Source organism: Streptomyces inhibens, from assembly GCF_022221585.1.
GTDB lineage: Bacteria > Actinomycetota > Actinomycetes > Streptomycetales > Streptomycetaceae > Streptomyces > Streptomyces inhibens.
This window is the reverse complement of the sequence record NZ_CP084681.1, coordinates 2,006,985-2,929,730: the sequence shown is the minus strand read 5'-3', so window position 1 is coordinate 2,929,730 and position 922,746 is coordinate 2,006,985. Positions and strand designations below refer to the sequence as shown.

The 922,746-nt window shown below is 71.2% G+C and carries 829 protein-coding genes, 10 tRNA genes, 3 rRNA genes, 4 pseudogenes and 3 riboswitches (2 of these 849 running past the window's edge); of the genes and pseudogenes, 525 read left to right on the top strand and 321 right to left on the bottom strand.

Annotation, left to right across the window (positions count from 1 at the left end):
• Positions 1-588: the 5' end (the start) of a type I glutamate--ammonia ligase gene (gene glnA / locus KI385_RS13540; RefSeq protein WP_238572442.1), read on the bottom strand. It extends 822 nt beyond the left edge of the window; 588 of the gene's 1,410 nt are visible here — the first part of the coding sequence; it begins with the start codon at positions 586-588; its stop codon lies beyond the left edge, outside the window.
• A gap of 293 nt (positions 589-881) precedes the next feature.
• Between glnA and KI385_RS13535 the strand changes: the two genes are divergently transcribed.
• Positions 882-1,349 carry an RDD family protein gene (locus KI385_RS13535; RefSeq protein ID WP_238572440.1) on the top strand — a complete coding sequence of 156 codons (468 nt, stop codon included), beginning with the start codon at positions 882-884 and terminating at the stop codon, positions 1,347-1,349.
• 95 nt (positions 1,350-1,444) lie between these two features.
• Here the strand turns inward: KI385_RS13535 and KI385_RS13530 are convergent, their stop codons facing one another.
• The 4 genes from KI385_RS13530 to lipB form a co-directional block, all read right to left on the bottom strand.
• Positions 1,445-2,164: a DUF4191 domain-containing protein gene (locus KI385_RS13530; protein WP_238572439.1), complete on the bottom strand. Its 720-nt coding sequence runs from the start codon at positions 2,162-2,164 to the stop codon at positions 1,445-1,447.
• A gap of 10 nt (positions 2,165-2,174) precedes the next feature.
• Complete coding sequence (locus KI385_RS13525) at positions 2,175-2,393, bottom strand: SCO2195 family GlnR-regulated protein (protein WP_128508958.1); 219 nt, start codon at positions 2,391-2,393, stop codon at positions 2,175-2,177.
• A 211-nt stretch (positions 2,394-2,604) separates the two neighbouring features.
• Positions 2,605-3,555 (bottom strand): lipoyl synthase, encoded by a 951-nt coding sequence (lipA, locus tag KI385_RS13520; protein ID WP_238572438.1) that lies wholly within the window; start codon positions 3,553-3,555, stop codon positions 2,605-2,607.
• 140 nt (positions 3,556-3,695) lie between these two features.
• Positions 3,696-4,511, bottom strand: a complete 816-nt coding sequence (gene lipB, locus KI385_RS13515; RefSeq protein WP_238572437.1) for a lipoyl(octanoyl) transferase LipB — start codon at positions 4,509-4,511, stop codon at positions 3,696-3,698.
• A gap of 278 nt (positions 4,512-4,789) precedes the next feature.
• Here lipB and KI385_RS13510 point away from each other — a divergent pair, with 278 nt between their 5' ends.
• Entirely contained in the window at positions 4,790-6,247 is a 1,458-nt protein-coding gene (locus KI385_RS13510) for an NsdA family TPR-like regulatory protein (RefSeq protein ID WP_238572435.1), read from the top strand.
• Between the two features lie 36 nt (positions 6,248-6,283).
• Here the strand turns inward: KI385_RS13510 and KI385_RS13505 are convergent, their stop codons facing one another.
• From KI385_RS13505 to KI385_RS13495, 3 genes are all read right to left on the bottom strand, one after another.
• Positions 6,284-7,573: an FAD-dependent oxidoreductase gene (locus tag KI385_RS13505; RefSeq protein ID WP_238572434.1), complete on the bottom strand. Its 1,290-nt coding sequence runs from the start codon at positions 7,571-7,573 to the stop codon at positions 6,284-6,286.
• A gap of 211 nt (positions 7,574-7,784) precedes the next feature.
• Positions 7,785-8,678: a TIGR01777 family oxidoreductase gene (locus KI385_RS13500; RefSeq protein WP_238572433.1), complete on the bottom strand. Its 894-nt coding sequence runs from the start codon at positions 8,676-8,678 to the stop codon at positions 7,785-7,787.
• A 55-nt stretch (positions 8,679-8,733) separates the two neighbouring features.
• Positions 8,734-9,252 carry a DUF4240 domain-containing protein gene (locus KI385_RS13495; RefSeq protein WP_128508962.1) on the bottom strand — a complete coding sequence of 173 codons (519 nt, stop codon included), beginning with the start codon at positions 9,250-9,252 and terminating at the stop codon, positions 8,734-8,736.
• Between the two features lie 223 nt (positions 9,253-9,475).
• Here KI385_RS13495 and KI385_RS13490 point away from each other — a divergent pair, with 223 nt between their 5' ends.
• Positions 9,476-11,392, top strand: a complete 1,917-nt coding sequence (locus KI385_RS13490; protein WP_238572432.1) for a hypothetical protein — start codon at positions 9,476-9,478, stop codon at positions 11,390-11,392.
• 120 nt (positions 11,393-11,512) lie between these two features.
• Positions 11,513-12,433 (top strand): SDR family oxidoreductase, encoded by a 921-nt coding sequence (locus KI385_RS13485; RefSeq protein WP_238572431.1) that lies wholly within the window; start codon positions 11,513-11,515, stop codon positions 12,431-12,433.
• A 32-nt stretch (positions 12,434-12,465) separates the two neighbouring features.
• Here KI385_RS13485 and KI385_RS13480 read toward each other — a convergent pair whose 3' ends face one another.
• From KI385_RS13480 to KI385_RS13450, 7 genes are all read right to left on the bottom strand, one after another.
• A complete protein-coding gene (locus KI385_RS13480; RefSeq protein WP_238572430.1) occupies positions 12,466-13,518 on the bottom strand; it encodes a helix-turn-helix transcriptional regulator in 1,053 nt (350 codons plus the stop codon).
• Between the two features lie 491 nt (positions 13,519-14,009).
• Positions 14,010-16,682 carry a pyruvate dehydrogenase (acetyl-transferring), homodimeric type gene (gene aceE, locus KI385_RS13475; protein ID WP_238572428.1) on the bottom strand — a complete coding sequence of 891 codons (2,673 nt, stop codon included), beginning with the start codon at positions 16,680-16,682 and terminating at the stop codon, positions 14,010-14,012.
• Between the two features lie 298 nt (positions 16,683-16,980).
• On the bottom strand, positions 16,981-17,604 hold the full coding sequence (locus KI385_RS13470) for a GntR family transcriptional regulator (protein ID WP_238572426.1): 624 nt from the start codon (positions 17,602-17,604) through the stop codon (positions 16,981-16,983).
• Positions 17,605-17,743: 139 nt separating this feature from the next.
• A complete protein-coding gene (gene sucB, locus KI385_RS13465) occupies positions 17,744-19,486 on the bottom strand; it encodes a 2-oxoglutarate dehydrogenase, E2 component, dihydrolipoamide succinyltransferase (protein ID WP_238572424.1) in 1,743 nt (580 codons plus the stop codon).
• 53 nt (positions 19,487-19,539) lie between these two features.
• Positions 19,540-20,928, bottom strand: a complete 1,389-nt coding sequence (lpdA, locus tag KI385_RS13460) for a dihydrolipoyl dehydrogenase (protein WP_238572423.1) — start codon at positions 20,926-20,928, stop codon at positions 19,540-19,542.
• Between the two features lie 386 nt (positions 20,929-21,314).
• A complete protein-coding gene (locus KI385_RS13455) occupies positions 21,315-22,859 on the bottom strand; it encodes a leucyl aminopeptidase (RefSeq protein WP_238572422.1) in 1,545 nt (514 codons plus the stop codon).
• Between the two features lie 214 nt (positions 22,860-23,073).
• Positions 23,074-23,868: an adenosylcobinamide-GDP ribazoletransferase gene (locus KI385_RS13450; protein WP_238572420.1), complete on the bottom strand. Its 795-nt coding sequence runs from the start codon at positions 23,866-23,868 to the stop codon at positions 23,074-23,076.
• A gap of 108 nt (positions 23,869-23,976) precedes the next feature.
• Here KI385_RS13450 and KI385_RS13445 point away from each other — a divergent pair, with 108 nt between their 5' ends.
• Complete coding sequence (locus KI385_RS13445) at positions 23,977-24,714, top strand: hypothetical protein (RefSeq protein ID WP_128511073.1); 738 nt, start codon at positions 23,977-23,979, stop codon at positions 24,712-24,714.
• Here the strand turns inward: KI385_RS13445 and KI385_RS13440 are convergent.
• From KI385_RS13440 to KI385_RS13420, 5 genes are all read right to left on the bottom strand, one after another.
• On the bottom strand, positions 24,689-25,387 hold the full coding sequence (locus KI385_RS13440) for a hypothetical protein (protein WP_238572419.1): 699 nt from the start codon (positions 25,385-25,387) through the stop codon (positions 24,689-24,691). The two genes, KI385_RS13445 and KI385_RS13440, sit on opposite strands and share 26 nt — an antisense overlap.
• A gap of 74 nt (positions 25,388-25,461) precedes the next feature.
• Positions 25,462-27,222 (bottom strand): phosphatidylglycerol lysyltransferase domain-containing protein, encoded by a 1,761-nt coding sequence (locus KI385_RS13435; RefSeq protein WP_238572417.1) that lies wholly within the window; start codon positions 27,220-27,222, stop codon positions 25,462-25,464.
• 141 nt (positions 27,223-27,363) lie between these two features.
• Positions 27,364-28,410: a nicotinate-nucleotide--dimethylbenzimidazole phosphoribosyltransferase gene (cobT, locus tag KI385_RS13430; protein ID WP_238572416.1), complete on the bottom strand. Its 1,047-nt coding sequence runs from the start codon at positions 28,408-28,410 to the stop codon at positions 27,364-27,366.
• Positions 28,411-28,431: 21 nt separating this feature from the next.
• Positions 28,432-29,145: a class I SAM-dependent methyltransferase gene (locus KI385_RS13425; RefSeq protein WP_238572415.1), complete on the bottom strand. Its 714-nt coding sequence runs from the start codon at positions 29,143-29,145 to the stop codon at positions 28,432-28,434.
• Between the two features lie 62 nt (positions 29,146-29,207).
• Positions 29,208-30,488 carry a bifunctional adenosylcobinamide kinase/adenosylcobinamide-phosphate guanylyltransferase gene (locus KI385_RS13420; protein WP_238572413.1) on the bottom strand — a complete coding sequence of 427 codons (1,281 nt, stop codon included), beginning with the start codon at positions 30,486-30,488 and terminating at the stop codon, positions 29,208-29,210.
• Between the two features lie 161 nt (positions 30,489-30,649).
• Between KI385_RS13420 and KI385_RS13415 the strand changes: the two genes are divergently transcribed.
• On the top strand, positions 30,650-30,874 hold the full coding sequence (locus KI385_RS13415; protein WP_238572412.1) for a hypothetical protein: 225 nt from the start codon (positions 30,650-30,652) through the stop codon (positions 30,872-30,874).
• A gap of 73 nt (positions 30,875-30,947) precedes the next feature.
• Here KI385_RS13415 and KI385_RS13410 read toward each other — a convergent pair whose 3' ends face one another.
• Positions 30,948-31,544, bottom strand: a complete 597-nt coding sequence (locus tag KI385_RS13410; RefSeq protein WP_238572411.1) for a DUF3043 domain-containing protein — start codon at positions 31,542-31,544, stop codon at positions 30,948-30,950.
• A 276-nt stretch (positions 31,545-31,820) separates the two neighbouring features.
• Between KI385_RS13410 and KI385_RS13405 the strand changes: the two genes are divergently transcribed.
• The 6 genes from KI385_RS13405 to KI385_RS13380 all read left to right on the top strand — a co-directional run bounded on the left by KI385_RS13405 (position 31,821) and on the right by KI385_RS13380 (position 38,994).
• Positions 31,821-32,606: a PspA/IM30 family protein gene (locus tag KI385_RS13405; RefSeq protein ID WP_128511768.1), complete on the top strand. Its 786-nt coding sequence runs from the start codon at positions 31,821-31,823 to the stop codon at positions 32,604-32,606.
• Between the two features lie 56 nt (positions 32,607-32,662).
• Positions 32,663-32,941, top strand: a complete 279-nt coding sequence (pspAA, locus tag KI385_RS13400; RefSeq protein ID WP_238572410.1) for a PspA-associated protein PspAA — start codon at positions 32,663-32,665, stop codon at positions 32,939-32,941.
• 74 nt (positions 32,942-33,015) lie between these two features.
• The gene (locus KI385_RS13395; protein ID WP_238572409.1) at positions 33,016-34,314 is read left to right on the top strand and encodes a sensor histidine kinase; all 1,299 of its coding nucleotides are present in this window, start codon (positions 33,016-33,018) and stop codon (positions 34,312-34,314) included.
• Positions 34,311-34,997, top strand: a complete 687-nt coding sequence (locus KI385_RS13390; RefSeq protein WP_238572408.1) for a response regulator — start codon at positions 34,311-34,313, stop codon at positions 34,995-34,997. Before KI385_RS13395 ends, KI385_RS13390 begins: the two co-directional genes overlap by 4 nt.
• A 185-nt stretch (positions 34,998-35,182) precedes the next feature.
• Positions 35,183-38,371 (top strand): efflux RND transporter permease subunit, encoded by a 3,189-nt coding sequence (locus tag KI385_RS13385; protein ID WP_238572407.1) that lies wholly within the window; start codon positions 35,183-35,185, stop codon positions 38,369-38,371.
• A gap of 170 nt (positions 38,372-38,541) precedes the next feature.
• Positions 38,542-38,994 carry a DUF4430 domain-containing protein gene (locus tag KI385_RS13380; RefSeq protein WP_238572406.1) on the top strand — a complete coding sequence of 151 codons (453 nt, stop codon included), beginning with the start codon at positions 38,542-38,544 and terminating at the stop codon, positions 38,992-38,994.
• A 69-nt stretch (positions 38,995-39,063) separates the two neighbouring features.
• Here the strand turns inward: KI385_RS13380 and nadA are convergent, their stop codons facing one another.
• A complete protein-coding gene (gene nadA / locus KI385_RS13375) occupies positions 39,064-40,251 on the bottom strand; it encodes a quinolinate synthase NadA (protein ID WP_238572405.1) in 1,188 nt (395 codons plus the stop codon).
• Positions 40,252-40,556: 305 nt separating this feature from the next.
• On the opposite strand from nadA, the gene erpA reads away from it, so the two are divergent.
• A complete protein-coding gene (gene erpA, locus KI385_RS13370) occupies positions 40,557-40,910 on the top strand; it encodes an iron-sulfur cluster insertion protein ErpA (RefSeq protein ID WP_006606077.1) in 354 nt (117 codons plus the stop codon).
• 96 nt (positions 40,911-41,006) lie between these two features.
• Here erpA and KI385_RS13365 read toward each other — a convergent pair whose 3' ends face one another.
• Together KI385_RS13365 and KI385_RS13360 are read right to left on the bottom strand one after the other, a co-directional pair.
• Positions 41,007-42,533: a flagellar basal body-associated FliL family protein gene (locus KI385_RS13365; RefSeq protein WP_238572404.1), complete on the bottom strand. Its 1,527-nt coding sequence runs from the start codon at positions 42,531-42,533 to the stop codon at positions 41,007-41,009.
• A 123-nt stretch (positions 42,534-42,656) separates the two neighbouring features.
• Entirely contained in the window at positions 42,657-42,884 is a 228-nt protein-coding gene (locus tag KI385_RS13360) for a hypothetical protein (RefSeq protein WP_238572402.1), read from the bottom strand.
• 170 nt (positions 42,885-43,054) lie between these two features.
• On the opposite strand from KI385_RS13360, the gene KI385_RS13355 reads away from it, so the two are divergent.
• Entirely contained in the window at positions 43,055-44,029 is a 975-nt protein-coding gene (locus KI385_RS13355) for a carbohydrate kinase family protein (protein ID WP_238572401.1), read from the top strand.
• Positions 44,030-44,047: 18 nt separating this feature from the next.
• On the opposite strand, the gene KI385_RS13350 is transcribed toward KI385_RS13355, so the two are convergent.
• Positions 44,048-45,487 (bottom strand): cysteine desulfurase/sulfurtransferase TusA family protein, encoded by a 1,440-nt coding sequence (locus KI385_RS13350; RefSeq protein WP_238572399.1) that lies wholly within the window; start codon positions 45,485-45,487, stop codon positions 44,048-44,050.
• A 372-nt stretch (positions 45,488-45,859) separates the two neighbouring features.
• On the opposite strand from KI385_RS13350, the gene ctaC reads away from it, so the two are divergent.
• The 4 genes from ctaC (at position 45,860) to KI385_RS13330 (ending at position 50,360) form a co-directional block, all read left to right on the top strand.
• Complete coding sequence (gene ctaC / locus KI385_RS13345; protein WP_181923630.1) at positions 45,860-46,822, top strand: aa3-type cytochrome oxidase subunit II; 963 nt, start codon at positions 45,860-45,862, stop codon at positions 46,820-46,822.
• Entirely contained in the window at positions 46,819-48,555 is a 1,737-nt protein-coding gene (ctaD, locus tag KI385_RS13340) for an aa3-type cytochrome oxidase subunit I (protein WP_238572398.1), read from the top strand. Before ctaC ends, ctaD (KI385_RS13340) begins: the two co-directional genes overlap by 4 nt.
• Positions 48,552-48,950: a cytochrome c oxidase subunit 4 gene (locus tag KI385_RS13335; RefSeq protein WP_238572397.1), complete on the top strand. Its 399-nt coding sequence runs from the start codon at positions 48,552-48,554 to the stop codon at positions 48,948-48,950. The genes ctaD (KI385_RS13340) and KI385_RS13335 overlap by 4 nt, the downstream gene beginning before the upstream one ends.
• A gap of 135 nt (positions 48,951-49,085) precedes the next feature.
• Positions 49,086-50,360, top strand: coding sequence for a L,D-transpeptidase (locus KI385_RS13330; RefSeq protein ID WP_238572396.1), 1,275 nt, complete (start codon positions 49,086-49,088; stop codon positions 50,358-50,360).
• A 19-nt stretch (positions 50,361-50,379) separates the two neighbouring features.
• Here the strand turns inward: KI385_RS13330 and KI385_RS13325 are convergent, their stop codons facing one another.
• Positions 50,380-50,781 carry a DNA-binding transcriptional response regulator gene (locus KI385_RS13325; protein ID WP_238572395.1) on the bottom strand — a complete coding sequence of 134 codons (402 nt, stop codon included), beginning with the start codon at positions 50,779-50,781 and terminating at the stop codon, positions 50,380-50,382.
• 263 nt (positions 50,782-51,044) lie between these two features.
• Here KI385_RS13325 and ctaE point away from each other — a divergent pair, with 263 nt between their 5' ends.
• From ctaE to KI385_RS13295, 6 genes are all read left to right on the top strand, one after another.
• On the top strand, positions 51,045-51,665 hold the full coding sequence (ctaE, locus tag KI385_RS13320; RefSeq protein WP_238572394.1) for an aa3-type cytochrome oxidase subunit III: 621 nt from the start codon (positions 51,045-51,047) through the stop codon (positions 51,663-51,665).
• Positions 51,666-51,742: 77 nt separating this feature from the next.
• Positions 51,743-52,552, top strand: a complete 810-nt coding sequence (gene qcrC / locus KI385_RS13315) for a cytochrome bc1 complex diheme cytochrome c subunit (protein WP_128509368.1) — start codon at positions 51,743-51,745, stop codon at positions 52,550-52,552.
• The gene (gene qcrA / locus KI385_RS13310) at positions 52,549-53,613 is read left to right on the top strand and encodes a cytochrome bc1 complex Rieske iron-sulfur subunit (RefSeq protein WP_425356910.1); all 1,065 of its coding nucleotides are present in this window, start codon (positions 52,549-52,551) and stop codon (positions 53,611-53,613) included. Before qcrC ends, qcrA begins: the two co-directional genes overlap by 4 nt.
• A complete protein-coding gene (gene qcrB / locus KI385_RS13305) occupies positions 53,610-55,247 on the top strand; it encodes a cytochrome bc1 complex cytochrome b subunit (protein ID WP_238572392.1) in 1,638 nt (545 codons plus the stop codon). Before qcrA ends, qcrB begins: the two co-directional genes overlap by 4 nt.
• A 139-nt stretch (positions 55,248-55,386) precedes the next feature.
• Positions 55,387-56,451: an anthranilate phosphoribosyltransferase gene (trpD, locus tag KI385_RS13300; RefSeq protein ID WP_238572391.1), complete on the top strand. Its 1,065-nt coding sequence runs from the start codon at positions 55,387-55,389 to the stop codon at positions 56,449-56,451.
• 91 nt (positions 56,452-56,542) lie between these two features.
• A riboswitch (SAM riboswitch) is annotated at positions 56,543-56,660 on the top strand.
• A 181-nt stretch (positions 56,661-56,841) separates the two neighbouring features.
• Positions 56,842-58,224 carry an aminotransferase class V-fold PLP-dependent enzyme gene (locus KI385_RS13295; RefSeq protein ID WP_238572390.1) on the top strand — a complete coding sequence of 461 codons (1,383 nt, stop codon included), beginning with the start codon at positions 56,842-56,844 and terminating at the stop codon, positions 58,222-58,224.
• A 63-nt stretch (positions 58,225-58,287) separates the two neighbouring features.
• Here KI385_RS13295 and KI385_RS13290 read toward each other — a convergent pair whose 3' ends face one another.
• Positions 58,288-58,569, bottom strand: a complete 282-nt coding sequence (locus tag KI385_RS13290; protein ID WP_006606094.1) for an Lrp/AsnC family transcriptional regulator — start codon at positions 58,567-58,569, stop codon at positions 58,288-58,290.
• The gene (locus KI385_RS13285) at positions 58,566-59,246 is read right to left on the bottom strand and encodes a rhomboid family intramembrane serine protease (RefSeq protein WP_238572389.1); all 681 of its coding nucleotides are present in this window, start codon (positions 59,244-59,246) and stop codon (positions 58,566-58,568) included. Before KI385_RS13285 ends, KI385_RS13290 begins: the two co-directional genes overlap by 4 nt.
• Positions 59,247-59,529: 283 nt before the next feature.
• Between KI385_RS13285 and KI385_RS13280 the strand changes: the two genes are divergently transcribed.
• The 5 genes from KI385_RS13280 (at position 59,530) to KI385_RS13260 (ending at position 65,249) form a co-directional block, all read left to right on the top strand.
• On the top strand, positions 59,530-59,769 hold the full coding sequence (locus tag KI385_RS13280) for a hypothetical protein (protein WP_128509371.1): 240 nt from the start codon (positions 59,530-59,532) through the stop codon (positions 59,767-59,769).
• A gap of 18 nt (positions 59,770-59,787) precedes the next feature.
• Positions 59,788-61,161 (top strand): NYN domain-containing protein, encoded by a 1,374-nt coding sequence (locus KI385_RS13275; protein ID WP_238572388.1) that lies wholly within the window; start codon positions 59,788-59,790, stop codon positions 61,159-61,161.
• 303 nt (positions 61,162-61,464) lie between these two features.
• The gene (locus KI385_RS13270; protein WP_238572387.1) at positions 61,465-62,493 is read left to right on the top strand and encodes a C40 family peptidase; all 1,029 of its coding nucleotides are present in this window, start codon (positions 61,465-61,467) and stop codon (positions 62,491-62,493) included.
• Positions 62,494-62,765: 272 nt separating this feature from the next.
• On the top strand, positions 62,766-63,809 hold the full coding sequence (locus tag KI385_RS13265) for a C40 family peptidase (RefSeq protein WP_238572386.1): 1,044 nt from the start codon (positions 62,766-62,768) through the stop codon (positions 63,807-63,809).
• 51 nt (positions 63,810-63,860) lie between these two features.
• Positions 63,861-65,249, top strand: a complete 1,389-nt coding sequence (locus tag KI385_RS13260; RefSeq protein WP_238572385.1) for a hypothetical protein — start codon at positions 63,861-63,863, stop codon at positions 65,247-65,249.
• A 91-nt stretch (positions 65,250-65,340) separates the two neighbouring features.
• On the opposite strand, the pseudogene KI385_RS13255 reads toward KI385_RS13260, so the two are convergent.
• A pseudogene (locus KI385_RS13255) lies at positions 65,341-66,504 on the bottom strand (glycosyltransferase 87 family protein); the annotation flags it as partial.
• Between the two features lie 176 nt (positions 66,505-66,680).
• Between KI385_RS13255 and KI385_RS13250 the strand changes: the two are divergent.
• Positions 66,681-67,823: a glycosyltransferase family 4 protein gene (locus tag KI385_RS13250; protein WP_238572384.1), complete on the top strand. Its 1,143-nt coding sequence runs from the start codon at positions 66,681-66,683 to the stop codon at positions 67,821-67,823.
• A gap of 129 nt (positions 67,824-67,952) precedes the next feature.
• On the opposite strand, the gene KI385_RS13245 is transcribed toward KI385_RS13250, so the two are convergent.
• Entirely contained in the window at positions 67,953-69,749 is a 1,797-nt protein-coding gene (locus tag KI385_RS13245) for an AMP-dependent synthetase/ligase (RefSeq protein ID WP_238572383.1), read from the bottom strand.
• 276 nt (positions 69,750-70,025) lie between these two features.
• On the opposite strand from KI385_RS13245, the gene KI385_RS13240 reads away from it, so the two are divergent.
• The 6 genes from KI385_RS13240 (at position 70,026) to KI385_RS13215 (ending at position 75,148) form a co-directional block, all read left to right on the top strand.
• Positions 70,026-70,802, top strand: a complete 777-nt coding sequence (locus KI385_RS13240) for a metallophosphoesterase family protein (protein ID WP_238572381.1) — start codon at positions 70,026-70,028, stop codon at positions 70,800-70,802.
• Between the two features lie 258 nt (positions 70,803-71,060).
• Complete coding sequence (locus tag KI385_RS13235) at positions 71,061-71,555, top strand: SRPBCC family protein (protein WP_238572380.1); 495 nt, start codon at positions 71,061-71,063, stop codon at positions 71,553-71,555.
• Between the two features lie 2 nt (positions 71,556-71,557).
• Positions 71,558-72,769, top strand: a complete 1,212-nt coding sequence (locus KI385_RS13230) for an ArsA family ATPase (protein WP_238572379.1) — start codon at positions 71,558-71,560, stop codon at positions 72,767-72,769.
• Between the two features lie 105 nt (positions 72,770-72,874).
• A complete protein-coding gene (locus KI385_RS13225; RefSeq protein ID WP_238572378.1) occupies positions 72,875-73,351 on the top strand; it encodes a DUF5304 domain-containing protein in 477 nt (158 codons plus the stop codon).
• 87 nt (positions 73,352-73,438) lie between these two features.
• Positions 73,439-74,380 carry an ROK family glucokinase gene (locus tag KI385_RS13220; RefSeq protein ID WP_238572377.1) on the top strand — a complete coding sequence of 314 codons (942 nt, stop codon included), beginning with the start codon at positions 73,439-73,441 and terminating at the stop codon, positions 74,378-74,380.
• Between the two features lie 6 nt (positions 74,381-74,386).
• On the top strand, positions 74,387-75,148 hold the full coding sequence (locus tag KI385_RS13215; RefSeq protein WP_238572376.1) for an endonuclease/exonuclease/phosphatase family protein: 762 nt from the start codon (positions 74,387-74,389) through the stop codon (positions 75,146-75,148).
• 43 nt (positions 75,149-75,191) lie between these two features.
• Here KI385_RS13215 and KI385_RS13210 read toward each other — a convergent pair whose 3' ends face one another.
• On the bottom strand, positions 75,192-75,851 hold the full coding sequence (locus tag KI385_RS13210; protein WP_238572375.1) for a hypothetical protein: 660 nt from the start codon (positions 75,849-75,851) through the stop codon (positions 75,192-75,194).
• Positions 75,838-76,644: an alpha/beta hydrolase gene (locus tag KI385_RS13205; protein WP_238572374.1), complete on the bottom strand. Its 807-nt coding sequence runs from the start codon at positions 76,642-76,644 to the stop codon at positions 75,838-75,840. Before KI385_RS13205 ends, KI385_RS13210 begins: the two co-directional genes overlap by 14 nt.
• 163 nt (positions 76,645-76,807) lie before the next feature.
• On the opposite strand from KI385_RS13205, the gene KI385_RS13200 reads away from it, so the two are divergent.
• From KI385_RS13200 to KI385_RS13180, 5 genes are all read left to right on the top strand, one after another.
• On the top strand, positions 76,808-77,542 hold the full coding sequence (locus KI385_RS13200; RefSeq protein WP_238572373.1) for a lysophospholipid acyltransferase family protein: 735 nt from the start codon (positions 76,808-76,810) through the stop codon (positions 77,540-77,542).
• Positions 77,543-77,597: 55 nt separating this feature from the next.
• Positions 77,598-78,926: a MacS family sensor histidine kinase gene (macS, locus tag KI385_RS13195; RefSeq protein ID WP_425356909.1), complete on the top strand. Its 1,329-nt coding sequence runs from the start codon at positions 77,598-77,600 to the stop codon at positions 78,924-78,926.
• A gap of 23 nt (positions 78,927-78,949) precedes the next feature.
• Positions 78,950-79,594, top strand: a complete 645-nt coding sequence (locus KI385_RS13190; RefSeq protein ID WP_425357071.1) for a response regulator — start codon at positions 78,950-78,952, stop codon at positions 79,592-79,594.
• Between the two features lie 190 nt (positions 79,595-79,784).
• Positions 79,785-80,813 (top strand): 6-phosphofructokinase, encoded by a 1,029-nt coding sequence (locus tag KI385_RS13185; protein WP_238572371.1) that lies wholly within the window; start codon positions 79,785-79,787, stop codon positions 80,811-80,813.
• Positions 80,814-80,984: 171 nt separating this feature from the next.
• On the top strand, positions 80,985-82,001 hold the full coding sequence (locus KI385_RS13180) for a 2-hydroxyacid dehydrogenase (RefSeq protein WP_238572370.1): 1,017 nt from the start codon (positions 80,985-80,987) through the stop codon (positions 81,999-82,001).
• Here KI385_RS13180 and KI385_RS13175 read toward each other — a convergent pair.
• Positions 81,967-83,985 carry an anthranilate synthase family protein gene (locus KI385_RS13175; RefSeq protein ID WP_238572369.1) on the bottom strand — a complete coding sequence of 673 codons (2,019 nt, stop codon included), beginning with the start codon at positions 83,983-83,985 and terminating at the stop codon, positions 81,967-81,969. The two genes, KI385_RS13180 and KI385_RS13175, sit on opposite strands and share 35 nt — an antisense overlap.
• Positions 83,986-84,242: 257 nt before the next feature.
• Between KI385_RS13175 and KI385_RS13170 the strand changes: the two genes are divergently transcribed.
• Positions 84,243-85,592, top strand: coding sequence for a class II 3-deoxy-7-phosphoheptulonate synthase (locus KI385_RS13170; protein WP_238572368.1), 1,350 nt, complete (start codon positions 84,243-84,245; stop codon positions 85,590-85,592).
• Between the two features lie 193 nt (positions 85,593-85,785).
• Complete coding sequence (locus KI385_RS13165; RefSeq protein ID WP_238572367.1) at positions 85,786-86,085, top strand: (2Fe-2S)-binding protein; 300 nt, start codon at positions 85,786-85,788, stop codon at positions 86,083-86,085.
• Positions 86,086-86,128: 43 nt separating this feature from the next.
• Here the strand turns inward: KI385_RS13165 and bfr are convergent, their stop codons facing one another.
• Positions 86,129-86,605 (bottom strand): bacterioferritin, encoded by a 477-nt coding sequence (bfr, locus tag KI385_RS13160; RefSeq protein ID WP_238572366.1) that lies wholly within the window; start codon positions 86,603-86,605, stop codon positions 86,129-86,131.
• A gap of 147 nt (positions 86,606-86,752) precedes the next feature.
• On the opposite strand from bfr, the gene KI385_RS13155 reads away from it, so the two are divergent.
• On the top strand, positions 86,753-87,385 hold the full coding sequence (locus KI385_RS13155) for a sulfite oxidase-like oxidoreductase (protein ID WP_238572365.1): 633 nt from the start codon (positions 86,753-86,755) through the stop codon (positions 87,383-87,385).
• 55 nt (positions 87,386-87,440) lie between these two features.
• Here KI385_RS13155 and KI385_RS13150 read toward each other — a convergent pair whose 3' ends face one another.
• The 6 genes from KI385_RS13150 to thiO all read right to left on the bottom strand — a co-directional run bounded on the left by KI385_RS13150 (position 87,441) and on the right by thiO (position 93,546).
• On the bottom strand, positions 87,441-87,998 hold the full coding sequence (locus tag KI385_RS13150) for a DUF4396 domain-containing protein (protein ID WP_425356908.1): 558 nt from the start codon (positions 87,996-87,998) through the stop codon (positions 87,441-87,443).
• 96 nt (positions 87,999-88,094) lie between these two features.
• Positions 88,095-88,994: a deoxyribonuclease IV gene (locus KI385_RS13145; RefSeq protein WP_238572364.1), complete on the bottom strand. Its 900-nt coding sequence runs from the start codon at positions 88,992-88,994 to the stop codon at positions 88,095-88,097.
• A gap of 71 nt (positions 88,995-89,065) precedes the next feature.
• Complete coding sequence (gene pknB, locus KI385_RS13140) at positions 89,066-91,045, bottom strand: Stk1 family PASTA domain-containing Ser/Thr kinase (RefSeq protein ID WP_238572362.1); 1,980 nt, start codon at positions 91,043-91,045, stop codon at positions 89,066-89,068.
• A 121-nt stretch (positions 91,046-91,166) separates the two neighbouring features.
• The gene (locus KI385_RS13135) at positions 91,167-92,021 is read right to left on the bottom strand and encodes a thiazole synthase (RefSeq protein WP_281066849.1); all 855 of its coding nucleotides are present in this window, start codon (positions 92,019-92,021) and stop codon (positions 91,167-91,169) included.
• Positions 92,022-92,030: 9 nt separating this feature from the next.
• A complete protein-coding gene (gene thiS / locus KI385_RS13130; RefSeq protein ID WP_238572361.1) occupies positions 92,031-92,246 on the bottom strand; it encodes a sulfur carrier protein ThiS in 216 nt (71 codons plus the stop codon).
• A 76-nt stretch (positions 92,247-92,322) separates the two neighbouring features.
• Positions 92,323-93,546 carry a glycine oxidase ThiO gene (thiO, locus tag KI385_RS13125; RefSeq protein WP_238572360.1) on the bottom strand — a complete coding sequence of 408 codons (1,224 nt, stop codon included), beginning with the start codon at positions 93,544-93,546 and terminating at the stop codon, positions 92,323-92,325.
• A riboswitch (TPP riboswitch) is annotated at positions 93,544-93,656 on the bottom strand. Its footprint overlaps the gene before it by 3 nt.
• Positions 93,657-93,811: 155 nt before the next feature.
• Here thiO and KI385_RS13120 point away from each other — a divergent pair.
• The 3 genes from KI385_RS13120 to thiE all read left to right on the top strand — a co-directional run bounded on the left by KI385_RS13120 (position 93,812) and on the right by thiE (position 96,333).
• Positions 93,812-95,053, top strand: coding sequence for an NAD(P)/FAD-dependent oxidoreductase (locus KI385_RS13120; RefSeq protein ID WP_238572359.1), 1,242 nt, complete (start codon positions 93,812-93,814; stop codon positions 95,051-95,053).
• Between the two features lie 141 nt (positions 95,054-95,194).
• Positions 95,195-95,560 carry an Rv2175c family DNA-binding protein gene (locus KI385_RS13115; protein ID WP_238572358.1) on the top strand — a complete coding sequence of 122 codons (366 nt, stop codon included), beginning with the start codon at positions 95,195-95,197 and terminating at the stop codon, positions 95,558-95,560.
• 116 nt (positions 95,561-95,676) lie between these two features.
• Entirely contained in the window at positions 95,677-96,333 is a 657-nt protein-coding gene (gene thiE, locus KI385_RS13110; RefSeq protein WP_238572357.1) for a thiamine phosphate synthase, read from the top strand.
• Between the two features lie 10 nt (positions 96,334-96,343).
• Here thiE and KI385_RS13105 read toward each other — a convergent pair whose 3' ends face one another.
• Positions 96,344-97,321, bottom strand: coding sequence for an IS481 family transposase (locus KI385_RS13105; RefSeq protein ID WP_238572356.1), 978 nt, complete (start codon positions 97,319-97,321; stop codon positions 96,344-96,346).
• Between the two features lie 273 nt (positions 97,322-97,594).
• Between KI385_RS13105 and metF the strand changes: the two genes are divergently transcribed.
• Entirely contained in the window at positions 97,595-98,512 is a 918-nt protein-coding gene (gene metF / locus KI385_RS13100) for a methylenetetrahydrofolate reductase [NAD(P)H] (protein WP_238572355.1), read from the top strand.
• A gap of 36 nt (positions 98,513-98,548) precedes the next feature.
• A complete protein-coding gene (locus KI385_RS13095; protein WP_238572354.1) occupies positions 98,549-99,694 on the top strand; it encodes a hypothetical protein in 1,146 nt (381 codons plus the stop codon).
• 260 nt (positions 99,695-99,954) lie between these two features.
• Here KI385_RS13095 and KI385_RS13090 read toward each other — a convergent pair whose 3' ends face one another.
• From KI385_RS13090 to KI385_RS13070, 5 genes are all read right to left on the bottom strand, one after another.
• Complete coding sequence (locus KI385_RS13090; RefSeq protein WP_238572353.1) at positions 99,955-101,472, bottom strand: phytoene desaturase family protein; 1,518 nt, start codon at positions 101,470-101,472, stop codon at positions 99,955-99,957.
• Between the two features lie 70 nt (positions 101,473-101,542).
• The gene (locus KI385_RS13085; RefSeq protein ID WP_238572352.1) at positions 101,543-102,163 is read right to left on the bottom strand and encodes a DUF4126 domain-containing protein; all 621 of its coding nucleotides are present in this window, start codon (positions 102,161-102,163) and stop codon (positions 101,543-101,545) included.
• 399 nt (positions 102,164-102,562) lie between these two features.
• Positions 102,563-103,177: a TetR/AcrR family transcriptional regulator gene (locus tag KI385_RS13080; protein ID WP_238572351.1), complete on the bottom strand. Its 615-nt coding sequence runs from the start codon at positions 103,175-103,177 to the stop codon at positions 102,563-102,565.
• A 35-nt stretch (positions 103,178-103,212) separates the two neighbouring features.
• Positions 103,213-105,420 carry a YhgE/Pip domain-containing protein gene (locus KI385_RS13075; protein WP_238572349.1) on the bottom strand — a complete coding sequence of 736 codons (2,208 nt, stop codon included), beginning with the start codon at positions 105,418-105,420 and terminating at the stop codon, positions 103,213-103,215.
• The gene (locus KI385_RS13070; RefSeq protein ID WP_238572348.1) at positions 105,392-106,252 is read right to left on the bottom strand and encodes an ATP-binding cassette domain-containing protein; all 861 of its coding nucleotides are present in this window, start codon (positions 106,250-106,252) and stop codon (positions 105,392-105,394) included. The genes KI385_RS13075 and KI385_RS13070 overlap by 29 nt, the downstream gene beginning before the upstream one ends.
• A gap of 218 nt (positions 106,253-106,470) precedes the next feature.
• On the opposite strand from KI385_RS13070, the gene KI385_RS13065 reads away from it, so the two are divergent.
• The 3 genes from KI385_RS13065 (at position 106,471) to KI385_RS13055 (ending at position 108,680) form a co-directional block, all read left to right on the top strand.
• Positions 106,471-106,956, top strand: coding sequence for an SAV_6107 family HEPN domain-containing protein (locus tag KI385_RS13065; protein WP_238572347.1), 486 nt, complete (start codon positions 106,471-106,473; stop codon positions 106,954-106,956).
• Positions 106,957-107,251: 295 nt separating this feature from the next.
• Complete coding sequence (locus KI385_RS13060; RefSeq protein ID WP_238572346.1) at positions 107,252-108,007, top strand: methyltransferase; 756 nt, start codon at positions 107,252-107,254, stop codon at positions 108,005-108,007.
• 259 nt (positions 108,008-108,266) lie between these two features.
• Positions 108,267-108,680: a DUF3040 domain-containing protein gene (locus KI385_RS13055; protein ID WP_238572345.1), complete on the top strand. Its 414-nt coding sequence runs from the start codon at positions 108,267-108,269 to the stop codon at positions 108,678-108,680.
• A gap of 330 nt (positions 108,681-109,010) precedes the next feature.
• Here the strand turns inward: KI385_RS13055 and KI385_RS13050 are convergent, their stop codons facing one another.
• From KI385_RS13050 to KI385_RS13035, 4 genes are all read right to left on the bottom strand, one after another.
• Positions 109,011-111,452, bottom strand: coding sequence for a transglutaminase TgpA family protein (locus KI385_RS13050; protein WP_238572343.1), 2,442 nt, complete (start codon positions 111,450-111,452; stop codon positions 109,011-109,013).
• Between the two features lie 145 nt (positions 111,453-111,597).
• Positions 111,598-112,980 (bottom strand): DUF58 domain-containing protein, encoded by a 1,383-nt coding sequence (locus KI385_RS13045; protein WP_238572342.1) that lies wholly within the window; start codon positions 112,978-112,980, stop codon positions 111,598-111,600.
• On the bottom strand, positions 112,980-113,993 hold the full coding sequence (locus KI385_RS13040; RefSeq protein WP_238572341.1) for an AAA family ATPase: 1,014 nt from the start codon (positions 113,991-113,993) through the stop codon (positions 112,980-112,982). The genes KI385_RS13045 and KI385_RS13040 overlap by 1 nt, the downstream gene beginning before the upstream one ends.
• Positions 113,994-114,301: 308 nt before the next feature.
• Entirely contained in the window at positions 114,302-114,862 is a 561-nt protein-coding gene (locus KI385_RS13035; protein WP_238572339.1) for a beta-class carbonic anhydrase, read from the bottom strand.
• Between the two features lie 440 nt (positions 114,863-115,302).
• Between KI385_RS13035 and rsmH the strand changes: the two genes are divergently transcribed.
• From rsmH to KI385_RS12955, 16 genes are all read left to right on the top strand, one after another.
• Positions 115,303-116,271, top strand: coding sequence for a 16S rRNA (cytosine(1402)-N(4))-methyltransferase RsmH (rsmH, locus tag KI385_RS13030; protein WP_238572338.1), 969 nt, complete (start codon positions 115,303-115,305; stop codon positions 116,269-116,271).
• Positions 116,268-116,957: a cell division protein FtsL gene (gene ftsL, locus KI385_RS13025; protein WP_238572337.1), complete on the top strand. Its 690-nt coding sequence runs from the start codon at positions 116,268-116,270 to the stop codon at positions 116,955-116,957. Before rsmH ends, ftsL begins: the two co-directional genes overlap by 4 nt.
• Before the next feature lie 7 nt (positions 116,958-116,964).
• Positions 116,965-118,989, top strand: coding sequence for a peptidoglycan D,D-transpeptidase FtsI family protein (locus KI385_RS13020; protein ID WP_238572336.1), 2,025 nt, complete (start codon positions 116,965-116,967; stop codon positions 118,987-118,989).
• A gap of 18 nt (positions 118,990-119,007) precedes the next feature.
• Positions 119,008-120,747 (top strand): UDP-N-acetylmuramoyl-L-alanyl-D-glutamate--2,6-diaminopimelate ligase, encoded by a 1,740-nt coding sequence (locus tag KI385_RS13015; RefSeq protein ID WP_238572335.1) that lies wholly within the window; start codon positions 119,008-119,010, stop codon positions 120,745-120,747.
• A gap of 62 nt (positions 120,748-120,809) precedes the next feature.
• Positions 120,810-122,252 carry a UDP-N-acetylmuramoyl-tripeptide--D-alanyl-D-alanine ligase gene (locus KI385_RS13010; RefSeq protein WP_238572334.1) on the top strand — a complete coding sequence of 481 codons (1,443 nt, stop codon included), beginning with the start codon at positions 120,810-120,812 and terminating at the stop codon, positions 122,250-122,252.
• Between the two features lie 5 nt (positions 122,253-122,257).
• Positions 122,258-123,322, top strand: a complete 1,065-nt coding sequence (mraY, locus tag KI385_RS13005) for a phospho-N-acetylmuramoyl-pentapeptide-transferase (RefSeq protein ID WP_128512364.1) — start codon at positions 122,258-122,260, stop codon at positions 123,320-123,322.
• Positions 123,319-124,785 carry a UDP-N-acetylmuramoyl-L-alanine--D-glutamate ligase gene (gene murD, locus KI385_RS13000; protein WP_238572333.1) on the top strand — a complete coding sequence of 489 codons (1,467 nt, stop codon included), beginning with the start codon at positions 123,319-123,321 and terminating at the stop codon, positions 124,783-124,785. The genes mraY and murD overlap by 4 nt, the downstream gene beginning before the upstream one ends.
• A gap of 60 nt (positions 124,786-124,845) precedes the next feature.
• Complete coding sequence (ftsW, locus tag KI385_RS12995) at positions 124,846-126,195, top strand: putative lipid II flippase FtsW (RefSeq protein ID WP_238572332.1); 1,350 nt, start codon at positions 124,846-124,848, stop codon at positions 126,193-126,195.
• A gap of 6 nt (positions 126,196-126,201) precedes the next feature.
• Complete coding sequence (murG, locus tag KI385_RS12990) at positions 126,202-127,293, top strand: undecaprenyldiphospho-muramoylpentapeptide beta-N-acetylglucosaminyltransferase (RefSeq protein WP_128512357.1); 1,092 nt, start codon at positions 126,202-126,204, stop codon at positions 127,291-127,293.
• Positions 127,294-127,315: 22 nt separating this feature from the next.
• Complete coding sequence (locus KI385_RS12985) at positions 127,316-128,131, top strand: cell division protein FtsQ/DivIB (RefSeq protein ID WP_238572331.1); 816 nt, start codon at positions 127,316-127,318, stop codon at positions 128,129-128,131.
• Between the two features lie 283 nt (positions 128,132-128,414).
• Entirely contained in the window at positions 128,415-129,641 is a 1,227-nt protein-coding gene (ftsZ, locus tag KI385_RS12980; RefSeq protein WP_238572330.1) for a cell division protein FtsZ, read from the top strand.
• A gap of 13 nt (positions 129,642-129,654) precedes the next feature.
• Positions 129,655-130,413, top strand: coding sequence for a peptidoglycan editing factor PgeF (gene pgeF, locus KI385_RS12975; RefSeq protein WP_238572329.1), 759 nt, complete (start codon positions 129,655-129,657; stop codon positions 130,411-130,413).
• Positions 130,413-131,159 (top strand): YggS family pyridoxal phosphate-dependent enzyme, encoded by a 747-nt coding sequence (locus tag KI385_RS12970; protein ID WP_238572328.1) that lies wholly within the window; start codon positions 130,413-130,415, stop codon positions 131,157-131,159. Before pgeF ends, KI385_RS12970 begins: the two co-directional genes overlap by 1 nt.
• A 123-nt stretch (positions 131,160-131,282) precedes the next feature.
• Entirely contained in the window at positions 131,283-131,903 is a 621-nt protein-coding gene (locus KI385_RS12965; RefSeq protein ID WP_128512362.1) for a cell division protein SepF, read from the top strand.
• 71 nt (positions 131,904-131,974) lie between these two features.
• Positions 131,975-132,268, top strand: a complete 294-nt coding sequence (locus tag KI385_RS12960) for a YggT family protein (RefSeq protein WP_006606159.1) — start codon at positions 131,975-131,977, stop codon at positions 132,266-132,268.
• A 49-nt stretch (positions 132,269-132,317) separates the two neighbouring features.
• Positions 132,318-133,424, top strand: coding sequence for a DivIVA domain-containing protein (locus KI385_RS12955; protein WP_238572327.1), 1,107 nt, complete (start codon positions 132,318-132,320; stop codon positions 133,422-133,424).
• A 187-nt stretch (positions 133,425-133,611) separates the two neighbouring features.
• Here the strand turns inward: KI385_RS12955 and ileS are convergent, their stop codons facing one another.
• Positions 133,612-136,749 (bottom strand): isoleucine--tRNA ligase, encoded by a 3,138-nt coding sequence (gene ileS, locus KI385_RS12950; RefSeq protein ID WP_238572326.1) that lies wholly within the window; start codon positions 136,747-136,749, stop codon positions 133,612-133,614.
• A 655-nt stretch (positions 136,750-137,404) separates the two neighbouring features.
• On the opposite strand from ileS, the gene KI385_RS12945 reads away from it, so the two are divergent.
• The 4 genes from KI385_RS12945 to KI385_RS12930 all read left to right on the top strand — a co-directional run bounded on the left by KI385_RS12945 (position 137,405) and on the right by KI385_RS12930 (position 141,728).
• Entirely contained in the window at positions 137,405-138,202 is a 798-nt protein-coding gene (locus KI385_RS12945) for a TraR/DksA family transcriptional regulator (protein ID WP_238572325.1), read from the top strand.
• A gap of 133 nt (positions 138,203-138,335) precedes the next feature.
• Positions 138,336-138,938, top strand: coding sequence for a signal peptidase II (gene lspA / locus KI385_RS12940; RefSeq protein ID WP_238572324.1), 603 nt, complete (start codon positions 138,336-138,338; stop codon positions 138,936-138,938).
• A 68-nt stretch (positions 138,939-139,006) separates the two neighbouring features.
• On the top strand, positions 139,007-139,948 hold the full coding sequence (locus tag KI385_RS12935) for an RluA family pseudouridine synthase (RefSeq protein WP_238572323.1): 942 nt from the start codon (positions 139,007-139,009) through the stop codon (positions 139,946-139,948).
• Positions 139,949-140,135: 187 nt separating this feature from the next.
• Positions 140,136-141,728, top strand: coding sequence for a Na+/H+ antiporter (locus KI385_RS12930; protein ID WP_238572322.1), 1,593 nt, complete (start codon positions 140,136-140,138; stop codon positions 141,726-141,728).
• A 22-nt stretch (positions 141,729-141,750) separates the two neighbouring features.
• On the opposite strand, the gene KI385_RS12925 is transcribed toward KI385_RS12930, so the two are convergent.
• Positions 141,751-142,836 (bottom strand): mechanosensitive ion channel family protein, encoded by a 1,086-nt coding sequence (locus KI385_RS12925; protein WP_281066978.1) that lies wholly within the window; start codon positions 142,834-142,836, stop codon positions 141,751-141,753.
• Positions 142,837-142,941: 105 nt separating this feature from the next.
• On the opposite strand from KI385_RS12925, the gene KI385_RS12920 reads away from it, so the two are divergent.
• Positions 142,942-143,553 carry a dienelactone hydrolase family protein gene (locus KI385_RS12920; protein WP_238572320.1) on the top strand — a complete coding sequence of 204 codons (612 nt, stop codon included), beginning with the start codon at positions 142,942-142,944 and terminating at the stop codon, positions 143,551-143,553.
• 55 nt (positions 143,554-143,608) lie between these two features.
• Here KI385_RS12920 and KI385_RS12915 read toward each other — a convergent pair whose 3' ends face one another.
• The 6 genes from KI385_RS12915 to KI385_RS12890 all read right to left on the bottom strand — a co-directional run bounded on the left by KI385_RS12915 (position 143,609) and on the right by KI385_RS12890 (position 150,275).
• Entirely contained in the window at positions 143,609-145,252 is a 1,644-nt protein-coding gene (locus KI385_RS12915) for an alkaline phosphatase D family protein (protein WP_238572319.1), read from the bottom strand.
• A 90-nt stretch (positions 145,253-145,342) separates the two neighbouring features.
• A complete protein-coding gene (locus KI385_RS12910) occupies positions 145,343-146,293 on the bottom strand; it encodes a thioredoxin domain-containing protein (protein ID WP_238572318.1) in 951 nt (316 codons plus the stop codon).
• Between the two features lie 42 nt (positions 146,294-146,335).
• The gene (locus KI385_RS12905; protein ID WP_238572317.1) at positions 146,336-147,049 is read right to left on the bottom strand and encodes a hypothetical protein; all 714 of its coding nucleotides are present in this window, start codon (positions 147,047-147,049) and stop codon (positions 146,336-146,338) included.
• Between the two features lie 116 nt (positions 147,050-147,165).
• A complete protein-coding gene (locus KI385_RS12900; RefSeq protein WP_238572316.1) occupies positions 147,166-148,023 on the bottom strand; it encodes a thioredoxin domain-containing protein in 858 nt (285 codons plus the stop codon).
• A 99-nt stretch (positions 148,024-148,122) separates the two neighbouring features.
• Complete coding sequence (locus KI385_RS12895) at positions 148,123-148,788, bottom strand: hypothetical protein (RefSeq protein ID WP_238572315.1); 666 nt, start codon at positions 148,786-148,788, stop codon at positions 148,123-148,125.
• Positions 148,789-148,910: 122 nt separating this feature from the next.
• Positions 148,911-150,275, bottom strand: coding sequence for a DUF2252 domain-containing protein (locus tag KI385_RS12890; RefSeq protein WP_238572314.1), 1,365 nt, complete (start codon positions 150,273-150,275; stop codon positions 148,911-148,913).
• 227 nt (positions 150,276-150,502) lie between these two features.
• Between KI385_RS12890 and dnaE the strand changes: the two genes are divergently transcribed.
• Positions 150,503-154,045 carry a DNA polymerase III subunit alpha gene (gene dnaE / locus KI385_RS12885; protein WP_238572313.1) on the top strand — a complete coding sequence of 1,181 codons (3,543 nt, stop codon included), beginning with the start codon at positions 150,503-150,505 and terminating at the stop codon, positions 154,043-154,045.
• Positions 154,046-154,127: 82 nt separating this feature from the next.
• Here the strand turns inward: dnaE and KI385_RS12880 are convergent, their stop codons facing one another.
• Positions 154,128-154,301 carry a hypothetical protein gene (locus KI385_RS12880; protein ID WP_238572312.1) on the bottom strand — a complete coding sequence of 58 codons (174 nt, stop codon included), beginning with the start codon at positions 154,299-154,301 and terminating at the stop codon, positions 154,128-154,130.
• 272 nt (positions 154,302-154,573) lie between these two features.
• Here KI385_RS12880 and KI385_RS12875 point away from each other — a divergent pair, with 272 nt between their 5' ends.
• From KI385_RS12875 to KI385_RS12860, 4 genes are all read left to right on the top strand, one after another.
• Positions 154,574-155,875, top strand: a complete 1,302-nt coding sequence (locus KI385_RS12875; RefSeq protein WP_238572311.1) for an NYN domain-containing protein — start codon at positions 154,574-154,576, stop codon at positions 155,873-155,875.
• Between the two features lie 84 nt (positions 155,876-155,959).
• Positions 155,960-156,970, top strand: a complete 1,011-nt coding sequence (locus KI385_RS12870) for an ABC transporter ATP-binding protein (RefSeq protein WP_238572310.1) — start codon at positions 155,960-155,962, stop codon at positions 156,968-156,970.
• A gap of 64 nt (positions 156,971-157,034) precedes the next feature.
• Positions 157,035-157,862 (top strand): ABC transporter permease, encoded by an 828-nt coding sequence (locus tag KI385_RS12865; protein ID WP_425356907.1) that lies wholly within the window; start codon positions 157,035-157,037, stop codon positions 157,860-157,862.
• A gap of 68 nt (positions 157,863-157,930) precedes the next feature.
• Positions 157,931-158,626, top strand: a complete 696-nt coding sequence (locus tag KI385_RS12860) for an ABC transporter permease (RefSeq protein ID WP_238572309.1) — start codon at positions 157,931-157,933, stop codon at positions 158,624-158,626.
• 52 nt (positions 158,627-158,678) lie between these two features.
• Here KI385_RS12860 and ybaK read toward each other — a convergent pair whose 3' ends face one another.
• The 3 genes from ybaK to KI385_RS12845 are packed head-to-tail and all read right to left on the bottom strand — an operon-like array spanning position 158,679 to position 161,590.
• Positions 158,679-159,173 carry a Cys-tRNA(Pro) deacylase gene (ybaK, locus tag KI385_RS12855; protein ID WP_238572308.1) on the bottom strand — a complete coding sequence of 165 codons (495 nt, stop codon included), beginning with the start codon at positions 159,171-159,173 and terminating at the stop codon, positions 158,679-158,681.
• A gap of 17 nt (positions 159,174-159,190) precedes the next feature.
• A complete protein-coding gene (locus tag KI385_RS12850; protein ID WP_238572307.1) occupies positions 159,191-159,937 on the bottom strand; it encodes an LON peptidase substrate-binding domain-containing protein in 747 nt (248 codons plus the stop codon).
• A 51-nt stretch (positions 159,938-159,988) separates the two neighbouring features.
• Positions 159,989-161,590: an oxidoreductase gene (locus KI385_RS12845; RefSeq protein ID WP_238572306.1), complete on the bottom strand. Its 1,602-nt coding sequence runs from the start codon at positions 161,588-161,590 to the stop codon at positions 159,989-159,991.
• Positions 161,591-161,865: 275 nt separating this feature from the next.
• On the opposite strand from KI385_RS12845, the gene hisD reads away from it, so the two are divergent.
• Genes hisD through KI385_RS12795 form a run of 11 tightly spaced genes read left to right on the top strand, consistent with a single transcriptional unit; the run spans position 161,866 to position 168,776 of the window.
• Positions 161,866-163,188: a histidinol dehydrogenase gene (gene hisD, locus KI385_RS12840; protein ID WP_238572305.1), complete on the top strand. Its 1,323-nt coding sequence runs from the start codon at positions 161,866-161,868 to the stop codon at positions 163,186-163,188.
• A gap of 8 nt (positions 163,189-163,196) precedes the next feature.
• A complete protein-coding gene (locus tag KI385_RS12835) occupies positions 163,197-164,315 on the top strand; it encodes a histidinol-phosphate transaminase (protein ID WP_238572304.1) in 1,119 nt (372 codons plus the stop codon).
• A complete protein-coding gene (gene hisB / locus KI385_RS12830; RefSeq protein WP_093644834.1) occupies positions 164,312-164,905 on the top strand; it encodes an imidazoleglycerol-phosphate dehydratase HisB in 594 nt (197 codons plus the stop codon). Before KI385_RS12835 ends, hisB begins: the two co-directional genes overlap by 4 nt.
• Positions 164,902-165,066: a hypothetical protein gene (locus tag KI385_RS12825; protein ID WP_238572303.1), complete on the top strand. Its 165-nt coding sequence runs from the start codon at positions 164,902-164,904 to the stop codon at positions 165,064-165,066. The genes hisB and KI385_RS12825 overlap by 4 nt, the downstream gene beginning before the upstream one ends.
• The gene (gene hisH, locus KI385_RS12820) at positions 165,057-165,704 is read left to right on the top strand and encodes an imidazole glycerol phosphate synthase subunit HisH (RefSeq protein ID WP_238572302.1); all 648 of its coding nucleotides are present in this window, start codon (positions 165,057-165,059) and stop codon (positions 165,702-165,704) included. The genes KI385_RS12825 and hisH overlap by 10 nt, the downstream gene beginning before the upstream one ends.
• Positions 165,704-166,435, top strand: coding sequence for a bifunctional 1-(5-phosphoribosyl)-5-((5-phosphoribosylamino)methylideneamino)imidazole-4-carboxamide isomerase/phosphoribosylanthranilate isomerase PriA (gene priA / locus KI385_RS12815; RefSeq protein ID WP_128509113.1), 732 nt, complete (start codon positions 165,704-165,706; stop codon positions 166,433-166,435). The genes hisH and priA overlap by 1 nt, the downstream gene beginning before the upstream one ends.
• A gap of 21 nt (positions 166,436-166,456) precedes the next feature.
• On the top strand, positions 166,457-166,864 hold the full coding sequence (locus KI385_RS12810; protein WP_238577683.1) for a Rid family hydrolase: 408 nt from the start codon (positions 166,457-166,459) through the stop codon (positions 166,862-166,864).
• The gene (gene hisF / locus KI385_RS12805; RefSeq protein ID WP_238572301.1) at positions 166,861-167,625 is read left to right on the top strand and encodes an imidazole glycerol phosphate synthase subunit HisF; all 765 of its coding nucleotides are present in this window, start codon (positions 166,861-166,863) and stop codon (positions 167,623-167,625) included. Before KI385_RS12810 ends, hisF begins: the two co-directional genes overlap by 4 nt.
• A 17-nt stretch (positions 167,626-167,642) precedes the next feature.
• The gene (locus KI385_RS43915) at positions 167,643-167,912 is read left to right on the top strand and encodes an SH3-like domain-containing protein (protein WP_281066848.1); all 270 of its coding nucleotides are present in this window, start codon (positions 167,643-167,645) and stop codon (positions 167,910-167,912) included.
• Positions 167,905-168,189, top strand: a complete 285-nt coding sequence (locus tag KI385_RS43910) for an SH3-like domain-containing protein (protein WP_281066846.1) — start codon at positions 167,905-167,907, stop codon at positions 168,187-168,189. Before KI385_RS43915 ends, KI385_RS43910 begins: the two co-directional genes overlap by 8 nt.
• On the top strand, positions 168,186-168,776 hold the full coding sequence (locus tag KI385_RS12795) for a nitrile hydratase subunit alpha (protein ID WP_238572300.1): 591 nt from the start codon (positions 168,186-168,188) through the stop codon (positions 168,774-168,776). The genes KI385_RS43910 and KI385_RS12795 overlap by 4 nt, the downstream gene beginning before the upstream one ends.
• A 16-nt stretch (positions 168,777-168,792) precedes the next feature.
• Here KI385_RS12795 and KI385_RS12790 read toward each other — a convergent pair whose 3' ends face one another.
• The 3 genes from KI385_RS12790 to KI385_RS12780 are packed head-to-tail and all read right to left on the bottom strand — an operon-like array spanning position 168,793 to position 172,215.
• Entirely contained in the window at positions 168,793-169,536 is a 744-nt protein-coding gene (locus KI385_RS12790) for a succinate dehydrogenase/fumarate reductase iron-sulfur subunit (RefSeq protein WP_238572299.1), read from the bottom strand.
• Complete coding sequence (locus KI385_RS12785) at positions 169,533-171,509, bottom strand: fumarate reductase/succinate dehydrogenase flavoprotein subunit (protein ID WP_238572298.1); 1,977 nt, start codon at positions 171,507-171,509, stop codon at positions 169,533-169,535. The genes KI385_RS12790 and KI385_RS12785 overlap by 4 nt, the downstream gene beginning before the upstream one ends.
• Before the next feature lies 1 nt (position 171,510).
• Complete coding sequence (locus KI385_RS12780) at positions 171,511-172,215, bottom strand: succinate dehydrogenase (protein ID WP_238572297.1); 705 nt, start codon at positions 172,213-172,215, stop codon at positions 171,511-171,513.
• A 95-nt stretch (positions 172,216-172,310) separates the two neighbouring features.
• Here KI385_RS12780 and KI385_RS12775 point away from each other — a divergent pair, with 95 nt between their 5' ends.
• The 16 genes from KI385_RS12775 (at position 172,311) to lgt (ending at position 186,394) form a co-directional block, all read left to right on the top strand.
• Positions 172,311-173,207 (top strand): LysR family transcriptional regulator, encoded by an 897-nt coding sequence (locus KI385_RS12775; RefSeq protein WP_238572296.1) that lies wholly within the window; start codon positions 172,311-172,313, stop codon positions 173,205-173,207.
• An 85-nt stretch (positions 173,208-173,292) separates the two neighbouring features.
• Entirely contained in the window at positions 173,293-173,925 is a 633-nt protein-coding gene (locus KI385_RS12770; RefSeq protein WP_238572295.1) for a TIGR03085 family metal-binding protein, read from the top strand.
• Entirely contained in the window at positions 173,922-174,077 is a 156-nt protein-coding gene (locus KI385_RS12765; RefSeq protein ID WP_238572294.1) for a hypothetical protein, read from the top strand. Before KI385_RS12770 ends, KI385_RS12765 begins: the two co-directional genes overlap by 4 nt.
• Before the next feature lie 40 nt (positions 174,078-174,117).
• Entirely contained in the window at positions 174,118-174,528 is a 411-nt protein-coding gene (hisI, locus tag KI385_RS12760) for a phosphoribosyl-AMP cyclohydrolase (protein ID WP_238572293.1), read from the top strand.
• An 11-nt stretch (positions 174,529-174,539) separates the two neighbouring features.
• Positions 174,540-176,084, top strand: a complete 1,545-nt coding sequence (locus KI385_RS12755) for an anthranilate synthase component I (RefSeq protein ID WP_238572292.1) — start codon at positions 174,540-174,542, stop codon at positions 176,082-176,084.
• A 67-nt stretch (positions 176,085-176,151) separates the two neighbouring features.
• Positions 176,152-176,811: a TIGR02234 family membrane protein gene (locus KI385_RS12750; RefSeq protein ID WP_128509101.1), complete on the top strand. Its 660-nt coding sequence runs from the start codon at positions 176,152-176,154 to the stop codon at positions 176,809-176,811.
• A gap of 84 nt (positions 176,812-176,895) precedes the next feature.
• Positions 176,896-177,141 carry an HGxxPAAW family protein gene (locus tag KI385_RS12745; protein ID WP_238572291.1) on the top strand — a complete coding sequence of 82 codons (246 nt, stop codon included), beginning with the start codon at positions 176,896-176,898 and terminating at the stop codon, positions 177,139-177,141.
• 143 nt (positions 177,142-177,284) lie between these two features.
• Entirely contained in the window at positions 177,285-177,731 is a 447-nt protein-coding gene (locus tag KI385_RS12740; protein WP_238572290.1) for a DUF2752 domain-containing protein, read from the top strand.
• 184 nt (positions 177,732-177,915) lie between these two features.
• Positions 177,916-178,725, top strand: coding sequence for an indole-3-glycerol phosphate synthase TrpC (trpC, locus tag KI385_RS12735; protein WP_128509099.1), 810 nt, complete (start codon positions 177,916-177,918; stop codon positions 178,723-178,725).
• A 29-nt stretch (positions 178,726-178,754) separates the two neighbouring features.
• Positions 178,755-178,994, top strand: coding sequence for a tryptophan biosynthesis modulator TrpM (gene trpM / locus KI385_RS12730; RefSeq protein ID WP_238572289.1), 240 nt, complete (start codon positions 178,755-178,757; stop codon positions 178,992-178,994).
• Between the two features lie 194 nt (positions 178,995-179,188).
• On the top strand, positions 179,189-180,445 hold the full coding sequence (trpB, locus tag KI385_RS12725) for a tryptophan synthase subunit beta (protein WP_238572288.1): 1,257 nt from the start codon (positions 179,189-179,191) through the stop codon (positions 180,443-180,445).
• Positions 180,445-181,263, top strand: coding sequence for a tryptophan synthase subunit alpha (gene trpA / locus KI385_RS12720; protein ID WP_128509096.1), 819 nt, complete (start codon positions 180,445-180,447; stop codon positions 181,261-181,263). The genes trpB and trpA overlap by 1 nt, the downstream gene beginning before the upstream one ends.
• Before the next feature lie 102 nt (positions 181,264-181,365).
• Positions 181,366-182,343 (top strand): IS481 family transposase, encoded by a 978-nt coding sequence (locus tag KI385_RS12715; protein WP_238572287.1) that lies wholly within the window; start codon positions 181,366-181,368, stop codon positions 182,341-182,343.
• A gap of 69 nt (positions 182,344-182,412) precedes the next feature.
• On the top strand, positions 182,413-183,621 hold the full coding sequence (locus KI385_RS12710; RefSeq protein WP_238570845.1) for an IS701 family transposase: 1,209 nt from the start codon (positions 182,413-182,415) through the stop codon (positions 183,619-183,621).
• A gap of 530 nt (positions 183,622-184,151) precedes the next feature.
• Complete coding sequence (locus tag KI385_RS12705) at positions 184,152-185,090, top strand: DsbA family protein (RefSeq protein ID WP_238572286.1); 939 nt, start codon at positions 184,152-184,154, stop codon at positions 185,088-185,090.
• Between the two features lie 134 nt (positions 185,091-185,224).
• A complete protein-coding gene (gene lgt / locus KI385_RS12700) occupies positions 185,225-186,394 on the top strand; it encodes a prolipoprotein diacylglyceryl transferase (RefSeq protein ID WP_238572285.1) in 1,170 nt (389 codons plus the stop codon).
• 74 nt (positions 186,395-186,468) lie between these two features.
• Here lgt and KI385_RS12690 read toward each other — a convergent pair whose 3' ends face one another.
• The 6 genes from KI385_RS12690 to KI385_RS12665 are packed head-to-tail and all read right to left on the bottom strand — an operon-like array spanning position 186,469 to position 194,075.
• The gene (locus KI385_RS12690) at positions 186,469-187,512 is read right to left on the bottom strand and encodes an HpcH/HpaI aldolase/citrate lyase family protein (protein ID WP_238572284.1); all 1,044 of its coding nucleotides are present in this window, start codon (positions 187,510-187,512) and stop codon (positions 186,469-186,471) included.
• Between the two features lie 23 nt (positions 187,513-187,535).
• Positions 187,536-188,795 (bottom strand): CaiB/BaiF CoA transferase family protein, encoded by a 1,260-nt coding sequence (locus KI385_RS12685; RefSeq protein ID WP_425356906.1) that lies wholly within the window; start codon positions 188,793-188,795, stop codon positions 187,536-187,538.
• A 48-nt stretch (positions 188,796-188,843) separates the two neighbouring features.
• On the bottom strand, positions 188,844-190,274 hold the full coding sequence (locus tag KI385_RS12680; RefSeq protein ID WP_238572283.1) for an ADP-ribosylglycohydrolase family protein: 1,431 nt from the start codon (positions 190,272-190,274) through the stop codon (positions 188,844-188,846).
• The gene (locus KI385_RS12675; RefSeq protein WP_238572282.1) at positions 190,271-191,569 is read right to left on the bottom strand and encodes an ADP-ribosylglycohydrolase family protein; all 1,299 of its coding nucleotides are present in this window, start codon (positions 191,567-191,569) and stop codon (positions 190,271-190,273) included. The genes KI385_RS12680 and KI385_RS12675 overlap by 4 nt, the downstream gene beginning before the upstream one ends.
• Positions 191,566-192,879 carry an ADP-ribosylglycohydrolase family protein gene (locus KI385_RS12670; protein WP_238572281.1) on the bottom strand — a complete coding sequence of 438 codons (1,314 nt, stop codon included), beginning with the start codon at positions 192,877-192,879 and terminating at the stop codon, positions 191,566-191,568. The genes KI385_RS12675 and KI385_RS12670 overlap by 4 nt, the downstream gene beginning before the upstream one ends.
• Positions 192,876-194,075 carry an ADP-ribosylglycohydrolase family protein gene (locus KI385_RS12665; protein ID WP_425357070.1) on the bottom strand — a complete coding sequence of 400 codons (1,200 nt, stop codon included), beginning with the start codon at positions 194,073-194,075 and terminating at the stop codon, positions 192,876-192,878. The genes KI385_RS12670 and KI385_RS12665 overlap by 4 nt, the downstream gene beginning before the upstream one ends.
• 446 nt (positions 194,076-194,521) lie before the next feature.
• Between KI385_RS12665 and KI385_RS12660 the strand changes: the two genes are divergently transcribed.
• The 3 genes from KI385_RS12660 (at position 194,522) to KI385_RS12650 (ending at position 201,609) form a co-directional block, all read left to right on the top strand.
• Positions 194,522-195,253: a VIT1/CCC1 transporter family protein gene (locus tag KI385_RS12660; protein WP_238577681.1), complete on the top strand. Its 732-nt coding sequence runs from the start codon at positions 194,522-194,524 to the stop codon at positions 195,251-195,253.
• Positions 195,254-195,605: 352 nt separating this feature from the next.
• A complete protein-coding gene (gene gltB / locus KI385_RS12655; protein ID WP_238572279.1) occupies positions 195,606-200,156 on the top strand; it encodes a glutamate synthase large subunit in 4,551 nt (1,516 codons plus the stop codon).
• On the top strand, positions 200,149-201,609 hold the full coding sequence (locus KI385_RS12650) for a glutamate synthase subunit beta (RefSeq protein ID WP_238572278.1): 1,461 nt from the start codon (positions 200,149-200,151) through the stop codon (positions 201,607-201,609). Before gltB ends, KI385_RS12650 begins: the two co-directional genes overlap by 8 nt.
• Before the next feature lie 111 nt (positions 201,610-201,720).
• Here KI385_RS12650 and KI385_RS12645 read toward each other — a convergent pair whose 3' ends face one another.
• Positions 201,721-202,314, bottom strand: a complete 594-nt coding sequence (locus KI385_RS12645) for a hypothetical protein (protein WP_238572277.1) — start codon at positions 202,312-202,314, stop codon at positions 201,721-201,723.
• 67 nt (positions 202,315-202,381) lie between these two features.
• Between KI385_RS12645 and KI385_RS12640 the strand changes: the two genes are divergently transcribed.
• The gene (locus tag KI385_RS12640) at positions 202,382-203,158 is read left to right on the top strand and encodes an ArsR/SmtB family transcription factor (protein WP_238572276.1); all 777 of its coding nucleotides are present in this window, start codon (positions 202,382-202,384) and stop codon (positions 203,156-203,158) included.
• A gap of 16 nt (positions 203,159-203,174) precedes the next feature.
• On the opposite strand, the gene KI385_RS12635 is transcribed toward KI385_RS12640, so the two are convergent.
• Positions 203,175-203,714: a MarR family winged helix-turn-helix transcriptional regulator gene (locus tag KI385_RS12635; RefSeq protein WP_238577680.1), complete on the bottom strand. Its 540-nt coding sequence runs from the start codon at positions 203,712-203,714 to the stop codon at positions 203,175-203,177.
• Between the two features lie 110 nt (positions 203,715-203,824).
• Here KI385_RS12635 and KI385_RS12630 point away from each other — a divergent pair, with 110 nt between their 5' ends.
• On the top strand, positions 203,825-204,547 hold the full coding sequence (locus KI385_RS12630) for an SDR family NAD(P)-dependent oxidoreductase (protein ID WP_238572275.1): 723 nt from the start codon (positions 203,825-203,827) through the stop codon (positions 204,545-204,547).
• Positions 204,548-204,580: 33 nt separating this feature from the next.
• Here KI385_RS12630 and KI385_RS12625 read toward each other — a convergent pair whose 3' ends face one another.
• Entirely contained in the window at positions 204,581-205,057 is a 477-nt protein-coding gene (locus KI385_RS12625; protein ID WP_238572274.1) for a PPOX class F420-dependent oxidoreductase, read from the bottom strand.
• Between the two features lie 91 nt (positions 205,058-205,148).
• Entirely contained in the window at positions 205,149-205,637 is a 489-nt protein-coding gene (locus KI385_RS12620) for a hypothetical protein (RefSeq protein WP_238572273.1), read from the bottom strand.
• A 132-nt stretch (positions 205,638-205,769) separates the two neighbouring features.
• On the opposite strand from KI385_RS12620, the gene KI385_RS12615 reads away from it, so the two are divergent.
• Entirely contained in the window at positions 205,770-206,504 is a 735-nt protein-coding gene (locus tag KI385_RS12615; protein ID WP_238572272.1) for an MBL fold metallo-hydrolase, read from the top strand.
• A 58-nt stretch (positions 206,505-206,562) separates the two neighbouring features.
• Here KI385_RS12615 and KI385_RS12610 read toward each other — a convergent pair whose 3' ends face one another.
• A complete protein-coding gene (locus KI385_RS12610) occupies positions 206,563-207,609 on the bottom strand; it encodes a LacI family DNA-binding transcriptional regulator (RefSeq protein ID WP_238572271.1) in 1,047 nt (348 codons plus the stop codon).
• A gap of 166 nt (positions 207,610-207,775) precedes the next feature.
• Here KI385_RS12610 and KI385_RS12605 point away from each other — a divergent pair, with 166 nt between their 5' ends.
• Entirely contained in the window at positions 207,776-208,471 is a 696-nt protein-coding gene (locus tag KI385_RS12605) for an alpha/beta fold hydrolase (RefSeq protein WP_238572270.1), read from the top strand.
• An 80-nt stretch (positions 208,472-208,551) separates the two neighbouring features.
• Here KI385_RS12605 and KI385_RS12600 read toward each other — a convergent pair whose 3' ends face one another.
• Positions 208,552-209,451 carry a hypothetical protein gene (locus tag KI385_RS12600; protein WP_238572269.1) on the bottom strand — a complete coding sequence of 300 codons (900 nt, stop codon included), beginning with the start codon at positions 209,449-209,451 and terminating at the stop codon, positions 208,552-208,554.
• A gap of 266 nt (positions 209,452-209,717) precedes the next feature.
• Here KI385_RS12600 and KI385_RS12595 point away from each other — a divergent pair, with 266 nt between their 5' ends.
• The 3 genes from KI385_RS12595 (at position 209,718) to KI385_RS12585 (ending at position 214,384) form a co-directional block, all read left to right on the top strand.
• Positions 209,718-210,527 (top strand): S1 family peptidase, encoded by an 810-nt coding sequence (locus tag KI385_RS12595; protein ID WP_238572268.1) that lies wholly within the window; start codon positions 209,718-209,720, stop codon positions 210,525-210,527.
• Positions 210,528-210,974: 447 nt separating this feature from the next.
• A complete protein-coding gene (locus KI385_RS12590; protein ID WP_238572267.1) occupies positions 210,975-211,157 on the top strand; it encodes a hypothetical protein in 183 nt (60 codons plus the stop codon).
• A 146-nt stretch (positions 211,158-211,303) separates the two neighbouring features.
• Positions 211,304-214,384, top strand: coding sequence for an endo-alpha-N-acetylgalactosaminidase family protein (locus KI385_RS12585; RefSeq protein WP_238572266.1), 3,081 nt, complete (start codon positions 211,304-211,306; stop codon positions 214,382-214,384).
• Between the two features lie 39 nt (positions 214,385-214,423).
• On the opposite strand, the gene KI385_RS12580 is transcribed toward KI385_RS12585, so the two are convergent.
• Positions 214,424-216,235, bottom strand: coding sequence for a beta-galactosidase (locus KI385_RS12580; protein ID WP_238572265.1), 1,812 nt, complete (start codon positions 216,233-216,235; stop codon positions 214,424-214,426).
• 154 nt (positions 216,236-216,389) lie between these two features.
• Here KI385_RS12580 and KI385_RS12575 point away from each other — a divergent pair, with 154 nt between their 5' ends.
• From KI385_RS12575 to KI385_RS12560, 4 genes are all read left to right on the top strand, one after another.
• On the top strand, positions 216,390-217,277 hold the full coding sequence (locus KI385_RS12575) for a helix-turn-helix domain-containing protein (RefSeq protein ID WP_238572264.1): 888 nt from the start codon (positions 216,390-216,392) through the stop codon (positions 217,275-217,277).
• A gap of 145 nt (positions 217,278-217,422) precedes the next feature.
• Positions 217,423-220,008, top strand: coding sequence for an aminopeptidase N (pepN, locus tag KI385_RS12570; protein ID WP_238572263.1), 2,586 nt, complete (start codon positions 217,423-217,425; stop codon positions 220,006-220,008).
• A 196-nt stretch (positions 220,009-220,204) separates the two neighbouring features.
• Positions 220,205-221,635: a pyridoxal phosphate-dependent decarboxylase family protein gene (locus KI385_RS12565; protein ID WP_238572262.1), complete on the top strand. Its 1,431-nt coding sequence runs from the start codon at positions 220,205-220,207 to the stop codon at positions 221,633-221,635.
• Positions 221,632-223,068: a lysine N(6)-hydroxylase/L-ornithine N(5)-oxygenase family protein gene (locus KI385_RS12560; protein WP_238572261.1), complete on the top strand. Its 1,437-nt coding sequence runs from the start codon at positions 221,632-221,634 to the stop codon at positions 223,066-223,068. Before KI385_RS12565 ends, KI385_RS12560 begins: the two co-directional genes overlap by 4 nt.
• Positions 223,069-223,117: 49 nt before the next feature.
• Here KI385_RS12560 and KI385_RS12555 read toward each other — a convergent pair whose 3' ends face one another.
• Complete coding sequence (locus KI385_RS12555; protein WP_238572260.1) at positions 223,118-224,938, bottom strand: bifunctional metallophosphatase/5'-nucleotidase; 1,821 nt, start codon at positions 224,936-224,938, stop codon at positions 223,118-223,120.
• Positions 224,939-225,136: 198 nt separating this feature from the next.
• On the opposite strand from KI385_RS12555, the gene KI385_RS12550 reads away from it, so the two are divergent.
• Together KI385_RS12550 and pyk are read left to right on the top strand one after the other, a co-directional pair.
• Positions 225,137-225,880, top strand: a complete 744-nt coding sequence (locus tag KI385_RS12550) for an SIMPL domain-containing protein (protein ID WP_238572259.1) — start codon at positions 225,137-225,139, stop codon at positions 225,878-225,880.
• Positions 225,881-226,025: 145 nt separating this feature from the next.
• Positions 226,026-227,462, top strand: a complete 1,437-nt coding sequence (gene pyk, locus KI385_RS12545) for a pyruvate kinase (RefSeq protein ID WP_238572258.1) — start codon at positions 226,026-226,028, stop codon at positions 227,460-227,462.
• A gap of 51 nt (positions 227,463-227,513) precedes the next feature.
• On the opposite strand, the gene KI385_RS12540 is transcribed toward pyk, so the two are convergent.
• Together KI385_RS12540 and KI385_RS12535 are read right to left on the bottom strand one after the other, a co-directional pair.
• On the bottom strand, positions 227,514-228,296 hold the full coding sequence (locus tag KI385_RS12540; protein ID WP_238572257.1) for a transcriptional regulator: 783 nt from the start codon (positions 228,294-228,296) through the stop codon (positions 227,514-227,516).
• 83 nt (positions 228,297-228,379) lie between these two features.
• Positions 228,380-228,463: transfer RNA gene (locus KI385_RS12535), tRNA-Leu, on the bottom strand.
• Between the two features lie 88 nt (positions 228,464-228,551).
• Between KI385_RS12535 and KI385_RS12530 the strand changes: the two genes are divergently transcribed.
• Positions 228,552-229,205 (top strand): ANTAR domain-containing response regulator, encoded by a 654-nt coding sequence (locus KI385_RS12530; protein WP_128510363.1) that lies wholly within the window; start codon positions 228,552-228,554, stop codon positions 229,203-229,205.
• Between the two features lie 84 nt (positions 229,206-229,289).
• Here KI385_RS12530 and KI385_RS12525 read toward each other — a convergent pair whose 3' ends face one another.
• From KI385_RS12525 to KI385_RS12495, 7 genes are all read right to left on the bottom strand, one after another.
• Entirely contained in the window at positions 229,290-230,006 is a 717-nt protein-coding gene (locus tag KI385_RS12525) for an ABC transporter ATP-binding protein (RefSeq protein ID WP_238572256.1), read from the bottom strand.
• Positions 230,003-230,917, bottom strand: a complete 915-nt coding sequence (locus KI385_RS12520) for an ABC transporter ATP-binding protein (RefSeq protein ID WP_238572255.1) — start codon at positions 230,915-230,917, stop codon at positions 230,003-230,005. The genes KI385_RS12525 and KI385_RS12520 overlap by 4 nt, the downstream gene beginning before the upstream one ends.
• Positions 230,918-230,924: 7 nt before the next feature.
• On the bottom strand, positions 230,925-232,721 hold the full coding sequence (locus KI385_RS12515; RefSeq protein WP_238572254.1) for a branched-chain amino acid ABC transporter permease: 1,797 nt from the start codon (positions 232,719-232,721) through the stop codon (positions 230,925-230,927).
• A 5-nt stretch (positions 232,722-232,726) separates the two neighbouring features.
• Entirely contained in the window at positions 232,727-233,656 is a 930-nt protein-coding gene (locus tag KI385_RS12510; protein ID WP_128510359.1) for a branched-chain amino acid ABC transporter permease, read from the bottom strand.
• 124 nt (positions 233,657-233,780) lie between these two features.
• Positions 233,781-235,001: a branched-chain amino acid ABC transporter substrate-binding protein gene (locus KI385_RS12505; RefSeq protein WP_238577679.1), complete on the bottom strand. Its 1,221-nt coding sequence runs from the start codon at positions 234,999-235,001 to the stop codon at positions 233,781-233,783.
• 488 nt (positions 235,002-235,489) lie between these two features.
• Complete coding sequence (locus KI385_RS12500; protein ID WP_238572253.1) at positions 235,490-235,963, bottom strand: PaaI family thioesterase; 474 nt, start codon at positions 235,961-235,963, stop codon at positions 235,490-235,492.
• 116 nt (positions 235,964-236,079) lie between these two features.
• Positions 236,080-238,380, bottom strand: coding sequence for an FdhF/YdeP family oxidoreductase (locus KI385_RS12495; RefSeq protein ID WP_238572252.1), 2,301 nt, complete (start codon positions 238,378-238,380; stop codon positions 236,080-236,082).
• 352 nt (positions 238,381-238,732) lie between these two features.
• On the opposite strand from KI385_RS12495, the gene polA reads away from it, so the two are divergent.
• Both polA and KI385_RS12485 read left to right on the top strand, forming a co-directional pair.
• Complete coding sequence (gene polA, locus KI385_RS12490; RefSeq protein ID WP_238577678.1) at positions 238,733-241,393, top strand: DNA polymerase I; 2,661 nt, start codon at positions 238,733-238,735, stop codon at positions 241,391-241,393.
• 195 nt (positions 241,394-241,588) lie between these two features.
• The gene (locus KI385_RS12485; protein ID WP_238577677.1) at positions 241,589-242,287 is read left to right on the top strand and encodes a rhomboid-like protein; all 699 of its coding nucleotides are present in this window, start codon (positions 241,589-241,591) and stop codon (positions 242,285-242,287) included.
• A gap of 50 nt (positions 242,288-242,337) precedes the next feature.
• On the opposite strand, the gene KI385_RS12480 is transcribed toward KI385_RS12485, so the two are convergent.
• Entirely contained in the window at positions 242,338-243,300 is a 963-nt protein-coding gene (locus KI385_RS12480) for a DUF4184 family protein (protein ID WP_238572251.1), read from the bottom strand.
• A 151-nt stretch (positions 243,301-243,451) separates the two neighbouring features.
• On the opposite strand from KI385_RS12480, the gene KI385_RS12475 reads away from it, so the two are divergent.
• The 4 genes from KI385_RS12475 (at position 243,452) to KI385_RS12460 (ending at position 247,501) form a co-directional block, all read left to right on the top strand.
• Entirely contained in the window at positions 243,452-245,260 is a 1,809-nt protein-coding gene (locus KI385_RS12475) for a lytic transglycosylase domain-containing protein (protein WP_238572250.1), read from the top strand.
• Positions 245,261-245,485: 225 nt separating this feature from the next.
• Complete coding sequence (locus KI385_RS12470; protein ID WP_238572249.1) at positions 245,486-245,620, top strand: SPW_0924 family protein; 135 nt, start codon at positions 245,486-245,488, stop codon at positions 245,618-245,620.
• A gap of 111 nt (positions 245,621-245,731) precedes the next feature.
• Positions 245,732-246,748 carry a cell envelope lipid trafficking protein PgfA gene (pgfA, locus tag KI385_RS12465; protein ID WP_238577676.1) on the top strand — a complete coding sequence of 339 codons (1,017 nt, stop codon included), beginning with the start codon at positions 245,732-245,734 and terminating at the stop codon, positions 246,746-246,748.
• Between the two features lie 9 nt (positions 246,749-246,757).
• Positions 246,758-247,501, top strand: a complete 744-nt coding sequence (locus KI385_RS12460) for a hypothetical protein (RefSeq protein ID WP_238572248.1) — start codon at positions 246,758-246,760, stop codon at positions 247,499-247,501.
• Between the two features lie 22 nt (positions 247,502-247,523).
• Here KI385_RS12460 and KI385_RS12455 read toward each other — a convergent pair whose 3' ends face one another.
• Both KI385_RS12455 and KI385_RS12450 read right to left on the bottom strand, forming a co-directional pair.
• On the bottom strand, positions 247,524-250,319 hold the full coding sequence (locus KI385_RS12455; RefSeq protein ID WP_238572247.1) for an ATP-dependent RNA helicase: 2,796 nt from the start codon (positions 250,317-250,319) through the stop codon (positions 247,524-247,526).
• A gap of 104 nt (positions 250,320-250,423) precedes the next feature.
• Positions 250,424-251,245, bottom strand: coding sequence for a class I SAM-dependent methyltransferase (locus tag KI385_RS12450; RefSeq protein ID WP_238572246.1), 822 nt, complete (start codon positions 251,243-251,245; stop codon positions 250,424-250,426).
• 378 nt (positions 251,246-251,623) lie between these two features.
• On the opposite strand from KI385_RS12450, the gene rpsA reads away from it, so the two are divergent.
• Positions 251,624-253,141: a 30S ribosomal protein S1 gene (gene rpsA, locus KI385_RS12445; protein ID WP_238572245.1), complete on the top strand. Its 1,518-nt coding sequence runs from the start codon at positions 251,624-251,626 to the stop codon at positions 253,139-253,141.
• Positions 253,142-253,370: 229 nt separating this feature from the next.
• Here rpsA and KI385_RS12440 read toward each other — a convergent pair whose 3' ends face one another.
• Positions 253,371-254,357 carry a right-handed parallel beta-helix repeat-containing protein gene (locus KI385_RS12440; protein ID WP_238572244.1) on the bottom strand — a complete coding sequence of 329 codons (987 nt, stop codon included), beginning with the start codon at positions 254,355-254,357 and terminating at the stop codon, positions 253,371-253,373.
• Between the two features lie 499 nt (positions 254,358-254,856).
• On the opposite strand from KI385_RS12440, the gene KI385_RS12435 reads away from it, so the two are divergent.
• From KI385_RS12435 to KI385_RS12420, 4 genes are all read left to right on the top strand, one after another.
• Positions 254,857-255,810, top strand: a complete 954-nt coding sequence (locus KI385_RS12435; RefSeq protein ID WP_238572243.1) for a PAC2 family protein — start codon at positions 254,857-254,859, stop codon at positions 255,808-255,810.
• 68 nt (positions 255,811-255,878) lie between these two features.
• Positions 255,879-256,469 (top strand): dephospho-CoA kinase, encoded by a 591-nt coding sequence (coaE, locus tag KI385_RS12430; protein ID WP_238572242.1) that lies wholly within the window; start codon positions 255,879-255,881, stop codon positions 256,467-256,469.
• A 182-nt stretch (positions 256,470-256,651) separates the two neighbouring features.
• Positions 256,652-256,972 carry a cupin domain-containing protein gene (locus KI385_RS12425; protein ID WP_425357069.1) on the top strand — a complete coding sequence of 107 codons (321 nt, stop codon included), beginning with the start codon at positions 256,652-256,654 and terminating at the stop codon, positions 256,970-256,972.
• Between the two features lie 380 nt (positions 256,973-257,352).
• Positions 257,353-257,766 (top strand): tetratricopeptide repeat protein, encoded by a 414-nt coding sequence (locus KI385_RS12420; RefSeq protein WP_238577674.1) that lies wholly within the window; start codon positions 257,353-257,355, stop codon positions 257,764-257,766.
• A gap of 465 nt (positions 257,767-258,231) precedes the next feature.
• Here the strand turns inward: KI385_RS12420 and KI385_RS12410 are convergent, their stop codons facing one another.
• Positions 258,232-258,546, bottom strand: a complete 315-nt coding sequence (locus KI385_RS12410; protein ID WP_238572241.1) for a DUF6343 family protein — start codon at positions 258,544-258,546, stop codon at positions 258,232-258,234.
• A 68-nt stretch (positions 258,547-258,614) separates the two neighbouring features.
• On the bottom strand, positions 258,615-260,147 hold the full coding sequence (locus KI385_RS12405; protein WP_238577673.1) for a UvrD-helicase domain-containing protein: 1,533 nt from the start codon (positions 260,145-260,147) through the stop codon (positions 258,615-258,617).
• 505 nt (positions 260,148-260,652) lie between these two features.
• Between KI385_RS12405 and KI385_RS12400 the strand changes: the two genes are divergently transcribed.
• The 3 genes from KI385_RS12400 to KI385_RS12390 are packed head-to-tail and all read left to right on the top strand — an operon-like array spanning position 260,653 to position 266,875.
• Positions 260,653-263,487: a DEAD/DEAH box helicase gene (locus KI385_RS12400; RefSeq protein ID WP_238577672.1), complete on the top strand. Its 2,835-nt coding sequence runs from the start codon at positions 260,653-260,655 to the stop codon at positions 263,485-263,487.
• Complete coding sequence (locus KI385_RS12395; protein WP_238572240.1) at positions 263,484-264,941, top strand: SWIM zinc finger family protein; 1,458 nt, start codon at positions 263,484-263,486, stop codon at positions 264,939-264,941. Before KI385_RS12400 ends, KI385_RS12395 begins: the two co-directional genes overlap by 4 nt.
• Positions 264,942-264,955: 14 nt before the next feature.
• Positions 264,956-266,875, top strand: a complete 1,920-nt coding sequence (locus KI385_RS12390; protein ID WP_238572239.1) for a helicase-associated domain-containing protein — start codon at positions 264,956-264,958, stop codon at positions 266,873-266,875.
• A 38-nt stretch (positions 266,876-266,913) separates the two neighbouring features.
• On the opposite strand, the gene KI385_RS12385 is transcribed toward KI385_RS12390, so the two are convergent.
• Positions 266,914-267,990 carry an RNA ligase (ATP) gene (locus KI385_RS12385; protein ID WP_238572238.1) on the bottom strand — a complete coding sequence of 359 codons (1,077 nt, stop codon included), beginning with the start codon at positions 267,988-267,990 and terminating at the stop codon, positions 266,914-266,916.
• 264 nt (positions 267,991-268,254) lie between these two features.
• Here KI385_RS12385 and KI385_RS12380 point away from each other — a divergent pair, with 264 nt between their 5' ends.
• Positions 268,255-270,381: a tetratricopeptide repeat protein gene (locus KI385_RS12380; RefSeq protein WP_238572237.1), complete on the top strand. Its 2,127-nt coding sequence runs from the start codon at positions 268,255-268,257 to the stop codon at positions 270,379-270,381.
• Between the two features lie 48 nt (positions 270,382-270,429).
• On the opposite strand, the gene KI385_RS12375 is transcribed toward KI385_RS12380, so the two are convergent.
• Positions 270,430-272,160 (bottom strand): CDP-glycerol glycerophosphotransferase family protein, encoded by a 1,731-nt coding sequence (locus tag KI385_RS12375; RefSeq protein WP_342593448.1) that lies wholly within the window; start codon positions 272,158-272,160, stop codon positions 270,430-270,432.
• Positions 272,161-272,468: 308 nt separating this feature from the next.
• Positions 272,469-274,106, bottom strand: coding sequence for an FAD-dependent oxidoreductase (locus KI385_RS43905; protein WP_281066845.1), 1,638 nt, complete (start codon positions 274,104-274,106; stop codon positions 272,469-272,471).
• A gap of 723 nt (positions 274,107-274,829) precedes the next feature.
• Between KI385_RS43905 and KI385_RS12365 the strand changes: the two genes are divergently transcribed.
• From KI385_RS12365 to KI385_RS12350, 4 genes are all read left to right on the top strand, one after another.
• Positions 274,830-275,774: a quinone oxidoreductase family protein gene (locus KI385_RS12365; RefSeq protein ID WP_238572236.1), complete on the top strand. Its 945-nt coding sequence runs from the start codon at positions 274,830-274,832 to the stop codon at positions 275,772-275,774.
• A 165-nt stretch (positions 275,775-275,939) separates the two neighbouring features.
• Positions 275,940-276,878, top strand: coding sequence for an IclR family transcriptional regulator domain-containing protein (locus KI385_RS12360; RefSeq protein WP_238572235.1), 939 nt, complete (start codon positions 275,940-275,942; stop codon positions 276,876-276,878).
• Positions 276,879-276,980: 102 nt separating this feature from the next.
• On the top strand, positions 276,981-277,433 hold the full coding sequence (locus tag KI385_RS12355) for a hypothetical protein (RefSeq protein WP_238572234.1): 453 nt from the start codon (positions 276,981-276,983) through the stop codon (positions 277,431-277,433).
• A 41-nt stretch (positions 277,434-277,474) separates the two neighbouring features.
• Complete coding sequence (locus KI385_RS12350; RefSeq protein ID WP_238572233.1) at positions 277,475-278,113, top strand: nucleoside/nucleotide kinase family protein; 639 nt, start codon at positions 277,475-277,477, stop codon at positions 278,111-278,113.
• Between the two features lie 10 nt (positions 278,114-278,123).
• Here the strand turns inward: KI385_RS12350 and KI385_RS12345 are convergent, their stop codons facing one another.
• On the bottom strand, positions 278,124-279,554 hold the full coding sequence (locus KI385_RS12345) for a WGR domain-containing protein (RefSeq protein ID WP_238572232.1): 1,431 nt from the start codon (positions 279,552-279,554) through the stop codon (positions 278,124-278,126).
• 138 nt (positions 279,555-279,692) lie between these two features.
• Here KI385_RS12345 and KI385_RS12340 point away from each other — a divergent pair, with 138 nt between their 5' ends.
• Positions 279,693-280,154 (top strand): type II toxin-antitoxin system PemK/MazF family toxin, encoded by a 462-nt coding sequence (locus KI385_RS12340; RefSeq protein WP_238572231.1) that lies wholly within the window; start codon positions 279,693-279,695, stop codon positions 280,152-280,154.
• A 21-nt stretch (positions 280,155-280,175) separates the two neighbouring features.
• Here KI385_RS12340 and KI385_RS12335 read toward each other — a convergent pair whose 3' ends face one another.
• The 3 genes from KI385_RS12335 to KI385_RS12325 all read right to left on the bottom strand — a co-directional run bounded on the left by KI385_RS12335 (position 280,176) and on the right by KI385_RS12325 (position 282,343).
• Positions 280,176-280,718 carry a DUF1697 domain-containing protein gene (locus KI385_RS12335; protein WP_238572230.1) on the bottom strand — a complete coding sequence of 181 codons (543 nt, stop codon included), beginning with the start codon at positions 280,716-280,718 and terminating at the stop codon, positions 280,176-280,178.
• A gap of 51 nt (positions 280,719-280,769) precedes the next feature.
• Complete coding sequence (locus KI385_RS12330) at positions 280,770-281,369, bottom strand: methylated-DNA--[protein]-cysteine S-methyltransferase (RefSeq protein ID WP_238572229.1); 600 nt, start codon at positions 281,367-281,369, stop codon at positions 280,770-280,772.
• Between the two features lie 89 nt (positions 281,370-281,458).
• Positions 281,459-282,343, bottom strand: coding sequence for a glycerophosphodiester phosphodiesterase (locus tag KI385_RS12325; RefSeq protein WP_238572228.1), 885 nt, complete (start codon positions 282,341-282,343; stop codon positions 281,459-281,461).
• A 535-nt stretch (positions 282,344-282,878) separates the two neighbouring features.
• Between KI385_RS12325 and uvrB the strand changes: the two genes are divergently transcribed.
• From uvrB to KI385_RS12305, 4 genes are all read left to right on the top strand, one after another.
• Positions 282,879-285,011, top strand: a complete 2,133-nt coding sequence (uvrB, locus tag KI385_RS12320) for an excinuclease ABC subunit UvrB (RefSeq protein WP_238572227.1) — start codon at positions 282,879-282,881, stop codon at positions 285,009-285,011.
• Between the two features lie 240 nt (positions 285,012-285,251).
• Entirely contained in the window at positions 285,252-285,830 is a 579-nt protein-coding gene (locus tag KI385_RS12315; RefSeq protein ID WP_128512035.1) for a TerD family protein, read from the top strand.
• Positions 285,831-286,020: 190 nt separating this feature from the next.
• Positions 286,021-288,258 carry a TerD family protein gene (locus KI385_RS12310; RefSeq protein WP_238572226.1) on the top strand — a complete coding sequence of 746 codons (2,238 nt, stop codon included), beginning with the start codon at positions 286,021-286,023 and terminating at the stop codon, positions 288,256-288,258.
• A gap of 262 nt (positions 288,259-288,520) precedes the next feature.
• Positions 288,521-289,504 carry a TerC family protein gene (locus KI385_RS12305; RefSeq protein WP_238572225.1) on the top strand — a complete coding sequence of 328 codons (984 nt, stop codon included), beginning with the start codon at positions 288,521-288,523 and terminating at the stop codon, positions 289,502-289,504.
• Positions 289,505-289,623: 119 nt separating this feature from the next.
• Here KI385_RS12305 and KI385_RS12300 read toward each other — a convergent pair whose 3' ends face one another.
• From KI385_RS12300 to KI385_RS12285, 4 genes are all read right to left on the bottom strand, one after another.
• Positions 289,624-290,691 carry a S66 family peptidase gene (locus KI385_RS12300; protein ID WP_238572224.1) on the bottom strand — a complete coding sequence of 356 codons (1,068 nt, stop codon included), beginning with the start codon at positions 290,689-290,691 and terminating at the stop codon, positions 289,624-289,626.
• 89 nt (positions 290,692-290,780) lie between these two features.
• Positions 290,781-291,437, bottom strand: a complete 657-nt coding sequence (locus KI385_RS12295; RefSeq protein ID WP_238572223.1) for an MBL fold metallo-hydrolase — start codon at positions 291,435-291,437, stop codon at positions 290,781-290,783.
• A gap of 28 nt (positions 291,438-291,465) precedes the next feature.
• Positions 291,466-292,209: a maleylpyruvate isomerase family mycothiol-dependent enzyme gene (locus KI385_RS12290; RefSeq protein WP_238572222.1), complete on the bottom strand. Its 744-nt coding sequence runs from the start codon at positions 292,207-292,209 to the stop codon at positions 291,466-291,468.
• Between the two features lie 131 nt (positions 292,210-292,340).
• Positions 292,341-293,948 (bottom strand): FAD-dependent monooxygenase, encoded by a 1,608-nt coding sequence (locus KI385_RS12285; RefSeq protein WP_238572221.1) that lies wholly within the window; start codon positions 293,946-293,948, stop codon positions 292,341-292,343.
• Positions 293,949-294,008: 60 nt separating this feature from the next.
• Between KI385_RS12285 and KI385_RS12280 the strand changes: the two genes are divergently transcribed.
• The 3 genes from KI385_RS12280 (at position 294,009) to KI385_RS12270 (ending at position 298,711) form a co-directional block, all read left to right on the top strand.
• The gene (locus KI385_RS12280) at positions 294,009-294,779 is read left to right on the top strand and encodes a TetR/AcrR family transcriptional regulator (RefSeq protein ID WP_238572220.1); all 771 of its coding nucleotides are present in this window, start codon (positions 294,009-294,011) and stop codon (positions 294,777-294,779) included.
• A 274-nt stretch (positions 294,780-295,053) separates the two neighbouring features.
• The gene (gene uvrA / locus KI385_RS12275; RefSeq protein WP_238572219.1) at positions 295,054-298,008 is read left to right on the top strand and encodes an excinuclease ABC subunit UvrA; all 2,955 of its coding nucleotides are present in this window, start codon (positions 295,054-295,056) and stop codon (positions 298,006-298,008) included.
• Between the two features lie 325 nt (positions 298,009-298,333).
• The gene (locus KI385_RS12270; protein WP_238572218.1) at positions 298,334-298,711 is read left to right on the top strand and encodes an HflX-like GTP-binding protein; all 378 of its coding nucleotides are present in this window, start codon (positions 298,334-298,336) and stop codon (positions 298,709-298,711) included.
• A gap of 70 nt (positions 298,712-298,781) precedes the next feature.
• On the opposite strand, the gene KI385_RS12265 is transcribed toward KI385_RS12270, so the two are convergent.
• From KI385_RS12265 to KI385_RS12255, 3 genes are all read right to left on the bottom strand, one after another.
• Entirely contained in the window at positions 298,782-299,747 is a 966-nt protein-coding gene (locus tag KI385_RS12265; RefSeq protein WP_238572217.1) for a carbohydrate kinase family protein, read from the bottom strand.
• Positions 299,744-300,802: a LacI family DNA-binding transcriptional regulator gene (locus KI385_RS12260; RefSeq protein WP_238572216.1), complete on the bottom strand. Its 1,059-nt coding sequence runs from the start codon at positions 300,800-300,802 to the stop codon at positions 299,744-299,746. Before KI385_RS12260 ends, KI385_RS12265 begins: the two co-directional genes overlap by 4 nt.
• A 188-nt stretch (positions 300,803-300,990) precedes the next feature.
• Positions 300,991-301,173 (bottom strand): hypothetical protein, encoded by a 183-nt coding sequence (locus tag KI385_RS12255; protein WP_238572215.1) that lies wholly within the window; start codon positions 301,171-301,173, stop codon positions 300,991-300,993.
• 24 nt (positions 301,174-301,197) lie between these two features.
• Between KI385_RS12255 and KI385_RS12250 the strand changes: the two genes are divergently transcribed.
• Positions 301,198-301,611, top strand: a complete 414-nt coding sequence (locus KI385_RS12250; RefSeq protein WP_238572214.1) for a Rieske (2Fe-2S) protein — start codon at positions 301,198-301,200, stop codon at positions 301,609-301,611.
• A gap of 48 nt (positions 301,612-301,659) precedes the next feature.
• Here KI385_RS12250 and KI385_RS12245 read toward each other — a convergent pair whose 3' ends face one another.
• Positions 301,660-302,598, bottom strand: a complete 939-nt coding sequence (locus KI385_RS12245; RefSeq protein WP_128512046.1) for a hypothetical protein — start codon at positions 302,596-302,598, stop codon at positions 301,660-301,662.
• 241 nt (positions 302,599-302,839) lie between these two features.
• On the opposite strand from KI385_RS12245, the gene KI385_RS12240 reads away from it, so the two are divergent.
• Both KI385_RS12240 and KI385_RS12235 read left to right on the top strand, forming a co-directional pair.
• Entirely contained in the window at positions 302,840-303,487 is a 648-nt protein-coding gene (locus KI385_RS12240) for a papain-like cysteine protease family protein (protein WP_238572213.1), read from the top strand.
• Between the two features lie 4 nt (positions 303,488-303,491).
• A complete protein-coding gene (locus tag KI385_RS12235; RefSeq protein ID WP_238572212.1) occupies positions 303,492-304,367 on the top strand; it encodes a hypothetical protein in 876 nt (291 codons plus the stop codon).
• A gap of 113 nt (positions 304,368-304,480) precedes the next feature.
• Here KI385_RS12235 and KI385_RS12230 read toward each other — a convergent pair whose 3' ends face one another.
• Genes KI385_RS12230 through KI385_RS44190 form a run of 3 tightly spaced genes read right to left on the bottom strand, consistent with a single transcriptional unit; the run spans position 304,481 to position 308,054 of the window.
• Entirely contained in the window at positions 304,481-305,245 is a 765-nt protein-coding gene (locus KI385_RS12230; RefSeq protein WP_238572211.1) for an SDR family NAD(P)-dependent oxidoreductase, read from the bottom strand.
• The gene (locus KI385_RS12225) at positions 305,242-306,525 is read right to left on the bottom strand and encodes a kynureninase (RefSeq protein ID WP_238572210.1); all 1,284 of its coding nucleotides are present in this window, start codon (positions 306,523-306,525) and stop codon (positions 305,242-305,244) included. Before KI385_RS12225 ends, KI385_RS12230 begins: the two co-directional genes overlap by 4 nt.
• A gap of 26 nt (positions 306,526-306,551) precedes the next feature.
• Positions 306,552-308,054 (bottom strand): tryptophan 2,3-dioxygenase, encoded by a 1,503-nt coding sequence (locus KI385_RS44190; RefSeq protein WP_342593447.1) that lies wholly within the window; start codon positions 308,052-308,054, stop codon positions 306,552-306,554.
• Positions 308,055-308,359: 305 nt separating this feature from the next.
• On the opposite strand from KI385_RS44190, the gene yczE reads away from it, so the two are divergent.
• The 11 genes from yczE to pgi all read left to right on the top strand — a co-directional run bounded on the left by yczE (position 308,360) and on the right by pgi (position 320,290).
• Positions 308,360-308,980: a membrane protein YczE gene (yczE, locus tag KI385_RS12215; protein ID WP_238572209.1), complete on the top strand. Its 621-nt coding sequence runs from the start codon at positions 308,360-308,362 to the stop codon at positions 308,978-308,980.
• A gap of 82 nt (positions 308,981-309,062) precedes the next feature.
• On the top strand, positions 309,063-311,153 hold the full coding sequence (gene uvrC, locus KI385_RS12210; RefSeq protein ID WP_238572208.1) for an excinuclease ABC subunit UvrC: 2,091 nt from the start codon (positions 309,063-309,065) through the stop codon (positions 311,151-311,153).
• Positions 311,150-312,094, top strand: a complete 945-nt coding sequence (gene rapZ / locus KI385_RS12205) for an RNase adapter RapZ (protein WP_238572207.1) — start codon at positions 311,150-311,152, stop codon at positions 312,092-312,094. The genes uvrC and rapZ overlap by 4 nt, the downstream gene beginning before the upstream one ends.
• Positions 312,091-313,152 carry a gluconeogenesis factor YvcK family protein gene (locus KI385_RS12200; protein WP_238572206.1) on the top strand — a complete coding sequence of 354 codons (1,062 nt, stop codon included), beginning with the start codon at positions 312,091-312,093 and terminating at the stop codon, positions 313,150-313,152. Before rapZ ends, KI385_RS12200 begins: the two co-directional genes overlap by 4 nt.
• Positions 313,143-314,132, top strand: a complete 990-nt coding sequence (gene whiA, locus KI385_RS12195) for a DNA-binding protein WhiA (RefSeq protein WP_018091880.1) — start codon at positions 313,143-313,145, stop codon at positions 314,130-314,132. Before KI385_RS12200 ends, whiA begins: the two co-directional genes overlap by 10 nt.
• Before the next feature lie 254 nt (positions 314,133-314,386).
• A complete protein-coding gene (gene gap / locus KI385_RS12190) occupies positions 314,387-315,391 on the top strand; it encodes a type I glyceraldehyde-3-phosphate dehydrogenase (RefSeq protein ID WP_238572205.1) in 1,005 nt (334 codons plus the stop codon).
• 116 nt (positions 315,392-315,507) lie between these two features.
• Positions 315,508-316,719 carry a phosphoglycerate kinase gene (locus KI385_RS12185; RefSeq protein WP_238572204.1) on the top strand — a complete coding sequence of 404 codons (1,212 nt, stop codon included), beginning with the start codon at positions 315,508-315,510 and terminating at the stop codon, positions 316,717-316,719.
• A 39-nt stretch (positions 316,720-316,758) separates the two neighbouring features.
• Positions 316,759-317,514, top strand: coding sequence for a triose-phosphate isomerase (tpiA, locus tag KI385_RS12180; RefSeq protein WP_238577669.1), 756 nt, complete (start codon positions 316,759-316,761; stop codon positions 317,512-317,514).
• 141 nt (positions 317,515-317,655) lie between these two features.
• The gene (secG, locus tag KI385_RS12175; RefSeq protein WP_128508572.1) at positions 317,656-317,892 is read left to right on the top strand and encodes a preprotein translocase subunit SecG; all 237 of its coding nucleotides are present in this window, start codon (positions 317,656-317,658) and stop codon (positions 317,890-317,892) included.
• 154 nt (positions 317,893-318,046) lie between these two features.
• Positions 318,047-318,382 (top strand): RNA polymerase-binding protein RbpA, encoded by a 336-nt coding sequence (locus KI385_RS12170; RefSeq protein WP_281066844.1) that lies wholly within the window; start codon positions 318,047-318,049, stop codon positions 318,380-318,382.
• Between the two features lie 219 nt (positions 318,383-318,601).
• Positions 318,602-320,290 (top strand): glucose-6-phosphate isomerase, encoded by a 1,689-nt coding sequence (gene pgi, locus KI385_RS12165; RefSeq protein ID WP_238577667.1) that lies wholly within the window; start codon positions 318,602-318,604, stop codon positions 320,288-320,290.
• Between the two features lie 75 nt (positions 320,291-320,365).
• On the opposite strand, the gene pgl is transcribed toward pgi, so the two are convergent.
• From pgl to tkt, 5 genes are read right to left on the bottom strand one after another with little or no spacing between them, the layout of a single operon-like run.
• Complete coding sequence (gene pgl / locus KI385_RS12160; RefSeq protein ID WP_238572203.1) at positions 320,366-321,148, bottom strand: 6-phosphogluconolactonase; 783 nt, start codon at positions 321,146-321,148, stop codon at positions 320,366-320,368.
• The gene (gene opcA, locus KI385_RS12155; protein ID WP_238572202.1) at positions 321,145-322,182 is read right to left on the bottom strand and encodes a glucose-6-phosphate dehydrogenase assembly protein OpcA; all 1,038 of its coding nucleotides are present in this window, start codon (positions 322,180-322,182) and stop codon (positions 321,145-321,147) included. Before opcA ends, pgl begins: the two co-directional genes overlap by 4 nt.
• Positions 322,179-323,711, bottom strand: a complete 1,533-nt coding sequence (gene zwf, locus KI385_RS12150) for a glucose-6-phosphate dehydrogenase (RefSeq protein ID WP_238572201.1) — start codon at positions 323,709-323,711, stop codon at positions 322,179-322,181. The genes opcA and zwf overlap by 4 nt, the downstream gene beginning before the upstream one ends.
• Before the next feature lie 6 nt (positions 323,712-323,717).
• Positions 323,718-324,836 (bottom strand): transaldolase, encoded by a 1,119-nt coding sequence (tal, locus tag KI385_RS12145; RefSeq protein ID WP_238572200.1) that lies wholly within the window; start codon positions 324,834-324,836, stop codon positions 323,718-323,720.
• A 34-nt stretch (positions 324,837-324,870) separates the two neighbouring features.
• Complete coding sequence (gene tkt / locus KI385_RS12140; RefSeq protein WP_238572199.1) at positions 324,871-326,973, bottom strand: transketolase; 2,103 nt, start codon at positions 326,971-326,973, stop codon at positions 324,871-324,873.
• A gap of 461 nt (positions 326,974-327,434) precedes the next feature.
• On the opposite strand from tkt, the gene KI385_RS12135 reads away from it, so the two are divergent.
• From KI385_RS12135 to KI385_RS12125, 3 genes are all read left to right on the top strand, one after another.
• Positions 327,435-328,418 carry a heme o synthase gene (locus tag KI385_RS12135; RefSeq protein WP_425356905.1) on the top strand — a complete coding sequence of 328 codons (984 nt, stop codon included), beginning with the start codon at positions 327,435-327,437 and terminating at the stop codon, positions 328,416-328,418.
• A 55-nt stretch (positions 328,419-328,473) separates the two neighbouring features.
• Positions 328,474-328,845, top strand: a complete 372-nt coding sequence (locus tag KI385_RS12130) for a type 1 periplasmic-binding domain-containing protein (protein WP_425356904.1) — start codon at positions 328,474-328,476, stop codon at positions 328,843-328,845.
• Between the two features lie 140 nt (positions 328,846-328,985).
• Complete coding sequence (locus KI385_RS12125) at positions 328,986-330,032, top strand: amidohydrolase (protein WP_238572196.1); 1,047 nt, start codon at positions 328,986-328,988, stop codon at positions 330,030-330,032.
• Here the strand turns inward: KI385_RS12125 and KI385_RS12120 are convergent.
• The 3 genes from KI385_RS12120 to KI385_RS12110 form a co-directional block, all read right to left on the bottom strand.
• Positions 330,005-331,012: a COX15/CtaA family protein gene (locus KI385_RS12120; RefSeq protein ID WP_238572195.1), complete on the bottom strand. Its 1,008-nt coding sequence runs from the start codon at positions 331,010-331,012 to the stop codon at positions 330,005-330,007. The genes KI385_RS12125 and KI385_RS12120 overlap by 28 nt on opposite strands.
• A gap of 109 nt (positions 331,013-331,121) precedes the next feature.
• Positions 331,122-331,934 (bottom strand): ABC transporter permease, encoded by an 813-nt coding sequence (locus KI385_RS12115; RefSeq protein ID WP_238572194.1) that lies wholly within the window; start codon positions 331,932-331,934, stop codon positions 331,122-331,124.
• Positions 331,931-332,893: an ABC transporter ATP-binding protein gene (locus KI385_RS12110; protein WP_238572193.1), complete on the bottom strand. Its 963-nt coding sequence runs from the start codon at positions 332,891-332,893 to the stop codon at positions 331,931-331,933. Before KI385_RS12110 ends, KI385_RS12115 begins: the two co-directional genes overlap by 4 nt.
• Before the next feature lie 280 nt (positions 332,894-333,173).
• On the opposite strand from KI385_RS12110, the gene KI385_RS12105 reads away from it, so the two are divergent.
• Genes KI385_RS12105 through KI385_RS12070 form a run of 8 tightly spaced genes read left to right on the top strand, consistent with a single transcriptional unit; the run spans position 333,174 to position 339,863 of the window.
• Positions 333,174-334,034, top strand: coding sequence for a helix-turn-helix transcriptional regulator (locus KI385_RS12105; RefSeq protein WP_238572192.1), 861 nt, complete (start codon positions 333,174-333,176; stop codon positions 334,032-334,034).
• Positions 334,031-335,452, top strand: coding sequence for a Fe-S cluster assembly protein SufB (gene sufB, locus KI385_RS12100; RefSeq protein ID WP_046928624.1), 1,422 nt, complete (start codon positions 334,031-334,033; stop codon positions 335,450-335,452). The genes KI385_RS12105 and sufB overlap by 4 nt, the downstream gene beginning before the upstream one ends.
• A gap of 59 nt (positions 335,453-335,511) precedes the next feature.
• On the top strand, positions 335,512-336,696 hold the full coding sequence (gene sufD / locus KI385_RS12095; RefSeq protein ID WP_238572191.1) for a Fe-S cluster assembly protein SufD: 1,185 nt from the start codon (positions 335,512-335,514) through the stop codon (positions 336,694-336,696).
• Entirely contained in the window at positions 336,693-337,010 is a 318-nt protein-coding gene (locus tag KI385_RS12090) for a non-heme iron oxygenase ferredoxin subunit (protein ID WP_128512018.1), read from the top strand. The genes sufD and KI385_RS12090 overlap by 4 nt, the downstream gene beginning before the upstream one ends.
• A 7-nt stretch (positions 337,011-337,017) precedes the next feature.
• Entirely contained in the window at positions 337,018-337,782 is a 765-nt protein-coding gene (gene sufC / locus KI385_RS12085) for a Fe-S cluster assembly ATPase SufC (protein WP_238572190.1), read from the top strand.
• Complete coding sequence (locus tag KI385_RS12080; protein WP_238572189.1) at positions 337,779-339,035, top strand: cysteine desulfurase; 1,257 nt, start codon at positions 337,779-337,781, stop codon at positions 339,033-339,035. The genes sufC and KI385_RS12080 overlap by 4 nt, the downstream gene beginning before the upstream one ends.
• Positions 339,036-339,072: 37 nt before the next feature.
• The gene (sufU, locus tag KI385_RS12075) at positions 339,073-339,531 is read left to right on the top strand and encodes a Fe-S cluster assembly sulfur transfer protein SufU (protein WP_238572188.1); all 459 of its coding nucleotides are present in this window, start codon (positions 339,073-339,075) and stop codon (positions 339,529-339,531) included.
• Entirely contained in the window at positions 339,528-339,863 is a 336-nt protein-coding gene (locus KI385_RS12070; protein ID WP_238572187.1) for a metal-sulfur cluster assembly factor, read from the top strand. Before sufU ends, KI385_RS12070 begins: the two co-directional genes overlap by 4 nt.
• 84 nt (positions 339,864-339,947) lie before the next feature.
• On the opposite strand, the gene KI385_RS12065 is transcribed toward KI385_RS12070, so the two are convergent.
• Positions 339,948-340,436, bottom strand: coding sequence for a MarR family winged helix-turn-helix transcriptional regulator (locus tag KI385_RS12065; protein ID WP_238572186.1), 489 nt, complete (start codon positions 340,434-340,436; stop codon positions 339,948-339,950).
• A gap of 152 nt (positions 340,437-340,588) precedes the next feature.
• Here KI385_RS12065 and KI385_RS12060 point away from each other — a divergent pair, with 152 nt between their 5' ends.
• From KI385_RS12060 to KI385_RS12040, 5 genes are all read left to right on the top strand, one after another.
• The gene (locus tag KI385_RS12060) at positions 340,589-341,050 is read left to right on the top strand and encodes an SgcJ/EcaC family oxidoreductase (RefSeq protein ID WP_238572185.1); all 462 of its coding nucleotides are present in this window, start codon (positions 340,589-340,591) and stop codon (positions 341,048-341,050) included.
• Between the two features lie 52 nt (positions 341,051-341,102).
• On the top strand, positions 341,103-341,423 hold the full coding sequence (locus KI385_RS12055; protein WP_238572184.1) for a DMT family transporter: 321 nt from the start codon (positions 341,103-341,105) through the stop codon (positions 341,421-341,423).
• Positions 341,423-341,962 (top strand): TetR/AcrR family transcriptional regulator, encoded by a 540-nt coding sequence (locus tag KI385_RS12050; protein ID WP_238572183.1) that lies wholly within the window; start codon positions 341,423-341,425, stop codon positions 341,960-341,962. Before KI385_RS12055 ends, KI385_RS12050 begins: the two co-directional genes overlap by 1 nt.
• A 129-nt stretch (positions 341,963-342,091) precedes the next feature.
• A complete protein-coding gene (dapD, locus tag KI385_RS12045; RefSeq protein WP_238572182.1) occupies positions 342,092-343,099 on the top strand; it encodes a 2,3,4,5-tetrahydropyridine-2,6-dicarboxylate N-succinyltransferase in 1,008 nt (335 codons plus the stop codon).
• 162 nt (positions 343,100-343,261) lie between these two features.
• Positions 343,262-344,245, top strand: a complete 984-nt coding sequence (locus KI385_RS12040) for an EI24 domain-containing protein (protein ID WP_238572181.1) — start codon at positions 343,262-343,264, stop codon at positions 344,243-344,245.
• Here the strand turns inward: KI385_RS12040 and dapA are convergent.
• The 3 genes from dapA to KI385_RS12025 all read right to left on the bottom strand — a co-directional run bounded on the left by dapA (position 344,154) and on the right by KI385_RS12025 (position 347,396).
• A complete protein-coding gene (gene dapA, locus KI385_RS12035) occupies positions 344,154-345,122 on the bottom strand; it encodes a 4-hydroxy-tetrahydrodipicolinate synthase (protein ID WP_238572180.1) in 969 nt (322 codons plus the stop codon). The genes KI385_RS12040 and dapA overlap by 92 nt on opposite strands.
• A gap of 155 nt (positions 345,123-345,277) precedes the next feature.
• Positions 345,278-345,427 (bottom strand): hypothetical protein, encoded by a 150-nt coding sequence (locus tag KI385_RS12030; protein WP_181923638.1) that lies wholly within the window; start codon positions 345,425-345,427, stop codon positions 345,278-345,280.
• A gap of 127 nt (positions 345,428-345,554) precedes the next feature.
• A complete protein-coding gene (locus tag KI385_RS12025) occupies positions 345,555-347,396 on the bottom strand; it encodes an endonuclease/exonuclease/phosphatase family protein (protein WP_238572179.1) in 1,842 nt (613 codons plus the stop codon).
• 228 nt (positions 347,397-347,624) lie between these two features.
• On the opposite strand from KI385_RS12025, the gene KI385_RS12020 reads away from it, so the two are divergent.
• Entirely contained in the window at positions 347,625-349,124 is a 1,500-nt protein-coding gene (locus KI385_RS12020; RefSeq protein WP_238572178.1) for a hypothetical protein, read from the top strand.
• 134 nt (positions 349,125-349,258) lie between these two features.
• Positions 349,259-350,716: an alkaline phosphatase PhoX gene (locus KI385_RS12015; RefSeq protein WP_238572177.1), complete on the top strand. Its 1,458-nt coding sequence runs from the start codon at positions 349,259-349,261 to the stop codon at positions 350,714-350,716.
• A 48-nt stretch (positions 350,717-350,764) separates the two neighbouring features.
• Here KI385_RS12015 and KI385_RS12010 read toward each other — a convergent pair whose 3' ends face one another.
• Entirely contained in the window at positions 350,765-351,646 is an 882-nt protein-coding gene (locus KI385_RS12010; protein ID WP_238572176.1) for a class I SAM-dependent methyltransferase, read from the bottom strand.
• A gap of 64 nt (positions 351,647-351,710) precedes the next feature.
• Here KI385_RS12010 and KI385_RS12005 point away from each other — a divergent pair, with 64 nt between their 5' ends.
• Positions 351,711-352,733 carry an MsnO8 family LLM class oxidoreductase gene (locus tag KI385_RS12005; RefSeq protein ID WP_238572175.1) on the top strand — a complete coding sequence of 341 codons (1,023 nt, stop codon included), beginning with the start codon at positions 351,711-351,713 and terminating at the stop codon, positions 352,731-352,733.
• 68 nt (positions 352,734-352,801) lie between these two features.
• Here the strand turns inward: KI385_RS12005 and KI385_RS12000 are convergent, their stop codons facing one another.
• The 3 genes from KI385_RS12000 to KI385_RS11990 all read right to left on the bottom strand — a co-directional run bounded on the left by KI385_RS12000 (position 352,802) and on the right by KI385_RS11990 (position 355,290).
• Positions 352,802-354,031: a TerD family protein gene (locus KI385_RS12000; protein ID WP_238577666.1), complete on the bottom strand. Its 1,230-nt coding sequence runs from the start codon at positions 354,029-354,031 to the stop codon at positions 352,802-352,804.
• 76 nt (positions 354,032-354,107) lie between these two features.
• Positions 354,108-354,380 carry a GlsB/YeaQ/YmgE family stress response membrane protein gene (locus KI385_RS11995; RefSeq protein ID WP_128502450.1) on the bottom strand — a complete coding sequence of 91 codons (273 nt, stop codon included), beginning with the start codon at positions 354,378-354,380 and terminating at the stop codon, positions 354,108-354,110.
• 91 nt (positions 354,381-354,471) lie between these two features.
• Complete coding sequence (locus KI385_RS11990; protein ID WP_238572174.1) at positions 354,472-355,290, bottom strand: NAD-dependent epimerase/dehydratase family protein; 819 nt, start codon at positions 355,288-355,290, stop codon at positions 354,472-354,474.
• A gap of 236 nt (positions 355,291-355,526) precedes the next feature.
• Between KI385_RS11990 and KI385_RS11985 the strand changes: the two genes are divergently transcribed.
• Positions 355,527-356,534 (top strand): 5-dehydro-4-deoxyglucarate dehydratase, encoded by a 1,008-nt coding sequence (locus KI385_RS11985; protein ID WP_425356903.1) that lies wholly within the window; start codon positions 355,527-355,529, stop codon positions 356,532-356,534.
• A complete protein-coding gene (locus tag KI385_RS11980; protein WP_238572173.1) occupies positions 356,534-357,889 on the top strand; it encodes a hypothetical protein in 1,356 nt (451 codons plus the stop codon). Before KI385_RS11985 ends, KI385_RS11980 begins: the two co-directional genes overlap by 1 nt.
• A gap of 153 nt (positions 357,890-358,042) precedes the next feature.
• Here the strand turns inward: KI385_RS11980 and KI385_RS11975 are convergent, their stop codons facing one another.
• The 4 genes from KI385_RS11975 to KI385_RS11960 form a co-directional block, all read right to left on the bottom strand.
• Positions 358,043-358,774 (bottom strand): response regulator transcription factor, encoded by a 732-nt coding sequence (locus tag KI385_RS11975; protein ID WP_425356902.1) that lies wholly within the window; start codon positions 358,772-358,774, stop codon positions 358,043-358,045.
• Positions 358,771-359,985, bottom strand: coding sequence for a sensor histidine kinase (locus KI385_RS11970; RefSeq protein ID WP_238577663.1), 1,215 nt, complete (start codon positions 359,983-359,985; stop codon positions 358,771-358,773). Before KI385_RS11970 ends, KI385_RS11975 begins: the two co-directional genes overlap by 4 nt.
• A gap of 68 nt (positions 359,986-360,053) precedes the next feature.
• Positions 360,054-361,088, bottom strand: a complete 1,035-nt coding sequence (locus KI385_RS11965) for a hypothetical protein (RefSeq protein WP_238572172.1) — start codon at positions 361,086-361,088, stop codon at positions 360,054-360,056.
• Positions 361,089-361,195: 107 nt separating this feature from the next.
• Complete coding sequence (locus tag KI385_RS11960) at positions 361,196-361,966, bottom strand: IclR family transcriptional regulator (protein ID WP_128511254.1); 771 nt, start codon at positions 361,964-361,966, stop codon at positions 361,196-361,198.
• A gap of 151 nt (positions 361,967-362,117) precedes the next feature.
• Between KI385_RS11960 and KI385_RS11955 the strand changes: the two genes are divergently transcribed.
• Positions 362,118-363,662, top strand: a complete 1,545-nt coding sequence (locus KI385_RS11955; RefSeq protein ID WP_281066843.1) for an aldehyde dehydrogenase (NADP(+)) — start codon at positions 362,118-362,120, stop codon at positions 363,660-363,662.
• Positions 363,663-363,665: 3 nt separating this feature from the next.
• Positions 363,666-364,259 carry a GNAT family N-acetyltransferase gene (locus tag KI385_RS11950; protein WP_238572170.1) on the top strand — a complete coding sequence of 198 codons (594 nt, stop codon included), beginning with the start codon at positions 363,666-363,668 and terminating at the stop codon, positions 364,257-364,259.
• On the opposite strand, the gene KI385_RS11945 is transcribed toward KI385_RS11950, so the two are convergent.
• On the bottom strand, positions 364,192-364,890 hold the full coding sequence (locus KI385_RS11945) for a class I SAM-dependent methyltransferase (RefSeq protein ID WP_238572169.1): 699 nt from the start codon (positions 364,888-364,890) through the stop codon (positions 364,192-364,194). The genes KI385_RS11950 and KI385_RS11945 overlap by 68 nt on opposite strands.
• Before the next feature lie 79 nt (positions 364,891-364,969).
• On the opposite strand from KI385_RS11945, the gene KI385_RS11940 reads away from it, so the two are divergent.
• The 3 genes from KI385_RS11940 (at position 364,970) to KI385_RS11930 (ending at position 368,037) form a co-directional block, all read left to right on the top strand.
• Positions 364,970-365,674, top strand: coding sequence for a DsbA family oxidoreductase (locus KI385_RS11940; RefSeq protein WP_238572168.1), 705 nt, complete (start codon positions 364,970-364,972; stop codon positions 365,672-365,674).
• Positions 365,675-365,787: 113 nt separating this feature from the next.
• Positions 365,788-366,858, top strand: coding sequence for an aminotransferase class V-fold PLP-dependent enzyme (locus tag KI385_RS11935; RefSeq protein WP_238572167.1), 1,071 nt, complete (start codon positions 365,788-365,790; stop codon positions 366,856-366,858).
• A 111-nt stretch (positions 366,859-366,969) separates the two neighbouring features.
• Positions 366,970-368,037, top strand: a complete 1,068-nt coding sequence (locus tag KI385_RS11930) for an alkene reductase (protein ID WP_238572166.1) — start codon at positions 366,970-366,972, stop codon at positions 368,035-368,037.
• 94 nt (positions 368,038-368,131) lie between these two features.
• Here KI385_RS11930 and thpD read toward each other — a convergent pair whose 3' ends face one another.
• The 4 genes from thpD to ectA form a co-directional block, all read right to left on the bottom strand.
• Positions 368,132-369,031 carry an ectoine hydroxylase gene (gene thpD / locus KI385_RS11925; protein ID WP_238572165.1) on the bottom strand — a complete coding sequence of 300 codons (900 nt, stop codon included), beginning with the start codon at positions 369,029-369,031 and terminating at the stop codon, positions 368,132-368,134.
• Positions 369,032-369,129: 98 nt separating this feature from the next.
• Positions 369,130-369,546, bottom strand: a complete 417-nt coding sequence (locus KI385_RS11920; protein WP_128511240.1) for an ectoine synthase — start codon at positions 369,544-369,546, stop codon at positions 369,130-369,132.
• 46 nt (positions 369,547-369,592) lie between these two features.
• The gene (gene ectB, locus KI385_RS11915) at positions 369,593-370,861 is read right to left on the bottom strand and encodes a diaminobutyrate--2-oxoglutarate transaminase (protein ID WP_238572164.1); all 1,269 of its coding nucleotides are present in this window, start codon (positions 370,859-370,861) and stop codon (positions 369,593-369,595) included.
• A gap of 128 nt (positions 370,862-370,989) precedes the next feature.
• On the bottom strand, positions 370,990-371,556 hold the full coding sequence (ectA, locus tag KI385_RS11910; protein ID WP_238572163.1) for a diaminobutyrate acetyltransferase: 567 nt from the start codon (positions 371,554-371,556) through the stop codon (positions 370,990-370,992).
• A 611-nt stretch (positions 371,557-372,167) separates the two neighbouring features.
• On the opposite strand from ectA, the gene KI385_RS11905 reads away from it, so the two are divergent.
• Positions 372,168-373,259 (top strand): amidohydrolase family protein, encoded by a 1,092-nt coding sequence (locus KI385_RS11905; protein WP_238577662.1) that lies wholly within the window; start codon positions 372,168-372,170, stop codon positions 373,257-373,259.
• A gap of 337 nt (positions 373,260-373,596) precedes the next feature.
• Positions 373,597-374,607 carry an SCO1860 family LAETG-anchored protein gene (locus tag KI385_RS11900; RefSeq protein ID WP_425357068.1) on the top strand — a complete coding sequence of 337 codons (1,011 nt, stop codon included), beginning with the start codon at positions 373,597-373,599 and terminating at the stop codon, positions 374,605-374,607.
• Positions 374,608-374,809: 202 nt separating this feature from the next.
• On the opposite strand, the gene cobC is transcribed toward KI385_RS11900, so the two are convergent.
• Genes cobC through KI385_RS11855 form a run of 9 tightly spaced genes read right to left on the bottom strand, consistent with a single transcriptional unit; the run spans position 374,810 to position 384,927 of the window.
• The gene (cobC, locus tag KI385_RS11895; protein ID WP_238572161.1) at positions 374,810-375,901 is read right to left on the bottom strand and encodes an Rv2231c family histidinol phosphate aminotransferase CobC; all 1,092 of its coding nucleotides are present in this window, start codon (positions 375,899-375,901) and stop codon (positions 374,810-374,812) included.
• Positions 375,902-375,903: 2 nt separating this feature from the next.
• Complete coding sequence (locus tag KI385_RS11890; RefSeq protein ID WP_238572160.1) at positions 375,904-376,809, bottom strand: sirohydrochlorin chelatase; 906 nt, start codon at positions 376,807-376,809, stop codon at positions 375,904-375,906.
• Positions 376,806-377,459 carry a cobalamin biosynthesis protein gene (locus tag KI385_RS44575; RefSeq protein WP_425356901.1) on the bottom strand — a complete coding sequence of 218 codons (654 nt, stop codon included), beginning with the start codon at positions 377,457-377,459 and terminating at the stop codon, positions 376,806-376,808. The genes KI385_RS11890 and KI385_RS44575 overlap by 4 nt, the downstream gene beginning before the upstream one ends.
• The gene (locus tag KI385_RS11880; RefSeq protein WP_238572159.1) at positions 377,456-378,151 is read right to left on the bottom strand and encodes a VOC family protein; all 696 of its coding nucleotides are present in this window, start codon (positions 378,149-378,151) and stop codon (positions 377,456-377,458) included. The genes KI385_RS44575 and KI385_RS11880 overlap by 4 nt, the downstream gene beginning before the upstream one ends.
• On the bottom strand, positions 378,148-379,557 hold the full coding sequence (locus KI385_RS11875; RefSeq protein ID WP_238572158.1) for a cobyrinic acid a,c-diamide synthase CobB: 1,410 nt from the start codon (positions 379,555-379,557) through the stop codon (positions 378,148-378,150). The genes KI385_RS11880 and KI385_RS11875 overlap by 4 nt, the downstream gene beginning before the upstream one ends.
• Positions 379,558-379,582: 25 nt before the next feature.
• Entirely contained in the window at positions 379,583-380,179 is a 597-nt protein-coding gene (gene cobO, locus KI385_RS11870) for a cob(I)yrinic acid a,c-diamide adenosyltransferase (RefSeq protein WP_238572157.1), read from the bottom strand.
• Complete coding sequence (locus KI385_RS11865) at positions 380,179-382,281, bottom strand: putative cobaltochelatase (protein ID WP_238572156.1); 2,103 nt, start codon at positions 382,279-382,281, stop codon at positions 380,179-380,181. The genes cobO and KI385_RS11865 overlap by 1 nt, the downstream gene beginning before the upstream one ends.
• A gap of 55 nt (positions 382,282-382,336) precedes the next feature.
• Entirely contained in the window at positions 382,337-383,941 is a 1,605-nt protein-coding gene (locus KI385_RS11860) for a cobyric acid synthase (protein WP_238572155.1), read from the bottom strand.
• Positions 383,938-384,927 carry a cobalamin biosynthesis protein gene (locus KI385_RS11855; protein ID WP_238572154.1) on the bottom strand — a complete coding sequence of 330 codons (990 nt, stop codon included), beginning with the start codon at positions 384,925-384,927 and terminating at the stop codon, positions 383,938-383,940. Before KI385_RS11855 ends, KI385_RS11860 begins: the two co-directional genes overlap by 4 nt.
• A 129-nt stretch (positions 384,928-385,056) precedes the next feature.
• Positions 385,057-385,188: riboswitch (cobalamin riboswitch) on the bottom strand.
• Between the two features lie 204 nt (positions 385,189-385,392).
• On the opposite strand from KI385_RS11855, the gene KI385_RS11850 reads away from it, so the two are divergent.
• The 3 genes from KI385_RS11850 to KI385_RS11840 are packed head-to-tail and all read left to right on the top strand — an operon-like array spanning position 385,393 to position 389,941.
• Positions 385,393-385,833: a hypothetical protein gene (locus tag KI385_RS11850; RefSeq protein ID WP_238572153.1), complete on the top strand. Its 441-nt coding sequence runs from the start codon at positions 385,393-385,395 to the stop codon at positions 385,831-385,833.
• A 5-nt stretch (positions 385,834-385,838) separates the two neighbouring features.
• Positions 385,839-388,499, top strand: a complete 2,661-nt coding sequence (locus KI385_RS11845; RefSeq protein ID WP_238572152.1) for a caspase family protein — start codon at positions 385,839-385,841, stop codon at positions 388,497-388,499.
• Between the two features lie 32 nt (positions 388,500-388,531).
• Entirely contained in the window at positions 388,532-389,941 is a 1,410-nt protein-coding gene (locus KI385_RS11840; protein ID WP_238572151.1) for an extracellular solute-binding protein, read from the top strand.
• 62 nt (positions 389,942-390,003) lie between these two features.
• Here KI385_RS11840 and KI385_RS11835 read toward each other — a convergent pair whose 3' ends face one another.
• Positions 390,004-390,240, bottom strand: coding sequence for a hypothetical protein (locus KI385_RS11835; RefSeq protein WP_128507098.1), 237 nt, complete (start codon positions 390,238-390,240; stop codon positions 390,004-390,006).
• 22 nt (positions 390,241-390,262) lie between these two features.
• Positions 390,263-391,537, bottom strand: a complete 1,275-nt coding sequence (locus KI385_RS11830; RefSeq protein ID WP_238572150.1) for an inorganic phosphate transporter — start codon at positions 391,535-391,537, stop codon at positions 390,263-390,265.
• 457 nt (positions 391,538-391,994) lie between these two features.
• Between KI385_RS11830 and KI385_RS11825 the strand changes: the two genes are divergently transcribed.
• The 3 genes from KI385_RS11825 (at position 391,995) to KI385_RS11815 (ending at position 395,552) form a co-directional block, all read left to right on the top strand.
• The gene (locus tag KI385_RS11825; protein ID WP_238572149.1) at positions 391,995-392,660 is read left to right on the top strand and encodes a class II aldolase/adducin family protein; all 666 of its coding nucleotides are present in this window, start codon (positions 391,995-391,997) and stop codon (positions 392,658-392,660) included.
• Positions 392,661-392,765: 105 nt separating this feature from the next.
• Positions 392,766-393,893 carry an alpha/beta hydrolase gene (locus tag KI385_RS11820; RefSeq protein ID WP_238572148.1) on the top strand — a complete coding sequence of 376 codons (1,128 nt, stop codon included), beginning with the start codon at positions 392,766-392,768 and terminating at the stop codon, positions 393,891-393,893.
• A gap of 174 nt (positions 393,894-394,067) precedes the next feature.
• Complete coding sequence (locus KI385_RS11815; RefSeq protein ID WP_238572147.1) at positions 394,068-395,552, top strand: hypothetical protein; 1,485 nt, start codon at positions 394,068-394,070, stop codon at positions 395,550-395,552.
• A 31-nt stretch (positions 395,553-395,583) separates the two neighbouring features.
• Here KI385_RS11815 and KI385_RS11810 read toward each other — a convergent pair whose 3' ends face one another.
• A complete protein-coding gene (locus KI385_RS11810) occupies positions 395,584-395,985 on the bottom strand; it encodes a VOC family protein (RefSeq protein WP_238572146.1) in 402 nt (133 codons plus the stop codon).
• Positions 395,986-396,256: 271 nt separating this feature from the next.
• Between KI385_RS11810 and KI385_RS11805 the strand changes: the two genes are divergently transcribed.
• The 4 genes from KI385_RS11805 to KI385_RS11790 all read left to right on the top strand — a co-directional run bounded on the left by KI385_RS11805 (position 396,257) and on the right by KI385_RS11790 (position 399,655).
• Positions 396,257-396,475, top strand: a complete 219-nt coding sequence (locus KI385_RS11805; RefSeq protein ID WP_238572145.1) for a hypothetical protein — start codon at positions 396,257-396,259, stop codon at positions 396,473-396,475.
• 101 nt (positions 396,476-396,576) lie between these two features.
• Positions 396,577-398,175 carry an ABC-F family ATP-binding cassette domain-containing protein gene (locus KI385_RS11800; protein ID WP_238572144.1) on the top strand — a complete coding sequence of 533 codons (1,599 nt, stop codon included), beginning with the start codon at positions 396,577-396,579 and terminating at the stop codon, positions 398,173-398,175.
• Between the two features lie 364 nt (positions 398,176-398,539).
• Positions 398,540-398,761, top strand: a complete 222-nt coding sequence (locus KI385_RS11795) for a helix-turn-helix domain-containing protein (protein WP_006606369.1) — start codon at positions 398,540-398,542, stop codon at positions 398,759-398,761.
• A gap of 114 nt (positions 398,762-398,875) precedes the next feature.
• Positions 398,876-399,655 (top strand): enoyl-CoA hydratase/isomerase family protein, encoded by a 780-nt coding sequence (locus KI385_RS11790; RefSeq protein ID WP_128505994.1) that lies wholly within the window; start codon positions 398,876-398,878, stop codon positions 399,653-399,655.
• Positions 399,656-399,725: 70 nt separating this feature from the next.
• On the opposite strand, the gene KI385_RS11785 is transcribed toward KI385_RS11790, so the two are convergent.
• Positions 399,726-400,463, bottom strand: coding sequence for a hypothetical protein (locus tag KI385_RS11785; RefSeq protein WP_238572143.1), 738 nt, complete (start codon positions 400,461-400,463; stop codon positions 399,726-399,728).
• A 234-nt stretch (positions 400,464-400,697) separates the two neighbouring features.
• On the opposite strand from KI385_RS11785, the gene KI385_RS11780 reads away from it, so the two are divergent.
• Genes KI385_RS11780 through amaP form a run of 5 tightly spaced genes read left to right on the top strand, consistent with a single transcriptional unit; the run spans position 400,698 to position 403,070 of the window.
• A complete protein-coding gene (locus KI385_RS11780) occupies positions 400,698-401,159 on the top strand; it encodes an Asp23/Gls24 family envelope stress response protein (RefSeq protein ID WP_238572142.1) in 462 nt (153 codons plus the stop codon).
• A 36-nt stretch (positions 401,160-401,195) separates the two neighbouring features.
• The gene (locus KI385_RS11775; RefSeq protein ID WP_238572141.1) at positions 401,196-401,393 is read left to right on the top strand and encodes a hypothetical protein; all 198 of its coding nucleotides are present in this window, start codon (positions 401,196-401,198) and stop codon (positions 401,391-401,393) included.
• Positions 401,394-401,399: 6 nt separating this feature from the next.
• Complete coding sequence (locus tag KI385_RS11770; RefSeq protein WP_238572140.1) at positions 401,400-401,792, top strand: Asp23/Gls24 family envelope stress response protein; 393 nt, start codon at positions 401,400-401,402, stop codon at positions 401,790-401,792.
• Positions 401,789-402,457 carry a DUF6286 domain-containing protein gene (locus KI385_RS11765; RefSeq protein ID WP_238572139.1) on the top strand — a complete coding sequence of 223 codons (669 nt, stop codon included), beginning with the start codon at positions 401,789-401,791 and terminating at the stop codon, positions 402,455-402,457. The genes KI385_RS11770 and KI385_RS11765 overlap by 4 nt, the downstream gene beginning before the upstream one ends.
• A 7-nt stretch (positions 402,458-402,464) precedes the next feature.
• Positions 402,465-403,070, top strand: a complete 606-nt coding sequence (amaP, locus tag KI385_RS11760; protein WP_238572138.1) for an alkaline shock response membrane anchor protein AmaP — start codon at positions 402,465-402,467, stop codon at positions 403,068-403,070.
• A gap of 43 nt (positions 403,071-403,113) precedes the next feature.
• Here amaP and KI385_RS11755 read toward each other — a convergent pair whose 3' ends face one another.
• The 6 genes from KI385_RS11755 to KI385_RS11730 form a co-directional block, all read right to left on the bottom strand.
• On the bottom strand, positions 403,114-403,869 hold the full coding sequence (locus KI385_RS11755) for an SDR family oxidoreductase (protein ID WP_238572137.1): 756 nt from the start codon (positions 403,867-403,869) through the stop codon (positions 403,114-403,116).
• 4 nt (positions 403,870-403,873) lie between these two features.
• Positions 403,874-405,658 (bottom strand): glycoside hydrolase family 15 protein, encoded by a 1,785-nt coding sequence (locus tag KI385_RS11750; protein ID WP_238572136.1) that lies wholly within the window; start codon positions 405,656-405,658, stop codon positions 403,874-403,876.
• A gap of 55 nt (positions 405,659-405,713) precedes the next feature.
• Complete coding sequence (locus KI385_RS11745) at positions 405,714-406,589, bottom strand: SURF1 family cytochrome oxidase biogenesis protein (protein WP_238572135.1); 876 nt, start codon at positions 406,587-406,589, stop codon at positions 405,714-405,716.
• Between the two features lie 106 nt (positions 406,590-406,695).
• Positions 406,696-406,929 carry a hypothetical protein gene (locus tag KI385_RS11740; RefSeq protein WP_128508154.1) on the bottom strand — a complete coding sequence of 78 codons (234 nt, stop codon included), beginning with the start codon at positions 406,927-406,929 and terminating at the stop codon, positions 406,696-406,698.
• Positions 406,930-406,992: 63 nt separating this feature from the next.
• Positions 406,993-408,030, bottom strand: coding sequence for a DEDDh family exonuclease (locus KI385_RS11735; protein ID WP_238572134.1), 1,038 nt, complete (start codon positions 408,028-408,030; stop codon positions 406,993-406,995).
• A 152-nt stretch (positions 408,031-408,182) separates the two neighbouring features.
• Positions 408,183-408,827 (bottom strand): TetR/AcrR family transcriptional regulator, encoded by a 645-nt coding sequence (locus tag KI385_RS11730; RefSeq protein WP_238572133.1) that lies wholly within the window; start codon positions 408,825-408,827, stop codon positions 408,183-408,185.
• Between the two features lie 126 nt (positions 408,828-408,953).
• On the opposite strand from KI385_RS11730, the gene KI385_RS11725 reads away from it, so the two are divergent.
• From KI385_RS11725 to KI385_RS11710, 4 genes are all read left to right on the top strand, one after another.
• Complete coding sequence (locus tag KI385_RS11725; protein WP_238572132.1) at positions 408,954-409,751, top strand: acetoacetate decarboxylase family protein; 798 nt, start codon at positions 408,954-408,956, stop codon at positions 409,749-409,751.
• Positions 409,752-409,833: 82 nt separating this feature from the next.
• Entirely contained in the window at positions 409,834-410,727 is an 894-nt protein-coding gene (locus KI385_RS11720; protein ID WP_238572131.1) for an SDR family NAD(P)-dependent oxidoreductase, read from the top strand.
• Between the two features lie 13 nt (positions 410,728-410,740).
• A complete protein-coding gene (locus tag KI385_RS11715; RefSeq protein WP_238572130.1) occupies positions 410,741-412,090 on the top strand; it encodes an amidohydrolase family protein in 1,350 nt (449 codons plus the stop codon).
• Positions 412,087-413,340 (top strand): amidohydrolase family protein, encoded by a 1,254-nt coding sequence (locus KI385_RS11710; RefSeq protein WP_238572129.1) that lies wholly within the window; start codon positions 412,087-412,089, stop codon positions 413,338-413,340. Before KI385_RS11715 ends, KI385_RS11710 begins: the two co-directional genes overlap by 4 nt.
• Positions 413,341-413,564: 224 nt before the next feature.
• Here the strand turns inward: KI385_RS11710 and KI385_RS11705 are convergent, their stop codons facing one another.
• Positions 413,565-414,329, bottom strand: a complete 765-nt coding sequence (locus KI385_RS11705; protein WP_238572128.1) for a Type 1 glutamine amidotransferase-like domain-containing protein — start codon at positions 414,327-414,329, stop codon at positions 413,565-413,567.
• 132 nt (positions 414,330-414,461) lie between these two features.
• On the opposite strand from KI385_RS11705, the gene KI385_RS11700 reads away from it, so the two are divergent.
• From KI385_RS11700 to KI385_RS11685, 4 genes are all read left to right on the top strand, one after another.
• Positions 414,462-415,370 (top strand): sterol desaturase family protein, encoded by a 909-nt coding sequence (locus KI385_RS11700; protein WP_238572127.1) that lies wholly within the window; start codon positions 414,462-414,464, stop codon positions 415,368-415,370.
• A complete protein-coding gene (locus KI385_RS11695) occupies positions 415,367-416,068 on the top strand; it encodes a lysoplasmalogenase (protein WP_238572126.1) in 702 nt (233 codons plus the stop codon). The genes KI385_RS11700 and KI385_RS11695 overlap by 4 nt, the downstream gene beginning before the upstream one ends.
• 64 nt (positions 416,069-416,132) lie before the next feature.
• Entirely contained in the window at positions 416,133-416,588 is a 456-nt protein-coding gene (locus KI385_RS11690; RefSeq protein WP_238572125.1) for a helix-turn-helix domain-containing protein, read from the top strand.
• Positions 416,516-417,859, top strand: a complete 1,344-nt coding sequence (locus KI385_RS11685) for a TIGR03086 family metal-binding protein (RefSeq protein ID WP_238572124.1) — start codon at positions 416,516-416,518, stop codon at positions 417,857-417,859. Before KI385_RS11690 ends, KI385_RS11685 begins: the two co-directional genes overlap by 73 nt.
• Before the next feature lie 60 nt (positions 417,860-417,919).
• On the opposite strand, the gene KI385_RS11680 is transcribed toward KI385_RS11685, so the two are convergent.
• Both KI385_RS11680 and KI385_RS11675 read right to left on the bottom strand, forming a co-directional pair.
• A complete protein-coding gene (locus tag KI385_RS11680) occupies positions 417,920-419,434 on the bottom strand; it encodes a S8 family serine peptidase (protein WP_238572123.1) in 1,515 nt (504 codons plus the stop codon).
• A 188-nt stretch (positions 419,435-419,622) separates the two neighbouring features.
• Entirely contained in the window at positions 419,623-419,820 is a 198-nt protein-coding gene (locus KI385_RS11675; RefSeq protein WP_238572122.1) for a hypothetical protein, read from the bottom strand.
• Positions 419,821-420,040: 220 nt separating this feature from the next.
• Between KI385_RS11675 and KI385_RS11670 the strand changes: the two genes are divergently transcribed.
• The 3 genes from KI385_RS11670 (at position 420,041) to moaA (ending at position 423,171) form a co-directional block, all read left to right on the top strand.
• The gene (locus tag KI385_RS11670; RefSeq protein WP_238572121.1) at positions 420,041-420,385 is read left to right on the top strand and encodes a DUF485 domain-containing protein; all 345 of its coding nucleotides are present in this window, start codon (positions 420,041-420,043) and stop codon (positions 420,383-420,385) included.
• Positions 420,382-422,019, top strand: a complete 1,638-nt coding sequence (locus KI385_RS11665; RefSeq protein ID WP_238572120.1) for a solute symporter family protein — start codon at positions 420,382-420,384, stop codon at positions 422,017-422,019. Before KI385_RS11670 ends, KI385_RS11665 begins: the two co-directional genes overlap by 4 nt.
• Positions 422,020-422,181: 162 nt before the next feature.
• Entirely contained in the window at positions 422,182-423,171 is a 990-nt protein-coding gene (gene moaA / locus KI385_RS11660; protein WP_238572119.1) for a GTP 3',8-cyclase MoaA, read from the top strand.
• A 10-nt stretch (positions 423,172-423,181) separates the two neighbouring features.
• On the opposite strand, the gene KI385_RS11655 is transcribed toward moaA, so the two are convergent.
• Together KI385_RS11655 and KI385_RS11650 are read right to left on the bottom strand one after the other, a co-directional pair.
• Complete coding sequence (locus KI385_RS11655; protein ID WP_238572118.1) at positions 423,182-423,436, bottom strand: hypothetical protein; 255 nt, start codon at positions 423,434-423,436, stop codon at positions 423,182-423,184.
• A 209-nt stretch (positions 423,437-423,645) separates the two neighbouring features.
• Entirely contained in the window at positions 423,646-424,020 is a 375-nt protein-coding gene (locus tag KI385_RS11650) for a DUF3099 domain-containing protein (RefSeq protein ID WP_238572117.1), read from the bottom strand.
• 235 nt (positions 424,021-424,255) lie between these two features.
• Between KI385_RS11650 and KI385_RS11645 the strand changes: the two genes are divergently transcribed.
• Complete coding sequence (locus tag KI385_RS11645; RefSeq protein WP_238572116.1) at positions 424,256-424,537, top strand: GlsB/YeaQ/YmgE family stress response membrane protein; 282 nt, start codon at positions 424,256-424,258, stop codon at positions 424,535-424,537.
• A gap of 67 nt (positions 424,538-424,604) precedes the next feature.
• Here KI385_RS11645 and tyrS read toward each other — a convergent pair whose 3' ends face one another.
• The 3 genes from tyrS to KI385_RS11630 form a co-directional block, all read right to left on the bottom strand.
• Positions 424,605-426,008 carry a tyrosine--tRNA ligase gene (gene tyrS, locus KI385_RS11640; protein ID WP_238572115.1) on the bottom strand — a complete coding sequence of 468 codons (1,404 nt, stop codon included), beginning with the start codon at positions 426,006-426,008 and terminating at the stop codon, positions 424,605-424,607.
• A gap of 142 nt (positions 426,009-426,150) precedes the next feature.
• Positions 426,151-427,602, bottom strand: coding sequence for a metallopeptidase TldD-related protein (locus KI385_RS11635; protein ID WP_238572114.1), 1,452 nt, complete (start codon positions 427,600-427,602; stop codon positions 426,151-426,153).
• Positions 427,599-429,131: a TldD/PmbA family protein gene (locus KI385_RS11630; protein WP_238572113.1), complete on the bottom strand. Its 1,533-nt coding sequence runs from the start codon at positions 429,129-429,131 to the stop codon at positions 427,599-427,601. The genes KI385_RS11635 and KI385_RS11630 overlap by 4 nt, the downstream gene beginning before the upstream one ends.
• 282 nt (positions 429,132-429,413) lie before the next feature.
• On the opposite strand from KI385_RS11630, the gene fabG reads away from it, so the two are divergent.
• Both fabG and fabI read left to right on the top strand, forming a co-directional pair.
• Entirely contained in the window at positions 429,414-430,118 is a 705-nt protein-coding gene (gene fabG, locus KI385_RS11625; protein WP_128511136.1) for a 3-oxoacyl-[acyl-carrier-protein] reductase, read from the top strand.
• A gap of 5 nt (positions 430,119-430,123) precedes the next feature.
• Positions 430,124-430,894: an enoyl-ACP reductase FabI gene (gene fabI / locus KI385_RS11620; RefSeq protein ID WP_128511135.1), complete on the top strand. Its 771-nt coding sequence runs from the start codon at positions 430,124-430,126 to the stop codon at positions 430,892-430,894.
• Between the two features lie 79 nt (positions 430,895-430,973).
• Here the strand turns inward: fabI and KI385_RS11615 are convergent, their stop codons facing one another.
• Positions 430,974-431,657, bottom strand: coding sequence for a FadR/GntR family transcriptional regulator (locus KI385_RS11615; RefSeq protein ID WP_238572112.1), 684 nt, complete (start codon positions 431,655-431,657; stop codon positions 430,974-430,976).
• Positions 431,658-431,802: 145 nt separating this feature from the next.
• Here KI385_RS11615 and KI385_RS11610 point away from each other — a divergent pair, with 145 nt between their 5' ends.
• The 4 genes from KI385_RS11610 to KI385_RS11600 all read left to right on the top strand — a co-directional run bounded on the left by KI385_RS11610 (position 431,803) and on the right by KI385_RS11600 (position 434,290).
• On the top strand, positions 431,803-433,125 hold the full coding sequence (locus KI385_RS11610; protein WP_238572111.1) for a CynX/NimT family MFS transporter: 1,323 nt from the start codon (positions 431,803-431,805) through the stop codon (positions 433,123-433,125).
• A 16-nt stretch (positions 433,126-433,141) separates the two neighbouring features.
• A complete protein-coding gene (locus KI385_RS43900) occupies positions 433,142-433,258 on the top strand; it encodes an SGM_5486 family transporter-associated protein (RefSeq protein WP_280524943.1) in 117 nt (38 codons plus the stop codon).
• Between the two features lie 204 nt (positions 433,259-433,462).
• A complete protein-coding gene (locus tag KI385_RS11605) occupies positions 433,463-433,681 on the top strand; it encodes a hypothetical protein (RefSeq protein WP_238572110.1) in 219 nt (72 codons plus the stop codon).
• 90 nt (positions 433,682-433,771) lie between these two features.
• Positions 433,772-434,290: a SixA phosphatase family protein gene (locus KI385_RS11600; RefSeq protein WP_238572109.1), complete on the top strand. Its 519-nt coding sequence runs from the start codon at positions 433,772-433,774 to the stop codon at positions 434,288-434,290.
• Between the two features lie 161 nt (positions 434,291-434,451).
• Here the strand turns inward: KI385_RS11600 and serB are convergent, their stop codons facing one another.
• The gene (gene serB, locus KI385_RS11595; RefSeq protein ID WP_238572108.1) at positions 434,452-435,699 is read right to left on the bottom strand and encodes a phosphoserine phosphatase SerB; all 1,248 of its coding nucleotides are present in this window, start codon (positions 435,697-435,699) and stop codon (positions 434,452-434,454) included.
• 548 nt (positions 435,700-436,247) lie between these two features.
• On the opposite strand from serB, the gene KI385_RS11590 reads away from it, so the two are divergent.
• Positions 436,248-438,839, top strand: coding sequence for an ABC transporter ATP-binding protein/permease (locus KI385_RS11590; RefSeq protein ID WP_238572107.1), 2,592 nt, complete (start codon positions 436,248-436,250; stop codon positions 438,837-438,839).
• A 117-nt stretch (positions 438,840-438,956) separates the two neighbouring features.
• Here the strand turns inward: KI385_RS11590 and KI385_RS11585 are convergent, their stop codons facing one another.
• The 4 genes from KI385_RS11585 to KI385_RS11570 all read right to left on the bottom strand — a co-directional run bounded on the left by KI385_RS11585 (position 438,957) and on the right by KI385_RS11570 (position 442,778).
• On the bottom strand, positions 438,957-439,730 hold the full coding sequence (locus tag KI385_RS11585; protein WP_238572106.1) for a transglycosylase SLT domain-containing protein: 774 nt from the start codon (positions 439,728-439,730) through the stop codon (positions 438,957-438,959).
• A 315-nt stretch (positions 439,731-440,045) separates the two neighbouring features.
• Complete coding sequence (locus tag KI385_RS11580) at positions 440,046-440,747, bottom strand: nitroreductase family protein (RefSeq protein ID WP_238572105.1); 702 nt, start codon at positions 440,745-440,747, stop codon at positions 440,046-440,048.
• Between the two features lie 16 nt (positions 440,748-440,763).
• Positions 440,764-441,912 (bottom strand): S-adenosylmethionine:tRNA ribosyltransferase-isomerase, encoded by a 1,149-nt coding sequence (locus tag KI385_RS11575; RefSeq protein ID WP_238572104.1) that lies wholly within the window; start codon positions 441,910-441,912, stop codon positions 440,764-440,766.
• The gene (locus KI385_RS11570; protein ID WP_238572103.1) at positions 441,909-442,778 is read right to left on the bottom strand and encodes an SDR family NAD(P)-dependent oxidoreductase; all 870 of its coding nucleotides are present in this window, start codon (positions 442,776-442,778) and stop codon (positions 441,909-441,911) included. The genes KI385_RS11575 and KI385_RS11570 overlap by 4 nt, the downstream gene beginning before the upstream one ends.
• A gap of 189 nt (positions 442,779-442,967) precedes the next feature.
• Between KI385_RS11570 and KI385_RS11565 the strand changes: the two genes are divergently transcribed.
• The 5 genes from KI385_RS11565 (at position 442,968) to KI385_RS11545 (ending at position 446,042) form a co-directional block, all read left to right on the top strand.
• Complete coding sequence (locus tag KI385_RS11565) at positions 442,968-444,113, top strand: GAF domain-containing sensor histidine kinase (protein WP_238572102.1); 1,146 nt, start codon at positions 442,968-442,970, stop codon at positions 444,111-444,113.
• Position 444,114: 1 nt separating this feature from the next.
• Complete coding sequence (locus KI385_RS11560) at positions 444,115-444,804, top strand: response regulator (RefSeq protein ID WP_238577661.1); 690 nt, start codon at positions 444,115-444,117, stop codon at positions 444,802-444,804.
• A gap of 190 nt (positions 444,805-444,994) precedes the next feature.
• Positions 444,995-445,237 carry a chaplin gene (locus tag KI385_RS11555; RefSeq protein ID WP_238572101.1) on the top strand — a complete coding sequence of 81 codons (243 nt, stop codon included), beginning with the start codon at positions 444,995-444,997 and terminating at the stop codon, positions 445,235-445,237.
• Positions 445,238-445,394: 157 nt separating this feature from the next.
• Entirely contained in the window at positions 445,395-445,640 is a 246-nt protein-coding gene (locus KI385_RS11550; RefSeq protein WP_238572100.1) for a chaplin, read from the top strand.
• Between the two features lie 156 nt (positions 445,641-445,796).
• Positions 445,797-446,042 (top strand): chaplin, encoded by a 246-nt coding sequence (locus KI385_RS11545; protein ID WP_238572099.1) that lies wholly within the window; start codon positions 445,797-445,799, stop codon positions 446,040-446,042.
• Between the two features lie 105 nt (positions 446,043-446,147).
• Here the strand turns inward: KI385_RS11545 and KI385_RS11540 are convergent, their stop codons facing one another.
• Positions 446,148-446,954 (bottom strand): hypothetical protein, encoded by an 807-nt coding sequence (locus KI385_RS11540; protein ID WP_238572098.1) that lies wholly within the window; start codon positions 446,952-446,954, stop codon positions 446,148-446,150.
• 90 nt (positions 446,955-447,044) lie between these two features.
• Between KI385_RS11540 and KI385_RS11535 the strand changes: the two genes are divergently transcribed.
• From KI385_RS11535 to KI385_RS11520, 4 genes are all read left to right on the top strand, one after another.
• On the top strand, positions 447,045-447,857 hold the full coding sequence (locus KI385_RS11535) for an ABC transporter ATP-binding protein (RefSeq protein ID WP_238572097.1): 813 nt from the start codon (positions 447,045-447,047) through the stop codon (positions 447,855-447,857).
• A 59-nt stretch (positions 447,858-447,916) separates the two neighbouring features.
• Positions 447,917-448,330 carry an NfeD family protein gene (locus KI385_RS11530; protein WP_238577660.1) on the top strand — a complete coding sequence of 138 codons (414 nt, stop codon included), beginning with the start codon at positions 447,917-447,919 and terminating at the stop codon, positions 448,328-448,330.
• A 101-nt stretch (positions 448,331-448,431) separates the two neighbouring features.
• Positions 448,432-449,370, top strand: a complete 939-nt coding sequence (locus KI385_RS11525; RefSeq protein ID WP_238572096.1) for an SPFH domain-containing protein — start codon at positions 448,432-448,434, stop codon at positions 449,368-449,370.
• 62 nt (positions 449,371-449,432) lie between these two features.
• The gene (locus tag KI385_RS11520; protein ID WP_238572095.1) at positions 449,433-450,200 is read left to right on the top strand and encodes a sulfite exporter TauE/SafE family protein; all 768 of its coding nucleotides are present in this window, start codon (positions 449,433-449,435) and stop codon (positions 450,198-450,200) included.
• Positions 450,201-450,233: 33 nt separating this feature from the next.
• On the opposite strand, the gene KI385_RS11515 is transcribed toward KI385_RS11520, so the two are convergent.
• The 3 genes from KI385_RS11515 to KI385_RS11505 form a co-directional block, all read right to left on the bottom strand.
• The gene (locus KI385_RS11515) at positions 450,234-450,737 is read right to left on the bottom strand and encodes an HNH endonuclease (RefSeq protein ID WP_238572094.1); all 504 of its coding nucleotides are present in this window, start codon (positions 450,735-450,737) and stop codon (positions 450,234-450,236) included.
• Between the two features lie 423 nt (positions 450,738-451,160).
• Complete coding sequence (locus KI385_RS11510; protein ID WP_238572093.1) at positions 451,161-451,700, bottom strand: YbhB/YbcL family Raf kinase inhibitor-like protein; 540 nt, start codon at positions 451,698-451,700, stop codon at positions 451,161-451,163.
• Between the two features lie 43 nt (positions 451,701-451,743).
• Positions 451,744-452,526 carry a sporulation protein gene (locus KI385_RS11505; protein ID WP_128505959.1) on the bottom strand — a complete coding sequence of 261 codons (783 nt, stop codon included), beginning with the start codon at positions 452,524-452,526 and terminating at the stop codon, positions 451,744-451,746.
• A gap of 172 nt (positions 452,527-452,698) precedes the next feature.
• Here KI385_RS11505 and KI385_RS11500 point away from each other — a divergent pair, with 172 nt between their 5' ends.
• The 6 genes from KI385_RS11500 to KI385_RS11475 all read left to right on the top strand — a co-directional run bounded on the left by KI385_RS11500 (position 452,699) and on the right by KI385_RS11475 (position 461,428).
• Positions 452,699-453,349, top strand: a complete 651-nt coding sequence (locus KI385_RS11500) for a DNA-3-methyladenine glycosylase (protein WP_238572092.1) — start codon at positions 452,699-452,701, stop codon at positions 453,347-453,349.
• Between the two features lie 669 nt (positions 453,350-454,018).
• Positions 454,019-455,545: ribosomal RNA gene (locus tag KI385_RS11495) — 16S ribosomal RNA — on the top strand.
• 303 nt (positions 455,546-455,848) lie between these two features.
• Positions 455,849-458,970 (top strand): 23S ribosomal RNA (locus tag KI385_RS11490).
• Positions 458,971-459,083: 113 nt separating this feature from the next.
• A 5S ribosomal RNA gene (gene rrf / locus KI385_RS11485) occupies positions 459,084-459,200 on the top strand.
• Together the 16S, 23S and 5S rRNA genes form the textbook arrangement of a ribosomal RNA operon.
• A 234-nt stretch (positions 459,201-459,434) precedes the next feature.
• Complete coding sequence (locus KI385_RS11480; protein ID WP_238578092.1) at positions 459,435-460,736, top strand: hypothetical protein; 1,302 nt, start codon at positions 459,435-459,437, stop codon at positions 460,734-460,736.
• A complete protein-coding gene (locus KI385_RS11475) occupies positions 460,673-461,428 on the top strand; it encodes a tetratricopeptide repeat protein (RefSeq protein WP_238577659.1) in 756 nt (251 codons plus the stop codon). The genes KI385_RS11480 and KI385_RS11475 overlap by 64 nt, the downstream gene beginning before the upstream one ends.
• 93 nt (positions 461,429-461,521) lie before the next feature.
• Here the strand turns inward: KI385_RS11475 and KI385_RS11470 are convergent, their stop codons facing one another.
• The 5 genes from KI385_RS11470 to KI385_RS11450 form a co-directional block, all read right to left on the bottom strand.
• Positions 461,522-463,327, bottom strand: coding sequence for an IucA/IucC family protein (locus tag KI385_RS11470; protein WP_238572091.1), 1,806 nt, complete (start codon positions 463,325-463,327; stop codon positions 461,522-461,524).
• On the bottom strand, positions 463,324-463,890 hold the full coding sequence (locus KI385_RS11465; protein WP_238572090.1) for a GNAT family N-acetyltransferase: 567 nt from the start codon (positions 463,888-463,890) through the stop codon (positions 463,324-463,326). The genes KI385_RS11470 and KI385_RS11465 overlap by 4 nt, the downstream gene beginning before the upstream one ends.
• Positions 463,887-465,206 (bottom strand): lysine N(6)-hydroxylase/L-ornithine N(5)-oxygenase family protein, encoded by a 1,320-nt coding sequence (locus tag KI385_RS11460; RefSeq protein WP_238572089.1) that lies wholly within the window; start codon positions 465,204-465,206, stop codon positions 463,887-463,889. Before KI385_RS11460 ends, KI385_RS11465 begins: the two co-directional genes overlap by 4 nt.
• Before the next feature lie 34 nt (positions 465,207-465,240).
• Positions 465,241-466,773 (bottom strand): pyridoxal phosphate-dependent decarboxylase family protein, encoded by a 1,533-nt coding sequence (locus KI385_RS11455; protein ID WP_238572088.1) that lies wholly within the window; start codon positions 466,771-466,773, stop codon positions 465,241-465,243.
• Between the two features lie 155 nt (positions 466,774-466,928).
• Positions 466,929-468,194, bottom strand: a complete 1,266-nt coding sequence (locus KI385_RS11450) for a DUF1015 family protein (RefSeq protein WP_238572087.1) — start codon at positions 468,192-468,194, stop codon at positions 466,929-466,931.
• 174 nt (positions 468,195-468,368) lie between these two features.
• Between KI385_RS11450 and KI385_RS11445 the strand changes: the two genes are divergently transcribed.
• The gene (locus KI385_RS11445) at positions 468,369-469,394 is read left to right on the top strand and encodes an HAD-IIA family hydrolase (RefSeq protein ID WP_238572086.1); all 1,026 of its coding nucleotides are present in this window, start codon (positions 468,369-468,371) and stop codon (positions 469,392-469,394) included.
• Positions 469,395-469,445: 51 nt separating this feature from the next.
• Here KI385_RS11445 and KI385_RS11440 read toward each other — a convergent pair whose 3' ends face one another.
• Both KI385_RS11440 and KI385_RS11435 read right to left on the bottom strand, forming a co-directional pair.
• Positions 469,446-470,333 carry a siderophore-interacting protein gene (locus tag KI385_RS11440; RefSeq protein WP_238572085.1) on the bottom strand — a complete coding sequence of 296 codons (888 nt, stop codon included), beginning with the start codon at positions 470,331-470,333 and terminating at the stop codon, positions 469,446-469,448.
• 88 nt (positions 470,334-470,421) lie between these two features.
• Positions 470,422-471,450 carry an ABC transporter substrate-binding protein gene (locus KI385_RS11435; protein WP_238572084.1) on the bottom strand — a complete coding sequence of 343 codons (1,029 nt, stop codon included), beginning with the start codon at positions 471,448-471,450 and terminating at the stop codon, positions 470,422-470,424.
• 134 nt (positions 471,451-471,584) lie between these two features.
• Here KI385_RS11435 and KI385_RS11430 point away from each other — a divergent pair, with 134 nt between their 5' ends.
• The 3 genes from KI385_RS11430 to KI385_RS11420 all read left to right on the top strand — a co-directional run bounded on the left by KI385_RS11430 (position 471,585) and on the right by KI385_RS11420 (position 474,872).
• Positions 471,585-472,565, top strand: a complete 981-nt coding sequence (locus KI385_RS11430; RefSeq protein WP_238572083.1) for a FecCD family ABC transporter permease — start codon at positions 471,585-471,587, stop codon at positions 472,563-472,565.
• A gap of 101 nt (positions 472,566-472,666) precedes the next feature.
• Positions 472,667-473,725, top strand: a complete 1,059-nt coding sequence (locus KI385_RS11425) for a FecCD family ABC transporter permease (protein WP_238577658.1) — start codon at positions 472,667-472,669, stop codon at positions 473,723-473,725.
• Between the two features lie 283 nt (positions 473,726-474,008).
• Positions 474,009-474,872 (top strand): ABC transporter ATP-binding protein, encoded by an 864-nt coding sequence (locus tag KI385_RS11420; RefSeq protein WP_238572082.1) that lies wholly within the window; start codon positions 474,009-474,011, stop codon positions 474,870-474,872.
• A 166-nt stretch (positions 474,873-475,038) separates the two neighbouring features.
• Here the strand turns inward: KI385_RS11420 and KI385_RS11415 are convergent, their stop codons facing one another.
• Positions 475,039-475,386 (bottom strand): SCP2 sterol-binding domain-containing protein, encoded by a 348-nt coding sequence (locus KI385_RS11415; RefSeq protein ID WP_238572081.1) that lies wholly within the window; start codon positions 475,384-475,386, stop codon positions 475,039-475,041.
• Between the two features lie 74 nt (positions 475,387-475,460).
• Here KI385_RS11415 and KI385_RS11410 point away from each other — a divergent pair, with 74 nt between their 5' ends.
• From KI385_RS11410 to KI385_RS11400, 3 genes are read left to right on the top strand one after another with little or no spacing between them, the layout of a single operon-like run.
• On the top strand, positions 475,461-475,835 hold the full coding sequence (locus KI385_RS11410) for a hypothetical protein (RefSeq protein WP_238572080.1): 375 nt from the start codon (positions 475,461-475,463) through the stop codon (positions 475,833-475,835).
• Between the two features lie 7 nt (positions 475,836-475,842).
• Positions 475,843-476,658: a TlyA family RNA methyltransferase gene (locus tag KI385_RS11405; RefSeq protein WP_238572079.1), complete on the top strand. Its 816-nt coding sequence runs from the start codon at positions 475,843-475,845 to the stop codon at positions 476,656-476,658.
• Positions 476,655-477,596 (top strand): NAD kinase, encoded by a 942-nt coding sequence (locus KI385_RS11400; protein ID WP_238572078.1) that lies wholly within the window; start codon positions 476,655-476,657, stop codon positions 477,594-477,596. Before KI385_RS11405 ends, KI385_RS11400 begins: the two co-directional genes overlap by 4 nt.
• Positions 477,597-477,616: 20 nt before the next feature.
• Here the strand turns inward: KI385_RS11400 and KI385_RS11395 are convergent, their stop codons facing one another.
• Both KI385_RS11395 and KI385_RS11390 read right to left on the bottom strand, forming a co-directional pair.
• Positions 477,617-479,152: a S41 family peptidase gene (locus KI385_RS11395; protein WP_238572077.1), complete on the bottom strand. Its 1,536-nt coding sequence runs from the start codon at positions 479,150-479,152 to the stop codon at positions 477,617-477,619.
• Between the two features lie 19 nt (positions 479,153-479,171).
• Complete coding sequence (locus tag KI385_RS11390; protein WP_238572076.1) at positions 479,172-480,521, bottom strand: ABC transporter permease; 1,350 nt, start codon at positions 480,519-480,521, stop codon at positions 479,172-479,174.
• A 197-nt stretch (positions 480,522-480,718) separates the two neighbouring features.
• Here KI385_RS11390 and recN point away from each other — a divergent pair, with 197 nt between their 5' ends.
• The 5 genes from recN (at position 480,719) to KI385_RS11365 (ending at position 486,343) form a co-directional block, all read left to right on the top strand.
• On the top strand, positions 480,719-482,446 hold the full coding sequence (gene recN / locus KI385_RS11385; RefSeq protein WP_238577657.1) for a DNA repair protein RecN: 1,728 nt from the start codon (positions 480,719-480,721) through the stop codon (positions 482,444-482,446).
• 626 nt (positions 482,447-483,072) lie between these two features.
• On the top strand, positions 483,073-483,864 hold the full coding sequence (locus KI385_RS11380; protein ID WP_238572075.1) for a hypothetical protein: 792 nt from the start codon (positions 483,073-483,075) through the stop codon (positions 483,862-483,864).
• Positions 483,865-484,513: 649 nt separating this feature from the next.
• Positions 484,514-485,680 (top strand): glycosyltransferase family 4 protein, encoded by a 1,167-nt coding sequence (locus tag KI385_RS11375; RefSeq protein WP_238572074.1) that lies wholly within the window; start codon positions 484,514-484,516, stop codon positions 485,678-485,680.
• Positions 485,681-486,038: 358 nt separating this feature from the next.
• Positions 486,039-486,188: a LysE family translocator gene (locus tag KI385_RS11370; RefSeq protein ID WP_238572073.1), complete on the top strand. Its 150-nt coding sequence runs from the start codon at positions 486,039-486,041 to the stop codon at positions 486,186-486,188.
• Positions 486,185-486,343 (top strand): hypothetical protein, encoded by a 159-nt coding sequence (locus KI385_RS11365; protein WP_238572072.1) that lies wholly within the window; start codon positions 486,185-486,187, stop codon positions 486,341-486,343. Before KI385_RS11370 ends, KI385_RS11365 begins: the two co-directional genes overlap by 4 nt.
• Positions 486,344-486,371: 28 nt before the next feature.
• Here KI385_RS11365 and KI385_RS11360 read toward each other — a convergent pair whose 3' ends face one another.
• Together KI385_RS11360 and KI385_RS11355 are read right to left on the bottom strand one after the other, a co-directional pair.
• Positions 486,372-488,003 (bottom strand): PucR family transcriptional regulator, encoded by a 1,632-nt coding sequence (locus KI385_RS11360; RefSeq protein ID WP_238572071.1) that lies wholly within the window; start codon positions 488,001-488,003, stop codon positions 486,372-486,374.
• Positions 488,004-488,252: 249 nt separating this feature from the next.
• On the bottom strand, positions 488,253-489,428 hold the full coding sequence (locus KI385_RS11355) for a LacI family DNA-binding transcriptional regulator (protein ID WP_238572070.1): 1,176 nt from the start codon (positions 489,426-489,428) through the stop codon (positions 488,253-488,255).
• Between the two features lie 141 nt (positions 489,429-489,569).
• On the opposite strand from KI385_RS11355, the gene KI385_RS11350 reads away from it, so the two are divergent.
• Positions 489,570-490,661 carry a glycoside hydrolase family 16 protein gene (locus tag KI385_RS11350; RefSeq protein WP_238572069.1) on the top strand — a complete coding sequence of 364 codons (1,092 nt, stop codon included), beginning with the start codon at positions 489,570-489,572 and terminating at the stop codon, positions 490,659-490,661.
• A complete protein-coding gene (locus tag KI385_RS11345) occupies positions 490,658-491,881 on the top strand; it encodes a beta-1,3-glucanase family protein (RefSeq protein WP_238572068.1) in 1,224 nt (407 codons plus the stop codon). The genes KI385_RS11350 and KI385_RS11345 overlap by 4 nt, the downstream gene beginning before the upstream one ends.
• Before the next feature lie 54 nt (positions 491,882-491,935).
• On the opposite strand, the gene KI385_RS11340 is transcribed toward KI385_RS11345, so the two are convergent.
• On the bottom strand, positions 491,936-493,744 hold the full coding sequence (locus tag KI385_RS11340) for a glycoside hydrolase family 15 protein (protein WP_238577656.1): 1,809 nt from the start codon (positions 493,742-493,744) through the stop codon (positions 491,936-491,938).
• 406 nt (positions 493,745-494,150) lie between these two features.
• Between KI385_RS11340 and KI385_RS11335 the strand changes: the two genes are divergently transcribed.
• From KI385_RS11335 to KI385_RS11285, 11 genes are all read left to right on the top strand, one after another.
• A complete protein-coding gene (locus tag KI385_RS11335; RefSeq protein ID WP_238572067.1) occupies positions 494,151-495,806 on the top strand; it encodes a CTP synthase in 1,656 nt (551 codons plus the stop codon).
• A gap of 95 nt (positions 495,807-495,901) precedes the next feature.
• Complete coding sequence (locus KI385_RS11330; RefSeq protein ID WP_238572066.1) at positions 495,902-496,528, top strand: NUDIX domain-containing protein; 627 nt, start codon at positions 495,902-495,904, stop codon at positions 496,526-496,528.
• A gap of 171 nt (positions 496,529-496,699) precedes the next feature.
• Positions 496,700-498,841, top strand: coding sequence for a tetratricopeptide repeat protein (locus tag KI385_RS11325; protein ID WP_238572065.1), 2,142 nt, complete (start codon positions 496,700-496,702; stop codon positions 498,839-498,841).
• A 168-nt stretch (positions 498,842-499,009) separates the two neighbouring features.
• Positions 499,010-500,125, top strand: a complete 1,116-nt coding sequence (gene ald / locus KI385_RS11320) for an alanine dehydrogenase (RefSeq protein WP_128507086.1) — start codon at positions 499,010-499,012, stop codon at positions 500,123-500,125.
• Between the two features lie 489 nt (positions 500,126-500,614).
• The gene (locus KI385_RS11315; RefSeq protein WP_018087947.1) at positions 500,615-501,631 is read left to right on the top strand and encodes a ParA family protein; all 1,017 of its coding nucleotides are present in this window, start codon (positions 500,615-500,617) and stop codon (positions 501,629-501,631) included.
• A complete protein-coding gene (locus KI385_RS11310; RefSeq protein ID WP_238577655.1) occupies positions 501,628-502,278 on the top strand; it encodes a hypothetical protein in 651 nt (216 codons plus the stop codon). Before KI385_RS11315 ends, KI385_RS11310 begins: the two co-directional genes overlap by 4 nt.
• A gap of 217 nt (positions 502,279-502,495) precedes the next feature.
• Positions 502,496-503,644 (top strand): segregation and condensation protein A, encoded by a 1,149-nt coding sequence (locus KI385_RS11305; RefSeq protein ID WP_238572063.1) that lies wholly within the window; start codon positions 502,496-502,498, stop codon positions 503,642-503,644.
• Positions 503,641-504,369, top strand: coding sequence for an SMC-Scp complex subunit ScpB (gene scpB, locus KI385_RS11300; protein ID WP_238572062.1), 729 nt, complete (start codon positions 503,641-503,643; stop codon positions 504,367-504,369). The genes KI385_RS11305 and scpB overlap by 4 nt, the downstream gene beginning before the upstream one ends.
• Positions 504,369-505,526, top strand: coding sequence for a pseudouridine synthase (locus KI385_RS11295; protein ID WP_238572061.1), 1,158 nt, complete (start codon positions 504,369-504,371; stop codon positions 505,524-505,526). The genes scpB and KI385_RS11295 overlap by 1 nt, the downstream gene beginning before the upstream one ends.
• 93 nt (positions 505,527-505,619) lie before the next feature.
• Positions 505,620-506,633 (top strand): ADP-ribosylglycohydrolase family protein, encoded by a 1,014-nt coding sequence (locus KI385_RS11290; protein WP_238572060.1) that lies wholly within the window; start codon positions 505,620-505,622, stop codon positions 506,631-506,633.
• Positions 506,626-507,450, top strand: a complete 825-nt coding sequence (locus KI385_RS11285; protein WP_238572059.1) for a nucleotidyltransferase domain-containing protein — start codon at positions 506,626-506,628, stop codon at positions 507,448-507,450. The genes KI385_RS11290 and KI385_RS11285 overlap by 8 nt, the downstream gene beginning before the upstream one ends.
• Here KI385_RS11285 and KI385_RS11280 read toward each other — a convergent pair.
• Complete coding sequence (locus KI385_RS11280; RefSeq protein ID WP_238572058.1) at positions 507,436-508,131, bottom strand: nucleotidyltransferase domain-containing protein; 696 nt, start codon at positions 508,129-508,131, stop codon at positions 507,436-507,438. The two genes, KI385_RS11285 and KI385_RS11280, sit on opposite strands and share 15 nt — an antisense overlap.
• 173 nt (positions 508,132-508,304) lie before the next feature.
• Between KI385_RS11280 and aroH the strand changes: the two genes are divergently transcribed.
• From aroH to der, 5 genes are all read left to right on the top strand, one after another.
• Complete coding sequence (gene aroH, locus KI385_RS11275) at positions 508,305-508,667, top strand: chorismate mutase (RefSeq protein WP_238572057.1); 363 nt, start codon at positions 508,305-508,307, stop codon at positions 508,665-508,667.
• Complete coding sequence (locus tag KI385_RS11270) at positions 508,664-509,749, top strand: prephenate dehydrogenase (protein ID WP_238572056.1); 1,086 nt, start codon at positions 508,664-508,666, stop codon at positions 509,747-509,749. The genes aroH and KI385_RS11270 overlap by 4 nt, the downstream gene beginning before the upstream one ends.
• Before the next feature lie 98 nt (positions 509,750-509,847).
• On the top strand, positions 509,848-510,570 hold the full coding sequence (gene cmk / locus KI385_RS11265) for a (d)CMP kinase (protein WP_425356900.1): 723 nt from the start codon (positions 509,848-509,850) through the stop codon (positions 510,568-510,570).
• The gene (locus tag KI385_RS11260; protein ID WP_425356899.1) at positions 510,567-511,265 is read left to right on the top strand and encodes a lysophospholipid acyltransferase family protein; all 699 of its coding nucleotides are present in this window, start codon (positions 510,567-510,569) and stop codon (positions 511,263-511,265) included. The genes cmk and KI385_RS11260 overlap by 4 nt, the downstream gene beginning before the upstream one ends.
• A 91-nt stretch (positions 511,266-511,356) precedes the next feature.
• The gene (gene der, locus KI385_RS11255) at positions 511,357-512,817 is read left to right on the top strand and encodes a ribosome biogenesis GTPase Der (protein ID WP_238572054.1); all 1,461 of its coding nucleotides are present in this window, start codon (positions 511,357-511,359) and stop codon (positions 512,815-512,817) included.
• Positions 512,818-512,854: 37 nt separating this feature from the next.
• Here der and KI385_RS11250 read toward each other — a convergent pair whose 3' ends face one another.
• Both KI385_RS11250 and KI385_RS11245 read right to left on the bottom strand, forming a co-directional pair.
• Positions 512,855-513,199 carry a hypothetical protein gene (locus KI385_RS11250; RefSeq protein WP_238572053.1) on the bottom strand — a complete coding sequence of 115 codons (345 nt, stop codon included), beginning with the start codon at positions 513,197-513,199 and terminating at the stop codon, positions 512,855-512,857.
• Positions 513,200-513,318: 119 nt separating this feature from the next.
• Positions 513,319-514,128 (bottom strand): hypothetical protein, encoded by an 810-nt coding sequence (locus KI385_RS11245; RefSeq protein WP_238572052.1) that lies wholly within the window; start codon positions 514,126-514,128, stop codon positions 513,319-513,321.
• Positions 514,129-514,412: 284 nt separating this feature from the next.
• Here KI385_RS11245 and KI385_RS11240 point away from each other — a divergent pair, with 284 nt between their 5' ends.
• From KI385_RS11240 to KI385_RS11225, 4 genes are all read left to right on the top strand, one after another.
• Positions 514,413-515,000: a LysM peptidoglycan-binding domain-containing protein gene (locus KI385_RS11240; RefSeq protein ID WP_238572051.1), complete on the top strand. Its 588-nt coding sequence runs from the start codon at positions 514,413-514,415 to the stop codon at positions 514,998-515,000.
• Positions 515,001-515,222: 222 nt separating this feature from the next.
• Entirely contained in the window at positions 515,223-516,482 is a 1,260-nt protein-coding gene (locus KI385_RS11235; RefSeq protein ID WP_238572050.1) for a glycosyltransferase family 4 protein, read from the top strand.
• Entirely contained in the window at positions 516,479-517,444 is a 966-nt protein-coding gene (locus KI385_RS11230; RefSeq protein ID WP_238572049.1) for a hypothetical protein, read from the top strand. Before KI385_RS11235 ends, KI385_RS11230 begins: the two co-directional genes overlap by 4 nt.
• A gap of 71 nt (positions 517,445-517,515) precedes the next feature.
• Positions 517,516-518,547, top strand: a complete 1,032-nt coding sequence (locus KI385_RS11225; protein ID WP_238572048.1) for a helix-turn-helix transcriptional regulator — start codon at positions 517,516-517,518, stop codon at positions 518,545-518,547.
• On the opposite strand, the gene ctaD (KI385_RS11220) is transcribed toward KI385_RS11225, so the two are convergent.
• The gene (ctaD, locus tag KI385_RS11220) at positions 518,441-520,117 is read right to left on the bottom strand and encodes an aa3-type cytochrome oxidase subunit I (RefSeq protein ID WP_238572047.1); all 1,677 of its coding nucleotides are present in this window, start codon (positions 520,115-520,117) and stop codon (positions 518,441-518,443) included. The two genes, KI385_RS11225 and ctaD (KI385_RS11220), sit on opposite strands and share 107 nt — an antisense overlap.
• A gap of 523 nt (positions 520,118-520,640) precedes the next feature.
• Here ctaD (KI385_RS11220) and KI385_RS11215 point away from each other — a divergent pair.
• Positions 520,641-520,856, top strand: coding sequence for an I78 family peptidase inhibitor (locus KI385_RS11215; protein WP_238572046.1), 216 nt, complete (start codon positions 520,641-520,643; stop codon positions 520,854-520,856).
• Between the two features lie 103 nt (positions 520,857-520,959).
• Here KI385_RS11215 and KI385_RS11210 read toward each other — a convergent pair whose 3' ends face one another.
• Entirely contained in the window at positions 520,960-521,994 is a 1,035-nt protein-coding gene (locus KI385_RS11210) for a phosphatase PAP2 family protein (RefSeq protein WP_238572045.1), read from the bottom strand.
• Between the two features lie 306 nt (positions 521,995-522,300).
• Positions 522,301-523,494, bottom strand: a complete 1,194-nt coding sequence (locus KI385_RS11205) for a hypothetical protein (RefSeq protein ID WP_238572044.1) — start codon at positions 523,492-523,494, stop codon at positions 522,301-522,303.
• Between the two features lie 211 nt (positions 523,495-523,705).
• On the opposite strand from KI385_RS11205, the gene KI385_RS11200 reads away from it, so the two are divergent.
• On the top strand, positions 523,706-525,352 hold the full coding sequence (locus KI385_RS11200; RefSeq protein ID WP_238572043.1) for an MFS transporter: 1,647 nt from the start codon (positions 523,706-523,708) through the stop codon (positions 525,350-525,352).
• 170 nt (positions 525,353-525,522) lie between these two features.
• Positions 525,523-526,719: an acyl-CoA dehydrogenase family protein gene (locus KI385_RS11195; RefSeq protein ID WP_238572042.1), complete on the top strand. Its 1,197-nt coding sequence runs from the start codon at positions 525,523-525,525 to the stop codon at positions 526,717-526,719.
• A gap of 161 nt (positions 526,720-526,880) precedes the next feature.
• Here KI385_RS11195 and KI385_RS11190 read toward each other — a convergent pair whose 3' ends face one another.
• The 4 genes from KI385_RS11190 to KI385_RS11175 form a co-directional block, all read right to left on the bottom strand.
• Positions 526,881-527,330 (bottom strand): cell division protein SepF, encoded by a 450-nt coding sequence (locus KI385_RS11190; protein ID WP_238572041.1) that lies wholly within the window; start codon positions 527,328-527,330, stop codon positions 526,881-526,883.
• Positions 527,331-527,750: 420 nt separating this feature from the next.
• Positions 527,751-528,704, bottom strand: coding sequence for an ABC transporter substrate-binding protein (locus KI385_RS11185; protein ID WP_238572040.1), 954 nt, complete (start codon positions 528,702-528,704; stop codon positions 527,751-527,753).
• A complete protein-coding gene (locus tag KI385_RS11180; protein ID WP_238572039.1) occupies positions 528,701-528,838 on the bottom strand; it encodes a hypothetical protein in 138 nt (45 codons plus the stop codon). Before KI385_RS11180 ends, KI385_RS11185 begins: the two co-directional genes overlap by 4 nt.
• Positions 528,835-529,263 (bottom strand): LLM class flavin-dependent oxidoreductase, encoded by a 429-nt coding sequence (locus tag KI385_RS11175; protein WP_238572038.1) that lies wholly within the window; start codon positions 529,261-529,263, stop codon positions 528,835-528,837. The genes KI385_RS11180 and KI385_RS11175 overlap by 4 nt, the downstream gene beginning before the upstream one ends.
• Before the next feature lie 480 nt (positions 529,264-529,743).
• Here KI385_RS11175 and KI385_RS11170 point away from each other — a divergent pair, with 480 nt between their 5' ends.
• The 9 genes and pseudogenes from KI385_RS11170 to KI385_RS11130 all read left to right on the top strand — a co-directional run bounded on the left by KI385_RS11170 (position 529,744) and on the right by KI385_RS11130 (position 538,373).
• Positions 529,744-530,625, top strand: a complete 882-nt coding sequence (locus tag KI385_RS11170) for an amino acid ABC transporter permease (RefSeq protein ID WP_238572037.1) — start codon at positions 529,744-529,746, stop codon at positions 530,623-530,625.
• Positions 530,622-532,544, top strand: coding sequence for an FAD/NAD(P)-binding protein (locus tag KI385_RS11165; RefSeq protein ID WP_238572036.1), 1,923 nt, complete (start codon positions 530,622-530,624; stop codon positions 532,542-532,544). The genes KI385_RS11170 and KI385_RS11165 overlap by 4 nt, the downstream gene beginning before the upstream one ends.
• The gene (locus KI385_RS11160; RefSeq protein WP_238572035.1) at positions 532,528-532,791 is read left to right on the top strand and encodes a hypothetical protein; all 264 of its coding nucleotides are present in this window, start codon (positions 532,528-532,530) and stop codon (positions 532,789-532,791) included. The genes KI385_RS11165 and KI385_RS11160 overlap by 17 nt, the downstream gene beginning before the upstream one ends.
• A gap of 14 nt (positions 532,792-532,805) precedes the next feature.
• Positions 532,806-533,558, top strand: a complete 753-nt coding sequence (locus tag KI385_RS11155; RefSeq protein ID WP_238577653.1) for an amino acid ABC transporter ATP-binding protein — start codon at positions 532,806-532,808, stop codon at positions 533,556-533,558.
• Between the two features lie 33 nt (positions 533,559-533,591).
• A pseudogene (locus KI385_RS11150) lies at positions 533,592-533,741 on the top strand (F420-dependent methylene-tetrahydromethanopterin reductase); the annotation flags it as partial.
• Positions 533,738-534,523 carry a DUF1684 domain-containing protein gene (locus tag KI385_RS11145; RefSeq protein WP_238572034.1) on the top strand — a complete coding sequence of 262 codons (786 nt, stop codon included), beginning with the start codon at positions 533,738-533,740 and terminating at the stop codon, positions 534,521-534,523. The pseudogene KI385_RS11150 and the gene KI385_RS11145, both read left to right, overlap by 4 nt.
• A 275-nt stretch (positions 534,524-534,798) precedes the next feature.
• Positions 534,799-535,698 (top strand): S1 family peptidase, encoded by a 900-nt coding sequence (locus KI385_RS11140; RefSeq protein ID WP_238572033.1) that lies wholly within the window; start codon positions 534,799-534,801, stop codon positions 535,696-535,698.
• 190 nt (positions 535,699-535,888) lie between these two features.
• The gene (locus KI385_RS11135) at positions 535,889-536,854 is read left to right on the top strand and encodes a slipin family protein (RefSeq protein WP_238572032.1); all 966 of its coding nucleotides are present in this window, start codon (positions 535,889-535,891) and stop codon (positions 536,852-536,854) included.
• Positions 536,855-537,296: 442 nt separating this feature from the next.
• Positions 537,297-538,373, top strand: a complete 1,077-nt coding sequence (locus KI385_RS11130) for a S1 family peptidase (protein ID WP_238572031.1) — start codon at positions 537,297-537,299, stop codon at positions 538,371-538,373.
• A gap of 106 nt (positions 538,374-538,479) precedes the next feature.
• Here the strand turns inward: KI385_RS11130 and KI385_RS11125 are convergent, their stop codons facing one another.
• From KI385_RS11125 to KI385_RS11115, 3 genes are all read right to left on the bottom strand, one after another.
• Positions 538,480-539,316 carry a metallophosphoesterase family protein gene (locus tag KI385_RS11125; protein ID WP_238572030.1) on the bottom strand — a complete coding sequence of 279 codons (837 nt, stop codon included), beginning with the start codon at positions 539,314-539,316 and terminating at the stop codon, positions 538,480-538,482.
• A gap of 106 nt (positions 539,317-539,422) precedes the next feature.
• On the bottom strand, positions 539,423-539,863 hold the full coding sequence (locus KI385_RS11120; RefSeq protein ID WP_238572029.1) for a subtilase-type protease inhibitor: 441 nt from the start codon (positions 539,861-539,863) through the stop codon (positions 539,423-539,425).
• 432 nt (positions 539,864-540,295) lie between these two features.
• On the bottom strand, positions 540,296-541,000 hold the full coding sequence (locus tag KI385_RS11115; protein ID WP_238572028.1) for a TetR/AcrR family transcriptional regulator: 705 nt from the start codon (positions 540,998-541,000) through the stop codon (positions 540,296-540,298).
• A 116-nt stretch (positions 541,001-541,116) separates the two neighbouring features.
• On the opposite strand from KI385_RS11115, the gene KI385_RS11110 reads away from it, so the two are divergent.
• A complete protein-coding gene (locus KI385_RS11110) occupies positions 541,117-541,887 on the top strand; it encodes an SDR family NAD(P)-dependent oxidoreductase (protein ID WP_238577652.1) in 771 nt (256 codons plus the stop codon).
• Positions 541,888-541,958: 71 nt separating this feature from the next.
• Here the strand turns inward: KI385_RS11110 and KI385_RS11105 are convergent, their stop codons facing one another.
• Together KI385_RS11105 and KI385_RS11100 are read right to left on the bottom strand one after the other, a co-directional pair.
• Positions 541,959-542,282 carry a nuclear transport factor 2 family protein gene (locus KI385_RS11105; protein WP_238572027.1) on the bottom strand — a complete coding sequence of 108 codons (324 nt, stop codon included), beginning with the start codon at positions 542,280-542,282 and terminating at the stop codon, positions 541,959-541,961.
• 116 nt (positions 542,283-542,398) lie between these two features.
• Positions 542,399-543,472, bottom strand: coding sequence for a DUF3533 domain-containing protein (locus tag KI385_RS11100; protein WP_238572026.1), 1,074 nt, complete (start codon positions 543,470-543,472; stop codon positions 542,399-542,401).
• Positions 543,473-543,694: 222 nt separating this feature from the next.
• Here KI385_RS11100 and KI385_RS11095 point away from each other — a divergent pair, with 222 nt between their 5' ends.
• Positions 543,695-547,294 carry a DNA polymerase III subunit alpha gene (locus tag KI385_RS11095; RefSeq protein ID WP_238572025.1) on the top strand — a complete coding sequence of 1,200 codons (3,600 nt, stop codon included), beginning with the start codon at positions 543,695-543,697 and terminating at the stop codon, positions 547,292-547,294.
• On the top strand, positions 547,291-548,376 hold the full coding sequence (locus KI385_RS11090; protein ID WP_238572024.1) for a DNA polymerase Y family protein: 1,086 nt from the start codon (positions 547,291-547,293) through the stop codon (positions 548,374-548,376). Before KI385_RS11095 ends, KI385_RS11090 begins: the two co-directional genes overlap by 4 nt.
• A 93-nt stretch (positions 548,377-548,469) precedes the next feature.
• Here the strand turns inward: KI385_RS11090 and KI385_RS11085 are convergent, their stop codons facing one another.
• Positions 548,470-549,126 (bottom strand): pyridoxamine 5'-phosphate oxidase family protein, encoded by a 657-nt coding sequence (locus KI385_RS11085; protein WP_128510636.1) that lies wholly within the window; start codon positions 549,124-549,126, stop codon positions 548,470-548,472.
• Positions 549,127-549,295: 169 nt separating this feature from the next.
• On the bottom strand, positions 549,296-549,886 hold the full coding sequence (locus tag KI385_RS11080; RefSeq protein ID WP_238572023.1) for a DUF1707 SHOCT-like domain-containing protein: 591 nt from the start codon (positions 549,884-549,886) through the stop codon (positions 549,296-549,298).
• A gap of 314 nt (positions 549,887-550,200) precedes the next feature.
• Between KI385_RS11080 and KI385_RS11075 the strand changes: the two genes are divergently transcribed.
• The gene (locus KI385_RS11075; RefSeq protein WP_238572022.1) at positions 550,201-551,064 is read left to right on the top strand and encodes an esterase/lipase family protein; all 864 of its coding nucleotides are present in this window, start codon (positions 550,201-550,203) and stop codon (positions 551,062-551,064) included.
• 73 nt (positions 551,065-551,137) lie between these two features.
• On the opposite strand, the gene KI385_RS11070 is transcribed toward KI385_RS11075, so the two are convergent.
• A complete protein-coding gene (locus KI385_RS11070; RefSeq protein WP_238572021.1) occupies positions 551,138-551,725 on the bottom strand; it encodes a TetR/AcrR family transcriptional regulator in 588 nt (195 codons plus the stop codon).
• 78 nt (positions 551,726-551,803) lie between these two features.
• Here KI385_RS11070 and KI385_RS11065 point away from each other — a divergent pair, with 78 nt between their 5' ends.
• Complete coding sequence (locus KI385_RS11065; RefSeq protein ID WP_238572020.1) at positions 551,804-552,286, top strand: SRPBCC family protein; 483 nt, start codon at positions 551,804-551,806, stop codon at positions 552,284-552,286.
• Positions 552,287-552,292: 6 nt separating this feature from the next.
• Here KI385_RS11065 and KI385_RS11060 read toward each other — a convergent pair whose 3' ends face one another.
• Positions 552,293-553,591, bottom strand: a complete 1,299-nt coding sequence (locus KI385_RS11060; RefSeq protein WP_238572019.1) for an APC family permease — start codon at positions 553,589-553,591, stop codon at positions 552,293-552,295.
• Between the two features lie 80 nt (positions 553,592-553,671).
• On the opposite strand from KI385_RS11060, the gene KI385_RS11055 reads away from it, so the two are divergent.
• Entirely contained in the window at positions 553,672-554,139 is a 468-nt protein-coding gene (locus tag KI385_RS11055) for an Lrp/AsnC family transcriptional regulator (protein WP_238572018.1), read from the top strand.
• 92 nt (positions 554,140-554,231) lie between these two features.
• On the opposite strand, the gene KI385_RS11050 is transcribed toward KI385_RS11055, so the two are convergent.
• Together KI385_RS11050 and KI385_RS11045 are read right to left on the bottom strand one after the other, a co-directional pair.
• Positions 554,232-555,239 carry a lytic polysaccharide monooxygenase auxiliary activity family 9 protein gene (locus tag KI385_RS11050; protein WP_238572017.1) on the bottom strand — a complete coding sequence of 336 codons (1,008 nt, stop codon included), beginning with the start codon at positions 555,237-555,239 and terminating at the stop codon, positions 554,232-554,234.
• Between the two features lie 309 nt (positions 555,240-555,548).
• Positions 555,549-558,065 (bottom strand): SpoIIE family protein phosphatase, encoded by a 2,517-nt coding sequence (locus KI385_RS11045; RefSeq protein WP_238572016.1) that lies wholly within the window; start codon positions 558,063-558,065, stop codon positions 555,549-555,551.
• Positions 558,066-558,257: 192 nt separating this feature from the next.
• Here KI385_RS11045 and KI385_RS11040 point away from each other — a divergent pair, with 192 nt between their 5' ends.
• On the top strand, positions 558,258-558,953 hold the full coding sequence (locus tag KI385_RS11040) for a class I SAM-dependent methyltransferase (RefSeq protein ID WP_238572015.1): 696 nt from the start codon (positions 558,258-558,260) through the stop codon (positions 558,951-558,953).
• An 87-nt stretch (positions 558,954-559,040) separates the two neighbouring features.
• Here the strand turns inward: KI385_RS11040 and KI385_RS11035 are convergent, their stop codons facing one another.
• Positions 559,041-559,970, bottom strand: a complete 930-nt coding sequence (locus KI385_RS11035) for a GNAT family N-acetyltransferase (protein ID WP_238572014.1) — start codon at positions 559,968-559,970, stop codon at positions 559,041-559,043.
• Positions 559,971-560,193: 223 nt separating this feature from the next.
• On the opposite strand from KI385_RS11035, the gene asnB reads away from it, so the two are divergent.
• From asnB to KI385_RS10990, 9 genes are all read left to right on the top strand, one after another.
• Positions 560,194-562,044 carry an asparagine synthase (glutamine-hydrolyzing) gene (gene asnB / locus KI385_RS11030; protein ID WP_238572013.1) on the top strand — a complete coding sequence of 617 codons (1,851 nt, stop codon included), beginning with the start codon at positions 560,194-560,196 and terminating at the stop codon, positions 562,042-562,044.
• Between the two features lie 180 nt (positions 562,045-562,224).
• A complete protein-coding gene (locus KI385_RS11025) occupies positions 562,225-562,626 on the top strand; it encodes a GntR family transcriptional regulator (protein ID WP_128509327.1) in 402 nt (133 codons plus the stop codon).
• A gap of 79 nt (positions 562,627-562,705) precedes the next feature.
• Positions 562,706-563,482 carry a dimethylargininase gene (gene ddaH / locus KI385_RS11020; protein WP_128509326.1) on the top strand — a complete coding sequence of 259 codons (777 nt, stop codon included), beginning with the start codon at positions 562,706-562,708 and terminating at the stop codon, positions 563,480-563,482.
• Positions 563,483-563,552: 70 nt separating this feature from the next.
• Positions 563,553-564,515 (top strand): pirin family protein, encoded by a 963-nt coding sequence (locus tag KI385_RS11015; RefSeq protein WP_238572012.1) that lies wholly within the window; start codon positions 563,553-563,555, stop codon positions 564,513-564,515.
• A 297-nt stretch (positions 564,516-564,812) separates the two neighbouring features.
• Positions 564,813-565,505, top strand: coding sequence for a PEP/pyruvate-binding domain-containing protein (locus tag KI385_RS11010; RefSeq protein ID WP_238572011.1), 693 nt, complete (start codon positions 564,813-564,815; stop codon positions 565,503-565,505).
• A 75-nt stretch (positions 565,506-565,580) separates the two neighbouring features.
• Positions 565,581-566,534, top strand: a complete 954-nt coding sequence (locus KI385_RS11005) for a radical SAM protein (RefSeq protein WP_238572010.1) — start codon at positions 565,581-565,583, stop codon at positions 566,532-566,534.
• Between the two features lies 1 nt (position 566,535).
• Positions 566,536-567,642: a PEP-utilizing enzyme gene (locus KI385_RS11000; RefSeq protein WP_238572009.1), complete on the top strand. Its 1,107-nt coding sequence runs from the start codon at positions 566,536-566,538 to the stop codon at positions 567,640-567,642.
• A 16-nt stretch (positions 567,643-567,658) separates the two neighbouring features.
• Positions 567,659-568,198 (top strand): dCTP deaminase domain-containing protein, encoded by a 540-nt coding sequence (locus KI385_RS10995; protein ID WP_238572008.1) that lies wholly within the window; start codon positions 567,659-567,661, stop codon positions 568,196-568,198.
• A 56-nt stretch (positions 568,199-568,254) separates the two neighbouring features.
• Positions 568,255-569,283 carry a pentapeptide repeat-containing protein gene (locus tag KI385_RS10990; RefSeq protein WP_238572007.1) on the top strand — a complete coding sequence of 343 codons (1,029 nt, stop codon included), beginning with the start codon at positions 568,255-568,257 and terminating at the stop codon, positions 569,281-569,283.
• A gap of 68 nt (positions 569,284-569,351) precedes the next feature.
• Here the strand turns inward: KI385_RS10990 and KI385_RS10985 are convergent, their stop codons facing one another.
• The 6 genes from KI385_RS10985 to KI385_RS10960 form a co-directional block, all read right to left on the bottom strand.
• The gene (locus KI385_RS10985; RefSeq protein ID WP_238572006.1) at positions 569,352-570,467 is read right to left on the bottom strand and encodes a pyridoxal phosphate-dependent aminotransferase; all 1,116 of its coding nucleotides are present in this window, start codon (positions 570,465-570,467) and stop codon (positions 569,352-569,354) included.
• A gap of 51 nt (positions 570,468-570,518) precedes the next feature.
• Positions 570,519-572,018: an FAD-binding oxidoreductase gene (locus KI385_RS10980; protein ID WP_238572005.1), complete on the bottom strand. Its 1,500-nt coding sequence runs from the start codon at positions 572,016-572,018 to the stop codon at positions 570,519-570,521.
• A gap of 136 nt (positions 572,019-572,154) precedes the next feature.
• The gene (locus KI385_RS10975; RefSeq protein ID WP_238572004.1) at positions 572,155-573,939 is read right to left on the bottom strand and encodes a thiamine pyrophosphate-binding protein; all 1,785 of its coding nucleotides are present in this window, start codon (positions 573,937-573,939) and stop codon (positions 572,155-572,157) included.
• Between the two features lie 60 nt (positions 573,940-573,999).
• Positions 574,000-574,668 carry a hypothetical protein gene (locus KI385_RS10970; RefSeq protein WP_238572003.1) on the bottom strand — a complete coding sequence of 223 codons (669 nt, stop codon included), beginning with the start codon at positions 574,666-574,668 and terminating at the stop codon, positions 574,000-574,002.
• A gap of 49 nt (positions 574,669-574,717) precedes the next feature.
• A complete protein-coding gene (locus tag KI385_RS10965; protein WP_238572002.1) occupies positions 574,718-575,725 on the bottom strand; it encodes a 3-oxoacyl-ACP synthase III family protein in 1,008 nt (335 codons plus the stop codon).
• A 63-nt stretch (positions 575,726-575,788) separates the two neighbouring features.
• On the bottom strand, positions 575,789-576,625 hold the full coding sequence (locus KI385_RS10960) for an NmrA family NAD(P)-binding protein (protein WP_238572001.1): 837 nt from the start codon (positions 576,623-576,625) through the stop codon (positions 575,789-575,791).
• Between the two features lie 73 nt (positions 576,626-576,698).
• Here KI385_RS10960 and KI385_RS10955 point away from each other — a divergent pair, with 73 nt between their 5' ends.
• Entirely contained in the window at positions 576,699-577,658 is a 960-nt protein-coding gene (locus KI385_RS10955; RefSeq protein ID WP_342593446.1) for an AraC family transcriptional regulator, read from the top strand.
• Positions 577,659-577,665: 7 nt separating this feature from the next.
• Here KI385_RS10955 and KI385_RS10950 read toward each other — a convergent pair whose 3' ends face one another.
• Together KI385_RS10950 and KI385_RS10945 are read right to left on the bottom strand one after the other, a co-directional pair.
• Positions 577,666-578,955: a cytochrome P450 gene (locus KI385_RS10950; RefSeq protein WP_238572000.1), complete on the bottom strand. Its 1,290-nt coding sequence runs from the start codon at positions 578,953-578,955 to the stop codon at positions 577,666-577,668.
• Positions 578,952-579,782, bottom strand: a complete 831-nt coding sequence (locus tag KI385_RS10945; protein ID WP_238571999.1) for an alpha/beta fold hydrolase — start codon at positions 579,780-579,782, stop codon at positions 578,952-578,954. Before KI385_RS10945 ends, KI385_RS10950 begins: the two co-directional genes overlap by 4 nt.
• A gap of 166 nt (positions 579,783-579,948) precedes the next feature.
• Between KI385_RS10945 and KI385_RS10940 the strand changes: the two genes are divergently transcribed.
• Together KI385_RS10940 and KI385_RS10935 are read left to right on the top strand one after the other, a co-directional pair.
• Complete coding sequence (locus KI385_RS10940; protein WP_238571998.1) at positions 579,949-580,722, top strand: DUF72 domain-containing protein; 774 nt, start codon at positions 579,949-579,951, stop codon at positions 580,720-580,722.
• A 62-nt stretch (positions 580,723-580,784) separates the two neighbouring features.
• Positions 580,785-581,069, top strand: a complete 285-nt coding sequence (locus tag KI385_RS10935; protein WP_238571997.1) for an acylphosphatase — start codon at positions 580,785-580,787, stop codon at positions 581,067-581,069.
• A 42-nt stretch (positions 581,070-581,111) separates the two neighbouring features.
• Here the strand turns inward: KI385_RS10935 and KI385_RS10930 are convergent, their stop codons facing one another.
• On the bottom strand, positions 581,112-582,224 hold the full coding sequence (locus tag KI385_RS10930; protein ID WP_238571996.1) for a DUF5925 domain-containing protein: 1,113 nt from the start codon (positions 582,222-582,224) through the stop codon (positions 581,112-581,114).
• 165 nt (positions 582,225-582,389) lie between these two features.
• Between KI385_RS10930 and KI385_RS10925 the strand changes: the two genes are divergently transcribed.
• Positions 582,390-583,703: a glycoside hydrolase family protein gene (locus KI385_RS10925; RefSeq protein ID WP_238571995.1), complete on the top strand. Its 1,314-nt coding sequence runs from the start codon at positions 582,390-582,392 to the stop codon at positions 583,701-583,703.
• Positions 583,704-583,773: 70 nt separating this feature from the next.
• Here the strand turns inward: KI385_RS10925 and KI385_RS10920 are convergent, their stop codons facing one another.
• The 6 genes from KI385_RS10920 to KI385_RS10895 form a co-directional block, all read right to left on the bottom strand.
• Positions 583,774-587,145, bottom strand: coding sequence for a lipopolysaccharide biosynthesis protein (locus KI385_RS10920; RefSeq protein ID WP_238571994.1), 3,372 nt, complete (start codon positions 587,143-587,145; stop codon positions 583,774-583,776).
• A gap of 45 nt (positions 587,146-587,190) precedes the next feature.
• Complete coding sequence (locus KI385_RS10915) at positions 587,191-587,994, bottom strand: polysaccharide deacetylase family protein (RefSeq protein ID WP_238571993.1); 804 nt, start codon at positions 587,992-587,994, stop codon at positions 587,191-587,193.
• Complete coding sequence (locus KI385_RS10910) at positions 587,991-589,076, bottom strand: glycosyltransferase family 2 protein (protein WP_238571992.1); 1,086 nt, start codon at positions 589,074-589,076, stop codon at positions 587,991-587,993. Before KI385_RS10910 ends, KI385_RS10915 begins: the two co-directional genes overlap by 4 nt.
• Positions 589,073-589,888: a glycosyltransferase family 2 protein gene (locus KI385_RS10905; RefSeq protein ID WP_238571991.1), complete on the bottom strand. Its 816-nt coding sequence runs from the start codon at positions 589,886-589,888 to the stop codon at positions 589,073-589,075. Before KI385_RS10905 ends, KI385_RS10910 begins: the two co-directional genes overlap by 4 nt.
• Before the next feature lie 475 nt (positions 589,889-590,363).
• Positions 590,364-591,458, bottom strand: coding sequence for a GNAT family N-acetyltransferase (locus KI385_RS10900; RefSeq protein WP_238571990.1), 1,095 nt, complete (start codon positions 591,456-591,458; stop codon positions 590,364-590,366).
• A 1-nt stretch (position 591,459) separates the two neighbouring features.
• Positions 591,460-591,885 (bottom strand): hypothetical protein, encoded by a 426-nt coding sequence (locus KI385_RS10895; RefSeq protein ID WP_238571989.1) that lies wholly within the window; start codon positions 591,883-591,885, stop codon positions 591,460-591,462.
• Between the two features lie 225 nt (positions 591,886-592,110).
• Here KI385_RS10895 and KI385_RS10890 point away from each other — a divergent pair, with 225 nt between their 5' ends.
• The 5 genes from KI385_RS10890 to KI385_RS10870 all read left to right on the top strand — a co-directional run bounded on the left by KI385_RS10890 (position 592,111) and on the right by KI385_RS10870 (position 597,324).
• Positions 592,111-592,821 carry a YoaK family protein gene (locus KI385_RS10890; protein ID WP_238571988.1) on the top strand — a complete coding sequence of 237 codons (711 nt, stop codon included), beginning with the start codon at positions 592,111-592,113 and terminating at the stop codon, positions 592,819-592,821.
• 227 nt (positions 592,822-593,048) lie between these two features.
• Positions 593,049-593,855, top strand: a complete 807-nt coding sequence (locus tag KI385_RS10885; RefSeq protein ID WP_238571987.1) for an SGNH/GDSL hydrolase family protein — start codon at positions 593,049-593,051, stop codon at positions 593,853-593,855.
• A gap of 274 nt (positions 593,856-594,129) precedes the next feature.
• Entirely contained in the window at positions 594,130-594,393 is a 264-nt protein-coding gene (locus KI385_RS10880; protein ID WP_238571986.1) for a hypothetical protein, read from the top strand.
• Positions 594,394-594,735: 342 nt separating this feature from the next.
• Entirely contained in the window at positions 594,736-596,514 is a 1,779-nt protein-coding gene (locus tag KI385_RS10875) for an amidohydrolase (protein WP_238571985.1), read from the top strand.
• Between the two features lie 72 nt (positions 596,515-596,586).
• Positions 596,587-597,324: a TetR/AcrR family transcriptional regulator gene (locus tag KI385_RS10870; protein ID WP_238571984.1), complete on the top strand. Its 738-nt coding sequence runs from the start codon at positions 596,587-596,589 to the stop codon at positions 597,322-597,324.
• 10 nt (positions 597,325-597,334) lie between these two features.
• On the opposite strand, the gene KI385_RS10865 is transcribed toward KI385_RS10870, so the two are convergent.
• Entirely contained in the window at positions 597,335-598,612 is a 1,278-nt protein-coding gene (locus tag KI385_RS10865) for a type ISP restriction/modification enzyme (protein WP_238571983.1), read from the bottom strand.
• A 247-nt stretch (positions 598,613-598,859) separates the two neighbouring features.
• Here KI385_RS10865 and KI385_RS10860 point away from each other — a divergent pair, with 247 nt between their 5' ends.
• Entirely contained in the window at positions 598,860-600,251 is a 1,392-nt protein-coding gene (locus tag KI385_RS10860) for an MFS transporter (protein ID WP_238571982.1), read from the top strand.
• A gap of 50 nt (positions 600,252-600,301) precedes the next feature.
• Here KI385_RS10860 and KI385_RS10855 read toward each other — a convergent pair whose 3' ends face one another.
• On the bottom strand, positions 600,302-600,613 hold the full coding sequence (locus KI385_RS10855; RefSeq protein ID WP_238571981.1) for a putative quinol monooxygenase: 312 nt from the start codon (positions 600,611-600,613) through the stop codon (positions 600,302-600,304).
• Between the two features lie 166 nt (positions 600,614-600,779).
• On the opposite strand from KI385_RS10855, the gene KI385_RS10850 reads away from it, so the two are divergent.
• Positions 600,780-601,712 carry a LysR family transcriptional regulator gene (locus KI385_RS10850; protein WP_238571980.1) on the top strand — a complete coding sequence of 311 codons (933 nt, stop codon included), beginning with the start codon at positions 600,780-600,782 and terminating at the stop codon, positions 601,710-601,712.
• Here KI385_RS10850 and KI385_RS10845 read toward each other — a convergent pair.
• Both KI385_RS10845 and hmgA read right to left on the bottom strand, forming a co-directional pair.
• Positions 601,693-602,442 carry a GntR family transcriptional regulator gene (locus tag KI385_RS10845; RefSeq protein ID WP_238571979.1) on the bottom strand — a complete coding sequence of 250 codons (750 nt, stop codon included), beginning with the start codon at positions 602,440-602,442 and terminating at the stop codon, positions 601,693-601,695. The two genes, KI385_RS10850 and KI385_RS10845, sit on opposite strands and share 20 nt — an antisense overlap.
• A gap of 16 nt (positions 602,443-602,458) precedes the next feature.
• Entirely contained in the window at positions 602,459-603,793 is a 1,335-nt protein-coding gene (hmgA, locus tag KI385_RS10840; RefSeq protein ID WP_238571978.1) for a homogentisate 1,2-dioxygenase, read from the bottom strand.
• A gap of 148 nt (positions 603,794-603,941) precedes the next feature.
• Here hmgA and KI385_RS10835 point away from each other — a divergent pair, with 148 nt between their 5' ends.
• The 7 genes from KI385_RS10835 (at position 603,942) to KI385_RS43895 (ending at position 611,525) form a co-directional block, all read left to right on the top strand.
• Complete coding sequence (locus KI385_RS10835) at positions 603,942-604,577, top strand: TetR/AcrR family transcriptional regulator (RefSeq protein ID WP_238571977.1); 636 nt, start codon at positions 603,942-603,944, stop codon at positions 604,575-604,577.
• A gap of 195 nt (positions 604,578-604,772) precedes the next feature.
• On the top strand, positions 604,773-606,224 hold the full coding sequence (locus tag KI385_RS10830) for a CitMHS family transporter (RefSeq protein ID WP_238571976.1): 1,452 nt from the start codon (positions 604,773-604,775) through the stop codon (positions 606,222-606,224).
• An 87-nt stretch (positions 606,225-606,311) separates the two neighbouring features.
• Positions 606,312-607,493 (top strand): MFS transporter, encoded by a 1,182-nt coding sequence (locus KI385_RS10825; protein ID WP_238571975.1) that lies wholly within the window; start codon positions 606,312-606,314, stop codon positions 607,491-607,493.
• A gap of 90 nt (positions 607,494-607,583) precedes the next feature.
• Positions 607,584-608,519: an NAD(P)-dependent oxidoreductase gene (locus KI385_RS10820; RefSeq protein ID WP_483439813.1), complete on the top strand. Its 936-nt coding sequence runs from the start codon at positions 607,584-607,586 to the stop codon at positions 608,517-608,519.
• An 80-nt stretch (positions 608,520-608,599) separates the two neighbouring features.
• Positions 608,600-610,018 carry an aldehyde dehydrogenase family protein gene (locus KI385_RS10815; RefSeq protein WP_238571974.1) on the top strand — a complete coding sequence of 473 codons (1,419 nt, stop codon included), beginning with the start codon at positions 608,600-608,602 and terminating at the stop codon, positions 610,016-610,018.
• Positions 610,019-610,109: 91 nt separating this feature from the next.
• Positions 610,110-611,192: a Zn-dependent alcohol dehydrogenase gene (locus KI385_RS10810; RefSeq protein ID WP_238571973.1), complete on the top strand. Its 1,083-nt coding sequence runs from the start codon at positions 610,110-610,112 to the stop codon at positions 611,190-611,192.
• A gap of 204 nt (positions 611,193-611,396) precedes the next feature.
• Positions 611,397-611,525: a hypothetical protein gene (locus KI385_RS43895; protein WP_281066837.1), complete on the top strand. Its 129-nt coding sequence runs from the start codon at positions 611,397-611,399 to the stop codon at positions 611,523-611,525.
• Between the two features lie 41 nt (positions 611,526-611,566).
• Here the strand turns inward: KI385_RS43895 and KI385_RS10805 are convergent, their stop codons facing one another.
• The gene (locus KI385_RS10805; RefSeq protein ID WP_238571972.1) at positions 611,567-612,214 is read right to left on the bottom strand and encodes a TetR/AcrR family transcriptional regulator; all 648 of its coding nucleotides are present in this window, start codon (positions 612,212-612,214) and stop codon (positions 611,567-611,569) included.
• A gap of 86 nt (positions 612,215-612,300) precedes the next feature.
• Between KI385_RS10805 and KI385_RS10800 the strand changes: the two genes are divergently transcribed.
• Positions 612,301-613,452, top strand: a complete 1,152-nt coding sequence (locus KI385_RS10800; RefSeq protein WP_238571971.1) for an acyl-CoA dehydrogenase family protein — start codon at positions 612,301-612,303, stop codon at positions 613,450-613,452.
• Between the two features lie 120 nt (positions 613,453-613,572).
• A complete protein-coding gene (locus KI385_RS10795) occupies positions 613,573-614,235 on the top strand; it encodes a TetR/AcrR family transcriptional regulator (RefSeq protein WP_238571970.1) in 663 nt (220 codons plus the stop codon).
• Here the strand turns inward: KI385_RS10795 and KI385_RS10790 are convergent.
• On the bottom strand, positions 614,216-614,677 hold the full coding sequence (locus tag KI385_RS10790) for a MaoC family dehydratase (RefSeq protein ID WP_128511129.1): 462 nt from the start codon (positions 614,675-614,677) through the stop codon (positions 614,216-614,218). The genes KI385_RS10795 and KI385_RS10790 overlap by 20 nt on opposite strands.
• Before the next feature lie 169 nt (positions 614,678-614,846).
• Between KI385_RS10790 and soxR the strand changes: the two genes are divergently transcribed.
• A complete protein-coding gene (gene soxR, locus KI385_RS10785) occupies positions 614,847-615,425 on the top strand; it encodes a redox-sensitive transcriptional activator SoxR (RefSeq protein ID WP_238571969.1) in 579 nt (192 codons plus the stop codon).
• A gap of 46 nt (positions 615,426-615,471) precedes the next feature.
• Here soxR and KI385_RS10780 read toward each other — a convergent pair whose 3' ends face one another.
• Together KI385_RS10780 and KI385_RS10775 are read right to left on the bottom strand one after the other, a co-directional pair.
• A complete protein-coding gene (locus KI385_RS10780; RefSeq protein ID WP_238571968.1) occupies positions 615,472-616,914 on the bottom strand; it encodes an amidase in 1,443 nt (480 codons plus the stop codon).
• 160 nt (positions 616,915-617,074) lie between these two features.
• Positions 617,075-617,689 (bottom strand): hypothetical protein, encoded by a 615-nt coding sequence (locus tag KI385_RS10775; RefSeq protein WP_238571967.1) that lies wholly within the window; start codon positions 617,687-617,689, stop codon positions 617,075-617,077.
• A 256-nt stretch (positions 617,690-617,945) separates the two neighbouring features.
• On the opposite strand from KI385_RS10775, the gene KI385_RS10770 reads away from it, so the two are divergent.
• The 3 genes from KI385_RS10770 (at position 617,946) to KI385_RS10760 (ending at position 622,685) form a co-directional block, all read left to right on the top strand.
• On the top strand, positions 617,946-620,768 hold the full coding sequence (locus KI385_RS10770; protein ID WP_238571966.1) for a penicillin acylase family protein: 2,823 nt from the start codon (positions 617,946-617,948) through the stop codon (positions 620,766-620,768).
• Between the two features lie 142 nt (positions 620,769-620,910).
• Complete coding sequence (locus KI385_RS10765; protein ID WP_238571965.1) at positions 620,911-621,933, top strand: LysR family transcriptional regulator; 1,023 nt, start codon at positions 620,911-620,913, stop codon at positions 621,931-621,933.
• Positions 621,934-622,148: 215 nt separating this feature from the next.
• On the top strand, positions 622,149-622,685 hold the full coding sequence (locus tag KI385_RS10760) for a YcxB family protein (protein ID WP_238571964.1): 537 nt from the start codon (positions 622,149-622,151) through the stop codon (positions 622,683-622,685).
• On the opposite strand, the pseudogene KI385_RS10755 reads toward KI385_RS10760, so the two are convergent.
• From KI385_RS10755 to KI385_RS10740, 4 genes and pseudogenes are all read right to left on the bottom strand, one after another.
• Positions 622,682-623,773, bottom strand: a pseudogene (locus tag KI385_RS10755) (IS630 family transposase). The gene KI385_RS10760 and the pseudogene KI385_RS10755 overlap by 4 nt on opposite strands.
• A gap of 33 nt (positions 623,774-623,806) precedes the next feature.
• Positions 623,807-625,153: an MFS transporter gene (locus KI385_RS10750; protein ID WP_238571963.1), complete on the bottom strand. Its 1,347-nt coding sequence runs from the start codon at positions 625,151-625,153 to the stop codon at positions 623,807-623,809.
• Positions 625,154-625,437: 284 nt separating this feature from the next.
• On the bottom strand, positions 625,438-625,911 hold the full coding sequence (locus KI385_RS10745; protein WP_238571962.1) for an SAM-dependent methyltransferase: 474 nt from the start codon (positions 625,909-625,911) through the stop codon (positions 625,438-625,440).
• 31 nt (positions 625,912-625,942) lie between these two features.
• Positions 625,943-627,322: an NsdA family TPR-like regulatory protein gene (locus KI385_RS10740; RefSeq protein ID WP_238571961.1), complete on the bottom strand. Its 1,380-nt coding sequence runs from the start codon at positions 627,320-627,322 to the stop codon at positions 625,943-625,945.
• Positions 627,323-627,654: 332 nt separating this feature from the next.
• Here KI385_RS10740 and KI385_RS10735 point away from each other — a divergent pair, with 332 nt between their 5' ends.
• The 9 genes from KI385_RS10735 to KI385_RS10700 all read left to right on the top strand — a co-directional run bounded on the left by KI385_RS10735 (position 627,655) and on the right by KI385_RS10700 (position 633,611).
• Positions 627,655-628,170, top strand: coding sequence for an ATP-binding protein (locus KI385_RS10735; RefSeq protein WP_238571960.1), 516 nt, complete (start codon positions 627,655-627,657; stop codon positions 628,168-628,170).
• An 88-nt stretch (positions 628,171-628,258) separates the two neighbouring features.
• Positions 628,259-629,185 (top strand): endonuclease/exonuclease/phosphatase family protein, encoded by a 927-nt coding sequence (locus KI385_RS10730; protein ID WP_238571959.1) that lies wholly within the window; start codon positions 628,259-628,261, stop codon positions 629,183-629,185.
• Positions 629,186-629,201: 16 nt separating this feature from the next.
• Entirely contained in the window at positions 629,202-629,621 is a 420-nt protein-coding gene (locus KI385_RS10725) for a hypothetical protein (protein WP_238571958.1), read from the top strand.
• 265 nt (positions 629,622-629,886) lie between these two features.
• Entirely contained in the window at positions 629,887-630,012 is a 126-nt protein-coding gene (locus KI385_RS43890) for a hypothetical protein (protein WP_281066836.1), read from the top strand.
• A 198-nt stretch (positions 630,013-630,210) separates the two neighbouring features.
• The gene (locus KI385_RS10720) at positions 630,211-631,236 is read left to right on the top strand and encodes a radical SAM protein (RefSeq protein WP_238571957.1); all 1,026 of its coding nucleotides are present in this window, start codon (positions 630,211-630,213) and stop codon (positions 631,234-631,236) included.
• A complete protein-coding gene (locus tag KI385_RS10715; protein ID WP_238571956.1) occupies positions 631,233-631,874 on the top strand; it encodes a dTMP kinase in 642 nt (213 codons plus the stop codon). Before KI385_RS10720 ends, KI385_RS10715 begins: the two co-directional genes overlap by 4 nt.
• Positions 631,867-632,373 carry a hypothetical protein gene (locus tag KI385_RS10710; protein ID WP_238571955.1) on the top strand — a complete coding sequence of 169 codons (507 nt, stop codon included), beginning with the start codon at positions 631,867-631,869 and terminating at the stop codon, positions 632,371-632,373. Before KI385_RS10715 ends, KI385_RS10710 begins: the two co-directional genes overlap by 8 nt.
• Entirely contained in the window at positions 632,370-633,167 is a 798-nt protein-coding gene (locus tag KI385_RS10705; RefSeq protein WP_238571954.1) for an STM4013/SEN3800 family hydrolase, read from the top strand. Before KI385_RS10710 ends, KI385_RS10705 begins: the two co-directional genes overlap by 4 nt.
• Before the next feature lie 18 nt (positions 633,168-633,185).
• Positions 633,186-633,611 carry an NUDIX hydrolase gene (locus KI385_RS10700; RefSeq protein ID WP_238571953.1) on the top strand — a complete coding sequence of 142 codons (426 nt, stop codon included), beginning with the start codon at positions 633,186-633,188 and terminating at the stop codon, positions 633,609-633,611.
• Positions 633,612-633,804: 193 nt separating this feature from the next.
• Here KI385_RS10700 and KI385_RS10695 read toward each other — a convergent pair whose 3' ends face one another.
• Positions 633,805-634,047, bottom strand: coding sequence for a hypothetical protein (locus tag KI385_RS10695; protein WP_238571952.1), 243 nt, complete (start codon positions 634,045-634,047; stop codon positions 633,805-633,807).
• A gap of 73 nt (positions 634,048-634,120) precedes the next feature.
• Positions 634,121-635,398, bottom strand: coding sequence for an exo-beta-N-acetylmuramidase NamZ family protein (locus tag KI385_RS10690; protein WP_238571951.1), 1,278 nt, complete (start codon positions 635,396-635,398; stop codon positions 634,121-634,123).
• Between the two features lie 173 nt (positions 635,399-635,571).
• Here KI385_RS10690 and KI385_RS10685 point away from each other — a divergent pair, with 173 nt between their 5' ends.
• From KI385_RS10685 to KI385_RS10670, 4 genes are all read left to right on the top strand, one after another.
• Complete coding sequence (locus KI385_RS10685; protein ID WP_238571950.1) at positions 635,572-636,342, top strand: SDR family oxidoreductase; 771 nt, start codon at positions 635,572-635,574, stop codon at positions 636,340-636,342.
• 104 nt (positions 636,343-636,446) lie between these two features.
• Complete coding sequence (locus tag KI385_RS10680) at positions 636,447-638,141, top strand: AMP-binding protein (RefSeq protein ID WP_238571949.1); 1,695 nt, start codon at positions 636,447-636,449, stop codon at positions 638,139-638,141.
• A gap of 27 nt (positions 638,142-638,168) precedes the next feature.
• Entirely contained in the window at positions 638,169-638,774 is a 606-nt protein-coding gene (locus tag KI385_RS10675) for a TetR/AcrR family transcriptional regulator (protein ID WP_238571948.1), read from the top strand.
• Positions 638,775-639,054: 280 nt separating this feature from the next.
• Positions 639,055-639,633: a class I SAM-dependent methyltransferase gene (locus tag KI385_RS10670; RefSeq protein ID WP_238571947.1), complete on the top strand. Its 579-nt coding sequence runs from the start codon at positions 639,055-639,057 to the stop codon at positions 639,631-639,633.
• A gap of 162 nt (positions 639,634-639,795) precedes the next feature.
• Here the strand turns inward: KI385_RS10670 and KI385_RS10665 are convergent, their stop codons facing one another.
• The 9 genes from KI385_RS10665 to KI385_RS10625 all read right to left on the bottom strand — a co-directional run bounded on the left by KI385_RS10665 (position 639,796) and on the right by KI385_RS10625 (position 647,309).
• Positions 639,796-641,010: an acyl-CoA dehydrogenase family protein gene (locus KI385_RS10665; protein WP_238571946.1), complete on the bottom strand. Its 1,215-nt coding sequence runs from the start codon at positions 641,008-641,010 to the stop codon at positions 639,796-639,798.
• 7 nt (positions 641,011-641,017) lie between these two features.
• Positions 641,018-642,070 carry a phosphotransferase family protein gene (locus tag KI385_RS10660; RefSeq protein ID WP_238571945.1) on the bottom strand — a complete coding sequence of 351 codons (1,053 nt, stop codon included), beginning with the start codon at positions 642,068-642,070 and terminating at the stop codon, positions 641,018-641,020.
• Between the two features lie 156 nt (positions 642,071-642,226).
• Complete coding sequence (locus tag KI385_RS10655) at positions 642,227-643,207, bottom strand: MBL fold metallo-hydrolase (RefSeq protein ID WP_238571944.1); 981 nt, start codon at positions 643,205-643,207, stop codon at positions 642,227-642,229.
• Positions 643,208-643,322: 115 nt separating this feature from the next.
• The gene (locus KI385_RS10650) at positions 643,323-643,685 is read right to left on the bottom strand and encodes a DUF202 domain-containing protein (RefSeq protein ID WP_238571943.1); all 363 of its coding nucleotides are present in this window, start codon (positions 643,683-643,685) and stop codon (positions 643,323-643,325) included.
• Between the two features lie 3 nt (positions 643,686-643,688).
• A complete protein-coding gene (locus KI385_RS10645) occupies positions 643,689-644,099 on the bottom strand; it encodes a YidH family protein (RefSeq protein WP_238571942.1) in 411 nt (136 codons plus the stop codon).
• Between the two features lie 43 nt (positions 644,100-644,142).
• Positions 644,143-644,676 (bottom strand): NUDIX domain-containing protein, encoded by a 534-nt coding sequence (locus tag KI385_RS10640; protein ID WP_238571941.1) that lies wholly within the window; start codon positions 644,674-644,676, stop codon positions 644,143-644,145.
• A gap of 58 nt (positions 644,677-644,734) precedes the next feature.
• On the bottom strand, positions 644,735-645,541 hold the full coding sequence (locus KI385_RS10635) for a glucose 1-dehydrogenase (protein WP_238571940.1): 807 nt from the start codon (positions 645,539-645,541) through the stop codon (positions 644,735-644,737).
• Entirely contained in the window at positions 645,541-646,230 is a 690-nt protein-coding gene (locus KI385_RS10630; protein ID WP_238571939.1) for a TetR/AcrR family transcriptional regulator, read from the bottom strand. Before KI385_RS10630 ends, KI385_RS10635 begins: the two co-directional genes overlap by 1 nt.
• A 185-nt stretch (positions 646,231-646,415) precedes the next feature.
• Positions 646,416-647,309 carry a DMT family transporter gene (locus KI385_RS10625; RefSeq protein WP_238571938.1) on the bottom strand — a complete coding sequence of 298 codons (894 nt, stop codon included), beginning with the start codon at positions 647,307-647,309 and terminating at the stop codon, positions 646,416-646,418.
• A gap of 212 nt (positions 647,310-647,521) precedes the next feature.
• Between KI385_RS10625 and KI385_RS10620 the strand changes: the two genes are divergently transcribed.
• From KI385_RS10620 to KI385_RS10595, 6 genes are all read left to right on the top strand, one after another.
• Positions 647,522-649,177: an FAD-binding dehydrogenase gene (locus tag KI385_RS10620; RefSeq protein WP_238571937.1), complete on the top strand. Its 1,656-nt coding sequence runs from the start codon at positions 647,522-647,524 to the stop codon at positions 649,175-649,177.
• Between the two features lie 275 nt (positions 649,178-649,452).
• Positions 649,453-650,424 carry a hypothetical protein gene (locus tag KI385_RS10615; RefSeq protein WP_238577649.1) on the top strand — a complete coding sequence of 324 codons (972 nt, stop codon included), beginning with the start codon at positions 649,453-649,455 and terminating at the stop codon, positions 650,422-650,424.
• Between the two features lie 119 nt (positions 650,425-650,543).
• Positions 650,544-651,299 (top strand): molybdopterin-dependent oxidoreductase, encoded by a 756-nt coding sequence (locus KI385_RS10610; RefSeq protein WP_238571936.1) that lies wholly within the window; start codon positions 650,544-650,546, stop codon positions 651,297-651,299.
• Positions 651,283-651,915: a cytochrome b/b6 domain-containing protein gene (locus tag KI385_RS10605; RefSeq protein ID WP_238571935.1), complete on the top strand. Its 633-nt coding sequence runs from the start codon at positions 651,283-651,285 to the stop codon at positions 651,913-651,915. Before KI385_RS10610 ends, KI385_RS10605 begins: the two co-directional genes overlap by 17 nt.
• Positions 651,916-652,061: 146 nt before the next feature.
• Complete coding sequence (locus KI385_RS10600; protein WP_238577648.1) at positions 652,062-652,625, top strand: winged helix-turn-helix domain-containing protein; 564 nt, start codon at positions 652,062-652,064, stop codon at positions 652,623-652,625.
• Positions 652,622-653,905, top strand: a complete 1,284-nt coding sequence (locus KI385_RS10595) for an MFS transporter (protein ID WP_238571934.1) — start codon at positions 652,622-652,624, stop codon at positions 653,903-653,905. The genes KI385_RS10600 and KI385_RS10595 overlap by 4 nt, the downstream gene beginning before the upstream one ends.
• Here KI385_RS10595 and KI385_RS10590 read toward each other — a convergent pair.
• The 3 genes from KI385_RS10590 to KI385_RS10580 form a co-directional block, all read right to left on the bottom strand.
• Complete coding sequence (locus KI385_RS10590) at positions 653,881-655,041, bottom strand: sensor histidine kinase (protein ID WP_238571933.1); 1,161 nt, start codon at positions 655,039-655,041, stop codon at positions 653,881-653,883. The two genes, KI385_RS10595 and KI385_RS10590, sit on opposite strands and share 25 nt — an antisense overlap.
• A complete protein-coding gene (locus KI385_RS10585) occupies positions 655,038-655,805 on the bottom strand; it encodes a response regulator transcription factor (RefSeq protein WP_238571932.1) in 768 nt (255 codons plus the stop codon). The genes KI385_RS10590 and KI385_RS10585 overlap by 4 nt, the downstream gene beginning before the upstream one ends.
• Positions 655,806-655,968: 163 nt before the next feature.
• Positions 655,969-656,376 carry a (2Fe-2S) ferredoxin domain-containing protein gene (locus tag KI385_RS10580; protein ID WP_181923625.1) on the bottom strand — a complete coding sequence of 136 codons (408 nt, stop codon included), beginning with the start codon at positions 656,374-656,376 and terminating at the stop codon, positions 655,969-655,971.
• Positions 656,377-656,462: 86 nt separating this feature from the next.
• On the opposite strand from KI385_RS10580, the gene KI385_RS10575 reads away from it, so the two are divergent.
• The 4 genes from KI385_RS10575 (at position 656,463) to KI385_RS10560 (ending at position 663,243) form a co-directional block, all read left to right on the top strand.
• Entirely contained in the window at positions 656,463-657,887 is a 1,425-nt protein-coding gene (locus KI385_RS10575; protein WP_238571931.1) for a cytochrome P450, read from the top strand.
• A gap of 303 nt (positions 657,888-658,190) precedes the next feature.
• Positions 658,191-659,807, top strand: coding sequence for an ABC-F family ATP-binding cassette domain-containing protein (locus KI385_RS10570; RefSeq protein ID WP_238571930.1), 1,617 nt, complete (start codon positions 658,191-658,193; stop codon positions 659,805-659,807).
• A 125-nt stretch (positions 659,808-659,932) separates the two neighbouring features.
• Positions 659,933-661,801, top strand: coding sequence for a hypothetical protein (locus KI385_RS10565; RefSeq protein WP_238571929.1), 1,869 nt, complete (start codon positions 659,933-659,935; stop codon positions 661,799-661,801).
• A 59-nt stretch (positions 661,802-661,860) separates the two neighbouring features.
• Positions 661,861-663,243 (top strand): tetratricopeptide repeat protein, encoded by a 1,383-nt coding sequence (locus KI385_RS10560; RefSeq protein WP_238571928.1) that lies wholly within the window; start codon positions 661,861-661,863, stop codon positions 663,241-663,243.
• A 30-nt stretch (positions 663,244-663,273) separates the two neighbouring features.
• On the opposite strand, the gene KI385_RS10555 is transcribed toward KI385_RS10560, so the two are convergent.
• The 9 genes from KI385_RS10555 to KI385_RS10510 all read right to left on the bottom strand — a co-directional run bounded on the left by KI385_RS10555 (position 663,274) and on the right by KI385_RS10510 (position 672,519).
• On the bottom strand, positions 663,274-663,702 hold the full coding sequence (locus KI385_RS10555; protein WP_238571927.1) for an NUDIX domain-containing protein: 429 nt from the start codon (positions 663,700-663,702) through the stop codon (positions 663,274-663,276).
• Positions 663,703-663,723: 21 nt separating this feature from the next.
• Positions 663,724-664,398: an HAD family hydrolase gene (locus KI385_RS10550; RefSeq protein WP_238571926.1), complete on the bottom strand. Its 675-nt coding sequence runs from the start codon at positions 664,396-664,398 to the stop codon at positions 663,724-663,726.
• A gap of 114 nt (positions 664,399-664,512) precedes the next feature.
• Positions 664,513-665,274: a Bax inhibitor-1/YccA family protein gene (locus tag KI385_RS10545; protein WP_238571925.1), complete on the bottom strand. Its 762-nt coding sequence runs from the start codon at positions 665,272-665,274 to the stop codon at positions 664,513-664,515.
• Positions 665,275-665,407: 133 nt separating this feature from the next.
• Complete coding sequence (locus KI385_RS10540; RefSeq protein ID WP_238571924.1) at positions 665,408-666,772, bottom strand: hypothetical protein; 1,365 nt, start codon at positions 666,770-666,772, stop codon at positions 665,408-665,410.
• Positions 666,773-666,775: 3 nt separating this feature from the next.
• On the bottom strand, positions 666,776-669,319 hold the full coding sequence (locus KI385_RS10535) for a hypothetical protein (protein ID WP_238571923.1): 2,544 nt from the start codon (positions 669,317-669,319) through the stop codon (positions 666,776-666,778).
• A 16-nt stretch (positions 669,320-669,335) separates the two neighbouring features.
• Positions 669,336-670,859, bottom strand: coding sequence for a caspase, EACC1-associated type (locus KI385_RS43885; protein ID WP_281066832.1), 1,524 nt, complete (start codon positions 670,857-670,859; stop codon positions 669,336-669,338).
• Between the two features lie 7 nt (positions 670,860-670,866).
• Complete coding sequence (locus KI385_RS10520; protein WP_238571922.1) at positions 670,867-671,283, bottom strand: effector-associated constant component EACC1; 417 nt, start codon at positions 671,281-671,283, stop codon at positions 670,867-670,869.
• A gap of 75 nt (positions 671,284-671,358) precedes the next feature.
• Positions 671,359-672,300: a pseudouridine synthase gene (locus tag KI385_RS10515; RefSeq protein WP_238571921.1), complete on the bottom strand. Its 942-nt coding sequence runs from the start codon at positions 672,298-672,300 to the stop codon at positions 671,359-671,361.
• 134 nt (positions 672,301-672,434) lie between these two features.
• Positions 672,435-672,519 (bottom strand) — tRNA-Leu (locus tag KI385_RS10510).
• A gap of 384 nt (positions 672,520-672,903) precedes the next feature.
• On the opposite strand from KI385_RS10510, the gene KI385_RS10505 reads away from it, so the two are divergent.
• From KI385_RS10505 to KI385_RS10495, 3 genes are all read left to right on the top strand, one after another.
• A complete protein-coding gene (locus KI385_RS10505; RefSeq protein WP_128506312.1) occupies positions 672,904-674,229 on the top strand; it encodes a M20/M25/M40 family metallo-hydrolase in 1,326 nt (441 codons plus the stop codon).
• Between the two features lie 170 nt (positions 674,230-674,399).
• A complete protein-coding gene (locus KI385_RS10500) occupies positions 674,400-674,633 on the top strand; it encodes a chaplin (RefSeq protein ID WP_238571920.1) in 234 nt (77 codons plus the stop codon).
• Positions 674,634-674,805: 172 nt separating this feature from the next.
• Positions 674,806-675,612 (top strand): chaplin, encoded by an 807-nt coding sequence (locus tag KI385_RS10495; protein ID WP_238571919.1) that lies wholly within the window; start codon positions 674,806-674,808, stop codon positions 675,610-675,612.
• Between the two features lie 85 nt (positions 675,613-675,697).
• Here the strand turns inward: KI385_RS10495 and KI385_RS10490 are convergent, their stop codons facing one another.
• Positions 675,698-675,886, bottom strand: a complete 189-nt coding sequence (locus KI385_RS10490) for a DUF5703 family protein (RefSeq protein WP_030416245.1) — start codon at positions 675,884-675,886, stop codon at positions 675,698-675,700.
• Positions 675,887-675,933: 47 nt separating this feature from the next.
• Here KI385_RS10490 and KI385_RS10485 point away from each other — a divergent pair, with 47 nt between their 5' ends.
• The gene (locus KI385_RS10485) at positions 675,934-676,608 is read left to right on the top strand and encodes a hypothetical protein (protein ID WP_238571918.1); all 675 of its coding nucleotides are present in this window, start codon (positions 675,934-675,936) and stop codon (positions 676,606-676,608) included.
• A 136-nt stretch (positions 676,609-676,744) separates the two neighbouring features.
• Here the strand turns inward: KI385_RS10485 and KI385_RS10480 are convergent, their stop codons facing one another.
• Complete coding sequence (locus KI385_RS10480; RefSeq protein ID WP_238571917.1) at positions 676,745-679,408, bottom strand: helix-hairpin-helix domain-containing protein; 2,664 nt, start codon at positions 679,406-679,408, stop codon at positions 676,745-676,747.
• A complete protein-coding gene (locus KI385_RS10475) occupies positions 679,405-680,388 on the bottom strand; it encodes an aldo/keto reductase (protein ID WP_238571916.1) in 984 nt (327 codons plus the stop codon). The genes KI385_RS10480 and KI385_RS10475 overlap by 4 nt, the downstream gene beginning before the upstream one ends.
• A gap of 127 nt (positions 680,389-680,515) precedes the next feature.
• Here KI385_RS10475 and KI385_RS10470 point away from each other — a divergent pair, with 127 nt between their 5' ends.
• On the top strand, positions 680,516-681,571 hold the full coding sequence (locus KI385_RS10470; RefSeq protein ID WP_238571915.1) for an LLM class F420-dependent oxidoreductase: 1,056 nt from the start codon (positions 680,516-680,518) through the stop codon (positions 681,569-681,571).
• A gap of 249 nt (positions 681,572-681,820) precedes the next feature.
• On the top strand, positions 681,821-682,609 hold the full coding sequence (locus tag KI385_RS10465) for a ferritin-like domain-containing protein (protein ID WP_238571914.1): 789 nt from the start codon (positions 681,821-681,823) through the stop codon (positions 682,607-682,609).
• Between the two features lie 35 nt (positions 682,610-682,644).
• Here the strand turns inward: KI385_RS10465 and corA are convergent, their stop codons facing one another.
• Complete coding sequence (gene corA / locus KI385_RS10460) at positions 682,645-683,640, bottom strand: magnesium/cobalt transporter CorA (protein ID WP_238571913.1); 996 nt, start codon at positions 683,638-683,640, stop codon at positions 682,645-682,647.
• A 59-nt stretch (positions 683,641-683,699) separates the two neighbouring features.
• On the opposite strand from corA, the gene KI385_RS10455 reads away from it, so the two are divergent.
• From KI385_RS10455 to KI385_RS10435, 5 genes are all read left to right on the top strand, one after another.
• Positions 683,700-684,395 carry a histidine phosphatase family protein gene (locus KI385_RS10455; protein WP_238571912.1) on the top strand — a complete coding sequence of 232 codons (696 nt, stop codon included), beginning with the start codon at positions 683,700-683,702 and terminating at the stop codon, positions 684,393-684,395.
• A gap of 118 nt (positions 684,396-684,513) precedes the next feature.
• Positions 684,514-685,104, top strand: coding sequence for a DUF3090 domain-containing protein (locus KI385_RS10450; protein ID WP_128511380.1), 591 nt, complete (start codon positions 684,514-684,516; stop codon positions 685,102-685,104).
• Positions 685,068-685,994, top strand: a complete 927-nt coding sequence (locus KI385_RS10445; protein WP_238571911.1) for an SCO1664 family protein — start codon at positions 685,068-685,070, stop codon at positions 685,992-685,994. Before KI385_RS10450 ends, KI385_RS10445 begins: the two co-directional genes overlap by 37 nt.
• A 141-nt stretch (positions 685,995-686,135) precedes the next feature.
• A complete protein-coding gene (mshC, locus tag KI385_RS10440; RefSeq protein ID WP_238571910.1) occupies positions 686,136-687,365 on the top strand; it encodes a cysteine--1-D-myo-inosityl 2-amino-2-deoxy-alpha-D-glucopyranoside ligase in 1,230 nt (409 codons plus the stop codon).
• Positions 687,366-687,510: 145 nt separating this feature from the next.
• Positions 687,511-690,567 carry an NPCBM/NEW2 domain-containing protein gene (locus KI385_RS10435; protein WP_238571909.1) on the top strand — a complete coding sequence of 1,019 codons (3,057 nt, stop codon included), beginning with the start codon at positions 687,511-687,513 and terminating at the stop codon, positions 690,565-690,567.
• 95 nt (positions 690,568-690,662) lie between these two features.
• On the opposite strand, the gene KI385_RS10430 is transcribed toward KI385_RS10435, so the two are convergent.
• On the bottom strand, positions 690,663-691,721 hold the full coding sequence (locus KI385_RS10430; RefSeq protein ID WP_238571908.1) for a PAC2 family protein: 1,059 nt from the start codon (positions 691,719-691,721) through the stop codon (positions 690,663-690,665).
• A gap of 273 nt (positions 691,722-691,994) precedes the next feature.
• On the opposite strand from KI385_RS10430, the gene KI385_RS10425 reads away from it, so the two are divergent.
• From KI385_RS10425 to KI385_RS10390, 8 genes are all read left to right on the top strand, one after another.
• Positions 691,995-693,341, top strand: coding sequence for an enolase C-terminal domain-like protein (locus tag KI385_RS10425; protein WP_238571907.1), 1,347 nt, complete (start codon positions 691,995-691,997; stop codon positions 693,339-693,341).
• A complete protein-coding gene (locus KI385_RS10420) occupies positions 693,338-694,138 on the top strand; it encodes an SDR family NAD(P)-dependent oxidoreductase (protein WP_238571906.1) in 801 nt (266 codons plus the stop codon). The genes KI385_RS10425 and KI385_RS10420 overlap by 4 nt, the downstream gene beginning before the upstream one ends.
• Before the next feature lie 66 nt (positions 694,139-694,204).
• Positions 694,205-695,236 (top strand): sugar ABC transporter substrate-binding protein, encoded by a 1,032-nt coding sequence (locus tag KI385_RS10415; RefSeq protein WP_238571905.1) that lies wholly within the window; start codon positions 694,205-694,207, stop codon positions 695,234-695,236.
• 5 nt (positions 695,237-695,241) lie between these two features.
• Positions 695,242-696,789 (top strand): sugar ABC transporter ATP-binding protein, encoded by a 1,548-nt coding sequence (locus KI385_RS10410; RefSeq protein WP_238571904.1) that lies wholly within the window; start codon positions 695,242-695,244, stop codon positions 696,787-696,789.
• Positions 696,786-697,820 (top strand): ABC transporter permease, encoded by a 1,035-nt coding sequence (locus KI385_RS10405; protein ID WP_238571903.1) that lies wholly within the window; start codon positions 696,786-696,788, stop codon positions 697,818-697,820. The genes KI385_RS10410 and KI385_RS10405 overlap by 4 nt, the downstream gene beginning before the upstream one ends.
• A gap of 10 nt (positions 697,821-697,830) precedes the next feature.
• Positions 697,831-698,832 (top strand): aldo/keto reductase, encoded by a 1,002-nt coding sequence (locus KI385_RS10400; RefSeq protein ID WP_238571902.1) that lies wholly within the window; start codon positions 697,831-697,833, stop codon positions 698,830-698,832.
• 23 nt (positions 698,833-698,855) lie between these two features.
• A complete protein-coding gene (locus KI385_RS10395; protein WP_238571901.1) occupies positions 698,856-699,686 on the top strand; it encodes an amidohydrolase family protein in 831 nt (276 codons plus the stop codon).
• Between the two features lie 126 nt (positions 699,687-699,812).
• A complete protein-coding gene (locus KI385_RS10390) occupies positions 699,813-700,601 on the top strand; it encodes a 3-oxoacyl-ACP reductase family protein (RefSeq protein ID WP_238571900.1) in 789 nt (262 codons plus the stop codon).
• 64 nt (positions 700,602-700,665) lie between these two features.
• On the opposite strand, the gene KI385_RS10385 is transcribed toward KI385_RS10390, so the two are convergent.
• The 6 genes from KI385_RS10385 to KI385_RS10360 all read right to left on the bottom strand — a co-directional run bounded on the left by KI385_RS10385 (position 700,666) and on the right by KI385_RS10360 (position 707,638).
• Positions 700,666-701,337, bottom strand: coding sequence for a FadR/GntR family transcriptional regulator (locus KI385_RS10385; RefSeq protein WP_238571899.1), 672 nt, complete (start codon positions 701,335-701,337; stop codon positions 700,666-700,668).
• Positions 701,338-701,422: 85 nt separating this feature from the next.
• Positions 701,423-702,469, bottom strand: coding sequence for a glycoside hydrolase family 18 protein (locus KI385_RS10380; RefSeq protein WP_425356898.1), 1,047 nt, complete (start codon positions 702,467-702,469; stop codon positions 701,423-701,425).
• Between the two features lie 166 nt (positions 702,470-702,635).
• Positions 702,636-704,240 (bottom strand): glycerol-3-phosphate dehydrogenase/oxidase, encoded by a 1,605-nt coding sequence (locus KI385_RS10375; protein WP_238571897.1) that lies wholly within the window; start codon positions 704,238-704,240, stop codon positions 702,636-702,638.
• A gap of 2 nt (positions 704,241-704,242) precedes the next feature.
• Positions 704,243-705,808 (bottom strand): glycerol kinase GlpK, encoded by a 1,566-nt coding sequence (gene glpK / locus KI385_RS10370; RefSeq protein WP_238571896.1) that lies wholly within the window; start codon positions 705,806-705,808, stop codon positions 704,243-704,245.
• Between the two features lie 49 nt (positions 705,809-705,857).
• Positions 705,858-706,646, bottom strand: coding sequence for an MIP/aquaporin family protein (locus tag KI385_RS10365; protein ID WP_238571895.1), 789 nt, complete (start codon positions 706,644-706,646; stop codon positions 705,858-705,860).
• 227 nt (positions 706,647-706,873) lie between these two features.
• The gene (locus KI385_RS10360) at positions 706,874-707,638 is read right to left on the bottom strand and encodes an IclR family transcriptional regulator (protein ID WP_238571894.1); all 765 of its coding nucleotides are present in this window, start codon (positions 707,636-707,638) and stop codon (positions 706,874-706,876) included.
• Between the two features lie 261 nt (positions 707,639-707,899).
• Here KI385_RS10360 and metH point away from each other — a divergent pair, with 261 nt between their 5' ends.
• The 4 genes from metH (at position 707,900) to KI385_RS10340 (ending at position 715,964) form a co-directional block, all read left to right on the top strand.
• Positions 707,900-711,409, top strand: coding sequence for a methionine synthase (metH, locus tag KI385_RS10355; protein WP_238571893.1), 3,510 nt, complete (start codon positions 707,900-707,902; stop codon positions 711,407-711,409).
• 182 nt (positions 711,410-711,591) lie between these two features.
• Positions 711,592-712,305 carry an HAD family hydrolase gene (locus KI385_RS10350; protein WP_238571892.1) on the top strand — a complete coding sequence of 238 codons (714 nt, stop codon included), beginning with the start codon at positions 711,592-711,594 and terminating at the stop codon, positions 712,303-712,305.
• A 363-nt stretch (positions 712,306-712,668) separates the two neighbouring features.
• Positions 712,669-714,276: an ABC transporter substrate-binding protein gene (locus tag KI385_RS10345; RefSeq protein ID WP_238571891.1), complete on the top strand. Its 1,608-nt coding sequence runs from the start codon at positions 712,669-712,671 to the stop codon at positions 714,274-714,276.
• Positions 714,277-714,365: 89 nt separating this feature from the next.
• Positions 714,366-715,964 (top strand): ABC transporter substrate-binding protein, encoded by a 1,599-nt coding sequence (locus tag KI385_RS10340; RefSeq protein WP_238571890.1) that lies wholly within the window; start codon positions 714,366-714,368, stop codon positions 715,962-715,964.
• 107 nt (positions 715,965-716,071) lie between these two features.
• On the opposite strand, the gene KI385_RS10335 is transcribed toward KI385_RS10340, so the two are convergent.
• Both KI385_RS10335 and KI385_RS10330 read right to left on the bottom strand, forming a co-directional pair.
• The gene (locus tag KI385_RS10335) at positions 716,072-716,743 is read right to left on the bottom strand and encodes a response regulator (RefSeq protein ID WP_128506725.1); all 672 of its coding nucleotides are present in this window, start codon (positions 716,741-716,743) and stop codon (positions 716,072-716,074) included.
• Between the two features lie 13 nt (positions 716,744-716,756).
• Positions 716,757-717,692, bottom strand: coding sequence for a RecB family exonuclease (locus tag KI385_RS10330; protein ID WP_238571889.1), 936 nt, complete (start codon positions 717,690-717,692; stop codon positions 716,757-716,759).
• 176 nt (positions 717,693-717,868) lie between these two features.
• Here KI385_RS10330 and KI385_RS10325 point away from each other — a divergent pair, with 176 nt between their 5' ends.
• The 3 genes from KI385_RS10325 (at position 717,869) to KI385_RS10315 (ending at position 720,954) form a co-directional block, all read left to right on the top strand.
• Positions 717,869-719,128 carry a site-2 protease family protein gene (locus tag KI385_RS10325; RefSeq protein ID WP_238571888.1) on the top strand — a complete coding sequence of 420 codons (1,260 nt, stop codon included), beginning with the start codon at positions 717,869-717,871 and terminating at the stop codon, positions 719,126-719,128.
• A gap of 87 nt (positions 719,129-719,215) precedes the next feature.
• On the top strand, positions 719,216-720,142 hold the full coding sequence (locus KI385_RS10320) for a tRNA (adenine-N1)-methyltransferase (protein ID WP_238571887.1): 927 nt from the start codon (positions 719,216-719,218) through the stop codon (positions 720,140-720,142).
• A gap of 236 nt (positions 720,143-720,378) precedes the next feature.
• Positions 720,379-720,954 carry a hypothetical protein gene (locus KI385_RS10315; protein WP_238577646.1) on the top strand — a complete coding sequence of 192 codons (576 nt, stop codon included), beginning with the start codon at positions 720,379-720,381 and terminating at the stop codon, positions 720,952-720,954.
• A gap of 47 nt (positions 720,955-721,001) precedes the next feature.
• On the opposite strand, the gene KI385_RS10310 is transcribed toward KI385_RS10315, so the two are convergent.
• Positions 721,002-721,295: a ferredoxin gene (locus KI385_RS10310; RefSeq protein ID WP_128506715.1), complete on the bottom strand. Its 294-nt coding sequence runs from the start codon at positions 721,293-721,295 to the stop codon at positions 721,002-721,004.
• A gap of 249 nt (positions 721,296-721,544) precedes the next feature.
• Here KI385_RS10310 and arc point away from each other — a divergent pair, with 249 nt between their 5' ends.
• The 6 genes and pseudogenes from arc to prcA all read left to right on the top strand — a co-directional run bounded on the left by arc (position 721,545) and on the right by prcA (position 727,589).
• Positions 721,545-723,311, top strand: a complete 1,767-nt coding sequence (gene arc / locus KI385_RS10305) for a proteasome ATPase (RefSeq protein ID WP_128506713.1) — start codon at positions 721,545-721,547, stop codon at positions 723,309-723,311.
• Between the two features lie 276 nt (positions 723,312-723,587).
• Positions 723,588-725,099, top strand: a complete 1,512-nt coding sequence (gene dop / locus KI385_RS10300; RefSeq protein WP_342593445.1) for a depupylase/deamidase Dop — start codon at positions 723,588-723,590, stop codon at positions 725,097-725,099.
• A 189-nt stretch (positions 725,100-725,288) separates the two neighbouring features.
• Entirely contained in the window at positions 725,289-725,507 is a 219-nt protein-coding gene (locus KI385_RS10295; protein ID WP_006607619.1) for a ubiquitin-like protein Pup, read from the top strand.
• A gap of 137 nt (positions 725,508-725,644) precedes the next feature.
• Positions 725,645-725,827 (top strand): annotated as a pseudogene (locus tag KI385_RS10290) (endonuclease domain-containing protein); the annotation flags it as partial.
• Entirely contained in the window at positions 725,779-726,624 is an 846-nt protein-coding gene (gene prcB, locus KI385_RS10285; protein ID WP_238571886.1) for a proteasome subunit beta, read from the top strand. The pseudogene KI385_RS10290 and the gene prcB, both read left to right, overlap by 49 nt.
• 92 nt (positions 726,625-726,716) lie before the next feature.
• Positions 726,717-727,589: a proteasome subunit alpha gene (gene prcA / locus KI385_RS10280; RefSeq protein ID WP_238571885.1), complete on the top strand. Its 873-nt coding sequence runs from the start codon at positions 726,717-726,719 to the stop codon at positions 727,587-727,589.
• 58 nt (positions 727,590-727,647) lie between these two features.
• Here prcA and KI385_RS10275 read toward each other — a convergent pair whose 3' ends face one another.
• Positions 727,648-728,769: a LacI family DNA-binding transcriptional regulator gene (locus KI385_RS10275; RefSeq protein WP_238571884.1), complete on the bottom strand. Its 1,122-nt coding sequence runs from the start codon at positions 728,767-728,769 to the stop codon at positions 727,648-727,650.
• A gap of 121 nt (positions 728,770-728,890) precedes the next feature.
• Between KI385_RS10275 and KI385_RS10270 the strand changes: the two genes are divergently transcribed.
• The 11 genes from KI385_RS10270 (at position 728,891) to KI385_RS10220 (ending at position 740,329) form a co-directional block, all read left to right on the top strand.
• On the top strand, positions 728,891-730,150 hold the full coding sequence (locus tag KI385_RS10270; protein WP_238571883.1) for an MFS transporter: 1,260 nt from the start codon (positions 728,891-728,893) through the stop codon (positions 730,148-730,150).
• A gap of 9 nt (positions 730,151-730,159) precedes the next feature.
• Positions 730,160-731,521 (top strand): Pup--protein ligase, encoded by a 1,362-nt coding sequence (gene pafA / locus KI385_RS10265; protein WP_128506703.1) that lies wholly within the window; start codon positions 730,160-730,162, stop codon positions 731,519-731,521.
• A gap of 134 nt (positions 731,522-731,655) precedes the next feature.
• Positions 731,656-732,645 carry an FKBP-type peptidyl-prolyl cis-trans isomerase gene (locus tag KI385_RS10260; protein WP_238571882.1) on the top strand — a complete coding sequence of 330 codons (990 nt, stop codon included), beginning with the start codon at positions 731,656-731,658 and terminating at the stop codon, positions 732,643-732,645.
• A 69-nt stretch (positions 732,646-732,714) separates the two neighbouring features.
• Complete coding sequence (locus tag KI385_RS10255) at positions 732,715-733,089, top strand: FKBP-type peptidyl-prolyl cis-trans isomerase (protein ID WP_128506698.1); 375 nt, start codon at positions 732,715-732,717, stop codon at positions 733,087-733,089.
• A 135-nt stretch (positions 733,090-733,224) separates the two neighbouring features.
• Positions 733,225-734,193, top strand: coding sequence for a helix-turn-helix transcriptional regulator (locus tag KI385_RS10250; RefSeq protein WP_238571881.1), 969 nt, complete (start codon positions 733,225-733,227; stop codon positions 734,191-734,193).
• A gap of 16 nt (positions 734,194-734,209) precedes the next feature.
• Positions 734,210-735,160, top strand: a complete 951-nt coding sequence (locus tag KI385_RS10245; protein ID WP_238571880.1) for a helix-turn-helix transcriptional regulator — start codon at positions 734,210-734,212, stop codon at positions 735,158-735,160.
• Between the two features lie 106 nt (positions 735,161-735,266).
• A complete protein-coding gene (locus KI385_RS10240; RefSeq protein WP_238571879.1) occupies positions 735,267-735,527 on the top strand; it encodes a hypothetical protein in 261 nt (86 codons plus the stop codon).
• A gap of 34 nt (positions 735,528-735,561) precedes the next feature.
• Complete coding sequence (locus tag KI385_RS10235; RefSeq protein ID WP_128506690.1) at positions 735,562-735,765, top strand: hypothetical protein; 204 nt, start codon at positions 735,562-735,564, stop codon at positions 735,763-735,765.
• A gap of 221 nt (positions 735,766-735,986) precedes the next feature.
• Entirely contained in the window at positions 735,987-736,286 is a 300-nt protein-coding gene (gene tatA / locus KI385_RS10230; protein WP_128506688.1) for a Sec-independent protein translocase subunit TatA, read from the top strand.
• An 83-nt stretch (positions 736,287-736,369) separates the two neighbouring features.
• On the top strand, positions 736,370-737,335 hold the full coding sequence (gene tatC, locus KI385_RS10225; RefSeq protein WP_238571878.1) for a twin-arginine translocase subunit TatC: 966 nt from the start codon (positions 736,370-736,372) through the stop codon (positions 737,333-737,335).
• A gap of 177 nt (positions 737,336-737,512) precedes the next feature.
• On the top strand, positions 737,513-740,329 hold the full coding sequence (locus tag KI385_RS10220) for a DEAD/DEAH box helicase (RefSeq protein WP_238571877.1): 2,817 nt from the start codon (positions 737,513-737,515) through the stop codon (positions 740,327-740,329).
• Between the two features lie 96 nt (positions 740,330-740,425).
• Here KI385_RS10220 and KI385_RS10215 read toward each other — a convergent pair whose 3' ends face one another.
• Positions 740,426-741,544 carry an LLM class flavin-dependent oxidoreductase gene (locus KI385_RS10215; protein ID WP_238571876.1) on the bottom strand — a complete coding sequence of 373 codons (1,119 nt, stop codon included), beginning with the start codon at positions 741,542-741,544 and terminating at the stop codon, positions 740,426-740,428.
• A 288-nt stretch (positions 741,545-741,832) separates the two neighbouring features.
• Between KI385_RS10215 and KI385_RS10210 the strand changes: the two genes are divergently transcribed.
• Entirely contained in the window at positions 741,833-742,189 is a 357-nt protein-coding gene (locus tag KI385_RS10210) for an L-rhamnose mutarotase (RefSeq protein WP_238571875.1), read from the top strand.
• Here the strand turns inward: KI385_RS10210 and KI385_RS10205 are convergent.
• The 3 genes from KI385_RS10205 to KI385_RS10195 form a co-directional block, all read right to left on the bottom strand.
• Complete coding sequence (locus KI385_RS10205) at positions 742,186-742,464, bottom strand: hypothetical protein (protein WP_238571874.1); 279 nt, start codon at positions 742,462-742,464, stop codon at positions 742,186-742,188. The two genes, KI385_RS10210 and KI385_RS10205, sit on opposite strands and share 4 nt — an antisense overlap.
• A gap of 223 nt (positions 742,465-742,687) precedes the next feature.
• Complete coding sequence (locus tag KI385_RS10200; protein ID WP_238571873.1) at positions 742,688-743,182, bottom strand: ABA4-like family protein; 495 nt, start codon at positions 743,180-743,182, stop codon at positions 742,688-742,690.
• On the bottom strand, positions 743,179-744,108 hold the full coding sequence (locus KI385_RS10195; RefSeq protein ID WP_238577644.1) for a hypothetical protein: 930 nt from the start codon (positions 744,106-744,108) through the stop codon (positions 743,179-743,181). Before KI385_RS10195 ends, KI385_RS10200 begins: the two co-directional genes overlap by 4 nt.
• 194 nt (positions 744,109-744,302) lie before the next feature.
• Between KI385_RS10195 and KI385_RS10190 the strand changes: the two genes are divergently transcribed.
• Complete coding sequence (locus KI385_RS10190) at positions 744,303-744,998, top strand: MerR family transcriptional regulator (RefSeq protein ID WP_238571872.1); 696 nt, start codon at positions 744,303-744,305, stop codon at positions 744,996-744,998.
• An 89-nt stretch (positions 744,999-745,087) separates the two neighbouring features.
• Here the strand turns inward: KI385_RS10190 and KI385_RS10185 are convergent, their stop codons facing one another.
• Together KI385_RS10185 and KI385_RS10180 are read right to left on the bottom strand one after the other, a co-directional pair.
• Positions 745,088-745,945 carry a siderophore-interacting protein gene (locus KI385_RS10185; RefSeq protein ID WP_238571871.1) on the bottom strand — a complete coding sequence of 286 codons (858 nt, stop codon included), beginning with the start codon at positions 745,943-745,945 and terminating at the stop codon, positions 745,088-745,090.
• A gap of 49 nt (positions 745,946-745,994) precedes the next feature.
• Positions 745,995-746,909 carry a 5'-3' exonuclease gene (locus KI385_RS10180; RefSeq protein ID WP_238577643.1) on the bottom strand — a complete coding sequence of 305 codons (915 nt, stop codon included), beginning with the start codon at positions 746,907-746,909 and terminating at the stop codon, positions 745,995-745,997.
• Positions 746,910-747,136: 227 nt separating this feature from the next.
• Between KI385_RS10180 and KI385_RS10175 the strand changes: the two genes are divergently transcribed.
• The 4 genes from KI385_RS10175 (at position 747,137) to KI385_RS10160 (ending at position 752,350) form a co-directional block, all read left to right on the top strand.
• Positions 747,137-748,336, top strand: a complete 1,200-nt coding sequence (locus KI385_RS10175; RefSeq protein WP_238571870.1) for a quaternary amine ABC transporter ATP-binding protein — start codon at positions 747,137-747,139, stop codon at positions 748,334-748,336.
• Positions 748,329-750,929, top strand: a complete 2,601-nt coding sequence (locus tag KI385_RS10170; protein WP_238571869.1) for an ABC transporter permease/substrate binding protein — start codon at positions 748,329-748,331, stop codon at positions 750,927-750,929. The genes KI385_RS10175 and KI385_RS10170 overlap by 8 nt, the downstream gene beginning before the upstream one ends.
• A gap of 237 nt (positions 750,930-751,166) precedes the next feature.
• Complete coding sequence (locus KI385_RS10165) at positions 751,167-751,607, top strand: hypothetical protein (RefSeq protein ID WP_238571868.1); 441 nt, start codon at positions 751,167-751,169, stop codon at positions 751,605-751,607.
• Positions 751,608-751,633: 26 nt separating this feature from the next.
• The gene (locus KI385_RS10160; RefSeq protein WP_238571867.1) at positions 751,634-752,350 is read left to right on the top strand and encodes a helical backbone metal receptor; all 717 of its coding nucleotides are present in this window, start codon (positions 751,634-751,636) and stop codon (positions 752,348-752,350) included.
• A 15-nt stretch (positions 752,351-752,365) separates the two neighbouring features.
• Here KI385_RS10160 and KI385_RS10155 read toward each other — a convergent pair whose 3' ends face one another.
• Positions 752,366-753,514 (bottom strand): TDT family transporter, encoded by a 1,149-nt coding sequence (locus KI385_RS10155; RefSeq protein WP_238571866.1) that lies wholly within the window; start codon positions 753,512-753,514, stop codon positions 752,366-752,368.
• A gap of 110 nt (positions 753,515-753,624) precedes the next feature.
• Between KI385_RS10155 and KI385_RS10150 the strand changes: the two genes are divergently transcribed.
• Entirely contained in the window at positions 753,625-754,551 is a 927-nt protein-coding gene (locus tag KI385_RS10150; RefSeq protein ID WP_238571865.1) for a LysR family transcriptional regulator, read from the top strand.
• 30 nt (positions 754,552-754,581) lie between these two features.
• Here the strand turns inward: KI385_RS10150 and KI385_RS10145 are convergent, their stop codons facing one another.
• The 3 genes from KI385_RS10145 to KI385_RS10135 form a co-directional block, all read right to left on the bottom strand.
• Positions 754,582-755,286 carry a gamma-glutamyl-gamma-aminobutyrate hydrolase family protein gene (locus KI385_RS10145; RefSeq protein WP_128509735.1) on the bottom strand — a complete coding sequence of 235 codons (705 nt, stop codon included), beginning with the start codon at positions 755,284-755,286 and terminating at the stop codon, positions 754,582-754,584.
• Positions 755,287-755,381: 95 nt separating this feature from the next.
• On the bottom strand, positions 755,382-756,869 hold the full coding sequence (eat, locus tag KI385_RS10140; RefSeq protein WP_238571864.1) for an ethanolamine permease: 1,488 nt from the start codon (positions 756,867-756,869) through the stop codon (positions 755,382-755,384).
• A gap of 134 nt (positions 756,870-757,003) precedes the next feature.
• Positions 757,004-757,735, bottom strand: a complete 732-nt coding sequence (locus KI385_RS10135) for a FadR/GntR family transcriptional regulator (RefSeq protein ID WP_238571863.1) — start codon at positions 757,733-757,735, stop codon at positions 757,004-757,006.
• 73 nt (positions 757,736-757,808) lie between these two features.
• Here KI385_RS10135 and KI385_RS10130 point away from each other — a divergent pair, with 73 nt between their 5' ends.
• From KI385_RS10130 to KI385_RS10115, 4 genes are all read left to right on the top strand, one after another.
• Positions 757,809-759,176 carry a glutamine synthetase family protein gene (locus tag KI385_RS10130; protein ID WP_238571862.1) on the top strand — a complete coding sequence of 456 codons (1,368 nt, stop codon included), beginning with the start codon at positions 757,809-757,811 and terminating at the stop codon, positions 759,174-759,176.
• 8 nt (positions 759,177-759,184) lie between these two features.
• Entirely contained in the window at positions 759,185-760,579 is a 1,395-nt protein-coding gene (locus tag KI385_RS10125) for an aldehyde dehydrogenase family protein (protein ID WP_238571861.1), read from the top strand.
• Entirely contained in the window at positions 760,576-761,361 is a 786-nt protein-coding gene (locus KI385_RS10120; RefSeq protein WP_238571860.1) for a 3-oxoacyl-ACP reductase, read from the top strand. The genes KI385_RS10125 and KI385_RS10120 overlap by 4 nt, the downstream gene beginning before the upstream one ends.
• A 112-nt stretch (positions 761,362-761,473) precedes the next feature.
• Positions 761,474-762,742, top strand: a complete 1,269-nt coding sequence (locus KI385_RS10115; RefSeq protein WP_238571859.1) for a haloacid dehalogenase-like hydrolase — start codon at positions 761,474-761,476, stop codon at positions 762,740-762,742.
• A 24-nt stretch (positions 762,743-762,766) separates the two neighbouring features.
• On the opposite strand, the gene KI385_RS10110 is transcribed toward KI385_RS10115, so the two are convergent.
• Entirely contained in the window at positions 762,767-763,987 is a 1,221-nt protein-coding gene (locus KI385_RS10110; protein WP_238571858.1) for an amino acid deaminase/aldolase, read from the bottom strand.
• 245 nt (positions 763,988-764,232) lie between these two features.
• On the opposite strand from KI385_RS10110, the gene KI385_RS10105 reads away from it, so the two are divergent.
• The 4 genes from KI385_RS10105 (at position 764,233) to KI385_RS10090 (ending at position 768,453) form a co-directional block, all read left to right on the top strand.
• The gene (locus tag KI385_RS10105; protein WP_238571857.1) at positions 764,233-765,621 is read left to right on the top strand and encodes a hypothetical protein; all 1,389 of its coding nucleotides are present in this window, start codon (positions 764,233-764,235) and stop codon (positions 765,619-765,621) included.
• Positions 765,618-766,781, top strand: coding sequence for a type VII secretion-associated serine protease mycosin (gene mycP / locus KI385_RS10100; protein WP_238571856.1), 1,164 nt, complete (start codon positions 765,618-765,620; stop codon positions 766,779-766,781). The genes KI385_RS10105 and mycP overlap by 4 nt, the downstream gene beginning before the upstream one ends.
• A gap of 59 nt (positions 766,782-766,840) precedes the next feature.
• Positions 766,841-767,572 carry an SseB family protein gene (locus KI385_RS10095; protein ID WP_238571855.1) on the top strand — a complete coding sequence of 244 codons (732 nt, stop codon included), beginning with the start codon at positions 766,841-766,843 and terminating at the stop codon, positions 767,570-767,572.
• Between the two features lie 116 nt (positions 767,573-767,688).
• On the top strand, positions 767,689-768,453 hold the full coding sequence (locus tag KI385_RS10090; protein ID WP_238571854.1) for an MIP family channel protein: 765 nt from the start codon (positions 767,689-767,691) through the stop codon (positions 768,451-768,453).
• 100 nt (positions 768,454-768,553) lie between these two features.
• Here KI385_RS10090 and KI385_RS10085 read toward each other — a convergent pair whose 3' ends face one another.
• Entirely contained in the window at positions 768,554-768,943 is a 390-nt protein-coding gene (locus KI385_RS10085) for a DUF1844 domain-containing protein (protein WP_238571853.1), read from the bottom strand.
• Positions 768,944-769,266: 323 nt separating this feature from the next.
• Here KI385_RS10085 and infC point away from each other — a divergent pair, with 323 nt between their 5' ends.
• From infC to KI385_RS10045, 8 genes are all read left to right on the top strand, one after another.
• Positions 769,267-769,992, top strand: a complete 726-nt coding sequence (gene infC, locus KI385_RS10080) for a translation initiation factor IF-3 (protein ID WP_238571852.1) — start codon at positions 769,267-769,269, stop codon at positions 769,990-769,992.
• Positions 769,993-770,117: 125 nt separating this feature from the next.
• Positions 770,118-770,312 (top strand): 50S ribosomal protein L35, encoded by a 195-nt coding sequence (gene rpmI / locus KI385_RS10075; protein ID WP_006607578.1) that lies wholly within the window; start codon positions 770,118-770,120, stop codon positions 770,310-770,312.
• A 104-nt stretch (positions 770,313-770,416) separates the two neighbouring features.
• The gene (gene rplT / locus KI385_RS10070) at positions 770,417-770,800 is read left to right on the top strand and encodes a 50S ribosomal protein L20 (protein ID WP_018087732.1); all 384 of its coding nucleotides are present in this window, start codon (positions 770,417-770,419) and stop codon (positions 770,798-770,800) included.
• Between the two features lie 117 nt (positions 770,801-770,917).
• Positions 770,918-771,772, top strand: a complete 855-nt coding sequence (locus KI385_RS10065; protein ID WP_238571851.1) for a TrmH family RNA methyltransferase — start codon at positions 770,918-770,920, stop codon at positions 771,770-771,772.
• Between the two features lie 83 nt (positions 771,773-771,855).
• A complete protein-coding gene (locus KI385_RS10060) occupies positions 771,856-773,013 on the top strand; it encodes a sensor histidine kinase (protein WP_128510007.1) in 1,158 nt (385 codons plus the stop codon).
• A gap of 192 nt (positions 773,014-773,205) precedes the next feature.
• Positions 773,206-774,357 (top strand): phenylalanine--tRNA ligase subunit alpha, encoded by a 1,152-nt coding sequence (pheS, locus tag KI385_RS10055; protein ID WP_238571850.1) that lies wholly within the window; start codon positions 773,206-773,208, stop codon positions 774,355-774,357.
• The gene (gene pheT, locus KI385_RS10050; RefSeq protein ID WP_238571849.1) at positions 774,357-776,882 is read left to right on the top strand and encodes a phenylalanine--tRNA ligase subunit beta; all 2,526 of its coding nucleotides are present in this window, start codon (positions 774,357-774,359) and stop codon (positions 776,880-776,882) included. The genes pheS and pheT overlap by 1 nt, the downstream gene beginning before the upstream one ends.
• A 316-nt stretch (positions 776,883-777,198) precedes the next feature.
• On the top strand, positions 777,199-778,422 hold the full coding sequence (locus KI385_RS10045) for a PP2C family protein-serine/threonine phosphatase (RefSeq protein ID WP_238571848.1): 1,224 nt from the start codon (positions 777,199-777,201) through the stop codon (positions 778,420-778,422).
• On the opposite strand, the gene KI385_RS10040 is transcribed toward KI385_RS10045, so the two are convergent.
• The gene (locus tag KI385_RS10040) at positions 778,400-779,335 is read right to left on the bottom strand and encodes an oxidoreductase (RefSeq protein WP_238571847.1); all 936 of its coding nucleotides are present in this window, start codon (positions 779,333-779,335) and stop codon (positions 778,400-778,402) included. The genes KI385_RS10045 and KI385_RS10040 overlap by 23 nt on opposite strands.
• Positions 779,336-779,416: 81 nt before the next feature.
• Here KI385_RS10040 and KI385_RS10035 point away from each other — a divergent pair, with 81 nt between their 5' ends.
• From KI385_RS10035 to KI385_RS10025, 3 genes are all read left to right on the top strand, one after another.
• A complete protein-coding gene (locus KI385_RS10035; RefSeq protein ID WP_238571846.1) occupies positions 779,417-780,007 on the top strand; it encodes a TetR/AcrR family transcriptional regulator in 591 nt (196 codons plus the stop codon).
• 161 nt (positions 780,008-780,168) lie between these two features.
• Positions 780,169-781,506: an NsdA family TPR-like regulatory protein gene (locus tag KI385_RS10030; protein WP_238571845.1), complete on the top strand. Its 1,338-nt coding sequence runs from the start codon at positions 780,169-780,171 to the stop codon at positions 781,504-781,506.
• A gap of 48 nt (positions 781,507-781,554) precedes the next feature.
• Positions 781,555-782,085, top strand: coding sequence for an NUDIX domain-containing protein (locus KI385_RS10025; RefSeq protein WP_238571844.1), 531 nt, complete (start codon positions 781,555-781,557; stop codon positions 782,083-782,085).
• A 30-nt stretch (positions 782,086-782,115) separates the two neighbouring features.
• Here the strand turns inward: KI385_RS10025 and KI385_RS10020 are convergent, their stop codons facing one another.
• Together KI385_RS10020 and KI385_RS10015 are read right to left on the bottom strand one after the other, a co-directional pair.
• Positions 782,116-782,373, bottom strand: a complete 258-nt coding sequence (locus KI385_RS10020) for a hypothetical protein (protein ID WP_238571843.1) — start codon at positions 782,371-782,373, stop codon at positions 782,116-782,118.
• A gap of 331 nt (positions 782,374-782,704) precedes the next feature.
• A complete protein-coding gene (locus KI385_RS10015) occupies positions 782,705-783,574 on the bottom strand; it encodes a 3-hydroxybutyryl-CoA dehydrogenase (RefSeq protein ID WP_281066829.1) in 870 nt (289 codons plus the stop codon).
• Between the two features lie 157 nt (positions 783,575-783,731).
• Here KI385_RS10015 and KI385_RS10010 point away from each other — a divergent pair, with 157 nt between their 5' ends.
• Positions 783,732-784,961 (top strand): glycoside hydrolase family 10-like protein, encoded by a 1,230-nt coding sequence (locus KI385_RS10010; RefSeq protein WP_238571842.1) that lies wholly within the window; start codon positions 783,732-783,734, stop codon positions 784,959-784,961.
• Positions 784,962-785,027: 66 nt separating this feature from the next.
• On the opposite strand, the gene KI385_RS10005 is transcribed toward KI385_RS10010, so the two are convergent.
• Positions 785,028-785,243 carry a DUF1918 domain-containing protein gene (locus KI385_RS10005; RefSeq protein ID WP_238571841.1) on the bottom strand — a complete coding sequence of 72 codons (216 nt, stop codon included), beginning with the start codon at positions 785,241-785,243 and terminating at the stop codon, positions 785,028-785,030.
• A gap of 247 nt (positions 785,244-785,490) precedes the next feature.
• A complete protein-coding gene (locus KI385_RS10000) occupies positions 785,491-786,450 on the bottom strand; it encodes a DMT family transporter (RefSeq protein WP_238571840.1) in 960 nt (319 codons plus the stop codon).
• Between KI385_RS10000 and KI385_RS09995 the strand changes: the two genes are divergently transcribed.
• From KI385_RS09995 to KI385_RS09975, 5 genes are all read left to right on the top strand, one after another.
• Positions 786,449-787,957: an aminotransferase-like domain-containing protein gene (locus tag KI385_RS09995; protein WP_238571839.1), complete on the top strand. Its 1,509-nt coding sequence runs from the start codon at positions 786,449-786,451 to the stop codon at positions 787,955-787,957. The two genes, KI385_RS10000 and KI385_RS09995, sit on opposite strands and share 2 nt — an antisense overlap.
• Before the next feature lie 73 nt (positions 787,958-788,030).
• Positions 788,031-788,483 (top strand): GNAT family N-acetyltransferase, encoded by a 453-nt coding sequence (locus KI385_RS09990; RefSeq protein WP_238571838.1) that lies wholly within the window; start codon positions 788,031-788,033, stop codon positions 788,481-788,483.
• Between the two features lie 43 nt (positions 788,484-788,526).
• Positions 788,527-789,096, top strand: a complete 570-nt coding sequence (locus KI385_RS09985; protein ID WP_238571837.1) for a histidine phosphatase family protein — start codon at positions 788,527-788,529, stop codon at positions 789,094-789,096.
• Positions 789,097-789,263: 167 nt separating this feature from the next.
• Positions 789,264-789,971: a hypothetical protein gene (locus tag KI385_RS09980; RefSeq protein ID WP_238571836.1), complete on the top strand. Its 708-nt coding sequence runs from the start codon at positions 789,264-789,266 to the stop codon at positions 789,969-789,971.
• Between the two features lie 5 nt (positions 789,972-789,976).
• The gene (locus KI385_RS09975) at positions 789,977-790,330 is read left to right on the top strand and encodes a DUF4333 domain-containing protein (protein WP_238571835.1); all 354 of its coding nucleotides are present in this window, start codon (positions 789,977-789,979) and stop codon (positions 790,328-790,330) included.
• Positions 790,331-790,340: 10 nt separating this feature from the next.
• On the opposite strand, the gene KI385_RS09970 is transcribed toward KI385_RS09975, so the two are convergent.
• A complete protein-coding gene (locus tag KI385_RS09970) occupies positions 790,341-790,793 on the bottom strand; it encodes a YybH family protein (protein WP_238571834.1) in 453 nt (150 codons plus the stop codon).
• A 108-nt stretch (positions 790,794-790,901) separates the two neighbouring features.
• Positions 790,902-791,876 carry an alpha/beta hydrolase gene (locus KI385_RS09965; RefSeq protein WP_238571833.1) on the bottom strand — a complete coding sequence of 325 codons (975 nt, stop codon included), beginning with the start codon at positions 791,874-791,876 and terminating at the stop codon, positions 790,902-790,904.
• 192 nt (positions 791,877-792,068) lie between these two features.
• Between KI385_RS09965 and KI385_RS09960 the strand changes: the two genes are divergently transcribed.
• Positions 792,069-792,614: a PadR family transcriptional regulator gene (locus KI385_RS09960; RefSeq protein WP_238571832.1), complete on the top strand. Its 546-nt coding sequence runs from the start codon at positions 792,069-792,071 to the stop codon at positions 792,612-792,614.
• A 20-nt stretch (positions 792,615-792,634) separates the two neighbouring features.
• Here the strand turns inward: KI385_RS09960 and KI385_RS09955 are convergent, their stop codons facing one another.
• Positions 792,635-793,384 carry a helix-turn-helix transcriptional regulator gene (locus tag KI385_RS09955; RefSeq protein WP_238571831.1) on the bottom strand — a complete coding sequence of 250 codons (750 nt, stop codon included), beginning with the start codon at positions 793,382-793,384 and terminating at the stop codon, positions 792,635-792,637.
• Between the two features lie 88 nt (positions 793,385-793,472).
• The gene (locus tag KI385_RS09950; protein WP_238571830.1) at positions 793,473-794,561 is read right to left on the bottom strand and encodes a class I SAM-dependent methyltransferase; all 1,089 of its coding nucleotides are present in this window, start codon (positions 794,559-794,561) and stop codon (positions 793,473-793,475) included.
• Between the two features lie 118 nt (positions 794,562-794,679).
• Between KI385_RS09950 and KI385_RS09945 the strand changes: the two genes are divergently transcribed.
• The 7 genes from KI385_RS09945 (at position 794,680) to pstS (ending at position 801,160) form a co-directional block, all read left to right on the top strand.
• Positions 794,680-794,871 (top strand): DUF1059 domain-containing protein, encoded by a 192-nt coding sequence (locus KI385_RS09945; protein ID WP_238571829.1) that lies wholly within the window; start codon positions 794,680-794,682, stop codon positions 794,869-794,871.
• Between the two features lie 107 nt (positions 794,872-794,978).
• On the top strand, positions 794,979-796,007 hold the full coding sequence (gene argC / locus KI385_RS09940) for an N-acetyl-gamma-glutamyl-phosphate reductase (protein WP_238571828.1): 1,029 nt from the start codon (positions 794,979-794,981) through the stop codon (positions 796,005-796,007).
• Complete coding sequence (gene argJ / locus KI385_RS09935) at positions 796,004-797,176, top strand: bifunctional glutamate N-acetyltransferase/amino-acid acetyltransferase ArgJ (RefSeq protein WP_238571827.1); 1,173 nt, start codon at positions 796,004-796,006, stop codon at positions 797,174-797,176. The genes argC and argJ overlap by 4 nt, the downstream gene beginning before the upstream one ends.
• A complete protein-coding gene (argB, locus tag KI385_RS09930) occupies positions 797,173-798,102 on the top strand; it encodes an acetylglutamate kinase (RefSeq protein WP_238571826.1) in 930 nt (309 codons plus the stop codon). Before argJ ends, argB begins: the two co-directional genes overlap by 4 nt.
• Entirely contained in the window at positions 798,099-799,334 is a 1,236-nt protein-coding gene (locus KI385_RS09925; RefSeq protein WP_238571825.1) for an acetylornithine transaminase, read from the top strand. Before argB ends, KI385_RS09925 begins: the two co-directional genes overlap by 4 nt.
• Before the next feature lie 8 nt (positions 799,335-799,342).
• On the top strand, positions 799,343-799,885 hold the full coding sequence (locus tag KI385_RS09920) for an arginine repressor (protein WP_238577641.1): 543 nt from the start codon (positions 799,343-799,345) through the stop codon (positions 799,883-799,885).
• A gap of 120 nt (positions 799,886-800,005) precedes the next feature.
• Positions 800,006-801,160, top strand: a complete 1,155-nt coding sequence (pstS, locus tag KI385_RS09915) for a phosphate ABC transporter substrate-binding protein PstS (RefSeq protein ID WP_238571824.1) — start codon at positions 800,006-800,008, stop codon at positions 801,158-801,160.
• A gap of 145 nt (positions 801,161-801,305) precedes the next feature.
• Here pstS and KI385_RS09910 read toward each other — a convergent pair.
• Positions 801,306-801,379, bottom strand: a tRNA-Pro gene (locus tag KI385_RS09910).
• Between the two features lie 174 nt (positions 801,380-801,553).
• Between KI385_RS09910 and KI385_RS09905 the strand changes: the two genes are divergently transcribed.
• The 6 genes from KI385_RS09905 to KI385_RS09880 all read left to right on the top strand — a co-directional run bounded on the left by KI385_RS09905 (position 801,554) and on the right by KI385_RS09880 (position 809,515).
• A complete protein-coding gene (locus tag KI385_RS09905; RefSeq protein ID WP_238571823.1) occupies positions 801,554-801,922 on the top strand; it encodes a DUF488 domain-containing protein in 369 nt (122 codons plus the stop codon).
• 117 nt (positions 801,923-802,039) lie between these two features.
• On the top strand, positions 802,040-803,233 hold the full coding sequence (locus tag KI385_RS09900) for an argininosuccinate synthase (protein WP_238571822.1): 1,194 nt from the start codon (positions 802,040-802,042) through the stop codon (positions 803,231-803,233).
• A gap of 88 nt (positions 803,234-803,321) precedes the next feature.
• Positions 803,322-804,758, top strand: coding sequence for an argininosuccinate lyase (argH, locus tag KI385_RS09895; RefSeq protein WP_238571821.1), 1,437 nt, complete (start codon positions 803,322-803,324; stop codon positions 804,756-804,758).
• Positions 804,759-804,873: 115 nt separating this feature from the next.
• Positions 804,874-805,425: a TetR/AcrR family transcriptional regulator gene (locus KI385_RS09890; protein WP_238571820.1), complete on the top strand. Its 552-nt coding sequence runs from the start codon at positions 804,874-804,876 to the stop codon at positions 805,423-805,425.
• Entirely contained in the window at positions 805,422-807,065 is a 1,644-nt protein-coding gene (locus tag KI385_RS09885) for an MFS transporter (protein ID WP_238571819.1), read from the top strand. Before KI385_RS09890 ends, KI385_RS09885 begins: the two co-directional genes overlap by 4 nt.
• 479 nt (positions 807,066-807,544) lie before the next feature.
• Positions 807,545-809,515, top strand: a complete 1,971-nt coding sequence (locus KI385_RS09880; RefSeq protein WP_238571818.1) for a bifunctional metallophosphatase/5'-nucleotidase — start codon at positions 807,545-807,547, stop codon at positions 809,513-809,515.
• A gap of 75 nt (positions 809,516-809,590) precedes the next feature.
• On the opposite strand, the gene KI385_RS09875 is transcribed toward KI385_RS09880, so the two are convergent.
• Positions 809,591-810,259 (bottom strand): lysophospholipid acyltransferase family protein, encoded by a 669-nt coding sequence (locus tag KI385_RS09875; RefSeq protein ID WP_238571817.1) that lies wholly within the window; start codon positions 810,257-810,259, stop codon positions 809,591-809,593.
• Between the two features lie 296 nt (positions 810,260-810,555).
• Here KI385_RS09875 and KI385_RS09870 point away from each other — a divergent pair, with 296 nt between their 5' ends.
• A complete protein-coding gene (locus KI385_RS09870; RefSeq protein ID WP_238571816.1) occupies positions 810,556-811,698 on the top strand; it encodes a glycerophosphodiester phosphodiesterase in 1,143 nt (380 codons plus the stop codon).
• 217 nt (positions 811,699-811,915) lie between these two features.
• Positions 811,916-812,431: a GNAT family N-acetyltransferase gene (locus tag KI385_RS09865; RefSeq protein WP_128506634.1), complete on the top strand. Its 516-nt coding sequence runs from the start codon at positions 811,916-811,918 to the stop codon at positions 812,429-812,431.
• A gap of 58 nt (positions 812,432-812,489) precedes the next feature.
• Here the strand turns inward: KI385_RS09865 and KI385_RS09860 are convergent, their stop codons facing one another.
• Positions 812,490-812,936, bottom strand: a complete 447-nt coding sequence (locus tag KI385_RS09860) for a hypothetical protein (protein WP_397885427.1) — start codon at positions 812,934-812,936, stop codon at positions 812,490-812,492.
• Positions 812,937-812,940: 4 nt separating this feature from the next.
• The gene (locus KI385_RS09855) at positions 812,941-813,309 is read right to left on the bottom strand and encodes a hypothetical protein (protein ID WP_128506636.1); all 369 of its coding nucleotides are present in this window, start codon (positions 813,307-813,309) and stop codon (positions 812,941-812,943) included.
• Positions 813,310-813,425: 116 nt separating this feature from the next.
• Here KI385_RS09855 and KI385_RS09850 point away from each other — a divergent pair, with 116 nt between their 5' ends.
• The 9 genes from KI385_RS09850 (at position 813,426) to KI385_RS09810 (ending at position 825,647) form a co-directional block, all read left to right on the top strand.
• On the top strand, positions 813,426-813,695 hold the full coding sequence (locus tag KI385_RS09850) for a hypothetical protein (protein WP_238571814.1): 270 nt from the start codon (positions 813,426-813,428) through the stop codon (positions 813,693-813,695).
• A gap of 237 nt (positions 813,696-813,932) precedes the next feature.
• Positions 813,933-815,012: a methionine ABC transporter ATP-binding protein gene (locus KI385_RS09845; RefSeq protein WP_238571813.1), complete on the top strand. Its 1,080-nt coding sequence runs from the start codon at positions 813,933-813,935 to the stop codon at positions 815,010-815,012.
• The gene (locus KI385_RS09840) at positions 815,009-815,749 is read left to right on the top strand and encodes a methionine ABC transporter permease (RefSeq protein ID WP_238571812.1); all 741 of its coding nucleotides are present in this window, start codon (positions 815,009-815,011) and stop codon (positions 815,747-815,749) included. Before KI385_RS09845 ends, KI385_RS09840 begins: the two co-directional genes overlap by 4 nt.
• A gap of 96 nt (positions 815,750-815,845) precedes the next feature.
• Positions 815,846-816,703 carry a MetQ/NlpA family ABC transporter substrate-binding protein gene (locus KI385_RS09835; RefSeq protein WP_238577640.1) on the top strand — a complete coding sequence of 286 codons (858 nt, stop codon included), beginning with the start codon at positions 815,846-815,848 and terminating at the stop codon, positions 816,701-816,703.
• A 279-nt stretch (positions 816,704-816,982) separates the two neighbouring features.
• The gene (locus KI385_RS09830; protein WP_238571811.1) at positions 816,983-817,618 is read left to right on the top strand and encodes a GNAT family N-acetyltransferase; all 636 of its coding nucleotides are present in this window, start codon (positions 816,983-816,985) and stop codon (positions 817,616-817,618) included.
• A 165-nt stretch (positions 817,619-817,783) separates the two neighbouring features.
• Positions 817,784-819,004, top strand: a complete 1,221-nt coding sequence (gene cbiE, locus KI385_RS09825) for a precorrin-6y C5,15-methyltransferase (decarboxylating) subunit CbiE (RefSeq protein ID WP_238571810.1) — start codon at positions 817,784-817,786, stop codon at positions 819,002-819,004.
• 236 nt (positions 819,005-819,240) lie between these two features.
• Positions 819,241-823,368, top strand: a complete 4,128-nt coding sequence (gene cobT, locus KI385_RS09820) for a nicotinate-nucleotide--dimethylbenzimidazole phosphoribosyltransferase (protein WP_238571809.1) — start codon at positions 819,241-819,243, stop codon at positions 823,366-823,368.
• Between the two features lie 174 nt (positions 823,369-823,542).
• A complete protein-coding gene (cobA, locus tag KI385_RS09815) occupies positions 823,543-824,778 on the top strand; it encodes a uroporphyrinogen-III C-methyltransferase (protein ID WP_238571808.1) in 1,236 nt (411 codons plus the stop codon).
• Positions 824,779-824,831: 53 nt separating this feature from the next.
• A complete protein-coding gene (locus KI385_RS09810; protein ID WP_238571807.1) occupies positions 824,832-825,647 on the top strand; it encodes a TrmH family RNA methyltransferase in 816 nt (271 codons plus the stop codon).
• Between the two features lie 78 nt (positions 825,648-825,725).
• On the opposite strand, the gene KI385_RS09805 is transcribed toward KI385_RS09810, so the two are convergent.
• Positions 825,726-827,075: a serine/threonine protein kinase gene (locus KI385_RS09805; RefSeq protein WP_238571806.1), complete on the bottom strand. Its 1,350-nt coding sequence runs from the start codon at positions 827,073-827,075 to the stop codon at positions 825,726-825,728.
• A gap of 609 nt (positions 827,076-827,684) precedes the next feature.
• Here KI385_RS09805 and KI385_RS09800 point away from each other — a divergent pair.
• The 3 genes from KI385_RS09800 (at position 827,685) to KI385_RS09790 (ending at position 829,459) form a co-directional block, all read left to right on the top strand.
• Positions 827,685-827,894, top strand: a complete 210-nt coding sequence (locus KI385_RS09800) for a hypothetical protein (RefSeq protein ID WP_238571805.1) — start codon at positions 827,685-827,687, stop codon at positions 827,892-827,894.
• Between the two features lie 242 nt (positions 827,895-828,136).
• Entirely contained in the window at positions 828,137-829,108 is a 972-nt protein-coding gene (locus KI385_RS09795) for a phosphotransferase family protein (RefSeq protein WP_425356897.1), read from the top strand.
• Between the two features lie 72 nt (positions 829,109-829,180).
• Positions 829,181-829,459 carry a TFIIB-type zinc ribbon-containing protein gene (locus KI385_RS09790; protein ID WP_238571804.1) on the top strand — a complete coding sequence of 93 codons (279 nt, stop codon included), beginning with the start codon at positions 829,181-829,183 and terminating at the stop codon, positions 829,457-829,459.
• Positions 829,460-829,507: 48 nt separating this feature from the next.
• Here KI385_RS09790 and KI385_RS09785 read toward each other — a convergent pair.
• The 5 genes from KI385_RS09785 to KI385_RS09765 all read right to left on the bottom strand — a co-directional run bounded on the left by KI385_RS09785 (position 829,508) and on the right by KI385_RS09765 (position 829,980).
• A tRNA-Val gene (locus tag KI385_RS09785) sits at positions 829,508-829,579 on the bottom strand.
• A gap of 36 nt (positions 829,580-829,615) precedes the next feature.
• Positions 829,616-829,687 (bottom strand) — tRNA-Val (locus KI385_RS09780).
• 38 nt (positions 829,688-829,725) lie between these two features.
• Positions 829,726-829,797, bottom strand: a tRNA-Val gene (locus tag KI385_RS09775).
• Between the two features lies 1 nt (position 829,798).
• Positions 829,799-829,872, bottom strand: a tRNA-Cys gene (locus KI385_RS09770).
• 35 nt (positions 829,873-829,907) lie between these two features.
• Positions 829,908-829,980, bottom strand: a tRNA-Gly gene (locus KI385_RS09765).
• Between the two features lie 177 nt (positions 829,981-830,157).
• Between KI385_RS09765 and KI385_RS09760 the strand changes: the two genes are divergently transcribed.
• Genes KI385_RS09760 through KI385_RS09750 form a run of 3 tightly spaced genes read left to right on the top strand, consistent with a single transcriptional unit; the run spans position 830,158 to position 832,912 of the window.
• A complete protein-coding gene (locus KI385_RS09760) occupies positions 830,158-831,225 on the top strand; it encodes a chorismate-binding protein (protein ID WP_238571803.1) in 1,068 nt (355 codons plus the stop codon).
• Positions 831,222-832,046, top strand: a complete 825-nt coding sequence (locus tag KI385_RS09755; RefSeq protein ID WP_238571802.1) for an aminotransferase class IV — start codon at positions 831,222-831,224, stop codon at positions 832,044-832,046. The genes KI385_RS09760 and KI385_RS09755 overlap by 4 nt, the downstream gene beginning before the upstream one ends.
• A 35-nt stretch (positions 832,047-832,081) precedes the next feature.
• A complete protein-coding gene (locus KI385_RS09750) occupies positions 832,082-832,912 on the top strand; it encodes a GNAT family N-acetyltransferase (protein WP_238571801.1) in 831 nt (276 codons plus the stop codon).
• 43 nt (positions 832,913-832,955) lie between these two features.
• Here the strand turns inward: KI385_RS09750 and KI385_RS09745 are convergent, their stop codons facing one another.
• Positions 832,956-833,483 (bottom strand): DsbA family protein, encoded by a 528-nt coding sequence (locus KI385_RS09745; RefSeq protein WP_238571800.1) that lies wholly within the window; start codon positions 833,481-833,483, stop codon positions 832,956-832,958.
• Between the two features lie 169 nt (positions 833,484-833,652).
• Here KI385_RS09745 and KI385_RS09740 point away from each other — a divergent pair, with 169 nt between their 5' ends.
• Positions 833,653-834,114 (top strand): hypothetical protein, encoded by a 462-nt coding sequence (locus KI385_RS09740; protein ID WP_238571799.1) that lies wholly within the window; start codon positions 833,653-833,655, stop codon positions 834,112-834,114.
• Positions 834,115-834,182: 68 nt separating this feature from the next.
• Entirely contained in the window at positions 834,183-834,338 is a 156-nt protein-coding gene (locus KI385_RS09735) for a hypothetical protein (protein WP_238571798.1), read from the top strand.
• 136 nt (positions 834,339-834,474) lie between these two features.
• Here KI385_RS09735 and KI385_RS09730 read toward each other — a convergent pair whose 3' ends face one another.
• Positions 834,475-835,041 (bottom strand): CGNR zinc finger domain-containing protein, encoded by a 567-nt coding sequence (locus KI385_RS09730; RefSeq protein ID WP_238571797.1) that lies wholly within the window; start codon positions 835,039-835,041, stop codon positions 834,475-834,477.
• A 227-nt stretch (positions 835,042-835,268) separates the two neighbouring features.
• Positions 835,269-835,682: an SsgA family sporulation/cell division regulator gene (locus tag KI385_RS09725; protein WP_003959770.1), complete on the bottom strand. Its 414-nt coding sequence runs from the start codon at positions 835,680-835,682 to the stop codon at positions 835,269-835,271.
• A 189-nt stretch (positions 835,683-835,871) separates the two neighbouring features.
• Here KI385_RS09725 and KI385_RS09720 point away from each other — a divergent pair, with 189 nt between their 5' ends.
• The 4 genes from KI385_RS09720 (at position 835,872) to KI385_RS09705 (ending at position 837,165) form a co-directional block, all read left to right on the top strand.
• Positions 835,872-836,303, top strand: coding sequence for a TIGR02611 family protein (locus KI385_RS09720; RefSeq protein ID WP_238571796.1), 432 nt, complete (start codon positions 835,872-835,874; stop codon positions 836,301-836,303).
• A 54-nt stretch (positions 836,304-836,357) separates the two neighbouring features.
• Positions 836,358-836,429, top strand: a tRNA-Val gene (locus tag KI385_RS09715).
• Positions 836,430-836,514: 85 nt separating this feature from the next.
• The gene (locus KI385_RS09710) at positions 836,515-836,976 is read left to right on the top strand and encodes an SRPBCC family protein (protein ID WP_238571795.1); all 462 of its coding nucleotides are present in this window, start codon (positions 836,515-836,517) and stop codon (positions 836,974-836,976) included.
• Positions 836,977-837,093: 117 nt separating this feature from the next.
• A tRNA-Val gene (locus KI385_RS09705) sits at positions 837,094-837,165 on the top strand.
• A 258-nt stretch (positions 837,166-837,423) separates the two neighbouring features.
• Here KI385_RS09705 and KI385_RS09700 read toward each other — a convergent pair.
• Entirely contained in the window at positions 837,424-838,149 is a 726-nt protein-coding gene (locus KI385_RS09700; RefSeq protein ID WP_238571794.1) for an exonuclease domain-containing protein, read from the bottom strand.
• A gap of 198 nt (positions 838,150-838,347) precedes the next feature.
• On the opposite strand from KI385_RS09700, the gene KI385_RS09695 reads away from it, so the two are divergent.
• The 3 genes from KI385_RS09695 (at position 838,348) to thrS (ending at position 842,185) form a co-directional block, all read left to right on the top strand.
• Positions 838,348-838,914 (top strand): DUF4365 domain-containing protein, encoded by a 567-nt coding sequence (locus KI385_RS09695; protein WP_238571793.1) that lies wholly within the window; start codon positions 838,348-838,350, stop codon positions 838,912-838,914.
• Entirely contained in the window at positions 838,914-840,092 is a 1,179-nt protein-coding gene (locus KI385_RS09690) for a hypothetical protein (protein WP_238571792.1), read from the top strand. Before KI385_RS09695 ends, KI385_RS09690 begins: the two co-directional genes overlap by 1 nt.
• Before the next feature lie 113 nt (positions 840,093-840,205).
• Positions 840,206-842,185: a threonine--tRNA ligase gene (thrS, locus tag KI385_RS09685; RefSeq protein ID WP_238571791.1), complete on the top strand. Its 1,980-nt coding sequence runs from the start codon at positions 840,206-840,208 to the stop codon at positions 842,183-842,185.
• 54 nt (positions 842,186-842,239) lie between these two features.
• Here thrS and KI385_RS09680 read toward each other — a convergent pair whose 3' ends face one another.
• On the bottom strand, positions 842,240-842,881 hold the full coding sequence (locus KI385_RS09680; protein ID WP_238571790.1) for a potassium channel family protein: 642 nt from the start codon (positions 842,879-842,881) through the stop codon (positions 842,240-842,242).
• A 67-nt stretch (positions 842,882-842,948) separates the two neighbouring features.
• Here KI385_RS09680 and KI385_RS09675 point away from each other — a divergent pair, with 67 nt between their 5' ends.
• From KI385_RS09675 to KI385_RS09665, 3 genes are all read left to right on the top strand, one after another.
• Entirely contained in the window at positions 842,949-843,506 is a 558-nt protein-coding gene (locus KI385_RS09675; protein WP_238571789.1) for an HIT family protein, read from the top strand.
• 125 nt (positions 843,507-843,631) lie between these two features.
• On the top strand, positions 843,632-844,402 hold the full coding sequence (locus tag KI385_RS09670; protein ID WP_425357067.1) for a polysaccharide deacetylase family protein: 771 nt from the start codon (positions 843,632-843,634) through the stop codon (positions 844,400-844,402).
• Entirely contained in the window at positions 844,402-845,613 is a 1,212-nt protein-coding gene (locus KI385_RS09665; RefSeq protein ID WP_238571787.1) for a YncE family protein, read from the top strand. Before KI385_RS09670 ends, KI385_RS09665 begins: the two co-directional genes overlap by 1 nt.
• Before the next feature lie 30 nt (positions 845,614-845,643).
• Here KI385_RS09665 and KI385_RS09660 read toward each other — a convergent pair whose 3' ends face one another.
• A complete protein-coding gene (locus tag KI385_RS09660; RefSeq protein WP_238571786.1) occupies positions 845,644-847,296 on the bottom strand; it encodes a hypothetical protein in 1,653 nt (550 codons plus the stop codon).
• 211 nt (positions 847,297-847,507) lie between these two features.
• Complete coding sequence (locus KI385_RS09655; RefSeq protein WP_238571785.1) at positions 847,508-849,706, bottom strand: elongation factor G-like protein EF-G2; 2,199 nt, start codon at positions 849,704-849,706, stop codon at positions 847,508-847,510.
• Between the two features lie 277 nt (positions 849,707-849,983).
• Here KI385_RS09655 and pgsA point away from each other — a divergent pair, with 277 nt between their 5' ends.
• The 15 genes from pgsA to KI385_RS09580 all read left to right on the top strand — a co-directional run bounded on the left by pgsA (position 849,984) and on the right by KI385_RS09580 (position 865,656).
• The gene (gene pgsA / locus KI385_RS09650; RefSeq protein ID WP_238571784.1) at positions 849,984-850,640 is read left to right on the top strand and encodes a phosphatidylinositol phosphate synthase; all 657 of its coding nucleotides are present in this window, start codon (positions 849,984-849,986) and stop codon (positions 850,638-850,640) included.
• Positions 850,637-851,611, top strand: a complete 975-nt coding sequence (locus KI385_RS09645) for a phosphatidylinositol mannoside acyltransferase (protein ID WP_238571783.1) — start codon at positions 850,637-850,639, stop codon at positions 851,609-851,611. Before pgsA ends, KI385_RS09645 begins: the two co-directional genes overlap by 4 nt.
• Positions 851,608-852,768, top strand: a complete 1,161-nt coding sequence (locus KI385_RS09640) for a glycosyltransferase family 4 protein (RefSeq protein ID WP_238571782.1) — start codon at positions 851,608-851,610, stop codon at positions 852,766-852,768. Before KI385_RS09645 ends, KI385_RS09640 begins: the two co-directional genes overlap by 4 nt.
• 65 nt (positions 852,769-852,833) lie before the next feature.
• Positions 852,834-853,379, top strand: coding sequence for a LemA family protein (locus KI385_RS09635; RefSeq protein ID WP_238571781.1), 546 nt, complete (start codon positions 852,834-852,836; stop codon positions 853,377-853,379).
• A gap of 263 nt (positions 853,380-853,642) precedes the next feature.
• Complete coding sequence (gene pdxS / locus KI385_RS09630; protein WP_238571780.1) at positions 853,643-854,554, top strand: pyridoxal 5'-phosphate synthase lyase subunit PdxS; 912 nt, start codon at positions 853,643-853,645, stop codon at positions 854,552-854,554.
• A gap of 8 nt (positions 854,555-854,562) precedes the next feature.
• Positions 854,563-855,153 carry a pyridoxal 5'-phosphate synthase glutaminase subunit PdxT gene (gene pdxT / locus KI385_RS09625; RefSeq protein ID WP_238571779.1) on the top strand — a complete coding sequence of 197 codons (591 nt, stop codon included), beginning with the start codon at positions 854,563-854,565 and terminating at the stop codon, positions 855,151-855,153.
• A gap of 63 nt (positions 855,154-855,216) precedes the next feature.
• On the top strand, positions 855,217-855,969 hold the full coding sequence (locus KI385_RS09620; protein ID WP_238571778.1) for a YebC/PmpR family DNA-binding transcriptional regulator: 753 nt from the start codon (positions 855,217-855,219) through the stop codon (positions 855,967-855,969).
• Positions 855,970-856,172: 203 nt separating this feature from the next.
• A complete protein-coding gene (ruvC, locus tag KI385_RS09615; RefSeq protein WP_238571777.1) occupies positions 856,173-856,742 on the top strand; it encodes a crossover junction endodeoxyribonuclease RuvC in 570 nt (189 codons plus the stop codon).
• The gene (gene ruvA, locus KI385_RS09610; protein WP_238571776.1) at positions 856,739-857,359 is read left to right on the top strand and encodes a Holliday junction branch migration protein RuvA; all 621 of its coding nucleotides are present in this window, start codon (positions 856,739-856,741) and stop codon (positions 857,357-857,359) included. The genes ruvC and ruvA overlap by 4 nt, the downstream gene beginning before the upstream one ends.
• A gap of 82 nt (positions 857,360-857,441) precedes the next feature.
• Positions 857,442-858,530 (top strand): Holliday junction branch migration DNA helicase RuvB, encoded by a 1,089-nt coding sequence (gene ruvB, locus KI385_RS09605; RefSeq protein ID WP_425356896.1) that lies wholly within the window; start codon positions 857,442-857,444, stop codon positions 858,528-858,530.
• A 162-nt stretch (positions 858,531-858,692) separates the two neighbouring features.
• Complete coding sequence (gene yajC, locus KI385_RS09600; RefSeq protein WP_238571775.1) at positions 858,693-859,235, top strand: preprotein translocase subunit YajC; 543 nt, start codon at positions 858,693-858,695, stop codon at positions 859,233-859,235.
• Between the two features lie 152 nt (positions 859,236-859,387).
• Complete coding sequence (gene secD, locus KI385_RS09595) at positions 859,388-861,178, top strand: protein translocase subunit SecD (protein WP_238571774.1); 1,791 nt, start codon at positions 859,388-859,390, stop codon at positions 861,176-861,178.
• 1 nt (position 861,179) lies between these two features.
• A complete protein-coding gene (secF, locus tag KI385_RS09590; protein ID WP_238571773.1) occupies positions 861,180-862,301 on the top strand; it encodes a protein translocase subunit SecF in 1,122 nt (373 codons plus the stop codon).
• Positions 862,298-862,846: an adenine phosphoribosyltransferase gene (locus KI385_RS09585; RefSeq protein ID WP_238571772.1), complete on the top strand. Its 549-nt coding sequence runs from the start codon at positions 862,298-862,300 to the stop codon at positions 862,844-862,846. Before secF ends, KI385_RS09585 begins: the two co-directional genes overlap by 4 nt.
• Before the next feature lie 173 nt (positions 862,847-863,019).
• On the top strand, positions 863,020-865,656 hold the full coding sequence (locus KI385_RS09580; protein ID WP_425356895.1) for a RelA/SpoT family protein: 2,637 nt from the start codon (positions 863,020-863,022) through the stop codon (positions 865,654-865,656).
• 62 nt (positions 865,657-865,718) lie between these two features.
• On the opposite strand, the gene KI385_RS09575 is transcribed toward KI385_RS09580, so the two are convergent.
• Positions 865,719-866,948, bottom strand: a complete 1,230-nt coding sequence (locus KI385_RS09575; protein ID WP_238571771.1) for a DUF349 domain-containing protein — start codon at positions 866,946-866,948, stop codon at positions 865,719-865,721.
• 253 nt (positions 866,949-867,201) lie between these two features.
• A complete protein-coding gene (locus KI385_RS09570) occupies positions 867,202-868,032 on the bottom strand; it encodes a peptidylprolyl isomerase (protein WP_238571770.1) in 831 nt (276 codons plus the stop codon).
• 160 nt (positions 868,033-868,192) lie between these two features.
• Between KI385_RS09570 and KI385_RS09565 the strand changes: the two genes are divergently transcribed.
• From KI385_RS09565 to KI385_RS09550, 4 genes are all read left to right on the top strand, one after another.
• The gene (locus KI385_RS09565; protein ID WP_238571769.1) at positions 868,193-868,924 is read left to right on the top strand and encodes an MBL fold metallo-hydrolase; all 732 of its coding nucleotides are present in this window, start codon (positions 868,193-868,195) and stop codon (positions 868,922-868,924) included.
• Between the two features lie 11 nt (positions 868,925-868,935).
• A complete protein-coding gene (hisS, locus tag KI385_RS09560) occupies positions 868,936-870,198 on the top strand; it encodes a histidine--tRNA ligase (RefSeq protein ID WP_238571768.1) in 1,263 nt (420 codons plus the stop codon).
• 234 nt (positions 870,199-870,432) lie between these two features.
• Entirely contained in the window at positions 870,433-871,074 is a 642-nt protein-coding gene (locus KI385_RS09555; protein WP_238571767.1) for a vitamin K epoxide reductase family protein, read from the top strand.
• 95 nt (positions 871,075-871,169) lie between these two features.
• On the top strand, positions 871,170-872,540 hold the full coding sequence (locus KI385_RS09550) for a replication-associated recombination protein A (protein WP_425356894.1): 1,371 nt from the start codon (positions 871,170-871,172) through the stop codon (positions 872,538-872,540).
• A gap of 69 nt (positions 872,541-872,609) precedes the next feature.
• Here the strand turns inward: KI385_RS09550 and KI385_RS09545 are convergent, their stop codons facing one another.
• Entirely contained in the window at positions 872,610-873,365 is a 756-nt protein-coding gene (locus KI385_RS09545; protein ID WP_238577636.1) for a DUF2470 domain-containing protein, read from the bottom strand.
• Positions 873,366-873,547: 182 nt separating this feature from the next.
• On the opposite strand from KI385_RS09545, the gene rpsD reads away from it, so the two are divergent.
• Positions 873,548-874,159 (top strand): 30S ribosomal protein S4, encoded by a 612-nt coding sequence (gene rpsD / locus KI385_RS09540; RefSeq protein WP_238571765.1) that lies wholly within the window; start codon positions 873,548-873,550, stop codon positions 874,157-874,159.
• A gap of 26 nt (positions 874,160-874,185) precedes the next feature.
• On the opposite strand, the gene KI385_RS09535 is transcribed toward rpsD, so the two are convergent.
• Entirely contained in the window at positions 874,186-876,384 is a 2,199-nt protein-coding gene (locus KI385_RS09535) for an ATP-binding protein (protein WP_425356893.1), read from the bottom strand.
• A 167-nt stretch (positions 876,385-876,551) separates the two neighbouring features.
• On the opposite strand from KI385_RS09535, the gene KI385_RS09530 reads away from it, so the two are divergent.
• From KI385_RS09530 to nusB, 14 genes are all read left to right on the top strand, one after another.
• On the top strand, positions 876,552-876,986 hold the full coding sequence (locus tag KI385_RS09530; protein ID WP_238571764.1) for a DUF948 domain-containing protein: 435 nt from the start codon (positions 876,552-876,554) through the stop codon (positions 876,984-876,986).
• 8 nt (positions 876,987-876,994) lie between these two features.
• Positions 876,995-877,339: a DUF6167 family protein gene (locus tag KI385_RS09525; protein ID WP_128509490.1), complete on the top strand. Its 345-nt coding sequence runs from the start codon at positions 876,995-876,997 to the stop codon at positions 877,337-877,339.
• The gene (gene alaS / locus KI385_RS09520) at positions 877,339-880,008 is read left to right on the top strand and encodes an alanine--tRNA ligase (RefSeq protein WP_238571763.1); all 2,670 of its coding nucleotides are present in this window, start codon (positions 877,339-877,341) and stop codon (positions 880,006-880,008) included. The genes KI385_RS09525 and alaS overlap by 1 nt, the downstream gene beginning before the upstream one ends.
• A gap of 14 nt (positions 880,009-880,022) precedes the next feature.
• Positions 880,023-880,487 carry a Holliday junction resolvase RuvX gene (gene ruvX, locus KI385_RS09515; RefSeq protein ID WP_128509498.1) on the top strand — a complete coding sequence of 155 codons (465 nt, stop codon included), beginning with the start codon at positions 880,023-880,025 and terminating at the stop codon, positions 880,485-880,487.
• Between the two features lie 128 nt (positions 880,488-880,615).
• The gene (gene mltG, locus KI385_RS09510; protein WP_238571762.1) at positions 880,616-882,274 is read left to right on the top strand and encodes an endolytic transglycosylase MltG; all 1,659 of its coding nucleotides are present in this window, start codon (positions 880,616-880,618) and stop codon (positions 882,272-882,274) included.
• The gene (locus tag KI385_RS09505) at positions 882,271-883,098 is read left to right on the top strand and encodes a shikimate dehydrogenase (protein WP_238571761.1); all 828 of its coding nucleotides are present in this window, start codon (positions 882,271-882,273) and stop codon (positions 883,096-883,098) included. Before mltG ends, KI385_RS09505 begins: the two co-directional genes overlap by 4 nt.
• A gap of 125 nt (positions 883,099-883,223) precedes the next feature.
• Positions 883,224-884,408 carry a chorismate synthase gene (gene aroC, locus KI385_RS09500; RefSeq protein ID WP_128509486.1) on the top strand — a complete coding sequence of 395 codons (1,185 nt, stop codon included), beginning with the start codon at positions 883,224-883,226 and terminating at the stop codon, positions 884,406-884,408.
• Positions 884,405-884,962: a shikimate kinase gene (locus tag KI385_RS09495; RefSeq protein ID WP_238571760.1), complete on the top strand. Its 558-nt coding sequence runs from the start codon at positions 884,405-884,407 to the stop codon at positions 884,960-884,962. The genes aroC and KI385_RS09495 overlap by 4 nt, the downstream gene beginning before the upstream one ends.
• Positions 884,959-886,050, top strand: a complete 1,092-nt coding sequence (gene aroB / locus KI385_RS09490) for a 3-dehydroquinate synthase (RefSeq protein ID WP_238571759.1) — start codon at positions 884,959-884,961, stop codon at positions 886,048-886,050. The genes KI385_RS09495 and aroB overlap by 4 nt, the downstream gene beginning before the upstream one ends.
• A 73-nt stretch (positions 886,051-886,123) precedes the next feature.
• On the top strand, positions 886,124-886,573 hold the full coding sequence (gene aroQ / locus KI385_RS09485) for a type II 3-dehydroquinate dehydratase (RefSeq protein WP_238571758.1): 450 nt from the start codon (positions 886,124-886,126) through the stop codon (positions 886,571-886,573).
• Between the two features lie 234 nt (positions 886,574-886,807).
• Entirely contained in the window at positions 886,808-887,692 is an 885-nt protein-coding gene (locus KI385_RS09480; protein ID WP_238571757.1) for a Pro-rich N-terminal domain-containing protein, read from the top strand.
• Positions 887,693-887,767: 75 nt separating this feature from the next.
• The gene (locus tag KI385_RS09475; protein ID WP_128509137.1) at positions 887,768-888,874 is read left to right on the top strand and encodes an aminopeptidase P family protein; all 1,107 of its coding nucleotides are present in this window, start codon (positions 887,768-887,770) and stop codon (positions 888,872-888,874) included.
• 66 nt (positions 888,875-888,940) lie between these two features.
• The gene (efp, locus tag KI385_RS09470; protein ID WP_030412004.1) at positions 888,941-889,507 is read left to right on the top strand and encodes an elongation factor P; all 567 of its coding nucleotides are present in this window, start codon (positions 888,941-888,943) and stop codon (positions 889,505-889,507) included.
• Between the two features lie 2 nt (positions 889,508-889,509).
• Positions 889,510-889,941: a transcription antitermination factor NusB gene (gene nusB / locus KI385_RS09465; RefSeq protein ID WP_238571756.1), complete on the top strand. Its 432-nt coding sequence runs from the start codon at positions 889,510-889,512 to the stop codon at positions 889,939-889,941.
• A gap of 224 nt (positions 889,942-890,165) precedes the next feature.
• Here nusB and bldD read toward each other — a convergent pair whose 3' ends face one another.
• Positions 890,166-890,666: a transcriptional regulator BldD gene (bldD, locus tag KI385_RS09460; protein ID WP_093482219.1), complete on the bottom strand. Its 501-nt coding sequence runs from the start codon at positions 890,664-890,666 to the stop codon at positions 890,166-890,168.
• Positions 890,667-890,886: 220 nt separating this feature from the next.
• Here bldD and pyrR point away from each other — a divergent pair, with 220 nt between their 5' ends.
• From pyrR to KI385_RS09390, 14 genes are all read left to right on the top strand, one after another.
• Complete coding sequence (pyrR, locus tag KI385_RS09455; protein WP_238571755.1) at positions 890,887-891,477, top strand: bifunctional pyr operon transcriptional regulator/uracil phosphoribosyltransferase PyrR; 591 nt, start codon at positions 890,887-890,889, stop codon at positions 891,475-891,477.
• Between the two features lie 93 nt (positions 891,478-891,570).
• Entirely contained in the window at positions 891,571-892,566 is a 996-nt protein-coding gene (locus KI385_RS09450) for an aspartate carbamoyltransferase catalytic subunit (protein ID WP_238571754.1), read from the top strand.
• A gap of 2 nt (positions 892,567-892,568) precedes the next feature.
• Positions 892,569-893,864, top strand: coding sequence for a dihydroorotase (locus tag KI385_RS09445; RefSeq protein ID WP_238571753.1), 1,296 nt, complete (start codon positions 892,569-892,571; stop codon positions 893,862-893,864).
• Positions 893,861-894,520, top strand: a complete 660-nt coding sequence (locus KI385_RS09440; RefSeq protein ID WP_238571752.1) for a PH-like domain-containing protein — start codon at positions 893,861-893,863, stop codon at positions 894,518-894,520. The genes KI385_RS09445 and KI385_RS09440 overlap by 4 nt, the downstream gene beginning before the upstream one ends.
• Entirely contained in the window at positions 894,517-895,659 is a 1,143-nt protein-coding gene (gene carA / locus KI385_RS09435; RefSeq protein ID WP_238571751.1) for a glutamine-hydrolyzing carbamoyl-phosphate synthase small subunit, read from the top strand. The genes KI385_RS09440 and carA overlap by 4 nt, the downstream gene beginning before the upstream one ends.
• Positions 895,652-898,963 carry a carbamoyl-phosphate synthase large subunit gene (gene carB / locus KI385_RS09430; RefSeq protein ID WP_238571750.1) on the top strand — a complete coding sequence of 1,104 codons (3,312 nt, stop codon included), beginning with the start codon at positions 895,652-895,654 and terminating at the stop codon, positions 898,961-898,963. The genes carA and carB overlap by 8 nt, the downstream gene beginning before the upstream one ends.
• Positions 898,964-899,043: 80 nt before the next feature.
• Complete coding sequence (locus KI385_RS09425) at positions 899,044-900,153, top strand: quinone-dependent dihydroorotate dehydrogenase (RefSeq protein ID WP_238571749.1); 1,110 nt, start codon at positions 899,044-899,046, stop codon at positions 900,151-900,153.
• Positions 900,150-900,986 carry an orotidine-5'-phosphate decarboxylase gene (gene pyrF, locus KI385_RS09420; protein WP_181923819.1) on the top strand — a complete coding sequence of 279 codons (837 nt, stop codon included), beginning with the start codon at positions 900,150-900,152 and terminating at the stop codon, positions 900,984-900,986. The genes KI385_RS09425 and pyrF overlap by 4 nt, the downstream gene beginning before the upstream one ends.
• A 215-nt stretch (positions 900,987-901,201) precedes the next feature.
• Positions 901,202-901,525, top strand: a complete 324-nt coding sequence (locus KI385_RS09415) for an integration host factor (protein WP_128509128.1) — start codon at positions 901,202-901,204, stop codon at positions 901,523-901,525.
• 38 nt (positions 901,526-901,563) lie between these two features.
• Positions 901,564-902,184, top strand: coding sequence for a guanylate kinase (gene gmk, locus KI385_RS09410; protein WP_238571748.1), 621 nt, complete (start codon positions 901,564-901,566; stop codon positions 902,182-902,184).
• 72 nt (positions 902,185-902,256) lie between these two features.
• Complete coding sequence (rpoZ, locus tag KI385_RS09405) at positions 902,257-902,529, top strand: DNA-directed RNA polymerase subunit omega (protein ID WP_005319902.1); 273 nt, start codon at positions 902,257-902,259, stop codon at positions 902,527-902,529.
• A gap of 106 nt (positions 902,530-902,635) precedes the next feature.
• On the top strand, positions 902,636-903,874 hold the full coding sequence (gene coaBC, locus KI385_RS09400) for a bifunctional phosphopantothenoylcysteine decarboxylase/phosphopantothenate--cysteine ligase CoaBC (RefSeq protein ID WP_238571747.1): 1,239 nt from the start codon (positions 902,636-902,638) through the stop codon (positions 903,872-903,874).
• Positions 903,875-904,138: 264 nt separating this feature from the next.
• On the top strand, positions 904,139-905,347 hold the full coding sequence (gene metK / locus KI385_RS09395) for a methionine adenosyltransferase (protein ID WP_238571746.1): 1,209 nt from the start codon (positions 904,139-904,141) through the stop codon (positions 905,345-905,347).
• Positions 905,348-905,462: 115 nt separating this feature from the next.
• Positions 905,463-907,601, top strand: coding sequence for a primosomal protein N' (locus KI385_RS09390; RefSeq protein ID WP_238571745.1), 2,139 nt, complete (start codon positions 905,463-905,465; stop codon positions 907,599-907,601).
• A 143-nt stretch (positions 907,602-907,744) separates the two neighbouring features.
• Here the strand turns inward: KI385_RS09390 and KI385_RS09385 are convergent, their stop codons facing one another.
• On the bottom strand, positions 907,745-908,296 hold the full coding sequence (locus KI385_RS09385) for a hypothetical protein (RefSeq protein ID WP_128510968.1): 552 nt from the start codon (positions 908,294-908,296) through the stop codon (positions 907,745-907,747).
• Between the two features lie 250 nt (positions 908,297-908,546).
• Between KI385_RS09385 and fmt the strand changes: the two genes are divergently transcribed.
• A complete protein-coding gene (fmt, locus tag KI385_RS09380; protein ID WP_238571744.1) occupies positions 908,547-909,485 on the top strand; it encodes a methionyl-tRNA formyltransferase in 939 nt (312 codons plus the stop codon).
• Positions 909,486-909,586: 101 nt separating this feature from the next.
• Complete coding sequence (locus tag KI385_RS09375; RefSeq protein WP_238571743.1) at positions 909,587-911,020, top strand: RsmB/NOP family class I SAM-dependent RNA methyltransferase; 1,434 nt, start codon at positions 909,587-909,589, stop codon at positions 911,018-911,020.
• 34 nt (positions 911,021-911,054) lie between these two features.
• On the opposite strand, the gene KI385_RS09370 is transcribed toward KI385_RS09375, so the two are convergent.
• Positions 911,055-912,692, bottom strand: coding sequence for an eCIS core domain-containing protein (locus tag KI385_RS09370; protein WP_238571742.1), 1,638 nt, complete (start codon positions 912,690-912,692; stop codon positions 911,055-911,057).
• A gap of 377 nt (positions 912,693-913,069) precedes the next feature.
• Between KI385_RS09370 and rpe the strand changes: the two genes are divergently transcribed.
• The 7 genes from rpe to KI385_RS09335 all read left to right on the top strand — a co-directional run bounded on the left by rpe (position 913,070) and on the right by KI385_RS09335 (position 919,985).
• Positions 913,070-913,753: a ribulose-phosphate 3-epimerase gene (rpe, locus tag KI385_RS09365; protein WP_238571741.1), complete on the top strand. Its 684-nt coding sequence runs from the start codon at positions 913,070-913,072 to the stop codon at positions 913,751-913,753.
• A gap of 243 nt (positions 913,754-913,996) precedes the next feature.
• Complete coding sequence (locus KI385_RS09360; RefSeq protein ID WP_238577634.1) at positions 913,997-915,013, top strand: sugar-binding transcriptional regulator; 1,017 nt, start codon at positions 913,997-913,999, stop codon at positions 915,011-915,013.
• Positions 915,014-915,073: 60 nt separating this feature from the next.
• Positions 915,074-915,565 (top strand): guanyl-specific ribonuclease, encoded by a 492-nt coding sequence (locus KI385_RS09355; protein WP_238571740.1) that lies wholly within the window; start codon positions 915,074-915,076, stop codon positions 915,563-915,565.
• Entirely contained in the window at positions 915,562-916,005 is a 444-nt protein-coding gene (locus tag KI385_RS09350) for a barstar family protein (protein WP_238571739.1), read from the top strand. The genes KI385_RS09355 and KI385_RS09350 overlap by 4 nt, the downstream gene beginning before the upstream one ends.
• A 186-nt stretch (positions 916,006-916,191) precedes the next feature.
• Positions 916,192-917,655 (top strand): GuaB1 family IMP dehydrogenase-related protein, encoded by a 1,464-nt coding sequence (locus KI385_RS09345; RefSeq protein ID WP_238571738.1) that lies wholly within the window; start codon positions 916,192-916,194, stop codon positions 917,653-917,655.
• A 394-nt stretch (positions 917,656-918,049) separates the two neighbouring features.
• Complete coding sequence (locus KI385_RS09340; protein WP_238571737.1) at positions 918,050-919,519, top strand: amino acid permease; 1,470 nt, start codon at positions 918,050-918,052, stop codon at positions 919,517-919,519.
• 10 nt (positions 919,520-919,529) lie between these two features.
• Positions 919,530-919,985, top strand: coding sequence for an Lrp/AsnC family transcriptional regulator (locus tag KI385_RS09335; protein ID WP_128511086.1), 456 nt, complete (start codon positions 919,530-919,532; stop codon positions 919,983-919,985).
• Between the two features lie 6 nt (positions 919,986-919,991).
• On the opposite strand, the gene KI385_RS09330 is transcribed toward KI385_RS09335, so the two are convergent.
• The gene (locus tag KI385_RS09330; protein WP_238571736.1) at positions 919,992-920,480 is read right to left on the bottom strand and encodes a nuclear transport factor 2 family protein; all 489 of its coding nucleotides are present in this window, start codon (positions 920,478-920,480) and stop codon (positions 919,992-919,994) included.
• 18 nt (positions 920,481-920,498) lie between these two features.
• Positions 920,499-921,968 (bottom strand): MFS transporter, encoded by a 1,470-nt coding sequence (locus tag KI385_RS09325; protein ID WP_238571735.1) that lies wholly within the window; start codon positions 921,966-921,968, stop codon positions 920,499-920,501.
• A 54-nt stretch (positions 921,969-922,022) separates the two neighbouring features.
• Between KI385_RS09325 and KI385_RS09320 the strand changes: the two genes are divergently transcribed.
• Positions 922,023-922,746: the 5' portion of a LysR family transcriptional regulator gene (locus tag KI385_RS09320; RefSeq protein WP_238571734.1), read on the top strand. The gene runs 230 nt beyond the window's last position; 724 of the gene's 954 nt are visible here — the first part of the coding sequence; its start codon is at positions 922,023-922,025; its stop codon lies beyond the right edge, outside the window.

Genomic DNA, 922,746 nt, shown 5'->3' with positions numbered 1-922,746 from the left:
CTCCAGGGAGATCTCGGCGCGCAGGTCGGCGAAGTGGTCGACCGGCGGGGCCGGGAAGTAGCCACCCTTGTAGCGGACCTTGTAGCCGCGGTTGTTCTCCTCCGACCCGGTGTTCCAGGCGCCGGCCTCGGAGTCGATGTGGTAGAACGACTGGTTCGCCGACGTCTCGAAGCGGACGTTGTCGAAGACGTAGAACTCCGCCTCCGGACCGAAGTACGCGGTGTCCGCGATGCCGGTGGAGGCGAGGTAGGCCTCGGCCTTCTTGGCGATGTTGCGCGGGTCGCGGCTGTACTGCTCGCCCGTGATCGGGTCGTGGATGAAGAAGTTGATGTTGACGGTCTTGTCGCGGCGGAACGGGTCCACACGAGCCGTCGACAGGTCCGCGCGCAGGGCCATGTCGGACTCGTGAATGGCCTGGAAGCCGCGGATCGAGGAGCCGTCGAACGCGAGCTCTTCGGCCGGGTCGAACGCCTTCGCCGGGATGGTGAAGTGCTGCATCACACCGGGCAGGTCGCAGAATCGGACGTCGACGAACTTGACGTCCTCGTCCGCGATGAACTTCTTGGCCTCGTCGGCGTTCTGGAACATCCAACTCCTCCTAGCCCGGTCACCGGTCGGCGGACGCGGGGTTGCTACTCGGAGCGCGTCCATGTGCGGTGGCGCGCTTGCCCGACCATAGGCAGGCGGGATTTCCCAAGCATGACCCATTTGTTTCGCCGAGGTTAACCGGCGCGCGGCCGCCCTTATCACCCAGTGTGCTCCAAAGTGGGGCATTTGGTCCCCGCCGTGATTCCCCTTTCTTCGGTCGCCCGTACGGGCCCTCGCCCGCCCGTACCTGCCCTCCGCGAATCGAACGTATGCGGTCGCAGTACCGTGGACGGGTGGACAACAGGCAAGCAATCGGATCGTGGATCTCCGGGCCCCGCGCGGCAGCCGAGGACATGGGTGTCGAGTTCGGATACCGCGGGCAGCGGCTCGGGCTGCCGGAGGAGGGCCCCGGCTCGCTCGCGCGCCCCGGGCGCCGCTTCGCCGCGCTCTTCATCGACTGGGCGCTGTGCATGCTCATCGCGTACGGCCTCCTCAGCGGCGGCAAGGCGCAGTCGGCGAGCAACTGGGCGCTGGTGGTCTTCGCGGTGCTCAGTGTGCTGACGGTCGGCACGGTCGGCTTTACACCGGGCAAGCGGCTGCTGGGCCTGCGGGTGATCGCGGAAGGCGGTGGCCGGATCACGCTGCCGCGGGTGTTGCTGCGCACGGTGCTGCTTGTCGTGGTCATTCCGGCCGTGGTGTGGGATCGGGACGGCCGGGGTCTCCACGATCGCCTCGCGCGCGCCGTCCAGGTCCGTATGTGACGCGTTCGACCGCTCGCTCATACGGCGAACGCCCCGGAGCCTGAGCTCCGGGGCGTTCGCCGTATCCGTCGGATGTTCGGGTCAGCGCGGCCTGGTCAGCGCGTCTTGCCGCCGCCCTTGGGCATCCGCATGCCCTTGGGCATCGGCCCCTTCGGGACCGGCATGTTGCTCATCAGGTCGCCCAGCGCACGCAGCCGGTCGTTGACCGCCGTGACCTGAGCGCCGGGGAGCACGCGCGGCAGCTTGAGCAGGGTCGTACGGAGCTTCTTCAGCGGCACCTGGTCCTCGCCGTCGCCCACCACGATGTCGTGGACGGGGGCGTCGGCGACGGTACGCGCCATCCGCTTCTTCTCGGCGGCCAGCAGGCCACGGAGACGGTTCGGGTTGCCCTCGCCGACCAGCACGATGCCGGCCTTGCCGACGGCGCGGTGCACCACGTCCTGGTTGCGGTTCATGGCCACCGCGGGGGTGACCGTCCAGCCGCGGCCGACGTTCTCCAGCACGGCGGCCGCCGCACCGGGCTGGCCCTCCATCTGCCCGAAGGCAGCTCGCTCGGCGCGCCGTCCGAAGACGATCGCCATCGCGAGGAAGGCCAGGACGAAGCCCAGGATTCCCGCGTAGATGGGGTGGCCGATCGCGAAGCCGATGGCAAGGAGAACGCCGAATACGACGATGCCTACACCAGCGACGACAAGACCGACCTTGGAGTCGACCCGACGGGTCATCTTGTAGGTCAGGGCGATCTGCTTCAGCCGCCCGGGGTTCTCAGCGCCGGCAGCGCCGACAGCGCCCTCAGCGTTTACCTTCCTCGCCATACAGCGCAGTCTACGTGGCGTGCGGGCGCTGGGTCGCCGCGGCCTCCAGTACGTACTCGGCCTCGTACCGGTCCTTGGCACGGCGGCGGTCCTCCAGGACCGACGTCCAGGCGTTACGGCGGGCGGTGCGCTGCCCGCCGCGCATCAGTACGGCCTCGACGGCGCGCAGTGCGCCGGTGACGGAGGGGATGGGGAGGGCGGGGGTGGCGCGGAGCGGCGCGGCCTGCATGGTGGGTGACTCCCTCTGGCTATCGGTGAAGCAGGGGTGGTGCGGGAGCGGTGCGTGCATCCATCGTCACGGAAAGGTGTTACCAACGGATGACCTGCCGGTCAAACACCAATGAAACGTTGACGCGGCCCGCCACGCCCCCCGTCGGGGGAGTGCGGGCCGCGTGTTCTCCAGCATGTGCCACGTTTCACAAGATGGCGCGCCGGGGAGCTCAAACCGCCTGACTGGACGCCTCGACCTCGCGCCGCTCGATGGCCTGCTGGTAAAGGCGGCCGGCGCGGTAGGAGGAGCGGACCAGCGGGCCGGACATGACGCCGGCGTAGCCGATCTCCTCGGCCTCCTCCTTGAGCTCCACGAACTCGGCCGGCTTGACCCAGCGCTCGATCGGGTGGTGGCGCACGGAGGGGCGCAGGTACTGGGTGATCGTGATCAGCTCACAGCCCGCGTCGTGGAGGTCCTGCAGCGCCTGGCTGATCTCCTCGCGCTCCTCGCCCATGCCCAGGATGAGGTTCGACTTGGTGACCAGACCGGCCTCGCGGGACTTGGAGATCACCTCTAGGGAGCGCTCGTACCGGAAGCCGGGGCGGATCCGCTTGAAGATCCGCGGGACCGTCTCGACGTTGTGCGCGAGGACCTCGGGGCGGGAGGAGAAGACCTCCGCCAGCTGCTCGGGGACCGCGTTGAAGTCCGGGATGAGCAGCTCGACGCCGGTGCCGGGCATCGACGCGTGGATCTGCCGGACCGTCTCGGCGTAGAGCCAGGCGCCGCCGTCCTCCAGGTCGTCGCGCGCGACGCCGGTGATCGTGGCGTACTTCAGGCCCATGGTCTGCACGGACTCGGCGACCCGGCGCGGCTCGTCGCGGTCCAGCTCCTGCGGCTTGCCGGTGTCGATCTGGCAGAAGTCACAGCGGCGGGTGCACTGGTCGCCACCGATGAGGAAGGTCGCCTCGCGGTCCTCCCAGCATTCAAAGATGTTGGGACAGCCCGCCTCCTGGCAGACCGTGTGCAGGCCCTCGCTCTTCACCAGGCCCTGGAGGTGGTTGTACTCGGGACCCATTTTCGCCCGGGTCTTGATCCACTCGGGCTTGCGCTCGATGGGGGTCTGGCTGTTCCGGACCTCCAGGCGCAACATCTTGCGTCCGTCGGGTGCGACTGCGGACACGTCCGGCTCCCTACGACTTCGTTTCTTCGGCGTACACCAGGGTACGCCCGTTGATTCGCACGTCTTTACGTGCGTGGCAACCCTCTACGGCGGGGTTGCATTCCCGGCGGTGTCCGGGGTTCATGGTGGCGGCCCTCGGGTCAGACCGCTCGGGGGAGGAGCTCGGCGCCCTCCAGGACGTCCCGCAGGTGCTTCTCGACGACGGGCAGCACCTCGGCGATGGTGATCTCCCGGCCCAGCTCGTTGGCCAGCGAGGCGACGCCCGCGTCCCGGATGCCGCACGGCACGATCTTGTCGAACGAGGTGTTGTCCGGGTTCACGTTCAGCGCGAAGCCGTGCATCGTGACGCCCTTGGCGACGCGGATGCCGATCGCGGCGAGCTTGCGGTCCTCGCGGCGCTGGCCGGCGTTGGACGGTGCGTACTCGGGGCCGTTCAGCCGCGGGTCGAACAGCTCGTCCGTCACCCGCGGGTCGAAGTCGAGGTTCAGCCCGCCCAGGGCCGCCCGCTGCTCCACCGGGTCGCCCAGGATCCACACACCGCTGCGGCCCTCGACCCGGGTGCCCTGCACGCCGAATTCGGCGCAGACCCGGATCAGCGCCTCTTCGAGGCGGCGGACATGGGCGACGACGTCAACCGGGCGCGGCAGCTTCTGGATGGGGTAGCCCACCAGCTGGCCCGGCCCGTGCCAGGTGATCTTCCCGCCGCGGTCCACGTCGACGACCGGGGTCCCGTCCAGCGGGCGCTCGTCCTCGGACGTACGCCGTCCCGCGGTGTACACGGGCAGATGCTCCAGCAGCAGACAGGTGTCCGGTACCTCGTCGACGAACCGGGCGGCGTGCACCCGGCGCTGCTCCTGCCAGGCCGATTCGTAGTCCACGGCGTCGGCGCCGAAGCCCAGATGCACAAAGCGCAGCCCCTCGGGTGCGGGGGTCTCCCCCCGAGAGATCGCAGTCACGGCAGCTCCTCTTCGAACCTCTGTTGCACTTTGCTGCAACGTTGATGCCACTTCGCGCCCATGCCACTGTACGGCCGCCGCTCCCGGTGCCCGCAGGCGGCCGGTGTCCGACCTGCCCCCGCCCCTGCTCACACGATCGGATGAACGCGTGGCGCAGGCCGCGAGAAAGGTTCCGAAGGCCGTTACATTCACGCCGTTCCACAAGGGCGATGAGCATGCCGGACAGGGGCCGCCGATACCGGCTGCCCGGCCCGGAAGGCAGGAGACCGGTAAAGCTGATGACGGAACGACCCCCGCACCACACGCCCAACCGCCAGCTCGCCGCGCTCATCGCCGAGGCGGGATTTTCCAATGCCGGGCTGGCAAGACGGGTTGATCAGCTCGGCATCGAGCACGGCCTCGACCTCCGTTACGACAAGACGTCGGTGACCCGCTGGCTGCGCGGCCAGCAGCCCAGGGGCACCACCCCCGCGCTCATCGCCGAGGTGTTCACCCGCCGGCTCGGGCGCCGGCTGTCCGCCCAGGACCTGGGGCTGGACGCCTGTGCGCCGGTGTACGCCGGGCTGGAATTCGCCGCCACCCCCAGTGAGGCGGTGGACATCGTCAGCGGTCTGTGGCGCAAGGACTCCGGCAGCCATGCCGAGCTCCGCAAGATCGCCTTCACCCCGGCCGGGCTCGTGGTGCCCAGCCGGGACTGGCTGATCGGCCGCGCCGACGAACGCGTGGCTCGCGGCGAGACCGCCGCCGACGGCTCGGTCCGGGTGCCCGCCCAGGGCGGCCGGGTCTCGGTGCCGCGGCAGCGCCGTACGGACCGCGTCGACCGCACCCAGGGCTCCCGGGTCACCTCCGGCGACATCGCGGCGCTGCGCTCGGTCGGCGAGCTGTTCCGGGCGCTGGACCACGCCTACGGCGGCGGCCACGCCCGGCAGGCCCTGGTGCGCTATCTGGAGCACGAGGCCGAGCCGATGCTGCGCGGCACCTACGGGGAGGCCACCGGCCGTCGGCTGTTCGCGGCCGCCGCCGATCTGACCCGGCTGGCGGGCTGGACCTCGTACGACATTGCCGCACACGGCCTGGCGCAGCGGTACTTCGTCCAGGCCCTGCGGCTGGCCCAGGCCGCCGGCGACCGTGCGTACGGTTCCTACGTCCTGGTGACGATGAGCCGGCAGGCCGTTTATCTGGGGCATGGCAGAGAGGCCGTCCAGCTGGCGCGGGTCGCACAGCAGGGCATCGGCAGCAGCGCGCCGCCCGTCGTCCAGGCACTGCTGCACTCCGCTGAGGCGCGCGGCCACGGCGTCCTGGGCGAGGTCCGGGCGTGCACGGCGGCGCTGGCCCGCGCGGAGCGGGCGCTGGAGACCGCCCGCCCCGGCGACGACACCCCGTACTGGGCGCGCTTCTTCGACGAGGCGCAGCTGGCCGACGAGTTGGCGCACTGCCACCGCGACCTCCAGCAGTACCGCGCGGCCTCCCAGCACGCCGAACGCTCCCTGCAGCTGCGCGCCGCCGGCTTCGCCCGCAGCCGGCTCTTCTGCCGGGTGGTGCTGGCGACCGCGCGGCTGGGCCTGGGCGAGCTGGAGCAGGCCTGCACGCTGGGTGCCGAGGCGGCCCTACAGGCCTCCGAGATGCGGTCCGTACGGGCCCATGAGTACGTCAGGGAGTTCGAACGCCGCCTGGAGCCGTACCGGGACGCGGCGGCGGTGCGGGGCTACCGGGAACGGGTGGCGGCGCTGGGGTGAGGCGCGTCGGCGGGCGGCAGGGCCCGGCCGTCGTGGTCAGGCTGCCGTGCGCACGGTGTCCGGCTCCGTCGTGAGACCGGGCAGGCCGAAGTCCTGGAGGACGGCGCGGGCGGCCCGGCGGCCCGAGTTCAGCGCGCCCTGGAGCGTGCTGGTGTCCCGGTGATCGCCGCATACGTAGAGACCGGACAGCACCCGCACGGTGCGTGGATCGTGCGGGGCCGGCATCGCGGGGACCGCGTAGGGATCGTGATGGCCGGTCAGCAGCTGCCAGTCGTCGCTCCGGGCGCCGTAGATCCGGTCGAGCTGGGGCCGGACCGTCTTGTCGAGGACGGACAGCGGCAGCGCCGCCGCGGCGCCGAGCACGGTCGTGGTGATCAGGGACCGCCCTGGCGGCGTACGGGACGGGTCGATCGCGCCGGCCAGGTAGGTGTACCCGACCGGGCCGTCCGTCGGCAGGACGAGCGCGGTGTCGCGGGAGGGCGCGCCGCGGCCGCCGAAGGCCGCTCCGGCGGTGTGGTGCAGGACGGTCACCGGGTGGAAGGCGGGCACCCGCAGCCCCGGCAGCAGCTCGGCCGCGTCCCGCGCACCGGTCGCCACCAGCACCGCGCGGCAGGGGACGGGGCCGTGCTCGGCGGTGCTGACGCCGGTGGTGGAGACGGCGGTGACCTGCACGGACGTACGGACCGTGCCGGGCGGCAGTGCGGCGGCGAGCAGCTCGGGGACGGCCGAGGCGCCGCCGGCCGGCAGCCAGAGCCGGCCCTCCACGTAGTCGCGCAGCGCCGCCGCGCCGCCACGGCTGGAGCCGCGCAGTTGCGGATCGCACAGCAGCGCGCCGAGCAGGGGCCGCAGGAACGTGTCATGGGCGCGCGGCGGGAAGGTGGGGCGGCTCGCCAGGGCATCGCGGATGGCGCGGTCGGCGGGTGGTGCCGAGGCGGCGCCGGCAGGGGGAGCGGCGGATCCGGTGGTGCGGTCGGCGCGCGAGAGGGCGCGCGCCGCGGCGAGTGCGCCCCTCGTGCTCCGGGGCGCACTGATGCGATGCGCCCGTTGGCCGTTGTGGACGCACAGGCCGGGCGCGAACGGACGCCGCGTCAGACCGCCGAGGCCAGGGGTGCGGCGCAGCTCGGCGGCGGAGACGGCCAGCGGCCGGGCGCAGCGGTCCAGCCGGAAGCCGTCGAGGGGGTCGGTGACGGACCGGCCGCCGATCCGGTCCGCGGCTTCCAGGACGGTGACCGACACTCCCGCGCCGGTCAGATGGCGGGCGGCGGCGAGACCGGCCGGGCCGGCTCCCACGATGACGACGTCCACGGTCGATGCGGCGCGCAGCACATGCCCTCCCGAGATCGGTCCCAGCGGCGGTGCACCGAAGTCATGCCCGGTGCCGCCGCACGGGATGCCGAGTGGTGTGTGCGAGGACGGTAGGGAGCCGGCGGCGCCGGCGACAGGGGGCGCCCGGGGGCGCGCCGGAGCACCCTTGGCCAAAGCTCGGTCTTGCGGGCCGGACGCCTACGCGGAGTGGACGGCCGCGCGGGCCGCACGGCTATGCGGCCCGCACCGCTTCGATGATCCGGGGATGGGCGAAGGTGAACCCGGAGTCCAGCAGCCGGCGCGGAATCACCCGCTGGCTGCCCAGCACATCGCCGGCGAACTCACCGAGCGCGAGACGCAAGGCCGACGCCGGGACGGTGAAGAGCGTGGGGCGGTTCAGGACGCGGCCCATGACGGCGGTGGCCTCGCGGTTGGTGACCGGTTCCGGCGCGGTGAGATTGACCGGGCCGGCCAGGCCCTCGGTGTCGATGAGATGGCGCAGCGCCGCGATGTGGTCGTGCAGGGAGATGAAGCTCCAGTACTGGCTGCCGTCGCCGATCCGGCCGCCCAGGCCGGCCCGGAAGATCGGGAAGAGCCGGCCCCAGGCGCCGCCCGAGCGCGCCACGACCAGACCGGTGCGGGCAAAGACGGTGCGGATGCCCGCGTCCTGGGCCGGCTTCGCGGCGTCCTCCCAGGCCACACAGACCTCCGGCAGGAACCCCGTACCGGCCGGCGCGCTCTCGTCCGTACGCCGGTCACCGGTGTCGCCGTAGTAGCCGATCGCGCTGCCGCACACAAAGACCCGCGGCGGGGTGTCCATCGAGGCGAGGGCCGAGGCGATGGCCCGGGTACCCAGCACCCGGCTGTCGCGGATCTCCTGTTTGTAGGCCGCCGTCCAGCGATGGTCGGCGACCCCGGCGCCGGCGAGATGGACGACCGCCTCGCATCCGGTCAGCCCGGCCGTGTCGACCTCCTGCCCCTTGGGGTCCCAGCGCACCTCGTCGGCGGCGGTGGGCTCACGCCGTACGAGCCGGACGACCTCGTGTCCGTCCGCGCGCAGGGACTGTACGAGCGCCGTGCCGATGAGACCGGTCGAGCCAGTGATCGCGATCCGCATGCGGCCCATACTGCCCGCACCGACGGGCCGATGGCGGCATCTGCGGCCCGGCCCGCCGCGCCCGCTATGGCTTGAACCGGTCCCACAGGAGGGGGAAGCGCTCCGCCAGGGCCTGGTCGTCGTCGAAGTCGAGGTAGGTGCCGAACGGTTCGCGGGGCGCCGGGGGCAGTCCCAGGTCCGGCATCACGCCGCCGGTCATCTGCTCGTACGCCTCGTCGGCCGCGTATCCCAGCTCCTCGGCATCGCCGTCCACCGCCTCGTCGAAGTCGTCCAGCAGCTCGGCGAGCTGGTCCGGGTCGTGCAGCGCGCCCTCGAAGATCTCCCGGCCCTGGCCGATCAGCCAGCAGCGGAAGTAGTCGAAGGCATCGTCGCTCGCCCCGCCCAGCATCACGGAGGCCGCCGCCCACACATCCCAGGCGTACGCCCGGTTGTAACGGGATTCGAAGTGGCGGGCGAAGTCCACGACGGCGTCCGGGTCGAGCCCGAGCAGCCGCTCGACCAGCGCGTCGGCCTGCTCTTGGGGGTCGCCCTCGGCGGCCTCGCGCGAACTGTCGATCAGCTCCCAGAACTCCGTCTCGTCCATCACCGCTCCAGCATCTGCCCTGCCGCCGCGCGCCGCATGCCGAGTACCCCAGATGCGACGGGGTCGTTATCCGGACCGGTGACGGGGCGTCCGGAGCGGTGATCGCTCCTCCGGATCGGCGCTCCGTCGTGTGACCGTCCCAAGAATCACTCGTTGGAAGGCTTGCAACGACCGAACGACGGCATATCTGCCATTTCGTGAAGGGCTGTTTCAGGCGATGCCCATGGACGAACGCACCCGGGCCGAAGTCGAGCGGGCCGAGGCGGCCATCGTCGAGCACTACCCACGGCTCGTCCGCCTCGCCTACCTCGTACTGCCCCCTTTGATGGGCCGCCACCGCCGGGTCCTGACCGCGCACGGCCTGGTCCAGCGGGCGCTGCCGTGGCGGGCCCGCCGACGCCGTCCGGACGGCGGGCTGCCCGCCCAGCGCGGCCCGGCGGCCGAATCCGGCTACGACCTGGTGCGGCTGCGGACCCTGCGGCTGGCGCTGGCGTACGAGGGACGGCAGGGCCTGGGGCTGCCGGCCGTGCCCGTGGTGTGGGGGCTGCGGCTCTTCCCCCGGGCCGGCGGCGCCGATGAACTCGCCCTGGACCAGGCGCTGTCCGCCGTCCCCGCGGCGGTGCGGGCCGCCATCGGACTGTGGCATCTGGAGGGCCTGGACGAGGACGCGGCCCGCGCCGTGCTGGCGCGGGCCGGCATCGAGGACCCGGACGCGGCGCAGCGGGCGGCCGGGCAGCTGGACCGGGAGACCGGGGCCGGCGCCGTGACGCTGCTGAACTCGGGCGAGTTCGATCCGTGCACGGTACAGACCCGGCCGACGGATCTGCTGCGCCGCCGGCAGCGGGTGCGGACATCGGTCGCCCTCGCCGCCGTAGTGGCGATCGGCGCGGTGGTGGCCGGGGTGCCGGGCGGCGACGGGGACCGGGCCGGGCACGCCGAGACCGCCGCACAGCAGGCGCTGGACCCGGCCCGGCTGCTGCGCACCCCCAACGAGCAGTGGGCGGACACCTCCCGGGTGGACTTCACCGCCTGGCCCGCCCGCGGCCGGCAGGCCGGCGACAAAAAGCTGCTGGCGCGGGCGCTACGGGTCTGGGCGGCGCCACCCGCCGACGCCCGGATCACCGCGGCCGCCGACACCTCCACCCGGCCGCCCGACCATCCGCCGCAGCTGCTGTACGCGGGCCTGATCGACAACGTCATGGTGGTGGTCCTCCACGACGGGGAGCGCCTGGTCCGCTACGCCGAACCCGAAGACGCCACCCCCAGCCTGCACTTCGCCCGCGTCGACGGCGCGGATCTGACGAGCGGTGCCGCGCTGGTGATCGGCCGCGGCAACGGCTGGATGCGCTATCTGCTCGCGCCGTGGATCTCCGACATCGCCGTCCGCGACCTGCTGGCGGCCGGCGCGCCGGCGCACGGCCTTCATGTGGCCCCGGACGGGGTCACCGACCGGATCCCGACACCGCCCGCGGCGGACGCCGGCTGCGGACGCTGGCCGGTGGCGCAATTCCGGTCCTCGACGCGGATCGTGGACGCCGTCGCGAACCCCGCTTTCCTGCTCACCGACCTCGACGATCTCGTCCCCGTCCATCTGACGTACCTGCCGCCGCCACCGTCCGACGACCGGCCGGGCAGCGGCCCGCGCGAGGCGACCGACCCCGCGGCGCTGGCCGGGCTGGCCCATACCGCCTGTCAACTACGGTCGCTGCGCGGCGCCGGCGTACGGTCCGTCAACACCTGGGCGTTCGCCTCGCAGCAGCTCCCGGAGAACGGCGGCAGCGCGACCTGGGTGTGCACCCGTGCCGACACCTGGCGCGGGCCCGGCAGCGTGACCGTACAGTTCCTGCCGCCCGCCACCCGCCCGGCCGACCCCGGGCGGATCGCCGGACGGGCCGCCAACACCGCCGCCTGCAGCCGCTTCGGACCGCATGTGGTCGGTGACGTCCACTGGCAGGCCAAGTCCGGGAAGTGGTACCTGCTCGCGGCCGGCAGCCGGGAGGTCGGCGGTATCGACGCGACGGGCGGGGTACGCGCCACCGGCACATCGGCCACGCTCGCCGCACCGGCCGGGCAGAACGCCGCCGCCGAGGTCGTCGGACGACTGCGGGGCGGGGGGAGCGTGCGGGCCCTTCGGCCGTAGGCGGGAACGGTGGCGGGTCGCGGGTAAAACGGCCACGGAATCCGGACAGAAGGTGTCGGGTATCGCTGTCAGGGTCGCGGTGTACGGATGCGAGGCACCTGACAGCGAGGAGTGGCGTACGTGACGGAACGGAAAGAACTGGCGGGACGGGTGGCGCTGGTAGCCGGGGCGACCCGGGGCGCGGGCCGTGCGATGGCGGTGGAGCTGGGCCGGGCCGGTGCCCTGGTGTACGTGACCGGGCGGACGACCCGGGAGCGGGTCAGCGAGGTCGGCCGGCCCACCGAGACCATCGAGCAGACCGCGGAGCTGGTGACCGCGGCGGGCGGCACCGGGATCGCCGTACCGACCGACCACTTGGAGCCGGCGCAGGTCAAGGCGCTGATCGAGCGCATCGACCGGGAGCAGGGGCGACTGGATGTGCTGGTCAACAGCGTCTGGGGCGGCGACCGGCTGATCGAGTTCAACACCAGGCTGTGGGACCTCGATCTGGACAACGGGCTGCGGATGTTCCGCCTCGGCATCGACACCCACATCATCACCGGCCACTACGCGCTGCCGCTGCTGATCAGGCGGCCCGGCGGGCTGGTCGTCGAGGTCACCGACGGCACCGCCGCCTTCAACCGCACCTACCGTGACAACCTCTGCTTCGACCTCACCAAGAACGCCCCGCATCGCATGGCCTTCGGCCTCGCCGCCGAGCTGACGGAGTACGACGGCACGGCGGTCTCGCTCACCCCCGGCTTTCTGCGGTCCGAGGAGATGCTCGACCACTTCGGGGTGACGGAGGAGACCTGGCGCGACGCGGTGGCCGAGGAGCCGCACTTCGCCATCGCCGAGTCGCCGGCTCTGATCGGCCGCTCGGTCCGCGCGCTGGCCGCCGATCCGGACAGGCGGCGCTGGAGCGGACAGTCGCTCTCCAGCGGCCAGTTGGCGAAGGAGTACGACTTCACGGACACGGACGGCTCCCGGCCCGACTGCTTCGGCTACTTCGAGGACGTGGTCTTCGGGGGGAAGGACGCGAGCGCGGCGGGCTACCGGTAGCGGGGCCCTCGCCTCGGGTTACGTAGCGCGGGCTACGTATACAGAGCGGCCGTCCGTCGGGCGGCCGCCGCGAAGCGCTCACGCAGCCCGGAGGGCGCGAGTATCTCGCCCTCCGGGCCGAGCGCCAGCAGCTGGGCGTAGGCGACCTCGGCGGACTCCACGGCCAGGGTGACGGTCAGCCGGCCGTGCGCGTCGGGGCCGCCCGCGGCCTGCGCCGCCTCGATCGCCTCGCGGGCCGCCATGCGCTCGGTGACGTACGGCAGTTGCAGCGCGCCACGCTTCGAGAGCCGGAGCACCACCTCCTCGCGCAGGAGGGAGCGGGTGAACTGCGTGGCCCGCTCCGCCCAGAACGCCGGGAGGTCGAAGGACTCGTCGCGGACGAAGCGGCCTCCGCCCCCGCCAGGCATGCCGGCCTGGCCGTTGTCGTCCGTCCCGCTGCCCTCGTCCGCGCCACTACGCTCGTCCGCCCCGCCGAACTCGACCGCGGCGAACCGGTCGACCCGATACACCCGGTAGTCACCCCGCGTACGCGCCGCCAGATACCAGACCCCCGCCTTCAGCACGAGGCCGTACGGCTCCAACTCCCGCTCCACCTCGGTGTCCTTACGGAGGTAGCGGGCGGTGATCCGGCGGTCGTCCCAGACCGCATCGGCGATCGCGGGCAGCAGGGCGGGGGGCTCGGGCTCCTGATACCAGTTGGGCGCGTCGAGATGAAAGCGCTGGGCGGCGCCGGTCGCGGCGTCCCGCAACTCGGGCAGCAGAGCGGCGGAGACCTTCAGACGGGCGGCGGAGGCGGCGTCCGCGAGCCCCATCTCGCGCAGGGCGGAGGGGACTCCGGACAGGAAGAGCGCCTCCGCCTCGCTGCGGCCGAGGCCGGTGAGACGGGTGCGATAGCCGCCGATGAGGCGGTAGCCGCCGGCCCGGCCGCGGTCCGCGTAAACGGGCACCCCGGCCTCGGAGAGGGCGAGGACGTCCCGGGCGACCGTGCGCTCGGAGACCTCCAACTCCCGCGCCAGCTCGGCGGCCGTCATCGACGGCCGCGACTGGAGCAGCAACACCATCTTGATCAGCCGGGCAGCACGCATACCCCCATCATGCCGAGGCCCACTGACAATGCCGGGGGGCGGGACGGTATGGGCGGGCAGGGGATGCGGGGCGGGCGGGCCAGGTGCGCCGGACGGGACGGGTGGGCCAGGTGCGTCAGGCGGGGCAGGTGCGTCAGGCAGGGCGGGCGGGGCGGGCGGGAGAGCCCAAGCCGCGGAACCGCACCACCACACCCGCCCACCCCCCGAAGGGGGGTGGGCGGCGGGGAAAAAGATAAGAAGGCCCGGCCGTTGTCAGGGCATGACCGGCCGGGCCGGAGGGTTCCCGTGCGGAGGCCCCGGGCGCGGGATGGTGGCCTCCGCACGGGAGTTCGGGGGTGCCCCTGAAGGGGCGGGCGGCACCCCGCACGGGGGTGCCCCTCAAAGACGGACGCACCCGGCACGGGAGCGCCCCTCAAAGGCGGGCGGCACCCGGTGTCGGCCGGGGCCGCCCACGTCGGCGGCACCCGGTGTCGGCCAGGGCCGCCCACATCTCACAGGCCGTACCGCTCCTTGGCCTCCTTGACGGTCTCCAACTTGACCTCGCCGCGGCGGGCGAGGGACGCCAGCGCCTGGACGACCACCGACTGCGGGTCGACGCCGAAGTGGCGGCGGGCCGCCTCGCGGGTGTCGGAGAGACCGAAACCGTCGGTGCCGATGGAGGTCCAGTCCTGCTCGACCCAGGGGGCGATCTGGTCCGGGACGGCACGCATCCAGTCACTGACCGCGACGACCGGGCCGGGGGCGCCGGCCAGTGCACGGGTGACGTACGGGATCCGGTCCTCGCCCTCCAGACGGGCGGCGTCGCACTCCAGGGCGTCGCGGCGCAGCTCCGTCCAGGACGGCACCGACCAGACGTCCGCCGCTACGCCCCAGTCGTCGGCCAGCAACTGCTGCGCCTCCAGGGCCCAGTGGATGGCCGTACCCGAGCCGAGGAGCTGGAGGCGGGGGGCCTCGGAAGCCGCGGACCCGTCGAGAGCGGCCTCCTTGAAGCGGTACAGGCCGCGCAGGATGCCCTCTTCGACGCCCTCGGGCATGGCCGGCTGGACCTTGGGCTCGTTGTAGACGGTGAGGTAGTAGAAGACGTTCTCGGGGTTCTCGCCGTACATCCGGCGCAGACCGTCCTTGACGATCACCGCGATCTCGTACGCGAAGGCCGGGTCGTAGTTGAGGGACGCCGGGTTCGTGGACGCGATCAGGTGCGAGTGGCCGTCGGCGTGCTGAAGACCCTCACCGGTCAGGGTGGTACGGCCGGCGGTGGCGCCGACGATGAAGCCCTTGCCGAGCTGGTCGGCGAGCTGCCACATCTGGTCGGCGGTGCGCTGCCAGCCGAACATCGAGTAGAAGATGTAGAAGGGGATCATCGGCTCGCCGTGCGTCGCGTACGACGAGGCGGCGGCGATGAAGTCGGCCATGGCGCCGGCCTCGGTGATGCCCTCGTTGAGAATCTGGCCGTCGGTGGCTTCCTTGTAGTACATCAGCTGGTCGCGGTCGACCGGCTCGTACGTCTGGCCCTTGGGCGAGTAGATGCCGACCGAGGGGAACAGCGACTCCATACCGAAGGTACGGGCCTCGTCGGGAACGATCGGCACCCAGCGCTTGCCGGTCTGCTTGTCCCGTATCAGGTCCTTGACGAGGCGGACGAAGGCCATGGTGGTGGCCATCTCCTGCTTGCCGGAGCCCTTGTACAGCGCCTTGAAGGCGCGCTCCTCGGGCGCGGGCAGCGCCGGGACCGGGTGGACCCGGCGGGCCGGGGCCGGACCGCCGAGGGACGCGCGGCGCTCCTGAAGGTAGCGGACCTCGGGGGAGTCGGCGCCCGGGTGGCCGTACGGAACGAGCTCCTCGTCCAGCTTGGAGTCCGGGATGGGAAGGTCGAGCAGGTCGCGCATGGCGCGGAACTCCTTGCCCGAGAGCTTCTTCATCTGGTGGTTGGCGTTCTTGGACTCGAAGCCGGCGCCCAGGGTGTAGCCCTTGACGGTCTGCGCGAGGATCACGGTCGGCGCGCCCTGGTACTCCACGGCCGCCTTGTAAGCCGCGTACACCTTGCGGGCCTCGTGGCCGCCGCGGGAGGTGTGGAAGCACTCGGCGATCTTCGCGTCGGTCAGCACCTTGGCCATCTCGACCAGGGCCGGCTCTGCGCCGAAGAAGTGCTCGCGGATGTAGGCGACGTCGCGGGTGGCGTACGTCTGGAACTGCGCGTCCGGCACCTGGCGCAGACGGCGGACGAGCGCACCGGTGGTGTCGAGCTGGAACAGCTCGTCCCAGGCGGAGCCCCACAGCGACTTGACGACGTTCCAGCCGGCGCCGCGGAACTGGGCCTCCAGCTCCTGAACGATCTTGAAGTTGGCGCGGACCGGGCCGTCGAGGCGCTGGAGGTTGCAGTTGATGACGAAGGTCAGGTTGTCCAGACCCTCGCGGGCCGCCAGGGCGAGTGCGGCGGTCGACTCGGGCTCGTCCATCTCGCCGTCGCCCAGGAACGCCCAGACGTGTGAGTTGGCGGTGTCCTTGATGCCGCGGTTGGCCAGGTAGCGGTTGAAGCGCGCCTGGTAGATCGCGGAGAGCGGGCCGAGGCCCATGGAGACGGTCGGGAACTCCCACAGCCAGGGCAGGCGCCGCGGGTGCGGGTAGGAGGGCAGACCGTTGCCGCCGGCCTCCTGGCGGAAGTTGTCGAGCTGCTGCTCGGAAAGGCGGCCGTCGAGGAAGGCGCGGGCGTAGATGCCGGGCGAGGCATGGCCCTGGATGTAGAGCTGGTCGCCGCTGCCGTCGCCCTCCTTGCCGCGGAAGAAGTGGTTGAAGCCGGTCTCGTACAGCCAGGCGGCGGACGCGAAGGTCGCGATGTGGCCGCCGACGCCGAACCGCGAGCCGCGCGTCACCATGGCGGCGGCGTTCCAGCGGTTCCAGGCGGTGATCCTGGCCTCCATCGCCTCGTCGCCCGGGAGGCCGGGCTCGGCGGAGGTCGGGATGGTGTTGACGTAGTCCGTCTCCAGGGGCGCGAGCCCGGGGGCACCGGTGTGCTCCAGCGCGCGGCGCATGAGATACGCGGCACGGTGCGGGCCCGCGGCCTTGGTGACGGCGTCAAGCGATTCGCGCCACTCGGCGGTCTCCTCGGGGTCCCGGTCCGGGATCTGGTCGAGCTGGCTGTACGTGGTACGTACGGGATCGGGCATGGGTGGCCCCTTTCCGGACGGTCGGTCGGGAGTGCGAGTGGATGCTTGGCAGGCAGGGGTGTCGCGCCCCGACAGGCGACGATACGCCTCTGATCGATGATCGATCAACGCTCGCGAAGGGAATAACCGCAGGTCGGCACGGGGTGCCGCAATTTCGGGCACCCCGTGCCAGGGTGGAAAGGGTTCCTGGTTGCCGAAAACGGGACCGAAAAGGGGACCGAAAGCGGACCGAAAACGGGACCGAAAGCGGGGGCGGAAGCGGGCCCCGCGCTGTCGCGGAACCCCCTCTCTCCGCCCTTCAGACCCTCGGTGCGCAGCTCAGCACATGCGCCTTGAGCAGGGTGCCGATCTTCGGGTCGCGGCGCCGGAACGCGTCCACGATCTCCTGGTGGTCCTGGGCGTGCGAGCGCGGCTCCGGACTGAACCAGCGGATCGACAGCGTCGTCCAGACCTCGATGCCCAGCGACTCCCAGGTGTGCAGCAGTACGGCGTTACCGGCCGCCCGCACGATCTCCCGGTGGAAGGCCACCGTGTGCCGCACCTGGGCCTCCCCGTCACCCGCCAGATCCGCCTCGCGCAGCGCCGCCACCTCGCGCTCCAGCGTCGCGGTGTCCTCGGCCAGCCGCCCGGCGGCCAGCTCCGCGGCCACCTGCTCAAGGCCGGCGCGCACCGGATAGCTCTCCTTGAGGTCGTCCGCGGTCAGATTCCGTACCCGTACGCCCTTGTTCGGCGCCGACTCGATCAGCTGCAGCGATTCCAGCTCCCGCAGCGCCTCCCGTACGGGCGTCTGGCTGACCTCCAGCTCGACCGCGATCCGCCGCTCCACGATCCGCTCGCCCGGCTGCCAGCGGCCGCTGACGATCCCCTCAAGGATGTGCTCGCGGATCTGCTCGCGCAGCGAATGGACGACGGGCGGGGTCATGACGTGCTCCTTCAGAGCGGGGGTGGCAAGGGGGCCATTATCCGGGACGCGGACGCGCAAAGGGGTCGGCCCCGGCTCGTACGAGATGCCGTACGAGCCGGGGCCGACCCCTTGCACACCTACCGGTTGACTACCGGGCTCAGAGACCGATCTCGGTCTCGAACTCGGCGGCCTCCAGGATCTGCTTGACCGTGGTCAGGTAGCGGGCGGCGTCGGCGCCGTCCACCAGACGGTGGTCGTAGGAGAGCGCGAGGTAGGTCATGTCGCGCACCGCGATGGTCTCGCCGAGCTCCGGGTGGTTGATGACCACCGGGCGCTTGACGGTGGCACCGATGCCCAGGATGCCGACCTGGTTCGGGGGCACGATGACGGTGTCGAACAGGGCGCCGCGCGAACCGGTGTTGCTGATGGTGAAGGTCGCACCGGACAGCTCGTCCGGCGTGATCTTGTTGGCGCGGACCTTGCCCGCCAGGTCCGCCGTCTTGCGGGCGATACCGGCGATGTTGAGGTCACCGGCGTCCTTGATGACCGGGGTCATCAGGCCCTTCTCCGCGTCCACCGCGATACCGACGTTCTCGGTGTCGAAGTAGGTGATGGTGCCCTCGGCCTCGTTGATCCGGGCGTTGACGACCGGGTGGGCCTTCAGCGCCTGGACAGCGGCCTTGACGAAGAACGGCATCGGCGAGAGCTTGACGCCCTCACGCTGCGCGAACGCGTCCTTGGCCTTGTTGCGCATCCGCATGATCTTGGTGATGTCCACCTCGACCACGGAGGTCAGCTGCGCCTGGCCGTGCAGGGCCTTCATCATGTTGTCGCCGATGACCTTGCGCATCCGCGGCATCTTGACGGTCTGACCGCGCAGCGGGGAGACCTCGATGGCCGGGGCCTTCGACGCGGCGGCCGGGGCGGCAGCGGCCGGAGCGGCGGCCTTGGCGGCCTCCGCGGCGGCGATGACGTCCTGCTTGCGGATCCGGCCACCGACACCGGTGCCCTTGACCGTGGAGAGGTCCACGCCGTTCTCCGCGGCGAGCTTGCGCACCAGCGGGGTGACGTAGGCGCCTTCGCCCTCACCGGCAGCCGGAGCCGGGGTGACGGGGGCCGGCGCGGCCGGGGCCTGAGCGGCCGGAGCCGGCGCGGGGGCCGGTGCCGGGGCGGGGGCGGGAGCCGGGGCGGCGGGCGCGGGCGCCGGAGCGGCGGCCGGGACCGGAGCCGGAGCGGGCGCGGGTGCCGGAGCGGCGGCCGGGGCCGGGGCAGCCGGAGCGGGCGCGGCGGCCGGGGCGGCACCGGCCGCACCGATCACGGCGAGCTTGGCGCCGACCTCGGCGGTCTCGTCCTCACCGACGACGATCTCCAGCAGGGTGCCGGAGGCCGGCGCCGGGATCTCGGTGTCGACCTTGTCGGTGGAGACCTCCAGCAGCGGCTCGTCGGCCTGGACCTCCTCGCCGACCTCCTTCAGCCAGCGGGTGACGGTGCCCTCGGTGACGCTCTCGCCGAGCGCGGGGAGGACGACGTCGGTGCCCTCGGCAGCGCCGGCGGGGGCGGCAGCGGGGGCGGGGGCCGCGGGGGCCGGGGCGGGCTCGGGCTGCGGCTGGGCAGCGGGGGCCTCGGCAGCGGCCGGGGCCGGGGCGGCGGCCGGCGCACCGGTGCCGTCGTCGATGACGGCCAGCTCGGCGCCGACCTCGACGGTCTCGTCCTCGGCCACCTTGATGGAGGTCAGAACGCCGGCGGCCGGGGCCGGGATCTCGGTGTCGACCTTGTCGGTCGACACCTCGAGCAGCGGCTCGTCGGCCTCGACGCGCTCACCCTCGGCCTTCAGCCAGCGAGTGACGGTGCCCTCGGTGACGCTCTCGCCGAGCGCCGGCAGGGTTACGGAAACCGCCATGGTTTCGGTTGCTCCTTACGAATTGCGGGATGTGGTCGCGCCCGGGACTGGGGTCAGTCGTGGGAGTGGAGAGGCTTGCCGGCCAGGGCCAGGTGGGCCTCGCCGAGAGCCTCGTTCTGCGTCGGGTGCGCGTGCACGAGCTGCGCAACCTCGGCCGGCAGGGCCTCCCAGTTGTAGACCAGCTGGGCCTCACCGACCTGCTCGCCCATACGGTCACCGACCATGTGGACGCCGACCACGGCACCGTCCTTGACCTGGACGAGCTTGATCTCGCCCGTGGTCTTGAGGATCTTGCTCTTGCCGTTGCCCGCGAGGTTGTACTTCAGAGCGACGACCTTGTCGGCGCCGTACAGCTCCTTGGCCTTGGCCTCGGTGATACCCACCGAAGCGACCTCGGGGTGGCAGTACGTCACGCGCGGCACGCCGTCGTAGTCGATCGGCACGGTCTTCAGACCGGCCAGCCGCTCCGCCACCAGCATGCCCTCGGCGAAGCCGACGTGCGCGAGCTGGAGGGTGGGAACGAGGTCACCGACGGCCGAGATGGTCGGCACGTTGGTCTGCATGTACTCGTCGACCAGGACGTAGCCGCGGTCCATCGCGACGCCCTGCTCCTCGTAGCCCAGGCCCGCCGAGACCGGCCCGCGGCCGATCGCGACCAGCAGCACCTCGGCCTCGAAGGTCTTGCCGTCGGCGAGGGTGACCTTCACGCCGTCGGCGGTGTACTCGGCCTTGTCGAAGAAGGTGCCGAGGTTGAACTTGATGCCACGCTTGCGGAAGGCCCGCTCCAGGAGCTTGGAGCTGTTCTCGTCCTCGACCGGGACGAGGTGCTTGAGGCCCTCGACGATGGTGACGTCGGTGCCGAAGGACTTCCACGCCGAGGCGAACTCGACGCCGATGACGCCGCCGCCCAGGACGATCGCAGACTTCGGCACGCGGTCGAGCTTGAGCGCGTGGTCCGAGGAGATGATGCGGTTGCCGTCGATCTCCAGGCCCGGCAGCGACTTCGGCACGGAGCCGGTCGCCAGCAGGACGTGGCGGCCCTGGACGCGCTGGCCGCCCACGTCGACGGAGGTCGGGGAGGACAGCCGGCCCTCGCCCTCGATGTACGTCACCTTGCGGGAGGCGATCAGGCCCTGCAGGCCCTTGTACAGGCCCGAGATGACCTCGTCCTTGTACTTGTGGACCGCCTCGATGTCGATGCCCTCGAAAGTGGCCTTGACACCGAACTGCTCGCTCTCACGAGCCTGGTCGGCGATCTCACCGGCGTGCAGCAGAGCCTTCGTGGGGATGCAGCCGTTGTGCAGGCAGGTGCCGCCGACCTTGCCCTTCTCGATCAGGGCGACGTCCAGGCCCAGCTGCGCCCCGCGCAGGGCAGCGGCGTAACCACCGCTTCCGCCACCGAGGATCACTAGGTCGAAAACGGTGCTGGCGTCGTTCGCCACGTCACGTCCTCCATGCATGGGTGCGCCGGAGCCGGTCGTCGATGACCGGTCCGCGGCTGTTGTTCGGCCGCTTTTACTTCGGCCCTGGGTAAGGGGGGCCCTGTCCTGCCGAGAACCCATCTTCGCACTTGTTCAACGAAGCCGGGACGGCGGGCCGGGCTCTGGACGGCGGATGGGCCGCCTCGAAGGGGTTACTGGTTGGTACAAAAAGTGCGGAGGCGCGAAGCGCCGCCGGGGAAGGGTGGTGGTGGGAGACGGGTGGGCGGATTTCGTTGAGGGCGAACGCGGGGCGGCCGCAGGGCGGTCGCACACCTACGGCCCCGGGCGGTATGCGCGGGGCCGTAGGAACAAGACGGGCAAGCGGGAAGAAATTCCCGCGCCGGCCGTCAGCCCAGGTCGCCCGCGGCGGTGCGCTCGGCCAGCCGCACCAGGGTGCGCACCGCGGAACCCGTACCGCCCTTGGGCGTGTAGCCCCAGGGCGCGCCCTCGTGGAAGGCCGGGCCCGCGATGTCCAGGTGTGCCCAGGTGATGCCCTCGCCGATGAACTCCTTCAGGAAGAGTCCGGCGACCAGGCCGCCGCCCATCCGCTCACCCATGTTGGCGATGTCGGCGACCGGCGAGTCCATGCCCTTGCGGAGGTGGTCGGGCATCGGCATCGGCCAGGACTGCTCGCCGACCTCCTCCGCGATCTCGTGGATCGAGGTGCGGAAGGCGTCGTCGTTCGCCATGATCCCGAAGTGGCGGTGGCCCAGCGCCAGCACCATCGCGCCGGTCAGTGTGGCGACGTCCACGATCGCGTCCGGCGACTCCTCCGAGGCGCGGGTCAGCGCATCGGCCAGCACCAGGCGGCCCTCGGCGTCGGTGTTGAGCACCTCGACGGTCTTGCCGCTGTACATGGTCAGCACGTCACCGGGGCGGGTGGCGGAGCCGGACGGCATGTTCTCGGCGAGCGCCAGCCAGCCGGTGACATTCACCTCCAGGTCCAGCTTGGCGGCGGCCACGACCGCGGCGAACACCGCGGCGGCGCCGCTCATGTCGCACTTCATGGTCTCGTTGTGGCCGGCCGGCTTGAGCGAGATGCCGCCCGAGTCGTACGTGATGCCCTTGCCGACCAGGGCGAGGGTCTTGGTCGCCTCGGCGTGGGTGTGGGCGATCCGCACCAGCCGCGGCGGGGCCTCCGAGCCCTGGCCGACGCCCATCAGGCCGCCGAAGCCGCCCTTCTTGAGGGCCTTCTCGTCCAGCACCTCGACCTCGAGGCCGAACTCCTTGGCCGCGGCCTGCGCCTCGGCCGCGAAGGACTTCGGGTTGAGGTCGTTGGAGGGGGTGTTGATCAGGTCGCGGGCGCGGTTGATCTCCGCGGCCAGCGCCTGGGACCGCTCGGCGGCGGCCTTGAACTCCTTGTCGCGCGGCTTGCCGCCGAGGATCGCGACCTCCGCCAGCGGCGCCGACTTCGCGTCGTTCTTCTTGCCGCCCTTGGCGTTCTGGCCGTTGCCGTTGGAGCGGTACGCGGTGAAGGTGTACGCGCCGAGCAGCGCGCCCTCGCTCACCGCGGCGGCCGCCTCGGCGTCCTCGACCGGCAGCGCGAAGCCGGCCTTCTTGCTGCCGGCCAGCGCGCGGGCGGCGCTGCCCGCGGCGCGCCGCAGCGCCTCGTTGTCGTAGTCGTCGCCCTTGGCGGGCGCCTCGCCGAGGCCGACCGCCAGCACGACCGGCGCCTTGAGGCCGTCCGCGGCGGGCAGCTTGGTCACCTCGCCCTCGGCACCACTCGCACCGAGGGTCTCCAGCACGGCGGCGAGCTTGCCGCCGAAGGCCTTGTCCACGGCCTCGGCGCCGGGAGCGACAACGACGCCCTTGGCGCCCTTGGCCACGCCGACGACGACGGCATCCGCGCGCACCGTTGCGGCGGAAGAAGTACTGAGGGTCAGTGCAGTCACGGTGTTAAGGGTCCTGTTCCGTCCGGGGATTCCGTCTGCGCGCAGCGCGCTGCTGCGGCCGAGCCTACGCTCGGCTGCGCAGCCAGGCCCGTCCGATACCACACCGGCACCCGGCGGGGCGGCTGCGCCCGGCGTCGTACGAGGTTAACTGGCGTTCACCCCGGAGTAGTTGGAGTCCACCCGTGGTTTCGGGGTGAGTTGCCGCCCGAGCCTGCTACCCGAGCGTCAGCACGATCAGCGCCGTCACCCCCGCGCTCTCCGCGAGCGCGCCGAAGACATCGCCGGTCACCCCGCCGAACCGCCGCCGGCAGTGCCCGAGCAGCAGTTCGCCGAGCCCGAGACCGAGCAGCGCCGCGAGCCCGGTGTGCAGCGCGCCGTACGGCCCGAAGACGGCACCCGCGGCCGCGCATCCGGCGGCCACCAGCGTGGCGCACAGCAGCGCCGCCCGCACCGGGACGGTCTCCGCGACCGCTGCGCCGAGCCCCTCCGGCCGGGCGGCCGGCACCCCTGCGCGGGAGGCGAGGGTCAGTGCACAGCGGGCGACGGCCGCCGCGACGGCCGCCGCGAGCGCGCCGTGCGCCCAGCCCTCGGCGTACAGCTCGTGGAGCGCGGCCACTTGGGCCAGCAGGGTGAACAGCAGCGTGATGACCCCGAACGGGCCGATGTCGGACTGCTTCATGATGCGCAGCGCATCCTCGGCGGGCTTGCCGCTGCCCAGGCCGTCGGCGGTGTCCGCGAGCCCGTCCAGATGCAGTCCGCGGGTGAGCACTGCCGGCACCGCGGCGCTGCCCACCGCGGCGAGCAGCGGGCCACCGCCGAGCAGCAGCAGCGCCCCGCCGACCGCGGCCGCGCACAGCCCGACGACCAGCCCGGCCAGCGGCGCACAGAGCATTCCGCCGCGTGCCGTGGCGCGGTCCCAGCGGGTGACGCGTACCGGCAGCACGGTCAGCGTTCCGAACGCGAAGCGCAGGGCGTCGGAGGGGGCCGGGGGAGCGGGCGTCTCGGTCACCGCGGCAGGCTATACGGGCGCCCGCGGCGTTTGATTGCCGACCCTGATCGAGGGAACGGTGCCTAATTGTCCCTACGTGTCCTTACGTGACGAAGGGGAGCGTGTGGGATGGGCCACTGGTGGTACCGCAACATCGTCGAGCCGGGGCGGCTGCCGCTGCTGCTGGCCCTCGCCTCGTTCGTGCTGACCTTCCTCGTGACCCGGGTCATCACCCGTCTCATCCGCGCGGGCAAGGGGCCGTTCCGCAACATCACCCCCGGCGGCATCCATGTCCACCATGTCGTCCCCGGTGTGGTCCTGATGGTCGTCGGCGGCTTCATCGCCCTCGCCGGGGACGGGCGCGGTTTCGGCGCAGGTGTGGCGGCGGTGCTCTTCGGCATGGGGGTGGGGCTCGTCCTCGACGAGTTCGCGCTGATCCTGCACCTCGACGATGTGTACTGGACCGAGCAGGGCACCAAGAGCGTCGAGATCGTCATCCTCACCGCCGCGCTGGTCGCCCTGGTCCTCGCCGGCTTCCTGCCGTTCGGCGTCAATGAACTGAGCCCGGACGAGACGGCCGACCGCTTCACGGTCGTACGGACCGTGGCCGTCAACTTCCTCTTCGCGGTCGTCGCGCTCTTCAAGGGGAAGGGCCGGATCGCCGTCATCGGGGTCTTCGTGCCCTTCGTCGCGCTCTTCGGCGCGATCCGGCTGGCCCGGCCCAACTCGCCCTGGGCCAGGCGCTTCTACCGCAAACGGCCGAAGGCGCGGGCCCGTTCCCAGGTCCGCGCCTACCGTCACGACCGGCGCTGGTCGGCGCTGCGCCGCAAGGTCGAGCATGTCATCGGGGGTGCTCCAAACCGGTGACGCGCTGGGCGTCGCGCGGCTTGCGCGGCCGCCACACCTCCCACACCCCGCACAGCGCCAGCACCGCCAGCACCGCCGCGACATGCTCCTTGCCCGCCAGGTTGTTCTTGATGAACACCACCTCGACGAGCATCGCGAGCACCACCACCGCGCAGGTGACCCACGCGCGATAGCGCCAGCACACGAACACCGCCAGCCCCACCACTGCCGCCGACGGCCCGGTGTCGATGACGTACTTGTCCGAGTCGGGCAGCCCGATCGGGCTCTCCGGTCCGATCCAGATGCCGATCCGGGCGTACATCGTCCCGGCGAGCGTGGCGAGATACGCCACCGCCATCGTCTGCCGCCAGCCCACACAGATCTCCGCGATCCCGAAGACCACCAGGATCTGCGCCAGCGCGCCCCACACCGGAAGGTCCAGCGCGGGGACGAACAGCGACAGCGGGGTACGCAGCAGCGCCACCCACAGATGCTCCCAGGCCTGTACGGAGCCGATGTCCTGGACCGGCTGATAGCCCCAGGGTTGGTTCTGCACGAACTGGAGGACGAGGGTCAGGCACACCGCGGCGAGCGTCACCGGAATCGCCCGCAGCTTCCTCGCGGCCAGCGCGGACCGCACCGTCCGCAGGAGTGGGCCCCACTCGGCACGCGCGGCGCGGTGCAGGGGGGACATCCCCCGCGGCCCCGGCACGGGTCCTTCCCGCCGCCCCGGCGCGGTTCCTTCGCGCCGCCCCGCCCCAGCCGGGCTCATCTCACATTCTCCAGGTGCTTGCGGTTCAGCCACTTGGGCAGACCGGGTGCTTCAAGAAAGCCTTCCGCACGGCCGGCGGCGATTCCGATCCGCAGCAAATCGGTGCTCTTTTCGAAGAGCATGTACCGCGGCTCCCAGATCGGTCGGTATTTCGCATTGGCGCGATAGAGCGATTCGATCTGCCACCACCTGGAGAAGAAGCTGAGCAGCGAGCGCCACAGGCGCAGCACCGGGCCCGCGCCGAGCCGCGATCCACGTTCGAAGACGGAGCGGAACATCGCGAAGTTCAGTGAGAGCTGAGTGATCTCCACCTCTTTCGCGCGCTGGATCAGCTCCAGGACCATGAACTCCATCAGCCCGTTCTCGGAGTTGCGGTCCCGCCGCATGAGGTCCAGCGAAAGGCCCTTCGTGCCCCACGGCACAAAGCTGAGCAGCGCCCGCAGCTCGCCCTGTTCGTCGGTGCATTCGAGCATCACGCAGCGCCCGTCCGCGGGGTCGCCGAGCCGGCCCAGCGCCATCGAGAAGCCGCGCTCGGTCTCCCCGTCGCGCCAGTCGTCGGCCAGCCGCAGCAGCCGGTCCATCTCCTCCGCGGGGATGTCCTCGTGACGCCGGATACGGACGGTGTAGCCGGCCCGCTCGATGCGGTTGTACGCCTGCCGTACGGTGCGCATCGCCCGGCCGCCGAGCGTGAACTCCGCGGTGTCCACGATCGCTTCGTCGCCGAGCTCCAGCGCGTCCAGACCGTGCCGGGCGTAGATCGTGCCGCCCTCCTCGCCCGCGCCCATCACGGCCGGCGCCCAGCCGTGCTCCCGGGCCTCGGCCAGCCACGCCTCGATCGCCCCGGGCCATGCCTCGGGATCGCCCAGCGGATCGGCGGAGGCCAGCGACACCCCGCCCACCACGCGGTAGGTGACCGCCGCCTTGCCGCTGGGGGAGAACATCACGCTCTTGTCGCGGCGCAGCGCGAAGTAGCCCAGCGAATCGCGGTCGCCGTGGCGCGCGAGCAGGGCGCGCAGCCGCTCCTCGTCGTCCTCGGTGATCGCCTCGGTGCTGCGTACGGACCGGAACGCCGCCCACAGGACGGCCACCAGCAGCAGCGTGCTCAGCACATTGATCGCGACATTGACCCAGTTCGGGGTGGCGATCCCGGGGAACGCGCGGTCGTCGGCGGCCAGGGACACCAGCCGCATCAGGCCGTAACGCCAGCGCTGCGCAAAGGTCGAGGAACCGTCCTGCGCGGTGTTGGTGACGGTCACCAACAGCGCCGCGAGCAGCGAGGCGACCAGCAGCCCGCCGGCCGCGGTGACCGCGGCGAGCTTCGGGTTCGCCCGGTCGCCCTTCGCATAGAACTCCCGGCGGCCGACCACCAGCGCCGCCGCGAACAGCAGCGTCAGCGCCAGCGACACCCAGTTCTGCGCATGTTCGCGGAACTCGGGGGCGGCTATCAGCGCGAACCCGAACAGCAGCAGAAGCAGCCCGGACAGCACCAGATTCAAGATCCAGGCCGCCCGCTTGCGCCGCCGCAGAGTGACCGACAGGAAGAGCGAGAAGGCACCGGACGCGAATCCGGCCGTCAGCAGATACGGAGTGAAGTACTCCTCGATGTTGTGCCGGCGGATGTCATCGGCGAACGACACCCACACCGCGCTCAGGAAATTGATGAAGGTGACCGTGCGCAGATACCAGATGCCGAATGTGGCACCGCGCTGCGACCAGCGACCGCGGGGGCGGTCTGCGCGGTCTTCGTCCCGACTCAAGCGATGTCTCCCATAAAACGTGTAAAGCGTGATCTTATGGGGCGCCGCCGGTGGTCCGGTACGGGCGTGAAGTGGTGAAAGCCCCGGTCCGGAGCGTTCGTCCGAGCGCGGACGGCCGGCTGGTTGCCGGCCGGCGCCGCGTCAGTCGCGTACGGGCAGTTCTGCCGCCAGGGCCGCGGCCGCCTGCACCAATGGCAGGGCCAGCAGCGCCCCCGTCCCCTCACCAGCAGTGACGCCGTGATCGAGCAGAGGGTTGAGCGCGATCCGGTCCAGCGCCTTCGCCTGCGCCGGCTCCCCGCTCGCCTGACCGGCCACCCACCAGTCCGGCGCCCGGAACGCCACCCGCTGGGCCACCAGCGCACAGGCCGCCGAGACCACCCCGTCCAGGATCACCGGCGTCCGGCGCACCGCGCTCTGCAGCAGAAAACCGGTGATCGCCGTCAGATCCGCGCCACCGGAAGCGGCCAGCAGCTCCAGCTGATCGCCGAGCACCGGACGGGCCCGCCGCAGCGCGTCCCGGATCGCCGCGCACTTGCGCATCCACGCCAGATCGTCGATCCGGGCACCGCCCCGCCCGGTGACCACCGAGGCGTCCGTCCCGCACAGCGCGGCGATCAGGGTGCTCGCGGCCGTCGTGCCGCCGACGCTCAGATCGCCCAGCACCACCAGGTCGGTACCGGCGTCCGCCTCCTCGTCGGCGATCGCCATCCCGGCCCGGAACGCCGCCTCGGCCTCCTCGGCGGTCAGCGCGTCCTCGACATCGATCCGCCCCGAACCGCGCCGCACCCGGTACCGGGTGACCTCCTCGGGCAGCTCCTCCGGATCGCAGTCCACCGCCATGTCCACCACGCGCAGCTGCGCCCCGGCGCCACGGGCCAGCACCGCGGCCGGACTCGCGCCGTCCAGCACGGCCCGTACAAGATCCTTGGTGCCGCCCGCCGGACGCGCCGACACACCCAGCTCCGCCACGCCGTGATCGCCCGCGAACAGCAGCACCCGCGCCCGCTCGATGGGCCGCACCGGCACCTGCTGCTGCGCGGCGGCCAGCCATTCGCCCAGCTCGTCGAGGCGGCCGAGCGCGCCCGGCGGCACGGCCAGCCGCGCCCGCCGCTCCTCGGCGTCACGGCGCACACCGCCGTCGGGGCGCTCGATCAGGTGGGCGAAGTCATCGAGGTTCAGGGCGCTCATTGGGCGCAGATTACCGTCAACTCACGGCTGACGAGACGCTCCGGGGCAACGGGCGCCGGCGAAGCGCACCTCGCACACCAGCGGCGTCAGCGCACGCAGCACCGGGATGCGGTGCCGGTAGCGGGCGGGAAAGTCCGGCCGGTGGATTTCGCGTACGGCGACGATGCCCGGGTGCGCGGCGGCCAGCCGCGGCAGCTCGGCGCGGTCCAGGCCCCAGCGCACCGGAGCAGGCCGGCGGCCGCCGGCCGGCCCGGCGGCCCGTCGGGCGAGCGCGGACGCCCACCGTGGCAGCGCGTCAAAGACCAGCGCACCGCCGGGAAACCGCTCCGCGCACGCAGCCAGCAGCGCGCGCACCGCGGGCGGCGACAGCCGCATCAGCACCCCGGGCGCCGTGACGATGACCCCGCGCTGCGGTTCGCGTACCGCGTCCAGCCAGTCGTGATCGGTCACCGCGCGGGCGACCGTACGCCGCCGGGCGCCGTCCGGCAGCAGCATCCGGCGCACCGCGGCGGTCTCCGGCGGCTGCACCGTCAGCCAGTTCAGCCGCCCGTTGTCCAGCCGCCAGAACGCGGTACCGAGCCCCTCGCCGAGCGCGACCACCGTCGCCTCCGGATGCCGTACCAGATAGGCGCGTACGGCCGCGTCGAAACACCGCCCGCGCGCCCCCGGCTCCCGCGCGGGACGGGCGCTTCGCCGGCCCTGCGCTCCGGTCTCGGTCAGCTCGGTTTCGGTCACGGGTCAAGAGCACCCGCCGCCGCGCCCGCGGGCAAGCGGACACGGGCCCCGCCGGGCATCCGTCATCCACGCAGCGCAAGCGCCTGGCCCGCGACGACCAGCAGCACCTGCTCGCACTCCGCGCCGAACGCCGCGTTCAGCCGCCCCAGTTCGTCCCGGAACCTCCGGCCCGCCGAGGTCGCCGGAACGACCCCCGAGCCGACCTCGTTGCTGACCGCCACCACCGGCCGGTGGGTCTCCCTCAGTGCCGCCACCAGCGCATCGGTCCGCTCCCGCAGCGCCCGCCGGCCGCCGGCCTCCCAGGTCTCGTCGTCCCACGCCCCGACCTCGTCCATGACATGCGTCAGCCACAGCGCCAGACAGTCGATGAGCAGCGGTGCGGCATCGGCCGGCCGCCCGGTGCCGGGGTCGGTACCGGGCCCGGCGGCCGCCAGCAGCGGCACCAGATCGCAGGTCTCGACGGTGCGCCAGCTGTTGGGGCGGCGCTCGCGGTGCAGCGAGATCCGCTCCGCCCACTCCTCGTCGCCGTCCCGGGTGCCGCCGGTGGCCACGTACACCACGTCCGGGAAGGCCGCGAGCCGTCGCTCCGCCTCCACCGACTTGCCGCTGCGCGCCCCGCCCAGCACCAGCGTGCGCCGCGGCAGATCCGGCACCGCGTGGAACTCGCCGACCACCAGCGAGCTGCCGTCCGGCACCGCGCGGGCGCCCACCGCCGCCAGCCTGCGGTGCAGTTCGGGCCCCGGCGGCACACTGTGGTCGATATGCACCGCGACCACATCCGTCGCGGCGTCGACCGCCCCGCTCGCCCGCAGCCGGGCCAGCGCGTCCGGCCGCTCCAGTACGTCGACCAGCACCATGTCGTACGGGCCGGTGCCGCCCATGCCCTCGTAACCGCCGCCCGCCGCGGGATGGTTGCCGTCGCCCAGCCCGGCCGGCGCCGCACCCGGCGGCAGATACAGCAGCCGCTCGCCCTCGGAGCCGGAGATCTCGTAGCCGGTACCCGGGATGTCCACCGCGATGGCCCGCACCCGGTGCCCGTCGAGCAGCGCCAGCTCCCGCCCGTCGGCGACCCGGCCCGGTGTCGGCAGCCCGGCCGGCACCTCCATCGCCGGCCCGGCGTGCGGATGCGAGAGCAGCACCTGCCGTACGCCCGCCAGCGACTGCCCGGCGCGGGCCGCCGCGAAGGCCGGGCCCGGAGTCAGGTCGATGAGCAGCGCACCGTCGACGAGCAGCGCGGTCGCCGCCCGCGCCTCGTCGCCGACGGCGGTCGCGCAGGCGGCACACGGGCAGCCGGGGCGCGGCAGCCCCTGCGGGGCCCCGGTGCCTAGGAGAGTCACATCCACACCGCCGAGTTTCTCGCGTCCGCGCCCGGTGAGCGCGGCGGGGGCGGGCTCGACACGGCCGTTAGGCTGCCGATCAGCACGCAAGCACCACATGGCGGAGTGCGTCGGCACGCGGTCCGCGGTGGCACAAGCACGTACTCGGCGGGATTCAGGAGGCGGACATGGCGTGGACGTGGCGGTTCGAGAAGGCGGACGGTACGGAGACGGCACCCGCCGTGGAACCGGAGGAGTTCACGACCCAGGGCGACGCGGAATCCTGGATCGGCGAGGAGTGGAAGGCCCTGCTCGACGGCGGCGTCGACCAGGTCCGCCTCTTCGAGGACGGCCAGGAGATCTACTCCGCCCCGATGAGCCTGCACGCGGCCGCCGAGGGCGCCGAGGGCTGAGCCCCCCCACGACGCAGGGCCGGGTCCGTACGGACGGACCCGGCCCTGCGTCATCACATCCAGCGTGCCACCCTCAGGGGCGCTGACCCCGCTTGACCTGCGGCTTCGGCAGCCGCAGCCGCCGCATCTGCAGCGTCCGCATGACCGCGTACGCCTTCACGCCCTTGAGGTTCTCGTTCGGGAAACGCTCCTGCAGCCGCTTGCCCAGGCGGAACCAGATCAGGACCGAGTCGAGCACGATCAGCACGATGATCACGAGCCACAACAGCAGCGCGATGGTCTGGATCGACGGCACCCGGACCATGGTGAGCACCAGGATCACCACCGCCATCGGCAGGAAGAACTCGGCGACGCACCAGCGTGAGTCGACGAAGTCCCGCGCGAACCGGCGCACCGGTCCCTTGTCGCGCACCGGCAGATACCGCTCGTCGCCGCTGGCCATCGCCTCACGCTGGCGGGCCATATCGGCACGGCGGGCCTCCCGCTGTGCCTTGGCCGCGTCCTTGCGGTTGGTCGGCGTATGCGCACGGGAGCGGCGCTGCGACTGGGCATCGCTGCGCTTGGGTGTCGGGCGGCCTTTGGGGGCCTGCGGGTCGCGGGGCTGCTGGGGCTGGTCCGCGGTCACCTTGGCGGTCGCGGCCTGCTCATCCTTCGAACGGCTTCGGAACACAAAACCCAAGGGTACGTGCTCCCCGCCCGGGGGCCAGGGTCCGACGGCCACGATCCGGCAACGGCGTACGCCGATATCGCCGCATCAGGCCTCTCCCTACTCCTTGCGCGGGAGAAGATGCGCTCCGCGATCGTCCTGGAGGAGGAGCGCATCCGGGCGCGAACAGTGCGGTAATGGAACCAGGGCCCGTACTGTGGGGTCTGTAGATGTGCTGGAGCCTAAGCCCGAAGTGATTCGGTCAGAAGGGGGCGCGCGAGGCCCATGAGCGATGGTGTCATGAAGCGGATGGGGATGATCTTCCGCGCGAAGGCCAACAAGGCCCTGGACCGGGCCGAAGACCCGCGCGAAACCCTCGACTACTCGTACCAGAAGCAGCTGGAACTGCTGCAGAAGGTACGCCGCGGTGTCGCCGACGTGGCGACCTCCCGCAAGCGCCTGGAGCTGCAGCTCAACCAGCTCCAGGGCCAGTCCGCCAAGCTGGAGGACCAGGGCCGCAAGGCGCTGGCGCTCGGCCGCGAGGACCTGGCCCGCGAGGCGCTGACCCGGCGCAGCGCGCTGCAGCAGCAGGTCACCGACCTGGAGACGCAGCACCAGACGCTGCAGGGTGAGGAGGAGAAGCTCACGCTCGCCTCACAGCGGCTGCAGGCCAAGGTCGACGCCTTCCGTACGAAGAAGGAGACGATCAAGGCCACCTACACGGCTGCCCAGGCGCAGACCCGGATCGGCGAGGCCTTCTCCGGCATCTCCGAGGAGATGGGCGACGTCGGCCTCGCGATCCAGCGGGCCGAGGACAAGACCGCCCAGCTCCAGGCGCGGGCCGGTGCGATCGACGAACTGATGGCCTCCGGTGCGCTGGACGACCCGAGCGGTATGGCCAAGGACGACATCACCGCCGAGCTGGACCGCCTGTCCGGCGGCAGCGATGTCGAACTGGAGCTGCAGCGGATGAAGGCCGAGCTCGCGGGCGGCCCGTCGGCCGGCAAGCAGGCGATCGAGAGCGGCCAGGGCGGCGAGGCCCAGCCCTCCCCGCAGCAGGACCAGCCGCGTTTCGACAAGCAGTGACGGTCGGCGGCGGTTAGCCTCACAGAGATCGTCGGACCGGACCAAGGGAGACCGTCGTGATCGTACGGATCATGGGGGAGGGCCAGGTGAAGGTGGCGGACAGCCACTTCATCGAGCTCAACAAGCTGGACGACGAGCTGCTCTCCGAGATGGAGAGCGGCGACACGGACGGCTTCAAGCGCACGCTGAGTGCTCTCCTGGATGCGGTGCGCCGCCTCGGCGAACCGCTGCCCGACGACTCCCTGGAGCCGTCGGAGCTGATCCTCCCCAACGAGGAAGCGGCCCTCGAAGAGGTCCGGGAGATGCTCAGCGACGACGGCCTCATCCCGGGCTGACCGCCGCCGCCCACCTCCACTCCAGCGCACAGCGCCCCGGTCCTTCCCGGACCGGGGCGCTACCGTTTGCTCTTGTGAGCCTCCCCGAACCTCGTCCGGACGCGCCCCGCGCCGGCCGCTTCCACTGGCACCGGACGCACCCGCTGGCGTTCGACGCCGTCCTGGCGGTGGCCGCCTTCGGGTGCATCCTGTTCGGCGCGGTGGCCGATCCGCACGGCCGGCACGGCCCGCGGTTCGGCGGCCATGAGCTGACCGCGACGACCGTGGTGCTGGCCGCCCTGGCCTGCACCGCCCTGGTCCTGCGCCGACGGCTGCCCCGTACGGTCCTGGCGGCCACCTGCGCGCTGACCATCATCGAACTGGTCGCCCGCTCCACCGATCCGCGCGCCCCGGTGGCCGCCTCCGCCGTGATCGCGCTCTACAGCCTGGCCTCCCGCACCGACCGGCCCACCACCTGGCGGATCGGCGCACTGACCGTCGTCGTGCTGACCGCCGCCGCGATGCTCTACGGGCCCCGCCCCTGGTACGCGCAGGAGAACCTCGGGATCTTCGCCTGGACGGGCATGGCCGCCGCCGCGGGCGATGCCGTCCGCAGCCGCCGTGCCTTTGTGAACGCCATCCGCGAGCGCGCCGAGCGCGCCGAACGCACCCGCGAGGAAGAGGCCAGGCGCCGGGTCGCCGAGGAGCGCATGCGCATCGCCCGCGAGCTGCACGACGTCGTCGCCCACCACATCGCCCTGGTCAACGTCCAGGCCGGGGTCGCCTCGCACGTCATGGACAACCGCCCCGACCAGGCCAAGCAGGCGCTGGCGCACGTCCGTGAGGCGTCCCGGTCGGCGCTGGAGGAACTCCGCGCCACCGTCGGCCTGTTGCGGCACTCCGACGACCCCACGGCGCCGACCGAGCCCGCGCCCGGCCTCGGCGTCCTCGACCAGCTCGTCGAGGGGTTCGTCCGCGCCGGGATCCCCGTCGATCTCGACCTGCCGCCCGCCCCCCGGCCGCTGCCCGCCTCCGTCGATCTGACCGCCTACCGTGTGGTCCAGGAGGCGCTGACCAATGTGCACAAGCACGCCGGTGAGGGGGCCCGCGCCACGGTGCGGATCATCCACTCCGAGACCACGCTGACCGTGACCGTCCTGGACGACGGAGCGGGCCGGGCCGGGGTGCCGCGGCAGAAGGGCGGCGACCGTCCGGCCGTGGGGGGCGGGCCCGGCGAGCCGGAGGACAGCGGCGGCGGCCACGGTCTGATCGGGATGCGTGAGCGGGTCTTCGCGCTGCGCGGCACGGTCGTGACCGGCCCCCGCGCGGCCGGCGGCTTCCAGGTGCGGGTCACCCTTCCACTGCAGTCCGTCCGTACGGGGGAGACAACATGACGATCAAGGTGCTGCTCGCCGATGACCAGACGCTGCTGCGCAGCGCGTTCCGGGTGCTGGTCGACTCCGAGCCGGACATGCGGGTCGTCGGGGAGGCCTCCGACGGCGCCCAGGCGTACGAGCTGACCCGGGCGGAGCACCCCGATGTCGTCCTCATGGACATCCGGATGCCCGGCGTGGACGGTCTGGCCGCCACCCGCATGATCACCGAGGACCCGGAGCTGACCGACGTCCGGGTGGTGATCCTGACGACCTTCGAGGTCGACGACTATGTGGTGCAGTCGCTGCGGAACGGCGCCAGCGGTTTCCTGGGCAAGGGCGCCGAGCCCGACGAGATGCTCAACGCGATCCGGATCGCGGCGGCCGGTGAGGCGCTGCTGTCGCCCGTCGCGACCAAGGGGCTGATCGCCAAGTTCCTCGCCCAGGGCGGCAGTTCGGCCGACAGTGGGCCCGGAGGGCGGGGCGCGGAGCGGCTGGCGACGCTGACCGGCCGCGAGCGCGAGGTGCTGGTCCTGGTGGCCGGCGGGCTGCCCAACGACGAGATCGCCGAACAGCTGGCGGTCAGCCCGCTCACCGTCAAGACGCATGTCAACCGCGCGATGGCCAAGCTGGGCGCCCGCGACCGCTCCCAGCTGGTGGTCATCGCCTACGAGTCAGGGCTCGTACGCCCACGGGTGCAGTAAGGGTGGAGTAAGCCGTACTCCGAACGCGGTACGGCCGCGAGCCGGAAACCGACCTGCGAGCGAGGAAAACCGGCCAGGACATGGCCGAAGGTGTAAGTGGGCCCGCAAAGGCCCCCCGCCGCCGGGCCCGGGCAGGCCCCGCCGACCCTTGCCGTCCTTTTCAGAACAGAAGAGAGACCCCACCCATGTCCTGGCTGTCCCGACTCAGCCTCGTACAACGGGGCCTGGTAGCGCTGATGTCGATCGTGGCGATCGCCTTCGGCGCCATCGCGATCCCGCAGCTCAAGCAGCAGCTCCTGCCGTCCATCGAACTCCCGATGGTCTCCGTTCTGGCGCCGTATCAGGGCGCCTCGCCCGATGTCGTCGAGAAGCAGGTGATCGAGCCGCTCGAGGACGGTATCCAGGCGGTCGACGGCATCAAGAGCGTCACCTCGACGTCGAGCGAGGGCTCGGGCGTCATCATGGCGCAGTTCGACTACGGCAATGACTCCAAGCGCCTGGTCGCCGATGTCCAGCAGGCGGTGAACCGCGCCCGCGCGAAGCTGCCCAAGGACGTCGACCCGCAGGTGGTGGCCGGCTCGACGGACGACATCCCCACCGTCGTCCTCGCCGTCTCCTCCTCCGCCAAGGACCAGCAGACGCTCGCCGACCAGCTCGACCGCAGCGTCGTACCGGACCTGAAGAACATCGACGGCGTCAGCCAGGTCACGGTGGACGGCGTCCAGGACCGGATCGTCGCGGTCACCCCCGACGACAAGAAGCTCGCCGCCGCCGGGCTCAACTCCCAGGCGCTCGGCCAGGCACTGGAGGCCGGCGGTGCGTCGGTGCCGGCCGGTTCGTTCGCCGAGGGCGGGCAGAGCAGGACCGTTCAGGTCGGCGCGGGGTTCACCTCCGTACGGCAGATCAAGGACCTGACCCTCGCCCCGGCCCCGGCGGCCGGCGGCGCCGGTGCCGGTGCCGGCCAGTCGGCCGAGCCGGTCCGCCTCGGCGATGTCGCCACCGTCAAGGAGGAGTCGGCCACCCCGACCTCCCTCACCCGCACCAACGGCAAGCCCAGCCTCGCCGTGATGGTGACGATGGACCAGGACGGCAGCGCGGTCGCGATCTCCGACGCGGTCAAGGACAAGCTCACCAAGATCCGTCAGGACCTGGGCAAGGGCACCGAGGTCACGGTCGCCTCCGACCAGGGCCCGGCGGTCTCCAAGTCGATCGACTCGCTGACCACCGAGGGCCTGCTCGGCCTCGTCATGGCGGTCATCGTCATCCTGGTCTTCCTGCTCAGCCTGCGCTCCACGCTGGTGACCGCGGTCTCCATACCCCTCTCGGTCGTCATCACCCTGATCGTGCTGTGGACCGGGGACCTCTCCCTCAACATGCTCACCCTCGGCGCGCTGACCATCGCGATCGGCCGCGTCGTCGACGACTCCATCGTCGTCCTGGAGAACATCAAGCGGCACCTCGGCTACGGCGAGGAGCGCCGCGAGGCCATCCTCTCCGCCGTCCGTGAGGTCTCCGGAGCGATCACCTCCTCCACCCTCACCACGGTCGCGGTCTTCCTGCCGATCGGTGTGGTCGGCGGCATGGTCGGCGCCCTCTTCGGCTCCTTCTCGCTGACCGTGACCGTCGCCCTGCTCTCCTCCCTGATCGTCTCGCTGACGGTCGTCCCGGTGCTGTCGTACTGGTTCCTGCGCGCCCCGGAGATCCCCGAGGGCACCACCGTGGACGAGCTGCGCCGCACGGCGGAGGAGAACGAGACCAAGAGCCCGCTGCAGCGCCTCTACGTCCCGGTGCTGCGCTTCGCGACCCGCCGCCGGGTCACCAGCCTGGTCATCGCCGTCGTCATCCTCATCGGCACCTTCGGCATGGGCCCGCTGCTGAAGACCAACTTCTTCGACCAGGGCGACCAGGACACCCTCACCCTCAAGCAGGAGCTCAAGCCCGGCACCAGCCTGGGCGCGGCCGACGCGCAGGCCAAGAAGGTCGAGAAGCTGCTGGCGGCCAACGACGACATCGCCGACTACCAGGTGACCGTCGGCTCCTCCGGCTTCATGGCGGCCTTCGGCGGCGGCACCGGCGCCAACCAGGCCTCCTACCAGCTCAAGCTGAAGGACGCCGCCGACTCCGGCAAGGTCACCGACGATCTGCGGGCCGCTCTCGACAAGCTCGGGAAGTCCATCGGCGACACCACCGTCACCGCGGGCGGCGGCTTCGGCAGCCAGGACCTGAGCGTGGTCGTCAAGGCCGGCGACGTCGACGTCCTGAAGAAGGCCGGTGAGCAGGTCCGTAAGGCCGTCGCGGGGCTCGACGACGTCACCGACGTCCAGAGCGACCTGGCCCAGAGCGTGCCGCGGATCTCCGTCAAGCCCAACGCCAAGGCGGCGGCGGCCGGTTACAACCAGGCCACGCTCGGCGCCGCGGTCGCCCAGGCGGTCCGCGGGACCACCAGCGGCAAGGCCGTCCTGGCCGACACCGAGCGCGACATCGTGATCAAGTCGGCCCACCCGGCCACCACCGAGGCCGAGTTGAAGAACCTGGCCGTCCCGACCCCGGCGGGCCCGGTCAAGCTCGGCACCATCGCCACCGTGCGGACCGTCCCCGGTCCGGTCCAGATGACCCGGATCGACGGCGCCCGCTCGGCGACCATCACCGCCAAGCCGACCGGTGACAACACCGGCGCGGTCAGCACCGAGCTGCAGAGCAAGATCAACGCCCTGAAGCTGCCGGACGGCGCCACCGCGAAGATCGGCGGCGTCTCCCAGGACCAGACCGACGCGTTCTCCTCGCTCGGCCTGGCGATGCTGGCGGCCATCGCCATCGTCTTCATGCTGCTGGTGGCCACCTTCAAGTCGCTCATCCAGCCGCTGATCCTGCTCGTCTCGATCCCGTTCGCGGCGACCGGTGCGATCGGTCTGCTGGTCGCCACCGGCACCCCGTTGGGCGTCCCGGCGATGATCGGCATGCTGATGCTGATCGGCATCGTGGTCACCAACGCCATCGTGCTGATCGACCTGATCAACCAGTACCGGTCGCAGGGTTACGGCGTGGTCGAGGCGGTCATCGAGGGCGGCCGCCACCGTCTGCGCCCGATCCTGATGACGGCGCTGGCCACGATCATGGCGCTGCTGCCGATGGCCCTGTCCATCACCGGTGACGGCGGCTTCATCTCGCAGCCGCTCGCCGTGGTCGTGATCGGCGGTCTGATCACCTCCACCCTGCTCACCCTCCTCCTCGTCCCGACGCTCTACGCGATGATCGAGCTGCGCAAGGAGCGCCGGGCGAAGAAGAAGGCCGCCAAGCGCGCGAAGAAGGCCGGCCTGCCGGTCGCGTCCGCCGAGGGCGACGACGAGCGCGCGCCGGAGCCCGCGAGCGTCTGACCGCGGGGCCGCCGACAGGAGCCCCCGCAGCCGTGTCCTACGGCTGCGGGGGCTCCTTCGTGTGTTTCCGCGTCTTCGGAGTTGCGGTCGGCCGGGGTGACCGGCTCGCCGATCGCACTGGGTGATGGGATCGTAGCTTTTGGTGCTGATCCGACGAAAGGTGAGCGACCGTGCCGTCCGCCCTGGCCCGCAAGGCCGCCCCTGTCACCGCTGCCGGGATCGCCTTCGCCCTGGCTCTCGCGGCCGCTCCACCGGCCGCCGCCACCGGAACCACGGCCTCCGTCCGCGTGAAGGTCACGGGCGGGGCCTACACCGCCAGCGTGGGCACCGGGACGGTGGCGCGCTTCGTCTTCGGCGGCTTCTACTGCGCCGCCGGCGACGGAAGCCCCACGCCCCTCACCGCCCTGGTCGACGCCGACGAAGAGTTCGGCTTCGGCGTACAGGCGCGCTGGGACGACGCCACGCAGGACTTTGTCGTCACGAGCATCCATGGCGATGTTGCCGACGACAGCAAAAAGTGGACCGCGTATGTGAACGAGAAAAAGATCACGACCGGGCCCTGCGGCACCGCGATCAAGGACAACGACAAGGTGCGCTGGACTCTGGAGGCCCCGAAGAAATGACCGGCGGCCCCGCCTCTCCCGAGGCGGGGCCGCCGGTCTTGCGTGGCGACAAAGGGGCGCCCACGGCGCCTACGGCAGCGCCAGCATCCGCTCCAGCGCCAGCTTCGCGAAGCTCTCGGTCTCCTTGTCGACCTCGATGCGGTTGACGACCTTGCCGGACGCCAGCGACTCCAGGGTCCACACCAGGTGGGGGAGGTCGATGCGGTTCATGGTCGAGCAGAAGCAGACCGTCTTGTCGAGGAAGACGATCTCCTTGTCCTCGGCGGCGAAGCGGTTGGCCAGCCGGCGGACCAGGTTCAGCTCGGTGCCGATGGCCCACTTCGAGCCGCGCGGGGCGGCCTCCAGGGCCTTGATGATGTACTCCGTCGAGCCGACCTGGTCCGCGGCCGCCACGACCTCATGCTTGCACTCGGGGTGGACGAGGACGTTGACGTCCGGAATGCGGGCCCGCACGTCGTTCACCGAGTCCAGGGAGAACCGGCCGTGGACCGAGCAGTGGCCGCGCCACAGGATCATCTTCGCGTCCCGCAGCTGCTCGACGGTCAGGCCGCCGTTCGGCTTGTGCGGGTTGTAGACCACGCAGTCGTCCAGGGACATGCCCATGTCGCGGACGGCGGTGTTGCGGCCCAGGTGCTGGTCGGGCAGGAAGAGAACCTTGTCCCCCTGCTCGAAGGCCCAGTCCAGCGCCCGCTTGGCGTTGGAGGAGGTGCAGATCGTGCCGCCGTGCTTGCCGGTGAAGGCCTTGATGTCGGCGGAGGAGTTCATGTACGAGACGGGCACGACCTGCTCGGCCACGCCGGCCTCGGTGAGCACGTCCCAGCACTCGGCGACCTGCTCGGCGGTGGCCATGTCGGCCATCGAGCAGCCCGCGGCCAGGTCGGGGAGGATGACCTGCTGGCCGTCGCCGGTGAGGATGTCGGCGGACTCGGCCATGAAGTGCACACCGCAGAAGACGATGTACTCCGCGTCCGGCCGGGCGGCGGCGTCCCGCGCGAGCTTGAAGGAGTCGCCGGTCACGTCGGCGAACTCGATGACCTCGTCGCGCTGGTAGTGGTGCCCGAGGATGAAGACCTTGTCCCCGAGCTTCGCCTTGGCCGCGCGGGCGCGCTCGACGAGGTCGGGGTCCGACGGCGCCGGCAGGTCGCCGGGGCACTCCACGCCGCGCTCGCTCTTCGGGTCGGCCTCGCGGCCGAGGAGGAGCAGGGCCAGCGGGGTCGGCTGGACGTCCAGGGGCTGGGCGGTGGTCACGACACGCACCCTCTCATTTCTGCAGACTGCCTTTTCGTCTATTTGACGCTATCTATCATAGCTGCTTCACGTCACTTTGACGATGGCCATCGTGTCGATGTGACGCATCACCACCCCGCCGTGTGTGGTCGGCCACCTGTTCCCGGCCGCCGGTGTGCGAGCATGAGAGAAGAAGGATGAGAGAGGCTGCCCCCGGCAGTGTCCGGAAGGCTTCTCCACAAGTTTGCGCCCAGCCGGAATTAATCCGGGACGTCTCCGGTTGCAGCTGGTTGCATCCGATGACAAGCGGTCCGTACAACCCGGGAGAGATGTAGATGAGCGTTCAGGACGAGACCACCGTCAGCGACGGCATCATCCTGTCCGACGCGGCCGCGTCGAAGGTCAAGAGCCTGCTGGAGCAGGAAGGCCGGGACGACCTCGCGCTGCGGGTGGCCGTTCAGCCCGGCGGCTGCTCCGGGCTGCGCTACCAGCTCTTCTTCGACGAGCGCTCGCTCGACGGCGATGTCGTCAAGGACTTCGACGGCGTCAAGGTCGTCACCGACCGGATGAGCGCCCCCTACCTGGGCGGTGCCTCCATCGACTTCGTCGACACCATCGAGAAGCAGGGCTTCACGATCGACAACCCGAACGCCACCGGCTCCTGCGCCTGCGGCGACTCCTTCAGCTAAGGGCCACGGGTAGTACGCACGAAAGGCGGCGCCCCCGAGTGGGGAGCGCCGCCTTTCGTCGTATCCGCTCACGGGCCGGCCGGTCGCCGGGCCCGTTCACCGCTTCGGCACGGACTCACCGGTCGACACATCGATCACCTTCCGGCCGTCCAGCGGCCGCTCCAGCGTCACGGTCTCGGTGAACTCCTTGGCGATCTTCACGCAGATCTGGCCCGGGTGCTTGTCCTTGCCGACGACCTTGGTCCGCACGGTCGTGGCCGACTCCTCGGCGCTCACCGAGTAGACGCTGCACACACCGCCCCAGAAGTGCACGGTGAGCTTCTTGCCGCCGTCGCTCACGTCGTACGACTCCAGCGCCATCGCGCCCGGCTTCCCGGACGGCCCCTTCGGCGGCTGCCCCGGGCTCTTCGAGGTGCCGTCGCCCGGGTGGGCCAGGTACTTCGGGTTCACCGCGGGGTGCGCGACCGTCGATGTCGCGTCCGGGCCGCTGCCGGCACCCGGCTGGCGCACCGTGTACAGCCACGACGGCACCAGCGCCTGCCCGCCCTTTACGTACTGCACCGCGAGCCCGAAGACCGCACCGGTCACCTCGGCCGGCTTCTGCGCCTTCGTCGGCGCCGGCTCGCACGGCGCGATCCCGTCGTCCTTGCCGCCCTTCCCTGCGGGCGTCGAGGGGCAGCCGGCCGGCTTGCGTCCATCGCCCGAATTCAGCCGGTCGAGCGTCTTGTCGGCGCTCAGCACCGGATACACCGCGCCCTTGACCGGGTTCGCCAACTGGCCGCTGCCGCCGACCACTTGACCGTCCGAACCGACCTGTAGATCGCTCTGCCAGCCGTACGTCGGCAGCCCGCCGAGCACCGGATCCGCGGTCACGATCCGCACCGCGCCGGACAGCCCGCTCGCATCGAGCTTGGCGCTCTGCTGGCCGATCGCCTTGAGCACCGGCCGCACCGCCTGCTTGGCCTTCTCCGGCGACACCGCGCCCTTGCCGCTGCTGTCGTCCTCGGTCGTGATGTCCCCGCCGCCGCGGTACGAGGGACAGCCGGGCCGGCTCGACGAGGCACCGCCGGCGGGCCGGTCCTCGCCCGTCCCGTCCTTGGGGGAGGCGGGCAGCGCGCAGTTCGTCCCGCCCGGGGTGCCGTACTGCGAGTACGTCCAGGAACCCGAGCCGGTCTTGTTCACCTGGAGGACGGGGCTACGGGCATCCCGTGTCAGCCCGCCGACCTTCCAGGTGGTGCCCTCCGAGCGGACCTTTCCGGCCACATCCAGCGCCTTCGCCAGCCGTTCCACCGACTCCCGGCTGATCTCCCCCTTGGGGCGGTACACCGGCGCGGACCCCGGCCCGTCGGGCAGCTTCGTCACGGCCCGGTACTTCGCGCCCTGCGGATTGGGCTCACCGGCCGCGATCGAGCCGCCGTCGTAGCCGTCGAGCGCGAGCGGCGGCGGGTCGCCCTTGGCCGGGGCGCCCGCGCCGGAGCCGTCGCCGTTGGACGCGGACGAGGCCCAGTACGCCGCGCCACCCCCGGCCAGCAGCACCGCGGCAGCCATCGAGGCGACCACCATCGGGGTGCGCCGCCTGCGCTCCTTGGGGTTCGGGGTGTCGTTGGTGTCCTCGGTGTTCACCGCATCGCTCCTTCAGCTCCGCTGAACATCTGACGTGCCATCCTCCGTGGGGTGGACGTCGATGGGACGGAGTGGGGGCGCGCGCGGTTCCCGTTGACCGCCGTTCGGGCGCCGAGCGATCGTTCAGTCGCCGTACTCGGACATTCCGTCCACCAGCGCGGCGGAGGTGGCAGGAACCTTGATCCCGTGCAGATCGGAGGCGCGCCCCGGTGCCGGCGCGGTCCGCCGCCCGGCCTTCCAGTGCCCCGCCATCCGGGCGCAGTCGCCGCGTAGCTCGTCGAGCGATTCCGGGTCCGATACGGCGGGTGAGCAGGCGGCGCGCGATGTGACGGCTTTCACAGGCTTGGTCATAGAGGCACCGTACGCAGCCATGTGCCGGCGAGAAAGGCCTACTATTGGGTAGTTATTTGCTGGTTTCAGCAGATCCAAGTGTCCGGGATGACCGGGTGGCCCCGCACCGTGCCCGGTAGCGTTGCTCTCCGTCCGCCCGCCCCTACGCCCTCCGCAGGAGCAGACCCGTCGTGCGTATCGCAGTCACCGGCTCCATCGCCACCGACCACCTGATGACCTTCCCCGGCCGCTTCGCCGACCAGCTCGTGGCCGACCAGCTGCATACGGTCTCCCTTTCGTTCCTGGTCGATCAGCTCGATGTCCGCCGCGGCGGTGTCGCCGCCAACATCTGCTTCGGCATGGGCCAGCTCGGCACCGCGCCGATCCTGGTCGGCGCCGCGGGCAACGATTTCGAGGAGTACCGCGCCTGGCTCGACCGCCACGGCGTCGACACCCGTTCCGTACGCATCTCCGAGGTGCTGCACACCGCGCGCTTCGTGTGCACCACCGACGCCGACCACAACCAGATCGGCTCCTTCTACACCGGCGCGATGAGCGAGGCCCGGCTGATCGAGCTCCAGCACGTGGCCGACCGGGTCGGCGGTCTGGACCTCGTCCTCATCGGCGCGGACGACCCCGAGGCGATGATCCGGCACACCGAGGAGTGCCGCGGCCGTGGGATCCCCTTCGCCGCCGACTTCTCCCAGCAGATCGCCCGTATGGACGGCGACGCCATCCGCACCCTCCTGGAGGACGCGGCCTACCTCTTCTCCAACGAGTACGAGAAGGGCCTGATCGAGACCAAGACCGGCTGGACCGACGAGGAGATCCTCGCCAAGGTCGGCACCCGCGTCACCACCCTGGGTTCCAACGGCGTCCGCATCGAGCGGGTCGGCGAGCCGGCCATCGAGGTCGGCGTCCCCGAGGAGAACGCCAAGGCCGACCCGACCGGCGTCGGCGACGCCTTCCGGGCCGGCTTCCTGTCCGGTCTGGCCTGGGGCGTCGGCCTGGAGCGCGCCGCCCAGGTCGGCTGCATGCTGGCGACGCTGGTCATCGAGACCGTCGGCACCCAGGAGTACGAGCTGCACCGCAGCCACTTCATGGACCGCTTCACCAAGGCGTACGGTCACGAGGCCGCGACCGAGGTCCAGCAGTACCTGGCCTGAACCGGCCGGACCCTTCCGTCAGACGCGGCGCCGCACCACATACGCGGCGCCGCGTTCGGCGGACCGCTCGCCCACGTACTCCTGGTCGCGCATCGCGCACCAGGCAGGGATGTCCTGCCGGGCCGCCTCGTCGTCGGAGAGCACCGTCACCGTCCCACCGACCGGCACCTGGCCGATCACCTTCGCCAGCTCGATGACCGGGATGGGGCAACGCCTGCCGAGCGAGTCGACGACCAGGCCGGCGGGCTCGTCGGGCTCCTCGTGGGGCGCCGGGGCCGCCGCGGCCCCGCCGGCCGTCGCCGCTACGGTCTCCGGCCCCGCCGCCGGTACCCCCAGCCGCTCCCGCACCGACCGCACCACCTGCGGCAGCACATCCAGGAAGCGGTCCACATCCGCCTCGGCGGTGCCGTACGGCAGCGAGACCCGCACATTCCCCTCGGACAGCACACCCATCGCGCGCAGCACATGGCTCGGCGTCAGGGTGCTGGACGTACAGGACGATCCGGACGAAACCGAGAACCCGGCACGGTCCAGCTCGTGCAGCAACGTCTCTCCGTCGACATAGAGACAGGAGAAGGTGACGAGATGGGGGAGGCGGCGCACCGGATCGCCGACCACCTCCACATCCGGCACCAGCTCCGGCACCCGTGTGCGGATCCGCTCCACCAGCCGCCGCAGCCGCGCCGCCTCGTCCATGGTCTCCGGGGCCGTCCGCAGCGCACGCAGTGAAGCCGCGGCGGCCACGATCCCCGGGATGTTCTCGAACCCCGGGCTACGGCCGGACTCCCGCTCGTCATACGGCCCCTGGGGCGCGAACCGGGTCCCCTTGCGGACCGCGAGCAGCCCCACCCCGGGCGGACCGCCCCACTTGTGGGCGCTCGCCGCCAGCAGCGACCAGGCACCGGGCACCGGGCCCCAGGGCAGCGACTGCGCGGCGTCCACCAGAAGGGGCACCCCCGCCTCCTGGCAGAGCGCGGCCACCTCTTCGACCGGCTGTTCGGTTCCCACCTCGTGGTTGGCGGACTGGAGACAGACCAGCGCGGTGTCCGGGGTGAGCGCGGCGGCGGCCTCGTCGGCCGCCACCCGGCCCGTACGGTCCACGGCCAGCTCCGCGCGGGTCCCGCCGGCCGCCTCGTGGACCTCGGCGGCGTGCAGTACGGAGGAGTGCTCGACGGCGGAGTGCAGCAGCCGGCGGCCGACACGCCGCCGGGCCGCCAGCGCCCCGGCGACGCCCCGATGCACCGCCTGCGTCCCCGAAGGGGTGAAAACCAGCTCGTCCGGGCGGCAGCCCACGGCCTCGGCCGCGGCCTCACGCGCGGCGTCCAGCAGCAGTCGGCCGCGCCGCCCCTCGCGGTAGAGGCGGGCCGGGTCGGCCCAGCCTTCGTCGAGCGAGGCGAGCAGGGCCTCACGGGCGACGGGATGCAGCGGTGCGGCGGACGCCGCGTCGAAGTAGGGCACGTACGAGACGTTAGTCCCCCCGCCGACGCCTGGGGGAGCCCCACCGGGGTGCGGAGCGCGGCCCCGGGTCACGGCGGGCGGGGCGGCCGTCCGCGGGGCCCGGCGGGCAGCGCGGGCACGGTGCCGGGCATGCCGTCAGATGCCTGGTGGGAGCGGGTAATCGGGGGTCCGGCGGATGCTCCCCGGGGGAGCCGGCCACCCCTTAGGGGTGCGTCGCGGCGCGTTGGGCACCCTCCCCGCGCGACCCCAAATAGCGTCCAGTAGGGTTTGGTCCGCATAAACATCCAAACCCCTGCCCGACGCAGGGCGGCGACCGACCAGCGAGTAAGGCCGCAGCCGACCGCGCGGGCGAGACTCTCGGGAAGGCGCTACGTGAGTCCCAACGGCTCCGACCGCTCGTCGCGGCGCCCGATGCGGCGGAAGCTGCCGCAGGTGCTTGCTGCGGGCCTGGTCCTGGCGACCGCTACTGGTTGCACATATAAGGACTTTCCCCGCCTCGGCATGCCAACGCCCGTCACCGACGAGGCGCCGCGGATCCTCTCTCTTTGGCAGGGCTCCTGGGCCGCCGCCCTCGCAACGGGCGTGCTGGTGTGGGGCCTGATCATTTGGAGCGTGATCTTCCACCGCCGCAGCAGGACCAAGGTGGAGGTCCCCGCGCAGACCCGGTACAACATGCCGATCGAGGCCTTGTACACGATTGTTCCGTTCATCATCATCGCGGTGCTTTTCTACTTCACCGCGCGCGATGAGAGCGCACTCCTCAAGACTTCCAAGAAGCCGGACCACGTCGTCAATGTGGTGGGCTTCCAGTGGAGCTGGGGGTTCAACTACCTGGAGGACGTGGACGGCAACAAGTCGACCACGAACATCAACTCCAGCGCGCTCTCCGCGATCCCGGACAAGTGGAAGAAGACCGCGCCGGCCGGTGCCGACGGTGTCTACGACGTCGGTATCCCGGGCACGCGGAACCCGCAGACCGGTAACCCTGGCCCGACCCTGTGGCTGCCGAAGGGCGAGACGGTCCAGTTCGTGCTGACGTCGCGCGATGTCATCCACTCCTTCTGGGTGGTGCCGTTCCTGATGAAGCAGGACGTCATCCCGGGCCACACCAACGTCTTCGAGGTGACCCCCAACAAGGAGGGCACCTTCATGGGCAAGTGCGCCGAGCTCTGCGGCGTCGACCACTCTCGGATGCTCTTCAACGTCAAGGTCGTCTCCCCCGAGCGGTACCGGGAGCACCTGAAGGACCTGGCGAAGAAGGGCCAGACCGGATACCTGCCGTCGGGCATCAAGCAGACGGATCACGCCAGGAATGCGGAGACCAAGAACCAGTGAGCATCCTCAACGAACCTCAGGGTGCCGCCGCCGATACGGCTCCGGCAGCACCGCCTGTACGCAAGAAGCAACCCGGTATCGCTGCCGTGAAGTGGCTGACGACCACTGACCACAAGACCATCGGCACGATGTACCTGGTCACGTCGTTCGCGTTCTTCTGCATCGGCGGCCTCATGGCGCTGCTCATGCGCGCCGAGCTGGCCCGTCCCGGCACGCAGATCATGTCGAACGAGCAGTTCAACCAGGCGTTCACGATGCACGGCACGATCATGCTGCTGATGTTCGCGACGCCGCTGTTCGCGGGCTTCGCGAACTGGATCATGCCGCTGCAGATCGGCGCGCCCGACGTGGCGTTCCCGCGGCTGAACATGTTCGCCTACTGGCTCTACCTGTTCGGCTCGCTGATCGCGGTGGCCGGCTTCCTCACCCCGCAGGGTGCGGCGGACTTCGGCTGGTTCGCGTACTCGCCGCTCTCGGACGCGGTGCGTTCGCCGGGCGTCGGTGCCGACATGTGGATCATGGGTCTGGCCTTCTCCGGCTTCGGCACGATCCTCGGTTCGGTCAACTTCATCACCACGATCATCTGCATGCGCGCGCCTGGCATGACGATGTTCCGGATGCCGATCTTCACCTGGAACGTGCTGCTGACCGGTGTGCTGGTCCTGCTGGCCTTCCCGGTGCTGGCGGCGGCGCTGTTCGCGCTGGAGGCGGACCGTAAATTCGGTGCGCATGTATTTGACGCGGCCAATGGCGGCGCATTGCTCTGGCAGCACCTCTTCTGGTTCTTCGGTCATCCCGAGGTGTACATCATCGCCCTGCCGTTCTTCGGCATCGTTTCCGAGATCATTCCGGTCTTCTCCCGGAAGCCGATGTTCGGTTACATCGGTCTGATTGCGGCGACGATTTCGATTGCCGGTCTCTCGGTCACGGTGTGGGCGCACCACATGTATGTGACGGGCGGCGTGCTGTTGCCGTTCTTCTCCTTCATGACGTTCCTGATCGCGGTGCCGACCGGTGTGAAGTTCTTCAACTGGATCGGCACGATGTGGAAGGGCTCACTGTCCTTCGAGACGCCGATGCTCTGGGTGATCGGCTTCCTGATCACCTTCACCTTCGGTGGTCTGACCGGTGTCATCCTGGCCTCGCCGCCGATGGACTTCCACGTCTCCGACTCGTACTTCGTGGTGGCGCACTTCCACTACGTCGTCTTCGGCACGGTCGTCTTCGCGATGTTCGCCGGCTTCCACTTCTGGTGGCCGAAGTTCACCGGCAAGATGCTGGACGAGCGCCTCGGCAAGATCACCTTCTGGACGCTGTTCATCGGCTTCCACGGCACCTTCCTCGTCCAGCACTGGCTGGGCGCCGAGGGCATGCCGCGGCGTTACGCGGACTACCTCTCGGCCGACGGCTTCACGACGCTGAACACCATCTCGACGATCAGCTCGTTCCTGCTGGGCCTGTCGATCCTGCCGTTCATGTACAACGTGTGGAAGACGGCGAAGTACGGCGAGAAGATCGAGGTCGACGACCCCTGGGGCTACGGCCGTTCGCTGGAGTGGGCGACGTCCTGCCCGCCCCCGCGGCACAACTTCCTCACCCTGCCGCGTATTCGCTCCGAATCCCCGGCGTTCGACCTGCACCACCCGGAGATCGCGGCCCTTGACGCGCTGCACAACGGTCACGGCACTGAGGACGACAAGTCCCTCGCCGGCGGCAAGGAGGCGGGCAAGTGAAGATCCAGGGCAAGATGTTCATCTGGCTCTCCGTCTTCGTCCTGGCCATGGCGATCGTCTATGGCCTGTGGTCGAAGGAGCCCGCGGGTACCACCGCGCTGTTCCTGGCCTTCGGTCTGTGCATCATGGTCGGCTACTACCTGGCCTTCACGGCCCGGCGGGTCGACGCGGGTGCGCAGGACAACGAGAACGCCGAGGTCTCGGACGACGCCGGTGAGCTGGGCTTCTTCAGCCCGCACAGCTGGCAGCCGCTGTCCCTGGCCGTCGGCGGTGCGCTCGCCTTCATGGGCGTGGTCTTCGGCTGGTGGCTGCTGTACTTCTCCCTCCCGGTGATCCTCGTCGGCCTCTTCGGCTGGGTCTTCGAGTACTACCACGGCGAGAACCGCACGCAGTGAGCACGGCGCAACTGCGCCACGGCGGGCCCGGACACCTCAACAGGTGTCCGGGCCCGCCCCGTTTGGGGGGCCGGGGCAGACCCGTTTGCAGTCCTCCAGCGCGCTGAGACAGGTGATTCTTCATATTTTTGGGTCATGAGTCACAGACCTCGAACCCGGACGGTGCTGAGCTGCGGCCTCCTGCTCGTGCCCCTCGCGGTGAGCGCTGCCGCGTGCGGGGGCTCGGCGTCGGATCAGCTCTCCGCCAACCCCTACGACGCGGGCGACCAGATCACGGCCAACACCCCCGACGGAAAGCAGAAAGCGGACCCCGACAAGCCGCTTGAGGTCTCCGTCAAGGGCGATGAGGCGCGGATCACGGACGTGACCGCCACCGATTCCACCGGCCGCTTCGTCCGCGGCGAACTGAGCGCCGACGGCAGGCACTGGCGTACCACCGTGCCACTGGCCGCCGGCACCCGCTACACGGTGCGGGTGAGCACCGAGGAGGAGGACGGTTCTCCCGGCCGCAAGACGCTCGTGGTCCACACCACGGATGCCGACGGCCAGTTGACCGCCGTCTTCGGCCCGGAGAGCGGCGAGTACGGCGTCGGCCAGCCGGTCACCGCCGAGCTGAGCCAGCCGATCAAGGACGTCAAGGCGCGGGCCATCGTGGAGAGCGCCCTGAAGGTCGACTCCATGCCGCGCGTCGAGGGCGCCTGGCACTGGGTGGACGACAAGAAGCTGCACTTCCGCCCCAAGACGTACTGGCCCGCCCACGCCACCATCTCGGTGCACAGCAACCTGGCCGGCCTGAAGATCGCCAAGGGGCTCTACGGCGGCACGTCCAAGCCCGTGAAGCTCACCACCGGCGACCGTGTGGAGGCCGTCACCGATGCCTCGGCGCACCAGATGACGGTGAAGCGCAACGGCGAGACGATCAACACCATCCCCGTCACCACCGGCAAACCCGGCTTCTCCACCCGTAACGGCGTCAAGGTCGTGCTCGGCAAGGAGAGCTTCGTACGGATGCGCAGTTCGACCGTCGGCATCGCCGCCGGGAGTTCGGAGGCCTACGACCTGCCGGTCCACTGGGCCACCCGGGTGACCTGGAGCGGTGAATATGTGCACGCCGCACCCTGGTCCGTCGGATCACAGGGCGCGGCGAACGTCAGCCACGGCTGTACGGGCATGTCCACGAACAACGCCCAGTGGTTCTTCAACACCGTGCGGGTCGGCGACATCGTCAAGGTCGTCAACAGCGGCGGCGACACCATGACGCCGTTCGACAACGGCTTCGGCGACTGGAACATGCCCTGGCAGGAATGGCGCGCCGGCAGCGCACTGAAGAGCAAGGCCTCCAGCACCACAGGAGCGGCCGAGCGCGAGCAGAATCCCGCCGACGACGCCCGGCTGCGCCCGGGGCTCTGAGGGGCTCTCAGCAGGCCGCTCAGGCCTGTACGAGGTGCTTTCGGCGCAGCAGGCCGGCCAGGGCGTCGGCGAAGGCCACCGGATCCAGCGGATGGGTCACCGCGGCGTCCGCCCGGCTCCAGGTGGCCAGCCAGGCGTCCTGCGGGCGGCCGATCAGCAGCAGCACCGGCGGGCACCGGAAGATCTCGTCCTTGATCTGCCGGCAGACACCCATCCCGCCCGCGGGCGCGGTCTCGCCGTCCAGCACACAGACGTCGATGCCGCCCTGCTCCAGGGCCTCCAGGACCGCCGGTGCGGTGGCGCACTCCAGGATCTCGATCTGCGGGACATCGGCGGCGGGGCGCCGTCCGGCCGCCAGCCGGACCTGCTCGCGGGTGTTGGCGTTGTCGCTGTAGACCAGCACCGTGGCAGTCGCCTGCATCGTTCCTCCACGCTTCGTAGCGGCACAGCATCGGGTGGGGCGGATGCTACTCCCGCGGCGGGTGCCCGCAGGAGGGGTTGAGCGGATCCAAGATCTGCCCGACGGGCCGTCAGGACCGGTCCCGGCGGCGCCGGAGGAGGCCGGTCCACGCCGGGCGTCCTCCCTTCGGGCGACGGCGGAATTGGGCCGTACGAGCAGGGCATACGTCCTTGACACACCGAACGGCACCCCCCGGAGTGAGGGCGGGATAAGCGACCGACATAATGTCGGTCGTGGCGACAGCAACGACAGTAGAAACCGGGCACGCGCACCCGTCGGTCAATCGGCCGAACCTCACCAGCGTCGGAACCATCATCTGGCTGAGTTCCGAGCTGATGTTCTTCGCGGCCCTCTTCGCGATGTACTTCACCCTTCGATCGGTGACCGGAGCCGAGTATTGGAAGGAATCCGCCGATGCGCTGAATCTTCCGTTCTCCGCGACCAACACCACGATCCTGGTGCTCAGCTCTCTGACCTGCCAGCTCGGCGTTTTCGCGGCCGAGCGTGGCGATGTCAAGAAGCTCCGGGCCTGGTTCGCGGTCACCTTCGTCATGGGTGCGATCTTCATCGGCGGTCAGGTCTTCGAGTACACGGAGCTGGTCAAGCACGAGGGCCTGTCGCTCTCGTCCGGCCCGTACGGCTCGGTGTTCTACCTGACCACCGGCTTCCACGGACTGCATGTGACGGGCGGTCTGATCGCCTTCCTGCTGGTCCTGGGCAGGACGTACGCGGCCAAGAGGTTCACCCACACGCAGGCCACCGCGGCCATCGTCGTGTCCTACTACTGGCACTTCGTCGATGTCGTCTGGATCGGCCTCTTCGCCACGATCTACCTGATCCGGTAACCGGTCCCGACCGACCCGCATATCAGACAGACATAGCCAAAGCATCGACGCAGAAGATCCTGACACCGGGGTAATCCGTGAAAAAGCTCTCCGCACGACGGCGCCATCCGCTGGCGGCGCTCGTCGTCCTACTCTTCGCGCTGGCGGTCACTGGGGGGCTGTACGCCGCGTTCGCGCCGGCGGACAAGGCTCAGGCCGATGACACCGCCCAGTCTCTTGCCATCAAGGAGGGCAAGAAGCTCTTCGCCGTGGGCTGCGCCAGCTGCCACGGCACCGGCGGTCAGGGCACCACCGACGGCCCCAGCCTGGTCGGCGTCGGCGCCGCGGCCGTGGACTTCCAGGTGGGCACCGGCCGTATGCCGGCCCAGCAGCCCGGCGCCCAGGTGCCGCGGAAGAAGAACATCTACACCAACGCCCAGATCGACCAGCTCGCGGCCTACGTCGCGTCGCTGGGCGCCGGTCCCACCGTGCCCGAGAAGTCGCAGTACAGCTCGGACGGTGCCGACATCGGCAAGGGCGGCGAACTGTTCCGCACCAACTGCGCGCAGTGCCATAACTTCACCGGTAAGGGCGGTGCCCTCACCAACGGCAAGTACGCGCCGACGCTCGAGGGCGTGGACCCGAAGCACATCTACGAGGCCATGGAAACCGGCCCGCAGAACATGCCCTCCTTCGGTGACGGCTCGCTGAGCAAGCAGAACAAGAAGGACATCATCGCGTACCTCGGCGCCGTCAACGGCGATGAATCCGAGAGCCCCGGCGGCCTCGACCTCGGCGGTCTCGGTCCGGTCAGTGAGGGTCTCTTCGGCTACATCTTCGGCCTGGGCGCGCTGGTCGCGGTCGCCATCTGGGTCGCAGCCCGGACTACGAAGGCCAAGAAGTCATGAGCGAGACTGGACGACACGAAGACGTGCCAGAAGAAATTCTGCCCAGTGAGCGGGAGACGGCTCACGAAGGCGTGGTGACCACGGCGGACAACCCGTTCGCCGACCCGGGCCTGCCGGCCCACGAGCACCGCGCCCAGGACATCGACGAGCGGGCCGCCAAGCGCTCCGAGCGCACCGTCGCCCTCCTCTTCCTGGTGTCCATGATCGCCACGGTCGGCTTCATCGCCGCGTACGTGGCCATCCCGATCGACAAGATCGTCTACATCTGGCCGCTCGGCTACATCAGCGGTCTGAACTTCGCGCTCGGTCTGACGCTCGGCGCGGCGCTCTTCTGCATCGGCGCCGGCGCGGTCCACTGGGCCCGCACGCTGATGTCGGACGAGGAGGTCGCCGACGAGCGGCACCCGATCCAGGCTCCGCCCGAGGTCAAGGCCAAGGTTCTGGCGGACTTCGCACAGGGTGCGAAGGAGTCGCAGTTCGGCCGCCGCAAGCTGATCCGCAACACGATGTTCGGTGCGCTGGCCCTGGTGCCGCTCTCCGGCGTGGTGCTGCTGCGCGACCTCGGTCCGCTGCCCGGTACGAAGCTGCGCACGACGAACTGGAAGAAGGGCGTCCGGCTCGTCAACCAGTCCACCAACCTCCCGCTGCGTCCCGAGGACATCGCGGTCGGCTCCCTGACGTTCGCCAAGCCCGAGGGGCTGGAGGACGACGACGAGGAGTTCGCGGAGAAGATCGCCAAGGACGCCCTGATGCTCGTGCGGATTCAGCCGCAGAACATCAAGGACAAGCACGAACTGTCCTGGTCGCACGAGGGCATCGTGGCGTACTCGAAGATCTGCACCCACGTGGGTTGCCCGATCAGCCTGTACGAGCAGCAGACGCACCACGTGCTCTGCCCCTGCCACCAGTCGACGTTCGACCTCTCTGACGGTGGTCGGGTGATCTTCGGTCCGGCCGGACACGCCCTGCCGCAGCTGCACATCACGGAGAAGGACGGCTTCCTGGAGGCCGCAAGCGGCTTCGAGGAGCCCGTCGGCCCGAGCTTCTGGGAGCGCGGATGAGTAACGAGACGAGCGCGACCACCACGCGCCGTGGCCAGGCGCCACGGGGCGAGCGGATCGCCGACTGGGCGGACGGCCGGCTGGGCATCTACAGCCTCGCCAAGTCCAATATGCGCAAGATCTTCCCGGACCACTGGTCCTTCATGCTGGGTGAGGTCGCGCTCTACAGCTTCATCATCATCATCCTGACCGGTGTCTATCTGACGCTGTTCTTCCACCCGAGCATGGCCGAGGTGACCTATCACGGTTCCTATGTGCCCATGCAGGGGATCCGGATGACGCAGGCCTTCGAGTCGACGCTGAACATCAGCTTCGACGTCCGGGGCGGTCTCCTTATAAGGCAGATCCACCACTGGGCCGCGCTGGTCTTCCTGGCCGCGATGATGGTCCACATGATGCGGGTGTTCTTCACCGGCGCCTTCCGCAAGCCGCGCGAGGTCAACTGGCTGTTCGGCTTCCTGCTGTTCGTGCTGGGCATGTTCACCGGCTTCACCGGCTACTCGCTCCCCGACGACCTGCTCTCCGGTACCGGTGTGCGGTTCATCGAGGGCGTCATCCTGGCGATGCCGCTGGTCGGCTCGTACCTGCAGATGTTCATCTTCGGCGGGGAGTTCCCGGGGCACGACATCATCCCGAGGTTCTTCACGGTGCACGTGCTGCTGCTGCCGGGCATCATGCTCGGCCTGCTGGTGGCGCACCTGATCCTGGTCTTCTACCACAAGCACACCCAGTTCCCGGGTGCCGGCAAGACCAACAACAATGTCGTGGGCATGCCGCTACTGCCGGTCTACATGGCCAAGGCCGGAGGCTTCTTCTTCCTGGTCTTCGGTGTGATCTCGGTGATCGCCGCGATCGCCAGCATCAACCCCGTGTGGGCCATAGGGCCGTACCGGCCGGACCAGGTCTCCACTGGTGCGCAGCCGGACTGGTACATGGGCTTCGCCGAGGGCCTCGTCCGTGTCATGCCGGGCTGGGAGTGGAACTTCTGGGGTCACACCGTCAACTTCGGTGTGCTGATCCCGATTCTGATCTTCCCGCTGGTCCTGGTCGCCATCGCGGTCTACCCGTTCGTCGAGTCCTGGGTCAAGGGTGACAAGCGCGAGCACCACATCCTGGACCGCCCGCGCAACGTCCCGACCCGTACCGGCTTCGGTGTGGCCTGGCTGGTCGCGTACTTCGTGATGCTGATCGGTGGCGGTAACGACCTGTGGGCCACGCACTTCCACCTGTCGCTCAACTCGCTCACCTGGTTCGTCCGGATCGGATTCTTCGTCCTTCCGGTGCTGGCCTTCATCGCCACCAAGCGGATCTGCATGGGTCTGCAGCGGCGCGACAAGGACAAGGTGCTGCACGGCCGCGAGTCGGGCATCATCAAGCGCCTGCCGCACGGTGAGTTCATCGAGGTCCACGAGCCGCTCAGCCAGGAGCAGCTGCACGTCCTCACGCAGCACGAGCAGCCCGAGCCGCTCGAGCTGGGCCCGGAGGTCGACGAGAACGGCGTCGAGCGCAAGCTGTCGCGCTCGCAGAAGCTGCGCGCCAAGCTCTCGAAGTCCTTCTACGGCGAGGACAACGTCATCGCCAAGCCCACGGTCGAGGAGTACCAGGAGATCACCAGCGGCCACGGCCACCACTGATCACCTCGGCGCCTCGTAGCGCACCGTAGGTAGTACGCCACCCAGAGGGCCCCGTCCGGCGATCGGACGGGGCCCTCCGGCATATCGCCGGCTCGGTAGGGTGACGGCATAAGCAGGAGACGAACCAGGAGCGTGGACCATGAACGTTGTGACCCCGGTTGGCGGCGACAGCGTGGCGGCCCGCACCTGGCCGGGCATCCTGAACGCCCTGCTCGACGGCCGTGACCTCGCCGCGGACGACACCGCCTGGGCGATGGACAAGATCATGCGGGGCGAGGCCAGCGACGCCCAGATCGCCGGGTTCGCGGTGGCGCTGCGGGCCAAGGGCGAGACCGTCGCGGAGATCTCCGGACTCGTCCGGACGATGTACGCGCACGCCCGGCTGATCGAGGTGCCGGGGCCGAGCGTCGATATCGTCGGCACCGGCGGCGACGGCGCCAAGACCGTCAATATCTCCACGATGTCCTCGATCGTGGTGGCCGGCACCGGCGCGAAGGTCGTCAAGCACGGCAACCGCGCGGCGTCCTCGGCCAGCGGCGCCTCCGACGTCCTGGAGAAGCTCGGCGTCAATCTCGATCTCACCCCGCGGCGGGTCGCCGAGGTCGCGGAGGAGGCGGGCATCACCTTCTGCTTCGCGGTGAAGTTCCACCCCGCGCTGCGCCATGTCGCCAATGCCCGCGGCCAGCTCGGCATCCGTACCACCTTCAATGTGCTGGGCCCGCTGACCAACCCCGCGAAGGTCCGCGCCCAGGCGACCGGCGTCGCGGACGCCCGGATGGCGCCGATCCTGGCCGGGGTGCTCGCCGAGCGCGGCTCCTCGGCGCTGGTGTTCCGCGGCGACGACGGTCTGGACGAGCTGACCACGACCGCGACCTCCCGGGTGTGGATCGTGCGGGACGGTGCGGTGCGCGAGGAGGCCTTCGACCCGCGGGACGTCGGGATTCCGCTGGTGCCGGTGGAGGCGCTGGGCGGTGCGGACGCCTCGTACAACGCGGATGTGGCCCGCCGGCTGCTGGACGGGGAGACCGGGCCGGTGCGTGAGGCGGTGCTGCTGAACTCCGCGGCGGCGCTGGTCGCGCTGGAGCCGGCCGACGCCCCGCTGGCGGAGCAGATCCGGGCCGGTATCGACAAGGCCGCCGCCTCGATCGACTCCGGGGCGGCCAAGCGGGTGCTGGAGCGCTGGGTGGCCGCCAGCAACGCATGAGCGGCCGGTGACGCAGAGTGTGACGCAAGCCCCAGTCCGTCATACGGACCGGGGCTTGTGCGTTGTTGATCGTGTGGCATGATGCTGCGCAGGTCACGAGTGACAGCGACATAGGCCCCGGCCCGCTGTCCGGCAACCCTCCTTCCGTGGCGGGGTGCCCCGGGTGATGACCAGGCCGCAGGCAGCGAGGTCTGCGGCAAGCGCGGATCCCTCGCCAGGGATCCTGGTCCTCGAGGGAGAACTTCCGTGAATCAGCGAATGCGATAGGGCCGACGGCCCCTTTTTCCGCACCCCTTTTCTTTTTACGCTGCGGCGCTCCGCCGTGCGCTGTGACGCACCCTGACGCGCCCGCCCCGCAGCGAATTCGCTTATCTCTCACGGGAGTTCGCCATGTCTGTTTCCGCCGTTGCCGCCGACCGCTCCGTTTGTGCCCCGCTGCCGGTTCTCGGCCGGGATGTCCTGGTCCCGCTCGTGACCGGCGGCGAGGTCGACTACGCCGCGCTGGACTACGCCGCCAGCGCGCCGGCGCTGCAGCGGGTCTGGGACGACGTGGCCGCCTACGCCCCGTACTACGGCAGCGTGCACCGCGGCGCCGGCTACCTCTCGCAGCTGTCCACCGACCTCTTCGAGAACAGCCGCGCCACCATCGCGAAGTTCCTCGGCTGTGGGCGACGGGAGGGCGACCAGGTCGTGTTCACCCGCTCCACCACCGACTCGCTCAACCTGCTCGCCGCCGTACTCCCGCAGAACACCCGGGTGTTCGTCTTCGAGACCGAGCACCACGCCTCGCTGCTGCCGTGGGAGCAGCGCCCGGACACCGCGGTGACGTATCTGAACGCGCCGCGCACCCCGCAGCAGGCGGTGGACACGCTGGAGAAGGCACTGGCCGAGCGCGAGCCGTACGGGCCGGCGCTGGTGTGTGTGACCGGTGCGTCGAATGTGACCGGTGAACTGTGGCCGGTGCGGGAGCTGGCGGCCGCCGCGCATGCGCACGGCGCGCGGATCGTGCTGGACGCGGCGCAGCTCGCCCCGCACCACCCCGTCGACATCGCGGAGCTCGACGTCGACTGGGTCGCCTTCTCCGGACACAAGCTGTACGCGCCGTTCGGCGCCGGTGTGCTGGCCGGCCGCGCCGACTGGCTGCAGGCCGCCGAGCCGTACCTCGCGGGTGGCGGCGCCAGCCGTAAGGTCTCCCGCCGTACGGACGGCGGTGTGGACGTCGAGTGGCACACCACCGCGGCCCGGCACGAGGCCGGTTCGCCGAACGTCATCGGCGCCTACGCCATCGCCTCCGCCTGCCAGGCGCTGACCGAGGCCGGTTTCGACGGTCTGGTCGCCCGCGAGCAGGAGCTGATCGCCCGTGTCCGCGAGGGCCTGGCCGAGGTGCCCGAGGTCAATGTGCTCTCGCTCTTCGGCGACGACGCCCCGCGGGTGGGCGTGCTCTCTTTCGTCGTCGAGGGCTGGAACAGCTCGCACTTCGCGGCCGCGCTGTCCGCCGAGTACGGCATCGGGGTGCGCGACGGGCTGTTCTGCGCGCACCCGCTCGTACGGACCCTGCTGGGCAGCGAGCCGCAGGAGCCGGGGGAGTGCGGTGCCCCGGAGACGGCGCCTGGCGAGCGTTCCTTGAACGCCATCCGGGTCAGTTTCGGCGCCGGCACCCCCGACGAGCATGTCGAGCGGTTCGTGCGGGCGGTCAAGGAGCTGGTGGCGGACGGCGCGCGCTGGAACTACCGCACCGAGGACGGGCGTTGCGTGCCCGACACCTCGGCCTGACGACGAGGACCGAGCGGTCTTCGCCGTCGGGCGCGGCGTCCAGGGCACGCCCTAGGACACGCCCTACGCGTCCAGGCCGATGGCGAAGGCCGCTTCGAGGTCGTGCTGGGAGTACGTACGGAAGGCGATATGCGTCTCCGTGGAGGCGACGCCCGGCACCTTGCTGATCCGGCCGGGGATGACATCCGCGAGGTCGTCGTGGGCGGCGACCCGCACCATGGCGATCAGGTCGTGCGCACCGGTGACCGAGTAGACCTCGCTGACGCCGTCCAGTGCGGCGATCTTCTCGGCGATCTCCGGGATCTGGTCCACGCTGGTCTTGATGAGCACGATCGACGTGATCACGGCTGGCTCTCTCCCTCGGTCGCCCGGACATTCCCCCTGGTGGCCCCCACACTATCCCTCCCGTAGCGGACCCATGCGTAGAGGAAACCGAGCGCGAAGCCGACCACATGCGCGAGGTAGGCGACACCGGGGCCGTGGGGGTCGTCCTGGGCGGCCTGCCACTGCAGGAAGAACCAGAACAACAGCACGATCCAGGCGGGAAAGCGCAGCGGCAGGAAGAACAGGAACGGGAAGACGCTGGTGACCCGGGCCTTGGGGAAGAGGTAGAGGAAGGCGCCCAGTACGCCGGAGATCGAGCCGGAGGCGCCCACCAGCGTCTGGCCCGAGCCGGCGTGTGCGGCCGCGTAGCCGAGCAGTGCCAGGTAGCCGATGATGAGGTAAAAGGCGGCGAACGGCAGCCGGCCCATCCGTGCCTCGGCCATCGCGCCGAAGACGTACAGAAACAGCATGTTGCCGAGCAGATGCAGCCAGCTGCCGTGGACGAACAGCGCGGTGAGCGGGGTGATCAGCGCCCGCGCCGAGCCGCTCCACAGATCCAGCGGGATCACGCCCCACCGCTCGAAATACGCGGTCTGGGCCTTCAACAGGGCGTCGCCGCTCCCGTATATCCGGTTCAGGCCGGAGGCGGGCCCGATCACGAAGACCGCGCAGCACAGGCAGATCAGGACATTCGTCATCCGTGAAAAGAGCGCTTTGAGGGAGCGGACGGGGTGCGCGGGACGGGTGAGACCGGGCAGACGAGGAGGAGAAGACGGCGCCGTCATGAAGCGATCATGGCTCAATGGGGGGCAATCGGGACAGAGTGCCTCGCCGCGTCCCGGCTCCTGGGCGGGGCCCGCACCGGCCCCCCATCAGGCCGTAGGGTTGCAGGCATAACCTTGCGAACTCCCGCAGTCCGACGGCGCACCGCGTGAACCGCACGACAGCACGAGATCGATGAGCACGAAAGAGGACGACACGATGGCTGTTCCCCTGCCGACGGCCGAAACCCGGTGGCGTTGCACGCTGTGCGGCAACCTCACGCGTTTCGATGTGACCCGTCAGTCCAAGGTCGTGGAGTACGTCCACCTGGACCTGGCCGGGGACCCGAAGGTGGAGGAGCGCGAGGTTCTCAGTGAGAGCATCGAGTCCGTGCGCTGCCGCTGGTGCAACGCGGTCGACCAGATCGAGCTGGTCGACCGTCCGGGCGCGAGCGCCTGAGATCGGAGCGATGCAGCCGTGGTGGACCGTCCAGAAGGGGAGCCGGGGGCCCAGCGTGACGACGCACCCGAGGGTGCGGCGGACGAAGTGCTCGACCGACCGCTGCCCGAGGGCGTACGGCGCCGGGTCGTGGCGCTCACCGCGGAGTCGTTCGGCGCGCTGACGGTCGCCGAACTCCCATCGCCGCTGCGGCAGTACGCCCGGTTCACCCCGACTCGTCGGGCCAAGTTCGCCGGAAACGCGATGGCCGCGGCGCTGGAGAGCGATGCGGTCTTCCGGCAGCGGATCGCGGCCAAGCTGCGCGAGGCCCAGCCGGAGCTGGCCGAGGCCCTGGACCACGGCAACCCGCCCGCCGCGGCCGATCCGCTCGATGTGGCCGCGGCCGCCTATGTGCTGCGCCCGGACGGCTGGGTCAAGCTTGTCGCGGCGGCGGGTGAGGAGGCCCAGCGGGCGCGGGCCGAGCGGGCCGGCGAGGAGGCCGAGCGGGAGCTGGCCGGACTGCGCGAGGAGCTGGCGCAGGCACGCGGTGAGGCCCGTGCGGACACCGAACGCATCAGGACGGATCTGGACGCCGTCCGCAAGGAGAACGAATCGCTGCGGCGCAAGCTGCGCAGCGCGCTGAGTGACGTCAAGCGCGGTGAGGCGGCGGTGCGCAAGGCCGAGGCCGCGCTGACCGAGGCGCGGGACCGGGCGGCCACCGAGAAGACCGCGGCGGACAGCGAGCTGCGCCGGCTCAAAGCCCGGATCGCCGAGGCCGAGGCGCTGCTGGAGACCGGCCGGCGGGCCGCCCGCGAGGGGCGCAGCGTCGAGGACATGCGGCTGCGGCTGCTGTTGGACACGGTCCTGGACGCGGCCCAGGGGCTGCGCCGCGAGCTGGCCCTACCGCCCGCCAACGTCCACCCGGCGGACACCGTCGAGGCGGTCGCTCCGGGCCGGATGACGCCCAAGGACATTGCCACGCGGGCGCTGTCGGAGACGGACCCGGCGCTGCTCGACCAGCTTCTGGCGCTGCCTCAGGCGCATTTGGTGGTGGATGGCTACAACGTCACCAAAACCGGCTATCCGACCATGCCGCTCGACAAGCAGCGGCTGCGGCTGCTGGGCGGTCTCGCGGTGCTGGCGGCGCAGACCGGCGCGGAGATGACGTGTGTCTTCGACGGTGCGGAGCTGGCGGCGCCGGTGCTGCTCGCGCCGCCGCGTGGAGTCCGGGTCCTTTTCAGCAAACCGGGCGTAACGGCCGATGAGTTGATTCGTCAGCTGGTAAGGGCCGAACCGCCCGGCCGTCCGGTCGTCGTGGTCTCCACGGACCGGGAAGTGGCCGACGGTGTCGCCAAGGCCGGGGCGCGGCCGGTCGCATCGGCCTTGCTCCTCAAACGACTTGCCCGCACCTGACGCAACGCGCCCCGAGGGCCGCCGGAGCCCGGGAAGTCGCTTGCCATCCGTATCTGAGCGTCAATTGATGCTTACTGCCTGTGTGATGTTGGTAAAGGATGGGGTTTGTGGCGCAGATTTTTCCCGTGAGGATTTGAAGCGATCACAGCTCGGTTACTAAGGTCAGTCCGAACCTTCATACAGGTGATCATCCAACCGGGATGAACAGTGAAGGTACCGCCGAGTCCGCGGCGTTCACGCGGAGCCGGGGTCTTACCCCCCCACTTCCCGGTAGGCGGCTGGAGGAAGAAGGAGCTCGCCCCCGTGGCGTCCCACCGTCGACCCAAGCAGCCGAGCCGTACCCGCGTGACCGTGCTCACCGCCACCGCCGCGGCGGCCGTCGCCCTCTCGTCCCAGGCCGCCCAGGCCGACCCCCACCAGCAGTCGAAGAAGGACGTCAAGTCCGAGGTCGACAAGCTCTACGAGCAGGCCGAGCAGGCCACCGAGAAGTACAACGGGGCCAAGGAGCAGCAGGACAAGCTCCAGAAGGAGGTCGACGACCTCCAGGACAAGGTCGCCCGCGGTCAGGGCGAGCTCAACCAGCTCCGCAAGGGCCTGGGGGCGGTCGCCTCCGGCCAGTACCGCAGCGGCAGCATCGACCCCTCGGTCCAGCTGTTCCTCTCCGGCGACCCGGACACCTACCTCGAAAAGGCCGCCACGCTCGACCAGTTGAGCGGCAAGCAGGCCGAGCAGCTGAAGACCATCGCGGACAAGCAGCGCCGGCTCGCCCAGGAGCGCGAGGAGGCCGCGAGCAAGATCAAGGACCTCTCCGAGACCCGTAAGGCGCTCGGTGACAAGAAGGACGAGATCAAGGGCAAGCTCGCCAAGGCGCAGGAGCTGCTCAACACCCTGACCGCCAAGGAGCGGGCGGCCATGCAGGCCAAGGAGGACCGCGCCAACCGCAGCAACGAGCGGGTCAACCTCGGCGATGACGTGCCCGCTTCGCAGCGCGGTGCGGCCGCCCTGCAGGCCGCCCAGTCCAAGATAGGTTCGCCCTACGTCTGGGGCGCCACCGGCCCGTCGTCCTTCGACTGCTCGGGTCTGACCTCCTGGGCCTACCAGCAGGCCGGCCAGTCGCTGCCGCGTACCTCGCAGGCACAGGCCAACGCCGGTACCCGGATCGGTTCGCAGGACGCCCTCAAGCCCGGCGATCTGGTGCTCTTCTACAGCGACCTGCACCACATCGGCCTCTACGCGGGCAACGGCCAGGTGCTGCACGCGCCGAAGCCCGGCGCCTCCGTGCGCTACGAGGCGATCGGCAACATGCCGTTCGCGTTCGGCGTCCGGGTCTGAAAAGCCTCACAACACTCTCAACCTGACGCCCGTTCGGGCGAACTGCGGCCCTCGCCGCTGACCTACCGCCCCGCCGGTGACCTGCACAGTCACCGGCGGGGCGGCTTTTTGCGTACGAAAAGTGGTCTTTGTTCGGTGTGGACCGGCGCCGTTACTGTCTGCCCTCGCAGCATCCGGTCACCGACGCCCTCCAGGGCGGCAGGGTCTTCCCCCAAGCTCTCGGCTGCGCTCGAACAGGGGGGGGGACCCCCATCGAAAGGAGTGCGGCTCTCGTGGTGTCCCACCGCCGTACCTCGCAGCAGGGCCAGACCACCCTCGCCGGGGTCACCGTTCTGTCGGCCGCCCTGGCGACCGCCGCCGCGCTGTCGGCACAGCCGGCCTCCGCCGACCCCGCGAAACACCCGGTCGCCGGCCGCGAAGCGGCGACCGCACAGGTCGACAAGCTCTACGAGCAGGCGGAGCGGGCCACCGAGAAGTACGACGGCGCCGACGCCCGGGCCAAGCAGCTGCGCGACGAGGTGGCGACCCTGCAGGACCGCACCGCCCGCGCCCAGGAGCGGGTCAACCGGATGCGCGGCCGGCTCGGCGCGCTGGCCGCCGCCCAGTACCGCGACGGCGGGCTGGACCCCACCCTCAAGCTGATGCTCTCCGAGCGGCCCGACAGCTACCTGGAGAAGGCCTCCACACTCGACCGGCTCAGCAACGCGCAGGCCGGCCGGCTGCACGAACTGCGGGCGGCGCAGCGGTCCCTGGAACAGCAGCGCCGGGAGACCGTACGCAAGCTGGCGGAGTTGGAGGCCGGCCGCAAGGACGTCGCCCGCCACAAGAAGGACGTCCAGCGCAAGCTGGCCGCCGCGCGGCGGCTGCTGAACGCGCTCCCCAGGGACGCCAGGGAGGCCTACGCCCGGGCCTCCAGGAGTGATGGACGCGGCGAGGTGGTCCCCGACCTGGGCGGCGCCGTACCGGCCTCCGGGCGGGCCGCCGCGGCCGTCGCCGCGGTGCGCGCCGCCGTCGGCTCCCCGTACGCCTGGGGAAGCAGCGGCCCCTCCGCCTTCGACTGCTCCGGACTCACCCAATGGGCCTACGGCCGGGCCGGCGTCTGGCTGCCCCGTACGTCGCAGGCCCAGCGCGGCGCCGGCCGGCAGGTCCCGCTCAGCCAGGCACAACCCGGTGACCTGGTCATCTACCGCTCGGACGCCAGTCACGTCGGGATGTACGTCGGCAACGGCCATGTGGTCCACGCGCCCTATCCCGGCGCGCGGGTGCGCTACGACCCGGTCGCGATGATGCCGATCTCGGCCGTCACCAGGCCCTGAGGCGGATCCCAGCGTTTTTGCCCCGGCCGGCCCGGATCTACGATCGTCCGCATGTCAGACCAGTGGGCGAGACGGGCGCCGTCGCGTGCCCGGGCGGCGGGCTGCGCCGCGCTGCTCCTCGCGCTGCTCGCCCCCGTGGCCGGCTGCGGGCCCGCGCCCTCGCCGTCGGCCCGTTTCCCGGACGTCCAGCGCATGCTCGACGCCCGTGCCCAGGCCGTCCGGCAGCGGGACGAGACGGGCTTTTTGGCCGCCGTCGACCCCCGCGCCACCGGCTACCGCAACAGTCAGCGCGCCATGTTCGCCCACCTGGCCGGTGTCCCGCTCGCCGACTGGAACTACGACCTCGACTCGACCGACGCCTTCCCGCTCCCCGACGGCGGTGAACAGCTGGCCGCGAAGGTACGGCTGCGCTACCGCCTCAAGGGCTATGACACCGCGCCGGTCAACGCCGTCCAGTACCTCACGCTCACCGAGCGCGACGGCCGCTGGCTGATCTCCTCGGACACCGACGGCACGGCGGTCGGCAGGATCGGCACCCGCCAGCTGTGGGACCAGGGTCCGGTACGGCTGGTCCGCGGGCGCTACAGCCTGGTCCTGGGCGGCGCCGGGCATCCGGCGCGGCTGCGGGACCTGGCGCGCCGGGTGGACCAGGCGGTGCCCGTGGTCTCCGACGCCTGGAAGGGGAAGTGGGCGCACAAGGTGGTGGTGGAGGCGCCCGACTCGGTCGAGGGGATGGCGCAGCTGATGGGCAGCGACGACCCGTCCGGCTATGCCGGGATCGCGGCGGTGACCACCGGCGAGGCGGGGGTGTCGACGAGCGCGCCCGCGGACCGCGTGATCGTCAACCCCGATGCGTACGAGGAGCTCAACGACCTCGGCCGCAAGGTGGTCCTCACCCACGAGACCACGCATGTCGCCACCCGTACGGTCACCACCGCGGCCACCCCCCTGTGGCTCTCCGAGGGCTTCGCCGACTGGGTCGCCTACCGCGGTACCCGTCGCAAGCCCGCCACCGCCGCCCCCGAACTCACTCGCGCGCTCGCCGGGGGCAAGCTCCCCGCCCGCCTCCCGACCGACGCCGACTTCGGCTTCAAGGCCGGCGCCGACCGGCTGGCGAAGGCGTACGAGGGCAGCTGGCTGGCCTGCCGGATGATCGCCGACAAGTGGGGCGAGGCCAAGCTGATCACGTTCTACCGGGCGGCGGGCAAGAGCGGGATACCCGCCTCGGCCGGGAACACGGGCGCGCCCATGGAGGCCGTGCAGGGGACGGCGGCGCCCCACGGCACCGCCCGGGCGGGATCCCCCGGCCGGCACCACCCGGACCGCCCGCCGTCCCGCGCCGACCGCACGGACCGCGCGATGCGGACCCAACTGGGCGTCGGCCTGGAGGAGTTCACCCGTCGGTGGCGGGCTTATGTGAAGCGGCTGTTGGAGCGGTGAGGGGGGCAGCGGTATCGCCCGCCGCCGTCCGCGCGGCGATCAGCTCGACGGACCCGGGGAGCCCGCGTCCGGGCCCGCGCGTCGAGGTTCACAGCCGGCGGCAGGCGAGCAGCGATGCGGCGACCAGCAGCCCGTTGCGCAGCGCCAGCAGCGCGATGCCCCGCAGATCGCTCGCCACCACATGCGCGAACCCGACCGGGAACTCCAGCAGTGTGACCCCGGTGGCGAGCAGGACCAGCACCGCAGCCGGCGCCTGCCGGCTGCCGCGTACGGTCATGCACACCGCGGCCAGCCCCACCAGCCAGAGCATGTACTGCGGGCTGATCACCCGGCTGGTGGTGGTGAACAGCAGGGTCGCGGTGAACGCGGCGTCGCACAGCGTCGCGGGCGTGCGCTCCCGGGCGTGCATCCGCCACAGGACCAGCCAGCCCAGCGCGGCGACGCTCAGCGCGAGCGCGAGGGTGCTGACGAGCGGGACCCCCGGTCCGAGGAACTCCACCGAGCCGTAGTTCAGCAGCACCTGGCCGCTCCACCCGTAGTGGCGGGCGACATGGAAGACCAGGGCGCCGAGCGACTCGATCTCCGTACCGCGATCGCGCTGGAAGGTGAGGAAGGCCAGCGCGCCCGGTGCGGCGGCCACGAAGAACAGGGTCAGCCCGGCCGCGCTGCCGGCGGCGCTGCGCCACAGGGCGCCCGCCCGGCGGCCGCGGAGCGCCGCCCCGGTGAGCAGCAGCGCGGGCCAGACCTTCAGCAGCGCACCGAACGCGACCAGCGCGCCCGCCACCCGCGGCCGGCGGACGGCGGCGAACAGCGCGGCGGCGGCGACCGCGGTGACCAGCAGGTCGTAGCGGGCGTACGCGGTCGGGCCCAGCAGCGTGACGCCCACGATCCACACCCACGCCCCGGCCGGGCGATGGCCGGGGCGCCGGCCGGCACGCAGGAAGAGCGCGAGCGCCGCCGCGTCCGCGGCCAGGACCAGGGCGTAGAACGCCGGCGCGTAGTCGAGGGGCAGCAGACCCGGGGCGAGCACGGCGAGCGCGGCGGCCGGCGGGTACTGCCAGGTCACATCGTCCAGCGGGAAGGTGCCGGTCTTCAGGACCTCGAACCAGCCCTGGTAGATCACCGAGACATCGGTGGTGACATCCGGTCCCGGCAGCACCAGCACTCTCAGGACGCACAGCAGGACCACGGCCCGGGTCACGGCCCACACCGCGACCGGGAGTCCCGCCCCGCGCGCTCTGCTGATGCTGGTCATCGTCACCTCGTCGCTCGTCGGCCGCGCCTGCCGACATGATGCCGGTAGGGGCTGGTCACGACCGTAGAGGAGAGACGGGCGTGGCGGGGCGGGCCGCCGCCGGCCGTTCCGCGACCGGTACTGTCGGGCCCGAACCGCCGAGACCGACCGCTCGGACCGACCGTCGAGAGACCATCGTGCACAAGACCCTGATCGTCACGAACGACTTCCCGCCCCGGCCCGGCGGTATCCAGGCCTTTCTGCACAGCATGGCGCTGCGTCTGGACCCCTCCCAGGTCGTCGTCTACGCCTCGACCTGGAAGCGCGGCAAGGAAGGTCTCGCGGCCACCGCGGCGTTCGACGCCGAGCAGCCCTTCCCGGTCGTCCGGGACCGTACGACGATGCTGCTGCCCACCCCGAGGGTGACCCGGCGGGCCGCCGGGCTGCTGCGCGAACACGGCTGCTCCTCCGTATGGTTCGGCGCCGCCGCGCCGCTCGGGCTGATGGCTCCCGCGCTCCGCTCGGCCGGCGCCCGCCGCATCGTGGCGACCACACACGGCCATGAGGCGGGCTGGGCGCAGCTGCCGGCCGCCCGCCAACTGTTGCGCCGTATCGGCGAGGGCACGGACACCCTCACCTACCTCGGCGAGTACACCCGCTCGCGGATCGCGGACGCACTCACTCCCGAAGCCGCCGCACGGATGGTCCAACTCCCGCCCGGCGTCGACGAGAAGACCTTCCACCCGGGCTCGGGCGGCGACGCCGTACGGGCCAGACTCGGGCTCGCCGGGCGGCCGGTCGTGGTGTGTGTCTCACGGCTCGTACCGCGCAAGGGGCAGGACACCCTCATCGAGGCGATGCCCGCCATCGTGTCCGCGGTGCCCGACGCGGTGCTGCTGATCGTCGGCGGCGGCCCGTACGAGAAGGAGCTGCACGCGCTGGCCCTGGAGAAGGGCGTCGGGGACGCGGTGCGCTTCACGGGGGCGGTCCCCTGGGAGGAACTGCCCGCCCACTTCGGCGCCGGCGATGTCTTCGCGATGCCGTGCCGCACCCGCCGCGGCGGGCTCGATGTCGAGGGCCTCGGCATCGTCTACCTGGAGGCCTCGGCGACCGGGCTCCCCGTCGTGGCGGGCGACTCGGGCGGCGCCCCCGACGCGGTCCTGAACGGCGAAACCGGCTGGGTCGTCCCCGGCGGCTCCCCGACCCCCACCGCCGAACACATCATCACCCTCCTCAAGGACCCCGCCCTCCGCCGCACCATGGGCGAACGCGGCCGCGCCTGGGTCGAGGAGAAATGGCGCTGGGACCTGCTGGCGGAGCACCTCAAGGAGCTGCTGTAGGCGGCAGGCCGGCCCTCGACGGCGGCCCGCCACAAGAAGATCCGCCGCCGCGGCGCTCGGCCACGACGGCGGATCTCGACGGTGTCCGGCCGACCGGACATCCACGTCCGGTCACCCGTCGGGCCCGTCCTAGGCCCGGTAAAGCGCCTCGATCTCCTCGGCGAAGTCCTTCGCCACGACATTCCGCTTCAGCTTCAGCGACGGCGTGACATGGCCCGACTCCTCGGTGAACTGGGCCGGCAGGATGCGGAACTTGCGGACCGACTCGGCCTTCGAGACGGCCGCGTTGCCGTCGTCGACGGCGCGTTGGACGGCGGCCAGCAGCTCGGGGTCGTCGGCGATCTCGGCCGGCTTCACGTCGGCGGGGTGGCCGTGCTCCTCGGCCCAACGGGGGAGGAACTCCTCGTCGAGGGTGACCAGCGCGCCGATGAAGGGCCGGCCGTCGCCGACGACCATGCATTCGGCGATCAGGGCGTGCGCCCGGATGCGGTCCTCGATCACGGCGGGGGCGACGTTCTTGCCGCCCGCGGTGACCAGTATTTCCTTCTTGCGGCCGGTGATGGCGAGGTAGCCGTCCTCGTCGAGGGTGCCGAGGTCGCCGGTGTGGAACCAGCCGTCGGACAGGGCCTCTTTGGTGGCCGTGGGGTTGTTCCAGTACTCGGTGAAGAGGTGCTCGCCGTGCAGCAGCACCTCGCCGTCGTCGGCGATACGCACCACGGAGCCCGGCAGCGGCTGGCCGACGGTGCCGATCTTCTGGCGGTCCCAGGGGTTGAAGGCGGTGGCCGCGCAGGATTCCGACAGGCCGTAGCCCTCCAGGGCGGTGAAGCCGATGCCGCGGTAGAAGTGGCCGAGGCGTTCACCGAGCGGGGCGCCGCCGGAGATGGCGTGGGTGGCGCGGCCGCCGAGGACGGCCCGCAGCTTGCCGTAGACCAGCCGGTCGAAGACCTTGTACTTCAGCTTCAGGCCGAGCGCCGGGCCGTCCGCGGTGTCCAGCGCGCGGCTGTACGCGATCGCGGTCTCCGCGGCCTTGTCGAAGATCTTGCCCTTGCCGTCGGCCTGGGCCTTGGCCCGCGCCGAGTTGTAGACCTTCTCGAAGACCCGGGGCACGCCCAGGATCAGCGTCGGCCGGAAGGAGGCGAGGTCGTCGGTGAGGTTCTTGATGTCGGGGGCGTGGCCCAGCTTGATGGGGGCCATCACGGAGGCGACCTGCACCAGGCGGCCGAAGACATGGGCGATGGGGAGGAAGAGCAGGACCGAGGAGTCACCGGTGCGGAACAGCGGGCGCAGCCGCTCGACGATATTGCCGCACTCGGCGAAGAAGCTGCGGTGGCTGAGCACACAGCCCTTGGGGCGGCCGGTGGTGCCGGAGGTGTAGACGATGGTGGCCGGCGAGTCCGCGTCGGCGAGCGCGCTGCGCGCGTCCACCTCGTCGTCGGTGAGGCCGGCGCCGGCGGCCCGCAGCCGGGCGATGGCGTCCCGCTCGATCTGCCAGATGTTCGCCAGGTCGGGCAGCCGGTCGCGGACCGATTCGACGGTCGCCTCGTGGCCGGGGGTCTCCACCAGGCAGGCCACCGCGCCGGAGTCGCCGAGTATCCACTGGATCTGCTCGGCGGAACTGGTCTCGTACACGGGGACGGTGATCGCGCCGGCGCTCCAGATGGCGAAGTCCAGCAGTGTCCACTCGTAGCGGGTGCGCGACATCAGGCCGACCCGGTCACCGGGCTGGATTCCGGAAGCGATCAGGCCCTTGGCGGCGGCGCGGACCTCGGCGAGGAAGGTGGTGGCGGTGACGTCCTGCCACTCACCGTTCACCTTGCGTCCCATGACGGCAACATCCGGGTGCTGCGCGGCATTTCGGCGGATAAGATCCGTCAGATTGCCGTCCGCGGGGACCTCGTACAGGGCCGGAAGGCTGAACTCGCGCAAGACTGCTGCTCCTCAAAAGCGCCGGCGCCACGACGCTGTGTGTACACCGGCGGCGGTCCATGATCATGCAGGGGGGATTGGACTGCCCGGACGTTACCCATGGGTATTGCGGTTGGGATAGGGGGTGACGCCCAGATGTTCGATGCGTCACACGCTGGGAGATACGCCATGGGGACTGTCCCGCGCAGACTAGACCAGCGGGTCGGTGACCCGAAAGTAACCCCAGCTCGTCCGGGGGCCCTCCCCGCGCGCGCTCGCGCGATCTAGGGTGACGCCATGCGCGTGCATGTGGTCAGTGATGTACACGGCAACAGCCGGGACCTCGCGGCGGCCGGGACCGGCGCCGACGCCCTGGTCTGCCTCGGTGACCTGGTCCTCTTCCTCGATTACGCCGACCACTCGCGCGGCATCTTCCCCGACCTCTTCGGCGCAGCGAACGCCGGCGCACTGGTCGAACTCCGCACCGCCCGGCGCTTCGAGGAGGCCCGCGAGCTCGGCCGCAGGCTGTGGGGAGAGCTGGACGGCACGGGCGTGAGCCGCGAGTCGGTCATCGAGGGCGCGGTCCGCAGGCAGTACGCCGAACTCTTCGCGGCCTTCCCGACACCCACGTACGCCACCTACGGCAACGTCGACATACCGCGCCTGTGGCCCGAGTACGCCGGGCCCGGTACCACCGTCCTGGACGGACAGCGGATCGAGATCGGCGGCCGGGTCTTCGGCTTCGTCGGCGGCGGACTGGCCACGCCGATGCGCACCCCGTACGAGATCAGCGACGAGGAGTACGCCGCCAAGATCGAGGCGGTCGGCGAGGTCGACGTGCTGTGCACCCACATCCCGCCGGACGTGCCCGAGCTCTGCTACGACACCGTCGCCCGCCGCTTCGAGCGCGGCAGCGCGGCGCTGCTGCACGCCATCCGCACCACCAGGCCGCGCTACTCCCTCTTCGGTCATGTACATCAGCCGCTCGCCCGCCGGGTCCGGATCGGGGGCACGGAATGCGTCAATGTCGGCCACTTCAACGCCACGGGGACGCCATACGTTCTGGAGTGGTGAGCGGGAACGGGCGGGGGCGGAGCGCCCGGTGGCCGGCGGCCCGAGGGCCGTGTGCCCGGTCGTGGCGGGCCCGCTGGTGTCCGCCTCCGTTCGCCCGCGCGGTAGCCTCAGAGCCTGTCGTCGAATCCCGGCCGGGCTCGACGACGGGCTCTTGGCAGCAGAGACACCGCGCGGTGGGGTCTCCCCTGCTCGAACGGAGCTGAGAGCTTGGGGAAGAGTCGGCGGACCGGCATGAATCGGCATGGAGGAGTCACGGCGATGGCCGAACACACCAGCTCGAGCATCACGATCGAGGCGGCACCCGCCGAAGTGATGGGAGTGATCGCCGACTTTGACCGCTATCCGGAGTGGACCGGCGAGGTCAAAGAGGCAGAGGTGCTCGACAAGGACGACGAAGGCCGCGCGGCGCAGGTGCGCCTGCTGCTGGACGCCGGCGCGATCAAGGACGACCACACCCTCGCCTACACCTGGACCGGTGCGAACGAGGTCAGCTGGTCCCTGGTCAAGTCCCAGATGCTGCGCGCCCTCGACGGCTCCTACCGTCTCGCCGCGCTGAACAACGGCGCCAGCACCGAGGTGACGTACCAGCTCACCGTCGACGTCAAGATCCCGATGCTCGGGATGATCAAGCGCAAGGCCGAGAAGGTCATCATCGACCGTGCGCTGGCCGGGCTGAAGAAGCGCGTCGAGAGCGGCCACGACGACGGGCCCGTCGACGAGGCCCGGTCCGCCGACGAGGCCAAGAAGCTCTGAGCGTGCGCATCGTCCTTGTCACGGGGCCCGGCGGCGCGGGCCGCACCACGCTCGCCGCCGCGACCGCCCTGGCCGGCGCCCGGCAGGGCGCGCGGGCACTCCTGCTCACCACCGAGAGCAGCGCGCCGGAAACGGTGCTGGGCACCCCCCTCGGCGCCGACGCGCCCACCCCGATAGCGCCCGGTCTGCACGCCCGGCGGATCGACCCCGGCGACCGCTTCCGCCAGGAATTCCTCGCCTTCCAGGAGCGCGCCGGCGCCGCCCTCGACCTGCTCGGCGCGGCCCCCCTCGACGAGGACGAGCTCACCGAACTCCCGGGCTCCGAGGACTTCGCGCTGCTGCACGCGCTGCGCGCCGAACACGCCTCGGACGACTGGGACATGGTCGTCGTCGACATGCCGTCGGCCTCCGAAACGATCCGGCTGCTCGCCCTGCCCGCCCAGGTACGCCGCTATCTGCGCCGCCTGCTGCCGCCCGAGCGCCAGGCGGCCCGCGCGCTGCGCCCGGTGCTCGCCCAGCTCGCCGGCGTCCCGATGCCGGCCCAGAAGCTGTACGAAGCCGCCGAGCGCTGGGAGACCGAACTCGCCGCCGTCCAGCGGGCGATCGACGACCCCGGCACCTCCGTACGCCTGGTCACCGAGGCCGGCCCGGTCGCCGCCGCCAACCTGCGCACCATCCGCGCCGGACTCGCGCTGCACGGCCGCCGCACCGACGGCGTGGTCGTCAACCGGCTGCTGCCCACCGGCTCCGCCGACCCGTTCCTCGCCGCGCTCTCCGGCAGCCAGCAGACCGCTCTCAAGGCGCTGCGCGAGGAATTCCCCGACGTGCCCGTCCACGAGGTGCGGCACCTGGGCCGTGACCCCCAGGGCGTCGACGAGCTCGACGAGCTGATCGACGGGCCGACCGGCGAGATCGGCGAAACCGGCGGGACCGGGCCCGTCGACGGACCCCGCCCCGACCCGTGGACCGTCGAGGACCGTCTGGCCACCGACGGCATCCTGGTCTGGCAGGTGCCGCTGCCCGGCGCCGAACGCAGGGGCCTCGGCCTGGTGCGCCGCGGCGACGAGATCGTGGTGACCGTCGGCCGCTTCCGCCGGATCCGTACGCTCCCCTCCGCGCTGCGCCGTTGCACCGTCTCCGGCGCGGGACTGCGCGACGGTGTCCTGGAGATCCGCTTCACCCCCGACCCGGGCCTGTGGCCCAAGAGCGACTGAACGCGGTACCACCGTTCGGGTAACGTCGAGGGTGAGCCGTCCCGACGTGCCCGTCCCGCACCCCTTCGCCGTACCGCCTCGCCGCAGGAGTCCACGGAGTTCATCATGAGCGATGCCACCGAGCGCCCCGCCGACCACAGTGCCGAGCCCGATGCCGACGCCTGGGAGACGGCCTGCGCCGAGGACCTCGCGGCCGAGAAGGCCCGCCGCCGCTCCACGTACGGCCCGCAGCCGGGCAGCGCCGCCGAGGAGCTGCGCAAGCTCGCCGACGCGGTGACGGACAAGCTCGCCGGCATCCAGCTGCCCGGCGCGCTCGGCGGAATCGCCGCACAGGGAGCCGTCAACCAGCTGTTCAAGCAGGCCAAGGCCGCCGTCGAGCCGGTCATCGAGCGCAATCCCGATATCTTCGACCACCTCGCCGCGGCCGGCTCCGAGCTGCTCGCGGCCTACCGCTCCGCCGTTGAGGGCAGTGAGCGCCGCTGGACCCGTGACGATGTCGACGACCGGCCCGGCGGCCGCCGCGACGACGATCCGCGCGACGACGACGGCCCTGCGGGCACCGAGCGGATCGATCTCGACTGATCCCCCAAAGGCTCAACGACCAGGGAGGTCCCTCCATCTCCGGTACGGTGGATCCTGGCGGGGTTCGAGCGAAAAACTGAGGGACACATGGGACTCACCATCGGCGTCGACATCGGCGGCACGAAGATCGCGGCCGGCGTGGTCGACGAAGAGGGCTCGATCCTTGAGACGTGCAAGGTTCCGACGCCGCAGTCCACCGATGCGCTGACCGAAGCCATCGCGGAGGCGATCCGCACTGTCGGGGCCGGCCATCATGTCGAGGCCGTCGGCATCGGCGCCGCCGGCTATGTCGACGAGAAGCGGGCCACGGTCCTGTTCGCACCGAACATCGACTGGCGCCACGAACCACTCAAGGACAAGGTCGAACAGCGCGTCGGCCTTCCCGTCGTCGTCGAGAACGACGCCAACGCCGCGGCCTGGGGCGAGTACAAGTTCGGCGCCGGCCAGGGCCACAGCGACGTCATCTGCATCACCCTCGGCACGGGCCTGGGCGGCGGCATCATCATCGGCAACAAGCTGCGCCGCGGCCGCTTCGGTGTCGCCGCCGAATTCGGCCACATCCGGGTCGTGCCCGACGGCCTGCTGTGCGGCTGCGGCAGCCAGGGCTGCTGGGAGCAGTACGCTTCCGGCCGCGCCCTGCTGCGCTACGCCCGCCAGCGCGCCTTCGCCACCCCCGAGAACGCCCAGATCCTGCTGTCGCTTGGCGACGGCACCTCCGAGGGCATCGAGGGCCGGCACATCAGCGAGGCCGCCCGCCAGGGCGACCCGGTCGCCATCGATTCCTTCCGGGAGCTGGCCCGCTGGGCCGGCGCGGGCCTCGCCGACCTGGCCTCGCTCTTCGACCCCTCCGCCTTCATCGTCGGCGGTGGCGTCTCGGACGAGGGCGAGCTGGTGCTCGAACCGATCCGCAAGTCCTTCCGCCGCTGGCTGGTCGGCAACCAGTACCGGCCACACGCCCAGGTGCTCGCCGCCCAGCTCGGCGGCAAGGCGGGGCTGGTGGGCGCCGCCGACCTGGCGCGCCAGGGCTGACCGCCGATGGTGGCTGAGTGCCCCGGGCTCCCCGCGTCCGGCACCGAGGAAGACGGATCCGCGATCGTCCGTGTGCTCAGCTACAACATCCGCTCGATGCGCGACGACCGGGCGGCGCTGGCCAGGGTCATCCAGGCCTGCGCCCCCGATCTCGTGCTGATCCAGGAGGCGCCGCGGTTCTTCCGCTGGCGCAAGGCCGCCGAGCGGCTGGCCCGCGCGGCCGGCCTGGTGTATGTCACCGGCGGCGGCACGACCGCGGGCCCGATGATCCTCTCCACGCTCCGCGCCCATGTGGAGCGTACGGAGGACGTTCTGCTGCCCCGCACCCCCGGGCTGCACCAGCGCGGTTTCGCCACCGCGGTGGTCCGGCTCGGCCGGGCCCGGCTGGGCGTGCTCAGCTGCCATCTCAGCCTCGCCGACCGGGAGCGGTACGAGCAGGCCGGGCTGCTGCTGGAGCGGCTCGCCGCCTTGGAGGCGCCGCACGCCGTCGCCGGGGGCGACCTCAACGACCGGCCGGAGGGCCGTAGCTTCCGGCGGGTGGCGGGGGCGCTCAGGGACGGGTGGGCGGCCGAACCGTGGGGCGGGGAGTTCACCTCCACGCCCCTTGAGCCACGGCAGCGGATCGACGCGGTCTTCACCACCGACGGCGTCGAGGTGCTGGGATGTGGGGTCCCGCATGGGCTTCCGGGCGTGCGGGGGGATGACCTTCAGGCCGCGTCGGATCACTTGCCGGTGCTGGCGGCCTTGCGGGTGCCGGCCGGCGGTTAGACCTTCGGCCGCGTGTCCTCAATCGCCGGACGGGCCGAATACCTCACACGACCGCGCCGCTGCCCGGCAGGTCGTCATCGTCGCCGTCGTCGTCGTTCTTCATCCTCGCCACCAGAGTGGCGAAGCCGCCCAGGAAGCCGCCGATGCCGAGGACGGTGATCCACCACGTCACCGGCTGCTGGAAGATCACCATGGCCACCAGCAGCAGCGGGCCGCCGAGCGCCGCGATCCAGGCGAACTTGGCGGTGACATCGGCCTTCGGCAGCGGGGGCGGCTCGGGCGGGGTGAAGTGGCCCTCGTCGGTCGCGTCGAAGTCGTCGTCGGACGGCTCGGAGGCGGCCCAGTCGCGCGGTCCGACGCCCGGTGCGAAGACGACGAAGCTGCCCGGACGCGCGGTGTCGCCGGGGCGCGCGGTGTCGCCCGGGCCGCTTTCGTCGCCGGTGCCCTTCCCGTCGTCAGGATCGCTCTTCCGGCCGTCCGGATCGCCCTTCCCGTCGTCCGGTTCGCCCTTCCCGTCGTCCGGATCGGCCTTTCTGTCCCGCACGGCCTTCACGTCCGTCGCGTCGTGGGTGTTCTTCGCGTCCTTGGTGGCGTCGCCCGCCGCGGGGAACGACGGCTGCTCGCCGTAGCCCGCCACGATCTCGGCCCAGGCGGCCTCTTCGTCCAGCGGGTCCCGGGGGTCGCGGGGGCTACGCTCCGCCACGGGTCGCCGTTCCCTCCTGGGCAGCGTCCGCCGCGTCCGTCCGCGCCTCCGGGGCGAGCCGGGAGATGAAGGCGAAGGTGTCCCGGAAGATCTGCTCCGCGTCGTGGTCGAGCGTGGCGACGTGGTAGCTGCGCTCCAGCAGCGTCTGCCGGACGTCCGTCGACGAGACCCGGGCGAGGATCCGCTCGGAGTCCACCGGCGGTACGACATGGTCCTGCGGGCTGGTCATCACCAGCAACGGCTGGGTGACGCCCGGGAGTTCGGAGTCGACCTGCTGGAAGAGCCGGCGCAGCGAGTGCGCCGCGTGCAGCGGCACCCGGTCGTAGCCGACCTCCTCGGAGCCGGGCTTGGCGATGTCGCTCGCGATCCCCTTGGTCGTCCGTACGAGGTGGCGCAGCACCGGCAGCAGCGGCGCGGCCGCGTCATGCACCTTGTTGCCGGGGTTGACCACGGCCACCCCGCTGATCGCATCGCCGTGCTTGGCGGCCAGCCGCAGCGCCAGCGCGGCGCCCATCGACAGGCCGCAGACGAAGACCTTGGTGCAGTGCTCGGTGAGCGCGCGCAGTTCGCGGTCGACCTCGGCGTACCAGTCCTGCCAGGTCGTGATCTGCAGGTCCTGCCAGCGGGTGCCGTGACCGGGCAGCAGCGGCAGGGCGACGGTCAGCCCCTGGTCGGCCAGATATTCGGCCCAGGGGCGCACAGACTGGGGGGAGCCGGTGAAGCCGTGGCACACAAGGACGCCGACCTCTCCGCCGTCACGGCGGAACGGCTCGGCTCCGGGAAGGAGCGGCACCGGGGGACTCCGTTCGATAAGGGGACCTGGCGAGTTACCTAAGAGTACGCAAAGTGACGGCAGGCGGGTAGGTCCGAGGACCGGCGCGGGGCGAGCGGCGCCCCCGGGGCAGGTTAAGGTCTTTGCGTCACACACAGGAGGCAGTCGGTTGATCTACGGCGCAATGAAGTTTTCCATCGGCGGGTCGCTGAAGCTTGCCTTCAGGCCCTGGGTGGAAGGCATCGAGAACATCCCCGCCGAGGGTCCGGCGATCCTCGCGAGCAACCACCTGTCCTTCTCGGACTCCTTCTTCCTGCCCGCGGTGCTCGACCGCAAGGTCACCTTCATCGCCAAGGCCGAGTACTTCACCTCCCCGGGCGTGAAGGGCAGGCTGACCGCCGCGTTCTTCAAGGGCGTGGGCCAGCTGCCGGTCGACCGCTCGGGTGCCAGGGGTGCCGGCGAGGCGGCGATCAAGAGCGGCATCGAGGTGCTGGAGCGCGGTGAGCTGTTCGGCATCTACCCGGAGGGCACCCGCTCCCCGGACGGCCGGCTCTACCGCGGCAAGCCGGGCGGCCTGGCCCGGGTGGCGCTGGCCACCGGCGCACCGGTCATCCCCGTGGCGATGATCGACACCGAGAAGGTGCAGCCTCCGGGCAAGATCGTGCCGAAGATGATCCGGCCGGGCATCCGTATCGGCAAGCCGCTGGACTTCACCCGCTATCAGGGGATGGAGGGCGACCGCTTCATCCTGCGGTCGGTCACCGACGAGGTCATGTACGAGATCATGAAGCTCTCCGGCCAGGAGTACGTCGACATCTACGCGACCGCGGCCAAGCGGCAGATCGCCGATGCGGCCAAGGCCGTGGAGGCGAAGAAGAAGGCCGAGGCGGAGCAGGCCAAGAAGGCCGCCGCCGAATAGACGGGCAGTGCCGAGGCCGGGCGTGGGCGCGCCCGGCGAGGGGTGGGGGCCGGCAATGACGGATGCGGACATACGGACGGTGACCGGCGGCATGGCTGCCGCCAGGCGCCACGGCAAGCACCCGAAGGTGCTGCGGATGTCCGTCGAGCTCCCGCTGTGGCGCGCGCTCACCGGCTACCGGATCCTCACCCTCGTCTACACCCTGTGCCTGGTCGCGCTCTCCTACCGGAGGTACGAGCATCCGCTGGGCGCCGCCGCGTACATGGGCGCGCTGACCGTCTGGATGGCGCTGACCTGGCGCCGTACAACCTCCCCGGAGCGCTGCACCCGGCGGTTCCTGATCGCCGACCTCGGCTTCGCGGTCGGCGGCATCCTCATCACACCGCTGGTCGACAGCCACGCCCGCATCATGGACGGCGCGCCGACGCTGCCTTCCATCTGGACCGCGGGCGCCGTCCTGGGCTTCGCCATCAAGGGCGGCTGGCGCTGGGCCGCGGTGGCCTCCAGCGCCGTGGCGGTCACCAATCTCGTCGAACGCCAGGAGCTGGCCCGCGACACCATCCACAACGTGGTGCTGGTGTGGGTGGCCAGCGTCGCCATCGGCTATGTCGTCGAGGTGGCCCGCGCCAGTGAGCGCACCCTCGCCCGTGCGCTGCAGATCGACGCCGCCACCCGCGAACGGGAGCGGCTGGCCCGCGACATCCACGACAGCGTGCTCCAGGTGCTGGCGATGGTGCAGCGGCGCGGCGCCGCGATCGGCGGTGAGGCGGCCGAACTGGGCCGGATGGCGGGCGAACAGGAGGTCGCGTTGCGCACCCTGGTCGCCGGCGGACTGATTCCGTCGGCGCACGGGGCGCGGCCGGGCGACGCGGCAACGGCCGTGCCGTACGCGGCCGGTGAGGGCAGGGCGGGGGAGGCGGCGCCCATGGTGGCCGCACCGCCACCGGTCACCGACGGGTCGTGCGACGTCCGGGCGCTGCTCGCTCCGTTCGCGAGCGCCGGCGTCACCTTCTCCGAGCCCGGCGCACCGGTCGAGCTGCCGGCCGCCGCGGCGGCGGAGCTCGCGGCCGCTGTCAGTGCCGCGTTGGACAATGTGCGGGTGCATGCGGGGGGCGACGCCCACGCGTGGATCCTGGTGGAGGACGAGCCGCATGCGGTGATCGTGACGGTCCGCGACGACGGCCCCGGTATCCCCGAGGGCCGGCTCGCGGACGCCGAGCGCGAGGGCCGCCTGGGGGTGGCCCTGTCGATCCGCGGCCGGCTGCGGGACCTGGGCGGCAGCGCGGAGTGGGTCTCGGTCCCCGGCCAGGGCACGGAAGTGGAGTTGACGGTCCCCAAGGGCACTGCGCCCGAGGGCGGAAGGCGGGGGAAGGCAAGAGCGTGACGGAGCAGACGGCCCTGAAGGTCATGGTGGTCGACGACCACCCGATGTGGCGCGACGCGGTCGCGCGGGATCTGGCGGAGGCCGGGTTCGAGGTGGTGGCGACGGCCGGCGACGGCCCGCAGGCGGTGCGCAGGGCGCAGGCCGCGGCGCCCGATGTGCTGGTCCTGGACCTCAATCTGCCGGGGCTTCCCGGCGTCCAGGTGTGCAAGGAGCTGGTCGGCGCCAATCCGGCGCTGCGCGTGCTGGTGCTGTCCGCGAGCGGTGAGCACGCCGATGTCCTGGAGGCGGTCAAGTCCGGTGCGACGGGCTATCTGCTGAAGTCGGCGAGCACGGAGGAGCTGCTGGACGCGGTGCGGCGTACGGCCGCCGGCGACGCGGTGTTCACACCGGGCCTGGCCGGTCTGGTGCTGGGCGAGTACCGCAGGCTGGCGACCGAGCCGGCCCCGGCGACACCGGACGAGCCGGGCGCACCGCAGTTGACGGACCGTGAGACCGAGGTGCTGCGCCTGGTCGCCAAGGGACTCTCGTACAAGCAGATCGCCGAGCGGCTGGTCATCTCGCACCGCACGGTGCAGAACCACGTCCAGAACACCCTCGGCAAGCTCCAGTTGCACAACCGCGTGGAGCTGGTGCGCTATGCGATCGAGCGTGGCCTCGACGAGGCGTGACCGGCAAGATCACCGGCCGCGGCCGGTGAGATCCGCCCGTACGGGTGAACACCTCGCGTCAACTCCCTGGTAAATCACCGAAATCACCGCTTGTCCCATCCCGAAGTGACCCAGATCACCATTAGCGTGACCGGCGTCGGCTCAAATCACGGCCGTGCGCGGCCACTGACGGGATGTAGGTGAAGCAGCGATGCGGGTCGGAGTACTGACCGGCGGCGGCGACTGCCCGGGACTGAACGCAGTGATCAGGGGCATCGTCCGCAAGGGCACCCAGGAGTACGGATATGACTTCGTCGGCTTCCGGGACGGCTGGCGCGGGCCCCTGGAGGGCGACACCGTGCCGCTGGACATCCCGGCGGTGCGCGGCATCCTGCCCCGTGGCGGCACGATCCTCGGCTCCTCGCGGACCAACCCGTTCAAGGAGAACGACGGCGTCCGCCGGATCAAGGAGACGCTCGCCAAGGAGGAGATCGAGGCGCTGATCGCGATCGGCGGTGAGGACACCCTCGGCGTCGCCGCCCGGCTCTCGGACGAACACGCGATCCCCTGTGTCGGTGTCCCCAAGACCATCGACAACGATCTGTCGGCGACCGACTACACCTTCGGCTTCGACACCGCCGTCGGCGTCGCCACCGAAGCCATCGACCGGCTGCACACCACCGCCGAATCCCATATGCGGGTCCTGGTCGTCGAGGTGATGGGCCGGCACGCCGGCTGGATCGCACTGCACTCGGGTCTCGCCGGCGGGGCGAATGTCATCCTCATCCCCGAGCAGCGCTTCGACATCGAGCAGGTCTGCGCGTGGATCGAGTCCCGTTTCAAGGTCCGCTACGCCCCGATCGTGGTCGTCGCCGAGGGTGCGATGCCCAAGGACGGCCAGATGGTGCTCAAGGACGACTCCACCGACTCCTTCGGGCATGTCCGGCTGTCCGGTGTGGGGGAGTGGCTGGCCAAGGAGATCGAGGCACGTACGGGCAAGGAGGCCCGGACGACCGTCCTCGGGCACACCCAGCGCGGCGGTACGCCGAGCGCCTTCGACCGCTGGCTGGCCACCCGCTTCGGGCTGCACGCCATCGACGCGGTGCGCGACGGTGACTTCGGGAAGATGGTCGCGCTGCGCGGCACGGACATCGTCCGGGTGCCGATCGCGGAGGCGACCGCCAAGCTGAAGACCGTCGATCCGGCGCGCTACGCCGAGGTCGGCGTCTTCTTCGGCTGAGCCGGGCCGCTGCCGCTTCGCTCCTGCCGACCTGCCCCGTCCCGTACGCCGGGCGGCACTGCCGGGCGATGGGCCGTATATTCGCCGTACGCGACATATCCGGCCTGTCGCCCATAGGTCGGAAGGAAAGGGACCAGCGAAGAGAACCGGCGGGAGAATCCGGGAGAGCTCGTGGACATCGTCGCATTCGGTGTGCAGGCGGATGAGCGGCCGTTCCTGGAGAAGGCCTTCGCCGGCCGTCACCAGGTCCGCGGCGTGGATGTCTTCCTCAACCGCGACACCGCCCCCATCGCGCGCGGCTACGAGATCGTCAGCTCCAGCGTCAATGCCGATCTGAGCGCGGACGTCCTGCAGACCCTCGCGGCCGGCGGGACGAAGATGGTCGCCCAGCGCTCCACGGGCTTCAACAACATCGATCTGCAGGCCGCCGCCGACCTCGGCATGACCATCGGCCGGGTCTCCCACTACTCGCCGTACGCGGTCGCGGAATTCGCCTGGGCCCTGGCGCTGGCCGTCAACCGGGGGATCGTACGGGCCACCAACCGCACCCGTAACTTCGACTTCCGGCTGGACGGCCTGATGGGCCGCGATCTGCGCGGTCGTACGGCGGGCGTGCTCGGCACCGGCAAGATCGGCGAGGCGTTCACCCGGATCGCCCATGGCTTCGGGATGAACCTGCTGGGCTGGGATCTCGTCGAGAACCAGCGCTGCACCGAGCTGGGCATGAAGTACGTCGCCCAGGAGCGGCTGTTCGCCGAGGCCGATCTGATCACCCTGCACGTCCCGCTGGTGGAGGCCACCCGGCACCTCGTCGACGCCGCCGCGCTGACCGCGATGAAGGACGATGCGATCCTGATCAACACCGGCCGCGGCGGGCTCGTCGACGCCGCCGCCCTCGTCGATGCGCTCAAGGCCGGCCGGCTCACCGGCGTCGGCCTGGACGTCTACGAGGAGGAGGCCGGGCTCTTCTACTTCGACAGGTCCCTGGAGATCATCAACGACGACACCCTGGCCCGCCTGATGACCTTCGGGAACGTGCTGGTCACCTCGCACCAGGCGTACTTCACCGAGGATGCGGTCGGTCAGATCGTCGAGGCCACCGTGGCCAATGTCGAGGACTATCTGACCGGCCGCACCAACGAGAACATGCTGGTCACACGAGGACAGCTGCCAGCAGCTGCGCAGTGACCGAGGCGCCGTCCAGGGTCAGCACCGACTCCGGATGGAACTGCACCCCCGCGAAGCCCGGACCGCGCAGCGCATGCACCTCGCCACTTTCCACGTCCCGGCTCAACTCCACGCGGTGCATGGCGAGTTCGGCCGCCGTGGAGTCGTCGCAGCGGGCCGTGAAGGTGTTGTAGAAGCCCACCGTCTCCTGGCGTCCGAAGAAGTCGATCCGCTCCTGCGCGCCCTGGAAGGGCACCTCCTTGCGGACGATCTCCAGCCCCAGCTCCGCGGCGAGCAGCTCGTGTCCGAGGCAGACGCCGAGAATCGCGCGGCCCGAAGGGCCTCGATGAGGGGTGGTGGCCGGGAGACGGGCGGGCCCGTGCCGGTGGCCGGCGACCAGCTCGGCGGTCAGCGACCGCAGAAAGCGCATCTTGGGGTCGGCGGCGTCGGACGGGTCGCCCGGCCCCGGGCCCAGCACGACCGGGCCCTGGTGCGCCCGGGCGGCCTCGCGCAGCCCCGGCTCGTCGAAGCGGCGCACGGTGACCTCCAGCCCGGAGGTCCGCAGCAGATGCGCCAGCATCGCGGTGAAGGTGTCCTCGGCATCGATGACCAGGGCATGTCCGCTCAGCGCGGCGGTCGGCGCGGTGGTCTGCATCCGCAGCCAGAAGGGGGCCAGGTCGGCCCGGCGGGCGTCCAGCGCGGCCCGCACCCGCGGGTCGTCGGCCAGCCGCGGCGGCCGCCCCTCGGCCGCCGGACGCGCCGGCGCGGGCCGTACCCCCAGCGCGGTGAGCACCCCCGCCGCCTTGGCGTGCGTCTCGGCGACCTCGCTGTACGGGTCGGAGGCGCGCACCAGCGTGGCGCCGACCGGCACCCGGAGACGGCCGTCCGCGGCGATATCGGCGGTACGGATCAGAATCGGCGAGTCCAGCGTCTGCGCGCCCACGCCCTCGTCCCGCCCCTCGCCCGGTGCCCGCCCGATCAGCGCCAGCGCGCCCGCGTAGTAGCCGCGCCCCCGCCCGTCGGTGCCGACCGGCTCATGCCGTTCGATGACCCGGCAGGCGTTCTGCACCGGCGACCCGGTGACCGTCGCCGCGAACATCGTCTCCTTGAGCACCTCGCGCACATCGAGGGTGGAGCGGCCGCGCAGCTCGTACTCGGTGTGCGCGAGATGCGCCATCTCCTTGAGCCGGGGCCCGATCACCACACCGCCCCTGTCGCCGACGGTGCACATCATCTTCAGCTCCTCGTCCACCACCATGGACAGCTCCTCGACCTCCTTGCGGTCGCCGAGGAACGCCAGCAGGCTCTCGGCGGTGGGGCCGCCGGCCGGGTAGCGGTAGGTCCCGCTGATCGGATTCATCACGACCGTGCCCCCGGTCATCCGGACATGCACCTCGGGGCTGGCGCCGACCAGCGTGCGCACCCCGGGGCGGTGCACCGCATACGTCCAGTACGCCCCGCGCTCACCGGCCAGCAGCCGCCGGAACAGTGCCAGCGCGTCGGCCGCCGAGAAGTCCGCGATCTCGCCCTCGAACGTCCTGCGGATGACGAAGTTCGCGCCCTCGCCGGTGCCGATCTCGTCCCGCACCACCCGCCCGACGATCTCGGCGTAGGCGTCGTCGTCCACATCGAACGCCCCGTCCGTCACCCGTACGTCATGCGCCGGGAGCGCCGCCAGCACGTCGTCCAGCGGCAGTTCGACACTCTCGCTCGGGCGCAGCACGGCCAGCGGTGTGCCGTCGTCGTGGGCCCGGAAACCGCGCTCGCGGATCTGCCGGAACGGGATCAGCGCGAGCGCGTCGATCACCGGCGCATCCGGCACCGTCTCAGCAAGTGGGATGTCGGCCAGTCGCTCGACCTCGGTCACCTCGCCGATCAGCACCTCTACGGTGTCGCCCGTCTCCCGCCCGGGGGAGCGGCGGCGCAGCAGGGCGAACGGCGGGCAGGCGGGGTCGAGCAGCCGCTGGACGAGCGCGGCGGCGTCGGTGTGGGGCTCGCGGTGCATGGCGGGTTCCTTCCGGGTGAGCCAGAGAAGGGGTACGGCCGCCGGAAACACCGAAGGCCGCCCCTCGGGCGGCCTTCGCGAAGTGTGTGGTGTGCGCGCGAATCAGTGGGCCGCCGGATGAGCGGTCCACCACCAGTTCATGTTCATGGCCGGTCGCGTGTACATGGAGGGCACCCTACCGGACCGTCCGAGTGCGGTGCGTCTCAAAGTCCGGATGCCGGACGGACACCCCCACGGGACCCCGTAATGTGGGGCTTGTGACCGTGAACGCTGAATCCCACGCCGGTGGCAACACCTGGCGAGACCTGCCCGCGGCGCAGCAGCCTGACTGGCCGGACCAAGAGGCTCTGCGCGATGTGATCGCGGAGCTCGAGTCCTATCCGCCGCTCGTCTTCGCGGGCGAGTGCGACCAGCTGCGTGAGCGCCTGGGAGCGGTCGCCCGTGGTGAGGCGTTCCTGCTTCAGGGCGGCGACTGCGCGGAGGCCTTCGACGCCGTATCCGCCGAGCACATCCGTAACAAGCTCAAGACGCTTCTCCAGATGGGTGCCGTCCTGACCTACGCCGGGTCCGTCCCGGTGGTCAAGGTCGGCCGGATCGCCGGCCAGTACAGCAAGCCGCGCTCCAAGCCCACCGAGACCCGCGACGGGGTGACGCTGCCGACCTACCGCGGCGACTCCGTCAACGGCTTCGAGTTCACCGAGGCGGCCCGTATCCCGGACCCCCAGCGCCTGAAGCGGATGTACCACGCGTCCGCCGCGACGCTGAACCTGGTGCGCGCCTTCACCACCGGTGGCTACGCCGACCTGCGTCAGGTGCACGCCTGGAACCAGGACTTCGTGAAGTCCTCGCCCTCCGGGCAGCGCTACGAGGCGCTGGCCCGCGAGATCGACCGTGCGATGAACTTCATGAACGCCTGCGGGGTGGACCCGGAGGAGTTCCGTACCGTCGAGTTCTACTCCTCCCACGAGGCGCTGGTGCTCGACTACGAGTCGGCGCTGACCCGGGTCGACTCGCGTACCGGCAACCTCTACGACGTCTCCGGACACATGGTCTGGATCGGCGAGCGCACCCGTCAGCTGGACGGCGCGCACATCGAGTTCGCCGCACGCATCCGCAACCCGATCGGCGTCAAGCTCGGCCCGACGACCACGCCCGAGGACGCGCTCACGCTCATCGAGCGCCTCGACCCCGAGCGTGAGCCGGGCCGGCTGACCTTCATCACCCGTATGGGCGCGGACAAGGTCCGCGACAAGCTCCCCGAGCTGGTCGAGAAGGTCACCGCCTCCGGCGCGCGGGTCGCCTGGATCTGCGACCCGATGCACGGCAACACCTTCGAGGCGGCCTCCGGTCACAAGACCCGGCGCTTCGACGATGTGCTCGACGAGGTCAAGGGCTTCTTCGAGGTCCACAAGAGCCTCGGCACGCACCCGGGCGGTATCCACGTCGAGCTGACCGGCGACGATGTCACCGAGTGTGTGGGCGGCGGCGACGAGATCTTCGTCGACGATCTGCACCAGCGCTACGAGACCGCCTGCGACCCGCGGCTCAACCGCAGCCAGTCGCTGGACCTGGCGTTCCTGGTGGCGGAGATGTACCGCGACCAGTGAGGCGGTCCGCCGCTGACCTGCGCTGACGGTCAGGGGCACGAAGGCGCAAGACGAGAGTGGGGCGCGGATCCTGTGATCCGCGCCCCACTGCGTTGTGAAGCCCCCGCCGGGCCAGGTAAGGTAAGGGTTACCTCACTCAAGATCAGCTGATCGATGAGTCATCGCCGAGCCGCCCCCATGGAGGTGAAACCGCGTGTACGTCTGCTCATGCTTCGGGATCACCGAGAAGCAGGTCCGCGAACACGCGGCTACGGGCGCCTGCACGCCCCGCCAGATCGCCTCCGCCTGCAAGGCCGGCACCGACTGCGGAGGCTGTGTACGCCGCATCCAGGCGCTGCTCGGCCGGGGTGACTGCCCTCGCCGGGAGCTCATCGACAACGGCGCGTCCACGGCGCTGTCGCCCGACCCGTTCGCGTCCGAGCCGCTTGCGCCCGATCCCCTGGGCGCGGAGGCGGGCGCAGGGGCGCCCGCGGCGCTCTCGGGGGTCGCGTAGTTCTGAGGGCCGTCCGGCAGGCTCCCGCCATCGCGCCGCTCGCTCAGCTCGGCTGCTCGATCACCTGGGCGATGTAGAGCGCCTCTCCCAGCTTCTCGATCAGCTCCAGCTGGGTGTCGAGATAGTCGATGTGGTGCTCCTCGTCGGCGAGGATGTCCTCGAAGATATTCGCCGAGGTGATGTCGCCCTTGTTGCGCATGAGTTCGATACCGCGCTTGAGTCGGTCGATGGCCTCGACCTCGATCTGCCGGTCCGCCTGGAACATCTCGGTGACGGACTGGCCGACCCGTACATGGAACAGCCGCTGGTAATTCGGCAGACCGTCGAGGAAGAGAATCCGGTCCGTCAGGAGCTCTGCGTGCTTCATCTCGTCGAAGGACTCGGAGCGCGTGTACGTCGCGAGCTTCGTCCAGCCGAAGTTCTCCTGCATCTTGGCGTGCAGGAAGTACTGGTTGATCGCGGTCAGCTCGGCGGTCAGCTGCTCGTTGAGGAATTCGATGACCTCGGGGTCGCCCTGCATGGCTGCGGGCTCCTTCCACGCGAGATATGGGCAGGTGCCGCGCATCCTCGCACCGCCCGGAGTGGAACGTCCAGTAAGTTCACGCTTAGTACGAGTTGTCCGAATCCCTCCCTCCCTGGTCATCGGCACCCCTTCCGGTCTGACAACATGGAGGGCATGGGTCAGCCGGAAAGCCGCGAAGAGGAGCCTCCTCTGCTGCCTCCGGGGCAGCGGCTGCAGCGGGGCTGGCCGGTGACGCATTACGGGCCGGTCCCCAAGTTCCGTGCCGAACGCTGGGAGTTCCGGGCTTTCGGTGCCACCGTCGACGGCGCGAAGCACTGCTGGTCGCACGAGGAATTCACGGCGCTGCCTTACACCACGGTCGTCGCCGATATGCACTGCGTGACGAAATTCAGCATGCTGGGAGCCGAATGGGGCGGGGTGCGCACCCGGACGATTCTGGATCTTGCGCCGCCCGCGCCCGATGTCACCCATGTGATGGTGTGGGCCGAGTACGGCTTCAGTTCGAATTTGCGGCTGGAGGATTTCGCCGCGGAGAAGTGCATCTTCGCCACACACCGCTCGGGTGAACTGCTCACCGCCGAGCACGGCTTCCCGGTCCGCCTGATCGTTCCGCATCTGTACGCCTGGAAAGGCCCCAAGTGGGTCCGCGGTATCGAATACATGCGGGCCGACCGCCGCGGCTTCTGGGAGGAGCGCGGCTATCACAATGTGGGCGACCCCTGGCGGGAGCAGCGCTACTCGTACCAGGAAGAGCCCGGGGACGGCCCCGAGCTCTGATCCCGTATACCCCCGGTGGGTGTGCGGCCGGTGGTTCCGTGGCGGGCTGCGGCGGTCAGTGGTGGTAGCGGTGCACCACCGCATGGCCCTTGCCGCGGCCGATCATCCACTTGTTGACGGGTGTGGTCACCACGAAGGCGAGCGCCAGTGAGGCGGCCAGGGCGCCCCAGAACAGTGCGTCCGCCAGTTGCGCGTCCATCGCGCTGGGCCAGACCGCGATCACGCCGTTGTCGATCAGCTCCATCACGGCGATGGAGAGCGTGTCGGCGGCCAGCGCGACCCGGAACGCCGTCCTGAAGTCGACGCCCGCCGCCAGGACGCCGCGCAGGGTGAGCGAGTAGCCGAAGGCGAAGGCCAGCACGATCGCCAGGATCATCGTCGGGACGTTGTGCCAGCCCAGTGCGGTGCCGATCACCATGCCGAGGATCTCGCCGATGGCGCAGCCGGTCAGGCAGTGCAGGGTCGCCCTGGCGGCCATCGCCCAGCTGACCGGGCCGTGGGCGGCATGGACGGCATGGCCGGAGTGATCCGTGTGACCGGCGTGGTCCGGATGGCCGCCGTGCTCGCCGGGTGCCTGTGTGATCGCGTGGTGCTCGTGGTGTGTGTGCTCCATGGGATGCCCCCAACGCGCGATGACGGTTCCTGTCCGACAGGAGGAACCGTATACCCCTGGGGGGTATTCCTCAAGGGAGATCGCAGGCCGGCGGGCTCAGCTCGCGCGCAGCTCCTTGAGGCGGGCCACGTCCGCCGCGTGCCCCTCCTTGCCGCCCGGCGTCTCGACGACCAGCGGTACGCCGACCGTCGACGGATGGCGGAACAGCTCACCGAACGCCTCGGCGCCGATATGGCCCGCGCCGATGTTCTCGTGCCTGTCCTTGTGGGCGCCGACGACATCCTTGGAGTCATTGGCGTGGATCAGCTTCAGCCGGCCCTCGCCGGCGACCTCCACCAGCTCGTCCAGCAGCGCCTTCGTCCCGCCCGGCGCCGCCATGTCGTGCCCGGCCGCGAACGCATGGCAGGTGTCGAGGCAGATCCCCAGCTTGGGGTGCCGGTCCAGCGCGTCGAAGTACGGCCCGAGATCCTCCGCCAGCGCACACAGCGAAGCGCCCTGCCCGGCCGTCGGCTCCAGCAGCAGCCAGGGATCGTCGGGGTGCGTCAGCTCGTCGAGCAACGGCCGCAGCCGCTCCCTGACCTGCGCCATCGCCGTCGCACGGGGCCGTCCGCCGGTCGCCGAGCCGGTGTGCACGACGACCCCGAGCGCACCGATCTCCCGGCCGCGGCGCAGCGAGTGGCGCAGCGATGTCACGGACCTGTCGACCGTCGCCTCGGTGTGCGACCCGAAGTTGATCAGATACGGCGCATGGACATACGCCGGGATCCCCTGGAGCGCACAGGCCGCCCGGAACGCCTCGTCCTGTTCGGGGTTGCCGGGCGTCGTCGCCCAGCCGCGCGGATTGGCCACAAAGACCTGCACGACCTCGTCGCCCATCTCATGGGCGTACGGAATGCCGACCTTCGCCAGGCCACCGGCGACCGGTACATGACCGCCGACCGGATTACGTGCACGGGCGCGCTGCTCGGCGCCTTTGGGGGAGGGGGATCTGCTCACCCTCCCAGGGTGCCAGGTGCCGCACGGCCGCCGTCCCGGGGGACGGCGGCCGGACCGCGGAGCGGGTGGCCCTACAGCGCTCCCTTGAGCTTGATGGTGATCGTGCTGCCCTTCGGCGCCTTCTCACCGGAGTCGACGGACTGGGTGTCGACGGTGTCCTGCGGGAAGAGGAACGGCTTCTTGACCTCGACCGCGAAGCCGAGATCCGTCAGCTCCCTCTTCGCGTCCTCGACGTTCTCGCCGGTGACATCCGGGACGGTGATCATCTCCGGGCCCTTGGAGAGCGTGAGGGTGATCGTGTCGCCCTCGCCGCGGGTGTCGCCCTCGCCCGGGGACTGCCGGGCGATGGTGCCCTTGTCCTGCGTGGAGAAGGCCGGCTGGTCCGCGAAGCGCACCTCGAAGCCCGCATCGCGCAGCTCGGACACCGCGTCCGCCCGCTCGTCGCCGACCACACCCGGCACCACGACCTTCGCGCCCCGGCTGATGGTCAGCGCCACCGCCGTGTCGGGCCGCCGCTTGCTGCCCGCCGCCGGATCCGTACTGATCACCGAGCCCTTGGCGACCTCGGTGCTGAAATCCCGGGTCTCGATGCCCGGGACCAGCCCGCGGTCGCGCAGCTTGCGCTTGGCGTCCGCGAGCGGGGTGCCCGACAGATCCGGGATGGTGACGATGTCCGGGCCGCGGGAGACGGTGAGGGTGACCGTGCCCGTGCCGCGGATCCGCTTGCCGTTCGCCGGATCCGTCTTCATGACATGGCCGCGCTCCACATTGGAGCTGAAGCCGCGCACCACCTTCACACCCAGCCCCGCGTCGCGCAGCGTCTTCTCGGCCTTGGCCTGCGGCATGTCCAGCACCGCGGGGACGGTGGTGAACTGGCCGGAGTTGATGTACCAGACGCCCGTGCCGACACCGAGGAGCAGCAGCACGGCCGCGATGACCGTGGCCAGCCGCCGGCGCTGGAGCAGGCCCCCACGGGGCGGCGCGGCGGGCACCGGACGCAGCCGCGTCGTCTGCTCCGCCGGCGGCACCTCCAGCCGGCTGGTGCGGTTCAGCTCCGCCTCGTCCGCCCCCGGCAGCGGCAGCTGTATGCCGCCCGGCCGGGGTATCACATCCGTACGCTCCGAGCCGTCATCGGCGCCGGCGCCGACGAGGCCGCCCGCGGGCACCTCCTTGGCCTGCGGAGGGACGACATCCAGCTGCTCGTCGGACAGCTCCGACCGCGCCGCCCGCACCCGGGACAGCATCGCCACCGCGTCCTGCGGGCGCTGCTGGGGATCGCGGGCGGCGGCCAGTGCGACCAGCTCGTCCAGCTGCGGCGCCAGGCCGGGCACCAGCCCGGAGGGCGGCCGCACATCCTCGTGCAGATGCTGGTAGAGGATCTGCGCCGCGGAGCCGCCCGTGTGCGGCTTGCCGCCGGTCAGCATCTCGTAGAACACCACACCACAGGCGTAGACATCGACCCGGGCGTCCGCGGTGCCGTGCTCCATCTGCTCGGGGGCGAGATAGGAGACGGTCCCCAGGACGGAGCCCGTCGAGGCGGTGGTGTTGGTGTCCACCGCGCGCACCAGGCCGAAGTCGGCGACCTTGACCCGGCCGTCGTCGCCGATCAGGACGTTCTCCGGCTTCATGTCGCGGTGCACCAGACCGGCGCGGTGCGCGGCCCCCAGGGCGGCCAGGATCGGCTCCAGGATGTCCAGCGCGGCCCGCGGCTGCAGGGCGCCCCGCTCGCGGAGTACGTCGCGCAGCGTGCAGCCGGCGACATACTCCATCGCCAGATAGACGTAGGTACCGTCCGTGCCCTGGTCGAAGACGCCCACCACATTCGGGTGCGACAGCCGTGCGACCGACTTCGCCTCACGGATGAAGCGGTCCACGAACGCCCCGTCCGTGGCGAGACTCGGGTGCATCACCTTCAGTGCGAGCACACGGTCGAGCCGGGTGTCCATGGCCCGGTAGACCGTGGCCATACCACCTGCGGCGATGCGCGCCAGAACGCGATAGCGGCCGTCGAGCAGCTGACCCACGAGCGGGTCCTGAAGGGTCGTATCCACGGCAGATGAGTCTACGAGCAAGGACCGACAGCTCGAACTCCGCGGCCGCGGTACGGGCCGTACTGCAGCGGAACGGTGACAGGAGAGGCGGGGGAGCGGCGTGGACGGGCCGCCCCGCCGCCTAGAACGCCGGCCGCTCCGGATCCAGCTCCGCGACACCCTCCGTGGGCGAGGACGCCAGCGCGAAGTGCCGGCGCGGAATCCGGCCCGCGCGATACGCCAGCCGGCCGGCCTCGACCGCGTGCCGCATCGCCGCGGCCATCAGCTCCGGCTCCTGCGCACGGGTCACCGCGGACGCCAGCATCACCGCCGCGCAGCCCAGCTCCATGGCCAGCGAGACGTCCGAGGCCGTTCCCGCGCCCGCGTCGAGCACGACCGGGACGCCGGCCCGCTCGGTGATCAGCTGGAAGTTGTGCGGATTGCGGATGCCCAGGCCGGAGCCGATCGGCGAGCCCAGCGGCATGATCGCGGCGCAGCCCACATCCTCCAGCTTGCGTGCCACCACCGGATCGTCGTTCGTGTAGGGCAGCACGGTGAAACCGTCGTCCACCAGGGTCTCGGCGGCTTCCAGCAGCTCGATCGGGTCGGGCAGCAGGGTGCGCTCGTCGGCGACGACCTCCAGCTTGACCCAGTCCGTGCCGAGCGCCTCCCGGGCGAGCCGGGCGGTGAGCACCGCCTCGCCCGCGGTGAAGCAGCCCGCCGTGTTCGGCAGCACCCGGATCTTGTGCCGTTCCAGTACGGACAGCACCGAGCCCTGCACGGCGGGGTCCAGCCGCCGCATGGCGACCGTCGTCAGCTCCGTACCGGAGGCGAGCAGCGCACGCTCCAGGACGTCGAGACTGGGCGCGCCACCGGTCCCCATGATCAGACGGGACGCGAAGGTGGTGCCGGCGATGGTGAGGGTGTCGGAGCCCGCGGGGGAGCCGCTGTCGGACGCGGCGGGGGTCGTCCCTCGGACGATTGCGGTATCGGTCATGTCTGTGGATCAGCCTCCCTGGACCGCGGTGAGCACCTCGACGCGGTCGCCGTTGCCGAGCGGGGTGGTGGGCCACTGGGTGCGCGGCACCACGGTTTCGTTGACCGCGGCGGCCACCCCGGCGGAAGCCTTCGACAAGGTGGCGACGAGCTGGTCGAGGGTGAGGCCGCCGGGGATCTCGCGGGCCTCGCCGTTGACGGACACGGACACGGTGGAGGCGCTCATGCGCTGGCCTCGCTTCGCTCGGCGGGCGTGCCTTCGCGACGCGCGCACCTGCTCATTGTTCGCTCGCTGCGCTCGCTCATACGGGCTGCTCCTGTGGGGCGCGGACGCGCTCGGGCCCGGGGGTGGTGGCCGAGAAACGCGTGGGGGAGAAGGGGCGGGCCTCTTCCGGGAGGCTTCCGGTGGCCAGCACCTCGGCCATCGCGTCACCGGTGACCGGCGTCAGCAGCACACCGTTGCGGAAGTGGCCGGTGGCCAGGTGGAGGCCGGCCAGCTCGGTCGGCCCGAGCAGCGGCGCGTTGTCGGGGGAGCCGGGGCGCAGACCGGCGCAGGTCTCCACGAGCGGCAGCTCGGTGATGCCGGGGACCAGCTCGTGCGCGTCCCGCAGCAGCTCGTAGACCCCGCCCGCGGTGACGGTGGTGTCCCAGCCCATCTCCTCGCTGGTGGCGCCGACGACCAGTTCGCCGCTTTCCCGCGGCACCAGGTAGAGGGGGCCGCCACGGACGACGGCCCGTACGGTGCGCGACAGGAAGGCCGCGGAGCCGGCCGGCATCTGGGGGAGGCGCAGCCGCAGCACCTGGCCCTTGACCGGGCGCACCGGTGGCAGCACCTCGTCGGGCACCCCGGCCAGACGGCCGCTGTGGCTGCCCGCGGCCAGGACGACCTGACCGGCCGACAGCCGTGTGCCGTCGGCGAGTTCGGCCCCGGACGCACGGCCGCCGTCGACCGTCAGCCGCTCGGCCCGGCTCCGGTGGAAGACCACCCCGGCGCGTTCACAGGCCACCAGCAAGGCGCCCGCCAGCCGGCGCGGATCGACCTGGTGGTCGCCGTCGACCCGCAGACCGCCGCGCACCCCGGGGGCCAGCATCGGCTCCAGACGGCGGCACTCGCGTCCCGTGAGCCACTGCGAGTCCAGTCCCGACCGGATCTGCAGGGCGTGCAGCTCGCGCAGGTGGGCACGGTCGTCGGCGTCCAGCGCGACGGCCAGGGTGCCGCACCGCCGGTAGCCGATCCGCTGCCCGGCGGCCTCCTCCAGCTCGTCCGTGAACCGCGGATAGCGGCGCGCCGAGGCCAGGTTGAGGCCCAGCAGGGTCTGCTCGCCGTAGTGGAGTTCGGTGACCGCGGCCAGCATGCCGGCCGCGACGTGGGCCGCGCCGCCACCGGGCGCGGGGTCGGCCACCGCGACGGTCAGACCGCGGCCGGCCGCCCGCCAGGCGGTGACCAGGCCGATGATGCCGCCCCCGATGACGAGCACATCGGGGTGCCCGGTGGCTGGTTTCGACGGTGTGGCAGGTGGATGCATGGGCGTCCAGCCCCTCCCTTCGCCGGCATGACCCGGATCAGGTTCGTACGGTCGGAGGCCGGCCAGCCTCCCTCTCAGCCCGGTGCGTCCAGGCTCCCGCGAGTGCGTGTATCCGTCACCCTAATACGGGGCCGCGACGCGTCGTAAGGGAGCGAGGCCGTGCGCCCATGGGGCCGCGCCCCCGGGCGACCGACTGTGACGCTGTGTCAGAGATCTCCTTGCGCGCTGCTGCGAACGGCGTCTTCCGCCGTCCTAGAGTGATCGGGTGAGCGAGCAGAGCAAGTCTTCCCAGGCCCCTGACCGCACGCCGCGCGTCGTGATCGTCGGCGCGGGAATCGCCGGTGTGCAGACCGCGGTCGCCCTCCGCGAACAGGGCTGGCGCGGCGCGATCACGCTCCTCGGCGACGAGCCCCACCAGCCCTACGACCGCCCCCCGCTGTCCAAGGCGGTGCTGCTGGGCAAGGCGGACGGCTCCACCTTCGACGTCGACTTCGCCGCGCTCGACATCGAACTCCACCTCAGCCGCCGGGTCACCGCCCTGGTACCGGACGCCCATCTGGTCGAGACCGCCGAGGGCCCGGTGCCGTACGACTACGCGGTCATCGCCACCGGCGCCGACCCGATCCTGCTGCCCGGCAGCGAGGGGCTGCCCGGCGTCCATCTGCTGCGCACCCTCGACGACGCCGAACGGCTGCGGCCGGTGCTCGCCGCGCAGCACGAGATCGTGGTCGTCGGGGCCGGCTGGATCGGCGCCGAGTTCGCGACCGCCGCGCGCGAGGCGGGCTGCGCGGTCACCGTCGTCGAGGCCGCCGACCGCCCGCTGGCCGGTGCGCTGCCCGCCGAGGTCGCCGCCCACATGACCGGCTGGTACGCGGACGCCGGCGCCGAGCTGCGCACCGGCGCCCGGGTCGCGTCCGTCACCTCGGGCATGGTCACGCTCGCGGACGGCACGAGGCTGCCCGCCGACGCCGTGGTCGTCGGCATCGGCGCCCGGCCCGCCACCGCCTGGCTGGCCGGCTCGGGCGTCGCGGTGTCGCCCGAGGACGGTTCCGTGCTGGCCGACGAGCGGCTGCGCACCTCCGTGCCCGATGTGTACGCGGTCGGCGACTGCGCGTCCTTCCCGTCGACCCGCTACGGCAGCCGGCTGCTGATCCACCACTGGGACAACGCCCTCCAGGGCCCCCGTACGGTCGCCGAGAACATCGCCCGGGGTGAGGCGGAAGGGGTGGTCTACGACCCCGTCCCGTACTTCTGGTCCGAGCAGTTCGGCCGGTTCGTCCAGTACGCGGGCCACCATGTGGACGCCGATGAGCTGGTCTGGCGCGGCGATCCGGCCGGGGCCGCCTGGTCGGTGATCTGGCTGCGCGACGGGCGGCTGGTCGCGCTGCTGGCGGTGGGCCGGCCGCGGGACCTCGCCCAGGGGCGCAAGCTCATCGAGCGGGGCGTGGCCCTCGACCGGGAGCGGGCCGCGAACGCGGCCGTACCGTTGAAGGCCGCGGCGCTGTAGCCGGGGCGCCGCCGGCCGGGGGCGCCGCGGGCGCGCAGCCGGTGGCCGCGCCGGAGCGCGTCGTCACCCTCCGGTGTGCACGAAGCCCCTGACGGCGATGCCCGGCTACCGGCTGTCAGTGCGAGGTGGCACGCTTGTCCTGTGACCGAGATTGACGCAAACATCGATGGACTCGTCCCCGCCTGGCTCACCCTCCCCGACATCGCCGAAAAGCTCGGCGTCGAGGTGACGCGCGTGCGGCAGCTGGTCAAGGAGGGCCAGCTGATCGCGGTGCGCCGCGGCGAGAACAGGGCGCTGCACGTGCCCGCCGATTTCATCAAGGACGACAAGGTGGTCAAGGGCCTCGTCGGCACGCTCACCCTGCTCAAGGACGACGGCTTCACCGACGAGGAGATGCTGGAATGGCTGTTCACCGCGGATGAGACCCTGCCCGGTACGCCGGCGCAGGCGCTGCGCGAGAATCGCGGCACGGAGGTGAAGCGCCGGGCCCAGGCCCTCGCCGTCTGACGCGCCCCGCGCGGCGCTCTCATCAGTAACCGCACCAGCATCCGTATCCACATCTGAGGGGCGTACGGGCCGGAAGGCCCGGCCCGTACGCCCCCGACCTGGGGGGTAGCCGCCCGATGACCACCGCACGACAGGCCCTGTCCGACGCCCGGCTCTACCTCTGCACGGACGCCCGCAAGCAGCAGGGCGACCTCGCACAGTTCCTGGACGCGGTGCTCGCCTCGGGCGTGGACATCGTCCAGCTGCGCGACAAGGGCATGGAGGCCGGCGAGGAGCTCAGACACCTGGAGGTCTTCGCGGACGCCTGCCGGCGGCACGGCAAGCTGCTCGCGGTCAACGACCGCGCGGATGTCGCCCATGCGATCGGCAGCGATGTGCTCCATCTCGGGCAGGGCGATCTGCCGGTTCCGGCCGCCCGCGCCCTTCTCGGACCGGACGTCCTCATAGGCCGCTCCACCCACGCCGAGACCGAGGTGGACGCCGCGATCGCCGAGGCGGGGGTGGACTACTTCTGCACCGGCCCGTGCTGGCCGACGCCCACCAAGCCGGGCCGCCATGCCCCCGGCCTCGACCTGGTCCGCTACACCGCGTCGCGGGCGCCCGAGCGCCCCTGGTTCGCGATCGGCGGGATCGACGCCGGCAATCTGGACGAGGTGCTGGAGGCGGGCGCCCGCCGGGTCGTGGTGGTCCGCGCCCTCACCCAGGCGGACGATCCGGGCGCGGCGGCCGCGGCACTGGCCAAGCGCATCCGGACCTGGGAAGACAGGACCTAGGTGTACTCGGTCATGACTTTGGTGACAGTCGGCTGATCGGGGGCTGGCCTTCGAGCGCGGTGTGTCGGCGTCGAGTGTTGTAGAAGCTCAGCCACGGCGCCAGGGCCTGGGCGCGTTCGGTGTTGCTGGTGAACACCTGGTGGTAGGCCCATTCGGTTTGCAGGGTGCGGTTGAAGCGTTCGACCTTGCCGTTGGTCCAGGGGCAGTGGGGACGGATGAACCGCTGCTGGGCACCGAGGTCGGCCACGGCCCGGCGGAAGGCGGTGCTCTTGCGGTAGGCCCAGGCGTTGTCGGTGATGACGCGCTCGATGCGGCCGATGCCACGGGCTGCGAAGAAGCCGGCAGCGCGGGTGAGGAAGCCGGCGCAGGTGTCGGCCTTCTCATCAGCATGGATCTCGGCGTAGGCCAGCCGGGAGTGGTCGTCGACGGCGGCGTGGACGTAGTCGTAGCCGATCCTGGCCTGCTTTTGCGCGTAGGTCTTGCCGGCTTGGCGGCCGTGGGCCCGCCATCCTCCGCCGTCCGGGATCCGTCCGATCTTCTTGACGTCAAGGTGGACGAGTTCCCCGGGCCGGGCACGTTCGTAGCGGGCGTGGCTGCGGCGTTCGGCGCGGATGGGCTGTCCGGTCAGCGGGTCGCAGGATGCCAGGCGAGGCATGTGATGGCGGCTCAGGATGCGGGTCACAGTCCGTGCGGGGACACCGGTTTCGGCGGCGAGGAAGTCCGGCCCCCGCCGGTGGACGTGCCGTGCGCTGAGCACTGCGGCCTCGATGTGTGCGGGAGTACGCCTCGGGCAGGTGTGGGGGCGGCTGGAGCGGTCGTGCAGGCCGTTCCAGCCTTCGGCCCGGAAGCGTGCCACCCATCGGTGCGCGCACTGCCGGGAGACTCCCAGTTCCTTGGCCACATGCGCCACCGGACGTCGGTCGTGGACGACACGGCGCACCAGAAGGCATCTGCCGTGAAAGGTCAGCCGGGCATTAGCGTGGGCCATCAAGACCTCCGGTTGTGGTGAAGACAGGCATCTCCACTACGCCCGGAGGTCTCTTCTTGATCAACTACCGACGCGGGTCACCAACCTCTTGGCCGAGTACACCTAGGGAGCCTAGGGACTGCTGGCGGCGTTTTCGGGCGTCGGGCGGTTCTGTGACGCCTTCCGGTCATCCGGGAGGCCGGAAAATGTCCAACCAGTGGACATGAACCGGACCAACCAGGCATAACGCCGATGACGGTTGGTGTGTGCCCGGCCGGTGGTTAACCTGCCGGTATGGCCCTAGGTACAGCTTCCACCAGGACTGATCGCGCACGCACCGTGCGCGAACTGCTCGCTTCCGGCAAGCAGTCCTACTCGTTCGAGTTCGCCGCCCCGAGGACCGAGAAGGGTGAGCGGACCCTGTGGAACGCCATTCGTCGGATCGAGGCCGTCGCCCCGACCTTTGTCTCGGTGACGTACGGCGCCGGCGGCACCTCCCGTGACGGCACGGTGCGCGCGACCGAGCGGATCGCCACCGACACCACCCTCACCCCGGTAGCCCATCTGACCGCGGTCAATCACTCCACGGCGGATCTGCGCAACATCATCGGCCAGTACGCCGACGCCGGGATCCGCAATATGCTCGCGCTGCGCGGCGACCCGCCCGGCGACCCGATGGGCGAGTGGGTCAAGCACCCCGACGGCGTCGCCTACGCCGCCGACCTGGTCCGGCTCATCAAGGAGTCCGGCGACTTCTGCGTCGGTGTCGCCGCCTTCCCCGAGATGCACCCGCGCTCGACGGACTGGGACACGGACGTCACCCACTTCGTCGACAAGTGCCGGGCCGGCGCGGACTTCGCCATCACCCAGATGTTCTTCTACCCCGAGGACTATTTCCGGCTGCGGGAACGGGTTGCGGCGGCGGGCTGTTCAACGCCGATCATTCCGGAGATCATGCCGGTGACGAACGTGCGCCAGATCGAGCGGTTCGCACAGCTCAGCAATGCGGCCTTCCCGCCCGAGCTGGCCGAGCGCATCCTCGCGGTCAAGGACGATCCGGCGGCGGTACGCTCCATTGGCATCGAGTACGCAACGGACCTGTGTGCGCGCTTGATGGCCGAGGACGTTCCCGGGTTGCACTTCATTACCCTGAACCACTCCACGGCGACCCTGGAAATCTACGAGAATCTGGGCCTGCACCAGCAGTCCTGATCACGGTTGCCGGCGAGCGGCGGAAGAGGGGCGTATATGGGCTGGACGGTCCTCTACATCGCGTTCGGCCTGGTCGCCCTGTGGCTGCTGGGTGAGGTCCTGCTCCAGTACAAGGCCCGGCTGCGCTGGCGGTTGCTCGCCTTCACCGGCTTCCTCGGCGTGGTCGTCGGCGTCATCATCCCCTCGGTGATCGTGATCGGGGTGGGCGCGATCGCCTTCGCCATCGGCCAGACCAATGTGACGCTCTCCTTCAAGCGCGGCTTCAACACCGGCTGGGCGCTGGGCGGCAAGCCCGGCGAGAGCCGGCGCCGCCGGGCCCGGCCGACGGGCAAGCCGACCGCCGAGCCGACCCTCCAGGTGTCCGATCTGGAGGCCGTGGCGCCCGCCGACGGCCCGGGCCAGGGCGCCGACGGGGGCCAGGACACCTTCGAGTCCACCGGCGGCTTCCAGAGCCAGGACACCTACGCCGGGCAGAGCTCGTACGACTACCGTGCGGGCGACTACGAGGCCACCGCGTACGCGCCCGGCGACTACGCGCCCAACGCCTACGAGGCCAACGGCGGCTACCGCGGCCAGGATCCGTACCAGGACCAGGGCGCCCCCCAGGACCAGGGCGTCTATGCCACGCAGCCCTTCGCCGTCCAGGACGACTACGCACAGGCCGACGCCGGCGCCGTCTACGCCCCGCAGCCGATGCCCGACGAGACCGGCCAGTACGGCATATACAGCCCCGACGCCCGCGCCCCGCAGCCCGGCTACGGCGGCTACGACGCCTACGGCAGCGCCGCCGACAACGGGAACAGCGACGGCAACGGCTATGCGTACGGCGGCAGTTACGGCCGGCCCGCCGCGGGCCAGGACGGCTACGCCGACCCCTACGCGGCCTACGGCGACGGCCAGGGCCAGCAGGCGCCCTATGCCGACCCGTACACCGGCGCCCAGCAGTACGCCGCCACCTACGACCCGTACGAGCAGCCGGACCCCTACGCCCAGCCGCCCTACGGCGCGCAGCAGTACGACAGCCAGGGGCAGCCGCTCGGCCAGAACCCGGAGCAGGGCTACGGCGAGACACCGCCCGGCGGGGTCTGGGTCCCCCAGCAGCGCGACGGCGAACTCCCGCCCGAGCAGCCTTACCCGCCCTACCAGCAGCAGACTTACGACGGGCAGCCCTACCGCTACTGAGTCCGGGCGGGACACGCAGGGCGTGTCTTACGGATCAGGCCGGGCTCGCGGGGCGCCTGGCGCGCACATCTGCGGCGTCGTCCTCACTCTCCCCCGCTCTCGGCTTCGCTCGAGCGGGAGGGACCCCCATCGCTCCGCGTCGACTCCCTCCTCCGCCTTGCAGCTGCACGCACCAGGCCCCGCTCCCTGATCCGGCCTGATCCGTAAGACACGCCCTAGGGCCGCGGCGACCACCGCCGGCCGCGGCCGCGGCTACGCCCTCATGTCGAGCCGTGCCAGTCGTCACCGTTGACGATCAGGCCCGCGACGATCGCGCCGGACATCCCGGCATGCGCCGGCCCGCCGCCCGGGTGTGACCAGCCACCGACCGCGTAGAGCCCCGGTATCCGGGTGCGGTTGCCGGGCCGCAGAAAGCGGCCTTCCTGCCCCGCCAGCGCCGGTCCCGGCACCAACATGTCGTCCGTGGGCGGCAGAATCTCCCGCCACAGCATCCGCTCCCGCAGCCCGGGAACCGCGGCCTCGGCGATCTCGGTCAGCCGGTCGGCGTCCGCCGCGGCGGCCTCGCGGTCCCGCCAGTCGACCGGGCCGTGCGGGGCCACGGTCGCGGTCAGCGTCACGGCCTCATGGCCGTCATCGGGCCGGGAGGCGGGATCGTCCGGGCGCAGCACCGTCACCGTCGGCCGCTCGCAGGGCATCCGCAGATCGAGGCCGTCCCCGAACACGCCCGCCAGCTCCGTGGCCCGGTCCGGCGCATGGACGACGGTCCGATGCGCCGCTCCCGCCTCCCGCGCGCCGCGCAGCGCCACACAGACCGTCAGCCGTCCCGGCGCACGGTCGCCCGGACCGGTCCGCGGACGCACCTCGTCCTCCCCGTACGGATCCCGCCCCCCGAGGAGCGCGGGAAGCCCGGCCGGATCGATGCCCGCCACCACGAACTCCGCGTCCGCCACCCGGCCGTCGGCCAGCTCGACGCCGGCCGCCCGCCCGTCGTTCTCGACGATCCCGGTCACCTCCGCCCCGAAGGTGAACTCCACCTTGCGCGCCAGGCAGCGCTCGTACAGCGCGTCGGCCAGCGCCCGCATACCGCCGCGCGGGTACCAACTCCCGAAGGTCTGCTCCATGTACGGCAGCACGACGGCGCTCGCCGGGGCGCTGCGCGGGTCGAAGCCGTACGCCAGCGCATGGCTCTCCAGCAGCGCGACCAGTCGGGGGTCGGCCAGCTCGCGGCGGGCGACCTCGGCGAGGGTGGCCGTCGTGGGGCCCTTGCCCCGGCCGAACAGCCCGCGCCTGCGCACCGCCGGATACGGATCGCGCCCCAGCACCCGCCACTCCCGCCACAGCGGCTCCTCCAGGAGCGGGCGGCGGGTGGCGTCCCAGGCCTCGCGGGCGCGGCCCACCAGCGCGCTCCAGCGCTCACCGGAGCCGGCGCCCAGCGCCTCGTCCAGAGCCGCGAGGACACCGGCCCGAGAGGCGTTCGGCAGCGATACGGCCGTGCCGTCGGCGAAGACATGGCGGCTCGCGGGGTCGACCTGGGAGAGCTCGACGCAGCTCTCCAACGGCTCACGGCCGGTCTTGAGGAACAGATCGCGGTAGACCGCGGGCAGATGCAGCAGGCCCGGCCCCGTATCGAAGGCGAAGCCGTCCCGCTCGAACCGTCGCACCGCGCCGCCATGCGTCGCGGCACGCTCGAACACCGCCACCTGGTGGCCCGCGACGGCCAGCCGGGCGGCGGCTGCCATCGCGCCCATCCCGGCGCCGATCACCGCAATCCGTGCCATGCCTGCGACTTTATCCGGCCCCACCGACAACGCCCGCACGGCCGCCGCCGGGCCCTGTGCCGACGCCGCTTCAGGCCGCCGGTGGCACCGCGCCGCCCGCGGTGGCCAGCCGCTTCTCCTCGCGCCGCTGACGCCTGCGCCGCAGGAAGCGGCGGATCCGCGACCAGAGGAGGACCACCAGCGCGATACCCGCGGTCAGCAGCGCGGCCGCGATGACCGCCGCTGCCACCGGATGGAAGACCGCGAAGGCGATGATCCCGGCGACGCCCAGATCCTCCAGCAGGCTCAGCACGATGTTGCTGGCCGGCTCCGGCGAGGTGTTGACCGCGATCCGTGTGCCCGCCTTGACCAGATGGCTCAGCAGCGCGGTGGAGCCGCCCACCACGCCCGCCGCCAGCTCGGGCAGCGAACCGTTGTGCCCGGCCAGCAGCGCCGCCACCACGGCGCCGGCGACCGGCCGGATCACCGTGTGCACGGCGTCCCAGACCGAGTCCACGTACGGGATCTTGTCGGCGACGGCCTCACACAGGAAGAGCACCCCGGCCACGATGAGCACATCGGGGCGCTGCAACGACGCGGGCACCTCATCGGTGACGCCGGTCGCGCCGAGCAGGCCGAACAGCAGGACGACGGCATAGGCGTTGATCCCGCTCGCCCAGCCACTGGTGAACACCAAGGGAAGTACGGACACCCGGCCGATCGTAGGCGGTGGTTGGGGGCCGGTGCTCAGGTTTGAGTATCCGTACTCAGACGCCGAGATGAGTAGGTACGCGGATGGGCCGGCGGCCTCCCGGACGAAAGAGTGGGGACCACGGAAGGGAAGCGGCGCCGCACCGCCGACACGGGGCGGCGGAGCGGCGCGGCTCCCGGACGTGACGGGGGAAGCACGGGGGAAAACGGGGGAGGTACGGGGGAAATACGGGGGAGCCACGGGGGCTCCACGGGGGAGCACGGGGGAATCGCTGCCCTGGTCGGATCGGTGGGGGAACGATCCGTGCCAGGGCAGCGCACTCTTTTGTGCGGGCCCACGGGGGAGAAAAGGGGTGCGCGCCGTACCTGACCAATACGGCGCGCACTCGTATACCGAGGACTACGCGGGGCGGCCGCTGACCCGCCCCTGGAGCAGCCGCGACAGCGCGGCGTGCACCTCGTCGATCGACCGGTCCGGCTGGTAGGACTGCCAGTCCAGGGCGGCCACCAGGACCATCCCGAACAGCGCCGACGCGGTCAGCGGGATGTCGATGTCGTCGCTCAGCTCCTCATCGGCCACCGCCTCGCGCAGCACGTCCTCCACCACCGTGATGGCCCGCTCGCGCACCACCATCAGCGTCGACTGCCAGGCCCGGTTGGTGCGCCACAGCTCGGCGACGTAGAGCTGGGTGAGCGCCGGGTAACGGGAGATGAAGTCCAGACCGGCCCGGATCATCGCGTCCAGCGCGTCGATACGGCTGCCGCCCCGGTCCGCGACCTCCTCGGCGGCCGCCTGCAAGGAGGTCGCCAGCAGCTCGATGCCGTGCCGCAGCAGCTCCTCGAAGAGAACGTTCTTGCTCGCGAAGTTGTAGTAGACGGTGCCCTTCGCGACGCCCGCCCGTTCGGCGATCTCGTCCACCGTGGTGGACGAGAAGCCCTGTTCGGCGATGAGCGTGACCGCGGCCTCGAAGAGCTTGCGCCGGGTGGCGTCGCGGCGTGTATTGGAGCTGTCCATGGGGGCGATTGTGCCGGTCCCCACCGGGTGCGTGGTCACAGGCTCAGCTCCGGATGCAGGTCCTTCATCCGCACCACCTGCCGGCCGCGCGCCGTCAGCGAGGTCAGCGCGAGCGCCCCGGCGGTGAACGCCAGCAGCACCGCACTGCCCTGCCATACGGGCGCGAGCCCACCGCCCGTGATGAGCCGTCGCAGCCCCTCCACGATGTAACTCATCGGCAGATAGGGGTGGATGGCGCCGAAGAAGCCGGGGCTGGTCTGCACCGGGTAGGTGCCGCCCGCCGAGGTCAGCTGGAGCATCAGCAGCGCCAGCACCAGGATCCGGCCGGCCGGCCCGAACTGCGCGTTCAGCCATTGCACGATCGCCGAGAAACAGGCCGTGACCAGCACCAGGAAGCCGATCGTGCCGGCCGCCCGGACCATCTCCAGACCGAGCGCGAAGTGCAGCACGGACATCAGCGCCGCGGTCTGCAGCACCCCCACCCCGAACACCGGCAGCCATCCGGACACCGCCACCCGCCAGGAGGACGCGCCCATCGCCAGCGCCCGCCGGTTGAGCGGCTGGATCAGCATGTACGCCACCATCGAGCCGACCCACAGGGACAGCGGGATGAAGTACGGGGCGAACCCGGTGCCGTAGTTGGGCGCCTTGTGGGCGGAGTCCGAGGCCAGCTGCACCGGATCGGACATCACCAGGGTGCGCGTGTCGCGGTCCTTCTTGCCGTAGTCGGGGATCCGCTTCGCCCCGTCGTGCAGCCCGCCGGCCAGCTTCTGCGAGCCGTCGGAGAGCTTGAACATGCCGCCGTCCAGTGTCTGCGCGCCGTCCTTGAGCCTGCCCACACCGGAGTCGAGGTCGCCCATTCCGGCCGCGGCGCGGCCGGTGCCGTCGTGCAGCTGGTGCGCACCGTCGTTGAGCTTGTCCGCGCCGGCGGCCAGCTGGGCGTTGCCCGCGGCCAGCTTGCGGGCGCCCGCGGAGACCTTGTGCGCACCGTCGTTGAGGTCGTTGATCTTCTTGACCGCGGCGTCCATATCGGCGCCCAGGGTGGGCCCGCGCTCGGCCAGCTCACTGGCCAACGAGTGCAAGGTGTCCAGGTCCCGCCCCAGTTGTTCCAGGTTCTTCTGGTCGTGGACGTATCCGCTGACCTCCTCGGCCTTGTCCGCCGCGGTGTCCGCCTGCTCCGTGAGCTTCTTCAGCTCGGCGCAGGAGGTGTCGAGCTGCACCCCGCTCTCGCAGCGCAGCCGGTAATAGGTGGCCAGATGGTCGGAGATCCCTCGTGAGAGCTTCGCCCCGTCGGCGGCCGCGGCGGGCAGCTTGTCCAGATGGTCCCGGACCGCCTGCGAGCCGTCCGCGACGAGCTGTGCCGCCTCGCCGATCTCCTTGCCGTGCGCCCGGATGAACGGCCCCACCTTGCCGACGACGCCGTTGACGGTGTCGGCCAGCTGCTGGGTGCCCTGCGCCACCTGCCCGGAACCGTCGGCCAGTTGGCGCGAGCCGCGGGCGGCCGTACCGGCTCCCCGGGCGAGGTCGGAGCTGCCCTGGGTGAGCCGCCCGGCGCCCGCGTCGAGGTCGCCCAGGCCCGTGACCAGTTTGCCGCTGCCGTTCTTCGCGGTGCCCAGACCGTCGGCCAGTTTGCCCGTGCCGTCCTTGGCCTGCCCGATGCCGTCCTTGAGCCGGTCGGCACCGTCCGCGGCCTGCTCGGTCCTGCCGTGCAGCGTCGAGAACGACACAAAGATCTTGTCGAGGAACGTACGTGACGACTTCGCGGAGGCCGCGGAGCGCACCTCGGAGAACACCGTCCGGGAGATTTGCCCGACGATGTAGTTGTTCGCGTCGTTCGTCCGCACCTTGAGGGCGCCGGTCTCCGGGTGGTCCCCGGAGCTGGAAGCGATCCGCCGGCTGAAGTCCTTCGGGATGGACAGCGAGAGGTAGTACGAGCCGTCCTCGACGCCCCTGGCGGCCTCCTCGGCGCCCACGGGGTGCCAGTCGAAGGTGTGGCTGTCACGCAGCCCGGAGACGATGCTGTCGCCCGCCGAGATCCGCTTCCCGTCGACCTCGGCGCCCTTGTCCTCGTTGACCAGCGCCACCGGAATCCTGTCCAGCCGCCCGTACGGGTCCCAGAAGGACCACAAATACAGCGCGCCGTACAGGAGCGGCAGCAGCAGAAGGGCCGCCAGCGCCGCGCGCGGCAGCTTCCCCCTACCGAACCGCTTCAGCTCAAGCGCGGCCAGCTTCGGCGAGCGCATCGGCCGCCCCCTCCTCGTCGTCGTGCCCGTTCTCGCTCTTCCCGCCGTCGTCGCTCTCCGGGGCGGCGTCCGGTGTGGCGCTGGGGCCGTCGCCGGGCGCGGCCTGCGGGGGGTCCTGTTCCGGACGGTCGCCCGTACGCACCAGCAGCACGCCCTCGTCGCCCTCGGGTGGCTCGCTGCACACCGCGAGCACCGTCGTGCCGGCCGTCGCAAGGCTCCGCAGCATCGCCCAGGCCGCCGCGCGCTCCCCGTCGGACAGCTTCAGATCGGTGTCGTCGACGGCCAGCAGCCGCGGCCCGCCGATCAGCGCGAGCGCCACGGACAGCCGCAGCGCCTCCAGCCGCTCCAGATCGCGCACCGACGTACGGATCCCCTTGGGCAGCGACTCCGGGTCGAGACCGGCCGCCGCGAGCGCGTCGTCCACCAGGGCGCGGGCCTCGGCCCTGCGCTCCCGGCGCGGCCGCAGCAGTCCCCGCAGCGAACCGCCGAACCGACCCTGCAACAGGGCGCGTTCGCGCAAGTGCTCGCCCACGGTCAGCGCGGGATCGAGCTCGGTGACACCCGGCACATGCGCGAGCGCGGTGACGGACCGGACCGCGGACATCTTCTTGGGCAGCGGCAGTCCGCCGATCTCGGCGGTGCCCGCGGCGGACTTCATCCGGCCGGTGAGCGCGAGCAGCAGACACGTACGGCCCGAGCCCGAGGGGCCCTGCACGGCGATCAGTGAGCCGGGCGCGGCCGTGATGTCGATGTTCCGGAACGCCCATCCGCGGGGGCCCTTGACCCCGAATCCCGCGGCCGTGACCGCCGCCCCGTGCGGGGTGCTGTCCACGATCCCCTCCTTTGAACTGACTGGTCAGTTCAAAAAGTATGCAGCACCCCACCCCCCGTTCCGCAAGGGGGTCTTGGGAATCCGCCGGGGTTCCCTTCCCCTTTCACGACGAAAGAGCAGGTCAGGGCCGATTGTCAGTGGTGTACCTCACGATGGGGTCATACGGTCCCGAATCGGCATTCGGTCCCGAACCGGCATGCGACGACAGGAGGTTCGTCATGGCAGCTCGTCCCAGCGCGGGCAGCTCCGCTGCGTACGGTCCCCCGAGCGATGTCCACCCCGTCCTGCGACGGGCGGCCGCACCACCGGCCGCCCTCGACCTGCTCGCCAAGGCCCAGCACGGCCTCGACGAAGCACAGACCCTGGAAACCCCCAACGAGCAGTTCGCCACGGCCCACCTGGCCGCACTGCGCACCGCCGCCGCCGTCCTCGCCGTCCGCGGCAGGCCGGAGACCACCGTGCGCCGGAGGCAGCGTATCCGTAGCGCCTGGGAGGTGCTGCCCGAGGTCGCTCCCGAACTCACCGAGTGGAGCGCCCTGTTCGCCGCCGGCGCCGCCCGCCGCGCCAAGGCGGAGGCCGGCATAGCCGGCGCGGCCAGCCGCCGCGACGCCGACGATCTTCTGCGTGACGCCGCCATGTTCCTGCGCCTGGTGGAGCGCATGCTGCTCCTCCAGCCGTCGCTGCCGCCCCAGCGGGCGGGGTAGGGGCGACCGAGTCGGCGACGGGGGCGTCCCGCCTGGGGGAGGCGCGCGCGTCTGACGGGGCGGCTGTGACCGGGGGCACTGCGTCCCGGGGGCGGGGAGCGGAGTGGGGTGGGGCGGGGGGGGAGGGGAGGGAGGAGAGGCCCCGCCGCCACCATGCAGCCCGTCCACCTCCGTCCACCCCCGTCCCCACCCCGCCACACCCCCTTCGTGAGGCTCCGCAGGCGGCGGATGGCGCGGGACGGAATAGGGTGGTGGACGCCTAGATGTTCATGCCCCCGCCGAGGAGCCACCCGCCGTGTCTGACCCGCTGCGCCCGCGCGCATCCCTTCGTACCGCCGTGGTCTGGGAGGTCCTCAAGGACGCCCTGGAGCGCCGGGTCAAGGCCGCCGGGCGCGACGCCCTGGACGTCCTCGACACCGGCGGCGGCACCGGCAACTTCGCCGTGCCGGTGGCCCGCCTCGGCCACCGCGTCACCGTCGTCGACCCCAGCCCCAACGCCCTCTTCGCCCTGGAGCGCCGCGCAGCGGAGGCCGGCGTCGCCGACCGGGTACGCGCGGTCCAGGGTGACGCCCACGGCCTGTTCGACGTCGTCGAGCGCGGCGGCTACGACGCCGTGCTCTGCCACGGCGTGCTGGAGTACGTCGACGACCCGGCCGAGGGCATCCGCAACGCCGTCGACGCGCTGCGCCCGGCCGGCACCCTCAGCCTGCTCGCGGCCGGCCTGGGCGGCGCCGTCCTCGCCCGTGCCCTCGCGGGCCACTTCAGGGAGGCTCACCAGGCCCTCACCGACCCGGCCGGGCACTGGGGCGAGGGCGACCCGATGCCGCGCCGGTTCACCGCCGACCAGCTCACCGACCTGGTCTCCGCCACCGGCCTGGAGGTCGGCGCGGTCCACGGCGTACGGGTCTTCGCCGACCTGGTCCCCGGCGTGCTGGTCGACACCGAGCCGGGCGCCATGGACGCGCTGCTGAAGCTCGAGGCGGCCGCCGCCGAGCAGCCCGCCTTCCACTCCGTGGCCACTCAGCTGCACGTCCTCGCGGAGCGCGACTGACCCACGCGGCACACCCGGCTACCGCGTGCAGTCGGCCACAGGCCACCCGATCAGCCCCTTCGCCCCGTATGATCGGGGTACGACGTTCCGGCATGACGGATAGGCGGGTGGGGAATGCAGGCAACATCACCACCGGCCGCCACGGCGGCCCGGACAGTGAATTGGCGTCGAGGGGCGGGTTTCACGGGGGCGATTCCCTGCCTATCCTGAAAGGGTCGCACCCCGGTCGCCCCCCGCGACCGACGAGTAGGAGGACTCCGTGCCGCTCTCGGAGCACGAGCAGCGCATGCTCGAGCAAATGGAGCGAGCGCTGTACGCCGAAGATCCCAAGTTCGCGACAGCGCTTGAGGGAAGCGGGCTGCGTACGTACACCCGGCGACGGGTCTACCAAGCGGTCGCGGGCTTCCTGGTGGGTATCGCCCTGCTCATGGCCGGCATGGTCGCGCAGCAGATCTGGATCAGCGTGGTGGGTTTCCTCGTCATGCTCGGCTGTGCGGTGCTGGCGGTCACAGGATGGCGCAAGGCTCCGAAGCCGGGTGAGCAGCACGCCGGTGCGGGTTCCGGAGGCGGCGCAGCCGGTCCGGCACGCCGTCAGGCCAGGCAGCGCCGCTCGATGATGAACCGCATCGAGGACCGCTGGCAGCGACGCAGGGACGAACAGCAGGGCCACTGAGCCGAGGGACCGGACGGGCTCGCAGGGTTCCGCCAGGCGGTCCACCGGGCCCACCGGACACCGGGCCTGGCCCCGGCTCAGACGAGTTCATGGCCCCGGCAGTTCACCGCGCCCCCGCAACGGTCTCTTCCACCGGTTCGTCCAACGGCTCTCCACCATTTCTTCCGGACGTTACCTCCCGCTCTTTTCACGCCAGGATTTCGCAGCTCACCGCTGCCGGCCGCAGCTCTCCGGCTGCTGGATTCCCGGTTCTTCGTGTTGCGGCCACCCGACAGGATCGGGTGGCCGCAACACGTTTTTCGTGCCGCAACACGTTTTTCGTGCAAGGGGTCAGGCCCGCTGCCGTCCCGGCCGGAGGACGGTCGCCGCGCGCCGTGCCGTGGCCACCGGCCGACTGGTGCGGAGGCGGAGCAGCAGGGACGTCCAGCGGGCGGAGCAAGCCCACCGCAGACGGGCAGCGGAGCGTGGCGCGAGCTGGGCACGCAGTCGCATGCCACGGGTCGCCCCGGCCTGCAACCCGGCCCGTATCTGCTGTACATCCAGGGCGAGGCCGGCCACCGGCCGCGGATGCGGGGCGTACAGAGCCTGTTCGACCGCCGCCGCAACTCGGTTCGCGGCCGCGGCCGGCTCCGGTTGCAGTTCCCCGATGTGAATGATCCGTGCGGCCGCCTTGCGCGGGGTCAGCGATTCGTCCGGCACGATGCCGAAGTCCCAGGCTGTGTCCAGCAGCTCCCGCCAGGCGGCGAGAGCGTCCGCCGCGATGTCCCCGCCCGGTCCGCCGGCCGCCAGCCGCCGGGAACGCGTCCGCAGTCGCCACAGCAGCGGGACCGTGGGCAGCAGCAGGACGAGTACGGCGCCGAGCGCGATGACGGCGATCACCCAGGGGGACAGGCCGCCTTCCGGCGGGCGGGCGCCGGACTGCGCGGGCAGCGTCACGCATGCCGAGCCGGAATCTGACCGCTGCTCACGGGGGCCGCAGGACGGGGCCGTGGTCGGGCCGTCCGAGGGGGCCTCGGAGTGGGAGGGCCGGGGTGTCGGGCTGCCGGGGTCGGCCGTGCCCGAGGTGTCGGGATAGGCGTAGTCCGGGATACTGCCGCGGGTCGGGGTCGGTTCGAAGCGGGTCCAGCCGATGCCCTGGAAGTACAGCTCGGGCCAGGCGTGCGCGTCCTTGAGGCTGACCGAAGTCGTGCCGTCGGGCTGCTTGGTGCCCGGGGTGAAGCCGACCGCCACCCGGGCGGGGATGCCCAGCGTCCGGGCCATGGCCGCCATCGAGAACGAGAAGTGGACGCAGAAGCCCTCCTTCTGCCGCAGGAACCGCGCGATGGCCCCGGATCCGCTGCCGGCCCGGACGTCCGTGTTGTAGCTGAAGCCGCCGTAGAGCGCGAACCAGTCCTGAAGCTTGACGGCCTTGGCGTAGGCGGTCGGTGCGCCGTGGGTGACCTGCCGGGCGGTGGTCCGTACGACGGGCGGCAGCGAGTCGGGGATCTTGGTGTACTCGCGCAGCAGGTCGGTGGGCGGCGCGGGGGCGGTGGCCAGCTGCCGGGACGTGGGCCGTACCTGCAGGCTTTCGACCTGGTACTGCAGGCCGCGGGTGTTCTGCCCGCGGTCCCCGACGAGCGTGCGGCCCTCGGGCTCGAAGCGCCAGCGGCCGGAGATGTCCACCTTGGACGCGGGGTAGGGGAGCGGCAGCCAGTTCTGGGCGTACCACTCGGCGGTCGAGATCGAGGTGTTGATGCGGTTGCGGCCGACCGTGGAGTTGAGGCCGGGCGGCTGCGGAAGCTGTTCGGGGACGTCCGTGACCGTACGCTCGGACGGCTTCCAGGTCGTGCCGTCGAACTGGTCGAGGGCGACGATCCGCAGATACAGGCCGCGGGTGTCGGCGGCGGTCGTGCGGTAGTTGAGAACTTCCTTGTCCTCGGGCTGGTTGAGGCTGTCCTGCAGCGACACCAGCGGATTCACCGCGGAGATCGTGCCGCCACCGCTGCCGGAGCCCGCGCCGCCGCCGGCCCGGCCGATCAGCCCGCTGCCGAGGGAGGGCAGCACGGCGGGCACCGCCAGCGCGATCCCGAGCGCCAGTGCGCCGATCCTGCGGCCCGTACGGACCGGGGCCAGCGCCGGTCCACCGTCGCCGGCGGCGAACGCCGGTCCGCCGCCCGGTCGGTCCGCTCCGCTGCCCGTCCCGCCGAACACCCGGCCCCACTGGGAGAGCCGGTCGCGGCCCTCGGCCATCAGGAGCAGCAGATAGCCGGCCGCCGCGATCAGGAACCACAGCCAGCCCGCGCCGCCCTGGGACAGCCCCGCTGCGACCGAGTAGAGCGCGAGCAGCGGCAGCCCGGCGGGCGCTGCGCTGCGGTACGTGACCGCCAGCGCGTCCACGACCAGGCCGATCACCAGCACACCGGCGACCAGCAGCAGCCGGATACCGGGGGTGACGGGAGCGGGGATGGCGTACCGGCCCACGTCCTGTACGCCGCCCTGGAGCAGCTCGCCGAACTCCGCGATGGCCTCCGGGCCCGGCAGCAGGCCGACGATCGCCTCACCAGGGGTGAAGAGCAGGGTCAGCAGCGGCACGGCGACCAGGGCCTGTGCGCCGATGACCAGCGGTCCGGCGAGGGGGACCCGGCGGGCCAGCGCGCCCACGCCGGTCATGATCGCCAGCAGAATCGCCGCCTGGATCATCCAGCCGATCGGTTCCACCAGCGGCAGCAGTGCGCAGGCGGCACACAGCGTGGCCACCATCGCACACAGCGCCAGTCGTGCCCGGCCGCTCATGCCCGTGCCTCACTTCGCTCAGGACCACCCGGGCAAAGCCCGCACCGGTCGCAGGCGTGGGGCACCACCGGCCGACCGTCCATCAGCAGCCGCCCGTCCGTGACCCGCTCACCGTGCCCGTCCCCTCCCCGGCCCGAGTACCCGTTCATGACCAGCCCCCTGCCACCGTCTCCGAGGCGTCCGCCTCCGCCGTCCCGTGCGGCGCCGCCGCCGCGCGGTCCGCGGCCGCCCGCCACAGGTCGGCGAGCGCGTCACCGGGGGCCACCGGCAGCGCGGTCCAGCCCGCCCTCCGCAGCAGACGCAGCCGTTCGGCGACCGGGACCTGGCCGCCGGCGAATCTGATGCCGCCGGGGCCCCGCGTCCAGGCGTCGCCGTCCAGGACGAAGGCGATCGCCGCGCCGCTGCGCCGGCGCATCCGCCCGGCGACCGCCGCCTGCTCCTCGTCGAGATCGCCGAAGAAGGCGACCAGCAGTCCTTCGTTGCCGCCACGCAGCATGTCGTACGCCGCGGACAGCCCGTCCTCCTCGGAGTGCTCCACGACGGCGAGGGTGTCCAGCAGCAGGCCCGCGGCGTCGGCGGACTCGGTGCCGCCCGCGAAGCTGCCGGCGCCGTCGGGGCCCGGCACCGAGCTGCCGGTATCGGTCAGCAGCCGCACCGAGAAGCCGCGCTCCAGCAGATGCACCGCAATCGAGGCGGCGCCCGCCACCGCCCACTCGAAGGCCGAATCGGGGCCCGTACCGGGGTGGGCGATGTCGCGGGTGTCGAGCAGGACCGTGCAGCGCGCCTTCTGCGGCTGCTCCTCCCTGCGGACCATCAGCTCGCCGTAGCGCGCGGTGGAGCGCCAGTGGATCCGGCGCAGATCGTCGCCGTGCCGATAGCCGCGCGGGATGACATCGTCCTCGCCGGCCAGCGCCAGCGAGCGCTGCCGTCCGTCGCCGTAGCCCGCGGCCTCGCCCGCCAGCCGCACCGCCGGCAGCGGTTCGACCCGCGGCACCACCGTCAGGGTGTCGACGGCGCTGAAGGAACGGGTCAGCTCACACATCCCGAACGGGTCGGACAACCGCAGCTGGAGCGGCCCCAGCGGATAGCGTCCGCGCAGGTCGGAGCGGACGCGGTAGGAGACCTCGCGGCGGCCGCCGGCCTCGACCCGGTCCAGGATGAAGCGTGGCCGGGGCCCGAGGACGTACGGCACCCGGTCCTGGAGCATCAGCACGCCTGTGGGCAGCCGGGAGATGTTCTCCATCCGCAGCAGGACCCGGGATTCGGCGGCCGCGGGCACCCGGGCGGGGGAGAGCGTACGACTGCCCGCGACCCGGTAGCGGGTGCGGTGCAGGACCAGGACACACATCAGCGGAAGGGCGGCGAGCAGCAGCCCGACCCGCAGCAGATCCGCCTGCCCGAGGAGGTACGAGCACGCCGCGGCGGCCACCCCGGCCGCCAGGAACGACCTTCCGCGCGTCGTCAGCCCCCCGAGGGCCGCCCGCAGCCCGCCCCGCTCCGGCGTCCCCTCGCTCCCCCCGTCGGACATCACAACCCCCGTACGCCGGGCGGCCGTTGGCCGGGTGTCCGCCATGGCTGCGCGGACCGGTCGGGGACGGGGACGCGCTGCAGGATCTCCAGCACGATCTGCTCGGCATTACGGCGGTTCAACTGGGCCTGGGCGGTGGGCAGCAGCCGGTGGGCGAGCACCGCCACCGCCAGCGACTGCACATCGTCCGGGAGGGCGTACTCACGGCCCAGGAGCGCGGCCGAGGCCTTGGCGGCGCGCAGCAGATGCAGCGTGGCCCGCGGTGAGGCGCCCAGCCGCAGCTCGGGGTGGCTGCGGGTGGCCACCACCAGGTCCACGGCATATCTGCGCACCGCTTCGGCGACATGGACCGTACGCACCGCGTCGACCAGCTTCACGATCTCGTGGGCGTGCGCGACCGGCTGGAGGTCGTCGAGCGGGGAGGCGCTGCCGTGCACATCCAGCATCTGCAGCTCGGCCGCCGGGCTGGGATAGCCGATCGACACCCGCGCCATGAAGCGGTCCCGCTGCGCCTCGGGGAGGGGGTAGGTGCCCTCCATCTCCACCGGGTTCTGGGTGGCGACGACCATGAACGGGCTGGGCAGCTCGTAGGTCTGCCCGTCCATCGTGACCTGACGCTCCTCCATGGACTCCAGGAGCGCGGACTGGGTCTTGGGGGAGGCGCGGTTGATCTCGTCGCCGATCACGATCTGGGAGAAGATCGCGCCGGGCTTGAACTCGAAGTCCCGCCGCTGCTGATCGAAGATGCTGACCCCGGTGATGTCGGAGGGCAGCAGGTCGGGGGTGAACTGGATGCGCCGCACCGAGCAGTCGATGGAGCGGGCCAGCGCCTTGGCGAGCATGGTCTTGCCGACACCGGGCACATCCTCGATGAGCAGATGTCCCTCTGCCAGCAGCACGGTCAGCGCGAGCCGTACGACCTCCGGCTTGCCCTCGATCACGCTCTCCACCGACCGGTGAATCCGCTCCGCGGTGGTGCTCAGATCTCCCCATGCGCTCGGCTCTTCCCCCACTCTCGGCTCCGCTCGAGCGGGGGGACCCCCACGCGCCGGGGGACCCCCAAGGCTCGCTCGTTCGCCATACGTCGTCACTCGGCCCTCCTCGGCCCCGTACTACGGACCGACGCCCCCTCTGCGGACCCGGCCCACCCCGAAATGCGCGTCGCGCCCGGCCATTGCCCGGACGACGTCACGTACGCATTCTTGCCGCCCGCGCGGCTTCGCGTCATGACCTGTGGATAACTCGCACGGATATGTCCCGGCCATCCCGGCGAACCCGACCTTTTGGGCCGGTCCGCACGTCAGCGGACCGGCCCCGCGCCTCAGGCGAGCGGATCGATCTCCCGCAGCAGCCCCGTCGTCACGTCGAAGACAAAGCCGCGGACATCGTCGGTGTGCGGCAGGAACGGCGAGGTGCGCACCCGCTGCATGGACTGCCGTACGTCCTCGTCGAGGTCCTTGAACGCCTCTACGGCCCAGGTGGGACGCTGTCCGACCTCGGCTGCCAGCTCATGGCGGAAGTCCTCGGTCAGGCTGAGCAGACCGCAGCCCGTGTGGTGGATGAGAACGATCGAGCGGGTGCCGAGTGCACGCTGGCTGATCGTCAGGGAGCGGATGATGTCGTCGGTGACCACACCGCCGGCATTGCGGATGGTGTGGCAGTCGCCGAGCTCGAGGCCGAGCGCGGCGTGCAGGTCGAGCCGGGCGTCCATACAAGCCACGACGGCGACCTTGAGGACGGGCCGGGCGTCCATTCCCGGATCGGTGAAGGCGGCGGCATAACGCTGGTTCGCCTCGATGAGGCGGTCGGTGACCGTGCCACCGGTACGGACGGCGGCGCTGTCGGCGGACGGGGGCAACGGCTGCGACGCAGGTATGGGCATGGACTCAAGGTAATCGTCGCCGGCTCTTTCGGCTGCATGAGAGGCCGGGCATAGGGGTCATCATCACTCCTTGTGAGGTAATCCACAGGCCGGCGTGCGCCCCCGCCGTCCGGGTGAGAAGGCCGCTGGAAGTCTGTGGGAAAGTCCGCGGCAAAGCCGTCGCAGGACGCGCGGAACCGGTTGATTGACCGGGAGAGCCGGTGGACTAAAGTGGCGCGAAGTGGGAGGCGTGACGCTCTCCTTGGATACCGAATTCCTCGCGTGCGCGAAGGCGTACGTATGGCTCGGCCTCCTCCCGCTCCCATGGTCTTCCGACGTCACTTCCCCGTCGCCGGAGTACCACTTCCCCTTCAGAGCGGGCGGGGACCAAGCGGTACGTGCGGCATCCCCCAGCCAACGGCCGGGGGACCCACCTGCCGCCCACCCCATTCGGAAGGCGCATGAGTAGCAACACTCGCCACGTACCCGTCATGCTCCAGCGGTGTCTGGACATGCTCGCCCCCGCGCTCGCCGAGCCCGGTGCGGTCGTCGTCGACTGCACCCTCGGCCTCGGAGGGCACAGCGAGGCGCTGCTCTCCGCCTTCCCGGCGGCCCGGCTCATCGCCCTCGACCGCGACCCGGCCGCCCTGAAGCTCGCGGGCGAGCGGCTGGCCCCGTTCGGCGACCGCGCCACCCTGGTGCACGCCGTCTACGACGAGCTCCCGGAGGTCCTCGACCGGCTGGGCACCCCGCGTGTCCAGGGCGTCCTGTTCGACCTCGGCGTCTCCTCCATGCAGCTCGACGAGGCCGACCGCGGCTTCGCGTACGCGCAGGACGCCCCGCTGGACATGCGGATGGACCAGACGACCGGCATCAGCGCCGCCGACGTCCTCAATACCTACGCGCCCGGTGAGCTGGTGCGGATCCTGCGCTCCTACGGAGAGGAGAAGCAGGCCAAGCGGATCGTCGAGGCCGTCGTCCGTGAGCGCGCCAAGGAACCGTTCACGAACAGCGCGCGGCTGGTCGAGCTGATCCGCGACGCACTGCCGCAGGCCGCCAAGCGCACCGGCGGCAACCCCGCCAAGCGCACCTTCCAGGCGCTGCGCATCGAGGTCAACGGCGAGCTGGCGAGTGTGGAGCGTGCCATTCCGGCCGCCGTGAAGGCGCTCGCCGTGGGCGGCCGGATCGCCGTGCTCTCCTACCACTCGCTGGAGGACCGCCTGGTCAAGCAGGTCTTCGCGGCCGGTGCCGCCACCACCGCACCGGCCGGGCTGCCGGTCGTCCCCGAGCGCTACCAGCCCCGGCTGAAACTGCTGACCCGCGGCGCCGAACTCCCCACGGAAGAGGAGGTCGCCGAGAACCGCCGCGCCGCCCCCGCCCGGCTGCGCGGCGCGGAGCGCATCCGCGAGAACGTCGAGGACACCGCGTGAAAAGCCAGGGGCGGCCGCGGGCAGGGCAGAGACGCCTTGCCGCGCTGTTCCCCTCCGGCGGCACCGCCCGCGGCACCGCGGCGCGCACCCCCTTCGTCCTGCTCATCGTCGTCCTCCTGGGCTCCGGGCTGATCACCCTGCTGCTGCTCAACTCCGCCCTGAACCAGGGGTCGTTCGAGCTCAGCAAGCTGGAGAAGAAGACCGACGAGCTGACGGACGAGCAGCAGGCGCTGCAGCAGGAGGTGGACGCCTACTCCGCTCCGGGTGCGCTGGAGCGGCGCGCCCGGGGGCTGGGGATGGTGCCCGGCGGCAGCCCCGCTTTCCTGCTCCCGGACGGCACGGTCCGCGGCAAGCCGAGGGCGGCCACGTCCGAGGGGGCGCCCCTGAGCACCTCCGCCGAGCCGTCGGTCCTGGGCGCGGCGGGCCTGACCGCCGCATCGGCTCCACCCGCCCCGCCGGTCCCGCCCGTGCCACCGGTCCAGCCACCGTCCGTCGAGCCGCCGGTCCCGCCCGGCGCACTGGGCCCGGACAGCACACCGGGCGCGGCGGTCACCCACGGCAACCCGGCCCCGCCGGCCTCCGCGTACCCCCCGGCCTCCCCGGTCGCCGCCGGCTCGCGCGCCTCGTCCGCCCCCACCGCACCCGGCTCCGCGCCCGCCCCTTCCCCGACGACCTTCGGCAGGTGAACGCGGTATGACCGAGCCCAGGGACCCGCGCCGGGTACCGCGCCCCGCCCAGCGCGGCGGCCAGGCCGGGAACCGTGCCGGCCGCCCGCCCGCCGCCCGCCGCCCCGCGCCCAAGGCGGGCACCCCCAAGCCCGGCGCGCCCCGGCCCGCCGCCCGTCGCCCCGGCCCCCGCCCCGTACGCCCCCGCCCCGGGTCCCCGGCGCTCCGCCTGGGCAGCCCGCGCCCCCGGCTGCGGCTGGTCTCCCTCGGGCTGACGCTGATCATGCTGGCCTTCGTCGTACGGCTCTTCCAGGTGCAGGCCATCGACGCCGGGGCGTTCGCCGCCAAGGCCAACGAGAACCGCTACGTACCGGTCAAGCTGGCCGCCGAGCGCGGTGCGATCACCGACCGCAACGGCGTGGACCTGGCCACCACCGTGGACGCGTACGACATCACCGCCGACCCGAGCCTGCTGGCGCCCGGCAAGACCAAGATCGACGACGCCCCGCAGCGGGCCGCCGCGCTGCTCGCGCCGATCCTCGGCGAGGACAGGGCCGCCCTCACCGAGAAGCTCGCCCAGCCCAAGACGCGCTATGTCCTGCTCGCCCGGCAGCAGACCCCGCAGGTCTGGAAGCGGATCAAGGACCTCCGCAAGACCCTCGACGCCAAGGCGGCCGCCGCCCCCAAGCGCGCGCCCCGCCCCGACGTCCTGGTCGGGATCTTCGCCGACAAACACAGCAAGCGCCTCTACCCGAACAAGGACCTCGCCTCCGGCGTCCTCGGCTTCGTCAACAGCGCGGGCAAGGGCGGCGGCGGCCTGGAGGCCCGCCTGGACAAGCAGCTGGCGGGCAAGGACGGCAAGCTCGTCTACGCCCAGTCCGGCGGCCGCCGGGTGCCCACCGCCGACACCCAGGAGCACCCCGCCGTCCCCGGCTCCGACGTCGAGCTGACCCTCGACCGCGACATCCAGTGGGCGGCCCAGCAGGCCATCACCCAGCAGGTCGCCAAGTCCAAGGCCGACCGCGGCTACGTCGTCGTCCAGGACACCCGCACCGGCGAGATCCTGGCGCTCGCCAATTCGCCCGCCTTCGACCCCAACGACATCTCCAAGGCCGATCCGGAAGCGCTGGGCAATGCCGCGCTGTCCGACGCGTTCGAGCCGGGGTCCACCAGCAAGCTGATGTCGATGGCCGCCGTACTGGAGGAGGGCGTCGCCACCTCATCCACCCAGGTCACCGTGCCCAACCGGCTGCACCGCGGCGACCGGCTGTTCGCCGACGACGTCGATCACGCCACCTGGCATCTGACGCTCAACGGCGTGCTCGCCAAGTCCAGCAACATCGGCACGATCCTCGCGGCCGGCCAGCTGGGCAGGACACAGCCCCAGGCCAACCAGGTCCTCTACTCCTACCTGCGCAAGTTCGGGATCGGGAAGCCGACCGGGCTCGGTTTCCCCGGGGAGACCGCCGGCATCCTGGCCAAGCCGCAGAACTGGAACACCTCGCAGCAGTACACGATCCCCTTCGGCCAGGGGCTTTCCCTCAACGCCGTACAGGCCGCCTCCGTCTACTCCACGATCGCCAACGGCGGCGAGCGCATCACCCCCACACTGGTCCGCGGCAGCACCGGACCCGACGGCCACTACGTACCGGCGCCCAAGCCCGCCAAGAACCGCGTGGTCAGCCAGAAGACCGCGAGTACGCTCGCCACCATGCTCGAATCGGTCGTCGACGACGAGGAAGGCACCGGCGCGAAGGCGAAGATCGACGGATACCGCGTCGGCGGCAAGACCGGCACGTCCAACCGGGTGGACCCCAAGACCGGCCGGTACCACGGCTACACCGCCTCCTTCGCGGGCTTCGCGCCCGCCGACAAGCCCCGTATCACGGTCTACTGCGCCGTCCAGAACCCCACCACGGGCAGCTACTTCGGCGGCCAGGTCTGCGGCCCGATCTACCAGCAGGTCATGGCCTTCGCGCTGAAAACCCTCCAGGTCCCGCCGACCGGCGCCAAGCCCCCGCGGCTGCCGGTCACGTTCACGCCAGGCCAATGAAATCGAGGCAATCCCGCCGTGACGACCATCACTCCCGACGGCACCCCCGAACCCCGAAACCGCCCCTCCCCACGGCCCTCACTTCGCCCCGGGCCGGTTGTGCCCGGTACGCTCACCGCCGTGTCACAAGCTGATCAGTCCCCCAAACCCCAGCACGCCGCGAAGGGTGGCTCCGGTACCTATCCGGGAGCGCCGCGCCCTGAACAGGTCCGCCCCACCCCCTTGGCGGACCTCGTCGAGCAGCTGGGCGCCCCGGCCCCGTCCTCCGCTGCCGACGTCTCGGTCACCGGCATCACCCACGACTCCCGGGCGGTCCGCCCCGGCGACGTCTATGCCGCGCTGCCCGGCGCCCGTCTGCACGGCGCCGACTTCGTCGCCCAGGCCGCCGACCTCGGCGCCGCCGCGATCCTGACCGACCCGTCGGGTGCCGAGCGTGCCGCCGCGACCGGCCTGCCGGTCCTCGTCGTCGAGAACCCCCGTGCGCGGATGGGCGCGCTGGCCGTCTCGATCTACGGCGCGCCGGGCGAGGACCTGCTCCAGATCGGCATCACCGGCACCTCCGGCAAGACCACCACCGCGTACCTCATCGAGGGCGGGCTACGGGCGGCGGCCGCGAAGCGGCCGGACGGCGGGCTGACCGGCCTGATCGGCACGGTGGAGACCCGTATCGGCGGCGAGCGGATCAAGTCCGAGCGCACCACCCCCGAGGCCACCGACCTGCAGGCGCTGTTCGCGGTGATGCGCGAGCGCGGCGTCCGGGCGGTCGCCATGGAGGTCTCCAGCCACGCACTGGTCCTCGGCCGGGTCGACGGCTGTGTCTTCGACGTCGCGATCTTCAACAACCTCAGCCCGGAGCACATGGAGTTCCACTCCGGCATGGAGGACTACTTCCAGGCCAAGGCCCAGTTGTTCACCAAGGCCCGCAGCCGCGCCGGCGTCGTCAACCTCGACGACGAATACGGCAAGCGGCTGGCCGAGGGCGAGTCCGAGGTCCCGGTCACCACCTTCTCCGCCGAGGGCCACCCGGACGCGGACTGGCGAGCCTTTGACGTCGAGGTCGGCGCGCTCGGCTCGACCTTCACCGTGCACGGCCCGGACGGCCAGACCCTGCGCGCCGCGTCCCCGATCGCCGGCCCGTTCAACGTCGCCAACGCGCTCGCCGCGATCACCGCCCTGGTCGTCGCCGGTGTCGACCCGCAGACCGCCGCCGACGGCGTCGCCGCGGTCCCCGGCGTGCCCGGCCGCCTGGAGCGTATCGACGCCGGCCAGCCGTACCTCGCGGTCGTCGACTACGCCCACAAGACCGACGCCGTCGAATCGGTTCTGCGCGCGCTGCGCAAGGTCACCGACGGCAAGCTGCACGCCGTGCTCGGCTGCGGCGGCGACCGCGACCCGCACAAGCGCGCCCCCATGGGCGCCGCGGTGGCCCGCCTCGCCGACACGGCCATCCTGACCTCCGACAACCCCCGCAACGAGGACCCGCTCGCGATCCTCGCCACCATGCTCGCGGGCGCCGCCGAGGTCCCGATCCACGAACGTGGCACGGTGCTGGTCGAAGAAGAGCGGGCCGCCGCCATCGCCGCCGCCGTCGCCCGCGCCGAGCCCGGTGACACCGTGATCGTCGCGGGCAAGGGCCACGAGCAGGGCCAGGACATCGCCGGAGTGGTGCGCCCCTTCGACGACCGTCAGGTGCTGCGCGATGCCATCGAGGAATCGCAGAAGTCGCAGCAGTCACCGCAGCCGAACCACCAGGGATGACACACCGCCATGCGCGCACAATCCTTCCACCGTCACCGCTTGCCCCTCGCCGGGGGTGACCTGTGATCTCCCTGTCCCTCGCCGAGATCGCGAACATCGTCGGCGGGCAGCAGCACGACATACCGGACGACACCCGCACGGTCACCGGGCCGGTTGTCACCGACTCCCGCGCGGTGCGTCCCGGCGGTCTGTTCGTGGCCTTCGCCGGTGAGCGCGTCGACGGCCACGACTTCGCGCCGGGTGCCGTCGAGGCGGGCGCGGTGGCCGTACTGGCCGCCCGCCCCGTCGGCGTCCCCGCGATTGTCGTCGACGACGTTGTCGCCGCCCTCGGTGCGCTCGCCCGTACCGTGGTCGAGCGACTGGGCACCACCGTCGTGGGCCTCACCGGCTCGGCCGGCAAGACCAGCACCAAGGACCTGATCGCCCAGCTGCTGCAGCGGCACGGCCCGACCGTCTGGCCGGAGGGCAATCTCAACAACGAGATCGGGCTGCCGCTGACCGCGCTGCGTGCCGACGACACCACCCGCCATCTCGTCCTGGAGATGGGTGCCCGCGGCGTCGGCCACATCCGCTACCTCGCGGAGCTGACCCCGCCGAGGATCGGTCTGGTGCTCAACGTCGGCAGCGCGCACATCGGCGAGTTCGGCGGCCGCGAGCAGATCGCCGAGGCAAAGGGCGAACTCGTCGAGGCGCTGCCCTCGGCCGAGGACGGCGGAATCGCCGTGCTCAATGCCGACGATCCGTACGTACGCGCCATGGCGTCCCGTACGAAGGCCCGCACGATCCTGTTCGGTGAGGCCGCGGACGCCGCGGTACGTGCCGAGAATGTCCGGCTCACGGAGCTCGGACAGCCCGCCTTCACGCTTCACACACCCTCCGGGTGCAGTGATGTGACCATGCGGCTGTACGGTGAGCACCACGTGTCGAACGCGCTCGCCGCGGCCGCCGTCGCCCATGAGTTGGGCATGCCCGTAGACGAGATCGCCATCGCGCTCTCCGAAGCCGGCACGCTCTCCCGCTGGCGTATGGAGGTCACCGAGCGCGTGGACGGCGTGACGGTCGTCAACGACGCCTACAACGCGAACCCGGAGTCCATGCGAGCGGCGCTGCGAGCGCTGGTCGCGATGGGCGCAGCCGCCAAGGCGACGGGCGGTCGTACGTGGGCGGTGCTCGGTGAGATGGCCGAGCTCGGCGAGGAGTCGCTCGCCGAACACGACGCGGTCGGGCGGCTGGTCGTCCGGCTCAACGTCAGCAAGCTCGTGGCAGTCGGCGGCAGGGAAGCGGCCTGGCTCGACATGGGCGCCAAGAACGAGGGTTCGTGGGGTGAGGAGTCGGTGCACGTGTCCGACGCGCGGGCGGCGGTCGACCTGTTGCGCAGCGAGCTGCGACCGGGAGACGTCGTGCTGGTGAAGGCGTCCAGGTCGGTGGGGCTGGAGCGGGTCGCCGCAGCATTGCTGGACGACGAGGGCGTACTGGGCGCTGAGGGTGGAGCCGCGTCCCGATGAACTCGATGAAGCAGATCCTCTTCTCCGGAATGATCGGGCTCTTCCTGACCCTGATCGGTACCCCGGTGCTGATCAAGCTGCTGGCGAAAAAGGGGTACGGGCAGTTCATCCGCGATGACGGCCCGCGCGACCACCACAGCAAGCGCGGTACGCCCACGATGGGTGGTATCGCCTTCATCCTGGCCACGATCATCGCCTACGCGCTGACCAAGGTCATCACGAGCAGCGACCCCACCTTCTCCGGTGTGCTGGTGCTGTTCCTGATGGCGGGCATGGGCCTGGTCGGCTTCCTCGACGACTACATCAAGATCGTCAAGCAGCGTTCGCTGGGCCTGCGCGCCAAGGCGAAGATGGCCGGCCAGCTGATCGTCGGTATCGCCTTCGCGGTGCTGTCGCTGCAGTTCGCCGACCTGCGCGGGCAGACCCCGGCTTCCGACCGGCTGTCCTTCACCCAGGACTTCGGCTGGCAGATCGGCCCGGTGATCTTCGTGATCTGGGCGCTGTTCATGATCCTGGCGATGTCCAACGGCGTGAACCTCACCGACGGCCTCGACGGCCTGGCCACCGGCGCCTCGGTGATGGTCTTCGGCGCGTACACCTTCATCGGTATCTGGCAGCACCAGGAATCCTGCGCCAACCAGATCACCGCCGGACCGGGCTGTTACGAGGTCCGCGACCCGCTCGACCTCGCGGTCGTGGCCTCCGCGCTGATGGGTGCCTGCTTCGGCTTCCTGTGGTGGAACACCTCACCCGCCAAGATCTTCATGGGTGACACCGGCTCGCTGGCCCTGGGCGGCGCGCTGGCCGGCCTGGCGATCTGCTCCCGTACGGAGCTGCTGCTCGCCCTCCTCGGCGGTCTCTTCGTCCTGATCACCATGTCCGTGGTCATCCAGGTCGGCTCCTTCAAGCTGACCGGCAAGCGGGTCTTCCGGATGGCGCCACTCCAGCACCACTTCGAACTCAAGGGGTGGTCCGAAGTCCTTGTGGTGGTCAGATTCTGGATCATCCAGGGCATGTGCGTCATCGTGGGACTCGGCATCTTCTACGGCGGCTGGCAGGCAGCGAAGTGACCACGCACGGCCCGACCGACATCCCCGCGGGGTTCGCCGGTCAGCACATCACCGTCGCCGGCCTGGGTGTGAGCGGCATCAGTGCCGCCCGCGCCCTGGCCGGCCTCGGCGCCCATGTCACCGTCGTGGACGGCGGTGACGGCGACAAGCAGCAGGCGGCAGCCCGTGAGCTGGCGGCGGAGGGGGTCACGGTCCGTCTCGGCGACGGCGCGACCCTCCCCGAGGGCACCGAGCTGGTCGTCACCTCGCCCGGCTGGAAGCCGGACAGCCCGCTGTTCGCGGCGGCCGCCGCGGCCGGTGTGGACGTGGTCGGTGATGTGGAGATCGCCTGGCGGCTGCGGGGGCCGGACGCCGCGGCCTGGCTCGGGGTGACCGGCACCAACGGCAAGACCACCACCGTGCGGATGCTGGCCTCGATCCTGGCCGCCGAGGGCCTGCACACCATGGCCGTCGGCAACATCGGCACCCCGATCGTCGATGTCGTCCTCGGCCAGGGCAAGGACGGCGCACGCCCCTACGACGTGCTCGCCGTCGAGCTCTCCAGCTACCAGCTGCACTGGGCGCCGTCACTGCGCGCGCACTCCGCCGCGGTCCTCAACATCGCCCCCGACCACCTCGACTGGCACGGCTCCATGGCCGAGTACGCCGCCGACAAGGGCCGGATCTACGAGGGCAACACCGTCGCCTGCGTCTACAACGTGGCCGACAAGGCGACCGAGGACCTGGTGCGCGAGGCCGACGTCGAGGAGGGCTGCCGCGCCATCGGCTTCACCCTCGGCACCCCCGGCCCCTCCCAACTCGGCGTCGTCGAGGGCATCCTCGTCGACCGCGCCTTCGTGGAGAACCGGCAGAAGCAGGCCCAGGAGCTCGCCGAGATCTCCGACATCGCGCCCGGCTCCGGCCCGCCCGCCCCGCACAACATCGCCAACGCCCTCGCGGCGGCGGCGCTGGCCCGTGCCTTCGGCGTCCGGCCCGCTGCCGTACGCGACGGACTGCGTGCCTTCCACCCGGACGCGCACCGCATCCAGCACATCGCGGACATCGACGGCGTCACCTACATCGACGACTCCAAGGCCACCAACACCCACGCCGCCGAGGCGTCGTTGGCGGCGTACGAGCACATCGTGTGGATCGCCGGCGGCCTCGCCAAGGGCGCGACCTTCGACGAGCTGGTGCAGAAGTCGGCGGCCCGGCTGCGCGGCGTGGTGCTGATCGGCGCCGATCGGGCGCTGATTCGCGAAGCCCTGGCGCGACACGCCCCCGATGTCCCGGTGGTCGACCTCGACCGGACCGACACTGGGGCGATGCCTGAGGCGGTCCGGGAAGCGACCCGCCTGGCCCAGCCCGGCGACACCGTCCTGCTGGCCCCGGCCTGTGCCTCGATGGACATGTTCGTCAATTACAACAAGCGGGGCGACGCCTTCGCCGACGCGGTCGGTGAGCTGACCGCACGGGATCACTAGACCGCATCTCCCCGCTGTCGTCGAAACCCGGCGGCGAGCACACCTGTGGAGGGGACGAGGATGACGGCCAGATCGGCGAAGGCTGCCCCGTCGCGTCCGCCCCGCCGGACCTCCGCGGTGCGCCCGCCGCGCGGCAGGCGCACCGCGGGCGGCCCCCGGGGGCTCCACACCCGGCTGAAACGGGCCTGGGACCGCCCCCTGACCGCGTACTACCTGATCCTCGGCGGCAGCCTGCTGATCACCGTCCTGGGCCTGGTGATGGTCTACTCGGCGTCCCAGATCAAGGCGCTGCAGTCCGGGCTCTCCCCGACGTTCTTCTTCCGCAAGCAGCTGCTCGCGGCCGCCCTCGGCGGCGGGCTGCTGGTGATCGCGTCCCGGTTGTCGGTGCGTCTGCACCGCGGGCTGGCCTACCCGCTGCTCACCGTCTCGGTGTTCCTGATGTGCCTGGTGCAGATTCCGGGCATAGGGGTCGCGGTCAACGGCAACCAGAACTGGATCAACCTCGGCGGCCCTTTCCAGATGCAACCGAGCGAGTTCGCCAAGCTCGCGCTGGTCCTGTGGGGCGCCGATCTGCTGGCCCGCAAGCAGGACAAGAAGCTGCTGGTGCAGTGGAAGCATCTGCTGGTGCCGCTGATCCCGGTGGCGTTCCTGCTGCTCGGGCTGATCATGCTCGGCGGCGACATGGGCACCGCGATCATTCTCACGGCGATCCTCTTCGGACTGTTGTGGCTGGCCGGAGCGCCCACCCGGCTGTTCGTGGGGGTGCTGGGCACCGCCACGGTGATCGGGGCGCTGCTGATCAAGACCAGTGCCAACCGGATGTCCCGGCTGGCCTGCATCGGCGCGACCGATCCGGGCCCCGGTGACCAGTGCTGGCAGGCCGTGCACGGAATCTATGCCCTGGCATCCGGCGGATTCTTCGGTTCCGGGCTGGGTGCGAGTATGGAAAAATGGGGTGAACTCCCTGAACCGCACACCGACTTCATCTTCGCCATCACCGGGGAGGAACTGGGTCTGGCGGGGACGCTGTCGGTGCTCGCCCTCTTCGCGGCTCTAGGCTATGCGGGTATCCGCGTGGCCGGACGCACGGAGGACCCCTTCGTACGGTACGCCGCGGGAGGCGTGACCACCTGGATCACGGCCCAGGCCGTGATCAACATCGGTGCGGTGCTCGGCCTGTTGCCGATCGCCGGTGTCCCGCTCCCGCTGTTCTCCTACGGAGGCTCCGCCCTGCTGCCCACGATGTTCGCCATCGGGCTGCTGATCGCCTTCGCGCGTGACGAGCCCGCTGCGCGGGCGGCGTTGGCTGCGTTGGCTACGCGGAAGCCGGTTTTCGGAAGGAAACCGGCTGGGGTGAGATGGAAGACGATGAGACGGCGCGTCAAGAAGCGGCCGTCCGGAGAGCGGTGAATTTCGGTGCATGTCGTACTCGCCGGTGGGGGGACCGCCGGCCACATCGAGCCCGCGCTCGCCCTCGCGGACGCACTGCGGAGGCAGGACCCCACCGTGGGGATCACGGCACTCGGCACGGAGAAGGGGCTGGAGACCCGGCTCGTCCCGGAGCGCGGCTATGAGCTGGGTCTCATCCCGGCCGTACCGCTGCCGCGCAAGCCCACGCCCGAACTGATCACCGTCCCCGGGCGGCTGCGCGGCACGATCAAGGCCGCCGAGCAGATCCTGGAGCGCACGAAGGCGGACTGTGTCGTCGGCTTCGGCGGCTATGTGGCGCTGCCCGGCTATCTGGCCGCCAAGCGGCTCGGTGTGCCGATCATCGTCCACGAGGCCAACGCGCGCCCCGGTCTGGCGAACAAGATCGGCTCGCGGTACGCCAAGTTCGTCGCCGTCAGCACGCCCGACAGCAAGCTGCGCGGTGCCCGCTATGTCGGTATTCCGCTGCGCCGCACCATCGCCACCCTGGACCGCGCCGCGGTCCGCCCCGAGGCGCGAGCCGCCTTCGGTCTCGACCCCAACCTCCCGACACTCCTGGTGTCCGGTGGCTCCCAGGGCGCGCGCCGGCTGAACGAGGTCATTCAGGCCGCCGTTCCGGCCCTCCAGCGCGCCGGTATTCAGGTCCTGCACGCGGTCGGCCCGAAGAACGAACTGCCGCATGTGGACAACATGCCCGGGATGCCCCCCTATGTCCCGGTACCGTACGTGGACCGGATGGATCTCGCGTACGCCGCGGCCGACATGATGCTCTGCCGCGCGGGCGCGATGACCGTCGCCGAGTTGTCCGCCGTCGGGCTCCCGGCCGCTTTCGTCCCGCTGCCCATCGGCAACGGCGAGCAGCGGCTCAACGCCCAGCCGCTGGTCAACGCCGGCGGGGGCCTGCTGGTCGATGACGCCCAGCTGACCCCGGACTGGGTGCAGAGCAGCGTGCTCCCGGTTCTCGCGGATCCGCACCGGTTGTACGAGATGTCCCGCGCGGCCTCCGAGTTCGGCCGCCGGGACGCCGACGAGCTGCTGGTCGGCATGGTGTACGAGGCGATCGCGCAGCGCAACAAGTAGCGCACGAGAGAAGGCAGGGAGCGTGGCCGGACCGACAACCGCCCGGCGCGGCGAGAAGAAGTCACCGTCCGGCCCGCCCTCCGTCCCGGAGGTACGCGGGCGAAGATTCCGGTGGATGCGCATTCCCCTTCGCGCGCCGGGCCGCCGTGGTCTGATCATCATCATGGTCCTCGCGGCGCTGCTCGGCGCGTTCGGCGTCTGGGCGCTCTACGCCTCGAACTGGCTCCGGGTCGAACAGGTCAGGGCCAGTGGCACGAAGGTTCTGACACCGCGTGAAGTCGTCGACGCGGCCGATGCCCCGATGAACGCGCCGTTGGTTTCGGTGGATACGGACGCACTTGCCCGCCGGCTGCGCGCACGGCTGCCGCGCATCAAGGCAGTTGACGTCGAGCGGTCCTGGCCGCACACGATCGGTCTGAAGGTGACCGAAAGAACGCCGGAACTGCTGATGCGAGCGGGCGGAAAGTTTGTCGAAGTGGACGCCGAGGGCGTCCGGTTCGCCACCGTCGGCGCCGCTCCCAAGGGCGTTCCGCTTCTGGAAATGTCCGTATCGGACTCCCCGAGTCTGCGCCGGTTCGGAATCGACCGGTTGCGGCGCGCCGCGGTCGAGGTCGCCCAGGATCTGCCGTCGGCCGTGCACAAGGACGTACGTAAGGTTCGCGTACGGTCTTATGACTCCATCACCCTCGAACTGGCCGGCGGGCGCACGGTCGCCTGGGGCAGCAGTGAACAGGGCGCCGAAAAGGCGAAGGTGCTCACCGCGCTGCTGAAAGCGGCACGTGACGGGCGCCACTTCGACATCTCGGTTCCCAGTGCCCCTGCGGTATCGGGGAGTTGACGTTCGTAGCCGCAGGCCAGCACCCTGGATGGCTACGACTATGGGTGATCACATAGGGTGAAAAGAAAAACGGGAGGTTCGGCGTGTTCGTTGAACGCGCGCGCCTTGTCGACTTAGTGTCTCGTTCCAAAGGGACTATGGAACCAAGGAACACAGGCACAGGTAACCCTAAACTTCAACGTTAGGGTTCGGGTCGGCTATACGGACCGTCCCATCGGCATCAGTCGGCGTCCACACGTCAAGTGCGGCGACGACACGTAACTCGAGGCGAGAGGCCTTCGACGTGGCAGCACCGCAGAACTACCTCGCAGTCATCAAGGTCGTCGGCATCGGCGGCGGTGGCGTGAACGCCATCAACCGGATGATCGAGGTCGGGCTCAAGGGCGTCGAGTTCATCGCGATCAACACCGATGCACAGGCGCTGCTGATGAGCGACGCCGACGTCAAGCTCGACGTCGGCCGCGAAATGACCCGCGGACTCGGCGCCGGCGCGAACCCGGATGTGGGTCGCAAGGCGGCCGAGGACCACCGTGAGGAGATCGAGGAGGTCCTCAAGGGGGCCGACATGGTCTTCGTGACCGCGGGTGAGGGCGGCGGCACCGGCACCGGCGGCGCGCCCGTCGTCGCCAACATCGCCCGCTCGCTGGGCGCCCTGACGATCGGTGTGGTCACCCGGCCGTTCACCTTCGAGGGCCGCCGTCGCGCCAACCAGGCCGAGGACGGCATCGCCCAGCTGCGCGAAGAGGTCGACACCCTCATCGTGATTCCCAACGACCGACTGCTGTCCATCTCGGACCGCCAGGTGAGCGTGCTCGACGCGTTCAAGTCTGCGGACCAGGTGCTGCTGTCGGGTGTCCAGGGCATCACCGACCTGATCACCACACCGGGCCTGATCAACCTCGACTTCGCCGACGTCAAGTCCGTGATGTCCGAGGCCGGCTCCGCCCTCATGGGCATCGGCTCGGCGCGCGGCGACGACCGCGCGGTGGCCGCCGCGGAGATGGCGATCTCCTCGCCGCTCCTGGAGGCGTCGATCGACGGTGCCCGCGGTGTGCTGCTGTCCATCTCGGGCGGCTCCGACCTCGGTCTCTTCGAGATCAACGAGGCCGCACAGCTGGTCAGCGAGGCCGCGCACCCGGAAGCCAACATCATCTTCGGTGCGGTCATCGACGACGCACTGGGCGACGAGGTCCGGGTGACCGTCATCGCCGCGGGCTTCGACGGCGGTCAGCCGCCGGCCCGTCGCGATGCGCAGTCCGCGCTGTCGTCCCCCAAGCGCGAGGAGCCCACCCCGGCCACCAGCCGTCCGGCCGCCCCGCCGGAGCCGCGTACGTCGTCCTTCGGCGGACTGGGCTCGGTGCCCGTGCGCGACGAGGAGCCGGCCTCGGCCGAATCCTCCTCGCTGGGCGAGGTCCCGTCGTCCCCGGCGAGCGCTCCGCAGGTTCCCCCGGCCCGTCCGTACTCGGACTCCGCGGCCGAGGAACTGGACGTTCCCGACTTCCTGAAGTGACCGAAGCACCGAAGTGATAGGGCACCAGCACCACGAGAGCGGCGCGCATTTCGCCTTCACCGACAGGTGGGGCGGGGTGAGCGCCGCTCCGTATGAGCAGCTCAATCTGGGCGGCGCGGTCGGCGACGACCCGCAGGCCGTACGCACCAACCGGGCACGCGCGGCCGGGGAACTCGGCCTCGACCCGGCCGCGGTGGTCTGGATGAACCAGGTCCACGGCCGGGACGTGGCGGTGGTCGACGGGCCGTGGCGCGACAAGGACATCCCCTGCGTGGACGCGGTGGTGACGGGCCGCCGGGGCCTCGCGCTCGCGGTGCTGACCGCGGACTGCACCCCGGTCCTGCTCGCCGACCCGGCCGCCGGGATCACGGGCGCCGCCCACGCAGGCCGGCCCGGTCTGGTCGCCGGGGTCGTGCCGGCGGTCGTCGAGGCGATGGTGAAGCTGGGCGCGGAGCCGGCGCGGATCATCGCGTACACCGGACCCGCGATCTGCGGGCGCTGTTACGAGGTGCCCGAGGCGATGCGCGCCGAGGTTGCCACGGTGGTGCCCGAGGCGTTTGCGACGACCGGTTGGGGCACCCCGGCGGTGGATGTCACCGCAGGTGTACGGGCCCAACTCGCCGCCGCGGGGGTGCCGGTGCGTGAGGATTCGCACATCTGCACGCGCGAATCGGCGGACCATTTCTCTTATCGACGCGACCGCACGACCGGGCGGCTCGCGAGCTACGTATGGCTTGGGGGTACCCCTGCCGGAGGTGGGGAGGCCGAGTGATGACGGACGACCGCAGAACTCAACTGGCGCAGAACCTGGCGCGGGTGGAGGATCGTATCTCCACCGCATGCGCCAAGGCCGGCCGGCCGCGCGAGGAGGTGACCCTGATCGTGGTCACCAAGACCTACCCCGCGAGCGATGTCCGGTTGCTCGCGGAGCTGGGGGTGAGGCAGGTCGCGGAGAACCGCGACCAGGAGGCGGCACCCAAGGCTGCCGAATGCGCTGATTTGCCCCTTACTTGGCACTTCGTTGGTCAATTGCAGACGAACAAGGTGCGTTCCGTGGCCGGTTATGCCGGAATTGTTCAATCGATCGACCGGACCAGATTGGTCACCGCGCTCTCCAAGGAAGCCGTCCGCGCCGAGCGTGAGTTGGGTTGCCTGATCCAGGTGGCACTTGACGCGGAGTCGGGGGACGCCGGGCGGGTGGGCGGGAAGAGTGCCGCGGACCGGGGCGGGGTGGCGCCGGACGGGGTCGAGGCGCTCGCCGACGCGATCGCCGGCGCCCAAGGGCTGCGTCTGGACGGTGTGATGACCGTGGCGCCGCTGGCCGGGCCGTATGCCGGCCGCCAACTCGCCGCATTCGAACGACTCATGGAAATCTCAACCGACCTGCGCGCCACCCATCCTGCTGCCAACATGGTGTCAGCAGGCATGAGCTCGGACCTTGAGGACGCCGTGGCAGCCGGAGCGACACATGTGCGCGTCGGCACTGCGGTACTCGGAGTCCGACCACGGCTCGGGTAACGTCGCGAAGCAAGTCGGACCACAGCACAAAATATGGTCATTCCCGCAGAAAGCGGGAGGCCCGCGTGGATCCAAGGCCTCTGGCGACGGAGCCGATCCACCACAGAGCGGAGGACGCAGAGAATGGCCGGCGCGATGCGCAAGATGGCGGTCTACCTCGGCCTCGTGGAGGACGATGGGTACGACGGCCGGGGGTTCGACCCCGACGACGAGTTCGAGCCCGAGCTTGACCCGGAACCCGATCGAGGGCGGCGGCAGCAGCATCAAGTGCAGGCCGAAACACGCCCGGAACGGGAGGAACCCGTCCGTGTCGTGACGCCTCCGGCGCAACGCGAACCGGCCCCGCTCGCCGCGGAAAGCGGACGACCCGCGCGAATCGCCCCCGTGGCATCCATCACACCCGACCGTCCGAATCTGGAGAAGAACGCACCGGTGATCATGCCCAAGGTTGTGTCCGAGCGGGAGCCCTACCGCATCACCACACTGCACCCCCGGACCTACAACGAAGCCCGTACCATCGGGGAACACTTCCGTGAGGGCACTCCGGTGATCATGAATCTCACGGAGATGGACGACATTGACGCGAAGCGACTTGTCGACTTTGCTGCCGGTCTGGTCTTCGGTCTGCACGGCAGCATCGAGCGGGTGACGCAGAAGGTGTTCCTGTTGTCGCCTGCTAACGTCGATGTCACGGCGGAGGACAAGGCCCGCATCGCAGAGGGCGGGTTCTTCAACCAGAGCTGAGACGCAACACCGGGCACACCGAGGCCGTAAGGCCAACACAGGAGCAAGGCAAGGGGAGAGGGACGCGCGAGATGAGTGTCTTTGGTCAGGTGATCTACATCGCGCTGTACTGCTTCCTGATCGTGTTGATCTTCCGGCTGGTGATGGACTATGTGTTCCAGTTCGCCCGTTCATGGCAACCCGGCAAGGCGATGGTGGTCGTTCTTGAGGCCGCTTACACTGTCACTGATCCGCCACTCAAGCTTCTGCGGCGGGTAATCCCGCCGCTGCGTCTCGGGGGCGTGGCGCTCGACCTGTCCTTCTTCGTATTGATGATCATCGTCTACATCCTGATCACCGTCGTGAGGTCGGTGTTGTTGGTGTGAACGATACGGTCTTGCCGATTGCCGACGACTACGTTGAGGTGAAGTAGAGATGCCGTTGACCCCCGAGGACGTGCGGAACAAGCAGTTCACGACCGTCCGCCTCCGAGAAGGCTATGACGAGGACGAGGTCGATGCCTTCCTCGATGAGGTCGAAGCCGAACTGACCCGGCTCCTGCGGGAGAACGAGGACCTTCGCGCCAAGCTGGCCGCTGCCACCCGCGCCGCCGCGCAGAACCAGCAGCAGCAGGGCCTGCGCAAGGGACCCGACCAGCAGCAGGACCAGCAGCAGAGGCCCGGGGCTCCTGTGCCCGCCGCCATATCAGGTCCGCAGCCGGTCCCGCCGCAGCAGCAGGGGATGGGTGGCCCGCCCCAACTGCCCGGTGGTGCACCGCAGCTGCCCCCAGGTCCTGGCGGTCACGGCCCGCAGGGACCGCACGGTCCCGGTCCGATGGGCCCCGGCGGTCCGATGGGTGGCCCGATGGGCGGCCCCGGCGGACCCCAGCAGCTGCCGCAGGCTCCCCAGCAGGGTGGCCCCGGCGGTGACAGCGCCGCACGCGTGCTGTCGCTGGCACAGCAGACCGCCGACCAGGCGATCGCGGAGGCCCGTTCCGAGGCCAACAAGATCGTCGGCGAGGCGCGCAGCCGTGCCGAGGGCCTGGAGCGGGACGCCCGCGCCAAGGCCGATGCGCTGGAGCGGGACGCGCAGGAGAAGCACCGCGTGGCGATGGGCTCGCTGGAGTCGGCCCGCGCGACGCTGGAGCGCAAGGTCGAGGACCTGCGCGGCTTCGAGCGCGAGTACCGCACGCGGCTGAAGTCCTACCTGGAGAGCCAGCTGCGTCAGCTGGAGAACCAGGCGGACGACTCGCTGGCCCCGCCGCGGACCCCGGCTGCACCTTCGCTGCCGCCGTCCCCGTCGATGGCGTCGGCGGGTGCGGGCACCATGGGCGGCAACCACACCATGGGTGGCGGCCCGTCGATGAGTGGCAACCACTCCATGGCCGGTCAGTCCAGCGGCGGTCCGTCCTATGGCGGTCAGCAGCAGATGTCGCCGGCGATGACCCAGCCGATGGCTCCGGTGCGGCCGCAGAGCCCGCAGCCGATGCAGCAGACGCCGTCGCCGATGCGCGGCTTCCTGATCGACGAGGACGACAACTGACGCCCGCGTAGCGCGCACAGTCGGCAATCAGGGCCGGGCCCCGAGGGAACATTCCTTCGGGGCCCGGCCCTTTTGCGTGAAGTTGTCGGCCTCCGGGTGAGAACGTCCCGGTATGACAAAGCCCCCCGACGCGGGTCGCGTCGGGGGGCTCGGAGCGTCGTACGGACGTACCGGCAGCGCCGGGCGGTTACGCCTTGCGGAGCTGGAAGGTGAGGCCCAGGCCCTCGTCCGTGAACGCGGGGCCGTAGGAACCGTCCGCCTCGCCCGGGGTGAAGTCGGTGGCGAGCACCTCGTCGGCGATCAGGCCGGCGTGGTCGGTCAGCGCCGTACGGAGCTCCTCGTCGGTGGACCGCCAGCGCAGCGCGATCCGGTCGGCGACATCCAGACCGCTGTTCTTACGGGCCTCCTGGATCAGCCGGATGGCGTCGCGGGCCAGGCCCGCCCGGCGCAGCTCCGGGGTGATCTCCAGGTCGAGGGCGACCGTCGCACCCGCGTCGGAGGCCACCGACCAGCCCTCGCGCGGGGTCTCGGTGATGATCACCTCGTCGGGCGCGAGCGAGACGGTCTCGCCGTCGACCTCGACGCTCGCCGTGCCCTCGCGCAGCGCGAGGGAGAGGGCCGCGGCGTCCGCCGCGGCGACGGCCTTGGCGACCGCCTGGACGCCCTTGCCGAACCGCTTGCCCAGTGCACGGAAGTTGGCCTTCGCCGTCGTGTCGACGAGTGAGCCGCCCACCTCCGACAGCGACGCCAGCGAGCTGACGTTGAGCTCCTCGGCGATCTGCGCGCGCAGGTCCTCGGGCAGATCCGCGAAGCCGTGCGCCGCGACCAGCGCACGGGACAGCGGCTGGCGGGTCTTCACACCGGACTCGGCGCGGGTCGCGCGGCCCAGCTCGACCAGCCGGCGCACCAGCTGCATCCGGCCCGACAGCGCCGGGTCGATCAGCGCCTGGTCGGCGACCGGCCACGTGGACAGGTGGACGGACTCCGGGGCGTCCGGCGTGACCGGGACGATCAGGTCCTGCCAGACCCGCTCGGTGATGAACGGGGTGAGCGGGGCCATCAGCCGGGTGACCGTCTCGATGACCTCGTGCAGGGTGCGCAGCGCGGACGCGTCGCCCTGCCAGAAACGGCGGCGGGAGCGGCGGACGTACCAGTTGGAGAGGTCGTCGACGAAGGACGACAGCAGCTTGCCGGCCCGCTGGGTGTCGAACGTCTCCAGGCACTGGGTGACCTGCTCGGTGAGCGTGTTCAGCTCGCCGAGCAGCCAGCGGTCCAGCAGCGGGCGGTCGGCGGGGGCCGGGTCGGACGCGGACGGCGCCCAGTTCGACGTACGGGCGTACAGCGCCTGGAAGGCGACGGTGTTCCAGTACGTCAGCAGCGTCTTGCGGACGACTTCCTGGATGGTGCTGTGGCCCACCCGGCGGGCGGCCCACGGCGAGCCGCCGGCGGCCATGAACCAGCGGACCGCGTCGGCGCCGTGCTGATCCATGAGCGGGATCGGCTGGAGGATGTTGCCCAGGTGCTTGGACATCTTCCGGCCGTCCTCGGCGAGGATGTGGCCCAGGCAGACCACGTTCTCGTACGACGACTTGTCGAAGACCAGGGTGCCGACGGCCATCAGCGTGTAGAACCAGCCGCGGGTCTGGTCGATGGCCTCCGAGATGAACTGCGCCGGGTAGCGCTTCTCGAACAGCTCCTTGTTGCGGTACGGGTAGCCCCACTGCGCGAACGGCATCGAGCCCGAGTCGTACCAGGCGTCGATGACCTCGGGCACGCGGGTCGCGGTGCCCTGGCAGGTCGGGCAGGCGAAGGTGATCTCGTCGATGAACGGACGGTGCGGGTCCAGGCCCGACTGGTCGGTGCCGGTCAGCTCGGTCAGCTCGGTGAGCGAGCCGACGCAGGTGAGGTGGTTCTCCTCGCAGCGCCAGATGGGCAGCGGGGTGCCCCAGTAGCGGTTGCGGGACAGCGCCCAGTCGATGTTGTTGTTGAGCCAGTCGCCGTAGCGGCCGTGCTTGACCGACTCGGGGAACCAGTTGGTGTTCTCGTTCTCCCGGAGCAGGGCGTCCTTGACCGCGGTGGTGCGGATGTACCACGACGGCTGGGCGTAGTAGAGCAGCGCGGTGTGGCAGCGCCAGCAGTGCGGGTAGCTGTGCTCGTAGGCGACGTGCTTGAAGAGCAGACCGCGGGCGTCGAGGTCGGTGACCAGCGCCTCGTCGGCCTTCTTGAAGAACTGGCCGCCGATCAGCGCCAGTTGCTCCTCGAAGGTGCCGTCCGGGCGGACCGGGTTGATCACCGGCAGGTCGTACGCCTTGCAGGTCTTGAGGTCGTCCTCACCGAAGGCCGGGGCCTGGTGGACGAGGCCGGTGCCGTCGTCGGTGGTGACGTACTCGGCGTTGACGACGAAGTTGGCGCCCTCCAGCTCGACGAGGGAGAACGGGCGCTCATAGGCCCAGCGCTCCATCTCGCGGCCGGTGAAGGAGCGGCCGGTGGCCGTCCAGCCCTCCCCGAGGGCCTTCTCCAGCAGCGGCTCGGCGACGACGAGCCGCTCCGTACCGTCGGTGGCGACGACGTAGGTGACGTCGGGGTGCGCGGCGACGGCCGTGTTGGAGACCAGGGTCCAGGGGGTGGTCGTCCAGATCAGCAGTGCGGCCTCGCCGGCCAGCGGGCCCGAGGTCAGCGGGAGGCGGACGAAGACCGAGGGGTCGACGACCGTCTCGTAGCCCTGCGCCAGCTCGTGGTCCGACAGACCGGTGCCACAGCGCGGGCACCAGGGGGCGACGCGGTGGTCCTGGACCAGCAGGCCCTTGTTGAAGATCTCCTTCAGCGACCACCACACCGACTCGATGTAGTCGGGGTCCATCGTGCGGTACGGGGCATCGAGGTCGGTCCAGTAGCCCATACGGGTCGTGAGCTCGGCGAAGGCGTCGGTGTGGCGGGTCACCGACTCGCGGCACTTGGCGTTGAACTCGGCGATGCCGTACGCCTCGATGTCCTTCTTGCCGTTGAAGCCCAGTTCCTTCTCCACGGCCAGCTCGACCGGGAGGCCGTGGCAGTCCCAGCCGGCCTTGCGGTCGACGTGGTAGCCCTGCATCGTGCGGAAGCGGGGGAAGACGTCCTTGAAGACGCGCGCCTCGATGTGGTGGGCGCCGGGCATGCCGTTGGCCGTCGGGGGGCCTTCGTAGAAGACCCACTCGGGCCGTCCCTCGGACTGCTGGAGGGTACGGGCGAAGACCTTCTGCTCCTGCCAGAACTCGAGCACGGCGTGCTCAAGGGCGGGGAGGTCTACCTGGGCGGGTACCTGGCGGTACTGGGGCTGCGGACTCATCGGGGTTTCCTCCGGCGGACACCTGCTGCGTTCTCCGTCCGGAGGGACGAGAGCCTCGGCTCCCGCGGTACCACCCTCCTTGGCGGTGCCACTGCACCGCCCCCTCATTGGGGTCGCGCTGCCGGTTCTACTCGCCTTGGGTGGCTTGAGGCCCGTGGGCGGAGCCCACTGTCCAAGCCCGTGGGCGGAGCCCACTGTCCAAAGCTTTCTTCCGGCGGCTCCGGGGTGATCTTCACGTCGTGCACGCCCCCGGGCTTCCACCATCCCCGGGTCGCTGCAGGCTGCGTCCGACGCTACTCGTCCCATCAATGCCTCTCGCTGGGCCCAGTGTACGGGGCCGCGCAGACAGTGGCCGACCGATTTCCGCCGACCGGATTTCCGGCGGCCGGCGGCCGGGGCCGGGCGCCGGCCCCGTACGGCGAGCCTCCCGCCCCACGTCCGGCCGCTCGCGGTGACCCGAATGGCGAGAAGCCGGGTGGTGGATCGCCGGGCGGATTACGGGGCGGGGAGCGGGGCACAACCGAGGCAGACCGGACGTCCCGGCCGCGCGGCAGGACCGTACGGGCGGTGCGTCCCGTTGCCGCGTGCCGTGCAGCGATTTATCGTTCCCGTCACGATTCGCGAACAAAGTCACATATGTGAAGGGGTCGCGGCCATGGTGGCGAAAAAGACCGCCGCGGAGAAGAGCACGACGCCTGCCGACGAGGCCGTCGCGAAGCAGCCTGCCCCGAAGAAGACCGCTCCGAAGAAGACCGCCAAGAAGGCGGCGGCCAAGGAGACGGCCGCCAAGAAGACGGCGGCCCACACGACCTCGCACGGGAAGGCCACGGCCACGAAGGCGGTGCCGAAGAAGACGACGGCGAAGAACGCCACCGCGACGAAGACAGCGGTGAAGAAGACAGCGGTGAAGAAGACCGCGAAAAAGGCTCCGGCCAAGAAGGCCGCGGTGCCCGCTAAGAAGACGGGAGCCAACACGGTGGTGGCGAAGAAGACGGCCGCAACGGCCAAGGCGCACGGCAACGACTCCGCGGTGCCCCTGGCCCGGCTGGCCGCGGCGCCGGACGAGCTGGCCGTACGGCCCGGTGAGGACCCCTGGACGCCCGCCGAGGTCACCGCGGCGCGGACCGAGCTGATGAACGAGGCGGTGCGGCTGCGGACGGAGATCACCTCGGCCGAGGACGCCATCGCCGGGCTGATGCGGGACTCCGGCGACGGCGCGGGCGACGACGAGGCCGACACCGGCACCAAGAACATCACCCGTGAACACGAGCTGGCGCTCGCCTCCAACGCGCGCGAGATGCTCCACCAGACCGAGCGCGCCCTCGGCCGGCTGGACGCGGGCACCTACGGGCTGTGCGAGAACTGCGGCAACCCGATCGGCAAGGCCCGGATGCAGGCCTTCCCCCGGGCGACGCTGTGCGTGGAGTGCAAGCAGAAGCAGGAGCGCCGCTGAGGCGGGCGGGTCCGCGAAGTCCCGTTGTCGCGCGCGGCACCCGTACCGCCCGGGTGCGTACGCGTGTGCCGTACTCTCGTGACTCAGCCAGGCGCAGCCTGGCCGCGGACACGACGGGCTGAGGGACTCACACGTGGCAGAGGCGGAACGCATCACCGGTACCCCGGAACCCGAGCCGGGCTCCGGAGCGGATCCCACAGCGGGAGCCGAAGCGGGAGGACCGGCGGAGCCGGAGCAGAGCGCCGGCCGCGGCAAGCGGCGGATCGGCGCGCTGCTGGTGGTCGCGCTCCTGGTCTACCTGCTCGACCTGGGCAGCAAGCTTCTCGTGGTCGCCAAACTGGAACACCATGCGCCCGTCGAGGTCATCGGGACGCTGCTGCAGTTCGAGGTGATCCGTAACCGCGGTGCGGCATTCAGCATCGGCGAGGCGCTGACGATCTTCCTCACGATCATCGCGGCGACCGTGATCGTGGTGATCGCCCGGATCGCCCGCAAGCTCTACAGCCTGCCCTGGGCCCTCGCGCTCGGGCTGCTGCTCGGCGGCGCCTTCGGCAACCTCACCGACCGGATCTTCCGCTCGCCGGGCGTCTTCGAGGGTGCGGTGGTCGACTTCATCGCCCCCGCGCACTTCGCGGTCTTCAACCTCGCCGACTCCGCGATCGTCTGCGGCGGCATCCTGATCGTGATCCTTTCCTTCCGGGGGCTCGACCCCGACGGCACGCTCCACAAGGACTGACGGGCCGTCGGGCTCCCCGGCCCCGGCCGCCGGGCGGGACACCATGGCGTAACTGCCATACTCGTGGGGTGAGCACCATTCCCGAGATCCGCACCCTGCCCGTACCGGACGGCCTGGAGGGCGAGCGCGTCGACGCCGCGCTGGCCCGGATGTTCGGCTTCTCCCGTACGAAGGCGGCCGAGCTGGCCGCCGCCGGAAAGGTCCGGGTCGACGGATCCGAGGTGATGAAGTCCGAGCGGGTGCGCGGCGGCGCCTGGCTGGAAGTCGAGATGCCGCAGGCCGCGCCGCCCGTGGAGATCGTCGCCGAGCCCGTCGAGGGCATGGAGATCGTGCATGACGACGACGACATCGTCGTGATCGTCAAGCCGGTCGGTGTCGCCGCGCACCCGAGCCCCGGCTGGAGCGGAACCACCGTCATCGGTGGTCTGGCCGCGGCCGGCTACCGCATCTCCACCTCCGGTGCCGCCGAGCGCCAGGGCATCGTGCACCGCCTCGACGTCGGCACCTCGGGCCTGATGGCGGTCGCCAAGTCCGAGCGCGCCTACACCCTGCTCAAGCAGCAGTTCCGCGAGCGTACGGTCGACAAGCGCTACCACGCCCTGGTCCAGGGCCACCCGGACCCGATGAGCGGCACCATCGACGCTCCCATCGGCCGGCACCCGCAGCACGACTACAAGTGGGCGGTCACCGCAGAGGGCAAGCCGTCCGTCACGCACTACGACCTCATCGAGGCGTTCCGCGCGGCCAGCCTGCTCGACATCAAGCTGGAGACCGGCCGCACCCACCAGATCCGGGTGCACATGGCCGCGCACCGCCACCCCTGCGTCGGTGACCTGACATACGGCGCGGACCCCACGCTCGCCAAGCGGCTCGGCGTCGGCCGGCAGTGGCTGCACGCGGTCCGGCTGGGCTTCGAGCACCCGTCCGACGGGCGCTGGGTCGAGTTCGAGAGCGCCTACCCGGACGATCTGCGGCACGCCCTGGACACCGTCCGGGACGAGAGCGGCTGATCCGGCGGGCGGCCGCCGGCCTCCTGACGTACCGCGGCCGCCGTCCTCCTGACGTACCGCGGCCGCCGGCCCGGCCGGCGGCCGCGGACGTGCGGAAACGCTACGGACGCCGACACGGCGGCCAACCGCAGTCGCCATGGCACGCTTGGGGCAAAGTGCTCGAATCCCACCCCGGAGCGTAGCCACCGTGGATCAGCTGGCTCTGATGTTCGTCCTTCTGCTCGGAGCCGTGATCATGGTTCCGGTCGGCGACCGGCTGGGGTTGCCGTCACCGGTGCTGATGACCCTCGCCGGTGCCGTCCTGGCGCTGGTGCCGTTCGTGCCCAATGTCGAGATCCCGCCCGAGTACATCCTGCCGGTGGTGCTGCCGCCGCTGCTCTACGCGGCCGTGCAGCGCACCTCCTGGCGGCAGTTCGCGGCCAACATCCGGCCGATCTTCCTTCTCGCCGTCGCGCTGGTCTTCGCCACCACGGCCGTCGTCGCCGCCGTCGCGCAGGCGGTGGTGCCCGGTATGCCGCTGGCCGCGGCGGTGGTGCTCGGTGCGCTGGTCGCGCCGCCCGACCCGGTCGCCGCGACCGCCGTCGCCGGCAAGCTCGGGCTGCCCCGCCGGCTGGTCTCGATCCTGGAGGGCGAGGGGCTGTTCAACGATGTCACCGCGATCGTGCTCTACCACGTCGCGCTCGCCGCGATGGTCAGCGGGACCTTCTCGGTGCCCGTCGCGCTCGGCTCGCTGGTGCTGTCCGCCGCGGTCGCCACGGTGGTCGGCCTGCTGCTCGGCTGGGTCGCCAACAAGGTGATGGGGCTGCTCGGCGACCCGACGCTGCAGATCGGTCTGACGCTGATGGTGCCGTTCATCGCGTACGTCCTGGCCGAGGAGTTCCACGGCTCCGGGGTGCTCGCGGTGCTCACCACCGGGCTGTTCCTCGCCGAGTACGCGGTCGATGCGGACGATGTGCTGGGCCGGCTCGCCGGATACACCTTCTGGGAAGTCATCGACACCCTCGTCACCGGCGTCGCCTTCGGGCTGATCGGCCTGGAGCTGCACAGCATCCTCGGGGCCGCGTCCGGCCGCTGGGGCGAGCTGCTCGGCGCCGGCGCCGCGGTCACCGGGGTCGTCGTCGCCGTCCGCCTGGCCTGGCTGCTGCCCGCCGCCTGGCTGGCCAAGCGGATGCACAAGCGCCGCGACTACGACGAGGACATCCCGATGAGCTGGCGCGAGACGCTCATCATGTGGTGGTCGGGGATGCGCGGGGTGGCCTCGGTGGCGCTGGCGCTGGCCATCCCGTACGGCATCGACGGCAGCGCCTTCCCGGCCCGTGACGAGATCCTCTTCATCGCCTTCGCTGTGGTGCTCGCCACCCTCCTCGTCCAGGGCCTCACCCTGCCCTGGCTCGTACGCAAGCTCCGGGTGCGGGCCGACACCGATGCCGTGGACGCGCTGGAGCGGGAGCTGGCGATCCGGGTGATCAAGGCGTCCAAGCGGCGGCTGAAGGAGATCATGGAGGTCGAGGAGCTGCCCGAGGAGGTCAGGGATCAGCTGGCGCGCCGGGCGTACGACGTCGGCGCCCGTATCGCGCCGGACATCGTCGACGAAGAGCGGCGCGAGCTGTTCGAGAAGCGCATCAGCCGGCTGAAGAAGGTGCAGCGCATCCAGAACGAGATGCTCTCGGCCGCCCGGCACGAGGTGCTGGCCGCGCGCAGCGAGCCGGGTGCGGACCCGGAGGTCGTGGACCGGGTGCTGCGGCACCTGGACATGCGGAGCCTGCGCCCCGTGCCGTGACGGGGCCCGCTCTGACGGGGGCTCAGCGCCGCGGACGCTCCTCGCCCCGGCCGACGGCGTCGTGGTCCAGCTCCAGGTGTGCCGGCGCGGTGTTGATCCGCGGCAGCGCGTAGGCATGCTCGGTCCGCAGCCACTCGATCATCCGCTCGCGGACCTCGCAGCGCACCGTCCATATGGTGTCCGCGTCGCGGGCGGTGACCAGGGCACGCACCACGATCGTGGACGCGGTGGTGTCGGTGACCACCAGGCTCCAGGACCTTCCGTCCCAGTCCGGGCACTCCTGGAGGATCTCGTGCAGGCGCTGGCGCATCTTCTCCACCGGCGCGCTGTGGTCGAGGTGGAAGAGGACGCTGCCGGTCATCTGTGAGCCGCCGCGCGACCAGTTCTCGAACGGCTTGCCTGTGAAGTACGACACCGGCATGGTGATCCGGCGCTCGTCCCAGGTCCGTACGGTCAGAAACGTCAGGGTGATCTCCTCGACGGTGCCCCACTCGCCGTCCACGACGACCGTGTCCCCGATCCGCACCATGTCGCCGAAGGCGATCTGCAGCCCCGCGAAGAGATTGCCGAGGGTGGACTGGGCGGCGATACCGGCGACGATGCCCAGCAGTCCGGCCGACGCCAGCATGGACGTGCCGACCGCCCGCATCGCGGGGAACGTCAGCAGCATCGAGGCGGCCGCGACGACGATCACCACGGCCGTCACCACCCGCTGGATCAGCGTCACCTGGGTCCGCACCCGCCGCACCCGCGCCGCATCCCGGGCGCTCGCCGCATAGCGCGAGTACGACGACTCGACGATCGCCGCCGCGGCCCGTACGACCAGCCAGGCGGTGGCCGCTATCAGGACCAGGCTCAGCGCCCGGCCGATCCCGTCCGCGTGCTCCTCGACGATCTTCAGCCCGGTCTCGTCGTACGAGCCGCGCAACAGGGCCGCGCAGAGCGCCACTTGCAGGGGTATCCGGCAGCGGCGCAGCAGCCCCCACAGCGGGGTTTCGGGGTGTCCGGCGTCGATCCGGCACAGCGCCCGGTCGGTGCCCCAGACCAGGATGAGCGTGACGACGATCGAGCCGCCGACGACGGCGATCGGACGCAGCATGTCCTCCAGGGACATGGGGTCCCTCCTTCGCGTGGTGCGGCGCGGTGTGCTCCTGCCGGTCCTACCGACCGTAGCTGGCACGATGGGGGGAGTGCGATCCAACCCAGGGAAGTGATGTCAGTGCCGGCCTCCACCGAGTCTTCGACCAGCGGGTCCTCGACGATTGTCCTGTTTCATTCGGTGTGCGGACTGCGTCCCGCGGTGCACGCGGCGGCGGACCGGCTGCGGGCCGCGGGACATGAGGTGATCGTCCCCGATCTGTTCGACGGCCGGACCGCCGAATCGGTGCCGGACGGCATCGTGATCAAGGACGAGATCGGCAAGGAGGAGCTGCTCAAGCGCGCCATCACGGCCGCCGCGCCGTACTCCGACCGCGGTTTGGTCTACGCCGGTTTCTCCTTCGGCGGCTCGGTCGCCCAGAATCTCGCGCTGGGCGACGAGAAGACCCGCGGGCTGCTTCTGCTGCACGGCACCTCCGACATCGCGGAGGGCACCGTGGCCGACGAGCTGCCGGTGCAGCTGCATGTCGCCGACCCGGACCCGTACGAGCCGCACGACTGGCTGAACGCCTGGTATCTGCAGATGCGCAGGGCCGGCGCGGACGTAGAGGTCTTCCGCTACGCCGGCGCCGGCCATCTGTTCACCGACCCCGATCTGCCGGACTACGACGAACAGGCGGCGGAGAGCGCCTGGAAGGTGGCGCTGGGGTTCCTCGCCGAGCTGTAGCACCGCGGGCAGGCGGGGCTGTCGGTGCCGGTGAGGCCGGTGATGCCGGTGGGTTTCAGCCCACCGGCTGGTCCGCCCGCTCCATCTGCTGGCTGCCGGACCGGGTGCGGTACGAGCGCAGCAGCTTGCTGGTGGCGTTCGGGTCCGTCTTGTCCGAGATACCGAAGTAGTCCATCTGCGTACGCTCGGCGTTGACGTCCAGGACGCTGTAGCCGTGCGAGTCCATGTCCAGCCATTTCACATGCCGGTTGGCGGCCCTGATGGCGGCGACACCGGCCAGTGAGATGGTGTGCGGGGCGACATGCAGGAAGTCGTCCACATTGTCGGAGGTGACGGAGGTGACCACGAACTCCGTCGCCACCGGCCGGGTGGTGGGGTAGGTCGCCGCCTGGAGCGGTACATCGTTGGCCCAGGCCATATGGATGTCGCCGGTCAGGAACACGGTGTTGTCGATACCGCGGTCGCTGAGGTGGCTGAGCAGCTCGCGCCGGTCGTCGGTGTAGCCGTCCCACTGGTCGGTGTTGACCGCCAGGCCCTCCTTGGGGATGCCGAGGATCTCGGCGAGCGGGCCGAGCAGATGCGCGGGTATGGAGCCGAACGCGACCTGCGAGACCATCACCGAGGTGCCGACCAGCCGCCAGGCGGTGTCCGAGCGGGTAAGGCCGGCCTTGAGCCAGTCCAGTTGGGCCCGCCCGGTGATCGTCCGGCTCGGGTCGTCGACCGCGCCGCTGCCCGGCTTGGCCTGCTCGTCGCGGAACGAGCGCAGATCCAGCAGATGCAGATCGGCGAGGGTGCCGAAGCGCAGCCTGCGGTAGGTGGTGCCGGCGATGGACGGCCGCACCGGCATCCACTCGAAGTACGCCTGCTTCGCGGCGGCCATCCGCGCGGACCAGGAGCCCTCGGCGCCCGGTGTGTGGTTCACCGCGCCGCCCTTCCAGGCGTTGTCGGCGAACTCGTGGTCGTCCCAGATGGCGATGACCGGGTGGGCGGCGTGCATGGCCAGCGCGTCCGGGTCGGTCTTGTGGACGCCGTGCCGGATGCGGTAGTCGGCGAGCGTGAGCAGCTCATGGGCGGGGGAGTGCGGGCGGACGACGTACTTGAAGTCGGGGAACTCGCCCGACTTGTACTCGTAGAGGTAGTCGCCGAGATGCAGCACCGCGTCCAGGTCCGTACGGGCCGCCAGGTGCCGGTACGACGAGAAGTAGCCGGCCTCCCAGTTGGCGCAGGAGACCACGCCGAAGCGGACGTTGCCGGCCGCGGCGTCGTGCGCGGGTGCGGTGCGGGTGCGGCCGACGGGGGAACGCTGCCCGTCGACGGTGAAGCGGTAGTAGTAGGGGGTGGCCGGGCGCAGGCCGCGGACGTCCGCCTTGACGGTGTGGTCGGCGGCCGCCGAGGTGGTCACGTCGCCCCGTGCGACGACGGTGGCGAAGCCCTGGTCGCTCGCCACCTCCCAGCTCACCTTGGTGGCCGGTCCGCGGCCGGAGCCCGGGGTGGCCGACGGGGTCGGCGTGACCCGGGTCCACAGCAGGACGCCGTCCGGGAGCGGGTCACCGGAGGCGACGCCGTGCTGGAAGAACCGGCCCTGGCCCGGGGCCTGTTGGGCGTGCGCGGTGGCGGCGCCGGCGAACGGCAGAAGTGCGGCGGTGGCGGCTACGGCCGTAACGGCAGTGCGGCGCGAGATCTGGTCATGATCGGTCACGGCCGATCACCCTACTGGTCGGTAAGTGGCTTCGGGAGGGCGGTTCCCCGGGAATTCCGAGAATTCGCCCACCCGTTGCCCATACGGCACTCAGTGCGCGCCCGAGGGGTCCTTTTCGCCCTCGCGGATGCCCTTCGCTCCGCCTTCGCCCGTGCTGTCGCTCTTGCCCGAGTCCTTGCCCGAGCCCTGTCCCGCGGTCCCCTTCGCCGGGCCGAACTCCTTGTCGATCATCTTCTTGAAGTTGGCCTGGGCGAGCTGGTTGTACTGCGCCTGCGTCATCCGCCGCTGCGGGATCTCGTCCATCACCAGCTTCTTGTCGCCGTGCATGAAGGTGGGCGTGCCCTTGACGCCCTTACGGCCGAACAGCGCGGTCATGTCCATCGTCCAGCGGTCGTAGGTGCCCTTCTTGACCGCCGTGGCGAACGCCTTGTTGTTCTTGAGCTCGGGCACCTCGCCGGCGACCTTGAGCAGTTCGGAGTCCTTGGCGTAGAGGTCCTCGCGCTCGTCGGGGTGGTACTTGGTGGAGTACAGCGCCGCCTTGAACTTCAAGAACGCCTCCGGGCTGACGTTCAGCGCCGCCCCGAGTGCGCTCAGCGCGTTCTTCGAGCCCTCGCCGCCCGACAGGCCGTCGATGAAGCTGTACATCGTGAAGCGGACCTTGTACCGGCCGTCCTCGATGTCCTTGAGCAGGGCCTTGCCGCTGCTCTGCTCGAAGGCCGCACACGCCGGGCAGCGGACGTCCTCGAAGACCTCCAGGGTCTCCTTGGCGTTCTTGTCACCTATCAGGATCTCGGTGCCGTTCTTGCCCTGGGTGTGTGCCGGGGCGACGAGCTCGGCCTCCTTGGCGGCCTCCCAGCCCGTCGGCTCGTTGGCCTTCATCACGGCGAAGCCGACGCCGCCGGCCAACGCCAGTGCGCCGATCACCGCGCCCGCCACGACGAGTTGGCGGCGCAGCTTCTCCTTCTTCTTCTGACGTTCGCGCTCGGCGCGGATACGTTCACGGGCTGCCGTCTTGCTGGTCTGGCTGTTGCGGTTGCTCATGGGTGATCCCCCTCGGGGTCCGTGGTGGCTCGTACGGGCTGGTCAGGCGGCGGACGGGCAGGGCGGGCCGCGGCGCCGTACGCAGTGCACGAGGAGGGGGAGCGGGCGGGCCGGCGGGATCGGGTGCAGGGGGCGGATCTGCCGGCGGGGCGGGGTGAGCGCGGCCGTGACGATCGTGACCGCGGTCAGCAGCGGATGGAACGTGGCCGCCGCGGCCGCCCGCAACAGGGCGTCCAGGGCGGCGTCCCCGCGGTGCAGCCAGCCGGCGGCGAGCAGGCCGACCGCGAGATGGGCGGCGAGCAGCAGCCAGGGGGCGGCCGCCGGGACGGCCGGCGGCAGCGGTGCGGAGGGATGGGCGGCCATGCGCGCCAGCGGGGTGCCCAACTCGCCGCCCCGGCACAGCAGATCGACGCCGACGGAGTGCAGCGGGCCGGTGACCGGGCCGCCGGCGCGGCCGTAACAGGCGTGCTGTCCGGTGGTGAAGACGGTGTCGGCGGCCAGCTCCAGCGGCACCAGGAGCGCGGCGACGGCGCCGTAGCCACGAGCCCGGCCGGTCAGCGCATAGGCCGCGGCGAAGATGCCGGCGCAGACCGCGGCGACCGTCACCGGCGGCAGCGGGGCGCGCGAGAGCAGCACATGGGAGGTCGCCGACAGGGTGGTGCACAGCGCGGTGAACAACGCCGCGCGCACCGTCCTGAGTTCGGCCCCCGGCGCGGCCGTCGGCCGGGCGCCCGGGCGCACTCCCGTCGCCTGCATGGGCGGGAGTCTGCCATGTGCACGGCACAAGGCGGAGTCAAGATTTGGCATCGGCCGGCGTGCGGTCCGCACGCCGGCCGGGGCGGGCCATCGCCCGCGTCAGTGCCCTGTGTTGCTCAGTGCTTCAGTTCCTTGTCGACCATGGAGGTGAACTCGGCCAGGGAGGACGGCGCGACCTTGCCCTGCGGGCTGTCCGTGCCGATCACGGTGTCGTTGACCTTGACGGTCGGGGTGCTGGTGACTTCCTTGTGCGAGTTGAACTCGGTGGACATCTCCAGCGCCCAGCGGTCGTACGTGCCGGACTTGACGGCCTTCTGGAAGGCGGCGTTGCCCTTGAGCGCCGGGATGGTGTCGGCGACCTTGATCAGGTAGCTGTCGTCGGCGAACTTGTCCGGGCCGGTCTCCTCGGGGTGGAACTCCTTCGAGTACAGCGCGTACTTGTACTTCAGGAAGGCGTCCGAGCTGACGTTGAGGGCGGCGCCCAGCGCGCTGAGCGCGTTCTTGGAGCCGGTGCCCTTGAGGTTGGCGTCGAGGAACGTGCCGAGGTGGTAGGACGCCTTGTACTTGCCGTCCTTGATGTCCTTCTCGACGGTCTCCCCGACGTTCTGCTCGAAGCCCGCGCAGCCGGGGCAGCGCGGGTCCTCGAAGAGGCTCAGGGTGTTCTTGGCGTTCGGCTTGCCGATGACGACGGTGGTGCCCTTGGCGCCGGTGGTGTTGGCGGGCTTGACGAGGTTGGCCTTCGCGGCCTTCGCCCAGACGTCGCTGCCCGCGGCCGCGGTGGCGGCGGAGTCGCTGCCGCCGCCCGTGTTGGCGACCGCCACGGCGATGCCGCCGGCTATCGCCAGCACGCCGACGATCGCACCGCCGACGGTCAGCTGCCGGCGGACCCGCTCCTTCTTCGCCTGCCGCTCACGCTCGGCGCGCAGCCGCTCGCGGGCTGCCTGCTTGTTGGCCTGGTTGTTGCGGTTGCTCATGGCTGTTCCTGCTCCGTGGGAATCCGTGGGAAGGGAGGTGCGTCCTGGCGGGCGCGTACGCGCGCACCGCGGGCGTAGGCCTGCTGCGGGGCCGGAGGCCTACGCAGCGAGCGTGCAGGGCGGCCCACGGCGGACGACACAGTGCACGAGCAGGGGGACGGTGCGGGCGGTGTGCCCGGTCCGTACGGGGGCGGGCGCCGGGCGGCGCGGGGCGGCGGTGGCGCCGATGACCGCGACGGCGATCAGCAGCGGACGGAAGGCGAAGCCGGCCACCGCGCCCAGCAGCTGGGTCAGCGCGGCCTCACCGCGGCGCAGCCAGCCGGCCGCCAGCAGCCCGATGGCCAGATGCGCCGCGAGCAGCAGCAGCCAGGCCGAGGCGGGTGCGGGTGCGGTGTCGTCCCCGGACAGCCGCATCAACGGGGTGCCGATGGTGCCGCCGCCGCAGAGGAGATCCACGCCCAGCGAGCGCAGCGGGCCGGTGACCGGGCCGCCGGCCTCCCCGTAACAGGTGTGCTGGCCGATGCTGAAGACCGTGTCGGCGGCCAGCTCCAGGGGGACCAGCAGCGCCGCGATCCGGCCGTAGCTTCGCTCCCGGCCGGCCAGCGCGTAGGCGATGACGAAGACGGTGGCCGAGAGCGCGGCGACGGTGGTCAGCGGCAGCGGCATATGGGACAGCAGCACATGGGACGCCGAGGACAGCGTGACGCACAGCGCCGTGAAGAGCGCTGCGCGCAGTGCCCGCAGGTGTGCCGCCGAGATGTCCATTGCAGCCGAGTGTGCCATGGGCCGGGATAAGGGGCGGCTAAGGGGGCCCGAAGCCCTGCGTACCGGAAAAATCGGTGCGTACGGGAATCATCGGGCGCCCCCGCCTCCAGAGCCCTTCGGCCCTACAGGCCCGGGATCCGGCCGTTGCGGAAGAGGTCCACGAAGACCTGGTGGTCGGCACGGGCGCGGGCGCCGTAGGAGTGCGCGAAGTCCACCAGCAGCGGCGCGAAGCCGTCCTCGTCGGCCGCGATGGCCGCGTCGATGGCCCGCTCCGTCGAGAACGGCACCAGGGAGTGGCCGCTCTCGTCGTCCGCGGCGGCGTGCATGGTCGCGGTGGCCCGGCCCAGGTCGGCCACGACCGCGGCGATCTCCTCCGGGTCGTCGATGTCGGACCAGTCCAGATCGACCGCGTACGGCGAGATCTCGGCGACCAGCTGGCCCGCGCCGTCCAGCTCGGTCCAGCCCAGCCACGGGTCGGCGTGGTCCTGGAGGGCGCGCTGCGAGATGACCGTGCGGTGGCCCTCGTGCTGGAAGTAGCCGCGGACCTGCGGATCGGTGATGTGCCGGGAGACCGCCGGGGTCTGCGCCTGCTTCATGTAGATCACCACATCGTTCTCCAGGGCATCGCTGTTGCCCTCGAGAAGGATGTTGTACGACGGCAGACCGGCCGAGCCGATGCCGATACCGCGCCGGCCCACCACATCCTTGACCCGGTAGGAGTCCGGGCGGTCCAGGCTCGACTCCGGCAGCGTCTCCAGATAGCCGTCGAAGGCGGCGAGCACCTTGTAGCGGGTGGCCGCGTCCAGCTCGACGCTGCCGCCGCCCGCCGCGAAGCGCCGCTCGAAGTCGCGGATCTCCGTCATCGAGTCCAGCAGCCCGAAGCGGGTCAGCGAGCGGGCGTCGCGCAGCGCGTCCAGCAGCGGGCCCTCGGCGGTGTCCAGCGTGAAGGGCGGCACTGCGTCCTTGTCGGCCCTCTTCGCCCCGGAGGCCAGTGCGTGGATGCGCTCCCGGTAGGCGGCGGCGTAGGTGCGCACCAGGTCGGTGATCTGCTCGTCGCTGAGCGCCTTGGCGTAGCCGATCAGCGCGACCGAGGCGGCGAACCGCTTGAGGTCCCAGGTGAACGGGCCGACGTACGCCTCGTCGAAGTCGTTGACGTTGAAGATCAGCCGGCCCATGGAGTCCATGTACGTGCCGAAGTTCTCGGCGTGCAGATCGCCGTGGATCCACACCCGGCCGGTCCGCTCGTCCAGATACGGGCCGCGGTCCTTGGTCCCGCCGTCCGCCGCGGCCAGCGCCTCCAGGTCCCGGTAGAACAGGCACGCCGTGCCCCGGTAGAAGGCGAAGGCGGAGGCGGCCATCTTCCGGAATTTCACGCGGAAGGCGGCGGGGTCGGCGGCCAGCAGCTCTCCGAAGGCGGTGTCGAAAACGGCGAGGATCTCCTCGCCGCGCTGCGCGGCGTCCTGTGCCGGGGCGTGCTGGGACGGCATCGCTGGGTGCCTCCTGAGGTGCGGAAGATGGTACGGAGATACGTGGCAGATCATCGGTCGCCGATCTGCCACTGACAACGGGCGAGGCTACTCGTGAGTGCCCCGCGAGCGTCACCTGCGTACCCGCGATTGTCGGTCGGGAGTCGTAGACTTCAAGACCGTCTCACCCCCCGGCCACCGCTGGGAGGTGCCCCCAGCCGCCGACTGTTTTCCGGAGGTCTTCCGCCGTGGCCAAGCCGCCGTTCACGCACCTGCACGTCCATACCCAGTACTCACTGCTGGACGGTGCGGCGCGGCTGAAGGACATGTTCGCGGCGTGCAACGAGATGGGCATGACGCATATCGCCATGTCCGACCACGGCAACCTCCACGGCGCGTACGACTTCTTCCATTCGGCGAAGAAGGCCGGGGTGACGCCGATCATCGGGATCGAGGCGTATGTGGCGCCGGAGTCGCGGCGCAACAAGCGCAAGGTCCAGTGGGGCCAGCCGCACCAGAAGCGCGATGACGTCTCGGGTTCGGGTGGTTATACGCACAAGACGATCTGGGCGGCGAACAAGACCGGTCTGCACAACCTCTTCCGGCTGTCCTCGGACGCGTACGCGGAGGGCTGGCTGCAGAAGTGGCCGCGGATGGACAAGGAGACCATCGCCCAGTGGTCCGAGGGCCTGATCGCCTCCACCGGCTGCCCCTCCGGCGAACTGCAGACCCGGCTGCGGCTGGGGCAGTACGACGAGGCGCGCAAGGCCGCGGGTGAGTATCAGGACATCTTCGGCAAGGACCGGTACTTCCTTGAGCTGATGGACCACGGCATCGAGATCGAGCGCCGGGTCCGCGACGATCTGCTGAAGATCGGCAAGGAACTCGGCATCCCGCCGCTAGTGACGAACGACTCGCACTACACCTACGCCCACGAGTCCACGGCGCACGACGCCCTGCTGTGCATCCAGACCGGTAAGAACCTCTCCGACCCGGACCGCTTCCGTTTCGACGGCACGGGCTACTACCTCAAGTCCACGGAGGAGATGTACGCCATCGACTCCTCGGACGCCTGGCAGCAGGGCTGCGCCAACACCCAGCTGATCGCCGACCAGATCGACGTCAGCGGGATGTTCGAAAAGCGCGACCTGATGCCGAAGTTCGACATCCCGGAGGGCTTCACGGAGGTCACCTGGTTCCAGGAGGAGGTCCGGGTCGGCATGAAGCGCCGCTTCCCGGGCGGCGTCCCCGAGGACCGCCAGAAGCAGGCCGAGTACGAGATGGACGTCATCATCCAGATGGGGTTCCCCGGCTACTTCCTCGTGGTCGCCGACTTCATCATGTGGGCCAAGAACAACGGCATCGCGGTCGGCCCCGGCCGAGGCTCCGCGGCCGGTTCGATCGTGGCGTACGCGATGGGCATCACCGACCTCGACCCGATCGAGCACGGGCTGATCTTCGAGCGGTTCCTCAACCCCGAGCGCGTCTCCATGCCCGATGTCGACATCGACTTCGACGAGCGCAGGCGCGTCGAAGTGATCCGGTATGTCACGGAGAAGTACGGCGCCGACAAGGTCGCCATGATCGGCACCTACGGCAAGATCAAGGCCAAGAACGCCATCAAGGACTCCGCGCGTGTCCTCGGCTACCCGTACGCGATGGGCGACCGCCTCACCAAGGCCATGCCCGCCGACGTCCTCGGCAAGGGCATCGACCTCGACGGCATCACCAACCCGAGCCACCCGCGCTACAGCGAGGCGGGCGAGATCCGGGGGATGTACGAGAACGAACCGGACGTGAAGAAGGTCATCGACACCGCCAAGGGCGTCGAGGGCCTGGTCCGGCAGATGGGTGTGCACGCGGCCGGCGTGATCATGTCCAGCGAGCCCATCGTCGACCACGCCCCGATCTGGGTGCGGCACACGGACGGCGTGACCATCACGCAGTGGGACTACCCCCAGTGCGAGTCGCTCGGCCTGCTGAAGATGGACTTCCTGGGCCTGCGCAACCTGACCATCATGGACGACGCCGTCAAGATGGTGAAGGCCAACAAGGGCGTCGAGCTGGAGCTGCTCTCCGTCCCGCTGGACGACCCCAAGACCTACGAGATGCTCTGCCGCGGTGACACGCTCGGCGTCTTCCAGTTCGACGGCGGCCCGATGCGCTCGCTGCTGCGGCTGATGAAGCCCGACAACTTCGAGGACATTTCCGCCGTCTCGGCCCTGTACCGCCCGGGCCCGATGGGCATGGACTCGCACACCAACTACGCGCTGCGCAAGAACGGCCTCCAGGAGATCACCCCGATCCACCCGGAGCTGGAGGAGCCTCTCAAGGAGGTCCTCGGCCTCACCTACGGCCTGATCGTCTACCAGGAGCAGGTCCAGAAGGCCGCCCAGATCATCGCCGGGTACTCCCTCGGCGAGGCCGACATTCTCCGCCGCGTCATGGGCAAGAAGAAGCCCGAGGAGCTGGCGAAGAACTTCGTGCTCTTCCAGGAGGGCGCGAAGAAGAAGGGCTTCTCCGACCAGGCGATCCAGGCCCTGTGGGACGTCCTGGTCCCGTTCGCCGGCTACGCCTTCAACAAGGCGCACTCCTCCGCGTACGGCCTGGTCACCTACTGGACCGCCTACCTCAAGGCCAACTACCCGGCCGAGTACATGTCCGCGCTGCTGACCTCCGTGCGCGACGACAAGGACAAGTCGGCGGTCTATCTGAACGAGTGCCGTCGTATGGGCATCAAGGTGCTGCCGCCCAACGTCAACGAGTCCGAGGCGAACTTCGCCGCCCAGGGCGACGACGTGATCCTCTTCGGCCTCACCGCGGTCCGTAACGTCGGTCAGAACGTGGTCGACTCGATCATCCGCTGCCGCAAGGCGAAGGGGAAGTACCTCTCCTTCCCCGACTACCTCGACAAGGTCGACGCGGTCGTCTGCAACAAGCGCACCACCGAGTCACTGATCAAGGCCGGCGCCTTCGACGAGATGGGCCACACCCGCAAGGGCCTGACGGCGCACTACGAACCGATGATCGACAACGTCGTCCAGGTAAAGCGCAAGGAGGCCGAGGGGCAGTTCGACCTCTTCGGCGGCATGGGCGACGACAGCGCCGACGAGGGCCCCGGCTTCGGCCTGGACGTCGAGTTCTCGGACATCGAGTGGGACAAGACCTATCTGCTCGCCCAGGAGCGCGAGATGCTCGGTCTCTACGTCTCCGACCACCCGCTCTTCGGCCTGGAACACGTACTGTCCGACAAGGCGGACGCCGCCATCGCCCAGCTGACCGGGGGCGACTACTCGGACGGCTCGATCGTCACGATCGGCGGCATCATCTCCGGTCTGCAGCGAAAGATGACCAAGCAGGGCAACGCCTGGGCCATCGCCACCGTCGAGGACCTGGCCGGCTCCATCGACTGCATGTTCTTCCCGGCGACCTACCAGCTGGTGTCCACCCAACTCGTCGAGGACACCGTGGTCTTCGTCAAGGGCCGGCTGGACAAGCGCGAGGACATCCCGCGCTTGGTCGCCATGGAGATGATGGTCCCCGATCTCTCCGAGGCGGGTACCAACGCGCCGGTGACGATCACCATTCCGACGGTCAAGGTCACCCCGCCGATGGTCGAGAAGCTGGGCGAGGTGCTCAGCAGCCACCGCGGCTCCACGGAGGTGCGGATCAAGCTGCAGGGGGCGCGCAAGACGACCGTGCTCCGACTCGACCGCCACCGGGTCACGCCCGACCCGTCGCTGTTCGGCGATCTGAAGGTGCTGCTCGGCCCGTCCTGCCTGGCGGGCTGACCCCGCGGTGAACCGCTGAGCCGAGTTACCCCGAGGGGCGCGCCCGTAGTGGACGCGCCCCTCAACTCATCTGCGGGACAAGTCAGTTGTGGCCGAACCGGCGCTCGCGGTTCTTGCGGGCGAGATCCGAGGGGGAGCCTGTGGCGGCGGACTTGGCCTGCGCCTCCATGGACGACTTCTGGGCCTCCTGCTGGCCGCGCTCGGCCGCGGAGGCCTTCTGCTGCTGACTGCGGTTCTGCTTCTTGTCCTTGGCCATGACCGTTGCCTCCTGAGGGGGAATCTGGGATCTGGGCCGGGACCAGACTTACACGCCGGACAGAAGCCTGCATTTCGGACAATTACCGTGCGTAAAACGGCCGATCACGCGCTGTACTCGGGATCCCCGCCGAATCCGCCACGCCGATGATCGAGTTCGGGCAGATAACGCCCGTACGGTCGGGCAGACTCGAAGGAAGCCGAAGAGAACTCGTGCCACGGGCCGAGCCGGGGGGCGACCGGACTTCAGCACCTCAGGGAAGAGGGTGGATCGTGGATCGCTGTGTCGTCCTCGTGGACGCCGGGTATTTGCTCGGGGCCGCTGCGAGCCTGCTCGCCGGAGAGCCCGCACGTTCCCGGATCACCGTCGATCACGCCGCGCTCATCCAGGGCCTGCGCCAGCGCGCCGAGGCGGACACCGAACGCCCGCTGCTGCGGATCTACTGGTTCGACGGCGCCCCCGACCGCGTCCCACAGCCCGAGCACCGCCGGCTGCGCGTGATGTCCCGGGTCACCGTCCGGCTGGGCGCCCTGACCCGCAGCGACGGCCGCTGGGCGCAAAAGGGCGTGGACGCCGCCATGCACGCCGAGCTGACCGAACTCGCCCGTAACCGCGCCTGCTCCGACATCGTGCTGGTCACCGGCGACGGCGATCTGCTGCCCGGCCTGATGTCGGCGAAGGAGCACGGCGTCGCCGTCCACCTGTGGGCCGTACAGGCCGCGGACGGCGACTACAACCAGTCCGAGGACCTGGTCGCCGAGGCCGATGAGCGGCGGGTGCTGGACCGGGCCTGGATCACCCGCGCGGTACGCGCCAAGGAGCTCGGCGGGCCCTGCGCGCCGCCGCCCGTACCGCGCCCCGAGATCGCCGCGATCCTCTCGGCGCCGCTGCCGGAGTCCGCGGCCGCGGCGGCCGCCGCCTCCGCGTCCGGCCCGGAAGCCGCCGAGCGCACCCATGAACGCAACGGCACCAACGGGGCGGCGCGGCTCGCGGTCGGCGACGAGGCCGACCCGGTGGCCGGGGCCGAGCCGGGCGCCGTCGGCGCGAAGGGCGTCCCCACCCCCAAGGACCTGGCCGGGCTCGGCCGCGACCGCGCGGCGGGCCAGACAGCCGCAGGTACGGGCGGCCCCGTCCAGCCGGCACCCGCGGCCGGCGCCACCCTGCGCTGGTCGTCCGACAAGGGCTGGGTCGAGCGCGGCGGGCCGGTCGGCGAACCGTCCGAGACCGCGGGCCTGCCCACCCTCGCCCAGCTCACCAGCGCCGAGCAGCGCTGGGCCGACCGTGAGGAGGACATCACCGCGGTCAGCGGCGACCCCTTCGAGGTCGGTCAGGTCTTCGCCCGGCGCTGGACCGAGCGGCTCTCCGACTCCGCGCATCTCCAGCAGCTGTCGACGGAGTACCCCCGCATCCCGCACCGCATCGACGGTGAACTGCTGCGCTACGCCGCCCGGTTCGGGCTGCTCGCCCACAAGGACGACCAGATCGATGAACACGACCGCTATGCGATCCGGGCCGGATTCTGGCGCGAGGTCGATCTGCGTACGGCTGCCGAGCACGCTCCGGCCGGGGACTGACGGCCGGCGTCCGCTCCGTCCCCGGGCGCGCCGTCGGTGCCCCGCGGGCCGGAGGCGGTCCGGGGCCGCGTACCCTCGTAGCTCGTGAGGACGGGCGCAAAACAGGCGGAGCGCGGCGGGCCGGTGTGCGCCGTGCGGGACCTGGTGAAGACGTACCCCGCGATGCGCGGGCGCCGCGGCGCGGCACAGGCGCCTGCCGTACGTGCCAACGACGGCATCACCCTGGACGTACGACGCGGCGAGATCTTCGGGCTGCTCGGCCCCAACGGAGCCGGCAAGTCCACCCTGGTACGCCAGCTGACCGGACTGCTGCGCCCGGACTCCGGCACCATCTCCGTACTCGGCCATGATCTGGTGCGCTACCCGGAGCGGGCGGCCCGGCTGCTCGGCTATCTGGGGCAGGAGTCCACGGCCCTGGACGAGCTGACGGTCGCGCTGGCCGTGGAGACCACCGGCCGACTGCGCGGCCTCGGCGCCCGTGAGGCGCGTGCCGAGCGGGACGCGGTGATCGGCGAGCTGGGCCTCGGCGACATCGCGGGACGGACGCTGAAGAAGCTGTCCGGCGGGCAGCGGCGGCTGGCCTGCTTCGCCACCGTGCTGATCGGCGCGCGGCCGCTGCTGGTGCTGGACGAGCCGACCACCGGCATGGACCCGGTCGCGCGGCGCGCCGTATGGGCCGCCGTGGACCGGCGCCGGGCCGAGCACGGCGCCACGGTCGTGCTGGTGACCCATAACGTCCTGGAGGCCGAGAGCGTGCTCGACCGGGTCGCGGTGATCGACCGGGGCCGGGTCATCGCCTGCGACACGCCCGGCGGACTGAAGGACATGGTGAGCGAGGAGGTACGGCTGGAGCTGGTCTGGCGCGACCGCCCGCCGCTGGAGGTCCCCGAGATCGCCGCCCTCGAATCCGCCGCCCGCACCTCCGGCCGCCGCTGGACCCTGCGCCTCCCCGCCGACCAGGCCCGCTCCGCCGTGGCCGCGGTCACCGCGGGCCCCGCCTTCGCCGCCCTCGACGACTTCACGCTGGCCACGCCGAGCCTGGAGGACGTGTATTTGGCGCTCGGCGGGCGCGCGGAGGGACTGGTGAAGGCGTGAACGGCGGCGGGTGCGGCGGACGTATGGCATACCGGGGGCGTGGCAAGGAAGGCTTGGTGACAGGGTGAGTGTGGTTCCCGCGCAGGCGGTGGCGGGGGTGTCCCCGGGCGCCGGGGCGTGGTCCGAGGACGGTGAGGCCGCCCCGCTGGCGCCGCGCGCCGGCCTGGTGCCCGCGCTCGGCGCCGTCTACCGCGCCCAGCTCTCCCGGGCCCGGGTCGCCCGGATCCCGCTGCTGTTCGTCGCCACCTTCCAGTCCGTAGGGATCATGGTCCTGCTGCGCGGAGTGGTCGACGGCGGCGCCCCGGCGCGGTCCGTGGTGTCCGGCTCCGCCGTGCTGGTCGTCGCGTTCGTGGCACTCAACCTCCTCGCCCAGTACTTCGGCCAGCTACGGGCCGGCGGCGGACTCGACCACTACGCGACGCTGCCGGTGCCGCCGGCCGCGGTGGTGCTCGGCGCGGCCGCCGCCTACGCCTCGTTCACCGTGCCCGGCACGGTGGTCACCGCGGTCACCGGCTGTGTGCTCTTCCAGCTGCCGATGGCCAACCTCTGGGTACTGGCCGCCGTGCTCCCGCTCGCCGGAGCCGCGCTGTCCGGCCTCGGCGCGGCCCTCGGGCTGCTCGCCCCGCGCCAGGAACTCGCCACGCTCTGCGGCCAGTTGGGCATGTCGGCGGCGCTGCTGCTGGGCGTACTGCCGCCCGACGGGATGCCCGCGTTGATCGGCTGGGCCCGCGATCTGCTGCCCTCCACCTACGGCGTGGAAGCGCTGGCGCGCAGCTTCGACCCGCACCCCGACTGGGTCGCGGTCGGCGCCGACCTGGGCGTCTGCGCGGCCGTCGGGGTGCTCTCGCTGGCCGTCGCCACCTGGGCGTACCGCCGGGCGGCGACCCGATGACCGGTGCCCCCGCCCCGAACGGGCGTCCTGATGCCGGTGCCACCGGCCCCACCTGGCACGATGACGGGGTGACCGCACCGCTGACGCCACCCGACAACCAACCGCCCGAAGAGCCGCAGCACCCCGAGGCCGCGCCCGCCGGGGGCCATGGCTCCACCGCCGACCACAGCGACCACACCGGCCTCGGCGGCCCCGAGCTCGCTCGCGAGCTGCGCGAGGGCGCGTTGATCGCACTCCTGGTCGCGGTGAGCGGTGTGCTGCTCGGCGTGGTGTGGAACTGGCTCGCGCCGCACATCCCGCTGATCGCGGACACCCGCAACGTCTACCTGAAGAACACCGAGGGCGAGGAGGCGATCGGCGCGGACGGCACCTTCGTCCTGCTGTCCCTGGCCTTCGGTGTGCTCAGCACGGCGGCGGTCTTCCTCTTCCGCCGGCGCGGCGGAATTCCGCTGGTGGTGGCGCTGGTCCTGGGCGGTCTGCTGGGCGCGGCGCTGGGCTGGCTGACCGGCATGTGGCTGGGCCCCACCCCGGACGTGGCCGCGCACGCCAAGCAGGTCGGCCCCGGCGTCACCTTCTACGGCCCGCTGCGGCTGCAGGCCAAGGGCGCGCTGCTGGTCTGGCCGATCGCCGCGATGCTGACGCAGCTGGCGCTGACCGGGCTGTTCGGGCCGCGCGACCCGGAGCCGCCGGCGCCGGACTGGTCCGGCCACCAAGGACAGGACTGGTCCGGCCACCACACGCAGCAACCGCCGGCCGAGGGCTGAGCCCCGTACGCCTAGGGGGCGGCCCGTCATCGCGGCCGCCCCGCCGACTCCGTCAGTCGCGCGCGATCGGCGCGACCCGGGCATCGGTGAGCGCCACCAGATCCTCCGGTGCCAGCTCGACCTCCAGCCCGCGTCGGCCCGCCGAGACACAGACCGTCGGCCGGCCCTCGGCCGAGGCGTCCACGACCGTACGCAGCCGCTTGCGCTGACCCAGCGGCGAGATCCCGCCGAGGACGTATCCCGTACTGCGCTCGGCCGCCGCCGGATCGGCCATCACGGCCCGTTTGCCGCCGACCGCGGCCGCCAGCGCCTTGAGATCGAGGGACCCGGACACCGGGACCACGGCGACCGTGAGCGTGCCGTCGACCTCCGCGAGCAGCGTCTTGAACACCTGGTCGGGCGCGACACCGAGGGCCTCGGCGGCCTCCTCGCCGTACGAGGGTGCGGCCGGGTCGTGCTCGTAGGAGTGCGTCGTGAAAGCGACGCCTGCCTCGGTGAGGGCGACCGTCGCGGGCGTGCCGACGGACTTCTTGGACTTCTTCGCCAACGTCTTCGTGCCTCGCGTCAGTTGGGGCTGGTCGGCTGCCTGGTCAGATCCACGGCCGGCAGCGACGGGAGCTTACCGAGCAGCGCCGACTCGTGGCGAAGCAGTTTCAGCTCGTGCGCCAGCCGGGCCGTGGTGTCCGGCGCCTCCAGCAGCCGCTGCTTGGCGGGGACGTCCAGCACGGCCGCGGCGGCGACGAGGTACGACAGCACCGACGGGTCGCCCGGCAGGTCCTGCCCGCTCGACAGGGTCCGCTCGTTCGCCCAGGCCAGCCGCTTCTGATACGTACGGAAGGCCCGTACGACGCCCGAGGCGAGCGCGCCCGCGCCCTCCCCCTGGCCCTCTTCCAGCTCCTCCAGCTCACCGGTCAGATACGGCCCGGAGGCGTCCACCGACAGCAGCCGGAAGCGGGTGGTGCCGGTGGCCAGGACCTCGTAGCCGGTGTCGTCGGCGGACGACTTCTCCCGGATGGTCGCCGCGTCCGCGATACAGCCCACCGAATGGAACGCCTGGATCGGGTCGTCGCCGAAGCCCGCCGCGGGACCGTCGGCGGACGGCACCGTGGCGTCCGGCATGCCCTGCGCGGTGGGCGCGACCTCCCGGCCGTCCCGGATCGCGATCACCGCGAAGCGCCGGTCGTCCTCCGGCAGCGCGCTCAGATCGCGCATCATCGCTCGGTACCGCGCCTCGAAGACGTTCAGCGGGAGCACGAGTCCCGGGAACAGCACCGAGTTCAGCGGGAAGAGCGGTAGGCGCACGGAGGTCACAGCCGGTAAGCCTAGAGCCTGTGGCGACCGGGGCCACCACCCGGACCAGGGTTATTGCCGGCGGAGCAGCCGTGACGCACCGGCCGCGACCGTTGTCGCGAGTACCCAGCCCGCCAGGATCAGCACCGCCGCCGCCCACTGCGCACCGCCCCCCGGCTTCCAGGCCGCGCCCTGATTGAGGTCGATCACCGGCAGCAGCAGGTCGAGGGAGTAGAGATACGGGTTCCAGGGCGGCGTCTCGCCCGCCTTGAGGGGCGGCGGCGGGGACATCGAGAAGTAGATCGTGCCGATCGCCCACAGGATCGCCATCCACACCGCGGCCCGCCCGGGGCGGTAGCCGTACGCCACCGTCCAGTCCTGGAGGAACCCCCAGGCCTTCGCCGCCAGCGGCAGCGTCTCGCGGCGCCGCCGCTGCTTGGCCAGCAGCACCTCGCGGGCGTCGGAGTCCTCACCGCTGGCGCGCAGCGAGGTGGCGAGCATCTCGTACGGTTCGGGCGCGTACTCGGGGGTCGCGGCGGCCACCCACTGCAGCCGCTGCGCGAGCGGGAAGTGGCCGCGCGGGATCAGCGTCTCGTACGCGAAGCCGGCCATCCACAGTCCGCCGAGCCCCGGCCAGCTCGCCGACTTGTCGACAAGATTGACGACCCGGGCGCCGGAGAGGATCACCCGGCCGCGCTGCGGGCGCTCGCCGAGGAAGCGCAGCTCCGGCGTCTGTATGCGGCGCAGCGACAGCTCCTGGTCGGACTCCATGATGAACCGGGCGTGCTCGAAGTCGACCGCGTCACCGAACCGCCCGTCGTCCAGGCGCATCCCGCCCTCGCACTCGAAGCGCTGCATACGTGTGCCGCGCGAGGGGGTGTGCGCGATGCCGTACGGGGGTGTGGCGCTGCTGGAGAACGGGGAGTTCGCGAGGCCGGCGGCGGTCAGATAGAGGGTGCGCTCGACGGTCAGCTGCGGGGCGTTCAGCGCCCGGCGGCCGAAGGGGTTGCTCAGCCGGCTGCCGCGCAGGCTCAGCGACACGCCGATGGTGGCGCCGCGCAGCGACAGCTCGCCGTAGGACTCCAGCATCTCGGCCTGCAGATCCTGGGCGACGGTCAGCCCGTCCGCCATGATCGACCGGCCCTGTCGGTCCTTGTGCACCACCGCCTGATTGAGCATCAGGTCCGTGCCGATCTGCGCGTCGGTGAGCCGGATGCCGGAGTGCACCACACAGCGCGGCAGATGCAGATCGCCCTCGGTGTGCAGCCGGGCCGCCTCCACCCGGGGTATCGCGCAGTTCACCAGCCGCAGCGTGGTGAAACGGCTCTCCGGCAGCACCACCTCGGCCTCGAAGCGGCAGTCCCGCAGCTCGACGAATGGCTTGATCGTGCCCCCGGCGACGTCGAGAGTGTCCGTGATGTACGCGCCGGTGACCTTCAGGGCGGAGACCCGCCCCGGCTGCGCCGGCGGCCCGTCGAGCAGCAGCAGCGCCACGACACGGGCCCGCACCCGGCGCTCGGGGCCCCACAGATGCTGCCCGTGCGGATCGTCGCGCACCGGGTCCCCGATGTGCAGATCGCAGGTGCTGCCGTTGCGGAAGGCCTGCCACATGCTCCATTCCGCCGATGTCAGCTGCAGGTCGGCGGGCGCGTCGCCGTCCCCGGGCTCGGTCACTGTGGATCCCCCTTGCTCTCCCGTGGTGTGTCGCAACCTGTTCGGACGCATGTGGTGCGCTGGTCGTGTGCTGTGGTCGTGGTGCGTCCCGCAGGTCTCCCCGTACGCCTTAGGTGGCCCTTGCCCGCCACGTGACTGCTTGAACACGCGTGGTCAGGGCCAACTCCGGTCAACTTCCGCACACGGCTTGACCGTGCGTCCGGACGGTGTGTCGCTGTGTATCACTGAGTGATACGGCCGCTCGGGCCCAAGAGTGGGTCTGAGACACTGGGAGGGTGATCTCCCGAATCGATCTGCGCGGTGACGCCCTTCCCGAGGGCGGCGCCCTGCGCGACCTGCTGCCCCGTGCCGAGTTCGACGTGGAAGCCGCCCTGGAGAAGGTGCGGCCCATCTGCGAGGACGTACGCCATCGCGGCACCGCGGCGCTGATCGATTATGCGCGGCGGTTCGACGGCGTCGAGATCGAGCGCGTACGGGTGCCCGCCGAGGCACTGCGCAGCGCCCTCGCCGAGCTGGACCCGGCCGTGCGGGCCGCCCTGGAGGAGTCCATCCGGCGCGCCCGGATCGTGCACCGCGAACAGCGCCGCACGGACGTGACGACCAAGGTCGTCCCCGGCGGCACGGTCACCGAACGCTGGGTGCCGGTCGAGCGGGTGGGCCTCTACGTCCCCGGCGGCCTGGCCGTCTACCCGTCCTCCGTCGTCATGAACGTCGTCCCGGCCCAGGAAGCCGGCGTCGAGGGCATCGCCGTCTCCTCCCCGCCGCAGAAGGAGTTCGGCGGCCTGCCGCACCCGACGATCCTCGCCGCCTGTGCGCTGCTCGGCGTCGACGAGGTCTACGCCGCCGGCGGCGCCCAGGCCATCGCGATGTTCGCGTACGGCACCGAGGAGTGCCTGCCGGTCAACCTCGTCACGGGCCCCGGCAACATCTTCGTCGCCTCCGCCAAGCGCCTCCTCAAGGGCCGTATCGGCATCGACGCCGAGGCCGGCCCCACCGAGATCGCGGTCCTCGCGGACGCCACCGCCGACCCCGAGCACGTCGCCGCCGACCTGATCAGCCAGGCCGAGCACGACACCCTCGCCGCGGCCGTCCTGGTCACCGACTCCACCGAGCTCGCCGACGCCGTCGGCGAGGCGCTGAAGCGGCAGGTGGCGGCCACCAAGCACATCGAGCGGATCACCGAGGCGCTGGCCGGACGGCAGTCCGCCGTCGTCCTCGTCGACGGCATCGACGAGGGCCTGCGGGTCGTGGACGCCTACGGCGCCGAACACCTCGAGATCCAGACCGCCGACGCCTCCGCCGTCGCCGCCCGGGTCCGCAACGCCGGCGCGATCTTCGTCGGCCCGTACGCCCCGGTCTCGCTGGGCGACTACTGCGCCGGCTCCAACCACGTGCTGCCCACCGGCGGCTGCGCCTGCCACTCCTCCGGACTGTCCGTGCAGTCCTTCCTGCGCGGCATCCATGTCGTGGACTACTCGCGTGATGCGCTGGCCGAGGTCGCCCACCATGTGGTGACCCTCGCCGAGGCCGAGGATCTCCCGGCCCACGGTGCCGCGCTGAAGGCCAGGTTCGAATGGAAGGTCCCGCAGAGCAAGTGAGCAGGCACGTGACCAAGATCGACGACCTCCCCATCCGGGACGAGCTCCGCGGCAAGTCCCCGTACGGTGCCCCGCAGTTGGACGTGCCCGTACGCCTGAACACCAACGAGAACCCCTACCCGCTGCCCGAGCAGCTGGTCCTGCGGATCGCCGAGCGGGTGACCGAGGCCGCCCGGCAGCTCAACCGCTACCCCGACCGGGACGCGGTCGAGCTGCGCACCGAGCTGGCCCGCTACCTCACCCGCACCGGCGGCCACGAGGTCACCAAGGACCAGGTCTGGGCCGCCAACGGCTCCAACGAGGTCATCCAGCAGCTGCTGCAGACCTTCGCCGGCCCCGGCCGCACCGCCATCGGCTTCGAGCCGTCGTACTCGATGCACGCGCTCATCTCCCGCGGCACCGGCACCGGCTGGATCTCCGGCCCGCGCAACGACGACTTCACCATCGACGTCGAGGCGGCGGTCGCGGCCATCGCCGAGCAGCGGCCCGACGTGGTCTTCATCTGCTCGCCGAACAACCCGACCGGCACCGCCGTCGAGGCCGCGACCGTGCTCGCGCTGTACGAGGCCGCGCAGGCGGCCCGGGCGGACGACCGGGGCGCGCTGGTGGTGATCGACGAGGCCTACAGCGAGTTCAGCCACCGCCCCTCGCTGCTGCCGCTGATCGAGGGCCGGCCGAATCTGGTCGTCTCGCGGACCATGTCCAAGGCGTTCGGCGCCGCCGGGCTGCGGCTGGGCTATCTGGCCGCCGACGCCGCCGTGGTCGACGCCGTGCAGCTCGTCCGGCTCCCGTACCACCTCTCGTCCGTCACCCAGGCCACCGCGCTCGCCGCGCTGGAGCACACCGATACGCTCCTGAAGTACGTCGAGCAGCTCAAGACCGAGCGGGACCGCCTGGTCGACGAGCTGCGCGCGATGGGCTGCGAGGTCGTCGCCTCCGACGCCAACTTCGTACAGTTCGGCCTCTTCGACGACGCGCAGGCCACCTGGCAGGCGATCCTCGACCACGGCGTGCTGGTCCGTGACAACGGTGTACCGGGCTGGCTGCGGGTCACCGCCGGCACCCCGGCCGAGAACGACGCGTTCCTCGACGCGGTTCGTGCAGTACTGAAGGAGAGCAAGCGATGACCCGCGTAGGACGCGTGGAGCGCACCACCAAGGAAACGTCCGTGCTCGTCGAGATCGACCTCGACGGCAGGGGGGACGTGGAAGTGTCGACCGGTGTCGGCTTCTACGACCACATGCTCGACCAGCTCGGCCGGCACGGTCTGTTCGACCTCAAGGTCAAGACCGATGGCGATCTGCACATCGACACCCACCACACCATCGAGGACACCGCCCTCGCGCTGGGTGCCGCCTTCAAGCAGGCCCTCGGCGACAAGTCCGGCATCTACCGCTTCGGCAACTGCACGGTGCCCCTGGACGAGTCGCTCGCCCAGGTGACCGTCGACCTCTCCGGCCGCCCGTATCTGGTGCACACCGAGCCGGAGAACATGGCGCCGATGATCGGCTCGTACGACACGACGATGACCCGGCACATCTTCGAGTCCTTCGTCGCCCAGGCCCAGATCGCGCTGCACATCCACGTCCCGTACGGCCGCAACGCCCACCACATCGTGGAGTGCCAGTTCAAGGCGCTGGCCCGGGCCCTGCGCTACGCCAGCGAACGCGACCCGCGGGCGGCCGGAATCATTCCTTCCACCAAGGGAGCGCTGTGAACGGCCTTTCCACCGTCTTCATCCTGCTCGGACTCTTCCTCCTCGGTGGCATCTACTCCTTCTGGAAGCAGCAGCTGCCCAAGAGCCTGATCGTGCTGCTGTCCATCGGGTCGGCGATGTGCCTGGCCGCCGGCGTGCTGCGGCTGGAGGTATGGAATTGACCGCCGCCAAAAAGGTCGTCGTCCTCGACTACGGCTTCGGCAATGTCCGCTCCGCCGAGCGGGCACTGGCGCACGTCGGCGCCGAGGTGGAGATCACCCGGGACTACGACCGGGCGATGAACGCCGACGGGCTGCTGGTCCCCGGCGTCGGCGCGTTCGCCGCCTGTATGCGGGGGCTGAAGGAAGCCCGCGGTGACTGGATCGTCGGCCGCCGGCTGTCCGGTGGCCGCCCCGTCATGGGTATCTGCGTCGGCATGCAGATCCTCTTCGGCCGCGGCATCGAGCACGGTGTGGAGACCGAGGGCCTGGACGAGTGGCCCGGCACGGTCGGCCCGCTCAAGGCCGAGATCGTCCCGCACATGGGCTGGAACACCGTCGACGCCCCCGAGGGCTCACGGCTCTTCGCCGGCCTGCCCGCCGACTCCCGCTACTACTTCGTGCACTCCTACGCGGTGCACGACTGGGAGCTGGAGGTCGGCAACCCGCACATCGCCGCGCCGAAGGTCACCTGGGCCACGCACGGCGAGCCGTTCGTGGCCGCGGTCGAGAACGGTCCGCTGTGGGCCACCCAGTTCCACCCCGAGAAGTCCGGCGATGCCGGTGCCCAGCTCCTGACCAATTGGATCGAGACCCTGTAATGCCGAACGCGCCGAAGCTCGAACTCCTCCCCGCCGTCGACGTCCGCGACGGCCAGGCCGTCCGCCTCGTCCACGGCGAGTCCGGCTCCGAGACCTCCTACGGCGACCCGCTGGAGGCGGCCCTCGCCTGGCAGCGGGCCGGCGCCGAGTGGCTGCACCTCGTCGACCTCGACGCGGCGTTCGGCACCGGCGACAACCGCGCGCAGATCGCCGAGGTCGCCCGCTCGATGGACATCAAGGTCGAGCTGTCCGGCGGCATCCGCGACGACGACTCGCTGGCCGCCGCCCTGGCCACCGGCTGCACCCGCGTCAACATCGGCACCGCGGCCCTGGAGAACCCCGAGTGGGTCGCCAAGATCATCGCCGAGCACGGTGACCAGATCGCGGTCGGTCTGGACGTCCGCGGTACGACGCTGCGCGGCCGCGGCTGGACCCGCGACGGCGGCGACCTCTACGAGACGCTGGCCCGCCTGGACTCCGAGGGCTGCGCCCGCTACGTCGTCACCGACATCAACAAGGACGGCACCCTCCAGGGCCCCAACCTGGAGCTGCTGCGCAACGTCTGCGCGGTCACCGACCGCCCCGTCGTCGCCTCCGGCGGCGTTTCCTCCCTCGACGACCTGCGGGCACTTGCCACGCTGGTACCGGAAGGTGTCGAGGGCGCGATCGTCGGCAAGGCGCTCTACGCGAAGGCGTTCACCCTCGAAGAGGCGCTGGCAGCAGTGTCGTAACGGCGAACGGAAGGCCGCATGATGACCATCGAGCGCGTACGGACCGACAGTCCCTTGGAAGCGGCCATCGGCTTCGCACGCGCCGTGGCGGCCGGCGACCGGGTTCTGGTCGCCGGCACGATGCCACTGGTCGACGACATCGTGCAAGGTCTGGGCGATCCCTACGAACAGACCAAGGCCGCCTTCACCAACGCGCTGGCGGCGCTGAAGCCCTTCGGCCTCGGCGCCGACGCGGTCCTGCGCACCCGTATGTACCTCACCCACGTCCGCGATGTGGACGAGGCCGGCCGCGCGCACAAGGAGCTCTTCGACGGCGCACCGCCCGTCACGACCGTGCTCGTGGTCTCCGGCTTCGCCGACCCCCGCGTGCTGGTCGAAGTAGAACTAGAAGCTTTCCGAGAGCTTTCAGAGAGGCCTGAACAGACATGACCCTGGCGGTCCGAGTCATCCCTTGCCTGGACGTCGACAACGGCCGGGTCGTCAAGGGCGTCAACTTCCAGAACCTGCGGGACGCGGGCGACCCCGTCGAGATGGCGAAGATCTACGGTGACGAGGGCGCCGACGAGCTGACCTTCCTCGACATCACCGCCTCCTCGGGCAACCGCGAGACCACCTACGACGTGGTCCGCCGCACCGCCGAGCAGGTCTTCATCCCGCTCACCGTCGGCGGCGGCGTGCGCACCCCCGAGGACGTCGACAAGCTGCTGCGGGCCGGCGCCGACAAGGTCGGCGTCAACACCGCCGCGATCGCCCGCCCCGACGTGATCCGGGAAATCGCCGAACGCTTCGGCAGCCAGGTCCTGGTCCTCTCCGTCGACGCCCGCCGCACCGACGCCGGGACGCCGTCCGGATACGAGGTCACCACCCACGGCGGCCGCCGCGGCACCGGTATCGACGCCGTGGAATGGGCCCACCGCGCCGCCGAACTGGGCGCCGGCGAGATCCTCCTCAACTCCATGGACGCCGACGGCACCAAGGACGGCTACGACGTCGCGATGATCGAGGCGGTCCGCAAGCACGTCACCGTCCCGGTGATCGCCTCCGGCGGCGCCGGCAAGCTGGACGACTTCGCTCCGGCCGTGGCCGCCGGCGCCGACGCCGTCCTCGCCGCCTCCGTCTTCCACTTCGGCGATCTGCGCATCGGCCAGGTCAAGGACGCCCTGCGCGAGGCGGGTCACCCGGTGCGCTGACCCCGTAGGCTCCGCCCATGAGTCGTGTCAACGATGTGGGCGGCCAGACCGGGTTCGGGGCGCTGGAGATCGAGGCGGACGAGCCGCCGTTCCACGCCGACTGGGAGGCGCGGGTGTTCGCGTTGAACTCCGTGCTGGTACGGAACGGGGTCTACCGGCTCGACGAGTTCCGCGACGCGGTGGAGCGGATGGATCCCCAGGAGTACCTGGCCACCTCGTACTACGAGCGCTGGCTGAAGGCGATCGAGACCCTGCTCGCGGAGCGCGAGGTGCTCTCCGATGGGTGAACTCCGGGCGGGGGAGCGGGTCCGGGTACGCGCCGGCGATCCGGCGGGGCACACCCGTGTGCCGCGGTACGTCCGCGGCCAGCTCGGGCGGATCGTCGAGTCTCAGGGCAGTTGGGCGCTTGCCGACGAGGTGGCGGCCGGTGTCGCCGAGCCACGGGTCGAGCCCGTCTACACCGTGGCCTTCGCGGCGGCGGACCTGTGGGGCGAGGGGGATCACGAGGTCACCGTCGACCTCTGGGAGTCGTACATCGAGCCGGTGCGGAAGGACGAGGCATGAGCGGGGAGCACGCGAGTGCGCCGGTGGCGGCGCGGGTGAGGCGGCTGGAAGAGCGGCTGATCGAGGCCGGCGTGGTCGGCGAGGAACAGCTGGACGCGGCGCTCGCCGCGATGCTCAAGGGCGCCTCGCCGGTCAACGGGGCGCGGATCGTGGCGCGCGCCTGGGTCGACGAGGGCTTCCGGGCGCGGCTGCTGGACGATGCCAATGCCGCGCTGCCGGAGGTGGGGCTGTCGATGGCGGGCGGGATCCAGGAGCAGCGGCTCAAGGTCGTCGAGAACACCGGGACCGCGCACCACGTCATCGTGTGCACCTTGTGCTCCTGCTATCCGATCGGGCTGCTGGGGCCGTCGCCGTCCTGGTACAAGAGCGAGGCCTACCGCTCGCGGGTGGTGCGCGAACCGCGTGCCGTGCTGGCCGAGTTCGGGCTGGAGCTGCCGGCGGACACCGCGATCACGGTGTGGGATTCCAGTGCGGAGAGCCGCTATCTGGTCCTGCCGCGGCGGCCCGACGGCACCGCGGGGATGAGCGAGCCTGAGCTGGCCGCGCTCGTCACCCGGGAAGGGCTCATCGGGACCGCCGCGGTGTGACGCGCCGCGGTGTGACTCAGCGCCCCTTCCGTGCCGCCCGTACGAACTCGCGGTTCATCGTGGTGATGCTGAACAGCGGAATGCCCTTGGGGCAGGCGGTGGCGCATGCGCCGGTGTTGGTGCAGCCGCCGAAGCCCTCGGCGTCCATCTGGCCGACCATGTCCAGGACGCGCGAGGCGCGCTCCGGGGCTCCCTGGGGCAGGGAGTTGAGGTGGACGACCTTGGCGGAGGTGAAGAGCATCGCCGAGCCATTGGGGCAGGCCGCCACGCAGGCGCCGCAGCCGATGCACTCGGCGTGTTCGAAGGCGGTGTCGGCGGCCGGCTTGGGAACGGCGGTGGCGTGCGCCTCGGGGGCGGCGCCGGTGGGGGCGGTGATGTAGCCGCCCGACTGGATGATGCGGTCGAAGGCGGAGCGGTCGACGACCAGGTCCTTGACGACGGGGAAGGCCGAGGCGCGCCAGGGCTCGATGTCGATGGTGTCGCCGTCGGAGAAGGACCGCATGTGCAGCTGGCAGGTGGTGGTCCGCTCCGGTCCGTGGGCGTCGCCGTTGATGACGAGCGAGCAGGCGCCGCAGATGCCCTCGCGGCAGTCGTGGTCGAAGGCGACCGGGTCGTCACCGCCCAGGATCAGCTCCTCGTTGAGGGTGTCGAGCATCTCCAGGAACGACATGTCCGGGGAGATGCCGTCCACCTCGTACGTGGACATCGCGCCGGGGGCGTCGGCGTTCTTCTGGCGCCAGACGCGCAGGGTGAGCCTCATGCGTAGCTCCGCTGGGTGGGGTGGACGTACTCGAAGACGAGGTCTTCCTTGTGGAGGACGGGAGCGTCACCGGTCGCGATGAACTCCCAGGCGGCGGCGTAGGAGAACTCCTCGTCGCGCCGGGCCGCCTCGCCGTCCGGGGTCTGCGACTCCTCGCGGAAGTGCCCGCCGCAGGACTCGGCGCGGTGCAGCGCGTCGAGGCACATCAGCTCGGCGAGCTCCAGGTAGTCGACGATGCGGTTGGCCTTCTCCAGGGACTGGTTGAACTCCTTTCCGGTCCCGGGCACCTTGATGCGGCGCCAGAACTCCTCACGGATCTGCGGGATGCGCTCCAGAGCCTTGCGCAGCCCCGTTTCCGTACGGGCCATACCGCAGAACTCCCACATCAGCTCGCCGAGTTCGCGGTGGAAGGAGTCGGGCGTGCGGTCGCCGTCGACGGCGAGCAGCTTCGCGAGCCGGTCCTCGGTCTCGGCCACCACTTCCCGTACGACAGGGTGCTCGCCGGAGACCTCGTCGTGGTGCGGATGGCGCGCCAGGTAGTCGTTGATGGTGGAGGGCAGCACGAAGTAGCCGTCCGCGAGCCCCTGCATCAGGGCCGAGGCACCGAGCCGGTTCGCGCCGTGGTCCGAGAAGTTGGCCTCACCGACCGCGAACAGGCCGGGGATCGTGGTCTGCAGGTCGTAGTCGACCCAGAGTCCGCCCATCGTGTAGTGCACGGCCGGGTAGATCCGCATCGGGACCCGGTACGGGTCCTCGTCGGTGATCCGGGCGTACATGTCGAAGAGGTTGCCGTACTTCGCCTCGACGGCCTTGCGGCCCATGCGCGCGATGGCGTCCGCGAAGTCGAGGTAGACGCCCTGGCCGCCGGGGCCGACGCCGCGCCCTTCGTCGCAGACGTTCTTCGCGGCCCTGGACGCGATGTCGCGGGGCACGAGGTTGCCGAAGGACGGGTAGATGCGCTCCAGGTAGTAGTCGCGCTCGTCCTCGGGGATCTTGTTCGGCGGGCGGTCGTCGCCCCGGGTCTTCGGCACCCAGATACGGCCGTCGTTGCGCAGCGACTCACTCATCAGCGTCAGCTTCGACTGGTGGTCGCCGTTGCGCGGAATGCAGGTGGGGTGGATCTGTGTGAAGCAGGGGTTGGCGAAGTACGCCCCGCGGCGGTGGGCCCGCCACACCGCCGTGGCGTTGGAGTTCATGGCGTTCGTCGACAGGTAGAAGACGTTGCCGTAGCCGCCGGTGGCGAGCACCACCGCGTCCGCGAAGTAGGTGTCGATCTTCCCGGTGATCAGGTCACGGGCGACGATTCCCCGGGCCCGCCCGCCCACCACGATCACATCGAGCATCTCGGTACGTGGATGCATGGCGACGTTCCCGGCGGCGATCTGCCGGGACAGCGCCTGGTAGGCGCCGAGCAGCAGCTGCTGGCCCGTCTGGCCGCGGGCGTAGAACGTCCGCGACACCTGTACGCCGCCGAAGGACCGGGTGTCGAGCAGGCCCCCGTACTCGCGGGCGAACGGCACGCCCTGCGCCACGCACTGGTCGATGATCTCGACGGAGATCTGCGCGAGGCGGTGGACGTTCGACTCACGGGCGCGGAAGTCGCCGCCCTTGACGGTGTCGTAGAAGAGGCGGTGGACGGAGTCGCCGTCGTTGCGGTAGTTCTTCGCGGCGTTGATCCCGCCCTGGGCGGCGATGGAGTGCGCCCGGCGCGGCGAGTCCTGGTAGCAGAACTGCTCGACGTGGTAGCCCTGTTCGGCGAGCGTCGCGCCGGCCGCGCCGCCCGCGAGCCCGGTGCCGACGACGATGATCGTGTGCTTGCGGCGGTTGGCCGGGTTGACCAGCTTCGCCTCGAAGCGGCGGCGGTCCCAGCGCTCGGCGATCGGCCCGTCGGGGGCCGCGGTGTCGGCGACGGGCGCGCCGGTCACGTAGTCGGCGTAGTTGCCGTGCGTCGTCAGGTCGGCGGTCGAAGTCATGTCAGCTCACTACTCCGGTCATCACGGAGACGGGGACGGCGATGAAGCCCAGGGTCAAGGCGGCGGCGAGCCCGTTCGCGAGGCCCTTGAGCAGCCGGTCGCGACCGGGCCGGTTGGTGCCCAGGGTCTGCGCGGCGCTCCAGAAGCCGTGCCGGATGTGCAGGCCCAGGGCGAGCATCGCCACGATGTAGACGGTGTTGCCGTACCAGGTGGAGAAGGTCGCCACGACGTTCTCGTACGGATGGCCGGCCTCGGCGCGCGGATTCACCGTCAGCGTCGTCAGATCCAGGATGTGCCAGACGATGAACAGGCCGAGGATGACACCGCCCCAGCGCATCGTCCGGGTGGCATAGGTCGCGCGGCGGCGCCGGTGCGCGTAGGGGGTCGGCCGGGCGGCGATGTCCCGCCGGCTGAGCTGGTACGCGGCCACCGCATGGACCACGACCGCGGCCACCAGCACCACCCGCGCGATCCACAGGAACCACTCGTGGTGCAGGAACGGCTCGCCGATGGTGCGCAGCCAGGCGGCGTACGCGTCGAAGTCCACGGCCCCGAAGAAGATCTTGAGGTTGCCCAGCATATGGACGACCAGATACAGCAGCATCACGATGCCGCTGACGGCCATCGCCGTCTTCTTGCCGACGGTCGAGCCCCACAGAAGGCCCGCGAAGGACGGCCGTCGATCCGTCCGCGTGTCCAGTGCCATGGGTCCCGACGGTAAGGACCGTCCGGCCCATCAGTCCAAGACATGGTCCGGCTCATCTCGATAGGCCAGGCCTATCGATGCTTTACATTCCCCTTATGCAGCTGCAGCAGCTCCGCTACTTCACCGCCGTGGCCGACACCCGCCACTTCACCCGCGCCGCCGAACGCGAACATGTCGCCCAGCCCTCCCTCTCCCAGCAAATCCGGGCCCTGGAACGGGAGTTGGGCGCCGAACTCTTCCACCGCGCCCGCGGCCACATCACCCTCACCGACGCCGGCGAAACCCTGCTCCCGCTCGCCCGCCGCATCCTCGCCGACACCGAGACCGCCCGCCGCGAGGTCCAGGAGGTCGCCCAGCTGCGCCGCGGCCGGCTCCGCCTCGGCGCCCCGCCCAGCCTCTGCGCCAGCCTCGTCCCGGACGTCCTCAGCGCCTTCCACGCCACCTACCCGGGCGTCGACCTGATCGTGACCGAGGACGGCTCGCAGGACCTGGTCCGGGCACTGGCCGACGGCGAACTCGACCTGGCCCTGATCATCACCCCGCTCCCGGTCCAGGCCCCCGCCCTGGCCACCTCCGACCTGCTGCGCGAGGAACTCGTCGTGGTCTCCGCCCCCGACCGCCCCGCCCCCGTCGGCCGGCGCACCCGCATCCGCGTGGAGGATCTGCGCGGCCGGCCGCTCGCCATGTTCCGCCGCGGCTACGACCTGCGGGAATTCACCACCGCGGCCTGCCGGGCGGCCGGCTTCGAACCCACCTTCACCGTCGAGGGCGGCGAGATGGACGCCGTCCTCGGCTTCGTCCGGGCCGGGCTGGGCGTCGCCGTCGTCCCCAGCATGGTCGCCGAACGCTCCGGTCTGCGCGTCACCCGCTTCGCGACCCCCGGTATGCACCGGGTGATCTCCGTCGCCCACCGGGGCGACGTCTCCCCGCCGCGCGCCGCCCGGGAGCTGGAGCGCATCCTGCTGGACCACCTGGACCCGGGTATGTCCTGAGCCCCGGCGACCGGCCCCGGCCACCCCCGCGAGGGGCGGGTGCGGTGCCGTGGCAGGAGACCGGGGCGGGTCGTAGGCTGGCCGCATGTCGACCCATGCGAAGCGTGAACGGCTCCTTCTCGCCGACCTGTTGGAGAGCGCAGGCCCCGAGGCGCCGACGCTGTGTGCGAACTGGACCGCGCGGGAGCTGGCCGCGCATGTGGTGGTGCGCGAGCGGCGTGCCGACGCGGCCGGCGGGATCCTCGTCAAGCCGCTGGCCGCACGGCTGGAGCGGGTGCAGGCGGAGTTCGCCGGCAAGCCGTACGAGGAGCTGATCCAGCTGATCAGGACCGGGCCGCCGCGGATGTCGCCGTTCGCCCTGAAGCAGATCGACGAGGCGTCCAACACCGTCGAGTTCTATGTGCACGCCGAGGACGTACGGCGCGCGCAGCCGGACTGGGCCGCGCGGGAGCTGGACCCGGTGTTCGCCGACGCGCTCTGGTCGAGGATCGAGCGGATGGCCCGGGTGCTGGGGCGCAAGTCCCCGGTCGGGATGGTGCTGCGGCGGCCGGACGGGCGGACCGCGGTGGCGCATCGCGGCACCCCGGTGGTCACGGTCGTCGGGGAGCCGGGTGAGCTGACCATGTTCGCCTTCGGCCGGCAGGAGGTCGCCGATGTGGAGCTGGACGGCGACAAGGACGCGATCGCGCAGCTGATGGCGGCGAAGCTGGGGGTGTGAGCCCCGTACCGGGCTACCTCCGCAACACCACCACCGCGACCACCACAGCCACCACCACCGCCGCCGCGAACACCGCCCCCAGCACCCGTGCCGCCACCCGCGCGGCGCGGTCCGGATCCGGCGGCGGTGGCGGCACGGGCGGGGGCTGCTGATGATGCATATCTGCAGGATGCCGCACGGCACAATGGAGCCATGACCAGCAGCCGCACCCCCGCCCCGGACGCCGCCCCCGCCTCCCCGGCCGAGTCCGCCCTGGATCCCGCCATCGCCGCCCGCCTCAAGCGCGGCGCCGACGGCCTGGTCCCCGCCATCGCCCAGCAGTACGACACCGGCGAGGTGCTGATGCTCGGCTGGATGGACGACGAGGCGCTGCACCGTACGCTCACCACCGGCCGCTGCACGTACTGGTCCCGCAGCCGCCAGGAGTACTGGGTCAAGGGCGACACTTCCGGCCACATCCAGCTCGTCAAGTCGGTCGCGCTGGACTGCGACGCGGACACCGTCCTGATCCAGGTCGACCAGGTCGGCGCCGCCTGCCACACCGGCGACCGCACCTGCTTCGATGCCGATGTACTGGCCACCGAGCAGGGCCGGGACCAGTAGGCTCCGCTGCCATGACCACGGGAACCACCGGCACCGCCACTCCGGACCTCGACACCTTCCGCACCCTCGCCAAGGACCGGCGGGTCATCCCCGTCACCCGGCGCCTGCTCGCGGACGGCGACACACCGGTCGGGCTCTACCGCAAACTCGCCGCCGAACGCCCCGGCACCTTCCTGCTGGAATCCGCCGAGAACGGCCGTACGTGGTCGCGCTACTCCTTCATCGGCGTGCGCAGCGCCGCCACCCTCACCACCCGTGACGGCCAGGCGCACTGGCTGGGCGCCCCGCCCGTCGGCGTGCCCACCGACGGCGACCCGCTCGCCGCGCTGCGCGCCACCGTCGAGGCGCTGCACACCCCCCGGGACCTCATCGAGGGCGAGGGGCTGCCGCCGTTCACCGGCGGCATGGTCGGCTACCTCGGCTACGACATCGTGCGCCGGCTGGAGAAGATCGGCGAGCAGACCGCAGACGACCTCCATCTGCCCGAGCTGACCATGCTGCTCACCTCCGACCTCGCCGTCCTCGACCACTGGAGCGGTACGGTCCTGCTGATCGCCAACGCGATCAACCACAACGACCTCGACACCGGCATCGACGAGGCCTACGCGGACGCGGTGGCCCGCCTGGACACCATGGCCGACGACCTCGCCCGGCCCGCGCACGCCGGCGCCGCCGCGATGCCGCCGTCCGAGGTCCCGCCGTACACCGCCGAGTGGGGCGGCGCCGCCTACCAGGAAGCCGTCGAGGACATCAAGGAGCGCATCCGGGCCGGCGAGGCCTTCCAGGTCGTGCCCTCCCAGCGCTTCGAAACCCCGTGCACGGCCAGCGCGTTGGACGTCTACCGGGTGCTGCGCGCCACCAACCCCAGCCCGTACATGTACCTCTTCCGCTTCGACGGCGGCGAGGGCGGTGAGCGAGCCGCCTTCGACGTGGTCGGCTCCAGCCCCGAGGCGCTGGTCAAGGTCGAGGCCGGCCGGGCGATGGTGCACCCCATCGCCGGCACCCGCCCGCGCGGCGCGTCCGTCCAGGAGGACCAGGCCCTCGCGGACGAGCTGATGGCCGACCCCAAGGAGCGCGCCGAGCATCTGATGCTGGTCGACCTGGGCCGCAACGACCTGGGCCGGGTCTGCGAACCGGGCAGCGTCGAGGTCGTCGACTTCATGTCCATCGAGCGCTACAGCCACGTCATGCACATCGTCTCGACGGTCACCGGAAAGGTGGCCGAGGGCCGTACCGCCTTCGACGTGCTCACCGCCTGTTTCCCCGCCGGCACCCTCTCCGGTGCGCCCAAGCCGCGCGCCATGCAGATCATCGAGGAGCTGGAGCCGACCCGGCGCGGCCTGTACGGCGGCTGCGTGGGCTATCTCGACTTCGCCGGCGACTCCGACACCGCCATCGCGATCCGTACGGCGCTGCTGCGGGACGGCACCGCCTACGTCCAGGCGGGCGCCGGCGTGGTCGCCGACTCCGACCCGGTGGCCGAGGACACCGAGTGCCGCAACAAGGCGGCCGCGGTGCTGCGTGCCGTGCACACGGCCAACCACCTGGGCAAGTAGCCGGACGCACGCCCGCTACCCACCCCGCGCGCCGGTCCCCGCCGGCCGGTGCGCGATAGTGGTACGCGTGAGTGCCGCATCCCATACCCCCACAGACGCCGCGCCCGCCTCCGCGCCGGCGCCGGCCGCCGCGCCCCACAGCGCCAGGCGGAGCCTGGCCCTCGCGCTGCTGGCCGGCGCGGCCGGTGCGAGCCTGGCGCTGCTGGCCTCCGGCCGCACCTGGGCCACGGGCTCCGCGGTGCTCGCCCAGGGCGAACTGCCGCGCACCGTGACCGGCGCCGATGTGACCGGCGTGCCCGGTGCGCTCGCCGTCGTCGGCCTGGCCGCGCTGGTCGCCGTCTTCGCGGTGCGCCGGGCCGGCCGGATCGCGGTCGCCGCGCTGCTCGCGCTCAGCGGCATCGGCATCGTCGTCGCCGCGGTGCTGGGCAACACCGACACCTCCGCGCTGCGTGAGAAGGCCGCGACGGCGGTCGGGCTGAGCGGCGCCGATGTGCATCACGTCACGCACACCGGCTGGCCGTGGGTGGCCGCGGCCGGCGGGCTGCTGCTGCTGATCGCCGGACTGCTGGCGCTGGCGCAGGGCCGCCACTGGCCTGCAATGTCGGGCCGTTACGAGCGCACGCCCGGCGGCGCCCGCGGTCCGCGGCGTGCCCCGGCCGCCCCGGATCTGGACCGTCCGGAGGAGATCTGGAAGTCCCTGGACCGCGGTGAGGACCCCACCCGGTAAAAGTGTCCGGCCCGTCATCGGTGACAATGGGCGACGAGGATCACCGCGCCCGGAACCGGCGCGATAGAGCAACGAGGAGCATTCATGTCGAGCAGTGGCCACGGACACACCCCCGCCGCCTGGACCGGCGTCATCATCTCGTTCATCGGCTTCTGTGTCGCCGGAGCCTTCATCGTGCTGGCGAATGTGCCCGGCTTCTGGGCCGGCATGGTGCTGATCGGTCTCGGCGCCGTGGTGGGTGGCCTGATGCGCGCGGCCGGCATGGGCCAGGAGCCCAAGCGCTCCGCCAAGCCGCGTCCCCAGGCGCAGGCCCAGCCGCAGGAGAGCTGAGCCCCGCTCTCCTCGTCACGCCCCTCGAAGGCGCCGCTTCCCGGCCCGTACGCACCCGTGGGTGCCGTACCCGCCGTCCGTGCACACCCCGTACGGCGGCCGAGAAGCTGCGCCTTCACGCGTGAGGCAGGACAATCGGCAGCGTGAGCGATCCCGTGGCCGAGCTCCGACCGAAAGCCCCGCTGGAGGGCGGTCTGCCACGCCGCCTCGCGGCGCCCCTGGGCGCCCTCGCGGCCACCGCCGCCGCCTTCGCCTACGTCGGCGCCGTCGATCCGAACGAGCCCGGCCACTACCCCGTCTGCCCGCTGCTGCACCTCACCGGCCTCTACTGCCCGGCCTGCGGCGGACTGCGCAGCGCACATGACCTCGCACATGGCGACCCGGCCGCGGCGCTGGGTGCCAACGCCCTCGCGGTGGCCGCGTACGCCGCCTGTGCGGTCTTCTGGCTGCTCTGGCTGGGCCGGGCGGCGCGCGGACACCGTACGGCGGGCCCCCGGCCGAGAGCCGCCCACTGGTGGGCGCTGGGCGGGCTGCTGCTGGCCTTCACCGTCGTCCGCAACCTCCCCTTCGGCGGCGGACTGATCCCATGACCGGCCGACCGCCCGGGCCGGGCGTGCAGATCCCCGCGGAACCCGGAGATGTCCAGGTTGTGGGACCACGGTCAACCGGATGCGGGACCTGCATCGTATGGCGGATACCATCGGAGAGCCGGATGGGACAGTTCGTCCCACGGGCCACTGTCCACCTCCACCGCTCAAGAAGGAGGCCGCTCGCGTGAGTGTGCTCGACGAGATCATCGACGGGGTCCGCGCCGACCTCGCGGAGCGGCAGGCCCGCGTCACTCTCGACGAGCTCAAGGAGCGGGCCCAGAAGGCACGCCCCGCGAAGGACGGTGTCGCGGCCCTCAAGGGCGAGAGCGTCACGGTGATCTGCGAGGTCAAGCGCTCCAGCCCCTCCAAGGGCGCGCTTGCCGCGATCGCCGACCCGGCCGGCCTGGCCGCCGACTACGAAGCGGGCGGCGCCGCGGTCATCTCCGTCCTCACCGAGCAGCGCAAGTTCGGCGGTTCGCTGGCCGACCTGGAGGCGGTACGCGCCAAGGTCGACATCCCCGTCCTGCGCAAGGACTTCATCGTCACCGCCTACCAGCTGTGGGAGGCCCGTGCCTACGGCGCCGACCTCGCGCTGCTGATCGTCTCCGCCCTGGAGCAGGAGGCCCTGGTCTCGCTGATCGAGCGGGCCGAGTCGATCGGGCTGACGCCGCTGGTCGAGGTGCACGACGAGGAAGAGGTCGCCCGTGCGGTGGACGCCGGCGCCCGGATCATCGGCGTCAACGCCCGCAACCTGAAGACGCTTGAGGTCGACCGCGGCAACTTCGCGCGGGTCGCCCCCGAGATCCCCGACCACATCGTCAAGATCGCCGAGTCCGGCGTCCGCGGCCCGCACGACCTGATCGCCTACGCCAACGACGGCGCGGACGCGGTGCTGGTCGGCGAGTCGCTGGTCACCGGCAAGGACCCCAAGACCGCGGTCGCCGACCTGGTCGCGGCGGGCTCCCACCCGGCGATCCGCCACGGCCGGTCCTGAGCGGACAGCAAGGACACCGGCCCACCGACATGACCGCCATCGCCGCAGGCATCCGCCGCCCCGCCCGGGTACCGCACCCGGGCCGGGCCGGCCTGCCCGCCGCGGCGGGGGCCTCCCGCATTCCCCACCCCGCCCTCGGCCGCGGCTGCCGGCCGCGGGGCTGCCGGGCACCCGCACGGCGGGTCCACGGACGCAGGGTCAGGTACCACATCGGATCCGAGCCGGGACAGATCAACGGCATGCGATGGCGACCGGGGTCCGCGCGCTGACGCGTCGGCCCCTCGCCGGCGCCGGGCTGCTCTGAAGCACGCCCCTGCCCGCCCCTCCGCGGCACCGGCCCCGCCGGCTCCGCGACGGCGGCGACCCTCCGCAGCGCGCGCCGCATACCGTAATGCCCGCATCTCGAAAATTCCGACATAAACCGGACCTCCGGGGCAGCCGCCCCGGCCTAGGAGTGCGTCAGATGTCCTCCGAGTTCTTCCTTCCCGACCCCGAGGGGCGCGTGCCCACCCCCGAAGGCTATTTCGGTGCCTTCGGCGGCAAGTTCATCCCCGAGGCGCTGGTCGCCGCGGTCGACGAGGTCGCCGCCGAGTACGAGAAGGCCAAGGCGGACCCCGCCTTCGCGGCCGAGCTCAACGACCTGATGGTCAACTACACCGGGCGCCCCAGCGCGCTCACCGAGGTGCCGCGGTTCGCCGAACAGGCCGGCGGGGCCCGGGTGTTCCTTAAGCGCGAGGACCTCAACCACACCGGCTCGCACAAGATCAACAACGTGCTGGGCCAGGCGCTGCTCACCAAGCGGATGGGCAAGACCCGCGTCATCGCCGAGACCGGCGCCGGCCAGCACGGCGTCGCCACCGCCACCGCCTGCGCCCTCTTCGGTCTCGACTGCACCATCTACATGGGCGAGGTCGACACCAAGCGGCAGGCCCTCAACGTCGCCCGGATGCGGATGCTCGGCGCCGAGGTCATCTCCGTGACGTCCGGCAGCCGCACCCTCAAGGACGCCATCAACGAGGCCTTCCGCGACTGGGTCGCCAACGTCGACCGCACCCACTACCTCTTCGGCACGGTCGCCGGACCGCACCCCTTCCCGGCCCTGGTGCGCGACTTCCACCGCGTCATCGGCGTCGAGGCCCGTCGCCAGATCATCGAGCGCGCAGGCCGGCTGCCGGACGCCGCGCTGGCCTGCGTCGGCGGCGGCTCCAACGCCATCGGCCTCTTCCACGCCTTCCTCCCCGACAAGGACGTCCGCCTGATCGGCTGCGAGCCGGGCGGCCACGGCGTGGAGACCGGCGAGCACGCGGCCACCCTCACCGAGGGCACCCCCGGCATCCTGCACGGCTCCCGCAGCTACGTTCTCCAGGACGAGGACGGCCAGATCACCGAGCCGTACTCGATCTCGGCCGGTCTGGACTACCCCGGCATCGGCCCCGAGCACGCCTACCTCAAGGACGCCGGCCGCGCCGAATACCGTGCGGTCACCGACGACGCGGCGATGCAGGCGCTGCGGCTGCTGTCGCAGACCGAGGGCATCATCCCGGCGATCGAGAGCGCCCACGCGCTGGCCGGCGCCCTGGAGGTCGGCCGCGAGCTGGGCCCCGAGGGCCTGCTGCTGGTCAACCTCTCCGGGCGGGGCGACAAGGACATGGACACCGCAGCCCGCTACTTCGGGCTGTACGACGGCGACAACAACGGCGAGCGCCAGGGGGCGAAGTGATGGCGGGCAACGTGGAGCTGCTGAACGCGGTGCTGGCCCAGGCCCGCACCGAGAACCGTGCCGCGCTCGTCGGCTACCTCCCGGCCGGCTTCCCGACCGTGGACGGCGGCGTACGGGCGATGACCGAGATGCTGGACGGCGGCTGCGACATCGTCGAGGTCGGCCTGCCGCACAGCGACCCCGTCCTGGACGGCCCGGTCATCCAGACCGCCGACGACATCGCGCTGCGCGGCGGCGTGAAGATCGTCGATGTGATCCGCACGGTCCGCGAGGTGCACGCCGCCACCGGCGCCCCGGTGCTGTGCATGACGTACTGGAACCCCGTCGACCGCTACGGCGTCGAGCGGTTCGCCGCCGACCTGGCCGAGGCGGGCGGCGCCGGCTGCATCCTGCCGGACCTGCCCGTCGAGGAGTCCGAGGTGTGGCGCAAGGCCGCCGAGCAGCACGGCCTGGCCACCGTCTTCGTGGTCGCGCCGAGCAGCCGGGACGAGCGGCTCGCCAAGATCACCGCGGCCGGCAGCGGCTTCGTCTACGCCGCCTCGCTGATGGGCGTCACCGGAACCCGCGAGTCCGTCGGCCGCGAGGCTCAGGAGCTGGTGGCCCGCACCCGCGCCACCACCGACCTGCCGGTCTGCGTCGGCCTGGGTGTCTCCAACCCCGAACAGGCCGCCGAGGTGGCCCAGTTCGCCGACGGAGTGATCGTCGGCTCGGCGTTCGTCAAGCGGCTGCTGGCGGCGGACGGCGACCTGGACGCCGGCCTCGCCGGGGTCCGGACCCTGGCCGGCGAGCTGGCCGAGGGCGTACGCAAGCGGGCCTAGGTGTACTCGGCCAAGAGGTTGGTGACCCGCGTCGGTAGTTGATCAAGAAGAGACCTCCGGGCGTAGTGGAGATGCCTGTCTTCACCACAACCGGAGGTCTTGATGGCCCACGCTAATGCCCGGCTGACCTTTCACGGCAGATGCCTTCTGGTGCGCCGTGTCGTCCCCGGCCGACGTCCGGTGGCGCATGTGGCCAAGGAACTGGGAGTCTCCCGGCAGTGCGCGCACCGATGGGTGGCACGCTTCCGGGCCGAAGGCTGGAGCGGCCTGCACGACCGCTCCAGCCGCCCCCACACCTGCCCGAGGCGTACTCCCGCACACATCGAGGCCGCAGTGCTCAGCGCACGGCACGTCCACCGGCGGGGGCCGGACTTCCTCGCCGCCGAAACCGGTGTCCCCGCACGGACTGTGACCCGCATCCTGAGCCGCCATCACATGCCTCGCCTGGCATCCTGCGACCCGCTGACCGGACAGCCCATCCGCGCCGAACGCCGCAGCCACGCCCGCTACGAACGTGCCCGGCCCGGGGAACTCGTCCACCTTGACGTCAAGAAGATCGGACGGATCCCGGACGGCGGAGGATGGCGGGCCCACGGCCGCCAAGCCGGCAAGACCTACGCGCAAAAGCAGGCCAGGATCGGCTACGACTACGTCCACGCCGCCGTCGACGACCACTCCCGGCTGGCCTACGCCGAGATCCATGCTGATGAGAAGGCCGACACCTGCGCCGGCTTCCTCACCCGCGCTGCCGGCTTCTTCGCAGCCCGTGGCATCGGCCGCATCGAGCGCGTCATCACCGACAACGCCTGGGCCTACCGCAAGAGCACCGCCTTCCGCCGGGCCGTGGCCGACCTCGGTGCCCAGCAGCGGTTCATCCGTCCCCACTGCCCCTGGACCAACGGCAAGGTCGAACGCTTCAACCGCACCCTGCAAACCGAATGGGCCTACCACCAGGTGTTCACCAGCAACACCGAACGCGCCCAGGCCCTGGCGCCGTGGCTGAGCTTCTACAACACTCGACGCCGACACACCGCGCTCGAAGGCCAGCCCCCGATCAGCCGACTGTCACCAAAGTCATGACCGAGTACACCTAGTAGGGCTTTGTTACGTGGCCTTGTCACGGTCGGTGTCTGGTAGTTCGCTGGTTGTATGAGGTCTGGTGAACTTGCTGCGTGTCGGGGCCGGTTGGAGGAGTTTGCTGGGGAGGTGTTCGCGCCGCTGGTGCGGCGGGATCAGCGTGAGAAGGGTGCCTTGTATCTGAGGGGGCTGTTGCTGGACGGCCGACGCAAGTCGATGCAGCCGATGGCCGAGCGCCTCGGGGTGGACCACCAGCAACTCCAGCAGTTCGTTACGTCCTCCACCTGGCCCTTCGATGCGGTGCGAGCCCGGCTGGCGTGGCGGGCCGTGCGGGTGGTCCGTCCGCAGGTGTGGGTGGTGGACGACACCGGTTTTCCCAAGGACGGCATCTCCTCGCCCGGTGTGGCCCGACAGTACTCCGGCACGCTGGGCAAGGTCGGCAACTGCCAGATCGGCGTCAGTGTCCATGCCGCTTCCGACACCGCCTCGTGTCCCCTGTCCTGGCGGCTTTTCCTGCCCGAAAGCTGGGACACGCCCGAGGCGGACGGCCGCAGGGGACGTTGTCGCATTCCCGACGACGAACACCACCGTCCCAAGTGGCAGCTCGCCCTGGCGATGCTCGATGAACTTGCCGGCGTCGGCCTGAGGCCCGCCGCGCTGGTCGCGGACACCGGATACGGCGCCAACGCCGACTTCCGCCGCGGCCTGGAAGACCGCGGCCTGGCCTACGTCCTGCAGGCCAAGGCCGAGATGACCGCCCATGGTGAGGCTGCCGAACCCCACCAGCCTGCCTACAGCGGCCTCGGGCCCAGGCCCCTGCCGCGTTACCGCACCCGGCCGGTGTCCTTGCGTGAACACGTGCTGGCTGCAGGGCGAGGCCAGGGGCGGACCCTGACCTGGCGCAAGGGCTCCAAGGCCGCGATGAGCTCGCACTTTGTGCTGGTGCGGGTTCGTCTTGCAGGGCGTCGGCCCAAACCCGCCGCTGACGGCACGATCCCGCTGAGCTGGCTGATCGCACAGTGGCCCGAGGGCGCGGACGAACCGGTCAAGTACTGGGTCTCCAACCTGCCCGCCGACATCCCCGCCCGCGACCTCGTCCGCATCGCGAAGTTACGGTGGCGCATCGAGCACGACTACCGCGAGCTGAAGACCGCCCTCGGGCTCGACCATTTCGAAGGACGCTCGTTCACCGGCTGGCACCGGCACGTCACCCTCGTCACCGCCGCCCACCTGTTCCTGACCGAAGCGCGGAGGAGCCCAAAAGCCCCTGCCAGGGCCTGACCCTCTACCAGGCCCTGGACCTCCTCCAACACCTCCTGGCCACCTGGACAGGCACCTGCCCCACCTGCCACCAACCCACCCCATGGCAGCCCTACGACACCACCTAACAAAGCCCTACTAGGGCCTGTCGTCAAACTCCCGTCGTTCGCCCGAAGGGCGGGCTCCGCGGCGTCTGGTGCACTACATTCGCTCCGCTCATTCCGTCTCGGCTCTTTCGATCCTTCTTCGGAAGCCGAGCGCGATCGCAAGGCGGAGGGTCGCCCCGATACTGGGTGTATCGGGGTGAGCCCGACAACGCGGCATGGGGGTCCCCCCGCGCCCTTAAGGCGTGGGGGAGTGCGTGCCTGGGGGCACCTCCCAGCGTTAGCTGGGGGAGCGTCGCGGGGCAGGCGGGAGTTCGACGACAGGGCCCAGCAGGGGTGAGCGCGGCCGGGCCGATGTCCACGGCGGCGCGCGGCACTGTCCCTCGATAGGGCGAACATCGGTGCGGAGGGGTGCAGCGGCACCCCTCCGCTTCGTTGTCCAGGGGCGTGAGCCAGAAGAACCATGAGGGTAAGAGAAGCGCCCGCGAGCGACTGCAGGAACAGCGGGAGAAGGAGAAGGCGCGCGCCCGGCGCGGCCGACAGGCGATCGTCGCCGGGGCGGTGGTGGTGGTGCTGGCGGTCGGGAGCGGCATCGCCGTCTGGATGTCCTCGTCCAGCGGCGGCGGGAGCAGCTCCGACAACGAAACGGCCCGCCCGAAGCAGGCCAGCGGCGGCGACAAACCCGCCATCCCGGTGGGCGCGGCCGACGCCCCGTCCACGCTGACGGTGTGGGAGGACTTCCGCTGCCCCGCCTGCCAGCAGTTCGAGACCGGCTTCCGTCCGGTGATCCATGAACTGGAGGATTCCGGCCAGCTCAAGAACGAGTACCACCTCGTGACGATCATCGACGGCAACTCCGGCGGCAAGGGATCCCTCAACGCCGCCAACGCCGCCCTGTGCGCGCAGGACGCCGGGCGGTTCCGCGACTACCACGACGTGCTCTACGCCAACCAGCCGCCCGAGCCGCAGGACAAGTTCGCCGACAAGCAGTACCTCCTCCAGCTGGCCGGCAAGGTCAAGGGACTGGTGACCCCCGCCTTCACCAAGTGCGTCAACGACGGCAAGTACGACGCCTTTGTGCGCAAGTCCAACGACGCCTTCGCCAACTCCGGATACCGCGGCACCCCCACCGTCCTGCTCAACGGCAAGGACCTCGCCAAGGAGAAGGGCGGCCGGTCCACCCCCGCGGACCTGAAGAAGATGGTGCTGGACGCCAACAAGGGCAAGCAGCCCGGCAGCAAGAGCGCCTCGCCCGCCGGGAGCGCCTCCCCCGGGAAGAGCGCCTCACCGGGCAAGAGCGGCGCGCCGGGCAGCGGCGCGGCGCCGGACAAGAGCGCGTCGCCGCAGGGGATGCGGACCGGAGGGAGCGCTTCGCCCTCGTCCTGACGGGGCGCCGCCCTCGTCGCCGCCGCGGCCGAGCCCGGACACGCAGCGTCATGGCGTGAGGGCACCGTCGTTACGGAGCCGTTGCCGGGTGGGTTGTCCCCGACCCCACCCGGCGCGGTAGCGTCGTCCCTGCCATGGACCTCGCATTCATTCCCAGCCCGTCGGTCGGCGTCGTACATCTCGGCCCGATCCCGCTGCGCGGCTACGCGTTCTGCATCATCATCGGCGTCTTCGTCGGTGTCTGGCTCGGCAACAAGCGCTGGATCCAGCGCGGTGGCCGCTCCGGAACCGTCGCGGACATCGCCGTATGGGCCGTGCCCTTCGGGCTGGTCGGCGGCCGCCTCTACCACGTCATCACGACGTATGAGCCGTACTTCGGCGAGAACGGCCATCCACTCGACGCCTTCAAGGTGTGGGAAGGCGGCCTCGGTATCTGGGGCGCGGTGGCGCTCGGCGCCGTGGGCGCCTGGATCGGCTGCCGCCGGCGCGGCATCCCGATGCCGGCCTACGCCGACGCGCTGGCGCCCGGCCTGGCCCTCGGGCAGGCGATCGGCCGCTGGGGCAACTGGTTCAACCAGGAGCTGTACGGCAAGCCGACCGATGTGCCGTGGGCGCTGAAGATCAGCTCCGACCCGGCCATCGGCCGTATCGGCGGCACCTACCACCCGACCTTCCTCTACGAGTGCCTGTGGTGCATCGGCGTCGCGGCGCTGGTGATCTGGGCCGACAAGCGCTTCCGGCTCGGCCACGGACGGGCCTTCGCGCTCTACGTCGCCGCCTACTGCGCGGGCCGTGCCTGGATCGAGTACATGCGGGTCGACGAGGCGCACCACATCCTGGGCCTGCGGCTGAACGTCTGGACCGCGCTGATCGTCGGCCTGCTGGCCGTCGCCTACCTGGTGATCTCCGCCAAGAAGGCACCGGGCCGCGAAGAGGTCGTCGAGCCGGGGGCGCAGCTCGCGGAGGGCGCGGACGCGGATGCCGCCGGGAGTGGCAAGGACAGCGAGAGCGCCGAGGGTGACAGCACCGACGGCGGCAAGGTCTCGGTCGACAAGCCTTCGGCGAAGCCGAAGGCCGACGCCGAGACGAAGGCCGACGCCGCCGCCGACGACGACGCGAAGCAGGCGGCCGACGAGGCCGAGACGTCCGCGAAGGACCGGCCCGCCGACGCCGCCGGTGACGACAAGGCCGACGAGAAGGCTGCGGACAAGCCCGACGACAAGCCCGACGACAAGCCCGAGGAAGCGTCCGCGGCCGCGGATGCCGCCAAGCCCGCCGGGAGCGGCAGCACCAAGAAGTCCTGAGGCGGCCACCGGCTGCCTTCAGCGCCGGGCGGATTCGATATACGAATCCGCCCGGCGCTTTGCGTCGTACGGCCTCAGCGCCGGCGCTCGGCCAGGGCCAGCACCCGCCGTGCCCCCGCGACCACCGCCGCATCGACGAACCGGCCGTCCGCGAGCGCCTGCGCCCCGCCGTCCGCCGCGGCCGCCCGGACGATCTCCTGTGCCGCCTCGACCTCCTCCGCCGACGGGAGATGGGCCGCCTCGATGACCGGGAGCTGGCGGGGATGGATCGCCGCCCGGCCCAGGAACCCCAGTGCCCGGCCCTGTGCGCAGGACCGGGCCAGGCCCTCCAGATCGTGGACATCCGGGTAGACCGACTGCGGCGGCGGGGCCAGACCGGCCGCGCGGGCGGCGACCACGGTCCGGCTGCGCGGCCAGGCCAGCCCCGCCTCGTCCCGTACGCACAGTTCGGCGCACAGATCGGCCTCGCCGAGCGCGATCCCGCGCAGCGCCGGGTGGGCGGTGGCGATGGGGAAGGCGTGCTCGATGCCGAGCGCGGACTCCAGCAGGGCGTACAGCGCCGGGGTGGCGGGGAGAGTGCCCGTGGTGGGGGTGGCCGAGGGGGCGAGGGTGGCGGTGGTGGTCGACCGGACCGTGCGCGCCGCGCGGGCCATATGGGGCGTACGGGCCGTACGAGCGGTGGCGAGGCGTCCCGAGAGCGTGCGCCCCGTGGGGCGCACGGCCGCTTCCATGGCGTACGGGAGATGCTCGGGAACCGGCCCCGCCGCCGTCGTGGCCCAGCCGGCGGCCCGGTGGACATCGGCCGGGCCCTGCACCTTGGGCAGCCGCAGACCGGCCAGCCCCGGCAGTACGGCCAGAGTGCGGATCTCGGTCTCGGCGAGCGGGCCGTCCAGCGCATTGACCCGGACATGCACCGGTGCCGGGCCCGGTGCCGGGTCGCTCAGCAGCTCGGCGGTGGCGCGCAGCGCATAGTCCTTGCGGCCCCGGGCGACCGCGTCCTCCAGATCGACCAGAATCACATCGGCCCCGCAGCCGAGCGCCTTGGCGACCACATCCGGCCGGTCCCCGGGCACATACAGCCAGGTCAGCGGCGGGGGAGCGGTGGCCGTACGGGGCATCGGCGGCTCCGGCGGCACCGGGGTCACAGCGCCCCCGCCGCGCGCAGTCCGGCGATCTCCGGGCCGGTCAGCCCCAGGCCGGCCAGCACCTCGTCCGTATCCGCGCCGTGCGGACGGCCCGCCCACCGGATGGCGCCCGGCGTCTCGGAGAGCCGGAAGAGAACGTTCTGCATCCGGACCGTGCCGAGCTCCTCGTCCGGGATCTCGGTGATCGATCCCAGTGCCCGGTACTGCGGATCCGCCATCACATCGCGGATGTCGTAGATGGGCGCAACGGCCGCCTCGGCCTCCTCGAAGGCGGCCAGTACCTCGGCCCGGTCGTGCCGCGCGATCCAGTCACCGACCGCCGCGTCCAGCTCGTCGGCGTGCTGTGCGCGCCCGGAACCGGTCCCGAACCAGGGCTCCTCGATCACCTCGGGCCGGCCGACCAGCCGCATCACCCGCTCGGCGACGGACTCGGCGGAGGTGGAGACCGCCACCCAGGAGCCGTCGGCGGTGCGGTAGGTGTTGCGCGGCGCGACATTGGCGGAGCGGTTGCCGGTCCGCGGCTGGATGTGGCCGAGCTGGTCGTACCAGAGCGGCTGCGGACCCAGGGCGGTCAGCATCGGTTCGATGAGCGCCAGATCGACGACCTGGCCCCGGCCGGTGGCCTCCCGCCCGCGCAGCGCGGCCATCACGGCGTACGACGTGGTCAGCGCGGCGATCGCATCGGCGAGGCCGAACGGGGGCAGGGTCGGCGGCCCGTCCGGCTCGCCGGTGATCGCGGCGAATCCGCTCATCGCCTCGGCGAGCGTGCCGAATCCGGGGCGCCGGGCGTACGGGCCGAACTGCCCGAAGCCGGTGACCCTGGCCAGCACCAGGCGCGGGTTGACGGCGGACAGCTCGGCCCAGCCCAGGCCCCATTTCTCCAGGGTCCCGGGCCGGAAGTTCTCGACGACGACATCCGCGCCGGCGGCGAGCCGCAGCAGTACGTCCCGGCCGCCCGGCAGGGACAGATCGAGCGTCATGGTCTTCTTGTTGCGGCCCAGCAGCTTCCACCACAGTCCGATGCCGTCCTTGGCGGGCCCGTGGCCACGCGACGGATCGGGCCGCCGCGGATGCTCGACCTTGATCACCTCGGCGCCGAAGTCACCGAGCAGGGTGGCGGCGAGCGGACCGGCGAACAGCGTGGCGAGATCGAGCACCCGCAGCCCGGCGAGCGGGCCGGGGGAGGGGACGGGTTCCGGGGCGGGACGGCCGCCGGCGGCGGGCCGGGACATCCCGGACAGGGACGGGTCGGTCATGGTGCGGAGGCCTCCGGTAGGTCGGGTGGGTGATCCGAAAGACACGCCCTACGCGGCAAGCGCGGCGGTGCGTTCCGCGAGGGCGTCGAAGCCGATGCCGTCCAGCCCGCCGACGGAGGTGGCGAGCCGGCCCCGCAGCGGCACCGTCCAGTGGGCGGGCAGTGCGTCGGGCGATCCGGCGAGCAGCCCGGTGAGCGAGCCGGCCGTCGCGCCGTTGGAGTCGGTGTCCCAACCGCCGGACACCGCACGGCAGATGGAGCCGGTGAAGTCGCCGTCGGCGTGGGTGAGCGCGGCGGCCAGTAGCGCGGCGTTCGGCACGGCGTGCACCCAGTGGTGGTGCCCGTACGCGGTGTGCAGCCGGTCGACGACGGTGGCGAAACCCTCCGGCGTACCGGTGGGCTCGTCGTGCGCCGCCGCGATCCCGAAGCGGACGGCCCGCGCGAGCCGGGAGCGCGCGGGGATCACCGCGAGTCCGGCCCGCAGCGCGCCGTGCACATCCGTGGCACCCCCCGCCGCCTCGGCGAGCGCGGCGGCCGCGAACATCGCGCCGTACACCCCGTTCGCGGTATGGCTGAGCGTGGCGTCCCGCCAGGCCTGTGCCGCGGCGGCCGCCGGGTCGCCGGGGTGGGTCCAGCCGAAGATGTCCGCGCGGATCTGCGCGCCGATCCACTCACGGAACGGGTTGCGGTGCCGCGCGGTGTGCGGTGGCTCGATGCCGTCCAGGAGATTGCGGTACGCGAGGCGCTCGGCGGTGAAGGTACGGCCGGCCGGCAGTTCGTCCAGCCACAGCCGCCCGACGTCGGCGGTGGTGAAGCCATGGCCGTGGCGTTCGAGGAGCAGCAGGCCGAGCAGCGGGTAGTTGAGGTCGTCGTCCTCGGGCATGCCGTCGATGTTCTCGGCGAGCGAGGTGGCGCGGCTGCGGCGGTTCCAGGGGTGCCGTGCGGCCACCGCGGGGTCGAGTCCGATCTCGGTGAAGTACGCGGCCAGCGGCCAGTTGCCGGTCGAGCGGGCGAGCGCCCGTACCCCGCTGAGCGGCAGTTTCTCGACCGGCTTGCCGAGCAGACAGCCGGCCGCCCGCCCGAGCCAGGCGGCTTCGAGCCGGGCGGCGGACGCGCCGCCGCCCGGTCCCGCCCTGCCACTCGACGGCTCCCGCAGCCACCCCGCCTGAATTACCGTCAGATCGGTGGGCTCATCGTTCGCCGACGGGCAGGGCAGCAGAGCCAGTTCGTCGAGCAGCGTCACGGCGAGCGCGCGCAGGGCCGGGTCCACGGGCCCGGGGGAGGCGCCCGCCCGGCCCGGCGCCGGCGCGCCGCCCGCCGCCCGCCACCGCCGCGCGATCCCGGCCGCGTCCCGGCCGTCCTCCGCCGCCTGCCGCAGCTCATGCCCGATCAGGTCCTCGGGCTGCACCCAGGTCACCCGGAGCGGCGCCCCGTCCGCGGGGGGTGCCGTCCGGGCGGCGGCCACCGCGGTGCCGGTCACCGTCCACTCGCCTCCGTCATCGCCGGGATGGCCGAGATCGCGGTGAAGGCCTGCTCATGGGTGCGGGCGCGGGCCCGGTCGCGGGTGAAGATCTCGCGGGCGACGGTGGCCAGCGCGGCCCCCGGCGCCTGCAGATCCAGGCGGCTGGCGCGGGAGACCTCCGCCGCCCACTCGGCCGGTACCGCCGAGGCGCCGCGCAGCGCGCCGACGAGCGCACCGCTCATCGTGGCGATCGAGTCGCAGTCGCGGCCGTAGTTGACCGAGCCGAGCACCGTGGCCCGGAAGTCGCCTCCGCCGACCAGCAACATGCCCAGCGCGATGGGGAGTTCCTCGATGGCGTGCAGACGGGAGGGGCGGCGGGCGCCGAGCGAGGGGTTGCGGTAGTCCGGGCCCACGGTGTCGAAGGGGGCGATCGCCGCGCGCAGCGCGCCCAGCGCGGACTCGTAGTCGCTGAGCGAGGCCGCGGCTTCGCAGACCGCCTCGATCGCGGCGCGGGTGCCGTCCTTGGCGAGCCGGAGCGCCTGGACGATCACCGACGACGGGGTGGCCTCGGGGGCGAACGCGGCGGCCACGGCGGCGGCGAACACCCCCGCCGCCTCCCGGCCGTACGAGGACTGATGGGCGCCGGAGATGTCCAGCGCCTCGGCGTAGGCCCGGTCCGGATTGCCGGCGTTGACGATGCCCACCGGCGCCATGTACATCGCCGCACCACAGTTGACGATGTTTCCGACGCCCGCCTCACGCGGATCGGCATGCCCGTAGTGCAGCCGCGCCACGATCCACTTCTCGGCGAGGAAGATCCGCTGCAGCGGCAGCGCCTCGGCCTCCAGCTCCGGGATCCAGCGCGGGGTGCCGATCAGATCCGGTACGAGATGGTCGGCGATGTCGTAGGCGTCGAGGTGATCGCGCACCGTCTCGTAGACCCGCACCAGCGCATGCGTCATCAAGGTGTCGTCGGTGACATGGCCATCGCCCTTGTGGTACGGCGCGATCGGGCGGGCGGTGCGCCAGTCGTCGTGGAACGGGCCGACGATGCCCTCGACCCGGCCGCCGTGCCGCTTGACGATCTGCTCCGGTGTGCAGCCTTCGACGGGCCCGCCGAGCGCGTCGCCGACGGCGGCGCCGACCAGAGCGCCGCTCGCCCGGTCCTCCAGGGTCGGCGGGACGGGGGGTGCCGGAGGCGGCGTGGGGTGACTGACGGGAGTGGCCGTCGTGGGCCGTGTGAGGGGGGTGACCGGCAGGACCTGGGTGTCGGGGGTGGGTGTCGTCGGGGTCTGTTCGCTTGCGTGGGTCATGTGCGGGTGAGTCCTTCCACGGTGGAGGGTGAGGAAGTCAGGAGGGCGTCGGAGAGCGCCTCCGGGAGGGCCGCGGCGGTGGCCGTGGTGGAGGCTTCGGGGGCGGTCAGCTCCGTACGGGCGAGCAGCCCGGCCAGCTCGACCAGGTCAGTGCCGGCCAGCCGTGGCAGCGCACAGCCGGAGAGCACCCGGCAGGCGTCGCGCCAGGTGCGGGGCAGTCCGCGAGCGCCGCCGAGCGCGCCGGTCAGCGCCCCGGCGAGGGCCGGCGCGGAGTCGGCGACCCGGGAGAGGCAGGCGGCGGCCGGTACCGCCTCGGCGACCAGTCCGTCCGCGGCCAGCGCGAGTGCCAGCGCCACCGGGACGGTCTCGGCGGCCGCGATGCCGTAGCTGTAGACGTGGTCGACGATCTCGTGTTCCAGCACGGGCACCAGGGCGAAGGCGGTGCCGGGACGGCCTGAGTGGCGAGGACCGTCGGTGGCGAAGGCCCGCGCGAGCCGGATCGCGTGCAGCGCGTTACGGCGGATCTCGGTGCCCTCGGGGAGCTGGTCGAGCGCCGCGTCCACACAGCCGCCGGCCGCCGCCCCGCCGAGCGCGGCCGCGATCGCGGCGGCCATCGCACGGGCGCCGTGCACCCCGTCGCCGTCCTGGGTGTAGCGCGCGTCGTACTCGGCCAGATCGGCCGCCGCGGCGGGTTCGCCCGGGTGCACCACGGCCAGTACGGCGGCCCGGACGCACGCCGCATCGTCGAAGAAGTGCGGATTGTCGTGGCCGGTGGCGGGCGGCCGCAGCCCGGCGGCGAGGTTGCCGAGCCCGGCCCGTACGGAGATCCGGGCGCGCAGCGGCAGTACGGCGGACTCCACCTCGGGCGCCCGGTCGGCGGCCGCGGCGACCTCGTTGGCCAGCGCGTTCCATGCGAGGTCGAGCGCGGCGCGCATCCGTCGGTCCCGGCCCAGGTCACTGAGGAGCGCACCGGCCGCGGTGAGCACCGACTCGGCGGTGAAGGCCGCCCACTCGGCGTCGTCGGAGGGCCCGAGCCGCAGCGGCTCGGGCGGCTGGTTGAGGGCGATCGGCACGGGCAGCGTCGTGGTGGCGTTCTGCTCGGCGAAGGTGTCCAGCTCACGCGTCAGCCGCCGGGTCCACTCCGGCATCCGGGCCGCCCGGTGCCGCGCCGCGGGCCATCCGGCGGCATCGCCCGAGGCGAGCCCGAGCAGCAGCCCTTCGATACGGCTACGGGCACCGTCCGCGGGGTCCGCGTCGGCGTCCGCCGTGGCGGGGGCGTCGGCGCCCCACACCGCGCGCCCGGCGCTCATCCGACGCCCACTCCGGCTCCGACGCCGGACCCGGCCGCGGGCTTCGCCCCGACGCCGGACCCGGCGACGGCCCCCGCCCCGCCCGGCGCCAGCAGCTCCGCGATGTCCAGGACGTGATAGCCGGCCATCGACGGCAGACAGCTGCCGCGCGCCGGGCCGATGGCGCCGGCCCAGGCCTCGGGGATCGCGGCGGCGCCGCACAGGGCGCCGGCCAGCGCACCGGCGACGGCCGCCGTGGTGTCGGCGTCGCGGCCCATGTTGACCGCGGTCAGCACCGAGGCGGAGAAGTCACCGCGGGCCGCCGCGAAGGCGCCGAAGGCCAGCCCGACGGCCTCGGGCGCCAGATCCGTCCAGGGGTAGCCGCCGACCACGACGGCGGAGCGCACCGCGCGCTCGGTGCCGAGCTGGGTGATGCCCGGGTCGTACCGGGAGCGCTGGGCGGCGCCGACCGCCCGGCGCAGCGAGCGGGCCGTCCAGGAGTCCTCCGGTACGACGGACAGCGCGGCGGCGATCACCGCGTCGGTGTTGGGGGTCCCCCCTGGACCGATGGGGGTCCCCCCGGTCATGGGGGTCCCCCCGGGCATGGGGGTCCCCCCGGGCATGGGGGTCCCCCCGGTCGAACGGAGTTGAGACTGGGGGAGGAGTTGAGACTGGGGGAGGAGCTGAGACCGGGGGATTGTCGAAGGTCCTTGAGGGAGGACGACCATGGCGGTGGCGACCCCGGCGGCCACCGCCCGGCCGCCGTAGATCCCCTCGCCGTCGTGGCTGACCGTGCCGTCGATGGCGACCAGCCGCGCGGCCTCGGCCGGCCGCCCGGCGGCGAACACCCCGAACGGGGCGGCGCGCATCGCCAGTCCGTCGCTCCAGGCGTGCCGGTGCTGGGCGGAGATCGGGGCGGCGAGGCCGCGGCGCAGGTTCTCCAGCGTCCCGCGCTCGCTGAAGCCCGCGCCGCGGAACGGCCCCTCGTCGCGGTCGGCGATCCACTGGTGCCAGGCGGCCTCGACGTGGGCGACGGTCAGCGCCGAACCGTGCGCGGCGAGCAGCAGCCCCGAGAAGATGGCGTACTCGGTGTCGTCGGTGCCGGCCGGGTCGTCCTCGACGAAGCCCTCGATCCGGCCCCAGCGGCGGCGGATCTGAGAGGGCTTCATGTTCTCCGCGGGGGCGCCGAGCGCATCACCGACGGCGAGCCCGAGCATCGCGCCGCGGGCCCGGTCGCGTACACGATCGGCCGCGCTGCCGGGCACCGCCGGATCCGAGGGCGTGGGGTGCGCTGCGCTCATGGTGCGTGCCGTTCTGTCGTACGGGCCGGAACGCCGCCCGGGACTGCGGGGCGCCGTCCGGCAGCGGACCGCTGCGCTGTATCCGTGCCACGCGGCGGCCCGGGTCTCCTGTCCCGGGCGGCAGGGTCACCCGGTCGACTCCCTCGATCGGCACCGGACCGCACCCCGAAGCGGGCCCCGAAAGGCGCTGTGACCCGGATCTCATGACCCACCTCGCGGAAAAACCGCAGGTCAGCGCGGTAAGTTCGGCCTTCCTTGCTAGCGGTGGAGGGCAATACGCGCATAGCTTCGAGGGGTTGGAGGGGGAAGTGCCGCCATCGGCCCACACCTCGCTGAAGGGAGTAGGTCCCGATATGTCCGTCATGGAGATCATGGACGCCGCGGCGCCGACGCATGTGGCCCACCGCGACAATCACACCCACCGCGATGTGAACGGCGGCTGGCTGCGCCCCGCCGTCTTCGGCGCGATGGACGGTCTGGTCTCGAACCTCGCCCTGATGACGGGTGTCGCCGGCGGCGCGCTGTCGCAGCAGACGATCATCATCACCGGCCTCGCGGGTCTGGCCGCCGGTGCCTTCTCGATGGCCGCGGGGGAGTACACCTCGGTCGCCTCGCAGCGGGAGCTGGTGCAGGCCGAGCTGGACGTCGAGCGGGCCGAGCTGCGTAAGCACCCGAAGGACGAGCTGGAGGAGCTGGCGGCCCTCTACGCATCGCGCGGCGTCGAGCCGGCGCTCGCCCGGCAGGTCGCCGAACAGCTTTCCCGGGACCCCGAGCAGGCGCTGGAGATCCATGCCCGCGAGGAATTGGGCATCGACCCGTCCGACCTTCCTTCGCCCGCCGTTGCCGCGATTTCCTCCTTTGGATCGTTTGCGCTGGGCGCGCTTCTGCCTGTCCTTCCGTATCTGTTGGGGGCATCGGCGATATGGCCGGCGGTGCTGCTCGCACTGGTCGGTCTGTTTGCGTGCGGGGCTGTGGTGGCGCGGGTGACGGCCCGCTCCTGGTGGTTCAGCGGGCTGCGTCAACTGGCCCTCGGTGGCGCGGCCGCGGGTGTGACGTACGCCCTGGGGGCACTGTTCGGAACCGTCGTAGGGTGACGTTGCATACGGGTGACTGCATAATTAACGCGTTACCCGGCGGTTTCGATTCGTTGACGGCCGGGCATAAGGCCCAGGCGTCGCGGGCAATGTCGCTCGCCGAACGCCGCCTGTGGGACGGCTCCGTTTCCGTCCGCGTCCTTGACCCACCGCACATGCGGTGTCCGCATGTTGGAAGCCCCTTTTCGCTTTTCGAGAAGGCAGCCATCCTGTAACCTGCACGAAATTTCGCGGAGGGCCAACGTCGTCCCTCGGCAATGCCTATGCCACGACGACGTTGGGAGAGCCGATGCGTTCCGCGTCCACGCACTCCGCGACCACCAGCAGCGCCAGCGCCGCCGCATGGTCGCCCATGGACGGGCGCCCCGCCCAGCAGGGGATGTACGACCCGCGCAATGAGCACGACGCCTGTGGCGTCGGCTTTGTGGCCACCCTCACCGGCGAGGCCAGCCACGCACTGGTCGAGCAGGCGCTCACCGTCCTGACGAATCTGGAGCACCGCGGTGCCACCGGCTCGGAGCCCGACTCGGGCGACGGCGCCGGCATCCTGCTCCAGGTGCCGGACGCGTTCCTGCGTGAGAACGTCACGTTCGAGCTCCCCGAGGCCGGCGCCTACGCCGTCGGCATCGCCTTCCTCCCGTCCGATGCCCAGGATGCGGCCGAAGCCGTCTCACGCATCGAGACGATCGCCGATGAGGAAGGCCTGGACGTCATCGGCTGGCGGGTCGTCCCCGTCGCCCCGCAGCTGCTCGGCAACGGCGCCCGCGCCACCATGCCGGCCTTCTCCCAGCTCTTCGTGGGCGACAGCGAGAACACCGGCCTGGCCCTGGACCGCAAGGCCTTCGCGCTGCGCAAGCGCGCCGAGCGCGAGGCGGGGGTCTACTTCCCCTCGCTGTCCGCGCGCACGATCGTCTACAAGGGCATGCTGACCACCGGCCAGCTGGAGCCCTTCTTCCCGGACCTCTCGGACCGCCGCTTCGCCACCGCCATCGCGCTGGTCCACTCGCGGTTCTCCACCAACACCTTCCCGAGCTGGCCGCTCGCCCACCCGTACCGCTTCGTCGCGCACAACGGCGAGATCAACACGGTCAAGGGCAACCGCAACTGGATGCAGGCCCGCGAGTCCCAGCTCGCCTCGAAGCTCTTCGGCAACGGGTCCGAGGAAGACCTCGCGCGGATCTTCCCGGTCTGCACCCCGGACGCCTCCGACTCCGCCTCCTTCGACGAGGTCCTGGAGCTGCTCCACCTCGGCGGCCGCTCGCTGCCGCACTCGGTGCTGATGATGGTCCCCGAGGCGTGGGAGAACTCCACCGCCATGGACCCGGCCCAGCGCGCCTTCTACCAGTACCACTCCACGATGATGGAGCCCTGGGACGGCCCGGCCTGTGTCACCTTCACCGACGGCACCCAGGTCGGCGCGGTCCTCGACCGCAACGGTCTGCGCCCGGGCCGCTACTGGGTCACCGACGACGGCCTGGTCGTGCTCTCCTCCGAGGTCGGCGTCCTGGACATCGACCCGGCCAAGGTCGTCCGCAAGGGCCGCCTCCAGCCCGGCAAGATGTTCCTCGTCGACACCGCCGAGCACCGCATCATCGAGGACGACGAGATCAAGGCCGAGCTCGCGGCCGAGCACCCCTACCAGGAGTGGCTGGACTCCGGTCTGATCGAGCTCGCGGACCTGCCCGAGCGTGAGCACATCGTGCACACCCACGCCTCGGTCACCCGCCGCCAGCAGACCTTCGGCTACACCGAGGAAGAGCTGCGCGTCATCCTCGCGCCGATGGCCAAGGCCGGCGCCGAGCCCATCGGCTCGATGGGCACCGACTCGCCGATCGCCGCGCTCTCCGAGCGTCCCCGGCTGCTCTTCGACTACTTCACCCAGCTCTTCGCGCAGGTCACCAACCCGCCGCTGGACGCCATCCGCGAGGAAATGGTCACCTCGCTGATCTCCTCCCTCGGCCCCCAGGGCAACCTCCTGGAGCCCACCGCGGCCTCCTGCCGCAGCGTGACCCTGCCCTTCCCGGTCATCGACAACGACGAGCTGGCCAAGCTCATCCACATCAACGCCGACGGCGACATGCCCGGCATGAAGGCCGTGACCCTCTCCGGCCTCTACCGGGTCTCCGGCGGCGGCGAGTCGCTGGCCGCCCGGATCGAGGAGATCTGCGCCGAGGCCGACGCCGCCATCGACGACGGCGCCCGGCTGATCGTGCTCTCCGACCGGCACTCCGACGCCGAGCACGCCCCGATCCCGTCGCTGCTGCTGACCTCCGCGGTCCACCACCACCTCATCGCCACCAAGGAGCGCACCCAGGTCGGTCTGCTCGTCGAGGCCGGCGATGTGCGTGAGGTGCACCATGTCGCGCTGCTCATCGGCTACGGCGCCGCCGCGGTCAACCCGTACCTGGCCATGGAGTCCGTCGAGGACCTGGTCCGCGCCGGCACCTTCCTGCCCGGCGTCGAGACCGAGACGGCCATCAAGAACCTGATCAAGGCGCTCGGCAAGGGCGTCCTGAAGGTCATGTCCAAGATGGGCATCTCGACCGTCGCCTCCTACCGGGGCGCGCAGGTCTTCGAGGCCGTGGGTCTCGACGAGGGGTTCGTCGCGAAGTACTTCCACGGCACCGCCACCAAGATCGGCGGCGCTGGCCTGGACGTCATCGCCAAGGAGGTCGCGGCGCGGCACGCCAAGGCCTACCCGGCCTCCGGCATCGCCGCCACGCACCGCGCGCTGGAGATCGGCGGCGAGTACCAGTGGCGCCGCGAGGGCGAGCCGCACCTCTTTGACCCGGACACCGTCTTCCGGCTCCAGCACTCCACCCGCACGCGCCGCTATGACATCTTCAAGAAGTACACCGAACGGGTGAATGAGCAGTCCCAGCGGCTGATGACGCTGCGCGGCCTGTTCGGCTTCAAGAGCGACCGCGAGCCGATCTCGATCGACGAGGTCGAGCCGGCGTCCGAGATCGTCAAGCGCTTCTCCACCGGCGCGATGTCCTACGGATCGATCTCCCGCGAGGCGCACGAGACCCTCGCCATCGCCATGAACCAGCTGGGCGGCAAGTCCAACACCGGTGAGGGCGGCGAGGACCCCGACCGTCTCTACGACCCGGCGCGCCGCTCCTCCATCAAGCAGGTCGCCTCCGGCCGCTTCGGTGTGACCAGCGAGTACCTCGTCAACTCCGACGACATCCAGATCAAGATGGCGCAGGGCGCCAAGCCCGGCGAGGGCGGCCAGCTGCCCGGCCACAAGGTCTACCCCTGGGTCGCCAAGACCCGGCACTCCACCCCGGGCGTGGGCCTGATCTCCCCGCCGCCGCACCACGACATCTACTCCATCGAGGACCTGGCTCAGCTGATCCACGACCTCAAGAACGCCAACCCGGCGGCCCGCATCCACGTGAAGCTGGTCTCCGAGGTGGGCGTCGGCACCGTCGCCGCGGGCGTCTCCAAGGCGCACGCGGACGTGGTCCTGATCTCCGGCCACGACGGCGGTACGGGTGCCTCCCCGCTGACCTCCCTCAAGCACGCGGGCGGTCCCTGGGAGCTGGGCCTGGCCGAGACCCAGCAGACGCTGCTGCTCAACGGCCTGCGCGACCGGATCGTGGTGCAGACCGACGGCCAGCTCAAGACCGGCCGCGATGTCATCATCGCCGCCCTGCTGGGCGCCGAGGAGTACGGCTTCGCGACCGCCCCGCTGGTCGTCTCCGGCTGCGTCATGATGCGCGTCTGCCACCTGGACACCTGCCCGGTCGGCATCGCCACCCAGAACCCGACGCTGCGCGAGCGGTTCAACGGTAAGGCCGAGTACGTCGTCAACTTCTTCCAGTTCATCGCCGAAGAGGTCCGTGAGCTCCTCGCCGAGCTGGGCTTCCGCAGCCTCGAAGAGGCCGTCGGCCACGCCGAGCTGCTGGACACCACCAAGGCCGTGAACCACTGGAAGGCGCAGGGCCTGGACCTGGCCCCGCTGCTGCACGTCCCCGAGCTGCCCGAGGGCGCGGTCCGCCACCAGATCACCGTCCAGGACCACGGTCTGGAGAAGGCGCTCGACAACGAGCTGATCAAGCTCGCCGCCGACGCGCTGTCCGCGGACACCCCCGAGGCCGCGCAGCCCGTCCGCGCCCAGGTCGCCGTACGGAACATCAACCGCACGGTCGGCACCATGCTCGGCCACGAGGTGACGAAGAAGTTCGGTGGCGCGGGCCTGCCCGACGACACCATCGACATCACCTTCACCGGCTCGGCCGGCCAGTCCTTCGGCGCGTTCCTGCCGCGCGGCATCACGCTGCGCCTGGAGGGCGACGCCAACGACTACGTCGGCAAGGGCCTCTCCGGCGGCCGGATCGTGGTCCGCCCGGACCGCGGCGCCGACCACCTCGCCGAGTACTCCACCATCGCCGGCAACACCCTCGCCTACGGCGCCACCGGCGGCGAGCTGTTCCTGCGCGGCCGGGTCGGCGAACGCTTCTGCGTCCGTAACTCCGGTGCGACGGTGGTCTCCGAGGGCGTCGGCGACCACGGCTGCGAGTACATGACCGGCGGCCACGCCGTCATCCTGGGTGAGACCGGCCGCAACTTCGCGGCGGGCATGTCCGGCGGTATCGCCTACGTCATCGACCTCGACCCGGACATGGTCAACCGTGAGCTGGCCGACGCGGTCACCACTTTGGACGACACCGACAAGCGGTGGCTGCACGACGTCGTGCGCCGCCACCAGGAGGAGACCGGCTCCACCGTCGCCGCCAAGCTCCTCGCCGACTGGGACGCGGCCGCCGCGCGCTTCAGCAAGGTCGTCCCGGCCACCTACCAGGCAGTGCTCGCCGCCAAGGACGCCGCCGAGCGAGCCGGACTCTCCGAGTCCGAGACCCACGAGAAGATGATGGAGGCGGCGACCAATGGCTGACCCCAAGGGCTTCCTGACCCACGAGCGCGAGATCGCCAAGACCCGCCCCGTCGAGGAGCGCGTCAAGGACTGGAACGAGGTCTACCAGCCCGGCTCCCTGCTGCCGATCATCAGCAAGCAGGCGTCGCGCTGCATGGACTGCGGCATCCCGTTCTGTCACAACGGCTGCCCGCTCGGAAACCTCATCCCCGAGTGGAACGACTACGCCTACCGCGAGGACTGGACCGGGGCCAGCGAGCGGCTGCACGCGACCAACAACTTCCCGGAGTTCACCGGTCGCCTGTGCCCCGCCCCCTGTGAGGCCGCCTGTGTGCTGGGCATCAACCAGCCACCGGTGACCATCAAGAACGTCGAGGTCTCCATCATCGACAAGGCGTGGGACAACGGCGATGTCACCCCGCAGCCGCCCGAGCGCCTCTCCGGCAAGACCGTCGCCGTCATCGGCTCCGGCCCGGCCGGGCTCGCCGCCGCCCAGCAGCTGACCCGGGCCGGCCACACCGTCGCCGTCTACGAGCGCGCGGACCGTATCGGTGGTCTCCTCCGCTACGGCATCCCCGAGTTCAAGATGGAAAAGCGCCACATCAACCGCCGTATCGAGCAGATGCGCGCGGAAGGCACCAAGTTCCGTACGGAGGTGGAGATCGGCCGCGACATCGACGCCAAGAAGCTGCGCAAGCGCTACGACGCCGTTGTCATCGCCGCCGGCGCCACCACCTCCCGCGATCTGCCGGTGCCCGGCCGTGAGCTGAACGGCATCCACTTCGCGATGGAGTTCCTGCCGCTCGCCAACAAGGTGCAGGAGGGCGACCTGACCGTCGCCCCGATCAGCGCCGAGGGCAAGCATGTCGTCGTCATCGGCGGCGGCGACACCGGCGCGGACTGCGTGGGCACCGCCCACCGTCAGGGCGCGGCCTCCGTCACCCAGCTGGAGATCATGCCCAGGCCGGGCGAGGAGCGGAACGCGGGCCAGCCCTGGCCGACCTTCCCGATGCTCTACAAGGTCACCTCCGCGCACGAGGAGGGCGGCGAGCGGGTCTACTCCGTCTCCACCACCCACTTCGAGGGCGACGAGGACGGCAACGTCCAGTTCCTGCACCTGATCGAGGTGGAGTTCAAGGACGGCAAGCTGGAGCAGAAGCCCGGCACCGAGCGGAAGATCCCGGCCCAGCTGGTCACCCTCGCGATGGGCTTCACCGGCACCGACCAGGAGAACGGCCTGGTCGAGCAGTTCGGCCTGGAGCTCGATGAGCGCGGCAATGTCGCCCGCGACGCGGACTTCGCCACCAACGTCCCCGGCGTGTACGTCGCCGGTGACGCCGGCCGCGGCCAGTCGCTGATCGTGTGGGCCATCGCCGAGGGCCGCTCCGCCGCCCGTGGCGTGGACCGCTTCCTGACCGGAGCCAGCGCCCTGCCGGCTCCCATCAAGCCGACGGATCGCGCACTGACCGTGTGAGTCCCCGTCCCTGAATGTCCCGTACAACGTCGTACGGAACAACCGCGGCGCCTGTCCCCTCCCCCCGACCGGAGGGCAGGCGCCGCGGGCTTTTGCCGCGGGGCCGGGCTCCTAGGAGCCGCTGCGTTCCGCGGGGAAGCGCCGTCCCAACTGCCGGGCCATTTCCCGCGCGGGTGCCGGCACGGCCTGCTGCGGTGGTGCGGCCGACGGACGGAAGTCGTGCACCGGCGGATGCCACGCCCCCAGATCGATACGGCGGTCCCCCAGATCGATCCGGCGGTCGCTCAGCGGCAGCACCCACCGCGGGTCGGCATGCACCCGCAGCACCTGTGCCTCGATCTGCGTCCACGCCCCGTCGGTCACCGTGCGCTCACCGACCCGCCGCGCCTCCAACTGCACCGGACAGTGCACCAGTCGGGGCGGCCGCACCAACTCGGACGGCTCCGTCCACGGTGCGTCCTTCGCGGACGGCATGGCGCCCGCGCCTTCATCGGTCCCCGTACCGTCCGGCGGCAGATTGAACACCACGTCCGGGCGTACCGCGAGATTCTGCGCGGTACGGCCACGGGCCGGCAGCCAGACGCTCACCACCGGGCCGAGCTCCCACCGGATCCGCAGCTCGACCAGCACGAATGTCCCGTCGTCGTTCTCCGTGGACAGCAGCGCCGGGGTGACCGAACTGCTTTTCTCCACTGCGCCTTTCATGCCTCAGAGGATAGAAGCCGGATGATTCGGTGCTCACCGAAATGTTATCTGCAGTTACTCTCTGCGCATGAACCGATGGGACGCCGATAATGAAAGCGTCGCGGAAACCCCCGATCTGGCCGCCCTCGCGGCGCTGCTCGCGGACCGCACCCGCGCCGCCATCTGCATGGCCCTGCTCGACGGCGGCGCCTGGACCGCCGGCGAACTCGCCGAATACGCCGCGGTGGCGCCCTCCACCACCACCGAGCACCTCAACCTCCTGGTCTCCGGCGGCCTGCTAGCCGAGGAACGCCAGGGGCGGCGGCGCTATGTACGGCTGGCCGGGCCGGACACCGCGGAAACCCTGGAGAACCTCGCCGGCCTGGCCCCCTACCGCCAGGTCCCGATCCGCTCGCTGGCCGAGGCCAACCAGCGCAGAGCCCTGCACCACGCCAGAACCTGCTACGACCACATCGCCGGCGCACTCGGCGTGGCCATCGTGGAGGCGATGACCGAACGCGGCCTGCTGGCACGGGACTACGGTCTGGTGCTGACCGGTGCCGGCGCCCAGTGGCTGACCGCCCTCGGTATCCCCGACGCCGGTCCGTCGGCCGCCCACCGGGCCCATGTCCGCACCTGCCTCGACTGGACGGTGCGCCGTCAGCACCTCTCCGGCGCGGTCGGCGCCGCCCTCTACCGGCACGCCCTGGACCGCGGCTGGATCGTCAAGGCCCATGCCACCCGGATCCTCACCCTCACCGAGACCGGCCGGGCGGCCTTCCGTGCCCAGCTCGCGCTGCCCGACGCGGCGCTCTTCCCGTCCCTGACGTTCTCACCGCCCCGCGGATGGCCACCCCGCGGCTGACCGTGGCGCGGCCCGGTCAGCCCTCTCCGACATGGCCGATCCGGTCGTCGCCGAGCTTGCGCTGGGTGTCCTGGAGCAGGATCCGCAGCAGACCGGCCAGCTGTTCCTGCTGCTCGGGGGAGAGTCCGTCGATCAACTCGGCCTCGCGGCACAGCACTTGGTCGACGGTGGCCTCGACCAGCGCATGGCCCGCCGGTGTCAGCTCGACCAGCACCGTACGCGGACGGCCCTCGCCGGGCCGCCGGGTCACCAGCCCCTCGCGCTCGGCGCGCGCCACCCGCTGGGAGACCGCCCCCGCGGTGACCAGGGAGCGATGGCTGAGCTCACGGGTCGTCAGGGTGTACGGCTCGCCGCTGCGGCGCAGCACACTGAGCAGATCGAGGGTGGCCGGGTCCACCCCGGCGCGGGCCAGCACCCGGCGCCGGTCGTCGCCCAGGAGCTTGGCCAGCCGCCAGATCGGCGTCACGATCCCGATCGAGGAGACCGGAGTGCCCGGGCGTTCGCGCTCCCAGGCGGCGGCGATCTCCTCGACGGGGTACGAGGTGGCACGGTCCATCGGGTAGCCGTAGCCGTCCTTCGCCTCGTTCTCTCTTGCCACGGGCTCTCCCGGTGATGTTATGTTCAGCTCTAAATTTAGAGCTGAACGTGATGGACGGAGCTCAGCATATGTCACGCACCATCCTGGTCACCGGCGGCGGATCCGGCATCGGACGCGCCGTGGCCCACCACTTCGCCGCCCAAGGCGACGACGTCGTCGTCACCGGCCGGCGCACCGGCCCCCTCAACGAGACGGCAGCCGGCCACGCCACCCTCCGCCCGCTGGTCTGCGACCACACCGATCCGGCCGCGCTCACCGCGCTGCTCGCCGAACTCCCCGGGCGGATCGACCTCCTGGTCAACAACGCCGGCGGCAACACCGACTTCGACGCGGACGGCACCACCGACCTGGCGGCCTACGCCCGGGACTTCCGCGCCAACCTCGACGCCAACCTGCTCAGCGCCGCGCTGACCACCAAGGCGCTGGAGGACCGGCTGGCGGCCGGCGGCGCGGTCGTCCACATCGGGTCGATCGCCGCCGACCAGGGAGCCGGCTCCTACGGCGCGGCCAAGGCCGGCCTCGCCTCCTGGAACGTCGATCTCTCGCGGGCGCTCGGCCCCCGCGACATCACCGCCAACGTCGTCTCACCCGGCTATATCGCCGGCACCGAGTTCTTCCGCGACCGGCTCACCGACGAGCGCCGCGACCACCTGGTGGCCGCCTCGGCGGTGCGCCGCGCGGGCTCCCTGGACGACATCGCGGGAACGGTCGCCTTCCTGGCCTCACCGGCGGCCCGGCACATCACCGGCCAGGTACTGAACGTCAACGGCGGCACCCGCACCACCCGTTGATGCCCGCCCGGTCGCGGCACACCAGGACACGCCCTACGCGTCGTCGCCCTCCGCGAGGCGGGCCGGGAAACCGCCGGTCGCGAGCGGGCCCCAGCGCATCGGTGTCACCCGGATCAGCGACTTTCCCTGCTGACGCATCGCCTCCCGGTACTCGTCCCAGTCCGGGTGCTCACCGGCGATATTGCGGTAGTACTCGACCAGCGGCTCGACCGAATCCGGGGCGTCGATGACCTCGGCCTCGCCGTCGATCTGCACCCACGGGCCGTTCCACTCGTCGGACAGCACGATGACGCTGACCGACGAGACCCGACGGGCGTTACGGACCTTGGCGCGCTCCGGATACGTCGACATCACCAGCCGCCCGGAGTCGTCCACCCCACAGGTCAGCGGCGAGCCCTGCGGAGTGCCGTCGGAACGGCGGGTGAGCAGGATCGCACGGTGACGGGGGCGGACGAACTCCAGCAGCTCGGGCAGCTCGACACGGGTGTTGGTGGCGATGGAAGGGCTCATACGGCCGAGCCTAGATCTTGGAGCGGACTCCAGCGCCCACCGCGGATCGAACACGCCCGCAGGTCTCGGCCGCCGGCCGTCCGCCCACCGCTCACCCCTTGAGAAGCTGCTTGCCGGTCGCCGCGTCCACGACCTTGCGGTCGGCCAGCGCACTCTTGAGCCGCACCGTCACCCTGTCGGTGGCCAGGTTCTCGGTGCACATCCCCTTGGCGCTCTTCTTCTTGCCCCAGCCGGTGATCACCACCAGGTCCTTCGACTCATGGCTGCGCGCGCCGAAGCGGATATCGCAGGCGCTGTGCCCCACGGTCACCGTGATCTCCCGTACGTCCGTGTTCTTGGGGCGCTCCACACCGACCAACGGCAACAGCGCCTGCTGCCGCCCCGCGATCGGGGAGACCTTCGGCCAGCTGCGCACGATCTGGTCCGCCCGCCGCTCGAATGCGTCCTGCTTCTTCGGCGGCGGCGCGGTGCCCACGGTCTGCTGCTTCTGCCCGCAGCCGGACAGTGCGACGGCGCCGGATGCCGCCAGCGCGAGCGCGGCGGCGAGCGTACGGGTGCGGGAGAGGTGGGATCCTCGCATGACATGCCTCCTTGGTTCAGCGCTGTGACGTACCGAAGGCAAGACAGGTTCCGGCCTCTTTCGCCATACGCTCAATCCGCCCACGGCGCAAAGCCGGTGGCAGCGCCCCGCCTGCCAGTTAGCGTCCGTCCCATGGACACACTCACCGAAATCGCCTCCGCCGTCTGGCAACTCCCCTTCCCCGTAGGGCACGTGTACGTCGTGGCCCTTCCCGACGACGGGTACGCCGTGGTCGACACCGGCATCCCCGGCTCGGCCCCTGCCATCCTCGACGCACTCGCCCGGCTCGGTGGCCGGCCGGACCAGCTGCGGCAGATCGTGCTCACCCACTCCCACATCGACCACATGGGCTCCGCCGCCGACCTGGTCGCCGCCACCGGCGCCCGCGTACTGGCCGGCGCACCGGACGTCCCGTACATCCGCGGCACCGCCCCCGAACCCGCGGCGGCGCTGACCGCGGCCGAACAGACGCTGCACGACGGGATCATGGCGAACTTCGCGACCGCCGAGGTTCCGCCGCTGCGCCATGTCGAGGTCGATGTCGCCCTCCAGGAGGGAGACACCCTCGACGACTGGCCGGAGCCGGTACGGGTCCTGCACGTTCCCGGCCACACACCGGGCGGAATCGCGCTGCACCTCCCCGAGAGCCGCTTGCTGTTCCCCGGCGACATCATCGGCACCGGCCCCGGCGGCACCCATGTGGTCCTCGGGCCGTTCAACGTCGACCGCGAGACGGCCATCGCCTCCTTCCGGCGGCTCGCCGCCCTCGACGACGTCGACACCGTCTGCGTATCCCACGGCGACCCGATCCGCGGCGGCGCCCGCGCCGTTCTGGCCGCGGCCACACCGGAGAAGGACTGGCGCTGACGACGGAAACGGCCGGCGAGGTGTGCCGCGGCCCGCGCGAGCGGGACGGGGCGCCGGGTCAGCCGGAATCGCGCGCCTCGACATGGAAGGTGCCCAGCCGGTGGGTGAGGGGCGCGGCGGCGGGGTCGCGGATCAGGGCGGCGACCCATTCGGCGACCCGCTCCGGCGGGGTGATCTCGGCGCGGACGCTGGTCAGGCGGGGGCGCAGCAGCCGGGCCAGCAGCAGATCGTCCGCGCCGACCACCGCGATACGGCTGGGGGCGCCGGTGCCGATGGTGTGGCCGGCGTCCTGCAGGGCGCGCATCAGCAGCATCGCGTACTCGTCGTTGTAGGCGAACACCGCGTCCAGGCCCCGTTCCTGCCAGGCGGCGGCGAGCCGTGCCGCGGACTCCTCGGTGAGGGCGAGGTCGAGCGGGTGCACCTCGGCGTCGGGGTGGGCGGCGGCCGCGGCCCGTACGCCCGCAAGCCGGGACTCGGCGAAGGCGGTCAGGCCCGGTTCGGCGGGCCGGACCACGCCGATCCGGCGGCGGCCGCGGGCCAGCAGATGTTCACCGGCCCGCAGTCCGGCCTCGCGCTGGTCGAGGAAGAGGCTGTGGGCGCCGGGGGGCGCCGACGGGCCGTGGGTGAGGACCGCGGCGGTGCCGGCGCGGCGCAGCAGCTCGACCGCGGGCGCGTCCAGCGGCGGGCCGTGCAGGGTGAGTACGGCGGCGGGCCGTAGTTCGGCCCAGGCGCGGGCGGCCGCCGTCGGGGAGGCGGCGGGCGCGCCGTGCAGCACGCCGGTGTAGCCGAGGTGGTGCAGCGCGGTCTGGAATCCGGCCAAAAAACGGGTGAAGAGGGGGCCGAAGGCCAAGGCCGTGTCGGCGGGGGCGGCCAGCAGAACGATGCTGCCCCGGCCGGCGCGCAGGCTGCGGGCGGCGGCGTGCGGTACGTATCCCAGCTCCTCGGCGGCGGCCCGGACCCTGGCCTGGGTGCGCTCGCCGACGCGCCCGGCGGCCTGCCCGTTCAGGACGTAGGAGACCGTCGCGCGCGAGACCCCGGCGCGACGGGCAACGGCCGCGCTGGTCGGGGGTGTTGGGGTGGCCCGGGGGACCGCTGGGTCAGTCATGCTGCTGGGCATCCTCGCACAGGGTTTTTGCCCGGCGTGGTCGGGGCGGGGCACCTCCGCGGAGTCTACTTACACGTGTAATCTCGGCCGGGTGCGGTCCCGGCCCGGGAGCCGGGTCCGGGGACAGCGTGAGCCGGAGAGCGGACGGACCGAGGAGAGAACGGGCATGCAGCTGCACACCCATGAATGGGGCGCCGGCGGGCGGACCGCGGTGCTGGTCCACGGAATGATGTCCGACCACCGCACCTGGCACCGGGTCGGCCCCGCGCTCGCCGAGCGGGGCTATCGCGTCATCGCCGTCGATCTGCGCGGCCACGGCCGCAGTCCGCGCGGCGACTACGGCGCCGAACTGTTCGCCGAGGACCTCGTGGAGACCCTGCCCGCCGCCCCCGAGGTCGCCATCGGGCATTCACTGGGCGGCCTGGCGCTGTCCCTGGCGGTGGAGCGGCTGCAGCCGCGGCGGGCGGTCTACAGCGATCCCGCATGGTCGCTCGGCCGGGTCGAGCAGCCCGTCGACCCGGCCGTTTTCCTCGCGTTCAAGAATGCCGACCGGACGATGGTGCGGAGCTTCAATCCGCGCTGGGACGCCGCCGATGTGGACATCGAACTGGCCACGCTCGCCGACTGGGACACCGGCACCGCCCTCGCACTGTCCGCCGAGCGCCTGCAGGACCGTACGCCCGAGAAGCCGGTCGTCCCCTCGCTGGTGCAGATCGCGGGGGAGGGGTTCCTCTTCTCCGGCCACGAGGCGGCCGAGCTGACGACCCGTGGCTTCGAGGTCCGTACGGTGCAGGGCGCCGGGCACACCATCCACCGCGACGACTTCGACGGTTTCCTGGCGGGCCTGGAGGGCTGGGTCTAGCCCAGCCCCCCGCAGCGGAAAACGCCGTTCCCGGCCGGGCGCGACCGGGCGGCAGGCCCTTCGCCGCAGTCGGCTCCCCGTCAGGTATCGCAGTCCAGCAGCGTCTTGCACAGCCCGCAGCGCGCCTGGAGCCGGCCGCGCACCGGCACCCGGATCCGCTGATGGCAGGCGGGGCAGGGGAACGACACCCGCAGCGGCGACGGGCCCTCGAAGACATAGCCGTCACCGGGGCCGGCCGGCCGTTCGGCGCGCCGGGGATCCTGCGCCGCCCGGCGGTCCTTGGCGTAACGGAGCCGGGCGGCCCAGCCTGCGGCGGCGAGCGGCGGCCGGCGCGCGTCCTGGCGGGCCCGCGCCACCCCCGCCGTATACGCGTCGTACGCCTGCGGGCTGGTGAACCACGGCCCCGGGTCCTCACCGAAGAACTCCGCCCGCTTGGCGAGGACATAGCCGAACTCCTCCGGCGTCAGATAACCGAGTTTCTGCGAGAGCGGGCCGTGCTCGCGATAGGCGTCCAGCAGCAGCCAGCCCGCGCCGAGATAGGTGGTGGCGGTGTCGGTGAGGATCTCGTTGTCGTGGGTGCCGGGGAACGACAGATCCAGTCGGTGCAGATAGACATGCATCACCTCATGGGCCAGCGCGGCGCCGATGTCCTTGCGGTGCTTCCTGAAGCGGTCGTTGAGCTCGATGAAGTACTCGGGACCCGCGGTGAGTTCGATGTTCGCCGCATGTTCCATCTCGCGGAAGGTGACCACCATCCGTGCGTCCGGCAGATGCAGCTGCCGGACGAGGGCGCGGGCGATCCGCTGGGCGCCCAGATGCAGGTCCTCGGTGTCGTCGAAGGCCACATCGACCGGCAGCACGCTGGTGGCGAAGGTGCTCACCGTGTCGTACGACAGGCGTTTGAACAGGGCCGTGACGGCCGAACGCACCGTGTCGATATGGGGATATCCGTGCTCGATCTCGCTGCCACCCGTGGTCACCCGGCCACTCTACGGGTGTCCGGGAACGTCCGGTATGGGCCGTACGGGGCCTGGGTGGTAAGGGAGTTGGCCGGATGCGCACCCTTGTCACTCTGATCGCCCACTCCACATAATCACAGGGCGCTTTACGGACTCATCCCCCACTGGGTCCGGACGCCTTACGGCGTGCTGTCGTCCTCCACGCTCATATTCGCGACGGCCACGTCCGGCTCCGGTGTTGGCATGGGCTCGTCATCGACGTGCAACCCCCCACGAAAGGAAGCCCGTTGCGCAGCTACCGGAAGCACCTCAAAAGAAGCACTGCCGTAGGCGCGATCGCGCTGGCCGCCTTCAGCCTCCAGCCCGGCTCGGCCTCCGCCGCCCCCGCACCGGACCCGTCCGGCTCCGTCCACACCAAGGTCGTCGGCGGCACCAAGGCCGACCAGGGTGAATTCCCCTTCATGGTCCGGCTGTCGATGGGCTGTGGTGGCGCCCTCTACGCCAAGGACATCGTGCTCACCGCGGCGCACTGCGTCGAGGGCAGCGGCGACAACACCTCCATCACCGCGACCGCGGGCGTGGTCGACCTGGAGGACTCCGCCGCCGTCAAGGTCAACTCCACCAAGGTCCTGCAGGCCCCCGGCTACGACGGCAAGGGCAAGGACTGGGCGCTGATCAAGCTCGCCAAGCCGATAGACCAGCCCACCCTGAAGATCGCCGAGGACGACAAGCTCAACAACGGCGACTTCACCATCGCCGGCTGGGGCGCCGACAAGGAAGGCGGCGACCAGCAGCGCTACCTCCTCAAGGCGAGTGTGCCGTTCGTCGATGACGCCGCCTGCCAGAAGGCCTACGGCGACCAGCTGACGCCCGGCGACGAGATCTGCGCCGGCAAGCTGGACACCGGCGGTATCGACACCTGCCAGGGCGACTCCGGCGGCCCGATGTTCCGCAAGGACGACGCCGGCCAGTGGCTCCAGGTCGGCATCGTCTCCTGGGGCGAGGGCTGCGCACGGCCCGGCAAGCCCGGTGTCTACAGCGAGGTGAGCGCCTTCGCCGCGAACATCAAGAAGGCCGCGGGCGAACTCGGCGGCTGATCGCACCACGCGCGTACACGAAGGGCCCGGGGAGCCGTTGCTCCCCGGGCCTTTTCGGTCCTCGGCCGCCGGCCTCCGCCGGGTCCTCGGCCGCTGGCCTCCGCCGGGTCCTCGGCCGCTGGCCTCCGCCGGGTCCTCGGCCGCTGGCCTCCGCCGGGTCCTCGGCCGCTGGCCTCCGCCGGGTCCTCGGCCGCTGGCCTCCGCCGGGTCCTCGGCCGCTGGCCTCCGCCGGGTCCTCGGCCGCTGGCCTCCGCCCGGTCCTCGCCCCCGGTCCTCGCCCCCGGACCTTGGTCCGGGTCTTTGGTCCCGGTCCTTGGTCCCCCGCCTCCCGGACGTTGGTCCGTCCCCGCCGGGGACCAATCTCACCCTTTCGACCGGGTCTTGTGCCGTCAGCGATGACCGTACGGCCCATGGGCGGCCCCGTGGCAGCTCCCTAACGTGAACGACATGTCCTTCGAGCCCCGCCCCCGGCCCCCGGCGCGCGACCGCGACCACCGTGTGACGGTCGTCGCCGCCCTGCTCCTCGCCGCCTCCGCCGCGGCCCTCGCCTACGTCCTGCTGGGCGGCCATCACGGCCCCGTCGAGTGCGAGTCGGACGCGGACGCCCCCTCGCGCGCGGTCCCGGCCTGACGCCGGCCGCCCGGACCGGAACCCGTACCGCTCCTGGCCCCACATCTGTCCAACACCTGCCCCTCCTTTGTCCATAGGCGCACGCCCCGCACCGGCAGCACGCTGTCGTCCGACAGGCAGTGCAGGTACGAAGGAGGACAGCGCGCGTGAACGAACAGACAGGCGCCCCGCGCGGGCCCAGCCGCAGAAAGGTCGTCACCGCCACCGCGCTCGCCGGGGTCGCCGGCGCCCTCCCGCTCGGCGCACACCCCGCCGCGGCCGCACCGCGCGCCGGCGAGGCGGTACTGCGGTCCGACGCGCTGGAGATCCGCGTCGACACCGCCTTCCCGCGCATCGTCTCCTACACCGACCGCGGCACCGGCGCCGTCCTGCACGGCCAGGAGACCCCGGTCGCCCAGGTCCTCATCGACGGCACCGCCCGCACCCCGCAGGTCACCCACCGCACCCGCGCCGACCGTGCCACCTACACCCTCCGCTTCGACGGCGGCACCGAGCTCACCGTCGAGATCGCCGTCCGGGACTGGCAGGTCACCTGGCGGGTCACCGGGATCACCGACACCCCGGCGCTGCGCATCGGCACCCTGGACATCCCCGGCCTCGCCCTGCTGAGCGTCCGCAGCGACCAGCCCGGCGCCGCGCTGCTCGCCGCCCGGATCGAACTCGACAAGGCCAAGAGCGGCGACACCCTGGTGCAGGTCACCGCCGACACCCCCGCCGAGGCCGCACCCACCGGATGCGCCTACGCCGTCGTCGCCACCGACCGGCTGGCCGCGGCCGTCGAGACCAACACCGTCCACGACAAGCCCTCCGGCGCCACCACCTGGGAGAACGGCCGGCTGTGGCGGCAGACCGTCAAGGGCGACGGCTTCGTCAAGGCACAGCTGGTCTGCGGGCAGTGGACGCACCGGGCCGCCGGACAGCCGGTGGACGCCACCGACCCGCTGCCGTACGCGACCGTCATCGTCACCCGCGACCGCAACGGCGACGGCACCGTCGACTGGCAGGACGCCGCGATCGCGCTGCGCGACATCATGGTGGTGCCGCTGGGCGCCGACGAACAGCATCTGCGGGTCGTCCCGCACATCCCGTTCAACTTCGCCAGCCAGGCCACCAACCCGTTCCTCGCCACCCTCGACAACGTCAAGCGGATCGCGCTGGCCACCGACGGGCTGCGGCAGTTCACCCTCCTCAAGGGCTACCAGTCCGAGGGTCATGACTCCGCGCACCCCGACTACGGCGGCAACTACAACCGGCGGGCCGGCGGACTCGCCGACCTCAACGCCCTCGTACGTGCCGGCAAGAAGTGGAACAGCGACTTCGCGGTGCATGTCAACGCCACCGAGTCCTACCCCGTCGCCCACGCCTTCTCCGAGCGGCTCGTCGACAAGGACGACAAGCAATGGGACTGGCTCGACCAGTCCTACCGCATCGACCCCCGCCGCGACCTGGTCTCCGGCGACATCGCCCGGCGCTTCGCCCAACTGCGCAAGGAGACCGACCCGGCCCTGACCACCCTCTACATCGACGTCTTCCGCGAGTCCGGCTGGAACTCCGACCGGCTGCAGCGCCATCTGCGCGACCAGGGCTGGCAGGTCACCACCGAATGGGGCCACGGGCTGGAGCGCTCCGCCCTCTGGTCGCACTGGGCCAATGAGACCGACTACGGCCCCGACACCTCCCGCGGCATCAACTCCCGGCTGATCCGCTTCGTCCGCAACCACCACAAGGACGTCTTCGCCGACAAGTGGCCCACGCTGCTGGGCAGCGGCCGGATGGGCAACTTCGAGGGCTGGGTCGGCAAGACCGACTGGCACGCCTTCCACACGATCATCTGGACCGACGCCCTGCCCGCCAAATACCTCCAGGCGTACCCGATCAAGACCTGGGGCGCGCACGAGATCACCTTCGAGGGCCCCACCAAGACCTCCGTCAGCGACGCAGAGGGCACCCGCAAGATCACCACCGACGGCCGCCTCGTCTACGACGGCGGCACCTATCTGCTCCCCTGGGAGCCCCGCCGGGCCACCGACCCCGACAAGCTCTACCACTACAACCCCCGTGGCGGCACCTCCAGTTGGACACTGCCCCGCGGCTGGTCGGACGCCACCACGGTCTACGCCTACCGGCTCACCGACCAGGGCCGTACCCAGGAAACCCGGGTCCCGGTCAACGGCGGCAAGATCACCCTCACCGCCCGGGCCGGCGTGGCCTACGTCGTCCACCGGAGCAAGGCCCCCGCCCAGGGCGGACCCGGCTGGGGCGAGGGCACGCCCCTGACCGACCCCGGCTTCCACTCCGGCACCCTGGACGGCTGGCAGGTCACCGGCCCGGCCGCCGTCAAGCTCTCCGAACTCGGCGACCACGAGCTGGTCATCGGCGCGGGCGGCGCCGCCACCGTCGCCCAGAAACTCACCCGGCTCGCCCCCGGCACCTACGCCGCCTCCGTGCAGATCGAGGTCGGCGCCGAGGCCGGCGAGCGGCGGCGGGCCGCCCTGGAGATCCGTACCGCCGACGGCGTCACCGCCGCCAACTGGACCGACGCCTCCACCGCCGGCAACTACGTCGCCGCCGACCGCAAGTCCCGCACCCGCTTCCAGCGGCTGTTCACCCACTTCACCGTCCCCGACGGCGGCGGCCCGGTCACCCTCGCCCTGACCGCGGCGGCGGGCCGGGCCCGCGTCCGGTTCGACAACGTACGCGTCGTGCCCGCCGAGCCCACCGCCAAGAAGGGCGCACTGGCCTACGAGGACTTCGAGAACGTGCCCCAGGGCTGGGGCGTCTTCGTCAAGGGCGACGCGGGCGATGTCACCGACCCCCGCACCCATATCGCCCAGCGGCACGCCCCGTTCACCCAGCGCGGCTGGAACGGCAAGGCGATCGACGATGTCATCGACGGCGGCCAGTCGCTCAAATCGCGTGGCGAGAACACCGGTCTCGTCTACCGGACGGTCCCGCACACCGTCCGCTTCACCCCCGGCCACCGCTACCGGATCACCTTCCGCTACGAGAACGAGAAGGCCGGCCAGTACGCCTGGATCACCGCGGTCGACGACCCCACCGCCCGCGAACTGACCCGCAGCCCCCTGCCGGTCGCCACCCGACCCACCACCTGGGCCTACGAGTTCACCGCACCGGACCGCGGCGAGGCATGGGTCGGACTGCGCAAGGTGGGCGACGACGGGACGGCGGAGTTCGTCCTCGACACCTTCGAGGTACGCGAGGTGTGACGCGCCGTGGGGGCGGGCCGGCCCGCCCCCACGGATCCCTCAGCGCACCGCCGCGCAGGGATACAGACCGGGCGCCCCCGCCCCTTCCCCCACCAGGGCCGGGGCGCCCTCCAACTCCCACACCAGCAGCTCGTTGTCCCCCTCACGCAGCACCGGACCCGGCACATACAGGGTGCGCTGCGGCCCCACGGCCCAATAGCGCCCCAGACAGAACCCGTTGATCCAGACAAAACCACGCGTCCAGCCCGGCAACGCGAGATCGGCGTCACCGGGCCGCCCGGCCAGGGTCAGCGTCCCCCGGTACAGCCCCGCGGCCCCCTCCGCCCCCGCCGCCGCCCGGAACGCCACCTTCGCCACCGCCTCGGCATCCTCCATCGCGTCCAGCCGCAGCCCCCGCGACCGTACGCCGTGCAGAAACTGCCGCTCATGCAGCAGCCCGCCCACGATCCCCTTCGACTCGGCGAGCCGCGGTCCGTAGTTGACCCGCCCCAGTGACTCCACCCACAACTCCACCGACGCCGGCCCCGCCACCTCCCCGATCACCGCGTCCTCGGTGTCCACCACGGCCGTACGCACCCCGTCCACCCACACCACCGCCCGGTCCCGCAGCCCGCGCACCCGCAGCGGATACCGTCCCCGCGGCCCCGGCACCTCCACCCGGTAGCGGACCACGCCCCGGTCCACACCCAGCTCCTCGAACGTCGCCGGACCGCCCCCCTCGACCTCCGCACCGCCCAGCGCCGCCATCACCTCCCCGGCCGGCGCCCACTCCCCGACCACCGCACGCACGGGCGCCGACAGCACCAGCGGCGGCTCCGGCACTTCCGGCAGCGGCCCCTCCGCCCACTCGGCGAGCACCTCCCTGAACCGCCAGAACTTCTCCGTCGGACGCCCGCGTTCATCGACCGGCGCCCCGTAGTCGTACGAGGTGACCGTCGCCCGCAGCGCCTCGTCCTGCAGCTCACCCGCGCGATTGGCCCCCGCCCGGCCACCGAAGCTGGTGCCGCCGTGCGCCATATAGATGTTCACCGACGCACCGCACTCCAGAATCTCCCGCAGCGCCGCCGCCGCGTCCTCCGGAGCCCGCGGCGCCTGTGCCTGCCCCCAGTGCGCGAACCACCCGCACCAGAACTCCATACACATCAGCGGACCGTCCGCCTGATGACGGCGCAACGTCGCAAACGCCTCCCGGGCCCCCGACCCGAAGTTGGCGGTGGCCAGCACCCCCGGAATCGAGCCACTGCTCAGCATGTGGTCCTCGGGCCCGTCCGAGGTGCACAGCGGCACCCGGATCCCCCGCTCACGCAGTCGCTCCACGATCCACGCCAGATACCGCGCATCGCTGCCGTACGAGCCGTATTCGTTCTCCGCCTGCACCATGATCACCGGCCCGCCGCCCGGTCCGCCGGGCCCCGATACCGCTGTGCACTGCCGCGCCACGACCTGCGGCAGCAGCCGCTCGAACCACGCGTCCACGGCCCGCAGATACACCGCGTCCCACGTCCGCACCCGCCGGCCCAGCGGCCCCGTCAGCCACTCCGGCAGCCCGCCGTTCTCCCACTCCGCGCAGATGTACGGCCCCGGGCGGACGATCGCCCACAGCCCCGCCGCCTGCACCGCGTCCAAAAAGCGCCCCAGCTGCTCCGGATCCTTGAACTCGCCGGGCCGCGGTTCGTGCAGATTCCACGGCACATACGTCTCCACACAGTTCAGGCCCATCGCGCGGAGCATCGCCAGCCGGTGGTCCCACTGCGCCTCGTGCACCCGGAAGTAGTGCAACGCCCCGGACAGCAGCCGCAACGGCCGCCCGTCCAGCGCGAAGTCCCGCTCGCCCACCACGAACTGCGCCACGATTCCCGCCCTCGCTCGTCGTCTGTGCGCCACCGGCCGGGCGCTCACGGTCATCGATCACCCTCGCCCTCTGGCGGTGTGACGGTCCATGGACAAAGATCGGCGTTGTTTGGACGGAGCGGACGGAGCGGACGGAGCGACGGGAGGCCCGGGCGTGTACCACACCTGGATGCGGTACTTCACTCCGAGCCCGGCCCACCACCGGCTCGGCCTGGTGTGCCTGGGCGTCGGACTGCAGCACGGCGCACTGCCCACGGTCGGCCCGCGCACCCTCGACCACCATGTCGCCATCGTCATCAGCGCCGGCCGCGGCTGGTTCACCGCCCCCGACGGGCGGCGCCGGACGGTGACCGCGCCCGCCCTGCTGTGGATCGTGCCGGGCGTGCCGCACCACTACGGGGCCGATCCGGAGACCGGCTGGGACGAGAGCTTCGTCGACTTCACGGGGCCGGCCGCCGCCACGTACACCGAACTGGGCTACATCGAGCCGGACCGCCCGCTCGTACCGCTCGCCGACACCGGGCCGGCGCGGGCGGCCGTGGGGCGGATCGCGCGGGCCGCCCGGCGCGGCAACCCCCTCCTGGAGGTGGAGACCTCCGCCGCGGTCCATGAACTCCTCGTCGCGCTGCGCCGCGCCCGTGCCGACACCGACGCCGACGGCGACCCCGTCCTCCAGGCCCTGGCCCGGGACGCGTTCCTGCCGCTGTCGGTCGCCGAGCATGCGGCCCGGCACGGTATGACGCCCGCGGAACTGCGCACCGCGGTACGGCGTGGGGCGGGCTGCAGCCCCAAGGACTATCTGCTGGGGATCCGGTTGGGCCGGGCCAAGGAGCTCCTGGTGGGCACCGAACTCCCGGTCGCGGCGGTGGCCCGCCGGGTCGGCTACGACGATCCGGCCTACTTCAGCCGCCTCTTCACCCGACGCGTCGGCACCGCCCCGGTCCGCTTCCGCGACCGCCAGGTCCGCAGCGTTCCGGGTGGCTGGTCGACCCAGATCCCGGACCCGGATGATCCGCCGTTGGTCAGCGGGTGGGGTGGCTGAGGGGTGGTTGTGGCTGGGGGAGGGTGCCGGTGCGGCCCCCGCGGCACACACGCAACCCCGCGAGGCGCCCGCCCCCACGTCCGGCGGTTCCTCGGAGGTCAAACCCCCGTGCACAGGCCACCGGCCGTACGGCAGCATGACACCCATGCCCGAACTGCAGCGCGACGAGGCGCAGACCCGAGCCCGACTCATCGACGTCCACCGCTACGACATCGAACTCGACCTCACCCAGGGTGAGGACAGCTTCGCCTCTCGTACGGTCATCCACTTCACCGCACGAGCCGACGGCGACACCTTCGTCGAGCTCAAGCCCGTCGAGCTGCACTCCGCCACCCTCGACGGCCGCCCCCTGGACCCCGCGGCCCTCGACGGCAACCGCCTCCCGCTCACCGGCCTCACCCCCGGCGACCACGAACTGCGCCTCCAGGCCACCATGCGCTACTCCCGCACCGGCGAAGGCATGCACCGCTTCACCGACCCCGCCGACGGCGAGAGTTACGTCTACACCCAGCTGTTCATGGAGGACGTCCAGCGCGTCTTCGCCGCCTTCGACCAGCCCGACCTCAAGGCCGTCTTCGCGCTCACCGTCACCGCCCCCACCACCTGGACCGTCCTCGGCAACGGCATCGCCACCCAAGGCGACCCCGGCCACTGGACCCTCGCCCCCACCCCCCTGATCTCCACCTACCTCGTCGCCGTCGCCGCCGGCCCCTGGCACTCCGTACGCACCGAACACGCCGGACTGCCCTTCGGCATCCACTGCCGCCGCTCCCTGGCCCCGCACCTCGACACCGACGCCGAGGAAATCCTCGACATCACCCGCCGCTGCTTCGACCGCTACCACCAGCTCTTCGAGGAGCCCTACCCCTTCGACTCCTACGACCAGGCATTCGTCCCCGAATTCAACGCCGGCGCCATGGAAAACCCCGGCCTGGTCACCTTCCGCGACGAATTCATCTACCGCTCCGCCGTCACGGACACCGAACGCCAGACCCGCGGCATGGTCATCTCCCACGAAATGGCCCATATGTGGTTCGGCGACCTGGTCACCCTGAAGTGGTGGGACGACATCTGGCTGAACGAGTCCTTCGCCGAATACATGGGCTACCAGGTCCTCGCCGAAGCCACCCGCTTCACCGACACCTGGACCGACTTCGCCATCGCCCGCAAGGGCTGGGGCTACGACGCCGACCAGCGCCCCTCCACCCACCCCGTCGCCCCCACCCCCGAAGACGTCCCCGACACCGCCTCCGCCCTCCTCAACTTCGACGGCATCTCCTACGCCAAGGGCGCCTCCGCACTGCGCCAACTCGTCGCCTGGATGGGCGAGAAGGACTTCCTCGCCGGCATCAACGACCACTTCGCCCGGCACCGCTTCGGCAACGCCACCCTCGCCGACTTCATCGACTCCCTCGCCGGTGCCACCGACCGCGACGTCCACGCCTGGGCCGAGCGCTGGCTGCGGACGACCGGGGTCGACACCCTCACGCCCGAAGTCACCCACGACGGCGCCCACTGGCACGTGAACATCCACCACCAGGGCAGCCCCCCGCTCTTCGCGGAGAAGAGCGACCACTCCGCAGCGCCGGACCGGGCCGATGGCAGCCGCCCGCACCGCATCGCCGTCGGCCTCTACGACCACGCCCCGGACGACCCGAAACGCCTGGTGCTGCGAGACCGCCTCACCACCGACATCCCGGCCACCGGCGACTGCGCCCTCAGCTCCTCCGGCCCCCGCCCCGCCCTGCTCCTCCTCAACGACCAGGACCTCACCTACGCCAAGGTCCGCCTCGACACGGCCTCCTGGGACACCGCCCTCGCCGCGCTGTCCGGCCTCCCCGACCCGCTCACCCGCGCCGTCGTATGGAACGCCGCCCGCGACATGGTCCGCGACGGCGAGCTCGCACCCACCGCCTACCTCGACGCCGCCCGCGCCCACCTCCCGTACGAAACCGACCTCGCCATCGTCCAGGGCGTCCTCGCCTTCGCCCGCACCCAGATCGCCGACCGCTACCTCCCCGCCGCCGAGCGCCACACCGCGCTGGCCACCCTCACCGCCCTCAGCCGCGACATCCTGCGCCGCACCGAAGGCCCCGAACACGGCACCGCGGCAGGACTCCGGCTCACCGCCGTACGCGCCTACATCGACAGCGCCACCACCCCCGAAGGCATCCAGGACTGGCTCGACGACGGCAGCGTCCCCGGCGGCCCCCACCTCGACCCCGAACTGCGCTGGCGCATCCTCGGCCGGCTCGCCACCCTCGGCGCCGCCACCCCCGAAGCCATTGACGCCGAACTCGCCCGCGACCCCAGCGCCACCGGCCGCGAAGGCGCCGCCCGTTGCCACGCGGCCCTCCCCGACCCGGCCGCCAAACAGGCCGCCTGGGACGCCCTGTTCACCACTGACGACACCGCGGCGCTGTCCAACTACCTCTTCACCGCCACCGCCACCGGCTTCTGGTCACCCGAACAGCACGACCTGCTCCGCCCCTACGTCAGCCGCTACTTCACCGACGCCCCGGCCCTCGCCGCCGCCCGCGGCCCCGCCCTCGCCGAAGCCGCCGGCCGCTACGCCTTCCCCGCCACCTTCATCGAGGACGACACCCTCCGCCTCGGCGAAACCTGCCTCACCGACGGCGACCCCACCCCCGCCCTGCGCCGCAAGCTCATCGACCAGCTCGACGATCTGCGGCGGGCGGTCGCGATACGCGCGGCGGCCGACGGCGCGTAGCGCCGGACCCGGCACAACGGGTGCCGCCGGACCGGCAGCCGGCGGCACCCGAACACCTGCGGTACCCCCGTACCACTTACGGGTGGTATGGCCACGACCAGTGGATACGCACCGTACAGGGAAAGTAACTTAGGGCCGCCTAAGATTCGTCCGTCATGGACAAAGGCCCCAACTCCCCTGACAGAAGAGCACATTGATGTCTGTGCCCCCTGCCGGCACCGCCCTCGCAGGCGGCACCAACGGCCCCCGCGCACTCCGCCCCCTCCTCGACACCGTCCTCGACGCCCTCACCACCGGCGCCGAGGACCGCGCCGGCCCCCTGCCACCAGGCGGACCCGACACCGTCGCGCGCGCCGTACGCGACGCCTGCCACCCCCTGCTGCCCGAGCACGGCACCGGCCCGCACGCCGCCCTGCGCACCCTCGTGCACACCCTCGCAGCCGGCGCCGCCGACCCCGCCGACCCCCACTGCGCGGCCCACCTGCACTGCCCGCCACTGGCCCTCGCCACCGCCGCGGACCTCGCCGCGAGCGCCCTCAACCCCTCGATGGACTCCTGGGACCAGGCCCCCGCCGCCTCCGCACTGGAGGCCCTGGCCGGCCATGCACTCGCCGCCCTCGTCTACCCCCGGGCCTCCCGGCCCGACGCCCTGATCACCACCGGCGGCACCGAATCCAACCAGCTCGCCCTCCTCCTCGCCCGCGAAGCCGCCCCCCACGGCTCCGCGACCGACCCGCACCGGCCCACCCGCCCCCTCCAGATCATCTGCGGCGCCAACGCCCACCACTCCATCCACCGCTCCGCCTGGCTCCTCGGCCTCCCCGCACCCCTCACCCTCCCCACCCCCGACGGCATCCTCACGCCCGACACCGTCCACACCTGCCTCGCCAACCTCGCCGGACGCACCGGCCCCCTCCTCCTCACCGCCACCGCCGGCACCACCGACTCCGGCGCCATCGACCCCCTCCCCGCCCTCGCCGACATCGCCGACCGGCACGGCGCCCGCTTCCACGTCGACGCCGCCTACGGCGGACCCCTGCTCTTCAGCGACACCCACCGCACCGCACTGCACGGCCTCGACCGCGCCCACACCGTCGCCCTCGACCTGCACAAACTCGGCTGGCAACCCGTCGCGGCCGGCCTCCTCGCCGTCCCCGACCCCACCACCCTCGCCCCGCTCGCCCACCAGGCCGACTACCTCAACGCCGACGACGACACCGAAGCAGGCCTCCCCGACCTGCTCAGCCGCTCACTGCGCACCACCCGACGCCCCGACATCCTCAAAATCGCCGTCACCCTCAAAGCCCTCGGCCGCCACGGCCTCGGCGAACTCGTCGACCGCGCCCTCGCCGCCGCCCGGACCCTCGCCGACCTCATCGAGGCCCACCCCCGCTACGAACTCCACTCCCGCCCCACCCTCAGCACCGTCCTCTTCCGCCCCACCGGCGCCGACCACACCACCCTCGCCACCATCCGCCGCACCCTCCTCAACGACGGACAAGCCGTCCTCGGCCGCGCCACCACCCCCACCGGGCTCTGGCTCAAGGCCACCCTCCTCAACCCCCACACCCAACCCGGAGACCTCACCACCCTCCTCAAACTCGTGGAAGGCCACATCCCCCGATGACCAGCACCCCACCCCCCGAAGGCGCCCTCACCACCGACACCACCGGCCCCGACGAACCCCTCGACCTCGCCGGCATCGGCATCGGCCCCTTCAACCTCTCCCTCGCCGCCCTCGCCCACCCCCTCACCCACCTGCGCACCGCCTTCTACGACCAGCGACCCGCCTTCCACTGGCACCCCGGCCTCCTCATCGACGGCGCCACCCTCCAAGTCCCCTTCCTCGCCGACCTCGTCACCCTCATCGACCCCGCCAGCCCCTGGACCTTCCTCAACTACCTCAAAACCCGCGAACGCCTCTTCCCCTTCTACTTCGCCGAGCGCTTCCACCTCCACCGCGCCGAATACGACGCCTACTGCCGCTGGGTCAGCGAAAACCTCCCCGACCTCCACTTCGGCCACCAGATCGACGCCGTCCGCTGGAACCCCGAACGCGAAGCCTTCGAAGTCGACTTCACCCAACTCGGCACCGAAGGCGAAGCCGAAGCCCTCGGCCGCACCTACGCCCGCAACCTCGTCCTCGGCATCGGCACCACCCCCCACATCCCCGTCCCGCTACGCCTCCTCGCCGACGCCCCCGCCGTCCCCGTCATCCACTCGGCCGACTACCTCGACCACCGCGAACGCCTGCTCGCCGCCGACCACATCACCGTCATCGGCGCCGGCCAGTCAGGCGCCGAAATCTTCCTCGACCAGCTCCGCGCCCGCCCCGCCGGCCGCGAAGGCCTCCACTGGCTCGCCCGCACCCCCGCCTTCGCCCCCATGGAATACAGCAAACTCGGCCTCGAACACTTCACCCCCGACTACACCCGCTACTTCCACGCCCTCCCCGAACGCGTCCGCGACGACCTCGTCCCCGGCCAATGGCAGCTCCACAAGGGCATCGACCACACCACCCTCGCCGCCATCCACGACGAGCTCTACCGCCGCACCCTCGACGGCGGCTGGCCCGACACCACCCTCACCCCCGGCGTCTGCGTCCGCACCGCAGGCCGCGTCGGCACCACCAAGGTCGAACTCCACCTCGACCACACCCAGCAAGGCACCCGCTCCCGCCTCACCACCGACGCCGTCATCCTCGCCACCGGCTACCGCGAACGCCGCATGGACACCCTGCTCGCCGCCCTCGACCCCTACGTACGCCGCGACTCCGGCGAACGCCCCCGCATCGACGAACACCACCGCATCGCCCTCGACCCCTCCGTCACCGGCTCGATCTACGTCCAGAACGCCGAAACCCACACCCACGGCGTCGGCACCCCCGACCTCGGCCTCGCCGCCTGGCGCAGCGCCACCATCCTCAACTCCCTCACCGACAAAACCCCCTACCCCCTCCCCACCCGCACCGCCTTCACCACCTTCGGCCTCCCCCAACCCTCAACCCCCCGAACCGGCACCGTCCCCCGCCAAGGCTCCACCCTCGTGCCACGCCACTGACCCACGGCGGCGATGCCCCGGGCACCGCCGCCGCCCACCCGTGCCGTCCTCAGAAAACCGGCACCCCGTCCCGCGTCAACTTCCAGGCCACCGAAGCAAACTTCACCGGATCGATCTCCCCGTTCTCCTGCACCCAACCGATAATCAAATTCCGGATCTCGTCCGACGTCGACCAAACCTGTTCCGCGGCGGCCACATGCGGAAAATTGCCGCCACCGCTCGCCCGGTAATTGTTCACCGCCAGCACGAACCGCGCCGCATCATCCACCGGCTTCCCGTCGAACATCAGCTTCCCGATCCGCTGACCCGCCGGCTTCGCGATATCGATCTCGTACGACACCCCGCTCACCGCGTCATAGTTGTAATCCGGCGTACCGTCCGCATTCGTGATCTTCGACGGATCCACCGGACCATCACCGGCCGCCGTCCGCACGTAATACCGCGCCGAAAACTCCAGATACGCCCGCACCTGCGCACCCGTCAGCACCCGCGCCTCCAGCGTATTGTCGAACGGATACAACGCCGCCATCGACCGGATCGTCACATCACCTTCCGGAACCGTCGCCGTCCGCGAAAAACACGACGCCTGCGACAACACCGGCAACGACGCATACGCCGACCCCGCCAGCGCCTTACGCACCACCTCCGCCTGCACAAAGGCAATGAAGTCCAATATCGGCGTGTCCCGCACCGGAGCCTGAGCCGCCGTCATCTCCGCCTTCGACCGCCCGATCACCCGGTTCACATACGCCACGACCTTCCGGTGCTCCGCACGCAACAGACCCGTGATTCGCCGGTCCTCCGCCACCGCATTCGAATTCAAGACCCGCGAACCAACCGACCCCACCCCCCAACGCCCCCGACGCCAATCCACCACCACATCGAAAAGCGTCAGCCGCTGCCCCCACTTCAACGGCTCCGACAACACCACCTCCCGGCCCGACTGCTCATTCAGCACCCGCCGCTCGGAAACTTCCACATGCGCATGCCCCACCAAAATCGCATCGATCCCCGGCACCTGCTCCGCCACCAGCACCGCCGCATTCTCCACATACGGCAACTGATCCCCGTACGACGACGTACCACTCGTCCCCGAATGCGCCGACACGATCACCACATCCGCGCCCATCGACCGCAGCTTCGGCACCCACTTCGCCGCCTGCTCCACCAACCCCGGAAACGCCAGCTTCCCCTGCACATGAGCCTTGTCCCAGATCGCTATCCCCGGATTCGTCAGACCCAGCACCGCCACCTTCACCTCCCGCCCGTGCGGCGTCCGCAACCGCTTCATCACATACGGCCGGAACGCCGGCCGCAGTGACTTCGCATCCACCGCATTCGCCCCCAGCAGCGGAAAATCACAGCTCTCCTCGAACTTCCGCAGAACCGGAATCCCGTAATTGAACTCGTGATTCCCCAGTGCCGCCGCGTCATAGCCGATCGCATTCATCGCCCGCGCCATCGGATGCACCGGACCGCCCGGATCCGTGATCGGATCCACCTTGGCGTAGTAATACGCCAGTTGGGTTCCCTGAATGGTGTCACCGGCATCGATCAGCAGCGTGTTGTGCCGGCCCTTCTCCCGCCGCACATCCGCCACCAGCGTCGAAATCTTCGCCAGCCCGACATCATTGTGAGCCGCGTCGTCGAACTCCGCGTCCGTCGCATAGTCCCAGTTGAAGACATTGCCGTGCAGATCCGTCGTGCCCATGACCGTGAACGCATACCGCTCCCGACGGCGACCGTGGCCGCGCCCGCCGCTGCCCTGAACCCCCACCGCCGCCGCCGGCGCGCCCGTGGCCCCCGCAAGCGCCACCCCGGCTCCCGTCACCACGGAACCACCCACGAACTTCCTACGGTCGAGCGACATGCCAACTCCCTTGGACGAAAGGCCTTACGGACAGGGACAACGCGCGTAGATTCTGGCGCAGCGGCCCCCACCGCAACACCCCTCACCGCCCGGCAGCGGATGACCCACCCCACCCCGCCCCGATATGCGACCCTGCACCCCACGCCCACCCCGACACCCCGCCCACCGACCACCCCCCCACCGAACCCGGGAGGCACCATGACCGACCCCACCCCCGACACACCCACCGAACACACCCCCACCACCGGCACCAGCCCCACCGCCCTCCCATACGGCACCCCCGACACCCCCCGCCTCGCCGTACGCGGCGAAGCCCGCCTCGAGGTCGACCCCGAAATCGCCCGCATCGTCGTCACCGTCAGCGCCCGCGGCACCGACCGCAAAGCCGCCCTCGCCGACCTCACCCGCCGCAACGAACAAGCCCTCACCCTCATCAAGAGCTACGGCGACGCCATCGAAAAACTGGAAACCGGCACCTTCAGCCTCACCCCCCAACTCACCGAGAAGGGCCGCCACGAACGCATCCGCGCCTACCACGGACGCGTCACCCACACCGCCACCCTCAACGACTTCACCACCCTCGGCGAACTCACCACCCGCCTCGCCGACCTCGACCTCACCCGCGTCGACGGCCCCTGGTGGGCCCTGCGCCCCGACTCGCCCGCCCATCGCAACGCCCGCACCCAGGCCGTCCGCGAAGCCGTCCAGCGCGCCCGCGAATACGCCGAAGCCCTCGGCGCCCGGCTCGACGCCATCGTCGAAATCGCCGATCTCGGCGCCGAGAACACCGCCCCCATGGCAGCCCCCGCCATGCGCTCCTTCGCCGGCTACGGCGGCGCCGCCGTCCAGGAATCCGCCCCCGCCCTCGACCTCGAACCCGAGCGCCAAACCGTCTACGCGAACGTCAACGCGCGCTTTACGATGACCCGTCCCGCACTGTGAGACCGAGCCGCGCGAGGGCGATATTCTGCTCATCGGAGCGCCTTCGCGCGCATTCCATTACTTGTCAACAGCCTTTCACCAAGCGCTCGTTGAGCGGTCACTTCTTTACAGTTCCCTACCGCCCGGTAAGTCATAGAGTCGAAACATGCGCCGAGCAAAGATCGTCTGCACACTGGGACCCGCCACCGACTCGTACGAGCAGATCAAAGGCCTCGTCGACGCCGGAATGGACATCGCCCGCTTCAACCTGAGCCACGGCACCTACGCCGACCACGAGGCGCGATTCGACCGGGTCCGCAAAGCATCCGAAGAAACCCGCCGCAGCGTCGGCATCCTCGCCGACCTTCAAGGTCCGAAGATCCGCCTCGGCCGATTCCGCGAAGGGCCCGTACTTCTCGAACGCGACGACGAGTTCACCATCACCGTCGAACCGTCCACCGAAGGCGACCGCCACATCTGCGGCACCACCTACGACGGCCTCGCCGCCGACGTCACCACCGGCGAACACATCCTCGTCGACGACGGCAAGGTCACCCTCGAAGTCATCGAGGTCGACGGCCCCCGCGTCCGCACCAAGGTCATCGAAGGCGGCATGGTCTCCGACCACAAAGGCCTCAACCTTCCCGGCGTCGCCGTATCCGTCCCCGCCCTCTCCGAAAAGGACCAGGACGACCTCCTCTGGGCCCTGCGCTACGGCGCCGACATCATCGCCCTCTCCTTCGTCCGCAGCGGCCGCGACATCGAAGACGTCCACCGCATCATGCGCGAAGAAAACCGCTTCCTCCCCGTCATCGCCAAGGTCGAAAAGCCCCAGGCCGTCGACAACATCAACGACATCGTCGCCGCCTTCGACGGCATCATGGTCGCCCGCGGCGACCTCGGCGTCGAAATGCCGCTGGAAACCGTCCCGATCGTCCAAAAGCGCGCCATCAAACTCGCCAAGCGCAACGCCAAACCCGTCATCGTCGCCACCCAGATGCTCGACTCGATGATCGACAACTCCCGCCCCACCCGCGCCGAAGCCTCCGACGTCGCCAACGCCGTCATCGACGGCACCGACGCCGTCATGCTCTCCGGCGAAACCAGCGTCGGGAAGTACCCCACCGAAACGGTCAAGACGATGAGCCGCATCGTCGAAGCCGCCGAGGAAGACCTCCTCGCCAAGGGCCTCCCGCCGCTCACCGAAGCCAACAAGCCCCGCACCCAGGGCGGAGCCGTCGCCCGCGCCGCCGCCGACATGGGCGACTTCCTCGGCGCCAAGTTCCTCGTCGCCTTCACCCAGTCCGGCGACACCGTCCGCCGCCTCTCCCGCTACCGCTCACCCATCCCGCTCCTGGCCTTCACCCCCGACCCGGCCACCCGCTCCCAGCTCAACGTCAGCTGGGGCGTGGAGACCTTCCTCGGCCCGACCGTCAACTCCACCGACGAGATGGTCGCCCAGGTCGACGAACAGCTCCTCAAGATCGGCCGCTGCCAGAAGGGCGACGTCGTCATCATCACCGCCGGCTCCCCACCCGGCGTCCCCGGCTCCACCAACCTCGTTCGCGTCCACCACATCGGCGAGGACGACATCCCGAAGTAGCCCCACCCGCACCGCGATCCCGCTGGGCCGAGGTCCTGACTGCCGTCCCTGTCAGTACTTCGGCCCGATGTGTTGGTCCATGAGGGCCACGGAGGCGCGCTTGGCTACGGAGATGTTCTCCGCTTTGCGGGATCGCCGGGCGAGTTTCCACTCGACGCCGACCTTGTCCAGGGTGTCCGTATAGAGCCGCAGGATGTCGGCGGACATGTTGGTGAAGAAGTACCGCGGGTATTCGTAGCGCTTACGCTCCCCGGCGACCATACGCGTCGCCCAGTTGGTGATCCGACAGCCGTCGGAATGGACGAGCCCCCGGATGAACTCCCAGGGAAACTCGTCCACGATCTGCTGCTGCCAGGCTTCGAGGACGATCGGCCGCTCGTGCTTCTTGCCGGGGCCGTGCTGGGGGAAGAGGCACGGCCAGTGCTGGCTGTAACTGACCACCGACACGCAGCCTTGGGCTCGTGTGCGGTAGGCGCTCCGAGTGGGGTTGACCGCGCGCATGGCGGCCTCACAGGCGTCCACCAGGCCCGGCCATGCATCCGCGCAAGCGATGCGTAGGTAGTACCCGGTACGCGGATGAGCGCTGACGCAGCCGTCGCCGAGGTACAGGCCAAGGAGGTAGGAGTATTCCCTCGCGTTCTCGGGCGGTTCCGGGGTGCACTGGCAGCGCGTGCACGGCTCTGCCTGGACTCGCATGCGTGGCAGCGGCTCGATGCGCAGCTGCCAGGAGCGGAGAGAGGCCCGAGATATCCCCGTCTCCTTGCTGACCGAGTTCAAGCTGCGCCCCTGGCTCACCAGCGCGAGGGCTCGCTTACGTGTGCTGATGTCGTACATGCAGCCACTGTGCGTGGCTGATCGTTGCCACGGGTAGCAAAAAGCGGAGGTTCACGCGAGCGTGAGCCTCCGCTTTCTCAAGGTGCCGGGTACGGGATTCGAACCCGTATGTCCTTTCGGACAGATGTGTTTGAGACATCCGCGTAAGCCTGTTCCGCCAACCCGGCCAGGTACTCCGCGAGTGTACCGGTTCACCGTTGGTCCCTGCCGCTAGGTAGGCTGCAATGGCACCACCTGCCTGGAACGAGGAGTCCCGTGAGCGCCGCCGAGCCCGAGCAGCCCGTCGCTGATGATGATCAGTCGCACGTCCCGCCCCTGACCACGCGCGTCGTGATCGCCGAGGACGAGGCGCTCATCCGTCTTGATCTCAAAGAGATGCTGGAGGAAGAGGGCTACACCGTCGTCGGCGAGGCCGGGGACGGGCAGACCGCCGTGGAGCTGGCCCGGGAGCACCGTCCCGATCTGGTGATCCTGGACGTGAAGATGCCGGTTCTGGACGGCATCTCGGCGGCCGAGAAGATCGCCGAGGAGAGCATCGCCCCGGTGCTGATGCTGACCGCGTTCTCGCAGCGTGAGCTGGTGGAGCGGGCGCGGGACGCGGGTGCGATGGCGTATCTGGTGAAGCCCTTCTCGAAGAGTGACGTCGTTCCGGCGATCGAGATGGCGGTCAGCCGGTTCACCGAGTTGAAGACGCTGGAGAAGGAGGTCGAGGACCTCACGCAGCGGCTGGAGACGCGGAAGCTGGTGGACCGTGCGAAGAGCATTCTGCAGACGCAGTACGGGCTGACGGAGCCGGCCGCGTTCCGGTGGATCCAGAAGACGTCGATGGATCGTCGGTTGTCGATGCAGCAGGTTGCCGAGGCGGTCATCGAGGACGCCGAGGAGAAGAAGCAGCAGAAGGACCAGTAGCGTCCGGCAAGATCGCGAGCGGCCCCGTACCGGTGATCGGTACGGGGCCGCTTTCGTGTTGCCGGGTGCGGGTGGTGTGCGGGTTCAGTCCTCGCCGAGGTAGGCCTTGCGGACGGACTCGTCGTGGAGGAGGGAGGGGCCGCTGCCGGAGAGGGAGATCCGGCCGATCTCCATGACGTGGGCCTGGTCGGCGAGGGAGAGGGCGGCCTGCGCGTTCTGTTCCACGAGCAGGATGGTGGTGCCCTGGGAGCGGAGTTCGCGGATGGTTGCCATGATTTTCTGCATCATGATCGGCGAGAGCCCCATGGAGGGTTCGTCGAGCATGAGGAGCTTCGGGCGGGACATCAGCGCCCGGCCCATGGCGAGCATTTGCTGTTCGCCGCCGGAGAGGGTGCCGGAGGCTTGTTTGCGGCGTTCGCCGAGGATGGGGAAGAGGTCGTAGACGTGCTGGATGTCGGCCTCGATGCCGGCGGTGTCCTTCCGGAGGAAGGCGCCGAGCTGGAGGTTCTCGGCGATGGTGAGGCGGGGGAAGATGTGCCGGCCTTCGGGGGAGTGGGCGAGGCCGAGGGAGACGATCTTGTGGGCGGGGACGCCGGTGAGCGGCCTGCCGTCGAAGACGATCTTTCCGGAGGTGGGCTTGAGCAGGCCCGAGAGGGTGCGGAGGGTGGTCGTCTTGCCGGCGCCGTTGGTGCCGATCAGGGTGACGGCCTGGCCCTCTTCGACGGAGAACGAGATGCCTTTGACGGCTTCGATCTTGCCGTAGGCGACCCGGAGGTCCTCGACCTCGAGCAGTGCGGTCACTGGGGTCCTCCCTGGGTGCTGGCGGAGTCCTCCGCGTCGGCAGGTGCCGGTTCGGCGACGGCTTCCGCGGCGTGGGCTTCCGCGGCCTCGACCTCGGAGACTTCGGCTTCGCCGGGGTCGCCTTCGAAGGGTTCGCCGAGGTAGGCGGCGATGACCCGCTCGTCGGCCTGGACGACTTCGGAGGTGCCTTCGACGAGCTTTTCGCCCTGGACGAGGACGGCCACGCGGTCGCACAGGTTGAAGACGAAGCGCATGTCGTGCTCGATGAGGAGGACGGCGATGCCCTTGTCCCGGATGGCGAAGACCAGCTCTTCGGTGGCCCGGGTCTCCTGGGGGTTCATACCGGCCGTCGGTTCGTCGAGCAGCAGCAGGCCCGGTTCGGAGGCGAGTGCCCGCGCGATCTCCAGCTTGCGTTGTTCGCCGTAGGGGAGGTTGCGGGCGAGGTGGTCGCGTTTGTGGGCGAGGCCGGTGAATTCGAGGAGTTCCATGGCGCGCTCCTCGGAGGTGCGTTCGGCCTTCTTGAAGCCGGGGCCGCGTAGCAGGGCTGACCAGAGCCCTTCCTTCGTGCGCGTATGACGGCCCACGAGGACGTTTTCGAGGACGGTCATGTTGGCGAAGAGTCGGATGTTTTGGAAGGTGCGGGCGACACCGGCCTGGGTGACGAGGTGGGGTTTGCGGGAGAGGCGGGTGCCTTGGTAGCTGACGGTGCCTTCGGTGGGGACGTAGAGGCCGGTGAGGCAGTTGAAGAAGGTGGTTTTGCCGGCGCCGTTGGGGCCGATGAGGCCGACGATTTCGCCGGTGCCGACGGTGAGGTCGACGCCCCGTACGGCGGTGAGTCCGCCGAAGCGCATGGTGACGCCGGAGGCTTCGAGGACCGTATGGGTGGTGGTCGCGAGGGTGGGTGTGGTCATGGTGTCGTCACGCCTTTGCCTTGGTGACGCCGATGGTCGCGTCTCCGTCGGGGAGGCGCTGATCGGGCACGTCGAGCTGGCCGGTCTCGTGGAATTCGAGCTGCTTCCTGCGGTCGGGGATGAGGCCTTCGGGCCGGAAGCGCATCAGCAGCACGAGGGCGATGCCGAAGAGCAGCAGCTGGTAGTCCTGGAGGAAGTCGAGTTTGGCCGGGATGAGGAAGAGCAGTGCGGCGCCGACGAGGGGTCCGCTGAGGGTTCCCATGCCGCCGAGGATGACGGCGGCGAGGAGGAAGGCGGAGTTGGGGGGCTGGGGGCCGGCGAACTGGAACTGTTCGGGGGTGGCGGTGGTGACGACGTGGGCGTGGACGGTCCCGGCGAGTCCGGCGAGGGCGGCGCCGAGGGCGAAGGCCAGGAGCCGGAGGCGGAAGCTGTTGATGCCCATGGCGATGGCGGCGGTTTCGTCTTCGCGGATGGCGATCCAGGCGCGGCCGATGCGGGAGGCGGCGGCGCGTCGGAAGACGAGCACGACGAAGGCGGTCACGAGGATCATCAGCAGGTAGTAGTTGCCGTAGGTGGCGATGGGGATGCCGAGGATGTCGTGGGGTTCGCCGAAGTTGAAGCCGAAGATCTCCAGGTTGGGGATGTTCGGGATGCCCATGGCGCCGTTGGTGACGTCGGGGCCGGTGGTGCCATTGAGGTTGAGCATGGCGATGCGGAAGATCTCACCGAAGCCGAGGGTGACGATGGCGAGGTAGTCGCCGCGTAGCCGCAGGGTGGGGGCGCCGATGAGGACGCCGAAGACGAGGGAGGCGGCGGCTCCGGTGAGGAGGGCTGCCCAGAAGGGGAACTGGATGCCGAGGGCGGATTCGGCGGAGCCGGAGACGAGGGCCGCGGCGTAGGCGCCGACGCCGAGGAAGGCGACGTATCCGAGGTCGAGCAGGCCGGCGAGGCCGACGACGACGTTGAGGCCCAGGGCGACGGTGGCGAAGATCAGGATGTTGGCCCCGATGATCGTGTACTGGTCGGTGTCCTGGGTGAAGGGGAAGCTGGCGGCGGCGATGAAGGCGGCGGCGAGGGCCGGGCCGCGGTGTTTGTGGGTGAGTGCGGTGAGTCGCGCGATGAGTCCTGCCCGGTTGAGGGCGGGGATGGCGAGCACCATGAAGAGCAGGTAGCCCACGAAGGGAGCGCCGTCGTCGGTGTCGATGCCGTAGGTGAAGGCGAAGAGTCCGGCGGCGAAGGCGCCCGCGATGATGAGGATTTCGGCCCAGGCGGGGAGTTCGCGGGTGCGGCGCTTCACGGGTGTGGCGGCGAGGGCTCCGGTGAAGCGTTGCCAGGCGCCGGTGGGTGGCTGGTCACTGGTGTGGTCGGCGGGCAGTCCGAGGGCGCCGAGGAGGGTGACCAGTGAGGTGAGGCCGGCGAGGAAGCCGCCGGGTTCGAGGTTGACGAGGCCGCCGAGTTGGATCGCGATGGCGATCAGGGTGAACCAGGTGGCGGCGAAGGTGGCGAGGGCGGCGAGGAGTACGGAGGCGTTGCGGCCGCCGGGGGTGAGCCATTGCAGGCCGCGCAGGCCGAGTCCGGCGGTGGCGAGGAGGAGGGTGAGGATGCCGCCGACGAGGGTGACGATCTGCAGGCCGGCGGGGGATCCGTAGTAGGTGAGTTCGCCGGGGAAGTCGTTGCTCCAGGTCCAGGCGAGGCCGGTGGTGACGGCGGTGGCGAGGGCGCCTGCGGCGGTGGTGATGCGGGCGGTGCGTTCGGGGAGGGGGAGCACGCCCGGAGCGGTGTTCTTGGTGGTGTCTGTGGTCATCGCTATCACGCCCGATCCGCGACGCGTTCGCCCAGTAGGCCTTGTGGTCTCAGGAGGAGTACGAGGATGAGGAGGACGAAGGCCCAGACGTCCTTCCAGGCTCCGCCGCCGAATTGCTGCATGCCGGGGATCTCTTCGATGTAGGCGGTGGCGAGGGCTTCGGCGACGCCGAGGACGACGCCGCCGAGCATCGCGCCGTAGATGTTGCCGATACCGCCGAGCACGGCCGCGGTGAACGCCTTGAGGCCCATGATGAAGCCCATGCGGAACTGGACCTCGCCGGTGCGCAGTCCGTAGGCGACGGCGGCGACGCCGGCGAAGGCGGCGCCGATGGCGAAGGCCAGGACGATGATGCGGTCGGTGTTGATGCCCATGAGCTTGGCCGTGTCGGGGTCCTGGGCGGTGGCCTGCATGGCGCGGCCGCTGCGGGTTTTGGCGACGAAGAAGCCGAGGGCGATCATGCAGGCGGGGGCGGCGATGAGGACGAAGATGTCGCCGCGTTGGATGGTGGCGCCCAGGATCTCGAAGGAGTGGCCCTTGAACTGGGGGAAGACGCGGGCCTGTTTGCCGTCGGGGTACCACTTCCAGATGGCTTGCTGGAGACCGATGGACAGGCCGATGGCGGTGATGAGGGGGGCGAGGCGTGGGGCGCCGCGCAGCGGGCGGTAGGCGAAACGTTCCGCTGCGATGCCGACGAGGACGGATACCGCGATGCCGCCGAGGAGCATGATCGGCAGGGCGAGGGCGAGTGAGGTGCCGGCCGGGAGGGCGAGGTAGACGCTGAGCGCTCCGAAGCCGCCGACCATGAAGATCTCGCCGTGGGCGAAGTTGATGAGCTGGACAATTCCGTAGACCATCGTGTAGCCGATCGCGATGAGTCCGTACATCGCGCCGAGGATGAGTCCGTTGGCCAGCTGTTGCGGCAGTTCGTTCACCGCAGGGCCTCCGTTGTGTGGGAGTTACGAGATTCCGGGGTGCCGGTGTGCCACGGGCCGCGCCAAGGTCGTTTGTGGCGTCCTGGCGCGGCCCGCGGTTGTCGGTGGGTGTCTCGTCGGTCGGTCAGCTCTTGTCGAACTTCTTGAATTCCGCGCTGAAGCGGGAGGCCCAGGCGCCCTTGTCGACCTGGTAAGCAGTGATCATGGTGTTGGTGGTGTCGCCGAATTTGTCGAAGGCGACGGGGCCGGTGACGCCGTCGAAGCTGACCTTGTTCATGGCGTCGGAGACCTTCTTGCGGGCGTCGTCGGGCAGCTTGCCGCCGTTGTCGCCGACGACGGCCTTGACGGCCTGGATGAGGGCCCAGGTGGCGTCGTAGGTGGAGCCGCCGTAGGCCTCGTAGGCCTCCTTGAAGCCGGCTGCCTTGTAGTCGGCGATGAACTTCTTGGCGGAGGGGAGTTCTTCGACGGGCTTGCCGACGGAGGAGGCGTAGTCGCCCTGTGCCTTCTTGTTCAGCTTGATGTAGTCGCCGCTGTACATGCCGTCCCCGCCCATGAGGGGAACGGTGACGCCGCCGTCCTTGAGCTGCTGGCTGAGGGGGCCGGAGGCGGGGTATTCGCCGCCGTAGAAGACCAGGTCGGGCTTGGCGGACTTGACCTTGGAGACGACGGCCTTGAAGTCGCGGTCGTCGGGGCTGACGTGTTCGGTGCCGGCGATCTTGCCGCCGAGCTTGGTGAACTGGTCCTTGAAGGAGGAGGCCAGGCCGACGCCGTAGGTCTTCTGGTCGTCGATGACGTAGGCCTTCTTGACCTTCAGCTTTTCGTAGGCGTACTGGCCGTCGAAGGCGCCCTGCACCTCGTCGGTGGTGGCGGTGCGGAAGTACGTGGGGAACTGGCGGACGCGCTTGTTCTTGCGCCAGTCGGGGCCCTGGGTGAGGTCGGGCGTGGTGTTCGCCGGGGATATCAGGGTGAGGTTGTTCTGCTTGGAGACCTGCTGCATGGACTGGGCGACGCCGGAGTTGAGCGGGCCGACGATGCCGAGGACGTCCTTGTCGCCGGCGAGCTTGGTGGTGTTCTGCTGGCCGACGTTGGGCAGGGCCTTGTCGTCGAGGGCTTCGAGTTTGAAGGTGACGCCCTTGACCTCGCCGGCCTTGTTGGCGTTGTCGATGGCGAGCTGGGCGGAGTTGCGGATACCCAGACCCAGGGCGGAGAGCTCCCCTGTGGTGGGGGCGTCGAGGCCGATGACGACGGTGGTCTTTCCGTCGCCGCTCTTGTTGTCGGCACCGCGTGAGCCGCACGCGGAGAGCGTGAGGGCACCGGTGGCGACTGCGGTGGTGAGGATGAGCAAGGAACGGTGACGCACGAGCAGTCCTTTCCCTGGCGCGGCCACAGCTGTCGCATGGCCGATTCGCGCGCCGGGCTGTACGGGGGGCAGACGTGTCCGTTCTCACAGCACGCCCGGCGGCGCGGTGACTGGCGGTGACTCTAGAGCGGTGTTCGTCGCGTCGGCAGAGGCGCTGACCAGGATGTGACGCTCTTGTTATGACCGTCGATGAGTGTTTTGCCGTCATGGTCCTTACCGCTGAGGAGCGAACGCGGTGCGGAGGGCGAACTTGCACTTCCACGGGCGGTTGGGGCGGACGGGGGCAGAGAGACGTCCGGTTATCGGACGGTGCGGGCGCGGGGGAGCCGGGGCCCGTGCGGGGCCTGGGGCGTGGGGTGGGTGCGGGATTGCACGGACGTTACGCAGCGTTACGGACATGCGAACGGCCCCGCTCCCGGGGGCCGGGTACGGGGCCGTAATGGCGGGGCGGCGAGGCGCCGTCCCGGGTGAAATCAGCCGCGGTAGGCGTCGGCGTCGATGTCGCGCAGCATGCAGGTCAGCCGGGCGGTGCAGACGCGCTTGTCGTGTTCGTCGGTGATGACGATTTCGTAGGTGGCGGTGGAGCGGCCGCGGTGTACGGGGGTGGCGACGCCGGTGACCAGGCCGGAGCGGGCGCTGCGGTGATGGGTGCAGTTGAGGTCGACGCCGACGGCGAGCTTGGTGGGGCCGCCGTGCAGCATGGAGCCGACGGAGCCGAGGGTTTCGGCCAGGACGGCGGAGGCGCCGCCGTGCAGGAGTCCGTAGGGCTGGGTGTTGCCCTCGACGGGCATGGTGCCGACGACGCGGTCGGGCGCGGCCTCGGTGACCTGGACGCTCATCCGCTCGCCGAGGTGTCCGGCGGAGAAGAGGGCGGGCAGGTCGAGGCCGAGGCCGGTCCACTGGTCGAGGATCTCCTGCGGAAACTTTGTGGTGCTGTGTTCACCCATGCCTACGGCTCCGTTCGCTCGCCCGTGATCGTCGTCGATCCGTGCCTGTTCCTATCAGGCCCCTGAGCGAGCGCTCGGCGCGGGGTTGTTGTTCCCGCCGGCCGGCCTGGTGGCCGTCAGTCCTGGTGCGGGCTTTCCAGGCGGATCACCACGGACTTGGCCGCGGGGGTGTTGCTGGTGTCGGCGGTGTGGTCGAGCGGGATGAGGACATTGGTCTCGGGGTAGTAGGCGGCCGCGCAGCCGCGGGCCGTCGGGTAGTGCACGACACGGAAGCCGGGCGCCCGCCGCTCGCTGCCGTCCGTCCATTCGCTGACCAGGTCGGTGTACGCGCCGTCGGCCAGGCCCCGTTCGCGGGCGTCGTCGGGGTGGACGAGCACCACGCGGCGGCCGTTCTTGATGCCGCGGTAGCGGTCGTTGAGGCCGTAGATGGTGGTGTTGTACTGGTCGTGGGAGCGCAGCGTCTGCAGCAGCAGCCGTCCTTCGGGGACGGTGGGGTATTCGACGGGCGCGGCCGTGAAGTTGGCCTTCCCGGTGGCGGTGGGGAAACTGCGGTTGTCCCGGGGGGCGTGCGGGAGGGCGAAGCCTCCGGGGTGGGCGACCTTGGCGTTGAAGTCCTCGAAGCCGGGGATGACATGGGCGATGCGGTCGCGGATCGTCGCGTAGTCCTTCTCGAACTCCCCCCAGGGAGTACGGCTGTTGTCGCCCAGGACGCGGCGGGCCAGACGGGCCACGATGGCGGTCTCGGACAGCAACTGGGGGCTCGCGGGTGCCAGGCGGCCGCGGGAGGCGTGCACCATGCCCATGGAGTCCTCGACGGTCACGAACTGCTCGGTGCTTTTCCCGTTCGGGCCGACCTGCACATCGCGCTCCGTACGGCCCAGCGTCGGCAGGATCAGCGCGCGGGCGCCGGTGATCGCGTGCGAGCGGTTGAGCTTGGTGGAGACGTGGACGGTCAGCCGGGCGCGGCGCATGGCGGCCTCGGTGACGTCGGTGTCGGGGGTGGCGGCGACGAAGTTGCCGCCCATGGCGAAGAACACCTTGGCCTGTCCGTCGCGCAGGGCGCGGATGGCGCGGACGACGTCGAGGCCGTGTTCGCGGGGCGGCGCGAAGCCGAACTCCTTTTCCAGGGCGTCGAGGAAGGCGGGCGCGGGCCGTTCGAAGATGCCCATGGTGCGGTCGCCCTGGACGTTGCTGTGGCCGCGTACGGGGCAGACGCCGGCTCCGGGGCGGCCGATGTTGCCGCGCAGAAGAAGGAAGTTGACGACTTCCTGGATGGTGGGGACGGAGTGCTTGTGCTGGGTCAGGCCCATCGCCCAGCACACGATCGTGCGGCGGGAGGCGAGGACCATGGCCAGCGCGCGGTCGATCTCCTCGCGGGTCAGGCCGGTGGCGCGCAGCGTCTCGTCCCAGTCGTCGTCGTCGCGCGCGGTTGCCGCGAACTCTTCGAAGCCGTGGGTGTGTTCGCGGATGAATTCCTCGTCGACGGCTCCGTCGGTGGCCAGGATCTGGCGGTTGAGGGCGCGGAAGAGGGCCTGGTCGCCGCCGAGGCGTACCTGGAGGAAGAGGTCGGTCAGGGGCGTGCCGCCGCCGGCCAGACCGCGCGGGGTCTGCGGGTTCTTGAAGCGTTCCAGGCCGGCCTCGGGGAGCGGATTGATCGAGATGATCTTTGTGCCGCCGGCCTTGGCCTTCTCCAGGGCGGTGAGCATCCGGGGGTGGTTCGTGCCCGGGTTCTGGCCGGCGACGATGATCAGGTCGGCCTTGTAGAGGTCCTCCAGCAGGACGCTGCCCTTGCCGATGCCGATGGTCTCCGTCAGGGCGGAGCCGGACGACTCGTGGCACATGTTGGAGCAGTCGGGGAGGTTGTTGGTGCCGAATTCGCGGGCGAAGAGCTGGTAGAGGAAGGCGGCCTCGTTGCTGGTGCGGCCGGAGGTGTAGAAGACGGCCTCGTCGGGGGAGTCGAGGGCGGTCAGCTCCTCGCCGATGATGTCGAAAGCCTGCTCCCAGGGGACGGGAACGTAGTGGTCGGCGCCCTCGGCCAGGTACATGGGGTGGGTGAGGCGGCCCTGCTGGCCGAGCCAGTAGCCACTGCGGGTGGCGAGGTCGGCGACGGGGTGGTCGGCGAAGAAGTCCGGGGTGACGCGGCGCAGGGTGGCCTCTTCGGCGACGGCCTTGGCGCCGTTCTCGCAGAATTCGGCGGTGTGCGGCTTGTCGGGCTCGGGCCAGGCGCAGCCGGGGCAGTCGAAGCCGTCCGGCTGGTTGACGCGCAGGAGGGTCAGGGCGGTACGGCGCACGCCCATCTGCTGCTGCGCGATGCGCAGGGCGTGGGTGATGGCCGGCAGACCGACGGCGGAGTGCTGGGGTTCGCTGACCTCGGGCGCGTCCTGGATGGGGTCCGACGCGGGCGGCTTGCCTGCCATGGCGCTCTCCCTTGAGCCTTGAGCTGGTGCTCGCTCCGCCGGGGCGTGGCGGATCGTTGCCGTACACATCCGATCCTGTCACGGACGGGGCGGAGCGGTGTAGGGGTGATCGCGGGGATCGGTGGTCCGGGGCGCCGGCCGGGGTGTACGGCGCGGGCGGCGGGCGGCGGGCGGCGGGGGACCGGGGGTGGGCGGCAGGGGCCGGGGCGGCGTACGGCAGGGGCGGGAGCCGTCGCGGCGGGGATTGTCAGTGGGGCGTGGCAGGATCGGGGGCGTGGCAGCAAAGGCAGCGAAGAAGAGCGAAGCGACCGGCACCGAGGCGGCGGCGGGCGGCCGTCCCCGCCTGCTCCTGATGGACGGGCATTCCATGGCATACCGGGCGTTCTTCGCCCTGCCCGTGGAGAATTTCACGACCGTCACGGGACAACCGACCAATGCGATCTACGGCTTCGCGTCGATGCTCGCGAACACCCTGCGCGACGAGGCGCCCACGCATTTCGCGGTGGCCTTCGACGTCTCGCGCAAGACCTGGCGCTCCGAGGAGTTCCCGGACTACAAGGCGAACCGCTCCAAGACCCCCGACGAGTTCAAGGGCCAGGTCGAGCTGATCGGCGAGATGCTCGACGCGATGCGGGTCAAGCGGTTCGCGGTGGAGGGCTTCGAGGCCGACGACGTCATCGCCACGCTCACGGAGCAGGCCACCGCGCAGGGCTTCGAGGTCTCGATCGTCACCGGCGACCGCGACTCCTTCCAGCTGGTCTCCGACAACGTCACGGTGCTCTACCCCACCAAGGGCGTCTCGGAGCTGACGCGCTTCACCCCGGAGAAGGTCGTCGAGAAGTACGGCCTGACCCCCTCCCAGTACCCCGACTTCGCGGCGCTGCGCGGCGACCCGTCCGACAACCTCCCCGGCATCCCGGGCGTCGGTGAGAAGACCGCCACGAAGTGGATCAACCAGTTCGGTTCGTTCGCCGAGTTGGTGGAGCGCGCCGAGGAGGTCAAGGGCAAGGCGGGCGCCAATCTGCGTGAGCACCTGGAGGCGGTGAAGCTCAACCGCCGACTGACGGAGATGGTGCGCGATGTCGAGCTGTCGTGCGGCCCGGAGGCGCTGACCCGCGAGCCCTACGACCGTGAGGCGCTCACGGTCTTCCTCAATGCGCTGGAGATCCGCAACCAGGGCCTGCGGGACCGGCTGCACTCCGTCGACCCGGGCGCCGAGGAGGCCGCCGAGGAGGCCACCCCGGCCGCCGGCGTCGAGGTGGACGGCACGGTCGTCGGTCCGGGCGAACTCGCTCCGTGGCTGGCCGAACACGGCACCGGACCGCTGGGCGTGTCCACCGTCGATGCTTGGAGCCTGGGCAGCGGCAGCGTCGCCGAGGTGGCGCTGGCCGCCCCCGACGGCCCGGCCGCCTGGTTCGACCCGTCCCAGCTCGACGAGGCCGATGAGCAGGCCTTCGCCGCCTGGAGCGCGGACGCCGCCCGACCCAAGGTGATGCACAACGCCAAGGGCCTGATGCGGGTCTTCGGCGAGCACGGCTGGCGGATCGACGGCGTCACCATGGACACGGCGCTGGCCGCCTATCTGGTCAAGCCCGGCCGCCGCTCCTTCGCCCTGGACGCCCTGTCCATCGAATACCTCGGGCGCGATCTCGCCCCGGCCGCGGCCGGCGACGGGCAGCTGGCGTTCGGTGCGGACGAGGAGGCCGAGGCGGACGCCCTGATGGCGCAGGCGCGCACGGTCCTCGACCTGGGGACGGCCTTCGAGGCCAAGCTCGCGGAGGTCGGCGCGGCCGAGCTGCTGCGCGATGTGGAGCTGCCGACCAGCGAGCTGCTGGCCCGGATGGAGCGCGCCGGTATCGCCGCGGACCGGGGCTGGCTGGAGCGGATGGAGCAGCAGTTCGCGGGCGCGGTGCAGCAGGCCGTGCAGGAGGCGCATGCCGCCGTGGGCCATGAGTTCAACCTGGGCTCGCCCAAGCAGCTGCAAGAGGTTCTCTTCGGTGAGCTGGGCCTGCCCAAGACCAAGAAGACCAAGACCGGCTACACCACCGACGCCGACGCACTGGCCTGGCTGGCCGCGCAGACCGAGAACGAACTCCCGGTGATCATGCTCAGGCACCGTGAGCAGGCCAAGCTGCGCACCACGGTCGAGGGCCTGATCAAGACCATCGCCGCGGACGGCCGGATCCACACCACCTTCAACCAGACCGTGGCCGCCACCGGCCGGCTGTCCTCCACGGACCCCAACCTGCAGAACATCCCGGTGCGTACGGACGAGGGCCGGGCGATCCGCCGCAGCTTCGTCGTCGGCGAGGGCTTCGAATCGCTGCTGACCGCCGACTACAGCCAGATCGAGCTGCGGGTGATGGCCCATCTCTCCGAGGACGAGGGCCTGATCGAGGCGTTCACCTCCGGTGAGGACCTGCACACCACCGTCGCCTCCCATGTCTTCTCGGTCGGCAAGGACCAGGTCGACCCGGAGATGCGCCGCAAGATCAAGGCGATGTCCTACGGCCTGGCGTACGGCCTGTCGGCCTTCGGCCTCTCCCAGCAGCTGGGCATCCAGCCCGACGAGGCCCGCAAGCTGATGGACAACTACTTCGAGCGGTTCGGCGGGGTGCGCGACTACCTCCGGCGCGTGGTGGAGGAGGCCCGCGCCACCGGCTATACGGAGACGGTGCTCGGCCGCCGCCGCTACCTCCCCGACCTCAACAGCGACAACCGCCAGCGCCGCGAAATGGCCGAGCGGATGGCGCTGAACGCACCGATCCAGGGCACCGCCGCCGACATCGTCAAGATCGCGATGCTGCGGGTCGACGCGGCACTGCGCGCGGCGAAGCTGAAGTCGCGGATGCTGCTCCAGGTCCACGACGAAATCGTCGTCGAGGTGGCCCCGGGCGAACGCGAGAAGGTCGAGGAACTGGTCCGCAGGGAGATGGCCGCGGCGGTCGAACTGAGGGCCCCGCTGGATGTCTCGGTCGGCTCCGGCAAGGACTGGGAGTCGGCGGCGCACTGAGGCGGAGGCGGGCCGGGAAGGGAGCAGGGAAGGCAGGGCCCCGCTCCGCCCCGGCTCTGCCGGCCGCAACCCGGCCCGCACGGCGTCGAGTTCCGGCCCGGTCCGGCCCGCCCGGCGGTGGCCGGATCACGGTCGTTGCCTGACGCGTCGTGGATCTTGTCGACGGCGCAAGCGCTCTGCTTTGATCACCCCGTGATGCGCCGTGTCGCCCGAGTCCTGGGCACCTACGTCTCCCGCAATCCGGTCACCACTGCATATGTCGGACTGCTGTTGTTGACCCATCTGTGGTGCACTTCGGTGCTGTCCACCGCGGAGGCGCAGCGAGTGGTGCTCGGCGTCAGTACCAATCTGGACAATCTTCACGACCGTCCGGTCCGTGTACTGGCGGGCAGCATGCTGTTCTTTGACGGCACTCTGACCGAATTCACCTCACTTGCCTTCGTCGGCACGCTGATCACGCTCGGCATCGGCGTCAGCGTGTGCCTGGCATGGCTGGAACGGCGATACGGAGCGGGGCGTGCCTTCGGCATCTTCGTCCTGGGACACCTCACTGCCACGCTGCTCACCGTGCCGTTGATCCACGTGGCCATCGCCCACGGCTGGTACCCGGACAGCGTTCGGCACGCCACCGACTTCGGGATCAGTTACGGGGCCGAGGCGGTGCTTGCGACGGGGGCACTCCTGCTGAAGCGGGCGCGGTGGCTCGCGGCGGCCGGGGTCGTCGCCTGGCCGGTGACCGGCGGCGACTGGAGCGGTGTGCTGCCCGACTTCACCACCGTCGGTCATCTGCTGGCGGCAGCCATCGGCTTCGCCTGCGGTGCGTGCCTGCTGCGAGCCGCCCGGCGCGCTGCCCCGACCCCGGCGCAGCAGCCCGACGCGACTCTCGTCGAGTAGCCCGACGTCGTGCAGCGGGCGCGGGTGCACAGCAGGCTCCCCGGGTGCCATCACTCGGAGGAGGACGCCCTCGTTCCTGAGGCGGACGCGGCACCCGGCGCGGACCCCGTCCGGGATGCGGACCGGTCCGCCGGCCTCGGCAGCCGCACCGAGGCCCCGTGGCCGGCTGCCCGGGTGCGGCGCGGGTGGCGGTGCAGCAGCCGTACGGCCACCGCGTAGAGCGGCAGCCCGAGGGCGAGGCCGGCGCCGGCGCCGAAGAGTACGGACGGGATGTAGTCGAACCAGGTCGCCGCGTCGCCGTAGGTGGCGTGTGCCCGCAGGGTGCGGTGCAGGGCGCCGAGGAGTACGCACACGGCGAGCGGAGCGGCCACCAGCAGCCGCTGCCGGACGGTCAGGGCGGGGATGGCGGCGGGCGCCGCCGGCCCCGCACCAGCACCCCTGCCCGCGCCCTCACCCCGCAGCGCCGACCACACGAACCACCCCATCCCCGCCAGCGCGAGCGCCGACGTGCCGTACTGCAGATATGTGGCGACCGGGAACCCGGCCACGGTCCGGTCCAGGCCGGGTATCAGCCGGGTGCCCCAGCGGCCCGGGTGGGTGAAGGCGTCCCAGACCACATGAGTGGTGGCGCCGAGCACCGCCGAGAGGAGGAACCAGCCGGTCAGCGCGGCCAGTTCACCGGGTCCGCGCGGCTTCCAGGGGCGCCCATGGGCGAACGCCCGGACCCGTCCGCGCCACGCCCGGGGCAGCAGTTCCAGCAACGGTTCGCGCAACAACAGCCAGCCCCCGACCAACGCCGCGGTGAACAGGACGTCCACCGTCAGCACGCCGAACAGCGAGTGGGTGACCTCGCCGAACTCCATGGCACCCGGCACCAGAGTGTCCGCGTAGTACGTCATGTCCGGCGCGAACGACCCCGCGACGAGCGCCGAGGCGACCAACGGACCGCGTGCTGCGCCGGTCCGCCGGATGGCCGGGAGCACAGCGGCGGCATGGCTGAGCGTGAACGGCATGGTGCTTCCCCTTGATCGATTCGGATCATTATGTGTCCGATGAGGGTGGTAGATGCCGGGCCCGAGTTGTCGTAGTGTCGCCTGAGTTGGAGCGCTGGGGAGCGCGACACCGCGTCAGCAACGCGGTGGGGCAACGCGGAGGGGACCACATATGGCAGCCACATTCCGGCGGCGGCTCCGAAGGGGAGCGGCCACGACGGCCGTGGTGGCCTTGGTGCTCGCCGCCCTGACCGCCTCTCAGGCGCCGGCCGCCACCGGGAGCGCGGCCGGCGAGGAACAGGAACCGACCCCGCCCCCTGCCGACACCCCCATCGACGGCGGCTCGACATACTTCACCGATCGGCCGCCCTTCAAGAGCCCGGCGCCGCCCAACGGTTCGCACAAAACCGGCCATGGCCCCGCCCTCGGCACCGGCCCCGCCGAGGCCGGCATCCCCGCCACCGTCCTCGCCGCCTACAAGAAGGCCGAATCCCGGATCGGCGCGTCCGACCCGGGCTGCCGGCTGCCCTGGCAGCTGCTCGCCGGAATCGGCAAGGTCGAATCCGGCCAGGCGCGCGGCGGAGCGGTCGACGCCGAGGGCACGACCCTCCAGCCGATCCTCGGCCCGCAGCTCAACGGCCATGGCTTCGCCCGGATCACCGACACCGACCACGGCCGCTACGACGGCGACCTCACCCACGACCGCGCCGTGGGCCCGATGCAGTTCATCCCCTCCACCTGGTCCGAGGGCGGCCCTGACAGCAGCGGTTGGGGCGCCGACGGCAACGGCGACGGCAAGAAGGACCCCAACAACGTCTACGACGCGGCGCTCGCCGCCGGCCGCTACCTCTGCGCCAACGGCCGCGACCTCTCGGCCCAGCGCGACCTGAACCGGGCGATCCTCGGCTACAACAACTCCGAGGAATATCTGCGGACCGTGCTGTCCTGGTTCGAGTTCTACCGCCACGGCACCCACGAGGTGCCGGACGGCAAGGGCGTGCTCCCGGTGCACCGGCGCGGCTCCGGCGCGACCGGCGGCGACAACCACGCCCCGGCCGGCGGCGGTAAGGGCCATGGCCGGGGCTCCGGCAAGGCGCCCGGCAAGGGCCCGAAGCCCGGCGGATCCGGCACACCCGGCAAGGGAAAGCCGAACGAGCCCGGCACGCCGGGAGGTTCGGACGGCACCGGACCCACACCGGGCGGCGGCACGGGGAAGCCCACCGACAAGCCCACCCCCAAGCCGCCCACCAAGCCCGCCCCGCTCACCGCCCTCCAACGGGTCGGCGCCAAGGACCTCAGCGCCACCGCCGGCACCGAGTTCGCCACGTCACCGCAGGTGCGCGCCGAGGACTCCGCGGGCAAGCCGGTCGCCGGCGCCCCCGTCCGCTTCACCCTCCCCGCCTCCACCGACGCCCGCTTCCCCGACGACGCGACCACCGTCACCGTCACCACGGACAAGAACGGCCTGGCCACCGCGCCCACACTGCGCGCGGGCGACAAGGCCGGCGCCTTCGCCATCCGTGCGACGGCCCTCGGCCGTACCGTGCCCGCCGTAGACTTCGGCGCCACCGTCAAGGCAAAGCCGGCGCCGAAGGCCGACAAGCTCGCCCGTACCTCGGACAAGGAGCTCACGGCGACCGCCGGCCAGGCCTTCGCGGAGGACGCGGTCGAGGTCAAGGCGACGTACCAGGACAAGATCGCGGCGGGTGTGCCGGTCACCGCGACCATGGTCACCGACGACCCGAAGAACCCCGTGGAGAACGACAAGGGCCCCTACTTCAAGGACCCCGAGGCAACCGGCGACGACAAGGACAAGCCGGTCCGCACACTCACCGGGCTCACCACGGACGCCGACGGCCTGCTCAAGCTCCCGAAGATCTACACGGACGCGCACGCCGGGACCTTCCTGCTGCGGCTGACCACCGCCGACGGCACCGTCCTCACCATCAAGCTGAAGGTCGCCGCCCCGGCCGGGTCGTAACGAGCCGCCCGGCCCTCGCCACCACGGAGGCAGCTCCTCCGGCCGGCCTCCGCGCCCGGCCCGGCACCGCAGTCCCACCGCCGTCCCGCCCGCCGTCCAGGGCGGGACGGCGGTGCAACGTGTTCTCATCTCAGCCGCCCGTTGCTACGGTGCCCCCGCCCTGACGCCATCGGGGGCCCGGGGACGTCCCCCGGACAGGCACAGCAGCTCTCCGGGAGGCCGCCCATGCGCGCCCTGACAGCAGCCGCGGCCGGACTGGCCGCGGCGCTCGCCCTCATCTTCACGATCACCGCGATCGGCGCGCCCAGCGGCACGGCCTCGCCCAAACCGCTGCTGACCACCGTCCCCAAGCACCCCTGAGGGAGGGACGCCACCGCCATGCGCCGCACTGTGCCCACTACGGGGACAACCCCCACACCCCCGGCCGGTTCCCACACCGCCGATCCCGCCCGCCGTACAGCAGCGAGGGGGATGCGCCGCAGGGCGAGCCTGGTGCTGCTCGCCCTCGCCGTCTTCTTCACCGCCCTGTCCCCGCTGATGCGTTGGTACGCCTTCCCGCGGCTCGCCAAGATCCCGCCCAGCCAGTACCAGGACACGGTCCTGGAGGCCAGGCCCGCCACCCTCATCGACTACGGGACGATGAAGGCCAAGCAGGTCCCCAAGGTCACCATCGTGCAGACCCTCAAGGGCGATGTCGCCGCATCCGACCGGATCGAGCAGACCGCGGGCCGCGACGTCGTCGTCTGGGACGCCCTGTCCTACGTCGCCGGCCCCGACGGCAAGATGGTCTCCGAAATCCCCGAGCGCTACATCTTCGACGCGCACTCCCAGGAACCCGTGCACGCCACCGGCGAGATGGTCGACGGCGACCCGGTACGCCGCGAAGGCATCGAGTACAAGTGGCCGTTCCTCACCGAGAAGCGCGACTACACCTACTTCGACGCCCAGACCCGGACCTCGGCCCCCATCCACTACAAGGGGACGCGCACCTTCCGCGGCCTGGAGGTCTACTACTTCGAGCAGACCATCCCCTGGACCAAGGTCCCGCTCCCCAAGAAGATGCCGGTCAAGGGCATCACCCCGGAGTCCGTCAAGAAGATGGGCACCACCCGCTGGTACACCACCAAGCGGATGTTCTGGGTGGACCCGGTCACCGGCGCACCGGTCAACGGCCAGGAGAACCACAAGGAGGAGCTGCGCGGCGGCGATCTGCTGCCCGGTGGCGGCAAGGTCACCGCGTTCGCCGGCCATGTGAAGATGCGCGACGACTACGTCGACTCCATCGTGGCCCTGGTGACCTCCCAGCGCACCCTGGTCCTGCTGCTCACCAGCTACCTCCCCTGGGGGTTCCTGGTCCTCGGGGCGGCGCTGCTCGCACTGAGCCTGCACCTCGAAGCCCGCAGCCGCCGCCCCGGTGCGTCGGCCCGGCGGCCCTCGTCCGCACTGTCGCCGGCGCCCGACGACGGCGTTGTCAGTGGCGGCCCGTAACGTGAACACATGACGTTGGCGAACTGCCCGGTCACCGACGAAGTCATCGCACAGCTCGTGGAGTTGACCCACCTGGCCTGCGACGACACCCCGTCGGATGCCCGGGACCACGCTCACCACGAGCACCGCGCCCACACACCCGCCGCCGGCCTCTCTGACGGACCCATCGAGTCCGTCGACTCCTTGGACGGCATTGAGGCCTTCGACGCCTTCCTGACCACCCACGGATGGCGCTACTCCGAATTCGACGACTCCTACGAAACCGCCGCCGGACAGGTCATCTGGTCGGGCCACTACGACGGGGACCCGGGCCCGTCCGGCCAGACCACCTGGGCGACCTTCAGCGTCTACGACCCCGAGTACGACGGTGTGTCCGACGCCGACCACCTCGCCGCGGTCTGGGGCCGGGCCCGCGGCTGGACCCTCCACCCCGACCAGGGCCGCAGCCGGCTGGACGCCGACTGGCAGGCCGCCGCCGCGCTCCTCACCGCGCGCTTCGGCCCCCCCAGCGCCATGACCAGCCGCCCCGACCCGGCCGACGGCACCCCCGACGCCGACCTGCACTTCGCCCTCTGGCGCGGCGGCGACCGGCTCCTGTGCCTCGCCCAGGACGCCGACCCTGTCTGCTATTCCTGCTTCCTCCGCAATGTGCTGGTGGTCGTACCGGCCGACAGGGACACGGCGCTGCCGGGGCCGGAGACGCTGAGCGAGTGGTATGCGGCCAAGCTGCGGGGAGAGGGGGTCGCAGCCTGACTCCGTGCACGCGGCCCTCGGGTCAGCCCCGCTTGAGCCGCGCCGTGGTGTGCCGGGTCGGCTCGGCCGTCGAAGGGTCCTCCGGCCAGGGGTGCTTGGGATAGCGGCCGCGCAACTCCGCCCGCACGGACCGGTATCCGTCCCTCCAGAACGAGGCGAGATCGGCCGTCACGGCGGCCGGACGCCCCGCGGGGGAGAGCAGATGCACCAGCACCGGCACCCGGCCGTCGGCCACCCGCGGTGACTCCTGCCGGCCGAACAACTCCTGCAGCTTGACGGCCAGCACCGGCTGCTCGCCGCCGTAATCCACCCGTACCCGCGAACCACTCGGCACCTCGATACGCTCCGGCGCCAGCTCCTCGAAACGGGCCGCGTCACCGGTCGCCCACGGCAGCAGCCGGGCCAGCGCCTGCCCCGCGTCGATCCGCTCCAGATCGGCCCGCCGCCGCGCCCGCCCGAGTTCCACACCCAGCCACTCCTCGATGCGTTCCAGCAGCGCCGCGTCCGACACATCGGGCCATGGCGCGCCCAACTCCCGGTGCAGGAACGCCATCCGCTGCCGCAACGACATCGCGCCGGCCGACCACCGCAGCAGCCCGAGCCCCTCCCGCCGCAGCCCCGACACCACCGCGTCCCGCAGCAGCCCGGGATCGGGTGCGGTCAGCGGCCGCACCGCAAGCTCGATCGCCCCCAGCCGGGCCACCGTCCTGGCCACCACGTCCCCGTCCGACCAGCGCACCTCCTCACCGGAGGAGTACAGCGCCCGCGCCGCCGCACACGCCGTCGCCTCATCGATCACCGCCGCCAGCCGCACCCGCGCCGACACCGCCCCCACCGGCCGGTCCGCCACCGCAACCGCCAACCACCCCGCCTCCCGCAGCCGCGAGGTGTCCCCGGCCCGAGTCCCCGGCCGCGGCCCGGCCCCCGCCAGCTCGGCCCCGGTCCCGGATGCCATGAGATAACTCCCGACCCCGCGCACCCGCGCCACCCGCTCCGGAAACGCCAACGCGGCGATGAGCCCGGCGACGGCGTCGTCGGTGGGGGATGAGCCTGCGGGGCCGCGGGAGCCGTTCGTGCCGCCGCCGGAACCGGCGCCGGTGCTCCTGGCCGCGGCCGCGCCTTCGCCGGCGCCGGGACGCCTGCCCGAGCCCTCGCCCGCACGACCGCCCGCTCCCGGGCCCCGGCCCGACCCTGACACCTCACCCGCACCCGAAACCTCGCCCCACCCTGAAGCCGACCCTGAAGCCGACCCTGAACCTGACCCCGGCCGCGCCCCCGGCTCTCCAGCCGCCGACGCCAGCCGCCGGGCCTCCTGCCGCCACCTGGCGGCGTAGGCATCGCCACCCCGTCGCGCGGTGCGCCACGCGGCCGCCAGATCGTCCCCGTACGCCCGCGGCGGCTCCTCGCTCAGCAGGGCGACCACCTCCGCGGCCCGCCGTACGCCGACCTCGGGCGCGCCGTCCACCAGGGCGCGCGCCAGTCGGGGATGCAACCCGAGCCGCGCCATCCGGGTGCCCCGCTCCGTCGCCCGACCGTCCTCGTCCACCGCGCCGATCGCCGTCAGCACCTCCCGCGCCGCGGCCAGCGCACCGGCCGGCGGCGCATCGAGCAGTGCAAGACCGCTCGCCGTCGGATCGCCCCAGCAGGCGGCCTGCAAGGCGAACGCCGTCAGATCCGCCACCTTGATCTCCGGATCGGGGAAGGCCGGCAGCCGCCCGTCCTCGCCCTCCGACCAGCACCGATACACCACACCCGGCGCCTCGCGCCCGGCCCGCCCGGCGCGCTGGCGGGCCGCCGCCCGGGAGGCCCGTACGGTCGTGAGCGCGCTGAGCCCCCGCGCATGATCCGTCCGCGGCACCCGCGCCAGGCCACTGTCGACCACCACTCGCACGCCCGGCACGGTCAGGCTGGACTCCGCCACCGACGTCGCCAGCACCACCCGCCGGGCGCCGTCCCCGCCCGCCAGCACCGCGTCCTGCACCTCGGCCGGCGCCCGCCCGTGCACCTGCAGCACCTCGGCGTCCACACCGCTCAGCTCCCCGGCGACGCGCCCGATCTCCCCGACACCGGGCAGAAAGCACAGCACATCGCCCGACTGCTCCCGCAGCGCCCGCCGCACCACGCCCGCCACATGCGTCAGCAGCGCCGGATCGACCCGCATCCCGTGTGCCGGCCGCACCGGCCGCTCCGGAGGCGCCCACACCACCCCTACGGGATGCGACACGCCCGCCGCCTCGACGACCGGCGCCGCCCCGTCGGGGCCGCCCAGCAGACGTGCCCACCCCTGGGCGTCCGTGGTCGCCGACGCGGCCACCAGCCGCAGCTCGGGCCGCAGCGTCTCGCGTACGTCCAGAAGGAAGGCCGCGGAGGTATCGGCGTCCAGATGCCGCTCATGGCACTCGTCGAGCACCACCACATCGAACCCGGCCAGCTCGGGGTCGCGCTGCAGCCGCTGCAGCAGCACCCCGGTGGTCACCACTTCCACGACGGTGCGGGGACCGGCCCGGCGCTCACCGCGCACCGTGAACCCGATGTCCTCGCCGACTTTCCCGCCCAGCAGCCAGGCCATCCGCCGCGCCGCGGCCCGGGCCGCGATCCGGCGTGGCTCGGCGACCAGCACCCGCCGCACCGGCCCCTCACCGGTCAGGCCGGCGAGAACCAGCGGCACCAGGGTCGTCTTGCCGGTGCCCGGCGGGGCGCAGAGCACCGCCGTACCGGGCCCGTCGAGGGCGGCACGGAGCGCGGGCAGCGCGGTGCGTACGGGCAGCTGGGCAAGGGCGTGGGCGGCGCCCCCGGCCGAAGGTTGGGGGAGGATCACGCCCCCAGTCTGACGCCCCGGCCACGCACGTCGGCAGGCCGCTGCCCGGAGACGGCGGCGGGAGGCCCCTTAAGTCCCCTGAGCCCCCGCAGCCCCCCGAGCCCCTAAGCCCCCGCCACGCACACGAAGATCGCCGTCCCCGGAATCAGATGCCCGCGCAGCGGGGACCAGCCGCCCCACTCCTGGGTGTTCCACTCCGGCCATTCCGGTTCGACGAGATCCTCCAGCCGGAAACCGGCGGCCACCACGTCCCGGACCCGGTCGCCCAGCGTCCGGTGGTGCTCGACGTACACCGCGTGGCCGCTCTCGTCCTGTTCGACGTACGGCGTGCGATCGAAGTAGGAAGCCGCCACCGACAGCCCCTCGGGCCCCGGCTCGTCCGGGAAGGCCCAGCGGATGGGGTGGGTGACGGAAAAGACGAACCGGCCGCCCGGCCGCAGCACCCGGCGCACCTCGCGCAGCACCCGCACCGGATCGGCGACGAACGGCAGCGCGCCGTACGCGGAACAGGCGAGGTCGAAGCTGCCGTCGCGGAACGGCAGCGCCCCGGCGTCCGCCTCCACCAGCTCGGTGGCGTCGTCGGCCAGCCCGTCGGCGATCCGCAGCGCGTGCTGCAGTTGCCGGTGGGAGAGATCCAGCGCCACCGGGAGCGCGCCCTGCGCCGCCAGCCAGCGGGAGCACTGCGCCGCGCCGGCACCGATCTCCAGGATCCGCCGCCCCTTCAGCTCGGCGGCCGGCCCGAGCAGCGCGGCGTCCGCCTCGTCGAGCCCCTCGGGACCCCAGATGAAGCGGTCGTCCCCGAGAAACGCGCCGTGGTCGCTCTGGTACTCGTCGGCGTTACGGTCCCACCAGCCCCGATTGGCCCGGCTGCTTTCGGTGTCCGAGGCGTCACGGCGGGTCGCCTCCGGCTCGTGGTCTTGGTTCATTGCGCCCGTCGTCGTAGTCTTCGCACTGCTTGTAGCTGCAGGGACTGTGAGGCCGTTCGACCTCGCGGAACACCGCGTGTGCCGGTTATGGGGCGTTCTGCCCCGGGTGTGCGCGTTCGCGCATTGACCGCGTCCGGCTGCCCCCGTATGCTACAAGTTGCGCTGCGGGCTTGCGCGCCTCAGACGGAGCAGGCCGCGCTCGCATCTGTATGTATGTCCCCTCGGTTTTGAGGCGTTTCGGATTGTGACGGATGCTCCGGCATCTCTGAACTTCCGGAAGATGCGTCTTTGACACTGTCCGGCTTATGCAGAGGCGATACGGGCTCTCGGCGTAGCAGTACCTACGACTTCAATGTCCGCACCGGAGCCCTTTCCCACATGACGAGCAGCACCGAGACCACCGCCACCACCCCGCAGGTTGCGGTCAACGACATCGGTAACGAGGAAGCCTTCCTCGCCGCGATCGACGAGACGATCAAGTACTTCAACGACGGCGACATCGTCGACGGCGTCATCGTGAAGGTCGACCGGGACGAGGTCCTGCTCGACATCGGTTACAAGACCGAAGGCGTCATCCCGAGCCGCGAGCTCTCGATCAAGCACGACGTCGACCCCAACGAGGTCGTCGCCGTCGGTGACGAGATCGAAGCCCTTGTTCTCCAGAAGGAGGACAAGGAAGGCCGCCTGATCCTCTCGAAGAAGCGCGCCCAGTACGAGCGTGCCTGGGGCACCATCGAGAAGATCAAGGAAGAGGACGGGATCGTCACCGGTACCGTCATCGAGGTCGTCAAGGGTGGTCTCATCCTCGACATCGGCCTCCGTGGCTTCCTCCCGGCCTCCCTGGTCGAGATGCGCCGCGTCCGCGACCTTCAGCCCTACGTGGGCAAGGAGCTCGAGGCCAAGATCATCGAGCTGGACAAGAACCGCAACAACGTGGTCCTGTCCCGCCGTGCCTGGCTGGAGCAGACCCAGAGCGAGGTCCGCCAGACCTTCCTCACCACCCTTCAGAAGGGTCAGGTGCGCTCCGGCGTCGTCTCCTCCATCGTCAACTTCGGTGCCTTCGTGGACCTGGGTGGCGTCGACGGTCTCGTCCACGTCTCCGAGCTCTCCTGGAAGCACATCGACCACCCGTCCGAGGTTGTCGAGGTCGGCCAGGAAGTCACCGTCGAGGTTCTCGACGTCGACATGGACCGCGAGCGCGTCTCCCTGTCGCTCAAGGCCACCCAGGAAGACCCGTGGCAGCAGTTCGCCCGGACCCACCAGATCGGTCAGGTCGTCCCGGGTAAGGTCACCAAGCTCGTTCCCTTCGGTGCGTTCGTGCGCGTCGACGAGGGCATCGAGGGCCTGGTCCACATCTCCGAGCTGGCCGAGCGCCACGTGGAGATCCCGGAGCAGGTTGTCCAGGTCAACGACGAGATCTTCGTCAAGGTCATCGACATCGACCTCGAGCGCCGTCGCATCAGCCTCTCGCTGAAGCAGGCCAACGAGTCCTTCGGTGCCGACCCGTCGGCGGTCGAGTTCGACCCGACCCTGTACGGCATGGCCGCGTCCTACGACGACCAGGGCAACTACATCTACCCCGAGGGCTTCGACCCGGAGACCAACGACTGGCTCGAGGGCTACGAGGCCCAGCGCGAGGCGTGGGAGAACCAGTACGCCGAGGCGCAGCAGCGCTTCGAGCAGCACCAGGCTCAGGTCATCAAGTCCCGCGAGGCCGACGAGCAGGCTGCGGCCGAGGGCGCTGCGGCGCCGGCGGCTCAGGGTGGCGGCCAGGCCGGTGGCGGCAGCACCGGTGGCGGCTCGTACTCCTCGGAGTCGGCGGACAACTCCGGCGCCCTGGCGTCGGACGAGGCGCTCGCCGCGCTGCGCGAGAAGCTGGCCGGCGGCCAGAGCTGAGCTCGCGTCGACAGGCGCCCAGCGGTTCGCCGCTAGGCACTAGCCGATAGACGAAGGCCCGTTCCCCTCAGGGGGAGCGGGCCTTCGTCGTACCCGGGGACGGCCATGTCCAGGGCGCCGCTTCCAGGGTGGGGCATGTCCGGGGCGTCTCCCCGGGGCGCGAGCCGGCGGCCCCAAGGGGGTCTGAGGGGTGGCCTCGGGGCCGGGGGGGGGCATCGCTGCCCAACGGTCAGCCCACGGGGATGCCCGGATTGGCGACACCGCGGCCGCCGGTGACGGTGTTGTCGCCCGCGATGGTGACCGGGCAGTCGGACGCGTCGTAATGGGTGATGTTGAATCCATAACGGCCGGATCCGGTGGCGCCGCTCAGATCGGACGTGTTGCCACGGAAGACCGTGCCGCAGCCCCAGCCCGACTGCTGGGTGTGGGTCTCGTAGCCGTTGTTGGTGGTGTGCTTGCCCCTGTTGTTCTCGACGAGGACCTTGTTGCCCTTGATGTCGACCCATGAGTCGTCGTAGTGGGCGCCGGTCAGCCCACTACCGTCGAACGTATTACCGATGATCTTCGCGCCGGTGGTGCCTTCCTTGATGTCGATGTTCTCGCCGCCGACACCGGGCCCGATGGTGTTGCCGAGGATCTGCGCGTTGTCGCTCTTGTCGTCGGTGCCGCCCGCGCTGCCGACGTACACCCCCTCACCCATGCCGCTGCCGTTCTTGCCGGTGTCGCGGATGGTGGAGTTCTTGATGACGCCGTCCTTGCTGGACTTGCGGAAGTGCACGCCCTCCATGTCCAGGTCATGCACGGTGACGGAGTCGATGACGACGCCGTTCGAGGCGTCCATCATGATCCCCTTCTGGCCGCCGGTGACGGTGATTCCCTTGACGGTCCAGTACGAGGCGCCGTTCAGGTACAGCCCGTAGCCGCCGCCCGCGGTGAGGACGGCCTTCGACGAACCGGTGAGCGTGATGCGGGACCCGGAGGTGCCGGCGGCGGTGGTCTTGAAGTTGCCGTTGTACGTGCCGTCGGCGAGCTGGATCGAGTCACCCGGTTTCGCGGCGGCTAGCGCGTCCTTGAGCTGCGCGGCTGTCGACACCTCGATGGCTCGGGTGGGGGAAGCGGCAGGAGTGCTGTCAGTGGCGGCTGTGGCTGAGGTGGCTGAGGTGGCCAGGGGGAGTAACGCGGCGCCCAGGAGGGCGGCGGCGCCGGGGGCGGTCAAGAGGGGGCGAATGCGAGGGGAGCGGCGAGGACGGGGGGAGCGGTGAGAACGGGGGGAACAGCGGGAACGGAGGGAACGGGCGGAACGGGGTGTACGCATTCAACTTCCTTCCCATATATGAACCTTGGATTTCAGTATGAATCTGCCGTGCGGAGGTGAAGCTAGAGGCGGAGGTGGTGTGCGTCAAGCCTTGGGGTGGGGCGGGTGTGGGGTGAACTCGTCTCTGCAGTAAGGGAGTTGAGTTCATGTCCTTGAATTTGAGGTGGTGGGGGAGGGCGGGGGAGAGTGAGGGAGGGAGCTGGGGCAGGGGTGAGAGGGGCCTGGGCCGGGGAGGGGGCGGTGGGGCTACGTGACTGGGGGCGGCGTGGGTGGGGTGGGCCGGGTGGGGCGGGTGTGGGGCACGGGGCGTGGCCGAAGTACGACGGGTGGCGTCCGGCGCCGGGAATGCCTACGGACGATCGCGCGTTGGCGTTCATGAGAACGAGGAGGGGCGGTCACTGTGTTGGATCCCCAGAGTTTGTACGCATGGGAGCCGAGCGGGCTCGCGGAGGTCGAGGCAATCGCCTCCAGGGACTCCGCCGGACTGGTGCTGCTGTACCACTTCGACGGGTACATCGACGCCGGCGAGACCGGCGACCAGATCGTGCAGAGGCTGCTGGACGGCCTGCCGAACGAGGTCGTCGCCCGCTTCGACCACGACCGCCTCGTCGACTACCGCGCCCGCCGCCCGCTGCTCACCTTCGAGCGCGACCGCTGGACCGCCTACGAGACCCCCAGCATCGAGCTGCGGCTCGTGCGCGACACCACCGACGCACCGTTCCTGCTGCTGTCCGGACCCGAACCGGACGTCGAGTGGGAGCGCTTCGCGGGCGCCGTGAAGCAAATCGTGGAGCGGCTGGGTGTGCGCCTCTCGGTGAACTTCCACGGCATCCCCATGGGCGTCCCGCACACCCGCCCCGTAGGCATCACCCCGCACGGCAACCGCACCGATCTGATGCCGGGGCACGGCGGCTTCTTCGACGAGGCGCAGGTGCCCGGCAGCGCGGAGGCGCTGATCGAGTTCCGGCTGGCCGAAGCGGGCCACGATGTCCTGGGCGTGGCGGCGCATGTACCGCACTACATCGCCCGGTCCGCGTATCCGGACGCCGCGCTGACGGCGCTGGAGGCGGTGACGGCCGCGACCGGTCTGGTGCTGCCGGGGGCGGCGCATTCGCTGCGTACGGAGGCGCTGCGGACGCAGGAGGAGATCGAGCGGCAGATCTCGGAGGGCGATGAGGAGCTGGTCGCGCTGGTCAGCGGTCTTGAGCACCAGTACGACGCGGTGGCCGGGGCGGAGAGCCGGGGGAATCTGGTGGCCGAGCCGGTGGAACTCCCGTCTGCCGACGAGATCGGCAGGGAATTCGAACGCTTCCTGGCGGAGCGGGAGGGAGACAGCGGCGGCAGCGGGGCCTGATCCCGCCATCCCCCCACCCGGCGCCTCCTGGGCACCTGCCGTCTCCGCGCACCGTATAGCGTGGGCCCATGGTGAAGGTGGGGCTGACCGGCGGAATCGGTGCGGGCAAGAGCGAGGTGTCGCGACTGCTGGCGTCGTACGGCGCGGTGATCGTGGACGCCGACAAGATCGCACGCGAAGTTGTCGAGCCGGGGACGCCCGGACTGGCGGCAGTGGTCGAGAAGTTCGGGGACGACGTCCTCGGGCCGGACGGCACATTGGACCGACCGAAGCTGGGCGGGATCGTGTTCGCCGACCCCGAGAAGCTGAAGGCGCTGAACGAGATCGTGCACCCGCTGGTGGGCGCGCGGTCGGCCGAACTCGAAGCATCGGCGGGGCCGGACGCGATGGTGGTCCACGATGTGCCGCTGCTGACGGAGAACGGCCTGGCGCCGCTGTACGACCTGGTGGTCGTGGTCGATGCCGCACCGCAGACCCAGCTGGACCGGTTGGTACGGCTGCGCGGTATGGCGGAGGACGAGGCGAAGGCCCGGATGGCGGCTCAGGCAACCCGTGAACAGCGGCTGGCCGTCGCGGACCTCGTCATCGACAACGACGGACCGCTGGAAGCTCTGGAACCCCAGGTCCGCGTAGTGTGGGAGCGGCTGCGGGGCGCATGAGGCCGGGCGATACTCTCGCCGCCATGACTGCTGCTTCCGATCTCGACGCCAACACGCCCGACGTCCGGCCCGCCTCCACCCCGGAGCCCGGCCCTGGCTCCTCCTCCGGCCCCGCTTCCGAGTCCGAATCCGGCTCCGCCGACGGCTCGGCACCCGCATCGTTCGTGGTCAACATCCCCGGTATCGCGGACGCCGATCTGGAGCCGGAACCGCTGGATCCCTCCCAGATCGTCTCCGGCGAGCCGGTGGTGACGGGCAAGGTGCTGTGGGAGTCCCCCGACGGCCTGCAGATCCGCGGGATCTGGCAGATCACGCCCGGTGTGGTGACGGACACCGAGGCCAATGAGCTGTTCGTGGTCGTCAGCGGGCGCGCCACCATTGAGGTCGAAGGCGGCTCGGTCCTTGAAGTGGGACCGGGCGACGCCTGCGTCCTGCGCGAGGGCGACCGCACGCAGTGGACCGTGCACGAGACGTTGCGCAAGGCGTACCACATCAGCCTGTAAGGGGCGGGGCGAAGTGGGCCTGAGGTAAGGGGCGGGGCGAAGTGGGCCTGAGGTAAGGGCGGGAGGGGGTGGGCCGGGCGCCGGCGGGAGGGCGTGTGGCGGCCCAAGCGCCTTGGCGGGGGAGGTACGGCGGCGTGCCTCCGTGCTTTGGGCGGCCGCCTTGCCGTCGCCCCTCCGTCTTCCCCCTGCCCCCGCCCCTCCCCCCTCCCCCTCTCTCTCCCTCCGCCTCGGCTTGTTGCGGTCGTCTTGCGGCGTGGCCAGGGCCGGTTGAGGCTGGGCCGGCCGGGGAATGCCGCGACCGTTGGGTTTGTTGTGCCCCAGGTAACGTCGTACGGTCCGTGGCTGACGCATGCCCCGACGGCGACGGAGAGGAGCAGGCCGTGCCCGAGAGCAGTCCCGAGACGCATGTCATCGACTTCCGCGCCGCGGAGCAGCTGTTGGCGGCCCGCGACCCGCGCGGTGCGATCCGGCTGCTGGACTCGGTCATCGCCGCGCACCCCGAGAACACCGCGGCCCGGCTGTTGCGTGCCCGCTCCTTCTTTCTCGCCGCTCAACTACGGCCGGCGGAACTCGAGTTCCAGATCGTGCTGGAGCGCGAGCCGGACAACGCCTTTGCGCACTTCGCGCTGGGCCGCACCTTGGAGCGCGCCAACCGCCCCGAGGAGGCGCTGCGCCACTTCCGCCTGGCGGCGGCCCTCGAACCGCGCCCGGAGTTCATCGAAGCGGCCCGTTTCGCACGCGACACGGGCAACGGCGATCACGCGCCCGACCGCCCAGCCGGCGATCCGGAATAGCGGGCGTCCACGCAGTAGCGGCCTGTCCCGGCGTACGGGGCTGTCCGCGCATGGTGGGCCGTTCCCGCGAACGCCCGGCGCCTCACCGCATGTTGCGTAACCCACCGGCGTCCCCCGCATGTCCTGGTACGCCGTCCGCCCGTCCGCCCGTCCGCCCGTCCGCCCGTCCGCCCGTCCGCCCGTCGGCCCGTCGGCCCGCCCGTCGGCCCGTCGGCCCGTCTGCCCGCCCGGCCGTCCGGCCACCCGTCCGTCCGCCCGCCCGGCCACCCGGCCACCCGTCCGGCCACCCGTCCGTCCGCCCGTCCGTCCGTCCGCCCGTCCGTCCGCCCGCCCGTCCGTCCGGCCACCCGGCCGCCCGGCCGTCCGCCCGCCCGCCCGGCCGTCCGCCCGCCCGGCCGTCCGCCCGCCCGGCCGTCCGCCCGCCCGGCCACCCGGCCGTCCGCCCACCCGGCCGTCCGGCCGCCGCTACGGTCTGGTGTCGTGCCTGCCGCCGGTGTTCTTGCGTATTCCGAATGCCTCGTTCCGGCCTCGATCAGGCTCGTAGGGCGGTATGTCCTTGCCCGGCTGGTAGTGCGGTCCCTGGCGGATGTGGCGGATCACCATGGCCAGGTCCGTCGCTGCCACCATGGCCAGGGCGGCACACGCGGCAGCCCATTCCGGTCGGCCGGCACTGGCGAAGACCACGGCCCCGGCGATCGCCCACAGCAACCCCCACAGCGCCAGCCCACGGCGAATCTTCAGCGGGCTGCGCGCCTGAAGGGGCTCATTTCCCGTACGCATCGGCACCCATCTCCCACCTCCAGGATCCTCCCGATCGACGAGCTAGTCACCTGTCTCCGTCACCCCTTTCAACGGTTTGTGCTCCGGGGTTTCCGCTGCCCTTCGGGCTGCTCTTCGCCGCCGGGCGGATCGCCGGCGGGGTGGCTGTTGATCCACGACAGCCCGCCGATGTCGAGCAGCGACCGGGCGCGGGTCACGGCGACGTACGCCAAGCGCGCCTCGTCGACATCGACCGGCCCGGGAAGCGGCGCTCCGTCCTCGCCGCGCTCGTCCAGGTCATCGGGGCCCGTGAAATCGTCCGCGATGCGTACGCTTGCCCACTCCCGTCCCTTGGCCCGGTGGGCCGTGGACACTGTCACCTCGGCGGAATCCTCGGGCGAGAGCCGGTCCAACGCGCGCAGTACGGCTTCCGTGCCGTGCTCGTCGACGAGCTCCACCAGTGGCAGCAGATCCCGTCCGGCCGGATCGAACTCGGCGTACTCGCGCAGTTCCGCCCAGGTCTCGAAGAGCATCAGCTCGGGATGGGCGGTGCGTCGCCCGGCCTCAAGGTCGTGCGCGGCGCGTGCGAGGGCGCTCAGTGCCTCGCCGCCGCCCGCGAGTGCGACCCGACTCTCGGCCTCCAGCTGCCGTATCACCTCCACCATCGCCCCCACATTCGTCCGGCACAGGATCGCCTCCGGCGCGCGGACCGTACACAACTCTGTCTCCAGGGACGGTGACCCCGTGAGCCGGATCGGCGCGCCGACGATCCTGAGCCAGCGGTTGGCCTCGGCCGCCAGAGCCGGTCCGAAGCGGAAGGAGCGGGAGAGGCTGAGCTGTCTGCCGTCGAAGCCGGTCATGACGTCGCGCGCACCGCGCCAGCCGTAGATGGCTTGAGCGGAGTCCCCGACCAGCACCAGCTGTGCATGGTCGCGCTGGGCCGTGAAAACCTGCTCGACCACGGGATTGGTGTCCTGTGCCTCGTCCAGGAGCAGGAAATCCGCCGGGATGACGGGCTCACTCAGCGCCCACATCTTGAGGTAGTGGTCGTGCTCGAAGCGGACCACGCCGTGGTCCGGGTGTTGCAGGTCGGCCCAAGCCTTGCGTGCGTAGGGCAGGACGAGGTCGGCGAGTTGTGCGTGCAGCGGCGGGGATTCGGCTCCGCGCAGAGGCGGGACATGGTGGGGTGCGATCTCGCTGTCCGCTGACTGGCAGAAGCGGGTGACCGTGCGCAGGGCCGTGTGGGAAAGCGCCTTGTTGTTGACCTTGCGTGCTCCGATGCGTAAGGACAGGCCGTCGTCGATACCCAGGGCCGCGCCCGTGCGCCAGCCCGCTTGCCGTGGGGCGTTCATGCGCGCTTGGTAGCTTCTGCCCACGGCGGTGTACGCGAGGGCGTGGGCGGTGCCGCAGGCCACCTCGGTGGGGAACGCCCGGGCGGCGTGGCGTGCGACAGCTCTGTTGAAGGCGATATAGCGGCCGGTCCGGCCGTGTTTCCGTGCGGTGTGCGCGAGCATCGCGAGGGTCGTGGTTTTGCCTGTCCCGGCACCGGCCTGGATCACCAGATGTGAGCCGGTCGGAAAGGCCTGTGCCGCGGCGTCCTGCTCGGGCGTGGGCGTGTGCATGGGGGTGTACATGGGGGTATGCATGGGAGCTCCTCACCGGCATCACTTGATCACTGAGAGTGATTACGTCACTGACTGTAACCGATTTCGGGGGTGCGGGCGAGAGGCGTTCCAAGGCCTGTGGATAACTCCGGTTCGTGGGCGGGAAACGCCGGCCGGGACGCATTGTCAGTGCCGTCTGCTTCCATCGAACTCGTGCAGGGCTGCCGCGGCGGGACCGACGCCGGCGGGCAGCGGGACATGGGGGGGCGCAGTGCGTACGACCGTAGACTCGCAGGTCGGGGGCGGAGGAGGAGGCCGGGTGCGGCAGGCCCGGTGCGTGCCGGAACCCTCGCGGCAGGACCAAGCAGTGCAGTACCAAGCAGTGCAGTACCAAACAGCGCAGGACCGAGCAGTAAGGCATGGCATGACGAGGCGGTGGGAGGCGGTGGCGGGGGAGCCCCGTTCGCCGGACGCTCCGCCCACAGCCGTGCCCGGGGGCGCGGGGGACGGGGTCGGCGCCGCCATGGCCCGCTGCGCCGCGGTCTTTCTGCCCGCCCGGCCGCCGCGCGCGGGGAAGATCGCGTTCTGGCGTCCCGATGACGGTCCGCTCCCGGACGTCGGCACCGGGAGCGGCGATGAAGGGGCAGCGGGCAAGGACGGGGGCGCGGAGCCGACGCAGCTGACCGTTGCCCGGCGGCATGGGAACGGCGCCCGCAGCCGCACCGTCCCGGCCGTGCTGCTTCCGCTGGCCGAGGCCGTCCCGCTGCTGATCCGGGCCCGGTACGACCCGGGTGCCGATCCGGCCGCCGCCGGCTGGGGCGCGGCCACCTTGCATGCGCTGCACCTCGCCGCGCGCGGCAGACTGCTGCCGGGGCTGACCATCGAGGACACCGACGCCTGGCGCGCCGGCCCGCTCGACCCCGAAGACATCGCACACCTCCGGGCCATCGCCGCCGCCATGCCCGCCGAGGCCTACGCCGTGCCGCTCCCCGGCAGCCGCCCGCTCCAGCTGCACGATCCCGCGGCCCTGGTACGGCTCTATGTGGACGCGGTCGTCGACGCGCTGCCGCGTACCCCCGCCGCCGGGCTGGTGGCCGGTGCCCCGTTCGCCGCGACCGCGCCGCAGTACCTTCCCGGCGCCCGGGAATGGGCCGCCGAGGTGGCGGCCGGCGTGGACGCGGGGGTACGGCTCTCCCTGCGCCTCGACCTCGCGTCGCACAAGCTCTTCGACATGGGGGACCAGGACAGCGCGGGCGACGCCGAGGAGCGCAGTGCGGCGGGCGCCGTCCTCCAGGTGCACAGCCTCACCGACCCGACCCTGGTCGCCGACGCCCGCGGCCTGTGGGAGGGCGAAGGCCCCGACCACTTCGGGCCGCGCTCCCGCGTCGACACCCTCTTGGCGCTGCGCCGCGCCGCCCGGGTCTGGGCCCCGCTCACCCGCCTCCTGGAGCGGCCGGTCCCCGACGTACTGCCGCTCAGCGAGGACGAGTTGTACGACCTGCTGGGCGAGGCCGCGCCACGGCTGGGCGCCGCGGGGGTGGCCGTCCACTGGCCCAAGGAACTGGCCCGCGGCCTGACGGCGGCGGCCGTGCTGCGCCCGGCACCGGGCTCGGCCGCGGACGGCTTCGGCTTCTTCGACACACGTGAACTGCTGCAATTCCGCTGGCAGGTGGCGATGGACGGGGTGCCGCTGACCGAGGCGGAAATGGACGCCCTCGCCGAGGCGCACCGCCCCGTCGTCCGGCTGCGTGACCAGTGGGTCCTGGTCGACCCGGGGCTCGTACGCAAGGCGCGCAAGCGGGAACTGGGCTATCTGGAGCCGGTCGACGCCCTCGCCGCGACGCTCAACGGCACCACGGAGGTGGACGGCGAAGAGGTTGAGGTGGTGCCCCTGGGCGCCCTCGCCGCGCTGCGCGGCCGTCTCACCACGGAGGCGCGGCCCCTGCCCCAGCCGCCCGGACTGCGCGCGACCCTGCGCGACTACCAACTACGGGGCATGGCCTGGCTCGACACCATGACCTCCATCGGGCTCGGCGGCTGTCTCGCCGACGACATGGGCCTGGGCAAGACCATCACCGTCATCGCGCTCCATCTCCACCAACGGCCCGGCGCGCCGGTGCTCGTCGTCTGCCCCGCCTCCCTCCTCGGCAACTGGCAGCGCGAGATCGAGCGCTTCGCCCCCGGTACGCCCGTCCGCCGCTTCCACGGCGCCGGCCGCAGCCTCGACGACCTGGAGGGCGGCTTCGTCCTGACGACGTACGGGACGATGCGCAGCAGCGCCACCCAACTGGCCGGCCGGCGTTGGGCCTGGGTCGTCGCCGACGAGGCCCAGCATGTGAAGAACCCGCGCTCCTCGACGGCCAAGGCGCTGCGCAGCATCAAGGCTCCCGCCCGGATCGCCCTCACCGGCACCCCCGTCGAGAACAACCTCTCCGAGTTGTGGGCACTCCTCGACTGGACGACCCCCGGACTCCTCGGCCCCCTCAAGACGTTCCGTGCGCTGCACGCCCGTGAGGTCGAGGGCGGCGAGGACCCGGAGGCGGCCGAGCGGCTGGCCAGACTGGTGCGTCCGTTCATCCTGCGCCGCAAGAAGTCCGACCCCGGGATCGCGCCCGAACTCCCGCCGAAGACCGAGACGGACCACCCGGTGGCGCTGGGGCGCGAACAGGCCGCGCTGTATCAAGCCGTCGTCCGCGAGACCCTCTCCCGGGTCGAGGCCGCCGAGGGCATCGCGCGCCGTGGCCTGGTGATGAAGCTGCTCACCGCCCTCAAGCAGATCTGCAACCACCCCGCGCAGTACCTCAAGGAGACCGCCCCTGGCCTGTCCGCGCGCTCCGGGAAGCTCGAACTCCTCGATGAGCTCCTGGACACCATCCTCGCCGAGGGCGGCGCCACGTTGATCTTCACGCAGTACGTGGGCATGGCGCGGCTGCTCGAACGGCACCTCGCCACCCGCGGCATCCCGACGCAGTTCCTGCACGGCGGCACGCCCGTCGCCGAACGGGAGAAGATGGTCGACCGCTTCCAGTCGGGACAGGCCCCGGTCTTCCTGCTGTCCCTGAAGGCGGCGGGCACGGGGCTGAATCTCACCCGCGCCGGACACGTGATCCACTACGACCGGTGGTGGAATCCGGCGGTGGAGGAGCAGGCCACCGACCGTGCCTACCGCATCGGCCAGACCCAGCCCGTCCAGGTGCACCGGCTGATCGCCGAGGGCACGGTCGAGGACAACATCGCCCAACTTCTCAGCGCCAAACGGGCACTCGCCGACGCGGTGCTCTCCGGTGGTGAGACCGCGCTCACCGAGCTGTCCGATGCCGAGCTGGCCGACCTCGTCTCCCTGAGGAGGCCCGGATGAACCCTCGCCCCACCTCAGGACGCGCCGCCGCGGCGGACCGGCTGGCCCGCGCGGACCGCTCCCGTACCTTCCCGCCCTTGCCGGCCCGGACCGGCGCCCGGGGGCTGTTCGCCGAATCCTGGTGGGGAAGCGCCTGGCTGGACGCGCTGGAGACCACCGCCCTCGACAGCGCCCGGCTCGCCCGGGGCCGGACGTACGCCCGCGACGGCCATGTCGACACCATCAATGTCACCCCGGGCCGCATCGTCGCCACCGTACGGGGGAGCAGGCCCCGCCCGTACAGCGCCGAAATCCGCCTCAGGACCCTTGGCGACCAGGACTGGGACGGCCTCCTGGACGCCATCGCCGCGGAGCCCGGCCAGCTCACCGCGCTGCTGGCCAAGAAGCTGCCCCGTGCGCTGGCCGAGGGCGAGGTGCGTCTCCTCCCCGGGCCGGGTGATCTCGTACCCCGATGCTCGTGCCCCGACAACGGCAGGCCCTGCAAGCACGCGGCCGCGCTCTGCTTCCAGGTGGCCCGCCTGCTGGACGCCGACCCGTTCGTCCTGCTGCTGATGCGCGGCCGCGGCGAACGCGAACTCCTCGACGAACTCTCCCGCCGCAACACCGCGCTCACCGCCCGCGAAGCCCGCGCCCACACGTGTGTCGCCACCACGCCGCCCCACAGCAGCCGAGCGTCAGGGAGTGAAAGAGCCACACGAGCCGCCGGCGGCGAACGGACTGCCGCGGTGGCTCCCGGCGTCGCCCCCGGGGAGCCCCTCGCGCAGGGGACGCCCGCATCTCCCGGTGTCCTTGCCCGCGAGGCCCTCGCCGACCGCCCCCGGCCGCCGCTCCCGCCGCCCCTGCCGGCGCCACCACAGCCCGGTCACCCGCCGGCCCTGCCCGACGGCGACGGCCTCCCGTTCGACCCGGCCACCCTCGAATTCCTGGCCGCCGACGCCGCGGCCCGCGCTCACGCCTGCGTATCCGCCGCCGGATCCGCGAGCCCCGGAAGCGGCCGCCCGGCCGTCCACAGCCCGTTCCCGGCGCTGCCGCCGTGGGAGGACGCCATCCGCCTGGCGGCCACCGCCCACCCCACCGCCGGCCTGACCTCCACCACCCGCGCCCTCTACCGCGACCTCGCGATGGCGACCGGACGTACGCCCACGGACGTGGCCCGCTCCGTCGCCGCCTGGCGGCAGGGCGGCCCCGAAGGCCTCGCCCTCCTCGACACCACCTGGAATCCACCGGCCGGCGACTTCGACCGGGCCCGCAGCGCCCTCCTGGCCGCGGACCTTCCGGCCCTGCGCCCGCGCCACAACCACCTCACCGACCCGGGCGGCCGTATCCAGCTCCGTTTCGGCCGCGACAACCGCTGGTATCCGTACGAATCCGAGCCCGGCGCCGAGGACTGGTGGCCCACCGGCCCCGCGGACCCCGACCCCGTAGGCGCGCTCACCACCCTGCTCGCGCGATGACTAACCTCAGGGCCGTGGAAGGTCTCGACGCACTCACCCGATCCCTCGCCCGGCGCACCCCCGAGCAGCTCGCCGCACTCCTGGCCCGCCATGCCGAGCCGCTCGCCCGTCGGCCCGCCCCCACCGAACTACGTGGTCTGGCAAGCGCGTTGTGGTCGTACGAAACCCTCCACCACCTGGTGCTGCACCTCGACCACCCCCGGCTGCAGGTGCTCGCGACCACCGCCCGCATCAGTCAGGAGCGCGCGGGGCGTGCCGCTCCCGGCCCCGCCGCCCCCGCACCGGGCGCCGACTACCAGTCCCTGATGGCGCACCAGCTCTCCTTCGCGCACCTGGCCACCGAACCCGTCCCGCCCGAAGATGTCTTCGCCGCCCTCGGCGCCACCACAGGCCCCGCGCGCACCGCTGCCGAGGCGGCCCTGCGTGCCCTCCACGACGACGGACTCGCCGCCCCCACCGAGGACGGCACGGTCGTCGTCCCGCCGCGCGCCCCGCAACTCCTCACCGCCCACGACCTCGGCCCGTTCCTCGCGGACGCCCCACTGCCCGCCCCGGGCGGCGCCGCTCTGCCCGCCGCATCGGTCCCCGCGACCTCGCCGCACGACGAATCCCGGGCCGCTGCCGCCACCCTGGCCGCCACCGTCGACCGCCTGCTGGCCTCTCTGGCGACGCAGCCCGCCGCGCTGCGCAAGTCGGGCGGGCTGGCCGTACGGGAGATCAAACGGCTGGCCAAGGCGGCCGGCGCCACCGAACCGCACACCCGCCTCCTCCTCGACCTCACCCTGGCCGCCGACCTGATCGCGCTGACCCGCACCCCGGCCGGTATCACCGCGCTCCCCACCAGCGCCTACGACGACTGGCTCGGCCGCCCGCCCGGCGAACGCCTCGCCCCGCTCCTCGCCGCCTGGTCCGCCCTGTGGGCCATCCCCACCCACACCCCGTTCGGTGAGACCCCGACCGCACTGATCCGCGGACACGACCGGCACGCACCCGCTCTCCGCCACGCCCTCCTCGCCGCTTCGGCCACCGTCCCGCCCGGCTCCGGAGCACCCCTCCCCGCACTGCCGCTCGCCGGATCACCCGCCCAACAGGAGGGCACCCGCACCCCGTTGGAGCAGCTCCTGCGGACGGCGGACTGGTACCGCCCCCTCGCCGTCACCCGCCAGCCGATGGCCGAGGACCGTGCCGCCCACACCCTCCACGAGGCGGCCTACCTGGGCCTGGTCGCCCACGGCACCCTCACGCCCCTCGGCCGCGCGCTGCTCGCTGACCCGCACTCCCTCGACGAGCCGCTCGGCGAACTGCTCCCGCCGCTCCTCGAACAGGCCCACTTCCAGGCCGATCTGACCGCCGTCGTCCCCGGCCGCCCCGCCGCCGCGCTCGCCGGACTCCTCACCTCCGCGGCCGATCGCGAGTCCGAGGGCCACGCCGTGACCTGGCGCTTCACCCCCGCCTCCGTACGCCGTGCGCTGGACACCGGCCACACCGCCGACACCCTCCTCGACGACCTCACCCGCGCCTCGGCGACCGGCACCCTGCCGCAGCCACTCGGCTACCTCGTCCGGGACGCCGCCCGCACCCATGGCCGGATGCGTGTCCTGCCCGCCGCCTGCTGCATCCGCTCCGACGACGAAGCCCTCGTCAAGGAACTCGCCGCCCACCGGGCGCTGCGCGACCTCGCGCTGCGCGCCATCGCCCCGACCGTCCTGGTCAGCGGCCGCCCGCCGGCCGCCACCCTGGACGCCCTGCGCGCCGCCGGCTACGCACCCACCCTGGAATCCGACACCGGCACCACCACCGTCGAACGCCTCCCCGCGCACCGGACCAAGGCCCCCGCCCCCACCCGCAATCCACATGCCCCCCTCACCCTCGCCCGCCGCCTCCTGGGGCTCGCACCGGAACCCCAGGAGGCCCACCGGACCGCCGACGTGTGACCCGTTGCCGGACCGGGCGCGGCGCGTGGGCGGGTCGGCTACTCGTACTCCGTGCCGCCCTTGCGTGTCAGATACGCGCCGCTGACCACCTTGGCGATGGCCCGCCCGCCCAGCACCGCGCTGTAGCGGTCCCGGAGCGGACGGACGACCACACCCTCCCGGATGTGCACCGCACGCCCCGACAGCGTCTCGCGCCCCTCGGCCAGCTCCATCACCTGCCGCGCGTCGTACGGGCCGCTGAACAGCGTCGGCACCACCGGAAGCCGACCGTCCAGCACCTTCGCGAGCTCCTCCGGATCCAGCCAGCGCGGCTGCCCGCCGACGTCCACCGCGATGTCGAAGACCGCGTACGCCGGATCCCCGCGCCGGCTGTCCGCGCCATAGCCCAGATCCTGGACGCCGTCGCCGTACACCTCGCCGTAGACGCCGACCCGCACAGCCCCCAGCTCCCCGGCGATCTCCGCAGCGACCCGTGGGACGTCATGTCCGCGCACCGCACGCCAATACAGGTTCTTCGGGTCCTCGGCCAGCGCGAGCCGCTGCGCACCGAGCCCCTTGGAGGTCACCTGGACGCGCCCGTCCCGGGCGCTGTACGTCAGGCAGCAGGCGGTACCGTGCACCTTCTCCGTGACCGCCACCGGCTCGCCGTCGGTGAACGCCGCCGGATACCGCTTCAGGTTCTCGATATCGATCCACGGCAGCAGATCGGGCGCCGACTCCACATCGCCGCTCATCGAAATCGGCACCGGCGGTACCCACTTCACGATCCCCAGCTCCGCCGCGAAGTCGGTGCCGTCCTCCCGCGCCCGCGCCAGGTCCACCCCGCCCAGCGCCTTCGGGCGGCACACGATGCCCTGCGACAGCTCGCCACGCAGCCGTATCGCCTTGACGCGATTGGCCGCCGAGCCCGCCAGCTTGCCCGTCAGCCCCAGCTCGGCCACCAGCTCCTCAGGAAGCACGGCCTGCTCCGGCACATACACGGCCAGGTCGCCGGTCCGATAGACACCCTTGGCGACGACCGCGCGATACAGACCCACCTGCGCGAGCTCCAGCGCATCGGCGTTCGGATGCTCATGAATCGTCAGTTCCTCGACCGTGACGCGCAGCGTCGACATCCCCGTCCCCGTTCCTGCAACAGCATCAGGCGCCGCCCAGTGCGCCGCCCCCCTCACTGTGATCGACGCCGAACCACCCAGCGACCGATTTTCGTCCTTGCCGACCGAATGTGATCGAGTGGCGGTCCGGTGCGCTGGACCCCGCCTTCACCGCCGCCGCATTGTCAGTACCGTCAAGTAGCGTTCTGGCGTACGGAGTCGATCCGACAGATCGAACCGATCGAACCGATCGACCGGTCGCGGGGCGGAAGGACGGGGGTCGACGTGGGGGAGCACGGGGTGGGCGACGAAGGCGTACGGAACGAGTTCGGCGGGACGGCGCACGGGCCGGTGGTGCAGGCCGGGGTGATCCATGGCGATGTGCGCTTCGAGGTGAAGCGCCCGGATGTTCCGGTGCCCCGGCAGGTGCCGGCCGGGGTGGCCCAATTCGTCGACCGTGAGCCGGTGATCGAGGCCATCAGCGGCTGGGTGGGTGAGCACGGCGGGGTGGCGGTGCTCAGCGGACTGCCCGGGGTGGGCAAGACCGCGACCGCGCGCAGATGGGCGCAGGGGGAGCGCGGCCGCTTTCCCGGCGGCGAGTTCTATGTGGACTTCGCCGAGCTGCGGGCCCAGGTGGGCGGGGACGTCTCGGCCGGCGTCAGCCGCTGTCTGCGGGCGCTGGGGGCCGAGGACCGGTATCTGCCGGACACGCTGGGCGAGTTGACCGGAATGTTCCGCAGCTGGACGGCGGACAAGCGGGTGCTGATGGTCCTGGACGATGTGACCGAGCCGGCGCAGGTACGGGCGCTGATTCCGGGCGCGCCCGGGAGCGTGGTGCTGGCGACGAGCCAGGGCATGCTCGGCGAGCTGCTGGACGTGGGAGCGCGGCTGATGCCACTGGAGCCCCTGAAGGCCGAGCACGGGCTGCAGTTGCTCAAGCGCCTGTGCGGGGAGGAGCGGATCGCGGGGGACGGCGAGGCTGCCGCCGAGCGCATTGTGGAGAGTTGCGGCGGCCTCCCGGTGGCGCTGCATGTCGCCGCCGCCCGGTTGGTGATGCACCCGCGGTTGCCGGTCGAGGCATTTGCCGATGAACTGGCCGATGACCAACGCCGGTTGAATGCCCTGCGCAGGGGAGGGGAGCGAGCCGTGACGGCTGTCTTCGGGGTGGCGTATGCGGCGCTGTCGCAGGAGGCCGCGCGGCTGTATCGGGTGCTCGGGCTGTATCCAGGACGTCGGTGGGACGCGGGGACGGCCGCGGCGGCCGCCGGGACGACGGAACTGCAGGCAGCCGAGCAGCTCGACGTCCTGGAGACCGCGAGCCTGGTCACGGTGGCGGCGGACGGGCGGTACGACTTCCACGACCTGGTGCGACTGCACGCCCGGGAGGCGGCCCAGGAGGAGAGCGAGACCGAGCGCACCGCCGTCGTACGGCGGATAGTTGACCATCTGCTCACCCGCGCTGCGCACGCCGACCTGGCCGTCATGGGAAACCGGATGCGCATCGGCCGGTACGTCGAACGTCTCGGGGAGGCGGACCAGGGGGCCGGTTTCCGGGACCGGCAGCAGGCGCTGGAGTGGCTGGACGTCTGGCGCGACGAGCTGCTGTCCGCCCAGCGGGCCGCGGCGGACCACCGGTGGCACCGCTCGGCCTGGGAGCTGGCCGAGGCGCTGACCGCGCTCTACCTCAACCGCAGATACCTCAACGACTGGGTCAAGTCCGGTGACCTCGGCGCCAGGGAGGCCGCGGCGGACGGCAATCCCGCCGCCGAGGCCCGGCTGCGCACGCTGCTCTCGCGCCCGTTGATGGACCGCGACGAACTGGCCCGGGCACGCAAGGAGCTGGAGACGGCCATCGCACGGGCCGACACCTCCGGCCATGCGCTGCTGCGGGCATCCGTCCGCGAGTTCTACGGGCGGTACTGGGACCGCTGTGATCCGGACTGCGCCATCACCACCTACGAGGAGGCGATGACGCTCTACCGGGCCGCGGGCGACGAGCGCGGTATCGCCATCGGCCTGTACTTCATGGGCTGCGCACAGCATGCCGTCGGCCGCACCGAGGATGCGCTGGCCACGCTGCGGGACGCCTATGACCGGTTCATGGCGATCGAGGACCGACGGATGGGAGCGCGGGCACTGGCCGCGCTGGGGCGTGTGCAGGGGACGCTGGGGTGCATCGATGAGGCGGTCACGGCCCTGGAGGAGGCCGCGGGGATGCTGCGTGAGCGCGGGGCCGTCCATTACGAGGCGGAGGTGTGCGAGGCGCTCGCCGAGATGGCCGAGGAGGCCGGCGACCGCGAGCGGTGGCGGCTGCACCTCACCCGGGCGCTGGAGATATACGAGGCGGGCGGCGGGCCGCGCGCCGTCGAGCTGCGCCGCATGCTGGTGGAGGCCGAAGAGGCGGCCGAGTAGCCGGGCGACCGGAACGGGCCTGCTCGGCGTGGTCGAGCGGCCGGCTGCTCAGCAGGTGCCGGGTGACCGTCGGGTGTCCGGGGCGAGGCGCAGTGCGGCGTCCTCCGTGCGGCTGCCGAGCGTGAGGGCGACGATGCCGTCCAACGGGCGGTGTGCGCGCAGCGAGGCGTAGACGACGGCGGCCAGTACGGCGGGGTCGTCCAGGAGGCCGGTGGCGGAGACTTCGACCGTACGGCCGTCGCCGAGCCCGACCCGGCAGCCGCGGTCGGCGACCGAGACGGCGGCGAGAAGACAGCCGGGGTAGCGGGCGAGGGTGTCATCGATCCACCGGTCGGCGGCGACGGCGGTACGGACCGGAGCGCGGCGGACCAGGACGGACGCGCTCTCCGCCAGCTGCCGGTCCTCTTCATCATCGGCGCACGAGAGATGGCGGAAGGGGCCGTCCGGAGCGTCGGCCCGCTCCAGGAGGGAGAAGGAGTCGACGGCGGCCGGGGTGCGCTCGACCGACACCCGCAGGCCGTCGGGCCCCGTACCGGGCACCGTGGTCACGTAGGCCGCGGTGACATCTGCCGGACGGTCCTGCGGTACGGGAGGGGCCGGCGCCAGGCGTGGGGGTGGCGGGCCGGTCGGTTCGGGCAGGCCCAGGAGGTCGTAGACGGCGGTGCGCAGCAGGTCCAGGGCGCGGCCCGGGGCGGCGAAGGCGCTCTCGCCGAGCTTGCGGAGCCGGCCGATGGTGTCGTCGCCGGTCGGCGGCAGGGCGTTGAGCACCTGCTCGATCTGCGGCCGGAGCGGGGCGTCGGGAGTGAGCCGCGGCGCGATCCGGCCCAGCTCCGCCATGGGAGTGCCCGCCACCGCCTCGTCCTCGCCGAACGCGCCGAGCAGCAGGGGCGTACCGAGCGCGGCCCCGTAGAAGGTGACCGACCCGTGGTCGCCCATGAGGAGGTCGGCGGCGAGCAGTGTGGCCTGCCAGCCCGCCGTCGGAGGGAGGGACAACAGCCCGGCGGCATGGGCGGAGTCGAGGAGCGAACGGACGGCGTAGCGGCCGTGGGCGGAGGCGATATTGGGGTGGGTGACCAGGGCGACGGCGTAGTCGTCCATGGGCAGTTCGGCGAGCAGCCGGGCCGGGAGCGCGGGATCCCGGCCGAGGAGGGAATGCTCGCGCCAGGTCGAGCTCAGCATGATCAGCCGTCGGTCGTCCGGCACTCCGAGGGCCTGGCGGTAGCGGGCGCGCAGATCCCGTCCGTCGCGCAGTGCGTCATAGCAGGGGTCGCCGACCAGGAGGGTGCTGCCGGCGGTGGCGGGGTGGGCGGCGGCCAGCTGGGCGGCCTGGTCCGGGTGCGAGATGGCGAGCCGGGCGCGGCCGCTGCGCAGCAGGGCGTCCGGTACGACCCCGGCGAGCCGGTCCCGGTCGCTGCGGGAGTCCGGGACGACCTTGTGGAAGCCGACGCCGTGCGGGAGGACCAGAACCGGGGCGGTGTGGTGCGACTCCGTGAGGTCGGCGTTTTCGGAGGCCGTGATGATCAGGTCGGGGGTGATACGGGCGAATTGGTGCCAGGGCAGGACACGGGCGCCGACCGAGCGGAGCAGATCGTGGACGCCGTCGTTGAAGGCGGAGGTGGGGTCGTAGGCGAAGACGAGGGAGATGCGCGGGTCGTCGCGCAGGACCGGGCGCAGGACATCGAGGACCCGGACGGTCGAGGTGACGGTACGCGCCACGGCCACGACGGTGCGCTCGCCCGCGAACGTCAGCCAGCGCTCGGGGTCCTCGCCCACGGGCACGCGCAGCGGCGGTATGAGCCCATGGCTGGTGTCACGGTCACCGGCACCGGGACATGCGCACGCGCCCTCACAGGCACACGCACAGCGGCTCGCGGCTCGCGGCTCGCGGCTCGCGGCTCGCGGCTCGCGGCTCGCGGCTCGCGGCTCGCGGCTCGCGGCCATGCTGCTGTTAGCGCCCCTCACCGTTGTCCGCAACCCCCTGGCTGTGATCTGAACTCTCTCCGGCGCCCCTACGGTAAATCAGCGCCGACGCGGAGAGGCGAGCAGGTGACGGGCGGGGGAAGGCGTGCGGGCCCGGAGCGATGACCTCAGCCGTCGGCCGGTTTCCGGCGGGTTGCCTCGCTGATACGGCGCAGGGCCGACGGTCCGAAGCTGAGGCGGCGGGGGAGGCGCCGGGGCAGGGGTTCGGGGCCGGGGTGATGGGGCGGGGGTGACTCAGGGGGCGGGGCGGCCGAGAGGGCGGTGGCCGAGGTGGCGGGCAGTGCGGAGAGGGCGGAGGAGGCACCGGTCGCGGCGGGTGGTCGCGGGGCGGTGGACGGTGCTTCGGCCGCTGACGGGGGACGGGACGGGAGCGGCGAGCTCGGGGAGGCATCCCAGGCCGGTGATCCGCTTGCCGTCGGGCGCCGTCGTGCGGTGCCGCGGAGCAGGCCGAGTGCCGCGGAGGGGAGCAGGAAGGGGGCGGTGGGGGAGGACGGAGTGACAACGTCGACGTAGGCGCGGCAGACGGCGGTCCGGTGGGTGGGGGAGTGGAGATCCTCCCCGGTGGCCAGGGACCACGGTTCCTCGACGAGGCGCCCGATGGTGCGCTGCATCTTCCGGGCGAGTGCCGGATCGTCCATCCCGTGCCGTCGCAGGGCCTCGCGCAGCGCGGCGGCACTGTGGGCGGCGAGGGACAGGCCCTGACCGTAGTCGGGGCTGAGCGAGACCACGGTGCCGCCGAGCGCGATGAATCCGGTGGGCCAGGACGGCAGTTGTTCGTAGCGCCGCCGCCGGTTGGCCGTGTCGCGGGACAGCCGCACCTCGCTCAGCGGCTCGGCGTCGGCGATGAGATCGCCGACGGCGGAGTTACCCGTGCGGTGGGCGAACGGCACGAATCGGTTGGCGTGTTCGGACGGCCGGTCGTCCCCGGCGCCGGTGAGCGTGACCAGCCAGCGCCCGCCCTCGATCGGGACCAGTGTCGCCGTCCTCCCGGGAAGCGAGCGCGGGGGCCCGGAAGGGCCCGGAACCTCGCTGGTGAGAGCCGAACGGCAGGTGATCACCGGGGTGTTCTCCGTGCCGTCGGGGGCGCGGAAGATCCGGGTCGCCGAGACGATCCCGGAGTCCGAGACGTCTTCGCGTGCGGTGGGCAGTCCCAGCGCCGCCAGACGGTTCTGTGTGAGGGAGTGCCGGCCGGTGGCGTCGACGACGAGGTCGGCATCCAGCCGATACGTTGCGCCGTTGGTCGTGTCCCGGACGCGCACTCCGGTGATGTGCTCCGCCGTGCCGGTCAACTCCTCCGCCTCGGTTCCGTCGAGGACGGTCATCCCGGGGAGGGTCGGGACCTGTTGGCGGACGACCCGGTCGAGCAGATCGCGGGAGCAGGCGATCAGATGCGGCGAGCGCGGCCGTCGGCCTAACCAGCCCTGCGGCGAGCGGCCGGTGAGCTCCGCCGGCATCGGCACCCGGCGGGCGCCCTCGGCCAGCCAGCGCTCGACGCTGCCGGGCAGCAAGGCATCGACCATCCGGGCACCGTCCGCCGACAGCAGATGGGCGTGCCGGGCCTGCGGAAGGTCCGTGGGCAGTGCGGGAGTTCGCGGCAGCCTCTCCCGCTCGACGACGACGACATCGGCGTGTTCGGACAGCGCCGCGGCGGCGAGCATGCCCGTGAAGCCGCCGCCGAGCACCACGGCGAGGTACGGGTGGGTGAACTGGAGCCCGTTGCTGCTCGTACTGCTCGACGCATTCATGGACAGTCCCTTTCTCGGCGGCGGGGCGCGGTTCCCCGGCGGGGGCGGGACACGTCCGGAAAGGGCGGTGCCACGTACGGGCGGGAGTGTCGGCGCGCGGCGGCGATGACGGCGTCGGTGGCGGCCGTGAATGAGGCCGTCAACGACGATGGCAGGGACGCGGACGCGGTCCGCAGGATGCGCAGAGGTGCCGGTGGAAGTGGCTGTGCTCGCTGTGGGTCCCGGCAGGCCGGCGCGAACGCCGGCCTGCCGCCCCCCGATTTCCCCATCATGATTCCCCCTCAGGCCGTGCCCGCCTTGCCCCGTGCACGGCCACGCCCTCCGCCACCCGCCCGTACCACCGGGTGGGGCGGGTGAGCACAACTGCCTCGCGGAGCAGGCTCTACCCCTGGGGGCGCGGCCGTCACATCTGGTCAACGGCGGACACATTTCCGGATCGTAGGCGGCGGCGATCACATCCGATAGCCAGGTTTGAGCGAGAGACGCGTGAGAGCCACCCCGGGGATACCGATGGGTAGATCTGGAGCAAAACGGAGCAACCGGTGGAAGTCGCTTCCCTACTTTCTCGCGTCGCGAGAAAGCGGGCGGGAAATTCTCGTGAGGAGAAGAGCGAGGGCGCAGGAAGCCCCGGATGGTTGGCGCGAAATGATCGGACGCCCGCGGTGCGGTGGGCGCCGTGCCTACCCTGTGCGGGCACCGCACCGGAAAACCTGAGGGAGAGTCGTGCGCGCGATTGTGATGCGAGAATTCGGTGGCCCGGACGTGCTGCGGCTCGAAGACGTCCCCGAGCCGGCGCCCCGCGGCGGCCACTCGCTGGTCGATGTCACCTTGGCCGGCATCAACTACGCGGATGTGCACGTACGGGGGGACTCCTATCTCGCGCCCGTCGAGCTGCCGTACACGCCCGGCAACGAGGTCGTCGGGACGGTGGACGGCACACGACGCGTCGTCGGGCTGTGCCGCGGCGGCGGATACGCCGAGAAGGCGCTGCTGCACCGCCGCGTCACCTGGGACGTCCCCGACGCCATCAGCGACGAACAGGCGGTCGCACTGGCGCTGCAGGGCAACAGCGCCTGGCATCTGCTGTTCACCTCGCTGCGCCTCACCGAGGGCGAGACCGCCGTCGTGCCGGCCGCTGCCGGGGGCGTCGGCTCGCTGGCCGTCCAGCTCGCCGCGCGCGCCGGGGCCAAGGTCATCGGCCTCGCGGGCTCGCCGGAGAAGCGCAAGCTGGCCGAGGAACTGGGTGCCCATGCGGTCGTCGACTCGACCGCCGAGGACCTGACGGAACGCATCCTGGACGCGGCGGGCGGCCCGGTCGAGGCGGCGCTGGAGATGACCGGTGGTGTCACCTTCGCGCGCACCCTTGCCGCCGTCGCGCCGCGCGGCCGGCTCGCCGTGTACGGGTTCGCCGGCGGGGACCTGGCGAGCGTGCCGACCCGGGACCTGATGGAGCGGTCCATCACCGTCTCGGGCTTCTGGCTGCCACAGCTCTACGCGGACCGTACGGCGCTGCCGACGTCCATGCGGGCGCTGTTCGACGCGGTCGCCGACGGCTCCCTCAAGCCGCTGACCGGCGCCGGATACCCGCTCGGTGAGGCGGCGCGGGCGCACCACGATCTGGCCGCCCGCACCCCGACCGGGAAACTGGCCCTCGACGCCGCCCGATAATTCCGGGAGCCCGGAACGCCGGTCGGGCACCACGGCTCCGGGGGCGCACCCCGGGGCCCTCCGCCGAGGACCGCAGCACCAGCCGCGGGCGATGAGGGTGTCGGCTCGCACCGGAGATGCCGTGCGCCTTCGGGCGCGGATCACTGCCAGGGGAGAGAGCACACGATGGGCAACAGCACCACAGCGTCGGGAGCGTCGGCCGCGGCCGACGCGCCCGCCTCCGCTTCGGGCACCACCGCCATGGCGCCGGGTACCCCGGGCCGCGCCAGGAATACGCGCCAGACGTCCAAGGGCGCTTCGTCGGCGGGATCCCGGACGTCGGGATCCGGCCATGCCGAGCGGGTCTTCCTCGTCCAGACGGCCTTCGCCGAGCTCGGCGGATCCGCCCACGGTCCCGGTGAGATTGCCGAATTCACCGGACTGGACGACTCCGTCGTCTACCGCATCCTGCAGTCCGGTATCTACCAGCGGATCTTCGAACGGGTGGACCGCGGCCTCTACCGGCTGCGGACCTCGGCCGCCCAGCTCGCCTTCACCGCGCTCGACCACCGGCTCGACGGCGCGCAGACCGTGCTCCGCGAACTGCGGATGGCCACCGACGGCGGGCTGGCGTTCCTCTACATGGTGGCGCCCTTCTCCGGCGCGCAGCGGCAGTGCATCGACATGGCCGTCGGCGACTCCGACCTCGCGGAGCTGGGCATGACGCCGCGTGATGTGCTGTCCGTGACGCGATCCCTGCGCACCGGCGCCTCCGGGCGGACGATCCTCGCCTACCTGCCGGAGGTGACCCAGCAGCGGGTGCTGGCCGAGCCCGTACCGGACCAGGCCGGACCCGGCGTCTACCGGGACAACGGCGCGCTGTTGGAGTCCCTCGCGGAGGTGCGTGACCTCGGCTACGCGCTCGGGTACGAGGAGTGCATGGCCGGATGGAACTCCTGCGCGGCACCGATCATGTGGGACGGTTCGATCATGGGAGCGGTCCTGCTCCTCAAGCTCAAGTCCGTGATGCCGGTGGCCCCCGACAGCGTCATCGAGGCGACGAAGGAGGCGGCGGCCGAACTCAGCCGCTACGGAGCCGCCCGGCCGACCGCGGACCACGTCTGAACCGCGGCAACCGGTCACCGGCCCGTTCATGAACCGGCCCGCTCTCCGACGGAGGCGCCGGCCGCCGCACAAGGAAGCACGAACGACGCACAAGGGGGTCTGATGGAAGCGGAGTTGGTGGCGCTCGCTACGGCGGGGGCGACGACGCTGGTGCAGCAGATGGCGACGGACGGCTGGGCGGCGGTCCGCGGCAGAATGGCGGCCTTCCTCGCCCGGCGCCGGGGCACGGCCGACGAGGAAGCGCTCGAAGGCGAGCTGGAGGTCTCGCGCGCCGATCTGGTCGCGGCCCAGGAGGAGGGTGACCAGGAAGGGGTGGCGGGCGTGACCGCGGCCTGGGGGCTGCGGCTGCGGCGGCTGCTGCGCGAGGACCCCGCCGCGGCGGCCGAACTCCGGGCCCTGCTCGACGAGGTGGCGCCCGAGAGGGACCGCCAGACGGTGCGGGAGGTGCACAACACCATCAGCGGTGGTGTGCAGCACGGCCCGGTGATCCAGGCCGGCGTCGTCTCGGGCAGCGTCACCTTCCCCACCCCGCCGAACGGGCCGCTCCCCGGCTGACGCGGCGCGCCCCGCGCCGCGCGGCCGGGCAGAATGGCGGGGTGCGGCTCGAAGCGATCACCTGGGAACGGCTCACCGACGCGCTCGCCGAGCGGATCGTCGCGACGACGGCGAAGGACGGGAGCCCCTGGCTGAGAGTGGCCGTGGACGGGGCTCCCGCCGCCTCGCCCGGCGAGCTGGCCGGCCGGCTCGCCGAGGCGCTGCGCGTCCGGGGGCGGGCGGTGCACAAGGCCGGCACCTTCGGCTTTCTGCGCCCCGCCTCCCTGCGGCTGGAGTACGGCCGCGAGGACCCCGACGCCTACCACGACGAGTGGTTCGACCGGCAGGCGCTGTGGCGCGAGGTGTTCCAGCCGCTGGACCCGGGCGGCACCGGGCGGGTGCTCCCGGATCTGTGGGATCCGGTGGCGGACCGGGCGACGCGCAGTGCGTACGTGGAACTGCCGCCCGGCGGCGTCCTGCTGCTGCACGGCCCGCTGCTGCTCGGCCATTGGTTTCCCTTCGATCTCACCGTGCATCTGAAGCTGTCGCCGGCCGCGCTCGCCCGCCGCACCCCGGAGCACGAGCGCTGGACGCTGCCCGCATTCGCCCGCTACGAGGCGGAGACACGGCCCGAGGAGGCGGCGGATGTCGTCGTACGGGCCGACGATCCCCGCCGGCCGGCATGGAACGGGCCGGTCTGAGCGCGCGGCCTCAGACGAGCTGCCGGATCTCGCCCCGGACGCGGTAGAAACCGCCCGAGGCCGCCGACAGATCATCGACGACATACCGCGCCCCGGCCCGGCGTATATGACGCGGGAACTGGACGTTCCAGGACGGTTCATAACCGTCGGAGACGACATGCACCCGCAGCCGGCCGCCGTCCTGTACGCACTCCACCACGATCCCCGTGGCTGCGGTGGTAGCCACCGTCTGCACCGTGGCCGACGGGGTGTACGTGGGCAGCGCGGCCGCGGACTTCACATCCCGGGCGACCGGAACCGTGCCCGAGCGGGCGGCGGCGATCGCCGCGTCGGAGGCGTCCACACACACCAGGGATCCGTCGGTGGTGACCATGTAGAGCTTCTCGTCCAGATACTGCATCGACAGCGCCGATCCGCCGCCGGTGCCCAGCTTCCACAGACGGGTCCCGTCGGCGGTGAAGCAGTACACCGAGGAGGCCGAGTCGCCCGCGAAGACATAGCGGCCGCCAGGGGCCGTGGCGCAGGAGTAGACGACCGCGTCGCACCGGTACGTGGCCTCCAGCGCCCCGTCGTCCTTCGCCAGCCGCTGGACGACGCGCCGGTCGGTGCCGGCGTACACCGAGTGGTCCTCCTGCCAGCCGAACAGCACCGCGCCCTGGGTCGGGGTGTGCCACAACTCGCCGCTGCCGTCTGCGGAGTAGGCCGTCACTCCGCTGTGATGGCCGTGGTAGACGGTGTGTTCGTCCCGCCGCACCATCCAGGCGTGCTCGCCCGGGCTGCGCCGTGACCACTGGTGCTCGTCCTCGTGGTCGATCACCGTCAGCCCGCCGCTGCGGTCGGCGACATGGAGGATTCCCTCGCGGATGTCCAGCCAGAAGATGTCGACGTCGTGAGCGATGTCGTAGGCGGCGAAGGGGAGCTTGGAGGAGAGGTCGTAGACCGTGCCGTCGTCGCAGCCGGCGTAGATCCAGAAGTCGTCCGCCACCAGGCACTTGACGCCGTCCGGGAGCCGGTAGTGCGCCAGCACCTCGCCGTCGTGGCCGAGGGTGTGGACATCGCCGTTCTGATTTCCGACCCAGCAGCGGTCCTCGGCGATATGGATGCCGAACGCCGACGCGCCCGTACGGAACCGCCACAGCACCGGTGCGACCGCGCGGGCCGTCGACGGGGCGGAGGTGACCTGGCGCCGCGTCACCGCCCGGGCGGCGCGCTGCCCCCGGACGGCCGGGGCATAGCCCTTGCGGACCTTCTCGCCGATCTTCCTGGCGGCCGCGGCCTGCGCCTTCTCCCACGTCGGGAACGTCGAGGTCTGCTGCTGGCCGGCCGCGCCGATGCGGCCGTAGCGCACCGAAACGACCGTGTTCGCGACCGTCACCTCGTAGAACTTGTGGGCGCTGCCGTCCTCCTGGGACAGCTCCAGATACGTCGTGGCCTCGGACATGGTGATCCCTCCCCCGGGCGGCCCCAACGGCCTTCCCCCGCTGCTGAAAACCGTACGGCCGACCACTGACAATCGGTCGTCGAGCGCCGGGCGCGGACCGCTGACCGCCCTGTTCACGGCGGCGGTTAGCGTGAGGCCGTGACCACTTCATTCAATGCATCCGACGAGTGCGCCCCGCTGCCCGGCAGCCAGGGGCCCACCGCGACCGTGGAAGCCCGGCCGCGCTCCGTCGGCACCGTCAAGATGTCCTATGCACCCGACCACGACGGCGACCCGGACCCCGGCGAGATCGTCTGGACCTGGGTGCCCTACGAGGAGAACGACGGGCGGGGCAAGGACCGGCCGGTGCTCGTCGTCGCCCGCGAGACGGGCGGGACGCTGCTGGCCGTGCAGCTTTCCAGCAAGCGGCACAACGACGACCGCGAATGGGTCCCCATAGGGGCCGGCCCGTGGGACCGCGCGGGGCGCGACTCATGGGTGGCGGTGGACCGGGTGCTGAGGGTGCACCCGGCCGGAATGCGGCGCGAGGCCTGCGCGCTGGACCGGGGCCGCTTCAACCTCGTCGTCAACCGGCTGCGCGAGCGCTACGGCTGGCGCTGATGGCCGGGGCGCCGGGCGAGGTCAGGCGTCCGCCAGGGCCAGGAGCTTGGTGACGGTGTTCCAGTTACGGGCGGTGGCCGTCACCCCGAGCGGGGCGCGGCTCACCGCATCGGCGAGCTTGGAGCGGCCGATGCCGTTCGGGCACCACAGATACAGTTCGCGCCCGATCAGACGGAACTGATCGGGCGCGAACGCGGCCGGGTCGAGCGCGTCCAGCCGCGAGGTGTCGGCGGGCACCGCCGACAGGAACGTGACATGCAGGCTCTTGGGCTCCGGCACGGCCTGTGGGAACGGATTCGCGGCGATCGCGGCGGCCAGCTCGTCCCGGGTCCGGACGACGACCGGCACCGTCAGACCGAGCTCGGAGGCGATCCGGTCGTGGATCACCCGGGCCGTCTCCTCCGGCGGCGTACCGGGGTCGGTGAAGACGATGTTGCCGGTCTGCAGCAGGACGGAGACGTCCTTGAACCCCAGGGACTCGGCCAGCGCCAGCTGCTTCGCCTTGGGGAAGGAGTTGTGGCCCCCGACGTTGATGCCGCGGAGCAGAGCGATCTGACGGGACACGGTGCTGCCCTTCGTAGGAGCCGCCCCGGGGAGGACGGACGACGGTCGGAATCAGAAGAGCGGAGCGGGCAGCACACCTTCGAGGGCCAGCAGCAGGCGCTTGGTCTCCAGACCGCCGCCGAACCCGCCGATCCCGCCGTCGCTGGCCACGACACGGTGGCAGGGGACGACGACCGGCAGCGGATTGGAACCCATCGCCGCGCCCACCGCACGGGCGGCGCCCGGCTCCCCGACCCGGTCGGCGAGGTCTTGATAGCCGACGACGCTGCCGTAGGGGACACCGGCGGCCAGGGCGTGCAGGACCCGGGCGTTGAAGCCGGCGGACAGCGACCAGTCCAGGGGCACGGTGAAGGACCGCAGTTCCCCGGAGAAGTAGGCGGTGAGCTCGGCGGCGGCCGTCGCCAGATGAGGTATCCCGGGGAGCGGCGGCCCGCCGAAGAACTGCTCCAGACGGGTCAGCGCACGCCGGGTCGTCCGCTCGTCGGCATGGAAGGCGACCTGGGCCAGGCCTTCCCGGGTCGCGGCCAGCAGCAGCGGACCGATCGGGGTCTCCAGACGGGTCCAGGCCCAGTCGCGCCGGGCCGCGGGCGCTGCCTCCGGCGCCGCGTCCGGTGCTGCCGCCGGCCCGGAAACCTGCTCTGCGTTCGTCACCTGATCAGGGTAGGACGCACCACTGACAATGCGACGGGGAACGGACCGGCGGCCGTCGCAGGCGGCCGCTCCCCGCCGCCCTCCGGCGATCAGTCGTCGTCGCCCTCCAGCGCCTCGCGCACCACGTCCGGCTTGTTGGTGATGATGCCGTCGACGCCCAGCTTGGCGACCTTGACCGCGGTGGCCGGGTCATCGACGGTCCAGGTGTACAGGTCCAGCGGTCTGCGGTGCGGGCCCCTCAGCCCGTGCACGGCGGCGACGTACTCCGGGGTGACCGCCGTGTGGACCGGGTTGATCTGGTCGCAGTACTTGGCGAACTTGGGAAGGTCGGCGACGGAGGGGTTGCCGAGGAAGCCCGTCTTGATGTCCGGCCGCAGGGTGTGCACGGTCTTGACGGAGTCGGCGTTGAAGCTCTGGATGATCAGGCGGTGTCTGACGTGCCCCTCGCCCAGCCAGCCCGCGCGGCGCAGCTCCCTGAGGGTCTGCCGCTCGATGCCGGGGTAGAGCTCCGGCGACTTGAGCTCCATCAGCAGGCTCTGGTCGTTGTGCTCGACCTCGTCCATGTAGTCCTCAAGGGTCGGCACCCGCTCGCCTTCGAACTTCGGTCCGAACCAGCTGCCCGCGTCCAGCTTCTCGATCTCCCTGAGGGTGAAGTCCGAGACGTTCCAGGGGGAGCGGCCGGGGAAGACCTGCTCGACGTTGGTCGTCCGGGCGAGCGAGTTGTCGTGGAGGATGACCAGCTCGCCGTCCTTGGTGCGCTGGACGTCGTTCTCGACCCATTCGAAGCCGAGCCGGGCGGCGGCGTCGATCGAGGCGAGGGTGTTCTCGGGCGCGTACGACGAGGCGCCGCGGTGGGCGACCGTCAGCGGAGTGTCCCGCTGCGGTGCGGCCTGCGCGGCGGCTGTGGAGAGGGCGAGCGTGGACAGACCCAGGAGCGCACCGGCGACGACGGTGGCGACGGGGCGAATACGCATACGGACTCCTCGTGACGTCGTGGACGTGAGCTGACGTGAAGTGACGTGAACCGGGTCGGACGGGCAGAGGCTCGCAGCCGGGCCGTAGCAGGAGGCGGTCGTGCGGTGGCCGGGTGCTGAACGAGAAGTGGCCGGTGTTCCGTTTTGGAGCGCCGCGCAGTTGCAGGATGCCCGGATTAGCCGTGCAACAGACGTACGCTCCGACGCCGTCCAACTTGCCGGAGCCGCGGCATCCGCGCATCTCGGCCGATGATGTGTCACCCGTCGTGCTTCTGACCGGTTTTGGCCGGGGCCGCCGGAAGCCGGGCCGCCGGACCGGCCCCGGGTCGGCCCGGGAGCCGGGGATCTCCCGGACACCCGAACCCGATACGCGACGGCCGCGGCCCGGGCGGCGTCCCGCCGTCCCCGCCGCCCGGCGTCCGACCGTCACCGCCGCCCGGCGTCCCGGGCCCGCCGGCCGTCGGTACCCCGACAACGTCGCAGGTCGGAGCATTCTTTACGCCGGTTGTCAGTGCCGGGTCGTACGGTGGATCCCATGCGGCCCGTATCAAAGATCGAACGCACGGTGGCGCCCTTCGAGGTCGTCAGCCCCTACCAGCCCAATGGCGACCAGCCGGCGGCCATCGCCGAGCTGGAGCGGCGCATCCGCGGGGGTGAAAAGGATGTCGTCCTGCTGGGCGCCACCGGCACCGGTAAGTCGGCGACCACCGCGTGGATGATCGAGAAGCTGCAGCGCCCGACGCTCGTCATGGCGCCCAACAAGACCCTCGCGGCCCAGCTCGCCAACGAATTCCGTGAGCTGCTGCCGAACAACGCCGTCGAGTACTTCGTCTCCTACTACGACTATTACCAGCCCGAGGCGTACGTCCCCCAGTCCGATACGTACATCGAGAAGGACTCCTCCATCAACGAGGAGGTCGAACGTCTGCGCCACTCCGCGACGAATTCGCTGCTCACCCGGCGTGATGTCGTCGTGGTCGCCTCGGTGTCCTGCATCTACGGCCTCGGTACCCCGCAGGAGTACGTCGACCGGATGGTGCCGCTGAAGGTCGGCGACGAATTCGACCGTGACCAGCTGCTGCGCCGCTTCGTCGACATCCAGTACACGCGCAACGATGTGGCCTTCACCCGCGGCACCTTCCGGGTCCGCGGCGACACCATCGAGATCTTCCCGGTCTACGAAGAGCTGGCCGTGCGGATCGAGATGTTCGGCGACGAGATCGAGGCACTGTCCACGCTCCACCCGCTCACCGGCGAGGTCATCAGCGAGGACCAGGAGCTGTACATCTTCCCGGCCAGCCACTACATCGCCGGCCCCGAGCGCATGGAGCGGGCCATCGCCGGGATCGAGGCCGAGCTGGCGGACAGCCTCGCCACGATGGAGAAGCAGGGCAAGCATCTGGAGGCCCAGCGGCTGCGGATGCGCACCACGTACGACATCGAGATGATGCGGCAGATCGGCTCCTGCTCGGGCATCGAGAACTACTCGATGCACATGGACGGCCGTGAGCCCGGCTCCGCGCCCAACACCCTCATCGACTACTTCCCGGACGACTTCCTCCTGGTCATCGACGAGTCGCATGTCACCGTCCCGCAGATCGGCGCCATGTACGAGGGCGACGCCTCACGGAAGCGCACCCTTGTCGAGCACGGCTTCCGGCTCCCGTCCGCCATGGACAACCGGCCGCTGAAGTGGGAAGAGTTCCTGGAGCGCATCGGCCAGACCGTCTATCTGTCCGCGACCCCCGGGAAGTACGAGCTCGCACGCGGCGACGGCTTCGTCGAGCAGATCATCCGTCCGACCGGGCTGGTCGACCCGGAGGTGGTGGTCAAGCCCACCGACGGGCAGATCGACGATCTGGTGCACGAGATCCGGCAGCGGACGGAGAAGAACGAACGCATCCTGGTCACCACCCTCACCAAGAAGATGGCTGAGGACCTCACGGACTACTTCCTCGAGCTCGGCATCCAGGTCCGCTATCTGCACAGCGACGTGGACACCCTGCGGCGCGTGGAGCTGCTGCGCGAGCTGCGATCGGGTGAGTACGACGTCCTGGTGGGCATCAACCTGCTGCGTGAGGGCCTCGACCTGCCCGAGGTCTCCCTGGTGGCCATTCTGGACGCCGACAAGGAGGGCTTCCTGCGCTCCGGTTCGGCGCTCATCCAGACCATCGGACGTGCCGCGCGCAATGTCTCCGGACAGGTGCACATGTACGCCGACAAGGTCACCCCGGCGATGGAGAAGGCCATCGACGAGACCAACCGCCGCCGGGAGAAGCAGCTGGCGTACAACAAGGAGAACGGCATCGACCCGCAGCCGCTCCGCAAGAAGATCGGCGACATCGTCGCCACCATCGCCCGGGAAGAGATCGACACCCAGGAGCTGCTGGGCACCGGGTTCCGCAAGGGGGCCGATGCCAAGGAGGCCAAGGGCAAGGCGCCGGTCCCGGCACTCGGCGCGAAGGCCGCCAAGGGCAAGGGCGGCAAGGCAGGAGCGGTCCTGACGGACCGTCCCGCCGCCGAACTCGCCGAGCTCATCGAGGAGATGACGGAGCGGATGCGGGCCGCCGCGGCCGAGCTGCAGTTCGAGGTCGCCGCCCGGCTGCGCGACGAGGTGGGCGAACTGAAGAAGGAGCTGCGGCAAATGAGGGAGGCCGGGGTGAAGTAAGGGGGGCCCGGGTGGGCCGAGGGGGAGCATCGCGGTGGGCGCGCGGCCGGCCCGTGGGGCGGGCCGCGTCCTCCCGGCGCGGGCATCGCCGCATGGGGACGGGGTGTGCCCAGGGGGCGCCCGGTGTGTTGCAGAAACGCCACAAAGCGCGGGTCCGGCGCGGTCTCGGCCCGCCGTCGTGCGTAGGGTCGAAGGGGCCGCCGGAAAGCTGGGCGGGACAGTACAGAGAGGGGACGGCGCGTGTCGGTCAATTTGTCCAAGGGGCAGGGCATCAGCCTGCAGAAGTCCGACGGAGGCACCCTGACCGCGGTGCGGATGGGGCTGGGGTGGCGCTCGGCGCCGCGCCGCGGTCTCTTCGGAAGGCGGACCAACGAGATCGACCTCGACGCCTCGGCGGTGCTGTTCGCCGACAAGAAGCCGATAGATGTCGTCTTCTTCCAGCACCTGATCAGCGACGACGGCGCGGTCCGGCACACCGGCGACAACCTGGTCGGCGGCGCGGGCCAGGGCGGCGACGACGAGGCGATCCTGGTCGACCTGGCACGGATGCCGGTGCACATCGACCAGATCGTGTTCACCGTCAACTCCTTCACCGGCCAGACCTTCGCCGAGGTGCAGGACGCGTTCTGCCGACTGGTCGATGAGACCACCGGTGAGGAGCTGGCCCGCTACACCCTCACGGGCGGCGGCAACTACACCGCACAGGTCATGTCCAAGGTGCACCGCGTGGGCAACGGCTGGCAGATGACCGCCATTGGTGAGCCCTCTGTCGGCCGGACGTTCCAGGATCTCGTGCCGGCGATCGTGCCGCACCTGTAACCGCCCACACCGGCACACCGGCACACCGGCACACCGCCACACCGTCGCGGCACCGCGCACCGCGCACCGCGCACCGCGCACCGCGCACCGCGCACCGGGCCGCGCCGCCGCCGCGCTCCGGGCCTGCGCCCGGGCCGGCCCGGGACGTACGGTAACCAGCCAGGACGTACGACAACCAGGGGGAGCAACGATGACGGCCGAGCTGGTCCGGGGGCAGAACCATCCGCTGGACCGGACACGGGTGGAGATCCGGGTGGCGGCGGGCGGTCCCGTCGTGGCCGGGGTCGCCCTCGGCGACGAGCAGGGCAGGCTCTCGGGCGTCGAGGCCGTCGCCCACCCGGGGGCACCCCGCCGTACCGGCATCGAGGTTCCCCGTCAGGCCGCCGCCGAGCACCGCATCGCGGTGGATCTCGACGCGCTGCCCGACGCCGTCCACCGGGTGAGCGTGCTGCTGGCGCTGCCCACCGGGATCGGCCCGCTGACCACCTTCGGCGCGGCCGCCGCGCCCTCGGTCACGGTCACCGGCCTGGACGGCACCGGCATCGCCGGCTACACCATCACCGGCCTGGGCGCCGAGTCCGCCGTTGTCGCCGTGGAGCTGTACCGCAGGCAGGACGCCTGGAAGGTGCGCGCCGTGGGCCAGGGCTACGCCGGTGGCCTCACCGCGATGCTGTGCGATCAGGGGCTGCCGCAGGCGGCGGAGCTGGCCGCGGAGATCGAGGAAGCGGTCGGCCGGGGGCATGCCCGCGCGGTCCCCGCGCCCGCCCCCGTCGCGGCGAGCCGTTCCGATCGGCCCGGAGCGGGCCCCTCCGGCCCGTCCGCCGCGGACCGGACCGACCCCGCGAACGCCACGGCACCTGACGGCCCGACAACAACAGGCGCCGGGATCGGAACGGGAGCCACGACAGGGACCGGGCCCCGCGCCGGGGCCGGAGCCACGACCGGGCCCGGTACCGCAACCGGAGCCACGACCGGGCCCGGTACCGCAGCCGGGGCCACGTCCGGGGCCGGGTCCAAAGCAGGAGCCACGTCCGGGACCGGGGCCGGGAGCGGGGCCAAATCCGTGGCGTCGCCCGCCCCGGCAGGCGGTGGCCCCGTCGACTACCGCCACCCCAAGCGCCGCAGCACCCCCACCCCCACCCCCGCCGGCCCGCCGGCCGCCCCCGTCCCGTCCGCCGCGGCCTCGGCGGGTGCGACCGCATCAGCGGGGACCCCGGCATCGCCCGACGGCCCCCCGGCGCCGGTGGCCGGTGACGCCGCCGGATGGAGCATGGAGGAGCGGCTCTACAACCAGGTCTGGGGCATGTTCGAGGATCTGGCCCGCTCGGTCGCGGCCTACCGCAGCGCATCCGACTTCGCCGAGTCCCGCCTGGAGCAGGAGCTCGACAAGGCCCTGGCCGACCCGCGCAACCGCCTCGGTACCGCCGTCGATGTCGCCCGAGCTGCCGCCCGCGACAAGCACGCCACGCTCGTCACCCAGGCCCGCGCCGCCCTCGACCGCGATCTCGCCCAGCTCGCCGCCGAGTCGGAGGTCGTGGAGCCCGCGCTGCCGCCCGGCTTCGCCCGCTGGGACAACCCCGTATGGCAGGGCTACCACGTCCCGCTGGAGCGCCCGATGGCGCTGCGCCTGGGCGACCTGCACCTCCCGGAGGTGCTGGACCTGCGCATCCCCATGCTCGTACGCCTCCCCCTGGAGCGCGGACTGTGGATCGACAGCGGGCCCGATGCCTACGCCCGGGGCGGCAGCCCCGATCCCGAGCGCGCATACGGCCGCCGGGAGCTGGGCAGCGCACTCACGGACGGGGCGCCGGAGGAGGCCGAACTGCGCCGGCTCGCCATGGAGACCGCGGTCGCGATCGCCGCCCGGCTGCTCGCCGTCCACCCCGTCGGCGATTTCGCGGTCCAGGTCATCGACCCGGGCGGTACGGCGGCGCCGGCGCTCGCGCCGCTGGTGGAGAGCGGTGCGCTGCCCGCCGCCCCGCTGCCCGGTGCCAAGGGCGTGGCCTCGGTTCTGGAGGGGCTGACCCGCCGGGTGGACCTCGTCCAGATGGCCGTGCGCAATCGCGCCGGTGACGCACTGCCGCCGGATCTCGACACCGCCGAGCAGCTGCTGATCGTGCATGACTTCCCGCACGGCTTCGACGACCGCGCCCTCACCCAGCTCCGCTATCTGGCCGATGAGGGCCCGGCGGTCGGGGTGCATCTGATGATGGTCGCCGACCGCGCCCAGAGCCGGGAGTACGGCCCGGTCCTGGACCCGCTGTGGCGCTCCCTGCTGCGGATCACACCGGTGCCCGACGCCCACCTCGCCGATCCCTGGGTCGGCCATGCCTGGACGTACGAGCCGCCGCTCGCCCCGAAGGGCAGTCAGGTGGTGCGCCAGGTGCTGGGCCGGCTCGCGGAGGCCCGCCGGGCCGGGCGGCACTGAAGCGCACGAACCGAGCCGTCGCCGACGGCCCCGAACCACCAGCAACCCGTCTGACCAGCGACTTTATCCTTTTCTTTACTATTCCTTGGTCTTCCTTTACTCTTCTTTGTGCGGAGGGGAGTATTCCCACGACGACGTACCCGTCATCACGGATCGTGAGTGTGACGATCCCGGGGCGTCGGCCTCGTTCCCATGAGCGGGGCGGAAGAGACCTCCGGCAGCGACGACGCTGTGAGTGCCGTACGACTCTGCCGGAGGAGCAGTGGACGTTTCCCTGACCCTGTGGGTGCTGACCATCCTTGGTCTGTGTGCCCTCATCGCCGCCGATTTCTTCATCGGCGGCCGTAAACCGCACGAGGTCTCCATCAAGGAGGCCGGAATCTGGACCGGTGTCTGGATCGCGCTCGCCGCGCTCTTCGGCCTCGGGCTGCTGCTGTTCGGCGGCACCGCGCCGGCCGGTGAGTTCTTCGCCGGCTTCATCACCGAGAAGTCCCTGAGCGTCGACAACCTCTTCGTCTTCGTGCTGATCATGGCGAAGTTCGCGGTCCCCACGATCTACCAGCAGCGGGTGCTGCTGGTCGGCGTGCTGATCGCGCTGGTGCTGCGGGCCGGCTTCATCGGCGCCGGCGCCGCGATCATCGCCAACTTCTCCTGGGTGTTCTATATCTTCGGCGCGTTCCTCATCTGGACGGCCTGGAAGCTCATCAAGGAGGCGCGTGCCGAGGAGGAGGACGAGGAGTTCGAGGAGAACCGCTTCCTGAAGTTGGTCGAGAAGCGCTTCCCGTCGACCGACAAGTACCACGGCACCAAGCTGTTCATCGTCGAGAACGGCAAGCGGCTGATGACGCCGATGCTGATCGTCATGCTGGCGATCGGCACCACCGACGTCCTCTTCGCGCTGGACTCGATCCCGGCGATCTTCGGCCTCACCCAGGACCCGTACATCGTCTTCACCGCCAACGCCTTTGCCCTGATGGGTCTGCGGCAGCTGTACTTCCTGATCGGCGGGCTGCTCAAGAAGCTGGTCCACCTCTCGTACGGCCTGTCGATCATCCTGGGATTCATCGGTGTGAAGCTGGTGCTGCACGCGCTGCACGAGTCCGGTGTGGCCGTTCCGGAGATCAGCATCCCGGTCTCGCTGGGCGTCATCTGCGCCGTGCTCGTCGTCACGACGATCACCAGCCTGCGCGCCTCGAAGAAGCAGGCGGCGGCAGAGGCGGAGGCCAAGGAGTCCGTCGACGCCTGACGTCGGTGACCTGCCCCGGCCCGGGGCTCGGCTCGGACGGCGCCCGGTTCCCGCTCCCCCCCCGGAGCGGAGCCGGGCGCCGTTGCTTTCCGGAGGCGCCCCGCCGCTGCCGCCCGCCGTCAGTACGTGACCGTGATCCGCCGCGCCACACCGTCGACCCGGACCGTGCCCCCGTACGGGATCACCAGCTGCGGGTCGGTGTGCCCGAGGTCCACATCGAAGACCGCGACGGTGTCCGGGGCGTACGCGGCCAGCGCACGCAGTACCGCCGCGCGCTGTTCCCGTACGTAGGCCGCCTTCGCCTCCCGGGAGTTGGGGCGCGACAGCGACCATGCCTTGGGGCGGCCCATCAGCAGCGCCGGAAACCGCCCGAGCAGGCCGCGCTCGCCCATGCTGCGCAGCACGAAGTACACATCGTCGGCCCTCGGGAGCTCCTCGGAGGTCTCCAGGAACAGCACACAGCCGTCGTACACCGCCAGATCGTCCTGGATCTCGCGGTTCGCCAGCAGCATCCAGGACAGCACCTCGATGTTGCCGCCCCAACTGGGGCCCTCGACCACCCGTTGGGGCCCGTGCCAGCGCCAGCCGTCGCCCGGCCACATGGCGGGCTCGGCGGCGAAGGTGGCGGGGTCGGCCCAGTCGCGGCCCTCGTCACGGTAGCGCTCGGCCGGCCGCAGTGGGTACGGGCCCGAGCTGAACAGCGCGGCGCGCAGCGAATCCGCGGTGAGCGGGTGCATCGCCCCGGGGCGGCCCAGTTCGCACATCACCGTGGCACCGTGAAAGCCGACGATTCCGGTGTTCCAGAGGTACGCCAGCAGATTGGTGTTGTCGCTGTACCCGAAGAACGGCTTGGGGTGGGCGCGGAACACCTCGCGGTCCAGGTGGGGCAGCACGGTGAGCTGATCGTCGCCGCCGATGCTGGCGAAGACCGCGGTGATCTCCGGGTCCGCGAACGCCGCATGCAGATCGGCGGCCCTCTCCTGCGGAGAGGCGCCCATCTTCCGCGTGGCCGGGTACTCGACCGGCACCAGCCCGAACTCCTTCTCCAGCCGGGCGAGACCGAGTTCGTACGGAATCGGCAACCGCTCCGGAAGGCCCGAGGAGGGGGAGAGCACGGCGACGCGGTCACCGGGGCGCGGTTTGGGCGGACAGCGCAGGGCGTGGGTGGGGCGTGCGGATGTCGGCATGGCGTGAGGCTAGAGGGACGGGCGGCCGGACGGCACCGTATTTCCGCTGCCGGCCCGCCCGTACGGAGCCGCCCGTCCGCCGCCGTGCGCTACCAGCCGCGCTCGCGCCACTCCGCGAGGTGCGGCCGCTCCGCGCCGAGCGTGGTGTCGTTGCCGTGGCCCGGGTAGATCCAGGTCTCGTCGGGGAGTTGGCCGAAGAGCTTGCTCTGTACGTCGTCGATCAGGCTGCGGAAGTTCTCGGCGTTGCCGAAGGTGTTGCCGACACCGCCGGGGAACAGACAGTCCCCGGTGAACAGATGCGGGGCGCCGTGCGGGTCGTCGTAGACCAGCGCGATGCTGCCGGGGGTGTGGCCGACCAGGTGGCGCGCGGTCAGCTCGACGCGGCCGACGGTGATGGTGTCGCCGTCCTCGACCAGTACGTCCGTCGGAACGGGGATGCCCTCGGCGTCGTAGCGCCCCGCGTACGTCCGCGCACCCGTCGCATCGACCACCTCGCGCAGCGCGCCCCAGTGGTCACCGTGCCGGTGCGTGGTGACGACGGACGCGATGCCGCTGTCGCCGATCAGCGCCAGAAGGGTGTGCGGCTCGGCGGCCGCGTCGATCAGCAGCTGCTCATCGGTCGCCCGGCACCGCAGCACATAGGCGTTGTTGTCCATCGGACCGACCGCGACCTTCGAGATCATCAGGTCGGTCAGCTCGTGCACGTCGGCCGCTCCGCCGACCTTCACTGCTCCGCTGTAGCCCATGGGACCACTCTAGGACGTGCCTTTCACACTAGAGGGGCGGAATGGCGGGTAGCGCGGCACCCTGGCTGTCGAGTTCGCGGCCGTCGCCGCGGCCGGTGAGCCAGCCGACCAGCGCCGCCGCTGAGCCCGTCACCACCACGGGCGTGGTCCCGGTGCCCGGCCCGGTGGCCGGGCGGCCGGTGAGCCAGCGGCGGCCGTCGTCGGCCCGCAGCTCCAGGGCGGGTAGATCCGGGTGTCCGGCGAACTTGATCTCGGACAGAAACGCCAGCTCGCTGTCGAGGAATGCGGGCGACAGCTGCTCGACGGTGTAGCCGACGCCGAGGTCGACATGGTGCAGCTCGATCTCGGCCAGCCGGCGCAGCGGCAGCCGGTCGGCCCGCTCGACGACACCGTTGCGCATCTCGACCTCGAACGCCCGGCGCGCAGGCGGCAGCGCATCCGCCGCCGCGTCGAACCGCGCGGCGCTCTCCTTCATGTCCGCCAGATGCGCGGCCAAGGAGCGGTCGGCGTCCCGTTCGATGGCGCTGTCGCGGGCCTCGGCGCCGGCGTACATCGGCGTCCGCACGTCCGTACGCGCCCAGGTGAGGAGGTTGACCAGCGCGTCCGCGTTGCGTGCCACATGGGCGAGGACATGGCCGCGGGTCCATCCGGGGAGCAGCGACGGTTCGCCGATCGCCGCGTCGTCGAGCTTGCTCACCGAGACGAGGAGCCGTTCGGTGGCTTCGCGGACGGCTGCCACATCGTGCGGGAAGTCGGGCAGGGTGAGGGTCATGGTCCGACGCTAGCGCCACGAGGGCGAGTTAGGGAGTCGGCGGGCGACGATCGGGGCGTACGCGGGCGGGGCCGGGCGGCGCGCGGCGGCCGGAGGCGCTGACGGGCGCCGCCCGCGGTATCTCCCGGCGGTCAGGCCGCCGCCGTGTCGTCGGGCGTCCCGAACCACCGGCGGAGCGCGGCGTCCAGCTCGTCCAGGGAGCCCTGCGAGCCGGGAGTGCCGGGAGTGTCGGGGGAGCCGGGAGTGCCGGAGGGGCCGGGGGAGTCCGCCGCCCAGGCGGTGCAGCCGTCCGGCCGTACCAGGAGGCCGGCCAGGCCGGGCCGCTTCGGGCAGCCGGCGGTGCGTACCCGTACCCGGTCGCCGTATCCCGCGGCGCGCTTGCGCAGATCGGCGTCATCGGCGAGATCGAGCAACAGCGCCTGCCCGCCGCGCAGATGGTCCGCGAGCCGGCTGCCGTCGGAGAGTTCCAGATCCGGTGCGCTGCGGCCGGTCAGCGGATGGTCGCCCGGCAGGTCGTAGCGCTGCCAGACACCGGAGATCTTCTTGGCGAAGAAGGTGGTGGCGTCGACCGTTCCGGTCAGTTCGGTGATCACCCCGCGCAGCGCCCGGGTATGGGACTCCGGCCGCATCAGCGCCACTTGGGCCCGGGTCCACTCCAGGACCCACGCGCCGATGGGGTGCCGCTCGGCCGTGTAGGTGTCGAGCAGCCCCTCCGGCGCCCGGCCGCGCACCGTCGCGGCCAGCTTCCAGCCGAGGTTCATCGCATCGCCGATGCCGAGGTTGAGCCCCTGGCCGCCGAACGGTGAGTGCACATGCGCGGCGTCACCGGCCAGCAGCACCCGCCCCGCGCGGTAGTCGGGCACCTGGCGGGCGTTGTCCGTGAACCGGGTCGCCGAGTGCACCTTGTGGATCTTGACGTCGGCCACACCGGAGACATGCCGCAGCGACGCCTCCAACTCCTCGGCGGTGACGGGGGCTTCGCGGTCCGCGGGCGGTCCCTCGAACTCCACGGTGAGGAGCCGGCCGGGCACCGGGCCGTGGACGTATGACCCGGTCCCGGTGTGGTTCCAGCCGAGCCCCAGCGCCTCCGAGCCGGTCATCTCCACGAGGGCCTGATGGCCGGTGATCTCGGGGTCGGTACCGGGGAACGGGAACCCCGCGAGCCGGCGGACCGTACTGCGGCCGCCGTCGCACCCCACCAGCCAGCCGGTGCGCAGCGACCCGTCCGAGGTGTGGACGTGTACGCCGTCCTCGCCGGCGTCGAAGCCGGTCAGCGTCACCCCGCGGCGCAGGACTACGCCCAGTTCGGCGGCGCGGGCGGCGAGCAGCCGTTCCAGGGCTTCCTGAGGTACGAGGCCGACTTCGGCGGCGGGCCCGGGGCCGTCGAAGTCCGGGTCGGACTCGTCCAGCAGGTCGCCGCGCAGCATGATGCCCGCGAAGTGCCCGGCGAACTTCGGCGGCGGCTTCACCCCGGAGGCGCCCGCGGCCTGGCGCTGCCGCAGGAACGAGCTGAACATCTCGATGGCGCCGCGCTGTACCTCCGCCAGGTCCGGCAGCATCCCGCGCCGGTAGAAGGCCTCCGAGCTGGGGGAGGTGATCGCCCCTGCCTTGATCGTCGTATCCACTTCGGTCAGTCGCTCCAAGACGACGACCGAGACATCTGCCAGTGCGAGTTCGCAGGCGAGCATCAGCCCCACCGGGCCGCCCCCCGCCACCACTACGTCTGCGTCATGGTTCATGGGAGACGAGTGTAGTCACTAAAAGTTTGTTGTCAATAAAAAAGACTTAGAATGTCGGTCATGGCGGATGAGCAGCGGCGCGGCGACGAGCCGGCAACCGGCGGCGAGCGGATCAGTGGTGAGCGGATCGGCGACGAGCGGATCGGCGACGAGCGGATCGGCGGCCGACAGGAAGAGGCCGGCTTCGACGAGGAGGACGGGCGGCTCACGCTGCGCGAACGCAAGAAGCTGAAGACCCGGCAGCGGATCTCCGGCGAGGCCACGCTGCTCTTCATCCGGCGGGGCTTCGACAACGTCACCGTCGCCGAGGTGGCCCGCGCCGCCGAGGTGTCCACGATGACGGTCTTCAATTACTTCCCGCGGAAGGAAGACCTCTTCCTGGACCGGATTCCCGAGGCGCTGGAGCTGATCACCCGCGCGATCCGGGAGCGCGGCGCGGACGAGTCGCCGCTCGCCGCGCTGCGCCGGCTCACCCTCGGTCTGCTGGCCGAGCGACACCCGCTGGCCGCGGTGGGGGAGGGATTCGAACACTTCTGGCGCACGGTGCTGGAGTCGCCGGCGCTGCGGGCGCGCGGCCGTGAGGCGGTCGAGGAGATGGAGAACACACTCGGCGCACTGCTCGCCGAGGCCGCCGGCGGTGACGCCGCACGGCCCGGCCATGACGCCCGGCTGGCCGCTGCGCTGATCATCGCGGCGATCCGGGTGGCGTACGCCGATGCCGTGGCCCGTCAGCTCGGGGGTGACCCGGCGGACGAGGTGGCCGTTGGGCAGGAGGTGGTGCTGTGGCGCACGTTCGATGCACTGGAGCGGGCGCTGCCCGGCCTCGGTTGAGGCGGTGTCTTCGGTGGGTCCCCGCTGGGTATGGCGGTGCGGCCTTGGCGGGAAGGTTGCGGGGCCGCCACACGTTTGGGTGAAGAGGGCTTGAGAGCCCCGTAAATCGAATGCGCGTGCTATAGGCTCGTGTGTGGCATCCCAATGACAGTGCCGCGGCGGGCCCCATACCCTGGGGCGGGGGCTCCGCTCGCTCCGCCGCCTCTGCTCACCCACCGAGCGGCGGACGCAGAGCCGCGGCTCCCGCCCCTCTCCAAGAAAGGTGCCGACCGGCGTGGCCGACCGTCTCATCGTCCGTGGCGCTCGCGAGCACAACCTCAAGAACGTCTCGCTCGACCTCCCCCGCGACTCCCTCATCGTCTTCACGGGGCTCTCCGGGTCGGGCAAGTCCTCGCTCGCCTTCGACACGATCTTCGCCGAGGGGCAGCGGCGCTATGTCGAGTCGCTCTCCTCCTACGCCCGGCAGTTCCTCGGGCAGATGGACAAGCCCGATGTGGACTTCATCGAGGGCCTGTCCCCTGCGGTATCGATCGACCAGAAGTCGACCTCGCGCAACCCGCGCTCGACGGTCGGCACGATCACCGAGGTCTATGACTACCTCCGTCTGCTGTTCGCCCGTATCGGCAAGCCGCACTGTCCCGAGTGCGGGCGGCCGATCGCCCGGCAGTCGCCGCAGGCCATCGTCGACAAGGTCCTGGAGCTGCCCGAGGGCAGCCGCTTCCAGGTGCTCTCCCCGCTGGTGCGCGAGCGCAAGGGCGAGTTCGTCGATCTCTTCTCCGACCTCCAGACCAAGGGCTACAGCCGGGCGCGGGTCGACGGGGAGACGATCCATCTCGCCGAGCCGCCGAAGTTGAAGAAGCAGGAGAAGCACACCATCGAGGTGGTCATCGACCGCCTCACGGTCAAGGAGACCGCCAAGCGGCGGCTGACCGACTCCGTGGAGACCGCCCTCGGCCTCTCCGGCGGCATGGTCATCCTCGACTTCGTCGACCTCGACGCGGACGACCCGCAGCGCGAGCGGATGTATTCGGAGCATCTGTACTGCGCCTACGACGATCTGTCCTTCGAGGAGCTGGAGCCGCGCTCCTTCTCCTTCAACTCGCCCTTCGGCGCCTGCCCGGACTGCACCGGCATCGGTACGCGCATGGAGGTCGACCCCGAGCTGATCGTCCCCGACGAGGACCGCAGTCTCGACGAGGGCGCCATCCACCCCTGGTCGCACGGCCACACCAAGGAGTACTTCGGCCGCCTGGTCGGCGCGCTCGCGGACGCCCTCGGATTCCGTACGGACCTCCCCTGGGCCGGGCTGCCGGCGCGCGCCAAGAAGGCCCTGCTGCACGGCCACAAGACCCAGATCGAGGTGCGCTACCGCAATCGGTACGGCCGCGAGCGGGCCTACACCACCCCGTTCGAGGGCGCCGTGCCGTTCGTCAAGCGGCGGCACTCCGAAGCGGAGAGCGACAGCAGCCGCGAGCGCTTCGAGGGCTATATGCGCGAGGTGCCCTGCCCGACCTGTGACGGCACCCGCCTCAAGCCGATCGTGCTCGCCGTCACGGTCCAGGAGAAGTCGATCGCCGAGGTCGCGGCCATGTCGATCAGCGACTGCGCCGACTTCCTTCGGGACATGAAGCTCAACGCCCGCGAGAAGAAGATCGCCGAGCGGGTCCTCAAGGAGGTCAACGAGCGGCTGAAGTTCCTGGTCGACGTCGGCCTGGACTACCTCTCGCTGAACCGCGCGGCCGGCACCCTCTCCGGTGGTGAGGCCCAGCGCATCCGTCTCGCCACCCAGATCGGCTCCGGCCTGGTGGGCGTGCTCTACGTCCTCGACGAGCCGTCGATCGGTCTGCACCAGCGCGACAACCACCGGCTGATCGAAACCCTGGTGCGGCTGCGCGACATGGGCAACACCCTGATCGTCGTGGAGCACGACGAGGACACCATCAAGATCGCCGACTGGGTCGTGGACATCGGCCCGGGCGCGGGTGAGCACGGTGGCAAGGTCGTGCACAGCGGCCCGATGAAGCAGCTGCTGACCAACAAGGAGTCGATCACCGGGCACTATCTGTCCGGCAAGAAGGCCATCGCGACGCCGGACATCCGCCGGCCGGCCGACCCGGCGCGGCGGCTGACGGTGCACGGCGCGAAGGAGAACAACCTCCGCGACATCGACGTCTCCTTCCCGCTCGGTGTGTTCTCCGCCGTCACCGGCGTCTCCGGCTCCGGCAAGTCGACGCTGGTCAACGACATCCTCTACACCCACCTCGCGCGCGAGCTGAACGGCGCCAAGTCGGTGCCGGGACGCCACACCCGGGTCGCGGGTGACGATCTGGTGGACAAGGTCGTCCATGTCGACCAGTCGCCGATCGGCCGCACCCCGCGCTCCAACCCGGCCACCTACACCGGCGTCTTCGATCATGTCCGCAAGCTCTTCGCGGAGACGATGGAGGCGAAGGTCCGCGGCTATCTGCCCGGGCGCTTCTCCTTCAACGTCAAGGGCGGTCGCTGCGAGAACTGCTCCGGCGACGGCACGATCAAGATCGAGATGAACTTCCTGCCGGATGTGTATGTGCCGTGCGAGGTCTGCCACGGTGCGCGCTACAACCGCGAGACGCTGGAGGTCCACTACAAGGGCAAGTCCATCGCCGAGGTGCTGGACATGCCCATCGAGGAGGCGCTGAGCTTCTTCGAGGCGGTGCCGACCATCTCCCGGCATCTCAAGACGCTCACCGAGGTCGGCCTCGGCTACGTCCGGCTCGGGCAGTCCGCGCCGACGCTCTCGGGCGGTGAGGCGCAGCGCGTCAAGCTGGCCAGCGAGCTGCAGAAGCGCTCGACGGGCAGCACGGTCTATGTCCTCGACGAGCCGACCACCGGTCTGCACTTCGACGACATCAGCAAGCTGATCAATGTGCTGTCCGGGCTGGTCGACAAGGGCAACACGGTGATCGTCATCGAGCACAACCTCGATGTGATCAAGACGGCGGACTGGGTCATCGACATGGGCCCCGAGGGCGGCAACGGCGGCGGACTGGTCGTCGCCGAAGGCACGCCGGAGGAGATCGCGTCGGTCCCAGCCAGCCACACCGGCAAGTTCCTGCGGGAGATCCTCGGCGACCGCGTCAGCGATGCCACGACGGTGGCGGCGCCGGCAAAGAAGCCGGTGGCCAAGAAGGTCGCGGCGAAGAAGACCGCGGCCAAGAAGACAACGGCGCGGGCCCGCGGGGCCTCCTGACACCCGCGAGCCGTACCCGGCCGGGCCGTCACCGCTCTCCTGTACGAGGGCGGTGGCGGCCCGTCGTCGGTACGGGGCGGGCGGGCGCCGCGGGCAGGGGACGCGGACGGAGGGCGCGGACGGGGTCGATGCAGAGAGGTGCGCCGGGCTGCACGGAACCGGAACCGGGAACGGGATCGGGATCGGGGACCGGGGGAGAGGGAGGAGGAGCTCGGTGCGAAGCGGTGACCGAGGCCGGGAGCAAGGGGGACGGTCGCGTCGGCGGGCCGGGCGCAGGGCGTCGCGCGGGGGTGCGGGCAACCGGCGTAGCGGACCGCCCGCCCCGTTGTCCGTCCCGGCGCTGGCCGGTCGGACGGTCCTGGTCGCGGGCCTGTTCCCGGCGAAGGTGCGGGACCACGCCGCGGTGATGGCGGCCCTGACCGCCGAGCTGGAGGAGCGCGGCGCCGTGGTCGCCGGGAGCTTTGTACAGCGACGGGGGGTCTCCACCGGCGGCGTACGGGCCATGGGCCTGCCCTACTCGGCCACCACGGTTCTGGGGTCCGGCAAGCTGCGTGAGCTTGCCGCGGCCCGCGCCGCGACGGCCGCGAGCGCGGTGATCTTCGCCGGTGAACTGACGTACCGTCAGCGCAGTCGTCTCACCGATGCCCTCGGCTGCCCGGTCCTGGGCCGCGCCGACCTGCCGGCCACAGCGACGCCCGAGTAGCGAACCGCCCCGCGTCCATGCCCCCGGGTCCATGCCCCCCGCGTCCCTGCCCCCCGTACCCCCCGCCCCGCTACGCCGCCAACTCCGTGGCGAACGGCGGCTCCGCGCCCGCACGTGAGCAGGTGACGGCGGCCGCGCGGGCGGCGAAGCGGAGGATGTCATACCAGTCGTCGGCGCCGAGGGAGGCGACGGCGGCGTACGAGAGGGCGTCGTGGGCGTCCAGACGATGCAGCAGCGCCGCGTTGACCGTATCGCCGGCGCCGATGGTGTCGACGACGGTGACCTTTTCGCCGGGGACCGTCACCTCGCCGCCGCCCGGCGTCAGGACCGTCAGACCGTCGCCGCCCCGGGTGATGACGATCGCCGCGGGCCCCGCGCCCAGCCATTCCCCGGCCGCCGCGGTGACCGCGCCCCAGCCGTCGCCCACGGCGACGTCCGGCCCCGCCAGCCACAGTGCGTCCTCCTCCGACAGCTTCAGCAGCGCGAGATCGGGAAGCCAGGACCGGAAGCGGGCCCGGTAGGCGTCCGGGTCGGGGATCAGGCCGGGGCGGATATTGGGGTCGAGCGCCGTGAAGACACCGCGCCGGGCCTCGCGGCGCAGCAAGGACTCGTACGCACTCGCGCCCGGTTCCAGCACGAGCGAGCAGGTGCCCAGCGACAGCGCGCGGACCGCGTCGGGCAGCGCCGGCGGCAGGGTGAAGAGCCGGTCGGCGGTGCCGTCGACGTAGAAGCCGTAGCCTGCCGAGCCGTCCGGGCTGATGTCCGCCACGGCGAGCGTGGTCGGTTCGGTGCCGCGCTGCACCAGCGAGGTGTCCACGCCGGCGCTGCGCAGCCCGTGCAGCAGCGTCTCGCCGAAGGTGTCGGTCGAGATCCGGGAGCAGAACACGGCGGGTGAGCCCAGCCGCCCCAGCGCGACCGCGGTGTTGTACGGGCCGCCGCCGCGCCGTGGCAGCAGCGCGGGCAACTGACCGTCCGGAGAAGGACCCTGCGGACTGGGGACGAGGTCGATCAGCGCCTCGCCGGCGACGACGATCACGGGGTGCGGTTCCTTTCCTGGGCGACCAGGGGTGCGGCCGGGGGAGTGGCCGGGGCGGATGCGGCGCAACCGCACGACGTACGGTGCACAAAGGTGCAGGGGAGGCGGATGGTGCGCGGGGGCCGGTCGGGCTCCTCCAGGCGCTCCAGCAGCAGCCGGACCGCCGCGGCCCCGATGTCCTTGCTGGGCTGGGCGATCGCGGTCAGCCGGGGCGTGAACAGATCGGCCCAGGAGAAGTCGTCGAAGCAGGCCAGCGCGATATCGCCGGGCACCTGAAGGCCCATGGCGCGCAGCGCCCGGAGCGCGCCGATGGTCATGGCGTTGTTGGCGGTGATGATCGCGGTGGGCGGCTCGGGTGCGGCGAGCAGATGGCGGGTGGCGTCCTGGGCGCCCTCCGCCTCGGAGCTGCCGCCGGCGAGCAGTTCGGGCGCGAACGGCAGACCGCGGGCGCGCAGCCCCTCGCGGTAGCCCTGGACCCGCTCGGTGGTCGTGCTCAGCCCGGGGAGGCCGGCCACCAGGCCGATCCGGGTATGCCCCAAGTCGGCCAGATGCTCGACGAGTTGACGGACCGGGCCGGTGCTCTCGGCGCACACCTGGTCGTGCTCGTCGCCGACCAGCCGGTCCAGGAAGACGGTGGGCACCTCGCGCCGGAGAAGATACTCGACCAGCTCCGCGGGTTCGGCGGACGGCGCGACGATCATGCCGTCCACCCGCCGCTCGTGCAGCAGCTGGGCCACCTTGCGCTCGTGCCGCGGGTCGTCGTGCGGATCGGCGATCAGCAGGCTGTAGCCGGCCTCCAGTGCGCCGGCCTCGACGCCCTGGAGGATCTCGGTGAAGTACGGGTTGCTGATCGCGGAGACGGCGAGGCCGATCGAGCGGGTGCGGGAGGTGACCAGGGAGCGGGCCAGGGTGTTGTGGGTGTAGCCGAGCTCGTCGATGGCGCCGAGCACCGCGGCCCGGGTGTCCGGGCGCACCGGCCGGGTCTCGTTCAGCACATGCGAGACCGTGGCGACGGAGACCCCTGCCCGCCGCGCCACATCCGCCATCGTCGTCATCCGGTTCTTCCTCCCGAGCGTGCGGCCCCACGGTGGTGCCGCTGCCCCGCGACGTCCACCACATTACGAGTATCAGGCGGCAAACGTAAACGCTTGCGCAAGCGTTTACGTCCACGTCGTTCTTCTGTAGGGTCCCGGCATTGAACCCGCACGACGTCGTGAGGAGGCGCCGATACGCGCTCTCGTGGTCACCGCACCTCCTCGGCGGCGAACCTCCCGCCGCGGTCCACCCGCTGATCCCCGGGCACGAGCTGGCCGGCGAGATCGTCGAGGTGGGCGAGGCGGTGGTCGGCCGGGCGCCCGGCCCGGCCGGAAGCCGAACGATCTGTGCCGGTATCGTCGGGAGCCGCCGGCCACTGAGGGTGGCCCACGACCCCGTGATCCCAGGAGCAGCCATGAGCCAGTCCCCCGCCCGCCGGACCGTGCTGCGGGGGGCCGCGCTCGCCGGTGCCGCCGGCTTCGGGCTGGCGGCCTGCTCGCCGGGGGACTCGGGCGCGAACGCGTCGGCGGTACCGACCGAGCCGGTCGATCTGGGGGCCGCCGCCGACGTTCCGGTCGGCGGCGCCAAGCTCTACCGCGAGGACCGGCTCGTCGTGTCGCAGCCCGCCAAGGGCGAGTACAAGTGCTTCAGCGCCAAGTGCACGCACGCCGGCTGCATCCTGTCCGACGTCGAGAAGAAGGAGGGCAGCTGCCCCTGCCACGGCAGCCGCTTCGACGTCACCACCGGCAAGGTCATCCAGGGCCCGGCGTCCGAGCCGCTGCCCGAGGTACCGGTCAAGGCCAGGGGCGGCAAGCTGATCGCCGGCTGAGCGCAGCCGCCGTCCTCCTCGGGAACCCGGCCGTCCGCACCGGGGAACTCACCCCCAGTCCCAGCTGATCCCCAGTATCCCGGGCCGTACCCCCTGCTCCACGAGGTGCACCGCGTGGTGCCGGCCGCTGAGTGTCAGCTCCTGCTGGGCGCTGCGCGGGGCGCCCGCCGAGGCCTGGGCGAAGCGGCGGCAGCGCACCGGCAGCGCCGCCTCGTCGAAGCGCACCTGAAGGACGTACTGGCTGCCGGCGAAGCTGAAGCCGCGCAGATACTCGGCGCTCGGTCCGCCGCTGCCGTCCTCGAAGACGTAACCGAAGACATGGGTGTCACCGGCCCGCAGCCGGATGTCGAAGAGCAGCTCGGCGACCACCACCCCGGCCTCGGCGTGCCCGCGCACCCGCCCCAGCCGGCAGTTCTCCGCGGCCCGCACCCGCACCCGGGCCGGATCGCAGCCCGACTCGCCCCGGTGGATGGCCACATACCGGTCCACGCCGTCCCGGTGCGCGCGGACCACCTGTAGCGATTCCCGCTCGACGAGCTGGCGCTCGGGCCCGATCAGTACCCGCTCGTGATGGCCCACGGTGTGCAGCCCGCCGTCCGCGGGGGTCTCCAGCTCGGCGAACAGCTGCTGCAGCGCGTCGGCGGGCGCCATCAGTGAGCGGTACGAGCGAGCGGGCGGCCGCTCGGCCTCCGGACGGGCGCCGCCCTCCGGCACCAGCAGCCGGTGCAGCGAGCGCGCGGGCAGTTCGAGGACCTCCTCCAGGGCGCGCACCGCCCGCAGCGACTCGGGGCGCTGCGGCCGCCGGGCGCCCTGCTGCCAGTAGCTCAGGCTGGTCACCCCGATGGTGATGCCGCGCTGTGCGAGCTTGTGCTGGACGCGGGTGAGCGCGAGACCCCGTGCGGTGAGCGCGCTGCGCAGCGCGAGATGGAACGGGCCGGTCCGCAGCAGCTGTTCCAGCTCGGCCGGCTGGGGAGCGTTCTGTGCCATTGTCTCAATCCTCCAGCGCGCGGGTGAACGTTCACAACCGGGTCGCACGCTGCGCGCTCTGCCTGCCTGTTCACCGCGGTACGCCGGGCACCGGACGTTCACATCCGGGCCCGTTCGTCCACACCCCCATGTCATCCCGCATTGAAGCGTGTTGACCTGCCTGCGACAACACCTGATGCTCCTCAGCAGCATCCGGATGCGCTCCTCTCACCCCCTCACCCCCCTTTTCGGGAGGAACGCCATGACCCGTGCACCCCACGCACGCCGTTCCCGCCGCAGATGGCTGTCGGCCGCGGCACTGACCGCCGCCGCACTGACCACGCTCACCGGGACGACCACCGCGTCCGCCACCCCCCTCGCGCCGCCGTCACACGCCGTCACCGCCTCGGACACCGCCGCCGCACCGTTCGCCGCCAACCGTCTCGACATCTCCATGCAGGCCCAGGAGAAGACCAACTGGTGCTGGGCGGCCTCCGGCAACACCATCGCGACCTGGTACGGCAGGAACTACAGCCAGAACGAGTTCTGCAACGCCGCGTTCAACCGGCAGCAGGGCACCACCTGCCCCAACAACCAGGCCAACCTCGGCAACGTGCAGAACGCCTTCGACTGGATGGGCATCAACTCGGGCTCATATGTGTCGGGTTGGCTCCGCTACAGCACCGTCCAGAGTGAGATCGACGCCGACCGTCCCATCGAGACCCGCATCCAGTGGTCCTCCGGCGGCGGCCATATGCATGTGATCTACGGCTACGACACGGACCGCAACTGGGTCTACTGGGGCGATCCCTGGGGCAGCAACTACCGCTACAACTGGGGCGATTTCGACTACTACGTCAACGGCAGCTCCTTCTCCTGGACCCACTCCCTCTACCGGATAGGAGCCTGAGGCCATGACGAAGCGCACCGCCGTCCGCACCGTGGTCCGCGCCGCCGCCACCGGGACGCTCGCCACCGCCTTCATCGGCCTCGCCCCGCACCTCGCACTCGCGGCACCCGTCCCCGCACCCCAGGTTCCGGCCCGCGCGAGCGTCGCCGCCGCCCACGAAGCGGCCACCGCACCCGCGACCCTGGACACCCTCACCCGCTTCTTCGCCGCCGACCGCAAGCGCAGCGGCGCCCGCGCCGTGGCACCCGGCACGCCACAGGCCGCCGCGCACATCGAGGGCGGCACCGTTCCCGTCTACGGCCTGTCACCGGACTTCGTCCGCGGCAAGGCCAAGGCCCCGGTCGCCCGCCTGGAGTTCCTCGCCAGCAAGGCCGTCGCCGCCGACGGCCGCACGGCGTCCGTGTGGACCGCGCGGCAGGGCGCCGCCTGGAAGGTCGTCAACATCGCCGCCGGTGACGACGAGACCCGCTACGCCGCGGCCGGGACCGCGCGGGACGCCGACGGCACGGTCTTCCACGAGCCGCAGATCGACGCCTGGTATCTGCAGCGCGGCGACCGTATCGAGCCGCTGGACGCCGACGCGCGCAAGGCCGTCGGCGCACACGGCACCACCGTCGCCGCCTACCAGAAGCGGGTGGCGAAGGCGTACGGCGACAAGCTGCCGGGCTCCGCGTACGACAAGCGCGGCATGGCCGGCGGTTACGGGCCGGGGACCGCCCCCGGCGCCAAGGAGGACCGTGGTCCGCAGCCCGTCGCGGCCAGTGCGCTGGAGGGCGACTCCCTGCCGGTGACCGCCGCCACGACGGTGGCGGGCGCCGCCGCCCTGGTCGCCCTGGGACTGTCCGGCACGGCGGTGCTGCGCAGGCGACGCAGCCGCTGATCCGAGCCGCCTGTCCGCCGCACGCCGTCCGCGCGGCGGGCAGGCCTTCCCCCGCCTCCTCCCCCTTCAGGGGAGGAGGCGGGGAGTGGATTCGGGGGTGGGGGGTGCGCAGCTCAGTGCAGATACGACCCCCCGTTGAGATCGAGCACCGCCCCCGTCGCCCACTCCGCCTCCTCGGAGGTCAGCCAGGCCACGGCGGCCGCGATCTCCGCCGGATCGGCGACCCGGCCCAGTGGGTGCGCGGCCAGGATGTCCTTGCCCTCGGGGCCGTGCAGCAGCTCCGCGGTCAGCCCGGTGACGGTGAAACCGGGCGCCACCGCCGCCACCGCGATCCGGTGCGGCCCCAGCGCCACCGCGAGCGACTGGGCCAGCGCATGCATCCCCGCCTTGCTCGCCCCGTAGGCGGGGAAGTCCGGCTCGCCCCGGTAGCCGCCGCGCGAGCCGACCATCACGATCCGCCCGCCCGTGGAGCCCCCGGGCCGGTCCAGCAGATGCCGTACGAAGCACCAGGACAGGTTCGCGGCGGCGATCAGATTGACGTCCAGCGTGTGCCGCCACACCTCCTGCCAGTCGTCGTACGACTGGGTAGCGATCGGCTGCTCCCGGTGGACCGCGGAGTTGTTGACGAGGATGTCCACCCCGCCGAGCGCGGCCTCCGCCGCCTCGAACACCTCCCTGGTCCGCCGCGGATCCGCGAGATCACCGGTGACGGTGGTGTGCCCGGTGCCGGGCAGCGCGGCCGCCACCGCCTCGCCGGCCGCCGTGTCCGCGCGGGCATGCACCGCGACGCGGTCCCCGCGCGCCGCGTGTGCCGCGGCGATCGCCGCTCCGATGCCGTCCGCGCGGGATGCTCCGGTCACCAGCACACGACGGCTCACAGGGCCCTCCCGTAGGGGTCGACGGCCGCTTCGGGCACCCCCACGCCCTTGCGGTACGGGGGAGGGTCGAAGGCGGTCAGCACCTCCCGGAACCGCCGCACCGCCTCGACGACATTCCCGAAGCGGGTCGACAGCGGCGCGGGGGACAGGCGCACCCGGTCCGGGTGGGTGTAGTCCACGAACAGCTCCGCCTCGGCGAGCGCCGGCACCAGCTTCCCGGCCTGCGGATGCCGGTAGGTGACATGGGCGCCGCGCCGCTCAGGGTCGGCGGGCCCGGCCGGGCGCAGCCCGCGCGGTACCAGTACCGCCCCGGCCAGCTCCGTCAGAAACCCGGTCAGCGCCCGGCTCTTGGCGCGTACCGCCGCCATCCCCGCCTCCGCCAGCAGATCCAGCGCGGGCTCCGCGGCGACCACCGACAGGGCGGGCGGGGTGCCGGTCAGGAAGCGCCGTATGGTCGGATCCGGGTCGTACTCGGGCCGCATGGCGAGCTGTTCACGGTGCCCGTACCAGCCGTGCACCGGCTGTACGGCCTGCGACTGCAGATCGCGGTGTACGTACAGCAGCGCCGGGCAGCCGGGCCCCGCCATCAGATGCTTGTACGTGGCGCCGACCGCCAGATCGGCGCCGGTGGCGGCCAGTTGGAGGTCCACCGCGCCCACCGCATGGCTGAGGTCCCACAGCACCAGGGCTCCCTGGGCGTGCGCGATCTCGTGCACCTCCGCCATGTCGAGCAGCGCCCCGGAGCGGTGCGAGACCAGCGACAGCACGACCACCGCGGTGTCCTCGTCCACCGCCGCCCGCAGCGTCTCCAGGTCGAGCCCGGCGTCCGGATCGGTGTGCACGGTGCGCAGCGCCCGCCCGTGGTCGGCGGCGACACCGGCCACGACATAGCGGTCGGTGGGGAAGTTGTCGTCGTCCACCACCACGGTGCGCCGGCCGGGGCGCGCGTCCAGCGCGGCGACCGTCAGCTTGTAGAGGTTGACGCTGGTGCAGTCGCTGACCACCACCTCGCCGGGCCGGGCGCCGAGCGCGACCTCGGCCATCCGGTCGCCGACCCGCTGCGGCAGGTCCAGCCACTGCGTACGGGCCCGGGCGAGCCGGTCGCCCCAGTCGCCGCGCACCACCCGGTCCAGCAGCACCGGGGTGGCGGCGGGCAGCCGGCCGAGCGAGCCGCCGTTGAGGAACACCTGGCCGTCGGGCACCGGCGCGAAGCGGTCGACGAACGGCGCCAGCGGGTCCTGCGCGTCCAGCCGCCGGGCCCGCCGCGCGGCCTTCTCCAAGGCGGCCGTCCCACCGCCCAGGGCCCTCACAGCAGCCCCCGGCAGGTCCACAGCTCCGGGAAGAAGCGATGCTCGTTGACCCGGCGCAGCCAGGCCGTCCCCAGGGTGCCGCCGGTGCCCGGCTTGGTGCCGATGATCCGCTCGACGGTCAGCAGATGCACCGACCGCCAGCGGCCGACCGCCTCCGCGACCCCGATCAGGGCCTCCGCGAGCAGAAACGTCTCATCGGCCGGGCCGCCCGTGCGGTACACCTCCGCCCAGGCCCGCTCGACCGCGTCCGACGGCTCGTACGCGGCGGAGAAGTCCCGCTCCAGCACCCCGGCCGGAATCGCCGCACCGCGCCGCGCCAGCAGCGCCAGCGCCGCGTCGTACACGCTCGGCGCGTGCAGCGCCTCCTGGACCTGACGGTGCACATGCGGCACGCCCCGGTGCGGCCTGGCGAGCTCCGCCGCCTTGTTGCCGAGCGCGAACTCCACCATCCGGTACATGTACGACTGGAAGCCCGACGCCTGCCCCAGGTGGTCGCGGAACGCATTGAACTCCGTCGGCGCCAGTGTGCCGAGCACGTCCCACGACGCGACCAGCAGCTCCACCACCCGCCGCAGCCGGTGCAGGCCCCACACCGCGTCCGGCACCCGGTCGCCGTCCAGCAGCGACCGCACCCGGACCAGCTCCTCGTAGACCAGCTTGAACAGCAGCTCCTTGACCTGCCCCAGGATGTAGAAGGGCAGCTCGGACGGCGCGGGGGAGCGCGGATGCTGGAGCGAGAGCAGCACATCGATGCTCTGGTAGTCGATGTACGGCGTGCTCTGCCCGGCGAAGTCGAGGACCGGCTCACCGCCGGTGGCGCCGGCCCGCGCGGCCCGCTCGGTGTCGCTGCTCACCCCGAGGTCGGGTGGTGTGGCACTCACGTGATTTTTCCCTTCCCATCTCTCCTGAGCTCGGTGGAACAGCTCCGCGAACAGCGGATCGGGCGCCGTTCCGCTCCGGTATCTGGTGCCGAAACGGTCCCGGTAGGCCGCGAACCATTCCGGGTCGGAATCGAGAAACAGCACATCGTGAAAGGCCATTCGCCGCAGCGCGAACATCGCGACCGGCGCCCGCGACACCGGGAACTCCCCGTTGCGGGCGGCGCGTTCGTCACAGTGGGGATGGAACTGCCCCAGCATCAGACCGCGCCGGACCAAAGAGGTCTTCGCCCGCCGCTGCGCCTGGTCGAGCAGCGCCCCGTGCGCCGCCCCGAGCTGCGGCAGGACCACGACGAGGGCGTGCAGGGCGGGGTTTCGGCCCACCCGGTCGAGCTTCGCGAACGTCGCGGTCATCCGCTCGACGACACCGGCCAGCGCCTCGGCGGTGATCCCGGCCGGCAGCCGCCACTCCTCCACCCGCAGGGAATGCGCCTTCAGCGACGGCTCGACGAACGGGCAGACCGCACCGTCCCGGCCAAGGAATGCATGGGGGCGGCACAGATAGTCCGCGAACCAGGCGTGCGCCGTGTCGACCGGCGTACGGACGCGTTCTGCAGTCACGCGGACAGAGTCGCCGAGTCGCGCCGTACGTGGCACTCACTTCCGCGTCAATCCGGTGATCGTCCACGAGATCGACTATCGGAATTGACGGCATTTGTGCCCGGGCCGTGCGCCGAACGGCGGCGGATTCGTGCGTCCTGTACGGCCGTTGACGGGCCGTCATGTCCCTGACGTCCCCTCCTGGCGTGTGCTGGCCGGAACTTCCCCTTCTGCGGGATTGTGTTGATCTGCTACATCACGCACCGATGCGCCACCGTTCGCAAGATGGGGCGCACACGCACTCCTCGCCCCGGAGGCCGGCCACGATGATCCTCACCCGACGCCTGGCGCATCTCTACGCCGGCCTGGTGCTCTTCGGCACCAGTACCGCCCTCCAGGTGCGCGCCGGACTCGGCCTCAACTCCTGGGACGTCTTCCACCAGGGCGTCTCCGCCCACACCGGCCTGTCCATGGGCACCGTCGTCGTCCTCGCCTCGGCCGCCGTACTGCTGCTGTGGATCCCGCTGCGCGAGCGCCCCGGCCTGGGCACCGTCTCCAACGTCCTGATCGTCGGCACGGTCATGGACCTCACGCTCCGGCTGGTCCCGCCGCCCGCCGCCCTGACGGTCCGCATCCCGCTGCTGGCCGGCTCCGTCGTCCTCAACGGCATCGCCACCGCCCTGTACATCTCCGCCCGCTTCGGGCCGGGCCCCCGCGACGGCCTGATGACCGGACTGTGCCGGTGCACCGGCCGCTCCACCCGCCTGGTGCGCACCGCCATCGAGGTCACCGTGCTCGCCGCCGGGTTCCTCCTCGGCGGCTCGATCGGCGTGGGGACGGTGCTGTACGCGCTGGCCGTCGGCCCGCTGATCCAGTTCTTCCACCGGCACTTCGCCCTCCCGGAGCCGCCCGCGCCGCAGGCCGGGGCCCCGGCGGTGGCGGACTGACGGCCGCGGCCGCCGCAGCCCGGCCGCGAACGGGAGCGGCCGGGAACCGTGATTGTCGGTGGCGGTCAGTAGGGTGGTGTTCATGGCAGACCCCAGCAGCTATCGACCCAAGCCGGGACAGATCCCCGACTCGCCGGGGGTCTATAAGTTCCGCGACGAGCACGGCCGGGTCATCTACGTCGGCAAGGCCAAGAGCCTGCGCCAGCGGCTGGCCAACTACTTCCAGGACCTGGCCGGCCTCCATCCGCGTACCCGCACGATGGTCACCACCGCCGCCTCCGTGGAGTGGACCGTCGTCTCCACCGAGGTCGAGGCCCTCCAGCTCGAATACAGCTGGATCAAGGAGTTCGACCCCCGCTTCAACGTCAAGTACCGCGACGACAAGAGCTATCCCTACCTCGCGGTGACCCTCAACGAGGAGTTCCCGCGCGTCCAGGTCATGCGCGGCGCCAAGAAGAAGGGCGTGCGCTATTTCGGTCCGTACGGCCATGCCTGGGCCATCCGCGAGACCGTCGACCTGATGCTGCGCGTCTTCCCCGTGCGGACGTGCTCCGCCGGTGTCTTCAAGCGCTCCGCCCAGATCGGCCGCCCCTGTCTGCTCGGCTACATCGGCAAGTGCTCGGCCCCCTGCGTCGGCCGGATCTCCGCCGAGGAGCACCAAGAACTCGCCGAGGAATTCTGCGACTTCATGGTCGGCCGCACCGGCGCCCACATCCGCCGCCTGGAGCGTCGGATGCAGGACGCCGCCGAGGAGATGGAGTACGAACGCGCCGCCCGGCTGCGCGACGACATAGGGGCGCTCAAGCGGGCCATGGAGAAGAGCGCCGTGGTGCTCGCCGACGCCACCGACGCCGATCTGATCGCCGTCGCCGAGGACGAGCTGGAAGCCGCCGTCCAGATCTTCCACGTCCGCGGCGGCCGGGTGCGCGGCCAGCGCGGCTGGGTCACCGACAAGGTGCAGGCCGTCACCACCGGCGACCTCGTCGAACACGCCCTTCAGCAGCTCTACGGCGAGGAGCAGGGCGACGCCGTGCCCAAGGAAGTCCTGGTCCCGGCGCTCCCCGACCCCGTCGAGCCGGTCGCGCAGTGGCTCTCCCAGCGCCGCGGCTCCCAGGTCTCGCTGCGCATCCCGCAGCGCGGCGACAAGAAGGACCTGATGGCCACGGTCGCGCGCAACGCCCAGCAATCGCTGGCCCTGCACAAGACCAAGCGCGCCTCCGACCTGACCACCCGCTCCCGTGCCCTGGAGGAGATCGCCGAGGCCCTCGGCCTGGATTCGGTGCCGCTGCGCATCGAGTGCTTCGACATCTCCCACCTCCAGGGCGATGACGTCGTCGCCTCGATGGTGGTGTTCGAGGACGGCCTCGCCCGGAAGAGCGAATACCGCCGCTTCCAGATCAAGACCTTCCAGGGCCAGGACGATGTCCGCTCCATGCACGAGGTCATCGGCCGTCGCTTCAAGCGCTACCTCCAGGAGAAGCAGAAGTCCGGCGAGTGGACGGAGGAGCCGGCCGCCGACGCCCGCGTGGACGACAACGGCGTCACGAACGGCACCGTCACGGCGCGCGTGGACGACCCGGAACCGGACCCCACGGCCAACCGCCCCACCGATGAGGACGGACGCCCCAAACGGTTCGCCTACCCGCCCCAGCTCGTGGTCGTCGACGGCGGCGCCCCGCAGGTCGCGGCCGCCCGCCGGGCCCTGGACGAGCTCGGCATCGACGACGTCGCCGTCTGCGGTCTGGCCAAGCGCCTGGAGGAGGTCTGGCTGCCCGAGGACGACGACCCGGTCGTGCTGCCGCGCAGCAGCGAGGGCCTCTACCTCCTCCAGCGCGTCCGCGACGAGGCGCACCGCTTCGCCATCAGCTACCAGCGCAGCAAGCGCACCAAGCGGCTGAAGGCCTCACCGCTCGACGCCGTCGCCGGGCTGGGCGACACCCGCCGCCAGGCACTGCTCAAGCACTTCGGTTCGTTGAAGAAGCTGCGGGCCGCCACGATCGACGAGATCTGCGAGGTACCGGGCGTCGGCCGCAAGACCGCGGAGACGGTCGCCGCCGCGCTGGCGGGAGCGGCACCGTCCGCCCCCGCGGTGAACACCGCCACAGGAGAGATCATTGAGGATGACGGGGCCCCGCCGGCCGCGTTGTCATCAGAACGGGGGCAGGACCGATGAGCACTCCACACGAAGAGCAGGAAACCGAGAGAGACGGTGCACAGGTGAGTACGGGCACGACCGACCAGGGCGAGAGCGCCGCCATCCCCGAGCTGGTGATCATCTCCGGGATGTCCGGCGCCGGCCGCAGCACGGCCGCGAAGTGCCTGGAGGACCTCGGCTGGTTCGTCGTCGACAACATCCCGCCCGAGCTGATCCCGCCGATGGTCGACCTGGGCGCCCGCTCGCAGGGCAATGTCGCCAAGATCGCGGTCGTCGTCGACGTCCGCGGCCGCCGCTTCTTCGCCAATCTCAAGGAGTCGCTGGCCACCCTCGACGCGCAGAACGTCAAGCGCCGCATCGTCTTCCTGGAGTCCTCCGACGAGGCCCTGGTGCGCCGCTTCGAGTCGGTACGCCGTCCGCACCCCCTCCAGGGCGACGGCCGGATCGTCGACGGCATCGCCGCCGAGCGTGATCTGCTGCGCGAGCTGCGCGGCGACGCCGACCTGGTCATCGACACCTCCAGCCTCAACGTCCACGAGCTGCGCGCCAAGCTGGACGCCCAGTTCGCCGGCGAAGAGGTCCCCGAGCTGCGCGCCACGGTCATGTCCTTCGGCTTCAAGTACGGCCTGCCCGTCGACGCCGACATGGTCATCGACTGCCGCTTCATCCCCAACCCGCACTGGGTCCCCGAGCTGCGGCCGTTCACCGGCCTCAACGACGAGGTCTCCAACTACGTCTTCAGCCAGCCCGGCTCCAAGGAGTTCCTGGACGGCTACGCCGAGCTGCTGCGGATCGTCGCGGAGGGCTACCGCCGCGAGGGCAAGCGCTATGTGACCGTCGCGGTGGGCTGCACGGGCGGCAAGCACCGCAGCGTCGCGATGTCCGAGAAGCTCGCCCGCCGTCTGGTCTCCGAAGGGGTGGAAACGGTCGTCGTCCACCGGGACATGGGGCGCGAGTGAGCGGGCGCACGCCACGGCTGCGCCGGGTCCGCAGATTCGTCCCCAGCGGCCGTATGACGAAGGGCGCCACCCCCAAGGTGGTGGCGCTCGGCGGCGGCATGGGCCTGTCCGCCTCGCTGGCCGCGCTGCGCCGCATCACCGGCGATCTGACCGCCGTGGTCACGGTCGCCGACGACGGCGGCTCCAGCGGCCGGCTCCGCGACGAGCTGGGCGTGCTGCCGCCCGGCGATCTGCGCAAGGCGCTGGCCGCGCTGTGCGGTGACGACGACTGGGGCCAGACCTGGGCCCGGGTCATCCAGCACCGCTTCCAGAGCGAGGGCGAGCTGCACGACCACGCCGTCGGCAATCTGCTGATCGTCGCCCTGTGGGAGCAGCTCGGCGACCATGTCCAGGCGCTCGACCTGGTCGGCAAGCTGCTCGGCGCGCACGGCCGGGTGCTGCCCATGTCGGCGGTGCCGCTCGAACTCCAGGCCGAGGTCAGGGGCCATGACGCGGAGCGTCCGGACGAGATCACCACGGTCCGCGGCCAGGCCACCGTCGCGCTCACACGCGGCGAGGTGCAGTCCGTCCATGTGGTCCCCGAGGCCCCGCCGGCCGTCCCCGAGGCGGTGGCCGCGGTGCGTGACGCCGACTGGGTGGTGCTCGGCCCCGGCTCCTGGTTCTCGTCCGTGATCCCGCATCTGCTGGTGCCGGAACTGCGCGAGGCGCTGGAGGAGACCAAGGCCCGAAAAGTCCTTTCGCTCAACCTTGCGCCCCAACCGGGCGAAACCGATGGCTTCTCACCGCAGCGTCATTTGGAGGTTTTGGCCCGACACGCCCCTAAACTCGCCTTCGACGTGGTGCTGGCCGACAAGGCCGCCGTGCCCGACATCGAAGGTCTGACGGTTGCCGCCAAGCAGCTTGTCGGCAGCGAGGTCGAGCTGGCGGCGGTCGCCGCACAAGGAGACGACGCCTGGTCGAGCGCCGGGGGAGCCCCCGACCGGCACGACCCGGAGCTGCTGGCAGCCGCGTACGACCGTATTTTTCGGATGCATGGAAGGATCGGCCCATGGCGATGACGGCTGCGGTGAAGGATGAGATTTCCCGGCTCCCCGTCACCCGGACCTGCTGCCGGAAGTCGGAGGTCTCGTCGATCCTGCGGTTCGCGGGTGGTCTGCACCTGGTCAGCGGACGCATTGTGATCGAGGCGGAGCTGGACACGGGCATCGCTGCCCGGCGGCTGCGCAAGGACATCCTGGAGATCTTCGGGCACAGCTCCGACCTGGTGGTGATGGCTCCCGGCGGCCTGCGGCGCGGCAGCCGCTATGTCGTACGGGTGGTGGCCGGCGGCGATCAGCTGGCGCGGCAGACCGGCCTGGTCGACGGCCGCGGCCGCCCCATCCGGGGGCTGCCCCCGCAGGTGGTCTCCGGCGCGACCTGCGACGCCGAGGCGGCCTGGCGCGGGGCCTTCCTCGCCCACGGCTCGCTCACCGAGCCCGGCCGCTCCTCCTCCCTGGAGGTCACCTGCCCCGGGCCCGAGGCGGCCCTCGCACTGGTCGGCGCCGCCCGCCGGCTGGGCATCGGCGCCAAGGCCCGTGAGGTGCGCGGCGTGGACCGCGTCGTCGTCCGTGACGGTGACGCGATCGGCGCGCTGCTGACGCGGCTCGGCGCCCATGAGTCGGTGCTGGCCTGGGAGGAGCGGCGGATGCGCCGCGAGGTCCGGGCCACCGCCAACCGCCTCGCCAACTTCGACGACGCCAACCTCCGCCGCTCGGCGCGCGCCGCGGTCGCCGCGGGCGCCCGGGTCCAGCGCGCCCTGGAGATCCTCGGCGAGGAGGTCCCCGAGCACTTGGCGGCGGCCGGCCGGCTGCGTATGGAGCACAAGCAGGCCTCGCTGGAGGAGCTCGGCGCCCTCGCCGACCCGCCGCTGACGAAGGACGCCGTCGCCGGCCGGATCCGGCGCCTCCTGGCGATGGCCGACAAGCGTGCCCAGGACCTCGGCATCCCCGGCACCGAATCCAACCTCACCGAGGAGCTGGCCGAAGGCATGGTCGGCTGAGCCGGAGCCGGTCCTTCTCCCCACGCGCCCCCGGCGCCCGTAAAAGGGTGCCGGGGGCGCGTGCGTGCAGACGGTCAGAAAGGGGTGCGTACGGACGTAAGTCAGAGGAGCTCGGGGCCGCTCGCTTGAGCACCTTTGGTCGTCGATGTCAATGTCACGTACGTCTCGTCCAAGGGGTAGGGTCGGGGGCGGTCGGGGACATCCCATACAGCTCGCCGGTAACTGCGCCGGCGCACCAACGAGGAGATCGGTTCGTGACGATCCGCGTAGGCATCAACGGATTCGGCCGCATTGGTCGTAACTACTTCCGCGCGCTCCTGGAGCAGGGTGCGGACATCGAGATCGTCGGTGTCAACGACCTGACCGACAACGCCACCCTGGTCCACCTGCTCAAGTACGACACCATCCTGGGCCGTCTCAAGCAGGACGTCAGCCACACCGACGACACCATCACGGTCGGCAACCAGACCTTCAAGACGATGGCCGAGCGCGACCCGGCGAACCTCCCCTGGGGCGAGCTCGGCGCCGACATCGTCATCGAGTCGACCGGCATCTTCACGAAGAAGGCCGACGCCGAGAAGCACATCAAGGCCGGCGCCAAGAAGGTCCTGATCTCCGCGCCCGCCAAGGACGAGGACATCACGATCGTGATGGGCGTCAACAACGACAAGTACGACGCCGCCAAGCACCACGTCATCTCCAACGCCTCCTGCACCACCAACTGTGTGGCGCCGATGGCGAAGGTGCTCGACGAGAACTTCGGCATCGTCAAGGGCCTGATGACCACGGTCCACGCCTACACCAACGACCAGCGCATCCTGGACTTCCCGCACAGCGACCTGCGCCGCGCCCGCGCCGCCGCGGAGAACATCATCCCGACCTCGACCGGTGCCGCCAAGGCCACCGCCCTGGTCCTCCCGCAGCTCAAGGGCAAGCTGGACGGCATCGCCATGCGCGTGCCCGTCCCCACCGGCTCGGTCACCGACCTGGTCCTGGAGCTCGACCGCGAGGTCACCAAGGACGAGATCAACACCGCCTTCCAGAAGGCCGCCGAGGGCCAGCTCAAGGGCATTCTCGAGTACACCGAGGACCCGATCGTCTCCTCGGACATCGTGAACTTCCCGGCCTCCTGCACCTTCGACTCGAAGCTGACGATGGCTCAGGGCAAGCAGATCAAGGTCGTCGGCTGGTACGACAACGAGTGGGGCTACTCCAACCGCCTGGTGGACCTGACCGTCTTCGTCGGCGGCCAGCTCTGACCGGTTTCTGACCGCTAAGTCACCACAGATGTAAGGGCGGGGCTCGCACGACGCGATGAAGCGTCGTGCGGGCCCCGTGCTATGACTGACTTTCCGAACAGAGTCACGGAGTCACCATGAAGACGATCGACGACCTCGCCACCGAAGGCGTCGCCGGCAAGCGAGTCTTTGTCCGCGCCGACCTGAATGTGCCGCTGGACGGCACCACCATCACCGACGACGGCCGGATCCGCGCCGTCGCCCCGACGATCGCCAGGCTCGCCGAGCTCGGCGCCAAGGTGATCGTCGCCTCGCACCTGGGCCGCCCCAAGGGCGCCCCGGACCCGGCCTTCTCGCTGGCCCCCGCCGCCGAGCGGCTGGGCGAGATCCTCGGTCAGGACGTGGCCTTCGCGACCGACACGGTCGGCGGGTCCGCCCAGGCCGTGACCGCGGGCCTGGCCGACGGCCAGGTGGCCGTCCTGGAGAACCTCCGCTTCAACGCGGGCGAGACCAGCAAGGACGACGCCGAGCGCGGCGCCTTCGCCGACCAGCTCGCCGCCCTGGCGGACCTGTACGTGGGCGACGGCTTCGGCGCCGTGCACCGCAAGCACGCCTCCGTCTACGACCTGCCGCAGCGTCTTACGCACGCCGCCGGCGACCTGATCGCCACCGAGGTCGGCGTCCTGAAGAAGCTCACCGAGGACGTCAAGCGCCCGTACGTGGTCGCGCTCGGCGGCGCCAAGGTCTCCGACAAGCTCGCCGTCATCGACCAGCTGCTGGAGAAGGCCGACCGCATCCTGGTCGGCGGCGGTATGGCGTACACCTTCCTCAAGGCCAAGGGCCACGAGGTCGGTATCTCGCTGCTCCAGGAGGACCAGGTCCCGGCGTGCCTTGAGTACCTGGCGCGGGCCGAGAAGCGCGGCGTGGAGTTCGTCCTCCCTGTCGATGTGCTGGTTTCGGCCGAATTCCCGGACCTGAAGACCAAGGCCCCGGCCAACCCCAAGGTCGTCGCCGCGGATGCCATCCCGGCCGACGAGGAGGGCCTGGACATCGGACCGAAGACCCGCGAGCTCTACGCCGCGAAGCTCACCGACGCGGGCACGGTCTTCTGGAACGGCCCGATGGGCGTGTTCGAGCACCCCGACTACGCCGGCGGCACCAAGGCCGTCGCGCAGGGTCTGCTGGACTCGAACGCCTTCACCGTCGTCGGCGGCGGTGACAGTGCCGCCGCGGTCCGGCTGCTGGGCTTCGACGAGAATGCTTTCGGCCACATCTCGACCGGTGGCGGCGCCAGCCTCGAATACCTCGAAGGCAAGACGCTCCCCGGCCTCGCCGCTCTGGAGGACTGAAACACCGTGACCGCTCTCAACAACGGCCGCACCCCGCTGATGGCGGGCAACTGGAAGATGAACCTCAACCACCTCGAGGCCATCGCACACGTCCAGAAGCTCGCCTTCGCCCTCACCGACAAGGACTTCGACGCCGTCGAGGTCGCGGTCCTGCCGCCCTTCACCGATCTCCGCTCGGTGCAGACGCTGGTCGACGGCGACAAGCTCAAGATCAAGTACGGCGCGCAGGATCTCTCCGCGCATGACTCCGGTGCCTACACCGGTGAGATCTCCGGCGCGATGCTCGCCAAGCTCAAGTGCACGTTCGTGGCCGTCGGCCACAGCGAGCGCCGCCAGTACCACGGCGAGAACGAAGAGATCTGCAACGCCAAGGTCAAGGCCGCGTTCAAGCACGGCCTCACCCCGATCCTGTGCGTCGGTGAGGGCCTGGACGTCCGCAAGGCCGGCAACCAGGTCGCGCACACCCTCGCCCAGGTCGACGGCGGTCTGAAGGACATCCCGGCCGAGCAGGCCGAGACGATCGTGATCGCCTACGAGCCGGTGTGGGCCATCGGCACCGGCGAGGTCGCCACCCCCGAGGACGCGCAGGAGGTCTGCGGTGCGATCCGTGGCCGCCTCGCCGAGCTCTACAGCCAGGAGCTGGCCGACAAGGTCCGCATCCAGTACGGCGGCTCGGTCAAGTCCGGCAATGTCGCGGCGATCATGGCGCAGCCGGACGTCGACGGCGCGCTGATCGGCGGCGCGGCGCTCGACGCGGACGAGTTTGTGAAGATCGTCCGCTTCCGCGACCAGTAGCAGCTATGACGAGGGGGAGCCCTCGTCGTACCCTGTCGGGGCCGGGACCGGTGCAGCAGCGCCGACCCCGGCCCCGCACCATTTGTTTCGTGCATGTTGTTCCATACGTCCGTCCGTCAGTCCTAGAGAGTTGGTCCAGCCGTGGTCATCGGGTTCTCGATCGCCCTCATCGTCTTCAGTCTGCTGCTGATGATGCTGGTGCTCATGCACAAGGGAAAGGGTGGCGGCCTGTCCGACATGTTCGGTGGCGGTATGCAGTCCTCGGTCGGTGGCTCCTCGGTCGCCGAGCGGAACCTGGACCGCATCACCATCGTGATCGGTCTGCTGTGGTTCGCCTGCATTGTCGTCCTTGGCGTACTGATGAAGCTCGGTAACTGACATACCGTCGGAGGCGCGGCCTATCATGAGGGCGGCGTCCTAGGAGGGGTAACTCCGCTCACTGGACGCGCGTTGGGCCTTACGTAGACTGGGGCGTTCCGCAGCGCAGCTGCTGTGAAAGCGTGGCAGCACCATTACGCAGGGAGTTACGACCGTGGCAAGTGGCAACGCGATCCGAGGAAGTCGGGTCGGGGCGGGGCCGATGGGGGAGGCCGAGCGCGGCGAGTCCGCGCCGCGCACCCGCATCTCCTTCTGGTGCTCCAACGGGCACGAGACGCAGCCCAGCTTCGCCGGCGATGCGCAGGTTCCGGAGACCTGGGACTGCCCGCGCTGTGGTTTCCCGGCAGGCAAGGACCGGGACAGCCCGCCGGACCCGCCGCGTACCGAGCCCTACAAGACCCACCTCGCCTACGTCCGGGAGCGCCGCAGCGACGCCGACGGTGAGGCGATCCTCGCGGAGGCGCTCGCCAAGCTCCGCGGCGAGATCTGACGGATCCGCACACACACCGGACGGCCCGGCCGGAGGGGATACACCCCTCCGGCCGGGCCGTCCGCGTAGCTGCGGCCGGGCGCCGTCGCGCTGATACCTGTTCTTCAGGCCCCCGACAGCGCCTCGTCCGGCAGCGGACAGATACCTCCTACCGCGTGCTGATCAATTAGGTTGGGAGATGGCGGGGCCGGTACGAGATGAAGAAGGCTGATGTCCGAGATGAACGCAGAAGGCCGCAGCAGGCTCGACCAGATGCCTGAGTGGACCGCGCTGAGCAAGCACCGGGAGCAGCTGGGGGAGGTGGGGCTGCGTGAGCTGTTCGAGCGGGACCCGGCGCGCGCCGAGCGCTACACCCTCCAGGTCGGCGATCTGCACCTGGACTACTCCAAGCACCTGGTCACCGACGAGACGCTGCGGCTGCTGGGCGACCTGGCCTCGGCGACCGGCGTGAGCGAGCTGCGGGGCGCGATGTTCCGCGGCGACAAGATCAATATCACCGAGCGGCGCTCCGTGCTGCACACCGCGCTGCGCGCGCCCGGCTCGGCGGTCGTCAAGAGCGACGGGGAGAACGTCGTCCCCGGCGTGCAGTCCGTCCTGACGAAGATGGGCACCTTCTCCGACCGGGTCCGCTCCGGCGACTGGAAGGGCCACACCGGCAGGCGCATCAAGACCGTCGTCAACATCGGCATCGGCGGCTCGGACCTGGGCCCGGCGATGGCGTACGAGGCGCTGCGCGCCTATTCCCACCGGGACATGCAGTTCCGCTTCGTCTCCAACGTGGACGGCGCCGATCTGCACGAGGCGCTGCGCGACCTGGACCCGGCCGAGACGCTGTTCATCATCGCCTCGAAGACCTTCACCACCATCGAGACGATCACCAACGCCATCTCCGCCCGCGACTGGCTGCTGACCGGTCTGCGCGCCGGAGGTGGGGGCACCTCCCGCTCGAGCGAAGCCGAGAGCGGGGGAGCCGTCGCCAAGCACTTCGTGGCCCTGTCGACCAACGCCGAGAAGGTGGCGGAGTTCGGCATCAACACGGACAACATGTTCGAGTTCTGGGACTGGGTCGGCGGCCGCTACTCCTACGACTCCGCGATCGGCCTGTCGCTGATGATCGCGATCGGCAAGGAGCGGTTCCGCGAGATGCTGGCCGGCTTCCACCTCGTCGACGAGCACTTCCGGACCGCCCCGCCGCAGGAGAACGCCCCGCTGCTGCTGGGCCTGCTCGGCATCTGGTACGGCAACTTCTTCGACGCCCAGTCGCATGCCGTGCTGCCCTACAGCCACTACCTCTCCAAGTTCACCGCCTATCTGCAGCAGCTGGACATGGAGTCCAACGGCAAGTCCGTTGACCGCGACGGCAATCGGGTCGGCTGGCAGACCGGCCCGGTCGTCTGGGGCACGCCCGGTACGAACGGCCAGCACGCCTACTACCAACTGCTCCATCAGGGCACGAAGATGATTCCGGCCGACTTCATCGGCTTTGCCCAGCCGGTCCCCGATCTGCTGCCGGGCCTGGTCGCCCAGCACGATCTGCTGATGGCCAACTTCTTCGCGCAGAGCCAGGCGCTCGCCTTCGGCAAGACGCCGGACGAGGTGCGGGCCGAAGGTGTGGCCGAGGAACTGGTGCCGCACAAGACGTTCCAGGGCAACCACCCCACCACCACGATCCTGGCCAAGGAGCTCAGCCCGTCCGTACTCGGCCAGCTGATCGCGCTCTACGAGCACAAGGTGTTCGTCCAGGGCGCGGTCTGGAACATCGACTCCTTCGACCAGTGGGGCGTGGAGCTGGGCAAGGTCCTGGCCAAGCGTGTCGAACCGGCCCTGACGGAAGGCGCCGAGGTGCCGGGCCTGGACGCCTCGACGGCCGGCCTGGTCGCCAAGTACCGGGAGATGCGCGGGCGTTGATCCTCGGGATCGTCCCGTGACGCCGAAGGCCCCGCACCCTCAAGGGTGCGGGGCCTTCGGCGTCACCAGAAGCGCTCAGGCCGAGGCCGGCGGGTAGAGGCCGCGCGGCAGTTGGGCCGCCGCCGCCTCGTCCAGCAGCCACAGGGTCCGGCTGCGGCCCCGTGCGCCGGCCGCCGGCGCCTGGACCTCACCGGCGCCGGAGATCGCGATGGCCGCGGCATTGGCCTTGTCCTCGCCGGCCGCCAGCAGCCAGACCTCCCGCGCCGCGCGGATCGCGGGCAGGGTCATCGAGACGCGGGTGGGCGGCGGCTTGGGCGCGCCGTGCACCCCGACCACCGTCCGCTCCTGCTCGTAGACGCCGGGCAGTTCGGGGAAGAGCGAGGCCACATGGGTGTCCGGGCCGACGCCCAGCAGCAGGACGTCGAAGGACGGCACCGGGCCGTGGTCCTCGGGGCCCGCGGCGGCGGCGAGTTCGGCCGCGTAGGCCTCGGCGGCGGCGTCGGCGTCATTGCCGTACGGGCCGTCCGAAGGCGCCATGGCGTGCACCCGGGCCGGGTCCAGCGGGACGCTGTCCAGCAGCACCTCGCGGGCCTGGGTGTAGTTGCGCTCCGGATCACCGTCCGGCAAGAAGCGCTCGTCGCCCCACCACAGGTCGAGCCGGGACCAGTCGACCGCGTCCCGGGCCGGCGCCTCGGCGAGGGCCGCGAGCAGCCCGTTGCCGTTGCGCCCGCCGGTGAGGACCACGGAGGCGAAGCCACGGGCGGCCTGGGCGTCCACGATCTTCGTGATCAGCCGGGCCGCCGCGGCCTTGGCCATCAGCTCCTTGTCGCGGTGGACGACAACCTGCGGAGCACTCACTTGGCGGCCGCCTTCTTGGCGGGCGCCTTCTTCGCCGCAGGCTTGGCCGAGGCGTTGTCGGCGGCCGCCGGCTCCTCGGACGTCTTCTCGGCCGGCTTCCCCTCCGCCTGGTGACCGAGCCGGTCCACGCCGTACTCCAGCGCGGCGGCGTAGATGTCGTCCGGGTCGAGCCGGCGCAGCTCCTCGGCCAGCAGCTCCGAGGTCACCCGGCGCTTGAGGGCCACCGCACGGTCCGGTTGGTTGCGCATGGAGAGCGTGGCCAGCGAGCCGTCCGGGCGGTCCAGCACGATCGTGCCGCTGCTGGACTCCATCCGTACGGCGGTCAGACCGGGGCCGGCCGACACCTTGCGGGTGACCGGGACGTTCAGCCTGCTGGCCAGCCACATGGCGAGCAGCTCGCAGCTGGGGTTGAACTCCTCGCCCTCCACCTCGGCAGAGGTGACCGAGCACGGGGCCTGGTCGAGCGCCGCCGCGAGCATCGAACGCCACGGGGTGATCCGCGTCCAGGACAGGTCCGTGTCGCCGGGCGTGTACGTCTCGGCGCGCGCGGAGAGCTCCTGGATCGGCTGCTCGGAGGCGTAGGCGTCGGTGACCCGGCGCTGGGCCAGCGCGCCGAGCGGGTCCTTTGCGGGGTTCAGCGGGGCGTTCACCGCCCACCAGACCACGACCGGGGCGTCCGGCAGCAGCAGCGGCAGCACCACGGACTGGGCGTGGTCGATCGCCTCGCCGTAGAGCCGCAGGACGACCGTCTCGCCGGTGCCGGCGTCCGTGCCGACCCGCACCTCGGCGTCCAGGCGGGCCTTGGCGCGGTCGCGCGGCGACCGGCTGACCCGCTTGATGACGACCAGGGTGCGCGAGGGGTGCTCGCGGGATGCCTCGTTCGCCGCCTTGAGCGCGTCGTAGGCGTTCTCCTCGTCGGTGACGATGACGAGGGTGAGCACCATGCCGATGGCGGGGGTGCCGACGGCGCGACGGCCCTCCACCAGCGCCTTGTTGATCTTGCTGGCTGTGGTTTCCGTCAGATCGATCTTCATGGCCGACGCCAGCTCCGTCCGTCTCGTGCGAGCATTTCGTCCGCCTCGATGGGGCCCCAGGTGCCCGCCGGATACTGCGCGGGCTTGCCGTGCTTCTCCCAGTACTCCTCGATCGGGTCGAGAATCCGCCAGGACTGCTCGACCTCCTCCAGGCGCGGGAACAGGTTGGCGTCACCCAGCAGGACGTCCAGGATCAGGCGCTCGTACGCCTCGGGGCTGGACTCGGTGAAGGATTCGCCGTACGCAAAGTCCATCGAGACGTCCCGTACCTCCATCGAGGTACCGGGCACCTTCGAACCGAACCGCACGGTCACGCCCTCGTCCGGCTGCACCCGGATGACCAGGGCGTTCTGCCCCAGCTCCTCGGTGGCGGTGTGGTCGAAGGGGGAGTGCGGAGCGCGCTGGAAGACCACCGCGATCTCGGTGACCCGGCGGCCCAGACGCTTGCCGGTGCGCAGATAGAAGGGGACACCCGCCCAGCGGCGGTTGTCGATCGACAGCTTGATCGCGGCGTAGGTGTCGGTCTTCGACTTGGGGTCGATGCCCTCTTCCTGGAGATAGCCGACGGCCTGCTCGCCGCCCTGCCAGCCCTCCGCGTACTGCGCGCGGACGGTCTCCTTGCCGAGGTCCTTGGGGAGCCTGACCGCACCCAGCACCTTGGTCTTCTCCGCGACCAGCGCATCCGCCTCGAAGGAGGCGGGCTCCTCCATCGCGGTCAGCGCGAGCAGCTGGAGCAGGTGGTTCTGGATGACGTCACGGGCGGCGCCGATGCCGTCGTAGTAGCCGGCCCGGCCGCCGATGCCGATGTCCTCGGCCATCGTGATCTGGACGTGGTCGACATAGCTGCGGTTCCACAGCGGTTCGAACATCGTGTTGGCGAAGCGCAGCGCCAGGATGTTCTGGACCGTCTCCTTGCCCAGGTAGTGGTCGATCCGGAAGACCTCGTTGGGCGGGAAGACCTCGTGGACGATCCGGTTGAGCTCCTGTGCGCTCTCCAGGTCGTGGCCGAAGGGCTTCTCGATGACCGCGCGGCGCCAGGAGTCCTCCTTCTGGTCGGCCAGCCCGTGCTTCTTGAGCTGCTGGACGACCTTGGGGAAGAACTTCGGCGGCACGGACAGGTAGAAGGCGAAGTTGCCGCCGGTGCCCTGCGCCTTGTCGAGCTCCTGGATGGTCTCCTTGAGCGTCTCGAAGGCCTCGTCGTCGTCGAAGTTGCCCTGGACGAAGCGGCAGCCCTGGACCAGCTGCTGCCAGACCTCTTCGCGGAACGGCGTACGCGCGTGCTGCTTGACCGCTTCGTACACCTCCTGCGCGAAGTCCTCGTGCTCCCACTCACGACGGGCGAACCCGACGAGGGAGAAACCCGGCGGGAGCAGTCCGCGGTTGGCCAGGTCGTAGACGGCAGGCATCAGCTTTTTGCGGGACAAATCGCCCGTGACGCCGAAGATGACCAGGCCCGACGGCCCCGCGATACGCGGGAGCCGTCGGTCCGCGGCGTCACGAAGCGGATTGGCTCCGTGTGAACCAGTCAAGGGAGATCAGCCCTCCGAGGGAGCGAGGCGCTTGAGCTCCGCCTCCGTGGACTTGAGCAGGTCGTTCCAGGACGCCTCGAACTTCTCCACGCCCTCGTCCTCCAGGAGCTGCACGACCTCGTCGTACGAGATCCCGAGCGCCGCGAGCGCGTCGAGGTCGGCCTTGGCCGCCGCGTACGTGCCGCGCACGGTGTCACCCTTGATCTCACCGCGGGCCGCGGTGGCCTCCAGGGTGGCCTCCGGCATGGTGTTGACCGTGCCCGGGGCGACCAGCTCGTCGACGTACAGCGTGTCCTTGTAGTCCGGGTCCTTGACGCCGGTCGAGGCCCACAGCGGACGCTGCTTGTTGGCGCCCGCCTTGTCCAGGGCGGCCCAGCGCTCGGAGGAGAAGACCTCCTCGTACGCCTCGTAGGCCAGCCGGGCGTTGGCCAGCGCGGCCTTGCCCTTGAGGGCCTTGGCCTCGTCCGTGCCCAGCTTGTCCAGGCGCTTGTCGATCTCGGAGTCCACACGGGACACGAAGAACGACGCCACCGAACGGATCAGGGACAGGTCCAGGCCCGCGGCCTTGGCCTTCTCCAGGCCCGCCAGGTAGGCGTCCATGACCTCGCGGTAGCGCTCCAGCGAGAAGATCAGCGTGACGTTGACGCTGATGCCCAGGCCGATGACCTCGGTGATCGCCGGGAGGCCCGCCTTGGTGGCCGGGATCTTGATCAGCGTGTTCGGGCGGTCCACCAGCCACGCCAGCTGCTTGGCCTCGGCGATGGTCGGGACGGTCTTGTGCGCCAGGCGCGGGTCGACCTCGATGGAGACCCGGCCGTCCTGGCCGCCGGTGGCGTCGAAGACCGGCCGCAGGACGTCGGCGGCGTCGCGGACGTCCGCCGTCGTGATCATGCGGATGGCTTCGTCGACGGTGACCTTGCGGGCGGCGAGGTCGGTGACCTGCTGCTGGTAACCGTCGCCCGAGGAGATCGCCTTCTGGAAGATCGACGGGTTCGTCGTGACACCGACGACGTGCTGCTGGTCGATCAGTTCGGCGAGGTTGCCGGACGTGATGCGCTTGCGCGACAGGTCGTCCAGCCAGATCGCGACGCCTTCGTCGGAGAGGCGCTTGAGTGCGTCTGTCATGGGTTCTGCATCTCCTACTTGTTGTGTACGGGCGTCAGCGCGCGGCGGCTTCGAGTGATTCCCGGGCGGCGGCGGCGACCGCGTCGGCGGTGAAGCCGAACTCGCGGTAGAGCACCTTGCCGTCGGCCGAGGCACCGAAGTGCTCCAGCGACACGATGCGTCCGGCGTCACCGACGAAGCGGTGCCAGGTCAGACCGATGCCGGCTTCGACGGCGACACGGGCCTTGACGGACGGGGGCAGCACGCTCTCGCGGTAGGCCTGGTCCTGCTGGTCGAACCACTCGACCGACGGCATCGACACCACGCGGGTGGGGACGCCCTCGGCCTGCAGCCGCTCGCGCGCCTCGACGGCGAGCTGCACCTCGGAACCGGTACCGATCAGCACGACCTGCGGCGCGGCGCTCTGTCCGTCGGCGCCTTCGGCGTCGAACAGCACGTAACCGCCCTTGGCGGCAGCCTCGTTGGCCGGGTACGTCGGCACGCCCTGACGGGTCAGCGCGAGGCCGTGCGGGGCCCCCACGCCGTACTCCTTCGTGAAGCGCTTGAGGATCTCGCGCCAGGCGATCGCGGTCTCGTTGGCGTCGGCCGGGCGGACGATGTTCAGACCCGGGATGGCGCGCAGCGAGGCGAGGTGCTCGACCGGCTGGTGGGTCGGGCCGTCCTCACCCAGACCGATGGAGTCGTGCGTCCACACGTATGTCACCGGCAGGTGCATCAGCGCGGACAGCCGGACGGCGTTGCGCATGTAGTCGGAGAACACCAAGAAGGTGCCGCCGTAGATGCGGGTGTTGCCGTGCAGCGCGATGCCGTTCATCTCCGCGGCCATGGAGTGCTCACGGATACCGAAGTGGATCGTGCGGCCGTAGGGGTCGGCCTCCGGCAGCGGGTTGTCCGCCGGGAGGAACGAGGAGGTCTTGTCGATCGTGGTGTTGTTCGAGCCGGCCAGGTCGGCCGAGCCGCCCCACAGCTCCGGGATCACCGCGCCGAGGGCGTGCAGCACCTTGCCGGACGCGGCGCGGGTGGCGACGGACTTGCCGGTCTCGAACGCCGGGAGGTGGTCCTCCCAGCCCTCGGGCAGCTCGCCCGCGGCGATCCGGTCGAACTCCGCGGCGCGCTCCGGGTTGGCGGTGCGCCAGGCGGCGAAGGACTTCTCCCACTCCTTCTTGGCGTCGCGGCCGCGGTCGAGGGCGGCGCGGGTGTGCGCGAGCACCTCGTCGGCGACGTCGAAGGACTTCTCCGGGTCGAAGCCCAGGACGCGCTTGGTGGCCGCGACCTCTTCCTCGCCCAGGGCCGAGCCGTGCGCGGCCTCGGTGTTCTGGGCGTGGGGGGCCGGCCAGGCGATGATCGAGCGGGCCGCGATGAACGAGGGGCGCCCGGTCTCGGCCTTGGCGGCCAGCAGGGCCTTGGCCAGACCGGCCGGGTCCAGGTCGCCGTTGGGCAGCTGCTCGACGCGCTGGACGTGCCAGCCGTAGGCCTCGTAGCGCTTGAGGGTGTCCTCGGAGACCGCGGTCTCGGTGTCCCCCTCGATGGAGATGTGGTTGTCGTCCCACAGCAGGACGAGGTTGCCGAGCTTCTGGTGGCCCGCCAGGGAGGAGGCCTCGGCGGAGATGCCCTCCTGGAGGCAGCCGTCACCGGCGATGCACCAGATGGTGTGGTCGAAGGGCGAGGTGCCCGCCGCGGCCTCGGGGTCGAACAGACCGCGCTCGTAGCGGGCCGCCATCGCCATACCCACGGCGTTGGCGACACCCTGGCCCAGCGGGCCGGTGGTGGTCTCGACGCCGGTGGTGTGGCCGTACTCGGGGTGACCGGGGGTCTTCGAGCCCCAGGTGCGGAACGCCTTCAGGTCGTCCAGCTCCAGGCCGTAGCCGGCGAGGTAGAGCTGGATGTAGAGGGTCAGGCTGGAGTGGCCTGCGGAGAGGACGAACCGGTCGCGTCCGGTCCAGTTCGCGTCCGCCGGGTCGTGCCGCATCAGCTTCTGGAAGAGAAGGTAGGCGGCCGGAGCCAGGCTCATGGCCGTACCCGGATGGCCGTTACCGACCTTCTGCACGGAATCCATGGCCAGGACGCGGACGGTGTCCACTGCCCGCTGGTCCAGTTCGGTCCACTCGAGATCTGTGGTGGTCGGCTTGGTGCTCACCCTGAGTCAGGGCTCCTCTCCACATGTCGAATGCCGGGGACGGTATGTCCGCAGGCGGTGTCGAGCCTACCCCCGCAAGTGCGTGCGTCTTTTCGACGCTCAGTCGATGTTTTGGGCGCTCAGTCGGTGGGTGGTGTCATGGCAGCCGGGCGCTTTGGGCAGCCAAATCGGGACTTCGGTCGTTCCCGACCCGGCTGTCACGCGACAGCCATACGACCAGACTGCCGGGCGGTGCTCGCGCTCGCCTCCTGAACGTCAAGCGAACGCCCGGGTAAAAGGTGCCCGCCCCGCCCCGCGCCAGGGCGCCCAACACGAGCCCACCCCCGCGAAGATCGCTGTATGGCCAACGTCTAAAGTGGCGTGGTACGCGCAAGCCTTTACCGCGCCTTCCCGGCCGGACGAGCTTGCAAGCCTTATTTCTTCCGCGGCGGACGCCGCAGATGTTACTTCCAGGGGTGTGCGTGACGGCCGTCGAATCCCGTCCTGCGGGTGGGGGCACCGCCCACGCCGTCAAGGCTGTGGGGGAGCTCTCTCAGGTCCCCGGGAGTCCCGGAAAGCAGCCGTTCGGGCCCCGCGTCAAGGCATTCGTGGCGCTGACCAAGCCACGTGTCATCGAACTGCTGCTGATGACCACCGTGCCGGTGATGTTCCTGGCGGCCAAGGGCGTCCCCGACCTGTGGCTCGTGTTGGCGACCTGCGTCGGCGGGTATCTCTCCGCCGGCGGTGCGGCCGCCTACAACATGTACATCGACCGCGACATCGACGCGCTGATGGACCGCACCTCGCAGCGGCCGCTGGTCACCGGCATGGTCTCGCCGCGCGAATGCCTGGTCTTCGCGACCGCGCTCGCGGTCGGCTCCACCGCCTGGTTCTGGTACTTCGTCAACCCGCTGTCGGCCGTGCTGTCGCTCGCGGCGCTGCTTTTCTATGTCGTCGTTTACACAATGATCCTCAAGCGGCGAACCGCACAGAACATTGTCTGGGGCGGAATCGCGGGCTGTATGCCGGTCTTCATCGGCTGGTCCGCGGTGACGAATTCGGTCTCCTGGGCCGCGCTGGTCCTCTTCCTTGTCATCTTCTTCTGGACGCCGCCGCATTACTGGCCGCTGTCGATGAAGGCCAAGGACGACTACGAGCGGGTCGGTGTGCCGATGCTGCCGGTCATCGCCGGCAACAAGGCCGTGGCCCGGCAGATCGTCGCCTACAGCTGGGTGATGGTCGGCGTCTCGCTGCTGCTGCAGCCGCTGGGCTACACCGGCTGGTTCTACACCGCGGTCGCGCTCGCCTGCGGCGCCTTCTGGCTCAAGGAGGCGCACGCCCTGCAGTCCCGCGCCAAGGCCGGGATCACGGGCCCCAAGCTCAAGGAGATGCGGCTCTTCCACTGGTCCATCACCTATGTGTCGCTGTTGTTCGTCGCCGTCGCGGTGGATCCCTTCCTTCGTTGAGAGGTGTGGGGGATCACCCTCACAAACGGCCGTACTCGCGGGTAGCATGCTGTCCATGGCAGACACCCAGCAGGCGGACGAGCAGGTGGAGTCGGCGGCCGACGCGAAGGCCGGCAAGCGGGCCGGCAGGCGCACGGCCAAGCTCGCCAAGCAGATCAGCGCCTTCGCCGAGTCGCACGGCGGCAGCGCCGAGGGCCAGCTCGCGCACATCGGCCGCGGCCGTACCCGGATCGCCCTTGTCGGGGCCAACGGCGAGTGGGGAAACCTCGTCGCCGACAGCTTCGACTCCGCCAAGGACGCCGCCGAGCGGGCCGGCATCGCGCTCCAGGACGACTTCGACGGCGAGCTGGCCGCCAAGGTCCGTACCGGCCCCTACGAGTGGTCCCGGATGGCGGGCATCCAGATCGGCGGCCCGGCCAACGCCTGAGGCTCTCGCGAGGCGACGGCGCCGTGCGCCGGAGCGCACGCCGGAAGCGGAGCCCGATACCTCACCACCACCTCGTCCGTTAAGCCCACCAGGCGCGGCGCTTCGGCCGCCCCCGGTGGGCTCTCGGCGAGGAGGAGCGGATGGACGGACTTCCACCGCTCATCGATCAGTACAGCCACGGCGCGGTGCACGGCGAGCTCGGCCTCGGCTCCTTCGAGACCCACCTCGCCGCCGCGGCCGGCGCACACGGCCCCGCCCCCGCCGGCACCAGCTACTTCGACAGCTGGACCGGGCTCGCGATACGCCGCTGGTGCCCCCCGCTGCTCGGCCTGGAACCGCACTGTCCGCCGGCCCGCTATCTGGCCCGCAGGCGTGAGGTGGGCGCCTACAAGGCCGGCCGGATGCTGCTGCGCGGCTCCGGCATCGGCACGTTCCTGCTGGAGGCCGGCACCCCCAGCGATCTGACCTCGGCCACCGAACTCGCCACCGCCGCCGAGGCCCGCGCCCACGAGGTCGTACGGCTCGAACCGCTCGCCGAGCAGGTCGCCGACACCTCCGGCAGCGTCGACTCCTTCATCGGCTACACCGCCGAGGCCCTCTACGCGGCGGCCCAGCACGCCACCGCCTTCGCCTCCGGCGCCACCTACTGCGACGGGCGCGCCCCCGAGGCCGGCGAGGTACGGCGCGCCGCGGACCGCTGGCTGCGCGGCCGCCGCCCCGGGGAGCGGCTCGGGGAGCCCGCGCTCGTACGGCATCTGCTGTGGAGCGCGGTGGCGACCGGGCTGCCGGTGCAGCTGCACAGCCCCGATCCGCAGCCGCTGGCGGCCTTTCTGCGCGCCACGACCGGCATCGGTGCGGATCTCGTGCTGCTGCCCGGGGCGCCGCACCACCGGCGGGCGGCGCAGCTCGCCGCGGTGCACGCCCATGTCTACGCGGACGCCGGGCCGTGCCCCGAGGAGACGCTCGGTCAGGCGCCGTTCGGCAAGCTGCTGTTCTCCTCGGGCGCCCGCGGGCTGCCCGAGCTGTATGTGACCGGCGCCCGGTTCTTCCTGCGCGCCATGCGGCGCCTCGTACGGGAGTGGACCGACGAGGGGCTGTGCGTGGCCGAGGACGGGCGGCGGATCACCGAGATGGTCGGATCGGGGACCGCGTGCCGGGTCTACCGGCTGGACGCGGAGGCCACCTGAGGTTCGGGTGCCTCCTGCTCGCCGGAGGGAGCGGACTCGTCGGGGTCCTGCTCCTGGAGCGGACCGCGGTCGCGCAGCGACAGACAGACCCGCAGCACACAGATCCACACCAGGGCCGAGCCCAGCATGTGGAACCCGATGACGAGCTCGGGCAGGCCCATGAAGTACTGGACATAGCCGATGACGCCCTGCAAGGCGATGCAGGCGAACAGCTCCAGGACCATCCGGCGCGGGGCGGCCGGTGCCTTGACGGCGCGCAGCGTGAACCACAGGGCGACGGTCAGGCCGACGACGATGTAGACGAAGTCGACGTGGAGCTGGGTGATCTCCTGCCAGTTCAGCGGGATGCGGTGGTCGATCTTGGTGGCGTCGCCCGCGTGCGGTCCCGTGCCGGTGACGATCGAGCCGATGACGGTCAGCGCGCCGGTCGCCGCCACCAGCAGCCAGCCGAGCTGGCGGACCGGGCGGGCGACCAGGTCGCGCGGCTCCTCGTCGCCCTCGCCCGCCCGCTTCCAGCTGAGCACGGCGACCGTGAGCAGCGCCGTGGCCGCCAGGAAGTGCGAGCTGACGATGTAGGGGTTCAGGCCGGTCAGGACCGTGATGCCGCCGACGACGGCGTTGATCATGACGATCCAGAACTGCGCCCAGCCGAGGCGGGTGAGCGAGCGGCGCCGGGGGTGCCGGGCACGGGCCGCGATGATGAACACTCCGACGACCACGCACAGCACGCCGGTCAGGGTGCGGTTGCCGAACTCGACGAGGCCGTTGATGCCCATCGCGGAGGTCGGCGTGAGGCTCTCCGGCGTGCATGTGGGCCAGGTCGAGCAGCCCAGTCCGGACTGGGTGAGCCGGACCGCGCCGCCTGTGACGACGATGATCACGGCCATGACGACGGTGGCCAGTGCGGTCCGTCGCACGAAGGCCGCGGAGGGCTGCCAGCGGCGGGCGATCAGCTCAAGGGGGTTCAGCGAATTCGGCACGGGAGCCATCGTAGGCGGCTGCTTGTGCGAGTTTTCACGAGGGTCCGGTTTGTGTTCCCGCCGGAGGGTTCGGGGGGTATCCGTACGGGCCCGACGGCGCCCTCGGCCACTACTCCCAGCGGAAGAACCGCGCCGCAGCCCCCAGGCCGAGCACCGCCCACACCGCGAGGATGCCGAGGTTCTGCCAGGGGATGCCGGCGCCGTGCTGGAGGACGTCGCGCAGTCCGTCGGACAGCGCCGCGATCGGCAGCAGCCCGAGCATGCTCTGGGCGGCCTCCGGGAACTTCGTCAGCGGGACGATGACGCCGCCGCCGACCAGCAGCAGCAGGAACACCAGATTGGCGGCCGCCAGGGTGGCCTCCGCCTTGAGCGTGCCGGCCATCAGCAGGCCCAGGCCGGAGAAGGCGGCGGTGCCCAGGAGGAGCAGCAGCACCACGGAGAACGGGTTGCCGTGCGGGGACCAGCCCAGCGCGAGGGCGACCGCCGTCAGCAGCGCGATCTGCAGGACTTCGGTGACCAGCACCGCACAGGTCTTCGCGGTCATCAGCCCCCAGCGCGGCAGCGGCGAGACGGCGAGCCGCTTGAGCACGCCGTAGCGCCGCTCGAAGCCGGTCGCGATGGCCTGGCCGGTGAAGGCGGTGGACATCACGGCGAGCGCCAGGATGCCGGGCGCCAGGAAGTCGACGGAGCTGCCGGCGCCGCCGGCCGTGTCGGTGGGCACCTCGATGACGTCGACCGCGGAGAACAGCACCAGCAGCAGCGTCGGAATGACGACGGTCAGCAGCAGCTGCTCACCGTTGCGCAGCAGCATCCTGGTCTCCAGGGCCGCCTGCGCACGGATCATCCGGGGCAGCGGTGCCGCACCGGGCCGCGGGGCGAACGTGCCGGTCGCGGCAGCGGAACCGGTCTCGGTGGCGGTCATGCGCGCAGCTCCTTGCCCGTGAGCTCAAGAAATACGTCCTCCAGGGTGTGCCGCTCCACGGCTATGGCGTCCGGCATCACCCCGTTCTGTGCGCACCACGAGGCGACGGTGGCCAGCAGCTGTGGGTCGATCTTGCCGTGGACGCGGTAGGTGCCGGCGGCCGGCTCCGTGGCGGCGCTGTCCGCGGGCAGCGCCTTGAGGAGCGAGGCGAGGTCGAGGCCGGGCCGGCCGGTGAAGCGCAGGCTGTTCTCCGCGCCGCCGCGGCACAGCTGCTCGGGGCTGCCCTGGGCGATCACCCGGCCGCCGTCGATGATCGCGACATCGTCGGCGAGCTGCTCGGCCTCGTCCATGAAGTGCGTGGTCAGTACGGTGCTGACGCCATCGGCGCGCAGCTCCCGTACGAGGTCCCAGGTGGCGTGCCGGGCCTGTGGGTCGAGGCCGGCGGTCGGCTCGTCGAGGAAGACCAGCTCGGGGCGGCCGACCACGGCCATCGCCAGGGCGAGCCGCTGCTGCTGGCCGCCGGAGAGCCGCCGGTAGGGCGTCCGGCCGCAGCTGCCCAGGCCGAGCCGCTCGATCAGCAGCCCGACGTCGAGGGGGTGGGCGTGCAGGGTGGCGGTGTGCCGCAGCATCTCCTCGGCCCTGGCGCTCGCGTAGACGCCGCCGGACTGCAGCATCACGCCGATCCGCGGCCGCAGCGCCGCGGCGTCGGCGATCGGGTCCAGGCCCAGGACGCGGACCTGGCCGGCGTCCGGGCGGCGGTAGCCCTCGCAGGTCTCGATGGTGGTGGTCTTGCCGGCGCCGTTGGGGCCGAGCACGGCGGTCACCGCGCCGCGTGCGACGGTCAGGTCGAGGCCGTCCACGGCGGTCTTGGTCCCGTATCGCTTGACCAGGCCGACGACCTCGACGGCAGACTCTCGGCCGGGGGTCCGGGGATCGCTCCCCGGGGAGGTGCTGCGCATGCCGGGCAGTCTACGGAGAGTCGCCGGTCAGCCCTCAACGGGGGCTTGGGTGCTGACCGGCGCCCGGGGGTGGTCAATATGGCGGTGCGCGGCCGTACGATTTTCGGCGCCCGCGGGCCGTGCCGGGCGGCCGCCGGGCCGGGGCGCTCCATCGCAGGTCGGCGGTGCTTCGACGGGTCCCGGTGGGGCTTGAATTAGGTAAGCCTAAGTGATAGAGGCCACCTGTCCGTGATCCGGACGAGGCTTGAATCGCTTTGACGAATTACGCAACAATGACGTTGTGAAATACGCGAGCGAGGATCAGGAAGGGCCCGCGGTCGAGCAGACCGCCGGGCCGGCCGCCTCCACGCCCGAGCAGACCGAGCGGCGTGCGCCCGCCGCGCACGCCCCGGCGCCGCACGACGAACAGCAGGGCACCCGCAACAGGGTCGCCCGCTCCATCCTCGACCACGGTCCGTCCACCGCGGCCGAGCTCGCACTCCGTCTGGAACTGACCCAGGCCGCGGTCCGCCGCCATCTGGACGCGCTCGCCGCGGAGGGCGTCGTCGAGCCCCGCGAGAAGCGGGTCTACGGCACCCGTGGCCGCGGCCGCCCGGCCAAGGCCTTCGCCCTCACCGACTGCGGGCGGGACGCCTTCGACCAGGCCTACGACCAGCTCGCCACCGAGGCGCTGCGCTGGATCGCGCAGAGCGCGGGCGGCGGCGAGAAGGGCGAGGCGGCGGTCGCCGCATTCGCCCGCGCGCGGCTCGCGGCCCAGGCCGAGGGCTACCGTGAGGCGGTCGAGGCCGTCGAGCCGGAGCGTCGCACCGAGGCCCTTGCGAAGGCGTTGACCGCGGACGGGTACGCTGCTACGGCGCGCAGCGCGCCCAATCCCCAGCTCGGTGAACAGCTCTGCCAGCACCACTGCCCGGTCGCCCATGTCGCCGAGCGGTACCCGCAGCTGTGCGAGGCGGAGACCGAGGTCTTCTCCCGATTGCTCGGGACCCACGTACAGCGGCTTGCCACCATCGCCCACGGTGACGGGGTGTGCACGACCTTCGTACCGAAGGCCGGTGCCGGCAAGGCCGCGAACAGCACGCAACGCACCACCACCAAGACCACCACAGCATCTGCAAGCACGGCCGGGAGGAACCCCGCATGACGCTCCCCACGGAGACTGCTCACCCCGAGCTCGAGGGCCTGGGCAAGTACGAATACGGCTGGGCCGACTCCGACGTGGCCGGCGCTTCGGCGAAGCGCGGTCTCTCCGAGGACGTCGTCCGCGACATCTCGGCGAAGAAGAACGAGCCGGAGTGGATGCTCAAGCTCCGCCTCAAGGGCCTGAAGCTGTTCGACAAGAAGCCCATGCCGAACTGGGGCTCGGACCTGTCGGGCATCGACTTCGACAACATCAAGTACTTCGTCCGCTCCACCGAGCAGCAGGCCGCCTCCTGGGAGGAGCTGCCCGAGGACATCAAGAACACCTACGACAAGCTGGGCATCCCCGAGGCGGAGAAGCAGCGTCTGGTCGCCGGTGTCGCCGCGCAGTACGAGTCCGAGGTCGTCTACCACCAGATCCGTGAGGACCTGGAGGAGCAGGGCGTCATCTTCCTGGACACCGACACCGCGCTCAAGGAGCACCCGGAGCTCTTCCAGGAGTACTTCGGCACGGTCATCCCGGTCGGTGACAACAAGTTCGCGTCGCTGAACACCGCCGTGTGGTCCGGCGGCTCGTTCATCTACGTCCCCAAGGGTGTCCACGTCGACATCCCGCTGCAGGCCTACTTCCGGATCAACACCGAGAACATGGGCCAGTTCGAGCGGACGCTGATCATCGTCGACGAGGACGCCTACGTCCACTACGTCGAGGGCTGCACGGCGCCGATCTACAAGTCGGACTCGCTGCACTCCGCGGTGGTCGAGATCATCGTGAAGAAGGGCGGCCGCTGCCGCTACACGACCATCCAGAACTGGTCGAACAACGTCTACAACCTGGTCACCAAGCGCGCCGTCGCCTACGAGGGCGCGACGATGGAGTGGGTCGACGGCAACCTCGGCTCCAAGGTGACCATGAAGTACCCGGCGGTCTACCTCATGGGTGAGCACGCCAAGGGCGAGACGCTGTCCATCGCCTTCGCGGGCGAGGGCCAGCACCAGGACGCCGGCTCCAAGATGGTCCACATGGCGCCGAACACCTCCTCCAACATCGTCTCCAAGTCGGTGGCGCGAGGCGGCGGCCGGACCTCCTACCGCGGTCTGGTCGAGATCGGCGAGGGCGCCGCGGGCTCCAAGTCCAACGTGCTGTGTGACGCCCTGCTGGTGGACACCATCTCCCGGTCGGACACCTACCCCTACGTCGACGTCCGCGAGGACGACGTCTCCATGGGCCACGAGGCGACCGTCTCCAAGGTCAGTGAGGACCAGCTCTTCTACCTGATGGCCCGCGGCCTGACGGAGTTCGAGGCCATGGCGATGATCGTGCGCGGCTTTGTCGAGCCGATCGCCCGTGAGCTGCCGATGGAGTACGCGCTGGAGCTGAACCGGCTGATCGAGCTGCAGATGGAAGGCGCGGTCGGCTGACGCCCGCCCCCACGCAGCGACTGACTCCCTGATTGCAGAAAGCGAGCACGACGACAGCCATGGCTGAGGCTCAGAACATCCCGGCGGGTTCCACGACCACCGGCTCCATCGCGGTGGCCGCGGAGTCCACCGTCGCCACCCGGATGAGCGCCCCGCCGTCCTACGACGTGGCGGACTTCCCGGTGCCGCACGGCCGCGAGGAGGAGTGGCGCTTCACGCCCCTCGCGCGCCTGAGGGGCCTGCACGACGGCAGCGCCGTCGCGGGCGGTGCCGACCTCAAGGTCGACATCACCGCGCCCGAGGGCGTCACCCACGAGCTGGTCGGCCGTGAGGACCCGCGGGTCGGCAAGGCCGGCAAGCCCGTGGACCGGGTCGCCGCGCAGGCGTACAGCTCCTTCGAGAAGGCCTCGGTGGTCTCGGTCCCCAAGGAGACCGTGCTCACCGAGCCGATCCGGATCACCGTGCACGGCGAGGGCGGCACCGCCTTCGGCCACCAGGTCATCGAGCTCGGCGCGTTCGCCGAGGCGGTCGTCGTCATCGACCACATCGGTGACGCGGTGCTCGCCGCCAACGTCGACTACCTCCTCGGTGACGGCGCCAAGCTGACCGTCGTCTCCGTCCAGGACTGGGACGACAAGGCCGTCCACGTCGGGCAGCACAACGCCCTCGTCGGCCGGGACGGCACCTTCAAGTCCGTGGTCGTCACCTTCGGCGGCGACCTCGTCCGGCTGCACCCGCGTATCACCTACGCCGGCCCCGGCGGCGAGGCCGAGCTCTACGGCCTGTACTTCACCGAAGAGGGCCAGCACCACGAGCACCGCCTCTTCGTCGACCACGAGGCGTCCAACTGCCGCTCCAACGTGACCTACAAGGGCGCGCTGCAGGGCCAGGACGCGCACGCCGTCTGGATCGGCGATGTTCTCATCCGGGCGTCCGCGACCGGCACGGACACCTACGAGCTCAACCGCAACCTCGTGCTGACCGACGGCGCGCGGGTCGACTCGGTGCCCAACCTGGAGATCGAGACCGGCGAGATCGTCGGCGCCGGACACGCCTCGGCGACCGGCCGGTTCGACGACGAGCAGCTGTTCTACCTGATGGCCCGCGGCATCCCGGCCGACGAGGCCCGCCGGCTGGTCGTCCGCGGCTTCTTCGCCGAGCTGGTCCAGCAGATCGGTCTCCCGGACGTCGAAGAGCGTCTGATGAGCAAGATCGAGGCCGAGCTGGAAGCGTCCTCGGTATGACGTACGTACGCGCAGCGGCGCTCAGCGAGCTGGAGGAGGACACCCCCAAGAGGGTGGAACTCGACGGCACGCCGATCTCTCTGGTCCGCACCGAGGGCGAGGTGTTCGCGATCAACGACATCTGCTCGCATGCGAATGTCTCCCTCTCGGAGGGCGAGGTCGAGGACTGCTCGATCGAGTGCTGGCTTCATGGTTCGAGCTTCGACCTGCGTACCGGCAAGCCGAACGGCCTTCCCGCGACGCGCCCCGTCCCCGTATACCCCGTAAAGATCGAAGGGGACGACGTGCTCGTCTCCGTCACCCAGGAGTCCTGAGTTCCCCATGGCAACGCTTGAGATCCACGACCTGCACGTCTCCGTCGAGGCCGAGAACGGTCCGCGCGAGATCCTGAAGGGCGTCGACCTGACCGTGAAGCAGGGCGAGACGCACGCCATCATGGGCCCCAACGGCTCCGGCAAGTCGACCCTCGCCTACTCGCTTGCGGGTCACCCCAAGTACACGATCACCGGCGGCACCGTCACCCTCGACGGCGAGGACGTCCTGGAGATGTCCGTCGACGAGCGCGCCCGGGCCGGCGTCTTCCTCGCCATGCAGTACCCGGTCGAGGTCCCCGGCGTCTCCGTCTCCAACTTCCTGCGCACCTCCGCCACCGCCATCCGCGGTGAGGCCCCCAAGCTGCGGCTGTGGGTCAAGGAGGTCAAGGAGGCCATGGAGCGTCTCCAGATGGACCCCGCGTTCGCCGAGCGGAACGTCAACGAGGGCTTCTCCGGCGGTGAGAAGAAGCGCCACGAGATCCTCCAGCTGGAGCTGCTCAAGCCGGCCATCGCGATCCTCGACGAGACCGACTCCGGTCTGGACGTCGACGCGCTGCGCACCGTCTCCGAGGGCGTCAACCGCGTCCGCGAGACCGGCCAGGTCGGCACGCTGCTGATCACCCACTACACGCGCATCCTGCGCTACATCAAGCCCGACCAGGTGCATGTGTTCGCGAACGGCCGGATCGCCGAGTCCGGCGGTGCCGAGCTCGCGGACAAGCTGGAGGCCGAGGGCTACGAGGCATACACGAAGGGTGGCGCAACCGCGTGACACAGCTGCCGGGCCTCCTCGACACAGAGGCGATCCGTAAGGACTTCCCCCTCCTGGACCGTCAGGTCCACGACGGGAAGAAGATCGTGTACTTGGACAACGCGGCGACGTCTCAGAAGCCGCGCCAGGTCCTCGATGCGCTCAACGCCTACTACGAACAGCACAACGCCAACGTCCACCGTGGCGTGCATGTGCTCGCCGAGGAGGCCACGGCGCTGTACGAAGGCGCCCGCGACAAGGTCGCCGCCTTCATCAACGCGCCGAGCCGCGACGAGGTGATCTTCACCAAGAACGCCTCCGAGTCGCTCAACCTCGTGGCGAACATGCTGGGCTGGGCCGATGAGCCCTACCGCGTGGACCACGAGACCGAGATCGTCATCACGGAGATGGAGCACCACTCCAACATCGTCCCGTGGCAGCTGCTCTCGCAGCGCACCGGCGCGAAGCTGAAGTGGTTCGGCATCACCGACGACGGCCGGCTCGACCTGTCCAACATCGACGAGGTCATCACCGAGAAGACGAAGATCGTCTCCTTCACGCTGGTCTCCAACATCATGGGCACGATCAACCCGGTCGACACGATCATCCGGCGCGCCCAGGAAGTCGGCGCGCTGGTCTGCATCGACGCCTCGCAGGCCGCCCCGCACATGGTGCTGGACGTCCAGGCGCTGCAGGCCGACTTCGTGGCCTTCACCGGCCACAAGATGTGCGGCCCGACCGGTATCGGCGTCCTGTGGGGCCGCCAAGAGCTGCTGGAGGACCTCCCGCCGTTCCTCGGCGGCGGCGAGATGATCGAGACCGTCTCGATGCACTCCTCGACGTATGCGCCCGCGCCGCACAAGTTCGAGGCCGGTACGCCCCCGATCGCCCAGGCCGTCGGCCTCGGCGCGGCCGTGGACTACCTCGCCTCGATCGGCATGGACAAGATCGCCGCGCATGAGCACGCGATCACCGAGTACGCCGTCAAGCGGCTGCTGGAGGTCCCCGACCTGCGCATCATCGGCCCGAGCACGGCCGAGGAGCGCGGCGCGACGATCTCCTTCACACTCGGCGACATCCATCCGCACGACGTCGGCCAGGTGCTGGACGAGCAGGGCATCGCGGTCCGGGTGGGTCACCACTGCGCACGGCCCGTCTGCCTGCGCTACGGAATTCCCGCGACCACGCGAGCGTCGTTCTATCTGTACTCCACGCCTGCCGAGGTCGACGCCTTGGTCGAGGGCCTGGAGCACGTCCGCAACTTCTTCGGTTAATCAGGCACAGCGGATGAGGACGAGGACTGACTGAGTCGTGAAGCTGGATTCCATGTACCAGGACGTCATCCTGGACCACTACAAGCACCCGCATGGGCGCGGTCTTCGGGACGGCGACGCCGAGGTGCACCATGTCAACCCCACGTGCGGTGACGAGATCACGCTGCGCGTGCGGCTCGATGGCGCGACGATTGAGGATGTGTCCTACGAGGGCCAGGGCTGCTCCATCAGCCAGGCCAGCGCGTCGGTGCTCAACGAGCTCCTGGTCGGCAAGCAGCTCGGTGAGGCACAGAAGATCCAGGAGACGTTCCTGGAGCTGATGCAGTCCAAGGGCCAGGTCGAGCCGGATGACGCGATGGAGGAGGTGCTGGAGGACGCGGTCGCGTTCGCCGGCGTCTCCAAGTACCCGGCGCGCGTGAAGTGCGCGCTGCTCAGCTGGATGGCCTGGAAGGACGCCACGGCCAAGGCCCTCTCCGAGGAGGCGAAGACCGCATGACCGAGACCCCGACCACCACCAAGCCGGCATCCGAGGAAGAGGTCCGCGAGGCGCTGTACGACGTCGTCGACCCCGAGCTGGGCATCGATGTCGTCAACCTCGGACTGATCTACGGCATCCACATCGACGACGCCAATATCGCCACCATCGATATGACGCTGACGTCCGCGGCCTGCCCGCTGACCGATGTCATCGAGGACCAGGCGAAGTCCGCCACGGACGGCATCGTCAACGAGCTGAAGATCAACTGGGTCTGGATGCCCCCGTGGGGCCCGGACAAGATCACCGACGATGGCCGCGAGCAGCTCCGCGCGCTGGGCTTCAACGTCTGACGAGATCTTCCGCAGCGATACGGCCGTGCCCGCCAGTCACCACTGGCGGGCACGGCCGTTTCGCTGTTCGGGAGCGCCGCGGTGTCAGCTTCCGGGCCCGCCGGCCACCGGCAGCCCCTTGGTCTCGGCGGTGGCATCGCGCAGCGCGGGCGCCGCGGCGGCGAAGTAGCGGAAGAGGACGCGCAGTTCGTCCGCGGTGAAGCTTCGGAAGACCTCGGCCATCCGGCGGCGCGCGGGGCCGAAGGCGGCCTCGTCCTCGTCGTGCGGGATCGGCAGCGGCTCGACCAGGACCCGCCGGCGGTCGTCGGGGTCGGGGGCCCGGCGGGCCCGGCCGGCCCGCACCAGACGGTCGACGAGGCGGGTGGTGGCGCTCTGCGAGAGCCCGATGCGTTCGGCCAGGGCGCCGGTGGTGAGCGGGCCGGCGAGGTCGAGGGCGTGCAGTGCGTACAGGTCGGTGGGGTGCTGGCCGAGCGCCTCCGCGGCGGCCTGGCCGTGCAGCACGGTGGCCGTGACGTAGGCGCGATAGCTGTCGGCGTGCTGGCGCAGCAGGGCGTTGTGCCGCTGTTCGGACATGTCGCTCACCTTCCCGGGGCGGACCCGTCGGCTGTTTCCGGGGCGGACCCCTTGCCACATACTTGCACGGCCGCATATATTGCATGCGTGCATGCATATAAAACAGCGGCCGATTCCCGTCAGGAGGAGCCATGAGCACATCAGGGGGAGCCATGAGTACGGCGGAACTTCGCGAGGCGGCGGACGTGCGGGAGCGCTTCGAGGCGCACCGGCGGGCATGGGGTGACGCCGACGCCTACGGGCGCTCGTTCACCGAGGACGCCGACTACGTCACCTTCTTCGGCGGCAGGCTGACCGGCCGCGAAGGCGTCGTCGAGGGACACCGGGGCCTCTTCGACGGCGTACTCAAGGGCTCCCGGCTGTGGGCCGAGATCACCGATCTGGAGTTCCTCGCGCCGGACGTCGCCCTGCTCCACGCCCGGGGCGCCGTCCTGAAGGGGAAGCGGACCCGGCCCTCACGCCGGGCGATGTCCGTCCAGACCTATGTCATGACCCGGCAGCCCGCCGAAGGCGCCGACGGCTGGCTGATCCGGGCCTTCCAGAACACCCGCCACCGCCCCCGCACCGAGGCGCTGAGCGCCGCCCTGGCCCGGCTGGCGCCGAAGGGGAACTGACCGCCGATCTGCTTGTGTACGACCGTACGCATCGTTGTGTACGCTCGTACGCATGGTCTATGTGACGCTCGCCGGCGCGATCCTCTCCGAGATCCTCGCGACCACCTCGATGAAGTACAGCGACGGCTTCAGCAGACTGTGGCCGTCGCTGGGGACCGCGCTGGGCTATCTGCTCGCCTTCGCGCTGCTCGCCCAGACGCTCAAGTCGATGAGCGTCGGCACCGCGTACGCCATCTGGTCCGGCGCCGGGACGGCGGTGATCGCCGCGATCGGGATCGCGTTCCTGGGCGAGAGCGCCAGTGCGCTGAAGGTCTTCGGGGTGCTGCTGGTGATCGCCGGGGTCGTGGTGCTGAATCTGGACGGTGCGCACTGATGGCCCGGCGCTATGACCCCGACCGGCGGCAGCGGATCATCGACGCGGCGATCGCCGTGGTCGGCGAGCGCGGGATCGCCGGGCTCAGCCATCGCGCGGTGGCCGCCGCGGCGGATGTCCCGCTCGGCTCGACCACGTACCACTTCGCGACCCTGGACGAGCTGCTGAGCGCCGCGCTGCGGCAGGTCAACGGCGAGTGGATGGCCGATTTCGCGCGCTGGGTGGACGGCATCGACCCGGCGGCGCCGCTCGCCGACGAGGTCGCCGCGCTCGTCGAGGGGACCCTGGCCGGTGACCGCTCGCGGGTGGAGCTGGAGTACGAGCTGTATCTGGCGGCGCTGCGGCACGAGGCGGTACGGCCGATCGCCGCGGAGTGCCTGGACGAGATGGTGCGGCTGCTCGGACGGCGGATCGGCGACGAGCGGACCGCGCGCGCCGTGGTGGCGTTCACCGACGGGCTGGTGCTACAGCATCTGCTGACCGGGCAGCCCTTCGAACCCGCCGTGGTGCGGGACGGATTGGCCGGGGTGCTGGGCTGAAGCCGGCCGCCCGGAGCGGCGGCCGGCCGGCTCGTGCGGCCGTACGAGTGGCCTTGTGCGACCGTACGACCCGGCCCGATCGCTGAGACCGGTTCGCCTCGACGGGCGCCCTCCGGTTAGGTTTCGAACATGACCGATGCTGCTACTTCTGCTTCCCGTACGACCGGCGCCGTCGCCGCCGGGCTCGCCACCGTCACCTCCGACGGCACCGTTCTCGACACCTGGTTCCCGGCGCCCGAGCTGGTCGCTGCGACTGCCGAGGGCCCCGGCCCGGCCGGCACCGAGCAGCTGGACGACGAGCGCGCCACCGAACTGCTGGGCGCCGCCGTGCTCAAGGCGATCGGTCCCGACCCGGTCCGCGATGTCGAGGTCGTCGCCGTCCGGACGGTCATCTCCTCCCTCGACGACAAGCCGCTGGACGCGCACGACGTCTATCTGCGCCTCCACCTGCTCAGCCACCGGCTGGTCAAGCCGCACGGGCAGAACCTGGACGGCATGTTCGGTCTGCTGTCCAACGTCGCCTGGACCTCGCTGGGCCCGGTGGCCGTCGACCAGCTGGAGACGGTACGGCTCAACGCCCGCGCCGAGGGGCTGCATCTCCAGGTCACCAGCGTCGACAAGTTCCCGAGGATGACCGACTATGTCGCGCCCGCCGGTGTGCGGATCGCGGACGCCGACCGGGTGCGCCTGGGTGCGCACCTCGCGGCCGGCACCACCGTCATGCACGAGGGCTTCGTCAACTTCAACGCCGGGACGCTGGGCACCTCCATGATCGAGGGCCGGATCAGCGCGGGCGTGCTCATCGGCGACGGCTCCGACATCGGCGGCGGCGCCTCCACCATGGGCACCCTCTCCGGCGGCGGCAAGCAGATCATCTCGATCGGCGAGCGCTGCCTGCTCGGCGCCGAGTCGGGCATCGGTATCGCGCTGGGCGACGAGTGCGTGGTCGAGGCCGGCCTGTATGTGACCGCGGGCACCCGTGTCACGCTGCCCGACGGCCAGATCGTCAAGGCCCTGGAGCTCTCCGGCGCGGACAACATCCTCTTCCGCCGTAACTCCACCACCGGCACCGTCGAGGCCCGGCCGAACAAGGCGGCCTGGGGCGGCCTCAACGAGATCCTGCACAGCCACAACTGACAGCCACGACTGACAGTCGCAGCAGGCAGCCACAACGGACAGCCACAACTGCGCGTGCACGGTTGACCGTTCACGGTGGTGCCACGGCCCGGCGGAGCTCCGCCGGGCCGTTGGTGTGCTGCCGCCGTCCCCGGTCCGGCCGGGCGCCGATAGGCTTGGGGCATGCGTGATCTTGTAGCGGGGATGCGGTATCTGGGCAAGGGGCAACGCTGGGTCGCCCGGAACGGCCGGTGGTGGGGGTTCGGGCTGATCCCGGCCCTGATCGCCCTGGTGTTGTATGCCGCGGTGCTCACCGTGCTCGCCCTGTGGTCCGGCGATATCGCCGCCTGGGCGACGCCGTTCGCCGACGGCTGGGGCTCGCCCTGGCAGGGGCTGCTGCGCGGGCTGTTCGTGGCGCTGCTGTTCGCCGGCGGGCTGACGCTGTCCGTGCTGACCTTCACCGCCGTCACGCTGCTGATCGGCGACCCCTTCTACGAGTCGCTGTCGCAGAAGGTCGAGGAGAGCGAGGGGCACTGCCCGCCGGGGTCGGACCGGCCGTTGTGGCAGGAGATCTGGATCGCGCTGCGGGACAGCGTCCATGTGCTGCTGCGGGCCGCCGTTTTCGGGATCCTGCTGTTCGTCCTCGGGTTCGTGCCGTTCCTCGGGCAGACCGTGATCCCCGCCATCGGCTTCTGTGTCTCCGGCTTCTTCCTCGCCGTGGAGCTGACCTCGGTGGCGATGCAGCGCCGGGACATCCCGGTGCGCGAGCGGCTGCGGCTGCTGCGCGGCCGCAAGGCGCTCGCGGTCGGCTTCGGCACCCCGATCGTGCTGCTCTTCCTGATCCCGTTCATCGCGGTGGTGCTGATGCCGGGTGCGGTGGCCGGGGCGACGCTGCTGGTGCGGGAGCTGGTGCCGGACGAGGAGCAGCCGCCGGCGCCGGACCGGGGCGAGGGCGACGCCGGGCAGGACCGGGCCGACGCGCCGTACGGGCAGCCGGGCGGGCAGCCGTACGGGCAGCCGGGCGGGCAGCCAGGTGTGCCGGGCGGCTTCGGTCCGGCGCCCGCGCAGTTCCCCGCTACCCCGGGACAGCAGCCGGGCGCACCGCGGTCCCCGTATCCGCAGTCCGGTCCAGGGCCGTCCGCAGGGCGGCCACCAGCCGGTTGGTGAGCTGCGCGTCCGCCGCCAGCAGTGGCCCTCGGACCGGCCCCGCGGGCAGGCCGAGGTGGTTCAGCAGCGCCTTCGCGGCGACCGTGCCGGGGGTGTCGCCGCCGGTCACCGCTTCGATGAGCGGGACCAGGGCGAGCTGGCGGCGGGCGGCCTCGGCCGTGTCGCCGGTGTCATAGGCGTCCATGACGGCGCGCACGGCCCGCGGTGCGGCATTGGCGGCGGTGCTGATGCAGCCGGTGCCGCCGAGGGCCCGTAGCGGCAGGATCTGTTCATCGCAGCCCGCGTAATAGGCCAGCTCCGTCGACGCCAGTACCTTCGCCGACTTCAGCAGGTCGTTGCCGCAGTCCTTGACGGCCGTGATCCGCGGATGGGCGGCCAGTCGCAGCAGCGTCGCGGCGCTCAGCGCGGTGGCGGTGCGGCCCGGGATGTCGTAGAGCATCACCGGCAGCCCGGTGGCGTCCGCGACCGTCCGCAGATGGTGGGTGACGGCCTCCTGGGTGGGCCGTGAGTAGTACGGCGTGACCACCAACAGGCCGTGCGCACCGGCCCGTTCGGCGTCGCGGGCCAGGGTGACGGTGTGCCGGGTGTCGCTGGTGCCGACCCCGGCGGTGATCCGTGCCCGGTCGCCGACCGCCTCGACGACGGCCCGCAGCAGGGTCTCCTTCTCGGTGTCCGAGGTGGTCGGGGACTCGCCCGTGGTGCCGCTCAGTACGAGTGCATCGCATCCGCCCTCGTCGACGAGGTGGGTGGCGAGCCGCTGTGCGCCGTCCGTGTCGAGCTCCCCGTCCGCGGTGAACGGGGTGATCATGGCGGCCGCGGTACGGCCGAAGGAGGCCGCGGCCGGGGGCGGTGCGAGGGGTGGGGTGACAGTGTCCATGGCGGAAGTGTGAGGGCGTCTCATATTTCACGTCCACTTAGTTGTGCTGGGTGATTCCTTAAGTATCGCTACGATGAGTGGGGACCGTCGGTCGGCGCACGCGAAGCGGCCGCCGCACCGTTCGGTGCGACGGCCGCCCGGGCATCACAGGCCCATCACGCGTCAGTCAGGCCATTCCGCGAACGCTTCAGGTCCTGGGTCCGCTCGGCTGCGGACTCCTCCGACGACTTCGGCTTCCGCTGGTCGGTGCGCCGCTCGGCGGCACGGTCCTTGTTGCCCGACTTACGGTTCTGGGACTTCGGCATGATGACTCCCTATGTCTCGCCGAATGTTGCTTACGAACTCCAGTACCGCACCCTCAGCGGCAGTTGGCCCCCCGACGTGAGCCAGGCGAGTGACGGGAGTGTCACACGGGGTGACATGCCGCAGGTGTTACGGCCGGATCCGCAGCACCTGCGGATCGTGGTCGCTGGCCTGGTCGGCGTACTCGGCGTTGATGTGCACGATGTCGTAGTCGGCCCGGGGCAGATGGCGGCTGGTGAGCATGTGGTCCAGCACCTGCGAGTTGCCGTTGTAGACATAGCCGTAACGCTCCGAGCGCGGCAGCCGGCCCACCAGGTCGGTGAGCACACCCCCGCCGGTCAGGGTCTTGAGGGCCGGCGAGAACTGGTAGTCGTTGAGGTCGCCGGCCACCACCACATCGGCCTTCGGGTCCTTGGCCAGCAGTTCCTTGACGAACGCGTTGACCAGCCCGGCCTGCGCGGTGCGCTGGGTCTCCGACGTCCTGGCCGGGGACTGGAAACGGCTGTCCAGGCCCTGGTCGCCGCCCTTGGAGTTGAAGTGGTTGGCGATCACGAACACCCGGCTGTCCGGGCGGCTCTTGAGCGAGAACTGGCCGACCAGGGGCTTGCGGCTGGTCTTCCACGCCGGGTCGGTGGGCGCGATCCGGCCCGGGGACGCGGACAGCGTGGCCCTGCCGTGGTCGGCGACCACCTTCACCGGGGTGGTGGCGTCACCGCCCTTGATGTCCGTGAAGGACACCCGGTCGGGGTTGAACAGGAACGCCACACGGATGTTGCCGCCGGGCTGACCGCCGTCCTGGTCGTTGACCGGGTCGATCTGCCGCCACTCGTACGCCGGGCCGCCCGCCGCCTTGATGGCGTCGGTGAGCTTCTTGAGGGTGACGCCGGCGGTGACCACGCCGTTGTCGGTGGCGCCGTTGTCGTCCTGGACCTCCTCCAGGGCGACGACATCGGGGGCGGACAGATTGTGCACCAGCGCCTTCGCGAGCCGGTCGAACTTGGCCTGCGGGGTGGTGGGGGAGAGGTTCTCGACGTTGTAGGTGGCCACCGCCAGCTCGTCGGACTTCTGCTTGCGGGTGGTCTCCTGCGCCGGGCCGTGATCGGTGACCTTGCCCAGCTCGGTGGCCTGGAGCGTGTAGCCGCCGAAGCTGTCGTAGTCCAGCGGCCCGGCGGTGGTGCCGGTCAGCTCGTCACCGACATCGGCCACCGGGAACGGCCGCTGCGAGAAGGGGATCAGGGACGCCACCTTGACCCGGCCGCCGTTGGGGTCCGCGTACGAGCGGTAGAGCGTGCCGCCGCGGGCCGTACGGTTGTGGCCCGGCTCGGCGGTCACCCACAGCTCGTTGTGGGTGCTGGTCGGGCCGACGACCGGGGCGCCGGAGACCGAGACCCGCATGCCCTCCAGCGACTCATAGCGGTCCAGCGCGTACGAGGAGGGGCGCAGCGTCAGCGACTCGATGCTCTTGCCGCCCGCGTCGGGGGCGTAACGGTTCGGCACCGAGGCCGGGTTGAGCTTGAAGGCGGCCGGCAGCGGGGCGTCGGCGGAGACGGTCTGCCAGGTCGCGTCGGTGATTTCGGTGACGGACTGCAGGCCCGCGTCCTTGCCGCCCGGGTAGTACTCGCTGACCGTGCCGGAGAAGGTGATCGCGTCGCCGACCGTGACCTTCGGCGTCTCCTTGCCGGTGAAGACGAAGACCGCCTCGCTGGTGGCCGGGTCGTTGTCCGGATGCGGGTCCTGCACCCAGAAACCGCGCGCCGAGCCGAACGACCGGACCGCGGTGACCGTGCCGGGCACCTCGCTGACCTGCTTTCCGGCCAGCGAGGATATTCGCGTGTTGCCCTGGATGTCGTGGATCCGGACGCCGGCCGCGGAGGCGGAGGACTGCGTAACGGTCAGCAGTCCACCGGCGAGGGCGGCGCAGGCCACCGCGCTGAGGGCGGCCGGTCTGCGGAGCGAACGACGGGACGGCATGCATGCCTCCGAGGGGATATATAGGGTTATGGGGGGTAGTGGCACCGTGCGCGCGGCGCTGGACCGGCGCACGCTACGCGCGTCAATCTCTTGTGCGCACAAGGGAGTTGTCAAGGTTCTCCCGGTGACCGGCAAGGGGCGCGGGGGTGAACCGTCCGAGATACGGAGAATTCCGTCTACGCTTGGTCGGCGCACGAGCCGAAGTCCGTACGAGGAGCTGAGCCCCAGATGTCCGCAGACCGCCCCACCCTGCCGCCGGTGCGGCTGCACTCCGAAGCGGAACTGGCCCGGGACGCGCTGAGCGCCCCCCTGATGGCCCGGGCCGCCAAGCTCGCCCGCTGGGCCGAGCGCGGCGTCCCGGTCGGCGTCGGCGGCGAGATCCTCCATGAAGCGCTGGGCGCCGCCACCGAGCACCTCGGTCTGGCCGGCGACGAGGACGGCCCCGCCTACACCGCCGAGGCCTGGCAGCTCGCGGTGGACACCGGGCTGGTCGAGATCGAGGAGAGCTCCGAGGACTCGGCGGACGAGGACGGCGCCGGACTTCCCGACGATGCCGCGGTCGGCACCGCCACCCCCGGCGAGGAGCTGAACCTGCTCACCTCCGGCAGCCCCCAGGACATCCTCGACATCTGGCTCGGCGGCATGGAGACCGTGCTCGCCGACGCGGCCGCCCCCGACCTCGCCGACCTCGCCGACCAGCTCACCGAGAGCGGCGAACTCGATCTGGACGCGATCGACTGGAACCCGGAGGAGGAGGCCGAGGTGCTGGACGGCATCCTCGGCAACCTCTATCTGCTCACCGCCCTGAGCGAGGACCCCGACCAGGACGTGCCGCTGCCCGCGCTGGCCGCCTCCATGATCATCCCGGACGACATGGACGAGCCCACCGACGACATCCTCGAAGAGGTCTCCGAGGCGATGATGCGTCTGGACGACCAGTTCCGGGTGCTGGAGCCGATCGGTCTGATCGCCTACAGGCCGGTCGACGAGGCGCTCATCGAGGAAGTGGACGAGGACGGGGAGACAGTCCGCGCTGCCGAGCCGCTCACCGACGAGGACGTCTCCCGCTACGGCCTGGTCCGCCTTACTCCGCTCGGCGTCTACGCGGTACGCGCCCGGCTGCTGGACGCGGGCGCACACGCCCCGGCCGTCGGCGACCTCACCGACAAGGGCGCCGACGTCCTCCTGGACGCGCTGCCCGACTACCCCGAGACGCTCGCCCAGGCCGAGTCCGAGCGGTGGCTCGCCGCCCGTACGCCGCTGGACGCCGCCCGTGACCTGCTGGCGGCCGCCCGCGGCGACGACGAGCGCGCCCCGCGCCGCCGGCTCGCCGCCCAGCAGACCCTTTCGCTGGTCTCGCCGGACGCCGAGACCGCGCTGCGCGAGGTCCTCGACGACCGCCAGCTCGGCGGTCTGGCCCGGGTCTGGCTCGCCGAGCGCGCGCTGCCCGGTATCCCCGAGCCGTCCGAGGGCATGATCTTCTGGCTGACCGTGGACACCATCGCGGCGCAGCTGGACAGCGCCGACGAGAACGCCGTGCCCGAGCTGCGCGAACTCGTCCAGGGCCTGACCGACCAGCACAGCGGGTTCTTCGACACCGCCTGGCGGGTGGACCACCCGGCCACCGCCGACGTCCTGGAGGCCATGGGCCGGCTGCACCCGGACAAGAAGGCCGCCAAGGAGGCCCGCAAGGCCGCGTTCAAGGCGCGCTCGCGGCAGTCGGGCTGAGGCAGTGCCCGGGAGGGCCGGGGTGGCGTAACTGCTTCCTGGATGTCGCGCCGCGTTCAACTGGAGTTCGAAGGCGCGCGGGAACGTGTGCGGCGCAGGCACAGGGGAAGAAACCGGCCATCCAGGAGATGACAATGCCGCTCACCCGGAGAGATTTCGCCAAGCGTTCCGCCCTCACCGGCGCGGGGGTCGCGCTGGCCGGCAGCGTCGGCGTGCTGGCCACCGCGCCGGGAGCCATCGGCGAGGAAGCGCCGGCCGCCGGCCCGGACGGTGCGGCGGACGGCCAGGGGCACACGATCGGCTACGGCCCGCTGATCGAGGACCCGGACGGCATCCTCGCGCTGCCCGCCGGGTTCTCGTACAAGATCATCACCCGGACCGGGGTGACCAAGCTCGACACCGGTGAGTCCACGCCCTCCAACCACGACGGCACCGGCACCTTCGAGGGGCACCGCGGCACCACCCTCCTCGTCAACAACCACGAGCTGAAGGGCCCGCGCGCCGACTGGCCGCACCCGGTGCCGCTGGCCGAAGGGCTGGTCTACGACCCGGCGGCGTCCGGCGGCTGCACGGTCGTCGAGGTCGCCAAGGACGGCACCCCGGTCGGCGAGTGGGTCGGCATCGCCGGTACGTCCACCAACTGCGCGGGCGGCACCACCCCTTGGGGCACCTGGCTCACCGGCGAGGAGACCGAGGACAAGGCCGGCGAGCACGGCATGACCAAGGACCACGGCTATGTCTTCGAGGTCGACCCGCACGACAGGCGGGCCGGCCGCGACCCCAAGCCGATCAAGGCGCTGGGCCGTTACGCCCACGAAGCGGTGGTCGTCGACCCCAAGCGCGGCCACCTCTTCCTGACCGAGGACGCCGCCACCCCCAACGGCCTCTTCTACCGCTGGACCCCGCCGCACGGTTTCCGGCACGGCCGCGGACAACTGCGCACGCTGGCCGATGACGCGGGCGTGCTGGAGGCCTTCAAGTGCTTCGACTCCGGTGGCCGGTTCGTCGACGACCTCTCGCGCGCCACCCAGACCGGCACCGTCTACGGCGTCGACTGGGTCGAGGTCCCCGACCGCGATGCCCGTACGGTCTCGGTGCGCAAGCAGTTCACGGACGGTGAGATCACCCGCGCCCGCAAGCTGGAGGGCCTGTGGTGGGCGGACGGCGGCGCGTACATCGTGTCCTCCTTCGCCCGCGCGGAGAGCCCGGTCCAGCACGACGGACAGGTCTGGTTCTACGACCCGCGGCGGCGGACCCTGACCCTGAAGGTGCTGCTGGGGGTCAATCAGGACCCTTCGAAGGACGGCGCGTTCGACGGCCCCGACAACATCACCGTCTCGCCCTACGGCGGGCTGATCATCGCCGAGGACGGCGAGGGCGTACAGCACCTCTTCGGGGCCACCGACGACGGCCGCACCTACCCGATCGCGCGCAACGACCTCAACAACGGCACCGCGGACAAGCCGGAGTTCAGTGAGTTCACCGGCCCGGTCTTCTCCCCGGACGGGCGGACGCTGTTCGCCAACATCCAGGAGCCCGGCATCATGCTGGCCATCACCGGCCCGTGGAAGCGGCAGCGCCGGCAGCGCTAGCGGCACCGCCTGCTGAGCCTCCCCCCTGCCTCAAGGGCATGGGGAGGATCAGCCGGCCACGGCCGTGATGACGTAGTAGTCCAGCAGACCGTCCCGATAAGCCGTCAGATAGCGGCGCGGCCACTCGTCACGCAGCTCGGGACGCTGAGCCATATAGCGGTCGTACGCCTCCCAGACCCCGTCGCCGATCGGTCGGACGCGGACCTCCCGCAGACCCGCCGCGGCCAGCGTCGCGGCGACATCGTCGACCACATGCGGGACGTCCAGGCCGTCGGCGTACGGGGGCAGCAGACCGGGCAGCGCGCGGGCGGCCTCATGGGTGCGGGCGAAGAACGTCGTCAGCGCCAGCCGGCCGGTCGCGCGCAGCACCCGCGCCGCCTCCCGGGCGAAACCGGCCGGATCGCGGAAGTGCTGCGCGGCCTCGACGGAGTACAGACAGTCGACGGCGTCGTCGGGCAGCGGGATGTCCTCGGCGGCGCCCAGGAGGAAGTCCAGCCGGGCCGGGGTCCCGGCGGAGGCGCCGAGCAGCGCCGCGTTCGCCTCCTGGGCGCGGGCGATCTGGTCGGGGTGGGCATCCAGGCCGATGACCTGGCCCAGGCCGAATTCCCGCAGCGCCAGCGCGCAGCCCAGGCCGCGCCCGCAGCCGACCTCCAGGGCGCTGCGGCCCTGCGGCCGGTCGAAGGTGTCCAGCACCAGCCGGTAGAGATCCTGCTCGCTGCGCACCCGGTCGGCCTCGCTCAGCGGCCGGTCCGCATGGCCCGGCACCCCGGCCCAGTAACCGAAGTTGATGAAGCCGCCGGCGAAGGCGGACACGGTGCTCAGGTCGAACTCGCCGTAGATCTTCGCGACCCGCTCGGGAAGGTCGGGCGGCGCTGGGCCGTCCGGGTGATCCGTGGGCTCGGTCGGGCCGGCCGGCGGCTGCTGCGTCATCGAACGCTCCTCGCGTGTGCCGTGGGGGGAATCTTGGGGGCGTGCGGACGTTGAAGGAGAGGTGGTGAGCTCGACGATACGGACGACACAATTCTCGATCCTGGACCGTTCCCGCACCAGGGAGGGACATCCCGAGGCGGCGGCGCTGCGGGACACGGTGGACCTGGCGCGGCGCGCCGAGAGGCTGGGCTACCACCGCTTCTGGGTCTCCGAGCACCACAGCGTGCCCGGGGTCGCCGGATCGGCACCGACGGTGCTGGCCGCCGCGGTGGCCTCGGCGACCTCCGCGATCCGGGTCGGGACGGGCGGGGTGATGCTGCCCAACCACCGGCCACTGGTCGTCGCCGAACAGTTCGGGGTGCTGGAATCGCTCTTCCCCGGCCGGATCGACATGGGGCTGGGCCGGTCGGTGGGCTTCACCGGCGGCATCCGCCGGGCGCTGGGCACGGAGAAGGACGCCACCGAGGACTTCGGGGACCGACTCGCCGAGCTGCTGGGGTACTTCGCGGGCACCCAGACGGCCCATCCGCAGGTGCACGCCCGGCCCGCCGAGGGGCTCACGGTCCCGGCGTTCGTGCTGGCCACCGGCGCCGGTGCGCAGGTCGCCGCGGCGGCCGGGCTGGCCCTGGTCATCGGTGACCTCCGCGGCAGGCAGAAGATGCTGGACGCCATCGACGCCTACCGGGACGCCTTCCGCCCCTCGGGGCTGTGGGAGCGGCCGTATGTCGTGATCTCCGGGACGGTGGCGGTGGCCGGTACGACGGAGCAGGCGCGGCGGCTGCTGCTGCCGGAGGCGCGGTCGTTGGCGTACTCCCGTACCCATGGGGTGTTTCCGCCGCTGCGGCCCGCCGACGACGGGCCGGCCGACGGTGCCGCGATGTCGGAACGGGAGCGGGGCTTCTACGAGGACGCCCAGCGCGGCCATGTGTACGGCACCGAGGAGCAGGTCGCCGAGGAGCTCGGCACGCTGATCGGGCGCAGCGGCGCGGACGAGGTGCTGGTCACCACCAGCTCCTACGACCGCCCGGCGCTGGTGGAGTCGTTCGAGAGGCTGGCGCGGGTGGTGGGCCTGACGGCGCGTGAGTGAGCTGCCGGGGACGGCGCGGCACCGTCCCCGCCGCGGCCGAGGCGGTCAGGGACGGTGCCGCGGTCAGGTCACAGGGCCTGGCCGCCCGGCTTGACCATGCCGCGTACCGTGCGGGCGTCGACGAACTCGCCCAGTGCGGTCATCTCCCACTCGCCGGAGAACTGCCGGATGAGCTTGGCCATCATCACGCCTGTGCGCGGTTCGGCGTGGGTGAGGTCGAAGCGGACCAGCTCCTCGCCGCTCTGGGCGTCCATCAGGCGGCAGTAGGCCTTGGCGACGTCGGAGAACTTCTGGCCGGAGAAGGAGTTCACGACGAAGACCAGACCGGTCACCTCCGGGGGGATCCCGCCGAGGTGGACGGTGATCGCCTCGTCGTCGCCCGCGCCCTCGCCGGTGAGGTTGTCGCCGGAGTGCTGGATGGCGCCGCCCAGGATCATCAGCTTGCCGAAGAAGCAGTTGTCGACCTTCTTGCGGTCGGGGCCGTAGGCGATGACGGAGGCGTCCAGGTCGATGCTCTTGCCGCGGAAGGCGGGCTCCCAGCCGAGGCCCATGGTGACCGAGCTGAGCAGCGGGCGGCCGCCCTTGACCAGCGAGACCGTCTGGTTCTTCTGGAGGCTGACGCGGCCCTTGTCGAGGTTGATCTTGCCGGAGCCGGGGGCCGGGGCGGCGGGCTGCGCGGCGGGCGGGGCCGGGGGAGCGGCGGCCGGCGGCGGGGCGGCCGGGGCCGGGGCGCCGGTGGGCGGTGCCCACTGGCCGGCGGGGGCTGCGGCTGCCGGGGGTGCCTGCGGCGCCGCGGCGGGCGCGGCCGGTTCCTCCACGCTGACGCCGAAGTCGGTGGCGATCCCGGCCAGGCCGTTGGCATAGCCCTGGCCGACCGCGCGGACCTTCCAGGCGCCGGCCCGGCGGTAGATCTCGACGACCACCAGCGCGGTCTCGGTGCCGAGCTGCGGCGGGGTGAAGGTGGCGATGACGCTGCCGTCGTCGGCGTTACGGACCGTGCCGGTCGGCTCCGTGCCGGCGAAGGTCGCGCCGGCGGCGTCCAGGCTCGCGGTGACCACGACCTTCTCGATGCCGTCGGGCACCGCGGCGGTGTCCACCGTGATGGTGTCACCGCCGCCGGCCGCCGCGGAGTGCGTCACGCCCGGTCCGGCGGGCTGGTTGTAGAACACGAAGTCGTCGTCGGAGCGCACCTTGCCGTCGGCGGCGAGCAGCAGGCCCGACACATCCAGCCGCACGGGCGCGGTGACATCCACCGCCACCCGAACGGCGGTGAGCGGGAGGTTCGAGCCAGGAGTCATAGCGGTCATGCCGGGACCAACGATCGGTTCGCCTTTGCGGTTCCATTACCTACGGCCGGACGGCCGACCGGCCCGCTCATCGGCGTTCGCGGGAGTTGCCGAACAGCAGCCGGTAGGCGATCAGCAGGACCAGGGCGCCGGCGATCGAGGCGATCCACATGGACGGCTCGCCGAAGTCCTTCGGTATCGGGCGGTGCAGGATCTTGGTGGAGAGCCAGCCGCCGATGAACGATCCCACGATGCCGATCAGGGTCGTGCCGACCAGTCCGCCCGGGTCCCGCCCCGGCAGCAGGACCTTGGCGATGACGCCCGCGATCAGCCCCAGTACGAGCCAGCTGACGATGCCCATGATGCGTTCCTCGTTCCTGCGCGGAGGGTTGGTACACCCACCAGGACGCCGCCCGGGCGGCGCGGGTTCCGTGGCGTGGTGCGACCCGTGTTCAGTACGGCCACCTGGGCGGGTCGGTGCAGAAGGCGCCGCCGAGGTGGGTGTGTTCGGGGTTTGTGGGATCCAGTGCGCCGTGCGCGGCGATGAGCTCCGCGGCGTACGGCTCGGAGTCGTCCTGCGGTGCGTAGCCCAGGGCGCGGGCACCGGACAGGTCCCACCACAGGCGGGTGTTGGCGGAGGAGCCGTAGACGACGGTGTGGCCCACGTCCGGCGCGGTCAGGGCCGCGTGCAGCAGCCGCGCGCAGTCGGCCGGGCTCAGCCAGATCGACAGCATCCGCACCGACGTCGGCCTGGGGAAGCAGGAGCCGATGCGGATCGAGACGGTCTCGATGCCGTGCAGGTCCCAGTAGAGCGAGGCGAGGTCCTCGCCGAACCCCTTGGAGAGGCCGTAGTAGGTGTCGGGGCGGCGCGGTGTGGTGACGGGGATGGCGGCGGAGCCGTCCGCGGGGCGCGGGGTGAAGCCGACCGCGTGGTTGGAGGAGGCGAAGACGATACGGCGCACGCCCGCCTCGCGCGCCGCCTCGTAGAGGTGATAGGTGCCCTCGATGTTGGCGTGCAGGATCTTCTCGAACGGGGCTTCCAGGGAGATGCCGGCGAGATGGACGATCGCGTCGACCCCGCGTACGGCCTCGCGCAGCGCGTCCGTGTCGGCCAACTCGGCGGTGATCGCCTCCGGTTCGCCCTCCGTGTTCTCGATGGTTCGCCGGTCGAACAGGCGCAGCCGGTATCCGTGGGGCGGCAGGAGCTCGCGCATCAGGGTGCCGAGCCCGCCGGCGGCGCCGGTGAGAAGGACGGTGCGGGGTGCGGTCATGGGCGGGTACTCCTCCGGCTGAGCTGCAAGGCTGTATGTACGGACGGCATTCAGATGTGTGGACAAGGTAGGGAGCTCGATCTCGGCCGGTCAAGACGCTTGACGGACCCGGCAAATCCGCTTGCCGCCCGCCAGTTGTGGGCCCTTGACCGGTGCGGTAAGGCTGCTCTAGCGTGGCTGCGTTCAGAAACATGGACGCTGATCAGAAACATGCACAAGCATGCCAGGGAGAGCCCGTGACCGCACACCCTCCTCCAGCTGCCTCCCCCACACTTCGTCCGGGCGGGGGTCCCTCCAGGAGGTACCCCCAGCTCGCCGACCGCCTCGACGGACTGCTGTTCTTCCCCGTGACCGCGTACACGCCGGACGGCGCCCTGGACCTGGCGGCCTTCCGTGCCCATGTCCGCGGCGGCATCGACGCGGGCGCGGCCGCCGTCTTCGCCTGCTGCGGCACCGGCGAATTCCATGCGCTGGCACCCGAGGAGTTCGCCGACTGCATCGCGGCCGCGGTCGAGGAGACCGCGGGCCGGGTCCCGGTCATCGCCGGTGCGGGCTACGGCACCGCGCTCGCCGTCCACTTCGCCCGCCTCGCCCAGGAAGCCGGCGCCGACGGACTGCTGGCCATGCCGCCCTACCTCGTCGTCGCGGGCCAAGAGGGACTGCTGCGGCACTACACCGCACTCGCCGCCGCCACCCCGCTTCCCGTCATCGTCTACCAGCGCGACAACGCCGTCTTCGAACCGGCCACCGTCGCCGCCCTGGCCAGGACCCCGGGCATCATCGGCCTCAAGGACGGTGTGGGCGACCTCGATCTGCTCCAGCGCATCATCAGCGCCGTCCGCACCGAGGCCCCCGACGAGGACTTCCTCTACTTCAACGGCCTGCCCACCGCCGAACTCACCGGCCCCGCCTACCTGGGCCTGGGCGTACACCTCTACTCCTCCGCCGTCTTCGCCTTCGCCCCCGAGATCGCCCTCGCCTTCCATCGGGCGCTTACCACCGGCGACGACGACACCGTGGCCCGGCTGCTGGACGGCTTCTACCGGCCGCTGGTCGAACTGCGCAACCAGGGCCGCGGCTACGCCGTATCGCTGGTCAAGGCGGGTGTACGGATGCGCGGCCTGGACGTCGGCGAGGTCCGCCCGCCGCTCAGCGAACCGGCCCCGGCGCACCTCAAGGAGCTGGCCGCGCTGATCGAGCACGGTCTGGCCCTGGTCGCGGACGCGCCCGGAGCCGGTGCCTGATGCGCACCGCCGCCTTCCTCTACCCCTGGGACGTGGTCGGCGACCCGGACGCCGCCGGACGCCTCGTCCGCCTCGGTATCCAGCAGGTCACCCTGGCCTCCGCCTACCACTCCACCCGCGCCCTCACCCCGCGCCACCCCCGCCACCGCATCGTCACCGCCCGGCACGCCGCCGTCCTCTACCCACCGGACCCCGCCCGCTGGGCCGGCCGGGAGCTGCGGCCGTACACCCAGGACTGGGTGAGCGATCCGGACCCCTTCGGCGCGGCCGCGCGGGCGCTGGCCGACGCCGGTCTGGAGGTGCACACCTGGGTCGTCCTCGCGCACAACTCCCGCCTGGGCGCCGAGCATCCGGCCACCGTCGTGCGCAACGCCTACGGCGACCCCTATCCCTGGGCGCCCTGCATCGCCCGCCCCGAGGTGCGCGACTACCTCGTCGACCTCGCCGCCGAGGCGGCCGTACGGCCCGGCGCCCGGGGCACCGAGCTGGAGTCCTGCGGCTGGTACGGACTGGCCCATCTGCACGCCCACGACAAGATCGCCGGAGTGCCGCTCTCCGGCGCCGCCCAGTACCTGATGTCGGTGTGCTTCTGCACGGTGTGCGCCGAGGGGTACGCCGAACTGGGCGTGCCCGCACGGCAGTTGCGGACGGCCGTGGTGCGGGCCCTGGAGCCGCTGTGGGCGTCCGGCGAGGCCGGACCGGCGATGGAGGTCCCCCCTGGACCGGAGCTTGTCGAAGGTCCTTGGGAGAGGGAGGGCGAGTGGGCCGCGGTGGAGGCGCTGCTCGGCACGGAGCTCGCGGGGGTGCTGCGCACCTGGCGGGACCGAGCCGCCCGGACGCTGCAGCGCGCGGCGGTACGCGCCGTACGGGATGCCGCGGTGGACGGGTTCCGGGTGCTGCTGCACGCCGACCCCGCCGCACACCGCTGCGGCGCCAACGCCGGTGTGGACCCGGCCGATGTGCTCGCGCACGCCGATGGGGTGGTGCTGCCGTGCACCGGCGGGGCCGCCGCCCGCGCGCAGGTGCTCGCCCCGTTCACCGGCCGTACGGCCGAACCGGCCTGCGCCGCCGAGACGGCCACTGTCGCCGAGACCGCCTCCGCCGCCGAGACCGCCTCCGCCGCCAGGACCGCCTCAGCCGTCGAAGCGACCGTGCTGGCCGCCAATTTCACCGTGGTCTCCGGCATGGGCGGCAGCCCCGGCACCCTCGCCGCCGACGCCATGCACGCCGCCTCGCTGGGCGCCGGCGAACTGCGGCTCTACCACGCGGGCCTGGCGAGCGAGAGCGACCTGGCGGCCGTACGGGACGCGCTGCGCAAGATCGGGGACAACTCCGGGAAGCGGCCCCCATACTGACCCCGCCCCCGGGCAGGTCGAATGCAAGGGGCCCAGCCGCCCCCTACGGACCTCCCCGTACGGGCCCACCGCCCTCCCGGCAACGCCGCGAGGTCCCGTGCCAGACGCCTCGGGCCCGGCCATGACCCATCGGAGGGGCCCTGGCCCCGGCGCTCACCCCGGCCGGACGAATCCGCACTCGTACGCGGCGATCACCGCCTGGGTCCGGTCCCGCACCCCGAGCTTGGCCAGTACCCCCGCCACATGCGTCTTCACCGTGGCCGGGCCCACCCCCAGCCGGTCCGCGATCTCGGCGTTCGTCAGCCCGCCGGTCATCAGCCGCAGCACCGCACGCTCCCGCTCGGACAGCCGGGCCCGCAGCGCCCGCACCGCATCGTCCGCGGCCCGCTCGCCGGCGTGCCGGGCGGCCAGCGCGCGCACCGCCGCCGGGAACAGCAGCGAGTCGCTGCGTGCCACCAGCCGTACGGCCTGGACCAGATCCTCCGCGCCGGACCGCTTGAGCAGGAACCCGCTGGCGCCGGCCCGCAGCGCGTCATACACATAGGCGTCGTTCTCGAAGGTCGTCACCACGATGATGCGCGGCGGCTCGGACATCCCGGCGAGCAACTGCTCGGTCGCGCGGATCCCGTCGATCTCCGGCATCCGGACGTCCATCAGCACGATGTCCGGGCGCAGTTCACGGACCAGCGGTACCGCCTCGGCGCCGCTCGCCGCCTCGCCGACGACCTCCATATCGCCCTCGGCGCCCAGGATCGCGCGCAGCGCCGTACGCACCATCCGCTCGTCGTCGGCCAGGACGATGCGCAGGGGCCGGGGGCTTCCGGGGGGCTCGCCGGCCCCGCTGCCTGGAATCTCACCGATGCCGTCGTGCTGAACCGTGCTCATGCCCCGTCCATCCCCCTCGTGTGCTCGCTCTTCCCCGGCAGCGGCAGCGGCAGCCGGGCCGCCAGCCGCCATTCGCCGTCCTGCGCCGCGGCCGTCGCCTCGCCGCCCAGCAGCCGGGCGCGCTCGGTGATCCCGCGCAGCCCCCGGCCGCCGCCCGTACGCGCTGCCGTCGCGGCGGGGTCCGGCCCGGTGTCGTCCCCCGCCAGCGGATTCTCCATCCGCAGCGTCAACTGCCCATCTCCCACCCGTAGTTGCAGCCGGACCGGTACCGGCCCGGCGTGCCGCAGCGCATTGCTGAGGCCCTCCTGCACGATCCGGTACGCCTCCCGCGAGACCACCGGGGGCAGCCCGGCACACCGCCCCTCGACCGTCGCCTCGACCGCCACGCCTGCCGCGCGGGTCCGGCCGAGCAGCGCCTCCAGGCCGTCCAGGGTCGGCGCCGGCGCCGCCGGATCGGTGCAGTCCTCCTCACGCAACAGCCCCAGTACGGTGTCCAGTTCGGCGACCGCCTCGCGGGTGGTCTCCTCGATGGCGGTGAGCGCCTGCCGGGCGAACTCCGGGTCCGCGTCCAGCACCCGGCGGGCCGCGCTCGCCTGTAGGGTGACGGCGCTGAGCGCATGCCCCACGGAGTCGTGCAGTTCGCGGGCCAGCCGGTTGCGGGACGCGAGATCGGCGGCCCGGCGCTCGGCTGCGGCCAGCCGGTCGGCGGGCGTGGGCCCCAGCAGCAACGGCGCCCAGCGGGCCAGCAGTTCCCCGGCCGTCCAGGCGGTGCCGACGATCAGGGCCAGCAGCGCCAGCCCGGCGAGCGGGCCGTACACACCGTGGAAGACCTCCGGCCACATCAGCGCGGTGTGCTGGAGCGGCTTTGAGAACGGCATGACGAGGAGCACGATCACGGCCGGCGGCGCGGACAGCGTCATCCCGCTGACGATGCCGCCGGCCGCGAGATGCGCCACGAACCAGAGCGCGGTGCGCCGACGGGCCGCCCAGGACATGGCCGGTCCGTCGGCCAGCCGCTCCGCGCGGACGCCGCACAGCGTCCGTACGGCGGACACCTCCAGCGGCCGCATCGGCGGGAGGAGCAGCGCGACCAGGGCGGCGAGCGGCAGCGCGCAGCCGAACGCGATGAACTGCGAGGCCATGTCCCGCAGTGGGTCGGCGCCGTCCATGAGCAGCGCCAGGACGACCGAGGCCACCAGGAAGAACGGCATCAACAGCGCGCCGCCCAGAATCAGATGGATCCAGCGGGCGCCCAGCACCCGGATCCGGTGCCGGCCCGCTATGCGCACCGCGCGGCCTCGCGTTCGGCGAAGAAGTGCGCCCCGGCCACGGCCACCAGCATCCCGACGATCATCTGCACAGCGTAAGTGAGGCTCATCAGCGGTGTGGGCAGCTTCGGGTCGGCCGCCGTGACGGTCAGCGTGGTCAGCGTCATCCAGCCGCCCCAGCAGGCCAGCGCGCCCGCCCCGATCCAGGTGGCGGCCAGCGGCAGCAGCAGCGGGACCCGGCGGCCGCGGCCGTGAGCGAGCGTCAGCGCGCCGGCCGCGGTGAGCACGGCGAACAGTACGTACCCGGCGTCGTTGAGCCGGGCGTCGAGATCCACCGCCGCGGCCCGCGCGGGGTTCAGCCCGGCCGTGCTGCCGGTCGCCCACAGCAGATGCACCGCGGCGGGCAGCAGGCTGAGCACGGCCACCGCGGCCGCGGTCAGCCGCCGTGCGGAGCGGGTCGGGCTGGGCGGGAGGGTGCCGAGACAGCCGCGCCACAGATGGCCCCAGCGCTCCCTGGCGTAGAGCACGAAGAGGGTGCCCAGGGCCAGGCCCTGCACGATGAAGCCGCTGTAGACGATGTTCCACACCCAGGGGGCGAGCAGTTCGTCGGGGCTGCCGCCGGAGCCGCCGCTGCCGCCCGCGCCGTCGCGCAGCGCCGCGGCCAGACTCTGCACGGGGAAGACCGCGAGGATCGGCGCGATCAGTCCGGTCGCGCACCACATCGGTAGCGCGAGCAGCCAGGCCGGCACCCGCTGTCCCCAGGGCCGGGTCAGCAGGAACGCCAGCACGATCACCGCCGCGTCCATCAGCACGGTGAGCAGGTTCAGCGCCATCAGGGAGTTGCCGTCCTGGCGCAGCGCACTGCCCTCGGGGATGCCGAGCCGGCTGCCCGCGACCCAGGCGATCTTGAGCGAGAGATAGGGGACGCAGGCGGCCAGGGTGGTCACGCGCAAAACGGTGCGGGCGGTACCGGCGGCCCCGCGCGGGGCGGGGAGCTCGCCGGGGAGGTGCGGGGCCGGGGCCTGTTGGCCGCTCTGGATGCTCATGACGTCCAGACTTCCGGCGGCCCGCCCCTGCCACCTCGGCCCCGGCGACGATCTGCCTCCGCCGTACGGGGGAGTGGCCGCTCAGCCGGGCTGCCGGCCGGTCCGCCTCACAGCCGCCGGGTGGCCAGCGTCAGCCGGTCGCGGGCGTCGAACAGGGTGTCCTTGATCATCTGCTCATGGGCCGGGGTCAGCCGGGCCACCGGCACCGAGCAGCTGATCGCGTCCCGGGCCGGGGTGCGGTAGGGGATCGCGACGCCGAAGCAGCGCAGGCCCAGCGTGTTCTCCTCGCGGTCGACCGCATAGCCCTGCTCGCGCACCGCGTGCAGTTCCTCGATCAGCTGCTCGCGGTCGGTGATGGTGTGCTCGGTCAGCTGCGCGAGGGTCGGCGGCAGCATCGCCCGGACCTGGTCGTCGGTGTACGTGGCGAGCAGCGCCTTGCCCAGTGACGTGGAGTGCGCGGGCAGCCGCCGGCCGACGCGGGTGAAGGGGCGCAGATAGTGCTGCGACTGACGGGTGGCGAGATAGACGACGTTGGTGCCGTCCAGGCGGGCGAGGTGGATGGTCTCGGTGGTGTCGTCGGAGAGCCGGTCCAGCGTCGGCCGGGCCGCGGCCACCACCTCGTCGCCGTCGATGTACGACGTGCCGACCAGCAGCGCGCGCACGCCGATGCCGTAGCGGGTGCCGGTGGCGTCGGTCTCGACCCAGCCCAGGTCGACCAGGGTGCGCAGCAGCATGTAGAGGCTGGACTTCGGATAGCCGACGGCTTCCTGGACGGAAGCCAGGCTGTGCATACCGGGGCGGCCCGCGAAGTACTCGAGCAGCTCCACCGTCCGCACCGCGGACTTGACCTGCGATCCACCGGTATCGGCAGCTGACATCGCCCTTGACCCCTCTGTTCGGACCGCCATAGAGTCCCAGTTGTTCATGATCCGGGACGTCGTTCAGCATATCGAACGCGGTCCGGTGTGCTGCAAGGTTCGGAACGTCCCTGAAGGGACTCGGCACGGCATCGCCCGGGAGGAATGCACGGTGGCAGCAGCAGCACCAGTCTGGAGTGTCGACCCCCGAACCGGGAAGCAGCGGGAACAGGTTGCGGTGGAGGCCACAGCGGACGAGGTGGACGCGGTGGTCCGCGCCGCACACGCCGCCCGTGGCGCACTCGCCGACCGCACCGTACGCGCCGCCCTGCTGCGCCGCGCCGCCGCCCTGCTCGACGAGGCGGGCGAGGCGGTCATCGAGGCCGCCGACGCCGAGACCGCGCTCGGCCCCGGCCGGCTCACCGGCGAACTGACCCGCACCACCTACCAGTTGCGGGCCTTCGCGGACATCGTCGACGACGGCGCCTTCCTCGACGTACTGATCGACCACGCCGACCCCGGCCTCACCCCGCCCCGGCCCGATCTGCGCCGCTACAAGATCCCGCTGGGCGCCGTCGCGGTCTACTCCGCCAGCAACTTCCCGCTCGCCTTCTCCGTGCCCGGCGGCGACACCGCCAGCGCCCTCGCGGCCGGCTGCCCCGTCGTCGTCAAGGCGCACCCGGACCACCCCGCCACCTCCGAGCTGTGCACCGCGCTGCTGCGCCGCGCCGCCACCGAGGTCGGCCTGCCGGAGGGCGTGGTGAACCTGGTGCACGGCTTTCAGGCCGGTATCGACCTGGTCCGCCATCCGCTGATCACCGCGGCCGGCTTCACCGGCTCGGTACGCGGCGGCCGCGCCCTGTACGACGCGGCCGCGGCCCGCCCGCACCCCATCCCCTTCCATGGCGAGCTGGGCAGCCTCAACCCCGTCGTGATCACCGAGGACGCGGCCGGCGAACGCGCCGAGCAGATCGGCGCCGGGCTGGCCGGTGCGATGACGCTCGGCGTCGGCCAGTTCTGCGTCAAGCCGGGCCTGGTCCTGGCGCCCGAGGGCGAGACCGGCGACCGGCTGCTGAAGTCGCTGACCGCCGCCGTCAGCGACACCGAGGCGGGCGTGCTGCTCGACCACCGGATGCGGGAGGCGTTCCTGGACGGGGTGCGCACCCGCGCCGAGCTCCCCGACGTCGAGGCGCCGGTGACCCCCGGCGCGGGCGGGGAGCACACCGTCAGCGCCGGGTTCCTCGCCGTGCCCGCCGCCCGCCTGGCCACCGAAGGCCCGCACGACCTCCTCCTGGAGGAGTGCTTCGGCCCGGTGACCGTCGTCGCCCGCTACGCCGACGAGGCCGAGATCGGCGCCGTACTCGCCCGGCTCCCCGGCAACCTCTCCGCGACGCTGCAACTCAGCGACGCGGAGAGCGCCGGCACCGACGACGCGGGGCGCGGCGCCCGGCTTCTGGCCGAGGTCACCCCGCTCGCCGGCCGGGTGGTCGTCAACGGCTGGCCGACCGGCGTCGCGGTCGCCCCCGCCCAGCACCACGGCGGCCCCTACCCGGCCACCACCTCCACCTCCACCTCCGTCGGCGGCACCGCCGTCGAACGCTGGCTGCGCCCGGTCGCCTACCAGGACACCCCGGCCGCGCTGCTGCCGCCCGAGCTGCGCGAGGACAACCCGTTCGGCCTGCCGCGCCGGGTCGACGGCCGCGCCGAGGGCGCGTAGGGCGTGTCTTCCGGATCGGCCCGGGCCCTCGGCACCGTGCGTCCCCCCACCGAAGCGGCCGCCCTCCAGGTCCGCGCCGCGACCCACGCGGACCTGGCGGCGATCGCCGCCCTGCACGCCCGCGCCCGCGCCGCGTACCACCGCGCCCGCTTCCCGGACGCGCCCTTCGACGCCGTGGCCGAGCACGCCCGATGGCACGACGCCTGGGCACGCGTACTGGACCGCGACGACACCCCCGCGCTCTGCGCCGTACGGCACCACACGGTCCTCGGCGCCGCCTCCTACCGCCCTCGCACCGACCGCCACGGGCCGACCGTCACGCTCCACCAGCTCCATGTCGACCCCGCCCACTGGGGCACCGGCGTCGGCCGCGCCCTGCACACCGCCTGCCTCGACGCCTGGCGCGCGGCCGGCTTCTCCCGGGCCGTCCTCGACGTGCTCTGGCACAACCACCGGGCCCGCGCCTTCTACACCGGCCTCGGCTGGCGCCCCGACCCGGACCGCCGCCCCGCCCCCGACGCCACCCACCTCACCCTGGCGCTGGACCTGGCGCCCCAAGAGCATCCGACGCCGCTGCCGCCTCCCGCCGGGCGATGATCTGCAGCCGCCCGGCCGTCCGCCCGTCCAGCGTGGCGACCGACCCCACCCGCTCCGTCACCACCGAGAAGCCCGCCGCCCGCACCAGGCCCCGCAGCCGCTGTGGCGGATGGTGCCGGAACACCCCGCCGTCGGGCGTCTCGAACACCCCGTACGTGCCGTACCGCTGCGCGAACCGCGCATAGCGCTCCTGGTTGTACGGATCGTCCTGCAACGGCACATCGCTCAGATACAGCACCCCGCCAGGGCGCACCAGCCGCCCCAGCTCGCCGACGATCGCCGACTGATCCCCGTCCCCCGGCACACATGTGAGCACCGCGAACAGCAGCGCCGCATCGAACGACCCCTCCTCGAACGGCAGCGGAAACCCGGCCCACCGCATCAGATCCAGCCCCGGATGCTCGCGCCGCCCCCGCGCGATCAGCGCCGCCGAGACATCCACCCCGCGCACCTCGCGATACCCGAGCCCGGCCAGCTCGGCGGTCAGCCGCCCGTAGCCGCAGCCGTAGTCCAGCACCCGCGCGGCCCTTGGCACATAGGCGTCCAGCAGCGCCGGATCCAGGGGATGGGTGAAGGTCTTGGCGGACCCGGTCGTCTCCCAGAAGCCGAGAAATCCCTGTGGCGAGGTCATGCCCGGACCGTACCCGCGGAATAGCCCGCCGCCCCACGAGGTTGCACCAGGACACATCCACCACGAGGAAAGTCAGCTCATGCGCGTCGAAATCTGGTCCGACATCGCCTGCCCCTGGTGCTACATCGGCAAGGCCCGTTTCGAGGCCGGGCTCGCCGCCTTCGCGCACCGCGACGGTGTCGAGGTGGTGCACCGCTCCTTCGAGCTGGACCCGAAGGCACCGGCCGCCACCGACATACCGGTGCTCGACATGCTCGCCACGAAGTACGGCGTCAGCCGCGCGCAGGCCGAGGAGATGGAGGCCCGGGTCGCCGCCGCGGCCGCCGACGAGGGTCTCGGCTACCGCTCCGACCGGATCCACGGCAACACCTTCGATCTGCACCGGCTGCTGCACCTCGGCCAGGAGCACGGCGTCCAGGACGCGCTGCTCGACGCCTTCTACCGCGCCAACTTCGCCGAGGCCAGGACCCTCGGCGACCCCGCGGTGCTCAGCGAGATCGCCGTCGCCGCCGGCCTGCCCGCCGACGAGGTCGCCCGGGTGCTGGCCGACCCCGACGCGTACGCCCAGGAGGTACGCGCCGATGAGCGCGAGGCCGCCGAGCTCGGCGCCACCGGCGTGCCCTTCTTCGTCATCGACCGCCGGTACGGCATCTCCGGCGGCCAGCCCGCCGAGGTCTTCCGGCAGGCCCTGGAGCGCGCCCACGCCGACGGTGCCGTGCAAGTCCTGTCGGCCCGCGACGCCGAGGTCTGCGGGGACGACGGCTGCGCCGTTCCCGGGAAGTGACCGCTCCCCGGCCCGCCCGCATGCCCTGCGACCTGCACGGATGAGCCATGCTTGCGGGCCGGCCCGGCGGATACGCCGTGGACGGGGCGCGGATCGCCCCGCACAGTGGAGTCATGCAGCGACATGAGCCACTGGGCGGGGCCGAATTCGCGCCCGAGACGACCTATCTGAACTCCGCCTCCAGCGGACTCCTCCCCCGGCGCAGCGCCGCCGCCCTGCGCGCGGCCATCGAGGAATCCGCCTCCTACGGCACCATGGGCCGCGACTACTTCGGACCCCCCACCGCCTCCCGGGCCGCCTTCGCCCGGCTGCTGGACATCCCCGCGGAACGGGTCGCCATCGGCAGCTCGGTCGCGGTGCAGTCCGCGTTCGTCGCCGCCTCGCTCCCGCCGGGCGCCGAAGTGCTGGCCCCCGAGGGCGACTTCAGCTCCCTGGTCAATCCGTTCGCCACCCACCCGGGCGTCAAGCTGCGCACCGTACCGCTGGAGGCGCTCGCCGACGAGGTGCGCCCCGGCACCGCCCTCGTCGCCCTCGGCGCCGTGCAGTCGCTCGACGGCCGGATCGCCGATCTGCCGGCGGTACGGGAGGCCGCGCGGACCCATGGGGCGCGTACGTATCTCGACATCACCCAGGGCGCCGGCTGGCTGCCGCTGCGCGCCACCGACTTCGACTTCGTCGTCTGCGGCGCCTTCAAATGGCTGCTGTGCCCGCGCGGTACGACCTTCATGGCCTTCGGCGGGGAGCACGGCGACGGCGGCGACGGGGCATGGCCGGCCGCGTTGCATGCGGGCTGGGTCGCCGGAGAGGACATCGGCGAGTCCAACTACGGCGTGATCCGGCCGGCCGCCACCGCCCGGCGCTTCGACGAACCGCATGCCCACTTCTCCTACGTCGCCGCCGAGCACTCCCTCGCCCTCATCGAGGAGCTGGGCGTGGCCACGATTCACGCCCACAACACCGCGCTCGCCGACCACTACCGCGCGGGGCTGGCCGAGCGCGGCCTCGCGCCCCGTCCCGCGCCCGGCTCGGCGATCGTCTCCACCCCCGGGCTCGCGGACGCGGAGCGCCGGCTGACCGAGGCGGGAGTACGGATCTCGGTGCGCGGCGGGCTGCTCCGCGCGGCCTTCCATCTCTACAACTCGACGGATGACGTGGACCGGCTGCTGGCCCTGCTCGACGGTTAGGGTCCCGGCGCGGCGGGAATGCCGGGGTCGCGGTGGTTGCTGATGTAATGGCCAACGATTCAGCTCCGTACCTGAGTTGATGACCCGTTGACCACAGTTGAGAGGCCGTCAGTGACCACCGCGTTCGACCCCACCGACCTCGCCGGCATCCCCCTCGCCAACCGCATCGTCATGGCGCCCATGACCCGCAACCGCGCCACCGCCGAGGGCGTCCCCACCCCGTCCATGGTCCGCTACTACACCCAGCGGGCCTCGGCCGGTCTCCTCATCACCGAGGCCACCCAGACCGAACTCATCGGTCGCGGCTACCCACTGACCCCCGGCCTGCACACCCGCGAGCAGATCGCCGGCTGGCGCGAGGTCACCGACTCCGTGCACGCCGCGGGCGGCAAGATCTTCGCCCAGCTGTGGCACGGCGGCCGCATCGGCCACCCGGTGCTGCTGCCCGACGGCCTGGTGCCGGTCGCGCCCTCCGCGGTCGCCGCGGCCGGCCAGGGCTTCACCCACGAGGGCCTCAAGGACTTCGTCACCCCGCGCGAGCTGACCGGCGAGGAGGTACGCGAGACCATCGCCGGGTTCGCGGCCGCGGCCCGTAACGCGATCGAGGCCGGGTTCGACGGCGTGGAGATCCACGGCGCCAACGGCTATCTGGTCCACCAGTTCCTGGCGCCCAACTCCAACCTGCGTACCGACGAGTGGGGCGGCTCCGACGAGGGCCGCGCCCGCTTCGCCATCGAGGTCGTCAGGGCCGTCGCCGACGCGGTCGGCGCGCACCGCACCGGTCTGCGCATCTCGCCCGGCAACACCTTCAACGACATGACCGAACCCGCACCCGAAGCCACCTACACCGCGCTGATCGAGGCCATCGCCCCGCTGGGCCTGGCCTACCTGCACACCTGCGATGTGCGCGACCTGGAGCTGCTGGCCAGGCTGCGCAAGCGCTTCGGCGGCACCTTCGTGCTCAACCCGGCCACCGACGGCCGGCCCACCGGCCTCCAGGAGCTCCCGCTCGTCGAGGAGGGTGCGGCCGATCTGCTCGCGTACGGCGCGCTGTTCCTCGCCAACCCCGATCTGCCCGCGCGGCTGGCGGCCGGCGGCCCGTTCAACACCCCGGACCGCGCAAGCTTCTACGGCGGCGACGACACCGGCTACCTCGACTACCCGGCGCTGACGGACTGAGCCGTACTCCCGAAACGCCTCCTCGCACGAGACGGCGCGGTCGCCGCACAGACCCTGCTGTGCGGCGACCGCGCCACCGGTGTCTCCGCCGTGTCTACCTCACCGGCGTGAAGTCCCGCGCCCCGATGTACTCCGGGCGCCGGACCGGAGCCGCGAACGGCTCCACCGCCGCGTTGTCCACGCTGTTGAAGACGATGAAGACATTGCTGCGCGGGTAGGGCGTGATGTTGTCGCCGGAGCCGTGCATCGCGTTGCAGTCGAACCAGGTCGCCGAGCCGGCCTTGCCGGTGAACAGGCGGATGCCGTGCCGGTCCGCCATCTTCGTCAGGACCTCGTCCGACGGGATGCCCGCGTCCTGCATCTGCAGGGACCGCTTGTAGTTGTCCTTCGGCGTCGCACCCTCGCAGCCCACGAAGTGCTGATGCGAGCCCGGCATGATCATCAAGCCGCCGTTGGTGTCGTAGTTCTCCGTCAGCGCGATCGAGACCGACACGGTGCGCATGTTCGGCAGACCGTCCTCGGCGTGCCAGGTCTCGAAGTCCGAGTGCCAGTAGAAGCCGGAGGCACCGAAGCCGGGCTTCACATTGATCCGTGACTGGTGGACATAGACGTCCGAGCCGAGGATCTGCCGGGCGCGGCCGACCACCCGCGGGTCCGAGACCAGCCGGGCGAACACCTCGCTGATCTTGTGCACCTCGAAGACGGACCGTACGCTCTGCGACTTCGACTCGACGATGGAGCGCGGGTCGGCGCGCATCGCCGGGTCGAGCACCAGCCGGTCCAGTTCGGCGCGGTACACCGCGACTTCCTCCGCCGTGAGCAGTTCCCCGATGGCGAAAAAGCCGTCGCGTTCGAAGTCGCTCAGCTCGGACGGCGCGAACGGGCCGGCCGCTCCGGGCTGCGACCACACCACCGGGTCCTTCCGCGGGGTGATGACCTCGGCGGTCCCACGGGTCGGGTACAGGTCGGCGATGCGCTCGGGTGCGGTGGTCATGGTGTTGCCTTCCTCTCCTCTCGTACGGGCTCTGGCTTCCGTGCGTGTGTGCGTGCCTTCCTCAGCTGCCGGACGGGGCAGGCGGGTGAGGTGACGCCTCAGACCGCCTCGGGCTCCGCTTCGGGCTCGGTGAGCAACGGGTAGACCCCGTTCTCGTCGTGGTCCTCGCGGCCGGTGACCGGCGGGTTGAAGACACACACGCAGCGGAAGTCCTCCTTGATCCGCATGGTGTGCTTCTCGTGCCCGTCGAGCAGGTACATCGTGCCGGGCGTGATGGTGTACTTCTCGCCGGTCTCGTCGTTGGTGAGCTCGGCCTCGCCCTCCACACACAGCACGGCCTCGATGTGGTTCGCGTACCACATCGACGTCTCGGTACCCGCGTACAGGATGGTCTCGTGCAGCGAGAAGCCGACGCGCTCCTTGGCGAGCACGATGCGCTTGCTCTCCCACGTACCGGACTTGGCCTTGACGTGGCGGTCGGTGCCTTCGATGTCCTTGAAGGATCGGACGATCACGGTGAGTCGGTGCCTTTCTGTGGAACGGTAAGGAACCCCGCGGGGGTCAGGCGCAGTCGCGGACCGCGCGGGCGAGGGTACGAAGGCCCTCGTCCAGCTCCTCGGGGGTGGTCGTCAGCGCGGGCAGCAGCTTGACGACCTCGCTCTCCGGGCCGGAGGTCTCGATCAGCAGACCCAGCTCGAAGGCGCGCGTGGCGATCTTGCCCGCGAGGCTCTTGTCGATGCACTCCAGGCCCCAGACCAGACCGCGGCCGCGGTACTCGGCGATGGCGTCCGGGTGCTCCTCGACGATGGCCTTCAGGTGCGCTTCGACGATCTCACCGCGGGCGAGAGTCTGCTTCTCCATCTGGCCGTCGGCCCAGTAGGTGTCGAGCGCGGCGGCGGCGGTGACGAAGGCCGGGTTGTTGCCGCGGAAGGTGCCGTTGTGCTCGCCCGGCTCCCAGATGTCCAGCTCGGGCTTGAACAGCGTCAGCGCGAGCGGCAGGCCGTAGCCGCTGATGGACTTCGAGACGGTGACGATGTCCGGCACGATGCCCGCCTCCTCGAAGGAGAAGAAGGCACCTGTACGGCCGCAGCCCATCTGGATGTCGTCCACGATCAGCAGCATGTCGCGGCGCTCGCACAGGTCGGCGAGGGCGCGCAGCCACTCGGGGCGGGCGACATTGATGCCGCCCTCGCCCTGGACCGTCTCGACGATCACGGCGGCGGGGGTGTTCAGACCGGAGCCCTGGTCCCCGAGCAGCCGCTCGAACCACAGGAAGTCCGGGTACGCCCCGTCGAGGTAGTTGTCGAACGGCATGGGAGTGCCGTGCACCAGCGGGATGCCGGCGCCGGCCCGCTTCATGGAGTTGCCGGTGACGGCGAGCGCGCCCAGCGACATGCCGTGGAAGGCGTTGGTGAAGGACACGATCGACTCGCGGCCCTTGACCTTACGGGCCAGTTTCAGCGCCGCCTCGACGGAGTTGGCGCCCGTCGGGCCCGGGAACATGACCTTGTAGGGCAGGTCGCGCGGCCGCAGAACGATGTTCTGGAACGACTCCAGGAACGCCCGCTTGGCCGTGGTGGACATGTCCAGGCCGTGGGTGATGCCGTCCCGCTCGATGTAGTCGATCAGGGCGCGTTTGAGTACCGGGTTGTTGTGGCCGTAGTTGAGCGATCCGGCGCCGGAGAAGAAGTCGAGGTAGGTGTGCCCGTCCTCGTCGGTGATCCGGCTGCCCTGTGCGCGGTCGAAGATGGTGGGCCAGCCACGGCAGTAGCTGCGCACCTCCGACTCCACGGTCTCGAAGACGCTCAGATCGGGCTGGGTGATGGTCACAGCATGCTCCTGGGAGATGAGTGGCGAAAGGATGAGGAAGTCTGTGGGGGCTGGGCGGCGACGGCGGTCCCACGGGGTGCCGGTTCCGCTCGGCCGCTGCGGCTCTGTGGCCGTGCGGCCCTCGGGGGTTACCGCCCTGGAGGGGCCGGTGGTGTGAACGGGCCTATGAGGTGCAGCACCTCCGGCTCGTGGCCCTGCTCGGGGAACAGCCCCGCATCGAAGAGCACCTCGCGCCTCACGGGCACCGAGTGCCGTTCCGCGAACGACGCGAACATCCGGTTGGACGCGGTGTTGTCGGGGGTGACGGTGGTCTCGACGAAGCGAATGCCCAGCTCGTCCATGGCCCGGGTGGTCAGCCCGTCCAGGAGTGCGGCCGCCAGTCCCCGGCCGCGGTGCGCCTCGCCGACGGCAACCTGCCAGACGACGAGGGTCTCCGGGCGCTCGGGGCGGATGTACCCGGTGACGAAGGCGGCCGGCTCGCCCTCCGTGTCGCGTGCGACGACAGAGGTGGCGGCGAAGTCGCGACACCACAGGAGGTAGCTGTAGGACGAGTTGAGGTCCAGCGCCTTCGAGTCGCGGGCGATGCGCCAGATCGCGGCTCCGTCCTCCACGCGTGGGGTGTCGAGCTTGAAGCCCTCCGGAAATTCTCCGATATCGCTACGGGCACGTGCATGGTCTGCTTGTGCGGCGGTCATGGGAATTAAATTTACCCAGGGAAAAGGGAAATTGCATCGCGGGCAGGGGTTACGGAAGCGATCGATATATGTTACCGCGCGGGGGCGCCCGGGCGCGCGACGAGGCTGCAAGATGTGCCGATTTGACCGGGAAGTTCGGGGCGAAACGGACACGCTGTGTAGTCGGTCACAGCTCTGTAACGCCGTCGAGATGCGTCCGAATTACGGCACTTGCCACTAGCGAAATCTTGGCGTTTGAGCTGCGGAAAAGCGGGCAGAAGAATACGGGAAGCTGCACATCTGAAGAATTGGTAATTCGCCGGCAGAAGGTCTGGCGGAAGGGCCATGGAAACGCGTGCGGCAAACCCATGACAAGACCCGCAAGAACATGCGCGAGGGATTGTCCGGAAACGTACGGAGAACCGTGCGGAGAACGCGCGGAGAACACACAGCGAAGGCGCCGGGAAGGCGCAGCGGAAACGCGTGGAGAACAGAAGCGAACGCGCGGTGGGGAAGCCGTGGCCGACGCTCGTCGGCTTCCGGCCGACGGCCGGGGGGAAGGCGAATGCACAGCGGCCCGACGCCACTGCCGCGGCCCCCGCGGCGCCGCCTAAAGTGCCGGTATGACGTCCATGAGTGAAGGTGCGGTGCTGCACCTCAAGGGGAGGGTCCTCGTCGGGCCGGACGATGTGCGCGACGAGCTGTGGATCGTCGGCGGCCGGGTGACGTACGACCGGCCGGCCATGGCACGCGATGCCACCACCGTGGAGGGCTGGGCACTGCCGGGCCTGGTCGACGCCCACTGCCATGTCGGCCTGGACGCACACGGCCCGGTGGACGCTCCCACCAGCGAAAAACAGGCGCTCACCGACCGTGACGCCGGCACCCTGCTGATCCGCGACGCCGGATCCCCCTCCGACACACGCTGGATCGACGACCGCGAGGACCTGCCGCGGATCATCCGCGCCGGCCGCCACATCGCCCGTACCAAGCGCTATATCCGCAACTACGCGTACGAGATCGAGCCGGACGACCTGGTCGCCTATGTCGCCCGGGAAGCCCGTCGCGGCGATGGCTGGGTCAAGCTCGTCGGCGACTGGATCGACCGCTCCACCGGCGATCTGTCGGCCTGCTGGCCCCCTGGCGCGGTGGAGGCGGCCATCGCCGAGGCGCACCGGCTCGGCGCCCGGGTCACCGCCCACTGCTTCGCCGAGGACTCCCTCGCCCCGCTCGTCGAGGCCGGTATCGACTGCATCGAGCACGCCACCGGACTCACCGAGGAGACCATCCCGCTGTTCGCGGAGCGGGGCGTCGCCATCGTCCCCACGCTCGTCAACATCGCCACGTTTCCGCAGCTCGCGGCCGGTGGCGAGGCGAAGTACCCGCGCTGGGCGGACCATATGCGGCGGCTCCACGAGCGCCGCTACGACACCGTACGGGCCGCCTACGACGCCGGGGTGCCCATCTTCGCCGGCACGGATGCCGGTGGCTCGCTCGCCCACGGCCTGGTCGCCGAGGAAGTCGTCGAGCTGACGAAGGCCGGTCTGCCGGCGGTCGCCGCGCTCTCCGCCACCACCTGGGGCGCCAGGGACTGGCTGGGCCGCCCCGGCCTCACCGAGGGCGCCTCGGCGGACCTGGTGGTCTACGAGAGCGATCCACGCGAGGACGTCCGGGTGCTGGCCGCGCCGCGGCGGGTGGTGCTGCGCGGCCAGGTGGTCGGCTAGGGCGGCTCCGGCCCCTGTTCCGCGGGGAAGGCGACGTCAACGGTGGCGCCCTCATGCGATGAGCCGTTGAACGTCGCCGGTCAACCCAGGTCACCCAGGTGGTGGGGCGATTGTGGCGTGGGTGATGCATCGTGCCGCGGGAATCGAATAGAGGCGCGGAAACCACCCATTGGAGTGAACTGACCTCACGTGGCTGCCTGTTCACCCTCCGTGCAGACACGATGTGCGGGTCGAGGTCGTCGGCCCGCGTGATGTCCCCCATTGGCGCGGCCGGCGACTCCATTTCTCCTGTGGGGGTTCCACACACGTGTCCACCAGTCCCACCAGCTCCTCCGGCATGCCCCGACGCCTCGCCGCGACCTTCGTCGCCGCAGCGCTCACGGCCGGCCCCGCCGTCCTGCTCGGCGCCGCGCCCGCACATGCCACCGGAGACCACGGCTCGACCCCCGGCACGTCCGGTGCGGTCGTGCTGCGTACCGGCCTGAACGTCGGTCTGCTCAACAAGACGCTCGATGTCCCGCTGAACGTCGTCCTGAACGAGGTGCACGCCCCGGCCTCCGCCGACAAGACCCTGCTCACCGTCGACCTGGACGGCATCAACCAGGGCAAGCCGTTCAGCGTGCTGCGCGCCGATGTCGCCACCGCACGGGCCACCGCCGACCGCCACAAGGCCGAGGGCTTCGCCAACCTGGTGCGCGCCAAGGTGCATCTGCCCGGTCTGCCGCTGCTGTCCCTGATCGAGGTCCAGCAGGTCACCGCCAAGGCGGTGTGCGAGGCGGGCCACCGGCCCCGGGCCGAGTCGAACGTGCTGGGCAGCGTCCTCGTCCTGGGCAAGAAGGTCACGCTCAAGGCGGCCGGGACGACGGAGGTCAAGGTGCCGGGCGTGGGCGAGGTGCGGCTCGACCTGTCCAAGAAGAACGTCACGTCCAAGACCGCCGCGGCCACCGCGCTCGATCTGAACGTCTCCGTCAACCCGCTGAAGCTCAACGTCGCCGATGTACGCGGCCGGGTCACCCTCGCCCGGGCCACCTGCACCGCCCCGGGGAAGGCGCCCGAGCACAACGGCTCCGGCGGCACCAGCGGTGGTCAGACCAGTGGCGGCCAGACCGGCGGTGGGCAGACCAGCGGCGGCACGAGCGGCGGCGGCACCGAGCAGTCCGGTGGCAAGGGCACCCAGGTGTCGCAGACCGGCTCCCACCCGAGCACCCAGAACCTCGCGGAGACCGGCGGCAGTTCGACCACTCCGTATCTCGCCGGCGGCGCGGCCCTGCTGCTCGTCGCGGGTGCCGGATCGATGGTCTACGCCCGCCGGCGCCGCGGCGCCGCGCCGCAGGGTGGCCGCGGCTGATCGACCCGTACACCGCGCCGGTGCTGTGGGGGCGCCGCGCGCGGGGTACGCGAGGTGCGCCGTATGGGCCCGTACGGCGCACCTCACCCTCGCCGGGGTCCCTGTCGCAGCATGGTTCGGGACCCCGGCGAGGTCTTCTCCGGCCGGGGGTCCGGGGATTGTCCCCCGGGAGATGCAGTCCCGAGGGGTACGCCGGCGGGCGCTACCCGAGCACCGCGCCGAGCGCCGCCACGAACCGGTCCGTCGTGGCCCCGTCCCGCACCGCGAGCCGCAGCCAGTCGGGGCCCAGACCCGGGAAGGTGTCGCCGCGGCGCACCGCGAAACCGCGGGCCCGCAGCCCGGCCCGTACCTCCTCCGCGCCCGGCAGCCGGATCAGCACGAACGGGCCCGCCGCTGGGCCGGCCACCCGGATCTGCGGGAACTCGCCCAGCCGGGCCAGCAGATGGGCCCGGTCCACGGCGATGTCCTCGGCCGCCGCGGCCGCCTCCGCCAGCGCCCCCGGCGCACAGCACGCCTCGGCGGCGGCCAGCGCGGGGCTGGAGACCGGCCACAGCGGCTGCGCCCGCTCCAGGGCGGCGACGGTGTCCTCGGCCGCCAGTACATAGCCGATCCGCAGCCCCGCCAGCCCCCACGTCTTGGTGAGACTGCGCAGGACGACCAGGCCCGGCAGATCCGTGCGCCTGGCCAGCGACTCCCGCTCGCCGGGCACCGCGTCCATGAACGCCTCGTCCACCACCAGCGTCCGGCCCGGCCGCGCCAGCCGCGCCAGCACCGCCGCGGGATGGAGCATCGAGGTGGGGTTGGTCGGGTTGCCGACGACGACCAGATCGGCGTCCTCGGGCACCGCCTCCGGATCCAGCCGGAAGCCGTCCCGCTCGGCGAGCAGCACCCGTCCGACGTCGTGTCCGGCGTCCCGCAGCGCCGCCTCGGGCTCGGTGAACTGCGGATGCACCACGACCGGCCGACGGGCCCGTACGGCGCGCGCGATCAGCACGAACGCCTCCGCGGCCCCCGACGTCAGCAGCACCCGCTCGGCGGGCAGACCGTGCCGGGCCGCGACCGCCCGGCGCGCCGCCCGGCCGTCCGGATACGCGGCGAGGCCGTCCAGCGAAGCGGCTATCCGGGCCTTGAGCCAGGCCGGGGGAGTGCCGGCCCGGACATTGACCGCCAGATCCGTCAACTCGCCGCCCGCGCCCCGTACTTCGGCGTCGCCGTGGTGCCGGAGGTCGGGCTCGTGGGGCGGGGCGGACGGGCGGGGCTCCCGCAGCCGCGCGGACTCGGTGGACGCCGGCATGCTCACTGCTCCCCGGCGCCCGCCGGCACCGCGGCGGCCTGCTGCGCACCGTCCGGCTCCCGGGCGTCCTCCGCCGCCGCCCGGCAACCGCCCGGCGCACCGCTCAGCAGCGGATCGCCCGCCACCGTCTCGCGATAGCGCTCCATGACCACCTCGGCCACCTCGGCCACGGGGCCGATCACCCCGGCGCTGAGCACCTCCGTGCCGGGGTGCGCCGCGGCCCAGCCCTCGGTCTGCATCTGCAGCCGCTCCCACAGACCACCGGAGAAGAGGAAGTAGGGCAGCACCACGATCCGGCCCGGCCCGCCGTTGCCCGGGGCCGCGGCGGCCAGCGTCCTGCACCGGTCGAGGCCGGCCGGCACATCGGGCGCCGCCTGCGAGATGAACGCGGTCTCCACGCCCGCGAAGCCGCGCCCCTCCCACAGCAGCCGCGCGGCGCGTACCACCTCGGCATTGGCGTACGGATCGGCCGCGCCCCGCCCCACCAGCAGCACCGTCGTACGGGCCCGGTCCTCGGGCCTGCGGGCGCCGCCGCCCAGCGCCTCGTCCAGCCGCAGCTCCAGCACCTCCAGCAGCTTGGGGTGCGGCCCCAGCTCGGTGCCGCAGGCGTAGCCGAGCCCGGGGTGGCCCGCCGTCGCCAGCTCCAGCGCCGTGGGCAGCGCATGCGGTACCGGACCGGTCGGGGCCAGCAGCAGCGGTATGGCGGCGAACCGGGTCGCGCCCCGCTCGACGAGCCCGTCGACGGCGTCGCCCAGCGGCAGTGGCGACGACGCGGCACCGAAGAACCCGCCGGCGACGGGCACTTCGGGGTGGCGCTCGCCGAGCACACGCACCAGCGCGCGCAGGGTCTCGGCCCCGCCTTCGTCACGGGTGCCGTGACCGGCGATGAGCAGTGCGGGAGGGGTCACTGGGTCTCCTTGGTACCGGTGGTTTCGCTGTCGGGCGCCTGGTCGCCGACCACCCCCGGCCGCCGATCCGGGCCATGGCGGGGCGGGTTGGGGGAGGTCATGACGATATCGGCCCCACGGGTGGGGGCAGCGGCCGCTCCCTCCCTACCCGCGGTAAGCGCCCGCTCACCGGCATCCGCCGGTACGGCGAGCGCGCAGGTCGCCCCGGCCGGTCGGCCGTGCGGCGCCGACTTCCGCTTGCCGGCTACCAGTTCGGCGCCCGGCCCCGCGGCCAGCAACGCGGCCGCCTCGGCGACGCTCGGCGTCCCGACGGCGGCCGCCGCGGCCGCGGACGGACCCGGCACCCGTACGGCCGCCAGCGCCGCCGCCGGGAACGACAGCAACGGCACCCCCAGCCGGCGCGCCGCCCCGGTCAGCCCCGGCTCCGCGGCCTTGGCCTCCACCGTCGCCAGCGCCCCGACCGGCCGGGCCGTGAGCCCCGTCGCCGCGCGCGTGTCCGCGATCAGGTCCAGCACCTCACCCACCGGGACACCTCGGCGCGCGCCCACCCCGACGACCAGCGGTGCGCCGGCACCGGCCGCCGGTGCCGCCCCGGCGCCCGGCTCCGCGCCCTGGCCGGGCCCCCGCGTACCCGCCGTCCGGCGTCTCATACGGCGACGGCTCCCCGCCCGAACGCCACCCGACCGTGCCGGCCCTCCAGTACCGCGGTGAGCTGGGCGGGCCCGTCGGCGACCGGCTCTCCCGGCCACCGCACGCCCAGCGCCGCCCACTCGGCCCGGGCCGCCCCGGGGTCGGGGTGCGTCGCGCCGAGCGAGACGAGCGGCAGCACCGGGAGCCCGCTGCCGGACGGATGCGGGGTCGCGCCCCAGTCGAGCAGGAAGGGGGCCAGGGAGACCGGGGAGACACGCCCCAGCCCTTCGCCCGCCCCCGGAGGGGTCAGCCGCCAGGCGATCCGCCCGCCGTCCGGCGTCCGCCGGGCCATCGCCACCGGGTCACCCGGGTCGTAGCCCCGCGCCCGCGCCTCGGCGACCCGGCCGGCGATGCCGGTGACCCGGACCGCCCAGGTGACCAGCCGCGGCCCGGTCAGCGCATCGATGCCGAACCACCGCGGCCCGTCCGGCGCCGGCTGCTCCGGATCGGGCCCGATGATCTCGAAGTACGCCCCGCCGCCCAGGCCCAGCAGATGGTTGCGGGTGCCCCGGCCCGGATGGCTGCCGCCGCGCACCGGCCGTACGCCGGTCAGCTCGGCGACCTCGGCGACCGTGCGCTCCAGGTCCGGGGTGGCGTAGACGAGGTGGTCGAGGACGGCGGGGGCGCCGGCCGCGGGGGCGCCGCCCGTCATCGCGTGGCACCCCGGGCGACCGCACCACGCGCCGCGCCCGCCACCAGCCGCCGGGCCAGCGACGGCTCGGCGGCCCAGTGCACATGCAGATACGAGGCATGCACCCCGCCGGTCACAAAGCCCTCCACCCGCCGCTCCGGATGCGTCAGGCCCCATGCCGGGTCCGTGCCCGCGCCCGGCTCCAGCGCCGTGCGGTGGAACTCATGGCCGCGCACCCGGGTCCCGGCCGCGGCCAGCGCGTTGTCCCGCAGCGCCACCGCCTCCCGGTAGCCGAGGGTGAGCCGCTCGGTCATCCGGGCCTCGGCGGGCAGCACCCCGCACATCGGCCTGCCGTCGATGGACCGGGACAGATAGAGCAGCCCGGCGCATTCGGCGGACACCGGTGCCCCCGAGGCGGCCAGCGCGGCCACCGCCGCGCGCAGCGGCGCGTTCGCCGACAGATCCGGCGCATACACCTCGGGGAAGCCGCCGCCGATCACCAACCCCTGGGTACCGGGCGGCAGTTGTTCGTCCCGCAGCGGGTCGAACGGGGCCACCTCGGCGCCCGCGGCGGCCAGCAGTTCGGCGTGTTCGGCGTACGAGAAGGTGAACGCGGCGCCGCCCGCGACGGCGATCAGCGGCCTCGCGGGGGAGCGGGCACCTGCGGCGGTGCCCCCGGCCGCGGCCACCTCCGCCGCCGGGTCCCATGCCGCGTCCGGCAGCTCCGGCACCGTCCGTGCCAGCGCCAGCAGTGCCTCCAGATCACAGCCCGCGCGCACCCGCGCGGCGAGTTCACGTACCGACTCCACGGCCTCGGCCCGCCGTTCGGCCACCGGCACCAGACCCAGATGCCGGGAGGGCGTACCGGCCAGCCCGTCACGCCGCAGCGCGCCGAGCACCGGCACACCGGAGGAGCCCATCGCCTCGCGCAGCAGCTCCTCGTGGCGGTCCGAGCCGACCTTGTTGAGGATCACCCCGGCCAGCCGTACCTCCGGATCCCATGACGCGAAGCCGTGCACCAGCGCGGCCACCGACCTCGACTGCGAGGACGCGTCCACCACGAGCACCACCGGCGCCCGCAGCAGCTTCGCCACATGCGCCGTCGAGGACAGCTCGCCCATCCCGGACGCCCCGTCGAACAGCCCCATCACGCCCTCGACGACGGCGAGATCGGCGCCCGCCGCGCCGTGCAGGAACAGCGGTGCGATCCGGTCCGGACCGCACAGATAGGCGTCCAGATTGCGGCCGGGGCGCCCGGTGGCCAGCGAGTGATAGCCCGGATCGATGTAGTCGGGACCCACCTTGTGCGGCGACACCGTGAGCCCGGCCTCGGCGAACGCCGCCATCAGCCCGGTGGCCACCGTCGTCTTCCCCGCGCCCGACGACGGCGCGGCGATCACCAGCCGCGGGATCGAGCCGCCGCTCATGCCGTACTCGCCATGCTTGCCCGGCTCACCATTCGATGCCCCGCTGGCCCTTCTGGCCCGCGTCCATCGGGTGCTTGACCTTCGTCATGTCCGTCACCAGATCGGCGAAGTCCAGCAGCGGCTCGGGCGCGCCCCGCCCGGTGATGACGACATGCTGCGTACCGGGACGGTCGCGCAGCACCGACACCACCTCCTCGGTGTCGATCCAGCCCCACTTCAGCGGATACGCGAACTCGTCCAGCACCAGCAGCTTGTAGGTCTCCGCGGCCAGATCCCGCTTGACCTGCTCCCAGCCCTCACGCGCCGCGTCCTCGCTGGAGGTGATGTCGCGCTGCACCCAGGACCAGCCCTCGCCCATCTTGTGCCAGGCGACGCTGCCGCCCTCGCCGGAGTCGCCGAGCACCTTCAGCGCCCGCTCCTCGCCGACCTTCCACTTCGCCGACTTCACGAACTGGAACACCCCGACCGGCCAGCCCTGGTTCCAGGCGCGCAGCGCCAGCCCGAAGGCGGCGGTGGACTTGCCCTTGCCCTGGCCGGTGTGGACGAACACCAGCGGGCGGTTACGGCGCTGGCGGGTGGTGAGCCCGTCGTTCGGAACGACGGACGGCTGTCCCTGCGGCATTACGCGGCCTTCCTGTTGCCTTGCACGGTCCGTACGAGCGCGGAGACGCTGTCCGCGCGCAGCTCGTCGAGGGTGATCGCGGTGCCCTGGAGCTCACGGGCCAGCTCGCCGGCCAGCCCCAGTCGCACCGGGCCCGCCTCGCAGTCCACGACCACCGAGGCGGTGCCCCCGGCGGCCAGCAGCCGGGCCGCGCGGGAGGCCCGCACCACCGGCTCCGGGCCGCCGGTCGCCCGCCCGTCGGTGACGACCACCAGCAGCGGCCGCCGCGAGGCGTCCCGCATCCGCTCCACCCGCAGCACCTCATGGGCCCTCAGCAGCCCCTCGGCCAGCGGCGTACGGCCGCCCGTCGGCAGCTGCTCCAGCCGCGCGGCACCCGCCTCGACCGACGACGTCGGGGGCAGCGCCAGCTCGGCGCCGCTGCCCCGGAAGGTGATCATGCCGATCTTGTCGCGCCGCTGATAGGCGTCCAGCAGCAGCGAGAGCACCGCCCCCTTGACGGCGCTCATCCGCTTCCGCGCCGCCATCGAGCCCGACGCATCCACGACGAACAGCACGAGATTGCCCTCCCGGCCCTCGCGCACCGCCTCCCGCAGATCGTCCCGGCGCACCACCAGCCCGCGACCGCTGCGGCCGCGCGCCCGCTGGTGCGGCGCCGCGGCCTGCACGGTCGCCGCCAGATGCAGCTTGCCCAGGGCGCCCTGTGGACGCCGTGCCCCGGTCGTCCGGCCGTGCGCGGTACGCGCCCGCGACCTGCGGCCGTCCGCGCCCTCGCCCAGACCCGGCACATCCAGACGGCGGGTCTTGAACGGCTCGGTGGCCCCGACCGCCGGCTTCTCGCCGGCCGCGCCGCCCTGGGGCCGGGGCTCCGTCTCCGGCTCGGGCTTCTCGGGGGCCCGGGGCGCCTGGGGCGTCTCCCGCTCCTGCTGATGCGGCAGTTCGGGGCCCGGCGGGAGCGGCGACTCCTCGGGCCCGCCGTCCTGCTGCGGATGCCCGCCGCCCGGCCCGCCCCCGTCGGGGCCACCGTCCGGACCGTCCGGCTCCGGATCGTCCTCGCCGTCCGCGCCCTCGTCCGCCCCGCCGAACTCCTCCAGCGTGCGGTCGAGTTTGTCCTCGTCCAGGCCGGGCGCATCGAAGGGATTACGGCGCCGGCGGTGCGGCAGCGCCAGCAGCGCCGCCTGCCGTACGTCCTCCTCCTGGACGTCCGTCCGCCCCGCCCACGCGGCCAGCGCGGTCGCGGTGCGCGCCATCACGATGTCCGCGCGCATCCCGTCCACCTCGAACGCGGCACAGGTCGCGGCGATCTGCCGCAGCGCCGCGTCCCCCAGCGTCACCCGGGGCAGCAGCTCCCGCGCCCCGGCGATGCGGGCGCGCAGCTCGTCCTCCTCGGCCGCCCAGCGCGCCGTGAAGCCGGCCGGATCGGCGTCGTACGCCAGCCGGCGCCGGACGACCTCCACCCGCTGGTCCGGCTCGCGCGATGCGGCGACCTCGACGGTCAGCCCGAACCGGTCCAGCAACTGCGGCCGCAGTTCGCCCTCTTCCGGATTCATCGTGCCCACCAGCAGGAACCGCGCCGCATGCCGCACGGAGACGCCCTCGCGCTCCACGTAGGAGGCGCCCATGGCGGCGGCATCCAGCAGCAGGTCCACCAGATGGTCGTGGAGGAGATTGACCTCGTCGACGTAGAGGATGCCGCGGTGCGCGTCCGCCAGCAGGCCCGGCTCGAAGGCCTTCACGCCCTCCGACAGCGCCCGCTCGATGTCCAGCGCGCCCACGAGCCGGTCCTCCGAGGCGCCGACGGGCAGCTCGACCATCCGCGTCGGACGGTCCAGGGCGGCACCCGTCCCGTGCGGCCCGTCGGGGCAGCCGGGGTCGGGCGCGGCGGGGGCGCAGGCGAAGCGGCAGCCGCTGATCACGTCCACGGTCGGCATCAGCGCCGACAGCGCACGTACGGCGGTGCTCTTGGCGGTGCCCTTCTCACCGCGCACCAGCACGCCGCCGACCGCGGGGCTCACCGCGTTCAGCAGCAGGGCCAGCCGCAGATCGTCCATACCGACGACCGCGGTGAAGGGGTACTGCGGGGTCGTGTTGTGGGTGGTTGTCATGCCTTGTCGTCCTCCACGTCGCCGACCGGCTCCGGATTCGTCCTGTGCGTACCCTTCATGGCGCCCCCGGAGGCACGAACGGCAGTCCCTCCGGCACCCCCTTCTCGATCAGCCGCAGCAGCGCGTCCGTGTCGGCGTGCTCCTCGATCAGATCGCCCAGGCGGTCCAGCTGTTCCTCGCGCAGCGTGCCGAAGCCGGTGTCCGGGGCCGGTACGAACGCCCGCCCCGCGTCCGCCGCGACCCGCCGCAGGAAGGCCCGGCGGAAGCCGTCGCTCTCCAGCGAGCCGTGCCAGTGCGTGCCCCATACGGAGCCGGCCCGGCAGCCGTCGAGGCTGTGTCCTTGGCCATCAGAGATGAACGCCTCGTCCCCGCCCGTCACTTCGGCGACCCCGTGGTGGATCTCGTACCCTTCCACCGGCTCGCCCAGCGCCGTGCCGACCGGCCGGGCCAGGGTCTTCTCGACCGCGAACCGCACCCGTACCGGCAGCAGCCCCAGCCCCTCGACCGTGCCCGCCTTCGACTCGACCTCGTCCTCGATGCGCTCGCCCAGCATCTGGAAGCCGCCGCAGATGCCCAGCACCGGGCGGCCCTCGGCGGCCCGCCGGGCGATCGCGTCCGCCAGGCCGCGCTCACGCAGCCACGCGAGCGCCCGGACCGTGCCCCGGGTGCCCGGCAGCACCACCAGGTCCGCGTCGGCCAGTTCCTCGGCCCGGTCCACGAACCGCACCACCACGCCCGGTTCGGCGGCCAGCGCGTCCACATCCGTGAAGTTCGACATCAGCGGTACGGCACAGACCGCCACCCGCAGGACGTCCGCGCCGTGCGGCGGCTCCACCACGCTCTCGCGCACCGCGCCGCGCAGGGACACCCGCAGGCCGTCCTCCTCGTCGATGCCGAGGCCGTGCGCGAAGGGCAGTACGCCCAGCGTCGGCCGGCCCGTCAGGCCGCGCAGCATCTCCAGCCCCGGCTCCAGCAGCGTCACATCGCCCCGGAACTTGTTGACGAGATAGCCCGCGACCAGCGCCTGGTCCTCCCGCGACAGCAGCGCGGTGGTGCCGAAGAAGGAGGCGAACACCCCGCCGCGGTCGATGTCGCCGACCACGACGACCGGGATCCGGGCGGCCCGGGCGATACCCATGTTCACGATGTCGGTACGCCGCAGATTGATCTCGGCGGGGCTGCCGGCGCCCTCGCAGATCACCGCGTCGTGCGTCCGCCGCAGCTCGGCCAGGCAGTCGGTCACCGTCCCCAGCAACTGCTCCCGGTGCCCCGCATACTGCGTCTTCCCGGGGGACGACCCCCCGGACCCCCCGAAGTACCCACGGGCACTGAGCTCACCCACCGGCTTGCCCAGCAGCACCACCTGGCTGCTGCGGTCGCTGCCCGGCTTGAGCAGCACGGGGTTCATCAGCGCGGTCGGCTCGACCCGGGCGGCGGCGGCCTGCATCGCCTGCGCCCGCCCGATCTCCGCGCCCTCCCGCGTCACGAACGAATTGAGCGACATGTTCTGCGCCTTGAAGGGCGCCACGCGGATGCCCTGCCGGACCAGCCAGCGGCAGATGCCCGCCGTCACCACGCTCTTGCCGGCATCGGACGTCGTACCGGCCACCAACAGGCCACCGCCGACGGCTCCGCCGGCCGACTCGAACCGCCCGTTCATCGGGGCTTCCTCCCGTTTCCAGTGCCGTGTCGCAGCGCGCCGGCCGCCAGCCGTCCCGCCACCGTCGCCGCCAGCGCCATGACGCTCACCCGGCGCGAGAGCCGTACCGCCCGCTCGATATCGGGCACGCCGACCGGCGGCGCCCCGCCGTTGAGCACCGGACGGTGCTCCACCCGCCCGCCGTACGCCAGCGTGCCGCCCAGTCGTACGCCCAGCGCGCCCGCGAACGACGCCTCCACCGGGCCCGCGTTGGGGCTCGGGTGCGCCCCGCCGTCCGCCCGCCAGGCCCGCAGCGCGCCGCGCCGGTCGGGGCCCGCGAGCACGGTCAGTGCGGCGGTCAGCCGGGAGCCGGGCCAGCCGGCGAGATCGTCGAGCCGGGCCGAGGCCCAGCCGAACCGCCGGTAGCGCGGCGACTTGTGACCCACCATCGCGTCCAGCGTGTTCACCGCCCGGAACGCCACCAGGCCCGGCACCCCGCCGAGTGCGCCCCACACCAGGGCGCCCACCACCGCGTCCGAGGTGTTCTCGGCGACCGATTCCACCACCGCGCGGGCCATCTGCGGCCCGTCCAGCGCCTGCGGATCGCGCCCGCACAGATGCGGCAGCCGCTCCCGCGCCAGGTCCGGATCGCCCACGGTCAGCGCACCGCCGATGGCCCGCGCCTCCCGGCCGAGCGAGGTACCGCCCAGCACGGCCCAGACCGTCGCCGCGGTCAGCGCCACCTGTGCGCCATTACGGAGGAGGGACGGTGCGCTGCCCCGTACGGCACGCTGAAGCAGCGCGGCACCGGCGGCCGCCCCACCCGCGCACAGCACGGCATGGGCCGCCCCGTACCCGCGGTGATCGCGCCACAGCCGGCGCTCGACGGCACCCGCGGCCCGGCCGAACGCGGCCACCGGATGGCCGCGCCGAGGATCCGCCGCGATCAGGTCGCCGAGAAAGCCGAGGGCCGCGCCGCACGCATATCCCGCGTGTTCGCCGCGCATCGGATCAGACCGCCGTCAGGCCTCGAAGGGGCCCTGCGGCAGCGGGGAGTGGAGCTCTCGAACGGCGGCCGGGCATGGCGGTATGTCCTCACTCAGGGTCCGCGCCCTGGCTCGACGTGACGGCGACAAGAGTCTCCTGGCTCCCGGATCGGCGCTTCCCCCGGCCTTCCAGCCCGTACGAGCACGAGCCGTGGCCTTCGTCGGAGGAACGCTCCCCGGTGACAGTGGCGGGACCGCGCCGGATTCTCACCGGACTTCCTCATCTGTCGCCGATTGGCTCCGGCAGTCCACCACGCTCCGCGAATGCCCGTCAACTCACTCTTGACCTGCGACGCTGCCCTGTGGCAGGCGCTGTGGTGCACGCCACAGGGTGGCTGTCGCGTCACGGACGGTTGCCTGCGCACCTGATCCCACGTCACTATCTGGTGCACGGCGGCGATGGGGCCGCCGGAAGGGGGCTGGGGGATGCCGGAGAGCGCCGATCGTCATGAGATCCGGATCAGGATCACGGGAACGAACAATCCGCAGCAGGACATCGACGACCTCAGGGCGTGGCTGGAGCGCGAGCCCTGGCTGAACCGGCAGGAACACGGCTGGGAGCAGCGCCCGCATCCCGCCGACGAGCGGGACCACACCGCGGACGGGCCCGATCTGGGCGATATGGCCGTGGGCGTCGACGATCTGATCCTGGTGATCGTGGGCGCGGTCGCCGCCGAGCTCACCAAGGGGATGACCATCGCGCTACGGGAGTGGCTGCGGCGGCGCAGGGAGGAGCGCGCCGCGGGCGAGGCGCCCGCCGTCTCCGTAGGCACCGACGGCGAGCTGAGCGCGGTCGGCGACGCCGGCCCCGAACACCCCGATCCTGGCAGCCCGGCACAGGAGAGCGGCAGCACCCGCGAGGACTGAACCGGATGTCCGAATACGACGCACGGGGAAAACGCAACCGGGCGCTGCTGGTCTGTGTGCACGACTACGAGACGCTGACCGGCCTGCCCGCGGTCGAGGACAACGCCGAGGAGCTCGCCCGCGCACTGACCGGCACCGACCTGTTCACCGCCGACGAGGTCACCCTCTGCCGCCCCAGGGAGCCCTGGGAGGTGGGACAGGCGCTCAAGACCGCCGCCGACGAGGCGCGCGGTCTGCTGCTGGTGCACTTCTCCGGCCACGGCTGGATCGGCAGCGACGGCGGGAATCTGCAGCTGATGGTCGGCACCTCGGTGCCCCAGCAGAGCCACACCACCGTCTCCTGGCAGGACATGGTGCTCTCCTGCCTCGACAACGCCCGGGCCGAGCGCATCGTGATCGTCCTGGAGTGCTGCTACTCGGGCAACGCCGACGGGGCCTTCCACTCCCTCGGCAAGCCCATGTCGCTGCTGATGGCCGCCCAGCCCAACCGCCGTATCTTCAGCGGCGAGGAACCGGCAGGCGGCACCCTCTTCACCCGCGCCCTGGTGCAGATCCTCGAACGCGGCATACCCGGCAAGCGCTTTGTCACCTTCGAGGACCTCGTACGGGCACTGCGCGAACGGCTCGCCGACGCGCAAACGCCGATGGGCGACGTATGGCAGCCCCGCTCGGCGAAGCAGAACACCGTCGATGACGTCATCCTGTCCTTCGCCACCCCCGAGGTCCGGCCGCCGACCCCGCCGCGGATCCGCTTACGCCGCTGGTTCAACCAGCACATCCGGCGCCGCCTCAAACTCCTGCTCGCCCTGTGCACCGTGCTCGCGCTGGCCGCCGCCGGGCTGACCGCACTGCACGTACTGCGCCCCCTTCCGGCCTGCCCGCCCGCCCTCGAACTGCGGCTGCTCACCGCCCCCGAGGCCGAACCCGCCCTGCGCCAGGCGGCCTTCGACTACGAGATGTCCGACCTCAACACCCGCCCGCTGCACGGCGAGAGCGACCTCCCCGGCGGCTGCCGGCGCACCCAGATCACCGTCTACTCCGCCGCCAAGGACCAGATCGACCAGGGCTTCGCCGCCGCCGACCGCTGGCAGGGCGAGGCCAAGGGCACCGGCCAGGGCACGTCGGACGGCAAGGGCACCGACCCCCTCTACCGGCCGGGACCACAGCCCGACCTGTGGATCCCCGAATCCACCGCCGACTACGAGGAGGCCCGCCGCGGTATGCCCGCCCACGGCTCCCCGGCGACCCTGCACAACACCGGCCCGGTCGCCTACAGCCCGCTCGTCGTCGGCATCCCGGCGAACAAGCGGCTGGACGACGTCGAACAGGTCGATGTCTCCTGGCAGGACCTGCTCACCGGCACCGACAGCGCACACCGCGACCTCAAACTCCTGCGGCCGAGCCCGGTGCTGTCCGGCACCGGACTGCTGCACACCATCGGCCTCTATCTCGCCAACGACGGCTCCCACATCGGCTCGTCGGGCACCCCCGACCCCACCCTCGCCGAGGGCGCCGAACAGCGGCTCTCCGCCCCGGGCAGCCAGTACGCGGGCAGTACCGAGCTGCTGTGCTCGCTGCGACCCGGCGCGGACCGGGGCAACCCGGCCCGCCCCGGCACCGGCCAGGGCGCCCGCTCGGCGCCGCTGGTCTCCGAGAAGTCCCTCGCCGACTTCAACCTCGGCCACGCCATCGGCAGTTGCCCGGCCCTGGACGCCGCGCTCGCCCCCGGTGACCGGTACGCCGCCTACTACCCCAAGAACGTCCCGGCGCTCGACCATCCGCTGATCCGGGTCGACTGGCGCGGCGCCGCGGACGCCGCCCCACGGCAGGCCGCGGTCAACCGGTTCGCCGACTGGCTCCGCGACCCGGCGGGCGGCCGGCGCACCCTTACCGAGCAGGGCTACCGCGGCGTGCCCGGCAACGACGGCGAGGTGCCCGCGCCGGCACCGGGCTCCCCGCTGCGGAGCAGCCGCGCAGGCGTCGATCCCGACGCCGCCGTCACCCCCTTCCGGGCCGGCGCGGGCCAGGTCGCCCGGGTGCTGGACGGCTACGACAAGGCACAGAGGTCCAGCCGGCTGCTGATCCTGATGGACGCCTCCACCTCGATGGCCGAGGGCGGCAAGCTCCCGGTCGCCCTCGGCGCGGCCGGCCGCACTTTGGAGATGGTCGGCGCCCGCCACACCTACGGCCTGTGGACCTTCCCGGACCGCGCACACCCCGACGACCCCGGTGCGGTGCGCCGCGTCGTCCCGCTCGGCAGCACCGACCCGGCCCGGGGCAAGGCCGCGCTGGACCGCATCGCGAAGGGGGGAACGGACGAACTCGTCGACCACGGCGCCGCGATGGAGGAGGCGCTGACCGCGGCCGTACGGGAGATGAAGAAGTCGGCCGGCGGCAACCAGGCGATCGTGCTGATCCTCGACGAGGACGACGGCGGCCCGCGGCGGGCGGCGGGCGTGGAAGCGGCCCTCACCGCCCTGCTGAAGGAGAAACCCGTGGTGCCGGTCCTGACGCTGGTGATGGGCAGGGCCGGCTGTGACACCTTCGCCCTCCAGGGGCTGGCCGGTGCCTCGCACGGCCAGTGTGTGCCCGGCGGGCCGCAGGCCCCCGATCTGCTGGCCGGCCTGGTCGCCTCCATCGGCACCGCGGGCAAGGAGGACCGGTGAGAACTCCACGACCGGTGAGAAGCCCACGACCGGTGAGAAGCCCACGCGCCGGTCTGCCCACCGTCCTGCTGTGTCTGACGCTGACGGCGGCGGCCACCGGCTGTACGTCGGGGCCGCAGCCCGGCCCGGAGAAGGGCCCGATCGTCCTGGCCACCGGCAGCGACCTCAGCAGCACCGGCGTCCGCCAGGCCCTCATCCGGGCCTTCGAGAAACGCACCGGCCGCTCGGTGCGGATCGTCAAGCTCCCGGACACCGCCGACGGCCAGCGCAGCCAGCTGCTGGCCGCGGGCCAGTCCGGCAACAGCGACTACGACGTGCTCAACCTCGATGTGGCCTGGACCGCGGAGTTCGCCGAGGCGGGCGTGATCCGTCCCTGGGGCACGAGCCTGGACGGCGACTTCCTGGACAGTGTGGTCAAGACCGTCGCCTACGACGGCCAGATCTGGGGCGTCCCCTTCAACTCCGACGCCGGGCTGCTCTATTACCGCAAGGACATCCTCCACGAGTACGGCTATGACGCGCCCCCGTCCAACTGGGGCGCGCTGAAGAACATGGCCGGCCAGGTCGCGGACGCCTTCAACCGCAAGCTCGCCCACGACGGCAAGGCCACCGCGAACCGGAAGATGTACGGCATGGTCGCCCAGCTACGGCCCTACGAAGGGCTGACCGTCAACACCCTGGAGTCGGCCTGGGCCATGGGCGGTGACCCGGACGCCACCAGCTTCACCCAGGGCGAGCAGATCGGCGCGCTCCAGCTGGGCGTCGCCGAGATCAAGGACCGGCTGGACTCGATGATCATGCCGCACGAGACCATGTCCATGGACGAGACGGAGAGCCGCCGCTGGTTCGCCGACGGCCGCGCGCTGTTCATGCGCAACTGGCCGGTGGAGTACGCCTCGGTCGCCGAGAAGCTCACCCCCGGCACACAGTTCGACGTCGCCGAGCTGCCGGCCCGCCCCACCGACGGCAAACGGATGTCCGTCCTGGGCGGGCAGAATCTGGCGATCTCCGCCGGCAGCAAGCGGCCGGCCGGCGCCCGGGCCCTGATCGAGGCGCTGACCGGCCCGGACAGCGAGCGCTGTCTGCTGGAGCGGGGGTTCGCGGCGACCCGTGACTCGGCGTACCGGGAGGCGGCGAAGGCGCCGCACTGCCCGCTGCCGCCCGAGCGCGCCGAGCACGGCAGCACCGGGCAGCGGGCGCCGTGGCCCGGCCAGGAGCCGCCGTACACCCGGACGCTGTACGCGGCGCTGCGGGCCGCCGAACCGCGCCCGCGCAGCACCCACTACCAGACCTTCAGCAAGGTCGTACAGATCCGGGTCTCCGAATACCTCAACAGCCGCGGCGGTACGGCCATCGCCGACGCCCTGGCCCGGGAGGCGGACGAGGCGCTCACCGGGCGGGGTGAACAGCAAAGGACGAGGCGCCCGGCGGACAACGGCTGATGCCGCGGTCCTCCGGACGCCTCGTTCGTGGTCGCTTCCGCTCGCTGCCGTACCCGGCTGCGTCAGGCGGCGACGATCAGATAGATGCCGTACGCCACGGCCGCCGCGCACATCGCGAAGGCGGCCACCGCACCGGCCCGCGCGCCCGCACCGGGGGCGGTGGCCACGGCGGCCTCGCCCTCCCGCTGCGGCTTGCGGGACGTACCGACGATGCCGACGGTGAACAGGCCCACGATCCCGACCGTCACCACGAGGGTGACACCGAAGACCTGGCCGAGAGCTGCCCAGTCGATGCTCATTGCGTTCCTTAGGTGATGACAGCTAGCGGGTGACCGTCGCGGCCTTGGCGCGCGGGGCGGGGGTCGTGGTGTCGGCCGCGGGGGTCGGCGTATCGACGGCTTCCGGCCCGTCGGACACCGGGACCGGCTGGCCTGCGGGCGGAGGGGAGACGGTGCGCAGTGCGGCGGTCACCACACCCACCGGCTCCGCGGCCGGGCCGTCGTTGACGTTGGTGTGGTCGATCGGCTTGCGCCGGGAGGCGGCCCAGATCGCGCCGCAGATGCCGAGCGCGAGGATCGCCACCGCCGCGACGCCCCAGTCGCCCTGGCCGGCCAGGAACGCGGCGCCCGCCGCGACCGCACCGGCGGCCGGCAGCGTCAGGCCCCAGGCGGCGACCATCCGGCCGGCCGTGGACCAGCGCACCACGCCGCCCTTGCGGCCCAGGCCCGAGCCCATCACGGAACCGGAGCAGACCTGGGTGGTGGAGAGCGCGAAGCCGAGGTGGGAGGAGGCCAGGATGGTGGCCGCGGCGCCGGTCTGGGCGGCGAAGCCCTGCGGCGGCTGGATGTCGGTGATGCCCTTGCCCATCGTGCGGATGATCCGCCAGCCGCCCAGGTACGTACCGAGCGCGATGGCCAGACCGGCCGAGGCGATGACCCACAGCGGCGGGTCGGCGTGCGGGGCGACCACCCCGCCGGTGATCAGCGCGAGCGTGATCACACCCATCGTCTTCTGCGCGTCGTTGGTGCCGTGGGCGAGCGAGACCAGGGCGGCCGAGGCGATCTGCCCGGCGCGGTAGCCCTTGGCGGTGTCGGCCTCGTCGCGGTTGCGGGTCAGCCGGTAGGTGAGCCGGGTCGCCGCCATGGAGGCCAGGCCCGCGACGATCGGGGCGGCCACCGCCGGGATCAGGACCTTCATCACGACGGCTTCGCCATGCACACCGTTGGTGCCGACGGACACCAGCGTCGCGCCGATCAGACCGCCGAAGAGCGCGTGGGAGGAGCTGGAGGGGAGCCCGGCGAGCCAGGTCAGCAGGTTCCAGATGATGGCGCCGACCAGGCCGGCGAAGATCACTTCAGGTCTGATGCCCGCGCTCTCGTCGATGATCCCGCCGGAGATGGTCTTGGCGACCTCCACCGACAGAAACGCTCCGACGAGGTTCAGTGCCGCTGACATCGCCACCGCGGTCTTGGGTCGCAAGGCCCCGGTGGAAATGGTGGTGGCCATCGCGTTGGCCGTGTCGTGGAAGCCGTTCGTAAAGTCGAACACCAAGGCCGTGACGATCACGATCCCGATGAGAAGCGTGATGTGTTCCATTCACCCAGGCAATCAGTTCGAAGGTCAGTGTCGCTGGGGACCGTACGGAGAGTGGGTGAACGGAAAGTGAACTGGGGCGGGCGCGCCAGTGACACCACCGCAGTGTTCACGCGGAGGCGTCCCTGGCGTCACTTCCGCATCACCCTGTGGCGAACTTGATGAGCTGTGCCGGCACGCCGTTCCGGCGGCTGTGACCACCCGACGGCCGGCCCGCCCCCGGCGCACTGCCGGCGCACTGCCGGTGGGTGACATACGCGACACCTCCCCCCGACGTTAACGGGCGTCCGGTGCAAGACGGACTATTTCCGGCCAACCGCCTTCCGGCCCATCGCCCATAGTCGCTATGTATCCCCATATGGCGGTACCGTCCCGGCAGGCCCCTGGCGTACCCTTCCCCGGCCTGCTCGTACGGTGGCGCGCACCGCATCCGCTTTCGCCGCACCGCGCCGGAGGACCCATGAAGGATCACCCCGACCGCCTCGCCGCCGCCTGGAGCGAACTGGTCGCCACCGCCCGCAGAACCGTCGCCGACGGCCTGGTCGTCGGCACCTCGGGCAATGTCTCGCGCCGCCTGAGGGACCTGATCCTGGTCACCCCCAGCGGTGTCCCCTACGACCGGCTCGGCCCCGCCGACACCACCGCCGTCGACCTCGAAGGACACCAGATCATCGGCTCGCTCCGGCCGACCAGCGAACTGCCCATGCATCTGACGGTCTACCACCACACCACGGCCACCGCCGTCGTCCACACCCACGCCCCGCACGCCACCGCCGTCTCCACCCTCGTCCGCGAACTTCCGCCGATCCACTACATGGCCGCGGCGCTCGGAGGCCCCGTCCGCGTCGCCCCCTACGCCCTGTACGGCAGCGACGAGCTCGCCGCGCACATGCTCGACGCGCTCCGCGACCGCACCGGCGCCCTGCTGCAGAACCACGGCACCATCGCCTACGGCGACAGCCTCGACCAGGCGCTGGACCGCACCGCCCAGCTGGAGTGGATGTGCCGCGTCTGGCTCACCGCGCAGTCCGTCCCGGGGCATACGCCCAGCCTGCTGTCGGCCGGTCAGCTCGAAGCGGCCGGCGCGCAGCTGCGCGGCTACGGCCAGCGCGGCCACCAGGGCTGAGCGCCCGGCCGGGACGGCGGCCCGGCGCACCGTCCGCCGTCCCGTCCCTCACCCGCCCGAGTCCGCCGGGTGGCCGCACCCGGCGCCGCTGCGCACACTGGTGAGGTGCGTCTGGGTACTGCGGCGGCCGTGGCCGCCATCACCGTGATCGGTGCCGGGGCGGCCGCCGTGGCGGTCGGTCGGTACGCCAGCGAGACTGCCCTGAAACCGTCGCCCGACCACCCCCTGCCGGGCGACTCCCGTCTCACCGTGCACTCCGCCACCGATGAGCGCATCGTCCTCACCCGCAGCCTGGCGTCCCTGCGGCCCGGTACCTACGGCCTCACCGGCAACGGCTGCCACGCCGTGGTCGGCTCCGTCGTGCACGGCACCCCGCACCCCGCCGACGCGGTCGTACGCCGCCTGGAACGGGTCACCCACGGCACCCTCAAACCGGGCAAACGGATGCGGCTCACCCCGCAGGTGCACATCGGCAACCCCCGCGACGCCCTCGGCCTCGACTGCGCCGACGTCGACATCCCCGGCGAACTCGGGCCCCTCCCGGCGTGGTTCCTGCCCGGCGTACGCGACACCTGGGTCATCACCGCACACGGCCTGGGCACCACCCGCGAGCACCCCATGGTGGTCATGCCCTTCCTGCACCGCCACCGGCTGCCCGTCCTCGACCTGGCCTACCGCAACGACATCGGCGCCCCGCGCACCGCCGACGGCATCAACCATCTCGGCGACACCGAATGGCGCGACCTGGACGCGGCGATCCGCTACGCCCTCCGCTACGGCGCCCACGACGTCGTCCTCTACGGCTGGTCGACCGGCGCGACCATGGCGCTGCGCGCCGCCGTCCACTCCGCGCTGAGCGACCGGATCAGCGGCCTCGTCCTGGACTCCCCGGTCCTCGACCGGCACGCCACGGTCCGCGCGCTGGCCGCCGCCCGGCGGGTCCCGCGCGCCCTGCTGCCGCTGGTCGTACGCGCCGCCGAGGGCACCACGGGAATGCCCGTCGACCGCCCCGAGGACGCCGTCGACCCGGACGAGCTGACCATCCCCACCCTGCTCTTCCACGGCCCCGACGACATGATCGCCCCCTGGGCGGCCTCCCGTTCCTTCGCCGCCCGGCGCTCGGAGCTGATCACGCTTCAGCCGGTCCCGCACGCACCGCACGCCGCGATGTGGAACGCCGACCCGTCCCGCTACGAAGAGGCGCTGCGCCGCTTCCTCACCCCGCTCATGTAGCGCGCCCGCCCACCCCGCTCCCACTTCCGCCGGATCCGCAGCGCCGATGACGCACGGGCATACAGGGGGACAACTCCCCATATCAGGGATGGGTCGGCGAGATGGTGCGGCCCCGCTAGATCGCAAGCCGGGTTCCGATTGGGCTTTCGGGCCGTCAACGGCAAGACTGCACCTGTGACGTCCCGTACTCCGCGCGACTCCCGGCTCCGACTCGTCCCGCGTCAATCGGTTGCGGCCGCCCGCCGGGCGGTGACAACCCGGGCCAAGCGCCCGGCGCCCCGCCCGCCCGAGGGCACTCCGCCGCCCGCGGAGCTGGCCCGGCAGGCCCGTGCCGTGCTGGCCGGCGCGGCCCGGCTCGCCCGCTGGGCCGACAGCGTCGGTGCCGCCGGCGGCACCGGAGGCAGCCTGCGGGCCGGGCCGGACGGAGCGCTGCCGAAGGCCGCCGTGGAACGCGCCGCCGAAGCCCTGCACCTGACGCCGCAGCAGGTCCGTATCGACTGGGACCGGGCCCGGCTCGCCGGACTCGTCGAGCTCCACGACGGCCTCGCCCGCCCCGGCTGGCGGCTGCGCGCCTGGGACCGCGACGACACCGCCGTGCTGCGCGGCTGGGTCGCGCTCTTCGACGCCTGGTCGCTGGCCCGCCCCACACCGGCCGGCGCCGGCCCCACGATCGTCGCCGAAGTCGTCGAGGCGCTGCCGCAGTTGCTGTCCCTGCTGCATCTGTCGGCCGGGCCCGTACGGCTGCCGGTGCTGCTCGACATGCTCGACCAGCGCGTCACCGAACTGCGCACCGAACGCTGCGAGGTCCCCTACGGGCAGGACCCGGCCCCCGGCGGCGCCGACGACGAGGCCGTTGCGGCCGGGACGGCCGGTGACGCCGCGGGGGCGTCGCTGGCCGAGCTCCTGGGCTGGGCGCTGGACGCCCTGCTGACCGTCGGCGCGCTGGTGCCGCCGGACGGTGCGCAGGACGGCGCCTACGACGGGGCGTACGACAGCGCGGACGATGCGTCCGAGGCACAGCTGACGCCGCTCGGCAACTGGTCGGTGTGGGTCAAGCTGGAGCAGATCTGCGTCGCCGCGCAGAGCCCGGCCGGCAATATCGAACAGTCCGCGGAGGCGATGCTGCGCGGCTGCGCCCGGCTGACCCCGGGCCCGGCCCGCGCCGAATACCGCGCCTGGCTCGCCGCCCGCTCCGTCGGTGCCGCCGTCGAGGAGCTGCTGACCGTGGCCCGCGGCGAGGACGCGCTGCTGCGCGGTCTGGCCTTCGAGGCGCTGCGCGCGGTCGGTGCACCGGCCGAGCCCGCCGTACGCGCCGCGGCCGACGAACCGGGCCTGCGGCCGTACGCCCTGCTGTGGCTGGTCGAGCACGAGGGCGGCGACCCGGAGACCGCGCCCGATGTGCTCACCCGCGAGGAGTCGACCTGGCTGTGGGTGGACACCGCGGCGGCCGTCGCCGACCACGGCGAGACCCAGCTGCTGGTGCGCCACCTCGACTCGGCGGTCCAGGGTTCGGTGCCGCGCCTCCTGGAGGAGGTGCGCGCCGTCGGGCACCCCCGTACCGTCCAGGTGCTGGTGGCGCTGGCCGCGGCCCATCCCGACCCGGCGCTCGCCAAGGCCGTACGCCGTGCGGCGTTCCAGGTCCACACGGGCGGCGTCTGAGCGGGGCTGCGGGGGCGGCGGGCGCATCGGATCAGCCCGCGGCCCCCGGGGCATACGTCCCGAAGCTCCAGACGTTGCCCTCGCCGTCCCGCGCCATGTAGTCCCGCGAGCCGTGGTCCTGGTCCGTGGGCGGCATCAGAATCTCCACCCCGGCAGCCTCGGCCCGCCGGAAATGCGCGTCGGTGTCCTCGACGACGACATAGACCCCGATCGGCCCGGCCTCGCTCATCGCCTCGTCGAAGATGCCGCCACGGCCCTTCGAACCGAGCATGACCGCGCCGTTGCCGTAGGAGAGTTCGGCATGCAGCACCATGCCGTCCTCGCCCTCGTACTTCGCGCCGACGGTGAAGCCGAAGGCCTCCGTCAGCTGTCTGATCGCGGCCTGTGCGTCTCGGTAGAGAACCGTCGGATACATCGTCGGCGTGCCTGCCATGAAGATCACCGAACCTTTCGAACGAGTCGGGCCGGCACCTCTGTGTCATGGATCACATTCATGGGGCACAGTGTGGCACCGGGGTCTGACAACGCCCGTGAACGTCTGCGCCCGCCCCTCGCGACCTGCCCCCCACACCCCGGCCCGTGGCGGCCGAACGGGGGACGTGCCTGCCGCCGCCCGCCGTGTCGCCACCGGGCGCCCCGCTGACCGCCCCGCCCGCCGCTACGCTCATCGCTCGATCGGCAGATCTCCTGACCAGGGGGCCCGGGTGTCCAGACCGCCTGTCCCGGCCGGCCGGCGCACCAGGCGCGGCCTCGGCCCCGTGGCGATCCCTCTCGCCGCCGCCCTCCTCGCCCTGCCGCTGGCCACCGTCGCCCGCGAAGCCCGGCCCGCCCCGCACGGCGACCGCCTCACCCTCGCGCCCGACGCCCCGCCGGGCGGCGCCTTCGTCGACCGCTCGGAAAAACTACTTGCACAGGGCCGTTAGACTGCCTGCTATGGCAGTTCTCCTTTGGGTTCATTAGACGGCGTAGACCGCTTTCGGACCGTCCGTCCAACCCGCCGTCTTCCTGCCCTGGAGCTTTTTCCGTGATCACCGCCTCCGGCCTTGAGCTGCGTGCCGGCGCCCGCATCCTCATCGAGTCCGCCTCCTTCCGTATCGCCAAGGGCGACCGCATCGGCCTCGTCGGCCGCAACGGCGCCGGCAAGACCACCCTCACCAAGGTGCTGGCCGGTGAGGGCATCCCCGCCTCCGGCACGGTCGCCCGCTCCGGCCAGGTCGGCTATCTGCCGCAGGACCCGCGCACCGGCGACCTGGACGTCCTGGCCCGTGACCGCATCCTGTCCGCCCGCGATCTGGACAGCGTGCTGCGCAAGATGCGCGAGAACGAGGACCGGATGGCCAACGGCAAGGGCGCCACCCGCGAAAAGGCGATGAAGAAGTACGAGCGCCTGGAGACCGAGTTCCTGACGAAGGGCGGTTACGCCGCCGAGGCGGAGGCCGCGACCATCGCCGCCAGCCTCGGGCTGCCCGACCGTATCCTCGGCCAGCCGCTGCACACCCTCTCCGGTGGTCAGCGCCGCCGCGTCGAGCTGGCCCGGATCCTCTTCTCGGACTCCGACACCCTGCTGCTCGACGAGCCGACCAACCACCTCGACGCCGACTCCATCGTCTGGCTGCGCGACTACCTCAAGACCTACCGCGGCGGCTTCATCGTCATCTCGCACGATGTCGACCTGGTCGAGACCGTCGTGAACAAGGTGTTCTACCTGGACGCCAACCGCTCGCAGATCGACGTCTACAACATGGGCTGGAAGCTCTACCAGCAGCAGCGCGAGGCCGACGAGAAGCGCCGCAAGCGCGAGCGGGCGAACGCCGAGAAGAAGGCCGCGGCGCTCAACACCCAGGCCGACAAGATGCGGGCCAAGGCCACCAAGACCGTCGCCGCGCAGAACATGGCCAGGCGCGCCGACAAGCTGCTCGCCGGTCTGGACGCGGTGCGCGTCTCCGACAAGGTCGCCAAGCTGCGCTTCCCGGACCCGGCACCGTGCGGCAAGACCCCGCTCACCGCCGAGGGCCTGTCCAAGTCCTACGGCTCCCTGGAGATCTTCACCGACGTCGATCTGGCCATCGACAAGGGCTCCCGGGTCGTCATCCTCGGCCTCAACGGCGCCGGCAAGACCACCCTGCTGCGGCTGCTGGCGGGCGTCGAGACGCCGGACACCGGCGCGGTCCGCCCGGGGCACGGCCTCAAGCTCGGCTACTACGCCCAGGAGCACGAGACGCTGGACCCGGACCGTACGGTCCTGGAGAACATGCGCTCGGCCGCCCCGGACATGGACCTGGTCGCCATCCGTAAGACGCTGGGTTCCTTCCTCTTCTCGGGGGACGACGTCGACAAGCCCGCCGGGGTGCTCTCCGGCGGCGAGAAGACCCGGCTCGCCCTGGCGACGCTGGTCGTCTCCTCGGCCAACGTCCTGCTGCTCGACGAGCCCACCAACAACCTCGACCCGGCCAGCCGTGAGGAGATCCTCGGCGCGCTGCACACCTTCACGGGCGCGGTGGTCCTGGTGACGCACGACGAGGGCGCGGTGGACGCGCTGCAGCCGGAGCGGATCATTCTGCTGCCCGACGGTGTCGAGGACCTGTGGGGCCAGGATTACGCGGACCTGGTGGCGCTGGCCTGACCCGGGCCGAACGGATCACGCGGAACGGATCACGGCGTATGGATCATGCCGTATGGATCATTCGGCCGATGTGTGATCCATCATCTGAGTGAGAACGGCTCGTACACCGGCGAGCCTGCGACGTGCGGCCGGGCCCCAGGGGCCCGGCCGTCATCTTTTCGGCCGCACACCACCTGACCTGCTACTTCTCGCGACCGACCGCGTTCCGGCGGCTCGCCGGACGGGCGGAATGGGAAATTCCGGCCGGCGTGACCGGGCGTCCGCCGGCAAACGATGTCGTACTGACCTTGCGGAATGGGTGGCCAGGAAGCCGGGGAGGGGTGATCATGAGAGTCCAGAGCGCACTTCCCACGAGGAGGCACGGGTGGCCGAGACTCTGAAGAAGGGCAGCCGGGTAACCGGCGCCGCGCGCGAGAAGCTCGCGGCAGACCTGAAGAAGAAGTACGACTCCGGAGCGAGCATCCGGGCGCTGGCCGAGGAAACCGGCCGCTCCTATGGATTCGTGCACCGGATGCTCAGCGAATCCGGTGTGGTCCTGCGCGGTCGCGGCGGAGCCACCAGGGGCAAGAAGGCCGCCTCGGCCTGACGGCCGCGACTCCGGGTACAGACGGTGTCCCCCCGGTCGACCGAACAGTCGACCGGGAGGTTACCGTTCAGTCACTTACGCACGCAGGTGCGGCTGGCTGACTCGGAGGCGCTGATGACTCTGCTCGACAAGGACGGTGTGCGGCTCACCGTGGACGGCGCGATCGCCACGGTGACCCTCGCCAACGAGGCCAAGCGCAATGCGCAGTCGCCGGCCATGTGGCGGGCGTTGGCCGAGGCGGGTTCGCTGCTGCCGGGAAACATCCGGATCGCGGTGCTGCGCGGTGAGGGCAGGTCCTTCTCCGCGGGCCTCGACCGGCAGGCGTTCACGCCCGAAGGCTTCGACGGCGAGCCGTCGTTCCTCGATCTGGCGCGCGGTTCGGACGGTGAACTGGACGCCACGATCGCCGAGTACCAGGAAGCGTTCACCTGGTGGCGGCGCAACGACCTGGTGTCCATCGCCGCCGTGCAGGGGCACGCCATCGGTGCGGGCTTCCAGCTCGCCCTCGCCTGCGATCTGCGGGTGGTGGCACAGGACGTGCAGTTCGCCATGCGTGAGACCAGCCTGGGACTCGTACCGGATCTGACCGGCACTCACCCCCTGGTCGGGCTGGTGGGTTACGCCCGGGCGCTGGAGATCTGCGCCACCGGGCGCTTTGTGCATGCCGAGGAGGCCGAGCGGATCGGCCTCGCCAACCTTGTGGTGCCCGGGGACGAACTCGACGCCGCCGTCGCCGATTTGGCGGCCGCGCTCACCGCCCCGCCGCGTGACGCCGTCATCGAGACCAAGGCTCTGCTGGCCGGCGCCGCGGGCCGTACGTACGAGGAGCAGCGCATCGCCGAACGTGCCGCCCAGGCGCGCCGGCTGCGCGACCTCGCGGGTGTGGGGGAGTAGCACCGCACCCCGGCAACTACGGACGTGCCCGGCCGGTCGCCAGCCTGCGGCGCCCGGCCGGCCGCGCCCGTCAGCCCTGTTCCACGGCCGTGACCAGCACGGCGACCGTCGACGGCGCGGACGGCGCGGCGGTCACCGCCCGCCGTACGGCGGCCGCGACATCCAGTGCGCGATGGCCGGCCGAGGTCGCCAGCTGGATCAGCGCATGCCCGTCGGAGAGCCGCACCGGGCGGGACGGCCCGCCGAGCACCGGCGCCAGACGGGCCACGCCCGGCACGCCCAGCGTGACGGCGGCGATCTGCGCCCGGCCGTCCTGCGCCGCGCCGGTCCGGTCGTCCGTTGCCGAGGCGGCAGGCGGGCCTTCGGTACGGGAAGCGCGCGGAGGTGATGCCGCCTCGGCCCCGGTCTCACCCGCCTCCAGCAGACCGCTGACCCGTAGATCCACCACAGCCACCACCAGCCCCAACTCCCGGACCGATGCCTCCAGCAGCGCCGTGCGCACCTGGTCGGCGACGGTGGGCAGCGGCCGGTCGGCGACCGCGGCGAAGTCCGCCTCGATCCGCAGCGGACCGGGCGGCAGCGCGCTCGGCGGAGCCGGCACCGCCGGCTCCGGGGCGTGGCCGGGATCGGCGAGCGACAGCCGCAGCGTGCCGATACGTACACCGGCCGGCACACCGGAGGCCCTTCGCAGCGCCCCGGCGGCCGCGTGCTCGGTGATCCATGACCCGTCCGCGGGCCCGCCGAGCGGCAGCACCCGGCCGATCGCGAGCTGCTGCCGCACGGCCCGCGCCATCTGGTTCGCGGCCACCGCGTCACCCCTTTCCCGGCCGGTCCCGGTCCATTTCCGAGGCCGTTCCCCGGACACGTCCCGGACAACGTCCCCAGCCTGCCGCAGACCGGCCCGTACAGCAGGGCGGTGCGCCGAACGGCGCCGTACGGGGCACTCTGCTGCCGCATCCCCCAAGCGGCTCCGGGGAACCGCACCTACTGTGAGGAACGGAGCGGGCGGACCGCTTCTCCCCGCGGAAAGGGACGAACGGCGATGAGCGAGAGCCAGCAGCAGGCAGAGGGACCGAGGACCCCGGTCAAGCGGGGCGGTGGAGACCCCGCTTCGCGTGGGCGTACCACCATCGCCGACGGAGTCGTGGAGAAGATCGCCGGTCTCGCGGCCCGGGATGTCGTCGGCGTGCACGCCATGGGCAGCGGCTTCGCCCGCACGCTCGGTGCCGTACGGGACCGGGTACCCGGCGGCGGCAGGTCCGCGACCGCCACCCGCGGGGTGAAGGCCGAGGTCGGTGAGGTGCAGACCGCGCTGGACCTGGAGATCGTGGTCGACTACGGCGTTGCCATCGCCGATGTCGCGCGCTCGGTCCGGGAGAACGTCATCTCCGCCGTGGAGCGGATGACGGGCCTGGAGGTCGTCGAGGTCAATATCGCGGTCAGCGATGTCAAGCTGCCCGACGAGGCAGACGAAGAAGAGGAAGCGGAGCCGCGGCTCCAATAGCGGGGCCCGTCCGGAGTGGCAGCGAAGGAGCGCACGATGAGCATGGCCGTGGTCGGCCTCTTGGCCGGAATGGCGCTGGGCTTCGCCGGATACTTCGGCGGCTTCGGCGCCTTCGTCCTGGTGGCGGCGCTGGGCGCCATCGGGTTCGTGGCCGGAAGGTTCCTGGACGGGGACCTGGAGGCCGGCGATTTCTTCCGGCCGCGCACCAGCGACCGCGACGACCGGCGGCGGTGAGGCCGGGTGGCGACGGTGTCACCGGTCGCCGCTCCCGCTGACGTACCGGCAGGTGAGCGGGGCGCGACCAGGATCGCGGACCGGGTGGTGGCGAAGATCGCCGCGCAGGCGGCCCGGGAGGCGCTGCGCGGTGAGTCCCCGCGCGCCCGTACGGACGCGCATGCGACGGTGACCGTCCACCGGCGCGAGTACCGCGAGAACTTCGGCGAGGCCCGGCTGCGGATCGCCGTGGAGCTGGGCTACCCCTCCGACATCGGCGCACAGTGCCGCGTGGTGCGTCGTCACGTCACCGAACGGGTAAAGGCGTTGGCGAGCATGGACGTGCCCGAGGTCGCGGTGGAGGTCGAGCGTCTGCACTCACCGCTGCTGGAGCACACGGACCGGGGGAGGGTGCGATGAGCGACGACGACGCGGAGCAGCCGGACACCCGGCGGCTGCCCACGCTCGACAAACCGTCGGACGAGACGGACGGGCTGACGCAGTCCGCATCGGGCGCCGCCCATACGAGCACCGCGGACGACGGCCGGACCGGGCGCTTCTGGTCGGCCCGCCGGGTGCCGGCCGCCCTGGTCGCGCTGGTGCTGCTGGCCGCCGCCGGGCTGCTGCTCTACGACGTGGCCGCGGTGCGCGCCGAGCGGCCCGCGACGGCCTGGCGCCGGCGGCTCGCCGGCGAACTGGCCACCCGTCACCTCGACACCCCCTGGGTGCTGGCCGCCGCGGCGGTCGCGGTGGTGCTGGGCATCTGGCTGATCGTGCTGGCCGTCACCCCCGGCCTGCGCCAAGTGCTGCCGATGCGGCCCGTCGCCTCCGGCATCCGGGCCGGGCTCGACCGTTCGGCCGCCGCGCTGGTGCTGCGGGACCGCGCCATGGAGGTCGCCGGAGTCCAGTCCGTACGGATGATCGTCACCCGCCACAAGGCCAAAGCACATGCGGTCTCCCACTTCCGCGAGCTGGACGAGGTCCGCGGCGACCTCGACACGGCGCTCGGCGAGGGTCTGCGGCAGCTGGGTCTGGCGCACCGGCTCGGCCTGACCGTGGACGTCCGGCGCCCGAAGAGGAGGTGAGCGCGCGATGCGCAGGGGTCGCAGAACGACCAACCGGGTACTGCTCGGTCTGACCGGTGTGCTGCTGCTCGGCGCCGGCGGCCTGGTGCTGCTAGGCGGTTTCGACCTGCCCGCGAAATGGCACCTCGGCCTGCCCGGCGGCTGGCCCTGGTCCCGCCCCGACGATGTGCTGCTCTCCGCGCACACCCGCACCCGCTGGACGGACGAGGGCTGGTGGTGGCCGGCCGTCATCACGGCCCTGGCCGTCTTCGTCCTGCTGATGGTGTGGTGGCTGCTGGCCCAGCTGCGGCGGCACCGGCTGAACGAGATCCTCGTCGACAGCGGCGACGGCGAGGGCGCCCTGCTGCGCGGCCGGGCGCTGGAGGGTGTCGTCGAGGCCGAAACGGAGTCGCTGGAGGGTGTCGACCGGGCCGGCGTGCTGCTGACCGGCCGCCGCACCGAGCCCCGGGTGCGCGCCGTGCTGGCCCTCGCCCCGCACGCCGACCCCGGGACCGTCGTGCGGCGCCTGTCCGACGAGGCCGTCACGCACGCCCGCCGCTCGGCGGGGCTCGACCGGCTGCCGGCGGACGTCCGGCTGCGCGCGGTCAAGCACCGCCCCGAGCGGGTCAGTTAGGGCCCCTCCGGCCCGATCAGCCCCGGCCCTGGCACAGACCCCGTCAGAAGCCGTGCAGGGCCCCGCCGTCCACCGGCACCATGACACCGGTGACATACGAGGCGGCCGGCGACAGCAGGAACGCCGCGGCCCGGCCGAACTCCTCCGGCTTGCCGTAGCGGCCCAGCGGGATCGAGGCGGAGTTGCGGGCACGGGTGCCCTCCGGGTCGCCGGAGAGCGCGTCGAGCTGGGTCATCCGGTCGGTGGCGATCCGCCCGGGCAGCACGCCGACGACGCGGATGCCGCGCGGGCCCAGCTCGTTGGCCAGCGACTTGGCGAAGCCGGCGAGACCGGGGCGCAGCCCGTTGGAGATGGTCAGACCGCCGATCGGTTCGTACACCGAGCCGGACAGCACAAAGCCGATCACACCGCCCTCGGCCAGCTCGGCGGCGGCCGCGCGGGCCAGCCGTACCGCGCCGAGGAAGACCGACTCGAAGGCCGACCGCCACTGTTCGTCGGTGTTGTCGGCGGCCGTGCCGGGCGCCGGGCCGCCCACGCTGATCAGTACGCCGTCCAGGCGGCCGAAGCGCTCGCGGGCGGCGGCCACCAGGCGGTCGGCGGCATCCGCGTCCGCGTTGTCGGCCGCCACCCCGTGGGCGCGCGCGCCGAGCGAGGCGGCCGCCGCTGCCGCGCTTTCCTCGGTGCGTCCGCTGATCACGACGTTGGCGCCGTCGGCGACCAGTTCACGGGCGGTGGCGAAACCGAGGCCGCGGGTCGCTCCGGTGACGATGTATGTCCGGTCGGTGAGTCCCAAATCCATGGCCCTAGTCTGCCCCTGCCCCGTCGAGCAGCCCGAAGGCGGTCCCCACCAGGCCGATATGGCTGAACGCCTGCGGGAAGTTGCCCAGCTGGCGCCGCGCGGCCGGGTCGTACTCCTCGGAGAGCAGCCCCACATCGTTGCGCAGCGCCAGCAGCCGCTCGAACAGCTCCCGGGCCTCGTCCCGCCGGCCGCTCAGCTGCAGCGCGTCGACGAGCCAGAACGAGCAGGCCAGGAACGCGCCCTCGCCGCCCGGCAGCCCGTCGACCGAGCCGCCCTCGGTGCTGTAACGGCGCAGCAGACCGTCGTGCGACAGTTCCCTGCGCACCGTGTCGATGGTGCCGACGACCCGCGGGTCGTCAGCCGGCAGAAAGCCGACACGGGGGATCAGCAGGGTCGCGGCGTCCAGTTCCGTGGAGCCGTAGAACTGGGTGAAGGTGCCGCGGTCGGCGTCGTACCCCTGTGCGCACACCTCCCGGTGGACCTCGTCGCGCATCGCCCGCCAGCGGTCGAGGTCCCCGCTGAGCTTCGGGTACATCTCGATCGTCCGCACCGCCCGGTCGGCCGCTACCCAGGCCATGACCTTGGAGTGCACGAAGTGCCGGCGCGACCCGCGGATCTCCCACAGCCCCTCGTCGGGGTCGCGCCAGGTGGACTCCAGGTAGTCCACCAGCGCGCGCTGGATGCTCCAGGCGTGCGGCTCCGCCGGCAGCCCGGCCGTGCGCGCGATGTGGAAGGAGTCGATCACCTCGCCGTAGACATCGAGCTGCCGCTGTTCGACGGCGGCGTTGCCGATGCGTACGGGCGCGGAGTCGAGGTATCCGGCCAGCCACGGCAGCTCGGTCTCCGGCAGCCGCCGCTCACCGGCCAGCCCGTACATGATCTGCAGATCGTCGGGGGCGCCGGCCACCGCGCGCAGCAGCCAGTCCCGCCAGGCGCCGGCCTCTTCCAGATATCCGGCGGAGAGCAGGCAGTTCAGGGTGAGGCTGGCGTCGCGCAGCCAGCAGTAGCGATAGTCCCAGTTGCGTACGCCGCCCAGCTCCTCGGGCAGCGAGGTGGTGGGGGCCGCGACGATACCGCCGGTGGGCGCGTAGGTGAGGGCCTTGAGGATGATCAGTGAGCGGATCACGGCCTCGCGGTGCGGGCCGTTGTAGCGGCAGCGCGCGGACCATGCGTGCCAGTCCTCCAGGGTGTCCTGGAGCGCCTCGAACGGGTCGATCCGGGTCGGCCGGGGCTCGTGCGAGGGGTGCCAGGTCAGGACGAACGCGGTGCGCTCGCCCTCGGCGACGGTGAAGTCCGAACGGGTGCTGAAGTCCTTGCCGTAGGTGCGGCCTTGGGCCGGGGTGCGCAGCCACACCGAGTCCGGCCCGGCGATCGCGACCCGGCAGCCCTCGGCGGCGCGCACCCAGGGCACCACCCGCCCGTAGTCGAACCGCAGCCGCAGCACCCCGCGCATCTCGACGCTGCCGCGCAGGCCCTCGACGATCCGTACGACATCGGGCGCGCGGTCGCGCTGCGGCATGAAGTCGGTGACACGGACGCTGCCCGTGGGGGTCTCCCAGACGGTGTCGAGGATCAGCGAATCGCCACGGTAGGAGCGCCGCGCGCGGGCATCGGGGGAGTGCGGTGCCAGCCCCCAGTGGCCGTTTTCCTTGGTGCCGAGGAGGGCGGCGAAGCAGGCGCCGGAATCGAAGCGGGGCAGGCACAGCCAGTCGATGGAGCCGTCGCGGCCGACGAGTGCGGCGGTCTGCAGATCGCCGATGAGCGCATAGTCCTCGATATGTGGGTGCACTCAGCGCCCCTTCCCGCCCGGCGGATGCGCTACGCGGGGGTGGCGGCTGTCCGGGCTACGGGTTGGCCGGGGCCGGAGTCGCGGCGTCGCCGGCCGCCTCGGTCTCCCCGGACCCGGCGGAATCCGCGGTCTGCCCGCCGGCCTGCGCGTCCTCCTGGGGACCCTCGGCTTCCTCGGCCGCGGCCGCCGCACGGTCGCGGCGCTCACGGCGTACGAGGACGACCCAGCCGACCGGTACCGCCGCCGCGAACAGCCACCACTGGATCGCATACGCCATGTGCGGGCCGATGGAGTCATGGTCCGGCTCGGGGACCAGCTCCGGCGTGCCGCCGGACTGCTTGGGCGCGGTCTGCTCGATATAGCCGCCGAGCATCGACCGGCCGACCCGCTTCGCCTGCTCCTTGCTGTTGATCAGCATGACCTGGCGGGCGGGCAGGCCCCTGGTGTCCTTGATGCCGCTGACTGCGGTGGTCTCGTCGGCCATCATCCGGCCGGTCACGGTGACCTTGCCCTTGGGGGCGGCCGGTACGTCCGGGAACCTGGTGAGGTCGTTGCCCGCCGAGATCCAGCCGCGGTTGACCAGCACGGCGTCGCCGTCGCCGAGGACCAGCGGGGTCAGGACGTAGTAGCCGATGCTCTGCTCGTCGGCGGCGGTGCGCTGGCGGACCACGACCTCGTGCGCGGTGTCGTAGGTGCCGGTGGCGGTGACCGTGCGCCACATGTCGTGGCGGGGCAGCTCCCGGCCGACGGCGGTCAGCTCGGTGACCGGGACCGGCCGGGCGGCCAGGCTGCTCGCGATGAGCTGGTTCTGCGCCACCTTGTGCTCATGGCGGTGGAGCTGCCAGTAGCCCAGCTTGATCATGACGGGGATCAGCACAAGACCCACGAGGGTGACGATCACCCACTGCCGGGACAACAGGAAGCGGTACACGGCTTCGACGGTACCTGGGGCGCCCCTGCTCCCGAGCGGCGGGTCCGGCCGCCGGTCCGCACCGGTCGGGTGGACCGGCTCCCGGGCCTGCTCCCGGATCCCCCGGTCAGACCCTGTCGACGATGCCCACTTTCCCGTCCGAGCGGGAGCAGTGCGCACCGCAGTACCACTTCCCGTCCGCCTCCACGCCCTGGCCGATGATCTGGCACCGGCAGTGCTCACAGATCGGCGCCATGCGGTGGATGGCGCAGGAGAAGCAGTCGAAGACATGCACCGCGCCCTGCGCGTGCACCTCGAACGTCATGCCGTATTCGTTTCCGCAGACCTCACAACGTGCCATGCGCCACAGGGTGCGGGCGGCGCCCGCGCGGGGCGAGGTGCCGGCGGGTGTGTTGGACGGGCTTCACCCGGAAGCAGGCGCCGTGGCTGCCGGCTCGACGTCCTGCAGCAGCTGCATGAACGCCGCCTCGTCGATCACGACCGTGCCGTACGAGGCGGCCTTGGCGGTCTTGGAGGTCGGCGCGTCGGGGTCATTGGTCACCAGCAGGCTGGTCAGCCGGGACACGCTCGTGGCGACATGGAGGCCGGCCTCGATGGCACGGTCCTCCAGCAGCTCGCGGTCCACGGACGTGTCGCCCGAGAAGGCGACCCGCATCCCCTGGACGAGCCGGCCACCCGCCTCGAAGCGCCCCGGGTTGGGATACGGGCACGCCGGGCGCTTACGGGACGGCCGCCAGGAGGTGGGGCGGTACGACGAGGCGCTGGCGCGCTGGCGGGGCGCGGGGGTGTCCGACCACTCCGTCAGCGGCTGGCAGCTCAGCAGCGGCAGCCGCAGATTCTCCTGCGCGGCCCGCCGCAAACTGGGACGAAACGTCTCGGCGAGTACCCGGGCGTCGTCCAGCGCATGGTGGGCGCGCTCCTGCACCACGCCGTAATGGGCGGCGAGCGACTCCAGCTTGTGGTTGGGCAGCGGGAGCCGCAGCTCCTTGGACAGCGCGATGGTGCACAGCCGCTGGCGCACCGGGGCGGTCGCCGCGGCGCGGGCGTACTCGCGGGCGATCATCGACCAGTCGAACATGGCGTTGTGCGCGACCAGCACCCGGTCCTCGAGCCGCTTGGACAGCTCCGGGACGATCTCGGGGAAGAGCGGGGCGTCGGCGAGCACCGCGCTCGTCAGACCGTGGATCCAGACCGGCCCCGGATCCCGCTGCGGGTTGACGAGGGTGTACCAGTGGTCCTGGACCTCGCCCTGTGCGTCGAGTTGATACACGGCGGCGGAGATGATCCGGTCGTCGCGGGCCAGGCCGGTGGTCTCCACGTCGACCACCGCGTATCCCTGGGGATACGCGGTCGGCCAGGGAGCCGGCGGCGTCTGTGGGCCCGGCTGCTGCCCGATCTTCGGTGCGATCGGGTCGGCTGCTGGCATGCGGTCTTCGAGCATGGTCCCTGAGGATACGGGCCGCCACCGACAGCCACCGAACCGCCGCCGCGCGCGGTGCGCGGCCGGGCGCCCGTTGCCCCTACAATTACCCGGCTCGTCACGGGCGCTGACGGTGCGCCGCCGCGCCGCCGCGGGCGGCGCTTCAAGGGCGCTCAGCCGGCGGGCCCGCCGGCGGGTTGCCCGGGGGCGAGCAGCGACGTCACCAGCGCCTCCAGCGAGACGACGAACAATCGCTCGGCGTCGACCGGGCCGGCCAGCGCGCGGGCCAGCGCCGGATCGTGCCCGGCGGTGGGGGAGTCCCACAGCTCGCCCTCGCTCGGGTGCTGCTCCGGCGACCGTTCGCGATTGCGCTCGACCAGGACGAAGCCGACGACCTGGAACTGGACGGCGCGCACCGCCTCCGCGGCGAGCTCCCCGCGCAGCCCCGCGGCGTGCATCTCATGGACCAGCGCCTGCTGCGCGGGCAGGAACATCCGCTCCGTCAGGCCGCGTTCGTGCACCATCGCGATCAGCTGGGGCCGCTCGCGCAGCGCCGTACGCAGGGCGCGGGCGACCGAGACGATCCGGGCATGCGGCGTGTGCCCGACGGGGTGGATCTCGCCCATCTCCCGGACGGTGCGCTCGACGAGGGCGTCCAGCAGCGACTCGCGGTTGCCGACGTGCCAGTAGATGGAGGTGACGGCGGTGCCCAGTTCCGTGGCGAGTCGGCGCATGGTCAGCGCCGCCGGGCCCTGTGCCCGGACCAGCCGGGCGGCGGCCGTCAGGACTTCTTCGCCGGTCAGCGCGGTACGTGTCATATTCCTCAACCATCCCCCAACTCCCTTTGATGCAAGGCCCTTTACCCTTCATCCGGCACGGTGTAACAGTGTTACAGGCGCCTCGAACGACCCCCGCAAGTCATCGCAGACGAAGGGTGGTACGACATGGCACGCATACGCTACGGAGCGCGCACCGAGGCGGAGATCGCCGCGGCGCGCACCGCGAGCTCGAAGCTCCCCGACATCTGGTCCACCGGCGTGGTGGCCGTCTGGGAGAGCGACCCGGACGCGGTCGCGGCCGTCCTGCCGCCGCCGCTCACACCTTCCGGCCGCCCGCTGGTCCGGGCCACCATCAGCAAGGTCGACCTGCCCGGCTACCCGCTGGGCGCCGGCTCGGTCGCCGTCGCGGCCACGCACCACGGCGTCGACGGCTGGTATCCGCTCGTCATGCCGATGACCCACGAGCGGGCCCTCATCGGCGGCCGCGAGGTCTTCGGCGAGCCCAAGAAACTGGGCGAGGTCACCGTCGAGCGCGACGGCCCGGTCGTCCGTGCCGCGCTCGCCCGGCACGGCATCGCCTTCGTCGAGGTGCGCGGCGCGGTGAACGGCCCGCTGCCGGTCCCCGAGCCGGTACGCAAGACCGACTTCTACTTCAAGTTCCTGCCCGCCGTGGACGGTTCGGGCTTCGACATCGACCCCGTGCTGGTGCACTGCGTCCGCAACGAGAAGGTCCGCAAACTGGAGCAGGTCACCGGGGACGTGGTCCTCCGGGAGTCGATGTACGACCCCGTCGCCGACCTGCCCGTACGCACCCTCGTCGAGATCACCCTCGGCGAGAAGACCACCGACCAGCAGGGCCGGGTCGTCGAGCGGGTCGGCGCCGAGGCCCTGCTGCCGTACGTCCACCAGCGCTACGACGATCCACGGCAGATCCTCGACGGACCGCCCGAGGGGAGCGCCTGATGCCGTGTCGTCCCGGAGGGCAACGCCCGGGCCCCCGGCCGGAGAAGCGGTCGGCCCGAGTGGCGCGGAGAGGTGAGCGGGCATGGAGCTGACGGCGGGACAGGTCGCGGTCGTCACCGGCGCCGCGAGCGGCATCGGCCTGGCCATGGCGCGCCGCTTCGCCGCGGACGGGCTGAAGGTCGTCCTCGCGGACGTCGAGGAGGAGCCGCTGCGCGCCGCCGCCGACGAGCTGGCCGTGGACGGCGCTCAGGTACTGGCGCGCACCGTGGACGTCGGCGTACGGGAGGAGGTCGCCGCCCTCGCCGAGGCCGCGTACGACACCTTCGGCGCCGTCCATCTGCTGTGCAACAACGCGGGGGTGGGCTCCGGCGCCGAGGGCCGGATGTGGGAACACGAGCCCCGCGACTGGCAGTGGGCGTTCGCGGTGAACGTCTGGGGCGTCTTCCACGGCGTGCAGTGCTTTCTGCCCCGGATGCTGGCGGCCGGCGAGCCCGGCCATGTCGTCAACACCTCCTCCACGGACGGCGGGATCGCGCCACTGCCCACCGCGTCCGTCTACGCCGTCACCAAGGCGGCCGTGGTGACCATGACCGAATCGCTCTACGCCCATCTGACGGCGGAGCGCGCCCCCATCGGCGCCTCGGTGCTCTTCCCCGGCCCGCACATGCTCCGCACCGGCCTGTGGGAGTCGCACCGCAACCGGCCCGCGCGCTACGCCAAGACCCGGCCGCGCCGTACGCCGTACCGCAGCCTGGCGCAGTGGGAGGCGGCGATGAAGGAGGCCGGGCAGGAGATCGCCTTCACCCCCGTCGAGGACGTCGCACAGCAGGTCGTCGACGGCGTCCGGGCCGGCCGCTTCTGGCTGCTGCCGCCCAGCGAGCACACCGACGCACAGATCCGGGCGAGGGCCGCCTCGATGCTCGACCGCGCCGCCCCCGCCTACCTGGAGCACTTCATTCTCGACGCGGACGACTGAAGGAGGTTCCGCGATGACCCCTCCACAGCACCCCAAGGGCGGACAGAACGGGCAGGGCGGACAGGACACGCGGGGCGGACAGGACGCACCCGATCCGTACCTGATCATCTCCTCCGACTGCCACGCCGGACTCCCCACCGAGGAGTACCGCCCCTACCTCGACGCCCGCTTCCACCGCGCCTTCGACGAGTTCCTCGGCGAGCGCGACGCCCGCCGCGCGGAGGCCACCCGGCTCGGCATCCGCAACGACGCCTTCGCCGCCAAGTGGTTCCAGGACAACGAGGAGGGCCTGCGCGGCGGCTGGGACACCGCCCAGCGCCTCAAGGAACTCGACGGCGACGGCGTGGCCGCGGAGGTGGTCTTCCCGGACGCGGATGCCGTCGACAGCGGGACGGCGGCCCCGTTCGGTGTGGGCCTCGGCCTCTCCGGGGACCAGGACCCCGACCTCGGCATGGCGGGCGCGCAGGCGCACAACCGCTGGCTCGCCGATTTCGTCTCCGAGCACCCCGAACGGCACTGCGGCGTCGCCCTGTTGCCGGTCACCGCCGACACCGGTCGGGTCGTGGCCGAGATCCACCGGGCCAAGGAGTCCGGGCTCGGCGCCCTGATGATCCCCTCCATGTGGGTCGACAAGGAGCCGTACCACGACCGCCGCTACGACCCCGTGTGGGCCGCCGCGGCCGAGTGCGCGATGCCCGTCGTCACCCACTCCGGAGCGGCGCCCCGCCATGAATACGGTGACCACCTCGGGATCTTCGTCTCCGAGGTGACCTGGTGGCCCGCTCGCCCCCTGTGGTTCCTGCTCTGGTCCGGCGTCTTCGAACGCCACCCGGGGCTGAAGTTCGGCGTCGCCGAATCCGGCTGCTGGTGGCTGCCCAACCTCCTGTGGTTCATGGACCGCCTCTATCTGGGCGCACACGGCGGCAAAAAGCTCTCCCCGTTCGCCGAGCTCAAACGCCCGCCGCACGAGTACCTCGACCGGCAGCTCTTCATCTGCGCCACCAACACCAAACGCCGCGAACTCGCCCAGCGCTACGAGATCGGCGTCGACAACATCCTGTGGGGCAGCGACTTCCCGCACCCCGAGGGCACCTGGCCCGACACCCGCGGATGGCTGCGGAAGACCTTCCACGACATCCCGGTCGCCGAGACCCGCCGGATGCTCGGCCTGGCCGCCGCCGAGGTCTTCGGCTTCGACACCGCCGAGCTGGCCCCGCTGGCCCGCCGTATCGGCCCCACCCCCGCCGAACTCGGCCAGCCCGCCGACCAGTCGGCGGTCGAGGCCTCCTGGGCCCGCTCACGTGAGGTCGGCCGCCACTGGCTCACCGACCACGACTTCCCGGTATGGGGGACCGAACAATGAGCCATCCACCACGGACCGAGCCCGGGGGCGACCGCTACACCGTCATCTCCGCCGACTGCCACGCCGGCGCCGACCTCCTCGACTACCGGCCGTACCTGGCCTCCCGGCACCACGAGGCCTTCGACGCCTGGGCGGCGACCTACGTCAACCCCTACGAGGATCTGCTCGCCGACACCGCCGACCGCAACTGGAACTCCGGCCGCCGGCTGGCCGAACTGGAGGCCGACGGTATCGTCGCCGAGGTCGTCTTCCCGAACACCATCCCGCCCTTCTTCCCCTCCGCGTCCCTGATGGCCCCGGCCCCCACCCGCGCGGAGTTCGAGCAGCGCTGGGCGGGCCTGCGCGCCCACAACCGCTGGCTCGCCGACTTCTGCGCGGACGCCCCCGGCCGCCGGGCCGGCGTCGCCCAGATCCTCCTCAACGATGTCGACGAGGCCGTACGAGAAGTCCGCCGCACCAAGGAGGCCGGCCTCACCGGTGGCATCCTGCTGCCCGGCACCCCGCCCGGCTCCGGCCTCCCCGAACTCCACTCCGAGGTCTACGACCCCCTCTGGGCGGTCTGCGCCGAGCTGGACGTCCCCGTCAACCACCATGGCGGCTCGGCCTCCCCGCCCCTCGGCGACGAACCCGCCGCCCGAGCCGTCTTCATGGTCGAAACGACGTGGTTCTCCCACCGCGCCCTGTGGCACCTCATCTTCGGCGGCGCCTTCCGCCGCCACCCGGGCCTCCGCCTCGTCCTCACCGAACAGGGCTCCGGCTGGATCCCCGGCGTCCTGGACATGCTGGACTACTACCACGGCCGCCTGGTCGCGGCGGCGTCCAAAGCCGCCACCGCGGAGTCCAAATTCGGCGTCGGCCTGGCCGCGGCCATGGGCAGCTCCCCGGCCGAGATCTGGCGCGACAACTGCTACGTGGGCGCCAGTTTCATGCGCCCGCACGAGGTCCCGCTCCGCCACCGCATCGGCCTCGACAAGATCATGTGGGGCAGCGACTACCCCCATGACGAGGGCACCCACCCGCACTCCCGCGAGGCCCTGCGCCTGGCCTACGCCGGCCTCCCCACCCACGAGACCGCCGCCTTTCTCGGCACCAACGCCGCCCACGTCTACGGCTTCGACCTCCACCACCTGGCCCCCCTGGCCGCCCGGGTCGGCCCCACCGTCACCGAGATCGCCGAACCCCTGGAGCAGATCCCCCCGACCGCCACCAGCCCGGCGTTCGCCCGGGGTGGGGCGGTGCGGGTGTGGTGAGGTGCGGCCTGGCTGGGCATCTGGATCCGGCATCGTCGGTACCCGTACCTGCTACCTACGCAAGGAGACGTAAGCGTGACCAAGACACCCGTCAACGCGGACTCCGGGTGGCCCGACGACGCGCTTGCCGCTGCCGGTAGGAGGCGCGCCCAGGCTCTCGCGGACTCGCGACGCTTGGCCCAAGACGGCGCCGTCGACATCGACTTCCTCATGGACAAGCGCGCCTACTGGCCCCGCCCGGACGGCGGTCGTGGCCGGCGGGAGTCGGCCGCGCCACCTCGCTCCTGAACGCGAAGCAACCGCGCCGTCTGCGCCACCTCAGCCACCGCACCGTCCTCGTCGACGTGCACACGGCGGAGTGTGGCGCCGGGCGTGCGGGCGGCGACGTCCACCAGACGGCCGTCGGTGAACAGTCCGGCCGCGCCGTCATCGATGGCCCAACCTCCCGGCAGCACACGGTCGTTGACGGCCGCAAGGTAGCCGGGCCGGCGTTGCGGCTCGCTGTCGTAGTGCGGGCACAGACTGCCCGGCAGCAGCCCCAGCCCGTCGGCGAGCGGCGCCGGCGGGCCGAAGGAGTCGGAGAACGCGTGCTCGAACCAGCAGCAGGCCCCGGCGCTGATGCCGCACAGCAGCACCCCGGCCTCGTATGCCTCGCGCAGGATCGTGTCCAGGCCGTGCAGCCGCCAGACGGCAAGCATGTTGGCGGTGTTGCCGCCCCCGACGTAGACGATGTCCTGCGCGAGGACGAACGCGCGCAGATCGCTCACGCTGCGCCGGAACAGCTCCAGATGGCTCGGTTCGCAGTCCCGCGCCCCGAACGCCGTGTGGAACCCCTCGATATACCCCGGCGCATCGCCGCTGGCGGTGGGCAGAAAGCAGACCTTGGGCCGGGTCCGCCCGGCGGCGTCCAGCACGAAGTCGTCGAGCAGCGTGTCGGGATCGTCGGAGAAGCCGCCGCCGAGCAGGGCGATGGTGGGTGCGGTGGTCATCGGACCTCGTTTCCGGTCGTCGAAGCGGGCTACCCGGGGTACGCGGTCACCCGCCAGCTGACAGCACGTCTCACATACTTATCGGTAACAACCTCTAGCGGCACCCCCCTCACCCCCCTTATCGTGCGGGGCATGCCGCACCTGCCCGATGTCGTGTTGTGGTCCGTACCGGCCTTTGTCCTGCTCACCGTGGTCGAGATGGTGAGCTGTCGCCTGCATCCCGATGAGGATGCGGCGGGCTACGAAGCCAAGGACGCGGCCACCAGCGTCGGCATGGGGCTGGGCAGTCTCGTGTTCGATGCGCTGTGGAAGATACCCATCGTGGCGATCTACGCCGCGGTCTACGAGCTCACCCCGCTGCGGATCCCCGTGCTGTGGTGGACGCTGCTGCTGATGCTGCTCGCGCAGGACTTCTTCTACTACTGGTCGCACCGCGGCCACCACGTCATCCGCGTCCTGTGGGCCTGCCACGTGGTGCACCACTCCAGCAAGAAGTTCAACCTCACCACCGCACTGCGGCAGCCCTGGACGACATGGACCGTCTGGCCGTTCTATGTGCCGATGGTCGCCCTCGGCGTACATCCGGCCGCGATCGCGTTCACCTCCGGTGTCAACCTCGTCTACCAGTTCTGGGTGCACACCGAGCGGGTCGACAAGCTGCCCCGGCCCTTCGAGTTCGTGCTCAACACGCCGTCCCACCACCGCGTCCACCACGCCTCGCAGGGCGGCTACCTGGACCGTAACTTCGGCGGGATCCTGATCATCTGGGACCGGATGTTCGGCTCGTTCGTCGCCGAGACCGAGCGGCCGGTCTATGGACTGACCAAGAACATCGAGACGTTCAACCCGCTGCGGGTGGCCACCCATGAGTACGCCGCCATCGCACGCGACGTACGGGCCGCGGGCAGTTGGGGCGAGCGCGCCGGGCGGGTGTTCCGCGGGCCGGGCTGGCAGCCGGCCGGGCGGACCGCGGCGGGGGAGCGCCGGGAGTCCCGGAAGGGGACCAAGGGGCGCGCCTCCGTCGAGGAGCCGGCCGCGTGACGGCCCGCTGGCCCCGGGGCGTACGGCCGCTGCTCGGGGCGTTCGCCGTGCTGGCCGTCGTCCACCTCGGGGCGCTGCTCGGGGGAGTCACGGCCGTCGCGCAGCTGACGAAGCCGGCGCTGATGCCGGTGCTCGCCGGATACGTCCTGGCGCGCGGCGGCCCCCGGCTGCTGGCCGGCGCGCTGCTGTTCGGCTGTGGCGGCGACACCTTCCTGCAGATCGGCGGGGACACCGTCTTCCTGGTGGGGATGGGCTCGTTCGCCGCCGGGCACGTCTGTTATCTGCTGCTGTTCGCCCGGCACGGGGCGCCGTACGGGCGCGGGCGGACCGCCGGAGCCGGTGCGGCCTACGCGGTCGTCCTGGCCGCCACCGTGGTGCTCCTGTGGCCGGACCTCCCGGCCGATCTGCGGATCCCGGTCGCCGGCTACAGCCTGCTGCTCACAGCGATGGCGTTCGGCGCACTGCGGGCAGGGCCCTGGGCCGCGGCCGGCGGACTGCTCTTCCTGCTCTCCGACACCTTGATCGCGAGTGGTATCGCTCACTGGCCACAGCTGCCGGCCCCGCAGTTCTGGATCATGCTCACCTATGCCGGGGCCCAGTTCGCGCTGGCCGGCGGCGTGCGCCGGGCCGCCGCCACCACAGCTCCGCGACCCGCGCCGAGCCCCGCTCCGGCGCTCCCCGAAGCGGGCGTCCCGTAGCGAGCGGCGGCCGGTGAACGCCCGGCCGGGGCGGCCGGATACGCCGCCGCTTGAGTCTCCCCCCGTGGGAGACCCGACAGTGGACGGCATGTACGAGGACGGCACGGGCCTGCTCACCATCGGCGCGCTGGCGCGCCTGACCGGCATCCCGGTCAAGACCATCCGGAATTGGTCGGACGCGGACCTGCTGCCGCCCGCCGCCCGCACCCCCGCGGGCTACCGGCTGTACGGCCCGGACGCCCCGCCCCGCCTGGAAATCGTGCGCAGCCTGCGCGAACTGGGCATCGGGACGGCGGCGATCCGGTCCGTACTGCACCGCGAGCTCCCCCATAGCCTGAACGGCATGGGGGGACCCCCATCGTTCGCCGAGACGGCGGCCCAGTGGGCAGACGCGCTGGACGCGCAGATCCTCCCCCATAGCCTGAACGGCATGGGGGGACCCCCATCTTGCGGCTGCAGCGCGCCGTGCTGCGTACGGTGGCCGCGCGGGGCAGCGCAGCAGAGGAGCTGCCGCACATGACCGAACTCGCCCGTCTGTCGGCCGCGGAACGCCGCCGGATCATCGCGGACTTCGTCGAGGACGCCCTCGACGGTGTGCCCGCCCCCGCCTACCGCAGCGGTCTGCTGGCCGCCACCCCCGACCTGCCCGACGACCCCACGCCCGAGCAGATCGGCGCCTGGATCGAACTGGCCGCGCTGGTCCGCGAGCCGGAGCTACGGGCCGCGCTGCGCCGGCTGGCCGAGTACGGCGCGCGTACGGCCCCCACGGCCGGGGAGCCCCGCGCGGCGGGGGAGACGGACGCGGCCGGGGAGCCCGGCGCCGTGGGGGAGACGGACGCGGCCGGGGAGCCCGGCACCGGGCAGGAGCAGGCCGCGGTGCGCGTCGCCGAGCTGATGCGGGAACGCGGCGAGGCGGCCGTCACGGCCGGTATCGCCCCGGACTCCCCGGCCGCCGAGCCCCTCGTCGCCGAGCTGATCGCCGCCTGGATCCCCACCCAGTCCGGCACCCCCGACCCGGCCACCGAGGACGGCCCGGCCGCCCGCGCCCGGCTGCTGGAACAGCTGGAGACCGCCGCCGAGCCGGCCGTCGAGCGCTACTGGCAGCTGCTGTGCACGGTCACCGGCCGGCCCGCCCCACCCCGCTGGGACACCGCGGGCACCTGGACCGCGGCCGCGCTGCGCGCCCATCTCCGGCCCGTCGGGCTGGACCGCTCGGCATTCGACGGCACCGACCCCGACCGCGTCCTGTACGCCTACGAGCAGGTGGCACGGGATGTCGCCGCCCTGGTGGCCGCCGTACGGCCGGCGGACCTCGATCTGCCGACGCCGTGCGCGGGATGGAGCGTGCGGCAGCTGCTCGACCACATGGTGTGGGAGAACCTGATGGCCACCTCGATCGCCGAGGACGATCCGCGCACCGACCACACCGCCGACCATCTCGGCGACGACCATGTCGCGGCCTTCACGGACTCGGCGCGCGCCGCCCTCGCCGCGTTCACCGGCAGCGGGATGCTGCACCGCACCTACGGTCCCTACGACGCGCCCGGCGCGATGATCGTCCAGCAGGTCGTGGTCGAACTCCTCGCGCACGGCTGGGACCTGGCGCGCGCGACGGGCGCGCCCACCGGGCTGGCGCCCCAGGTCGCCGAGGAGACCCTGGCGGCGGCGCGCCGGATCTACGGCGCCGCGCCGCGCACCGAGGGCAGCTCCTTCGCCCCGGAGCGCGCGGCCCCGCCCGGCGCGGGTGCCACCGACCGGCTGGCGGCCTTTCTCGGCCGCGCGCCGGGCTGATCCCGACGCACAAGGAGGGCCGGGGGCGTACCCCCGGCCCTCCCGGTACGGCTACTTCTGTTACTTCTTCACCGCATCCAGCGCATCGACGATGCCGTAGCCGAAGTGGCTGTTGACATGCTTGGTGCCGGTGCAGGTGGTGTCACCGGTGGGGCAGCCGGGGTTGTCGGCCTGCTCCTTGAGGAGCCACTGGATCTCCTGCGGGCTGGACTTGGGGTGCGCGCTCTTGAGCAGCGCCGCCACGCCCGCGACATGCGGGGTCGCCATGGACGTGCCGGCCAGGTACGCCCAGTCGCCGCCCGGCATGGTGGAGAGGATGTTGCCGTTCTTGGCGGGCAGCTCGGGCACCTGCTTCGAGTCGCCGCCCGGTGCGGCCACATCGATCTGGCCGAGGCCGTAGTTCGAGTAGGAGGACCTGAGCTTGTTGACGCCGGTCGCCGCGACCGTCACCGTGCCCGGCAGCTGGGTGGGAACGTCCCAGCAGGTCTTCGGGTTGATGGTGCGCTCGACGGGGGTCGAGTCGTTCGGGCTGGAGGCGTCCGGGAGCTTGGGGGCCGCCAGATCGAGGTTGGAGTTGCCCGCGGCGGCGATGTTGATCGCGCCCTTGCGCTGGGCGTAGCTCGCCGCGCGGCCGACCGCGTCGACGATGGCGGCCTGGTCGGCGTCGTCCTTGCAGTTGAACATCCAGGGGTCGACGTAGTAGCTGTTGTTGGTCACCTCCACGCCGTGGTCCGCCGCGAAGACGAAGGCACACACCACGCTCTCGGCGTAGAACAGGCTGGTCTCCGGCTCGCTGACCTTGATGGCGGAGATCTTCACGCCCGGGGCGACACCGGCCACGCCGACGCCGTTACGGGCCGCGGCGATCGTGCCCGCGACATGCGTGCCGTGGTAGTCGCTGTCCGGGTCCCAGGGGCGCCAGGCACCCTTGGACGTATCGGCCACACCGCCCACACAGTTGGCGGACTGCTTCGCGGAGAAGTTGGCCTTCAGATCCGGGTGGGTGTCGTCCACTCCGGTGTCGATGATGGCGACGGTGACGTTCTTGCTGCCGGGGTTCACCTTCGCGGCCTGGTCGGCCTTGATGGCGGGGAGGTCCCACTGCAGCGGTTCGAGCGGCTCCTCGCCGTTCGCCTTCGCCGCGCTGCTTGCCGCCTTGAGCTGGGACTTCGACAGGTCGATCTTCTGCGGCTTGCCGACGTCCGTGGTGCCCGACGCCTTCATCGGCGCGGTGCGGGTCGCGCCCGCGGTCTGTACGCCCGGCACCGTCCGTATGGTGGCGGCGAACTGCGGGTTGGCCGAGTGGACGACGATCACGCCTATCTGCTCATGGGCGATGATCACCTTCCCGCCGGCCTTGGCTATCGCCTTCTCCACCTTGCCGACCGCGGCATGGCCGGGCGTGGTGTTCACGACGTAGGACAGCAGCGGGCCGTCGGTCGTGACCGCGGCGGCCGGGGCGGAATCCTGGGACGCGGCGGTGGCCGCGTTCGGGAGGAAACCGAGAGACGCCGTCAGAGCCAGGCCGAGCGGTACGGCCAGCGCCCGCATGCGTCTGGATCGGGGATGGGCCATGGGGACTCCACATCATCCGTGAGACCGCCCGTGCGCGGGTTGCGCACGGGCGGATGCAGTGAGACGTGAAGTTATCGGCGATCAATGACGCACAGCAATGGAACGGGGAGAAAACCTGCCTCTGATACGGAATTGATGTGACATCAGCTGTTGTCGGGTCAGCCGATCCCGCGCCAGGGGGTGTTGCCTCAGCCGTTGCGCCGCAGGGTGGTGATGCTCAGCGGGGGCAGTGCGATCCGCGGGCCGTACCAGCGGCGTGCGGACGGGGCGGTCCCTGGCCGCGGCTCCGGCGGAGCGACGGTGAGCGGCGCCGGCAGCCGGACACTGCCGTACGGGGGCCGACGGGGAGCGGGTGGCTGCGGGGCCTGCTGGGGCGGCGGATTCACACCGGGCTCAACGAAGCGCCCCGCGCACGGTGGCGGTCGGCGCGGGCATTCCCTCGGTTTCTTCTGGGATTCAACCAACGCCCCCCTGTTGGATCGTGGGACACGGCTCTACCATTCGTGATCTACGTCACTCACGTGCGCTTTATCGTCGGCCTGGGCCGCTCCCGCGCGGATCCGTCGGGCGGCCCCGGGAACCAGCCACTTCGCGTCAGGAGACTCCGTGAGCGCCGCACCGACCACCGACCCGGGAACGCATGAGCCGCCCGACTACATCCAGGTGCAGTCGAGCGAGGAATTCGATGAACTCCGCCGCGCACACCGCTCGTTCGCCTTCCCGCTCACCGTCGCCTTCATCCTCTGGTACCTCGTGTACGTGCTGCTGTCGAGCTACGCCGGCGGCTTCATGGCCACCAAGGTGATCGGCCACCTCAACGTCGCCTTCGTCCTCGGCCTCGCCCAGTTCGTCACCACCTTCCTCATCGCCTGGTGGTACTCCCGGCACGCCGCCGCCAAGCTCGACCCCAAGGCCGAGGCCATCAAGTCCCGTCTGGAGGGCGACGCATGAACCTCACCCAGCAGCCGCTCGCGCTCCAGCTCGCGGCCGGTGGCGCGGGCGAGCACCGCGCCCTGATCATCACCCTCTTCGCGGTCTTCGTCGCCGCCACCCTCGCCATCACGGTCTGGGCCGGCCGGCAGACCAAGGGCGCGGAGGACTTCTACGCCGGCGGCCGGCAGTTCAGCGGCTTCCAGAACGGCCTGGCCATCTCCGGCGACTACATGTCCGCCGCGTCCTTCCTCGGCATCGCCGGCGCCATCGCCCTCTTCGGCTACGACGGCTTCCTCTACTCCATCGGCTTCCTCGTCGCCTGGCTCGTCGCACTGCTCCTGGTCGCCGAACCGCTGCGCAACTCCGGCCGGTTCACCATGGGCGATGTGCTCGCCTACCGGATGCGCCAGCGCCCGGTCCGTACGGCCGCCGGCACCTCCACCATCGTCGTCTCGATCTTCTACCTGCTCGCGCAGATGGCGGGCGCCGGCGCCCTGGTCACCCTGCTGCTGGGCATCACCAGCGAGGCGGGCAAGATCCTGGTCGTCGTCCTCGTCGGCATAGTGATGATCCTTTACGTCACGATCGGCGGGATGAAGGGAACCACCTGGGTCCAGATGGTCAAGGCGGTGCTGCTGATCGCCGGCACCCTGCTGATCACCTTCCTGGTGGCGCTCAAGTTCGACTTCAACATCTCCACGCTGCTCGGCGCCGCGGCGGAGAACAGCGGCAAGGGCTCCGCCTTCTTGGAGCCGGGCCTCAAATACGGCGCCAGCGCCACCTCGAAGATCGACTTCATCTCGCTGGGCCTCGCCCTCGTCCTGGGCACCGCGGGCCTGCCGCACATCCTCATCCGCTTCTACACGGTCCCGACGGCCAAGGCCGCCCGTAAGTCCGTGAACTGGGCGATCGCCATCATCGGCGTCTTCTACCTGATGACCATCGCGCTCGGCTTCGGCGCCGCGGCCCTCATCAAGCCGGAGGCGATCACCGCCGCCAACAAGGCGGGCAACACCGCGGCCCCGCAGCTCGCCGAGGTGATCGGCGGCGGTGCCGGATCCACCGGGGGCGCGGTGCTGCTCGCCGTCATCTCCGCGGTCGCCTTCGCGACGATCCTGGCGGTGGTCGCCGGCCTCACACTCGCCTCGTCGTCGTCCTTCGCCCACGACATCTACGTCAACGTCATCCGCAAGGGCAAGGCCACCGAGAAGGAAGAGATCGGCGCGGCCCGCTGGGCGACGGTCGGGATCGGCGCCGTCGCCATCGTCCTGGGCGTCTTCGCCCGCGGGCTGAACGTCGCCGGCCTGGTGGCGCTCGCCTTCGCGGTCGCCGCCTCCGCCAACCTCCCGACCCTCCTCTACAGCCTGTTCTGGAAGCGGTTCACCACCCAGGGCGCACTGTGGTCGATCTACGGAGGCCTCGCCTCCTCGGTCCTGCTGGTGCTCTTCTCGCCGGTCGTCTCCGGCAAGGAGACCTCGATGTTCCCCGGCGCGGACTTCGACTTCTTCCCGCTGGAGAACCCGGGCCTGATCTCCATCCCGCTGGGCTTCCTGCTCGGCTGGCTGGGATCTCTGCTCTCCAAGGAGGAGCCGGACGCCAAGAAGTACGCCGAGCTGGAGGTCCGCTCACTGACCGGGACCGGAGCTCACTGAGAGGGCCGTACCGAGCGGTCTGTACAGCGCCCAAGCGGGGCGGCGTCGTAGAGATCTACGAGGCCGCCCCGCTCACCTCGTGCTTCTCAGCTCTGCCCGCTGTCACACCCATCGCGTAGGCTCGAAGGAACAGTGATCCACCACTCTCGGGGAGGGGGCCCAGTGCTCATCGACACTTACGGTCGTGTGGCCACCGACCTGCGCGTTTCGCTCACCGACCGGTGCAATCTGCGGTGCACGTACTGCATGCCGGAAGAGGGCCTGCAGTGGCTTGCCAAGCCGGATCTGCTCACCGACGACGAAATCGTCCGGCTGATCACCATCGCCGTGCGCGATCTGGGCATCGAAGAGGTCCGCTTCACCGGCGGTGAGCCGCTGCTCCGCCCCGGCCTGGTCGGCATAGTCGAGCGCGTCGCCGCCCTCGCCCCACGCCCCCAGATGTCGCTGACCACCAACGGCATCGGCCTCCAGCGCACCGCCACCGCGCTGCGCGACGCCGGTCTCGACCGCGTCAATGTCTCCCTCGACACCCTGCGGCCGGACGTCTTCCAGACCATGACCCGCCGCAAGCGGCACGACGATGTGCTCCAGGGCCTGGAGGCGGCCCGCGCTGCCGGGCTGACCCCGGTCAAGGTCAACTCCGTGTTGATGCCGGGCCTCAATGACGACGAAGCCCCCGACCTGCTGGCCTGGGCGGTCGCGAACGACTACGAACTCCGCTTCATCGAGCAGATGCCGCTGGACGCCCAGCACGGCTGGAAGCGCGACGGCATGATCACCGCCGGTGACATCCTCGCCTCGCTGGGCACCCGCTTCGAGCTCACCCCCGAGGGCCAGGACGAGCGCGGCTCCGCGCCCGCCGAGCGCTGGATCGTCGACGGCGGACCGCACCGCGTCGGTGTGATCGCCTCCGTCACCCGCCCGTTCTGCCGCGCCTGCGACCGCACCCGGCTGACCGCCGACGGCCAGGTCCGTACGTGCCTGTTCGCCACCGAGGAGACAGATCTGCGCTCGGCCCTGCGCTCCGACGCCCCTGATGACGAGATCGCGCGCATATGGAAGCTCGCGATGTGGGGCAAGAAGGCGGGCTCCGGCCTGGACGACCCGTCGTTCCTGCAGCCCGAACGTCCGATGTCCGCCATCGGCGGCTGAGTCGGCGCCGTCAGCGCCCGGCTGCCGACGCCTCCCACTCCTCCAGCGTCACCACGTCCTTGAGGAAACCGCGTACGCCGAGGAACTGCGACAGATGCTCCCGGTGCTCCTCACAGGCCAGCCAGGTCTTGCGCCGGTCCGGCGTGTGCACCTTCGGGTTGTTCCAGGCCAGCACCCATACGGCGGGGGCGCGGCAGCCCTTGGCGGAGCAGATGACGGCGTCGTCCGCCACGTCGTCGGAGCCGGGGAGGTTCGGGAGATTCACGGCCTCAACCCTACGTCCTGCGACCCTTGACCCGGTGCCGCGGACATGACGACGCCGGGCAGCCACGGGGGGAGCCGCCCGGCGTCGGTCCGTCGCTCCGACGGGGGATGCGGAGCGCGTACGCAGTATGTCACGCGCAATGGTGCGCAGTGCACCGGAACTCCATGATTGATCTGAGCTTTTCTTGAGCTTTGCAGACCGGGTGGTGATCAGTCGGCGTCGCGCCGCGGCGTGGATGCGCCCGCCGCCGACTGCTCCGGAACGGATTCCGCCGAGCCGTCGGAGTCGCCCGGCGGCAGCATCGGCCGGGTCGGCCCCGCGACGAACGTCTTCGGGAGCGAAGGGGCGTTCTCCCGGCCCGCGTTGGCGATCACCACCGCGATATACGGCAGCGTCAGGCCCAGCACCAGCGTCGCAATGGCAACCGGGCGCTCGACGTTCCACAGCACGACGGTCAGCACCACGGCCACCGTGCGCACCGCCATCGAGATCACATACCGCCGCTGCCGTCCGCGCACGTCCTCGGACAGGCCCTGCCGGGCCCCCGTGATCCGGAAGGCCTGGCCGCTGCTCTGCTTCCGCATCACGTTCCACCACCCGCTCAGTCGTGCCGGATTCTCCCCGGTTTCCGGTCGGTTTCTACGGTACGCCGCAGCTGCGACGCCTTCGAGACCGGGGCATGCCCCCGTTCGGCCGGGGTCCGCCAGGACGGTTTGCGTACGACCAGCTCCGGCGTGCGGCGTAGCCGATGCGGAGCGACACTGACGGGGCGACCCTCACGTGCGACCTCACGTGCACCGCGCCGCAAGAGGAGGCGACATGACGTGGTTGTGGGCCATCATCGTGGGCCTGGTGCTGGGCCTCATCGCGAAGGCCGTCATCCCGGGCAAGCAGCAGATCCCGCTGTGGCTGACCGTGATCTTCGGCATGCTGGGGAGCGTCCTCGGCAACTGGCTGGCCACCGGCATCGGGGTCAATGAGACCAGGGGCATCGACTGGATCCGCCATCTGCTGCAACTGGTCGGCGCGGTCCTCATTGTCGGCATCGGCGACCGCCTCTGGGTGTCCATGCGCGGCCACAAGAGACGGACCACCTCCTAGGGCCGCACGACATACGAAGGCGGCCGGTGCGCACCCTCGCGCACCGGCCGCCCGCACATCTGCCGTGTCAGCGGCCGTCGAGCTGCGCCAGCTTCCGGCCGGCCTTCAGGTACGCGACCCCGGCCATGTCCGCCAGCTTCTCGGCCAGCACCTCGGCCAGCGGCCGGACCGAATCGGCCTCCGCGAGCACCACGGTCTGCTGACCGCCCTCGCCCTCCACGACCAGCCGCAGCGCATTCTGCTTGGCCAGCCGCCGCGCCGCCGAGGCGCTCGGCGTGAACTCCAGCACCTTCGTCAGCACCGTCGCCACCGTCTCCGCGCCGTGCGCGGCGACATCGACGACCGGCAGCGACTCCACGTCGGAGAACGACTTCTTGGAGAACTGCGCGATGAACCCGGCCCGCGCCGCCATCGCCGCGTCCAGGCCGTACAGCGCCGCCACGACCTCGCCCGCGAGGATCTTCTTGAGGTCCATCGGGTGCAGCGAGCGGTCCGCGACCCGGCCCAGGACGAGCGCGATCTCCTCGTCCGTCCACTCCGTCCAGGCCTTGAGGTACGGCTCCATCAGCCGGTCCGGCACCGACATGATCTTGCCGAAGACATCGTCGGCCGGCGCGCCCAGCCCGACGTAATTGCCCTTGGACTTGGACATCTTGGCGCCGGTGCCGTCCGTGCCCTCGATCAGCGGCATGGTCACCACCAGCTGCGGCCGCTGCCCGCGCAGCTCCATCAGCTTGCGGCCCATCTGCAGATTGAGCAGCTGGTCGGAGCCGCCCAGCTCCACATCGCACTCCAGCGCCACCGAGTCCAGGCCCTGCGCGACGGGGTACAGCAGCTCCGTCATGGTCAGACCGGAGCCGGCCGCGAGCCGGTTGCGGAAGTCCTCGCGCTGCAGCAGCTGCGAGGCCGGCACCTGGGCGAGCAGCGAGAGGAGCTCGGGGAAGGTGTACGGCGCCAGCCACTCGCTGTTCTGCCGGAAGCTGACCTTCTCGAAGTCGAAGAAGGGGCGCACCTGTTCGCGGTACGTGGCGAGATTGTGCGCGATGTCCTCGTCGGTCAGCGGCGGGCGCTCGGCCGTACGGCCCGACGGGTCGCCGATCTTGGCGGTGAAGTCACCGATGATCAGCGTGACGTCGTGGCCCAGCCGCTGGAAGCGGCTCAGGACGATCAGCGGCACCGCATGCCCGAGGTGCACATCGGTCGCCGTCGGGTCGATGCCCAGCTTGATGTGCAGACCCTTGCCGGCCGCCCGGCGCTCCTCGATCCGCTCGGCCAGCTTCTCCACGCCCGGCAGGACCTCGACCGTACGGGCCGCGATCAGCTCGGCCTGCTCCTTGGCGGGCAGATCCGTCAGATCGAGATAGCGCCGCGCACCCGTCTCCTGGAGCAGCTCCTGGACCGTGGCGTCCGAGGAGAGGTCGGCGGAGAGCAGCGTGGTGGCGCGGGCGACGGATTCGCCGAGGCGTGTCATGGCGTTCCTGATCGATCGGAATTTCCCGTGAGGGAGGACAGGGCGTCCCAGAAGGGACAGGGCAGAAGTCTATGGCCATGGCACCGGGACCCCCGCACGGGTTTACGCACGTGGGCCCCGGCGCACAACGAGATCCGCCCGCTCACACCCCTTGGCTGACCGAACTCATGTTGAAGTCCGGAATGCGCAGCGCCGGCATCGCGGCGCGGGTGAAGTAGTCGCCCCACTCACGCGGCAGGGTCGGCTCCGTACGGCCCGCCTCCACCGCCCGCGACAGCAGGTCCACCGGCGACTCGTTGAACCGGAAGTTGTTGACCTCGCCGACCACCTCGCCGTTCTCCACCAGGTAGACGCCGTCCCGGGTCAGACCGGTCAGCAGCAGCGTCGCCGGGTCGACCTCGCGGATGTACCACAGGCAGGTCAGCAGCAGCGCGGGACCGTCGTGTCCGGCGGCCGCCACCATCTCGTCCAGCGAGCGTGAACCGCCGCCCTCCAGAAGGAGGTTGTCGATGCCCGGTGCCACCGGGAGGCCGGTCAGTCCGGCGCTGTGCCGGGTGGTCGGCAGCCGGTTCAGCACGCCCTCGCGCACCCAGTCGGTGGCGGTCAGCGGCAGCCCGTTGTCGAACACCGACGCATCGTCGCCGGAGGAGTGCGCCAGCACGAACGGCGCGCACTCCAGCCCCGCCGCCCGCGGGTCGCTGCGCAGGGTCAGCGGCAGCTCGGTGAGCCGCTCGCCCACCCGGGTGCCCGCCCCGGGCCGCTCCGCCTCGTCGTCGTCGGCCGGCCGGGAGAAGACCGTACGGCCCTCCGCGGCGTCCCGGGCCCCGGACGACCAGTACTGGTAGATCAGCAGGTCGGCGACCGCGGTCGGCGGCAGCAGCGTCTCGTACCGCCCGGCGGGCAGCTCGATCCGCCGCTTCGCCCAGCCCAGCCGCCGGCCCAGCTCGGCGTCCAGCTCCCGCGGATCGACGTCGGTGAAGTCGCGGGTCGCGCGCCCGGCCCAGGCAGAGCGGGGTGCGGCCGCGCCGGAACCTGCCGACTTGGCGTTCAGCTCCAGCGTCCCGGTGGGCTGGTCGTGCCGCAGCCGCAGGCCGGCCGAGGTGCCCAGATACGACGAGACGACGCCGTGGTGGGCGAAGCCGTACAGCTCACGGCCGCCGGAGCGGGCCTGCTGGAAGGACTCGCCCAGGGCCGGCGCGAACGCCGCGAAGACGTCCGAGGAGGTCTCGGCGGGCGCGTCGGTGAAGTCGGCGGACGCCTTCTCGCCGCCGACCAGCGGCTGGGCGTCCTCGGCGGGCCCGGCGTCCCTGGCGGCCGCCTCCGCGGCCCGTACCAGCGGCTCCAGGTCGTCCGCGGTCACCGCGGAGCGCGAGACCACGCCGGACGCGGTGCCCTGCCCGCCGTCCACGGTCGCCACGACCGTGAGGGTGCGGCCGCGGGCGACGCCGTTGGTGGTGAGCGCATTGCCCGCCCAGCGCAGGTTGGCGCTGGAGTGCTCGTCGGCGATGACCACACAGCCGTCGGCCCGGGAGAGCTCCAGGGCCCGCTCGACGATCTCGTGCGGCGTGCTCTTACGAGACGTACGCGTGCTCATCGACCGGCCTCCTGCGTCGTGTTCAAGATGTTGACGCCCTCGAACAGGGCGGACGGGCAGCCGTGCGAGACGGCCGCGACCTGGCCCGGCTGGGCCTTGCCGCAGTTGAAGGCGCCGCCCAGGACATAGGTCCCCGGGCCGCCGACCGCGGTCATCGAGCCCCAGAAGTCGGTGGTGGTCGCCTGGTAGGCGGCATCGCGCAGCTGCCCGGCCAGCCGCCCGTTCCGGATCGCGTACGCCCTCTGCTGGGTGAACTGGAAGTTGTACCGCTGCATATCGATCGACCAGGAGCGGTCGCCGACGACATAGATGCCCCGCTCCACCCCCGAGATCAGCTCCTCGGTGGACGGCCCGTCCGCCGCCGGCTGCAGCGAGACATTGGCCATCCGCTGGACCGGCACATGGCTGGGCGAGTCCGCGTACGCGCACCCGTTGGAGCGTGAGAAGCCCGTCAACTTCGCGATTCTGCGGTCGAGTTGATAGCCGACCAGGGTCCCGTCCTTGATCAGGTCCCAGGACTGCGCGGCCACCCCCTCGTCGTCGTAGCCGATCGTCGCGAGCCCGTGCTCGGCGGTCCGGTCACCCGTCACATTCATGATCTCGGAGCCGTACGCCAGCTTCCCGAGCTGGTCGAAGGTGGCGAACGAGGTCCCCGCGTACGCCGCCTCGTAGCCCAGCGCCCGGTCCAGCTCGGTCGCGTGCCCGATCGACTCATGGATCGTCAGCCACAGATTGGAGGGATCCACCACCAGGTCGTAGGTGCCGGCCTCGACGCTCGGCGCGCGCATCTTCTCGGCGAGGTACTCCGGGATCCGGGCCAGCTCACCGTCCCAGTCGTAGTGCTCGCCGGTCAGGTACTCCCAGCCGCGCCCGACCGGCGGGGCGATGGTGCGCATCGAGTCGAAGTCGCCGCTGGCCGCGTCCACCGCGACCGCCGTCAGCTGCGGATGCAGCCGCACCCGTTGCTGCGTGGTGCTGGTGCCCGTGGTGTCCGCGTAGAACTTGTTCTCCTGGACGGTCATCAGCGAGGCGTCCGCATGGGCCACGCCCTCGGCGGCCAGCAGCCGCGAGCTCCACTCCGCCAGCAGCCCGGTCTTGTCGGCGTCCGGCACGTCGAACGGGTTGATCTCGTATGCGGAGACCCAGGTCCGGTCCGGATACGAGGGTTCCGCCGCCAGCTCGACCTTCTCGTCGGAGCCCGCCGCCTTGATCACCTTTGCCGACAGCTTCGCCATCGCCACGGCCTGCGCGGCCACCCGCGCCGCCGCGTCCATCGTCAGATCCACCCCGGAGGCGAAGCCCCAGGCCCCGCCGTGCACCACCCGCACCGCGTACCCGAGGTCGGTGGTGTCCGAGGTCCCGGCCGTCCGGGCGTCCCGCAGTCGCCAGGAGGCGCTGCGGATCCGCTCCAGGCGGAAGTCCGCGTGTACGGCGCCCAGTGCGCGGGCCCGGGCCAGTGCGGCGTCGGCCAGCGCGCGCAGCGGCAGTGCGACGAACGTTTCGTCAAGGGCATGGGGTGCAGCAGGCAAGGCGTCCTCCCGTGGTCGGCGCCTGCATCATGCCTTGTGGCGCGCCCTCGGCCCAGTGCACACCGGTGTGCGGCATGGCGAGCCGGCCGTCGGGGCGCGTGCGCCGGCGCCGGTGCGACACGGCCGACGGGTACCACCGGCGGGAGGGTTCCGCCGTGGTTCTGTGGAGACCCGACAGTGACCGGCGCGTGTGCCTGTCCGTGCTCGATTCCACGTAAGGGCGCCGTGACCGATAGTTTCGTATCGAACGCAGGACGGACAGAAAACGGAAAGGGTGATCTCTTGAGCCGCTCGGTTCTGGTCACCGGAGGTAACCGCGGCATTGGCCTCGCCATTGCCCGTGCCTTCGCCGAGGCAGGCGACAAGGTCGCCATCACCTACCGCTCGGGCGAGCCGCCCGCGGGGTTTTTGGCCGTGAAGTGCGACATCACGGACAACGAGCAGGTCGAGCAGGCGTACAAGGAGATCGAGGAGAAGCACGGTCCGGTCGAGGTGCTGGTGGCCAACGCCGGCGTCACCCGTGACCAGCTGCTGATGCGGATGTCCGAGGAGGACTTCACCTCGGTCCTCGAGACCAACCTCACGGGCACGTTCCGGGTGGTCAAGCGCGCCAACCGGGCGATGCTGCGGGCCCGTAAGGGCCGGGTCGTACTGATCTCGTCCGTGGTCGGCCTGATGGGCGCCCCGGGCCAGGCGAACTACGCCGCCTCCAAGGCCGGTCTGGTGGGCTTCGCCCGCTCGCTCGCCCGGGAGCTGGGCAGCCGCAACATCACCGTCAACGTCGTCGCGCCCGGCTTCGTCGACACCGACATGACCCGGGTGCTCACCGACGAGCAGCGGGAGAACATCGTCAAGCAGGTGCCGCTCGCGCGGTATGCGCAGCCCGAGGAGATCGCCGCCTCGGTCCGCTTCCTGGCCTCCGACGAGGCCGCGTACATCACCGGAGCCGTCATTCCTGTCGACGGCGGATTGGGCATGGGTCACTGATCAGCATGAGTGGAATCCTTGCAGGCAAGCGCATCCTGGTCACGGGTGTTCTGACCGAGTCGTCGATCGCGTTCCAGGCGGCCAAGGTCGCCCAGAACGAGGGCGCCGAGGTCATCCTCACCGGCTTCGGCCGGCTCTCCCTCGTCGAGCGGATCGCCAAGCGGCTGCCCAAGCCTGCCCCGGTCATCGAGCTGGACGTCACCAACCAGGAGCACCTGGACGGGCTGGCGGACAAGATCCGTGAGCACCAGGGCGAGGGCGCCCGTCTCGACGGCATCGTGCACTCCATCGCCTTCGGCCCGCAGGGCGCCTTCAACTTCCTGGAGGCGAGCTGGGAGGACGTCAGCACCGCGGTCCAGGTCTCGGCGTACTCCTACAAGTCGCTGACCATGGCCTGCCTGCCGCTCATGGAGCACGGCGGCGCGATCGTCGGCCTGACCTTCGACGCGCAGATCGCCTGGCCCAAGTACGACTGGATGGGCGTGGCCAAGGCGGCGCTGGAGGGCACCAACCGCTACCTGGCGCGTGACCTGGGCCCCAAGGGCATCCGCTGCAACCTGGTCTCGGCCGGTCCGATCAAGTCGATGGCCGCCAAGTCGATCCCCGGCTTCGAGGAGCTGGCGGACGTGTGGAACCACCGCGCCCCGATCGGCTGGGACCTGGCCGACCCGGAGCCGGCCGGCCGTGGCGTCGTCGGCATGCTGTCCGACTTCTTCCCGCGGACGACCGGTGAGATCGTGCACGTCGACGGCGGCGTGCACATGATGGGCGCCTGACGCCCACCGCGCATCCGTACTGCCCGCTCCGGTCCGCCGGGGCGGGCAGTACGCGTTTCCGGCGCCGTTCCCCCCGCGGTCAGCCACGCTCCACGAGGCTGAGCCGGCAGCCGAAGGGGTGCGCGCTCGCCTCGGCGGCGGCGCGGTCGCCGTCGCCCGCGCGGATCGCCTCCACCAGGCGGGAGTGGTCCATATGCGCCTCGGGCCGCAGCTCCTCGCCCACATCGGCCCGCAGGAAGTCGCGCAGCACGCCGCCGAGGTCGGCGTAGATCTCGGCCAGCACCTCGTTGTGCGAGGCCGCCACGACCGCCATGTGCAAGGTCGCGTCCGCCTCCACGAAGGCTCCCGCGGCACCGGACTCCCAGGCCCGCTCGCGCCGCTCCAGCAGTGTGTCGATCTGCCGCAGGTCCTGTTCGGTGCGGCGGCGCGCGGCGAGCCGGGCGGCCGCCGCCTCCAGGGCGCTGCGCAGCTCGGCGACGTGCCCGGGCTCGGCGGCCGCGAACCGGCGGTTCATCACGCCGGCCAGCTCGCTGGTCGCCACCACGTATGTGCCCGAGCCCTGCCGGATGTCCAGCAGCCCGTTGTGCGCCAGCGCGCGGACGGCCTCACGGACGGTGTTGCGGGCCACCCCGAGCTGCTCGACGAGCTCCGGCTCGGTCGGGATACGGGATCCCACCGGCCACTCACCGGACGTGATCTGGGCGCGCAGCTGCGCGATCACCTGGTCGGCGAGCGCGGACCGGCGGGGCGAGGTCAGAGGCATGGCTGCGCTCCGGTGTGCAGGGGTGGACGGACGGCGGCGGCGCGGCGCCCGGCAGATCCTTCCGGTGCCCGGCGCCGACCGGGACAGCAGAGGCTATCGATATCGGCTGGACAAGCATTCATCCCATGATTCTATGATGGCTCCTATGGCAGACGAAGACCTCGCGATCCTCGGCCCCGCGGCCGGGCCCCGTACGACCTCCACCGCACCGCCGGCCGACGGCCCGGGGCCGCAGCCGGGCCTCCAGGGAGCCACGCCGAAGGCCGCCGGGGCCGCCGGCCGCTGGCTGCCGGGAATCGTGATCGCCGGTCTCGTCCTCGCCGCGCTCAACCTCCGGCCGGCCATCACCAGCCTCGGCGCGCTCATGGAGGAGGTCCGCGCCGGTCTCGGCATGAGCGGCACCCTCGCCGGGCTGCTGACCTCCGTGCCGCCGCTGTGCTTCGCCGTCTTCGGTATCGCGGCGCCCCGGCTGGCCAGGCGCTGGGGGCCCGGTGCGGTCGTCTGCGCCGGCATGGCCGCGATCGCCGTGGGCGTCGTGGCGCGTCCGTACGCCGGCGGCACCGGCGGCTTCCTCGCCGCCAGCGCGTTCGCCCTGGCCGGCATCGCGGTCAGCAACGTCCTGATGCCGGTCGTCATCAAGAGCTGGTTCCCCGACCGGGTCGGCCCGATGACCGGCCTCTACTCGATGGCGCTGGCCCTGGGCACCTCGCTCGCCGCGGCGCTCACCGTGCCCATGACCGAGGCGCTGGGCGGCAGTTGGCGCACCGGCCTGGCGGTGTGGGGGGCGCTCGCCGCGGTTGCCGTGCTGCCGTGGCTCGCGGTGGTACGGCAGCGCCGCGCCGCCGCCGGACCGTCCACGATCGAGGCGGCGCGGCCCGGAGAACCCCCCGTACGGATCACCTCGTCACCGACCGCCTGGGCGCTGGCCGTCTTCTTCGGTCTGCAGGCCACCGCCGCGTACATCACGATGGGCTGGATGCCGCAGATCTTCCGCGACGCCGGGGTCTCGGCGGGTACGGCGGGTGTGCTGCTCGCCGTCACGATGGTGATGGGCGTCCCGCTCTCCTTCGTGCTGCCGCGGCTGGCGACCCGGATGCGGCATCAGGGTCCGCTCGCGGTGCTGCTGGGCGTCTGCGGCCTGGCCGGCTACGCCGGACTGTGGCTGGCACCGGCCGCCGGCGCGTGGGTCTGGGCGCTGCTGATGGGTATTTCCAACTGCGCCTTCCCGCTGGCCCTGACCATGATCGGGATGCGTTCGACCAGCTCCGCCGGGGTCGTCAAGCTCTCGGCCTTCGTACAGAGCGTCGGCTATCTGATCTCCATCCCCGGACCGCTGCTGGTCGGCACGCTCTACCAGCACAGCGGGGGCTGGGGGCTGCCGATCGCCCTGATGGCGGGGCTCATGGTGCCGCAGATCGCGGTGGGTGTGCTGGCCGGGCGGGACCGCCGGATCGAGGACGAGACGTGAGTGCGACACTGGGCGCATGCCAGTGCTCGAACCGAATCCGCAGGGTGGCCAGAAGAAGCTGCTCCTGGTCCTGGGTCTCATGCTCGGTGTGACCGTCGTCGTCGCGATCATCGCGAGTATCGCCGCGCCATGACCGGGCGACGGCCCGGCCCTGCGGGGATGGGGTGGGGCCGGCCCCACCGTCCCCTAGGGGGTCAGGGTCAGGGGTAAGTGGGTGGCTTCCCGGGTGGGAACGGTCGCCGGTGATCCGTAGCTTCGAAGTACACCGCACCGCAGCGGTGAGCGCGCCGCAGCCCGCGGGCGCGCGCCCCTTCGATGCGCCGCGGAGGCGATCCGTATGTCCGCCGTGTTCAGCCGGTCACCCGCAGCCAAGGCCCACCGCCTGCGGAAGCGGCTGCCGTGGTGGGCGCTGGCCCTGCCGGTGGTCTCCTTCATAGCCCTGTTGGTGCTGGTGGCGAGCCCCTCCGCGGCGAGTGCGGCGAGCGCGGCGAGCGCCCCGCAGGGCCTGGCCGCGCTGCTGGAATTCCTCGCCGGGCTTGTCCGCATCGGTGCGTGATGCCCCCTTGCGCCCGCGCGTCACCCTGCAGGGGGGGGAGCGCTTCAACACCCCGCGCCACGCGCCGTCTTTCGTGCGAAGCTGGGACGCATGAGCGCCGATACACCCCGCCGGATTGTCCTCCTCCGACACGCAAAGGCCGAATGGTCGGAGGAATCCGACCATGAGCGCCCGCTCGCCGAGCGCGGCCGTAGGGACGCCCCGGCCGCTGGCCGCCGGCTGGCCGGAGCCGGGATCACCCCCGATCTGACCCTGTGCTCGACCGCTGCCCGCACCAGGGAGACCTGGAAGCTCTTCGTCCACGAGCTGCCGCAGCGGCCCAAGACCGTCTACGAGGAGCGACTGTACGAGGCCTCCCTCGGCGAGCTCCTCGCGCTGCTGAACGAGACCTCCGACGAGGTGAACGACCTGATGCTGGTCGGCCACAACCCGGGGATGCACGCCCTCGCGGACGCGCTCGCGGGCGAGGCGGAGGGCGATCTGCTGCCGCGGATGAACCGCGGCGGGTTCCCGACCGCGGCGATCGCCGTGATCGAGTTCACCGGCTCCTGGAAGTCCGTGGAGCACGGCGTCGGCCGCCTCGTCGCCTACCTCCCCCCGCACGAATGAGCCACGGCAGCCACCGGCGCCGCTGAGGCGAACGGCCCCGGGCCCGGCTGCCGAGGCGCACAGGCAACGCAGAAGGGCCCCGGCATCCGCCGGGGCCCTTCTGCCGTAGATCTTCGGTCTCCCGTGGGTCACCCACGCCCGGCCGCCGGGGCCGGCCGCGCTCACTCGCTGTGGGTGTTCGCCGCCTCGACCTCTTCGCGGGTGATGCCCAGCAGATACAGCACGGTGTCCAGGAACGGCACATTCACCGCGGTGTGCGCCGCCTCCCGCACCACCGGCTTGGCGTTGAAGGCGACGCCGAGGCCGGCCGCGTTGAGCATGTCGAGGTCGTTGGCGCCGTCACCGATCGCGACGGTCTGGTCCAGCGGCACCCCGGCCTGATGCGCGAAGTCACGCAGCAGTCTGGCCTTGCCGGCCCGGTCCACGATGTCACCGGTGACCCGGCCGGTGAGCTTGCCGTCGACGATCTCCAGGGTGTTGGCGGAGGCGAAGTCCAGCCCCAGCTCCTCCTTGAGCGCATCGGTGACCTGCGTGAAACCGCCCGATACGACGCCGACTTGGTAGCCGAGCCGCTTGAGGGTCCGCACCAGGGTGCGGGCGCCGGGGGTGAGCCGTACCTCCTTGCGTACGGCGTCGACCACGGACGCGTCCAGCCCGCCGAGCAGCTCGACCCGGGCGTGCAGCGACTGCTCGAAGTCCAGCTCGCCGCGCATCGCGGCGGCGGTCACCTCGGCGACCTCGGCCTCACAGCCGGCGTGCGCCGCGAACAGCTCGATGACCTCGTCCTGGATGAGCGTCGAGTCGACGTCCATGACGACCAGCCGCTGGGCCCTGCGCTGCAACCCGGCCGCGACCACTGCGACATCCACGCCGAGCTGCGCGGCCTCGGGGGCCAGCACGCTGCGCAGCGCCTCGGTCGCCGCGCCGGAGACCGCGAACTCGACGGCGGTCACCGGATACTTGGCAAGCCGGAAAATACGGTCGATGTTGCCGCCGGTGGCCGTTATGGCGGCGGCGATGGCGGCGGTCGACTCCGCGGTGAGCGGATGCCCCAGCACGGTGACATGCGAACGTCCGGTGCCGCGCGGACGGTTGTCGCCCCGGCCGGAGATGATCTCCGCCTGGAGGTTCAGCGACTCGGCCCAGCTGTGCACGGTGGCCCGCAGGTCGCCCTCGGAGGAACCGGTCGAGCCCTGGGCGGGGGAGGGGGCGGTGACCAGTGCGCACAGCGTGATGCGCCCCCGGGTCACCACCTGTTCGATGTCCACGACATCGACGGAGTAGGCGGCGAGGGTGTCGAAGAGACCTGCGGTGATGCCGGGCCGGTCCTTCCCGAAGATCTTCACGAGGAGGGTCGGTACGTCATCGCCCGGTACGGCGGTGGCAGGCGGGATCTGCGATGCGCTCATGGTGCCCTTACGGTAACCGCCGGGCCGTCGCGTCCGTACGGGTGTCCGGGGTTCGGACCGGCCCGGCCCCGTGCCTCCGCGCCCGCGCCCCATGGCTCCCGCCCCGCGAGCCCCGTCGATCGTTATCGAGTCGTGTCCGACCCGCCCGGCCCGCAGGCGGGGTCGGAGCGTGCCCCACGCCAACACCCGTGCCGGGGCGACGCGTTCGGGCCGATGACGGAACGCGACCGCGGCGGACCGCGATATCGATTATTGATTTGTCTGCTTCATCCCATCATGCGGCCTCTGCGGCGGGCGCGCATGGCGTCCTCGGCGGGCCCCGTCCACCCCGCCGGAGAGCGCCGCGTCCGGAACACCCGTAATCCGGTGATCCCTGCGCATCCATGGGTTCTTCCCGTGCTCCGGGAGTGTTTGGCGGCCCCAACAGGAGCCGTTCGCACCCCAGTCCCGTCCCGGTTTCCGGTCGGAGGGCCGAGCCTGAAATAGTTCCTCACGATGTTCGCCATCCCTAGACTTCCCATTCAGGGCGTCACTCGGGGGACTATGTAATGGGGCATGGAGTGCCTGAACTCGTACTCGAATTGAACGGAAGGACCTGGACGCTCGACCCGTCCCGGTCCTACAACGTGGGCCGTGATCCGCAGGGCGACATGGTGCTCGACGACGCCAGGGTTTCCTGGCGGCACGCCACCGTGCGATGGGCCGGTCGCGGCTGGATCATCGAAGACCAGGGCAGCACCAACGGCACCTACGTCCAGGGCCAGCGGATCCACCAGATGGAGATCGGCCCCGGCTCGACGGTGCATCTGGGCAACGCCACCGACGGTCCTCGGGTGACCCTGTCGGCCCCGGCGCCGGCCGCCGACGCGTTCAGCGCGCCGCCCGCGATGGCGCCGCAGCAGCAGGCCGCGCAGGGCTGGCAGGCGCCGCCCGCGCACCAGCCGCCGGCCCAGCAGCCGCCCGTCCAGCAGCAGCCGCCCGCCCAGCAGGGCTGGCAGGCGCCGCCACAGGCTCAGCAGCAGCCGTACCTCCCGCCGCAGCAGGCCCAGCAGCCGCAGCAGGCTGTTCCCCCACAGCAGGCCCGGCAGCCCCAGGAGCGCCCCGCGCAGAAGGCGGGCGGCGCACCGGCCGGCGGCGACCGCAGCCCGACCACGTTCCACCGCCTCGACACGGGCCGGGTGATGCGCATAGGTCGTGCGCTGGAGAACGAACTGGTCGTCTCCGACCTCCAGGTCTCCCGCCACCACGCCGAATTCCGCGCCACGCCCGACGGCCGCTTCGAGATCCGCGACCTCGGCAGCCACAACGGCACCTACGTCAACGGCCAGCCGGTCGCCAAGTCCGGTACGGCGCTGATCGGCCCGAACGACATCATCGGCGTCGGCCACTCCACCTTCCGGCTGGTCGGCGACCGCCTGGAGGAGTTCGTCGACACCGGCGAGGTCTCCTTCTCGGCCCGCCACCTCACGGTCACCGTCGACGGCGGCAAGCAGATCCTCAAGGACGTCTCTTTCGGCGTCCCGGAGAAGTCGCTGATCGCCGTCATCGGCCCGTCCGGCTCCGGCAAGTCGACGCTGCTCAAGGCGCTGACCGGCTACCGCCCCGCCAACCAGGGCGATGTCCTCTACGACAACCGGAACCTCTACAAGCAGTTCGCCGAGCTGCGCCAGCGCATCGGTCTGGTCCCGCAGGACGACATCCTGCACAAGGAACTGACCGTCGCCAAGGCCCTCAAGTACGCCGCCAAGCTCCGCTTCCCCGGTGACACCGCGGAGTCCGAGCGCGAGGCCCGGATCGACGAGGTGCTGCGCGAGCTCAAGCTCGACGTCCACAAGGACAAGAAGGTCACCTCGCTCTCCGGCGGACAGCGCAAGCGTGTCTCGGTGGCCCTGGAGCTGCTGACCAAGCCTTCGCTGATCTTCCTGGACGAGCCGACCTCCGGCCTCGACCCGGGCATGGACCGCGATGTCATGCAGCTGCTGCGCGGCCTCGCCGACGACGGCCGTACGGTACTGGTCGTCACCCACTCGGTGGCCGAACTCGGTATCTGCGACAAGCTGCTGGTGATGGCTCCGGGCGGCGGCGTGGCCTACTTCGGCCCGCCCGAGGAAGCGCTCAACTTCTTCCAGTACGACACCTGGGCGGACGTCTTCTCGGCCTTCGAGAACTACCGCGACTACGACTGGATGGGCCGCTGGCGCGGTTCCCCGCACTACCAGATGTACGCCGCGGACATCGACGCCGTCGCCCCGCAGTCGGTGGCGATCCAGCCGCCGCCGGCCCGGATGCAGAAGTCCCAGAGCTGGGGCTCGCAGCTGTGGACGCTGATGCGGCGCTATGTCTCGGTGCTCGCCTCCGACCGCGGCTTCCTGGCCCTGATGGTGATCCTGCCGGCGGTGCTCGGTGTGGTCTCGATGCTGATCCCCAGCAATTTCGGCCTCGGCTACGGGCCGATGGCCAAGGGCCGCACCAACCGCGACGCCAGCACGATCATGCTGATCCTCGCCGTCGGCATGTGCTTCTCCGGTGCGGCCAACTCGGTCCGTGAGCTGATCAAGGAGCGGGTCATCTACGAGCGTGAGCGGGCCACCGGCCTGTCACGGTCGGCGTATCTGATGTCCAAGGTGATCGTGCTCGGCGTGGTCACCGCCTTCCAGGGCGTGATCATCGCGACGATCGGTTTCTGGACCCGGAACATGCCCACCGAGGGCGTGGTGGTGGCGAAGGCCCCGGCCATCGAGATGGCGCTGGCGATCATCGCGCTGGGCTTCACCTCGATGATGTTCGGCCTGATCATCTCCGCGCTGGTCAAGACGGCCGAGAAGACCATGCCGCTGCTGGTCATGTTCGCCATCGTCCAGGTCGTCTTCACCGGCGTGCTCTTCCAGCTCTTCGACACCGTGGGCGTCGCCCAGTTCGCCTGGCTGATGCCCTCGCGCTGGGCCGTCGCCGCGATGGGCGCGACCGCCGATATGAACACCCTGCTGCCGTGGGAGCCGGGCAACCCGGACCCGCTGTGGAAGCACCAGACCGGCGTCTACGTGATGGACATGATCATCCTGATCAGTCTGGGCATCGCGCTCGCCTTCGTCGTCGCGCGGCTGCTGCGCCGCCACGAGCCGGAGGTCATGCGCAAGTAGCGCCGAGCGCTCATACGCCCGAGGGGCGGCACCCGACACCGGGTGCCGCCCCTCGGCGGTGTGTGCATACGCGGACTGCGTGAACCAGTGGCTCAGTAGGCTGCGTGAACCAGTGGCTCAGTAGGCCGAGTTGACGTTGTCCATCGAGCCGTACTTGTCGGCCGCGTAGTTGCAGGCGGCGGTGATGTTGGCGACCGGGTCGTAGATGTTCCACGAGGTGCCCTCGACGTGCCACGTCTTGAAGGTCGGGTCGATGACCTGCAGCAGACCCTTGGACGGGATGCCGTTCTTGGCGTTGATGTCCCAGAGGTTGATCGCCATCGGGTTACCGCTCGACTCCCGGATGATGTTCCGGTAGATGCCGTTGTAGGAGCCGGGGATGCCCTTCTTGGCCATGACGTCCAGCGACTCGCGGATCCAGCCGTCGAGGTTGTCCGGGTAGGTCTTGGCGGCGGGCTTGGCGACCGGCTTGGCGGCCGGCTTCGGGGCCGCGGCGGGGATCGCGGCGCGGACGGCGGACCGGCTCGCGGCCTGCTTCGCCTGGCGCGCCTTCTCGGCCTTGGCCTTGGCCGCGGCGGCAGCCTTCGCCTTGGCGGCGGCCTTCTCGGCAGCGGCCTTCTTGGCGGCGGCCTCGGCCTTGCCCTTGGCGGCGGAGTCGTCGGCCTGCTTGGTGATCGTGGCCTGCTGGGCCTTTGCGGCGGTACCGACCGCGGCGAAGGCAACCGGCTTCACATTCTCGACGGCGGTGGCCTGGCTCTTTGCCTGATCGGCGTCAGCACCCGGAACGACGGCGAAGACCAGAGCGGCGGCACCGGCGGCGGCGACACCAGCGACGGAGAGCTTGTGCGTCCGGGTCAGGCGGTGGAGACCAGAAGTGGCGTGCTTGGGCATGGCGGGACAGACCTTCCAATGGGGGGCATCGCACGGGCCTTGAGCGGCGGCCAACGCCGAGCTTTCAATCACGGCGCCGAGCGATGGGAGCCATTCTTAGCGGCCAGAAATTCGCCAGGCAAAGGTGTGACGTACGATCCGAGTTAGTGGAACCCATAGCGGGAATATCGCGTCCCGAATGGTCGCTTCCCAGCTCACACCGTTTTTAGGGGTCCACTAACCCGGGTCGTAAGTGATGTGCGTCCTATGCGCGGCGTCACAGTGCGGAAGGGTTTATCTCGCCGGACGTAATTGCAAATGCACAGTCTGTGTGTGTCAGATCTCGACCATGACCTGGTCAAGGGACTTTCGGGTCAAATCGGGCACTTCGCACTCCGGGGCCGGATAGCCCACCGGAATCACCGCGAACGCCTTCTCGTTGGCCGGCCGCCCCAGCACCTCCTGTAGGAAGCGCATCGGGCTCGGTGTGTGCACCAGCGCCGCCAGCCCCGACAGATGCAGCGCGGACAGCAGCATGCCGACCGCGATGCCCACCGACTCGTCCACGTAGTAGTGCTTGCGCTTGCTGCCGTCCGCGCCCAGCCAGTGCCGCTGCCGGAAGACGACGATCAGCTGCGGGGCATCCGTCAGATGCGGCTTGACCTCGTCCGTGCCCAGCGGCCGCAGCGCCGCCAGCCACTCCTCGCCCAGCCGCCCCTCATAGGAGACCCGCTCCTCCGCCTCCGCCGCCGCCCTGATCCGGCGGCGCACCTCGGGGTCCTTGACCAGGACGAACGTCCATGGCTGCTGATGCGCCCCGGACGGCGCGGTGGCCGCACAGGCGATCGCGTCCTTCACCACCTGCTCCGGCACCGGGTCGGCGGCGAACTGGCGGACCGTACGCCGCTGGTCCATCCGCTCCCGCAGCTCGGCGGCGCGGGCCAGCGACTCGGCCGCGGGCATCCGCTCGGGCCGGTACGGCACCGGCCGGTAGGGGGCGCCGTGGGTCGGCACCCAACTCCTCATTGATGGCGACATGCAGGGAGTCTGGAACTCACCCCGGCAGCAGGAGATGCAGATCGCCGAATTCATGCCACAGATAGCGCCGCTGCACCGCCGCGGCGTACGCGCGCCGCAGCGCCTCCCCGCCCGCCGTCGCCGACGCCACCGCCTCCAGCATCAGCAGATGCGAGGCGGTGGGCTCGTGCAGCCCGGTGAGCAGGCCGTCCACCGCCCGTACCCCGCGCTCCGGCGTCACCACCAGGTCCGTCCAGCCGGCCGCGGCCCGCACCCGCCCGTCCGCCCCGGTCGCCGATTCCAGCGCCCGTACGGCCGTGGTCCCGACCGCTATGACCCGCCCACCCGAGCCGCCCCGCGCCGGGCCACCCGCCCGCCGCGCCGCTCTGCGCCGCGCCCGTACGGCGTTCACCAGCCACGCCGTCGCCGGCGGCACCACGAACCGCTCCGGATACGGCGGCTCGAAGGCCTCCGCCGACGCGACCCCCGTATGCAGCGAGATCGGCGCGAACTGCACCCCCCTGCCGACCAGCCGCGCCACCAGGTCGGCGGTGAAGGGTCGGGCGGCGCTCGGCATCTCCGCGCTGCCGTCACCGGGCGAGTCCACCGCGAAGACGGTCTGATACGCGGCCAGCGGCTGGTCCCGGTCCGTGTAGCCGTAGCGGATCGGCCGCCCGTGGAGCCGCATCAGCTCCGGCACCCGTGCACCTGCCACCCGCGCCCACCACAGCCGTACGCCGCCCGGATCCACCGGAGCCTCCAGCACCAGCCGCGCCCGGCCCGGCAGCCGCACCACCGTGCCCGCCGGTCCGCCCGCCCGCGGCCGGGTGCTGCCCCGGCCGTCCGGGGTGCGCAGCTCCACCGCCCAGCGGCCGGCCACCGCCCGGCCCGCCGGGTGCCGGCGGTCGGCCCGCGTCGAGAAGTGCACCACCACCGGCTCACCGCGCCCCCGGCCGTCCCCGACCCGGCCGTCCACCGCCGCCGGCAGCGTCCGCGAGGTGTTCACCACCAGCACGTCCCCGGCCGCCAGCAGGTCCGGCAGCTCACCGAAGGCGTGATGTCCGACCTCGGCCGCACCCCGGCTCACCATCAGCCGTACGGCGTCCCGGCCCAGGCCGGACCCCCGCTGCTCGGGCGGCACCCGGGCCGACAGCTCCTCCGGGACCTCCAGCACCTCCGCGATCATCGCGAGCCGCCCGGGTCCGCCGCGCCGGCCAGTAGATCCGCCGCCGCGTACCGCCCGCTGACGGCCGCCTCGTCCAGCAGCCGCAGCAGCGCCGGGACCACCGTCCCGGGCAGCGGCCGCCCGGTGTCGTCATCGTCCGGGACGGCGGCCGCGTACAGATCGGTCCGCATATCGCCCGGGTCCACCCACCACACCCGCAGCCCCGGCTCCTCCACCGCGAGCACCGCCGACTGCTGATCCAGCGCCGCTTTCGCCGCCCCGTATCCGCCCCAGGTCGGATACGCCTCGACGGCGGCGTCGGAGCTGATGTTGAGGATCGCCCCACTTGTCGCTATATAAGGGGACGAATCGGACATTCCGGCATTTCGGACATCTCCCAGGTAAGGGTGTGAATCGTATGTTCCAGCATTACCGGTACCCCTTATATAGGGGACTTGTCCTGTATGGGAAATATCGCCCGCATACGATGCGAAATAGGAGGAAGCACGCAATAGCGGCAGAGCCTCCTGGGTGAGACCCAGCGGCGCCACCACATTCACCTCCAGCGCCGTCCGCAACCCGTCCAGCGGATGGTCCGCCAGCCGCACCAGCGGCTCCGCCCCCAACGCGCTCGCGTTGTTCACCAGCAGATCGAGCCCGCCCAGCTCACCGGCCGCGGCCACCAGCGCCGCCCGGTGCCCGCCGTCCGTCACATCCCCGGCCAGCGCCACCACCCGCACCCCCGCCCCGCGCAGCTCCCGCGCCGCCGCCTCCAGCGGCCCCGCCGACCTGGCGTCCACCACCAGATCCCAGCCGCGTCCGGCCAGCCCCGCGGCGAGCGCCCGGCCCAGCCCCTTCGATGCCCCCGTGATGATCGCCACCGGCATGATCGCGTCCCCTTTCCCGGCCGGGCCGGCCGGCCCGAGCCCTCGCCCTCACCGTAGGAACGCCACCGTCCGCCGGGCGTCGGGCGACGGACCGGCCGTGGCCAGGGCATTCGGCCTAGGCCGGTAGGCCTAGGCGGCAGCCTTCGCCGGACTGATACGGGCCATCCGCCCCGCCGGTACGGTGAGGCCATGACCAACGGACGGGGAGCCGGGATCCCCGCGGTGAGCACCGCGATCCTGGCGATGAGCAGGCATCTGGAGGTGCGCGACGTCCTCAAGACGATCGTGGCCTCGGCCCGCGAGCTGCTGGACGCCGAGTACGCCGCACTGGGAGTGCCCGACGATCACGGCGGCTTCGCCCAGTTCGTGGTGGACGGCGTCAGTGCCGAGCAGTGGAAGGCCATCGGCCCGCTGCCCCGCCAGCACGGCATCCTCGCCGCGATGCTGCACAACGCCACCCCCGAGCGGCTCGCCGACGTACGGAAGGACCCCCGCTTCGGCGGCTGGCCCACGGCCCACCCGGACATGTCCGACTTCCTGGGCCTCCCGGTCGCCGACGGCGACGAGATCCTCGGCGCCCTCTTCCTGGCCAACAAGCGCTGTCCCAAGCCGTCCGGCGGCTGCGGCTTCACCGAGGACGACGAGCGACTGCTCGGCATACTCGCCCAGCACGCCGCCATCGCCCTCACCAACGCCCGCCTCTACGAGCGCAGCCGCGAGCTGACCATCGCGGGGGAGCGCGCCCGGCTCGCCCACGAACTGCATGACGCGGTCGCCCAGAAGCTCTTCTCGCTCCGCCTCACCGCCCAGGCCGCCACCGCCCTGGTCGACCGCGACCCGGCCCGCGCCAAGGACGAGCTCCACCAGGTCGCCGCGCTGGCCGCGGAGGCCGCCGACGAACTGCGCGCCGCCGTCATCGAGCTGCGGCCCGCGGCCCTGGACGAGGACGGGCTGGTCGCCACCCTGCGCTCACAGGCCCAGGTCCTGGACCGCGCCCACTCCGCGCATGTCACCTTCGCCGCCCAGGGCGTCCGGGCGCTGCCCGCCGCCCAGGAAGAGGCGCTGCTCCGGGTCGCCCAGGAGGCGCTGCACAACGCCCTGCGCCACTCCGGCGCCGAGAACGTCGAGGTGACCCTCGCCCGCAACGGCCAGGGGGCGCTGCTGCGGATCGCCGACGACGGCTGCGGCTTCGACACCGGCATGGTCCGCCGGGCCGGCCGCCACCTCGGTCTGGTCTCGATGCACGACCGCGCCGGCGGCGTCGGCGGAAAGCTCACCGTGGAGTCGGAGCCCGGCAAGGGCACCGCTGTCGAGATGGAGGTGCCCGGTGGCTGACATCGAAAAGGGCAGCGCAGCGCGCATCGGCCGACGGACGGTCGCGGGCGAAGCGCGGGCAATCCGCGTACTGCTCGTGGACGATCACCAGGTCGTACGCCGGGGGCTGCGGACGTTCCTGGAGGTCCAGGACGACATCGAGGTGGTGGGGGAGGCCTCCGACGGAGCCGAGGGCATCGCCGCCGCCGAACAGCTGCGCCCGGACGTCGTCCTGATGGACGTCAAGATGCCCGGTATGGACGGCATCGAGGCGCTCCGCAAGCTGCGCGAGCTTGCCAACCCCGCCCGGGTGCTGGTGGTGACCAGCTTCACCGAACAGCGCACCGTCGTCCCGGCACTGCGCGCGGGCGCGGCCGGCTATGTCTACAAGGACATCGACCCGGAGGCGCTGGCCGGCGCCATCCGGTCCGTACACGCCGGGCATGTCCTGCTGCAGCCCGAGGTGGCCGAGGCGCTGCTCGCACAGGACGAGGGCAACAGCGGCCAGGGGCGCGGTACTTCACTCACCGACCGCGAGCGCGAGGTGCTCGGCCTGATCGCGGACGGCCGCTCCAACCGCGAGATCGCCCGCGCGCTGGTGCTGTCCGAGAAGACCGTCAAGACCCATGTCTCCAACATCCTCATGAAGCTCGACCTCGCCGACCGCACACAGGCCGCCCTGTGGGCCGTACGGCACGGCATCGGGGCCTGAACTCCGTACGCGACCGGGGGGCCGACAGGCTTTCCGTACGACAATGCGTCAAGCAGAACGTCGCCTCCCGGTCCGAGATTCATACTGTCGTGTAGCTGTAGCCCATTCGGCGTATCCCTTCTCGCGCCGGTCCGTTGTCCAGAGCAGTCGTGACGGCTGGTCACGACATCGGCAACGAGGAGCAAGAGAAGTGAAGAACATCAAGCGGGTAGCGGCCATCACGATGGCGGCGAGCGGTCTCGCCCTCGCGGGCGCCGGCGTTGCCTCGGCCCACACCCCGCAGGCGCAGGGTGCCGCGGTGCAGTCCCCGGGCATCGTCGCCGGCAACGCCGTCCAGGCTCCGGTGCACGTCCCGGTGAACGCCTGCGGCGACACCGTCAGCGTCGTCGGCCTGTTCAACCCCAGCTTCGGCGACCCCTGCGTCAACAACTGACCGCAGGCACGCTCGCACGACCCGCCTTGGCCCGCGCGACGCCCCAGTCGGCGCGGGTCGGGCCGGATCGGCCCCGTCGCCCGTGGGCGTGCGGCCGGTCCCTTCCCTCAGTCACTGTCATTCCGGCTCTGTGCCACCACGTGAGGAACTCGCCCCCATGAACACCGCCAAGAAGGCCGCTCTCGTCCTCGCCACCACCGGACTCGCCCTCGGAGCAGCTGCTGGCTCGGCGTTCGCCCACGACGGCGCGCAGGCCGGCGGCAAGGCCGTGCATTCTCCCGGTATCGGCTCGGGCAACCTCGTCCAGGCCCCCGTGCACGTCCCGGTGAACGCCACCGGCAACACCGCCACCGTCATCGGTGCGCTCAACCCCACCTTCGCCAACGAGTCCGAGAACTTCTGATCGCCGGCTCGCTCGCACGATCCTTCCGACCCGCGCCACGCCATGGTCCACGCGGGTCGGGCCGGACCGGTCCCGTCGCCCGTGGGCGTGCGGCCGGTCCCTTCCCTCAGTCACTGTCATTCCGGCTCTGTGCCACCACGTGAGGAACTCGCCCCCATGAACACCGCCAAGAAGGCCGCTCTCGTCCTCGCCACCACCGGACTCGCCCTCGGTGCCGCCGCCGGCTCGGCGTTCGCCACCGACGGCCCGCAGGCCGGCGGCAACGCCGTGACGTCCCCCGGCATCGGCTCGGGCAACCTCGTCCAGGCCCCCGTGCACGTCCCCGTGAACGCCACCGGCAACACCATCAACGTCGTCGGTGTGCTCAACTCCGCCTTCGGCAACGCCACCACGAACAACTGAGGTTGTCCGACGTGGGATGAACAGCTCACCCTGCCCTGAGCTGTGCGGCCCACCTCGGCGACGGCCCCGCCGGACCACACAATGGTCCGGCGGGGCTCGCCGCGTTCACCCCCGGCGCCGCTCCCGCTCCTCCACCGCGGAGTTGTACGCCGCCACCTGCGCCCTCCGGGCCGTACGCTCCACCGGCCGCAGCGCCTCGGCACGGGCCGCGATCTCCGACGAGCTCACCGCCCCGCCGTGCTCCCCGCCCGCCTGGTGCGCGATGTCGATGAGCGCACCGACCCGCTGTGCCAGCTCCAGCACCCGCACCGCACGTGGCGGGTATCCCGGGGCCAGTACCTGCCGGCCGGCCTCCGCCCGCGCCCGGTACGCCTCCAGCGCCGCCTGTGCCACCGGACCGGCCCCGGCCACATCGAGCTTCGAGAGCACCTCGGTCGCATCCCGCAGCGCCTCCGCCAGCTCCCGCTCCGCCTCGCCCAGCGACGGCACATCGGCCGGCGGCGCCTCGCGCACCGGCAGACAGCGCCAGACCACCTCCACATGCACATCGGGCCCGGTGCCCCCCTCCGGCCCGGCCTCGTATATCTCCGGAACCAGCCCGAGCCCGGCTCCGATGGCGAGCACCGCCTCCTCGGCCTCCAGCGCCCGCGCATTGAATTCCGGCGGCCCGCACAGCCCCAGCGGATGGCCGGGCGCCGGTAGCGCCACCCGCAGGCCGACCGCCCCCAGGGTGCGCAGCCGCCCCAGCGCGAGCGTCAGCCCGACCGGCGCCTCCTCTCCGGGCAGGTCCTCCACGCGGTGCACCGCATCGTCGTCCGCGATCCGATGCGCGGCTTCATCAGGCGAGACAAGTCCGGCCAATAGGGCATTTCCCCATGCCGCCAGCCGTCCCGAGCGAGGTTCATCGAGCATGGTCCCCAGCCTAGGGAACGGCACTGACAACGAGTGGCGTAGGTTTGCAGGGGGGCTGCGCCTACAGGTGCACACGACGACCGAGAAGCAATGGGAGACAACGCGCTCATGAGCGATGTGCTGGAGCTGGTGGACGTATCCGTGGTCCGCGAAGGACGGGCTCTGGTGGACCAGGTCTCCTGGTCGGTGAAGGAGGGTGAGCGCTGGGTGATCCTCGGCCCCAACGGCGCCGGCAAGACCACCCTGCTGAATGTCGCCTCCAGCTATCTCTTCCCGACCGCGGGCACCGCATCGATCCTCGGCGAGCAGCTCGGCAAGGTCGACGTCTTCGATCTGCGCCCGCGCATCGGCATCGCCGGCATCGCCCTCGCCGACAAGCTGCCGCGCAGCCAGACCGTCCTGCAGACCGTGCTCACCGCCGCGTACGGCATGACGGCCAGCTGGCAGGAGGACTACGAGGACGTCGACGAGCAGCGCGCCCGCGCCTTCCTCGACCGCCTCGGCATGAACGACTACCTCGACCGGAAGTTCGGCACCCTCTCCGAGGGCGAGCGCAAGCGCACCCTGATCGCCCGCGCGATGATGACCGACCCCGAGCTGCTCCTGCTGGACGAGCCGGCCGCCGGCCTCGACCTCGGCGGCCGCGAGGACCTGGTGCGCCGCCTCGGCCGCCTCGCCCGGGACCCGTACGCACCCTCGATGATCATGGTGACCCACCACGTCGAGGAGATCGCCCCGGGCTTCACCCACGTCCTGATGATCCGTCAGGGCAAGGTGCTGGCCGCCGGCCCGCTCGAGCTCGAACTGACCTCCAGCAACCTCTCCCACTGCTTCGGCCTCCCGCTGATCGTCGAGCGCAACGGCAACGACCGCTGGACCGCCCAGGGTTTGCCCCTTCGCTGACCGATCGCGCCCTGTCCCGGGCGGCCGCACGGATCTACCATGAAGCCGTGGATCCATGGGTGTGGTGGCTGATCGCCGCCGTAGGGCTGGGTATTCCTCTCGTCGTGACCGCGATGCCCGAATTCGGGATGCTCGCGGTCGGCGCCGTCGCCGGTGCCGTCACCGCAGCGTTCGGTGGCGGCACCGTCCTCCAATTCCTCGTGTTCGTCGCCGTGTCGGTCGCGCTGATCGCCGTCGTACGCCCCCTCGCCAACCGTCACCGCGGCCAGAGCCCCCAACTCGCGTCCGGAATCGACGCACTCAAGGGCAGGAGCGCCACGGTCCTGGAGCGGGTCGACGGCGGTCAGGGCGGCCGCATCAAACTCGCCGGTGAGATCTGGTCCGCCCGCGCCCTCGATGGCAACCAGGTCTACGAACCCGGCCAACAGGTCGACGTCGTCGAGATCGACGGCGCCACCGCTGTCGTCATCTGACCCGAACACGCTGCGCGACGAGCCACGACTCTGAAAGACTGATCAACGTCAAGCCGGTCGCCGGCCGGCACGGACCAGCAACGAAGGGCACGGGAGCCGCTGTGGAACCGATCATCATCGTCCTGATCATCCTGGTGGTGCTCGTGTTCATCGCACTCATCAAAACGATCCAGGTCATCCCACAGGCCAGCGCGGCCATCGTCGAACGCTTCGGCCGCTACACCCGCACGCTCAACGCCGGCCTGAACATCGTCGTCCCGTTCATCGACTCCATCCGCAACCGCATCGACCTCCGCGAGCAGGTCGTGCCGTTCCCGCCGCAGCCGGTGATCACGCAGGACAACCTGGTCGTCAACATCGACACCGTGATCTATTACCAGGTCACCGACGCCCGCGCCGCGACGTACGAGGTCGCCAGCTACATCCAGGCCATCGAGCAGCTCACCGTCACCACGCTCCGGAACATCATCGGCGGCATGGACCTCGAGCGGACCCTGACCTCCCGCGAGGAGATCAACGCGGCGCTGCGCGGCGTCCTGGACGAGGCCACCGGCAAGTGGGGCATCCGCGTCAACCGCGTCGAGCTGAAGGCCATCGAGCCGCCGACCTCCATCCAGGACTCGATGGAGAAGCAGATGCGCGCCGACCGCGACAAGCGCGCCGCCATCCTCCAGGCCGAAGGTGTCCGGCAGTCCCAGATCCTCACCGCCGAAGGTGAGAAGCAGTCCTCCATCCTGCGCGCCGAGGGTGAGGCCAAGGCCGCCGCACTGCGCGCCGAGGGTGAGGCCCAGGCGATCCGGGTGGTCTTCGAGTCCATCCACGCCGGGGACCCGGACCAGAAGCTGCTCTCCTACCAGTACCTCCAGATGCTCCCGAAGATCGCCGAAGGCGACGCCAACAAGCTCTGGATCGTGCCGAGCGAGATCGGCGACGCCCTCAAGGGCCTCGGCGGCGCCCTCGGCAACTTCAGCCCGTCGTCCGGCGGCGGCAGCATCCCCAAGCCCAGCTCGCCCAACCGCGAAGCGCCCCCGATCGACTGACCCCGGTGGCCCCTGGTGCATGATCGGCCAAGCAGACACCGCTCATTCATGGGGGAATCAGCGTGACCATCTGGGAAGCCGTCGCCGTCTTCGTCGCGGGGCTCGGCGCCGGCACGATCAACACCATCGTCGGGTCCGGCACCCTCATCACCTTCCCGGTGCTGCTCGCCTTCGGCCTGCCACCGGTCACGGCCAATGTCTCCAACACCCTTGGCCTGGTGCCCGGTTCGCTCAGCGGCGCCATCGGCTACCGCCGCGAACTCGCCGGCCAGCGCCGCCGTCTGCTGCGCTTCGGCACCACGGCCCTGATCGGCGGCCTGGGCGGCGCGATCCTGCTGCTCGCGCTGCCCTCCAAGGCCTTCGACACGATCGTCCCCGTACTGATCGCCCTCGCGCTGATCCTCGTCATCGCCCAGCCCAAGCTCGCCGCCGCGCTCCGCGCCCGCCGCGAACGCAACGGCACCACCGCCCACCGCGACGGCGGCCTCGCCCTGCTCGCCGGCCTGCTGCTCGCCAGCGCCTACGGCGGCTACTTCGGTGCCGCCCAGGGCGTGCTCTACCTCTCCCTGATGGGCCTGCTGCTCAGCGAGGACCTGCAGCGCATCAACGCCCTCAAGAACGTCCTCGCCGCGATCGTCAACGGCGTCGCGGCGATCTTCTTCCTCTTCGTCGCCACCTTCGACTGGACCGCCGTCGCCCTGATCGCCGTCGGCTCCACCCTCGGCGGCCAGGTCGGCGCCAAGGTGGGCCGCCGCCTTCCGCCCACCGCCCTGCGCGCCGTCATCGTCATCGTCGGCCTGCTGGCCATCGTCCAACTCCTGCTCAAATAAAGGGAGTTGAACGATGGCCCCAGCTGTTGAGCGCTACGCGGGCAGCGCCAGCCACTCCGGCAGCCCGTCCCGTACCGACACCCCCAGCGTCGACAGCAGCGCATCCGCCGGCGTCGGCTCGAACGGCCGCCGGAGCAGCTGCATCCCCGCCTGATCGGGCGTACGGTCCGCCTTGCGGTGATTGTCCTCCGCACACGAGGCGACGGTGTTCAGCCAGGTGTCCCCACCACCGTGCGACCGCGGCACGACGTGGTCCACGGTCGTCGCCCGACGCCCGCAGTACGCACACCGGTGCTGGTCACGCACCAGCACCCCCCGCCGCGACCATGGCGCCCGTCTTCGGAACGGCACCCGTACGTACCTGCTCAGCCTGATCACCTGCGGCACCGGTATGTCCACCGAGGCGGTACGGATCCGCAGCCCCGGGTGAGCGTGCTCGACGACGGCCTTGTCCTGCATGACCAGCACCACCGCGCGCCGCAGCGACACCGTCGACAGCGGCTCGAAGCTCGCATTCAGCACCAGCGTCTCGCGCATCCCGTCCACCTCCCGGACCCACATCGCCCCCGTGGCGAAGTTGCTCCACTGTGCAGCGGCAGGTATTCCCCGAACAACGCAATTTCCGTATGCCACAAGGGAAATGGAGAGCGAGAGGAAGATGAAGACAGGGTGATCCGACGGCGCCCGACGCGCCCGGAAAAGAGTGCGCTCCGGGTCCCACCCCCGTGAAACACGCGAGACCCGGAGCGAACGGCAGCCGGCGAGGACACCCGCCACGAGTGCGAGCCCCGGGTGGGGATACCTCCCATGCCCTTAAGACATGGGGGAGGCGGACGACACACCTGCGCCCCGCCGCTCCCGCCACTGCGGTACCTGCTGCCCGACGCCCTGATGAAGGGGCGGCGGCACAGACACCACTGTGCGTGGGGGAAGCGCCGGGGCGCAACGGAATTACGGCGCTCAGCCCGCCGCGGTCACCTCGTACTCGGCGATCAGCTGGGCTCGTCCGATGGCGTGGAACCGCAGATTGAATCCCACGACGGCAGGCGAGGCCCCCGCGTCCGGCCCGAGCTTCTCCTTGTCCACCGCGTACACCGTGAACACATAGCGGTGCGGACCGTCCCCGGGCGGCGGCGCCGCGCCCCCGAAGTCACGCGTCCCGTAGTCGTTACGGACATGAACGGCGCCCTTGGGCAGACCCTTCATGTCCCCGGACCCGGCGCCGGCCGCCAGCTCCGTCACCGACGCCGGAATGTCGAACAGCACCCAGTGCCAGAAACCACTGCCCGTCGGCGCGTCGGGGTCGTAGCAGGTGACGGCGTAGCTCTTCGTCCCCGCGGGAGCATCCTCCCACCGCAGGTGCGGCGAGCGGTTTCCCTCGGCGAAGACCTGCTCCGGCCGCAGCGTCCCGCCCGGCTCCACCTCGTCGCTCAGTACCGTGAACTCCGGCACCGGCGGGTGGAAATCGTGCGGGAGCGGCCGCCGCTTCAGCTCGGACACCTCGACACCTCCTGGTCGCTTGCTGACACTTTGTCCGGCCAGGCTAGAGCCAGTTCCGCTTGCCGCCGACCTCCGCCAGCCACTGGTTGAGGTATGCGGCCCAGTCGGTCGCCTCGAAGTCGTTCAGCCCCACCGTGAACGACCGGTAGGTGTCCGACCCCTCGGTGAACAGCCCCGGCTTCTTGTCCATCTCCAGTACGACGTCCATCTCCCGGTCGTCCGCCACGAACGACAGCTCGACCTGGTTCAGCCCGCGGTACTGCTGCGGCGCGTGGAATTCGATCTCCTGGTAGAACGGCAGCCGCTGCCGCGTCCCCCGGATGTGCCCCTGCTCCAGGTCGGCGGCCTTGAAGCGGAACCCCAGCCGCCCGAAGGCGTCGAGAATCGCCTGCTGCGCCGGCAGCGGGTGCACATTCACCGGGTCGAGGTCACCGGAGTCCACCGCACGCGCGATCGCCAGCTCCGTCGTCACCCCGACACTCATCCCGTGCAGATGCGTCCCCAGGAACGTGGTGATCGGCGTCTCCCACGGAATCTCCAGCCCGAACGGCACGGTGTGCGCCGCACCCGCCTGCACCTCGAACGCCCCGCCCAGCTGCACCTTGGTGAACTCGACGTTGCGCTTGTACTCCTCGTCCCCGCTCTCGACCTCGACGCGCGCCTGCAGCCCGACCGACAGCCCCTGGATCTCCTGGGCCACCGACCCGCCCTGGATCCGCACCTCACCCTGCACGACCCCGCCCGGGACGACGTTCTCCTCAAAGAGCACCGTCTCCACCGACGCGCCCCCGGCGCCCAGGCTCGCCAGCAGCTTCTTGAATCCCATGCTCGTCCTCCCCAGGCGAAACGCCTGTGCTCTTGATATAGCTCGCCGAGATCTCGGCTTGATTCCTACGAACGCGGAACCACGCAGGCCGGTTCCACCGCCCACACCTTCCCAACCCCGACGCCCCCATGGCCAGTCGCCGCCCATAACGGCTGCACTACCCTCGGGCCGCATGACCGACGTACCGGAACGTATGCCGCTCACGCGCGACTTCTTCGACCGCCCCGTTGTGGACGTGGCCCCCGACCTGCTGGGCCGCACCCTCCTGCGCCACACCCCCGACGGCCCGATCGAACTCCGGCTGACCGAGGTCGAGGCATACGACGGCGAGACCGACCCCGGCTCCCACGCCTACCGGGGCCGCACCGCACGCAACGCCACCATGTTCGGCCCGCCCGGCCATGCGTACGTCTACTTCATCTACGGCATGTGGTTCAGCCTCAACGCGGTCTGCGGCCCCGAGGACACGGCGAGCGGAGTCCTCCTGCGCGCCGGCGAGATCCTCACCGGCGCGCCCCTGGCAGCCGGCCGCCGCCCCAAGGCCCGCAGTGCCAACGAACTGGCCAAGGGCCCGGCCCGCCTGGCCACCGCCCTCGACATCGATCGCACCCTCGACGGAACCGACCTGTGCACCGGCGGCACCGCCCCCCTCTCCCTGCTGCACGGCCGCCCGCCCGCCCCCGAACTGGTCCGCAACGGCCCGCGCACCGGCGTCGGCGGAGACGGTGCCGACCACCCCTGGCGCTACTGGATCGCCGACGACCCGACCGTCAGCCCCTACCGCCGACACGTTCCCCGCCGCCGCGCCACCAGCGCTACTTGACTCGCGATCGCCAACCGCCTAACGTAGCCCGAGCCGCTGGAGACGGGCAGCGCTATTTTGCGCAGACCGCCAGGCGGCACAACCAACTACTCCGCACGATTCCCTGACGGGTCTTCTTTCGCGTTGCCGAAATTCGACCCCGCCGGCTCGATTATGAGTCGCCAAGGAAAACCGCTAAAGTAGTAACCACGCCGAAAGGGCAGCAAAAAAAGCTGCACGACGGCGAACCTCCGACAATAAATCGGACCGAATTCGAGCCGACTGCGACTTTCGAGAAGCAGGGAACGAAAAGAGTCTGATAGAGTCGGAATCGCGAAGAAGCCGAAAGGCCGAATCGCACCGGCGAAAATCGGAGCCGCAAGGATCTGATAGAGTCGGAAACGCAAGACCGAAGGGAAGCGCCCGGAGAGCCTGGTGAGACAGGCACAAAGGAAGCGTCCGTTCCTTGAGAACTCAACAGCGTGCCAAAAGTCAACGCCAGATATGTTGATACCCCGTCCAGCCGGAAGCATCCGGCGGATGAGGTTCCTTTGAAAGTCCTATCGACACCATGTGCCGGTAGGCAACACACAGCGAGGACGCTGTGAACGAGAGGGCTTATTCCGCCCACTCGTTCCGCTCAACGCGAGTGTCACCCGCAGTTTTTAATTAAACGCAGCCGGGAAAACATTCACGGAGAGTTTGATCCTGGCTCAGGACGAACGCTGGCGGCGTGCTTAACACATGCAAGTCGAACGATGAAGCCTTTCGGGGTGGATTAGTGGCGAACGGGTGAGTAACACGTGGGCAATCTGCCCTTCACTCTGGGACAAGCCCTGGAAACGGGGTCTAATACCGGATATGACACACGACCGCATGGTCTGTGTGTGGAAAGCTCCGGCGGTGAAGGATGAGCCCGCGGCCTATCAGCTTGTTGGTGGGGTGATGGCCTACCAAGGCGACGACGGGTAGCCGGCCTGAGAGGGCGACCGGCCACACTGGGACTGAGACACGGCCCAGACTCCTACGGGAGGCAGCAGTGGGGAATATTGCACAATGGGCGAAAGCCTGATGCAGCGACGCCGCGTGAGGGATGACGGCCTTCGGGTTGTAAACCTCTTTCAGCAGGGAAGAAGCGAGAGTGACGGTACCTGCAGAAGAAGCGCCGGCTAACTACGTGCCAGCAGCCGCGGTAATACGTAGGGCGCAAGCGTTGTCCGGAATTATTGGGCGTAAAGAGCTCGTAGGCGGCTTGTCACGTCGGATGTGAAAGCCCGGGGCTTAACCCCGGGTCTGCATTCGATACGGGCAGGCTAGAGTTCGGTAGGGGAGATCGGAATTCCTGGTGTAGCGGTGAAATGCGCAGATATCAGGAGGAACACCGGTGGCGAAGGCGGATCTCTGGGCCGATACTGACGCTGAGGAGCGAAAGCGTGGGGAGCGAACAGGATTAGATACCCTGGTAGTCCACGCCGTAAACGTTGGGAACTAGGTGTGGGCGACATTCCACGTCGTCCGTGCCGCAGCTAACGCATTAAGTTCCCCGCCTGGGGAGTACGGCCGCAAGGCTAAAACTCAAAGGAATTGACGGGGGCCCGCACAAGCAGCGGAGCATGTGGCTTAATTCGACGCAACGCGAAGAACCTTACCAAGGCTTGACATACACCGGAAAACCCTGGAGACAGGGTCCCCCTTGTGGTCGGTGTACAGGTGGTGCATGGCTGTCGTCAGCTCGTGTCGTGAGATGTTGGGTTAAGTCCCGCAACGAGCGCAACCCTTGTTCTGTGTTGCCAGCATGCCCTTCGGGGTGATGGGGACTCACAGGAGACTGCCGGGGTCAACTCGGAGGAAGGTGGGGACGACGTCAAGTCATCATGCCCCTTATGTCTTGGGCTGCACACGTGCTACAATGGCCGGTACAATGAGCTGCGATACCGCGAGGTGGAGCGAATCTCAAAAAGCCGGTCTCAGTTCGGATTGGGGTCTGCAACTCGACCCCATGAAGTCGGAGTTGCTAGTAATCGCAGATCAGCATTGCTGCGGTGAATACGTTCCCGGGCCTTGTACACACCGCCCGTCACGTCACGAAAGTCGGTAACACCCGAAGCCGGTGGCCCAACCCCTTGTGGGAGGGAATCGTCGAAGGTGGGACTGGCGATTGGGACGAAGTCGTAACAAGGTAGCCGTACCGGAAGGTGCGGCTGGATCACCTCCTTTCTAAGGAGCATCTAGGCAGCCGCAAGGTTGTCCAGAGCCATAACGCAGGCGAATGTTCTGCGGTGGTTAGCTCATGGGTGGAACGTTGACTATTCGGCGCACTTGGTTGGTTGTCACTAGTACTGCTTCGGCGTGGAACGTGGGGATTGATGGAGTGGGTCGGGCACGCTGTTGGGTATCTGAGGGTGCGGGCTTTCGAGTCTGAACCTTCGCGATGCCGGCCCCGGTGAAAATCTGCTTCGGTGGGTTGTGACGGGTGGCTGGTCGTTGCTTGAGAACTGCACAGTGGACGCGAGCATCTGTGGCCAAGTTTTTAAGGGCGCACGGTGGATGCCTTGGCACCAGGAACCGATGAAGGACGTGGGAGGCCACGATAGGCCCCGGGGAGCTGTCAACCAAGCTTTGATCCGGGGGTGTCCGAATGGGGAAACCCGGCAGTCGTCATGGGCTGTCACCCGCTGCTGAACACATAGGCAGTGTGGAGGGAACGCGGGGAAGTGAAACATCTCAGTACCCGCAGGAAGAGAAAACAACCGTGATTCCGGGAGTAGTGGCGAGCGAAACCGGATGAGGCTAAACCGTATTGGTGTGATACCCGGCAGGGGTTGCCAGTGCGGGGTCGTGGGAGTTCTCTTTCATCGTCTGCCGGCGATGAGACGAGTCAGAAACCGTTGATGTAGGCGAAGGACATGCGAAAGGTCCGGCGTAGAGGGTAAGACCCCCGTAGCTGAAACATTGACGGCTCGTTTGAGAATCACCCAAGTAGCACGGGGCCCGAGAAATCCCGTGTGAATCTGGCGGGACCACCCGTTAAGCCTAAATATTCCCTGGTGACCGATAGCGGATAGTACCGTGAGGGAATGGTGAAAAGTACCGCGGGAGCGGAGTGAAATAGTACCTGAAACCGTGTGCCTACAAGCCGTGGGAGCGTCGCGCATCGAGTTTACTCGGTGCGTCGTGACTGCGTGCCTTTTGAAGAATGAGCCTGCGAGTTTGCGGTATGTTGCGAGGTTAACCCGTGTGGGGAAGCCGTAGCGAAAGCGAGTCCGAATAGGGCGTTGAGTAGCGTGCCCAAGACCCGAAGCGGAGTGATCTAGCCATGGGCAGGTTGAAGCGGAGGTAAGACTTCGTGGAGGACCGAACCCACCAGGGTTGAAAACCTGGGGGATGACCTGTGGTTAGGGGTGAAAGGCCAATCAAACTCCGTGATAGCTGGTTCTCCCCGAAATGCATTTAGGTGCAGCGTCGTGTGTTTCTTGCCGGAGGTAGAGCACTGGATAGGCGATGGGCCCTACCGGGTTACTGACCTTAGCCAAACTCCGAATGCCGGTAAGTGAGAGCGCGGCAGTGAGACTGTGGGGGATAAGCTCCATGGTCGAGAGGGAAACAGCCCAGAGCATCGACTAAGGCCCCTAAGCGTGTGCTAAGTGGGAAAGGATGTGGAGTCGCAGAGACAACCAGGAGGTTGGCTTAGAAGCAGCCACCCTTGAAAGAGTGCGTAATAGCTCACTGGTCAAGTGATTCCGCGCCGACAATGTAGCGGGGCTCAAGCACACCGCCGAAGTCGTGTCATTGCAGCAATACTCCTAACGGAGGCTGTGATGGGTAGGGGAGCGTCGTGTGCCGGGTGAAGCAGCCGTGGAAACGAGTTGTGGACGGTTCACGAGTGAGAATGCAGGCATGAGTAGCGATACACACGTGGGAAACGTGTGCGCCGATTGACTAAGGGTTCCTGGGTCAAGCTGATCTGCCCAGGGTAAGTCGGGACCTAAGGCGAGGCCGACAGGCGTAGTCGATGGACAACCGGTTGATATTCCGGTACCCGCTTTGAAACGCCCAATATCGAATCAGACGATGCTAAGCCCGTGAAGCCGGCCTGGAGTCTTCGGACAAAGGGACGTGGTGGAGCCGGTGACCCGGATCTGTAGTAGGTAAGCGATGGGGTGACGCAGGAAGGTAGTCCAGCCCGGGCGGTGGTTGTCCCGGGGTAAGGGTGTAGCCCGAGAGATAGGCAAATCCGTCTCTCGTTAAGGGTGAGACCTGATGCCGAGCCGATTGTGGTGAAGTGGATGATCCTATGCTGTCGAGAAAAGCCTCTAGCGAGTTTCATGGCGGCCCGTACCCTAAACCGACTCAGGTGGTCAGGTAGAGAATACCGAGGCGTTCGGGTGAACTATGGTTAAGGAACTCGGCAAAATGCCCCCGTAACTTCGGGAGAAGGGGGGCCATTTCCGGTGATGAGACTTGCTCTCTGAGCTGGGGGTGGCCGCAGAGACCAGCGAGAAGCGACTGTTTACTAAAAACACAGGTCCGTGCGAAGCCGTAAGGCGATGTATACGGACTGACGCCTGCCCGGTGCTGGAACGTTAAGGGGACCGGTTAGTCAATCTTCGGGTTGGCGAAGCTGAGAACTTAAGCGCCAGTAAACGGCGGTGGTAACTATAACCATCCTAAGGTAGCGAAATTCCTTGTCGGGTAAGTTCCGACCTGCACGAATGGCGTAACGACTTCTCGACTGTCTCAACCATAGGCCCGGTGAAATTGCATTACGAGTAAAGATGCTCGTTTCGCGCAGCAGGACGGAAAGACCCCGGGACCTTTACTATAGCTTGATATTGGTGTTCGGTTCGGCTTGTGTAGGATAGGTGGGAGACTGTGAACTCTGGACGCCAGTTCAGGGGGAGTCATTGTTGAAATACCACTCTGGTCGTGCTGGATGTCTAACCTGGGTCCGTGATCCGGATCAGGGACAGTGTCTGGTGGGTAGTTTAACTGGGGCGGTTGCCTCCTAAAGAGTAACGGAGGCGCCCAAAGGTTCCCTCAGCCTGGTTGGCAATCAGGTGTTGAGTGTAAGTGCACAAGGGAGCTTGACTGTGAGACTGACGGGTCGAGCAGGTACGAAAGTAGGGACTAGTGATCCGGCGGTGGCTTGTGGAAGCGCCGTCGCTCAACGGATAAAAGGTACCCCGGGGATAACAGGCTGATCTTCCCCAAGAGTCCATATCGACGGGATGGTTTGGCACCTCGATGTCGGCTCGTCGCATCCTGGGGCTGGAGTCGGTCCCAAGGGTTGGGCTGTTCGCCCATTAAAGCGGTACGCGAGCTGGGTTTAGAACGTCGTGAGACAGTTCGGTCCCTATCCGCTGTGCGCGTAGGAGTCTTGAGAAGGGCTGTCCCTAGTACGAGAGGACCGGGACGGACGAACCTCTGGTGTGCCAGTTGTCCTGCCAAGGGCATGGCTGGTTGGCTACGTTCGGAAAGGATAACCGCTGAAAGCATCTAAGCGGGAAGCCTGCTTCGAGATGAGGGCTCCCACCCCCTTGAGGGGTTAAGGCTCCCAGTAGACGACTGGGTTGATAGGCCAGATATGGAAGCGCCGTAAGGTGTGGAGTTGACTGGTACTAATAGGCCGAGGGCTTGTCCTCAGTTGCTCGCGTCCACTGTGTGGTTCCCGGGTTGCGAACAGTCGCAATCGCTGGTTGAACCAAGTTTCACTCTTAACTAAAAAGTGTGCTTGTTCGCTAGAACCCGATAGGGTTTCGGTGGTCATAGCGTTAGGGAAACGCCCGGTTACATTCCGAACCCGGAAGCTAAGCCTTTCCGCGCCGATGGTACTGCAGGGGGGACCCTGTGGGAGAGTAGGACGCCGCCGAACAATCTTTCAGGACCCTTGGTCCCAGCGTTCATGCTGGGACCAAGGGTCCTTTTTGTTTTGCCGAAGCGCGCCGAAGTGGTCGGTGCGTGAGAATGAATGTAGTACCGAAGACAGGAGTCACGTCGATGTCCACCAACTCTTCCGACGATCGTTCGGAGCGCCGGCCGCAGCGGCGCGACGACGGTGACCGCGGTGGTTTCCGGCGTGACGACCGGGGGTCGCGAGGCGACGCCCGTGGCGACAGCCGTGGCGGCGACCGCGGTGGGTTCCGTCGCGATGACCGTCCCTCCGGCGGTGACCGTGGCGGGTTCCGTCGTGACGACCGTCCCTCCGGCGGTGACCGTGGTGGATTCCGCGGCGGCGACCGGCGGGATGACCGGCCGCGTGGACCGCGTCGCGATGATGAGCGGGGTGGCGGATTCCGGCGCGATGAGCGCGGTGGGGACCGCCCGGCGTTCCGGCGTGACGACCGTTCGACCGGTGGCGACCGTGACCGTGGTGGGTTCCGTCGCGACGATCGCCCCTCTGGTGGCGACCGTGACCGTGGTGGGTTCCGTCGTGACGACCGTCCCTCTGGTGGCGACCGCGGTGGGTTCCGTCGTGAGGATCGCCCCTCTGGTGGCGACCGTGACCGTGGTGGGTTCCGTCGTGACGACCGTCCCTCTGGTGGCGACCGCGGTGGGTTCCGTCGTGACGACCGTCCCTCCGGTGGCGACCGTGGCGGGTTCCGTCGCGATGACCGTCCCTCTGGTGGCGACCGCGGTGGGTTCCGTAGGGATGACCGCCGTGATGATCGGGGCGGCGACCGCGGTGGGTTCCGCCGTGACGACCGGCGTGACGACCGCGGTGGTGACCGTGGTGGGTTCCGTCGTGACGACCGTCCCTCTGGTGGCGACCGCGGTGGGTTCCGTCGTGACGAGCGTCCCTCTGGTGGTGACCGTGGCGGGTTCCGTCGCGATGACCGTCCCTCTGGTGGTGACCGTGGTGGGTTCCGCCGTGACGACCGCGGTGGTGACCGTGGTGGGTTCCGTCGTGACGAGCGTCCCTCTGGTGGTGACCGTGGCGGGTTCCGTCGTGACGACCGCCGTGACGATCGCCGTGATGATCGGGGCGGCGACCGCGGTGGGTTCCGCCGTGACGACCGGCGTGACGACCGCCGTGACGACCGCCGTGACGACCGTCGTGATGACCGCGGCGGTGACCGTGGTGGGTTCCGTCGCGATGACCGTCGGGACGACCGGGGCGGCGACCGCGGTGGGTTCCGGCGTGATGACCGCCGTGACGATCGGCGGGATGACCGTGGTGGTGAGCGCGGTGGGTTCCGGCGGGACGATCGTGGGCCGCGGCGGGATGACCGGGGTGGGTTCCGGCGGGATGACGAGCGTGGTGGGCGTCGGCCGTACGGCGGTGGCCGGGGGCGCGATGACCGTCGGGATGACCGGCGGGACCGGGAGCGGGAGCCGATCAAGCGGCTGCCGATCCCGGAGGACGTCACCGGTGACGAGATCGACAAGGATGTGCGGCAGGAGCTGCTGAGCCTGCCGAAGACGCTTGCCGAGGATGTCGCCAAGAACCTGGTGATGGTGGCGAAGCTGCTGGACGAGGACCCGGAGCAGGCGTACGGGTACTCGCGGGTGGCGCTGCGACTGGCGTCCAGGGTGGCGGCGGTGCGTGAGGCCGCGGGCTTCGCGGCGTACGCGGTCGGCAAGTACAGCGAGGCGCTGGCGGAGTTCCGGGCGGCGCGGCGGATGACCGGCAGCGTGGAGCTGTGGCCCGTCATGGCGGACTGCGAGCGCGGTCTCGGCCGGCCGGAGAAGGCGATGGCGATGGCCGGCGAGCCCGAGGTGCAGAAGCTGGACCGGGCCGGGCAGGTCGAGATGCGGCTGGTCGCCGCCGGTGCCCGTCGGGACATGGGACAGGCGGAGGCGGCGGTGGTCACGCTGCAGAGCCCGGAGCTCGCGTCGAGCGCCGTGCACCCGTGGACGGCGCGGCTGCGGTACGCGTACGCGGATGCGCTGCTGGCGGTCGGGCGTGAGGACGAGGCGCGTGACTGGTTCGCCAGGGCGCTGGAGGCCGACCAGGGCGGCACCACGGATGCCTCGGACCGGCTGGCGGAGCTGGACGGTGTCGAGTTCACCGATGTGCTGGAGGAGTCCGACGAGGTGGCGGAGGGCGACGAGCCCGATGAGGCCGGTGCGGAATCCGAGGAGCGGTCCGAGAAGGGCTGAGATGGTCTGAGCCGGGCCGAGGCCGGGTGAGCGGAAGGCGAAGGGCGGGATCCCGAGTGGGGTCCCGCCCTTCGGCGTTGGTGGGGATGTATGTCAGGGCGTCGGCGCGTAGGGGGCGAGGGGGTTGCGGAGGGTGCCGATGAGCTGGAGGGCGCCCGCGGGGTCCTCGAGGTCGACCATCTGCTGGTTGTTGCGCAGCTGGAGGCGGTTGAGGCAGGAGAGCGCGAACTCGTCGGTGAACATGTCGTACTGCGCGAACTTGTCGGCGAGGTGGGGGACGGATGCCTGGTAGTCGGTGACGCATGCGGCGACCGTGCGCCAGAAGGTGTCCTCGTCGAGGATGCCGCGGTCGGCGAGGGTGCCACCCAGGAAGCGGAAGAAGCAGTCGAAGACGTCGGTGAAGACGGAGAGGAGCTTCTTGTCCTCGGGGACGTCGGCGCGGATGCGCTCGACCGCCGGCGGCAGCACCGCGTCGGGGTCCATGACGGCGATCTCTTCCGCGATGTCCTTGAAGATCACCCGGGCCACGGCGCCGTCCTCGATGACCAGGATGGCGTTCTCGCCGTGCGGCATGAAGACCAGGTCGTAGGCGTAGAAGGCGTGGAGGACGGGCGTCAGGTACGCGTCGAGGTAGCGGCGGAGCCAGACGGCGGGTTCCAGGCCGGACTCCTCGATGAGGGCGACGGCGAAGGAGCCGCCGTCATCGTCGACGTGGAGGAGGGACGCCATGGTGGCCAGGCGCTGGCCCGGGTCGAGGGTGGGGACGGGGCTTTCGCGCCACAGGGCGGCGAGCATTTTCAGATACGGGGAGCCCTTGGCGGTGGCGGCCTCGTACTGGCGGTGGTGGTAGCCGATGGCGGCGCGCTCGCGGATGATCGAGAAGCGGGCGGCCCGGAAGGTGTCATCGGCGGCGATGAGGCGGGCCAGCCAGTCGTTGATGGCCGGGGTGGCCTCCATGTAGGACGCGGACAGGCCGCGCATAAAGCCCATGTTGAGGACGGAGAGCGCCGTTTTGACGTAGTGCTTGGTGGGGCTGGTGGTGTTGAAGAAGGTACGGATGGACTGCTGGGCGAGGTAGTCGTCGTCGCCGGGGCCCAGGCACACCAGGCGCTGCTCGGCGACCTCGGCGGCGAAGGTGACGGAGAGCTTGTTCCACCACTGCCAGGGGTGGGTGGGGAAGAAGTAGTAGTCGGCGGGGTCGAGGCCGAGGGTGGTGAGGGTGGCGGTGAAGCGGGTGCGGGTCTCTTCGCCGAGTTCGTCGCGGATGAGGGTGTCGTAGTCGAGGTCGGCGCCGGCGGTGAAGGTGGCGTGGTCGCGGTGGGCGGCGAGCCAGATCAGCTGGAGGGGGCTCGCGGTCTCCGGGGCGTAGGCGTGGTACTCGTGGATGCCGAAGCCGAGGCGGCCGTTGTTCGCGACGAAGCAGGGGTGGCCCTCGGTCATGCCGGTCTCGACGGCCTGGAAGCCGGACTTCGCGAGCTCGGCGGCGCCGGGCCGGTCGGCGGCGAGCTTGTAGGCGGTGCCGGAGAGCGTAGAGCTGATCTCCTCCAGGTAGACCGGGAGGATCTCCGCGCCGAGGCCCAGGGTCTCGCGGAGTTCGATGAAGAACTCCAGGGCGTCCAGGGGGAGTTCGGTGTGGTCGCGGTGGCGGGTGATGCTGTCGGCGTCGACCTGCCAGTGGTCCAGGGCCTGTCTGTGGGCGGCGAAGCGGTATTCGGTGCTGCCGTCGTCGCTGCGTATGGCGTAGTGGCCGTCCTGGGGCAGGCGCTTGGGGGTGAGCAGCCGTTCATGGGCGAACTCGGCGAGGCTCTTGCGGATCAGGAGGCGGTTGGCGCGGGCCCACAGGCCGGGGGTGAGGTGGGCGACGGCGTCCTGGGCGGTCGGCCGGGTGCCGGCGGTCATCGGTGGTCTCCTCGGGTGGCCAGGAACTGGTCGCGGGTGCAGGTGCTGAGGTAGGCGTCTTTGGAGGGCAGCGAGACGGTGCGGACGATCTCGAAGCCGACGGCCTTGTTGAGGGCGTGGACGGCGGTGTTGCGGGCGTCGGGTTCGACGACGACGCGGTGGGTGGCCGGGTCGGCGAAGAGCATCTCCATGACGGTGGTGATCACTGCGAGGGTGAAGCCGTGCAGGGGGGTGGCGGTGGGGGCCGTGAGGAAGTGCATGCCGATGTCGCCGGGTTCGGCGGCGTGGATGCCGACCAGTTCGCGGTGGGCCGGGTCGTAGCGCTCCATGAGGAAGGCCGGGGTGCCGTTGTGCAGGCCGAGGAAGGCGTCGTGGAAGGGGTCGGCGGCTATCCGCGCGAATTCCTTCTCGACGGCGGCGAGGTCGCAGTCCTGCATCAGCCAGAAGGCGGCTTTGGGGTGGGTGACCCAGCGGTGCAGCAGCTCGGCGTCGGCGGACGGGTCGACCGGGCGTAGGGCGAACTCCCCGAGTGCGGCGTCGGTGCGGGTGAAGAGCGGGGTCATGCGGGGATCTCCATGGGGTGGTGCGGGCCGGCCGGGGCGGCGAATTCCTGGAAGGCGATGGCCTTTTCGACCGGGTAGTACTCGCGGCCGAGCAGCTCGCGGATGATGCACGCGTTGCGGTATGCGGCCATGCCGAGGTCGGGGGTGACGAAGCCATGGGTGTGCAGCTCGGCGTTCTGCACAAAGATGCCGTGGCCGGCGGTGTCGATGCTGTAGTTGCGTGCCACGTCGTAGCGGCCGGCGTCGTCCCAGGCGATGCGGTCGTGGACCGGGGCGAGGAAGTCCGGTACGCGGTAGCGGTAGCCGGTGGCGAGGATCAGGCCCTGGGTGTCGAGGGAGAAGTCCGTGCCCTGTTCCTCCTGGCGCAGGCCGAGGGTGTAGGTGCCGGAGGTCTCGTCGTAACTCGCCCCGTTCAGCGCGGTGTTGGTCAGGAGCCGGGTGGGGACGGGGCCGGCGAGGTTCTTCTGGTAGAGCAGATCGAAGATGTCGTTGATCAGCTCGGAGTCGATGCCCTTGTAGAGGTTTTTGTGCGAGGCGTTGAGCCGGTCGCGGGTGGCCTGGGGGAGTGCGTGGAAGTAGTCCACGTACTCCGGTGAGGTCATCTCCAGCGTGAGCTTGGTGTATTCGAGGGGGAAGAAGCGGGCGGAGCGGGTGGCCCAGGTCAGGTGGTAGCCGTGGCTGTCGATGTCCTGGAGGAGGTCGTAGTAGATCTCGGCCGCGCTCTGGCCGCTGCCGATCAGGGTGATGCTGTCCTTGGCCTGGAGGGCGGCCTTGGCGTCGAGGTAGTCGGCGTTGTGCAGCAGATCGCCGCCCAGGCCCTGGCAGGCGTCGGGGATGTGCGGCGGGGTGCCGGTGCCCAGGACGAGTTTGCGGGCGCGGTGGGCCGTGCGTTCGCCGGTGGGGATGTGCTCGGCGTGGACGACGTACAGCTCTTCGCGCTCGTCGTACTCGACGGTGGTGACCTGGTGGGCGAAGCGCACGGAGTCGAGTTTGCCGGCCGCCCAGCGGCAGTAGTCGTTGAACTCGGCGCGCAGCGGATAGAAGCTCTCGCGGATGTAGAACGGGTAGAGCCGCCCCGATTCCTTGAGGTAGTTGAGGAACGAGAAGGGGGAGGTGGGGTCGGCGAGGGTGACCAGGTCGGCCATGAACGGCACTTGGAGGTGGCTGCTGTCCAGCATCATGCCGGGGTGCCAGTCGAAGGACGCCTTGTTGTCCAGGAACAGGCCGTCGAGTCCGTCGATCGGTTCGGTCAGGCAGGCCAGGCCCAGGTTGAAGGGGCCGAGGCCGATGGCGATGAAGTCGTAAGGGGCGGACACACGGTCTCCGATGGGGGATCTGCGGTGAGGAGGGTCAGCGCGCGCTGAGCGCCGGCTGCGGTTGCTCGGCGAGGAAGGCGCCGGCGTGCTCGGCGATCAGGTCGAGGACGGTGGCGATGTCCTCGAGCGTGGTCTCCGGGTTGAGCAGGGTGAACTTGAGGTAGTGGCGGCCGTCGACGACGGTGCCCGCGACGATCGCGTCGCCGGAGGCGAACAGGGCGTCCCGGGCGTGCAGATTGACCCGGTCGCTGAGCTCGGGGTCCCGGTCGGCGCCGGGGACGTAGCGGAAGACCAGGGTGCTCAGCTGCGGCTCGACGACGACATCGAAGCGGGGGTCGTCATGGAGGAGTTTCCAGGCGTCCGCGGCGCGGTCGATGACCTCGTCGAAGAGTTCGCCGACGGCCGGTGCGCCCATGATGCGCAGGGTGAGCCAGAGCTTGAGCGCGTCGAAGCGCCGGGTGGTCTGGATCGACTTGTCGACCTGGTTGGGGATGCGCTTTTCGGCCATCCGACGCGGGTTGAGGTAGTCCGCGTGGTAGGTGACATGTCGAAGGGTTGAGCGGTCGCGGACCAGGATGGCGCTCGAACTGACCGGCTGGAAGAAGGACTTGTGGTAGTCGACGGTCACCGAGTCGGCGCGTTCGATGCCGGAGAGCAGTTCGCGGCGGCGGGAGACCAGCAGTCCGCAGCCGTAGGCGGCGTCGACATGCATCCAGGCGCCGTACCCGGCGCACAGGCCGGCGATCTCGGGGAGCGGGTCGATGGAGCCGAAGTCGGTGGTGCCGGCGGTGGCGACGACGGCCATGGGTATAAGGCCGTCACGTTGGCAGCGCGCCAGTTCGGCGGCCAGCTCGTCGGTGCGCATCCGCTTGTTCCCGTCGCTGGGGACGGCGATGACGGCCTCCGCGCCCATGCCGAGCAGGGTGGCGGACTTGCGGATGCTGAAGTGGCTGCACTCGGAGGTGAGGATCCGCAGCCGGGGCAGTACGTCGGTGAGGCGGGCGCCGGCAGGGGCGCCGTCGCGGGTCAGCTCCCGGCGGCAGGCCTCGTCGCGGGCGAGCAGCATGGCCTGGAGGTTGGACTGGCTGCCGCCGCTGGTGAAGATGCCGTCGGCCAGCCCACCGAGGCCGATCCGCCGGGCGGTCCAGTCGATCAGCCGGCGCTCGATGAGCGTGCCGCCGGCGCTCTGGTCCCAGGTGTCCAGGGAGGAGTTGACGGCGGAGAGCACGGCCTCGCCGACGAGGGCGGGGATCACCACGGGGCAGTTGAGGTGCGCGAGGTAGCGCGGGTGGTGGAAGTAGACGGCGTCGCGGAGGTAGACCTCTTCGAGTTCGTCGAGCGCGGCGGCCGCGTCGTGCAGCGGTGCGTCGAGGTCGACGCCGTCGACCGTGGGGGTGAGGCCGTCGACGGTGATGCCGGTGAACGGGCGGACGGTGCCGGCGATTTTGGCGCTGATCCGTGTGACGCCCTCGGTGACCGCGCTGTGATAGCGGTGGGCCGTACCGTTGTTGAGCAGGTATGTCCGGCTGTCGGCCGGGTCCTCGGCGGAGTGCGCGAGGAGACTCATGAAGCTGTCCTCCCTGGTGCGGACTTGACCACGTCCCGCGCAGGGTGGGATGTGCGCAGGGGCAGGGAAGACCCGCCCGGCGACGTAGTGAGGTAAGCCTAACCTAACTAAGTCGTGGGGCGGGTTCGAGGTGCCGTGGCGCGGGCCGGGTGGATTCAGTTGCCGGCGTCGTCCAGGGTGCGCAGAACGAGGCCGGTGGCGGGCTTGGGCCCGAAAGAGGTGGACTTGCGCGGCATCGTCACACCGCACTGGGCGAGTTGACGGACCGTCTCCTCGGACGTGGCGCGCATCAGAACGGCCGTGCCGCCGTGCCGTGCCGCCTGCTCGACGGCGGCCTGCGTGTGATGCAGATAGCTGATGTCGGACGGATGGTCGGGGATGTGCCAGACCTCGTCGAGCAGCACGGAGTGCAGCACGGTGGCGTCCAGCTGCCGCCAGAGCTCGGGCCGGTCCCGGCGGATCGTACGGTCCAGCAGCTCGGGATCGGGACGGTCCAGGAGGTGGAAGGAGTCCGGCCCGCCGGCGAGGACGAAGGCGGTGCCGGGTGTCTCCTCCAGGGCCTCCAGGGCGGCGGACAGCTCGCCCGGGAGCGTACGGGCGCGGAAGGCGCCGGCCAGGTCCGCCAGCGCCTTGGCCGGCGGCAGATGCGGCAGTACGCGGTGGATCGCGCGGACCTGGAGCGGATAGCGGGCGGTGTCGACCAGCAGCACCAGACCGGACGCCCAGGGCGAGGCGGCGGTGGCGCCGGGCTGCTGCTCGTACAGTCGCTGGTAGGTCGCCCAGCGGTGGTGGCCGTCGGCGATCAGGGCCTGCCGGCGGGCGAGATCGGTGTCGATGGCCGCGAGATCGGCGGGGTCGGTGACCGCCCACAGGCGGTGCGCGAAACCGTCCTCCGTGGTGGTGGCGAGCAGCGGAGCGCCCTCCACCACGCGCTCGATGACCGCGGTGGCGCCGGTCGCGGTGCCCTCGCCGCGGTAGGAGAGCAGCAGCGGCTCGAAGTTCGCGGCCGCCGCGCGCATCAGCGCGACCCGGTCCTCGACCACCTCGGGAATGACGCCCTCGTGCGGCAGTACCGGACCGTCCAGGCGCAGCGCGCCGATCAGCCCGCGTTGTAGCACCTGGCCGGAGCGCTGCTCGTAGACGTACAGCGCGGGCTCGGGGTCCTGCGTCAGAACGCCCTCGGCGCGCCAGTGGCGCAGGGTGTCGGCGGCCTGGCGGTGGCGGGTGGTGGGGTCCGCGGCGTGCGGGAGGATCAGCCGGACGATGTTGTACGGATCGGCGATCTCCAAGTGGCGCACGCCGTCCGGCCGGACCACCACGTCGTACGGCGGGGAGGTCACGGCGGTGAGGCTGCTGACCCGTTCCGGGGCGTAGCGCAGTCCGCGGAACGGGAGGAGGCGGAGGCCGTCGGTACTGGTCATTGAAGAATGCTATGCCGCCGGCCCGATGAGGGAAGATCGGGGGACAGCCCGAACGTGGCTGGAAATATCGGTATGCGCGGTGCGGAGAACGGCGAGCGGCGGCGCGCGGAGCACGCCTCCGCGGTACGCGGCGCGGCCCTTCGTACGACACATGGGAGCGAGGAGCGAGACGGCATGAACGAGCAGGTTCGCAGGCAACCCGACGGGTGCCGGCGCGCGCTGAGTGAGGCGTACGACACGGCGCTGCTGGATCTGGACGGGGTGGTCTACGCCGGCGGACAGGTCATCGCCCATGCCGTGGACTCACTGACGAGTGCGCGGGACGGTGGTATGCACCTCGCATATGTGACCAATAACGCCGCCCGCACCCCGCAGGCGGTCGCCGACCAGCTGACCGGTTTCGGGCTGCCGACCGGCGCCGGCGATGTGATCACCTCGGCACAGGCGGTGGCGCGGCTGATCTCCGAGCAGGTGCCGGCGGGCGCGCGGGTGCTGGCCATCGGCGGCGAGGGGCTGCTGGTGGCGCTGCGCGAGCGCGGTCTGGAGCCCGTTTTCTCCGCGGACGACGATCCGGCGGCCGTGGTGCAGGGCTACGACCCGACGCTGGACTGGGAGCGGCTGGCGGAGGCCGCGTACGCGGTGCAGCGCGGGGTGCCGTGGTTCGCGTCCAACACCGATCTGACGATCCCCAAGGAGCGCGGGATCGCCCCCGGCAACGGCGCGTTGGTGGAGGTCGTCCGGATCGCCGCGGGCGGGACGCCGCAGGTGGCGGGCAAGCCGCAGCCGCCGATGCACCGGGAGACCGTGCTGCGCACCGGCGCCCGGCGGCCGCTGGTGATCGGGGACCGGCTCGACACCGACATCGAGGGTGCCTACAACGGCGAGGTGGACTCGCTGCTGGTGCTCACCGGCGTCACCACCCCCGCCGAGCTGCTGGCCGCCCCGCCGCAGCACCGTCCGGCGTATGTGGACGCGGATCTGCGCGGGCTGCTGGCGCCGCAGCCGGAGGTGACCGCGGACGACGGCGGCTTCCGTTGCGGCGGCTGGCGGGCCGAGGCGGCCGGCGACGCGCTCGTCGTGGAGGGCGAGGGTACGCCGCTGGACGGGCTGCGGGCGCTGTGCGCGGCGGCCTGGACGGCTGCGGGGGACGGCAGTTGCGGGGCGGACGCGGGGAAGGCGTTGGAGCGGATCGGGATGTGAGGGCCGGGGCCCGCCGGGCCGGGGCCCGTTGGTGCCCCCATGGCGCGGGGCTCAGTCCTCCTCGGACGCGGCCGTGCCGGCCGTCAGCTCCGCGATCAGGTCCTCCTCGGTGGCGCCGCGGCGCCAGTAGCCGGTGAACTTGACGGCCCTGCGGTCGATTCCGCGCTCGCGGACCAGATGCCTGCGCACCGTCTTGACGGTCCCGGCCTCGCCGGCGACCCAGGCGTACGGCGTGCCCTCGGGCAGCTCGGCGGCGCGCAGCGCGTCGAGCACCGGCTCACGGTGCGCGGCGGCCGCCTCGTCCCGGACGAGCCAGGTGATATCGGCGTCGGCGAAGGTCGGCAGCTGCTGCCGGTCGTCCTCGTGGGCGACCTCGATCCACACCTTGGCCCGGGTGCCGGGGGACAGCCAGGACAGGATGCCGGCGATCGCGGGCAGCGCCGTCTCGTCGCCGGTGATCAGGATCCAGTCGGTGCCGGCCGGCGGCCGGAAGTCGACGCCGCCGTTGTCCTCGACGGCCGGGGCGAGGACGGTCAGCCGGTCGCCGGGCCGGGCGCGGGCGGCCCAGCGGGAGGCGGGGCCGCCGGCGGTGGCGGCTGCCGACTCCGCGCCGTGCAGTGCGAAGTCGACATCGAACTCCCCTTGTTCAGGGCGCTGTTCGCGGATCGTGTACGAGCGCATCACCGCGCGCTCGGCCGGGTCCTGCGCCCGCCAGGCGGGGTACCAGCCGTCGCCGGTGTCGTCGAAGACCGGCCGGTCCTGGTGGGGCTGCGGGAGGAAGAGCTTGAAGCGCTGGTCACGACCGCCGGAAGCCAGCTCGTCCAGCCGTTCGCCGCCGAAGGTGATGCGCACCATGGAGGGGCTCAGCCGTCGGGAGCGTACGACGTGCACATCGAAGAAGCGGAACGGTGCGGTGGCGGGGGCGGCAGTCGTGGTCATGCGGGAACCTCCCGGGACGGTGGTGGGGGTGGGTGAGGCCGCGGTGGACCGCTTCGGCCCGCGGGCGGCGGTCCGCCGCGGCCGTACGTCAGTTGACCTTCTTGGCGCTCTCGATGGCCTTGGCGAGCGACTCGATGAGCGGGGCGGCGCCCGCGTAGGAGAAGCGCGGCTCGCTCGACCACGGGGTGATCTGGCCGGCCTTGACGGCGGGCAGCTTGGCCCAGGAGGGCTTGGCGGCCAGGTCCTTGGGCTGGAGGGTGGCGGTCCGGTTGTCCAGCAGGAGCACGTCCGCCTTGTACTTGTCGGCGTTCTCCCAGCTCAGGCTCTCGAAGTAGCCGCCCTTGTCCAGGTGGTCGGGCACGATCAGATCGACGCCGAGGGACTTGTAGTACATGAGGTCGGCGTTGATGCCCGGGTTGGAGGCGTAGAAGAGGGCGGGGCTGCCGGAGCAGGCGAGCACCTTGACCGGGTGGGACTTGGCGGCCTTGCGCAGCGTCGCGGAGGCCTTCTCGAAGCGGGCCTTGGCGTCGGTGACCTTCTTCGCCTTGAGGTCGGCGCCGAGCGACTTCGCGAGGTCGGCGTAGCGCTCGATGATCTTGACGAGCGGGATCCGGGCCGAGGTGAGGGCGACGGTCTTCGCCAGCGGGGTGATCTTGTCCTTGCTGTCGTCCGGTACGAACCACAGTGCGTCCGGCTCGTACATGTTGGTGACCAGCAGATCGGGGCGGAGGGCGGCGTACTTCTCGACGTTGAACTGGTCGTAGGCGTTGCCGATGATGGTGACCTTGTCGACGTCCATGTCGCCGGCCTGCGGGTCGGGCTTGCCGTTCTTGAGCTTGGTGGGGCCGAAGACGCCGACGACCTGGTCGTCGATGCCGAAGTCGTGCAGCGCGGCCGCGGTGCCGGTGAAGGCGACGATGCGCTGCGGGGTGCTCTTGAGGGAGACCTTCTGCTTGCGGTCGTCGGTGAAGGACCAGGGGCCGCTCCCGGCACCGCTGTTGGCGCTCCCCGAGCCCTTGTCCCCGCCGCATGCGGCGAGCAGTGCGCCGATGCCGACGGCGCCGCCCGCGGCCAGGATGCCGCGGCGGGACAGAGTTACGCTTCGGGAGGTGCTCATGGTGGCTGCGCTTCTCTCTGGGAGGGCCTGCAAGTCGAATGTGAGGGTAGGCTAACCTAACTACCGTGTTGGTTGACAGTCCCCCCGAAGCAACAACGGCCCCGGCCCCCGTGACACCCCGGCGGCGGCATGTCATGCGCTCCGCGGGGCTGGTCGCCTCTGTGGCCGTACTGGCCGTCATCGCCGTCCTGGGTATCGCCGTCGGCGCCAAACAGATCCCGCTCGACCAGGTGTGGCACGGGGTGTTCCACTACTCCGGCTCCGACAGCGACGTGGTCGTCCGCGATGTCCGCTTCCCGCGCACCCTGCTCGGCCTGATCGTCGGCGCCGCCCTCGGCCTGGCCGGCACGGTCATGCAGGCGCTGACCCGAAATCCCCTGGCCGACCCCGGAGTTCTCGGCATCAACGCCGGCGCCTCGGCCGCGGTCGTCTCCGCCATCAGCTTCTTCGGCGTCACCTCGCTGACCGGCTATGTGTGGTTCGCGTTCGCCGGCGCCGCGGTGGTCTCGGTCGCGGTGTACGTCCTCGGCGGCACCCGCAGTGCCACGCCCGTACGGCTCGCCCTGGCCGGCACCGCACTGACCGCCGTCCTCGTCGGCTACATCAACGCCGTGAACCTGATGGACACCGCCGCGCTGGACAAGATGCGCTTCTGGACGGTGGGTTCGCTGGCCTCCGCCACCATGCCGACGGTCACCCACATCGCGCCGTTCCTGGCGGTCGGCGGTGTTCTCGCGCTGCTGATCGCCCGCCCGCTGAACGCCATTGCGCTCGGCGACGACCAGGCACGGGCGCTGGGCGCCCGGCTGACCCGCACCCGGGTGCTGGCGATGCTCGCCGTCACCCTGCTGTGTGGCGGGGCGACCGCCGTCTGTGGCCCGATCGTCTATGTCGGCCTGATGGTTCCGCATGTCGTACGGGCCATCACCGGGCCCGACATGCGCTGGATCCTGCCGTACTCCGCGGTGCTCTCGCCGGTGCTGCTGCTCGGCGCGGACGTCCTTGGACGGGTCGTGGCGCGGCCCGGCGAGCTACAGGTCGGCATCGTCACGGCCGTCGTCGGCGGCCCGGTCTTCATCTATCTCGTACGGCGTCGGAGGATGGCCCAGCTGTGAGCGCGACCGTGAAGTCCGGCAAGGACGCCGGTGTGAAGTCCGGTGAAGACATCGGTGTGAAGTCCGGTGAAGACACCGGGAAGGATGCGAAGGCCGGGGGCGTGCGTGGGCGGGGGGCGGCGGCCCGGCGGATCACGGCCGTGCGGACCAAGGGCGGGCTCTCGCTGCGCCTCGACGCGCGCGCCACCTTCGCCGGACTGCTGCTGCTGGCCGTCGCGCTGGCCGCCGGCATCGCACTGATCGGCTCCGGCGACTACCCGATGACGCCGGGCGAGGTGATCGCCACGCTGACCGGTGGCGGCGATGCCGGCCAGCAGTTCATCGTGCGGGATCTGCGGCTGCCGCGGGTGCTGGTGGGGCTGCTGGTCGGCGCCGCCTTCGGGATCGCCGGGGCGGTCTTCCAGACCGTCTCCCGCAACCCGCTGGGCAGCCCGGACGTCCTCGGCTTCGCGCAGGGATCGTCCGTCGGCGCGCTGGTCGTCATCGTCTACTTCCAGGGCGGGACCTTCGCGGTCGCCGTCGGCGCGGTCGTCGGCGGGGTGGCCACGGGCCTTGCCATCTTCCTGCTCGCCTGGAAGCGCGGCATCCACGGCTACCGCTTCGTGCTCGTCGGTATCGGGGCGAGCGCCATGCTCTACGCGATGGTGCTCTACCTCATGACCAAGGCGAACATCGTCGAGGCGACCCGGGCCACCATCTGGATGACCGGTTCGCTCAACGGCCGCGACTGGGACCAGGTCTGGCCGCTGGCCGCCGTATGTGCCGTACTCGTCCCGGTGGTGCTGCTCTACGGGCGGCCGCTGCGGATGCTGGAGATGGGCGATGACGCCGCGTACGCGCTGGGCGTACGGGTCGACCGGGTCCGCCTGGTCGTCCTGATGGCCGCGGTCGTGCTCGTCGCCGCCGCCGCCGCGGCGGCCGGGCCGATCTCCTTCGTGGCGCTCACCGCACCCCAGCTGGCCCGGCGGCTCACCCGCTCGCCCGGCCCCAATCTGCTGCCGGCCGCCCTTATGGGGGCCGTGCTGCTGGTCGCCGCGGACTGGTCCTCACAGCGTCTCTTCGGCGCCGACCAGCTGCCGGTGGGCGTACTGACCGGCGTCCTCGGCGGCGGGTATCTGCTGTGGCTGCTGGCTACGGAGCGTAAGGCGGGGCGGATATGAGCGGGTGTGAGGGGCGGGGCGGTGGTGGTGTTGCGGGTGGCGGTGTCGGCGGCGGTGTGGCGTCTGCCGGGCCACGGGGCCGTGTTCTCCGGGCGACAGGGCGGCGATTGCCGGGCCACCGGGCGGAGTCTGCCGGGCCACGGGGCCGTGTTTGCCGGCCGACAGGGCGGCGATTGCCGGGCCACCGGGCGGAGACTGTCGGGCCACCGGGCCGTGTTTGCCGGCCGACAGGGCGGCGTTCGCCGAGGAAAAGCAGCGACATGACAACCCCAGGAGTTCAGAAGTGAGCCGTCTCACGGCCGAGAATGTCACCCTCGCCTACGACCAGCGGGTCATCGCCGAGAACCTCTCGGTCGCCATCCCCGACCACTCCTTCACGGTCATCGTCGGCCCGAACGCCTGCGGTAAGTCCACGCTGCTGCGCGCGCTCTCGCGGATGCTCAAGCCGGCCGCGGGGTCGGTGCTGCTGGACGGCTCCGCGATCTCCTCGCTCCCGGCCAAGAAGGTCGCCAAGGCGCTCGGGCTGCTGCCGCAGTCCTCGATCGCCCCGGACGGGATCACGGTGGCGGACCTGGTGGCGCGCGGCCGCTATCCGCACCAGGGGCTGCTGCGGCAGTGGTCGGCCGACGACGAGCGGATCGTCCAGGAGTCGATGGCGGCGACCGGCGTCGCCGAGCTGGCCGACCGCTACGTCGACGAGCTGTCCGGCGGACAGCGGCAGCGGGTGTGGATCGCGATGGCCCTCGCCCAGCAGACACCGCTGTTCCTCCTTGACGAGCCGACGACATACCTGGACATCCAGCACCAGATCGAGGTGCTGGACCTGTGCGCGGAGCTGCACGAGGAGCAGGGGCGGACGCTGGTCGCGGTGCTGCACGACCTCAACCACGCCGCCCGTTACGCGACCCATCTCATCGCCATGAAGGACGGCGCGATCATCGCCGAGGGCACGCCGGCCGACATCGTCACGGCGGAGCTGGTGGAACGGGTCTTCGGGATCAGCTGCCAGGTCATCGACGACCCGGAGACCGGCACCCCGCTGGTCGTCCCGGCCGCGCGCAAGCCGCGTAACGGCGGTACCGGGGGCGGCCGGGCGGCGGCGGAGCAGACGGCGGCGACCGTGGCGGCGGGGGCGCCGAGGGGGTGATCGGTGGGGCGGGGGCCGGGGGCCGGGGGACGGGACCTGGCCGAGGGGCCGGGACCTCGGGGCCAGGCCTAGGGGTCGGGCCTAGGGGGGGCGGCGACCGATGAGGCCGGGGGCGGCGACCGGTGAGGCGGGGCCGGTGAAGCTGTGAAGAGTGAGGCGGCAGCGACTACAGCAGCGTCCTGAGGCGCAGCAGGTCGCGCAGACCGGCCTCCAGTTTGACGCGACCGCTGCCCCAGGCCATCGCGAAGTTCAGCTGTCCGTCGACCAGCGCGACCAGGTCGTCGCCCGCCATGGACAGGCGGATCTCGGCCTTTCGCGGGGGTGGGCCGGGGATGCTCGTCACGTTCTGGATGGTGCCGTCGGCCAGCCGCCCGACGAACGTCACATCGAGGTCCGTGATGCGGCAGCTGAGCGAACGGTCGAGCGCGGCGGCGCTGCGGACGTTGCCGTCTGCGGAAGACAGGTTCTGGGCCAGCCGGTCGAGAGCGGCGCGGCACTGGTCGAGGGTTGCCATCGTGACCGACGATACGCCAGGTCGGGGGCGGCTCGTTCGTCCTTGACCCCGTTCGCCAAGGTAGCGTCGGGGGCATGGATGAGCCGACGTCCGGCCCGGAGCCGGAGGCACCCACGGGGGCCGTGCCGGGGGAGCCCGCGCAGCCTGGGGAAGCCGTGCACCTTGGGGAACCCGTGCACCTTGGGGCGCGCGAGGACAGCGCGGCTGTAGGGACTGTCCCGACCGCCGCCGACGGGCCGCAGCCGCTCGGGGTGGGCGTGACGCCGACCGGTGAGGCCGCGGTGGATGCCGGGCTGCGGCGGCTCGCCGATGCCGACCACCTCCCCGCGAGCGGACATCTGCGGGTGTACGAGGATGTGCATCGTGGGCTGCGCGATGTGCTGGCCGGTCTCGACCAGCACCCCGGGCCGCCCGCCCCTTCCTCGACGACGTACGACAACAGGAGCTGAACCACAGGTGGCAGGAGTGGCACGACGCCGACTCGACGCGGAGCTGGTGCGCCGCAAGCTGGCCCGTTCGCGCGAGCACGCGAGCCAGCTGATCGCTGCCGGCCGGGTGACCGTCGGCGGTGCGACCGCGACGAAGCCGGCCACCCAGGTGGAGACCAGCGCGGCCGTGGTCGTACGCGAGGACGAGAGCGACCCCGACTATGTCTCGCGCGGCGGTCACAAGCTCGCCGGAGCGTTCGCCGCATTTGTCCCACTCGGTCTGAAGATCGAGGGCCGGCGGGCGCTGGACGCGGGCGCCTCGACGGGTGGTTTCACCGATGTCCTGCTGCGGGCCGGCGCCGGTCATGTCGTCGCCGTCGATGTCGGATACGGACAGCTCGCGTGGTCGCTGCAGAGCGACGAGCGGGTCACCGTGAAGGACCGCACCAACGTACGCGAGTTGACGCTCGAGCAGATCGACTCGCAGCCGGTCGATCTCATCGTCGGCGATCTCTCCTTCATCCCGCTGGGGCTCGTACTGCCCGCGCTGGTCGGCTGTGCGGCGTCCGACGCGGACCTCGTACTGATGGTCAAGCCGCAGTTCGAGGTCGGCAAGGAGCGGCTGGGCAGCGGCGGAGTGGTGCGCAGCGCGGAGCTGCGGGCCGAGGCGGTACGCGCCGTCGCGAGCCGGGCGGCCGAACTGGGACTTGGCGTACTTGGCGTGGTGGCGAGCCCGCTTCCTGGACCTTCCGGGAATGTCGAGTACTTTCTGTGGCTGCGCGCCGGGGCGCCTGCACTCGACCCGGCGGATGTCGACCGTGCAGTGGCGGAGGGGCCTCGTTGACCACAACCCAGGCAGTTGAAGGCAGCGCAGCACACGAGAACACCGGAGCCGGGCGGACGGTGTTCCTGCTCGCACACACAGGCCGCCCCGCGGCCATCCGCAGCGCCGAACTCGTCGTCCAGGGGCTGCTGCGCAGCGGCATCGGGGTGCGCGTGCTGGCGGAGGAGGCCGCGGATCTGCCGCTGCCGCCGTCGGTCCAGCGTGTCGAGTCGGAGCAGTGCGCGGCCGAGGGCTGCGAACTGCTGGTGGTCCTGGGCGGGGACGGCACGCTGTTGCGTGGCGCGGACTTCGCCAGGACGTCCGGGGTGCCGATGCTCGGCGTCAACCTCGGCCGGGTGGGCTTCCTCGCGGAGGCCGAACGCGACGACCTGGACAAGGTCGTCGACCGGGTCGTCACCCGCGCCTACGAGGTCGAGGAGCGGATGACGCTCGACGTCCTCGTCCGCAACAACGGCAACGTCGTGCACACCGACTGGGCCCTCAACGAGGCGTCCGTGGAGAAGGCCGCACGGGAGCGGATGCTGGAGGTGGTGACCGAGGTCGACGGCCGGCCCGTCTCGCGCTTCGGCGGCGACGGGGTGGTCTGTGCGACCCCGACCGGCTCGACGGCGTACGCCTTCTCGGCCGGCGGTCCGGTGGTCTGGCCCGAGGTCGAGGCTCTGCTGATGGTCCCGATCAGCGCACACGCCCTCTTCGCCAAGCCGCTGGTCACCTCGCCGCACTCCGTACTGGCGGTCGAGGTCCAGCCCAAGACCCCGCACGGCGTGCTGTGGTGCGACGGCCGCCGCACCGTCGAACTTCCCGCCGGCGCCCGCGTCGAGGTCCGCCGTGGCGCCGTACCCGTACGACTTGCGCGTCTGCACCATGCCTCCTTCACAGACCGTCTGGTCGCCAAGTTCGCCCTCCCGGTAGCGGGGTGGCGGGGCGCGCCGCACTAGGCGCGTCCCCGGACGGGGCTTTACCCGCCGTCCCCTGCGGTCCCGTGTATGCCGTCCGCGAGGAGCTCCTTGGCGCGGGTGAGGGCGGAGTCGCGCCGCGTGGAGAGTTCCTTGTCGGTGAAGACCGGGGCGGGGACGGCGGGGGGTATGCCGGCACCGTCGAAGGTGTGGCCGTCGGCGGTCAGGAATTCCTCGTTGGGCAGGCCGAAGCTCCAGCCGTTCGGGAGGGTGCGGTCCAGGATGTCGGAGAAGACGCCCTGGGTGTTCTCGCCGATCCGGGTGGGGGCGGGGGAGCGGCCTGTCAGGGACTGGGTGAAGGTCTCGCCCGCGCTGATGGTGAGCAGGCCGGTGAGGACCGCGATCGGGCCGGTGTAGACCGGACCCCGGTGGGGGCGGACCTGGATCGGCTGCGGTGTGGTGAACTTGCCCGGTTCCTGCGGGTTGTTGCGCGCTCGCTTGCTGTAGGCGAGATACGGGTGATCGGTGAGCCGGGAGGCGATGCGCAGACCGAGGGCGTCCGCGCCGCCGCCGTTGAGACGTACGTCGATGATGAGGCCGCGCAGGGCTGCCGGGCCCCGCGTACGCGCCTTGGTGAACACGGAGTTCAGGGCGCGGTCGAGCTCGGCGACATCGCCGGCGTAGTCACCCTTCTTGGTGTAGTGGGAGAACTGGGTGACACGGAAGTAGCCGATCCGGCCGGGGAGATCGGCGTAGGCCAGCTTGCCCTGGGCCCAGGTGCGCCAGGTGACACCTGGGCCGAGATTCGCGGTGATCGCCTTGTCGATGCGGGCCGTGGACTCCGGGGTGGGCAGGACGGTGCCGGGACGACTGCCCGCGAACCACTGGCGGGGTCCGACGACGACCCGGGTGTGCGCATCGTGCAGCGGCTCGATCATCTTGCGGAGCACCGCGAAGAGTTCGTCGTCGGTGGTCCGGTCCGTGATGCGGGGACGGTATCGGTCGCGGACCGCCGCCCAGTCGATCTTCTTCGCCCGGAAGAAGGGGTAATTCTCGGCGTAGGTCTGCCAGAAGACGTCGAAGACCGCCCTGGGGTCGCGCGGCGGATGCTTGGCGCAGCGGTCGGGAAGCCCGTCGATGCGGTGGAGCGTCCGTCGGCCGACCGTGTCCTCCATGGTCAGCCGGGCGCGGTCGGCGCCGGCCGGTGACACGGTGATCGGGACCGAGTCCGGGACCGTGAAGCGGCTTCGGCCGTGCGCATCGGGGTCGCCGGTGCGGGTGCCCGTGACGGAGCCGGGCAGACAGCTGATCGCGGTGGTCTCGTACGTACGCAGGCTGCGGCCCTTGATGGTGAGCAGGGTGCCGTAGCCGTCCATCCGCCAGACGCCCTCCAGAGAGGCGCCCGAGGCGTGGGTGGGCCGGGCCGTGGTGGGGTCTCCCGAGGCGGTACGGGCGTCCGTGTCGGAGCGGGCCGCCCGGGCCGGGCCGGTGCAAGCGGCGGTGGCCGTGAGGGCGGTGAGGGCGGTCAGCGCGGCGAACAGCAGGGGCACGCGGCGGTGACGGTGGCCGTGGTTCGGGCCGGGTGAGGGGTTGTTCATGGGCGTACCTCGTAGTGGGTCAGGCCGCGGCGAGTGTTTCCGCGGCGCGGCGGCGCAGGCTGATGTGGACGGGCAGTCCGGTCGCGAGCAGCGCGAGCAGCAGGGTGCCGCCGGCTATCGAGCCGGCCGTCGTCCAGGGCACGTACGGCAGCGCGTCACCGAACGCCTGCTGGAGCATCGGGGCGAGGGTGAACAGCGCGATGGCCGTACCGAGAACGAGGGCGGTGCCGGCTACGACGGATGCCTCCCAGGCCGCCATCGCCCGCACCTGGCGCGGATGCGAGCCGACCAGGCGCAGCAGCGCCATATCGCGGCGGCGCTCGGCGGTGATCATGGCAAGGGTGTTGGCGGCGGCGATGGCGGCGAAGCCCGCATACAGCCCCGTACCGATGTAGTCCAGCCACACCTCGCCGGCCGGTCCGGCGGATCCGGTCCGGTGCTGGGCGGTGGTGCGCATCGCGATCTTTGTGGTGCCGAAGGCCACCACCAGGACCAGGGGGACGACAGCGGCGGAGAACCGGCGGGACTGCGTCGTGACGTTCTGCATCGCCAGCTCGGCCGCGCTGCCGAACCGGCCGATCAGCCGGGACACCAGCCAGGCGGCCGGGCTGATGATGCGCGGTCCCAGCAGCCCCACACCGACGCAGAACAGCAGCAGCACCAGGAACGCGCCCTGGCTCGCCTTCTCGGCCGGCTGGTCGGCGAGCAGCCGGGAGACGATCACGCCACCTGCCGTCGCGGCGAGCCCGAGGGGCAGCCGCAGCAGGCCCAGCTTCCGGCGGCCCGCCGCCGCCTCCTCCAGCGCCCGCGCGGGACGCAGCGCCGCGAAGCGGCTCGACGCGAGCAGCCCGGCGATCGCCGACGTGATGACCGCCACCGCCAGGCACACCGGCAGCGCGACCCAGCTGAACCGGAAGGGAACCTCGCGCGGAATGAGGCCGTGGTCGACCATGCCGTCGAACCACCAGCGCGCCAGCACCGCGCCCAGCGCGCATCCGGCGAGCGCCGACGGGATCGCGGCCGCCACCGCCTGGGCGGCGGTGGCCCGCCGGATCTGCCAGGGGCGGGCGCCGATCGCGCGCAGCATCGCGAATTCGCGGTGCTGCTGGGCGACGGCCGTGCCCATCGTCGAGGCGACCACAAAAATCGACATATAGATCGAGCCGAGCAGGAGGACGGCGGCCATGTCGCCGACGTTGTGGGCGGCCATCGCCCGCCGCGCGGCGGGCGGGACGCCGTCCGCGCCGGTCGCGACGAGCATCGTCATCGACGCGCCGACCACGGTCGCGGAGAACAGCGTCGCCACCGCCGTCCCCGTGAATGCGGGCCGGTGACCACGCAGCGCCGCACGCGCCAAACCGCTGGACATGAGCACACCTTTCGTTTCGAACTGTGATCAGCGTGACGGCCGGGCATGATCGCGCACCATGAGGAATCCACCCGTCTTTCGGTGGGGTTTTCCGCAGGGTCGGCGGCCGGAGAACCGCAGGACCGGAGGAAGGAGTGAGGGGAGGCCGTCGCGGGGCGGCCCTCGGACCTCGTAAGGTCGTATCCGTGTTGGAGGAGATGCGGATCCGGTCCCTGGGTGTCATTGACGACGCCGTTGTCGAGCTGTCCCCGGGCTTCACGGCGGTGACCGGCGAGACGGGCGCGGGCAAGACCATGGTCGTCACCAGCCTCGGCCTGCTGCTCGGCGGGCGCGCCGACCCCGCCCTGGTGCGGATCGGCGCCAAGTCGGCAGTCGTGGAGGGAAGGATCAGCGTCGGCCCCCAAGCCCCCGCGGCCCTGCGGGCCGAGGAGGCCGGCGCGGAGCTGGACGACGGCGCGCTGCTGATCAGCCGCACGCTCTCCGCCGAGGGCCGCTCGCGCGCTCATGTGGGCGGCCGCTCCGTACCTGTCGGCCTGTTGCAGGAGTTGGCCGACGACCTGGTCGCCGTACACGGCCAGACCGACCAGCAGGGCCTGCTGCGGCCGGCTCGTCAGCGCCAGGCCCTGGATCGCTACGCCGGAGACGCGGTCGCCGTGCCGCTCGCCAAATACACCGCCGCACATCGCCGGCTGCGCGCCGTCGCCACCGAGCTGGAAGAGCTGACCACGCGGGCCCGCGAACGCTCCCAGGAAGCCGATCTGCTGCGCTTCGGCCTGGACGAGATCGCGGCGGTCGAGCCGCAGGCCGGTGAGGACATCGAACTCGCCGCCGAGGCCGAGCGGCTCGGCCACGCCGAGGCGCTGGCCTCCGCCGCGACCGTCGCGCACGCCGCGCTGGCCGGCAACCCCGAGGACCCCGAGGGCGTCGACGCCACCACCCTGGTCGCCGGCGCACATCGCGCGCTGGAGACCGTACGCAGCCACGACCAGGAGCTTGCCGCGCTCGCCGAGCGGCTCGGCGAGATCGGCATCCTGATGGCCGACGTGGCGGGCGAGCTGGCCAGCTACGCCGACGGCCTGGACGCCGACCCCTTGCGGCTCGCCGCCGTCGAGGAGCGCCGCGCCGCGCTGAACCACCTCACCCGCAAATACGGCCACGACATCGCCGCGGTGCTGACATGGGCCGAGGAGAGCGCCGCCCGGCTCACCGAACTGGACGGCGACGACGACCGGATCGGCGAGCTGACCGCGGAGCGGGATGCGCTGCGCGCCGAACTGGGCGATCTGGCACAGACGCTGACCGACGCCCGCACGGCGTCGGCGAAGCGTTTCGCTGACGCGGTCACCGCCGAACTCGCCGAACTCGCCATGCCGCACGCCCGCGTGACCGTCGAGATCCGCCAGACCGAGGTCGCCGAGGACGCCGACGGCATCGAGGTCGGCGGCCGCACCGTGGCCTACGGGCCGGCCGGTGCCGACGAGGTCGAACTCCTGCTGGCCCCGCACCCGGGCGCACCGCCCCGGCCGATCGCCAAGGGGGCGTCCGGGGGTGAGCTCTCCCGGGTGATGCTCGCCGTCGAGGTGGTCTTCGCCGGCTCCGACCCCGTACCGACCTACCTGTTCGACGAGGTCGACGCGGGCGTCGGTGGCAAGGCGGCCGTCGAGGTCGGCAGGCGGTTGGCCAGGCTCGCGAAGTCGGCGCAGGTCGTGGTCGTCACGCACCTCCCGCAGGTCGCGGCGTTCGCGGACCGGCAGCTGCTCGTGGCCAAGACGAACGACGGGTCGGTCACCAGGAGCGGCGTGAAGGTCCTGGAGGGCGAGGAGCGGGTCCGCGAACTCTCCCGGATGCTGGCCGGCCAGGAGGACTCCGAAACGGCCCGCGCGCACGCGGAAGAGCTGCTGGAGACGGCGCGTACGGGGAACTGAGGGCTGAGGGCTGACGGCTGAGGGAGGCCGTCGCGGCGGCTTCCCGCCTGCTCCCTGTGCGCCCGACAACCTGGTTCACTGGTTCACGTACAACGGGCCGTGTGCTTTGCGTACTACGGCCGTGTGCTCTGTGTACTACAGCTGTGTGCTTCGCGTACTGCGGGCCGCGTGCTTTGTGTGAGACGGGCCGCGTGCTTTGTGTGAGACGGGCCGCGCGCTCCAGGTAGTCCCGCCTGTCAGGTCGATGCTCACCCCGCCCCCGCCCCCGCCCCCGCCCCACATACACCCGCCCACCCCCCGAAGGGGGGTGGGCGGCGGGGAAGCACATCAAGGGGGTGGGCGGCGGGGAAGCACATCAAGGGGGTGGGCGGCGGGGAAGCACATCAAGGGGGCGGGCGGCGGGGAAGCACATCAAGGGGGCGGGCGGCGAGGAAACACATCAACGGGGACGGGTGGCAGGGAAAGCCGTCAACGGGGACGGGTGGCGGGGAAAGCCGTCAACGGGGACGAGGGCGGGGAAATCGTGAAGGCGGGAGTCAGAGGCAGGGCTCCCGTGTGGTCGCGCAACTCTCGCGCCTAGGGTGACGGGAGTTGAGCTCGGCAGGGTGCCGGGCGAGGGGAGTGACATGGTGGCGGTGGCCGGCAGCAGGGTGCTGGGGCGGATCTCGGCGCTGCTCGGGGCGGCGGGGGCGACACGGGCCGCATACGGGGCACTGAGGAGCCGGCCACCGGGCGGTGCCGTCCTGTGGGAGCGGAAGAACTACGCCGGCCGGACGGTGGACCTGCACGCCGGGCTCGCGACGGCCACCGGCACCGCGCTCGCCGCCGCCACCGCGCCGGGGCTGCCCGCCCGGGCCCGGGCGGCGACGGCGCTGGCGGTGCTGGCAGCCGGGGGTTGTGGTGCGTACGACGATGTCTTCGGTGCCGGTGATTCGCGGCGGGGATTCCGGGCGCACCTTTCGGCGCTGCGGAACGGCGAGGTCACCAGTGGAGCGGTGAAGCTGTTCGGGATCGGCGCCGCCGGGCTCGCGGCGGGAGCCCTCCTGAAGGAGCGGCCGGCCGACAAGCTGCTGGCGGGTGTGGTGATCGCGGGCTCGGCGCACTTGGTGAATCTCCTGGACGTACGGCCGGGGCGGGCGGCCGGCGCCGTACTGGCCATCGGCGCGCCCGGGCTGCTGCGCCGCGGACCGGCGGGCCCGCTGTCCGCCGCGCCCATGGGGGCCGCGGCCGCCGTCATCGGCGACGACCTCGGGGAGCGCACGATGCTCGGGGACGCCGGGGCGCATGCCCTCGGCGCGGCGCTCGGGCTCGCCATCGTCGCGGGGAACGGCCGCAAGGGACTGGCCGCGCATGCCGCGGGGCTGATCGCCACCGCGGCCGCGGGGGACCGCGTCAGCCGGGCGGCCGCGGCGATCTGAGGCCAGGCCCACCGAAGGCCGAAGGCCGTTCGTCCGGGGAGCGGCCGCGGAGGGAGAGCCGCCTGTCCGTGGATCTCCCTCCGCGGCATCCCCGTCCGTGTGATGTCCGCCCGTGTGATGTCCGTCCGTGGCGTGGGCCCATGCTCGGCTCGGCGGGCTTCGGGCCCGCCCTACCAGGTGCCCGCCCGGCCGACTTCGGCCCGGCCCGGCGGGAGCGCCTTCCGTTCGAGGACGGGGCGAGCCGATCCGGACATTCACCAATCGCGCTCCGGACAACGGCGCACGCGCCCCGTACCCCGGCGGTGGGCGCACTCCGGAGGGGCGGGTCACTCGTCGGGACCGTGAACCCGCGCGGGCGGTTTGTCGCCCATGTGGGTGATCCCGTATGCGCTGGGGTGAGACTTCCCACCGGAACGGCGGGCGGACGGTGACGAATTGACGTCGCCGGGCTGGCATCCTGGGCGCGGTGCGCAGTTCCGGGTGCGCTCGCCGTCTCCTGCCTGACCGCCGGGCCGGCGATCGCCGGCCGCGCGCTGTCGAAGCACCGCGCAGTAAGCCGAAGCACCCCGCAAGAAGCCGAAGCATCCGCAAGAGCGGACCGACCTACCGGTACGGTCCGTCCCGCCGCCCGACCCAGGAGCCCGCCCACGTGATCAGCACCCCGACCTCGGCGCACGGGCTGTCGCCGCTGCGCACGGTCCAGGTGCTGGGGCACGGCAGCGCCGGCAGCGCGGCCCATGTCCGCTCACTGGCCGAAGGGCTGGTCGCGCGCGGGGTCCGGGTGACCGTCTGCGGTACGCCGGAAAGCGAAGAGGCCTACGACTTCACCGGCGCGGGCGCGCGGTTCGTACCTGTCCCCCCGCGGACGGATCCGGCGAGCGTGGCGTCGCTGCGCAGCGCCTGCTGGGATGCCGACCTGGTTCATGCGCACGGCCTCCGGGCCGGCCTGCGTGCCTCGATGGCGCTGCGTGGACTGCGCGGTCCCCGTGGAGGGCGGCGGGTTCCCCTGGTCATCACCTGGCACACAAAGGCGCACATCGAGGGCGCGCGGGCCGGGCTCGTGCATCTGATGGAACGGCGGGTGGCGCGCGCCGCCGCGGTCGTTCTGGGAGCCTGCTCGGATCTCGTGGACCGGGCGCGCGAGCGGGGCGCGCGCGATGCACGGCTTGCGCCGGTCGCGATTCCGCGCCCCCGGTTCGACAGCGCACAGAGCGAATCCGAGGAACACGACCGGATGCGCCACAAGGAGCGGGCCGAACTCGGCGCGGTGGACCGGCCGTTGCTGCTTGTGGTCGGCCGTCTCGATCCGAGTCAGGGCCACGATCTGCTGCTGGACGCGGCGCATGCCTGGTGCGCGCTCGACCCGCAGCCGTTGGTGGCCATCGCGGGGGAGGGCGACCAACGGGCCGCGTTGCAGCGGCGGATCGACATCGAGCAGCTGCCCGTACAGCTGCTGGGTCGCCGCGACGATGTGCCCGAACTCCTCGCCGCCGCCGACCTCGTGGTGCTGCCCAGCAAGTGGGAGGCGCGCTCACTGATCGCCCAGGAGGCGCTGCGCGCCGGGGTGCCGCTGGTCGCCACCGACACCGGGGGTACCCCCGAACTGGTCGGCCGGGCCGCGGAACTGGTCCGTTACGGGGACGCCGCCGCCCTGGCCCGTGCCGTTCTCGGGCTCCTCGCCGATCCCGCGCGGCGGGACGCGCTGGCCGAGGCGGGCCGCATCCAGGCGGCCGGCTGGCCGAGCGAGAACGACACCGTCGCCCAGGTCCTGAGCGTTTACGACGAGCTGACCCAGCCGATTCAGCCGGATTTCTAGCCGGTCCAGCCGGTCCAGCCGGTCCAGCCGGTCCAAGAGGTCCAAGAGGTCCAGGCACTCCGTGCGGTCCAAGAGGCCCAAGAGGCCCAAGAGGCCCAAGAGGCCCAAGAGGCCCAAGCGGCCCGGGTGGTGCAGACGTTCGTGTGGGTGACGCCACGCCAGGCGATAAGGCCACAGGAATCGGACATTTGTATGGCCAGGTGCCGACAGGAGATCGCCGCGACAGCCGCGGTAGCGGGCTTTGCGCTGTTCGCCCTACTGGTGACGAGGGTGCCCGGGCCGGACACTCTCCTGGTGCTGCGTAACTGTGTGCGGGGCGGGCGGCGTACGGGGGCGCCCACGGCCCTCGGCGCCCCTCGTGCCCGTACGGGCCTTCCGGCAGGGCCTGTTGAGCTGTCTGCTCAACCCCAAGGTGGGGACTTTCTTCGTGGCCGTGGTGCCGCAGTTCCTTCCCGAAGGACGCTCGGTCCTCGGCGCCACACTGCTCCTGGGGCCGTCGACGCGGTGATCGCCGCGGGCCGGCTGCTGCTGGTCGTGGTCTGCGCGGGCCGGCTGCTGCGCCGGCTGCGGCGTCCCCGGGTGCACCGCAACCTGGAGCGCACCACGGGCGGGGTGCCGGTCGCGCTCGGTATGGGGACGGCGGCCGAGAGGGTCGCGGGGTAGCGCACCCGGCGCCGGTTGCCGCCGTCCGCTACGCCTTGTCCGTGTGGCGCCTGGCGCGCAGGGCCAGCCGCAGCCCCAGGACGGTCTGCGGGTCGTCCAGGTCCGTGCCCAGCAACTGGGCGATCCGCGCCAGCCGGTCGTACAGCGTCTGCCGGTTCACGTTCAGGTCGCGGGCGGTCTCGGCCTTGCGGCCCGCGCTGGCCAGATAGGCCTCCAGCGTGGGCAGCAGCGGCTGGCGGGCGCCACGGTCGTGGGCGAGCAGCGGGCCGATGGCGCGCTCCACGAAATCGGTGAGCACGCCCTGTTCGCCGTGTTCCCGCATCCGCCACAGCAGCAGCTCGATGTCCAGCCGGCGTGCGTCGTACCAGGGCTGCTCCGGCAGTCCCTGGGCTGCGGCCGCCGTCTCCGCCGCATGCCGCAGCCCGGGGCCCGCCGCCGCCCAGTCGCCCGCCGTACCGACGACGACCACCGGCCGGTGCGCCGTCGGCCGGTCCAGGCCCGCGCGGACGACCCCGGCGCGCAGCGCCTCGGCGATCCGGTCGGCGAGCGCATCGCGGTCCTGGCCCGCGCGCAGCGCCACCAGCATCGGGACCCGGCCCTCCACGGGGCGTACGCCGAGGAGTACGGGTACCCCGGGGGCGGCGAGCTCCTCGCGCAGGGCCTGGGCGAGCAGGGCCCAGCTGCCGGGGGAGGGGAGGCCGGCGGGCAGCCGCATGACCACCGGGAGCACGGGTTCGGCGCCGGGGCGGAAGCCGAGCAGCCGGGCCTGCGCCGGTGCCTCGGCCGCGGAGATCCGGCCCTCCGCCAGATCGGCGAGGAAGTCGCCGCGGCCCCGGGCGGCGAGCACCTCCTCCTGGCGGGACTGGAGCATGACGACGGCGAGCAGATCGGCGGCGCGCTCGGCGGCGATCCGGTGCACCGGCGCCACCGGGGCGTTGACGGGCAGCAGGACCAGACGGGCGCGGACCGCGTCGGGACCGTGGCCGCCGCCGGGGACGTCGATACGTACGCCGGTGTCGCGCAGGCCCTCCCAGGCCAGCAGCGGGTCGGTGTCCGCGGGGCCGTCGTCGCCGCCGTCCGGCCCCGCCGCGTACAGCGGACTGCCGTCGGGGGCCTCCAGGCAGAGCGGATTGCCGGTGAAGACGGCCAGTAGCCGCAGTACCTCGGGTGCGCCACCGCCGCGCAGCAGCACGTCCGTACAGCGCCGCAGGATCTCGTCGGCGCGGCGCAGCAGCGCGTAGTGGCTGTTGATGATCTCGGTGTGGATCGCTTCGGTGACGGTGACGTACGGGACCTCGCGGTGCAGCTGGATCAGCGGCAGTCCGCAGTCCCGTGCGGCATCGACCAGCGCGGAGGGCAGTGATTCGAAACGAGAGCCCAGCTCCACGACGAGAGCGGCGATCTCGCGGTCCGCGAGCTTACGGATGAAGGCGCGCTGTTCGGAGGGTCGGGAACCCAGCCCGAGGCCGGTGGTCAGCAGCAGCTCGCCGCCCTTGAGCAGCGAGGCGATATGCGGGACCTCGCCCGCGTGCACCCAGCGCACCGGGCGGTCCAGCCGGTCCCCGCCGGCCAGCACCTCCGGCAGCCCGCGCCGCAGCGCGGGCAGCTCCAGCGCCCTGCGTACCGTGATCTCGGCTTCGATCTTTGCTTCCGGCCCCATGGCGACGAACGGTACCTGTAGTGGGGTGGGCGAGCGGTACTCGTAGTCCGCTGTCCGGAGGGGTGGGGACGGGGTGGTGGGGGCTCGGAGCCGCGGAGCCCCGGACCTGCGGGGGGCTCGGAGCCGCGGAGCCCCGGACCTGCGGGCAGGGCCCGGAGCCGCCGGGCCCGGAGCCGGGGAGCCCGGAGCCGGGGAGCCCGGAGCCGGGGAGCCCCCTGGCCCCGCCACCCCACCACGCGCCCCACCCCCTCAAGCCGACTCCCGCACCACCAACCGCGCCCTCGTGATCACCGGCGCAAGCTCCGCCGCATCCGCCGCATCCGCCGCATCCGCCGCGTCCGCCGCGTCCGCCGCACCCGCCCCGGCAGCGCTGTCCGTATCACCGCTGTCCATGCCGGCCCCGCCCGTCCCCTCGGCACCATCCGCCCCCGCCCCCTTCCGCAGATCCTTCCGCGGATCCAACAACCGCAGCAGCAACCGGGCCATCAGCCGTCCCATCTCCTCCACGTCCTGCCGCACCGTGGTCAGCGGCGGATCCGCCCAGGCCGCCGGTTCCAGGTCGTCGTAGCCGACCACCGCCACATCGTGCGGGACCCGCCGCCCGCGGGCCCGCAGCGTACGCAGTGCGCCGCTCGCCATCAGGTCGGAGCAGGCGAAGACGGCGTCCAGATCCGGTGCGGCGTCGAGGAGTTCGGCCATGGCGCGCTCGCCGCCGTGCGCCGTGAACCCGCCGCCCGCGATCAGCCGCGGATCCGGCTCCGGCGTGCCCAGCGCATCGCGATAGCCGTCGAGGCGGTCCACCGCGGAGGTCTGGTCGAGCGGGCCGGTGATCACGGCGATCCGGCGGCGGCCGCGGTCCAGGAGATGGCGTACGGCCTGACGTGCGCCGTCGCGGTTGTCGGTGTCGACGTACAGCGGGCGGGGGGCGCGGTCGGCGCCCGCCCAGCCGGGCCGGCCGCCGTAGACGGTGGGCAGCCCGGCGCGCTCGGCCATGGCCGGCAGCGGGTCGTCGCGGTGCAGCGAGAACATCAGCGCGCCGTCGACATGGCCGGCCGACAGATAGCGGCCGATGCGGTCGTAGTCGGCGTGGTGCTCGACGAACATCAGCAGGAGCTGGGTGTCGGCGGCGGCCAGTTCGCGGCTGATACCGCGCAGTTGACGGCCGAAGAACGGATCGCTGAAGACCCGGGTCTCCGGCTCCGCGATGACCACCGCGACCGCTCCGGTCCGGCGGGTGACCAGGGTGCGGGCCGCGCTGTTCGGTACGTAACCCAGCTCGCGCACCGCCTGCCGGACCCGCTCCTGGACCACGGCCCGTACGCCCGCACCGCCGTTGACCACGCGGGACACCGTTGCGCGGGAGACTCCGGCGAGCGCCGCGACCGCCTCCAGCGTCGGCCGCGCACCGTTCGGCTCAGACACCATCGAACTCCTTTTTCCATACGGTGACTTGACGGTGTGCCGTCGAGTCGGCAGGGTTCCCTACGCAGATATGAGAGCGCTCTCACTTCGGATGCCCCCCCACGAAACTCCTCAATACCCCCACTGTGCCGAGGAGAGAATGTCATGAGCATGAGAATTCGGGCCGGAAACCGGGCGAGAGCAGTGCTCCTTGTCGCGAGCACCGCACTCGCCCTCACCTGTGCCCTCACCCTCCCCACGGCCTCCGCGGAGGAAGCGGCCCCTGCGGCCCCCGTCGCGAAGGCCACCGGAGCTACCACAGTCACCGGAGCCACCGCAGTCACCGGAGCCACCGCAGCCACCCCCACCGCCTTCCAGGAAGTCTGGCGTACGGACTTCGACGGCGCCGCCGGATCACGCCCCTCCGCCGACGACTGGATCACCGACACCGGAACCGGCTATCCCGGAGGCCCCGCCAACTGGGGCACCGGCGAGCGCCAGACCTACACCGACCGCCCCGAGAACCTCCAGCTCGACGGCGCGGGACATCTCAAGATCACCGCGCAGAAGGGCGGCGCCACCTGGACCTCGGCCCGCGTCGAATCCCGGCGCACCGACTTCGCCGCCCCGGCCGGCGGCAAGCTCCGTATCGAGGCGAGCATCCGGATGCCCGATGTCTCCGGTGCCGGCGCGCTCGGCTACTGGCCGGCGTTCTGGACGCTGGGCGCCGAGTACCGCGGCACCTACTGGAACTGGCCGGGCATCGGCGAGTTCGACATCATGGAGAACGTCAACGGCATCAACAAGGTCTGGGGCGTGCTGCACTGCGGCGTCAACCCCGGCGGGCCGTGCAACGAGACCCAGGGCAAGGGCAATTCCCGCGAGTGCCCGGGCAGCGCCTGCCAGGCCGGATTCCACACCTACGCACTGGAGCTGGACCGCACCAACAGCGCCGCGGAATCGCTGAGTTGGTATGTCGACGGCCAGAAGTTCCACACCGTGAGCGCCTCCGAGATGGACGCCGACAGCTGGGCCAAGGCCACCCACCACGGCCACTTCCTGCTGCTCAACCTCGCCATGGGCGGGGCGTTCCCCGACGGCGCGGCGGGCTTCGCCACCCCCACCGAAGCCACCCGGCCCGGCGGCTCGCTCCTCGTCGACCATGTCGCGGTCTCCGTCCAGCAGCCCGGGAAGGCCCGTACGGGCCGGGCCACCCCCACCGACCGGCGCCCCGCCCCGCAAGGAGCCAGCTCATGATCACTCGCCGCAGTCTGCTCGGCGGCCTCGCAGCCGGCGCCGCCACCGCCTCCGGAATCGTCCTCGCCGGCCGCGCGACCGGCGCCCCCGCCCCGGTCCCCGGGCCCGCCCCGGCCGGCCGGTCCGCCGCCGGAATGCCCCTGCACATCGTCAACAACTCCGGCGAGTACGCCAACTCCTCGGCCTGGATCTATATCGTCGGCAACGACGGCACCCAGCAGGTGCACGTCACCCCGGACGGCGAGCTGAGGCCCGTCGCGCTGGCCGACAACGGCCCGGACGGTTTCACCGACTACGCCATACCGCTCGCCGCCAGTGGCACCACGACCCTCCAGCTGCCCCGGATGTCCGGCCGGATCTACACCGCGCTCGGCGGCAAGCTCAAGTTCAAGGCCGTCGAGGACGGCAACGGCAAGGCCGCGCTCGCCTACCCGGCGGGCTGGGTCTCCGGTGACCCCAACTACGACGTCCTGCACGACTGCGCCGAGTTCACGTACAACTCCGGCGGCATGTACTGCAACACCACCATGGTCGACATGTTCAGCGTCCCGCTCGCGATCAAGCTCACCGGGGCCAAGGAGCAGACCACCGGCACGCTCAAGGACGGCGCCCGCGCCAAGATCTTCTCCGACGTCAAGGGCGCCGAGGGCTTCGGCGCCCTGGTCATCGGCGACAAGCGCGTCATCGCCCCGGGGCACGGCCTGGACAGCGGACTGTTCGCCAAGGACTACCTCGCCCCGGCCATCGACGAGGCCTGGTCCGCCTACGCGGCCAAGGACCTGTCCGTCACCACCAACGCCGGCACCTTCACCGGCCGGGTCAGCGGCGGCAGGCTCACCTTCACCGTCCCCCAAGGCCTCAAGGGCCAGGGTGGGGGTGCCCCCACCGGCACGGTCTCCTTCGACAAGCCGTCCACCCGCGATGTCCTCTTCTGCGACGGCACCCTCGCCGCCCCCAACGACGGCACCCTGGGCCCGGTCGCCGCCATCCTGGGCGCCGCCCTCAACCGCTCCACCCTCACCTCGCAGGCGCACCAGCCCACCACCGACCCGGCTGCCTTCTACCAGCAGCGGCTGACCAACCACTACGCCAGGGCCATGCACGCCGCGACGCAGGACGGCAAGGCCTACGGCTTCGCCTTCGACGACGTCGCCGGCTTCGCCTCGTACATCGAGGACGGCGCCCCGAAGGAGATCACCCTCACCCTGACCCCGTTCTGACGCGAAAAAGGTGCCGCCCCGGACCACCGGGGCGGCACCTTACTCAGCCGGTCACTACCCGCCATACGCCCCGCTGGCCGTCAGCCGCAGCGCGGTGTCGATCAGCGGAACATGGCTGAACGCCTGCGGGAAGTTGCCCACCTGCCGCTTCAGCTTGGGGTCCCACTCCTCCGCCAGCAGGCCGAGATCGTTGCGGAGCGAGAGCAGCCGCTCGAAGAGGTTGCGGGCCTCGTCCACCCGGCCGATCATCGCGAGGTCGTCGGCGAGCCAGAACGAGCACGCCAGGAACGCCCCCTCGTCGCCCTCCAGGCCGTCCACGCCGACGCCCTCGCCGGCCGTCGGATAGCGCATGACAAAGCCGTCCTCGGTGCCCAGCTCCCGCTGGATCGCCTCGATGGTGCCGATGACGCGCTTGTCGTCCGGCGGGAGGAAGCCCATCTGCGGGATCAGCAGCAGCGAGGCGTCCAGCTCCTGCGAGCCGTAGGACTGGGTGAAGGTGTTGCGCTCCTTGTCGTAACCCTTCTCGCACACGTCCCGGTGGATGGTCTCGCGCAGGTCCTTCCAGCGCTCCAGCGGACCGTCGACATCTCCGGACTCGATCAGCTTGACCGTACGGTCGACGGCGACCCAGGTCATGACCTTGGAGTGCACGAAGTGCCGGCGCGGCCCGCGGACCTCCCAGATGCCCTCGTCCGGCTCGTCCCAGTGCTTCTCCACCCACTGGATCAGCTTGAGCTGGAGCAGCGAGGCGTAGTCGTTACGGGCCAGACCCGTCATGTGCGCAAGGTGCAGCGCCTCGGTGACCTCGCCGTAGACGTCGAGCTGGAGCTGCCCGGCGGCGCCGTTGCCGACCCGTACCGGACGCGAATTCTCGTACCCGGGAAGCCAGTTGAGATCGTTCTCGCCCAGCTCCCGCTCGCCGGCGATGCCGTACATGATCTGCAGGTTCTCCGGATCACCGGCCACCGCCCGCAGCAGCCACTCGCGCCAGGCCCGCGCCTCTTCGCGGTAGCCGGTGCGCAGCAGCGACGACAGGGTGATCGCGGCGTCCCGCAGCCAGGTGAAGCGGTAGTCCCAGTTACGGACCCCGCCGATGCACTCGGGCAGCGAGGTCGTCGGCGCCGCCACGATCCCGCCGGTCGGCGCGTACGTCAGCGCCTTGAGCGTGATCAGCGAGCGGACCACCGCATCGCGGTAGGGGCCGTGGTACGTGCAGTGCTCGACCCACTCGCGCCAGAACTCCTCGGTGGCCTCCAGCGACCCCTCCGGGTCCGCCACGGCCGGCGGCTCCTTGTGCGAGGGCTCCCAGCTGATCGTGAACGCGATCCGCTCACCCGGCGAGACGGTGAAGTCGGAGAACGTCGTCAGATCCTTGCCGTACGTCTCCGCCTCGGTGTCCAGCCATACGGAGTCCGGGCCCGCGACCGCGACCGTACGGTCGTCCACCTTGTGCACCCAGGGCACGATCCGGCCGTAGTTGAAGCGCATCCGCAGCTCCGACCGCATCGGGACCCGTCCGCTGACACCCTCCACAATGCGGATCAGCTGCGGTGCGCCGTCCCGCGGCGGCATGAAGTCGATCACCCGGACGGTACCGCGCGGGGTGTCCCACTCGGATTCCAATACGAGTGAATCGCCGCGATAGCGCCGACGGTCGGCCGGCGCGGGCCGGCCCCCGGGACCGTTGACCGGCCCCATCCGCCAGAATCCGTGCTCCTCTGTGCCCAGCAGCCCTGCAAAGACCGCCGGCGAGTCGAAGCGGGGCAGGCACAGCCAGTCCACCGTGCCGTCCCGGCACACTAGAGCGGCGGTTTGCATATCGCCGATAAGTGCGTAGTCCTCGATGCGCCCGGCCACGTGCATCTCCCGTCGAACTGGAGTCACGCCCCCCATGGGACGTTGTGATCTGTCCGTCCTGCCCATGAAACGTCGCCGAGCAGCGGGACCGGAAATCGGGCGGGGGTGGTGCCTTCCCGGACGGCTCGTTGCGAGTGTCCGAGCAGGATACGACGCAGGCGGGTGATCCGCGCGACCCTCGCAAGGAGTGGGGTGGTCCGATCGGGTGGCCTCCGTCACGTGACAGCGTCATGCGGGCGGTCGTCCAAGGGTTCCCGTGAGTGGCCGGGAGCGACCATGCCAGGTCGCTGATAGCCTGGTACCCCGTGGACCGGTGGGCATGAGAACCCCCGAACCGCAGCGACGGCACCCCTGAAAACCCGGGACGCCTCGCACCTCTCCACCTCGCGACCACGGGAGCCCCCTCTTGGCCATGCCGCCCAAATCCACGACGACCAAGCACCTCTTCGTCACCGGGGGCGTCGCCTCCTCGCTGGGCAAGGGGCTCACCGCCTCCAGCCTGGGTGCCCTCCTGAAGGCGCGGGGCCTGCGGGTCACGATGCAGAAGCTCGACCCGTACCTGAACGTCGACCCCGGAACGATGAACCCGTTCCAGCACGGTGAGGTCTTCGTCACCAACGACGGCGCCGAGACCGACCTGGACATCGGCCACTACGAGCGGTTCCTCGACGTCGACCTCGACGGCTCCGCGAACGTGACCACCGGCCAGGTCTACAACACCGTGATCGCCAAGGAGCGCCGCGGTGAGTACCTCGGCGACACCGTGCAGGTCATCCCGCACATCACCAACGAGATCAAGCACCGCATCCGGCGGATGGCGACCGACGACGTCGACGTCGTGATCACCGAGGTCGGCGGCACCGTCGGCGACATCGAGTCGCTGCCGTTCCTGGAGACGGTCCGCCAGGTCCGCCACGAGGTCGGCCGGGACAACGTCTTCGTCGTGCACATCTCGCTGCTTCCCTACATCGGCCCGTCCGGTGAGCTGAAGACCAAGCCGACCCAGCACTCGGTCGCGGCGCTGCGCAACATCGGTATCCAGCCCGACGCGATCGTGCTGCGCGCCGACCGCGAGGTGCCCACCGCCATCAAGCGCAAGATCTCGCTGATGTGCGACGTCGACGAGGCCGCCGTGGTCGCCGCCATCGACGCCCCGTCCATCTACGACATCCCCAAGGTGCTGCACACCGAGGGCCTGGACGCCTACGTCGTACGGAAGCTGGACCTGCCCTTCCGCGATGTGAACTGGACCCAGTGGGAGGACCTGCTGGACCGCGTCCACAACCCTGACCACGAGGTGAAGGTCGCGCTGGTCGGCAAGTACATCGACCTCCCGGACGCCTACCTCTCGGTCACCGAGGCGCTGCGCGCGGGCGGCTTCGCCAACAAGGCCCGCGTGAAGATCAAGTGGGTCACCTCCGACGACTGCAAGACCCCGGCCGGCGCCCGGGCCCAGCTCGCGGACTGTGACGCGATCTGCATCCCGGGCGGCTTCGGCGACCGTGGTGTGGACGGCAAGGTCGGTGCGATCACCTACGCCCGCGAGAACCGCGTCCCGCTGCTGGGCCTGTGCCTGGGTCTGCAGTGCGTGGTCATCGAGGCGGCCCGCAACCTGGCCGGCATCGAGGGCGCGAACTCCACCGAGTTCGACCCGGCGGCGGCCGACCCGGTCATCTCCACGATGGCCGAGCAGATGGACATCGTCGCAGGTGAGGGCGATATGGGCGGCACGATGCGACTGGGTATGTACCCGGCCAAGCTCGCCGAGGGCTCGATCGTCCGCGAGGTCTACGGCGATGCCCCGTACGTCGAGGAGCGCCACCGCCACCGCTACGAGGTCAACAACGCCTACCGCGGCGAGCTGGAGAAGAAGGCCGGGCTGCTGTTCTCCGGCACCTCCCCGGACAACAAGCTCGTCGAGTACGTCGAGTACCCGCGTGAGACGCACCCCTACCTCGTCGCCACCCAGGCGCACCCGGAGCTGCGCTCCCGCCCGACCCGTCCGCACCCGCTCTTCGCCGGGCTGGTGAAGGCCGCGGTCGCGCGCAAGACGGGCGCCGCGAAGTAACGCACACCGCGACGGATACGGTTGCCGGGGTACGGCCTCATCGAGGTCGTGCCCCGGTTTCTGCGTTGGCACAGGCACATACAGGAGGACGCGCCATGGCGATCAAGGACACCCCGGAGGAGTGGACGGTCACCGCGACCACGACGCCGTTCACCGGGAACAAGACCAGCGTGCGCACCGACGAGGTCGTCATGCCGGACGGCGCCATGGTTACGCGCGACTACCAGGTTCACCCCGGCTCGGTTGCCGTCCTCGCCCTCGACGACGCGGGCCGGGTGCTGGTGCTGCGCCAGTACCGCCACCCCGTACGCCACCGGCTGTGGGAGATCCCCGCCGGACTGCTCGACGTCCCCGGGGAGAACCCGCTGCACGCGGCGCAGCGCGAGCTGTACGAGGAGGCGCACGTCAAGGCCGAGGACTGGCGGGTGCTGACCGACGTCTACCCCACGCCGGGCGGCTGCGACGAGGCCGTGCGGATCTTCCTCGCCCGTGATCTGTCCGAGGCCGAGGGGGAGCGGTACGAGGTCTCCGAGGAGGAGGCCGACATGGAGCTGGCGCGGGTGCCGCAGGACGAGCTGGTGCGCGGGGCGCTCGCCGGTGAGCTGCACAACAACTGCCTCATCGTGGGGGTGCTGGCGCTCACCGCGGCCCAGGGCGGCGCGGGTCTGGACGCGCTGCGGCCGGCCGACGCGCCATGGCCGGCCCGCCCCTTCGAGGCCTGAGCCCCGGCCCGACGGCGCCCCACCCCGTATCGGTCGGATGATCCGCCGATCCGATCGAGTGACTCAACCGCCGCGCTCCGCACGGTACGTGACGAGGCGTGAACTACGCTCGGAATGGTTCCGTCCGTGCTCGCGGCGGACTCGTACGCGCAGGTGGACGGAGCGTGACCGGTGACGGATCAGGCGGTGGGCGGGGGGCACCTCCCGCCGGAGGCGATGGCGGTGCCCGCCACGGCGGCGCCCGGCCGGCGGGCATCGGGGTCCCGCCAGGACGGTGCCGCCGCCCGCCGCGCCGTCCCTCCCGCCACTTCGCCGTCCGTCACCGGATTCGCCGGACGCCACCGCGAGCTCAAGGCGCTGTACGCCGATATCGCCCGCGCCGGCCTGGACACCCTCTCCGGCCGCAAGGGCGCCCGCAGCCGGGTGCTGCTGATCGCCGGCCGCCCCGGCTCGGGCCGTACGGCACTGGCCGAGGAGCTGCTGCGCCGGCTCGCCGACGACTATCCCGACGGTGTGCTGCGGGCCACGCTGACCGGGCCGGGCGGCGCACCGGCCGGCACCGACCGCACCGCGCGTGACCTGCTGGCCACCCTCGGCGTCGATGCCCCGCCGGGCGCTGCCGAGGACGAGCTGACCGAGTGTCTGCGCGAGGCGCTCGCCGGGCGCCGGGCACTGCTCTTCCTGGACGACGCCCCGGGCGCGGAACAGGTCGAACCGCTGCTGCCGGACGCCCCGGACTGCCTGGTCGTGGTGGTCTCCCAGGGGCCGCTCACCGGCATCCCGGACGTCCGGCCGTGCGCCCTGGGCGGCCTGGACGGCGCGGCCTGCGTCGAGATCCTCGCCCGCTACGCCGGACCGACCCGGATCACCGTCGACCCGCGGACCGCCGACAGCGTCGCGGAGGAGTGCGGCGGCCAGCCGGCCGCGCTCGTCCTGGCCGGTGCCTGGCTCGCCGCCCGGCCCAAGTCCTCGGTCGCCGATCTGCGCCAGGCGCTGCACGCCGTCCCGCTGCCGCCGGACCTGCCCACCGGCGCCCGCCCGCTGTTCCGCGCCTTCCGGCTCGCCTACGAGGCGCTGCCGCCGCCGTCCGCCCGGATACTGCGACTGCTCACGCTGGCGCCGGCCGGCATCGTGGACGCGCACACCGCCTCCGCGCTGGCCGGCTGCTCGGTGGCCGCGGCCGACACCACACTGGGTGACTTCGCGGCGCTCGGTCTGCTGCGGCCCCTCGCCGACGGGGGCGACGCGGCCCCGGCCGCCGCCGCACCCGACGCCGCCGGGCACCCGCAGTACCGCCTGCCCGGCTGTCTCGATCCGCTGGTGCGCGTCCTGCTCGGGGAACACGAGCGGCCGGCCGACGTCCAGTTGGCCCGCGCCCGGATGCTGGAGCGGACCGTACGGCTGCTCCAGTCCTGCCGAGCGATGGCCGAACCTGCCGATTCGCCCGCCCGCCAGAAGGTCGCCGGGCTGCCGCGCTCGCTGCGCTTCACCTCGAAGGACGTCGCCGGGCACTGGCTGCGCAGCCGTCGTGGCGCGCTGCTCGACGCCGCTCGGATCGCCGTCGCGGACGGTGAACTCGACACTCTGGACCGGCGGTTGATGGCCGCGCTGACCCGGACACTGCTCGCGCACCAGGGCGCCGAGGCCGCCGCGCCGGACCTCTACGCACTGCACGGACTCGTCCTGGAGGTCGCCGAGCGGCGCGAGCTGCCGCGCGAGAAGGCCGCCGCCCTGCTGAACCTCGCGGATCTGGACGGCCAGGCGGGGCGTACCGCTCAGGCGCTCACCCGTTACCGGGGCGCACTGGAGGCGGCCCGTTCGGTGAAGGACCCGGTGGCCACCGGCCGGGCGCTGGAGTCGCTGGGCGGTACGTACACCGAGCTCGGCGACTGGCAGCGGGCCGCCGACTGGTACGGGCGGGCGCTGGAGCTGCGGCTCGCCCGCGACGAGGGCGCCGACGCGGCGCGGCTGTACGGCCGGATCGGTGGCGCGCACACCTACGCGGGCCGGTGGGGCGATGCGCTCAAGGAGTGGCGGGCGGCCGCCCGGACGTATCGCAGGCTCGGCGATGTGGCCGGCCAGGCGCGGGCGACCGGGGAGGTGGCCCGGGTCCAGGAGTACGCGGGGCGGCCCGAGGAGGCGCTGCGGACCTGCCGTGAGGCCGTGGAGACCGCCCGGAAAGCGGGTGACGGACGGCTGGAGGCGGCGCTGCAGCTACGGATTGCGGACACCCTTGAGCGGCTCGGTGACCCAGCGGCGGCACGGCTCCACCGCGCCGTGGGAGAGCGGCTCCTCGAAGATCACCCCGAGTGACCTACGAAATCGGTGGCGCTTCTCGCAAGATTTATTGCTTTGCAAGGCTAGACAAGAGCAGCTCCTTCAATAGACTGGCTGGGCCGCGTACGGCGCGGTCAGTTCCGTCATGCATCGCATGAGGGGATAATTCCTCCTGCACCCTCTCTTTCAAGGACCGTGATCGACGTGAAGGTCGGCATCCCCCGCGAGGTCAAGAACAACGAGTTCCGCGTGGCCATCACGCCCGCCGGAGTCAACGAGCTCGTCCGCCATGGCCACCAGGTCTTCGTCGAGAAGGACGCCGGTCTCGGCTCGTCCATCACGAACGAGGAGTACGTTTCCGCCGGTGCCACCATCCTGGACACCGCAGATGAGGTCTGGGGCACCGCTGACCTGCTGCTGAAGGTCAAGGAGCCGATCGCGGAGGAGTACCACCGCCTCCGCAAGGACCAGACGCTCTTCACCTACCTGCACCTGGCCGCCTCCAAGGAGTGCACGGACGCGCTGCTGGAGTCCGGCACCACCGCCATCGCCTACGAGACCGTCGAGACGGCCGGCCGTCAGCTGCCGCTGCTCGCCCCGATGTCCGAGGTCGCGGGCCGCATCGCCCCGCAGGTCGGCGCGTACCACCTCATGCGCCAGGCCGGCGGCCGCGGTGTGCTGCCCGGTGGCGTCCCCGGTGTCCACGCGGGCAAGGCCGTTGTCATCGGTGGTGGCGTCTCCGGCTGGAACGCCGTGCAGATCGCGGTGGGCCTCGGCTTCCACGTCACCCTGCTCGACAAGGACATCAACAAGCTCCGCGAGGCCGACAAGATCTTCGGCACCAAGGTGCAGACGATCGTCTCCAACGCCTTCGAGCTGGAGAAGGCCGTCGTCGAGGCCGACCTCGTCGTCGGTGCGGTCCTGATCCCGGGCGCCAAGGCCCCGAAGCTGGTCACCAACGAGCTCGTCGCCAAGATGAAGCCCGGAAGTGTCCTTGTCGACATCGCGATCGACCAGGGCGGCTGCTTCGAGGACTCCCGTCCCACCACGCACGCCGAGCCGACCTTCACGGTCCACAACTCGGTCTTCTACTGCGTCGCCAACATGCCCGGCGCGGTGCCGAACACCTCCACCCACGCGCTCACCAACGCCACGCTGCCCTACATCGTGGAGCTGGCGAACCGTGGTTGGGTCGAGGCGCTGCGTCGTGACCCGGCGCTGGCCAAGGGCCTGAACACGCACGACGGCAAGGTGGTCTACGGCCCCGTCGCCGAGGCGCACGGTCTCGAGACCGTCGAACTGCGCACCCTCCTCGGCTGAGGCGTCAACGAAGCGCGTCAACGCTGCACATCCGGCCGGGCCTTGTCGACAGGGCCCGGCCGGTCGCATGTGCGACACGCGGAGCGCCGTGCTCCGGATCACCGGCTCCCAACTCGCCGTGAACGTAACCCTTTAACCGATTCGCGTACCCCCGAAACATCGGGCCGATGCCGCTTGCGCCCTTGACATTGAGGGGTCCGGTTACCGACACATCGTGCCGGGTCCGGTGGATTGTGTTGCTGCGGACGCCCGACACGCCATAGAGTCGCCAACCGTCGGCATGGTGCCACGCTGACCTATCGATAAAGTTTCCTGGTCACATCCAAGGAGGTAAGACGACTTGTGAATGAGTCGACATTTTCTCCCGGAGGTGGTCAACCAGGAGTGGTTGCACGGGGCCAGGGTCCCTCGGGGCTCGAGGCTGTCGGCTCCGTCGCGGTCCACACCTACGCAGCCCACCAGAGCATTTCCACGACAGCCCACCAGAGCATGGACGGCCATCACGTGAACGCCATGGCCGGCGACCGGGGCAGTGGAGAACCCGCCCGTCTCGCCGACTACGACGACCTGCCCGAGGGGCACTTCTACGATCCGGACGCGGAGTACGAGCCGGACCCCGAATATGCCGCGACGCTCGCGCCGGACGCCGCGCGCCAGCGCCGCGAACGCGTCGGCCCGACCGGACGCCCGCTCCCTTACTTCCCCATTCCGGGACCGCTGTCCGACCACGGCCCCGCCAAAATCATCGCGATGTGCAACCAGAAGGGCGGGGTCGGCAAGACCACCTCGACCATCAACCTGGGCGCCGCACTCGCCGAATACGGACGACGGGTGCTGCTCGTCGACTTCGACCCGCAGGGCGCCCTGTCGGTCGGACTCGGCGTCAACCCGATGGAGCTCGATCTGACGGTCTACAACCTGCTCATGGAGCGGGGTATGTCGGCCGACGAGGTGCTTCTGAAGACCGCGGTCCCCAACATGGACCTGCTGCCCAGCAATATCGATTTGTCAGCGGCAGAGGTGCAGTTGGTCAGCGAGGTCGCGCGCGAGTCGACCCTGCAGCGCGCCCTGAAGCCGCTGCTGGCCGACTACGACTACATCGTCATCGACTGCCAGCCCTCCCTCGGTCTGCTCACCGTCAACGCCCTGACGGCCGCTCACAAGGTCATCGTGCCGCTGGAGTGCGAGTTCTTCGCGCTGCGTGGTGTCGCGCTGCTCACCGAGACGATCGAGAAGGTCCAGGAGCGGCTCAACCCCGAGCTGGAGTTGGACGGCATCCTCGCGACGATGTACGACTCCCGCACCGTGCACAGCCGTGAGGTGCTGGCGCGCGTCGTCGAGGCCTTCGACGATCACGTCTACCACACCGTCATCGGCCGTACGGTCCGCTTCCCCGAGACCACCGTCGCGGGCGAGCCGATCACCACGTACGCCTCCAACTCCGTCGGTGCCGCCGCCTATCGTCAGCTCGCCAGGGAGGTGCTCGCCCGGTGTCACGCCGAGTGAGTCTGCCGGGAGCCGACGAACTGTTCCGTACCACCGGGGGAGGGGGGTTGCAGCCCTCCAGCCCCCGCCGCACGGCGAACGGCTCCGCGGGCAACGGCGAGGCGCCCCGGGTGCCCGCACCGGCCGGCGAGCCGGATCCGGCCGCGGACGGCCCGGAGGCGACCACCGCGGTACGGCAGCGGCGGCCCGGCAGCGGCGGCTCGGACAGTCCGGCGGTGGCCGGTGACGGCGGACCGGCCACCCCGCCCCGGGTGCCGGCGGTCGGCTCCCCGGCCGAACACAGCGGCCGTGAGACGGACGGCGACGGTGCCAATGGCCACCGGGCCCAGGCGGGTCAGGCCGGCCAGGCGGCTCAGGACGCGGCGGCGGCGGCCGTGCAGGCCGGCGGCCAGGGCCGCCGCCGCGGCGGCTCCCGCGGCGCCAACCGCCGCCCCAGCGGCCGGGAACGGCACGACGAGAAGATCACCGTCTATGTCTCCGCCGAGGAGCTCATGGACCTCGAACATGCGCGATTGGTGCTGCGCGGCGAACACGGCCTCGCCGTCGACCGCGGCCGGATCGTCCGCGAGGCGGTCGCCGTCGTCCTCGCCGACCTGGAGTCGCGCGGCGACGCCAGCATCCTGGTGCGGCGGCTGCGGGGCCGCTGACGCTTGATCCCACGGTCCACGCGTGGGGCGCGGTCGGTTCGGCACCGCGGGGAGCCGCCGTCGTGGTCGCTCGCCGTTGCGGAGAATTCCTGCGGCGGCTGCCGCGGTGCCGAAACGTCACGCCGGGCGGGTCGGGATAGCCTGCCACCTCGGCGGGATGTCCCGCCCGTGACCAGCCCGTCGCCCCCAGCGCGGGACCGCAGCACCATGGACCGCGATGCCGACGACCCACGACGACGCCCCCGCTCCCCGCGCCCGCCGACAGCTCGGGCGCGGGCCGGGTGCGGGCCCGGCGGCACCGGAACAGCCCGCGACGCAGGACCGGCCCGGGGCTCTTGATGAGCCCGTGGCTCCTGATGAGCCCGGGGCTCCGGAGCCGTCAGAGGCCCCCGAGGCGTCAGAGACCCCCGAGTCATCAGAGGCTCCTGATGAGCCAGACGCTCGGGGCGAGCCAGAGACTCCGGGCGAGCCACCGGCGGCCGCCCCCGACGCCGCGGCCGCCGAGGCGCCCCCCGCGAGCGGCGACGGCAGGTTCACCCTCCGGCTGGACAACTTCGAAGGCCCCTTCGACCTCCTCCTGCAGCTGATCTCCAAGCACAAGCTGGACGTCACCGAGGTCGCGCTGTCGAAGGTGACCGACGAGTTCATGGCGCACATCCGGGCCATGGGTCCCGACTGGGATCTGGACCAGACCACGGAGTTCCTGGTCGTCGCGGCGACACTGCTGGATCTCAAGGCGGCCCGGCTGCTGCCCGCGGCAGAGGTGGAGGACGAGGCGGACCTCGCGCTCCTGGAGGCCCGCGATCTGCTCTTCGCCCGGCTGCTGCAGTACCGCGCGTACAAACGGATCGCGGACATCTTCAGCGGCCGGCTGGCGGACGAGGCCCGGCGCTTTCCCCGTACGGTCGGGCTGGAGCCGCACCATGCCGAGCTGCTGCCCGAGGTCGTCATCAGCATCGGGGCGGAGGGGTTCGCGAGGCTCGCGGTGAAGGCGATGCAGCCCAAGGCCAGGCCCCAGGTCTATGTCGACCACATCCACGCGCCGCTGGTGAGCGTGCGGGAGCAGGCCGAGGTGGTGATGGCACGGCTGCGCGAGGCGGGCGAGACCAGCTTTCAGGAACTGGTCGCCGATGCGCCGGACACCCTCACCGTCGTGGCGCGCTTCCTGGCCCTGCTGGAGCTCTACCGGGAGCGGGTGGTGGTCCTGGACCAGGAGGAGGCCCTGGGGGCGCTGACGGTCCGCTGGACGGGCGCGGAGGGGGCCGAGCCGGTGGTCACGGACGAGTTCGACCAGGAACCGGGCCGGCGCGCCGCCGGGGCGGAGCAGGGAGAGCAGGGAGAGCAACCGGAAGAGGAGCGGACATGAGCGGCGGAGCCGGTGGCGAGACGTACGACGTCGAGGCGTACGACCTCACGGAGGCCGACGGAACGGTGGCCGGTGCGGACGGCGGCCCGGGGGAGCGCCCCGAGGCGCCGGCGGGGGCGCTGGGCGTCGCCGAGCTGGCGCTGAAGCCCGCGCTGGAGGCCGTCCTCATGGTCGTCGACGAGCCGGCGACCGAAGAACACCTGGCCAGGGTGCTGGAGCGGCCCCGCCGCGCGGTCGCGCTGGCGCTGCGCGAGCTGTCCGACGACTACACCCGCCAGGGGCGCGGATTCGATCTGCGGCTGGTCGCCGGGGGCTGGCGGTTCTACTCCCGGGCCGAGTACGCGGACGCGGTGGAGAGCTTCGTCCTGGACGGCCAGCAGGCCCGGCTCACCCAGGCCGCATTGGAGACTCTGGCCGTGGTCGCGTACCGTCAGCCGGTCAGCCGTTCCCGAGTCTCGGCCGTACGCGGCGTGAACTGTGACGGTGTGATGCGCACGCTCCTCCAGCGCGGCCTGGTGGAGGAGGCGGGGACGGAACCTGAAACAGGTGCGATCCTGTACAGGACGACGAACTACTTTCTGGAGCGGATGGGCCTGCGTGGCCTTGACGAGCTCCCTGAGCTCGCACCGTTCCTCCCGGAGGCGGACGCGGTCGAGGGTGACTCCGCGGAAGGTATTCCGTCGTTCGACGTAGACGACAGCGGCGACTCTCAGACGGATCATTGATGCGAAGCAGCGGCAGGAACAACAGGGACAGCGGTCGGGGCAACTACCGCGGCGCCGATGGGGGCTCCGCCCGGCCAAAGGCGGGGGGAAAGCGGGACGACAAGCAGCAGCGTGCGGGCCGTCCCCGTCCCGAGGAGCGCCGCTACGACGTGGGCGGTACCGGTGGACCCGGCGGCTCCTCGGACCGCAAGGACGAGCGTGGCGGCGGCCCCAAGAGCGGTGGCAGCCGGGGTGCGGCGGCCCGCGGTGGCGCCAAGGGCGGTCCGCGTACGGGTGCTGCGTCCAAGGCGGCCCGCCCTGGCGGCAAGGGCGCCCCGCAGCGCGGCCGCGGCCAGGCACCCTCGCGGCCCCGTGAGCTGGACGCCAAGATCGAGGAGCGCAACCGCGCCCGCCACAGCAAGCCGCAGGTCAAGACCCCCAAGACCTTCGGTGACCAGGAGGGCGAGCGGCTGCAGAAGGTGCTGGCCAGGGCCGGTATGGGCTCGCGGCGGGCCTGCGAGGAGCTGATCGACCAGGCGCGCGTCGAGGTCAACGGCCGGATCGTCAGGGAGCAGGGTCTCCGGGTCGACCCGGAGAAGGACGAGATCAAGGTCGACGGCCTGACGGTCGCCACCCAGTCGTATCTCTTCTTCGCGCTGAACAAGCCGGCCGGTGTCGTCTCCACGATGGAGGACCCGGACGGCCGCCAGTGCCTGGGCGACTACGTGACCAACCGCGAGACGCGGCTGTTCCACGTCGGCCGGCTGGACACCGAGACCGAGGGCATCATCCTGCTCACCAACCACGGCGAGCTGGCGCACCGTCTGACGCACCCGCGCTACGGCGTCAAGAAGACCTATCTGGCGGCGATCCAGGGCCCGCTCCCGCGTGACCTGGGCAAGCAGCTCAAGGACGGGATCCAGCTGGAGGACGGCTACGCCCGCGCCGACCACTTCCGGGTCGTGGAGAACACCGGCAAGAACTACCTCGTCGAGGTGAGCCTGCACGAGGGCCGTAAGCACATCGTGCGCCGGATGCTCGCCGAGGCCGGCTTCCCGGTCGACAAGCTGGTGCGGACGGCCTTCGGCCCGATCGCGCTGGGCGACCAGAAGTCGGGCTGGCTGCGCCGGATGACCAACACCGAGGTCGGCATGCTGATGCGCGAGGTCGAGCTGTAACCCTCCCGCGGGCCTTCGCGGCGCCGTGAAACGCCTTGCGGTGCCGCCTCACCACCCCTTAATGTCACCATGACGTTAAGGGGTGGTTTTTTCATGGTGTCCACGGGGTCCGCCGCAACCGGCTCGCTGATCGGGCTCGCTCTCGGTGACGCGCTCGGCTTTCCCACCGAGTTCAACGATGTGCCGTCGATCCTGGCCAAGTGTGGCCCGTGGCGGCAGATGGAGCTGCCCGAGCCCGCCTTCGTCACCGACGACACCCAGATGACACTGGCGTTGGGGCGCGGACTGCGGACGGCCATGGGGCACGCAGCCCTGACACCACCGGCCCTGGCAGGCCCGGTGCGCGCGGAGTACGTCGACTGGTGGCGCTCGCCCGACAACAACCGGGCACCGGGCAACACCTGCCTGCGGGCGTGCCAGCTGCTCAGTGACGAGGGCCGGCCGTGGGTCGAGGCCAGCCAGACCGGTTCGAAGGGCTGCGGCGCCAATATGCGGGTCGCGCCCGTCGGGCTCGCGCCGGGCCTGAGCCCGCAGCAGCGCTCCGGTGCCGCACAGCTGCAGTCCGCGCTGACCCATGGGCACCCCACCGCGCTCGCCGCGAGCGATCTGACCGCCCACGCCGTGCGCGTCCTCGCCGACGGCGCCCGGCCCGCCGAGCTGACCGGCCTGCTGCGCGCCCACGCCCACGACCACCGCACCGACTACCGGGAGGACTGGCTCGGCGACCTGTGGCAGCACGCCCAGGACCCGTCCCCCACGGCATTCATCGCACGCGGCTGGGACGACTGCCTCGGCGTCCTGGACCGCCTGGACGCCGCACTCGGCGCACCGGACCCGGAGGCCGACCCTTGCCTGGCCACCGGCGCCGGCTGGATCGCGGAGGAGGCGCTGGCCACCGGCCTGCTGTGCTTCCTGCTCTTCCCCGACGAGCCGCTGACCGCGCTGCGCCGGGCCGCCTGCACCTCCGGCGACTCCGACTCGATCGCCTGCCTGACGGGCGCCTTCGCGGGCGCCCGTCTGGGAGCCGGTGCCTGGCCCGAGGAGTGGGCCGCCCGTATCGAGTACCGCGACGAGCTGCTGGCGCTGGGGGAGGCCTGGGATGTCTGAGCACCTGACAGCCGCCGGCCGGGACGCCGTCCTGCGGGCCGCCGGGCTGCCCGCCGTCGACCTGGGCGCCGTGGTCGCCGAACAGGACGATCCGCTGGTCTTCGCGACGGTCTCCGGCGCGCATCTGTACGGCTTCCCCTCCCGCGACTCCGACGTCGACCTGCGCGGCTCCCACCTCCTGCCGGCCGCCGCGCTCGTCGGCCTGCACGAGCCCGACGAGACCAGGACCCGGATGTGGGACCGGGACCGCGTCGAAATGGATCTCGTCTCGCACGACCTGCGGAAATTCGCTCGCCTGCTGCTGCGCCGCAACGGCTACGTACTGGAGCAGCTGCTCTCGCCCCTGGTCGTGCACACCACCGACGTGCACAAGGAGTTGATCGCGCTCGCGCCGGACCTGCTCACCGCCCACCACGCCCATCACTACCGCGGCTTCGCGACCACCCAGTGGCGGCTCTTCGAGAAGACCGGCGAGCTGAAACCGCTGCTCTACACCCTGCGGGTGCTGCTCACCGGTATCCATCTCATGGCCGGCGGCCGGCTGCAGCCCCATCTGCCCACCCTGGTGGGCGAGTTGGCCGCACCCGCCTACGTACCGGAGCTGATCGCGGCCAAGGAGGCGGCCGAACACGGCCCGGCCGGCGAGGTGGTGGACACGGCGCGGCTGCGCACGGACGTCGAGGCGCTGCACGCACGGCTGGACGCCGCCCAGGCCGCGACCGCCCTGCCCGATGCCCCCGGCGCCCGCGAGGCGCTGCACGACCTGATCGTCCGGGCCCGGCTCGCAGGGCCCGAAACTCCCTCAGTCGAGCGCTGAGGCGCGCCGGGCCCGGAACAGGAAGTCCGCCACCCGGGCCCGGTCCGGCTCGGCCGGCAATGGCGAACCGGACACCGCCACCTCGGCCTCCTCGGACAGCCGCGCCATCCGGCGCTCCACCGTGTCCCAGGTCACCTCGCCGCGCCTGACCGCCAGCAGCTCCTCCCGGTCCTGGCCGACGTCCAGCGTGAGCACGCCCGTACGGAGCAGATCGCGCGAGCACGCCAGCAGCCGCAGCAGATGCATGGCCTGCTTCCAGCGGGGCGTGCCGCGCTGCCGCACATCGGCCCGCAGCTGCTTCAGCTGGCCGGTGGCGTAGCCCGCGAAGGTGCGATGGACCTGCCGGGACAGGAATGCGTCGCGCAGCGTGAGCAGCTCCCGGCCGGTGGTGTCGATGCGCTCCACCAAGGGGGAGTGCAGACACTCCAGGGTCGTGGGGTTGGCGCGCAGCGCCAGCTGGCAGAACCGTTCCAGCTCCCAGGAGAACTCCTCCTCGCGCGGCCCCTCCACATGGGTCGGCGGCTTCTCGAAGCCCCAGAAGAGCCGGGTGGGTGCGAGATACACCCCACGCCGGTCGGTGTCGCTGCTCTCTGTCGCCAGTCCGAAGGCGCGCGAGCCCATCACACATGCGTAGACGGTGTGCTCGGCGACCAGGGAGTGACCTGCGGCGGCTGCGGACATGGCGGCGATTGTCGCTGGCGGGGAGGGCGGATGTCATCAGGTTTGGGCGGCGGATCGCGGGCCGGCCGGCAGCACGGAATGCCGCCGCGTACGGAATGTCGGTGCGGCTGGTTACGCTGATCAGTGCGCGCACAGGTGCGTGACGCGGCACATATCGCAAGGGGAGCAGTGACGTGGCGGTACGAGCGGTCCGCGGGGCCGTCCAGCTGGAGCGGGACGACGCGGAGCATATGCAGGAGCAGGTCGGCGAGCTGCTCACCGCCATCCTGGAGCGCAACGACCTCGTCGCGGACGACCTGATCAGCGTGTGGTTCACCGCCACCCCCGATCTGCACAGCGACTTCCCGGCCGCCGCGGCCCGCGCCCTGGGCATCACGGACGTCCCGCTGATCTGCGCCCAGGAGCTGGACGTCACCGGTGCCATGGATCGCGTGGTGCGGGTGCTCGCCCATGTCGAGACCGGGCTGTCCAAGGCCGGGATCGCCCATGTCTACCTCGGCGCGGCCGGGGCGCTGCGGAAGGACATCGCGCAGTGAGGACCGCACTCGTCATCGGAACGGGCCTGATCGGCACCTCGGCCGCGCTCGCGCTCAACGCACGGGGCGTGCAGGTGTTCCTGGAGGACCACGACCAGGCCCAGGCCCTGACGGCCGCCGCGCTCGGCGCGGGCGCCGCGGAGGCGCCACCGGGACCGGTCGATCTGGCCATCGTGGCCGTGCCGCCGGCCCATGTCGCGGCGGCGCTGGCCGGTGCCATGCAGCGCGGTCTGGCCCGTGCGTACATCGACGTCGCCAGCGTCAAGGGCGGCCCGCGCCGCGAGCTGGAGGCCATGGGCCGCGATCTGACCGGCTACCTCGGCACCCACCCGATGGCCGGCAAGGAGCGCTCCGGCCCGCTGGCCGCCACCGCCGACCTCTTCGAGGGCCGGCCCTGGGTGCTCACCCCGACCCGCGACGGCGACACCGAGGTGCTCAACCTCGCCCTGGAACTGGTCGCGCTGTGCCGGGCCGTCCCGGTGGTGATGGACGCGGACGCCCACGACCGCGCCGTCGCGCTGGTCTCGCACACCCCGCAGCTGCTCTCCAGCCTCGTCGCCGCCCGGCTCAAGGGCGCCGACGAGACCGCCGTGCGCCTCTGCGGCCAGGGCATCCGGGATGTGACGCGGATCGCGGCCTCCGACCCCGGGATGTGGATCGACATCCTGTCCGCCAACCCGGGCCCGGTCGCCGATGTACTGTCCGAGGTCGCCGCCGACCTGGACGAGACCGTACGGTCCCTGCGTGCCCTGGAGTCCGCCGACGAGGACAAGCGCGGCGGCGGCGCCAGCGGCATCGCGGACGTACTCCGCCGCGGCAACGCCGGCCGGGAGCGGGTGCCCGGCAAGCACGGCGCCGCCCCCACCGCGTACGAGAACGTCGCCGTCTACATCGGTGACCAGCCCGGCGAGCTGGCCCGGATCTTCGCCGACGCCGGCCGGGCCGGGGTCAACATCGAGGACGTCCGCATCGAGCACGCCACCGGTCAGCAGGCGGGCTTCATCCAGCTCATGGTCGAGCCGCAGGCGGTGCCGGTGCTGACCGCGGAGCTGCGCGAGCGGGGCTGGTCCATCCGGCAATGACACCGTGGACGGCGCCGTGCGGGTGAGCCAGTAACCTTGTCCGAGGCCCGCATGGCCCTTGGACCCCCGCCCCGTGTACAAGAAAGGTGTTCGTCACCGTGGAAACCGCCGCTCGGACCGCCCCGGCTGCAGTGATTGTCGCCATCGACGGCCCCGCTGGCACGGGCAAGTCCAGCACGTCCAAGGCCGTGGCCGCCAAGCTGGGCCTCGGCTATCTCGACACCGGTGCCCAGTACCGCGCGATCACGTGGTGGATGCTGACCAACGGCATCGACGTCCATGACGCGACCGCGGTGGCCGACGCCTCCGCCAAGCCCGTGATCGTCTCCGGCACCGACCCGGCCGCCCCGACCATCGCGGTCGACGGCCTGGACGCCGCGGGACCGATCCGCACCCAGGAGGTCACCGCCGCGGTCAGCGCCGTCAGCGCGGTGCCCGAGGTGCGGGCCCTGATCACCGACCTGCAGCGCAGCATCGCCGCCGAGGCGCCGCGCGGCATCGTCGTCGAGGGCCGGGACATCGGCATCACCGTCCTGCCCGACGCCGACCTCAAGGTCTTCCTGACCGCCTCCCCCGAGGCCCGGGCGGCCCGCCGCAGCGGCGAGCTCAAGGGCAAGGACGCCACTGACCTGGCCGCCACCCGCGAGGCGCTGATCAAGCGGGACGCCGCCGACTCCTCCCGTAAGACCTCCCCGCTGGCCAAGGCGGACGACGCCGTCGAGGTGGACACCACCGAGCTGACGCTGGAGCAGGTCATCGAGTGCGTGGTCACCCTCATCGAGGGCGCCGCCGCCGAGAAGGCGGGGCGGGTCGTTCGGTGACCGACAGCGGCAGGGCGGCGGGGATCCGCACCCTTCGGCGCCCGACGGACAGCCCGGTGCCGAGCGCGGCGGGTGCCGCGGTCGGCAGGCGGATCGGCATCGGCCTGATGTACGGGCTGTGGCGGCCGCGGGTGCTGGGCGCCTGGCGGGTGCCCTCCACCGGCCCGGTGATCCTCGCCGTCAACCACTCGCACGGCATCGACGGCCCGATGCTGATGGGCACCGCGCCACGGCCGGTGCACTTCTTGATCAAGAAGGAAGCCTTCGTCGGCCCGCTGGACCCGTTCCTGCGGGGCATCGGGCAGGTGAAGGTGGACCGCAGCACCGCCGACCGCAAGGCGATCACCGACGCGCTCGGGGTGTTGGAGCGCGGCGGGGTGCTGGGGATCTTCCCGGAAGGCACCCGTGGCGAGGGTGACTTCGCCTCCCTGCGGGCGGGCCTGGCGTACTTCGCGGTGCGCTCCGGCGCCCCGGTGGTGCCGGTGGCGGTGCTCGGCAGCAGGGACCGCCACAGCCGGCTGACGTCGGCCGTACCGCCGCTGCGCGCCCGCGTCGACGTCATCTTCGGCGAGGCCTTCGAGGCGGGCGACGGCAGCGGGCGGCGCACCCGTAAGGCGCTCGACGAGGCGACCGTACGGATCCAGGAGCGGCTGACCGCCCACCTGGCAGAGGCCAGGCGCCTGATCGGGCGCTGACCGACACTTGAGTAGTGGGACGCGTACGAGCGGCCCACCGACCACGCGGCGGCAGCCGCATATTTGACAGCATGGACGAGGAACGGACTTCATGAACGACCAGATCCCCACCGGCGACGAGCACGGTGCGCTTGGCGACGCCGAGTACGCGGAGTTCATGGAGCTTGCCGCGCAGGAGGGCTTCGACCTCGAGGAGGTCGGGGGCGACATCGCCGCTGCCGGCCATGGCCCGCTGCCCGTCCTCGCCGTCATCGGCCGCCCCAATGTCGGCAAGTCGACGCTGGTGAACCGCATCATCGGCCGCCGTGAGGCGGTCGTCGAGGACAAGCCGGGCGTCACCCGCGACCGCGTCACCTACGAGGCCGACTGGAACGGTCGCCGCTTCAAGGTCGTCGACACCGGCGGCTGGGAGCAGGACGTCCTCGGCATCGACGCATCCGTGGCGATGCAGGCCGAGTTCGCCATCGAGGCCGCGGACGCGTGCGTCTTCGTCGTCGACGCCAAGGTCGGCGCGACCGACACCGACGAGGCCGTCGTCAAGCTGCTGCGCCGCTCCGGCAAGCCCGTGGTGCTGGTCGCCAACAAGGTCGACGGCCCGTCAGGCGAGGCCGACGCCGCCATGCTGTGGTCGCTGGGCCTCGGCGAGCCGTACCCGGTCTCCGCGCTGCACGGCCGGGGCACCGGCGACATGCTCGACGCCGCGCTGGAGGCGCTGCCCGAGGCGCCCGCGCAGACCTTCGGTGCCGCCCTCGGCGGCCCCCGCCGGATCGCGCTGATCGGCCGCCCGAACGTCGGCAAGTCGTCGCTGCTGAACAAGGTCGCCGGCGAGGAGCGGGTGGTCGTCAACGAGATGGCCGGCACCACCCGTGACCCGGTCGACGAGCTGATCGAACTCGGCGGCAAGACCTGGAAGTTCGTGGACACCGCCGGTATCCGCCGCCGGGTGCACCTCCAGGAAGGCGCCGACTACTACGCCTCGCTGCGTACCGCGGCGGCCGTGGAGAAGGCCGAGGTCGCGGTCGTCCTGATCGACGCCGGTGAGTCCATCAGCGTCCAGGACCAGCGGATCATCACGATGGCCGTGGAGGCCGGACGCGCCCTGGTCATCGCCTACAACAAGTGGGACAACCTCGACGAGGAGCGCCGTTTCTACCTGGAGCGGGAGATCGAGCGGGACCTCGTGCAGATCCCGTGGGCGATGCGGGTGAACGTCTCCGCGCGCACCGGCCGCCACATGGAGAAGCTGGTCCCGGCGATCGAGACCGCGCTGGCCGGATGGGAGACCCGGATCCCCACCGGGCGGCTGAACGCCTTCCTCGGCGAGATCGTCGCCTCTCACCCGCACCCGATCCGCGGTGGCAAGCAGCCCCGCATCCTCTTCGGCACCCAGGCCGGCACCAAGCCGCCGCGCTTCGTGCTGTTCGCCTCCGGCTTCCTGGAGGCCGGTTACCGCCGCTTCGTCGAGCGCCGACTGCGCGAGGAGTTCGGCTTCGACGGCACGCCGATCCACATCTCGGTGCGGGTGCGCGAGAAGCGCAGCAAGAAGAAGTAGCGGCCGGTCTCCCGGCCGGGCCGGCCGTGCGGGCGGATCAGCGTCCGTGCGGCCGGGCGTCCCGCTGCCCTGGTGGCAGCGCCGCCGGGGCATGGGTCCGTGGGTGGTACGGCTGCCGGCCCACGACTTCCCAGTGGCCCGTGGACGCCGCGGTACGGCCCCAGTTCCCGCTGCCGCGCAGCACTTCCGAGGTCTCCGGCTCGTCCGTACGGTCCCCGGGCAGGGCCCGGAAGGAGCGGCGGTACTCGGCGTACAACGCGTCATAGATCGGCGTGGTCGAGCCGCGGTCGGCGGTCTGCGTCGTCCCCTGTTCGCGCGACGGGCGCATGCCGGGGATCGGGTGGGTGTACTGGGCGCGGGAGGACGGGTCGTATGCGTGCACGTATGTGCCAACGACCCCGGTGGCCGTGGGATGCGGCTTTCATGCGGAAATGGCTGATCGCGGGCGCATGACCGACCGAATCGGTGGTCATGCCCCCGCGATCGGGTGCCGGTGGGCTGTCAGGTGCCGGCCAGCGGCATGGCCGCCGCGACCAGGGCGCCCTTCGCGGCGGCGTCCTCCAGCGCCTGCCGCATGAGGTCCTCACGCGGCTGGTGGCCGATGGTGCCGGCGGGCGCGGCGTACATCAGCACCGCCTGCGCCTTGTTGGCCGCGGCGCGCCAGCCGTCGGACACGGCCAGCGGCTGATGGGCCTGCCACCAGGCGGCCTGGCTGCCGGGGTTGCCCGGCTGGAGTACGGCGTGCAGCTTGCCCATGGCCAGCAGTGCGGACCAGCCCGGGTTCGGGGCGGGCAGCTGGTTCATGTCCGTCACCGGATGGAAGCCCTGCTCCAGGAGCAGCGGAAGGAAGTCGTCGTTCAGGCTGACGGAGCCGGGGCGGGCGATCGGGCCGTCCGGCTCGACCACCAGGGCCGGGCGCAGATCGCCCTCGATCAGTACCAGACCGCAGGTGATCCCGAGGGTCGCCTGGCGTCCGTTGGTGGGGACCGGAGCGGCCGGCGCGGGCACGGCTCCGGGCGTACGGGGGGCGGCGTCCTCCCCGGTGATGGAGCGCACGGCTCCCTGGAGCTGCTCCTCCGACACCGGGACGACCTGCGAGGGGATGCATGTGGCATGGGCGAACGCGAGCACCGCGGTCTCCTCGCCCACGAACAGGACGGTGCTGGTGCGCTCCTGCTCGCTGTCGCCGGGGGTCCGGCAGGAGGTGCAGTCATAGCTGCCGGGGGCGTCGCCACCGGCCAGCAGGCGGTCGGCTTCTTCGTCGCCGATCTCGGCGCGAACGTCGTCGCTGACGTCGAGCATGCGCGGCACGGGTGGCTCCTCGATCTCTGTGCGTCTGCCGGGCGGTCTCCCGGCTCGTACAAGGACAACGGGTGACCTGCGGCAGGAGTCACGCGAGGACGGGAACGGAATCGAACCAATCGCCGCACAGCGGAAATCCGCGGAAAGGTGTTCCGGAAGCGGTCACTTACTGCCAACTCTTGCGCAGAACTTGGCGCAGTCGGCGGTGTTCCGTACACCGGACCGGGTGGCCCCGGGGCCTGGAGGGCGCGGCGCACTGGCCAACGGCAGGCGGCTGCCTACCGTCACCGGCTATGTCGGACAACTCTTCGGCGCCACGGCGCCTCGTGGGATCCGTCGGGCTGCTCACCGCGGCGGCCACTGCCCTGGTCCTGTGCCTGCCCGGTGGCGCCGCCGCCGACGAGCCGAACGGTGCGGACGGGGGCGCCACAGGCGGTGGCGGTGGCAAGGTCGCGCACGCCTGCGCGGTCGACCAGTGGCCGTGGGGCTGCCTCGCGGAGTGTGAGAGCAGCGGCGACTGGCACGTCAACACCGGCAACACCTTCTACGGTGGGCTGCAGTTCTGGCAGCCCACCTGGGAGGCGTTCGGCGGTCTCGCCTTCGCACGGCGGGCCGACCTCGCCACCCGCGACGAGCAGATCGAGGTCGCGAAGAAGGTGCAGGCCGCCCAGGGCTGGGGCGCCTGGCCCGTGTGCGCCAGGCGCTACGGGCTGACCCACGGCGAACGCACCCATGTCGTACGGCGCGATGACACGCTCGGCTCGATCGCGCGCAAGCACCATGTGAAGGGCGGCTGGCGGGCGCTCTACAAGGCCAACCGGAAGGCCGTCGGGCGGAACCCGCACCGGCTGAAGATCGGCACCGAGCTGAGGCTGCCTTAGGGCGTGTCACCGGGGCGGAGGGGATTCGCGGCCGCGAGGTTCCCTCGTGCGGCTACCGATGGCCTAACTCTTTCGGAACAACTTGGCGAAAGCCCCCAACCCGGAACCCCTTTTTGCGGTCCTTCTGTTCAGCAGTGGGCTGCATCGCGCCGTCGGGGAGGGGGCGCGATGTGGTCCACGGGGAGACCAGGAACGACCGAAGACCAGGGGACGCGGGGGCGGATGCACATCTCATTCCTGATTCACAATGCCTATGGCATCGGGGGGACGATCCGGACCACGTGCAACCTGGCCCGTACGCTCGCCGAGCGGCATGACGTCGAGATCGTGTCCGTCCTGCGCCACCGCGACGCCCCGCTCTTCGACCCCGGGCCCCGCGTCGCGCTGCGGCATCTCGTGGACATCAGGGAATCCAGCCCCACCTACGACGGCGCGGACCCGGCGCACGCCCGTCCCGCCAAGGTCTTCCCCGCCGCCGAGGGGCGCTTCGACCAGTACAGCGAGCTCACCGACCGCCGCATCGCCCAGCATCTGCGCCGGATCGAGGCGGACGTGGTGGTCGGCACCCGCCCCGGACTCAATGTGCACATCGCCAAGCAGACGCACCGCGGCCCGGTCCGTATCGGCCAGGAGCACCTCACCCTGGACACCCACCCCCGGGCGCTCAAGCTGGCGCTGCGCGGCGCCTATCCGCGGCTCGACGCCGTCACCACCGTCACCGAGGCCGACGCCCGCGCCTACCGCCGGACGCTGCGGCTGCCCGGCGTGCGCATCGAGGCGGTGCCCAACAGCGTGCCGGCGCCCGCCCTGCCGCCCGCCGACGGCACCGGCAAGTGGGTCGTGGCGGCCGGCCGGCTCGCCCGCGTCAAGCGTTATGACGTGCTGATCCGCGCCTTCGCCCGGGTCGCCGCCGAGCGCCCCGACTGGCGGCTGCGGATCTACGGCGGCGGCGCCGAGAAGGCCACCCTGCGTGCCCTGATCGACGAACTCGGCCTGTACAACCATGTTTTCCTGATGGGCCCGGCCAACCCCCTGGAGCCCGAGTGGGCCAAGGGCTCGATAGCCGCCGTCTCCTCCAGCCTGGAGTCCTTCGGGATGACGATCGTCGAGGCCATGCGCTGCGGTCTGCCGGTCGTCGCCACGGACTGCCCGCACGGTCCCGGCGAGATCATCGCCGACGGGGTCGACGGCAAGCTGGTGCCGGTCGGCGACCCGGAGGCGCTGGCCGGCTCGCTGCTCGCACTGATCAACGACGATGCCGCGCGCAAGCGGATGGGCGGCGCCGCGCTGGCCTCGTCCGCCCGCTTCGACCCCGCCATGGTCGCCGGGCGCCATGAAGCGCTCTTCGGCGAGCTGCTCGTGCGCCGGCGGGGCCATCAGCTGCGCGGCAGCCTGCATCGCGCCCGGGGAGCACTGCTCAGCGGCGCATACGCCACCAAGGACGCGGCCCGCGCCGCGCTGAGAGGGGTGCGGACGGCGTGACCGCGTCGAGCCGGCTGACCATGACCGAAGACCAGACGAAGGAGTCCTCTGCCATCGACCAGGAACCCACGGTTCCGGTGAGCGCGGGACCCGACGGCGCCGAGCGGCCGCGCAAGCGGCGCGGCAAGGCGGCGCCCGCGGAGCTGCGGGCCGACTGCATCGCGGACTCCGCGGGCGGCCTCACCTTCGATCTGAGCGCCCCCGAGGGCACCCACACCACCTGGAGCGCGGCGCTGGTGCTGCGGCTGCGCGGCGGCGACGGCGCGGACGACGAGGTGAGGTTGCCGCTCGGGCCGAACGGCGCCGGGCGGCTGCGTGCCGTACTGCCCAGCACCGTCGCGCTCGCCGAGGGCCGCTGGAACGCCTACGCGGACCTGGGCGACGGCCAGGACCCGCGGCGCCTGCAGCCGGGCGTCAACGATCTGCGGTCGCTGGTGGACCGCCGGCCGCTGGCGGGCATCGGCCGGCTCGGTGTACGTATCCCGTACGCGACCAAGTTCGGCAATCTCGCGCTGCGCAGCTGGCTGCGCGGCCCGCACGCCGAGGCCGGCGACATTCTGGTGGCGCCGGACGGGCTGACGGTCTCCGGCCGGCTCTACGGTGCCGCCCCGGCCGCCGGCGCCCGGGCCGAGGCCCGCGCGCGCCGCGCCCCCGACTCCCCGGCCGCGGTCACCGTCCCGCTGACCGTCGACGGCGCGGACTTCACCTTCACACTGCCCTACGAGGAGCTGGCCGGCCGCTGGGAGCGGGGCAGCGAGCCGTGGGACCTGTGGCTGCGCCCCGCCGAGGGCGCCCGGCCGGTCCGTATCGCCCGTCTCCTGGACGATGTCGCGGACAAGAAGCAGGTCTTCAGTTACCCGGCGCTGCCGGTGGCGGCCGAGGCGGGGCAGGTCAGGGTCGGTCCGTACTACACGCTCGACAACGACCTGGCCATACGGGTCGCCGGACCGGACGGGAGCTGACGTATCGTCAGTTCTGGTCCCGGGCCGTATCGAGGACCGTAGCTGTCCGCAAAGGCTGCGAGACTCGGCGCATGTTGGAGACCTCCGCACGGCTGCTGCGCCTGCTCTCGCTGCTCCAGGCCCATCGGGAGTGGTCCGGCGCGGAGCTCGCCGACCGGCTCGATGTCACCCCGCGCACCGTCCGCCGGGACATCGACCGGCTGCGCGAGCTGGGCTACCCCGTCCACTCCGCGCCCGGGACGGCCGGCGGCTACCGGCTGGGCGCCGGCGCCGAACTCCCGCCGCTGCTGCTGGACGACGAGGAGGCGGTGGCGGTCGCGGTCGGGCTGCGCACCGCGGCGGCCGGCGGCGTCGAGGGCATCGAGGAGACCTCCGTACGGGCACTGGCGAAGCTGGAGCAGGTGCTGCCGCACCGATTGCAGCGCAGGGTCGGCGCGCTGAACGCCGTCACCGTGCCGATGCTCGGCAGCGGCGGCCCCCGGGTGGACCCCCATGTCCTCACCGAGCTAGCGCACGCCTGCCGGGACTGCCACCGGCTGCGGTTCGACTACACCGCCCACAACGGCACGGCCTCCCGCCGCACCGTCGAACCCCACCGCCTGGTCTGCGCCCAGCGCCGCTGGTACCTCGTCGCCTGGGACGTGGACCGCGCGGACTGGCGCACCTACCGCGCCGACCGCATCACCCCCACCCCGCCGCACGGCCCCCGCTTCACGCCCCGTACCCCGCCCGCCGAGGACCTCGCCGCCTATGTCTCCCGGGGCATCTCAACCCAGGCGTACGCGAAGCAGGCGACGGTGCTGCTGCATGCCTCGGTCGAGCAGGCCGAGGCCCGGATCAGCCCGTCCGCGGGGGTGCTCGAAGCGGTCGACGAGCGCCACTGTCTGCTGCGCACGGGGGCGCACAGTCTGGAGCTGATGGTGATCCATATCGTGCTGACGGGCTTCGACTTCGAGGTTCGCGAGCCGCCGGAACTCCTCGACCGGGTACGCGAGATCAGGGACCGGCTTGCCCGGGCGCTGGAGCCACCGGCTGCTTGGCCACCTCCGGGTGGTGCAGATCGAACGCCGGGGACTCGGAGCGGATCTTCGGAAGGGTCGTGAAGTTGTGCCGGGGCGGCGGCGAGGAGGTCGCCCACTCCAGGGAGCGGCCGAAGCCCCAGGGGTCGTCCAGCGCGATCTTGGCGCCGTAGCGCGTGGTCTTCCAGACGTTGTAGAGGAACGGCAGGGTCGACAGACCGAGCAGGAACGAGCCGATGGTGGCGAGGGTGTTGAGGGCCGTGAAGCCGTCGGCGGCCAGATAGTCGGCGTAGCGGCGCGGCATGCCCTCCACCCCCAGCCAGTGCTGGACGAGGAAGGTGAGGTGGAAGCCGGTGAACAGCGTCCAGAAATGGATCTTTCCCAGGCGCTCGTCGAGCATTTTGCCGGTGAATTTCGGCCACCAGAAGTAGAAGCCCGCGAAGGTGGCGAAGGCGACCGTCCCGAAGACGACGTAATGGAAGTGGCCGACGACGAAGTACGAGTCGGTGACGTGGAAGTCCAGCGGCGGTGAGGCCAGGATGACGCCGGTCAGTCCGCCGAACAGAAAGCTCACCAGGAAGCCGACCGACCACAGCATCGGGGTCTCGAAGGACACCGAGCCCTGCCACATGGTGCCGATCCAGTTGAAGAACTTCACCCCGGTCGGCGCCGCGATCAGAAACGACATGATGGAGAAGAACGGCAGCAGCACCGCCCCGGTCACGAACATATGGTGCGCCCAGACCATCACCGACAGGGCCGTGATGGCCATCGTCGCGCCGATCAGCATGACGTAACCGAAGATCGGTTTACGGGAGAAGACCGGGATGATCTCCGTGATGATGCCGAAGAACGGCAGCGCGATGATGTAGACCTCGGGATGGCCGAAGAACCAGAACAGGTGCTGCCACAGCAGCGCACCGCCCCACTGTGCCTCGAACACCACCGCCCCGTAGTGCCGGTCCGCCTCCAGTACCAGCAGCGTGGCCGCCAGTACGGGGAAGGCCATCAGCACCAGGACCGAGGTGAAGAGGATGTTCCAGGTGAACACCGGCATCCGGAACATCGTCATGCCGGGCGCCCGCATCACGATGATCGTGGCGATGAAGTTGACGGCACCGAGGATGGTGCCGAAACCGGCCAGCGCCAGGCCCATGATCCACATATCGGCGCCGATGCCGGGGGAGCGGACCATCGAGTTGAGCGGGGCGTACGCCGTCCACCCGAAGGCCGGGCCGCCGAACGGCGTGAGAAAGCTGCCCAGCACGATCAGGCCGCCGAAGAGGTAGAACCAGTACGAGAGCATGTTCAGCCGCGGGAAGGCCACATCGGGCGAGCCGATCTGCAGCGGCATGATCTCGTTCGCGAAGCCGGCGAAGGCGGGGGTGGCGAACAGCAGCAGCATGATCGTGCCGTGCATGGTGAACGCCTGGTTGTACTGCTCGGCGGTGATGAGCTGCAGCCCGGGGCGGGCCAGTTCGGCGCGCATCACCAGCGCCAGCAGGCCGCCCACCAGGAAGAATCCGAACGAGGTGATCAGGTAGAGATGCCCGATCTTCTTGTGGTCGGTGGTCGTCAGCCAGTCGACCAGCACCGATCCGCGGCGCCGCGCCCTCGGGGGCCGGAGGCTTGCCCGGTCGGTGTCCGTAACCATCCGCTGCACCTCGTTCGTCGAAGGTGTACTGGCGCCCGGGACATGATGCTCGGGCGCGTGGCGCAGTGCGAGAGGGCGCTCCGGTCCGTTCCGGTGGAACCGGCGGCCCGGTGGATGCGGCGGTCCGGCGGACGGGCGGCGGGGGAGCGGACGGGGTCCCGGCGGCCGGGGGTGATGTGCGGGAAATGTGTATGGAGTGTGTCTCGTTGGACAATTTCCCGACGGCTGATAAAGGCCTTCGGGTAAGGGGAATGCGATGCTGACGGGGGATTAATTTCCCCGCCGTGCGCCGAGCCGTCCGGAGCGGCTGTGCCCGTTCCCTATTTGATCAAGGCGGAATTCCGGCGACTTTATTTTTCCACCCGGTTGCGGCGTCACTCGGCGCGTACGGGTGACGGAAGTTCCGGCAAACGCAGGAACGTCCGCTGTGACACAAGTGTGACCAATGACGGACCGGTAAGTCACCGGCGTGTGCGCCGGACGGGCCTTCCGCGGGCCGCCACGGGCGCCTACGGTGGCTGTCATGGCTGACATACCGAACCTTCCGAACAACCCTCAGGACGACATCGAGACGTATGTCGGCCTCGACCGGCAGGACGCCGAGGAGCGGGCCAGGGAGCGCGGCTGGACCACCGTCCGCTCGCTGCCGCCGGGCGCGATGATCACCATGGAATACCTGGCCGGCCGGCTCAACTTCGAGGTCAAGGACGGCGCGGTGCACCGCAGCTGGCAGGGCTGAGCACCGCAACCACGACGAAGGCCCCGGCCGCTCGGGAGAGAGCGGCCGGGGCCTTCGTCGCGGGGTGGGGTTGTGCGTACCGGCCCCGCGGGTTGTGGGGTGGTCAGCCGCTCCCGTTGCGGCCGCGCCCGGAGGTCGGGCTCAGCGGCGTGGTGCGCGGGACGCGGTCCGCGTGCGGCGGCCGCCGGCTGCCCGCCGGGGTGACCGGCGTGCGCTCCGACCGGATGGTGTACGGGCGCGACGGGTGGTGCGGCCAGCCGTCCGGGGCGTGGGCGGCCGAGCGGCTGCCCGTGCCGGCACCGATCGTCTCGCGTACGAGCACCTCGCCCTCGGGGGCGATGCGCTGCCGGGAGACTCCCGGAGCCAGCGAGCCGGCCGGCAGCGGGCCGCGCAGCGAATCGGGGCGCAGCCGCAGCCACAGCCGCAGCAGGATGCCCATGAGGCGGTCCTCCACCCAGGTGACGCCGGGCTCCAGCCACGGCATCGCCAGCAGCACCAACAGCCCCGCGGCCCAGCCGAGCAGCACATCGCTGACCCAGTGCGTGCCGAGGTAAACGGTCGTCATGCCGACGCCCAGCGCGCCGAGTGCGGCGATCACCGAGAGCGTGCGGCGGCGCAGCGGGGTGGTCGCCAGGTAGGCGAGCACGCCCCAGGTGACCACGGCGTTCGCGGTGTGACCCGAGGGGAATATGTCGCCCCCGAGCCACATCTCGTTGGCGCCGACGGTGGTCGCGTAGTGCGGGCCGAGCCGGCTCATGCCGAGCTTGGCGGCGCCCACGGTGATGTTCAGCAGCAGCAGCGAGGCGCCGAGCACCAGCAGCGGGTGGAGGTTGCGCTGGCGCCAGCAGCGCCAGCCCAGCCATGCCGCCACCGCCACCGCGGTCGGCCCGCGCTGCCCCAGCACCACGAAGTAGTCGAGGAAGGCATGAATCTCGGGCCACTGCTTGTAGGGCCTGAAGAACATGACTTGCCAGTCGAACGTGACCAGCCATGAAGTGGCCAGCACTCCGGCCACGATCGCGAGATACACCGCCAGCGTGCCCCAGAACAGCCACAGGCGGGTCCGGGTCATGCGGGGTGGTCGGGCGCGATCGGTCGGGCGCTCCTCCATCTGGTCGAGCTTGTCATCGGTACGCACTCAATCGACGTTACCGCGTGTGATGTAGGTGCTTGGTCAAACTGTGCGCTTTGTAATGACGATGTGATGTGGAATGCGTCTCAAGCGCGGCCCCGCCGCAGGGATTTGGAAGGGAATTCTCGGCGATTCTCTATCCCTTCCCGACGCTCGCGTGTCGTCACCCTGAGCGCCTTATCTGCTTTTCTCCGACGGAGTTTATCCGTCATTTGCTCGGGCGTCGTGTGATGTTTCCTCGGGGCCGTGCTCGCGGAGGGGGAGCGTCCGGTCGCGGCGGCCAGAAGATGATCACTGCCGGCCCCGTGGAGATCACGGCGGGCCCGAACCGTTCAGCCAGAACGCCCCGTAGACCGCGGACCCCACCGCCACCACCCCGATGACCAGCCAGGACCGCACCGGGCGCCACCGCGCGAGCCCCGCCGCGAGCGGCAGCAGCAGCGGATAGGCCGGCAACATCAGCCGCGGCTTGGACCCGAAGTAGCCCTTGGCGGTCAGCGCGAGCAGCAGCACCGTCCCGCCGTAGACCGCCAACGGCAGCGGCTGGCCCCGGCGTACGCCGTGCACGTACAGCCAGATCACCAGACCGACGCCGACCAGCAGACCGAGTCCGGCCGCGAACGCGGGCCCGGAGAGCTGGTGGCCGACGAACGAGGCGAACGCGAGACCGCCGTCGAAACCGTTGCCCCAGCCGCCCTGGACGTCCAGATAGCCGGTGAGCGAGCCCCGTTGCGCCCCCACCCACAGGAAGTAGCCGCACCAGCCCAGCGGCGCCAGGAGCACGCCGAGCAGCATGTCCCGGTGCTCACGGAGCGCCGCGCGCCACCCCGGACCGCCGGCCCGCGCCCGCCACACCGTCACCGCCGCGGTGATCCACACCGCCGCGACCACCGCCGCACCCACCGGCCGGGTCAGCCCGGCCAGCGAGGCCAGTACGCCCGCCCACACCCAGCGCCCGGTCAGCACGCAGTGGACGCCCCAGGCCGCGAGCGCGGTGAACAGGGACTCCGAGTACGCCATCGACTGCACGATGCCGACCGGCAGCGCGGCCCACAGCGCCGCCAGGGCGACCCCGGTTCCCGGCCCGTGCAGCCGCTCACCGGTCGCGTACAGCGCCCAGGCCGCGGCCAGCGACGCCAGCCAGGCCACCACCATCCCGGCGTCGGCGGGCGACAGCGGTGAGAGCGCCGACAGCCCGCGCTCCAGCCACGGCAGCAGCGGGAAGAACGCCAGGTTGGAGTGCACATCACCGTTGGCCAGCTGCACGCTGTAGCCGTAGCCCTGCTCGGCGACCCGGGTGTACCAGAGCGAGTCCCAGCGGGCGGTCAGCAGCGTGTGCCAGCTCTTGCCGTTCGCCGCCGACCAGACCGCGAGCACGGCCAGGCCCAGCATCCGGACCGCGGCGAACGCCGCCAGCGCGGGCGCGGCGCGGCGCAGCGCGGCCCGTACGGCAAAGCCGTCGCATCGGGTCCGGCCGGGAACGGCGGCGGTGGCAAGATCGTTCATCCAGTCGATTATCCAGGTGGCCGAAGAACGATTGTCGACGGCCGGTGGGGGAACGTGCGGCGCTGCGATGAGCGTCTCATCGTGAGGTGAGCCACGCGGCAGTCACGGGGACTCGCGTAGTCTGACGTCTCAACTCGCCCGTGCCGCCGGTTCCCCCGGGGCGTTTTCGCGCCCTGATCCGTGGCCGCGAGAGCATGACTGGAGGTGCTGCATGTCCGGGACGACCACGTCCGGCAGGGGACGGACGGCTGGTGTTCCCCGACTTTCAGGCGGCGGTGGGAACCGCTGGACCGTGCTGATCGTGCTCTGTGTCAGCCTGCTCTTCGTCGCGCTGGACACCACGATCCTGTACGTCGCCGTGCCCTCGGTCACCGAGGACCTGCGGCCGGGGCCGGTGGAGCTCCTCTGGATCGTCGATGTCTACCCGTTGATCGCGGCCTCGCTGCTGATCCTCTTCGGCACCCTCGGCGACCGCGTCGGCCGCCGGCGCATCCTCCTCCTCGGCTACGGCCTCTTCGGCCTGGCCTCGGCCGCCGCCGCGCTCGCGCCCAATCCGCAGATCCTGATGGTGGCCCGCGCGCTGCTCGGCATCGGCGGCGCGATGATCATGCCCGCGACGCTGTCGATCCTGCGGCAGGTCTTCCCCGACCGGCGCGAGCGCGCGGTCGCCATCGGCGTGTGGAGCGCGGTGGCCGCGGTCGGCGCCGCGGTCGGCCCGGTCCTGGGCGGCTTCCTCGTGGAGAACTTCTGGTGGGGCTCGGTCTTCCTCATCAACATCCCGATGATGGCCGCGATGCTCCTGATAGGCCGCTGGCTGCTGCCGGAGTCGCGCGGTGAGCGCAACGGCCCCTGGGACGTGATCGGCGCGATCATCGCGGCGCTCGGTGTGCTGGGCATCGTCCTCGGCGTGAAGCGGATCGGCAGCGGCGCGGCCGTGCTGGGCCCGACCACGCTGGTGCCGATCGTCGTCGGCATCGCGCTGCTGGTCCTCTTCGTACGGCGCCAGCACCGGCGCGAGCACCCGCTGATCGATATGCGGCTGTTCTCCCGGCCCGCGTTCGGCACCTCCGTCGGCTGCATCGTGCTGGCCATGCTCGCCCTGGTGGGCCTGCAGCTGATCGCCGTCCAGTACCTCCAGCTCGTCCTGGGGCTCAGCCCCCTGGAGACCGGGCTGCGGATGCTGCCCCTGGTCTTCGCCGCGATGGCCGCCGGCCTGACCGGCTCGAAGATGCTGCAGGCCCTCGGCCCGCGCGCCATGGTCTCGCTCGGCTTCGTGCTGACCGCTGTCGCGGTGCTCTGTCTGACCGCGATGAGCAGCCAGGACCGCCCCTGGCTGCTGTCCCTCGGCTTTGTGCTGCTCGGCTTCGGCTTCCAGTCCACGCTCTTCGGGGCGTACGAGTCGATGCTCAGCGAGGCCCCCGCCGAGCAGTCGGGCGGCGCCGCCGCCATCGGGGAGACCTCGTACCAGCTCGGTGCCGGCATCGGTGTCGCGCTGCTCGGCAGCGTGATGAACGCCGCCTACGCCCCCGGTCTGAGCCATGTCGACGGTGTCCCCGGGCGGGCCGCCGCCTCGGCCGCGCACTCCCTCGGCGAGGCCTACAAGGTGGCCGCCGGCCTGGGCCCGGCCGCCAAGGCCGCGCTGCGCGAGGCGGCCCGGGACTCCTTCGTCCGCGGGCTGCACATCACGCTCGTCGCCAGCGCCGTGCTGCTGCTGGTCGGCGCGGCGATCGCGCTGCGGTTGCCGCGCCGGGCCGCGGACTCCATGGAGCGGGCGGAAGGTGACACCGGCACGAGTGACGGCGCGGCTGCGGTCGCCGGCCGCGGCAGCGAGCCGGCTCCGGCGAGCTCCGGTCGCTGATCCCTCCTCCGGACCGGGCTTCTTCTCTCTTTGTGTGTGCACGCCTTCCTTTGTGTGCATACGCGGCGGTGACCCTTGCCCGCGCGGCACCGCGGGCCGTACCGTCGGACGCGCAATAACTACCACTGCTAGTTTTTCGCGCGAGCGCTGAACCTGCCGGAGGCCCCGCCATGTCCGCAACGCCGTCCTCGACGCTTCCGCCGTTCGACCCCGGCGACCCCCTGGGCATCGACGATCTGCTCACCGACGAGGACCGTGCCGTCCGCGACACCGTCCGCCGGTGGACCGCCGACCGGATCCTGCCGGAGATCGCCGACTGGTACGAGCGCGGCGAACTGCCCGGCATCCGCGAGCTCGCCCGTGAGCTGGGCTCCCTCGGCGCGCTCGGTATGTCCCTGACCGGCTACGGCTGCGCGGGCGCCTCCGCCGTCCAATACGGTCTGGCCTGCCTGGAACTGGAGGCGGCCGATTCCGGCATCCGTTCGCTGGTCTCCGTCCAGGGCTCGCTCGCCATGTACGCGATCTGGCGCTTCGGCTCCGAGGAGCAGAAGCAGCAGTGGCTGCCGCGGATGGCGGCCGGCGAGATCATCGGCTGCTTCGGTCTGACCGAGCCCGACCACGGCTCCGACCCCGCCGGGATGCGGACGTACGCCAAGCGCGACGGCGGAGACTGGGTGCTGAGCGGGCGCAAGATGTGGATCACCAATGGCTCGGTGGCCGGTGTCGCGGTGGTCTGGGCCCGTACCGACGAAGGCATCCGCGGCTTTGTCGTCCCCACCGACACCCCGGGATTCTCGGCCCCCGAGATCAAGCACAAGTGGTCCCTGCGCGCCTCGGTGACCAGCGAACTCGTCATGGACGAGGTACGGCTGCCGGCCGACGCGGTGCTCCCCGAGGTCACCGGGCTGCGCGGCCCGCTCGGCTGTCTCAGCCACGCCCGTTACGGCATCGTCTGGGGATCCATGGGGGCCGCGCGCGCCAGCTTCGAGGCGGCGCTGGACTACGCGAAGACGCGGGAGCAGTTCGGCAAGCCCATCGGCGGCTTCCAGCTCACCCAGGCCAAGCTCGCCGACATGGCGGTCGAACTGCACAAGGGGATCCTGCTGGCCCATCACCTGGGGCTGCGGATGGACGCGGGGCGGCTGCGTCCCGAGCAGATCAGCTTCGGCAAACTGAACAACGTGCGGGAGGCGATCGAGATCTGCCGCACGGCCCGGACGATCCTGGGTGCCAACGGGATCTCGCTGGAGTACCCCGTCATGCGGCATGCGACCAACCTCGAATCGGTGCTCACCTATGAGGGCACTGTCGAGATGCACCAACTGGTGCTGGGCAAGGCGCTCACCGGCCTGGATGCCTTCCGGTGAGCGGCCTCGCCCAGGAGCTCCGGTTGATCCCCGGTCGGAAGCATGCGGGACCCGCTCAACTCTGGTTGCCAGCCGGAGGCTGTCGTGCCTGGCTCAACTCTGGTTGCTGCATTACCCGGGGGTGACCCCCGGACCCCCAGCCGGAGGCTGTCGTGCCTGGCTCAACTCTGGTTGAAGAAGCCGCCGTTGCGGTGGGCGCGGGCCTCGCCGCTGACGACCTTGTAGTCGGCGGGGGTCAGCAGGAACACCCGGGTGGCGACCCGCTCGATCGAACCGCGCAGGCCGAAGGTCAGGCCGGCCGCGAAGTCCACCACACGCTTGGCGTCGGCGGACTCCATGGCCGTCAGGTTGACGATCACCGGGACGCCGTCACGGAACAGCTCGCCGATGCCACGCGCATCCCGGAAGCTCTCCGGGGTGACCGTGGCGATGCGGGTGCCCTGGTCCTGGGCGGCCTCGTCGGCCACCCGGACCCGGGGGTCGGTGACCCAGGGGTTGCCGACCGACTCTCCGGCGTCGGGTCCCTCGGCGTAGTCGTCGTCGTAGTAGCGCTCGTCATCATTGTCGTCGACGAGGCCAAGCCAAGCACTCGCCTTGCGCACCGATCCCATTGACGCCTCCTCTCACCCGTGGTCTGTGTGTGTCCGCCCCTATCGTCGTCCATGAGGCCGAGTGTGTGCCAAGTGGATAGCGGCCGCACGGGGGGTTCGTGACACATCTGGTGCAAAGAGGGTGGCGCGCCGTCAGCTTGCGCGCCCCGGTCGCGAACCGACAGTACGACAACCGTCACGGTCGGTACTCGAACGGGTGACGCCGGTAAATGGCCCGCGGGACAGGGCGCGAACCCGTGGGTCGGTTCGTGCACGGGACCAGGGCAAATGCCAATAGCCTGGTGACCCGACAGAGATACGGACCGACGGCCGGGCGACCGGCCCGCTGGAGGGATGTTGACGCGGCAGCGGGCTCCACGCTGCCGCGCCGACTACCGTGCGGGACGCCAAGTACGGATCTGCGCAGGGGAGTTCACTGGCTCAGTGGATCTCCGGCGGACTGATCCGTGACGTCTTGATCGCCGAGGCGCCGGTGCCCCACTTCTTCAGGATCCGGTCGTAGGTACCGTCCTTTATCAGCCGGCCCACCGCGGCCCGGACGGCGGGCGCCAGCGGGGTGCCCTTCTTGAACGCGAAGCCGACGTCGAGTCGCTTGAACTCATTGAGGAACCGCAGACCCGGCTGCTGCTTGACGGCGTAGCGCAGTCCGTTGATGGTGCTCATCACCACATCGGTGCGGCCCTGCTGGAGCGAGATCCACAGCGCGCCCTGCTCGGCGTAGGTCTTGACGTCGTACGGCTTCTTGCCGGCCTCCTTGCACAGATGCTGGTTCTCCTCCAGCGTCGCCTCGAAGGTGGTGCCCGCGCCGGTGGCGACCGTCAGCCCGCACAGCTGCTTCAGCGAGGTGACTTTCTTCAGCGGACTGTCCTTGCGGACCGCGAAGCCCTGGCCGTCGTTGATGTAGGTGACGAAGTCGATGGTTCTGCGGCGCTCGTCGGTGACGCCGAAGTTGCCGGTGCCCAGGTCGTATTTGCCGCTGCCGAGGGCCGGCAGGATCGCCTCGAAGCTCGCCACCTCACGGTCGATCCTGAGGCCGAGGGCCTTGCCGACGGCGTCGGCGAAGTCGATGTCCTGGCCGGCCAGGGTCTTGCCGTCGGCCAGATACGTGGCGCCGGGCGGGGTGCCGACGCTGGTGGCGAGCGAGAGGCTGCCCCGGGTGCGGATGTCGGCGGGCAGCAGTTCGGCGGCGGCCGGGTCCTTCTTGACCGACGAGACCACGTCCGTGGTGGGGATCTTGGCGTCGGCGGCCGCGGGTCCGGCAGCTCCGGCGCCGCCGGCCGGTTCGCCCGAACCGCAGGCGGTGAGCGCCAGCACCGCGGTGGTCAGGAGCGCGGCGGCGCGCAGTGCGGTGGTGCGGGGCGTGGTGAGCGTCATGGGCGCGGGATCTCCAGGTGCTTTTCGAACGGCAGCGGGCCGATCGACTCCGGGGCGGTGGGCAGATCGAACAGGGGGCGGTGGCGGACCGTCAGGCGGGTGGTCTCCGGCGGGCGGTGCGCGGCGGCGGTCATCGGATCCCCTCCGTGGCCGGCGACGGAACCGGGGGTGCGGCGGCGGACGGCCACGGCAGCGCATCGGGCGGTTCATGGCGTAGCTGCGGCAGTACCTCGGCGGTGGTCAGCCGCAGCGCCTCGGCCTTGCGGTGGAAGGGCAGCCCGGCGCTGTCCACGGAGAAGAACTGCAACGCATGCCAGCCGGCCGCCGGAGAGCTGGTCGGCGGTGGCATAGTCCTCCGCGACCCGTAGTGGGTCGAGGGTGGACAGCACGGTGACGGTGTGAACGGCTGGATGCGATGCTCCCTCCGGCCGAAGGTTGGGAGAGCGTCGAACCCCAACTCCTCGGCCAGTGAGGCGAGTTCGACGACCTCGCGGAGCCGGTCGTGCGGGGTGAGGAGATGTCCGGACTCCGCGTCCGGGACGTTGTCGATCAAAGTCATGACGCCGAAGCGCATACCGCGCCCTTCTTCGAGCGTGCCGAAGGAAATGAGGACGGAAAAGCCGGAAAGGTACTGCGAGCATGCGAGGGGAGGGTGCGCCGGTACGGCGGCGCGAGGTGTGAAGGCGCGCGGTTGGCGGGGAGAGAGGAACCGCGAAACGGCCCGGCCTTATCGGCGGCGGGCTTCAGGGCAGGGGGTCAGCTCAACAGGACGACGACCACACTCGACCGAAGTCGATGTGGTCCCGGGTGACCAGCCGCTGCCATGCGTACATGCGACTAAGTGGAACAGGCATCCGTTTCCGCGTCAACCATGAAGTGATCCATCGCTCACAGTGTGGACAGCCTTGACAGCGGGGCGAGTTCACCGCATAGCCTCAAGAACCGGTCGTGCTGAGGGGCGCGGCCCGTTCTGTCTTTTCCGCCTGTGTGAAGGCACGCGACTCCCGTGTTCGCTCTCTGCATCCACGGAGCCTTCGCCATGTCTTTGGTAGACCCACCTTCCGACACCCTCGAAGCCCCCGCCCGGCCTGCCGCGGCCCCGCCCGACGGCACCGGCGCCACCGTCCCGCGGATCGTGCCGCGGCGCCGCACCGGCCAGTGGGCGGCGGCCGCCGCCGTCCTCGTGCTGCTGGCGTCGGCCGTCCTCTCCGTCGTACGCAACGACGCCTTCCAGTGGGACGTGGTCGCCGACTACTTCCTGACCACCGCGGTGCTGCGCGGCCTGGGCCTCACCCTCTGGCTGACCGTGCTCGTCATGGTGCTGGGCTTTGCGCTGGGCACCCTGCTCGCGACGATGCGGCTGTCCGCCAACCCCGTGCTGCGCGGTGTCAGTTGGGGATACGTCTGGCTCTTCCGGTCGATGCCGATCCTGGTGCAGCTGCTGTTCTGGTTCAACATCGGGGCGCTGTACCCGACGATCCTCGGCATCAGGACCGTCCATCTGCTCGGTCCGGTCACCATCGCCATCATCGGCCTCACCCTGCACGAGGCCGCCTACGCCGCCGAGGTGGTCCGCGGCGGCATCCTCTCCGTCGACAAGGGCCAGCTGGAGGCCGCCCAGTCGCTGGGGCTGGGCGCCTGGCGACGGCTGCGCCGCATCGTGCTGCCGCAGGCGATGCGCTCCATCGTGCCGCCGGCCGGCAACATGCTGATCGGCACCCTCAAGGGCACCTCCATCGTCAGTGTCATCGCCGTCCAGGACCTGCTCTACTCCGTGCAGCTGGTCTACCACCGCACCTACCAGGTCATCCCGCTGCTGCTGGTCGCCACCATCTGGTACGTCGTGGTCACCTCGGTGCTCGGCGTCGGCCAGTTCTACGTCGAGCGGCACTACGCGCGCGGTACGGCCGGTGCCCGATGACGCCGCCCGCGCTGTCGTCCGTACGGCCGTCCGTCGTGATCGTGGGAGCCGGACCGCGGGGCACCGGACTGCTGGAGCGGATCGCCGCCAACGCCCCCGAGCTCTACGGCGATACCCCCCTCGACCTGCACCTCGTCGATCCGCATCCGCCCGGCGGCGGCCGCATCTGGCGCGCCGATCAGTCGCCCCTGCTGTGGATGAACTCCACGGCCGAGGACGTCACCATGTTCACCGACGAGAGCGTGGAGCTGGACGGTCCGGTGCGGCCCGGCCCCTCGCTCGCCGAGTGGGCCCGCGCGGTGCGGGCCGGCGAGATCGCCGTCGAACCCGGCCTGGCCGACGCGATCACGGAACTCGGGCCACGCGACTTCGCCGGCCGGCGGCTGCAGAGCGCCTATCTGAACTGGGTGTACGAGCGGTCGGTGGCCGCGCTGCCGCCGACCGTCGCCGTCCATGAGCACCGGCGCACCGCGGTACGGGTCTCGGGCTCCCGTGACGGCCGGCAGCAGGTATGGCTGGACGGCCGCCCCACCCCGCTCCTCGCCGACCTCGTCGTACTCGCCCTGGGTCATCTGGAGGCAGAACTTCCGCCGGAACAGCGGGAGTTGAGTGAGTTCGCGGCCTGCCACGGGCTGACGCATCTGCCCCCGGCGTTCACCGCAGACAGCGATCTGAGCGCACTGCGCCCCGGCGAGCCGGTGCTCGTCCGCGGCTTCGGGCTGGCCTTCATCGACCTGATGGTGCTGCTGACCGAGGGCCGCGGCGGTACCTACACGGCCGGTGCCGACGGGCAGCTGACCTACCGGCCCTCGGGGCGTGAGCCCGTCCTGCACGTCGGGTCGCGGCGCGGGGTCCCGTACCACTCCAAGATCGGCTACGAGCCGGCCGGCGAACGGCCGCCGCTGCCCCGCTTCTTCGGGCCCGAACAGGTCGATGCACTGCTCGCCCGGCCCGGGATCGACTTCCGGCGCGATGTCCGGCCGCTGATCGACAAGGAACTGGGCTTTGCCCACTACCACCGGCTGTTCACCGCCCACCCCGGGCGCACCCGTATGGACTGGCCGGACTTCGAGGAGAAGTACGCCGCCGCCGACCCCGCCGGCGCCGAGCTCCAGGCCCTGGTCAGCGCCGCGGTCCCGGACTCCGCCGACCGCCTCGACCTGGACGTCCTGGACCATCCGCTGGCAGGTGTGCGCTACCCCGACGGTGAGGCACTGCAAGAGGGCCTGCGCGGCTATATCGAGGCCGACCTCGCCCGCCGCCACGACCCCGAGCGCAGCCCCGACCTGGCGGTCTTCCTCGCGCTGCTGTCGGTCTACGGCCAGCTGGTGCGGATCGGCGACCGCGGCCCCTGGTGGCACGGCTTCTTCAGCTATCTCGCCTCCGGCCCGCCGGGGCCACGGCTACGCCAGCTCCTCGCGCTCTCCCGGGCCGGTGTGGTGCGCTTCCTGGGCGCCGACATCACCGTCACCGCGGATGAGCGGCGCGGGGTGTTCCGTGCCGAGAGCGCCAGTGTGCCGGGGGAGTTCGTCGAGGCCCGCGCGCTGGTGGAGGCGCGGCTGCCGGCGCCGACCGTCGAGCACACCCGGGACGCCCTGTTGCGCGCCCTGTACGCCGACGGGGCGGCGGCCACCCCCGCCGGACTGCTGGCGGTGGCTGCCGCCGACGCCCGGATCCTGGACCGGTCCGGCCGCCCGCACCCGCGCCGCTTCGCCCTCGGCCCGCACACCGACGCCCGCTCCGGCGGCGCCTTCGCCCGCCCTCGTACCGATGCCCCCGCCTTCCGGCAGAACGACGCCACCGCGCGGGCGCTGCTCACCTTCCTCCGGGAGCGGGCCGCCGCGCCCGTCCCCGTATCCGCCGCCTCCGTCCCCCGCACCGCACCCACCCCCGAGGACTCCCATGCCGCTGACCGGTGATCCCCCTGTCGAACAGGCCGCTCCCCAACGGGCCGCTCCCCAACGGGCCGCTCCCGGACGGGCCGGACCACCGCCGGCCGACGACCCGGCGGCCCTGAAGGCCGTTCCCGTACGCCGTCCCTGGCGCTGGGCCCGGGTCGTGCCCCTGCTGAGGGTGGCCACCGCCTGGTACATCCCGCTGGCCACCGTGCTCTCCGTCCTCCAGCACTACGTGGACCGTCACTTCTCCGAGGGAGCCACCCGATGAGCACGCAGGGCGCGATGGTCGAGGTCCGCTCGGTCCACAAGAGCTTCGGCTCGCTGGAGGTCCTGAAGGGGGTGGACCTGGCGGTCCGGACCGGCGAGGTCGCCGTCGTCCTCGGCCCGTCCGGCTCCGGCAAGTCCACCCTGCTGCGCACCATCAACCACCTGGAGAAGGTCGACGGCGGCTCGGTGAGCGTGGACGGCGTGCTGGTGGGCTACAAGCAGTCCGGCAACAGGCTCTACGAGCTGCGCGAACGCGAGATCCTCAAGCAGCGCACGGAGATCGGCTTCGTCTTCCAGAGCTTCAACCTCTTCCCGCATCTGACCGTGCTGGACAACCTCACCGAGGCCCCCGTCTCCGCGCTCGGCCGCCCGAAGAAGGGCGCCGTCGAGTCGGCGCGCGCCCTGCTGGCGCGGGTCGGACTCGCGGACAAGGCGGAGGCCTATCCCCGGCAGCTCTCCGGCGGCCAGCAGCAGCGGGTCGCCATCGCCCGGGCGCTCGCCCTGGAACCCAAGCTGCTGCTCTTCGACGAGCCGACCTCCGCCCTCGACCCGGAGCTGGTCGGCGAAGTCCTCGATGTCATCAAGGACTTGGCGCACCAGGGCACCACCATGATCGTCGTCACCCATGAGATCGGCTTCGCCCGCGAGGTCGCCGACACCGTCGTCTTCATGGACGGCGGCCGGATCGTCGAACAGGGCCCGCCCGGCGAGGTCCTCGACCACCCGCGCCATGAGCGCACCAAGTCCTTTCTCTCCAAGGTCCTTTGAGGGAGGTGGTCGGCAGGCCCGCGTCGATCGGACCCCGGTGGTCTCGACCCGTTCGTCGACCGTGTCGTACCGCTCCTCCAGGAGCGCGGCGTGTACCGCACGGAATACACCGGCACGACCCGGCGCTCCCACTTGGGGCTGACGGAGCCCGCACACCCCGTAGGGAAGGGTTCACGGTCATGAGCACCCACGCACTCCAGGAGTGGCAGGACTGGCGCGACCGGCGCGTCGCCGGCGTCTCCCAGCCGTACGGCCCGCTCGCCCTGGCCGGCACCCACTGGCTGGCCGACCGTCCCGACGGCCGTATCGAGGGGCTGCCGGGCATCTGGACCGAGGAGGGCGACGCGGTCGTGCTGCGGGCGGACGCCGACGAGGGGCTCACCGTCGACGGCAGGCCGGCGGCGGGCGCGTTCCGGCTCGGCCAGGACGCCGGCCCCGAAGCCGTCCGGGTGGCACACGGCGAGCGGCATCTGCTCGTACTGCGCCGCGAGGGCCTCTGGGCGGTGCGCGACTACGATCCCGCCGCCCCGGCCCGCCGCGGGTTCGCCGGTATCGACGTCTTCGACCACGACGAGCGCTGGGTGCGGCCCGGCCTGTTCCGGCCGTACGCACAGGGCCGCACGGTCCAGGTGCCCAACGCCGACGGACAGCGGCGCGGTCTCGGCCTCGCCGGTGAACTCGCCTTCGCCTTCGAGGGGGACGAGCACACCCTCCAGGTCGCGGTCGAGGGCGACGGCTCCCTGTGGGCCGTGCTCGCCGACGCCACCAGCGGCACCGACAGCTACCGCTTCCGCTTCCTGCGGACGCCCGCGCCCGCCGAAGACGGCACCGTCACCGTCGACTTCAACCGCACCCTGCTGCCGCCGTGCGCGTTCGCCGACCACTTCCTCTGCCCCTTCCCGCCGCCCGGCAACACCCTGCCCATCGCCCTGCGGGCGGGCGAGCGGAACCGCATCGTCCACTGATCCGTCCAAGTCGCCGACCGAGGGGGTCAGCACCGCCCCGGCAGCCGTCAACCAGGCTGCCGGGGCGGAGTGTTGGGGCTCCAGCCGTGCAACAACCGTGTGTCCCGCACAAGACATTCGTGTGGGCCTCTTGCGCTGCGGGGGTGGTGCGCCCGAAACTCCGCTCAGCGCTTGTCAGGGGCACGTCGAAATGAACGTGCGGATTCTGGTGTGCCCTTTGGCTGCGCCTCACCGGGCTGCCCACAGGCGGCTCCCCGATCCCCTCGGAGGAATCAGTGAGGAACGAGCGCACCACCCCCCGCAGCGGCGTAGCGAGACGCACCCGGCTGATCGCCGTGGCGTCCGGACTGATGGCCATCGGCGCCATCGCCGTCCCGACCGCCAACGCCCAGGACCCCGCACCCGTCACGACGTTCAGCGCCTCCCAGCTCTCCGCCGCCGGCAACGCGGTACGTGCCGCGGATGTCGCCGGCACCGCCTGGCGGGTCGACAGCACGACCCACACCCTGGTCGTCACCGCCGACCGCACGGTCTCCCGGGCCGAGATCGCCAAGATCAAACAGGCCGCGGGCACCAACGCCGACGCGGTCCGCATCGAGCGCACCGCGGGCACCTTCCGCAAGTTCATCTCCGGCGGCGACCCGATCTACGCACCCAGCTGGCGCTGCTCGCTGGGCTTCAACGTCCGCAGCGGCAGCACCTATTACTTCCTGACGGCCGGTCACTGCACCGACGGCAACCCGCCCTGGAGCACCAGCTCCGGCGCCTCCATCGGCAGCACGGTGAGCAGCAGCTTCCCCGGCAACGACTACGGCATCGTCAAGTACACCGGCTCGGTCACCCACCCGGGCACCGTCGGCAGCCAGGACATCACCAGCGCCGCCACCCCGTCCGTGGGCCAGTCGGTCACCCGCCGTGGCTCCACCACCGGCACCCACAGCGGCAAGGTCACCGCCCTGAACGCCACCGTCAACTACGGCGGCGGCGACATCGTCTCCGGACTCATCCAGACCACCGTCTGCGCCGAGCCCGGCGACAGCGGCGGCCCGCTCTACTCGGGGACCACGGCGCTCGGCCTCACCTCCGGCGGCAGCGGCGACTGCACCTCCGGCGGCACCACGTTCTTCCAGCCGGTCACCGAGGCGCTCAGCGCGTACGGCGTGAGCGTCTACTGACGCCGGCCGGCTGATACCCGCACCTCGCACGCACCGGTATCCGTACACCGCACCACACAAGGGCCCCCGTCCGCCGGCGGACGGGGGCCCGGCCCCGTGCCCGCCGCGAGCCTCGACCGGCCTCCGGGCCGGGCATACCATGGAATCACGCCCGATTCGGACGGCAAACGGCACACATCAGGGGGCCGTGATGGTCGAAGAACTGGTGACGGCCGGGGTGGGCCTGGCATGCGCCGGTGCGGTGTATTTCATGGCGGCGGCGCGCGTGGTCAAGCAGTACGAACGCGGTGTGGTGCTCCGGCTGGGGAAGCTGGCGTCCGCGGTGCGGGGACCGGGCTTCACCATGATCATTCCGGGCATCGACCGGATGCGTAAGGTCAATATGCAGATCGTGACGATGCCGGTGCCCGCCCAGGAAGGCATCACACGTGACAATGTCACGGTCCGCGTCGACGCGGTGGTCTATTTCAAGGTCGTGGATGCCGCCGACGCGGTCGTCCGGGTCGAGGACTACCGCTTCGCGGTCTCGCAGATGGCCCAGACCTCACTGCGGTCGATCATCGGCAAGAGCGAACTGGACGATCTGCTCTCCAATCGGGAGAAACTCAACCAGGGGCTGGAGCTGATGATGGACAGCCCGGCCATCGGCTGGGGGGTGACCGTCGACCGGGTGGAGATCAAGGACGTCTCGCTGCCGGAGACGATGAAGCGATCGATGGCCCGCCAGGCCGAGGCCACCCGCGACCGGCGCGCCCGCGTGATCAACGCCGACGCCGAGCTGCAGGCCTCCAAGAAGCTGGCCGAGGCCGCCGCGGCGATGTCCGACCAGCCGGCGGCGCTGCAACTGCGGCTGCTGCAGACCGTGGTGGCGGTCGCCGCGGAGAAGAACTCCACCCTCGTCCTGCCCTTCCCCGTGGAGCTGCTGCGATTCCTGGAGCGCTCCGGGCTACAGGCCCAGGCGCAGACCGCCCAGGCCGAGGCGGAGGCGGAACGGGAGCGCGTACAGCCGCCGGCCGGTTCGACCGCCCCGGAGGCATCGCCTACGCCCGAGGTACCGGGTGCGCCCGAGGTGCCGCGTACCCCCGTCGAGAGTGGTGACGGCATGGGGCCGCTGCCGCAGCTGGAGGAGCTCCCGGAGGCGGAGAACCTGCCTTAGCGCCGGCCCGTCGGCGCCCGCGCCCGGCGCGTCCGCCGCGCCCGACCGATCGTCGTACACGCCCTTGAGCGGGGCGGTGTACGGCGATCTCCGCTGTGCGGGGGCCGGCCCTCGACCGGTGTGATCCGGCCAGCTATGGTCCTCACACGGTGCCGGCCGCCGAGCGCCTCGCATGCCCGCTGATGTCCGCACTCAGGAGCGGCGTGCGCGGATATCGGTGTGTCCATCGTGTGGTGAAAGGGTGAACTCCCGTATGTAAGACCGGAACTCGGTCTTGTGCACGAGTGAGACGGATGGGAATACTCGGCTCCGCACGTTGGCATGGACGCGACTCCCCGAGGCGCTGCTCCGCGGGGCGGAGCCGTTCGTGTCCCGATTCTCACTCTCCGGGCCCGTGCAACTCCCCACGGTTCGGGCCCATCCCCCCACGGGAGGCTCTGAGTTGAAGCACCGACGCATACCCAAGCGGCGCGCCGTGATGGCAGGCGCGGGAGCGCTTGCGCTCGCCGCCACCGCCACCGTCACCCTCGCCAACGCCAATGCGGCCCCGGCCCCGGCCGCCACCCCCACGGTGGCCAAGCTGACCTCCGCCGCGGCGAGCACCCTGGCGTCCCAGCTCAAGACCGGTACGGCCGGCGCGTTCTACGACGCCAAGGCCAAGAAGCTGGTGGTCAACGTCGTCAGTGAGGCGGCGGCCAAGGTCGTACGGGCGAAGGGGGCGGAGGCCAGACTCGTCAAGCACACGCTGGCCCAGCTCGACGCGGCCCGGCAGACGCTGAAGTCGAAGGCGACCATCCCCGGCACGGCCTGGGGCGTGGACCCGCAGAGCAACAAGGTCGTGGTGACCGCCGACCGCACGGTCAAGGGCGCCAAGCTGGACCGGCTCACCAAGGTCGCCAAGAGCCTCGGTGACAAGGTGGAGGTCCGCCACAGCAAGGGTGAGTTCAAACCCTTCATCGGCGGCGGCGACGCGATCTGGGGGAGCGGTGCCCGCTGCTCGCTCGGCTTCAACGTCGTCAAGGACGGTCAGCCGTACTTCCTGACGGCCGGCCACTGCGGCAACGCCGTCAAGAGCTGGTCCGACCAGCAGGGCGGCTCGGAGATCGCCACCACCGAGGACTCGAAGTTCCCCGGCGACGACTACTCCATCGCCAAGTACACCGGTGACACCGCGCACCCGAGCGAGGTCGACCTCTACAACGGCAGCACGCAGAAGATCACCAAGGCCGCGGAAGCCACCGTCGGCGAGAAGGTGCAGCGCAGCGGCAGTACCACCCAGGTGCACGACGGCACCGTCAAGGCGCTCAACGCCAGTGTCAACTACCAGGAGGGCACCGTCGACGGTCTGATCCAGACCGACGTCTGCGCCGAGCCCGGCGACAGCGGTGGCGCGCTCTTCGACGGCGAGAGCGCACTCGGCCTCACCTCCGGCGGCAGCGGCGACTGCTCCGGCGGCGGCGAAACCTTCTTCCAGCCGGTACCGGAGGCCCTGGAGGCCTACGGCGCGCAGATCGGCTGAACCGGCACGGCACACCGCGCCGACCCACGCGGCGCACATGGCACAGAGCACGGCACCGGCCCCCGGACCCGCACCACGTCCGGGGACCGGCGCCGTCCCGCGGCGCTCAGTCCGCCGTCCGCCCCTCAGCTGCCCGCCCCTGCGCCGCGCGTCCGTCGCCGGGCCCGAAAGCGGCCAGCGCCTCCTCGGCCGAATGCCGGGCCCGTACATACGTATCCGCCCATGCGGCCGCCGAGGGATAGCGCGATTCCCGGGCAATACGGGCGCAGGCGGTGTCGTAGTCGAACGGAGTGTGCCGCAGGGTGACCGCCCCGCCGCCGGGCCCCAGCAGCGCCCAGTGCGCACCCGGTCTGCCGTACGGCATGCCGACGCTGCCCGGGTTGACCACCAGCCGCCCGTGGGTGAACCGCACATACGGCATATGGGTGTGCCCACACACCACGGTCCGTACCGCATCGGGCACCTCCTTCAGTACCTCGGCCCAGCGCTCGGGCCGGGAGTCGACGAGCACCATCTCCTCGTCGTCGCGCGGAGTGGCGTGACAGAAGAGGACCGGCCCCAGCCCGGCCACCTCCAGCGTCGCGGTGGCGGGCAGTGACCGCAGGAAGTCCAGGTCGTCCGGGCGGAGTTGGTCCGCCGCCCAGAGGCCGACCGGATCCGCCGGATCGTCCTCCTTCCCCGTCCGCAGGGCCGCCATCTCGCGGTCGGCGTTCCCGCTGATCCACACGGCGCGGTCGCCGAGGCCGCGCAGCAGGTCCAGGGTCTGGCGGGGGAGCGGCCCGGCGAGCAGATCGCCGGTGAGCACGATGCGGCCGGCGGCGCGTACGTCCGGCTCGGCGAGCACCGCCTCCAGCGCGGGCAGCACACCATGGATGTCGGAGAGCACGGCAACGCCGGTCCCTTCCGTCGGGCCTTGCGGCCGCGCCGAGTTGAGGTCAGCCATGCGCCGAGCCTAAGGGCTGTCCGATGGGTCATGGCCGGGCCCGCGCGCCGAACGCGGCGGTCCCCGGGCACCGCCGTCCGGTGCCCGGGGACCTCGACCGGTCCGGTCAGAACTCGAAGACCGAGCCGCTGCCGTCGGTCATGGCGCAGGAGTTGGCGAAGGTATACGTGTACGACACCCGCTTGCCCTGCCATACGCCGTCCGCGGTGACCAGGACGGGGTCCCACTCCTTGGTGCACAGTCGCTCCGACGCGGCTTCGGTCACCGCGTTGAAGTCACCTGCCACCGACCGCAGTTGGGCGCAGGCGGCTCTCGGTGTCGGGTGGCTGCCGGTCGCCACCGGTGTACAGCTGAGCGTCACCGCGCGCTCTACCGTGGCGGTCTCGCGGCTGGTGCCCTGGCCGACCGTCAGCACCAGTTCCGTCGGGGCGTAGAGCCCACCGCTGCGCGCGGGCTGCGCCGGTGCGGCGGTGGCCTGTGCGGTGGTGGCCAGCGTGCCCAGAACCAGCGCCGCGCCGAACGCGACCGCCCCAGTGATGTATCGCATGACGAACACTCCCTTGCTCGAAGGTGCAGATACCGGACGGGAGTCTGGCCCAACCGCACCCCGAAAGCATCCCGGGTGCGCACGCGGCGATCGCTTTGAGTCGTTAGATGAAAGCTGAGCGTAATGGCGCGAACGTTTCGGGGATGTTACGGGGGAGTTGTGAATAAATGGTGCGCAGCCAGCGGGGATGCCGTGTCGGTCATGCTTCCGGCAAAGGCCGCACGGACCCGGAAGGGAGGGATCCGGCCGCCGACCGGCCGTTCGGGCGGGTTTCGATCTCCGGCGATTGGCCGAAGAGGGGGGCCGGAGGAACCCTCCGCGCCGCCGGGGGTTCCCGCGGAGGTAAGAACCCCGACTCCCGCCGTCCTACCGGACCTCTCGCGTCGCCTTACCGGGCTCCTCGCGTCGCCTTACCGGGCTCCTCGCGTCGCCCTACCGGGCCTTCTCGCGCCGGCCGTTCGGCCCGTTCGGCCCGTCCAGCTCGGGCAGCCCCCGGGTCAGCGCCCGCATGCCCCGCACCACCAGCTCGGCCGGCCCCTGTGGCCCGTCCGCCGGCCCGTCCCCTGCCGCCCACTCCTCCACCGCGACCCGCATCGCGGTGTTCGCGGCGGCCGCGGCCAGCCGTACTTCCAGCGAGCCGGCGCCGGTCAGTCGCGACAGGACCGGCATCAGTGCCTCCTCGGAGTCGTGGTGCACCCGATGCCAGACCGCCCGCAGCGCCGGATCGCCCGGCATCACCCGCAGTAGCCCGCGGGTCCGGCGCAGCGCCTCCGCGGCCGGCTCGTCGGCGGGGGTCAGCGCCCGGCGGGCCGCCCGCTCCAGCGCCTCGCGTACGGGAGGTGCGTCCGGCCCGGCCGGCGGGGTGGCCAGATCGTCGATCCACTGCCGCACCCCGACGGCGAGCAGCGGCGCCACCGCGTCCTCCTTGGTGCGGAAGTAGCGGTAGAAGGTGCGCAGTGCGACCCCCGAGGCGCGTGCGATCTCGTCCGCGGTGACCGCGGCGCCGCGCTCCGCGAACAGCGCCGCCGCGGTGCGGGCGATCTCCAGCTGGGTCTCGGCCTTGCGCCGCTCGGTGAGCGAGGGGCGGGAGGGACGGGAGGCGTGGGAGGGCGGTGCGGTGCGGGGCTCGGGGGGCATGGGATCAGCTTACGGAGCGCGACGACAGATCGGCATGTCATGTGAGAGTGGCACATCGTGCCACTCGGGCGTACCGTGCATACGCACCTCGAGAATGGAGCAGCACCATGAACCGCTTGAACCGCTTCGACGGCCGCCGCGTACTGATCACCGGCGCCGGTTCGGGCATCGGACAGGCCACCGTCCACCGCATCCTCGCCGAGGGCGGCCGGGTGGTGGCGGCGGACATCGACGCCGCGGGCCTGCGGCTCACCGCCGAGCGCGCCGCCGCGGACGGGGCCGCCGGCCGGCTGGAGACCGCGGTGCTGGACATAGCCGACGAGGCGGCGGTGCGCTCCGGCGTGGCCGCCGCGGTGGCCGGCCTCGGCGGCCTGGACGTCCTGGTCAACGCGGCCGGCATCCTGCGCTCCGCGCACACCCACGAGACCGGCCTGGACCTCTTCAACAAGATCATCACGATCAATCTGACCGGCACCTTCCTGATGATCCGTGAGTCGCTGCCCGCCCTCCTGGAGGGCGAGGCGCCGGTCGTGGTCAACTTCAGCTCCACCTCCGCCTCGTTCGCGCACCCGTACATGTCGGCGTACGCGGCGAGCAAGGGCGGCATCCAGTCCATGACGCACGCCATCGCCGCCGAGTACAGCAAGCGGGGGCTGCGCGCGGTGTGTGTGGCGCCGGGCTCCATCGCCAGCGGGATGACCAGCGGCCGCGGCCCGGGCCTGCCCGAGGACGCCGACATGACCTTGTTCGGCAAGCTCGCCCCGGCCATCGGTGAGGGCTTCGCGGGCCCCGAGACCGTCGCCGGTGTCATCGCGATGCTCGCCTCGCAGGACGGTGCGTTCATCACCGGCACGGAGATCCGGATCGACGGCGGAACGCATATGTGAGCCGTGGCAGGCGTGTCGGTCAGGCCCAGGTGGGGGCGTGTTCGGTCGGACCCGGGTGGGGCCGGGGGCCGTCAGGCCTGCGCGGTCTCGAAGCGGCTCACCTTGCCGTCCTCGATCGTGAACTGCCAGTGCGTACGCATCTCCTCCCAGGTGTCATTGCGGTAGTTCGCCACGAGGGACAGCCCCCCGTCCGTCTCCGACTGCACATCCATGTGCCCGCGCGTGGCGAAGATCTCCCGCTCGCACCACTCCCGCAGGTCCCGGTCGGACCCGTCGTCGGACATCGTCGCGCCGGGCGCGAGAGCGGCGAAGAACGCCTGCTCGTCGTGGCCGTTGATGGCGGTGACCAGGTCACGCACCGCGGGGTGGGACAGTCGGTCGGCGGGGATGGTCATGATGCTGCTCCTGAGTCTGGTCGCCGTCGCCCCCTGGTGGTGCAGCGTGTTTTCCACGGGGTGCGAGCGGCTACGCGCCCCGGGGCCGCTTTCCATCCGTTCGGAGCGGGACGGGCTCAGCCCGGCAGCCGCTCGCCCTCCTTCCGGCCGCCCTCCGCCCCGTTGCCCTCCTCCTTCTTGCGGAAGACCGAAAGGACGAGGGTGATCAAGGTGCCGCCCACCGCCCAGGCGGAGAGCACCAGCAGCGGTCCGGTGATCGCGTTGCCGCGGAAGTAGGCGAGGGAGCGCGCCGTCCAGGTGCCCGCGCCCGGGGGGAGGGCGGGGCCGATCGCGCGCCAGAACGGGGGGAGCAGGGGGTAGGGGTAGGCACCGCCCGCGCTCGGGTTGCCCAGGATGACGATCAGCAGGATCGCCAGGCCGATGCCGATGATGCCCAGCAGGGCCTGGCAGGCCAGGGTGGTGGCGCCCACCGCGAAGACGACCAGGGCGCCGAGGCCCCACAGTCCGAAGAACGAGCCGGGCAGCGCACCGAGGACCGGGCCGACGACGATCGCGCCGGCCAGCCCTGCGGCGATCGCGTACAGGGCGAGCGCGGCCAGCCGGATGACCGCCCGGTGCCCGTTGGGGGGGCGCGCCCCGGCGCTGATCGCGAGGATCGCCGCGCACAGATAGCCGCCGACGCACCAGCCGACCACCAGGTAGAAGGAGGACAGGCTGCGGCTGTCGCCCGGGTTGGCCGGGGTCACATCTCCCGTGCGTACGGTGCGGTGCTGCGACTTCTCCGCCGCGCGGACGACCAGTTCGACCGCCTGGGAGAGCGAGGCGCCGCCGCCGCCGGCGACCAGCAGCCGGTCGGTGCTGCCGCGCGGGTCGACGATCAGTGCGCCGGCGATCTCCCGGTCCGCGATCCGACGCAGCGCCTCGCGTTCGGAGGCCACCGCCCGGGCGTCCAGGGGGGAGCCGGGCAGCCGGTCCAGTTTCCCCACCAGCTGCCGGCTGACCTGCGCCGGGGCGACCACGCCGAACGGTACGTCGGTCGGCCTGGGGTGGTGGAAGGCGCCGGTGTACGACGTGATGAACGCGATCATCAGGCCCAGTACACCGAGCACCAGCAGCGTGGCGTGGGGCGTCACCGCGCTTTTGACCTCCCCGAGGAAGGTGGTGCGCGTGCCGTCGTCCGTCGTGGCCATGCGCCGCTCCTCGCCACACTTTCGGCTGCCGGTATGGGGCTTTTGCACGCCTATCTTTCGGTAGGTGGGAGGGGTGTGCCGGGCAGGTGGGGCTGATCGGTGGATGGCGGGGGTCGGCCCCGGCGTGTTGTTCGTACGAATGTTCGATGAGCGGTTATGGTGGAGGGGAGGAACGAGGGACACAAGGTCAGTCGGGGGGCGGATGAGGCGCAGGAGGTGCGGATGCCCGGGTTCACGCATCTGCACACCGCTTCGGGGTACTCCCTGCGCTACGGCGCCTCCCACCCGGAGCGGCTCGCCGAGCGCGCCGCCGAACGCGGGATGGACGCCCTCGCACTGACCGACCGGGACGGGCTCTCCGGAGCCGTACGGTTCGCCAAGGCCGCCGCCGAGGCCGGCATCCGCCCGCTGTTCGGCGCCGAACTGGCCGTGGCGGAGCGGGAGTCGGGACCCGCGGCCGGCTCAGTCACCGTGCGCCGCCGCACCCCGGTGCGCGGCGGTGCCTTCCTCGACGAGTCCGCCGCCCGCGCCGTCTTCCTGGCCCGCGACGGAGCGGCCGGCTGGGCGGCCCTGTGCCGGCTGGTCTCGGCCGCCCACACAGGCCGGGGCGAACAGCCCGTCCTCCCGTGGAGCGCCCTGGAATCCCTCACGGACGGACTGACCGTGCTGCTCGGCCCGGACTCCGAGGTCGGCCGGGCACTGGCCGCCGGCCGCCCGGACCGCGCCGCTCGGATCGTCGCCCCCTGGCGCGAGCTGTACGGCGAGGCGCTGCGCCTGGAGGTCGTCGACCACGGGCGGCTCGGCGGCGGCCCCGGCTCCCCGCGGCTGGCCGCCCGCACCCTCGGCTTCGCCGTCGAACAGGGCATCCGCGCCGTCCTGACCAACGCGGTCCGCTACGCCGACCCCGGCCAGGGCCCGGTCGCCGACGTCCTGGACTCCGCCCGCCGCCTGGTGCCGGTGGACCGGCACCGCCCCGAGGCCCGGGACGGCGGCGAGCGCTGGCTCAAGGACACCGCCACGATGAGCCGCACCGCCGGGCGGATCGCCGAGGCGGCCGGATTCCGGCGCGGCCTGGCGCACCAGCTTCTCGCCATGACCGAGGAGACCGCGGGCGAGTGCCTGGTCGACCCTCAGGACGACATCGGGCTCGGCCGGATCCACTTCCCCGAGCCGCGGCTGGTCGGCGCCGGACACCGCACCGCCGCCCGGGTGCTGCGCTCGCGCTGCGCCGCCGGGATGGTGCTGCGCGGCTACGACCGCGACCGCGTGCGCTGGGAGCGGCTGCACGAGGAGCTGCGGACGATCGAACGGCTCGGCTACCCCTCGTACTTCCTGACGGTTGCCCAGGTCGTCGACGACATACGGGAGCGCGGCATCCGGGTCGCGGCCCGCGGGTCCGGCGCCGGGTCCCTGGTCAACCACCTCCTGGGCATCGCACACGCCGACCCGGTCGAGCACGGGCTGCTGATGGAGCGCTTCCTGTCCGAGCGGCGGGCGGCGCTGCCGGACATCGACATCGATGTGGAGTCCGCGCGCCGGCTGGAGGTCTACCGCGCGATCTTCGACCGCTTCGGCGCTGAGCGGGTCGCGACGGTCTCGATGCCCGAGACCTATCGCGTACGGCACGCCGTACGGGACGTGGGTGCCGCCCTGGGCATGGACCCGGCAGAGGTGGACCGGCTCGCCAAGGCCTTCCCGCACATCCGCGCCCGCGACGCGCGGGCGGCGCTGGCCGAACTCCCGGAGCTCCGCGGGGTACGGGAGGCCGGCAGCGAGCGGCTGTGGCAGCTGGTCGAGGCGCTGGACGCCCTGCCGCGCGGTATCGCCATGCACCCCTGCGGCGTGCTGCTCTCCGACGCCACCCTGCTGGACCGTACGCCCACCGTGCCCACCAGCGGCGAGGTCCCCCATAGCCTTAAGGGCATGGGAGGTGCCCCCATCGCCATGTCCCAGTTCGACAAGGAGGACGTGGAGGACCTCGGGCTGCTCAAGCTCGATGTGCTGGGTGTGCGGATGCAGTCCGCGATGGCGCATACGGTCGCCGAGATCGGCCGGGCCACGGGGCACCGGATCGATCTCGACGACCCCGCACAGGTGCCGCCGGGAGACCCCGCCACCTACGACCTGATCCGCTCGACCGAGACGCTCGGCTGCTTCCAGATCGAATCGCCGGGCCAGCGCGACCTGGTCGGACGGTTGCAGCCGGCCACCTTCCACGACCTGGTCGTCGACATCTCCCTCTTCCGGCCGGGACCGGTCGCCGCCGACATGGTGCGGCCCTTCATCGAGGCCCGGCACGGCCGCAAGGCGGTCCGCTATCCGCACCCCGACCTGGAGGAACCGCTGCGCGAGACCTATGGGGTGGTGGTGTTCCACGAGCAGATCATCGAGCTGCTGCGGATCATGACGGGCTGTGCACGGGACGAGGCGGACGAGAAGCGGCGCGCGCTGTCGCATCCGGAGCTGCAGGGCAGGGTGCGCGTCTGGTTCGCGCAGCACGCCGAGCGGCGCGGTTACCCGTCCGAAGTGATCGCGCGCACCTGGGAGATCGTCGAGGCCTTCGGCTCGTACGGCTTCTGCAAGGCGCATGCGGTGGCCTTCGCGGTGCCCACCTACCAGTCCGCCTGGCTCAAGGCGCACCACCCCGCGGCCTTCTACGCCGGACTGCTCACCCACGACCCCGGGATGTACCCGAAGCGGCTGCTGCTCGCGGATGCGCGGCGGCGCGGGGTGCCGGTGCTGCCGTTGGACGTGAACCGGTCGGCGGTCACTCACCGGATCGAACTGGTGTCCGGTTCTGGTGGCTCGGGCGACGTCTGGGGGCTGCGGCTCGCACTCTCCGATGTGCACGGCATGAGCGAGGCCGAGGCGCGGCGGATCGAGGCCGGGCGGCCCTACCGCTCGCTCCAGGACCTGTGGCAGCGGGCCAGGCTGTCCCGCCCGGTGGCCGAACGCCTCGCCCGGGTGGGCGCGTTGGACTCCTTCGGCGCCAACCGGCGCGACCTGCTGCTGCACATCGCCGAGCTGCAGCACCACCAACGGAGCGCCTCCGGCGGACAGCTGGTGCTGCATACGGAGCAGGAGACGATGGCCGATGTGGTCGAGCCGGTGGGGCTGCCCGATCTCAGCGAGGTCGAACGGCTCAGCGCCGAGCTGGGCGTCCTCGGCATGGACGCCTCCCGCCATCTGATGGCCGATCACCAGGAGTTCCTCGCGGAGCTGGGCGCGCTGCCGGCCCGGCTGCTGCGCAATGCCAGGCACGGCGAGACGGTGCTGGTCGCCGGGGCCAAGGCGGCCACCCAGACACCGCCGATCCGCTCCGGCCGCCGGGTCATCTTCACCACCCTCGACGACAGCACGGGGCTGGTCGACTGCGCTTTCTTCGATGACAGCCATGCGGCCTGCGCACACACCGTCTTCCATTCCTGGCTGCTGCTGGTGCGCGGCACGGTCCAGCGGCGCGGTCCGCGCAGCCTCAGTGTGGTCGGCGCCGCCGCCTGGAACCTCGCCGAGCTGGCCGAACTACGCCGCGAGGGCGGCCTGGAGGCGGTCGTTGCCCGTCTCGCGGCGGGGCGGGACAAAGGGGCGGATGCGGCGGACGAGGTGCCCGATGCGGAGCCCGGGAAGGACGGGGACCGGGATCGGGGCGGGGGCAGGGACCGGGACGGGGGCCGGGAGCCCGAGCCGGTCGGTGCCCCCGGCCGCACCATCCGGCTGGAGACCGGGTACGAGCTGCACCCGTGGGCCGACCTCCAGCCCCCGGGCGAACGCGCCGCCACCGGCCGTAAGTTGTGGCACTCCAGCCCGGGGAGCGCGGGATGACCCCCGGTGCGGAGCCCCGCGGTGCCGCGCGGCCGCCGGGCATGCTCCATGTACGGTTCCGGGCCGCCGGCGACACTCCCGTGAGCGCCGGGGAGTTCGAGCAACTGCTGCGGCTGCTCGCGCAGTTCACGCCGATGATCGAGGCGCTGCCGCCGGACGCCGCGCTGGCGGACGTACGCGGTGCGCTGCGCTACTTCGACCGGGACGCCGCGGGCATCGCCGAACTGGTGCGGCTGCGCGCGCTGGCCTGGCACGGCGTACGGTGCACGATCGGGATCGCCGCCAACCCGCTGCTCGCCCGGATGGCGGCCCAAGAGGCGGCACCCGGAGAGATCCGGGTCGTCCCCGATGACGCCGAAGCCGTCACCGCGTTCCTCGACCGCCGGCCGGCCTCGGCGCTGTACGGCGTCGGCCCGGCGACCGCGCGCGCCCTGTGTGCGTACGGACTCGACAGCGTCGGCCGGATCGCCGCCGCACCGCCCGCGACCCTGCAGCGGATCCTCGGCGCGAGGACGGGCCGGGTCGTATACGAGCGGGCCCACGGCATCGACCCGACGCCGGTGACACCCAACGCCGCCGCCCGCTCGATGGGCGCGGAACACCGCTTCGCCCACGACGAGTTGGATCCGGCCAGGCGCCGCCGGGCGCTGCTCTCGCTCGCCGACGGCCTCGGGGCCCGGATGCGCGCGAGCGGGCAGGTGGCCCGCGCGCTCACCCTCACCGTCCGCTACGCCGACCGCTCCACGACCACCCGCACCCGGCGGCTGGACGGTCCGACCGCACACGGGCCCGCGCTGACCGAGGCGGCCTATGCGCTGCATGCCGCGCTCGGGCTGCAGCGCGCGCGGGTACGGTCCGTGGCGCTGCGCGCGGAGGATCTGTGCCGCGCCGAACTCGCCGCGCGCCAGCTGACCTTCGACCCCGCCGACGAGAAGGCGCACCGCATCGAGGCGGCCATCGACCGGGCCAGGGCACGCTTCGGGACCGGGGTCCTCGGGCCCGCGGCGACGCTCGGCGGAGCCGGCCCCACGCCCCTGCCTCCGGGCACGAAGCCATCAGGCCCCGGGGCCGGGCGGCCGTAGCACCCCGGCCGGCGGGCTGTTGCGCTCAGGCCGGCGGACCCTTGCGCATCGGCCGGGCGCGCCCTTGTGCGCCGGCCGGCCCGCCTCGGAGCCTCAGCCGTAGAGCCGCTCCGCATACCCCGGCCCGTAGTGCTCCTCCAGCTCCTCCAGAGACCTGTCCTGGGCCTCCAGGCTCTTGACGATCCGGGCCCGCGAGGGCAGCGCCTCCGGCTGCCAGGTCTCCGGCTTCCACAGATCCGAGCGCAGAAAGGCCTTGGAGCAGTGGTAGTAGACCTCCTCGACCTCCACCAGCAGCGCCAGCCGCGGACGGTTGCCCTTGACGATCAGTTCGTCGAAGAACGGGGCATCGCGCAGCACCCGCGCGCGCCCGTTGATGCGCAGGGTGTCGCCGCGCCCCGGAAGGACGTAGTTCAGCCCGACATGCGGATTGCCGAGGATGTTCAGCAAGCCGTCCAGGCGCTTGTTGCCGGGGCGGTCCGGGATCACCAGGGTGGTGTCGTCCAGGACGTGGGTGAAGCCCGCGGGGTCGCCCTTGGGGGAGACATCGCACCGGCCCTGCGCGTCCGCGGTGGCTATCAGGCAGAACGGGGAGCGCGCCAGCCACTGGCGGTCGAGCTCCTGCAGCCGGTGGCGGGTCTTGTTCGCGGCATGGGAGCTGGGCTCACCGATCAGCTCACGCAGCTCCGCCTCCGACGCAATCTCCTCGATCCCCGTCAGATCTACGGGCCGATCCGTCCGCGCCGTCTCCATGAGTGTCTCCCCTCACGCCACTTCCCTGGTCAAGGCGTTACCGACTGTACGGGACGGGAGCGACAATCGGCCCGGCCGTGACGTAGGGGGCATGGCGTGCGGCTTATCGGGAGAGGCGCCCCCCGATCAGTGGGCCGACCTGAGGCGCCCGGCCGGCCTGCTCGCTTCGTCACGGCCGCGGTACGTTCCCCATCGGCCTGCTCTTGGTGACGACGGCGCCGAACATGGCGAGACCCCTGATGACGATGCGCGGTGCGCCCGGCCTTCCGCGCCGGGCGCCGCGCTTCCCGAACAGGCCGAACAGGCCGAGGCCCTTGACATCGACCTCGACGTCGTCGGGAACGACGATCTCGGTGCCGCCCCACAGGGCGACGGCGAGGAACCGGGTCTCCTGGCCGGTGAAGCGGGCCTCGCTCAGATCGATTCGGCCGCCGCCGAACATCGACCAGGCGGTGAACTTGGGCGGGACGATCCACCGGCCCTCGCGCGCGAACCCGCCGAACAGGCCCAACGCGAAGCGGGAGGTGGGCTGACGGTCCACCACGAGTGCGCCCCTGCTGGCGGTTTCGGGGAGGCCGCGGTTCGCGATCTCCAGCTCGGCGCGGGTCTTGGCCTGGTAGACCTCGGTGAGCCGCTGGTCCAGCTCGGCCAGCTCGATCCGCCCCTCGGCGAGGGCCTCCCGCACCCGCTCGGCCGCGCGGTCGCGCTCGTCGTCGGAGGCCAGCAGCTTCTGCTGGGAGCGCCCGGAATGCTCGGTCATGCGTCCGATTCTCACATGCCCCGATTCCCTGTCGGTGATCAGTGAGCGCCTAACGCTGCCCCCTCCTGAGGTCGTTGAGGCTGATGCGGTCCGGCAGGCTCCCGTCCGCGGCGCGAGCACGATTCGGGCGCCGAGCACCCCGGACGTCCGGTGAGGGTTGTGTGTCGCTTCCTTCACCGTCACACCGCTGGTCCACACTGCTTACCCGGCCGTAACTTACTTGCCAGTCAACTGCATTGGCCCTTGCGATCCGGATCGCAGGTGAACGGCTCACCGAGCACTTCGGAGTCCCCTCACCCCGCAAGGAGCATCGTATGAAGCTGCGCTGGTCACGAACGCTCACCCTCCTCCCCGCCCTCGCCCTGGCCTTCGGTGTCACCACCGCACCGGCCTTCGCCGACGCCTCCGCCGACGCCTCCACCGTCAGCAGCGGCTGGAACAACTACTCCTGCAAGCCCTCCGCCGCACATCCGCGGCCGGTGGTCCTGGTGCACGGCACCCTCGGCAACTCCGTGGACAACTGGCTCGGCCTCGCGCCCTACTTGGTGGCCCGCGGGTACTGCGTCTTCTCCCTGGACTACGGCCAGCTGCCCGGCGTCCCGTTCTTCCACGGGCTGGGTGCGGTCGATGCGTCCGCCCGGCAGCTCGCCACGTACGTCGACCGGGTGCTGGCCGCCACCGGGACGCACAAGGCCGATCTCGTCGGGCACTCGCAGGGCGGCATGATGCCGCGGGTGTACCTGAAGTACTACGGCGGCGCGGACAAGGTGAACGCGCTGATCGGGCTGGCCCCCGACAATCACGGCACCGACCTGGACGGCCTGACCCGCCTGCTGGACCACTTCCCCGGTGCCAAGGAATACCTCGGCAAGCTGACCCCGGGGCTGACCGACCAGATCGTCGGCTCCGACGTGCTCAACCGCCTCAACCAGGGCGGCGACACCGTCCCCGGAGTGCATTACACCGTGATCGCCACCAAGTACGACGAGGTGGTCACGCCCTACCGGAGCGGGTTCCTCGACGGCCCCGACGTGCGCAACGTCCTGCTCCAGGACCTCTGTCCGGCCGACCTCGCCGAACATCTGGCCATCGGGCTCGCCGACCGCGTCGCCTTCCACGAGACGGCCAACGCCCTCGACCCGGCCCACGCCACCCCGACCACCTGCGCCGCGGGCTGACCGGGAGCCGGCCCGGCCCCGCCGTGCCGGCGGGGGCCGGGCCACGCTCGGTGCCGGAGGGGATCCGCGGCCGTCAGCCGCCGGCCAGCAGGGCGTCCGTGCACTGCTCGGCCAGGTCCTCGGCGTGTGCGGGCAGCGTCGATCCGGCGCGCAGATGGCGGCGTACCAGCGACAGCGGGAGGTCGATGACGGCGAGCGACACCCGCTCCAGACCCTGACTGCCGTGCACCCCCAGCGCACCCGCGAGCGCCGCCACGGATGCCCGTACCCGCATGTTCCCCTCGTCGGCGCGGCGCAGATGCTCGTCCGACCAGCCGTCCCGCCCGAAGTCATGCGCCCCGTACAGGAGCAGCGCGGCCTCCTGCGGGTGCGCCCGGCTCCACTCGACGATGTGCCGGGCGGCCGCCCGGCCCCCGGCGCGTGGGTCGTTCGAGGACTCCAGCGCCTCGAAGTAGCCCTCCTGGAAACCCTCGACGGTACGCAGCCACACCTCGGCGAGCAGCGCCGAGCGGCCGGCGAACCGGTGGTAGAGCGAGCCGCTGGGCGCGCCGGCGGCCGCCGCGACCGCGGACATGGTGACGCCCGAGGGTCCGGACTCGGCCGCCAGCCGTACGGCGGCGTCGAGGAGCTGTGCGGTGTCGAAACGGGGTGGCCTGGCCATGTTCTAGAGGGTACTCTCCACTATATTGGAGAGGCGCCTCTAGAACGAGGTGCGTACAGGTACGGAAAGGGCTGCGCGATGGGTGTCTACAACGTGCACGAGAGGGTGCTGCCGGTGCCGGGGGCCGAGGCCGGCCTGCTGATCGACGGCCTCTCCGGCGATGCCGACCGGCTCTGGCCGCGCCCCGACTGGCCCCCGATGCTGTTCGACGGCCCGCTGGCCCCGGGGGCGTCCGGCGGCCACGGCCCGGTCCGCTACACCGTCGCCGCATACGTACCGGGCCAATGGGTGCGCTTCACCTTCAGAGGGCCGCGCGGCTTCCACGGCTTCCACGAATACACCGTCCACCCGCTCGGCCCGGACCGCACGCTGCTGCGCCACACCCTCGCCATGCACGCCCGCGGCCCGGCCCGGCTCAGCTGGCCGCTGGCCTTCCGGCACCTTCACGACGCGGCCCTGGAGGACAGCCTGGACCGCGCCGAACACGCCTGTACGGGCACCGTCGCCCGACCCGCCCGCTGGAGCCGCTACGTCCGGCTGCTGCGCCGCCTCACCAGGTGAGCCGCCTCAGCGGATGACCCCCCGGTGCACCGCCCGCCGCAGCGTCAGAAAGCAGAACGCGGCGCACGCGAGAGCCACCGGGATCACCAGCAGCCGGCCGGAGAAGGCGAGCACCGCCACCGTCAGCAGCGCGCTTGCGCACGCGCCGCACCACAGGGGAGTGCGGCGTGGCAGCAGCATCAGCGCGGCGGCCAGGCCGGCGAGGGTCACCGCCGCCAGGCAGGTGGCGGTGGCCCTCATCAGAAGATCCAGATCGACGCCACCGAACCCGGCCGCCCCGCCCAGCAGTACGGCCGCCCCGCCCAGCACCGCGAGCGAACGCCGCGGCACCTCACCCGGCGCGCCGCCCTTGGCCATCCACCGCGGCGCCGCCCCGTCCCGGCCGAGCGCCGCACCGAGCCGGGAGGCCCCGGCCAGATACGAGTTGACCGCCCCGAAGGTGAGGAAGAGCGCCGCCGCGGCGGCCACCGGCCGGGCGGCCGCGCCCACGCTGTGGGCCAGCAGTTCGGTCAGCGGGGTCTCGGTGTCGGCCGCGGCCGGCCCCAGCGCCCCGATCGTGGTCACCGCGAGCCCCAGATAGAGCACGGTGACGACGGCGAGCGTACGGCGCGTCACTCGTGGCAGATCCCGCGCCGGATCGGCGAATTCGCCCGACAGGTGGCTGGCCGCCTCCCACCCGGCGAACGCGAAGAACAGCACCGAGGCCGCCGAGCCGACCGAGGACCAGCCGCCGGGCAGGAACGGGGTGAAATGGCCGGCCGACACATGGGGAGCGGCGGCCAGTACCGCGCACAGCAGCACCGCCGCCAGCAGTCCGCCGAGCAGCAGCTGCACCCGGCCCGACATCCGCAGCCCCACCGCGTTGGAGACCAGCGACCCCGCCAGCACCACCCCGGCGACGCCGGCCGCGCCGATGTCCCCCCAACCGGCCGCTTCGGCCACGTACTTCCCGCCGATCCAGGCCGCCGAGACCACGCCGATCGGCACCGCCCCGTAGAACCACCACCCCACCACGGCCGCGGCCCGCGGACCGATCGCCCGGTGCACATACGTGGCCACGCCCCCGCCGTCGGGGAAGCGCGCGCCGAGCGCCGCGAACGCGGCGGCCACCGGCACACACATGGCCAGCAGCACCACCCAGGCCAGGATCGAGGCGGGGCCGGCCGCGGCGGCGGCCAGCGACGGCAGGGTCAGGACGCCGGGGCCGAGCACCGCGCCGGCGCACAGCGCGGTGCCCCCGCCGATGCCCAGCCGTCGTACATCCGGCCGTTCAGAAGCGGGAAGGGAGGTCTGTTGTACGGTCACAGTCGCAGAAGGTAACCGTACAAGTGATCAATGTGGGCTCTCGCCGAATGAAATTCGGTGCGTACGTCACCATGGTGCTCATGGACGACATTGATTCGGCGATTGTCCGCGAACTGCAGCGCGATGCACGGCAGACCAATCGGGAACTGGCCCGCCTGCTCAACATCGCGCCCTCCACCTGCCTGGAGCGGGTCCGCGCGCTGCGCGCCCGCGGCGTGATCACCGGCTACCGGGCCACGGTGGATCTGCGCGCCCTCAACCGCCCCGTACAGGCGCTGCTCACGATCCGCATCCGCCCCATGAACCGCGAGGTCATCGAGCGGTTCAAGGCGTTCTTGACGTCACTGCCGGAGGTGCTCAACGTCTATGTCGTCGCGGGCGGCGACGACTTCCTCGTCCATGTCGCCGTCCCGGACGTCGACCGGCTGCACGCCCTCCTCATGGACCAGGTCTTCAAGCGCCGCGAGGTCGTCGACTGCCGCAGCTCGGTCATCTACCAGCATGTCGCCAACGACATCGTCGAGGCGCTGCCGCCGAACGGCGCATAACGCCGCGAGCCGCCCCCTTGCACGGGGAGACGCCGCCCCCTGCGCCCAGGAAGGGGACGGCGTCGCTTCCCCGGACGGCCGGGGCGCCGGGCTCAGCCGCGGTGCCGGGCGGCCTTGCGGCGGGTGGTGGTGAACAGGACCGCGGCACCCATGGCCAGGACGGCCGCGCCGCCGATGGCCATCGGGGCGGTGGAGCTGTCACCACCGGTCTCCGCCAGCCGCTGACCGCCGGCCGGCCGGGCACCGCCGTCGGGCTTCGCCGCGTTGCCACTTCCGCCCGAACCACCGGCCGGCGCCGGGGCGTCGACGGCGTCCGACGCTGCCGCATCGGTGTGGCTGCCCGTGCCGCCGTGGCCGTGCCGGCTCATGTCCATCGACGACTTGTCGGCACCCGCCGCGATCTGGGCGTCGGTCGGCGCGGAGGCGGTCGGCGCGGGCGCCGCCGGGCCGCCGGATCCGCCGCCGGCCTTCCCGAAGACCACGTCCGAGCAGGTGTAGAACGCCTCCGGGCTGTCCGACCGCTGCCAGATGCTGTAGATCAGATGGCGCCCGGACCGCGCCGGCACCTTCCCGTCGAAGACGTATTCCCCGTTGGTCAGCGTCGGATCGGTGACCTTCGCGAACGGCTTCGACTCCAGGTCGGACCACTTCAGCGGCTTGGTCGGGTCATAGCCGGCCTTGGTGAGGTACAGCTCGAAGGACCCCTTGTGCGGGGCGGTGGCCCTGTAGTGGAACGTGTGGTTGCCGGCCCGCAGGGTGGAGGACGGCCAGTCGGCGCGCGGCAGGTCCAGGCCCTTGAACTTGTCATCGCCGCCGCTGCAGAGCTTGCCGTCCGGGATCTTCTCCTTCGACCGACCGCCGGCGTTGCCGTCCCGGACACCGTTCCAGTCGTAGAGCGCCTGCGCCCCGCCGGCCTGCACGGCGGCCTTGCACGCCGCGGACCGCGGGCTCTCCGGCCCCTCCGCGTAGCAGGCCGAGACCCGGCTGACGGGGTCCGACATCGAACCGTGCGCGGCGGCCGGACCCGCGGTGAGCACGGTGAGCGTGAGCGGGGCGATACCGACCAGCGCGATCCCGGTGGCCTTACGACGAGCGGTCATCGTGGGGGTCTCCTTCATCAGTTGCGTCGAGCGGGGAAGAGCGGGCCACGAGGCAGCGGGGTGGTGGTGGGGGGTCGGGATACGGACGACGGCGCCGTCCCCCGGTGACGGCGCCGACGGCCCGCAACGCCGCCTTGCGAGACGCACGCTAGCCCCGCTGAACAGCGCATTTGACGCCCGAAGGCCGATCCTGAGGATCTTTATGGTGTGCTTAAGACACGGCTAAGCGGGGGCACAGGCAGGCGGGGCGAAAACGGGCATCGGGCGGTCGGCCGTACGGCTGCCCTGGACGAGCTGAGGGGCCCGTGCTCACCGGCCGTCGGGGTCGGTGAGGAGGGCCGAGGCGTCGAGGTCTTCGGCGAGCGCGCTCAGGTCGCTCGCGGGTCCGTCGCCGGCCGCGGCCCGGAGCGGCAGTTCGGCCCAGATGATCTTTCCCTGAGGGGTGTAACGGGTGCCCCACCGCTGGGCGTACTGGGCGATCAGGAACAGCCCCCGGCCGCCCTCGTCGGTCGTCCGGGCATGGCGGAGGTGCGGCGAGGTGCTGCTGGCGTCCGACACCTCACAGATCAGCGTCCGCGCCCGGATCATCCGCAGGCCGATCGGCCCGGAAGCGTGCCGGACGGCATTGGTGACCAACTCGCTGACGATCAGCTCGGCGGAGAACAGCAGATCCTCCAGGTCCCACTCCGTCAGCTGACCATCAGCGGACTTGCGGGCCTCGGCGACCGCCGAGGGGTCGGCGGGAATGTCCCACGTGGCCAGCTGCGACTGGGGCAGCGCCCGGGTACGCGCCAGCAGCAGCGCCACATCATCGACCGGCCGGGCGCCGGGCAGGCTGTTGATGACGGTCTCGCAGATGTCCTCCAGCGGAGCCTGCGGATCGGTCAGGGCGCTGCGCAGCCGGCTGATCCCGCCGTCGAGATCGAGAGCCTTGTCCAGCAGAAGCCCGTTGGTGTAGAGAGCCAGCAGACTCCCTTCCGGCAACGGCAGTTCGGCCGATTCGAAGGGCATACCGCCCAGCCCCAGCGGGGGCCCGGTCGGCAGCTCCAGGAGCTGACCGGCGCCGGTGGGACCGACCAGCAGCGGCTCGGGGTGACCGGCGCGGGCCAGCGTGCACGAGCAGGCGACCGGGTCGTAGACCGCGTACAGACAGGTGGCACCGACCACGCCGTCGTCGGTGTTCGTGTCGTCGGCGACCCGGTTGACCATGTCGTCCAGATGGGCCAGCACCTCCTCCGGGGACAGGTCCAGGTCGGCGAGGGTCTGCACCGCGGCGCGCAGCCGCCCCATCGTGGCCGCTGCGTGCACGCCGTGGCCGACCACATCACCGACCACCAGCGCGACCCGGGCTCCCGACAGCGGGATCACATCGAACCAGTCGCCGCCCACCCCGCTGAGCGAGTCGGCGGGCAGATAGCGGTAGGCCGCCTCCACCGCGCACTGCTCGGGCAGATCCCGGGGCAGCAGGCTGTGCTGGAGGGTGAGCGCCGCGGTGTGCTCGCGGGTGTAGCGGCGGGCGTTGTCGATGGAGATCGCGGCGCGGGTGACGAACTCCTCCGCGAGCACCAGATCGTCGGGCTGGAACGGCCCGATGGGCTGCCAGCGGGCGAACGTGGCCGCGCCCAGGAAGATGCCCCGCGCGCGCAGCGGCACCACCATCAGCGAGTGGAAGCCGAGCTCGCGCAGATGCGCGGCCCGCGCCGGGTCCTCGGCCGCCCAGTCACCGCCCGCGAGATCCAGCGTCTGCAGCAGCGTGGAATTGCCCTCGGTCAGGCTCAGCACGACGGGCGCCGACGGGGGATAGGCGGTCGGCTCCCCGACGGAGACCACCGCCTCGGGGCAGCCCTCCCGGACGGACTGCTGTCCCGCCCGGCGCATGGTGAGCAGATCCGGGGCGTCGACCGGCCCGGGAACCGGCTCTTCGCCGGAGAGCTGCGCATCGAGCAGATCGACGGTGACGAAGTCGGCGAAATCGGGCACCGCCACATCGGCGAGCTCCTGTGCCGTCTGCCAGACGTCCAGCGAACCGCCGATACGTTCACCGGCCCTGTTCAGCAGCGCCATCCGCTGCCGGGCCCGGTAACTCTCCGTGACGTCGAGCACCATGTAGCAGACGCCGAGCGACTGGTGCGCCTCGTCCTCCAGACGAAAGAACGAGGTGGAGTAGGCGTGCTCACGCTGCGGATCGGACTGCGGGCGGCCCAGGTACTCGTAGCCGACCGACGGGGTGCCGGTGTCCAGCACCCGGCGCATCTCCGCCTCGATCGATTCCACCGCGAGGCCGGGCTGCACCTGCCCCAACCGCTTCCCGAGGCGCTCCTCGCGGGTGGCACCGCCCATCCGCACCAGGGCGTCGTTCAGCCACACATACTCCAGGTCGCAGTTCACCATGCCCACGCCGATCGGCGACATCCCAAGGATGCCCTCCAGCAGCGACCGGCTCGCTCCCGACCAGGGCGCCTGTGCCATCTCCGCGGCAAGGACGAGACGTGCGGAGCGGTTTCGGGCGTCCACGACCGGCAGGATGCGGAATTCCAGGTCGAGTCGGTGCCCGTCCTTGTGCCGTACGGCTTCCAGCCCGCTCCAGCCGTCCGTCTCCGCAAGCCGGGCCTCCCACCTGCGGTCCGGCGCCGACTCGGGGTCCACCACGGCGAAGAGGTCCGCCAGGCGCCTGCCGAGCGCCTCGGCCACCGAATGGCCGAGAAGACGCTCCGCGCCCTCGGACCAGCCCTGCGCCACCCCGGCGCGATCGGCCATCACCACGGCCGTCCGCGCGAGGTCGAAGACGCCGACTCCGGAGAGGCGGCTGCTCTGGGAGGCACACATATGACCGATCCAATGCCGGTAGCACCATGCGACGGGCCCGCTTCACGGCGGCGCCGTCGCATCCCACCGGCGCCTCCCACGGTACTCCCTCACCCTGGCCGGGCGCTCTTCCCGGCGCCCGCCACCGGCCGTGCGGCGCCCGCCGGATCGCGGTCGTCCCGCGTTGTCAGTGGTCGCTGTCATCATCGGCGTATGAGCACCCACGCGCCCGCCGAACCGTCCCGGCAGACCGTCGACGAACCCCCCAACCAGCCCGCCGACCAGGCGAAATCGCCCCTGCCGGTGGAGGGTGCCGCCTACTGGGACGCGGCCGCCGAGACCTTCGACGACGAGCCCGACCACGGACTTGGCGACCCCGCCGTCCGTGCCGCCTGGGCCGCCCGGCTGCGCGGGTGGCTGCCGTCCGGGCCCGCGGACATCCTCGACCTGGGCTGCGGCACGGGAAGCCTGGCCCTGCTCGCCGCCGAGCAGGGTCATCGCCTCACGGGCCTCGACCGCTCACCGCGCATGATCGCGCGGGCCCGCGCCAAGCTCGCCGGGCGGGACGCCACTTTCCTGGTCGGCGATGCGGCCGAACCACCCGTGGGGGAGCGGCGGTTCGATGTCGTCCTGGTGCGCCATGTCCTGTGGGCGCTCCCCGACCAGCCGGCCGCGCTGCGCCGGTGGGCCGGTCTGCTCGCTCCCGGCGGCCGGCTGGTGCTGGTGGAGGGCCGCTGGGGCGAGGCCGACCCGATCGGCATACCGGCTGCCGAACTCACCGCCCTCGTCCGGCCGTTGGCGGCGCGTATGTATGTGGAGGAGCTCTCCCGCGACCCGGCGTTGTGGGGCAAGGAGGTGTCCGACGAACGGTATGCGCTGATCGCCGATCTCCCCGTCAGGAGGCCTTGATCCGCGACGTCGTGGTGCGGGCAGCTCCCGGACGCGGCCCGGGGGAGAGTTCGGACCGCGGTCGGTGAACGAGGGCTTGAGAGACCGTCACCCTCGCCCCAAACCCCGTACATGTCGCCACTCCACGGCGAACGGCCGGTAGCCGAAGCCGTGATTGATCGCGAGCATCGGGGCGTTGTCGGCGTCATTGCCGGTGAAGGCCTCGGTGCAGCCGGCGTCGCGGGCGCGGTGGAGGGAGGCCGTCTTGGCCAGTCGGGCCAGGCCCCGGCCGCGGAAGGCACGACGGGTGCCGGTCATGGCGGAGGCGTAGCGGCCGAGGCCGTCGGTGGCGGCCAGGCTGAAGGCGGCGACCTCGCCGTCGACGGTCACCACCGCGCTGAGGTCCGGGTCGACATAGGGGTGTTCCCAGGTACGCCGCAGCCAGTCCTCGTAGGTGAGGGCGTCGCTCGCGACATCGCCGGGCTCGTCCGCGGTGGCCTCGGCGTCCGCCGCGTACAGCGGGTGCGGGTCGTCCTCGAAGTCCGCACCGGTGTGCAGCCGGACGCCGGGTGGCGGCGCGGCGGGCAGCGGCGGCAGGTCGGCCGCGGCGAGGTCGAGGCGGAGGAAGCGGCCCTGGCGGGTGCGGCGGTAGCCGTGGCGTTGCGCGAAGGCCAGCGCGCCGGGCTCGTCGGCCGCCCAGGCGAAGAGATGGGTGGCGCCGGCCGCCAAGAGATGCTCCTCGGCCGAAGTCAGCAGGGCGTGGCCGACGCCCCGGCCGCGGTGGTCGGGATGGACCTGCGGGGAGGCCGTGGCCTGGCCGGGGACGCTGCTGTCGTGCAGCAGCATGGCGCGGACCGAGCCGACGACCCTGCCGTCCCGCTCGGCGACCAGGAGCCGCAGCCGCTGCTCCGCGGTGGCGGCGGAGACCTCCCAGGCGATGCCCTGCGGGGTGGCGAGCAGAAAGGGCACCGTGGCCCGTCTCAGGTCGGCGACAGCCTTGGCGTCGGCGGGGCGGAAGTCGCGCACGGTAATCGTCATGACGGCGGACGGTACGCGCCGATGCGCCGTTTTGCCTCCCCTTTTCCGGCGTGCGGGGGGTGGTTGGCCTCCGCTTTTCCGTACAGCGGTGAGCGGGTGGCTCATTCCGGACGGTCCGCCCCCGACATAAGTGGCCCATACAACTATCCGGGCATACGGTGATCGTGCAGGCCGCCGCCGGGACGCGACGGCCCGCCGTCCACGTATGGAGGGAGCCGCGCATATGTGCGGAATCACCGGATGGATCTCCTACGACACCGACCTGACCACCCAGCGCCCCACGCTTGAGGCGATGACCGGGACCATGGCCTGCCGCGGCCCCGACGCCGCCGGCATCTGGCTCGACACCCACGCCGCGTTCGGTCACCGCAGGCTCGCCGTCATCGACATCGACGGCGGCAAGCAGCCCATGACCGTCGAACACGACGGCCGCACGCTGATCGTCACCACCTACAGCGGCGAGGTCTACAACTACCGCGAACTCCGCGCCGAGCTGGAGAAGCTGGGCCACACCTTCCGCACGAACAGCGACACCGAAGTGGTGCTGCACGCCTACCTCCAATGGGGCGAGGCGTTCGCCGAGCGCCTCAACGGCATGTACGCCTTCGCCCTCTGGGACCCACGAACCCAGGAACTCCTGCTGATACGCGACCGGATGGGCATCAAGCCGCTCTACTACCACCCCACCCCCGACGGTGTGCTGTTCGGCTCCGAGCCCAAGGCGATCCTCGCCCACCCCTCGGTACGCCCCGTCGTCGACGCCGAGGGCCTCGCCGAGCTGATCACCTTCACCAAGACCCCGGGCCACGCCGTCTACAAGGGCATGCACGAAGTACGCCCCGGCCATATCGTCCGGGTCGACCGCGGCGGGCTGACCGTCAAGCGCTACTGGGCCCTGGAGGCCCGCGAACACACCGATGACCTCGACACCACCGTCGCGCACATCCGCGCACTGCTCGATGACATCGTCGCCCGCCAGCTGATCGCCGATGTGCCGCTGTGCACCCTGCTCTCCGGCGGCCTCGACTCGTCCGCCATCACCGCGCTCGCCGCCGGCGCACTGTCCGCCCAGGGCAGCGGCCCGGTCCGCTCGTTCGCCGTCGACTTCACCGGCTACACCGAGAACTTCAAACCCGACAACCTGCGCGGCACCCCCGACGGGCCGTACGCGCACGCCCTCGCCGAGCATGTCCGCTCCGACCACCACGACATCGTCCTGGACACCGCCGCCCTGACGGACCCCGGCCACCGCGCCGCGGTGCTCGCCGCCCGCGACCTGCCCAACGGCTTCGGCGACGGCGACACCTCCCTCTACCTCCTGTTCAAGGCCGTACGCGAACAGTCCACGGTCGCCCTGTCCGGCGAATCCGCCGACGAGGTCTTCGGCGGCTACCGCTGGTTCCACGACCCCGAGTCCGTCGACGCCGACACCTTCCCCTGGGTCGCGGCTGGCGTCTCCGGCCGCTTCTCCGGCGGCAACGCCACCCGCGAGGCGCTGCTGGACCCCGGCCTCCTCGGCAAGCTCGACCTGCCCGGATACGAGCTGCGCCGCTACCGCGAGGCGCTCACCGAAGTGCCCTACCTGGACAGCGACACCGGCCACCAGCGCCGGATGCGCGAGGTCAGCTATCTGCATCTGACCCGCTTCGTACAGATCCTGCTCGACCGCAAGGACCGGGCCAGCATGGCCGTCGGCCTGGAGGTCCGCGTCCCGTTCTGCGACCACCGCCTGGTCGACTATGTCTTCAACACCCCCTGGTCGATGAAGACCTTCGACGGCCGGGAGAAGTCACTGCTGCGCGCCGCCACCCGCGATGTGCTGCCCGACCTGGTCGCCGACCGGGTCAAGAGCCCCTACCCCAGCACCCAGGACCCCCGCTACAGCGAGGCCCTGCGCGCCGAGCTCAAGGACCTGGCCGCCGACCGCGACGCCCCCGTCCGCCCGCTGCTGGACTCCGGTGCCGTCACCGAGGCCACCGCCGACGGCGCGGCCTGCGACATCCGCCCCGGCGCCGAACTGCTCCTCGGAATGAACGCCTGGCTGCGGACGACCGGCACCACCCTGGAGGTGTGAAGACCGGCACCACCCTGGAGGTGTGAAGACCGGCGGCACCCTGGAGGTGTGAAGAAGGTTTCCGCCGCCTCCCGGCACGGCGGGCGCTCCTGGCGCACAATGGATGCGACAAAACACGCGCACCGACGGGTACGAGCACACCCCGCACCCGCCCGCCACCACCAGCACCAGGAGCGCCCCGTGTCCCCGCAGGCCCCGACCTCGACCCTCACCCTCACCATCGACCCGGCGTCCGCCGTCGCGCCGTTCGAGCAGGTACGCACCCAGATCGCGGACCGGGCCAGGGACGGCGGCCTGCCGGTCGGCTACAAACTTCCCACCGTCCGCGGCCTCGCCGAGGACCTCGGCCTCGCCGCCAACACCGTCGCCAAGGCCTACCGCGCCCTGGAGAGCGACGGTGTGATCGAGACCCGCGGCCGCAACGGCAGCTTCATCGCGGCGGCCGGCGAGGCCGCCGACAAGGAAGCCGCCGCGGCCGCCGAGAACTACGCCCGCCGCGCCCAGCGGCTCGGCCTGGACCACCGCGCCGCCCTCGCCGCCGTCGAGGACGCCCTGCGCGCCACCTACGGCACCGGCGCCTGACCGGAGCCCTCCCACCGGCGCCTGGCCGGAGCCCTCCGGCACGACGCACGGCCCCACCCCACCCGGCCCAAGGAGCAGCATGCCCAGCAAGCAGGCGCTCGTCCGCCGCCCCGGCCCCCGGCTCGCCGAGGGCCTGGTCACCCATATCGACCGGCGCCCGGTCGACCCCGCGCGGGCGCTGCGCCAGTGGGAGTCCTACGTACAGACGCTGCGCGACCACGGCTGGCAGACCACCGAAGTGGCCCCCGCCGACGACTGCCCCGACGCGGTGTTCATCGAGGACACCATGGTCATGTTCCGCAATGTCGCGCTGCTCGCCCGCCCCGGCGCCGGTCCCCGCCGACCCGAGGTGGCCGCCGCACGCGCGGCGGCCGAGGCGCTCGGCTGCTCCGTCAACGAGGTCCGGGCGCCCGGCACGCTGGACGGCGGCGATGTCCTCAAGGTCGGCGACACCGTCTACGTCGGCCGCGGCGGCCGCACCAACGCCGACGGTGTACGCCAACTCCGCGCCGCCTTCGAGCCCTTGGGCGCCCGCGTGGTCGCCGTACCGGTGAGCCGGGTGCTGCATCTCAAGTCCGCGGTGACCGCCCTCCCGGACGGCACCGTGATCGGCTACCCGCCCCTGGTCGACGACCCGGCCGCCTTCCCGCGCTTCCGGCCCGTCCCCGAGGAGTCCGGCGCACATGTCGTACTGCTCGGCGGCGGCAAGCTGCTGATGGCCGCCGGCGCCCCCAGAAGCGCCGAGCTCTTCACCGACCTCGGCTACCAGCCCGTCGTCGTGGACATCGGCGAGTTCGAGAAGCTGGAGGGCTGTGTGACCTGCCTGTCCGTACGGCTGCGCGAGCTCTATGCATGACGGGACATCACGCCGCGGCCCCTCGTGTGCCTGCCAGGGCCCTCCACCCGGCCCCGCCTATCGTGGCGCCATGAGCAACCTCGATCTCAGACCCGCACCCAATCTGTGCGGAGGCAACAGCCGTACGGGCCCGGTCCGCGACGTCCAGCCCGGCAAGCAGGTACCCCTCGGCGAGAGCACCGTCGTCCGCAGACTGCTGCCCAACCTCGGCCGGCGGATGGTCGGCGCCTGGTGCTTCGTCGACCACTACGGCCCCGACGACATCGCCGACGAGCCCGGCATGCAGGTGCCGCCGCACCCGCACATGGGCCTGCAGACCGTCAGCTGGCTGCACGAGGGCGAGGTGCTGCACCGCGACAGCCTCGGCAGCCTGCAGACCGTACGGCCCCGCGAGCTGGGCCTGATGACCTCGGGCCGGGCCATCGCCCACTCCGAGGAGTCCCCGCACGGCCACGGCCGGCTGCTGCACGGTGCCCAGCTGTGGGTGGCACTGCCCGGCGAACACCGCGAGACCGCCCCGGCCTTCGAGCACCACGCCGACCTGCCCGTGATCACCGGTGGCGGCGGGCTCTCCGCCACCGTCATCCTCGGCGAACTGGACGGCGCCACCTCCCCCGGCACCACCTACTCCCCGCTGTCCGGCGCCGACCTCACCCTCGCCGCCGGCACCGACACCCGCCTGCCGGTCGACCCCGACTTCGAGTACGCCGCACTGACCATCTCCGGCGAGAGCGAGGTCGACGGCGTCCGACTGGCCCCCGGCGCACTCCTCTACCTGGGCTGCGGCCGCAACGAACTGCCCCTGCGCGCCGACTCCGACAGCAGCCTCCTGCTCCTCGGCGGCGAGCCCTTCGAGGAACAGCTGGTGATGTGGTGGAACTTCGTGGGCCGCTCCCACGAGGACATCGCACAGGCCCGCACGGACTGGATGACCGGCACCCGCTTCGGCGACGTGCACGGCTACGACGGCGACCGGCTGCCCGCCCCCGAGCTGCCGCCCGGGCCCCTGAAGCCGCGCGGGCGGGTGCGCTGAGCCGAGCCCATGGTCCTTGTGTCAGCTGGTGCACCGTCCGCGAGGAGCCTGGGCCGCGGCGCTCGGCAGGGCTGTGGATGCCGGAGTTGGGCGTGGTGGTCGTGGGGCTGTGGGGGAGGGGAGCGGGGGCGGTCGACTTGGCCAACTCGCGGTGACGGAGTGCCATGAGCCCCTACACTGCGCAGTGTGGCGATCATCACGTTAGGCCGTGTTGGTACATCGGACGAGGTGGGCTCCAAGGCAGCCACGCTCGCGAGGCTGTTGCGTGAAGGGCTGCGCGTGCCACGGGGCTTCTGTGTGCCTGCCCCGACGCTCGACGATGTGGAGTGCGAGGGCGTGACCGAGGAACTCGGGCTCGCCTTGGCGGAACTGGGGGCGGGGCACGTCGTCGTACGTTCCTCGGCGCTCGGTGAGGACGGAGCGGCCCGCTCCTTCGCGGGGGTGTTCGCCTCCGTGATGCCCGTGAAGGCCGATGTCGAGTGCGTACGCGCGGCGCTGAGGCAGGTACGGGCCTCGGCCGCGTCGCCCTCGGCGGCGGCCTACCGCTCGGCGCTGGGGTATCGCGAGGACACGCGGATGGCCGCTCTCGTCCAGGAGATGATCGTGCCGGTCTCGTCCGGCGTCATGTTCACCGCCCATCCGGTCACCGGGAAGCGGCAGTTCCTGGTGGAGTCGTCATGGGGGTTCTGCCACACCGTGGTGGCCGGGGGAAGCACGCCGGACCGGTTCACCGTGGACGTTTCGGGGCGCGTCCTGGAGCAGGTCGTGGCGGGCAAGGAACGCATGGTGGGGCTGGTCGGTGAGGACATCGCTGCTCTTCCGGTGGGTCCGGCGTCGAGGGACACGGTGTCGCTGTCCGCCGGGGACCTGCAGGATCTGGTGAGGCTGGGAGGCGAGTGCGAAGCCTTGCTCGGCGGGCCGCAGGACATCGAGTGGGCCAGCGCCGACGGCCGGATGTGGATCGTGCAGAGCCGGCCCATCACCGTCTGAGCCGTCCGGCTTTCCCTGCCCGCCAAGGGCCCGAGAGAAGGCAACGGGTGAAGAATGCATGTCCCCTCCGTCGACGTGTACACCACCTTTCGCTGCAACATGCGGTGCCGGCACTGCTTCATCGGCGATCTCCTCGATTCCCCGGTCGACCTCGGCTGGGACCTCTTGGAGGGGTTCCTGAAGACAGCCAGGGCGCGCTGGGGCTCCAGAGAGGTCGCATACCTCGGCGGGGAACCCACGCTCTATCCGCATCTCGGCACGGCCATCACCCTCGCGCAGCAGCTGGACTACCGGGTGCGTGTGGTGTCCAACGGTGGCGCTTCGCTGCGCAGGCTCGTCAGCTCCCGTCCTGGCGGCAGCCCCTTTCACGTCGCCGTCAGTTTCGACGGTTCCGCACCGGACGCGCATGACGGCGTCCGGCAGCGAGGCTCCTTCGCTCAGGCCGTACGGAGTGTCGAAACCGCGCGCGCTCACGGGCACACGGTCTCCGGCATCCTCTCGGTCGGCCGTCACAACAGGGCCGATGCCTTGGGCACGTTGCGGCTGCTCGCACAGCTCGGCCTGGATCACGTCAACGTCCACTACGTCTCGAACCGCGGCTTCGCCGGCCGCGATCTGCCGATGCCGGTACGGGACTGGCTCGCCCTGCGCGCGCAGGTACGGGAGATGGGGCTCGCGATCCCCTTGAGGTATGAGAGGGCATTCGCCCGCGACAGCCGGCCGCTGGACTGCGCGGTGGAGAACGGGTCGGAGCTGATGCTCTTCCCGGACGGGAGGGTGTTCCAGTGCTCCATGTTCCTCGGCAGTCACGACGGCCACAGTCACCGGTGGGACGGGACGGCCCTGGTACCCAATCCTTCGTTCGCGCTGCCGCGGCACCAGGGCTCCGGCGCCGGCCGGCACTGCCCCGCGATGGCGGCGATCAACGGCGAACTGTGCGCCGAGGCGGAGGCCGCCGAGCGGCACGTCGCCTGCATCTTCGACAAAGAGAACCTCGGTGCCGCTCGTGGTGAGAAGGAGAAGGACTGACATGGCACGACCCACCCCGCAGGAATATTTCCGCCGCCATTCCGCCCTGGCGGACTGGCTGGCCCACGTCCGGCCGGAGCGCCGCGACGCCATCCTCGCCGAGGACTCCACACGCGCGGCGAGACTCGGCCTCCTGCACGAACTGATGGGCCTGCCCATCCTGGCGACCACCCACTTCAGCGGTGGCGAACTCGCGGCCCGGGCACGGTCGTTCGAGAGTTTCCGGGCCTCGGCCGAGGGCGCCTACGCCGTACGGGCCTTTCACCGCAGCGACGAAAGTGTGCTGAGGAACCGCAATCTGCCCGTCCCGGAGCTGACCAGCTGGCTGGAGTCCAAGGCCGGCGACCTCGACCAGTACGACATCGAGTTCTCCCCCCATATGCCGAACGCTTGGGCCACGATCTTTGTGGTGACGTCCGACGGGGTGATCGGCGAGGTCGTGCGCGGCAGCCTCCGTCAGCTCACCCAGGGGGACCACACCGCCGCGTCGCCGAGCACGTACGTATACGACTTCACCGACTGGCACGTCGAGCCCCATCAGCCCCGGTACGAGCAGATCGCCCGGTCGGTGCTGGAGTTCACACGGGCGGGCAAGGACGCGCAGACCGCGCTGAGACGGCGCCTGGACTGCGGCTTCACCGCGGACGGCCATCTGCAGGGCTACTACGAAGCCGTCGTGGACCCGGGCGGGGACCTCCGGTTCATCGACTTCAACATCGCGCTCGGCCGGCGGCTGGAATCCTCCTACCTGGAGCTGATCCGGTCGCAGCAGGGGACGCTGCGCGACGAGGTGCACGGTCTGACGGCGAGCCGGGGGAGCGCGCAGGGCGTCGCCCGTGTGCTGATCCACCGCGAGGCCGACGCGCGGGACCTGGCCGACGGGGAGGTCCTCGTGTGTGTGGAGCCCACGCCCGACATGATCCCGTTGATCGCCCGGGCCTCCGCGCTCGTCGCCGACCGGGGAGGGCTGCTGAGCCACTGTTCCGTGGTGTGCCGGGAGATGGGCATTCCGTGCGTGGTGGGCACCGTCAACGCCACGGAGGTGATCCAGAGCGGACGGCAGGTGGTGGTGGAGGCGGACTCGGGGACGGTCCGGGTCGTCGCATGACGAACGAGGGGGACGTGTGCATCTGTGCAACAAGCGCGAGATCGACGAGCTCATGGCGGCGGGAAGCCTGGAGATCCATCCCGCCGGGCACTTCCTGGACGAGCACAGGGTGGCTCTGCACCTCCACGAGCTGTACGAGGTGGTCGGAGACGTCGACCTGCGGGCGCCGCACGGAACGGCCGTGGAACGGATCGCCCTGCCGGACGCCCGGCTGAGCCCGGAGTCGTTCTACCTCGGTGTGACGCGCGAACGCCTGTCGCTGGGACTGGGCCTGGCGGCCTCGCTGCACACGCGGTCGCGGTACGCGCGGCTGGGCCTGGAGACGCTGCAGTCGTCCAACTTCGTCGTTCCGGGATTCGGAAACGCGAAACCCGCACCGATCGTCTTCGAGATCACGGTCCGCCGGCCCACCCGCGGACTCGACTCCGAGGAGGTGTACTGCTTCCTCAACGTGTACCGGATCGCGTTTCCCCGTACAGCACCCAACACCAAGGACTACACCAGCAGATTCCCGATGCTCAGGCGGCACCGGGTGGGCGGAGGCAGGCAGTCGTGACGTCGTTCCAAGGGCGGTGGGAGCCGCGCTCGTTCGCGGGTCAGACATTCATCGGAGTGGATTTCTCCAACCGGTGTCTGGTCGGCGCGGACTTCTCGGGAGCTGTCTGCAAGGACTGCGATTTCTCGGACAGCGACCTGAGCATGGCGAACTTCTCGGGCGCCGACCTCTACCGGTGCAAGTTCCTGCGGTCCGTGCTGTACGCAGTGGAACTGGACGGGGCGAACCTCACCCGCGCCGACTTTCGCGGTGCGTACACCTACGGCTGGCTTCTCAACGATTCGGCCAACGTCACCTATGCCAGTCTGCTCGGATTCGAGCTGGAGTCGCGCCGCCGCTCGGTCTCCTTCTCGGCGGACGACCCCCAGAACGTGCGGGAGATCCCCTTCGGCCAGGTGATACCCGACACCTCCGAGCTGTGCCGGCGCAGCTACCAAGTCGGCCGGTTCAGCTTCACCTTCGACGACCTCGACGCGCAGGAAGCCGCCCTGCAGCGCTCTCAGATCTACAACCGGCTCAAGCGGCTGTACCGGGAGAACCACAATGGCCAGGCGGCGCTGCACTGTCAGTTCTACGAGCGGTACTACCTCACGCGCTCGTTCTACAAATACAGCCCTCTGACCGGTGGCCAGTACCGCGACCAGATCGCCCGTACCGTCGTCCGCACCGTCTTCTCCTACGCGACCGAGTGGCTCAGCGGATACGGCGTCCGGCCACTACGGATCGTGCGCAATATCGCCACGCTCTTCGCCGCCTTCCTGCTGATGGCATGGTTGATCACCGGCTCCTCGACCGGGAGCGGTGTCATCTACCAGGGCCCCGGTATCGCCGTCCAGGCCCCCGCCGGGGCGGACACCGGTGCCTCCCGGCGGACAGTGGTCCAAAGGAGCGACGACCTGGGCAAGGACGGAAGCGATATCGGGCGGCTCGCCCAGTACTCCGCCCTGGCGCTGATCAGTCCGGAGCTGAACCAGTTCACGCCGTACGGTGCCATGATTCCGCTGGCCCTGGTGTATTTCGCCCTGTCCGCCTGCCTGTTGGCGCTGTTGTTCTCGTCGGTCTTCCTACGGCTGCTCAGCGAGTGAGGGGGTTTTGCACTCCCTCGGCTGCGGTACCGGCGGATACCGCAGCCAGGTCGCGCCGGGCGCCTTGGTCAGCCGCCCCCTGACCCTATGGACGTATGCGCCAGGGCCGTCACGAAACGGTCGATCTCCTCGCGGGTGCCCACGGTGATGCGGATGCTGTCGGGTGCGCCCCAGGTGGCCAGTGAGCGTACGAGGATTCCTTGGAGTTCCAGTTCGGCCGCGATGACGTCGGCGTTGCCCACGCGTGCCTGGAGGAAGTTGCCGACCGAGGGCAGGGAGGGCACGCCGAGGGCGGTCAGGGCGTCGGCGAGGAGTCCGCGTTGGGTGATCGTTTCGTGGCGTCGGTGGGCGATCTCGTGGGCGGGTGCGGCGAGTGAGGCCTTGGCGGCCACCAGTCCGAGCGTGTTGACCTCGAAGGGAACCTGAGCGGACATGGCCGCTTGGACGAGGCCGGGGGGCATGACGGCGTATCCGACACGTAAGCCGGCGAGCCCGTAGATCTTGGAGAAGGTGCGCAGGACCACCAGGCGGTGCGCGTGCGGTGCCGCGTACTCCGCAATGCCGTCCGGGTAATCCGGGTGGTCGACGTACTCGAAGTACGCCTCGTCCAGGACAGGGACGACATGCGAGGGCAGCGCGTCGAGGAAGGTGGAGATCTCGTCGCGGGTGAGCATTCCTCCCGAGGGGTTGTTCGGGTTGGCCAGGTAGGCGAGCTTCGTGCGGGGTGTGATCGCACGCAGCAGCGCTTCGGTGTCGAAGGAGCCGTCCGGGGTGAGGGGCACCCCTACGGGAGTGGCTCCCCTCTTGAGCGTTTCGAGGTGATAGGCGAGGAAGCTCGGGCGTCCGAACACCACCTCGTCACCGGGTTCCAGGAGACACAGGGACAGATGGTGCATGACGGCGGTGGTGCCGCCCGCGACGAATATGCGCTCTTCAGGGATGGCGTGATGGGCGGCCAGGGCTCTGCGGAGCGTCGCGTAGTTCCCTTCGGGGTAGCGGTTCCCCGCCGCTATGGCCGCCTCGACGGCCTGTTGCGCCGAGGGGAGCGGACCGTAGCTGCCTTCGTTCTGGGCGAGTTGGATGAGCGGGCCCGTGGTGCTCTCCGGTGTGCGGCGGAGCACCGCCACGCCTCCGGCGCCGTACCGGGACAGTTGGGTGAGCGCGGGCCTGATGTGGAACGTCATGTCTGATCCCCCGTCGATGACGCCCGTTGCCGGACCGAGGCCTCGGGGGCGTCAGTCCGGGAGGGCGATGGAGAGTTCGTGGCCGAAGATGCCGAGCGGGTTCCAGCGCGCCCTGACCCGCTGGAGCCTGGGGTAGTTGTCCTTGAAATACAGCTCGTGCCACGGAACCTTCGCGGGGTTGTCGATGAGGTCGAGGTCCGGGTAGTTGATGTAGCTGCCGTCGGTCCGGTCGTTGATCGCCGGCACACCACCGGTCGCGGCGAACAGGTCGTGGTAGAAGCCTCGAACCCACGAGAGATGCTGTTCGTCCTGGCTTGCCTCGGTCCACATGCTGACCAGGTGCGCCAGCATGATCGAGTCGCGGTGCGGATATGCCGTGGCGTTCGGCGCAACGGCGTTGATCCGGCCGCCGAAGGAGATGAACATGAGCCGGGCGCCGGGGTTTTGGTAGTTGACCTGCGTCAGGTGGTGGTACATGGCCGAGATCTGGTCCTCGGTCCAGCTCTTGCGCAGCTGCGCCACCTTGGCCTTGAACCGCAGCGTCGGGGTCTCCGGACCGTTGAACCCGTTCCACTGGGTGGAGTGCAGCCAGCCCAGTTCCTGCCGCTCCTCGCGGTGGGCGACGTCGACACCCGCGCCGACGGCTTTGACGAACTGGTCCAGGCGCGCGGTGGCATCCGGCGATGTCGCGTCGACCTGGGTGTGCATGGTGACCGTGCCGGCCGCCAGCGGAGCCGGCTCCAGCTGGCTGAACAGATCCGCGTTGTCCGTGTCGACGGCGCTGTTCGCCTCGTGCCAGGTGCCGAAGTTCCGTACGAGCCTGCTGAACGCCGCCGCGGGCAGGTCCGACCACGACCAGGTGACGGTGCTGACCAGCACCCTGCTTGGGGGCTGCGGCAGGAGGTCTGCCGGGTCGTGACCGGTCGCGCCCGGCGACCGGAACCAGTAGCGGACCACGCACCCGAAGTTTCCGCCCCCGCCCCCGGTGTGTGCCCAGAACAGGTCCCGGTGGGGATCGTTGGCCTCACGGGTGGCGATGACGGTACGCACCCGCCGGTGGGCGTCGACGACGACCACCTCGATGGCGTAGAGGTGGTCGATCACGAGTCCGTGCTGCCGCGACAGCAGACCGTATCCACCGCCCAGCGCATGCCCGCCGATGCCGACGCTCGGGCACGACCCGCCGGGCAGTGTCACGCCCCACCCCTTGTACAGCGCGTTGTAGACATCGCCGAGCGTGGCACCGGCCTCGACCGCGAACGCCCTGCGGCGGGCGTCGTAATACACCTGCTTCATCGGCGATATGTCGATGATGACGCGGCCGTCGACCAGCCCTTCGTAGCAGTGCCCACCGCTGCGAACGGCGATCCGTGCCTTGCTGCGGAGGGCCTCCTCGACCGCTTCGATCACCTGGTGCGTGGACGAGACGAGCTGGACATAGTCCGGTGAGCTGGTCCACCGCTGGTTGGCGCCGGTGACCAGATCGTCGAATCGGCGGTCCTTCGGTTCCACGGTGATCGGGCAACCGAGGCCACTCGAATCCTGTTGCATGGGTACCTCCCTGACCGGCACCCGCGCAGGGGAGGGTGCCGGTCGTGGTTGTCGTGTGGGTGTGGGGTGGGGTGGGTGCCCCAAGAGGTGCCGTGTCCTGCGGAGAGGTGCTGTGCCCTGCGGAGCGGGGCGTGCCCTACGAAGAAAGGGCGGCGCAGGTGAGGGCCTCGGATGCCCTCGGCACGGGCACGGGCACGGTCGGCTCGTCCGGAGGAAGGAGCGTGGTGAACGGCGGCATCTCCTCGGCCGGAATGCGCAGTTCAAGCACTCCGGGGAGGTCCGGGTGGCGCTCGTGGTAGTCGGCGAGGTGAGTGCGCAACTCGTCGGCCGTGCCCGCGCTTGCGACCCACAGACTCTCGGCCGCACCCAGGCCACGGGCCAATTGGGCGACGTTCACCGGCGCATAGTGCACACACTCGATCCGCGCGTCGAAGAACGTCTGCTGCCGGGTGACACACATCCCGTGCATGTTGTTGTTGAAGATCACGAAGAGCACCGGGAGGCGCAGGTCGACGGCCGTGTGCAGTTCGAGCCCGTTCATCAGGAAGGCGCCGTCACCGCACAGCACGGTGGTACGGGTTCCGGGCGGCGAGCCCAGCTGGGCACCGACGGCGGCAGCCAAGCTGTAGCCCATGCCTCCCATACCGAGCGCGATGGTCGATGTTCCGCCGGCCGGCACGTCGGACAGATGGATCGCCGCCGACGCGCAGTTGCCGGCGTCGAGCACCACATGCCCGTTCCGGGGAAGGTGCGACTCCAGGAGGGCGAGGGCCTCGCTCTGCCGCAGGTCGTCCCCCGTGAAGCCGTGCCCCGACGGGCGGGACGGTACCGAGGGTGCGAGCCTGGGCAGGAACCTGCGGAGCTCGTACGCGGCCGGCGGCGGCACCTGGAAGGGTTCCACCTCCCAAAGCCGCAACAGGTGCTCGAAGGTGAGACCGGCGTCGCCCTGGACCACGATCCGCGGGTTGACGGCCCGCACGACCTCCCCCGGGTCGAGGTTGACCACCGCCACCGCGGCGCCGTTCAACTCCGCGACGGGGCCGCGGGTCATCATGTTCAGCCCGGCGCCTATGGCGACGACCAGGTCGGCGTCGAGAACGGTGTCCACCACGGAGGTGTGGCCGGCGACGCCGAGCACGCCGAGATAGCGCGGGTCGTCATTGGGGAACTCGGCCCGCGCGGACATGGTGGTCGCCACGGGAACACCGGTGAGCTGCGCGAACCGGACCACCGCCGACGGGTTGCTGCTCCGGCGCACACCGTGCCCCAGCACGAAGACCGGCCGCTTCGCCCGGGATATCTCGTCGAAGAGCAGGCGCGTCGCGTGGTGGTCGAACACCGGGCGCTCCGCCACGTCCGCCAAGGTCTCGGGGTAGTCGTCGGGGCGGTCCCCGACCTCCACCTCGAACACGTCGCGGGGCACCAGGAGCGCCACGGGACCGGGCCGCCCGCTGAGCGCCGTACGGGCGGCGTCCAGCACATCGCGCCAGAACGTGTCCGGCGCGCCCAGCTTGATGACTTTCTTGGTGAGGGCGCCCAGCATCGCTTCCGCGTCCACCGTCCGGCCGATGCCCGAGGCGTCCTGGAACGCGCCGCGGCCTTCCAAGACGGTGGGCGGCTGGCCGATCAGGGCGAGTACGGGCACGGATTCGGCGTAGGACTCGGCGAGGCCGACGGCGAGGTTCATCATGCCCCCGCCCGAGGTCGAGCAGCAGACCCCCAGCGTGCGGTGCACCCTCGCCCGGGCGTCGGCCATGAAGGCCGCACCGTCTTCGCGGCGGGCCATCACCGATTGAAGTTTTCCCTGCCCGAGCCGGTGGATGGCGTCGTGCAGGTGCTCAATGTTCGCTCCGCTGACCCCGAACACGTAGCGCGTGTTCCAGTCGCGTAAGAGTGTGACGAGCGCATCGGAAACGCGCATCTGTAATCCCCCGTTTGTCCGCCGCATTCCGACGGCGAACGTGTGCGTCAGTTTGCTCGCTCAGCTTTTGGGCGTGGTCCGTGCCCCGGAGCCGAAGCGGCTCTCAAGGATGGTCTTGAGGTTCTTTGTCTCGATCTTGTGGATCGCGTCGAAGTTCGGCCAGATGTCACCCACCCAGTAGCGGTCGGTCCTGGCGCGGCCCGCCCGGATGTAGTCAGGGACGTCCGTGACGGAGCGGTCGTAGTACGGGTGCTTGCAGTTGGTCCACAGCACGACCGTCCCGGGCCGGTTCAGGGTGCGGGTGGCGTCGATGACGGTGAAGTAGTAGCGCATCCACAGTTCGTGGCCCTGGTCCCAGGCGCACGGGTAGTTGATGACGCCGTGCTCGGGGCCCTTGAGCGGATCCGCGCGCACGAATATCTCGGTGTTCGGCTGGATCGCTTCCCGCCCGCGGTACATTCCGCCGCCGACGTAGGAGAGATCGCGGATGCTGAAGGTCCACTCCTCCAGCGAGTGCACGTCCGCGCAGTATTCAAAGACGACGTCGTACGGCACCTCGATGTATTCGGCGAGCGAGCAGTACCCGCCGAATATTTCCTCGTGTGTGTAGGTCTCCTTCGTCATGTCGCGCATCAGTTTCTCGATGTCGCTGCTGCTGGTGTTCTCGCAGCGCACCAGATCCAGCGCGGGGAGGTCCGAGCCCTCCGTCGGATCGTCGTGGGATGTCATGAGATCGCTCTCCCGTCAGTTCGGGTGTGCACAGAAGGGTGGCCGTTGACTATCCGCGTCGGCCGTTCCACCGCACCGTCATCGCACTCACCAGGTCGCCCCCGTTGGAGAACGTGCCGAAGGCGAGCAGATCGCCTTGCCGCACCAGTCCTTCGTCCAAGGCGTCCGCGAGGGTCACCGGGATCGACCCATGGAAGAGATTGCCGTACTTGCCGAGGGTGTCGTGGGCGCGCGGCACATCGATCCCGCACCGCCTGCGCCATTCCGCGAGATACTCGTCGTTCGGCTGGTGGGTGATGAGCAGCGACACATCCTCGGCGGTGACGCCGGCCTTTTTCAATGCCTGGGCGACGGCCTCGGGAACCAGCGTCAGCGCGTTCTCGCGCAGCGACTCCAGCCGTTCCCGGGTGAAGTTGACGGTGATGGGCCCGCAGCCCCGCTCCCAGTAGTTCTTGAACGTGCCGTCCACGAAGTCGGGTTCGAAGCGCAACAGCCCGTAGTTCGAGCCGTGTGAGCGCTCATGGGCAGACAGTATGGACGGGGCGCCAGGCGTCAGCAGGGTCGCCGTGGCGCCGTCACCGAGTACCCGCGAGCGCGTCGAACGCTGGAATTCCGGCAGCCGGGAAACGAAATTGGTCACCGTGAGCACCACGATGTTTCGGTGCCGGCCGGATTCGATGAAGGCCTGTGCCGTGCGCAGCCCCGACAGCCATGAACAGCAACTCGTGTCGATCTGCAGGATCGTCGCGTCGTCCGCGCCGATCCTGCCCTGGACAGCCGACCCGATGCCAGGCCAATAGGTGTCGTTGAACTGGCAGCTGTAGATGATGAGATCGAGCTCGCCGGCACGCAGACCGGTCCGGTCGAGCAGTTTTTGTACGGCGAGCACGCCGAGATCCGCCGATGTGTGCTCGGGCGAGGCGAATCGGCGCTCCGCAACGCCTCGGAAGAAGGCGTGCTCCGCCCATTCGTCCGCACCGTCCGAGTGCTCGGCATTGGAGACCACTCGGTCGGGCATGAAGCTGACCACATCGACGATCCGCGCAGACAGCGGCATCTCAACCCCCCCAGGTCAAGAAAGTGTGCTCTGAAGGCTCCCCCCGGCCTTGCCGCGCCGGAATTACTTCGGCTCCCCCCACTTGCCCTCGGCGGCCGAACGGTTGACGTAGGTCTTGAAGTCGGCGGGCTGCCGCCCGAGAGCCTGCTGCACCCCCTCGCTGAGCTGTGCGTCCCAGCCGTTCCGGATCACCTCGAACAGGCCGGCGAGCAGCCCCGCGTGCTCGGCCGGCAGCCCGGCGGAGGTGGCGCCGCGAACGAAGTCCTCCTGCGGGATGTCGAGGAAGCGCACCGGACGGTTCAGCGCCTCACCGATCAGCGTGGCGGCATCCCCGAACGACAGTGCCTCCGGCCCGCTGAGCTCGTAGATCTGCCCGGCGTGCCGGCCGTCGGTAAGGGCGGCGACGGCGACGTCGGCGATGTCCTCCGCGTCCACGAACGGGACCTTCCCGTCGCCGGCCGGCGCCGCGATCACGCCGTTCACCACCTGCGGCTGGAAGAACTCCTCGCTGAAATTCTGCGCGAACCACGCCGGACGCACCACGGTCCACTCCGCTCCGGAGTCGCGCACCGCGCGTTCACAGGTGAGAGCGTCCGGATGGTCGGCGCGGTCGATGCCCCGCGCGGAGAGCAGTACCAGCCGCTGCACCCCCTGTTCCACGGCGCGCCGCACAAAGCCGGGCACCAGTGCCACCTGCTGGCTCGGAAGCGCCGGAGGCACCAGATACAGGGCCTTGGCACCCGTCAGGGCGCTGTGCCAGGTGGAGTCGTCCTGCCAGTCGAAAGGCGCCTCGGTGGATCGCGATACGGGCCGGGCCTGGTGTCCGGCGGCACGGAGCTTGCTGACCACGCGTCGCCCGGTCTTGCCAGTCCCCCCGAGGACGGTCACGGTTTGAGTCATGGACGAGAGCCAACCGGACAGTGTGCGGTGAAGGCATGGCTGAGAGTCCACGAGGCATGTCTGTTCGTCTACGGTGACCCTCGTGGATGTGCTCGCGGACTTACTCCGGCATTCCAGGGCGCGTGGTGCCGCCGTCGCACGGTCGATCGTTCAACCACCGTGGTCCGTCTGTTACGCGGATGCGGCACCGGTGTCCATCCAAGCGGTCGTACGGGGCAGCGCCTGGCTGCTCCGGGACGGCGATCCGCCGCGGAAGATGCACGCCGGGGACATCGCGGTGGTCCGGGGCCCGGAACCGCACACCCTGGCCGATGACCCCGCCACCCCCGTGCGCATCGTCGTCTACGGCCCGGACCGGTGCGCGCTGGCCGGCGAACCTCCCGACAGGGCGGGAGACCGCTGGCGCGTCTCCGCGGGACACACCTACGGGCAGCAGCACGACGGCGAAACGGCCATCATCCGAGGCGCTTACCAATTCGCCGGAGATGTTTCGCCCTGGCTTCTGGAGTCGTTGCCTCCGGCCCTGATCCTGTCCGGCGCGAGCGGCGCCGACGCGGTCCTCGAACTCGTCGCCGCGGAGGTCGACCGGCCCGAACCCGTCCAGCCCGTGGTGCTGGACCGGCTGCTCGACCTGCTGTTCATGGTCTCGTTACGCACCTGGTCCGCCCGGATGGACACCGACGTGCCCCGCTGGCACAAGGCCCTCGCCGACCCCGAAATCGGCCACGCACTGCAACTGCTGCACAAGGACCCGGCCCGCCCCTGGACCGTCAGCAAGCTGGCCGAGACCGTCGGATTGTCCCGGTCAGGATTTGCCCGACGCTTCCATGCACTCGTCGGGCAGCCCCCGATGAACTATCTGGCGCATTGGCGCGTCTCGCTCGCGGCCGAACTCCTGACGGAGTCGGACCAGACACTGGACGGTATCGCCCGCACCGTCGGTTACGCCGATGCCTTTTCCCTCAGTACCACCTTCAAACGGGTCAGAGGAATCAGTCCCAACGATTACCGGGACGGCGGACGGGTGCGCTGACCTGGGGTTACGGGGGCGGATCGGCCACCAGCCGCAGCGGGAGCGACTTCAGACCGTGGATGAAGTTCGACACCAGCCGCCGCGGCGGACCGGCGACCGCCAGGGCGGGCAGCAGAGTGCGGGTCTCTTCGTACAGCACCCGCAACTGCAACCGGGCGAAGTGCGCGCCCAGGCAGAGGTGCGGGCCGTCGCCGAAAGAGACATGGGGATTTGGGGTACGGCCCGGATCCAGTCGATGCGGCACGGCGAAGACCCGCTCGTCGTAATTCGCCGAGCCGTGGAAAACCACCACTTTGTCGCCGGTACGGATCGGACGGCCGGCCAATTCGGTGTCGCACGCCGCGGTCCGGCGGAAACTGAGCACCGGCGGATGCCAGCGCAGCAGCTCCTCCGTACATGTCGCCGCCCCCACCTCTCCGGTGCGCAGCGCGCGGTATGCGTCCGGGTGCCGGGCCAGCGCCAGCAGGCCCCCGGGGGCCGCGCTGCGTACGGTGTCGTTGCCCGCGATGGTCAGCAGGAAGAAGAACATCTCCAGTTCGGGCGTGGCCAGTTCGTCGTCCGAGGCGAGTACGGTCATGACGTCGTCGCCCGGGTGCCGTCGTTTGAAGGCGGCCAGCTCCCGCGCGAAGGCGAACATGTCGCCCAGCATCGACGGGGAGCGCGGGTCGGCGGGACGTCCGTCCGGGCCGGACGCGGGCGGGCCCGCTTCGTCCGGGTCCTGGTAGCCGATGACGCGCCGGGTCCAGTCCAGGAGCAGCCCGCGCTCAGCGGCCGGCACCCCGAGCAGGTCGGCGAGGTTGAGCAGCGCGAAGTCGTCCGTGACCTCGGCGACGATGTCGCACACCCCGTCCCGTGTGCGCGCCGCATCGACCGCCGCCGCCAGCAGACCACGGGCCCGCTCGCGTACGGCGGCCCGGAAACGGTCGACCCGGCCAGGGGTGAAGGCACGACTGACCGATCGGCGCAGCCGCCCGTGGTCCGGGGGATCCTGGTTGAGCATCATGCGGCGGATGAACGGCAGATCAGCAGGGTCGGGATCCCGGATCTGGGTGGCGCCCAGGTGGGAGGAGAAGGTGCGCGCGTCCTTCAGGACCCGTACGACGTCCTCGTGCCGCGTGACCGCCCAGAAGCCGGGACCGGCGGGCCAGCCGAGCACCTCGTGCTCCTCCTGCCAGGCCACCGGCTGCCGCTCGCGCAGCAGCCGGTACGCCGCGTGCGGAAGCCCGTCCGCGTAGCCGCGCGGGTCGAAGACGTCCGGCACGTCCGGGTCCGCGGCACGGGCTGCGTGCACGGTCATCCGGCGTCCGCCCCGGCACCGTCACTGCCGCCATCGCCATCGCCATCGCCATCGCTGTCACTGCCGGCACGCAGAAAATCCTCCACGGCCCGGATCAGCTCCAGCGGTGTCTCGTCCATGGCGTAGTGCCCCGCCGACGGCAGCTCGACCAGCGCGCCGTTGGCGTACCACCGCATCCATGTCTGACGCGTCAGCTCGGCGTTCAGCGCGGGATCCAGCGCCCCGGTCACCGCCAGCGCCGGCACCGCCGAGCCCTCGACCTCGGCCGCGAAGCCGTCCCCGGCCCAGGAGTCCAGCCAGGCACGGAACGCCGTCGGATCGCTGCGCTCCAGTGACCGCCGCACCATCCGGTCCAGCCAAGCGGCCGGACGCTGCCCGCCGGTGGTGAGGTCGATGATGGCCCGCCGGTTCTCCGGGATGTGTGCCGCGGAGGAGAACAGCTCCCACTGCGGCGGTGGCAGGGGCAGCCCGGAGGCGGGAACCGGAGAGATGCCGACCAGCCTGCGCACCCGGTGCGGCGCCGCGGCCAGCACACGCTGGACGACGCTGCCGCCCATCGAATGGCCGATCACCGAGAACCGGTCCCAGCCCAGCCGGTCGGCGAGCGCCAGCACATCGGCCGCCCCCTCGCCCGTGGTGTACGCGCCGCCCGCACCCTTCGCCTCGCCGTAGCCACGGAGATCGACCAGGGCGTACTGGAACGCGTCCTGGTCCAGATCCGGCACGATCGTGTCGAAGGCGGACCGGTCGGCGAACCACCCGTGCACGGCGATGACCTTGTGCGATCCCCCGCCGTGCAGGGCATGGGGCAGTGCGAAGGAAGCCACGCTCACTCCAAACGTCAGAGAACCTGCCGAAAACGTGTCAGAGAACCTGCCGACGGCCAATGGCCACATCCCCACCACACTGGCCGTAACGTCCGCACCCCGCAAGGGCGTCACGACCAGGCGATTCGCTGATACGGCCGGCCCCCGAACGGGCAGGGATCCGGACATGACCGTCCTCGTCGGAACCTCCGGCTGGCAGTACAAGGACTGGCGCGACGTCCTTTACCCGCAGGGACGGCCGCAGCGGCTGTGGCTGGAGGAGTACGCGCTGCACTTCGCCACCGTCGAGAACAACGCCGCCTTCTACCGGCTGCCCGAGGAGAAGACCTTCGCGGACTGGCGGGACCGGACCCCCGACGGGTTCGTGATGGCCGTCAAGGCCAGCCGCTATCTGACGCACATCAAGCGGCTGCGCGACCCGGAGGAGCCGGTCGCCCGGCTGATGTCGCACGCCGCCGGCCTCGGCCCCCGGCTCGGGCCCGTACTGCTCCAGCTGCCGCCCACACTGCACGCGGACGCCGGGCTGCTGGACGCCTGCCTCGGCTGCTTCCCCGCCGGCACGCGAGTGGCCGTCGAGCCCCGCCACGACTCCTGGTGGACCGCCAAGGTCCGTACGGTGCTGGAGCGGCGGGGCGCCGCGCTGTGCTGGGCGGACCGCGGATCCCGGCCCGTGACGCCCCTCTGGCGGACCGCCGACTGGGGGTATCTGCGCTTCCACGAGGGCCGCGCGGAACCCTGGCCCCGCTACGGCGGACAGGCACTCACCACCTGGGCGCGGCGGATCGCCGACACCTGGCCGGACCACGCCGACGTCTACACCTACTTCAACAACGATGTGGAAGGAGCCGCCGTTCTCGACGCCACCGGCTTCGCCCGCGCCGTCTCGGCCACGGGCCGCTCCGTGAGCCGCACACCGCCCGGGCGTGGCTCCGCCCGCTGACCGCGGCGCGGGGATATATCTGCGCTCGTACCGCCTGGGCGAACGAACGAGGTGAGGCACGGATGATCCGCAGACGGGTGGTGGTCTCCGGACAGGTGCACGGTGTGTTCTTCCGTGACACCTGCCGGCGCATGGCGGGCGAGCACAAAGTGGCCGGCTGGGTACGGAACCTTCCGGACGGCACGGTCGAGGCCCTCTTCGAGGGCGATCCCGCGAGCGTGCAGAAACTGGTGGACTGGGCGCACGAGGGTCCCCCCATGGCGACCGTGTCTTCGGTGTCGGTACGGGAGGAGGAGCCGGAGGGCCTGAGCGGCTTCGAGGTCTGGGAGACGCCTGCCGGGTATTGACGCAGCGACTGGCGCTTGGCCGAGGGGAACAAGCGATACGGCTCAGAGATACAGCCCCGCATCCGCCCCCGCATCCTGTGCCGGTACCGATGCCGGCCGTGTGCCGCGGCGGAGTGCGTACAGTTCGGCCAGTGAGGCGCCGTCGCGGCCGATGCCCTGGTCCGTGCCGAGCCAGTTGACCGCTTCGGTGCGGTTCAGCGGGCCGACCTCGATACGGGCCAGGCAGCGGCCGGGGCGGACCACCGCCGGGTGCATCCGCTCCAGGTCCTCGTTGGTGGTCACACCGACCAGGACGTTGCGGCCCTGGCCCAGCAGGCCGTCGGTCAGGTTGAGCAGCCGCGACAGGGCCTGGCCTGCGGCGTGCTTGGCCTCGCCGCGGATCAGTTCGTCGCAGTCCTCCAGGAGCAGCAGCCGCCAGCGGGACTTGCCGGTGCTGTCGTCCTCGCCGATGGCGATGTCCATGAGGTAGCCGACGTCGTTGAACAGGCGCTCCGGGTCGAGTACGCAGTCCACCTGGCACCAGTCGCGCCAGGAGCGGGCCAGTGTGCGCAGCGCGGAGGTCTTGCCGGTACCGGGCGGGCCGTGCAGCAACAGCAGCCGGCCGGCGATCTCCTCGGGTGCCACCTTCATCAGCCGGTCCATCGCATCGGCCACCGGCGCGGTGTAGTTGGGGCGGATCTCCTCCCAGGTCCCGGCCGAGATCTGCCGGGTCGTGCGGTGCGGTCCGCGGCGCGGCGAGAAGTACCAGAAGCCCATCGGCACGTTCTCCGGCTGCGGCTCGGGTTCGTCCTGCGCGCCGTCCGTGGCCTGCGCCAGCACCTTTTCGGCGAGTTCGTCGGTGACGGCGGTGACCGTGACGTCCGCGCCGCGGTTCCAGCGGGAGATCAGCAGGGTGAACCCGTCGCCCTCGGCGAGCGTGGCGCTGCGGTCCTCGTCCTTCGCCGAGCGCAGGATCCGGGTGCCCGGCGGCAGCAGCGTCAGCCCGGACTTCACCCGGTCGACGGACCGGCTGCGGGCGTACGGCTGCTCGCCCTTGGCGAACCGCCCCAGGAAGAGCGCGTCGACGACATCGGAGGGCGAATCGCTGTCGTCCATGGTCAGACGGAGCGGAAGGGACTCCTCGGTGGCGGACGGCTGGACGTGATCGGCACTCATACGGCCATGATCTGCCACCGCGCCCCGCCACGTACACGGATTATCCCGGCGTTTTCCGAGTACCGGAAACGTATCGTTCACCGGAAAACCAGGTGTACCGGTCGGTTGGCCCGCTAATCTCCCTTTGTGCGACGTCATGGTGGGGAACGTCAGAGTACGGCTTTCGTGATCGCGGCCGGGGTGGCGGTGCTGGCGATACTGCTGGTCATGTGTTCCCTTCCAGGAGGGGACGAGGACCGGGATGCGAAGGGGCCCTTGCCGTCGCCCGCCGCCAAGCCCGCCGTGGGGTGGGGATTCACCCATACGCAATTCAGCGCGGACCACGGCGCCGACCCGTCCACCGCCCGGGCCGCCCAACTGCTGGCCGCCCACCCGATGCCACAGAACCAGCACATCATGGGCTGGGGCGCGGACAACCCCGAACCGAGCCCGGGGCGCTATGACTTCGCCGATCTGGACCGTCGTGTGGCGCTGATCCGGCACACCGGTGGCACGCCCGTACTCACCCTGTGCTGTGCGCCGGACTGGATGAAGGGCGGCACGGCCGGCCGTACCGACTGGAGCACCCTGGAAAAGGCCCCCGACCCGGCGCATTACGCGGACTTCGCGGCGCTCGCCGGAAAGATCGCCCGGCGCTATCCGGACGTCCGCCACTTCGTCGTCTGGAATGAATTCAAGGGGTTCTTCGACGATGGCAAGGGGCGCTGGAATTATGAGGGGTACACCAAGTTGTACAACCTGGTTCATCGGGAGTTGAAGAAGGTCAACAGCGGCAATCAGGTGGGTGGGCCCTATCTGGTGATGGACAGTTATGTGCCGGGTGATGACACCTATGCCTCCGCCCTCAAGGGGCCGTGGGGCAGCATCGACCAGCGCACCCTTGACGCCTTCGGCTACTGGAACCGGCACAAGGCGGGCGCGGATTTCGTGGTGGTCGACGGCTCCAGCTACAGCAAGGACGACCGTTACGCCCCGGGACCGTTCACCGCCGCCCGGAAGTTCGCCGATGTGGGGCGCTGGCTGCGCAAGCAGAGCGGGCTGCCGCTGTGGTGGGCGGAGTGGTACGTCGAGGTCGCGGACGAGAGCGACGGCGGCCGGGCCGGCTGGAGCGAGCGCAAGCGCACCGCCGCGCAGGCCACCGCGCTGATCGAGATGGCGGCCGGCGGCGCCACCAGCGGGTTCTACTGGAACCCGGAGACCGAGGACGAGGACTGCCCGGGGTGCCTGTGGACCAGCACCGAACGGGACGACGGCGGGCGGAAGTTGCCGATGATGGATCTGCTGTCGCGGTTCTCCCGGGCCTTTCCGCCGGGAAGCCGGCCGCGCGACCTCGACAGCGGCCGTACGAAGATCCGGGGGCTGGCCGACGACCGGACGGCGCTGCTCGTCAACACCTCGGACCGACGCGGCACGGTGGCGGTGGACGGGAAGGACGTCATGCTGGAGGGGTATGAAGTGCGCTGGATCGCGCGTTCCTGAGCACGCGCCTCCCGTGCGTCCGTATGTGGTGTCTGCCGTCCGCGTGCGCACCGCCCCGCGCCCCGCCGCCTCACGAAAGCGTCATGAACCGCTGTACCAGTGACGCCAGAAACACCAGCAGCAGCGGTATGGCGAACCAGAACAGCCCCTGGATCCAGTGCAGTTGGCGCACGCTGGGCTCGAACGCGACACGTACCACCTCGCGGGTGGTCAGCACCAGGATCAGTGCGAGCACTGCTAGCGCACCGAGCACCGACCACGGCGTCCAGGTCACCTTCGGGCCCACCGGGCCGGGCCGCGGGGGTGGTACCTCGCCCGCCGGCCGCCGCTTCAGCTCGTAGACCGCCGCATGCTCGTTGGACAGCACCCGCAGCAGCTCCGGACGCCGGTCCAGGGCGGTGCGCAGCCGCTGCTCCCAGCCCTTCCGGTAGCCGGAGTCCAGCCGGAGCGACTCCGACTGGCCGTGACTGACGATGAGATACGACTGCGGTCCGGCGCTCCGCAGAGCCGTGAGGAGCGGGCCGACCCGGGCCGGATCGCGGGGCGCCGGCGTCGGTTCGTACTGCACCCGCTCCATGTCCTTGGCACCCCAGGGCATCGCCGGGGTGACGCTGTTGACCGGATCGTTGCTCAGCCACAGCAGCCGTACCGTCGGGCGGTCATGGGCGTAGACATAGTCCATCGCCGCGACCTCGCCCGGTCTGATCCGCTCGAACGGTTCGTTGCCCCAGCGGGCGACGAGAAAGCCGACGGCCAGGACCAGCCCGGTCAGCAGCGCGGCGAGCGGCCCGAGCCCGCGCCGGGTGCCCGTACCGCGCGGGAACAGCCCCAGCGCCGCCAGCACACAGGCGCCGGGCAGCGCGAACAGAAAGACCCGCAGCGCCATTTCGCCGCCGTAGGACTGCATCCCGAACGCCAGGAACGGGACGAAGGTCAGCACCACGAGCGAGCGTTCGGTGAACCCCGCCGCCCGCCGCCGCAGCACCCCCCAGCAGGCCAGCGTCAGCACCCCGCCCGCCATGGCCACCCGGGTGTACAGCACCAGCTTGTGGGTGGGGTCGCCGCCGCCGATCCGGTCCGTCACGGAGGACGAGACATTGCCGCCGATGCCGCCGAGCCCGCCGAACAGCTCGTCGAAATGGCCCGACCAGTAGGGCTCGGCCAGGAACCCCACCCAGGCCACCACCAGCACACCGAGCAGCAGCGGCAGTCCGTAGAGGGACGAGCGGCGGGCGAGCACCAATACGGTCAGCACACCGAGCATCACGAACGGGGTGAGCTGATGGCCCGCCACCGAGGCCGCGAACAGCGCGATCAGCACTCCGAGCAGCGCCACCAGCTGACCACGGCCGGCCGGCCGTACCTCCGTCTCGCCCGGCAGCCGTTTGCCGGCCAGCGGCCGCGGTTCGCGGAACCACACCAGCAGGATCGCCACGAACGCGAGATGGAAGAGGTAGGTGAAGCCCTGCGGGGAGAAGTAGTCCTGACCGACCCAGCCGCACAGCGCGAACAGCCAGGCCGCGCACCACTTGGCCCGCCAGCTCGCCCGTACCGCCTTCAGAAGCAGGAACAGCGGTGCCAGATAGAGGAGTTGAACGGTCAGCGGCCACCAGCGCAGCACCTCGGTGAGGTCGGTGACCCCGCACGCCTCGGCGAGGAACTGCACCCCGGCGAAGAAGCCGGGCCAGCTCCAGCGGGCGTCCAGGTCCGGCACCGCGGAGCCCGTTCGCCCGACGTAGTCCAGGAATCCCAGATGCTGCCAGGCCGTCGGGAAGCGCGGCTCGGCCTCCAGCACGGCCGGCAGCGCGTGCAGCGCCACCACCGTCAGCAGCAGTACGGCGGTGAGCAGCGCCCGCCGCGGCCGGGACAGCCACAGCGCCCCTCCGAACGCCGCCACCAGTAGCACGACCCCGGCCAGCGTCGCCGCGGGCAGCACCGAGATCAGCCCGAGCCCGTCCATCCGGTCCAGATCGGCGTCGCCCATGGCGCGCAGCGGCAGCCAGAACAGCGCGAGCGCGGCGGCCAGCAGCGCCCACACGGCCAGATCGGGGCGGCTCCGCAGGCGCGCGAGGCGTACGAGGCGTACGGAGGGCTCGCGGCGCGGGGCCGGTACGGGATCCTCCCCGCGCAGCACCCGGCGGAGCCGTACGCCGGCGATCGCGACGATCACCGCCAGACTGGAGATCTCCGCGACCCCGGCCCCGGTCAGTCCCATCCGCGGCAGCAGCACCAGCGTCAGTCCGAGCACCAGCACGCACAACAGCCCCTGCAGACAGGCCAGTCCGGACGTACGGCTCTGGGCGCGCAGCACCGCGAAGTGGACCTCCATCACGACCCGCAGCGCGGCCCCCACCGCGAACCAGCGCAGCAGCGGCGTCGCCGCCTCCGCGTACCCGGGCCCGAAGATCCTCAGAAGATACGGCGCGAAGGCGAACAGCACGACGCAGACCGGGAGCATGATGCGGGCCATCCGCCGTAGCGCGGCCCGGGTGTTGTGGGCCAGCTGGGCCGGATCGTGCGCCCCCTCGACGGTCAGCGAGGCGCCCATGTTGAGGGCGAGCAGATTGACCGTGCCGCCGATGGTGGTGGTGATGTAGAAGTACGCATTGTCCGCCGCGCTGACCTGCGAGGCCACCAGTACGGGGACGAGGTAGACGACGGCCAGCGAGAACAGCGACCCGGTGTAGTCGCCGGCCAGGAAGCGGCCCATCTCCTTGAGGGACGGCGGCCGGGCGGTCCGGTCCGTCGCCCGCACATGCCGGGGCACCAGCCGCCGGAACACCAGCCAGCCCAGCGGAAGCACCGATACCGCGATCGCCGCGACCCAGGACACAAAGACCCCGGCGCTGGGGATCGCGGCGGCGAACACCACCAGCAGCCCCAGCTTCACCGCGGAGAAGGCGAGATTGCCGACCGGCACCCACAGCGCACTGCGCAGCCCGGTCAGCACCCCGTCCTGGAGGGTGAGCAACGACCAGGCGACCACCGCCAGGAGGAAGCCGAGCCCGTTGAGCGGGCCGTGCAGAAAGCGGTAGGAGGAGCCCCACAGATCGAGGGTGAGCAGGAAGACGACGGCGGCGATCGCCACCACCACCGAACTGCCCGCGTACGTCCGCAGCACCAGCCGGCCGGTGCCGCGCCCGGCGACCGGGATGAAGCGGGCCAGCGCACCGGTCAGGGTCACCGCGGTCAGACCCGCCAGCAGCTTCATCGCGGCGATCGCCGCCGAGCCCTGGCCGACCGCGGACTCCGTGTAGTAACGGGCCGCGATCAGCCAGAAGCCCAGACCGAGCAGCCCGGAGACGCCGGTGTTGAGCATCAGCGCATAGGCGTTGCGGAACAGCGGACCGCCGTCCCGCCCCGGGAGGCGCAGCCGCCGGCCGCCGCCTCCGCCCGGCTCCGGTTGTGCGCGCTCCTCGGCCTTGGTGGACGTGTCAGACACCGGCTCTGCTGCCCCTTCCTCCGCCGCGGGTGTGCCGCGGCGCTCTCAGCCGCCCGGCGTACACAGCCGGACCGCCTGCCGTGACCTGCGGACCACGGCGTACCCCTTGGTGAGCGCCCGGTCCCGGGCGAAGGCGCGGACGAGGCCACGGCCCTCGACGATCCGTGCGAACTCCTCGGTGTCCGTACGGCGTCGCACCGTCAGCCGCGCCAGCGCATACGGCCCTTGGCGGCGGGCCGCGAGCGCATTGCCCACCGCCAGCGCCTGCCGGAAGCCCAGACCGCGCACCGTATGCCGCACCCGCCGGCTGGAGTGGCCGAAGGGGTACGCGAAGGACTCCGGCGGCGCCCCGATCTCCTCGGTGAGGATCTCCTTGCAGCGCAGCACCTCCTGGCGCAGCCGCTCGTCACCGAGGCCGTCCAGCTGCGGATGGCTGTGGCTGTGCCCGCCGATCTCCACACCGGCCGCGGCCAGCTTCCGCACCTGGTCCCAGTCGAGCATGGTGTCCGGTGCGCCGCCGGTGTCGTACGGGCCGCGCAGCCACCCCGTCGCGACGAACAGGGTGGCCGGGAAGCCGTACCGGGTGAGCGCGGGCAGCGCATGCCGGTGGACGCCCTCGTAGCCGTCGTCGAAGGTGATCAGCACCGGCCTGTCCGGCAGCGGGCCGCCACCGCGCCAGGCCGCCGCCAGCGCGGCGGTGGTCAGCGGGGTGAAGCCGCCGTCGGCCAGCACCGCCAGCTGCTCGGCGAACGCCTCGGGCGGCACGGACAGCTCCCGTGCGGCGGGCGTCGGGGCCACGGTCACCGCGTGGTACATCAGTATCGGCACCACCCGCGGGCGCTCGCTCATACCGCCGCCTCCTTGTGCGCCGCGGCCGCCACCGTCCCACCGTCTTCGCCACCTCCGACTCCCGTGTTCCAGAAGGGTGTCGGCTTTCCGCGCGCCCGTGCCGCGCCGCGCACATAGCCGCTTGCCGCGGCCGCCACCCCGGCCACGATCGCGCCCGCCCGGCCGGCCCCGCCGGGCCGCCCCAGCAGCGCGTCCCGCAGCCCGCGCAGCACCCCCGCGGGCAGCACCCGGGTCGTATAGCGCCGCTCGGTCGCCAAACCGTCCCGTGCGCCGACGCTCCGCGCCACCAACGCCTTGGACAGGCCCTCCGCATACGCCCGGCTGCGGAAGTAGCCGAACCGCTGCCGCTCGGCCGGCACCCGGTGATGGATCACCGACCGGTCGTCGATCAGCAGCACCGCGTCCGGCATGGCGCGGGTGATCCGGATGCACAGCTCGGTCTCCTCGCAGCCCAGCGGCCGCCGGCCGGCGTCCCGGCCGATCCCGATGGCGAAGCCGCCGACGAGGTCGAACGCCACCCTGCGGAAGGACGCGTTGCCGCCGAGGACGTTGCGCACCCGCACCTTTCCCGGCGGCAGCCCGCGGTACGTACACCCCACCACCCAGTCGAACTCCTCGGGGAACCACACCGGTCGGCGCCCGGGCGACCAGGCGGGTTCGGTGCGCCCGCCGACCGCCATCACGGCCGGATCCGTGTACGCCTGGGCGAAGTGGTGCAGCCAGTCCCGCTCGGCCACCGCGTCGTCGTCGAGAAAGGCGACGATCTCGCCGTCGGCCGCGGCGATACCGGTGTTACGGCCCGCGGACAGCCCGCGGGGTCCCGAATTGGCCATGATCAGCAGGGGAGTTGTGGAAGCATCGGGAGCGTGTGCGCCCGCGTGGGCGCCTCTGAAGTGCTCCCTGAGTCGGTCGAGCAGCGCGGGGTGGTGGTCCACCACCAGCAGCAGCTCATGGGCGGGATGGGACTGCTCGCGCACGGAGGCCACCGCGGCGAGGATGTCGTCCCAGCGGTCCTCGGTGTGCACGCAGATGACGACGGAGATCCGCAGCGCCGGGCCGGCCGCCGGTCTCCCGCGGCTCACAGCGCATCCCCGGTGATCAGCGCGGGCCGGGCGGACCGGTTCCGTCGGGAGCCCCGCTCACGGACGATCACCTTCAGCACCCGCAGCCCGTCGCGCACCGCCCGCAGATTGCTGACCCCGTGGATGCGGTTGTACTCATGGCTGGGGATCTCCTGTACCCGCAGCCCGGCCTTGACGACCCGGATGTTCATCAGGGTCTCGACCTCGAACCCGGCGCAGTCCAGGGCGATTTCGTCCAGGCAGTGCCGCCAGAAGGCGTTGTAGCCGTAGCAGAGATCGGTGTAGCGGGCGCCGAACTTGGTGTTGACGATGGCGGTCAGCACCCGGTTGCCGAGCTTGCGGACGGGCGTCATGTCGTCCGTTCCGCCGCCATTGGCGAATCGCGAGCCCTTGGCGAAGTCGGCGCCGGACACCAGCGCCGAGACATAGCTGACGATCTCGCCGCCGTCGGCCGAGCCGTCCGCATCGATCATCACGATGATCTCGCCGGTGCAGGCCGCGAAACCACTGATCAGCGCGTCACCCTTGCCTTTGCCGCGCTGCGGGACGACCGTGACGCCGGGCCATAGTTCGCGGGCGACCCGGACGGTGTCGTCGGTGGAATTCCCGTCGACCAGGATCACTTCATGAATCCAGTCCGGCAGGGTTTTGAAGACATACGGCAGATTCTCCGCCTCGTTCATCGCCGGAATGACGACGCTGACCGGCGGAGCGATGGCCAGATGTGAGGAAACGGGACGGTAGACGGCCTGGGCCGGCAGCAGCGTCAGCGGCGGTTCATCCGCATCGGCCGGGCGAAGGAACGAGCTCATGGGTTTGATTTCCCTCTCGTCCGGTGGACCGCCCACCCCCGGGCGGTCCGTGCTGGGTATCCGGGTCGAAAGGGGGGTTCACACCCCGGTCGTCATGGCGGAAATCGCCATGGGAGCAGGGCGAGCTGGCATGCGTGTTTCCGGCCGCGCGGCTCGTGCTCCGGTCATCGCCCAGCCATGATCAGCAGGCGAACACCATGCGCACGGGACCCCCCCACCGCGCACCGCACCGGGCCATCATCGTGTCAGGCGAGCTCTCCCCTAGAGCCGTCTTGCGATGATCGTCCGATGCGGGTGGATGTGCGACGGTATTGATGAACGGGACTCTAAGGCAAGACGTTCCGCGCCAAATACCCTTTGGCGTAATTGGCCGGGACGTACTTATGTACGCCCGTATTGCGCACCGGCGTACGCTCTATTGCGCCGTCCCGAACCCGAGAAAGGCCGGGCGCAGAGGGCTCACACGGGCTATGCCTCATCGCCCCGAGCGCATCCGGCCCACCCGCTTGAGCAGGCGGTCCGCGGGCTCGAACCACTCCGGTCTGGCGAGCACCGCATTGCGCAGCGCACGCACCGGTGCGCGCCGCGCACGATGTCCCAGCGCCACCGGATGCCGCCGCATCACACAGCCCTCGGAAACCAGGAGTTCACGGGTTTTGAGGGAATCCTTGTAATCCTTCGCGCCGCGCCCCAGATCGAGATACGCCATGGATTCCGCGGCCGCCGCCTGCGCCATCCGCAGATGCAGCACCAGGCCGGGCGAGAACTTCGCGAACTCCGGGGCGTAGGCCGGGAACCAGCAGGCGAGTACGGACCGGGAGCGCAGCCCGAAGTGCGCCGCGACCGGCCGCCCGCCGGCGTACAGCACCGACAGCAGACCCGCGAAGGAATCGGTACGGGTGTGGAACAGCTGCTGTACGAGCCGGACGATCCAGGGGTGCGCAAAGCGGTCGCTGCGCCCCGTCCTGCGGTACTGCGCGGACTTCCACCGCATCAGCGTCAGCAGCGCCGCCGGGTCGCGCTCGTCGTGGACATAGCGCACCGGCCCGACATCCCGGCCGAGCCGGCGTTCCTTGGCGAGGGTGGTCCGGGTGAACTTCGGCGACCGCACCCGCAGCCCCGCCAGATACGTCTCGAAGCCCTGGTCCACATCGATGACGGGTGACGCATGGCCGCCGAACGAGTCCGCCGCAAAAGGGCGCTGCCCCTCCACCAGGTGATCGAACTCCAGCACCGACAGCCCGCAGGCCCGCAGCAGCTCCTGGGCGTCCCACCGGAAACCGGGCCGGTGCACCAGCCCCTGTGCATCCGAGACGCCCAGCCCGATCGCCCGTCCCACCCCGAGCGCCGAACGCTGAAAGGGCAGGAACCCGGCCGGCCCGCCGTCCTCGTGCACCACCGCGATCCGCACCCCGCTCCGGCACCGTCCGACGGCCAGCGCGAACTCGGGGGACAGGAACGGGTTCGCCAGTTGTGGCGCCCCAAGGGAGCGTGCCTGGGACTGCACGGCGGTCCAGGCGTTCCGGTCGGCCCCGCTCAGCTCACCGGGGCGGTATACCGCGACATCCATATCAGTCCGCCCGATTTCCGTGCGCCCGGCCGGCCCGCCGCCGTAGCGCGCTGCCCAGCAGCACGGCGCCGCTGAGCGCCGCCACCGCCACCACACCGCCGCGCACCGACCACAGATGCAGCGCGAGCATGGCCTGCGCCACCAGTAGATCGACGGCGAGCGCGCCGGCGCCGGCGGCCACCGCCCGGCCCAGCGGATCCATCCGGCCCAGTGCCGTGGCGATCGCGGTGGCCGGCGCCATCAGGAGGAAGAAGAGGGTGAACGGCGCGCGCAGCGGCGAGCCGATGTCGGCGAGTGCGAGTACGGCCCCCATCGCGCCGATGCCGACCGCCACCCCCGCGACCAGCGACGTGGTGGCGCTCGCCGGCCGCTCGTCGGGTGGCGGCTGGTCGTACGAGCCCTTGCCGTTGACGGTCTTGGTCTGCATAGGCAGCTTTGCCCCCCATAAGCGCCGGATGCCGGGCCTCAATGTCGCGCGGCGCTCAGAGCACCGTCAAGACACGAAGAAGACCGGAAATATACGCAACCGGGCAGAGCGTACGGGGTATGGAGGGGGCCCACGGACGGCGCAATGGCGGGGCGGGGGGACGGCCGTCCGGAGACTGGGAGGACGTGCCGCGAGGGGAGGCGGCCGGTGGAAGGAGCCGCGTCCGTGGAGCCGCCGAGCGGAACCCCCCTGACGGTGATCATGGTGTGTCTGACCGTGACCACCGGTGTGCTCGACGCCGTCAGCTTTCTGACGCTCGGCCAGGTCTTCACCGCCAACCAGACCGGCAATCTGCTCTTCCTCGGCTTCGGTATCGCGGGACAGGGCGGGCTGTCGGTGGTGGCGACGGTCGTCTCGATCGGTGCCTTTGTGCTGGGCGCGACGCTCGGGGCCCGGCTGGAGTCGGTGCTGGCCGCGCGGCGCCACCACTGGTTCCCGGTCGCGCTCGCCACGGAGGCGACACTGCTGGCCGTCGCGGCGGCGGCCGCATGGGAGTCGGGGCCGGCCCGGGGTCTGCCGCCGGGGCGACGCTGTGCCGTCATCGGCCTGATGGCGGTGGCGATGGGAATGCGGAATGTCACCGCGATGCGGGTCGCCTCTCCCGACCTCACCACCACGGTGCAGACCCGGGCGATGACGGCCCTGGTCAGCGGGTCGCTGCTGGGGCACGACAAGAGACTGGGGTACGGCACGCACGCCGCGGGCCGCCGGCTGACCTCGGTCGGCTCGATGTTCGCCGGCGGTCTGCTCGGTGCGGGACTGCTCGGGTCGGGGGCGCGGCCGACGCTGGTGATCCTGCTGGTGGCGGCGTTCGTCGCGGCCACCGCGTGCCTTGTGCCGAGACTCTCCCGCCGCCGGGACACCACCGAGGACTGACCGGCTCCGGTGCACCGGCGCTTGATGGAGTTCTGTACGGCCGTGGCCGTTGCCGTCCTGCGCGACATCGTCGTCACGTCACGGCGAAGCAATGACATGGCAGTGAACATCCCCCCGGATCGGCAGATTTGCCGTGAACTGTGTAACGACTTTTGGCATGGACACTTCCGGTTACTGGCGAGTCTTGCTACGACGGATGTGGCAGAGATCCTGCTAAGGGAGGTTCCATGAGACTGTCCCGATTCGCGGCCTTGACGTCCGCCTTCTTCGTCACCACGGCGCTCGCGCTCACCGGCGCGAGCGCCGCCGCGTCCGCCCAACTCCCCGCCGCCACCGGCTATGTGGCCCTCGGCGACTCCTACTCCTCGGGTGTCGGAGCCGGCAGCTACGACAGTGCCAGCGGCTCCTGCAAGCGCAGCACCAAGGCCTACCCGGCCCTCTGGGCCGCCGCGCACTCGCCCTCGTCCTTTCAGTTCACCGCCTGTTCCGGGGCCCGAACGGGTGATGTTGTCAGCGGTCAGCTCGCTCCGCTCAACAGCTCCACCGGCCTGGTGAGCATCTCCATCGGCGGCAACGACGCCGGTTTCGCCGACACCATGACGACCTGTGCGCTCCAGGGCGAGAGCGCCTGCCTGGCCCGGGTCGCCCAGGCCAGGACCTACATCGACAACACCCTGCCCGGCAAGCTCGACGGGGTGTACAGCGCCATCTCCCAGAAGGCCCCGGCCGCGCATGTGGTGGTCCTGGGCTATCCGCGCTTCTACAAGCTCGGTGGCAGCTGCTTCGCCGGCCTCTCCGAGAAGTCCCGTGCCGCGATCAATGCCGCGGCCGACGACATCAATGGCGTCACCGCCAAGCGCGCCGCCGACCACGGCTTCACCTTCGCCGATGTCAACGCCACCTTTTCCGGACATGAGCTGTGCTCCGGCAGCGCCTGGCTGCACAGCGTGACCTATCCCGTCGAGGAGTCCTACCACCCCACCACCGCCGGGCAGTCCAGCGGCTATCTGCCGGTGTTCGCCTCCGCTGCGTAACCACCCACACACCGTGCGACGAGGAGAGGCCATGAGATCCCGGTCTCTCCTCGTGCGATCCGCCGGTCCGTCAGATGCCCCACGGTGGCTTCCGCCAGAGTCCGACGGGGGATCAACTCGCCCTGGTACACGCCTTGTACGTGACGTTCCGTATGGTGTGCGTCAACGTCAGGGCGAGACAGGTGAATCCGTTGACCGGTCTGCACGCGTGTCCTCCAAGAGAGATAGGGTTACCCTGCCCGGGCCGGGTGCCCTCGTAAGGGTGGGGAGAGTTATGGAACAGATAACAGTGCGTAGCAGGGCGCGAGTGCCTGCCATCAATTGCGGGAGTAGCGCAACCAGTGCGCGTCTCGACCGCCATCTCGCGGTGCTGGGTGGTCCTGCCATCCCGCAGCGGGAGACGGAGGGCGCGATGTCACTGATGCAGGAGCTCACCGCGCGTGATCGTTCGCGGATGAGGAACGGCCGCGGCGCCAGGGTGTCGCTGTTCGCACCGCTGCGCAGGCTGCGGCGCTCGTTGTTCGGCGGACACGGCTGACCCGCTTTCCGAAGCGGCATCTCGGGCGGTCACACCGTCCCGGCGCAGCGTTGCGATCCGATCGCTCGTCAGGCCCAGGGCGCCCACAGCGCGTCGATGGGCTCGCCGGGGCGGGAAAACTCGCCCCTGAGGTGCCGTAAGCCTCCGCTCAACCGCCCGGCCTCGTCCCCGCCCGGCCGGCGCAAAACTCCCCACCACCCGTTGCTCGGCGACGGGTGGTTTTTTGTCGTGCCGCCCCTTGATATCCCCGATGCCCCGCATCCATGCCCGCGGATGCGTAACACCGCTGTCACTCCGCGCTGTTGACGGGGCGATCGTTCCGGGCCAGGGTGCAGATCGTTTGTGCCGTACAACCACCTCATCTCGGAGGCGTTTGTGTGCGATCTGCATGACCAACACGAGCACGAGCACGGCGACGGAACCCTCTTCCCGGGCGCGGACGGCCTCGGCCGGCGCCGGATCATGCAGCTGCTGGGTGCGGCGGGCGTGGTGGGCAGTGTGACGGGCGGCGCGGATCCGGCCATGGCGGCCGCCGCGGAGGGCGTCTTGGACACCGACGGCGGCTACCGGCCGCCCACCGGGCTGGCCGAGAACAGCGCCGCCAAGGCCACCGCGCTCGGCTGGATCGACGACCAGGCGTCCGCCATCACCGGGCTGAACGACGAGATCTGGGAGAACGCCGAGCTCAGCCTGCGGGAGTGGAAGTCGTCACTGGCCGAGGCGGAGTTCCTGGAGCGGGCCGGCTTCGAGGTGACGTTCGGCACCGCGGGGTTCCCCACCGCCTTCACCGCCACCTTCCGGCAGGGGCACGGCGGTCCGGCGCTCGGCTTCAGCGGGGAGTACGACGCGCTGCCGGGGCTGTCCCAGCGCAAGGGCGTGGGGCACCACGATCCGCGGGAGTACATCCACGATCCGTTCGCGCCCGGCTACGGTCCCGGGCACGGCTGCGGGCACAGCGCACTGGGCAGCGCGGCCGCGGCGGCCGCCGCCGCGGTGGCGGAGGCGGCCCGGGACCACCGGCTGCCGGTGACCGTGAAGTTCTTCGGCTCCACCGCCGAGGAGCAGCTGATCGGCAAGACCTACGCCGTCAGCCAGGGGGTGTACGACGGCCTCGACGCCTTTCTCGACTGGCATCCGTCCACGTCCAACGCGACCGGCTGGGGCACCACCACCGCGATGACCGCGGTCACCTTCACCTTCCTGGGGGTGGCCGGGCACGGCGGCACCCCGCTCGGCAACAAGAGCGCGCTGGACGCCGCCGTGATGATGGCGACCATGTCGGAGTTTCTGCGTGAGGAGAACCTTGCGCCGTCCGGCCGGCTGCACTGGGTCATCACCAACGGGGGCGAGATTCCCAATGTCACCCCGGAGATCGCCGAGATCGCGTACTACGTGCGCGAGGGCAGCCCGGAGCGGGTGCGGGTGCTGTTCGACAAGGTCGTCGCGATCTCCGAGGCGGCCGCCAAGGCGAGCCGGACCCGGGTCCAGCACAAGATCACCTCGGCCTGCTGGAACCAGCTGCCGTCCCGCTCGTTCGCCGAGCTGATGCACGACAACATGCGCACGATCGGACCGCCCGACTTCGACGGCGAGGCACAGCGGCTCGCCAAGGACCTGCAGCGGTCGCTCGGCCTGCCACAGAAGGGCCTGCACGACGAGATCGGTGCGCTGACCCCGCCCAACCCCGTCTTCCTGGGCGGTGGTTCGACCGATGTCGCGGACATCAGCTGGCAGGTGCCGACGGTGTCGATGGGTACCGCGCTGGCCCCCATCGGCACCAAGATGCACACCTGGTCGACAGCCTCCTGTGCCGCCGCGGGCCCCGGTCATGCCGCGCTGCTGGCCGCCGCCAGGTATCTGGCCGCGACCGCCGTCGATCTGCTCACCCGGCCGGCCCGGCTCAAGGCGGTCAAGGACGAGTTCGCCCGGCGCACCCAGGGCGTCCGCTGGAAGACCGCGCTTCCCGACGGCTATGAACCGCCGATGTACGAGCCACCGGCCTGGTTCCTGGAGCGCACCGGGCAGAGCTGGCCGCCGGAGAACATCACCTGGCCGCCGAAGCGGGTGGTGAGCCAGGAGGAGTTCTCGTCCCTGGGGCCGGAGTTGGCGCCGCAGGAGTGAGCGGCGCCGGCGACCACCGTACCGGCACTACGTACGCTGTACGTACTAGGATGGTGGTGAGGTGATCGATCCATGGCAGCAAGCGGCCGCGCGGCCGGACCCGAGGCGATCTGGGCGCGATCCGAGCGTGCGGGCCGCGGCCCCCGACCCGCCTTCACCCGTGAGGGGATCGCCGAGGCCGCGGTGCGGATCGCCGACGAGTCGGGGCTCGCGGCGGTCTCCATGCGCCGGGTGGCCACGGCGGTCGGCTGCGCCACGATGTCGCTCTACAACTACGTCCCGAGCAAGGGTGATCTGGTCGACCTGATGGTCGATCTGGTCAGCGGCGAGTACCGGCTGCCCGAGAGCCCGTCCGGCGACTGGCGCGCCGATCTGCTCGAACTCGCCCGACAGGAACGGGACATGATGCGCCGGCACCCCTGGCTGCCGAGCGCCGTACTGGCCCACCATCTCCTGGGCCCCAACACGCTGCGCTATATGGAGTTCTGCCTGGCCGCGCTGGAGGGCTCGGGGCTCGACGACGGGCTCAAGATGGAGCTGATCTCGATGGTCAACGGCACCGTGATCTCCATGGCCTCCGCCGAGCATGCGGCCGCCGAGCGGGCCAAGGAGTCCGGGCACAGCGAGGAACAGCGGCGCACGGCACAGGCCGACCATCTGGCGAAGACGGTCGGCACCGGCCGGTATCCGCGGGTCGCCCGGGCCCTGGCGAACAGCGCCCCGGGCGGGGACCAGGACGAGATCTTCGCGCGGTTGATCGGGCGGGTGCTCGACGCCTACGCGGGGCAGGCCGGGGCGGCGGAGGGCTGACGCGCGCGGCTCACACCAGCGCGAACTGGCCCTCCGGACCCTCCTCGTGGTGGTCGAGCACGGACGCCGGGCGGCGCGCGAAGACCGGCGCCGGGACGATGCCGGCCGCCCGCAGCTCGCCCGCCGTCAGCTGCGGCCCGTCCGCCGTCCGCCGACTCAACTCCCGCTGCTGCGGCTCCAGTTCGGCCAGCAGCGCCAGTACGGTGATCAGCTCCAGCAGCTCCGAGGTCCACTCCTGCGGCCAGTTGGCCGGGCGCAGTGCCGCCAGCGAGCCGGCCTCGGGCACCTCCGTCCCCGGCGCGACCGCGCCGGTCCGCTCGGCGAACCACGCCTCCAGGACCCGTACCCCGCCCGCGTGGAAGTCCCAGGCGCCCGGCGGCACCGGCGAGACCCGGCCGCTGCCGATCAGCAGCGCCTGCTCCTCCGGGTCGTAGCCGAGGACGTCCGGCATCCCGTGGGTGGGGAGCGCGGAGCGCACGTACGGGCGGCGGCCGCCCGGCATCCGTGGCCGCTCGCCCGGTCCGGCGTGCCCGCCCGGGAGTCCGTCGCCCGCCCCGGGTACGTACGCGCCCCGGGTGGCCAGCCACAACTGCCGTTCGCCGAGCGCGACACCGTGGTCCCACACTGCCGGGTCGGCGGTGAGCGGTACCGCGCAGCCGTCGGGGGAGTGGTGGGCGCTCACCGTGGTCCAGGCGAGCAGCTCCGGCGGGCTCACCGGGCGGTCCAGGCGCCGGGCGAGGAGATCGAGCAGGCCCGGTGCGAGATTCGGCTCCTGTCCACCGGGCCGCCGGTAGAGCGGGTGGATCCGTCCGGGGCGGCCGGCCGGCGGCCGTCCGTCGGGCAGCAGCGCGGAGCACACCACCGCGGGCCCCGGCACCTGCGGAACCTGCCCCCACTCGACCGCGAACAGCTGCCGTTCGTCCGCCACCCGCCACAGCTCCGGCCGTGCCGCGTCGATCAGCCGGTGGTCGGGCAGCAGCCACTGCTGGTCGAACGGGCCGTGCAGGATCCGCACCGGCTCGGGGCACGGCCCGCTCGCCCGGTACAGCCGCCCGGTGGGCGTCGCCTGGCCCGGCAGCTGGCCGACGGCGGAGTGCAGGGTGCGGGCCCGGGACGGCCGGAAGAGCCGCTCGCGGGCCGCCGCGTCCTCGGCGTCCACCAGCGCCTGCCAGCGGGCGCGCAGAGTGGCCGGATCCGGCGCCCTCACCCAGGAACGGCCGAGCCGCAGCGGCGCCACGGACCACGGCATGAGATCGGACAGCCGTGGCGCGTCCTGCTTCGCCGTCACGCGGAGCCCCTCCCGGACCGTTCGGTTTGACCCCGGCATGGTATCCACGGGCCCCGCGGCCCCACCGAATCCACAGGCCACGTCCCCCGGACGGGGCGCGCGCGCACGCGGTCTTCCGCTTGCTGATCTTGAAGGAGTACGGTCCTGGCCGTACGCCCGGCAGCACGGTGCGGACGCCGCCGTGCCCCACGCCCGAACGGCGCGGGGGGACACCCATCGTGCCGGGACCTGCTCAGGGAGGACCGTCATGACGGGCACCACCTCCCCCACGCCTGAACGGCGCGGGGGGACCCCCATCGGCACCCGGGCCGCCGCGCGACTGGACCGGCTGCCGCCGTCCCGGTGGCACCGCCGGATCACGCTCATCGTCGGTATCGGCGCCTTCTTCGACCTTTACGAGATCTTCCTCGGCGGCGTGCTGGCCGCGGTTCTCGCCGAACAGTGGCACCTCGGGCACACCGCGAAGTCCTGGGTGATCGCGGCCGGTTTCCTCGGCATGTTCGTCGGCGCGAATGTGCTGTCGGTGCTCGCCGACCGCCTGGGGCGGCGCCGGATGTTCATGATCAACCTGGCCGCGTACTCGCTCTTCTCGCTGCTGTGCGCCTTCGCCCCGAACCTTCACTGGCTGCTGGTCCTGCGCTTTCTGTCCGGCCTCGGGCTCGGCGCCGAACTCGTGCTGGTGGACACCTATCTCGCGGAGTTCCTGCCCCGGGCGGTGCGCGGCCGCTATATCGCCTACGCGTACACCCTCGGCTTTGTCGGCGTTCCGGTCGCCGCGCTGCTCGGCGCCCGGCTGGTGGCCGCCCATCAGCTGCTGGGCATCGACGGCTGGCGCTGGCTGCTGGTCGCCGGCGCGCTGGGCGCCGCGTTCATCCAGCTGATGCGCCGCCAACTCCCCGAATCACCACGGTGGTTGACCGTACAAGGGCGCGACGAGGAGGCCGGGCGGATCGTGGCCGGGCTGGAGGAGCGGGTGGCCCGGGAGACCGGCGGAAGCCTGCCGTCCGTACCGGAGACGGAGACCGTCCCGGAGCGGAAGGTGCCGCTGGGCGAGATGTTCCGCGGCGACCACCGCCGGCGCACCGTCATGTGGTGGATCTTCCAGGTGCTGCAGACCGTCGGCTACTACGGCTTCGGATCGCTGGCACCGGTAGTGCTCACCGCGAAGGGGCACACCGTCACCGAGTCGCTGCTGTACGCGGCGCTGAGCTTCTGCGGCTATCCGATCGGCTCCGCGCTGTCGATCCCGCTCATCGACCGGATCGAGCGCCGGACACTGATCATCGCCTCGGCGCTCGGCATCGCCGGCTGCGGCCTGGCGTTCGGCTTCGCCGCGTCCCCCTGGGCCATCGTCGGCTTCGGATTCCTGCTGACGGTGTGCAGCAATGTCTTCTCCAATGCCTTCCACGTCTACCAGACCGAGATCTTCCCGACCGGCCTGCGCAGCAGCGCGATCGGTATCGCCTACTCGCTCTCCCGGCTCACCTCGGTCGCGCTGCCGTTCGTCGCGCTGAGCGTGCTGACCGACCTCGGGGCGGCCGCGGTGTTCACCGGCTCCGCCGCGCTGATGCTGCTGCTGTGCCTGGACGTGGCGCTGCTGGGACCGCGCAGCACGGGGCGGAGCCTGGAGCGGATCTGAGCCGGTCCCAGCGGCCCGCGCCGCCCGGTCGCCGGCGCGGGCCGCGTCGCTCACTCCGGCACGGAGGTCACCGCCGTGCGCGCGTAGTGCTTCATCTCCTCGATGTCGTCGATGTAGGGCCGTACGGAGGCGAGGAAGGGGCCGAAGAGCGGGCCGCCCCGGAAGCCCTTGAGGTGGTCCTCCACGGAGGTCCACTCGATGCGCAGGATGTAGCGCTCGGGCTCCTCGACGCCGTGCGCCAGGTCGTAGCCGAGGCACTGCGGCGCCGCGTCGAGCTGTTCGGCGGCGGCCGCGTACGCCTTCTCGAAGGCGGCCCGGCGCTCGGGGTCGGTGATGCGGTAGCGGATGTACTCGATGGTCATCAGCGGTGCTCCGGTGGTGTCGTGGGGTCGGATTGCCGTGTTCCGCCGGGGTGTTCGGCCCGGTAAACGCTACGAGCGGGCCCCTCGATCAACAAGCGCAGCTTGTTGTCGACCGACAAGCCCGGCTTGTCGACGGGTACGGGCCGCCGCCGTACGATGCCGTCGCATGGAACCCGAGCTGCGCCAGATGCGGTACTTCGTGGCGGTGGCCGAGCGCCGCAGCTTCACGCGTGCCGCCGAGGATGTGTACGTCGCACAGCAGGCGCTCAGCCAGCAGATCAAGGCGCTGGAGGACACCCTCGGCGTACGGCTGCTGGAGCGGACCTCCCGGCGGGTCGAGCTCACCCCGGCCGGGGCCGCCTATCTGGCCGACTGCAAGCGGCTGCTGGCCGCCGCGGACCGGGCCGGCCGGCACGCACGGGCCGTCGCGGCCGGCGAGGTGGGCACGCTGCGCATCGCCTACACGCTCACCGCGGTGTACGAGACCCTGCCGGCGCTGCTCGCACACTTCGCGGAGCGGCTGCCCAAGCTGAAGGTGGAGACCCGGGAGATCTTCGCCGGCGATGTCTGCCGGATGCTGCGCGACGAGCGCTGCGACCTCGCGCTCGCTCCCCGGACCGGCTACCCGAAGGGGATCGACCGGCGGACGGTACGGCGCGAGGAGCTGAGGGTCGCGGTCGGCGACGGCCATCCGCTCGCCGCTGCCCCGGTGGTGGATCTCGTACAGCTCAAGGGCGAGAAGTTCCAGTTGTGGCCGCGCGACATGGCGCCCGGCTACTACGACGCGGTGATCGCGGCCTGCCGGGGTGCGGGCTTCGCGCCCTCGCTCGACGAGACCGCCTCCGGCTCCAACGCCTGGGCGGGCATCGCCGCCGGGCGCGGGGTCAATCTCGTGGTGGCCTCGCTCGCCCACCAACTCCCGCGCGGCATCACCCTCGTACCCCTCGCGGAGCCGGGGCCCGGACTGTGCCTCGACGCCGTCTGGCGGGCCGAGCACCCGCATCCGGCCGTGCCCCGCTTCCTCAAGGGGTGTGCGGAGCTCGCCCGCCTCCGCGGGTGGCCGGCCGGCGACGAACAGCTCAGTGCGCGTCCAGCGTGACCGTGAACGAGAAGCGGTCGCCGCGGTAGTGGATCCGGGCGACATCGACCGCCCGGCCGTCCTCGTCGTAGGTGACGCCGGTGTAGTGCAGGATCGGGCTGAGCAGCGGGACCTGCAGAAGCCGGGCGGTCTCCGGGTCGGCCAGCCGCGCCTCGACGGTGTCGGTGATCCGGCTGATCCGTACGCCCACCGCGTCCCGCAGCACCTTGGTCATCGGCCAGCGCACCAGGTCCGCCGGATCGATCCGCGAGGCGACATCGGGGCGGACGAAGTTGCGCGCGTGGTTGGTCGGTTCACCCGTCTCCTCGTCGCTGCGCAGCCGGCGGAATCCGGCCACCTCGACCATATCCGGGAAATACTCGGACAGTTCGGTAGGAACGGTGGTCGGACCGTGCTCCAGCAGCTCGGTGCGCATCCCGGACTGCTGGGCCACGATCGCGTCCACCGAGCCCAGCAGCCGCACCGGCGCACCGCGCTGGGCGCTCGGCTCGATGAAGGTGCCGCGGCGCCGGTGCCGGCTGATCAGCCCCTCCGTCTCCAGCTCCTTGAGGGCCTGCCGCATGGTCAGCACGCTCACGCCGTAGTGCTCGGCGAGGGCGTCCTCGGTGGGCAGCCGCAGCGGCGCCTCGGGGGAGCGGCCCAGTATGGAGGCGCGCAACGACTGCGAGACCTGGTACCAGAGCGGCAGCTTGCGGTTCAGGTCGAGCGAGTCGGGAGCGAAGGTGGTCACGAAGCGTTCCCCGGTGTCACAGGCGGAAGTGGCGCTGGAGACCCTGCCATACGTCGTCGTAGCCGCGCTGCAGATGCCCGGCGTCCCGGGCCTGTGCGGTGAGCGTCAGCGGCCAGCGGGTCTCGAACATGAAGGCCAGCCCGTCGTCGATCTTCTGGGGCCGCAGCTCGGCCGCGCTCGCCCGGTCGAAGGTCTCCCGGTCGGGCCCGTGCGCCGACATCATGTTGTGCAGTGAGCCGCCGCCCGGTACGAAACCCCCTGGACCGGCGGTTTTCGCGTCGTAGGCGCCCTCGATCAGCCCCATGTACTCGGTCATCACATTGCGGTGGAAGTACGGCGGCCGGAAGGTGTCCTCGCCGACCAGCCAGCGCGGCGCGAAGACCACGAAGTCCACGCCCGCCAGGCCCGGGGTGTCCGAGGGGGAGGTGAGCACGGTGAAGATGGACGGGTCGGGGTGGTCGTAGCTGATCGAGCCGATGACATTGAAGCGCCGCAGGTCGTAGACGTACGGGACATGGTTGCCGTGCCAGGCGACGACATCCAGTGGCGAGTGGTCGTAGGTCGCGGTCCAGAGGTTGCCGCAGAACTTGTTGACGACCTCGACGGGGCCCTCGACGTCCTCGTAGGCGGCGACCGGGGCGCGGAAGTCCCGGGCGTTGGCCAGGCCGTTGGCGCCGATCGGGCCGAGGTCGGGGAGCTGGAAGGGCCGGCCGTAGTTCTCGCAGACATAGCCGCGAGCGGTGGCGTCCAGCAGCTCGACGCGGAAGCGTACGCCGCGCGGGATCAGCGCCACCTCGCCCGGTTCGGCGCGCAGCAGGCCGAGTTCGGTGCGCAGCAGCAGCCCGCCGTGCTCGGGCACGATCAGCAGCTCGCCGTCCGCGTCGCTGAACACCCGCCGGTCCATGGAGGTGTTGGCGTGGTACAGGTGGACGGCCATACCGCTGCGCTGGGTCGCGTCGCCGTTGCCGCCCAGCGTCCACAGGCCGTCCAGGAAGTCGGCCGGGCCGGCGGGCTCGGGCAGCGGATTCCAGCGCAGACGGTTGGGGTCGGGGACGCAGTCGGTGAACGGCGCCGAGCGCAACGCGGGTCGCTCGGCGCGGACGAACGGCGGATGCGCGGCCGACGGGCGGATGCGGTAGAGCCAGGATCGCTGGTTGCTCGCCCGCGGTTCGGTGAACGCCGACCCGCTGAGCTGCTCGGCATACAGGCCGAGCGGTGCGCGCTGGGGGGAGTTGCGGCCCACCGGCAGCGCGCCCGGGACGGCCTCCGAGCTGTGCTCGTTGCCGAACCCGGTGACGTACACCAGCCCCTCGGCCGTCTTCCTCGCCTGCTCGTTGCCCGTGCCTGTCATCGCGCGCTCCTGCCGCTCAAGGAATCCTATGCAAGACCTTAGGATTGACATGGGGGGCCGTCAACGGAGACTCCCGGACGGGATGGCCGGATCGAAAGGATCGATCCGACGGTGCTCCACCCGGCCGAACGGCGGGCAGGATGGTCGGGTGCAGCAGCCGACCCCCCGGCCCACCCCGCGGTCCACCCCCCTCCGCCGCGCGCCCGTCCAGCGGCGCAGCGCCCAGCGCCTGGCCAGAATCCTCGACGCCTGTGCCGAACTGCTGGAGGAGACCGGCTACGAGGACCTGAGCACCCGGGCCGTGGCCGGCCGCGCCGGTGTCCCGATCGGCTCCGTCTACCGCTTCTTCCCCAACAAACGCGCCATGGCCGAGGCGCTCGCCCGGCGCAATCTCGACGCCTACGCCGACCGCATCACCGCCCGGCTGACCGCCCCGGCCGACGATCCGCTGGAGTGGCGGCGCGCGATGGACGTGGTGGTCGACGAATATCTCGCCATGAAACGGACGGTGCCGGGCTTCGCCCTGGTGGAGTTCACCGTGCCCGCCCCGCGCGAGACCCGGCAGGCCAATTACGAGGTCGCCGACCGGCTGCTCGCCCTGTTCGCCGGGCGGCTCGGGCTGGACGCCGCCGACGAGCGGCTGCGCACCGCCTTCCTGGTCGGCGTCGAAACCGCCGATGCGCTGCTGCAACTCGCCTTCCGCACGGACCCGGGCGGCGACCGGGCCATCGTCACCGAGACCAAGCTGTTGCTGCGGGCTTATCTGGCGCGGTATCTGGACTGACTTCCCGCGTTGTCGGCCGCCCCGCCGGTGGGCCTGCCGGTTCTGCTCACGCCCGTCCGCCGAGGTCCCCATTGACCTGGGGTTTTGCTCGTATTGCTCGGGCGTCAAGACCTTGTTAACAAAAGTTTGCGGGACCTACCGTCACCTGAACCGCCACCCCGGCAGATGTTCAAGGGCGAACGTGAGGTACCTCTAATGCTGACAATCCTCGGATTTGTCATGATCGCCACCTTCCTGGTGCTGATCATGATGAAGAAGATGTCACCGATGGCTGCGCTGGTGCTCATCCCAGCGTTGTTCTGTGTCCTGGTAGGCCAGGGCGCGCACCTGGGCGACTACGTCCTCAAGGGCATCGGTGACCTGGCCCCCACGGCCGCAATGCTGATGTTCGCCATCATCTACTTCGGGGTGATGATCGACGTCGGTCTCTTCGACCCGATCGTCCGCGGCATCCTCAAGTTCTGCAAGGCCGACCCGGTGCGCGTCGTCGTCGGTACCGCGCTGCTCGCCGCGATCGTCTCGCTCGACGGCGACGGCTCCACCACCTTCATGATCACCGTCTCGGCGCTCTACCCGCTCTACAAGCGGCTGAAGATGAGCCTGGTGGTCATGACCGGCGTCGCCGCCACCGCCAACGGCGTGATGAACACCCTCCCCTGGGGCGGCCCGACCGCCCGCGCCGCCACCGCGCTCAAGCTCGACGCCGGCGACATCTTCGTCCCGATGATCCCCGCGCTGGCCGTAGGCCTGGTCGCGGTCTTCGCCCTGGCGTACGTCCTCGGCCGGCGCGAGCGCAAGCGGCTGGGTGTGCTGACGCTCGGCGACACCCACCTGGTGACCGAAACCGTGGAGGAGAAGGAGACCGAGCAGGTCCTCGTCGGCGCGGGCGCCGGCACCAAGGGCGGCGCCCCGGCCGCGGCGCAGCGCATCACCGGCGGCGGGGGCACCGGCACCTCCGGCTCCGACGCCGGCTCCGACGGCGCGGACTCCTCCGACGAGGACGATCTCCAGGTCCTGGACCCGCAGCGCGCCACCCTGCGCCCCAAGCTCTACTGGTTCAACGCCGCGCTCACCGTCGCGCTGCTCACCCTCCTGATCATGCAGACGCTGCCGATCCCGGTGCTCTTCCTGCTCGGCGCCGCCCTCGCGCTCACCGTCAACTTCCCGCACATGAAGGACCAGAAGGCCCGCGTCGCGGCGCACGCCGAGAACGTGCTCAACGTCTCCGGCATGGTCTTCGCCGCCGCCGTCTTCACCGGCGTGCTCACCGGCACCGGCATGGTCGAGCACATGGCCCGCTGGCTGGTCAGCGGCATCCCCGACGCGCTCGGCCCGCACATGGGCATCGTCACCGGCGTCCTCAGCATCCCGCTGACCTACTTCATGTCCAACGACGGCTTCTACTTCGGCATCGTGCCGATCCTCGCCGAGGCCGGTGCCGCGCACGGTGTGGCCCCCATCGAGATAGCCCGGGCCTCCCTCATCGGCCAGGCACTGCACATGTCCAGCCCGCTGGTCCCCGCCGTCTACGTCCTCGTCGGCATGGCCAAGGTCGAGTTCGGCGACCACACCAGGTTCACCGTCAAATGGGCCGCGCTGACCTCCCTCGTGGTCCTCGGCGCCGGTCTGCTCTTCGGCATCATCTAGAGGGACGGAAGCGACACCGCGAGGCCCGGCAGGAGTTGGCTGCTGCGCCTGGTCATCACCTTCTCCTTCGCCCAAGGAGCGGTGAGCATGGCCAGGCCGGCGGTCTCCTACCGGGCCCTCGCCCTGGGGGCCGACCCACGTGCCATCGGCGTCATCACCGCCGTCTACGCGCTGCTGCCGCTGCTGGTCGCCGTCCCGCTCGGCCGCCGTACCGACCACGGCCGCTGCGCACCGCTGCTGGTCGTCGGCGTGGCGCTGATCAGCGGCGGCTGTGCGCTCAGCGGCCTGGCGGGATCGCTGGCGGCGATGGCCGCCTGGAGCGGGGTGATGGGCCTGGGGCACCTCTGCTTCGTCATCGGGGCCCAGTCGATCGTCGCCCGCCGCAGCGCCCCCGAGGAACGCGACCGCAACTTCGGCCACTTCACCATCGGCGCCTCCCTCGGCCAGCTCATCGGCCCGATCGCGGCCGGACTGGTGATCTCCGAGCAGGACGGACGGATGGCCCCGACGAGCGCCACCGCCCTGATCGTCTCCGGTGCGGTCGCCGCCGTCTCCTATGCCTCGCTGTGGCGGCTGGAACAGCGCGCCCGCCCCGCCGCGGCCGGCGGCCCGGTCCCCAAGGCCGTCCCCGTACGCGGCATTCTGCGCACCCGGGGCGTACCGGCCGGCATCTTCATGAGCCTGGCCGTGCTCTCCGCGACCGACATCCTCACCGCCTACCTCCCCGTCATCGGCGAGGACCGCGGCATCGCCCCCACCACCATCGGCCTGCTGCTCAGTCTGCGGGCCGCGGCCACCCTCGCCTGCCGCCTGGTGATGACGCCGATGATCCGCCGGCTGGGCCGCACCGCGCTGATGGCCGGCAGCTGTGCGCTGGCGGGTCTGCTGTGCGGCGGGATGGTGCTGCCGGTCCCGGTCTGGGCGCTGGCCGCGATGCTGCTCGCGCTCGGCTTCTGTCTCGGCGTCGGCCAGCCGCTGTCGATGACCACCGTCGTGCAGGCCGCTCCCGACCGGGCCCGCAGTACGGCACTGGCGCTCCGCCTCACCGGGAACCGACTGGGCCAGGTCGCCGCCCCGGCCGGCGCCGGTCTGCTCGCCGGACTCGCGGGCACCGCCGCGCCGTTCGTCCTGCTCGGCGTCCTGCTGCTGGCCTCCGCAGGGCTGGCCGCCCGTACGGGAGGAGAGCGGGGCGGCGTGAGCGTGCCGATTGCCGGCGGGGCCCGTAAGCCGGCCCGAAGGAACCGTAAGCAAACCCGAAGGGGACCGTAAGCGCCGCTCGGCAGGGTGGTGTGCACAGCGGGTCCGGCACCGGGCCGGGCACCATGTGTAGGGAGCACCCCCATGAGCACCGCGAACGACATGAACAAGACGAACAACCACCCGAACCGGACGAATGGCGCCGACGACGCGGACGCCACCCGCACCCCGGTGACCGTCCTCGGCCTCGGCGCGATGGGGCGTGCGCTGGCCGGCGCCTTCCTCCGGGCCGGTCACCCCACGACGGTCTGGAACCGTACGCCCGGCAGGGCCGACGAGCTGGTCGAGCTCGGCGCGGTCCGCGCGGACTCGGCGGCCGAGGCGGTGGCCGCGAGCCCGCTGGTGATCGTGTGCGTACTGGATTACGCCGCGTCCCACGCGATCCTGGAGCCGGTCGGTGCGCAGCTGTCCGGCCGGGTGCTGGTCAACCTCACCTCCGACACCCCGGAGCGCTCGCGGGCCGCCGCCGCATGGGCCGCCGGACACGGCATCGACTACCTCGACGGCTCGATCATGGTGCCGACGCCGGTCATCGGACAGCCCGCGGCGACCATCCTCTACAGCGGCTCGCGGGAGGCGTTCGAGACGTACGGGTCGACGCTCGAGGCGCTCGGCGGTCAGGCGCCCTATCTGGGCGCCGACCACGGCATGGCGGCGGTGCACGATCTCGCGCTGCTCGGCTTCTTCTACTCGGCGATGGCCGGTCTCGTGCACGCCTTCGCGCTGGCCGGGGCCGAGGGCATCAAGGCCAAGGAGTTCACGCTGTTCACCGAGACGATCGTCGGCATCCTGCCCGCCATCGCCGCGGACATGGCCGAGGATCTGGACCGCGGCGTCTTCTCCGGCGACCAGGACAACATCGTCATGGAGGCGGCGGGTATCGCGCACATCATCGAGGCGGCCGAGCACCGCGGCATCAACACCGAGGTGCTCACCGCCGTCAAAGGCCTCGTCGACCGGACCATCGTCGCGGGCCACGGCGGTGCAGGATTCGTCAGCGTGATGGCGGAGATGCACAAGCCAACCGCCGAGGCTTGAGGGGATCCGGCCTGGCGGCGCAAAACTACCGGCGCTAGTTTAGGGGCGATGACCAGCAGCCGGCTCGGGAGGACGACGAAGTGAAGCACCACGACGCGATGTTCATCGACGGCACCTGGCGGCCCGCCGCGGGGGCCGGGACGATCGAGGTGGTCAACCCGGCCGACGAACGGGTCATCGCGACCGTCCCGGCCGGCACGGCGGAGGACGTGGACGCCGCCGTGCGCGCCGCCCGCGCCGCGCTGCCCGGGTGGGCCGCCACCGCCCCGGCCGAGCGCGCCGCCCGGCTGTCCGCGCTGCGCGACCAACTCGCCGCCCGTACGGAGGAGATCGCCCGGACCATCACCGCCGAGCTGGGCGCCACACTCGGTTTCAGCCGGCGGGTGCAGGCCGCGCTGCCGGTCGTGGTCACCGGCTCGTACGCCGAACTGGCCGCCTCCTACTCCTTCGAGGAGCGCATCGGCAACTCCACCGTCTACCACGAGCCGGTCGGCGTGGTCTCCGCGATCACGCCCTGGAACTACCCGCTGCACCAGGTCGTCAACAAGATCGCTCCGGCGCTCGCCGCGGGCTGCACCGTCGTCCTCAAGCCCGCCGAGGACACCCCGCTCACCGCCCAGCTCTTCGCCGAGTGCGTGGACGCGGCGGGCGTACCGGCCGGTGTCTTCAACCTCGTCACCGGGCTCGGCCACGTCGCGGGCCAGGCGTTGGCCGAGCACCCGGACGTGGACCTGGTGTCCTTCACCGGATCGACCGCGGTCGGCAGGAAGATCGGCGCGATCGCCGGCGGTGGCGTCAAGCGGGTCGCCCTCGAACTCGGCGGCAAGTCCGCCAACGTCATCCTTCCGGGCGCCGATCTGGCCAAGGCGGTGCAGGTCAACGTCGCCGATGTGATGCGCAACTCCGGCCAGTCCTGCAATGCCCTGACCCGGATGCTGGTGCACCGCGACCAGTACGAGGAAGCGGTGGCGCTGGCAGCGGAGGCCGTGGGCGGCTACCTCGTGGGCGACCCGCAGGACGACGCGAGCCGGCTGGGCCCGGTCGTCAACGCCAAGCAGCGCGACCGGGTGCGCGGCTACATCGAGCGCGGTGTGCAGGAGGGCGCACGCCTGGTGGCGGGCGGACCGGACGCGCCCGAGGGCCGGGAGCGGGGCTACTACGTACGCCCCACCGTCTTCGCCGACGTCACGACGGACATGACGATCGCGCAGGAGGAGATCTTCGGCCCGGTCGTGTCGATCCTGAAGTACGAGAGCGAGGAGGAGGCGCTGCGCATCGCCAACGACTCCGCCTACGGGCTGGGCGGGGCGGTGTGGGCGGGCGACCAGGAGACGGCGGTCGCCTTCGCCCGGCGCCTGGACACCGGGCAGGTGGACATCAACGGCGGCCGTTTCAACCCCCTCGCCCCGTTCGGCGGTTACAAGCAGTCCGGCGTCGGCCGGGAACTGGGCCCGCACGGACTGGCCGAGTACCTCCAGACCAAGTCGCTCCAGTTCTGACCGGGCTGCACGGCGGGGGCGGATGCCGCCTCCCGGCCGTGCAGCACTACCCTGTCCCGCCGTCCCGCCGTCCCGCGAACGAGGAGACCTTGTGGTCCGCGCCGCCGTACTGCCCGCTGTCAACGCCCCGCTCCGGGTCGCCGAGATCGACCTGCCCGCGCCCGGCCCCGGCCAGGTCCGTATCCGGCTCGCCGCCGCCGGTGTCTGTCACTCCGACCTGTCGCTGTCCAACGGCACCCTCCGCCAGCCCGCCCCGGCCGTCCTCGGCCACGAGGGCGCGGGCACCGTCACCGCGGTCGGACCCGAGGTGACGACGGTGGCCCCCGGCGACCAGGTCGTCCTCAACTGGGCGCCGTCCTGCGGCGACTGCCACTTCTGCGGGCTGGCCGAGCCCTGGCTGTGCGCCCACTCCGGCCTCGCGGCGAACGCGCCGTACGCCACGCTCGCCGCCGACGGCAGTGCGCTCTACCCGGGCCTGGGTACCGCCGCGTTCGCCGAGGAGACCGTGGTGCCCGCGCACGCCGCGCTGCCGCTGCCGGCCGGGGTGCCGCTCGCCGACGCCGCGCTGCTCGGCTGTGCGGTGCTCACCGGCTGGGGCGCCGTGCACCACAGCGCCCAGGTGCGGGCGGGGGAGTCGGTCGCCGTCTTCGGCGTCGGCGGCGTCGGCCTCGCCACGCTGCAGGCGGCGCGGATCGCGGGCGCGGGCACGATCGTCGCGGTCGATGTCTCGCCGGAGAAGGAGGAGCTGGCCCGCGCGGCGGGCGCCACCGAGTTCGTGCTGTCCACGGAGGACACCGCCAAGCGGATCCGCAAGCTCACCGGGGGCGTGGGTGCCGATGTCGCCGTGGAGTGCGTGGGGCGCGCCGACACGATCCGTACGGCCTGGTCGGCCACCCGGCGCGGCGGCCGTACGACGGTCGTCGGGATCGGCGGCCAGGACCAGCAGGTGACCTTCTCCGCCCTGGAGATCTTCTACTTCGGCCGGACGCTCGCCGGCTGTGTCTACGGCAACAGCGACCCGGCGCGCGACCTCCCGGTGATCGCCGAACACGTCCGCTCCGGCGCGCTCGACCTGTCCGCGCTGGTCACCGAGCGCATCGGCCTGGAGGGCATCCCGGCCGCGTTCGACGCCATGCTGGCGGGCAAGGGCGGCCGGGCGCTGGTCGTCTTCTGAGGCAACAGGGGAGGGGTTGGGGCCGGGGACGAGGGAAGCGCCCCCGGCCCGCGTGGTTCGGTCGCCGAAAAACTCGTGGTGCGCGGTCCGTTGACGCCGTACCGGCCGGTCGATGGGGCCCCCGCGCCCTTAAGACGTGGGGGAGTTCGCCCGACATCACGGCGCCGCCCCCCATCCCTTCCCGCACCCCCGGAGTGTGCACGCATGGACACGGCCCCCTCCGCGCCACACGACAGCACCGGCACACCACCCTCCGCCCGCAGCCGCCGCACGGTCGCCACCGGCCTCGATCTGGCTGCTGACCCGCCGTGCGGCGGCCGCACGGCCGGGTGAGCGGACGGAGTCGGGCGGCCGGGGTGTCCCGTAGGGGAAGGTCAGCGGCCGTCCGGCGGTGCGAGTTCCGGGTGGTGCAGTGCCAGGCCGTCCACCAGGGCCCGCAGACCGGCCTCGAACGCGCCCTCGTCCACCTGGCGCTGATGCTCCGCCAAGAGGTGCGCCTGACCCAGGTGCGGGTAGTCGGCCGGGTCGTAGGCGCTCGGGTCGTCCACGAAGCCGCGGGCGAAGGAGCCCAGGGCGGAGCCCGCCACGAAGTAGCGGACCATCGCACAGACCCTGGTGGCCTGTGCGGGCGGCCAGCCCGCCTCGACCATGCCGCCGAACGCCGCATCGGCCATCTTCAGCCCGGCCGGCCGGCGGCCGGGGCCCTGGGCGAGGAACGGCACGATATGCGGATGCGCGGCGAGCGCGGCGCGGTAGGAGCGGGCCCAGTCGAGCAGCCCGGCGCGCCAGTCGGTGCCGGTCTCGAACGTCGATACATCGACCTTGGCGATGACGGTGTCGGCGACCGCGTCGAGGATCTCGTCCTTGGTCGTGAAGTGGTTGTAGAGGGACGGCCCGCTCACGCCCAGCTCCGCCGCCAGCCGCCGGGTGGAGAGCGCCGGCAGCCCTTCGGAGTCGATCAGCTGCAGCGCCGTGGAGACGATGCGCTCGCGGCTCAGCAGGGGCTTGCGGGGTCGGGCCATGACGCACATAGTAGGGGCTGCCCAGCAAAAACTAGCAGTGCTAATTAATGACCCGGTCAACCGTTCTCGTCCACAGGGGGCCCGAGATGAACCTGGAGCTCAGCGCGGAGCAGACCGCGGTGCGGCAGCTCGCCAAGGACTTCGTCGACCGCGAGATCACCCCGTATGCCGCGGCCTGGGACCGCGCGGAGCAGGTCGACCGCGGCATCGTGAAGAAGCTCGGCGACCTCGGGTTCCTCGGGCTCACCGTCCCCGAGGAGTACGGCGGATCCGGCGGCGACCATCTCTCCTACGTCCTGGTCACCGAGGAACTGGGCCGCGGCGACTCCTCGGTGCGCGGCATCGTCTCGGTCTCGCTCGGGCTGGTGGCCAAGACCCTCGCCTCCTGGGGCGACGACCGGCAGAAGCGGGAGTGGCTGCCGCGGCTCACCTCCGGCGACGCGGTCGGCTGCTTCGGCCTCACCGAGCCGGGCACCGGCTCCGACGCGGGCAACCTGACCACCCGGGCGGTCCGGGACGGCGACGGCTACGTCATCGACGGCGCCAAGACGTTCATCACCAACGGCACCTGGGCCGATGTCGTGCTGCTCTTCGCCCGCACCGGCGACGCGCCCGGCCACAAGGGCATCAGCGCCTTCCTCGTACCGACCGACACCCCGGGTCTGCAACGCCGGGAGATCCACGGGAAGCTGGGGCTGCGCGGCCAGGCCACCGCGGAGCTGGTCCTGGACGGCGTACGGGTTCCCGCCGCCGCCATGCTGGGACCCGAGGGCAAGGGCTTCTCGGTGGCGATGTCCGCGCTGGCCAAGGGCCGGATGTCGGTCGCGGCGGGCTGTGTGGGCATCGCCCAGGCCGCGCTGGACGCCGCGGTCGGCTATGCCGGGCAGCGCGAGCAGTTCGGCAAGCCGATCGCCCGGCACCAGCTGGTGCAGGAGCTGATCAGCGATATCGCCGTGGACGTGGATGCCGCGCGCCTGCTGACCTGGCGGGTCGCCGATCTGATCGAGCGCGGCGAGCCGTTCGTCACCGCGGCGTCCCAGGCCAAACTGTTCGCCTCCGAGGCCGCGGTGCGCGCCGCCAACAACGCCCTCCAGGTCTTCGGCGGCTATGGCTACATCGACGAGTACCCGGTCGGCAAGCTGCTGCGGGACGCCCGGGTGATGACGCTGTACGAGGGCACCAGCCAGATACAGAAGCTGGTCATCGGCCGCGCGCTGACCGGCGTCTCCGCCTTCTGACGCACGGGTCCGGGTCTCTCCCGCCGTACCCCACCGGACCTAAGCGCTTGCTCAGCGGCGCGGTATGGTGTTCGATCCGTCAGAGGAACGTCCCTGGCGGGTCGAGGAGCGGGGTGCGCGATGGGTGCGGCGGCGGAGCAGGCTGCGGAGGAGCGGGAGGAGTGGGGCGGGGTGACTCCGGACGCCGCGCGGCGGCTGGTCAGCGCCGCCGTCGAGGCGTTCGCCGAGCGCGGCTACCACGCCACCACCACCCGTGACATCGCCGGCCGGGCCGGTATGAGCCCGGCCGCCCTCTACATCCACTACAAGACCAAGGAAGAGCTGCTCTACCGCATCAGCGGCATCGGCCACGAAAAGGCGCTGCGCATCATGGGAGCCGCCGCCGAGGCCGAGGGCAGCGCCACCGAGCGGCTCCGCGACGCCGTACGCACCTTCGCCCGCTGGCACGCCGAGCACCACACCACCGCCCGGGTCATCCAGTACGAACTCCAGGCGCTGAGCCCGGAGCACTACACCGAGATCGCCGATCTGCGCCGCAGGACCGACCGGCTGCTGCGGCAGATCATCCAGGACGGCGCGGACAGCGGGGAGTTCCGGGCCGACGACGTGCCGGGCACCACCCTCGCGGTGCTGTCGCTGTGCGTGGACGTCGCCCGCTGGTTCTCGTCGGACGGCCCGCGCACGCCCGACGAGGTCGGCGCGCTCTACGCCGACCTCGTCCTGCGCATGGTGGGCGCCCCGGCGGGCGGGCCCGGCGGGGCGGCTACAGGTAAAAGCGGCTGACCGTCTCCGCGACACACACCGGCTTGTCGCCGCCCTCGCGCTCGATCGTCACGACCGTGGCGAGCTGCACACCGCCGGACACCTCGGTCACCTCGGCGATCCTGGCGGTGGCGCGCACCCGCGAGCCGACCGGGACGGTGGCGGGGAAACGCACCTTGTTCGTGCCGTAGTTGATCCCCATCTTCACGTTGTCCACCCGCATCAGCTGCGGTACGAGGGCGGGCAGCAGCGACAGCGTCAGATAGCCGTGCGCGATGGTGGTGCCGAAGGGGCCGGCCGCGGCCTTCTCCTGGTCCACATGGATCCACTGGTGATCGCCGGTGGCGTCCGCGAACAGATCGATCCGCTTCTGGTCGATCTCCAGCCAGTCGCTGGTGCCGAGCTCCTCGCCGACCGCGGCCCGCAGTTCGTCGAGCGATCCAAACACTCGGGGCTCTGCCATCTCCGTCTGCCTCCTTGGGATCCGTCTGCCGCCGTCGTAGACCGGCCGGCGCTTACTAAGCGCTTGCTCAGGATGCGGAGTGCGGGTACCCGCTGTCAACGCCTCGGCCCTCCCCGGCGGCCGGGGCCTGCCCTGCGGATCAGAGCCGGACAGGCCCTAGGGTTGAACCGTGCCCCAGCTTCCGTACAAGGTTCATGAGCTCTCCGTCGGCCAGCTCTCCGCGCGTAGCGGCGCCGCGGTCTCCGCGCTGCACTTCTACGAGTCCAAGGGGCTGATCAGCAGCACCCGCACGGCGGGCAACCAGCGCCGCTACACCCGTGACGCGCTGCGCCGGGTCGCGTTCGTGCGGGCCGCGCAGCGGGTCGGGATCCCGCTGGCGGTGATCCGTGACGCGCTCGCGGAGCTGCCCGACGAGCGCACCCCCAACCGTGCCGACTGGGCCCGGCTCTCCGAGGTCTGGCGCTCCGAGCTGGACGAGCGGATCAGCCAACTCGTCGAACTGCGCGACCGGTTGACCGACTGCATCGGCTGCGGCTGCCTCTCGCTGGAGAAGTGCGCGCTGTCCAACCCGTACGACAACCTCGGTGAACAGGGGCCCGGCGCACGGCGGCTGCGGGTCGACCGCAGCGCCAAGGACCCCGAGGGTGCGCGGGAGCGGGCCGGCGGCGAGCAGCAGCAGCGCACACCGGGCGGCAGCGGCGAGCGGGACGCGCCCGACGAGCAGGGGTGCTGCACGGACGGCCCATGAGCACGGCGCGCGCCCGTCCCGCGGCGGGACGGGCGCGCGCCGGCCGTCACCACATGGACGGCTTGCGGGCGGCCCACGGACGGGCCTGCTCCAGCTGCGCGGAGAGCGCTATCAAGGTGGCCTCGTCGCCGTACCGGCCGGCCAGCATCACCCCGATCGGCAGCCCCTCGGCGTTCCACTGCAACGGGACGCTGACCGCGGGCTGACCGGTGGCGTTGTAGAGCGCGGTGAACGGTGTGAAGGCGCCGATGGCGGAGAACTCGGCCTGCGGGTCGGCGTCGTTGCGCAGTCCGCCGACGGGTGCCGGCGGCGCGGCCACGGTCGGCGAGAGAATCACGTCATAGCCGCCGTCCGGCGGCATCAGACCGTCCGCGAGGGACTGGGCGAGCATCCGGAACGCGTATATCGAGCGGGTGAAGTCCGGACCGGAGACCGCGGCGCCGCGGCCGCGCAGATAGCGGGTGAGCGGCATCAGCAGCTCCTCGGCCTCCGGCGGCAGCGGACGGTGCGCGGCCACCACGGACCACACCCGGGTGAAGGCGTAGCGGATGCCGTCGTCGGCGGGCAGTGACAACTCCTCCACGTCGTGGCCGAGTCCGGTCAGCAGCGCGGCGGTGTCGGCGGTGGCGGTTCGGCAGTCGGGGTGGACCTCGACGCCGGGGACGGGCGCCTCGGTCAGACAGGCGATCCGCAGCCGTCCGGGGTCGCGGAGGGCGTGCGAGGCGAAGGTATCGCCGGGCGGCAGCGACGGCGCCGCGTACGGGTCGCCGGGCATCGTGCCGGCGAGCACGTCCAGCAGAGTGGCCGCGTCGGCGACCGTACGGGCCAGCGGGCCGGACGTCGCCAGGCCCGTGACATCGTGCAGCAGCGGGCCGCCGCTGACCCGGCCGCGGCTGGGCTTGATGCCGAACAGCCCGCAGGCCGACGCCGGGATACGGATCGAGCCGCCGCCGTCGCTGGCATGCGCGACGGGCGCCAGCCCGCCGGCGACGGCCGCGGCCGCCCCGCCGCTGGAGCCGCCCGCCGAGCGCTCCAGGTCCCACGGGGTGCGGGCGGGCGGCGCCAGACCGTTCTCCGTGTAGCAAGGCAGCCCGAATTCGGGGGTGTTGGTCTTGCCGAGCAGGATCGTGCCGCCCGCCCGCAGCTTGCCGACGACATGGTCGTCGACGGTCGGCACATGCTCGGCCAGCGCCCGCGAGCCCATCGTGCAGCGCACGCCCGCGACCTGGACGAGGTCCTTCACAGGGACCGGAACGCCGTGCAGGGGCGGGAGTTCGCGGCCCTCGCGACGGGCCGCGGCGGCCTCACTCTCGGCCTCCGCGGCCTGTTTGCGGGCGATCTCCGGGGTACGGGTGAGGAACGCGCCCAGCGTGTCGTCGAGCCGCTCGATCCGCGCCAGATAGTGGTCGGTGAGCTCGACGGGGGAGAGCTCACCGGACCGGATTCCTTGGGCCTGTTCGAGCGCGGTCAGATCGTGCAGTTCGGCCATGGACGTCCACCCTCTCCTTCGGGTGCCCGTGCGGCCTGGTGTCGTACGGGCAGGAGGGCCGACGTCCGCGCCGGGCGCGATGCCGGGGTGGGTGGTCAGCCCGTGAACAGTTGTTTCAGTTCGAGGGTGAGTTCGCAAAGACCGTAGCTGCGTGGCGCGTTCAGGCCGCCGCGAAGGCCCCCGCCCCGCCGACCCGTCCCGCGGCCGTCAGTGCCTCGGGCGTCAGCACGGCCACCGGGGCCAGCACACCGCACTGCCGGCAGGCCGGCCCGGACGCGGGGGCGTCGCCGGTGTCCGGGAGCCAGCTGAAGCGGGTGGAGCCGCACACCGGGCAGTCGCGGCGCGGCCGTCCGGCCTCCATCGCCACGATCACGCTGTGCAGCACCACCGCGAGGCGGGCCGCCGGATGCCGTTGCGGTGAGGCGCACGGCACGATGTCACAGCCGCCCCAGGTCCGGCGGTGCCAGTCGTCGAGCACGCCGGGCTGACGGATGCCGTCGTGCTTCTCCTTGCGTCGCCGGGCGGCGAACTCCTCCTCGTACGCGAGCCAGAGGTCGCGGGCCTCCTCCAACTCGGTCAGCGCGGCGACCAGCCGCTCCGGGTCCGGATCGCGGTCCTGGGTCGCGATACCGGCCCGGGTGCACAGATGGTGCCAGGTCGCCCGGTGCCCGTAAGGGGCGAAGCGCTCAAGGCATTTGCGCAGGGCGGTGCGCCGCTGAGCTGCGACGAGTCGTGGATTGCGGACCTGTTCTGCGAGGGCTCTGAAACCGGCCATTCCATCCCACCTCCATGGGGAGGATCCGACTGGACGGCGATGGGACGTAGCCGATCACCGCCTGGATCCATCGAACTTTCTTGCGGGTTCGGTGGCGGGTGCCGCGAAGTGGCATGGCGGCGCCGTGCTGATGGCTGTGGGGAATTCGAAAAGGTGACTGTTGTTCATCTTCCGGTCAGGGATAACCGCCGGTAACGTCCCGCCCGCCCTCCCCCGAGCTCCTGAGGAGCAGGGGGACCCCCATCGAGGAGCAGGAATGCGACGACGTACCGGAAGGCTCAGGACTGCCGCCGTGGCAGCCCTGTTCGCCTTGGGTGCCACGCTCTTGGCACCGCCCCCCACCGCGGCCGCGACCGCCGCACCCGACGGAAACGACTACTGCCAGGACCAGTGCGCCGACATCCTGCCGCCCGGCGCCACCGGCAACGCCACCCTGATGGAGATCCTCGGCAACAAGCTGTTCGGCACCCACCCCGAGCACTCCACCGACCAACTCGCCCCCTACGGCGCGCTGGCGAGCGGCTACCGGTCGCTCACCGACGACACCCTCACCCAGTTCTTCAACGACGCCTCCTTCGGCGTCCCCAAGGACCAGGTCGGCAAGGTCAGCACGCCGCGCGACGATGTGACCATCACCCGCGACAAGAAGACCGGCGTCCCGCACATCAAGGGCACCACCCGCTACGGCACCGAATTCGGCGCCGGCTACGCCGCGGGCCAGGACCGGCTCTGGCTGATGGACCTCTTCCGCCACATCGGCCGCGGCGAGCTGACCTCGTTCGCCGGCGGTGCGCCCGCCAACCAGGGCCTGGAGCAGCAGTTCTGGCCGCAGGCCCCGTACACCGAAGCCGATCTGCAGGCCCAGGTCGAATCCATCCGCGACTCCAACGGCGAACGCGGCAAGCTGGCCATGGCCGATGCCCAGGCCTATGTCGACGGCATCAACGCCTACCGCGAACAGTCCAAGAACGGCCGCTACTTCCCCGGCGAGTACGTGCTCACCGGCCATGTCGACGCCCTCACCAACGCCGGTGAGATCAAGCCCTTCAAGCTCACCGACCTCATAGCGCTGGCCTCCGTCGTCGGCGGGCTCTTCGGCAACGGCGGCGGCGGAGAGGTCACTTCGGCCCTCGCCCTGCTCTCCGCCCAGCAGAAGTACGGCGTCGAGAAGGGCACCGCGGTCTGGGAGTCCTTCCGGGAGCGGAACGACCCCGAGGCCGCGAAGACGCTGCACGACGGCAGCAGCTTCCCGTACGCCGTCAAGCCGGCCAAGGCCAAGGGCGTGGCGCTGCCCGACAGCGGCTCGGTCACCCCCGAGCCGCTGGTCTTCGACCGCACCGGCGCGGCCGCGTCCAAGGACAAGACCCCGCCCCAGGACCCGGTCAAGGCCCCGAAGAAGTTCAAGAAGCTGGAGGGGCTCTTCAAGGACGGGGTGCTGCCCGAGGGCAGCTTCAACCCCACCCAGCACCGCGGGATGTCCAACGCCCTGCTCGTCTCCGGCAAGCACACCGCAAGCGGCAACCCCGTCGCCGTCTTCGGCCCGCAGACCGGCTACTTCGCGCCCCAGCTGCTGATGCTCCAGGAGATCCAGGGGCCGGGGATCAGCGCCCGTGGCGCCTCCTTCGCGGGCGTCGGGATGTATGTGCAGCTCGGCCGCGGCCAGGACTACTCCTGGAGCGCCACCTCCGCCGGCCAGGACATCACCGACACCTTCGCCGTCGAGCTGTGCAACGCGGACGGCTCGAAGCCCACCAAGGACTCCACCTCCTACCGCTACCGCGGAACCTGCGTCCCCATGGAGAAGCTGGAGCGCACCAACTCCTGGAAGCCCACCATCGCCGACCCGACGGCGGCCGGCTCCTACCGGATGCAGGTCTTCCGGACGAAGTACGGGACCGTCACCCATCGCGCCACCCTCGGCGGCAAGCCCGTCGCCTACACCGCGCAGCGCTCCACCTACCGCCACGAGGCCGACTCGATCATCGGCTTCCAGATGTTCAACGACCCGTCGTACGTGCGCGATGCCAAGACCTTCCAGAAGGCCGCCCAGCACATCGGCTACGCCTTCAACTGGTTCTACGCGGACTCCCGCGACATCGCGTACTACAACAGCGGCCTCAACCCGGTCCGCAACCCCGCTGTCGACCCGTCGCTGCCCGTCAAGGCGGACGACGCCTACGAGTGGAAGGGCTACGACCCCACGACCAACACCACCGACTACACCCCGCCCGCCCAGCACCCGCAGTCCGTCAACCAGGACTACTACATCTCCTGGAACAACAAACAGGCCAAGGACTACGACTCGTCCGGTTTCGGCAACGGCTCGGTGCACCGCGGCAATCTGCTGGACGACCGGGTACGCGCGCTGACCAAGGACGGCGGGGTGACCCGGGCGTCGCTGACCAGGGCGATGGCCGAGGCCGCCGGCACCGACCTGCGCGGTGAGGACGTGCTGCCCGAACTCCTGCGGGTGATCAACAGCAAGCCGCTCACGGACCCCAAGCTGAAGACCGCGGTCCAGCAGCTGGAGGCCTGGCGCAAGGACGGCGCCCAGCGCCGGGAGACCGCGGCGGGCTCGCACACCTACACCCACCCGGACGCGGTGCGCCTGATGGACGCCTGGTGGCCACAGATGATCGAGACCGTCTTCAAGCCGGGCCTCGGCGGCGATCTCTATGACGCGCTGCGCGCCAACCTGGCCATCGACGAATCACCGTCGGCCGGCCACGGCCCGACCGGGGCGCACGCCGGATCGGCGTTCCAGTACGGCTGGTGGAGCTATGCGGACAAGGATCTGCGGTCGGTGCTCGGCGACAAGGTCGACGGCCCGCTCGCCCAGCGGTACTGCGGAGGCGGTGAGCTGTCCGTCTGCCGCGACACCCTGCTGGCCACACTGCAGCAGGCGAACGGCAAGACGGCCGAGCAGGTCTACCCGGGCGACGGCAGCTGCAAGGCCGGCGACCAGTGGTGCGCGGACGCGATCATCCACCGTGCGGTGGGCGGTCTGACCCACGACACCATCAGCTGGCAGAACCGGCCGACCTATCAGCAGGTCGTGGAGTTCCCGGCACACCGGTAGACGGGAAGTGCCGTACGAAGGCCCCGGGGTGTGACCCCGGGGCCTTCCGGCACGGGCCACGAGCGAGCCGTGGCGCTGATTTCCGTTGGGGCTATGCTGCACAGTCCTGAATTCCAGGGGATGGGAAAGCGAGTAGGGGCGCATGGCCTTGTCAGGTCCGCAGCAGTACCCGACCGAATTGCTGGACACCACCATGGACCAGCTGCGCACGCTGATCGTCGTCCACGAGGCGGGTACCGCGCTGGGCGCCGCCCGCCGGCTGGGCCGCGAGCAGTCCAGCGTGCAAAAGCAACTGGACACCATGAACCGCACGTTCGCCGCGCTGTGCGGCGAGGAGCTGGTGCTCAAGCAGGGGCGGGGGAGGGACGCCTTGTTCACCGCGACCGGCGAGGCGCTGGTCGACCTGGCGCGGCGCACGCTGGGCGAGTGGACGGACGGTGTGCACGATGCCCGGCGCCGGCTCGGCAGGACGCTGTCCGTCGGCACCACCCGCTATACGCTCGGCTTTCTGCTGGAAGCGGTGGAACGCGTCCGCGAGGACTATGAACGCGACGATGTGGATCTGAAGGTCACCCATGTCCGCACGGGAGACTTTTTCGCCAAACTGCGCTCCAAGGAGCTGGATCTGGTCTGCGGCAGCGTCGTGGTCACGGAAGGCACGGAAACGGAGCTACTGGCTCCGTACGAGGTCATGGAGTGGCGCCGCAGTGGGCTCTCGCTGCTGACGAATCTGCCGCCGGACCGGCTCCCCGGCACCTCCTTCGGCGCCCGCGATCTGCCCGGGCTGCCGCTGGTCATCTCGGCGCGCGGCCTCATCGGACGCTTCCTGACCTCGTGGTACGGCCCCGACTACCGGCAGAAACTGTCCATCGCGGCGGAGATAGAGGCCGCGCACTACGGCTTCGAGCTGCTGCGCTCAGGGGTGGTCAGCGGAGCGATGCTGGTCACCCGGGGCATCGGGGAGGCGGCCGCGGACGGCCGTCTCCCGGAAGCCGGCGGGCTGCGCACCCTGGAGATCGTCGGGGAGGTGGGCCCCAGGACCGAGGTCCTGGTCGGCGTCTTCACCCGGCGCGGCGAGCGGGAGTCCTACGGGCCCGGCCATCCCCTCAACCTCCTGTGGGACGCGCTGTCCACGGAGAGCGGGCGGTGGTGGCTGAGCTCGTGAGCGCGCGGCGCCACCGGGCGTCGCGGGCCCGGGCCGATCCGAAAGACGCGCCCTAGTGACCTGAGGCAGAGATTTGCCGTTGGTTCGGTGTGGGCCGACGAGATCCTCGACAAGGTCGCCGCCTAGTGCCACCGAATCTCTGACTCACGTCACCAGGACCTGTCTTCCCGATCAGGCCCTGGCGGGCCGGGCGCGGACCTGTAGGCTCCGCGCCCGTGGACGACATACGACAGGCAACCATCACCTTCAGCGGAATCCTGACGCGGGAGGAGTTCGACGAGGCCGTCGCAGCGACCGGATGGTTCCGGCGCCTGCGGTGGCTCATCGTCGTGGCTGCGGTCCTGATGGCGACGCTGAGCCTGAGGCCCTCCGCTCACGGCGGCCCGGTCAACTCCGGCCTGCTGACGCTCGCTCTGGTCTACGGTGTGCTCGGCCTGTTCCTGCCCCCGCTGCTCGCCGGCCGCATGTTCCGCGCCGACCAGGCCACGGGGGAGAAGCAGGCCGTCGTCGACGACGCCGGCTTCGTCGTCTCCCGCGGCTCCGAGGAGCTCATGCGGGTGCCGTGGCGCACCATGTACCGCTCCTACGAGACGGAGCGGGTCTACGTCGTGACCGGCCGCCTCGGCTGGAAGGCCGGCCTGCTGATCGTGCCCAAGCGGCTGCTCACCGGGTCCGGCGAGACCGAGCTGATGGGCGTTCTGCTGGAGACCCGGGTCCGCCGCTCCAAGAGCCCCCGGACACAAGGCCGCTAGCGACCTGAGTCAGAGATTCGGTGGCAGTAGGCGGCGATCTTGTCGAGGAACTCGTCGGCGGTCTTGGGCCAGACGAAGGGCCGGGGTTGGTTGTTCCAGTCGGCGAGCCACGTCCGGACGTCGCGTTCGAGGGCCTGGACGGAGTGGTGGACGCCTCGCTTGAGTCTCTTCTGGGTGAGCTCGGCGAACCACCGCTCCACCAGGTTCAGCCACGACGCACTCGTGGGCGTGAAGTGCAGGTGGAACCGCGGGTGCGCCAGCAGCCACTTCTTCACATCCGGTGTCTACTGTGTCGCGTAGTTGTCGAGGATCAGGTGCACCTGGAGGTCAGCCGGGACCTCCCTGTCCACCTTGGTCAGGAACTTCTTGAACTCGGCTGCTCGATGGCGGCGACGGAGCGATCCGATGACCTTGCCGGTGGCGACCTCAAGAGCGGCGAACAGGGTCGTGGTGCCGGCCCGGATGTAGTCGTGGCTGCGGCGTTCGGGGACACCGGGCATCATCGGCAGGACCGGCTGGGACCGGTCCAGGGCCTGGATCTGCGACTTCTCATCCACGCAGAGGACCAGGGCCTTCTCCGGCGGATCGAGAGAGAGGCCGACGACGTCCCGGACCTTGTCGATGAACAGCGGATCCGCCGACTGCTTGAACGTCTGTGAGCGGTGCGGGGCCAGGGCGAACGCCCGCCAGATCCGCGAGATGGCCGACCGGGACATCCCGGTGGCCGCGGCCATCGACCGCGTTGACCAGTGGGTGGCGTTCTTGGGAGTCTCCTCCAGAGTCTTGACGATCACCCGCTCGACATCCGCGTCGGTGATCTTCCTCGGAACACCTGGACGCGGTTCGTCGTGCATGCCCTCCAGGCCGCGGTCAAGGAACCGCCGCCGCCAGGTGCGGACGGTATCCGGAGCGATCCCCAGACGGCGCGACACCTCCGCGATCGAATGACCTTGAGGGCACTCCAGGACGATCCGGGACCGCAGAGCAAGAGCCTGCGCCGTCGACCGGCGACGCACCCAGCCCTCAAGCACAGCCCGCTGGGCACCAGTCACCGACAAAGCTGGGATCTTCGGTCCAGGACGACTCACGTCCAGCCAACGACAAACCTCTGACTCAGGTCACTAGAGCAGTTCCCGCTCCCGGGTCTCCGGCAGTGCCAGGACGCACAGCAGCGAGACGACCGCCATCGCGCTGACGTACCAGCCCACCGATGCCGAGCCGTACGCCGACTGGAGGCGGGTGGCGATCAGCGGAGCCACCGCGCCGCCCAGGACACCGCCCAGGTTGTAGGCCAGCGAGGCGCCCGAGTACCGCACCGTCGCGCTGAACAGCTCCGGCAGATAGGCGCCCATCGGGCCGTACACCACCCCCATGCAGAACAGCGCGCCACCGATCCCGAGGGCGATCAGCACCGGCTGTCGGGTGTCCAGCAACGGGAAGAGCACCAGCCCCCACACCAGCGCGAGCACACTTCCGGCGAGGATCAGCTTGCGGCGGCCGGCGCCGTCGGAGCGGGTGGCGGCGAGCCAGGTACCGGCCGCCAGGAAGAGGCAGGCGACGAGGGAGAGCCCCAGCATGGTGTTGCGGGAGATGCCGAGGGTGCCGGTGGCGTAGGCGAGGCAGTAGGTCGTCGCGGTGTAGAAGAGGCCATACGCGATGATCATGCCGCCCGCGCCCAGCAGCAGTTCGCGCGGATGCCGGCGCAGCACATCGGCGGTGGGGACCTTGCTCGCCTCCTGGGCGTCCAGCACCTTGGTGAAGACCGGCGTCTCACTGATCTTCAGCCGTACGAACAGCCCGACGCCGACCAGCAGGAACGACAGCAGGAACGGCACCCGCCAGCCCCACGAGCGGAACGCCGCGTCATCGAGCCCGGACGACAGCAGCCAGAACACCCCGGTCGCCGCGAAGAACCCGACGGACGGCCCGAGTTGCGGGAACGCGGCATACAGCCCACGGCGCTCGCGCGGCGCATGCTCGACCGCGAGCAGCGCCGCCCCGCCCCACTCCCCGCCCAGGCCGATGCCCTGCAGAAAACGCAGCGCGATCAGGAGCAGCGGCGCCCAGACGCCCCAGGTGCCGTAGCCGGGGAGCAGGCCGACGAACGCCGTCGACAGGCCCATCAGCAGCAGCGAGGCGACCAGGACGGACTTACGGCCCACCCGGTCGCCGAAATGGCCGAAAATCACCGAGCCGAGCGGCCGCGCGGCGAACGCCACCGCGTACGTGGAGAAGGACGCGAGGGTGGCGTTGACCGGGTCGAGCGTCGGGAAGAACGCCTGGTTGAGGACGAGCGCGGCGGCCGTCCCGTAGATGTAGAAGTCGTAGAACTCGATGGCCGTCCCGATGAACGAGGCCACCGCCACCCGGCGCAGGCTCTCACCGCCGGCGGCTTCCCCGTCCGTCGTCGCCGGCGCATCCGCCGATGTCGTTGCCGGTGTCTGTGCTGATGTCGCGTCACTGCTCACGAGCGCACTTTCCTGGTCGGTGTAGGGGCCAGTCAATAGGTGGGATATGTCGTCCCGGTCATTGAGACGCCGTGCCAGTGCGACCGGCGAGGCGGCGTCAGCCTCGTTGAGGTGTTCGACGGCTTCGACTCCGGGTGGACGTCGCACCAGGACCCCGATAGGGCGATGGGGACGCTACGCAGCGTTGAGGAAGTGGTGGAGTGGCCGATCAGCCACCCAGATGCCGCCGTTCCTTCGGCCCCCGTCCGGAGATGGGGATCAGCACCGTGGTGTGTAGGTGATCGTCAGCTCTGGGAGTCATCCCAGTAGTCGGCCAACATCTCGCCGGGCCAAGTCGGTTCACATACCTCGCCGCGAGGTCCCATTTCTTTGAAGTACGGGGCCAAGTCGAAGACCGGGCTCCCATCGACCGCGTCCATGTCCGTGACATGAAGATCTAGGCCGTCGACCTTGAGCAATCGTGGAAAGGACTCCGCGAGCTGGTTGGGGCGCCGGTGGTTGCGATGGGCGAATGTGCCGGTTTCGGGCCATTGCGGGTTGTTGCGGGGGCTTCGTGCATGCAAAGCCACGTCGTTCGGTGAGGCCAGATGGAAGTGCCACACGACCAGAAGGTGGGAGAACTCCTCCAAACCCTGGACAACCTCTACGGGGAAGTCCGAGTTGAGACGGATAATCGCTGTGCCGCCCCAGTGATCATCGGTTGGCTCGGTGCGTCCGCCGACGACAGTGCCGATGGGTGTGATCTCCAGCGACTCCATGGGATCCCCTTGGTCTTTGGGCACGACGGGCTCAATCTACTCGGGCCAAGTATGCGGCGGCCCGCGCATCCAGTTCTGCGACGGCGGGGATGCCGCGGTTTCGGTATGGCGAGACGCGTTTGCGCATGTCGTGAACAGCTTGTCTGGCACGTCCGGAGTAGATGCCCTCTTCCATGGCGTCCAGCACGCCGCTCCAGGTGGCGCAAGCTTCTTCGACGTTGCCGCCGGCGATCTGTGTGGCCCCCAGGTACCCGAGTGTTACAGCGTGAGTGCGACGGAAGGCGGCTCCTCGGGTGCGTACGCTGCGATGGAACTGCCGGATGGCTTCCTGGCGGTCGCCGCAGTCACGCAGAGTGCATGCTGTTTCGTGTGCCAGGGCCGCTTCAGAGAAGAAGAACGTTCGATGTGGTTCGTAAATGCCTTCCCTGGCCGACGCAAGATCTTCCTCGGCTCTCAGCAGTGCCTGCGCGGCTGCTCGCTTTTGGTTGTTGGCCGCGAGACCGCGGGCGTGCACGACCCCGAGCAGGGCGCGCTCTCTCGGAGTGGCGGATGCGTATCGCCGGCCCTCCATCGAGGCGGTGGACAGGTCCAGGGCCTGCTTGAAGAACCCGAGGTCAAGAGCTTGATGCGCCATGGCGCGGAGAATGTGACCGATCAAGGGAGGATTGTTTCCCCGTGTGGCTAGCTTCATGGCCAACATGAAGTACCGCTGGGCAAGCGCGTGTTCAGAATTATCGAATGCCATCCAGGCAGATAGGTAGGCCAGTTCCCCGGCGGCGGAGAACATGTCACACCTGACTTGCTCGTTGGGAAACCCGCCTCGAAGGAAGTCGGCGACATCCGAGTGCAGGTACTGGACGAGGGCCTTACGGCCGTGGCCGCCACCGCGCTGCTGATCCATCCGGGAAAAGGCCACGGTCAGTTCCTCGACAGTGGTCACATCCGCTCGCCCAACGTGATGCCGGCGGGGCGGCGCCGGCGATTGGGCCATCGCCTGCCACCATCTATCCCCGGGCAGTGCCAGTGCGGTGACCGAATACACTGCGCCAGCCATGAGCCGTCGCCGGTCCGTGTCCAAGTCCGTTCTCCCCAGGTCGGTCAAGGCGATCAGAGGGTCGACACTCCAATCCAGCGTCCCCCGCGCTGGGACATGGGGTTCTGCGAAACCGGCTTCCTCTGGTGTGACTTCACGTTTGAGGCGACGGCTCAGTGCCTGGCACAAGATAACGGGTGCTGCACCTGACGGTTCCGTCCCGCCTACCCACATGCTGATGTGGGATCGGCCGATGTGCGCATAGTCCAACAGCTTGTTCTCGCGGGCCACCCGATTGAACGCGCTCGCAGCCTGAGCCCGTGACCAGCAAGCTTTTTCCAGTAATGCGGCGAGCCGTTCGTTTCGTTCGCGTGTCATGACAGAACCCCTGTGCATCAAATGATCTTTGACCACTTTGCCCAAGCTGGGGCGGTACTCGGTCCAACTCTCGCCCGGTAAAGGCCAACGTAGTCCCGTACCGACGTGCATCAGGTGAATGTCGGACGTTAGCCCGTCCTGGGTCGGGCAACTAGCTGTGATCTTTGACCACTTTGACCATTCGGGAGCCCTTGACCCGGTTCCCACAGTGCCTCGATCGCGGTTCGCTCTGTGTACCCACCAGCGTGAACACGGGCAGGACGCGACGAGTACGGGCTGCCAACAGACAGGGCGAGGTCGCGTTGCCCCTCTGAGCTGCGGAGGAGTGAGGCATGGCTGGCATTGCAACGGGCGCAGAGGTCCTTGCGGAGCGGAGCGTCTGGAGCGCGGCCGAGACTCTGCCCACTGTGCTCGATGACCTGATGTTGACCATCGAACACGTGCCTAGGGCGGAAGAAGGGGACGAAGTGGCCTTCGCCGGCGTCTGGGTCGGGCAGCTTCGTCGAATCGGCGCCGCGAAGCTCAACTACTGGGGTCTCTCGTCACTGGTCGAAAGTGCAGTGCTACTGATCAGCGAGCTCGTCACCAACGCCTTGAAGCACGGCAAAGGATCGGAGATCCGGTTCCGTCTGATCCTCGGCACCGACCGGGGCACCGATTTGGTTGTGGTGGAGGTCGACGACGGCTCACCGGGTCGGCCTGAAGTGCGCAACGCGGACGCGGACGAGGAGAGCGGTCGCGGGATGCTCCTCGTCGCCGCCACCGCTCACCGCTGGGGTGTCAGCGAGGACGAGACGACTACCTGGTGCACCCTGACCTCGCCTGCCGTAGCCAGGAGAGCGCGATGACCACGACCGTGCCCAGGGCTCCCGTGTCCAGCTGCGAGATTCCCACGTATGACAGCCGGTCCATCAACCACCAACTAAGGGGCACCAGTTGAGTCATCTCGATGACGACGTCATTCGTGTGGTCTCGTGGAACATCGAGCACAACGGAGTAGAGCGTGACGGCTCCGACCACCGTTGGCATCTGGCGATGGACGTACTGGCGAGCCTCCAGCCGCACATCCTTCTGCGCCAGGAGCTGACCCGTGCCGACCTGTACGGCCGACGCATCGTGTGGGCCGAGGCCGCTCGTCTCGGCGGGCTCGTCCCGTTCCTGGCCGATGCGACTCCCGAGTCCGCGAATCCCACGGGCGTTTACATCAACCGTGACCTGCTGGAGCCGACCGAATTCTTCGAGCACGCCACTGGCATGTGGCACCCCATCTGCAACCCGGTCGTCCGGCTCAAGGGCGTCCCGACCAAGCTGAGCCTCGCATCGTTCCATCTGTGCTCCTTCGATCCGGACCGGCGCCTCAACGAAGCACGGCGGTTGACCACGCTGGGCAAACCTGGGATGGCAGCCATCATCGGCGGGGACTGCAACTCTTACGCCCACACCCAGTCCGAGGCGGTCTCCCTGCCGGACTGGTCCGAGGTCGAAGACCGCAGCCACTTCGAGCACCGCACGGTGGAGTGGTGCGGAGAGCGGGTCTCTGACACACGACCGGACCACGTGCTCGCCGGGGCGCATCATGGCCGGCCACCGGTGTTCGTTGAGCTGGGGCAGTACGCCGCGACGCGGCTTAGCCAGGCTGGTGCGCTCGCTCCTACCGCGTCGCTGTGGCGCAAGGACCAGGGGCCGATGCAGCGGATCGACCGGATCTACGCCACTCCGCAGGTCGCCGAGGCGCTGACGAGCCTGGAGGTCATCGTCAGCGACGACATCCGTGAGGCATCCGATCACTGCCCCGTGGTGGCCACCTTCAGGCTCACCGCCCTGCGTCGCGCGCTCGCACCGGCCACCCAGACGGCCGCCTGACCGGGAGACGACCACCATGAACGTTGGACGCAGCAGCAAGAATGGCAAGGTCACCGTGCTGTCGTGGAACTTTGAGCGCAACGGTGCCGACGATGCGGCGAAGAGGCTCCATGCCCACGAGATGCTGGTATCCCTCGGCCCGCACCTCGTATTCCGCCGGGAAATGTGGGGAGCGGAGCACAACGACAACGAGTTCATGTACGAACTGGAGGACGTGCTCGGCCTGCGCGGCTGGCTGGGCCCGCGGGCGTGCACTGCGCTGTTCGCCCCCCCGGAAGTTTCAGCCGCTGCGGGAGTGGCCGCAGACCGGCCCCATGCGGGTGCTGCCGCCGACGGCCATGACCCTGCGCTTCACGCCCGCGGGCACCCGGTCCATGCCGATCGCGGCGGCCTCCTATCACCCCAACTCCTATCCGGTTCCTGGAGTAGAAGGTGATGTCGATGTCCCCCTGCCTTAACTCAACAGCATCAGTGACCGCCTGCACCGCCTCCACCGGTCGTACTTCGGACCTGGCGGCAGGCGGGTGATGGACACCCGACTCGATGAGGCGCTGCGCACCGCTGGCTGGAGGACGTCGCGCGGCACTGGGCGACCGCTCCTCCCCGGAACACGTCGGCGGTATCCCGGACGGTCAACCTCAGCGAGACTTCCGGACTCGCGGATCGATCGGATCTACGCCACCGCCGATCTGCTGCAAGCGGTGGTCGGCGTCGATGTGACCGAAGTGCCCGACGAGATCTCAGTCAACCGCATCGTGCGCCTCACGCTTGATGCCGACAGCCTCTCGGATGTCCTCGACCAGCGAATCGAAGAAGCCGTGGCCTGACAGACGGCTGCCCCGGTGAACTGATTGCTCCGAGTACGTGGAGCGGTACGACATGACTGAAGACGGCTCGATCACCGCCGTGATTCTGCGAGATCCGATCAGCCTGGTGCTCCGCCTTCAAACCGGCCAACTGGCCAATTCCTCATTGCATTGCGAGTGCTCTGCGATCCCTAGCCTTCCCCCCTTTTGGAGGTCAGCATGCACCTTCCTCTCACCCCGGTATCCGCCGACGCCGTCGATTACACGGCGCTGCACAATTTCGCTGCTTTGCGCGGGCAGCTGCGTGTCTCCTTCACTCCGCGCTGCAACATCGCCTGTTGGTTCTGCCACAACGAGGGCGATGTGCCCCCGCCACTGACCCGCATGGACCGCAGCCGGAAGCCGCGCGATCGGAAGTTCGAGGCCACCGACTACCTCACGGTCATCCGCACGCTGATGGAGCGCAGTCTCAAGCGGGTGTACTTCACCGGAGGCGAGCCCTTGACCTCCCCGTTAGCGCGCCCTGTTCTGGAAGGGCTGCCTGAGCAGGGGCCGGATGCTTCCTACACGCTCATCACCAACGGCACGCGCGTCCGTACTCACCGGTCCTGGCTGGCCAACACCCGACTGGACAAGGTGAAGGTGTCGCTGCACTACTTTTCCGACGAGACGCTGCGCGCCATCGCCAACACACGCGTCGGCATCGACACGGTCCTCGACGGCATCGAGGCCGCCCGCGAAATCTTCGAGCGTGTCGAACTGAACTGCCTTCTCCAGAAGGAGAACGCCCACGAGGTCGAAGCTGTCTTGGACTTCGCTCTGGAGCGACGCCTGCCCGTCCAGTTCATCGAACTGGTCGGCACCGACTTCAACGAAGCACGCGCTTCCTCCGCGGTCTCCGCCGACGCCATCGTCGCGCGCCTGCGCACTCTCACCAACGACGAACACACTGAAGTCACCGGCGTAGGCCAGGGCCGTCGGGCCTTTCGTGTCGACGGCGTCGAGATCCATGTGATTCACCGCAACTTGGGCCGCCACCACGTCGGCCAGTGCGGCACCTGCCCGAAGCGCACGGAGTGCGTCGAGGGCTTCTGGGCCCTGCGCCTGGACCAGAACGGCGGCGTGCAGCCCTGCCTGCTGCGTGAGGACCTGCGGTTGGACATCAACCCCCTCCTTCCCAACCCACAGGACTTGGCCGACAACGTGGCCAGCCACCTCGCCGCCTTCACGGAGGGGACGCTGTGAAGACACGGCTTCCAGCCCCCTACCAGCCCGCCTATTACGAGGGCGCGAAAGGCCCGTTCCTCGTTCTGGAGGGCGTGTCCGGCATCGGCAAGTCGACACTCGCCCGGCTACTGGCCGGACGTCTCAACGCGACGGGGCTACATACCCTGCCTGCCCCGCACAGCGAATGGTCGACGATGATCAACAGTCGCCTCCGGGCGCTCCCACAGTTCGGCTACTACCTGTCTGGCGTGCTGCATGCCTCGGACTCGATACGCCAGACCCGCATGATCGGCCCCGTCATCGCCGACCGCTACGTGTCCTCCGTGATCGCCTGCCACGCCGCCGTACACGGCGTAGACATCGACACCGTCACTCGACTCCTGGAGCCGTTTCGCGACTACCTGGAAGCGCCCACCCGCACCTTCTACCTGCGCTGCTCGGAGGAACAGCTCCGCGAGAGGCTGGCCACCAAGCAGGACATCAAGAGCGACGACACCGACCTGCTCAAAGTGCCCGACCGACTCACATGGCTGCTGCACAACTTTGAACAGGTCGCCGCATCCGACCCTTCGGCGGTGTGGCTCGACACCGACGGCAGGACACCCGACGACCTCGCAGTCTGGATCCTCACCCAGCTGGAGACCCCGAGTGCTTAATCCCATCGACACCGCCGCTGTCATCCGCAACGGCGGCGCCGTCGGCCGGTATCCCGGCCAGATCCATCAAGGCGTCGCCTGGTGGATCGGTGCCTGCCTGGTCGTAACACAGAAGGCCCGGCAGTTGGTCGTCGCCCACAACGGGCATCCCGCCATCGCCGACTTCGCACATCGGCTGTGCCGAGGCGCCACCAACGCTCAGCACTACAGCTGCGCCGTGCACTACATGGGTGGCCAGAGCGAGGAGCAGTTCCTCACAGGGCTCGCGGAACTGCCAGATGCCCCAGGAGGGTGGCTGACAGCTTCCGATGCCGAAGGGGCCATCGACGTCTGCCTGCGGCTGCACACGCGGCAAGGCGTCGTCCTGGACGACACGAACGGGCTTGCCGAGATCAGGAAGTTGATCGCCGAGGACCATGTACCGATTCCCGTCAACGACCAGGCCAGGGGCTCCATCGAGCTGTGGCGCCATCCGCTCACTCCGGGGGACCAACCGTGATCAACGCATCCCGGATCATCGAAGCCGGCGACGGCATCCTGTTCGTCACGCTCGACTCCCTCCGTTACGACGTGGCACAAACCGCCCTCGAAGCCGGGATGACACCCCACCTAGCCGGCTTGCTGCCTGGTGGCCGCTGGGAGCGGCGGCAGACTCCCGGAACGTTCACCCTGCCGGCCCACATCGCATTCTTCTCCGGCTTCCTGCCCAAGCTGCCGCAGCCCGCACAACCATCCCGGCTGTGGGAGTGCCGTCCGCCGGCCTTCAAGAAGGTGCCGCCCGAGACATTCCAGTTCGACGCGGCCAATCTCCTCGACGGCCTGGGACGGCACGGCTACCGCACCGTGTGCGTCGGCGGTGTCACCTACTTCTCCAGGGAGACGCCACTCGGATCGGTGCTACCCGACCTGTTCGACGAAGACCACTGGCGCCCGGAGTTCTGCTCTCCTGAACCCGACTCCACGCGCCACCAGGTCGACCAGGCTCTCGAACTCGCTGATCCCGTTGGTGAAAGGAGGCCGCTGTACTTGTTCGTCAACGTGTCGGCCACCCATGTGCCCCACGGCCACTACATCGACTCCAGCGAAGACACCACTGCGTCGCAGGCCGCGGCCCTCTCCTACGCGGACGCGCAGCTAGGACGCCTACTCGACGGGCTTGCCGCGAAGGGACGATGGCTGGTGATCATCTGCGCTGACCATGGCGACGCGTACGGGGACGACGGCTTCCACGGGCGCGGAATCGCCCACCCCAGCGTCTTCAACGTGCCATACGCCGCATGGGTGCACGGATGACCACTACGCTCACGCGGCATGAGCGAAGCAATGCGCGATGCCGCCGTGATCGTGGCGTGCGACGAGCAGGGCCTTGTCGCCCTGCTGAGTGCCGAATTCCCCCGCCACGGAGGCGAATACCTCTTCCTGCCAGGCGGTCGACTGGAGAAGGGGGAAAGTCCACTGGAATGTGCGCGCCGCGAGCTGCGTGAGGAATCCGGGGTGATCGCCCAGCAGTGGGAGTCCCTCGGCTCCTACGCGATCACCCTGGCCTCCACCGCCCGCATCCACCTGTTTCAGGCGTGGGATCTCACGCTCGGGCCGCAGGAACTCACCCCCACCGAGGCCGACTACAAGCTCTCCTGGTGGCCCATGGCGGATGCACTCCAAGCAGCGTCGGCGGGGCGCTTCCTGCTCCCCGCGGGGCCGCTCGCTCTTCACCTGGCCGACCGGATGCCCGTCTGAAGACGACGCTATAGGAGTGTCAAATGTTCCCTGCCGTGGCCCATCCGCCGTGTCCTGCATGGCAATGGGCTGTGGCATGGGCCGGCGCGGCAACCGCGAACCGCATGGGTTCGCGCCGAGAGAGTGTCTCTCTACGCCGCTCACATGGAACGACAACCTCAGATCACTGTCTGAAGTCCACTGAACCTGCAACTCAGGTGACCGACACAGCAATCATGGATCGGAGGTACTGCCGGGCCTGGAGCTTGCCCTCCGGAGGGGCCACAACATCGGCCGACTCGCCGCGGAGGGAGGTGGCTTCGGCCTCCCGACCGGTGCGCTTCGCCTGCTCCAGGGCGGTGTCCTCGGCGGGAGCTTGGGTGCCCGACTTCTGCGTCGCGGCGGTGGGCCTGGTGGATCCCGACGGGTGAGGCGTGGACTGCGAATGAGCCAGCACTCAACGAGTGGGGCGGCTGGTGGCCTGCGGGTGGCGCCGGGTGCTCGGTGCGAGCATTCCCGCCCCAATGCCCCTACGTGTACCGCAGATACCGCCGCCGCACCGCACGGAAGCGGGTGAGGTTCTCCTGCCAGGCGGCGACGATCTCGTCCGTTCCGGCGCCCGCGTCGATCATCATGCGTACGGTCGACGAGCCGGTCAGCCGGTCGATGCCGTTGTCCGGGCGCCAGGCGAAGCCGGGCCAGATCCGCTTCGCGGTCACCAGGAGGCCGATACCGGTGCGCACCGGGTCGAAGGCGGCGCGGTCGTGGAGGTGCAGCTGCACGCCGCCGACCGTCTTGCCCTGGAACTTGGAGAAGGTGGGCGCGAAGTAGGCCTCCCTGAAGTGCACGCCGGGCAGGCCCAGTTCGGTGGCGGCCGCGGCCCACCGCCGGTCGATGCCGTCGGCGCCCAGCAGCTCGAAGGGGCGGGTGGTGCCGCGTCCCTCGGAGAGGTTGGTGCCCTCGAACAGGCAGGTGCCCGCGTAGACCAGCGCGGTGTCCGGGGTGGGCATGTTGGGGCTGGGCGGCACCCAGGGCAGGCCGGTCGTGTCGTGGAAGTCGGCGCGTCGCCAGCCGGTCATCCGGACCGTCTCCAGCTCCACCGGGCGCCCGGCGGCCTTCGGGACGAACTCGCCGTTGAACAGCAGCGCCAGCTCCGCCACCGTCATCCCGTGCGCCTGCGCGATCGGCTCCCGGCCCACGAACGAGGCGTACGCCTTGTCCAGTACGGGGCCGGTGGCCGAGCGGCCGGTGACCGGGTTGGGCCGGTCCAGGACCACGAAGCGTTTGCCGGCGAGGACGGCCGCCACCATGCAGTCGTACAGCGTCCAGATGTAGGTGTAGAAGCGGGCGCCGACGTCCTGGATGTCGAAGACGATGGTGTCCACACCGGAGGCGGTGAAGATGCCGGCGAGTTCCCTGCCGCTCTTGTTGTACGTGTCGTAGACCGGCAGCCCGGTGGCCGGATCGTCGTAGCGGCCCTCGGAGCCGCCGGCCTGGGCGGTGCCCCGGAAGCCGTGCTCGGGGCCGAAGACGGCGGTCAGGTGCACCCGGTCGTCGGCGTGCATCACGTCCACGATGTGCTCGACGGCCTGGGTGACGCCGGTCGGGTTGGTCACGACGCCGACCCGCCGGCCTTCCAGGAGGCGGTAGCCGTCGGCGGCCAGCCGGTCGAAGCCGGTGTGCACCCGCCGTCCGCCGCTGTGGGCCGGGGACGCCGCACGGGCCGGCCCGGCGGCCGCGGTGAGCGCCGCGCCGGCCGCTCCGCTCGCCGCCAGATGCCCGAGCAGTACGCGTCTCGACAGAGCCATCCGTACACCTCCGTGATCAGAAACCCACCGGGTACGTGTCGTGTGCACGCTAACGCGCTCCGGGCCCGGGCGGAACGCGCCCGGCCGTGACAGGAAACGGACTCTTCCGCCAGGACATACCGACTGGTTAGTCTGCCTGTGAGTCGATCCGACGCGACCGAGGGAGACACAGCGTGGAAGCCGTACGGGACAAGGCCGTTGTCGTGACCGGGGCCGGCGGGGGGATCGGCGCCGCACTGGCCCGCCGGTTCGCCGCCGAAGGCGCCCGGGTCGCGGTCAACGACCTGGACGAGGCCAAGGCGCAGCGGACCGCCGACGAGATCGGGGCGGTCGCGGTCCCCGGCGATGCCTCCGCCGTCGTCCCCGCCGCCCGCGAGGCGCTCGGCGGCGGGATCGACATCTTCTGCGCCAATGCCGGGGTCGGCACCGGCGGCGGGCCCGAGGCGTCCGAGGAGGACTGGACGCTGGCCTGGGACGTCAATGTCATGGCCCATGTACGGGCGGCGCGCGAGCTGGTGCCGGAGTGGCTGGCGCGCGGCAGCGGACGCTTCATCTCCACGGTGTCCGCCGCCGGCCTGCTGACCATGGTTGCCGCGGCACCGTACAGCGTCACCAAGCACGGCGCGTACGCCTTCGCCGAGTGGCTCTCGCTGACCTACCGCCACCGCGGCATCGACGTCCACGCCATCTGCCCCCAGGGCGTACGCACCGACATGCTGGCCGCCACCGGGGCCGCCGGGGACCTGGTCCTCACGCCCACGGCCGTGGAGCCCGAGGACGTCGCCGACGCGCTGTTCAAGGCGATGGCGGAGGGCCGCTTCCTGGTCCTGCCGCACCCGGAGGTCGCCGACTACTACACCGCACGGGCCGCCGACCCCGACCGCTGGCTCGGCGCGATGAACCACCTCCAGCAGAAGCTGGAACAGGCCGAGGGCCGCGCCTGACAGGACGGGGTGGCGGGCCGGCCGGGCCCGGCGCGCCACCCCGTGTCGCCCCAGGCGTTCCCCGCAGGGATGATCAGGCGATCAGCAAGAAAGGGCCGCACCCGATGACCTCCTACCAGGACAAGCCGTGGCTGGCACAGCTCACCGACGCCCAGCGCGCCCCCGTCCAGCCGCCCCCCTCGACACTGCACGCCTTCCGGGCGGCGGTGGGCCGCGTCCCCGACCGCACGGCGCTCGCCTACTTCGACGGCCGGCTGTCCTACGCCGAGACCGACGCGCTCTCCGACGGCATCGCCGCCCACCTCGCCCAGCGCGGATTCCGGCGCGGCGACCGGGCCGCGGTCATGCTGCAGAACACCCCGCACTTCGTGCTCGCGCTGCTCGGCGTCTGGAAGGCGGGCGGCGTGGTGGTGCCCGTCAACCCCATGTACAAGTCCGGCGAAATGCGGCACATCCTGGACGACGCCGAGGTCACCGCCGTCATCTGCGCCGACCGCACCTGGGACGATTTTCTGCGTGCCACCGCCGCCGAGGCACCGTCCGTACGGATCGCGCTCACCGCGTACGAACGGGATCTGCAGACCCGCGACGACCGGCGGGTGCTGCGCGGCGAGCGCCTGGGACCGCTGGAGGGCGCCGACGATCTGCTGACCGTCGCCCGCACCACCGGCAGCATTCTCCCCCACTGCCTGAAGGGCGTGGGAGGTACCCCCATGCTGCCGGCCGATCCGGAGCTCACCGCCGACGACCTCGCGCTGATCAGCTACACCTCCGGCACCAGCGGCACCCCCAAGGGCGCCACCAACACCCACGGCAACATCACCTACAACGCCGAACGCCAGCGCACCGGCCTGGGCCTGCCCGAGGGCGCCACCTACTTCGCGCTCGCCCCGCTCTTCCACATCACCGGCATGGTCTGCGAACTGGCCGCCTGTATCACCAACGCCGGCACCCTCGCGCTGGCCTACCGCTTCGAGGCGGGCGTCGTCCTGGACGCCTTCCTGGAGCACCGCCCCGCCTACACCGTCGGCCCCTCCACCGCCTTCATGGCGCTGATGGCCCACCCCGGCGTCACCCGCGATCACTTCGCGTCCTTCGTGACCATGTCCTCCGGCGGTGCGCCGCTGCCGCCCGCGCTCGTCGCGACGTTCCGCGAAGAGTTCGGCCCGTACATCCACAACGGCTACGGCCTGACCGAGTGCACCGCGCCCTGCGCCAGCGTCCCGCCCGGCAGGCGAGCACCGGTCGACAAGGTCTCCGGGACGCTCGCGGTCGGCGTGCCCGGCCCCGACACCGTCGTACGGATCATCGATGAGAACGGCCAGAACCTGCCGTTCGGCGAACAGGGCGAGATCGCGGTCCGCGGCCCGCAGGTCGTCCCCGGCTACTGGCGCCGCCCCGACGCCACCGCCGAGGGCATCCCGGACGGCGAACTGCGCACCGGCGACATCGGCTTCATGGACACCGACGGCTGGCTCTATGTCGTCGACCGCAAGAAGGACATGATCAACGCCTCCGGCTTCAAGGTGTGGCCGCGCGAGGTGGAGGATGTGCTCTACAGCCACCCCGCGGTGCGCGAGGCGGCGGTCGTCGGCGTGCCCGATGCCTACCGCGGCGAGTCGGTGAAGGCCTATGTCAGTCTGCGTCCGGGGACGGCTCCCGACCCCGCCGAGCTGTCCGCCTACTGCAAGGAACGGCTGGCCGCGTACAAATATCCGCGTGAGGTGGAGATCCTGGCCGAGCTTCCCAAGACCACGAGTGGCAAGATCCTCCGACGGGAGCTGCGCCACCGCGCATGACGTACGCACGAAGGACAGGTGAGGGCGATGGCCGGCACGAAGGACGGCAACGGCAACAGCGGCGCGAAGCCGGTGGCCCAGCGACTGCTGGCCACCGCCACCCGGCTCTTCGCGGAGCAGGGCTATGACCGCACCTCCGTCCAGGAGATCGTCGATGCGGCGGGCGTCACCAAGGGCGCCCTCTACCACTACTTCGGCTCCAAGGACGATCTGCTGCACGAGGTCTACGGCCGGGTGCTGCGCCTCCAGCAGGAGCGGCTGGACCACTTCGCGGACGCCGACGCACCGGTGGAGCAGCGGCTGCGGGACGCCGCCGCCGATGTCGTGGTCACCACCATCGAGAACCTCGACGACACCAAGATCTTCTTCCGCTCGATGCACCACCTCGGCCCGGAGAAGGACAAGCAGGTACGCGCCGAACGGCGGCGCTACCACGAGCGCTTCCGGGCCCTGATCGAGGAGGGCCAGCGCACCGGCGTGTTCGCCGCCGACATCCCCGCCGACCTTGTCGTGGACTACCACTTCGGCTCGGTGCACCACCTGGGCACCTGGTACCGCGAGAACGGCCCGCTCAGCCCGCAGCAGGTCGCGGACCACCTCGCCGATCTGCTGCTGCGCGCTTTGCGGCCGTGAGCCACTACGTCGGGGTGCGGCGCCGGGCCGCACCCCGGCGCCGCTCGGCACCCGGGCCCACCGGGCCTTGACCGCACCCTCGGGAATTTGTTGGATTGCGAGCAAGGCCAGTGGGCATGCGCCCCGGGGCGATGAGACTCAAGGGACGGTCACGGTCAGGGGCTGTCCTCATCCGGGACCCGTAACTTAAGGTGCGGATAGTACCGATAGCTACCGATGTGGGTGCCCTTTGCCTGAAGTAACGCTGTTTCTCCGGGAGTACGCACGGACGCGCCGGGAGGTGGGGGCGATCGCTCCCAGTGGCTCCCGGCTCGGCAGGGCCCTCACCCGCTATGTGATCCCCAGCCCCGGCAGCGCCCGCGCGGTCCTCGAGGTGGGGCCGGGTACCGGGGCGGTGACCCGCCATATCGCCGGCTCGCTCGGCCGGCTGGACACCCTCGACCTGGTCGAGGCCAATCCGCGCTTCGTCGACCTGCTGCACGGGGCCTACGGCAGCGACCCGCGGCTCCAGTTCCGCACCGGCCTGGTGCAGGAACATGACCTCGGCACCTACGACACGATCGTCTGCGGTCTGCCGTTCGCGAACTTCGACGCCCCGACGACCGCGGACATCTTCGACCGGCTGCTCGGGGCCCTGAAGCCCGGCGGCACCCTGTCCTTCTTCGGCTATGTGGGAGGGGCGAGGATGCGCCGCACGTTCACCGGGCGAGCGGCTCGTGAACATGTCCTCGACGGGCAGAACACCCTGCGCCGGATATTGGACCGGCACACCTTCCGTACGGAACTGGTGCTGGGCAACCTGCCGCCGGCCCGGGTGCATCACCTGGCGCCGGTCAGCGCCCCCGTTCACCCGGCGTGAGATTGCGCTCACGCCCACCGGGCGACGCCCTCCTGCGCTCGGCAGGCCGGCGTCACCGCCTCGCCCGTACGGTCCCGGGCGCCGCACCCTTGATCCGGGTGCCGGCGCCCGGGTTCCGTCGACGGCGGCCGGCCGGGTCCGGCTCCGGCCGTCGGGCACGTCCTAGAGGTAGCGCTTCAACTCCCGGCGTGCCAGGGACCGTTGGTGCACCTCGTCCGGGCCGTCCGCCAGCTGAAGGGTGCGCGCCCCGGCCCACAGCTCCGCCAGCGGGAAGTCCTGGCTGACGCCGCCCGCGCCGTGCAGCTGCACCGCCTTGTCGAGGATGTCCACGACCGTGCGCGGGGTGGCGATCTTGATGGCCTGGATCTCGGTGTGCGCGCCCTTGTTGCCGACGGTGTCCATCAGCCAGGCGGTCTTGAGCACCAGCAGCCGCAGCTGTTCCACCGCCACCCGGGCGTCCGCGATCCACTCCTGGACCACGCCCTGCTGGGCCAGCGGCTTGCCGAACGCCGTACGGGTCACCGCGCGGCGGCACATCAGCTCGATGGCGCGCTCGGCCATCCCGATCAGCCGCATGCAGTGGTGGATCCGGCCGGGGCCGAGCCGGGCCTGGGCGATGCCGAAGCCGCCGCCCTCCTCGCCGATCAGATGGCCCGCCGGCACCCGCACATCGTGGAAGAGCACCTCGGCGTGGCCGCCGTGGTAGTGGTCCTCGTAGCCGTAGACCTGCATGGCGCGCTTGATCTCGACGCCGGGGGTGTCGCGCGGCACCAGGATCATCGACTGCTGGCGGCGCAGGTCCGGGCCGTCGGGGTCGGTCTTGCCCATCACGATGAAGATCTGGCACAGCGGGTTCATCGCCCCGGAGATGTACCACTTACGTCCATTGATGACGTAGTCGTCACCATCGCGGGCGATATGCGTCTCGATGTTGGTGGCGTCCGACGAGGCCACCTCAGGCTCGGTCATCGCGAACGCCGACCGGATCTCGCCCGCCAGCAGCGGCTCCAGCCACTGCTTCTTCTGCGCCTCGTTGCCGAACTGCGCCAGCACCTCCATGTTGCCGGTGTCCGGTGCCGCGCAGTTCAGCGCGGTGGGCGCCAACTGCGGGCTGCGGCCGGTGATTTCGGCCAGCGGCGCGTACTGGAGGTTCGTCAGCCCGGCGCCGTGCTCCGCGTCGGGCAGGAAGAGGTTCCACAGCCCCTGCTTGCGGGCCTCGGCCTTCAGCTCCTCGACGATCGCCGGGGTGTCCCACGGCGAGGCGAGCGCGGCCCGCTGCTCATGGGCGGTCTGCTCGGCCGGATACACATGCTCGTCCATGAACGTCAGGAGCTTCTCGCGCAGCTCCTCGGTACGGGCGTCGAATGCGAAGTCCATGGGTGCCTCAGCCTTCCTTGAGGGTGGTGAGTCCGTGGTCGATGAAGACGGGGACGAGCTCGCCGATCCGGTCGAACCCGGCGCCGACGGTCTGGCCGAGCGTGAAGCGGTAGTGGATGCCCTCCAGGATCACGGCGAGCTTGAACCAGGCGAACGCCGTGTACCAGGCGATGGCGGAGGTGTCCCGGCCCGAGCGCGCGGCATAGCGCTCGATCAGCTCGGCCGGCGAGGGGTGACCGGCGGCACCGCTGGTGGTGCTGACCGGCGACTCGGGCAGTCCCAGGTCGGAGCTGTACATCACCAGCAGACCGAGATCGGTCAGTGGATCGCCGAGGGTGGACATCTCCCAGTCCAGTACGGCGTTGATGGTGTCGTCCGCGCCGACCAGGACGTTGTCGAGGCGGAAGTCGCCGTGCACGACGGTCGGCGCGGGCGAAGCGGGCAGCGCCCGGCCCAGCGCCTCGTGCAGCTCGTCGATCCCCGGCAGCTCACGGTTCTTCGAGGCGCTCAACTGCTTGCCCCAGCGCCGTAGTTGGCGCTCCAGGAAGCCGTCCGGGCGGCCGAAGTCGCCGAGCCCGACCGCCTCCGGGTCCACGGCGTGCAGCTCCACGAGCGTGTCGACCAGGGACAGGACCACGGCGCGGGTGCGCTCGGGACCGAGCGGGGCGAGCTGGCCGGCCGTCCGGTACGGCACGCCCTCCACCAGCTCCATCACATAGAAGGGCGCGCCGATCACCGACTCGTCCTCGCACAGCAGCAGCGCCTCGGGCACCGGCACCGGCGTCTCGTGCAGTGCGCTGATGACGCGGTGCTCGCGCCGCATGTCGTGCGCGGTGGCCAGCACATGGCCGAGCGGCGGCCGGCGTACGACCCAGGAGGCGGCGCCGTCGGTGACGCGGTAGGTGAGGTTGGACCGCCCGCCCTCGATCAGCTGCGCCCGCAGCGGGCCGCCGGCCAGCCCCGGCCGCTCCCGGTCCAGATGCTCGCGCAATCTCTCCAGGTCGAGGCCGGGAGGGTCCTCCCGGTCCGGTGCCTGAGGGGGAGGGGTGCCCTTGCTCATCGTGCTCCTCCGTACGGAGTGGACGGTCCATCGGTCGCTGCACCGATCATGCCGACTAGTCGGTATGGAGTCCAGTGCCGGTGCGTGGGGCGTCGGTCACGCGACGCTTTTCCGCCGCACCGCGGACCGGCCGCCGGCCGCGCCCCGGGCCATGGCTCAGGCGTGACAGGCCATCGGGATCCCGCCGTTCAGCACCGTCATATCGCCGAATCCGGCCACCGGGTCGAGCGGTGCGCCCGGCGCGGCACCGTCCAGCTCCGCGTACGCCCGATGCAGATTCGCCACCAGCCGCTCGCTCTCGGCCAGCTCGGCGAACGGGCCCGGACCCGCCTCCTGGGCCACCTCCAGCGGTGTACGGCCGGCCGCCCGGCCCTCCCGCGCCAGCCGGCCGACATGGCACAGATAGCGCTCGATGCCGTCGTACACCTCGGGGCCGGTCACCGGACCGTGCCCGGGGACGACGGTGACCGCGTCCAGCGAGCGCAGCACCTCGACGGCGCGCAGCGATCCGGACAGCGACCCCATGAAGACGAACGGTGTGCCGCCGTGGAAGACCAGGTCCCCGGTGAAGACGATGCGCTGCCGGGGCAGCCAGACGATGGTGTCGCCGGTGGTGTGCGCCACGCCCGGGTGGATCAGCCGGACCTCGATATCGCCGATGTGCAGGGTCAGCTCGTCGGTGTAGGTGAGGTCCGGCGGGGTGAGGCGGATGTCGCCGTACTCCACCTGTGGCCACATCGCATGCAGTTGATGCCCGGCGGCCAGCAGCTCGCGGCGGCAGGCGGTATGGCCGATGATCGTCGCCTCGGGTGCGAAGACGCCGTTGCCGTAGGTGTGGTCGCCGTGGTGGTGGGTGTTGACCACCGTGCGGGGCGCCGGCGCGCCGCTCTCGGCGATCCGGCGGCGCAGCAGACGGGCCCGGCGCTCGGTGGCGGCGGTGTCCACGACGAGGGTGGCATCGCCGTCGGTGACGAACCCCGCGTTGTTCAGACACCAGCCGCCGTCCGGCTGGATGAACGCATGGACCCCGGCGGCGAGTTCGGTGAGATAGGGCTCGGGGACGGGCGGCCCGGAGGCGGCGGTCCCTGCCGACGTCGTCCCTGCTGCCGTGGCCCGTGCCGCCGCGTCGTCGCCCATGCGGGTGTGTCCCCTCGTCCGATGATCCGTCACCCCCCGCTGCCGTGCCGAGGGTTGGCTGTGCTCCGGCACCGCGAGGTCGCGTCACGGTACCCCCGTGGCCCCGGCTCCGTCCTCAGTGACCCGGCCGCACCAGGATCACCACGCCGCACAGCGCCGGCGCCAGGGTGCAGGCGACCAGGAGCAGCGCGGTCCGCGGGGGCAGCCCCGGCGGGCGGCCGGCGGTCATCGCGCGCATCCGGCGGTGTGCGAGGGTCACAAAGGCGAGCCACAGCAGCCCCATCAGCACCGCCAGAACCGCCTCCACCGCCCCGGGCGCATCGCTCTCCAGCAGCTGCCGGCCGGCCAGCGCCGCCATCGCCGTGGCGGACAGCGTCGTACGCCGCCAGGCCAGCCTGGTCCGCTCCGGCTGCAGCCCGGGGTCCCGGTCGAGGGCCGGTCGAGGTCCCGGCGCGTCCGGCAGCTGTCCGCCCGCCATCGGCTAGTCGGTCCGGCCCAGCAGCACCAGCACGACCACCGCCACCGCCAGCACCGCGACGGCCAGTGCCAGCGCCGTGGGGAAGCGGGAGACCGGAAGATCCTCGCCGCGCCGCATCGCGCGCTCGCAGCGCACCCAGTGGTTGACCGCCCGCAGCGCACACAGCGCCCCGCCCGCCAGCAGGACGAGGGTGAACGTCACCCGCAGCCCCTCGTGCAGCCGGGGCAGGAACTGGTCCACCGCGAATCCGCCGCCGACCAGCGCCAGTCCGGTGCGCAGCCAGGCGAGAAAGGTGCGCTCATTGGCGAGCGAGAAGCGGTAGTCGGGCGTCGTGCCCTCCTCGCGGACCCGCGCGGGCGAGAACCACAGCCGTACGCCCGCGCCGATCGACCGCAGCCCGTCGGTGAGGATCATGGCCGAAACCCTACCGTCGGGCCTGTCCCGTACCCCGTTCGCATCAGGCCTCCTCCGGCCCCCGCCGGGCGAGCAGCTCCCGGTAGGCGGCGAGCCCGTCCGGCGTCCACGGCCACTCGCCGAGCCGCCGGGCCAGCTCCTCCTCGGTCACGAAGGCATGCCACTCGATCTCCGACTCCTGAGGGGCGACCGGCAGCGCGCAGCGCACCTGGTAGACCGCGGACCACCAGGTGTGCTCGGTCGTCTCGTAGAGGAACTTGAACAGCGGTTCCGGCCGCGCCAGCCCCTGCACACCCAGCTCTTCCTCCGCCTCGCGCAGCGCCGCCGCGTCATAGCTCTCGCCGGCGCCGACCACCCCGCCCACGAACATGTCGTAGTGGGAGGGGAAGACGAGCTTCTGCGGTGTGCGGCGGTGGACGAAGATCCGGTCCCGGTCGTCCCGGACCAGGACGAAGGCGGCCCGGGTGCGCATCCTGCGGGCGTAGGCCTCGCCGCGGGGGGCCTGCCCCACGACCTGATCGTTCTCGTCGACGATGTCGAGAATCTCGTCCGCGTTGAGCGGTTGCTGATCGGTCATGGGGCCATGCAACCACCAGGAGCCGGGGCCGCACCTGCCGGGGCGCGGGCGTCGCCGCTCACTGCCCCATGACGTACTTGACCGTCGGTCCGGTGCTCCAGCCGCCGTCCACCGCAAGTTCGGCGCCGGTGACGTAGGACGCGGCGTCGGAGAGCAGGAAGACCACGGAACCGGCGATCTCGTGCGCCTCGCCGACCCGGCCCATGGGGGTGTTGGGGTAGTTGCCCTCGCCCTGCCGGATGCCGACCTGCGCGGTCATCGGGGTGTAGGTCATGCCGGGGTGCACGGAGTTCACCCGGATCCGGTCGGTGCCCAGCTCCACCGCGCCGATCTTGGTCAGCCCGCGTACGCCCCACTTGGAGGCGCCGTAACCGCCGGTCAGCGCCAGACCCATCAGCCCGGCCGCCGACGAGATGTTCACGATCGAGCCCGCGCCGCGCTCCTTCATCGCGGGGATCACGGTCTTCATCCCGATGAAGACACCGGTCAGATTCACCTCGATGACCTTGCGGAAGAAGTCGACGGAGGCCGTCGCCAGCGGCTGCCCGGCGGATATCCCGGCGTTGTTGACCAGTCCGTCGATCCCGCCGAACTCCGCCACCGTGAAGTCCGCGACCCGCTGCCAGTCCTCCTCGGAGGTGACGTCGTGGGGCAGGAAGCGGGCCCGCTCCCCGAGGGCGGCCGCGGTCGCCGCGCCCTCCTCCTGGAGGACGTCGGTGAGGACGACACGGGCGCCGGCCGCGACGGCCTGCCCGGCGGCCGCGGCGCCCAGCCCGCGGGCGCCGCCGGTGATGATGACGGTCTTGCCGGCCAGGCTCGCCGGGTGGTTCGCGGGGGCCGAGGGGGGCAAGGGGCAATCGCTCATCAGGAACTCCTTGGACGGGGGGCGGGGCCCGGGGCGGAGGCGAGCAGGAACGCCACCGTGGTCCCGGTGAGATCGGCGAGGAACAGCTCCTCGCCGGTGAGGGGTGCGACGCCGTCGAGGTGGTGCTTGGCCCGGTCGGCCAGCGCCGCGCCGATGAGCGTCAGCGCGAGATCCAGCCGCTCCAGGCGCAGCGCCTCGGGCAGCCCGGCCTCGGTGAGGGCGTCCTCGACCCGGCCGATCAGCCGCCAGCAGGCGGTGCCGGCCAGCGTCGGATGCGGGATCCGGGTGCGCACCCCGCTCTCGTGGCTGAGCTGGGCGGAGATCCGCAGACAGCGCCGCCCCCGGTCGTCGCGCAGCTCGGTGGCCTCCGCGGTGACCAGGGCGCCGATCAGCTCCCTGAGGGCCGGCGCGGCGGTCTCCGGCAGCGGCGCCCGGAGCGCCGCGGTGGCCTCCGCGGCCTCCAGCAGCGGCGCCAGGGCGGCTTCGGTACGCGCCAGCCGGCCCGCCATCACGGCGTCCAGAAGACCGGCGCGGGAGCCGAAGTGGTACTGCACGGCCGAGGGGTTGCTCTGCCCGGCGCGCCGGACGATGTCGCGGGTCCGGGCGCCGTCCACGCCCTGCGCCGCGAAGATCTCCTCGGCGGCGCGGATCAGCTTCTCCCGGGTCTCGGGTCCTGATGTCCTGGCCATGGCGGCACTTTAATGCTGGCCATTATTAAAAAGCGAGGCGATGTCGCCACCCGGGAACCGGGCCCGCAGAAAGGCCCGTACGGGGGAGTGGCTCAGGGCCGTACGGGGAGTGACTCAGGGCCGGACGAGGACGTGGCCCCCGGGGCGTACGGGGAAGTGGGCAGCCGGCCGTGCCCGCAGCGGCCTCAGCGCGGCTGCAGCTCCCGTGCGTTCTCGGTCCGGCCGGCGCCCGGCGGCATCGCCGGATGGCTGCCGATCAGCACGATGCCCGCGACGACCGCCACGATGCCGATCACCTCCCACGCCAGCGCCCCCGGCGTCACCCGGAGCTGGTCGCCGAGGAAGCCCACCCCGCAGAGGATCCCGGCCAGTGGCTGAGCAGCGGTCAGCGCGGGCAGCGACAGCCGCAGCGGCGCCGACTCGAAGGCGCTCTGCACCATCACCAGCGCCAGCACACCGAGCACGACGATGGCGTACGGCTGCCAGCTGGTGAGCAGAGCGGACCAGCCGCCGTGTCCGAAGCGTTCACCGCTGATCCGGGTCAGCGCGTCCTGCAGCCCGTATATCAGCCCCGCCGCGATCCCCAGCAGCGCCGCCTCCAGGCTCACATGCACCCGCTCCCGCTTGGCGACGGCCGCCAGCAGCAGGGCGACGCCCAGCACCATGCCCATGATCAGCCACTGCCACGTATGGTCGCCGCTGCTGCGCCCGCCCTGCGGACGGCCGGCCACGATGAAGGCGGTGACCCCGCCCGCCAGCAGCCACAGTCCGGCCCAGCCGCTGCGGCCGAGCCGTTGCCGGGTCAGCCGCCGCGACAGCGCCATCGCGAACAGCAGATTGGTCGCCAGCAGTGGCTCCACGAGAGTGATGTCGCCCATTCCCAGCGCCACCGCGCCGAGCGCCATCCCCACCACCATCAGACCGATACCGGCCACCCACAGCGGCATCCGCACCAGATCGAGCAGCAGCCGCAGGGAGAGGAAGTCCTTCATCGGAGCGTGCTGCGCGGCGGCCTGCTGAAACACGAAGCCGAGTCCCAGACAGCAGGCCGCTCCAAGGGCGAGCAGTATCACCGTCACGTCGCACACCTCGTATCGCGCGGGGCGGGGGGATGCGCTTGAGGATAGCCATCCGGCGGCGGGAGTGGGGTGGCCCTGGTCACCCACCATTCTCCCGCGCGTCCTCGTGTACTGCGCGGTAACCGAACGGTTGACGCGGCAGTCGGGGGCGCTGAGGATCGTTCCACCACGGCGGCTGGGGCGCCCGGCGTGCCCGATGAGGAGATGCAGTGATGGCGTACGACGCTGATGTGATCGTGATCGGGGCGGGGCTTGCGGGCCTGGCGGCCACCGCGGAGCTGGTGGACGCCGGACGCAAGGTGATCCTGCTCGACCAGGAGCCGGAGCAGTCCCTCGGCGGACAGGCCCACTGGTCCTTCGGCGGCCTCTTCCTGGTGGACTCCCCCGAACAGCGCCGGCTGCGGATCCGTGACAGCCATGGGCTGGCCTGGCAGGACTGGCTGGGCACGGCCGGCTTCGACCGGCCCGAGGACCACTGGCCGCGCAAGTGGGCCGAGGCCTATGTCGACTTCGCGGCCGGGGAGAAGCGGTCCTGGCTGCACCGGCAGGGCGTACGGCTGTTCCCCGTCGTCGGCTGGGCCGAGCGCGGCGGCTATGACGCGACCGGGCACGGCAACTCCGTCCCCCGCTTCCACATCACCTGGGGGACCGGCCCCGGACTGGTGGCACCGTTCGAGCGGCGGGTGCGGGCCGGGGTGGCCCGCGGCCTGGTGGAGCTGCGCTTCCGGCACCGCGTCACCGGGCTGAGCCGCAGCGCGGGGAGCGTGGACACGGTCAGCGGCGAGATCCTGGAGCCCTCGGACGCCCCGCGCGGCAGGCCCAGCAGCCGCGAGGTGACCGGTGCCTTCGAGCTCAGGGCGCAGGCCGTGATCGTCACCTCGGGCGGCATCGGCGGCAACCACGATCTGGTGCGCGCCAACTGGCCGAAGCGGCTGGGCAAGCCCCCGAAGCGGATGCTGTCCGGCGTGCCGGCGCATGTGGACGGCAAGATGCTGGGCATCGCCGAGTCGGCCGGCGGCCGGATCATCAACCGCGACCGGATGTGGCACTACACCGAGGGCATCGACAACTGGAACCCCATCTGGCCGCTGCACGGCATCCGGATCCTCTCCGGCCCGTCCCCGCTGTGGCTGGACGCCCGCGGCAAGCGGCTGCCGGTGCCGCTGTTCCCCGGCTTCGACACCCTCGGCACCCTTGAGCACATCATGCGGACCGGCCATGACCACACCTGGTTCGTACTCACCCAGAAGATCATCGAGAAGGAGTTCACGCTCTCCGGCTCCGAGCAGAACCCCGATCTGACCGGAAAGAGCATCCGCCAGGTACTGGGCCGGGCCAGGGCCGGTGCGCCGGGTCCGGTGCAGGCGTTCATGGATCATGGCGCGGACTTCATCGTCGAGCGTTCGCTGACCGATCTGGTGCGGCGGATGAACACGCTGACCGGGAAGCCGCTGATCGACGAGGCGGCGCTGCGCGACGAGATCGTGGCGCGGGACCGCGAGATGACCAACGCGTTCACCAAGGACCTCCAGGTGACGGCCCTGCGCGGGACCCGCAAGTACCTCGGCGACCGGCTGATCCGCACCGCGGCCCCGCACCGTCTGATGGACCCCAAGGCCGGCCCGCTGATCGCCGTACGGCTGAACATCCTCACCCGTAAGACGCTCGGCGGGCTGGAGACCGACCTCTCCTCGCGGGTGCTGACCGACGGCGGCGAGCCCCTGCCCGGGGTGTACGCGGCGGGCGAGGCAGCGGGGTTCGGCGGCGGCGGGGTGCACGGTTACCGCTCGCTGGAGGGCACCTTCCTCGGCGGCTGTCTGTTCTCCGGGCGTACGGCGGGGCGGGCGGCGGCCAGGGCGGTGTCCTGACGGGCGTACCCGGGGGCGGTCCGGGCCACGGCCGGGTTCCGGCAGGCGGCCGTGCAAGGCCGTTATCCGGAAGGCGAGTTGGCGGATCCGGCCATTCCCTTTCCTGTCTTGACGCGGAGCTCTGCGTACCGCTTTGCTGTGCGTGATGACTGGTGCGGACCAGACCGTCACCCTCTGTACAGGCGCGCGCAGATCCGGCCCCACCACGCTGAGGACGACACAGTGCGGTGCCCGGCCGGCGCGGCGCGCCATGGAGCCCCTGACCCGTGATTTCGATCTCCCCTTCGCCACCGCCACCCCTCGTACGCGCCCGCCGCCCGGTCGCCCCGGCCCTCGCCCCGGCCCTGGGCGACACCGAACTGGCCATCGCCGCCGATGCGCTGGCGCTGGGCCAATGGGCCCGGGTACGTACGCTGCTCGCCGAGACCGGCGAGGACTGGGATCTGCGCGGACACCGATTAACCGTTCTGGCCACCTGCCCCGGCAGCGCCGCCTGGGCCGGCGACTGGCAGCTCGCCGAACCGGACAGCGGTGACGCCGCCACCCTCCTGGCCGTCGCCACCGTCCGGCTCGCCCTCCGGGGCGAGAGCGGCCACGGGACCGCCGCCAAGGCCTGTGCGACCGCCGCCCGGATGCTGCCCGACGACCCCACCCCCTGGCTCGGCGCGCTGATCCTCGCCCGCCGCACGGGCACCGCGGACGAGAGCGCACACGCCTTCGAGCAGATACGGGCCCGCCACCCCGACCACCACCACGCCCACCATCTGATGACGGCCTGCCTCGCCGACCACCAACCGGGCGGCACCGACGGCCCGGCGGACCCGGTCCACGACTTCGCGGTGCGGGCCGCGGCACGCGCCCCCGCCGACTCCCCGCTGGCCCTGCTCCCCGTCGTCGCGCACGCCGAGCGCTATCGCGTACGGGCCGCCGCGGGCCTTGCGCCGCCCGACCCCGCGGACTGCGGACACTGGTCCACCCGGCACGCCCAGCAGGTCCTGCAGGCCGCCTTCGACTGGTGGCTGGAGTGGGAGGGCGAGGACCATCCGCGCGGCAAGATCGATCTCAACTTCCTCGCCCACGCCACGTTCCACGAGGGGAGGATGGCCGAGGCTGCCGCCCTCTTCCAGCGGATCGGCCCGCACCGTACGCCCGCGCCCTGGTCGTACGCGGGCCGCGACGCCGAAGGCGCGTTCCGGGCCGCGCGCGAGAGCGCACTCCGCCGGGCCTGCGCCCACGGCGACCGCTGACGCCGTCTCCCCTGCTCTTCTGTGTCCCTCGGCGGTTTCTTGGCGCTGGGTGATGACGAAAGTCTGACGCCGGGGCCCGGACGCTGGCCCCCGTGCCCGTGGGGTGTTCGAATCGAAGGGTGACCAAAGACGCGAATCCGGCCCGCGCCGCGGACGGCGGTGGCGAGGACGGGCGGGGTACCCCGATCGGCCGCCGTGTGGTGCTGGGCATGCTCGCGGGCGGTGCCGCCGGCGTCGCCGCGGCCCCCTTCCTGCAGCGCGCCTACGACAACACCCTCGGCGCCGCCGCACAGAAGGACCCCACCGGGCTGTCCGGTTTGCTCCCGGCCGGCGGCGGCTTCCGCTACTACTCGGTGACCGGCTCCGTGCCGCACAAGGACGAGAGCAGCTACCGCCTTACCGTCGACGGCCTGGTGCGCCACCGCGCCAGCTACCGCCTGGCGGATCTGCGCGCACTGCCGCAGACCCGGCTCGTCCGCGACGTCCAGTGCGTGACCGGATGGCGGGTCCCCAAAACCCCCTTCGAGGGCGTACGCCTCTCGGCCCTGCTCGATGCCGCGGGTGTCCGCCCGCAGGCCAAGGCCGTCCGCTTCACCTGTTTCGACGGCGCCTACAGCGAGTCCCTGACCCTCGAACAGGCCCGGCGTGACGACGTCCTGGTGGCGCTGCGGATGCAGGACAAGCCGCTCGGCCATGACCACGGCGGGCCGGTGCGCCTCTATGTGGCGCCCATGTACTTCTACAAGTCGGCGAAGTGGCTCTCCAAGATCACTGTCACCGACCATGTCGAGCCCGGATACTGGGAGCAGCTGGGATATGACGTCGATGCCTGGGTCGGCCGGTCGAACGGACGCGACGATGTCCCGACCACCTGAGGGCGCCACGTCCCGCCCCCGGGTGCCGCGCTTCACCCGCGCCGAACACTGGGTGCACCGCGCCACCGCCACCCTGATGGCCGTCTGCGTGCTCACCGCGGGCTGCCTCTACCTCCCCTTCCTCGCCGAACTCGTCGGCCGTCGCGCCCTGATGGTCGCCGTCCACGAGTGGTCCGGCATTCTGCTGCCGGTCCCGCTGCTGCTCGGCCTGGGCTCCCGCGCCCTGCGCGCCGACCTCACCCGCCTCAACCGCTTCGGCCGGCACGACCGCCAGTGGCTGCGCGCCGCACTGCGCCGTCGAGGGGGCCGTCCCGCCGGAAAGTTCAACGCCGGCCAGAAGCTGTACGCCGCCTGGATCGCCGGCGCGGTCCTCGTGATGATGGGCACCGGCCTGCTGATGTGGTTCACCCATCTCGCGCCCCTGGTGTGGCGCACCGGCGCCACCTTCGTCCACGACTGGCTCGCGCTCACCGTGATCATCGTGATCGCCGGTCATGTCTGGATGGCGTACCGCGATCCCGAGTCCCGCCGCGGGCTGCGCACCGGGTCGGTGGATGCGCACTGGGCCAGGCACGAGCATCCGTTGTGGAAGCACGAGGAGGACCCAACTCGGTAGGCGCGCCCTCAAGTTGCAGAGAATTCTCTGCAGAGATCTCTATGCAGAGGAGTCTCTGCAACTCTATGCTGAGGGCCATGACCGACGACGCCTCCGCGCACCAGCCGTCCCGGCCGGCCTCGCCCGCCGCACCGCCCACCCGCACGATGGACGCCCGGAGCCTGCGCGGTCTGGCCCACCCGCTGCGGATGCGCATCCTGGAACTGCTGACCCTCGACGGCCCGGACACCGCCACCGGACTCGGCCGCCGCCTCGGTGAGAACACCGGCACGGTCAGCTGGCATCTGCGCCACCTCGCCGACCACGGCTTCATCGAGGAGGAGACCGGCCGCGGCACCAAGCGCGAGCGCTGGTGGCAGGCCGTCCGCGTCTCCCACCACCTCAACACCACCGAATTCCGCGACGATCCGGACACCCGGGGCGCCCTGTCGGTCTATCTGGACGAGATCGTCCGGCGGGGCTTCCATCAGGTCGCCACCTATCTCGCCGAGGACTGGGACCCGGTCTGGCGGGACGCCGGCACACTCTCCCGCTGGTCCGATCTGCGACTGACCCCGAGTCAACTGGAGGCGCTGAACGCCGAGTTGACGAGCGTCATCGACCGGCACCGGGAGGCGACCGGGGGCGGGGACGCGGCGGGCGGCGAGGAAGCGCTGCCCGTCATGATCCAACTGCAGTCCTTCCCGCGCAGGGAACGGGACGCGCGATGAGCGGACTGCTGCGCAGACACCGCGACTTCCGGCTGTTGTGGTGCGGCGAGACGGCGGGCAGGTTCGGTGCGGCGGTCACCAACGTGACCATGCCGCTGGTGGCGGTGTCGACACTGCACGCCTCCACCTTCGCGGTCGGACTGCTCAGCGCCTGCGGCTGGCTGCCCTGGCTGCTCATCGGCCTCCCGGTCGGTGTATGGGTGGACCGGCTGCGCCGCCGCCCCCTGATGCTGGCCGCCGCCGCGGTGTCACTGGTGCTGTTCGCCGCCGTACCCGTCCTGGCCCGGTCCGGTGGGCTCGGTCTGGGGCTGCTGATCGCCGTGGCTCTGCTGACCGGCGCGGCGGCGGTGCTCTTCCAGACCGCCTACAGCGCCTACCTCCCCACCCTGCTCGCGCCGGACGACCAGTCCGAGGGCAACGCCAAGCTGCACGGCAGCGCCTCCGCGGCGCAGATCGCCGGGCAGGGCGCCGGCGGATTCATCGCCCAACTGGCGGGCGCGGTCAACGGGTTGTTCGCCAACGCGGCCACCTTCCTGGTCTCGCTGTGCTGTCTGCTGGGCATCCGGTACCGCGAACCGCGCCCGGAGGCCGGGGACCGCGCGCCACGGTCGCTGACCAAGGAGGTCGCCGAGGGGCTGCGACTGGTCGCCGGCGACAGATGGTTCCGTACGCTGACGGTCTTCGGCGCGACCTCCAACCTCGCCCTCATGGGCTACCAGTCCCTCCTGACGGTCTTCCTGGTCCGCGAGGTCGGCCTGTCGCCCGGCGCGGTCGGCGGGCTGCTGGCGCTGGCCAGTACGGGCGGTGTCGCGGGAGCCTTCGTGGTACGCCGGACCGCCGACCGGATCGGCACCGCCCGCGCCACCCTGCTGTTCGAACTTGGCCTGTCCAGCACGGCGTTGCTCATCCCGCTCACCGTCCCGGGCGCCGGGACACTGCTCTACGTCGTGGGCAGCTTCGGGGTCTCCGCGGGCGTGGTGGCCGGCAATATCCTCAAGGTGAGCTTTCAGCAGGGCTACTGCCCGCCGCCGCTGCTCGGCCGGCTGGTCGCCAGCAGCGCGTTTCTCAATTACGGCACCCTGCCGCTGGGGGCGCTGCTCGGCGGCGCGCTCGGCTCCGCCCTGGGCGTCCGCACGGCAATGTGGATCATGACCGCCGGTGTGCCGCTGGCCGCCCTGGTCCTGGTCTTCTCGCCGATACGGACCGTCCGCGACCTGCCCGTCCGCCGTACGGAGACGACCCCGGACCTGGCCGCTCAGCCCGCCGGCGGCTCCTCATGAGGCGCCGGCCGTGGAGCCTCCGCCGACGGCAGCGCCACCTCGAAGCGGCAGCCGGCGCCGGTGTTCCGTACCGTCGCCCGGCCCTCGTGGGCCTCCACGATGCCGCGCACGATCGCCAGCCCGAGCCCCGCACCACCCTGGCCGTCCACTCGCGGGGTGCGCGCCGCACCCCCGCGCCATCCGGTGTCGAAGACGCGCGCCAGATCCTCCGGCGGGATACCGCCGCAGCCGTCCTCGACCGCGAGGACCACCCGGCCCTCCTCGTGCCGTGCGCTGACCGCGACGGTGCCGTCGGCCGGTGTCGCACGGATCGCGTTGACCAGCAGATTGCCGAGGACGCGGGTGATCTGCTGGGCATCCACCCGTACCGGCAGCGGCGCCACTCCACCGTCGACCAGCCGCACCCCGCTCGCCCGTGCCAGCGGCCCGGCCCCCGCCAGCGCCTCGTCCACGAGGTCGTACACCGACACCCGCGAGAGGGTCAGCGCCAGCGCCCCGGCCTGGATCCGGGACAGCTCGAAGAGGTCGTCGACCATCGCGGCCAGCCGGTCCACCTCGATCCGTATCCGGGAGTGATAGCGCGCGGTGTCCTCGGCGACGCCGTCCTCCAGCGCCTCGGCCATCGCCCGCAGCCCGGCGAGCGGGGTGCGCAGATCGTGCGAGATCCCGGCGATCAGCTCGCGCCGTGAGGCATCCAGCGCCCGCTCGCGCTCCCGCGCCTCGGCGAGCCGTCCGCTGGTCTCCTCCAACGCCCTTGACAGTGCGGCGAGTTCCGCCGTCGGCGGCTCGGCGGGCGCCACGAATCCGCCCTCGCTGCCGACCGTACGGGCCGATCGCGCCAGCTCCCGGCTGCCCGCCGCGATCCGCCGGCCGAAGAGCAGCGCGGCCGCCAGCGACACCACCCCGGAGACCGCGACCACGGCCATCACGACGCCGAGGTCGTGCCCGGAAAGGAACATCGCCTGGGCGACCGCCACCGTCCCCGCCGCCATCGCGGCCACCGCCAGCGCCGCCACCGCGAACAGCGACAGCGCGACCGAGCGCCGCCGCAGCGCCCGTACCGCGGGCGCGGCGAGCAGCCCCGCCAGCGCCGCGCCGAGCGCCGCCAGCGCCACGATGACCAGGAAGTCCGTCATGACCGAGGCTCGCCTCCCACGGGATCGAAGCGGTAGCCGGCGCCCCAGACCGTCGTCACCAAGCGCGGCGCGGCCGGATCCTCCTCGATCTTCTCGCGCAGCCGCCGCACATGCACGGTCACCGTCGACAGATCGCCGAACTCCCACCCCCAGACCCGGTGCAGCAGCTCCTCCCGCGAGAAGACCCGGCCCGGGTGCCGCATCAGGAAGACCAGCAGATCGAACTCGCGGGCGGTGAGGGAGAGTTCACGTCCGGCGCGGTCGGCCCGCCGGCCGCCGGGATCGGCGCTGAGATCCCCGGCCCGCAGAACGGGAGCGGGCGCCGCGGCCGGCGGCGTGGACTCCGCACGGCGCAGCACCGAACCGATCCGCAGCACCAGCTCCCGCGGACTGAACGGCTTGGTCACATAGTCGTCCGCGCCCAGCTCCAGCCCGAGAATGCGGTCCGCCTCCTCGCCGCGCGCCGTCAGCATCACCACCGGGACCGCGGGGCCCTCGTCGGCGCGGCGCAGCCGGCGGCACACCTCCAGGCCGTCGATGCCCGGCAGCATCAGATCGAGCACGACGAGATGCGGGCGGAAGTCCGCGGCCCGTTCGAGGGCGGCGAAACCGTCGGCGGCGTGCTCGGTGGTGTAGCCGGCGCGGGAGAGATAGCCGGTGACGACCTCGGCGACGGTCGGATCGTCCTCGACGACCAGGACACGGCGCGGCGGCCCGTGCGACGGTGCGGGCCGGGGTGCGGAGGGCGGCGTTGCGCGGTGCACGGGGTCAGCGGGCCCTTCCCGGGAGGTACGTCATGCTTCCAGCCAACACCAGCGGGCGCGGTGAGGGGCGGCCGGGCCCGTCGTCGTAAGACTCCGGTAACCGGTGACCGGCGGTGTTCCGCGCCGCCGCGGGTGGGGACCTGCCGGGCCGGGGCCCGGCGGCTCAGCCCTCCAGCCCCTCCCGTACCCGCCGCGACACCGTGATCGCGTACAGATCGAGCACACCCGGCGGCTCCGCGATGCCCGGCCCGCCGGCGCGTATCCAGGCGGCGATGTCGTCCAGCGCATCGTCGTCGTTGACCAGCCCCAGCCACACCGGGCGCCCGCCCGCGGCCCGGCCCGCCGCCGACGGCTGGACCACGACCACATTCGCCTGGTCGCACACGTCCAGGCACTCCGAGGCCCGTACCGGCGCCGCGCCGTCGAGCGCCGCGCGCAGGCGCGGGATCTGCCCGGCGTGGTCGACGCCCGGGATCTTGGCCCCATCGCCGCAGCAGCAGCCGCGGCAGACGGTGACCCGGCACGGGGCCGCGGAGGCGGTGGCCGCCCGGTCGGCACGCTTGTTGATCATCCGGTGCATGCTACGCGGGCGGTGCGGGGCACGACGCCGGGAGGGGGCGGGATAGAAATCCGCGCTTCCGGGATAGAGATCCGAGCATGCCCGTCACCGAGTCCCACCCCCAGCCCGGTCCCGCACCGGAAACCGCGATACCCGGCCCGGCCGGCCTCCCCGTTCTCGGCTCGATGCTCGACCTCCGGCGCGACTCCCTCAGTACGTTCCTGACGGCCCAGCGCGAGTACGGCGATGTGGTCCGCCTGGAGGCCGGCCCGCCCGGTCTGCGCAGTGTCTTCCACGCGGTCTTCGCGCCCGAGGGCGTCCAGCAGATCCTGGCCTCCCAGGCCGCCAACTTCCGTAAGGACCACCCGCTCTACGAGGAGGTCCGGCAGGCCTTCGGCAACGGCCTGCTCACCAGCCAGGACGCCGACTACCTCAGGCAGCGGCGGCTGGTGCAGCCGTTGTTCACCAAGCGCCGGGTGGACAGCTACGCCTCGGCCGTGACGGCCGAGGCCGACACCCTCGTCGACCGCTGGCGGATCACCGGCGGCGCCACCGTCGACCTGGTCACCGAGATGAACCGGCTCGCGCTGCGCACCGTCGCCCGGATCCTCTTCGGCCTGGACGCCGAGCAGGCCGTGGACGCCATCCACCGCTGCGCCCCGGTCATCAACGCCTATGTCGTACGGCGTGCCTACGTCCCCGTGAAGGTCCCGCGCGAGTGGCCCACCCCCGGGAATCTGCGGGCCCGGGCCGCCACCGACGAGCTGAACGCGCTGTGCGACCGCATCATCGCGGACCGGCGGGCGGCGGCCGGAACGGCGGGGGACGACGAGGCCGGCGAGGGCGACGATCTGCTCTCCCTCCTTGCCGCGGCCGGCAACGAGCAGGACGGCTCGCTCGATGCCACCGAGGTCCGCGAACAGGTCCTGATCTTCCTGCTGGCCGGGCACGAGACCACCGCGACGTCCCTGGCCTTCACCCTCCACCTCCTGGCCCGCCACCCCGCGGAACAGGCCCGGGTCCGCGAGGAGATCGACCGTGTCCTGGCGGACCGCACCCCCACGGCCGCCGACCTGGACCGGCTGCCGTATCTGACCCAGGCGCTCAAGGAGTCCATGCGGCTGTATCCGGCGGCGCCGGTCGTCAGCCGCCGGGCCGTCGAGGCCACCGAGATCGGCGGATTCCGCATCCCGGCCGGTGCCGATGTGGTTGTCGCGCCCTGGGTCACACACCGGAACCCCCACCTGTGGGAGGACCCGGAACGCTTTGATCCGCGGCGCTTCGCACCCGAGCGGGAGGCGGAGCGGCACCGCTACGCCTGGTTCCCGTTCGGCGGCGGCCCGCGCGCCTGTATCGGGCAGCACTTCTCCATGCTGGAGTCGGTGCTGGCGCTGGCGATGCTGCTGCGCTCGTACGAACTTCAGGCCGTGGACGAGGAGGTGCCGGTCGCCGCCGGCATCACCCTTCAGGCGACCGGCCCGGCCCGGGTGCGTCTGCGCCCGCGCGAGCGCGTGGGGGAGTAGCTCTTGGGGGCGCCGCCCCGCCGCCACGTAAACGCAACGAAAAATGCGTTTGCGTTTTGGTGGCGTCCCCCGTACCGTCTTCCTCGGCCCCATTGCCGTCGATTGGAGAAGGCCGTTGCTCGTCTGAGGTCTTGAGACACCGCGCCCGCGCCGGAAGGTGCAGCCCTCTGTGGAGCTGTACGCACCCGCCGCGCGGCCCCGCGTGCGACCTCGGCGTCCAACCGCCCACGCTGCCGTCCGGGCCCTTCCCGTGGTGTCTCCCTGCGCTGTCCACCACCCTTCACGCGCATCCAGGAGACCTGTATGTCCACCTCCGCCACCCCCACCTCCATCGTCTGCACCGGCCTCGGCTTCACCTGGCCCGACGGCAGCCCCGTCCTGGAGGACTTCCAGCTCGCCGTCGGCCCCGGCCGTACCGGCCTCATCGGCCTCAACGGATCAGGAAAATCAACCCTGTTGAAGCTGATCGCGGGCGAACTGACCCCGACCGCGGGCAGCGTCAAGGTCGCCGGCGAGGTCGGCCACCTCCCGCAGCACGCCCCGCTCGACACCGGCCTGCGGGTCGACCGGGCGCTCGGGATCGCCGCGGCACGCGCCGCCCTGCACGCCATCGAGAGCGGCGACGCCCGGGAGGAGCACTTCACCGCCATCGGCGACGACTGGGACGTCGAGGAGCGCGCCCGCGCCACCCTCGACCAACTCGGTCTGCACGGCATCGACCTGGACCGCACCATCGGCGAGATCTCCGGCGGCGAGTCCGTCCTGCTGCGGCTGGCCGCCCTGCTGCTGCGCCGCCCGGACGTGCTGCTGCTCGACGAGCCCACCAACAACCTCGACCGGGCGGCCCGGCAACGGCTGTACGCCGCGGTCGCCGGCTGGTCCGGGGTGCTCGTCGTGGTCAGCCACGACCGCGAACTCCTCGAACTCGTCGACCGGATCGCCGACCTCCGCGGCGGTGAGATCCACTGGTACGGCGGCAACTTCAGCGCATACGAACAGGCGCTGGCCGTCGAACAGGAGGCGGCCGAGCGGATGGTGCGGGTCGCCGAGGCCGACGTACAGCGCCAGAAGCGCGAACTGGCCGACGCCCACGTCAAGTTGGCGCGACGGGTCCGCTACGGCAACAAGATGACCGCCAACAAGCGCGAACCGAAGATCATCATGAACGAGCGCAAGAGGGAGGCCCAGGTATCCGCGGGCAAACACCGCATCATGCACACCGAACGCCTCAAGGAGGCCAGGGAGCGTCTCGACGAGGCCGCCGAAGCGGTCCGGGACGACGACGAGATCCGTATCGACCTGCCGCACACCGCCGTGCCGCCGGGCCGGACCGTACTCACCCTGCACGCCCTGCAGACCCGTTACGGCGCCCGCGCCGACCTGGAGGTGCGCGGCCCCGAACGGATCGCGCTGACCGGCCGCAACGGCTCCGGCAAGACCACCCTGCTGCGGACCGTCGCCGGCGAGCTGGCGCCGGAGGCCGGCACGGCACAGACCCATGTCCCGTACCGCTTCCTCCCGCAGCGTCTGGAGGTCCTCGACGATGCGCTGACCGTCGTCGAGAACGTCGCCCGCTTCGCCCCGGACGCGACCAACAACCGGATCCGGGCCCGGCTCGCCCGCTTCCTGTTCAAGGGCGCCCGCGCCGACCAGCAGGCCGGCACCCTCTCCGGGGGCGAACGCTTCCGCGCCTCGCTCGCCGCGCTGATGCTGGCGGAGCCGGCCCCGCAGCTGCTGATGCTCGACGAGCCGACCAACAACCTCGACATGGCGTCGGTGCGCCGGCTCGTCACGGCGCTGGAGTCCTACGAGGGCGCGCTCATGGTCGTCAGTCACGATCTGACGTTCCTGCGGGAACTCGGCATCACACGCTGGCTCGCGCTGGAGGACGGTGAACTGACCGACATCGAACCGCTGTAGACGCGGGCCGGGGGCGGACGGTGCGACGAGCGCCGTCCGCCCCCGGAAAACGGGTTGCCGATCCCCATCCCGTCGGTCATGATCCTTCGCATGACCTACAGGAAGGGCGGCCACCGCCCCACCCGATGACCGCGCGGACCCCGGGCCAGGACCCGGCCTCCGCCCCGTCAGCCGTCGACCGCGACCGCCTCGCCGAAGTGACCGCAGCGGTCGTCGACGGATCCGTACACACCCCGGGCACCTCGGCCAGAACCACCGTCTTCGACGCGGTGCGAGCCGACCAGGACGGCCCGGTCACCCAAGCGCTGATCAGCCTCACCGACAAACACTGCCCCGCCGTACGCCGCACCGCGCTCACCCTGCTCGGTGAGCTGACCTTCGGCAGCCGCACACCATGGCAGGGCCCGATCGACGCGGCGGCGGCCCGGCTCCACGACCCGGATCCGGACGCCCGCCGGGCCGCCGCCCAGCTCCTCGTGCGCGCCGGCGGCGCGGACCGGGCCCGTACGGCACTCGATGAACTCACCGACCCGGTAACCCGCATCGCCCTCGCGAACGCCCTGCTCCACACGCCCGACACCCACTGCCCACCCGGACCGCTGCGCGCCGACCCGCTGCCCGAAGTCCGCCTGCTCGCCTGCATCGAGGAGCTGGCGACGGCACCGGGGGAGCGATGGCCCGCACTCGATGCCCAGGCGGAGGCGGAGGTCGCCGCGCTGACCGCCGCCGACACCGACCGTATCCGGCCGACCGGCCTCCGCTGGGGCGATGCCCTGTTCCGGCAGGACCGCGAGCGGCACTGCTACGCCATCGCCACCCGGCTGCTGACCGGCACCGCGGGTGCGTACGGACAGCGGGTCGGCGTGGACCTGGCACGGCGGGCCTTCCAGGGATGGCGTGCCGCGCCCGGCGCCCTGACGCCGCATCTGGTCCGCCTGCTCCCCACCGCACCGCCCGATCTGCGCGATCGTGTCGTGGACACCCTCTGCGCCTCCCGCACCGCCACCCGTCTGACCGCCGACGATCTGGCCGCGCTGCTGCCGGCCGGGAACACCGCCGCCGACACGGCGTGGAAGATCGCCTGCGCCCTCGCCGTGATCGACGACCCGCGGGCCGCCCCCTACGTCCATGCCCGGATGGCCTCGGGTGACCCGCCCGCCGGCGCGGTCGCCGCGGTACGCGGTCTGCTGCGCTCCGGCACCCTCGATCGCCGTCAACTGGTACCTCGACTACGGGAGTTGCTCCGTTCCGACGACAGTGGCGTGGTGCACACGGCCGCCTCGATCACCGGCGATCTCGGCCCGGCGGCCGCCGCCTGCGTCCCCGAGCTCATCGAGGCGCTCCGCGCCGAGTGCGCCGCACGTGACGCACTCGGCTCCGAGTGGGCCACCTGGCGGGAGCTCTGCCTGGTCACCTCCCTCGGCCGGATCGGGCCCCCCGCCGCGGCCGCGTTGCCGCTGCTCGAAGGGCTCACCCGGGATTCCCGGCGACGCGCGGGCCACCGGGCGCTCGCCCTCTCCCAGATCACCGGCGACCGCCGGCACATCGAGTCCTATCTGCGCTCCCGCCCCCCAAAGCGTCGCTACGTACCCGACCACTCCGCCCTCTTCCAATGGCTGCTCGACCACGGCGGCCTCGATCCGGACCAGTCCCGCCAGCTGCGGAGTTACGTCCTGGAACGGGCCGGCGCCACACAGGTGTACGGCGCGCTCGCCCTGTGGCGCCACGAGGGCCCGCCGGCCGCCGGTGAACTCCTCGCCCTGCTGCCGCAGTACCTCGACGGCGATCTCTTCGGCCCCGTCGCGATGGACACTCTCGCCGCCATGGGGGAGCACGCACGCCCGGCGCTGCCCCGCCTGCGTGAGCTGATCGACCGGACCACCCGCATCCCGCTCTGCAACGGATCCGAGGACGCCGAGATGGACGGCGACGAGCGGCTGCTCGAAGCGGCGTCCCGCGCCGTCGCCACCATCACGGCACCCGCCGCCCCGTAGGCAGCCACCGCCCGCGTCGCCCCACCCGCCTGCGGCGGGCCCGAACACGAGGCCTCACCATGACCACGCACAGCCACCGCCCCTCCACCGACACCCACACCCACACCCACCACAACACCCCCATGGACACCGACCCCGACATCGCCCGGCTCCTCCGCCTGGCCGAGTCCGGCGACGCCCGCGGCACCCTGCGCGCGCTCCGCGGCGCCGACGATCTGCCGCTCCCCGACGTGGCCCGGATCGTCGGCCGCCTCGCCCACGCACGGGACTTCGGCAACCTCGCCGAGGCCGCCGACGCGCTCGCCTCCGACGCCCAGGACCCCCGGCTTCTCCACGACTTCGGCCATGCCTGCCTCGACCGGGGCGCCGCCTTCCTCGCCCTCCGCCCGCTGCGCGAGGCCCTGCGCCACGCCCCCGACTCAAGCGCCGTACGCACCGAATTGGTGGCCGCCCTCGAGGACGAACACCGGCATGCGGAGGCGGTCGAGCTGCTCGAAGCGCGGGAGGCGACACTACGGCCCTGGCCCGACCGCTATCTGCTGGCCTACAACGCCCTGATGGCCGGTGACCCGGACCGCGCGGGCAGCCACTTCGCCCGGCTGCCCGTCCCCGACGAGCCCTGGCGGCCCGCCCACCACCGGCTGCGCGCCATGCTCCGCCGCACCCTGGCCCTGCGCGCGGCCGCCACCCCGCACCCCCTGGAGCCCGGCCCCGCCCCCGAGGTCCCGGCCCCGCTCGCCGCCACCGACCTGCGCGGCTGGCACTTCGCACTGACCGGCGGCATCCTCACCACCCTCTCGCCCTACGGCTATGCGGTCGGGATGAACGGACGCTACGGCCTCCTCCAGGAAGACCCCGGGCGGGTGCTGTACGGCCTGCACCGGCTGCGCCTCGTCCTGGCCCGGTCCAGGGTCCGCCCCCGTACCGTCTCGCTGCTCCCCGACCGCTCCAGCCGCATCCTGGGGCTTGCCGCGGCCGGTCTGCTCGATCTGCCCGCCGAGCCGTTCGACGCCGCCCGGACCGACACCGTCGTCATCGCCCACCGCCTCAACGGCCTCGACCGGGACGTCCTTGCGCGGCTGCACCGACGCGCCCCGGGGCAGGTCCTCTTCGAGCACGCCACCTGCTGGACCCGGCCCCCGGCCGTCAGCGCCGACATCAGCACCCTGCTCGGGCAACTCGTCGTCGCCCCCTGGGACGCACAGCTCCACGCCACCGCGGACGCCGGCACCAACAGCCGTCCCGACGACCGCCCCGAACAGGCCGTCGCCGACGACCTGCTACGCGCCGACCCCACCCCCGACCCCGGCGACGGCGACACGCCACCCGACCCCGACACCGAGCTGGCCCGCTTCGTCACCGTCGCCCGCGACACATGGCTCACCGGCCCCCGCGACCACGTCCCCTCACCGGGCCCGGTCAGCGGCTCCCGCTTCGGATAGCCGCGCGCGCCGCCGGGCGGGACCAGGCTCCTACCCGGCGGCGCGCCACAGCGCCAGAGTCTCCCCGCACTGCGAATGCAGCGGCGCCGGCAGCGCGTCCGGCGCGCACCACATGAGCGCGTCGAACTTGTGCGGCTCGCAGATCCTCACCTCGTCCGGCTCCACCCGTACGGCGAAGACCACCGCGACCCAGTGCGAGTCGACCGGATCGCCGCGCAGCACATTGCGCACCCCGATCTGCTCGACGCCGAGCGGCCGCACACCGTACTCCTCGTGCACCTCCCGGGCCACGGCCGCCTCGAAGGTCTCACCGAACTCCAGCGCCCCGGCACCGCAGTCCCATGTCCCGGGCTCGTCCCTGGCTCCGGCGCTCCGCCGTGCCAGGAGTATCCGCCCGGCGCCGTCATGGCACACGAAGACACAGGACACCGACACCCGGGGTCGCTGCACATCTGCCACCTTTCGCATCCTCGCCCCCGCTCAGAAGTGGCGCAGCAGCTCGCCGAACGCCGACAGCCGCAGCACCTTGTCGTCGCCGGGGTCGAGCTCGTCGTGCTCCAGTACCCAGGTGTGGTCGTTCGGGATGAACACCGCGTTGAGACCGGCCGAACGGGCCGGCAGGATGTCCGACTTCGGGGAATTCCCGATCATCCATGCGGAGGTCGGCACCAGATCGTAGGCGCGCGTCAGCTCCTCGTACGTCGCCACGTTCTTCTCCGCCACGATGTGTACGCCCCGGAAGTGCCGGGTCAGCCCGGACGCCGCCACCTTCCGCTCCTGCTCCTCGGTGTCGCCCTTGGTCAGCAGCAGTAGTTCATGCCGCCGGGCCAACTCGGCCAGGGTCTCGGCCACTTGGGGAATCAGCTCCACCCGGCCCCCGTCGAAGGCCGCCGCCCATCCGGCGATCCGTGCCGACTCCTCCACCGTCGCGGCCCGTCCCCGCAGCCGTTCGACACACTCCCCGAGGCTGTGCAGGAACACCTTGCTGCCGTACCCGAGGGTCACCGCGTTCGCCGCCTCGATCCCGTCGAGCACGGCCCGCACCCCGTCCCGGTCGAGTTCGGGGTGGACCATCCAGTCCAGGAACTCGTCGATGACCCGCTCGAAGATCACGTTGTTCTCCCACAACGTGTCATCCGCATCAAAGATCAGCATCCGCCTGCCAGCCCTTCTCGCACTCCACCGACCTGCGCACCCTACGCACGCCCGGTGCCCGCCCGCATCGCAAATTCCGCCGGGGAGCGGGACTTGGCCGACCGGCCTGCGCTCTCACCACCACCGCAGGTACGACAGCAGCCGCAGGATCTCCAAGTAGAGCCAGACCAGTGTCATCGCCAGGCCGAAGGCCACGTACCAGGCCCACCGGTGCGAGGCGCCGGACCGCAGAAAGCGGTTGGCGGCCTCGAACTCCACCAGGAAGAAGAAGGACGCGGCGGCGATCGCCGCCACGCTGATGACGATCGCCAGGATGCCGCCGTCCCGCAGACCCAGATCCGCGCCGAACACCCACGAGGCCACCAGGTTCGCCAGGATCAGCACCAGCAGCCCCAGCGCCGTACCGACCGCCCAGCGCGTCACCTTGGCGCTCACCCGGACCACGCGGGTGCCGTACGCCGCGAGCGTGCCGGCGAAGATGCAGCCGGTGCCGACGACGGCCTGTGTGCCGATACCCGGGTGCAGTCCGTCGAAGAACCGGGTCGCCTCCCCGAGCACGACCCCCTGCGCCACCGCGAAGGCCAGGGCCAGCGCCGCGCTCGGCCGCGGCCGGACGGCCAGGAAGATCCCGATGCCCAGCCCGATCAGCAGCGCCGGCAGGGCGAGGAACTGCAGTTGCCGGAAGACGGTGAGGAACGCGCTCGTCGTCAGGACCCCGAAGACGGTCAGGGTTTTGACGACGATGTCGTCGAGGGTGATCGGACGGTCCCTGCCGGCGGCCGGCGACGTGCCGCCGGAGGTGCCCGTACCGGCCGGCGAGACCGCACCGTCCAGCGTCAGCAGGTTACGAATCGCGGGGTTGCTGGTGGTGGCCACCGGCCCTCCTGGAGGGATCTGATGTCACAGCGGATGACGATCGCAGCGGATGACGGGGTGTGCGGACGGCCGGGCCGGCCCGGGTGGCTTGCGTCCTCAACTGCTCGTCGTACGAGCATAGTTGGGGAGCGGCTCATTCCACCTCCACCACTCGGCGGGAACCCGGAACGCTGTCCCGCAGTGCCCGCACCACCTCGTCCACCCCGGGAAACACGGTGTCACCGGCCGGCGGCGACGCATACGGCAGCGCCGTCCCCAGATGATCACGCCAGGGCGCGGGCACGGCCACCGGCTGGCGGATGCCCGTCAGCACCACACACTGGACTGCCTCCGTGCTGTAGCGGTGCAGCGCCGACCGCAACCGGCCCGGCAGGCCCAGCCGTTGCGGTACCGCGGTGTTGAGCAGCCGCTCGCCCAGGCTCTCGCCCTGTGCGGAGAGATCGCTGCCGCGCAGCTGGCGGATGGTGTCGCGGATGGCGGGATACTGGCCCGGCAGCACCCCACGGCAGCGCAGTACGCGCAGCGGGTGCGACTGTCCCTCCACCTCGCACTCGATGTCGAACGACATCCGCCGCTTCAGGAATCCGTAGCGGACCTCGTTGATCACCCGGAGATTCTCCTCGGGCTTGGGCCTGCCCGTCTCCGGCGGCGGCTGGCTGTGCAGCCCCTTGAGCTGTTCGCCGATCGTCACCGAGCCGGTGAACAGCCGCCGCATGCCCACGGCCACCGCATGGTGCTCATACAGTTCCAGCCATGCCGGCAGCCGGCTCACGCTGGTCAGGTCCGGCGCCAGCCGCGCCGCCTCCTCGGCGTGTTCCAGCGCGTCGCCACGCAGCCGCTCGCTGAGCAGACCGATCCGCCGACGCAGCTCGATCAGCGCCAGTGCGTCGAACTGCGCGGCCCGGTCGGCGTCCGGCCGCCCGCCGACGCCTTCCAGTACGCCCGCGAGGATCTGGGTGGGGCCGGCGTCGGCGGACCACCCGCGCCGCCGGGCCAGCTCGGTGAGCCGGTCCAGCGCGTACGGGGTCAGCCAGCCCCGGCCCTCGACGAAACCGCCCCAGTCGCGGGACTCCAGACCGTGCCGGGCGGCGAGCCGGGGCAGCCTGGCCAGCAGCGCCAGCAGCAGCAACTCGGCGTCGTCGATGCCGTCCTGACGGTGCCCCGTCTCGCGCAGCGCCTGGGCGAGCTGATGCGAGTCGAAGAGCGTCGCGAACACCTCGGGTTCCGGGCTCTGGAGGATCTCCGCGAGCAGCGGCTGGACGGTCGGGCCGACCAGCAGATGCAGATGCCGCCCGGTGAACACGGCCGGCAGCTCGGGCGGGGTGAACGCGGCGCGGATCCGGGCGGCCAGCTCCGCCAGCCGGCTCTCGGCCTCGCTGAACCGGCCGATCCGGTGCAGCAGATCCTGCGCGGCGAAGTTGCCGAGCGCCTCCTCGACGGCCGCCATGGCGCGCTCCGAGGTCCGCACCATCCACACGACATAGAGCTCGTTGTCCATGGCTCACCTCCCGGCCACTCGGCCGTAGCGCGGTGGCTCCTGGCCGGAGAGGACCTCGAAGAGCTCCTCGGCCTCCCCGCGCGAACCCCCGACGTACGGACCCACCAGAATCTCCTCCAGCGCCCGGCCCAGTTTGGCCAGCGCCGCGTCGACGGCTTCCTGATGCTCGGCGAGCTCCTCACCGGCCTCGTCCAGCTGCCGGGCCAGCCGGGCGTTCTCCACCGCGCGCCGGAAGAGCCACACCGCGTACTCCCGCTCGGCGCTCACCTTGTTCAGCGGGTCCCCCTTGCAGCTCGCCCGGGCCCGCGGCAGGCCCTGGAACAGCCGCCGGATGCCCTTGTCCAGACCGGCCTCCGGCAGCGTCTCCAGCCAGGCCCGGGTGAACTCCTCGTCGGCGCTGCCCGCTTCGTCCAGGGCCCGCAGCGCCACATCGGGCAGACCGGGCATCTGGTGGCCGAGCAGCCCGGGGATCTCACGGGACTCCAGCCGGGCGGCCCGGCACTCCACGACCGCCCGCAGCAGCCAGGCCCGCGCCAGCCATGGGGGCTCGGCCTGGAGATCGTCCAGACACTCCCGGGCGGTGAGGAACGCCTCGTTGCGCATCGCCATCAGCGCCCGGTCCATCCCCTCGCCGACGGACATATGACGCTCCGCGGTCCGCAGCGCCGTCTCGATGGCGTCCGCCTCGGCGGCGGTGGGCTCGGACGGCTGCAGCGCCTCGATCATCCGGCGGGCGATGCCGGACGGCTGGGTGCGCAGCGCATCGAGGAAGCGCCGGCCGAACTCCTCCTCGGCATCCGGCTTTTCGGCCAGCTGGGCCAGACCGTCCCAGAGCGTCTGCGCGCTGGGACCGGTGGCGCCGGACGGAGCGGGCTCGGCGTGGTCGGTGGCATCGCGTACCACCAGCACGGCCCGCTCGGCGTCGGCGAGCACCGCGGAGCGGGCGGTGTCCACGAGCGTGTACGGGTGGATGAAGAGCACCGCCGCGTCCTCCGCGGTCGGCGGCAGATAGCGGCTGATCAGCACCGTGTGCGGGGTGAACACATCCGCCGCGGCGATCCGGTGCCGGCGCATCGCGCACCGCCACTCGAACCACAGCATCGGCGCGACCTCCTTGCGCCAGGCCTGGAAGGCCCGTTCGGTGGCGGGGCTCTCGTCGGGCGCCACGTCGCGCAGTGCGGCATCGATGAACCGCCCGGCGGCGACCTGGCGCGCCGGGGCGTGCGGCCGGTGCACCGCCGTCTCCAGCTGCTCCACCAGCTCGCCCATCCGCCGGGCCCACTTCTCCCGCATCGAGATCAGCTGCGGCACATTGGCCTCGTAGTACTGCTCGGTCTCCCGCTCCTCGGGTTCGGTGAGCCGGATCGTCCGGCCGGTCGGCTCGTCGAACCGCTCGACCAGCAGCACCGTCGCCGGCCACAGCGCCCGTCGCTCCGCCACGCTCGCCCGGGTGAACGCCTCCAGATCGGCCTTCAGCTGCTTGATCTCGGCCTCCAGCTGGTCCCGGCGCAGCCGCGCGTCCATCGTCAGACGCTGCGAGAGCACGCGCTGATGGGCCTGCTCGACGCTCAGATAGGTGTCCGTGGTGAACAGGTCCGGGCTGAACTCCAGTCCCACGGTCGCCCCGTGCCCCTTGGCCGTCCGCAGATACGGCTGAAGGGACACCAGCCCGACCGCATCCGGGCCGTCCACCCCGCGCGGCGGGCGCAACAACGCCCGGTCCGGCTCGCCCGCCGCCCGCTCCGCGAGCGCCCGCAGCCCCTGGGCGTACGCCACCAGGTCCGGGTACGCGACATCCGTGACCTCCACCAGGCTGGTCTCGTGTGCCAGCGACCGCAGCAGGCCCACGAAGTCGCGCAGCGCGCCACGGGCCGTCGAGGACGCGCCGTCCGCCACCGTCACCGACCGCGCCCGGAACACCGACGGAATGTCGAGCGAGGGCTGTGTGCCGGAGAGCCCGGCCGTCACCCGGATCAGCCCGACGCCGATATGGTCCCCGACGAAATCGCCGCTCTCCGGGTCGCTCAGTCCATTGACCCGCAGACAGGTGGTCAGCGCCGCCTGCACCACCTGCTGCCGGATCTCCGCGATGCCCTCGCCGACCACCAGCACCTCGACGGGGCCCTGTTCGTCCCCCGCCACCCATGCCCGCAGCAGCGAGGACGGCAGCGCCGCGCGCACCTGCGGCGCGAGCGCGGCCTTCGGCCCCCAGGTGAGCGGCGCGGGGAACAGCGGCCCGCACTCCGCGGAATCCCGGGCCCGCCGGGCGCACCGTGCGACCGGGCTGTCATCGGCTCCGATGTCGCCGCCGGGAACCTGGAGCCCCAGCGCCCGTGCGTGCAGCACCAGCGCGAGATCGTCCTCGGTATCGCCGAACAGCGGCTCGTCCGGGCACTGTTGCAGCCAGTACTGCCACAACTTGCTCACCAGGCGCTTCGGTACGGCCGGCCGGCTGTCCCGGAACCGCTGCTGGACCTGTTCGGCCTCGCCCGCGCTCCAGGTGTGCGGCAACCGCTTCAGCACCTCGTCGACGGCGTCCCCCCGCATGGATCTCCTCTCGTCGTCACACGTCGCCGGCGCACCGGAATCCGACGTTCGCGCGGCACTCGGCCGGTGAACGTGGCGACAGATGCTCCCGCAGGCGCGCCGCGGGAGTGTCGTGGGCGCCGCCGCGCAAAACCGGTGAACCCGTGTCGTCCACGCAGATGTCCCAGACGTTACCGAGCAGGTCGCCGATGTTGTACGGGTTCGGGGGGAATTCCCCGACGGTCGCCGGCTCGCCAAGACTGCCAAGGAAGTTGACCCGCCCGGCCTCGATGTCCTCGCGCCACCACTCGCCGCTCCGGCCGGCCGCCGCCGCCAGCTCCCACTCCGCCGCGGTCGGCAGCCGCAGCGGCATCCCGAGCCGCCGCCCCGCCCAGCCCGCGTACGCGCCGGCGGCATACGCACTCACCGCCACCACCGGGCGGTCGCCGAGCCCCGCCGGGAATTCCGGGCCGCGCCAGCCCGCCAGGTAGTTGTCGTCCACGTACGTCCCCGCCGCCCGCGCCTCGGCCGGACCCCAGCGCGCATTCTCCGGTTCGCGCAGAAAGGCACGGAACTGCGCATGGGTCACCGGATAGCGCCCCAGCCGCACCGTCAGGGACTCCGTGAGAGCCACGCGTACCAGCTCCGGCCAGGACGGCTCCCGCTCCACGGCCGGCGACCGGTCCCGCGTCCGCGAGCGGCCGGCCTCCGCACGGCGAAGCGGAGGCTGTGCCGTCTCCGCCACCGGCACCCGCGCCCCCGCCCCGCCGCCGGCCCGCGGCCCGTCCGCCCCCGGCCCGGCCTCCGCCTCCGCCTCCGCCTCCGCGCGATTACGGAACAGACAGATCCGCCCGGCGGAGTTGCGGGTGCTCTGCTGGGGCTGCGGACGGGACTTCGCGGTCAGCGCCCCCGCCAGCTCCTCGAACAGCGCCGACATGCTCAGCAACGCGGGCCGGCCCGGCACCCCGGCATCGACGAGCCGGATCAGCTCACCGGTGAACGCGGTGTACGTCTCACCCGGCGGAGCCAGCGCCTGACGGGTCGCCGCCGTGGCGGTCAGCACAAAGGCGCCCTCGACGGCGACCCCGGGCACGATGTCCCGGCCGTGCATCAGACCACCCAGCGCCAGCCCGCTCCAGCAGCAGTCCAGAATGACCACCTTGCGCCGGGCCGAGGGACGTCCGCCGGCCGGCGAGAGCAGGATCGACCGCAGCTCCTCGTAGCGCAGCGCGGTGTGCGGCCGGTCCGGGTGCGACCCGGGCAGCGCGAGATGCAGCTCCCCCGACTGCGGATGGACCAGCCCATGGCCGGCGTAGTACAGCACCATCGTGTCGGTGGCCTCGGCGGCGGCGTCGTAGACCGTGTCCAGGACGGTCTGCCGGGACGGCTGCCGCAGCACGCTGCACCGCCCCTCCGCCAGCCCCCACACCGCGGGATCACACAGCAACGCGGCCAGCCGGTCGACGTTGTTCGCCACCGCCGGGATGTCGTCCAGCTCCGTATACGTATGCGTACCGATCAGGACGGCGCGTGAGCGGGACGGGTCGGACAGCTGCGCCACCGGCACGCTAATCCCGCTGCTGGGGCCGGTCCGCCGGCGCCCCGGGACCCTCGCCGCTCCCGGCGGCCGGGGCGGCACCCTCGCCGAGCGCCCGCAGCACCCGCGCGACGGCCTCCGGATCCGCACCGTCCACGTCCACCCTGATGCCCGCACGCTCGATGCGAACGCGCTCGGCACGCGGCCGGGTGCTGCGCCAACTGGCCACCGCCACCACCAGCGAAGCCAACTGCACCCCGCTGTCGAACACCGCCTCGACGGCCTCCAGAACCGGCCCCATACGGCCGGGCGCCTCCTCGCGCCGCACCGGCGAAAGACCGGCCCCGGCCGACACCTCCGGATCGGCGCTCAGCCACATGTACAGCGACCGTGCCGCGTCCCCGGCCCCGTCGTCCCGGTCGGCCTCGATCTCGATCCGTACCCGCACCGCCGCCCCCGCTGCCGTCCCCGAGCCCCGCCTGAGCGGTCAGCATAGGTCTCCCGCGTCCTCCAGGTCTCACGATCAGACCATCGGGCAGGCATCCCACGCCGTCAGCCGCAGCCCGCTCTCGAACCGCCGCTGGCACCCCGCCACCGGATCGGTGAACTCCAGTACCTTCGCGAGCAGTTGAAGCGGCGCCGAGAAGTCGTCCGGGTCCGGGTCATCGACGACCGGATAGATCGGATCGTTGAGGATCGGCAGCCCGAGACCGTTCATATGGACCCGCAGCTGATGGGTACGGCCGGTCGTCGGCAGCAGCCGGTAGCGCCCGAGCCCGCCCCGCCGCTCGACCAGCTCGATCCGGCTCTCCGCGTTGGCCGCACCGGCCTCCTCGTGGGCGGCCAGCACCCCGGGCTCCTTCACGATCCGGCTGCGCACGGTCACCGGCAGCGCCACCTCCCCGTCGTACGGCGCCACCGCCTCGTACTCCTTGCGCACCCGCCGCCCGCTGAAGAGGTTCTGGTACGCGCCCCGGTCCTCGGGCCGTACGACGAACAGCGCCAGCCCCGCCGTCAGCCGGTCGAGCCGGTGCGCCGGCTGCAGCGCCGGCAGCCCGAGATCGCGCCGCAGCCGGGCCAGCGCGGTCTCGGTGATGTGCCGCCCGCGCGGTGTCGTGGCGAGAAAATGCGGCTTGTCGATGATCACGATCCGCTCGTCCCGGTGGACGATCCCCACCTCGAACGGTACGGGCACCTCCGGCGCGAAGTCCCGGTGGAACCACACATACCGCCCGGCCAGATACGGCTCACCCCCACTCAGCACGCCGTCCACCCCCACGAACCGCCCGGTCCGCAGCATGTCATCGACCCGCCCGGCCCCGATCGCCCCCTGGAACCGCTCGACGAGATGGTCGCGGACCGTGCCCCACGCCCCACCGGGATCGGCGGGCAGCCGCACCCGCACGGGGTCGATACCGTCGCGCTGGGGGAGCGGTGCGGGCGGAAGCGGGGATCTGCGTCTCACAGGGGCAAGAGAACACCGGTCCGGCCGGGGTTCTCAAGTCGCACCCGGGCGGAAACGACCGCGTGGAAACGACCGCGTGGAAACGACCAACGCCCGCCTGGCTGAGCGCCAGAGCGGGCGTTGATGACCGAAAGTGTCCGAGGGGGGACTTGAACCCCCACGCCCGATAAAGGGCACTAGCACCTCAAGCTAGCGCGTCTGCCATTCCGCCACCCGGACAAGGTGTCTGTCGGTGCGGCCTGGGCCGTTCCGACGTGGAAAACAATAGCAAACCTTCGAGGGTGGTCGATCACCCGCACATTTGGCCGGGCGCGGGGCTGTGACCAGGGCATGTCGGGAGTATTGCGGCCTTGGGCGCGGCCCGCGTCGGGTGGAGGATGGCGGTGGACCCCGCCGCGGCCCGCGCTCCTCGGGGCGCGTGACGCGGCCGTGAACCAGGAGGAGGCAGTGTGAGCGAGCTCCGCGAGCGAACCAAGGGAAGGTGCGAGCCCCGCGAATGCGGGGCCGAGCGAAGCGAGGTGTCGGCATGAGCGAGCTCCGCGAGCGAACCAAGGGAAGGTGCGAGCCCTGCGAATGCGGGGCCGAGCGAAGCGAGGTTCCGGCATGAGTGAGTCGCAGCCGGCCCGTACGGTCACCGGTGAGGACGAGGTGGTCGACCTGTGCCGGGATCTGATCAGGATCGACACCAGTAACTACGGCGACCACTCGGGCCCGGGTGAGCGCGCCGCCGCCGAGTACGTCGCGGAGAAGCTCGCCGAGGTCGGCCTGGAGCCGCAGATCTTCGAGTCTCACAAGGGCCGTGCCTCGACCGTCGCCCGGATCGAGGGCGAGGACCGCTCGCGGCCCGCGCTGCTCATCCACGGGCACACCGACGTCGTGCCGGCCAACGCCGACGACTGGACCCATCACCCGTTCTCCGGCGAGATCGCCGACGGGTGCGTCTGGGGCCGTGGCGCGGTCGACATGAAGGACATGGACGCGATGACGCTGGCCGTCGTCCGTGACCGGCTGCGCACCGGGCGTAAGCCGCCGCGCGACATCGTGCTGGCGTTCCTCGCGGACGAGGAGGCGGGCGGCACCTACGGCGCGCGCTACCTCGTCGACAACCACCCGCACCTCTTCGAGGGCGTCACGGAGGCGATCAGCGAGGTCGGCGGCTTCTCCTTCACCGTCAACGAGCAGCTGCGGCTGTATCTCATCGAGACGGCCCAGAAGGGCATGCACTGGATGAAGCTGACCGTGGACGGCAACGCCGGGCACGGTTCGATGATCCACAAGGACAACGCCATCACCGAACTGTCCGAGGCCGTCGGACGGTTGGGCCGCTACGAGTTCCCGGTACGGGTGACCAAGACGCTGCGGGCCTTCCTGGACGAGCTCGGGGACGCGCTGGGCACCGAGCTCGACCCGGAGAACATGGACGGCACGCTGGCCAAGCTCGGCGGTATCGCCAAGCTGATCGGCGCCTCGCTCAGAAACACCGCCAACCCGACGCAGTTGGGCGCCGGCTACAAGGTCAATGTCATCCCGGGGCAGGCCACCGCGCATGTCGACGGCCGCTTCCTGCCGGGCTACGAGGAGGAGTTCCTGGCCGACCTGGACCGGATCCTGGGCCCGCGCGTCAAGCGCGAGGACGTACACGCGGACAAGGCGCTGGAGACCACCTTCGACGGCGCGCTGGTCGAGGCCATGCAGTCGGCTCTGCAGGCCGAGGACCCGATCGCACGCGCCGTGCCGTACATGCTCTCCGCCGGTACGGACGCCAAGTCCTTCGACGATCTCGGGATCCGCGGATTCGGCTTCGCCCCGCTGAAGTTGCCGCCGGAGCTGGACTTCGCGGGAATGTTCCACGGCGTGGACGAGCGGGTTCCGGTGGACGGACTGAAGTTCGGGGTGCGGGTGCTCGACCGGTTCATCGAACAGAGCTGACATCACCGGGGACCTGGTCCGAAGCTGAAATCGGCGTGGATTTCCTGCCGTTCGCGCCGACTTCGCTGAAACGAGTGAATGTACTGATGTGTTCGTAGCTTCAACGGTCTTTTTCCCGTTGCAGTGTGTGCGGTCCGCGGCTGGGACCGCATTGCCTACAAGGAGGAATAATGATCAAGAAGATCGTCGCTGCTGCGGCGGCCACCGGTGGCCTTGTGCTCGCCGGTGCGGGCCTGGCCGTTGCCGACTCGGGTGCCCAGGGCGCTGCTGTGAACTCCCCTGGCATTGTTTCCGGTAACACCGTCCAGGTCCCGGTCCAGGTTCCGGTGAACGCCTGCGGTAACACGATCTCCGTGGTCGGGCTGCTGAACCCCACGTTCGGCGGCTACTGCGTCAACAAGTGACCTTCTGAGGTTCTTTGGCGTTGTACTTGCACCCGTAAGGGTCTGATCCAGTTCGGCTCCGGAATGTAGGCCATGCATTTCGGAGCCGGTGGGTATTCGCTGGGCGGGTGGATCTCTCCATGGGATCGCTACTCGCACGATTCCTGTAAGGCACTAGGCAGGGGAACAACCTATGAGACAGGTCGCAAAAAAGGGCCTGATCACCATGGCGGCCGCCGGTGGCGTGCTCGCCGCGGCAGCCGGCTACGCATATGCGGATGCGGGCGCCGCCGGAGGCGCCGCGCATTCGCCCGGCGTGGGCTCCGGCAACAATGTCCAAGTACCGGTCCATGTACCGGTGAATGCCTGCGGCAACACCGTCAATGTTGTCGGGCTGCTCAATCCCGCGTTCGGGAACCACTGTGCCAACGGTGGTGGCAAGCACCACGGCGGTGGCCAGCACCACCCGGGCGGGCACAGCGGCTCGGGCGCCGCCGGCGGGGCATCGCATTCGCCCGGTGTCGGCTCGGGGAACAGCGTCCAGGCGCCGGTCGACGTACCGGTGAATGCCTGCGGCAACAATGTCTCGGGGGGCGGGCTGCTCAATCCGACCTTCGGCAACGACTGTGCCAATGAGTCGCCGACGAGCCCGGGCTATCCGCACCAGCCGGGCAAGCCCCATCAGCCGGGCAAGCCCCACCACCCGGGGAAGCCTCATCACCCCGGTAAGCCGCACCACCCGGGCAAGCCCCATCAGCCGGGCAAGCCCCACCACCCGGGGACGTCGCACCACCCGGACACCCCGCAGCAGGGCACCCCGACCTCTCCGGGGCTGCACCCGCAGACCGAGCCGCACAGCCAGATCGTGACGACTCCCAAGCCCGCCGGGCATCTCGCGCAGACCGGTTCCGGGACGATCGGCTACGCGGTACCGGCCAGCGCCGGGCTGCTGATCGGGGGTGCCGTGCTCTACCGCAGGGCACGCGCCGCTCGCCGGTGATCATCCGCGGTTAGCGCACACCGCACCACGGAGCGGGCCCCGCCGATACGGGGCCCGCTCTGCTGTGTGCGCACGCCGGTGGTGATCACCACGTGGCGCGGAGCTGGCGAATGATCCGGCGGCGCAGCCGCACCTTGCGGCTCCCGTCGGGGTTCAGACGCAGTCGGTCCAACTCCCAGTGTCCGTACTCGGCATGGTCGGTCAGCAGGCGTGTGGTGGCCTTCCGGGAGACTCCCCGAGGCACATACACATCGCAGAATTCGTATTCCGGCATCGCATCTATTGTGCGGGACCGGCCCCGGTACGGATAGCGTCTGCACTATGTCTGATGCTGCGCAGCCTTCCGCTGCCGAGGTACGTGCCGCCGCCGAGGCGGTCAAAGCCGCGCTGGACCGTCACCTCGACGCGGTCGAACGCCGCTCGGGGCAGGACGATCCGGCTGTCTACGCCGCGTTCGACGAGCTCGCCGCGGCGGCTGAGGTCTATGACGAGCTGCTCTACGACACCTACGACGAGGTCACCCCCTTCGAGATCCCGGGGAACGATGCGCTGCCCGCCTATGCGGGCCCGGAGGAACCGAGTGCGCTGAGCGTGCTGATCCGGCGCGATTACACCGTCGCCGAACCGCAGCGGCTGCTGCACCAGGCGCAGCGCATCGCCGATCTCGATCCGGACGCCGCCGATGAGGCGGCGGGCAACGGCGTCGATGCCGCCGCGGTCGTCGGCAGCAGTGTGCATGCGGCGCTCGGCGTGCTGTTCGGGGAGTTCGAACCGGACGAGATCGCCTCCCGGCACAAGGAGTTCGGCCTGGAGGAGGGCGACTCCACGCTGTGGGTGGCGGCCGCCGACGACCCGTCCGAGCCGGGGGAGTGGCTGTCCGCGCCGTTCGACCAGGCAGATCCGCAGCGGGTGGTGTGCCGCTTCGACGTCAGTGCGGTCTTCGACGAGGAACTGGGCGACGACGACCTGCTGGAGCCGCTCGACCACGAACGGTGAGGACGGCCCGGGGTGCCCGCCGCACCGATGCCGCACGCTGATCCGTATATGCCGCTGCCCCGGTCCGTCGACGGAACTCGACGACGGACCGGGGCAGCGGTGTGCGGTGGTGCGGACGGGAGTGGGTCTACGCGGCTCAGCCGGCCGCCGGTGCGTCCTCCGCGGTCTGCACGCTCTGCTGCTGCAGCAGGGTGCGCAGGCGGGTGGTGCGCTCCTTGACGGGCACCTCGGCGACCGCGTGCGGCAGCGCCTGGTCGACGCCCTGGACGACCGACAGATGCCGCTCGCCGCGGCTGAAGGCGGTATAGACCCAGGCCCGGGTCAGACCGCCGGCCGCGTCACCGGGGACCACGACCACCGCGGCGGGCCAGCGCGTCCCGGCCGTCTGATGGGCGGTGAGCGCCCAGCCGTGCCGAACGGCTCCCGCACCGACCTGCTCGCGCGGTACGACGACGGCGGAGCCGTCGCAGTCGAGCCGCAGCCCCGCGGCGTCCGCGCCGGTGACCGTGCCCGGCACCGTACGGCCGGGCGCCGGGGCGTAGGCCACGCGGTCGCCGGGGTCGAATCCGCCGAACCGGCCGGGGCCGGGGTTGAGCCGCTCCTTGAGAGCGGCGTTCAGCGCGCGGGTGCCGGCCGCGCCGCCGTGGCCGACCGTGATGACCTGCGTCCGGTCCGCGGGGACACCGAGCGCCCGGGGCACGGAGTCGGCGACCAGCTGGACGGTGCGGTGCACCGCCTCCCGGGCGTCCCGCACCGGAACGATCACCACCTCCTTGCCGGGCGCCTCGACCTGGCTCAGCTCGCCGATGCCGATGCCCGACACCAACTCGCCGATCGGGCCGAAGTCCGGGGTACGTGAGGCGATCTGGGGGCAGAAACGGGCCGCGAGGAGATCGGCGAAGAGCCGGCCGGGACCGGTGGACCACAGAACGCCCGGGTCGCCGCTGAGCACCAGCCGGGTCCCGTCGGTCAGCGACTCCACGAGCAGTGCGGCGGTCTCCAGATCCAGCTGCGGCGCGTCCAGCACGACCAGCAGATCGAGCGCGAGAGCACCGTCCGTGTCCCGGCCCGGGCCCTCCTGCCCGGACAGTAGACCGGATACGGTCACCGCCGCCGCGGCCGGATCCGCGGAGCCGGCGGCCGGGGCGGCGGGCGCGATCTCGGTGAGGTCGGCGGCCAGCCGCCGGCGGCCGTTCTCGGTGTGGGTGGCGCCGAAGGCCCGCAGCCCCAGCGAGCGGGCCGCGGCGATCAGCGCGGCGGGCTCGGCGCGGGCCGCCTCCGCGCCGGTGTGTGCCACCAGGCCGCTGTGCGCGGCGGCACGGATCAGCTCGGCGGCGGACGGCGACGGGGCCGCGGCGGCCGCGGCCTCCCAGTCGGCGGGGGAGGGGCGGACGGGTGTGGGGGCGGGGGTGGCGTCGGGGCCCGTGTGGTGAGCGTCGTGGCCGGCGTGCGCGTCCTCGTGGCCGGCCGCCGTCTCCGTATCCGCCTCGGTCTCCGCGTCCGGTTCCGCCTTGGTCTCCGTGTCGGCCGTGCCGTCGCCGTCGCCGTCGTCCTCGCCCGAGTCCGCCGATACGCCCTGCTCCGGCTCCGCGCCCTGCTCCGGCTCCGCGCCCTGCTCCGGCTCCGCGCCCGACTCCGGCTCCGCGTCCTGCTCCGGCTCCGTCAGCGGTTCGAAGGTGTTGAGCAGTCGTGCCAGGCCGTCGGCGACGCTCTCCTCGGCCATGGCGAACCGGTCCAGGCCGAGCAGTATCCGGACCGGCTGCTCGGCCTCCTCCTCGTCATCGCCCGTGACGGGCCGCGCCCGGCCCGGCTCCTCGATCGCGTCCTGGAAGACCAGCACCGCGCCGTCCGCGATGGCGGTCTGCAACGCCTCGTCGGGGTCGGGCACCGAGCGCTGGGCGAGCGCCGCCCGCAGCGTGGCGGCCTCCAGGGCGGAGTGCCCGGCGATGGCGGCCTGCTCCAGCAGCCAGCCGACCAGCGCCTGTGCGCGCCGCTCGTCGCCCGGCCCGCAGGCGGCGCCGAGCAGCGCCCGGGCGAATCCGTCGGCCTGCTCGGGGCGCACCCCCGGCACACCCAGCAGCTGCCAGGGATCCTCACTCAGCGCCTCGGCGGCCCGCTCTCCGAGCACCTCGGCGGTCTTCTCCGCCAGCGTCTCAGGGGCGCCGCCGGCCGCCAGGATCTGCCGTACGCCGTCGAGCCCGGGGGCGGCGGTCACGGCGGGACGGGGCGCGGGGGCAGGTGCGGTGGGCGCCGGCGGGCCGGCGGGGCCGGGACCCTGGGGCTCGTGCGCGGCGCGCTGCCGTGCCACCTCCGGGGCCGGGGCGGCCGGTCCGCCCTGCGGGGCAGGGCCGCCGGGGGCCGGAGCGTTTGCCCGGGGGCCGGCGGCGGGCGCGGCCGGCCTGGCGGGGCGCGGGGCCTCGGTGAAGAACGAAGCGGCCGAGCGCTCGCCGCTCTCCACGGCCCGGACCGCCGCCGCCAGCGCCGCGGCTTTCGCCTTGGCCGAGCCGGACGCCGCGGTCTCCTGCGCCGAGCCGGACGCCGCGGTCTCCTGCGCCGAGCCGGACGCCGCGGTCTCCTGCGCCGCACCGGACGCCGCGGTCTCCTGCGCCGTACCGGAAGCCGGAGTCCCGGCCTCGGCGGCGGGCGTCGCGGCCGCCCCGTCGCTCTCCTTCGCGTCCTCGCCCGGTGCCGCCGCCGCTTCCTCCGGCGCGGCCGTGTCCTCGGGCGTCTGGGCATCCGCAGTCCCGGGCGCGGCCTCCTGCTCGGGCGGGGTTTCGCCGGCGAGGCGGTCGGTACTCACAGCGTGCTCCAGTCGTGATCGGGATAGTGGTGCACCGGAGCCGAAACATCGTCCAGCGCCCGGCGGATCTCGTCAGGAAGACTAAGGGCCTCCACTGACAATGCCGCTCTGAGCTGCTGCGCTGTGCGGGCGCCCAGGATCGGGGCGGCCACTCCGGGACGGTCGCGGACCCAGGAGAGCGCGACCTGGAGCGGGGTGACGGCCAGTCCGTCGGCGGCGGTCGTCACCGCGTCGACGACCCGGTTCGCCGTCTCGTCGAGATAGGGCGCGACGAACGCGGCCAGATGGTCCGAGGCGCCGCGCGAGTCGGCGGGCGTGGCATGGCGGTACTTGGCGGTCAGCACCCCGCGGCCGAGCGGCGACGACGGCAGCAGGCCGACGCCAAGATCGAGCGCCGCGGGCAGCACCTCGCGCTCGATGCCGCGCTGCAGCAGGGAGTACTCCATCTGTGTGCTCGCCGGCCGGTTGCGGACGCCGGGCGCCGCGAGCTGCCAGGTGGCGGCCTTGGCGAGCTGCCAGCCGGAGAAGTTCGACAGCCCCACATAGCGCGCCCGGCCGCTGGCGACGGCGATGTCGAGGGCCTGGAGGGTCTCCTCCAGCGGGGTGTGCGGATCGAAGCCGTGCAGCTGCCACAGGTCGACGTAGTCGGTGCCCAGCCGTTGCAGCGAGGCGTCCAGCGCGGCGAGGAGATGGCGCCGGGAGCCGTCGACGCGGCGGTCCGCCTCCAGGACGCTGCCGGCCTTGGTGGCGATCACCAGATCGTCGCGCGGAACGAGCCCTTCCATCAGCTGGCCCAGGAGGTACTCGGCGCCGCCGTCGGCATAGATGTCGGCGGTGTCGACGAGGGTGCCGCCGGCCTCCCAGAACGTCTTGAGCTGGTCGGCGGCTTCCTGCTCGTCCGTGTCGCGCGCCCAGTTCAGGGTGCCGAGCCCCAGCCGGGACACGCGAAGGCCCGTTCGGCCGAGGTGCCTTTGCTCCATGGGCCTTGAGATTACTGGCCATGGGCCCGGATCAGGGGACCTGTGGACAACCCGCCGATGACGGCCGGCCGCGGTGCGCGCTACAGTCCCCGCAACAGCGACGTTACTGATCGGTAAGGGGAGCGGCATGAGGCTTGGTATCAACCTCGGCTACTGGGGCGCCGGGATGGACTCCGACAATCTCGCGGTGGCGCAGGAGGCCGATCGCCTCGGCTACTCCGTCTGCTGGGCCGCCGAGGCCTACGGCTCCGACGCTCCTTCGGTGCTCTCCTGGGTCGCCGCCCAGACCGAGCGGATCGACATCGGTTCGGCGATCTTCCAGATCCCGGCGCGCACCCCCGCGATGACCGCGATGACGGCGGCCACCCTGGACTCGCTCTCCGGCGGCCGGTTCCGGCTGGGCCTGGGCGTCTCGGGACCGCAGGTCTCCGAGGGTTGGTACGGCGTGAAGTTCGACAAGCCGCTGGCGCGCACCCGCGAGTACGTGGACATCGTCCGCAAGGCCATGTCCCGTGAGCGGCTGTCCTACGAGGGCGAGCACTGGACGCTGCCGCTGCCGGGCGGCCCCGGCAAGCCGCTGAAGCTCACCGTGCACCCGCAGCGTGAGCACATCCCGCTCTACATCGCCGCGATCGGCCCGAAGAACCTCCAGCAGACCGGTGAGATCGCCGACGGCGCGCTGCTGATCTTCCCCTCCGCCGACCACCTGGAGGAGACCGCGATCTCCCACATCCGGGCCGGCCGCGAAAAGGCGGGCAAGACGCTGGACGGCTTCGACATCTGTCCGACGCTGCCGCTGGCCGTGGGTGCGGACAAGGACGTCAGCGCGCTGGCCGACATGTTCCGCCCGTACACCGCCCTGTACGTCGGCGGCATGGGCAGCCGCAAGCAGAACTTCTACAACCAGCTGGCCCGGCGCATGGGCTACGAGAAGGAAGCCGTCGAGATCCAGGACAAGTACCTGTCCGGCGACAAGGACGGCGCCGCCGCCGCGATCCCCGAGCGGCTGATCGACCAGACCACGATGCTCGGCTCCGTCGAGCGGATCGCCGAGCGGATGCAGGCGTACGCGGCGGCCGGAGTGACCACCCTGACCCTGGCCCCGGCCGGCTTCACCCTGGAGGACCGGCTGGCCTCGCTGCGGGCCGGCACCGAGGCCCTGGAGCGCGCCGGCCTGGCGTAAGGGCACAGCACAAGGCCCGGCGCCATCGGGCGCCGGGCCGGAGAAACGCTGCGGCCGTGGTGGGGGCTCGGGGGATCTTCCCCGCCACGACCGTCACGCTGCACAACGCGGCGACGGGCACGCGGGTTACGCCCCGCCACGGGGCGCGCCTCGTCCGATCGGCCCAACAGGCCGCCGCTCCGGTTGCCGTCCCCGGAACACCCGATTTGACTGTTCCTTTACGGGTGTGTCCGTTCGGAGGTGGCGCAGATGTTCTCGGCCCGGAGCCTGTTCCAGGAGATCGTCGACAACGACGACTCCTACCGTCTGTTCTGCTCCATAGCCGCCAGGGGCGAGGCCCAGGGCGGCTGGGAGAACGGCCGGATCGCCGCACTGATGCCCTCCTCCCTGCGCTACCTGGCGCCCAAGGTCACCCGGCACGGCGCCGACGAGGACAAGCACGGCCGGATCTTCCAGGCCCTGCTGCGCAAGCGCGGTCTGACCCCCACCGAGGTCCCCGAAGAGGCCGACTACACCATGCTGCTGGAGCGTCGGGGCATCGGCCTGGCGCACGACAAGCTGCGCCGCGACGAGCCGCTCACCGAGCTCGACGTCATCACCTACCTCGCGCACAGCCGGGTCACCGAGCAGCGCGCCGCCGACCAGATGGTGATGCTCAAGAGGCACTTCGGCGACCACCCCGAGGTGGGCAAGGCGATCCGGATGATCTCCCACGACGAGGAGAACCACCTCGCGTACTGCCACGAGGAGCTGCTGCGGCTGGCCCACGCCGGACACGGCCGGACCATCCAGCGGAACCTGCACGACTGTGCGCGCGCCGAGATCGTCGTCTACCGGGACGTCAGCCTGGCCGTGATGGACCACATGGGCCGCATCCTGAAGTGGCCGAAGGCGAAATCCGCGGCGCTCGCCGCCGGCATCCGGGCGATGTACGGCTATGAGCGGCTGGCAGGCTGGCGGCGGATGGTCAGCCTCCGGATGCCCGAGCGGCGGGACCCGCTGGGCGGCCCGGCGACCTCCGCGCCGGAGTTCGCCTGAGCGCTCCGGCTCCTACGGCTCCGCGCCCGCCGGCCTCACAGCCAGCCGCGGCGCTTGAACAGCCGGTAGAGCGACACCTCGATGATGGCCATCGCCACCAGGATCACCGGATAGCCCAGATGCCACTTCAGCTCCGGCATGTCGTTGAAGTTCATGCCGTAGATCCCGGCGATCAGGGTGGGTACGGCCGCCAGCGCCGCCCAGGCCGAGATCTTGCGCATATCGTCGTTCTGCCGCACGCCCATCTGCGCCAGGTGGGCGGAGAGGATGTCCGAGAGCAGCCGGTCCAGGCCCTCCACCGATTCGTTGGCGCGGGTGAGGTGGTCGTCCACGTCGCGGAAGAACGGCCGGGCGTGATCGTGCACGAACGGCACCCCCGGGTTCTGCAGCCGGGTCATCGGCTCCGCCAATGGGCCGGTCGCCCGCCGGAATTCGAGCACCTCCCGCTTGAACGAGTAGATCTCGGCGGCGGTGTTCCTGGTGTCCCGGACGCGCACCGGAGCGAACACCTCCGTCTCCAACTCCTCCAGATCCACCTGGAGTTCGGCGGCCACCTCGATGTAGTGGTCGACCACCGCGTCACTGACCGCGTACAGCACCGCCCCCGGGCCGTGCCGCAGGATCTCCGGGTGCTCCTCCAGCCGGTGCCGCACCGCCGCCAGCGGGCTGGCCTCCCCGTGCCGGACGGTGACGACGAACGAGTCGCCGACGAAGACCATCAGCTCCGAAGCGGTCACGGTGTCCGCCTGGACGTCGTAGGTGATCGGCTTCAGCACCATGAACAGCGAGTCGTCGTAGACCTCCAGCTTGGGCCGCTGATGGGCGTTGAGCGCGTCCTCGACGGCGAGCGGGTGCAGCGCGAATTCGGAGCTGACGAGCTCGAACTCCTCCTCCGTCGGCTCGTACATCCCCAGCCACAGGAACGAGTGCCCCTCGGCCCGCGCCGCCTCCAGGGCATCGGAGAAGTCGGCCGCGCAGTCGGTGCGGCGGCCCTCCCGGTAGATGGCGCAGTCCACGATCACACCTGGCATTCTCGCTCGTTGCCCGGCAGCCTGCCAGGAAGGCGTACGCGGAACGTAGGGTGGCGGTCATGCCCACGCTGATCCTGGTGCGGCACGGCCGCTCCACCGCAAACACCGCCGGCGTGCTCGCCGGGCGGGCGCCCGGTGTCGCCCTCGACGAGCGCGGCGCCGCCCAGTCCGCCGCACTCCCCGCCCGCCTGGCTCAGGTGCCGCTGACCGCCGTCGTCTCCAGCCCGCTGCAGCGCTGCCGCGAGACCGTGGCCCCGCTGCTGGACGCCCGGCCGTGGCTCACGCTGCACGTCGAGGACCGGATCAGCGAATGCGACTACGGCGACTGGTCGGGCCGCAAACTCGCCGAGCTGAGCGACGAACCGCTGATGGAGGTCGTCCAGCACCACCCCTCCGCGGCCGCCTTCCCCGGTGGCGAGTCGATGCGCGCAATGCAGGCCCGCGCGGTGGACGCGGTACGTGACTGGAACGCCCGGATCGAGCAGGCGCACGGCCCCGAGGCGACCTACGCCATGTGCTCGCACGGCGACATCATCAAATCGCTGGTCGCCGACGCGCTGGGCATGCACCTCGACCTCTTCCAGCGGATCTCCGTCGAGCCCTGCTCCGTCACCGTGATCCGCTACACCCGGCTGCGCCCCTACGTCGTTCGCCTCGGGGACACCGGCGACTTCGGATCGCTCGCGCCCCGGGAGGACGGCGGCGCGGCCGTCGAGCGGGACGCGGCCGTCGGCGGTGGTGCGGGAGCAGCGTGATCAGTCGGCGCAGTAGGGTGGTGCGACGGCGCTGCCCGCCACGCCTGCGATCCGCGCAGTGTCCGCAGGACGTGCAGCGACCGCAGTGACCCCGCAGTCGAGCAATCGGAGCAGGACGTTGTCCCGTCAGGTGTTCTTCTACGACGCGCCGGACCGCTTCGTGGCCGGTACGGTCGGGCTGCCTGGCCGCCGTAGCTTCTACCTCCAGGCCACCGCGGCCGGCCGTACCACCAGCGTCGCCCTGGAGAAGACCCAGGTCGCGGCCCTCGCCGAGCGGATCGACGAGCTTTTGGACGAGGTGGTACGGCGCAGCGGCGGCAATGCCCCGGTACCCGCCGTCTCCCCTGCCGAGCTGGCGGACACCGCCCCGCTGGAGACTCCCGTCGAGGAGGAGTTCCGGGTCGGCACCATGGCGCTGGCCTGGGACGGCGAGGACGAGCGGATGATCGTCGAGGCGCAGGCCCTGGTCGAGCTGGACGCCGACAGCGAGGAGGCCCTCGCCGACGCCGAGGAGCGGCTGCTCCAGGACGATGAGAACGGCCCGCCGATGCTGCGGGTGCGCCTCACCGGAACCATGGCCAGGGCGTTCGCCAAGCGGGCGCTGGAAGTCGTCAACGCCGGCCGCCCGCCGTGCCCGCTGTGCAGCCTGCCGCTCGACCCGGAGGGACACGTATGTCCGCGCCAGAACGGATACCGACGGGACGCCTGAGCGCCGTGGAGCCCGCCGTCGAACCGGCCGGGCAGCTGCCCGCCCCCGCGGATCCGCAGGAGGCGGCACCGGCCGCGCCGGAGCCTGTCCGGGGGCTGTCGGACGCCTTTCTCGCCGAAGCCGAGCTGACCGTACGCGGCCGCATCCAGGAGGCGTCCAACGCCGTGCTCTACTGCACGGTCGAGCAGGACGGCCGCAGCGCCTCGTGTGTCTACAAGCCGGTCGCGGGCGAGCGCCCGCTGTGGGACTTCCCCGACGGCACGCTCGCCCAGCGCGAGGTCGCCGCGTACGAGATCTCCCGTGCCTGCGGCTGGGACCTGATCCCGCCGACGGTGCTGCGGGACGGCCCGTACGGCACCGGCATGGTCCAGGAGTGGATCGACCCGCCGGAGAGCAGCGACGAGGTGCCCGCGCTGCTGGCGCTGGTGGAGGACGAGGAACCGGGGCCCGGGTGGAAGGCGGTCGGCCTCGCGCAGATCGGCGAGGGCCGCACCGCGCTGCTGGTGCACGCCGACCATCCGCGGCTGCGGCGGCTCGCGGTGCTCGACGCGGTGATCAACAACGGGGACCGCAAGGGCGGCCATCTGCTGCCCGGCGCCGACGGGCAGTTCTTCGCCATCGACCACGGTGTGACGTTCAACGCCGAGGACAAGCTGCGCACGCTCCTGTGGGGGTGGGCGGGGGAGCCGCTGACCGGGGAGGCGCTGGAGGTCCTGCGGGGCCTGTACGCGGCGCTCGCGGACGGGGAGCCGCTCGCCGCCCGACTGGCCGAACTGATCACGGATACCGAGATCGAGGCGCTGCGGGCGCGGGTGGCCGGGCTGCTGCGCAGCGGCCGGCACCCTGAGCCGAGCGGCGAGTGGCCGGCCATTCCCTGGCCGCCCGTCTGATCCGGCGCGCCGCCGCGCGCCGGCGCCGGCCCCGTCGTGCACGCCTGCTGCACGTCCGGCCGTCGAACGCAAGACCGCCTTTCCGGCCAAGACCCCTGGTCCGGTTCGTATGCGGAACATCCGTCCGGTTACGCTCAAGGCATGCATGCATGGCCCGCTTCTGAGGTCCCCGCCCTGCCTGGCCAGGGCCGCGACCTGAGGATCCACGACACCGCGACCGGCGGACGGGTAACCCTCGACCCCGGTCCCGTCGCCCGTATCTATGTCTGCGGCATCACGCCGTACGACGCCACCCACATGGGGCACGCGGCGACCTACAACGCGTTCGACCTGGTTCAGCGCGTGTGGCTCGACACGAAGCGCCAGGTTCACTACGTGCAGAACGTCACCGACGTCGACGATCCGCTGCTGGAGCGGGCCAACAAGACCGGTGACGACTGGACGGCGCTCGCCGAGCGCGAGACCGCCCTCTTCCGCGAGGACATGACGGCCCTGCGGATGCTGCCGCCCCGCCACTACATAGGCGCGGTCGAGTCGATACCGGGCATCGTCCCGCTGGTGGAGCGGCTGCGCGACGCCGGCGCCGCCTACGAGCTGGACGGTGACATCTACTTCTCCGTCGCCTCCGACCCGCACTTCGGCGCGGTCTCCGGGCTGGACGCCGAGGCGATGCGGCTGCTGTCCGCCGAGCGCGGCGGCGACCCGGAGCGGGAGGGCAAGAAGAACCCGCTCGACCCGATGCTGTGGATGGCCGCCCGTGACGGCGAACCGAGCTGGGACGGCGGCTCGCTTGGCCGCGGCCGGCCCGGCTGGCACATCGAGTGTGTCGCCATCGCGCTGGACCACCTCGGCATGGGCTTCGACGTCCAGGGCGGCGGCTCCGACCTCGCCTTCCCGCACCACGAGATGGGCGCCTCGCACGCCCAGGCGCTCACCGGCGAGCACCCGTTCGCCAGGGCGTATGTGCACGCCGGCATGGTGGCCCTGAACGGCGAGAAGATGTCCAAGTCCAAGGGCAATCTCGTCTTCGTCTCCACGGTGCGGCGTGAGGGCACCGACCCGGCGGCGATCCGGCTGGCGCTGCTCGCGCATCACTACCGCGCCGACTGGGAGTGGACCGACGCGGTGCTGGAGGAGGCGGAGGAGCGGCTGGCGCGCTGGCGTGCCGCGGTCTCCCGCCCCGACGGCCCGTCCGCCGACGCCCTCCTGGAGGAGATCCGTACGGCGCTCGCCGACGACCTGGACTCGCCGGCCGCCCTCGCGGCCGTGGACCGGTGGGCCGCCGCGCAGACGGTCGACGGCGGCACGGACGAGGGCGCACCCGGCCTCGTCTCCCGCGCGGTCGACGCGCTCCTCGGCGTGGCCCTGTAACGCACACCCGCAGAATCCGTCCTCAGGGGCGCTTCCGCCGACCGGCGGGGGCGCCCCTCTTGTCATGGGCGGGCACGCAGAAATCCAGCAGTCCGGTTCAAGAGTCCATGGTGGCCGACCGTGCCGGCGGGCTAGAGCTGCGGGCATGAGGAAACCAACAGGACTGCGGGCGGCGGTCGTTGCCGCGCTGCTCGGACTTGCGACGGCCGTCGCGGGCCCGGTGGGCAGCGTACGGGCCGACGGTCCCGCGCCCGCACAGACCGTCGGCGACATCACCGGCTTCGCCGCGGACGGGCCCGTCTACCATCTGCACGCCGGCAAGGCCGAGGCCCGCGTCAGCTTTGTGACGGACCGTACCTTCCGCGTCGAACTCGCGCCGGACGGCACCTTCTCCGACCCCACCGGCAAGGACATCGTGCTGCCCCAGGGCGCGCCGCCGGCCACCCACTGGCGTGACGCCGGCGACGCCTACGAACTCAGCACCTCCCAGGTCACCCTGAAGGCCTTCAAGGCGCCGCTCCGCCTGGAGCTGCGGCGGGCCGACGGTTCGCTGGTGTGGTCCGAGGCGAAGGGGCTGAGCTGGGACGACAAGACCACCACCCAGACCCTTGCGCGCGGCGCCGAGGAGCAGTTCTACGGGGCCGGGATGCAGAACGGGCGCGGCAACACCTCGCACCGCGGCCGTACCGTCGAGGTGGGCGTCGACTACAACTGGAACGACGGCGGACATCCCAACTCCGTCCCGTTCTACCTGTCCTCCACGGGGTACGGCGTCTTCCGCAATACGTACGCGCCCAACACCTATGCCTTCGACGACCCGGTGACCACCAGCGCCAAGGAACGGCGTTTCGACGCCTATTACTTCGCCGGGCCGAGCGCCAAGGACGTGATCGGCCAGTACACCTCGCTGACCGGAAAGCCTTTCCTGCCACCGCTGTACGGGCTGGAGATCGGCGACTCGGACTGCTATCTGCACAATGCGAACCGGGGCGAGCGGCACACCCTGGACGCCTTGAAGATCGCCGACGGGTATACGCGGAACGATATGCCCAACGGCTGGATGCTGGTCAACGACGGCTACGGCTGCGGCTATGAGAACCTCGCACAGACATCACAGGGCCTCGGCGAGCGGAAGATGAAGCTCGGTCTGTGGACCGAGGACGGTATCGACAAACTCGCCGATCAGGTCAAGGCGGGCCAGCGGATCGCCAAACTCGATGTCGCCTGGGTCGGCGACGGCTACAAATTCGCCCTGGACGGCTGCAAGGACGCCTACAAGGGAATCGAGGACAACAGTGACGCGCGGGGCTTCACCTGGGCCCCGGAGAGCTGGTCGGGGGCGCAGCGCTGCGGCGTCCAGTGGTCCGGCGACCAGAGCGGCACCTGGGACTACATCCGCTGGCAGATTCCGACGTATGCCGGCGCGACGATGTCCGGACTCGCCTATACGACCGGCGATGTGGACGGCATTTTCGGCGGCAGCCCGAAAACCTATGTCCGCGATCTGCAGTGGAAATCCTTCCTCCCGGCGATGATGACGATGGACGGCTGGGCGGACAGCGACAAACAGCCCTACCGCTACGGCGAGCCCTACACCTCCATCAGCCGGAAATATCTGAAGCTGAAGGAGTCGCTGCTGCCGTACATGTACTCCTACGCGGCCGAGGCGACCCGGACCGGTGTCGGCCCGGTGCGTCCGCTGTCGCTCGAATATCCCGACGACCCCAAGGCCGGCACCGACGCGGCCAAGTACGAGTTCCTCAGCGGCCAGGACTTCCTCCTCGCGCCCGTCTACAAGGACAGTGACACCCGCGACGGCATCTATCTGCCCAAGGGCACCTGGGTCGACTACTGGTCCGGGCGCACCTACCAGGGACCGACGACGATCGACGGCTACAGCGCGCCGCTGGACACCCTGCCGCTGTTCGTCAAGGCCGGTGCCGCCGTGCCCATGTGGCCGGGCATCAGGTCGTACCAGGACCGCACGGCCGGCTCGCCGCTCGCCTGGGACATCTATCCGCAGGGCCGTTCCTCCTTCACGCTCTACGAGGACGACGGTGTCACGCGTGCGCACCGGGACGGCGGCAGCGCCACCCAGCGGGTACAGGTGGCGGCGCCGCGCTCCGGGGGCGGCGACGTACGGATCGACGTCGGGGCCTCCCGGGGCTCGTACGAGGGCAAGCAGACGAGGCGGCCGTACCTCTTCACCGTGCACACCGGCGACGCACCGCGCGGTGTCGAGCTGGCGGGCCGGCCGCTGAAGCGGCTGCCGTCCGCGAGCGCGTTCAAGTCGGCGGACGAGGGCTGGTTCTACGACCCGGCGGACCGCGCGGGCGTGGTGCAGATCAAGACCGCGGCCCGCGCCACCGACCGCGCCTTCGGCCTGACGCTGAAGGGCGCCAGCGCGGTCGGCGGGCGGACACCGGGCGCGGTGGTCGCGGTCGGCACGCCGGGCGGCCAGGAGGTGACCAAGGGCGCGCCGACGACCGTACGGACGGCCGTCACGGCGGGCACCCGCGATGCCCGTGAGGTGTCGGTGTCGCTGGCCGCGCCCCAGGGCTGGGCCGTCTCCGCACCGGTGCGCCACGGGCGGATCGCGGCCGGCGCCACCTGGCGCGACGCGCTGACGCTCACCGCGCCCAAGGACGCCGGGAGCGCGGACCCGGTCACCGTCACCGCGACCGTCCGCTACCGGTCGGCGGGGGCGCTGCGTACCGCGGTGCACCGCTTCGAGGTGCGGGCCGTGCCACCGGCGCCCACCGCCGACACCTGGGCGAGCGAGATGGAGTGGCTGAGCGCCGTCAATGGCTACGGCCCGGCCGAACGGGACCGCAGCAACGGGGAGTCGGGGGCGGCGGACGGCCATCCGCTCACCCTCGCCGGGAAGACGTACGCCAAGGGCATCGGGACGCACGCCAACTCGGACATCGAGTTCTTCGCCGGCGGACGCTGTACGTCCTTCACCGCGGACGCCGGGATCGACGACGAGATCGCCGACTACGGGGCGGTGACCTTCTCCGTGGAGGCCGACGGCAAGGTGCTGTGGACCTCGCCCCGGCTGACCGGGAAGTCGGCGCCGGTGGCGGTGGATGTGCCGCTGGGCGGTGCCCGGCACGTACGGCTGAAGGTGACCGATACGGACGGCAAGAAGTCCGGCGACCACGGCGACTGGGCGGGGGCGCGCTTCCACTGCTCGGGGTGAAGCCACTGCGGACCTGAGGGGAAAACGCACGGGGCGCCGAACCGGCTCGATGGCCGGTTCGGCGCCCTTCGCCGTGCCGCGGACGGGCCGCGGTCTCAGCTTGTGCCGGTCTCCGGGCCGTCGTCCTCCTGCTTGTCCGTGGAGTCGGTGGAGCCCTTGTCCTTGCCGGTGTCCTTCGGCTCGCGCGGCTCCTTGGACACCGGGCGGGGCGGCCGGGTGCGTCCGCTGGCGGTGTCGCGGAGGTAGGAGCTGTCGCGGCCGTCGCCGAGCCCGCCCTCGGTCGCCACACCGGGGCCGGCCTGCGGATCGCGGCGGCGCAGATAGCGCTCGAACTCGCGGGCGATGGCCTCGCCGGACGCCTCCGGGAGGTCCGCGGTGTCCCGCGCCTCCTCCAGCGACTGGACGTACTCGGCGACCTCGCTGTCCTCGGCCGCCAGTTGGTCCACGCCCAGCTGCCAGGCGCGCGCGTCCTCGCTCAGCTCGCCGAGCGGAATCCGGATGTCGAGCAGGTCCTCCAGACGGTTGAGCAGGGCGAGGCTCGCCTTCGGGTTGGGCGGCTGGGAGACATAGTGCGGCACCGCCGCCCACAGGCTCACCGCCGGCACGCCCGCGTGGGTGCACGCCTCCTGGAGGATGCCGACGATGCCCGTCGGGCCTTCGTAGCGCGACTCCTCCAGGTCCAGCCGGCGCGCGAGATCCGCGTCCGAGGTGACCCCGCTGACGGGGACCGGACGGGTGTGCGGGGTGTCGCCGAGCAACGAGCCCAGCACCACCAGCATCTCCACGCCCAACTCATGGGCGAAGCCCAGGATTTCGTTGCAGAACGAGCGCCAGCGCATGCTGGGCTCGATACCGCGGACCAGGACGAGATCGCGCGCCCGGCCCTTGCCGTTCGCATCGCTGACACGGACGACGGAGAGCCGGGTCGTCGGCCACGTGATCTTGCGTACGCCGCCGTCCAGGAAGACGGTGGGACGGTTCACCTGGAAGTCGTAGTAGTCCTCGGCGTCGAGCGCGGCGAAGACCTCGCCCTTCCATTCCCGGTCCAGATGTGCGACCGCGGCGGAGGCGGCGTCGCCGGCGTCGTTCCAGCCTTCGAACGCGGCCACCATGACCGGGTCGATCAGCTCGGGTACCCCCTCGAGCTCGATCACCCAGCGCCTCCTTCCGACCGGATCGGCCGTCTGGGGCGGCCGCCGGCAGCAGTTCCATTGCGTGCGTCACCAAGACTACGGCTTCTGCGGTGCCGGTCCGCAGCCCCTGTGCACGAACGGGTACCGATTCATCCGATGTGTGACCAGAACTGATCGCTCAACTTCCGTACAGGGTCTGGACGCGGTCTTGCGTACGGGGCTATACATCGGATGACCGGGAAAGGTCCGATGTTAGTTCCGATGTTCTCCCGCAACATCCCAGGGGGCGTGCGCATGGCCGTAACCGACACCGTCACCGAGCTCGAGGTCCACGACGTCCGCTTCCCCACCTCGGAGCAGCTCGACGGTTCGGACGCCATGAACCCGGACCCCGACTACTCCGCCGCCTATGTCGTCCTGCACACCGGCAGCGGGCCGCAGGGGCACGGCCTCTGCTTCACCATAGGGCGCGGCAACGATGTCATGGCCGCCGCGATCCGGTCCCTCGCGCCGTACGTCGTCGGCCGCCCCGCGCCCGCCACCGCCGCCGACCTCGCCGCACTGCACCACGACCTCACCCATGACTCCCAGCTGCGCTGGCTCGGCCCCGAGAAGGGCGTGATGCAGATGGCGGCCGGTGCGCTGGTCAACGCCGCCTGGGATCTGGCCGCCGGCCGGGCGGGCCTGCCGGTGTGGGAGTTCCTCGCCACGCTGACCCCCGAGGAACTGGTCTCGCTCGTCGACTTCCGCTACCTCTCCGACGCCCTGACCCCCGACGAGGCGCTGGCCATCCTGCGCGCCGCCGAGCCCGGCCGCGCCGAGCGCACCGCCCGACTCCGGGCCGAGGGCTACCCCGCGTACACCACCTCGCCCGGCTGGCTCGGCTACGACGACACCAAGCTGGTGCGGCTGGCCAAGGAAGCGGTGGCCGACGGCTTCGGGCAGATCAAGCTGAAGATAGGCGCCGACCTCGACGACGACAAACGGCGGATGCGGCTGGCCCGGGACGCGGTCGGCCCCGGCGTACGGATCGCCGTCGACGCCAACCAGCGCTGGGACGTGGCCGAGGCCGTCCGCTGGATGACTGCTCTGGCGCCGTACACCCCGCACTGGATCGAGGAGCCGACCAGCCCGGACGACGTCCTGGGGCACGCCGCGGTGCGCTCCGGGCAGCCGGTGAAGGTCGCCACCGGCGAGCATGTCGCCAACCGGGTGGTCTTCAAACAGCTGTTGCAGGCCGGCGCCGTGGACTTCGTCCAGATAGACGCCGCGCGGGTGGCCGGGGTCAACGAGAACCTCGCGATCCTGCTGCTGGCCGCGAAGTACGGCGTCCCGGTGTGCCCGCACGCCGGCGGGGTGGGGCTGTGCGAGCTGGTGCAGCATCTGGCGATGTTCGACTACGTGGCGGTGTCCGGGAGCTGGGAGGACCGGGTGATCGAGTACGTCGACCATCTGCACGACCACTTCACCGACCCGGTCGTCGTCGAACAGGGCCGCTACCGCGCCCCCTCCGCACCCGGGTTCTCCGCCCGGATGAAGCCCGCGTCGATCGCCGCCCACCGCTTCCCCGACGGGCCGGTGTGGCGCGACCGGCCCCACCACAACCACCAGCAGCACGGCGAGCAGGAGGTCTCCGCATGAGCGCCGGACAGTGGACCGGCCGGCAGCCGGCCGACTTCGAGGGGATGAGCGCCCTCGTCACCGGCGGCGGCTCCGGCATCGGGGCGGCCACCGCCGCCCTGCTGATGGCGCGCGGCGCCAGGGTCGCCGTCCTGGACCGGGACCCCTCGGGCGCGCCCGCCGGGGCGATCCAGGTCACGGCCGAGGTGACCTCCGACGCCGCCGTACGGGCCGCCGTCGCGGAGGCCGTCGGGGAGCTGGGCGCCCTGCACACCCTCGTCGGCAATGCGGGCATCGGCGCCATCGGCACCGTCGAGGACAACGACGACGCGGAGTGGAGCCGGGTGCTGGACGTCAACGTCCTGGGGCTGGTGCGCACCGCCCGCGCCGCGCTGCCGCAGCTGCGCCGTACCGCCGCCGACGCCCCGGGACGGGTCTCCATCACCCACACCTGCTCCATCGCCGCCACCGCCGGCCTGCCGCAGCGCGCGCTGTACAGCGCCAGCAAGGGCGCGGTCCTCTCGCTGACTCTCGCGATGGCCGCCGACCACGTCCGCGAGGGCATCCGGGTCAACTGCGTGAACCCGGGCACCGCCGACACCCCGTGGGTCGGCCGGCTGCTCGACCGGGCCGACGACCCGGCCGCCGAACGCGCCGCCCTCAACGCCCGCCAGCCGATGGGACGGATGGTCACAGCCGACGAAGTCGCCGCCGCCATCGCCCACTTGGCGTCCCCGTCCGCCTCCGGCATCACCGGAACCGCACTCGCCGTCGACGGCGGGATGCAGGGCCTGCGCCTGCGGCCCGCCACCACCTGACCTGCCCCTGCGCCCCGTACCGAGAGACTCGCACCCCAGCCGCACACCACCACCGAGGGACCACCCATGAGACTGCGTACGACCGGCGCGGCGGCCTGTGCCGCGGTGCTCGCCACCGCCGCGCTCGCCGGCTGCAACCGCGGCAGCGACACCGCGGGCGGCACGATCGGCATCGATATGCCCCGTACGGACACCGACTTCTGGAACTCCTACCAGCAGTACCTCGAAAAGGACCTGGACCACGGCGGCCCGGCCGCGCTGCCGCTGTCCAACTCGCAGAACGACATCGCCAAGGTCGTCTCCAATGTGCAGGCACTGACCGACCAGGGCGCCAAGGCGATCGTGATGGCACCGCAGGACACCGGCGCCATCGCCGCCGAACTGCGGCGCCTGGAGGAGAAGAAGATCCCGGTCGTGAGCGTGGACACCCGCCCCGACGAGGGCAAGGTCTACATGGTCGTACGCGCCGACAACCGCGCCTACGGCGAGAAGTCCTGCGAATACCTCGGCAAAAAGCTGGGCGGCAAGGGCCGGGTCGCCGAGCTCCAGGGCGACCTCAGTTCCATCAACGGGCGGGACCGCTCGGAGGCGTTCGCGTCCTGCATGAAGAAGAAGTTCCCGAAGATCACCGTGCATGAGCTGGCCACCGACTGGAAGGGCGAGGTCGCCTCCGCCAAGCTGCAGAGCCTGCTCGCCCAGCACCCGGACATCAACGGCATCTACATGCAGGCCGGCGGTGCCTTCCTGCAGCCGACCCTTGCCCTGCTGGAGCAGAAGAAACGTCTCAAGCCGGCCGGCGCCGACGGGCACATCACCGTCATCTCCAACGACGGCATCCCGGACGAGCTGGACGCGATACGCGCCGGCAAGATCGACGCCACCCTCTCCCAGCCCGCCGACCTCTACGCCAAGTACGCGCTCTACTACGCCAAGGCCGGCCTGGACGGCAAGACCTTCACCCCGGGACCGACCGACCACGACTCCACCATCGTGAAGATCAAGAACGGTCTGGAGGACCAGCTGCCGGCGCCCCTGGTCACCAAGGACAACGTCGACGACAAGAAGCTGTGGGCCAATCAGCTGGAGAAGAAGAAATAGTGGCCGTGGAGACCGACGACCGGGCGGCGGTGCACGCCGAGGGGGTCGTCAAACGCTATGGGCCCACCGTCGCCCTGGACGGCGCCCGTCTGACCGTACGGCCCGGCGAGGCGCACGCCCTCGTCGGCCGCAACGGCGCCGGCAAGTCCACCCTGGTGTCCGTACTTACCGGTATGGAACGCCCGGACGCCGGCCGGGTCACCTTCGGCGACGAGCCCGCCCCCGGCTGGGGCGACACCGCCGCCTGGCAGCGCAAGGTCGCCTGCGTCTACCAGAAGTCGATGACCGTGCCGGAGCTGACCGTCGCGGAGAACCTCTATCTCAACCGGTTCCACGGCGAGCGCACCATCCGCTGGCGGGCGCTGCGCGAGCGGGCCCGCGAACTGCTCGCCGAATACGGCGTCGAGGTCGACCCGGCCGCCCGGATCAGGGATCTCGGCGTCGAGCAGCGGCAGTTCGTGGAGATCGCCCGCGCACTGTCCTTCGGCGCCCGGCTGATCATCCTCGACGAGCCCACCGCCCGGCTCGACGCGGGCGGCATCGACCGGCTCTTCGGCAAGCTGCGCTCCCTGCGCGCCCAGGGGGTGGCCTTCTTGTTCATCTCGCACCATCTGCAGGAGGTCTACGAGCTGTGCGACACCGTCACCGTCTTCCGTGACGCCCGGCATGTGCTGACCGCACCCGTCGCGGGGCTGGCCGAGGACGACCTCGTCGCGGCGATGACGGGCGAGCGGGCGGGCGCGGCACGGCCGGTGCGGACGGCCGCGCGGACGGCGGGTGAGCCGCTGCTGCGGACCGAAGGGCTGGCGGCGGACGGGCACTTCGCACCGCTGGACCTGACCGTACGGGCCGGTGAGGTGGTGGGGCTCGCGGGCGCCACGGCCAGCGGGAACACCGCGATCGGCGAGACCCTGGTCGGGCTGCGCGCCCCGGACGGCGGCCGGATCGCGGTACGCGGGCGGCCGGTCCGTACGGGCAGCGTGCCGCACGCCCTCGACGCGGGCATCGGCTACGTCCCCGAGGACCGGCACCGTGAGGGCCTCATCCTGGGCCGCAGCGTCGCCGAGAACGCCACCTTGGCCGTCGCCGACCAGCTCGGCCCGATGGGGACCGTACTGCCCTCCAGAACCCGCGCGTTCGCCCGGCGGATGATCGCCGCACTGGACATCAAGACGACCGGGCCGGGCCAGCCGGTCTCCGGGCTCTCCGGCGGCAATCAGCAGAAGGTCGTGATCGCCCGTGCGCTGGCCCGCGAACCCGCGGTGCTGGTCGCCATCCGGCCCACCAACGGCGTGGACGTCAAATCCAAGGACGCGCTGCTGGGCGTCGTACGGGAGGTCGCGGACGGCGGCAGCGGCGCCGTGATCGTCTCCGACGAACTGGACGATCTGCGGATCTGCGACCGGGTGCTGGCGGTCTTCCACGGCCGGGTGACCGCCGAGTTCACCGGCGGCTGGCGCGACCACGAACTGGTCGCCGCGATGGAGGGGATGGGGAGCGAAAGCTCCCCGGGCACGCAGGACACGGCAGGAACGGAAGGAACCGCGCCATGACCGAGACCGCATCGCCACCGGCCACCGACGCGGTGGACGCACCACCGGTGCGCAGCCGGCCCCGGATCGATCCGGCTCGCTGGCGGGACTTCTCGCTGGTGCCGGTGATCTTCGTGCTGGGCGTCATAGGCTTCATCGTCTCGCCCGCGTTCCTGACCCAGGACAACCTCATCGGCGTCATCCAGCAGTCCACGGAGCTGGGTCTGCTGGTGCTCGGTGAGGCGCTCATCCTGATCAGCGGGCGGATGGACCTGTCGCTGGAGTCGACCATCGGCCTGGCGCCGGTGATCGCCCTGTGGCTGGTGATGCCGGCGCACGGCGCCCGCTTCGCCGGACTGGAGCTCTTCCCCGCCTGGACGGCGATCCCGCTGTGCCTGGCCGTGGGCGCGGCCGTCGGCGCCACCAACGGCTTCCTCATCCTCAAACTGCGGGTCAACGGCTTCATCGCCACCCTCGGCATGCTCACCATGCTGCGCGGGCTGCAAGTGGGCATCTCCGAGGGCCAGTCCATCGGCAATGTCCCGGAGTCCTTCGCCTATCTGGGCAAGGCCGACTGGATGGGCATCCCCGCCGCCGTCTGGATCTGCCTCGCCCTGTTCGCGGTCGGCGGCGCGGCCCTGGGGTACCTCCGGCACGGGCGGGCGCTGTACGCCATCGGCGGCAACCCGGAGGCGGCCCGCGCGGCCGGCGTACGGGTGGACCGCATCACCTGGATCGTGCTCGCCGTCGGCGGGGTGCTCGCCGCCTTCGCCGGCATCCTCTACACCGGTCACTACGGGGCGGTCTCCGCGAGCCAGGGCAACGGCTGGATCTTCCAGGTCTTCGCGGCCGCGGTGATCGGCGGCATCAGCCTCAAGGGCGGCCGCGGCACCCTCTTCGGCGCGCTCACCGGTGTCCTCACCCTCCAGCTCGTCATCAATGTGATGACGCTGGGCGGGGTGCCACCCCTGTGGACACAGTTCCTCAACGGAATGATCATCATCATCGCGCTGGTCATCTCCCGTTTCACCAGCGGCGAGAAGCAGGACTGAGAGGCCCGCCATGCGATATCCACCCCACGGGCCACGGGAGTTGGGGCGGACCGGTGTCACCGTCCCGCCCCTGGGCCTGGGCTGCGCACCGCTCGGCAACCTCTACCGCGCCGTCCCCGAGGAACAGGCGCGCGACGTCGTACACACCGCCCTCGCCACCGGCGCCGGCTACTTCGACACCGCACCGCACTACGGCCTGGGCCTGTCCGAGGAGCGGCTCGGCCGGGCGCTGCGCGGCCGGGACCGCGGCAGCTACACCCTCTCCACGAAGGTCGGCCGCCGGCTGCGGCCGCTCGCGCCGGGGGAGGAGACGGCCGGCGAGGGCTTCGTCGACACCCCCGCACGCGCCCGGGTCCGCGACTTCTCCCGCGACGGCATCCGCGCCACGCTGGAGGCGTCCCTGGAGCGGCTCGGCGTGGACGCCGTCGACATCGTCCATCTGCACGATGTCGAGGACCATCTGCGTGAGGTGTACGAAACCGGCTTCCCGGCCCTCGCCGAACTGCGGGCGCAGAAGGTGGTGCGCGCCATCGGCTTCGGGATGAACCACAGCGATCTGCTGGCCCGCCTGGTCGCCGACCTCGACGTGGATGTGGTGCTCTGCGCCGGCCGCTGGACGCTGCTGGAACGCACCGCCCACGACGATCTGCTGCCGGTGTGCGCGCGGCGCGGCACCTCGGTGGTGGTCGGCGGCGTCTACAACTCCGGGCTGCTGGCGAACCCGTCACCCGGCGCGCCCTACAACTACGCCCCGGCCCCCGCCGAGCTGCTCGACCGGGCACGTCAACTCGCCGCCGTCTGTGCCCATTTCGAGGTCCCGCTCAAAGCGGCCGCGCTCCGCTTCCCCTTCGGGCACCCCGCCGTCGCCGCCGCCCTGGTCGGCGCGGCCACCCCCGAGGAGATGGCCGAGAACGCCCGGCTGTTCACCCACGACATCCCGGACGAGCTCTGGCATACGCTCGTCGCCCGCGGCCTGCTCGCCCCCGACCTGCCGCTGCCCCTGAACGACTGATTCCGCCCCGGAGCGCGCCCCTGATGCGTATCGACGCCCATCACCACCTGTGGGACCTGACCCGGCGCGAGCAGCCCTGGATGGACGGGCCCTGGGCCGATCCGATCCGCCGCAGCTACGCGCTGACCGACCTCACCCCGCATCTGACCGCGCACGGCGTCGACGGCACGGTCCTCGTCCAGTCGTCGTCCTCCTACGAGGAGACCGCCGAGCTGCTCGCCCTCACGGCGGCGGGGCCGGTGCGCGGTGTCGTCGGCTGGGCCGATCTCACCGATCCGGCGCTCACCGAGGCGCTCGCGGCGCTGCCCGCCGGGCTGGTCGGCATCCGTCATCAGGTGCAGGACGAGCCGGACCCCGACTGGCTCACCCGCCCCGACGTGCTGCGCGGCCTGGGCGTGCTGGCCGACGCCGGGCTGGTCTACGACCTGCTGGTCACCCCGCGCGAACTGGCCGCCGCGCACACCGCCGTACGCGCCCTGCCGCAGCTGGCCTTCGTCCTGGACCACGCCGCCAAACCGGCGGTCGCCCAGGGCGACTGGCAGCCCTGGGCGGACGCGATCAGCGGCCTCGGCCGGCTGCCCAACCTCAGCTGCAAGCTGTCCGGGCTGGTCACCGAGGCCGACTGGGACGCCTGGCGGCCGCAGCAGATCCTGCCCTACGCCCGCCATGTCCTGGACGTCTTCGGCCCCGACCGGGTGATGTTCGGCTCCGACTGGCCGGTCTGCACGCTGGCCGCCGGCTACGAGGACGTGGTGGCGCTCGCGGAGTCCGCCACCGGCCAGCTCGGCGCCGCGGAGCGGTCGGCCGTCTTCGGGGGCACGGCCGGGCGGGTGTACGGGATCGGGGCGTTGTAGGGGCGGTGCCGGGCCACCGGCACGGCGTCCGGATTCCGCCGGTTTCGGGTCGCGTCGCGCCGGAGGATCGAGTCGTACCGCGGACAGACGCGGGGCGCTTACCGACTCGATACGAAGGTGATGACGATGACGGCGACCGAGATGACGGCGACGGCGGCGGCAGCGGCGAGCGGCACCCGGCCGCTGGCCGGCAAGGTGGCCCTGGTGACCGGCGGCAGCCGGGGGATCGGCGCCGCGACGGCGCTGCGGCTGGCCGTGGACGGTGCGGCGGTGGCCCTGACGTACCGGAGCCGGCCGGACAGTGCGGACCAGGTCGTCAAGGAGATCGAGCGGGCCGGCGGGCGGGCCTGGGCGGTACGCGCCGACAGCGGCGAAGCGGAAGAGGTCTGGGCGTCGGTGGCCGGCACCGTCGAGCGGTTCGGGCGGCTGGACATCCTGGTCAACAACGCGGGTGTCGGTGTGCTGGGGCCGTTCGAGGGGATCTCCCTGGACGATGTCGACCGGGTGCTGCGGACCAATGTCCGTGCGCCGTTCCTGGCGGCGCAGGCCGCGGCCGCACATCTGACCGAGGGTGGGCGGATCATCTCCATCGGCAGCTGCATGGTCGAGCGGGTCGCCTTCCCCGGCGGCACCCTCTACGCCACCAGCAAGGCCGCGCTCACCGGCCTCACCAGGACCCTGGCCAGGGAGCTGGGGCCGCGCGGCATCACCGCCAACCTCGTGCACCCGGGCCCCATCGACACCGAGATGAACCCGGCCGACGGCGAGAGCGCAAAGATGCAGGCGGGGCTGACCGCACTCGGGGCGTACGGCCAGGCCTCGGATGTCGCGGCGACCGTGGCCCATCTGGCGGGCGACGGCGGGCGCTACATCACGGGCGCCTCGATCGCGGTCGACGGCGGCTTCGCGGTCTGAGCGTCACGGAGACGGCGGCGGGCGGCCGCGCGGGCACGGCCGCCGGCTCGCGTGGCGGCGAGCGTCACAGCGACGAGCGCAACCACTGCTCCACGCTGGCGATATGCACCGTCGCCCAGGCCCGCGCCGCCTCCGCGTCCCGGTCGCGCAGCGCCCCGAGGATCGCGCGATGCTCGGTGAGAGTGCGGGTCACCGCGTCCTTCTGTGTCAGCCCGCGCCAGATCCTGGCCCGGGTGGTCGGGCCGGACAGCCCGTCCAGCAGCGAGCAGAGCACGGAGTTGCCGGACGCCGCGACGATGCCGCGGTGGAACTCCAGATCGCAGGCGACCAGATCCTCGACCGAGGGGTTCGGCCCCAGCGCGTTCAACTGGACTTCCAGGACGTCCAGTTCCGCCGGTCCTATACGGCCGGCCGCCATCGCCGTGGCCGCCGGCTCCAGGATCCGGCGGACGGCGAGGAACTCCAGCACCGTGTCATCGCGGTGGAAGTCCACCACGAAACTCATGGCCTCCAGCAGGAGTTGCGGATCGAGGCTGGTGACGTAGGTGCCGTCGCCCTGGCGCACATCCAGGATGCGGATGAGGGAGAGCGCGCGGACCGCCTCGCGCAGCGAGTTGCGGGACAGGCCGAGCTCGGCCGCCAGCTCGCTCTCCTTCGGCAGCCGGTCGCCCGGCCGCAGCGCGCCGGAGACGATCATGCCCTTGATCTTCTCGATGGCCTCGTCGGTGACCGCCATGGCCGACCTCCCCGCTCGGACCCGCCGGATCTCATCGCCCGGTTGTCGCCCGGATATCGTCACAGACATCCGATGTCTGAGCCCATTATGACCTGTCCCGCCGCCCCCAACCGCTCCCGTACGCGGCCCAGTCCTCCTCCGTGGCGGCGAAGTCGACATACAGCGCCATACCGAACCGCCGGCGGCCCGGATCCTCCCGGGTCAGCCCCAGCCGTATGCCCCGCACCGCGGCCCGCACGGTCTCCGCCGAGGCGTGATGGCCGATGTCGTCGGTGTGGTAGAAGGGCAGCCCCATCAGCAGATCGGTGTGCGGCCCGGTCGCCTCCAGCGCCAGCCGGGTCTGCTGCGCCAGATAGCCGCCGTAGAGGCTCTCGGTCGGCAGTCCGGTGTCGTACGACATCAGCGCGATCTGGTCGACCCGGCGCGCCACCTGCCCGAAGAACCGCTGGGACAGCCATTTGTGATGGCCCGTCACCGCCTTGGTGACCGTGTGCAGGTCGGGCAGCGGATCGATCTGATGGACCGCTACGGACAAGACCCCGCCCCGGCTGTGGACGGCGGGCCCGAGCCGGTCCAGCAGCCGCAGATAGTCGGGGTTGTCGGAGTGCAGCGGCTCCACATCCAGATGGACCCCGGCGAAGCCCTCCGCCAGCACCTGACGGGCGCTCGCCACGATCGCCTCACGGGCCGCGGCGTCCGACAGCCGCAGCCCGCCCCGCTCGCCCGGCTCGTACACCAGCCGGTCGCCCAGCCAGGCGTGCACCCGCACCGACGGCAGTTCGCGGTGCACCGCGGCGATCAGCCAGCGCGCCCGCGGATAGGCGCGGCGGGCCGGCGGCAGGGTGCCGTCGTGCTCCAACGGCCCGGCGTGCACATACAGATCACGGATGCCGGTGCCCTCGATGCGCCGTCGCAGCGCCGCCACGTCGGAGGCGTCCCGCCGCCCGTCCACCCAGGCATGCCCGAGCCAGAAGGCGTCCCGCCCGCGCGTCGTGGCCTCCGGCGCGGCCACGCCCGCGTACTGGGCGCGCAGCGCCGTCGCCGCCAGGGTCACCGGCAGCACGACCAGCACGGCCACCACCCAGGCCGCCCACTTCGCCGTACGTCGCCATCGTCGCCGAGCCATCGCCATCCCCCCGTTGATGCGTCTCGGTGCACATCATGGCAGCCGCCACTGACAGTGACCGCGGGGGCTGCCCCCGCCCGCCCCGGCCCCGCGACGGCACGCGGATACGGCGATGGGACGGCCCCCATGGACCGCCCCATCGTCACTGCGCGTATGCCGCTATGGCGCGACGTCAGCCCGCCAGCATGTCCTTGACCTTGGCCCGGACATCCTCCGTGTCGAGGCCACGGATCATCAGGGTCGTACGGCGACGCAGCACATCGTCGACCGTCTCGGCCCACTCGTTGTCCCGCGCGTAGGCGACCTGCGCCCAGATCTCCGGCGCGTCCGGGTGGATGCGCTCGGCCAGCGCCGGGTTGTCGTTCGCCAGCCGCGCGATGTCGAAGGACAGCGAGCCGTAGTGGGTGGCGAGGTGACGGGCCGTCTCCGGGGCCATCCGCGGACCGGGCGTGCCGCCGTCGACCATCAGCCGGTGCGCGACCGCGTTCGGGTTGGCGATACCGGGCAGCGGAAGCTTCTTCGGCAGATGCGCGATCGGCTCCATGTCGTCGGCCAGCGGGTGGCCGGGCAGCGCGGCGAGCTTGTTCATGACCGTACGGCCGATGTGCCGGAAGGTCGTCCACTTGCCGCCGGCGACCGACAGCATGCCGCCGCTGCCCTCGGTGACGACCGTCTCGCGCTTGGCCTTGGAGGTGTCGCCGGGGCCGCCCGGCAGCACCCGCAGACCTGCGAAGGAGTAGGTGATCAGATCACGGGAGAGCTGCTGGTCGCGGATGGAGAAGGCGGCCTCGTCCAGGATCTGGGCGGTGTCCTTCTCGTTGACCGCGACATCCGCCGGGTCGCCCTCGAACTCCTCGTCCGTGGTGCCCAGCAGCAGCATGTCCTCCCAGGGGAGGGCGAAGGTGATGCGGTACTTGTCGATCGGGGTGGCCAGCGCGGCCTTCCAGGGGGCGGTGCGCTTGAGGACCAGGTGCGCGCCCTTCGACAGCCGGATGGAGGGGGCCGCGTTCGGGTCCTCCATCTTGCGCAGGTGGTCCACCCACGGGCCGGTGGCGTTGAGCACCAGGCGGGCGTTGACGCCGAACTCCTGGCCGTCCATCCGGTCCTTGAGCTCCGCGCCGGTGACCCGGCCCTGGGTGAAGCGCAGACCGGTGACCTCGGCGTGGTTGAGGACCGTGGCGCCGGCCTCGACCGCCGCGCGGACGGTCATCAGGGCCATCCGCGAGTCGTTCATCTGGTCGTCGCCGTACACGGCCACGGCCTTGAGGTTGTCCGTCCGCAGCTCCGGAACGTCGCGCTGCGCCTTGGCCGGGGATATGACATGGCCGACGCCGTCGCCGAACGCGGACAGTGCGGAGTAGGCGAAGACGCCCGCGCCGAGCTTGGCCGCGCCGTGCGGACCGCCCTTGTAGACGGGCAGGTAGAAGGTCAGGGGGTTGGCGAGGTGCGGTGCCACCTGGCGGGACACCGCACGCCGCTCGAAGTGGTTCTCCGCCACCAGCTTGACCGCGCCGGTCTGCAGGTAGCGCAGACCACCGTGCAGCAGCTTGGAGGAGGCGGAGGAGGTGGCGCCGGCGAAGTCACCGGCGTCCACCAGGGCCACCCGCAGCCCGGCCTGCGCGGCGTGCCAGGCAGTGGAAATGCCCAGGATGCCGCCGCCGATCACCAGGAGGTCGTACGTCGCCTTGGAAAGCTGCTCCCGAGTCTCGGCGCGGCTCGCGTGCGAACCGCCTGCCGGGTGCGTCCCGAGTGCCGGGACGCTCTGCAGGGTGCTCATGTTTACTCCTCGTCCTCGATCCAGCCCATGGTCCGCTCGACGGCCTTGAGCCAGCTCTTGTACTCGCGGTCACGGGTGGCCGCATCCATCCGGGGGGTCCACTCGGCGGCCCGGCGCCAGTTGGCGCGCAGCTCGTCGGTGCTGGACCAGAAGCCGACGGCCAGTCCGGCCGCGTAGGCAGCGCCGAGGCAGGTGGTCTCGGCGACCATCGGGCGCACCACAGGGGCGTCCAGGAAGTCCGAGATGGTCTGCATCAGCAGGTTGTTGGAGGTCATTCCGCCGTCGACCTTGAGCGCGGTCAGCTCGACGCCGGAGTCCTTGGTCATGGCGTCGGTGATCTCGCGGGTCTGCCAGGCGGTGGCCTCGAGCACGGCGCGCGCGATGTGCGCCTTGGTGACATAGCGGGTCAGGCCCGCGATGACGCCGCGCGCGTCCGAGCGCCAGTAGGGGGCGAACAGGCCGGAGAAGGCCGGTACGAAGTACGCGCCGCCGTTGTCCTCGACCGTGCTGGCCAGGGTCTCGATCTCGGCCGCGCTGTTGATGAGCCCCATCTGGTCGCGCATCCACTGGACGAGCGAGCCGGTGACGGCGATGGAGCCTTCCAGGGCGTAGACCGGCTGCTGGTCGCCGATGCGGTAGCCGACGGTGGTCAGCAGCCCGTTGTAGGAGTTGACCGGCTCATGGCCGGTGTTCATCAGCATGAAGGTGCCGGTGCCGTACGTGGACTTGGCCTCGCCCTGCTCGAAGCAGGTCTGGCCGAACAGCGCGGCCTGCTGGTCACCGAGCGCCGAGGCGACCGGGACGCCGGCCAGCACACCGCCGACGGCGTGGCCGTAGACCTCGGAGGAGGACTTGATCTCCGGCAGCACGGCGGCCGGGACGTCCATCGACGCGAGGATCTTCTCGTCCCACTCCAGGGTGTGCAGGTTCATCAGCATGGTGCGCGAGGCATTGGTGACGTCGGTGACGTGGTGGCCGCCGTTGACGCCGCCGGTCAGGTTCCAGATGACCCAGGAGTCCATGGTGCCGAAGAGGATCTCGCCGCGCTCGGCGCGCTCGCGCAGGCCCTCGACGTTGTCGAGCAGCCAGCGGATCTTCGGGCCGGCGAAGTACGAGGCCAGCGGCAGGCCGGTCTCACGCCGGAAGCGGTCCTGGCCGACATTGCGGCCGAGCTCCTTGCAGAGCGCGTCGGTGCGGGTGTCCTGCCAGACGATGGCGTTGTGGACCGGCTCACCGGTGTTCTTGTCCCACAGGACGGTGGTCTCGCGCTGGTTGGTGATGCCGATGGCCTTGACGTCGGCGGAGGTGATCCCCGCCTTCTCGACGGCGCTGTCGACGACCTGCTGGACGTTGGTCCAGATCTCGGCAGCGTCGTGCTCGACCCAGCCCGGCTTCGGGAAGATCTGCTCGTGCTCCTTCTGGTCGACCGAGACGATCCGGCCGTCCTTGTCGAAGACGATGCAGCGGCTGGACGTGGTGCCCTGGTCGATCGCGGCAATGAACGGCCCATGGCCGTGGGTGCCGGTGCCGTGACCGTGGCCGTGGGAGGTGGTGGGGGTCTCGCTCATGGTGTGCTCCAAGAAGTCTGTACGGGCGGAGTCGGGGCGGTCAGGCGGCTCAGGCGAATGCCACCTGGTAGATGCCACCGGCGATGGCTCCGCCGATCAGCGGGCCGACGACCGGGATCCATGCGTAACCCCAGTCTGAACCGCCCTTGTTCGGCAGCGGCAGCAGCGCGTGCACGATGCGCGGGCCGAGGTCGCGGACCGGGTTGATGGCGTATCCGGTCGGGCCGCCCAGCGACAGACCGATGCCGACGACCACCAGTGCGACCAGCAGCGTGCCGATCACGCCGACGCCCTTGCCGTTGTCGCTGAGGCCGAGGGTGAGGATCGCCAGCACGAGCACGATGGTGGCGATGATCTCGGTGGCCAGGTTCTGTACGACGTTACGGATCTCCGGGCCGGTGGAGAAGATGCCGAGCACCGGGCCGGCCTTGGGAGCGGCCTTCGGGTCGACCAGGCCCTCCTCGCTGGTGTGATCGCCCAGCACCTCGGGGTCGGTCAGATGGGCCTGGAACTGTCCGTAGTACACGATCCAGACCAGCACCGCGCCGATCATGGCGCCGAGCATTTCGCCGCCGAAGTAGACGGGCACCTGGTTCCATTCGATGCCGCCCTTGATGGCGAGCCCGATGGTGACCGCGGGGTTGAGGTGCGCGCCGGACTTCACGGCGATGTATGCACCCGTGAGGACGGCGAAGCCCCACCCGAAGGTGATGGCCACCCATCCGGCGTTGAACGCCTTGGAGCGTTTGAACGTGACGGCGGCGCAGACGCCACCACCCATCAAGAGCAGTACAGCGGTACCGATGGTCTCGCTGATGAAGATGTCGGAGCTGGACACCGGCGACTCCTTTGTCCTTCGTCCAGGGGAAGGCGAACCCCGGGTCCCTCCGGCGGTCCGCGCCCTCCGAGAGGGCGGTGGTCGGCCGGCGACAGCGCCCACCATAGCGAATATTGCCGTTAGGTGTTCGACAATGCCGACCGACGAACGGCAGTTTTGTTCACCGTCAGAAGCCCGTCAAGGGTTCCGTGGCGAAAAACTTAGGTGAACTTATGGGGTAAATCTGGTCAGAATCGCCCTGCACCAAGATCCCTGGACACCGCACGTGCGCAATCCCTCACCGCAGCGACGATTTCCGGCCGCAGCTCGCCCTCCCGGCAGAGCCGTTCCACCGCTCCTGTGATGCCCACCGCACCCACCGGCATCCGCCGCCGGTCGTGGATCGGCGCGGCCACCGACGCCACGCCCTCCCAGGTCTCCTCGACATCCGCGGCCCAGCCGCGCGCCCGGGTCAGATCCAGCAGCCCCTCGAAGTCCCCCAGGCCGGTCACCGTGCGCGGGGTGAACGCCTCCCGGTCCGCCTCGACGACCTCGCTGTGCGCCACCGGGTCGTACGCCGACAGCACCTTGCCCAGCGCCGTACTGTGCAGCGGGTGCATCGCGCCCACCTCCAGCACCTGCCGGCTGTCGTCCGGCCGGAAGACGTGGTGCACGATCAGCGCGCCCTGCTGGTGCAGTACGCCCAGATAGACGGCCTCACCGCTGGAACGGGCCAGATCGTCGGTCCATACCAGGGCCCGGGCGCGCAGTTCGTGCACGTCCAGATAGCTGTTGCCCAGCCGCAGCAGCTCCGCGCCCAGCTGGTAGCGGCCCGAGGCGGCGTCCTGTTCGACGAACCCCTCCTGCTGGAGCGTGCGCAGGATTCCGTGGGCGGTGCCCTTGGCCAGCCCCAGTGAGGAGGAGATGTCGGAGAGCCCCAGCCGCCGTTCCCCTCCTGCGAGCAGCCGCAGCATCGCTGCGGCGCGCTCCAGCGACTGGATGGTGCGTGCCATCGGGCAACCTCCGAAGTGAGCGGTTCGACAATGCTGAACGATATCGGCCCATGCCGACTCAAGTCAGCGAACCGGAGTTCTTGCTGATCGAACCGGAGTCTGTCAACGATCACGGATAGTGCACGACAGGGGGGTCAAAGAGTGCTGTCCACGGCGTGGAACGGGGAACACGTGTACCGAACCGGCAGCTACGCTGGCCGGGTGCGCCCTCTCCCGGAGGGTGCAAAGCCGACAGCCGTCGCAACCACGGGAGCAATCTCCATGGCCTCTAATACGCCATCGCCCATCAGCTCGTCCCGCGTCGAATCGCTTCGTGAGGCCCTGGCCTCACGGGTGGTGGTCGCCGACGGCGCGATGGGCACCATGCTGCAGGCGCAGGACCCGACCATGGAGGACTTCCAGCAGCTGGAGGGCTGCAACGAGATCCTCAACGTCACCCGGCCCGACATCGTCCGGTCGGTCCACGAGGAGTACTTCGCGGTCGGCGTCGACTGCGTGGAGACCAACACCTTCGGCGCGAACTTCGCGGCCCTGGCCGAGTACGACATCGCCGAACGGGTCTTCGAGCTGTCCGAGGCCGGTGCCCGGATCGCCCGCGAGGTCGCCGACGAGTTCACCGACTCGACCGGTCAGCAGCGCTATGTCCTCGGCTCCATGGGCCCCGGCACCAAGCTGCCCACCCTGGGCCACGCCCCCTACGTCACGCTGCGCGACGCCTACCAGCAGAACGCCGAGGGCATGATCGCCGGCGGTGCGGACGCGCTGCTGGTGGAGACCACCCAGGACCTGCTGCAGACCAAGGCCGCCATCCTCGGTGCCCGCCGCGCCCTGAAGGCCACCGGCAGCAACCTCCCGGTGATCTGCTCGGTCACCGTCGAGACGACCGGCACCATGCTGCTCGGCTCGGAGATCGGCGCCGCGCTGACGGCGCTGGAGCCGCTGGGCATCGACATGATCGGCCTGAACTGTGCCACCGGCCCGGCCGAGATGAGCGAGCACCTGCGCTACCTCTCCCGGCACTCCCGTATCCCGCTCGCCTGCATGCCCAACGCGGGCCTGCCGGTGCTGGGCAAGGACGGCGCGCACTACCCGCTGACGCCCGGCGAGCTCGCCGACGCCCAGGAGACCTTCGTGGGCGAGTACGGCCTCTCGCTGGTCGGCGGCTGCTGCGGCACGACCCCCGAGCATCTGCGGCAGGTCGTCGAGCGGGTGCGCGGCATCGAACCGACGCGGCGCGAGCCGCGCCCCGAGCCGGGCGCCGCCTCGCTCTACCAGACCGTGCCGTTCCGCCAGGACACCTCCTACCTGGCGATCGGTGAGCGCACCAACGCCAACGGGTCGAAGAAGTTCCGTGAGGCGATGCTGGCGGGCCGCTGGGACGACTGTGTGGAGATGGCCCGCGACCAGATCCGCGAGGGCGCGCACATGCTCGACCTGTGCGTCGACTACGTCGGCCGCGACGGCGTCGCCGACATGGAGGAGCTGGCCGGCCGCTTCGCCACCGCCTCCACCCTCCCCATCGTCCTGGACTCGACGGAGCTGAACGTCATCCAGGCCGGACTGGAGAAGCTCGGCGGCCGCGCGGTGATCAACTCCGTCAACTATGAGGACGGCGACGGTCCCGAGTCGCGTTTTGCGAAGGTCACCGCGCTGGCGGCCGAGCACGGCGCGGCGCTGATCGCGCTGACCATCGACGAGGAGGGCCAGGCCCGCTCCGTCGAGCACAAGGTCGCCATCGCCGAGCGGCTCATCGCCGACCTGACCGGCAACTGGGGCATCCATGAGTGCGACATCCTCATCGACTGTCTGACCTTCACCATCTGCACCGGTCAGGAGGAGTCCCGCAAGGACGGCATCGCCACCATCGAGGCGATCCGTGAGCTCAAGCGCCGCCATCCGGACGTGCAGACCACCCTCGGCCTGTCCAACATCTCCTTCGGCCTCAACCCGGCCGCCCGTATCGTCCTCAACTCCGTCTTCCTGGACGAGTGCGTCAAGGCCGGCCTGGACTCGGCCATCGTGCACGCCAGCAAGATCCTGCCGATCGCCCGGCTGGAGGAGGAGCAGGTCAAGGTCGCCCTCGACCTGATCCACGACCGGCGCAGCGAGGGCTATGACCCGCTGCAGAAGCTGATGGAGCTGTTCGAGGGCGTCAACACCAAGTCCATGAAGGCCGGCCGGGCCGAGGAACTGCTCGCCCTGCCGCTGGAGGAGCGCCTCCAGCGCCGCATCATCGACGGTGAGAAGAACGGCCTGGAGGCCGACCTCGACGAGGCCCTCCAGGACCGCCCCGCCCTCGACATCGTCAACGACACCCTCCTGGAGGGCATGAAGGTCGTCGGCGAGCTCTTCGGCTCCGGCCAGATGCAGCTGCCGTTCGTGCTGCAGTCCGCCGAGGTCATGAAGAGCGCGGTGGCCTTCCTGGAGCCGCACATGGAGAAGTCCGACGACGAGGGCAAGGGCACCATCGTGCTGGCCACCGTCCGCGGCGACGTCCACGACATCGGCAAGAACCTCGTCGACATCATCCTGTCCAACAACGGCTACAACGTCGTCAACCTCGGCATCAAGCAGCCCGTCTCCGCGATCCTGGAGGCCGCCGAGGAGCACAGGGCCGATGTCATCGGCATGTCCGGTCTGCTGGTCAAGTCCACGGTGATCATGAAGGAGAACCTGGAGGAGCTCAACCAGCGCAAGATGGCGGCCGACTTCCCCGTCATCCTGGGCGGCGCGGCCCTCACCAGGGCCTACGTCGAGCAGGATCTGCACGAGATCTACGAGGGCGAAGTCCGCTACGCCCGCGACGCGTTCGAGGGCCTGCGCCTGATGGACGCCCTGATCGCCGTCAAGCGCGGAGTGCCCGGCGCCAGCCTCCCCGAACTCAAGCAGCGCCGCGTGCCCAAGCGGGACACCGCGGTCCTGGAGGTCGAGGAGCCCGAGGGCGCGGTGCGCTCCGACGTCGCCATCGACAACCCCGTGCCGACCCCACCGTTCTGGGGCACCCGGGTCGTCAAGGGCATCCAGCTCGCCGATTACGCGTCGTGGCTGGACGAGGGCGCGCTGTTCAAGGGCCAGTGGGGCCTCAAGCAAACGCGCACCGGCGACGGTCCGACGTACGAGGAGCTGGTGGAGACCGAGGGCCGCCCGCGCCTGCGCGGCTGGCTCGACAAGCTGCAGACCGAGAATCTGCTGGAAGCCGCCGTCGTGCACGGCTACTTCCCGTGCGTGTCCAAGGGCGAGGACCTGATCCTGCTGCACGAGGACGGCACCGAGCGCACCCGCTTCACCTTCCCGCGCCAGCGCCGCGGCCGGCGGCTCTGCCTGGCGGACTACTTCCGCCCGGAGGAGTCCGGCGAGACCGATGTCGTCGGACTGCAGGTCGTCACCGTCGGTTCGAAGATCGGCGGCGCCACCGCCGAGCTCTTCGAGGCCAACTCCTACCGCGACTACCTCGAACTGCACGGTCTGTCCGTCCAGTTGGCCGAGGCGCTGGCCGAGTACTGGCACGCCCGGGTCCGCGCCGAGCTGGGCTTCGGCGGGGAGGACCCCGCCGATGTCGAGGACATGTTCGCGCTCAAGTACCGCGGCGCGCGCTTCTCGCTGGGCTACGGCGCCTGCCCCGACCTGGAGGACCGCGCCAAGATCGCCGACCTGCTGCAGCCGGAGCGGATCGGCGTCGAGCTCTCCGAGGAGTTCCAGCTGCACCCGGAGCAGTCCACCGACGCGATCGTCATCCACCACCCCGAGGCGAAGTACTTCAACGCGCGGTAACTCCATGTGAGCGGGTCAGGGCCGTCCGGGTACCCTCCGGACGGCCCTGACCTGCGTCACCACGCGTTTCGACGCGGACCGTCGTACACTTATCGGTCCGGTAGTGGCCGGTCGTTTCCCCCAGCCGGGGATGACGACCGGCCCTTTCGTCCCTTCGGGGACGTCGCAGTGGAGGTGGATGGATGACCAGCAGCATCCCCGCAGTCGGCACCCGAACGGCCGAAGCCGCGACCCTCCAGGCCGTGTTCCTCGATCTGGACGGCACCCTCGTCGACACCGAGGGCTTCTGGTGGGAGGCGGAGGCAGAGGTGTTCGCCGAGCTCGGCCACATTCTCGACGATGCCCACCGCGAGGTGGTGGTCGGCGGCCCGATGACCCGCAGTGCCGGGTATCTGATTCAGGTCACCGGTGTCGACATCAGCCTGACCGAGCTCAGTGTGCTGCTCAACGCCGCCTTCCTGGCGCGGATCCGGCGGGGCGTCCCGCTGATGCCGGGCGCCCGCAGGCTGCTGGCCGAGCTGGCCGCCCATGAGGTGCCGACCGCCCTGGTCTCCGCCTCGCACCGCGCCATCGTCGACCAGATGCTGCACTCGCTGGGCCCGGACAACTTCTGGCTGACCCTCGCGGGCGATGACCTGAGCCGCACCAAACCGCACCCGGACCCGTATCTGACGGCCGCCGCGCGGCTGGGGGTGGACCCGGCGCGCTGCGCCGTCGTCGAGGACACCCTGACCGGTGTGACGGCGGGTGAGGCGGCGGGCTGCCCGGTGGTCGCGGTGCCCTCGGTGACACCGATCCCGCCGGCCCTGGGCCGTACGGTCGTGCGCACGCTGGAAGAAGTCGATCTGCCATTTCTCCGGGCGGTCATCACGGAAAGCCGTGGAAGCGTGCACTGAGCGTGCCCCGGTGAAAGCCCTCCAGAACTCAGGGGAACGGCCCGCTCATTTTCCGTGACGAATGCGCTGACTGAATTGCTGCACCGCCCCGGACCCCTGAACGCGTGACGTTTCTCACGCGCCAGGCCATCGACAGCGGGCCCGACAAGTGTTCCAGGGGTCCGCTTCAGTGGTTTCTACGGGGGTAAGTGTCCGGATTGGTGGAGCAACGCGCGAAACGTTCCACCGTCCGGATATCGATCACCCCGCCATCGTTATCCAGGTGCCATATCGATACAACTCCTTTGTGTCCCAGCGCGGCTGGCCGTTCCTACTAATGTCGACGTGAGCAACACCTCTGCGCTGATAAGGAACCTGCCGACGATGAATCGCAAGACCCTGGTGCTGCCGGCGCTGGCCGGTCTCCTCGCCCCCGTACTCGCAGCCTGTGGCAGCACGGACGGCGCGGGCGATGGCGGCGATCCGATCGTCGTGGGGGTGGCCACTCACATCGAGGCCACCAAGGCGGCGCCCGCTCCGCTCGACCCGTCCCAGGCGTACGACGTCGACGCGTGGAACGTGATGCGCAGCACCCTTCAGACGCTGATGCGGCTGCCCCGGTCCGGTACCGCTCCGGTGCCCGAGGCCGCCGAGTCCTGCGGGTTCCGCGACACCCAGAATGAGCAGTACCGCTGCACCCTGCGCAGCGGCCTGAAGTTTTCGAACGGCCATGCCCTGACGGCGCAGGACGTCAAGTTCTCCATCGACCGCATGCGGACCATCAACAACACCAACGGTCCGGTGTCCTTGCTCAACGACATCGACAAGGTCGAGGCGCCCAGCGACACCGAGGTGGTCTTCCACCTCAGCAAGCCGGACGCCACCTTCCCGCAGAAGCTGACCACGCCCGCCGCCGCGATCGTCGACGGCGAGGTGTACCCCAAGGACCGCCTCCACAGCGGCTTCGACGTGGTCGGCTCCGGCCCGTACACCCTCAAGGTCGAGCGCAAGAACAACCACATCGCCAAGGCCGTCTTCACCAAGAACCCCAGCTACAAGGGCGGGGTGAAGGTGCAGAACGACAAGGTCGAGATGCGCTTCTTCGACGACTCCGCGTCCACGGAGAAGGCGCTGCGCAAGGGCGACATCGACGTGATGAACCGCGGTCTGTCGCCCGACCAGGTCAGGGGCCTGGAGAACGCCCGGGACCAGCACATCGCGCTCCAGGAGATGCCGGGTCAGGAGATCCGCTACCTCGCCTTCAACACCAAGGACCCGGCCGTCTCCGACAAGGCCGTGCGACAGGCGATGGCGCAGATCGTCAACCGCTCCGACCTGGTGCGCAACGTCTACTCCTACACCGGTGACCCGCTCTTCTCGATGGTCCCCACCGGCCTCAGTGGCCACATCAACTCTTTCTTCAACAAGTACGGGAACCCCAACGCCGCGGCCGCCCGCAAGACCCTGCGGCAGGCGAACATCACCACCCCGGTGAAGTTCACCCTCACGTACACGACGAACCACTACGGCTCCAGCACCGTCAAGGAAATCCGTACGCTGCAGCGCCAGCTGAACAGCACCAAGCTGTTCGACGTCAGCATCAAGGGCGTCGACAGCTGGCAGCAGTTCCGCACCGACGCCCTGGACGGCAAGTACACCGTCTACAACATGGGCTGGTTCCCCGACATCCCGGACGCCGACAACTACATCGCGCCGTTCATCGGCAAGCAGAACTGGCTCGGCTCCCCGTACCGCAACAGCAAGGTCGAGTCGCAGCTGATCCCGGCCAGCCGCCAGCAGACCGACCGCAACGCCGCCGGGACCGCCTTCAAGCAGGCGCAGGACATCATCGCCGAGGACGTACCGCTCCTCCCGCTCTGGCAGGGCAAGCAGTACGTCGCCGCCCGCGATGACATCACCGGCATCCAGTGGGCCCTCAACTCGGCCTCCGGCCTGCAGATCTGGGAGCTCGGCCGCGGCGTCTCCGACTGACGCGCGGGTCCGGAAAACCACCACAGCACAACCGCCGCGGTCTCCCCACCGCGGCTCGAACAAGCACCACCCAGATCGTGAGGACAGTAGTGAGGAAGCGTGACCAGTGGCTGGCCGCCCCGATGCGAGCGGGGCTGGCAACAGCCCTCCTCGCGCTCGCCGGGTGCGGTACGGACAACTCAGGGGCCGCCGGCACCGGCGAGCCCGTGGTCATGGGAATGACGGACAAGGTCAAGGCCACCGACCCCGCAGCCGGTTACGACCCCGGGTCCTGGCTGCTGTTCAACAATGTTTTCCAGTCCCTGATGAGCTTCCCGAAGGGCGGCACCACCCCCGAGCCGGAGGCGGCCGAACGCTGCGGTTTCACCGACACCGACAGCAAGGTCTACCGCTGCACCCTCAAGGACGGCCTCACCTTCAGCAACGGTGACGCGCTGACCTCCAAGGACGTCAAGTACTCCTTCGACCGCACCCAGCGCATCAAGGACAAGGACGGCCCCGCCGTGATGTTCTCCGCGCTCGACAAGGTCGAGACCCCGGACGCCAAGACCGTGGTCTTCCGGCTGAAGACTCCCGACGCGACCTTCCCCATGAAGATCGCCTCGGGCGCCGGCTCCATCGTCGACCACGCCGACTACCCCGCCGACCGGCTGCGCACCGACGGCAAGGCCACCGGCTCCGGTGTCTACACCCTCAAGGAGTACGGCCACGAAAAGGCCGTCTTCGGCGTCAACGGCTCGTACAAGGGCCCCGCCAAGGTCAAGAACTCCGGGATGACCGTGAAGTTCTTCCAGGCCCCCGACAAGCTCAAGAAGGCCGTCCAGAGCGGCGACGTCGACGTCGCCTACCGAGGTCTGGCCATGAAGGACATCGCCGCCCTGGACGGCGCCTCCCTGAACCAGCAGCACGGCACCCAGGTGATCGAGGGCGGCAGCGCCGAGATCATGCACCTGGTCTTCAACCTCAAGGACCCGGTCGCCGGCAAGCTGGGCGTCCGCAAGGCGATCGCCTACCTGCTGGACCGCTCCACCCTCGTCCGGGACGTCTACCAGCACACCGCGGAACCGCTGTACTCGGTCGTCCCGGCCGGCATCACCGGCCACACCACGGCCTTCTTCAACACCTACGGCGACCGCCCGCAGCCCGACAAGGCGGCCTCCGCACTGAGTTCGGCCGGCGTGCACGGCAAGGTGCCGCTCACCCTGTGGGTCACCCCCGACCGGTTCGGCCCCGGCACCGTCCCCGCCTTCCGCGAGATCGCCCAACAGCTCAACCACAGCGGCCTGTTCGACGCCAAGGTGCGCAGCGTGCCCACCGAGGAGTACGACAAGGGCGTGGCCGCCGGCCGGTTCGGTGTCTACGTCAAGGGCTGGATCCCCGACTACCCGGACCCCGACAGCTTCACCCAGCCGTTCTTCGGCAAGGACAACGTGCTGTCCAACCACTACAGCTCGCCCAAGATCACCGGCCGGCTGCTGCCCAAGACGGCCGACCAGCAGGACCGCGGCGCCACCAAGTCCGCCTTCCGGGAGCTGCAGAACATCGTCGCCCAGGACGTGCCGGTCATCCCGATCTGGCAGGGCAAGCAGTACGCGGTGGCCCGTGACGGCGTCACCGGCCTGGAATGGACCCTGGACTCCTCGACCGTCTTCCGGTTCTGGGAGATCAGCAAGGCCGCCGACGCCTGACCGGCCTGAACAGGCGCTGAACACGACGGCGGGGCCGGCCCGGGGGATTCCCGGGCCGGCCCCGCCGTCGTCCGTCCACCGGGCGTCAAGGCCCGTTGCTCAGCCGCTCACTGGGCGCCGGGGCGCACCAGCCCGCTCTCGTACGCGTACACCGCCGCCTGCACCCGGTCGCGCAGCCCCAGCTTCGTCAGCACATGGCCCACATGGGTTTTGACGGTCGTTTCGCTCACGAACAGATCCGCGGCGATCTCCGCGTTCGACAGCCCGCGCGCCACCAGCTTCAGCACCTCCACCTCACGGTCCGTGAGGGTGTGCAGAGTGTCCGGTACCGGCTCCTCGCCCGACGGCAGATGCCCGGCGTACTTGTCCAGCAGCCGACGCGTGATGCTCGGCGCGAGCATCGCCTCGCCCGCCGCCACCACCCGGATCGCCTGCACCAGCTCATCGGCCGGCGCGTCCTTCAGCAGAAAGCCGCTGGCCCCGGCCCGCAGCGCCTCGACGACATACTCGTCCAGATCGAAGGTCGTCAGCACCAGCACCTTCGCCGGCCCGTCCTTCGCCGGACCGGTGATCTGCCGGGTCGCCTCGACGCCGTCCATCCGGGGCATCCGGATGTCCATCAGCACCACATCGGGCTGCAGCGCCCGCACCTGCTCCAGCGCCTGCAACCCATCACCGGCCTCTCCCACGACCGCCAGATCCTGCTCCGCCTCCAGAATCATCCGGAATCCCGTACGCAGCAGGGGCTGGTCGTCGACCAGCAGGACGCGGATGGCCACGAGCTCTCCTTTGTTAGACCTGCCCCATTCTGCCCTGCTGCTCCCCGCCCTCGTCCGCCGGGCGCACCTGCAGCGGATACACCGGGGGAGTACCGCCGAATTCCGGACAGTGCGCCTGGTGGTCGCACCAGCCGCACAGCTTGGTCGGCCGCGGCCGCCAGTCACCGGTCCTCGTCGCCAGCTGGATCGCCTCCCACAGCGCCAGCAACTTCCGCTCCACACCCCGCAGATCGGCCTCGCCCGGGTCGTACGTCAGCACATCGCCGCTGCCCAGATAGACCAGCTGCAGCCGCCGCGGCACCACACCGCGCAGCCGCCACATCACCAGCGCATAGAACTTCATCTGGAACAGCGCGCCCTCGGCGAACTGCGGCCGCGGCGCCTTGCCGGTCTTGTAGTCGACGATCCGCACCTCGCCCGTCGGCGCCACGTCCACCCGGTCGATGAACCCCCGCAGCCGCAGCCCGGAATCCAGCACCGTCTCCACATAGAGCTCACGCTCCGCCGGCTCCAGACGCGTCGGATCCTCCAGCGAGAACCACCGCTCCACCAGCGCCTCGGCCTCCGTCAACCACGTCGCCAGCCGCTCGCCCCCGGCGTCGTCGGCGAACAGCTCGGCGAGCTCCGGCCGCTCGGCGAGCAGCTTCTCCCACGCGCCCGGCACCATCGCCCGTGCCTCGGCCGGCGTACGCTCCGCCGCCGGAGCGTCGAAGAGCCGCTCCAGCACCGCATGCACGACCGTGCCGCGGGTCGCCGCCGCGCTCGGCTTCTCCGGCAGCTTGTCGATCACCCGGAAGCGGTACAGCAGCGGACACTGCATGAAATCGCCGGCCCGCGACGGCGACAGCGCCACCGGCGGCCGTGCCTGCTCACCGCCCTGCACCCCCGCCCCGGGCTCGCCCGGCCCGTCCTGCGCGGCCGCCTCGGCCTTTTCCGTGCTCCATCCCATGCACAAAACCCTACGGCCCGCCACTGACAAGCGCGGACGGGTCACCAGTAGTGAGGGCCCCGCGGCATATCGGGCCGATCCACTCCGCATACCATCGACGCCGGACCCCTTCGCCCTGCATGATCGAGATATACAGGCCGAGCAGGGGCGAAAGCCGTATTCGATGAGGGGACGCCGTGGACGACAGCGGGAAGCCGCAGGACCCCCAGGAGTCCGTGCGGCCCCAGCCGCCCGAGCCGCCCAAGGACCCCGACGGGCCCAAGGCGCCCACACCGGGCAAGAAGGGCAGCGGCGGCGGCATCCTGATGGGCCGTCCCTTCGGCGTACCCGTCTACGTCGCCCCCAGCTGGTTTCTCGTCGCGGCCCTGATCACCTGGGTCTTCGGCGGCCAACTGGAGCGCGTGCTGCCCGAGCTCGGCGCCGCCCGCTACCTCGTCTCGCTCTTCTTCGCCGTCGCCTTCTACGCCTCGGTGCTCGTGCACGAGCTGGCCCACACCGTCGCCGCGCTCCGCTTCAAGCTCCCCGTACGCCGCATCCAGCTGCAGTTCTTCGGCGGCGTCTCGGAGATCGAGAAGGAGACCGAGACCCCCGGCAGGGAGTTCATCCTCGCCTTCGTCGGCCCGCTGCTCTCCCTCGCCCTCGCCGGGGTCTTCTACGCCGGTATGCACATGGTCGAGCCCGGCACCGTCCCCGGAGTGCTGCTCGGCGGCCTGATGATCTCCAACCTGATCGTCGCGATCTTCAACCTGCTGCCCGGTCTGCCCCTGGACGGCGGCCGGATGCTGCGCGCCGTCGTCTGGAAGATCACCGGCAGGCCCATGACCGGCACCATCGCCGCCGCCTGGGTCGGCCGCGCGCTCGCCGTCACCGTCCTCATCGGCCTGCCGCTGCTCACCCACACCGGCGCCCTCGGCAACGCCCGCCCCGAGATCGGCGGCGCGGACTCGCTCACCGACGCCCTGCTCGCCGCGATCCTCGCCGCGATCATCTGGACCGGCGCCGGCAACAGCCTGCGCATGGCCCGGCTGCGCGAACGCCTCCCCGACCTCACGGCCCGCACCCTCACCCGGCGCGCCGTCCCCGTCGAGAGCGACACCCCGCTCTCCGAGGCGCTGCGCCGCGCCAACGACGCCGGCGCCCGCGCCCTGGTCGTCGTCGACCGCCAGGGCGGGCCCACCGCCCTCGTCCGCGAGGCCGCCATCGTCGGTGTCCCCGACCACCGCCGCCCCTGGGTCCCGGTCGGCACCCTCGCCCAGGACCTCAAGGACGGTATGCGGGTCTCCGCCGAACTGGCCGGCGAGGACCTCCTGGAATATCTGCGCGCCACCCCGGCCACCGAATACCTCGTCGTCGAGGAGACCGGTGAGATCTACGGCGTGCTGTCCACCGCCGATGTCGAGCGGGCCTTCGTCTCCGCCATGGCCCGCAAGGCCTGACCCCCCGGCACGGTCGGCGGCCGCCCCCGGCCCGCCGGCCACCGCCCACTGGTCCGCGCCGCCCCAACGGGCCGGTAGGCTGGTCACATGTCCGAACCGACCGGTGCCGCCCGCCGTCGCGGGCCCTTCAAGGTCGGGGACCAGGTCCAGCTCACCGACCCCAAGGGACGCCACTACACCTTCACGCTCGAAGAGGGAAAAAGCTTCCACACCCACAAGGGAGCCTTCCCCCACGACGAGCTGATCGGTGCTCCCGAGGGCAGTGTTGTCCGTACCACCGGGAACGTCGCCTACCTCGCGCTGCGCCCGCTGCTCCCCGACTATGTCCTGTCCATGCCCCGCGGTGCCGCCGTGGTCTACCCCAAGGACGCGGGGCAGATCCTGGCGATGGCCGACATCTTCCCCGGCGCCCGCGTCGTCGAGGCGGGTGTGGGCTCCGGCTCGCTCAGCAGCTTCCTGCTGCGCGCCATCGGCGACGACGGCATGCTGCACTCCTACGAGCGCCGTGCCGACTTCGCCGAGATCGCCACGCAGAACGTCGAGCGCTACTTCGGCGGCCCGCACCCCGCGTGGACGCTCACCGTCGGTGACCTCCAGGACAACCTGTCCGACACGGACGTCGACCGGGTCATCCTCGACATGCTGGCCCCCTGGGAGTGCCTGGACGCCGTCTCCAAGGCTCTGGTCCCCGGCGGCATCCTCTGCGCCTACGTCGCGACGACGACGCAGATGGCCCGCACCGTCGAGGCGATCCGCGAACACGGCACCTTCAACGAGCCGTCGGCCTGGGAGACCATGGTCCGCACCTGGCACGTCGAGGGCCTCGCCGTCCGCCCCGACCACCGCATGATCGGCCACACCGGCTTCCTGCTGACCGCCCGCCGGCTCGCGGACGGCGTCGAGCCCCCGCTGCGCCGCCGCCGGCCTGCAAAGGGCGCGTACGGCGAGGACTACACAGGACCGGGCAAGGACCAGACAGCGGCCGCCGACGGCGGCCCCGCCGAGCGCGGCTGACCCCCTTCGCCGAGCCGGAACGACCGGCCGGCAGCGGCCACCGAACCACCAGGCGCCGCCGACGAGTTCCCGTACGGGGAACCGCCGGCGGCGCCGCTTCGTTTCCCCCCGGGATCCGGCACGGAAAACCCCGGGAAACTCCGCTCCTGCTGGTTCCTTGGCGCTCTCTCCTGTGGAACGATGCTGGGCACTCCCACCGCCACAGCACTTCACAGGAGTTACCCCGCGTGCAGCCCATGGCAGGCCAGGACCTTTTGCACACCCAGCCGCGCCCCATGCACTGGCTCGCCACCGCCACCGCCCTCTCGGCGGTCGTCGCGGCCGCGTCCTTCGTCCAGCCCCCCGATGCCACCGCCACGACCTCCCACGACGTCAGGGTGGCCCATTCCTCCGTGGCTGCCCCCGACCCGGCCAAGGTGACCTTTCCGGTCGACTGCGGGCCCAACCGCCTCGACGTGGTGAAGAAGGTCTCCGGCGACCTCGACCACGACGGCACGACCGAGACCGTCGCGGTGGTCCGCTGCCACAGCGAGACCGGCACGCCGCCCAGCGGCGTCTACGTCCTGGCGCAGCCGACCGACCCCAAAGCCGCACCTCGGATCGTGGCGACGCTCCTGGCGCCCGCACAGCGGCTCAGCGTCCAGAACCTGGTGGTCAAGGACGGCGCGATCTCCGCGGCGCTCCTGGGCTACTCCACGCTCGACGTTCCGCGCTGCTGCCCGGACGTGCACAAGAGCGTCAAGTGGCAATGGCAGGACGGGAAGTTCGTCCAGAGTGAACTCCCCGCCGCCATGAGCACCGAGCGTGCGTGATTCATCACACGATGTGTCGGTAGCCGACGCGCTGTGCGTCCCGCCGACTACTCCGCGTCCGGCCCGTACACCTCGACGAGGTCGCTGACGCGGCGGACGTGGATGCAGTCCCCGGGGCACTCCTTGGCGGAGTCCCGCACGTCGGTGAGCAGCTTCAGCGGGACGGGCGTTGTGGCCCCCTTGTCCTGCAGCAGCTCGTCATCGGCGCTCTTCACATAAGCCAGCCCGTCGATGTCGAGCTCGAAGACCTCCGGCGCGTACTGCGCACAGATGCCGTCCCCGGTGCAGAGATCCTGGTCGATCCAGACTTCCAGCTCTGGGGCTTCGTCCTGCGCGGTCATCTCGCCTGCCGTTCCTGCGTACGTGAACCGTTTTTGTCTAAGTGGCGCCAGCCCTGACGGGTGTTGACCGACTCGACGATACAACCGCTCGCTTTCCGATGTTGTTGGGTGGGTATTCCCTTGGCGTGAGGACGTGCGCAAGGGTGAAGATCGGACACACCCCGACAGTCTTTTCGATCTAGGGGTTTCAACCTGCACCGGCCCAGGTAGGGTCAGGAAGCGTCCAGCTCCTTGGAGGAGGTGAGGACCGTGGCAGCCCACGACGACGACATCAACCGCGGCATCCGGCCGGGGCGAGGGTCTGAAGATCCCGCCGGCCAGGTTGCCTATCTCGAGCAGGAGATCGCCGTCCTGCGACGCAAGCTCGCCGACTCTCCGCGGCACACGAGGATTCTCGAAGAGCGGATCGTCGAGCTGCAGACCAACCTGGCCGGCGTCTCGGCACAGAACGAGCGTCTCGCCAATACTCTCCGCGAGGCCCGCGACCAGATCGTCGCGCTCAAAGAGGAGGTCGACCGGCTCGCGCAGCCGCCGGCCGGCTTCGGTGTCTTCCTGCAGACCAACGAGGACGGCACGGTCGACATTTTCACCGGAGGCAGAAAACTCCGGGTGAATGTCAGCCCGAGCGTGGAGACCGAGGACCTCAGGCGCGGCCAAGAGGTCATGCTCAATGAAGCGCTCAACGTGGTCGAAGCCATGAAGTTCGAGAGCGCCGGCGACATCGTCACCCTCAAGGAAATCCTTGAGGACGGCGAGCGCGCCCTGGTCATCGGGCACACCGACGAGGAACGGGTGGTGAGGCTCGCCGAGCCGCTGCTGGACATCACCATCCGCCCCGGCGACGCCCTGCTTCTCGAGCCCCGCTCCGGCTATGTCTACGAAGTCATCCCGAAGAGCGAGGTCGAGGAACTCGTCCTCGAAGAGGTCCCGGACATCGACTACACCAAGATCGGCGGTCTGGGCGGCCAGATCGAACTGATCCGGGACGCGGTCGAGCTTCCGTACCTCTACCCCGACCTCTTCAAGGAGCACGAACTCCGCCCGCCCAAGGGCGTCTTGCTCTACGGCCCGCCGGGCTGCGGCAAGACACTCATCGCCAAGGCGGTCGCCAACTCCCTTGCCAAAAAGGTCGCCGAGGTGACCGGGCAGCCCGCGGGGAAGAGCTTCTTCCTCAACATCAAGGGCCCCGAGCTGCTCAACAAGTACGTCGGTGAGACGGAGCGGCACATCCGGCTGGTCTTCCAGCGCGCCAGGGAAAAGGCGAGCGAGGGCACCCCCGTCATCGTCTTCTTCGACGAGATGGACTCCCTCTTCCGCACCCGGGGATCCGGCGTCAGCTCGGACGTGGAGAACACCATCGTCCCCCAGCTGCTCTCCGAGATCGACGGCGTCGAGGGCCTCGAGAACGTGATCGTGATCGGCGCCTCGAACCGCGAGGACATGATCGACCCGGCCATCCTGCGCCCCGGCCGTCTCGACGTGAAAATCAAGATCGAGCGCCCGGACGCGGAGGCCGCCAAGGACATCTTCTCGAAGTACCTCACGGAACGGCTCCCGCTGCACTCCGACGATCTCGCCGAACACGGCGAATCGCGCAAGGCCGCGGTCAGCGGAATGATCCAGTCGGTCGTCGAGCAGATGTATGCGGAATCCGAGGAGAATCGCTTCCTGGAGGTCACCTACGCCAATGGTGACAAGGAAGTCCTTTACTTCAAGGACTTCAACTCCGGTGCGATGATCGAAAACATTGTAGGACGAGCAAAGAAGATGGCCATCAAGGCCTTCCTCGAACACAATCAGAAGGGTCTGCGGGTCTCCCACCTCCTCCAGGCATGCGTGGACGAGTTCAAGGAGAACGAGGACCTGCCGAACACCACCAACCCGGACGACTGGGCCCGGATCTCCGGAAAGAAGGGCGAGCGGATCGTATACATCCGCACCCTCGTCACCGGAAAGCAGGGCGCGGACACCGGTCGCTCCATCGACACAGTGGCGAATACCGGCCAATACCTGTAACACCGCTCTCCGGCTGCGGATGTCCTGCACGGGGCGTCCGCAGCCGGACGCTTTTCCGGGGGCGGCTCGGCCGCCCCCATTAAGGGCGCGATGGACCAGGGAAAACCGGACTGGAGCAATGACTGTAATGATCTCCCCAGCGCCGCAAAGGCGTTCTAGGCTCTTCGGTACCGCTGCGTCACGCTGTGCGGGCGTGGGGCACGCGCACGGACCGGAAGCACAGCGGTACTTGAGCGCCGACCCCATCCGGGGGCGCCGCCGGGCAAGGAGGGCCGCATGACCGTACGGCGAGTAATGGGAATCGAGACGGAGTACGGGATCTCCGTCCCCGGCCACCCGAACGCCAATGCCATGCTCACCTCGTCCCAGGTAGTCAACGCCTACGCGGCCGCGATGCACCGGGCACGTCGTGCCCGCTGGGATTTCGAGGAGGAGAACCCGCTGCGGGACGCCCGCGGCTTCGATCTCTCGCGCGAAAATGCGGACGCCAGCCAGCTCACGGACGAGGACATCGGCCTGGCCAACGTGATCCTCACCAATGGCGCCAGGCTCTACGTCGACCACGCACACCCCGAGTACAGCGCCCCCGAGGTCACCAATCCGCGTGACGCGGTCCTGTGGGACAAGGCCGGCGAGCGGATCATGGCCGAGGCCGCCGAGCGGGCCGCCCAGGTACCCGGCGCCCAGCCCATCCATCTCTACAAGAACAACACCGACAACAAGGGCGCGTCCTACGGCACGCACGAGAACTACCTGATGAAGCGGGAGACCCCCTTCTCGGACATCGTGCGGCATCTGACACCGTTCTTCGTCTCCCGGCAGGTGGTCACCGGCGCCGGCCGGGTCGGTATCGGCCAGGACGGCCACGAGCACGGCTTCCAGCTCAGCCAGCGCGCCGACTACTTCGAGGTGGAGGTCGGCCTGGAGACGACGCTCAAGCGGCCGATCATCAACACCCGCGACGAACCGCACGCGGACGCGGAGAAGTACCGCCGGCTGCACGTGATCATCGGCGATGCGAACCTCTCCGAGATCTCGACCTACCTGAAGCTGGGCACCACCTCCCTGGTGCTCTCCATGATCGAGGACGGCTTCATCGCCGTCGACCTGGCCATCGACCAGCCCGTCCGCACCCTCCATCAGGTCTCGCACGACCCCACTCTGCAACGTCTGATCACGCTCCGCAGCGGCCGCACGCTCACCGCCGTACAGCTCCAAATGGAGTACTTCGAGCTGGCCCGCAAATACGTCGAGGACCGTTACGGAGCGGATGCGGACGAGCAGACCAAGGACGTCCTGACCAGGTGGGAGGACGTGCTGGGGCGGCTGGAGAACGACCCGATGAGCCTGTCGGGCGAGCTGGACTGGGTCGCCAAGCGCGAGCTCATGGAGGGCTACCGCCGCCGCGACGGCCTGGACTGGGACGCGGCGCGGCTGCACCTCATCGACCTGCAGTACGCCGACGTACGCCCCGAGAAGGGCCTGTACAACCGTCTGGCGGCCCGGGGCAAGATGAAGCGGCTCCTGGAGGAGCCCGACGTCGAGCGGGCCCAGCAGAAGCCTCCTGAGGACACCAGGGCGTACTTCCGCGGTCGCTGCCTGGAGCAGTACGCGGACGATGTCGCGGCCGCCTCATGGGATTCGGTCATCTTCGATCTGCCTGGTCGTGACTCCCTGCAACGGGTCCCCACGCTGGAGCCGCTGCGCGGAACCCGTAAGCACGTCAAGGAGCTCCTGGACCGCTGTCGTACCGCAGAGGAGCTGGTGAGGACGCTGTCCGGCCGCTGATCCACGGCAGGTGCACGACAGAATTCGCGGCGATCCACAGCCGATCGGCGGCTGAAATTGTCGCGGTGCGGGAATCATCGAGGTGACTCCCGGGCGTTGCAGCAAGTGCAGGGCCGATGTCGGACCCTGCTTGTAGGGTCGGATCTTGAAGGTCACATCGAGCGGGGCGAACCGAGCGGGGTGAGGGATATGGCGACCAAGGACAGCGGCGGCGGACAGGCGAAGGCCACGCGTTCCACCGAAGAGGTCGAGGAGCAGACGCAGGACGCGCAGGCCTCGGAAGACCTCAAGGAGCGCCAGGAGAAGTTGTCGGACGACGTGGATTCGGTGCTGGACGAAATCGACGACGTCCTCGAAGAGAACGCCGAGGATTTCGTGCGCTCATTTGTGCAAAAAGGCGGGCAGTAAGCACCAAAACGGGCATGCCCGTCTTCTGTGGCGGCCGAAGCGCTGTGCGCGGTGGGGAGAGGAATTGCCGCGCACGGCGTTCGGTCGGCCGCAAGGTAAGGGGCGGTGGCGGCCCGATCTGTTTCTCGCCGGGTCCCCGACATGTGGATCACGGCCGGGAGACGGGTAAGGTCCGAGGCGTACTGTGCTTCAGCTGCAACGCAGCCCTGGGTCAATTCAAGGATCGGCCGGACGTCTTGAGGCGGGCGGCCGCATATCCGGAAGGAAACGCGTGGAAGCCAACACTCGTAGCACCGGGCGTCTACCAGCTGCCTTCCTGACGCCTGGCTCCTCGTCGTTCATGGATTTCCTCGGCGAGCACTCGCCCGATCTACTGCCGGGCAACCGCCCGTTGCCGCCGGTGCAGGGCGCCATCGAGGCGCCGCACGGCACGACGATCGTCGCCGCGACGTTCCCCGGGGGCGTGGTGCTCGCCGGTGACCGGCGGGCGACGATGGGCAATGTCATTGCGCAGCGCGATATCGAGAAGGTTTTCCCGGCCGACGAGTATTCGGCGGTCGGCATCGCGGGGACGGCCGGTCTCGCGGTGGAGATGGTCAAGCTTTTCCAGCTGGAGCTGGAGCACTTCGAGAAGGTCGAGGGTGCCCAACTCTCCTTGGAGGGCAAGGCGAATCGTCTGTCGACGATGATTCGCAGCAACCTCGGGATGGCCATGCAGGGCCTGGCCGTGGTGCCGTTGTTCGCCGGCTTCGACCTCGACCGTGACAAGGGCCGCATCTTCTCGTACGACGTGACCGGCGGTCGTTCCGAGGAGCACGGCTTCGCGGCGACCGGTTCCGGCTCGGTCTTCGCGCGCAGCGCTCTGAAGAAGCTCTTCCAGGAGAACTTCACGGAGAATCAGGCCGCCACCGCCGTCGTCCAGGCGCTCTATGACGCCGCTGATGACGACTCGGCGACCGGTGGGCCCGATATGGCGCGGCGGATCTACCCGATCGTCACGGTGATCACCGAGGACGGCTACAGGAAGCTGACCGAGGCCGAGGTCTCGGAGATCGCCCGTGCCATTCATGAGCGCCGACTCGTGCAGCCCGACGGCCCGCGTGCCGCGCTGCTCTGACGGGACGGATGTTCCGCCATTGCTCCCCCGGCCACCGCTGGGGGTGCCCCACGCCAGTGAGAGAGCTTTTGACAGGAAGGGACGGATAGCCGGTGTCGACGCCGTTCTATGTCTCACCCCAGCAGGCCATGGCCGATCGCGCCGAGTACGCCCGTAAGGGCATCGCGCGCGGCCGCAGTGTCGTGGTGCTGCAGTACACCGACGGCGTGGTCTTCGTCGCCGAGAATCCCTCCCGCGCCCTGCACAAGGTCAGCGAGATCTATGACCGGATCGCCTTTGCGGCGGTCGGTAAATACAACGAGTTCGAGAATCTGCGGATCGGTGGCGTGCGCTATGCCGATCTGCGGGGTTACACCTACGACCGCGAGGACGTGACCGCGCGCGGCCTGGCGAATGTCTATGCTCAGACGCTCGGCACGATCTTCTCCAGCGCCGCGGAGAAGCCGTACGAGGTCGAGCTGATCGTCGCCGAGGTCGGCAATGCCCCGGAGGACGACCAGATCTACCGGCTGCCGCACGACGGTTCGATCGTCGACGAGCACGGCTCGGTGGCCGTCGGTGGCAATGCCGACCAGATCAGCAGCTATCTCGACCAGCGCCACCGCGACGGTATGACGCTGTCCGAGGCGCTGAAGCTGGCCGTGGAGTCGCTGTCGCGCGACAACAACGGTGGCGAGCGCACGCTGACCGCCGAGCAGCTGGAGGTCGCGACGCTGGACCGTACGCGGCCGCAGCAGCGCAAGTTCAAGCGGATCCTGGGCGGGCAGCTGTCCCGGCTGCTGGACGGGCACAGCGATGCGGGCGCCGAGGAGCCGGCGGCGGACGCGGAGGCGGGCGACGGCGCCGCGGAGACCGGGGCCTCGGACGAGGGCACGACCGCCAAGGAAGCCGGCGACAAGGGAACCAACGGCAAGGGCGCTGCCGGTAAGGACGACTCCGACGAGGAGTCGGGCCCCCTGCTCTGACATACCGCTTCCGACATACCGCTTCGGGCCGGATGCCCGTATCGCGCGCCCCGGTGGGTCACTGCCCGCCGGGGCGCGCGGCGTTGCCGGGGGCGTCGGGCGGCGGGGCGGTGGAGCCGCGGGTGACCAGTTCCACCGGCAGGGTCGTGGCCTCGGCCGGGCGGCCGTCGAGCGCTGCCATCAGGGCCCGCATCCCGGCCTCGCCGAACTCCTCGGCGGGCAGTCGTACGGTCGTCAGCTCCGGTTCGACGGCGACCGCCAGCGCCAGATCGTCGAATCCGGTGACGGAGATGTCCTCGGGGACCCGCAGGCCGAGACGGCGTACGGCCTTGCAGGCGCCCGCGGCGATGATGTCGTCGTCGCAGAGCAGCGCCGTGGGGCGGGGGCCGGGGCCGGTCAGGGCGGTATGCGCGGCGCGCAGCCCGGCGTCGACGCTCAGGGCGGCCGGCTGCCGGCGCAGCAGCGCGCCGGGGACGCCGTCGAGCGCCGCGGTGACGGCGTGGGCCCGTACGTCGAAGGTCCAGGAGTGCACATCGGCCGCGAGATGGGTGATGCGGCGATGGCCGAGGGCGATCAGATGGCCGGTCAACTCCCGTACACCGTCGGCGATATCGAGGTTGACGGTGGCGGTGGCCCAGTCGTCGTCCGGGTCGCTGTCCAGCATGACCAGGGGCAGGCCGGCGGCGCGCAGCGCGGTGAGCGCCTCGGCGGCCATGGAGGAGGCGATCACGCCGTCCAGGGTGGCCGCGGCGGAGTCGAAGGGGTCGCGGGCCGGGCCGATGCCCTCGGGGGAGGGGTAGAGGACCACCCCGAAGCCGTGGTCGGCGGCGATCCGGGCCGCGCCGGTGTAGACCCGGGCGAAGAATTCGGTGGTCAGGGCGGGGACCACGAGGAGCGCGGTGCGGGTGCGGCCCATCCGCAGGCTGCGGGCGGCGAGGTTGGGCCGGTAGCCCAGCTCACGGGCGGCGGCGCGGACGGCCTCGGCCTTGGCGGGGGAGACCCGGCCGCGCCATTTGTCGCCCAGGACGAGCGAGACGGCAGCCTGTGAGACCCCGGCGGCGCGGGCCACGTCCCGGCTGGTGGCGCGGGCGGCGGCCGGCCTACCAGGGTGCGCGGCGCCAGCCGCTCCGGTGGAGCCGGTGCTTGCACCGGGGGGTGTCGTGGCCTCGTTGTGGGTCACCGGGTGTTTCGCTCCTCGCGTTCGGCCGTTGCGGGGTGGACCGCGGGTTGCCGTCATGGTACGTATAACGACGAAGGTTATACGTAACACGTCCGGCCGGTCCGGACCGAAAGGGGCAAGGATGGCCGCGGGATATGCGGAGCTGCTCAGAACCCGGCACGCGGCCCGGCTGCTGGCGGGGACGCTGGTCGGCAGGCTGCCGAACGCCACCGCGCCGCTGGCCGTGGTCCTCTTCGTCCGCGCCGAGGGCGGCAGCTACGGGCTGGCCGGCGTGCTCGCCGCGGTCTACGGCGTCTGCAACGCCGTGGGCCAGCCGCTGCTCGGCCGGGCCGTGGACCTCCACGGCCAGCCGCGGGTGATGCTGCCCGCCTCGGTGCTCTCCGCCCTGGGGATGGCGCTGCTCGCCGCCGTCGGCCTGGATGTGCTCTGGCTCGCCTACGCCGCCATGGTGATCGCCGGCTTCTTCACCCCGCCCCTGGAGGGCGGACTGCGGGCACTGTGGCCCGGGGTCCTCAAGCGCGCGGACCGGGTGCACGCCGCCTACGCGCTGGACGCGGTCGCGCAGGAAGTCATGTTCGCGGTGGGGCCGTTGCTGGTGACGCTGTGCGTGGCGGCCTGGTCGGAGCGGGGCGCGCTGCTGGTGATCAACCTGATCGGGGTGCTCGGCGCGCTCTCCGTCGTCGTCTCCGAACCGTCCCGGCAGTGGCGCAGCGGACCGCGCGAGGCACACTGGCTGGGTGCGTTGCGCTCGGCCGGCCTGCTGGTGCTGCTCGGCGCGTTCTTCTTCGTGGGGCTGGCGCTGGGGTCGATAGCGGTCACGGCGGTGGCGTACGCCGATGAGCACGGCAGTGGGATGGTCTCCAGCTATCTGCTCTCCGCGCTCGGCGTCGGTGCGCTGGCCGGCGGCATCGTCTATGGCGCCCGTGAGTGGCCGGGGCGGCCGGAGAGCCGGCTGAGGCTGCTCATCGCTCTGCTGGCGCTGGGGTATCTGCCGCTGGCGCTGGCGCCCGGTGTGGCCGGGATGACGGCGCTGACCGGTGTCGCGGGTGTGTTCCTCGCACCGGCGCTGGCCTGCGCGTTCGTGGTCGTGGACCGGCACGCGCCCAAGGGCACGGTGACGGAGGCGTTTTCGTGGCTGGTGACGACCTTCGGCGTCGGATCGGCGGTGGGCGCCTCGGTGGTCGGTCCGGCGGTGGAGGGCGGCGGCGCGGCCGCGGGGTTTGCGGTGGCCGGTGCCGGTGGTCTCGCCGCGCTGCTCGTCCTTTTGTCGACGAAGCGATTTCTCGGGGATCCCGTGCAGCGTAAGGGCGATGCGGCCCCGGCGGAAAATGATCGAAACGGGGCTGTCGAACCCGGTTTCAGAGCAGGCCATCAGGCGTAATGTTCAGTCATGGACCGCCGCATTTTCGGGCTGGAGAACGAGTACGGCGTCACGTGCACGTTCAGGGGACAGCGCCGACTGTCGCCTGACGAAGTGGCGCGCTACCTCTTCCGCCGTGTCGTGTCATGGGGCCGCAGCAGCAATGTCTTCCTGCGGAACGGCGCCCGCCTGTACTTGGACGTGGGTTCGCACCCGGAATACGCAACTCCCGAGTGCGACAACGTGACCGAGCTGGTCACCCACGACAAGGCCGGTGAGCGCATTCTCGAAGGCCTGCTCGTCGACGCCGAGCGCCGCCTGCATGAGGAGGGAATCGCGGGCGACGTCTATCTCTTCAAGAACAACACCGATTCGGCGGGAAACTCCTACGGCTGCCACGAGAATTACCTCGTCGCCCGCCACGGCGAGTTCTCCCGGCTCGCGGACATCCTCATTCCGTTCCTCGTCACCCGCCAGCTGCTGTGCGGCGCGGGCAAGGTGCTGCAGACCCCGCGGGGCGCGGTCTACTGCGTCAGCCAGCGGGCGGAGCACATCTGGGAGGGCGTCTCCTCGGCGACGACCCGTTCCCGTCCGATCATCAACACCCGGGACGAGCCGCATGCGGACGCCGAGCGATACCGCCGGCTGCACGTCATCGTCGGTGACTCCAACATGTCCGAGACGACCATGATGCTCAAGGTCGGCGCCACCGATCTTGTGCTGCGCATGATCGAGGCGGGCACGGTCATGCGCGATCTGACGCTGGAGAACCCGATCCGGGCCATCCGCGAGGTCAGCCATGACATCACCGGCCAGCGCAAGGTGCGGCTGGCCAGCGGGCGCGAGGCATCGGCGCTCGAAGTCCAGCAGGAGTACTACGAAAAGGCCGTGGATTTCTGCGACCGCCGCGGAATCCGCACCGGCACCGTCGAGAAGGTCCTGGAACTGTGGGGCCGTACGCTCGAGGCGATCCGGGACGAGCAGCTCGACCGTATCTCCACCGAGATCGACTGGGTGATGAAACATCAGCTCATCGAGCGATACCGCACAAAGAACAACATCACCATGTCCCACCCGAGAGTGGCGCAGATAGACCTCGCGTATCACGACATCCACCGCCGCCGGGGGCTTTACTACCTCCTGGAGCGGAAGGGCCAAGCGGCGCGGATCTGCAATGACTTGAAGATCTTCGAGGGCAAGTCGGTGCCGCCGCAGACCACTCGGGCCAGGCTGCGCGGCGACTTCATTCGCCGGGCTCAGGAGCAGCGCCGCGATTTTACGGTCGACTGGGTGCACCTCAAGCTCAATGACCAGGCGCAGCGCACGGTCCTGTGCAAGGACCCGTTCCGTTCCGTGGACGACAGGGTGGAGAAGCTGATCGCCGGGATGTGACCCGCGGGGAATAGCAGTGTGCCGGGAGCGAGACACTCCCGGCACATTGCTGTGTTGCACCAGGAAACGTCGGACGGGTCAGGTCGTAGAGTGGCGGGCATTGCCCACCCACCCCACGAGCCCGAGTTGGACTGATGAACCTCACGAAGAACACCCGTCGCGCCGCGGCTGCTGCGCTGACCGTGCCCATCCTGCTGTTCACCGCCGCATGCGGGTCCGACGACGACAAGGGCTCGTCGGGCGAAGGCGTCGTCAAGGTCGAGGGCAAGGCAGGGGAGAAGCCCAAGATCACGGTGCCGAAGGGGGCCAAGCCCTCCGACACGGCCGTCACCAAGACCCTCATCAAGGGCGACGGCGCAACGGTCAAGAAGGGCGATCTGGTCCGGCTGGACTTCGCGGCGCAGACGATGAAGGGCCAGAACCTCGGCGGCAGCTGGACGCCGCAGCCCGGTACCAAGCCGGGGGCGCCGCGCACCCAGGTCGTCAGCGAGGTCACCGACCAGATGACGCAGCAGATGCTGCCGCCGAAGGTGATGTCCGCGGTGGCCGGGCAGAAGGTCGGCAGCCGCTTCGAGGTCGAGGGCACCGCCAAGGCGCTGATCGGCGAGGGCCTGAACCCGCAGTCCGGCATCAAGCCCGAGGACGGCCTGGTCTGGGTCGTGGATGTGGTCGGCGCCAAGAAGGTCGACAAGAAGGCGAAGGCCGAGGGCACGCAGGCGGCGCCGGAGAGCGGTATGCCCGAGGTGAAGGCCGTGGACGAGAAGGCCGCGCAGATCACCGTCCCCAAGGGCGAGAAGGCCCCCAAGGGCCTGGAGGAGCAGATCCTGATCAAGGGCAAGGGCCCCGAGGTGAAGGCCGGCGAAGGGTTGATCGCGCAGTACACCGGTGTGAAGTGGGAGGACGGCAAGAAGTTCGACTCGTCCTGGGACCACGGTGGCGCGACCGCGTTCCAGATCGGCACCGGGCAGGTCGTCCAGGGCTGGGACAAGGCCTTGGTCGGCAAGCACGTCGGTGACCGGGTCGAGATCGTGATCCCGCCGAAGCTGGCCTACGGCCCGAACCCGCAGCACGAGCTGGCCAAGAACACCCTGGTGTTCTCGGTCGACATCGTCGGCACGGTCTGACCTGCGGAGCCTGCAAGATCTGCCAGACTGGCCGGGTAATCGTAAAGATTCGTAAGTAGGAGCACATTCGTGAGCATCGACAAGCCCGAGATCGACTTTCCTGAGGGCCCGGCTCCCACCGAGCTCGAGATCGTGGACCTGAAGGAGGGCGACGGGCCGGTCGCCAAGGCGGGGGACTTCGTCAAGGTCCACTACGTCGGCGTCGCCTTCAGCACGGGCGAGGAGTTCGACGCCAGCTGGAACCGCGGCAACCCGCTGGAGTTCCAGCTGGGCGCCGGTCAGGTCATCGCCGGCTGGGACCAGGGCGTGCAGGGCATGAAGGTCGGCGGCCGCCGCCGGCTCACCATCCCCGCGCACCTCGCGTACGGCGACCGCGGCGCCGGCGGCGGCCGGATCGCCCCGGGCGAGACGCTGATCTTCGTCTGCGACCTGATCGCCGTCTGAGGCGACCGCGGGTCTCCCCCGGAGACCGCAGCTGATGTACGGGGCCCGTGCCGCGATGGCACGGGCCCTCGGCTTTGCCGCACGCACCCCGAGCGGTACGGTCAACGATCGGGAGTTCTACGAGAAAGGGCGTCGATGGCCATTGCCAAGGCCGAGCGGCTGATGAATCTGGCGCTGTGCCTGCTGGGGACGCGACGCCCGCTGACGAAACGCGAGCTCAGGTCGTCCATCGAGGCCTATATCGAGGCCAGCAGCGACGACTCCTTCAACCGCATGTTCGAGCGGGACAAGGACGATCTGCGCGAGCTCGGGCTGGTCATCGCGACCGTCGAGGGCATCGACGGCGACATCGGCTACCTCGCCCGCCGCGACAGCAACCGTCTCCCACCGATCACCCTGGACGCCGAGGAGGCCGCCGCCCTCGGGCTGGCCGCCAAGATCTGGCAGCAGGCGCGGCTGGCCGGCGCCGCCTCCGGCGCGCTGCAGAAGCTGCGCGCGGCCGGGATGCCGCTGGCCGCGGACGGCGCGGACTACGACGCCGGGCAGCCGCACAGCGCGCTCGAACCCCGCATCCCCGCCCACGAAGCCGCCTTCGAGCCGCTGATGCTGGCCTGCCGCGACCGCCGCCCGGTCGTCTTCGACTACCGCAAGTCCACTGCCGCCCACCCCGAGCAGCGGCAGGTCGAGCCATGGATCCTGGAGTGCTGGCGCGGCCACTGGTACGTCGCCGGCTGGGACCGCGACCGCAAGGCGGAGCGGGTCTTCCGGCTCTCCCGGATCACCGGCAAGGTCCGTTCCCGGCAAGGGAAGTTCACCGCGCCGGTGCCCGATCACGTCACCGTCCGCGAGACCGTGGAGAGCTGGGCGGGGGAGACCGCCACCGGCACCGCGAGGATCAAGCTCCGTGCCGAGCACGGCTATCCGCTGCGGGCCCGTGCGCTCACCGTCCGCGACCTGGGCGACGGCTGGGACGAGCTGGAGATCCCCAACGGTCACGGACTCGACGCCTGGCTCGTGGAGTTCGGGCCGGACGTGGTCGTACTGGAACCCGCGGAACTGCGTGCCGATGTCATCGACCGGCTGCGCGCCGTGGCCAAGGGCTGAGAGGGATACGAGACCCATGGCGACGAACGCGATCGACCAGACCCGCCGGATGCTGTCCCTGGTGACCTATCTGCGCGAGCGCCCCGGCGCCCGCGTCGGCGACGTCGCCCGCGCCTTCGGCATCACTGAGGACGAGCTGATCGCCGACCTCGACGTACTGCCGATGTGCGGTACGAGCTTCCGCGGCGGCGACCTGCTGGACATCGACACCGACGGCGACCGCATCTGGTGGCACAACCCCGACGATGTCGCCGAGCCGCTGCGGCTGGCCGCCGACGAGGCCACCGCCCTGCTGGTGGCGGCCCGCGCGGTGGCCACCCTGCCCGGTCTGCGCGAGGGCGACCGGCAGGCGCTGCTGCGCGCCACCGCCAAGCTGGAGGCGGCGGCCGGTGAGGCGGCCGGCGCCAGCTCCCGGCTCTCGGTGACCTTCGAGTCCGAGGGCGGGGTGTTCGCCGACGTGGACCGCGCCATCGCCGAGCGGCGCCGGCTGTGGCTGCGCTACTACTCGCCGGCCCGCGACGAGCTGACCGAGCGCGAGGTCGACCCCATCCGGCTCTTCGCCGTCGGCCACACCTATATGGAGGCGTGGTGCCGGCTCTCCGAGGCTCGGCGCACCTTCCGGCTCGACCGGGTCGCCGAAATCAAGCTGCTGGACGCGCCCGCCGACCCGCCGCCGGTCGAACTGCGTGATCTGTCGGAGGGCCTGGTGCAGCCCGCGGCCGAGGATCCCGAGGTCTCGATCGAGGTCGGACCCGGCGGCCGCTGGGTCGCCGAGTACTACCCGCACGACAGCGCCGAGGAACTCCCCGACGGCGGACTGCGCATCACCCTGCGCACCCCCGACCCGGCCTCGCTGCGGCGGCTGGCGCTGCGCCTGGGCCGGGACGGCCGGATCGTGGCGCCGCAGGCGCTCGCGGACAGTGCGCGGGAGGCCGCCGACCAGGCACTCGCGGCATACGGGGAGTAGGCCCGGAGCATCGGGCAGCACGCGGGGCGTCCCGTTCTCCGTAGGGAGCGGGACGCCCGTCGACCGCAGGGGGAAGACCGTACCGAGAAGGAGGAGGCAGCGAAGGATGACGACCACGATGGCGACCACCACCCTGGCGGGCATGAGCGCGCCGGTGCTCTTCAAGGCGGCCTGCCCGGACTGCCGGGGCCGCTTCGAACTGGCCTCGGACGCCTTCCGGCTGGCGATCGGAGCCAGCAGCCGCACCACCTTCTACTCCTTCACCTGCCCCGACTGCCGCCGCGCGGTGCGCAAGCCGGCCGGCGAGCGGATCATCGAGCTGCTCACCGGCGGCGGGGTCCGCACGCTGCGGCTGCACACAGGCTGATCGGGCCGTCCCGGCCGACCGATAGGCTCGTCCCATGCTCTGGCCCATGATCGCAATCGCCCTCGGCTTCGTCGGGATCGCCGTGCTCGGCGTCCTCGCCGTCCGCGTCTTCGTCGAAGTGCGGCGGCTGGCCCGTCAGGTCGGTGCGACATCGGAGCGGATCCAGCGGGCCGCCGAGGATCTTGAGCGGGCCGCGACGCCGCTCGCCTCCCGGATGCACGAGGTCGGCAGGGACTGAGTTGTCGCCGGGCGACTGCGGCACTCTGCGCTCGCGGCGGGCCGAGAGGTACGCTGCATCCGCGGTTCAGACAGCGCGGCGGTCGGGGCAATCGGGAGTATGCAAGGGGATTGCCCGGCGTTCACCACCGAACGTTACGATCGAGTTAGCACCAGGACGCCAGTCCGACCCCATCGGCAGGCACCACAGACGACGCCGCCCCGGCGAGAAGGTAGTCGCACATGCTCAGCAACCTGAGGGCCCCCGAGATCATTCTGATTCTCGTCGTCATCGTGCTGCTGTTCGGAGCGAAGAAGCTCCCGGACATGGCGCGTTCGCTCGGCAAGTCCGCTCGTATCCTCAAGAGCGAGGCCAAGGCGATGAAGAAGGACGGCGACGCGGAAGGCGGTGCCGCGGGCACGACGTCCGAGGCTCCCTCCGACGCCGCTGCCCAGCAGGCCCCTCGTACGATTCAGGCGGCTCCCGGTGATGTGAGCAGCTCGCGCCCCGTGGCCGAGCAGAAGAGCACCCACCAGAGCTGACCCGAACCGATCCAGTCGCACCGGCCCGGTCGATTCGCACCGGCCCGGTCGGCAACGGCTGCTGCACGAGACGAGGAAGTGGGTTGCTCAAGTCTGCCCGCAAGCAGGAGAAGGACCCCGAGGGGCGGATGCCGCTCGCGGCGCATCTGCGTGAGCTGCGCAACCGGCTGCTGAAGTCGGTGCTGGCGATCGGTGTGGTCACCATCATCGCGATGTGGCAGTACCCGGCGATCGCCCACTTCATCACGGGTCCGGTGATCGACGCGGTCGGCTGCCCCAAGGGCACTGCCGCGGCCGGTCCGCGCACTCATCCGTGCGCCGAGATCACCGCGAACGGTCTGCTCGCACCGTTCACGATCATGCTCAAGCTCTCCCTCACCACCGGCATGGTCCTTGCCAGCCCGGTGTGGCTCTACCAGCTCTGGGCCTTCCTCGCGCCGGGTCTGCACAAGCACGAGAAGAAGTACGCGCTGAGCTTCGTCGGGGCCGGCGCGCCGCTCTTCCTCGCCGGTGCCTATCTCGCGTACGCGGTGCTGCCGACCACCGCGGGTGCGCTGGTCGGGCTGACGCCCAGTGAATGGGCCAACCTCTTCCCGGCCGATGAGTTCCTCGACATCGTCACGCGCATGGTGCTGGTGTTCGGTGTCGCCTTCGAGCTGCCGCTGCTGCTGGTGCTGCTCAACTTCGGCGGGGTGCTCACCGGCGGCCGGATCATGAGCTGGTGGCGGTTCATGGTGCTGGGCATCACGGTCTTCGCGGCGCTGGCCACGCCGACCGGTGACCCGCTGACCATGGGCCTGCTGGCCGCGCCGATCGTGGTGCTGTACTTCGGTGCCGCCGGGATCTGTCTGTTCAACGACCGGCGCCGCAAGCTCGGCAATCCGGATGCGGGGCTGAGTGACGACGAGGCTTCCGTGCTCGATCTGACGCCGGGCGAGGTCGGGGAGATCGAGCCGGTCGCGTCCGGGCGGATGCTGCCGGAGCAGGCGAGCGGTGATCCGTCGGATGGGGCGTCGCACCGGCGTGGTGGGTTCGACGACGTGACGTGATGGCTCGTGACCCGGTGTGACGTGTGGTGAACGACGTTGCTGACGGCCCCTGTGCTCGGTGAGCCGGGGGCCGTTCGGCTTGTCGCGGTGGCCGGGCCGGGCGCGCGCGGTGCTCGGTAAAGGCCCCGCATAAAGATCGGGTCGTTGTCAGAGGTGGCCGGTAGGCTCGTAAGCACGATGACCGAGGACATGTCCCCTGCTGAGCGCTATGCCGCCGCCAAGCTCCGGGCGGCCGAGCAGGCCACCGCACTCGCCCCTTTCCGAGAGATGTACGACTTCGATCTGGATCCGTTCCAGGTCGAGGCGTGCAAGGCCCTGGAGGCCGGGAAGGGCGTGCTGGTCGCGGCTCCCACCGGATCCGGTAAGACGATCGTGGGCGAATTCGCCGTCCACCTGGCCCTGGAACAGGGCCGCAAATGCTTCTACACCACACCCATCAAGGCGCTGTCCAACCAGAAGTACCAGGATCTGGCCAAGCGTTACGGTGCCGACAAGGTCGGCCTGCTGACCGGTGACAACAGCGTCAACTCCGAGGCGCCGGTGATCGTGATGACCACCGAAGTGCTGCGGAACATGCTGTATTCGGGCTCGCAGTCGCTGGTCGGGCTCGGCCATGTGGTGATGGACGAGGTGCATTACCTCTCCGACCGCTTCCGTGGGGCTGTTTGGGAAGAGGTGATCATCCACCTTCCCGAATCGGTGACGCTGGTGTCACTGTCGGCCACGGTCTCCAACGCCGAGGAGTTCGGCGACTGGCTGGACACGGTCCGCGGTGACACCGCCGTGATCGTTGCCGAGCACCGCCCCGTGCCGCTGTGGCAGCACGTGCTCGCGGGCCGTCGGATATACGACCTCTTCGAGGAGCGGGACGGGCAGAGCGGCGGCCGCCGTGAGGTCAACCCCGACCTGGAGCGGCTGGCCCGGATGGAGAACAGCCGGCCGACGTTCGGCCGGGACAAGCGCCGGGGCCGCAATATGCGCGAGGCGGACCGCGAGCGCGAGCGGCGGCAGCGGGCCCGGATCTGGACACCGAGCCGGCCCGAGGTCATCGACCGCCTCGACAACGAAGGCCTGCTGCCCGCGATCACCTTCATCTTCAGCCGCGCCGGCTGCGAGGCCGCCGTTCAGCAGTGCCTGGCTTCGGGTCTGCGGCTCAACGACCAGGAGGGCCGCGAACAGGTCCGTCGCATAGTCGAGGCGCGGACGGCCGGTATCCCGGACGACGACCTCCAGGTGCTGGGCTACTTCGAGTGGCTGGAGGGCCTGGAGCGGGGCATCGCGGCGCACCACGCCGGGATGCTGCCGACCTTCAAGGAGGTCGTCGAGGAGCTGTTCGTCAAGGGTCTGGTCAAGGCCGTCTTCGCCACCGAGACGCTGGCGCTGGGCATCAACATGCCCGCGCGGTCGGTGGTGTTGGAAAAGCTCGTCAAGTGGAACGGCGAACAGCACGCCGACATCACCCCGGGCGAGTACACCCAGCTCACCGGCCGGGCCGGGCGCCGCGGTATCGACGTCGAGGGCCACGCCGTGGTGCTGTGGCAGCGGGGGATGAATCCGGGCGCGCTGGCCGGCCTCGCGGGGACCCGTACGTATCCGCTGCGGTCGTCCTTCAAGCCGTCGTACAACATGGCGGTCAACCTCGTCTCGCAGTTCGGCAGGCACCGTTCGCGGGAGCTGCTGGAGATGTCCTTCGCGCAGTTCCAGGCCGACAAGTCGGTGGTCGGCATCTCGCGTCAGGTGCAGAAGAACGAGGAGGGGCTGGAGGGCTACCGCGGCTCGATGACCTGCCATCTCGGCGATTTCGAGGAGTACTCCCGGCTGCGGCGGGAGTTGAAGGAGCGGGAGACGGAGCTGGCCAAGCAGGGCGCGGCGCAGCGGCGGGTGGCGGCCGCGGCGGCGCTGGAGAAGCTGAAGCCCGGCGATGTCATCCATGTGCCGACCGGCAAGTACGCGGGCCTTGCGCTGGTCCTCGACCCGGGCATGCCCTCGGGACGGACCAACGGCCATCGCGGCTTCGATGCCCAGGACGGCCCCCGGCCGCTGGTGCTGACCGCCGAGCGGCAGGTCAAGCGGCTGGCCTCGATGGACTTCCCGGTGCCGGTCGAGGCGCTGGACCGGATGCGGATCCCCAAGTCGTTCAACGCCCGCAGCCCGCAGTCGCGCCGCGATCTGGCCTCCGCGCTGCGGACGAAGGCCGGCCACATCGTGCCGTCGCGGCATCGCAAGCCCCGCTCGGAGGCGGCCGACGACCGCGAGATCGCCCGGCTGCGTACGGCGATCCGTGCGCATCCCTGCCATGGCTGTGCCGAGCGGGAGGACCACGCCCGCTGGGCGGAGCGCTATCACCGACTGGCCCGTGACACCCGGCAGTTGGAGCGCAGGATCGAGGGACGGACGAACACCATCGCCCGTACCTTCGACCGGATCTGCGCGCTGCTGACCGAGCTGGACTACCTCGAGGGCGACACGGTCACCGACGAGGGCCGCCGGCTGGCCCGGCTCTACGGCGAGCTGGATCTGCTGGCGAGCGAGTGCCTGCGCGACGGCGTCTGGGAGGGGCTCGGCCCGGCGGAGCTGGCGGCCTGTGCCTCGGCGCTGGTGTACGAGGCGCGGCAGGCGGACGACGCGGTGGCGCCCAAGCTGCCGGCCGGCAAGGCCCGGGACGCGCTGGGGGAGATGGTCCGTATCTGGGGGCGGCTGGACGCCCTGGAGGAGGACCACAAGATCAACCAGGCGGAGGGCGTCGGCCAGCGCGAGCCGGACCTCGGCTTCGCCTGGGCCGCGTACCGCTGGGCGTCCGGTTTCGGCCTCGACGAGGTGCTACGCGAGGCGGAGATGCCCGCCGGCGACTTCGTCCGCTGGTGCAAGCAGCTGGTCGACATCCTCGGCCAGATCGCGGCGGCGGCCCCGCCCGGCGGCTCGGTGGCGCGTACGGCCCGCCGGGCCATGGACGGTGTGCTGCGCGGCGTGGTGGCGTACTCGTCGGTGGGCTGAGCGGTACGGGCCCGGCCCGGGCAGTGACGGCGGCGCCGCGTCCCCTTCGATCGGGGGCGCGGCGCCGCCTGCTGTCGGTTCAAGGCCGGCCGGCCGCTACGACGCCTGTCGTGAGCCGGTGGCCGCGCGCTCCGCGTCGCGCTTGGCGACCTCCTCGCGGACGATCGGGATGACATACCGGCCGAAGTCGATGGCGTCGTCGAGCAGGTCGTAGCCGCGGGCCGAGAGGATGTCCACGCCCAGGTCGTAGTAGTCGAGCAGGGCCTGGGCGACGGTCTCCGGGGTGCCGACCAGGGCGGTGGAGTTGCCCGCGCCGCCGGTCTCCGCGGCGGTCGGGGTCCACAGCGCCCGGTCGTGCCGTTCCCCCTCGGCGGCCACCGCGAGCAGCCGCTGCGACCCGGCGTTCTGCGGGTTCGTCAGCGGGTGCCGGCGGCTGAGCGCGCCGCCCGCCTTGCGTGCCTTGATCCGCTCCAGTGTGCGGTGCGCCTTCTCCCAGGCCAGCTCCTCGGTGGGCGCGATGATCGGCCGGAACGCGACCTGGATCCGGGGTACGTCGCTGCGCCCGGCCGCCTGTGCCGCCGCCTTCACCGAGGCGATCTGCTCGGCGGTCTGCGCCAGCGGTTCGCCCCACAGGCAGTAGATGTCCGCCTCGGCGCCGCCCGCCGCGTACGCCGCCGGCGAGGAACCCCCGAACGACACCCGCGGATGCGGCTGTTGGACGGGGAAGGTGTCCGAGACGAAGTCATGGAAGCGGTAGTGGGTGCCCTCGTGGTCGAAGGGCTCGTGGGTGGTCCAGATCTTCTTGACGATGCGGATGTACTCGCGGGTGCGGTCGTAGCGCTCGTCCTTGGTGAGGGTGTCGCCCTCGCGGCCCTGCTCATGGTCGTTGCCGCCGGTGATGAAGTGCACGGCGAGCCGGCCGTCGCTGATCCGGTCCAGGGTGGCGAAGGTCTTCGCGGCGAACGTCGGATAGGAGACGTTGGGGCGGTGGGCCACCAGGAGTTGCAGGGTCTCGGTGCGCGCGGCGATATAGGCGGCGGCCGGTGACGGGTCGGGGGAGCCGGAGCCGTAGGCGAACAGCACCCGGTCCCAGCCGTACTCCTCATGGGCGCGGGCCAGCTTGAGTGTGTAGTCCTTGTCGAAGGACGCGCCGGAGCGCGGGGAGACTTCGGAACCGTCGTTGGTCGCGGCAATGCCGAGGAACTCGACAGGCATGGGTGTGGCCTCGTCTTCTCGTAGGACATGCGCTGTGGGCATGCGGCCGTACGGAAGAGCCGTACGGCGGGGGAGGGGGCGCTACGGAGAAGTCAGTGGCAACAGGAGGCCGACCACACTCGACCGAAGTCGATGTGGTCGCGGGTGACCAGCCGCTGCTGAGGACGCATGAGGTCAGTGGAACAGGTAGATGTATGTGCCGTCAACCAATTGCCGGACGGTGCCGCGGAGTTCGTGGGGCCGGGTGAGCGGGTGTTGCGGGCGGGACGGTTGATGGAGGATGCCGCCATGAGTGTGACAAGCGGCGAAAAAGCCACCCCCGTGCGGCGCTTCGGAAAGCTCATCAAACTGCGCCCGGAACACCGCGAACAGTATCTGCGCCTGCATGCGGAGGCCTGGCCGGAGGTGCTCGCGACGATCACCGCCTGCAATCTCCGTAACTACTCGATCTTCCTTGAGGGCGAGGTGCTGTTCTCGTACGTCGAGTACATCGGCGACGACTACGCCGCCGACATGGCCAAGATGGCCGCCGACCCCGTGACCCAGCGGTGGTGGCGGCTCACCGACCCCTGCCAGGAGCAGACCGAGGGCGCCGTACCGGGGGAGTGGTGGACACCGATGCGGGAGGTCTTCCACCACGACTAGGAGCCCGTACGAGATGGCCCGGGTGCCGCGGGCCCGCCCGCCTTCTGCCCGTCGCCCTCGCCGGTGCCGTCGAACAGATGGAGGGTGATGCCGACCGGTGCCTTGAAGGCGTTGCGTCCGAACGAGCGGTAGAGCCCGGCGTCGGTGCGCAGTCCGAGGAAGTGCTCGGTGCGGTAGTCGATGACCGCGTCCAGCGGGTCCACGCCCGGCAGTTCGACGCGCAGCCGGTCGCCCACGGCCATCGTGTCGGTGACGCCCAGCGCGCGCAGCAGCACCGCGAACCCGTCGGGGGTGACCGAGGCCGCCGGGCCCTGGATGTCGGCGCCTCGGTGGATGTGGTGGGCCCGGGCGCCGGGTGGTCCGGTGCGGGCTCGTCCGCGGGGCGGGTGATGCTGGGGTGCAGGGCGACGATCAGCCGGCGCTGCCGGCCGCGAGCGGAGAGCTGGTCCGGCGCGCGGCCGGGGTCGGGCGCGACGGCGGACAGTGCGGCGGGCGAGATCAAGGAACGAAAAGTTGTCGGTTCTCCTCGGCCCCGGGCGCCCCGGCCTGCCGAAGGTCGGGGCGCCGGCGCGCCCGGAGGCGGACGCCCGCGCGGATGCCGATGAAGAGCAGTACGCCGATGGGGGAGAGCAGCACGGTCAGCACCAGCAGCGGCCCCATCACCAGCGGATGGATCCCCAGTGCGCGGGCCTCCCGGTACATCCACTGCCCCAGGAACAGATCCCATGCGATCACCTGCGCCCAGATCGCGCCGGCCCCGCCACCGAGCCGCAGCAACTCCTGGAAGCCCGCCAGATCCGGGCGGCTGACGGCGGCCCACAACTGCGGGAACACCGGGACGGCCAGGGCGAGATAGACCGCGATGACCGGCACCATCGGAAGGGGTGAGGCGGCGATCCGGTCGGTCCAGCGCCAACCGGGCGCCAGGATCAGCAGCGCCCAGAACGGCGCCGCGAGAAAGAAGGCCAGATCGAAGAGGGTGCTGCTCGTCATGCCGTCAACTCCGTAGGGGACGTGGGGGATTGAGTGGACTGGGCGTCGCCTTCGTCGTCGGCGGGTGCGGGCCGTCGCAGCGCCGCGTACGTGCCGATCGAGGTGGCCGCAACGAGGGCCGCGAGCGCGCCGAGCGTTGCCCCGTCCGGGTGGACCAGTGCCTGGCCGCGCAGCGCCTGCCAGGTCACCAGCGTCAGCAGCGCGGTGAGGAAGCCGGCCGCGACCAGCACCAGGCGCAGTCGTACCCGATCGCTCCGCAGCCGGGTGAAGCGCCCGGCCAGCGACTCGATCCCGTACAGGAACAGGGGCAGCGCCTGGAGGGCGTGCATGCCGACGAAGTGCGGGATACGCAGATCGCCGCCGGTGGTGTTCCAGCCGGTCAGCGGCATGGCCGGGCCGCCGTCCGGGACGCCGACGCTGTGTGCGCCGACCACGGTGTGCAGACCGCCCGCGGCCTGCTGCTCCGGGGTGGGCCCCAGCATCAGCGCGCCGAGCGCCAGTCCGACCAGCGCGAGCAGCAGGCCGAGCCGGATCGCCCAGGTGGTGGCCCGGTCGCCCAGCCGGGCCCGGAACAGCAGGATCGCGATCACGAGGGTGGCCGTCCACAGGACCGCGATGGTGATTCCCATGATGGCGAACAGGGCCTGGTCCAGCGGGGTTTCGGCGTTGAAGTGGCTGCGTCGGCCGCGGATGGTCTGTGCCGTGATGATGGCCATCTCGGCGACTCCGGCGACCACGACGGTGTGTGCGGCCCACTCGCCGACCCGGCTCCGGCCGGCGCGCCGGGAGAGCATCCAGGCGAGCGTCAGCCCGTAGGCGACGAACGACACCGCGAACTTGAACGGCTTGAACCAGATCGGTGAGCCGACCAGGACCCGGTCGTCGACGATCATCCCGACCGCCGCGACGACCGCGAGTGCGGCCATCGCCCAGGAGAAGGCGAGCAGCGAACGATATCTGGACATACGGGTCCCCCAGCGGAATAGATAGTAGCGCTTACTGCTATCTGATAGCTGGACTATCTATGATGGGGACCGGATTGGCAAGGCCGGGAGAGAGCGGGGGCGCCCGGTATGTACGGAGCGGCGGGATATGGGCCCGGCGCGGGAAAGGGCGGCAGATGCGCATCGGGGAGTTGAGTCGCGAGACGGGTGTCGCGATCCCGACGATCAAGTACTACGTCCGCGAGGGGCTGTTGCCCGCGGGCCGGCTGACCAGCCCCAACCAGGCCAGCTACGACGACAGTCACGTCCGCAGGCTGCGGCTGATCCGCGGGCTGATGGACGTCGGGGGGCTTTCGGTCTCGGTCGTCCGCGAGGTGCTGGCCGCCGTCGACTCACCGGAGGAGTCGGTGCACAAGGTGCTCGGCGCGGCGCAGCACGCCATCACCCCGCCGCCCGTCGCCGAGCCGGAGGGCATGCCGGAGGTGCGGCGGAAGGTGGCGGAGATGATCCGCCGGCGCGGCTGGCAGGTCGAGCCGGAACATCCGTCCGCCGAGGCGCTGGCCGTCGCGCTGGCCACCTTCCGTGGCATCGGGCACGGCGAGTTCGAGGAGATCGTGGACGACTACGCGGAGGCCTGTGAGCGGGTGGCCGCCGCCGATCTGGCGTGGGTGGGGCGCAATGCGGAGGTCGACGGGCTGGTGGAGAGCGTCGTGGTGGGGACCGTGCTGGGGGACGCGGTGCTCTCGGCGATGCGCCGGCTCGCGCATGTGGATGCCTCGGCCCGCCGGTTCGAGGAGGCCGAGGATGGTGGCGCGGCCCCGGGTGCCGGCGCCGAGGATGGTGGCGCGGCCCCGGGTACCGGCGGCCGATAACGCGCGCTACCTGGAGGGTCTTCGGTCGTGGTGCGGGTGATCGGGCGGCGGGGCCGCCGCCCGGGAGGAGCCCGCTTCCTGGGGCAGGGTCAGGAGGCCGCCGCCGTGGCGGACTCCTGCTCGGCCTCGACCTGCTGGTTCCAGTCACGCTTGGCGGCCTGCCAGCCGTCCTCGTCGTGGCCGGTGCGCCAGTAGCCGGAGATGGACAGGGCCTCGCGGGGGATCCCCCGCTCGACGCGGAGCAGCCGGCGCAGTTCCTTCACAAAGCCGGCCTCGCCATGGACGAACGCCTGGACCTGGCCGGCCGGGAACTCCAACGCCCGTACGGCGGCGACCAGTTCACGGCCGACGGGGGCGCCGCCACGGTACAGCCAGCTGATCTCGGTACCGGCCGGAACCTCCAGTTCCTGGCGCTCCTCCGGGCCCGCCACCTCGATGAAGGCGTGCACGGGAACGCCCGCGGGTATGCGGGCCAGCGAGGCCGCGATGGCCGGAAGTGCGCTCTCGTCGCCCGCCAGCAGATGCCAGTCGGCGCCGGCCTCCGGGACGTATGCACCGCCGGGGCCGAGAAGGAAGATCTCCTCGCCCGGCTGTACGGCCGCCGCCCACGGCCCGGCCAGGCCCTCGTCGCCGTGCACCACGAAGTCCACGGTCAGCTCGCCGGTCCCGGCGTCCCAGGCGCGGACGGTGTACGTACGGGTCCGGGGCCACCGGTCGCGCGGGAACTCCGCACGGATCTGTGCGATGTCGAACGGCTCGGGGTAGTCCACGCCGGGCAGCGGAAAGACCAGCTTGACGTAGTGGTCGGAGTACTCGCCCGCGGCGAACTCCGCCAGCCCCTCACCGCCGAGCACCACACGGACCATGTGCGGGGTGAGCTGCTCGGTGCGCTGCACCCGGGCGCGGTGCAGTGCGGGCTTCTTGCGGGACGGACGCTCTGCTGCCACGGCAATCTCCCCTGACGCGATGGTAATTAGGTATACCTAACCTAACAGGTCATCGGCCAAGGGTGAGGAGCAGCCGCTGCAAGGCCCCGCCGAGACCCCACTGTCCGGCCAGCGCCTCCAGGCGCTCGGGATCGGCCGGTTCGGCCGGCAGCGTGTGGTCGACCTCGGGAACCGGCACATCGGTGGCCACCTTGACGACCTTGGGGGCGACCGCAAGGTAGGGGCGCGCCTCCAGCAGGCGCTTGCGCTGGACGGGGGTCACCTTCGACGTGGGGTCGTCGGCCGCGGCCATGATGCCCGCCAGGTCGCCGTAGGTGGCCAGCAGCTTGGCGGCGGTCTTCTCGCCGATGCCGGGTACGCCGGGCAGGCCGTCGCTGGGGTCGCCGCGCAGCAGCGCCAGATCGGCGTAGCCGGGCCCGTCCACCCCGTACTTCTCGCGCAGCAGCGCCTCGTCGGTGATCTGCAGGGTGCCGACGCCCTTGAGGGGATAGAGGATGCGGATGCCGCGCCGGTCGTCGACGAGCTGGAAGAGGTCGCGGTCGCCGGTGACGATGTCGACCGGGCCCTTCGCCCCTGCGGTCAGGGTGCCGATGATGTCGTCGGCCTCGTAGCCGGCCGAGCCGATACGGGCGATACCGAGCGCGTCCAGGACGTCCTCGATGATCGGAACCTGCGGCGAGAGAGTGTCCGGAATCTCTTCCTCGTCGGGCTCGGCGGAGCCGGCCGGGGCCTCCTCGGCGACCCGGTGCGCCTTGTAGGAGGGGATCAGATCGACCCGCCACTGCGGGCGCCAGTCGAAGTCCATGCAGGCGACCAGGTCATCGGGGTGGTGGTCCTGGACGAGCCGGGCGATGAAGTCCAGCAGACCGCGTACCGCGTTCACCGGGGTGCCGTCCGGAGCCTTGACCGATTCCGGTACCCCGAAATAGGCGCGGAAGTAGAGGGAGGCGGTATCGAGGAGCATCAGGCGTCGAGTCACATCCCGCATGATGCCGTATGCCCCATACGTCACACAGATGTGAGCTGAATCACCGTCGTGTTTGAGCCCCATAAAGGAGGGCAGGCGCGCAGCCGGAGCGGACCCGGTCGAGATTCAACATTTCCACCGGTAAAGGCGGGCCGAACCCGTCCCGCTCCACGACCTGTCTACGGGGGTGGCAGGTCGTTTCTCGTGCGACAAGAGAGGTATATGTGTCCAGGCTGCAAGCCGAGCACCTGTACAAAGTGTTCGGCAGACGACCCGAGGACGCGGTCCAGCGGCTCGAAGCCGGCGCCGACCGGGATGAGCTGCGGGCGGAAGGCACCACCGCCGCGGTGATCGACGCCTCGATCGAGGTGGACGAGGGCCAGATTTTCGTCGTCATGGGCCTGTCCGGATCCGGCAAGTCCACGCTGCTGCGCATGCTCAACGGGCTGCTGGAGCCGACCGCGGGAACCGTCCGGTTCGACGGCCAGGACCTCACCTCGCTCAGCGACAAGGAACTGCGCAAGGTCCGCTCCGAGAAGATCTCCATGGTCTTCCAGCACTTCGCGCTCTTCCCGCACCGCAGTGTGCTGGAGAACGCCGCCTACGGGCTGGAGGTCCAGGGAGTACCGCGCGCCGAGCGTGAGCGGCGCGCCACCGAGGCGCTGGAGCTCACCGGTCTCAAGGGCTGGGAGAAGTCCTGGCCCGACGAGCTGTCCGGCGGTATGCAGCAGCGCGTGGGCCTGGCCCGGGCGCTGGCCACCAACGCCGATCTGCTGCTGATGGACGAGTCCTTCAGCGCGCTCGACCCGCTGATCCGCCGCGATATGCAGGACCAGCTGCTCGAACTGCAGAAGACCCTCAAGAAGACCATCGTCTTCATCACCCACGACCTCAACGAGGCGATGCGCCTCGGCGACAAGATCGCGGTGATGCGGGACGGCCGGATCGTACAGATCGGCAGCGCCGAGGACATCCTCGTCACACCGGCCAACGACTATGTCGCCTCCTTCACCCAGGACGTGGACCGCACCCGGGTGCTGACCGCCGGCGCGATCATGGCCGAGGTCGGCACCGTGCTCGGCAGCACGACCCCGGACGGCAAGAAGCTCGGCACCGGCGCGGAGTTCCGCGCCGCCGCGCCCGCGACGGTCGGCGTCGACACCCCCCTCGTCGAGCTGTTCACCCCCTCCTCGACCAGCACCGTGCCGGTCGCCGTGATCGACGCGAACGGCGAACTGGTCGGTGCCGTGGCGGCCGAGCGGCTGCTCGCCGTCCTCGGTGAGCCCGCCGACCAGGGCGCGACTCCTGGCGTCCCCGCCCAGGCCGCGGCCGCGGACGGTACGGCGGCCCAGCTCGACAAGAAGCCGGCGGAGGACGGGCCCGTGGACGACAAGCCCGAGGACAAGGTGATCGCCGGTGCCTAGGATCCAGATAGGCAGCTGGGCGAATGACGCCGTCAACTGGCTGCGCGACAACCTCGACTGGCTGTTCACCCTCATCACAAAGGTCCTGAACGGCCTCTACGACGCGATTCACACGGTCCTGGCCGCGCCCGAACCGCTGCTGCTGGCCGGCATCCTCGCGGTGCTCGCCTGGTGGCTGCGCGGTCTGCCGGCCGCCCTGCTCACCTTCCTCGGGTTCGCCCTGATCGATTCGATCGAACAGTGGGGCCCGACCATCGAGTCGCTCTCGCTGGTGCTGGTGGCCTGCCTGATCACCGTCGTGATCGCGGTGCCGCTCGGTATCTGGGCGGCCCGCAGCCGGGTCGTCGGCGGGGCGCTGCGCCCGGTCCTGGACCTGATGCAGACGATGCCGGCGATGGTCTACCTCATCCCCGGCATCCTCTTCTTCGGCCTCGGTGTCGTCCCCGGCATCGTCGCCACCATCGTCTTCTCCATGCCGCCCGCGGTCCGGATGACGGAGCTCGGCATCCGGCAGGTCGACCCGGAACTGGTCGAGGCGGCCGAGGCGTTCGGCACCCACCCGCGGAGCACGCTCTTCCGTGTGCAGCTGCCGCTGGCGCTGCCCACGATCATGGCCGGTATCAACCAGGTCATCATGCTGGCGCTGTCCATGGTCGTCATCGCCGGCATGGTCGGCGGCGGCGGTCTCGGCTCCTCCGTCTACAACGCGATCAGCTCGGTCAATGTGGCCCTGGGCGCCGAGGCCGGCCTCGCGGTCGTCATCCTCGCCATGTACCTGGACCGGATGACCGGCGCGCTCAACCAGCGGGTCTCCCCGCTCGGCCGGCGGGCGCTGGCCAAGGCGCAGGCGGCGCTCGGCGGGGTGAAGTTCCTGCAGTGGCGGCCCGCCACCTCCGTGGCGATGGTCGGTGTGGTCGTGCTCGCGCTGCTCGCCGGCGGTATGGGCATGTTCGGCAAGGGCGGCGGTCGGGCCGGCGGCGGCAACGGCCGTCCGATCAGCCTCGGCTACGTCAACTGGGACGAGGGCAAGGCCACCACGTATCTGTGGAAGGAAATCCTCGAGGAGCGCGGCTACAAGTCCACGGTGCAGGCCCTGGAGGCCGGCCCGCTGTTCGCCGGGCAGGCACGCGGTGACATCGACGTACAGACCAACGCCTGGCTGCCGACGACCCACGCCTCGTACTGGAAGAAGTACAAGGACAAGCTGGAGGACCTCGGCGCCTGGTACGACAAGACCTCCCTGGAGATCGCGGTCCCGTCCTACATGAAGGACGTCAAGACCCTCGACGACCTCAAGGGCAAGGGCGGCGAGTTCGGCGGCAAGATCACCGGCATCGAGCCGGGCGCCGGCGAGATGAAGATCCTCAAGGAGAAGGTGCTCAAGGACTACGGCCTGGGCGGCGAGTACAAGGTCCAGGAGTCCTCCACCGCATCCATGCTCAGCGAGCTGGACCGCTCCCTGCACGCCAAGAAGCCGATCGCGGTCACGCTGTGGTCGCCGCACTGGGCGTACGACAAGTACCCGCTCACCAAGCTCAAGGACCCCAAGGGCTCCTTCGGCTCCGGTGACGGCCTGCACCTGCTGGGCCGTAAGGGCTTCGCCAAGGACGAGCCCGAGGTCGCCAAGTGGATGAAGAACTTCCACCTGGACGAGAAGCAGCTCACCAGCCTGGAGAACGACATCAAGGGCGCCGGTGAGGGACATGAGCAGGACGGCGTGCGGACCTGGCTGAAGAAGAACCCCGGCCTGGTCGAGAAGGTCGCGCCGTCCGCCGGTGCCACGTACGCCAAGGGCAAGGACGCGGGCAAGGCGCCGAACATCGGCTACCCCGCGTGGGACGAGGGCATCGCCACCACGTACCTGTGGAAGAACGTCCTGGAGAAGCGCGGCTACAAGCCGAACATCCGTAACCTCGATGTCGGGCCGATGTGGACGGGGCTGTCCACGGGGCAGATCGATGTCGAGACGGACGGCTGGCTGCCGGTCGCGCAGAAGCAGTACTGGGACACGTACAAGAAGGATCTTGTCGATGTCGGGCCCTGGTACGACAAGACCTCGCTGGAGATCGCGGTCCCGTCCTACGTCAAGGGCGTGAAGACCCTCGACGATCTGCGCGAGCACAAGGACGAGTTCAAGGGCAAGATCATCGGGATCGAGCCGGGTACCGGCGAGATGAAGCGCCTCAAGGACACCGTGGCGCCCGCGTACGGACTGCAGGACTTCGAGGTCACCTCGGCCGGCACCAGCGCGATGCTCGCGGAGCTGGACCGGGCGTACCACAAGAAGGAGCCCATCGCGGTCGTGCTGTGGTCGCCGCACTGGGCGTACAGCAAGTACCAGCTCACCAAGCTCGCCGACCCCAAGGGCACCTGGGGCGCCAACAACCAGATCAAGACGCTCGGCAACAAGAGCTTCCCGAAGAAGTTCCCGGAGTTCCACGGCTGGCTGAAGAACTGGAAGATGAGCGCCGAGGAGCTCGGCAGCCTGGAGCAGGACATCCAGGATGCCGGCAAGGGCCAGGAGAACACGGGCGTCGAGAAGTGGATCGCCGACCATCCGGGCATCGTGGACAAGATGGCCCCGGTGAAGTAGCGGCCTACGGCGCGTAGTTCACCCGTGGTGCGACGAGCCCCGCCTCCGGTATGGCCGGACGGCGGGGCTCGCTGTGTGCGGACCCGTCCGCGGGCCGGCGGCACCGTCCGTCACGGACCGCCGGCGCGGGATCGCCCGACCGGGCGCGTTTGCGTCGCGGCGCGATCGAAGGGGTGATTCGCTGCTGTTTATCCCGGTTCTTCCTTGTGGTTGCCGCCGTCGCGGCCGGCGAAGGAGATGGTCGTGAAACCCGCACGCACAGCCGCCGTTGCCCTGATCAGCGTCACCACCTTGGGCATCGCCGCGCCCGTCGCATCGGCTCAGGTCGAGCCGAATCCGATGGTGGCCGGTCAACGGGTGAGCATCAGTGACGACCGGCAGTGCGCTCCGGCCGGTGCCGCGCGGGCGGCCTCGACGCTGTTCGGCTCGGTGGTGCTGCGGCCGGGCGAACGCGGGATGGCCGCCCGTGCCAGGGTCGCCGAGCGGGCGACGCCGGGCCGGTACAAGGTGACCATCGAATGTGCGCCCGGTGGAGCGCGGTTCACCGAGACCGTCACCGTGCGGGGCGGCCGGGGCGAAGGGGTGAACACGGCCCAGGCGGCAGGGGGTCTGGCGCTCCTCGTGCTGGCCGGCGGAGCGGCGTACGGGCTGCGCCGTGGTGTCATCGGGCGGTCCTGAGCGGCGCGGGCGCGTACCGTTGACGGATGCGTGTGATCTCCCTGGTGCCCTCCCTCACCGAGGCGGTGGCCGTCTGTGCGCCCGAGCTGCTGGTCGGGGCCACCGACTGGTGCAGCCATCCGGCCGGGCTGGAGGTGCCACGTATCGGCGGTACGAAGAACCCCGACACCGGGAAGATCGCCGCTCTGGCGCCCGACCTTGTGATCGCCAACGAGGAGGAGAACCGTCCGCAGGACCTGGCTGCGCTGCGGGCGGCCGGGCTGAACGTCATGGTGACCGAGGTCCGCAACCTGGAACAGGCGGTGTCCGAGTTGGCGCGCGTTCTGGTGCGGGGCTGTGGGCTGGCCAGGCCCGACTGGCTGGACGCCGCGGAGACCGCCTGGCGCGAGCTGCCGGTGCCGGCGGCCGAGCGGGCCGCGGTGGTGCCGATCTGGCGGCGGCCGTGGATGGTGCTGGGGCGGGACACCTTTGCCGGTGATCTCCTGGCCCGCCTCGGGGTGCGGAACGTCTACGCCGGGCATGCCGACCGCTATCCGCGCATCCCGCTGGACGAACTCCGGGCCTGCCCCGCGGATCTCGTCGTCCTGCCCGATGAGCCGTACCGCTTCGGCGCGGACGACGGGCCCGAGGCGTTTCCCTCGCTGCCCGCCGCGCTGGTCAGCGGCCGGTATCTGACCTGGTACGGGCCGTCGCTGCTGCGGGCCCCGGGCGTGCTGTCACAGGCGCTGGCCGGGGCCGGGTAGGTGTGCGGGTACGCCCTACGCCCGGACCGGCTGCGGCTGCGGCGGCGCCAGCAGCCGGCCGTGCGCCAGACCGGATGCGGTGCGGGTGCCGGCCACCGCCACCGCCGTCACCAGGACGGTGAACAGGCCCACGGCGAGCCAGTGGAACGCGTCCAGTCCGGTGTGCCGTGCCAGGCCCGCCGCACCGGTGACACAGGTGCCGATCGGGAAGGTGAAGCCCCACCAGGTCATCGCGAAGCCCATACCGCCCCGGAAGGCGCGCACCACCATCGCGGTGGCGATCGCCAGCCACAGCAGGGCGAAGCCCGTCACGGGGACGCCGTAGAGCACCGCGAAGGCGCTCATGGCGTGTGCGTACGAGGTGTCGACGACTCCGGTCGCGGCGTCGGCGAGGTTGTTCACCGCGGTGGTGGACTGGCCCAGCGGGCCGAGGACGAGGAACAGGGTCGGGGTCAGCGCGAGCGGCAGCGGCCCGTGGTGGATCAGCCGGTTCAGGACGAGCGGCAGTACGAGCAGGGTGGCCAGCAGCGATATGCCGAACAGTGCGTAGCAGGCCAGCAGGAGGGCCAGGCGCCACTGGCCGGCCGGCAGATGCGGGATCAGGGCCGGGCCGAGCGCGGCCGAGACCATGGGGGCGACCAGCGGCAGGATCCAGACCGGGGTGGCGCTGCCCGGTTCGATGCGGTGCCGGGTCACCATCAGGTACGGGATGGTCGCGGCGCCCACGAGTCCGACGACGGTGCCCAGGGTCCACAGCACGACGTCCGCGGCGAGCGCGGCGGGTTCACCGATCAGGTCCCGGCCGACCGCGAGGGTGCCGCCGCCGACCGCCAGCAGGGCCATGGCCAGGCACCCGTAGAAGGGGGCGACGGTCGGATCCAGCAGGTGGCGGCGCGCCTGGTCGCCGTGCCGGACCCAGTGCACGGTCCGGGCGGCCAGCAGGGTCAGCAACATCAGCGCCGACAGCGCCCAGACGACCTGGTAGGCGGTGCGCAGGCCGGGGGCGGTGAGCGGCAGGGCCGCACCGGCGTTGGCGACGATCGCCGTGCCCATGACGGCGGCGTACCAGTTCGGACCCAGATGGCGAACCGAGGCCGGGGTACGGGGAGCTACGGGGCCGGCGGCGGGCGTGCTGCGGGAAGGTGCTTGCGCGAGGGTTGCCATGGGAACAGCGTCGTCGCCCCGAACCGTCCCCACCAGGGACATCGCGTCTATGAGGGCATAAGCTGGGGTTATGTGCAGGGGGATGGAGCAGGAGAACGAGGGGCCGACCGATGAGTGAGGCCGAGCCCGCGGCCGTACCGCTGTCGCACCGGGTCCCGGACCTCGGTGCGCTGGAGCTGCTGATCGCCGTCGCCCGGCTCGGCAGCCTGGGGCGGGCCGCCCGGGCGCGGGGGATCTCCCAGCCCGCCGCCAGCAGCCGTATCCGCTCGATGGAGCGGCAGTTGGGGGTGGCGCTGGTCGAACGCTCGCCGCGCGGATCCCGGCTCACCGACGCCGGGGCGCTGGTGACGGACTGGGCGCGGCGGGTGGTGGAGGCGGCCGAGGCGTTCGACGCGGGCGCACAGGCGCTGCGCGGGCGGCGCGACTCCCGGCTGCGGGTCGCGGCCAGCATGACGATCGCCGAGTATCTGCTGCCGGGCTGGCTGATCGCGCTGCGGGCGCAGCGGCCCGGGACCGCCGTATCGCTGCACGCGGGGAACTCCCGCGTGGTCGCCGAGCGGCTGCTGGGCGGCGAGGCGGACCTCGGTTTCGTGGAGGGGCTGGATGTGCCGTCGGGGCTGGACGGGGCGGTCATCGGACACGACCGGCTGGTCGTGGTCGCCGCCCCGTCCCACCCCTGGACCCGGCGCCGTACGGAGCTGACCGCCGCGGAACTGGCCGAGACCCCGCTGATCCTGCGCGAGCGCGGTTCCGGTACCCGCCAGGTGCTGGACGCGGCGCTCGGCGGGCACGGCGGGCTGGCCGAGCCGCTCCTCGAACTCGCCTCGACCACCGCGGTGAAGGCGGCCGTGGTGAGCGAGGCGGCCCCTTCCGTGCTCAGTGAGCTCGCCGTCGGCGAGGAGCTGACCGCGCGCCGGCTGGTCGAGATTCCGGTGCGCGGACTGCGTCTAGGCCGCGATCTGCGGGCCGTGTGGCCGACCGGTCAGCGGCCCGTGGGCCCGGCCCGCGACCTGCTGGGGCTGACCCGCGGGGGCTGAGGTCTCAGCCCGCGGGGGTGGCGTACGACCTCATGCCTCGATGATGTGCGCCGACCGGCGCGCCGCGGCCACCAGCGCGTCCATGACGCGGGTGTCGTCCCCGGCCTCCGGGTGCCACTGCACGGCGAGTGTGAAGCCGTACGCCTCGGGCAGCTCCAGCGCCTCGATGGTGCCGTCCTCCGCGTACGCCGAGGCCAGCAGCCCGCGGCCGAGCCGGTCCACCGCCTGGTGGTGGTACGTCGGTACGGAGACCGGCTCGGGCAGGGTGCGGCCCAGCAGCGTGCCGGGCACCGGCTTGATGTCGTGCCGTCCGAAGACTCCGGGCGGCCCGGCGTGCCCGTCGAGGTGCTGGACGAGGGTGCCGCCCAGCACCACGTTCAGCAGCTGCAGTCCGCGGCAGATGCCCAGCAGGGGTACGCCGCCCGCCAACGCGGCCTCGATCAGGGCCAGTTCCCAGGCGTCCCGGTCCAGGGCGGGCGGGCCGGTCTTGGGGTGCGGCTCCGCGCCGTAGCGTGACGGCTGCACATCCGCGCCACCGGCGATCACCAGCCCGTCCAGGCGGGCCACGGTCGCCGCGGCGCTGTCCGGGTCACCCGGCGGCAGCAGCGCGGGCAGCCCGCCCGAGCGCTGCACCAGCTTCGGATAGCCGGCCGGTACCAGCGCGGCGGGCAGCGTCCAGACGCCCCAGCGGGCCTCTTCCTGATATGTGCTGATGCCGATGAGCGGCTGGGACATCGGGTGTCGTCCTCCGTGCGTGCGATGCGGGTCGGTCGGCGCCGGCCGGGAGGACCCGGCCGGCGGCAGAACGGTTTACGGCAAGAGGGTTGTGGCTAGTCGCGTTCGAGCTCGGCCTCCGCCGCCGCCAGCGCCGCGAACTCCTCCTCGGGCGCCGAGGCCACCAGCCGGTGCCGGGAGTAGAAGGCGAAGTAGGCCAGCGCCACCACGTACACGCCGAGGGCGATGAAGGCGGCGTCCTTGTCGACCAGGAACGTCGCCACCAGCGCCGAGCAGGCCAGTACGAAGGCGACGGTCGAGGTCAGCGCGCCGCCCGGGGTGCGGTAGGGGCGGTGCAGACCGGGCTCGCGGCGGCGCAGCACGATGTGCGAGAGGGCCATCAGCGCATAGGAGATGGTGGCGCCGAAGACCGCGACATTGAGCATCCGGGCGCCGTCGCCGGTGGCCGCGGCGAGCGCGAAGCCGAGCGCGCCGGGCACCAGCAGACCCAGGTAGGGGGCCTTGCGGCGGCTGGTCAGGGACAGGAAGCGGGGCAGATAGCCGGCCCGGGAGAGCGCGAAGAGCTGGCGTGAACCGGCGAAGATGAGGGAGAAGAAGGACGCCACCAGGCCCGCGAGACCGGCGTAGTTGACGATCCGGCCGATGGTGGTCGGCTTGCCGTGCGGCTGCAGCGCCTGGACCAGCGGATCGCCCACCGACTGGATCGCGGCGCTGCCGCGCGCCCCGGTCGCGGCGACAAAGGTGATCAGCGCGAGCAGCAGCAGAATGCCCATCGCGGCGGCCATCGCCCTGGGCAGCGAGCGAGCCGGGTCCTTGGTCTCCTCGGCCGCCAGCGGTACGCCCTCGACGCCGAGGAAGAACCACATGCCGAACGGGAACGACGCCAAGATCCCCAGAATGCCGAACGGCAGCCAGGAGCTGGCCCCGAAGGCGCCGGCCTCGACGGGGATGTCGTTGAGCGCGTCGACATGGAAGTCGGTCAGCGCGGCGACCGCGAAGACGATGATCGCGGCGACCGCGATGGCGGTGACGATCAGGCTGAAGCGCAGCGCCTCGCCCACGCCCCACAGATGGATCCCGATGAAGATCACAAAGCAGGCGAGATAGACCGGCCAGCTGGAGTGCAGGCCGAACAGGCCGAGCGATTCGACATAGTCACCGATGAAGATGGAGATCGCGGCCGGGGCCAGTACATATTCGATCAGGATCGCGGTGCCGGTGAGGAAACCGCCCCAGGTGCCCAGCGCACGCCGGGCGAAGCCGTAACCGCCGCCCGCGGTCGGCAGGATCGAGGCCAGCTCCGCCAGCGCGAAGACCAGACAGGTGTACATCAGGCCCATCAGGACGGCCGCGATGGCCAGGCCTCCGAAGCCGCCCTGTGCCAGGCCGTTGTTCCAGCCCGAGAAGTCGCCGGAGACGACGTAGGCGACGCCCAGGCCGGTCAGCAGCAGCGGTCCCGCGCTGCCGCGGCGCAGTGTCCGCCGTTCAAGGTAGGTCTCGTCGGGCGATGCGGTGCCGCCCGGTGTGGTGCCACCCGAGGACGGGGTGGGCGGTGCGGTCTGCGATTCCGTGCTGTCGGCCATGAGCCGCTCCTGCCTCGCCGAGGGGGGAAATCGAGCAAAGGTTCAGCGGCATACCTTTGCTCTCGCTGCCGCTCCAGCGCAAGACCCGTGCGTAAAAGAATGGTTAACGCAGGCCCACGGCGTCGGCCGGGCGCTCATGGCGCCGGAGCGGTCAGGAAGCCGCGCAGCAGCGCCGCGGTCCCGCAGCAGTGCTCGCGCATCACCTCGCGCGCACCGTCCGCATCACCCTCCAGCACCGCCTCCACCAGCGCGCTGTGCTGGGTCTGGGAGTGCTCCAGGTTCCGTACCAGGAGCGGAATGCAGTCCAGGAGGTCGTTCACGCTCGCCCGGACCGCCGCGTACTGCGCGGCCAGCGAGGGCGAGCCGGACAGCTCCGCCAGCGTCAGATGCAGCAGGGTGTCGCGCCTGCGGTAGTCCGCCAGCGGCGCGTCCTGGGTCGCCGCCAGCGCCGCCCGCAGCCGGTCACTCTGCTCGTCGGTCAGCCCGTGGGCCGCGCACAGCCCGGCCGCGCCCACCTCCAGCACCTCCCGGAAGCGCAGCGTGTCCTCGACGTCGATCTTCTCGATCCGGCGCCGCAGCTCGGCCTCGCCCGGATTCTCCGTACGCCCCCGGACGAATGTGCCGCCGTAGCGCCCGCGCCGGCTCTCCACCAGGCCCTCGTCCTGGAGCACCTTCAGCACCTCGCGCAGGGTGACCCGGCTGATCTGCAGCCGCTCCGCCAACTCCCGCTCCGCGGGCAGCCGTTCGCCCTGGGGTACCAGGCCGAGCCGGACGATCTGGAGTATCTGCTCCAGAGCCTCCTCGAAACCGTTGCCCGCGCGCACCGGCCGCAGCACGGGTGCCAGCCGGTCAGCCGCACCGTCCATCGATACCCCTTCCCAATCAATGGTTCGTGTGCCTACCTTATGACCTCCGGATGCAGTGACAGGAGGCAACACCGTGGCAGACCGCACGCCCCCACTCTCCGTCGAGGAGCTCAGAGTCCTCGTCGACGCCGGGGAGATCGACACTGTCGTCCTCGCCTTCACCGATATGCAAGGCAGGCTCCAGGGCAAGCGGTTCGCGGCCCGATATTTCCTCGACACCGTCCTCGAACACGGCACGGAGGGCTGCAACTACCTCCTCGCCGTCGATGTCGACCTCAACACCGTCGACGGCTACGCCATGTCCTCCTGGGAACGCGGCTACGGCGACTTCGCGATGCACGCCGATACGGCCACCCTGCGCCGCACCCCCTGGAACGCCGGCACCGCCCTGATCACCGCCGACCTCGCCTGGCACGACGGCTCGCCGGTCGTCGCCTCGCCCCGGCAGATCCTGCGCCGCCAGCTCGACCGTCTCGCCGAGCACGGCTGGAGCGCCCACGCCGGCACCGAGCTGGAGTTCATGCTCTTCAAGGACACCTACGAGGACGCCTGGGCGCGCGGCTACCGCCAGATGAACCCGGCCAACCAGTACAACGGCGACTACTCCGTCCTGGGCACCGGCCGCGTCGAGCCCGTACTGCGCCGTATCCGCAACGAAATGGGCGCGGCCGGCATGACCGTCGAGTCCGCCAAGGGCGAGTGCAACCTGGGCCAGCACGAGATCGTCTTCGTCTACGACGAGGCGCTCACCACCTGCGACCAGCACAGCATCTACAAGACGGGTGCCAAGGAGATCGCCTCCCAGGAGGGCATGTCGCTCACCTTCATGGCGAAGTACGACGAGCGCGAGGGCAACTCCTGTCATATCCACCTCTCGCTCCAGGACGCGGAGGGCCGGCCGGTGCTGGCCGACGAGAGCGGCCCGTACGGCATGTCGAAGACCATGCGGCACTTCCTGGCCGGCCAGCTCGCCGCGATGCGCGATTTCACGCTCTTCTACGCGCCCAACATCAACTCCTACAAGCGCTTCCGCCCCGGTTCCTTCGCGCCCACCGCCGTCGCCTGGGGACCCGACAACCGCACCTGCGCCCTGCGGGTGGTCGGCCACGGCCGCGCGCACCGTCTGGAGAACCGCCTGCCCGGCGGCGATGTGAACCCCTACCTCGCGGTCGCCGCCATGGTCGCGGCCGGCCTGTACGGCATAGAGCACGAGCTGGAGCTCCCCGAGGCCACCACCGGCAACGCCTACGCCGGCGACGCCGCACACGTCCCCACGACCCTGCGCGAGGCCGCCGAACTGTGGGAGAACAGCCCGATCGCCCGGGAGGCCTTCGGCGACGAGGTGGTCGACCACTACCGCCACATGGCCCGCGTCGAACAGGACGCCTACGACGCCGCCGTCACGGACTGGGAGCGCTTCCGCTCCTTCGAGCGCATGTAAGGAACGCTGTGCTGCACGAGCTGAACATCCTCAATCCGGCCACCGAGGAGGTGGTGGCCACCGTCCCCACCACCTCCCCCGAACAGGTCGACGCCGCGGTCCGGCGGGCCGCCGCGGCCCAGGAGGCCTGGGCCGCGGTGGCACCCGGCGACCGGGCCCGCATCCTGCGCCGCTTCGCCGACGTCGTCGACGCGAACATCTCCGCGCTCGCCGAACTCGAACTGCGCGAGGCCGGCCACCCGTTGGGCAACGCGCAGTGGGAAGCGGGCAACGTCCGCGATCTGCTGCACTACGCAGCGGGGGGAGTGGAGCGCCTGACCGGTACGCAGATCCCGGTCGCCGGCGGCCTGAACATCACCGTCCAGGAACCGCTCGGCGTGGTCGCCGTCATCGCCCCCTGGAACTTCCCGATGCCGATCGCCGCCTGGGGCACCGCCCCCGCACTCGCGGCCGGCAACGCCGTCCTCCTCAAGCCCGCCGAGACCACCCCGCTCACCGCGCTGCGGCTCGCCGAGCTGGCCCTGGAGGCAGGCCTGCCCGAGGGCCTCTTCCAGGTCCTGCCCGGCGAGGGCCCGGTCACCGGCACCGCGCTCGTCGACCACCCGGGCGTCGCCAAGGTCGTCTTCACCGGCTCCACCGCCACCGGACGGCAGATCGCCGCCCGCTGCGCGGCACAGACCAAGCGGCTCACCCTCGAACTCGGCGGCAAGAGCCCCAACATCGTCTTCGCCGACGCCGACATCGAGGCCGCCGCGGCCGCCGCCCCCGGCTCCTTCCTCGACAACACCGGCCAGGACTGCTGCGCCCGCAGCCGCATCCTGGTCCAGCGGACGGTCTACGACCGCTTCATGGAGCTGCTGGAGCCCGCCGTCAAGGCGTTCACCGTCGGCGACCCGGCCGATCCGGCGACGCAGATGGGCCCGCTGATCTCCGCCGCCCAGCGCGAGCGCGTACGGTCCTACGTTCCCGAGGACGCCCCGGCCGCCATCCGCGGCGAGGCGCCCGCCGGCAAGGGCTTCTGGTACCCGGCCACCGTCCTGGAAGGGCGCCCCGACGACCGTACGGCCGTCGAGGAGATCTTCGGCCCGGTCGCCGTCGTCATCCCCTTCGACGACGAGGCCGACGCGGTACGGATCGCCAACGCGACGGACTACGGCCTGTCCGGCTCGCTGTGGACCCGCGATGTCGGCCGTGCGCTGCGCGTCTCGCGCGCCGTCGCGGCCGGCAACCTCTCCGTCAACTCCCACAGCAGTGTGCGCTATTGGACCCCCTTCGGAGGGTTCAAGCAGTCCGGCCTCGGCCGCGAACTGGGCCCGGACGCACTGACCGCCTTCACCGAGACCAAGAACATCTTCATCAGCACCGAGATCAGCACCCAGAACAGCACCGAGGAGAGCAAGTGACCGACCAGACCGCAGTGTGCCGCCGCCTCGTCGGCCGTACCGCCGTGATCACCGGAGCCGGCAGCGGCATCGGCCTGGCCACCGCCCGCCGACTCGCCTCCGAAGGCGCCAACGTCGTGTGCGCCGACATCGACGAGACCGCGGGCAAGGCCGCCGCCGAAGAGGTCGGCGGCACCTTCGTCCAGGTCGATGTGACCGACTCCGAGCAGGTCGAGGCGCTCTACAAGACCGCCTTCGACACCTACGGCTCGGTCGACATCGCCTTCAACAACGCCGGTATCTCCCCGCCCGACGACGACTCGATCCTCACCACCGGCCTGGACGCCTGGAGGCGCGTCCAGGAGGTCAACCTCACCTCGGTCTACCTCTGCTGCAAGCACGCGCTGCCCTACATGCAGCGCCAGGGCAAGGGCTCCATCATCAACACCGCGTCCTTCGTGGCCGTGATGGGCGCCGCCACCTCCCAGATCAGCTACACCGCTTCCAAGGGCGGCGTGCTGTCCATGTCCCGCGAACTGGGCGTGCAGTTCGCCCGCGAGGGCATCCGGGTCAACGCCCTGTGCCCGGGACCGGTCAACACCCCGCTGCTGAAGGAGCTGTTCGCCAAGGACCCCGAGCGTGCCGCGCGCCGCCTGGTGCATGTCCCGGTCGGCCGGTTCGCCGAGCCCGAGGAGATCGCCTCCGCCGTCGCCTTCCTCGCCAGCGACGACTCCTCGTTCGTCAACGCCGCCGAATTCCTGGTCGACGGCGGTATCGCGGGCGCGTACGTCACCCCGCTGTAAACGCTTGTTGTTCACTTCCGCGTAAGCGCATTGGCGGTCGGACGTCGCTCGACGCCCGGCCGCCATGCGTTAGCGTCCGCCTTCGGTTCTTCGTTCGACAGGAGTGCGTTCCATGCTCAACAAGCGTCGCTGGCTGGCAGCTGGTGCTGCCCTCGCGGTCGTGGGAGGCGGCGTCGCGGCCGCCCAGACGGCCTCGGCGGGCCCGGCTCCGCGTCACTGTCCGACCCTTCACGTGTCCACAGGCTGGTACGGCGAGAACCGTGCCAAGCTGCAGAAAATGATCGACGAGCAGGGCAGCTGCTCCGGCTCCGACGGCGCGCAGCCGGTCGCGACCTTCGACTGGGACAACACCGTCGTCAAGAACGACATCTCCGACGCCACGCTGGCCTGGATGCTGAAGCACGACAAGGTGCTCCGGCCCACCAGCTGGAAGGCCACCAACAAGTGGCTGACCGACGATGCCGCTGCCGCGCTCACCAAGGCGTGCGGCACGTCCGTGCCTGCCGGGCGTCCGCTGCCGACGTCGACCGACACCGACTGCACCGACGAGATCCTGGATGTCTACAACGACGAGAAGACCTCCGGTGGCAAGGAAGCGTTCGCGGGGGAGTGGAACCACCGGCGCACGGTGCCCTCCTACGTCTGGATCACCCAGCTGTTCGCCGGGCACAGCCCGGACGCCCTGACCTCGTTTGCCGCCAAGGCGCGCAAGGAGAACCTCGCCGCACCGATCGGTACGCAGCAAACGGTCGGCACGCACAAGTGGGCCGGATACGTGCGCTACTACGACCAGCAGCGCGACCTCATCCGCACCCTCAAGAAGGCCGGCTTCGACGTCTGGATCGTCTCCGCGTCCGCCGAGCCGCTGGTACAGGCCTGGGCACCCGGCGTGGGCATCGACCGCGACCACGTCATCGGCATCCGCAACCTCGTCAGCGACGGCCGGCTCACCACCGGCGTCCAGGGCTGCGGCGACGTCAAGGACACCAACGGCGAGGTCCTGACGTACATCGACGGCAAGCGCTGCTGGATCAACCAGGAGATCTTCCACGTCAAGGGCGCCAAGGCCTGGCAGCAGCAGGACCGCGCGCACCGCGCCGCCTTCGCGGCGGGCGACGCCGAGACCGATGTGACGTTCGTCGGCGACGCCACCGCGGGGCATCTGGCCATCAACCGCAACAAGCCCGAACTGATGTGCCGCGCGTACGACAACAGCGACGGCCACTGGCTCGTCAACCCGATGTTCATCGAGCCGAAGAAGCGCAAGGCCGACGGGTACCCGTGCTCGACCACCGGCTACACCAAGCCGGACGGCACCCTCGGCCCGGTCCTCCGCCCCGACGGCTCGGTGGTCCCCGACCAGCAGGACACCGTGTACTGAGCACACCGGGAGGGCCACGCCCGGTCAGAGAAAGGCGTGGCCCTCCCCCCGGTACGTCGGGACCGTCGCCACCACCCGGTCCCCGTCGATCAGCCGCAGCTCCGTGAACCGCTCACACAGCTCACCGGCCTTCGCATGCCGGAACCACACCTTGTCGCCGATCGCCAGCCCGTCCGCGGCCGGCCCCAGCAGCGGCGTCTGCACCTCACCGGGCCCCTCCTGCGGGTCGTAGCGCAGCCCGGCCGGCAGATACGGCACCGGCAGCCGGTCGGGGCCCGCCACACCCGACGCCGGATAGCCGCCGCCCAGCACCGTCACCACGCCGGGTCCCGGCCGGCGCACCACCGGCTGGGCGAACAGCGCCGCCGGACGCCCGCTGAACGAACGGAAGTTGTCGAACAGCCGCGGCACATACAGCCCCGAGCCGGCCGCGATCTCGGTGACCGCCGCCTCCGCCGCGGTGTGCTGCACACTGCCGGTCCCGCCGCCGTTGACGAACTCCAGCCGCGGCGCCACCGCCCGCACCGCCCGTACGGCCTCCCAGCGTCGCCGCGCCAGCTCCTTGCGGGCCGCCGCCTGCATCAACCGGATCGCCCGGGAGAACACCGGCTTCCCGGCGACCTCGTCGCCCACCCCCGCCACATGACCCTCGTACGCCATCAGCCCCACCAGCCGGAAGCCGGGGCGGCGCACCACCACCCGGGCCAGCGCGGCCAGTTGGGCGGGCTCCCGCAGCGGCGACCGCCGGGCACCGACCCGCACCTTCCCGCCCGCCAGACGGTAGGAGGTGTCCAGTTCCAGGCACACCCGCACCTCCTCGCCCCCTCCGCCGGCCGGCCGGGCCGCGTCGATCAGATCCAGCTGCGCCGGATCGTCGACCATCACCGTCACCGCGGCCGCGAGCTTCGGGTCGGCGGTCAGCTCGGCGAAGCCCGCCCGGTCCACCGACGGATACGCCAGCAGGACGTCGGTGAATCCCGAGCGCGCCAGCCACAGCGACTCGGCCAGCGTGAAACTCATGATCCCCGCGAAGCCGTCGCGCGCCAGCACCCGCTCCAGCAGGGCCCGGCAGCGCACCGACTTGCTCGCCACCCGGATCGGCTTGCCCTTCGAGCGGCGCACCAGATCGTCCGCGTTGGCGTCGAAGGCCGCCAGGTCGACGACGGCCAGGGGCGCGTCGAAAGGTGCGGTGGCCCGGTCGAATCGGGCTTTGTCGCCATACGCGTCGGCTGTGTACTGGGACATGGCCGCAGCCTGCCAGACCGTCCCCCACTGCCAAAAGGGCGTGGGAGGTACCCCCACCACTGGGTAGGGGAGAGATCGCGACAGAGCGGACACGAGGCGGACAGGGGTTGGAGTGCCGACGGCACCAGCCCTTAGAGTGGCCCGACACCGCAACCAGCAGGTCAGCGGCGTGTTGTCCGGATACCAACCACCCTGCCCCGATTGCGGATCGGGTCCGGGGGCCAGCGGCGCAAGGGGGAGCGCGGGTGAGCACCGACGCCGATTTCACCGACGCGCGACACATCCCACCCATACCCCCGCGGCCGCCCCGGCAGCCCGCGCCGATGACACCGCAGCCGGACGAGGATCCGCGGACCGCCGTGCTGCGCCGGGTACCCGCCGAGCCGTCGGTTCCGCCGCAGGGCACCCCGGCCGCCCCCTCCCCGCACCCCGCCGTCCCGCCGCGCCCCGCCGCGCCGCCGCCCGCACCGCCCCGTACGCCGCCGCCCGCCGCCGGTGCACAGCCGCCACCCCGCCCGGACCGCGCGCCCGGCCGCCCGGTCCCCACCGAGCCGACGGCCCCCGCCCCGCCGCCGCCCCCGGCCGGCCGCCCCGCCTCCTTCCGCGACACCGCCGCCTTCCACCTGGCCAACAGCCAGGAGCTGTGGAACGGCGCCCCCGAGCGCGCCGCCGGCAGCGGAGCGAGCACCCCGCCCTCCGCCCGCAAACCGGCCTCCGCCACCCCGTCGGCGGCGCCCGGCAGCGAGCCGCCCATGCCCGGCGCCGTACGTCCGCAGCAGCCGCCCTGGCCCCGAACTCCCCTCCCGCACCAGGGAGTCGGGCCCACCGCCGGCATGCCCGCCGCACCCCGGCCCTCGGCCGGCCGCCGCCCGGGCGCCCGGCTGCTCGGTGGCGTGGCCTGCCTCGTCCTCGGCATCGGCCTCATCGGCGGTGCCGCGGTCGGGAGTTGGCTCACCGACGACTCCGCCGACGCCACACCCACCGCCGAGGCCGCCTTCGCCAAGGGCCACGACGTCTGGCACAACACCCCCGTCGACACCCTCTTCCCGCGCACCGTCAACGGCCTGGGCGTCGGCCCCGGCGGCGCCGACCGGACCTGGACCCGCATCGCCGTCGCCCCCGACAGCGGCTGCACCGACGCCTACGACCCCAAGCTCGCCCAGGCGTTCGCCACAGCGGGCTGCACCCGGCTGCTGCGCGCCACGTACGTCGATGCCACCCGCAGCAGCGTCATCACGGTCGGCGCCCAGACCACCAAGGCCGACCCGGCCGGAATGATGGCCCTCAACACCCGCTTCAGCACCAAGAGCCTGGGCACCCGCACCGACCTCCTGCCGCTGCCGTACGCCGCCAAGGGCACCCCGGCCGCCGGCTTCGGCCGCGCCCAGCGGGCCAGTTGGACCGTCCGGGTGCTCACCGACATCCCGGTCATCGTCTACGCCGTCTCCGGGTTCGCCGACGGCCGCGCCATCAGCGAGCCGCAGCCCGCCGAGGCCGCCACCCGGCCCGGTGCCACCACCGCCCCGGCCGAGTCCGGCCTGGGCCACGACGCGAAGGACCTCGCCGACCGCGTCGAGGCGGCCTTCCGCAAGGCGTCCGGCAGCCCCACCCAGACAACGGAGACAGCGCCATGAGGACGACCGTGCTGCGCGGCACCGCCATCGCGCTGGCCTCCGCCGCGCTCGCCGTACTGCCCGCCGTGCCCGCACAGGCCGACGCCATCCGCGCCCAGCAGTGGGGCCTGGAAGCCATCCACGCCCAGCAGGCCTGGCGCACCACCAAGGGCGAGGGCATCACCGTCGCCGTCCTGGACACCGGCGTGGACGCCAACAACCCCGACCTGACGGGCCAGGTCCTGCCCGAGAAGGACCTGGTCGGCTTCGGCGCCGGTCCCGGCGACCCGTCCTGGGCCCAGCACGGCACCGGTATGGCCAGCGTCATCGCGGGCCACGGCCATGGCGCGGGCCGCGACGACGGAGTGCTCGGAGTCGCCCCGGCCGTCAAGATCCTGCCGGTCCGGGTGATCCTCGAGGACAACGACCCGCAGCGCCAGCGGGCCCGTACCGAGAAGGCCGGCGCCCTGGCGGACGGCATCCGCTGGGCCGCCGACCACGGCGCCGACGTGATCAATATGTCGCTGGGCGACGACAGCGAGTCCGCGCACCCCGAGCCGCGCGAGGACGCCGCCATCCAGTACGCCCTCGGCAAGGGCATCCCCGTCGTCGCCTCCGCGGGCAACGGCGGCCTGAAGGGCGACCACGTCTCCTATCCCGCCGCCTACCCGGGCGTCCTCGCCGTCACCGCCATCACCCACCCGGGAAACCGCGCCGGCTTCTCCACCCGCCACTGGTACGCCACGGTCAGCGCGCCCGGCGAAGGCATCGCCATGGCCAACCCCGACAACACCTACTACCTGGGCTGGGGCACCAGCCCCGCCGCCGCCTTCGTCTCCGGCGCCGTCGCCCTGATCCGCTCCGCGCACCGCGACCTCAGCCCGGACCAGATCCGCCGGCTGCTCACCTCCACCGCGCAGGACACCCCCGAGGGCGGCCGCAACGACGACTACGGCGCCGGCCTGGTCGACCCCGCCGCCGCCATCAAGGCCGCCGCCGACCTGAAGCCCACTCCCCAGAAGCCGTCCTCCGCCGCCTACGCCCACCGCTACTTCGGCCCCGGCCCCACCACGGACGACACCGACGCCACCACCACCGGTTGGCTCCCCTGGACCGCCGGCGCCGCGGGCCTCGTCCTCATCGCGGCCGCCCTCGTCATCTGGCGCCGCCGCTCCTCCTGAGGCGCCCGAAGCCACGCGCGGCGGAAGCCGGGAAAACCCGAGCCGATACGCTCAGGTCCGTGCAGAAGAACATCCCGGACCCCGGTTTCTCCGACGACGACGGCTCCGCCGACCCCGCCCTCGCCGCGGCCCTGGCGGCCTACGACCGGGACCGCGGTGCCGAGCCGCAGCTCCTGTCGGCGCTGGCGGGCGCCCGCGTCCTCGTGCCCGTCGTGGCTGTACTCGGCGAGGTCGAGACGGGTCCGGACGGCCTCCGCCGTGAGAAGACCAGCGATATGGCCGTCCCCACCCTCCAGGCCCCGGACGGCCGCCGCGCCCTCCCCGCCTTCACGTCCATGGAGACCCTGCAGCGCTGGCGCCCGGACGCCCGCCCCGTGGCGGTCCCGCTCCGGCAGGCGCTGCTGGCCGCCTCCCACGAGCAGGCCGACACCGTCGTCGTCGACCTGGCAGGACCGGTCACCTATCAGCTCACCGGCCCCGCCCTGCGCGCCCTCGCCGAGGGCCGCGAGAGCGCCGACCCGCTCGCCGACCCGGCCGTCACCGACGCCCTGCGCGCCCTGCTCGCCGCCGAGCCCGCCGTCCTCCTGGCCCGCCTCGCCCCGTCCGACGAAACCGACGCCACCCTCGCGCTCGGTCTCGCCGCCGGTGCCCCGACCGCCGAGGTCGCCCAGCGACTCGCGCAGGCACTGGCCGCCGACGAGGTCCTGCGCGCCCGCCTCGTCCGCGGCCTGGACCTGGCCCTTCTGCCCCCCGGCGCCACGACGGCCGGAGAACCGCTCTACCGGCGTTGACACACCACCCCGGGGGCCCGGCACCCCCGGCCGGGCTCCCGACCGTCAACGGGCGCGTTGCTCTCCCCGGCCGCACAATGCGAGGAGAGCTCAAGATCCACGCGAGGAGAGCCCCCATGGAGAAAACGGAGACCAGCACGATCCTGACCCGCACGGTCGTATCCGAATTCCTCGGCACGCTGCTCCTGGTGTTCTTCGCCGTCGGCTCGGCTGTGCTGGCGGGCGAATACATCGGCACCTTCGGCATCGCCCTGGCCTTCGGCTTCACCATGCTGGCGCTTGCCTACGCCCTCGGCCCGATCTCCGGCTGCCACATCAACCCCGCGGTCACGCTGGGCATGCTGCTGGCCCGCCGCATCACGCTGCGTACCGCCACGGAGTACTGGATCGCCCAGGTGGTCGGCGCCATCGTCGGCGCGGCGCTGCTCTTCCTGGTCGCCAAGCAGGTCCCCGGGCTGCAGACCCATGGGACCTTCGGCACGAACGGCTGGGGCGACCGCTCGGCGGTGCACATCAACCTCGGCGGTGCGTTCGTCGCCGAGATGGTGATGACCTTCCTGTTCGTCTTCGTGGTGCTGGCGGTCACCCACAAGGTGGCCGTGATCGGCTTCGACGGTCTGCCGATCGGTCTGGCGCTGGCCACCGTCCACCTCATCGGCCTCCCGCTGGACGGCACCTCGGTGAACCCCGCCCGGTCCATCGGCCCGGCCCTGTTCGCGGGCGGCGCGGCCATCACCCAGCTGTGGCTGTTCATCATCGCGCCACTGATCGGCGGCGTGATCGCGGCCGTGGTGCACCAGATCACCCATCCGCCGCACGAGCCGGCCGTCATCGCCGACGAGATGTTCCCCCGCGAACCGGAGCCCGAAGAGCGGGCCTGAGCGGCCGACCGTTCCCCGGACGACGACGAGCCCCGGCCGAGGCGGCCGGGGCTCGTCGCTGTACAGGTCCGGGCTCTCGGCGGTCCGTCCGCCGGCCCGTTCAGCCGTAGACCGGCCCGGTGAACTTCTCCCCGGGCCCCTGCCCCGGCTCGTCCGCCACGACCGACGCCTCGCGGAACGCCAGCTGCAGCGACTTCAGCCCGTCCCGCAGCGGCGCCGCGTGGTACGAGCCGATCTCGGTGGCGCTCGCGGTGACCAGCCCGGCCAGCGCCTGGATCAGCTTGCGCGCCTCGTCGAGGTCCTTGTGCGCCGCGCCGTCCTCGGCGAGCCCGAGGTTGACCGCCGCCGAGCTCATCAGATGCACCGCGACCGTCGTGATCACCTCGACCGCCGGCACCTCCGCGATGTCACGGGTCATGGCGTCGAAGTCGGGGCTCGACGGGGCTGCCGCGTCCGGGGCGTCGGGCCGCTGCGGGGTCTGGTCGCTCATGTCTTAGGACTTCTTCCTGCTGAGGGGATCGGCTCCAGCCTATGGCCCGTGCCCGCGGACCCCGCGTCCGGGAGCGTCATCCTGGACGCGGCGCGCCTCCGTGGCGGCACAAGAGTGGGTGCCTCCCCTTGACTCGTGTATTCTGGTGTTCCGACCGGCCGGACACGCATGTGACCGGCCCACAAGTGGAGGCTCCGATCTCCCACCCGACCGACCTCAGGGTTGGCGGGTCAACGGTCCGGCTGCGCCCCGCGGAGACATTCGTGGTGGTGCTCCTGATCCATTCACGGAGCCCCGCCTGTGTCCCGTCCGGGGCATTTTTCATGTACCGGCGCGGTTGGTCACACCGAAACAGACGTTACGCGGCAGTCCGCCAGGCCGTCGCGTGGTGCTACCGAGGAGGATCCATCAGCGCCGAGCCCCGCATCAACGACCGGATTCGCGTCCCTGAGGTGCGACTCGTCGGTCCCAGTGGCGAGCAGGTCGGCATTGTGCCGCTTGCCAAGGCCCTGGAGCTTGCGCAGGAGTACGACCTCGACCTGGTCGAGGTGGCGGCGAACGCCCGTCCGCCGGTCTGCAAGCTCATGGACTACGGAAAGTTCAAGTACGAGTCGGCCATGAAGGCCCGTGAGGCGCGCAAGAACCAGGCGCACACGGTCATCAAGGAGATGAAGCTCCGGCCGAAGATCGACCCGCACGACTATGACACCAAGAAGGGTCACGTCGTCCGGTTCCTCAAGCAGGGTGACAAGGTCAAGATCACGATCATGTTCCGTGGTCGCGAGCAGTCCCGCCCCGAGCTGGGCTTCCGGCTGCTGCAGCGGCTCGCGTCCGACGTGGAGGACCTCGGCTTCATCGAGTCGAATCCGAAGCAGGACGGCCGAAACATGATCATGGTTCTCGGTCCGCACAAGAAGAAGACCGAGGCGATGGCCGAGGCCCGTGAGGCGCAGGCCGCTCGCAAGGCGGAGCGCCAGGGTGGAGTTCCCGCGGACCAGTCCGTGGAGGAGCCCACCGAGGAGCCCACCGAGGAGCACGCCCAGGCGTGATCCCCGAGGCGTGAGCCCCGGATTCCATCCGGGGCACCTCGCCCCGGACAGCAACCGATACATCTGACGCTCCCGCTTGCCGGTCCGTGCCTGCGGGAGCGCCACTGACGAGGAGAGAACGGCGCATGCCGAAGAACAAGACGCACAGCGGTGCCAGCAAGCGCTTCAAGATCACCGGCTCCGGCAAGGTGCTGCGTGAGCGCGCCGGCAAGCGCCACCTGCTCGAGCACAAGTCGTCCCGCGTGACGCGTCGCCTCACCGGCAACGCCGAGATGGCCCCGGGCGACGCCGCGAAGATCAAGAAGCTTCTCGGCAAGTGAGCTGCCGCGCCCCACTGACTGGAGGGGGCGCGCTACTCGGACCGGGACCCAATCGATTCGGGTCGTGTGACGACAACCACGGCCCCGCTACAAGGAGTTAACAAGTGGCACGCGTCAAGCGGGCAGTCAACGCCCACAAGAAGCGCCGGGCGATCCTCGAGCAGGCCAGCGGCTACCGTGGCCAGCGCTCCCGCCTGTACCGCAAGGCGAAGGAGCAGGTCACCCACTCCCTCGTCTACAACTACAACGACCGCAAGAAGCGCAAGGGCGACTTCCGTCAGCTGTGGATCCAGCGCATCAACGCCGCTGCCCGCGCCAACGGCATGACGTACAACCGCTTCATCCAGGGTCTGAAGGCCGCCAACATCGAGGTGGACCGCAAGATCCTGGCCGACCTCGCGGTCAACGACGCCAACGCGTTCGCCGCGCTCGTCGAGGCCTCGCAGAAGGCGCTTCCGAGCGACGTCAACGCCCCGAAGGCTGCCTGAACTTCAGCCTGACGACGTTGTGACGCGGACCCGCAGGCCCCGGCCTGCGGGTCCGCCGCTTTTCCGGACCGGGCCAGGGTCCTCCACGCACCGAACAACAGAAGCGAGCCGCCGCCCATGGGCACCCCCGAGCTGATCTCCCCGCGTTCCCCGCGCGTCACCGCCGCCCGGCGGCTGGCCCGCCGCGCCTTCCGCGGCAAGGAGCGCCGGTTCATCGCCGAGGGCCCGCAGGCCGTCCGGGAGGCCATCGCACACCGCACGGGCGGCGCGCCCACGCTCATCGAGCTGTTCGCCACCGTCGAGGCCGCCGAGCGGCACTCCGAGATCGTCGAGGCGGCCCACGCGGCCGGCGTGCGGGTCCACTTCGCCGACGACAGGACCGTCGCCGACATCTCCCAGACCGTCACCCCGCAGGGTCTGCTCGGCGTCTGCCACTTCCTCGACTCGCCGTTCGAGGAGATCCTCGCCGCCCGCCCGCAGTTGATCGCGGTGCTCGCCAACGTCCGCGACCCCGGCAACGCCGGCACGGTGCTGCGCTGCGCGGACGCCGCGGGCGCCGACGCCGTCGTGCTCACGGACGCCTCCGTGGACCTCTACAACCCCAAGTCCGTACGGGCCTCGGTCGGTTCGCTCTTCCACCTGCCGGTCGCGGTCGGCGTACCGGTCGAGCGGGTGGTGGGCGGACTCCAGGGCGCCGGGGTACGGATCCTCGCCGCGGACGGCGCGGGCGACCGCGACCTGGACGCCGAGCTGGACGCCGGCTCCATGGGCGGACCCACCGCCTGGGTGTTCGGCAACGAGGCCTGGGGGCTGCCGGAGGAGACCCGGGCGCTGGCGGACGCCGTGGTGCGGGTCCCCATCCACGGCAAGGCCGAGAGCCTCAACCTCGCGACGGCCGCCGCGGTCTGCCTCTACGCCTCGGCCCGCGCCCAGCGCAGCCCCGGCGGATGCCGCGCGGTGTCACCCGCCTGAGGGTCGTACCCCCGATCTTCCCGGCGCATCCGACGGGAGCTAGTAGTCTTGCGTGCCCGGGGGCCCGGAAGGGGGTAACGGGGATGAGTGTGAGGACTTCCGGCATCACAGTCACTACTGACAGCTGCCCGTCCGGCGGACCGGTGCGCCCGCCGTCGCCCGCCGCCGGGGAACCGGCCGCCCTGGGGACCGGCCTCGGGCTCGACCCCGACGATCTGCCCGACGGCCTGGTCGTCGCCGACGAGACCGGCCGGGTGGTCTGCTTCAACGCCGCGGCCGCCCGGATCACCGATATCGCCCCCCAGGACGCGCTCGGCCGTCCCCTCGAACACGCCCTGCCGCTGCAGGACATCGAGGGCCGCCGCTGGTGGCGGCTCACCGACCCCTACGGGGGGCTCGCCATCCGCCGCGGCCAGCCCGAGCGCAATCTGCTGCTCGGCGGCCGCGAGGTGCTGGTCTCCGCCCGCTACGTCCGCAGCCGGCCGACCGGGCCCGTACAACAGCTGGTCATCGCGCTGCGCGGCACCGAGGCCCGGCGCCGTACGGAGCTGAGCCACGCCGAGCTGATCGCCACCGTCGCCCATGAACTGCGCTCGCCGCTGACCTCCGTCAAGGGGTTCACCGCCACCCTCCTCCAAAAGTGGGAACGCTTCACCGACGACCAGAAGCGGCTGATGCTGGAGACGGTGGACGCCGACGCCAACCGCGTCACCCGCCTGATCGCCGAGCTGCTGGACATCTCCCGGATCGACTCCGGGCGGCTGGAGGTGCGCCGGCAGCGGGTCGACATGATCGCCGCGGTGCGCCGGCACGTCCAGGCGCAGACCACCGCCGGCCAGCGGCCGGACCGCTTCTTGATCCGGATGCTGGAACCACTGCCCGATCTGTGGGCGGACCCGGACAAGGTCGATCAGGTGTTGGGCAATCTGCTGGAAAATGCGGTGCGGCACGGCGAAGGAACCGTCACCATCGAGGTCGGACCGGCATCGGATACGACCAACGCGGAGGGGACGAGCGTCACCGTGAGCGACGAGGGCCCCGGCATCCCCGAGGAATCGATGAGCCGCGTCTTCACCCGCTTCTGGCGGGGCAGCAAGCGCGGCGGCACCGGTCTGGGCCTCTACATCGTCAAGGGCATCGTCGAGGCCCACGGCGGGGCGATCACGGTCGGCCGGGCGCCGGCCGGCGGCGCACAGTTCCGATTTAGCCTGCCCGTCGCGGCCCCGGCCTTCATGGCTTGAGGGGAAGCGGCGGGCGCCCCGCCCCAGGGGCTCGGGCCGGCCGCCTGCGGCCCTCCCCTTAGACTTGACCTTTGGCACCTTTGGCGCACAGGCATCGCGGGCACAGCGCGGGCTCGGCATCCGACCTTTGTGATCGAAGAGCCGAGGCGACGCGAGCCAAGCCAAGCCAGTCCACCGGAAGCACGGGAAGAGATGTCCGCACCCAATAAGTCGTACGACCCTGTCGAGGTCGAAGCCCTGAAACCGGAAGAGATCGCCGCCCGGCTGGACGAGGCGCTGGCCGCCATCGCTGCCGCGGCCGATCTTGAGGCGTTGCGTGAGGTGAAGGTCGCGCACGCCGGCGACCGCTCACCGCTCGCCCTCGCCAACCGTGAGATCGGCGCCCTGCCGCCGCACGCCAAGGCGGAGGCCGGCAAGCGCGTCGGCCAGGCCCGCGGCCGTGTGAACCAGGCGCTCAAGGCCCGCCAGGAGGAGCTGGAGGCGGAGCGCGACGCCCGCGTACTGGTCGAGGAGGCGGTGGATGTCACGCTGCCCCACGACCGGGTGCCGGCCGGCGCCCGCCACCCGCTCAGCACGTTCATGGAGCGGGTCGCCGACGTCTTCGTCGCGATGGGCTACGAGGTGGCCGAGGGCCCCGAGGTCGAGGCGGAGTGGTTCAACTTCGACGCCCTCAACTTTGTGCCCGACCACCCGGCGCGCCAGATGCAGGACACCTTCTTCGTGCAGGGTGGGGGCACCTCCCGGACGGAGTCTGGGGGAGGCACCGAGGGCGATGAGTCCGGCGTCGTGCTGCGCACCCACACCTCGCCGGTCCAGGCCCGTACGCTCGTCGACCGCGAGCCGCCGGTCTACATCGTCTGCCCGGGGCGGGTCTACCGCACCGACGAGCTGGACGCCACGCACTCCCCGGTCTTCCACCAGATCGAGCTGCTCGCCGTCGACGAGGGCCTGACCATGGCCGACCTCAAGGGCACCCTCGACCACATGGTCCGGGCGCTGTTCGGGCCGGACATGAAGACCCGGCTGCGGCCGAACTACTTCCCGTTCACCGAGCCGTCCGCCGAGATGGACATGGTCTGCTACGTCTGCCGTGGCGAGTCCGTGGGCAACCCCGACCGCCCCTGCCGTACCTGCTCCAGCGAGGGCTGGATCGAGCTGGGCGGCTGCGGAATGGTCAACCCCAAGGTGCTCATCGCCTGTGGCGTCGACCCCGAGAAGTACAGCGGCTTCGCCTTCGGGTTCGGCATCGACCGGATGCTGATGTTCCGGCACAACGTGGAAGACATGCGCGACATGTTCGAAGGCGACGTCCGGTTCACCCGGCCGTTCGGGATGGAGATCTGATGCGGGTCCCGCTTTCTTGGCTGCGGGAGTACGTCGACCTGCCGGCGACGGAGTCCGGCCGTGACGTACAGGCCAAGCTCATTGCCGTCGGCCTGGAGGTCGAGACCGTCGAGCGACTCGGCGACGGCCTCAAGGGCCCGCTGGTCGTCGGCCAGGTGCTGACCATCGAGGAGCTGGAGGGCTTCAAGAAGCCCATCCGCTTCTGCACGGTGGACGTCGGCCAGGCCAACGGCACCGGCGAGCCGCAGGAGATCGTCTGCGGTGCGCGCAACTTCTCCGTCGGCGACAAGGTCGTGGTCGTTCTCCCCGGCGCCGTGCTGCCCGGCGACTTCAAGATCGCCGCGCGCAAGACGTACGGCAAGACCTCGCACGGCATGATCTGCTCCGGCGACGAGCTGGGCATGGGCGACGACGGCACGCACGGCATCATCGTGCTGCCGCCCGAGTACGAGGTGGGCACCGACGCCATCGAGCTGCTGGAGCTCGTCGACGAGGTGCTGGACATCGCCGTCACGCCGGACCGCGGCTACTGCCTGTCGATGCGCGGTGTCGCCCGCGAGACCGCCATCGCCTACGGCCTGCCGCTGCGTGACCCGGCGCTGCTGGACGTGCCGCCGCCGAACTCCTCCGGTTATCCGGTCCAGGTCTCCGACCCCTTCGGCTGCGACCGCTTCACCGCCCGTACGGTCACCGGCCTGGAGCCCGAGGCGCGCTCCCCGCTCTGGCTGCAGCGCCGGCTGCAGAAGGCCGGGATGCGCCCGGTCTCGCTGGCCGTCGACGTCACCAACTACGTGATGCTGGAGCTCGGCCAGCCGCTGCACGCCTACGACCGCACCAGCGTGGACGGCCCGATCGGCGTCCGCCGCGCGACCCCCGGCGAGCAGCTGACCACCCTGGACGGCGTCAAGCGGGTGCTGGACGCCGAGGACCTGGTCATCACCGACAACCGCGGCCCGATCGGCCTCGCGGGCGTCATGGGCGGTGCCAACACCGAGATCGCGGCGCCGGTCGCCGACCCCGAGACCGGCCGGCTGCACGGCACCAGCGATGTCGTGATCGAGGCCGCGCACTTCGACGCGCTCGCCATCGCCCGTACGGCTCGCCGGCACAAGCTGTCCTCGGAGGCCGCCAAGCGCTTCGAGCGCGGTGTGGACCCGGAGGCCGCGTCCGCGGCGGCGCAGCGGACCGTCGACCTGCTGGTGCTGCTGGCCGGCGGCAGGGCCGAGGAGGGCGTCACCGAGGTCGTCTCGCCCCGCGGGCCGCGTACGATCACCCTCCCCGCCAACCACCCGGACAAGGTCGCCGGTGTCGACTACGGCCGGGAGACCGTCGTCCGCCGCCTCCAGCAGGTCGGCTGCGATGTCTACGGCCAGGACGAGCTGGTCGTGACCGTGCCGTCCTGGCGGCCGGACCTCAGCGAGCCCAACGACCTGGCCGAAGAGGTCATCCGGCTGGAGGGCTACGAGAACCTGCCCTCCACCCTCCCGAAGCCGCCGGCCGGCCGTGGGCTGACCGAGCGTCAGCGGATGCACCGCAGGGTCGGCCGGGCGCTGGCCGGCGCGGGCTATGTCGAGACGCTGAACTACCCCTTCACCGGCTCGGCCGTCCTCGACCAGCTCGGCATCGAGCCGGACGACCCGCGGCGCGCGGCGGTCACCCTCGTCAACCCGCTGTCCGACGAGGAGCCCGACCTCCGTACGACCCTGATCCCGGGTCTGCTGAACGCGCTGCGCCGCAACTACGGCCGCGGCACGCACGATCTGGCGCTCTTCGAGACCGGTCCGGTCTTCCGGGCGACCGGTGACGAGAAGCCGGCCAGCCGGCTGGTCGTCGACCGCCGGCCGACCGACGACGAGATCGCCTCGCTGGATGCCTCGCTGCCGCAGCAGCCGCGGCGTGCCGCCGTGGTGCTCGCCGGAGGCCGTGAGCAGGCCGGCTGGTGGGGCGGCGGACGCCCCGCGATCTGGGCGGACGCGGTCGAGGCGGGCCGTACGGTCGCGCGGGAGGCGGGTGTCGAGCTGATCGTCCGTCAGGACCAGCACGCGCCGTTCCACCCGGGCCGGTGCGCGGCGCTGCTCGCTCTTGTCGACGGCGAGGAGATCCTCGTCGGCAACGCCGGTGAGCTGCACCCGCGGGTCATCAAGACGCTCGCGCTGCCGGAGCGTACGTGCGCGATGGAGATCGACCTGGACCGCCTTGAGCAGGCCGCCGGCGGTCCGCTGCGCGCGCCGAAGATCTCGGTCTTCCCGGTCGCGACCCAGGACGTCGCGCTGGTGGTCGACGAGACGGTCCCGGCGGCGGACGTCGAGGCGGCGCTGCGTGACGGCGCGGGTGAACTCCTGGAGTCGCTGCGGCTGTTCGACATCTTCACCGGTGAGCAGCTCGGCGCCGGCAAGAAGTCGCTGGCGTACGCGCTGCGCTTCCGTGCCGCCGACCGCACGCTGACCGCGGAAGAGGCCTCGACGGCCCGTGACGCGGCGGTTGCGGCGGCCGTGGAGCGGACCGGAGCGGTGCTGCGCGGCTGAGCGGGCAGCATGTGTGCCTGAGGGGCGAGGGCGTGGACGGTGCGAGCCGGCCGCGCCCTCGCTCTTTTTTGCGATGCGGTGGGCTCTCGGCGTCCTGCATGGGGGCTCTGTTGCGCCTGGGAGGGACGAAGGGCTCCACTAGACGATCGGATCCCTACACCATCACCCCATCGGGTGGTTATCTACTTATCGTCGCCGGACGGGCACATAACGTCGCGAGAATCGACGAGGTCGATGCGGCCCGCTGACCGCGGCAGGGGGCCGGACCGACGCCTCAACGCCTGACTGGGGACCACCGGCTAGGGGGACCATCGGCATGATCCGAACCTGGGCGAGGGGCGGAGCGCGCGCCGGGGCGGCCTGGGCCCGGCGGGCTGTCGTCTTCGTCCTGCCCGGCCTCTGGGTGCTCGGCGTGGTGACCTGGGAGCTGTGCCACCCGACCAGTGGCCAGCTGCTGCAACTCCTCGCCGCGGCGCCGGCCATCGCCTGCGCGGGCACCGGCCGCCGTCAGTGCGTGCTGCTCGGCGGGGTGTGCGCGCTGCTCGCGCTCGTACCGTTCGGCGGGGCGGAGCCCGGAGCCGGGCCGGGCATACGCGTGATGACCTGCGGCGCGATTCTCGCGGTGGTCTGCGCCAGCTATCTGACGGCCGGGCGGCGGCTGCGGTTGGTGCGGGAGCTGGAGCGTACGCGCGAGGTCGCCGTGGCCGCGCAGCGGGTGCTGCTGCGGCCGCTGCCGCCGCGGATCGACGGGGTGGTGCTGGCGGCCGACCACCTCTCCGCGAGCGAGGGCGCCGTGGTCGGCGGGGATCTGTACGAGGTCGTGGGGACCCGGCACGGCGTACGGGCGGTGATCGGGGATGTGCGCGGGCACGGCCTGGAGGCCATAGGCACGGTCGCGGCGATGCTCGGCAGCTTCCGTGAGGTGGTGCACGACGAGCCCGAACTGGACGGTGTGCTGCGCCGGTTGGAGCGCTCGCACCAGCGGCATCTGTACGAGCGGGTGCGCATCGAGCAGCCGGCGGGCGGCGGTGCGGAGCCGGTGAGCACGCTCGCGGAGGAGTTTGTGACGCTGCTGCTGGTGCAGGTCGCGCGGGACGGCTCGATCACGGCGCTGAACTGCGGGCATCCATGGCCGTATCGGATCGACTGCGGGGCGGCCGTCCCGGTGGTGGCGGTCGCTCCGGCCGAGCCGATGCCGCCGTTGGGGCTGTTCCCGCTGCCCGAGAAGCTGACCGCGGTGCGGTGCGGGCGGCTGGCGCCCGGTGAGGGGCTGTTTCTGCACACCGACGGGGCGGTTGATGCGCGGGATGCGGCGGGGGAGTTCTTTCCGCTGACCCAGGAGCTGCACAACAGCGTGGCGGCGGCCGCCGCGCCGGGCGGCCCCTCGCCGTCCACGGTGGTGGGGGAGGTGCGGGAGGCCCTGTTACGGCATGCGGGCGGCCGGCTGACGGATGACGTGGCGCTGGTGATGCTCTGCAACGACCGGGTGCAGGTGCCGGCCCGGTCGGCCGGGTCCGCTATCGTCCGCCTCCCGCGGTGATCTCCTTGCCGTTCAGTGCCGGGAAGGTGACGCCGGTCAGCTCCTCGGACGCCGTCCACAGGCGCTTGGCGCTTTCCGGGTCGGCGGCCGCGGCCGACCTGCCGACCATCGTCGGTCCGCCGCGCATCTCGCCGAGCCCGTCGGGGCCGAGGTAGCTGGCGCCGGGCAGGTCCTGGGTGGCGGCGTAGAGCGTGGGGAGCGCGCCGGCCTTGTTGTCCTGCGCGATGAAGCGGTTGCCCACCTGCATCAGCGCGCGCCGCAGCGCGCTGGCGTCGGCGCCCTGGAGATTGGTGGCGGCCCAGCCGGGGTGTGCGGCAAGGGCGCGTACGGGGGATCCCGCCGCGGTGAGACGGCGCTGCAGTTCCAGGGTGAACAGCAGATTGGCCAGCTTGGACTGGCTGTAGGCGGCGACGGGGCTGTACTCGCCGGTGAGATTCAGGTTGTCGAAGTGCATCCGGGCGCCGGGCAGCTTGTGGGCCCCGGAGGCCACCGTGACCACGCGGTCGGTGAGGTGCGGCAGCAGCAGGTTGGTCAGCGCGAAGTGGCCGAGATGGTTGGTGCCGAACTGCTTCTCGAAGCCGTCCTTGGTCCGGGACTCCGGGACGTTCATGACCCCGGCGTTGTTGATCAGCAGGTCGAGGGTGCCCTGCCAGGCGGCGGCGAACTCGCGCACGGAGGCGAGGTCGGCCAGGTCGAGGCGGCGGACCTCGACGCTGCCCCTGGCGCCCCGCACGGTGGCGGCGGCGGCCTCACCGCGCTCGATGTCCCGTACGGCGAGTACGACATGGGCACCCGCCCGTGCGAGCGCGTCGGCGGTGGCGATGCCGAGTCCGCTGTTGGCGCCGGTCACCACGGCGGTGCGGCCGGTCTGGTCGGGGAGGTCGGTGGCGTTCCACTTGGGTGTCTTGGTCATGGCTCCAATGTAGGCAACGCCAACAATGCTGTCAATGCCAACAATGTAGCCAGTGAATACATGGGCGATAGGATGAGGGACATGCAGACTCGCCGTTACCACCATGGAGACCTTCGCGCCGCGCTGCTGACCCGCGCCGAGCAGACGCTCCGCGAGAAGGGTCCGGGTGCACTGTCCCTGCGGGAACTGGCCCGTGATCTCGGCGTCAGCCACGCCGCGCCCAGCCGGCACTTCAAGGACAAGCAGGCGCTGCTGGACGCGCTGGCGCTGGCCGGGTTCGACCGCCTGAACGAGGCCCTGACCGCGTCCCGGGCGGCAGCGGGCACGTCATTCGCCCACCGGCTCGGCGCGCTCGCCCGCGCCTACGTGGACTTCGCCCTCGCCAACGCGGCACTGCTCGACCTCATGTACGCGGTCAAGCACGACCCGGAGGCGTCCGAGGCGCTGATCGCGGCCGCCCAGCGGCTCGGGGCGATCACCATGGGACTGGTCGCGGACGGGCAGCGCAGCGGCGATGTGCGCGACGGACCGGTCGAACGCATCGGGATACCGGTGTTCACCACCCTGCACGGCTTCGCCGGCTTCGCCATGAGCCGCGTGCTCTCCGCCGAGGAGGTCGAGTCCGGCCTCGACGATGTGATCGCGTACATGCTGCGGGGGTGCGCGGCGTAGCGACCGGCCCGGAGTGCGGGCCGTGGCCGTGGTCGGCTCTCCCGGGGTTCTTCACACCCCGTGTGAAGCGGGGTTCACTACGCTCAACTGGCGGAGTATTCACGTCGACATGGCCATGGGCTGATGGCCCGCGGGTGGGCCCGGTTCATCGGGAGGCCGGTATGGAGCCCAATACCCTGCTGGACGCGATTCTCGACGAGGCCGGCATCTCGCATGCCGGCCTCGCCGCGCGTATCAACCAGCTCGGGCGGTGTCGTGGACTGGCGCTGCGGTACGAACACACCGCAGTGGCCCGGTGGTTGAAGGGTCAGCGGCCGCGTGGGCAGGTGCCGGATCTGATCTGCGAGATCCTCGGCGAGCGGCTGCACCGGCCGGTCGGGCTTGACGACATCGGGCTGAGCGGGCCGGGGCTGCGGCGGGAAGCCGATACTCCGCTGTCCGGGTTCGTGGAACGGGCCACCGCGCTGTGGCGGTCCGACGAGCAGCAGCGGCCGCACCTCCTCGACGCGCCGGCGCTCACCGGTACGTCGGCCGTCATGCCCGTATGGGAGTGGGAGAACCCGCCCGAGGATTTCGATGTGTCGCGGGACGGGCTGACCCGGGTCGGCATGGCCGATATCGAGATGCTGCGCGCCGCGCGGTCGCACTACGAGCAGATGTACCGGAAGGCGGGTGGTATCGCGACCAGAGCACGCATCGTGGGATTCCTCAACTCCGAGGCGGCGCCGCTGCTGCGGGGCAGCTACAGCGATGCGACGGGCCGTCAGCTGCACCGGGCGACCGGTGGGCTGGTCGCCGTCGCCGGTATCTGCGCGTACGACTCGGACGCTCTCGGGCTGGCCCAGCGCTACCTTCATCAGGCACTGCGGCTGGCCAAGGCCAGCGGGGACCGCGGCCTCGGCGCGTATGTCATCGCGCTGCTGGTCAATCAGTCCCTCTTCGTACGGGAATACCGCCAGGCGGTCGCCTTCGCGGAGGCGGCGCTGCGGGCCGCGGGTCCGCAGATCACCCCGGCGCTCTCCGCGGACCTCTACGCGATGCAGGCCAAGTCCTACGCCCGGCTCGGCGACGGCGCCAGCGCGCTGTCGTGCATCCGGCGCGCGGAGGCGGCCGCGGAGCGCATCCGGCCCGGACTGGAGCCTGCCGAGACGGGCTATGTGCAGCCCGGCCTGGTGAACGTACAAGTGGCGGAGGCGCTGCTCAGCCTCGGTGACCTGCGGGCCGCACGGGAGCAGGCGGACGCCGCCGTCGACACCCCCGCACACGACCGCGGCCGGGTCCACCGGCTGGCCATGCTCACCCATATCGAGCTGCGCCAAGGCGATGCGGACCGGGCCGTGGCCAACGCCGCGCAGATGACCGAGCAGGCTCGGGGCATGGAGTCGCAACGGCTGCGGGACCGGCTGCGGGCGGTGCGCGAGCATCTGGCGGAGACCGGGAGCTCCGCGACGGACGAGGCTGCCGATCTCATCGACGAGGTGCTGCGCGTTCCGCTGTGACCGGGCTCGTGTCACCTTGCCGGCTCATCAGCGGAAGGTGGCAGTTACGTGCGTTGGAACAATCTCAGCGAAAAGCCCGTCTATGCGAATCCGTGGTTCCGGGTCAATCTGGCCGATGTGGAACTGCCCGACGGTCGCCATCTGGACCACTATCTGATCCGGATGCGGCCGGTCGCCGTGGCCACAGTGGTCAATGAGGCCAATGAGGTGCTGTTGCTCTGGCGGCACCGGTTCATCACCGACACCTGGGGGTGGGAGCTGGCCGCCGGTGTCGTCGAGGACGGCGAGGACATCGCGGCCGCTGCCGCCCGCGAGATGGAGGAGGAGACCGGGTGGCGTCCCGGGCCCCTCCGGCATCTCCTGTCGGTGGAGCCGTCCAACGGCCTCACCGATGCGCGGCATCACATCTACTGGTCCGAGGGGGGCGAGTACGTCGGCCCGCCCCAGGACGGCTTCGAGTCCGAGCGCCGGGAGTGGGTGGCGTTGAAGCTGGTGCCCGACATGGTGGCGCGAGGGGAGGTGCCGGCCGCCAATATGGCCGCCGCCTTGCTGATGCTGCATCACATCCGGCTGGGCTGACCGGTGCCGGCCGGTGACGTCGGCCGGGCGTCATCGGCCCATGGCCTGCCACAGTGCGACCACCAACGCCGCGAGCCCCGTGAGTGCGGCGAGGGACGGCAGTGGCCAGCGGGCGCTCTCCAACCGTGTGACGCGGGCCTGCAGTTCGTCCGCGTCACGCTCGTACTGCTCGGAGCGCTGGGCGAGCAGCGCGAGTTGGCCGTCGACCCGGGCGGTGCGTACGTCGAGGAGACGCCTCAGCTCCGCTAAGTCGGCGGTTACCAGGTCGGGTTCGGGGTGGGCGGTCACGGTCCGCTCCTCATTCCTTCTGTCAGCGACTTCGTTGTCCGTACGGGCAACAGTCAACTGCGCTGCGGCGAAGGGCGGGAGCGTGTGCGGTGGGTATATGCGGGTCTGCGGTTCACACCCCGTGCGAAGTGACGGGGGGTGACGGGGCGCGGGCATTCGCACGGGGTGTGAAGCGCACACCCCGGACGGGGCGGTTCACACGCTCCCGCCCGTGCTCGCACAAGGGTTGACTGGGAATCGCCACGGGGGCCGAAGCCGGCGGACGGGCGCCCGCCGGCCCGGGGTCCGCCCGCCGGTGTTCCCCCGAGCGGCGGGCGGACCGTCCTCCGGCTCAGTACGAGTAGAAGCCCGAACCGGACTTACGGCCCAGCCGGCCCGCGTCGACCATCCGCTGGAGCAGCGGGGGAGCGGCGTACAGCGGCTCCTTGTACTCGTGGTACATCGACTCGGCGACCGAGGCCACGGTGTCCAGGCCGATCAGGTCGGACAGCTTGAGCGGGCCCATCGGGTGGGCGCAGCCCAGCTCCATGCCGTTGTCGATGTCCTCGCGGCTGGCGATGCCCGACTCGAACATCCGGATCGCGGAGAGCAGATACGGGATCAGCAGGGCGTTGACGACGAAGCCCGAGCGGTCCTGGGCACGGATCGCATGCTTGCCCAGCACGTCATGCACCAGCGCCTCGGCGCGCTTGATGGTCTCCTCGCCGGTGGTCAGGGCCGGGATCAGCTCGACGAGCTTCTGTACCGGCGCCGGGTTGAAGAAGTGGATGCCGATGACCTGGTCCGGACGGGAGGTCGCGACGGCGAGCTTCACCAGCGGGATGGAGGAGGTGTTGGAGGCCAAGATGGCGTCCGGGCGAGTGATCACCTGGTCGAGGACCTGGAAGATCTCGGTCTTGACCTGCTCGTTCTCCACGACGGCCTCGATGACGAGATCGCGGTCGGCGAACTCCCCGAGGTCGGTGGTGAAGCTGAGCCGGCCGAGTGTCGCGTCGCGCTCCGCGGCAGTGATCTTGCCGCGTTCGGCGGCCTTGCCGAGGGAGTTGGTCAAGCGGGTGCGACCCAGTTCCAGGGCCTCGCCGGTGGTCTCGGCGACCATGACGTCGAGCCCGGCGCGGGCGCAGACCTCGGCGATGCCTGCGCCCATCTGGCCGCAGCCGACCACTCCGACGCGTGCAATGTCGGTGAAAGTGTCCGTCACCTCGTGCCTTTCGCTGATCTTCAGGACCGGCGGTACGCCGTAAGGGTCCGACGCCCGCCTCGCCCCGACGTTACTCCGCGCGGTGCTGTGCTACGGGCCGCGGGGCGGGCATTCTGAGCCCTCAGGACAGGATGAAACGGACAACTGGGGACTTTTGATGAGACGGATCACACGGCGAGGGTTTGCGGTGGGCGCGCTCGGCGCGGCCTCCTCGCTGCTCACCACGGGTGCCGCGGCGCCCTCGGGCCGCGCGCCACGGCGCGAGATGCGCGGCATGTGGCTGGCGACGGTCGCCAACCTGGACTGGCCCTCCAGCGCGAAGCGCACGCCCGCCGAGCAACAGCGCGAACTGCGCGCCCACTTCGACACCGCCGTCGCCCGCAAGCTCAACACGGTGTTCTTCCAGGTGCGGCCCACCGCGGACGCTCTGTGGCCCTCTCCGTACGAGCCGTGGGCCCAGTACCTGACCGGACAGCAGGGCCGCGATCCGGGCTGGGACCCGCTCGGCTTCGCGGTACGCGAGGCGCACCGGCGCGATCTCGAGCTGCACGCCTGGTTCAACCCGTACCGGGTCGCCAACCACACCGATCCCGGCCGGCTGGCCCCCGACCACCCCGCCCGCCGGCACCCCCGCTGGGTCCTCCCGTACGGCGGCAAGCTCTACTACAACCCCGGGCTGCCGGAGGTCCGCCGCTTCGTCCAGGACGCGATGCTCGACGCGGTGCAGCGCTACCCCGTCGACGGGGTGCACTTCGACGACTACTTCTATCCGTATCCGGTCGCCGGTCAGCACTTCGACGATGACGCGGCGTACCAGGAGTACGGCGACCCCTCCCAGAGCCGGGCCGCCTGGCGGCGGGACAACATCGACCGGCTGATCTACGAGATGGCGCAGCGGCTCGAGGCGGGCGGGCAGAAGTCCGGGCGCCGGGTGCGGTTCGGTGTCAGCCCGTTCGCGGTCTGGCGCAACCACACCACCGACCAGCAGGGTTCCCGCACCCAGGCCGGGGTGGAGACCTACGACGACCTCTACGCGGACACCCGCCGCTGGGTCCGCGAGGGCTGGCTCGACTACATCGTGCCGCAGGTCTACTGGCCCATCGGGTCCAAGGCAGCCGACTACGCCGAACTGGTGCCCTGGTGGGCGCGGACCGTCCAAGGCACCGGCGTGGACCTCTACATCGGTGAGGCCCTCTACAAGGCGGGCGATGCGGAGCCGGCCGCCTGGAAGGATCCGGCCGAACTCTCCCGCCATCTCACCTTCGCCCGCGAATACCCGCAGGTCGGCGGCCATGTCTACTTCTCGGCGAAGGAGGTGGCCAAGGACCGGGCGGGCGCCATGGCGCGGGTCGTACGTGATCACTACGGCAGCATGGCGCGGCCATAGGGGCGGTCCGCGCGGACGTGGCAACCGTCCGCGCGGCCGTGGTGGCGATCCGCCTACGGGATCGCGTTATCGGCCGGAGCCGGGGTCGATGTCGGTGGCCTTTCCGTGCTGGACAACCGAGTCGGGGCCGGGAGACATGATCGCCTCATGCCCGTCCTCGGCACGGACACGGTAAGGCGGATCGCCGTTCGCGCCCAGTACCTCGATGATCTCGACGACCCGGTCGTGGTGCCCGACGGTCCTGCCGTGCACCACCAGCCGGTCGCCCCTGCTCGCATGCATCAGGGGTCCTCCCCGCTTCGGGGCGGCCGCCTGACCGGTACGGCCGACGATGCGACGGCCGAGCGGTTGAACGGCCAACGATTTCAACGGTTTACGGGCCTGGTTCGGCCCGGACGGCGCTACCTGCCATCGCGGCAAGTTTACGTCCGGAGGCGGCGGCCGCACCCGGGAGACGTGACGGGATGTGGATTCGGCCGGGCGGTGGGGGCCGTCGCCGCGGGCGTACGGCCCCTTGCGCCCCGGTCGGTCACCCCCGCGCCCGTTGGGTGACCGCGATGCACGCCAGGACCGCCAGCGCCGCGGCGGGAGCGGCCGGCGGCAGCCGCTCACCCAGGAGAAGTACCGACCACAGCAACGTCAGCAGCGGCTGGGCCAGCTGCAGCTGACTCGCCTTGGAGATGCCGATCATGGCCATCCCGCGGTACCAGACGACCATCCCGAGGAAGTTCGAGCCGGCCGCCAGCCACAGCAGCCCGCCGACCGCGTGCGCCGTGAGGTGCAACGGCTCGGTGGACAGCGCGATCGCCGCCCCTGTCACCGTCACCGGAAGCGCCAGCACCAGGGCCCAGCCGACCACGTGCCAGCCCGGCATGTGGCGGGCCAGCCGGCCGCCCTCGGTGTAGCCGGCCGCGCACACCAGTAGCGCCGCGAACAGGAACAGATCGCCGCGGCCCGGTGCCCCACCGCTCTGCTGCACCGCGAAGCCGATGACCACTGCGGCGCCGATCAGCGAGGCGACCCAGAACGTACGGGAGGGCCGGGCGCCGGTCCGTACGGCCGAGAAGGCGGCGGTGGTCAGCGGCAGCAGGCCGACCACGACGGCCGCATGCGAGGTGGTGGAGGTCTGCAGGGCGAGGGTGGTGAGGACAGGGAAGCCGAGGAAGGCGCCGCCCGCGACGATCGCGAAACCCGCCCAGTGGCGCCGCTCCGGAACCCGTACCCGGAAGACGGCGAGCGCACCGCCGATCAGCACGGTGGCCAGCACGCTGCGCAGCATCACCACCGTCCAGGGCCCCATGCCCTCCAGCGCCCAGGCGGTCCCGGGGAAGGTGAGGGAGAAGGAGGCGACACCGAGGGCGGCGAGCAGGGCGCCGCGGCTCACCAGGGGGCCGCGGGTGGTGGCGGCCTTCGGGGCGCTGTCGCCGGCGGCGGTCGGGGCGCTGACCGCTATCGCGACTTGGGTGGTAGCGCTATCGTTAGCTCTCATGCATGAGCGTAGCAGTGGCGCCGAACTGGCCACGATCCTCCGCGCGGAGCTGAACCGCTACTCTCCCGGTGAGAAGCTGCCATCGAGTCGTGTCCTCGTGGAGCGGCACCGGGTCAGCCCGGTGACCGTCTCCCGGGCCCTCGCCGAGCTGGCCGCGGAGGGGCTGGTCGTCACCCGCCCCGGCGCCGGGGCCTTCCGGGCCGAGCCGCGCGGCGAGGCGTCCCGGCCGGTCGACACCTCCTGGCAGGAGATCGCGCTGAGCGCGGAACCGGCCGGCGACCAGGTGCCGCGCAGCGTCGACGCCTCGGGCGTACTGGCCACCCTGGCCAGGCCGGCCCCCGGCGTCATCGAACTCAACGGCGGCTATCTGCATCCCGATCTGCAGCCCGAGCGTGCCCTCTCCGCCGCACTGGCGCGGGCCGGGCGCCGGCCGGGTGCCTGGGTGCGGCCGCCGGTCGAGGGTGTGCCGGAGCTGCGGGCGTGGTTCGCGCGGGAGATCGGCGGCCCCGGTGGCGCACTCGCCGCCAGCGACGTACTGATCACCGCGGGCGGCCAGAGCGCGCTGACCGCCGCGCTGCGCGCCGTCGCCCCGCCCGGTGCCCCGGTCCTCGTCGAGTCCCCGACCTACCCGGGCATGCTGGCCGCCGCCCGCGCCTCCGGGCTGCGGCCGGTGCCCGTACCGACGGATGCGGACGGTGTCCGTACGGATCTCCTCGCCGACGCCTTCCGTGCCAGCGGCGCGCGGCTCTTCGTCTGCCAGCCGCTGTTCGCGAACCCGACCGGCGCGGTGCTCGCCCGGGAGCGGCGGCGCGAGGTGCTGCGGGTGGCCCGCGCGGCCGGGGCGTTCGTGATCGAGGACGACTTCGCGCGGCTGCTGGGCCACGACGACGCGCCCCCACTCCCGCCGACGCTGATCGCGGAGGACCAGGACGGCACGGTCGTCCACGTCCGCTCGCTCACCAAGGCCACCTCGCCCAACCTGCGGGTCGGCGCCCTGGCCGCCCGCGGCCCGGTGCTCGACCGGCTGCGCGCCATCCAGGTCGTCGACAGCTTCTTCGTGCCGGCACCGCTCCAGGAAGCCGCCCTGGAACTCGTCGGATCGCCCGGTTGGACGCGCCATCTGCGGCTGATCGCCGGTGAGTTGACCACCCGCCGCAATGCGCTGATCGCCGCCCTGCACGGTCAGCTGCCCGCGTTCGTGGAACGGGGACCGGGGTACGGCGCGGCGTACGGCGGTGATCCGGCGCGCGGCGGCGGCCGGTACGTCCCGCCCGGCGGCTACCAACTCTGGCTGCGGCTGCCGGACGGCACCGACGAGGCGGCGCTGGCCGGCGCGGCGCTGCGGGCCGGCGTCGCGGTCGCGGCCGGCCGCCCCTCCTTCGCCGCCGAGCCGCCGGCCGCGCATTTCCGGCTGAGCTTCGCCGCCGCGGCCGGCACCGGCGACATCGCGGAAGGCATCCGCAGGCTCCGTACGGCCTGCACGGAACTGGCGGTCCCGGTGGACTGACCAGGCGCCCGTCCCCCTGCGGGTCCGGCCTATCGGTTCGACGCCGCCCCCACCCGTCTGCCAACCTCCGGGCATGACCGAACACGCCCTCGACGGCTACGAGATCTCCACCGACCCGGCGCGCCTGGACGCCGACCTGGTCCACCGCTGGCTGTCCACCGACGCCTACTGGGCCCTGGACCGCCCCCGGGAACTGCATGACCGCGCCGTCGCGGGCTCGCTCAACTTCGGCCTGTACGAGTCCGGTTCCGGCCGCCAGGCCGCATACGCCCGGCTCGTCACCGACCACGCCACCTTCGCCTGGCTCTGCGATGTCTATGTCTGCCGCGACGACCGCGGCAAGGGGCTGGGCACGGCCCTGATCGAGGCCATCGCCGATCACATGGCGCCCAGCGGGCTGAGCCGGCTGACGCTCGCCACCAAGGACGCCCACGGTGTGTACGAGAAGGTCGGCTTCCGCAGCCTGGTGTCCCCGGAACAGTGGATGACGCTCGGGCTGATCGACCCGGGTCCTGTCGATATCTGATCAACCGGGGTCGTCCGGCCGGTGCTGCTCTTACCATCGGCGAATGAGCGTTCGACTCAAACTGCTCGCCGCGGCCCGCAGCTCCTCGCTGCTGGAGACGCGGTTCGACGACGACCGCCCGCTTGACGCCGCCGGATGGTACGAGGCCGAGCGGGCGGCCCCTGTCCTGTGCCGGCTGGCCGCCGCGGAACTGCGCTACTGCTCGCCGTCCGCGCGCTGCCGGGAAACCGGCGAGGCGCTCGGACTGCGCCCGCTCGCCCAGCCGGCGCTCCGCGACTGCGACATGGGCCGCTGGCGCGGCCGCACGCTGGGCGAGGTGACCGCCGCCGAGCCGCGCGCGGTGGAGGCCTGGCTCGCCGACCCGCGCTCCGCCCCTCACGGCGGGGAATCGCTGCTGGCCTTCATCACCCGCGTCGGCGGCTGGCTGGACACCCGGCCGGCCGAGGACGCCGACGGGCTCCTCGCGGTCGCCGAGCCCGGCGTCGTCCGCGCCGCCCTGGTCTACGTGCTCCAGGCACCGCCGCACGCGTACTGGCGGATCGATGTCCAGCCGCTGTCGGTGACCACGCTCACCGGCCGCTCCGGCAAGTGGGACCTCCAGCTGGAGGCGTGAGCCCGGACCACCCGGAAGGCTCATCCCGGCCACTCCGCTGTACGGGGCACACGCAATCGCGTGACCTGCGGGAAAGGCGCGCGGACGGGCCCGGTCCCCGGCAGTTGGCCCCGGGAGCGGCACACGATCGAGGTGCGTACCGCCCAGCCGGGCGCTTCTCTCGGGTTATGCACATACGCCACATTCCGCTGTACGCGCTGGCGGCCGGCGCGCTCGCGGTGTCCGTCCTGCTCTTCGGCGACGGTGACGGTGCCGACGCCGCGACGGACGGCGCCACCGATGCCGTGGCCGGGGCGGTCGCCGACGCCGTGGCCGAAGCCGCCCCCGCCACGGGCAGCTCGTCGCACGCGGTGGTCGTCCAGCCCGACCCGGTGGCGCCGGGCACCGCCTTCTCCGTCTACGACGGCGGCAACTGCTCGGGCGACACCGCCGAGGCCACCTTCGACAGCGCGGACATCCCCACCATGCAGCTGTCCACCCTGAGCAACCAGGTGGGCGGCACCGCGATCATGCCGGAGGGCACGGTGCCCGGTTCGTACACCGTCACCGTCACCTGCGGCGGCCGAGCGGGCGCGGAACAGAGCCATGCGGCGTACGACGACGAGTCCGGCGATCCGTACAGCGCGAGGGACGTGAACCAGGAGGCGGGCGACCACGGCGACGACCACGGCGACGGCCCCAAGACCTACACCGGCACCGTGGTCGTCTCCGGCGACGCCGACGAGATCGTCCCCCAGGGCGGCTCACACACCGGCCTCGGCGGGGCGGCCGGCACCGGCCCGGCCGCCACGACGCTCGGCGGTGTGCTGCTGATGGGCGCGGCCGGCTGGGGAGCCCTCGCCCACCGCCGCCGCGCCCGCGGCACCCGGAGCTGACGGCGGTGATCGCACAGCCGCCCCGGCGCGGCATCGTCATCGGCCTCATCATCGCCCTCGCGGCGGCGGGAGCGCTCGCCCTCACCGCCGCCCGGCTGCGCGAGCGCGATGCCACCAGCGAGGTCGAACGCGGTACCCACACCGTCCCGCGCACCGAAATAGCCCGGACGATCAGCGGCCAGCTCACCCTGCCGTTCCGCAACGGTCCCGACGCGGTGCGCTGCTTCGGCGACCTCCGGGCCGTGCCCTACGCCGAGGTGCGCTGCACGGCGCACTTCCCCATCGGCCCGGACCGCCATCTGACCGTCGAGGTCACCCGCGTCCAGCACAACAAGGTCACCTACCGCCGCCACTCCTGACCCGGCCGCCCTACGGCTTCAGATCCAGCGCGGCCAGCCCGGATCCGTCCATCAGGAACGGCACCGAGCTGTGCGCATGCGTGATCTTCCAGGTGCCGTCGATCTTGCGAAGGCCGACGGTGGCCCGGCTCCAGAGATCCACCTCGAAGCCGTCCGTCTTCGTCCCCTGCATCCGGTTGATGCTGTGCGCGAAGGCGACATCGTCGCAGGCGGTGATCTCCACCTGCGTCAGCGACACCTCGATCGGGCCGTCCCATGTCGCGTACCAGGCCTCGACGGCCTCGCGGTCCAGCGCTGCCGGCCCCTTGACCTGCAGCGGGGGAGCGAGGCCGAAGTCCACGACCTCCGGCGCGCAGTGGCCGAGGAACCGCCGCGCATCCCGGTCCGTCGTCGCCGCCGCCCGGTCCTCCAACAGCTCCCGGATCCGTGCCTCGTCCGATTTCCGCTCGATGTCGGTGGTCATGAGGGTTCCTCCCGTTGAACGGCGCCGAAGCGCTCCGGAACAGGTGTCCAACGGGTAGACGGCGACGCGCGCCGAAACTCATCGTTCCGGGCCCCGGCGGCCGCCCCGTCAGCCGTCCGTCAGTGCGGTGCGCAGTGCGCCCAGCCAGTGCGCGGTGGTGCGGCGGGCCAGCTCGCTGTCGGGCACGTACGCCTCGAAGAGATGCCAGGCGCCGGGCACATCCTTCAGCTCGACCGGCACCTGTGCCTCCGTCAGGCGTCGGGCGTAGTCCAGCCCTTCGTCCCGCAGGGGGTCGGCTCCGCAGGTGAGGACGTATGCGGGCGGGAGGCCGGAGAGGTCGGTGGCCCGGGCGGGCGCCGCGTACGCGGGGACGCCGGGGCCTCGTTCGGCGCCCAGGTAGGTGTCCCAGGTGTGCCGGATGCCGGTCCCGTTGAGGATGCGGCGGTCCTGGACCCGCCGCATCGAGGCGCTGCCGCCCCGGTCGTCGAGGCAGGGGATCAGCAGCCCCTGGAAGGCGATCCGCGGGCCCTGCCGGTCGCGGGCCATCAGGCACACGGCGGCGCTCAGACAGCCGCCCGCGGACGCTCCGGTGACGGCGATCCGCTCGGCGTCGATGCCGAGTTCACCGGCGGTCGCGGCCATCCACTCCAGAGTGGCGTAGCAGTCCTCGACGCCGGCCGGGTACCGGTGTTCGGGGGCCAGCCGGTAGTGGACATTGACCACGACCGCTCCGGCCGCGGCGCATGCGTCGCGCGCCATCGGGCTGGGCCCGTCCAGCTCCCCGTAGGCGAAGCCGCCCCCGTGGATGTAGAGCACGCCCGGCAGTACGCCCTCGGCGCCGGCGGGGCGCAGCACCTGGACGTCGATGGTGTTGCCGTCCGGCCCGGTGAGGGAGGTGTGCCGGATGGTGACCCGGGGGTCGTGTGCGGGCATCCGCGGTGCCATCAGTGCCCGGAAGCCGGCGCGGAGGGTCTCCATGTCGGCGTACGGGTTCTCGGGCCGCGGTGGCAACGCGGCGAAGGTTTCGGCCAGTTCCGGATGGATGTGGTCGTGGTGGAGCTGTGCGCGTGTGAGGGCGCTCATTCGTTTCCCCGTTCTCGGGCGGCAAGAGCTGTTTCGCGAAGGCTGTATCGCAAGAGCTGTTCAGCGGTCACCGATCGATCACCGATCGACCGACACCTGATCGTCGAGGTCCACCATCTCATTGATATGGTCCCGATGAGAGGGAAGGTATGGTCTCAATGAGATGGTGTCAAGGGGAGTGAGGAGCCGAGGATGACGGAGTACAGCCCGGCGCGGTACGTCGTGCTCGGCCTGATCGCCCGGCACGGGCCGATGACGCCGTACGAGCTCAAGGCCCGGGTCGAGGACGACATCCAGCCCTTCTGGCCGATCCTGCATGCGCAGCTCTACCGGATCCCGCCGGAGCTGGCGCGCGACGGCCTCCTCCGGGAAGAGGCCGAGGCGGCGGGCCGCCGACGCCGGATCTTCCATCTGACCGACGCCGGGCGCGCCGCCCTCGACCGCTGGCTGGCCGACCCGGACACCGCCGAGGCGGAGACCCGCGACCCGGCGCAGCTGAAGCTCTTCTTCGCCGACCTCGGCGAACCCGCCGACATCGTCGCGCTGGCCACCCGGCAGGCCGAACGCCACCGCAGATGGCTCGCCCACTACGAGTCGCTGCGGGGCGCGCTCGATCCGTCGCAGGATTCCCGGCAGCGCTCGCGGGCCCGGCTGCTGCGGCTCGGCGTGCTGCACGAGCGGGCCCATGCCGAATTCTGGGAGTCGGTGGCCGCCGATCCGGACCGGCTCGACGACTGAGCCGGCCGGCCCGTACGCCGCTACCGTGCCGGCCGCACCGCCGCCGGCTCGCGGGTCAGCCAGGCGTTCGCCGCCTCGACCCGGCTGCCGACCCGCAGCTTCGCGTAGGCGTGTTCCAGATGTTTGTCGACGGTGCGCGGGCTGATCGCCAGGCGGTGGGCGATCTGTTGGTTGGTCAGGCCGCGGGCGAGCAGGGTGAGTACGGCGGACTCGCGGCGGGTGACGAGGGGCGGCCCGGGCTCCGGCGGGGCGAGCCGGTTGAGGGCGCGGCTGAGCCGGGTGCGCAGCAGCGCGGCGGCCGCCACATCGTCGTCGGAGAAGTCGCTGTCACGGCGGCTGATCGCCACACACACCTTGCGCGGCGCGCCCGCCGCATAGCCCGCGGGGAACGACATCGCCAGCTGCTGCTCGGCGCCGAACGGCCGGTAGACATCGGTGTAGGCGGCGAGGGCGTGGAATTCGCTGCGGGTCTGCAGGGTGGAGCGCCGCATCGGGGTGCCGGGGCCGAGGGTGGTATGTCGGACGAGGGAGTCGGTGGCCCACTCACGGGCGAAGGCTTCCCGGACATCGTCGGTCAGGAGGCCGGCGGGCAGGGTGAGCGGGCGGTCGCTCTCCCCGGCGCGGGGCGCCCAGATGATGCTGTCGCCGGGAACCGCGCCGAGCAGCAGCGGAAGCAGTGCCGGAACGAGGGTCTCCTCGTCGACGGCATCCAACAGGAGGTCCACGACGGCCAGAATGCGTCGCAGGCCGACCTCCGCGGCCGCGCTCATGTTTCCAGCGTGACGAGGGGGCAGAGGTCAGTCAAGCGAGGGCCACCCGGCCGGCCGGGGGAAGACCGGCCGGGCGCGTCAGGCGCTGTTAACGCCCGACGGCATAGACGCGGTTGACCGGGCTCTCGGCGGCGAGCCGCCAGTGGTGGAGTCCGGCTTCGTCGGCGATCTCCCGCATCGCCTCCTCACCCGCGTGGTTTCCCAGTGCCTGCGGACCGTGCTGGGCCAGCGCGGACGGCAGGCAGACGGCGACCGAGGCGGCGGTCAGCGCCCGGCCGACGGGGTTGGCGTTCTCCTGCGCGTTCGCCGAGGCGTTCGGCTCCACGATCATGCAGGTCCCGCCGTCGGCCAGGGCCTGCTCGGCGTGGTGCAGCGCGCCGCCCGGGTCGCCGATGTCGTGCAGACAGTCGAAGAACGTGATCAGGTCGAAGTCCTCGCCGGGGAAGTCCTCGGCGCCGGCGACCTCGAAGCTGACCCGGTCGCCCAGTCCCTGCTCGGCCACGATGCCGCGGGCCGCTTCGATGGACGGGCGGTGGAAGTCGAAGCCCTGGAAGTGCGAGCGGGGGAAGGCCTGCGCCATGAGCGTCGTGGAGTAGCCGTAGCCGCACCCGATGTCCGCGACCCGTGCGCCGCGCTCCAGCTTCTCCACCACGCCGTCCAGCGCGGTCAGCCACTCCGGGACCAGCGCGGCCGCATAACCGGGGCGGAAGAACTTCGCGGTGCCGGCGAACAGCGCCGGGCCGTGCTCTTCCCAGCCGACGCCCTGCCCGGTGCGGAAGGCGTCCATGAGGGTGTCCTCGGTGGCGTAGAGGGCCTGCATCACGGTGAAGAAGCCCGCCACGTACGTGGGCAGCTCCGGGTCCGCCAGGACGGCGGCGTGCTCGTCGGGCAGCTGATAGGTGTCGGTGTCGGGCGCGTAGGTGACGTACTCGCCGGCCACCTGGGCGGCCAGCCACTCGCGTACATAGCGTTCGACGAGGCCGGTGCGGGTCGCGAGCTGTGCGGAGGTGAGCGGACCTGCGCCGGCCATGGCCGTGTACAGGCCGAGCCGGTCGCCGAGCGAGGTGCACAGACCGGCCACCGCGGCGCCGCCGTCGGTGATCACCTTCTCCAGGAACTCCCTTACCCGGTCCTGGTCCACGGCAGCGCCAGAGGTGATGTCGGCGGGCGTCGCCATGGCTCTCACCTCCTCGTCCTCTTCCACTGCAGCAGTGCGGCCACCCCTCGCGCCATACGGGATTCGCCGTATACGGCGGGTCGGGGCACCGGCCGACACTGGGAGGAGGAGGTGTGCCATGCGCAAGAAGGTCGACTGCAGGGACTACCCGAGCGAAGTGAACTGCACCCTCGTCATCGCCGGCGAGGAGGAGGAAGTGGTCCGCGCCGCCAGCGAGCACGCCGCATCCGTCCACGGACACACGGACAGCCCCGAGCTGCGGCAGCAGATCAGGACGATGCTGAAGGACGAGGTTCCGCAGCACGCCTGAGTCACGGCGGGGACGACGCCGCCCCTGAGGGGGCGGCGCTCTCCGTCGTAGCTCATTGCATAAAACTGCCACTATCCGTATAGTCATGCCATCAAGGAGGAGGGTCCATGACGGTACGAGCAGCAGTGGCCGGTGCGAGCGGATACGCGGGGGGTGAAGTGCTGCGTCTGCTTCTGGGGCACCCGGAGGTGGAGATCGGCGCGCTGACCGGGCACTCCAACGCCGGACAGCGCCTGGGATCGCTCCAGCCGCATCTGCTTCCGCTGGCCGACCGGGAGCTCCAGGCGACCTCGCCCGAGGTGCTGGCCGGCCACGATGTCGTCTTTCTCGCGCTGCCCCACGGCCAGTCCGCCGCGGTCGCCGAGGAGCTCGGGCCCGATGTGCTCGTCGTGGACTGCGGCGCGGACTTCCGGCTCGACGACGCCGCCGACTGGGAGACGTTCTACGGCTCGGCCCACGCGGGCACCTGGCCGTACGGCCTTCCGGAGCTTCCCGGAGGCCGCGCCGCACTGCAGGGGACCCGGCGCATCGCGGTCCCCGGCTGCTACCCCACCGCCGTCTCGCTCGCACTGTTCCCCGCGTACGCGGACCGGCTCGCCGAGCCCGAGGCCGTGATCGTCGCGGCCACCGGCACCTCCGGCGCGGGCAAGGCGCTCAAACCGCATCTGCTGGGCTCCGAGGTCATGGGCTCGATGAGCCCGTACGGCGTCGGCGGCGGGCACCGGCACACCCCCGAGATGATCCAGAACCTGAGCGCGGTGGCCGGCGAGCGGATCAGCGTCTCCTTCACCCCGACCCTGGCGCCCATGTCCCGCGGCATCCTCGCCACCTGCTCGGCGAAGGCAAAGCCCGGTGTGGATGCCGCCGCCGTACGGGCCGCGTACGAGAAGGCGCTGGCCGACGAGCGCTTCGTACGGCTGCTGCCCGAGGGCCAGTGGCCGTCGACCGCCGCCGTGTACGGCTCCAACGCCGCCCAGATCCAGGTCGCGTTCGACGCGGCGGCCGGCCGGATCATCGCGATCAGCGCCATCGACAACCTCACCAAGGGCACCGCCGGCGGCGCGGTGCAGAGCATGAACATCGCCCTGGGGCTCCCCGAGGAGCTCGGGCTTTCCACGATCGGAGTCGCACCGTGAGCGTCACGGCAGCAAAGGGATTCACCGCAGCGGGCATCGCCGCCGGGATCAAGGCCCCTCTGGCCAATGGAAGCGGCGGCAACCCGGACCTCGCCCTCGTGGTGAACAACGGGCCGCGACTGGCCGCCGCCGGCGTCTTCACCTCCAACCGCGTCAAGGCCGCCCCGGTGGTCTGGTCCGAGCAGGTCCTCAAGGGCGGCCGGGTCTCCGCGGTGATCCTCAACTCCGGTGGCGCCAACGCCTGTACGGGCCCGCTCGGCTTCCAGGACACCCACGCCACCGCGGAGAAGGTCGCCGAGGTGCTCGACGGGCACAGCGCCGGAGAGGTCGCGGTCGCCTCCACGGGACTGATCGGTATCCGGCTCCCGATGGACAAGCTGCTGCCGGGAGTTGAGCAGGCCGCGGCCGAACTCAGCGAGCACGGCGGCGAGAAGGCCGCCATCGCCATCAAGACCACCGACAGCGTGCACAAGACTGCGGTCGTCACACAGGATGGCTGGACCGTCGGCGGGATGGCCAAGGGCGCCGGGATGCTCGCGCCGGGTCTGGCCACCATGCTCGTCGTGCTGACCACCGACGCCGATCTGCCGGCCGCCGACCTCGACACGGCGCTGCGCGCGGCGACCCGGACCACCTTCGACCGGGTCGACTCCGACGGCTGTATGTCCACCAACGACACGGTGCTGCTGCTGGCGTCCGGCGCCTCCGGTGTGGTGCCGGAGGCGGCCGTGTTCGCCGAGGCGGTCCGCACGGTCTGCGACGACCTGGCACGGCAGCTGATCGGGGACGCCGAGGGCGCCAGCAAGGACATCCGGATCGAGGTCGTGGGCGCGGCCAGCGAGGACGACGCGGTCGAGGTCGGCCGCTCCATCGCCCGTAACAACCTCCTCAAGTGCGCCATCCACGGCGAGGACCCCAACTGGGGCCGGGTGCTCTCCGCCATCGGCACCACCTCCGCCGTCTTCGAGCCCGACCAGCTGAACGTCGCCATCAACGACGTCTGGGTCTGCAAGAACGGCTCCGTGGGCGAGGACCGCGATCTGGTCGACATGCGCTACCGGGAGGTGCGGATCACCGCCGACCTCGCCGCCGGCACGGAGTCCGCGGTCATCTGGGCCAACGACCTCACCGCCGACTACGTTCACGAGAACAGCGCGTACTCCTCATGAGTACTCGGAAGCACACCGCGCTCCCCAAGGCCCGCACCCTCATCGAGGCGCTGCCCTGGCTGACCCGGCATCACGGCAAGACCGTCGTCATCAAGTTCGGCGGCAACGCCATGATCGACGAGGAGCTCAAGCGCGCCTTCGCCCAGGACGTGGTCTTCCTGCGGCACGCCGGACTGCGCCCCGTCGTCGTGCACGGCGGCGGCCCGCAGATCAGCGCCCAGCTGGATCTGCTCGGCCTTGCGTCGGAGTTCAAGGGCGGTCTGCGGGTCACCACGCCCGAGGCGATGAACGTCGTACGGATGGTGCTGGCCGGCCAGGTACAGCGCGAGCTCGTCGGACTGCTCAACGAACACGGCCCGCTCGCCGTCGGCATGACCGGCGAGGACGCCCATCTGATGACCGCCACCAAGCACTACGCCGATGTCGACGGCGAGCGGGTGGACATCGGCCGGGTCGGTGAGATCACCGCCATCGACCCGGGCGCGGTCCAGGCGCTCCTGGACGACGGCCGGATCCCGGTCATCTCCTCCATCGCCCGCAGCAACGACGACGAGGACACTGCTGCCGGCGCACCCGGCGTCTTCAACGTCAACGCGGACACCGCCGCGGCCGCGCTGGCCGCGGCGCTCGGCGCCGAGACGCTGATGGTGCTCACCGACGTCGAGGGCCTCTACGAGGACTGGCCGAACAGCGACGAGGTGATCTCCCGCCTCACCGCCACCCAACTGGAGAAGCTGCTGCCCGACCTGGCCAGCGGCATGGTCCCCAAGATGCGGGGCTGTCTGCACGCCGTCCGCAATGGCGTGCACACCGCCCGGGTCATCGACGGGCGGGTCCAGCACTCGATCCTGCTGGAGATTTTCACGGACGAAGGCATCGGCACGATGGTCGTACCGGACGCCAACACCATCGAGGGGGCGACATGAGCGACGCGGCGCACACCAACGGCCCGGCCACCAACGCGGGCCTCACCCGGCGCTGGCAGGGCGCCATGATGGACAACTTCGGCACCCCCCGCATCCCGCTGGTACGCGGTGAGGGCGCCAAGGTGTGGGACGCCGACGGCAAGGAGTACCTCGACTTCCTCGGCGGCATCGCGGTCAACGCCCTCGGCCACGCCCACCCCGCGGTGGTCCGCGCCGTCTCGGACCAGGTCGCGACCCTCGGCCATGTCTCGAACTTCTTCGTCAGCGAGCCCACCGTGGCCCTCGCCGAGCGCCTGCTCGCCCTCGCCGGACGCCCCGGCCGGGTCTACTTCTCCAACTCCGGCGCAGAGGCCAACGAAGCCGCCTTCAAGATCGGCCGGCTGACCGGGCGCACCCACATGGTCTCCACCGCCGGCGGTTTCCACGGCCGGACCATGGGCGCCCTCGCGCTCACCGGCCAGCCCGCCAAGCAGGCCCCGTTCGCCCCGCTGCCCGGCGACGTCAGCTACGTCCCGTACGGGGATGTGGACGCGCTCCGGGCCGCCGTCACCACCGACACCGCCTTCGTCATCCTGGAGCCCGTACAGGGCGAGAACGGCGTCGTCGTGCCGCCGCCCGGTTACCTCCGGGCCGCCCGTGAGATCACCGCCGCCACCGGCACCCTGCTCGTGCTCGACGAGATCCAGACCGGCATCGGCCGGACCGGACACTGGCTGGAGTCCCAGGCCCAGGGCGTCGAGGCCGACATCGTCACCCTCGCCAAGGGTCTGGGCGGCGGCCTCCCGATCGGCGCCACCCTCGCCTTCGGCCCCGCCGCCGACCTGCTCGCCCCCGGCTCGCACGGCTCGACCTTCAGCGGGAACCCGGTCGTCTGCGCGGGCGCCCTCGCCGTCCTGGACACCATCGAGGCCGACGGCATCCTCGACCACGTCAAGAGGGTGGGCGAGCAACTGCGGGACGGAATCGAAGCGCTCGGGCACCCATTGGTCGGCCAGGTCCGCGGTGCGGGCCTCCTCCTGGGTATCGTCTTGACGGAGTCCCTCGCGCCGAAGGTGCAGCAGGCGGCTCAGGACGCGGGCCTCCTGGTGAACGCGGTCGCGCCGGACGTCGTCCGGCTCGCCCCGCCGCTGATCGTCTCCGACGACGAAGCGGAGGTGTTCCTCCGGAAGCTCCCCGCCGTCCTCGACGCGGCCCGGCAAGGGACCGACGGGGCACAACGATCCGGAGATTGACGACAACGATGATCGAGCCGCAGGACAACGAGGTGCACAACGGCGGCCAGGCCGTACCGCAGACCCGCACCGCCCGCCACCGCCGGATCGTGGACATCCTCAACCGGCAGGCGGTCCGCTCCCAGAGCCAGCTCGCCAAGCTGCTCGCCGACGACGGCCTGTCCGTCACCCAGGCGACGCTCTCGCGCGACCTGGACGAGCTGGGCGCGGTGAAGATCCGCAACACGGGTGGTGAGCTGATCTACGCGGTGCCCAGCGAGGGCGGCGACCGCAAGCCGCGGGCGCCGCTGGGCGAGTCGGCCAAGGAGGAGCGGATGCGCCGCCTCTCCGGCGAACTCCTCATCTCCGCCGAGGCGTCCGCCAACCTCGTCGTCCTGCGCACCCCGCCGGGCGCCGCCCAGTTCCTGGCCTCGGCCATCGACCAGGCCGAACTGCACGACATCCTCGGCACCATCGCGGGCGACGACACCCTGATGCTCATCAGCCGCGACCCGTCGGGCGGCCAGGCGCTGGCCGATCATCTGCTGCGGCTGGCGCAGAAGGCGCACTGAGCCACCCCGGCCGGCCCGGAATCACCAAAAGTGCTCACATATATGCATAGAGTGACGGAGGTCTGATAGTCCTCTGTGCTGCGCCGGCCGGGCCCGGTCCGCAGGAAGGAGCACTGGAGAGTGAAGCTTCAGTGGAAGGGTGGCCCGCGCGCCAGGGCGGCCGGGGCGGCGGCGGTCGTCTGCGGCACCCTGTTCCTGACGGGCTGCGGCGCGGACGGCGGCTCCGGCTCCTCCGGCGGCTCGCCCGCCGCCACCGCGACCGGCGGGGCCACCGCCGGTGCCGGCGGCATCGCATGCGGCAAGCCGGCCACTCTCCAGGCCTCCGGCTCGACGGCGCAGCAGTACGCGATGAAGTTCTGGATCAAGAACTACACACGGGCCTGTCCCGGCACGAAGATCAACTACGTCGGCAACGGCTCCGGGGCGGGCCAGGACGAGTTTCTGCAGGGCAGGACCGCCTTCGCGGGTTCGGACTCCCCGCTGTCCGCCGACCAGGTGGCCCGTTCCCGGAAGGTCTGTTCCGGCGGTGGTCACGCGATCCACCTGCCGATGGTCGGCGGGCCGATCGCGGTCGGCTTCCACCTCCACGGGGTCGACCGGCTGCTCCTGGACGCCCCCACACTCGCCAAGATCTTCAATGGGCGGATCACGCGGTGGAACGATCCGGCGATCGCCCGGCTCAACAAGGGCGTCACGCTGCCGTCGACGCCGATCCTGACGTTCCACCGCGCCGACTCCTCCGGCACGACGGACAATTTCACCGCGTACCTCAGCGCCACCGCCCCGGGTGACTGGCCGCATCCGCACAGCAAGGAGTGGACGGCCAAGGGCGGCCGGTCCGTCAAGGGCTCCTCGGACCTCGCCGCCCAAGTGCAGCGGACCGAGGGCGCGATCGGCTACTTCGAGCTGCCGTACGCGGTGGCGCGCATGATCCGTACGGTCTCGATCGACACGGGCGCGCCGTCCCCGGTGGACGCCAACGTGATCGCCGCTTCCCATGCGATTGCCGGCGCCAAGACCGTCGAGACCGGCAACGACCTCCTGCTCCAGCTCGACTACCGGACCAAGGTCCCGGGGGCCTACCCGATCGACGTGGTCACCTACGAGATCGTCTGCGACAAGGGCAACAAGCCGGCGACATGGTCCGCCACCAAGGCGTTTCTGACGTATATGGCCAGCCAGAAGGGCCAGGAGAACCTGACCTTCCAGGGCTATGCCACGCTCCCGTCCGGTGTCGTGGAAAAGGTCCGCGGCGAGATCGGCACACTGTCGTGATGCCGATGTGGCGGCCGGCGGACGGGCCGACTGACGGATGGTGAGTTCCCGTTGTCCGCACGGCCGGCCTCCCCGAGCCGTGCGGACAGCGCAAAAGGTCCGCTGATCTGGGATTTCTCCCGGATCAGCGGACCTTTTCGCACCGTCGGGACGACAGGATTTGAACCTGCGACCCCTTGACCCCCAGTCAAGTGCGCTACCAAGCTGCGCCACGTCCCGGTGCTCGAACCGGCCGGAAGTTTCCCGGCCGGGGCGTGCAGAAGAAAAATACCCTGTCCCGGGCCATGAATCCAAAGCGGGTCCCCCGTAGCGCCTCTCCGGGGGCTCGGCGGGGGCGTGGAGAGGGTCTCGGCGGGGCCCTTGTTTCCGTGATTCGATGAAGATATGGGCGAAATGTCGACGAATGACGCTATCCGGGTGCGCCGGGTGTACGAGCCGCCGGAGCCGGCGGACGGGGCACGGGTGCTGGTCGACCGGCTGTGGCCGCGCGGGCTGTCCAAGGAGGACGCGCTGCTCACCGAATGGTGCAAGGACGCGGCGCCCTCGTCCGAGCTGCGCCGTTGGTACCGCCATGAGGGGGAGCGGTTCGAGCGGTTCGCCGAGCGCTATCGCGAGGAGCTGGCGCAGGAGACGGCGCAGGGGGCCCTGGGGCGGCTGCGGGAGCTCGCCGCGGAGGGGCCGCTGACGCTGCTGACGGCGACGAAGGAAGTGTCGGCCAGTCATGTGACCGTACTGCTCGATGTGCTGAGGGAGGGGGCGTGAGGGCCTGTGTTGTGCCGTTGGCCTGCCGCTGACCTGCACGTTCACCGATGCATTGACGAAACATACGGTGGAGTGCATACTTATACCCATCAGTGAATGCACCGTAAGGAGAAACCCGTGACCGAGCGCGTCGTACTCGCCTACTCGGGCGGACTGGACACCTCTGTCTGCATCGGCTGGATCGCCGAGGAGACGGGCGCCGAGGTCATCGCCGTTGCCGTGGACGTCGGCCAGGGTGGCGAGGACCTGGACGTCATCCGCAAGCGTGCGCTTTCCTGCGGTGCGGTCGAGGCCGAGGTCGCGGACGCCAAGGACGAGTTCGCCGATGAGTACTGCCTCCCGGCGATCAAGGCCAATGCCCTGTACATGGACCGCTACCCGCTGGTCTCCGCCCTCTCCCGGCCGACCATCGTCAAGCACCTGGTCGCCGCCGCCAAGAAGCACGGCGCCACCACCGTCGCCCACGGCTGCACCGGCAAGGGCAACGACCAGGTCCGCTTCGAGGCCGGCATCTCCTCCCTCGCCCCCGACCTGAAGTGCATCGCGCCGGTCCGTGACTACGCGATGACCCGGGACAAGGCGATCGCCTTCTGCGAAGAGAAGAACCTGCCGATCGCGACGACCAAGAAGTCGCCGTACTCGATCGACCAGAACGTCTTCGGGCGGGCCGTGGAGACCGGCTTCCTGGAGGACATCTGGAACGCGCCGATCGAGGACGTGTACGAGTACACCCAGAACCCGGCGACCCCCCGGGAGGCCGACGAGGTCATCGTCACCTTCAAGGAAGGTGTCCCGGTCGCCATCGACGGCAAGCCCGTCACCGTCCTTCAGGCCATCCAGCAGCTCAACGAGCGGGCCGGCGCCCAGGGGATCGGCCGGATCGACATGGTCGAGGACCGGCTGGTCGGCATCAAGTCCCGTGAGGTGTACGAGGCGCCCGGCGCCCTCGCGCTGATCACCGCGCACCAGGAGCTGGAGAACGTCACCGTCGAGCGCGAACTGGCCCGCTACAAGCGGCAGGTCGAGCAGCGCTGGGGCGAGCTGGTCTACGACGGCCTGTGGTTCTCGCCGCTCAAGCGGGCCCTGGAAGGCTTTATCGACGAGGCCAACCAGCAGGTCAGCGGCGACATCCGGATGACCCTGCACGGCGGCCGGGCGGTCGTCACCGGCCGGAGGTCCGACCAGTCGCTGTACGACTTCAACCTGGCGACGTACGACACCGGCGACACCTTCGACCAGTCGCTCTCGAAGGGCTTCATCGAGCTCTTCGGGATGTCGAGCAAGATCGCGGCCAAGCGCGACCTGGCCTGAGCCCGTCTCGTTACTTCCGTACGACGACCGCCTCCCTGCCCTCGCGGGGAGGCGGTGGCACATCGACAGCCTTGAGGAGCAGAGCAAAGTGAGCAACGGAAACAGCGGTGACGTACGGCTGTGGGGCGGCCGTTTCGCCGACGGCCCGGCAGAGGCGCTGGCCCAGCTGTCGGCGTCGGTCCACTTCGACTGGCGGCTGGCCCCGTACGACATCGCCGGCTCCCGCGCGCATGCCCGGGTGCTCCACAAGGCGGGCCTGCTCACCGAGGACGAGCTGACCCGTATGCTCGCCGGGCTCGACCAGCTCGAAGCGGATGTCGCCGACGGCTCGTTCACCGGCACCATCGCCGACGAGGATGTGCACACCGCCCTGGAGCGCGGGCTGCTGGAGCGGCTCGGCCCGGACCTCGGCGGCAAGCTGCGGGCCGGCCGGTCGCGTAACGACCAGGTCGCCACGCTCTTCCGGATGTATCTGCGCGACCACGCCCGGATCATCGGCGGTCTGATCGCCGACCTCCAGGAGGCGCTGGTCTCTCTCGCCGAGGCCCACCCGGACGTCGCGATGCCGGGCCGCACCCATCTCCAGCACGCCCAGCCGGTGCTCTTCGCCCACCATGTGCTGGCGCATGTGCAGCCGCTGTCCCGGGACGCCGAGCGGCTGCGGCAGTGGGACGACCGCACCGCCGTCTCCCCGTACGGTTCGGGCGCGCTGGCCGGCTCCTCGCTCGGCCTCGACCCGGAGGCGGTCGCCGCGGACCTCGGCTTCGAGCACGGCAGCGTGGGGAACTCCATCGACGGGACGGCCTCCCGGGACTTCGTCGCCGAGTTCGCCTTCATCACCGCGATGATCGGCGTGAACCTCTCCCGGATCGCCGAGGAGATCATCATCTGGAACACGAAGGAGTTCTCCTTCGTCACTCTCCACGACGCCTTCTCGACCGGCTCGTCGATCATGCCGCAGAAGAAGAACCCGGACATCGCGGAGCTGGCGCGGGGCAAGTCCGGTCGCCTGATCGGCAATCTGACCGGTCTGATGGCGACGCTCAAGGCGCTGCCGCTGGCGTACAACCGGGATCTGCAGGAGGACAAGGAGCCGGTCTTCGACTCCTGTGACCAACTGGAGGTGCTGCTCCCGGCGTTCACCGGCATGATGGCCACCTTGACCGTCAACCGCGAGCGGATGGAAGAGCTGGCCCCGGCCGGTTTCTCGCTGGCCACCGACATCGCGGAGTGGCTGGTCAAGCAGGGCGTGCCGTTCCGGGTGGCGCACGAGGTCGCGGGCGAGTGCGTCAAGGAGTGCGAGGCGCACGGCATCGAGCTGGACCAGCTCACCGACGAGCAGTTCGCCAAGATCTCGCCGCATCTGACCCCTGAGGTCCGCGACGTACTCAACGTCCCCGGCGCGCTCGCCTCGCGCAGCGGCCGCGGCGGCACCGCCCCCTCGGCGGTGGCGGTCCAGCTCGCCGAGGTGCGGGCCGATCTGGTGACGCAGCAGGAGTGGGCGGCGGCCAAGAAGCAGCCGTAGCCGGCAGAGGAGGACGAGGGCGGCCCGCACCCGGGAGACCGGGGGCGGGCCGCCCTCGTGCGTGCCGGAGAGAAAATGTGAGACATCGGTGTCTCATTCGGTTAATGTATGTCTCATGGCCGTGGATCGTGAACGGGTACTCAAGGAAGCCGCCGCGCTGCTCACGCGCCGGGCGACGACGTCGATGGACGAGATCGCCCGCGCCGCGGGCATCAGCCGCGCGACCCTGCACCGGCACTTCGCCGGACGGGACGCCCTGATCCGGGCTCTGGAGGAGCACGGGATCGCGCAGTTCGCGCAGGCGATGGACGCCGCGCGGCTGGAGGACGGGGACGCGGCCGATGCGCTGCGCCGGCTGATCGAGGAGGCCGAACCGGTCGCCGCCGTGCTGGCCTTCCTCTTCACCGAGAACCAGCTCTTCGAGGGCGGCGAGATCAACGCCGGCTGGGCACGGCTCGATGCCCGTATCACCGCCCTCTTCCGCCGCGGCCAGGAAGAGGGCGACTTCCGGATCGATCTGAGCGCCGCCTGGCTCACCGAAGCGCTCTACGGCCTGATGGGCGCCGGCGCCTGGGCCGTGCACGAAGGGCGCGTCGCCCGCAACGACCTCAACCACTCGATCGCCGAGCTGCTGCTCGGCGGCATCCGACGGAGCATGGAGAAATGACCGAGACCATAGCGTCAGGACCGGCAGGTTCGGCCCATGTGGACGACCAGCCCCGGCCGGGCCGCTGGCTCGCGCTCGCCGTCCTCGTCCTCGCCGTCCTGCTGGTCGGCGTCGACGCCACGGTCCTCGGCCTCGCCACCCCCTTCCTCAGCGAGGACCTGCGCCCGTCCGGGACCCAGCTGCTGTGGATCGGTGACATCTACTCCTTCGTCATCGCCGGCCTGCTGGTGTCCATGGGCAGCCTCGGTGACCGCATCGGCCGTAAGAAGCTGCTGCTGATCGGCTCCGTCGGCTTCGGCGCGATGTCGGTGCTCGCCGCGTACGCCTCCAGCCCGGAGATGATGATCCTGGCCCGTGCGCTGCAGGGTGTGGCCGGTGCGACGCTGATGCCGTCCACCCTCGCGCTGATCCGCAACCTCTTCCACGACCCCAAGGAACGCAGCCTCGCCATCGGCATCTGGGGCGCGATGGCCTCGGCCGGCATGGCCGTCGGGCCGGTCCTCGGCGGATTTCTGCTGGGCCACTTCTGGTGGGGTTCGGTCTTCCTGATCAACCTGCCGGTGATGGCGCTGCTGGTGGCCGTCGGCGCCAAGGTGATCCCGGAGTCGCGCAATCCGGATCCCGGCCCCTGGGACATCCCCAGCGTCCTGCTGGCCCTGGTGGGCATCGTCTGTGTCGTCTACGCCATCAAGGAAGCGGCGGTGGAGGGCTACCGCTGGGACATCGCGTTCGCGGCCGTCATCGGCGTGCTCGCACTGATCGTGTTCGTCCGCCGGCAGCTCACCCTCGAATCGCCGCTGCTGAACATGAAGCTCTTTCACCACCGGGGATTCTCGGGCGCGGTGCTGGCCGATCTGCTGACCATCCTCGGGCTGTCCGGACTGGTCTTCTTCCTCTCCCAGTTCCTCCAGATGGTGCAGCTGCGCTCGCCGCTGAACGCCGGGCTCGTCGAACTCCCGGCGGCGGTCGGCGCGGTGGGCGCCGGTCTGGCCGCCGGCTGGGTCGCCCGGCGGCTGTCCGTACGGATCGTGGTGGCCGGCGGCCTGGCCGTGGTCGGGCTCGCACTCGCCGGCTGCACCACCCTGCACGGGGACACCGGTACCGCCGCGCTCTGCATCATCCTGTTCGTCGTCGGCGTCGGCGCCGGTTTCTCGTTCACCGTCACCGCCGATGTGATCCTCTCCAATGTGCCCAAGGAGGAGGCCGGCGCCGCCTCCGCGGTCTCCGAGACCGCCTACGAACTGGGCGCGGCCCTCGGCATCGCCCTGCTCGGCTCCATCGTCACCAGCATCTACCGGGGCTTCGCGACGCCCCTGGGGGTGCCCGAGCCGGTAGCCGACGCCGCCCGCGAATCGCTCGGCGGCGCCTTCGAGACGGCCGGGCAACTCCCCGCCGACCAGGGCGCGGCGCTGGTGAAGGCCGCTCAGGACTCCTTCGTCATCGGGGTGGATGTCGCGGCCGGAGTGGGCGCGGTGGTCCTGCTGGCCGCCGCGGGCGCCGCGTGGTTCCTGCTGCGTGGCCAGGAGCTGGGGAGCAGCCCGGTCGCGGCCGCGCCCGTGGCGATCACGGCAGAAGGGCCGGAGGCGGGCTTCGGGCCCGGTCCCACGACCGGGTCCGGTTCCGCCGCCGAACGCCCGTAGCGGCAGCGAAAAATCCCGCCGCGACGGCGCTAGGGCCTGTCTTCAAAGTCCCGTCGTTCGCCCGTAGGGCGGGCCTCGCGGCGTCTGGTGCGTGCGATCGCAAGGCGGAGGGTCGTCCCGGTACTGGGTGTACCGGGATGATCCCGACAACGCGGCGAGCGTGCGTGCCAGACGCCGCGAGGCAGACGGGACTTTGAAGACAGGCCCTAGGCCCCGGCGGTGAGGTTCCGGCGCCATCGATGACGGCAGCAGGTACGGCGTACCGCTGATCCGCCGGACGGTGGCATGCGCCCCGCCCCAGGGCGTGTCCGGTGGATCAAGGTGCCGCGCACCCGCCATGATCCACAGGACACGCCTTGGGGGCGACTGTCCCCCGCCCGTTCACGCCCGGTACGCGTCCTGGTGGCCGGCCGTCCCGCGCGGCTCGTTTGACTCTCCCGTCGTCCCCTAACGGACGGCCCGCTCAGGAGAGTGACGCAGTGCGCGACATCGGACGACGGTCTTTCTTCACCGCCGCGGGGGCCCTGGCCACCGCGAGCGCCATCGGGAGCAACGCCTACGCCACCGGCCACGCCCGCGACGCGGCCACCGCCGACGAATACGTCGACGTCCAACTCCTCAACATCACCGATCTGCACGGCTATCTGCAGGGTGCCCCGGGCGCCAACTCCGTCATCACCGGCGCCGGCGGCAAGAAGTACACGGTCGGCGGCGTGGCCTATATGGCCGCCCACCTGGAGCGACTGCGCGACGGCCGTCGCAACTCGCTCTTCTTCGCCCCCGGCGACCTCTTCTCCGGCTGGGAGTTCGACGCCTCCTCCTTCGCCGACGAGCCCACCATCGAGGCGCTCAACGCCATGGGGCTGGACTTCGCCTCGGCCGGCAACCATGAATTCGACAAGTCGGCGACGTTCTTGACCTCGCACATGGAAGACGGTGACGCCTTTCCCGTCGTCGGCCGTGACGACGACTTCAAGGACTCCACCGGCCGCCGCTTCCGTGGCGCGAACTTCCCCTACTACAGCGCCAACATGGTGTGGAACGCGACCGGCGAGTCCGTCCTCGCGCCGTACAACATCGCGTACGTGGAGACCGGCCGCGGCCGCCGGCTGCCGATCGGCTTCATCCATCTGACCGCCATCGGCACCGAGTCCTTCCCCGGCTCCTACCAGCCGGGACTGCGCACCCTGGACGAACTGGAGACCGCCAACCGCTGCGCCGCCGAGCTGAAGTCACGCGGCGTCAACGCGATCGTGCTCAGCATGCACGACGGCGCGGTGGCTGGCAGCGACTTCTCCAGCGGCAGCAACCCCTCGGGACCCGCCTACGAACTGGCGCTGCGCGCCTCCCCGGACATCGACGCCATCGTCACCGGCCACTGGCACTGCGCCTTCACCATGATGCTGCCCGACCCCGACGGCGTCCCCCGCCCGTTCGTCGAGGCCGGCTGCTACGGCCAGATCATCAACGAGATCAATCTCCGTCTGGACCCGGACACCGGAGCGGTGGTCCGGGAGCTGACCACGTCCACCAACCACCCCAACACCCGGGATGTGACGCCGGACCCTGAGCTGCGGTCGATCGCCGGCTACTGGGCGGACCACGGCTCCCGGCGCGCCCGCTCCCGGCTCGGCACCCAGAGCGCCTCCTTCACCCGGCGCCGCAACGCCGTGGGGGAGAGCACCATGGGCAACCTCGTCGCCGACTGGGCCCTGTGGGCGGGCCGGCAGCCGCTCGGACCGATGGACGACCCGGCCGAGCACCCCAACACCCCGGCGGAGCTCGCCGTCATCGTGGTCGCGCCGCGCGTCGGACAGGGCGTGATCGCCGGCGATCTGATCCGTGACGAGGCATCGGACGGCACCGTCACCTTCGGCCAGGCCTGGAACGCCGTCGGCTTCGGCGACCCGATCCTCACCGTCACCGTCACCGGCCGGCAGATCCACGACGCACTGGAGGAACAGTGGGCGCCGGCCGCCGGCGGCGGCCTCGGCTTCGCGCCGCTGGCCGTCTCCGGCAATGTCCGCTACACCTTCGACGCCGCGGGCGGGGTCGGCCGGCGGATCGACCCCACGGAGGTGTTCATCAACGGCACCGCACTCGACCTCACACGCCGCTACCGTCTCGCCGCCCCCTCGTACACCCTCATCAACCAGGACGGCTTCAGCGCCTTCACCGGATTCACCGCACCGGTCCGGCACACCCGCGACTTCGAGAGCTTTGTCGCCTTCGTGCGGACGAAGAAGCAACTGGACCCCGCACCGCTGAACCGGGTGGCGGTCAAGAACGCCGAGGTGCCCGGCGCCCGCACCGGCACCGTCACCCAGCGCCAGCAGCTGCTCCGGGCCGACGGCAGCGTGGTGCCGCGGCCCGAGGCGGCACTGCGTACGGCGCTGACCGGCGGCGCCGAGGGCCAGCGCGCCCCCGGCGGCTTCCGGGTGCCCTGCTGACCCGCTCGCCGGCCGAGTGACAACGCAACGGGCCCCATCCGAGGAACGGATGGGGCCCGGCACACAGCTGACGGGTCAGGCGGCCCTGGCCTTGGTGGCGTAGATGTCGACGTACTCCTGGCCGGACAGCTCCATCACATCGCTCATCACCTCGTCGGTGACGGCCCGCAGGACGTAACGGTCGCGGTCCATACCGTCGTAACGGGAGAAGTCCAGCGCCTCACCGAAGCGGACGGTGACCGGCGCGATGCGCGGGCGGCCCTTGCCGCCGGGCTGCACCTTGTCCGTGCCGACCATCGCGAACGGGACGACCGGGGCGCCGGTCATCAGGGCGAGCCGGGCGATGCCCGTACGGCCGCGGTAGAGACGGCCGTCGGGGGAGCGGGTGCCTTCGGGGTAGATGCCGAAGACGCTGCCCTCCTCCAGCACCCGGCGGCCGGTCATCAGCGCTGCGACACCGCCGCGCCCGCCGTCGCGGTCCACCGGGATCATGCCGGAGCTGGTGAAGAACCACGCCATCAGCCGGCCCTTGATGCCCTTGCCGGTGACGTACTCGTCCTTGCCGATGAAGTACACCGGGCGCTTGACCACCAGGCTCAGGAACAGCGAGTCGATGAAGGTGACGTGATTGCCGGCCAGGATCACCGGTCCGGTCGCCGGAATGCGCTCCATGCCCTCGACCTTCGGGCGGTACAGGACACGCATGACGAATCCGAGAATCGCCTTGAGCACAATGCGGGACAACGGGCCCTCCGGGTCGTGGCTGGTCAATGTCAAGCGGGCGCAGAACTCTGCAGCCCAGGACGATACTCGCGGGTTACTCCCGCTCGCACATCGGGTTCACGAGGTCGATACGCACAGTTGACGTGTGTTACCACCATGTTCCCCCCGAAGTTGTCGTGCGTCTCCCCGGCATGACCCGTCCGTGCCTACGATCGGCCCGGTTCCGTGAGCAGGTGCGCAACACGCCTCACCGCACCCCGGAAAACACCCGGAAGCACCCGGAACACCACCGGACACCGCACACAAGGAGCGTGGGTATGCACAAGCGGCAGCAGCCTGGACGGCGGACGGTGCTGGGGGCCGCGGCCCTGGGCGCGGGAGCGGCGGTATTCGGCGGAGCCGGCCAGGCCGGCGCCGCCGGGCGTGGTGACACGGGCCGCCCGCAGGAGCTGCCGGTACCGCTGATCGTCGGTCACCGCGGAGCCAGCGGCTACCGCCCCGAGCACACCTTCGGCTCCTACCAACTCGCCCTCGACATGGGCGCGGACGTCATCGAGCAGGACCTCGTCCCCACCAAGGACGGGCACCTGGTCTGCCGCCACGAGAACGACATCACCGCCACCACCGATGTCTCCGCGCACCCCGAGTTCGCCGACCGCAAGACCACCAAGACCGTCGACGGAACCAAGCTGACCGGCTGGTTCACCGAGGACTTCACGCTCGCCGAGCTCAAGACGCTGCGCGCCAAGGAGCGCATACCGGGAACCCGGCAGCACAACACTCTTTACGACGGCCGGTGGGAGGTGCCGTCCTTCGAGGAGGTCCTGCAGTGGGCCGAGCGCGAGGGCCGCAGGCGCGGCCGCCGGGTCTGGCTGCACATCGAGACCAAGCACCCCACCTACTTCCGGGGGCTGGGGCTCGGCCTGGAGGAACGGGTCGCCAAGGCACTGCGCGCACACGGCCGGCACCGCAAGAACTCCCCGAACTTCCTGCAGTCCTTCGAGCCCAGCAGCATCCAGCGCCTGGGCAAGCTCGTCGACTGCCCCAAGGTCGTCCTGCTCTCCACCCTCGACTCCCGGCCCTGGGACTTCGTCGAGGCGGGCGACCCGCGCAAGGTCGCCGATCTGATCACGCCCGAGGGCCTGAAGTGGATCGCCGGCTTCGCCCAGGGCATCGGCCCGGACCTGACCGTGATCATCCCGCGGGACAAGGACGGCAAGCTCGGCACGCCCACCTCCGTCGTCGAGGACGCGCACGCCGCCGGCCTGGTGCTGCACCCGTATACGGTCCGCAACGAGAACGCCTTCCTGCCGGCCGACCACCGCCGCGGCACCGACCCCAACGCCTACGGCGATGCCCTCGGCGTCTTCAAGGCCTACCTCGGCACCGGCATCGACGGCCTCTTCTCCGACAACCCCGACACCGCGCTGCTGGCCGCCGCGGAGTTCCGCAAGCGCTGATCCGACGCTTGCACAGCGGCGGACGTGAGGTCCCCGACCGGCGCCACCTCCCCTTGACTCTCATCTGAGTTGGGAATGTCACAGGGGAGCTCGGCGCCGGTCTGTTCCGCTTGCCCCATATGCCTGCGCAGAATGCTCGGCGGCGGAGATTGCCGCTGCCACATTCCGGGGAGTCCGGAAGAACCCGGACCAACCGAATAAGGGGAGGCATACGCGCATGGGCACCAGCGTGACCATCTCTGCGGCGACCGACCAGGACGCCGAGCAGATCCTCAAACTGCAGTACCTCTGTTACCAGTCGGAAGCCGCGCTGTACGACGACTACGGCATCGAGCCGCTCACCCAGACGCTTCAGGCGCTGCGCGCCGAACTGGCCGAGGGCTGCGTCGTGGTGGCAAGACTCGGCGAGGAGGTGGTGGGATCCGTGCGCGGCACGGTCGACGCGGACGGCACCGCGCAGATAGCCAAGCTCATCGTGCACCCGCGGCTGCAGCGGCACGGCCTGGGCGGCCGGCTGCTCGCCGCGGTCGAGGAGCGGCTGGCGGCCGAGCGGTCGGCCCGGCGCTACCGCCTGTTCACCGGCCACCGCAGCGAGGGCAATCTGCGGCTGTACCGCAGCCACGGCTATGCGCCCGTGGGCACCGAGCAGCTGACCAAGCGGCTGAGCGTGGTCACACTGGAGAAGGAACTGAAGCCGGAAGCCGCCGCCGAGGCGCTGGTCGCCGGAGCGTAGGAGACGTGGCGGGCCCGCACGGGGCGGGCCCGTACCCGATGTGGTGGTGTCGTGGTACTTACGCCGTACGGGCCCGGCGCAGCCAGATCAGTCCGGTGACGGGCAGGAAGATCGGGATGAAGAGATAGCCCATGCCGTAGTCCGACCAGACGGTGGCGTCGGGGAATGCGGACCGGTCGAGCAGCGTCCAGGTGCCGATGCCGAGCACCCCGAGCAGCTCCAGAGCGCAGCAGGCGAACGCGGCCCTGCGGGCGCCCTCCCCTCCGCGCACCAGCGAGAGGGTGATGAACCCGTAGACGACCGCGGAGACCGCCGAGAGGCTGTAGGCCAGCGGGGCCCGGTCGAACTGGGCGATGAGCTGGTAGAGCGAGCGGGACGCGGCCGCGACGGTGAAGATGCCGTAGAGCGCGACCAGCAGACGTCCGGGCCCGGTGCCCAGGGAACGCTTCGCCGGGGCGCCGCCCGTGGCGCCGTCCGCCGCGGTGGTCGCCGTGGTCCCGGGCACTGCCTCAGGCACTGCCGCCTCCCCAGATGTCGAACAGTCGCACTTCCAGTACGGCCAGCACCACGGCGCCCGCCGCGGCGGTGGCCGAACCCCAGCGGGTGCGCTCCGAGAGCGACATGAACCCGGTCGCGGGGACGCAGGCCGCCGCCCCGAGCAGATACGCCACGAACAGCGCGGTGCCCTTGTCCGGCGACTGCCCGCGCGACAACTGCACGACGGCGATGACCAGTTGCACGATGCCGAGCAGCGACACTATGGCCATGCCGATGAAGTGCCAGTCCTTGGTGGGCTGGTCGCGGAACGCGGCGAAGCCGCACCAGGCGGCGAGGGCGAGAGCGGTCACGGCGACCGCGATCGTCAGCGCGTCGATCACCGGGACCTCCGGGCGACGCGGCTGCGCGCCGTGGGGTTGTGGGGCATGGGGCGATGCTAATCGGCGGCGGGCGGGCGGCCGCGTCCGGCCCCGCCGTGGCGTTGACCACAACGCACATGGCCGAAGAGCTGTCCGCCGATGTCCTCGTCAGCGATCGGCCGGCGGTATCCGCGCAGGCCACGGACGGGACGATGGAGATCACCATCGCGGAGTGCGGCGGTGTCCACGGGTCGGTCGGGCAGGTCCGCTATCCGGACACATTTGATCGGCCCGCACTGCTGTCTGGTTTACTTGCCGCCATGACCACGACGAGCTACCGCACCCCTGCGACCGAGGCGAAAATGACGCCCGGTGCTCGTTGCATGTGTCGAATGTGTGACCGCTGAGGGCCCCCGCCTGAGCCTCGCGCCCCGAAGCGAGACCCTCCCCCGCGCTCTTACGGAGCAGGGGGACCCCACCCCGCCGTGCGTCCGTCCTCGACGGAACCGGCCGCCCCGCGTCACCGGAACCCGGAGCCGGGCCCCGCGCCCGCCGCCGCTCCGCGTTCCCCTCTGCCGCACTCGCAAGAATGCCCCGTGCCCGGCGGGCGAGCCGCCGAGCACTCGACAGTGACGGAATTCCCTGTGATCACCACAACGGGCCTGACCAAGGTCTACCGTTCAGGAGACCGCGAAGTCACCGCCCTGGACGGCGTCGATCTGCACGTCCGCGAGGGCGAGGTGTACGGCGTCATCGGCCAGAGCGGCGCCGGTAAATCCACCCTCATCCGCTGCCTCAACCTCCTGGAGCGCCCCAGCTCCGGCACGGTCACCGTCGCCGGCCAGGACCTGACCGCCCTCGCCGGGCGCGGCAAGCGCGCCAATGCGGAACTGCGCGCCGCCCGCAGCCACATCGGCATGGTCTTCCAGCACTTCAATCTGCTGTCCTCGCGTACCGTCCAGGACAACGTCGAGCTGCCGCTGGAGATCCTCAAGGTCGATCGCCGCGAGCGCTCCCGCAAGGCACTGGAACTGCTGGACCTGGTCGGCCTCGCCGACAAGGCCAAGGCCTACCCCGCCCAGCTCTCCGGCGGCCAGAAGCAGCGCGTCGGCATCGCCCGCGCGCTGGCCGGCGACCCCAAGGTGCTGCTCTCCGACGAGGCCACCAGCGCCCTGGACCCGGAGACCACCCGCTCCATCCTCCAGCTGCTGCGCGACCTCAACCGCCAGCTGGGCCTGACCATCGTGCTGATCACGCACGAGATGGACGTCGTCAAGACGATCTGCGACTCGGCCGCGCTGATGAAGAACGGCCGCGTCGTCGAGCAGGGCACGGTGGCCGAATTGCTCGCCACCCCCGGCTCCGAGCTGGCCCGTGAGCTGTTCCCGGTCGGCGGTGAGCCCTCGGCCGAGGACCGTACGGTCGTCGACATCACCTTCCACGGCGCGGCCGCCACCCGCCCGGTGATCTCCGAGCTGTCGCGCACCTACAACGTCGACATCTCGATCCTCGGCGCCGCCATGGACACCGTGGGCGGCAAGCAGATCGGCCGGATGCGCATCGAGCTGCCCGGCCGCTTCGAGGAGAACGTCGTGCCCATCGGCTTCCTGCGCGAGCAGGGGCTCCAGGTCGACATCGCAGACGTGGCCGCGGCCACCGACGCCGCCAACGAACCGGCGATCCCGGCGCCGGCCACCCTGCTCCAGAAGGAAGGTGCCAAGTGACCTGGACCGAGATGCAGCCGCTGCTGTACGACAACACGCTCGACACCCTCTTCATGGTGTGGTGGTCGACGTTCTACGCGGTGCTCATCGGTATCCCGGCCGGTGTGCTGCTGCATCTGACCGACCGCGGCGCCATCCTGCAGAACGTCGTGGTGAACAAGGTCCTCGGCGCGATCGTGAACATCGGACGGTCCTTCCCGTTCCTGATCCTGATCGTGGTGCTGATCCCCTTCACCCGGCTGATCGTCGGCGTCTCCATCGGCCCGACCGGCGCGGTCGTGCCGCTCGCCATCGCCGCCATCCCGTTCTTCGCCCGGCTGGTGGAGGCCGCGCTGCGCGAGGTCGACCACGGTCTGGTCGAGGCGGCCCAGGCGATGGGCGGCGGCACCTGGACGATCGTCTTCAAGGTCCTGCTGCCGCAGGCGCTGCCCGCGCTGGTCGCGGCCGTCACCACCACCGTCATCACCCTGATCGGCTACTCCGCGATCGCCGGTGCGGTCGGCGGCGGCGGTCTGGGCAACCTGGCCTACACCTACGGCTACCAGCAGTACGAGACCTCGCTGATGATCACCACCGTCGTGGAGCTGATCGTCCTCGTCACGCTCGTCCAGCTGCTCGGCGATCTCGTCGTCCGCCGGCTGGCCGGCCGCGGCGCCCGCGGCTCCTCCTCCGTACGCGTCGGCCTGCGCCGCGCCCGCACCCAGGAGCCGGCCGTCGCCACCGGCGAGGCCGCCTGACCCCCAAGCCCCCCCCGCACCACCCAAGAGCCCGGACCCTTTGCCGGGCGGACATCACGCAGCACTTCGCGTGTGAACAAGAAAGAGGCACTCTTCGTGCGCAACACCATCAAGATCTCCGTGGCCTTCGCCGCCGTCACCGCCGTCGCCCTCGGCGCGAGCGCCTGCAGCGCCCCCTCGGACACCACCGCCAGCAGCGACAAGAGCGACAAGAACGCCCCCCTCGTCGTCGCCGCGAGCCCCACCCCGCACGGCACCATCCTCGACTTCGTCAAGAACAAGCTGGCGGCCAAGGAAGGCCTCAAGCTGGTCGTCAAGCCGTTCAACGACTACAAGATCCCCAACAAGGTCACCGACGACGGCCAGGTCGACGCCAACTTCTTCCAGCACAAGCCGTTCCTCGACACCTTCAACAAGGAGAACGGCACGCACATCGTGCCCGTCGTGAACGTGCTCATCGAGCCGCTCGGCGTCTACTCCAAGAAGATCGACAAGCTCTCGGACCTCAAGTCCGGCAGCACCGTCTCGGTGCCCAACGACCCCTCCAACGAGGGCCGGGCGCTCAAGCTGCTCGCCGACAACGGCGTGATCACCCTCAAGCCCGGGGTCGGCTCGGACGCCAAGCTGACCGACGTCAAGGACAACAAGGGCATCAAGATCACCGAGCTGGAGGCCGCGCAGACCGCGCCGCGTATCGACGACGTCGACGCTGCGATCATCAACGGCAACTTCGCCATCGGTGCGCACCTCAAGCCCTCCACCGACGCGCTGGCACTGGAGAAGGCGACGGACAACCCCTACGCCAACTTCCTCGCCGTCAAGAAGGGCAACGAGAACGACCCGCGGATCAAGAAGCTGGCCAAGCTCCTGAACTCCCCCGAGGTCAAGAAGTTCATCCAGGACAAGTACAAGGACGGCTCGGTCATCCCCGCCTTCGGCCCCGCCAAGAGCTGACGCCTCTCCTGTTTGTCCCCGCCGCCCACCCCCCTTCGGGGGGTGGGCGGGTGTAGTCGGCCGTTGCTCGTGCGCAGGTCACCGGAAGGTGGCCGTCCGCACGTACGACGTACGGGCCCCGGACCCGCGCACCGCGCGGCCGGGGCCCACGCGCGTGGCACACCCGCGGGCGCATGCTGCATGCTGGTGCATTCAAGACGGTCAAGACGGCCCGTGACCTCGCGGTGTAACAGTCCGCGACGTTCTGGGCACCACGGTCAACGGCGTTGGAGCAGCGGTATGACATCCACCTTTCCGGACATCTCCATCAGCACGGACCGGCTGGTGCTGCGCCCGTTCGACGAGGCCGATGTGCCCGCCCTCGCCGCGATGATGAACGACGAGCTGGTCGCGGCCTGGACCGCGGTACCTCAGCCCTTCACCGAGGCCGCCGCCCACACCTGGGTCACCGAGTACGCACCCACCGAACGCACCGCGGGCCGCGGCATCGACCTCGCCGTCACCGAGTTCCTCACGCAGCGCCTGGTCGGCGTCGTGCAGCTGAGCAACACCAACTGGCGGGTGCGCTCCACCGAGATCTCCTACATCGTCGCCGCCTGGGCGCGCGGCGAGGGCTACGCGTCCGAGGCCACGCTCGCCACCGCCCAGTGGCTCTTCCACGATCAGCGTTTCGAACGCCTCGAACTGCGGACCGCCGCCGGCAACACCGCCTCCCAGCAGGTCGCCCAGAAGACCGGCTGCATCAGCGAGGGCGTGCTGCGCAACGCCTTCATAGCCCGCAGCCGCACGGAGGACGGCGGCTGGACGGACATCCGTACCGATCTGATCGTGTGGAGCCTGCTGCCCGAGGACCTCGACGGGGTCCCCGGCCGGATGGCCGACGCGAACGGATTCACCTACCCCGAGTGGAACTGACCCACGCCCGCACCCGGCTCCGTACCTCTCGGGGTACCCTCGCCCTGCCGCGCACCTGCGTGACCAGCGCACCACAGCGGCACCACCGGCCCACGGCCGCCCCGCGGCCACCCCGCCTGCCGCCCCCGCCCGCGTACCGACAGCAGCCCCAGGAGACTGACGAGCATGGCCGACCGGGTCACGGTGATCGGATGGGACGGCTCTCCGCTGACCGCCGCCGCCCGCTCCGCCCTCGGCGCCGCCACGCTGGTGGCCGGCGCCGCCCATCACCTCGCACTGCCCGAAGTTCCGGCGAACGCCGAGCGGATCCGGCTCGGCAGCGTGACCCTGGCCGCCCGCCGGATCGCCCAGCACCGCGGCACCGCCGTCGTGCTCGCCGACGGCGACCCCGGCTTCTTCGGCGTGGTCCGCACCCTGCGGGCACCCGAGCACGGCCTCGAAGTGGAGGTCGTCCCCGCCGTCTCCTCCGTCGCGGCCGCCTTCGCCCGGGCCGGCATGCCCTGGGACGACGCCCAGATCGTCGTCGCCCACAGCCGCGATCTGCGCCGCGCGGTGAACGTCTGCCGCGCCCACACCAAGGTCGCGGTGCTCACCTCGCCCGGCGCCGGGCCCGCCGAACTCGCCCTGCTGCTCGGCGGCGTCCACCGCACCTTCGTCATCTGCGAGGACCTGGGCACCGACCGGGAGCGGGTGACAGTCCTCACATCCGACAAGGTCGCCGACCACGTCTGGCGCGACCCCAATGTCGTCATCGTCATCGGCGGTTCTCCAGGCGGCGCCGCGGCCCAGGGCACCGGCTGGATCGCCGGCCGCGAGGTCGGCCATCCGACCGGGCCGCGCGGCTGGGGACTTCCGGCCCGCGCCTACGGAGGCGCCCTGGGCGAGGGCGAGTCCGTCCAGCTGCGCACCGCCCAACTCGCCCGCCTCGGGCCGCAGGTGGGCGACCTGGTCTGGGACATCGGCGCGGGCAGCGGAGCCGCCGCGGTCGAGGCGGCGCGCTTCGGCGCCGCCGTCATCGCGGTGGACGCCGACGCGGACGCCTGCGGGCGCACCACCGCCGTCGCCCGCCGCCACGGCGTCCAACTCCAGGTCGTGCACGGCCGGGCACCGCAGATCCTGGAGGACCTGCCCGAACCCGACGTGGTGCGGATCGGCGGCGGGGGAGCGGCGGTCGTCACGGCCTGCGCGGCCCGCCGTCCCGAACGGATCGTCACCCACGCCTCGACCCGCGACGAGGCCGAATCGCTCGGCCGGGCGCTGGCGGACGGTGGCTACGAAGTCGAGTGCGCCCTGCTGCAGTCCGTGGACCTGGACACTTCCGTCTGGGTCGAACGTGAGCGCTCCGTGGTGTTTTTGCTCAGCGGCTATCGCGTTCCTCACCCGTGACCAGCACGGCAACCCGCGCGAGGTAGGCTGGCGGATCGTTGCGCCGCCGTTCCGCGTTCGGCTTCGTACGCCAATATCCGGAAAATGCTGTGGTTTTGGCCGAATATGAAGCTCTGGAGAGCGGACGTGCCGCGAGGCGCGCTCGCTCGTTCTAGCTATCGGGGCGTCGGCGCGCCCCGGTCGAGCGCGTCGCACGAGCGGTTGGAAGGAGCACTACCAATGGGCGAGGGGTACGCATGACCGACACCGGCCAGGTCCCGGGCGAGGGACAGCCGGAGAACGCAGGCGGACATCCCGGGCAGCCGCAGCCGGCGGCCGCGCCCTCCCCTGCCGACGCCGGACCGACGCAGCAGCCGGGCATGGTGACCCCTCCGGGTGAATACCCCTACCTCGGCCCGGCCGACGGCGTGGTCGAGGACGACGATCTGCTGCTGATGCCGGGCACCCAGGGCGCCTGGAGCGAACAGCCGGCCCCCCAGCCGCTCCCGCACGAGACCCACCAGGCCCCCGCCCAGCAGCCGCAGCCGGGCGTGCCGTTCGACGCGGCCGCCCAGGGGACCACCGGCTTCGAGGCGATGCCCGCCCAGGCCGGGGACCATGAGACCGGCGGCCGGGATTCCGGTTCCGTCGACCTCAGCGCCGTCCGTATCCCGCAGCCCGCCGCACCGCAGCAGCAGGACCGCGCCCGCGCGGCCGCGCCGGCCACCCCCGCGCGCCGACCGCTGCACATGGGCCCGCCCGTCCCGGACGCGACCGGCGGCGTGGTCCGTTCGCTCGCCGACCGCGGACCGGCCGACACACCGACCCAGGCCCCCGCGCGACACGCCGGATCGCCGACCGGTGGACCCGAATACTTCGACGCGCCGACCGAGGCGCCCGACGCCGCGCAGGCAGCCGCGGACCAGCCGTACGCCGAGCAGCCCCCCGGGGATGTCGCGGCGGAGCAGGCCTTCGCGGCGCCGTCGTACGGCGACCAGCCCTACGGCGGGCAGTTGTCCGCCGAGCAGACCTACGGGGCCGCCGGCCAGGGCCCGTTGCCGGGCCCGCAGCTCGGTGAGATCCCCTCACAGGTGCCGCCGTGGGGCGAGGCCTCGGCCCAGGTGGTCGCCGCACAGAGCGCAGAAACGGTCGCCCCCGCCCAGGCGGCCGCCGCGCCCGTCGACGCGGCCGCCCAGCCCGTTCCGCAGGACGCGACGCCCGCCGAACAGCCGCAGCCGATGCCGCTGCCGGCCGAGGGCGCCGCGGAGGCCGGCGATGCTGTGGGCGCCGACGCCGCGGACGTCTCGGGTGCCGTGGCAGCAGAGGCCGTCCAGGGCGCGCGTGTTGAGGCGCCGGCGGAGGTGTGGGCGCAGCCCCAGGACGTGGCCCCGGACGCGCTGCCGGAGGTGGCGGCGCAGGTCCAGGACGCAACCGCCGTGGCCGATGCCGCGGTTGTGGAAGCGGCCGCGGACGCCGCCGTGGACACCGTTGCGCCGGAGGCCGTCGCGCCGGACGCAGCGGCGATGGACGCCACCGCTGTGGAAGCCGCTGTCGCGGACGTCGCCGCGCAGGACGCTCCGGCCCAGCAGCCGGAAGCGGCCGCCGTTGAAAGCCCCCAGCAGCCCGTGGACCAGCCTCAGGCCGACGCCCGGGCGGCAGCACCGCCGCAGGACGGGCTCGTCGAGGCGCCGGCCGACCAGGTCGCGCAGCCCGTACCGGAACAGCCGGTCGCCACCGCGGCCGAGGCACCGGACGTCACCGCCGATGCCCCCCAGGCACCTCAGGCCGAGCAGACCGCCGACCAGCTCCAGGCCGCCCCGGCCGAGGCCACCGACCGGCCCGGCGCTCCCGCCGAGCCGGCCCCCGCCGTCGACGAGGCCCAGCCGCAGCCCGCGGCCGCAGCCCCGTCCGAGGCCGCCGGATCCGGCACCGACGGCGCCCCCGCCGCCGAGCCCACCACCGCCCCCATGCCCACCGCCGCCCCGCAGGGCCCGGTCGCCATGCCCGTCGCCGAGGGTGGCGCACCCGTGGAACAGACCGTCATAGAGCCGCCCGAGGCGCAGCAACTGGCCACCGGACAGCCGCAGCCCGGCGCCCCCGTGGGCGCCGCAGGACAGCAGACCGCCGAGGCGCCCGAGGGCCAGGACACACCGGACGGGCAACAGCCCGCAGCGCCCGCTGCCGACCACCCCGGCGAGCCGACCGCCCCGGCGCCCGAGCCGACCGCGGACGCCACGACCGGCGGGCCCGCGGTGCCGGCGGACGTCCAGGAGACCCCGGAGACCCCGGAACCCGTGGCGGCCGACGCGTCCGACCAGCCCGGCGCCCCCGCCGAACCGGTGGCCGAGGAGCAGCCCGTCACCGTCCGCATCCCGGCCCAGGCGGCCGGCGAGCAGGTCGACGCCCAGGCCGTGGCGGCCGCCCCCGGCGAGCAGCCCGCGGCGGCCGGGCCCACGCCCGACAGCGGCCCCGCCGCCGAGGCCCCGGCCGAGGCCCCCGCCGACGAGGCGCCCCACCAGCAGGACGCCGCCGAACTCGTCCAGCTCGGCGAGGACCAGGACGACGACCAGCCGCAGCCGGCGGCCCCGCAGCACCCGGCAGAGGGCCCCGAAGGCGCCGACGACCCGGCTGCCGCCGACGTACCGGTCCCGTCCCCGGCCGCCGGGTACGACGACTCCGAGCGCGCCGCCGTGCACCGCGTGATGCGCGAGCGCCGCGACATCCGCAACGGCTTCCGCAGCGACCCGATCCCCAACGAGGTGCTGCTGCGCGTCCTGGAGGCGGCCCACACCGCCCCCAGCGTCGGCCACTCCCAGCCGTGGGACTTCGTCGTCATCCGCTCGGCCGAGACCCGCGAGAAGATGCACCAGCTCGCCATGCAGCAGCGCGAGGCGTACGCCAAGTCGCTGCCCAAGGCGCGCGCCAAGCAGTTCCGCGAGCTGAAGATCGAGGCGATCCTCGAGACGCCGGTGAACATCGTCGTCACCGCCGACTCCACCCGCGGCGGCCGGCACACCCTCGGTCGGCACACCCAGCCGCAGATGGCCCCGTACTCCTCCGCGCTCGCCGTGGAGAACCTCTGGCTCGCCGCCCGCGCCGAAGGCCTGGGCGTCGGCTGGGTCAGCTTCTTCGACGAGCGCGAGATGGTCCGCGACCTGGGCCTGCCCGAGCACCTCGAAGTCGTCGCCTACCTGTGCGTCGGTTACGTCGACGAGTTCCCGGAGGAGCCCGAGCTGCTGCAGGCCGGCTGGTCCAAGCGCCGCCCGCTGTCCTGGGTCGTCCACGAGGAGACCTACGGCCGCCGCGCGCTGCCCGGCGAGAGCCCGCACGACCTGCTCCAGGAGACCCTGCAGGGCATCCGCCCGCTGGACGCCAAGGCGCTCGGCGAGGCCTGGGAGCGGCAGAAGCGGATGACCAAGCCCGCCGGGGCGCTGGGCATGCTGGAGATCATCTCCGCGCAGCTGAGCGGACTGTCCCGCAAGTGCCCGCCGCCCATCCCGGAGCCGGCCGCCGTCGCGATCTTCGCCGGCGACCACGGTGTGCACGCCCAGGGCGTGACCCCCTGGCCCCAGGAGGTCACCGGCCAGATGGTCGCCAACTTCCTGGGCGGCGGCGCGGTCTGCAACGCCTTCGCCAATCAGGTCGGCGCCGAGGTCTGTGTCGTGGACGTCGGCGTGGCGGGCGAACTCCCCGCCACCCCGGGTCTGCTGCCCCGTAAGGTCCGCGCCGGCACCGCCGACTTCACGGCCGGCCCGGCGATGACCCAGGAGGACGTGCTCAAGGCCATCGAGGTGGGCATCGAGACCGCCCGCGACCTCGTAGCGGCCGGCAACAAGGCGCTGCTCACGGGCGAGATGGGCATTGCCAACACCACCACCTCCGCCGCGCTGATCGCCGTCTACACCGGCGCCGACCCGGTCGAGGTCACCGGCCGGGGCACCGGCATCAACGACGAGACGCACGCCCGCAAGGTCGATGTGGTCCGCCGAGCCCTGGAACTCCACCAGCCCGACCCCGCCGACCCGATCGGTGTCCTCACCGCGATCGGCGGCCTGGAGCACGCCGCGCTCGTCGGCCTGATCCTCGGCGGCGCCTCGCTGCGTACGCCGGTGATCCTGGACGGCGTCAGCGCCGGCGCCGCCGCCCTGGTGGCCCGTGCCATCGCCCCGGAGGCGCTGGCCGCGTGCATCGCGGGCCACCGCAGCGCCGAGCCGGGCCATGTCGCGGCCCTGAACAAGCTGGGCCTGCGCCCGCTGGTCGACCTCGATCTGCGCCTCGGTGAGGGCACCGGCGCGCTGCTCGCGCTCCCCGTGGTGCAGAGCGCCGCCCGCGCCATGCACGAGGTCGCCACCTTCGACTCCGCCGGAGTCACCGAGAAGAGCTGACCGGGTGCCGGCCGGGACAGGGCCGCCCCCACATGACCCCCGGCCCGCAGCCCCATAGGCTGTGGGCCGGGGCCGTAGCCCCACGGGCCGTACCACCCTCATCAGCCGCTCCAGAGCCGCAGCGGTTGCGCCGGTCGTCGAACCCGCATCACCCGCACAAGGAGCCGCACCGCCATGGCTGAGCACGCCGCCGAACACGCCGCCTACCCCGTCGGACTGCGGCTGTCCGGCCGCCGGGTGGTCGTCCTGGGAGCCGGGCAGGTGGCCCAGCGCCGGCTCCCCGCGCTCGTCGCCGCCGGCGCCGACGTCCAGCTCATCTCCCCGTCCGCCACCCCGTCCGTCGAGGCGATGGCCGACGCCGGCGAGATCCGCTGGGAGCGCCGCCGCTACCGGGCCGGCGACCTCGCCGAGGCCTGGTACGCGCTGATCTCCACCGACGACCCGGAGGCCAACGCGGCGGCGTCCCAGGAGGCCGAGGACCGCCGGGTGTGGTGCGTACGCGCCGACGACGCCGAGGCCGCCACCGCCTGGACCCCGGCCACCGGCCGCAGCGAGGGCGTGACCGTCGCCGTGCTCACCGGCCGTGACCCGCGCCGCTCCGCCGCCGTACGCGACGCGATCGTCGAGGGCCTGCGGGACGGCAGCATCGCCGCCCCGCACCACCGCCGCCCCCACACGCCCGGCGTCGCGCTGGTCGGCGGCGGCCCCGGCGACCCCGACCTGATCACCGTCCGCGGCCGCCGGCTGCTGGCCGAGGCGGATGTCGTGATCGCCGACCGGCTCGGTCCGCGCGATCTGCTCGCCGAGCTCCCGCCGCATGTCGAGGTCATCGACGCCGCGAAGATCCCCTACGGCCGTTTCATGGCCCAGGAGGCCATCAACAACGCGCTGATCGAGCACGCCAAGGCCGGCAAGGCCGTGGTGCGGCTCAAGGGCGGCGACCCGTTCGTCTTCGGCCGCGGCATGGAAGAGGCCCAGGCGCTCGCCGAGGCCGGCATCCCCTGCACGGTCGTCCCCGGCATCTCCAGCACCATCTCGGTCCCCGGCGCCGCCGGCATCCCCGTCACCCACCGCGGCGTCGCCCATGAATTCACCGTCGTCAGCGGCCATGTCGCCCCCGACGACGAGCGCTCGCTGGTCGACTGGCCCGCGCTGGCCAAGCTGCGCGGCACCCTCGTCGTCCTGATGGGCGTGGAGAACAGCGGCGCCATCGCCGCCAAGCTCATCGAGCACGGCCGCCCCGCCGACACCCCGGCCGCCGTCATCCAGGAGGGCACCACCGCGGCCCAGCGCCGGGTCGACGCCACCCTCGCGACCCTCGGCGAGACCGTACGGGCCGAGGGCGTCCGCCCGCCGGCGGTCATCGTCATCGGCGAAGTGGTCGCCGTCGCCACCCCTACCCACAGGTAACCCGTTCCGTACGCGGCATGGGAACCTCGACACCGACAAGGCACTATCTCCCCGTGGCAGAAATCATCACCGTCGATGACCCGGACGACCCCCGGCTGGCCGACTACACCGGCCTGACCGACGTCGAGCTGCGGCGCCGGCGCGAGCCCGTGGAGGGGCTCTTCATCGCCGAGGGCGAGAAGGTCATCCGGCGCGCCAAGCACGCCGGCTACGAGATGCGGTCGATGCTGCTCTCGGCCAAGTGGGTCGATGTCATGCGCGATGTCATCGACGAGGTCCCGGCCCCGGTCTACGCCGTCAGCCCGGATCTCGCCGAGCGGGTGACGGGCTATCACGTGCACCGCGGCGCGCTGGCCTCCATGCAGCGCAAGCCGCTGCCCGAGGCCGCCGAACTGCTCGCCGGGGCCCGCCGCATCGTGGTCATGGAAGCGGTCAACGACCACACCAACATCGGCGCGATCTTCCGCAGCGCGGCGGCCCTCGGCATGGACGCGGTGCTGCTCTCCCCGGACTGCGCGGACCCGCTCTACCGCCGCTCGGTGAAGGTCTCCATGGGCGCGGTGTTCTCCGTGCCGTACGCCCGGCTGGAGGGCTGGCCCCGCGATCTGGCCGTCGTACGGGAAGCGGGCTTCAAGCTGCTCGCGCTCACCCCGGCCGAGAAGGCCACCGCCATCGACGAGGCCGCCCCGCACACCCTGGAGCGCGCCGCCCTGATGCTGGGCGCGGAGGGCGGCGGCCTGACCACCGGCGCCCTGCGGGCCGCCGATGAATGGGTCCGTATCCCGATGGCGCACGGCGTGGACTCGCTCAACGTCGGAGCGGCCGCCGCGGTGGCGTTCTACGCGGTGGCGACCGGGCGCCCCGCCTGACGGGAATCAATCCACTACCTGACGGGAATCATCCCCCTGCCCCACCGCGTTGTGGCCCGCAGGGGGCGCCCGTACCCCCTAGGGGTTCTGTTCCCCCGCACCCCAGGGCCTGTCCGCGCCCCCGTACGGCGCGACCGGTACCGTCCGCTCCACGCCCAGCCCGCGGGCCGGCCCCTGGCACCCCTGGGCCGCCGCGATACCGAGCGCCACCAGCAGCGTCACCACCACGAACACGATGACCCGCTGGCGCAGCAGCCGCCGGTCCGGTCCGGGCCGGCGGCCTCCGGACGTCGTACGCACCGGGGTACGCGAACCGTTTCGCCCCGTCGGCCGCGAAGCCGGGACACGTCGCGCGGTGCGCCCGCCGGCCCGCGGGTTCTTCCCCGCGGCCGATGCCGGGCCGGCCGGCCGGGACACCGAGTCACGCGGCGCCGAGGGACGGGATGCGTGCGGACGCGGGTTCGTCCCCGCCGTCCGCCGCTCGGTGCGCTGGCGCGCGTACTCCTCGGCGCGCTGCCCGGTCGGCCGGTCCGACGGGCGGCGCTCCATACGCTCCCAACCGGTCCCGGCCCCGGAGCCGTTCTCCAGCGGCCCGCCCGACAGACCGTGCGCCTCACGTGCCGCGATCTCCTTGAGCCGCAGTGACAGCGACAGGGTGCTGGGGCGGTCCGCCGGGTCCTTGGCCAGGCACGAGGCGAGCAGCGGCGCCAGCGCGTCCGGCACCCCGGCGAGCTGCGCCTCCTCATGGACCACGCGGTAGAGCATGACCTCCGAACTGCCCTGCCCGAAGGGGGAGTCCGCGGTGCAGGCGTACGCGAGGGTGGCGCCCAGCGCGAAGATGTCGGTGGCGGGCGTCACCGCGGCGCCGCGCACCTGCTCCGGCGCCAGAAAGCCCGGCGAGCCGACGGCCGTACCGACATGCGTCAGGGTGCTGGCGCCGGTCGCCCAGGCGATGCCGAAGTCGATGATCCGCGGGCCCTTGGGCGACAGCAGAATGTTGGACGGCTTCAGATCACGGTGCACCACGCCCGCGTCATGGACGGCGAGCAGCCCCTCGGACAACGCGGCGCCGATAGAGGCGACCTGTGCGGGGGACAACGGCCCCTCCTCGTTGACCTTGTCGTGCAGCGAGGGTCCCGGGACGTACTGCGTGGCGAACCAGGGGCGGTCCGCGTCGAGATCGGCCGCCACCAGCCGGGCCGTACAGCCGCCGCGGATCCGCCGGGCCGCCGACACCTCGCGCGCGAACCGCGAGCGGAATTCCTGATCCTCCGCCAGATCCGGCCGGATCACCTTCAGCGCCACCCGCTGCCCGCGCTTGTCCGAGCCGAGATAGACCACGCCCATCCCGCCCGCGCCGAGCCGGCGGTGCAGCCGGAACGTCCCGACGACACGCGGGTCCTCGCGTCGGAGCCGCATCATCGCCATGTCCGTCCCCTACCTGCGGTGGGGAGTCCCCTCCGCTGCCAACCGTCTGACGTGGCACAGCTTACGGATTGACGGCTCGCTGTGCTGATAGGCCGCGCATGCGTCGGCGACCGGATTGCCGGTGGTGGGTGCGATTTCCGGAGGGCGGGAGCACATCGGCCGCCGGGCAGCCGGATTTTCCGTAAGAGTTCCCAATGATCCGTCACAGAAGGGGGATTGGCATGATGAAGGGGGATCAGGTCGGTATGGTCGCGGATGCCGGGGATGGGGTCGAGCGGCGGGAAGGGGCGTCGGGCAGCGTGTGCCGCGGGGGCAGGACCGCGGTGCGCGGGGGAGCGGCCGAAGTGAGCGAGGTCACCTCGCATGCCCGCGGATCGGCGGCTCCGAAGGGAGCCCCTGGGGGATGTCCCCAGGTCCCTGGTGCTCTCTCTCCACCCAGGGGAGTACACGGGGCGTCGTTCCGTCATCCTCCTGGAGGCCGAGCAATCGATACGACGGCATGACGCCCACCGGCCGCCGGATGCCTAATGTTGTCTTCAAGCGGCGGGCGCAGCACTCGTCCCCCGAGGTCAGACGCCCGCCGCCCCCAGACACGACGGGAGCGGGACGATGGATCGGACGTCAGGACGGACGGCCCTTCGGGCGCAGGGGCGCAAGGCCGCCGCGGCGCTCGGCGGCCAGCAGTCCTCCGGCACCCGCCATCCCCTTGTCGCGGTGGCCATGGTGCTGCCGCTGGCGATCGTTCTCGCCGTGGTCTTCGGCGGCTGGGAAGCCGTCATCACACAAGCGTCGTCCGTGGTCGGAATGCTGGGGCGCTGAGCGGCGCCTCAGGCCCGGGAGAGCGGCCCGGGACGGGGACCTCTGGCCGAAAACCCCGTGGGGACGGGGGTGCGGCGGACGGCACGAACGGCCGGGCATCTGGGGAGATGCCCGGCCTTCGGGTTTTCCCGGCCGCCGCCCCGACCGCTCCGCCCGTACCGCGCGTACGATCCCGGACCGGGCCGCCCACAGCGCGCACCACCATCACGGCACATCCGGCTCGCACCGGACTCGGGGGAACGATGACCGCACCGCTTCTCGACCGCCTGGCCGCGCTGTCCGCCCCGGCAGGCGCACCGATGACTTCCCCCGAGATACTCGCCGACCGCCCCGACGGCACGGTCGTCCGCAGCGGCCGTACGGTGGCCAAGGCCCATGCCCCCGACGGCGACCCGCAGGACCTGGCCGCCCGGCTGCGTATCGCCGCCCACCCCCGCCTGCACGGCATCCTGCTGCCTCCGCTCCCGGTCACCGGCCCGGACGGCTTCCTCACCCTCACCGAGGACGGCCGCGCGCTCACCCGCTGGCCGTACGGCAGCCCGGTGCCGCCCGACGACCCCGACGCCGCGCCCTGGGAGGACGCCGCCCGGCTGCTGGCCCGCCTGCACTCCGTCGACCCGCGCCAACTCCCCGGCCCCGTGCCGCCGATGCGCGGCCCCGCCAAGGCCGCCCGCGCCCTGGCCCGGCTGCGCTCACCCGGCCCCCGCCCCGGCACGCTGCCCGCGGCCGCCGCGGCCGTCGAACGCGCCTGGGCGCTGCTGCCGCCCTGGGCCCGTGGCGAGGCCCCGCCGCCGCGTGCCGGCACCCTCTGCCACGGCGACCTGCATCTGGGCCAGCTCGTCCGCCACCCGGCCGCCGACGGCCCCTGGCTCCTGATAGACATCGACGACCTCGGTCTGGGCGACGGCGCCTGGGACCTGGCCCGCCCCGCCGCCTGGTTCGCCACCGGCCTGCTCGCGCCGGACATCTGGACCCGCTTCCTGGCCGGGTACCGCGCCGCCGGCGGCCGGGCCGTACGCCCCGACGGCGACCCCTGGCCCGACCTGGAGATTCCCGCCCGCGCCCTGACCGTGCAGACCGCCGCGCTCGCGGTCGCCAAGGCCGCCGGCGCCGCCCGCCCCCTGGACGAGATCGAGTCCGCGGTCGTCGACGCCTGTGCCCGGATGACGTCCCTACCGGACCAGTTGGCGTCCGCCGGCCCGGTCGTAGGGTGAACACCCCGTCGCCGGGAGGCCGTTCCGGCGACGCCGCAGTGAGCAGCAACGGATGAAGGAGTTGAGCCGACGATGCAGTGCCCCAAGTGCCATGCACCGATGCACACGTACCACCGCAACGGCGTCCAGATCGAGCAGTGCGCCGGCTGCCGGGGGATCTTTCTCGACTACGGGGAGCTGGAGGCGCTGACCCGTCTGGAGGCGCAGTGGACCCAGCAGGCCCCGCCACCGCCCGCCCCGCAGGCCTACCCGGCCGCCCCCGCCTGGGGCGCCCCGCACCAGGGCCACCACGGCCACCATGGACACCACGGCCATCATCGCGGCTTCGGCCACATGCTCTTCCCCTCCTGAAAACGCCTGAGGGCCGGAGCGAAATGCTCCGGCCCTCAGGCTCAGGTGTGGACGATACTGGGATTGAACCAGTGACCTCTTCCGTGTCAGGGAAGCGCTCTCCCGCTGAGCTAATCGTCCTCGGGACCGCGGATCTCGAAGATCTCCGCAGTTGCGTGCGCGATACTGGGATTGAACCAGTGACCTCTTCCGTGTCAGGGAAGCGCTCTCCCGCTGAGCTAATCGCGCGGGACGGATCTTCCGGTCACCTACAACCGGGGATCCAGTGGACGATACTGGGATTGAACCAGTGACCTCTTCCGTGTCAGGGAAGCGCTCTCCCGCTGAGCTAATCGTCCTTGGAGGTGGAGACGGGATTTGAACCCGTGTAGACGGCTTTGCAGGCCGTTGCCTCGCCTCTCGGCCACTCCACCAGGAGTGAGGGGGTTCGGGAAGATCCCCCACATCGAGCGGACGACGAGACTCGAACTCGCGACATCCACCTTGGCAAGGTGGTGCTCTACCAACTGAGCTACGTCCGCAGGTGTCTCTCCCAGACTACGTCCGGGAGCTACTCGGCCTCCGGGGCGCTTCCGCGTCCCGGCGACGTGTTGAACTCTAGCGGATTCCGGGGCCAGTACAAAAACGCGTTTGTGCAGCGTGCTGCGCTGCTCGCTCGGCGCAGGCGGGGTCCGGGCCTCCGCCATAGACTCGCTGACGTGCATGACTTCGCTCCCATGGCCCGCTTCGGCGGTCTGATAGCCACCGACCTGCGGGATGTGACCAGCGATCCCGCGGCCCTGGACTCCACGGGCTGGTGGGCGGTGGCCGCCGACTTCGAGGGCGCGGTGGTCTGCGCCCGCTTCGGCGACGTACGACCGGCCACCGCGGCCGACGAGCCCGCCCCCGACGGCTGGCGGGGTCCCGCCCCTGGCGCCTGGACCAGCTCCCTGGACCGCGACTCCTATACCGGCGGCGTACGGCGCATCCGTGAACACATCGCGGCCGGCGACGTCTACCAGGTGAACCTCTGCCGGGTGCTGACCGCGCCGCTGCCCGACCCCGACCGTGCCGACGTGGACGCGCTGTCCGCGGTGCTGGCCCGCGGCAACCCGGCGCCGTACGCCGGCACCATCCGGCTGCCCGGCCATGGCGTCGAGATCGCCAGTGCCTCCCCGGAGCTGTATCTGCGGCGCGACGGCCGCACCGTCGCGTCCGGCCCCATCAAGGGGACCGGCAGGACCGCCGCGGACCTCTCCGAGAAGGACCGGGCGGAGAACGTGATGATCGTGGACCTGGTCCGCAATGATCTCGGCCGGGTCTGCGCCACCGGCACCGTCACCGTCCCGGCGCTGTGCGCCGTCGAGCCGCACCCCGGCCTCGTCCACCTCGTCTCCACCGTGCGCGGCGAACTGGCCGAGAGGAACGAGAAGACCGCCTGGGCGGATCTCCTGGACGCCACCTTCCCGCCCGGGTCGGTCACCGGCGCCCCCAAGTCCAGCGCGCTGCGGATCATCGACGAGCTGGAGACCGCGCCCCGCGGCCCCTACTGCGGAGGCATCGGCTGGGTCGACGCCGACCGCCGCACCGGCGAGCTCGCCGTCGGCATCCGTACGTTCTGGATCGACCGCACCCCACCCACCGGGCCCGTACTCCGCTTCGGCGCCGGCGCGGGGATCATCTGGGACTCCGACCCGGACCGCGAGTGGGCCGAGACCGAGTTGAAGGCGAGCAGACTGCTCGCGGTAGCGTCGGGGCTGCACGAAGTGAGTGGAGGAGAGCGATGAAGATCTGGCTCGACGGGGGACTGCAGGACGCCGACAGCGCCCGGGTCTCGGTCTTCGACCACGGGCTGACGGTCGGCGACGGGGTCTTCGAGACCATCAAGGCCGAGCACGGGCGTGCCTTCGCCCTCACCCGCCACCTGGAGCGCCTGACCACCTCCGCCCGCGGGCTCGGCCTGCCCGACCCCGACCTCGACGAGGTACGGCGCGGCTGCGCGGCGGTCATCGACGCCAACCCCATGGCCCTCGGCCGCCTGCGGATCACCTACACCGGCGGCGTCTCCCCGCTCGGCTCGGACCGCGGCGAAGCCGGCCCCACGCTGGTCATCGCGCTGTCCGAGACCCACCGCCGGCCCGACACCACCGCCGCCGTCACCGTCCCCTGGACCCGTAACGAACGCGGCGCGCTCACCGGCCTGAAGACCACCTCGTACGGCGAGAACGTGGTCGCGCTGGCCCGTGCACGTGAACTGGGCGCCTCCGAGGCGCTGTTCGCCAACACCGTCGGCGCGCTCTGCGAAGGCACCGGCTCCAATGTCTTCGTCGTCCTGGACGGCGAACTGCACACCCCGCCGCTGCACTCCGGCTGTCTGGCGGGCATCACCCGCGCCCTCACCATCAGCTGGGCCGGCGCCAAGGAGACCGACCTTCCGCTGGACGCCCTGGAGCGGGCCGAGGAGATCTTCCTGACCTCCACCCTGCGCGACGTCCAGGCCGTGAACCGTATCGACCGCCGCCAACTGGCCGACGGCCCGGGCCCGGTGACCGCGGAAGCCATGCGGATCTTCGACGAGCAGGCCGCCGCCGACTTCGATCCGCGGTGATGACGGGCCCGCGCACGGGCGAGTAGAAAGTCCTCGTGACCACAACGCTGCGCCCCGCGGGACCGGAAGAACGGCACGACGACGGGCGCCGGGCCCGTCCCTATGACGTCTGCGTCAACAGCCGCCGGGTCGGCGGGATCCGGCTGGCGACCGACGCCCGGTTCGGCCCGACGGCCGGCCGGATCGTGGATCTGCACATCGAGGCGCCGGACCGGCACCGCGGCCGGGCCACGGTCGCCGCGCTCGCCGCCGAGGAAGTGCTGCGCACCTGGGGCTGCCGGCAGATCGAGCTGACCGTCCCGGCCGAGGCCGGCGCCGCCGCGCGGCTCGCGGCGGCGCTGGGCTACACCGAGCGCAGCCGCACGATGAGCAAACCCCTCGCCGTACCGCCCCGGCTGCCCGGGAACAGCAGCGACCGGCCGATCGGCGAGGCGGAGTACCCGGCCTGGCGGGACGCCGCGCTCGCCGAGCACGTCCGTACGCAGCGGGGCCAGGGGATGGACCGCGCACGCGCCGAGGAGACCTCCGCCGCCGGCCATCGCGCCCTGCTTCCGGACGGCCCGGACACGCCCGACCAGGCGCTGCGCATCCTGGCCCACGACGGCGCGGATGTCGGCAGCGTCTGGGTCGCGCTGCGGATGCCGGACCAGCCGGGCGGCTATGTCGCCGATGTGCGGGTGGCGCCCGAGCACCGCGGGCGCGGCCACGGCCGCACCCTGATGCTGGTCGCCGAGCGCGAGTGCCTCGCCGCGGGCCGCGCCTCCCTCGGCCTCGACGTCTACGCGGACAATGCGCAGGCGCTCGGTCTCTACGACTCGCTGGGGTACCGGCCCACCGCGTATCTGCTGTGGAAGCCGATCCTGTGAGGGCGCGTACGCGGCACCCGTGAAGCCGCTACTCCGGGGGAGCTCAGCCCTGCTCGGCCAGCAGCCGGTCGGCGATCTCCTCGATCCGGGCGCGCAGCCCCTCCTGGCTCTTGCCGCCGTCCAGCCGCTCGCCGCCGATCACATACGTAGGGGTGCCGCTCACCCCGATCGCCTTGCCCTCGGCCTGGTCCGCGTCGACGATCAGCAGATGCCGGCCGTCGATCAGCGCGGTGTCCAGCTCCTCGGCGTCCAGCCCCAGCTCCGCGGCGACCTCCAGCAGCAGCTTGTCGCCGCGCTTGCCGAGCTCCTCGGTGCGCGCCAGCACCGCCTCGATGTACGGCCAGCCCTGCCCCTGCTCGATGGCTTCCTCGGCGGCCTGGGCCGCGACGTAGGCGTGCTTGTGCTTCTCCAGGGGGAAGTGGCGCAGCCGGATGTCGAGCCGGTCGCCGTAGCGCTCACGCAGCGCCCGCAGGTCCTCCAGGGCGGTCCGGCAGTCCGGGCACTGCAGTTCACACCAGACGTCCAGAACCGGACGGACGGGACGGGCGGCGGAGGTGGTGGCGTCGTTCATGGGTCCAGTCTTTCAGCCCGCGGACCGGTTCCCGAACCGGGACCTGGGGAGGAGCGCGACCCCGAGATGTCCCTGAAGCCGTGCCGGAAGATGGCTCACGCGGGCCCGGACAAGGCAGGATGGAAGGGAGCAGAGTGCCTGCTCGCCCATCCATCGGCAGGAGGACCGGATGCTGACCTCGACCGTCTGTGCCGCGGTGTCGGCAGCGGGCCTGGGCATTGCCGCGCTGACGGCATACCGCAAGCGGTTCCTGGCCGCGACCCGCATCGCCGCCTTTTCCCTGATCCCCATCGGCCTGGTGATGACCGGTGTCATCGACTGGGTCACGAACATCGTCTTCAAACCCACGGTCTGGGCCGGCTTCGGCGTGCTCGCGCTCGCGTTCGTGCTGTTCTCGGTCAGCAGGGTCGTCGAGCGCCGCAGGGGCGGGATCGGCAGCCGGAAGGAACGCAAGGCCGCGGCGGCCGCCACGCCCGACGCGGTGGCGCCGGCCGCCTCCGTACCCTCCCTCGGGGCAGGTCGCGGCGCGGCCCAGCCGGCCGCGAAGGGGAAGGCCGGGCAGGGCAAGGGCGGTGCACCCAAGGATGACTTCTCGGACATCGAAGCGATCCTGAAAAAGCACGGGATCTGATGAACTCCCGCTGCTGAGGGGCTTATCGGGCGCGTTCAGACGATCATCTGCGCCATGATGCGCGCGAGATGAACGATGAGTGCGCCCTCGCCCAAGACGACGCCCCGTCCCCCGAACCGCGCGGTTGCCTGTTCGCGCTGTCCCAGCCGCCGTTGATGCTCTTCCTCGCCGTCATCGGCTTTCTGCTCCTTCTCGGTGCCGTACACGACCTCTTCATCCTGTGAGGCCGGTAGGTGCGCCGCCGCCCGGTTCGTGCTTCAACCGGTGGGAGTTCGGAGCGGCGGGCGGGAGGATGGGCCCATGACCTGCTCCTGAACCGGTGCGACACGCTCGGGCCGCCGACGACCCCGTGCGCCGTGCTCAGCCCGCGGCCTCCCGGCGCCGGGCCCGGTAGGCCGCGACATGCAGCCGGTTTCCACAGGTACGGCTGTCGCAGTAGCGGCGGGAGCGGTTACGGGAGAGATCGACGAAGGCGTGCCGGCAGTCCGGTGCCTCGCAGCGTCGCAGCCGCTCGCGCTCCCCGGCGACGACGATGAAGGCCAGCGCCATCCCGCCGTCAGCGGCCAGATGATCGGCGACCGAGGCGCCCGGCGCGAAGTAGTGGACATGCCAGTCGTACCCGTCGTGATCGGTCAGCTGCGGTGTGGTGCCCGCCGAGGCGACCAGCGCGTTCAGCTGTGCGGCCGCGGCATGGTCGTCGTCGGCCGCGAAGACCTGGGCGAACCGCGCGCGGACCGCCCGTACGGCCGCCAGATCGCCGGCGCTGAGCGCGCCCACATCGCTGACGTCGTTGCGCCGGACGAAGTCCTCAAGGGCCGCGAGGTCGGTCAGGCTGTCCGGCGCTCCGGGCGATTCGCCCTCCGGAGCGGTGTTCAGCAGATCGACGATCGCTGCCAGCGCGCACCGGGTGTCATGGGTGATCAGCACGGTTTTGCTCCCTGGCAGGGTGGGGCCGGACGGGTACCGTCCCCGGTGTCGTTGCCGAATGGTCGCCGACTCTAGCGCCTGGAACAAGCTTCAGCGCCGTCTCCGCGGTGGGTCCGCGGCGACGACGCCGAAGTGTGCCGTATGAACTTGTCGGTCCTGCGCCGTCTCCCCGAGTCGGACGGGCGCAAGTGTGAGCGGGAGGGTGCTTCGGGTAACTGTGCTGCGTCTCAGCTCTCCGCAAGGATGTGAGAGAGCTCGGTGTCGAGATCGAAGTGCCGGTGTTCCGTACCGGGCGGTACGGCGGCATCGGTCCTTTTGAGGAACGACTCGAGGGCGCGCGCGGGCGCCTCGAGCAGGGCTTCCCCTTCCGGGGAGCTCAGGGCGATGCAGACAACGCCCTGTCCGTGGCTCCGGGACGGCCATACGCGGACGTCTCCGGTGCCCGTGGGCCGGTGCAGGCCCTCGGCGAGGAGGTCGCGGGCGAAAACCCACTCCACGGTCTCCTCGGCTCCGGTATGGAAGGTGGCATGCACGGCATAGGGATCGGCCGTGTCATACCGCAGGCCCGCGGGTACAGGCAGTGAGGACTCGCTCGACACAACGAGGCGCAGGTGCAGCTCGCAGCTGACCGTGGTGTTCATAAGCGCCAGGGCCTTTCGCTCAGTGTGCGCTCGGGGATTCGCACGTCGGCGAAATCGACATGCCACCTACGGTGCCGTTGTAAACCCCTCTGACGGTTTTGGGTGCCTTCAGGTACCTCTTACGGCGGATTGCGAGATCGTCCCCGTCGGTAATTCCGCGGAGGCATCCCGTCCGGTAAGTTTGGCGATATGAATACGCAGAGTAACGGGGGGCCGGGGGTCATCGAGGAGGATGCTGTGCCGGCCGAGCAACCGCTGGGTTCCAGAGCGCCGCACTTCATCAAGCGCTCCCGGCCGCTCCACCTGAGCTGGCAGGTCGGAGTCTTCGTCGTCGGTCTCGCGGTCGTGGTGGCCGGCGTGATCATGCTGCCGCTGCCGGGGCCCGGCTGGCTGGTGATCTTCGGCGGCATGGCGATCTGGGCGACGGAATTCGTCTGGGCCCAGTTGGTCCTGCGCTGGACCAAGCGAAAGGTCACCGAAGCGGCCCAGAAGGCGCTCGACCCCAAGGTGCGGCGGCGCAACATCATTCTGACCACCATCGGCGTGGTGATCATCGCGGCGGCCCTCGCCGTCTATGTGTGGAAGTTCGGCTTCGCGATGCCGTGGAACGTCTCCGAGTGATCGCGGCATGGTCGGAAGTGCCCGCCGACGTGGGGTAATGTTGGCGGTGCGCCCGGGCGATTAGCTCAGTGGGAGAGCGCTTCGTTCACACCGAAGAGGTCACTGGTTCGAACCCAGTATCGCCCACCCCGGACGACGGCCCGGAGACTCAAGTCTCCGGGCCGTCGCAGTTGTTGGGTGTGCGCGCAGGTGCGGGGCGCACACTGGGATCATGCCCGACTGGTCACGCGGACTGCACCGCTACCGTTTCCGCAGCGTATGGCTGCTCAACGCCCCGCCGGCCGTCGTCTATGCCGTCCTCGAACGCGCCGAGACCTACCCCCGGTGGTGGCCGCAGGTCCGCGAGGTGGCCTTGCTCGACGCCACCAGCGGCACGGCCCGGTTCCGGTCGCTGTTGCCGTACGACCTGCGGGTGGTGGTGAGCGAACGGGTACGGGACCCGGGCGCGGGGGTGCTGGAGATGGAGATGCGCGGGGATCTGGCGGGCTGGGCGCGCTGGACGGTGGTGCCCGGCGCCGGCGGCACCCGGGCCGTCTTCGAGCAGGACGTCGAGGTCTGCAAACCGCTGCTGCGGCGGTTCGCGCTGCTGGGGCGGCCGCTGTTCCTGGCCAATCACGCGCTGATGATGCGGGCCGGACGGCGCGGTCTTGCCGCCTGGCTGGCCCGCGGATGAGGTGCGCCGGGCGGACGTGGGTGGTGGCGCGGGTCCGCCGCGGAACAGGAATTTGATGGAAGGCCCGGGCGCCCTGTATCGTTCAGGTCGTTCGCGAGGGAAACCTCGCCGACGCCCGGGCGATTAGCTCAGTGGGAGAGCGCTTCGTTCACACCGAAGAGGTCACTGGTTCGAACCCAGTATCGCCCACCGGGATCAAGGACCGGGCCGCCAAAAAGCGGCCCGGTCCTTTTCGTTGAGATGGATGCGCGTTGAGATGGATGCGCGTTGAGACCCATGCGCGTGAAGACGTATGCGCGGTGCGGTGTAGGCGCGTGGAGAAGTGTGCGCGTCGAGATGTGCCGCATGGTGAGTTCTGCCGTGTTGAGTTCTGCGACTGTGGAGATCTGTTGCGGGGAGAATTCCGACCGCTTCTTTGTCGGGCGGACCGGAATTCCTGATGCCGGATCAGGCCGCGGCGGGGAGTCCGGGGCGCAGCGGCCAATGCGGATCCACCGCCTCGGGCGTGCCGCTGCGGGCGAACCACGCCTGTAGGCCACGGGCCTGGGCCGCGTACCAGACCGCCTGGCGGGTGTGCAGCTCCGCCGGCTGCAGCCCCTCCAGTCGGTCGGCGAAGCGGACCCCCACGGCGCGCACGACGCGCAGTGCGGCGAGCGCATCGGCGGCCGCCTCATGGGCGTCGGTCAGCTCGACCTCGTAATGCGCACACAGGTCGGTGAGCGTACGGCGGCCCTTGCGATAGCGGTCCAGATGCTTGTCCAGCACCCGGGGATCCAGGACGCACAGCGGATGGGCGCCCAGGTAGGTGGCGAGCGAACTGGCGCGGTGCCGTTTCAACTCGCGTTCCAGAAGGGTCAGATCGAAGGGGGCGTTCATCACCACCAGCGGGCGGCCGGCCACCGACTGGGCCGCCAGGGCGCGTGCGATCTCCTCCAGCACCGGCGCCGGCCAGCGGCCGTGCAGTGCGAGATGGTCGGCCGTCAGCCCGTGCACCGCCGTGGCGGCCTCGGGGATGTCGACGCCCGGGTTGATCAGCCAGCGCGTGACACGGGGCGCCGAGCGCGGGGTCTCCTGGACCACCAGGGCCGCGGAGACGATGCGATCACGCTCGACGTCGATCCCCGTCGTCTCGGTGTCGAAGGCGGCAAGTGGACCGTCATACCAGCACGGCATCATCCCAACTCCTCGCGCTCGTACGGGGGGTGACATGCACATCACCCGAGCTGGTGATACCCGAGCCGCCCGGTGCTCGAACCGTCTTTGTTTGCGGACCACTTGACGCGGAGACAACCACAGGGACGGGCCGCGCGTTCCGCCGCCTCCCCGTCGTCCATACGCATCGATCGGCAACAGCCCGGAAGGCTCCCCGCGATGACGCTCGCGCAGCCCGAACCGGGCGGGCTGCTGCCCCAGCGGACCACACCGCAGCGCGGCGGACTCGCCACCACTGCCTGCATGGAGACCCTCCAGGTGGGCTATCTCCACGCGATCGCCGCCGCCTCCGGATGTTCGCTGGCGCAGCCCTTCCCGGACAACGGAATCGACTGGCACGTCAGCCATGGCGCGCCCGGCCACACCGTCGACGACGAGGTCACCATCAAGGTGCAGCTCAAATGCACCTACCAGACCGCCCCGCGCCCGCCGGGGCCGACCTTCGCGTTCACACTCGACAACGACCATCTGGTGAAGCTGGCCCGTACGCCCGTGTCGGTGCACAAGATCCTGGTCGTGATGCTGGTCCCCCGGACCCAGGAGGACTGGCTCTGGGCCTCCCATGACCGTCTCGAACTGCGGCACTGCTGCTACTGGATCAATCTGGCCGGCCATCCGGTGACCGGCCGGCGCAGGACCACTGTGCGGATCCCGACCACGCGGATCTTCGACGACCGAGCGCTCTGCGAGATCATGACGCGGGTCGGGGCGGGAGGGAGACCTTGATGTACCGGCCGACCGACGAATATGACGCGCGGCTCCTGGATCCCGCGCAGATCGAACCGGCGGTGCTCAGCGCGCTGCTGGCCCGGCACGGCTGGCGGCGCCGGGGCGGCGCCGCCGGTCATTACGCCCGGTGGACGCCGCCCGGCGGGATGGGCGCAACCAGCCTGCTGGTGCCGCACGACCGCCGCTTCCCCGACAGTGCGGAGCTGCTCACGGAGGCGCTGGCGGCGCTGGCGCAGAGCGCCGCGCCCTCCGCCCGCGAGGTGCTGGTGGGGCTGGCGGTGCCCAGCGACGAGGTGCGCTGGGAGCGCGAGATCCCCGACGGCGGCTCGGGGGCCGCGCACTGGGTGGCGCAGGAGCAGCTGCGCGGTGCGGCACGCTCGATGCTGGTCGCCGGCGCCCTGGGGACGTACGGCCGGGCCGGCTACTACGGAGCCCGGCACAAACGGCAGGCCGAGGGGTTCATGGGCGAGGTGCTGGTCGGACCGGCGGAGGCCGGCCGCCGGCTGACCGCGTTCGTACCGGTGCGCGGCGGGCGCGGGGCGGTCGCCGGGCTCCAGCGGGCGCTGCACGCGGCCCGTGACGCCACCGACTACCAGCGGGCCACCGGCGGTATGGAGGCCTTCGACGCGGCCGTCGAGCTGGGGGTCTGCCATGAGCTGGCGCAGGCGCTGATCGCGCTGGTGCGGGACGCGGAGGGGGTGCGGATCGTGGTCGAGTGGTCACCGGCGGCCGGCGCCCCGGCCGGCTGCCCGGCCCGCCCCGAACCGGTGGAGTTCTCGCCCGGCGATCTGCCCGCGCTGCAACAGGCCGCCCGGCGCTATGTACGCGATGAGCCGTCGCTGCCGGTCCGGGTGACCGGCGCGGTGGTACGGCTGCGCAGGGAGCGGCCGGGCGGTCCCGGCACGGTGCGGCTGCGAGTGATCACCGGCGCCGATGTGGTGCAGGTGCGGGTCGCGCTGGGGGAGGAGGACTACCGGATCGCCGGGCACGCCCACCTGGTGGGACTGCCGATCCGGGTCAGCGGGCGGCTGGAGAGCCGGGGCGGGTTCCGCCGGATCACCGGCGGCCGCGATGTCACCCCCGTACAGGTCGACGAGGCGGAGCGGGACCGTCTGCTGAAGTCTCTCCAGGAGAATCTCGACTTCTTCGAGGAGGCGTGCGGCGCGGAGGAATGAGGGCTTCCGGGCCGGGGGTGGTGAAACCGTTTCGCGGTCGGGTCCGGTGGCTCGGTACGATTCGGCTGCGCAGCAATCGCTGACGTGAAAGAGACATGAGTCAGGAGAGACCGGTGTCAGACGTCCGTGTGACCGTCCAACGCGATTCCGAGCGGGAAGAACGCGTGGTGACCACGGGCACTACGGCCGCCGACCTCTTCCAGGGCGAGCGCAGCGTCGTCGCCGCGCGGGTGGCCGGGGAGCTCAAGGACCTGGCGTACGAGCTCGCCGACGGCGATGCGGTCGAGCCCGTCGAGATCACTTCCGAGGACGGCCTGAACATCCTGCGGCACTCCACCGCGCATGTGATGGCACAGGCCGTGCAGGAGCTGTTCCCGGAGGCGAAGCTCGGCATCGGCCCGCCCATCAAGGACGGCTTCTACTACGACTTCGACGTCGAGACCCCCTTCCACCCGGACGATCTCAAGCGCATCGAGAAGAAGATGCAGGAGATCCAGAAGCGCGGGCAGAAGTTCGCGCGCCGTGCGATCAGCGATGACGCGGCGCGCGAGGAGCTGGCGGACGAGCCGTACAAGCTGGAGCTGATCGGGCTCAAGGGCTCCGCCGCGGACGCCGCCGAGGGCGCCTCCGCCGAGGTCGGCGCCGGCCAGCTGAGCATCTACGACAACCTGGACGCCAAGACCGGCGAGCTGTGCTGGAAGGACCTCTGCCGCGGTCCGCACCTGCCCAGCACCCGCGCCATCCCGGCGTTCAAGCTGATGCGCTCGGCCGCCGCGTACTGGCGCGGCAGCGAGAAGAACCCGCAGCTCCAGCGGATCTACGGCACCGCCTGGCCGACCAAGGACGAGCTCAAGGCGTACCTGGACTTCCTGGCCGAGGCGGAGAAGCGCGACCACCGCAAGCTGGGCGCCGAGCTCGACCTGTTCTCCATCCCGGAGGAGCTGGGCTCGGGTCTCGCGGTCTTCCACCCCAAGGGCGGCATCGTCCGCCGGGTGATGGAGGACTACTCCCGTAAGCGGCACGAGGAGTCGGACTACGAGTTCGTCAACACCCCGCACATCTCGAAGGAGAAGCTCTTCGAGACCTCGGGGCATCTGCCGAACTACGCCGAAGCGATGTTCCCGCCCCTGGAGTTCGACGGGCAGAGCTACCGCCTCAAGGCCATGAACTGCCCCATGCACAACCTGATCTTCAAGGCGCGCGGCCGGTCGTACCGCGAACTGCCGCTGCGGCTGTTCGAGTTCGGCACGGTCTACCGCTTCGAGAAGTCCGGTGTGGTGCACGGTCTGACCCGGGCCCGCGGCTTCACCCAGGACGACTCGCACATCTACTGCACCAAGGAGCAGATGGCGGACGAGCTGGACTCGCTCCTCACCTTCGTCCTCGACCTGCTGCGCGACTACGGCCTGCACGACTTCGAGCTGGAGCTGTCCACCCGCGACGACTCCGACAAGTTCATCGGCGAGGACGCGGAGTGGGAGGAGGCCACCGAGGCGCTGCGCCAGGCGGCCGAGAAGCAGGGCCTGCCGCTGGTCCCGGACCCGGGCGGCGCCGCGTACTACGGGCCGAAGATCTCCGTGCAGGCGAAGGACGCCATCGGCAGGTCCTGGCAGATGTCGACCGTCCAGGTCGACTTCCAGCAGCCCAAGCGGTTCGGTCTCGAGTACACCGCCGCGGACGGCACGAAGCAGCAGCCGGTCATGATCCACCGCGCGCTGTTCGGTTCGATCGAGCGGTTCTTCGCGGTGCTGCTGGAGCACTACGCGGGGGCCTTCCCGGCGTGGCTGGCGCCGGTGCAGGCGACCGGTATCCCGATCGGTGACGCGCACGTCCCGTATCTGGAGGAGTTCGCCGCCGAGGCCCGTAAGAAGGGTCTGCGTATCGAGGTCGACTCCTCCGCGGACCGGATGCAGAAGAAGATCCGCAACGCTCAGAAGTCCAAGGTCCCGTACATGATCATCGCCGGTGACGAGGATGTCGCCCACGGTGCGGTGTCCTTCCGCTACCGCGACGGGTCGCAGAAGAACGGCATCCCGCGCGACGAGGCGATCGCCGAGATCCTGGACGTCGTCGAGCGTCGCGTCCAGGCCTGACGCCCGGAGCGTGACCGCAGGGCCCCGGAGAGCGATCGGCTCCCCGGGGCCCTGTCATGTCTCGCCCTCCTGCCGGAAGCGCCGCATCAGCCAGGAGGAGAAGGAGCCCACCACCGCTCCGACCAGGGCGACCCCGAGGAACATCAGGCCCACACCGGTCACCCGGCCGCGTCCGGTGACCGGTGTGGCGTCGCCGTATCCGGTCGTCGTCAGGGTCGAGGCGGCCCACCACACCGCGTCGCCGAAGGTGCGGATGTTGGCGTGCGGGGCGTCGCGCTCGTCGTGGTAGACGGCCAGGCTGGCGGCGAAGCCCAGCAGCAGCGAGGTCAGTCCGGCGTACGCCATCACGCGTGCCTCCAGGGCGAGCCGCGGATGATCTCTGCGCCGCTGCATCCGCTCGTGCAGATCGACGATCCGCAGCGGTCGCAGCAGGGGCAGCACGGTCACGATCAGGTCCAGCCAGCGGGTGCGTACGAAGTGCCGCCGGTCGTCGCTGAGCAGCAGCCGGGCCAGATATTCGACGATGAAGGCACCCCAGGTCACGACGGTGACGATCTCCCAGAAGGTGCTCCAGCCGGGGGAGAGGCCGGTGACGAGGACCCGGACCGTGTAGGAGGTCAGGAAGAGCAGCGAGGCGGCGAAGAGGTAGGGCTCGGCAGTTTGCTCCCACGTCCGCAGCCGCTGTTGCCTGTCCACCGGCCCAGCATCGCGGAGCGGCCCGGGGGAGGCGCCCCAGCGACACGCTGTCAATGGACGAAGCCATATGCTGGCCCGTATGACAAGCGAGCCGGAGCAGCAGATCGGAGTCGGGACGCAGGACGCCTTCCAGCGCCTGTGGACGCCCCACCGGATGGCCTACATCCAGGGGGAGAACAAGCCGACCGGCCCGGGGGCCGACGACGGCTGTCCGTTCTGCACGATCCCCGCGAAGTCGGACGAGGACGGCCTCGTGATCGCGCGCGGTGAGAAGGTCTACGCGGTGCTGAACCTGTACCCGTACAACGGCGGCCATCTCATGATCGTCCCGTTCCGGCATGTCGCCGACTACACCGAGCTGGACGGTCCGGAGACCACGGAGCTGGCCGAATTCACCAAGCGGGCGATGACCGCGCTGCGCACCGCGTCCGGGGCGCACGGCTTCAACATCGGGATGAACCAGGGGACCGTCGCCGGCGCCGGGATCGCGGCCCATCTCCACCAGCATGTCGTCCCGCGCTGGGGCGGCGACACCAACTTCATGCCGGTGGTCGGGCACACCAAGGTGCTGCCCCAACTCCTCGCCGACACACGGAAGATGCTGGCAGCGGCCTGGCCTGCGTAGGAGCTGCCGGCCGTCGTCCGGGGCGCTGCCCGAGGCGACACGCACTCGTGCGAATCGGATAGATCGCCCTAATCCGGATTAGTTGCCTCTCTAATGGGGTGGTGACTTCACTGGATCGTCGTTCCGTGCTGCGCGCGGCCGCCTCGGCCGCGGCCGCCGGAGCGCTCGTGGCGGGCTGCGACCCTCACCGGGACGAGGGCTCCGGCACCGTAGGAGCCGCACCGAGTCCTTCCGGGGCGGGCCGGGCCTCGCCCGCCCCGGCGCACGCCGCCCGGCCGCCCACCCGGGCTCCCGGCCTGCCGGTTCAGATCGAACACGGGCCGAGGGGAGGCCACGCGGTCGCACTGACCTTCCACGGCAGCGGCGACCCCAAGCTGGCGACCGCCCTGCTGGGCGAGGCCGAGCGGGCGGGCGCCAAGGTCACCGTCCTCGCCGTCGGCGACTGGCTCGACGAGCAGCCCGCGATGGCCCGCCGGATCCTCGACGGCGGCCATGAGCTGGGCAATCACACCATGCACCACCGCAATATCTGCGCTCTGCCGGCCTCCGAGGCATACGCCGAGATCAGCCGGTGCGCCGACCGGCTGCGCACCCTCACCGGCAGCATCGGCAGCTGGTTCCGCCCCTCGCAGACCCGGCGGGCCACGGATCTGGTGACCGGGCTGGCCCGTCGGGCCGGCTATCCGCATGTCCTGTCCTACGACGTGGACTCCCTCGACGCGAACGACCCCGGTGCCCCGGCCGTCCAGCGCACGGTCCTGGACTCGGCCCGGCCGGGCTCGGTCGTGAGCCTCCATCTCGGGCACGCCGGCACGGTGGCCGCGCTGCCCCCGATCCTCGACGGCCTCCGCCGGCGCGGTCTGCGCGCGGTGACGACAACGGAGCTAGTGACCTGATGGCTGACCGGAACCGGAACCGTACCGACGACCGTAAGAGCCCGCACACCCGCCACCGGGCCACGCTGCTCGCCGTGGCCTGCGTGCTGGTGGCGGCGGGCTGCGGTGGCGGTGACGAGACCAAGCCCGCCGCGCAGAGCCCGCAGCCGGTCGAACGCGCGCCGGTCAAGGGTGCCAAGCAGGGCCTGCCCGGGATGCCGCCGCTGATCGACGAGCACGACCTCTACGCGGCGGACCGGCCGGGCAGGCTTGTGCCGCAGGTCAAGGGCTTCCCCTCGCGGATCTATGTCCCCAACACCGGTTCCGACACGGTCAGCGTCATCGACCCGAAGACATACAAGGTCATCGAGACCATCCCGGTGGGCGTACAGCCGCAGCATGTCGTGCCGTCCTGGGACCTCAAGACGCTCTGGGTCAACAACAACCGGGGCCATGACCTCACCCCGATCGACCCCGCCACCGGGAAGGCCGGCAAGCCGGTCAAGGTCCACGACCCGTACAACCTCTACTTCACGCCCAACGGGAAGTACGCGGTCGTGATGGCCTCGATGGACCGGCAACTGGTCTTCCGTGACCCGCACACCATGGAGATCCGCAAGACCCTCCCGGTCGGCTGCGCGGGCGTCAACCACGCCGACTTCTCGCCGGACGGAAGGTACTTCATCGTCTCCTGCGAGTTCTCGGGCGAGCTGCTGAAGGTCGACACCGAGAAAATGAAGGTCATCGGCCAGGAGAAGCTGCCGTTCGACGGGGCGATGCCGCAGGACGTGAAGATCTCCCCGGACGGCAGGACCTGGTACATCGCCGACATGATGGCCGACGGCATCTGGGTCCTCAACGGCGACACGTTCGACCAGCCGAAGCTCATGGCGACCGGCAAGGGCGCCCACGGCCTCTACGTCAGCCGCGACTCGAAGTACATGTACATCTCCAACCGCGGCGAGGGCTCCATCTCCCTGCTCGACTTCAGGACCGGCGAACTCGTCGACAAATGGCATATCCGCGGCGGCGGCAGCCCCGACATGGGCGGTCTGTCCACCGACGGCAAGGTCCTGTGGCTGTCGGGGCGTTACAACTCCGAGGTCTATGCGCTGGACACCCGTACCGGCAAGACCCTCGCCAAGATCCCGGTCGGCCAGGGCCCGCACGGTCTGGCGGTCTACCCGCAGCCGGGGCGGTACTCCCTGGGGCACACCGGCATCTTCCGGTAGCCCCGTCGCACCGTACGGACCCGCCGCCCCTTACGCGTTGTACTCGTCCGCCTTCTGTGGCTCCACGCCCTGGATCATGCCGCTGAGCATCAGGGAGCGGTTGGTGAAGCGCTCGGTGTCCACGCCGTTCTCCCTGAGGACGTTCATCGCGGCGGCGTGGACCGTGCGCAGCACCGGGGTCGCGGCGCGCAGTGCGTCATCGGCCATGAAGCGGTGGCGCCAGGGCTTGTCGGCCCAGACGTGCCGCAGACCGAACGGCTCGGGGAGGGTCAGCTTGCCGCCGAGGAAATCCAGGACCGGCGGGAACCAGGTCAGCGGCGCGCGGGCGGCGAGCCGGACCACCTCATTCGCCTCGATCAGCGGCAGATGCTGGGTCTTGGTCTCCCAGAACTTGATGACCTTGGCGACATCCTTGGTCTTCGGCTCCGGCTTGGTCGTGAAGAGGCCGTTGACCGGACCGAGGGCGTGACCGGTCACCTCGATGCGCAGCGTCTCGTGCAGCACGGTGACGGTGATCATCAGGGTGATCACGAGCTGGCCGTCCCACAGCACGAACTGGACGCCGAGGTAGTGGCGGTTTCCGCTGCCGAACTGCTGGTCGTTGCAGATCCGCTCTATCTCGTGACCACGGATCTGGTAGGCCTCCACATGGGTGCCCTCGGGGCGGCTCACGGCGGCGGCCTTCTCGCCGACCGGCGAGACGATCCAGTGGCGGACCGAGGGCGTGGGGAATCCGCCGGTGTGCAGTGGGCCGCGCTCCAGCAGTCGCAGTTTGTCGTGGATCGCGCGGATGACGTCCCAGCTGCGGAACGGGTTGATCTCCGTGCCCTCGTCCGCCGGCTTGAGTTCCTCGGCGAGCTGCCAGCTGCCCCAGCGGGTGCCCATGCCGAGTATGCCCTTGGGACCGGCGTAGAAGACGACATTGCTGTGCTGTTCGGCGGAGACTTTGGCGAGATTCTGCCGGAGGGTCTCGGCGGCGATCTCGTTCGGATCCTGCGGTACCGCCTCGGGGATCTTGGCGGCCACGCCGCCGCCCTCCAGCAACCCCTTCCAGGACTCCCGCATGGCCACCGCGGTCTTCTCGCAGATCTGCTTGGCCAGCCACCAGCCGACCATCGGGGCGATGATCATGGCGCGTGCGTACATCGGCCAGAAGCCGCTCAGCGGCAGCTTGATCATGAAGAACAGGGCGACGCCGCCGAGCACGGTCAGCAGCACCCCGCCGAGCAGCGAGAGGCTCTTGCCGTCGTCCTTGGAGAGCATCTTGCGCAGCTGGAAGACGCCCAGCCACAGCAGCACACCGGGCAGGAACAGCAGCCCGAACAGCACCATCAGCAGCGTCAGTTTGATGTCCCGCTGTTTACGGACGCGGGTGGCCGACAGACAGTGCTCGACGATGGTCTGCGGCTCGGTCCCGAAGGACTGGATGAGCGGCTTGCGGCCGCCGCCCAGCATCCGCACCTGCACCGCGCGCGAGAACGCCTCGCCGAGGTTGGGCGCGAACAGCGACAGCTTCGGCTTCTTGATCTCGGACTTGCCGGAATCGGAGTCGGCCTTGGAGATATCGGCGAGCGGGCTGTCCCGGTAGGCGGCCGAGGCCAGCGCCTGGGTCGCCGCCGTCTGCCCGGCGCTTCCCGAGAGCGGCACCTGCGCCCCAGGACTGAAGTCAAAGCCGTCTGCCACTACCGCCCCCACACCGCACGCATCCGATGATGCGGCTCTTCCCGACTTCTGCCGACGGCACACCTGCTGAGAGCCAGTCTTCTGAGCCTGTGACCTCGCATCCTGCCGTCGAACCGCGGCGGCGCCGTACCGGCTCAACGGCAGGATCTCAGCGTACAGCCGCCGTCCACCCCAAGGGAGTTGAGTCGGACAGCGGCTGACCGGCCGTTAACTATCCGCCGTTCTCGGCCTGTTCCCGCAGTTTTCCGGCGAGCTGCGGCGGCATCGGCTCATGCCGGAGGTAGACGCGGGAGAAGCGACCGGTGCCGTGGGAGAGGGAGCGCAGATCGACGGCGTAGCGTCCGATCTCGATCTCGGGGACCTCGGCGCGCACCACGGTGCGGCCGGCTCCCGACTGCTCGGTGCCCACCACCCTGCCGCGGCGCCCCGACAGATCGCTCATCACCGGTCCGACGAAGTCGTCCGGAACCAGCACACTCACCTCGGACACCGGTTCGAGCAGATCGATCCGCACGTCGGTGGCGGCCTCCCGCAGCGCCAGTGCGCCCGCCGTCTGGAACGCGGCGTCCGACGAGTCGACCGAGTGCGCCTTGCCGTCGAGCAGCGTGACGCGGATGTCGACCAGCGGATGCCCGGCGGCGACCCCGCGCGCGGCCTGGGCGCGTACGCCCTTCTCGACGGACGGGATGAACTGCCGGGGCACCGCGCCGCCCACGACCTTGTCCACGAACTCGATGCCGGAGCCGCCCGGCAGCGGTTCGACCTCGATCTCGCAGATCGCGAACTGGCCGTGCCCACCGGACTGCTTCACATGGCGCCCACGGCCCGCGGAGGCGGCGCCGAAGGTCTCCCGGAGCGCCACCTTGTGCGCGACCGTGTCCACCTGGACGCCGTAGCGGTTGCGCAGCCGCTCCAGCGCCACATCGACATGCGCCTCGCCCAGGCACCACAGGACCACCTGGTGGGTGTCCTGATTCTGTTCGAGCCGCATCGTCGGGTCCTCCGCCACCAGCCGGGACAGGCCCTGTGAGAGCTTGTCCTCGTCGGGCTTGCTGTGCGCCTGGATGGCGACCGGCAGCAGCGGGTCCGGCATCGTCCAGGGCTCCATCAGCAGTGGGCTGTCCTTGTCGGACAGGGTGTCGCCGGTCTCGGCGCGCGACAGCTTCGCCACACACGCCAGATCGCCGGCGATCGCCTTGGGCAGCGGCCGCTGCTGCTTGCCGAACGGGGCGGACAGCGCGCCCACCCGCTCGTCGACGTCATGGTCCTCATGGCCCCGGTCCTCCAGGCCGTGGCCCGAGACATGCACCGTCTCGTCCGGGCGCAGGGTGCCGGAGAAGAGCCGTACCAGCGAGATCCGGCCGACGTACGGGTCGGAGGAGGTCTTGACCACCTCCGCCACGAGCGGGCCGTCGGGGTCGCAGCGCAGCGACTCCCGGGGGGCGCCGTCCAGGCTGGTCACGGCGGGTGCCTCGCGCTCCGCCGGGGTCGGGAAGCCGCCGGTGATCAGCTCCAGCAGCTCTACGGTACCCAGCCCCTGTTTGGAGCCGTCGGCGGCCGGCGCCGCGGCCAGTACGGGGTGGAAGGTGCCGCGCGCGACCGCCGTCTCCAGATCCCCGATGAGGGTCTTGACGTCGATCTCCTCGCCGCCGAGGTAGCGGTCCATCAAGGACTCGTCCTCGCTCTCGGCGATGATGCCCTCGATGAGGCGGTTGCGGGCCGCCTCGATCTGTGGCAGCTCCTCCGCCGTCGGGGCACGTTCGGTGCGCTCGCCGGAGGAGTAGTCGAAGACCCGCTGCGAGAGCAGGCCGATCAGGCCGTGCACGGGGGAGTGGCCGTCGGCGCCCGGTGTCCCGTACAGCGGGAGGTAGAGCGGCAGCACGGCGTCCGGGTCCTCGCCGCCGAAGGTGGCCTGACAGTGCTTGGTCATCTCGCCGAAGTCGGCGCGGGACGCCTCCAGGTGCGTGACCACCAGGGCGCGCGGCATGCCGACGGCAGCGCATTCGTCCCAGACCATACGGGTCGCGCCGGCCACGCCGTCGGCCGCCGAGACAACGAACAGGGCCGCGTCCGCTGCGCGCAGACCGGCCCTGAGTTCCCCGACGAAATCGGCGTATCCGGGGGTGTCCAAGATATTGATCTTGATTCCGCCCCAGTCGACGGGGACCAGGGAGAGCTGTACGGAACGTTGCTGGCGGTGCTCGATCTCGTCGTAGTCGGACAGACAGCCGCCGTCCTCGACCCGGCCCGCCCGGTTGACCGCGCCGGATGCCAGCGCGAGGGCCTCGACAAGGGTGGTCTTTCCGGATCCGGAGTGGCCGACCAGCACCACGTTCCGCAGGGCCGTGGGCTGGTCGGCCGTTGATGCCCTGCCGGCGGCTCCTGGGTGTGTACTCGACTTCTCGCTCATGTGTCTCGCCTCCAGGTCGACACTTTGCGGTGATTCGAGCTTTCCACCGAGGCCATGATGCGTCCATACATGGCACAAGGACCCGGTGCTCCCAAGGGGTCTGCGGCACCGCTTCCCGGGGCCCGCCGGCGCACCCGGCGGCGCGCGGTGGCGGCCCCGAGCCGTGGGATGCGCCCTGCGCCGCGATGCGTTCGTGGTGGCCCGTAGCCTCCTGGCTACGATGGGCCAGCCGGTGGCCCCTTGACCGCGCGGCCCATATCGACCCTTCGGGAAGGCCATGCTGAACAAGTACGCGCGTGCTTTCTTCACGCGTGTTCTCACGCCGTTCGCCGCCCTGCTCATCCGTATCGGCGTCAGCCCGGACGCGGTCACCCTTGTCGGCACCGGAGGCGTGGTGGCCGGCGCCCTGATCTTCTACCCGCAGGGCGAGTTCTTCTGGGGCACGGTCGTCATCACCCTGTTCGTCTTCTCCGACCTGGTCGACGGCAACATGGCGCGGCAGTTGGGCCGCTCGAGCCGCTGGGGGGCCTTTCTCGACTCCACGCTCGACCGGGTCGCGGATTCGGCGATCTTCGGCGGGCTCGCCCTCTGGTACGCCGGGCGCGGCGACAGCCTGATGCTCTGCGCGATGGCGATCTTCTGCCTCGCCAGCGGCCAGGTCGTCTCGTACACCAAGGCGCGGGGTGAGGCCATCGGGCTGCCGGTGGACGTCAACGGGCTGGTGGAGCGCGCCGAGCGGCTGGTCATCACGCTGGTGGCCTGCGGCCTGTCGGGTCTGCACGCCTTCGGGGTGCCCGGCGTCGAGGTCCTGCTGCCGATCGCTCTGTGGATCGTCGGCGTCGGCAGTGCCGTCACGCTCGGCCAGCGTGTGGTCACGGTACGCCGCGAGTCGGCCGAGGCCGACGCCATCGCACAAGGGGGAAACAGCGCATGAGCAGTCCACGCAGGACCGGCCGGCCGAGGATCGACACCGACAAGCTCACCGACGCGCTCTACGGCCTGGGCTGGAGCACCGTCAAGAAGCTGCCCGAAGGGGTCGCCGTACGGCTCGGCCGGAAGATCGCCGACACGGTGTGGAAGCGCCGTGGCAAGGGCATCCTCCGCCTGGAGGCGAACCTCGCCCGGGTGGTCCCGGACGCCTCTCCGCAGCGTCTGGCCGAGCTCTCCCGGGCCGGGATGCGCTCGTACATGCGCTACTGGATGGAGTCCTTCCGCCTGCCGGCCTGGAGCAAGGCACGGATAAGGACCGGTTTCGCGCCCGAGGACGTGCACCACCTGGTCGACGGACTCAAGAGCGACCGTGGCGTCATCCTCGCCCTGCCCCACATGGGCAACTACGACCTCGCGGGCGTCTGGGTCACCACCAAGCTCGGTGTCCCCTTCACCACCGTCGCCGAGCGCCTCAAGCCCGAAACCCTCTACGACCGCTTCGTCGCCTACCGCGAGGGCCTGGGCATGGAGGTGCTGCCGCACACCGGCGGCGCCGCCTTCGGCACGCTCGCCCGGCGGCTGCGGGACGGCGGCCTGGTCTGTCTGGTCGCCGACCGTGATCTGTCCAGCTCCGGCATGGAGGTCAAGTTCTTCGGCGAGGCCACGAAGATGCCGGTCGGCCCCGCGATGCTCGCCGTCCAGACCGGCGCGATGCTGCTGCCCGTCACCCTCTGGTACGACGACACCCCCGTCATGCGCGGCCGGGTCCACCCGGAGATCGAGGTCCCGGAGACCGGTACCCGCGTCGAGAAGGCCGCCCAGATGACCCAGGCGCTCGCCGACGCCTTCGCCTCCGGCATCGCCGACCACCCCGAGGACTGGCACATGCTGCAGCGCCTGTGGCTCGCCGACCTGGAGCCGCGTAAGGAGCCCCGAGCGGGCGACGCCGGGGCCTCCGGATCGGAGTCGGCGTGAAGATCGGTATCGTCTGCCCGTACGCCTGGGACGTCCCCGGCGGCGTGCAGTTCCACATCCGCGACCTGGCCGACCATCTCATCCGGCTCGGCCACGAGGTCTCCGTGCTCGCCCCGGCGGACGACGAGACCCCGCTGCCGCCCTATGTCGTCTCGGCCGGCCGTGCCGTGCCGGTGCCCTACAACGGCTCGGTCGCCCGGCTCAACTTCGGCTTCCTGTCCGCGGCCCGGGTGCGCCGCTGGCTGCAGAACGGCGCCTTCGACGTCATCCACATCCATGAGCCGGCCTCGCCCTCGCTGGGGCTGCTCTCCTGCTGGGCCGCTCAGGGCCCGATCGTGGCGACCTTCCACACGTCCAACCCGCGCTCGCGGGCGATGATCGCCGCGTATCCGATCCTGCAGCCCGCGCTGGAGAAGATCAGCGCGCGCATCGCGGTCAGCGAGTACGCCCGCCGCACCCTCGTCGAACACCTCGGCGGTGACGCGGTGGTCATCCCCAACGGCGTGGACGTCGACTTCTTCGCCCGGGCCGAGCCCAAGGCCGAGTGGCAGGGCAGGACGATCGGCTTCATCGGCCGGATCGACGAGCCGCGCAAGGGCCTGCCGGTCCTGATGAAGGCGCTGCCCGCGATCCTCGCCGAGGTGCCGGACGCCCGGTTGCTGGTGGCCGGCCGCGGTGACGAGGAGGAGGCCGTCGCGGCGCTGCCCGCCGAGATGCGCTCCCGGGTCGAATTCCTCGGCATGGTCAGCGACGAGGACAAGGCCCGGCTGCTGCGCAGCGTCGATGTCTATGTCGCGCCCAACACGGGCGGCGAGTCCTTCGGCATCATCCTCGTGGAGGCCATGTCGGCCGGCGCCCCCGTACTGGCCAGCGACCTCGACGCCTTCGCCCAGGTCCTGGACCAGGGCGAGGCCGGCGAACTGTTCACCAACGAGGACGCGGACGCCCTCGCCGCCGCCGCGGTACGCCTCCTTGGCGACCCCGCCCGCCTGGCCGAACTGCGCGAACGCGGCAGCAAGCACGTACGCCGCTTCGACTGGTCCACGGTCGGCGCCGACATCCTCGCCGTGTACGAGACCGTCACCGCCGGCGCCGCCTCGGTGGCCACCGACGAACGGGTGGGCCTCCGGGCCCGCCGCTGGCTCGCCAAGGACTGACCTCGGCCGCCCACCGCCCTGCCCGCAGCCGGCCCGGGCCGGGCGCAGCGGTAACGTGACCCGCCGTGACCACGTTCATCTGGATCGCCGCGGCGATCGTCCTCATCGGCATCTACCTGAGCTGGACGGCCGGCCGCCTCGACCGCCTGCACGCGCGGATCGACGCGGCCAGGGCGGCTCTCGACGCCCAGCTGCTCCGGCGCGCGTCCGTCGCGCAGGAGGTGGGCACCTCCGGTGTCCTCGATCCCGCCGCCTCGATCGTTCTCTACCAGGCCGCGCACGAGGCCCGGCAGGCCGAGGAGGACCACCGTGAGGTCGCGGAGAGTGAGCTGAGCCAGGCTCTGCGGGCCATTTTCGCCGAGGAAGGACAGCTGGAGGCCGTACGGGAGGCGCCCGGCGGCGAGCGCACGGTCACCGAACTCACCGCCGCGGTCCGTCGCGTCCCGATGGCCCGCCGCTTCCACAACGACGCCGTACGGGCCGCGCGCGCCGTCCGCCGGCACCGGGTGGTGCGCTATCTACGGCTCGCCGGCCACGCCCCCTTCCCGCTGGCCTTCGAAATGGACGACGAGCCTCCGGCCGTCCTGGATGACCGCTCGGCCGGAAACTGAGCGCCGAAGCGGGGGAGACGAAGCGGGGAGACGAAACCGCGGGGCGAAACCGGGAAGCCGGAACGGGGCGCCGGAACCACGGCGGCAGGTCCTCGGAGTCGCGACCCGAGCGACGGAATCGAAAAGCCGGAATCCCGGCGCCGGAATCTGCGACTCCGCACCCTCACGATCCACTGACCTCTAATTGGCCCTTTTCCCGGCCCGCTCACAAAGGGTTGTGTGGGCGCAGGAGTACAGCCACCCGCACTGAGTGAGGTCAAACCGTGTCCAGCACGCCCACCACGCCCCAGAACCCCGAGACCGGAACCGCGCGCGTCAAGCGCGGAATGGCCGAGCAGCTCAAGGGCGGCGTGATCATGGACGTCGTCACGCCGGAAGAGGCGAAGATCGCCGAGGACGCGGGCGCCGTCGCCGTCATGGCCCTGGAGCGGGTCCCCGCCGACATCCGCAAGGACGGCGGCGTGGCCCGCATGTCGGACCCCGACATGATCGACGGCATCATCAACGCCGTCTCCATCCCGGTCATGGCCAAGTCCCGTATCGGTCACTTCGTCGAGGCCCAGGTCCTCCAGTCGCTCGGTGTCGACTACATCGACGAGTCCGAGGTCCTCACCCCGGCCGACGAGGTCAATCACTCCGACAAGTGGGCCTTCACCACCCCCTTCGTGTGTGGTGCCACCAACCTGGGCGAGGCGCTGCGCCGCATAGCCGAGGGTGCCGCCATGATCCGCTCCAAGGGCGAGGCCGGCACCGGCAACGTCGTCGAGGCGGTCCGTCACCTGCGCCAGATCAAGGCCGAGATCGCCAAGCTGCGCGGCTGCGACAACAACGAGCTGTTCGCCGCCGCCAAGGAGCTGCGCGCCCCGTACGAGCTGGTCAAGGAGGTCGCCGAGCTCGGCAAGCTGCCGGTCGTGCTGTTCTCCGCCGGTGGTGTGGCCACCCCGGCCGACGCCGCCCTGATGCGCCAGCTCGGCGCCGAGGGCGTGTTCGTCGGCTCCGGCATCTTCAAGTCCGGTGACCCCGCCAAGCGCGCCGCCGCGATCGTGAAGGCCACCACCTTCTACGACGACCCGAAGGTCATCGCGGATGTCTCCCGCAACCTGGGCGAGGCCATGGTCGGCATCAACTGCGACACCCTCCCCGAGGCCGAGCGCTACGCCAACCGCGGCTGGTAGGACCATAGATGAGCACCCCCACCATTGGTGTGCTGGCCCTCCAGGGCGACGTCCGCGAGCACCTCACCGCGCTCGCGGAGTCGGACGCCCTGGCCCGGCCGGTGCGCCGCCCCGAGGAGCTGGACGAGGTCGACGGCCTGGTCATCCCGGGCGGCGAGTCCACCACGATGTCCAAGCTGGCGGTCGCGTTCGGCATGCTGGAGCCGCTGCGTGCGTTCGTGCGCGCGGGCAAGCCGGTCTACGGCACCTGCGCCGGCATGATCATGGTCGCGGACAAGCTGCTGGACGCCCGTGAGGACCAGGAGACGCTCGGCGGCATCGACATGATCGTGCGCCGTAACGCGTTCGGGCGGCAGAACGAGTCCTTCGAGGCCGCCATCGACGTCACCGGCATCCCCGGCGGACCGGTCGAGGGCGTCTTCATCCGGGCGCCGTGGGTCGAGTCGGTCGGCGGAGCGGTCGAGGTCCTGGCGACGTACAACGGGCACACCGTGGCCGTCCGGCAGGGTAACGTCCTCGCCACGTCCTTCCACCCGGAGCTCACCGGTGACCACCGGGTCCACCACTTGTTCGTGGACATGGTGCGTAACACCCTGTGACGCAGCCCCGGTAGGATCTAAGGCGTTCGTTTCGGAAATTGGTTACGCGAAGGAGACAGGCGGATGTCCGGCCACTCTAAATGGGCTACGACGAAGCACAAGAAGGCCGTGATCGATGCCAAGCGCGGCAAGCTCTTCGCGAAGCTGATCAAGAACATCGAGGTCGCGGCCCGCACGGGCGGCGCCGACCCGGACGGCAATCCGACTCTCTTCGACGCCATCCAGAAGGCCAAGAAGAGCTCGGTACCCAACAAGAACATCGACTCCGCGGTCAAGCGCGGTGCCGGCCTTGAGGCCGGTGGCGCCGACTACGAGACGATCATGTACGAGGGTTACGGCCCCAACGGTGTCGCGGTGCTCATCGAGTGCCTCACCGACAACCGCAACCGTGCCGCCTCGGACGTCCGCGTCGCCATGACCCGCAACGGCGGTTCGATGGCCGACCCGGGCTCGGTGTCCTACCTGTTCAACCGCAAGGGCGTGGTGATCGTCCCCAAGGGTGAGCTGAACGAGGACGACGTTCTCGGTGCGGTCCTGGACGCGGGCGCCGAGGAGGTCAACGACCTCGGTGAGTCCTTCGAGGTGCTCAGCGAGGCCACCGACCTGGTCGCGGTCCGCACCGCCCTCCAGGAGGCCGGCATCGACTACGACTCGGCCGACGCCAACTTCGTCCCGACCATGCAGGTCGAGCTGGAGGAAGAGGGCGCGCGCAAGATCTTCAAGCTGATCGACGCGCTGGAGGACAGCGACGACGTGCAGAACGTCTTCGCCAACTTCGACGTCTCGGACGATGTGATGGCCAAGGTCGACGCCTGACGGGCACCGCCCAGACCACGACAACGGCCCGCCGGAGAGATCCGGCGGGCCGTTGCGTCTGCTGTGGGCAAGGCCGTTGAGCGGTCCGCGCGTGTCGGACCCGGCCCGGACGGCGGCCACACCGCCCGGCCCCCGACGCATTGTCAGTGGCAGCCGATAACCTGCACGAACAGTCTGTCGGTTGGCCGAGGAAGGGGGGCATCGTGCGCGTACTGGGCGTGGACCCGGGGCTGACCCGATGCGGGGTCGGCGTGGTGGAGGGCGTCGCCGGCCGTCCGCTGAAGATGGCCGGCGTCGGCGTCGTCCGCACCCCGGCGGACGCGGACATCGCCCACCGCCTGGTCCTCATCGAGCGCGGGATAGAGGAGTGGCTGGACACCCACCGCCCCGAATTCGTCGCCGTGGAGCGGGTGTTCAGCCAGCACAACGTCCGTACGGTCATGGGCACCGCCCAGGCCAGCGCGGTCGCCATGCTGTGCGCGGCCCGCCGTGGACTGCCGGTCGCGCTGCACACCCCCAGCGAGGTCAAGGCCGCCGTCACGGGATCAGGGCGGGCCGACAAGGCCCAGGTCGGTGCGATGGTCACCCGCCTGTTGCGGCTCGACGCACCACCGAAACCGGCCGACGCCGCCGATGCCCTCGCCCTTGCCATCTGCCACATCTGGCGCGCGCCCGCGGTCAACCGCCTCCAGCAGGCGCAGGCCGCGGCCCGCCGCGCCGCCCCCGTTCCCGCCCCCGGCATCCGCCGGGCACCCCAGAAGGGCACCCGATGATCGCCTTCGTCTCCGGCCCGGTCGCGGCCCTCGCACCGGACGCCGCCGTCGTCGAGGTCGGCGGGATCGGCATGGCCGTCCAGTGCACGCCGAACACCCTCTCCGCGCTGCGCCTCGGACAACAGGCCAAGCTCGCCACCTCCCTCGTCGTCCGCGAGGACTCGCTCACGCTGTACGGCTTCGCCGACGACGACGAACGGCAGACCTTCGAGCTGCTGCAGACCGCCAGCGGCGTCGGCCCCCGGCTCGCCCAGGCCATGCTCGCGGTGCACTCCCCGGACGCGCTGCGCCTCGCCGTCTCCACCGGAGACGAGAAGGCCCTCACCGCCGTGCCCGGCATCGGCAAGAAGGGCGCGCAAAAGCTGCTCCTGGAACTCAAGGACCGGCTCGGCGAGCCGATCGGCACCGGCCGCGCCGGCATCGGCAGCGCCGTGACGCCCGGCTGGCGCGACCAGCTGCACGCCGCGCTGATCGGGCTCGGCTATGCCACCCGCGAGGCCGACGAAGCGGTCACCGCGGTCGCCCCGCAGGCCGAGGCGGCGGTCGCCGCCGGCGGAGCACCCCAGGTGCCGCAGCTGCTCAAGGCCGCCCTGCAGACCCTGAACCGGACGCGATGACCACCGCCACCCGGGCCCCGCGCCCCCGCCCGAACGACCCCGCAGGCGGCCCGGCCGCCCCGACCCCGCGAGGCAATCCGCAGTGAACTGGGACGACACCGCACCACCCATCGCCGAGGACGCCGCCATGGGCGCGCCCGACCGGCTGGTCGGGGCCGACGCGGACGGCGAGGACACCGCGGTCGAGGCCGCGCTGCGGCCCAAGGACCTCGAAGAGTTCGTGGGCCAGGAGCGGGTGCGCGAACAGCTCGACCTGGTGCTGCGCGCGGCCCGCGCCCGTGGCGCCACCGCCGACCATGTCCTGCTGTCCGGGGCGCCGGGCCTCGGCAAGACGACCCTCTCGATGATCATCGCCGCCGAGATGGGCGCCCCGATCCGTATCACCTCCGGCCCCGCCATCCAGCACGCCGGTGATCTTGCCGCGATCCTCTCCTCCCTCCAGGAGGGCGAGGTCCTCTTCCTCGACGAGATCCACCGGATGTCCCGGCCCGCCGAGGAGATGCTCTACATGGCGATGGAGGACTTCCGGGTCGACGTGATCGTCGGCAAGGGCCCGGGAGCCACCGCCATCCCCCTTGAGCTCCCGCCGTTCACCCTGGTCGGCGCCACGACCAGGGCCGGTCTGCTGCCGCCCCCGCTGCGCGACCGCTTCGGCTTCACCGGTCATATGGAGTTCTACGCCCCCGCCGAGCTGCAGCGGGTCATCCACCGCTCGGCCGGACTGCTGGACGTCGAAATAGAGGCAGAGGGCGCGGCCGAGATCGCCGGCCGCTCCCGCGGCACCCCCCGTATCGCCAACCGCCTGCTGCGTCGCGTCCGCGACTACGCCCAGGTCAAGGCCGACGGCGTGATCACCCGCGAGATCGCCTCGCAGGCCCTCGATGTCTACGAGGTCGACGGCCGCGGCCTGGACCGCCTCGACCGCGGTGTGCTCACGGCCCTGCTCAAGCTCTTCGGTGGCGGCCCGGTGGGTCTGTCCACCCTCGCGGTCGCGGTGGGGGAGGAGCGCGAGACGGTCGAGGAGGTCGCCGAGCCGTTCCTCGTACGGGAGGGGCTGCTGGCCCGGACCCCCAGGGGCCGGATCGCGACCCCGGCCGCCTGGGCCCATCTCGGGATGGTCCCGCCGCAGCAAGCGGGCGGAAGCGGACAGCAGGGCCTGTTCGGGGCGTGACGGCGCGGAGACTCGCCCGGTCAGGAACTGCGGTGCGATGCTGGGCGTTGTTCCACTGGTGGGGACTCGCTTAGACTCCGCCGATGCCGTCCGTATGGACCGGCATACCCACCCCCGTATATGAGACCGCGAAGCCGCGGTCGTGCGAAGGATTTCCGTCCCGTGAGTATCGTGACTCTCCTCCCCTTCATCGTCCTCATCGGGGCCATGTTCCTGATGACGCGGTCTGCCAAGAAGAAGCAGCAGGCAGCCCAGCAGATGCGCAATGAAATGCAGGCCGGCACCGGCGTCCGCACGATCGGTGGCATGTACGCGACCGTCAAGGAAATCCACGAGGACACCGTCCTTCTGGAGGTCGCCCCCGGCGTGCACGCCATCTACGCCAAGAACGCCATCGGCGCGGTGCTCGCGGACGAGGAGTACAACCGCATTCTGGACGGTGCCGACCCGATCCACGGTGACGAGCCGATCGTCCCGGACGACGCCTCCTCGCTGACCGGCGACACCGCCGGCGACGCCACCGAAACGGGTGACAAGGCCGACAAGATCGACCTGGGCAAGGCCGAGACCCCGGCCGACGCCGAGCCCGCCGCCGAGGCCGAGGCCGCAACCGAAGCCAAGGACGCCAAGGACGCCAAGGACACCGTCAAGGCCGACGCGGACGCCGCCAAGGACGAGAAGAAGTCCGGCGACGACGCGAAGTAGTCCGCTCTCCACGGAACCGCGGAGCACGCGATGTGACGTGCACCGCGGTTCCGGAACGGTCTAGGCTCCGGCGGGGGGCACGTCCCCACAAGACTTCGTGGCTCTTCGGCCGACATCCCAGGCCGAGGGGTTGGACAGGGAGATACGAGAAGGTGGCAGCACCGAAGAAGGGCCGCAGGGCGCCCGCGAGCCAGGGGCATCCGGGCCGCACCCTGATCCTGGTCCTCCTCGCGATGGCGGGGCTGATCGGAGGCATGTTCTACTCCGGCACGCTGGCGCCCCGACTGGGCATCGACCTGGCCGGCGGCACCAGCTTCACGCTCCAGGCGGAGAACCAGCCGGGCAAGCCCAACGCGATCAACGAGACCAACATGAAGACCGCCGCGGGAATCATGGACCGGCGGGTCAACGGTCTGGGTGTGTCCGAGACCGAGGTGCAGACCCAGGGCGAGAACCACATCATCGTGAACATCCCCAAGGGGACGAACGCGAAGCAGGCTCGCCAGCAGGTCGGCACCACCGCTCAGCTCGGCTTCCGGCCGGTGCTGACCACCACCGCGGGCACCAAGACTCCCGAGCCCACGCCCAGCCCCTCCAAGGGCGGCAAGAACGACAAGGGCAAGGGCGACAAGGCCACCGGTGAGAAGGCCACGGGCAGCCAGGACAGCGGCAAGCAGAACGCCTCGTCCTCGCCGACGCCCAGCGCGAGCGCCACGACCCAGGGCCGCGCCGTCACGGACTCCCTGAAGAAGGCGCCGTCCGCCCCGCCCACCGCCTCCGGGTCCTCCAAGCCCGCCACCCCGCCGACGCCGCCGGCCGGTGGTGCCTCCGACGTCCCCGCGTCGCTGCAGAAGCAGTTCGCCGCGCTGGACTGCTCCACCAAGGCCTCGCGCGCCGCGGCCGGTGAGAGGGCCGCCGCCTCCAAGCCCAGCGACCCGGTGGTCGCGTGCAAGGACGACGGTACGCAGAAGTACGTGCTCGGCCCGGTCGCCGTCGAGGGCACCGACGTCAAGGACGCCAAGGCCGTCTTCGACAGCCAGCAGGGCCAGGGCTGGATCGTCCAGATGGACTTCACCTCCGACGGTGGCAAGAAGTTCGCGGACATCACCGGCAAGCTCGCCACCAAGGTGCCGCCGCAGAACCAGTTCGCGATCGTCCTGGACGGCGCGGTGGTCTCCGACCCGCGCGTCAGGGAGCGGCTCAACGGCGGCAACGCCACCATCTCCGGCGGCTTCACCCAGCAGTCCGCCGAGGACCTGAGCAACATGCTGTCCTACGGCGCCCTGCCGCTCTCCTTCAAGATCGTCGACGAGACCACGGTCACCGCGGCGCTCGGCGGTGAGCAGCTCCAGGCTGGCCTCGTCGCGGGCGCCATCGGCCTCGCGCTGGTCGTCATCTACCTCGTCGCCTACTACCGGGGTCTGGCCCTGGTGGCGCTGGCGAGCCTCGGGGTCTCCGCGATCCTGACGTACACGATCATGACGCTGCTGGGCCCGGCCATCCAGTTCGCGCTCAACCTGCCGGCCGTCTGTGGCGCCATCGTCGCCATCGGCATCACGGCCGACTCGTTCATCGTCTACTTCGAGCGCATCCGGGACGAGATCCGCGAGGGCCGCACCCTGCGCCCGGCCGTCGAGCGTGGCTGGCCGCGCGCCCGCCGTACGATCCTGGTCTCCGACTTCGTGTCGTTCCTGGCCGCCGCGGTGCTGTTCATCGTGACCGTCGGCAAGGTGCAGGGCTTCGCGTTCACGCTCGGCCTGACCACCGTCCTCGACGTCGTCGTGGTCTTCTTCTTCACCAAGCCCCTGATGACGCTGCTGGCCCGGCGGAAGTTCTTCTACGAAGGCCACTCCTGGTCCGGCCTCGATCCCCAGCGTCTGGGCGCCAAGCCGCCGCTGCGCCGTAGCCGTAGCACCGCCTTTACGCACACGAAGGAGGCGTGAGATGTCCAAGCTCGGAAACGTCGGCGCCCGGCTCTACCGCGGCGAGGTCGGCTACGACTTCGTCGGCAAGCGGAAGATCTGGTACGGCATCTCGATCCTCATCACCATCACGGCCATCGTCGGCCTGGCGGTGCGCGGTCTGAACATGGGCATCGAGTTCTCCGGTGGCGCGGTCTTCACCACCCCGAAGACCTCGGTGTCCTCCACGGAGGCGCAGCACAAGGCCGAGTCGGTGGCCGGTGAGCATCAGGTCGTCGTCCAGAAGCTCGGCGGTGGTGCGCTGCGCATCCAGATCAGCGGTCTGGACACCAAGCAGTCGCTGCCGGTCCAGGAAGCGCTCGCCAAGGACCTGAACGTCCCGGTCAAGGACGTCAACACCCAGCTGGTCGGTCCGAGCTGGGGTGAGGAGATCGCCAACAAGGCCTGGCTGGGCCTGGGGATCTTCATGGTTCTGGTGGTGCTCTATCTGGCCATCGCCTTCGAGTGGCGGATGGCGCTCGCCGCCCTGGTCGCCCTGATCCACGACCTCACGATCACGGTCGGCATCTACGCCCTGGTCGGCTTCGAGGTCACCCCGGGCACGGTCATCGGTCTGCTGACGATCCTCGGTTACTCCCTCTACGACACGGTCGTCGTCTTCGACAGTCTCAAGGAAGCCTCCAAGGACATCACCAAGCAGACCCGCTTCACCTACAGCGAGATCGCCAACCGCAGCATCAACGGCACCCTGGTGCGCTCCATCAACACCACCGTTGTCGCGCTGCTCCCCGTCGCCGGTCTGCTGTTCGTCGGTGGCGGTGTGCTGGGCGCGGGCATGCTCAACGACATCTCGCTGGCCCTCTTCGTCGGTCTCGCCGCCGGTGCGTACTCCTCGATCTTCATCGCGACCCCGCTGGTCGCCGACCTGAAGGGCCGCGAGCCGCAGATGAAGGCGCTGGCCAAGCGGGTGCAGGCGAAGCGCGCCGCGGCCGCGGCCAAGGGCGAGAGCCAGGAGGACCCGCAGGGCGAGCTCCCCGGCAGCGAGGAAGCCGAGGACGGCGACGGCACGGCGGTCGTCGGACCGCGGCACCAGCCCGCCTCCCGTGGCCGTGGCCGCGGCCGTCCGTCGGGCAAGCGCCGATGAACGCCGGCGGAGCTCTGCGCGAGCTGCTCCTCAGCCGTATCACCGATGTTCCGGACTATCCGCAGCCGGGCGTGGTGTTCAAGGACATCACCCCGCTGCTGGCCGACCCGGTCGCCTTCGGCGCGCTGACCGACGCCTTTGCCGAACTGTGCGAGCGGCATCGGGTGGACAAGGTCGCGGGCCTGGAGGCGCGCGGTTTCATCCTCGCCGCCCCGGTCGCGATCCGCGCCGGCGTCGGGTTCGTCCCCGTACGCAAGGCGGGCAAGCTGCCCGGCGCGACGCTCGGCCAGGCGTACGAGCTGGAGTACGGCACCGCCGAGATCGAGATCCACGCCGATGCGGTGGCCCCCGGCGACCGGGTGCTGGTGATCGACGACGTGCTCGCCACCGGCGGCACCGCCGACGCATCGCTGCAGCTCATCCGCCGTGCGGGCGCCGAGATCGCCGGCCTGGCGGTGCTGCTGGAGCTGGGCTTTCTCGCCGGGCGGCAGCGGGTGGAACCGGGCCTGAAGGGCGCACCGCTGGAGGCCCTGATCACGGTCTGAGCCGACCTCGGACACCACACCGGCAGCAGGGGCCCCCGGAAGAAATCCGGGGGCCCCTGCTGCTGTGTCATGTACGGACCCATGGCCGCGGGGGAGCCGCGGCCTTGGGGTCGATACCATGGCACCCCGGCCCGTTCGAGGTCCTGGGGTCCGGAACCGCTTGAGGAGTGCTCTTGCCAGACGAGGCCCAGCCGCTCTCCCCCGGACTGCGTCCGGCGGGATCCCACGCCGCGCGCCCGGACGAGCCGAAGCCGGCCGCGGCTTCCTCGGACGCGCCCACGCCCGAGCGGCACAGCGCGCCCGACGGCACCGCCAAGCCCCGGCCGCCGGCCGGCCCGCCCACGGCCGCCGACCGGCCCGCCACGGCGACCGAGCCGCCTGCCAAGGCCGACCAGCCCGCCGCCTCCTCGCCGCAGCCCGCGACAGCGCCGGCCCGGGCGCCCAAGCCGCCCACCAAGGCCGACCAGCCCGCCGCGCCCAAGCCGCTGCCGCCCGCTCCCGCCGGCCGCTCCGGTTCCCCCAACCGTGTCCGGGCCCGCCTCGCCCGTCTGGGCGTCCAGCGCTCCAGCCCGTACAACCCGGTCCTGGAACCGCTGCTGCGGGCCGTCCGCGGCAATGACCCCAAGATCGAGACCGCGACGCTGCGCCAGATCGAGCGCGCCTATCAGGTCGCCGAGCGCTGGCACCGCGGCCAGAAGCGCAAGAGCGGCGACCCGTACATCACCCACCCGCTCGCGGTGACGACGATCCTCGCCGAGCTGGGCATGGACCCGGCCACCCTCATGGCCGGTCTGCTGCACGACACCGTCGAGGACACCGAATACGGCCTGGACACCCTGCGGAGCGACTTCGGCGACCAGGTCGCGCTGCTGGTCGACGGCGTCACCAAGCTCGACCGCGTCAAGTTCGGCGAGGCCGCGCAGGCCGAGACGGTGCGCAAGATGGTCGTCGCGATGGCCAAGGACCCCCGGGTCCTGGTGATCAAGCTCGCCGACCGGCTGCACAACATGCGCACCATGCGCTACCTCAAGCGGGAGAAGCAGGAGAAGAAGGCCCGCGAGACGCTGGAGATCTACGCTCCGCTCGCCCACCGCCTGGGCATGAACACCATCAAGTGGGAGCTGGAGGACCTCGCCTTCGCGATCCTCTACCCCAAGATGTACGACGAGATCGTGCGGCTGGTCGCCGAGCGGGCGCCCAAGCGCGACGAGTATCTGGCGATAGTGACCGACGAGGTCCAGGCCGATCTGCGCGCCGCCCGCATCAAGGCCACCGTCACCGGCCGCCCGAAGCACTACTACAGCGTCTACCAGAAGATGATCGTGCGCGGCCGCGACTTCGCCGAGATCTACGACCTGGTGGGCATCCGCGTCCTCGTCGACACGGTCCGGGACTGCTACGCGGCCCTCGGCACCATCCATGCGCGATGGAATCCGGTCCCCGGCCGGTTCAAGGACTACATCGCGATGCCCAAGTTCAACATGTACCAGTCGCTGCACACGACCGTGATCGGCCCCAGCGGCAAGCCCGTTGAGCTCCAGATCCGTACCTTCGACATGCACCGCCGCGCCGAGTACGGCATCGCCGCCCACTGGAAGTACAAGCAGGAGGCGGTCGCCGGCACGTCCAAGGTGCGTACGGACGTGCCCAAGGGCGTCGGCAAGGGCGCCGGCCAGGACACCGTCAACGACATGGCCTGGCTGCGGCAGTTGCTCGACTGGCAGAAGGAGACCGAGGACCCGGGCGAGTTCCTGGAGTCGCTGCGCTTCGACCTGTCCCGCAACGAGGTCTTCGTCTTCACGCCCAAGGGCGATGTCATAGCGCTGCCGGCCGGTGCCACCCCCGTCGACTTCGCGTACGCGGTGCACACCGAGGTCGGCCACCGCACGATAGGAGCGCGGGTCAACGGGCGGCTGGTACCGCTCGAATCCACCCTGGACAACGGCGACTTGGTGGAGGTCTTCACCTCCAAGGCGCCGGGCGCCGGACCGTCCCGCGACTGGCTCGGCTTCGTCAAGTCCCCGCGGGCCCGGAACAAGATCCGCGGCTGGTTCTCCAAGGAGCGCCGCGACGAGGCGATCGAGCAGGGCAAGGACGCCATCGCGCGCGCCATGCGCAAGCAGAATCTGCCCATCCAGCGGATCCTGACCGGCGACTCCCTGGTCACCCTCGCGCACGAGATGCGCTACCCGGACATCTCGTCGCTCTACGCCGCCATCGGCGAGGGCCATGTCGCCGCGCAGAGCGTCGTCCAGAAGCTGGTGCAGGCGCTCGGCGGCCAGGACGAGGCCACCGAGGACATCGCCGAGTCGACGCCGATCCGGCCGCGCTCCAAGCGCCGCTCCAGCTCCGACCCCGGCGTGGTCGTCAAGGGCGTCGACGATGTGTGGGTCAAGCTCGCCCGCTGCTGTACGCCGGTGCCGGGCGACCCCATCATCGGCTTCGTCACCCGCGGCAGTGGCGTCTCGGTGCACCGCGCCGACTGCGTCAACGTCGACTCGCTGTCCCGGCAGCCGGAGCGGATACTCGACGTCGAGTGGGCGCCCACCCAGTCCTCGGTCTTCCTGGTTGCCATCCAGGTCGAGGCCCTGGACCGCTCCCGGCTCCTGTCGGACGTCACGCGGGTCCTCTCCGACCAGCACGTCAACATCCTCTCGGCGGCCGTGCAGACCTCCCGCGACCGCGTCGCCACCTCCCGCTTCACCTTCGAGATGGGCGACCCCAAGCATCTGGGGCATGTGCTGAAGGCCGTGCGGGGTGTGGAGGGCGTCTATGACGTCTATCGGGTGACCTCGGCCCGCAGGCCGTAACGACATACAGAGGCGGCCCCGGTACGGGATACGTACCGGGGCCGCCTCTGTACGTCGCTCTCTCAGCCGCCGAACTCCTCCAGGCCCTTGAGCGCCTGGTCCAGCAGCGCCTTGCGGCCCTCCAGTTCGCGGCCGAGCTTGTCGGCCTTGGCGTTGTTGCCGGCCGCCCGGGCGGTGTCGATCTGCTTCTGCAGCTTGTCGACGGCGTCCTGGAGCTGACCGGTCAGCCCCGCGGCGCGGGCCCGCGCCTCAGGGTTCGTACGCCGCCACTCGGCCTCCTCGGCCTCCTGGATGGCGCGCTCCACGGCGTGCATCCGGCCCTCGATCTTCGGGCGGGCGTCCCGCGGGACGTGGCCGATGGCCTCCCACCGCTCGTTGATCGACCGGAACGCCGCCCGTGCGGCCTTCAGGTCCGAGACCGGGAGCAGCTTCTCGGCCTCGACGGCCAGCTCCTCCTTGCGCGTCAGATTCTCCCGCTGCTCGGCGTCGCGCTCCGCGAAGGTCTCGCCGCGCGCCTGGAAGAAGATGTCCTGGGCGCCGCGGAAGCGGTTCCACAGATCGTCCTCGTGCTCGCGCTGGGCGCGGCCCGCGGCCTTCCACTCCGCCATCAGCTCGCGGTAGCGGGCCGCGGTGGCCCCCCAGTCCGTCGAGCTCGACAGCGACTCGGCCTCGGCGACCAGCTTCTCCTTCGCCTTGCGCGACTCCTCGCGCTGGGCGTCCAGCGAAGCGAAGTGCGCCTTGCGCCGCTTGGAGAACGCCGAGCGGGCGTGCGAGAAGCGGTGCCACAGCTCGTCGTCCGCCTTGCGGTCGAGCCGCGGCAGGCCCTTCCAGATGTCGACCAGCGCACGCAGCCGCTCACCGGCCGCCCGCCACTGCTCACTGACCGCCAGCTCCTCGGCCTCGGCGACCAGCTTCTCCTTGGCGTGCCGGGCCTCGTCGCTCTGCTTGGCCTTCTGCGCCTTGCGCTCCTCGCGGCGCGACTCGACGGTTTCGACGAGCTTGTCCAGCCGCTTCCTCAGCGCGTCCAGATCGCCCACCGCGTGGTGCTCGTCGACCTGCTGGCGCAGATGGTCGATCGCGGTCGTCGCGTCCTTCGCCGACAGGTCGGTGGTCTTGACCCGGCGCTCGAGGAGGCCGATCTCGACGACCAGGCCCTCATACTTGCGCTCGAAGTAGGCGAGGGCCTCCTCGGGGGTTCCCGCCTGCCACGATCCGACGACCTGCTCGCCATCGGCGGTACGCACGTACACGGTCCCCGTCTCGTCGACGCGGCCCCATGGGTCGCTGCTCACAGCGCCTCCTCCACATGATGCCGACGGGGGCGTGCGGCCCCCCGGCATCGTCCACAGTTTCTGTCCGGCAGAGCCGCGCCCTGGCCGGTCCGACGGGGTGTCTTGCGGGTGCGGGTGGCAGCCGTCGGAGCAGGCACCCTACACAAACGCCAATCTAGGCGACGGGCGGTCGGCTGTCCGCATCCAGCACGACCGAAATTCCGCGGTTCCCGCACGGGAGCGACGGCGCGCCGCCCCCGTGCCGGCCTGCCGGTCAGGACTTGGTGACGGTTGCCTTGTCGATGACGACGGTGGCGTTGGGCTTGGTGTTGCCGGTCGCCGGGTCGCGCGTCGAGCCGGCGTCGGCGATCTTGCGCAGCACGTCCATGCCGCCGGTGATGGTGCCGAACGGGGTGTAGTTCGGGGGCAGCTCGCTGTCCTGGTAGACGAGGAAGAACTGGCTGCCGCCGGAGTTGCGGGTCTTGTCGTCCTTGCCGTCGTAACGGTTGGCCATGGCGACCGTGCCCGCCGGATAGACACCGCCCTTGAGCCGCCGGTCCTTGAGGTTCTCGTCGGGGAGGGTGTAGCCGGGCGTGCCCTGGCCGGTGCCCTTCGGGTCACCGCACTGCAGGACGTGGATCCCCTCGTCGACCAGGCGGTGGCACGTGCTGTGGTCGAAGTAGCCCTGGCCGGCCAGGAACGCGAAGGAGTTGACCGTGTGCGGCGCCTTGCCCGCGTCCAGCTTCAGCTGCAGCGTGCCGCAGGTGGTCGACAGCTTCGCGGAGTAGGAGGCCGAGGTGTCGATCGACATCGCCGGCTCCTTCTTCCAGGTCTTCGTCGACGGCGTGCCCTTGGCGGGCCTGCCGCACGGGTCCGGTGCCTTGGAGGGCGTCGGTGTCGCCGCTGCCCGGTCGGCGTCCTCGTTGCCGTCGGCCAGTCCGGCGGAGGCGTAGGCGGTGGCACCGGCGGCCACGGCTACGGCCACGGCGGCCGCGATGAGCACATTGCGGCGTTTGGCCTTGCGCCGGTCCACGGACCGCCGTTGCTGCTGGCGCTCGAACTTCTCCCGGGCGAGTTGCCGCCGCCGCTGATCCTTGCTGACCACCGGTCGTCTCCTTGTCTGAGCATCGATCGCTGTCGTCCGCCGTGGCCGTACCGTATACGGGTTCGCTCTGCCGGGAGTCCCGCCGGTAGGCTCTGGAGCTGCCGAGATGTCCGGGAGCGGCCTTGCGGTCCGCCCTCCACACCGATCCTTAAGGACGAACGTGCTGATTGCCGGGTTCCCCGCCGGGGCCTGGGGCACCAACTGCTACTTGGTCGCCCCCGCCGCCGGCGAGGAGTGCGTCATCATCGACCCGGGCCACCAGGCGGCCCAAGGAGTCGAGGACGCGGTCAAAAAGCATCGGCTCAAGCCCGTCGCGGTCGTCCTCACCCATGGCCACATCGACCATGTGGCCTCGGTCGTCCCGGTGTGCGGCGCGCACGACGTCCCGGCCTGGATCCACCCCGAGGACCGCTACATGATGAGCGACCCGGAGAGGGCCATCGGCCGCTCCATCGGTCAGCAGCTCATGGGCGAACTCACGGTGGGTGAGCCGGACGACGTCAAGGAGCTGAGCGACGGTGCCGCCCTGGAACTCGCCGGGATGGAGTTCTCCGTCGCGCACGCCCCGGGCCATACCAAGGGGTCGGTGACGTTCAGGATGCCCGAGCAGGCGGCCACTCCGGCACATCAGGGGTGCCCGCCGGTCTTCTTCTCGGGCGACCTGCTGTTCGCCGGCTCCATCGGACGCACCGATCTGCCCGGCGGCGACCACGCCGAGATCCTCCGGTCGCTGGAGCGCGTATGCCTCCCGCTGGAGGACTCGACCGTCGTCCTGTCCGGCCACGGCCCCCAGACCACCATCGGCCGCGAGCGCGCCACCAACCCCTTCCTGCGGGAGGTGGCCGCCGGCCTCGGAGACGGCTTCAGCGCCGCTCCACGACGAGGAATGTGACGAGACCTTCCGTGAGCACCTTCAAGGCCCCCAAGGGCACGTACGACCTGATTCCGCCGCAGTCCGCCACCTATCTCGCGGTGCGTGAGGCGATCGCCGCACCGCTGAAGAACTCCGGGTACGGCTACATCGAGACGCCCGGATTCGAGAACGTCGAGCTGTTCGCGCGCGGTGTCGGTGAGTCCACCGACATCGTGACCAAGGAGATGTACGCCTTCGAGACCAAGGGCGGCGACAAGCTCGCGCTGCGCCCCGAGGGCACCGCTTCCGTGCTGCGTGCCGCACTGGAGGCCAACCTCCACAAGGCCGGCAACCTTCCGGTCAAGCTCTGGTACTCCGGCTCGTACTACCGCTACGAGCGTCCGCAGAAGGGCCGTTACCGCCACTTCTCCCAGGTCGGTGCCGAGGCCATCGGCGCCGAGGACCCGGCGCTCGACGCCGAGCTGATCATCCTGGCCGACCAGGCCTACCGCGCGCTGGGCCTGCGGAACTTCCGCATCCTGCTGAACTCCCTGGGCGACCAGGAGTGCCGCCCCGTCTACCGCGCCGCGCTGCAGGACTTCCTGCGCGGGCTCGAACTGGACGAGGACACCCGGCGCCGGGTCGACATCAACCCGCTGCGCGTCCTGGACGACAAGCGCGACGCGGTGCAGAAGCAGCTGACCGGCGCGCCGATGCTCCGCGACTACCTCTGCGAGGCCTGCAAGGCGTACCACGAGCAGGTGCGCGAGCTGCTGACCGCGGCGGGCGTGGCCTTCGAGGACGACGAGAAGCTGGTCCGTGGCCTGGACTACTACACCCGCACCACGTTCGAGTTCGTCCACGACGGCCTCGGCTCGCAGTCCGCGGTGGGTGGCGGCGGCCGCTACGACGGCCTCTCGGAGATGATCGGCGGCCCCGCGCTGCCGTCCGTCGGCTGGGCGCTGGGCGTCGACCGTACGGTGCTCGCGCTGGAGGCGGAGGGCATCACGCTCGACATCCCCGCCGCCACCGCCGTGTACGCGGTGCCGCTCGGCGAGGAGGCCCGCCGGGTGCTGTTCGGCGCGGTCACCGAGCTGCGCCGGGCCGGTGTCGCCACCGACCTCGCGTACGGCGGCAAGGGCCTGAAGAACGCCATGAAGTCCGCCAACCGCTCCGGCGCGCGGCTGGCGATCGTGGCCGGCGAGCGGGATCTGGCCGAGGGCGTCGTCCAGCTCAAGGACCTGGAGAGCGGCGAGCAGACGCCGGTCGCGCTGGACACCATGGTCGAGGAGGTCCGGCGCCGGCTGGGCTGAGGCCGTACGCGTAGGGCCTCTCCTGGAGGCTCGTAAACGCAATCGAACGGTGTGGAGGGGCCCGGACGGGGGTTGACCGTCCGGGCCCCTTACGTCAACAGCAGGCGCGCGGGTTCCCTCTGTTTATGCGCAGCGAACGGTGGGCTGTCGTTCAGTTGGGGCAGAATGAAGCGCGCGCCCGCGGTCCTGCGGGCCCGCCCGGCCTCATCTCCCAGCGACCGACGGAACGGCGATATGACGATGACAGCGGTTGATGACGTGTCCATCGACGACGACCACGCGAGCGACTCGGGCACCATCGGCGCGGGTCGCGGCTTCGCTCTGCTCCTGGTGATCACCGGCGCGCTGGGCATCCTGGCGGCCTGGATCATCACGCTGGACAAGTTCGAGCTGCTGAAGGACCCGAACTTCAAACCGGCTTGCAGCCTCAGCCCGATCCTCTCCTGCACCAACATCATGCAGAGCAAGCAGGCGGAGGTCTTCGGATTCCCGAACCCGATGGCCGGGCTGGTCGGCTTCGGGGTGGTCATCGCGGTCGGCATGGCCCTGCTCGCCGGCGCCCGCTTCCGCCGCTGGTACTGGATCGGACTGAACGTCGGTACCGGGCTCGCCACGGTCTTCTGCATGTGGCTGATGGCCCAGTCGCTGTACAGCATCAACTCGCTGTGCCTGTGGTGCACGCTGACCTGGTGCGTCACCATCCTGATGTTCTGGTACACCACCGCGCACAACCTCAAGCACGGCATCATCCCGGCCCCCGAGGGGCTGCGCAGGACGGTGCTGGAGTTCCACTGGGTCGTGCCGGTGCTCTGGTACGGCGTGATCGCGCTGCTCATCCTCACCAAGTGGTGGTCGTACTGGAGCACCCTGCTCTAGGACACCCCCTGAGCCTGCTCGTACGACCCTGGCGCCCCGGCCCGTCCATGACGGCGGCCGGGGCGTTGTCAGTGGGGTGACATAGGCTCATGGACGTGGAGCCCGACCTGTTCACCGCCGCCGCCGAAGACCGCCAGGAGAAGGACCCCGCGGGGTCTCCGCTCGCCGTGCGGATGCGTCCGCGCACCCTCGACGAGGTCGTGGGGCAGCAGCATCTGCTCAAGCCGGGCTCGCCCCTGCGCCGCCTTGTCGGCGAGGGCGACGGCGGCCCCGCGGGGCCGTCCTCGGTGTTCCTGTGGGGGCCGCCCGGTATCGGCAAGACGACGCTGGCGTATGTCGTCAGCCAGGCGACGAACAAGCGCTTTGTGGAGCTCTCCGCGATCACGGCCGGCGTCAAGGAGGTCCGCGCGGTCATCGACGGTGCCCGGCGCGCCTCGGGCGGCTTCGGCCGGGAGACCGTCCTCTTCCTCGACGAGATCCACCGCTTCAGCAAGGCCCAGCAGGACTCCCTGCTGCCGGCCGTGGAGAACCGCTGGGTCACCCTGATCGCCGCGACGACCGAGAACCCGTATTTCTCGGTGATCTCGCCGCTGCTCTCCCGCTCGCTGCTGCTGACGCTCGAACCCCTCACGGACGACGATCTGCGCGGGCTGATGCGGCGCGCGCTGACCGATGCCCGCGGCCTCGCCGGCTCGGTCACGCTCCCCGACGACACCGAGGCACATCTGCTGCGTATCGCGGGCGGTGACGCCCGGCGCGCGCTGACGGCCCTGGAGGCCGGTGCCGGCTCGGCGCTGGCCAAGGGCGAGAAGGAGATCACCCTCCAGACGCTGGAGGAGTCCGTCGACCGGGCTGCGGTGAAGTACGACCGGGACGGCGATCAGCATTACGACGTCGCCAGCGCGCTGATCAAGTCCATCCGCGGCTCGGACGTCGATGCCGCGCTGCACTACCTGGCGCGCATGATCGAGGCGGGGGAGGACCCCCGGTTCATCGCCCGCCGGCTGATGATCTCGGCCAGCGAGGACATCGGTCTGGCCGATCCGACGGCGCTGCAGACGGCGGTCGCCGCCGCCCAGGCGGTGGCGATGATCGGTTTCCCGGAGGCCCGGATCACCCTGAGTCAGGCCACCATCGCGCTCGCTCTGGCACCGAAGTCGAACGCCGCGTATCTGGCGATCGACGCCGCGCTGGCGGACGTCCGGGCCGGCCAGGCCGGTGCGGTGCCGCCCCATCTGCGCGACAGCCACTACAAGGGCGCCCAGAAGCTCGGCCACGGCCAGGGCTATCAGTATCCGCACGACCTGCCGGGCGGCATCGCGGCCCAGCAGTACGCACCGGACGAGGTACACGGCAAGCGCTACTACACCCCGACGCGGCACGGCGCGGAGGCGCGCTACGCCGATGTCGCCGAGCGGGTCCGCGCCCGGCTGCGCGGCGCCTCCGGCGAGGGCGCCGCCGAATAGGGCGCCGCCGCGCAGCCGGCCCGGGGCGGTCAACACCCGCTGTGCCGCGGTCGGTTGACCGGCGGCGGCCTACTCCGTCGCGGCGGCCTCGAAGAGGACGTGCATCGCCCGCCGCAGCTCCGCCACATCCCGCACCGGCTCCGGGAAGTCGAAGCGCGCGTCGAAGGACCGCTGCTCGGCGTCCGTGAAGCGGACCCGCAGCCCGAAGCGGTCCAGACCCACCGGCACGGCCCGGTCGCGCAGCCCGCAGACCTCCCCGCGGTCGCCCAGCAGCGCGCACAGCCCGCGCACCTGCTCGCTGTGCGCCGCGTGCAGATGCTGCAGCAACTCCGCCTCGTGGGCGATCAGCGGATCGGGGGCGGCGTGGGCGAAGTCGTCGGGTTCGATGGGCTCGGCGCCCCACAGGTCGTCGACGGCGCCCTCGCCGACCTCCAGGCGCAGCATCATCCAGGCGGTCCGCCCGTACATGCCCGGTCCCGGGTCCGGCTGCAGCGCCTCGCCGATACCGAGCAGCTCGCCCACGGGGTGCCGCTCCGCGAGCAGCATCGCGGCCTCGGCGCGCTGCTCGTTGCGTACCGGGGTCAGCCAGCCGGCCACCCAGGCCCTTCCACGGATGCGATGGGGCACCGAAACCGGTGCGACGTCCGTGATCTCCATCACGGCGGTCAGATCGTCGTCCTGCGCGTGTGCGGCCGCCCGGGCCGCCGCACAGTCCCCAGGAACCAGCAACAGCACGTCTCCGTCGGGTGTCACCGTCCGGCAGACGGGAGCCGAGAGGCCGGTCTCGTCGGGGTCCTCGACGCCGGGGACGTTCAAAGACGCCATACCATGGGACTCGACGAGGGTTCGTACGCGCTCGGCGGCAGTGGGCTGCTGGGCGTCATCCATGGGACGCGGCTGACCCGCCTCGGTGCTCTGGGCACTGGGCAGGGGGATCCCAGGTCGAAACATGCGTTCTCCTCGCGCTAAGGTAAGCCTCACCTAACTTACACGGAGGTCCGTTCCACGTGAACCAGTCGCGTCCCAAGGTCAAGAAGTCCCGTGCGCTCGGCATCGCGCTGACGCCGAAGGCCGTCAAGTACTTCGAGGCCCGTCCCTACCCGCCCGGCGAGCACGGCCGTGGCCGCAAGCAGAGCAGTGACTACAAGGTCCGTCTGCTCGAGAAGCAGCGTCTGCGTGCGCAGTACGACATCAGCGAGCGCCAGATGGCGCGTGCCTACGACCGCGCTCGGAAGGTCGACCTCAAGACAGGCGAAGCGCTGATCATCGAGCTTGAGCGCCGTCTGGACGCGCTCGTTCTGCGGTCGGGTATCGCCCGCACGATTTACCAGGCCCGCCAGATGGTCGTCCACGGCCACATCGCGGTGAACGACCGCAAGGTCGACAAGCCGTCCTTCCGCGTCCGCCCCGGCGACGTCGTGATGGTCCGCGAGCGCAGCCGCGAGAAGCACCCCTTCCAGGTCGCGCGTGAGGGTGGCTACGCCCTCGACGGCGAGACCCCGCGCTACCTCGAGGTCAACCTGCCGGCTCTCGCGTTCCGCCTCGACCGGGACCCGAACCGCAAGGAGATCCCGGTGATCTGCGACGAGCAGCTCGTCGTCGAGTACTACGCCCGCTAAGCACCACAGTCGGCGCAGCACCACGCTCAGCCCGCCGTCTCCCCGCCGCTCACGGAGGGGGAGGCGGCGGGCTCGTTCGTAGGGGGCGGCGTGATCCGCACCGTACGGCGCTGCGCGGGTACCTGGCCGGCGGGCCGCAGGATGCGGGCCACCGTCGTATCCAGATCGAGCCGCCCGCCTGCCCGCAGACAGCGCTCGTACCGCTCGGCCCCCAGCCGCTCCCGTGCCTGCTCCTCGCACAGCGCGTGCGGCTGGTTGTAGTAGCGCGAGCCGAACAGCGGCAGCCCCACCGACGGCCAGATCCGCCCCGCGGCGCCCTGGAGCACCGCCGCCTCCTCCGCGTCGCCCTCGCCGAGCGTCACCAGCGCCAGCAGCTCGATCGCCAGCACCGCGCCCAGCAGATCGTGGAAGGTGTGGTCGATGGCCAGGCACTCCTCCAGTAGTGCACGGGCCCGCCCGCCGTCTCCGCGCGACCACGCCGCGAAGGCCAGCACGAACTGGGCGTACGCCAGCGTCCAGCGCTCGCCGTGGTCCTCGCACACCTCCAGCACGTCCTCGCACAGCCGGACCGCGTCCGCCAGCTGCCCCTGGAAGGCCACCGCCATCGCCAGCTCGACCTGCCCCATCAGCACATTGCTGTTGAGCTCGCCGATCTCCCGGTAGCGGATCAGCGCCCCGCGCAGCAGCTCCTCGGCGCGCGGCATGTCGTCACAGACCAGCGCCAGACAGCCGGTGCGGTGCAGCGCATAGGCGGCCGCGGTGGCGTTACCGGTCCGCTCGGCCTCCTCGCGGCACTCCTGCAGCGCTCCCAGCGCGCCGACGGTGTCACCCTGGAGCACCGCCACATAGCCGGCCACCCACAGTGCTTTCAGCCGCGCATCGTCATGGTCGCTCTCCAGCTCCAGCGCCCGGTCCAGCCAGTGCCGGCCCTCCGAGAGCCGGCCGCAGCCCACCCAGTAGAACCACAGCGTGCCCGCCAGGTACTGGCCCAGATGCGTATCGCCGGCGCTCTCCAGGCTCTGTTCCAGTGCCACCCGCAGATTGGGCAGCTCGGCCTCGATCCGCGCCGCGATCCCCGCCTGCCGGGAGCTGAACCAGTCCAGTTCGCACCAGGTGGCCAGCCCCAGGTACCAGTCACGGTGCCGGCGCCGCAGCCGGTCGCCGTCGTGCGTCGCGGCCAGCCAGCCCGCCCCGTAGGCCCGTACGGTGTCCAGCATCCGGTAGCGCACCCCGGCCGCGGTCTCCATGCGCATGAGTACCGACTGGGCGACCAACTCCGCGATGACGTCCAGGAGTTCATCGGCCGGCAGCTCCGGGCCCGAGCAGACGTATTCGGCCGCCTCCAGATCGAATTGCCCGGCGAAGACCGACAGCCGCGCCCACAGCAGCCGTTCCTCGGGCGTGCACAGCTCATGGCTCCAGCCGATCGCGGTACGCAGCGTCTGGTGGCGGGCCGGCGTGCCGCGGGCGTTGCCGGTCAGCAGCCGGAAGCGGTCGTCGAGCCGGTGCAGCACCTGGTCCACGGACAGTGCGCGCAGCCGGCCGGCGGCCAGTTCCAGCGCGAGCGGAATGCCGTCGAGGCGGTCGCAGAGCTCGGTGACCGCGGCCTCGTTGGACGGCTCCACGGCGAAGCCGGCGACGACGGACGCGGCGCGGTCGGCGAACAGCGCGGTGGCGTCGGCGGCGTTCATCGGCAACAGCGGCCGGACACTCTCGCCTGGGATCCCCAGCGGCCGCCGGCCGGCGGCCAGAACCCGCAGTGCGGGGGCGCGGCGCAGCAGCTCGGCGGTCAGGTCGGCGCAGGCGTCGACCAGGTGCTCATAGCCGTCCAGCACGAGCAGCAGTTCCCGCTCGGCCAGGTGGTCGCAGAGCGCGGCGCGCACCGGACGGCCGCTGTGGTCGGCCAGTGCCAGGGCCTCGGCAACGGCGTGGTCCAGCAGATGCGGCTCGCGCAGGGAGTCCAGGTCAACCAGCCACACCCCGTCGCAGAAGCGATCCTGCAAGATCGCTGCGCCCTGGCGGGCGAGACGTGATGTGCCGACCCCGCCAAGGCCGGTGAGGGTCACCAGACGGGCCGATTCCAGCTGCCGCACCAGCACGGCCAGTTCGTCGTCGCGGCCGATGAAGCGGTTGAGTTCCGCGGGAAGATTTCCCAGCCTTCCCGGCGTCCGTGGACGCTCGGGGGAGGGGCGGGAGGCGGGCCCGGGGCGCATGAAGCGTCGCATGGCACACGGAGCGTACTCGGCAGGATGCGGACCGTACAATCACCCCTTCCGATTCCCTTTGCGGCACAGGGAACGGGGTACGGACGGACAGTCACGGCGCGATAAGGTCGAGGCTGCCGTTCGAGCAGGACGAGACCAGACCAAACCAGTCGGAGAGTGGTGCCAACGTGTCCGGTGGAGAGGTGGCCGGGATCCTCGTGGCCGTCTTCTGGGCGATCCTCGTGTCGTTCCTCGCCCTCGTGCTGGTGAGGCTCGCGCAGACCCTCAAGGCGACCACCAAGATGGTGGCCGAGGTGTCCGAACAGGCCGTTCCGCTCCTCGCCGACGCCTCCGCGACCGTCCGCTCCGCGCACTCCCAGCTGGCCCGTGTCGACGCCATCGCCGCCGATGTCCAAGAGGTCACCGCCAACGCCTCCGCGCTCTCCTCGACCGTCTCCTCCGCCTTCGGCGGACCGCTGGTCAAGGTCGCCGCCTTCGGCTACGGCGTGCGCCGGGCGATCGGCAAGAAGGGCGCACCGGAGCCGGAGCGCACCGTCGTCGTCGGCCGTACCCTGCCCGGCGCCCGCCGTGGCGGGCGCCGCAACCGTCGCTCCAAGGACTGATCACAGCGATGTTCCGCCGCGCATTCTGGTTCACCACCGGCGCCGCCGCCGGGGTGTGGGCCACCAACAAGGTCCACCGCAAGCTGCGCAAGCTGCAGCCCGACAGCCTCGCCGCCCAGGCCGCGGACAAGGCCGTCGAGACCGGACACCGGCTGCGCCAATTTGCATTGGACGTACGCACCGGAATGGCGGACCGTGAAGAGCAGCTGCACGACGCCCTCGGTCTCGGCGAGCCGGACCAGGTGCGCGAGCTGCCCGCACCGCGCCGCGCGGTGCTCGAACCGCAGTACCGAACCACGAGAACAACCGGACCGAACGGTCTGACCGGACCGACTGGAAAAGAGGACCACTGATGGAGTCGGCTGAAATCCGCCGCCGCTGGCTGCGCTTCTTCGAGGAGCGCGGGCACACCGTCGTGCCGTCGGCGTCGCTCATCGCGGACGACCCGACCCTGCTGCTGGTCAACGCGGGCATGGTCCCCTTCAAGCCGTACTTCCTCGGCGAGGTCAAGCCGCCCGCCCCGCGCGCCACCAGCGTCCAGAAGTGCGTCCGTACGCCGGACATCGAAGAGGTCGGCAAGACCACCCGGCACGGCACGTTCTTCCAGATGTGCGGCAACTTCTCCTTCGGTGATTACTTCAAGGAAGGCGCCATCAAGTACGCCTGGGAGCTGCTGACCAGCTCGCAGGCCGATGGCGGCTACGCCCTCGACCCCGAGCGCCTCTGGATCACCGTCTACCTCGACGACGACGAGGCCGAGCGCATCTGGCGCGAGGTCGTCGGTGTGCCCGCCGAGCGCATCCAGCGGCTGGGCATGAAGGAGAACTACTGGTCCATGGGCGTCCCGGGCCCCTGCGGCCCGTGCTCCGAGATCAACTACGACCGCGGCCCGGAATTCGGCGTCGAGGGCGGCCCGGCCGTCAATGACGAGCGGTACGTGGAGATCTGGAACCTGGTCTTCATGCAGTACGAGCGGGGGGCGGGCACCAGCAAGGAGGACTTCGAGATCCTCGGCGAACTGCCCAGCAAGAACATCGACACCGGCCTCGGCCTCGAGCGCCTGGCGATGATCCTGCAGAACGTCCCGAACATGTACGAGACGGACACCCTGCGCGTCGTCATCGACAAGGCCACCGAGCTGACCGGCGTCCGCTACGGCGCCGCGCATGGCTCCGACGTCTCGCTCCGCGTCGTCGCCGACCACATCCGCACCGCCACGATGCTCATCGGCGACGGCGTCACCCCCGGCAACGAGGGCCGCGGCTACGTCCTGCGCCGCATCATGCGCCGCGCCATCCGCAACATGCGCCTGCTGGGCGCCACGGACCTGGTCGTCGCCGAGCTCCTCGACGTCGTCATCAAGACCATGGGCCAGCAGTACCCCGAGCTCCTGGAGGACCGCCGCCGCATCGAGACGGTCGCCCTCGCCGAGGAGGCCGCCTTCGTCAAGACGCTGAAGGCCGGCACCAACATCCTCGACACCGCCGTCACGGACACCAAGGCCACCGGCGGCACCGTCCTGGCCGGCGACAAGGCGTTCCTGCTCCACGACACCTGGGGCTTCCCGATCGACCTCACCCTCGAAATGGCCGCCGAGCAGGGCCTTTCGGTGGACGAGGACGGCTTCCGCCGCCTGATGAAGGAGCAGCGGGAGCGCGCCAAGGCCGACGCCCAGTCCAAGAAGAGCGGCCACGCCGACCTGTCCGCCTACCGCGAGGTCGCCGACAAGTCCGGTTCCACGGAGTTCACCGGCTACAGCGCCACCGAGGGCGAGTCCACGATCGTCGGCCTGCTGGTCAACGGCGTCCCGGCCCCCGCCGCCCATGAGGGCGACGAGGTCGAGGTCGTGTTGGACCGCACCCCCTTCTACGCCGAGGGTGGCGGCCAGCTCGCCGACACCGGCCGGATCAAGCTCGACTCCGGCGCCGTCGTCGAGGTCCGCGACGTCCAGCAGCCGGTGCCCGGCGTCACCGTCCACAAGGGCGTCGTCCAGGTCGGCGAGGTGGTGCTCGGCTCGGCCGCGTACGCCGCCATCGACGTCACCCGCCGGCGCGCCATCGCCCGTGCCCACAGCGCCACCCACCTCACCCACCAGGCGCTGCGCGACGCCCTCGGCCCGACCGCCGCCCAGGCCGGTTCGGAGAACTCCCCGGGCCGCTTCCGCTTCGACTTCGGCTCGCCGACCGCCGTACCGGGCTCGGTTCTCACCGACGTCGAGCAGAAGATCAACGATGTCCTCGCCCGTGAGCTCGATGTGCACGCCGAGGTCATGAGCATGGAGGACGCCAAGAAGCAGGGCGCCATCGCCGAGTTCGGTGAGAAGTACGGCGACCGGGTGCGCGTGGTGACCATCGGCGACTTCTCCAAGGAGCTGTGCGGCGGCACGCACGTCCACAACACCGCCCAGCTGGGTCTGGTGAAGCTGCTCGGCGAGTCCTCCATCGGCTCCGGCGTACGCCGCGTCGAGGCGCTGGTCGGCGTGGACGCCTACCGGTTCCTGGCCCGTGAGCACACCGTCGTCTCCCAGCTCACCGAGCTGGTCAAGGGGCGCCCGGAGGAGCTGCCGGAGAAGATCTCCGGTGTCCTGGCCAAGCTGAAGGACGCCGAGAAGGAGATCGAGAAGTTCCGCGCCGAGAAGGTGCTCCAGGCCGCCGCCGGGCTGGCCGCGGGCGCCAAGGACGTACGCGGTGTGGCGTTCGTCGCCGGCCAGGTCCCGGACGGCACCTCCGCCGACGACCTGCGCAAGCTGGTGCTGGACGTACGCGGCCGGATCCAGGGTGACCGTGCCGCCGTCGTGGCCCTCTTCACGGCCACCAACGGGCGGCCGGTGACGGTCATCGCCACCAACGAGGCCGCCCGCGAGCGCGGTATCAAGGCCGGTGACCTGGTCCGTACGGCCGCCAAGACGCTCGGTGGCGGTGGCGGCGGCAAGCCGGACGTCGCCCAGGGCGGCGGCCAGAACGCCGCCGCGGTGCCCGAGGCCATCGAGGCCGTGGAGCGCCTCGTGGCCGAGGTGGCCTGAGCCGCGTGAGAGATATGCGACGCGGCAGACGCATCGCCGTGGATGTCGGGGACGCCCGCATCGGGGTCGCCTCGTGCGACCCCGACGGGGTCCTCGCCACCCCCGTGGAGACCGTGCCGGGACGTGACGTTCCGTCAGCGCACCGCCGGCTCAAGGCGATCGTCGACGAGTACGAGCCGCTCGAGGTCGTGGTCGGTCTGCCCCGCTCCCTCAGTGGGGGAGAGGGGCCGGCCGCGGCCAAGGTCCGGGCCTTCGCCCAGGAGCTGGCCAAGAACATCGCTCCCGTAGGGGTCCGGCTGGTTGACGAGCGGATGTCGACGGTCACCGCGACCCAGGGGCTGCGGGCCTCCGGAGTCAGGAGCAAGAAGGGCCGCTCGGTGGTCGACCAGGCGGCGGCGGTGGTCATCCTGCAGAGCGCCCTGGAGACCGAACGTGTCTCCGGGGAACCCCCGGGCGAGAGCGTCGAAGTGGTCATCTGATCGCGATACGGTAACGTTCCGCGCGATGTGGCGGCGGTTCGAACAGCCGCACGTGCAAGTAGAGGCGGATTCGTACAGCAAGCGCGCTGCCAGGCCGGGGCGCACCGCCTCTCGGCTCTAGGGGATCGATGACCGAGTATGGCCGGGGCTACGGCTCCGAACCGTGGAATCCCGAGGACCCGCTCTACGGAGACCAGGGTTCGTACGGACGCCAGGCGCAGCAGTCCCAGTGGGACGGACAGCAGTCCGCCCCGCATCCCCAGCAGCAGGGCGACCCTTACTCCCAGCAGCAGTACAACGGGGGGTGGGACGGCACGCAGGGCGGACAGCTGCCGTACGACCCGTACGACCCCTACGGCCAGCAGCCCCCGGTCGATCCGTACAGCGGGGCGAGCCCGGACTACTACGCCACCCCGGACGCCTACCCGCCGCCGCAGCCCCAGCATCTGCGCCAGCAGGCGCCGCCACAGCAGCAACAGCAGTACCAGCAGGCGCCGCACCCGCAGCAGCAGAGCCCGCACCCTCCGCAACACACGGACCCGGCGTACGACGACGGTCCGGGCGTCGGCGACGACTGGCGGGCCGACCCGGACCCGCGCGAGCCGGAGCCGGAGCACTCCTTCTTCGTGGGCGACGACGATGACGACGACCGTGATGACCGCGACCCGCGCGAACAGCGCCGGGCCGGCCGCGAGCGCCGCGGCAAGAAGAACAAACGCCGCAGCGGCACCGCCTGCCTGATCGTCACCCTGGTCTTCGCCGGAGCCGTGGGCGCGGTCGGCTATTTCGGCTACGACTTCTTCATGAGCCACTTCGGATCGGCCCCCGACTACGAGGGTGAGGGATCCGGCGAGGTCCAGGTCGACATTCCGGACGGTTCACCGATCTCGGAAATGGGCCTGATCCTCAAGCGCGAGGGTGTCGTCAAGAGCGCCGACGCGTTCACTGAGGCGGTGGGCGATAAACAGATGCAGGCGGGTACGTACACACTCCGCAAGCAGATGTCGGCCGCCGCCGCCGTCGAGCTGATGCTGGACCCCAAGAGCCGTAACGGCCTCACGATCCGTGAAGGGCTGCGGGCCGGCGCCGTCTACACGCTCATCGACAAAAAGCTCCACCTCAAGGCGGGCACGACCAAGGGCATCGCCGAGAGCCAGGCCAAGAATCTCGGGCTGCCCTCGTGGGCCGACGACTCCTCGAGCATCAAGGACCCGCTGGAGGGATTCCTCTACCCGTCGACCTACAGCGTCGGCGACAACGCGAAGCCGGCGGCGGTCCTGAAGCAGATGGTGGCGCGGGCCAACCAGGTCTACGAGAAGTACGACCTGGAGGCGAACGCCCGGAAGCTCGGTCTGGATTCGCCGTTGCAGCTGCTCACCGTCGCCAGCCTCACGCAGGCCGAGGGCAAGTACAAGCATGACTTCGTGAAGGTCGCGCGCGTCGTCTACAACCGTCTCAAGCCGAACAACACCGAGACATACGGTCTGCTCGACTTCGACTCGACGGTGAATTACGCCAAGTCCCAGAGCACCTTGGACACCGGATCCGTCGACAAGCTGCGGAATTTCAACGACCGGTACAACACCTACAAGTTCAAGGGCCTGCCGCCCGGACCGATCGGTAACCCGGGCGAGGTCGCGCTCAAGTCGGCCATCGACCCGGCCAAGGGCAACTGGTACTACTTCGTCTCGATCAATCCGGAAAAGACGCTGTTCGCCGAGACGAACGAAGAGCACGAGCGAAACCGCCGCATTTACGAAAAGGAACACGAGAAAGCCAAGCAATGAGCCCCACACGTCAAGCTGCGGTTCTCGGCTCCCCGATCGCCCATTCGCTCTCCCCGGTACTGCATCGCGCCGCCTACGCGGAATTGGGCCTGAGCGACTGGTCGTACGACCGCTTCGAAGTCGATGAGGCGGCGCTGCCCGGGTTCCTGGAGAAGCTCGGCCCGCAGTGGGCGGGGCTGTCCCTGACCATGCCGCTCAAGCGGGCGGTGATCCCGCTGCTCGACGAGATCAGCGCCACCGCGGCCTCGGTCGAGGCGGTGAACACCGTCGTGTTCACGGCGGACGGCCGCCGTCTCGGCGACAACACCGACATCCCGGGCATGCTCGCCGCGCTGCGCGAGCGCGGGGTGGAGCAGGTCGAGCGGGCGTCGATCCTGGGCGCCGGCGCCACCGCCTCCTCGGCGCTCGCCGCGCTCTCCCGTATCTGCACCGGCGAGGTGACCGCCTACGTCCGCAGCGACGCGCGCGCCGACGAGATGCGCGGCTGGGGCGAGCGGCTCGGGATCACCGTCCGCACCGCCGCCTGGGAGGACGCCGCCGCGGCCTTCGAGGCCCCGCTGACCGTGGCCACCACCCCGGCGGGCACCACCGACGCGCTGGCCGCCGCCGTCCCCGACCGGCCCGGCACGCTCTTCGACGTCCTCTACGAGCCCTGGCCGACGGCGCTGGCCGGCGCCTGGGCCGACCGCGGCGGCGCGGTGGTCGGCGGCCTCGACCTGCTGGTCCACCAGGCCGTCCTCCAGGTGGAGCAGATGACGGGACGCTCGCCGGCGCCGCTGGCCGCGATGCGCAAGGCCGGCGAGGCGGCGCTCGCGGCCCGCTGATCCGCCGGACCGGCCCCGGGCCCCCGCGCCCGGTCCGCACCCTGGACTGGGCGCCGCCCCTCCCGCGCGACGTGGGAGGATCAGGGGGAGACCGTACGCGGATGAGCAGTACATGAGGAGCACCGTTGAGCAGGTTGCGCTGGCTGACGGCGGGGGAGTCGCACGGCCCCGCACTCGTGGCGACGCTGGAGGGCCTTCCGGCCGGGGTCCCGATCACCACCGAGATGGTGGCGGACGCGCTGGCCAGGCGCCGGCTCGGCTATGGCCGCGGTGCCCGGATGAAGTTCGAGCAGGACGAGGTCACGTTCCTGGGTGGGGTGCGGCACGGCCTGTCGCTGGGCTCGCCGGTGGCCGTGATGGTCGGCAACACCGAGTGGCCCAAGTGGGAGCAGGTGATGGCGGCCGACCCGGTGGACCCCGAGGAGCTGGCCGCGCTGGCCCGTAACGCGCCGCTGACCCGCCCCCGCCCCGGCCACGCCGACCTCGCCGGGATGCAGAAGTACGGCTTCGACGAGGCCCGCCCGATCCTGGAGCGCGCCTCCGCCCGCGAGACCGCCGCCCGGGTCGCCCTCGGCGCGATCGCCCGCTCCTTCCTCAAGGAGACGGCCGGCATCGAGATCGTCTCGCACGTCGTCGAGCTGGCCGCGGCCAAGGCCCCGTACGGCGTCTACCCCAAGCCGTCGGACGTGGCGAAGCTGGACGCGGACCCGGTGCGCTGCCTGGACGCGGACGCGAGCAAGGCGATGGTCGCCGAGATCGACCAGGCCCACAAGGACGGCGACACCCTCGGCGGTGTGGTTGAGGTGCTGGCCTACGGCGTGCCGGTGGGCCTCGGCTCGCACGTCCACTGGGACCGGCGTCTGGACGCCCGGCTGGCCGCCGCCCTCATGGGCATCCAGGCCATCAAGGGCGTCGAGGTCGGTGACGGCTTCGATCTGGCGCGGGTGCCGGGCTCGAAGGCGCATGACGAGATCGTGGCCACGGACGAGGGCATCAAGCGCACCTCCGGCCGCTCCGGTGGCACCGAGGGCGGGCTGACGACCGGTGAGCTGCTGCGGGTGCGGGCGGCGATGAAGCCGATCGCGACGGTGCCGCGGGCGCTGGCGACCATCGATGTGAGCACGGGTGAGGCGGCCAAGGCGCACCACCAGCGTTCGGACGTCTGCGCCGTGCCGGCCGCCGGGATCGTCGCCGAGGCGATGGTGGCCCTCGTGCTCGCGGACGCGGTGGTGGAGAAGTTCGGCGGCGACAGCGTGCCGGAGACCCGTCGCAATGTGCAGGGCTTCCTCGACAACCTGGCGATCACATGACATCCCCGGTCGTCGTACTGATCGGCCCGCCCGGTGCCGGTAAGTCCACGGTGGGCGCGCTGCTGGCCGAGCGGCTGGGCGTCGGCTACCGCGACACCGACGCCGATATCGTCGGCACGGCCGGCCGGCCGATCGCCGAGATCTTCATCGACGAGGGCGAGCCGCACTTCCGCGAGCTGGAGCGGGCGGCCGTGCGCGACGCGCTGGACAGCCACCCGGGCGTGCTCTCGCTCGGCGGCGGCGCGATCCTGGACGACGGTACCCGCAAGCTGCTGACCGGGCTGCCGGTGATCTTCCTGGACGTCCAACTCGCCGACGCCGTCAAGCGGGTGGGCCTCGACGCGCCCCGCCCTCTGCTCGCCGTCAACCCGCGTAAGCAGTGGCGCGAGCTGATGGAACGGCGCCGTCCGCTGTACACCGAGGTCGCGCGCGCCGTGATCGACACGGGGGAGCGCTCCCCCGGGCAGGTCGTCGACGCGATCCTGGACGCTTTGGAGCTACGGCAGGCCGCGGGAGACGCCCCGCAGGCCGCCAACAGGGAGGAACAGGCATGACGGAGCAGGCCACCCGTATCCAGGTCGGCGGCACGGCGGGCACCGACCCGTACGAGGTGCTCGTCGGGCGGCAGCTGCTCGGTGAACTCCCGGGCCTGATCGGCGACAGTGTCAAGCGGGTTGCGGTGCTGCACCCTGAGGCGCTGGCCGCCACCGGCGAGGCGTTGCGCGAGGACCTCGCCTCCCAGGGCTACGAAGCCATCGCCATCCAGCTGCCGAACGCCGAGGAGTCCAAGACCGTCGAGGTCGCGGCGTACTGCTGGAAGGCGCTGGGACAGTCCGGCTTCACCCGCAGCGATGTGATCGTCGGCGTCGGCGGCGGCGCCACCACCGACCTGGCCGGCTTCGTCGCCGCGACCTGGCTGCGCGGGGTGCGCTGGATCGCGGTGCCGACGACGGTCCTGGGCATGGTGGACGCGGCGGTCGGCGGCAAGACCGGCATCAACACCGCCGAGGGCAAGAACCTCGTCGGCGCCTTCCACCCGCCGGCCGGTGTGCTCTGCGACCTGGCCGCGCTCGACTCGCTGCCGGTCCACGACTACGTCTCCGGCCTGGCCGAGGTCATCAAGGCCGGCTTCATCGCCGACCCGGCGATCCTCGAACTGATCGAGTCCGACCCGGAGGCCGCCAAGCGCCCGGACGGCGCGCACACCGCCGAGCTGATCGAGCGGGCGATCCGGGTCAAGGCCGAGGTGGTCTCCGCGGACCTCAAGGAGTCCGGTCTGCGCGAGATCCTCAACTACGGCCACACCCTGGCGCACGCCATCGAGAAGAACGAGCGCTACAACTGGCGGCACGGCGCTGCCGTCTCCGTCGGCATGGTCTTCGCCGCCGAACTCGGCCGGATCGCCGGGCGCCTGGACGACGCCACCGCCGACCGGCACCGCTCCGTCCTTGCGTCCGTCGGGCTGCCGCTGACCTACCGCGGCGACCAGTGGCCCAAGCTGCTGGAGACGATGAAGGTCGACAAGAAGTCCCGCGGCGACCGGCTGCGCTTCATCGTCCTGGACGGCCTCGCCAAGCCGACCGTCCTGGAAGGCCCGGACCCGGCGATGCTGCTCGCCGCCCACGCGGAGATCGCGACGTGAGCGAGCGTAGCGAGCGAACAATGGAGCGGTGCGTGCCCGGCGAATGCCGGGCCGAGCGAAGCGAGGTTTGCGCATGAGCGGCAGGACCCGGCGGGTGCTCGTCCTCAACGGTCCCAACCTCGGCCGGCTGGGCTCCCGCGAGCCCGATGTCTACGGCGCCACCTCCTACGCCGGACTGGTCGAGGAGTGCACCCGGCTCGGCAAGGAGCTGGGCTTCGAGGCCGAGGTCCGGGAGACCAACGACGAGGGGGAGATGATCCGCTGGCTGCACGAGGCCGCCGACGGATCCATTCCGGTCGTCATCAACCCCGGTGCGTTCACGCACTATTCGTACGGCATGCGGGACGCGGCCGCCCAGCGCACCGCCCCGCTCATCGAGGTACACATCTCGAACCCGTACGCGCGCGAGGAGTTCCGCCACAATTCGGTCATCGCGGCGGTCGCCAGCGGTACGGTCGCCGGATTCGGTATCGGCTCGTACCGCCTCGCGCTCCGCGCGCTGGCCGAGGAGCTGAACGACTGACGCGCCCTCGGGCACCCGATCCCGCCCCCGGTCGTTCATGCATCGAGCGCCGGGGGCCGGGAACATCTCCCTGCCGTGGCGGGGAAGGTACCGTTCGCTCCAGCATCACCCACGCCGATGGCCGTGGGGCACAACGGCCCCTCGGGGCCGGTGGGTTACCGCACGACGCACCGGGCAGCCCGGCCCGGCGCCGCGCACGCACCACGTCGACCGCACGAGACGGAGAGCCACCGGATGCAGTACGCAGTGGGGGCTCCGCTGCCGCCGCCCCGCGGGCAGGCATCAGGACCCGGGGCCGCGATGAACTGGACGCCCAACCCGGGACGGCCCACCCCGCCCACCTCGCCGCCGACCCCCTCGGCCCCGCCCCCGCCGGCTCCGGCCGCCCCGCCGCCGCCCGCGCAGCAGCCCGCCCCCGGGCAGGGCTGGCCCGGACCCACGCCGCGACAGGCCCCGCCCACCCCGCACAGCACCGACATCACCGGCCATGTCCAGCTGCCGCCGGGCGCACCGGTGGCGCTGCCCAGCCCGCCCACCGACACCGCCGCACCGGACGCCGCGCAGGCGGCCGTCGCGGTGCTGCTGATCGGCCCGGCCGGCGCCGGCAAGACCAGCGTCGCCCGCCACTGGGCCGACACGCGCCGGGTGCCGACCGCGCACATCAGCCTCGACGACGTCCGCGAATGGGTCCGTTCCGGCTTCGCCGACCCGCAGTCCGGCTGGAACGACCACTCCGAGGCGCAGTACCGCCTCGCCCGCCGGACCTGCGGCTTCGCGGCCCGTAACTTCCTCGCCAACGGCATCTCCTGCATCCTCGACGACGCCGTCTTCCCGGACCGGCCGGTCGTCGGCCTCGGCGGCTGGAAGCGGCACGTGGGCCCCGGCCTGCTGCCGATCGTGCTGCTGCCCGGTCTGGAGATCGTCCTGGAGCGCAACGCCCGGCGCACCGGCAACCGCCGGCTGTCCGACGAAGAGGTGGCCAGGATCCACGGGCGGATGGCCGGCTGGTACGGCTCGGGACTGCCGATCATCGACAACTCCCAGCACGATGTCGCCACGACGGTGCGGGTGCTGGACGACGTCGTCGCCCGCAGCATCGCCAGCCCGCCCGCCTGGTAGCCCCGGGCGTACGCCGGTCCCCCGGGCGGCGGCGCTCGACCGGCCGCCTCGGGGGAGCCGCCGTACGCTCGTGATATGTCCGAGTTGTACGCGGCCCGACGCACGCGGCTGCGCGACCGCTGCGCCGCAACCGGAAGTGCCGCCGCCCTGATCTCGCGCCCCGCGAACGTCCGCTACCTCGCCGGCTGTGCGCCGCCGGGCGCCGCGCTGCTGCTGGGCCCGTCCGACGATGTGCTGCTGTGTGCCCGACCGCTGAGCGGTGATCCGTCCGAGGGGCGGCCGGTCGACGACGTACGGGTGTCGGTGCTGCCCACCCGCGGCGGCGACCCGGTCGTGGCCGGCGCCGATCTGGCCGCCAAAGCCGGCGCGGACACCCTGGCCGTCGAGGAACACCACCTCACCGTCACCCGCCACCGGGCGCTCTCCCAGGTCGCCCCGCGGCTGCGGCTGACCGATCTGGCCTGCGCGGTCGAGGCACAGCGCCTGGTCAAGGACGACGACGAGATCGCCTGTCTGCGGATCGCCGCCGAGATCTCCGACCAGGCCCTGGGCGAGCTGCTGGAATCGATCCTGGTCGGCCGCACCGAGCGGCATCTCGCCCTCGAACTGGAGCGCCGTCTGGTCGATCACGGCGCGGACGGCCCGGCCTTCCCCACCTCCGTCGCGACCGGCCCGAACTCCGGCCGCCTCGGGCATCTGCCCACCGACCGGAGGGTCGAGGAGGGCGACTTCCTCAGCGTCGGCCTGGGCGCGAATTACCGCGGCTACCGCTGCGAGATCGGCCGCACCTTCGTCATCGGCACCACGCCCTCGGACTGGCAGATCGAGCTGTACGATCTCGTTTTCGCAGCCCAGCGGGCCGGGCGCGAGGCGCTCGCGCCGGGTGTGGAGTGCCGCGAGGTGGACCGGGTGACCCGTCATATGCTGGATGCTGCGGGGTACGGAGAGCGCCTCGGACCGTGGACCGGGCACGGTGTGGGACTCGAAATCGACGAGGACCCTCAATTGTCGCCTGCCGCCATGGGTAAACTGGACGCTTGCGTGCCGGTCACCGTCGAGCCGGGGGTTCACATCCCGGGCCGTGGGGGTGTCCGGATCGACGACACACTCGTCGTCCGCCCAGAGGCGGACGGCGGGCCCGAGCTACTCACGATCACGACCAAGGAGCTGCTCGCACTCTGAGCCGTAGCGGTTCGGTGTGCACCTCTCCCGGGTCCCACCACCTGCAGTCCAGGAGATTCCGCAACCGTGGCATCCACGAACGACCTCAAGAACGGCATGGTGCTCAAGCTCGAAGGCGGCCAGCTCTGGTCCGTCGTCGAGTTCCAGCACGTCAAGCCCGGCAAGGGCCCGGCCTTTGTCCGCACCAAGCTCAAGAACGTGCTGTCCGGCAAGGTGGTGGACAAGACCTTCAACGCCGGCGTGAAGGTCGAGACGGCCACCGTCGACAAGCGCGGAATGCAGTTCTCGTACATGGACGGCGACTACTTCGTCTTCATGGACATGGACACCTACGACCAGCTGCACGTCGACCGCAAGGCTGTCGGCGACGCCGCCAACTTCCTCATCGAGGGCTTCGAGGCCGTCGTGGCGCAGCACGAGGGCGAGGTGCTCTACGTCGAGCTGCCGGCCGCCGTCGAGCTCGTCGTCCAGGAGACCGAGCCGGGTGTCCAGGGTGACCGCTCCACCGGTGGCACCAAGCCGGCGACGCTGGAGACGGGCCACCAGATCCAGGTCCCGCTCTTCATCACCACCGGCGAGAAGATCAAGGTCGACACCCGCACGAGCGACTACCTCGGCCGGGTGAACAGCTAACCGTGGCTGCCCGCAGCAAGGCCCGTAAGCGCGCCTTCCAGATCCTCTTCGAGGCCGATCAGCGCGGTGCCGACGTGCAGTCCGTGCTCGCGGACTGGATGCGTCACGCCCGGACCGACTCCCGGCAGCCGCCGGTGAACGAGTACACCCTGCAGCTGGTCGAGGGGTACGCGGACCATGTCGCCCGTATCGACGAGCTGATCTCCACGTACGCGGTCGACTGGGACCTGGACCGGATGCCGGCGGCCGACCGCAGCATCCTGCGGCTCGGTGCCTACGAACTGCTCTGGGTGGACGACACGCCGGACGCGGTGGCGATCGACGAAGCGGTGCAGCTCGCCAAGGAGTTCTCCACGGACGACTCGCCCTCCTTCGTCAACGGCCTCCTCGGCCGGCTCAAGGAGCTGAAGCCGAGCCTGCGGCGCGAGGCGTAGCAGGCGGTCGGCAGAGCGGACGGCAGGGCCCGGAGCGGTGGGTTACGCTCCGGGCCCTTCGCATGCCCGCACAGCGCCGCTCAGGGCCGTCCCAGGTACCTCTGGGACCCCAGGCGCACCGCACCCGGTGCACTGCGCGCGGGGGGCGTACGCCGGTCACGCAAAACCGCCGCCCCGGAGAGCCCGGAGCGGCGGTACGTTTCTGCAGGTGGTGCGCGAAAGCTTTAGAGCTCGTCGTGCTGCACGGCGCGGCGCGCGTCGGCGTCCAGCACGCCCCAGCTGATCAGCTGCTCGGTCAGCACCGAGGGCGACTGGTCGTAGATGACCGCCAGGGTGCGCAGGTCGTCCTGGCGGATCGACAGCACCTTGCCGTTGTAGTCACCGCGCTGGCTCTGGATCGTGGCGGCATAGCGCTGCAGCGGGCCGGCCTTCTCCTGCGGGACATGGGCGAGGCGCTCCAGGTCGAGCACCAGCTTCGGCGGCGGCTCGGCCGCTCCGCCCGGCGTCGTGCCCGGCAGCAGTTCCTGCACCGGAACGCCGTAGAAGTCCGCCAGCTCGGCGAGGCGCTGCACGGTCACGGCACGGTCGCCGCGCTCGTACGAACCCACCACCACGGCCTTCCAACGACCCTGGGACTTCTCCTCGACGCCGTGGAGGGAGAGGCCCTGCTGGGTACGGATGGCGCGGAGTTTGGCCCCGAGCTGTTTGGCGTATTCGCTGGACATGAAACTCCCCAGACGGCTGTATCGACATGCGGCTCCGCCGCGGGCTGGTAACTCACTGTGAGGTTACGCAGCGTAATCTGACTTCGTCAAGCGGAATGGGCCAGACCATCACCCGTCAGGGGTGCGGACCGGCCCTGGAGGGGGTCCTGGTAACCTGACTGCGTAATTTCGACGTCCTTTAAGATCCGTCCCGTGAGGCGGAGAAGGAGGTCCGTTTCGTATGGACGCAAACAGTTCTGAGGCGGGAGTTCGGCTCCCCGCGCGCCCGGTGCTCGAAGGCCCGGACATCGCGCGGATGCTCACCCGTATCGCCCACGAAATCGTCGAGCGCGCCAAGGGCGCGGACGATGTGGTGCTGCTGGGGATTCCGACCCGCGGCGTGTTCCTCGCCCGGCGGCTGGCCGCCAAGCTCGAGGAGATCACCGGCCGTACGGTCCCGGTCGGCTCGCTCGACATCACGATGTACCGCGACGACCTGCGCCTGGGCCCGGCCCGCACGCTCGCCCGCACGGACATCCCCGGCGACGGCATCGAGGGCCGGCTGGTCCTGCTCGTCGACGACGTCCTCTTCTCCGGGCGCACGATCCGCGCCGCGCTCGATGCGCTGGGCGACATCGGACGGCCGCGCGCCGTACAGCTCGCGGTCCTGGTCGACCGCGGCCACCGCGAGCTGCCGATCCGCGCCGACTACGTAGGCAAGAACCTCCCCACGTCGCTGAGGGAGACGGTCAAGGTCCAGCTCACCGAGGAGGACGGCCGGGACGCCGTGCTGCTCGGTGTCAAAGAGACCGCCCCGGCCGGCGAGCGTTAGCGCACCGCGTACGGACCCGGTGACCCCGGGCCCGCAGGCATGCCCGCTCAACGGACATTCCCGTACACCTCCTTCACTCACGGAGAAAACCGGATGAAGCGTCACCTCATCTCGGCCGCCGACCTCACGCGCGACGACGCCGTTCTGATCCTCGACACCGCCGAGGAGATGGCCCGGGTCGCGGACCGGCCGATCAAGAAGCTCCCCACCCTGCGCGGACGCACCGTCGTCAACCTCTTCTTCGAGGACTCGACCCGCACCCGTATCTCGTTCGAAGCCGCGGCCAAACGGCTGTCCGCCGACGTCATCAACTTCTCCGCCAAGGGCTCGTCGGTCTCCAAGGGCGAGTCGCTCAAGGACACCGCCCTCACCCTGGAGGCGATGGGCGCGGACGCCGTCGTCATCCGGCACCACGACTCCGGCGCCCCGCACCGCCTGGCCACCTCCGGCTGGATCGGCGGCTCCGTGGTCAACGCCGGTGACGGCACCCACGAGCACCCCACCCAGGCGCTGCTCGACGCCTTCACCATGCGCCGCCGCCTCGTCGGCGTCGACGCGGGCCTGGGCCACGACCTCTCCGGCCGCCGGATCACCATCGTCGGCGACATCCTGCACAGCCGCGTGGCCCGCTCCAACGTCCATCTGCTGCACACCCTCGGCGCCGAGGTCACCCTGGTCGCGCCGCCGACGCTGGTGCCGATCGGTGTGGAGCGGTGGCCCTGCGAGGTCTCCTACGACCTGGACGCGGTGCTCGCCAAGTCCGACGCGGTGATGATGCTGCGCGTCCAGCGCGAGCGGATGAACGCCGCGTTCTTCCCGACCGAGCGCGAGTACGCGCGGCGCTACGGCCTCGACGGCGACCGCATGGCCCGGATGCCGGAGCACGCGATCGTGATGCACCCCGGTCCGATGAACCGCGGTATGGAGATCACCGCCGAGGTCGCCGACTCGCCGCGCTGCACCGCCGTCGAACAGGTCGCCAACGGTGTCAGCATCCGTATGGCGGTCCTCTATCTGCTTCTGGGCGGCAACGAGCCCGCCGTGACCGCCGGCAACGGCACCAGCACACGCACCGAGGAGAGCAAGTAACCATGGGCAAGATCCTTATTCGCGGCGCGAAGATCCTCGGTGGCGAGCCGCAGGACGTGCTGATCACGGACGAGACCATCACCGCCGTCGGCACCGACCTGACCGTCTCCAGCGCCGAGGGCGCCCAGGTCATCGAGGCGGACGGCAAGATCCTGCTGCCGGGCCTGGTGGACCTGCACACCCACCTGCGCGAGCCGGGCCGCGAGGACTCCGAGACCGTGCTGACCGGCACCAAGGCCGCCGCCGTCGGTGGCTTCACCGCCGTCCACGCCATGGCCAACACCTTCCCCGTCGCCGACACCGCGGGCGTCGTCGAGCAGGTCTGGCGGCTGGGCAAGGAGTCCGGCTACTGCGACGTCCAGCCGGTCGGTGCGGTCACCGTCGGCCTGGAGGGCAAGAAGCTCGCCGAGCTCGGCGCGATGCACGACTCCGCGGCCGGTGTGCGGGTCTTCTCCGACGACGGCAAGTGCGTGGACGACGCCGTCATCATGCGGCGCGCCCTGGAGTACGTGAAGGCCTTCGACGGTGTCGTCGCCCAGCACGCCCAGGAGCCCCGGCTCACCGAAGGCGCCCAGATGAACGAGGGCATCGTCTCCGCCGAGCTGGGCCTGGGCGGCTGGCCCGCGGTCGCTGAAGAGTCGATCATCGCCCGCGATGTGCTGCTCGCCGCGCACGTCGGCTCCCGGGTGCACATCTGCCATCTGTCGACGGCCGGCTCGGTCGAGATCGTCCGCTGGGCCAAGTCCAAGGGCTGGAACGTCACCGCCGAGGTCACCCCGCACCACCTCCTGCTCACCGACGAGCTCGTCCGCTCGTACAACCCCGTCTACAAGGTGAACCCGCCGCTGCGCACCGAGGCCGACGTCATGGCGCTGCGCGAGGCGCTCGCCGACGGCACCATCGACTGCGTCGCCACCGACCACGCCCCGCACCCGCACGAGGACAAGGACTGCGAGTGGGGCGCCGCGGCCATGGGCATGGTCGGCCTGGAGACCGCGCTCTCCGTCGTCCAGCACACGATGGTCGACAGCGGACTGCTGGACTGGGCCGGCGTCGCCGACCGGATGTCCTTCCGCCCGGCGCACATCGGCCGCCTCGAAGGCCACGGCCGTCCCGTCTCGGCCGGTGAGCCGGCCAACCTCACGCTGCTCGATTCCGCTTACCGTGGAGAGGTGGACCCCGCGCACTTCGCCTCCCGCAGCCGCAACACCCCCTACGAGGGCCGTGAGCTGCCGGGACGCGTCACCCACACCTTCCTGCGGGGCCGGGCAACGGTCGTCGACGGGAAGCTGGCGTGACACCTTCACTTATCCCCCTGGCCGCGGCGCAGAAGTCCGCCGAGGTCACCAACTGGCCCGGACGCATCGCCTGGGTCGTCGGCCTGCTGGTCTTCGTGGTCTTCGTCTACTGGCTGATGCGCGAGGGCTGGAAGTGGCGCGGCACGCTCCAGGGTGATCTGCCCGAGCTGCCGGCCGCACCCGCCGACCCGGGCAAGCCGCCGCTGGCCCACCCGTCGCCCGCCACCACCCCGACCGGAGGCGGCAAGCCGCCGCTGCTCACATTGAGCGGCCGCTACCACGGCTCGACCACCGCCGGGCAGTGGCTCGACCGGATCGTCGCGCGCGGCCTGGGCACCCGCAGCCGCGCCGAGCTGACCCTGACCGAGCAGGGCCTGGACGTCGTACGGCCGGGCGCGGCGGACTTCTTCGTACCGGTCACCGCACTGCGTGGCGCCCGTCTCGACAAGGGCATCGCCGGCAAGGTCCTGACCGAGGGCGGCCTGCTGATCGTCACCTGGGAGCACGGGGACAAGCAGATCGACTCCGGCTTCCGCTCCGACCGGGCGGGTGAGCACCCGGCCTGGGTCGAGGCCATCAACCAGCTCAGCACCACCAGCACCACCGAGCACACCACCAGCACCACCGAGCACACCGAAACGGAAGGCGCACGATGACGACCTCCACCAGGGGGACCGCCAAGATCCCCGCCGTACTCGTCCTGGAGGACGGCCGCACCTTCCGCGGCCGTGCCTACGGGGCCGTGGGGGAGACCTTCGGCGAAGCGGTGTTCTCCACCGGCATGACCGGCTACCAGGAGACGCTGACCGACCCCTCGTACCACCGCCAGGTCGTCATCATGACCGCCCCGCACATCGGCAACACCGGTGTGAACGACGAGGACTCCGAATCGCAGCGGATCTGGGTCGCCGGCTATGTCGTCCGCGACCCCGCCCGCATCCCGTCCAACTGGCGCTCGGTGCGCTCCCTGGACGACGAGCTGGTCGCCCAGGGCGTCATCGGCATCAGCGGCGTCGACACCCGTGCGCTCACCCGCCATCTGCGCGAGCGCGGTGCCATGCGGGTCGGCATCTTCTCCGGCGAGGCGCTGCCCGACGCGGGGGTGATGCTGGCCAAGGTGCGCCAGGCCCCCGAGATGCAGGGCGCGGACCTGTCCACCCAGGTCGCCACCAAGGAGTCCTACGTCGTCCCGGCGATCGGTACGAAGAAGTTCACCGTCGCCGCGATCGACCTGGGCATCAAGGGCATGACCCCGCACCGCATGGCCGAGCGCGGCATCGAGGTGCACGTCCTGCCCGCCACCGCCACCGTCGAGGACGTCTACGCGGTCGAACCGGACGGCGTGTTCTTCTCCAACGGCCCAGGCGACCCGGCCACCGCCGACCACCCGGTCTCCGTCATGCGCGGCGTCCTGGAGCGCAAGACGCCGCTCTTCGGCATCTGCTTCGGCAACCAGATCCTGGGCCGCGCGCTGGGCTTTGGCACGTACAAGCTCAAGTACGGCCACCGCGGCATCAACCAGCCGGTGCAGGACCGTACGACCGGCAAGGTCGAGGTCACCGCGCACAACCACGGTTTTGCCGTTGACGCCCCCCTGGATGGGGCCTCCGACACCCCCTTCGGCCGCGCCGAGGTCTCCCACGTCTGCCTGAACGACAACGTGGTGGAGGGCCTGCACCTCCTCGACCAGCCGGCCTTCAGCGTCCAGTACCACCCTGAGGCGGCCGCGGGCCCGCACGACGCCGCGTACCTCTTCGACCGCTTCGTTTCCCTGATGGAGGGCCAGCGTGCCTAAGCGCACCGATATCCAGTCCGTCCTGGTCATCGGCTCCGGCCCGATCGTCATCGGCCAGGCCGCCGAGTTCGACTACTCCGGAACCCAGGCCTGCCGGGTCCTCAAGTCCGAGGGCCTGCGCGTCATCCTGGTGAACTCCAACCCGGCGACGATCATGACCGACCCGGAGATCGCCGACGCCACCTACGTCGAGCCGATCACCCCGGAGTTCGTCGAGAAGATCATCGCCAAGGAGCGCCCCGACGCGCTGCTGCCCACCCTGGGCGGCCAGACCGCGCTGAACACCGCGATCTCCATGCATGAGCAGGGTGTGCTGGAGAAGTACGGTGTCGAGCTGATCGGCGCCAACGTCGAGGCGATCAACAAGGGCGAGGACCGCGACCTGTTCAAGGAGGTCGTGCAGGCCGTCCACGCCAAGATCGGCCACGGCGAGTCCGCCCGCTCGGTCATCTGCCACTCCATGGACGACGTCCTGCGGGGTGTCGACGAACTCGGCGGCTACCCCGTCGTCGTCCGCCCCTCCTTCACCATGGGCGGCGCCGGCTCCGGCTTCGCGCACGACGAGGAGGAGCTGCGCCGGATCGCCGGCCAGGGCCTGACCCTCTCGCCGACCACCGAGGTGCTCCTGGAGGAGTCCATCCTCGGCTGGAAGGAGTACGAGCTGGAGCTGATGCGCGACAAGAACGACAACGTCGTGGTCGTCTGCTCCATCGAGAACTTCGACCCGATGGGCGTGCACACCGGTGACTCGATCACCGTCGCGCCGGCGATGACGCTCACCGACCGCGAGTACCAGATCCTGCGCGACATCGGCATCGCCGTGATCCGCGAGGTGGGTGTGGACACCGGCGGCTGCAACATCCAGTTCGCGGTCAACCCCGAGGACGGCCGGGTCATCGTCATCGAGATGAACCCGCGCGTCTCGCGCTCCTCCGCCCTCGCCTCCAAGGCCACGGGCTTCCCGATCGCGAAGATCGCCGCCCGTCTCGCCGTCGGCTACACCCTCGACGAGATCCCCAACGACATCACCGAGAAGACCCCGGCCTCCTTCGAGCCGACCCTCGACTATGTCGTCGTCAAGGTGCCGCGGTTCGCCTTCGAGAAGTTCCCGGCCGCCGACGCCACCCTCACCACCACCATGAAGTCGGTCGGCGAGGCCATGGCCATCGGCCGCAACTTCCCCGAGGCGCTCAACAAGGCGCTGCGCTCCCTGGAGAAGAAGGGCAGCCAGTTCGACTTCGTGACCGCCCCCGGCGCGAAGGCGGAGCTGCTGGAGCTCGCCCAGGTCCCGACCGACGGCCGGATCAACACGGTCATGGCGGCGATCCGGGCCGGCGCCACCCCGCAGGAGGTCTTCGACGCCACGAAGATCGACCCGTGGTTCGTCGACCAGCTCTTCCTCGTCAAGGAGATCGCGGACGAGATCGCCGCGGCCGACAAGCTCGACCCGGAGATCCTTGCGGACGCAAAGCGCTACGGCTTCTCCGACGTCCAGATCGCCGCGATCCGCGGTCTGCGCGAGGACGTCGTCCGCGAGGTCCGGCACGCCCTCGGTGTCCGCCCGGTCTACAAGACCGTCGACACCTGCGCCGCCGAGTTCGCCGCGAACACGCCGTACTTCTACTCCTCCTACGACGAGGAGACCGAGGTCGCGCCGCGCGAGAAGCCCGCCGTGATCATCCTCGGCTCCGGCCCCAACCGCATCGGCCAGGGCATCGAGTTCGACTACTCCTGCGTCCACGCCTCGTTCGCGCTCAGCGACGCCGGCTACGAGACCGTGATGGTCAACTGCAACCCGGAGACCGTCTCCACCGACTACGACACCTCCGACCGGCTCTACTTCGAGCCGCTCACCCTGGAGGACGTGCTGGAGATCGTGCACGCCGAGACCCAGGCGGGCCCGGTCGCCGGTGTCATCGTCCAGCTCGGCGGGCAGACCCCGCTGGGCCTGGCGCAGGCGCTCAAGGACAACGGCGTGCCGATCGTCGGCACCTCGCCCGAGGCGATCGACCTCGCCGAGGAGCGCGGCGCGTTCGGCCGGGTGCTGACCGAGGCCGGGCTGCCGGCTCCCAAGTACGGCACCGCCTTCTCCTTCGACGAGGCCAAGAAGATCGCCGCCGAGATCGGCTTCCCGGTCATGGTCCGCCCGTCCTACGTGCTCGGCGGCCGCGGCATGGAGATCGTCTACGACGAGCCGTCGCTGGGCGAGTACCTCACCCGCCACGCCGGCCTGATCGACAAGCACCCGGTCCTCATCGACCGCTTCCTCGACGACGCCATCGAGATCGACGTCGACGCGCTCTACGACGGCCACGAGCTCTACCTCGGCGGCGTCATGGAGCACATCGAGGAGGCCGGCATCCACTCCGGCGACTCCGCCTGTGCGCTGCCCCCGATCACCCTCGGCGGCTTCGACATCAAGCGGCTGCGGGCCTCCACCGAGGCCATCGCCAAGGGCGTCGGCGTCCGCGGCCTGATCAACATCCAGTTCGCGATGGCCGGGGACATCCTCTACGTCCTGGAGGCCAACCCGCGCGCCTCCCGTACGGTCCCCTTCACCTCGAAGGCCACCGCGGTGCCGCTGGCGAAGGCCGCCGCCCGGATCTCGCTGGGCGCCACCATCGCCGAGCTGCGCGCCGAGGGCATGCTGCCCAGGGTCGGCGACGGCGGCACGCTGCCGCTGGACGCGCCGATCTCCGTCAAGGAAGCCGTCATGCCCTGGTCGCGGTTCCGTGACGCCTCGGGCCGCGGCGTGGACACCGTCCTGGGCCCGGAGATGCGCTCCACCGGCGAGGTCATGGGCATCGACTCGGTCTTCGGCACCGCCTACGCCAAGTCCCAGTCCGGCGCCTACGGGGCGCTGCCCACCAAGGGCCGCGCGTTCGTCTCCGTCGCCAACCGCGACAAGCGCTCGATGATCTTCCCGGCGCGTGAACTGGTCGCCCACGGCTTCGAGTTGCTCGCCACCTCCGGTACGGCCGAGGTGCTGCGCCGCAACGGCATCAAGGCCACCGTCGTGCGCAAGCAGTCCGAGGGCGAGGGCCCGAACGGCGAGAAGACCATCGTCCAGCTCATCCACGACGGCCAGGTCGACCTGATCGTCAACACCCCCTACGGCACCGGCGGCCGGCTGGACGGCTATGACATCCGTACCGCCTCCGTCGCCCGCGGCATCCCCTGCCTGACCACGGTCCAGGCGCTGGCCGCCGCCGTACAGGGCATCGAGGCGATGTCCCGCGGCGATGTCGGCGTGCGTTCCCTCCAGGAACACGCCGAACATCTCACCGCGGCCCGCGAGGAGTAGGGCCCACGAGGGGGACACCGAGGCGGTGTCCCCCTCTGCATGAGCCCCCTCGTTCCTCACCGCGGAAGGTCCCACCCCCGATGTACCGCCTCTTCTTCCACCTGATCTTCAAGCGCATGGACCCCGAGCAGGCCCACCACCTGGCCTTCCGCTGGATCCAGCTGGCCGTGCGCATCCCCGTGCTGCGCACCTTCGTCGCGGCCGCCCTCGCGCCGCGCTACAAGGAGCTGCGCACCGAGGCCCTGGGCCGCCGGATGCACGGCCCCTTCGGCCTGGCCGCCGGCTTCGACAAGAACGCCGTCGCCATCGACGGGATGACCATGCTCGGCTTCGACCACGTCGAGATCGGCACCGTCACCGCCCAGCCGCAGCCCGGCAACCCCAAGAAGCGCCTGTTCCGGCTTGTGCCGGACCGCGCGCTGATCAACCGGATGGGGTTCAACAACGAGGGCTCCGCGTCCGTGGCGGCCCGTCTGGCGGCCCGCAACCCGGTCTTCCCGACCACCGTCGGCGTCAACATCGGCAAGACCAAGGTCGTCCCGGAGGCCGAGGCGACCGCCGACTACGTCACCTCCACCGAGCGGCTCGCCCGGCACGCCGACTACCTGGTCGTCAATGTCTCGTCCCCGAACACCCCCGGACTGCGTAATCTCCAGGCCGTCGACCATCTCCGGCCGCTGCTGACCGCGGTCCGCGAGGCCGCCGACCGTACGGTCACCGACCGTCGGGTCCCGCTGCTGGTCAAGATCGCCCCGGACCTCGCCGACGCCGATGTCGACGCGGTCGCCGACCTCGCCGTGGAACTCGGCCTGGACGGGATCATCGCCACCAACACCACCATCGCCCGCGAGGGCCTCGGCCTGACGTCCGACCCGGCGCTGATCGCCGAGACCGGCGGCCTGTCCGGCGCGCCCCTCAAGGAGCGCTCCCTGGAGGTCCTGCGCCGCCTCTACGCCCGCGTCGGCGACCGGATCACCCTCATCGGTGTCGGCGGCATCGAGAACGCCGAGGACGCCTGGCAGCGCATCCTGGCCGGCGCCACCCTCGTCCAGGGCTACAGCGCCTTCATCTACCAGGGCCCGTTCTGGTGCCGCGCCCTCCACAAGGGGCTGGCGGCCCGCCTGCGCAACAGCCCGTACGCCACCCTCGCCGACGCCGTCGGCGCCGAGCACAAGAAGGTGACCGGATGACCCTGGAGCCCTTTGGCACGCGCCTGCGCCGCGCCATGGACGAGCGCGGCCCGCTCTGCGTCGGCATCGACCCGCACGCCTCGCTGCTGGCCGACTGGGGCCTGAACGACGATGTCGCGGGCCTGGCCCGCTTCACCCGCACCGTCGTGGAGGCGCTCGGCGAGCAGGTCGCGGTCTTCAAGCCGCAGGCGGCGTTCTTCGAGCGCTTCGGCTCGCGCGGCCTCGCCGTACTGGAGACCGCCGTCGTCGAGGCGCGCGAGCGCGGTGCCCTGGTCCTGATGGACGCCAAGCGCGGTGACATCGGCTCGACCATGGCCGCGTACGCCGAGACCTTCCTGCGCAAGGACTCGCCGCTGTTCTCGGACGCGCTGACCGTCTCCCCGTACCTCGGCTACGGCTCGCTGAAGCCCGCCGTCGACCTCGCGCGCGAGAGCGGCGCCGGGCTCTTCGTCCTCGCCCTCACCTCCAACCCGGAGGGCGCGGAGGTCCAGCGCGCGGTGCGCGAGGACGGCCGCACGATCGCCGCGACCGTTCTCGGCCACCTCGCCGCCGAGAACGCCGGCGCCGAGCCGCTGGGATCCTTCGGCGCGGTCGTCGGCGCCACGCTCGGCGATCTCTCCTCGTTCGATCTGGCGATCAACGGCCCGCTGTTGGCCCCCGGCATCGGTGCCCAGGGCGCCACCCCCGCCGACCTTCCGACGGTCTTCGGGGACGCCGTGCGCAATGTCGTGCCGAGCGTCAGCCGAGGGGTGCTGCGGCACGGTCCGGACACCGCCGCTCTGCGCGCCGCGGCGCACCGATTCGCCGACGAAGTGCGGACCGCGCTCGATTAGGCACCTTCCGACGGGGACTTTGGTCCCGAATTGTCCTGGTCAGCAGAGTCTGACCAGGACTTTTCGTCTGTTCTCGCTGACTCCGGGCGCCTTGGCCGCTAGTCTCCGTCGAGAGCACTGCACGTAAGCGCGTTGCTCGTTGCTCCGCAGGTGCGGGGCGACTAGGTTCCACACCGGTCCGTATCCGACAGTTCGACATCCGAGGTGACGTAGGCGTGGCTCTTCCGCCCCTTACCCCTGAACAGCGCGCAGCCGCGCTCGAGAAGGCCGCCGCGGCTCGCCGGGAGCGCGCCGAGGTCAAGAATCGGCTCAAGCACTCCGGTGCTTCCCTCCATGAGGTCATCAAGCAGGGCCAGGAGAACGACGTCATCGGCAAGATGAAGGTCTCCGCACTGCTGGAGTCCCTGCCCGGCGTCGGCAAGGTCCGCGCCAAGCAGATCATGGAGCGGCTCGGTATCTCCGAGAGCCGCCGTGTCCGGGGTCTTGGCTCCAACCAGATCGCGGCGCTGGAGCGTGAGTTCGGCAGCACCGCTTCCTGAATTTTCCGGCACCCCCGGGAAGCTGGAATAATCGCTGCATGAGTACTGCAGTCTCCCGGGGGACGACCCCCGCACCCCCGGCCAGACAACCGCGACTGACCGTGCTCTCCGGCCCCTCCGGGGTCGGTAAGAGCACGGTCGTCGCGCATATGCGCAAGGTCCACCCCGAGGTCTGGCTCTCGGTTTCGGCCACCACCCGCAAGCCGCGACCCGGGGAGCGGCACGGCGTCCAGTACTTCTTCGTCGACGACGAGGAGTTCGACAAGCTCGTCGCCAACGGTGAGCTGCTCGAATGGGCCGAATTCGCGGGTAACCGCTACGGCACCCCCCGCAAGGCGGTGCTGGACCGGCTGGAGGCCGGGGAGCCCGTCCTGCTGGAGATCGACCTACAGGGCGCGCGCCAGGTCCGCGAGTCCATGGCGGAGGCCCAGCTCGTCTTTCTCGCCCCGCCGAGCTGGGACGAGCTGGTCCGCCGACTCACCGGCCGGGGCACGGAGGCGCCCGAGGTCATCGAGCGCCGCCTGGCCGCAGCCAAGGTCGAGCTGGCGGCGGAGAAAGAGTTCGATGTGACGCTTGTCAACACCTCCGTCGAGGACGTCAGCCGTGAGCTGCTAGCCTTGATGTTGCATCGATCCGGGGACCACAACACCAGCGGCTGACCGCGCAGCTCCCCGGAGCGCCCCAGACTTTTGCGTTACACACCGGCTTTATCCCCCTTCGGAAGGTAGAGAGTGTCCTCTTCCATCACCGCACCCGAGGGCATCATCAACCCGCCCATTGATGAGCTTCTCGAGGCCACTGATTCGAAGTACAGCCTTGTGATCTACGCCGCCAAGCGCGCGCGCCAGATCAACGCGTACTACTCCCAGCTCGGCGAGGGCCTGCTGGAGTACGTCGGCCCCCTCGTCGACACGCATGTCCACGAGAAGCCCCTGTCGATCGCGCTTCGCGAGATCAACGCGGGTCTGCTGACCTCCGAGGCCATCGAGGGCCCCGCGCAGTAAGCAAGCACAGCACCTCACCAAGGGCCCGGCGGAGCGACCGCCGGGCCCTTGGTGTGTCATAGGGACAGACATACCTACGGACCTGAGCTCGGGGAGCGGCGAAGCGATGGACAAGCGGGAGCGGGAGCGGCCCAGGGTCGTCCTGGGGGTCAGCGGCGGGATCGCCGCGTACAAGGCGTGCGAGCTGCTGCGGCGGCTGTCCGAGTCCGGGCACGACGTACGGGTCGTGCCGACCGCCTCGGCGCTGCACTTCGTCGGCGAGGCCACCTGGTCGGCGCTCTCCGGGAACCCGGCCACCACCGAGGTCTGGGAGTCCGTCCACGAGGTCCCGCACGTCCGCATCGGTCAGGCCGCCGACCTCGTCGTGGTCGCGCCCGCCACCGCCGACCTGCTCGCCAAGGCCGCCCACGGCCTCGCCGACGACCTGCTGACCAACACGCTGCTCACCGCGCGCTGTCCGGTGATCTTCGCCCCGGCGATGCACACCGAGATGTGGGAGAACCCCGCCACCCAGGAGAACGTCGCCACCCTGCGGCGCCGCGGCGCGATCGTCATCGAGCCCGCCGTCGGCCGGTTGACCGGTGTCGACACCGGCAAGGGCCGCTTCCCCGACCCCGTCGAGATCTTCGAGCTCTGCCGCCGGGTGCTGGCCCGCGGCGCGCAGGGGGCCAGCACGCAGGATCTCGCGGGCCGCCATGTCGTCGTCACCGCCGGCGGCACCCGCGAGCCGCTGGACCCCGTCCGCTACCTGGGCAACCGTTCCTCCGGCAAGCAGGGCTACGCGCTTGCCCGCACCGCCGCGGCCCGCGGCGCCCGGGTCACGCTTGTCGCGGGCAACACCGAGTTGCCCGATCCGGCCGGGGTGGACGTGATCCACATCGGTACGGCCCGCCAGCTGCGGGAGGCCGTGCTGAAGGCGGCCGCGGACGCCGACGCGGTGGTCATGGCCGCCGCCGTCGCCGATTTCCGGCCCGCCGTCTACACCACCGGCAAGATCAAGAAGGTCGACGGCCAGGAGCCGGAACCGGTCACCCTGGTCAGAAATCCGGACATCCTCGCCGAGCTCTCCGCCGACCGCCCGCGGCCCGGACAGGTGGTCGTCGGCTTCGCCGCCGAGACGGACGACGTCCTGGCCAACGGCCGCACCAAACTCGCCCGCAAGGGCTGTGACCTGCTGGTCGTCAATGAGGTCGGCGAGCACAAGGCCTTCGGCTCGGCCGAGAACGAAGCGGTGATCCTGGCGTCCGACGGAACCGAGACCCCGGTCCCGTACGGCCCCAAGGAAGCCCTGGCCGACACGGTCTGGGACCTGGTCGCCCCCCGCTTGGCCGAGATTCACACCTGATCCCGGCCGGAACCACTCCTACCGACCCCTGCTTCACTCCATCGGCCCCATAAAAACCGGCGTGTTTCCTTGACCCGGCCCATTCTCAAGGTGATCGTCCTACCGTGGGCCGTGGTGTCCCAGGTCACGGGGGGTCCATAAATCGAGACCGCGTGCCCGAACGCCACATCTGACCGATAAACTGGCGAGTGGATCGGGCCGAGCGCAGCTCTCGGCCCTTCCGCCAATGATCAGCCAGCAGCCGCTGCAACCCCAGGGAGCGATGTGTCCCGCCGCCTGTTCACCTCGGAGTCCGTCACCGAGGGCCACCCCGACAAGATCGCTGACCAGATCAGCGACACCATTCTCGACGCGCTCCTCAAGGAGGACCCGACTTCCCGGGTCGCCGTGGAGACGTTGATCACCACCGGCCTGGTGCACGTGGCCGGCGAGGTGACGACGAAGGCGTACGCAGACATCCCCAACCTCGTCCGGAACAAGATTCTGGACATCGGCTACGACTCGTCCAAGAAGGGCTTCGACGGCGCTTCCTGCGGCGTCTCGGTCTCCATCGGCGCGCAGTCCCCGGACATCGCCCAGGGTGTCGACACCGCGTACGAGAACCGCGTCGAGGGCGATGACGACGAGCTGGACAGGCAGGGCGCAGGCGACCAGGGCCTGATGTTCGGCTACGCCTGCGACGAGACCCCGGAGCTGATGCCGCTCCCGATCAACCTCGCGCACCGCCTCTCCAAGCGCCTGTCCGAGGTCCGCAAGAACGGCACCATCCCCTACCTGCGCCCCGACGGCAAGACCCAGGTCACCATCGAGTACGACGGCCATAAGGCCGTCCGCCTCGACACCGTCGTGGTCTCCTCGCAGCACGCCAGCGACATCGACCTCGACTCGCTGCTCGCGCCCGACATCCGCGAGTTCGTCGTCGAGCACGTCCTCAACCAGCTCGTCGAGGACGGCATCAAGCTGGACACCGACGGCTACCGCCTGCTGGTCAACCCGACCGGACGCTTCGAGATCGGCGGCCCGATGGGTGACGCCGGCCTGACCGGCCGCAAGATCATCATCGACACCTACGGCGGCATGGCCCGCCACGGCGGCGGTGCCTTCTCCGGCAAGGACCCGTCCAAGGTCGACCGCTCGGCCGCCTACGCGATGCGCTGGGTCGCCAAGAACGTCGTCGCCGCCGGCCTCGCGGCCCGCTGCGAGGTCCAGGTCGCCTACGCGATCGGCAAGGCCGAGCCCGTCGGCCTCTTCGTCGAGACCTTCGGCACCGCCACCGTCGACACCGACAAGATCGAACATGCCATCGCCGAGGTCTTCGACCTCCGCCCGGCCGCCATCATCCGCGACCTCGATCTGCTCCGCCCCATCTACGCGCAGACCGCCGCCTACGGCCACTTCGGCCGCGAGCTGGAGGACTTCACCTGGGAGCGCACGGACCGGGTGGAGGCGCTGAAGCGGGCCGCGGGGCTGTAAGTCCCCGTACCGCCGCCTGATGTGATCACGGCCCCGGACCGCTCGACGGTCCGGGGCCGTGGCCTTTCCACAGCGCCTCCGGTCACTGTCCGTGCCGTCTGCTAATACTGATGCTGTGAGCAGGGAGAACGGGCGACCGGAGGCGGGGGTGCCGGGTGCGGGCGAGCAGTTGGCCCTCATCCGGGAAGCCGTGCGGGAGACCAAAGCCGGGCGGGCCAAGCCGCGGACCTGGCGGGGGGCCGAGTTGGCGGCGGGGCTGCCGGTGGCGCGGGTACTGGTCGACAAGGGGCTGGTGCACCTCGACCGGTACTTCGATTACGCGGTGCCGGCGGCGATGGATGCCGAGGCGCAGCCCGGGGTGCGGGTACGGGTGCGGTTCGGGGCGGGGGAGAAGGGGGGCCGGCGTGAGGGCGGCAAGCTGGTCAGCGGGTTCATCGTGGAGCGGGTCGCGGAGAGCGACTATCGCGGGGTGCTCGCCCCGATCGCGCAGGTGCTGTCCTCCGAGCGGGTGCTGACGCCCGAGCTGCTGGGGCTGTGCCGGGCGGTGGCGGACCGCTATGCCGGGACGCTCGCCGATGTGGTGCAGCTGGCGGTGCCGCCGCGGCGGGCCCGGGCGGAGGCCAAGCCGTCGCCGGCGCCGTTGCCGCCCAATGCGGCGCCCGAGGTGGGCAGTTGGGAGCGTTACGGGGCGGGGGCCGGGTTCCTGACGGCGCTGGTGCGGGGCGATGCTCCGCGGGCGGTGTGGACGGCGCTGCCCGGGGCGACCTGGCCGCAGGAGCTGGCGCGGGCGGCGGCCGCCGCGCTGGCCGGCGGGCGCGGTGCGCTGGTGGTGGTGCCGGACGGGCGGGCCGCGGCGCGGGTGGACGCGGCGCTCGGTGAGCTGATCGGGGACGGGCGGCATGTGCTGCTGACCGCGGACGCAGGGCCCGAGGAGCGGTATCGGCGGTGGCTCGCGGTCAGCCGTGGGTCGGTGCGGGCCGTGGTCGGGACGCGCGCGGCGATGTTCGCACCGGTCGCCGATCTGGGGCTGGTGGCCCTGTGGGACGACGGGGACGCCAGCCACAGTGATCCGCATGCGCCGCAGCCGCATGCTCGCGAGGTGCTCATCCAGCGGTCGGTGAATGAGCGCGCCGGTTTTCTGCTGGGCGGGCTGAGCTGCACGGTCGAGGCGGCACAGCTGGTCGAGACGGGCTGGGCGCGCCCGCTGGCCGCCGACCGCGAGCAGGTGCGGGCCGCGGCGCCCCTGGTGCGTACGGTCGGCGACGGCGACGAGGCGCGGGACGCCGCCGCGCGCGCCGCCCGGCTGCCCACGATGGCCTGGCAGGTGGTGCGCGAGGGCCTCAAACACGGACCGGTGCTCGTCCAGGTGCCGCGCCGTGGCTACGCGCCCCGGCTGGCGTGCGAGCGGTGCCGTACCCCCGCGCGGTGCCGAGCGTGCGCAGGCCCCCTGGAGTCGCAGGACGCGGGCGAGCTGGCCTGCGCATGGTGCGGACGGCCGGAGCCGGACTGGCACTGCTCCGAATGCGGCGGCGCGCGGCTGCGGGCGCAGATCGTGGGCGCGCGGCGGACGGCGGAGGAGCTGGGCCGGGCGTTCCCGGCGGTCCCGGTGCGTACGTCGGGGCGTGATCATGTACTGGCCACGGTGCCGGGAGCACCCGCGCTCGTGGTCAGCACGCCGGGCGCCGAACCGGTGGCCGAGGGCGGCGGGTATGCGGCCGCGCTGCTGCTGGACGGCTGGGCGCTGCTCGGACGGCCGGATCTGCGGGCCGGGGAGGAGGCGTTGCGCCGCTGGCTGGGCGCTGCCGCGCTGGTCCGCGGCCAGGCGGAGGGCGGCACCGTCGCGGTGATCGCGGAGCCGACGCTGCGTCCGGTGCAGGCGCTGGTGCGCTGGGATCCGGTCGGGCATGCGGTCCGCGAGCTGGCCGAGCGGGCCGAGCTGGGCTTCCCCCCGGTCTCCCGGATGGCCTCCGTGGCCGGCCGCGCCGAGGACATCGCCGAGCTGCTCAGAAGTGCCGAACTCCCCGCGGGCGCCCAGGTGTTGGGTCCCGTACCCCTGCCGATACCGGACCCCGCGCGCCCGCGCCGGCCGGGCGACCCGCCGCCGGGCGAGGTCTGGGAGCGCGCCCTCGTACGCGTACGCCCCGGCCAGGGCGCGGTGCTCGCCGCGGCGCTCAAGGCGGCCCGCGCGGCCCGGCTGGTCAAGCGGGAGGGCGAGGCGGTACGGGTACGGATCGATCCGCCGGACCTGGGATGAGGAGAAACCTGGGATGAGGAGAAGGGGCCGTCGGGGGTCTGGCCCCGCCCGGACATGGCGCCGCCCCGGGACCGTTGTCATCGGGCGGTCCCGGGGCGTTGGCGAGCGGTGGTGAGTGGGCTGCAGCCCCGTGTGAGAGTGGCTCAGCCGTTGCGGGGGCCGGGGAAGGCGCCCGGACGGGTGGGCTCGTCGCGGGAGGCCGCGGTCGGCTGGGCGGGCATGGAGCGGGCGGCGGGGACGGACGGCGCGCCCGGCAGACCCGCGGCGATGGTCACCGCGCGGGTCGCCGAGGACTCGGGCGAACGTACCGTCGGCTCAACGCTGTTGTCGGCGGCGGGCTGGGCGGCTGCCCTGCGGGCACCGTAACGGCGGTGCACGGCCTGTTTGGTGACACCGAGCGCCGAGCCCACCGCATCCCACGAGAACCCCAGTGAACGGTCGAAGTCGACCGCGGCCGTGACAAGTGTTTCGACGCTGTCGCGCAACTCCTGGGCGAGACGCACCGTCGGAGCGGGCGCGCGTCCATACACGACAAAGCCCGCGGAGGGTCCCGTGCGCCGCGGTCGGTAGACGTTGCCGAGCTGAGCGGTCAGCGTGCGCAGTGCGTCCACCTGCCGTCGGACCCGCTCGATGTCCCGCACCAGGAGATGCAGGCTGGCGCGCGCCTGGGCGTCGTGGGTTGCGTGGTCGGCCATGAGCAAGCCTCTCGAACCGGCGTGGAAAAGGAAGTGTGAAAGCGATCGGGCCGCCAAAGCGGCCCGGTCGAAGGTCAATGCTGTTTGACCAACGCGACAGCAGCGGCTCTGGTCACGGTATGGGGGCGTACGAGCTTCCGTGCGAGGCGCGGGAAAACCCGTACGCCCCCTGGATCCACCACTCGTGGCCTGGGCCAAGACCCATAGACTGGTGCGTCGTTCCGCTGCGTGTGAGAGGTAATCGCCACCCATGAGGCTTGTCTTCGCCGGCACCCCCGAGGTCGCCGTACCCGCCCTCGATGCCCTGATCGCCTCCGACCGGCACGAGGTCGTGGCCGTCGTGACGCGGCCCGACGCGCCCGCCGGACGCGGCCGGAAGCTGGTCGCCAGCCCCGTCGCCGAGCGCGCCGAGGAGGAGGGCATCGAGGTGCTCAAGCCCGTCAAGCCGCGCGACGAGGACTTTCTGGCCCGGCTGCGGGAGATCGCGCCGGACTGCTGCCCGGTGGTCGCCTACGGCGCGCTGCTGCCGCAGACCGCGCTCGACATCCCCGCCAAGGGGTGGGTCAATCTGCACTTCTCGCTGCTGCCCGCGTGGCGCGGCGCGGCGCCCGTGCAGCACGCGGTGCTCGCGGGTGACGAGGTGACCGGCGCCTCGACCTTCCAGATCGAGAAGGGCCTGGACTCCGGGCCGGTCTACGGGGTGCTGACCGAGGAGGTCCGGCCGACGGACACCAGCGGCGATCTGCTCACCCGGCTGGCGTTCGCCGGCGCCGGGCTGCTCGTCGCGACGATGGACGGCATCGAGGACGGCACGCTGACGCCGGTGCCGCAGCCCGCCGAGGGCATCTCGCTCGCGCCGAAGATCGAGGTCGAGGACGCCAAGGTGGACTGGTCGGCGCCGGCGCTGCGGGTCGATCGGGTGATCCGCGGCTGCGCGCCCGCGCCCGGTGCGTGGACGGTCTTCCGGGGCGAGCGCCTCAAGCTGATGTCGGCCACCTCCGCCGCGGGCCACACCGAGCTCGCCCTCGCACCCGGCGAACTCGCCGTCACGAAGAAGGCGGCGTACGTCGGCACCGGCAGCCACCCCGTCGAACTCGTCTGGGTCCAGCCGCAGGGCAAGAAGCCGATGAAGGCCGCGGACTGGGCGCGTGGCGTACGGATCGAGGCGGGGGAGCGGCTGGGGGACTAGGACGGGCCTTTTCGATCGGTCCCGACCTCCCCGCGCGCTCCCGCCTGCCGCCCGCGTAGGCTGGGACGGACCCCTCATCTCGTATCCGGAGCACCTTTTCTGTGAGTCAGCAGCCCCGTCGTCGCCCCAGCAAGCCCTATCGCCGCCCGCAGAAGGACCCGGTCAGGATCCTCGCGTTCGAGGCGCTGCGGGCCGTCGACGAGCGGGATGCGTACGCGAATCTCGTGCTGCCGCCGCTGCTGCGCAAGGCGCGCGAGGGCGGTGACTTCGACACCCGGGACGCGGCGCTGGCGACGGAGCTGGTGTACGGGTCGCTGCGGCGGCAGGGGACGTATGACGCGATCATCGCGCAGTGCGTGGACCGGCCGCTGCGGGAGGTCGACCCGCCGGTCCTGGACGTGCTGACGCTCGGCGCGCACCAGCTGCTCGGCACGCGTATCCCCACGCATGCCGCGGTCAGTGCGAGCGTCGAACTGGCCCGGGTGGTGCTCGGCGACGGACGGGCCAAGTTCGTCAACGCGGTGCTGCGCAAGGTCGCGGCGCATGACCTGGACGGCTGGCTGGAGCGGGTCGCCCCGGAGTACGACAAGGACCCCGAGGACCACCTCGGCATCGTGCATGCGCATCCCCGCTGGATCGTCTCGGCGCTGTGGGACGCGCTCGGCGGGGGCCGCGCCGGTATCGAGGACCTGCTGGAGGCGGACAACGAGCGCCCCGAGGTGACGCTGGTGGCGCGGCCCGGCCGGTCCACCGCCGAGGAGCTGCTGGCGGCGGTCGGCGAGGACAGCGCGCTGCCGGGGCGCTGGTCGCCGTACGCGGTGCGGCTCGCGGAGGGCGGTGAGCCGGGCGCGCTGGACGCGGTCCGCGAGGGACGTGCCGGTGTACAGGACGAGGGCAGTCAGCTCGTCGCGCTCGCGCTGGCGAACGCGCCCGTCGAGGGCCCCGACCGCGCCTGGCTCGACGGCTGCGCCGGCCCCGGCGGCAAGGCGGCGCTGCTGGCCGCGCTCGCCGCACAGCGAGGCGCCGCCCTGCTCGCGTCGGAGAAGCAGCCGCACCGCGCGCGCCTGGTGGCGCGGGCCTTGGAGGGCAACCCCGGCCCGTACGCGGTCATCGCCGCCGACGGCACCCGGCCCGCCTGGCAGGCCGGCGCCTTCGACCGGGTGCTCGTCGATGTGCCCTGCACCGGTCTCGGCGCGCTGCGCCGGCGGCCGGAGGCGCGCTGGCGCCGCCGCCCCGAGGACCTGGACGGCTTCGCCCCGCTGCAGCGCGAGCTGCTCCGGCAGGCGCTCGCGGCGGTACGGATCGGCGGCGTCGTCGGCTACGCGACCTGCTCCCCGCATCCGGCCGAGACCCGGGCCGTGGTGGACGACGTCATCAAGGGGCGGGGCGGCCTGCCGGCAGAGGTGGAATGGATCGACGCACGGCCGCTGATGCCGGGCGTCCCGGCGCTCGGCGACGGCCCCGACGTCCAGCTGTGGCCGCATCTGCACGGCACGGACGCGATGTATCTGGCGCTGCTGCGGCGGACCGGCTGAGGGACGGGTACGGGCCGAGGCGGCGGTCTCGAATTCAGCGGAGGGCCGGTGCGGCCGCTGAGGGCTTCTGGAGGGTGTCGGACAGCTTCTTCGGGAGGTAACTGGCGATGGGCATACCGGTTTCCCGGCAGTACTGGTACAGCGACTTTCCGCTGGTGGCGGTGGACAGCTTCTTCTTCTGGATCAGCTTGGCCACCGCCTTGACCTTGTTCCCGTCGACGGACTTGCAGGGGATTCTGTCCTGGTACCCCTGAACCGTGAAGTACTTCCCGGCGACGGTGATCTTTCCCGGCGCCAGTTCGATCTCCGCATCCACGCCGTTCTTGTCGTACTCGACAGGGACGCCGAGATCGTGCAGTACGTCGGTGAGGTCCCTTTCGCTTTTGGTGACGGTGGCGACGGCGCTGCTGTCGGCCAGCGGGATATAGCCGAACACCCCTTTGACCTGGAGCGGCATCGGCACGCCCTGGTAGCGGTACTCCCCTCCGGGGGCGGCTGAGAGCTCCTCGTACTTCGCGGTTCCGATCTCGGAGAGCCTGAGCTTGAAGAAGGCGTAATTCCGGATGTGTTTCCGGTCCAGCCTCTGGTCCTGGGCCAGCCGCTCCAGCTCTTCCAGGGTCCCGATTTCGGTCCATTCCGCTGACGCGAACGGGGCTGGGGCCACGTTCTTGGTGATGTTCAGCATGTCCTTCAAGAGGCGGACCGTCTCGTCCTCGCTGTTTTCCTTCTTCACGGCAGTGCCCAGGTCGGTGAGTTCCTTGAACTTCTCGCCGAGCGAAGTGAAGTACCGGCCGTCGAAGTCGATATCGTCCTTCGACGTGGACGGTTCCGGCCGGATCGAGGTGTTGGGGCCGGAGAACTGGTTGCCGCCCTGCCACTCGAAGAAGGACATCCGCATGTCCCCCAGCGGGACCCCGGCCACGGTCTCGGTGTCGGGGTCCGGTCCGGCCAGCTTTTCCCTCAGCTCTCTCTTGAACGTCTCCAGGTCCTGCCCGGCGGGGGGTACGACCTTGAGGTTGGTGAGCATCCGGTCGGTGAGTGTTTCGGGAATGGCGTGGGCGAGGACCTCGGCACGCTTCTCCTTGCTCAGCTTTCCGAGCGCGCCGACGAGGGCGGTGTGGGGAACGATGTGGTGCGCGGTGAGCTCCCACCCTTCGTGTTGCCTCGCTTCGGCATAGGGGTTCTCGCCGCGCCGCTGGATGACGGGCGAGCCCGAGGGTGCCGTCGCGAACCGGGCGACCGTCGGCGCGGAGGCTTCGTCGCGGAGGGCCTGCTGCACGGGTGAGATGGCAGTTGGGACGGCCGGGGAAGGCGTCGGTACGGGGCGGGCGAGGACGCGGGCCGCGTTCTCCTCCGCCGCGCGTTCGAAGGTGTCGGAGGGGCCGCTGATGCTCAGGCCCGAGCCGTTGTCGGTACCGGAGACCGGACCGGTGCGCTGCTGGATGACATGGGTGAGCTCATGGGCCAGGGTGTGCTTGTCGGCGCCGCCGACGCCGATGACGATATGGCTGCCCGAGGTGTAGGCGCGGGCGCCGAGCTCGGTGGCGGAGCGCCGGGCCGGCGGGTCGGTGTGCAGGCGGACGTCGGAGAAGTCGGCGTCGAGCCGGGCTTCCATCTCCGTGCGTACGCTCTCGTCGAGCGGTGAGCCCGGGGAGCGCAGTACGTCGTGCACGGTGGAGCGTTGAAGTGGCTGCTGGTGCCCGCCTGGGGTGTCGTGGGCGTGCGGCTCCCGGGCAAGGAGTTGTACGAGGGCGCGATTTCCCGCGGAGCGCTGTAGCGCGATGAGTGCCGCAGGGCCGTTCCCGAGGCCCTGGACCGGGGCCGCCTCGGGCGATAAGTGGTGGGTTTCGTCCCGCAGACGCGTTGCTTGCTCCGCTGACGGCCGATCTTCCGCGTACACGCTGTCTCCCCTCCGCCCGCCGGTCCACTGCCCGATGGCGACATCATCAGCATGGCGGCCCTGTGGTCGGGGCGTAAGGGCGCACTCCGGGCGGTCGTTGCACCCGTCCCCCCTCCATCGCTTCTCGGCCACCAAGCCATACTGGTGGCATGGCCTTGATCAACCCCAGCATCCTGTCCGCAGACTTCGCCCGGCTCGCCGAGGAGGCGAAGGCCGTCGAGGGCGCCGACTGGCTGCACGTCGACGTCATGGACAACCACTTCGTCCCGAATCTCACTCTCGGTGTGCCGGTGGTCGAGTCGCTGAGCAAGGCGACGGACACCCCGCTCGATCTGCATCTGATGATCGAGGACCCGGACCGCTGGGCGCCGCAGTACATCGAGGCCGGGGCCGGGTCGGTGACCTTCCATGTGGAGGCGGCGGCGGCGCCGGTGCGGCTGGCGCGGGAGATCCGGGCCAAGGGCGCGCGGGCGTCGATGGCGCTGAAGCCGGCCACACCGATCGAGCCGTACGAGGATCTGCTTCCCGAGCTCGACATGCTGCTGATCATGACCGTGGAGCCCGGCTTCGGCGGCCAGGCGTTCCTGGACATCATGCTGCCGAAGATCCGTCGCACCCGTGAGCTGATCTCCCGGCACGGTCTGGAGTTGTGGCTGCAGGTCGATGGCGGGGTCTCGGCGGCCACCATCGAGCGCTGTGCGGAGGCGGGCGCCGATGTGTTCGTGGCCGGCTCCGCGGTGTACGGCGCGGACGACCCGGCCAAGGCGGTCCGGGACCTGCGGGAGAAGGCCGAGACGGCGACCGCGGCGGCGGGCTGGGGCTGCGCGCACTGACTCCGGGGCACGGGAGCGGGCCGCCGGATCGAACATGTGACGGGCGGCCCGGTCGATATCGGCCACCGAAATCCTCTTGTGGCGCGGCTGTGCCGCCCATTGTCCGTGGCGCAACCGAGCGTTCACGACGGTCGGAGCGGTGATGGTCCCCGTTGCCCTCGGGTTTCTGAAAGGATGAGCAAAGACTCGATCAGATGCGCAAAAGGGGAGAATTTCGTGGTAGCCAGCCGCCCACAGTCCGGAATGGGCCCTGCCGAGCTGGTGCAGGCCGCGGCCATGGCCCGCCGTTTCTATCTTGAGGGCAAGTCGAAGATCCAGATCGCGGAGGAGTTCGGCGTCAGCCGGTTCAAGGTCGCGCGGGTGCTGGAGACGGCACTGGAACGTGATCTTGTACGGATCGAGATCCGGGTCCCCTCCGAGCTGGACGCCGAACGCTCCGACGCCCTGCGGGCCCGCTACGGCCTGCGGCACGCGGTGGTCGTCGAGTCGCCCGCGGATGCTCCCCCCGCCTTCGGTGGCGGGACCCCGCCCGAAGACGCCGCCGACCCGGAGAACCTCGGTGAGGTCGCGGCCGACCTCCTCGGCGAGCTGGTCACCGAGGGCGATGTGCTCGGACTGGCCTGGGGCCGGTCGACCATCCACATGGCGGCCGCGCTGCGCCGGCTCCCGCCGTGCACCGTCGTCCAGCTGACCGGTGTCTATGACGCCGGCACCGCCGACCGGGGCTCGGTCGAGGCGGTGCGCCGCGCGGCCGATGTCTCCGGAGGCGAGGCGCACCCGATCTACGCGCCGATGCTGCTGCCCGACTCGGCGACCGCCGAGGCGCTGCGCCGGCAGACCGGTATTGCCCGCGCCTTCGACTACTTCGACAAGGTCACCGTCGCCTGTGTCTCCATCGGTTCCTGGGAGCCGGGCATCTCGACCGTCTACGACATGCTCTCGGAGGAGGAGCGGGAGCACTACGCCTCGCTGGGCGCGGCCGCCGAGATGTCCGCGCACCTCTTCGACACGGAGGGCCGGCGGATCGGCCGGGACCTCGGCGAGCGGTGCATCACGGTCGAGGCGGACCGGCTGCGCCGTATCCCCGAGGTCGTCGCGATCGCGGGCGGCCGGCGCAAGGCCGCGGCGATCGGCGCGGTGCTGCGCTCCGGGCTGGTGACGAGTCTGGTCACGGACACCTCTGCCGCCGACCATCTGCTGCTGGAGACCGGCCCCGGGCCGCGCCCCGCCCTGGACCGGGCGGATCCTGACGGGGCGTGACGCACCCCTGGCGGACTCATCGGCGAGCAGCCCGGGCCTGCCTGTGACAGCATCAGCGCCATGGTGATCCGCTTCGTTCCGCGCCGCGCCGCCGCTGTCGTCGCCGCGCTGCTCGCCGGGTTGCTTCTCGTACTGACCGGGTGTTCCACCGGCGGTGGTGACAAGGGGAGTTCGCCTGCGTCGCCGCGGTCCGTGGCAACGGCCGTCGCCGGTACGCGGGCACCCGCCACCTCCGGTACGCCCGGCACCGTTGGCGTACCGGACCGGTCGAAGGGCATGCCGGTCGTCCCGGTCGGCAAGCTGCCCTCCCAGGCGCGGGACACCCTGCGGCTCATCGACGCCGGCGGGCCCTTCCCGTACGCGCAGGACGGGACCGTCTTCGGCAACCGTGAGGCGCTGTTGCCCCGTCAGCCGCGCGGCTACTACCACGAGTACACGGTTCCTACGCCCGGGTCGCCGGACCGCGGTGCGCGCCGTCTCGTCACCGGCGAGAGCCACGAGACGTATTACACCGACGATCACTACCGGACCTTCAAGGCGGTGCTCCGATGACGGGTTCTGTGCCCCGGCCGCTCGCGGCGGTGCTCGACGGCAGTACGCCCCCGGGAGTGCTGCCCTGGCCCGCCGACCGCTCGGTGGCGGACGCGCTGGACGCCGCGCGGGACGCCGGCTGGACCGGCGCGACGCTGGAACTCGAAGGGGCCGTGGGCAAGGACGCCTTCATGGAGCGGTGCGCCCGCTCGCTGCGGCTGCCGGACTGGTTCGGCCGCAACTGGGACGCGCTCGCCGACTGCCTCACCGACCTTTCCTGGTGCCCCGCCGACCGCGGCCGGCTGCTGATCGTGACGGGCTGGCAGGGCTATGCGACCGCCGCGCCGGAGGACTGGAGCATCGTGGAGGGCGTCCTCGCGGACGCGGTGGGGTACTGGCGCGACACGGACACCGGACTGGCCGTGATCATGGCCAGGGGACGGGCCCGGCAGGGGGTCTAGGAGCTGTCCGGGACCGTCTCCGGCGGGTGTCGTCCCGGCTGGAGATCACCCCGTACGTCTGGACCGCTCACCCGGCTCGACGTGTACACGTCAGCAGCTCAGTGCCCGTTGGCGGATCGCACACACGGCCCACTCCCTGGCTCGGACAATCGTATGAGCCCTGGTCAGGGCCCGTATCCTGGCGTTATGCGATTCCTGAATCCGAAGAACGGCGCGCTCGAAGAGAGTTCTTCGGTGCCTTACGACCTGACCTACGACGATGTGTTCATGGTGCCCGGCCGCTCCGCCGTGGGCTCCCGCCAGGGTGTGGATCTGTCCTCGCCCGACGGGTCCGGAACCACCATTCCGCTCGTGGTCGCCAACATGACGGCGATCGCAGGCCGCCGGATGGCCGAGACCGTTGCCCGCCGTGGTGGCCTGGTCGTCATTCCGCAGGACATTCCGCTCGACGTCGTCACCGACGTCGTGACCTGGGTCAAGCGCCGTCATCTGGTGCTGGACACGCCGATCGTGCTGTCCCCGGTCGCGACCGTCGCCGACGCCCTGTCGCTGCTGCCCAAGCGGGCGCACGGCGCGGGCATCGTCGTCGAGGGCGGTCGCCCGGTCGGCGTCGTCACCGAGCACGACCTGGCCGGGGTGGACCGCTTCACCCAGGTGGCCGAGGTCATGACCCGGGACCTGCTGGTCCTGGACGCGGACATCGACCCGCGGGAGGCCTTCAACCGCCTCGACGCCGCCAACCGCAAGCTCGCTCCCGCGGTCGACGCGGACGGCAAGCTGGTCGGCATCCTGACCCGTAAGGGCGCCCTGCGCGCCACCCTGTACACCCCCGCCACGGACGCCAACGGCAAGCTGCGGATCGCCGCCGCCGTGGGCATCAACGGCGATGTGGCCGGCAAGGCCAAGGCGCTGCTGGACGCCGGTGTGGACACGCTCGTCGTGGACACCGCGCACGGCCACCAGGAGAGCATGATCAGCGCGGTCAAGGCGGTCCGGGCGCTGGACCCGCAGGTCCCGATCGTGGCGGGCAACATCGTCGCCGCCGAGGGTGTACGCGATCTGATCGAGGCCGGCGCGGACATCATCAAGGTCGGTGTCGGACCGGGCGCGATGTGCACCACTCGGATGATGACCGGCGTCGGCCGGCCGCAGTTCTCCGCGGTGCTGGAGTGCGCCGCCGAGGCCAAGAAGTTCGGCAAGCACGTCTGGGCCGACGGCGGCGTGCGGCACCCCCGCGATGTCGCGATGGCGCTGGCCGCGGGCGCGTCCAACGTCATGATCGGCTCCTGGTTCGCCGGCACCCTGGAGTCGCCCGGCGACCTCCAGCACACCGCCGACGGCCGCCCGTACAAGGAGAGCTTCGGTATGGCCTCCGCCCGTGCGGTGCAGCGCCGTACCAGCGAGGAATCGGCCTACGACCGGGCCCGCAAGGGGCTCTTCGAGGAGGGCATCTCCACCTCGCGGATGTTCATCGACCAGGGGCGCCCCGGCGTCGAGGACCTGATCGACTCGATCATCGCGGGCGTCCGCAGCTCCTGCACCTACGCGGGCGCGGCCTCGCTGGCCGAGTTCGCCGAGAAGGCCGTGGTCGGCGTGCAGAGCGCCGCCGGCTACGCCGAGGGCAAGCCGCTGCACGACAGCTGGAACTGACCCGCGACAGGGCCGCACAGCGACCCGGATCCGCCGCTCACCGGCCCCGCACCGCATCGGTGCGGGGCCGGTCGCGTATGCGGGCCCCATGGTGTCCACCCCTTGGACGCTCCGCCGCGAACTTCATGATCTGACGCTTGTGCGCAACGAACCGTCGTCCGTCGCACCGGTGCGCAACGATCGTCCGTAGTTGCGCAAGGAACCCGCATTACGGCAGGTCAGCGGCGGGCCGTAAGGTCATGCGCTGTACGTGGAGTGGCGGAGACCGCCTGCTCGGCGGTCTCCTGCTGCGGCTTGCTTTGGCATGCCCATGAACGGGCCGCTGTCGGTCGCCGTCATCCGTATCCGCAGTCACCGGCAGCGATGAACCGGCAGCGATAAAGGAGCCACCCCAGTGTTGGAGCACGGCGCAGCCCCACCCGTAGGGGACAGCGACCCCCAGCCACCCTCCGGAGGCCTCGGCACCCGGCTGATGCGGCGCAAGCCGGTCGAGCGGCTGGTCGCCGAGGGCGGCAAGGGGGAGGGCGGAACGCTCCGCCGCTCGATGGGTGTATGGCAGCTGACCATGATCAGCATCGGTGCCACCCTCGGCACCGGCATCTTCGTGGTCCTCGGCAAGGCCGTCCCGGCCGCCGGGCCCGCGGTCATCATCGCCTTCGTCATCGCCGGCATCACCGCCCTGTTCTCCGCGCTGTCCTACGCGGAGCTGGCCGGCACCATCCCGGTCTCCGGATCGTCCTACTCCTACGCCTACGCCACCCTCGGCGAGCTGGTCGCCTGGGTCTGCGGCTGGTGTCTGATCCTGGAGTACGGCGTCTCGGTCGCGGCCGTCGCGGTCGGCTGGGGCCAGTATCTGAACGAGCTGCTCGACGGCACGCTCGGCTTCACCATCCCGGATGCGCTCTCCGCGCCGCCCGGCGACGGCGGCTACTTCAATCTGCCGGCGCTGCTGGTGGTGATGCTCGCGATGGCGTTCCTGCTGGGCGGGGCCAAGGAGAGCGCCCGGGCCAACATGATCATGGTGGTCGTCAAGATCGTCGCGCTGCTGCTGTTCTGCGGTGTCGCCCTACAGGGCGTGCGGTCCGGCAACTACGCCAACTTCATGCCGATGGGCATGGCGGGCGTCGGCGCCGCGGGCGCGACCCTGTTCTTCTCGTACATCGGCTTCGACGCCGCCTCCACGGCCGGCGAGGAGGCCAAGGACCCGCAGCGTGATCTGCCGCGCGCGATCATGCTCTCGCTGGTGATCGTCACCGTGCTGTACTGCCTGGTGGCGGCCATCGCCGTCGGGGCGATGCCCTGGCAGAAGTTCGAGGGCTCGGAGGCCGCGCTGGCCGGGATCATGAAGGCGGTCACCGGTCAGAGCTGGTGGGCCGTGCTGCTCGCCTTCGGCGCGGTCATCGCCATCGCCAGCGTCGTGCTGACCGTGCTCTACGGCCAGACCCGGATCCTCTTCGCGATGTCCCGGGACGGCCTGGTGCCGAAGGTGTTCTCCAAGGTGCACTCCAAGAGCGGTGTGCCGCGCGCCAACACCGTGATCGTCTCGCTGTTCTGCGGTGTGCTCGCCGCCGCGGTGCCGCTGGGCGAGCTGGCCGACGCCACCAGCATCGGCACGCTGTTCGCCTTCGCGCTGGTCAATGTGGCGGTGATCGTGCTGCGCCGCACCCGGCCGGAGATGAAGCGGACCTTCCGCACGCCGCTCTCCCCGCTGTTCCCGGCGATCGGCTTTGTGCTGTGCGCCTGCATGATGGGCAGCCTCGGCGCCGTGACCTGGGTGGTCTTCGGAGTCTGGATGGCCGTGGGCCTTGTGGTCTACTTCGGATACGGCATGCGCCGCTCCCGATTGGCCACAGCAGAGAAGTGATCCACCCGCAGTGCGACTGAACGATCTCGACGAACGCATCGTCCACGCCCTCGCCGAGGACGCCCGCCGCAGCTATGCCGACATCGGCCAGGAGGTCGGGCTCTCGGCGCCGGCCGTCAAACGCCGGGTGGACCGGCTGCGGGCCGACGGCGCGATCACCGGCTTCACGGTGCGGGTCGACCCGGCCGCGCTCGGCTGGGAGACCGAGGGTTTCATCGAGATCTACTGCCGCCGCAACACCTCGCCCGAGGCGATCCACCGCGGCCTGTCGCGCTACCCGGAAGTGGCGTCCGCCTCCACCGTCACCGGTGAGGCGGACGCCATAGTCCAGGTCTTCGCCGCCGATATGCGGCACTTCGAGCGGGTGCTGGAGCGGATCGCGGGCGAGCCGTTCGTGGAGCGGACGAAGTCCGTGCTGGTGCTCTCGCCGCTGCTGCGGCGGTACGGTTCGGGGGCGCCGAGCTAGCCGCGCTCAGGTCTGCGCTCCGAGGTCCGCGGGCACCCGTGGCGGGGTCCCCCGGGTCCATACGATGCGCAGCGACGAGGCGGCGATCCGCCAGCCGTCCGCTGTCCTGACCAGCTCGCTGTCCGCATGGCCCGCGGAGACGAAGACCTCCCCGGAGCCGTCCGCCAGGACATGGGTGCTCAGCTGGGCGCCGCGGGCGGTGGCCCGGTCGCCGTCGATCTCGATGACGGCGTTGGTGCCCAGGTGGACGGTGCGGTCGAAGAGCGCCATCGCGGCGCTGATGTGCGCCAGCAGGGCGGCCCGGCCGTGGACGGTGCCGATCGGCATCTCGGCGGTGACGTCCTCGGTGTGGAAGGCGCGGGCCCACGCCTCGTCGAACCTCCCCTCGTCCAGAGAGCGGAGGTAGCGGTCCAACAGGTCGCTGATCTCGGCCCGGTCGGTCAGGTGCTGGAGCTGGTGCCGCATCGCTTCGGTGTCCATGGATTCGGTGTCCATGGAGGAGAGCCTGCTGCCTCAAGCGCGCTTCAGGTCAAGCCCGGTGCTGTGATCGGCTCCTGCGCCGGTGCGCAGGCCGGCCACCACGGCGACGCCCACGACCAGCACCACGCCCGCCGCGATGCGGTAGCCCAGCGCCGTGGCATCGGTGAACGCGGTGGCCGGCGCGGCGCCGTGCCCGGTGCCCGAGGCGAAGCGCACCGACAGGACGGTGCCCACCACCGCGATACCCAGCGCCGCCCCCAACTCCCTTGCCGCGCCCTGGAGTCCGGAGCCCATCCCCGAGCGGCGGGCCGGCACCGACGCCACGATCGCATGCGACAGCGTCGGCATCGCCAGGCCCGCACCGGCCGACATCGTCAGGAGAAACACCAGGTAGAGGAGGTACGGCGTACCGGCGTCGGCGGTGGAGAGCAGCAGTAGCCCGGCCGCGATCAGCGCCAGACCCACACCGACCGTCCTGGCCTCGCCGGCCCGCGCTGCCCAGCGCATGCCGTACTTCGTCACCGCCATCATCCCGAAGGCCAGCGGCACGATCGCACAGCCCGTCTGGAGCGGTGAGTAGCCCTTCACGTACTGCAGGAACTGCGCGTTGACGTAGAACAGCGCGAACATCCCGAAGAAGGTGACGGCGATGCCGATGCTGCCGGCCCGCAGCCGCGGCAGCCGGAACAGCCGCGGGTCCAGCACCGGGTGCGCGGCGCGCAGTCCGTGCCGTACGAACACCGCGAACAGCACCAGCGCCAGGGCGAAGGCGCCGGTCACCGGGGCCGAGGTCCAGCCAAGGCCCGGGCCTTCGATGATCCCGAAGAGCAGCGCCGCCGCCCCGAGGACCAGCAGCGCCGAGCCCGGCACGTCGAGCGCCGCGGTCTGCCGCGGGACGCGGGGCGCGGACTGCGCGACCCGGACCAGCAGGGCCAGGGCCACCGGCACGTACACCCAGAACAGCCCCTGCCAGGGCAGGTACTGGAGGATCAACGCGCCGCCCGCGTTGCCCACCATCCCGCCGATGCCGACCGCCGCGCTCCAGGCGGCTACAGCCCCGGCCTTGCGGTCGGGCGGGGCCGCGTGCAGCAGTACGGACATGGTCGCCGGGACGAGCAGCGCGGCGCCCGCACCCGAGACGGCGCGGCCCGCCAGCAGCACCGGCAGACCGTTCGCCAGCGCGCTCAGCAGCGCGCCCGCCGCGAACACCCCGAGGCCGGTCAGCAGCACGCCCTTGCGGCCGAACCTGTCGCCGAGCGCGCCGGCCGGAATCAGCAGCCCCGCGAAGACCAGCACATAGGTGTCGACGATCCACAGCAGCTGGGCGGGGGAGGGGTGCAGTCCACTCGCGGCGATCTTGGGTATCGCCAGATTCATCGCGGCCACCAGCGACTGCGCGACCAGCACACAGGCGCACATCGTGGCCGTCACCGACCGCCGCCGCGCAGGTGGCGCGGCGGCGGTCGTGGGAGGGGAATCCGGAGGAGAAGCGGTCGAGGTCATGACAGGGACGCTAGAGTCCTGGTGAGTTGACCTCAAATGCAAGGTATGCACTCCATGATTGCGCGAAACGCAAACATCGACCTCAACCTGCTGACGGCGCTGGACGCCCTGCTCGAAGAGGAGAGCGTCACCGCGGCCGCCGACCGGCTCGGCCTCTCCGGACCGGCCATGAGCCGCGCGCTCGGCCGGATCCGCCGCACCATCGGCGACCCGGTCCTCGTCCGCGCCGGCCGCCACATGGTGCCGACACCGCGCGCCCTGGAGATCAGGGCCGAGGTGCGCCGTCTGGTGGAGGCCGCACACGGCGTACTGGCCCCGTCCGCGCCCGCCGACCCGGCCGAGCTGGCCCGGGTCTTCACCATCAACGCCAACGATCTCTTCGTCACCGCCGTCGGCCCACAGCTGGTCGCCCGCGTCGCCCAGGAGGCGCCCGGGGTCGTACTGCGCTTCCTCGGCGAGAGCCATATCGATCTGCCGCTGCTGCGTGACGGCGCCGCGGATCTGGAGCTGGGTGTCATCGACAGCCGCGAACCGGAGATCCGTACCGAGGAGCTGTTCGCCGACCACGGCATCGTGGTGGTGCGCGAGGGCCATCCGCTCACCACTGTGACGCTCACCGCGCGCCGCTTCGCCGACGCCCCGCACATCAACTTCTCCCGCCGCGGCCGGCTGACCGGCCCCATCGACACGGCGCTCGCCGCACGCGGGCTGCGCCGCAAGGTGATCGCCACCGTCCCGACCTTCGCCGCCGCCCTGATGATGGTCCGCGACAGCGACG

Excerpts from the sequence above, each read along its gene's own strand:
- KI385_RS13530 (WP_238572439.1), bottom strand. The coding sequence starts at position 2,164 with ATGGCGAGGAAGGTAAACGCTGAGGGCGCTGTCGGCGCTGCCGGCGCT.
- KI385_RS13525 (WP_128508958.1), bottom strand. The coding sequence starts at position 2,393 with ATGCAGGCCGCGCCGCTCCGCGCCACCCCCGCCCTCCCCATCCCCTCC.
- KI385_RS13510 (WP_238572435.1), top strand. The coding sequence starts at position 4,790 with ATGACGGAACGACCCCCGCACCACACGCCCAACCGCCAGCTCGCCGCG.
- KI385_RS13500 (WP_238572433.1), bottom strand. The coding sequence starts at position 8,678 with ATGGGCCGCATGCGGATCGCGATCACTGGCTCGACCGGTCTCATCGGC.
- KI385_RS13495 (WP_128508962.1), bottom strand. The coding sequence starts at position 9,252 with ATGGACGAGACGGAGTTCTGGGAGCTGATCGACAGTTCGCGCGAGGCC.
- KI385_RS13490 (WP_238572432.1), top strand. The coding sequence starts at position 9,476 with ATGGACGAACGCACCCGGGCCGAAGTCGAGCGGGCCGAGGCGGCCATC.
- KI385_RS13480 (WP_238572430.1), bottom strand. The coding sequence starts at position 13,518 with ATGCGTGCTGCCCGGCTGATCAAGATGGTGTTGCTGCTCCAGTCGCGG.
- aceE (WP_238572428.1), bottom strand. The coding sequence starts at position 16,682 with ATGCCCGATCCCGTACGTACCACGTACAGCCAGCTCGACCAGATCCCG.
- KI385_RS13470 (WP_238572426.1), bottom strand. The coding sequence starts at position 17,604 with ATGACCCCGCCCGTCGTCCATTCGCTGCGCGAGCAGATCCGCGAGCAC.
- sucB (WP_238572424.1), bottom strand. The coding sequence starts at position 19,486 with ATGGCGGTTTCCGTAACCCTGCCGGCGCTCGGCGAGAGCGTCACCGAG.
- KI385_RS13445 (WP_128511073.1), top strand. The coding sequence starts at position 23,977 with ATGGGCCACTGGTGGTACCGCAACATCGTCGAGCCGGGGCGGCTGCCG.
- KI385_RS13440 (WP_238572419.1), bottom strand. The coding sequence starts at position 25,387 with ATGTCCCCCCTGCACCGCGCCGCGCGTGCCGAGTGGGGCCCACTCCTG.
- cobT (WP_238572416.1), bottom strand. The coding sequence starts at position 28,410 with ATGAGCGCCCTGAACCTCGATGACTTCGCCCACCTGATCGAGCGCCCC.
- KI385_RS13415 (WP_238572412.1), top strand. The coding sequence starts at position 30,650 with ATGGCGTGGACGTGGCGGTTCGAGAAGGCGGACGGTACGGAGACGGCA.
- KI385_RS13405 (WP_128511768.1), top strand. The coding sequence starts at position 31,821 with ATGAAGCGGATGGGGATGATCTTCCGCGCGAAGGCCAACAAGGCCCTG.
- KI385_RS13390 (WP_238572408.1), top strand. The coding sequence starts at position 34,311 with ATGACGATCAAGGTGCTGCTCGCCGATGACCAGACGCTGCTGCGCAGC.
- KI385_RS13385 (WP_238572407.1), top strand. The coding sequence starts at position 35,183 with ATGTCCTGGCTGTCCCGACTCAGCCTCGTACAACGGGGCCTGGTAGCG.
- erpA (WP_006606077.1), top strand. The coding sequence starts at position 40,557 with ATGAGCGTTCAGGACGAGACCACCGTCAGCGACGGCATCATCCTGTCC.
- KI385_RS13360 (WP_238572402.1), bottom strand. The coding sequence starts at position 42,884 with ATGACCAAGCCTGTGAAAGCCGTCACATCGCGCGCCGCCTGCTCACCC.
- KI385_RS13330 (WP_238572396.1), top strand. The coding sequence starts at position 49,086 with ATGAGTCACAGACCTCGAACCCGGACGGTGCTGAGCTGCGGCCTCCTG.
- KI385_RS13325 (WP_238572395.1), bottom strand. The coding sequence starts at position 50,781 with ATGCAGGCGACTGCCACGGTGCTGGTCTACAGCGACAACGCCAACACC.
- ctaE (WP_238572394.1), top strand. The coding sequence starts at position 51,045 with ATGTCGGTCGTGGCGACAGCAACGACAGTAGAAACCGGGCACGCGCAC.
- qcrA (WP_425356910.1), top strand. The coding sequence starts at position 52,549 with ATGAGCGAGACTGGACGACACGAAGACGTGCCAGAAGAAATTCTGCCC.
- qcrB (WP_238572392.1), top strand. The coding sequence starts at position 53,610 with ATGAGTAACGAGACGAGCGCGACCACCACGCGCCGTGGCCAGGCGCCA.
- trpD (WP_238572391.1), top strand. The coding sequence starts at position 55,387 with ATGAACGTTGTGACCCCGGTTGGCGGCGACAGCGTGGCGGCCCGCACC.
- KI385_RS13295 (WP_238572390.1), top strand. The coding sequence starts at position 56,842 with ATGTCTGTTTCCGCCGTTGCCGCCGACCGCTCCGTTTGTGCCCCGCTG.
- KI385_RS13285 (WP_238572389.1), bottom strand. The coding sequence starts at position 59,246 with ATGACGAATGTCCTGATCTGCCTGTGCTGCGCGGTCTTCGTGATCGGG.
- KI385_RS13280 (WP_128509371.1), top strand. The coding sequence starts at position 59,530 with ATGGCTGTTCCCCTGCCGACGGCCGAAACCCGGTGGCGTTGCACGCTG.
- KI385_RS13260 (WP_238572385.1), top strand. The coding sequence starts at position 63,861 with ATGTCAGACCAGTGGGCGAGACGGGCGCCGTCGCGTGCCCGGGCGGCG.
- KI385_RS13240 (WP_238572381.1), top strand. The coding sequence starts at position 70,026 with ATGCGCGTGCATGTGGTCAGTGATGTACACGGCAACAGCCGGGACCTC.
- KI385_RS13235 (WP_238572380.1), top strand. The coding sequence starts at position 71,061 with ATGGCCGAACACACCAGCTCGAGCATCACGATCGAGGCGGCACCCGCC.
- KI385_RS13225 (WP_238572378.1), top strand. The coding sequence starts at position 72,875 with ATGAGCGATGCCACCGAGCGCCCCGCCGACCACAGTGCCGAGCCCGAT.
- KI385_RS13220 (WP_238572377.1), top strand. The coding sequence starts at position 73,439 with ATGGGACTCACCATCGGCGTCGACATCGGCGGCACGAAGATCGCGGCC.
- KI385_RS13215 (WP_238572376.1), top strand. The coding sequence starts at position 74,387 with ATGGTGGCTGAGTGCCCCGGGCTCCCCGCGTCCGGCACCGAGGAAGAC.
- KI385_RS13200 (WP_238572373.1), top strand. The coding sequence starts at position 76,808 with ATGAAGTTTTCCATCGGCGGGTCGCTGAAGCTTGCCTTCAGGCCCTGG.
- macS (WP_425356909.1), top strand. The coding sequence starts at position 77,598 with ATGACGGATGCGGACATACGGACGGTGACCGGCGGCATGGCTGCCGCC.
- KI385_RS13190 (WP_425357071.1), top strand. The coding sequence starts at position 78,950 with ATGGTGGTCGACGACCACCCGATGTGGCGCGACGCGGTCGCGCGGGAT.
- KI385_RS13185 (WP_238572371.1), top strand. The coding sequence starts at position 79,785 with ATGCGGGTCGGAGTACTGACCGGCGGCGGCGACTGCCCGGGACTGAAC.
- KI385_RS13175 (WP_238572369.1), bottom strand. The coding sequence starts at position 83,985 with ATGCACCGCGAGCCCCACACCGACGCCGCCGCGCTCGTCCAGCGGCTG.
- bfr (WP_238572366.1), bottom strand. The coding sequence starts at position 86,605 with ATGCAGGGCGACCCCGAGGTCATCGAATTCCTCAACGAGCAGCTGACC.
- KI385_RS13155 (WP_238572365.1), top strand. The coding sequence starts at position 86,753 with ATGGAGGGCATGGGTCAGCCGGAAAGCCGCGAAGAGGAGCCTCCTCTG.
- KI385_RS13150 (WP_425356908.1), bottom strand. The coding sequence starts at position 87,998 with ATGGAGCACACACACCACGAGCACCACGCGATCACACAGGCACCCGGC.
- KI385_RS13135 (WP_281066849.1), bottom strand. The coding sequence starts at position 92,021 with ATGACCGATACCGCAATCGTCCGAGGGACGACCCCCGCCGCGTCCGAC.
- thiS (WP_238572361.1), bottom strand. The coding sequence starts at position 92,246 with ATGAGCGCCTCCACCGTGTCCGTGTCCGTCAACGGCGAGGCCCGCGAG.
- thiO (WP_238572360.1), bottom strand. The coding sequence starts at position 93,546 with ATGCATCCACCTGCCACACCGTCGAAACCAGCCACCGGGCACCCCGAT.
- thiE (WP_238572357.1), top strand. The coding sequence starts at position 95,677 with ATGACCACCGCACGACAGGCCCTGTCCGACGCCCGGCTCTACCTCTGC.
- KI385_RS13105 (WP_238572356.1), bottom strand. The coding sequence starts at position 97,321 with ATGGCCCACGCTAATGCCCGGCTGACCTTTCACGGCAGATGCCTTCTG.
- metF (WP_238572355.1), top strand. The coding sequence starts at position 97,595 with ATGGCCCTAGGTACAGCTTCCACCAGGACTGATCGCGCACGCACCGTG.
- KI385_RS13095 (WP_238572354.1), top strand. The coding sequence starts at position 98,549 with ATGGGCTGGACGGTCCTCTACATCGCGTTCGGCCTGGTCGCCCTGTGG.
- KI385_RS13090 (WP_238572353.1), bottom strand. The coding sequence starts at position 101,472 with ATGGCACGGATTGCGGTGATCGGCGCCGGGATGGGCGCGATGGCAGCC.
- KI385_RS13080 (WP_238572351.1), bottom strand. The coding sequence starts at position 103,177 with ATGGACAGCTCCAATACACGCCGCGACGCCACCCGGCGCAAGCTCTTC.
- KI385_RS13075 (WP_238572349.1), bottom strand. The coding sequence starts at position 105,420 with ATGCGCTCGCCGAAGCTGGCCGCGCTTGAGCTGAAGCGGTTCGGTAGG.
- KI385_RS13065 (WP_238572347.1), top strand. The coding sequence starts at position 106,471 with ATGGCAGCTCGTCCCAGCGCGGGCAGCTCCGCTGCGTACGGTCCCCCG.
- KI385_RS13050 (WP_238572343.1), bottom strand. The coding sequence starts at position 111,452 with ATGAGCGGCCGGGCACGACTGGCGCTGTGTGCGATGGTGGCCACGCTG.
- KI385_RS13045 (WP_238572342.1), bottom strand. The coding sequence starts at position 112,980 with ATGTCCGACGGGGGGAGCGAGGGGACGCCGGAGCGGGGCGGGCTGCGG.
- KI385_RS13035 (WP_238572339.1), bottom strand. The coding sequence starts at position 114,862 with ATGCCCATACCTGCGTCGCAGCCGTTGCCCCCGTCCGCCGACAGCGCC.
- rsmH (WP_238572338.1), top strand. The coding sequence starts at position 115,303 with ATGAGTAGCAACACTCGCCACGTACCCGTCATGCTCCAGCGGTGTCTG.
- KI385_RS13020 (WP_238572336.1), top strand. The coding sequence starts at position 116,965 with ATGACCGAGCCCAGGGACCCGCGCCGGGTACCGCGCCCCGCCCAGCGC.
- mraY (WP_128512364.1), top strand. The coding sequence starts at position 122,258 with ATGAAGCAGATCCTCTTCTCCGGAATGATCGGGCTCTTCCTGACCCTG.
- ftsW (WP_238572332.1), top strand. The coding sequence starts at position 124,846 with ATGACGGCCAGATCGGCGAAGGCTGCCCCGTCGCGTCCGCCCCGCCGG.
- KI385_RS12970 (WP_238572328.1), top strand. The coding sequence starts at position 130,413 with ATGACGGACGACCGCAGAACTCAACTGGCGCAGAACCTGGCGCGGGTG.
- KI385_RS12965 (WP_128512362.1), top strand. The coding sequence starts at position 131,283 with ATGGCCGGCGCGATGCGCAAGATGGCGGTCTACCTCGGCCTCGTGGAG.
- KI385_RS12960 (WP_006606159.1), top strand. The coding sequence starts at position 131,975 with ATGAGTGTCTTTGGTCAGGTGATCTACATCGCGCTGTACTGCTTCCTG.
- KI385_RS12955 (WP_238572327.1), top strand. The coding sequence starts at position 132,318 with ATGCCGTTGACCCCCGAGGACGTGCGGAACAAGCAGTTCACGACCGTC.
- ileS (WP_238572326.1), bottom strand. The coding sequence starts at position 136,749 with ATGAGTCCGCAGCCCCAGTACCGCCAGGTACCCGCCCAGGTAGACCTC.
- KI385_RS12945 (WP_238572325.1), top strand. The coding sequence starts at position 137,405 with ATGGTGGCGAAAAAGACCGCCGCGGAGAAGAGCACGACGCCTGCCGAC.
- KI385_RS12920 (WP_238572320.1), top strand. The coding sequence starts at position 142,942 with ATGTCAGTGCCGGCCTCCACCGAGTCTTCGACCAGCGGGTCCTCGACG.
- KI385_RS12910 (WP_238572318.1), bottom strand. The coding sequence starts at position 146,293 with ATGAGCAACCGCAACAGCCAGACCAGCAAGACGGCAGCCCGTGAACGT.
- KI385_RS12905 (WP_238572317.1), bottom strand. The coding sequence starts at position 147,049 with ATGCAGGCGACGGGAGTGCGCCCGGGCGCCCGGCCGACGGCCGCGCCG.
- KI385_RS12900 (WP_238572316.1), bottom strand. The coding sequence starts at position 148,023 with ATGAGCAACCGCAACAACCAGGCCAACAAGCAGGCAGCCCGCGAGCGG.
- KI385_RS12895 (WP_238572315.1), bottom strand. The coding sequence starts at position 148,788 with ATGGACATCTCGGCGGCACACCTGCGGGCACTGCGCGCAGCGCTCTTC.
- KI385_RS12890 (WP_238572314.1), bottom strand. The coding sequence starts at position 150,275 with ATGCCGTCCCAGCACGCCCCGGCACAGGACGCCGCGCAGCGCGGCGAG.
- KI385_RS12880 (WP_238572312.1), bottom strand. The coding sequence starts at position 154,301 with ATGGCCAAGGACAAGAAGCAGAACCGCAGTCAGCAGCAGAAGGCCTCC.
- hisB (WP_093644834.1), top strand. The coding sequence starts at position 164,312 with ATGACCCGCGTAGGACGCGTGGAGCGCACCACCAAGGAAACGTCCGTG.
- hisH (WP_238572302.1), top strand. The coding sequence starts at position 165,057 with ATGGAATTGACCGCCGCCAAAAAGGTCGTCGTCCTCGACTACGGCTTC.
- priA (WP_128509113.1), top strand. The coding sequence starts at position 165,704 with ATGCCGAACGCGCCGAAGCTCGAACTCCTCCCCGCCGTCGACGTCCGC.
- KI385_RS12810 (WP_238577683.1), top strand. The coding sequence starts at position 166,457 with ATGACCATCGAGCGCGTACGGACCGACAGTCCCTTGGAAGCGGCCATC.
- hisF (WP_238572301.1), top strand. The coding sequence starts at position 166,861 with ATGACCCTGGCGGTCCGAGTCATCCCTTGCCTGGACGTCGACAACGGC.
- KI385_RS43915 (WP_281066848.1), top strand. The coding sequence starts at position 167,643 with ATGAGTCGTGTCAACGATGTGGGCGGCCAGACCGGGTTCGGGGCGCTG.
- KI385_RS43910 (WP_281066846.1), top strand. The coding sequence starts at position 167,905 with ATGGGTGAACTCCGGGCGGGGGAGCGGGTCCGGGTACGCGCCGGCGAT.
- KI385_RS12795 (WP_238572300.1), top strand. The coding sequence starts at position 168,186 with ATGAGCGGGGAGCACGCGAGTGCGCCGGTGGCGGCGCGGGTGAGGCGG.
- KI385_RS12790 (WP_238572299.1), bottom strand. The coding sequence starts at position 169,536 with ATGAGGCTCACCCTGCGCGTCTGGCGCCAGAAGAACGCCGACGCCCCC.
- KI385_RS12785 (WP_238572298.1), bottom strand. The coding sequence starts at position 171,509 with ATGACTTCGACCGCCGACCTGACGACGCACGGCAACTACGCCGACTAC.
- KI385_RS12780 (WP_238572297.1), bottom strand. The coding sequence starts at position 172,215 with ATGGCACTGGACACGCGGACGGATCGACGGCCGTCCTTCGCGGGCCTT.
- KI385_RS12775 (WP_238572296.1), top strand. The coding sequence starts at position 172,311 with ATGCAGCTGCAGCAGCTCCGCTACTTCACCGCCGTGGCCGACACCCGC.
- KI385_RS12770 (WP_238572295.1), top strand. The coding sequence starts at position 173,293 with ATGTCGACCCATGCGAAGCGTGAACGGCTCCTTCTCGCCGACCTGTTG.
- hisI (WP_238572293.1), top strand. The coding sequence starts at position 174,118 with ATGACCAGCAGCCGCACCCCCGCCCCGGACGCCGCCCCCGCCTCCCCG.
- KI385_RS12755 (WP_238572292.1), top strand. The coding sequence starts at position 174,540 with ATGACCACGGGAACCACCGGCACCGCCACTCCGGACCTCGACACCTTC.
- KI385_RS12745 (WP_238572291.1), top strand. The coding sequence starts at position 176,896 with ATGTCGAGCAGTGGCCACGGACACACCCCCGCCGCCTGGACCGGCGTC.
- trpM (WP_238572289.1), top strand. The coding sequence starts at position 178,755 with ATGACCGCCATCGCCGCAGGCATCCGCCGCCCCGCCCGGGTACCGCAC.
- trpB (WP_238572288.1), top strand. The coding sequence starts at position 179,189 with ATGTCCTCCGAGTTCTTCCTTCCCGACCCCGAGGGGCGCGTGCCCACC.
- trpA (WP_128509096.1), top strand. The coding sequence starts at position 180,445 with ATGGCGGGCAACGTGGAGCTGCTGAACGCGGTGCTGGCCCAGGCCCGC.
- KI385_RS12715 (WP_238572287.1), top strand. The coding sequence starts at position 181,366 with ATGGCCCACGCTAATGCCCGGCTGACCTTTCACGGCAGATGCCTTCTG.
- KI385_RS12710 (WP_238570845.1), top strand. The coding sequence starts at position 182,413 with ATGAGGTCTGGTGAACTTGCTGCGTGTCGGGGCCGGTTGGAGGAGTTT.
- lgt (WP_238572285.1), top strand. The coding sequence starts at position 185,225 with ATGGACCTCGCATTCATTCCCAGCCCGTCGGTCGGCGTCGTACATCTC.
- KI385_RS12690 (WP_238572284.1), bottom strand. The coding sequence starts at position 187,512 with ATGCCCCGTACGGCCACCGCTCCCCCGCCGCTGACCTGGCTGTATGTG.
- KI385_RS12685 (WP_425356906.1), bottom strand. The coding sequence starts at position 188,795 with ATGACCGACCCGTCCCTGTCCGGGATGTCCCGGCCCGCCGCCGGCGGC.
- KI385_RS12675 (WP_238572282.1), bottom strand. The coding sequence starts at position 191,569 with ATGACCCACGCAAGCGAACAGACCCCGACGACACCCACCCCCGACACC.
- KI385_RS12670 (WP_238572281.1), bottom strand. The coding sequence starts at position 192,879 with ATGAGCGCCGGGCGCGCGGTGTGGGGCGCCGACGCCCCCGCCACGGCG.
- KI385_RS12665 (WP_425357070.1), bottom strand. The coding sequence starts at position 194,075 with ATGCTCGGGCTCGCCGTCGGTGATGCGCTCGGCGCCCCCGCGGAGAAC.
- KI385_RS12660 (WP_238577681.1), top strand. The coding sequence starts at position 194,522 with ATGGAGATCATGGACGCCGCGGCGCCGACGCATGTGGCCCACCGCGAC.
- gltB (WP_238572279.1), top strand. The coding sequence starts at position 195,606 with ATGGACGGGCGCCCCGCCCAGCAGGGGATGTACGACCCGCGCAATGAG.
- KI385_RS12650 (WP_238572278.1), top strand. The coding sequence starts at position 200,149 with ATGGCTGACCCCAAGGGCTTCCTGACCCACGAGCGCGAGATCGCCAAG.
- KI385_RS12645 (WP_238572277.1), bottom strand. The coding sequence starts at position 202,314 with ATGAAAGGCGCAGTGGAGAAAAGCAGTTCGGTCACCCCGGCGCTGCTG.
- KI385_RS12640 (WP_238572276.1), top strand. The coding sequence starts at position 202,382 with ATGAACCGATGGGACGCCGATAATGAAAGCGTCGCGGAAACCCCCGAT.
- KI385_RS12635 (WP_238577680.1), bottom strand. The coding sequence starts at position 203,714 with ATGGACCGTGCCACCTCGTACCCCGTCGAGGAGATCGCCGCCGCCTGG.
- KI385_RS12630 (WP_238572275.1), top strand. The coding sequence starts at position 203,825 with ATGTCACGCACCATCCTGGTCACCGGCGGCGGATCCGGCATCGGACGC.
- KI385_RS12625 (WP_238572274.1), bottom strand. The coding sequence starts at position 205,057 with ATGAGCCCTTCCATCGCCACCAACACCCGTGTCGAGCTGCCCGAGCTG.
- KI385_RS12620 (WP_238572273.1), bottom strand. The coding sequence starts at position 205,637 with ATGCGAGGATCCCACCTCTCCCGCACCCGTACGCTCGCCGCCGCGCTC.
- KI385_RS12615 (WP_238572272.1), top strand. The coding sequence starts at position 205,770 with ATGGACACACTCACCGAAATCGCCTCCGCCGTCTGGCAACTCCCCTTC.
- KI385_RS12610 (WP_238572271.1), bottom strand. The coding sequence starts at position 207,609 with ATGACTGACCCAGCGGTCCCCCGGGCCACCCCAACACCCCCGACCAGC.
- KI385_RS12605 (WP_238572270.1), top strand. The coding sequence starts at position 207,776 with ATGCAGCTGCACACCCATGAATGGGGCGCCGGCGGGCGGACCGCGGTG.
- KI385_RS12590 (WP_238572267.1), top strand. The coding sequence starts at position 210,975 with ATGTCCTTCGAGCCCCGCCCCCGGCCCCCGGCGCGCGACCGCGACCAC.
- pepN (WP_238572263.1), top strand. The coding sequence starts at position 217,423 with ATGCCCGAACTGCAGCGCGACGAGGCGCAGACCCGAGCCCGACTCATC.
- KI385_RS12565 (WP_238572262.1), top strand. The coding sequence starts at position 220,205 with ATGTCTGTGCCCCCTGCCGGCACCGCCCTCGCAGGCGGCACCAACGGC.
- KI385_RS12560 (WP_238572261.1), top strand. The coding sequence starts at position 221,632 with ATGACCAGCACCCCACCCCCCGAAGGCGCCCTCACCACCGACACCACC.
- KI385_RS12555 (WP_238572260.1), bottom strand. The coding sequence starts at position 224,938 with ATGTCGCTCGACCGTAGGAAGTTCGTGGGTGGTTCCGTGGTGACGGGA.
- KI385_RS12550 (WP_238572259.1), top strand. The coding sequence starts at position 225,137 with ATGACCGACCCCACCCCCGACACACCCACCGAACACACCCCCACCACC.
- pyk (WP_238572258.1), top strand. The coding sequence starts at position 226,026 with ATGCGCCGAGCAAAGATCGTCTGCACACTGGGACCCGCCACCGACTCG.
- KI385_RS12540 (WP_238572257.1), bottom strand. The coding sequence starts at position 228,296 with ATGTACGACATCAGCACACGTAAGCGAGCCCTCGCGCTGGTGAGCCAG.
- KI385_RS12520 (WP_238572255.1), bottom strand. The coding sequence starts at position 230,917 with ATGACCACACCCACCCTCGCGACCACCACCCATACGGTCCTCGAAGCC.
- KI385_RS12515 (WP_238572254.1), bottom strand. The coding sequence starts at position 232,721 with ATGACCACAGACACCACCAAGAACACCGCTCCGGGCGTGCTCCCCCTC.
- KI385_RS12500 (WP_238572253.1), bottom strand. The coding sequence starts at position 235,963 with ATGGGTGAACACAGCACCACAAAGTTTCCGCAGGAGATCCTCGACCAG.
- KI385_RS12495 (WP_238572252.1), bottom strand. The coding sequence starts at position 238,380 with ATGGCAGGCAAGCCGCCCGCGTCGGACCCCATCCAGGACGCGCCCGAG.
- polA (WP_238577678.1), top strand. The coding sequence starts at position 238,733 with ATGGACGGGCATTCCATGGCATACCGGGCGTTCTTCGCCCTGCCCGTG.
- KI385_RS12485 (WP_238577677.1), top strand. The coding sequence starts at position 241,589 with ATGCGCCGTGTCGCCCGAGTCCTGGGCACCTACGTCTCCCGCAATCCG.
- KI385_RS12480 (WP_238572251.1), bottom strand. The coding sequence starts at position 243,300 with ATGCCGTTCACGCTCAGCCATGCCGCCGCTGTGCTCCCGGCCATCCGG.
- KI385_RS12475 (WP_238572250.1), top strand. The coding sequence starts at position 243,452 with ATGGCAGCCACATTCCGGCGGCGGCTCCGAAGGGGAGCGGCCACGACG.
- KI385_RS12470 (WP_238572249.1), top strand. The coding sequence starts at position 245,486 with ATGCGCGCCCTGACAGCAGCCGCGGCCGGACTGGCCGCGGCGCTCGCC.
- pgfA (WP_238577676.1), top strand. The coding sequence starts at position 245,732 with ATGCGCCGCAGGGCGAGCCTGGTGCTGCTCGCCCTCGCCGTCTTCTTC.
- KI385_RS12460 (WP_238572248.1), top strand. The coding sequence starts at position 246,758 with ATGACGTTGGCGAACTGCCCGGTCACCGACGAAGTCATCGCACAGCTC.
- KI385_RS12450 (WP_238572246.1), bottom strand. The coding sequence starts at position 251,245 with ATGAACCAAGACCACGAGCCGGAGGCGACCCGCCGTGACGCCTCGGAC.
- rpsA (WP_238572245.1), top strand. The coding sequence starts at position 251,624 with ATGACGAGCAGCACCGAGACCACCGCCACCACCCCGCAGGTTGCGGTC.
- coaE (WP_238572242.1), top strand. The coding sequence starts at position 255,879 with ATGGTGAAGGTGGGGCTGACCGGCGGAATCGGTGCGGGCAAGAGCGAG.
- KI385_RS12410 (WP_238572241.1), bottom strand. The coding sequence starts at position 258,546 with ATGCGTACGGGAAATGAGCCCCTTCAGGCGCGCAGCCCGCTGAAGATT.
- KI385_RS12405 (WP_238577673.1), bottom strand. The coding sequence starts at position 260,147 with ATGCACACGCCCACGCCCGAGCAGGACGCCGCGGCACAGGCCTTTCCG.
- KI385_RS12400 (WP_238577672.1), top strand. The coding sequence starts at position 260,653 with ATGGCCCGCTGCGCCGCGGTCTTTCTGCCCGCCCGGCCGCCGCGCGCG.
- KI385_RS12395 (WP_238572240.1), top strand. The coding sequence starts at position 263,484 with ATGAACCCTCGCCCCACCTCAGGACGCGCCGCCGCGGCGGACCGGCTG.
- KI385_RS12385 (WP_238572238.1), bottom strand. The coding sequence starts at position 267,990 with ATGTCGACGCTGCGCGTCACGGTCGAGGAACTGACGATTCATGAGCAT.
- KI385_RS43905 (WP_281066845.1), bottom strand. The coding sequence starts at position 274,106 with ATGAATGCGTCGAGCAGTACGAGCAGCAACGGGCTCCAGTTCACCCAC.
- KI385_RS12360 (WP_238572235.1), top strand. The coding sequence starts at position 275,940 with ATGGGCAACAGCACCACAGCGTCGGGAGCGTCGGCCGCGGCCGACGCG.
- KI385_RS12355 (WP_238572234.1), top strand. The coding sequence starts at position 276,981 with ATGGAAGCGGAGTTGGTGGCGCTCGCTACGGCGGGGGCGACGACGCTG.
- KI385_RS12345 (WP_238572232.1), bottom strand. The coding sequence starts at position 279,554 with ATGTCCGAGGCCACGACGTATCTGGAGCTGTCCCAGGAGGACGGCAGC.
- KI385_RS12325 (WP_238572228.1), bottom strand. The coding sequence starts at position 282,343 with ATGCGTATTCGCCCCGTCGCCACCGTCGTCGCCGGTGCGCTCCTGGGT.
- uvrB (WP_238572227.1), top strand. The coding sequence starts at position 282,879 with ATGCGGCCCGTATCAAAGATCGAACGCACGGTGGCGCCCTTCGAGGTC.
- KI385_RS12310 (WP_238572226.1), top strand. The coding sequence starts at position 286,021 with ATGACGGCCGAGCTGGTCCGGGGGCAGAACCATCCGCTGGACCGGACA.
- KI385_RS12300 (WP_238572224.1), bottom strand. The coding sequence starts at position 290,691 with ATGCCGACATCCGCACGCCCCACCCACGCCCTGCGCTGTCCGCCCAAA.
- KI385_RS12295 (WP_238572223.1), bottom strand. The coding sequence starts at position 291,437 with ATGGGCTACAGCGGAGCAGTGAAGGTCGGCGGAGCGGCCGACGTGCAC.
- KI385_RS12290 (WP_238572222.1), bottom strand. The coding sequence starts at position 292,209 with ATGACCCTCACCCTGCCCGACTTCCCGCACGATGTGGCAGCCGTCCGC.
- KI385_RS12285 (WP_238572221.1), bottom strand. The coding sequence starts at position 293,948 with ATGAACCATGACGCAGACGTAGTGGTGGCGGGGGGCGGCCCGGTGGGG.
- KI385_RS12280 (WP_238572220.1), top strand. The coding sequence starts at position 294,009 with ATGGCGGATGAGCAGCGGCGCGGCGACGAGCCGGCAACCGGCGGCGAG.
- KI385_RS12260 (WP_238572216.1), bottom strand. The coding sequence starts at position 300,802 with ATGACGACGATGGCGGATGTGGCGCGGCGGGCAGGGGTCTCCGTCGCC.
- KI385_RS12250 (WP_238572214.1), top strand. The coding sequence starts at position 301,198 with ATGAGCCAGTCCCCCGCCCGCCGGACCGTGCTGCGGGGGGCCGCGCTC.
- KI385_RS12245 (WP_128512046.1), bottom strand. The coding sequence starts at position 302,598 with ATGGCACAGAACGCTCCCCAGCCGGCCGAGCTGGAACAGCTGCTGCGG.
- KI385_RS12240 (WP_238572213.1), top strand. The coding sequence starts at position 302,840 with ATGACCCGTGCACCCCACGCACGCCGTTCCCGCCGCAGATGGCTGTCG.
- KI385_RS12235 (WP_238572212.1), top strand. The coding sequence starts at position 303,492 with ATGACGAAGCGCACCGCCGTCCGCACCGTGGTCCGCGCCGCCGCCACC.
- yczE (WP_238572209.1), top strand. The coding sequence starts at position 308,360 with ATGATCCTCACCCGACGCCTGGCGCATCTCTACGCCGGCCTGGTGCTC.
- uvrC (WP_238572208.1), top strand. The coding sequence starts at position 309,063 with ATGGCAGACCCCAGCAGCTATCGACCCAAGCCGGGACAGATCCCCGAC.
- rapZ (WP_238572207.1), top strand. The coding sequence starts at position 311,150 with ATGAGCACTCCACACGAAGAGCAGGAAACCGAGAGAGACGGTGCACAG.
- whiA (WP_018091880.1), top strand. The coding sequence starts at position 313,143 with ATGGCGATGACGGCTGCGGTGAAGGATGAGATTTCCCGGCTCCCCGTC.
- KI385_RS12185 (WP_238572204.1), top strand. The coding sequence starts at position 315,508 with ATGAAGACGATCGACGACCTCGCCACCGAAGGCGTCGCCGGCAAGCGA.
- tpiA (WP_238577669.1), top strand. The coding sequence starts at position 316,759 with ATGGCGGGCAACTGGAAGATGAACCTCAACCACCTCGAGGCCATCGCA.
- pgi (WP_238577667.1), top strand. The coding sequence starts at position 318,602 with ATGAACGCAGAAGGCCGCAGCAGGCTCGACCAGATGCCTGAGTGGACC.
- opcA (WP_238572202.1), bottom strand. The coding sequence starts at position 322,182 with ATGAAGATCGATCTGACGGAAACCACAGCCAGCAAGATCAACAAGGCG.
- tal (WP_238572200.1), bottom strand. The coding sequence starts at position 324,836 with ATGACAGACGCACTCAAGCGCCTCTCCGACGAAGGCGTCGCGATCTGG.
- KI385_RS12130 (WP_425356904.1), top strand. The coding sequence starts at position 328,474 with ATGGCAGACACCCAGCAGGCGGACGAGCAGGTGGAGTCGGCGGCCGAC.
- KI385_RS12125 (WP_238572196.1), top strand. The coding sequence starts at position 328,986 with ATGGACGGACTTCCACCGCTCATCGATCAGTACAGCCACGGCGCGGTG.
- KI385_RS12115 (WP_238572194.1), bottom strand. The coding sequence starts at position 331,934 with ATGACCGCCACCGAGACCGGTTCCGCTGCCGCGACCGGCACGTTCGCC.
- KI385_RS12110 (WP_238572193.1), bottom strand. The coding sequence starts at position 332,893 with ATGCGCAGCACCTCCCCGGGGAGCGATCCCCGGACCCCCGGCCGAGAG.
- sufB (WP_046928624.1), top strand. The coding sequence starts at position 334,031 with ATGACGCTCCCCACGGAGACTGCTCACCCCGAGCTCGAGGGCCTGGGC.
- sufD (WP_238572191.1), top strand. The coding sequence starts at position 335,512 with ATGGCTGAGGCTCAGAACATCCCGGCGGGTTCCACGACCACCGGCTCC.
- KI385_RS12090 (WP_128512018.1), top strand. The coding sequence starts at position 336,693 with ATGACGTACGTACGCGCAGCGGCGCTCAGCGAGCTGGAGGAGGACACC.
- sufC (WP_238572190.1), top strand. The coding sequence starts at position 337,018 with ATGGCAACGCTTGAGATCCACGACCTGCACGTCTCCGTCGAGGCCGAG.
- KI385_RS12070 (WP_238572187.1), top strand. The coding sequence starts at position 339,528 with ATGACCGAGACCCCGACCACCACCAAGCCGGCATCCGAGGAAGAGGTC.
- KI385_RS12065 (WP_238572186.1), bottom strand. The coding sequence starts at position 340,436 with ATGTCCGAACAGCGGCACAACGCCCTGCTGCGCCAGCACGCCGACAGC.
- KI385_RS12060 (WP_238572185.1), top strand. The coding sequence starts at position 340,589 with ATGAGTACGGCGGAACTTCGCGAGGCGGCGGACGTGCGGGAGCGCTTC.
- KI385_RS12055 (WP_238572184.1), top strand. The coding sequence starts at position 341,103 with ATGGTCTATGTGACGCTCGCCGGCGCGATCCTCTCCGAGATCCTCGCG.
- KI385_RS12050 (WP_238572183.1), top strand. The coding sequence starts at position 341,423 with ATGGCCCGGCGCTATGACCCCGACCGGCGGCAGCGGATCATCGACGCG.
- dapD (WP_238572182.1), top strand. The coding sequence starts at position 342,092 with ATGACCGATGCTGCTACTTCTGCTTCCCGTACGACCGGCGCCGTCGCC.
- KI385_RS12040 (WP_238572181.1), top strand. The coding sequence starts at position 343,262 with ATGCGTGATCTTGTAGCGGGGATGCGGTATCTGGGCAAGGGGCAACGC.
- dapA (WP_238572180.1), bottom strand. The coding sequence starts at position 345,122 with ATGGACACTGTCACCCCACCCCTCGCACCGCCCCCGGCCGCGGCCTCC.
- KI385_RS12030 (WP_181923638.1), bottom strand. The coding sequence starts at position 345,427 with ATGCCGAAGTCCCAGAACCGTAAGTCGGGCAACAAGGACCGTGCCGCC.
- KI385_RS12025 (WP_238572179.1), bottom strand. The coding sequence starts at position 347,396 with ATGCCGTCCCGTCGTTCGCTCCGCAGACCGGCCGCCCTCAGCGCGGTG.
- KI385_RS12020 (WP_238572178.1), top strand. The coding sequence starts at position 347,625 with ATGTCCGCAGACCGCCCCACCCTGCCGCCGGTGCGGCTGCACTCCGAA.
- KI385_RS12015 (WP_238572177.1), top strand. The coding sequence starts at position 349,259 with ATGCCGCTCACCCGGAGAGATTTCGCCAAGCGTTCCGCCCTCACCGGC.
- KI385_RS12010 (WP_238572176.1), bottom strand. The coding sequence starts at position 351,646 with ATGACGCAGCAGCCGCCGGCCGGCCCGACCGAGCCCACGGATCACCCG.
- KI385_RS12000 (WP_238577666.1), bottom strand. The coding sequence starts at position 354,031 with ATGACTCCTGGCTCGAACCTCCCGCTCACCGCCGTTCGGGTGGCGGTG.
- KI385_RS11995 (WP_128502450.1), bottom strand. The coding sequence starts at position 354,380 with ATGGGCATCGTCAGCTGGCTCGTACTGGGGCTGATCGCGGGCGTCATC.
- KI385_RS11990 (WP_238572174.1), bottom strand. The coding sequence starts at position 355,290 with ATGACCGCACCCCGCACCGTCCTTCTCACCGGCGCCGCCGGCGGGCTC.
- KI385_RS11980 (WP_238572173.1), top strand. The coding sequence starts at position 356,534 with ATGCGCACCGCCGCCTTCCTCTACCCCTGGGACGTGGTCGGCGACCCG.
- KI385_RS11975 (WP_425356902.1), bottom strand. The coding sequence starts at position 358,774 with ATGAGCACGGTTCAGCACGACGGCATCGGTGAGATTCCAGGCAGCGGG.
- KI385_RS11970 (WP_238577663.1), bottom strand. The coding sequence starts at position 359,985 with ATGCCGTTCTTCCTGGTGGCCTCGGTCGTCCTGGCGCTGCTCATGGAC.
- KI385_RS11965 (WP_238572172.1), bottom strand. The coding sequence starts at position 361,088 with ATGAGCATCCAGAGCGGCCAACAGGCCCCGGCCCCGCACCTCCCCGGC.
- KI385_RS11960 (WP_128511254.1), bottom strand. The coding sequence starts at position 361,966 with ATGTCAGCTGCCGATACCGGTGGATCGCAGGTCAAGTCCGCGGTGCGG.
- KI385_RS11945 (WP_238572169.1), bottom strand. The coding sequence starts at position 364,890 with ATGACCTCGCCACAGGGATTTCTCGGCTTCTGGGAGACGACCGGGTCC.
- KI385_RS11940 (WP_238572168.1), top strand. The coding sequence starts at position 364,970 with ATGCGCGTCGAAATCTGGTCCGACATCGCCTGCCCCTGGTGCTACATC.
- KI385_RS11935 (WP_238572167.1), top strand. The coding sequence starts at position 365,788 with ATGCAGCGACATGAGCCACTGGGCGGGGCCGAATTCGCGCCCGAGACG.
- thpD (WP_238572165.1), bottom strand. The coding sequence starts at position 369,031 with ATGACCACCGCACCCGAGCGCATCGCCGACCTGTACCCGACCCGTGGG.
- ectA (WP_238572163.1), bottom strand. The coding sequence starts at position 371,556 with ATGACCGCCGCACAAGCAGACCATGCACGTGCCCGTAGCGATATCGGA.
- KI385_RS11905 (WP_238577662.1), top strand. The coding sequence starts at position 372,168 with ATGAGTGAAGGTGCGGTGCTGCACCTCAAGGGGAGGGTCCTCGTCGGG.
- KI385_RS11900 (WP_425357068.1), top strand. The coding sequence starts at position 373,597 with ATGCCCCGACGCCTCGCCGCGACCTTCGTCGCCGCAGCGCTCACGGCC.
- cobC (WP_238572161.1), bottom strand. The coding sequence starts at position 375,901 with ATGCCGGCGTCCACCGAGTCCGCGCGGCTGCGGGAGCCCCGCCCGTCC.
- KI385_RS44575 (WP_425356901.1), bottom strand. The coding sequence starts at position 377,459 with ATGAGACGCCGGACGGCGGGTACGCGGGGGCCCGGCCAGGGCGCGGAG.
- KI385_RS11880 (WP_238572159.1), bottom strand. The coding sequence starts at position 378,151 with ATGACGGGCGGCGCCCCCGCGGCCGGCGCCCCCGCCGTCCTCGACCAC.
- KI385_RS11875 (WP_238572158.1), bottom strand. The coding sequence starts at position 379,557 with ATGAGCGGCGGCTCGATCCCGCGGCTGGTGATCGCCGCGCCGTCGTCG.
- cobO (WP_238572157.1), bottom strand. The coding sequence starts at position 380,179 with ATGCCGCAGGGACAGCCGTCCGTCGTTCCGAACGACGGGCTCACCACC.
- KI385_RS11865 (WP_238572156.1), bottom strand. The coding sequence starts at position 382,281 with ATGACAACCACCCACAACACGACCCCGCAGTACCCCTTCACCGCGGTC.
- KI385_RS11860 (WP_238572155.1), bottom strand. The coding sequence starts at position 383,941 with ATGAACGGGCGGTTCGAGTCGGCCGGCGGAGCCGTCGGCGGTGGCCTG.
- KI385_RS11855 (WP_238572154.1), bottom strand. The coding sequence starts at position 384,927 with ATGCGCGGCGAACACGCGGGATATGCGTGCGGCGCGGCCCTCGGCTTT.
- KI385_RS11850 (WP_238572153.1), top strand. The coding sequence starts at position 385,393 with ATGCCGGAGAGCGCCGATCGTCATGAGATCCGGATCAGGATCACGGGA.
- KI385_RS11845 (WP_238572152.1), top strand. The coding sequence starts at position 385,839 with ATGTCCGAATACGACGCACGGGGAAAACGCAACCGGGCGCTGCTGGTC.
- KI385_RS11835 (WP_128507098.1), bottom strand. The coding sequence starts at position 390,240 with ATGAGCATCGACTGGGCAGCTCTCGGCCAGGTCTTCGGTGTCACCCTC.
- KI385_RS11830 (WP_238572150.1), bottom strand. The coding sequence starts at position 391,537 with ATGGAACACATCACGCTTCTCATCGGGATCGTGATCGTCACGGCCTTG.
- KI385_RS11825 (WP_238572149.1), top strand. The coding sequence starts at position 391,995 with ATGAAGGATCACCCCGACCGCCTCGCCGCCGCCTGGAGCGAACTGGTC.
- KI385_RS11810 (WP_238572146.1), bottom strand. The coding sequence starts at position 395,985 with ATGGCAGGCACGCCGACGATGTATCCGACGGTTCTCTACCGAGACGCA.
- KI385_RS11790 (WP_128505994.1), top strand. The coding sequence starts at position 398,876 with ATGACTCTGCTCGACAAGGACGGTGTGCGGCTCACCGTGGACGGCGCG.
- KI385_RS11780 (WP_238572142.1), top strand. The coding sequence starts at position 400,698 with ATGAGCGAGAGCCAGCAGCAGGCAGAGGGACCGAGGACCCCGGTCAAG.
- KI385_RS11775 (WP_238572141.1), top strand. The coding sequence starts at position 401,196 with ATGAGCATGGCCGTGGTCGGCCTCTTGGCCGGAATGGCGCTGGGCTTC.
- KI385_RS11765 (WP_238572139.1), top strand. The coding sequence starts at position 401,789 with ATGAGCGACGACGACGCGGAGCAGCCGGACACCCGGCGGCTGCCCACG.
- amaP (WP_238572138.1), top strand. The coding sequence starts at position 402,465 with ATGCGCAGGGGTCGCAGAACGACCAACCGGGTACTGCTCGGTCTGACC.
- KI385_RS11755 (WP_238572137.1), bottom strand. The coding sequence starts at position 403,869 with ATGGATTTGGGACTCACCGACCGGACATACATCGTCACCGGAGCGACC.
- KI385_RS11740 (WP_128508154.1), bottom strand. The coding sequence starts at position 406,929 with ATGGCACGTTGTGAGGTCTGCGGAAACGAATACGGCATGACGTTCGAG.
- KI385_RS11735 (WP_238572134.1), bottom strand. The coding sequence starts at position 408,030 with ATGCTCGAAGACCGCATGCCAGCAGCCGACCCGATCGCACCGAAGATC.
- KI385_RS11730 (WP_238572133.1), bottom strand. The coding sequence starts at position 408,827 with ATGACACGTACCGCGCTGACCGGCGAAGAAGTCCTGACGGCCGCCGCC.
- KI385_RS11725 (WP_238572132.1), top strand. The coding sequence starts at position 408,954 with ATGGCACGCATACGCTACGGAGCGCGCACCGAGGCGGAGATCGCCGCG.
- KI385_RS11720 (WP_238572131.1), top strand. The coding sequence starts at position 409,834 with ATGGAGCTGACGGCGGGACAGGTCGCGGTCGTCACCGGCGCCGCGAGC.
- KI385_RS11715 (WP_238572130.1), top strand. The coding sequence starts at position 410,741 with ATGACCCCTCCACAGCACCCCAAGGGCGGACAGAACGGGCAGGGCGGA.
- KI385_RS11710 (WP_238572129.1), top strand. The coding sequence starts at position 412,087 with ATGAGCCATCCACCACGGACCGAGCCCGGGGGCGACCGCTACACCGTC.
- KI385_RS11705 (WP_238572128.1), bottom strand. The coding sequence starts at position 414,329 with ATGACCACCGCACCCACCATCGCCCTGCTCGGCGGCGGCTTCTCCGAC.
- KI385_RS11700 (WP_238572127.1), top strand. The coding sequence starts at position 414,462 with ATGCCGCACCTGCCCGATGTCGTGTTGTGGTCCGTACCGGCCTTTGTC.
- KI385_RS11680 (WP_238572123.1), bottom strand. The coding sequence starts at position 419,434 with ATGGCCCATCCCCGATCCAGACGCATGCGGGCGCTGGCCGTACCGCTC.
- KI385_RS11665 (WP_238572120.1), top strand. The coding sequence starts at position 420,382 with ATGAACCTCACCCAGCAGCCGCTCGCGCTCCAGCTCGCGGCCGGTGGC.
- KI385_RS11650 (WP_238572117.1), bottom strand. The coding sequence starts at position 424,020 with ATGCGGAAGCAGAGCAGCGGCCAGGCCTTCCGGATCACGGGGGCCCGG.
- KI385_RS11645 (WP_238572116.1), top strand. The coding sequence starts at position 424,256 with ATGACGTGGTTGTGGGCCATCATCGTGGGCCTGGTGCTGGGCCTCATC.
- tyrS (WP_238572115.1), bottom strand. The coding sequence starts at position 426,008 with ATGACACGCCTCGGCGAATCCGTCGCCCGCGCCACCACGCTGCTCTCC.
- KI385_RS11635 (WP_238572114.1), bottom strand. The coding sequence starts at position 427,602 with ATGAGCACGCGTACGTCTCGTAAGAGCACGCCGCACGAGATCGTCGAG.
- fabI (WP_128511135.1), top strand. The coding sequence starts at position 430,124 with ATGAGTGGAATCCTTGCAGGCAAGCGCATCCTGGTCACGGGTGTTCTG.
- KI385_RS11615 (WP_238572112.1), bottom strand. The coding sequence starts at position 431,657 with ATGCCTCTGACCTCGCCCCGCCGGTCCGCGCTCGCCGACCAGGTGATC.
- KI385_RS11610 (WP_238572111.1), top strand. The coding sequence starts at position 431,803 with ATGGCAGACGAAGACCTCGCGATCCTCGGCCCCGCGGCCGGGCCCCGT.
- KI385_RS43900 (WP_280524943.1), top strand. The coding sequence starts at position 433,142 with ATGCCAGTGCTCGAACCGAATCCGCAGGGTGGCCAGAAGAAGCTGCTC.
- KI385_RS11605 (WP_238572110.1), top strand. The coding sequence starts at position 433,463 with ATGTCCGCCGTGTTCAGCCGGTCACCCGCAGCCAAGGCCCACCGCCTG.
- KI385_RS11600 (WP_238572109.1), top strand. The coding sequence starts at position 433,772 with ATGAGCGCCGATACACCCCGCCGGATTGTCCTCCTCCGACACGCAAAG.
- serB (WP_238572108.1), bottom strand. The coding sequence starts at position 435,699 with ATGAGCGCATCGCAGATCCCGCCTGCCACCGCCGTACCGGGCGATGAC.
- KI385_RS11590 (WP_238572107.1), top strand. The coding sequence starts at position 436,248 with ATGGGGCATGGAGTGCCTGAACTCGTACTCGAATTGAACGGAAGGACC.
- KI385_RS11585 (WP_238572106.1), bottom strand. The coding sequence starts at position 439,730 with ATGCCCAAGCACGCCACTTCTGGTCTCCACCGCCTGACCCGGACGCAC.
- KI385_RS11580 (WP_238572105.1), bottom strand. The coding sequence starts at position 440,747 with ATGTCGCCATCAATGAGGAGTTGGGTGCCGACCCACGGCGCCCCCTAC.
- KI385_RS11575 (WP_238572104.1), bottom strand. The coding sequence starts at position 441,912 with ATGATCGCGGAGGTGCTGGAGGTCCCGGAGGAGCTGTCGGCCCGGGTG.
- KI385_RS11570 (WP_238572103.1), bottom strand. The coding sequence starts at position 442,778 with ATGCCGGTGGCGATCATCACGGGGGCATCGAAGGGGCTGGGCCGGGCG.
- KI385_RS11565 (WP_238572102.1), top strand. The coding sequence starts at position 442,968 with ATGACCAACGGACGGGGAGCCGGGATCCCCGCGGTGAGCACCGCGATC.
- KI385_RS11550 (WP_238572100.1), top strand. The coding sequence starts at position 445,395 with ATGAACACCGCCAAGAAGGCCGCTCTCGTCCTCGCCACCACCGGACTC.
- KI385_RS11545 (WP_238572099.1), top strand. The coding sequence starts at position 445,797 with ATGAACACCGCCAAGAAGGCCGCTCTCGTCCTCGCCACCACCGGACTC.
- KI385_RS11540 (WP_238572098.1), bottom strand. The coding sequence starts at position 446,954 with ATGCTCGATGAACCTCGCTCGGGACGGCTGGCGGCATGGGGAAATGCC.
- KI385_RS11535 (WP_238572097.1), top strand. The coding sequence starts at position 447,045 with ATGGGAGACAACGCGCTCATGAGCGATGTGCTGGAGCTGGTGGACGTA.
- KI385_RS11515 (WP_238572094.1), bottom strand. The coding sequence starts at position 450,737 with ATGCGCGAGACGCTGGTGCTGAATGCGAGCTTCGAGCCGCTGTCGACG.
- KI385_RS11505 (WP_128505959.1), bottom strand. The coding sequence starts at position 452,526 with ATGGGATTCAAGAAGCTGCTGGCGAGCCTGGGCGCCGGGGGCGCGTCG.
- KI385_RS11500 (WP_238572092.1), top strand. The coding sequence starts at position 452,699 with ATGACCGACGTACCGGAACGTATGCCGCTCACGCGCGACTTCTTCGAC.
- KI385_RS11470 (WP_238572091.1), bottom strand. The coding sequence starts at position 463,327 with ATGACCGCCGGCACCCGGCCGACCGCCCAGGACGCCGTCGCCCACCTC.
- KI385_RS11465 (WP_238572090.1), bottom strand. The coding sequence starts at position 463,890 with ATGACCCCGCTCTTCACCCGCACCGACGCCGCACTCGGGGAGTTCGCC.
- KI385_RS11455 (WP_238572088.1), bottom strand. The coding sequence starts at position 466,773 with ATGAGTCTCCTCGCGCACTCCGCCGAGGACCCGGCCGACAGCCGGACA.
- KI385_RS11450 (WP_238572087.1), bottom strand. The coding sequence starts at position 468,194 with ATGACCAGTACCGACGGCCTCCGCCTCCTCCCGTTCCGCGGACTGCGC.
- KI385_RS11445 (WP_238572086.1), top strand. The coding sequence starts at position 468,369 with ATGAACGAGCAGGTTCGCAGGCAACCCGACGGGTGCCGGCGCGCGCTG.
- KI385_RS11440 (WP_238572085.1), bottom strand. The coding sequence starts at position 470,333 with ATGACCACGACTGCCGCCCCCGCCACCGCACCGTTCCGCTTCTTCGAT.
- KI385_RS11435 (WP_238572084.1), bottom strand. The coding sequence starts at position 471,450 with ATGAGCACCTCCCGAAGCGTAACTCTGTCCCGCCGCGGCATCCTGGCC.
- KI385_RS11430 (WP_238572083.1), top strand. The coding sequence starts at position 471,585 with ATGCGCTCCGCGGGGCTGGTCGCCTCTGTGGCCGTACTGGCCGTCATC.
- KI385_RS11415 (WP_238572081.1), bottom strand. The coding sequence starts at position 475,386 with ATGGCAACCCTCGACCAGTGCCGCGCCGCTCTCGACCGGCTGGCCCAG.
- KI385_RS11410 (WP_238572080.1), top strand. The coding sequence starts at position 475,461 with ATGGATGAGCCGACGTCCGGCCCGGAGCCGGAGGCACCCACGGGGGCC.
- KI385_RS11395 (WP_238572077.1), bottom strand. The coding sequence starts at position 479,152 with ATGAACAACCCCTCACCCGGCCCGAACCACGGCCACCGTCACCGCCGC.
- KI385_RS11390 (WP_238572076.1), bottom strand. The coding sequence starts at position 480,521 with ATGTCCAGCGGTTTGGCGCGTGCGGCGCTGCGTGGTCACCGGCCCGCA.
- recN (WP_238577657.1), top strand. The coding sequence starts at position 480,719 with ATGCGGATCCGGTCCCTGGGTGTCATTGACGACGCCGTTGTCGAGCTG.
- KI385_RS11380 (WP_238572075.1), top strand. The coding sequence starts at position 483,073 with ATGGTGGCGGTGGCCGGCAGCAGGGTGCTGGGGCGGATCTCGGCGCTG.
- KI385_RS11360 (WP_238572071.1), bottom strand. The coding sequence starts at position 488,003 with ATGGGGCCGGAAGCAAAGATCGAAGCCGAGATCACGGTACGCAGGGCG.
- KI385_RS11355 (WP_238572070.1), bottom strand. The coding sequence starts at position 489,428 with ATGGTGTCTGAGCCGAACGGTGCGCGGCCGACGCTGGAGGCGGTCGCG.
- KI385_RS11350 (WP_238572069.1), top strand. The coding sequence starts at position 489,570 with ATGAGCATGAGAATTCGGGCCGGAAACCGGGCGAGAGCAGTGCTCCTT.
- KI385_RS11345 (WP_238572068.1), top strand. The coding sequence starts at position 490,658 with ATGATCACTCGCCGCAGTCTGCTCGGCGGCCTCGCAGCCGGCGCCGCC.
- KI385_RS11340 (WP_238577656.1), bottom strand. The coding sequence starts at position 493,744 with ATGCACGTGGCCGGGCGCATCGAGGACTACGCACTTATCGGCGATATG.
- KI385_RS11335 (WP_238572067.1), top strand. The coding sequence starts at position 494,151 with ATGCCGCCCAAATCCACGACGACCAAGCACCTCTTCGTCACCGGGGGC.
- KI385_RS11330 (WP_238572066.1), top strand. The coding sequence starts at position 495,902 with ATGGCGATCAAGGACACCCCGGAGGAGTGGACGGTCACCGCGACCACG.
- KI385_RS11315 (WP_018087947.1), top strand. The coding sequence starts at position 500,615 with ATGGACGGCCATCACGTGAACGCCATGGCCGGCGACCGGGGCAGTGGA.
- KI385_RS11305 (WP_238572063.1), top strand. The coding sequence starts at position 502,496 with ATGCCGACGACCCACGACGACGCCCCCGCTCCCCGCGCCCGCCGACAG.
- scpB (WP_238572062.1), top strand. The coding sequence starts at position 503,641 with ATGAGCGGCGGAGCCGGTGGCGAGACGTACGACGTCGAGGCGTACGAC.
- KI385_RS11295 (WP_238572061.1), top strand. The coding sequence starts at position 504,369 with ATGCGAAGCAGCGGCAGGAACAACAGGGACAGCGGTCGGGGCAACTAC.
- KI385_RS11290 (WP_238572060.1), top strand. The coding sequence starts at position 505,620 with ATGGTGTCCACGGGGTCCGCCGCAACCGGCTCGCTGATCGGGCTCGCT.
- KI385_RS11285 (WP_238572059.1), top strand. The coding sequence starts at position 506,626 with ATGTCTGAGCACCTGACAGCCGCCGGCCGGGACGCCGTCCTGCGGGCC.
- KI385_RS11280 (WP_238572058.1), bottom strand. The coding sequence starts at position 508,131 with ATGTCCGCAGCCGCCGCAGGTCACTCCCTGGTCGCCGAGCACACCGTC.
- der (WP_238572054.1), top strand. The coding sequence starts at position 511,357 with ATGAACGACCAGATCCCCACCGGCGACGAGCACGGTGCGCTTGGCGAC.
- KI385_RS11240 (WP_238572051.1), top strand. The coding sequence starts at position 514,413 with ATGTCGGACAACTCTTCGGCGCCACGGCGCCTCGTGGGATCCGTCGGG.
- KI385_RS11235 (WP_238572050.1), top strand. The coding sequence starts at position 515,223 with ATGCACATCTCATTCCTGATTCACAATGCCTATGGCATCGGGGGGACG.
- KI385_RS11225 (WP_238572048.1), top strand. The coding sequence starts at position 517,516 with ATGTTGGAGACCTCCGCACGGCTGCTGCGCCTGCTCTCGCTGCTCCAG.
- ctaD (WP_238572047.1), bottom strand. The coding sequence starts at position 520,117 with ATGGTTACGGACACCGACCGGGCAAGCCTCCGGCCCCCGAGGGCGCGG.
- KI385_RS11215 (WP_238572046.1), top strand. The coding sequence starts at position 520,641 with ATGGCTGACATACCGAACCTTCCGAACAACCCTCAGGACGACATCGAG.
- KI385_RS11205 (WP_238572044.1), bottom strand. The coding sequence starts at position 523,494 with ATGAACGATCTTGCCACCGCCGCCGTTCCCGGCCGGACCCGATGCGAC.
- KI385_RS11200 (WP_238572043.1), top strand. The coding sequence starts at position 523,706 with ATGTCCGGGACGACCACGTCCGGCAGGGGACGGACGGCTGGTGTTCCC.
- KI385_RS11195 (WP_238572042.1), top strand. The coding sequence starts at position 525,523 with ATGTCCGCAACGCCGTCCTCGACGCTTCCGCCGTTCGACCCCGGCGAC.
- KI385_RS11190 (WP_238572041.1), bottom strand. The coding sequence starts at position 527,330 with ATGGGATCGGTGCGCAAGGCGAGTGCTTGGCTTGGCCTCGTCGACGAC.
- KI385_RS11185 (WP_238572040.1), bottom strand. The coding sequence starts at position 528,704 with ATGACGCTCACCACGCCCCGCACCACCGCACTGCGCGCCGCCGCGCTC.
- KI385_RS11180 (WP_238572039.1), bottom strand. The coding sequence starts at position 528,838 with ATGACCGCCGCCGCGCACCGCCCGCCGGAGACCACCCGCCTGACGGTC.
- KI385_RS11175 (WP_238572038.1), bottom strand. The coding sequence starts at position 529,263 with ATGACTTTGATCGACAACGTCCCGGACGCGGAGTCCGGACATCTCCTC.
- KI385_RS11170 (WP_238572037.1), top strand. The coding sequence starts at position 529,744 with ATGTCTTTGGTAGACCCACCTTCCGACACCCTCGAAGCCCCCGCCCGG.
- KI385_RS11165 (WP_238572036.1), top strand. The coding sequence starts at position 530,622 with ATGACGCCGCCCGCGCTGTCGTCCGTACGGCCGTCCGTCGTGATCGTG.
- KI385_RS11160 (WP_238572035.1), top strand. The coding sequence starts at position 532,528 with ATGCCGCTGACCGGTGATCCCCCTGTCGAACAGGCCGCTCCCCAACGG.
- KI385_RS11155 (WP_238577653.1), top strand. The coding sequence starts at position 532,806 with ATGGTCGAGGTCCGCTCGGTCCACAAGAGCTTCGGCTCGCTGGAGGTC.
- KI385_RS11145 (WP_238572034.1), top strand. The coding sequence starts at position 533,738 with ATGAGCACCCACGCACTCCAGGAGTGGCAGGACTGGCGCGACCGGCGC.
- KI385_RS11135 (WP_238572032.1), top strand. The coding sequence starts at position 535,889 with ATGGTCGAAGAACTGGTGACGGCCGGGGTGGGCCTGGCATGCGCCGGT.
- KI385_RS11125 (WP_238572030.1), bottom strand. The coding sequence starts at position 539,316 with ATGGCTGACCTCAACTCGGCGCGGCCGCAAGGCCCGACGGAAGGGACC.
- KI385_RS11120 (WP_238572029.1), bottom strand. The coding sequence starts at position 539,863 with ATGCGATACATCACTGGGGCGGTCGCGTTCGGCGCGGCGCTGGTTCTG.
- KI385_RS11115 (WP_238572028.1), bottom strand. The coding sequence starts at position 541,000 with ATGCCCCCCGAGCCCCGCACCGCACCGCCCTCCCACGCCTCCCGTCCC.
- KI385_RS11105 (WP_238572027.1), bottom strand. The coding sequence starts at position 542,282 with ATGACCATCCCCGCCGACCGACTGTCCCACCCCGCGGTGCGTGACCTG.
- KI385_RS11100 (WP_238572026.1), bottom strand. The coding sequence starts at position 543,472 with ATGGCCACGACGGACGACGGCACGCGCACCACCTTCCTCGGGGAGGTC.
- KI385_RS11095 (WP_238572025.1), top strand. The coding sequence starts at position 543,695 with ATGCCCGGGTTCACGCATCTGCACACCGCTTCGGGGTACTCCCTGCGC.
- KI385_RS11090 (WP_238572024.1), top strand. The coding sequence starts at position 547,291 with ATGACCCCCGGTGCGGAGCCCCGCGGTGCCGCGCGGCCGCCGGGCATG.
- KI385_RS11085 (WP_128510636.1), bottom strand. The coding sequence starts at position 549,126 with ATGGAGACGGCGCGGACGGATCGGCCCGTAGATCTGACGGGGATCGAG.
- KI385_RS11080 (WP_238572023.1), bottom strand. The coding sequence starts at position 549,886 with ATGACCGAGCATTCCGGGCGCTCCCAGCAGAAGCTGCTGGCCTCCGAC.
- KI385_RS11075 (WP_238572022.1), top strand. The coding sequence starts at position 550,201 with ATGAAGCTGCGCTGGTCACGAACGCTCACCCTCCTCCCCGCCCTCGCC.
- KI385_RS11070 (WP_238572021.1), bottom strand. The coding sequence starts at position 551,725 with ATGGCCAGGCCACCCCGTTTCGACACCGCACAGCTCCTCGACGCCGCC.
- KI385_RS11065 (WP_238572020.1), top strand. The coding sequence starts at position 551,804 with ATGGGTGTCTACAACGTGCACGAGAGGGTGCTGCCGGTGCCGGGGGCC.
- KI385_RS11055 (WP_238572018.1), top strand. The coding sequence starts at position 553,672 with ATGGACGACATTGATTCGGCGATTGTCCGCGAACTGCAGCGCGATGCA.
- KI385_RS11050 (WP_238572017.1), bottom strand. The coding sequence starts at position 555,239 with ATGACCGCTCGTCGTAAGGCCACCGGGATCGCGCTGGTCGGTATCGCC.
- KI385_RS11045 (WP_238572016.1), bottom strand. The coding sequence starts at position 558,065 with ATGTGTGCCTCCCAGAGCAGCCGCCTCTCCGGAGTCGGCGTCTTCGAC.
- KI385_RS11040 (WP_238572015.1), top strand. The coding sequence starts at position 558,258 with ATGAGCACCCACGCGCCCGCCGAACCGTCCCGGCAGACCGTCGACGAA.
- KI385_RS11035 (WP_238572014.1), bottom strand. The coding sequence starts at position 559,970 with ATGACGATTACCGTGCGCGACTTCCGCCCCGCCGACGCCAAGGCTGTC.
- asnB (WP_238572013.1), top strand. The coding sequence starts at position 560,194 with ATGTGCGGAATCACCGGATGGATCTCCTACGACACCGACCTGACCACC.
- ddaH (WP_128509326.1), top strand. The coding sequence starts at position 562,706 with ATGCCCAGCAAGCAGGCGCTCGTCCGCCGCCCCGGCCCCCGGCTCGCC.
- KI385_RS11015 (WP_238572012.1), top strand. The coding sequence starts at position 563,553 with ATGAGCAACCTCGATCTCAGACCCGCACCCAATCTGTGCGGAGGCAAC.
- KI385_RS11000 (WP_238572009.1), top strand. The coding sequence starts at position 566,536 with ATGGCACGACCCACCCCGCAGGAATATTTCCGCCGCCATTCCGCCCTG.
- KI385_RS10985 (WP_238572006.1), bottom strand. The coding sequence starts at position 570,467 with ATGACGTTCCACATCAGGCCCGCGCTCACCCAACTGTCCCGGTACGGC.
- KI385_RS10980 (WP_238572005.1), bottom strand. The coding sequence starts at position 572,018 with ATGCAACAGGATTCGAGTGGCCTCGGTTGCCCGATCACCGTGGAACCG.
- KI385_RS10975 (WP_238572004.1), bottom strand. The coding sequence starts at position 573,939 with ATGCGCGTTTCCGATGCGCTCGTCACACTCTTACGCGACTGGAACACG.
- KI385_RS10970 (WP_238572003.1), bottom strand. The coding sequence starts at position 574,668 with ATGACATCCCACGACGATCCGACGGAGGGCTCGGACCTCCCCGCGCTG.
- KI385_RS10965 (WP_238572002.1), bottom strand. The coding sequence starts at position 575,725 with ATGCCGCTGTCTGCGCGGATCGTCGATGTGGTCAGCTTCATGCCCGAC.
- KI385_RS10960 (WP_238572001.1), bottom strand. The coding sequence starts at position 576,625 with ATGACTCAAACCGTGACCGTCCTCGGGGGGACTGGCAAGACCGGGCGA.
- KI385_RS10950 (WP_238572000.1), bottom strand. The coding sequence starts at position 578,955 with ATGACCGTGCACGCAGCCCGTGCCGCGGACCCGGACGTGCCGGACGTC.
- KI385_RS10940 (WP_238571998.1), top strand. The coding sequence starts at position 579,949 with ATGACCGTCCTCGTCGGAACCTCCGGCTGGCAGTACAAGGACTGGCGC.
- KI385_RS10935 (WP_238571997.1), top strand. The coding sequence starts at position 580,785 with ATGATCCGCAGACGGGTGGTGGTCTCCGGACAGGTGCACGGTGTGTTC.
- KI385_RS10930 (WP_238571996.1), bottom strand. The coding sequence starts at position 582,224 with ATGAGTGCCGATCACGTCCAGCCGTCCGCCACCGAGGAGTCCCTTCCG.
- KI385_RS10915 (WP_238571993.1), bottom strand. The coding sequence starts at position 587,994 with ATGAGCGAGCGCCCGCGGGTGGTGCCGATACTGATGTACCACGCGGTG.
- KI385_RS10905 (WP_238571991.1), bottom strand. The coding sequence starts at position 589,888 with ATGAGCTCGTTCCTTCGCCCGGCCGATGCGGATGAACCGCCGCTGACG.
- KI385_RS10900 (WP_238571990.1), bottom strand. The coding sequence starts at position 591,458 with ATGGATGTCGCGGTATACCGCCCCGGTGAGCTGAGCGGGGCCGACCGG.
- KI385_RS10895 (WP_238571989.1), bottom strand. The coding sequence starts at position 591,885 with ATGCAGACCAAGACCGTCAACGGCAAGGGCTCGTACGACCAGCCGCCA.
- KI385_RS10885 (WP_238571987.1), top strand. The coding sequence starts at position 593,049 with ATGAGACTGTCCCGATTCGCGGCCTTGACGTCCGCCTTCTTCGTCACC.
- KI385_RS10880 (WP_238571986.1), top strand. The coding sequence starts at position 594,130 with ATGGAACAGATAACAGTGCGTAGCAGGGCGCGAGTGCCTGCCATCAAT.
- KI385_RS10870 (WP_238571984.1), top strand. The coding sequence starts at position 596,587 with ATGGCAGCAAGCGGCCGCGCGGCCGGACCCGAGGCGATCTGGGCGCGA.
- KI385_RS10860 (WP_238571982.1), top strand. The coding sequence starts at position 598,860 with ATGACGGGCACCACCTCCCCCACGCCTGAACGGCGCGGGGGGACCCCC.
- KI385_RS10855 (WP_238571981.1), bottom strand. The coding sequence starts at position 600,613 with ATGACCATCGAGTACATCCGCTACCGCATCACCGACCCCGAGCGCCGG.
- KI385_RS10850 (WP_238571980.1), top strand. The coding sequence starts at position 600,780 with ATGGAACCCGAGCTGCGCCAGATGCGGTACTTCGTGGCGGTGGCCGAG.
- hmgA (WP_238571978.1), bottom strand. The coding sequence starts at position 603,793 with ATGACAGGCACGGGCAACGAGCAGGCGAGGAAGACGGCCGAGGGGCTG.
- KI385_RS10830 (WP_238571976.1), top strand. The coding sequence starts at position 604,773 with ATGCTGACAATCCTCGGATTTGTCATGATCGCCACCTTCCTGGTGCTG.
- KI385_RS10825 (WP_238571975.1), top strand. The coding sequence starts at position 606,312 with ATGGCCAGGCCGGCGGTCTCCTACCGGGCCCTCGCCCTGGGGGCCGAC.
- KI385_RS10820 (WP_483439813.1), top strand. The coding sequence starts at position 607,584 with ATGAACAAGACGAACAACCACCCGAACCGGACGAATGGCGCCGACGAC.
- KI385_RS43895 (WP_281066837.1), top strand. The coding sequence starts at position 611,397 with ATGGACACGGCCCCCTCCGCGCCACACGACAGCACCGGCACACCACCC.
- KI385_RS10805 (WP_238571972.1), bottom strand. The coding sequence starts at position 612,214 with ATGGCCCGACCCCGCAAGCCCCTGCTGAGCCGCGAGCGCATCGTCTCC.
- KI385_RS10800 (WP_238571971.1), top strand. The coding sequence starts at position 612,301 with ATGAACCTGGAGCTCAGCGCGGAGCAGACCGCGGTGCGGCAGCTCGCC.
- KI385_RS10795 (WP_238571970.1), top strand. The coding sequence starts at position 613,573 with ATGGGTGCGGCGGCGGAGCAGGCTGCGGAGGAGCGGGAGGAGTGGGGC.
- KI385_RS10790 (WP_128511129.1), bottom strand. The coding sequence starts at position 614,677 with ATGGCAGAGCCCCGAGTGTTTGGATCGCTCGACGAACTGCGGGCCGCG.
- KI385_RS10780 (WP_238571968.1), bottom strand. The coding sequence starts at position 616,914 with ATGGCCGAACTGCACGATCTGACCGCGCTCGAACAGGCCCAAGGAATC.
- KI385_RS10775 (WP_238571967.1), bottom strand. The coding sequence starts at position 617,689 with ATGGCCGGTTTCAGAGCCCTCGCAGAACAGGTCCGCAATCCACGACTC.
- KI385_RS10770 (WP_238571966.1), top strand. The coding sequence starts at position 617,946 with ATGCGACGACGTACCGGAAGGCTCAGGACTGCCGCCGTGGCAGCCCTG.
- KI385_RS10765 (WP_238571965.1), top strand. The coding sequence starts at position 620,911 with ATGGCCTTGTCAGGTCCGCAGCAGTACCCGACCGAATTGCTGGACACC.
- KI385_RS10745 (WP_238571962.1), bottom strand. The coding sequence starts at position 625,911 with ATGGAGTCGCTGGAGATCACACCCATCGGCACTGTCGTCGGCGGACGC.
- KI385_RS10740 (WP_238571961.1), bottom strand. The coding sequence starts at position 627,322 with ATGACACGCGAACGAAACGAACGGCTCGCCGCATTACTGGAAAAAGCT.
- KI385_RS10735 (WP_238571960.1), top strand. The coding sequence starts at position 627,655 with ATGGCTGGCATTGCAACGGGCGCAGAGGTCCTTGCGGAGCGGAGCGTC.
- KI385_RS10725 (WP_238571958.1), top strand. The coding sequence starts at position 629,202 with ATGAACGTTGGACGCAGCAGCAAGAATGGCAAGGTCACCGTGCTGTCG.
- KI385_RS10720 (WP_238571957.1), top strand. The coding sequence starts at position 630,211 with ATGCACCTTCCTCTCACCCCGGTATCCGCCGACGCCGTCGATTACACG.
- KI385_RS10700 (WP_238571953.1), top strand. The coding sequence starts at position 633,186 with ATGAGCGAAGCAATGCGCGATGCCGCCGTGATCGTGGCGTGCGACGAG.
- KI385_RS10690 (WP_238571951.1), bottom strand. The coding sequence starts at position 635,398 with ATGGCTCTGTCGAGACGCGTACTGCTCGGGCATCTGGCGGCGAGCGGA.
- KI385_RS10680 (WP_238571949.1), top strand. The coding sequence starts at position 636,447 with ATGACCTCCTACCAGGACAAGCCGTGGCTGGCACAGCTCACCGACGCC.
- KI385_RS10675 (WP_238571948.1), top strand. The coding sequence starts at position 638,169 with ATGGCCGGCACGAAGGACGGCAACGGCAACAGCGGCGCGAAGCCGGTG.
- KI385_RS10665 (WP_238571946.1), bottom strand. The coding sequence starts at position 641,010 with ATGGACTTCGCATTCGACGCCCGTACCGAGGAGCTGCGCGAGAAGCTC.
- KI385_RS10660 (WP_238571945.1), bottom strand. The coding sequence starts at position 642,070 with ATGAGCAAGGGCACCCCTCCCCCTCAGGCACCGGACCGGGAGGACCCT.
- KI385_RS10655 (WP_238571944.1), bottom strand. The coding sequence starts at position 643,207 with ATGGGCGACGACGCGGCGGCACGGGCCACGGCAGCAGGGACGACGTCG.
- KI385_RS10650 (WP_238571943.1), bottom strand. The coding sequence starts at position 643,685 with ATGGCGGGCGGACAGCTGCCGGACGCGCCGGGACCTCGACCGGCCCTC.
- KI385_RS10645 (WP_238571942.1), bottom strand. The coding sequence starts at position 644,099 with ATGATCCTCACCGACGGGCTGCGGTCGATCGGCGCGGGCGTACGGCTG.
- KI385_RS10640 (WP_238571941.1), bottom strand. The coding sequence starts at position 644,676 with ATGACCGATCAGCAACCGCTCAACGCGGACGAGATTCTCGACATCGTC.
- KI385_RS10635 (WP_238571940.1), bottom strand. The coding sequence starts at position 645,541 with ATGAGCGATTGCCCCTTGCCCCCCTCGGCCCCCGCGAACCACCCGGCG.
- KI385_RS10630 (WP_238571939.1), bottom strand. The coding sequence starts at position 646,230 with ATGGCCAGGACATCAGGACCCGAGACCCGGGAGAAGCTGATCCGCGCC.
- KI385_RS10620 (WP_238571937.1), top strand. The coding sequence starts at position 647,522 with ATGGCGTACGACGCTGATGTGATCGTGATCGGGGCGGGGCTTGCGGGC.
- KI385_RS10605 (WP_238571935.1), top strand. The coding sequence starts at position 651,283 with ATGTCCCGACCACCTGAGGGCGCCACGTCCCGCCCCCGGGTGCCGCGC.
- KI385_RS10600 (WP_238577648.1), top strand. The coding sequence starts at position 652,062 with ATGGACGCCCGGAGCCTGCGCGGTCTGGCCCACCCGCTGCGGATGCGC.
- KI385_RS10595 (WP_238571934.1), top strand. The coding sequence starts at position 652,622 with ATGAGCGGACTGCTGCGCAGACACCGCGACTTCCGGCTGTTGTGGTGC.
- KI385_RS10590 (WP_238571933.1), bottom strand. The coding sequence starts at position 655,041 with ATGACGGACTTCCTGGTCATCGTGGCGCTGGCGGCGCTCGGCGCGGCG.
- KI385_RS10580 (WP_181923625.1), bottom strand. The coding sequence starts at position 656,376 with ATGATCAACAAGCGTGCCGACCGGGCGGCCACCGCCTCCGCGGCCCCG.
- KI385_RS10575 (WP_238571931.1), top strand. The coding sequence starts at position 656,463 with ATGCCCGTCACCGAGTCCCACCCCCAGCCCGGTCCCGCACCGGAAACC.
- KI385_RS10570 (WP_238571930.1), top strand. The coding sequence starts at position 658,191 with ATGTCCACCTCCGCCACCCCCACCTCCATCGTCTGCACCGGCCTCGGC.
- KI385_RS10565 (WP_238571929.1), top strand. The coding sequence starts at position 659,933 with ATGACCGCGCGGACCCCGGGCCAGGACCCGGCCTCCGCCCCGTCAGCC.
- KI385_RS10560 (WP_238571928.1), top strand. The coding sequence starts at position 661,861 with ATGACCACGCACAGCCACCGCCCCTCCACCGACACCCACACCCACACC.
- KI385_RS10550 (WP_238571926.1), bottom strand. The coding sequence starts at position 664,398 with ATGCTGATCTTTGATGCGGATGACACGTTGTGGGAGAACAACGTGATC.
- KI385_RS10540 (WP_238571924.1), bottom strand. The coding sequence starts at position 666,772 with ATGGACAACGAGCTCTATGTCGTGTGGATGGTGCGGACCTCGGAGCGC.
- KI385_RS10535 (WP_238571923.1), bottom strand. The coding sequence starts at position 669,319 with ATGCGGGGGGACGCCGTCGACGAGGTGCTGAAGCGGTTGCCGCACACC.
- KI385_RS10505 (WP_128506312.1), top strand. The coding sequence starts at position 672,904 with ATGAGTGAGTCGCAGCCGGCCCGTACGGTCACCGGTGAGGACGAGGTG.
- KI385_RS10500 (WP_238571920.1), top strand. The coding sequence starts at position 674,400 with ATGATCAAGAAGATCGTCGCTGCTGCGGCGGCCACCGGTGGCCTTGTG.
- KI385_RS10495 (WP_238571919.1), top strand. The coding sequence starts at position 674,806 with ATGAGACAGGTCGCAAAAAAGGGCCTGATCACCATGGCGGCCGCCGGT.
- KI385_RS10490 (WP_030416245.1), bottom strand. The coding sequence starts at position 675,886 with ATGCCGGAATACGAATTCTGCGATGTGTATGTGCCTCGGGGAGTCTCC.
- KI385_RS10485 (WP_238571918.1), top strand. The coding sequence starts at position 675,934 with ATGTCTGATGCTGCGCAGCCTTCCGCTGCCGAGGTACGTGCCGCCGCC.
- KI385_RS10475 (WP_238571916.1), bottom strand. The coding sequence starts at position 680,388 with ATGGAGCAAAGGCACCTCGGCCGAACGGGCCTTCGCGTGTCCCGGCTG.
- KI385_RS10470 (WP_238571915.1), top strand. The coding sequence starts at position 680,516 with ATGAGGCTTGGTATCAACCTCGGCTACTGGGGCGCCGGGATGGACTCC.
- KI385_RS10465 (WP_238571914.1), top strand. The coding sequence starts at position 681,821 with ATGTTCTCGGCCCGGAGCCTGTTCCAGGAGATCGTCGACAACGACGAC.
- corA (WP_238571913.1), bottom strand. The coding sequence starts at position 683,640 with ATGCCAGGTGTGATCGTGGACTGCGCCATCTACCGGGAGGGCCGCCGC.
- KI385_RS10455 (WP_238571912.1), top strand. The coding sequence starts at position 683,700 with ATGCCCACGCTGATCCTGGTGCGGCACGGCCGCTCCACCGCAAACACC.
- KI385_RS10445 (WP_238571911.1), top strand. The coding sequence starts at position 685,068 with ATGTCCGCGCCAGAACGGATACCGACGGGACGCCTGAGCGCCGTGGAG.
- mshC (WP_238571910.1), top strand. The coding sequence starts at position 686,136 with ATGCATGCATGGCCCGCTTCTGAGGTCCCCGCCCTGCCTGGCCAGGGC.
- KI385_RS10435 (WP_238571909.1), top strand. The coding sequence starts at position 687,511 with ATGAGGAAACCAACAGGACTGCGGGCGGCGGTCGTTGCCGCGCTGCTC.
- KI385_RS10425 (WP_238571907.1), top strand. The coding sequence starts at position 691,995 with ATGGCCGTAACCGACACCGTCACCGAGCTCGAGGTCCACGACGTCCGC.
- KI385_RS10420 (WP_238571906.1), top strand. The coding sequence starts at position 693,338 with ATGAGCGCCGGACAGTGGACCGGCCGGCAGCCGGCCGACTTCGAGGGG.
- KI385_RS10415 (WP_238571905.1), top strand. The coding sequence starts at position 694,205 with ATGAGACTGCGTACGACCGGCGCGGCGGCCTGTGCCGCGGTGCTCGCC.
- KI385_RS10405 (WP_238571903.1), top strand. The coding sequence starts at position 696,786 with ATGACCGAGACCGCATCGCCACCGGCCACCGACGCGGTGGACGCACCA.
- KI385_RS10400 (WP_238571902.1), top strand. The coding sequence starts at position 697,831 with ATGCGATATCCACCCCACGGGCCACGGGAGTTGGGGCGGACCGGTGTC.
- KI385_RS10395 (WP_238571901.1), top strand. The coding sequence starts at position 698,856 with ATGCGTATCGACGCCCATCACCACCTGTGGGACCTGACCCGGCGCGAG.
- KI385_RS10390 (WP_238571900.1), top strand. The coding sequence starts at position 699,813 with ATGACGGCGACCGAGATGACGGCGACGGCGGCGGCAGCGGCGAGCGGC.
- KI385_RS10385 (WP_238571899.1), bottom strand. The coding sequence starts at position 701,337 with ATGGCGGTCACCGACGAGGCCATCGAGAAGATCAAGGGCATGATCGTC.
- KI385_RS10380 (WP_425356898.1), bottom strand. The coding sequence starts at position 702,469 with ATGGCGATGGCTCGGCGACGATGGCGACGTACGGCGAAGTGGGCGGCC.
- KI385_RS10375 (WP_238571897.1), bottom strand. The coding sequence starts at position 704,240 with ATGAGCACCCTGCAGAGCGTCCCGGCACTCGGGACGCACCCGGCAGGC.
- glpK (WP_238571896.1), bottom strand. The coding sequence starts at position 705,808 with ATGAGCGAGACCCCCACCACCTCCCACGGCCACGGTCACGGCACCGGC.
- KI385_RS10360 (WP_238571894.1), bottom strand. The coding sequence starts at position 707,638 with ATGGCACGCACCATCCAGTCGCTGGAGCGCGCCGCAGCGATGCTGCGG.
- metH (WP_238571893.1), top strand. The coding sequence starts at position 707,900 with ATGGCCTCTAATACGCCATCGCCCATCAGCTCGTCCCGCGTCGAATCG.
- KI385_RS10350 (WP_238571892.1), top strand. The coding sequence starts at position 711,592 with ATGACCAGCAGCATCCCCGCAGTCGGCACCCGAACGGCCGAAGCCGCG.
- KI385_RS10345 (WP_238571891.1), top strand. The coding sequence starts at position 712,669 with ATGAATCGCAAGACCCTGGTGCTGCCGGCGCTGGCCGGTCTCCTCGCC.
- KI385_RS10330 (WP_238571889.1), bottom strand. The coding sequence starts at position 717,692 with ATGGGATGGAGCACGGAAAAGGCCGAGGCGGCCGCGCAGGACGGGCCG.
- KI385_RS10320 (WP_238571887.1), top strand. The coding sequence starts at position 719,216 with ATGTCCGAACCGACCGGTGCCGCCCGCCGTCGCGGGCCCTTCAAGGTC.
- KI385_RS10315 (WP_238577646.1), top strand. The coding sequence starts at position 720,379 with ATGGCAGGCCAGGACCTTTTGCACACCCAGCCGCGCCCCATGCACTGG.
- KI385_RS10310 (WP_128506715.1), bottom strand. The coding sequence starts at position 721,295 with ATGACCGCGCAGGACGAAGCCCCAGAGCTGGAAGTCTGGATCGACCAG.
- dop (WP_342593445.1), top strand. The coding sequence starts at position 723,588 with ATGACCGTACGGCGAGTAATGGGAATCGAGACGGAGTACGGGATCTCC.
- KI385_RS10295 (WP_006607619.1), top strand. The coding sequence starts at position 725,289 with ATGGCGACCAAGGACAGCGGCGGCGGACAGGCGAAGGCCACGCGTTCC.
- KI385_RS10270 (WP_238571883.1), top strand. The coding sequence starts at position 728,891 with ATGGCCGCGGGATATGCGGAGCTGCTCAGAACCCGGCACGCGGCCCGG.
- pafA (WP_128506703.1), top strand. The coding sequence starts at position 730,160 with ATGGACCGCCGCATTTTCGGGCTGGAGAACGAGTACGGCGTCACGTGC.
- KI385_RS10260 (WP_238571882.1), top strand. The coding sequence starts at position 731,656 with ATGAACCTCACGAAGAACACCCGTCGCGCCGCGGCTGCTGCGCTGACC.
- KI385_RS10250 (WP_238571881.1), top strand. The coding sequence starts at position 733,225 with ATGGCCATTGCCAAGGCCGAGCGGCTGATGAATCTGGCGCTGTGCCTG.
- KI385_RS10245 (WP_238571880.1), top strand. The coding sequence starts at position 734,210 with ATGGCGACGAACGCGATCGACCAGACCCGCCGGATGCTGTCCCTGGTG.
- KI385_RS10240 (WP_238571879.1), top strand. The coding sequence starts at position 735,267 with ATGACGACCACGATGGCGACCACCACCCTGGCGGGCATGAGCGCGCCG.
- KI385_RS10235 (WP_128506690.1), top strand. The coding sequence starts at position 735,562 with ATGCTCTGGCCCATGATCGCAATCGCCCTCGGCTTCGTCGGGATCGCC.
- tatA (WP_128506688.1), top strand. The coding sequence starts at position 735,987 with ATGCTCAGCAACCTGAGGGCCCCCGAGATCATTCTGATTCTCGTCGTC.
- KI385_RS10220 (WP_238571877.1), top strand. The coding sequence starts at position 737,513 with ATGACCGAGGACATGTCCCCTGCTGAGCGCTATGCCGCCGCCAAGCTC.
- KI385_RS10215 (WP_238571876.1), bottom strand. The coding sequence starts at position 741,544 with ATGCCTGTCGAGTTCCTCGGCATTGCCGCGACCAACGACGGTTCCGAA.
- KI385_RS10210 (WP_238571875.1), top strand. The coding sequence starts at position 741,833 with ATGAGTGTGACAAGCGGCGAAAAAGCCACCCCCGTGCGGCGCTTCGGA.
- KI385_RS10200 (WP_238571873.1), bottom strand. The coding sequence starts at position 743,182 with ATGACGAGCAGCACCCTCTTCGATCTGGCCTTCTTTCTCGCGGCGCCG.
- KI385_RS10195 (WP_238577644.1), bottom strand. The coding sequence starts at position 744,108 with ATGGCCGCACTCGCGGTCGTCGCGGCGGTCGGGATGATCGTCGACGAC.
- KI385_RS10190 (WP_238571872.1), top strand. The coding sequence starts at position 744,303 with ATGCGCATCGGGGAGTTGAGTCGCGAGACGGGTGTCGCGATCCCGACG.
- KI385_RS10180 (WP_238577643.1), bottom strand. The coding sequence starts at position 746,909 with ATGCTCCTCGATACCGCCTCCCTCTACTTCCGCGCCTATTTCGGGGTA.
- KI385_RS10165 (WP_238571868.1), top strand. The coding sequence starts at position 751,167 with ATGGTCGTGAAACCCGCACGCACAGCCGCCGTTGCCCTGATCAGCGTC.
- KI385_RS10160 (WP_238571867.1), top strand. The coding sequence starts at position 751,634 with ATGCGTGTGATCTCCCTGGTGCCCTCCCTCACCGAGGCGGTGGCCGTC.
- KI385_RS10155 (WP_238571866.1), bottom strand. The coding sequence starts at position 753,514 with ATGGCAACCCTCGCGCAAGCACCTTCCCGCAGCACGCCCGCCGCCGGC.
- KI385_RS10150 (WP_238571865.1), top strand. The coding sequence starts at position 753,625 with ATGAGTGAGGCCGAGCCCGCGGCCGTACCGCTGTCGCACCGGGTCCCG.
- KI385_RS10145 (WP_128509735.1), bottom strand. The coding sequence starts at position 755,286 with ATGTCCCAGCCGCTCATCGGCATCAGCACATATCAGGAAGAGGCCCGC.
- eat (WP_238571864.1), bottom strand. The coding sequence starts at position 756,869 with ATGGCCGACAGCACGGAATCGCAGACCGCACCGCCCACCCCGTCCTCG.
- KI385_RS10135 (WP_238571863.1), bottom strand. The coding sequence starts at position 757,735 with ATGGACGGTGCGGCTGACCGGCTGGCACCCGTGCTGCGGCCGGTGCGC.
- KI385_RS10115 (WP_238571859.1), top strand. The coding sequence starts at position 761,474 with ATGCTCAACAAGCGTCGCTGGCTGGCAGCTGGTGCTGCCCTCGCGGTC.
- KI385_RS10110 (WP_238571858.1), bottom strand. The coding sequence starts at position 763,987 with ATGTCCCAGTACACAGCCGACGCGTATGGCGACAAAGCCCGATTCGAC.
- mycP (WP_238571856.1), top strand. The coding sequence starts at position 765,618 with ATGAGGACGACCGTGCTGCGCGGCACCGCCATCGCGCTGGCCTCCGCC.
- KI385_RS10090 (WP_238571854.1), top strand. The coding sequence starts at position 767,689 with ATGGAGAAAACGGAGACCAGCACGATCCTGACCCGCACGGTCGTATCC.
- KI385_RS10085 (WP_238571853.1), bottom strand. The coding sequence starts at position 768,943 with ATGAGCGACCAGACCCCGCAGCGGCCCGACGCCCCGGACGCGGCAGCC.
- infC (WP_238571852.1), top strand. The coding sequence starts at position 769,267 with ATGTACCGGCGCGGTTGGTCACACCGAAACAGACGTTACGCGGCAGTC.
- rpmI (WP_006607578.1), top strand. The coding sequence starts at position 770,118 with ATGCCGAAGAACAAGACGCACAGCGGTGCCAGCAAGCGCTTCAAGATC.
- KI385_RS10065 (WP_238571851.1), top strand. The coding sequence starts at position 770,918 with ATGGGCACCCCCGAGCTGATCTCCCCGCGTTCCCCGCGCGTCACCGCC.
- KI385_RS10060 (WP_128510007.1), top strand. The coding sequence starts at position 771,856 with ATGAGTGTGAGGACTTCCGGCATCACAGTCACTACTGACAGCTGCCCG.
- pheS (WP_238571850.1), top strand. The coding sequence starts at position 773,206 with ATGTCCGCACCCAATAAGTCGTACGACCCTGTCGAGGTCGAAGCCCTG.
- pheT (WP_238571849.1), top strand. The coding sequence starts at position 774,357 with ATGCGGGTCCCGCTTTCTTGGCTGCGGGAGTACGTCGACCTGCCGGCG.
- KI385_RS10045 (WP_238571848.1), top strand. The coding sequence starts at position 777,199 with ATGATCCGAACCTGGGCGAGGGGCGGAGCGCGCGCCGGGGCGGCCTGG.
- KI385_RS10040 (WP_238571847.1), bottom strand. The coding sequence starts at position 779,335 with ATGACCAAGACACCCAAGTGGAACGCCACCGACCTCCCCGACCAGACC.
- KI385_RS10035 (WP_238571846.1), top strand. The coding sequence starts at position 779,417 with ATGCAGACTCGCCGTTACCACCATGGAGACCTTCGCGCCGCGCTGCTG.
- KI385_RS10030 (WP_238571845.1), top strand. The coding sequence starts at position 780,169 with ATGGAGCCCAATACCCTGCTGGACGCGATTCTCGACGAGGCCGGCATC.
- KI385_RS10010 (WP_238571842.1), top strand. The coding sequence starts at position 783,732 with ATGAGACGGATCACACGGCGAGGGTTTGCGGTGGGCGCGCTCGGCGCG.
- KI385_RS10005 (WP_238571841.1), bottom strand. The coding sequence starts at position 785,243 with ATGCATGCGAGCAGGGGCGACCGGCTGGTGGTGCACGGCAGGACCGTC.
- KI385_RS09995 (WP_238571839.1), top strand. The coding sequence starts at position 786,449 with ATGCATGAGCGTAGCAGTGGCGCCGAACTGGCCACGATCCTCCGCGCG.
- KI385_RS10000 (WP_238571840.1), bottom strand. The coding sequence starts at position 786,450 with ATGAGAGCTAACGATAGCGCTACCACCCAAGTCGCGATAGCGGTCAGC.
- KI385_RS09990 (WP_238571838.1), top strand. The coding sequence starts at position 788,031 with ATGACCGAACACGCCCTCGACGGCTACGAGATCTCCACCGACCCGGCG.
- KI385_RS09985 (WP_238571837.1), top strand. The coding sequence starts at position 788,527 with ATGAGCGTTCGACTCAAACTGCTCGCCGCGGCCCGCAGCTCCTCGCTG.
- KI385_RS09980 (WP_238571836.1), top strand. The coding sequence starts at position 789,264 with ATGCACATACGCCACATTCCGCTGTACGCGCTGGCGGCCGGCGCGCTC.
- KI385_RS09970 (WP_238571834.1), bottom strand. The coding sequence starts at position 790,793 with ATGACCACCGACATCGAGCGGAAATCGGACGAGGCACGGATCCGGGAG.
- KI385_RS09965 (WP_238571833.1), bottom strand. The coding sequence starts at position 791,876 with ATGAGCGCCCTCACACGCGCACAGCTCCACCACGACCACATCCATCCG.
- KI385_RS09960 (WP_238571832.1), top strand. The coding sequence starts at position 792,069 with ATGACGGAGTACAGCCCGGCGCGGTACGTCGTGCTCGGCCTGATCGCC.
- KI385_RS09955 (WP_238571831.1), bottom strand. The coding sequence starts at position 793,384 with ATGAGCGCGGCCGCGGAGGTCGGCCTGCGACGCATTCTGGCCGTCGTG.
- KI385_RS09950 (WP_238571830.1), bottom strand. The coding sequence starts at position 794,561 with ATGGCGACGCCCGCCGACATCACCTCTGGCGCTGCCGTGGACCAGGAC.
- KI385_RS09945 (WP_238571829.1), top strand. The coding sequence starts at position 794,680 with ATGCGCAAGAAGGTCGACTGCAGGGACTACCCGAGCGAAGTGAACTGC.
- argC (WP_238571828.1), top strand. The coding sequence starts at position 794,979 with ATGACGGTACGAGCAGCAGTGGCCGGTGCGAGCGGATACGCGGGGGGT.
- argB (WP_238571826.1), top strand. The coding sequence starts at position 797,173 with ATGAGTACTCGGAAGCACACCGCGCTCCCCAAGGCCCGCACCCTCATC.
- KI385_RS09925 (WP_238571825.1), top strand. The coding sequence starts at position 798,099 with ATGAGCGACGCGGCGCACACCAACGGCCCGGCCACCAACGCGGGCCTC.
- KI385_RS09920 (WP_238577641.1), top strand. The coding sequence starts at position 799,343 with ATGATCGAGCCGCAGGACAACGAGGTGCACAACGGCGGCCAGGCCGTA.
- KI385_RS09905 (WP_238571823.1), top strand. The coding sequence starts at position 801,554 with ATGTCGACGAATGACGCTATCCGGGTGCGCCGGGTGTACGAGCCGCCG.
- KI385_RS09890 (WP_238571820.1), top strand. The coding sequence starts at position 804,874 with ATGGCCGTGGATCGTGAACGGGTACTCAAGGAAGCCGCCGCGCTGCTC.
- KI385_RS09885 (WP_238571819.1), top strand. The coding sequence starts at position 805,422 with ATGACCGAGACCATAGCGTCAGGACCGGCAGGTTCGGCCCATGTGGAC.
- KI385_RS09870 (WP_238571816.1), top strand. The coding sequence starts at position 810,556 with ATGCACAAGCGGCAGCAGCCTGGACGGCGGACGGTGCTGGGGGCCGCG.
- KI385_RS09865 (WP_128506634.1), top strand. The coding sequence starts at position 811,916 with ATGGGCACCAGCGTGACCATCTCTGCGGCGACCGACCAGGACGCCGAG.
- KI385_RS09850 (WP_238571814.1), top strand. The coding sequence starts at position 813,426 with ATGGCCGAAGAGCTGTCCGCCGATGTCCTCGTCAGCGATCGGCCGGCG.
- KI385_RS09830 (WP_238571811.1), top strand. The coding sequence starts at position 816,983 with ATGACATCCACCTTTCCGGACATCTCCATCAGCACGGACCGGCTGGTG.
- cbiE (WP_238571810.1), top strand. The coding sequence starts at position 817,784 with ATGGCCGACCGGGTCACGGTGATCGGATGGGACGGCTCTCCGCTGACC.
- cobT (WP_238571809.1), top strand. The coding sequence starts at position 819,241 with ATGACCGACACCGGCCAGGTCCCGGGCGAGGGACAGCCGGAGAACGCA.
- cobA (WP_238571808.1), top strand. The coding sequence starts at position 823,543 with ATGGCTGAGCACGCCGCCGAACACGCCGCCTACCCCGTCGGACTGCGG.
- KI385_RS09805 (WP_238571806.1), bottom strand. The coding sequence starts at position 827,075 with ATGGCGATGATGCGGCTCCGACGCGAGGACCCGCGTGTCGTCGGGACG.
- KI385_RS09800 (WP_238571805.1), top strand. The coding sequence starts at position 827,685 with ATGGATCGGACGTCAGGACGGACGGCCCTTCGGGCGCAGGGGCGCAAG.
- KI385_RS09795 (WP_425356897.1), top strand. The coding sequence starts at position 828,137 with ATGACCGCACCGCTTCTCGACCGCCTGGCCGCGCTGTCCGCCCCGGCA.
- KI385_RS09790 (WP_238571804.1), top strand. The coding sequence starts at position 829,181 with ATGCAGTGCCCCAAGTGCCATGCACCGATGCACACGTACCACCGCAAC.
- KI385_RS09755 (WP_238571802.1), top strand. The coding sequence starts at position 831,222 with ATGAAGATCTGGCTCGACGGGGGACTGCAGGACGCCGACAGCGCCCGG.
- KI385_RS09745 (WP_238571800.1), bottom strand. The coding sequence starts at position 833,483 with ATGAACGACGCCACCACCTCCGCCGCCCGTCCCGTCCGTCCGGTTCTG.
- KI385_RS09740 (WP_238571799.1), top strand. The coding sequence starts at position 833,653 with ATGCTGACCTCGACCGTCTGTGCCGCGGTGTCGGCAGCGGGCCTGGGC.
- KI385_RS09735 (WP_238571798.1), top strand. The coding sequence starts at position 834,183 with ATGAACGATGAGTGCGCCCTCGCCCAAGACGACGCCCCGTCCCCCGAA.
- KI385_RS09725 (WP_003959770.1), bottom strand. The coding sequence starts at position 835,682 with ATGAACACCACGGTCAGCTGCGAGCTGCACCTGCGCCTCGTTGTGTCG.
- KI385_RS09720 (WP_238571796.1), top strand. The coding sequence starts at position 835,872 with ATGAATACGCAGAGTAACGGGGGGCCGGGGGTCATCGAGGAGGATGCT.
- KI385_RS09710 (WP_238571795.1), top strand. The coding sequence starts at position 836,515 with ATGCCCGACTGGTCACGCGGACTGCACCGCTACCGTTTCCGCAGCGTA.
- KI385_RS09700 (WP_238571794.1), bottom strand. The coding sequence starts at position 838,149 with ATGCCGTGCTGGTATGACGGTCCACTTGCCGCCTTCGACACCGAGACG.
- KI385_RS09695 (WP_238571793.1), top strand. The coding sequence starts at position 838,348 with ATGACGCTCGCGCAGCCCGAACCGGGCGGGCTGCTGCCCCAGCGGACC.
- KI385_RS09690 (WP_238571792.1), top strand. The coding sequence starts at position 838,914 with ATGTACCGGCCGACCGACGAATATGACGCGCGGCTCCTGGATCCCGCG.
- KI385_RS09675 (WP_238571789.1), top strand. The coding sequence starts at position 842,949 with ATGCTGGCCCGTATGACAAGCGAGCCGGAGCAGCAGATCGGAGTCGGG.
- KI385_RS09665 (WP_238571787.1), top strand. The coding sequence starts at position 844,402 with ATGGCTGACCGGAACCGGAACCGTACCGACGACCGTAAGAGCCCGCAC.
- KI385_RS09655 (WP_238571785.1), bottom strand. The coding sequence starts at position 849,706 with ATGAGCGAGAAGTCGAGTACACACCCAGGAGCCGCCGGCAGGGCATCA.
- pgsA (WP_238571784.1), top strand. The coding sequence starts at position 849,984 with ATGCTGAACAAGTACGCGCGTGCTTTCTTCACGCGTGTTCTCACGCCG.
- KI385_RS09645 (WP_238571783.1), top strand. The coding sequence starts at position 850,637 with ATGAGCAGTCCACGCAGGACCGGCCGGCCGAGGATCGACACCGACAAG.
- pdxT (WP_238571779.1), top strand. The coding sequence starts at position 854,563 with ATGAGCACCCCCACCATTGGTGTGCTGGCCCTCCAGGGCGACGTCCGC.
- KI385_RS09620 (WP_238571778.1), top strand. The coding sequence starts at position 855,217 with ATGTCCGGCCACTCTAAATGGGCTACGACGAAGCACAAGAAGGCCGTG.
- ruvA (WP_238571776.1), top strand. The coding sequence starts at position 856,739 with ATGATCGCCTTCGTCTCCGGCCCGGTCGCGGCCCTCGCACCGGACGCC.
- secF (WP_238571773.1), top strand. The coding sequence starts at position 861,180 with ATGTCCAAGCTCGGAAACGTCGGCGCCCGGCTCTACCGCGGCGAGGTC.
- KI385_RS09585 (WP_238571772.1), top strand. The coding sequence starts at position 862,298 with ATGAACGCCGGCGGAGCTCTGCGCGAGCTGCTCCTCAGCCGTATCACC.
- KI385_RS09555 (WP_238571767.1), top strand. The coding sequence starts at position 870,433 with ATGACGATGACAGCGGTTGATGACGTGTCCATCGACGACGACCACGCG.
- KI385_RS09545 (WP_238577636.1), bottom strand. The coding sequence starts at position 873,365 with ATGGCGTCTTTGAACGTCCCCGGCGTCGAGGACCCCGACGAGACCGGC.
- KI385_RS09535 (WP_425356893.1), bottom strand. The coding sequence starts at position 876,384 with ATGCGACGCTTCATGCGCCCCGGGCCCGCCTCCCGCCCCTCCCCCGAG.
- KI385_RS09525 (WP_128509490.1), top strand. The coding sequence starts at position 876,995 with ATGTTCCGCCGCGCATTCTGGTTCACCACCGGCGCCGCCGCCGGGGTG.
- alaS (WP_238571763.1), top strand. The coding sequence starts at position 877,339 with ATGGAGTCGGCTGAAATCCGCCGCCGCTGGCTGCGCTTCTTCGAGGAG.
- ruvX (WP_128509498.1), top strand. The coding sequence starts at position 880,023 with ATGCGACGCGGCAGACGCATCGCCGTGGATGTCGGGGACGCCCGCATC.
- mltG (WP_238571762.1), top strand. The coding sequence starts at position 880,616 with ATGACCGAGTATGGCCGGGGCTACGGCTCCGAACCGTGGAATCCCGAG.
- KI385_RS09505 (WP_238571761.1), top strand. The coding sequence starts at position 882,271 with ATGAGCCCCACACGTCAAGCTGCGGTTCTCGGCTCCCCGATCGCCCAT.
- KI385_RS09495 (WP_238571760.1), top strand. The coding sequence starts at position 884,405 with ATGACATCCCCGGTCGTCGTACTGATCGGCCCGCCCGGTGCCGGTAAG.
- aroB (WP_238571759.1), top strand. The coding sequence starts at position 884,959 with ATGACGGAGCAGGCCACCCGTATCCAGGTCGGCGGCACGGCGGGCACC.
- aroQ (WP_238571758.1), top strand. The coding sequence starts at position 886,124 with ATGAGCGGCAGGACCCGGCGGGTGCTCGTCCTCAACGGTCCCAACCTC.
- KI385_RS09480 (WP_238571757.1), top strand. The coding sequence starts at position 886,808 with ATGCAGTACGCAGTGGGGGCTCCGCTGCCGCCGCCCCGCGGGCAGGCA.
- KI385_RS09475 (WP_128509137.1), top strand. The coding sequence starts at position 887,768 with ATGTCCGAGTTGTACGCGGCCCGACGCACGCGGCTGCGCGACCGCTGC.
- bldD (WP_093482219.1), bottom strand. The coding sequence starts at position 890,666 with ATGTCCAGCGAATACGCCAAACAGCTCGGGGCCAAACTCCGCGCCATC.
- pyrR (WP_238571755.1), top strand. The coding sequence starts at position 890,887 with ATGGACGCAAACAGTTCTGAGGCGGGAGTTCGGCTCCCCGCGCGCCCG.
- KI385_RS09450 (WP_238571754.1), top strand. The coding sequence starts at position 891,571 with ATGAAGCGTCACCTCATCTCGGCCGCCGACCTCACGCGCGACGACGCC.
- KI385_RS09445 (WP_238571753.1), top strand. The coding sequence starts at position 892,569 with ATGGGCAAGATCCTTATTCGCGGCGCGAAGATCCTCGGTGGCGAGCCG.
- carA (WP_238571751.1), top strand. The coding sequence starts at position 894,517 with ATGACGACCTCCACCAGGGGGACCGCCAAGATCCCCGCCGTACTCGTC.
- KI385_RS09425 (WP_238571749.1), top strand. The coding sequence starts at position 899,044 with ATGTACCGCCTCTTCTTCCACCTGATCTTCAAGCGCATGGACCCCGAG.
- pyrF (WP_181923819.1), top strand. The coding sequence starts at position 900,150 with ATGACCCTGGAGCCCTTTGGCACGCGCCTGCGCCGCGCCATGGACGAG.
- gmk (WP_238571748.1), top strand. The coding sequence starts at position 901,564 with ATGAGTACTGCAGTCTCCCGGGGGACGACCCCCGCACCCCCGGCCAGA.
- coaBC (WP_238571747.1), top strand. The coding sequence starts at position 902,636 with ATGGACAAGCGGGAGCGGGAGCGGCCCAGGGTCGTCCTGGGGGTCAGC.
- KI385_RS09385 (WP_128510968.1), bottom strand. The coding sequence starts at position 908,296 with ATGGCCGACCACGCAACCCACGACGCCCAGGCGCGCGCCAGCCTGCAT.
- fmt (WP_238571744.1), top strand. The coding sequence starts at position 908,547 with ATGAGGCTTGTCTTCGCCGGCACCCCCGAGGTCGCCGTACCCGCCCTC.
- rpe (WP_238571741.1), top strand. The coding sequence starts at position 913,070 with ATGGCCTTGATCAACCCCAGCATCCTGTCCGCAGACTTCGCCCGGCTC.
- KI385_RS09360 (WP_238577634.1), top strand. The coding sequence starts at position 913,997 with ATGGGCCCTGCCGAGCTGGTGCAGGCCGCGGCCATGGCCCGCCGTTTC.
- KI385_RS09355 (WP_238571740.1), top strand. The coding sequence starts at position 915,074 with ATGGTGATCCGCTTCGTTCCGCGCCGCGCCGCCGCTGTCGTCGCCGCG.
- KI385_RS09350 (WP_238571739.1), top strand. The coding sequence starts at position 915,562 with ATGACGGGTTCTGTGCCCCGGCCGCTCGCGGCGGTGCTCGACGGCAGT.
- KI385_RS09345 (WP_238571738.1), top strand. The coding sequence starts at position 916,192 with ATGCGATTCCTGAATCCGAAGAACGGCGCGCTCGAAGAGAGTTCTTCG.
- KI385_RS09330 (WP_238571736.1), bottom strand. The coding sequence starts at position 920,480 with ATGGACACCGAATCCATGGACACCGAAGCGATGCGGCACCAGCTCCAG.
- KI385_RS09325 (WP_238571735.1), bottom strand. The coding sequence starts at position 921,968 with ATGACCTCGACCGCTTCTCCTCCGGATTCCCCTCCCACGACCGCCGCC.